843 protein-coding genes, 2 tRNA genes, 1 other RNA gene and 4 pseudogenes (1 of these 850 running past the window's edge) are annotated in these 910,067 nt (G+C 64.2%); 390 read left to right on the top strand and 460 right to left on the bottom strand.

The genetic code is table 11. The features are described from left to right. Positions 1-318 precede the first annotated feature (318 nt). The 12 genes from AB7531_RS07400 to AB7531_RS07345 all read right to left on the bottom strand — a co-directional run bounded on the left by AB7531_RS07400 (position 319) and on the right by AB7531_RS07345 (position 13,075). Positions 319-762 carry a hypothetical protein gene (locus AB7531_RS07400; protein ID WP_441279924.1) on the bottom strand — a complete coding sequence of 148 codons (444 nt, stop codon included), beginning with the start codon at positions 760-762 and terminating at the stop codon, positions 319-321. Between the two features lie 81 nt (positions 763-843). Beyond that, a complete protein-coding gene (locus AB7531_RS07395; RefSeq protein WP_063981193.1) occupies positions 844-2,010 on the bottom strand; it encodes a cytochrome P450 in 1,167 nt (388 codons plus the stop codon). Between the two features lie 220 nt (positions 2,011-2,230). Next, positions 2,231-3,469, bottom strand: a complete 1,239-nt coding sequence (locus tag AB7531_RS07390) for a hypothetical protein (protein ID WP_063981192.1) — start codon at positions 3,467-3,469, stop codon at positions 2,231-2,233. A 337-nt stretch (positions 3,470-3,806) separates the two neighbouring features. Then, positions 3,807-4,682 carry a L,D-transpeptidase gene (locus AB7531_RS07385; protein WP_063981191.1) on the bottom strand — a complete coding sequence of 292 codons (876 nt, stop codon included), beginning with the start codon at positions 4,680-4,682 and terminating at the stop codon, positions 3,807-3,809. 346 nt (positions 4,683-5,028) lie between these two features. Next, complete coding sequence (locus AB7531_RS07380; protein WP_187387926.1) at positions 5,029-5,952, bottom strand: dienelactone hydrolase family protein; 924 nt, start codon at positions 5,950-5,952, stop codon at positions 5,029-5,031. Positions 5,953-6,101: 149 nt separating this feature from the next. Further along, positions 6,102-6,890, bottom strand: coding sequence for a helix-turn-helix transcriptional regulator (locus AB7531_RS07375; RefSeq protein WP_063981189.1), 789 nt, complete (start codon positions 6,888-6,890; stop codon positions 6,102-6,104). 269 nt (positions 6,891-7,159) lie between these two features. Further along, the gene (locus tag AB7531_RS07370) at positions 7,160-8,365 is read right to left on the bottom strand and encodes an LLM class flavin-dependent oxidoreductase (protein WP_063981188.1); all 1,206 of its coding nucleotides are present in this window, start codon (positions 8,363-8,365) and stop codon (positions 7,160-7,162) included. Positions 8,366-8,470: 105 nt separating this feature from the next. Further along, positions 8,471-9,718 carry an acyltransferase family protein gene (locus tag AB7531_RS07365; protein ID WP_063986100.1) on the bottom strand — a complete coding sequence of 416 codons (1,248 nt, stop codon included), beginning with the start codon at positions 9,716-9,718 and terminating at the stop codon, positions 8,471-8,473. Positions 9,719-9,804: 86 nt separating this feature from the next. Further along, a complete protein-coding gene (locus AB7531_RS07360; protein WP_187387925.1) occupies positions 9,805-10,944 on the bottom strand; it encodes an AraC family transcriptional regulator in 1,140 nt (379 codons plus the stop codon). A gap of 165 nt (positions 10,945-11,109) precedes the next feature. Then, entirely contained in the window at positions 11,110-11,745 is a 636-nt protein-coding gene (locus AB7531_RS07355; RefSeq protein ID WP_245328539.1) for an SLC13 family permease, read from the bottom strand. A gap of 96 nt (positions 11,746-11,841) precedes the next feature. Then, entirely contained in the window at positions 11,842-12,090 is a 249-nt protein-coding gene (locus AB7531_RS07350) for a hypothetical protein (protein WP_063981185.1), read from the bottom strand. 121 nt (positions 12,091-12,211) lie between these two features. Next, positions 12,212-13,075 carry a transglutaminase family protein gene (locus tag AB7531_RS07345; RefSeq protein ID WP_063981184.1) on the bottom strand — a complete coding sequence of 288 codons (864 nt, stop codon included), beginning with the start codon at positions 13,073-13,075 and terminating at the stop codon, positions 12,212-12,214. 329 nt (positions 13,076-13,404) lie between these two features. Here AB7531_RS07345 and napE point away from each other — a divergent pair, with 329 nt between their 5' ends. The 6 genes from napE to AB7531_RS07315 all read left to right on the top strand — a co-directional run bounded on the left by napE (position 13,405) and on the right by AB7531_RS07315 (position 18,784). Next, positions 13,405-13,590: a periplasmic nitrate reductase, NapE protein gene (gene napE, locus AB7531_RS07340; protein WP_027532529.1), complete on the top strand. Its 186-nt coding sequence runs from the start codon at positions 13,405-13,407 to the stop codon at positions 13,588-13,590. A gap of 26 nt (positions 13,591-13,616) precedes the next feature. Beyond that, positions 13,617-13,931, top strand: a complete 315-nt coding sequence (locus tag AB7531_RS07335) for a chaperone NapD (RefSeq protein WP_441279923.1) — start codon at positions 13,617-13,619, stop codon at positions 13,929-13,931. 17 nt (positions 13,932-13,948) lie between these two features. Next, a complete protein-coding gene (gene napA / locus AB7531_RS07330; protein WP_063981181.1) occupies positions 13,949-16,462 on the top strand; it encodes a nitrate reductase catalytic subunit NapA in 2,514 nt (837 codons plus the stop codon). Then, positions 16,459-16,929 carry a nitrate reductase cytochrome c-type subunit gene (locus tag AB7531_RS07325; RefSeq protein WP_028151035.1) on the top strand — a complete coding sequence of 157 codons (471 nt, stop codon included), beginning with the start codon at positions 16,459-16,461 and terminating at the stop codon, positions 16,927-16,929. Before napA ends, AB7531_RS07325 begins: the two co-directional genes overlap by 4 nt. Then, the gene (locus AB7531_RS07320; RefSeq protein WP_063981180.1) at positions 16,926-17,579 is read left to right on the top strand and encodes a NapC/NirT family cytochrome c; all 654 of its coding nucleotides are present in this window, start codon (positions 16,926-16,928) and stop codon (positions 17,577-17,579) included. The genes AB7531_RS07325 and AB7531_RS07320 overlap by 4 nt, the downstream gene beginning before the upstream one ends. 89 nt (positions 17,580-17,668) lie before the next feature. Then, positions 17,669-18,784, top strand: coding sequence for an ATP-dependent DNA helicase (locus AB7531_RS07315; protein ID WP_063981179.1), 1,116 nt, complete (start codon positions 17,669-17,671; stop codon positions 18,782-18,784). Positions 18,785-19,023: 239 nt separating this feature from the next. Here the strand turns inward: AB7531_RS07315 and AB7531_RS07310 are convergent, their stop codons facing one another. Next, positions 19,024-20,709 (bottom strand): caspase family protein, encoded by a 1,686-nt coding sequence (locus AB7531_RS07310; protein WP_063981178.1) that lies wholly within the window; start codon positions 20,707-20,709, stop codon positions 19,024-19,026. Between the two features lie 244 nt (positions 20,710-20,953). Between AB7531_RS07310 and msrA the strand changes: the two genes are divergently transcribed. The 4 genes from msrA to AB7531_RS07290 all read left to right on the top strand — a co-directional run bounded on the left by msrA (position 20,954) and on the right by AB7531_RS07290 (position 22,903). Further along, complete coding sequence (gene msrA / locus AB7531_RS07305; RefSeq protein ID WP_063981177.1) at positions 20,954-21,658, top strand: peptide-methionine (S)-S-oxide reductase MsrA; 705 nt, start codon at positions 20,954-20,956, stop codon at positions 21,656-21,658. Between the two features lie 45 nt (positions 21,659-21,703). Further along, entirely contained in the window at positions 21,704-22,123 is a 420-nt protein-coding gene (msrB, locus tag AB7531_RS07300; RefSeq protein WP_063981176.1) for a peptide-methionine (R)-S-oxide reductase MsrB, read from the top strand. 107 nt (positions 22,124-22,230) lie between these two features. After that, the gene (locus tag AB7531_RS07295; protein ID WP_014492503.1) at positions 22,231-22,395 is read left to right on the top strand and encodes a DUF3309 family protein; all 165 of its coding nucleotides are present in this window, start codon (positions 22,231-22,233) and stop codon (positions 22,393-22,395) included. A gap of 214 nt (positions 22,396-22,609) precedes the next feature. Then, entirely contained in the window at positions 22,610-22,903 is a 294-nt protein-coding gene (locus tag AB7531_RS07290; RefSeq protein ID WP_063981175.1) for a hypothetical protein, read from the top strand. 132 nt (positions 22,904-23,035) lie between these two features. On the opposite strand, the gene AB7531_RS07285 is transcribed toward AB7531_RS07290, so the two are convergent. After that, positions 23,036-23,578, bottom strand: coding sequence for a DUF4112 domain-containing protein (locus tag AB7531_RS07285; RefSeq protein ID WP_084794968.1), 543 nt, complete (start codon positions 23,576-23,578; stop codon positions 23,036-23,038). A 67-nt stretch (positions 23,579-23,645) separates the two neighbouring features. After that, positions 23,646-24,065 (bottom strand): DUF5413 family protein, encoded by a 420-nt coding sequence (locus AB7531_RS07280; RefSeq protein ID WP_063981174.1) that lies wholly within the window; start codon positions 24,063-24,065, stop codon positions 23,646-23,648. A gap of 170 nt (positions 24,066-24,235) precedes the next feature. Here AB7531_RS07280 and AB7531_RS07275 point away from each other — a divergent pair, with 170 nt between their 5' ends. The 3 genes from AB7531_RS07275 (at position 24,236) to AB7531_RS07265 (ending at position 25,242) form a co-directional block, all read left to right on the top strand. Further along, entirely contained in the window at positions 24,236-24,460 is a 225-nt protein-coding gene (locus AB7531_RS07275) for a cysteine rich repeat-containing protein (RefSeq protein ID WP_371498100.1), read from the top strand. A 37-nt stretch (positions 24,461-24,497) separates the two neighbouring features. Next, on the top strand, positions 24,498-24,719 hold the full coding sequence (locus tag AB7531_RS07270; protein WP_063981172.1) for a hypothetical protein: 222 nt from the start codon (positions 24,498-24,500) through the stop codon (positions 24,717-24,719). Between the two features lie 256 nt (positions 24,720-24,975). Then, positions 24,976-25,242 (top strand): hypothetical protein, encoded by a 267-nt coding sequence (locus tag AB7531_RS07265; RefSeq protein ID WP_028151045.1) that lies wholly within the window; start codon positions 24,976-24,978, stop codon positions 25,240-25,242. Between the two features lie 186 nt (positions 25,243-25,428). Here the strand turns inward: AB7531_RS07265 and AB7531_RS07260 are convergent, their stop codons facing one another. Together AB7531_RS07260 and AB7531_RS07255 are read right to left on the bottom strand one after the other, a co-directional pair. Continuing rightward, a complete protein-coding gene (locus tag AB7531_RS07260; protein ID WP_283017549.1) occupies positions 25,429-27,054 on the bottom strand; it encodes a hypothetical protein in 1,626 nt (541 codons plus the stop codon). 36 nt (positions 27,055-27,090) lie between these two features. Continuing rightward, a complete protein-coding gene (locus tag AB7531_RS07255; RefSeq protein WP_063981170.1) occupies positions 27,091-28,383 on the bottom strand; it encodes an adenylosuccinate synthase in 1,293 nt (430 codons plus the stop codon). A 366-nt stretch (positions 28,384-28,749) separates the two neighbouring features. Between AB7531_RS07255 and AB7531_RS07250 the strand changes: the two genes are divergently transcribed. Next, positions 28,750-29,682, top strand: a complete 933-nt coding sequence (locus AB7531_RS07250) for a DMT family transporter (RefSeq protein ID WP_063981169.1) — start codon at positions 28,750-28,752, stop codon at positions 29,680-29,682. A 178-nt stretch (positions 29,683-29,860) separates the two neighbouring features. Here the strand turns inward: AB7531_RS07250 and AB7531_RS07245 are convergent, their stop codons facing one another. Continuing rightward, positions 29,861-30,250, bottom strand: coding sequence for a DUF1330 domain-containing protein (locus tag AB7531_RS07245; RefSeq protein WP_187388043.1), 390 nt, complete (start codon positions 30,248-30,250; stop codon positions 29,861-29,863). A gap of 105 nt (positions 30,251-30,355) precedes the next feature. Between AB7531_RS07245 and AB7531_RS07240 the strand changes: the two genes are divergently transcribed. After that, positions 30,356-31,291, top strand: a complete 936-nt coding sequence (locus AB7531_RS07240; RefSeq protein WP_063981168.1) for a DMT family transporter — start codon at positions 30,356-30,358, stop codon at positions 31,289-31,291. Positions 31,292-31,381: 90 nt separating this feature from the next. Continuing rightward, positions 31,382-32,359, top strand: coding sequence for a Bug family tripartite tricarboxylate transporter substrate binding protein (locus tag AB7531_RS07235; RefSeq protein ID WP_063981167.1), 978 nt, complete (start codon positions 31,382-31,384; stop codon positions 32,357-32,359). A gap of 215 nt (positions 32,360-32,574) precedes the next feature. On the opposite strand, the gene AB7531_RS07230 is transcribed toward AB7531_RS07235, so the two are convergent. Then, positions 32,575-34,260 carry a methyl-accepting chemotaxis protein gene (locus AB7531_RS07230; RefSeq protein WP_063981166.1) on the bottom strand — a complete coding sequence of 562 codons (1,686 nt, stop codon included), beginning with the start codon at positions 34,258-34,260 and terminating at the stop codon, positions 32,575-32,577. 261 nt (positions 34,261-34,521) lie between these two features. Here AB7531_RS07230 and AB7531_RS07225 point away from each other — a divergent pair, with 261 nt between their 5' ends. From AB7531_RS07225 to AB7531_RS07210, 4 genes are all read left to right on the top strand, one after another. Continuing rightward, complete coding sequence (locus AB7531_RS07225; RefSeq protein WP_441279922.1) at positions 34,522-35,565, top strand: C-terminal binding protein; 1,044 nt, start codon at positions 34,522-34,524, stop codon at positions 35,563-35,565. Positions 35,566-35,652: 87 nt separating this feature from the next. Next, positions 35,653-36,996, top strand: coding sequence for an ABC transporter substrate-binding protein (locus AB7531_RS07220; RefSeq protein ID WP_063981165.1), 1,344 nt, complete (start codon positions 35,653-35,655; stop codon positions 36,994-36,996). Between the two features lie 169 nt (positions 36,997-37,165). Beyond that, positions 37,166-38,122, top strand: a complete 957-nt coding sequence (locus AB7531_RS07215) for a carbohydrate ABC transporter permease (protein WP_063981164.1) — start codon at positions 37,166-37,168, stop codon at positions 38,120-38,122. Further along, positions 38,115-39,014, top strand: a complete 900-nt coding sequence (locus AB7531_RS07210; RefSeq protein WP_063981163.1) for a carbohydrate ABC transporter permease — start codon at positions 38,115-38,117, stop codon at positions 39,012-39,014. The genes AB7531_RS07215 and AB7531_RS07210 overlap by 8 nt, the downstream gene beginning before the upstream one ends. A gap of 6 nt (positions 39,015-39,020) precedes the next feature. Here AB7531_RS07210 and AB7531_RS07205 read toward each other — a convergent pair whose 3' ends face one another. Then, on the bottom strand, positions 39,021-39,914 hold the full coding sequence (locus AB7531_RS07205; protein WP_063986097.1) for a LysR family transcriptional regulator: 894 nt from the start codon (positions 39,912-39,914) through the stop codon (positions 39,021-39,023). Between the two features lie 141 nt (positions 39,915-40,055). Here AB7531_RS07205 and AB7531_RS07200 point away from each other — a divergent pair, with 141 nt between their 5' ends. From AB7531_RS07200 to AB7531_RS07185, 4 genes are all read left to right on the top strand, one after another. Then, positions 40,056-41,027 carry an MBL fold metallo-hydrolase gene (locus AB7531_RS07200; RefSeq protein ID WP_063981162.1) on the top strand — a complete coding sequence of 324 codons (972 nt, stop codon included), beginning with the start codon at positions 40,056-40,058 and terminating at the stop codon, positions 41,025-41,027. Between the two features lie 52 nt (positions 41,028-41,079). Then, a complete protein-coding gene (locus AB7531_RS07195) occupies positions 41,080-42,087 on the top strand; it encodes an alpha/beta fold hydrolase (RefSeq protein WP_063981161.1) in 1,008 nt (335 codons plus the stop codon). A 19-nt stretch (positions 42,088-42,106) separates the two neighbouring features. Next, entirely contained in the window at positions 42,107-42,565 is a 459-nt protein-coding gene (locus tag AB7531_RS07190; protein WP_063981160.1) for a DUF6130 family protein, read from the top strand. 80 nt (positions 42,566-42,645) lie between these two features. Next, positions 42,646-44,001, top strand: coding sequence for an esterase-like activity of phytase family protein (locus tag AB7531_RS07185; protein WP_063981159.1), 1,356 nt, complete (start codon positions 42,646-42,648; stop codon positions 43,999-44,001). Between the two features lie 251 nt (positions 44,002-44,252). Here AB7531_RS07185 and AB7531_RS07180 read toward each other — a convergent pair whose 3' ends face one another. The 6 genes from AB7531_RS07180 to AB7531_RS07155 form a co-directional block, all read right to left on the bottom strand. Further along, positions 44,253-45,080, bottom strand: a complete 828-nt coding sequence (locus tag AB7531_RS07180) for a TonB family protein (protein ID WP_063981158.1) — start codon at positions 45,078-45,080, stop codon at positions 44,253-44,255. Next, positions 45,080-45,526, bottom strand: a complete 447-nt coding sequence (gene exbD / locus AB7531_RS07175) for a TonB system transport protein ExbD (RefSeq protein WP_063981157.1) — start codon at positions 45,524-45,526, stop codon at positions 45,080-45,082. Before exbD ends, AB7531_RS07180 begins: the two co-directional genes overlap by 1 nt. 3 nt (positions 45,527-45,529) lie before the next feature. Then, on the bottom strand, positions 45,530-46,306 hold the full coding sequence (gene exbB, locus AB7531_RS07170) for a tonB-system energizer ExbB (RefSeq protein ID WP_063981156.1): 777 nt from the start codon (positions 46,304-46,306) through the stop codon (positions 45,530-45,532). A 27-nt stretch (positions 46,307-46,333) separates the two neighbouring features. Then, the gene (hutX, locus tag AB7531_RS07165; protein ID WP_441279921.1) at positions 46,334-46,849 is read right to left on the bottom strand and encodes a heme utilization cystosolic carrier protein HutX; all 516 of its coding nucleotides are present in this window, start codon (positions 46,847-46,849) and stop codon (positions 46,334-46,336) included. A gap of 30 nt (positions 46,850-46,879) precedes the next feature. After that, positions 46,880-47,215, bottom strand: coding sequence for an antibiotic biosynthesis monooxygenase family protein (locus AB7531_RS07160; RefSeq protein ID WP_063981154.1), 336 nt, complete (start codon positions 47,213-47,215; stop codon positions 46,880-46,882). Positions 47,216-47,350: 135 nt separating this feature from the next. Beyond that, complete coding sequence (locus AB7531_RS07155; protein ID WP_354098299.1) at positions 47,351-49,747, bottom strand: TonB-dependent hemoglobin/transferrin/lactoferrin family receptor; 2,397 nt, start codon at positions 49,745-49,747, stop codon at positions 47,351-47,353. Positions 49,748-49,996: 249 nt separating this feature from the next. On the opposite strand from AB7531_RS07155, the gene AB7531_RS07150 reads away from it, so the two are divergent. Genes AB7531_RS07150 through AB7531_RS07135 form a run of 4 tightly spaced genes read left to right on the top strand, consistent with a single transcriptional unit; the run spans position 49,997 to position 53,063 of the window. Continuing rightward, entirely contained in the window at positions 49,997-50,203 is a 207-nt protein-coding gene (locus AB7531_RS07150) for a hemin uptake protein HemP (protein ID WP_063981151.1), read from the top strand. A gap of 6 nt (positions 50,204-50,209) precedes the next feature. Next, on the top strand, positions 50,210-51,160 hold the full coding sequence (locus tag AB7531_RS07145; RefSeq protein WP_441279920.1) for a heme/hemin ABC transporter substrate-binding protein: 951 nt from the start codon (positions 50,210-50,212) through the stop codon (positions 51,158-51,160). Beyond that, positions 51,157-52,251 (top strand): FecCD family ABC transporter permease, encoded by a 1,095-nt coding sequence (locus AB7531_RS07140; RefSeq protein WP_063981149.1) that lies wholly within the window; start codon positions 51,157-51,159, stop codon positions 52,249-52,251. Before AB7531_RS07145 ends, AB7531_RS07140 begins: the two co-directional genes overlap by 4 nt. After that, a complete protein-coding gene (locus AB7531_RS07135) occupies positions 52,248-53,063 on the top strand; it encodes a heme ABC transporter ATP-binding protein (RefSeq protein ID WP_063981148.1) in 816 nt (271 codons plus the stop codon). The genes AB7531_RS07140 and AB7531_RS07135 overlap by 4 nt, the downstream gene beginning before the upstream one ends. Positions 53,064-53,137: 74 nt before the next feature. Here the strand turns inward: AB7531_RS07135 and AB7531_RS07130 are convergent, their stop codons facing one another. Both AB7531_RS07130 and AB7531_RS07125 read right to left on the bottom strand, forming a co-directional pair. Beyond that, positions 53,138-54,814, bottom strand: a complete 1,677-nt coding sequence (locus AB7531_RS07130; RefSeq protein ID WP_063981147.1) for a mucoidy inhibitor MuiA family protein — start codon at positions 54,812-54,814, stop codon at positions 53,138-53,140. 185 nt (positions 54,815-54,999) lie between these two features. Then, positions 55,000-55,620, bottom strand: coding sequence for a response regulator transcription factor (locus AB7531_RS07125; protein WP_063986095.1), 621 nt, complete (start codon positions 55,618-55,620; stop codon positions 55,000-55,002). Between the two features lie 202 nt (positions 55,621-55,822). On the opposite strand from AB7531_RS07125, the gene AB7531_RS07120 reads away from it, so the two are divergent. Beyond that, positions 55,823-56,860 (top strand): AraC family transcriptional regulator, encoded by a 1,038-nt coding sequence (locus AB7531_RS07120; protein ID WP_063981146.1) that lies wholly within the window; start codon positions 55,823-55,825, stop codon positions 56,858-56,860. 2 nt (positions 56,861-56,862) lie between these two features. Here the strand turns inward: AB7531_RS07120 and AB7531_RS07115 are convergent, their stop codons facing one another. Next, a complete protein-coding gene (locus AB7531_RS07115; RefSeq protein ID WP_063981145.1) occupies positions 56,863-58,074 on the bottom strand; it encodes an NnrS family protein in 1,212 nt (403 codons plus the stop codon). Positions 58,075-58,214: 140 nt separating this feature from the next. On the opposite strand from AB7531_RS07115, the gene AB7531_RS07110 reads away from it, so the two are divergent. Beyond that, positions 58,215-58,925, top strand: coding sequence for a Crp/Fnr family transcriptional regulator (locus tag AB7531_RS07110; protein WP_039153608.1), 711 nt, complete (start codon positions 58,215-58,217; stop codon positions 58,923-58,925). 86 nt (positions 58,926-59,011) lie between these two features. Here the strand turns inward: AB7531_RS07110 and AB7531_RS07105 are convergent, their stop codons facing one another. Next, complete coding sequence (locus AB7531_RS07105; protein ID WP_014492467.1) at positions 59,012-59,209, bottom strand: DUF1858 domain-containing protein; 198 nt, start codon at positions 59,207-59,209, stop codon at positions 59,012-59,014. A 341-nt stretch (positions 59,210-59,550) separates the two neighbouring features. Continuing rightward, entirely contained in the window at positions 59,551-60,903 is a 1,353-nt protein-coding gene (gene hemN / locus AB7531_RS07100) for an oxygen-independent coproporphyrinogen III oxidase (RefSeq protein WP_063981144.1), read from the bottom strand. A 159-nt stretch (positions 60,904-61,062) separates the two neighbouring features. On the opposite strand from hemN, the gene AB7531_RS07095 reads away from it, so the two are divergent. From AB7531_RS07095 to AB7531_RS07085, 3 genes are all read left to right on the top strand, one after another. Next, positions 61,063-61,269, top strand: coding sequence for a hypothetical protein (locus AB7531_RS07095; protein ID WP_063981143.1), 207 nt, complete (start codon positions 61,063-61,065; stop codon positions 61,267-61,269). A 237-nt stretch (positions 61,270-61,506) separates the two neighbouring features. Next, the gene (gene nirK, locus AB7531_RS07090; RefSeq protein WP_063986094.1) at positions 61,507-62,604 is read left to right on the top strand and encodes a copper-containing nitrite reductase; all 1,098 of its coding nucleotides are present in this window, start codon (positions 61,507-61,509) and stop codon (positions 62,602-62,604) included. A 52-nt stretch (positions 62,605-62,656) separates the two neighbouring features. Next, positions 62,657-63,535, top strand: a complete 879-nt coding sequence (locus AB7531_RS07085; RefSeq protein WP_063981142.1) for an SUMF1/EgtB/PvdO family nonheme iron enzyme — start codon at positions 62,657-62,659, stop codon at positions 63,533-63,535. A gap of 98 nt (positions 63,536-63,633) precedes the next feature. On the opposite strand, the gene AB7531_RS07080 is transcribed toward AB7531_RS07085, so the two are convergent. From AB7531_RS07080 to AB7531_RS07070, 3 genes are read right to left on the bottom strand one after another with little or no spacing between them, the layout of a single operon-like run. Further along, positions 63,634-64,269, bottom strand: coding sequence for a GNAT family N-acetyltransferase (locus tag AB7531_RS07080; RefSeq protein WP_441279919.1), 636 nt, complete (start codon positions 64,267-64,269; stop codon positions 63,634-63,636). Positions 64,270-64,291: 22 nt separating this feature from the next. Further along, positions 64,292-64,942: a 3-oxoacid CoA-transferase subunit B gene (locus tag AB7531_RS07075; protein ID WP_011089829.1), complete on the bottom strand. Its 651-nt coding sequence runs from the start codon at positions 64,940-64,942 to the stop codon at positions 64,292-64,294. Between the two features lie 16 nt (positions 64,943-64,958). Then, a complete protein-coding gene (locus AB7531_RS07070; RefSeq protein WP_028151658.1) occupies positions 64,959-65,666 on the bottom strand; it encodes a CoA transferase subunit A in 708 nt (235 codons plus the stop codon). Positions 65,667-65,937: 271 nt separating this feature from the next. Here AB7531_RS07070 and AB7531_RS07065 point away from each other — a divergent pair, with 271 nt between their 5' ends. The 5 genes from AB7531_RS07065 (at position 65,938) to AB7531_RS07045 (ending at position 72,458) form a co-directional block, all read left to right on the top strand. Then, on the top strand, positions 65,938-67,827 hold the full coding sequence (locus AB7531_RS07065; RefSeq protein WP_063981140.1) for an AsmA family protein: 1,890 nt from the start codon (positions 65,938-65,940) through the stop codon (positions 67,825-67,827). Positions 67,828-68,035: 208 nt separating this feature from the next. After that, the gene (locus AB7531_RS07060; protein WP_063981139.1) at positions 68,036-69,421 is read left to right on the top strand and encodes an ABC transporter substrate-binding protein; all 1,386 of its coding nucleotides are present in this window, start codon (positions 68,036-68,038) and stop codon (positions 69,419-69,421) included. 97 nt (positions 69,422-69,518) lie between these two features. Then, positions 69,519-70,391 carry a carbohydrate ABC transporter permease gene (locus AB7531_RS07055; RefSeq protein WP_063981138.1) on the top strand — a complete coding sequence of 291 codons (873 nt, stop codon included), beginning with the start codon at positions 69,519-69,521 and terminating at the stop codon, positions 70,389-70,391. Next, the gene (locus AB7531_RS07050) at positions 70,388-71,254 is read left to right on the top strand and encodes a carbohydrate ABC transporter permease (RefSeq protein ID WP_063981137.1); all 867 of its coding nucleotides are present in this window, start codon (positions 70,388-70,390) and stop codon (positions 71,252-71,254) included. Before AB7531_RS07055 ends, AB7531_RS07050 begins: the two co-directional genes overlap by 4 nt. A 211-nt stretch (positions 71,255-71,465) precedes the next feature. Next, positions 71,466-72,458 carry a hypothetical protein gene (locus AB7531_RS07045; protein WP_063981136.1) on the top strand — a complete coding sequence of 331 codons (993 nt, stop codon included), beginning with the start codon at positions 71,466-71,468 and terminating at the stop codon, positions 72,456-72,458. Here AB7531_RS07045 and AB7531_RS07040 read toward each other — a convergent pair whose 3' ends face one another. The 6 genes from AB7531_RS07040 to AB7531_RS07015 form a co-directional block, all read right to left on the bottom strand. Beyond that, positions 72,459-72,956 carry a DUF6622 family protein gene (locus tag AB7531_RS07040; protein ID WP_063981135.1) on the bottom strand — a complete coding sequence of 166 codons (498 nt, stop codon included), beginning with the start codon at positions 72,954-72,956 and terminating at the stop codon, positions 72,459-72,461. It lies immediately after the preceding gene. 13 nt (positions 72,957-72,969) lie between these two features. Beyond that, positions 72,970-73,782, bottom strand: coding sequence for an ABC transporter permease (locus tag AB7531_RS07035; protein WP_063981134.1), 813 nt, complete (start codon positions 73,780-73,782; stop codon positions 72,970-72,972). 4 nt (positions 73,783-73,786) lie between these two features. Further along, entirely contained in the window at positions 73,787-74,701 is a 915-nt protein-coding gene (locus AB7531_RS07030) for an ABC transporter permease (RefSeq protein ID WP_063981133.1), read from the bottom strand. After that, complete coding sequence (locus AB7531_RS07025; RefSeq protein ID WP_063981132.1) at positions 74,698-75,855, bottom strand: ABC transporter ATP-binding protein; 1,158 nt, start codon at positions 75,853-75,855, stop codon at positions 74,698-74,700. The genes AB7531_RS07030 and AB7531_RS07025 overlap by 4 nt, the downstream gene beginning before the upstream one ends. A 75-nt stretch (positions 75,856-75,930) precedes the next feature. Continuing rightward, positions 75,931-77,391 carry a glycerol-3-phosphate dehydrogenase gene (locus AB7531_RS07020; RefSeq protein WP_063981131.1) on the bottom strand — a complete coding sequence of 487 codons (1,461 nt, stop codon included), beginning with the start codon at positions 77,389-77,391 and terminating at the stop codon, positions 75,931-75,933. Between the two features lie 136 nt (positions 77,392-77,527). After that, entirely contained in the window at positions 77,528-80,206 is a 2,679-nt protein-coding gene (locus AB7531_RS07015; RefSeq protein ID WP_063981130.1) for a sensor domain-containing protein, read from the bottom strand. Positions 80,207-80,408: 202 nt separating this feature from the next. Between AB7531_RS07015 and AB7531_RS07010 the strand changes: the two genes are divergently transcribed. Then, the gene (locus tag AB7531_RS07010; protein WP_063981129.1) at positions 80,409-81,512 is read left to right on the top strand and encodes an NAD(P)/FAD-dependent oxidoreductase; all 1,104 of its coding nucleotides are present in this window, start codon (positions 80,409-80,411) and stop codon (positions 81,510-81,512) included. A gap of 141 nt (positions 81,513-81,653) precedes the next feature. Here the strand turns inward: AB7531_RS07010 and AB7531_RS07005 are convergent, their stop codons facing one another. Next, positions 81,654-81,836, bottom strand: coding sequence for a YdcH family protein (locus AB7531_RS07005; RefSeq protein ID WP_008131172.1), 183 nt, complete (start codon positions 81,834-81,836; stop codon positions 81,654-81,656). A 329-nt stretch (positions 81,837-82,165) separates the two neighbouring features. On the opposite strand from AB7531_RS07005, the gene AB7531_RS07000 reads away from it, so the two are divergent. The 3 genes from AB7531_RS07000 (at position 82,166) to AB7531_RS06990 (ending at position 82,992) form a co-directional block, all read left to right on the top strand. Further along, complete coding sequence (locus AB7531_RS07000; RefSeq protein ID WP_063986093.1) at positions 82,166-82,372, top strand: YdcH family protein; 207 nt, start codon at positions 82,166-82,168, stop codon at positions 82,370-82,372. A gap of 128 nt (positions 82,373-82,500) precedes the next feature. Then, the gene (locus AB7531_RS06995) at positions 82,501-82,719 is read left to right on the top strand and encodes a hypothetical protein (RefSeq protein ID WP_014492449.1); all 219 of its coding nucleotides are present in this window, start codon (positions 82,501-82,503) and stop codon (positions 82,717-82,719) included. Between the two features lie 21 nt (positions 82,720-82,740). Beyond that, the gene (locus AB7531_RS06990; protein ID WP_063981128.1) at positions 82,741-82,992 is read left to right on the top strand and encodes a hypothetical protein; all 252 of its coding nucleotides are present in this window, start codon (positions 82,741-82,743) and stop codon (positions 82,990-82,992) included. A 62-nt stretch (positions 82,993-83,054) separates the two neighbouring features. Here the strand turns inward: AB7531_RS06990 and AB7531_RS06985 are convergent, their stop codons facing one another. Continuing rightward, a complete protein-coding gene (locus AB7531_RS06985; protein ID WP_084794966.1) occupies positions 83,055-83,768 on the bottom strand; it encodes a GGDEF domain-containing protein in 714 nt (237 codons plus the stop codon). 141 nt (positions 83,769-83,909) lie between these two features. Here AB7531_RS06985 and purE point away from each other — a divergent pair, with 141 nt between their 5' ends. Together purE and AB7531_RS06975 are read left to right on the top strand one after the other, a co-directional pair. Then, on the top strand, positions 83,910-84,398 hold the full coding sequence (purE, locus tag AB7531_RS06980; protein WP_063981126.1) for a 5-(carboxyamino)imidazole ribonucleotide mutase: 489 nt from the start codon (positions 83,910-83,912) through the stop codon (positions 84,396-84,398). Next, the gene (locus AB7531_RS06975) at positions 84,395-85,501 is read left to right on the top strand and encodes a 5-(carboxyamino)imidazole ribonucleotide synthase (protein WP_063981125.1); all 1,107 of its coding nucleotides are present in this window, start codon (positions 84,395-84,397) and stop codon (positions 85,499-85,501) included. The genes purE and AB7531_RS06975 overlap by 4 nt, the downstream gene beginning before the upstream one ends. Before the next feature lie 36 nt (positions 85,502-85,537). Here AB7531_RS06975 and aqpZ read toward each other — a convergent pair whose 3' ends face one another. Further along, positions 85,538-86,260 (bottom strand): aquaporin Z, encoded by a 723-nt coding sequence (gene aqpZ / locus AB7531_RS06970; RefSeq protein ID WP_063981124.1) that lies wholly within the window; start codon positions 86,258-86,260, stop codon positions 85,538-85,540. A gap of 264 nt (positions 86,261-86,524) precedes the next feature. On the opposite strand from aqpZ, the gene rpsU reads away from it, so the two are divergent. Continuing rightward, positions 86,525-86,824: a 30S ribosomal protein S21 gene (gene rpsU / locus AB7531_RS06965; protein ID WP_063981123.1), complete on the top strand. Its 300-nt coding sequence runs from the start codon at positions 86,525-86,527 to the stop codon at positions 86,822-86,824. A gap of 144 nt (positions 86,825-86,968) precedes the next feature. Next, entirely contained in the window at positions 86,969-87,622 is a 654-nt protein-coding gene (locus AB7531_RS06960) for a tetratricopeptide repeat protein (RefSeq protein WP_166080021.1), read from the top strand. Between the two features lie 86 nt (positions 87,623-87,708). Here AB7531_RS06960 and AB7531_RS06955 read toward each other — a convergent pair whose 3' ends face one another. The 10 genes from AB7531_RS06955 to AB7531_RS06910 form a co-directional block, all read right to left on the bottom strand. Next, positions 87,709-88,668 carry a hypothetical protein gene (locus tag AB7531_RS06955; RefSeq protein ID WP_063981121.1) on the bottom strand — a complete coding sequence of 320 codons (960 nt, stop codon included), beginning with the start codon at positions 88,666-88,668 and terminating at the stop codon, positions 87,709-87,711. A 93-nt stretch (positions 88,669-88,761) separates the two neighbouring features. Further along, a complete protein-coding gene (locus tag AB7531_RS06950; protein ID WP_063981120.1) occupies positions 88,762-89,046 on the bottom strand; it encodes a cupin domain-containing protein in 285 nt (94 codons plus the stop codon). 13 nt (positions 89,047-89,059) lie between these two features. After that, a complete protein-coding gene (locus AB7531_RS06945; protein WP_063981119.1) occupies positions 89,060-90,157 on the bottom strand; it encodes a calcium:proton antiporter in 1,098 nt (365 codons plus the stop codon). A 60-nt stretch (positions 90,158-90,217) separates the two neighbouring features. Further along, on the bottom strand, positions 90,218-91,018 hold the full coding sequence (locus tag AB7531_RS06940; RefSeq protein ID WP_135216416.1) for an alpha/beta hydrolase: 801 nt from the start codon (positions 91,016-91,018) through the stop codon (positions 90,218-90,220). 212 nt (positions 91,019-91,230) lie between these two features. After that, positions 91,231-92,628, bottom strand: coding sequence for an NAD(P)(+) transhydrogenase (Re/Si-specific) subunit beta (locus AB7531_RS06935; RefSeq protein ID WP_063981117.1), 1,398 nt, complete (start codon positions 92,626-92,628; stop codon positions 91,231-91,233). 39 nt (positions 92,629-92,667) lie between these two features. Further along, the gene (locus AB7531_RS06930; RefSeq protein WP_063981116.1) at positions 92,668-92,985 is read right to left on the bottom strand and encodes a proton-translocating transhydrogenase family protein; all 318 of its coding nucleotides are present in this window, start codon (positions 92,983-92,985) and stop codon (positions 92,668-92,670) included. Positions 92,986-92,995: 10 nt separating this feature from the next. Next, complete coding sequence (locus tag AB7531_RS06925; RefSeq protein WP_063981115.1) at positions 92,996-94,123, bottom strand: Re/Si-specific NAD(P)(+) transhydrogenase subunit alpha; 1,128 nt, start codon at positions 94,121-94,123, stop codon at positions 92,996-92,998. Between the two features lie 138 nt (positions 94,124-94,261). Then, positions 94,262-94,414 (bottom strand): aa3-type cytochrome c oxidase subunit IV, encoded by a 153-nt coding sequence (locus AB7531_RS06920; protein ID WP_008136857.1) that lies wholly within the window; start codon positions 94,412-94,414, stop codon positions 94,262-94,264. Positions 94,415-94,554: 140 nt separating this feature from the next. Then, positions 94,555-97,542: a cell division protein gene (locus AB7531_RS06915; RefSeq protein ID WP_063981114.1), complete on the bottom strand. Its 2,988-nt coding sequence runs from the start codon at positions 97,540-97,542 to the stop codon at positions 94,555-94,557. A 225-nt stretch (positions 97,543-97,767) separates the two neighbouring features. Then, entirely contained in the window at positions 97,768-99,675 is a 1,908-nt protein-coding gene (locus tag AB7531_RS06910; RefSeq protein ID WP_063981113.1) for a M3 family oligoendopeptidase, read from the bottom strand. A gap of 127 nt (positions 99,676-99,802) precedes the next feature. Between AB7531_RS06910 and AB7531_RS06905 the strand changes: the two genes are divergently transcribed. From AB7531_RS06905 to AB7531_RS06895, 3 genes are all read left to right on the top strand, one after another. Further along, on the top strand, positions 99,803-101,299 hold the full coding sequence (locus AB7531_RS06905) for a sigma-54-dependent transcriptional regulator (protein ID WP_063981112.1): 1,497 nt from the start codon (positions 99,803-99,805) through the stop codon (positions 101,297-101,299). 366 nt (positions 101,300-101,665) lie between these two features. After that, the gene (locus AB7531_RS06900) at positions 101,666-103,858 is read left to right on the top strand and encodes a L,D-transpeptidase family protein (protein ID WP_063981111.1); all 2,193 of its coding nucleotides are present in this window, start codon (positions 101,666-101,668) and stop codon (positions 103,856-103,858) included. A 285-nt stretch (positions 103,859-104,143) separates the two neighbouring features. Continuing rightward, the gene (locus AB7531_RS06895; RefSeq protein WP_283017559.1) at positions 104,144-105,751 is read left to right on the top strand and encodes a DUF882 domain-containing protein; all 1,608 of its coding nucleotides are present in this window, start codon (positions 104,144-104,146) and stop codon (positions 105,749-105,751) included. Positions 105,752-106,696: 945 nt separating this feature from the next. On the opposite strand, the gene AB7531_RS06890 is transcribed toward AB7531_RS06895, so the two are convergent. The 3 genes from AB7531_RS06890 to AB7531_RS06880 all read right to left on the bottom strand — a co-directional run bounded on the left by AB7531_RS06890 (position 106,697) and on the right by AB7531_RS06880 (position 108,047). Next, complete coding sequence (locus tag AB7531_RS06890; protein WP_063981109.1) at positions 106,697-107,122, bottom strand: hypothetical protein; 426 nt, start codon at positions 107,120-107,122, stop codon at positions 106,697-106,699. 152 nt (positions 107,123-107,274) lie between these two features. Beyond that, the gene (locus AB7531_RS06885) at positions 107,275-107,547 is read right to left on the bottom strand and encodes a DUF2312 domain-containing protein (RefSeq protein WP_014492426.1); all 273 of its coding nucleotides are present in this window, start codon (positions 107,545-107,547) and stop codon (positions 107,275-107,277) included. Between the two features lie 197 nt (positions 107,548-107,744). Continuing rightward, the gene (locus AB7531_RS06880; protein ID WP_063981108.1) at positions 107,745-108,047 is read right to left on the bottom strand and encodes a DUF1244 domain-containing protein; all 303 of its coding nucleotides are present in this window, start codon (positions 108,045-108,047) and stop codon (positions 107,745-107,747) included. A gap of 180 nt (positions 108,048-108,227) precedes the next feature. Between AB7531_RS06880 and AB7531_RS06875 the strand changes: the two genes are divergently transcribed. Then, complete coding sequence (locus AB7531_RS06875; RefSeq protein ID WP_063981107.1) at positions 108,228-108,827, top strand: DUF1036 domain-containing protein; 600 nt, start codon at positions 108,228-108,230, stop codon at positions 108,825-108,827. Then, entirely contained in the window at positions 108,824-110,260 is a 1,437-nt protein-coding gene (gene pyk / locus AB7531_RS06870) for a pyruvate kinase (protein ID WP_063981106.1), read from the top strand. Before AB7531_RS06875 ends, pyk begins: the two co-directional genes overlap by 4 nt. Positions 110,261-110,411: 151 nt before the next feature. On the opposite strand, the gene AB7531_RS06865 is transcribed toward pyk, so the two are convergent. Beyond that, positions 110,412-111,092 carry a TetR family transcriptional regulator gene (locus AB7531_RS06865; RefSeq protein WP_063981105.1) on the bottom strand — a complete coding sequence of 227 codons (681 nt, stop codon included), beginning with the start codon at positions 111,090-111,092 and terminating at the stop codon, positions 110,412-110,414. 450 nt (positions 111,093-111,542) lie between these two features. After that, on the bottom strand, positions 111,543-111,707 hold the full coding sequence (locus AB7531_RS06860) for a Flp family type IVb pilin (RefSeq protein ID WP_014492421.1): 165 nt from the start codon (positions 111,705-111,707) through the stop codon (positions 111,543-111,545). Positions 111,708-112,106: 399 nt separating this feature from the next. Here AB7531_RS06860 and AB7531_RS06855 point away from each other — a divergent pair, with 399 nt between their 5' ends. Then, the gene (locus AB7531_RS06855) at positions 112,107-113,594 is read left to right on the top strand and encodes a hypothetical protein (RefSeq protein ID WP_063981104.1); all 1,488 of its coding nucleotides are present in this window, start codon (positions 112,107-112,109) and stop codon (positions 113,592-113,594) included. Positions 113,595-113,832: 238 nt separating this feature from the next. Next, positions 113,833-114,111: a hypothetical protein gene (locus AB7531_RS06850; protein ID WP_187387924.1), complete on the top strand. Its 279-nt coding sequence runs from the start codon at positions 113,833-113,835 to the stop codon at positions 114,109-114,111. Between the two features lie 254 nt (positions 114,112-114,365). Here the strand turns inward: AB7531_RS06850 and AB7531_RS06845 are convergent, their stop codons facing one another. Next, on the bottom strand, positions 114,366-114,815 hold the full coding sequence (locus AB7531_RS06845; RefSeq protein WP_063981102.1) for a MaoC/PaaZ C-terminal domain-containing protein: 450 nt from the start codon (positions 114,813-114,815) through the stop codon (positions 114,366-114,368). Between the two features lie 447 nt (positions 114,816-115,262). On the opposite strand from AB7531_RS06845, the gene AB7531_RS06840 reads away from it, so the two are divergent. After that, a complete protein-coding gene (locus AB7531_RS06840; protein ID WP_441279918.1) occupies positions 115,263-117,668 on the top strand; it encodes an arylsulfatase in 2,406 nt (801 codons plus the stop codon). Between the two features lie 255 nt (positions 117,669-117,923). Next, complete coding sequence (locus tag AB7531_RS06835; protein WP_346283384.1) at positions 117,924-119,717, top strand: adenylate/guanylate cyclase domain-containing protein; 1,794 nt, start codon at positions 117,924-117,926, stop codon at positions 119,715-119,717. 186 nt (positions 119,718-119,903) lie between these two features. On the opposite strand, the gene AB7531_RS06830 is transcribed toward AB7531_RS06835, so the two are convergent. Further along, on the bottom strand, positions 119,904-120,821 hold the full coding sequence (locus AB7531_RS06830) for an alpha/beta fold hydrolase (RefSeq protein ID WP_063981100.1): 918 nt from the start codon (positions 120,819-120,821) through the stop codon (positions 119,904-119,906). 232 nt (positions 120,822-121,053) lie between these two features. On the opposite strand from AB7531_RS06830, the gene AB7531_RS06825 reads away from it, so the two are divergent. The 3 genes from AB7531_RS06825 (at position 121,054) to AB7531_RS06815 (ending at position 123,628) form a co-directional block, all read left to right on the top strand. Beyond that, positions 121,054-121,668, top strand: a complete 615-nt coding sequence (locus tag AB7531_RS06825; protein ID WP_187388042.1) for a TetR/AcrR family transcriptional regulator — start codon at positions 121,054-121,056, stop codon at positions 121,666-121,668. Between the two features lie 86 nt (positions 121,669-121,754). Then, positions 121,755-122,615, top strand: a complete 861-nt coding sequence (locus AB7531_RS06820; protein ID WP_063981099.1) for a DMT family transporter — start codon at positions 121,755-121,757, stop codon at positions 122,613-122,615. A 143-nt stretch (positions 122,616-122,758) separates the two neighbouring features. Continuing rightward, positions 122,759-123,628: an alpha/beta fold hydrolase gene (locus AB7531_RS06815; protein WP_199877122.1), complete on the top strand. Its 870-nt coding sequence runs from the start codon at positions 122,759-122,761 to the stop codon at positions 123,626-123,628. A 486-nt stretch (positions 123,629-124,114) separates the two neighbouring features. Here AB7531_RS06815 and ftsH read toward each other — a convergent pair whose 3' ends face one another. The 10 genes from ftsH to tolQ form a co-directional block, all read right to left on the bottom strand. Continuing rightward, on the bottom strand, positions 124,115-126,037 hold the full coding sequence (gene ftsH / locus AB7531_RS06810; protein ID WP_063981098.1) for an ATP-dependent zinc metalloprotease FtsH: 1,923 nt from the start codon (positions 126,035-126,037) through the stop codon (positions 124,115-124,117). 259 nt (positions 126,038-126,296) lie between these two features. Next, positions 126,297-127,391 carry a tRNA lysidine(34) synthetase TilS gene (gene tilS, locus AB7531_RS06805; protein WP_063981097.1) on the bottom strand — a complete coding sequence of 365 codons (1,095 nt, stop codon included), beginning with the start codon at positions 127,389-127,391 and terminating at the stop codon, positions 126,297-126,299. 72 nt (positions 127,392-127,463) lie between these two features. Further along, positions 127,464-128,504, bottom strand: coding sequence for a tol-pal system protein YbgF (gene ybgF / locus AB7531_RS06800; RefSeq protein WP_166344448.1), 1,041 nt, complete (start codon positions 128,502-128,504; stop codon positions 127,464-127,466). Positions 128,505-128,688: 184 nt separating this feature from the next. Then, positions 128,689-129,177, bottom strand: a complete 489-nt coding sequence (pal, locus tag AB7531_RS06795; protein ID WP_028152222.1) for a peptidoglycan-associated lipoprotein Pal — start codon at positions 129,175-129,177, stop codon at positions 128,689-128,691. 293 nt (positions 129,178-129,470) lie between these two features. Continuing rightward, a complete protein-coding gene (locus AB7531_RS06790) occupies positions 129,471-130,196 on the bottom strand; it encodes an N-acyl amino acid synthase FeeM domain-containing protein (RefSeq protein WP_063981096.1) in 726 nt (241 codons plus the stop codon). A 196-nt stretch (positions 130,197-130,392) separates the two neighbouring features. Then, positions 130,393-132,726 (bottom strand): putative bifunctional diguanylate cyclase/phosphodiesterase, encoded by a 2,334-nt coding sequence (locus tag AB7531_RS06785; RefSeq protein ID WP_063981095.1) that lies wholly within the window; start codon positions 132,724-132,726, stop codon positions 130,393-130,395. A gap of 290 nt (positions 132,727-133,016) precedes the next feature. Further along, positions 133,017-134,360 carry a Tol-Pal system beta propeller repeat protein TolB gene (tolB, locus tag AB7531_RS06780; protein ID WP_049807612.1) on the bottom strand — a complete coding sequence of 448 codons (1,344 nt, stop codon included), beginning with the start codon at positions 134,358-134,360 and terminating at the stop codon, positions 133,017-133,019. Positions 134,361-134,401: 41 nt separating this feature from the next. Continuing rightward, on the bottom strand, positions 134,402-135,358 hold the full coding sequence (locus AB7531_RS06775) for a protein TolA (protein ID WP_084794964.1): 957 nt from the start codon (positions 135,356-135,358) through the stop codon (positions 134,402-134,404). 4 nt (positions 135,359-135,362) lie between these two features. Continuing rightward, the gene (gene tolR / locus AB7531_RS06770; protein ID WP_028152217.1) at positions 135,363-135,812 is read right to left on the bottom strand and encodes a protein TolR; all 450 of its coding nucleotides are present in this window, start codon (positions 135,810-135,812) and stop codon (positions 135,363-135,365) included. Between the two features lie 43 nt (positions 135,813-135,855). Next, on the bottom strand, positions 135,856-136,572 hold the full coding sequence (gene tolQ / locus AB7531_RS06765; RefSeq protein ID WP_014492404.1) for a protein TolQ: 717 nt from the start codon (positions 136,570-136,572) through the stop codon (positions 135,856-135,858). A 744-nt stretch (positions 136,573-137,316) separates the two neighbouring features. Between tolQ and ggt the strand changes: the two genes are divergently transcribed. Then, positions 137,317-139,023, top strand: a complete 1,707-nt coding sequence (gene ggt, locus AB7531_RS06760) for a gamma-glutamyltransferase (protein ID WP_063981094.1) — start codon at positions 137,317-137,319, stop codon at positions 139,021-139,023. A gap of 214 nt (positions 139,024-139,237) precedes the next feature. On the opposite strand, the gene AB7531_RS06755 is transcribed toward ggt, so the two are convergent. From AB7531_RS06755 to AB7531_RS06710, 10 genes are all read right to left on the bottom strand, one after another. Next, entirely contained in the window at positions 139,238-139,948 is a 711-nt protein-coding gene (locus tag AB7531_RS06755; protein WP_063981093.1) for an SDR family NAD(P)-dependent oxidoreductase, read from the bottom strand. A gap of 25 nt (positions 139,949-139,973) precedes the next feature. Beyond that, on the bottom strand, positions 139,974-140,741 hold the full coding sequence (locus AB7531_RS06750) for a serine O-acetyltransferase (RefSeq protein ID WP_063981092.1): 768 nt from the start codon (positions 140,739-140,741) through the stop codon (positions 139,974-139,976). Positions 140,742-140,804: 63 nt separating this feature from the next. After that, a complete protein-coding gene (locus AB7531_RS06745; RefSeq protein ID WP_187387923.1) occupies positions 140,805-140,942 on the bottom strand; it encodes a hypothetical protein in 138 nt (45 codons plus the stop codon). After that, on the bottom strand, positions 140,939-141,196 hold the full coding sequence (locus AB7531_RS06740) for a hypothetical protein (protein ID WP_063981091.1): 258 nt from the start codon (positions 141,194-141,196) through the stop codon (positions 140,939-140,941). The genes AB7531_RS06745 and AB7531_RS06740 overlap by 4 nt, the downstream gene beginning before the upstream one ends. 67 nt (positions 141,197-141,263) lie before the next feature. Further along, positions 141,264-141,431: a hypothetical protein gene (locus AB7531_RS06735; RefSeq protein WP_144030761.1), complete on the bottom strand. Its 168-nt coding sequence runs from the start codon at positions 141,429-141,431 to the stop codon at positions 141,264-141,266. Between the two features lie 200 nt (positions 141,432-141,631). Further along, entirely contained in the window at positions 141,632-142,117 is a 486-nt protein-coding gene (locus AB7531_RS06730; protein WP_028152211.1) for a DUF2852 domain-containing protein, read from the bottom strand. Positions 142,118-142,237: 120 nt separating this feature from the next. Continuing rightward, entirely contained in the window at positions 142,238-142,978 is a 741-nt protein-coding gene (locus tag AB7531_RS06725) for a TetR/AcrR family transcriptional regulator (RefSeq protein ID WP_063981090.1), read from the bottom strand. A 172-nt stretch (positions 142,979-143,150) separates the two neighbouring features. After that, on the bottom strand, positions 143,151-143,513 hold the full coding sequence (locus AB7531_RS06720) for a YciI family protein (RefSeq protein ID WP_063981089.1): 363 nt from the start codon (positions 143,511-143,513) through the stop codon (positions 143,151-143,153). Positions 143,514-143,578: 65 nt separating this feature from the next. Beyond that, positions 143,579-143,983, bottom strand: a complete 405-nt coding sequence (locus tag AB7531_RS06715; RefSeq protein WP_028152208.1) for a YciI family protein — start codon at positions 143,981-143,983, stop codon at positions 143,579-143,581. A 166-nt stretch (positions 143,984-144,149) separates the two neighbouring features. Further along, entirely contained in the window at positions 144,150-144,515 is a 366-nt protein-coding gene (locus AB7531_RS06710; RefSeq protein WP_063981088.1) for a nuclear transport factor 2 family protein, read from the bottom strand. 319 nt (positions 144,516-144,834) lie between these two features. Here AB7531_RS06710 and AB7531_RS06705 point away from each other — a divergent pair, with 319 nt between their 5' ends. Next, positions 144,835-146,502 (top strand): methyl-accepting chemotaxis protein, encoded by a 1,668-nt coding sequence (locus AB7531_RS06705; RefSeq protein ID WP_063981087.1) that lies wholly within the window; start codon positions 144,835-144,837, stop codon positions 146,500-146,502. Positions 146,503-146,608: 106 nt separating this feature from the next. Here AB7531_RS06705 and AB7531_RS06700 read toward each other — a convergent pair whose 3' ends face one another. Beyond that, positions 146,609-146,986, bottom strand: coding sequence for a cupin domain-containing protein (locus tag AB7531_RS06700; protein WP_063981086.1), 378 nt, complete (start codon positions 146,984-146,986; stop codon positions 146,609-146,611). A gap of 90 nt (positions 146,987-147,076) precedes the next feature. Here AB7531_RS06700 and AB7531_RS06695 point away from each other — a divergent pair, with 90 nt between their 5' ends. From AB7531_RS06695 to AB7531_RS06680, 4 genes are all read left to right on the top strand, one after another. Continuing rightward, positions 147,077-147,865: an SDR family NAD(P)-dependent oxidoreductase gene (locus AB7531_RS06695; protein ID WP_063981085.1), complete on the top strand. Its 789-nt coding sequence runs from the start codon at positions 147,077-147,079 to the stop codon at positions 147,863-147,865. 130 nt (positions 147,866-147,995) lie between these two features. Then, positions 147,996-148,424 (top strand): hypothetical protein, encoded by a 429-nt coding sequence (locus AB7531_RS06690; protein WP_371498094.1) that lies wholly within the window; start codon positions 147,996-147,998, stop codon positions 148,422-148,424. A gap of 408 nt (positions 148,425-148,832) precedes the next feature. Then, entirely contained in the window at positions 148,833-149,057 is a 225-nt protein-coding gene (locus AB7531_RS06685; RefSeq protein ID WP_354265977.1) for a hypothetical protein, read from the top strand. Positions 149,058-149,485: 428 nt separating this feature from the next. Continuing rightward, on the top strand, positions 149,486-149,848 hold the full coding sequence (locus tag AB7531_RS06680) for a hypothetical protein (protein WP_063981083.1): 363 nt from the start codon (positions 149,486-149,488) through the stop codon (positions 149,846-149,848). A 106-nt stretch (positions 149,849-149,954) separates the two neighbouring features. Here the strand turns inward: AB7531_RS06680 and AB7531_RS06675 are convergent, their stop codons facing one another. From AB7531_RS06675 to AB7531_RS06660, 4 genes are all read right to left on the bottom strand, one after another. Beyond that, entirely contained in the window at positions 149,955-150,368 is a 414-nt protein-coding gene (locus AB7531_RS06675; protein ID WP_063981082.1) for a VOC family protein, read from the bottom strand. 105 nt (positions 150,369-150,473) lie between these two features. Further along, positions 150,474-151,010, bottom strand: coding sequence for an SRPBCC family protein (locus AB7531_RS06670; protein WP_063981081.1), 537 nt, complete (start codon positions 151,008-151,010; stop codon positions 150,474-150,476). A 78-nt stretch (positions 151,011-151,088) separates the two neighbouring features. Next, on the bottom strand, positions 151,089-152,390 hold the full coding sequence (locus AB7531_RS06665) for an RNA polymerase sigma factor (protein WP_063981080.1): 1,302 nt from the start codon (positions 152,388-152,390) through the stop codon (positions 151,089-151,091). Then, the gene (locus AB7531_RS06660; protein WP_063981079.1) at positions 152,387-152,755 is read right to left on the bottom strand and encodes a YciI family protein; all 369 of its coding nucleotides are present in this window, start codon (positions 152,753-152,755) and stop codon (positions 152,387-152,389) included. The genes AB7531_RS06665 and AB7531_RS06660 overlap by 4 nt, the downstream gene beginning before the upstream one ends. Positions 152,756-152,896: 141 nt before the next feature. On the opposite strand from AB7531_RS06660, the gene AB7531_RS06655 reads away from it, so the two are divergent. Then, positions 152,897-153,862 carry a 2-hydroxyacid dehydrogenase gene (locus AB7531_RS06655; RefSeq protein ID WP_063981078.1) on the top strand — a complete coding sequence of 322 codons (966 nt, stop codon included), beginning with the start codon at positions 152,897-152,899 and terminating at the stop codon, positions 153,860-153,862. A 187-nt stretch (positions 153,863-154,049) separates the two neighbouring features. On the opposite strand, the gene AB7531_RS06650 is transcribed toward AB7531_RS06655, so the two are convergent. Beyond that, entirely contained in the window at positions 154,050-154,694 is a 645-nt protein-coding gene (locus AB7531_RS06650) for a TetR/AcrR family transcriptional regulator (protein WP_028151469.1), read from the bottom strand. A 106-nt stretch (positions 154,695-154,800) separates the two neighbouring features. On the opposite strand from AB7531_RS06650, the gene AB7531_RS06645 reads away from it, so the two are divergent. Further along, positions 154,801-155,445: a glutathione binding-like protein gene (locus AB7531_RS06645; protein WP_063981077.1), complete on the top strand. Its 645-nt coding sequence runs from the start codon at positions 154,801-154,803 to the stop codon at positions 155,443-155,445. 71 nt (positions 155,446-155,516) lie between these two features. Here AB7531_RS06645 and AB7531_RS06640 read toward each other — a convergent pair whose 3' ends face one another. The 4 genes from AB7531_RS06640 to AB7531_RS06625 form a co-directional block, all read right to left on the bottom strand. Then, on the bottom strand, positions 155,517-156,284 hold the full coding sequence (locus AB7531_RS06640) for a substrate-binding periplasmic protein (RefSeq protein WP_063981076.1): 768 nt from the start codon (positions 156,282-156,284) through the stop codon (positions 155,517-155,519). A 36-nt stretch (positions 156,285-156,320) separates the two neighbouring features. Beyond that, entirely contained in the window at positions 156,321-156,662 is a 342-nt protein-coding gene (locus AB7531_RS06635; RefSeq protein WP_135214749.1) for a c-type cytochrome, read from the bottom strand. An 89-nt stretch (positions 156,663-156,751) separates the two neighbouring features. Then, complete coding sequence (locus AB7531_RS06630; protein WP_063981075.1) at positions 156,752-158,470, bottom strand: pyrroloquinoline quinone-dependent dehydrogenase; 1,719 nt, start codon at positions 158,468-158,470, stop codon at positions 156,752-156,754. 376 nt (positions 158,471-158,846) lie between these two features. After that, complete coding sequence (locus tag AB7531_RS06625; protein ID WP_256376460.1) at positions 158,847-158,978, bottom strand: hypothetical protein; 132 nt, start codon at positions 158,976-158,978, stop codon at positions 158,847-158,849. A 96-nt stretch (positions 158,979-159,074) separates the two neighbouring features. Here AB7531_RS06625 and AB7531_RS06620 point away from each other — a divergent pair, with 96 nt between their 5' ends. Then, on the top strand, positions 159,075-160,487 hold the full coding sequence (locus AB7531_RS06620; RefSeq protein WP_063981073.1) for a DUF4403 family protein: 1,413 nt from the start codon (positions 159,075-159,077) through the stop codon (positions 160,485-160,487). Between the two features lie 23 nt (positions 160,488-160,510). Then, positions 160,511-161,680 (top strand): alpha/beta fold hydrolase, encoded by a 1,170-nt coding sequence (locus tag AB7531_RS06615; protein WP_063981072.1) that lies wholly within the window; start codon positions 160,511-160,513, stop codon positions 161,678-161,680. A gap of 27 nt (positions 161,681-161,707) precedes the next feature. Here the strand turns inward: AB7531_RS06615 and AB7531_RS06610 are convergent, their stop codons facing one another. The 6 genes from AB7531_RS06610 to AB7531_RS06585 form a co-directional block, all read right to left on the bottom strand. Continuing rightward, positions 161,708-163,357 (bottom strand): hydantoinase B/oxoprolinase family protein, encoded by a 1,650-nt coding sequence (locus tag AB7531_RS06610; protein WP_063981071.1) that lies wholly within the window; start codon positions 163,355-163,357, stop codon positions 161,708-161,710. 2 nt (positions 163,358-163,359) lie between these two features. Further along, positions 163,360-165,444 (bottom strand): hydantoinase/oxoprolinase family protein, encoded by a 2,085-nt coding sequence (locus AB7531_RS06605; protein WP_063981070.1) that lies wholly within the window; start codon positions 165,442-165,444, stop codon positions 163,360-163,362. Positions 165,445-165,577: 133 nt separating this feature from the next. After that, entirely contained in the window at positions 165,578-166,399 is an 822-nt protein-coding gene (locus tag AB7531_RS06600) for an NAD-dependent protein deacetylase (protein WP_028151461.1), read from the bottom strand. A gap of 185 nt (positions 166,400-166,584) precedes the next feature. Next, complete coding sequence (locus AB7531_RS06595) at positions 166,585-166,956, bottom strand: signal transduction histidine kinase (protein WP_187387922.1); 372 nt, start codon at positions 166,954-166,956, stop codon at positions 166,585-166,587. A 68-nt stretch (positions 166,957-167,024) separates the two neighbouring features. Beyond that, positions 167,025-167,429, bottom strand: coding sequence for a hypothetical protein (locus AB7531_RS06590; protein WP_063981068.1), 405 nt, complete (start codon positions 167,427-167,429; stop codon positions 167,025-167,027). Positions 167,430-167,439: 10 nt separating this feature from the next. After that, positions 167,440-167,670 carry a hypothetical protein gene (locus tag AB7531_RS06585; RefSeq protein WP_084794963.1) on the bottom strand — a complete coding sequence of 77 codons (231 nt, stop codon included), beginning with the start codon at positions 167,668-167,670 and terminating at the stop codon, positions 167,440-167,442. 427 nt (positions 167,671-168,097) lie between these two features. On the opposite strand from AB7531_RS06585, the gene AB7531_RS06580 reads away from it, so the two are divergent. Further along, positions 168,098-168,358 (top strand): DUF1488 domain-containing protein, encoded by a 261-nt coding sequence (locus tag AB7531_RS06580; RefSeq protein ID WP_063981067.1) that lies wholly within the window; start codon positions 168,098-168,100, stop codon positions 168,356-168,358. Between the two features lie 52 nt (positions 168,359-168,410). On the opposite strand, the gene AB7531_RS06575 is transcribed toward AB7531_RS06580, so the two are convergent. Next, positions 168,411-169,247 (bottom strand): SDR family oxidoreductase, encoded by an 837-nt coding sequence (locus tag AB7531_RS06575; protein ID WP_063986088.1) that lies wholly within the window; start codon positions 169,245-169,247, stop codon positions 168,411-168,413. A 74-nt stretch (positions 169,248-169,321) separates the two neighbouring features. Then, complete coding sequence (locus AB7531_RS06570; RefSeq protein WP_063981066.1) at positions 169,322-170,641, bottom strand: solute carrier family 23 protein; 1,320 nt, start codon at positions 170,639-170,641, stop codon at positions 169,322-169,324. Positions 170,642-170,804: 163 nt separating this feature from the next. Here AB7531_RS06570 and AB7531_RS06565 point away from each other — a divergent pair, with 163 nt between their 5' ends. After that, positions 170,805-172,139 (top strand): dicarboxylate/amino acid:cation symporter, encoded by a 1,335-nt coding sequence (locus AB7531_RS06565; protein ID WP_071909716.1) that lies wholly within the window; start codon positions 170,805-170,807, stop codon positions 172,137-172,139. Between the two features lie 54 nt (positions 172,140-172,193). On the opposite strand, the gene AB7531_RS06560 is transcribed toward AB7531_RS06565, so the two are convergent. Continuing rightward, entirely contained in the window at positions 172,194-173,789 is a 1,596-nt protein-coding gene (locus AB7531_RS06560) for an ABC-F family ATP-binding cassette domain-containing protein (protein ID WP_063981064.1), read from the bottom strand. 23 nt (positions 173,790-173,812) lie between these two features. Between AB7531_RS06560 and AB7531_RS06555 the strand changes: the two genes are divergently transcribed. Next, on the top strand, positions 173,813-173,980 hold the full coding sequence (locus tag AB7531_RS06555; protein WP_187387921.1) for a hypothetical protein: 168 nt from the start codon (positions 173,813-173,815) through the stop codon (positions 173,978-173,980). A gap of 39 nt (positions 173,981-174,019) precedes the next feature. Continuing rightward, the gene (locus AB7531_RS06550) at positions 174,020-174,865 is read left to right on the top strand and encodes a tetratricopeptide repeat protein (protein ID WP_441279917.1); all 846 of its coding nucleotides are present in this window, start codon (positions 174,020-174,022) and stop codon (positions 174,863-174,865) included. Here AB7531_RS06550 and AB7531_RS06545 read toward each other — a convergent pair. The 10 genes from AB7531_RS06545 to AB7531_RS06500 form a co-directional block, all read right to left on the bottom strand. Then, complete coding sequence (locus tag AB7531_RS06545) at positions 174,855-175,574, bottom strand: hypothetical protein (RefSeq protein ID WP_063981063.1); 720 nt, start codon at positions 175,572-175,574, stop codon at positions 174,855-174,857. The two genes, AB7531_RS06550 and AB7531_RS06545, sit on opposite strands and share 11 nt — an antisense overlap. A gap of 135 nt (positions 175,575-175,709) precedes the next feature. After that, a complete protein-coding gene (locus AB7531_RS06540; protein ID WP_063981062.1) occupies positions 175,710-176,057 on the bottom strand; it encodes a RidA family protein in 348 nt (115 codons plus the stop codon). 12 nt (positions 176,058-176,069) lie between these two features. Further along, a complete protein-coding gene (locus AB7531_RS06535; RefSeq protein ID WP_441279916.1) occupies positions 176,070-177,191 on the bottom strand; it encodes an NAD(P)/FAD-dependent oxidoreductase in 1,122 nt (373 codons plus the stop codon). Continuing rightward, positions 177,188-178,606, bottom strand: a complete 1,419-nt coding sequence (locus AB7531_RS06530; protein WP_063981060.1) for an FAD/NAD(P)-dependent oxidoreductase — start codon at positions 178,604-178,606, stop codon at positions 177,188-177,190. Before AB7531_RS06530 ends, AB7531_RS06535 begins: the two co-directional genes overlap by 4 nt. Then, complete coding sequence (locus tag AB7531_RS06525; protein ID WP_063981059.1) at positions 178,603-178,899, bottom strand: (2Fe-2S)-binding protein; 297 nt, start codon at positions 178,897-178,899, stop codon at positions 178,603-178,605. Before AB7531_RS06525 ends, AB7531_RS06530 begins: the two co-directional genes overlap by 4 nt. A gap of 29 nt (positions 178,900-178,928) precedes the next feature. Beyond that, positions 178,929-180,065, bottom strand: a complete 1,137-nt coding sequence (locus tag AB7531_RS06520; protein WP_063981058.1) for an NAD(P)/FAD-dependent oxidoreductase — start codon at positions 180,063-180,065, stop codon at positions 178,929-178,931. A 9-nt stretch (positions 180,066-180,074) separates the two neighbouring features. Beyond that, entirely contained in the window at positions 180,075-180,881 is an 807-nt protein-coding gene (locus AB7531_RS06515) for an ABC transporter permease (RefSeq protein WP_063981057.1), read from the bottom strand. Continuing rightward, on the bottom strand, positions 180,878-181,753 hold the full coding sequence (locus tag AB7531_RS06510) for an ABC transporter permease (RefSeq protein ID WP_063981056.1): 876 nt from the start codon (positions 181,751-181,753) through the stop codon (positions 180,878-180,880). The genes AB7531_RS06515 and AB7531_RS06510 overlap by 4 nt, the downstream gene beginning before the upstream one ends. After that, a complete protein-coding gene (locus tag AB7531_RS06505; RefSeq protein ID WP_063981055.1) occupies positions 181,750-182,790 on the bottom strand; it encodes an ABC transporter ATP-binding protein in 1,041 nt (346 codons plus the stop codon). The genes AB7531_RS06510 and AB7531_RS06505 overlap by 4 nt, the downstream gene beginning before the upstream one ends. Before the next feature lie 23 nt (positions 182,791-182,813). Further along, positions 182,814-183,851, bottom strand: coding sequence for an ABC transporter substrate-binding protein (locus AB7531_RS06500; protein ID WP_063981054.1), 1,038 nt, complete (start codon positions 183,849-183,851; stop codon positions 182,814-182,816). A 273-nt stretch (positions 183,852-184,124) separates the two neighbouring features. Here AB7531_RS06500 and AB7531_RS06495 point away from each other — a divergent pair, with 273 nt between their 5' ends. Next, on the top strand, positions 184,125-185,042 hold the full coding sequence (locus tag AB7531_RS06495) for a LysR substrate-binding domain-containing protein (protein WP_063981053.1): 918 nt from the start codon (positions 184,125-184,127) through the stop codon (positions 185,040-185,042). Here the strand turns inward: AB7531_RS06495 and AB7531_RS06490 are convergent. Genes AB7531_RS06490 through AB7531_RS06450 form a run of 9 tightly spaced genes read right to left on the bottom strand, consistent with a single transcriptional unit; the run spans position 185,032 to position 193,824 of the window. Then, a complete protein-coding gene (locus AB7531_RS06490; RefSeq protein WP_063981052.1) occupies positions 185,032-186,405 on the bottom strand; it encodes an amidohydrolase family protein in 1,374 nt (457 codons plus the stop codon). The two genes, AB7531_RS06495 and AB7531_RS06490, sit on opposite strands and share 11 nt — an antisense overlap. Further along, a complete protein-coding gene (locus AB7531_RS06485; protein WP_063981051.1) occupies positions 186,402-187,985 on the bottom strand; it encodes an ABC transporter substrate-binding protein in 1,584 nt (527 codons plus the stop codon). The genes AB7531_RS06490 and AB7531_RS06485 overlap by 4 nt, the downstream gene beginning before the upstream one ends. A 22-nt stretch (positions 187,986-188,007) precedes the next feature. Next, positions 188,008-188,664, bottom strand: a complete 657-nt coding sequence (locus tag AB7531_RS06480) for an aspartate/glutamate racemase family protein (protein ID WP_063981050.1) — start codon at positions 188,662-188,664, stop codon at positions 188,008-188,010. Between the two features lie 8 nt (positions 188,665-188,672). Beyond that, on the bottom strand, positions 188,673-189,557 hold the full coding sequence (locus tag AB7531_RS06475) for a polysaccharide deacetylase family protein (RefSeq protein WP_063981049.1): 885 nt from the start codon (positions 189,555-189,557) through the stop codon (positions 188,673-188,675). Then, entirely contained in the window at positions 189,544-190,359 is an 816-nt protein-coding gene (locus AB7531_RS06470) for an ABC transporter substrate-binding protein (RefSeq protein WP_063981048.1), read from the bottom strand. Before AB7531_RS06470 ends, AB7531_RS06475 begins: the two co-directional genes overlap by 14 nt. 15 nt (positions 190,360-190,374) lie before the next feature. Beyond that, the gene (locus tag AB7531_RS06465) at positions 190,375-191,139 is read right to left on the bottom strand and encodes an amino acid ABC transporter ATP-binding protein (RefSeq protein WP_063981047.1); all 765 of its coding nucleotides are present in this window, start codon (positions 191,137-191,139) and stop codon (positions 190,375-190,377) included. Next, positions 191,136-191,993, bottom strand: coding sequence for an amino acid ABC transporter permease (locus tag AB7531_RS06460; protein WP_063981046.1), 858 nt, complete (start codon positions 191,991-191,993; stop codon positions 191,136-191,138). Before AB7531_RS06460 ends, AB7531_RS06465 begins: the two co-directional genes overlap by 4 nt. Then, the gene (locus AB7531_RS06455) at positions 191,990-192,814 is read right to left on the bottom strand and encodes an ABC transporter substrate-binding protein (RefSeq protein WP_063981045.1); all 825 of its coding nucleotides are present in this window, start codon (positions 192,812-192,814) and stop codon (positions 191,990-191,992) included. The genes AB7531_RS06460 and AB7531_RS06455 overlap by 4 nt, the downstream gene beginning before the upstream one ends. Positions 192,815-192,867: 53 nt before the next feature. Next, positions 192,868-193,824, bottom strand: a complete 957-nt coding sequence (locus AB7531_RS06450) for an N-carbamoyl-D-amino-acid hydrolase (protein WP_084795331.1) — start codon at positions 193,822-193,824, stop codon at positions 192,868-192,870. A 151-nt stretch (positions 193,825-193,975) separates the two neighbouring features. Here AB7531_RS06450 and AB7531_RS06445 point away from each other — a divergent pair, with 151 nt between their 5' ends. Further along, positions 193,976-194,902 carry a LysR family transcriptional regulator gene (locus AB7531_RS06445; RefSeq protein ID WP_063981043.1) on the top strand — a complete coding sequence of 309 codons (927 nt, stop codon included), beginning with the start codon at positions 193,976-193,978 and terminating at the stop codon, positions 194,900-194,902. Between the two features lie 29 nt (positions 194,903-194,931). Beyond that, entirely contained in the window at positions 194,932-195,645 is a 714-nt protein-coding gene (locus AB7531_RS06440; RefSeq protein ID WP_063981042.1) for a type 1 glutamine amidotransferase, read from the top strand. A 274-nt stretch (positions 195,646-195,919) separates the two neighbouring features. Here AB7531_RS06440 and AB7531_RS06435 read toward each other — a convergent pair whose 3' ends face one another. From AB7531_RS06435 to AB7531_RS06395, 9 genes are all read right to left on the bottom strand, one after another. Then, positions 195,920-196,879, bottom strand: coding sequence for an IS5 family transposase (locus AB7531_RS06435; protein WP_283016890.1), 960 nt, complete (start codon positions 196,877-196,879; stop codon positions 195,920-195,922). Between the two features lie 106 nt (positions 196,880-196,985). Beyond that, positions 196,986-197,453 carry a nuclear transport factor 2 family protein gene (locus AB7531_RS06430; protein ID WP_063981040.1) on the bottom strand — a complete coding sequence of 156 codons (468 nt, stop codon included), beginning with the start codon at positions 197,451-197,453 and terminating at the stop codon, positions 196,986-196,988. 93 nt (positions 197,454-197,546) lie between these two features. Further along, on the bottom strand, positions 197,547-197,996 hold the full coding sequence (ybgC, locus tag AB7531_RS06425) for a tol-pal system-associated acyl-CoA thioesterase (RefSeq protein ID WP_084794960.1): 450 nt from the start codon (positions 197,994-197,996) through the stop codon (positions 197,547-197,549). Positions 197,997-198,065: 69 nt separating this feature from the next. Beyond that, complete coding sequence (locus AB7531_RS06420; RefSeq protein WP_063981039.1) at positions 198,066-198,980, bottom strand: metallophosphoesterase; 915 nt, start codon at positions 198,978-198,980, stop codon at positions 198,066-198,068. Positions 198,981-199,130: 150 nt separating this feature from the next. Continuing rightward, positions 199,131-200,183 carry a Holliday junction branch migration DNA helicase RuvB gene (gene ruvB, locus AB7531_RS06415; RefSeq protein WP_063981038.1) on the bottom strand — a complete coding sequence of 351 codons (1,053 nt, stop codon included), beginning with the start codon at positions 200,181-200,183 and terminating at the stop codon, positions 199,131-199,133. Further along, positions 200,180-200,710 carry a hypothetical protein gene (locus AB7531_RS06410; RefSeq protein ID WP_063981037.1) on the bottom strand — a complete coding sequence of 177 codons (531 nt, stop codon included), beginning with the start codon at positions 200,708-200,710 and terminating at the stop codon, positions 200,180-200,182. The genes ruvB and AB7531_RS06410 overlap by 4 nt, the downstream gene beginning before the upstream one ends. Further along, positions 200,707-201,324: a Holliday junction branch migration protein RuvA gene (ruvA, locus tag AB7531_RS06405; protein WP_063981036.1), complete on the bottom strand. Its 618-nt coding sequence runs from the start codon at positions 201,322-201,324 to the stop codon at positions 200,707-200,709. Before ruvA ends, AB7531_RS06410 begins: the two co-directional genes overlap by 4 nt. A gap of 142 nt (positions 201,325-201,466) precedes the next feature. Then, the gene (gene ruvC / locus AB7531_RS06400; protein ID WP_028157463.1) at positions 201,467-201,994 is read right to left on the bottom strand and encodes a crossover junction endodeoxyribonuclease RuvC; all 528 of its coding nucleotides are present in this window, start codon (positions 201,992-201,994) and stop codon (positions 201,467-201,469) included. 236 nt (positions 201,995-202,230) lie between these two features. After that, entirely contained in the window at positions 202,231-202,977 is a 747-nt protein-coding gene (locus tag AB7531_RS06395) for a YebC/PmpR family DNA-binding transcriptional regulator (protein WP_063981035.1), read from the bottom strand. Between the two features lie 203 nt (positions 202,978-203,180). Here AB7531_RS06395 and AB7531_RS06390 point away from each other — a divergent pair, with 203 nt between their 5' ends. From AB7531_RS06390 to AB7531_RS06370, 5 genes are all read left to right on the top strand, one after another. Next, the gene (locus tag AB7531_RS06390) at positions 203,181-204,929 is read left to right on the top strand and encodes a methyl-accepting chemotaxis protein (RefSeq protein WP_283018003.1); all 1,749 of its coding nucleotides are present in this window, start codon (positions 203,181-203,183) and stop codon (positions 204,927-204,929) included. Positions 204,930-205,037: 108 nt separating this feature from the next. Next, on the top strand, positions 205,038-206,462 hold the full coding sequence (locus tag AB7531_RS06385) for a methyl-accepting chemotaxis protein (protein WP_063981033.1): 1,425 nt from the start codon (positions 205,038-205,040) through the stop codon (positions 206,460-206,462). A 733-nt stretch (positions 206,463-207,195) separates the two neighbouring features. Then, on the top strand, positions 207,196-207,660 hold the full coding sequence (locus AB7531_RS06380) for a (2Fe-2S)-binding protein (protein WP_187387920.1): 465 nt from the start codon (positions 207,196-207,198) through the stop codon (positions 207,658-207,660). Positions 207,661-207,668: 8 nt separating this feature from the next. Next, a complete protein-coding gene (locus tag AB7531_RS06375) occupies positions 207,669-209,837 on the top strand; it encodes a xanthine dehydrogenase family protein molybdopterin-binding subunit (protein ID WP_063986084.1) in 2,169 nt (722 codons plus the stop codon). Continuing rightward, the gene (locus AB7531_RS06370; protein ID WP_063981031.1) at positions 209,834-211,177 is read left to right on the top strand and encodes a c-type cytochrome; all 1,344 of its coding nucleotides are present in this window, start codon (positions 209,834-209,836) and stop codon (positions 211,175-211,177) included. Before AB7531_RS06375 ends, AB7531_RS06370 begins: the two co-directional genes overlap by 4 nt. 270 nt (positions 211,178-211,447) lie before the next feature. Here AB7531_RS06370 and AB7531_RS06365 read toward each other — a convergent pair whose 3' ends face one another. Beyond that, a complete protein-coding gene (locus tag AB7531_RS06365) occupies positions 211,448-212,545 on the bottom strand; it encodes a cyclase family protein (protein WP_063981030.1) in 1,098 nt (365 codons plus the stop codon). 120 nt (positions 212,546-212,665) lie between these two features. On the opposite strand from AB7531_RS06365, the gene AB7531_RS06360 reads away from it, so the two are divergent. Beyond that, complete coding sequence (locus AB7531_RS06360; RefSeq protein WP_063981029.1) at positions 212,666-213,733, top strand: CobW family GTP-binding protein; 1,068 nt, start codon at positions 212,666-212,668, stop codon at positions 213,731-213,733. 206 nt (positions 213,734-213,939) lie between these two features. On the opposite strand, the gene AB7531_RS06355 is transcribed toward AB7531_RS06360, so the two are convergent. From AB7531_RS06355 to AB7531_RS06335, 5 genes are all read right to left on the bottom strand, one after another. Further along, a complete protein-coding gene (locus tag AB7531_RS06355) occupies positions 213,940-214,764 on the bottom strand; it encodes a TIGR00282 family metallophosphoesterase (RefSeq protein ID WP_028150900.1) in 825 nt (274 codons plus the stop codon). After that, a complete protein-coding gene (locus tag AB7531_RS06350; protein ID WP_166079786.1) occupies positions 214,742-215,338 on the bottom strand; it encodes a 5-formyltetrahydrofolate cyclo-ligase in 597 nt (198 codons plus the stop codon). The genes AB7531_RS06355 and AB7531_RS06350 overlap by 23 nt, the downstream gene beginning before the upstream one ends. Before the next feature lie 190 nt (positions 215,339-215,528). Next, a non-coding RNA gene (ssrS, locus tag AB7531_RS06345) (6S RNA) lies at positions 215,529-215,689 on the bottom strand. 59 nt (positions 215,690-215,748) lie between these two features. Further along, positions 215,749-216,132, bottom strand: a complete 384-nt coding sequence (locus AB7531_RS06340) for a cell division protein ZapA (protein ID WP_028150902.1) — start codon at positions 216,130-216,132, stop codon at positions 215,749-215,751. Beyond that, positions 216,129-216,449, bottom strand: coding sequence for a DUF4164 domain-containing protein (locus AB7531_RS06335; RefSeq protein ID WP_020608063.1), 321 nt, complete (start codon positions 216,447-216,449; stop codon positions 216,129-216,131). Before AB7531_RS06335 ends, AB7531_RS06340 begins: the two co-directional genes overlap by 4 nt. Here AB7531_RS06335 and AB7531_RS06330 point away from each other — a divergent pair. The 9 genes from AB7531_RS06330 to AB7531_RS06290 all read left to right on the top strand — a co-directional run bounded on the left by AB7531_RS06330 (position 216,418) and on the right by AB7531_RS06290 (position 226,305). After that, positions 216,418-216,552 (top strand): hypothetical protein, encoded by a 135-nt coding sequence (locus AB7531_RS06330; protein WP_256376459.1) that lies wholly within the window; start codon positions 216,418-216,420, stop codon positions 216,550-216,552. The genes AB7531_RS06335 and AB7531_RS06330 overlap by 32 nt on opposite strands. A 182-nt stretch (positions 216,553-216,734) precedes the next feature. Next, the gene (tkt, locus tag AB7531_RS06325) at positions 216,735-218,720 is read left to right on the top strand and encodes a transketolase (protein WP_063981027.1); all 1,986 of its coding nucleotides are present in this window, start codon (positions 216,735-216,737) and stop codon (positions 218,718-218,720) included. 168 nt (positions 218,721-218,888) lie between these two features. Continuing rightward, positions 218,889-219,896: a type I glyceraldehyde-3-phosphate dehydrogenase gene (gene gap, locus AB7531_RS06320; protein WP_063981026.1), complete on the top strand. Its 1,008-nt coding sequence runs from the start codon at positions 218,889-218,891 to the stop codon at positions 219,894-219,896. A gap of 138 nt (positions 219,897-220,034) precedes the next feature. Then, positions 220,035-221,231, top strand: a complete 1,197-nt coding sequence (locus AB7531_RS06315) for a phosphoglycerate kinase (protein WP_063981025.1) — start codon at positions 220,035-220,037, stop codon at positions 221,229-221,231. Positions 221,232-221,283: 52 nt separating this feature from the next. Then, positions 221,284-222,351 carry a class II fructose-bisphosphate aldolase gene (gene fba, locus AB7531_RS06310; protein WP_063981024.1) on the top strand — a complete coding sequence of 356 codons (1,068 nt, stop codon included), beginning with the start codon at positions 221,284-221,286 and terminating at the stop codon, positions 222,349-222,351. Between the two features lie 289 nt (positions 222,352-222,640). Beyond that, on the top strand, positions 222,641-223,666 hold the full coding sequence (locus AB7531_RS06305; protein ID WP_063981023.1) for a class I fructose-bisphosphate aldolase: 1,026 nt from the start codon (positions 222,641-222,643) through the stop codon (positions 223,664-223,666). A gap of 3 nt (positions 223,667-223,669) precedes the next feature. Further along, on the top strand, positions 223,670-224,344 hold the full coding sequence (locus tag AB7531_RS06300) for a thiamine phosphate synthase (protein WP_063981022.1): 675 nt from the start codon (positions 223,670-223,672) through the stop codon (positions 224,342-224,344). Between the two features lie 8 nt (positions 224,345-224,352). Next, positions 224,353-225,435: a tetratricopeptide repeat protein gene (locus AB7531_RS06295; protein WP_063981021.1), complete on the top strand. Its 1,083-nt coding sequence runs from the start codon at positions 224,353-224,355 to the stop codon at positions 225,433-225,435. Positions 225,436-225,519: 84 nt separating this feature from the next. After that, positions 225,520-226,305 carry an inositol monophosphatase family protein gene (locus AB7531_RS06290; RefSeq protein WP_063981020.1) on the top strand — a complete coding sequence of 262 codons (786 nt, stop codon included), beginning with the start codon at positions 225,520-225,522 and terminating at the stop codon, positions 226,303-226,305. A gap of 160 nt (positions 226,306-226,465) precedes the next feature. Here AB7531_RS06290 and AB7531_RS06285 read toward each other — a convergent pair whose 3' ends face one another. From AB7531_RS06285 to AB7531_RS06270, 4 genes are all read right to left on the bottom strand, one after another. Then, positions 226,466-229,621 (bottom strand): multidrug efflux RND transporter permease subunit, encoded by a 3,156-nt coding sequence (locus AB7531_RS06285; RefSeq protein WP_063981019.1) that lies wholly within the window; start codon positions 229,619-229,621, stop codon positions 226,466-226,468. Positions 229,622-229,627: 6 nt separating this feature from the next. After that, the gene (locus AB7531_RS06280) at positions 229,628-230,821 is read right to left on the bottom strand and encodes an efflux RND transporter periplasmic adaptor subunit (RefSeq protein ID WP_187387919.1); all 1,194 of its coding nucleotides are present in this window, start codon (positions 230,819-230,821) and stop codon (positions 229,628-229,630) included. A 327-nt stretch (positions 230,822-231,148) separates the two neighbouring features. After that, the gene (locus AB7531_RS06275) at positions 231,149-231,712 is read right to left on the bottom strand and encodes a hemerythrin domain-containing protein (protein ID WP_063981018.1); all 564 of its coding nucleotides are present in this window, start codon (positions 231,710-231,712) and stop codon (positions 231,149-231,151) included. A 302-nt stretch (positions 231,713-232,014) separates the two neighbouring features. After that, positions 232,015-233,040 carry an SAM-dependent methyltransferase gene (locus AB7531_RS06270; protein WP_063981017.1) on the bottom strand — a complete coding sequence of 342 codons (1,026 nt, stop codon included), beginning with the start codon at positions 233,038-233,040 and terminating at the stop codon, positions 232,015-232,017. Between the two features lie 381 nt (positions 233,041-233,421). Here AB7531_RS06270 and AB7531_RS06265 point away from each other — a divergent pair, with 381 nt between their 5' ends. The 3 genes from AB7531_RS06265 (at position 233,422) to AB7531_RS06255 (ending at position 236,079) form a co-directional block, all read left to right on the top strand. Beyond that, positions 233,422-234,444 carry a hypothetical protein gene (locus tag AB7531_RS06265; protein WP_063981016.1) on the top strand — a complete coding sequence of 341 codons (1,023 nt, stop codon included), beginning with the start codon at positions 233,422-233,424 and terminating at the stop codon, positions 234,442-234,444. A gap of 160 nt (positions 234,445-234,604) precedes the next feature. After that, positions 234,605-235,633 (top strand): peptidoglycan -binding protein, encoded by a 1,029-nt coding sequence (locus AB7531_RS06260; protein WP_063986082.1) that lies wholly within the window; start codon positions 234,605-234,607, stop codon positions 235,631-235,633. After that, positions 235,633-236,079: a GNAT family N-acetyltransferase gene (locus AB7531_RS06255; protein ID WP_063981015.1), complete on the top strand. Its 447-nt coding sequence runs from the start codon at positions 235,633-235,635 to the stop codon at positions 236,077-236,079. Before AB7531_RS06260 ends, AB7531_RS06255 begins: the two co-directional genes overlap by 1 nt. 227 nt (positions 236,080-236,306) lie before the next feature. Here the strand turns inward: AB7531_RS06255 and AB7531_RS06250 are convergent, their stop codons facing one another. Beyond that, positions 236,307-238,151: an ABC transporter ATP-binding protein/permease gene (locus tag AB7531_RS06250; protein ID WP_063981014.1), complete on the bottom strand. Its 1,845-nt coding sequence runs from the start codon at positions 238,149-238,151 to the stop codon at positions 236,307-236,309. Between the two features lie 200 nt (positions 238,152-238,351). Here AB7531_RS06250 and rpmE point away from each other — a divergent pair, with 200 nt between their 5' ends. Beyond that, positions 238,352-238,579: a 50S ribosomal protein L31 gene (gene rpmE, locus AB7531_RS06245; protein WP_007599895.1), complete on the top strand. Its 228-nt coding sequence runs from the start codon at positions 238,352-238,354 to the stop codon at positions 238,577-238,579. A gap of 194 nt (positions 238,580-238,773) precedes the next feature. Here rpmE and rcdA read toward each other — a convergent pair whose 3' ends face one another. Then, on the bottom strand, positions 238,774-239,283 hold the full coding sequence (rcdA, locus tag AB7531_RS06240; protein WP_028148425.1) for a protease adaptor protein RcdA: 510 nt from the start codon (positions 239,281-239,283) through the stop codon (positions 238,774-238,776). A gap of 626 nt (positions 239,284-239,909) precedes the next feature. After that, complete coding sequence (locus AB7531_RS06235; protein ID WP_028148424.1) at positions 239,910-240,101, bottom strand: DUF1192 domain-containing protein; 192 nt, start codon at positions 240,099-240,101, stop codon at positions 239,910-239,912. A gap of 275 nt (positions 240,102-240,376) precedes the next feature. On the opposite strand from AB7531_RS06235, the gene metG reads away from it, so the two are divergent. From metG to AB7531_RS06220, 3 genes are all read left to right on the top strand, one after another. Then, the gene (gene metG / locus AB7531_RS06230; RefSeq protein WP_063981013.1) at positions 240,377-242,056 is read left to right on the top strand and encodes a methionine--tRNA ligase; all 1,680 of its coding nucleotides are present in this window, start codon (positions 240,377-240,379) and stop codon (positions 242,054-242,056) included. Positions 242,057-242,123: 67 nt separating this feature from the next. Continuing rightward, positions 242,124-243,122, top strand: a complete 999-nt coding sequence (locus AB7531_RS06225; protein ID WP_063981012.1) for an NAD(P)H-quinone oxidoreductase — start codon at positions 242,124-242,126, stop codon at positions 243,120-243,122. 154 nt (positions 243,123-243,276) lie between these two features. Beyond that, positions 243,277-246,153 (top strand): EAL domain-containing protein, encoded by a 2,877-nt coding sequence (locus AB7531_RS06220; protein WP_063981011.1) that lies wholly within the window; start codon positions 243,277-243,279, stop codon positions 246,151-246,153. 549 nt (positions 246,154-246,702) lie between these two features. Here AB7531_RS06220 and AB7531_RS06215 read toward each other — a convergent pair. Next, entirely contained in the window at positions 246,703-246,951 is a 249-nt protein-coding gene (locus AB7531_RS06215; protein WP_063981010.1) for a hypothetical protein, read from the bottom strand. An 11-nt stretch (positions 246,952-246,962) separates the two neighbouring features. Further along, positions 246,963-247,220 carry a DUF7662 domain-containing protein gene (locus AB7531_RS06210; RefSeq protein ID WP_028148420.1) on the bottom strand — a complete coding sequence of 86 codons (258 nt, stop codon included), beginning with the start codon at positions 247,218-247,220 and terminating at the stop codon, positions 246,963-246,965. Positions 247,221-247,357: 137 nt separating this feature from the next. Here AB7531_RS06210 and AB7531_RS06205 point away from each other — a divergent pair, with 137 nt between their 5' ends. Further along, positions 247,358-248,854 (top strand): sensor domain-containing diguanylate cyclase, encoded by a 1,497-nt coding sequence (locus AB7531_RS06205; protein WP_063981009.1) that lies wholly within the window; start codon positions 247,358-247,360, stop codon positions 248,852-248,854. Positions 248,855-248,960: 106 nt separating this feature from the next. Here AB7531_RS06205 and galU read toward each other — a convergent pair whose 3' ends face one another. After that, positions 248,961-249,836 (bottom strand): UTP--glucose-1-phosphate uridylyltransferase GalU, encoded by an 876-nt coding sequence (gene galU, locus AB7531_RS06200; protein WP_063981008.1) that lies wholly within the window; start codon positions 249,834-249,836, stop codon positions 248,961-248,963. A gap of 200 nt (positions 249,837-250,036) precedes the next feature. Here galU and AB7531_RS06195 point away from each other — a divergent pair, with 200 nt between their 5' ends. Both AB7531_RS06195 and AB7531_RS06190 read left to right on the top strand, forming a co-directional pair. Continuing rightward, positions 250,037-251,422, top strand: coding sequence for a lytic murein transglycosylase (locus AB7531_RS06195; RefSeq protein WP_283018001.1), 1,386 nt, complete (start codon positions 250,037-250,039; stop codon positions 251,420-251,422). 171 nt (positions 251,423-251,593) lie between these two features. Further along, a complete protein-coding gene (locus tag AB7531_RS06190) occupies positions 251,594-253,273 on the top strand; it encodes an SGNH/GDSL hydrolase family protein (RefSeq protein ID WP_063981007.1) in 1,680 nt (559 codons plus the stop codon). A gap of 188 nt (positions 253,274-253,461) precedes the next feature. On the opposite strand, the gene AB7531_RS06185 is transcribed toward AB7531_RS06190, so the two are convergent. Both AB7531_RS06185 and AB7531_RS06180 read right to left on the bottom strand, forming a co-directional pair. Continuing rightward, positions 253,462-253,836, bottom strand: coding sequence for a CsbD family protein (locus AB7531_RS06185; protein ID WP_063981006.1), 375 nt, complete (start codon positions 253,834-253,836; stop codon positions 253,462-253,464). Between the two features lie 136 nt (positions 253,837-253,972). After that, positions 253,973-254,710 (bottom strand): SDR family NAD(P)-dependent oxidoreductase, encoded by a 738-nt coding sequence (locus AB7531_RS06180; protein ID WP_063986080.1) that lies wholly within the window; start codon positions 254,708-254,710, stop codon positions 253,973-253,975. Between the two features lie 98 nt (positions 254,711-254,808). On the opposite strand from AB7531_RS06180, the gene AB7531_RS06175 reads away from it, so the two are divergent. Together AB7531_RS06175 and AB7531_RS06170 are read left to right on the top strand one after the other, a co-directional pair. Next, the gene (locus AB7531_RS06175) at positions 254,809-255,588 is read left to right on the top strand and encodes an SDR family NAD(P)-dependent oxidoreductase (RefSeq protein ID WP_063981005.1); all 780 of its coding nucleotides are present in this window, start codon (positions 254,809-254,811) and stop codon (positions 255,586-255,588) included. A 113-nt stretch (positions 255,589-255,701) separates the two neighbouring features. Further along, positions 255,702-256,589: a TauD/TfdA dioxygenase family protein gene (locus tag AB7531_RS06170; RefSeq protein WP_063981004.1), complete on the top strand. Its 888-nt coding sequence runs from the start codon at positions 255,702-255,704 to the stop codon at positions 256,587-256,589. A 175-nt stretch (positions 256,590-256,764) separates the two neighbouring features. On the opposite strand, the gene AB7531_RS06165 is transcribed toward AB7531_RS06170, so the two are convergent. Further along, the gene (locus AB7531_RS06165) at positions 256,765-257,409 is read right to left on the bottom strand and encodes a YqgE/AlgH family protein (RefSeq protein ID WP_063981003.1); all 645 of its coding nucleotides are present in this window, start codon (positions 257,407-257,409) and stop codon (positions 256,765-256,767) included. Between the two features lie 142 nt (positions 257,410-257,551). Between AB7531_RS06165 and AB7531_RS06160 the strand changes: the two genes are divergently transcribed. The 3 genes from AB7531_RS06160 to AB7531_RS06150 all read left to right on the top strand — a co-directional run bounded on the left by AB7531_RS06160 (position 257,552) and on the right by AB7531_RS06150 (position 261,099). After that, the gene (locus AB7531_RS06160) at positions 257,552-258,391 is read left to right on the top strand and encodes a protein-disulfide reductase DsbD domain-containing protein (protein WP_063981002.1); all 840 of its coding nucleotides are present in this window, start codon (positions 257,552-257,554) and stop codon (positions 258,389-258,391) included. 325 nt (positions 258,392-258,716) lie between these two features. After that, positions 258,717-260,084: a flippase gene (locus tag AB7531_RS06155; protein WP_063981001.1), complete on the top strand. Its 1,368-nt coding sequence runs from the start codon at positions 258,717-258,719 to the stop codon at positions 260,082-260,084. A 190-nt stretch (positions 260,085-260,274) separates the two neighbouring features. Continuing rightward, complete coding sequence (locus tag AB7531_RS06150) at positions 260,275-261,099, top strand: sulfite exporter TauE/SafE family protein (protein ID WP_283017999.1); 825 nt, start codon at positions 260,275-260,277, stop codon at positions 261,097-261,099. A gap of 163 nt (positions 261,100-261,262) precedes the next feature. On the opposite strand, the gene AB7531_RS06145 is transcribed toward AB7531_RS06150, so the two are convergent. The 12 genes from AB7531_RS06145 to cysG form a co-directional block, all read right to left on the bottom strand. Next, positions 261,263-262,051 carry a 3-hydroxybutyrate dehydrogenase gene (locus tag AB7531_RS06145; protein ID WP_028157423.1) on the bottom strand — a complete coding sequence of 263 codons (789 nt, stop codon included), beginning with the start codon at positions 262,049-262,051 and terminating at the stop codon, positions 261,263-261,265. Between the two features lies 1 nt (position 262,052). Continuing rightward, positions 262,053-263,228 (bottom strand): DUF3734 domain-containing protein, encoded by a 1,176-nt coding sequence (locus AB7531_RS06140; protein ID WP_063980999.1) that lies wholly within the window; start codon positions 263,226-263,228, stop codon positions 262,053-262,055. A 78-nt stretch (positions 263,229-263,306) separates the two neighbouring features. Further along, entirely contained in the window at positions 263,307-263,810 is a 504-nt protein-coding gene (locus AB7531_RS06135) for a CAP domain-containing protein (protein WP_063980998.1), read from the bottom strand. 96 nt (positions 263,811-263,906) lie between these two features. After that, positions 263,907-264,941, bottom strand: coding sequence for a sulfate/molybdate ABC transporter ATP-binding protein (locus AB7531_RS06130; protein ID WP_063980997.1), 1,035 nt, complete (start codon positions 264,939-264,941; stop codon positions 263,907-263,909). Continuing rightward, positions 264,931-265,842: a sulfate ABC transporter permease subunit CysW gene (cysW, locus tag AB7531_RS06125; RefSeq protein ID WP_063980996.1), complete on the bottom strand. Its 912-nt coding sequence runs from the start codon at positions 265,840-265,842 to the stop codon at positions 264,931-264,933. The genes AB7531_RS06130 and cysW overlap by 11 nt, the downstream gene beginning before the upstream one ends. Before the next feature lie 9 nt (positions 265,843-265,851). Beyond that, positions 265,852-266,688 (bottom strand): sulfate ABC transporter permease subunit CysT, encoded by an 837-nt coding sequence (gene cysT / locus AB7531_RS06120; RefSeq protein WP_071916676.1) that lies wholly within the window; start codon positions 266,686-266,688, stop codon positions 265,852-265,854. Positions 266,689-266,721: 33 nt separating this feature from the next. After that, a complete protein-coding gene (locus AB7531_RS06115; protein WP_028148402.1) occupies positions 266,722-267,723 on the bottom strand; it encodes a sulfate ABC transporter substrate-binding protein in 1,002 nt (333 codons plus the stop codon). A gap of 124 nt (positions 267,724-267,847) precedes the next feature. After that, on the bottom strand, positions 267,848-268,579 hold the full coding sequence (locus AB7531_RS06110) for a phosphoadenylyl-sulfate reductase (RefSeq protein WP_063980995.1): 732 nt from the start codon (positions 268,577-268,579) through the stop codon (positions 267,848-267,850). Then, positions 268,576-269,091 (bottom strand): DUF934 domain-containing protein, encoded by a 516-nt coding sequence (locus AB7531_RS06105; protein ID WP_063980994.1) that lies wholly within the window; start codon positions 269,089-269,091, stop codon positions 268,576-268,578. The genes AB7531_RS06110 and AB7531_RS06105 overlap by 4 nt, the downstream gene beginning before the upstream one ends. Then, positions 269,078-270,733: a nitrite/sulfite reductase gene (locus tag AB7531_RS06100; RefSeq protein WP_063980993.1), complete on the bottom strand. Its 1,656-nt coding sequence runs from the start codon at positions 270,731-270,733 to the stop codon at positions 269,078-269,080. The genes AB7531_RS06105 and AB7531_RS06100 overlap by 14 nt, the downstream gene beginning before the upstream one ends. Before the next feature lie 30 nt (positions 270,734-270,763). After that, a complete protein-coding gene (locus tag AB7531_RS06095) occupies positions 270,764-271,072 on the bottom strand; it encodes a DUF2849 domain-containing protein (RefSeq protein WP_071916679.1) in 309 nt (102 codons plus the stop codon). Continuing rightward, positions 271,069-272,493, bottom strand: a complete 1,425-nt coding sequence (gene cysG, locus AB7531_RS06090) for a siroheme synthase CysG (protein ID WP_063980991.1) — start codon at positions 272,491-272,493, stop codon at positions 271,069-271,071. Before cysG ends, AB7531_RS06095 begins: the two co-directional genes overlap by 4 nt. A gap of 236 nt (positions 272,494-272,729) precedes the next feature. On the opposite strand from cysG, the gene cysD reads away from it, so the two are divergent. The 3 genes from cysD to AB7531_RS06075 all read left to right on the top strand — a co-directional run bounded on the left by cysD (position 272,730) and on the right by AB7531_RS06075 (position 278,041). Beyond that, positions 272,730-273,524 (top strand): sulfate adenylyltransferase subunit CysD, encoded by a 795-nt coding sequence (gene cysD, locus AB7531_RS06085; RefSeq protein ID WP_063980990.1) that lies wholly within the window; start codon positions 272,730-272,732, stop codon positions 273,522-273,524. 20 nt (positions 273,525-273,544) lie between these two features. Next, positions 273,545-275,461 (top strand): adenylyl-sulfate kinase, encoded by a 1,917-nt coding sequence (cysC, locus tag AB7531_RS06080; protein ID WP_063980989.1) that lies wholly within the window; start codon positions 273,545-273,547, stop codon positions 275,459-275,461. Between the two features lie 414 nt (positions 275,462-275,875). Next, the gene (locus AB7531_RS06075; RefSeq protein WP_063980988.1) at positions 275,876-278,041 is read left to right on the top strand and encodes a malate synthase G; all 2,166 of its coding nucleotides are present in this window, start codon (positions 275,876-275,878) and stop codon (positions 278,039-278,041) included. Between the two features lie 158 nt (positions 278,042-278,199). Here the strand turns inward: AB7531_RS06075 and AB7531_RS06070 are convergent, their stop codons facing one another. Then, positions 278,200-278,355, bottom strand: coding sequence for a Thivi_2564 family membrane protein (locus AB7531_RS06070; RefSeq protein WP_011084288.1), 156 nt, complete (start codon positions 278,353-278,355; stop codon positions 278,200-278,202). A 272-nt stretch (positions 278,356-278,627) separates the two neighbouring features. Between AB7531_RS06070 and AB7531_RS06065 the strand changes: the two genes are divergently transcribed. Next, complete coding sequence (locus AB7531_RS06065; RefSeq protein ID WP_063980987.1) at positions 278,628-280,721, top strand: methyl-accepting chemotaxis protein; 2,094 nt, start codon at positions 278,628-278,630, stop codon at positions 280,719-280,721. Between the two features lie 222 nt (positions 280,722-280,943). On the opposite strand, the gene AB7531_RS06060 is transcribed toward AB7531_RS06065, so the two are convergent. After that, positions 280,944-281,597: a DUF2865 domain-containing protein gene (locus tag AB7531_RS06060; RefSeq protein ID WP_063980986.1), complete on the bottom strand. Its 654-nt coding sequence runs from the start codon at positions 281,595-281,597 to the stop codon at positions 280,944-280,946. Positions 281,598-281,614: 17 nt separating this feature from the next. Beyond that, a complete protein-coding gene (locus AB7531_RS06055) occupies positions 281,615-282,397 on the bottom strand; it encodes a L,D-transpeptidase (protein WP_063986079.1) in 783 nt (260 codons plus the stop codon). A gap of 204 nt (positions 282,398-282,601) precedes the next feature. Here AB7531_RS06055 and AB7531_RS06050 point away from each other — a divergent pair, with 204 nt between their 5' ends. From AB7531_RS06050 to AB7531_RS06030, 5 genes are all read left to right on the top strand, one after another. Next, on the top strand, positions 282,602-283,714 hold the full coding sequence (locus AB7531_RS06050) for an AI-2E family transporter (protein ID WP_063980985.1): 1,113 nt from the start codon (positions 282,602-282,604) through the stop codon (positions 283,712-283,714). 75 nt (positions 283,715-283,789) lie between these two features. Beyond that, positions 283,790-284,161 carry a DUF883 family protein gene (locus AB7531_RS06045; RefSeq protein WP_028148389.1) on the top strand — a complete coding sequence of 124 codons (372 nt, stop codon included), beginning with the start codon at positions 283,790-283,792 and terminating at the stop codon, positions 284,159-284,161. A gap of 82 nt (positions 284,162-284,243) precedes the next feature. Beyond that, positions 284,244-284,699: a hypothetical protein gene (locus AB7531_RS06040; RefSeq protein ID WP_028148388.1), complete on the top strand. Its 456-nt coding sequence runs from the start codon at positions 284,244-284,246 to the stop codon at positions 284,697-284,699. 187 nt (positions 284,700-284,886) lie between these two features. Next, entirely contained in the window at positions 284,887-286,029 is a 1,143-nt protein-coding gene (locus tag AB7531_RS06035) for an OpgC domain-containing protein (RefSeq protein ID WP_063980984.1), read from the top strand. 172 nt (positions 286,030-286,201) lie between these two features. Further along, a complete protein-coding gene (locus tag AB7531_RS06030; RefSeq protein ID WP_063980983.1) occupies positions 286,202-286,810 on the top strand; it encodes a TetR/AcrR family transcriptional regulator in 609 nt (202 codons plus the stop codon). A 73-nt stretch (positions 286,811-286,883) separates the two neighbouring features. Here the strand turns inward: AB7531_RS06030 and AB7531_RS06025 are convergent, their stop codons facing one another. From AB7531_RS06025 to urtA, 15 genes are all read right to left on the bottom strand, one after another. After that, positions 286,884-288,542 carry a CHASE domain-containing protein gene (locus AB7531_RS06025; protein WP_063980982.1) on the bottom strand — a complete coding sequence of 553 codons (1,659 nt, stop codon included), beginning with the start codon at positions 288,540-288,542 and terminating at the stop codon, positions 286,884-286,886. A 299-nt stretch (positions 288,543-288,841) separates the two neighbouring features. Further along, a complete protein-coding gene (gene ureG / locus AB7531_RS06020) occupies positions 288,842-289,465 on the bottom strand; it encodes an urease accessory protein UreG (RefSeq protein ID WP_063980981.1) in 624 nt (207 codons plus the stop codon). A 39-nt stretch (positions 289,466-289,504) separates the two neighbouring features. Continuing rightward, positions 289,505-290,233, bottom strand: coding sequence for an urease accessory protein UreF (locus tag AB7531_RS06015; RefSeq protein WP_084794959.1), 729 nt, complete (start codon positions 290,231-290,233; stop codon positions 289,505-289,507). After that, positions 290,214-290,834, bottom strand: coding sequence for an urease accessory protein UreE (locus AB7531_RS06010; RefSeq protein ID WP_063980980.1), 621 nt, complete (start codon positions 290,832-290,834; stop codon positions 290,214-290,216). The genes AB7531_RS06015 and AB7531_RS06010 overlap by 20 nt, the downstream gene beginning before the upstream one ends. Before the next feature lie 12 nt (positions 290,835-290,846). Then, positions 290,847-291,146 carry a putative quinol monooxygenase gene (locus tag AB7531_RS06005; RefSeq protein ID WP_014498210.1) on the bottom strand — a complete coding sequence of 100 codons (300 nt, stop codon included), beginning with the start codon at positions 291,144-291,146 and terminating at the stop codon, positions 290,847-290,849. Positions 291,147-291,298: 152 nt separating this feature from the next. Further along, a complete protein-coding gene (ureC, locus tag AB7531_RS06000; RefSeq protein WP_071916691.1) occupies positions 291,299-293,014 on the bottom strand; it encodes an urease subunit alpha in 1,716 nt (571 codons plus the stop codon). Between the two features lie 34 nt (positions 293,015-293,048). Further along, a complete protein-coding gene (locus AB7531_RS05995; RefSeq protein WP_063980979.1) occupies positions 293,049-293,588 on the bottom strand; it encodes an HD domain-containing protein in 540 nt (179 codons plus the stop codon). Positions 293,589-293,592: 4 nt separating this feature from the next. Then, positions 293,593-293,898, bottom strand: coding sequence for an urease subunit beta (locus AB7531_RS05990; protein ID WP_007599812.1), 306 nt, complete (start codon positions 293,896-293,898; stop codon positions 293,593-293,595). Positions 293,899-293,908: 10 nt separating this feature from the next. Then, positions 293,909-294,211 (bottom strand): urease subunit gamma, encoded by a 303-nt coding sequence (locus AB7531_RS05985; RefSeq protein ID WP_007605424.1) that lies wholly within the window; start codon positions 294,209-294,211, stop codon positions 293,909-293,911. A gap of 39 nt (positions 294,212-294,250) precedes the next feature. Beyond that, complete coding sequence (locus tag AB7531_RS05980; RefSeq protein ID WP_063980978.1) at positions 294,251-295,081, bottom strand: urease accessory protein UreD; 831 nt, start codon at positions 295,079-295,081, stop codon at positions 294,251-294,253. Positions 295,082-295,117: 36 nt separating this feature from the next. Beyond that, positions 295,118-295,813 carry an urea ABC transporter ATP-binding subunit UrtE gene (gene urtE / locus AB7531_RS05975; protein ID WP_014498215.1) on the bottom strand — a complete coding sequence of 232 codons (696 nt, stop codon included), beginning with the start codon at positions 295,811-295,813 and terminating at the stop codon, positions 295,118-295,120. A 3-nt stretch (positions 295,814-295,816) separates the two neighbouring features. Further along, positions 295,817-296,578: an urea ABC transporter ATP-binding protein UrtD gene (urtD, locus tag AB7531_RS05970; RefSeq protein WP_014498216.1), complete on the bottom strand. Its 762-nt coding sequence runs from the start codon at positions 296,576-296,578 to the stop codon at positions 295,817-295,819. A 5-nt stretch (positions 296,579-296,583) separates the two neighbouring features. Then, the gene (gene urtC, locus AB7531_RS05965) at positions 296,584-297,750 is read right to left on the bottom strand and encodes an urea ABC transporter permease subunit UrtC (protein WP_063980977.1); all 1,167 of its coding nucleotides are present in this window, start codon (positions 297,748-297,750) and stop codon (positions 296,584-296,586) included. Then, positions 297,747-299,354, bottom strand: a complete 1,608-nt coding sequence (gene urtB, locus AB7531_RS05960; RefSeq protein ID WP_063980976.1) for an urea ABC transporter permease subunit UrtB — start codon at positions 299,352-299,354, stop codon at positions 297,747-297,749. Before urtB ends, urtC begins: the two co-directional genes overlap by 4 nt. Positions 299,355-299,436: 82 nt before the next feature. Further along, complete coding sequence (gene urtA, locus AB7531_RS05955; RefSeq protein ID WP_063980975.1) at positions 299,437-300,759, bottom strand: urea ABC transporter substrate-binding protein; 1,323 nt, start codon at positions 300,757-300,759, stop codon at positions 299,437-299,439. A gap of 507 nt (positions 300,760-301,266) precedes the next feature. Between urtA and AB7531_RS05950 the strand changes: the two genes are divergently transcribed. The 3 genes from AB7531_RS05950 (at position 301,267) to AB7531_RS05940 (ending at position 303,629) form a co-directional block, all read left to right on the top strand. After that, positions 301,267-302,838 carry a DEAD/DEAH box helicase gene (locus AB7531_RS05950; protein ID WP_063980974.1) on the top strand — a complete coding sequence of 524 codons (1,572 nt, stop codon included), beginning with the start codon at positions 301,267-301,269 and terminating at the stop codon, positions 302,836-302,838. Between the two features lie 23 nt (positions 302,839-302,861). Beyond that, positions 302,862-303,149, top strand: coding sequence for a translation initiation factor IF-1 (gene infA, locus AB7531_RS05945; protein ID WP_008131890.1), 288 nt, complete (start codon positions 302,862-302,864; stop codon positions 303,147-303,149). A 267-nt stretch (positions 303,150-303,416) separates the two neighbouring features. After that, the gene (locus AB7531_RS05940) at positions 303,417-303,629 is read left to right on the top strand and encodes a cold-shock protein (RefSeq protein WP_028148374.1); all 213 of its coding nucleotides are present in this window, start codon (positions 303,417-303,419) and stop codon (positions 303,627-303,629) included. Positions 303,630-303,817: 188 nt separating this feature from the next. Here AB7531_RS05940 and AB7531_RS05935 read toward each other — a convergent pair whose 3' ends face one another. Beyond that, positions 303,818-304,315, bottom strand: a complete 498-nt coding sequence (locus AB7531_RS05935; RefSeq protein ID WP_063980973.1) for a pilus assembly protein N-terminal domain-containing protein — start codon at positions 304,313-304,315, stop codon at positions 303,818-303,820. A 157-nt stretch (positions 304,316-304,472) separates the two neighbouring features. Next, positions 304,473-305,300, bottom strand: a complete 828-nt coding sequence (locus AB7531_RS05930; protein WP_063980972.1) for a sterol desaturase family protein — start codon at positions 305,298-305,300, stop codon at positions 304,473-304,475. 269 nt (positions 305,301-305,569) lie between these two features. On the opposite strand from AB7531_RS05930, the gene AB7531_RS05925 reads away from it, so the two are divergent. The 9 genes from AB7531_RS05925 to AB7531_RS05885 all read left to right on the top strand — a co-directional run bounded on the left by AB7531_RS05925 (position 305,570) and on the right by AB7531_RS05885 (position 314,487). Continuing rightward, positions 305,570-305,734 (top strand): Flp family type IVb pilin, encoded by a 165-nt coding sequence (locus AB7531_RS05925; RefSeq protein ID WP_014498224.1) that lies wholly within the window; start codon positions 305,570-305,572, stop codon positions 305,732-305,734. A gap of 340 nt (positions 305,735-306,074) precedes the next feature. Further along, positions 306,075-306,599 (top strand): A24 family peptidase, encoded by a 525-nt coding sequence (locus tag AB7531_RS05920; RefSeq protein ID WP_014498226.1) that lies wholly within the window; start codon positions 306,075-306,077, stop codon positions 306,597-306,599. Positions 306,600-306,725: 126 nt separating this feature from the next. Then, positions 306,726-307,520, top strand: coding sequence for a Flp pilus assembly protein CpaB (cpaB, locus tag AB7531_RS05915; RefSeq protein ID WP_063980971.1), 795 nt, complete (start codon positions 306,726-306,728; stop codon positions 307,518-307,520). 11 nt (positions 307,521-307,531) lie between these two features. After that, positions 307,532-309,007 carry a type II and III secretion system protein family protein gene (locus AB7531_RS05910; RefSeq protein ID WP_441279915.1) on the top strand — a complete coding sequence of 492 codons (1,476 nt, stop codon included), beginning with the start codon at positions 307,532-307,534 and terminating at the stop codon, positions 309,005-309,007. Between the two features lie 20 nt (positions 309,008-309,027). Continuing rightward, positions 309,028-309,762: a CpaD family pilus assembly protein gene (locus tag AB7531_RS05905; protein ID WP_063980970.1), complete on the top strand. Its 735-nt coding sequence runs from the start codon at positions 309,028-309,030 to the stop codon at positions 309,760-309,762. Continuing rightward, on the top strand, positions 309,759-311,024 hold the full coding sequence (locus AB7531_RS05900) for an AAA family ATPase (RefSeq protein WP_063980969.1): 1,266 nt from the start codon (positions 309,759-309,761) through the stop codon (positions 311,022-311,024). Before AB7531_RS05905 ends, AB7531_RS05900 begins: the two co-directional genes overlap by 4 nt. 21 nt (positions 311,025-311,045) lie before the next feature. Continuing rightward, a complete protein-coding gene (locus AB7531_RS05895) occupies positions 311,046-312,509 on the top strand; it encodes a CpaF family protein (protein ID WP_071916702.1) in 1,464 nt (487 codons plus the stop codon). A 16-nt stretch (positions 312,510-312,525) separates the two neighbouring features. Further along, entirely contained in the window at positions 312,526-313,503 is a 978-nt protein-coding gene (locus tag AB7531_RS05890; RefSeq protein WP_063980967.1) for a type II secretion system F family protein, read from the top strand. A gap of 9 nt (positions 313,504-313,512) precedes the next feature. Next, complete coding sequence (locus AB7531_RS05885; RefSeq protein ID WP_063980966.1) at positions 313,513-314,487, top strand: type II secretion system F family protein; 975 nt, start codon at positions 313,513-313,515, stop codon at positions 314,485-314,487. A 62-nt stretch (positions 314,488-314,549) separates the two neighbouring features. Here the strand turns inward: AB7531_RS05885 and AB7531_RS05880 are convergent, their stop codons facing one another. The 3 genes from AB7531_RS05880 to AB7531_RS05870 all read right to left on the bottom strand — a co-directional run bounded on the left by AB7531_RS05880 (position 314,550) and on the right by AB7531_RS05870 (position 317,410). Next, complete coding sequence (locus AB7531_RS05880) at positions 314,550-315,362, bottom strand: tetratricopeptide repeat protein (RefSeq protein WP_063980965.1); 813 nt, start codon at positions 315,360-315,362, stop codon at positions 314,550-314,552. Between the two features lie 94 nt (positions 315,363-315,456). Continuing rightward, entirely contained in the window at positions 315,457-316,956 is a 1,500-nt protein-coding gene (locus AB7531_RS05875; protein WP_063986076.1) for a metallophosphoesterase family protein, read from the bottom strand. A 250-nt stretch (positions 316,957-317,206) separates the two neighbouring features. Further along, positions 317,207-317,410 carry a hypothetical protein gene (locus tag AB7531_RS05870; RefSeq protein ID WP_063980964.1) on the bottom strand — a complete coding sequence of 68 codons (204 nt, stop codon included), beginning with the start codon at positions 317,408-317,410 and terminating at the stop codon, positions 317,207-317,209. A 219-nt stretch (positions 317,411-317,629) separates the two neighbouring features. On the opposite strand from AB7531_RS05870, the gene AB7531_RS05865 reads away from it, so the two are divergent. Both AB7531_RS05865 and AB7531_RS05860 read left to right on the top strand, forming a co-directional pair. Next, entirely contained in the window at positions 317,630-319,003 is a 1,374-nt protein-coding gene (locus tag AB7531_RS05865; RefSeq protein WP_063980963.1) for a leucyl aminopeptidase family protein, read from the top strand. Then, a complete protein-coding gene (locus AB7531_RS05860; protein ID WP_063980962.1) occupies positions 318,996-319,850 on the top strand; it encodes a C40 family peptidase in 855 nt (284 codons plus the stop codon). The genes AB7531_RS05865 and AB7531_RS05860 overlap by 8 nt, the downstream gene beginning before the upstream one ends. Positions 319,851-319,950: 100 nt before the next feature. Here AB7531_RS05860 and AB7531_RS05855 read toward each other — a convergent pair whose 3' ends face one another. The 6 genes from AB7531_RS05855 to AB7531_RS05830 all read right to left on the bottom strand — a co-directional run bounded on the left by AB7531_RS05855 (position 319,951) and on the right by AB7531_RS05830 (position 328,452). Continuing rightward, on the bottom strand, positions 319,951-321,588 hold the full coding sequence (locus tag AB7531_RS05855) for an ABC transporter ATP-binding protein (RefSeq protein ID WP_063980961.1): 1,638 nt from the start codon (positions 321,586-321,588) through the stop codon (positions 319,951-319,953). Between the two features lie 7 nt (positions 321,589-321,595). Next, positions 321,596-322,774, bottom strand: a complete 1,179-nt coding sequence (locus AB7531_RS05850) for an ABC transporter permease (RefSeq protein ID WP_063980960.1) — start codon at positions 322,772-322,774, stop codon at positions 321,596-321,598. Continuing rightward, on the bottom strand, positions 322,774-323,883 hold the full coding sequence (locus AB7531_RS05845; RefSeq protein ID WP_028148358.1) for a microcin C ABC transporter permease YejB: 1,110 nt from the start codon (positions 323,881-323,883) through the stop codon (positions 322,774-322,776). The genes AB7531_RS05850 and AB7531_RS05845 overlap by 1 nt, the downstream gene beginning before the upstream one ends. 2 nt (positions 323,884-323,885) lie before the next feature. After that, on the bottom strand, positions 323,886-325,769 hold the full coding sequence (locus AB7531_RS05840) for an extracellular solute-binding protein (RefSeq protein WP_441279914.1): 1,884 nt from the start codon (positions 325,767-325,769) through the stop codon (positions 323,886-323,888). A gap of 14 nt (positions 325,770-325,783) precedes the next feature. Continuing rightward, on the bottom strand, positions 325,784-327,685 hold the full coding sequence (locus tag AB7531_RS05835) for an extracellular solute-binding protein (protein WP_063980959.1): 1,902 nt from the start codon (positions 327,683-327,685) through the stop codon (positions 325,784-325,786). A gap of 212 nt (positions 327,686-327,897) precedes the next feature. Further along, the gene (locus AB7531_RS05830) at positions 327,898-328,452 is read right to left on the bottom strand and encodes a c-type cytochrome (protein ID WP_063980958.1); all 555 of its coding nucleotides are present in this window, start codon (positions 328,450-328,452) and stop codon (positions 327,898-327,900) included. Between the two features lie 219 nt (positions 328,453-328,671). On the opposite strand from AB7531_RS05830, the gene AB7531_RS05825 reads away from it, so the two are divergent. Then, positions 328,672-329,412 carry a 3-deoxy-manno-octulosonate cytidylyltransferase gene (locus AB7531_RS05825; protein WP_063980957.1) on the top strand — a complete coding sequence of 247 codons (741 nt, stop codon included), beginning with the start codon at positions 328,672-328,674 and terminating at the stop codon, positions 329,410-329,412. Between the two features lie 21 nt (positions 329,413-329,433). Then, positions 329,434-330,294, top strand: a complete 861-nt coding sequence (locus AB7531_RS05820) for a prephenate dehydratase (protein WP_014498246.1) — start codon at positions 329,434-329,436, stop codon at positions 330,292-330,294. A gap of 122 nt (positions 330,295-330,416) precedes the next feature. Here AB7531_RS05820 and AB7531_RS05815 read toward each other — a convergent pair whose 3' ends face one another. After that, on the bottom strand, positions 330,417-331,430 hold the full coding sequence (locus AB7531_RS05815) for an LLM class flavin-dependent oxidoreductase (protein ID WP_063980956.1): 1,014 nt from the start codon (positions 331,428-331,430) through the stop codon (positions 330,417-330,419). A gap of 399 nt (positions 331,431-331,829) precedes the next feature. On the opposite strand from AB7531_RS05815, the gene metF reads away from it, so the two are divergent. The 3 genes from metF (at position 331,830) to AB7531_RS05800 (ending at position 338,101) form a co-directional block, all read left to right on the top strand. After that, positions 331,830-332,771 (top strand): methylenetetrahydrofolate reductase [NAD(P)H], encoded by a 942-nt coding sequence (gene metF, locus AB7531_RS05810; protein ID WP_063980955.1) that lies wholly within the window; start codon positions 331,830-331,832, stop codon positions 332,769-332,771. Positions 332,772-332,777: 6 nt separating this feature from the next. After that, on the top strand, positions 332,778-336,626 hold the full coding sequence (gene metH / locus AB7531_RS05805; protein WP_063980954.1) for a methionine synthase: 3,849 nt from the start codon (positions 332,778-332,780) through the stop codon (positions 336,624-336,626). Positions 336,627-337,312: 686 nt separating this feature from the next. Next, positions 337,313-338,101 (top strand): hypothetical protein, encoded by a 789-nt coding sequence (locus AB7531_RS05800; protein WP_063980953.1) that lies wholly within the window; start codon positions 337,313-337,315, stop codon positions 338,099-338,101. A 12-nt stretch (positions 338,102-338,113) separates the two neighbouring features. On the opposite strand, the gene AB7531_RS05795 is transcribed toward AB7531_RS05800, so the two are convergent. Further along, positions 338,114-338,743, bottom strand: a complete 630-nt coding sequence (locus tag AB7531_RS05795; protein WP_063980952.1) for a glutathione S-transferase family protein — start codon at positions 338,741-338,743, stop codon at positions 338,114-338,116. A 195-nt stretch (positions 338,744-338,938) separates the two neighbouring features. Between AB7531_RS05795 and AB7531_RS05790 the strand changes: the two genes are divergently transcribed. Next, positions 338,939-340,093 carry a BBP7 family outer membrane beta-barrel protein gene (locus AB7531_RS05790; RefSeq protein WP_063980951.1) on the top strand — a complete coding sequence of 385 codons (1,155 nt, stop codon included), beginning with the start codon at positions 338,939-338,941 and terminating at the stop codon, positions 340,091-340,093. A 103-nt stretch (positions 340,094-340,196) separates the two neighbouring features. On the opposite strand, the gene AB7531_RS05785 is transcribed toward AB7531_RS05790, so the two are convergent. The 9 genes from AB7531_RS05785 to AB7531_RS05745 form a co-directional block, all read right to left on the bottom strand. Beyond that, positions 340,197-340,790: a GNAT family N-acetyltransferase gene (locus AB7531_RS05785; protein WP_063980950.1), complete on the bottom strand. Its 594-nt coding sequence runs from the start codon at positions 340,788-340,790 to the stop codon at positions 340,197-340,199. Between the two features lie 194 nt (positions 340,791-340,984). Next, positions 340,985-343,432 carry a penicillin acylase family protein gene (locus tag AB7531_RS05780; RefSeq protein WP_441279913.1) on the bottom strand — a complete coding sequence of 816 codons (2,448 nt, stop codon included), beginning with the start codon at positions 343,430-343,432 and terminating at the stop codon, positions 340,985-340,987. A gap of 122 nt (positions 343,433-343,554) precedes the next feature. Continuing rightward, complete coding sequence (glpK, locus tag AB7531_RS05775; RefSeq protein ID WP_063980948.1) at positions 343,555-345,060, bottom strand: glycerol kinase GlpK; 1,506 nt, start codon at positions 345,058-345,060, stop codon at positions 343,555-343,557. Positions 345,061-345,328: 268 nt separating this feature from the next. Beyond that, entirely contained in the window at positions 345,329-346,102 is a 774-nt protein-coding gene (locus tag AB7531_RS05770) for an SDR family NAD(P)-dependent oxidoreductase (RefSeq protein WP_039156171.1), read from the bottom strand. Between the two features lie 162 nt (positions 346,103-346,264). Next, on the bottom strand, positions 346,265-347,407 hold the full coding sequence (gene pimD, locus AB7531_RS05765; protein WP_063980947.1) for a pimeloyl-CoA dehydrogenase small subunit: 1,143 nt from the start codon (positions 347,405-347,407) through the stop codon (positions 346,265-346,267). 132 nt (positions 347,408-347,539) lie between these two features. Continuing rightward, positions 347,540-348,730, bottom strand: a complete 1,191-nt coding sequence (pimC, locus tag AB7531_RS05760) for a pimeloyl-CoA dehydrogenase large subunit (RefSeq protein WP_441279912.1) — start codon at positions 348,728-348,730, stop codon at positions 347,540-347,542. Positions 348,731-348,782: 52 nt separating this feature from the next. Then, entirely contained in the window at positions 348,783-349,970 is a 1,188-nt protein-coding gene (locus AB7531_RS05755; protein WP_063980945.1) for an acetyl-CoA C-acyltransferase, read from the bottom strand. Further along, positions 349,967-351,649, bottom strand: coding sequence for a dicarboxylate--CoA ligase PimA (gene pimA, locus AB7531_RS05750; RefSeq protein WP_063980944.1), 1,683 nt, complete (start codon positions 351,647-351,649; stop codon positions 349,967-349,969). The genes AB7531_RS05755 and pimA overlap by 4 nt, the downstream gene beginning before the upstream one ends. A 159-nt stretch (positions 351,650-351,808) precedes the next feature. Next, positions 351,809-353,905 carry a 3-hydroxyacyl-CoA dehydrogenase NAD-binding domain-containing protein gene (locus AB7531_RS05745; protein WP_063980943.1) on the bottom strand — a complete coding sequence of 699 codons (2,097 nt, stop codon included), beginning with the start codon at positions 353,903-353,905 and terminating at the stop codon, positions 351,809-351,811. Positions 353,906-354,035: 130 nt separating this feature from the next. Here AB7531_RS05745 and AB7531_RS05740 point away from each other — a divergent pair, with 130 nt between their 5' ends. From AB7531_RS05740 to AB7531_RS05700, 9 genes are all read left to right on the top strand, one after another. Then, positions 354,036-354,902 (top strand): IclR family transcriptional regulator, encoded by an 867-nt coding sequence (locus AB7531_RS05740; RefSeq protein ID WP_063980942.1) that lies wholly within the window; start codon positions 354,036-354,038, stop codon positions 354,900-354,902. Between the two features lie 66 nt (positions 354,903-354,968). After that, positions 354,969-355,766, top strand: coding sequence for an ABC transporter ATP-binding protein (locus tag AB7531_RS05735; RefSeq protein ID WP_063980941.1), 798 nt, complete (start codon positions 354,969-354,971; stop codon positions 355,764-355,766). Further along, complete coding sequence (locus AB7531_RS05730) at positions 355,763-356,476, top strand: ABC transporter ATP-binding protein (protein WP_014498266.1); 714 nt, start codon at positions 355,763-355,765, stop codon at positions 356,474-356,476. The genes AB7531_RS05735 and AB7531_RS05730 overlap by 4 nt, the downstream gene beginning before the upstream one ends. Before the next feature lie 12 nt (positions 356,477-356,488). Continuing rightward, a complete protein-coding gene (locus AB7531_RS05725; RefSeq protein ID WP_063980940.1) occupies positions 356,489-357,367 on the top strand; it encodes a branched-chain amino acid ABC transporter permease in 879 nt (292 codons plus the stop codon). A gap of 2 nt (positions 357,368-357,369) precedes the next feature. Further along, positions 357,370-358,389 carry a branched-chain amino acid ABC transporter permease gene (locus tag AB7531_RS05720; protein WP_028151939.1) on the top strand — a complete coding sequence of 340 codons (1,020 nt, stop codon included), beginning with the start codon at positions 357,370-357,372 and terminating at the stop codon, positions 358,387-358,389. Between the two features lie 40 nt (positions 358,390-358,429). Continuing rightward, entirely contained in the window at positions 358,430-359,659 is a 1,230-nt protein-coding gene (locus tag AB7531_RS05715) for an ABC transporter substrate-binding protein (RefSeq protein WP_063980939.1), read from the top strand. Between the two features lie 142 nt (positions 359,660-359,801). Next, positions 359,802-361,028 carry an ABC transporter substrate-binding protein gene (locus AB7531_RS05710; RefSeq protein ID WP_063980938.1) on the top strand — a complete coding sequence of 409 codons (1,227 nt, stop codon included), beginning with the start codon at positions 359,802-359,804 and terminating at the stop codon, positions 361,026-361,028. A gap of 240 nt (positions 361,029-361,268) precedes the next feature. After that, positions 361,269-362,498 carry an ABC transporter substrate-binding protein gene (locus AB7531_RS05705; RefSeq protein ID WP_063980937.1) on the top strand — a complete coding sequence of 410 codons (1,230 nt, stop codon included), beginning with the start codon at positions 361,269-361,271 and terminating at the stop codon, positions 362,496-362,498. Positions 362,499-362,681: 183 nt separating this feature from the next. After that, positions 362,682-363,965 carry a glycerate kinase type-2 family protein gene (locus tag AB7531_RS05700; protein ID WP_283017993.1) on the top strand — a complete coding sequence of 428 codons (1,284 nt, stop codon included), beginning with the start codon at positions 362,682-362,684 and terminating at the stop codon, positions 363,963-363,965. A 131-nt stretch (positions 363,966-364,096) separates the two neighbouring features. Here the strand turns inward: AB7531_RS05700 and AB7531_RS05695 are convergent, their stop codons facing one another. Then, positions 364,097-364,618: a MarR family winged helix-turn-helix transcriptional regulator gene (locus tag AB7531_RS05695; RefSeq protein WP_071916733.1), complete on the bottom strand. Its 522-nt coding sequence runs from the start codon at positions 364,616-364,618 to the stop codon at positions 364,097-364,099. 177 nt (positions 364,619-364,795) lie between these two features. On the opposite strand from AB7531_RS05695, the gene AB7531_RS05690 reads away from it, so the two are divergent. The 3 genes from AB7531_RS05690 to AB7531_RS05680 are packed head-to-tail and all read left to right on the top strand — an operon-like array spanning position 364,796 to position 368,339. Then, positions 364,796-365,836, top strand: a complete 1,041-nt coding sequence (locus AB7531_RS05690) for a branched-chain amino acid ABC transporter permease (protein WP_063980936.1) — start codon at positions 364,796-364,798, stop codon at positions 365,834-365,836. Positions 365,837-365,841: 5 nt separating this feature from the next. Next, entirely contained in the window at positions 365,842-367,611 is a 1,770-nt protein-coding gene (locus AB7531_RS05685; RefSeq protein WP_063980935.1) for a branched-chain amino acid ABC transporter ATP-binding protein/permease, read from the top strand. Further along, positions 367,608-368,339, top strand: coding sequence for an ABC transporter ATP-binding protein (locus AB7531_RS05680; protein ID WP_063980934.1), 732 nt, complete (start codon positions 367,608-367,610; stop codon positions 368,337-368,339). The genes AB7531_RS05685 and AB7531_RS05680 overlap by 4 nt, the downstream gene beginning before the upstream one ends. A gap of 192 nt (positions 368,340-368,531) precedes the next feature. Here AB7531_RS05680 and AB7531_RS05675 read toward each other — a convergent pair whose 3' ends face one another. Next, positions 368,532-369,167, bottom strand: coding sequence for a pyridoxamine 5'-phosphate oxidase family protein (locus tag AB7531_RS05675; RefSeq protein WP_063980933.1), 636 nt, complete (start codon positions 369,165-369,167; stop codon positions 368,532-368,534). A gap of 121 nt (positions 369,168-369,288) precedes the next feature. Between AB7531_RS05675 and AB7531_RS05670 the strand changes: the two genes are divergently transcribed. Beyond that, on the top strand, positions 369,289-370,173 hold the full coding sequence (locus AB7531_RS05670; RefSeq protein WP_063980932.1) for a LysR family transcriptional regulator: 885 nt from the start codon (positions 369,289-369,291) through the stop codon (positions 370,171-370,173). A 145-nt stretch (positions 370,174-370,318) separates the two neighbouring features. On the opposite strand, the gene AB7531_RS05665 is transcribed toward AB7531_RS05670, so the two are convergent. Further along, on the bottom strand, positions 370,319-370,738 hold the full coding sequence (locus AB7531_RS05665) for a PaaI family thioesterase (RefSeq protein WP_063980931.1): 420 nt from the start codon (positions 370,736-370,738) through the stop codon (positions 370,319-370,321). A gap of 332 nt (positions 370,739-371,070) precedes the next feature. Further along, complete coding sequence (gene pobA, locus AB7531_RS05660; protein WP_063980930.1) at positions 371,071-372,240, bottom strand: 4-hydroxybenzoate 3-monooxygenase; 1,170 nt, start codon at positions 372,238-372,240, stop codon at positions 371,071-371,073. A 260-nt stretch (positions 372,241-372,500) separates the two neighbouring features. Here pobA and AB7531_RS05655 point away from each other — a divergent pair, with 260 nt between their 5' ends. The 9 genes from AB7531_RS05655 (at position 372,501) to AB7531_RS05615 (ending at position 381,674) form a co-directional block, all read left to right on the top strand. Further along, positions 372,501-373,517: a TRAP transporter substrate-binding protein gene (locus AB7531_RS05655; protein WP_063980929.1), complete on the top strand. Its 1,017-nt coding sequence runs from the start codon at positions 372,501-372,503 to the stop codon at positions 373,515-373,517. A 228-nt stretch (positions 373,518-373,745) separates the two neighbouring features. Next, positions 373,746-374,255, top strand: coding sequence for a TRAP transporter small permease (locus AB7531_RS05650; protein WP_014498282.1), 510 nt, complete (start codon positions 373,746-373,748; stop codon positions 374,253-374,255). A 2-nt stretch (positions 374,256-374,257) separates the two neighbouring features. Further along, positions 374,258-375,577 carry a TRAP transporter large permease gene (locus AB7531_RS05645; RefSeq protein ID WP_028151951.1) on the top strand — a complete coding sequence of 440 codons (1,320 nt, stop codon included), beginning with the start codon at positions 374,258-374,260 and terminating at the stop codon, positions 375,575-375,577. Positions 375,578-375,788: 211 nt separating this feature from the next. Further along, the gene (locus AB7531_RS05640) at positions 375,789-376,250 is read left to right on the top strand and encodes a DUF3237 domain-containing protein (RefSeq protein ID WP_063980928.1); all 462 of its coding nucleotides are present in this window, start codon (positions 375,789-375,791) and stop codon (positions 376,248-376,250) included. Between the two features lie 260 nt (positions 376,251-376,510). Beyond that, positions 376,511-377,320: a crotonase/enoyl-CoA hydratase family protein gene (locus tag AB7531_RS05635; protein WP_063980927.1), complete on the top strand. Its 810-nt coding sequence runs from the start codon at positions 376,511-376,513 to the stop codon at positions 377,318-377,320. After that, positions 377,317-379,200 (top strand): feruloyl-CoA synthase, encoded by a 1,884-nt coding sequence (locus AB7531_RS05630; RefSeq protein WP_283017991.1) that lies wholly within the window; start codon positions 377,317-377,319, stop codon positions 379,198-379,200. The genes AB7531_RS05635 and AB7531_RS05630 overlap by 4 nt, the downstream gene beginning before the upstream one ends. A gap of 25 nt (positions 379,201-379,225) precedes the next feature. Next, positions 379,226-379,987: a 3-hydroxyacyl-CoA dehydrogenase gene (locus AB7531_RS05625; protein ID WP_038933541.1), complete on the top strand. Its 762-nt coding sequence runs from the start codon at positions 379,226-379,228 to the stop codon at positions 379,985-379,987. Between the two features lie 25 nt (positions 379,988-380,012). Further along, complete coding sequence (locus tag AB7531_RS05620) at positions 380,013-380,444, top strand: acyl-CoA thioesterase (protein WP_063980925.1); 432 nt, start codon at positions 380,013-380,015, stop codon at positions 380,442-380,444. A 78-nt stretch (positions 380,445-380,522) separates the two neighbouring features. Further along, on the top strand, positions 380,523-381,674 hold the full coding sequence (locus tag AB7531_RS05615) for an ABC transporter substrate-binding protein (protein WP_028151958.1): 1,152 nt from the start codon (positions 380,523-380,525) through the stop codon (positions 381,672-381,674). A gap of 314 nt (positions 381,675-381,988) precedes the next feature. Here AB7531_RS05615 and AB7531_RS05610 read toward each other — a convergent pair whose 3' ends face one another. Both AB7531_RS05610 and AB7531_RS05605 read right to left on the bottom strand, forming a co-directional pair. Next, entirely contained in the window at positions 381,989-382,717 is a 729-nt protein-coding gene (locus AB7531_RS05610; protein WP_028157342.1) for a glutathione S-transferase family protein, read from the bottom strand. A gap of 68 nt (positions 382,718-382,785) precedes the next feature. Next, complete coding sequence (locus tag AB7531_RS05605; RefSeq protein WP_063980923.1) at positions 382,786-383,058, bottom strand: hypothetical protein; 273 nt, start codon at positions 383,056-383,058, stop codon at positions 382,786-382,788. A 112-nt stretch (positions 383,059-383,170) separates the two neighbouring features. Here AB7531_RS05605 and AB7531_RS05600 point away from each other — a divergent pair, with 112 nt between their 5' ends. Beyond that, the gene (locus tag AB7531_RS05600) at positions 383,171-383,869 is read left to right on the top strand and encodes a helix-turn-helix transcriptional regulator (protein ID WP_063980922.1); all 699 of its coding nucleotides are present in this window, start codon (positions 383,171-383,173) and stop codon (positions 383,867-383,869) included. Between the two features lie 5 nt (positions 383,870-383,874). Then, a complete protein-coding gene (locus AB7531_RS05595; protein ID WP_063986074.1) occupies positions 383,875-384,198 on the top strand; it encodes a YkgJ family cysteine cluster protein in 324 nt (107 codons plus the stop codon). Here the strand turns inward: AB7531_RS05595 and AB7531_RS05590 are convergent. Both AB7531_RS05590 and AB7531_RS05585 read right to left on the bottom strand, forming a co-directional pair. Next, positions 384,195-384,608: a hypothetical protein gene (locus AB7531_RS05590; protein ID WP_028148857.1), complete on the bottom strand. Its 414-nt coding sequence runs from the start codon at positions 384,606-384,608 to the stop codon at positions 384,195-384,197. The genes AB7531_RS05595 and AB7531_RS05590 overlap by 4 nt on opposite strands. Positions 384,609-384,987: 379 nt before the next feature. Beyond that, positions 384,988-385,335 carry a DUF3307 domain-containing protein gene (locus AB7531_RS05585; protein ID WP_038933545.1) on the bottom strand — a complete coding sequence of 116 codons (348 nt, stop codon included), beginning with the start codon at positions 385,333-385,335 and terminating at the stop codon, positions 384,988-384,990. 403 nt (positions 385,336-385,738) lie between these two features. Here AB7531_RS05585 and AB7531_RS05580 point away from each other — a divergent pair, with 403 nt between their 5' ends. From AB7531_RS05580 to AB7531_RS05565, 4 genes and pseudogenes are all read left to right on the top strand, one after another. Beyond that, complete coding sequence (locus AB7531_RS05580) at positions 385,739-387,184, top strand: TAXI family TRAP transporter solute-binding subunit (RefSeq protein WP_063980921.1); 1,446 nt, start codon at positions 385,739-385,741, stop codon at positions 387,182-387,184. A 114-nt stretch (positions 387,185-387,298) separates the two neighbouring features. Beyond that, positions 387,299-387,516: pseudogene (locus AB7531_RS05575) on the top strand (hypothetical protein). Positions 387,517-387,675: 159 nt separating this feature from the next. Then, positions 387,676-388,785: a cyclic nucleotide-gated ion channel gene (locus tag AB7531_RS05570; RefSeq protein ID WP_063980920.1), complete on the top strand. Its 1,110-nt coding sequence runs from the start codon at positions 387,676-387,678 to the stop codon at positions 388,783-388,785. Between the two features lie 12 nt (positions 388,786-388,797). Next, positions 388,798-389,583 (top strand): enoyl-CoA hydratase/isomerase family protein, encoded by a 786-nt coding sequence (locus tag AB7531_RS05565; RefSeq protein WP_063980919.1) that lies wholly within the window; start codon positions 388,798-388,800, stop codon positions 389,581-389,583. On the opposite strand, the gene AB7531_RS05560 is transcribed toward AB7531_RS05565, so the two are convergent. Together AB7531_RS05560 and AB7531_RS05555 are read right to left on the bottom strand one after the other, a co-directional pair. Then, a complete protein-coding gene (locus AB7531_RS05560) occupies positions 389,584-390,018 on the bottom strand; it encodes a DUF6157 family protein (RefSeq protein WP_063980918.1) in 435 nt (144 codons plus the stop codon). 17 nt (positions 390,019-390,035) lie between these two features. Further along, positions 390,036-390,680 carry a glutathione S-transferase family protein gene (locus AB7531_RS05555; RefSeq protein WP_063980917.1) on the bottom strand — a complete coding sequence of 215 codons (645 nt, stop codon included), beginning with the start codon at positions 390,678-390,680 and terminating at the stop codon, positions 390,036-390,038. 84 nt (positions 390,681-390,764) lie between these two features. Here AB7531_RS05555 and AB7531_RS05550 point away from each other — a divergent pair, with 84 nt between their 5' ends. Then, positions 390,765-391,748, top strand: coding sequence for a helix-turn-helix transcriptional regulator (locus tag AB7531_RS05550; RefSeq protein ID WP_063980916.1), 984 nt, complete (start codon positions 390,765-390,767; stop codon positions 391,746-391,748). Positions 391,749-391,886: 138 nt separating this feature from the next. After that, complete coding sequence (locus tag AB7531_RS05545) at positions 391,887-392,120, top strand: hypothetical protein (protein WP_014498305.1); 234 nt, start codon at positions 391,887-391,889, stop codon at positions 392,118-392,120. 56 nt (positions 392,121-392,176) lie between these two features. Here AB7531_RS05545 and AB7531_RS05540 read toward each other — a convergent pair whose 3' ends face one another. The 3 genes from AB7531_RS05540 to AB7531_RS05530 form a co-directional block, all read right to left on the bottom strand. Next, the gene (locus AB7531_RS05540) at positions 392,177-393,124 is read right to left on the bottom strand and encodes a fatty acid desaturase (protein ID WP_063980915.1); all 948 of its coding nucleotides are present in this window, start codon (positions 393,122-393,124) and stop codon (positions 392,177-392,179) included. A 15-nt stretch (positions 393,125-393,139) separates the two neighbouring features. Then, positions 393,140-394,159, bottom strand: a complete 1,020-nt coding sequence (locus tag AB7531_RS05535; RefSeq protein ID WP_063980914.1) for an alpha/beta fold hydrolase — start codon at positions 394,157-394,159, stop codon at positions 393,140-393,142. A gap of 157 nt (positions 394,160-394,316) precedes the next feature. After that, positions 394,317-395,120: a hypothetical protein gene (locus AB7531_RS05530; RefSeq protein ID WP_063986073.1), complete on the bottom strand. Its 804-nt coding sequence runs from the start codon at positions 395,118-395,120 to the stop codon at positions 394,317-394,319. 128 nt (positions 395,121-395,248) lie between these two features. Between AB7531_RS05530 and AB7531_RS05525 the strand changes: the two genes are divergently transcribed. Continuing rightward, on the top strand, positions 395,249-395,494 hold the full coding sequence (locus AB7531_RS05525; protein WP_063980913.1) for a hypothetical protein: 246 nt from the start codon (positions 395,249-395,251) through the stop codon (positions 395,492-395,494). A gap of 357 nt (positions 395,495-395,851) precedes the next feature. On the opposite strand, the gene AB7531_RS05520 is transcribed toward AB7531_RS05525, so the two are convergent. After that, positions 395,852-395,992 carry a hypothetical protein gene (locus AB7531_RS05520; protein WP_245328534.1) on the bottom strand — a complete coding sequence of 47 codons (141 nt, stop codon included), beginning with the start codon at positions 395,990-395,992 and terminating at the stop codon, positions 395,852-395,854. On the opposite strand from AB7531_RS05520, the gene AB7531_RS05515 reads away from it, so the two are divergent. Further along, positions 395,991-396,680, top strand: coding sequence for a helix-turn-helix domain-containing protein (locus tag AB7531_RS05515; protein ID WP_245328533.1), 690 nt, complete (start codon positions 395,991-395,993; stop codon positions 396,678-396,680). The genes AB7531_RS05520 and AB7531_RS05515 overlap by 2 nt on opposite strands. Here AB7531_RS05515 and AB7531_RS05510 read toward each other — a convergent pair. The 3 genes from AB7531_RS05510 to AB7531_RS05500 form a co-directional block, all read right to left on the bottom strand. Further along, on the bottom strand, positions 396,677-397,684 hold the full coding sequence (locus AB7531_RS05510) for a zinc-dependent alcohol dehydrogenase family protein (RefSeq protein WP_063980911.1): 1,008 nt from the start codon (positions 397,682-397,684) through the stop codon (positions 396,677-396,679). The genes AB7531_RS05515 and AB7531_RS05510 overlap by 4 nt on opposite strands. A 16-nt stretch (positions 397,685-397,700) precedes the next feature. Then, positions 397,701-399,314 (bottom strand): acyl-CoA synthetase, encoded by a 1,614-nt coding sequence (locus AB7531_RS05505; RefSeq protein ID WP_063980910.1) that lies wholly within the window; start codon positions 399,312-399,314, stop codon positions 397,701-397,703. Between the two features lie 68 nt (positions 399,315-399,382). Then, on the bottom strand, positions 399,383-400,150 hold the full coding sequence (locus AB7531_RS05500) for a FadR/GntR family transcriptional regulator (RefSeq protein ID WP_063980909.1): 768 nt from the start codon (positions 400,148-400,150) through the stop codon (positions 399,383-399,385). A gap of 165 nt (positions 400,151-400,315) precedes the next feature. Here AB7531_RS05500 and AB7531_RS05495 point away from each other — a divergent pair, with 165 nt between their 5' ends. Then, on the top strand, positions 400,316-401,521 hold the full coding sequence (locus AB7531_RS05495; protein WP_085403529.1) for an ABC transporter substrate-binding protein: 1,206 nt from the start codon (positions 400,316-400,318) through the stop codon (positions 401,519-401,521). A 42-nt stretch (positions 401,522-401,563) separates the two neighbouring features. Here the strand turns inward: AB7531_RS05495 and AB7531_RS05490 are convergent, their stop codons facing one another. After that, positions 401,564-402,508 carry a helix-turn-helix domain-containing protein gene (locus AB7531_RS05490; RefSeq protein WP_063980908.1) on the bottom strand — a complete coding sequence of 315 codons (945 nt, stop codon included), beginning with the start codon at positions 402,506-402,508 and terminating at the stop codon, positions 401,564-401,566. Between AB7531_RS05490 and AB7531_RS05485 the strand changes: the two genes are divergently transcribed. The 6 genes from AB7531_RS05485 to AB7531_RS05460 all read left to right on the top strand — a co-directional run bounded on the left by AB7531_RS05485 (position 402,422) and on the right by AB7531_RS05460 (position 411,529). Further along, positions 402,422-404,671, top strand: coding sequence for an AMP-binding protein (locus tag AB7531_RS05485; protein ID WP_245328635.1), 2,250 nt, complete (start codon positions 402,422-402,424; stop codon positions 404,669-404,671). The two genes, AB7531_RS05490 and AB7531_RS05485, sit on opposite strands and share 87 nt — an antisense overlap. 40 nt (positions 404,672-404,711) lie before the next feature. After that, positions 404,712-405,683, top strand: coding sequence for an ABC transporter permease (locus tag AB7531_RS05480; RefSeq protein ID WP_014498319.1), 972 nt, complete (start codon positions 404,712-404,714; stop codon positions 405,681-405,683). 41 nt (positions 405,684-405,724) lie between these two features. Next, positions 405,725-406,741: a sugar ABC transporter substrate-binding protein gene (locus AB7531_RS05475; RefSeq protein ID WP_063980907.1), complete on the top strand. Its 1,017-nt coding sequence runs from the start codon at positions 405,725-405,727 to the stop codon at positions 406,739-406,741. A 77-nt stretch (positions 406,742-406,818) separates the two neighbouring features. Then, positions 406,819-408,942 (top strand): ABC transporter permease subunit, encoded by a 2,124-nt coding sequence (locus AB7531_RS05470; protein ID WP_063980906.1) that lies wholly within the window; start codon positions 406,819-406,821, stop codon positions 408,940-408,942. Continuing rightward, the gene (locus AB7531_RS05465) at positions 408,939-410,036 is read left to right on the top strand and encodes a hypothetical protein (protein WP_063986071.1); all 1,098 of its coding nucleotides are present in this window, start codon (positions 408,939-408,941) and stop codon (positions 410,034-410,036) included. Before AB7531_RS05470 ends, AB7531_RS05465 begins: the two co-directional genes overlap by 4 nt. Then, complete coding sequence (locus tag AB7531_RS05460) at positions 410,033-411,529, top strand: sugar ABC transporter ATP-binding protein (RefSeq protein ID WP_283017989.1); 1,497 nt, start codon at positions 410,033-410,035, stop codon at positions 411,527-411,529. Before AB7531_RS05465 ends, AB7531_RS05460 begins: the two co-directional genes overlap by 4 nt. Before the next feature lie 10 nt (positions 411,530-411,539). On the opposite strand, the gene AB7531_RS05455 is transcribed toward AB7531_RS05460, so the two are convergent. From AB7531_RS05455 to AB7531_RS05445, 3 genes are all read right to left on the bottom strand, one after another. Beyond that, the gene (locus tag AB7531_RS05455) at positions 411,540-412,028 is read right to left on the bottom strand and encodes a DUF2059 domain-containing protein (protein ID WP_283017988.1); all 489 of its coding nucleotides are present in this window, start codon (positions 412,026-412,028) and stop codon (positions 411,540-411,542) included. A 41-nt stretch (positions 412,029-412,069) separates the two neighbouring features. Beyond that, the gene (locus AB7531_RS05450; RefSeq protein ID WP_441279911.1) at positions 412,070-413,290 is read right to left on the bottom strand and encodes an OpgC domain-containing protein; all 1,221 of its coding nucleotides are present in this window, start codon (positions 413,288-413,290) and stop codon (positions 412,070-412,072) included. 347 nt (positions 413,291-413,637) lie between these two features. Then, positions 413,638-416,694: an ATP-binding protein gene (locus AB7531_RS05445; RefSeq protein ID WP_283017987.1), complete on the bottom strand. Its 3,057-nt coding sequence runs from the start codon at positions 416,692-416,694 to the stop codon at positions 413,638-413,640. 283 nt (positions 416,695-416,977) lie between these two features. Between AB7531_RS05445 and AB7531_RS05440 the strand changes: the two genes are divergently transcribed. The 5 genes from AB7531_RS05440 (at position 416,978) to AB7531_RS05420 (ending at position 421,971) form a co-directional block, all read left to right on the top strand. Continuing rightward, a complete protein-coding gene (locus AB7531_RS05440) occupies positions 416,978-417,472 on the top strand; it encodes a hypothetical protein (RefSeq protein WP_028148879.1) in 495 nt (164 codons plus the stop codon). Positions 417,473-417,713: 241 nt separating this feature from the next. After that, positions 417,714-418,751, top strand: a complete 1,038-nt coding sequence (locus tag AB7531_RS05435) for a thermonuclease family protein (RefSeq protein WP_231143851.1) — start codon at positions 417,714-417,716, stop codon at positions 418,749-418,751. Between the two features lie 356 nt (positions 418,752-419,107). Beyond that, positions 419,108-420,640: a tyrosinase family protein gene (locus tag AB7531_RS05430; RefSeq protein WP_247316142.1), complete on the top strand. Its 1,533-nt coding sequence runs from the start codon at positions 419,108-419,110 to the stop codon at positions 420,638-420,640. 9 nt (positions 420,641-420,649) lie between these two features. Next, the gene (locus AB7531_RS05425) at positions 420,650-421,429 is read left to right on the top strand and encodes a DUF2182 domain-containing protein (protein WP_063980901.1); all 780 of its coding nucleotides are present in this window, start codon (positions 420,650-420,652) and stop codon (positions 421,427-421,429) included. 188 nt (positions 421,430-421,617) lie between these two features. Next, on the top strand, positions 421,618-421,971 hold the full coding sequence (locus tag AB7531_RS05420) for a hypothetical protein (RefSeq protein WP_063980900.1): 354 nt from the start codon (positions 421,618-421,620) through the stop codon (positions 421,969-421,971). A 10-nt stretch (positions 421,972-421,981) separates the two neighbouring features. Here AB7531_RS05420 and AB7531_RS05415 read toward each other — a convergent pair whose 3' ends face one another. The 13 genes from AB7531_RS05415 to AB7531_RS05355 form a co-directional block, all read right to left on the bottom strand. Then, positions 421,982-422,419, bottom strand: a complete 438-nt coding sequence (locus tag AB7531_RS05415; protein WP_084794956.1) for a VirK family protein — start codon at positions 422,417-422,419, stop codon at positions 421,982-421,984. Between the two features lie 75 nt (positions 422,420-422,494). Beyond that, positions 422,495-422,806 carry a chorismate mutase gene (locus AB7531_RS05410; protein WP_063980899.1) on the bottom strand — a complete coding sequence of 104 codons (312 nt, stop codon included), beginning with the start codon at positions 422,804-422,806 and terminating at the stop codon, positions 422,495-422,497. Further along, positions 422,803-423,492, bottom strand: coding sequence for an urease accessory protein UreG (gene ureG / locus AB7531_RS05405; RefSeq protein ID WP_063980898.1), 690 nt, complete (start codon positions 423,490-423,492; stop codon positions 422,803-422,805). The genes AB7531_RS05410 and ureG (AB7531_RS05405) overlap by 4 nt, the downstream gene beginning before the upstream one ends. After that, positions 423,489-424,187, bottom strand: coding sequence for an urease accessory protein UreF (locus AB7531_RS05400; RefSeq protein WP_063980897.1), 699 nt, complete (start codon positions 424,185-424,187; stop codon positions 423,489-423,491). Before AB7531_RS05400 ends, ureG (AB7531_RS05405) begins: the two co-directional genes overlap by 4 nt. Positions 424,188-424,210: 23 nt before the next feature. Further along, entirely contained in the window at positions 424,211-425,914 is a 1,704-nt protein-coding gene (ureC, locus tag AB7531_RS05395) for an urease subunit alpha (RefSeq protein ID WP_231143845.1), read from the bottom strand. A 12-nt stretch (positions 425,915-425,926) separates the two neighbouring features. Further along, positions 425,927-426,265 (bottom strand): urease subunit beta, encoded by a 339-nt coding sequence (locus AB7531_RS05390; RefSeq protein ID WP_063980895.1) that lies wholly within the window; start codon positions 426,263-426,265, stop codon positions 425,927-425,929. Then, the gene (locus tag AB7531_RS05385; RefSeq protein WP_063980894.1) at positions 426,262-426,840 is read right to left on the bottom strand and encodes a HupE/UreJ family protein; all 579 of its coding nucleotides are present in this window, start codon (positions 426,838-426,840) and stop codon (positions 426,262-426,264) included. The genes AB7531_RS05390 and AB7531_RS05385 overlap by 4 nt, the downstream gene beginning before the upstream one ends. 6 nt (positions 426,841-426,846) lie before the next feature. After that, on the bottom strand, positions 426,847-427,149 hold the full coding sequence (locus tag AB7531_RS05380) for an urease subunit gamma (RefSeq protein ID WP_028148889.1): 303 nt from the start codon (positions 427,147-427,149) through the stop codon (positions 426,847-426,849). A 26-nt stretch (positions 427,150-427,175) separates the two neighbouring features. Further along, positions 427,176-427,967: an urease accessory protein UreD gene (locus tag AB7531_RS05375; RefSeq protein ID WP_084794955.1), complete on the bottom strand. Its 792-nt coding sequence runs from the start codon at positions 427,965-427,967 to the stop codon at positions 427,176-427,178. A 231-nt stretch (positions 427,968-428,198) separates the two neighbouring features. After that, entirely contained in the window at positions 428,199-429,473 is a 1,275-nt protein-coding gene (locus tag AB7531_RS05370; protein WP_063980893.1) for a beta-propeller fold lactonase family protein, read from the bottom strand. A gap of 62 nt (positions 429,474-429,535) precedes the next feature. Continuing rightward, on the bottom strand, positions 429,536-430,117 hold the full coding sequence (locus AB7531_RS05365) for a cytochrome P460 family protein (protein WP_063980892.1): 582 nt from the start codon (positions 430,115-430,117) through the stop codon (positions 429,536-429,538). A 24-nt stretch (positions 430,118-430,141) separates the two neighbouring features. Continuing rightward, positions 430,142-430,750, bottom strand: coding sequence for a cytochrome P460 family protein (locus tag AB7531_RS05360; RefSeq protein WP_063980891.1), 609 nt, complete (start codon positions 430,748-430,750; stop codon positions 430,142-430,144). A 247-nt stretch (positions 430,751-430,997) separates the two neighbouring features. Then, positions 430,998-432,536, bottom strand: a complete 1,539-nt coding sequence (locus tag AB7531_RS05355; RefSeq protein WP_063986067.1) for an amidase — start codon at positions 432,534-432,536, stop codon at positions 430,998-431,000. A gap of 222 nt (positions 432,537-432,758) precedes the next feature. Here AB7531_RS05355 and AB7531_RS05350 point away from each other — a divergent pair, with 222 nt between their 5' ends. The 4 genes from AB7531_RS05350 to AB7531_RS05335 are packed head-to-tail and all read left to right on the top strand — an operon-like array spanning position 432,759 to position 434,655. Next, positions 432,759-433,376, top strand: a complete 618-nt coding sequence (locus tag AB7531_RS05350) for a sulfite oxidase-like oxidoreductase (protein WP_063980890.1) — start codon at positions 432,759-432,761, stop codon at positions 433,374-433,376. Beyond that, a complete protein-coding gene (locus AB7531_RS05345) occupies positions 433,363-434,124 on the top strand; it encodes a ferredoxin reductase (RefSeq protein ID WP_063980889.1) in 762 nt (253 codons plus the stop codon). Before AB7531_RS05350 ends, AB7531_RS05345 begins: the two co-directional genes overlap by 14 nt. A 5-nt stretch (positions 434,125-434,129) precedes the next feature. Then, positions 434,130-434,396, top strand: a complete 267-nt coding sequence (locus tag AB7531_RS05340) for a DUF6510 family protein (protein WP_224517587.1) — start codon at positions 434,130-434,132, stop codon at positions 434,394-434,396. Next, the gene (locus AB7531_RS05335; RefSeq protein ID WP_187387914.1) at positions 434,362-434,655 is read left to right on the top strand and encodes a hypothetical protein; all 294 of its coding nucleotides are present in this window, start codon (positions 434,362-434,364) and stop codon (positions 434,653-434,655) included. The genes AB7531_RS05340 and AB7531_RS05335 overlap by 35 nt, the downstream gene beginning before the upstream one ends. Before the next feature lie 29 nt (positions 434,656-434,684). Here AB7531_RS05335 and AB7531_RS05330 read toward each other — a convergent pair whose 3' ends face one another. The 7 genes from AB7531_RS05330 to AB7531_RS05300 all read right to left on the bottom strand — a co-directional run bounded on the left by AB7531_RS05330 (position 434,685) and on the right by AB7531_RS05300 (position 441,547). Continuing rightward, on the bottom strand, positions 434,685-435,095 hold the full coding sequence (locus AB7531_RS05330; RefSeq protein WP_063980886.1) for a DUF2000 family protein: 411 nt from the start codon (positions 435,093-435,095) through the stop codon (positions 434,685-434,687). Between the two features lie 123 nt (positions 435,096-435,218). Beyond that, complete coding sequence (locus tag AB7531_RS05325; RefSeq protein WP_063980885.1) at positions 435,219-435,989, bottom strand: SDR family oxidoreductase; 771 nt, start codon at positions 435,987-435,989, stop codon at positions 435,219-435,221. A 32-nt stretch (positions 435,990-436,021) separates the two neighbouring features. Beyond that, the gene (locus tag AB7531_RS05320; RefSeq protein WP_063980884.1) at positions 436,022-436,912 is read right to left on the bottom strand and encodes a zinc-binding dehydrogenase; all 891 of its coding nucleotides are present in this window, start codon (positions 436,910-436,912) and stop codon (positions 436,022-436,024) included. A 41-nt stretch (positions 436,913-436,953) separates the two neighbouring features. Then, positions 436,954-437,823, bottom strand: coding sequence for an alpha/beta fold hydrolase (locus AB7531_RS05315; RefSeq protein WP_063980883.1), 870 nt, complete (start codon positions 437,821-437,823; stop codon positions 436,954-436,956). Positions 437,824-438,010: 187 nt separating this feature from the next. After that, positions 438,011-438,913, bottom strand: a complete 903-nt coding sequence (locus tag AB7531_RS05310; protein ID WP_231143842.1) for a helix-turn-helix transcriptional regulator — start codon at positions 438,911-438,913, stop codon at positions 438,011-438,013. A gap of 370 nt (positions 438,914-439,283) precedes the next feature. After that, positions 439,284-439,898, bottom strand: coding sequence for a response regulator transcription factor (locus tag AB7531_RS05305; RefSeq protein ID WP_063980882.1), 615 nt, complete (start codon positions 439,896-439,898; stop codon positions 439,284-439,286). Between the two features lie 2 nt (positions 439,899-439,900). Further along, positions 439,901-441,547 carry an ATP-binding protein gene (locus tag AB7531_RS05300; RefSeq protein ID WP_063980881.1) on the bottom strand — a complete coding sequence of 549 codons (1,647 nt, stop codon included), beginning with the start codon at positions 441,545-441,547 and terminating at the stop codon, positions 439,901-439,903. A gap of 6 nt (positions 441,548-441,553) precedes the next feature. Between AB7531_RS05300 and AB7531_RS05295 the strand changes: the two are divergent. After that, a pseudogene (locus tag AB7531_RS05295) lies at positions 441,554-442,183 on the top strand (TMEM175 family protein); the annotation flags it as partial. Positions 442,184-442,466: 283 nt separating this feature from the next. Here the strand turns inward: AB7531_RS05295 and AB7531_RS05290 are convergent. From AB7531_RS05290 to AB7531_RS05265, 6 genes are all read right to left on the bottom strand, one after another. Continuing rightward, positions 442,467-442,979, bottom strand: a complete 513-nt coding sequence (locus tag AB7531_RS05290; protein WP_084794953.1) for a YkgB family protein — start codon at positions 442,977-442,979, stop codon at positions 442,467-442,469. A 19-nt stretch (positions 442,980-442,998) separates the two neighbouring features. Continuing rightward, positions 442,999-443,685: a sensor histidine kinase gene (locus AB7531_RS05285; protein ID WP_063980879.1), complete on the bottom strand. Its 687-nt coding sequence runs from the start codon at positions 443,683-443,685 to the stop codon at positions 442,999-443,001. 37 nt (positions 443,686-443,722) lie between these two features. Further along, positions 443,723-443,977, bottom strand: a complete 255-nt coding sequence (locus tag AB7531_RS05280; RefSeq protein ID WP_063980878.1) for a hypothetical protein — start codon at positions 443,975-443,977, stop codon at positions 443,723-443,725. A gap of 134 nt (positions 443,978-444,111) precedes the next feature. After that, positions 444,112-445,071 (bottom strand): L-histidine N(alpha)-methyltransferase, encoded by a 960-nt coding sequence (egtD, locus tag AB7531_RS05275; RefSeq protein ID WP_063980877.1) that lies wholly within the window; start codon positions 445,069-445,071, stop codon positions 444,112-444,114. A gap of 77 nt (positions 445,072-445,148) precedes the next feature. Then, on the bottom strand, positions 445,149-445,808 hold the full coding sequence (locus tag AB7531_RS05270; protein ID WP_084794952.1) for a sigma-70 family RNA polymerase sigma factor: 660 nt from the start codon (positions 445,806-445,808) through the stop codon (positions 445,149-445,151). After that, positions 445,805-446,170, bottom strand: coding sequence for a response regulator transcription factor (locus tag AB7531_RS05265; RefSeq protein WP_063980875.1), 366 nt, complete (start codon positions 446,168-446,170; stop codon positions 445,805-445,807). Before AB7531_RS05265 ends, AB7531_RS05270 begins: the two co-directional genes overlap by 4 nt. 476 nt (positions 446,171-446,646) lie before the next feature. Between AB7531_RS05265 and AB7531_RS05260 the strand changes: the two genes are divergently transcribed. From AB7531_RS05260 to AB7531_RS05245, 4 genes are all read left to right on the top strand, one after another. Next, positions 446,647-447,174, top strand: coding sequence for a YkgB family protein (locus AB7531_RS05260; protein WP_063980874.1), 528 nt, complete (start codon positions 446,647-446,649; stop codon positions 447,172-447,174). A gap of 508 nt (positions 447,175-447,682) precedes the next feature. Then, positions 447,683-453,202: a trifunctional serine/threonine-protein kinase/ATP-binding protein/sensor histidine kinase gene (locus AB7531_RS05255; protein WP_063980873.1), complete on the top strand. Its 5,520-nt coding sequence runs from the start codon at positions 447,683-447,685 to the stop codon at positions 453,200-453,202. Between the two features lie 157 nt (positions 453,203-453,359). Further along, positions 453,360-454,280, top strand: coding sequence for a DUF427 domain-containing protein (locus tag AB7531_RS05250; RefSeq protein ID WP_063980872.1), 921 nt, complete (start codon positions 453,360-453,362; stop codon positions 454,278-454,280). Between the two features lie 111 nt (positions 454,281-454,391). After that, positions 454,392-454,709 carry a hypothetical protein gene (locus AB7531_RS05245; RefSeq protein ID WP_231143840.1) on the top strand — a complete coding sequence of 106 codons (318 nt, stop codon included), beginning with the start codon at positions 454,392-454,394 and terminating at the stop codon, positions 454,707-454,709. Between the two features lie 29 nt (positions 454,710-454,738). Here AB7531_RS05245 and AB7531_RS05240 read toward each other — a convergent pair whose 3' ends face one another. Continuing rightward, positions 454,739-455,734 (bottom strand): AraC family transcriptional regulator, encoded by a 996-nt coding sequence (locus AB7531_RS05240; RefSeq protein ID WP_063980871.1) that lies wholly within the window; start codon positions 455,732-455,734, stop codon positions 454,739-454,741. A 130-nt stretch (positions 455,735-455,864) separates the two neighbouring features. Between AB7531_RS05240 and AB7531_RS05235 the strand changes: the two genes are divergently transcribed. Further along, on the top strand, positions 455,865-456,401 hold the full coding sequence (locus AB7531_RS05235; RefSeq protein WP_063980870.1) for a carboxymuconolactone decarboxylase family protein: 537 nt from the start codon (positions 455,865-455,867) through the stop codon (positions 456,399-456,401). Positions 456,402-456,446: 45 nt separating this feature from the next. After that, complete coding sequence (locus AB7531_RS05230; protein ID WP_063980869.1) at positions 456,447-456,956, top strand: YkgB family protein; 510 nt, start codon at positions 456,447-456,449, stop codon at positions 456,954-456,956. Between the two features lie 72 nt (positions 456,957-457,028). On the opposite strand, the gene AB7531_RS05225 is transcribed toward AB7531_RS05230, so the two are convergent. Further along, a complete protein-coding gene (locus AB7531_RS05225; RefSeq protein WP_231143839.1) occupies positions 457,029-458,135 on the bottom strand; it encodes a LysR family transcriptional regulator in 1,107 nt (368 codons plus the stop codon). Here AB7531_RS05225 and AB7531_RS05220 point away from each other — a divergent pair. The 5 genes from AB7531_RS05220 to AB7531_RS05200 all read left to right on the top strand — a co-directional run bounded on the left by AB7531_RS05220 (position 458,044) and on the right by AB7531_RS05200 (position 462,546). Continuing rightward, entirely contained in the window at positions 458,044-459,147 is a 1,104-nt protein-coding gene (locus AB7531_RS05220; RefSeq protein ID WP_441280286.1) for an NADH:flavin oxidoreductase, read from the top strand. The genes AB7531_RS05225 and AB7531_RS05220 overlap by 92 nt on opposite strands. A 593-nt stretch (positions 459,148-459,740) precedes the next feature. After that, positions 459,741-460,037, top strand: coding sequence for a putative quinol monooxygenase (locus AB7531_RS05215; protein ID WP_063980866.1), 297 nt, complete (start codon positions 459,741-459,743; stop codon positions 460,035-460,037). Positions 460,038-460,150: 113 nt separating this feature from the next. Beyond that, entirely contained in the window at positions 460,151-460,876 is a 726-nt protein-coding gene (locus AB7531_RS05210; RefSeq protein WP_063980865.1) for an alpha/beta fold hydrolase, read from the top strand. Positions 460,877-460,929: 53 nt separating this feature from the next. After that, positions 460,930-461,856: an MBL fold metallo-hydrolase gene (locus AB7531_RS05205; protein WP_231143837.1), complete on the top strand. Its 927-nt coding sequence runs from the start codon at positions 460,930-460,932 to the stop codon at positions 461,854-461,856. A 321-nt stretch (positions 461,857-462,177) separates the two neighbouring features. Continuing rightward, entirely contained in the window at positions 462,178-462,546 is a 369-nt protein-coding gene (locus AB7531_RS05200; RefSeq protein ID WP_063980863.1) for a hypothetical protein, read from the top strand. 207 nt (positions 462,547-462,753) lie between these two features. On the opposite strand, the gene AB7531_RS05195 is transcribed toward AB7531_RS05200, so the two are convergent. Continuing rightward, positions 462,754-463,506, bottom strand: coding sequence for an SDR family NAD(P)-dependent oxidoreductase (locus AB7531_RS05195; protein WP_063986064.1), 753 nt, complete (start codon positions 463,504-463,506; stop codon positions 462,754-462,756). A gap of 95 nt (positions 463,507-463,601) precedes the next feature. On the opposite strand from AB7531_RS05195, the gene AB7531_RS05190 reads away from it, so the two are divergent. Then, positions 463,602-463,913 carry an ArsR/SmtB family transcription factor gene (locus tag AB7531_RS05190; protein ID WP_028148917.1) on the top strand — a complete coding sequence of 104 codons (312 nt, stop codon included), beginning with the start codon at positions 463,602-463,604 and terminating at the stop codon, positions 463,911-463,913. A 192-nt stretch (positions 463,914-464,105) separates the two neighbouring features. On the opposite strand, the gene AB7531_RS05185 is transcribed toward AB7531_RS05190, so the two are convergent. Further along, a complete protein-coding gene (locus AB7531_RS05185; protein WP_063980861.1) occupies positions 464,106-464,987 on the bottom strand; it encodes a PhzF family phenazine biosynthesis protein in 882 nt (293 codons plus the stop codon). Positions 464,988-465,250: 263 nt separating this feature from the next. On the opposite strand from AB7531_RS05185, the gene AB7531_RS05180 reads away from it, so the two are divergent. From AB7531_RS05180 to AB7531_RS05170, 3 genes are read left to right on the top strand one after another with little or no spacing between them, the layout of a single operon-like run. Next, positions 465,251-466,300, top strand: a complete 1,050-nt coding sequence (locus tag AB7531_RS05180; RefSeq protein ID WP_063986063.1) for a type III polyketide synthase — start codon at positions 465,251-465,253, stop codon at positions 466,298-466,300. After that, complete coding sequence (locus AB7531_RS05175; RefSeq protein WP_063980860.1) at positions 466,297-466,815, top strand: isoprenylcysteine carboxyl methyltransferase family protein; 519 nt, start codon at positions 466,297-466,299, stop codon at positions 466,813-466,815. Before AB7531_RS05180 ends, AB7531_RS05175 begins: the two co-directional genes overlap by 4 nt. Further along, positions 466,808-468,370 (top strand): DHA2 family efflux MFS transporter permease subunit, encoded by a 1,563-nt coding sequence (locus tag AB7531_RS05170; protein ID WP_231143836.1) that lies wholly within the window; start codon positions 466,808-466,810, stop codon positions 468,368-468,370. The genes AB7531_RS05175 and AB7531_RS05170 overlap by 8 nt, the downstream gene beginning before the upstream one ends. A 200-nt stretch (positions 468,371-468,570) precedes the next feature. Here the strand turns inward: AB7531_RS05170 and AB7531_RS05165 are convergent. Beyond that, positions 468,571-468,647: transfer RNA gene (locus AB7531_RS05165), tRNA-Met, on the bottom strand. A gap of 312 nt (positions 468,648-468,959) precedes the next feature. Here AB7531_RS05165 and AB7531_RS05160 point away from each other — a divergent pair. Both AB7531_RS05160 and AB7531_RS05155 read left to right on the top strand, forming a co-directional pair. Then, on the top strand, positions 468,960-470,405 hold the full coding sequence (locus tag AB7531_RS05160; RefSeq protein ID WP_063980858.1) for a coniferyl aldehyde dehydrogenase: 1,446 nt from the start codon (positions 468,960-468,962) through the stop codon (positions 470,403-470,405). 113 nt (positions 470,406-470,518) lie between these two features. Next, on the top strand, positions 470,519-472,117 hold the full coding sequence (locus tag AB7531_RS05155; RefSeq protein WP_063980857.1) for a GMC family oxidoreductase: 1,599 nt from the start codon (positions 470,519-470,521) through the stop codon (positions 472,115-472,117). A gap of 168 nt (positions 472,118-472,285) precedes the next feature. Here the strand turns inward: AB7531_RS05155 and AB7531_RS05150 are convergent, their stop codons facing one another. Continuing rightward, a complete protein-coding gene (locus AB7531_RS05150) occupies positions 472,286-473,047 on the bottom strand; it encodes an SDR family oxidoreductase (protein WP_441279910.1) in 762 nt (253 codons plus the stop codon). A gap of 138 nt (positions 473,048-473,185) precedes the next feature. Here AB7531_RS05150 and AB7531_RS05145 point away from each other — a divergent pair, with 138 nt between their 5' ends. From AB7531_RS05145 to AB7531_RS05135, 3 genes are all read left to right on the top strand, one after another. Beyond that, on the top strand, positions 473,186-473,698 hold the full coding sequence (locus AB7531_RS05145) for a CvpA family protein (protein WP_028157265.1): 513 nt from the start codon (positions 473,186-473,188) through the stop codon (positions 473,696-473,698). Positions 473,699-473,882: 184 nt separating this feature from the next. Continuing rightward, positions 473,883-474,665 (top strand): SDR family oxidoreductase, encoded by a 783-nt coding sequence (locus tag AB7531_RS05140; RefSeq protein WP_231143834.1) that lies wholly within the window; start codon positions 473,883-473,885, stop codon positions 474,663-474,665. After that, the gene (locus AB7531_RS05135; protein WP_063980854.1) at positions 474,662-475,651 is read left to right on the top strand and encodes an NADPH:quinone reductase; all 990 of its coding nucleotides are present in this window, start codon (positions 474,662-474,664) and stop codon (positions 475,649-475,651) included. The genes AB7531_RS05140 and AB7531_RS05135 overlap by 4 nt, the downstream gene beginning before the upstream one ends. Positions 475,652-475,655: 4 nt before the next feature. Here the strand turns inward: AB7531_RS05135 and AB7531_RS05130 are convergent, their stop codons facing one another. Continuing rightward, positions 475,656-476,087: a DUF3775 domain-containing protein gene (locus tag AB7531_RS05130; RefSeq protein ID WP_038933620.1), complete on the bottom strand. Its 432-nt coding sequence runs from the start codon at positions 476,085-476,087 to the stop codon at positions 475,656-475,658. Between the two features lie 121 nt (positions 476,088-476,208). Between AB7531_RS05130 and AB7531_RS05125 the strand changes: the two genes are divergently transcribed. The 9 genes from AB7531_RS05125 (at position 476,209) to AB7531_RS05085 (ending at position 485,482) form a co-directional block, all read left to right on the top strand. After that, positions 476,209-477,060, top strand: coding sequence for an MBL fold metallo-hydrolase (locus AB7531_RS05125; RefSeq protein ID WP_063980853.1), 852 nt, complete (start codon positions 476,209-476,211; stop codon positions 477,058-477,060). A gap of 224 nt (positions 477,061-477,284) precedes the next feature. Then, entirely contained in the window at positions 477,285-478,127 is an 843-nt protein-coding gene (locus tag AB7531_RS05120) for a fumarylacetoacetate hydrolase family protein (protein WP_063980852.1), read from the top strand. Positions 478,128-478,267: 140 nt separating this feature from the next. Continuing rightward, positions 478,268-478,879 (top strand): glutathione S-transferase family protein, encoded by a 612-nt coding sequence (locus AB7531_RS05115; RefSeq protein WP_063980851.1) that lies wholly within the window; start codon positions 478,268-478,270, stop codon positions 478,877-478,879. Positions 478,880-478,902: 23 nt separating this feature from the next. Continuing rightward, complete coding sequence (locus AB7531_RS05110; RefSeq protein WP_063980850.1) at positions 478,903-480,093, top strand: serine hydrolase domain-containing protein; 1,191 nt, start codon at positions 478,903-478,905, stop codon at positions 480,091-480,093. A 17-nt stretch (positions 480,094-480,110) separates the two neighbouring features. Then, positions 480,111-480,980, top strand: coding sequence for an MBL fold metallo-hydrolase (locus AB7531_RS05105; protein WP_063980849.1), 870 nt, complete (start codon positions 480,111-480,113; stop codon positions 480,978-480,980). Between the two features lie 123 nt (positions 480,981-481,103). Beyond that, positions 481,104-482,246 (top strand): alpha/beta hydrolase, encoded by a 1,143-nt coding sequence (locus tag AB7531_RS05100; RefSeq protein ID WP_063980848.1) that lies wholly within the window; start codon positions 481,104-481,106, stop codon positions 482,244-482,246. Between the two features lie 66 nt (positions 482,247-482,312). After that, entirely contained in the window at positions 482,313-483,284 is a 972-nt protein-coding gene (mbfA, locus tag AB7531_RS05095) for an iron exporter MbfA (RefSeq protein WP_063980847.1), read from the top strand. Between the two features lie 245 nt (positions 483,285-483,529). Continuing rightward, a complete protein-coding gene (locus AB7531_RS05090) occupies positions 483,530-485,002 on the top strand; it encodes an amidase (protein ID WP_063980845.1) in 1,473 nt (490 codons plus the stop codon). Between the two features lie 126 nt (positions 485,003-485,128). Further along, positions 485,129-485,482 carry a nuclear transport factor 2 family protein gene (locus AB7531_RS05085; RefSeq protein WP_063980844.1) on the top strand — a complete coding sequence of 118 codons (354 nt, stop codon included), beginning with the start codon at positions 485,129-485,131 and terminating at the stop codon, positions 485,480-485,482. Between the two features lie 149 nt (positions 485,483-485,631). Here AB7531_RS05085 and AB7531_RS05080 read toward each other — a convergent pair whose 3' ends face one another. Further along, positions 485,632-486,720, bottom strand: a complete 1,089-nt coding sequence (locus tag AB7531_RS05080; RefSeq protein ID WP_063980843.1) for a Zn-dependent alcohol dehydrogenase — start codon at positions 486,718-486,720, stop codon at positions 485,632-485,634. Positions 486,721-486,765: 45 nt separating this feature from the next. Beyond that, a complete protein-coding gene (locus AB7531_RS05075; protein WP_063980842.1) occupies positions 486,766-488,550 on the bottom strand; it encodes an acyl-CoA dehydrogenase family protein in 1,785 nt (594 codons plus the stop codon). Positions 488,551-488,772: 222 nt separating this feature from the next. Here AB7531_RS05075 and AB7531_RS05070 point away from each other — a divergent pair, with 222 nt between their 5' ends. The 3 genes from AB7531_RS05070 to AB7531_RS05060 all read left to right on the top strand — a co-directional run bounded on the left by AB7531_RS05070 (position 488,773) and on the right by AB7531_RS05060 (position 490,651). After that, complete coding sequence (locus tag AB7531_RS05070) at positions 488,773-489,474, top strand: SDR family NAD(P)-dependent oxidoreductase (protein WP_063980841.1); 702 nt, start codon at positions 488,773-488,775, stop codon at positions 489,472-489,474. Positions 489,475-489,585: 111 nt separating this feature from the next. Beyond that, on the top strand, positions 489,586-490,416 hold the full coding sequence (locus tag AB7531_RS05065) for an enoyl-CoA hydratase (protein ID WP_063980840.1): 831 nt from the start codon (positions 489,586-489,588) through the stop codon (positions 490,414-490,416). 64 nt (positions 490,417-490,480) lie between these two features. Beyond that, positions 490,481-490,651 carry an RNA polymerase sigma factor region1.1 domain-containing protein gene (locus tag AB7531_RS05060; RefSeq protein WP_063980839.1) on the top strand — a complete coding sequence of 57 codons (171 nt, stop codon included), beginning with the start codon at positions 490,481-490,483 and terminating at the stop codon, positions 490,649-490,651. A 124-nt stretch (positions 490,652-490,775) separates the two neighbouring features. On the opposite strand, the gene AB7531_RS05055 is transcribed toward AB7531_RS05060, so the two are convergent. Further along, complete coding sequence (locus tag AB7531_RS05055) at positions 490,776-491,666, bottom strand: LysR family transcriptional regulator (protein ID WP_063980838.1); 891 nt, start codon at positions 491,664-491,666, stop codon at positions 490,776-490,778. Positions 491,667-491,787: 121 nt separating this feature from the next. On the opposite strand from AB7531_RS05055, the gene AB7531_RS05050 reads away from it, so the two are divergent. Next, positions 491,788-492,627 carry an oxidoreductase gene (locus AB7531_RS05050; protein WP_063980837.1) on the top strand — a complete coding sequence of 280 codons (840 nt, stop codon included), beginning with the start codon at positions 491,788-491,790 and terminating at the stop codon, positions 492,625-492,627. Between the two features lie 54 nt (positions 492,628-492,681). On the opposite strand, the gene AB7531_RS05045 is transcribed toward AB7531_RS05050, so the two are convergent. Then, positions 492,682-493,305, bottom strand: a complete 624-nt coding sequence (locus tag AB7531_RS05045; RefSeq protein WP_063980836.1) for a GNAT family N-acetyltransferase — start codon at positions 493,303-493,305, stop codon at positions 492,682-492,684. Between the two features lie 69 nt (positions 493,306-493,374). Then, complete coding sequence (locus AB7531_RS05040; protein ID WP_063980835.1) at positions 493,375-493,578, bottom strand: DUF1127 domain-containing protein; 204 nt, start codon at positions 493,576-493,578, stop codon at positions 493,375-493,377. A gap of 110 nt (positions 493,579-493,688) precedes the next feature. Here AB7531_RS05040 and AB7531_RS05035 point away from each other — a divergent pair, with 110 nt between their 5' ends. Both AB7531_RS05035 and AB7531_RS05030 read left to right on the top strand, forming a co-directional pair. Then, positions 493,689-494,588, top strand: a complete 900-nt coding sequence (locus AB7531_RS05035; RefSeq protein ID WP_063980834.1) for a transcriptional regulator GcvA — start codon at positions 493,689-493,691, stop codon at positions 494,586-494,588. A gap of 143 nt (positions 494,589-494,731) precedes the next feature. After that, on the top strand, positions 494,732-496,063 hold the full coding sequence (locus tag AB7531_RS05030) for an MFS transporter (RefSeq protein ID WP_063980833.1): 1,332 nt from the start codon (positions 494,732-494,734) through the stop codon (positions 496,061-496,063). Positions 496,064-496,177: 114 nt separating this feature from the next. Here AB7531_RS05030 and AB7531_RS05025 read toward each other — a convergent pair whose 3' ends face one another. From AB7531_RS05025 to AB7531_RS05015, 3 genes are read right to left on the bottom strand one after another with little or no spacing between them, the layout of a single operon-like run. Next, positions 496,178-496,591 carry a Rieske (2Fe-2S) protein gene (locus tag AB7531_RS05025; protein ID WP_063980832.1) on the bottom strand — a complete coding sequence of 138 codons (414 nt, stop codon included), beginning with the start codon at positions 496,589-496,591 and terminating at the stop codon, positions 496,178-496,180. 52 nt (positions 496,592-496,643) lie between these two features. After that, positions 496,644-497,756: an amidohydrolase family protein gene (locus AB7531_RS05020; protein ID WP_063980831.1), complete on the bottom strand. Its 1,113-nt coding sequence runs from the start codon at positions 497,754-497,756 to the stop codon at positions 496,644-496,646. Positions 497,757-497,780: 24 nt separating this feature from the next. Beyond that, the gene (locus AB7531_RS05015; RefSeq protein WP_063980830.1) at positions 497,781-498,839 is read right to left on the bottom strand and encodes an amidohydrolase family protein; all 1,059 of its coding nucleotides are present in this window, start codon (positions 498,837-498,839) and stop codon (positions 497,781-497,783) included. A 141-nt stretch (positions 498,840-498,980) separates the two neighbouring features. Here AB7531_RS05015 and AB7531_RS05010 point away from each other — a divergent pair, with 141 nt between their 5' ends. Together AB7531_RS05010 and AB7531_RS05005 are read left to right on the top strand one after the other, a co-directional pair. Then, positions 498,981-499,463 carry a CinA family protein gene (locus AB7531_RS05010; protein ID WP_063980829.1) on the top strand — a complete coding sequence of 161 codons (483 nt, stop codon included), beginning with the start codon at positions 498,981-498,983 and terminating at the stop codon, positions 499,461-499,463. A gap of 261 nt (positions 499,464-499,724) precedes the next feature. Next, positions 499,725-500,555, top strand: a complete 831-nt coding sequence (locus tag AB7531_RS05005; protein ID WP_245328529.1) for an alpha/beta hydrolase family protein — start codon at positions 499,725-499,727, stop codon at positions 500,553-500,555. Positions 500,556-500,584: 29 nt separating this feature from the next. On the opposite strand, the gene AB7531_RS05000 is transcribed toward AB7531_RS05005, so the two are convergent. From AB7531_RS05000 to AB7531_RS04935, 14 genes are all read right to left on the bottom strand, one after another. Continuing rightward, positions 500,585-501,409, bottom strand: a complete 825-nt coding sequence (locus tag AB7531_RS05000) for a hypothetical protein (protein ID WP_187387913.1) — start codon at positions 501,407-501,409, stop codon at positions 500,585-500,587. Between the two features lie 67 nt (positions 501,410-501,476). Next, entirely contained in the window at positions 501,477-501,752 is a 276-nt protein-coding gene (locus AB7531_RS04995; RefSeq protein ID WP_063980827.1) for a DUF1488 family protein, read from the bottom strand. Between the two features lie 135 nt (positions 501,753-501,887). Beyond that, positions 501,888-502,508, bottom strand: a complete 621-nt coding sequence (locus AB7531_RS04990) for a tetratricopeptide repeat protein (RefSeq protein WP_063980826.1) — start codon at positions 502,506-502,508, stop codon at positions 501,888-501,890. 120 nt (positions 502,509-502,628) lie between these two features. Then, the gene (locus tag AB7531_RS04985; RefSeq protein ID WP_063980825.1) at positions 502,629-504,098 is read right to left on the bottom strand and encodes an AMP nucleosidase; all 1,470 of its coding nucleotides are present in this window, start codon (positions 504,096-504,098) and stop codon (positions 502,629-502,631) included. 240 nt (positions 504,099-504,338) lie between these two features. Beyond that, entirely contained in the window at positions 504,339-505,673 is a 1,335-nt protein-coding gene (locus tag AB7531_RS04980; RefSeq protein WP_063980824.1) for an HlyD family type I secretion periplasmic adaptor subunit, read from the bottom strand. Further along, the gene (locus tag AB7531_RS04975) at positions 505,670-507,418 is read right to left on the bottom strand and encodes a type I secretion system permease/ATPase (protein ID WP_063980823.1); all 1,749 of its coding nucleotides are present in this window, start codon (positions 507,416-507,418) and stop codon (positions 505,670-505,672) included. Before AB7531_RS04975 ends, AB7531_RS04980 begins: the two co-directional genes overlap by 4 nt. A 260-nt stretch (positions 507,419-507,678) precedes the next feature. Continuing rightward, positions 507,679-507,948: a GlsB/YeaQ/YmgE family stress response membrane protein gene (locus AB7531_RS04970; RefSeq protein WP_063980822.1), complete on the bottom strand. Its 270-nt coding sequence runs from the start codon at positions 507,946-507,948 to the stop codon at positions 507,679-507,681. A 361-nt stretch (positions 507,949-508,309) separates the two neighbouring features. Beyond that, positions 508,310-509,284, bottom strand: a complete 975-nt coding sequence (locus AB7531_RS04965; RefSeq protein WP_063980821.1) for an ABC transporter ATP-binding protein — start codon at positions 509,282-509,284, stop codon at positions 508,310-508,312. After that, on the bottom strand, positions 509,281-510,696 hold the full coding sequence (locus AB7531_RS04960; RefSeq protein ID WP_063980820.1) for an Asp-tRNA(Asn)/Glu-tRNA(Gln) amidotransferase GatCAB subunit A: 1,416 nt from the start codon (positions 510,694-510,696) through the stop codon (positions 509,281-509,283). Before AB7531_RS04960 ends, AB7531_RS04965 begins: the two co-directional genes overlap by 4 nt. Further along, the gene (locus tag AB7531_RS04955; protein WP_018321359.1) at positions 510,693-510,890 is read right to left on the bottom strand and encodes a hypothetical protein; all 198 of its coding nucleotides are present in this window, start codon (positions 510,888-510,890) and stop codon (positions 510,693-510,695) included. Before AB7531_RS04955 ends, AB7531_RS04960 begins: the two co-directional genes overlap by 4 nt. Then, entirely contained in the window at positions 510,887-511,948 is a 1,062-nt protein-coding gene (locus AB7531_RS04950) for an ABC transporter ATP-binding protein (protein WP_063980819.1), read from the bottom strand. Before AB7531_RS04950 ends, AB7531_RS04955 begins: the two co-directional genes overlap by 4 nt. Positions 511,949-511,951: 3 nt before the next feature. Continuing rightward, positions 511,952-512,854, bottom strand: a complete 903-nt coding sequence (locus AB7531_RS04945; RefSeq protein ID WP_441279909.1) for an ABC transporter permease — start codon at positions 512,852-512,854, stop codon at positions 511,952-511,954. A 3-nt stretch (positions 512,855-512,857) separates the two neighbouring features. Then, complete coding sequence (locus tag AB7531_RS04940; protein WP_014498430.1) at positions 512,858-513,811, bottom strand: ABC transporter permease; 954 nt, start codon at positions 513,809-513,811, stop codon at positions 512,858-512,860. Positions 513,812-514,012: 201 nt separating this feature from the next. After that, the gene (locus AB7531_RS04935; protein ID WP_063980818.1) at positions 514,013-515,668 is read right to left on the bottom strand and encodes an ABC transporter substrate-binding protein; all 1,656 of its coding nucleotides are present in this window, start codon (positions 515,666-515,668) and stop codon (positions 514,013-514,015) included. 200 nt (positions 515,669-515,868) lie between these two features. Between AB7531_RS04935 and AB7531_RS04930 the strand changes: the two genes are divergently transcribed. After that, positions 515,869-517,464 (top strand): ABC transporter substrate-binding protein, encoded by a 1,596-nt coding sequence (locus tag AB7531_RS04930; RefSeq protein WP_063980817.1) that lies wholly within the window; start codon positions 515,869-515,871, stop codon positions 517,462-517,464. A 341-nt stretch (positions 517,465-517,805) separates the two neighbouring features. Here AB7531_RS04930 and AB7531_RS04925 read toward each other — a convergent pair whose 3' ends face one another. Together AB7531_RS04925 and AB7531_RS04920 are read right to left on the bottom strand one after the other, a co-directional pair. Then, the gene (locus AB7531_RS04925; RefSeq protein ID WP_063980816.1) at positions 517,806-520,037 is read right to left on the bottom strand and encodes a CHASE2 domain-containing protein; all 2,232 of its coding nucleotides are present in this window, start codon (positions 520,035-520,037) and stop codon (positions 517,806-517,808) included. A 147-nt stretch (positions 520,038-520,184) separates the two neighbouring features. After that, positions 520,185-526,997: a VCBS domain-containing protein gene (locus AB7531_RS04920; protein WP_063980815.1), complete on the bottom strand. Its 6,813-nt coding sequence runs from the start codon at positions 526,995-526,997 to the stop codon at positions 520,185-520,187. Positions 526,998-527,618: 621 nt separating this feature from the next. On the opposite strand from AB7531_RS04920, the gene AB7531_RS04915 reads away from it, so the two are divergent. After that, on the top strand, positions 527,619-528,350 hold the full coding sequence (locus AB7531_RS04915) for a transglutaminase-like cysteine peptidase (RefSeq protein WP_063980814.1): 732 nt from the start codon (positions 527,619-527,621) through the stop codon (positions 528,348-528,350). 176 nt (positions 528,351-528,526) lie between these two features. Next, a complete protein-coding gene (locus tag AB7531_RS04910) occupies positions 528,527-529,651 on the top strand; it encodes a lysozyme inhibitor LprI family protein (RefSeq protein WP_063980813.1) in 1,125 nt (374 codons plus the stop codon). A gap of 200 nt (positions 529,652-529,851) precedes the next feature. On the opposite strand, the gene AB7531_RS04905 is transcribed toward AB7531_RS04910, so the two are convergent. From AB7531_RS04905 to AB7531_RS04880, 6 genes are all read right to left on the bottom strand, one after another. Further along, the gene (locus AB7531_RS04905) at positions 529,852-531,051 is read right to left on the bottom strand and encodes an ABC transporter substrate-binding protein (RefSeq protein WP_063980812.1); all 1,200 of its coding nucleotides are present in this window, start codon (positions 531,049-531,051) and stop codon (positions 529,852-529,854) included. Between the two features lie 81 nt (positions 531,052-531,132). Continuing rightward, positions 531,133-532,971: an AMP-dependent synthetase/ligase gene (locus AB7531_RS04900; protein WP_063986061.1), complete on the bottom strand. Its 1,839-nt coding sequence runs from the start codon at positions 532,969-532,971 to the stop codon at positions 531,133-531,135. A 104-nt stretch (positions 532,972-533,075) separates the two neighbouring features. After that, entirely contained in the window at positions 533,076-533,864 is a 789-nt protein-coding gene (locus AB7531_RS04895) for an ABC transporter ATP-binding protein (RefSeq protein ID WP_063980811.1), read from the bottom strand. A 3-nt stretch (positions 533,865-533,867) separates the two neighbouring features. Then, a complete protein-coding gene (locus tag AB7531_RS04890; RefSeq protein ID WP_063980810.1) occupies positions 533,868-534,626 on the bottom strand; it encodes an ABC transporter ATP-binding protein in 759 nt (252 codons plus the stop codon). Continuing rightward, positions 534,623-535,774, bottom strand: coding sequence for a branched-chain amino acid ABC transporter permease (locus AB7531_RS04885; protein ID WP_028148665.1), 1,152 nt, complete (start codon positions 535,772-535,774; stop codon positions 534,623-534,625). Before AB7531_RS04885 ends, AB7531_RS04890 begins: the two co-directional genes overlap by 4 nt. A gap of 5 nt (positions 535,775-535,779) precedes the next feature. Continuing rightward, positions 535,780-536,655: a branched-chain amino acid ABC transporter permease gene (locus AB7531_RS04880; protein ID WP_014498442.1), complete on the bottom strand. Its 876-nt coding sequence runs from the start codon at positions 536,653-536,655 to the stop codon at positions 535,780-535,782. Between the two features lie 262 nt (positions 536,656-536,917). Here AB7531_RS04880 and AB7531_RS04875 point away from each other — a divergent pair, with 262 nt between their 5' ends. From AB7531_RS04875 to AB7531_RS04855, 5 genes are all read left to right on the top strand, one after another. Further along, positions 536,918-537,667 (top strand): ABC transporter ATP-binding protein, encoded by a 750-nt coding sequence (locus tag AB7531_RS04875; protein WP_063986060.1) that lies wholly within the window; start codon positions 536,918-536,920, stop codon positions 537,665-537,667. Beyond that, positions 537,664-539,190, top strand: coding sequence for a hypothetical protein (locus AB7531_RS04870; protein WP_063980809.1), 1,527 nt, complete (start codon positions 537,664-537,666; stop codon positions 539,188-539,190). Before AB7531_RS04875 ends, AB7531_RS04870 begins: the two co-directional genes overlap by 4 nt. Positions 539,191-539,295: 105 nt before the next feature. Next, on the top strand, positions 539,296-540,111 hold the full coding sequence (locus AB7531_RS04865; RefSeq protein WP_063980808.1) for an MBL fold metallo-hydrolase: 816 nt from the start codon (positions 539,296-539,298) through the stop codon (positions 540,109-540,111). A 65-nt stretch (positions 540,112-540,176) separates the two neighbouring features. Continuing rightward, complete coding sequence (locus AB7531_RS04860) at positions 540,177-540,698, top strand: hypothetical protein (RefSeq protein ID WP_063986059.1); 522 nt, start codon at positions 540,177-540,179, stop codon at positions 540,696-540,698. A gap of 111 nt (positions 540,699-540,809) precedes the next feature. Beyond that, positions 540,810-541,862, top strand: a complete 1,053-nt coding sequence (locus AB7531_RS04855; protein ID WP_063980807.1) for an amidohydrolase family protein — start codon at positions 540,810-540,812, stop codon at positions 541,860-541,862. 80 nt (positions 541,863-541,942) lie between these two features. Here the strand turns inward: AB7531_RS04855 and AB7531_RS04850 are convergent, their stop codons facing one another. Continuing rightward, complete coding sequence (locus AB7531_RS04850) at positions 541,943-542,398, bottom strand: cupin domain-containing protein (RefSeq protein ID WP_063980806.1); 456 nt, start codon at positions 542,396-542,398, stop codon at positions 541,943-541,945. 239 nt (positions 542,399-542,637) lie between these two features. Here AB7531_RS04850 and AB7531_RS04845 point away from each other — a divergent pair, with 239 nt between their 5' ends. After that, positions 542,638-543,192, top strand: a complete 555-nt coding sequence (locus tag AB7531_RS04845; RefSeq protein ID WP_063980805.1) for a hypothetical protein — start codon at positions 542,638-542,640, stop codon at positions 543,190-543,192. Between the two features lie 137 nt (positions 543,193-543,329). Here AB7531_RS04845 and AB7531_RS04840 read toward each other — a convergent pair whose 3' ends face one another. Both AB7531_RS04840 and pcaB read right to left on the bottom strand, forming a co-directional pair. After that, complete coding sequence (locus tag AB7531_RS04840) at positions 543,330-544,586, bottom strand: aminopeptidase (RefSeq protein ID WP_063980804.1); 1,257 nt, start codon at positions 544,584-544,586, stop codon at positions 543,330-543,332. A gap of 112 nt (positions 544,587-544,698) precedes the next feature. Further along, positions 544,699-546,060: a 3-carboxy-cis,cis-muconate cycloisomerase gene (gene pcaB / locus AB7531_RS04835; protein WP_063980803.1), complete on the bottom strand. Its 1,362-nt coding sequence runs from the start codon at positions 546,058-546,060 to the stop codon at positions 544,699-544,701. A gap of 484 nt (positions 546,061-546,544) precedes the next feature. Here pcaB and AB7531_RS04830 point away from each other — a divergent pair, with 484 nt between their 5' ends. Continuing rightward, positions 546,545-548,104 carry a winged helix-turn-helix domain-containing protein gene (locus AB7531_RS04830; protein ID WP_063980802.1) on the top strand — a complete coding sequence of 520 codons (1,560 nt, stop codon included), beginning with the start codon at positions 546,545-546,547 and terminating at the stop codon, positions 548,102-548,104. Positions 548,105-548,304: 200 nt separating this feature from the next. Here AB7531_RS04830 and AB7531_RS04825 read toward each other — a convergent pair whose 3' ends face one another. Then, the gene (locus AB7531_RS04825) at positions 548,305-548,727 is read right to left on the bottom strand and encodes a GFA family protein (protein ID WP_028148676.1); all 423 of its coding nucleotides are present in this window, start codon (positions 548,725-548,727) and stop codon (positions 548,305-548,307) included. Between the two features lie 207 nt (positions 548,728-548,934). Then, a complete protein-coding gene (mddA, locus tag AB7531_RS04820; RefSeq protein ID WP_063980801.1) occupies positions 548,935-549,723 on the bottom strand; it encodes a methanethiol S-methyltransferase in 789 nt (262 codons plus the stop codon). A gap of 133 nt (positions 549,724-549,856) precedes the next feature. Here mddA and AB7531_RS04815 point away from each other — a divergent pair, with 133 nt between their 5' ends. Continuing rightward, a complete protein-coding gene (locus tag AB7531_RS04815; RefSeq protein WP_208089065.1) occupies positions 549,857-551,407 on the top strand; it encodes a winged helix-turn-helix domain-containing tetratricopeptide repeat protein in 1,551 nt (516 codons plus the stop codon). A 56-nt stretch (positions 551,408-551,463) separates the two neighbouring features. Here AB7531_RS04815 and AB7531_RS04810 read toward each other — a convergent pair whose 3' ends face one another. The 5 genes from AB7531_RS04810 to AB7531_RS04790 form a co-directional block, all read right to left on the bottom strand. After that, entirely contained in the window at positions 551,464-552,708 is a 1,245-nt protein-coding gene (locus AB7531_RS04810) for an acyl-CoA dehydrogenase family protein (RefSeq protein ID WP_063980800.1), read from the bottom strand. A 95-nt stretch (positions 552,709-552,803) separates the two neighbouring features. Beyond that, on the bottom strand, positions 552,804-553,736 hold the full coding sequence (locus AB7531_RS04805; RefSeq protein ID WP_063980799.1) for a helix-turn-helix domain-containing protein: 933 nt from the start codon (positions 553,734-553,736) through the stop codon (positions 552,804-552,806). A gap of 193 nt (positions 553,737-553,929) precedes the next feature. Continuing rightward, the gene (locus AB7531_RS04800) at positions 553,930-554,499 is read right to left on the bottom strand and encodes a DUF2147 domain-containing protein (RefSeq protein ID WP_063986058.1); all 570 of its coding nucleotides are present in this window, start codon (positions 554,497-554,499) and stop codon (positions 553,930-553,932) included. A gap of 32 nt (positions 554,500-554,531) precedes the next feature. Continuing rightward, positions 554,532-555,194, bottom strand: a complete 663-nt coding sequence (locus AB7531_RS04795; protein ID WP_063980798.1) for a DUF3313 domain-containing protein — start codon at positions 555,192-555,194, stop codon at positions 554,532-554,534. A gap of 253 nt (positions 555,195-555,447) precedes the next feature. Further along, positions 555,448-556,086: a TetR/AcrR family transcriptional regulator gene (locus tag AB7531_RS04790; protein ID WP_063980797.1), complete on the bottom strand. Its 639-nt coding sequence runs from the start codon at positions 556,084-556,086 to the stop codon at positions 555,448-555,450. A gap of 215 nt (positions 556,087-556,301) precedes the next feature. Between AB7531_RS04790 and AB7531_RS04785 the strand changes: the two genes are divergently transcribed. The 4 genes from AB7531_RS04785 to AB7531_RS04770 all read left to right on the top strand — a co-directional run bounded on the left by AB7531_RS04785 (position 556,302) and on the right by AB7531_RS04770 (position 561,519). After that, positions 556,302-557,852 carry an ABC transporter substrate-binding protein gene (locus tag AB7531_RS04785; RefSeq protein ID WP_063980796.1) on the top strand — a complete coding sequence of 517 codons (1,551 nt, stop codon included), beginning with the start codon at positions 556,302-556,304 and terminating at the stop codon, positions 557,850-557,852. Positions 557,853-558,089: 237 nt separating this feature from the next. Beyond that, entirely contained in the window at positions 558,090-559,061 is a 972-nt protein-coding gene (locus AB7531_RS04780) for an ABC transporter permease (RefSeq protein WP_063980795.1), read from the top strand. Further along, a complete protein-coding gene (locus tag AB7531_RS04775; protein ID WP_063980794.1) occupies positions 559,058-559,897 on the top strand; it encodes an ABC transporter permease in 840 nt (279 codons plus the stop codon). Before AB7531_RS04780 ends, AB7531_RS04775 begins: the two co-directional genes overlap by 4 nt. A gap of 2 nt (positions 559,898-559,899) precedes the next feature. Further along, entirely contained in the window at positions 559,900-561,519 is a 1,620-nt protein-coding gene (locus AB7531_RS04770) for an ABC transporter ATP-binding protein (protein WP_063986057.1), read from the top strand. An 18-nt stretch (positions 561,520-561,537) separates the two neighbouring features. Here the strand turns inward: AB7531_RS04770 and AB7531_RS04765 are convergent, their stop codons facing one another. Continuing rightward, positions 561,538-561,810 (bottom strand): hypothetical protein, encoded by a 273-nt coding sequence (locus tag AB7531_RS04765; RefSeq protein ID WP_084794951.1) that lies wholly within the window; start codon positions 561,808-561,810, stop codon positions 561,538-561,540. 457 nt (positions 561,811-562,267) lie between these two features. Between AB7531_RS04765 and AB7531_RS04760 the strand changes: the two genes are divergently transcribed. The 3 genes from AB7531_RS04760 to AB7531_RS04750 all read left to right on the top strand — a co-directional run bounded on the left by AB7531_RS04760 (position 562,268) and on the right by AB7531_RS04750 (position 563,687). After that, complete coding sequence (locus tag AB7531_RS04760) at positions 562,268-562,441, top strand: hypothetical protein (protein ID WP_187387912.1); 174 nt, start codon at positions 562,268-562,270, stop codon at positions 562,439-562,441. Beyond that, positions 562,438-562,647, top strand: coding sequence for a hypothetical protein (locus AB7531_RS04755; RefSeq protein WP_028148688.1), 210 nt, complete (start codon positions 562,438-562,440; stop codon positions 562,645-562,647). Before AB7531_RS04760 ends, AB7531_RS04755 begins: the two co-directional genes overlap by 4 nt. 104 nt (positions 562,648-562,751) lie before the next feature. Then, positions 562,752-563,687 (top strand): AEC family transporter, encoded by a 936-nt coding sequence (locus tag AB7531_RS04750; RefSeq protein ID WP_063980792.1) that lies wholly within the window; start codon positions 562,752-562,754, stop codon positions 563,685-563,687. 30 nt (positions 563,688-563,717) lie between these two features. Here the strand turns inward: AB7531_RS04750 and AB7531_RS04745 are convergent, their stop codons facing one another. Both AB7531_RS04745 and AB7531_RS04740 read right to left on the bottom strand, forming a co-directional pair. Next, positions 563,718-564,005, bottom strand: a complete 288-nt coding sequence (locus tag AB7531_RS04745) for a hypothetical protein (protein ID WP_063986056.1) — start codon at positions 564,003-564,005, stop codon at positions 563,718-563,720. A 126-nt stretch (positions 564,006-564,131) separates the two neighbouring features. Continuing rightward, positions 564,132-564,473: a hypothetical protein gene (locus AB7531_RS04740; protein WP_063980791.1), complete on the bottom strand. Its 342-nt coding sequence runs from the start codon at positions 564,471-564,473 to the stop codon at positions 564,132-564,134. A gap of 120 nt (positions 564,474-564,593) precedes the next feature. On the opposite strand from AB7531_RS04740, the gene AB7531_RS04735 reads away from it, so the two are divergent. The 4 genes from AB7531_RS04735 to AB7531_RS04720 all read left to right on the top strand — a co-directional run bounded on the left by AB7531_RS04735 (position 564,594) and on the right by AB7531_RS04720 (position 569,377). Next, on the top strand, positions 564,594-564,914 hold the full coding sequence (locus tag AB7531_RS04735) for a hypothetical protein (protein ID WP_063980790.1): 321 nt from the start codon (positions 564,594-564,596) through the stop codon (positions 564,912-564,914). Between the two features lie 217 nt (positions 564,915-565,131). Continuing rightward, positions 565,132-565,857, top strand: coding sequence for an outer membrane protein (locus tag AB7531_RS04730; RefSeq protein ID WP_063986055.1), 726 nt, complete (start codon positions 565,132-565,134; stop codon positions 565,855-565,857). Between the two features lie 166 nt (positions 565,858-566,023). Beyond that, positions 566,024-568,180: a methyl-accepting chemotaxis protein gene (locus tag AB7531_RS04725; protein ID WP_063980789.1), complete on the top strand. Its 2,157-nt coding sequence runs from the start codon at positions 566,024-566,026 to the stop codon at positions 568,178-568,180. A gap of 135 nt (positions 568,181-568,315) precedes the next feature. Next, entirely contained in the window at positions 568,316-569,377 is a 1,062-nt protein-coding gene (locus AB7531_RS04720; RefSeq protein ID WP_231143827.1) for an MBL fold metallo-hydrolase, read from the top strand. A gap of 109 nt (positions 569,378-569,486) precedes the next feature. On the opposite strand, the gene aroQ is transcribed toward AB7531_RS04720, so the two are convergent. The 4 genes from aroQ to AB7531_RS04700 are packed head-to-tail and all read right to left on the bottom strand — an operon-like array spanning position 569,487 to position 572,817. Beyond that, a complete protein-coding gene (gene aroQ, locus AB7531_RS04715; RefSeq protein WP_063980787.1) occupies positions 569,487-569,918 on the bottom strand; it encodes a type II 3-dehydroquinate dehydratase in 432 nt (143 codons plus the stop codon). 19 nt (positions 569,919-569,937) lie between these two features. Then, the gene (locus AB7531_RS04710) at positions 569,938-571,218 is read right to left on the bottom strand and encodes a TRAP transporter large permease (RefSeq protein ID WP_063980786.1); all 1,281 of its coding nucleotides are present in this window, start codon (positions 571,216-571,218) and stop codon (positions 569,938-569,940) included. Then, the gene (locus tag AB7531_RS04705; RefSeq protein ID WP_063986054.1) at positions 571,215-571,763 is read right to left on the bottom strand and encodes a TRAP transporter small permease; all 549 of its coding nucleotides are present in this window, start codon (positions 571,761-571,763) and stop codon (positions 571,215-571,217) included. The genes AB7531_RS04710 and AB7531_RS04705 overlap by 4 nt, the downstream gene beginning before the upstream one ends. A 25-nt stretch (positions 571,764-571,788) precedes the next feature. Beyond that, complete coding sequence (locus AB7531_RS04700) at positions 571,789-572,817, bottom strand: TRAP transporter substrate-binding protein (protein ID WP_063980785.1); 1,029 nt, start codon at positions 572,815-572,817, stop codon at positions 571,789-571,791. A 157-nt stretch (positions 572,818-572,974) separates the two neighbouring features. Here AB7531_RS04700 and AB7531_RS04695 point away from each other — a divergent pair, with 157 nt between their 5' ends. The 3 genes from AB7531_RS04695 (at position 572,975) to AB7531_RS04685 (ending at position 578,967) form a co-directional block, all read left to right on the top strand. Next, complete coding sequence (locus AB7531_RS04695) at positions 572,975-573,709, top strand: GntR family transcriptional regulator (RefSeq protein WP_063980784.1); 735 nt, start codon at positions 572,975-572,977, stop codon at positions 573,707-573,709. Between the two features lie 198 nt (positions 573,710-573,907). Continuing rightward, positions 573,908-575,137: a 5-aminolevulinate synthase gene (gene hemA / locus AB7531_RS04690; protein WP_028148697.1), complete on the top strand. Its 1,230-nt coding sequence runs from the start codon at positions 573,908-573,910 to the stop codon at positions 575,135-575,137. Positions 575,138-575,457: 320 nt separating this feature from the next. Then, complete coding sequence (locus AB7531_RS04685; RefSeq protein WP_247316305.1) at positions 575,458-578,967, top strand: PAS domain-containing hybrid sensor histidine kinase/response regulator; 3,510 nt, start codon at positions 575,458-575,460, stop codon at positions 578,965-578,967. A 7-nt stretch (positions 578,968-578,974) separates the two neighbouring features. Here the strand turns inward: AB7531_RS04685 and AB7531_RS04680 are convergent, their stop codons facing one another. The 4 genes from AB7531_RS04680 to AB7531_RS04665 all read right to left on the bottom strand — a co-directional run bounded on the left by AB7531_RS04680 (position 578,975) and on the right by AB7531_RS04665 (position 581,936). Next, complete coding sequence (locus AB7531_RS04680) at positions 578,975-579,799, bottom strand: SDR family NAD(P)-dependent oxidoreductase (RefSeq protein ID WP_063986053.1); 825 nt, start codon at positions 579,797-579,799, stop codon at positions 578,975-578,977. Positions 579,800-579,816: 17 nt separating this feature from the next. Beyond that, positions 579,817-580,380, bottom strand: a complete 564-nt coding sequence (locus AB7531_RS04675) for a cytochrome P460 family protein (protein WP_063980783.1) — start codon at positions 580,378-580,380, stop codon at positions 579,817-579,819. A gap of 72 nt (positions 580,381-580,452) precedes the next feature. Further along, positions 580,453-581,481, bottom strand: a complete 1,029-nt coding sequence (locus AB7531_RS04670) for an alpha/beta fold hydrolase (protein WP_063980782.1) — start codon at positions 581,479-581,481, stop codon at positions 580,453-580,455. A gap of 35 nt (positions 581,482-581,516) precedes the next feature. Next, entirely contained in the window at positions 581,517-581,936 is a 420-nt protein-coding gene (locus AB7531_RS04665; protein WP_063980781.1) for an organic hydroperoxide resistance protein, read from the bottom strand. 199 nt (positions 581,937-582,135) lie between these two features. On the opposite strand from AB7531_RS04665, the gene AB7531_RS04660 reads away from it, so the two are divergent. From AB7531_RS04660 to AB7531_RS04650, 3 genes are all read left to right on the top strand, one after another. Beyond that, positions 582,136-584,976 carry an ATP-binding protein gene (locus tag AB7531_RS04660; protein WP_063980780.1) on the top strand — a complete coding sequence of 947 codons (2,841 nt, stop codon included), beginning with the start codon at positions 582,136-582,138 and terminating at the stop codon, positions 584,974-584,976. Positions 584,977-585,477: 501 nt separating this feature from the next. Beyond that, positions 585,478-586,605 (top strand): S8 family peptidase, encoded by a 1,128-nt coding sequence (locus AB7531_RS04655; protein WP_245328527.1) that lies wholly within the window; start codon positions 585,478-585,480, stop codon positions 586,603-586,605. Between the two features lie 94 nt (positions 586,606-586,699). After that, positions 586,700-587,059: a hypothetical protein gene (locus AB7531_RS04650; protein ID WP_028148705.1), complete on the top strand. Its 360-nt coding sequence runs from the start codon at positions 586,700-586,702 to the stop codon at positions 587,057-587,059. A 12-nt stretch (positions 587,060-587,071) separates the two neighbouring features. Here AB7531_RS04650 and AB7531_RS04645 read toward each other — a convergent pair whose 3' ends face one another. Beyond that, complete coding sequence (locus tag AB7531_RS04645) at positions 587,072-587,746, bottom strand: response regulator (RefSeq protein WP_014498490.1); 675 nt, start codon at positions 587,744-587,746, stop codon at positions 587,072-587,074. Positions 587,747-588,089: 343 nt separating this feature from the next. Between AB7531_RS04645 and AB7531_RS04640 the strand changes: the two genes are divergently transcribed. Further along, positions 588,090-589,715: an MFS transporter gene (locus AB7531_RS04640; protein ID WP_175627402.1), complete on the top strand. Its 1,626-nt coding sequence runs from the start codon at positions 588,090-588,092 to the stop codon at positions 589,713-589,715. Between the two features lie 63 nt (positions 589,716-589,778). Here the strand turns inward: AB7531_RS04640 and AB7531_RS04635 are convergent, their stop codons facing one another. The 3 genes from AB7531_RS04635 to AB7531_RS04625 form a co-directional block, all read right to left on the bottom strand. Next, entirely contained in the window at positions 589,779-590,252 is a 474-nt protein-coding gene (locus AB7531_RS04635; protein ID WP_063980778.1) for a secondary thiamine-phosphate synthase enzyme YjbQ, read from the bottom strand. Positions 590,253-590,385: 133 nt separating this feature from the next. Further along, on the bottom strand, positions 590,386-590,904 hold the full coding sequence (locus tag AB7531_RS04630) for a hypothetical protein (protein WP_063986051.1): 519 nt from the start codon (positions 590,902-590,904) through the stop codon (positions 590,386-590,388). Positions 590,905-590,945: 41 nt separating this feature from the next. Beyond that, on the bottom strand, positions 590,946-591,188 hold the full coding sequence (locus AB7531_RS04625) for a hypothetical protein (RefSeq protein WP_166076733.1): 243 nt from the start codon (positions 591,186-591,188) through the stop codon (positions 590,946-590,948). Between the two features lie 75 nt (positions 591,189-591,263). Here AB7531_RS04625 and AB7531_RS04620 point away from each other — a divergent pair, with 75 nt between their 5' ends. From AB7531_RS04620 to AB7531_RS04600, 5 genes are all read left to right on the top strand, one after another. Next, positions 591,264-591,638 (top strand): AtpZ/AtpI family protein, encoded by a 375-nt coding sequence (locus AB7531_RS04620; RefSeq protein ID WP_063980777.1) that lies wholly within the window; start codon positions 591,264-591,266, stop codon positions 591,636-591,638. A 112-nt stretch (positions 591,639-591,750) separates the two neighbouring features. Beyond that, entirely contained in the window at positions 591,751-592,500 is a 750-nt protein-coding gene (locus AB7531_RS04615; protein WP_063980776.1) for a F0F1 ATP synthase subunit A, read from the top strand. A gap of 53 nt (positions 592,501-592,553) precedes the next feature. Further along, positions 592,554-592,784 (top strand): F0F1 ATP synthase subunit C, encoded by a 231-nt coding sequence (locus AB7531_RS04610; protein WP_007599451.1) that lies wholly within the window; start codon positions 592,554-592,556, stop codon positions 592,782-592,784. Between the two features lie 60 nt (positions 592,785-592,844). Next, positions 592,845-593,408 carry a F0F1 ATP synthase subunit B family protein gene (locus tag AB7531_RS04605; RefSeq protein ID WP_063980775.1) on the top strand — a complete coding sequence of 188 codons (564 nt, stop codon included), beginning with the start codon at positions 592,845-592,847 and terminating at the stop codon, positions 593,406-593,408. A 5-nt stretch (positions 593,409-593,413) separates the two neighbouring features. Beyond that, positions 593,414-593,899, top strand: coding sequence for a F0F1 ATP synthase subunit B family protein (locus AB7531_RS04600; RefSeq protein ID WP_063980774.1), 486 nt, complete (start codon positions 593,414-593,416; stop codon positions 593,897-593,899). A gap of 210 nt (positions 593,900-594,109) precedes the next feature. On the opposite strand, the gene AB7531_RS04595 is transcribed toward AB7531_RS04600, so the two are convergent. The 5 genes from AB7531_RS04595 to AB7531_RS04575 all read right to left on the bottom strand — a co-directional run bounded on the left by AB7531_RS04595 (position 594,110) and on the right by AB7531_RS04575 (position 599,453). After that, positions 594,110-594,766 carry a hypothetical protein gene (locus tag AB7531_RS04595; RefSeq protein WP_063980773.1) on the bottom strand — a complete coding sequence of 219 codons (657 nt, stop codon included), beginning with the start codon at positions 594,764-594,766 and terminating at the stop codon, positions 594,110-594,112. A 119-nt stretch (positions 594,767-594,885) separates the two neighbouring features. Next, positions 594,886-595,473: a GNAT family N-acetyltransferase gene (locus tag AB7531_RS04590; protein ID WP_014498500.1), complete on the bottom strand. Its 588-nt coding sequence runs from the start codon at positions 595,471-595,473 to the stop codon at positions 594,886-594,888. 39 nt (positions 595,474-595,512) lie between these two features. Further along, on the bottom strand, positions 595,513-596,802 hold the full coding sequence (locus AB7531_RS04585) for a M16 family metallopeptidase (RefSeq protein WP_063980771.1): 1,290 nt from the start codon (positions 596,800-596,802) through the stop codon (positions 595,513-595,515). Continuing rightward, positions 596,799-598,217: a threonine synthase gene (gene thrC / locus AB7531_RS04580; RefSeq protein WP_014498502.1), complete on the bottom strand. Its 1,419-nt coding sequence runs from the start codon at positions 598,215-598,217 to the stop codon at positions 596,799-596,801. Before thrC ends, AB7531_RS04585 begins: the two co-directional genes overlap by 4 nt. 591 nt (positions 598,218-598,808) lie before the next feature. Next, the gene (locus AB7531_RS04575; protein WP_014498503.1) at positions 598,809-599,453 is read right to left on the bottom strand and encodes a response regulator transcription factor; all 645 of its coding nucleotides are present in this window, start codon (positions 599,451-599,453) and stop codon (positions 598,809-598,811) included. Positions 599,454-599,539: 86 nt separating this feature from the next. On the opposite strand from AB7531_RS04575, the gene AB7531_RS04570 reads away from it, so the two are divergent. Further along, positions 599,540-600,871 carry a histidine kinase gene (locus AB7531_RS04570; RefSeq protein WP_063980770.1) on the top strand — a complete coding sequence of 444 codons (1,332 nt, stop codon included), beginning with the start codon at positions 599,540-599,542 and terminating at the stop codon, positions 600,869-600,871. Here AB7531_RS04570 and AB7531_RS04565 read toward each other — a convergent pair. The 9 genes from AB7531_RS04565 to coxB form a co-directional block, all read right to left on the bottom strand. Continuing rightward, positions 600,868-601,233 carry a nuclear transport factor 2 family protein gene (locus AB7531_RS04565; protein WP_063980769.1) on the bottom strand — a complete coding sequence of 122 codons (366 nt, stop codon included), beginning with the start codon at positions 601,231-601,233 and terminating at the stop codon, positions 600,868-600,870. The genes AB7531_RS04570 and AB7531_RS04565 overlap by 4 nt on opposite strands. Before the next feature lie 118 nt (positions 601,234-601,351). Then, entirely contained in the window at positions 601,352-602,107 is a 756-nt protein-coding gene (locus AB7531_RS04560) for an SURF1 family protein (RefSeq protein WP_063980768.1), read from the bottom strand. Further along, positions 602,104-602,505, bottom strand: coding sequence for a DUF983 domain-containing protein (locus tag AB7531_RS04555; RefSeq protein ID WP_063980767.1), 402 nt, complete (start codon positions 602,503-602,505; stop codon positions 602,104-602,106). Before AB7531_RS04555 ends, AB7531_RS04560 begins: the two co-directional genes overlap by 4 nt. 200 nt (positions 602,506-602,705) lie before the next feature. After that, positions 602,706-603,602 carry a cytochrome c oxidase subunit 3 gene (locus AB7531_RS04550; RefSeq protein WP_231143822.1) on the bottom strand — a complete coding sequence of 299 codons (897 nt, stop codon included), beginning with the start codon at positions 603,600-603,602 and terminating at the stop codon, positions 602,706-602,708. 79 nt (positions 603,603-603,681) lie between these two features. Then, positions 603,682-604,332 (bottom strand): cytochrome c oxidase assembly protein, encoded by a 651-nt coding sequence (locus AB7531_RS04545; RefSeq protein ID WP_063980766.1) that lies wholly within the window; start codon positions 604,330-604,332, stop codon positions 603,682-603,684. A gap of 5 nt (positions 604,333-604,337) precedes the next feature. After that, positions 604,338-604,514: a hypothetical protein gene (locus AB7531_RS04540; RefSeq protein WP_014498510.1), complete on the bottom strand. Its 177-nt coding sequence runs from the start codon at positions 604,512-604,514 to the stop codon at positions 604,338-604,340. After that, the gene (locus AB7531_RS04535; protein ID WP_028151627.1) at positions 604,511-605,455 is read right to left on the bottom strand and encodes a heme o synthase; all 945 of its coding nucleotides are present in this window, start codon (positions 605,453-605,455) and stop codon (positions 604,511-604,513) included. The genes AB7531_RS04540 and AB7531_RS04535 overlap by 4 nt, the downstream gene beginning before the upstream one ends. A 61-nt stretch (positions 605,456-605,516) precedes the next feature. After that, positions 605,517-607,142 (bottom strand): cytochrome c oxidase subunit I, encoded by a 1,626-nt coding sequence (gene ctaD / locus AB7531_RS04530; protein ID WP_063980765.1) that lies wholly within the window; start codon positions 607,140-607,142, stop codon positions 605,517-605,519. 87 nt (positions 607,143-607,229) lie between these two features. Next, entirely contained in the window at positions 607,230-608,069 is an 840-nt protein-coding gene (coxB, locus tag AB7531_RS04525) for a cytochrome c oxidase subunit II (RefSeq protein WP_063980764.1), read from the bottom strand. Between the two features lie 447 nt (positions 608,070-608,516). Here coxB and AB7531_RS04520 point away from each other — a divergent pair, with 447 nt between their 5' ends. From AB7531_RS04520 to AB7531_RS04500, 5 genes are all read left to right on the top strand, one after another. Next, a complete protein-coding gene (locus AB7531_RS04520) occupies positions 608,517-609,050 on the top strand; it encodes an invasion associated locus B family protein (RefSeq protein ID WP_063986050.1) in 534 nt (177 codons plus the stop codon). 120 nt (positions 609,051-609,170) lie between these two features. Next, positions 609,171-610,598 (top strand): metalloprotease TldD, encoded by a 1,428-nt coding sequence (tldD, locus tag AB7531_RS04515; RefSeq protein WP_063986049.1) that lies wholly within the window; start codon positions 609,171-609,173, stop codon positions 610,596-610,598. Continuing rightward, positions 610,595-611,371, top strand: a complete 777-nt coding sequence (gene lepB / locus AB7531_RS04510; RefSeq protein WP_063980763.1) for a signal peptidase I — start codon at positions 610,595-610,597, stop codon at positions 611,369-611,371. The genes tldD and lepB overlap by 4 nt, the downstream gene beginning before the upstream one ends. 23 nt (positions 611,372-611,394) lie before the next feature. Then, positions 611,395-611,736: an MmcQ/YjbR family DNA-binding protein gene (locus AB7531_RS04505; RefSeq protein WP_441279908.1), complete on the top strand. Its 342-nt coding sequence runs from the start codon at positions 611,395-611,397 to the stop codon at positions 611,734-611,736. A gap of 12 nt (positions 611,737-611,748) precedes the next feature. Further along, positions 611,749-612,315, top strand: a complete 567-nt coding sequence (locus tag AB7531_RS04500) for a nucleotidyltransferase family protein (protein WP_063986048.1) — start codon at positions 611,749-611,751, stop codon at positions 612,313-612,315. Here the strand turns inward: AB7531_RS04500 and AB7531_RS04495 are convergent, their stop codons facing one another. Beyond that, entirely contained in the window at positions 612,316-613,179 is an 864-nt protein-coding gene (locus AB7531_RS04495) for a LysR family transcriptional regulator (RefSeq protein WP_063986047.1), read from the bottom strand. A 98-nt stretch (positions 613,180-613,277) separates the two neighbouring features. Here AB7531_RS04495 and AB7531_RS04490 point away from each other — a divergent pair, with 98 nt between their 5' ends. Continuing rightward, a complete protein-coding gene (locus tag AB7531_RS04490) occupies positions 613,278-614,189 on the top strand; it encodes a DMT family transporter (RefSeq protein ID WP_063980761.1) in 912 nt (303 codons plus the stop codon). A 13-nt stretch (positions 614,190-614,202) separates the two neighbouring features. Beyond that, positions 614,203-614,976, top strand: coding sequence for an MBL fold metallo-hydrolase (locus tag AB7531_RS04485; RefSeq protein ID WP_063980760.1), 774 nt, complete (start codon positions 614,203-614,205; stop codon positions 614,974-614,976). A 159-nt stretch (positions 614,977-615,135) separates the two neighbouring features. Here the strand turns inward: AB7531_RS04485 and AB7531_RS04480 are convergent, their stop codons facing one another. From AB7531_RS04480 to AB7531_RS04470, 3 genes are all read right to left on the bottom strand, one after another. Further along, positions 615,136-615,906 (bottom strand): TIGR02186 family protein, encoded by a 771-nt coding sequence (locus AB7531_RS04480; RefSeq protein WP_063980759.1) that lies wholly within the window; start codon positions 615,904-615,906, stop codon positions 615,136-615,138. Continuing rightward, entirely contained in the window at positions 615,903-616,820 is a 918-nt protein-coding gene (locus AB7531_RS04475) for a sulfite exporter TauE/SafE family protein (protein ID WP_063980758.1), read from the bottom strand. The genes AB7531_RS04480 and AB7531_RS04475 overlap by 4 nt, the downstream gene beginning before the upstream one ends. A gap of 299 nt (positions 616,821-617,119) precedes the next feature. Next, positions 617,120-620,632, bottom strand: coding sequence for a hypothetical protein (locus AB7531_RS04470; RefSeq protein WP_441279907.1), 3,513 nt, complete (start codon positions 620,630-620,632; stop codon positions 617,120-617,122). A 319-nt stretch (positions 620,633-620,951) separates the two neighbouring features. On the opposite strand from AB7531_RS04470, the gene AB7531_RS04465 reads away from it, so the two are divergent. Then, complete coding sequence (locus AB7531_RS04465) at positions 620,952-621,701, top strand: outer membrane protein (protein WP_063980756.1); 750 nt, start codon at positions 620,952-620,954, stop codon at positions 621,699-621,701. A 13-nt stretch (positions 621,702-621,714) separates the two neighbouring features. On the opposite strand, the gene AB7531_RS04460 is transcribed toward AB7531_RS04465, so the two are convergent. Further along, positions 621,715-622,305 carry a PadR family transcriptional regulator gene (locus tag AB7531_RS04460; RefSeq protein WP_063980755.1) on the bottom strand — a complete coding sequence of 197 codons (591 nt, stop codon included), beginning with the start codon at positions 622,303-622,305 and terminating at the stop codon, positions 621,715-621,717. A 195-nt stretch (positions 622,306-622,500) separates the two neighbouring features. Here AB7531_RS04460 and AB7531_RS04455 point away from each other — a divergent pair, with 195 nt between their 5' ends. The 4 genes from AB7531_RS04455 (at position 622,501) to AB7531_RS04440 (ending at position 628,365) form a co-directional block, all read left to right on the top strand. Next, the gene (locus AB7531_RS04455) at positions 622,501-622,887 is read left to right on the top strand and encodes a nuclear transport factor 2 family protein (RefSeq protein WP_063980754.1); all 387 of its coding nucleotides are present in this window, start codon (positions 622,501-622,503) and stop codon (positions 622,885-622,887) included. A 40-nt stretch (positions 622,888-622,927) separates the two neighbouring features. Then, positions 622,928-624,718, top strand: coding sequence for an acyl-CoA dehydrogenase C-terminal domain-containing protein (locus tag AB7531_RS04450; protein ID WP_063980753.1), 1,791 nt, complete (start codon positions 622,928-622,930; stop codon positions 624,716-624,718). Between the two features lie 69 nt (positions 624,719-624,787). Next, positions 624,788-625,996, top strand: coding sequence for an acetyl-CoA C-acetyltransferase (locus tag AB7531_RS04445; RefSeq protein ID WP_231143818.1), 1,209 nt, complete (start codon positions 624,788-624,790; stop codon positions 625,994-625,996). Positions 625,997-626,151: 155 nt separating this feature from the next. Further along, on the top strand, positions 626,152-628,365 hold the full coding sequence (locus AB7531_RS04440; RefSeq protein ID WP_063980752.1) for an FAD-dependent oxidoreductase: 2,214 nt from the start codon (positions 626,152-626,154) through the stop codon (positions 628,363-628,365). Positions 628,366-628,815: 450 nt separating this feature from the next. Here AB7531_RS04440 and AB7531_RS04435 read toward each other — a convergent pair whose 3' ends face one another. The 3 genes from AB7531_RS04435 to gstA form a co-directional block, all read right to left on the bottom strand. Then, the gene (locus tag AB7531_RS04435) at positions 628,816-629,124 is read right to left on the bottom strand and encodes a hypothetical protein (protein ID WP_063980751.1); all 309 of its coding nucleotides are present in this window, start codon (positions 629,122-629,124) and stop codon (positions 628,816-628,818) included. A 199-nt stretch (positions 629,125-629,323) separates the two neighbouring features. After that, entirely contained in the window at positions 629,324-629,668 is a 345-nt protein-coding gene (locus AB7531_RS04430; RefSeq protein ID WP_207794619.1) for a hypothetical protein, read from the bottom strand. Positions 629,669-629,788: 120 nt separating this feature from the next. After that, complete coding sequence (gstA, locus tag AB7531_RS04425; protein WP_063980749.1) at positions 629,789-630,403, bottom strand: glutathione transferase GstA; 615 nt, start codon at positions 630,401-630,403, stop codon at positions 629,789-629,791. Positions 630,404-630,530: 127 nt separating this feature from the next. On the opposite strand from gstA, the gene AB7531_RS04420 reads away from it, so the two are divergent. The 3 genes from AB7531_RS04420 to AB7531_RS04410 all read left to right on the top strand — a co-directional run bounded on the left by AB7531_RS04420 (position 630,531) and on the right by AB7531_RS04410 (position 633,176). Further along, on the top strand, positions 630,531-631,025 hold the full coding sequence (locus tag AB7531_RS04420) for a MarR family winged helix-turn-helix transcriptional regulator (RefSeq protein WP_038960026.1): 495 nt from the start codon (positions 630,531-630,533) through the stop codon (positions 631,023-631,025). Between the two features lie 101 nt (positions 631,026-631,126). Next, complete coding sequence (locus AB7531_RS04415) at positions 631,127-632,497, top strand: glutamate--cysteine ligase (RefSeq protein WP_038933719.1); 1,371 nt, start codon at positions 631,127-631,129, stop codon at positions 632,495-632,497. A 112-nt stretch (positions 632,498-632,609) separates the two neighbouring features. Beyond that, positions 632,610-633,176, top strand: coding sequence for a PAN domain-containing protein (locus tag AB7531_RS04410; RefSeq protein ID WP_063980748.1), 567 nt, complete (start codon positions 632,610-632,612; stop codon positions 633,174-633,176). Positions 633,177-633,218: 42 nt separating this feature from the next. Here the strand turns inward: AB7531_RS04410 and AB7531_RS04405 are convergent, their stop codons facing one another. Continuing rightward, entirely contained in the window at positions 633,219-633,452 is a 234-nt protein-coding gene (locus tag AB7531_RS04405) for a hypothetical protein (protein WP_063980747.1), read from the bottom strand. Between the two features lie 205 nt (positions 633,453-633,657). Between AB7531_RS04405 and AB7531_RS04400 the strand changes: the two genes are divergently transcribed. The 3 genes from AB7531_RS04400 (at position 633,658) to AB7531_RS04390 (ending at position 637,433) form a co-directional block, all read left to right on the top strand. Next, positions 633,658-636,174, top strand: coding sequence for a glycogen/starch/alpha-glucan phosphorylase (locus AB7531_RS04400; protein ID WP_063986046.1), 2,517 nt, complete (start codon positions 633,658-633,660; stop codon positions 636,172-636,174). Positions 636,175-636,244: 70 nt separating this feature from the next. Beyond that, positions 636,245-636,613, top strand: a complete 369-nt coding sequence (locus AB7531_RS04395) for a hypothetical protein (protein ID WP_245328526.1) — start codon at positions 636,245-636,247, stop codon at positions 636,611-636,613. A gap of 4 nt (positions 636,614-636,617) precedes the next feature. Further along, on the top strand, positions 636,618-637,433 hold the full coding sequence (locus tag AB7531_RS04390; protein ID WP_063980746.1) for an acyl-CoA thioesterase: 816 nt from the start codon (positions 636,618-636,620) through the stop codon (positions 637,431-637,433). Between the two features lie 218 nt (positions 637,434-637,651). On the opposite strand, the gene AB7531_RS04385 is transcribed toward AB7531_RS04390, so the two are convergent. The 3 genes from AB7531_RS04385 to AB7531_RS04375 all read right to left on the bottom strand — a co-directional run bounded on the left by AB7531_RS04385 (position 637,652) and on the right by AB7531_RS04375 (position 642,956). After that, entirely contained in the window at positions 637,652-639,268 is a 1,617-nt protein-coding gene (locus tag AB7531_RS04385) for a phosphoenolpyruvate carboxykinase (protein ID WP_063980745.1), read from the bottom strand. A 283-nt stretch (positions 639,269-639,551) separates the two neighbouring features. Further along, on the bottom strand, positions 639,552-642,143 hold the full coding sequence (locus AB7531_RS04380) for a CHAT domain-containing tetratricopeptide repeat protein (RefSeq protein WP_063980744.1): 2,592 nt from the start codon (positions 642,141-642,143) through the stop codon (positions 639,552-639,554). A 78-nt stretch (positions 642,144-642,221) separates the two neighbouring features. Next, complete coding sequence (locus AB7531_RS04375; RefSeq protein ID WP_063980743.1) at positions 642,222-642,956, bottom strand: HugZ family pyridoxamine 5'-phosphate oxidase; 735 nt, start codon at positions 642,954-642,956, stop codon at positions 642,222-642,224. A 241-nt stretch (positions 642,957-643,197) separates the two neighbouring features. On the opposite strand from AB7531_RS04375, the gene AB7531_RS04370 reads away from it, so the two are divergent. From AB7531_RS04370 to AB7531_RS04350, 5 genes are all read left to right on the top strand, one after another. Continuing rightward, positions 643,198-643,899, top strand: a complete 702-nt coding sequence (locus AB7531_RS04370; RefSeq protein WP_038952081.1) for a response regulator transcription factor — start codon at positions 643,198-643,200, stop codon at positions 643,897-643,899. A 117-nt stretch (positions 643,900-644,016) separates the two neighbouring features. Next, the gene (locus AB7531_RS04365; RefSeq protein ID WP_063980741.1) at positions 644,017-645,819 is read left to right on the top strand and encodes a sensor histidine kinase; all 1,803 of its coding nucleotides are present in this window, start codon (positions 644,017-644,019) and stop codon (positions 645,817-645,819) included. Next, positions 645,816-646,340, top strand: a complete 525-nt coding sequence (locus AB7531_RS04360) for an HPr kinase/phosphorylase (protein WP_063980740.1) — start codon at positions 645,816-645,818, stop codon at positions 646,338-646,340. Before AB7531_RS04365 ends, AB7531_RS04360 begins: the two co-directional genes overlap by 4 nt. A gap of 133 nt (positions 646,341-646,473) precedes the next feature. Continuing rightward, positions 646,474-646,875, top strand: a complete 402-nt coding sequence (locus tag AB7531_RS04355; protein WP_007597752.1) for a PTS sugar transporter subunit IIA — start codon at positions 646,474-646,476, stop codon at positions 646,873-646,875. Further along, positions 646,872-647,198, top strand: a complete 327-nt coding sequence (locus tag AB7531_RS04350; RefSeq protein WP_063980739.1) for an HPr family phosphocarrier protein — start codon at positions 646,872-646,874, stop codon at positions 647,196-647,198. Before AB7531_RS04355 ends, AB7531_RS04350 begins: the two co-directional genes overlap by 4 nt. A 160-nt stretch (positions 647,199-647,358) precedes the next feature. Here the strand turns inward: AB7531_RS04350 and AB7531_RS04345 are convergent, their stop codons facing one another. Further along, complete coding sequence (locus tag AB7531_RS04345; protein WP_063986044.1) at positions 647,359-648,984, bottom strand: glycosyltransferase family 39 protein; 1,626 nt, start codon at positions 648,982-648,984, stop codon at positions 647,359-647,361. Positions 648,985-649,110: 126 nt separating this feature from the next. Here AB7531_RS04345 and lepA point away from each other — a divergent pair, with 126 nt between their 5' ends. Then, entirely contained in the window at positions 649,111-650,922 is a 1,812-nt protein-coding gene (lepA, locus tag AB7531_RS04340) for a translation elongation factor 4 (protein ID WP_028148267.1), read from the top strand. A gap of 951 nt (positions 650,923-651,873) precedes the next feature. Here lepA and AB7531_RS04335 read toward each other — a convergent pair. Further along, positions 651,874-653,454 (bottom strand): winged helix-turn-helix domain-containing protein, encoded by a 1,581-nt coding sequence (locus AB7531_RS04335; protein ID WP_063986043.1) that lies wholly within the window; start codon positions 653,452-653,454, stop codon positions 651,874-651,876. A 521-nt stretch (positions 653,455-653,975) separates the two neighbouring features. On the opposite strand from AB7531_RS04335, the gene AB7531_RS04330 reads away from it, so the two are divergent. Beyond that, positions 653,976-654,797: an ABC transporter substrate-binding protein gene (locus tag AB7531_RS04330; RefSeq protein WP_231143814.1), complete on the top strand. Its 822-nt coding sequence runs from the start codon at positions 653,976-653,978 to the stop codon at positions 654,795-654,797. 182 nt (positions 654,798-654,979) lie between these two features. Here the strand turns inward: AB7531_RS04330 and AB7531_RS04325 are convergent, their stop codons facing one another. From AB7531_RS04325 to AB7531_RS04315, 3 genes are all read right to left on the bottom strand, one after another. Further along, positions 654,980-655,516 carry a hypothetical protein gene (locus AB7531_RS04325; RefSeq protein WP_063980736.1) on the bottom strand — a complete coding sequence of 179 codons (537 nt, stop codon included), beginning with the start codon at positions 655,514-655,516 and terminating at the stop codon, positions 654,980-654,982. A 484-nt stretch (positions 655,517-656,000) separates the two neighbouring features. Next, entirely contained in the window at positions 656,001-656,846 is an 846-nt protein-coding gene (locus tag AB7531_RS04320) for a hypothetical protein (RefSeq protein WP_187387910.1), read from the bottom strand. A gap of 290 nt (positions 656,847-657,136) precedes the next feature. After that, complete coding sequence (locus AB7531_RS04315) at positions 657,137-658,027, bottom strand: hypothetical protein (RefSeq protein WP_063980734.1); 891 nt, start codon at positions 658,025-658,027, stop codon at positions 657,137-657,139. 362 nt (positions 658,028-658,389) lie between these two features. Here AB7531_RS04315 and AB7531_RS04310 point away from each other — a divergent pair, with 362 nt between their 5' ends. After that, positions 658,390-658,926 carry a hypothetical protein gene (locus AB7531_RS04310; protein WP_187387909.1) on the top strand — a complete coding sequence of 179 codons (537 nt, stop codon included), beginning with the start codon at positions 658,390-658,392 and terminating at the stop codon, positions 658,924-658,926. A gap of 141 nt (positions 658,927-659,067) precedes the next feature. On the opposite strand, the gene AB7531_RS04305 is transcribed toward AB7531_RS04310, so the two are convergent. Next, on the bottom strand, positions 659,068-660,627 hold the full coding sequence (locus AB7531_RS04305; RefSeq protein ID WP_084795330.1) for a glycoside hydrolase family 17 protein: 1,560 nt from the start codon (positions 660,625-660,627) through the stop codon (positions 659,068-659,070). A gap of 529 nt (positions 660,628-661,156) precedes the next feature. On the opposite strand from AB7531_RS04305, the gene AB7531_RS04300 reads away from it, so the two are divergent. Next, positions 661,157-662,530 carry a (Fe-S)-binding protein gene (locus AB7531_RS04300; protein ID WP_063980731.1) on the top strand — a complete coding sequence of 458 codons (1,374 nt, stop codon included), beginning with the start codon at positions 661,157-661,159 and terminating at the stop codon, positions 662,528-662,530. 188 nt (positions 662,531-662,718) lie between these two features. Here the strand turns inward: AB7531_RS04300 and AB7531_RS04295 are convergent, their stop codons facing one another. Then, positions 662,719-663,135 carry an SRPBCC family protein gene (locus AB7531_RS04295; RefSeq protein ID WP_063986042.1) on the bottom strand — a complete coding sequence of 139 codons (417 nt, stop codon included), beginning with the start codon at positions 663,133-663,135 and terminating at the stop codon, positions 662,719-662,721. A 299-nt stretch (positions 663,136-663,434) separates the two neighbouring features. On the opposite strand from AB7531_RS04295, the gene AB7531_RS04290 reads away from it, so the two are divergent. Next, complete coding sequence (locus AB7531_RS04290; protein ID WP_063980730.1) at positions 663,435-663,644, top strand: hypothetical protein; 210 nt, start codon at positions 663,435-663,437, stop codon at positions 663,642-663,644. A gap of 129 nt (positions 663,645-663,773) precedes the next feature. Then, positions 663,774-664,019 carry a hypothetical protein gene (locus AB7531_RS04285; protein ID WP_063980729.1) on the top strand — a complete coding sequence of 82 codons (246 nt, stop codon included), beginning with the start codon at positions 663,774-663,776 and terminating at the stop codon, positions 664,017-664,019. Between the two features lie 59 nt (positions 664,020-664,078). On the opposite strand, the gene AB7531_RS04280 is transcribed toward AB7531_RS04285, so the two are convergent. The 3 genes from AB7531_RS04280 to AB7531_RS04270 are packed head-to-tail and all read right to left on the bottom strand — an operon-like array spanning position 664,079 to position 667,058. Then, positions 664,079-665,095, bottom strand: a complete 1,017-nt coding sequence (locus AB7531_RS04280) for a methyltransferase (protein WP_063980728.1) — start codon at positions 665,093-665,095, stop codon at positions 664,079-664,081. A 24-nt stretch (positions 665,096-665,119) separates the two neighbouring features. Next, positions 665,120-666,094 (bottom strand): Bug family tripartite tricarboxylate transporter substrate binding protein, encoded by a 975-nt coding sequence (locus AB7531_RS04275; RefSeq protein WP_084794947.1) that lies wholly within the window; start codon positions 666,092-666,094, stop codon positions 665,120-665,122. Positions 666,095-666,140: 46 nt separating this feature from the next. Next, entirely contained in the window at positions 666,141-667,058 is a 918-nt protein-coding gene (locus AB7531_RS04270; protein WP_063980726.1) for a hypothetical protein, read from the bottom strand. A 153-nt stretch (positions 667,059-667,211) separates the two neighbouring features. On the opposite strand from AB7531_RS04270, the gene AB7531_RS04265 reads away from it, so the two are divergent. The 4 genes from AB7531_RS04265 to AB7531_RS04250 all read left to right on the top strand — a co-directional run bounded on the left by AB7531_RS04265 (position 667,212) and on the right by AB7531_RS04250 (position 672,570). Then, a complete protein-coding gene (locus AB7531_RS04265) occupies positions 667,212-668,798 on the top strand; it encodes a winged helix-turn-helix domain-containing tetratricopeptide repeat protein (protein WP_063980725.1) in 1,587 nt (528 codons plus the stop codon). A gap of 110 nt (positions 668,799-668,908) precedes the next feature. Beyond that, complete coding sequence (locus AB7531_RS04260) at positions 668,909-670,024, top strand: winged helix-turn-helix domain-containing protein (protein WP_063986041.1); 1,116 nt, start codon at positions 668,909-668,911, stop codon at positions 670,022-670,024. Positions 670,025-670,183: 159 nt separating this feature from the next. Continuing rightward, positions 670,184-671,404 (top strand): MFS transporter, encoded by a 1,221-nt coding sequence (locus AB7531_RS04255; RefSeq protein ID WP_063980724.1) that lies wholly within the window; start codon positions 670,184-670,186, stop codon positions 671,402-671,404. An 11-nt stretch (positions 671,405-671,415) separates the two neighbouring features. Next, positions 671,416-672,570: an acyl-CoA dehydrogenase family protein gene (locus AB7531_RS04250; protein WP_063980723.1), complete on the top strand. Its 1,155-nt coding sequence runs from the start codon at positions 671,416-671,418 to the stop codon at positions 672,568-672,570. 204 nt (positions 672,571-672,774) lie between these two features. Here AB7531_RS04250 and AB7531_RS04245 read toward each other — a convergent pair whose 3' ends face one another. Continuing rightward, positions 672,775-674,940: a putative bifunctional diguanylate cyclase/phosphodiesterase gene (locus AB7531_RS04245; RefSeq protein ID WP_441279906.1), complete on the bottom strand. Its 2,166-nt coding sequence runs from the start codon at positions 674,938-674,940 to the stop codon at positions 672,775-672,777. 468 nt (positions 674,941-675,408) lie between these two features. Between AB7531_RS04245 and mepA the strand changes: the two genes are divergently transcribed. The 5 genes from mepA to modC all read left to right on the top strand — a co-directional run bounded on the left by mepA (position 675,409) and on the right by modC (position 679,553). After that, positions 675,409-676,353: a penicillin-insensitive murein endopeptidase gene (gene mepA, locus AB7531_RS04240; protein ID WP_063980721.1), complete on the top strand. Its 945-nt coding sequence runs from the start codon at positions 675,409-675,411 to the stop codon at positions 676,351-676,353. A 342-nt stretch (positions 676,354-676,695) separates the two neighbouring features. Further along, positions 676,696-677,199, top strand: a complete 504-nt coding sequence (locus AB7531_RS04235; protein ID WP_063980720.1) for a hypothetical protein — start codon at positions 676,696-676,698, stop codon at positions 677,197-677,199. 194 nt (positions 677,200-677,393) lie between these two features. Next, the gene (gene modA, locus AB7531_RS04230) at positions 677,394-678,179 is read left to right on the top strand and encodes a molybdate ABC transporter substrate-binding protein (RefSeq protein WP_063980719.1); all 786 of its coding nucleotides are present in this window, start codon (positions 677,394-677,396) and stop codon (positions 678,177-678,179) included. A 13-nt stretch (positions 678,180-678,192) separates the two neighbouring features. Then, complete coding sequence (gene modB / locus AB7531_RS04225) at positions 678,193-678,888, top strand: molybdate ABC transporter permease subunit (RefSeq protein ID WP_028148288.1); 696 nt, start codon at positions 678,193-678,195, stop codon at positions 678,886-678,888. A 2-nt stretch (positions 678,889-678,890) separates the two neighbouring features. Continuing rightward, the gene (gene modC / locus AB7531_RS04220) at positions 678,891-679,553 is read left to right on the top strand and encodes a molybdenum ABC transporter ATP-binding protein (RefSeq protein WP_063986040.1); all 663 of its coding nucleotides are present in this window, start codon (positions 678,891-678,893) and stop codon (positions 679,551-679,553) included. 202 nt (positions 679,554-679,755) lie between these two features. Here modC and AB7531_RS04215 read toward each other — a convergent pair whose 3' ends face one another. Further along, a complete protein-coding gene (locus AB7531_RS04215) occupies positions 679,756-681,549 on the bottom strand; it encodes a potassium/proton antiporter (protein WP_063980718.1) in 1,794 nt (597 codons plus the stop codon). Between the two features lie 210 nt (positions 681,550-681,759). On the opposite strand from AB7531_RS04215, the gene AB7531_RS04210 reads away from it, so the two are divergent. Continuing rightward, entirely contained in the window at positions 681,760-683,076 is a 1,317-nt protein-coding gene (locus AB7531_RS04210) for a mechanosensitive ion channel family protein (RefSeq protein WP_441279905.1), read from the top strand. 107 nt (positions 683,077-683,183) lie between these two features. Then, positions 683,184-684,002 carry a type I methionyl aminopeptidase gene (gene map, locus AB7531_RS04205; protein WP_063980716.1) on the top strand — a complete coding sequence of 273 codons (819 nt, stop codon included), beginning with the start codon at positions 683,184-683,186 and terminating at the stop codon, positions 684,000-684,002. Between the two features lie 73 nt (positions 684,003-684,075). Here map and AB7531_RS04200 read toward each other — a convergent pair whose 3' ends face one another. The 3 genes from AB7531_RS04200 to AB7531_RS04190 all read right to left on the bottom strand — a co-directional run bounded on the left by AB7531_RS04200 (position 684,076) and on the right by AB7531_RS04190 (position 686,114). Continuing rightward, positions 684,076-684,798, bottom strand: a complete 723-nt coding sequence (locus tag AB7531_RS04200; protein ID WP_187387908.1) for a 3-oxoacyl-ACP reductase family protein — start codon at positions 684,796-684,798, stop codon at positions 684,076-684,078. Positions 684,799-684,847: 49 nt separating this feature from the next. Next, positions 684,848-685,414 carry a TetR/AcrR family transcriptional regulator gene (locus tag AB7531_RS04195; protein WP_063980715.1) on the bottom strand — a complete coding sequence of 189 codons (567 nt, stop codon included), beginning with the start codon at positions 685,412-685,414 and terminating at the stop codon, positions 684,848-684,850. A 103-nt stretch (positions 685,415-685,517) separates the two neighbouring features. After that, positions 685,518-686,114 carry a bifunctional transcriptional activator/DNA repair enzyme AdaA gene (locus AB7531_RS04190; protein WP_063980714.1) on the bottom strand — a complete coding sequence of 199 codons (597 nt, stop codon included), beginning with the start codon at positions 686,112-686,114 and terminating at the stop codon, positions 685,518-685,520. A gap of 133 nt (positions 686,115-686,247) precedes the next feature. On the opposite strand from AB7531_RS04190, the gene AB7531_RS04185 reads away from it, so the two are divergent. Beyond that, positions 686,248-687,186: a DMT family transporter gene (locus tag AB7531_RS04185; protein WP_063980713.1), complete on the top strand. Its 939-nt coding sequence runs from the start codon at positions 686,248-686,250 to the stop codon at positions 687,184-687,186. Positions 687,187-687,236: 50 nt separating this feature from the next. On the opposite strand, the gene AB7531_RS04180 is transcribed toward AB7531_RS04185, so the two are convergent. Next, the gene (locus tag AB7531_RS04180) at positions 687,237-687,677 is read right to left on the bottom strand and encodes an antibiotic biosynthesis monooxygenase family protein (protein ID WP_084794946.1); all 441 of its coding nucleotides are present in this window, start codon (positions 687,675-687,677) and stop codon (positions 687,237-687,239) included. A 417-nt stretch (positions 687,678-688,094) separates the two neighbouring features. Here AB7531_RS04180 and AB7531_RS04175 point away from each other — a divergent pair, with 417 nt between their 5' ends. The 3 genes from AB7531_RS04175 (at position 688,095) to AB7531_RS04165 (ending at position 692,497) form a co-directional block, all read left to right on the top strand. Further along, entirely contained in the window at positions 688,095-688,481 is a 387-nt protein-coding gene (locus tag AB7531_RS04175; protein ID WP_231143810.1) for a VOC family protein, read from the top strand. 99 nt (positions 688,482-688,580) lie between these two features. Further along, the gene (radC, locus tag AB7531_RS04170; protein WP_063980710.1) at positions 688,581-689,294 is read left to right on the top strand and encodes a RadC family protein; all 714 of its coding nucleotides are present in this window, start codon (positions 688,581-688,583) and stop codon (positions 689,292-689,294) included. A 278-nt stretch (positions 689,295-689,572) separates the two neighbouring features. Continuing rightward, a complete protein-coding gene (locus tag AB7531_RS04165) occupies positions 689,573-692,497 on the top strand; it encodes an autotransporter family protein (protein ID WP_245328525.1) in 2,925 nt (974 codons plus the stop codon). A gap of 446 nt (positions 692,498-692,943) precedes the next feature. Here AB7531_RS04165 and AB7531_RS04160 read toward each other — a convergent pair whose 3' ends face one another. Then, positions 692,944-693,189, bottom strand: a complete 246-nt coding sequence (locus AB7531_RS04160; protein WP_135215889.1) for a hypothetical protein — start codon at positions 693,187-693,189, stop codon at positions 692,944-692,946. 835 nt (positions 693,190-694,024) lie between these two features. On the opposite strand from AB7531_RS04160, the pseudogene AB7531_RS04155 reads away from it, so the two are divergent. Next, positions 694,025-694,186: pseudogene (locus AB7531_RS04155) on the top strand (JAB domain-containing protein); the annotation flags it as partial. Between the two features lie 27 nt (positions 694,187-694,213). Beyond that, positions 694,214-695,002 carry a bestrophin-like domain gene (locus tag AB7531_RS04150; protein WP_063980707.1) on the top strand — a complete coding sequence of 263 codons (789 nt, stop codon included), beginning with the start codon at positions 694,214-694,216 and terminating at the stop codon, positions 695,000-695,002. 29 nt (positions 695,003-695,031) lie between these two features. On the opposite strand, the gene AB7531_RS04145 is transcribed toward AB7531_RS04150, so the two are convergent. The 3 genes from AB7531_RS04145 to AB7531_RS04135 all read right to left on the bottom strand — a co-directional run bounded on the left by AB7531_RS04145 (position 695,032) and on the right by AB7531_RS04135 (position 696,860). After that, positions 695,032-695,895 (bottom strand): hypothetical protein, encoded by an 864-nt coding sequence (locus AB7531_RS04145; protein WP_231143808.1) that lies wholly within the window; start codon positions 695,893-695,895, stop codon positions 695,032-695,034. Positions 695,896-696,000: 105 nt separating this feature from the next. Then, positions 696,001-696,321 (bottom strand): hypothetical protein, encoded by a 321-nt coding sequence (locus tag AB7531_RS04140; protein ID WP_063980706.1) that lies wholly within the window; start codon positions 696,319-696,321, stop codon positions 696,001-696,003. Positions 696,322-696,485: 164 nt separating this feature from the next. Continuing rightward, positions 696,486-696,860: a hypothetical protein gene (locus AB7531_RS04135; protein WP_063980705.1), complete on the bottom strand. Its 375-nt coding sequence runs from the start codon at positions 696,858-696,860 to the stop codon at positions 696,486-696,488. 266 nt (positions 696,861-697,126) lie between these two features. Between AB7531_RS04135 and AB7531_RS04130 the strand changes: the two genes are divergently transcribed. After that, positions 697,127-698,515 carry a peptidoglycan-binding protein gene (locus AB7531_RS04130; RefSeq protein ID WP_063980704.1) on the top strand — a complete coding sequence of 463 codons (1,389 nt, stop codon included), beginning with the start codon at positions 697,127-697,129 and terminating at the stop codon, positions 698,513-698,515. A gap of 14 nt (positions 698,516-698,529) precedes the next feature. Here the strand turns inward: AB7531_RS04130 and AB7531_RS04125 are convergent, their stop codons facing one another. The 7 genes from AB7531_RS04125 to AB7531_RS04095 form a co-directional block, all read right to left on the bottom strand. Next, entirely contained in the window at positions 698,530-699,810 is a 1,281-nt protein-coding gene (locus AB7531_RS04125; protein ID WP_063980703.1) for an RNA polymerase sigma factor, read from the bottom strand. A gap of 133 nt (positions 699,811-699,943) precedes the next feature. Next, positions 699,944-700,351: a YciI family protein gene (locus AB7531_RS04120; RefSeq protein WP_063980702.1), complete on the bottom strand. Its 408-nt coding sequence runs from the start codon at positions 700,349-700,351 to the stop codon at positions 699,944-699,946. Positions 700,352-700,450: 99 nt separating this feature from the next. Further along, on the bottom strand, positions 700,451-701,143 hold the full coding sequence (locus AB7531_RS04115) for an AprI/Inh family metalloprotease inhibitor (RefSeq protein ID WP_063980701.1): 693 nt from the start codon (positions 701,141-701,143) through the stop codon (positions 700,451-700,453). Further along, entirely contained in the window at positions 701,143-702,132 is a 990-nt protein-coding gene (locus tag AB7531_RS04110) for a 2-hydroxyacid dehydrogenase (RefSeq protein WP_063980700.1), read from the bottom strand. The genes AB7531_RS04115 and AB7531_RS04110 overlap by 1 nt, the downstream gene beginning before the upstream one ends. Then, entirely contained in the window at positions 702,132-702,950 is an 819-nt protein-coding gene (locus tag AB7531_RS04105; RefSeq protein ID WP_063980699.1) for an ABC transporter permease, read from the bottom strand. Before AB7531_RS04105 ends, AB7531_RS04110 begins: the two co-directional genes overlap by 1 nt. Beyond that, the gene (locus tag AB7531_RS04100; RefSeq protein ID WP_063980698.1) at positions 702,947-703,762 is read right to left on the bottom strand and encodes an ABC transporter ATP-binding protein; all 816 of its coding nucleotides are present in this window, start codon (positions 703,760-703,762) and stop codon (positions 702,947-702,949) included. Before AB7531_RS04100 ends, AB7531_RS04105 begins: the two co-directional genes overlap by 4 nt. Positions 703,763-703,772: 10 nt before the next feature. Further along, positions 703,773-704,795, bottom strand: coding sequence for an ABC transporter substrate-binding protein (locus tag AB7531_RS04095; protein ID WP_063986037.1), 1,023 nt, complete (start codon positions 704,793-704,795; stop codon positions 703,773-703,775). 139 nt (positions 704,796-704,934) lie between these two features. Here AB7531_RS04095 and AB7531_RS04090 point away from each other — a divergent pair, with 139 nt between their 5' ends. The 6 genes from AB7531_RS04090 (at position 704,935) to AB7531_RS04065 (ending at position 713,003) form a co-directional block, all read left to right on the top strand. Continuing rightward, positions 704,935-705,741, top strand: a complete 807-nt coding sequence (locus tag AB7531_RS04090) for a creatininase family protein (protein WP_063980697.1) — start codon at positions 704,935-704,937, stop codon at positions 705,739-705,741. Positions 705,742-705,880: 139 nt separating this feature from the next. Further along, a complete protein-coding gene (locus tag AB7531_RS04085) occupies positions 705,881-706,144 on the top strand; it encodes a hypothetical protein (RefSeq protein ID WP_063980696.1) in 264 nt (87 codons plus the stop codon). A 396-nt stretch (positions 706,145-706,540) separates the two neighbouring features. After that, on the top strand, positions 706,541-708,508 hold the full coding sequence (locus AB7531_RS04080; protein WP_063980695.1) for a carbohydrate porin: 1,968 nt from the start codon (positions 706,541-706,543) through the stop codon (positions 708,506-708,508). A 28-nt stretch (positions 708,509-708,536) separates the two neighbouring features. Then, the gene (locus tag AB7531_RS04075; RefSeq protein WP_354130258.1) at positions 708,537-710,270 is read left to right on the top strand and encodes an ABC transporter permease; all 1,734 of its coding nucleotides are present in this window, start codon (positions 708,537-708,539) and stop codon (positions 710,268-710,270) included. 13 nt (positions 710,271-710,283) lie between these two features. Next, positions 710,284-711,597 carry an ABC transporter ATP-binding protein gene (locus AB7531_RS04070; protein ID WP_063986036.1) on the top strand — a complete coding sequence of 438 codons (1,314 nt, stop codon included), beginning with the start codon at positions 710,284-710,286 and terminating at the stop codon, positions 711,595-711,597. A 110-nt stretch (positions 711,598-711,707) separates the two neighbouring features. Beyond that, positions 711,708-713,003 (top strand): hemolysin family protein, encoded by a 1,296-nt coding sequence (locus AB7531_RS04065; RefSeq protein WP_063980693.1) that lies wholly within the window; start codon positions 711,708-711,710, stop codon positions 713,001-713,003. Positions 713,004-713,076: 73 nt separating this feature from the next. Here the strand turns inward: AB7531_RS04065 and AB7531_RS04060 are convergent, their stop codons facing one another. From AB7531_RS04060 to AB7531_RS04045, 4 genes are all read right to left on the bottom strand, one after another. Beyond that, positions 713,077-713,316, bottom strand: a complete 240-nt coding sequence (locus AB7531_RS04060; RefSeq protein ID WP_063980692.1) for a PilZ domain-containing protein — start codon at positions 713,314-713,316, stop codon at positions 713,077-713,079. Between the two features lie 101 nt (positions 713,317-713,417). Continuing rightward, positions 713,418-715,043: an FMN-binding glutamate synthase family protein gene (locus tag AB7531_RS04055; protein WP_441280285.1), complete on the bottom strand. Its 1,626-nt coding sequence runs from the start codon at positions 715,041-715,043 to the stop codon at positions 713,418-713,420. Positions 715,044-715,245: 202 nt separating this feature from the next. Continuing rightward, the gene (locus AB7531_RS04050; protein WP_187387907.1) at positions 715,246-716,157 is read right to left on the bottom strand and encodes a patatin-like phospholipase family protein; all 912 of its coding nucleotides are present in this window, start codon (positions 716,155-716,157) and stop codon (positions 715,246-715,248) included. A gap of 340 nt (positions 716,158-716,497) precedes the next feature. Beyond that, positions 716,498-717,271 carry a ferredoxin--NADP reductase gene (locus AB7531_RS04045; protein ID WP_014490313.1) on the bottom strand — a complete coding sequence of 258 codons (774 nt, stop codon included), beginning with the start codon at positions 717,269-717,271 and terminating at the stop codon, positions 716,498-716,500. A 374-nt stretch (positions 717,272-717,645) separates the two neighbouring features. Between AB7531_RS04045 and AB7531_RS04040 the strand changes: the two genes are divergently transcribed. Then, positions 717,646-718,443: an ATP-grasp domain-containing protein gene (locus AB7531_RS04040; protein ID WP_231143805.1), complete on the top strand. Its 798-nt coding sequence runs from the start codon at positions 717,646-717,648 to the stop codon at positions 718,441-718,443. Positions 718,444-718,631: 188 nt separating this feature from the next. On the opposite strand, the gene AB7531_RS04035 is transcribed toward AB7531_RS04040, so the two are convergent. Continuing rightward, entirely contained in the window at positions 718,632-719,552 is a 921-nt protein-coding gene (locus tag AB7531_RS04035) for an amino acid ABC transporter substrate-binding protein (protein WP_063980690.1), read from the bottom strand. Positions 719,553-719,564: 12 nt separating this feature from the next. Beyond that, entirely contained in the window at positions 719,565-720,860 is a 1,296-nt protein-coding gene (locus AB7531_RS04030) for a dicarboxylate/amino acid:cation symporter (protein ID WP_063980689.1), read from the bottom strand. Positions 720,861-721,070: 210 nt separating this feature from the next. On the opposite strand from AB7531_RS04030, the gene AB7531_RS04025 reads away from it, so the two are divergent. The 5 genes from AB7531_RS04025 (at position 721,071) to AB7531_RS04005 (ending at position 726,399) form a co-directional block, all read left to right on the top strand. Further along, positions 721,071-722,072, top strand: coding sequence for an NADP-dependent oxidoreductase (locus AB7531_RS04025; protein ID WP_063980688.1), 1,002 nt, complete (start codon positions 721,071-721,073; stop codon positions 722,070-722,072). 236 nt (positions 722,073-722,308) lie between these two features. Further along, entirely contained in the window at positions 722,309-723,118 is an 810-nt protein-coding gene (locus AB7531_RS04020) for a cysteine rich repeat-containing protein (RefSeq protein WP_063980687.1), read from the top strand. Positions 723,119-723,245: 127 nt separating this feature from the next. After that, positions 723,246-723,461 carry a hypothetical protein gene (locus tag AB7531_RS04015; RefSeq protein ID WP_028148322.1) on the top strand — a complete coding sequence of 72 codons (216 nt, stop codon included), beginning with the start codon at positions 723,246-723,248 and terminating at the stop codon, positions 723,459-723,461. A gap of 188 nt (positions 723,462-723,649) precedes the next feature. Then, complete coding sequence (locus tag AB7531_RS04010; protein WP_063980686.1) at positions 723,650-724,789, top strand: FAD-dependent monooxygenase; 1,140 nt, start codon at positions 723,650-723,652, stop codon at positions 724,787-724,789. Next, complete coding sequence (locus tag AB7531_RS04005; RefSeq protein ID WP_063980685.1) at positions 724,786-726,399, top strand: benzoate-CoA ligase family protein; 1,614 nt, start codon at positions 724,786-724,788, stop codon at positions 726,397-726,399. The genes AB7531_RS04010 and AB7531_RS04005 overlap by 4 nt, the downstream gene beginning before the upstream one ends. A 163-nt stretch (positions 726,400-726,562) precedes the next feature. Here the strand turns inward: AB7531_RS04005 and AB7531_RS04000 are convergent, their stop codons facing one another. Together AB7531_RS04000 and maiA are read right to left on the bottom strand one after the other, a co-directional pair. Next, positions 726,563-727,075, bottom strand: coding sequence for a MarR family winged helix-turn-helix transcriptional regulator (locus AB7531_RS04000; RefSeq protein ID WP_063980684.1), 513 nt, complete (start codon positions 727,073-727,075; stop codon positions 726,563-726,565). Next, positions 727,065-727,697: a maleylacetoacetate isomerase gene (maiA, locus tag AB7531_RS03995; RefSeq protein ID WP_063980683.1), complete on the bottom strand. Its 633-nt coding sequence runs from the start codon at positions 727,695-727,697 to the stop codon at positions 727,065-727,067. Before maiA ends, AB7531_RS04000 begins: the two co-directional genes overlap by 11 nt. A gap of 209 nt (positions 727,698-727,906) precedes the next feature. On the opposite strand from maiA, the gene gtdA reads away from it, so the two are divergent. Then, a complete protein-coding gene (gtdA, locus tag AB7531_RS03990) occupies positions 727,907-728,947 on the top strand; it encodes a gentisate 1,2-dioxygenase (protein ID WP_063980682.1) in 1,041 nt (346 codons plus the stop codon). A gap of 122 nt (positions 728,948-729,069) precedes the next feature. Here gtdA and AB7531_RS03985 read toward each other — a convergent pair whose 3' ends face one another. Genes AB7531_RS03985 through AB7531_RS03970 form a run of 4 tightly spaced genes read right to left on the bottom strand, consistent with a single transcriptional unit; the run spans position 729,070 to position 733,088 of the window. Continuing rightward, entirely contained in the window at positions 729,070-729,888 is an 819-nt protein-coding gene (locus AB7531_RS03985; RefSeq protein ID WP_063980681.1) for an ABC transporter permease, read from the bottom strand. Further along, positions 729,881-730,654: an ABC transporter ATP-binding protein gene (locus AB7531_RS03980; RefSeq protein ID WP_063980680.1), complete on the bottom strand. Its 774-nt coding sequence runs from the start codon at positions 730,652-730,654 to the stop codon at positions 729,881-729,883. The genes AB7531_RS03985 and AB7531_RS03980 overlap by 8 nt, the downstream gene beginning before the upstream one ends. A gap of 16 nt (positions 730,655-730,670) precedes the next feature. Continuing rightward, the gene (locus AB7531_RS03975) at positions 730,671-731,675 is read right to left on the bottom strand and encodes an ABC transporter substrate-binding protein (RefSeq protein ID WP_063980679.1); all 1,005 of its coding nucleotides are present in this window, start codon (positions 731,673-731,675) and stop codon (positions 730,671-730,673) included. 45 nt (positions 731,676-731,720) lie between these two features. Beyond that, on the bottom strand, positions 731,721-733,088 hold the full coding sequence (locus AB7531_RS03970) for an FAD-dependent oxidoreductase (RefSeq protein ID WP_063980678.1): 1,368 nt from the start codon (positions 733,086-733,088) through the stop codon (positions 731,721-731,723). Between the two features lie 110 nt (positions 733,089-733,198). Here AB7531_RS03970 and AB7531_RS03965 point away from each other — a divergent pair, with 110 nt between their 5' ends. Continuing rightward, the gene (locus AB7531_RS03965) at positions 733,199-734,083 is read left to right on the top strand and encodes a LysR family transcriptional regulator (protein ID WP_063980677.1); all 885 of its coding nucleotides are present in this window, start codon (positions 733,199-733,201) and stop codon (positions 734,081-734,083) included. 44 nt (positions 734,084-734,127) lie between these two features. Here the strand turns inward: AB7531_RS03965 and AB7531_RS03960 are convergent, their stop codons facing one another. Both AB7531_RS03960 and AB7531_RS03955 read right to left on the bottom strand, forming a co-directional pair. Beyond that, positions 734,128-736,164: a methyl-accepting chemotaxis protein gene (locus AB7531_RS03960; protein WP_231143802.1), complete on the bottom strand. Its 2,037-nt coding sequence runs from the start codon at positions 736,162-736,164 to the stop codon at positions 734,128-734,130. Between the two features lie 17 nt (positions 736,165-736,181). Continuing rightward, on the bottom strand, positions 736,182-737,171 hold the full coding sequence (locus AB7531_RS03955; protein WP_231145451.1) for a TRAP transporter substrate-binding protein: 990 nt from the start codon (positions 737,169-737,171) through the stop codon (positions 736,182-736,184). A 199-nt stretch (positions 737,172-737,370) separates the two neighbouring features. On the opposite strand from AB7531_RS03955, the gene AB7531_RS03950 reads away from it, so the two are divergent. Then, entirely contained in the window at positions 737,371-737,619 is a 249-nt protein-coding gene (locus AB7531_RS03950; protein ID WP_231143801.1) for a hypothetical protein, read from the top strand. Positions 737,620-737,642: 23 nt separating this feature from the next. Here the strand turns inward: AB7531_RS03950 and AB7531_RS03945 are convergent, their stop codons facing one another. Both AB7531_RS03945 and AB7531_RS03940 read right to left on the bottom strand, forming a co-directional pair. Further along, on the bottom strand, positions 737,643-738,563 hold the full coding sequence (locus AB7531_RS03945) for a TonB family protein (protein ID WP_063980675.1): 921 nt from the start codon (positions 738,561-738,563) through the stop codon (positions 737,643-737,645). Positions 738,564-738,624: 61 nt separating this feature from the next. Then, positions 738,625-739,425 carry an enoyl-CoA hydratase-related protein gene (locus AB7531_RS03940; RefSeq protein WP_063980674.1) on the bottom strand — a complete coding sequence of 267 codons (801 nt, stop codon included), beginning with the start codon at positions 739,423-739,425 and terminating at the stop codon, positions 738,625-738,627. Between the two features lie 159 nt (positions 739,426-739,584). On the opposite strand from AB7531_RS03940, the gene AB7531_RS03935 reads away from it, so the two are divergent. Continuing rightward, positions 739,585-740,559, top strand: a complete 975-nt coding sequence (locus AB7531_RS03935; protein ID WP_063986031.1) for a 2-dehydropantoate 2-reductase — start codon at positions 739,585-739,587, stop codon at positions 740,557-740,559. A gap of 3 nt (positions 740,560-740,562) precedes the next feature. On the opposite strand, the gene AB7531_RS03930 is transcribed toward AB7531_RS03935, so the two are convergent. Then, on the bottom strand, positions 740,563-741,240 hold the full coding sequence (locus AB7531_RS03930) for an alpha/beta hydrolase family protein (RefSeq protein ID WP_063980673.1): 678 nt from the start codon (positions 741,238-741,240) through the stop codon (positions 740,563-740,565). A gap of 128 nt (positions 741,241-741,368) precedes the next feature. Between AB7531_RS03930 and AB7531_RS03925 the strand changes: the two genes are divergently transcribed. Continuing rightward, a complete protein-coding gene (locus AB7531_RS03925; RefSeq protein WP_063980672.1) occupies positions 741,369-742,514 on the top strand; it encodes an acyl-CoA dehydrogenase family protein in 1,146 nt (381 codons plus the stop codon). Between the two features lie 6 nt (positions 742,515-742,520). Here AB7531_RS03925 and AB7531_RS03920 read toward each other — a convergent pair whose 3' ends face one another. Continuing rightward, positions 742,521-743,495, bottom strand: a complete 975-nt coding sequence (locus AB7531_RS03920; protein ID WP_063980671.1) for a helix-turn-helix domain-containing protein — start codon at positions 743,493-743,495, stop codon at positions 742,521-742,523. Between the two features lie 158 nt (positions 743,496-743,653). Here AB7531_RS03920 and AB7531_RS03915 point away from each other — a divergent pair, with 158 nt between their 5' ends. Then, positions 743,654-744,379, top strand: coding sequence for an alpha/beta fold hydrolase (locus AB7531_RS03915; RefSeq protein WP_063980670.1), 726 nt, complete (start codon positions 743,654-743,656; stop codon positions 744,377-744,379). 198 nt (positions 744,380-744,577) lie between these two features. Beyond that, a complete protein-coding gene (locus tag AB7531_RS03910; protein ID WP_441279904.1) occupies positions 744,578-746,188 on the top strand; it encodes an ABC transporter substrate-binding protein in 1,611 nt (536 codons plus the stop codon). A gap of 36 nt (positions 746,189-746,224) precedes the next feature. On the opposite strand, the gene AB7531_RS03905 is transcribed toward AB7531_RS03910, so the two are convergent. Then, positions 746,225-747,364, bottom strand: a complete 1,140-nt coding sequence (locus tag AB7531_RS03905) for an amidohydrolase/deacetylase family metallohydrolase (RefSeq protein WP_063980668.1) — start codon at positions 747,362-747,364, stop codon at positions 746,225-746,227. 221 nt (positions 747,365-747,585) lie between these two features. Next, the gene (locus AB7531_RS03900) at positions 747,586-748,005 is read right to left on the bottom strand and encodes a hypothetical protein (RefSeq protein ID WP_231145503.1); all 420 of its coding nucleotides are present in this window, start codon (positions 748,003-748,005) and stop codon (positions 747,586-747,588) included. Between the two features lie 72 nt (positions 748,006-748,077). Between AB7531_RS03900 and AB7531_RS03895 the strand changes: the two genes are divergently transcribed. Next, positions 748,078-748,248, top strand: a complete 171-nt coding sequence (locus tag AB7531_RS03895) for a BA14K family protein (RefSeq protein ID WP_231145450.1) — start codon at positions 748,078-748,080, stop codon at positions 748,246-748,248. Between the two features lie 231 nt (positions 748,249-748,479). Here the strand turns inward: AB7531_RS03895 and AB7531_RS03890 are convergent. Beyond that, positions 748,480-748,556, bottom strand: a tRNA-Arg gene (locus AB7531_RS03890). Between the two features lie 142 nt (positions 748,557-748,698). Here AB7531_RS03890 and AB7531_RS03885 point away from each other — a divergent pair. Both AB7531_RS03885 and AB7531_RS03880 read left to right on the top strand, forming a co-directional pair. Beyond that, positions 748,699-749,052, top strand: coding sequence for a VOC family protein (locus AB7531_RS03885; protein WP_063980666.1), 354 nt, complete (start codon positions 748,699-748,701; stop codon positions 749,050-749,052). Positions 749,053-749,175: 123 nt separating this feature from the next. Then, the gene (locus tag AB7531_RS03880; RefSeq protein WP_063980665.1) at positions 749,176-749,469 is read left to right on the top strand and encodes a GYD domain-containing protein; all 294 of its coding nucleotides are present in this window, start codon (positions 749,176-749,178) and stop codon (positions 749,467-749,469) included. Positions 749,470-749,526: 57 nt separating this feature from the next. Here the strand turns inward: AB7531_RS03880 and AB7531_RS03875 are convergent, their stop codons facing one another. The 5 genes from AB7531_RS03875 to AB7531_RS03855 all read right to left on the bottom strand — a co-directional run bounded on the left by AB7531_RS03875 (position 749,527) and on the right by AB7531_RS03855 (position 754,293). Then, a complete protein-coding gene (locus tag AB7531_RS03875) occupies positions 749,527-750,483 on the bottom strand; it encodes a tripartite tricarboxylate transporter substrate-binding protein (RefSeq protein WP_441279903.1) in 957 nt (318 codons plus the stop codon). Positions 750,484-750,530: 47 nt separating this feature from the next. Continuing rightward, positions 750,531-750,902 carry a dimethylsulfonioproprionate lyase family protein gene (locus AB7531_RS03870; RefSeq protein ID WP_063980663.1) on the bottom strand — a complete coding sequence of 124 codons (372 nt, stop codon included), beginning with the start codon at positions 750,900-750,902 and terminating at the stop codon, positions 750,531-750,533. 27 nt (positions 750,903-750,929) lie between these two features. Then, entirely contained in the window at positions 750,930-751,568 is a 639-nt protein-coding gene (locus tag AB7531_RS03865) for an RraA family protein (protein ID WP_063980662.1), read from the bottom strand. Positions 751,569-751,591: 23 nt separating this feature from the next. Next, positions 751,592-753,109, bottom strand: a complete 1,518-nt coding sequence (locus tag AB7531_RS03860; RefSeq protein WP_231143797.1) for an AMP-binding protein — start codon at positions 753,107-753,109, stop codon at positions 751,592-751,594. A gap of 155 nt (positions 753,110-753,264) precedes the next feature. Beyond that, on the bottom strand, positions 753,265-754,293 hold the full coding sequence (locus tag AB7531_RS03855) for an alpha/beta hydrolase (RefSeq protein ID WP_063980661.1): 1,029 nt from the start codon (positions 754,291-754,293) through the stop codon (positions 753,265-753,267). Between the two features lie 208 nt (positions 754,294-754,501). Between AB7531_RS03855 and AB7531_RS03850 the strand changes: the two genes are divergently transcribed. After that, a complete protein-coding gene (locus AB7531_RS03850) occupies positions 754,502-755,137 on the top strand; it encodes a hypothetical protein (protein WP_063980660.1) in 636 nt (211 codons plus the stop codon). Positions 755,138-755,213: 76 nt separating this feature from the next. Here AB7531_RS03850 and AB7531_RS03845 read toward each other — a convergent pair whose 3' ends face one another. Both AB7531_RS03845 and AB7531_RS03840 read right to left on the bottom strand, forming a co-directional pair. Continuing rightward, positions 755,214-755,429 carry a hypothetical protein gene (locus AB7531_RS03845; protein ID WP_063980659.1) on the bottom strand — a complete coding sequence of 72 codons (216 nt, stop codon included), beginning with the start codon at positions 755,427-755,429 and terminating at the stop codon, positions 755,214-755,216. Between the two features lie 29 nt (positions 755,430-755,458). Next, positions 755,459-756,466 (bottom strand): 2-dehydropantoate 2-reductase, encoded by a 1,008-nt coding sequence (locus AB7531_RS03840; protein ID WP_063980658.1) that lies wholly within the window; start codon positions 756,464-756,466, stop codon positions 755,459-755,461. A 167-nt stretch (positions 756,467-756,633) separates the two neighbouring features. Here AB7531_RS03840 and AB7531_RS03835 point away from each other — a divergent pair, with 167 nt between their 5' ends. Together AB7531_RS03835 and AB7531_RS03830 are read left to right on the top strand one after the other, a co-directional pair. Continuing rightward, on the top strand, positions 756,634-757,236 hold the full coding sequence (locus AB7531_RS03835; protein ID WP_063980657.1) for a YidB family protein: 603 nt from the start codon (positions 756,634-756,636) through the stop codon (positions 757,234-757,236). A 42-nt stretch (positions 757,237-757,278) separates the two neighbouring features. Continuing rightward, on the top strand, positions 757,279-757,551 hold the full coding sequence (locus tag AB7531_RS03830; RefSeq protein WP_080586664.1) for a GlsB/YeaQ/YmgE family stress response membrane protein: 273 nt from the start codon (positions 757,279-757,281) through the stop codon (positions 757,549-757,551). A gap of 127 nt (positions 757,552-757,678) precedes the next feature. Here AB7531_RS03830 and AB7531_RS03825 read toward each other — a convergent pair whose 3' ends face one another. After that, entirely contained in the window at positions 757,679-758,464 is a 786-nt protein-coding gene (locus tag AB7531_RS03825) for an SDR family NAD(P)-dependent oxidoreductase (protein ID WP_063980656.1), read from the bottom strand. Between the two features lie 260 nt (positions 758,465-758,724). On the opposite strand from AB7531_RS03825, the gene AB7531_RS03820 reads away from it, so the two are divergent. From AB7531_RS03820 to AB7531_RS03810, 3 genes are read left to right on the top strand one after another with little or no spacing between them, the layout of a single operon-like run. Continuing rightward, positions 758,725-759,786 carry an acyl-CoA dehydrogenase family protein gene (locus AB7531_RS03820; protein ID WP_063980655.1) on the top strand — a complete coding sequence of 354 codons (1,062 nt, stop codon included), beginning with the start codon at positions 758,725-758,727 and terminating at the stop codon, positions 759,784-759,786. Between the two features lie 18 nt (positions 759,787-759,804). Further along, the gene (locus AB7531_RS03815; protein WP_008133127.1) at positions 759,805-760,965 is read left to right on the top strand and encodes an acyl-CoA dehydrogenase family protein; all 1,161 of its coding nucleotides are present in this window, start codon (positions 759,805-759,807) and stop codon (positions 760,963-760,965) included. 41 nt (positions 760,966-761,006) lie between these two features. After that, complete coding sequence (locus AB7531_RS03810) at positions 761,007-761,819, top strand: enoyl-CoA hydratase/isomerase family protein (protein WP_063980654.1); 813 nt, start codon at positions 761,007-761,009, stop codon at positions 761,817-761,819. A gap of 201 nt (positions 761,820-762,020) precedes the next feature. Here AB7531_RS03810 and AB7531_RS03805 read toward each other — a convergent pair whose 3' ends face one another. The 3 genes from AB7531_RS03805 to AB7531_RS03795 all read right to left on the bottom strand — a co-directional run bounded on the left by AB7531_RS03805 (position 762,021) and on the right by AB7531_RS03795 (position 764,909). Next, positions 762,021-762,773, bottom strand: coding sequence for a hypothetical protein (locus AB7531_RS03805; protein WP_441279902.1), 753 nt, complete (start codon positions 762,771-762,773; stop codon positions 762,021-762,023). Between the two features lie 2 nt (positions 762,774-762,775). Beyond that, positions 762,776-763,564: an enoyl-CoA hydratase gene (locus AB7531_RS03800; RefSeq protein ID WP_063980653.1), complete on the bottom strand. Its 789-nt coding sequence runs from the start codon at positions 763,562-763,564 to the stop codon at positions 762,776-762,778. 136 nt (positions 763,565-763,700) lie between these two features. Continuing rightward, the gene (locus AB7531_RS03795) at positions 763,701-764,909 is read right to left on the bottom strand and encodes an ABC transporter substrate-binding protein (RefSeq protein ID WP_063980652.1); all 1,209 of its coding nucleotides are present in this window, start codon (positions 764,907-764,909) and stop codon (positions 763,701-763,703) included. Positions 764,910-765,323: 414 nt separating this feature from the next. Here AB7531_RS03795 and AB7531_RS03790 point away from each other — a divergent pair, with 414 nt between their 5' ends. Both AB7531_RS03790 and AB7531_RS03785 read left to right on the top strand, forming a co-directional pair. Next, positions 765,324-766,094 (top strand): thermonuclease family protein, encoded by a 771-nt coding sequence (locus tag AB7531_RS03790; protein ID WP_084794943.1) that lies wholly within the window; start codon positions 765,324-765,326, stop codon positions 766,092-766,094. A gap of 133 nt (positions 766,095-766,227) precedes the next feature. Then, complete coding sequence (locus tag AB7531_RS03785; protein ID WP_028159916.1) at positions 766,228-767,619, top strand: M48 family metalloprotease; 1,392 nt, start codon at positions 766,228-766,230, stop codon at positions 767,617-767,619. Between the two features lie 180 nt (positions 767,620-767,799). Here the strand turns inward: AB7531_RS03785 and AB7531_RS03780 are convergent, their stop codons facing one another. Next, positions 767,800-768,210 (bottom strand): c-type cytochrome, encoded by a 411-nt coding sequence (locus tag AB7531_RS03780; protein ID WP_187387906.1) that lies wholly within the window; start codon positions 768,208-768,210, stop codon positions 767,800-767,802. Between the two features lie 72 nt (positions 768,211-768,282). After that, complete coding sequence (locus tag AB7531_RS03775) at positions 768,283-769,611, bottom strand: MFS transporter (protein ID WP_063980650.1); 1,329 nt, start codon at positions 769,609-769,611, stop codon at positions 768,283-768,285. 182 nt (positions 769,612-769,793) lie between these two features. Between AB7531_RS03775 and cyoA the strand changes: the two genes are divergently transcribed. Genes cyoA through AB7531_RS03740 form a run of 7 tightly spaced genes read left to right on the top strand, consistent with a single transcriptional unit; the run spans position 769,794 to position 776,737 of the window. Continuing rightward, positions 769,794-770,954 (top strand): ubiquinol oxidase subunit II, encoded by a 1,161-nt coding sequence (cyoA, locus tag AB7531_RS03770; RefSeq protein WP_063980649.1) that lies wholly within the window; start codon positions 769,794-769,796, stop codon positions 770,952-770,954. A gap of 25 nt (positions 770,955-770,979) precedes the next feature. Beyond that, positions 770,980-772,977, top strand: a complete 1,998-nt coding sequence (gene cyoB / locus AB7531_RS03765) for a cytochrome o ubiquinol oxidase subunit I (protein WP_063980648.1) — start codon at positions 770,980-770,982, stop codon at positions 772,975-772,977. After that, positions 772,978-773,607 (top strand): cytochrome o ubiquinol oxidase subunit III, encoded by a 630-nt coding sequence (gene cyoC, locus AB7531_RS03760; RefSeq protein WP_063980647.1) that lies wholly within the window; start codon positions 772,978-772,980, stop codon positions 773,605-773,607. It begins immediately after the preceding gene. Then, on the top strand, positions 773,604-773,984 hold the full coding sequence (gene cyoD / locus AB7531_RS03755; RefSeq protein ID WP_063980646.1) for a cytochrome o ubiquinol oxidase subunit IV: 381 nt from the start codon (positions 773,604-773,606) through the stop codon (positions 773,982-773,984). The genes cyoC and cyoD overlap by 4 nt, the downstream gene beginning before the upstream one ends. 30 nt (positions 773,985-774,014) lie before the next feature. Then, positions 774,015-774,863 (top strand): SURF1 family protein, encoded by an 849-nt coding sequence (locus AB7531_RS03750; protein ID WP_063986027.1) that lies wholly within the window; start codon positions 774,015-774,017, stop codon positions 774,861-774,863. Continuing rightward, complete coding sequence (locus AB7531_RS03745; RefSeq protein WP_441279901.1) at positions 774,835-776,214, top strand: ATP-binding protein; 1,380 nt, start codon at positions 774,835-774,837, stop codon at positions 776,212-776,214. The genes AB7531_RS03750 and AB7531_RS03745 overlap by 29 nt, the downstream gene beginning before the upstream one ends. Then, complete coding sequence (locus AB7531_RS03740; RefSeq protein ID WP_014490373.1) at positions 776,204-776,737, top strand: response regulator transcription factor; 534 nt, start codon at positions 776,204-776,206, stop codon at positions 776,735-776,737. Before AB7531_RS03745 ends, AB7531_RS03740 begins: the two co-directional genes overlap by 11 nt. Before the next feature lie 2 nt (positions 776,738-776,739). Here AB7531_RS03740 and AB7531_RS03735 read toward each other — a convergent pair whose 3' ends face one another. After that, complete coding sequence (locus AB7531_RS03735; RefSeq protein ID WP_063980644.1) at positions 776,740-777,630, bottom strand: LysR substrate-binding domain-containing protein; 891 nt, start codon at positions 777,628-777,630, stop codon at positions 776,740-776,742. A gap of 128 nt (positions 777,631-777,758) precedes the next feature. Here AB7531_RS03735 and AB7531_RS03730 point away from each other — a divergent pair, with 128 nt between their 5' ends. Next, on the top strand, positions 777,759-778,430 hold the full coding sequence (locus AB7531_RS03730) for a hypothetical protein (protein ID WP_210387282.1): 672 nt from the start codon (positions 777,759-777,761) through the stop codon (positions 778,428-778,430). A gap of 176 nt (positions 778,431-778,606) precedes the next feature. Here AB7531_RS03730 and AB7531_RS03725 read toward each other — a convergent pair whose 3' ends face one another. The 5 genes and pseudogenes from AB7531_RS03725 to AB7531_RS03705 form a co-directional block, all read right to left on the bottom strand. Continuing rightward, on the bottom strand, positions 778,607-779,401 hold the full coding sequence (locus tag AB7531_RS03725; protein WP_084794942.1) for a CarD family transcriptional regulator: 795 nt from the start codon (positions 779,399-779,401) through the stop codon (positions 778,607-778,609). A gap of 345 nt (positions 779,402-779,746) precedes the next feature. Next, on the bottom strand, positions 779,747-780,085 hold the full coding sequence (gene fdxA / locus AB7531_RS03720) for a ferredoxin FdxA (protein WP_063980643.1): 339 nt from the start codon (positions 780,083-780,085) through the stop codon (positions 779,747-779,749). Between the two features lie 132 nt (positions 780,086-780,217). After that, positions 780,218-780,499, bottom strand: a pseudogene (locus AB7531_RS03715) (RNA-binding S4 domain-containing protein); the annotation flags it as partial. A 10-nt stretch (positions 780,500-780,509) separates the two neighbouring features. Next, positions 780,510-783,896: a helicase-related protein gene (locus AB7531_RS03710; RefSeq protein ID WP_441279900.1), complete on the bottom strand. Its 3,387-nt coding sequence runs from the start codon at positions 783,894-783,896 to the stop codon at positions 780,510-780,512. Between the two features lie 894 nt (positions 783,897-784,790). Beyond that, positions 784,791-785,648: a DUF3108 domain-containing protein gene (locus AB7531_RS03705; protein WP_187387905.1), complete on the bottom strand. Its 858-nt coding sequence runs from the start codon at positions 785,646-785,648 to the stop codon at positions 784,791-784,793. Between the two features lie 509 nt (positions 785,649-786,157). Between AB7531_RS03705 and rpmB the strand changes: the two genes are divergently transcribed. The 5 genes from rpmB to ftsZ all read left to right on the top strand — a co-directional run bounded on the left by rpmB (position 786,158) and on the right by ftsZ (position 790,797). Then, entirely contained in the window at positions 786,158-786,469 is a 312-nt protein-coding gene (rpmB, locus tag AB7531_RS03700; protein WP_063980641.1) for a 50S ribosomal protein L28, read from the top strand. A 223-nt stretch (positions 786,470-786,692) separates the two neighbouring features. After that, positions 786,693-786,935 (top strand): AAA family ATPase, encoded by a 243-nt coding sequence (locus AB7531_RS03695; RefSeq protein ID WP_084794940.1) that lies wholly within the window; start codon positions 786,693-786,695, stop codon positions 786,933-786,935. Next, on the top strand, positions 786,883-788,658 hold the full coding sequence (locus AB7531_RS03690; protein WP_084794939.1) for a UvrD-helicase domain-containing protein: 1,776 nt from the start codon (positions 786,883-786,885) through the stop codon (positions 788,656-788,658). Before AB7531_RS03695 ends, AB7531_RS03690 begins: the two co-directional genes overlap by 53 nt. Positions 788,659-788,926: 268 nt before the next feature. Beyond that, positions 788,927-789,484 carry a hypothetical protein gene (locus AB7531_RS03685; protein WP_354102341.1) on the top strand — a complete coding sequence of 186 codons (558 nt, stop codon included), beginning with the start codon at positions 788,927-788,929 and terminating at the stop codon, positions 789,482-789,484. 59 nt (positions 789,485-789,543) lie between these two features. Further along, complete coding sequence (gene ftsZ / locus AB7531_RS03680; RefSeq protein ID WP_084794938.1) at positions 789,544-790,797, top strand: cell division protein FtsZ; 1,254 nt, start codon at positions 789,544-789,546, stop codon at positions 790,795-790,797. A 302-nt stretch (positions 790,798-791,099) separates the two neighbouring features. Here ftsZ and AB7531_RS03675 read toward each other — a convergent pair whose 3' ends face one another. Then, on the bottom strand, positions 791,100-791,648 hold the full coding sequence (locus AB7531_RS03675) for a hypothetical protein (protein ID WP_225005617.1): 549 nt from the start codon (positions 791,646-791,648) through the stop codon (positions 791,100-791,102). Between the two features lie 276 nt (positions 791,649-791,924). On the opposite strand from AB7531_RS03675, the gene AB7531_RS03670 reads away from it, so the two are divergent. From AB7531_RS03670 to AB7531_RS03660, 3 genes are all read left to right on the top strand, one after another. Further along, positions 791,925-793,301, top strand: coding sequence for a DUF2235 domain-containing protein (locus AB7531_RS03670; RefSeq protein WP_441279899.1), 1,377 nt, complete (start codon positions 791,925-791,927; stop codon positions 793,299-793,301). A 275-nt stretch (positions 793,302-793,576) separates the two neighbouring features. Further along, a complete protein-coding gene (locus AB7531_RS03665; RefSeq protein WP_028149457.1) occupies positions 793,577-793,822 on the top strand; it encodes a PilZ domain-containing protein in 246 nt (81 codons plus the stop codon). A gap of 319 nt (positions 793,823-794,141) precedes the next feature. Further along, positions 794,142-795,476, top strand: a complete 1,335-nt coding sequence (locus AB7531_RS03660) for an IS5 family transposase (protein WP_436855093.1) — start codon at positions 794,142-794,144, stop codon at positions 795,474-795,476. Positions 795,477-795,615: 139 nt separating this feature from the next. On the opposite strand, the gene AB7531_RS03655 is transcribed toward AB7531_RS03660, so the two are convergent. The 7 genes from AB7531_RS03655 to cobS all read right to left on the bottom strand — a co-directional run bounded on the left by AB7531_RS03655 (position 795,616) and on the right by cobS (position 802,856). Then, positions 795,616-796,023: a hypothetical protein gene (locus AB7531_RS03655; RefSeq protein ID WP_063980635.1), complete on the bottom strand. Its 408-nt coding sequence runs from the start codon at positions 796,021-796,023 to the stop codon at positions 795,616-795,618. A 268-nt stretch (positions 796,024-796,291) separates the two neighbouring features. Next, positions 796,292-797,404: an NADH:flavin oxidoreductase/NADH oxidase gene (locus AB7531_RS03650; protein WP_063980634.1), complete on the bottom strand. Its 1,113-nt coding sequence runs from the start codon at positions 797,402-797,404 to the stop codon at positions 796,292-796,294. A gap of 335 nt (positions 797,405-797,739) precedes the next feature. Beyond that, positions 797,740-798,441, bottom strand: coding sequence for a hypothetical protein (locus tag AB7531_RS03645; protein WP_063980633.1), 702 nt, complete (start codon positions 798,439-798,441; stop codon positions 797,740-797,742). Between the two features lie 31 nt (positions 798,442-798,472). Further along, positions 798,473-799,543 carry an esterase-like activity of phytase family protein gene (locus tag AB7531_RS03640; protein WP_063980632.1) on the bottom strand — a complete coding sequence of 357 codons (1,071 nt, stop codon included), beginning with the start codon at positions 799,541-799,543 and terminating at the stop codon, positions 798,473-798,475. Then, positions 799,540-801,447 (bottom strand): cobaltochelatase subunit CobT, encoded by a 1,908-nt coding sequence (gene cobT / locus AB7531_RS03635; RefSeq protein ID WP_014490393.1) that lies wholly within the window; start codon positions 801,445-801,447, stop codon positions 799,540-799,542. The genes AB7531_RS03640 and cobT overlap by 4 nt, the downstream gene beginning before the upstream one ends. Beyond that, positions 801,444-801,854: a GNAT family N-acetyltransferase gene (locus AB7531_RS03630; protein WP_028149462.1), complete on the bottom strand. Its 411-nt coding sequence runs from the start codon at positions 801,852-801,854 to the stop codon at positions 801,444-801,446. Before AB7531_RS03630 ends, cobT begins: the two co-directional genes overlap by 4 nt. A 3-nt stretch (positions 801,855-801,857) precedes the next feature. Continuing rightward, a complete protein-coding gene (gene cobS, locus AB7531_RS03625; protein WP_063980631.1) occupies positions 801,858-802,856 on the bottom strand; it encodes a cobaltochelatase subunit CobS in 999 nt (332 codons plus the stop codon). 297 nt (positions 802,857-803,153) lie between these two features. Here cobS and AB7531_RS03620 point away from each other — a divergent pair, with 297 nt between their 5' ends. Then, entirely contained in the window at positions 803,154-803,813 is a 660-nt protein-coding gene (locus tag AB7531_RS03620) for a DedA family protein (RefSeq protein ID WP_063986024.1), read from the top strand. An 83-nt stretch (positions 803,814-803,896) separates the two neighbouring features. Here AB7531_RS03620 and AB7531_RS03615 read toward each other — a convergent pair whose 3' ends face one another. After that, positions 803,897-805,108, bottom strand: coding sequence for a citrate synthase family protein (locus tag AB7531_RS03615; RefSeq protein WP_063980630.1), 1,212 nt, complete (start codon positions 805,106-805,108; stop codon positions 803,897-803,899). Positions 805,109-805,187: 79 nt separating this feature from the next. Between AB7531_RS03615 and AB7531_RS03610 the strand changes: the two genes are divergently transcribed. Together AB7531_RS03610 and AB7531_RS03605 are read left to right on the top strand one after the other, a co-directional pair. After that, complete coding sequence (locus AB7531_RS03610) at positions 805,188-806,291, top strand: citrate synthase/methylcitrate synthase (RefSeq protein WP_063980629.1); 1,104 nt, start codon at positions 805,188-805,190, stop codon at positions 806,289-806,291. Between the two features lie 184 nt (positions 806,292-806,475). Beyond that, positions 806,476-807,522 carry a sensor histidine kinase gene (locus AB7531_RS03605; protein ID WP_063980628.1) on the top strand — a complete coding sequence of 349 codons (1,047 nt, stop codon included), beginning with the start codon at positions 806,476-806,478 and terminating at the stop codon, positions 807,520-807,522. Here the strand turns inward: AB7531_RS03605 and AB7531_RS03600 are convergent. Beyond that, on the bottom strand, positions 807,519-808,151 hold the full coding sequence (locus AB7531_RS03600) for a J domain-containing protein (protein WP_014490400.1): 633 nt from the start codon (positions 808,149-808,151) through the stop codon (positions 807,519-807,521). The two genes, AB7531_RS03605 and AB7531_RS03600, sit on opposite strands and share 4 nt — an antisense overlap. 158 nt (positions 808,152-808,309) lie before the next feature. Between AB7531_RS03600 and AB7531_RS03595 the strand changes: the two genes are divergently transcribed. Then, complete coding sequence (locus AB7531_RS03595; RefSeq protein WP_063986023.1) at positions 808,310-808,579, top strand: BolA family protein; 270 nt, start codon at positions 808,310-808,312, stop codon at positions 808,577-808,579. Between the two features lie 173 nt (positions 808,580-808,752). Here the strand turns inward: AB7531_RS03595 and AB7531_RS03590 are convergent, their stop codons facing one another. Genes AB7531_RS03590 through AB7531_RS03580 form a run of 3 tightly spaced genes read right to left on the bottom strand, consistent with a single transcriptional unit; the run spans position 808,753 to position 811,858 of the window. Beyond that, positions 808,753-810,057, bottom strand: a complete 1,305-nt coding sequence (locus tag AB7531_RS03590; RefSeq protein WP_063980627.1) for an HlyC/CorC family transporter — start codon at positions 810,055-810,057, stop codon at positions 808,753-808,755. A 29-nt stretch (positions 810,058-810,086) separates the two neighbouring features. After that, entirely contained in the window at positions 810,087-811,235 is a 1,149-nt protein-coding gene (gene aroB / locus AB7531_RS03585; protein WP_063980626.1) for a 3-dehydroquinate synthase, read from the bottom strand. Then, on the bottom strand, positions 811,232-811,858 hold the full coding sequence (locus tag AB7531_RS03580; protein WP_063980625.1) for a shikimate kinase: 627 nt from the start codon (positions 811,856-811,858) through the stop codon (positions 811,232-811,234). The genes aroB and AB7531_RS03580 overlap by 4 nt, the downstream gene beginning before the upstream one ends. A 170-nt stretch (positions 811,859-812,028) precedes the next feature. On the opposite strand from AB7531_RS03580, the gene AB7531_RS03575 reads away from it, so the two are divergent. The 4 genes from AB7531_RS03575 to AB7531_RS03560 all read left to right on the top strand — a co-directional run bounded on the left by AB7531_RS03575 (position 812,029) and on the right by AB7531_RS03560 (position 816,397). Further along, a complete protein-coding gene (locus AB7531_RS03575; RefSeq protein WP_035730492.1) occupies positions 812,029-812,175 on the top strand; it encodes a hypothetical protein in 147 nt (48 codons plus the stop codon). Positions 812,176-812,192: 17 nt separating this feature from the next. Next, the gene (gene xerD / locus AB7531_RS03570; protein WP_063980624.1) at positions 812,193-813,149 is read left to right on the top strand and encodes a site-specific tyrosine recombinase XerD; all 957 of its coding nucleotides are present in this window, start codon (positions 812,193-812,195) and stop codon (positions 813,147-813,149) included. A gap of 273 nt (positions 813,150-813,422) precedes the next feature. Further along, positions 813,423-814,385: an acetyl-CoA carboxylase carboxyltransferase subunit alpha gene (locus tag AB7531_RS03565; protein WP_063986022.1), complete on the top strand. Its 963-nt coding sequence runs from the start codon at positions 813,423-813,425 to the stop codon at positions 814,383-814,385. A 452-nt stretch (positions 814,386-814,837) separates the two neighbouring features. Next, positions 814,838-816,397: a L,D-transpeptidase family protein gene (locus tag AB7531_RS03560; RefSeq protein ID WP_225048569.1), complete on the top strand. Its 1,560-nt coding sequence runs from the start codon at positions 814,838-814,840 to the stop codon at positions 816,395-816,397. A 109-nt stretch (positions 816,398-816,506) separates the two neighbouring features. Here the strand turns inward: AB7531_RS03560 and AB7531_RS03555 are convergent, their stop codons facing one another. The 7 genes from AB7531_RS03555 to AB7531_RS03525 all read right to left on the bottom strand — a co-directional run bounded on the left by AB7531_RS03555 (position 816,507) and on the right by AB7531_RS03525 (position 824,080). Further along, a complete protein-coding gene (locus AB7531_RS03555; protein ID WP_063980622.1) occupies positions 816,507-817,202 on the bottom strand; it encodes a branched-chain amino acid ABC transporter ATP-binding protein in 696 nt (231 codons plus the stop codon). After that, a complete protein-coding gene (locus tag AB7531_RS03550) occupies positions 817,195-817,929 on the bottom strand; it encodes an ABC transporter ATP-binding protein (RefSeq protein WP_063980621.1) in 735 nt (244 codons plus the stop codon). Before AB7531_RS03550 ends, AB7531_RS03555 begins: the two co-directional genes overlap by 8 nt. Beyond that, positions 817,916-819,049: a branched-chain amino acid ABC transporter permease gene (locus AB7531_RS03545; RefSeq protein WP_063980620.1), complete on the bottom strand. Its 1,134-nt coding sequence runs from the start codon at positions 819,047-819,049 to the stop codon at positions 817,916-817,918. The genes AB7531_RS03550 and AB7531_RS03545 overlap by 14 nt, the downstream gene beginning before the upstream one ends. 6 nt (positions 819,050-819,055) lie before the next feature. Beyond that, positions 819,056-820,273, bottom strand: coding sequence for a substrate-binding protein (locus AB7531_RS03540; protein WP_063980619.1), 1,218 nt, complete (start codon positions 820,271-820,273; stop codon positions 819,056-819,058). Positions 820,274-820,275: 2 nt separating this feature from the next. Next, a complete protein-coding gene (locus AB7531_RS03535; protein WP_063980618.1) occupies positions 820,276-821,133 on the bottom strand; it encodes a branched-chain amino acid ABC transporter permease in 858 nt (285 codons plus the stop codon). 96 nt (positions 821,134-821,229) lie between these two features. After that, positions 821,230-822,744, bottom strand: a complete 1,515-nt coding sequence (locus tag AB7531_RS03530; RefSeq protein WP_063980617.1) for an amidase — start codon at positions 822,742-822,744, stop codon at positions 821,230-821,232. 151 nt (positions 822,745-822,895) lie between these two features. Continuing rightward, a complete protein-coding gene (locus AB7531_RS03525; protein ID WP_063980616.1) occupies positions 822,896-824,080 on the bottom strand; it encodes a substrate-binding domain-containing protein in 1,185 nt (394 codons plus the stop codon). Between the two features lie 179 nt (positions 824,081-824,259). On the opposite strand from AB7531_RS03525, the gene AB7531_RS03520 reads away from it, so the two are divergent. Further along, on the top strand, positions 824,260-824,694 hold the full coding sequence (locus tag AB7531_RS03520) for a MarR family winged helix-turn-helix transcriptional regulator (RefSeq protein ID WP_014490415.1): 435 nt from the start codon (positions 824,260-824,262) through the stop codon (positions 824,692-824,694). Positions 824,695-824,978: 284 nt separating this feature from the next. Beyond that, positions 824,979-826,313, top strand: coding sequence for an IS5 family transposase (locus AB7531_RS03515; protein ID WP_063982113.1), 1,335 nt, complete (start codon positions 824,979-824,981; stop codon positions 826,311-826,313). A 170-nt stretch (positions 826,314-826,483) separates the two neighbouring features. On the opposite strand, the gene secA is transcribed toward AB7531_RS03515, so the two are convergent. Next, on the bottom strand, positions 826,484-829,324 hold the full coding sequence (gene secA / locus AB7531_RS03510) for a preprotein translocase subunit SecA (protein ID WP_231143790.1): 2,841 nt from the start codon (positions 829,322-829,324) through the stop codon (positions 826,484-826,486). Between the two features lie 354 nt (positions 829,325-829,678). Here secA and AB7531_RS03505 point away from each other — a divergent pair, with 354 nt between their 5' ends. From AB7531_RS03505 to AB7531_RS03495, 3 genes are all read left to right on the top strand, one after another. After that, positions 829,679-830,599, top strand: a complete 921-nt coding sequence (locus AB7531_RS03505; protein WP_063980581.1) for a peptidylprolyl isomerase — start codon at positions 829,679-829,681, stop codon at positions 830,597-830,599. 100 nt (positions 830,600-830,699) lie between these two features. Beyond that, entirely contained in the window at positions 830,700-831,941 is a 1,242-nt protein-coding gene (gene argJ / locus AB7531_RS03500) for a bifunctional glutamate N-acetyltransferase/amino-acid acetyltransferase ArgJ (RefSeq protein ID WP_063980580.1), read from the top strand. Positions 831,942-831,951: 10 nt separating this feature from the next. After that, positions 831,952-832,362 carry a (deoxy)nucleoside triphosphate pyrophosphohydrolase gene (locus AB7531_RS03495; RefSeq protein ID WP_028159577.1) on the top strand — a complete coding sequence of 137 codons (411 nt, stop codon included), beginning with the start codon at positions 831,952-831,954 and terminating at the stop codon, positions 832,360-832,362. Between the two features lie 139 nt (positions 832,363-832,501). Here AB7531_RS03495 and AB7531_RS03490 read toward each other — a convergent pair whose 3' ends face one another. After that, on the bottom strand, positions 832,502-833,368 hold the full coding sequence (locus AB7531_RS03490; protein WP_063980579.1) for a methyltransferase domain-containing protein: 867 nt from the start codon (positions 833,366-833,368) through the stop codon (positions 832,502-832,504). 226 nt (positions 833,369-833,594) lie between these two features. On the opposite strand from AB7531_RS03490, the gene AB7531_RS03485 reads away from it, so the two are divergent. From AB7531_RS03485 to AB7531_RS03470, 4 genes are read left to right on the top strand one after another with little or no spacing between them, the layout of a single operon-like run. Then, positions 833,595-834,404, top strand: coding sequence for a ComF family protein (locus tag AB7531_RS03485; protein ID WP_063980578.1), 810 nt, complete (start codon positions 833,595-833,597; stop codon positions 834,402-834,404). 35 nt (positions 834,405-834,439) lie between these two features. Beyond that, entirely contained in the window at positions 834,440-834,715 is a 276-nt protein-coding gene (grxC, locus tag AB7531_RS03480; RefSeq protein WP_063980577.1) for a glutaredoxin 3, read from the top strand. Beyond that, positions 834,712-835,590, top strand: coding sequence for a carbon-nitrogen hydrolase family protein (locus AB7531_RS03475; protein ID WP_063980576.1), 879 nt, complete (start codon positions 834,712-834,714; stop codon positions 835,588-835,590). The genes grxC and AB7531_RS03475 overlap by 4 nt, the downstream gene beginning before the upstream one ends. Continuing rightward, complete coding sequence (locus tag AB7531_RS03470; protein WP_063980575.1) at positions 835,587-836,069, top strand: DUF1178 family protein; 483 nt, start codon at positions 835,587-835,589, stop codon at positions 836,067-836,069. The genes AB7531_RS03475 and AB7531_RS03470 overlap by 4 nt, the downstream gene beginning before the upstream one ends. Here the strand turns inward: AB7531_RS03470 and AB7531_RS03465 are convergent. From AB7531_RS03465 to AB7531_RS03455, 3 genes are all read right to left on the bottom strand, one after another. Beyond that, positions 836,066-836,965 carry an EamA family transporter gene (locus AB7531_RS03465; RefSeq protein WP_063980574.1) on the bottom strand — a complete coding sequence of 300 codons (900 nt, stop codon included), beginning with the start codon at positions 836,963-836,965 and terminating at the stop codon, positions 836,066-836,068. The genes AB7531_RS03470 and AB7531_RS03465 overlap by 4 nt on opposite strands. 107 nt (positions 836,966-837,072) lie before the next feature. After that, on the bottom strand, positions 837,073-837,846 hold the full coding sequence (gene ubiG, locus AB7531_RS03460) for a bifunctional 2-polyprenyl-6-hydroxyphenol methylase/3-demethylubiquinol 3-O-methyltransferase UbiG (protein WP_063980573.1): 774 nt from the start codon (positions 837,844-837,846) through the stop codon (positions 837,073-837,075). A gap of 14 nt (positions 837,847-837,860) precedes the next feature. Further along, positions 837,861-838,328 carry a PH domain-containing protein gene (locus tag AB7531_RS03455; protein ID WP_063980572.1) on the bottom strand — a complete coding sequence of 156 codons (468 nt, stop codon included), beginning with the start codon at positions 838,326-838,328 and terminating at the stop codon, positions 837,861-837,863. Positions 838,329-838,502: 174 nt separating this feature from the next. Between AB7531_RS03455 and AB7531_RS03450 the strand changes: the two genes are divergently transcribed. The 3 genes from AB7531_RS03450 (at position 838,503) to prfA (ending at position 843,458) form a co-directional block, all read left to right on the top strand. Beyond that, a complete protein-coding gene (locus tag AB7531_RS03450) occupies positions 838,503-839,759 on the top strand; it encodes an aspartate kinase (protein WP_441279898.1) in 1,257 nt (418 codons plus the stop codon). Positions 839,760-840,047: 288 nt separating this feature from the next. After that, on the top strand, positions 840,048-842,315 hold the full coding sequence (gene ptsP, locus AB7531_RS03445) for a phosphoenolpyruvate--protein phosphotransferase (protein WP_063980570.1): 2,268 nt from the start codon (positions 840,048-840,050) through the stop codon (positions 842,313-842,315). Between the two features lie 57 nt (positions 842,316-842,372). After that, positions 842,373-843,458 (top strand): peptide chain release factor 1, encoded by a 1,086-nt coding sequence (gene prfA, locus AB7531_RS03440; protein WP_063980569.1) that lies wholly within the window; start codon positions 842,373-842,375, stop codon positions 843,456-843,458. 8 nt (positions 843,459-843,466) lie between these two features. On the opposite strand, the gene AB7531_RS03435 is transcribed toward prfA, so the two are convergent. Continuing rightward, the gene (locus AB7531_RS03435) at positions 843,467-843,937 is read right to left on the bottom strand and encodes a MarR family winged helix-turn-helix transcriptional regulator (protein WP_063980568.1); all 471 of its coding nucleotides are present in this window, start codon (positions 843,935-843,937) and stop codon (positions 843,467-843,469) included. Between the two features lie 112 nt (positions 843,938-844,049). Next, positions 844,050-844,679, bottom strand: coding sequence for a hypothetical protein (locus AB7531_RS03430; protein ID WP_441279897.1), 630 nt, complete (start codon positions 844,677-844,679; stop codon positions 844,050-844,052). A 251-nt stretch (positions 844,680-844,930) separates the two neighbouring features. Between AB7531_RS03430 and AB7531_RS03425 the strand changes: the two genes are divergently transcribed. From AB7531_RS03425 to AB7531_RS03405, 5 genes are all read left to right on the top strand, one after another. Further along, positions 844,931-846,265 carry a substrate-binding protein gene (locus tag AB7531_RS03425; RefSeq protein WP_063980567.1) on the top strand — a complete coding sequence of 445 codons (1,335 nt, stop codon included), beginning with the start codon at positions 844,931-844,933 and terminating at the stop codon, positions 846,263-846,265. Between the two features lie 99 nt (positions 846,266-846,364). Next, the gene (locus AB7531_RS03420) at positions 846,365-847,240 is read left to right on the top strand and encodes a branched-chain amino acid ABC transporter permease (RefSeq protein WP_014490434.1); all 876 of its coding nucleotides are present in this window, start codon (positions 846,365-846,367) and stop codon (positions 847,238-847,240) included. 11 nt (positions 847,241-847,251) lie between these two features. Continuing rightward, positions 847,252-849,096, top strand: a complete 1,845-nt coding sequence (locus AB7531_RS03415; protein WP_063980566.1) for a branched-chain amino acid ABC transporter ATP-binding protein/permease — start codon at positions 847,252-847,254, stop codon at positions 849,094-849,096. Further along, positions 849,093-849,791 carry an ABC transporter ATP-binding protein gene (locus AB7531_RS03410; protein ID WP_063980565.1) on the top strand — a complete coding sequence of 233 codons (699 nt, stop codon included), beginning with the start codon at positions 849,093-849,095 and terminating at the stop codon, positions 849,789-849,791. The genes AB7531_RS03415 and AB7531_RS03410 overlap by 4 nt, the downstream gene beginning before the upstream one ends. A gap of 155 nt (positions 849,792-849,946) precedes the next feature. Beyond that, complete coding sequence (locus tag AB7531_RS03405) at positions 849,947-850,888, top strand: DUF5996 family protein (protein ID WP_441279896.1); 942 nt, start codon at positions 849,947-849,949, stop codon at positions 850,886-850,888. Positions 850,889-851,023: 135 nt separating this feature from the next. Here AB7531_RS03405 and AB7531_RS03400 read toward each other — a convergent pair whose 3' ends face one another. Continuing rightward, positions 851,024-851,449 (bottom strand): HIT family protein, encoded by a 426-nt coding sequence (locus AB7531_RS03400; protein WP_063980563.1) that lies wholly within the window; start codon positions 851,447-851,449, stop codon positions 851,024-851,026. Positions 851,450-851,539: 90 nt separating this feature from the next. On the opposite strand from AB7531_RS03400, the gene prmC reads away from it, so the two are divergent. Both prmC and AB7531_RS03390 read left to right on the top strand, forming a co-directional pair. Further along, complete coding sequence (gene prmC / locus AB7531_RS03395; RefSeq protein ID WP_187387883.1) at positions 851,540-852,436, top strand: peptide chain release factor N(5)-glutamine methyltransferase; 897 nt, start codon at positions 851,540-851,542, stop codon at positions 852,434-852,436. Positions 852,437-852,900: 464 nt separating this feature from the next. Further along, on the top strand, positions 852,901-853,692 hold the full coding sequence (locus AB7531_RS03390) for a DUF4167 domain-containing protein (protein ID WP_441279895.1): 792 nt from the start codon (positions 852,901-852,903) through the stop codon (positions 853,690-853,692). Between the two features lie 50 nt (positions 853,693-853,742). Here AB7531_RS03390 and AB7531_RS03385 read toward each other — a convergent pair whose 3' ends face one another. Next, positions 853,743-854,483, bottom strand: coding sequence for a class I SAM-dependent methyltransferase (locus tag AB7531_RS03385; RefSeq protein ID WP_014490441.1), 741 nt, complete (start codon positions 854,481-854,483; stop codon positions 853,743-853,745). 107 nt (positions 854,484-854,590) lie between these two features. Here AB7531_RS03385 and gloB point away from each other — a divergent pair, with 107 nt between their 5' ends. Together gloB and AB7531_RS03375 are read left to right on the top strand one after the other, a co-directional pair. After that, positions 854,591-855,358 carry a hydroxyacylglutathione hydrolase gene (gene gloB / locus AB7531_RS03380; protein WP_063980560.1) on the top strand — a complete coding sequence of 256 codons (768 nt, stop codon included), beginning with the start codon at positions 854,591-854,593 and terminating at the stop codon, positions 855,356-855,358. A 23-nt stretch (positions 855,359-855,381) separates the two neighbouring features. Then, positions 855,382-855,804 carry a cupin domain-containing protein gene (locus tag AB7531_RS03375; protein ID WP_063980559.1) on the top strand — a complete coding sequence of 141 codons (423 nt, stop codon included), beginning with the start codon at positions 855,382-855,384 and terminating at the stop codon, positions 855,802-855,804. Between the two features lie 51 nt (positions 855,805-855,855). Here AB7531_RS03375 and yddG read toward each other — a convergent pair whose 3' ends face one another. The 3 genes from yddG to AB7531_RS03360 form a co-directional block, all read right to left on the bottom strand. Further along, positions 855,856-856,725 (bottom strand): aromatic amino acid exporter YddG, encoded by an 870-nt coding sequence (yddG, locus tag AB7531_RS03370; RefSeq protein ID WP_063986018.1) that lies wholly within the window; start codon positions 856,723-856,725, stop codon positions 855,856-855,858. Between the two features lie 100 nt (positions 856,726-856,825). Next, positions 856,826-857,551 (bottom strand): acetoacetyl-CoA reductase, encoded by a 726-nt coding sequence (gene phbB / locus AB7531_RS03365; protein ID WP_028149509.1) that lies wholly within the window; start codon positions 857,549-857,551, stop codon positions 856,826-856,828. A 246-nt stretch (positions 857,552-857,797) separates the two neighbouring features. Continuing rightward, a complete protein-coding gene (locus AB7531_RS03360) occupies positions 857,798-858,976 on the bottom strand; it encodes an acetyl-CoA C-acetyltransferase (protein ID WP_063986017.1) in 1,179 nt (392 codons plus the stop codon). 304 nt (positions 858,977-859,280) lie between these two features. On the opposite strand from AB7531_RS03360, the gene phaR reads away from it, so the two are divergent. Both phaR and AB7531_RS03350 read left to right on the top strand, forming a co-directional pair. Beyond that, a complete protein-coding gene (phaR, locus tag AB7531_RS03355; protein WP_063980558.1) occupies positions 859,281-859,880 on the top strand; it encodes a polyhydroxyalkanoate synthesis repressor PhaR in 600 nt (199 codons plus the stop codon). A 103-nt stretch (positions 859,881-859,983) separates the two neighbouring features. Beyond that, complete coding sequence (locus AB7531_RS03350; protein ID WP_063980557.1) at positions 859,984-860,601, top strand: class I SAM-dependent methyltransferase; 618 nt, start codon at positions 859,984-859,986, stop codon at positions 860,599-860,601. A 21-nt stretch (positions 860,602-860,622) separates the two neighbouring features. On the opposite strand, the gene AB7531_RS03345 is transcribed toward AB7531_RS03350, so the two are convergent. Continuing rightward, positions 860,623-861,510 carry a branched-chain amino acid aminotransferase gene (locus AB7531_RS03345; RefSeq protein WP_063980556.1) on the bottom strand — a complete coding sequence of 296 codons (888 nt, stop codon included), beginning with the start codon at positions 861,508-861,510 and terminating at the stop codon, positions 860,623-860,625. 103 nt (positions 861,511-861,613) lie between these two features. On the opposite strand from AB7531_RS03345, the gene AB7531_RS03340 reads away from it, so the two are divergent. Further along, on the top strand, positions 861,614-862,549 hold the full coding sequence (locus AB7531_RS03340) for an alpha/beta hydrolase (protein WP_063980555.1): 936 nt from the start codon (positions 861,614-861,616) through the stop codon (positions 862,547-862,549). 98 nt (positions 862,550-862,647) lie between these two features. Here AB7531_RS03340 and AB7531_RS03335 read toward each other — a convergent pair whose 3' ends face one another. Further along, positions 862,648-862,896: a hypothetical protein gene (locus AB7531_RS03335; protein WP_063986016.1), complete on the bottom strand. Its 249-nt coding sequence runs from the start codon at positions 862,894-862,896 to the stop codon at positions 862,648-862,650. 181 nt (positions 862,897-863,077) lie between these two features. Between AB7531_RS03335 and AB7531_RS03330 the strand changes: the two genes are divergently transcribed. Both AB7531_RS03330 and AB7531_RS03325 read left to right on the top strand, forming a co-directional pair. Next, entirely contained in the window at positions 863,078-863,374 is a 297-nt protein-coding gene (locus tag AB7531_RS03330) for a hypothetical protein (protein WP_187387882.1), read from the top strand. Continuing rightward, positions 863,374-863,574 carry a diguanylate cyclase domain-containing protein gene (locus tag AB7531_RS03325; RefSeq protein WP_063980553.1) on the top strand — a complete coding sequence of 67 codons (201 nt, stop codon included), beginning with the start codon at positions 863,374-863,376 and terminating at the stop codon, positions 863,572-863,574. Before AB7531_RS03330 ends, AB7531_RS03325 begins: the two co-directional genes overlap by 1 nt. Before the next feature lie 16 nt (positions 863,575-863,590). Here AB7531_RS03325 and AB7531_RS03320 read toward each other — a convergent pair whose 3' ends face one another. The 3 genes from AB7531_RS03320 to AB7531_RS03310 all read right to left on the bottom strand — a co-directional run bounded on the left by AB7531_RS03320 (position 863,591) and on the right by AB7531_RS03310 (position 865,935). Next, entirely contained in the window at positions 863,591-864,151 is a 561-nt protein-coding gene (locus AB7531_RS03320) for a carboxymuconolactone decarboxylase family protein (protein WP_063980552.1), read from the bottom strand. Positions 864,152-864,261: 110 nt separating this feature from the next. Then, a complete protein-coding gene (locus AB7531_RS03315) occupies positions 864,262-865,425 on the bottom strand; it encodes a PLP-dependent cysteine synthase family protein (RefSeq protein ID WP_231143787.1) in 1,164 nt (387 codons plus the stop codon). A gap of 45 nt (positions 865,426-865,470) precedes the next feature. After that, positions 865,471-865,935 carry an Lrp/AsnC family transcriptional regulator gene (locus AB7531_RS03310; RefSeq protein ID WP_038943290.1) on the bottom strand — a complete coding sequence of 155 codons (465 nt, stop codon included), beginning with the start codon at positions 865,933-865,935 and terminating at the stop codon, positions 865,471-865,473. A 163-nt stretch (positions 865,936-866,098) separates the two neighbouring features. Here AB7531_RS03310 and AB7531_RS03305 point away from each other — a divergent pair, with 163 nt between their 5' ends. Further along, positions 866,099-867,112, top strand: a complete 1,014-nt coding sequence (locus AB7531_RS03305) for a 1-aminocyclopropane-1-carboxylate deaminase (protein WP_063986015.1) — start codon at positions 866,099-866,101, stop codon at positions 867,110-867,112. Positions 867,113-867,293: 181 nt separating this feature from the next. Here AB7531_RS03305 and recQ read toward each other — a convergent pair whose 3' ends face one another. The 5 genes from recQ to AB7531_RS03280 all read right to left on the bottom strand — a co-directional run bounded on the left by recQ (position 867,294) and on the right by AB7531_RS03280 (position 874,625). Beyond that, positions 867,294-869,159: a DNA helicase RecQ gene (recQ, locus tag AB7531_RS03300; protein ID WP_063980551.1), complete on the bottom strand. Its 1,866-nt coding sequence runs from the start codon at positions 869,157-869,159 to the stop codon at positions 867,294-867,296. 302 nt (positions 869,160-869,461) lie between these two features. Beyond that, entirely contained in the window at positions 869,462-870,205 is a 744-nt protein-coding gene (locus AB7531_RS03295; protein WP_063980550.1) for a polysaccharide deacetylase family protein, read from the bottom strand. A gap of 105 nt (positions 870,206-870,310) precedes the next feature. Continuing rightward, complete coding sequence (metA, locus tag AB7531_RS03290; protein ID WP_063980549.1) at positions 870,311-871,312, bottom strand: homoserine O-succinyltransferase MetA; 1,002 nt, start codon at positions 871,310-871,312, stop codon at positions 870,311-870,313. Between the two features lie 12 nt (positions 871,313-871,324). Then, positions 871,325-872,626: an O-acetylhomoserine aminocarboxypropyltransferase/cysteine synthase family protein gene (locus AB7531_RS03285; RefSeq protein ID WP_063980548.1), complete on the bottom strand. Its 1,302-nt coding sequence runs from the start codon at positions 872,624-872,626 to the stop codon at positions 871,325-871,327. Between the two features lie 424 nt (positions 872,627-873,050). Then, positions 873,051-874,625: an amidase family protein gene (locus AB7531_RS03280; RefSeq protein WP_231143785.1), complete on the bottom strand. Its 1,575-nt coding sequence runs from the start codon at positions 874,623-874,625 to the stop codon at positions 873,051-873,053. A 264-nt stretch (positions 874,626-874,889) separates the two neighbouring features. Here AB7531_RS03280 and AB7531_RS03275 point away from each other — a divergent pair, with 264 nt between their 5' ends. Together AB7531_RS03275 and AB7531_RS03270 are read left to right on the top strand one after the other, a co-directional pair. After that, entirely contained in the window at positions 874,890-875,708 is an 819-nt protein-coding gene (locus AB7531_RS03275) for a uracil-DNA glycosylase (protein WP_063980546.1), read from the top strand. Continuing rightward, on the top strand, positions 875,705-877,315 hold the full coding sequence (locus AB7531_RS03270; protein WP_063980545.1) for an amidohydrolase family protein: 1,611 nt from the start codon (positions 875,705-875,707) through the stop codon (positions 877,313-877,315). The genes AB7531_RS03275 and AB7531_RS03270 overlap by 4 nt, the downstream gene beginning before the upstream one ends. A 7-nt stretch (positions 877,316-877,322) precedes the next feature. On the opposite strand, the gene AB7531_RS03265 is transcribed toward AB7531_RS03270, so the two are convergent. Further along, positions 877,323-878,357 (bottom strand): aldo/keto reductase, encoded by a 1,035-nt coding sequence (locus tag AB7531_RS03265; protein WP_063980544.1) that lies wholly within the window; start codon positions 878,355-878,357, stop codon positions 877,323-877,325. Positions 878,358-878,367: 10 nt separating this feature from the next. Then, positions 878,368-879,549 carry an MFS transporter gene (locus AB7531_RS03260; protein WP_063986014.1) on the bottom strand — a complete coding sequence of 394 codons (1,182 nt, stop codon included), beginning with the start codon at positions 879,547-879,549 and terminating at the stop codon, positions 878,368-878,370. 98 nt (positions 879,550-879,647) lie between these two features. On the opposite strand from AB7531_RS03260, the gene AB7531_RS03255 reads away from it, so the two are divergent. Beyond that, positions 879,648-880,598: a LysR family transcriptional regulator gene (locus AB7531_RS03255; RefSeq protein WP_063980543.1), complete on the top strand. Its 951-nt coding sequence runs from the start codon at positions 879,648-879,650 to the stop codon at positions 880,596-880,598. Positions 880,599-880,645: 47 nt separating this feature from the next. Here AB7531_RS03255 and AB7531_RS03250 read toward each other — a convergent pair whose 3' ends face one another. The 3 genes from AB7531_RS03250 to AB7531_RS03240 form a co-directional block, all read right to left on the bottom strand. Next, positions 880,646-881,080 carry a cupin domain-containing protein gene (locus tag AB7531_RS03250; protein ID WP_063980542.1) on the bottom strand — a complete coding sequence of 145 codons (435 nt, stop codon included), beginning with the start codon at positions 881,078-881,080 and terminating at the stop codon, positions 880,646-880,648. A 186-nt stretch (positions 881,081-881,266) separates the two neighbouring features. Then, positions 881,267-882,232: a LysR family transcriptional regulator gene (locus AB7531_RS03245; protein ID WP_187387881.1), complete on the bottom strand. Its 966-nt coding sequence runs from the start codon at positions 882,230-882,232 to the stop codon at positions 881,267-881,269. 228 nt (positions 882,233-882,460) lie between these two features. After that, positions 882,461-883,870, bottom strand: a complete 1,410-nt coding sequence (locus AB7531_RS03240; protein ID WP_063980540.1) for an amidase — start codon at positions 883,868-883,870, stop codon at positions 882,461-882,463. A 100-nt stretch (positions 883,871-883,970) separates the two neighbouring features. Here AB7531_RS03240 and AB7531_RS03235 point away from each other — a divergent pair, with 100 nt between their 5' ends. Continuing rightward, entirely contained in the window at positions 883,971-884,531 is a 561-nt protein-coding gene (locus AB7531_RS03235) for a TetR/AcrR family transcriptional regulator (RefSeq protein ID WP_063986013.1), read from the top strand. 94 nt (positions 884,532-884,625) lie between these two features. On the opposite strand, the gene AB7531_RS03230 is transcribed toward AB7531_RS03235, so the two are convergent. The 11 genes from AB7531_RS03230 to AB7531_RS03180 form a co-directional block, all read right to left on the bottom strand. Continuing rightward, entirely contained in the window at positions 884,626-884,952 is a 327-nt protein-coding gene (locus tag AB7531_RS03230; RefSeq protein ID WP_063980539.1) for a hypothetical protein, read from the bottom strand. Beyond that, a complete protein-coding gene (locus AB7531_RS03225; RefSeq protein WP_441279894.1) occupies positions 884,885-886,618 on the bottom strand; it encodes a long-chain-fatty-acid--CoA ligase in 1,734 nt (577 codons plus the stop codon). The genes AB7531_RS03230 and AB7531_RS03225 overlap by 68 nt, the downstream gene beginning before the upstream one ends. Before the next feature lie 405 nt (positions 886,619-887,023). Then, positions 887,024-888,082: an HAD family hydrolase gene (locus AB7531_RS03220; RefSeq protein WP_063980537.1), complete on the bottom strand. Its 1,059-nt coding sequence runs from the start codon at positions 888,080-888,082 to the stop codon at positions 887,024-887,026. Positions 888,083-888,220: 138 nt separating this feature from the next. Continuing rightward, positions 888,221-888,700 (bottom strand): cytochrome P450, encoded by a 480-nt coding sequence (locus tag AB7531_RS03215; protein WP_199877121.1) that lies wholly within the window; start codon positions 888,698-888,700, stop codon positions 888,221-888,223. Further along, entirely contained in the window at positions 888,687-889,442 is a 756-nt protein-coding gene (locus AB7531_RS03210; RefSeq protein WP_199877120.1) for a cytochrome P450, read from the bottom strand. The genes AB7531_RS03215 and AB7531_RS03210 overlap by 14 nt, the downstream gene beginning before the upstream one ends. Positions 889,443-889,556: 114 nt before the next feature. Next, a complete protein-coding gene (locus AB7531_RS03205) occupies positions 889,557-890,765 on the bottom strand; it encodes a multidrug effflux MFS transporter (protein WP_063980536.1) in 1,209 nt (402 codons plus the stop codon). A 131-nt stretch (positions 890,766-890,896) separates the two neighbouring features. Beyond that, positions 890,897-892,249 carry a glycosyltransferase gene (locus AB7531_RS03200; RefSeq protein ID WP_063986012.1) on the bottom strand — a complete coding sequence of 451 codons (1,353 nt, stop codon included), beginning with the start codon at positions 892,247-892,249 and terminating at the stop codon, positions 890,897-890,899. A gap of 171 nt (positions 892,250-892,420) precedes the next feature. Then, complete coding sequence (locus AB7531_RS03195) at positions 892,421-892,852, bottom strand: hypothetical protein (RefSeq protein WP_231143783.1); 432 nt, start codon at positions 892,850-892,852, stop codon at positions 892,421-892,423. Positions 892,853-892,929: 77 nt separating this feature from the next. Next, positions 892,930-893,352 carry a tautomerase family protein gene (locus AB7531_RS03190; protein ID WP_063980534.1) on the bottom strand — a complete coding sequence of 141 codons (423 nt, stop codon included), beginning with the start codon at positions 893,350-893,352 and terminating at the stop codon, positions 892,930-892,932. A 96-nt stretch (positions 893,353-893,448) separates the two neighbouring features. Further along, positions 893,449-894,309: an SDR family oxidoreductase gene (locus AB7531_RS03185; RefSeq protein WP_063980533.1), complete on the bottom strand. Its 861-nt coding sequence runs from the start codon at positions 894,307-894,309 to the stop codon at positions 893,449-893,451. 157 nt (positions 894,310-894,466) lie between these two features. Then, entirely contained in the window at positions 894,467-895,000 is a 534-nt protein-coding gene (locus AB7531_RS03180) for a PaaI family thioesterase (protein ID WP_187387880.1), read from the bottom strand. 297 nt (positions 895,001-895,297) lie between these two features. Here AB7531_RS03180 and AB7531_RS03175 point away from each other — a divergent pair, with 297 nt between their 5' ends. Next, positions 895,298-896,263, top strand: coding sequence for a helix-turn-helix domain-containing protein (locus tag AB7531_RS03175; RefSeq protein ID WP_354097881.1), 966 nt, complete (start codon positions 895,298-895,300; stop codon positions 896,261-896,263). Positions 896,264-896,926: 663 nt separating this feature from the next. Here AB7531_RS03175 and AB7531_RS03170 read toward each other — a convergent pair. Then, entirely contained in the window at positions 896,927-898,708 is a 1,782-nt protein-coding gene (locus tag AB7531_RS03170) for an arylsulfatase (protein ID WP_084795326.1), read from the bottom strand. 631 nt (positions 898,709-899,339) lie between these two features. Here AB7531_RS03170 and AB7531_RS03165 point away from each other — a divergent pair. Both AB7531_RS03165 and AB7531_RS03160 read left to right on the top strand, forming a co-directional pair. Further along, on the top strand, positions 899,340-901,238 hold the full coding sequence (locus AB7531_RS03165) for an adenylate/guanylate cyclase domain-containing protein (protein ID WP_063980530.1): 1,899 nt from the start codon (positions 899,340-899,342) through the stop codon (positions 901,236-901,238). 14 nt (positions 901,239-901,252) lie between these two features. Further along, positions 901,253-902,515, top strand: coding sequence for an ABC transporter substrate-binding protein (locus AB7531_RS03160; RefSeq protein ID WP_441279893.1), 1,263 nt, complete (start codon positions 901,253-901,255; stop codon positions 902,513-902,515). Positions 902,516-902,854: 339 nt separating this feature from the next. On the opposite strand, the gene AB7531_RS03155 is transcribed toward AB7531_RS03160, so the two are convergent. Then, positions 902,855-910,067, bottom strand: the 3' portion of a protein-coding gene (locus tag AB7531_RS03155) for an Ig-like domain-containing protein (RefSeq protein WP_441279892.1). The gene runs 197 nt beyond the window's last position; the window shows 7,213 of its 7,410 coding nt (coding positions 198-7,410); the start codon falls outside the window, past its right edge — the gene reads right to left on this strand; it ends in the stop codon at positions 902,855-902,857.

Here is a 910,067-nt window from a genome sequence, read left to right as displayed (position 1 = left end):
GTCAGCGGAGGTGTCGAGACGCCAGGGAAAATAGCGATGCGAGCACTGCGCGTGTGGCGAAGCGCATGATTAATCTTTCAAGCGGGCGCGCTCATGCAGAGGGATTCTTTTCCGCACGCGAATGTGAGAGCCGCGGGAATCTGGTCGACGCTCCCAGCACCAGAACATGAAATGTCGAAAACAACCCCATGCGCAGTAGCCGACAATAGTCCGATCAATGACTTACGTATTATCCGAAATTCGTTTGACACGTCGGGCAAAACAGGAGCATGATGGCATCATGGCAGTGTGTGGATCGGGGCCTCCGACAAGGCGCGGTCAGTGGTCGCGCACCCAGGGATCGGACGAGAAATAGCAATTCTCGAGCACCATGCGATCCCTGGCGCGGAAACTGACGCGACATCGACGCCACACCATTGTCTGATGTTTGCCGTCGTCTGACGTATCGACGTCGGAGATCCACACGTTCGGCCGTCGCCAGCGGTAACGTCCGTCCCGATCCCAACCGTCGCAACCGCCGCGGCCGCATGCGATGTGGACACTGGTCATCGTCCCATCTGGCCTGAAGCACCAGGTCCGCGAACCCCGCTCCTTGCCGGGCGGCGTCTGGGCGTAAGGCACAAGCGAGGTCTGCGTCCAGCAGCCGGAAATGGAGGACGGTCCGGCGGCGCGCGCCGGTACGACGACCAGCAACGCGATCAGCGCCGATGCGGCAGCCAGAGACGATTCAAGCCACGGCTTGGGCCAGAACTGGATGGACATGACGCCATATGTGTCGCCGGGGAACGATGCGGTTCAATCGTCCGACGACACGAGTTCGCCGTCACGGCGACCGTCGTCTGGTCAGTGCACCCACCTCACCGGCAGGTTCTGCAGGCCGCGAAACGCCCAGCCGCCGATCCGCACTGGCTCATGGTCGGCAAGTTCGAGACGACTCGCCCTCGCGAACACCGTCGGCAGCGCGACGTCGGCAATCATCGCACGCGAGGCCCAGGCGCCGGCGCAGAAATGCGGGCCGGCGCCGAAGGCGACGCTCTTGGAGGTGTCGCGCCGCACGTCGAACTGGTCGGCGCGCTCAAAATGCTTCTCGTCGCGATTGGCGGAGCCGAACATCAGGAACACGCGCTCATCCAGCTCGAAAGAGACGTCACGGATGCTCCACGGTTTTGCGATGCGCCGCGGCGACATGCCGATCGGCGAAATCCAGCGGGCATATTCCTCGAACGCCTCGAGCCAGGTCACCTCACCCTTGCGCACGAGATCGAGTTGCTCAGGATGGCTCAGCAGCGCCCACACCGTGCCGGCGATCGCCTTGCGCGGCTCGTTCTGGCCGCCAGAGATCGCGAGTTTTACATTTGCGCGCACGCTCTCCATCGGCATGCCCGCAGCGAGGAGTACGCCGAGGATACTTTGATCGGGATGCTTGCGCATCAAAGGCAGAATGTCGTCGATCGCAGCATCAATCCCTGATGTCGCGGCATGACAGCGCGCCTCGACCGCGGGATCGCCGCCATAGTTCGCGATGCCCTCGATCATGCCTTGCGACCACGAATCCATGTCCTGGAAGCCGATATTGGTGAGGCCGGTGATCGACTTCAGGCATTCGCCGGAAAACGGCAGCGCGAAGTCGCGCATGAAATCGATCCGCCCCGGCTCGATCGCACCGATGATGCGGTCGGCATGGGCCTGGAACAGCGCGGTCCAGTGTGCCTTCACCGTCCTCGGCGACACCGTCGGAAACATCGCGCGCCGCTCGATTTGATGCGCCTCGCCGTCCTTGCGCATCATGTTGTGGCCCATCAGCCGGTTCATCAGGCCGGCGGGCTGGTGCGAGGAGAACACGTCGATCTGCTTCTCGGAGATCGAGATGTCGTCGCGGCTCGCAAGCAGCGTCGAGCCGAGCTGCGGCACGAAGGCGATCGGCGCTTCCTTGCGCATTTTTGCGAGCATCGGATAGGGGTCGGCCCAGAATGCGGCAGGGTCGATGTCGATGCGCGGCGCGGTGCTCAAGCGTTGCTCCCTTGTAATTTCCTCGATCCCTCAAGTTACCGTTTTCGGAGGCGTCTGTCTGTCCCCAGCGATTGGGACAAGCCGGCAAAGATTCAGCCAAGCATCGGGAAAGAATCGGGCCGCCGTAAGGACGGTCTGTATGGCCTGCGCCTACAGCTTCTCACGGCCGGGGATCGAGCCGCCATCCGCGAAGCCCACGCAAAGCATCTACCGATCGCGTCTAAGGGCCAGGGACGGACGCTGCCTGATCAAGCGAAAATCCACGATTTCGCAGAATCGTTTGGATCGTCTTGTCGTGCTGATTCAGCTTTGCGGCGGCAAGCACCTCCGCTGCAAACGCCTTTGGCGCGCTGGTCTTGGACGGGTGGTCCAACAAAGACCACCATGCCTTCATAAGAATCGGATCGATCACATCCCCAGTTAGTCGATTGCGCATTTCCCAGAACGCACCGCCCCAAATCTCGCCGGTAGTCCAGGGATCATCTTTCAAAGCCTTTGTCGTCTTGAACTTCAGCCTGTTGTCGAGGCAACGGAGATATGGCTGACCCGGGCGGATGATCTCAGCGGAAATTTCACCTACCCGTGGGTTGTTCAAGAAGCTTGCTGGAAAGTAGTCGGCAAGACCCGACTCGATCCCGGCGAAGTTTCCCGTCCATGGATTGTTGGTTTTGGACGTTAGAGCGTGATGGCTATATTCTCGCAAGGCCACAAAAACATCGCGGGCGATCCTGGAGTCAATTTCGAGCGTGTTGTTTTGGTACCGGGCATACTGCCCGGGCACCGCACCAATCTTGATCTTCGCCTGAACCAAGTCGGGCGGCGAACCAATCTTGTCGAGGTAAGCAATGTATGCCTCGAGTTTTCCCTGTAGCTCGGTTTGAATGTCGGCCGTCAGATCAGTTGTAGCCTCAAAGGCAAATCGTCCCGGCGATGGTAGCGACGGACCTTTGCCCGGCTGCCGACGATCAAGATATTCTCGAAGAGAGATTGCCTGGTCCTTCTCAACGACCAAGCCTGCTCCGAGCAAGAATTCCAAGTTCTTGGCCGCGGCTTCCGTGTCGCCGGTCTTGATCATTTCAAGAATGCGCGTGGACTCCGCCTTGCTTGTCTCAAGCTTTAGCTGGGTCCTCCCGTTGAAAAAGGTGACCAAGAGGTTTCCCAATGCAGCCAGAGCGGCGGCGCAAATCGCGACAAAGAGAGGATTGAACCATTTAGAGCTGACTTGCTCGCCTTCCCGAAGCGAAAGCTCCCGCTCCTTTAGAGCAAGCTCGCGCACCCGCATCTCACGTTCGTCGCGCCATTTTTCCTTGTCGAGTTCAAGCCGAAGGGCCTCAGTACTCGGCTCGTTCTTGGCTGCCTGTGCAAGGCTTTTGGAATTCGCAAGGGCAAGGACAAGCGCCGCGATTGGCAAAGCCGCCACCGCACCGGCTAGTTGCGTGACAAACTCGCGACGTCTCATGTCGGGACTCGCTCCTCTCAGGAGTTGACAATGCGCGCGTAGATCTGTCTGCGAAATGCCTCACATTCCGAGGGCCGTAAGCGAGGCATTTGAAACCTAAGTCTTCCAATTCAAATGCCGGCCTTACCCGTCACCCCTCGATAGGGCGGGGATGATACGATGCTATCCCAAGTCATCGAAGCGATAAACCGCTCGCTTTAGTCGATTCGCGATTCCCCGACGGCGGACATCGGCAAGCGCATGAGCGAACGTTCGTTAAGTGCCCGCAACTGACTTAAACGCGACGACTTGAATTGCCTCCTTGTCCTCGGTTGCAGACCGAGGACCGAGGACTGACTTACCGAGCTTCGGCGATCTTCGGTCCGGATGACAACATCTGCGCGTTAGCCGCCAGGGGCCGCTTCGACGGCGATGCCGGGTCCGGCAGCCGGAAAGCGGCGTCGGCCGGCGCTCCCTGGGAGGGCCTGCGGGCTGCGGTTGCCGGAAGCACGATCACTTTCGCTCCGATCTTCACCCGCTCGTAAAGGTCCGCGACGTCGTCATTGGTCAGCCGGATACAGCCGGACGAAACCTTCTTCCCGATCGTATCGGGATTGTTGGTGCCGTGAATGCGATATTCGGTCTCGCCGAGATACATCGCCCGGGCGCCGAGCGGATTGCCCGGACCGCCCGCCATGAACCGCGGCAGATAAGGCTGACGCGAGACCATTTCCACAGGCGGATGCCAATCCGGCCATTCTGCTTTGCGGGCCACAGTCTGCTCACCGGACCATGTGAAACCTTCGCGGCCAACACCGATGCCGTAGCGCATCGCCTGCCTGTCGTTCAGAACGAAATAGAGGAATGTGTTTCCGGTATCGATGATCACGGTGCCCGGCGCCTGACGGCTGGCGTAGTCAACCACCTGCCGGACAAGTGCTCCGGGAACGCCAGCGTCGGCTTTGGGTGGTTCGACCAGAGGGGCCGGGATCGGAGCCGGAACCGGAATCGCAGCCGGAGCTGGCGCTGATGCACGAACTGGAGTCGACACGTAAACCGGAGTTGACGACGCCTGGGCCTGTTGTGCTGACGGTTTTCGTATCGGTTGCACGTCCGCCGGGCTAGACAGCAAGCTATACCCCACGACGGCGACGGCCACGGCGCCAATTGCGACTCTCGCGGCCATGGGTATTGCGAGGGCCTCTGCCTTCTTACGTTTGGCCCGCTTACTCATGTCTTTCCCCAGGTCACCATGCCTGGAAGAGGTACCCGGCAAGATTTAAGAAACTTCGAAGCGATGTCGCTCAGAGGGGAACCGTTGGCGATGGTTAACGCCCAACTCTTGTTCGGCGACGTGAAAATTGGGCGTACCGCTTGATATTGAGGTTGCGATGCGGACGACGCGCTTCTCATCGCGGAACGAGTCGGGGTCTGAATCGCCGGGCGGAGCGAACGCGCTCCGCTCCTTCATTGACGGCGGCTTCGGACCACGAGCGGAAGTCGTTCAGGCGGACTTCCCGCATCTATCCGCCGCCATTCGGCCGTCGTCGCATACCTACAGGCTGTGCGACTCCGCGCGGTCAGTTTTCCGCTTTCTTGGCCTCGTTCAACGCACTAATGATTGCCTTGATGGTGCCTTCCGCAGCCGCGGCATTGTATCCGACATGGTAGCCATGGAAAACGTGGATTGGCTCGTGATCTTCGAAGCTGTGGTTCGCCCCCTTCCACAGCACCGTCTTCACGGGAATCGACCGCTTGCTCTCGGCCATCTGGCCGCAGAGGATGGGGCTGGTCGCCTCGTCCTTCTCTGCTAGGAAGAGATGGACCGGGGCGTAGAACTCGACGTTCTTCATCAAATAACAGGACGGCTGCATCGCGAAGCCGCCCGCGAACATGTGCTCGTGCAGGTCGCCGATCGCCCGGTTCATGATGATCAAGGTCGTGGTCGCACCGTTGCTGCGGCCAAGGACGTAGACCCGCTTGGGATCGGCGATCTTCTGTCCGATTAGCCAGTCCAGCGCCGCATACGCATCGTCAGCCCGGCGCCGCGCCCAAGTCAACTGGCTGGGATCCGAGCAGACGCCGTCGGGTCCCAATCCCCGGCTGCCGAAGCTGTCGAGCAGGAGAACACCATAGCCTGCTCCGACCAATCTGCCGCCGTAGTCACGCCCCCATTTCCTCTCGACCCGGCCGAACCCGTCGCAGCCGTGCAGCATGATCACGAAGGGGTCTGGTCCCTTGGCGCCCTGCGGCCGTATAATGTCCGCCGACAGTTCGCCCTCGGCCTTTACCTTACCCTTTTCCTCGACGGTGCCATCCATGAAGTTTTTCGACCTGCCGTCGATGTATTCGTTGCCGGGAATCCAAGGCAGGGACTGCGCTGAAGTATGCCAAGGTATCTTGACCATCTCAGCACGCGCAGATGAGAACGACAAAACAGCGACTATTGAGAGTATGATTTGCCTCATTGGAAATTGCACCTTTGCCCCCTTGATTCTGGTCAACACCATATCCGACTTGGGAAAGCGTAAGTATCCTTGAAGAGGATTCGCGCCGCGGATGTCGGCCTTGGGTCAAAAGGCGACGACCCCGGAGGGCCGGCTGCGCGTCGGCTTTGCTCTCGGAAGCAGATATCGCGGATCTAGAGTCCCCTTTAGTTCAGGTGGCCCGGCCCCGAGAGCAAGCCCAGCACGATCGCAAACAACTCGTTCTGCGAGGAGATGCCGAGCCGCTCATAGGCGCGCTTGCGGTAGGTCAGGGTCGAATGCAGGCTGATGCCCAGCGCTTGCGAGATCGCCTCGGAGCTGAAACCGAGCAGGATGCGGCGGCAGACGTCCTGCTCGCGCGGCGTCAGTGCGGAGAGGGGCGCGCGCGTTGCGAACAACGCGGCGAGGTTCTGGTCGGGCGTCGCGGTGGCCGCCTGCTGGAAATGACGCGCAACGCTGGCGCCGATCGCAGGCGCAATAACCTGGAGCCGCGCACGCTCGACGTCGCCAAAGCAGCCCTGGGCGGTGATGCGGTAGAAATTGACATAAAAGCAGGTGTCGCCGACCCAGATCGCCGTCGCATATTTGTCGACGATATCAGAGTCGTTGAAGAAGATTTTCCGGTAGCGCGCGCCATACATGCGCGGCGCGAACGACGGCAGCATGATCGGCGCGCTGCCCTCGCCTTCGAACAGCGCATCACGATTGGGATCGGATTCGTGGAACTGACCGGCATAGGCCGCGCCGAGATCGCTGCCGATCGGGATGTTGCCGGCGTCGAGCAGACAGCTCGCCGCGCCGGTGCGTGTCAGCGCGAACACCATGCAATGGCCGACGCCGGCCTGCCGGCGCAACGTGTCGATCAGGACATTCGGGAAATCAGGTCGGCCGATGGCGAGCACCGCCGGCGCGATGTCGTTCGCCGCTGGAGTTGAGGCCATGCCGTGGGGCCGCATTGGTTCCTCCGCAAAAGTTCTTTTGGCGGACGATATCAGCAGCCGGGTTTGACCGAAAGTCGGAGACGGCGGCTTATGCCGCTTCTGGGTCCCGGCTCTGCGCAGCAACGCTACGCGTTGCAGCGCGTCCGGGACACGAGAGTCTTGCTGGCCGATGCGGAAAAGGTCTCGTGCCCCGGACGCAGCGCAGCGTGACATAAGCGCGTTTACGCGCGTCTTCGACGCGCTATGGCGCTGCTAAGCCGGGGCCCATGCCGGATGCAGCGCCCCTACCCCGCGGCGGCCTTCGCCGGCGCGACGTTGATCGCGAGCTTGCCGTAGCGATCCGTAAACGCCTCGGTGTCGATCTCTTCCAGCTTGATCTCGCCGCTCATGACGCCCTGCTTCCACGCCGCCTGGGCCGGATCGTTCTGGAACTCCGGCATCACCTCGCGGCCGAACAGCTCGAGCGATTCGCAGATGTGCTCGTGGCTGTTCTTGCCGGCCTGGTTGAGCAGGATGACCTGGTCGATATGCGACGACTGGAAGCGCTTCAGCTTCCTGCGGATGGTCTCGGGCGAGCCGATCAGGCCGCCGCGCAGCGCCGCCTCCTGCGCTTCCGGATAGTCGCGCTTCCACTTGTTGTACTCGTCCCACATGTTGACGGTGTAGGGCGCGGGACGCTGGCGGTTCTGCGAGGCGCCGTAGAACCGCAGCGCGAACTGGAAGAAGGTGGCGCCGTCGGCGCGCGCACGCGCCTCCTCATCCGTCTTGGCGCACATGAAGAACGAGACCAGCGCCATGTTCGGGTTGATCTCGTAGTCGGCGAGCTTGTGCAATCGCTTGGTCATCGCGTTGTAATAGGCGTGCACCCAGGCGTGCGCCGCGTCGGCGCTGACGAACTGGAAGCCCAGCGCGCCAAAGCCGTGGCGGCCGGCGCGCTCGATGGTCGGCAGCTGCGAGCAGGCCATCCACAGCGGCGGGTGCGGCTTCTGCACCGGCTTCGGCACGACATTGCGCAAGGGAATGTCGAAATACTTGCCGTGGTGCTCGCTCCCCGCATCCTTGAACATCGGGAAGATCGCCTGCACCGCCTCCTCAAAGACCTCCTTCTTGGTCTCCATGTCGCGGCCGAACGGCGTCAGCTCGGTGATCGAGGCACTTTCGCCCATGCCGAATTCGCAGCGGCCGTTGGAGAGCAGGTCGAGCACCGCGACGCGCTCGGCGACGCGCGCCGGGTGGTTCGTCGTGAGCTGGAGGATGCCGTGGCCGAGCCTGATGTTCTTGGTGCGCTGGCTCGCGGCGGCGAGGAATGATTCCGGCGAGGGCGAGTGCGAGTACTCTTCGAGGAAGTGATGCTCGACGACCCAGGCGTGGTCGTAACCGAGCTTGTCGGCAAGTTCCATCTGCGAGAGCGCGTTCTGGTAGAGCTTCAGCTCGTCGCCGGCCACCCAGGGCCGTGGCAGCTGCAGCTCATAGAAGATGCCGAACTTCATGACGCCTCTCCCGCTTATTCTTGTTGCACTCATCTTAGTGAGCGGGGAGGCGCTGTCTATGGAGCCGCAATTCCGCCGTGCGGGAGAATGACCCGACACTTCGCGTTATGGCACGGCGGGGCCTGTGACCGCGGCGGCAGGCGCCGCTTCGCGCCGTGCGCGGCGGCCATTCAGGAGCGCACCGATGAAGGTGAAGCGCACCAGCAGATGATAGCTCGCCAACATCGGGAGAATCGCGACGACGAGAATGATGGCGAACTTGACCGGCCCGGGCCAGTCGAGCTGCGACAGCGCGACCTGCAGCGCCATCACGATCGGCATGTGGATCAGATAGAGCCAGTAGGAGGCATCGGCGAGGTAGCGCCGGGTCGGGCTGAGGCCGGACATGAAGCGGAGCGCGAGGCCGAGGACAGCGAAGGTCGAGATCCATATCGCCGGCGCATATAGGATGGCGGAGACAAGCCTGAGCGTGGCGAAACTAACCGGCAATTTCGGCGCACCCGGCACGGACATCATCACCCCGACAAGCACGAAACTGATCAGAATGAGGCCGAGCGCCGGCAAGAGATTCCACAGCCAGCGTCGCTCCAAAATCCGCAGTAGATCGGTCTGCCGATGCAGCAACCAACCGAAGCCGAAGGCAGTGCCGAAGCCGACCCACGCCTGGAGGTTCGTGACGAGCGATTGATCCGGCGTCCTCACGCCCATCACATTGATCCATCTTTGATCGAGGCAGAAAGCGATGCCGATCGGGATCGCCAGAACCAGGGGCGCCAGCGGATTTTGCATAATCTGCGCAAAGAGGCGGTCGACAACCGTTCGCAGCGTGCCTGATACATCGAGCCAGACAATTGCGCCGCGCAGCAGGAGCATGGCGACATATAGCTCCAGCAGCACATAGAGAAACCAGAGATGGGTCAGCGGGAAATTCGGCAGCACCGGCGGCCAGCGAGGTGCGCCGGGGATCGGGCCGCCGTTCGGAAAGCCCGCGGCCCATATGACCACCAGGGCCATCGGCGTAAACACGATCGGCCAGCCGACCACTAGCGGCAGTCCGATCCTCTGCAACCTGTCCGTGACGAAGCCCCAGATTCCCCGGCGATGAAAGCTCATGCGAGCGAAGAAACCCGCCATCAGGAAGAAGGTCGTCATCCGGAAGACGTGGATGACGAAGAACAGCAGGCCCAGGGCCAGGCTTTGATGGGTATCCTGTATGATCCAGATCCTGGTCGGGGCCGGCACGAACGACAGGGTTGCGTGCAGGACGATGCCGAGCAGCAGGGCAAAACCCCTGACCGCGTCGAGCGCGTGCAACCGTTCCGATGCGGGGGCGATGGCGGTCGATCGGGACATGGACGGACTCGGCTTGCTGGTGAAAGGCTTGTTTCCGGCAATCTGCCCGATCATGTCAGGGCTCTCTTGCCCAATCCCATAATCGGCTAGCCGATTTCTCGGCGCGGCTGGCCGATTTTGAAATGGCGGTCGGCATCCGGCGCCGTTTGCGGCCGGATCAGCGCCTCGCGCCGGAATTCGGTCGGAGTTACGCCGGTTTCGGCCTTGAAGGCGCGATTGAAAGGCCCGATCGACTGGAAGCCTGCATCCATGGCGATGGTCAGCACCGGCACCTCCCGTTGCGTCACATCGGACAGCGCCAGCTTGGCATCCTCGATGCGATAGTGATTGAGGAACGCGTTGAAGTTGCGATAACCCAGCCCTTCGTTGATGGCCTGGCGAAGTCGGTGCTCGGGAACATCGAGCCGCGCCGCGAGCGCGCCGATCGCAAGACCTTCCTGCCGGTAGATTCGCTCCACGGTCATCAGATGGTCGAGGCGCCGCAACAGAACGGGGTCGGCCGTGCCCCGCCCTGTGGGTGCACGATCGGTCACCGGTCGCCCGGCCGTGTCGCCGGGTCTGATCGCCGCCGCGGCATCATTGACGGTGACAATCGCCCGCAGGTCCAAAACGCCGAGGCCGGCGAGCATCGCCAACACGAACAGGCTGATCGCGGTCGGAAGACTGCCGGGCTCGCCGGGAACCGCGACGGGGACCGCGGCGACGCCCGCTCCGGCCACGACCCCGATGAACACGACATTGATCGCGAGCACAGCCAGCCGCAGCCGGCGCCGCCGCGCGACCAGATCGACACGCCAAGTCTTGACCGTCTGGACCGCGGCCGCGAGCGCCAGCAGCACGGCCACGGCCGACAGGACTTTGCTGCCACCCCTGGCCAAGTTGGGCCAGGTCGTCCAGCCAAGCGACACCGCAAATCCGACGGCCAAGATGGTCAGCCACAGGACGCCATGCCGTCGCCGGAGCACGAAATCGTCGTCGAACGACGCGCGCGCCCACAACCAGAAGACGGCGGGCAGCGAGGACAGGATCGGCAACGTCCACCACAATGACGATTTGGGAAAGACCGGCGCGGTGACGATCGCATAGAACGCACCGCCGGCGGCCATGGCCGTGCCCAGCAAGGCCAGCTGATTGGTGGCACGACGCTGCAGCACCATGAGAACGATCATCAGGAACACGCCGCTCGCCGCGCCGCGAAGCCCGAGATCGATGGCCGTGAGCCCCATCGCGTTCACAATCCGCGTTTCCCCGTTCGAGATCAGACTCTCGCACCGCCCTTGCGCGGGCACAATCCAAAATTGCGGCGGTGGTCCCGGCCCGCCAATCTCCCCGCGGTGACCGACGAGATCGCGAAGCAAATCACGTTTAGCAAATTCAGGACGTTGCCCGGTTCAGAGCGGCAACAGCCAGGGCACGAGCAAGGTGCAGACGATCAAGACGACCCGGGAAAACGGTACGCCGATGCGCACAAAGTCACCGAACGTGTAATGTCCGGGGGCGACCACCAACGTCTTAACCGGCGACGACACAGGCGTCATGAAAGCAGTCGAAGCAGCCAGGCCCACCGTCATTGCAAACGGATACGGCGAGGCATGCATTTCCTTCGCGACAGCGATAGCGACGGGGGCCATCAATACTGCCGTCGCGGTATTCGAGATAAACATCCCAAGCAGCGCCGTCATGGCAAAGAGCGTGGCGAGCATGACGTGATGGCCGGCACCGCTGGTGATGGCTCTTAGCCCATCAGCCGCAAGTTCAACCCCGCCGGTTCTCTCCAGGGCGACTGAAAACGGCAACATTCCAACAATGAGGACAATGGTCTTCCAGTCGACCGAACGGTAAGCGCTGGTAATGTCGATACAGCCCAGTGCGCTCATCAGCATGCATTCGATCAGGGCGGCCTGCACATTCGGGATCAGGCCGCTGACCATCAAACGACGGGCGCCAGGCAAATCACCGCCTGCGGCGCCTTGCCCGGCACCTGGAGAACCTGCTTGGACTCGGCGGGGCAGGCTGATGGTGACCAAATCTGCGGCTGCGTTCCACGGCCACAATGCTTGCTCCGGCCGAGCCGCGAAGGTCCGGGGCTTCAATGGTCATGCCGGCGAGAGACGATTGTTCCGTCACGCGCAGCCGTTATTCGCGGTCCGCGAGTTTGTACTCATCGATCCAGACCGAGAGGTTCGGGTTGCCGGCGTTAGCACAATGTTCGGATCGCTGAAATCTGCCAATGCTTCGCTCATGGTGAGGACACCGGTGAAGGGGAGCGCAAGGAGCATGATCAGTGCGACCACATCCAGGCGCGGCCTGTTGATCGCGAACATCAGGATCGCAGCCCCGAGAAGGACCAAGACAATCGTCGGATCAAACATGGATGCCTGCCATGGAAGTCGCCGACTTCAATTCAAATGATGATGACAAGACGGGCGAGGGATCAGGGACACACCGACTGGCCGCCAACCCGCGCTTGCCGTGATCGACCGTGGACTACGATCATGGCGATGCTGGAATTGATATGACTTGCACCGAGACGTTCATCCGGCTGAATGCATCCGCCGGACCATCCCACGTCCCGGAAAGCGGAGAGGCCCTTTCCTGTTCGCGCGTCACGGCGACGGGTATGTGTTCACTGCCGACGATCTTGTTGTTGGTGGGATCATAGCCGCGCCACCCGGCTCCGGGGATATAGATCTCGGTCCAGGCGTGCGTGGCGCCGTGTTGTCCCTCGGCCATCTGGATGTAGCCGGTGACAAAGCGCGCACCAAATCCCCAGTAGCGGGCAGCTTCCATCATGAACACCGCATAGTCGCGACAGGTCCCGCTGCCGAGCCGCAGCGTTTCGTTGGGTGATTGAACCCCGAGAGCCTCGCGGGAAACGTATTTGAACGATCGGTAGATGTGAGTATTCAAATTGTTCAGAAGGTCCAGCGTGCCGATCAACTGACCGGGTTTGTAGAGATCGCGCAACCATTCGAGCAGGGCGGTGGCGTCGTAGAGATAGCTCGGGAGACGATACACCGTCAGCTCAAGCTGCTCCTCCGGGGGATATTGGAAGGGAAATGAACTGGCGAATGGCGCAATCCGCCATTCAATGGGGTCGTCGTGGTAAAGGTCGACGTCGACCTCGCTTGCGATCCTGAGCGTGTCGGATAATTCCAAAAAGGTCACGACTGCGATGGCATTGTCGTAATTGTCGCGCAACCAGCGAACTTCCGCGTTCGGCTCGATATCGATCGACCCTCTCACGATGTGGACGTCATGTCCCTCGCGAGGCCGCATCATGGCTCGATGAGTGCCGAAGGTGACCGGCTGATTGTAAAAATATTCGGTCTTATGAATGATTCGGATTCGCCTCATATGTAGCTCCCGCCACGTAGCAGCGATGGATGTTGCGGCGCCCGCTACCACTGGTAGTAGGTCGCGGGCATTTCCGAGGCAAGAGAAGATGTATGCGGCCTGACCCCCGAGCCGCAAAGCATCTTCGCTTTTGGGTAACGATCGTTGCCGCTTGCTTCTCTCGCGCGCACGGAGCGCCGCGGCTCGGTCCGTTGGCCGCGCCGCGACATCCGGTCAAGTCGACGGGTTGATCCAGATCAACGCGGCAGCGGCCCTGCTGCATCTAAAGTGCAGTAAGGCAACGGCCCGGATGCCGTCCCGATTCCAGCACCATTTCAGAGAGACCGAATATGTCGGCCCCTGACGACACGACTTCGCGCGTGCGCCGTAAGCGCATGGAGATTTTCGCTTTCCTGTTCCTGACCGCGGTCGTGATGCCCGTCCTCGCGGTCGGAACGGTCGGCTCATACGGGCTCGGCGTCTGGATCTACCAGATGTTCGCCGGCCCTCCCGGCCCGCCACCCTCCCCGCATTGACCTCCGAACAGCGAAAGACAGGCATCATGGCCCAATCCACACTCAACCGCCGCGCATTGATCACCGGCCGGGTGCTCACCGCCGACCGCGTCGTCGCGCCGCCAGGTTGCGAGATCGCCAGCATCATCGTGCAGGCCCGCCCCGAGCGCCTGCACGAACTGGAAGCCGAGATCGCAGCACTTCCCGGCTGCGAAATTCACGGACGAGACCCGCGCGGAAAACTCGTCGTCGTGACCGAAGCGCCGGATGCCGGCAGCCTCGGCACCCTGCTCAACACCATCCAGTCGCTGCCCAACGTCTATTCCGCGGCGCTGGTCTTCCACGCCATCGAAACCGCCTAACGGCCGGGAGAGCCATCATGACATCGCCAAAGCTCGACCGCCGCCAGATGCTGAAGCTCGAGGCCGCCGCGATTGCGGCTGCCGCAGCAGGCATGCCGGCACCGGCGCTCGCCGCCAATCTCGTCTCCGAGCGCGACAACAGCGAATTGAAATGGGACAAGGCCGCCTGCCGCTTCTGCGGCACCGGCTGCTCCGTGATGGTCGCGACCAAGGACAACCGCGTCGTCGCCACCCATGGCGACATCAAGGCCGAGGTCAATCGCGGCCTCAATTGCGTCAAGGGCTATTTCCTTTCCAAGATCATGTACGGCCACGACCGGCTGACGCAGCCGATGCTGCGCAAGACCGGCGGCAAGTACGACAAGAACGGCGAGTTCACGCCAATCAGCTGGACCGAAGCCTTCGACATCATGGAGGTGAAGTGGAAGGAAACGCTGAAGAAGCGCGGGCCCAACGGTCTCGCCATGTTCGGCTCCGGCCAGTGGACGATCTGGGAAGGTTACGCCGCCTCGAAGCTCTACAAGGCCGGCTTCCGCACCAACAACATCGACCCCAACGCGCGGCACTGCATGGCCTCTGCCGTCGCCGGCATGATGCGCACCTTCGGCATCGACGAGCCGGCCGGCTGCTATGACGACATCGAGGCGACCGACGCCTTCGTGCTGTGGGGCTCCAACATGGCGGAGATGCATCCCATTTTGTGGACGCGCCTCGCCGACCGCCGGCTGTCCGCGCCGCATGTCCGCGTCGCCGTGCTGTCCACCTTTGAGCACCGCTCGTTCGACCTCGCCGACATCGGCATGGTGTTCAAGCCGCAGACCGATCTCTACATCCTCAACGCCATCGCCAACCACATCATCAAGACCGGACGCGTCAACAAGGATTTCGTCGCTGCGCATACGATCTTCCGGCGCGGGCAGACCGACATTGGCTATGGATTGCGGCCCGAGCATCCGCTGCAGAAAAAAGCAACCGGTGCGGCCAAGGCCAACGACTCCACCGACATGAGCTATGACGAATTCGTAAAATTCGTCTCGGACTACACGCTGGAGAAAGCTGCCGAGATGTCCGGCGTGCCGATGAACCGGCTCGAAGCGCTCGCCGAGCTCTATGCCGATCCCAAGACAAAGGTGGTCTCGTTCTGGACCATGGGCTTCAACCAGCACACCCGCGGTGTCTGGTGCAACAACCTCGTCTACAACATCCATCTCCTGACCGGAAAGATCTCCTCGCCCGGCAACAGCCCGTTCTCGCTCACCGGCCAGCCTTCGGCCTGCGGCACCGCGCGCGAGGTCGGCACCTTCTCGCACCGCCTGCCCGCCGACATGGTCGTCACCAACAAGGAGCATCGCGACAAGGCCGAGCATCTCTGGCTGCTGCCGGAAGGCACCATTCCCGACAAGAACGGCGCCCACGCCGTGCTGCAGAGCCGGATGCTGAAGGACGGCCTGATCAACGCCTATTGGGTGCAGGTCAACAACAACCTCCAGGCCGGTCCCAACGCCAACGAGGAGACCTATCCGGGCTTCCGCAACCCCGACAATTTCATCGTGGTCTCGGACGCCTATCCGTCGGTGACGGCGCTGGCCGCCGACCTGATCCTGCCGACCGCAATGTGGGTGGAGAAGGAAGGCGCCTACGGCAATGCCGAGCGGCGCACGCAGTTCTGGCACCAGCTCGTCAACGCGCCCGGCGAGGCCAAGTCCGATCTCTGGCAGCTGATGGAGTTCTCCAAGCGCTTCAAGATCGAGGAAGTCTGGCCGGAGGAGTTGATCGCCAAGAAGCCGGAGGTTCGCGGCAAGACGCTGTTCGACGTGCTCTACAAGAATGGCCAGGTCGACAAGTTTCCGACCTCGGAGATAGAGGAAGGCTACGCCAACACGGAATCCAAGGCGTTCGGCTTCTACGTGCAGAAGGGGCTCTTTGAAGAGTACGCCTCGTTCGGCCGCGGCCACGGTCACGACCTCGCGCCGTTCGAGGCCTATCACCGCGAGCGCGGCCTGCGCTGGCCCGTCGTCAACGGCCAGGAAACCAAATGGCGTTTCCGCGAGGGCAGCGATCCCTACGTCAAGCAGGGCACCGACGTGCAGTTCTACGGCTATCCCGACGGCAGGGCGCGCATCTTCGCCCTGCCCTACGAGCCGCCGGCGGAATCACCCGACAACGAATATCCGTTCTGGCTCTCGACTGGCCGCGTGCTGGAGCACTGGCATTCCGGCACCATGACGCGCCGCGTGCCCGAGCTCTACAAGGCGTTCCCCGAGGCCGTCTGCTTCATGCATCCCGACGATGCGTCGGAAGCAAAACTCCGGCGCGGCGACGAGGTGAAGGTGGAATCCCGCCGCGGTTTCATCCGCGCCCGCGTCGAGACGCGCGGCCGCGACCGGCCGCCGCGTGGCCTCGTGTTCGTGCCGTGGTTCGACGAATCCAAGATGATCAACAAGGTGACGCTGGACGCCACCGATCCGATCTCGCTGCAGACCGACTACAAGAAATGCGCCGTGCGCATCGAGCGGGTGAACCTGTCATGATGAAACGATTTGGCATAGCCCTGCTCGCGGTCGCGATCGCCGCGGGCGCGAGCTCTCTCACCGCGCAGACGGTGACGTCAGGCCTGCGGGGCCCGGCCCCCCTCAATGACGAGGGCGCGGCGCCACCGATGCTGCCGAACCGCAATACGTCCGAGAGAGAGGTGCGCAACTACCCGGAGCAGCCGCCGGTGATCCCGCACACCATCGACGGCTACCAGATCGACCTCAACGGCAACAAATGCCTGTCCTGCCATGCGCGGGCACGCATCGCGGAATCGCAGGCGCCGATGGTTTCGATCACGCATTTCATGGACCGCGACGGCCAGTTCCTGGCCTCGATCTCGCCGCGGCGCTTCTTCTGCACGGAATGCCACGTGCCGCAGAACACCGCGACGCCGCCGGTGAGCAACGATTTCATCGACATCGACACGCTGCTCTCGCGCGCCAGCCCCGGTGGCCGCCGATGACGACGGCTGCTGACGAGCCCAAGGGAAAGGTGGAAGCCAAGCGTAGCTTTATCCTGCGCTGCTGGGACTTCGCGCGCGAGCTCTGGCAGGTGCTGATCCGGCCGAGCTCGGTGTTCGGGCTCGGCGTGCTGGTGCTCGCGGGCTTTGCGGCGGGCGTGATCTTCTGGGGCGGTTTCAACACCGCGCTGGAGCTGACCAACACCGAAAAATTCTGCACCGGCTGTCACGAGATGCGCGAAAACGTCTTCGCCGAGCTGAAGTCGACCATCCACTTCACCAACCGCTCCGGCGTGCGCGCGACCTGCCCGGACTGCCACGTCCCGCACAACTGGACCGACAAGATCGCGCGCAAGATGCAGGCCTCCAAGGAGGTCTGGGGCAAGATCTTCGGCACGATCGACACCCGCGAGAAATTCTTGGACCACCGGCTCGAGCTCGCCGCACACGAATGGGCGCGTTTCAAGGCCAACGATTCCCTGGAGTGCCGCAACTGCCACAGCGCCGATTCCATGGACATCACGAAACAGTCGCCACGGGCCTCGGTGGCGCACCAGCGCTTCCTGTTCACGAAGGAAAAGACCTGCATCGACTGCCACAAGGGCATCGCCCACCACCTGCCCGACATGCGCGGCGTTCCCGGCTGGCAATAGGGGCGGCTGGGCCGCTTGAACCCTTGGGCCGAATGGTTAGTTTCGAGGGATGGCGAATCGCCTCGATTCTGCCCTTCCTCAAGACAGACATGGCCACTTTCACCCCGCATCAGGATGCCGCGCTCAAAGCCGTTGCCGACTGGCTCAAGGCAAAACCCGGCCGCAACGGCACGCCGCCGGTGTTCCGCCTGTTTGGCTTTGCCGGCACCGGCAAGACCACGCTGGCGCGGCACATCGCCGAAGGCGTCGACGGCGAGGTGAAGTTCGCCGCCTTCACCGGCAAGGCCGCGCTGGTCATGCGCAACAAGGGTTGCGACGAGGCCTCCACCATCCACTCGCTGATCTACCGCGCCCGCGAATCCGGCGAGGAGCAGCCGAGCTTCGAGCTGTGGGACGACGCGCCGGCCTCCAAGGCCAAGCTGATCGTGATCGACGAATGCTCGATGGTCGATGCCGAGTTGGGCCGCGACCTGATGTCGTTCGATTGCCCGCTGCTGGTGCTCGGCGATCCCGCGCAGCTGCCGCCGATCCAGGGTGGCGGCTTCTTCACCAACACCGAGCCCGACGCGATGCTGACCGAAGTGCATCGCCAGGCCCAGGACGATCCGATCGTGCGGATGTCGATGGATGTCCGCGAGGGCCGCGAGCTCGATATCGGCCGTTACGGCGAGAGCGAGGTGGTGTCGCGGAAAGAGCTCGATCCGGACCGCGTCATGGGCGCCGACCAGGTGCTTGTCGGCCGCAACAACACGCGCCGCGCCTACAACATGCGGGTGCGCCAGCGCCAGAACATCGAGGATGTCTTCCCGGTCGCCGGCGACAAGCTGGTGTGCCTGCGCAACAACCGCAAGAAGGGCCTGTTCAACGGCGGCCTGTGGCGCGTGAAATCACGCAACACCTCGCGCTCGAAATCCCGCATCCTCAGCATGCGGCTGTCGCCGGATGAAGACTTCGGTCACAAGGTGACAAAGGTCTCGGTGCGCGCCGATTGCTTCGAGGGCGGCGTCGAGGCGATCGCCTGGGAGCAGCGCAAGCCGTATGACGAGTTCGACTACGGCTACGTGCTGACCGTGCACAAATCGCAGGGCTCGCAATGGGACGACGTCGTGCTGTTCGACGAGAGCTTCGCGTTCCAGGATAGCCGGGCGCGGTGGCTGTACACGGGGATTACGCGGGCGGCGAAGCGGTTGAGTATCGTTGTGTGACGCTGCCGTAGGGTGGGCAAAGGCGCAACGCGCCGTGCCCACCATCTCTCCACACATTCAATAAGAATGGTGGACACGCTTCCGCCTTCGCTCTTCGAGCTACGGCGGACAAGTCGCTTTGCCCACCCTACGGCACTGTTGTAGCCCGGATGGAGCGAAGCGTAATCCGGGGGTCGGGTCCGCGCTCGCGATTCCCGGATTTCGCTGCGCTCCATCCGGGCTACGGTCTCTGCAACCCCTCACTTCCCCGCCACGAAATAAAAATCCTCGCGTCCCGGCGGCGAGCCGTATGAAAACGGCTGCTGCTCGTGCTTGGTGGCGGACCAGACGTCATCGCGGACGATGTCGAACAGTTTCCGGATCTCGACCTTCGGCACCTTGATCTCGCGGGCGAGCGCGGTGGCGAAGGGGCTGTCGGCGCCGCCATCGCCGTCCAGCGCAGTCTCGCCGTGCTTGGCGGCGTAGACCACCATGAAGCCGGCGCCGGGCTCGATGTTGGAAAAGCCCTTGTCCACCAGCTTGAGCGACAGCGTGCGCTGCATGGCCGGCGCAAAGGGATTGTCGCGGCAGGCATCCAGCATCACCAGACGCACTTTTCTCGCGGCGCCCACCGCTGCGATCACCTGCTCCAGCGCGACCGCCTGGGTCTCGGCGTCCCTGTCGGCGGCAAGTTTGGCGTCCACAGGGACGAGATAGTTCACGCCGCCGATCTCGAAACCGTGGCCGGCGTAATAGACCACCGCCCAATCCGCATTCTCCGCCTCAGTGGCAAACGTCTGCAGCGCTTCGAAGAACTTGTCGCGGGAGAGGTCGCTGACGGAGATCACGGTCTGGAAGCCGACATCGCGCAGCACGTTTGCAATCATTTTCGCGTCGCGCGGCGGATTGGGCAGGGCGTGGACGTTCTTGTAGGCGCCGTTGCCGATCACGAGCGCCACGCGGCGCCCGGTGGACCCGGCCGGCGCCTGCGGCGTCAGTGCGGCCAAGCGCTCCTGCGCGATGGCGCGGGCGCGCGCGACGTCGGGCTCGTCGAACCTCGTCAGCGAATAGGCCGCCGCGCGGTAGTCGGCGCGGGCCTGGGCGAGATCTTTCCTGCGCTCGTAGATCTGGCCGCGGCCGGAATGGGCGCGCACACTGTTCGGATTGAGCTGGATGACCGTGTTGTAGTCCTTCAGCGCGGCGTCGAGGTCGCCCTTCATCACGTTGACCTCGGCGCGATTGTTGATCGCGAAGGTATTCCTGGGCTGCTTCTGGATCAGGCCGTCGCAGTCGGCGAACGCCTGGTCGTACTTGCCCATCATGCCGTAGGTGATGCAGCGGTTGCCGGCGATCTGCGGCGCGGCCGGGTCGATCTTCTCGGCTGCCGCAAAGTCGGCAATCGCGCCGTCGAAATCCTTGTTCAGCGTGCGCATGCGGGCCCGATTGGTCCAGCCGAGCAGGAACGTGGGCGTGTATTTGATTGACAGGTTGAAGTCGTCGAGCGCGCTTTGCAGCGCGCCCCGGCGCAGATGGATGGTGCCGCGATTGTTGTAGGCATAGCCGAAATTCGCGCGCTTCTGGATGGCGAGATTGTAGTCGACCATGGCGAGATCGTCCTCGCCCTTGCGCTCATGGGAGAGCCCGCGCAGGTTGATGGCGCCGACATTGTCCGGATCGAGATCGATGGCGGACGACAGCGCCTCGATGGCGCGGTCATAGTCGCGCTTGTTGATCAGCGCATTGCCACGCACGACGAGCGCGAGCGACTTGTCCTTGCCGCCGAGCTTATCGGCCTTCAACAGATTGTCGCAGGCCGTCGCGCGGGCCTGGGCCTCCGCCTGGCGGTCGCGACAGGTGGCGAGGTCCTCGCCGGCTTGCGGCTCGGCCGCGGCGATCGCGGCATTTGAGATCAGGATGGCGAGGGTCAGGGGAATGACACGCAGCATGTTGTCAGGTCAGCTCCAGCCACCACATGATTGAGTCGAGCGCGATCGCGCGCGTTCATCTAGCCCGGAGTTCCCGGCCTCGCCAAGCCGCGCCGTCTGAGGCTATTTTTCACAGACTCGTGTCCGTTTCCCCGTAACAATCGCCGTCTGCGCCCGTATCTCAGATGTCCGAAAACGCGGCCAAACAGGCTGTTCGCCCGTCCCCGGCCGCCCTACACTGTCAGACCTTCCGAAGAGGATCGCCATGCGCCGCACCGCCCTCGCCTCGCTGCTCGCCGCCACCACCGCACTGACGCTGGCCTTCGCCGTGCCGTCCAGGGCCGCGGAGGATGCCGTCGTGATCCCCGCGCCCACCGTGGATGCGTCGCCCGCAACCGGGATCCAGACCGCCGTCATCGCGGGCGGCTGCTTCTGGGGCGTCCAGGGCGTCTTCCAGCACACCGCCGGCGTCGTCAATGCAGTCTCCGGCTATGCCGGCGGCACCAAGGCGACCGCCGATTACCAGACGGTCTCGAGCGGCCGGACCGGCCATGCCGAGTCGGTCGAGATCAAGTTCGACCCGAAGAAGATCTCCTACGGCAAGATCCTCCAGATCTACTTCTCGGTGGCGCACGACCCGACCCAGCTCAACCGGCAGGGCCCCGACTCCGGCACGCAATATCGCTCGGCGATCTTCACCACCTCCGATGAGCAGAAGAAGGTGGCGGACGCCTATATCGCCCAGCTCAACGGCGCCAAAGTATTCAGCAAGCCGATCGTGACCAAGGTCGGCGCGCTGGAAGCGTTCTACCCGGCGGAGGCCTATCACCAGGACTATCTGACGCTGCACCCGAACCAGCCCTACATCGCCTACAACGACATTCCGAAGGTCGAGAACCTGAAAAAGCTGTTCGCGGATAACTACATTGAAAAGCCGACGCTGGTGAGCGCCAGCAAGGCCACCAACTGATCGCAAGATCACCGAAAACAAGTTCACCAAACAAACGGGAGACCCATGCCCGACACCAAGACGAAAACCACCGACGACAAGGTCATCAAGAGCGAAGAGCAGTGGCGGAGCGAATTGTCGCCGATGCAGTACGCGGTGCTGCGCGAGAAGGCGACCGAGCGTCCCTTCTCCGGCGAATATGAGCACGACCACCGCGCCGGCACCTATGTCTGCGCCGGCTGCGGCAATGTGCTGTTCGAGTCCGATGCCAAGTTCGATTCCGGCTGCGGGTGGCCGAGCTTCACCCAGCCCGCGGTCGAGAGCCATGTCGACGAGGAGCACGATGCCAGCCACGGCATGGTCCGCACCGAGGTGCTGTGCTCCAAGTGCAGCGGCCATCTCGGCCACGTCTTCCCCGACGGGCCCGGCCCGACCGGCCTGCGCTACTGCATCAACTCGGCCGCGCTGAAGCTCGAGCCCAAATAACATTGCGCGCCGCCCGGTTCCGTCATGGAACCCGGCGGCGCGATGTGCTTTTCTCTTCCGGCGGTGCGGCCGATGCGCGCAATCCGGCAGCCGCCAGGGAGGATGCCATGACGCTTGGGACCATCCTGATCATCCTGGTGATCATCTATCTGCTGGGCGGCATGTCCGGCCGGTTCGGTGGTTACGGCTATGGCATGGGCCATTCCGGCATGGGGATCGGCGGCGTCGTGCTGGTGGTCCTGGTCGTGCTGCTGCTGCTTGGCAAACTGTAAACCATCTAACATATTGAAATTATTTGGTTTACGGCGCTCGCGGAGCTGCCATGCGCGGATTCATCATCTCCCATCGCGGGGGTCGCATTTCTGTCAAAACAGCCTATATTAGAGGGCGAAAATGACATGTGCGGCGGGCCCACTCGATGGTGGCCCCTGCCTTTCAAAACCCCACGCGCTTAAAGCCCCAGACAAGATCACGAGGTCTTTGACCATGCGTCCACTGCGTCCGTTCAACTTCAACACTTCTGCCGAGCTCTTCCCCGCCGCGATCCGCAAGAAGAAGCGTGCAGGCTTCACCTATCGCCGGTTCGGCACCGCGGCCGAAGCCGTGCAGTTCGCGATGGAGCAGTTGCCGACGGATTCGCTGAACGGCGCCTATCTCCAGGTCGAGGAAGCGCGCTTCGACCAGAACGGCATCCGCTCGCTCTACGAGAGCGAAGCCTTCCCGCTGCCGCGCCGCCCCCGGCCGGCGCCAGCCCCCGAGACCGACGCCGACGCGGCGTAAGTTTTCGCTCAACCCGATTTGCGCTGAAAGCGCGATGGCCGAAAGGCCGTCGCGCTTTTTGCGTTTGGAGCGGTGCTCTCTCTCCTCCCTCTCCCCGTTCTTACGGGGAGAAGCGACGCAAGAAGCGCCCCATTAAATCCGCGGCTGCTTGTCGAGCCAGCGGCGCAGCAGGCGGACGTTGCGCATGTTGGCGCGGAACATGACGTCGAAGGCATCGCCCGCGAACGGCACCATGCCGACCACGCCGTCGACCGCGACATTCCCGAGCATGCGCGCGGTGAGATACCACGGCGCGCCCAGCGCGCGGGCCTCGCGCACCAGCCACAGCGAGATCGCGGTGGTGATGATGTCGCCGACGATCGGGATCAGCCCGATCAGGCCGTCGATGCCATAGCGGATATTCGTGCCGGGCAGGATGAAGGCGACATCGAGCAGCTTTGCGATCGCCTCGATCCGCGCCACCCGCTGCTCCCGCGTCAGATTGCCGAACGGGTTTCCCTGGCCGAATTCGAAGCGAAACTCGCGAAACCCCTGCTCCAGTGTTTCGGGACGGATCTCGTGGCCGTCCTGGTCGATGATCGGCCCGCGCGCTTCGGTGTCCGAAAAACTCCCGCGCGCGCGGGACCCGGAACGGGGTCTGTGCGGAGCAAGAATGTCGTCATCGGACATGGTCATGGCCTTTGGAGAACGCACTGGCGTGGCGGAAGTTGCCGCGCCGCGCCCGAACGTCGCGCGTTCAGGTCTAAGCCGCAGCCGGCTGCGGCTCCTCGACATATCTATGCACGAGCCAGGATGAAAGCACCGCCGGCACGAATCCGACGAGGCCGTACAGGATGAATTGCACCGTGCCCGAATCCGGCCCGCGCGAGCTGTAGGTCAGCGACGCCAGCACGAAGGCGAACAGGCCGACCAGGAGCATCCGCAGCACCGGGCCGATCCGGCGGACATGGATCAGGATGTCGTCGACCGCACCGATCATCAGCGAGGGCAGGAAGCCGAACAGATAGCTGTATTGCAGCGATTTGAAGAACACCGCGAACAGCTTTCCGACCTCGCCGAGATTGGTCTGGGCCCAATAACCGGACTGATAGGTCGTCGTCAGCAGCAGCAGGAACCCGCCGACGAACGGACCGACCAGCGCAAACACCAGATAGCGTTTCATCAAGTATCCTCATCCTTCGCCGCTGTTATAGCAGCGACGCGGGAACCTTGAATAGCGGGGCGCCGGCCCGTCCTGACGGGAACAAGCGGCAAGGCGACGAGTTCAGACAGGACTGAAATTCATACCTGCAGTCAGATTGGAGTTTGTCGATGTCCCCGAAATCCGTCCTTATGGCGACGCTGGCCCTGACAGCCCTGAGCGGCATGTCGATCACGCCTGCTCTCGCGCAGGGCCACATGGGTACGCCGCAGGAGCAGAACGCCTGCTCGCGTGACGCCTCGCGGTTCTGCCGGAAGGACCTCGGCAATGACGGCGCTGTGCAGGCGTGCCTGCAGGCCAACCGGGCCAAGCTGTCGAAGTCCTGCAGCAAGGTGTTTCAGAGCCACGGCATGTAAGGCCGGGAACGATCCCCGGCGCACGGAGAGTGAAGCCATGTTGCGCGAGGAACAGCTCTCGATCCTGCGGGACATCAGCCAGTCGGTCGCCTTTGCCGACGACCGGCACGGCAAGATCGGCGAGTTGATCGCCGACGGCTACGTGATGAAGGACGGCGATCTGTTCGAGCTCACTGCGAAAGGCGTCACGGCCGTCGAGGAACGCCCCGCAGCGAGCGATGCGGAAGAAGCGAACGCGTCGTCCGATCGGTTGATCTGATCTCGCGCCGCATGCTGCGTGACGGACACGCAACAATTGCGAATTCATTCGAGCGGACCATTGCGGCCGTGTGACAATCGCGCATACTCGAATCGGGCGGCGCAGCACTTTTCGATTCGAACACCACGAGAGATCGAGCGACCACATGCGGGACCAAAGTTCCCGGCGTGAAGGCTGTGACATGCGGCAGATCAAGCCGCGTGCGGCGCCCCAAAACCAAGTGGTTCAAACCACGGAACTCGGGGACGCATTCGTCATGACACGCTACACGACCATCGTTTCGCTCTTCGCTTTCGCAACCACCGCCATCGTACTCCAGACATCGCCCGGCCTCGCCTTCTCGTCCGAAGCACAGCAGATGTGCACAGGTGATGCGATGCGGCTGTGCTCCAGTGAGATTCCCGACATCTCGCGCGTCAGGGCCTGCATGGTGCAGAAGAAGGCGCAGGTCAGCCCTGGCTGCCGCGCCGTGATGGACCGCGAGCACGCGGCCGCGCGCAAGCGGGAGGCGGCGGCGCAGTAGCGCCGGTTCAATCCCGATCGGATCGTTTGAGAGTTCGATTCACCTCTCTCGTCTGGAGAGGTGAAGATCGGTCACGCGCCGGCCCTAGAGCCTTTCCCGTTCCTATGGAATCGGAACGGGGCTCTAGATTCTTGTTTTGACGCGTTTTCTTGACGCGAACCGGTATCCACTTCGCTCGAAAACGCTCTAGTCGCCCCACTGCGCGAACGCATCGTTGAAGGCGCGCTCGCCGGGTGCGCCCTTCTCGATGGCGATGATGGCGCGGCGCTGGTTGGCGTAGACCAGCGGCACGTCGAACCATGAGCGCTCCTTCAGGAGCTGGACGTTGCGGGCGCGGTCGGCGTCGACATTGGAGAGGCCGACCAGGAAGAAGCCGTCGGTGACCTTGACCGCGAGGCCCGCGAGCGGCGTGCCGCGCGCCTGTTCGTTCGACTTCATCAGGATGCCCGGCACGTTGGAGATGCTGCCGCCCGGAAAGTCCGGCGGCAGGATGAAGGTCAATTCCGCGGTGTGGCTCGCCGGCAGCGACGAGTCGGTGTTGCGGCGGAACGACATCGTCATCTTGAACTTGCGGTCGGGGATCTCGATGTCGGCGCGCACGGCGACGTCGGCCTTCTGGTTGCCCGAGGCCTTGATCGGCTCGAGCCGCCACACCACCGAGCCGACATATTGCTTGCCCTTCGGGTCGGACGGATCCTCGTCATAGAGCACGACCTTCTGCGCCACCGGCGCGACCGGCTGGTCGCTGGCCGAAGGCTGGCCGACGCGATCCGGAATCTTGGGCTTGCTCTGCGGCTGGGCCGGATCCTTCGGCGCCTCCACCACCTGGGTCGGCGAGGACTTGAACAGGCCGCTCACGGTCTGGATCAGGGGCTTGCCCCAGAGGATCCCGGCGCCGACCAGGATCAGCACGATGCCGACGGCGATCGCGCTCTTGAACGGGAAGGCGGAGCCGGTGCGGGCGCGCTTTTTGGCTTCGCGCTCGGGCGCGACGCGCGGGCGCGACGATGGCGGCTGCGGCGTGTAGCGCTCGGCCTCCTCGATCGACTCGTCGTATGAATAGGGCGCGTCCTGCTCGCCGGCGCGATTTTCCAGGCTCGGCTCCAGCCGGTCGAACTCCGGCGAGGGCGAGGGCACATTGGCGTAGGTGCGACGCGCGGCGCGGTTGGCCTGCGCGGCAGCGCTGCCGAGATCGTTCACGTCGGCGGTGATGTCGCGAAAACCGCGTACGCCCGGTGCCGGCGGCTGAGGCGGTGGCGGCCCGATGTCGGGCGGACGGCGCCCGGGCGGGCGATCGCGTCCGGCCGGGGGAGCAGCCGGCGGCTCCGGCATCGGCGGCGCTGCCGGGGGACCCGGCTGGCGCGGCGCGTCGAAACGCGGGGCCCGCGGCGCACGCGGGGCGTCGCCCTGGTCATCGACATTGAAGGACGGTCGGTCGGCACGCGGCGGCGGCGGAGCCGGACGGGTGCGCGGAGCGGCCGGCTGAGACGGCGGCGGGTTGCCCTCGGCGGCGCGGGTGCTGGCCCGGCGGAAGGCGTCCCCGCTGCCGCCGCTGCGGGCGCCGCCACCGGGACCGGGGCGCGAGGCCTCCCGGGCGCGCTGGGCGGCCTCCGATTCGACCTTGCGGACGGCCTCTTCCAGCGACAGCCGTTCGCGGGTGATCTCGGATTCGGAGAGCGGCGGCTGCACGCTGCGGAGCTGCGCGATCAGGGCCGTGCGCGCACGCTCATAGAGCGCGCGACGGCTTTCGCCGGGAGCGTTGGGGTCCAGGGCGGAAATAGCGCGGGCGATCAGCGGATAGTAATCAGCCATTTCAACTCAACTAGCGCACGTCCCGGTAAGATATCGTTAAGCCTCAAACGGATTTTGCACCAGAATAGTATCCTCGCGTTCCGGGCTGGTGGAAAGCAGTGCGACCGGGCACCCCACCAATTCCTCGATCCGGCGGACATATTTGATGGCCTGGGCCGGCAGGTCCGCCCAGGAACGGGCATTGGCGGTCGGCTCCTTCCAGCCCTCGATGGTCTCGTAGATCGGCTCGACCCGGGCCTGGGCGCCCTCGCCGGCCGGGAAGTGGTCGATCTCCTTGCCGTCCAGTCTGTAGCCGGTGCAGACCTCGATCGTGTCGAAGCCGTCGAGGATGTCGAGCTTGGTCAGCGCCAGGCCGTTGATGCCGCAGGTCCGGACCGCCTGGCGGACCAGCACGGCGTCGAACCAGCCGCAGCGGCGCGGACGGCCGGTGTTGGTGCCGAACTCGCGGCCACGCTCGCCGATCTTGCGGCCGGTCTCGTTGTCCTGCTCGGTCGGGAACGGGCCCTGGCCGACGCGGGTCGTATAGGCCTTGCACAGGCCGAGCACATAGCCGACCGCACCGGGGCCTAGGCCCGAGCCGGTCGCGGCCTGCGCCGCCACCGTGTTGGACGAGGTGACGTAGGGATAGGTGCCGTGGTCGACGTCGAGCAGCGCGCCCTGTGCGCCCTCGAACAGCATGCGCTTGCCTTCGCGCCGCTTGATGTCGAGCAGCCGCCACACCGTCTCGGCATAAGGCAGCAGTTCAGGCGCCAGCGCGGTCAATTCCTTCAGGATCACCTTGCCGTCGAACTCCGGCAGGTTGAAGCCGCGGCGCAGCGCATTGTGATGCGCCAGCAGCCGGTCGATCTTGTGCGGGAGGGTGTCGAGATCGGCGAGGTCCATCAGGCGGATGGCGCGGCGGCCGACCTTGTCTTCATAGGCCGGTCCGATGCCGCGGCGGGTGGTGCCGATCGCGGTTGCCGCATTGGCGGATTCGCGGTGCGCGTCGAGCTCACGGTGCAGCGGCAGGATCAGGGTGACGTTCTCGGCGACGCGCAGATTGTCCGGAGAGATCGCGACGCCCTGCGAGCGCAGCTTGGTGACCTCGTCGAGGAAGGCCTGCGGATCGAACACCACGCCGTTGCCGATCACCGACAGCTTCTGGTCGCGCAGCACGCCGGAGGGTAGCAGCGCGAGCTTGTAGGTCTTGCCGTTGATGACCAGCGTGTGGCCGGCGTTATGACCGCCCTGGAAGCGGACGACGATGTCCGCCTGCTCCGACAACCAGTCGACGATCTTGCCCTTCCCTTCGTCGCCCCACTGGGCTCCGACGACGACAACGTTGGCCATTCGCGGGTAATCCTCTGAAGATTTTAGATGCGCCAGCCCAGCTGACGGCCGGAGCCGTTCGCACGCGAGGCAGCCAACCGGATAAAGGAAGCAGCCTCTCTAGGCAAGCAAGAACGGGGCTTTTTCGGGGCTCAAGACGCACTTTAACCCTTTGATATCCCCGTAAAATCCAGAAGCCTTCCATGGCCATTTCGTAAGCTTCGGCCAAAGCGCGAGGCTGATCCGCCGCTGCATGGTCGCGATGCGTCCGCCCCCCGTTGATGCCACTTCGATTTCCGTGTCTTTGGGCATGCCGGGCTATCAGCCGGCCCGAGCTTGCCGGGCCGGTGCCTCGGCGTACTCCACGCGGGGGCCATAACAACCACAATGTCCGCCACCGGCCAGACCACGAGCACCGAATCATCCAGTCACGGCTGGATCGCCAACCAGCCATATCTCCTGCTCAGCATCACCGCGATGTGCTGGGCCGGCAACGCCATTGTCGGGCGGCTGGCCGCCGGCCACATCCCGCCGGTGACGCTGTCGTTCCTGCGCTGGACCTTCGCCTTCCTGCTGGTGCTGCCGTTCGCCTGGAAACATCTCGCCCAGGACTGGCCCGCGATCCGCAGCAGGCTCGGCCTGATGATCGTGCTGTCGATCACCGGCATCGGCGCCTTCAACACGCTGCAATATTGGGCGCTGGAACATACCCAGGCGCTCAACACGCTGCTGCTGCAGTCGGCCGCGCCGCTGGTCGTGGCGCTGTGGTCGCTGGCGATCCTCGGCGTCCGCCTCACCGCGGCACAGGCGTTCGGCGTGGCTCTCTCGATGTGCGGCGTGCTGACGATCCTGCTGCATGGCGATTTCACCACGTTGTCGAACATCGCGTTCAACAAGGGCGACCTCATCTTCATTGTCGCGCTGATCATCTTCGCGCTGTATTCGGTGCTGACCCTGAAGCGGCCGCCGATGCACGGCCTGTCATTCCTCGCCTTCACCTTCGGCGCCGGCGCCGCCTGCCTGATTCCGTTGGAGATCTGGGAGCTGTCAGCGCGTCCGGTGATGAAGCTCGACGGGCCGAACCTGCTGACGCTGTTCTATGTCGCGGTGTTCCCCTCGACGCTCGCCTATCTCTGCTTCAATCGCGGCGTGCGCCTGATCGGCGCCAACCGCGCCGCGCCGTTCTTTCACGTCGTGCCGGTGTTCGGCTCGATCATGGCGATGGCGTTCCTCGGCGAACACCCGCAGGCGTTCCATTTCATCGGCTTTGCGCTGGTGCTGGCCGGCGTATTCGTGGCGTCAAGGAAGCAGGCGACGTAGCTTCTTCCTTCTCCCCTTGTGGGAGAAGGTGGCGCGAAGCGCCGGATGAGGGGTTGCTTCCGCAGACTCAAATCGAGAGGCGGACTCGCGGAGAGAGACCCCTCACCCGTCTCGCCGCTACGCGGCGAGCCACCCTCTCCCACAAGGGGAGAGGAGAAGAGCGTGCCGCGCGACAGCGCTACTTCGTCCTGAACTTGCTGTACGCTTCGTTCGTCGCGATGATCACGTGCTCGGCGCAGCCGTTGACGCGATGCGGGTCGGCCTGCGTCTCGTAAGCCTCCGACGTCATCATGTCGATGAAAGCCGCAACCGTTGGGTAATAGACCAGCGCAACGAAATCCCAGTCGTCGCCATCTTGCGGGCCGAGCGCGACCGCCTTGGCTTCGCCGGTCCACAGCAGCGTGCCGCCGCGTGCCCTGATCATGGGCACCGTGATCGCGCTGTAACGAAGATATGCGTCCCAGCCCGAACCGTCGCCATCGCGCGAGTGCGCGTGAAAACGCATCAGGTTCAGCATCACCACCGGTGCATTTGCATCGAGCCGCTCCAGGCCCTCGATGTTCAACATATTAACCGCCAATGACACCTCCTCAAGCCATGCCTGCATTGTAGCCTTGCGGCCGCGAGACTTGTGTCACAACAAGAATCCGGCGCAAGGTCGCATCCAACGCCAATGACGATTGTTTCGCCCGCGCCAAAGGCCTCGAATCCGGCCAGTTGGCTCAACAACCAGCCTTACCTGCTGCTCAGCCTGAGCTCGCTGTTCTGGGCCGGCAACATCGTGCTCGCGCGCCATGTCGGCGCGCATGTGCCGCCGCTGACGGTGACCACCATCCGCTGGTTCGGCGTGTTCCTGATCCTGCTGCCGTTCTCATGGCCGCATCTGAAGCGCGACTGGCCGAATTTGCGCAAGAGCCTGCCGCTGATGCTGTTCCTGTCGCTGGTCGGCTTTGCCTTCAACAACGCGATCTCGTACTGGGCGATGCAATACACGGAGGCGCTGAACGCGCTGCTGATCCAGTCGGCCGGACCGCTGTTCGTGGCGCTGTGGTCGCTGGTGCTGTTCGGCGTGCGGCTGACGGGCGCGCAGCTCGCCGGCATCGCGATCTCGCTTCTCGGCGTGTTGATCATCATCCTGCGCGGCGATCTCGCCGCGCTCGCGAGCATCAGCTTCAACAGGGGCGACATCATGTTCGCCTCTTCGCTCGTGGCGTTCGGGCTCTACTCCGCCTTCATCCCGCGACGGCCGAAGATCCACCAGCTCTCGTTTCTCTCCTTCACCACCTTTTGCGGCGCGACGATGTTGCTGCCCGCCGCGATCTGGGAAGCCCTAAGCGGCCGTGTCCTGCAACTCGACGGGGTGACGCTGGCGACGCTGGGTTACATCCTGATCTTTCCCTCGACGCTGGCCTATCTCTTCTTCAACCGCGGCGTGGCGCTGATCGGCCCCAACCGCGCCGCGCCGTTCTTCCATCTGGTCCCGGTGTTCGGCTCGGCGATGGCGATCGTCCTGCTCGGCGAAAAACTCCAGCCGTTTCATTTGATCGGCTATACGCTCGTGCTCGCCGGCGTCGTGTTCGCCTCTCGCCAGGGTTCTGCGGTGAAATAATTCCGCGAGGTGGGCAGCAAACTCCCGTCTTCCGATTTTTGCGAAGAGAAGCTAGGTTCCCCGCCAACGAAAAAGAGGGAACGTCCAGACATGCTGTCATCACTGATCCGCGCTCTGCGCACAGCCGGCGCAGCCGCACTTTGTCTCGCCGCCGCATCCGCCGCGCAGGCCGACAATTATCCGAGCCGCAACATCACGCTGGTGCTGCCGTTCGCGGCCGGCAGCGGCACCGACACCACGACGCGGCTGATCTCGCAGCATTTGTCGCAGGCACTCGGCGTCGGCATCGTGATCGAGAACAAGGCGGGCGCCAACGGCATGATCGCCGCGACCTATGTGGCGCGCGCCGCCCCCGACGGCTACACGCTGCTGGTGACGACCAACACCACGCATTCGGCCAATCCCTACCTGCTCAAGAGCCTGACCTACGATCCCGTCAAGGATTTCACCCCGATCGCGCGGACCGGCGACCTGCCCTTCATGCTGGTGATTCACCCGGAGGTGCCGGCCAAGACCGTCGGCGAGCTCGTCGCCTACGGCAAGGCCAATCCGGGCAAGCTGAGCTACGCGTCGGGCTCGTCCTCGGCGATCGTGTCGGGTGCGACCTTTGCGCACAATGCCGGGCTCGACCTCCTGCACGTGCCCTACAAGAGCTCGCCGCCGGCGCTCAACGACGTCATGGGCGGCCGCGTCTCGATGATGTTCGTCGACATCCTGACCGGCCTGCCGCACGTCAACGGCAACGCGCTGCGCGCGCTCGCCGTCACCACCAAGGACCGCTCGCCGCTGGTGCCGAACCTGCCCTCGATGCAGGAGGCCGGCGTGCCGGATTTCGACATCTCGTCGTGGCAGGGCTATTTCGGCCCCGCCGGCATGCCCAAGGAGATCGTGACCAGACTTAACGCCGAGATCAGGAAGATCGTCGAGAAGCCGGAGATCAAGGCCCAGCTCGCCACGCTCGGCATGGACGCCTTCTCCGGCACGCCGGAGCAGCTCGGCACGTTCGTGAACGAGCAGCTGGTGCTGTGGGAGAAGCTGATCACGAACGCGAAGATCGAGAAGCAGTAGGGGGTCTAGGAAGGTGTCATCGCCCGCCTTGTGCGCAATTGCGCACTGGGGCGGGCGATCCAGTATTCCGAGACGTTGGTGATTGACCCGATGGGCCGCGGCGTACTGGATGCCCCGCCTTCGCGGGGCATGACAGCCGAAAAGTTGAAAATGAAAAAAGGTGGGCACGGCGCTTGCGCGCCTTTGCCCACCCTACGAATTCCGTGCGTTCGGCCTTACGCCGCACGGACCTTGGCGAGGAAGCCGTCGACCGCGCTGCGCAGCGCGCCGGACTGGCTGTCCAGCTCGCGGGCGTTGGTGAGTACGTCGGTCGCGGCAGTGCCGGTCGCTTCCGCGGCCGAGGTGACGCTGCCGATATTGGCGTTGATCTCGTTCGAGCCGGCCGCGACCGACTGGATGTTGCGGGCGATCTCGCGGGTCGCTTCGCCCTGCTGCTCGATCGAGGCAGAAATGCCGGCGGTGATCTCGCTCATTTCGGCGATGGTCTGGGTGATGCCGGAGATCGCCGTGACCGCGTCGCTGGTCGAGGTCTGCATCGCCGCGACCTGGGCGGAGATTTCCTCGGTCGCCTTCGCGGTCTGGTTCGCCAGCGCCTTGACCTCGGAGGCCACGACCGCGAAGCCCCGGCCGGACTCGCCGGCGCGCGCCGCTTCGATGGTGGCGTTGAGCGCGAGCAGGTTGGTCTGCGCCGCGATCGAGTGGATCAGCTTGACGACCTCGCCGATCTTCTCGGCGCCGGTCGAGAGCACCTGTACGGTGGCGTTGGTGCGCTCGGCATCGCTGACGGCCCGGCTCGCGACTTCGGTCGAACGCGTGACCTGGCGGGAGATCTCCGCAACCGAGCTCGACAATTCTTCGGCGGCCGCGGCAACCGTGCCGACATTGCCGGAGGCTTTTTGCGAGGCGGCGCCGACCGTCGCCGCACGCGACGAGGCGTCGCTGGCCGTCGCGGTCATCGACTGCGCGGTGCTCTGCATGCCGGCGGCGGCCGAGGAGACCGAGCGGACGATGCCGTTGACGCTGCGCTCGAAATCGCTGGCGATGCCCTCCATCGCGCTGCGACGTTCCGCCGCGGCACGCTCCTTGGCATCGGCCTCGGTCTTCTCGAGGCCGCGGATGCGGACCGCGTTGTCCTTGAAGATCTGGACGGTCGAAGCCATCGCGCCGACCTCGTCGCCGCGACCAACCCCGGGAATCTCACCCTCGAGCTTGCCGTCGGCGAGATCCTTCATGCGGGCGCCGAGCAGCTCCAGCGGACGGCTGATGCCGCGGCTGATCAGCCAGGCAACGCCGCCGGCGACGATGACGATGCCGAGCATGGCAAGACCTAGCAGCCAGTAGACCGGGCCCATCTTGGCGTCGATGTCGCTGAGATAGGCGCCGGTGCCGAGATACATGTCGAAACCGGGCACCGCGACGGCGTAACCGATCTTGCTGATCGGCGTCTCCTGGCCGGGCTTCACGTAATCATAATAGAGCAGGATCGAGCCGTTGGCCTTGACGCCGTCCATCAGCTCGACGGAGAGCTTGCGGCCGTTGGTCACGACATCCATGCGGTTGCTACCGATCTGCTTCGGATCGGGCGCGAGCTGGGTGATGCCGTCATAGGACGTGCCGAACAGGTAGCCCGAGCCGTTGTCGTAGGTCATCGCGTTGCCGTAGCGGCGAAGGTCGGCCATCGCCGCATCCTTCGTCAGCTCGCCGGCATCGACGCGTTTCTTCAGCGCCGCGGCGTAGTTGCGACCGAGGTCGACGATCGATTTGGCCTGGTCGATGCGCGCATTGACCATCTCGCGCTTCATCAGATAGCCGGCGAGAACACCGGAGACGCAAAGGCCCAACAGGGTGACGCCGACAAGGATACCGAGCTTCGGGGCGATCTTCAGATTGCTCAACTTCACGGGACAGCTCCGGCAATAATGGGATACGGGCGCGCAAGGGAATCGATAAATTTGATTCAACTTTTAGTGTGTGACCTCTTATCAACCTGTTACGGGCGGCTCCGTAGAAGCCCGGACGGAAGGCCGAAACAGTCGAATAAATCGCCGCAGCGGCAACCGACGATTGTACGCGACCGCTCCGATTTCGCGTAAAAGACGCAAAGGCCCGCCCACAAGGTGCGGGTCACAACAAGAACCGACAGACCAAATCGGGAGCAGGAAATGCCGAAATACAGGGTGGTGACGCCGAAGGGCGCGAGCTTCACGGTCGCAGGCAGCGACTATTCCTTCGAGCGAGAGGCGCTCGATCCGATCGATGCCGAGATCGTCGAAGCCCCCGCCAATGAGGCCGAGTTCATCGCCGCCGCGAAAAACGCCGATGCCATCTACGCCAAGGGCATCCCCATCACCAAGTCGATCATCGACGCACTTGATAGCTGCAAGGTGATCACGCTCGGCTCGGTCGGCGTCGACAGCGTCGACGTGAAGGCCGCGACCGCCCGCGGCATTCCCGTTACCAACATTCCCGATACCTTCATCGAGGAGGTCGCCGACCACGCCATGATGCTGCTGCTCGCCGGCTTCCGCCGCCTGGTCGAGCAGGACAGGATGGTACGCGACGGGCGCTGGGCCGAAGGCCGGCCAGCGCTGCTGAAGATCCCGCGGCTGATGGGCCAGACGCTCGGCTTCATCTCGTTCGGCCGCGTCGCGCGTGCAGTTGCGAAGCGCGCCGCCCCGTTCGGCCTGCGCATGATGGCCTACGATCCCTTCATCCAGGAAACGCTGATGTACGACCATGGCGTGATCCCGGCGACGCTGAACGAGGTGCTGTCGCAATCCGACTTCGTCTCGATGCACGCCCCTGCAAGGCCCGAGGTGCATCACATGCTGACCGAGAAGCACTTCCGGCAGATGAAGAAGGGATCGGTTTTCATCAATACCGGCCGCGGCGCCACCGTCGACGAGGAAAGCCTGATCAAGGCGCTCCAGGAGGGCTGGATTGCCCACGCCACCCTCGACGTGCTGGAGAAGGAGCCCCCCTCGCACAACAATCCCATCCTCAGCATGGAGAACGTGACGCTGACCGCCCATGTCGCCTCGGCCTCGGCACGGTTCGACGAGGCGCGCAAGCGCCGCGTGGGCTACGAATTGTCACTGGTGCTTCAGGGCATGTGGCCGGTAAGCTGCGTCAATCCGTCGGTGCTGCAGAACACCGCGCTCCGCCGCTGGCAGCCCGTCAGCATGGATCGCGGACCGAACAGCTAGGCGGCCGGCCGCAAAACGCGCCGGGAATCGGAACGGCCCTTCACCGGCGATCAACGCCGGGAAGGGAGACATCATAGGGAGGAACTGATGAGGAACGACATCACCCGTCGTGATGCCTTGGCTCTGGGCCTGTCCGCTACGGCGCTCGCGGCAACCGGTGTTGCAGCGCACGCTCAATCCGCGATCAAGGCCGCGGACGTCCCCGCACCGAAATTGCCGATCGAAAAAGGCGCAACCCTGCGCATGCTGCGGCCGGTGCGCTTCGTCCAGGCCGACGAAGACGTGTTCCGCGCCAATGCGGCAAAATTCACCAAGGAGACCGGGGTCGAGGTCAAGGTCGACTTCGTCGGCTGGGAGGACATCAACCAGCAGACCGCGGTGACCTCGAATTCCGGCGCCGGCCCCGACATCATCATCGGCTTCTCCGACGCGCCGCACATCTATGTCGACAAGCTGATCGAGCTGACCGACGTCGCCGACTATCTCGGCAAGAAGTATGGCGGCTGGCAGAACCTTGCGAAGGCCTACGGCAAAAAGGCCAAGAGCGATACCTGGATCGGGCTCCCGTTCGGGGCCACCGCCGGTCCCCTGATCTATCGCAAGTCCATCCTCAAATCCGTCGGGTTCGACAAGGCGCCGGAGGACCATGCCGGACTCCTCGACCTCTGCAAGAAGCTGCAGAAAGCCGGCAAGCCCGCGGGCTTTGCGCTGGGCAATGCCGTCGGCGACGGCAACGGCTTTGCGGACTGGATGATGTGGTCGCACAATGCCTCGCTGCTGGATGAGGAAGGCAATGTCACCATCAACAGCAAGGAGACCATCGCGGCGCTGAATTTCGTGAAGGAGCTCTACCCGACCTTCATCGCCGGTACGCCGTCCTGGAACGACGTCAGCAACAATCGCGCCTATTCCTCGCAGGAAATCGGGCTGACGGCGAACGGCGTCTCGCTGTATTTTTCGCTGAAGAACGATCCGGCGACCGCGGCGATCGCCGAGGATTCCGAACATCAGCTGCTGCCGAAGGGCCTTGCACCGATCTCGCCGATGTCGGGACTGACGCTGAACGCCATGGTGTTCAAGCACAGCCAGTATCCGAACGCGGCGAAGGCCTTCCTGCAGTTCATGCTGGAGAAGGACCAGTACGAGCCGTGGCTCAACGCCAACAGCGGTTACTGGTCGCAACCGCTTGCGGCCTACGCCGATGCGGCGGTGTGGAAGGGCGATCCCAAGGTCGCGATCTTCAGGGACACCATGAACAGCACGTATTACGCCGGCTTCAAGGGTCCGATTTCGACCGCCACCGGTGCTGTTCGCGCGGACTATGTGACGGTGCAGATGTTCGCCTCGGTCGCGACCGGTGCGGCGACGCCCGAAGCCGCGGCTGCGGAAGCGGAACAGCGCTGCAAGCGGTACTTCCGCAGACAGAGGTAGCGGCCGACGACAACGCGGCCGTCATTGCGAGGAGCGACGCGACGAAGCAATCCGGACTGCAACTGCGGAGACAGACTGGATTGCTTCTGCCTTCGCCAAAGCTACGGCGGACAAGTCGCTTCGCTCGCAATGGCGGTGTGGTAACAGCCTAGAACAGGACAACGACCCGATGTCCGTGACCACCCTCTCCTCCCCCGTACTGGCGCACCGGCAGCAATCCTGGCTGGTGCGGCTGTTCGACTACAAGCCGTTCCTGATCGTGATGTGCCTGGCGCCCGCGATCGGGCTCCTCGCGGTGTTTCTGACCTATCCGCTCGGTCTCGGCATCTGGCTCGCCTTCACCGACACCACGATCGGCCGACGTGGCGTCTTCGTGGGCCTTGAGAATTTCCAGTATCTGCTCACCGATCCCCTCTGGTGGGGCGCGGTGTTCTACAGCGTGTTCTATACGGCGGTCGCGACCTTCGGAAAGTTCGCGCTCGGCTTCTGGCTCGCGCTGCTGCTCAACAACCATTTTCCGTTCAAGAGCCTGCTCCGCGCCATCGTGCTGCTGCCCTGGATCGTGCCGACGGTGCTCTCGGCGCTGGCGTTCTGGTGGATCTACGATCCGCAATTCTCGATCATCTCCTACCTGCTGGTGGACGTGCTGCATTGGCGCACCACCAATATCGACTTCCTCGGCGCGCCCTGGCCGGCGCGCTTCTCGCTGATCGCCGCCAATATCTGGCGCGGCATTCCCTTCGTCGCGATCTCGCTGCTGGCGGGCCTGCAGACCATCTCGCCTTCGCTCTACGAGGCCGCGATGCTCGACGGCGCCAGCGCCTGGCAGCGCTTCCGCTACATCACCTTCCCGATGATGATGCCGATCCTCGCCATCGTCATGACCTTCTCGATCATCTTCACCTTCACCGACTTCCAGCTCGTCTATGCCATCACCCGCGGCGGGCCGGTCAATTCGACCCATCTGCTGGCGACACTGGCCTTCCAGCGCGGCATTGCCGGCGGCGAGCTCGGCGAAGGTGCCGCGATCGCGGTGTCGATGATCCCGTTCCTGGTGTTCGCGACGCTGTTCTCATATTTCGGCCTGGCGCGCCGCAAATGGCAGCAGGGAGAGAGCAATGACTGATACCGTCGCCCAACCTGCCGTGGCCGACGCGAAGGCGGCGCCCGATACCATGGCCTGGGATTCCGGGCTGCGGCGGCTGATGATGATCTACCTGCCGCTCGGCTGCTTCGTGCTGATCCTGCTGTTTCCGTTCTACTGGATGGCGATCACGTCGTTCAAGCCGAACGCCGAGCTGATGAACTTCAAGGATCACAACCCGTTCTGGATCACCTCGCCGACGCTGGCTCACGTCAAGCACCTGCTGTTCGACACCGCCTATCCGCGCTGGCTGTGGACAACGATGATTGTGGCGATCGGGTCGACCACGCTGTCGCTGATCGCGAGCACGCTCGCCGCCTATGCCATCGAGCGGCTGCGCTTCCGCGGCAGCCCCTATGTCGGCCTCGGCATCTATCTCGCCTATCTCGTTCCGCCCTCGATCCTGTTCATCCCGCTCGCCACCGTCGTGGTGCAGTTCGGCCTGTTCGACTCACCGCTGGCGCTGATCCTGGTCTATCCGACCTTCCTGGTGCCGTTCTGCACCTGGCTCCTGATCGGTTATTTCAAGTCGATCCCCTACGAGCTCGAGGAATGCGCGCTGGTCGACGGCGCCACGCGCCTGCAGATCCTGCGGCGGATCACGCTGCCGCTGGCGGTGCCCGGGCTGATCTCGGCCGGCATCTTCTCCTTCACGCTGTCCTGGAACGAGTTCATCTACGCGCTCGCCTTCATCCAGAGCGGCGCCAACAAGACCGTGCCGGTCGCGATCCTGACCGAGCTCGTCACCGGCGACGTCTACCAGTGGGGCGCGCTGATGGCCGGCTCGCTGCTCGGCTCGCTGCCGGTTGCGATCTTCTATTCGCTGTTCGTGGATTATTACGTCTCCTCGTTGACCGGCGCGGTGAAGGAGTAACACGAGCTAAGCGAGCCGCTCCTTAAGGCGCGGCGTGGCCCAGTCGAGAAAAGATCTGAGCTTGAGTGGCTCGGGCTTGCGCTCCGCGTAGACGATATGCACCGGCCATGGCGCCTGTTCGAATGGTTCCAGCATCAAAGCGAGCTTTCCGGCGCGCCGTGCGGCTTCCATCTTGTACGACATGACGCGGGTGATGCCGGCACCCGCGATCGCGGCTTCGACCGCAGCCTCGGAGTCGCTCAAAGTCAATCTCGACCGGATCGGCACCGCTACTTCGCGGCCGTCGATGACGAACTTCCAGTTCCGCTGAGCCGCGAGGCTGTCGATACTGATACAGTCATGAGCAGCCAGATCGGCAGGCACCTTCGGTTGGCCGTGCTTGGCAACATAACTGGGACTCGCACAGAGCACGAACCGGACCGAGCCGACTCGGGTCGCGATCAGGTTGCTGTCCGGGAGGTTGCCGATGCGGACCGAAATGTCGATATTCTCCTCGGCCGTGTTGACAATGCGGTCGGTCAGGACGAGCCGTAGCGCGATGTCTGGAAAGGCATCCATGAATTCGAGCGCGATCGGCAACAGGTGCATGTGTCCGAGCCCCCAGGGCGACGTGACCGCGAGATCTCCTTTCGGAATCCTGTACTCGCCGGAGACCTCGCGCTCCGCGTCGTCTACCTGCCCGATAATGCGCTTGCAGGCTTCGATGTAGGATCGTCCGACATCGGTCAGCTTCATCTGGCGCGAGGATCGCTGAAATAGTTGGGCCTTCAACCGCGCCTCCAGCTCGGCGACCGTGCGGCTGACTGTCGCGACCGGCGTGTTGAGGCGCCGCGAAGCGGCTGAAAAGCTTCCTGTCTCAGTGACCGCGACGATCACCGACATTGCCTCCAACCGGTCCATCGGATACGCTTTCCATATCTTGAGAAGGTGCTTCTCAAGCATACCGTCTGCTCCCTACAGCGACAATCGGCTACGCGGTGGATATGCGCAAAGCCGCCGTGCGTTTTGAATGCCGTCGCCCGGCCGTCAATCGAGGACGCTATGGAGTTAGAGACCAGAGCCCTGCTGTCGCGCCGCAATTTCTGTCTCTGCTGCCTGAGCGGCGCGACGATTGCCGCTACTAACGGTTGGCTTTCGCCGCGGCAGGCCTACGCTGAAGCGCGAGGCCTTGTCAGCCTGATCAAGGACAGTGCGGCGACATCGCCGATCACCACGCACAAACTCCGAGGCAACATAGCCGTGCTCGAAGGCTCCGGCGGAAATGTCGCGGTCCTGACCGGTCCCGACGGCAAGGTTTTAGTCGATGCCGGCATCCGCGTCTCGCGTCCCCAGCTCACCAAAGCGATGGCCGATCTCGGCGCCGATCCCGTCACCCATCTCGTCAACACCCACTGGCATTTCGATCACGCCGATGGCAACGAATGGCTCCATTCCGCTGGCGCCAGGATCATCGCGCAGGAGAACACGCGAAAGTACCTCCTCGAAGTTCAGCGCGTAGAGGACTGGGACTACAATTTCCTTCCGCTCGGCGCGGGCGGAATCCCCAGTGAAGTCTTTGCCGGCAACCACAAGCTCAGGCTCAATGGAAGCTCGATCGACCTGAAATATTACGGGCCCGCGCATACCGATAGCGACATCTCCATCACTTTTGCAGAAGCCAACGTCGTTCATGTCGGCGATACCTTCTGGAACGGCATCTATCCGTTCATCGACTACTCGACCGGCGGCAGCATCAACGGGATGATCGCGGCTTCCGAAGCCAATCTCGCAGCGACCGGACAGGATACGATCGTGATCTCCGGTCACGGCAAGCCGGTCGGCAACAGAGCCGAACTCCAGGCGTTTCGCGACATGCTGATCACGATCCGAGACAACGTCGCCCGTCTCAAGAGCCAGGGACGAACGCGGGACGAAGCCGTGGCCGCCAAACCGACCGCGGCCTTCGATGCGATATGGGGGCAGTTCGTGATCGATCCCGGCTTCTTCACCCGGCTGGTCTACGAAGGCGTTTGAAGCGGCGGACGAAGGACGTCTGCGAGCTATCGATTCTTGACAGGAGATCGACATGAAAAGTGCAGACGTCCCGCCGCCACAGAGCCACATTGATCGTCGTCGCCTGGTCGCCGGACTATCCGGAATGGCCGTTGCCACCGCTTCACCGGATGCATCGGCGAAACCGCAGCGCGACAGCCGCGGCGCCACCGGTTCTTATCCGGTCGTCTACTATCGAACCAAATCCGTCGACGGGATCAAGATCTTCTACCGCGAAGCGGGGCCCAAGGATGCACCGGTGGTGCTGCTGCTGCACGGCTTTCCGACCTCCTCGCACATGTTTCGCAACCTGATCCCGGCTTTGGCGGACCGCTATCACGTGATCGCTCCCGACTATCCCGGCTACGGCCAGAGCGACATGCCGCCGCGCACGTCGTTCAAATACACCTTCGATCGCTTCGGCGAACTCGTTGACGGCCTGCTCGGCCAACTTGGTGTCACCCGCTATGCGATGTACGTGATGGATTACGGCGCCCCGGTCGGCTGGCGGCTGGCGCTCAAGCATCCCGAGCGCGTCAGCGGCCTGATCGTGCAGAACGGCAACGCCTATGACGAAGGGCTGAAGGAGTTCTGGAATCCGATCAAGCAATACTGGGCCGACGGGTCCGATACCAGCCGACAGGCATTGATGAAGCTGGTCACGCTGGAAACGACGAAATTCCAGTACACCGACGGCATGTCGGACGTAAGTCGGATTTCACCCGACAATTGGGTACAAGATCAGGCGCTGCTCGACCGGCCCGGCAACAGCGATATCCAGATGGACCTGTTCTACGATTACCGGACCAATCTGCCGCTGTATCCCGCGGTGCAAGCCTACTTCCGCAAGCACAAGCCGCCGACGCTGATCGTCTGGGGCAAGAACGATTTCATCTTCCCGGCCGACGGCGCCCATCCCTACAAGCGCGACCTGCCGCAAGTAGAGTTTCACCTGATCAACACCGGTCATTTCGCGCTCGAGGACAGATTCGACGAGATGGTTCCGCTGATCCGCGACTTCCTCGGCCGCAAGATCGCCTGATAACCTGGAAGGAACGAACATGAACGCGGCCCTCGACGTCGTGGCCGCTCTGGCGGTCTCCACAATGTTTGCGGCAGCCGCCGTCGCCCAAAGCGCCCGCGACGTGCGCGGGCCCTCTCCGCTGGTTGCCATCGACAAGCAGGCGCCCGCCCGCCTGATCGTCGATCCACCGCTGGCCGAACAACTGGCGCAGGGCCTCGTCTTCATCCAGTACACCACGGAAAATCTCCGGATCGTACCGGTGTTCGGCAAGGGCGCGCTCGACGTGTCGCCGCGCATCGGTCACATCCACATCACGGTCGATGATGCGCCCTGGCATTTTGTCGATGCCAGTGGCGAGACCGTGATCGTGGTCGGACTGCCTCCGGGCCCGCACAAGGTACTGTTCGAGTTGGCCGATCCCACGCACCGCGTGATCGATAGCAAGACCGTCAGCTTCGAGATTCCGGCGCCCTCTCCGACACCGCCGAAACAATAGCTGCTGCGGCGTTTCGCCCGGTTTCACAAAACTGCAACATGCGATCCGCATAAGGCGTCGTCCACTAACAGGAGACGCACATGCGCGCGACTTTTCTCAGCACCGTCGCAACGATCATTCTCACCGCGAGCACCGCGCTTGCACAGAACGAGGGCGAATTCCCGGCGAAGCTCGCCGGCCACGTGGTGATGCCGGCCGCGACCTTCATCGACGCGCCGGCCGACGCGCCTGCCGATCTCAAGACCTCGGGCAAATACACCACCGGCAAGCGCGTCGACGCGCTCGGCACCGTGATGGGCAAGTCCTATGAGCGTGCGACCGGCGTGTCGCTGCCGTTCAAGGGCCAGCCGCTGCAGGGCCATTCCGGCATCAAGCACATGCCCGACGGCAGCTACTGGGTCATCACCGACAACGGCATGGGCGCGCGCGCCAACTCGCCGGATTCGATGCTGTACCTGAACCGCTACAAGATGGATTGGGCGAGCGGCAAGATCGAGCGCCAGGAAACCATCTTCCTGCACGATCCCGACAAGAAGGTGCCGTTCCGCATCGTGCATGAGGATACGCAGAAGCGCTATCTCACCGGCTCCGATTTCGACACCGAGGGTTTCCAGATCATCGGCGACACCTTCTGGATCGGCGACGAGTTCGGCCCCTATATCCTGAAGGCCGACAAATCAGGCAAGATCCTCGGCGTGTTCGAGACGGTTGCCGACGGCAAGCCGGTGCGCTCGCCGGACAACTGGGCCGTGGCGACACCCGGCGCACCCGGCGCGACCTACACCAACGTCAACCTCCGTCGCTCCAAGGGCTATGAGGGCTTTGCGTCCTCGAAGGACGGCAAGTTCCTCTACGGCCTACTCGAGGGCCCGATCTGGGACGCCGACAAGAAGGACTGGGAGAAGGTCGACGGCAAGGAAGCCTGCCGCATCCTCGAATTCGACGTCGCTGCCGAAAAATTCACCGGCCGCTACTGGCAGTATGTGTTCGAGCAGAACGGCAACGCCATCGGCGACTTCAACATGATCGACCCGACCGGCGGCCTGATCATCGAGCGCGACAACGGCGAAGGCACCGCCGACAAGGCCTGCCCGCAAGGCACCCGCGGCGAGAACTGCTTCCCCGACATCGCCAAGTTCAAGCGCGTCTACAAGATCGAGCTGACCGACGCCAATGTCGGCAAGCCCGTGCGCAAGATCGGCTATATCGACCTGATGAAGATCCAGGACCCCGACAAGAAGGCCCGCAAGCCGCTCAATGACGGCGTCTACACCTTCCCGTTCTTCACCATCGAGAACGTCGATCGCGTCGACGAGACCCACATCATCGTCGGCAACGACAACAATCTGCCGTTCTCGTCCAGCCGCGATCCCAACAAGGCCGACGACGACGAGTTCATGCTGCTCGAGGTCGCGGATTTCCTGAAGGCGAAGTAAGCCGACGCTCTCTCCTCTCCCTCTCCCCCGTTCTTACGGGGAGAGGGAAGGAACCGACAGTGGCGCCTCACCCTCCGTCATTGCGAGCGCAGCGAAGCAATCCAGAGTCTCTCCGCAGAGGCAGTCTGGATTGCTTCGCTGCGCTCGCAATGACGAGGATAGAACTCCATTCCCACACTCTCGATGAGTGCGCGGAGACCGCCCCTCACCCCACCCTCTCCCCGCACGCGGGGCGAGGTAGAAAGAGCGGGCTACCGCACGATAAAGTCCACCGGAACGGTAAAGCTCATCGAGCTGTTCTTGATCTCCGCCGGGATCGGCGGGAACGGCGAGGCCTGGTGGATCATCGACGTGGCCTTGGCATCGAACGCGGCAACGCCGGACGAAGCGATGCGGCTGGACGTGACCTGGCCGTTACGGCCGATCGTGAAACTCACCCGGACCAGCCCGCGCTGACCGTTGCCGCCGGACGGATAGGAGTGAAGGCGCATCAGGTGCGCACGGACGCGCTGATTGTAGGTCGCAACCAGCGATGCGACCGCGCCCGCGCTCATGGCGGACGCTGCAGGCGCCTCCCGCTCGGCGCGCGGCGGCGCGCTGTTGCGAGGCGCGGGCGTCGCGTTCGACGGCTTCTTTGCCTCCGGACGAACTACTTTCGGCTTTTCGGGCGCCGGCTTTTCCTGCGGCACGATTTTCGCGGGCTCCGGCTTGGCCGGTGTCGGCTCGAGCTTCTGCTCCGGCGGCGCCACCACGTCGGGCTTCTCCTGCGGCGGTGTCGGCGCGATGGTCTCCTCGACCGCCTGCCGCTGCATCGGCTCCGGCGGTGAGGCATCGGCCTCCTTCATCACCGGCCCCGGCACCACGTCATCCGGCGTCGCCTGAGGCGCCGACGTGATCGGCGCCATATCGATCATGACCGCAGGCAGGGTGACGCCCTGCTCCGGTTGCGACCGCACCCAATTCATCGCGATCACCGCAGCGATGACATGCAACGCCACGATCACCGCGGCCGAAACGCCCCAACGCGCCGTTTCGCGCTCGCCGAGCGGTTCATGCAGGGCAAAAGCGCTCGCCGACATCAGCTGCGTCCGTCGAGGCCGACCAGGGCGACCTTGAGATAGCCGCCATTGCGCAAGGTGTTCATCACCTCCATCAGGTCGCCATAAGAGACAGCCTTGTCGGCGCGGAGATAGATGCGCTCGTCCTTGCGGCCCTTGGTGGCGGCATCGAGCGCCGTGACGAGGCCTTCGCGTGCCATTGTCTCCTCGCCGACGGCGACGGTGAGATCCGGCTTCACCGTCACGAAGGTGGGCTTGTCCGGCCGCGGCGCCGGCTCGGCGGCGGTGGCCGGCAGCTCGACGCCGATGTCGACGGTGGCGAGCGGGGCCGCCACCATGAAGATGATCAGCAGCACCAGCATCACGTCGATGAACGGCGTGACGTTGATCTCATGGGTGACGTCGAGATCGCCGGGGTCGCCGCGCCTCAGCGGCGATCCCCCGCGTGCGCCGAGCTTCGCGGCCATGGCCTACTCCGCCGCCCGCGCCAGGCGGAACTCTCTGTGGTCGCGCTGGCGGCTGACCAGCAGCATGAGCTGCGCCGAAGCGTCGCCGAGCAACGCCCGGTAATTTGCGATGCCGCGGACAAGCTGATTGTAGATCACCACGGCCGGGATCGCGGCGACGAGTCCGAGCGCAGTCGCAAGCAGCGCCTCGGCGATGCCGGGCGCGACCACCGCAAGGCTCGTGGTGTGGCTCTCGGAGATGCCGATGAAGGAATTCATGATGCCCCAGACCGTGCCGAACAGGCCGACGAACGGCGCGGTGGCGCCGATGGTCGCGAGCACGCCGGTGCCGCGCGCGATCTGCCTGGACATCGCGGCCTCGACCCGTTCCAACCGCAGCGCGACGCGCTCCTGGAGGCCGTCATCGACAATGCCGCCGGAGAGCTCCGCCTCCTTGGCGCAGGACTGGATGAGCTGGGCGACCGCATCATGCGCGTCGCCGGTCCGCTCCGCCGCCTCGGCCAGCTTCATCCTGCCCTCGAGCGCACGCGTCCGCTGCACGGCGAGCGCGCTCTTGCGGCGCAGCTCGATGGTCTTAGCGAGCCACACCGTCCACGTCACCAGCGAGGCGATGGCGAGCCCGACCATCACCGTCTTCACGATGATGTCGGCACCGAGGAACATGCCCCAGGGCGACAGATTGCGCGGCAACAGCGCTTCGTCGATCGCGAAGGCCGGGGCCGGCGCAAGCACCAGCCCAATTGTTAGGATCACATGCCGAAGCCCAAAATTGCTCTGCATCCTGATCTCCCGACAGACAGAAGGAAATTATGCCACGCCTAGCGCCGCGACCCGGTCCGCCAGCTGCCGGAATCGCACGAGCTGGTCCGCCCGCAGCGCCCGGGTCTCGTCGCGGCCGACGAAGACCTTGAACATGATGCCGCCGTCGGCATTGACGAACGCAACGAAGGCCGAGGTCTTGCCCATGAAGGGGCGTTCGACGAAGGCCAAGGCCGCGCAGCGCTCGTGGCGGAGATGGCCGTGCAATCCCTTCGGCTGCATCAGGTTGAAATAGCCGCGGCCGACCTCGCCCGCCGGGACCGCGCCCGTGAACTCGAAGATCGCGTCATCCGTGTGCACGATGAGCGTGACCTCGCCCCACGCGGCGATGTCCTGCATGGCGGCGGCGAAATGCTCGCCGCCACCAACGCGCACCATGGACGACGGCAGCGCCTCGATCACCGCCCGCGGAGTGACCTTGCGCTCGCGCGCAACGTCCTCGATCACCGCACCGGGATTGTCAGCCATGTACGCCTTGAGATCGGCGAGATCGGTGCTCAGCATGTCCGGCTCCCTTTCCTGATCCGCCGCGATCTAGGCGGCCGCGTTCGTCTTGCGCTCGGTCATGATGACCTCGAACCCTTCGAACTTGGGATGGCCGAGATAGAGGCTTTCGCCGGTCTTGTTGTCGGCGCGCGCGTGGGCGCGGCGGAATTCGTCCGACCGCGTCCAGGCCTCGAACGCCGCCTTGTCGACCCAGACCGTGTGCGAAGAATACAGCGTGTGGTCCTCGAGCGCCGGCCCCTTCAGCAGGTGGAATTCAACGAAGCCGGCCATGCTGCCGAGATAGGATTCGCGGGTGCGCCAGACGGTCTCGAAAGCAGCCTCCGAGCCGAGCTTCACCTGGAAACGATTCATGGCGATGAACATCAGATTTTCTCCTGTCAGTCTTGTTGATCGGCGAATGCCGAGCGGATGTTTCAGAACGTGCCGAAGCCACGCTGGGACATCAGCGTGGCTCTGGCGGTGAATACGGCGTCCCGTTTGCTGTCGTCGGCGTACTCCTTAGATGCCGCCGAAGTGGTACTTCAGGCCTCCCTTGACCACGAGCCCGGGGCCGGCGCTCGCCCATTTCACGTCGTTTTGCGTATCGCCCGTACTGCCGACCGGAATGGCGTAGGGCCGGTAGTACTGGTTGAGAAGATTTTCGACCGAGAAGTTGAGCGTGAGATCGGGCCGCGGCTGATACTGGGCGTAGAGGTTGACGAGATCGTACGACGTCGCCGGCGTATAGGTCGGCGGGATGTCGGTGTTCGCAATCACCGACGTCCACATCACCGAGAGGATCAGGGTCCGGTCCAGCAACCGCACGCCGGCGGTCGTCGTGACCTTCTGCGGCGGAACGCTGTACAGGCCAAATCCCGTCTGGAGGTTTTTGCCGTTCTGGTAACTGCCGGAGAGGCCGAAGAACCAGGTGTTCGCGTCGTACATCGCCTCGGCCTCGAAACCCTGGATGCGGGCGGACGCGACGTTCTGATATTGCAGGAACGGAAGCACGGTGATGGAGGGCGCCGGCGGCGGGCCGGTGGGGACCACCAGCGGATTTCCATAGGCGACCTGATCGATGAAGTCGGAGATGTCGTTGCGGAACACGTTGATCTTGCCGCGCAGCGTATCGCCCGCCGTGAACAGATCGTTCTTCTTGATGTTGAAGCCGATCTCCTTGTTCTTGCCGACCTCGGGCCGCAGATTCGGATTCGGGACGAAGCAGAAGGTCGAATCCGCTCCCGGACCCGGCGTGCCCGACGGACAGCGGAAGAACGAGTCGTTGACCGTCGCGCCCGAATGCGGACCGCTGACCAGCGTTTCCGTGATCGACGGCGCGCGATAACCTTCGGCGTAGCTGACATAGGGCGTCACGACCGCCGTGGGAACGAGCCCGACGGTGATCTTCGGCGACAAACGGTCGCCGCCGGACGACGAGGATGCCGAGGAGAGCTGATAATTGTCGTAACGAAGCGCGCCGATCACCTCGAGCATGGAGGTGTAATTGGCCTTCCACTGCACGAAACCGCCGGAGACCGTACGCTGACCGCCGGGCGTCGTCACTTCCGACGTGCCGGTCCTGTCCTGCGTCGACACCTTGTCCTGGAACGCGTCCAGTCCGTAGGTCACCGCGTGACGCCAGCTGCCGGTATCGAAGCGCGTGGTGTTGTACACGTCGACGCCGACCGTATCGAGCAGATATCCACGGTTGCTGCCGATACAGCCGGACACGGCATTGCCGGGCACGCCGCTGCAGAAGACCGACGGCGTCGTGCTGGTATGCGCGGTCTTGACCTGGTCGTTCTCGGTGCGATTCCAGTAGACCTTCGCATCCCAGTCGAACCACTGGTCATCCGGCTGCGAATATTTCCAGCCGAGCGTCGTGGTGTAGTTCTTGACGTCGGACCTGTAGATCGACGTGCCGCTCAGGTTGTTGGCGCCGTTCGCATTGGTCGAGTTGGGATCGCCGGCACGGCGTGGCGGCTGACCCACGCTGTAGATGTCCTCCTGGAAGATGGTGCCGAGCTTGATCTCGTGCCCATCGGCCGGGCGCACCGTCAGCTTGGCGATGCCGCTGGTGAGCCGGTTGCCGGTGTTGGCGACCTCGAAGCCGGTGCCGTCTTTGTAGCTCTCCTGCGTCGAATAGGTGCCGCCCGCGAACACGTCCACATTTGGATTGACGTGAACACCGCCGAAGGCCGAACCGAGCGCTCGCCCGTAATTGCTGCCAAGAATGGTCTTGACGTCAACACCCCAACGTTCGCCGGCACGCACGACGTCCTCGATATCCTTGGTGCGGAACGACGCCACGCCGCCGATCGCACCGGAACCGTAGATGTTGGCGGTCGGACCACGAACGATGTCGATGCCGCTGATCAGTTCGGGGTTGAGGAAGAACGAGCCGTTGGCGAAATGGCCCGTGCGCTGATAATTCTGCCGCGCGCCGTCGACGACGACGGCGACGCGGCCGAAATCCTGCAAGCCGCGGATATTGATCGAGGTCGACGGCTCGTCGCCGCGGTTCTGAACCCATACGCCCGGCACATTATAGATGAGATCGCCGACCGTGCTGGCCTGGCGGCTTTCGATCTGCGCCGAAGTCACGACGCTGACCGGTGCGAGCGCGTCGACCGCGCGCTCGTCGGTCTTGGAGGCGGCAGCCGTGATGGTGTCGAGCGCCTGAACACCGACGATCGCCTGCGCGCGTGCATCCCACACGCTGGTGCTGGCCTGCTGCTGCTGAACAGCTTGCGGCTTGGCCGGGTTGCGCTTGGCCTGCTTGGGCTTCGCCGGCTTGGATGATTGCGCGGTTTGATCCGCGGTCTGCGCAAAGCTGCTCACCGGCGACACCGCCGCAATTGAAACCACCGACGCGCCCAAAATCAGCGCGCGCGAATACCTAGCCCCGTCAGCCATACACCCAACCCAATCATGATATGTCTTGTTTGGCTGGCGTGCGCTCGCGCGGCGAGCGACTGGCTGGCTATTCTCTGGTGCAGGCCCCCCGGCCCGCATTGTTCCATTTGGTTACGTGGCAACACCCTGACGGTCAATGTCATCGGGTTGCAGTTTATATCGATTGTAAATTGCCGCCGTTGGAATGCGCCTGATGCCGCTTATACAAACAAGACGCATCTGAAATTTCGAAAGCGCATCACACCTACCATGTCAGCAACGTCCGGAGACAATAGCGGCGATGCGGCAGGGCCGACACAAAGCCCTTCTGCAACAACGAGAAGTTTGACCATACGCGGGAGCCGGATCGACAGCCGCGAGCTGTTTGCGGCGGAGCGCGAGATCATCATCGCGCATGGCGAGGACGCCTATCGCCTTCGCCTGACCTCGCAGAACAAGCTGATCCTGACGAAGTAACCTGCAATGACATTTTGTCGCACCCTCGCAAACCTCCTGCTCACCGGCACCATCGCGCTCGCCTCGACCGCGCACGCCGCCGGTATCACGCTGCATGATGCGCGCAATCGCGATGTCGCCGTTGCCGACTTCGCCCGCACGGTCTCGATCGGCGGCGCCATTACCGAGATCCTCTATGCGCTCGGGCTGGAGAGCCGCCTGGTCGGCGTCGACACCACGAGCCTCTATCCGGCAGCGGCGCTGCACGACAAACCCAATGTCGGCTACATGCGCCAGATTTCGGCCGAGGGCGTGCTGGGCCTCAACCCGACCCTGATCCTGGCGATCCAGGGATCGGGCCCGCGCGAGACCATGGACCTCCTGGAGACGGCGAAGGTGCCGCTGGTGCTGGTGCCCGAGACCTTCTCGGAGGAAGGCCTGATCGAGAAGATCAAGCTGGTCGGCCATGCCATGGGCGTCGATGCGCGCGCCGAATGCCTGAGCACCGCAGTGGCTACGGATCTTGCGCAGCTGCGCGCACTGCGTGCCAAGGTCACGAAGCCGGTCCGCGTGATGTTCGTGATGTCGCTCCTGAACGGACGGGCGATGGTCGCCGGTCACAAGACCGCCGCCGACGAGATCATCCAGCTTGCAGGCGCCACCAACGCGGTCGAGGATTACGACGGCTACAAGAACATCGGCGACGAGGCGATCGTCGCGGCAAAACCCGACGTCGTGCTGTCGATCGAGCGCGGCAAGGATTCACTGCAGGCCGACGCGGTCTACGCCCATCCCGGCTTCGCCTTGACGCCGGTCGCGGCCAACAAGAGCTTCATCACGATGGACGGGCTCTATCTGCTCGGCTTCGGCCCGCGCACGGCCGCGGCGGCCCGTGATCTCTCCGTCAAGCTCTATCCGGCATTGGCCGAGGGCGGCGCCTTCACGTCGGCTCTGTCGGCGGCGAATTGCCGGCAATGAGCGTGGCGATCGGGACGGACTCGCGGAGCCCGCGACGTGCGGGCGCAGGACGGCGATTTACGTCGATTGCCATTCCCCTGCTCCTGGTGATCCTCGCGGCCACCGCCATCGTCGCGCTGACCGTGGGCGCGGCCGGCATTCCCCTCTCCCGGCTGCCTGCTGCGCTCGGTCTCGCAGGCAACACCACCGCCGACGCCGTGACGACGCGCGACCAGCTCGTGTTGTGGTCGATCCGCATTCCCCGGATCGCGGCGACCGCGATGGTCGGCGGCCTGCTCGCCGCGGCGGGCGCCATCATGCAAGGACTGTTTCGCAACCCGCTCGCCGATCCCGCGCTGGTCGGCGTCTCCAGCGGCGGTGCGCTGGCGGCCGCAAGCGCAATCGTCTTCACCGATTCGCGCTTCGGCGAGACGCTGCGCTTCCTTCAGACCGAGCTGTTGCCGCTCGCGGCCTTTGCGGGCTCGCTGGCCACGACCGCGATCCTTTACGGCATCTCCAGCCGCGCGGGGCGGACCTCGATCGCGATCTTCCTGCTCGCCGGCGTCGCCATCACTGCCATCACCAATGCCGGCATCGGGCTTCTGGTGTTCATCGCCGACGACCGCCAGCTTCGCGACATCACATTCTGGCTGCTGGGCTCGATGAGCGGCGCGACCTGGACCAAGGCCGCCGTGCTCGCGCCGATCCTCATCATCGGGCTCGGCGCCTGCGCGTATATTGCCCGCGGCCTCGATCTGCTGGTGCTCGGCGAGGCCGACGCGTTTCACGGCGGCGTCGACGTCGAGCGTCTCAAGCGGATCTCGATCGTCATGGTCTCCGCCATGACAGGGGTCGCGGTGTCGATCAGTGGCGTCATCGGCTTCGTCGGCATCGTCGTGCCGCATCTGCTCCGTCTCGTTATTGGACCTGCGCATCGCCTGCTGCTGCCGGCCTCGGTGCTGCTTGGCGCGATCCTGATGGTCGGCGCCGACACGCTGGCGCGCACGATCGTGGCGCCCGCGGAGATGCCGATCGGCATCTTGACGGCAGCGGTCGGCGCGCCTGTCTTCCTCGGCATCCTGCTGCGCCAGCGCGGGCTCGCCTCGCTATGAGCGCCGTGATCGAGGCGCGACGCTTAAGCAAGCGCGCCGGCCGCGCCACGCTGCTCGATGGTGTCGGCCTATCGGTTGAAGCCGGCGAGATGGTCGCGATCATCGGCCCGAACGGCGCCGGCAAGTCGACGCTGCTGCGGCTGCTCTCCGGCGATCTCCGCCCGAGCGAGGGCGAGGTGCACCTGAAGCAGCGCGACATAAGCAGTTATACGCCGCGCGAGCTTGCCGCGCGCCGCGCGATGCTGTCCCAGCACATCAACGTCACCTTCCCCTTCACGGTCGAGGAGATCGTGCTGATGGGCGCGGGCGACCGCAGCCTGCGCGATGCCGTGTCGCTCGTCGACGCCGCGCTGGACGAGGTTGGCCTCGCACATTTCCGCGAACGGCAATTGCCGACGCTATCGGGCGGCGAGCAGCAGCGCACCCATTTCGCCCGCGTGCTGGTGCAGCTCGCCTGCGGCGAGGCCGAGCATGGGCCGGGGCTCCTGCTGCTGGACGAGCCGACATCGAGCCTCGACCTGCGCCACCAGATCGACCTCGTCGAAGCCGCGCGCCGCCGCGCGGCAGGCGGCACCGCTGTCATCGCGATCCTGCACGACCTCAACCTCGCGATCCGCTTCGCCGACCGGCTCATCGTCCTGAACGGCGGCAAGCTCGCTGCCGACGGCCCGCGCGCGGAAATCGTCACGCGCGAGACCATTCGCGACATCTTCGAAATCGACGCCGTCGTTCATCAGGCCGACGACGGCGTGCCCTACGTGCTGCCGCAATCGATGCGGGCGGCGGCGCGAGCCGAACTGCCGCCGCGGTGAAGATGCACTCCCTCGCCCCGCTTGCGGAGAGAGGTAACGAAGACGGCGCCGCGCCTCGGTTCAGACCGGGCGCATTACCCCGCCGGCACGATCACCATGCCCTTGTCCTTGGGCCAGCGGACGCGCCAGGCGAACTTGATCTCCTTGATCTCGCCGGGTTTTGCGTCGAACGCCCATTCCAGCACGCCGCGCCTTTCGCGCAGATTGGTGGTCGTGGGCGGCGTGGTCGAGGACAGCATCTCGACGCCAATATCCTCGTTCTCGCTGACCGGAAGCTGATCCTCGATCGCGATGCGGATCGGGAAGTCGTGCCCGTTGCGAACGACGGTGCGGAACGAACGCGTGTCGGTCTTGGAGGACGCGATCACCCCGGCCGTGCCTTCGTTCTGCCTGATGACGGTGCGCTCGATCTTGATCTTGTCGTCGGCACCGAAGCCGAGCCGGATCGCGTCGTTCCGCGCGGCGGTCGAGAATTTGCTGCGACCGACGAACGTGCCGTCGCGGAAGATCGCGACCTTGCCGGGCAGCAGATTGGTATCCTCGGCAAGCTTGAATGACGCCTCGAGGTAAGCGGTGGGATCCGCGACCGGGGCGGCACGGATGGCGAGGTCGGGCGTCACCGTCATGGAGGAGATGAGCAGGCTCTTGGCGCCCTCATTGGCACCGAGGCTGACGCGGCCGCTGATCTGATACACGGCCTGAAAATCGCCGATCTCGGCGTTGGCCTGCTGCTCGTCCGCGCGCTCACGCAGCTCGGGCTCCGCAGCTTTCGCCATCGCCGGAGATTGCGCCTGCCGCGTCATCGGCTGCGCGGGCACCGCCATGTCCGACGCCGTGCCCATTGCCAGCGGCTTCGGCAGTTGCGGATACCTCACAACCAGCGAATTCAGCTCCGGTGCGCTACCGCCGCGGCTGACGCGAACGGTGGAAACACCGAGGTTGACGTTCGACCAGTCTTCGCCGGTCGACTGCGTCACCTCGGCGCGGCGAACCAGCTCGAGCTGCGGCTTGCGGTCCTTGGCACCGGTGTCGAGCCGGGCATCATACAGCGGCAGCCAGCGCGCATTGCGGACTGCATAAGTCACCCGCAACGTCGCCTTCGTCGCGGCGGCGGCGGCAACATCGATGCGAACCTCAAGCTTGCTCGGCGGCTTGGCCGAACGCTCCGCTTCAAGTTGCGCGAGCTGCCGATCGATCTCGCGCTGCTTTCGCGTGGCGTCGCGGATCGCGGTATCGGCGGTCGCGATCTCCTCGGCGACCGCGGTAAAGGCCGCGCGCCATTCGGTGATCGGCCGAGCCTCGCCCTTCTCGCCAAGGCCGGCGGGAGAAGCCTCCGCAAAGTGCTGCGCGAATTTGCGCCGGGCGTTGGCCGCGTCGATATCGCCTTGCACATCGGCGCGCTGATCCTTCAACGCCTCGATGCGCTTATCGAGCTCGGGCAGATTGGCGGGTTGTGCCGCGCGCGGCGGCCGCGCGTCGATGGTCCCGATGGTCAGTTTTGCGCCCGCCTCGCCCTCGACACGGAGGGAGGACGGATCGAGCGAGAGCGGAAAGTCCTTGGCGACCAGCGTGCTGTCGCCGGAGGCGAGGTCCAGCGCGATGACACGGGTGACGGTGGCGCCATCCGGATAGACGGTGACGGTGTCGATGGCCGATGTGGCGTCCACATCGGCGGCCCATGATGGCGACGCCGTCGCCATGGTCACCAGAACCAGGCTCGTCGTTGCCAGACATCTTGCGGTGATGCGCATAAAGTCCCTCCTGCCGTATCGCCGCGCCGCCAGCCGGACGCGTGCGATCAAATGCCTCGCCAACATGGTTGGACGCGGCAGGGAAGGAACTGGTTCGATTGGGGTTTCCGTGGGGCGCCGCCGCGGCCGCACCAAGGCCGCGGAACGTGTCGTCGTCCCGTGGCGAAGCCGTTAAACTTAGGTCCTTAAACCGGGGTGGGCGAACCCTGGCCGAAGATGCGGCGGAGCAGATCGGTCACGTTGCGGGCGCCGGCCTTCTTCAGGATGCCTGCGCGGTAGCCTTCGACCGTCCGCGCACTCAGATGTATGCGCCGGGCGATCTCCTTGTTGGTCAGGCCGGCAGCAAGGTGCTCGAGCACATCGACTTCGCGCCCGGTCAGGGGCTCGCAGCCGGGCAGCCAGCGTTGCCGGTTTGAACCCGGCTGCGCGAACTCGTCGATGGCAGCATCGATCCGGTCGACGATGTCGCGGGTGCGGAACGGCTTCTCGATGAAGTCGGCCGCGCCGCTCTTGATCGCGTCGACCGCCATGGCGATGCTGCCGTTCGCGGAGGTCACCAGAACCGGCGCCATGCAGTTCTCCTCGCGCAGGCGCTTGAGCACGTCGAGGGCGGAACGATCCGGCGGCATCTCCAGCAACACGCAGGCCGGCATCCGGGCCTTGGCTTCCGACAGCAGCGACGCGCCGTCGGCAAAGCAGATCACGTCATAGGCGCTCTGTTGAAGCGCCATTGAAAGTTGTTCGCGGGAGGCCGCGTCAGTTTCAATGACGAATACCTCACCCTTGGAAAGCATGTTTCCCGGCATCATCCCGATCCAGCAATGTCTTGGTCAAATGGCCCGAGACGGCAGCGGGGCTTCGTCGCGCCGCGTCGTCATACGCACGGCATTCACGCCCGTGCTTCGGTTTCCCTTATGTATGTTCCATCCTGTTCCCGGATTTGACGGATCGGGACAGAAACTTTACATTTCGGGACATCTGCGGGAATGGCTGACTGGAACGGGTCGCATGACCGACCTCATGCGCAGCGCAGGCTTGAGCTACTACCCGGATGTCGCCCGGTCGGTCGGGCTCGACCCGAAACAGATGATGCGCAAGGTCAGGCTGCCACTGGCCGTGCTCGACAAGCCCGATACCCCCATTGCCGTGACCAGCCTGCGCCGGCTGCTCGAATTGTCGGCAGAGGCATCGGGTGCCGAAGATTTCGGCTTGCGGCTCGCCGAGCGCGGCGGGCTGACCAATTTCGGCGCGGTCGGCCTGATCGTGCGTGAACAGGCGACCGTCAGTGAGGCCATCGAAGCGTTCTCGCGCTTCATCCACGTTCATCACGACGGCATGAAGCTTGAGGTCACGCGCGATAAGCAGACCGTGACGGTCACACTGCATTTGCGCGGCCGGCAGCCGACCGCGCCGCGCCAGTCGATCGACATGGCGCTCGGCAGCGTCCACCGCATCATCCAGTCGCTGTTCAGCAGCGACTGGCGGCCGCTCGAGGTGCATCTGCATTATCCGCCGCCACACGACCGCAAGCGCTACCGCGACTTCTTCGGTTGCCGCGTCACCTTCAATGCCGATGACGATGCGATCCTGTTGTCGGCGCATGACATGGAGCGGCGAATTCCGAGCGCGCATCCGCTGATCGCGAGCTATCTGCGCAAGCGGATCGAGGCGATCGAGACGCGGCCGGCAAGCTGGGAGGAGAAGGTCGACGAGGTGGTACGCATCCTGCTCGCAAGCGGCGACTGCACGGTCGAGCGCGTGGCCGAGCATCTCGCCTGCACCCGCCGCACCATCCATCGGCACCTCGCCGCATCGGGCACCAGCTTCTCGGCGATCCTCGACGCGCAGCGCGCCGATCTCGTGACCCAGCTGATCGACGACCCCGGCCGGCCGCTGGCCGATATCGCCACCCAGCTCGGCTTCTCCGCGCAGAGCGCGATGGCGCGCTGGTTCCGTGGCCGCTTCGGCTGCAACATCACCGCATGGCGCAAGGGCGTGCGGCCGCTGGCCAAGCGCGCCGGCGTTCCCTCGGCGTCCGCGGCCTAGGCTCAGCGTGCCGGAGCGGGCACGCCCATGATGGCAAGGGCGCGCCGGGGGCTGCCGGCGAGCAGCGGGCCGAACGCAATCGCAAAGCCGAGGAACGCGACGATCCAGCCGCAGGCGGCGATGTGCAGCAGGACATCGCCATGCGCAGGCAGCACCACCGCAGCGACCCGCGCCAGCGCCGCGACGATGATCGCAGCGTAAATCCCCTGCGTCGCGGGCGAGGCCGTCAACGCCTGTCCGGTATGCCCGAGGCTCGCGCGGGTCATCACCGCGAGCGTCATGGTTCCGGCCGCACCAGCCATCCAGGCGTGAATGCCCGCGCTCGGCGGCAGCGCGCCGAAGACAGCCAGGGCATGCAGCAGGAAGCCCAGCGGCACGAAGACATAACCGACATGCAGGATCAGCAGCAGCCGCTCGCGCGTGGTGCGATCGCCGGCCCAGCGTGCAAGCCGGACCAGGTGCAGCACGCCGACCAGCGCCATCACCGCGCCGGTGACCGTGTTCAGCGGCGCCACGATCCATGCGATCAGCGCGAACGCGCTCAATCCGATCATCGCGCCGTCGAAGCGCCCGAACGGCACCGGCAGGCGGCCGGGATTGAACTTGACCAGCCAGTTGCGGGTGAAGCTCGGGATGATGCGGCCGCCGATCAGCGAGATCAGCAGCACGACCACGCCGATGCCGACGCGGATGCTGACATCGGCCGCGCCCTCGAAGTGCGCTTCGAGATGGAAGGCGACGTTACCGGCGAGCAGCACCAGCACGAGCACCACCACCGGCAGATTGCGCCAATTGCCGCCCGCGATGATTTCGCGCGTGGCCGCAGCGACGACCAATGCCAGGAAGGCGGCATCGACGACGAGCGCGAACGCCCAACCGATATCGGCGGACAGGGTCACTGCAAAACGTCCGGCCAGCCACACGGTCAGCAGCGCGCCCAGCGACGTCCCCTGGATCGGCAGCCGCCCGGTCCAGTTCGGGATCGCCGTGAACAGGAATCCCGTGATCACCGCCGGCAGGAAGCCGTAGAGCATTTCGTGGACGTGCCAGTCGCGCGGCGCGAACGCAGAGCTCACCGACAATTCGCCGTAGAACATCGGCAGCCAGGCCAGGATAGAAAGCCCCGCCTGGATCGCGGCGAGCAGGAAAAACGGCCGAAAGCTGTTCGCAAACAGCGGCCAGCCCTCAAAGTTACGGGATCGGGCGCCAGCCATGGGGGCAACTCCTGTGAATTCGGACGGTCACCTGGATCGTCATTTGGAAAAATACTGCCGTCCGGCCGGCCCGTTTTGCGCTATCGCAAACTGCCTGACGAATACAGGTGCCATCACACTCCGAGCGCCAAGGAGGCAGAATGGCCAAGGTCGACACATCGCTGGTTGCGCATTTGCCGCTGTTTTCAGGCGTCAAGCCGGAGGACCTCGAGGAAATCCTGCGCGAGGCCCGCTCGGCGCGGTACCCCAGGAACACCGCCATTTTCGAACAGGGCGCCGACGCGCAATCCTTCTTCCTGCTGCTGCACGGCCACGTCCGCGCGGCCAAGACCACCCCGACCGGCGAGCAGATCGTGGTGCGCTATGTCGCCCCCGGCGAGACCTTCGGGCTCGCGATGGCGATTGGAGCCGCGCACTATCCGGCGACCGCGATGGCGGTCGACGACAGCGTGGTGCTGATCTGGCCGAATTCGGCCTGGCCGCGGCTGATCGAGCGGTTTCCGGCAATCGCCGCCAACACGCTGCAAACCGTCGGCGCACGACTGCAGGAGAGCCATACCCGCATCCTGGAAATGTCGACCCAGCAGGTCGAGCAGCGCGTCGCGCATGCGCTGCTGCGGCTCGCAAAACAGTCCGGCAAGAAGCTCGACCACGGCATCGAGATCGACTTCCCGATTAGCCGCCAGGACATCGCGCAGATGACCGGCACCACGCTGCATACCGTCAGCCGCATCCTCAGCGGCTGGGAGAGCCAGGGCCTCGTCGAGAGCGGCCGCCAGCGCATCATCCTGCGCGATCCGCACAAGATCGTCGTGCTGGCGGAGCGTACGGCGGACGGCAATTCTGCGTAAGATAGGGGTGAGGGCGCTTCCGCTTACGGCGCAAGCCTGCCCTCACCCGGGAGTCCGCGCGCGACCCGCGCGAACTCCGACTCGCCTCACGCCGGTACGCATTCGCACAGCGCAGCGAGGAATTTGTCGCGATCGATGCCATGCTCGCGGCAGGCGTCTTCCACGGTATGGAAGGTCGCGATCGGACAGCCGACGCAGGCCATCCTGAAGGCGAGGAACACGCGGATCGTGTGCGGTGCCGCTCGCATGATGTCATCGACCAGATCGTCGGATCGGAAGGGCATGGACAACTCCGTTCCGAAGTGACGATAGCCGGGTGGGTCCGAGCTTCTTTGTTGAAGCGCAAGCTGGTGGTTGCTTCTCCCTCTCCCCGCAAGCGGCAGGGCTATCGCATATGAGAAAAAACGTGGCGGGAAGCTCGCCCGCAGCCATCCTTCGAGACGCCCGCCTCCGGCGGGCCCTCAGGATGAGGACGGAGTACGTGGTCACTATTTCGACAGGCAAAGCCGCCGCTCAGCCTCATCCTGAGGAGACCGCGGAGCGGTCGTCTCGAAGGACGAGGCGCTCGCTCAGACCCCGCCAAGCTCATATGCAAAAGTCCCTGCCGTAGGCGGCGCGAGGTGAACTACACCGCCCTGCTGTGCAACTGCTTGCCCGGATCCAGATGCGCATCGAACGCCGCTGCAACACTGCGCACCAGGAAGCGCGAGTCGCTTGCGACCGCGAGACGGTCGCCGTCGAGCCTGACGATGCCGTCCGAGATCAGCGGCTTTAGGCGCGCGGCCGATTGCAGCATCGCTTCGGGCTCCGCACCATGTCGCGCACAGATGTCGCCGAGATCGGCGCTGAACTCGCACATGATGCGCTCGATGATGTCGGCGCGGAGCCGGTCGTCGTCGGTGAGCCCGTAGCCCTTCGCGGTGGCGAGGCGGCCGGCGGCCACGCTCTGCGCGTAGGCGCCGATCTGCACCTGGTTCTGCACATAGCCCTGCGGCAGATGCCCGATCGCGCTCGCGCCGAAACCGAGCAGGACTTCGCCCTTGTCGGTGGTGTAGCCCTGGAAATTGCGCCGCAGCGTCCGTTCCTCGAAGGCCACGGCCATGGCGTCGTCGGGTCGCGCGAAATGATCGAGCCCGATCTGCACGTAGCCGGCCTCCTTCAACGCATTGGCGATCGCGCAGGCCTGGTCATGACGTGCGAGGCCGTCGGGCAGTACGGCCTCGTTGATCATGCGCTGGTGCTTCTTGAAATCAGGCACATGCGCATAGCCGAACACCGAGAAACGATCGGGCCCGAGCTCGAGGCTGCGCCGAACGGTGTCCAGGCAGGACGCCACGGTCTGGTGCGGCAGCCCATAGATGAGGTCGAAGTTGATCCCGTTGATGCCGGCGCGATGCAGCCTATCGACGACGGAAGCCGTCTGCTCATAGCTCTGCACGCGATTGATCGCGCGCTGCACGACCGGATCGAAGCTCTGCACGCCCAGGCTGGCGCGGTTGACGCCGGAGAGCCGCATGGCCTCCACCATCTCTGATGTCAGCGTGCGCGGGTCGATCTCGACCGCGATCTCGGCCGAGGGCAGCACGAAGAACGAATGGCGCATCGCCGCCATCAACTCGGCAAAAGCCTCCGGCGCCATGATGGTCGGCGTGCCGCCACCGAAATGGATGTGCTCGACCTTGATGCGGCGACCGATGGTCTCAGACACCTGCGCGATCTCGCTGCGCAGCGTCCGCTGATAGGCTGCAATGAGCCCGTCGCGGCGAACGATCTGGGTATGGCAGCCGCAATACCAGCACATCTCGCGGCAGAACGGCACGTGCAGATAGAGTGACGCGCTGGCGCCTGCCGGGAGCCCGGCGAGCCATTCGGCATAAGCATCCGGGCCGACCGCCGGCGAGAAATGCGGTGCGGTCGGATAGCTCGTGTAGCGCGGCAATCTCTCTTCGCCGTAGCTCGCTGCGAGATCTGTCCTCATGTCTTACCCATTCGTAAATCGATGCCGCGCGGTGGCGCGGCAAATCCCGGATGGCATTGGATGACCCGTTTTCGGGCGGACCACCTTGCGCTCGCTCAAAGTCCGAGCGCCGGATCGGGGCCATGATGACGTTCAATCATGACTCACTGGAGATAGGCCATGGCGTCGCTCGCGCTCGATCTCGTTCTCTGGCTCACCGGCGCTCGCGGTCATATCCCGCGCTTCGACGATTTTCGTCCCGCCCCCGCGGCACCCGCCGTCGGCGCAGGTTATCTCGTGCGGGTGCTGGCGATCACGGCCGCCATCTTTGCAGCGCTGTCGCTCGCGGTCTGGGGCACGGTCTGGATTGCGATCCAGCTTCTCTGATCGACAACCATAGATTCACAATCGCGCATAGTTGAACATGCGAACGATTTGCCGCTTGCGCGACTGATATCACGCGACGCCGCGTGCTTCGCACGGCCGATACGCGCTTCGGCAAACCTCCTAAGGATTTTACCGGAGGCGAATTCGGCAAAAGCTTGTCGCAGCGCAAACACTCTTGCCGTAACAGGCGCAGACTGCATCCGTCATCAAAACCCTTTCAGATGAAGGATGCTTCCGATGTTCACCCGCAGAGCCGCATTGATCAGCGCCGCCGCGACCGCCCTGATGCTCGCGACACCCACGTTCGCCGCCGGCGATCTCAAGCTGCCGCGGCAGAAGGTCGAGCTGGTCGCCCCGCCCTTCGTGCACGCGCACGAGCAGGCCACGACGCAGGGGCCCAAGATCGTCGAGTTCAAGCTCAACATCGAGGAGAAGAAGGTCGTCATCGACGACAAGGGCACCACGTTCCAGGCCATGACCTTCAACGGCTCGATGCCGGGCCCGCTGATGGTCGTGCATGAAGGCGACTACGTCGAGGTAACGCTGGTCAATCCCGCGACCAACACCATGCCGCACAACATCGACTTCCACTCCGCGACCGGCGCGCTCGGCGGCGCCGAGCTCACGCTGGTCAATCCCGGCGAGCAGGTCGTGCTGCGCTGGAAGGCAACGCGGACCGGCGTGTTCGTCTATCACTGCGCCCCGGGCGGCCCGATGATCCCCTGGCATGTCGTCTCCGGCATGAACGGCGCGGTGATGGTGCTGCCGCGCGACGGACTGAACGACGGCAAGGGCCATGCGCTGAAATACGACAAGGTCTACTATGTCGGCGAGCAGGACATGTATGTACCGCGCGACGAGAAGGGCAACTTCAAGTCCTACGATTCGCCGGGCGAGGCCTTCACCGAGACCGAAGAGGTGATGAAGAAGCTGATCCCCTCCCATGTCGTGTTCAACGGCAAGGTCGGCGCGCTCACCGGCAAGAACGCGCTGACGGCCAAGGTCGGCGAGAACGTGCTGATCGTGCATTCGCAGGCCAATCGCGACAGCCGTCCGCACCTGATCGGCGGCCATGGCGACTATGTCTGGGAGACCGGAAAATTCTCCAACGCGCCGGAGACGGGCCTCGAGACCTGGTTCATCCGCGGCGGCTCGGCGGGAGCTGCGCTCTACAAGTTCCTGCAGCCCGGCATCTACGCCTATGTCACGCATAATCTGATCGAGGCAGCCGACCTCGGCGCCACCGCGCACTTCAAGGTCGAAGGCAAGTGGAACGACGATCTGATGACCCAGGTGAAGGCGCCCGCGGAGATACCGGCTCCCAACACCAACTAGACGCGACAGGGGGCCGGTCATCGCCGGCCCCTTCCTTCTTCGGGGGACGACCATGCTGATCGCATTCAAGCTGAAACTGCTGCTCGCCTGCGCCGCAGGGCTCGCAGGGCCGATCGCCGTGGCGCCGCTGGTCTCGGACATGGCGGTCCATGGCACGGCGACGGAGCCTGCGATCGTCAGGGTCGCGCCGGGTAATCTCTCCTATCGCGAGGCCGGCGATTTCACCCGCGCGGGGCTGCAGGCCGAAGTGCCGCTGCGCGCGATGCGCTTCAACCGGCCGCTGCACATCATGCGGCACCAGGTCTCGTCATCCGACTATCAGCTTTGCGTGCAGGATAGCGCGTGCCGCGCGCTCGATCGTGGCGTCGCGATTGCGTCCGATCGTCCCGCGGTCCAGGTGAGCTGGCACGATGCGCAGGCCTATGCGGGCTGGCTGTCGCGCAAGACCGGCCACACCTATCGCCTGCCGAGCGACGCGGAATGGGCCTTTGCGGCCGGCTCCCGGTTCAGGGACGACGGCGCGCCTGTGGACGCAGACGATCCTTCAAAGCTCTGGCTCAGCCGTTACGAGCGTGAATCCGAGCGCGACCTCTCCGACACGACGGCCTATCCGTTCGGCAAGTTCGGCACCAACGAGCACGGTATCGAAGATCTCGCCGGCAATGTCTGGGAATGGACCTCGACCTGCTTCGTGCGCTCGCGGATCGACGCAGCCGGCAAGGCCGGCCGCCCCACCGTGAATTGCGGCGTGCGCGTCGCCGAGGGTGCGCACCGCGCCTACGTCACCGACTTCATCCGCGACGCTCGCGCCGGCGGCTGCGCACAGGGCGTGCCGCCCGCCAATCTCGGCTTCCGCCTGGTGCGCGAGGAGCCGTCATGGGTCGCAAGCGTGTCGGCGCGGTGGGGCAAGGTGTGGGCGGCAAGGTCGTAGGTATCGCCGAGTAGCCCGGATGGAGCGCAGCGCAATCCGGGATCGGACCATCCACGAGCACCCCGGATTTCGCTACGCTCCATCCGGGCTACGGCGCATCACATCGTTCGCGCAAACATGCGAAATCCGGGCGCGCCGATGATCGCCTCGAACGCGGGATCGCGCTTCTCTTCTGCGAAGACAAATCCTGCCCTGGCGTAGGCGCGTTCAGCCGGCTGATTGCCGATCAGGAACGATATCGTCGCGCGGGCAAATCCGGCCGCTCGTCCCTTATCCAGTGCGAGCGCAAGCAACGCCTGCACGAGGCCGCGACCGCCATAGGCGGGATCGGTCGCGACGTGCTCGATCATCCAATCACCCTCGCCGCCCTGAACCCAGCAGGCGCGCGTGTAGGTGCCGCGGCGACGGATGGCTTCCAGCTCCGGCGCGGCAAGCCCGGTCGCGGCACCGACCTCCTCGATGGCACGCCAGGCCGCAGGCCCCGTGCCGGCCGCCGGCAGTGCGCACAACGCGGCAGCAGGCTTGCCATCGATCTCGGCGATCAGGAATTGCGAGACATGCCACATCGACACCGCATGTGCGGTCGCGATGCGCGCGATGAAATCGCGGCACTGTGCCTGGGGCCAGCCGAGCGCGACGTCGAACCAACCGCGCGGCCGATAGCCGCGCTGCGACGACAGGATGGTTTCTGCGATGAAATCGGCGTCTTCGGGACGCGCAGACCGTATCGTCATGCGCGCCCCCGTTGCGACGACCTTACGTATTCTTCAGCGCGACGCGGAATTCGGCTTCGGTCTTGGCCTTGACCTCGTCGAGCGAGACGCCGTCGGCGAGCTCGATCAGCGCCATGCCGCCGTCGCCGTGCTTGTCGATGGTGAAGACCGCGAGATCGGTGACGACCATGTCGACCACGCGCTCGCCGGTCAGCGGCAGGTTGCACTTCTTCAGCAGCTTCGAGCCGTCCTTGGCCGAATGCTCCATCACGACGACGACGCGCTTGACGCCGGCGACGAGATCCATAGCGCCGCCCATGCCCTTGACCATCTTGCCGGGGATCATCCAGTTGGCGAGATCGCCGTTCTGGGCCACCTGCATGGCGCCGAGGATCGACAGGTCCATGTGGCCGCCGCGGATCATCCCGAAAGAATCCGCGCTCGAGAAATACGAGGTCGACGGCAGCTCGCTCACGGTCTGCTTGCCGGCATTGATGAGGTCGGCATCCACCTCGTCCTCATAGGGGAACGGGCCCATGCCGAGCATGCCGTTCTCGCTCTGGAGGCTGACATCGACGCCATCGGGGATGAAGTTCGAGACCAGCGTCGGGATGCCGATGCCGAGATTGACGTAGTAGCCGTCGCGCAGTTCCTTCGCGGCGCGCGCAGCCATCTGTTCACGGGTCCAGGCCATGTGAGTCTCCTGACGCTTAAGCGGCGGTGCGCGGGCGGGTGTTACGGAATTCGATGCGCTTCTTGGCCGTACCGACCTCGACGATGCGCTTCACGAAGATGCCGGGCGTGTGGATGTGGTCGGGATTGAGTTCACCGGCCGGAACCAGATGCTCGACCTCGGCCACCGTGATCTTGGCGGCGGTCGCCATCATCGGATTAAAGTTGCGCGCGGTCTTGCGGTAGATGAGGTTGCCGGCGGTGTCGCCCTTCCAGGCGTGCACGATGGCGAGGTCGGCGAACAGGCCACGCTCCATCAGGTATTTCTCGCCGTCGAACTCCTTCACTTCCTTGCCTTCGGCGATCAGCGTGCCGACGCCGGTCTTGGTGTAGAAGGCCGGGATACCGGCGCCGCCGGCGCGGATGCGCTCGGCCAGCGTGCCCTGCGGATTGAATTCGAGTTCCAGCTCGCCGGCCAGGAATTGCTGGGCGAACAGCTTGTTCTCGCCGACATAGGACGAGATCATCTTCTTGATCTGGCGGGTTTCGAGCAGGCGGCTGAGGCCGATACCGTCGACGCCGGCATTGTTGGAGACGACCGTCAGGCCCTTGACGCCGGACTCGCGGATTGCGTCCGACAGCTCCTCGGCGATGCCGCAGAGGCCGAAGCCGCCCGACATGATCATCATGTTGTCTTTCAGAACGCCTTCGAGAGCCGACTTGGCGTCGGGATAGACCTTGTTCATGCAAATAACCTTCGGGTGAACCTTCGGCTGGCAGGCGTCGCGCCTCATTGGCGGCGATTATTAGGCGAAATCGTCCAAAGCCGTCAATGATACGGGGTTCTCCGTTCCGTCCTCCGGTGATAGAAGCTGCCCACGCCGTGGGCAGACCCGTCCGCGGCCTTGAAAGCGACAAGAAAACCCATCAAGTTGCGGGGGTTGGGCGTGGGCACGCAGGTTTCCGGTCCGCCCTTCTGGCTCCCGCGACCAACCCGATCAGGACATGCCATTGACCATGGCCCAAGGAATGAAGCGCCTCGGGACGCCGATCGCGGCGCTGCTCGGCCTCGCGCTGATCGCCCTGATCGCGACCTCCTGGCTCGTCAACCGCGACGCGCTGCGCAAGGCGGTGGAAACGCAGATCCGCGACGTCACCGGGCTCGAGCTCAGCGTGGCAGGCAGCATCGACATTTCGCTGCTGCCGGCGAGCTACATTTCGTTCCATGACGTCGGCCTGAAGGGCGGCGGCACCAGCGATCCCGCGCTCCATGTCGACGTGCTCACCGCCAATCTCCGGCTGCTGCCGCTGCTGCTGCAGCGGTTCGAGATCGCCGACCTGACCCTGCTGCGGCCGCGCATCCATGTCAGCCTGAAGCAGGACGGCGAAAGCAACTGGACGCCCTTCATCCAGACCATTGCGCGCACCATGAAGCCGGGCGCCGAGAACCAGGTGTCGTTCTCCGAGATCAGGATCCAGGACGGTGTGCTCAATTACGAGGACGCCACCACCCACGCCGCCGAGAAGTTCGAGGACATCGACCTGTCGCTGGCCTGGCCCTCGATCTCGCGGTCCTTCGCCGCGACCGGACAGTTCGACTGGCGCGGCGAGCGCGTCGACGGCTCGATCAGCTTCGCCGATTTCGTCGCCGCCCTCTCCGGCGACCGCTCCGGGCTGAAGGCGCGGATCGCCAGCGCCCCGCTCAAGCTTGCCTTCGACGGCAGCGTCGCCAACCGCACCAGCCCGATGATGGAAGGCACGCTCACCATCGACAGCCCGTCCTTGCGCAACGCGCTGCGCTGGACCGGTCAGCCGCAGCCCGGCAGCGGCGGCTTCGGCCGCTTCGCGCTGAAGGCGCGCGCCAATGTCGTCGGCGCCTCGATCGCGCTCACCAACGTCAATGTCGAGCTCGACGGCAACACCGCCGAGGGCGTGATGACTTACGCCAATAACGGCCGGCAGACGCTGCAAGCGACGCTTGCCGCCGACGCGCTCGACTTCACACCTTATATCTCGACCTTCCGCCTGCTCGCCAGCGGCGCCCGCGACTGGAACAGGCAGCTGTTCGATCTCAACGGGCTTTCGACCACCGACCTCGACATGCGCCTGTCGGCAGCCAGGCTGACAGTCGGGTCGTCGAAGCTCGGCCGCACCGCGATCGGCGCCAATCTGCGCAACGGCACGCTGGCGCTCTCGGTCGGCGAAGCCCAGGTCTATGGCGGCATCGCCAAGGGCTCGTTCGGGATCGCGCGCTCCGACACCGTCGCCGACGTCAAGGCGCAATTCCAGTTCACCGATGTCGATCTTCAGGCCTGCGCTTCCGAATTGTTCGGCCTCAACAAGCTGTCCGGCCGCGGCAACATCAACGTCTCGCTGCTGGCCTCCGGCTCCAGCCCGTTCGGCCTCGTGCAGTCGCTCGACGGCACTGCCACCGTGACCGGGCACGACGGTGCGATCTCGGGCTTCAACGCCGAGCAGCTCCTGAAGCGGCTGGAGCGGCGGCCGCTGTCGGGCGGCGGCAATTTCCGCAACGGCTCGACCCCTTATGACACTCTCACCATCGCGGTGAAATTCTCCGATGGGGTCGCCACCGCCGAGGACATCCGCATCGAGGGGCCGGCTGCGAAGATCACGCTGACGGGCACTGCCTCGGTGCCGACGCGCGAATACGACATGAAGGGCGTGGCGAGCCTCAATACGACGTCCGGCTTTCAGTTGCCCTTCATGGTGCAGGGTCCCTGGGATGATCCGCTGATCTTCCCCGACCCTGAAAGCCTGATCCGCCAGTCGCCTGCGGCGTCCCCCTTCCTGGACCTCCTGAAGCGGCGGATCACCGGCGAGAAGCACCCTGCGCCGACAGATTCGCCGACGGCCGATAACGCCAAGGACAACGCGAAGTCCAACTGAGGACGGCGATCGTCCGGCGCTGCCGGACCATCGCGAATTGATCCGGCCGAATTGATGCGGCGATTGGATCGATGCGCGGATTAAGCATCTCCGCTGGCCCGACACCCCACGACCTATGTCTGACAAGATGCCGCTAGATCGGCTGACGGCCATGCGCTAGTGTTTTATACGACCGGTTAAAAACACCGGCCGTTTGAGGGAGAAAAACGTGAGATCCAAGGTTATTGGCGCAGTTTCATTGGCGGTCGCTGCGGTTGGGCTTTTTGCGGCCACTGCACCCGCCTTTGCGCAGCAGAAAACGATCACGGTCTGGTGGGGCAAGGGCTTCTATCGGTCCGAAGACGACGCACTGATCGAGACGATCAAGAAGTTCGAAGCCAAGACCGGCATCAAGGTCGAATTGTCGCAGTACGCGATCCAGGACATGATTCCGAAGACGGTGGCCGCGCTCGATGCCGGCACTGTGCCCGATGTCGCCTATTCCGATTCCTACGACGTGCAGGCGCAGGGCAAGTGGGCCTATGAGGGCAAGCTCGAGGACCTCACGGACGTCATGGAGCCGATCAAGGGCCGGTTCGTGCAGAACACGCTGGACGCGTCGATCCTCTATAACGACGTCACCAAGAAGAAGGCCTATTACGGCTTCCCGCTGAAGCAGCAGAGCATGCATGTCGAGATCTGGAACGACATGCTGGAGAAGGCCGGCTTCAAGCTCGCCGACATCCCGACCGACTGGGCGGGCTACTGGACGTTCTGGTGCGACAAGGTGCAGCCGGGTATCCGTAAAGCCACCGGCCAGCGCATCTACGGCGTCGGCCAGCCGATGGGCGTTGAATCCACCGACGCCTTCCAGTCGTTCTACACCTTCATGGACGCCTACCACGTCAAGCTGGTCGACGACGACGGCAAGCTCCTGGTCGACGATCCCAAGGTGCGCGAGAATCTGATCAGCGCGCTGAAGGATTACACCGACACCTATATCAAGGGCTGCACGCCGCCCTCCTCCACAACCTGGAAGGACCCCGACAACAACGTCGCCTTCCACAACAAGACCATCGTGATGACCCACAACTTCACGATCTCGATCGCGGCGAAGTGGTTCGAGGACTCGCAGAATCAGGCGCTCACGCAGGAGCAACGCGACGCCGGCAAGAAGGCCTATGAGCAGGACATCGTCACGGCGTCCTTCCCGAAGGCGCCCGACGGTTCGACCATCCGCTACCGCTCCGACGTCAAGACCGGGCTGGTGTTCACCGCGGCCAAGAACAAGGCCGAGGCCAAGCAGTTCATCAGCTTCCTGCTCCAGGAAGAGAATGTTCGTCCCTATATCGAGGGCGCGCTCGGCCGCTGGTTCCCGGTGACGAAGGAAAGCCAGGCCAGCCCGTTCTGGCAGGCCGACAAGCATCGCAAGGCGGTCTACGCCCAGTTCACCGGCGGTACCGCCGCGTTCGACTTCACCAAGAACTGGAAGTTCACGATCCTCAACAACGAGAACGTCTGGGCCAAGGCGATGAACCGGGTCGTCAGCGAAAAGGTCCCGGTCGACAAGGCCGTCGACGAGCTGATCGCCCGCATCAAGCAGGTTGCAGGCTAAATCCTCTTTCTTCCTCTCCCCGCTGGCGCGGGGAGAGGCGAAACGCTAATACCGGCCGCCTCGTGCGGCCGGAAGTCCTTTCAAAGAGTCCTGAAGAATGGCGATTACGCTCTCTGGCGATCAGTCGATGCCCGCTCCGCCCTTGTCGTCGCGGCTGACCCCGGCGCAGGTCTGGGGCATCGTGCTGCTCGCGCCCTATCTGCTCGTTTTCCTCGCCTTCGTCGTCTATCCCGTCTGCTACGGGCTGTGGCTGGCGCGGGCCCCGTCGAATTATGTCGCGCTGTTTCACGATCCGATCTTCGCGCGCGCCGCGGTCAACACGCTGATCTTCCTGGTCATCGGCATCAACATCAAGATGCTGATCGCGTTGTTCCTGTCCGGCTTCTTCGCGCAGCAGCGCACCTGGATCAAATGGCTCTCGGTGATCTTCATCCTGCCCTGGGCGGTACCGTCGATCCCGACCATCCTGTCGGTGCGCTTCATGTTCAATCCCGAATGGGGCGTGGTCAACCACCTCATCTTCTCCCTCACCGGCGATGACGGCCCGAACTGGCTGAACGACCCGACCGTGGCGCTGAGCATGGCCATCGGCGTGCACATCTGGAAATCACTGCCGTTCTGGACGCTGATCCTGATCACCGGACGCCTTGCGATCGCGCACGATCTGTTCGAGGCCGCCGAGGTCGATGGTGCGAGCTGGTGGCAGAAATTCCGCTACATCACCTGGCCGTCGATGCAGACGCTCTACATCACCTGCACACTGCTCTCGATGATCTGGACGCTCGGCGATTTCAACAGCGTCTATCTGCTCACCGGCGGTGGCCCGGCTGACCTCACGCACGTGCTGGCGACGCTCGGTATCCGCTATCTCCGGCTCGACCAGCTCTCGCTCGCGATGGCCTCCATCGTCTGCGCGATGCCGTTCGTCCTGCCGCTCGTGTACTTTATGATGAAACGGTTGTCGCGATGAAGCTTCCCGGCGTAAGCGAATTTTCCTGGCGCGACGTCGCGGTCGAAGCGCGGCTGCTGCTGATCGGTATTCCCGTCTTCCTGTGGACGATGATTCCGATCTACCACATGTTCCTGTTCGCGATCTCCCCGAAGGAGGACGCGTTCTCGGGCAAGCTGTGGCCGGATCATCCGACGCTCCACAACTTCGAGATCGTGTTCAAGCAGCAGCACTACTTCCTGCGCGACTTCTACATCCAGTTCTGGAACTCGACGGTGATCGCGGTCTCCGTCGGCGTGATGACGCTGTTCATCGCCACCGCCGCGGCGTTCGCGATCTCGCGATTGAAGGTGCCGGGCGGCCGCACCGTGTTGAACCTCGCGCTCTTCACCTATTTCATCCCCGCGGCGTTCCTCGCCGTGCCGATGTACCGCACCATGGGCAATTACGGCCTGCTCAACAATCACTGGTCGCTGATCCTGGCCATGGTGACGATTGCTAGCCCCTACGCGATCTGGGTGCTCAAGCAGGCCTCCGACAAGCTGCCTGTCGAGCTGGACGAGGCCGCGGTGATGGACGGCGCCACGACGCTCCAGATCTTCCGCCTGGTCTACCTGCCGCTGATGATGCCCTCGCTGGTCGCGATCGGCACCTATGCGGTGCTGCTCGCCTGGAACGAATATCTCTACGCGTTCCTGCTTCTGTCCAACGACCGCGAGATCACCCTCCCCGTCGCGCTCGGCAACTTCCTCGCTGCCGACGATTCGCCCTGGGAGCTGTTGATGACCACCGGCTTCATTTACGCGCTGCCGCCGGCCGCGGTCTATTACGCCTTCCGCCGCTACATGGTGGGCGGGCTCACGGCAGGCGCGGTGAAGTCCTGACAATCGAGAGCCTCGTTCCGATGCAATCGGAACGGGGCTCTCGATTCTTGTTTTGACGCGTTTTCTTTACGCCAACCGGTATCCACTTCGCTCGAAATCGCTCCCGGACGCATCGCGTCGCCGCAAGCAGGGCGTTCGAGCGACGACGTGGACAATTGCGGGTTGTCCACGCCTGCTCTAACCTCGCAGCCCTGTCACGGGGCACGTCACCATGCGAGGCAACGACGCGATCCATCTCGGCCTGATGCTGCTGGCGTTCGCAGCGTCCTATTTGGTGCCGTTCGAGCTGCTGCTGCTGGCCTATGTCGTGCTCGGCCCGGCGCACTACTTCACCGAGATCTCGTGGCTGCACGATCGCAGCTATTATCTGCCCCATCGCGGGATCGCGGCGATGCTCGCGATCGTCGCCGTGGTCGCGGTGCTGATCGACAACGCCTCGTGGTTCGGCCTTGCGATGTGGGGCGCGCTGGTCGTCTGCGCCATGCTGGCAGCCACCACCTCCGCGATCGAGAGCATGCTGCTGTTCATGGTGGCGATCGCCCTGTCCGCGATCATGTATTCGAGCGGATCGTCGCTTGCGGTCATCGGCATCCTGATTCCGACCCTGATCCACGTCTCGCTGTTCACACTGATCTTCATGGTGCTCGGCGCACACCGATCCGGCAGCCGCACGCAAGCTGCGCTGGTGGCCGTCTACCTCGTCGCAATCGCCACGATCCTGCTGCTGCCGCCGACTGCCGGAGTCCGGATCGCGAGCTTTGCCCGGGTCGGCCAGGATTATTTCGGCAATGTCGGCCCTGCCCTCGGCCGGCTGTTCGGCGTGCCCGGCCTCGTCCTCGACACCAGGCTGACGAGCCTGCTCGCTTTCGTTTACACCTACCACTACCTCAACTGGTTCATCAAAGCCGACGTCATCCGCTGGACTGAGGTGCCCAAGGCGCGGCTGGCGGCGATGGCCGCCGCAAGCGCCGCCTCCACCGCGCTGTACTTCTACGACTACGCTTTCGGCTTCACCTTCCTGCTGGCGCTGAGCCTGATTCACATCCTGCTCGAGTTTCCGCTCGACAGCCTCGCGCTGCGGCAGCTCGGCGCCGCGATGCAGGGCGCGGTGCGCGCGCGATATGCGGGGCCCATCGCGGCCTCCGCGACGCGGTCGCGTTCTACGGGCACCAAGGCCGCGAAACGCGCAACCCGGTCACGCTGATCATCTCTCCGCGCTCTTGCGTCGATACGCGACCAGCAGGGCGATCGTCGAGCCGATGAAGTAGCCGGCTGTCGCGCCCGAGATGGCGCGGCCGACGACGATCGCCAGCGCGCGGTCGCCCGCATCGATCGCCGAGATCACGCCGACCGCATATTGCGAGGCGAAGACAATCAGGTTGCGGACCAGACCAAATGGACTGCCCGGACGGATGATCTGCCCGGTCGCGTGATCGACGTCGAACGGGCGCGGCGTCAGCACGCCGAGCGGCAGCAGCACCAGCGCGGCCGCGATCCATGCGACCAGCGGCCAAACGCTGTCTTGGTGGCCGAAGCCGAGCCGCGAAATCCCCCAGACGATGAACACGACCGGCACGATCAGCGCGCGCCAGATCGGCGTCGTGCGCGGCTGCATCGCCTGAACGCCCTGCCACACCAGATAGGCGAGCAGCATCCAGACCCAGACCGGCGTGTGGATCAGGATCTGGTAGGCGAATGTCATGATTGCTCCTCGCCTACAGCGGCGCCGCGCTCTCGCCCTGCGAACTCGAGAGTTTCGAGGCAAGCGAGGCGATGACGATGACCACCGCGATCAGGGCGATCACCAGCGTGCAGATCGCGTTGATCTCGGGCTTCACGCCAAGCCGCACCTCCGAATAGATCCGGATCGGCAGCGTCGCCGAGCCGGGGCCGGTGGTGAAACTCGCGATCACGAGATCATCGAGCGACAGCGTGAAGGCCAGCATCCAGCCCGCCACGATCGCGGGCGCGATCAGCGGCAGCGTCACGGCGACGAACGCGCGAACCGGGTTGCAGCCTAGGTCCATCGCCGCCTCCTCCAGCGAACGGTCGAGCGAGCCGAGGCGGGACTGCACGACCACCGCGACGAAGCACATCGTCAGCGTGGTGTGGGCGATCGTCACCGTCCAGAAGCCGCGCTCGGCGTTGAGCGCGACGAACAGCAGCAATAGCGACAATCCGGTGATCACCTCCGGCATTACCAGCGGCGCGTAGAGCATGCCCGAGAACAGCGTGCGGCCGCGAAAGCGCTCGCCGCGCGACAGCGCAACGGCTGCGAGCGTGCCGAGCAACGTGGCGATGGTCGCGGAGGAGACCGCGACCCGCAGGCTCATCCAGGCCGCCTCGATCATGGCGCGGTCGTTGAAGAACTCGTGGTACCAGCGCAGCGACCAGCCGCCCCACACCGTCACCAGCCGCGAGGCATTGAAGGAGTAGATGACGAGGATGAGGATCGGCAGATAGAGGAATGCCAGGCCGAATGCGAGCGAGGCGATGTTGAAGCGGGACAGGCGGGAGACCTTGCGCATCGCTTCAGCGCCCCTGTTCCAGCTGCCGCTTCTGCAGCCGTTCGTACAGCAGCAGCGGCACCAGCAGCACAACGAGCAGCACGATGGCTGCCGCGGAGGCGACAGGCCAATCCTTGTTGGTGAAGAATTCGAGCCAAAGGGTCTGGCCGATCATCAGCGAATTGGAGCCGGCCAGAAGGTCCGGGATCACGAATTCGCCCACGATGGGGATGAAGCACAGCAGCACGCCCGCCCCGACGCCGGGTAGCGACAGCGGAAAGGTCACGAGCCAGAACACCTGCCAGGGCGGCGCGCCGAGATCAGAGGCCGCCTCCTCCAGCACCGGCTCCATTTTCGCGAGCGTGGCGTAGAGCGGCAGGATCATGAACGGCAGATAGGAATAGACGATGCCGATATACATCGCACTGTCGGTCGAGAGCCACACCACCGGCTGGCTGACCAGATGCAGCGCCAGCAGGATCTGGTTCAGCAGGCCGTCATGCTGGAGGATGTTGATCCAGGCGTAAATGCGGATCAGGAACGAGGTCCAGAACGGCACGATCACCAGCACCATCGCCACCGCCTGCCAGCGCTTCGGCAACCGCGCCATGCCATAGGCGATGGGATAGCCGATCACGAGCAATAGCGCAGTCGCGGTGACGGCGACGGTGAGGCTGCGCACATAGGCGAACACGTAGATGTCGTCTGAGGCGAGCAGCTTGAAATTGTCGATCGACAGCGCGGCGAACGCTGCCTTGAGCGCCTCCCATCCCGCCATCAGGTCGAACACCGGCTCGTAGGGCGGCTGCGCGATCGCCGTCTGCGACAGGCTGATCTTGAGCACGAAGCCGAACGGCACCAGGAAGAACAGCAGCATCCAGACATAGGGCGCGATCGCGGCAAAGCGCGCGGGCCTTGCGAAGATGCGGCGCGAGCTCATGATTGCAGCACCACGCAGTCGTCGGGCGTGAACCAGGCGACGACACGCTGGTTCAGGCTGTAGGCGTCGACGTCGAGGCGCGCGCTGTTGGGGACCGACGCCTGCAAGATTCCGCCGGCATCGAGCTTCACCTTGAAGGTGGTGGTGCCGCCGAGATAGCAGATGTCGGCGACCACGCCGTCCAGGCTGTTGATCGCCGTCTCACGACCGGCCTCGCTCACCGGCCCGCGGCGCGAGAGCTTGACCTTCTCGGGGCGGATCGCGACCGACAATTTTCCCGCGCCGACGCCTTCGCGCGGCTCGGCCACCACCAGCGCACCCGCATCGCGCGTGCCGATGATCAGACGATGGCCGTCGCGCAATTTGGACTCGCCGTCGAACAGATTGATGTCGCCGACGAACTCCGCGATCCATCGCGAGCGCGGCGCCTCGTAAAGCTCGCGGGGGCTCGCGACCTGGGCGAGCTTCCCGGCCCTCATCACGCCGATCCGGCTCGCCATCGTCATGGCTTCCTCCTGATCGTGGGTGACGATGATGAAGGTCATGCCGAGCCGGCGCTGCAGCTCCATCAGCTCGCCCTGCGTGCTCTCGCGCAGCTTCTTGTCCAGCGCCGCGAGGGGCTCGTCGAGCAGCAGAAGCTGCGGCCGGCGCGCCAATGCACGCGCCAGCGCCACGCGCTGACGCTGACCGCCGGAGAGCTGGTCGGGCTTGCGCTTCTCCAGCCCCTCGAGCTTCACCAGCGCAATCATTTCCGCCACGCGCGTGGCGATGTCGGCACGCGCCATGCCGGCCCGCTTCAGGCCGAAGGCGATGTTGTCGCGCACGGAGAGATGCGGAAACAGCGCGTAGTTCTGGAACATCATGTTGATCGGGCGTTCATGCGGCAGCGCCTGCGCGATGTCCCGGCCGCCGAGCAGGATGCGTCCCTCGTCCGGCGCCTCGAACCCGGCGAGCATGCGCAGCAGCGTGGTCTTGCCGCAGCCGCTGGGCCCGAGCAGCGCAAAGAACTCGCCGGCCTTGATCTCGAGCGACACGCCGTCCACGGCCCGGAACGTCCCGAACGTCTTGGCGACGCCCTCAATGCGCAGCAGCGGCTGCCCCGCCGCGGGAAGCGCATCCGCGCCGGCGTCTATCTTGGGCAATTCGTCCGTCATGGTCCCTGCCAACCCCGATTCCGCCGCACGCTAGCGGCCGATCGTCCCTATCTCAACCGGTTCGGAGCGCGTCGTTCACATCACATTCGCCATGAACATGGCCAGCGCGTCACGGTCCGCCGCGGGCATCGTCAGGCCGAGCTTGGAACGCCGCCACAGAATATCCTCGGGAAAGCGGGCCCATTCCCGGGTCATCAGATAGCGCACTTCGGCACCGGTCAGTTCGGGGCCGAAGGCGGGTCCAAGTTCGTCGCGCGTCTTCGCTTCGCCCAGCACGGCCGGCAAGCGCGAGCCATAGGCCGCGACCAGACGCTGAGCCTGCGTCTCCGACAGAAAGCGCCAGCGGTCGCGGGCGAGGTCGACTTCGGTGTCGAAACGATCCCAGGCAAAGTCTCCGCCGGGCAACGCGGCGCCGGCGGTCCAGGGCGGCGACATCGGATAGAACGGCGTCAGCCTCGTCACCGCGCGCTCGGCGCGCAGGCGCGAGGTGGTGACGTCGCCGCCGAACATCGTGATCAGCGGCGCCTTGCGCCGGCGCGCGTGGAACAGCGTCGTCCCGTCGCGCCGCCGCACGGACGCCAGCGTCAGGTTGACGCCGGAGACCGCGCGCACCACGTCGGTGGGCGCGACGCGCTCGCGGAAATAGCGGCTGGCGGCCTCGCAGAGATAGCTGACGTCAGCCCCAGGCATCGCCACGATCGCGGGATCACCGGTGAAATCACGAGTGACCGTGCCGATCAGCGTGAAATCGCGCTCAAGGGGGCTCGCGAAGATCAGCCGCCCATCGCTGTTTTGGAAGACGTAGACGTTATCGGACTCGAACAGCCGCGGCACGATGATCTGGCTCATCTGCATGGCCGCCATGGCAGGCTGCGGCTGGCGCAGCACGGTCTCTGCGACGATCGACGTCCAGCCGCCGGTGGCATTGGCCAGCGCCCGGGCCGTGACCACGCGGCGATGGCCACGATCGACCACCGCGAGGCGCCATGTGTCGGTTCGATCGGCGCGGACACAGCGCGTCCCGGTCCGGATCGCAGCGCCGCGTTCGGCGGCGTCCAGCGCCGTCAGCACCACCAGGCGGGAATCATCGACGACGCAGTCCGAATATTCGAAAGCCGTTCCGAACGGGCGCTTCAGCGCGTTGCCGACCGGATGATGCGTGATGTCGAGGGTGGTCGCGGCAGGCAGGCCGCTCCGACCGGTGAGGCCGTCATAGAGGTATAAGCCGGCACGCAGCAGCCAGGGTGGACGCTCCTCGGAATGGGCCGGGATCACGAAGCGCATCGGCCGGACCAGATGCGGCGCGATGGCAAGCCACGTCCGGCGCTCGGCCAACGCCCGGCGCACCCGCCGAAAACCGCGGCGTTCCAGCACCGACAGATCGCCATGGATCAGCCGTGGCGTCGCGGATGACGCCGCGCCGCCGAGATCGCCCTGCTCCAGCAGAATGACCCGCAGGCCGCGGCCGGCCGCATCGCGGGCGAGGCTGACACCGTTCAGGCCACCGCCGATGATCGCAAGGTCGTAATCCGCCATGAAGCCGTCGAATGGGAGCTAGCGCCCGCCATCACTAGAGCCATTTCCATTCCGATGAAATCGGAACGAGGCTTTGGATTCTTGTTTTGACGCGTTTTCTTTGCGCGAACCGGTATCCGCTTGGCTCGATAACGCTCTAGCCGGTCTTCAGCGCAAGCTCCATGGTCTCGGCGCGGCCGACGAGGCCGGCATATTTGCCGATCGGCAGCGGCTTGCCGAGCAGGTAGCCCTGCACGCCGTCGCAGCCCTCCTTGGCAAGAAAGACGAGCTGATCGAGGGTCTCGACGCCCTCGGCGATGATCGACATTTCGAGGCCGTGGCCGAGATCGATCACGGCGCGGACGATAGCCGCCGATTGCGGGTTGCGGCCGAGATTCATGATGAAGGCGCGGTCGATCTTGATCTTGTCGAACGGGAACGCCTGGAGATAGCTCAGCGAAGAGTAACCGCTGCCGAAATCATCCATGGAGATGCGCACACCGAGCGCCTTCAGCCGGCGCAGCAGTGCAAGACCCCGATCAAAGTCCTCGATCAGCACGCCTTCGGTGATTTCCAGCTCGAGCCGGCCGGGTGCCAGGCCCGTCTCGATCAGGATTGAATGGACCAGCCCGACCACGTCGCCGTGCATGAACTGCGCCGGCGACAAATTGACCGCGACCTGGAGCGGCTTCGGCCAGGACGCCGCCTCGCGGCAGGCCTCGCGCAGGATCCACTCGCCCATCTCGACGATCAGGCCGCTCTCCTCCGCGATCGGGATGAACTCGGCCGGCGAGACCTGGCCGCGCACCGGATGCTGCCAGCGCGCCAGCGCTTCGAAGCCGATAATCTCGCTCTCGGCGACGCTGTGGCGCGCGATGCCCTGCGGCTGGAACGCGAGCGACAATTCGCCGTTCTTGATCGCTTTCGACAGGTCCTGGTGCAGCACGCGGCGGTCGCGGATCTGCTGGTCCATCTCCGGCTGGTAAAGGCCGATCGTGCCGCGCGACTTCTGCTTGGCGCGGAACAGCGCCGCGCCGGCATTGGCCAGCAGCGATGCGCCGTCGGCACCATTATGCGGGAAGATCGACATGCCGGTGGTGACGCCGGCGCGGACCGCCCGGCCGTCGATCTGAAATTCCTGGGCAACGGCCTCGCCGAGTTGCTGCGCCAGCGCAAGGCCCGCCTCCGGCTGCTTGCCGTCGATGATGAGGCCGAACTCGTCGCCGGACAGGCGCGCCACCACGCCGCCGCGCGCGGAATCCTGAAGCCGCTGGGCCACCTCGATCAACAGCTTGTCGCCGAGCGCATGACCGAAGACGTCGTTGACCTCCTTGAGGCCGTCGAGGTCGAGGCAGAGCACGGCGAACTCCTCGCTGGTGCCTTCGCAGGCCTCGATCATCTGGGTCAGCGCCTGGAGGAAGGCGGCGCGGTTCGGCAGATCGGTCAGGCCGTCGTGATAGGCCATGTGCGCCATGCGCGACTCGGTCTGCCGGCGGTCGGTGACGTCTTCGTGGGTCTTGATCAGATATTGCGGCTCGCCGGCATCGCTGAGCACGGTCGCCCGCCGGGTCAGGAACAGCCGCAGGCCGTCCTTGGTGGAGATCGGGTGCTCCTCGGTAATCATCCCGCGCTTCTTGATCGCGGCCTCGTCGCGCGCGATGATCAGCTTGGCTTCCTTGGGATTGAAGATGTCGGAGGCGGTCAGGCCCGTGGCCTCCTCGCGCCGGCGGTTGAGGATGGTCTCCGCGCTGCGATTGGCGAGCAGGTAGCGGCCGTCCTTGACCTGCTCCACGATCAGCGCCACCGGAATGTTGTCGACCACGAGCTCCAGGAACTTCTTCGTGCTCTCCAGCTCCTGCGACAGCGAGCGGCGGTCGGTGATATCCTCGAACACGAGCATCAGGAATTCGGGCTTGTTGCTCTCGTCGCGGACCACGATCCGGATCGAGGCAACCATGCGCCGTTCACCGGCGCGGTCGACCTCGAATTCATTGCGGAACTGGCCGTCCGGCGAATTCAGTGCCGCCTTGTCGGCCGCCTCGATGCTGGCCGTCGAGATGGGCGCGAACAGCTCCCGCGCATTCTTGCCGACGGCGTGGTCGCGCGAGAACCCCCAGAACCGTTCATAGGCGCTGTTGGCGAAGATGTAGCGACCGTCCTCGATGTTCTTCGCGGCGACGCAGGCCGGCACGTGGTCCAGCACGGTTTCCAGGAATTGCTTGGTGGAGGCGAGCTGCCGTGACAGCTTGCGCTGATCGCTGACGTCCAGATGCGTCGCGACCGAGCCGCCGTTCGGCAACACGAAATATTTCACTAGGATGGCGCGGCCATCAGGCAGTTCGGTGATCAGGCCGTTGGGGCTCGCCGCCTTCTCGTAGAACTCATCGTCGGAGACACCGCCGAGGACGTCGCGCTTGCGCCTGAGTTCGAGGATGTCGTAGCCGGTCATCCCGGTCCACAGATCCGAGCGCGCCAGGCCGTAGATCTCGAGATAGCGGTCGTTGCAGAACATGATGCGTCGTTGCGCATCCGTCATCACCACGCCCTGGTTGAGATTGTTCATGGCGGAGGAGACGAAGGCGTTGCGCCGCAGCTGCAAGCGCTTGGTGCGGCGCAGCGAGGAATGGATCCACAGCGCGATGGCGGCCAGGAACGCACAGACGACGATGCCGCCGATCAGCGCTTCCCAGACCAAATTGGGATCGAGCTTGCCTGGTGGCGCGAAGCTGTCCGAGAGCGCAAAGGCGCGCGCAGGCGCGACCGCGCTGCCCAGGCACACGACGGCCTGCACAGCAATCGGAAGCGTGCTGCCCACGTGCCAGTTCTTCTCAGCCATCAGCCACCCGCGCTTTCAACGTCGGATTGTCTGGCTTCACGGGTTTGGATCGGGTAAACGCCTGTACGCGCAACAGAAAAATGTGACGCCAAATACGGCAATTGCCCTGACATGATAAATGCTTCCTTAATGGAAAACGGCCCGGTGCCGTGGTTCTCAGGCCTGATGCCACCGATGCTTTCAATGGATACACTGCACAACCATGGATAGGGTCGACTGCGTCGTCATCGGAGCCGGCGTGGTCGGGCTCGCGGTGGCTCGAAAGCTTGCCCAGGCCGGGCGCGAGGTGATCGTGCTCGAGGAAGCCGAGGCCATCGGCACCATCACCTCCTCGCGCAACAGCGAGGTGATCCATGCCGGGATCTATTACCGCGCCGGCAGCTGGATGGCGCGCATGTGCGTCAGCGGCAAGCATGAGCTGTACCGCTACTGCGGCGAGCGCGGCATCCCGCACAAGAACTGCGGCAAGCTGATCGTCGCGACCAGCGCCAAGGAGACCGAGAAGCTGCAATCGATCAAGGCGCATGCCGAGGCCAATGGCGTGCTCGACATGCAGCTGCTCACGGGCGAAGCCGCACGCGCGCTGGAGCCGGCGCTCGCCTGCGATGCCGCGCTGCTCTCGCCATCGACCGGCATCATCGACAGCCACGCCTACATGCTCTCGCTGCGCGGCGAGGCCGAGGCGGCCGGCGCGGCCTTTGCGTTTCACACCCCGCTGATCCGCGCCAAGGCAGCCGGCGATGTGATCGAGATCGAGGCCGGCGGCGAAGCGCCGATGACGCTGCAATGCGGCCTGCTCGTCAACGCCGCCGGGCTCTCGGCGACAACGGTCGCACGCCATATCGACGGCATGCCGATCGACCGGATTCCGCCGGCCTATCTCGCCAAGGGAAACTATTTCAGCTGCAACGCCAGAGCACCATTCTCGCACCTGATCTATCCGGTGCCCGAGCCAGGCGGGCTCGGCGTGCATCTGACGCTGGACATGGCCGGGCAGGCACGCTTCGGCCCCGACGTGGAGTGGATCGAGACGATCAATTACGAGGTCGATCCGTCACGCGCCGAACGCTTCTATCCGGCGATCCGGAGATACTGGCCGACGCTGCCCGACGGCGCGCTGATGCCGAGCTATTCAGGCATTCGCCCGAAGATCGTGCCGCCGGCGGTGGCCACGCAGGATTTTCTGATGCAGGGCCCGCGCGATCACGGCGTCGAAGGCCTGATCAACCTGTTCGGCATCGAATCGCCGGGACTGACGTCGTCGCTCGCGATCGCGGATCACGTCGCTGAGCTCGCAGGCATCTAGGGGATTTTCCATCGGAGCGGAAAGGCTCCAAGCGCCGCGCAAATAACTTTGCACGCTGCGCACCTTCATGCAGGGATGAGCGCAACAGCTCTCACCCCTGCATGAAAGGGTAAGTTCAACTCTACACTGTTACAGGGGTTACTAGTGGAGCGTGTCGCCGGTGTGCTTCAAACGCTCGATCTGGTCCTTGACCATCAACTTCCGTCGCTTCAACTCAACAATTTGCAGGTCGTCTGTTGAAAGGTGCACGAGAGCTTCGTGCAATTCGTTTTCGAGCGTTTTGTGCTTCCGTTCCAATTCAACCAGATGTGCCTGAATTGTCATTCGAAACCTCCTCGGTAGGGGGAAACCTTGGATTCGATCCGGACAAACAAGTGTACATCACCGATTCGTTCTGTCGATATGTATCCGTCGTCGCAGCGTCATTTTTGAAAATTCATATGTAACGAATCGTGAGTAAGGAACCACGCTGGAAAAATCCATGATATCAACGTGCTTGCGCAACGCCGCAACGAATCGTCGAAATATCTTGCGAGAGTTCGGTGAGCGGCGGCCCGAGATCGCTTGCGATCACGGCGCGCAAGGACGATAATTTCCACAGGGCATCCACAGCCTTGAATCTCACGCCCATCGGGTTTTCGGCCACCGCGAACATGACCAATGAAGACGAGCGTGAGCTCGAAGCCGAGCTCACCCGGTTGCAGCAAGAACACCGAGATCTCGACGCCGCGATCGATGCGATGCATCAATCGCCTGCCCCCGACCTGTTGCGGTTACAACGGTTGAAGAAGCGCAAGCTGTTGTTGCGCGACCGTATCGCGTTCATCGAAGACCAGATCACGCCGGACATCATCGCCTGAACCGCGAGGCCCTTTTTCGTGGCAGCACGCCGCATCCGAATCCGCTTGACTCGAAAAGAACAAAATAGGAACATTTGGACATCCCAACGCCCCAGGAAACGCCCAGGAAACCCCCGAGGACAACGCAGATGTCGGCAACCGCCCTTCTCGACAACAGCCATTATGAACAGGCCTGCGACCAGGCGATCGCGATGTGCGACGGCAATCTGCGTAGCACCATCAAGGCGCTGATCATGGCCAACGAATATCTGGAAGCAGAGCTGGAAGAATTACAGGCGGCGATTTCAGCCGGCTGCATTCCCGAGACCGCACGCAGCAAGGTGCGGAGCAACAGCAGCGCCGCCTGAGTTCAACATCGGAGCAACGCCATGTCGGATGTGACCTACTACGTTGCAATGCCCTTCCTGATCGATGCCGACGGATCGCCTGTCGCGGGCGCCGCGGAGGAATGCCAGAGCTCGGCGGCCGCGTTGCGGCGCGCCGAGATCCTGGCGCACGGTGCCGGCCATATCGGCGCGGTTGCGTTCAGCCGCAGCGGCGATCCCATGACCGGCGAATTCGGCGACGCCACGCTGCTGCGTAAATTCGGCAACGTGCCGGAAGATCTGGCCACGCTGTAAGGGTTGTTGCTTGAGCATGATCTCCGCGCAACGCGGTCCGCATTTGTCGCGAAGATCGTGCCCTAGTTGCTGACCAGCCTGATCAGCGGCTCGTGCCGCCGGTGCGCCTTGCGCACATACATGGCGGCATCAGCCTCCTCCAGCGCGCGGCCTGCATCGGACTGCGCCCCCAGCAGCGCGACACCTGCGGAGGCGCCCGCGGTCACGCGCTGACCGCGAAAGGCAAACGACAATTCGTCGATCGCCTGCTCGAAGGCCGCTGCCTTCGCCTTGGCGTCGGTCTCGCTGAGATTCCAGAGCAGCAACGCAAACTCGTCGCCACCAAGCCGGCCGACCACGTCCGAGGCGCGGACCTGCCGCGTCAGGGTGGCCGCAATCGCCTTGAGCACCTCGTCTCCGGCGGCATGGCCGAAGGAATCGTTGATGGGCTTCAGGCGATCGACGTCGAGGACGATCAGCGCGCCGCTGGCGCGGTAGCGCTTCATGTAGGCGATGGCGCGCGCGAGCTCGCGCTCGAAGCCGCGCCGGTTCGGAATCTCGAGCAGGAAATCGGTGTCGGCCGCAGCTTCCAGTTCCGCGACCCGGCGTTCCGCCTCCTTGAGCTTGCCCCGCAAGCCGCGGATGGTCGCCCTGAGGTCGTCGGCGGCCGACGCTCCGCGCCGCGCCGGCTTGGCCGAGCGCTTCGCCAGTCGCCTGGGGGCGGCTTTGGAGCGGCTGGCGCTGGTCTTTCGGCCCTTTTTGGCCTTCGCAGCGCTCGCCCTTTTTGGTTTCTTCATGGGCATCCTGCTCAATGAAGGCTTGCGGGGATTCACCAAGACAGGATAGTGCATTCCCTTCTCCTTGCCACCGCCTTGCGAGCCACCGGCCGGAACCGTTAATCTGGCCTATCTTTCTGTTTTCCGAGCACAATTGACGTCATGACCGCGCCGATCGCCATCATCATGGGAAGCCAGTCGGACTGGGATACGATGCGGCATGCCGCCGACACGCTCGCAGCGCTCGGCGTTGCCGCCGATACCCGCATCGTTTCGGCACACCGCACCCCCGACCGGCTGTTTGCATTCGCCAAGGGCGCCAAGGCGGCGGGCTACAAGGTCATTATCGCCGGCGCGGGCGGCGCTGCGCATCTGCCCGGCATGGCGGCGGCGCTGACGGAACTGCCCGTGTTCGGCGTTCCCGTCGAATCCAGGACGCTCAAGGGCATCGATTCGCTCTATTCGATCGTGCAGATGCCCGCGGGCATCCCGGTCGGCACCCTCGCCATCGGCAAGGCCGGCGCGATCAACGCGGCGCTGCTTGCGGCTTCAGTGCTCGCATTGTCCGATCCGGCCCTGGCCGACCGTCTCGCCGCCTGGCGCAAGGCACAGACCGAGGCGGTTGCGGAGCGCCCGGAGGACAAGGCGTGACTGACGCAAAGCAGGTGAAGCTGAAGCCCGGCGACACCATCGGAATCCTCGGCGGCGGACAATTGGGGCGGATGCTCGCCATGGCTGCGGCGCGGCTCGGCCTGCGCTGCCAGGTATTCTCGCCCGATCCGGACTCGCCCGCCTTCGACGTCGTGCTGAACGCGACCTGCGCCGAATATGCCGACGTCGAAGCGCTCGAGCTGTTCGCCAACGACGTCGACGTCATCACCTACGAATTCGAGAACGTGCCGTCTGCCGCCGCGATGGTGCTGGACGCGCGCCGCCCGGTGCTGCCCAACCGCAAGATCCTCGAGACCACCCAGGACCGGCTCGCCGAGAAGGATTTCGTGACGCGGCTCGGCATCGGCACCGCAGCCTATGCCGACGTCACCTCGGTCTCCTCGCTGCGCGAGGCGATCGTCCGGATCGGCCTCCCTGCGGTGCTGAAAACCCGCCGCTTCGGCTACGACGGCAAGGGCCAGGCCATCATCCGCGAGGGCGACGACATCGCCAAGGTGTGGACCAGCCTCGCCACCAAATCGGCGATCCTCGAAGCCTTCATCCCGTACGAGCGCGAAATCTCCGTGATTGCGGCGCGCTCGGCGACCGGCCAGGTCGAGTGCTTCGACGTCACCGAGAACGAGCACCGCGACCACATTCTGAAGATATCCCGCGCCCCCGCACAGATTCCGGATGCGCTCGCGGAAGAAGCGCGCAGCATCGCCGGCAAGATCGCCGGGGCGCTCGATTATGTCGGCGTGCTCGCGGTCGAGATGTTCGTGCTCGCCAACGGCACCGGGCCGAAGGTGCTGGTCAACGAGATCGCTCCGCGCGTGCACAATTCCGGACACTGGACGCTCGACGGCGCCTCAGTCTCGCAGTTCGAGCAGCACATCCGCGCCATTGCCGGCTGGCCGCTCGGCAAGGCCGTGCGCCACGGCGAAATCGTCACCATGACCAATCTGATCGGCGACGAGATCAACGATTACGAGAAGTGGCTGAGCGTGCCGGGCGTGACCGTGCACATCTACGGCAAGGGCGCGCCGCGCCCCGGCCGCAAGATGGGCCACGTCACCGAAGTCAGGCCGACGAAGGGCAAGTAGCGGGACCGCGGCGCATGCCGCGATCCCGCCTTTCGATCAGGCCGTCTTCACGCCCGCGACGACGCCAGAGGGCTCCTCGCTGAGCCAGCGATAGAGCACCCCGCCCAGCGCGCCGCCGATCAGCGGAGCGACCCAGAACAGCCAGAGCTGCGACAGCGCCCAGCCGCCGACGAACAGTGCGGGCCCGGTGCTGCGCGCCGGGTTCACCGACGTGTTGGTGACGGGGATGCTGACGAGATGGATCATCACCAGCGCGAGCCCGATCGCGAGCGGAGCGAAGCCCGCGGGCGCGCGGCCATGGGTGGCGCCCATGATGACGAACAGGAACATCATGGTCATCACCACCTCGGTGACGAAGCAGGCGATCAGGCTGTACTGGCCGGGCGAATGCGCGTCGTAGCCGTTCGACGCAAAACCCTTGCTGACGTCGAATCCGGGAGCACCGCTGGCGATTATGTAAAGCAGCTGGGCGGCGACGATCGCGCCGCAGACCTGTGCGATCACGTAAGGCAGGATCTGTCCCGCCGGGAAGCGTCCTCCGGCGGCAAGCCCGACGGTGACGGCCGGGTTGAGGTGGCAGCCCGAGATGTGCCCGATTGCATAGGCCATGGTGACGACGCTTAAGCCGAACGCCAGGGACACGCCGACCAGGCCGATTCCGACCTGCGGAAAGCCGGCGGCGATCACCGCGCTGCCGCAGCCTGCGAATGTGAGCCAGAATGTGCCGATCGCCTCGGCAGCGTATTTCTTCATATCCATGTGACGTCTCCCCTAATTCCAGGAATTTCCGGAGCAAAGCTCCGGGAACTGCCCCACCCTTGGCGCCGAATCACCCAAATCGGGGCCGTACGGAGGTATTTTCGCCTTATTTAATGGCTGAACTTGGCCCGAAAATCTGCTTGGCAGGTGGACATCGCGGGTTTTGTCTGATACATCCGCGCCCTCAAGGTTAAGGGCTTGTGCGTTTCGCCATCCCCTTTGACTTACCAGAATTCAAATCCGATCCACTGAAGAGGATGCCGCGTGCAGGTTCTCGTTCGCGATAACAATGTCGATCAAGCCCTCAAGGCGCTGAAGAAGAAGATGCAGCGTGAGGGAATTTTCCGCGAGATGAAGCTCCGCGGTCATTACGAGAAGCCCTCCGAGAAGAAGGCCCGTGAAAAGGCCGAGGCCGTGCGCCGCGCGCGCAAGCTGGCCCGCAAGAAGCTGCAGCGCGAAGGCCTGCTGCCGATGAAGCCGAAGCCGGTGTTCGGCGCCGGTCCCGGTGGTGATCGTGGCGGCCGTAGCAGCGGCCCGGGTGCGGGTCCGCGCGGACCGCGCTGATTCCGCCTGACTTGCAAGACTTCAGTTTTCCAAGACTTCAGTTTTCGATGACGCGGGCCCTTGGCCCGCGTTATTGTTTTGTGAGCGGTGCCTTCTCTGGGACGGGGGCACTACCGATGCGGCACCAGCGCGAGCGAACCGTAGATGGCCTCCCCTTTCCCCGAACGCCGCTTGGCGCGGCTACGCCAGATCTGGCGACAGCCGTTCGCGCTCGGCTTGATGGGGATCGTGCTGTGCGGCTGCTCCTTCGATCTCGGCTCCATGATGCCCGAGAAGGAGAAGCCGCAGGAGGCGCCCAAGGCGGCTGCGACGGCCGCCGACAGCGCGGTCAGCGCCGGCAATGTCAGCGAGGCCCAGGCTCACACCGCAAAAGGCCAGACCCTGGCAAAGGCGGGGGAGACGGCTGGCGCGCTGGACGAGTTCAACCGGGCCGTCGCGCTCGATCCCTATAACGCGCAGGCACTTTATGGTCGCGCCCTGATCTATCAGGGCAACAACGAGCATAATTTCGCCATCGCCGATTTCAGCGCCGCCAACGGGCTCAATCCGCAAAAGGTCGAGCCGTTGCTCGGCCGCGCCATCAGCTATCTCGCCCTCGGCAAGGTCAAGGAAGCGGCGGCCGATCTCGATGAGGCCTCTGAGGTCGATCCGCACAACGCGCAGGTGTGGACCACGCGCGGACAGGCCTATGAGCGGCTGGGTGACAAGGCCAAGGCGGCCACATCCTACAACAAGGCGGTCGCGCTACGTCCACGCGACGATACCGCCCGCAGCGGTCTCGCCCGCGTCGGCGGCTGACAGCGCGGCTAGAGCTGCTCGTTTTGACGCGTTTTCTTCACGCGAAGCGGTGTCCACGTCGCTCGAAGACGCTCTCAGCCACCGCCTTAATCGGGGGTGGCGCTCTTCGGCAGGACGGAGTGGAACATCGACTTCATGCCCGACAGCATCTCGTCGGCGACATTGGTCTTCTTCGGCCGCGGCATGGTCGCGCCGGCATCGGCACGCAGGTCGAGTGGCGGCGCGATCACCGGCACCGGAATGTCGGCCGGCGGCGTCATCCGGTTCGGATCGTCGTTGCCGATCGAGGCGGTGTAGGGCGGATTGACCGGCGACGCGCCGCCATTGCCATAGGCTTCGGACGAAGGCGTCGACACCGTGATCGGCGGCGGCAGCGGACGGAGCGCGGACGGCTCAGCAGGAATGACGCGCGGGGCTTCCGGGGTGCGGGAGGCTTCCCGAACCGCAGGCTCCGGCGATCTCTCGACCGACTTGGTTTCAGCCGGCCGGGCTTCGGAAGGCTTGCTCTCGGAAGACTTGGTTTCGGAAGATCTGGCCTCGGCGGCCTTGCCCTCAGGCGACTTGCGCAGGCGCTCGATCGCGGCGCGCGCGAGATCGTTGGCGTCGGGCGTCGCAGCCGGGGACGCCGGTGCCGAATTGGCCTCGACCACCGGGGTGGTGGCGGGAGCCGTGACAGCCGGAGCGGACTTGGCGGCCGCCTTCTCACGCGCCGGGTTGCGGCCGCGCGGGCCGGCCTCGGCGGGAGCAACGTCCGCGGCCTTGGTCTCGGCCGGGTGTTCGCCGGATTTGTCGGCCGGCTTCTCGGCCGCCGCCTTGTCGGTCACGCTCTTCTCGGAGACGCCTTTGGCCTTGACGCCGGGCGCCGGGAGGTTGGCCACATCGGAGGGCTTGCCGCTCTTGCCGGCATCGGCAGGCGCTACCACGGCCGCGGGGGCATCGGCCGCCGGCTTGGCGTTGATGTAGTGGTTAACGATGTACGCCCCGATGATCGTCGCGAGCACCGAGGGGAGAATATCCATCGAGATTTTAGCGAGGTATTTCAGCATTTCTCGGCCACTCCCCGCGCGATCAGATGCGGGAACTTTGGGGCATTGTAAGGGATCAACTGCGACGGATCGATGGCAAAGGGTTCGCCCGCCTTACGGCTTCAGCTCGATCTCAAGGAACACGATCTCGGTTGAGGTTTCGTTAAGTACGTCGTGTTGGACGCCGGCCTTGCGAAAGTAAGATTTTCCGGCCGCGAGCTGCGCCTTGGAACGCTCGCCGCCGGGCGCCACGATGGTCATCTCGCCGGCGACGACGGGAACAATGACATAGTCCATGCCGTGGGTGTGATGCCCGGTCGCGCTGCCCGGGTCGAGCCGCCACTCGGTCACCCGGACCTGCTCGTTGTCGATCTGAACCTCGGATTTGGCGGCAAGCATCGGGAATTTCCTTCTACGGCACGAAAACCATGAACACGTAGACGGCAAATACCACCATATGGACCAGCCCGAACAGGACATTGGTCCTGCCGGTGCCGAAGGTCAGCATGCTCAACAAGAATGTCAGGAACAGGAGTGCGGTGTTCGCCGGGTTCAGGCCCAGCACGAGCGGCTGGTCGAGCAGGTAGGTGGCGATCCCGACCGCCGGAATGGTCAGGCCGATGGTTGCGAGCGAGGACCCGAGCGCCAGGTTGATGCTCTTCTGGAGGTCGTTCTTGCGCGCCGCCGCAATCGCCGAGACACCCTCCGGCATCAGGATCAGGAGGGCGACGAGGAGGCCCGCGAACGCCGGCGGGGCGCCGATCTGAACGGCGACCGCGTCCACCACCAGCGAGAACTTCTTGGCGAGGAGGACGACCGCCAGCAGCGAGATCAGCAGCAGCACGATGCTGAGCACCAGCATTCTGCCCGACAAATGCGCCTCCCCGCCCTCGCCGTCCGCCCTCTCGTGGACGAAGTAGTCCTTGTGCAGGACGGTCTGGGTGTAGAGGAACACGCCGTAGAGCACGATCGTTGCGAGATCGACGAAGCCGAGCTGGAGCGTCGAATAGATCGGGCCCGGCGTCGTCAGCGTGTAGTTGGGCATGATCAGGGTGATGGTTGCCATCGCAATCAGCACGCTGAGATAGACGTTGGCGCCCGAGACCTGAAAGCCCTGCTCGCGATAGCGCATGCCGCCGATGAAGACGCAGAGGCCGACCAGGCCGTTGCAGACGATCATCACGACCGCGAACACGGTGTCGCGGGCGAGCTCCGGGGCCGGCTTGTCGCCCAGCATGATCGTGGTGATCAGTGCGACCTCGATGATGGTCACCGCCAGCGTCAGCAGCAGCGTGCCATAGGGCTCGCCGATGCGCTCGGCGATCACCTCGGAATGATGAACGGCCGCGAAGACGGTGCCGAACAGGATCACCAGGAGCACGATCGCGAACAGGGCTCCGCCCGCCGTCAGCGTAAAGCTGTAGCCGGTCGCGGTCACGATCAGGAACAGCAGCACCGCCAGAGCGGGGAAGATCCAGGACGACCGCGGCATCGGTCCGTGTGCGCTCATGCGGGCGATTCCTTCCAATGGGAGACCGATTATGCGCGAGAAGATCGCATCCGTCAGCCCTCAGGACCCATTGATGAAGTTTCGTGCGATCTCGATGGCGCCAAAGCTGCCGAGATCGTCGTGCCCGCCGCCGGGAATGCGGACGAACTGCTTCGGCTCGCGGGCCAGCGCAAACAATTTCTCGCCGAATGCGATCGGGATGGTCTGGTCCTGCGCGCCATGCATGATCAGGAGCGGAGCCGTGACGCGTGCGATGCGCTCATCCGAGTGGAAGGGGTCGCGGATCAGGAGGCGAACCGGAGCGAACCAGAAATGCGCGGCGGCGACGTCGGCGATCGACGAATAGGGCGCCTCGAGGATCAGCTTCCCGACCGGATGTTCGGAGGCGACGGCGACCGCAACGCCGGTCCCGAGCGAGAAGCCCCAGGCGACGAGGCGCCGGGCGTCATAGCGCGCCACCGCGAACGCGTACGCGGCCGCGCCATCGCGCAGCAGGCCATCTTCGCCCGGTGCGCCGCTGGAGCCCGAATAGCCGCGATAGGACAGCGCGACGAGACCGGTGCCGTCAGCCGTGATCGCCTTGAAGTGGCCGGCAAGGCCGGCCAGAGAATCGCCGTTGCCGTGGAAGAACAGCACCACGGCACGGCCAGGCTTTGGCGGCACGTGCCAGACGATGACCTTCTCGCCGTCAGACGTCGTCAGGACATGCTCTTCGGCGTCTGGAAGTCCCGCGGCGGCAGGCGCCGTGCGCTCGGCCGTCGGAATCGGAAACAGCATGGCGCGCTGTTTGGCAAACAACAGGACGAGACCGGCGAGGTAGCCGGCCGCGAGGATGGTGGCGGTCCATTTCAGGAATGTCATCGCGGCCCGCCATTCCGGAGTTCAGGATTTGCGGCGGCTCGTGAGCAGTTTGAGAACGTCCGGCCGGATGCTCAAGGGAATCTCGCGGCAGCCGCACGCCGCCGCATGGGCAACGTGCCACGCGACACGCTGCTCGCGCGTCGCCTTCGGTGGCATGCGATGGGACCGGTGCCACTCCTTGTTCAGGGCCACGGTCCGCTCGCCTTCCCGCCCTACATCGCCTTGACGATGTTCTCGGTGACCTTCTTGGCGTCGCCGAGCAGCATCATGGTGTTGTCGCGATAGAACAGCGGATTGTCGATACCGGCATAGCCCGAGGCGAGCGAGCGCTTGATGAACATGACGGTGCCGGCCTTCCAGACCTGGAGGACGGGCATGCCGTAGATCGGCGAGGTCTTGTCCTCTTCGGCCGCCGGGTTGGTGACGTCGTTGGCGCCAATCACGAAGGCGATGTCGGCCTGCGCGAATTCGGAGTTGATGTCCTCGAGCTCGAACACCTCGTCGTAGGGGACGTTGGCCTCGGCGAGCAGCACGTTCATGTGGCCGGGCATGCGGCCCGCGACCGGATGAATGGCGTACTTCACCTCGACGCCTTCCTTCTTCAGGATGTCGCCCATTTCGCGCAGCGCGTGCTGGGCCTGCGCCACCGCCATGCCGTAGCCGGGCACGATGATGACCTTCTGCGCATTCTTCATGATGAAGGCGGCGTCGTCGGCCGAGCCGAGCTTGGCGGGCTTCTGCTCGCCGCCGCCAGCGCCGGCCGCGGCGGTCTCGCCGCCAAAGCCACCGAGGATGACCGAGATGAAGGACCGGTTCATCGCGTGGCACATGATGTAGGACAGGATCGCACCCGACGAGCCGACCAGCGCGCCGGTGATGATCAGCGCGGAATTGCCCAGCGTGAAGCCGATGCCGGCCGCAGCCCAGCCGGAATAGGAGTTCAGCATCGAGATCACGACCGGCATGTCGGCGCCGCCGATCGGGATGATCATGAGCACGCCGAGCGCCAGCGCGATGATGACGATCAGCCAAAAGTCGAGCGCGCTGCCCGACATCACCAACCCGACGATGAAGACGACGAGCGCGATCGCGAGCGCGATGTTGATGACGTGGCGGAACGGCAGGATGATCGGCGCGCCGCTCATGCGCGCGGACAGCTTCAGGAACGCGATCACCGAGCCGGTGAAGGTCAGCGCGCCGATGGCGACGCCGAGCGACATCTCGACCAGGCTCTGCGGATGGATGTTGCCGGGCGTGCCGATGTCGAAGGCTTCCGGCGCGTAGAACGCGCCGGCGGCGACCAGCACCGCGGCCATGCCGACCAGCGAGTGGAAGGCGGCGACCAGTTCCGGCATCGAGGTCATCGGCACGCGGCGGGCGATCACCGCGCCGATGCCGCCGCCGATCGCGATACCGACGATGACGAGCACCCAGGCGAGGCCGTCTGCCGGCGGATGGTTGGCGAGCGTGGTGGCGACCGCGATCGCCATGCCGATCATGCCGAACAGATTGCCCTGGCGCGACGAAGCCGGGCTCGACAGCCCGCGCAGCGACAGGATGAACAGCACTCCCGCCACGAGATACAAAAATGCAGAGAGGTTGGCGCTCATCTCAGGTCCCCATTGATCCCTTCAGCCCGAGGTGGCCGCTTACTTCGACTTCTTCTTGTACATCGCCAGCATCCGCTGGGTGACAAGGAAGCCGCCGAAGATGTTGATGCAGGCGAAGATCAGAGCGACGAAGCCGAAGGCGCGTGCCCAGCCCGAGCCGCTCGAGACATTGGCGACGCCGCCGGCGAGGAGCGCGCCGACCACGATCACCGAGGAGATTGCGTTGGTCACGCTCATCAGCGGCGTGTGCAGCGCCGGCGTCACCGACCACACCACGAAATAACCGACGAAGACGGCAAGGACGAAAATCGACAGCCGGAAGACGAAGGGGTCGACGACCTGTGCAACATGCTCCATGGCGGCTCTCCTAAGCTTTCGGCTGGAAGTTCGGGTGAATCACGGCGCCGTCCTTGGTGAGCGCCGTCGCCTTCACGAGTTCGTCGTCCCAATTGACGGCAAGAGCCTTGCTGCCCTTGTCGACCAGGGTCTCGATGAAATTGAACAGGTTGCGCGCGTAGAGGCTGGAGGCGGACGCCGCGACGCGGCCGGCAACGTTGGTGTAGCCGACGATCTTGATGCCATCGACATCGGCGACCTCGCCCGGCCTCGCGCCTTCGACATTGCCGCCGCGCTCGACGGCGAGATCGACCAGCACCGAACCCGGCTTCATCGACTTGACCATGTCGGCCGAAACGAGCTTCGGCGCCGGCCGGCCCGGAATCAGCGCCGTCGTGATCACGATGTCCTGCTTCTTGATGTGTTCGGCGGTGAGCGCGGCCTGCTTGGCCTGGTATTCCTTGGACATTTCCTTGGCGTAGCCGCCGGCGGTCTGCGCGTTCTTGAACTCCTCGTCCTCGACGGCGAGGAATTTTGCGCCGAGCGATTCCACCTGCTCTTTCGTCGCGGGCCGCACGTCGGTCGCGGTGACGATGGCGCCGAGACGGCGCGCGGTCGCGATCGCCTGGAGGCCGGCAACGCCGACGCCCATCACGAACACCTTTGCGGCGGGCACGGTGCCGGCGGCAGTCATCATCATCGGGAAGGCGCGGCCGAAGGCCTCGGCCCCCTCGATCACGGCGCGGTAGCCGGCAAGGTTCGCCTGAGACGACAGCACGTCCATCACCTGCGCACGGGTGATGCGCGGCATCAGTTCCATCGCGAAGGCGGAGACGCCGGAATCGGCGATCGTCTTCAGCGCGGCCTCGTTGCCGTAGGGGTCCATGATGGCGATGACGAGCGCACCGCGCTTGTACTGCGCGAGCTCGGAGGCTTCGGGACGCTTCACCTTGATGATGATGTCGGCGTCCTTCAGCGCATCGGCGCTGACGGTGGCGCCCACGGCGGTGAATTCGGAATCCGGCAGGCCCGATTTGAGGCCGGCGCCCGGCTCGACGGCGATCTCGGCGCCCAACGCCTTGAACTTCTTCACCGTATCAGGCGAAGCGGCGACACGCGGCTCCGACGGATCGATTTCCTTGGCAACGGCGATCTTCATAGGCCCTCCGGCGACGCGGGACAGCGCGCGCGCAAACTTAAGCGTTACTCCCGCAGCGTTCGATACCGGTTTTGGGACCGGCTTGGATGCAAATTTTGTAGGCGGCAGCTGCTGCTGACGTGTGCAGCTGCCGATAGGTCAGGTCAGGAAGATCGCCATCAGGATCACGATGAGCGCGACCGAGGCCGTGCCGTACTTCACCAGCTTGATGAAGCCCTCATAGGTCTGCTCGTGGGCAACGTAGTCGTTGCCGTCGGCGGTGGTGTACGCCACTTCGCTATGGTCAGCCATGTATTGTCCCCAGTCGAAAGTCGAATTCTTGGGCTGGGATACCGCAAACCTTCGGGCAGGGCAACGGCACCGATGGCCGGTTTTCGGGCAAATCAGGTGATTTGGAATTCCGATTGCCGGGAATCCGGCTGTCGCGCTGCTCAGCCCTGATCGATCATCGTGGCGGTGACGCTCGCGGTTTGCCGCCGAGGTACCGGAAGACCGAGCGCCTCGCGGACCGCGTCGATCGCCGGCTCGCCCGCTTCAGTGAATCGGGCCATATGCGGATCGACGCCGGACCCGACCGCGACCGGATTGTCACCGGACAGGAAACCGTGCGCCATGTGGAAGCCCAGCGCGCGGTAGACCTCGAACTGCTCCTCCGAGAAGAACTGGTCACCCGTGGTCTCGTGCGGGAAGCGGTCGTTTCGCCGCGCGTAGTCCCGGATGTAGTCGTTCTCGTCGCCATTGAGCGACGATTTGACGTAAACGAGATAACCCTGCTCGTCGCCTCCGTAGTCGATGGTGCCGATCGCGACGTGGACGTGGTCTCGCGCAATGTCGTCGCGCTCGTCGGCCGCGCCGGGATCACCCGCCTTGTCGGCATTGCGCGCCATCAGCGCACGCGTGCGCTCGCGAATCGGCGTCCATGGCAGGTCGATGCGGACGCCGAGATCGATGCGGGCGTAACGCTGTAACGTCATCAGGGAACCGAAATTCATCGGCGCATCGGCTTCCGCATCGACCGCGATGATCACCTTGCAGCGGCGGCGCAACAGCTCGTAGACGCCGAGATTCTCGATATGACCGCCGTCCGTCAGATAGACGCTGTCGCTGTTCTCGTACAGGCGCCCCGAGATCTCCGACCAGAAATAGATCGGCGTGGAGCGGCGCTGCGGCCGGACACGCTCATCGACGTAACGCGGGTTCTTCAGCCAATAGCCGAGCCGGACGTTGAGGAGCGCAAGCGTGGGCGTCAGCGCCTTGATCGAGCTCGAACCCATGTTCGAGGAGGCCGCGGCTCCGGAAATCGCCATTGCGGTGGCGAGATCGAGACTTTGCTCGTCGTCCTGCACCAGATCGGTGGGCGCATAGCCCGTCGCCTCGCTGCCGACGTTCAGGGCGGAGAACACGAAGAAGTCCGCGTTGCGTCCGCGCCGGTTGGCAAAGTCGGAGCCCTGAATATTCAGCGCCGTATTGATGAGCTGATAGGGCGCGTGCAGCTTCGGCGCAGCCGGCTGCCCTGGAATCCGGGCCGTCGCGGCCGGAGCGGCGTAGAGATCCGTCAGCTTCATGCGATCGAGCGCCTTGAAATCGCGCCCCTGGTCGAGACTGGCTTCGGCGGGCGCGACGCGCCCGTCGGCCGAACGCGTCGGATCGAACAGGAAGGCCTTGCTCAGGCGATCGCGATAGAGCCGGTGCAACGAGTTCGCATTCGGCGTCAGGCAGAACGAGATGGCGAACAGCAGGGCGCCGGCGAACGTGTAGAGGATCACCATGTGCAGGCTGTAGGAGTAGGCGAGCTCCGAAGCATTGCCCTGGAACAGGCTGGGAAAACGAACCTGAACCACCTGCCCCGCTTTCTGAGCCAGGAACAGGAGCCAGGCGGGCGTGTGCCAGATCGGCGTCAACTGCTCGGCATCTGCCACGACCTGCGGTGCGGCTTTCGGCGTGATTTCCGCCGACAAGGTCCCCTTGCTGACATCGAACTGAATCCTGCCTGCGAGGCTTCCGGACGGCGCGTTCGATTTGGCATTGACCAGGCACTCTCGCTGGGAGGTTGCGCCCATAACGGACGGGCACCTCTCGAACAGATCGTTGGCGATGCCCCAATAGGATAGATAGAGGTATGCGACCCAGATGACGAGCGGAAGCGCAAGGCCCGCGATCCATAGCGCGACCTTGGCCACGACCGCGAGCACAAGCGAACCCCATTGCGAGGATGCGCTGTTGCCCTTCAGCAATTCCACGAATTGCTGCCTGAACGCGGTGACGAAGACACCGATTGGCGCAGCCACTGCCGCGAGCGACTTGATCCAGGTGATCGCAACCGCAGCAGCCGGTCCACCGATTGCGCTGCTCTCGGCGACATCGAACATCTGCTCCAGCATGAAGGGTTGAAACTCGAAGAAGGCGATCACCGCCAGCAGCACCAGGAAGGTCGCGCCCATGCTCGGCCAGTGCGAACGGAACTCCTGCCGCTTGCCGGGGCTCGCGAGCGACTGCTTGAGCGCCCATCCGAAAAACAGGACGCCCCCGATGATTGCGATCGACAGGCTCAACGCAAAATGCTGGACCTTGAGAAACCGGGCGAAGTCGCACGCGACGCCCAGCAACAATGCGATCCCGCCAATATAGGCGAACACGACGCTGGGACCGCTGCCGCGGACGGAGCGGGAGGTGAAATAGGCGAGCCCGCTGCAAGCGAACATCACGAGCGCGACGACCAGGCCGAATGTGCTGAAACCGTAACGATCGATGTCGCTGAAATCATGCAGCTCGCACAACGACCTGTTGTTGAGACTGATGCCGAAGATGTTCGCATCCGTCAGGCAGCTCCGCAGCGGCGTTGACCAGATGGTGATGGCGGCAAGCAGCAGCACGATGGGCAACGTCAACCCGATATTGGCGACCAGTCCCCGCACGACGATCGCAACTCCGGTCAGGAGATCGCGGGCACCGGCGGGGATCAGATAGTTGGAATAGTTGCGCAGGTGTCCGACCGACGGCGTATCGCTGATCTCGGCGGACGTGACGGTTCCGCCGGCGGGTCTCTCGCCGAACACAAAGCGCCGTGCGGTCGTCATGGTGGCGCTGAGCGAGGTGCCGATATAGCCGCCGCCCGACACCGTGGAGAGATAGTCGATCCGGCCGATCAGGTTGTGGTGGTTCAGTGCCTGGAGCACGCCGAGGCAAACGGCCGACGAGCGAATGCCACCGCCGGACAACGCAAGTCCGACGACGTCGAGCAACTGGCAGGGTTGCAGGCCGTCGGCGTCGAGGCGCCGTTCCGGCTCGCGGCGGGTGTTGATCGCCTCGATCTCATCGCAAACGATCTGATGGTGCTTCTCGCACCAGGGCGTTTCCTGATCGACGGCGGCAGCATTTCTCGCCATCGGAACCGGCGTGGCGGGCCCTTGATGGAGCATGGGTGCCTCCCCAGGGAGAAACCGATCAATCCACAATCAATAGTAGAAAATCATTTCCGAGTATCTGTTGAGTTAGTCTTGCGGGCCGCGCGAACGTTCAATCGCACGTAGCAAATCGCCGGCCTCCGCCGCGAAGGTCGCCCACGCCCACGGATGGAACTGGGGGCCGCAAAAAAACCTGCGGCACCCGCATTCCGTGCGCCCGGAAGGAACTCGCGCTTCGCCTCAGCCCATCGCCTCGAGCTCGTCGATCATCCCGGCGATGACCGAGAGACCGCCGTCCCAGAATTTGGGATCCTTGGCATCGAGCCCGAACGGCCGCAGCAGCTCGGAATAATGCTTGGTGCCGCCGGCGGCGAGCATGTCGAGGTAGCGCTCGGCAAAGCCCTCGGCCGCATTCTCGTAGACGGCGTAGAGCGAGTTCACGAGACAATCACCGAAGGCATAGGCGTAGACGTAGAACGGCGAGTGGATGAAGTGCGGGATGTACATCCAGTAGTTCTCGTAGCCCGCCTTGATCTCGATCGCCGGCCCGAGGCTCTCGCCCTGCACCGACAGCCAGATCTCACCGAGCCGCGTCGCGGTGAGCTCGCCGTTCTTGCGCTCGGTGTGGACCGCGCGCTCGAACGAATAGAACGCGATCTGCCGCACCACCGTGTTGATCATGTCCTCGACCTTGCCGGCGAGCAGCGCCTGGCGCTGCCGGGCGCTCTTGGTCTGCGCCAGCAACCGCCGGAAGGTCAGCATCTCGCCGAACACGCTCGCGGTCTCGGCCAGCGTCAGCGGCGTCGGCGCCATCAGCGCGCCGTTCTTCGCGGCCAGCACCTGGTGCACGCCATGGCCGAGCTCATGCGCGAGCGTCATCACGTCGCGCGGCTTGCCCTGGTAGTTCATCAGCACGTAAGGATGCGCCGACGGCGTGGTCGGATGTGAGAACGCGCCCGGCGCCTTGCCGGGGCGAACCGGCGCGTCGATCCAGCGATCGGTGAAGAAGCGCTCGGCGATCTCGGCCATTTTGGGCGAGAAGCCGCGATAGGCCGTCAGCACCATGTTGCGCGCATCGGGCCAGCCGATGACGTCGGTCGCGGCGAACGGCAGCGGCGCGTTGCGGTCCCAATAAGCCAGCCGCTTCTTGCCGAACCACTTCGCCTTCAACGCATAATAGCGATGCGACAGCTTTGGATAGGCCGCGCGCACCGAGGCGACCAGCGCGTCCACCACCTCGCGCTCGACGCGATTGCTCAGATGCCGAGAATCCGCGACGTCCTTGAACCCACGCCAATTGTCGGAGATGTCCTTGTCCTTGGCGAGCGTGTTGGTGATCAGCGCAAAGGTGCGCTCATTGGCCTTGAAGGTCTTTGTCAACGCTTCGGCCGCAGCCTTGCGCTTTGTGCCGTCACGGTCCTGCAGGAAATTGAGCGTCGGCTCGATCGCGAGCTCTTTGGCGCCGACCTTGAAGCGCAGGCCGGAGATGGTCTGGTCGAACAGCCGGTTGAAGGCGGAATAGCCGGTCTGCGACTTCTCGAGGAAGAGCTGCTCGAGCTTGTCGTCGAGCTGGTACGGCTTCTCCTTGCGCAGATCCTCGATCCAAGGACGGTAATACGCGAGCTCGGCGGCCTGCATCGCGCGGTTCAAAATATCGTCATCGACGCGGTTGAGCTCGAGCGCGAAGAACAAGAGATGCGTGGACGCCGCCGTTAGCCGCTCGGAGACATCGCCGTAAAACTTTGAAATCGTGGGATCAACGCTGTCGCCGGCATGGACGAGACCGGCATAGGAGCCGAGACGGCCGGCGAGATCGTCGATCGCCTCATAGCGTCGCACCGCCTCGGCGAGCCATTTTCCGCCATCTTCGTTTGCTGTCCCTGTAGCGAGCTTGCCCTTGTAGTCGGTCTCGAACGCGACGCAATCGGCGTCCATCCTTTCGAGATCGCGCGCCACTTCCGGCGCATCGATCCCGGAATAGAGGTCGGCGAGGTTCCACTCCGGAAGCCTGCCGGTCTTGCCCGCAGGCTTTGCGGGCAAAGATTTGGAGGACTTTGCCTTGGCGGCGGATTTCCTGGTGCTTGGCTTGCGGAGAGCGGGCTTGCTGGAGGCAGATTTCTTGAGAGCAGATTTGGAGCGCGAATTCATTGTGTGGGAAACCTGTGTTCAACAAGCGCGACGGCGGGCGGGGGCATCAAGGTTTAAGAGTGCGTTAATCGGCTTCGGCCAGAGTGACCCGATTCGAGACAGATAGTAGTAGCGTGCGGGGAACACCATGGCTGCCTGTATTTTGATCGCCGACGACGACGCAGTAGCCCGCCGGCTGGTCGAGAACATGGTGCAGAAATGCGGCTATGAGACGGTCGTCGTGGACTCCGGCGACGCCGCGATCGCCGCCCTCACCGCCCCCGATGCACCGGCGATCGACGCCGTCATCCTCGATCTCGTGATGCCCGGCCTCGACGGCATGGGCGTGCTGGCGAAAATCCGCGAGGCCGGCCTCGGCGTCCCCGTCATCGTGCAGACCGCCCATGGCGGCATCGACAACGTGATCTCGGCGATGCGCGCGGGCGCGGCCGATTTCGTCGTCAAGCCGGTTGGCTTGGAGCGGCTCCAGGTCTCTCTGCGCAACGCACTCAATGCCTCCGCGCTCAAGGGCGAGTTGCAGCGTATCCGTCACAGCCGCGAGGGCCGGCTGACTTTCTCCGACATCATCACCCGCGCCGAGGCGATGGCGGCCGTGATGCGTGCCGCGCAGAAGGCCGCGGGCTCGTCGATCCCAGTGCTGATCGAGGGCGAGTCCGGCGTCGGCAAGGAGATGTTCGCACGCGCCATCCATGGCAGCGGCGAGCGCAAGGCTAAGCCGTTCGTCGCGGTCAATTGCGGTGCGATCCCCGACAATTTGGTCGAGTCGATCCTGTTCGGTCACGAGAAGGGCGCCTTCACCGGCGCCACCGAACGGCACACCGGCAAGTTCGTCGAGGCTCATGGCGGCACGCTGTTCCTGGACGAGGTCAGCGAGCTGCCGCTCACCGCGCAGGTCAAGCTGCTGCGCGCACTTCAGGAAGGCGCGGTCGAAGCGGTCGGCGGACGCAAGCCGTTGAAGGTCGACGTCCGGATCATCTCCGCGACCAACCGCAGGCTGCTGGAGCGGGTGAAGCAGGGCCATTTCCGCGAAGATCTGTTCTATCGCCTCCACGTGCTGCCGCTGACGATCCCCTCGCTGCGGGCGCGGCGTGAGGACATCCCGTATCTGCTCCGGCATTTCCTGGCGCGCTTTGCCGCCGAGGAGAATCGCCTCATCACCGGCATCAGCGGCGAGGCCGTCGCGCACCTCGCCCAGCTCGACTGGCCCGGCAACATCCGCCAGCTCGAAAACGCGGTCTACCGCGCGGTGGTGATGAGCGAGGGCGACCAGCTCGACCTTGCCGACTTCCCCCTGCTCACCTCGCAGCCGCATCTCGAGACCGACATCCCGACCGCGCCGCTGATGCTCGAGCCGATCGCGGCGCCCTCGGTGGTGTCGGGTGGTGAAATACCGATCGCGCCGCTGCCGCTGGCGGGCACCCTTTCCATGCTGACCCCCACCGGCGACGTCCGCCCGCTGGAGGACATGGAGAGCGAGATCATCCGTTTCGCGATCTCGCATTATCGGGGGCAGATGTCCGAGGTCGCCCGCCGCCTCAAAATCGGCCGGTCCACGCTCTACCGCAAGCTCGACGAAGCCGGGGTTCCCGGACATGGCGGCAAAAGCGGTGAGGAGACGCCCTGAGCCTCATGCGAACGGAGGTTCGCCTGGCGTTGCGATGACGCCGCAAGCCCTTCGCATTACGGCAAAATCCGGCTGCGACGTGAACCGTGACTTGGAAGTGACAGACACATGGAAAAGCGTCTGCCAAAGCCGCACAATCCGTTGCAAACGGGCTTTCTTGAAGTCAGTTTGTCGTGAGTTGTCCCGGGTAGCGCTGGCCGCCCAAACGGGGCCTGTATATCGTCTGCGTAGGATTCGTTCGTCCGCGTATGAATCGTTGCGTGCAGGCGTGCAACTTTCGAGCGGCCGGCGCAGTTTAGCCCGAAGCTCATTAGGCGATAATGAAGCTGTTCCACGAGGGACAGTTCACCCGAGGGGTGCGACACAATGCGTGACTGTTTGAACCACCGTGCGGGCTTTGACCGCGTCTTGATGACGGTCGCGGCGACCTTCCTCACGGTATCGGCCAGCTCGGCCCTGGCGCAGGATCAGGCGCGCAGCAGCGCCGCCGAACTCGCGATCGAAGCCGCGATCCCGCGCCCCGAGCCCGCCAACGTCCCGCCCCCGACCGCATCCGACATCAAGCTCGACACCACCGCGACGGTTCAGGATTCCGCAAAGGAGCCGGCCAAGGAACCGGTGAAGGCCGAAGCCGCACCGGCTCCCGACAAGGTCGAGACCAAACCTTCCGACGTCGCCACCACGCCTGCAGCTGAGGCGCCGAAGAACGAAACCGCCAAGACCGAGCCTGCCAAATCCGAACCGGCAAAGGCCGACACCGCGACGGCAACGCCGGCCGCGCCTGCGGCCCCCGCTGCGGCTCCGGCCGCCGAGCCGGTGAAGGCCGCGAGCAACGTTCCCGCCGCCGACCAGCCGGTCGCCGACAAGCTCAAGGACATCATCGGCGCCAAGACCTCGCGCCATTTCGACCGCAAGAACGAGCGCGCCGCGATCGAGAAGTTTTACGGTGCACGCGACTTCGCGCCGGTCTGGACCCAGGCCGGCAGCCTGACCGCCGCGGCCAAGGGCGTGATCGCGCGGCTGAAGGATGCGGCCTCCGATGGTCTCAATCCCGCCGACTATCCGGTGCCGGATTTCGCCGCCGCCACGACGCCCGATGCGCTCGCCGATGCCGAGCTGAAGCTCACCGCCAGCATGTTCGACTATGCGCGCCAGGCCCAGAGCGGCCGCATGCACTGGTCGCAGGTCAGCGGCGACATCCTCTATCCCGAGCATCCGGTCGATTCGAGCGAGGTGCTCGCCAAGGTCACGACCGCAGCCGACGCCTCCGCAGCGCTCGACAGCTACAACCCGCCGCAGAAGCTCTACAAGGAGCTGAAGGCCAAGCTCGCCGAGCTGCGCGGCCAGGGCAGCGGCCCGGTGATCGAGATCGGCGACGGTCCGGCGCTGAAATACACCCCGGCCGGCAAGAAGCAGGCTGAAATCGTCGTCGAAGATCCGCGCGTGCCGCAGCTCCGCGCCAAGCTCGGCCTCCCCGAGAACGCCGGCGACACCCGCTATGACGCCACCGTCGCCGAAGCCGTGCGCAAATTCCAGAATAGCGCCGAGATGAAGGTAACAGGCATCCTCGACGACAAGACCGTCAAGGCGATCAACACGCCGAAGCGCGACAAGCAGATCGACGTTGTGCTGGTGAACATGGAGCGCTGGCGCTGGCTGCCGCGCGACCTCGGCGTCCCCTCGCTGGGCGATGCCTATGTCATCCTCAATATTCCTGACTACACACTGAAGGTGATGCAGCGTGGCCAGCAGGTCTGGACCACTCGCGTCGTCACCGGCAAGCCGGGCACGCATGCGACCCCGCTGCTCACCGAGACGATGAAGTACATCACGGTCAATCCGACCTGGAACGTGCCGCCGTCGATCGTCTACAACGAATACCTGCCGGCGCTTCAGCAGGACCCGACCGTGCTCCAGCGCATGGGCCTCAAGCTCGAGCAGAACCGCGACGGCTCCGTGCACATCTCGCAGCCGCCCGGTGAAGCCAACGCGCTCGGCCGCATCCGCTTCAACTTCCCGAACAAGTTCCTGGTCTATCAGCACGACACGCCGGACAAGAACCTGTTCGCCAGGGACGATCGCGCCTTCAGCCATGGCTGCATGCGCGTGCAGAACCCGGATCAGTACGCCTCCGTTCTGCTCAACATCGCCATGCCGAACGAGAAGTACACGCCGGAGCGCGTGCGCAGCATGTACGGCAAGAGCGAGATCGACCTGAAATTCCCGACGCCGATCCCGGTCAACATCACCTACCAGACCGCGTTCGTGGACGATGGCGGCAAGCTGCAAATCCGCAAGGACGTCTATGGCCGTGATGCGACCATGATCAACATCCTGAAGAACGGCCGCGGCAAGGACCTCGAGAACGTCGTTGCTCACTCCCAGCCGAGCTATTCACGCCCGGCGACGACGCTGCCCTCGGGCGTGGCGATTGCCAACAATGGCGGCGGCTTCGGCTCGTCGGGTCCGAACTTCTTCGAGCGGCTGTTCGGGGCGCCGACCCCGCCGCCGGCTCCGGTCGGCCGCCGGCCGCAGCAGCAGCGGGTGTTTACCCGCTGAGGCCTCCCCGATCGGTCTTTGTCGGAAATTCTCTAGTAAGATCAGCGACCTCATCCCCCTGGATGGGGTCGCTTAACGTTAACCATTCTCCACCCGAACTCCGGCAGCGGGCGTTTTTTTGCCACACTGAACCGCTTAGGTTCGTATTCTGACTTGGTTTGGGGTCGAGAAGGTCAACCTCGAATTAACCTTCTCGCTTTAAGAAAGCGTTCATCCTCTTTCGCGCGCTAACGGGGTTGCCGGGAGAGTCCATTTTGAACGCTCGTCGACTGGGTGGGCTCATTCGTGCTGACAGGTTTCGCACGCAAATTCGCAGTGCTGTCGTTGTCCCATGCGGGAGTGAAGGCCGGATCCCGGATCGGCCTCGCTTCCGCACTGCTGCTTGCTGCCGCGGGCTCGGTCCATGACGCCGCCGCGCTGAACGAGACCAAGACGCTCTCGTTCCACCACACCCATTCCGGCGAAGACCTCACCGTCACCTTCAAGCGCGATGGCCGCTTCGACGAGGCCGCGCTGAAGCAGCTCAACCACTTCCTGCGCGACTGGCGGACCCAGGACGAGACGGTCATGGACCGTCGCCTGTTCGACATCCTCTGGGAAGTCTATCGCGACGTCGACGGCAAGCAGCCGATCCAAATCATTTCCTCCTACCGCTCCCCCGCCACCAACGCGATGCTCCGCCGCCGCTCCTCCGGCGTGGCGCGCTTCAGCCAGCACATGCTGGGGCATGCGATGGACTTCCACATTCCGGGCGTGCCGCTGGAGCAGATCCGCTTCGCCGGCCTGCGCCTGCAGCGCGGCGGCGTCGGCTTCTATCCGACCTCCGGCTCGCCCTTCGTCCATCTGGATACCGGCAGCATCCGGCACTGGCCGCGCATGACGCATGACCAGCTCGCCCGCGTGTTCCCGGATGGCCGCACGGTCCACGTTCCGACCGACGGCACGCCGCTGAAGGGCTATGAGCTGGCCAAGGCCGACATCGAGCGCCGCGGCACCGGCGACGATTCCGGCAGCAAGCCGAGTTTCTTTGCCGCTCTGTTCAAGAGCAAGTCGGCTCCCGCCGCCACGAGCAGCGACGAGGATGACGAGGGCGCGCCCGCCCCGGCCGCGAAGTCTGTTGCGCCGACCGTGGTTGCCGCCGCGGCCAAGCCGGCCGATCCGGTGCCGACACCGCGCGCCAAGCCGCAGATCGCCGCTGCGATCCAGCTCGCTTCGGCCGATGCGCAGCTCGTTGCACCGCCCAAGCCGAAGCCCGCGCCCGTGGCTGACAAGCCTGCGGCCGGCAAGCCGGAGACCCCGGCCGACATCATCAATGCCCGCGGCTTCTGGGATGCCCCTGCGACCCCGCAGCAGGCGACGCCAGCTCAAGTGGCGGCGTTGAAGGCCCGCCAGGCGCTCGCCGCCGCCACCGAGCCGCAAGCAACCGCGTCCGTCTCCAGCGCGGCCTATCAGGCGCTGGCCTATGCGCCGGCGTCCGCCTCCCCGGTCGACCGCGCCAACGTCGTCGCCGCCTCCGCGCTGGTCCCGCGCACAGGCCGCCCCGTTGCCACGACGCGCGGCCTTGCGCCCGCGACCGAGATCAACACGGTGGTCGGCAAGAGCATCGACGGCAGGATCGCAACCGCGACCCGCCTCTCCGCCGCCAGGGGCGAAAGCATCTGGCTCAAGATCGTGATGCTGTCGCCGAGCGCCAGCCGCGCGATGTCGGTGACGTTGATGGGCGAGCTGGATACCGTTGCCCTGCGCGGCTATTTCGTCAAACCGCAGGCCGTGATCGCGATGGGCTTTGCCGACGATCCGATGCAGGGCCTGTCCTGCGATAGCTTTACGGGCAGTGCGACCGCGAAGCTCGAGACGACGTCGTTCGTCATGCGCACCGCGGCGCTGCGCTGAGATCTTTCCCCTCACGCCGTTCGGTAGTCCCGCAAGCCGGGATGAAGCGCAGCGCAATCCTGGGGCACGACAGCGCCACACGCTCAAGTGTCGTCCCGGCCTGGTGCGCATCCGCACTAAGGGAGATTCCCCCACTTCCAACGGGTAATCCACCCGGTATCGCTACGCATTCCAAACGCGCATTGTGGCAATGCGCCCAGAACGGACGCGATGACAAAGTCCGAGGACGCGATTGCGTTTGCCTTGGTGTTCCGCGTTTCCGCAGCGGCGCCGCATCTCAAGGGAAGTCGCCACAGCGAAGTAGGAGCATGCGATGTCAGTTCCATGCAAGTCTGAGCTCAGCCTTCTGAACCACGACGAGCGCGAAGTCATATTGAGTACGCACCATCCCGTGGTCGGAGAGATGGAGCGCGATGGACTTGAGAGCCTTCGCGCCCGACTTCGGGATCTGCGCGACAGGGAGCGTACATTGTCGCGGCATCGACGCCGCGAAACAAAGGGAACAGCCGACCCGCGCGGCAAGAGTTTCTCCGGCACGGCAGAGCATGCAAACCGGCGCCAATCGGTTTTCGCTGCCGCCATCAAGCGCGTCAAGAACGAGCTGAGGCGCATCCGGAAGTTTGAAGCACGACGGGAGCTCGGGGAAGCGGCGCGACGGGCGTTAGCACTCCGTCGGGCGCGTCAGTTTTCTCGCCCGCAGACGACCCCAACTTCGCATGACGGCATGCGGTCCATCCCAAGCCGTCGCCGGCTCAAGAAACTCCCACCGGAAAAAATCGGAAGAGTCTCGCAGGCCAACAAGCGGGCGCAGGCCCGACGAGACGCCAAACGCGGACGCGGCAATTGAGACCGAGACCGACAATCTTGCGGATCGAGGCTGCGTGCCGGACCGGCGCAATGGCGTCCTCGCCACTTCCAAGACTACAGTGTCGAAGCCTGCAGCTTCTATCTCGCTTTCCTGACCCGCCGATCCAGATGATATGTCAACGCCAGCGAGAGGCAGACGGTGAGCTCCTGCTTCGGCAGCGCGCCGGATAGGGGCAACAGCAAAGCCCTGGTCTGCCGATATTCGAACTCATCGGGAAAGCGCTCGCGAAAGGTATCGATCAACGTCGTCTTGCAGTTGAACAGGATGGCGGCGCGCTCGGAGTCCTTCAGGCGGCCGAGCCGGATCGTGCTGCCGCTGCCGGTCTCATCGGTCAGGTAAGCCGGCTCGCCCCATTTCAGCGTTTCGGTGAGCTTGCCGACATCGTGATGTGCCGCAGCGGTCGCGAAGATCAGCTCACGTACCTGGAGCAACCGCTTGCCGATCGGCGCCGGAAGAGCGCCGAAGGCACGGCTCACCTCGCGCGGCAGCGGCGGCGCAGTCACAGCGGTCTCCGTTCACAAACGAAGTGCAACACGCCACGCTTGTAGCCCGGATGGAGCGAAAGCGTAATCCGGGGAATGCTTCCATACTGCGAGAACCCGGATTTCGCTGCGCTCCATCCGGGCTACGGCAGCAGTGCTAGAGGCGCATCGCCTCAGAGCATTCCCAGCGCCTGCATGTAGGTCTCGAGGATGGTCTCGGCCTCGGCGCGCTCGTTCGGGTCCTGCTTGCGCATGCGCACGATGGTGCGCAGCGCCTTGACGTCGTAGCCATTGCCCTTGCTCTCGGCATAGACGTCGCGGATGTCGTCGGAGATCGCCTTCTTCTCTTCCTCCAGCCGCTCGATGCGCTCGATGATGGATTTGAGCTGGTCCTTGGCAAATTTCGTCGCGGGCTCGTCGTCGCGGACGGCGGCGGAGGTGGCCATCTTGGTACTCCCAATGGAACTGGCAAAACGAGGTGACGCCGGCATCCTCACCGCGCGTGCTGGTTGACCCTTAGGGTTCGCGGCTCTCGCGTTCAAGCAAGCATCGCGCTCGTCCACAGCGCGCCCACACCTTCCTGCGGCGAGGCCAAGAAAGAGTTGTGTGGTGCGACTCACCGCCGGACTGCCGGCGAGGCCGTTCAGTGCCCGGGGTGAACCTTCTTCATCGCCTCGAGCTGCTCGGGCGCGGCCGTGCCCTGGTATTTCGACTTCCAGGTCTCGTAGGGCATGCCGTAGACGGCCTCGCGGCTCTCGTCCTTGCTTAAGCTCACGCCCTGCGCGTCGGCAGCGTCCTTGAGCCAGTTCGACAGGCAGTTGCGGCAGAAGCCGGCCAGATTCATCAGATCGATGTTCTGGACGTCGGTCCGCGTCTTCAGATGATCGACCAGGCGCCGGAAAGCGGCCGCCTCGAGCTCCGTTCTGGTTTTGTCGTCGATTGCCATGGCTGGATCCCTTCGGCCTGAATTGGTTCTGCCCCCGATGGGGGTCACCCTTACGGGATCAGGTGGGCCCTTGTCACAGATTTTGCCATATCACGGCGCAAACGGCGCCAGAGCCAACCCGAAGGCCGGTTCCCCGGCCCTACGCCAAATCGTCAATCATCTGGTATACGTTCCGCGACAATGATCGCCGAATCTCCCCGCGCCCCCCTTCGCCTGCTCGCCCGGTTGGTCCCGGTGCTGGTGGGTGGCCTGCTGTGCCTGTGGGCCAGCCCGGCCTCCGCCGACTTCCGGCTTTGCAACAACACCTCGAGCCGGGTCGGCATTGCGCTCGGCTACAAGGACGCCGAGGGCTGGACCACCGAGGGCTGGTGGAACATCTCGTCCCGCTCCTGCGAGACCCTGCTGCGGGGAACGCTGGTCGCGCGCTACTATTACATCTACGCGATCGACTACGACCGCGGCGGCGAATGGTCGGGCCAGGCCTTCATGTGCTCGCGCGACAAGGAATTCACCATCCGCGGCACCGAGGATTGCCTCGCGCGCGGCTACGACCGGACCGGCTATTTCGAGGTCGATACCGGCGAGCAGCGGGCTTGGACAGTGCAGCTGACCGACGCCAACGAGCAGCCGTCACAGCAGCAGCGCGTGCCCGGCCTGCCGGGCCCTGTCGGCCCGGGTGGCGGCGTTCCGGGTTTGCCCAATAGTCCGCCCGGTGGTACGCCCCCCGCCGCGCCTGGCCTTCCGCCAGCTCCCTCGCCACCGTCTGGAAATAAGCCATGAGGCGTCTTCGCCGTATCAAGATTCTCGCGACCCTGGGACCTGCCTCTTCGGACCTCGCGATGATCCGCCGCCTGTTCGAGGCCGGCGCCGATCTGTTCCGCATCAACATGAGCCACACCCCGCATGACAAGATGCGGGAGCTGGTCGCGACGATCCGCAACGTCGAGAGCAGTTATGGCCGGCCGATCGGCATCCTGGTCGATCTCCAGGGCCCGAAGCTCAGGCTCGGCGCCTTCGCGGAAGGCGCAGTCCAGCTCCAGAACGGCCAGATCTTCACGCTCGATTCCGACAAGACGCCGGGCGATGCCACGCGCGTCAATCTCCCGCATCCGGAGATCCTGGCTGCACTCAGGCCCGGCCATTCGCTGCTGCTCGACGACGGCAAGGTGCGCCTGATCGCGGAGGAGACCTCGAAAGAGCACGCGGTGACGCGTGTCGTGGTCGGCGGCCGGATGTCCGACCGCAAGGGCGTCAGCCTGCCCGACACCGATTTGCCGGTCTCCGCGATGACGCCGAAGGACCGCGCTGACCTCGAGGCCGCGCTGGTGACCGGCGTCGACTGGATCGCGCTGTCCTTCGTGCAGCGCGCCGACGACGTGATCGAGGCCAAGAAGATGATCCGCGGCCGCGCCGCTGTCATGGCCAAGATCGAGAAGCCGCAGGCGATCGACCGCCTCGCCGACATCATCGAGGCCTCCGACGCGCTGATGGTGGCGCGCGGCGATCTCGGCGTCGAGCTGCCGCTGGAACGCGTGCCGAGCCTGCAGAAGCAGATGACGCGCATGGCGCGCCGCGCCGGCAAGCCGGTGGTGATCGCGACCCAGATGCTGGAATCGATGATCCAGTCGCCGGTGCCGACCCGCGCCGAGGTCTCGGACGTCGCCACCGCCGTCTATGAAGGCGCCGACGCCATCATGCTGTCGGCGGAATCGGCGGCCGGCAAATTCCCGGTCGAGGCGGTCTCGACCATGAACCGCATCGGCGAAGAGGTCGAGCGCGACCCGATTTATCGTTCCGTGCTCACCGCGCAGCGCCCCGCGCCGGAATCCACTGCCGGCGACGCCATCGCGGACGCCGCCCGCCAGATCGCCGAGACGCTCGATCTGCCGGCGCTGATCTGCTGGACCAGCTCGGGCTCGACTGCAGTGCGCGTCGCGCGCGAGCGGCCGAAGCCGCCGATCGTGGCGATCACGCCCAACATCGCGGCCGGACGCCGGCTGGCGGTGGTCTGGGGCGTGCATTGTGTGGTGGCGGAAGACGCGCGCGACCAGGACGACATGGTGAGCCGCGCCGGCCAGATCGCCTTCCGCGACGGTTTTGTCCGCGCCGGCCAGCGCGTGATCATCGTCGCTGGCGTGCCGCTCGGCATCCCCGGCACCACCAACATGGTGCGCATCGCCTCGGTCGGCCCCGAGGGCGGCGCGGATATCTAGTCCGCGGGAGCCCGGCAAACAAAAAAAGACGAAAACAACCCCATGCACAGTAGCCGGCGTTGCCGGCGAAGGTGCTCGGGTTTTGTGGAAAGGCGCGCTCGGGCAATGACCTGAGCGGAATCGGGTCTCGGCCCCGGTCGCGACCTGCTCTTCAGGCCCCGACCAGCGCTTTCGCGGTCGGCAGCAGCGTCTGCTGCACCACCAGACCGCGGGCGCGGGCGTCCATCACGCCGACGGCGCGCAGGGCCAGCAGCGTCACGGTCTGCACCGCATCGCGCATCCTGGCGGGATCGTCGAGATTGTCGGGCGCGAGCGGCCCGACCAGGGCCTCATGCAGCGCCCCCAACAGCGCGGTGGCCGCCAGCGCGGTATCCTGCGCCGGCAAATGGCCGGCCCGCACGGCGGCGTCGATCCGCGCGGCCATCTCGCCGGCGATCTCGCGGCGGCTGGCGAGGCGGGACGCGCTGACATCGACGTCGACCGGCTCGGCCAGGATGCCCCAGGCCAACCTGCGCTGCGACAGCGTGTGGACCGCCACGGTGGTGACGGCCGCCGCCAGCGCCGAGGATGGGCCGGGCGCGGCATCGGCCGCCCGGCGGATCGCCGCGAGCTCGTCGCGCGACACCTCGGCAATCAATTCGGAGATCAGCTCGGACTTGGACGGGAAGTAGCGGTAGACCGTTCCGGCCGCGACACTGGCCCGGACCGCAACCGGCGCGATCTGCACCGCCGCCATCCCGCCTTCCGCCGCAGCTTCCCGCGCTGCAGCAAGAATCGCACTGCGCCTGGCCGCAAGGCGCTTCACCACTTGATGCGTTCGCCGATAAACCATGGCGCGCTTCCTGTCCCACACGCCAGCCGCACGCCCCGCGCGGCCGAACGCGTCGTCCCTGCAATAGATGCAAATCGTCCCGCAAGGACTGAACAACTATTCAAAGTGAATGACAAGATGCAAATGCGTAGAACGTCACGCCGGACGGACGGGAGCGCCAAGCCTGCTGACGCCGGCTGGAGGGCTTTGAAGAAGAACGTGCGGGGAAGCTTGCCTGCGGGCCCATCCTTCGAGACGCCCGCCTACGGCGGGCCCTCGGGATGAGGTCGCGTTTCGCGGCAAGATATCAGACCCTCTTGGTGAGGAGCTCGCCAAAGCGGGCATCTCCGGACGATGCTCCGCATCGCCGGGCGAACCATGCAGGCCGAGCAGCCTCCGGCTCACTCCACCCCGCAAAAGAAAAGAGCCCCGTCCGGGACGGGGCTCTCGAAACTCTCAGATCGTCCGGTCTTACTTGAGGCTGGACGAGATCGAACCGAACTTGGTGTTCAGCGAGCTGCCGAGGTTGTTGACGACGGTGATGATCGCCAGCGCGATGCCGGCAGCGATCAGGCCGTATTCAATGGCGGTGGCGCCGGATTCGTCCTTCACGAAACGCGAAACGAGGTTCTTCATAGACTGCTCCCAAAGAGTACACGAGGCTTACAAATGGTCTGGTCTTCTCGGCTTCCCAGCGCCGCCCGACCATGGAACCGAACCTAGAGGCAAAGAATTGCGCCGCAGTTAATTCGACTGCGGAAACACGAAGCGGATTGCACGTATTCGACGATGGTAAAGGAGAATTGAAAACAATCCGTTAAATCGTAGCTATCCGCGGCGACGCCGCTGCGGCGCGATTTACCCGAAGTTATGACCGCGCATGGTCCAATGCCGCCCGCTCGGCCTGAAGCACGACGAGATGAATCGTTCATCGCGCTTCAGGTTATTGTTTGAGCATGATCTTCTCGGAAAACCGCTACACACTTTTCCGGATCATGCTCCGACCGACAAGAACAAGCAGGACGACGAGGCGGCATGTCCCTTTCCTTTGCCAACAGCATTGCGATGCAGAGCCGCGCGCGCGCACTGCTGCCGCTCTGCGTCGGTGCCGGCACCTATCTGTTCTTCCTCTTCGTCGGCGACACGCTGCTTCAGGACTCCGACTCGTTCTGGCAGATCAGGATCGGGCAATGGATCCTCGATCACGGTGCCCTGCCCTACACCGACTTCTATTCTTTCACGCGCCCAGGGGAATCCTGGATCTCGACGTCGTGGCTGTCACAGGTGCTGTTCGCCTTCTCCTACGCGCAATGGGGCTGGGCCGGACCCGTGATCCTCACCGCGACCGGGATGGCGCTCACCGCTGCGGTCTTCGTCTATCTCCTTGACGCGCAGATCGAGGCGCCGCGCGCGGTGCTGTTCGCGATGCTGGCGCTGCTGCTGTCGATCCATCACGTGCTGGCGCGTCCGCATATTCTGGCGCTGCCCGTCATGGTGGCGTGGGTCGGCCTGCTGATGGCGGCTGCCGACCGCCGAAGCGCGCCGTCCTGGACCTGGCTGCCGCTGATGGCGCTTTGGGCGAATTTGCATGGCGGCTTCGTGCTGGGCCTCGCGCTGATCGGCCCGATCTCGCTCGAAGCGGTCGAGCATGCCGAGAAGGGACAGCGGCTGAAGCTGTTCATGCGCTGGGTGCTGTTCGGCGTCGGCGCGCTGATCGCTGCCTGCTGCACGCCTTACGGCTGGCGGACGCTGATGGGCGCGACCAACATCCTCAGCCTCGGCGAATTGCTGTCACTGATCTTCGAATGGATGCCGGCGAACTTTGCCACCTTCACCGGGTTCGAAGGCGCACTGCTCGGCCTGATCGCGCTCGGCTATTATCGCGGCCTCGTGCTGTCGGCGCCGCGGATCTTCCTGATCCTGTTCCTGACCTGGACCGCGCTGACCCATGTCAGGAATATCGAGGCCTTCGCCTTCCTGGTGCCGCTGGTGCTGGCAAAGCCGCTCGGCGAGATGTTCCCGCGCCCGCCAGCGGACACCGCCGACGCAGACCGCTGGCCGGCCCGCTATGTCACCGCGCTCGGCGCGCTCATGATCGTGGCCGCGAGCTGGACCTCGACCTCGCTCTACATGGGACACCATCGCTTCACGTTCACGATGACGCAGACGCCGGTTGCGGCGGTCGACCTGCTCGAAAAACTCGGGGTGCAGCGCATCTTCAACGCCTATCAGTTCGGCGGCTATCTGATCTCGCGCGACGTCCCTGTGTACGTCGACGGCCGCGCCGAGCTCTATGGCGAAAAGTTCGTCATGGACTTCTTCAAGGCGACGGAAGGCAAGAAGCCCGAGCTGCTGCCGCGCCTGCTCGACCAGTACAAGATCGACGCGACGCTCCTGGTCGCCGATGCGCCGGGCCCGCAAATCCTCGATCAGCTCAAGGGCTGGAAGCGGATCTATACGGATGACATCGCGGTGATCCATGTGCGGGACAATGCGGACGGAGCGGCGCCGCCGTCGAAGTGAGGAAGCGACTTCCGGCGCGTCCTCTCAGATCCGACGTTCGCTTAAAGATGTGAAGCGGACCTAGGCACGCATTCCGGCCATTTCGCCGTTTGCCCCAAGGCGGTCGTCAAGCGGCAATGTCAGTTGCTGTTAATTCGACTTATGCGCCCGGAGTCAGCGTAGCAGCGATGACAAGGGCTCGCGCGGTTTTCGTATGGGCTTGAACCATCTGCCTCGTGTTAACGACCAAGAGCCAATCATGTTCGACGATCTGATGACCCTCCTGGTTATTCTGTCCTTCGGCTTTCCCGCCATGCCATGGTTTTTGGGTGCGCGATGGGGGTCGAGAGGAGTTTGGCTCAGTACAGGATTTGCCGTAGTCATCCTGTTATGTTTTTTTCCAATATTGTTCTGGGTTGCATGCGGTGCCTGTGGGCAGGGCGCGATAGCCATCTTTATGCTGGGGCCGATCTGGATTGCTTCGGCATTGCTTACGGTCACTTCGGCGGCGTTCGCTTACTACAAATTCGCGCGCTAATTTCCGCAAGACCGCGAAGGCGCAGGGGGGTAACGATACCGCCCACGCTGGGCATCGCAGATGAAGTGATTGAGTATGGCATCAGCGATGTCAGCTTGTGGCCCATCAGCGAAGTGGCGACACCTTTCATTGAGGCCCGCTTGGTGGGTAGAGCGGACTGACTTTGCTCACTCTGCGTTCTTCGCATTTTGACCCATAGCGGACGTGAACATTTTGTGTTGGCAAGCGCCGCCAAGACGGACGATGGCTCCTTGCTATGGACCCGCTCGTCTCGCAACGAGAATATTGGCTATACACTGCAAGACGATTTCGTTTTGTTGATTGCGCACTCTGATTTGGTTGCGCACGATGCCTCGATCAGGTTTCGACTTAGACTCCCGCTTCTCCAGAACAATCATCTCAAGATCGAGTTCATCTCCTGGGCGTACCGGGTTCGGCAGCCTTAACTCATCCCAACCCATTCCGGCGAGGACATGGAGCCGAGGCTGGAGCTTCGGCGTGAGCGAGATGAAGATCGAAAACGTATGGGCGCTCGATGCGGTTAGTCCCCCAAAAATTGAACGTGCTGCTGCCTCCTCATCGAGGTGACGGGGCGCTGGATCATATTGCTTGGCGAACTGGACGATCTCTTCCTTCGAGACCAGATAAGGACCAGCCTTGCTAGTCATACCAATTTCGGCATCTTCAAAATACAGCTGGGTCATGGCTTCGTCCTCTGCGGATGAAGTAAATCAGGCACGGCTCAACGCGGCGGGATTATAACCCTTTTCAAGCATCAATTTCTGTTCTTGTCCGGCTAACCCACACGTCGTTCAGGCCAGTCGCACCAATTTCCAAGGCAGCCTTTCCCGGATGAGCAAACACCAAAGGTCATCATCCGAAAATCAGCTTATGGCCCATCAGCGAAATGGCGACACCTTTCATTGAGGTCCGCTTGGTGGAGTAGAGCGGACTGACTTTGCTCACTCTGCGTTCTTCGCATTTTGACCCATAGCGGTCTTCCATTGATCTAGATCAACGCGAGGTACATCCGGGAAGTTTGGTTCAATCGTCGAACAAGAGAGGACGCTTATGAGCGATCATCCAGAAGACGGCCCCCGAACGAATCCTCCTCAAACGCATTCGAAAAAAATAGGCGCGGCAATGACGGCATGCAACGACGCGACCTTTTGTTGGGTGGTTCGTCGCTCGCTGCAATGACGGCTTTGGCGGCGACGGCGCCAGCGACCGCTCAAGTGCAACAGGCTGCACCGGCACCCGCAGCAGCACCCGCATCGACGGGGCCGAAGCTTGGCGAGATCCTGCCGTTTCCGCAGCCGCCGCGTCCTGTCATCACCGAGCCGGATTGGCGCAAGGTGCCGCAGCCGAAGCCAGTCTCGATCCGGCCGCCGAAGGGCGCCCCCAACATCCTGGTCATTCTTCAAGACCAGACTTCCTATGCGGACCCATCGACCTTCGGCGGACCGATCAACTTCCCGACCATGGATCGTCTCGCCAAAGAGGGGCTGACCTACACGAACTTTCACGTCAACAGTCTGTGTTCGCCGAGCCGCACCGCGCTATTGACCGGACGCAATCAACATCAAAATAGCCAAGCCGCTGTAGTTGACGGTGCGACCTCATATCCCGGCGACACCGGCATGCGGCCAAAGAGCGTTGCGCCTATCGCTGAAATTCTTCGACAGTGGGGCTATTGCACGTCGATGTTCGGCAAAAGCCACGAGACGCCGCCGTGGGAAACCAGCATGAGCGGCCCGTTCGACCGCTGGCCAGCGCGACAGGGCTTTGAAAAATTCTATGGCTTCATCGGCGGCGAGAAGAACTTGTTCCGGCCCTACCTCGTGGATGGCACTACCGAACTCGGCGTGCCGCGCGACCCAAACTATCATTTCAACGTCGATATCACGGACAAGGCGATAGGCTGGATACGTGGTACGCGCTCGCTGACCCCGGATCGTCCGTTCTTTATGTATTACGCCACGGGCGGCGCGCATCCGCCTCACACGCCGCCGAAAGAATGGCTCGATGTCTACAAGGGGAAATTTGATCAGGGGTGGGACAAGCTACGCGGGGAAATTCTTGCGCGTCAGATAAAGATGGGCCTGATGCCTCCGGGCACCAAGATTGCTGAAAACCCTCCTGAAATTCCAAAATGGGACGCCCTTTCGGACGACGCGAAGAAGGTGCTGTCGCGGCAAATGGAAGTCTATGCAGGCTATGCCGAGCATACCGACCGCGAGATCGGGCGTTTGATCGACGCCATCGGGGATCTCGGCGAACTCGACAACACCATCGTGATCTATATCGCCGGCGACAATGGCGGCACCGCGATCGGTGGTCTAAACGGAACCTTCAACGAATGGTCCAACCTCAACGACGCACCCGAAGACATCCCGTATCTCAAGACCCGAATGGACGAGTATGGCGGACCGAACTCCTACCCTAACTATTCGGTGGCTTGGGCAATGGCCGGCTCCACGCCGGCAACCTGGTGCATCAATGCCTGTCAGGGCGGCGGCCAGAATCAGGGCATGGTCATTCGCTGGCCCGGCGGCATCAAATCGAAAGGGGAAATCCGCAGGCAGTATACCCACCTGATCGACGTCGGCCCCACCATCCTTGAAGCCGTCGGCATCCCCGAGCCAAAGATAGTCAACGGCGTCGAGCAGATTCCGATGGCCGGCACCAGCATGATCTACTCGTTCGACGATGCGGCGGCAAAGGATCGCCACACCGTCCAGTACAACGAGTGCAGCGGCAATCGCAGCATCTACAAGGACGGCTGGATGGCCTGCGTGATGCACCGCGCGCCATGGGAGAGCAGCCCCCGCGTCGATGACTACGCCAAGGACAAATGGGAGCTTTACAATGTGGCCGTGGACTTCGGACAGGCTACCGACCTCGCCGCGCAAAATCCCGCGAAGCTGAAAGAACTGCAGGACCTATTCCATCAGGAGGCGATCAAGTTCGGCGTTTATCCGATGGATGACCGCTCCTTCGCACGGCTGAATGCGACCAATGCCGGACGGCCCGACATTATGGCCGGCCGTACCGAGGTGACCTACTACGCCGGGATGACCGGCATGGCTGAAAATGTCTTCATCGACACGCTCAGCCGTTCCTATGTTGTCACCGCCGACCTGGTCATTCCCAAAGGCGGCGCCAACGGCGTCGTGGTCTCGCAGGGTGGCCTGTTCGGCGGCTGGAGTCTTTACGTCAAGGACGGAAGACCCAAGCTCGCCTACAACTGGCTGGCGCGGGAGAAATACTTCATCGAAGGCAAGGAGGCTCTACCGGAAGGCAAGGTCACGCTGGTCTATGATTTCACCTATGACGGCGGCGGCCTGCACAAGGGCGGCACCGGCGTGCTGTCGATCAACGGCAGGAAAGTCGGCGAAGGCCGCATCAATAAGACGCAGGGCGCGGTGTGGTCGCTGGCCGGTGAGACCGCCGACATCGGCGTGGATGCCTACTCCCCAGTGTGCGATGACTACGATCCTTGGGAAAACGCCTTCACCGGCACCATCAACACCGTGAAGATCAAACACAAGGCTTGAGCGCAAGACTTGGCCCTTCCCCGTTACGCGAGGAGGGCTCTCTTTGTGTCCCGCGCCAACACCAGTCCGCTCCTGGCCCATCAGCAAAGTGGCGACACCTTTCATTGAGGTCCGCTTGGTGGGGTGGAGCGAACTGACTTTGCCCGCTCTGCGTTCTTCGCATTTTGACCCTGACCTGACATTGACCCTAGCCCAAAAGGAACACCCTGTGCTTTGATACGTGGGACGGAATCTACCGATCTCGCGGGGGCCGTTTTGGCCAACAATTGCGTGGAACGGAGGCTTGCGGCGATTCTGGCGGCGGATGTTGCCGGATACAGCCGCATGATGGGTATGGACGAAGAAGACGTGCTGGCTCGCCTCAAGGCCGCCAGAAAGTCTCTTTTCGATCCCTCCATCGCCGCGCATCGCGGACGGATCGTCAAGACGACCGGCGACGGCATGCTGGTCGAGTTCGCCAGCGCCGTCGATGCAGCGCGATGCGCCATCGAGGTGCAGCGCGGCATGGTTGAGCGAAATGCCGCGGTGCCGCAGGCCAAGCGGATCGAATTTCGCGTCGGCATCCACGTCGGCGACATCATAATCGACGAAAATGATATCTTCGGGGACGGCGTCAATATCGCCGCCCGCCTTGAAGGCATCGCGGAACCCGGCGGCATCTGCATCTCCGAGGACACGCAACGTCAAATCCGCGGCAAGGTCGATATCGCCTTCGAGGACATGGGTCCGCAGAATCTGAAGAACATTGTTGAGCCGATGCGCGCGTGGCGATTGAGGATAAACGCGGACGGTTCTGCGGCAATCTCGAAAAGGTCGCCGGTCGAGACCACCCAGGCTCTGGCGCTGCCCGACAAGCCGTCCATCGCCGTGCTGCCGTTCCAGAACATGTCAGGCGATCCCGAACAGGAATACTTCGCGGACGGAATAGCGGAGGACATCATCACCGCGCTGTCCCGTTTCAAGGCGCTGTTCGTCATCGCCCGCAATTCGAGCTTCACATACAAGGGACGCGCTGTCGACATCAAGCAAGTGGGGCGCGAGCTTGGCGTGCGCTATGTGCTGGAAGGAAGCGTTCGCAAGGCGGCAAACCGGGTGCGCATCACGGGACAGCTCGTCGATACCCCTACGGGAGGACATCTCTGGGCAGACCGGTTTGACGGTGGACTCACCGACATCTTCGACCTGCAGGACCAGGTCACCGAGAGCATAGTCGGAGCGATCGCGCCGGCGGTTGAAAAAGCCGAGATCGAGCGCGCCAAACGCAAGCCTACCGAGAGTCTTGATGCCTATGATCACTACTTACGCGGTTTGGCCAGCTCTTATCAGTTTGCTAACCGGCAAGCGAACGAAGAGGCGTTACGCCTATTCAACAGGGCGATCAAGCTCGACCCAGGTTTTGCGTCAGCTTACGGTCGTGCCGCCCTTTGCTACACCTTTGCCAAGACCAATGGCTGGATTTCAGTCACACCGAGCGAGACTGCCAAAGTAGAAAAGCTCGTTCAGAGAGCGGTTGAGCTAGGAAAAGACGACGTGATCGCCCTCGCGGCGAGCGGATATGTATCAGCGTTTGTTTTACTCGATCTCGGGGGAGGCGCCGCCTTGATCGATCGCGCGCTCGTGTTCAATTCCAATTGGGCCGAGGCATGGTTTTGGAGTGGCTGGGTGAAGAACTGGCTAGGCGAGCCGGAAACGGCAATCGAGCGCTTCGCCCGTGCCATCCGCCTCAACCCGCTTGATCCGTTTATGAGCGGGGTACGAACTGGGACCTCGCATGCCCATTTCTTCCTGGGCCACTATGGCGACGCGGCATCGTGGGCTGCAATGGCGTTGCAGGACAATCCGGACTTTCAACCTGCGTTACGTATGGACGCCGCAAGCAAGGCAATGGCCGGACGACTGGAGCAGGCACAAAAGGCGGTGGCTCGGCTGCGGCAATTGAATCCTTCGGTGCGTGTCTCCAATCTCAAAAGCGTGCTCGGCCCCTATCGGCGTGCCGAAGATCTCGCTCGATACGAAGAAGGGTTGCGGCGAGCCGGGCTGCCCGAATGACCTCTACGGCCACGGTGCGGCAAGAGAGTGAGAGCCGCAACTTCCGCTCTCGGCCCATCAGCGAAATGGCGACACCTTTCATTGAGGTCCGCTTGGTGGAGTAGAGCGGACTGACTTTGCCCGCTCTGCGTTCTTCGCATTTTGGCCCGTAGCGGACATTCCCATCGGGACGATGGGAGACCGAAATCACGCCGTTGCTGCCAGATCGTTGGCAACGACTGCCAATATTTCGGCGGCGTGTGAACTCGCGATAAAGTGCCCGCCATCAGCGACTTCGTGCCATACCGCTCCAGGCATCCGCTCACCCAGCGGTTTGTTTACTGCGTAAGGCACAAACGTATCGGCGCTGCCTTGCCACAGATGAACCGGCCTATGGATCGCCGTGACGTCGAATGGCCACTGTTGATAGAGCATCTGCGCATCGGCCACGAGACCGTCAACGCCTTGCCGGAAACACTCGCGTCCAGACTCCACGATGGCACTCAGCACATCGTCATCAGCAAGCGCCGCGAGGTCAGCGGGGCAGCTCGCCTTCAGCAATGCCTTCTTGTACTGCTCCGGAAACCGCGTCGCAGCGAGATCGATCAGGTCATACATCAGCTGGAAACCCGGCCGGAAATGCAGTGCAAGGAACCCGCCTATGGCGTCGGTCGAGGACAGATCCTTCGCTGCCCAATTCGTACCGAATGCGCCGTAGGATCCGGGAGCGATGCTGGTCACGTGTACCAGCTTCGCGGGATCAAGGTACGCCGCTGCCGCGAGCGCCCAAGGACCACCCTCAGACCAGCCTGTGACCGCAAAGCGATCGGTCTCAAAAGCGTTGGCAATCGCTTCCAGGTCTGCGGCCCAGCCTGCGAAGGTGCGACCGTGTTGAGGATCTGATTTGCCTTGGCCTGGACGGTCCACGCACACAAATCTCAAACCAAGTTTGAGCGCGTGAGACGCAAAAACCTTGGCTTCGAGCCGGCTCGATGGTCCGCCATGATTGTGAAGTACGAGCGGACCGTTCGGATCGCCGACCTGAAGGTAAGCCAGTGATCGACCGCCGATCTGGACTGCACCTTCGCTAGGACACGCAGCGTTGCTTGAATTTCTCAAATGCATGCCCTCCGTCGGGCCTCGATGACTCGTCGATCTCGCGGAGCCTTTGTCTCAGCCAACCAACTCTTTTTGGAATTTCTCGATCGTAGGCTGCAACAACGGCCGCCATGGTCACACGGCTGTCGGATGTCTGCAACTGGCCCATAGCAGCCATTTCCGCGTTCAAAGCTGACATCGGCTTTCGCCCCGAAACGGGCACTTGCGATTTAAAGACCAATCGGTCTATATGTCGATGATGAGCCGCCCAACCCCAGTGCAGTCGCCCCGTGGCCGCCCCCGAAGCTTCGACGTGGATGCCGCGGTCGAACGCGCGATGGGGGTGTTCTGGTCGCGCGGCTATCACGCCACGGCGCTGCCGGACCTGCTTCGGGCCACGAAACTCTCGCGTGGCAGCCTTTACGCCGCGTTCGGCGACAAGCACTCGCTCTTCCTGCGCGCACTCGATCGCTACATTGCCGATGCCGTGACGCGGATGGATGTCGAACTCGCCCCCCGCAGGGAGCCGGTCGACGCCCTGCGGGCCTATCTTGCCGGCTATGTCGATCGCACCAGCGGTGCCAACGGCCGGCGCGGCTGCCTGCTGGTGGCCACGGCCATGGAGCTGGCCGGCCAGGATGCCGCGATTGGTCGTCGCGTAGCGGGCTTCTTCAGGGCCATGGAGGCCCGCCTGGCCGATGCCCTGTCCCGCGCGAAGGTGGCGGGCAAGCTGGCCGACGGTGTCGATCCCGCGAGTGCCGCCAAAATTCTGGTCTGTTTCGTCGAGGGCCTGCGCGTGGTCGGCAAGACGGCGCCGGCGCGGGCCACATCGCAAGCCACCGCTGACGCTTTGCTCGACCGGTTCGTCAGGTAGCAACCCAATCAGGTCAACTACCCCCGGACGCCTCCGCACCTGGCGCGTCAATATATGGACCGATCGGTCGTGAAAGGAAGGATGCCATGTCTGCCATCCAGATCGTCTGCGCGGTAGCCGTTCCCCTGCTCTGGGGTTATCAGTTCGTGGCCATCAAGGTGGGCGTCGCGGAGTTTCCGCCGCTGTTCTTCCTCGCGCTGCGCTTCCTGGCCATCGCGCTGCTGCTCGTTCCGTTCGTGAAGAGGCCCACGCGCGCGCAGCTCGGCCCTGTCGCAGCCATTTCGATCTTCCTGGGCGGTCTGAACTTCGGGCTGTTCTATGTCGGCCTCGGGCTCGGCTCGGGAAGCATGTCGGCCGTCGCGTATCAACTCGCCACGCCCTTCACCGTCCTGCTGGCCTGGCCGTTGCTCGCCGAGCGGCCGTCTCTCTCCACGACCGCCGGAGTGCTGCTCGCATTCGCCGGCGTTGTCGTGCTGGCAGCGGAGCCTGGCCTGTCGGCCAACGGGCTTCCGCTGCTGCTAGTGGTCGGGGCGGCCTTCGCATTCGCGGTGTCCAACGTCCTGACGAAACGCTACGGCCCTTTCGATCCCCTGATGTTGATGGGGTGGTCGTCGCTGTTCACAGTGCCGCAGGTCATGTTGATGTCGCTGCTGCTCGAATACGGACAACTGGCGAGCCTCGTCACGGCGGATGGACGCGGCTGGCTGGCGCTCGCCTACACGATTTTCATCGGCGGAATTGTCGGGTTCGGCCTCTGGTTCTGGCTGATCGCCCGCTGCTCCATGGGCCGCGTCGCGCCCTTCGGCCTGCTGCTTCCGGTGTTCGCCTTGACGTCGAGCGTGCTGTTCCTTGGCGAGCGCATGACCCCGAAGTTGATCGCCGGCGGGCTGCTCGCGATCGCAGGCGTGGCGATGACACAGGTCAGACCGAGCGCGCGACCCAGTTGAGCCCGGATGTTGCGTTGTGGGATCGATGTCGTCTGCCCGGCAATGGAGATCACGAGGCTTCACGTCTCGGTGGTGGACCGTGTTGCGACGTGACGCGCCCAACTTGCCGTGCGCAAATATCCGATCGAACAGGAGGGCGTATCATGATGTTTCGCAATCTTCTCGCCGCGCTTCTCGTCACGATCGCGATCAGCGCGGCACATGCGGCACCGCAATGGCTGAACCTGCCGCCGACGCCGACACTGCCCAGGGCGACGCAGAGCGGCTTCGCGCCCGTCAACGGCATCAAGGTCTGGTACGCAATTTTCGGCCGCGGCGAGCCTGTCATCCTGCTGCATGGCGGCCTCGCCAACGCCAACTATTGGGGCCGCCAGGTCCGCGCGCTGCAACGGCACTATCAGGTCATCGTCATGGACAGCCGCGGGCATGGGCGCAGCAGCCGCAATCAGGAGCCCTATGGCTACGATCTGATGGCCTCGGACGTGGTCGCCCTGCTCGATCACCTGAAGATCAGGAAAGCTGCGATCGTCGGCTGGAGCGACGGCGCGATCATCGGCCTCGACATCGCGATGAAGCACCCGGAACGGGTGAGCAAGCTGTTCGCCTTCGCGGCGAATTCGGATCCGTCAGGCGTTGCGGACATTGCGTCGAGCGACGTCTTCAACGCCTACATCGCGAGAGCTGGCGAGGAGTACAAGCGCCTGTCGCCGACCCCGACCGAGTACAAGGGCTTCGTCGCGGAGATTACCAAAATGTGGGAGAGCCAGCCGAAATGGACGGCGTCGGATCTCGCGACGATCAAGGTCCCGACCTGGATCGTGGACGGCGACCACGACGAGGCGATCAAGCGCGAGAACACCGAATTCATGGCGGCGAACATTCCGGGCGCCGGACTGCTGATCCAGCCGGAGGTCAGTCACTTCTCGTTCCTGCAGGATCCCGAGCAGTTCAGCGACGACGTGCTGCATTTTCTGGAACGTGGCGGTGAGTGGCCCGGAGCGGCAGCGAAGTGAGATATCGTAGGGTGGGCAAAGCGAAGCGTGCCCACCGCGTCTATCGCAATTGCCGAGAGATGGTGGGCACGGCGCTACGCGCCTTTGCCCACCCTACGCGACCGGTGCAGAGCCATTACGAGCCCAACTGCATCCACGCCGTCATTGCGAGGAGCGAAGCGACGAAGCAATCCAGACTGCTGCCATGGAAACATTCTGGATTGCTTCGCTACGCTCGCAATGACGGAGTTTGCGGGCCGACGACACGCACCTCTCTCGTGTCCCGGACGCGCTGCTGCGTGCAACGCTGCTGCGCTGAGCCGGGATCCAGAAGGCCACACGGCAAGATGCGGAGACATGGGCCCCGGCTCCGCAGCGCACCGCCGAAGGGGCGGTGCGCTGCGTCCGGGGCACGAGACCGCAGTCTGAAGCGCAACTGCATCAACATCGGCCAACAAAAAACGCGGCGTTTCCGCCGCGTTTTTCAATTCGATCTGCGCCTCTCGATTACGCCTGCGGCTGAGGCTCCAGGCCGGGATCCGGATCGGGCCGCGGCCGCGACTTGCCGGCCGGGGGCACGGCGGAGGCGCGCGGCGTAGCCGGCTCGAGCACGGACTCGCGGTTCGGCTTCTTGCCCTTGAGCAGGTCGATGATCTCGTCGCCGGAGAGCGTCTCGAACTCGAGCAGGCCCTTGGCGAGAGCTTCGAGGTCGGCACGCTTCTCGGTGAGAATGCGGGTCGCTTCGTTGTAGCCCTCTTCCACGAAACGCCGGATCTCGGTGTCGATCTTCTGGACCGTCGCCTCCGATGCGTTCTGGGTGCGCGAGACCGACATGCCCAGGAACACCTCGTCCTGGTTTTCGCCATAGGACACGGTGCCGAGCGCCTCCGAGAGGCCCCAGCGCGTAACCATCATGCGGGCCAGACGCGTCGCCTGCTCGATGTCGGAGGATGCACCCGAGGTCACCTTCTCACGGCCGAAGATCAGCTCTTCGGCGACGCGGCCACCCATCATGATGGCGAGGCGCGAGGTCATCTGCTCCAGCGACATCGACAGCTTGTCGCGCTCAGGCAGCTGCATCACCATGCCCAGCGCGCGGCCGCGCGGAATGATGGTCGCCTTGTGGATCGGATCGGTCGCGACGACGTTGAGGCCGACGATGGCGTGGCCGCCCTCGTGATAGGCCGTCAGCAGCTTCTCTTCCTCGGTCATGACGAGCGACTTGCGCTCGGCGCCCATCATCACCTTGTCCTTGGCCTCTTCGAACTCGGCCTGGGTCACCATCCGCTTGTTGCGGCGGGCGGCGGTCAGGGCGGCTTCGTTGACGAGGTTCATCAGGTCGGCGCCGGAAAAACCGGGCGTGCCGCGCGCGATGGTCTTGAGGTTGATATCCGGCGCCAGCGGCACCTTGCGGACGTGAACCTTGAGGATCTGCTCGCGGCCGACGACGTCGGGATTGGGCACCACGACCTGACGGTCGAAGCGGCCCGGACGCAGCAGCGCGGGATCGAGCACGTCGGGACGGTTCGTCGCCGCGATCAGGATCACGCCCTCGTTGGCCTCGAAGCCGTCCATCTCGACCAGCAACTGGTTCAGCGTCTGCTCGCGCTCGTCATTGCCGCCGCCGAGACCGGCGCCACGGTGACGGCCGACCGCGTCGATTTCGTCGATGAAGATGATGCAGGGCGCGTTCTTCTTGGCCTGCTCGAACATGTCGCGGACACGGGAGGCGCCGACGCCGACGAACATTTCGACGAAGTCGGAACCCGAGATGGTGAAGAACGGCACGTTGGCTTCGCCCGCGACCGCACGCGCGATCAGGGTCTTACCGGTGCCGGGAGGGCCCACCAGCAGCACGCCGCGCGGAATACGGCCGCCGAGGCGCTGGAATTTGCCGGGGTCGCGGAGGAATTCGACGATCTCCTGCAGGTCCTGCTTGGCTTCGTCGACGCCGGCGACGTCCTCGAAGGTGACGCGGCCATGGGCCTCGGTCAGCATCTTGGCGCGCGACTTGCCGAAGCCCATCGCCTTGCCGGCGCCGCCCTGCATCTGCCGCGACAGGAAGATCCACACGCCGATCAGCGCGATGAAGGGCAGCCAGGAGACCAGCAGCGAGACGAACCACGGCACGTTGTCGCCGGGCGGCTTCGCGGTGATCTGGACCTTGCTGTCATAGAGGCGCTTCACCAGCGTCGGATCGTTCGGCGCATAGGTCTGGAAGCTTGAGCCATTGGTGAAGGTGCCGTGGATATCCGGCCCCTGGATCACGACATCGCGCACATTGCCGCGGTCAACTTCGCTCAAGAGCTGGGAGAAGGCGATGTCCTGCGATGAGGCGCGCTGACCCGGATTCTGGAAGAGCGTGAACAACGCCAACAGCAGCAAGACAATGATGACCCAGAGGGCGAAATTGCGCAGATTGGCGTTCATCGATCTTCCTTCATGGTCGCGCGGATCGCGGCCTGATCCTTGGGCGGTAGCAGTTACTTTGTCAGTGCGAGGAAATCCCCAAGGAATCCTCTTGGTTAGACGGATACAATTTAGGTGCCGCCCCGGTCGCTGCCAAGGGAACGAGATGGGACTATTTATCCCATCTTAGAGCGATTCCCGCTGAAATAATGGCGATCTGCCCGGGGTTTTTCCTGCCTGGTTAAGGTGTCCTGACGGCGCGCGGCGGAAACGGCCGGTGTCATGATCCGCCCTGATCCGCCCTCGTCCGTCCCTTGGACCGCCGGGCCGGCGCCGGTGCGATGTGGATACGCCCCCCGGCAAGGCTGATCAAGGCTCCCGCAAGGGTCTGCTTCAGGAACGGCCGGCCATTTGCGGCTGCGCGGGGGCTTTCAGCCAAACTTGCAGCCATGGCCTGATCGAGCGCGGCCAGGAGAGTCTCGACCTTGCCGAGTTCCGCCGGCCCCTCATGACCGAGGGCATTGACGGCCCGCAGCAGGAGCCGCAGCCGGACCTCCTCCGGCAGATTGGCGAATGCCGAGGCCTCGAAGCTGCGACCGCCCGCCTGCGGCGCATCGCCGCGCGCCCGAAGCTGAAGGAAGCGTTCGGCGCCATCGACCAGCACGTCGACCGCCGCATTGGCGCGCGCCAGCCTGCCTGCGAGCCGCGCCAGGCTCCGGCTGTCGCCCCCCTCGGCCGCGAGTTGCGGCAGCAGCGCGCGCAGCCGCGGCCGGGTGAAGGCGGTGTCGCGATTGGTGGGATCATCGGCAAATCCGATCTTCGCCCGCCTCAAGGTCGCGATCAGCTGCGACTTCGGGACATCGAGCAGCGGACGCACCAGCACGACGCCGTCGCGCTCCGTGAGGCGCGTCATTGCCGACAGCCCGGCAAGCCCGCTGCCGCGGACAAGGCGCATCAACAGGGTCTCGGCCTGATCGTCGCGGGTGTGGGCGGTCAGCACATGGCTCGCGCCGGCGTTTCGCGCGGCCTGTGCAAGCAGGCGGTAGCGGGCTTCGCGTGCAGCGGCAGGCAGTCCCGTGTTCGGCTTCGCGCCACGCCAGCGCAGGGTCCGGTGTGCCAGCCCGAGTTCGGCCGCAAGCCGCTTGACCTCGCGCGCCTCGCGCGCCGCCTCCGGGCGCAGGCCGTGATCGACGGTGACGACGGTCAATTGCGGACCGCGTGCCAAGCCGCGCTTCCAGCGCGCGGCGAGCCACATCAGCGCGACCGAGTCAGGTCCGCCGGAGACCGCGAGCACCAGCGCCGGCGCACTTCTGAGCTCGGCGAAGAGTTGCTTCGCCGCGCGCGCCGAGATCGGTGAGTTGTCGTCGTCCGACATGACGCTGCCCAGGCAATCACCAGACTATTTAGCGCGGCGCCATCCGCATTGTCAGGGCGCAAACACCACGCGTCAGCACTTCACCCGCTTCTGCTCGCGATCGACGGCGGATTTGACGCCGGCGGAGGCGCGCGGATATTTGCGGCCGACCTCGCCGAAGGCGGCGCAGGCGGCCTCTTTCTCCTTCAGCGCGGCCAGCGACTGGCCGAGCCGCAGCAGGGCATCCGGCGCCTTGGCGGATTTGTCGTATTTGGTGGTGACGGCGAGGAAGGCTTCCGCGGAGTCGCGATATTGCTGGCGCTGGAAATAGCTTTCGCCGAGCCAGTATTGCGCGTCGCCGAGCAGCGGATCGCTCGGATGTTTCTGCGCAAAATTCTTCATGGTCTGCTCGGCGAGCGCATAGTCCTTGCGCTGCATGTAGCCGATGCCGAGGTCGAACTCGTCGCGCGGCGTTGCCGAGGGCGGCAGGGTCGTCAGGCCGGTGCCGCCCGATGGCGCTGGATAGCCCGATTGTGCCGGCGGATAGCCGGGCTGGGCTGCCGGCGGCACGCCTTGCTGGTAGCGCGGGCTGGTGTTGGCGAGATCGAGCGGCTCGCCGGCAGCGCGCCCGCCGGGCGCGCCGCCAGGGGCGCCTGCCGGCATCGGCTGCTGCCCGCCACCAAGCGCGCGCGGCGCGCCGGGCGCATTCGGGTTCTGGTTCGGATCGAAGGAATCACCGCGGCGGCGCACGCCCGGCGCACCGGGCGCCGGCTGCTCCTGAACGATCGGCGCGGGAGCAGCGATCTGCGGCTGCTCGTAATTCGGCTGAGCCTGTTGCTGCTGGCGATAGGCCGGCGCGGACTGCGCAGGCGGTACGGCTGCGACCGAGGGCTGGACCGGCACCTGTCCGGGCGCGGCTTGCGCGCCGCCCTCGAGCGCCCGCAGCCGCTCTTCGAGCTGGCGGTTGCGATATTGCAGCTCCTCGTTCTGGCCGGTGAGCTGGCGCAGCTGGTTCTCCAACCGCTCGATCCGCATCTCGGGGTCATCGTCCGACTGCGCCAGTGCAGGCGAGCACAAAGAGAACAGCGCGGCGATCGCCACGGTGCCGGTAAAGACCTTGGATCTGGATGACATCTTGCCCTGACGACGAAAACGAAATCTGCGACGGAACATGCGACGCGCCACACATTGAAAGGCAGTACGCCAAAAATGTGACTGGCACCACGGGGTTTCGGTCACAGATGGCTGAAACAAAACCGGCGCCCGAGAGGGCGCCGGCATAATCGGTTCCTGAAGATGAACGGCGCCTGACTGATCGTCAGGAGCTCGCGTTCAGCACGGTGACGGCGCGACGGTTCTGCGACCAGCAGGAAATATCGTTACAGACGGCGACCGGCCGCTCCTTGCCGTAGGAGATCGTGCGCATGCGGTTCGGATCGATGCCGCGCGAGGCGAGGAACGAACGCACCGACTGGGCGCGGCGGGCGCCGAGTGCGATGTTGTATTCGCGGGTGCCGCGCTCGTCGGCATGCCCCTCGATGGTGAAGCTGTACTGCCGATAGTTCTGGAGCCACTGCGCCTGCTTCTCCAGGGTCACGATCGCCTGCGGCGTCAGATCGGTCTGGTCGCTCTCGAAGAACACGCGGTCGCCCACGTTAACGACGAAATCCTGCTGGCTGCCAGGCGTCGCAGCATTGGCCATCGCATCCGTCGCTGCGTTCTTGTTCGCGCATGCGCCCATCGACAGCGCGATCGCAACCACCGCAGCCAGCTTCAATCCCTGGAGGATACGCATAGGGTATTTCATTCCGGAGCCTCCACGCTCACGTTCGTCCACTGCTGTCCGGTCTACAGGGGGTTGGTTAAGCGAACGTTCCGTCAACCTTGATGGAACCTTGCTTCAGCCGGTCAAATGCCCCCAAACCGCGAAAAGCAACCGTCATGGTTAATGGGTTCTAAATGTGGCGCGAGGGTGAAGCAACCTGCAGCAACCGGCAAAAGTGCAGGCTTTTGCTGGAATTTTGGGCTCGGACGATGATGGGGATGAACGGAGCCCCGGCCGAAAGGCGCGCGGCGGCTCGAGGCGGTGACGGCAGGCAATCAGACGTGAGCGGCTTCCGGCACCAGTGACGACCGCTGCGGGATCTCGCGCTGCCCGCCGCGCCCAAACAGCATCCGCCGCTCGAACGCGGTGGAGCGCATGATCGGATAGCGCTCGAACACCTTCTTCCGGAAGGTCGGGAAATCCGCCGCCATCAGTCCGAAGGGCTTGGTGAGACCCGGCACCAGGCGGGGCTCGGCGATCGTCTCGTGCAGGAACACCCGCCGGTAGAAGGCCTGATGCTCGGGACGCACGATGGCGAGGCCGAGATCGGCATTGAAGTGCTCGCACGCCATGTAGGCGAGCCGGGTCGTCAGATAGGGCAATTCCGGAACCCGCTTCACCTGGTCGGGATCGGCGACAAAGCGGGTCGGGTCGATCATGACCTCGCCGCGATCGAGCCGCGGCAGCAGGATGTCGGGGAAGACGTCGGCCGAGGTGGACTCGCGCCATTCCGAAGTCAGCACGCTGATGCGCACGGAGCTGCAGAGCTGGCCACGGAGATAGACGCCGAAGGTCCACGCGTTCGGCAGCTCGTCGTAGCGGTCGGTGACGCGGGCTTCCGCGGATTCCCTGACGGCACCCTCGCGCAGATAGGCGCGGTAGCGGAGGTTGTAGATTTGCTCCTTCTCCGCGTCCGTCGCCGCGAGATGATAGTCGACGTCGGTCAGAAGCTCCGCTCCCCGTCCAACAGCCGAAATGACAGATCTGGCTGAGGACTGCATTCGAACTCCTTACCCACCACCAACAACACCACGCGAACCTGGGCCATTTGCCGCTGAACAACTTGCGCGCGCGTGACGATTTATTAACACCTCCTTAACGACGATGCAAAGCAATCGACGCGATAGGGTTAACCCCCGTAGCACTACGGTCGGTTCAGCAACTGTCTGAAACGACGTGCAATTTCTGGATGTGGAATCAGGCGAAGGAGCGTGAGCTGACAACCTGGAGCAGGCCCTCGCCGCGCCGTCCATGCGAGGCGTTGAGGAGCTGGCGCATCCGCACGGCGGGCACCGGACGGCTGAACAGATAGCCTTGCGCCTCGGAGACGGTGCCGTCTGCGCTGATCAGCTCGAGCTGCTCGTTGGTCTCGATGCCCTCGACCACCACGGCCATGCCGAGGTCGGCCGACAGCCGCGCCACGCCACGCAGCAGCGTCAGCGGCCGGTCGGTGTCGATGCCCTCGAGGAAGGAGCGGTCGATCTTCACCTTCTGCATCGGGAAATTGTGCAGATAGCTGAGGCTGGAATAGCCGGTGCCGAAATCGTCGAGCGAGATGCGCACGCCGAGCGCATGCAGTTGCGACAGCGTGTCGTGGGTGAGCTGGGTGTTACGAAGCAGCGAGGACTCCGTGATCTCGATCTCCAGCCGATGGGCCGGCAGCCCCGAGACCTCGAGCGCGTAGCGGATTTCGCTGAGCACGTCGCGCTGGTGGAATTGCTGCGGCGAGAAGTTGACGGCGACGCTGACGCCGTCGGGCCACTTCATGCATTCCATGCAGGCGCGGCGCAGGATCCAGCGGCCGAGATCGACGATCAGCCCCATGTCCTCGGCGACCGGGATGATGTCGACCGGCGAGACCGTGCCGCGTACCGGATGATTCCAGCGCAGCAGCGCCTCGCAGGTGGTGATCTTGCCGGACTTCAGATTGACCAGCGGCTGGTAGAACAGCTCGAATTCCTCGTTGGCCAGCGCCTTGCGCAGGTCGAGCTCGAGAATGCGGCGGGCCTCGACGGTGGCCGCCATCTCGTCGCGGAAGAAGCAGAAGGTGCCGCGGCCGTCGGCCTTGGCGCGATAGAGCGCCATGTCGGCGTTCTTGAGCAGCGTGTCGGCCCTGACGTCGCCGTCCGGCGAGGTCAGCGCGATGCCGACGCTGGCGCCGATCTCAACCAGGTGATTGTCGATGCGATAACGCTCGCTCAGGCGTTCGACGATGCGGCGGGCGAGGCTCGCGGCATCCTCGGCCGAGCTGATGTTCTGCTGGAACACGACGAACTCGTCGCCGCCAAAGCGGGCGACGAAATCCTCGGGACGCAGCATCTCGCGCAGGCGGTTGGCAACCGCGCACAGGAGCTGGTCGCCGCAGGGATGGCCGAGCGTGTCGTTGACCTGCTTGAACTGGTCGAGATCGACGAACAGCAGCGCGGAGAGACGCTCGGCGTCGTGCGAGATCGCCAGCAGCCGTTCGATCTCGTCGCGGAACGAGACCCGGTTGGGCAGCGCCGTGAGCTCGTCATAGCGGGCGAGATGGGTGATCCGGGCTTCCGCGTTGGTACGCTCGGTGATGTCTTCCAGCAGCAGCACCGTGCCGCCGCCAGTCATCGGCTGGAACGTCCAGGCGAGCGCGCGGCCGCGCGAGGAATCCGGGTCGGTGGTGACGATCTCGCAGATCCGCGCATGCTCGATCTCGGCCAGGATCTGCTTGCCGCTCTCCGCCGAGATGGAGCCGGCGGCGATACAGGCCGATACGATGTCGGCAGCGGTGGCGCCACGCTTGACCAGATCTTCGGGCAACGCCATCAGCTCGCCGAAGCGATGGTTCATCACCGCAAGGCGGCCGTCGGCGCGAAACATGCACAGGCCATGCGGCATGTTGTTGAGCGCGGTGTCGAACTGGCTTGCCAGCGCGGACTCACGAAAGCTCGAGGTCAGCGCCTTGACGAAGATCGCATGCAGGCTGAGATTGATGTTCTTCAGCCCGACGAAGAAGAACACGAGCAGGACGGCGAGCCCGATGTGGTAGAAGCCGCCATGCAGCAGCAGCGCGAGCGACATCGGTGCGCAGGCGAGCGCGACGTGCCACTGGATCACCCGGGGCTGGCCGTAATTGCGGGCGGCGCCGCCCGCGGTGTAGCCGATGCCGATGGCGACACAGAGCATGTCGGCAATCGGATCGTCATTGTTGTAGATGACGACGAAGGACCACAGGCCGAGCACCGCCGCATAGCTGAGCGCGCCGAGCCAGTAGCGCGGCTCCAGGTGCTTGGCTTCCTCGAACGACAGTGGGTGCGTGCGGTTTTCGTATCCGCGCATCTGGAACGCGCGCGCGGTGCCGATCGCGATCAGCAGAAATGCGAGCGGCCACAGCCAGGCATCGCCTGTCTTCAGCGCAGTCATGACCGCGGCCACGGCCGCGGAGGCCGAGCCCAGGAAGATCGCCCAGAAATTCTGCACCATAGAGTTGATGAGAGCGGCGTAGAGTATCGGCTCCAGCTCGTCTCGATCGCTCTGCTTCTGGTCGGCCAGCTGCATCGGCTTGTTACGCGTCCTGTTTGGCGCGTACTTTTACCCAGACCTGATGAAGCCTTTCTGAGGGAACATCGTTAAAGTCGAGTTGTTTTTCGGCAATAGCGAACATGTTTCCGCTGAAATATCAAGCAACTAGGCAAGCGTTGCCGGGCACAAGGTGAAGGAAAGCTTGCGTCCTGCACCAAACCCCGAAAAAATCGGCATGTTTTTTCGAAAACATCGCGCGTCTGAACGCGCAATGTCTTAGCCCCGATGTTTCACGCGAACCTGTATCCGCTTCGCTCGCAAGCGCTCTAGCCGGGTGTCGAGGACAGCAGCGGCGACCATGCCGGGTCGGAGGCGAAGCCCGGCGTCGGCACCTTGAGCTCGTTGCGGCCGGAGATGTCGACGGAGAACAGCGACGGCCCGCCGCTGCCGCCGGGATCGCGGAAGAACATCAGCACGCGGCCGTTCGGCGAGAAGGTCGGCCCTTCGTTGTGATAGCCCGAGGTGAGCAGACGCTCGCCGGAGCCGTCCGGCTTCATGACGCCGATCGAGAACTGCCCGCCGCCCTGCCTGGTGAAGGCGATGTAATCGCCACGCGGCGACCACACCGGCGTCGAATAGGTGGCGTTGGTGTCGTCCTTGGAGAAGGAGATGCGCTGCGCCTGTCCGCCGCCCGCGGCCATCACATAGATCTGCGACCTGCCGCCGCGATCGGATTCGAAGCAGATGCGGGTGCCGTCGGGTGAGTAGGACGGAGAGGTGTCGATCGCCGGCGTGTCGGTGAGGCGCGTGGTCGAGCGCGAGCGCAGATCCATCACGAACAGGTTCGAATTGCCGCCCTGCTGCAGGCTCATGATGACGCGCTGGCCGTCCGGCGAGAAGCGCGGCGCGAAGGTCATGCCGGGGAAATTGCCGACGATCTCGCGCTGGCCGGTCTCGATGTTGAAGAGATAGACCTTCGGATCGCCCTGGCCGAACTCCATGTAGGTGATCTCTTGCGAGTTCGGCGAGAAGCGCGGCGTCAGCACGAGGTCGGAGCCGCGGGTCAGATAGCGCACATTGGCACCGTCCTGGTCCATCATCGCGAGCCGCTTGACGCGACGCTCCTTTGGACCGGTCTCGTCTACGAACACCACGCGGCTGTCGAAATAGCCCTTTTCGCCGGTCATCTGCTCATAGATCTGGTCGGAGATGATGTGGGCGATACGGCGCCAATATTCCGGCGAGGTGAAATATTGCTGGCCCGCAAGCTGCTGGCCCGTGATGACGTCCCACAGGCGGAATTCCGCCTTGAGCCTTCCGTCCTGCCCCCGCGTCATGCGGCCGGTGACGAGGGCCTGGGCGTTGATGGTCTTCCAGTTCTGGAATTGCGGCGCGACGTCGATGTTGCTGATGCGCTCGATGAAAGCGGCCTGGTCGATCGGTGCGAACAGGCCCGACCGCTTCAGATTGTTGGTGATGACCTGGGTGACGCCGTTGCTGACGTCGCCGTCGGCGGGCGAGCCCGGCACGAAGTTGGAGATCGCGATCGGGATCGGCCGAAACTCCGTTGGATTGAGTTCGAGCCGCTTTTGGCCCTGGGCCAGGGCATGTCCGCCCCCGAGCGTCGCGAGCGCCGATCCTGTCAGCGTCATGAAGCGGCGGCGGTTCATCGATAGGACGTCATTCATCGCAAAATTCTTTTGTTCGGATGTCACAACATATCTTTCAGGCCGAAGCGCATTGGAATGGTCTTCCAGGTGTCATACTGCTGCTTCGGCAGGAACGAATAGACCTGACACTGCACGATGGCGCGCTTGGCGCTCTCCGCCACCGCCTGAGCAATCGACCGAGACGGGCCGCGAACCGCGACGATAACCGGCTCGGACGCAAGCGAGCCGTCGATTTTCATCGGGATATCGATGTCAGCCTCGTATTGCTCGGCGTCTTGCCCGTTATAGGTGGGCGTGAAGCAGCGCCGGACCGCATTCGTGAACGCGCCTCCCCACGTCGCAACGTTGTTGGCAGCAGTCCCGGTCGTCGATCCCAGCGCAGCCGATGCATTCAGCGCCGCGCCGGAGAGCTCGTGCCGGGTCGCCGCGCGCTTGTCGAGGTCGCGCTGGATCTGCGCGGGATCGAAGCTGCGCTCCTTGGGCTTCGGTTGCTGCTGCGGCTGCACCGCCGCGACCTTCTGCTCGACGGGCTTCGGCGGAGGCTTCTTGGTCTCCAGTTTCTTCTGGAGCTCGGCGATCGGATCTTCCTTCGCCGGATCAGGCTTCTTTTCCTGCGGCTTCGGCTCTTCTTTGGGCTTGGCCTCGGCGACGGGCTTGGGCGGCTCGGGCTTCTTCTCGACCGGCTTCTCGACGGGTTTCGGCGGCGGCTCGGGCGTCGAGTTGGTCTTGATCAGCTCTTTCTTCTCGGTGACCTTGCCGACCGCTTCTTCCTCGGGCTTGGCCTCGGCGATCTTCTCGACCTTGGGCTTCGGCTCTTCCTTCTTGCCGGTCTTCTGCCCCGACATCATCTGCGCAAGCTGATCGGTGGAGATGATGTCGATCGGAAGCGACTCTTCCGCGACAAAGGCCTTGCTGCTAAAGGTGACCAGTCCCCATCCAAGCACGAGGACGTGGAGGGCAATCGACGCAACGAGTGTCTTGTCGACGTTCACCTTCACCGGTTTACCCCTGATCCGCCTCGGTCACGAGCGCCAGCTTCTTGAAGCCCGCGCCGGACAACAGGCCCATGACCTTGGCCACCGTTCCGTAATCCGCCTTCTTGTCCGCGCGAAGATAGATGCGCTCCTCGAGCCCGCCGCGCGCGTCCGTGATCGCCTTCAGCTTCGGGATCAACTCGTTGATCGCGATCTCGGCGTCGTTGATGAAGACCTTGCCCTTGATGTCGACCGACATCTGGATTGGCTTCTGGTCGTTGTTTTCGAGGCTCTTGGCCTGGGTCTGCGGCAGGTCGAGCGGCACACCGACCGTCAACATCGGAGCCGACACCATGAAGATGATGAGCAGCACCAACATCACGTCCACCATCGGCGTGACGTTGATCTCGGCCACGACGGGCTTGCGCCGGCCACGACGCCCGCCGCCTCCGGACGAACTAGCTACGTTCATCGCCATGATCGAGTGCCCAAATTGCCCCTCACACTATACATGCCGTCCGTCAGCCCCGCTCGTCGATCTGACGCGACAGAATGGCGGAAAATTCATCGGCGAAACCTTCGAGCCGCTGGGCCTGCCGGTTCACCTCGGAAGTGAACTTATTGTAGAAAATAGTGGCAGGAATGGCGGCGATAAGGCCGACGGCGGTCGCAAACAGCGCTTCGGCGATGCCCGGCGCGACCACCGCCAGGGAGGTATTTTTCGACGCCGCGATCGACTGGAAGCTCGACATGATGCCCCAGACCGTGCCGAACAGGCCGACAAAGGGGCCGGCGGAGCCGACGGTGGCGAGCACCAGCAGCCGGCGTTCCAGCCGCTCGACCTCGCGCGCGATCGAGACGTTCATCACCTTGTCGATGCGCATCTGAAGGCCCGCGACCGAGCGGGCGTGGCTCTCGAACGAGCGCTTCCACTCGCGCATGGCGGCGACGAAGCAGGCCGCCATGGAATGCGTCGGCTTGGCCGAGAGCGTGCGATAAAGCTCCTCGATCGACTCGCCGGACCAGAAGGCCTGCTCGAACCGGTCCATCGAGCGGCGGGTGCGCGCGTAAAGAAAGATCTTGTCGATCGCGATGGCCCAGACCCAGACCGAGCAGGCGAGAAGCCCCAGCATCACCGCTTTCACGATCCAGTGAGCCTGCCAGAACAGCGCAATCAGCGACACGTCCGCGGAAGCGGCAACCGGAAGGGCTGACTGAGCCACGTCGGCCGGATTCATAAGCAGTATCCTCTCAAGGCGATCATTTCCCTGACCTCTCCGGCCAGCAAATGGCTGCCGGTTCCCCAACAGCCGCGCTAGCACCGGCGCGGCCGGCAAGCCCGCTCAAAGCCTTGTCTTTCTGGGGTACAGGGGCTCGTCCAAAGCCGGCCGCCTGCATTCCCTGCCAAGATGTCAAAACTATGGGCCTCGAGCACGGCTCCGGGCACGACTGTCCGCAATTACAGAGCCCGCCGATGGTTAACGTGCGGTTACCACGGCCGAATTTGGCTGCCGGAAAGGTAGGCAGCGCAGGCGGTTGGCCGCTTTGCCGCGGGACATGGCGGCGACGGATCGGAGCCGGGTCCACTGGCGAGGTCGGTTCCCTCCCCCCTTGCGGGGAGGGCTAGGGAGAGGGGTACCACACGGGGGCTCCCACCGTGATGAAATCGGACGCACGCAACGAGCACTTTTCCTGGGTTACCCCTCTGCCCCCCTCCCCCCAAGGGGGAGGGAGCGCAGTCGGACTCGTGGCGCTATGACACCGGGCACAACGGACGCCCCTTCTGGAACCTCCTCCCCTGCCCAGCCCGAAATCGCAGGGAGCTTAGCGTGCGCCACAGCTACACCACGACCACATGCTCCATCTCGCATCTCACGGCGGGCACGAGCTGATAGGCTGCGCTCGCGGACAACAACGTGCCGGCATCACCGGCCCAGCCTGAGGAGCGTCCAGTGCCGAAACCACAAACCAATGTGCGGTGGATGGCCGCCGCGATCATATCGGTCAGCCTCGTCACGTTCGGCGCCGCGCGCGCGGCGTCGGTCGCACCGGTCGCCGCGCAAAACGGCATGGTGGTGTCCGCGCAGCATCTGGCGACCCAGGTGGGCGTCGATGTGCTGAAGCGCGGCGGCAATGCCGTCGATGCCGCTGTGGCCGTCGGTTATGCCTTGGCCGTCGTCTATCCGGCCGCCGGCAATCTCGGTGGTGGCGGCTTCATGACGATCCAGCTCGCCGACGGCCGCAAGACCTTCCTCGATTTCCGCGAGACCGCGCCCAAGGCGGCGACGGCCAATATGTATCTCGACAAGGATGGCAACGTCATCAAGGGCATCTCGACCAAGGGACATCTGGCTGTGGGTGTGCCAGGCTCCGTCTCGGGCATGGAATATGCGCGCGAAAAATACGGCACCATGAAGCGCGCCGACCTGCTCGCTCCCGCGATCCAGTTCGCCGAACAGGGATTTGTACTCGACCAGGGCGACATCGACCTGCTGCGCACGGCAACCGACGATTTCAAGGACGATCCAGCATCGAGCGCGATCTTCCTCAACAACGGCCAGCCGTTCGGCGTGGGCGATCGACTGCTGCAATCCGAACTGGCGAAAACCCTGCGCGAGATCAGCAGCAAGGGCACCGACGGCTTCTACAAGGGCTGGGTCGGCAGCGCCATCGTGGCATCGAGCCAGGCCGGCAAGGGCCTCCTGACGCAGGACGACCTCGACGGCTACAAGACGCGCGAGCTCGCGCCTGTCGAATGCGACTATCGCGGCTATCACGTGATTTCCGCGCCGCCACCGAGCTCGGGCGGCGTCGTCATCTGCGAGATCCTGAATATCCTGGAGGGCTATCCTCTGAAGGAGCTGGGCTACCATTCCGCGCAGGCCGTGCACGTGCAGATCGAGGCCATGCGGCATGCCTACGTGGACCGCAACAGCTATCTCGGCGATCCGGATTTCGTGAAGAATCCGCTCGACCGCCTGCTCGACAAGAATTACGCGACCAAGATCCGCGCCGTGATCGATCCGAACAAGGCCGCAATCTCCAAGGACATCAAGCCGGGCGTCGCGCCGCACGAGGGCAGCAACACCACGCACTATTCAATCGCGGACAAGGACGGCAACGCGGTATCGGTGACGTACACGCTGAACGATTGGTTCGGCGCCAAGGTGACGGCGGCCAAGACCGGCGTGCTGCTGAACGACGAGATGGACGACTTCACGGCCAAGGTCGGGGTGCCGAACCTGTATGGCCTGGTGCAGGGTGAGGCCAACGCGATTGCTCCCGGCAAGCGTCCACTGTCCTCGATGAGCCCGACCATCGTCACCAAGGACGGCAAGACCGTCATGGTGGTAGGCACGCCCGGCGGCAGCCGCATCATCACCGCCGTGTTGCAGACCATGATCAATGCGATCGACTACGGCATGAACGCGCAGGAGGCCGTCGACATGCCACGCATCCACCAGCAATGGCTGCCTGATATGACCAACGTGGAGAACTATGCGCTGTCGCCGGACACGCAGAAGATTCTAGAAGGGATGGGGCACAAATTCGGGCCGCCGCAACCGGCGAACCATTTGGCGGTCATCATCGTGGGCGCGCCGTCACTGAACGGCGAGCAAGTCGGCAATAATCGTTACTACGGTGCGAACGATCCACGCCGCAACAGTGGGCTGGCGGCGGGGTATTGATCTACGCCACCCTTACGACTGTCATACCCCGCGACCCGGCTACGCCAAGGCTTCGCCGGGGCTGCGGTCCAGGGGCGCCGAAGCTTTAGCGTAGGCGTCAAGCGGGGTATCCAGTACACTGCGGCTCCTCCGCATCTCAATGCTGTCTCTGGAATACTGGATTGCCCGCCTTCGCGGGCAATGACGGCGGTAGAAATGGTCGAGGGCCGCCCCTCTACCACTTCTCCTTCGAGGTCCGCACGTCGAGCTCGAACGACCAGGCGCGCTCGGGCTGGCGATAGAGGAAGGCGAAGGCATCGACGATGCCATCGATGTCGATCAGGCTGTCCTCGCGGCCGGCCGCATCCGGGAATCGTGAAAAGATCTTGTCGCCGGCGATCGCGCCGTCGACCACGACATGGCCGACATGGATGCCGTCGCTCGCGTATTCCTTGGCCATCGCCTGCGCCAGCGTGCGCAGGCCGGCCTTGGACGAGTTGAAGGCGCCGTAGCCGGAGCGTCCGCGCAGCGAGGCACTGGCGCCCGTGAACAGCAGCGTGCCGGTCTTCTTCGGCACCATCCGCCGCACCGCCTCGCGGCCGAACAGGAAGCCGCCGAAGCAGACCACGCGCCAGGCATTCTCGAAATAGTCGGCGTCCATCTCGATGATCTTGCCGGGCGTGTTGTTGCCGGCGTTGTAGATGGCGAGGTCGAGGTTGTCGCCGGCGGCATCGAACAGCGCGACGATGTCCCCCTCCCTGGTCGCATCGGCAACGAAGGGCACGGCTGCGCCGCCCGCCTTCGTGATGTCGTCTACAACGGCCTGCAAGGCAGACAGCGTCCGGCCCGCGACGATCACCTTGAGCCCATCGGCCGCAAAACGCTTGCAAAGCCGGGCCCCGACCCCGCGGTCCGGTCCAACGCCGATCACGATTGCCGTCTTCATTGCAACTCTCCGAAGGTTGATAGGGTCAGGCCGCCGAGGCGGGCTCGGGGCAATTGGTCAATCGCGCGGGATTGCCGATCGCGGTGCAGCCGGCGGGCACGTCACCGGTCACAACAGCACCGGCGCCGATCTTGGCGAATTCACCGATATTGATGTCACCGAGAATGGTCGCGCCGCCACCGATGTAGACGCCGCGGCCGATACGCGGCGAGCGCGTCGGCAATTCACCGCGACGGCCGATGCTGACGCTCTGGAGGATGGTGACCTCGTCACCGATCACCACATTCGCACCAATCACGATGCCGGTGGCGTGGTCGAGATAGACGGACGATCCAATGGATGCGGCCGGATGAATGCTGATCTGCAGCAGGTTGGACGCCTCGTTCTGAAACAGCAGCGCCGCGTCGCGATGGTCATGACGCCAGAGCCAGTTCGAGACGCGCCAGGCTTGCAGCGCGACGTAGCCCTTGTAATGCAGCAGCGGCGGCAGCAGGTCGGTGATGGCGGGATCGCGCAATGCGATGGCCTGCAAATCCCGGCTGGCGGTTTCGATCAGCTCTGGCTCGCCTTGAAAGGCGTCGCGGGAACAGGACGTGAAGCGCGTGCGCCCGGTGGAGCCGCTGCCGAGCCGCTGCCCGATCAAATCGGCCAAAGCGGCGGCAAAATCATCGTGAGCGAGAATGGCACTCGCAAGGGCCTTGCCGAACACGGGGTCTGCATCAGCCGCGCGCTGCGCCTCGCTGCGGATCTGTCGCCAGAGGCCGTCGCTCGCCGTGATCGCAGCTTCCGCCATTGTCGCCTCCGGTCCGCCCACTCTTGTGAAGGCGAATATAGGCGGTCCGGGTCGGGGCGCCAGTCACGCCGCCGGGACGCGCTTGCTTTCGCCCTCAAGACCGGGCCGGGCCCGCTTGCGCAGGCTGAGCGCGTAGAGCCAGCCGCCCGCCGCGATGAGCACCGGCAGGACGAAGAGCGCGACATCGCGGAGCAGGATCATGGGGCGATGCTCCCCTTTGCAAACGAGACCGCGCGGCTGAGTGCGAACGAGGCGAACCAATAGAGATAAAGGCTGAGAAAGAACCGCCAGGATTCGCCGAGCTGCCACTGCGGATAGAGCTGGACTTCCGTCTGCCATCCATTGAGGAACGCGATCGCCACCGGCACGGTGTTTCCGAACCGGTCGAACAGCGCCGAGGCGCGCTCAAGGAGCGCGATGCTATGGCTGATCTTTTTGCGTTCGGCGTTGGTCATGGTCGTACCCGTCAGCGCGCGGGAGATGCGCCGTCAGGGCTTGGTCGGGCGTGGTGCGGATCGGGTTCTACCGATCCTGCACATGTACGTGATCAACGCCGCAGAACGCACGCCCGCCGGCGCAGAGGCGAAAATGGCAATCGGGATCGGACGCGCAGCTGCCATAGACCAAGCCGATGTAGCCCAGCACCGCCAGGGCGGTCACGGCAAGCAGCAGGCGGGTGTAGAGGTCCATGATGCGTGTCGTCCAGCAGCGCGGCGGATTGAGGTGGCACGCGCAAGTCTTGGTGTCGGATCCTCGGCGGTTGGTTCGGGTCCCCAAAAACCAAACCACCCGCCTGCGGGTTGCGCAGGCGGGCGGCTCGGGGCCATCAGGACTTTGGGGGCATGCGCCTGAAGGCTTTGAGAGGCAGACCCCGGATCAGCCTATTTAGATCAGCCCTGCGGCTGGTCGGTCGGCGGCGGGGTCGGGCGCGTCTTGTGCTGCGCCATGAACTGGTCGAACTCTTCCTTGTCCTTGGCGTGACGCAGACGGTCGAGGAAGTTCCTGAACTCGACCTGCTCTTCCTCGAGCCGCTGCAGCGTCTCGGTGCGGTATTCGTCGAAGGCACGGTTGCCGCTCGAGGGCGGGCCGAAGCCGAAGCCGAAACCACGGCGCTCCATGCGGCCGCGCATGCGGTCCATCTTGTACTGCATCCGCTCCATCTTGTTCTGCCAGCGATCCTGGTGGCTCCAGCAACCCATTTTTCTGCTCCCGAGTGTGAAAAAGAGAAGGGCAAGTCCGATCGGCCACCAGATGATGAAGCCGAGGATGGTCACGGCGATCCAGCCGGGATGCCAGGGCGTATCGAGCATGTGGGGGCGCTCATAGCGTTCGTCAGAGGAACCGCGCCATCGATTGACATCAGCGGTGTAGGCCATTTCCATCTCCATCACGGCACCAGCGCCGTTGTGAATGTAAATAACATTTACATAGCTAGACCATCCCGCGATTTTGTCAAGCCGGCCGCCTGACAGGGTCGCCGAATTATTTGCGCAATTTTATTTCGGCTTGCCCCAGGGGCCGCCGGGCGGCAGGCCAGAACCGGAGGATGCCTCCGGTGGCACCGGCGGCGGCTCGGCGCTTCGTGCCGGCGGACGGCGGTCGGTCGGGAAGCCGAGGCCGCGCAGATAGATCAGCACCTCGGCTTCGAGCAGGTCATCCGGCGACATCGGCAGTTTTCGCCGCGCGGCGTCGCCACGCGAGAACAGCGAGGCCACGCCGTGGGCCATCGACCAGATGTGCAGCGCCATCATCATGGCCGGTGGCCGCGGCGTGCCGGGCGGCGCCAGCGCCGCAAGCCGTTCGGCGGCAGCGCGAATGATGTTGAAGGCGCGTTCACTGGCGGCCTGCAGGGCCGGATTTGAATCGACCGGCACGCCTGATTCGAACATCGCGTTGTAGAAGGCAGGCTCCTCGCGGGCAAAGGCGAGATAGGCCTTGCCGACGCGCTCGAACGCCGTGACCGTATCCGGGCGCCCGTCGTCCCAGGCCGCGGTCAGGCGCTGCTCGAACTGCTCGAAGCCGCGCTGCGCGATCGAGGACAGCAACTCCTCGCGGTCGCGGAAATGCCGGTAAGGCGCCGCCGCGCTGACGCCGGCCATGCGCGCGGCATCGGCAAAGGTGAAGCCGGCCGCGCCCTTCTCGGCGATCAGCCCGAGGGCAGCCTGCAACAGGGCTTCCTTCAGATTGCCGTGGTGATAGCCGCGCTCGGTGCGGCCCTGGTCCTTACGCCAGCTCATGTGAACAGCTTTTACATGAGCCGGGCGTGAAGTCACTAGCGCAGGCCGGATTTGATTAACCGGCCAACTCGTCATTCCGGGGGCGGCTCGACCCGGGGCTGCTCGACGAGCCGAACCCGGAATCTCGAGATTTCCGGGTTCGCGCGTGTGCGCACCCCCGGAATGACACGGCCTAGCCGCCGGGGATCGGCAGCACCGGCATGATCTCGACGCGTTCGCCGGGGAAGATCGCGAAGTGCGGGTGGTTCTCGAACATCTTGGCTGCGGCCTCATGGGACGCAGCGCGGACCACGGTGAAGGCGCCCATCTCGTTGGCGATGTCGGCGACGCCCTTGCCGTCGACCTTCTTGGTCTTGCCGAGAGGGCCGCCCATGGCCTGGATCGCGCCCTGATGCTTCTCGACCCAGCCTTTCCAGGCCGCCATGCCCTCCTGCTCCTTCGCCTTCCGCGCGGTCTCGGACATCGCGTTCCATGCGGCCCATTGCGGGCTGGTCTTGCTGCCGAGGAAAACGGCGAGATAGGTATCGGTGCTCATTGGTACTCTCCTTTGTTGATGGATGATGGATTGACGAGCCGCGAGTTGATCCGCGGCCGTCTCGGCTACGTCTTCAGATCGTCGAAGCCGGCGGCGGCTGCCTGCACCTCCGGCGGAAAGTCGGCCATCTCCTGCACCTGCCGGATCTCGATGACTTCATTGGCGGAAGCCGGGCACTTCTTCGCCCAGGCGATCGCCTCCTCGCGCGAGGCAACCTCGATCATCCAGTAGCCGCCAAGGACTTCCTTGGCTTCGGCGAAGGGACCGTCGGTCACGATGGGCTCGCCGGTCGCGAACGAGACGCGCGCGCCCATCGACGGCGGGTGAAGGCCGTCGAGCGTGATCAGCACGCCGGCATCCTTCAGCGCCTCGTTGTAGCGCATCATCGCGGCGACGCGTTCGGGATCGAGTTGCACGTCCGGCGGCGCGGTCTCGTAGCCGAGCGGAATCATCAGCATCATGAATCGCATGAGCAGTCCTTGCTTGCTTTGTCGTTTCGGGTTTGCGCGGCGCGGCGCCACCCCCGGAAGGACGGGAGCGGCGGCCCGGGCCGCCCACCCTTACTTCTAAGACGAACCAACCTTTACGGAACCGACAAGGTGATGAAAATTATTCCGGAGGTCATTGCGCCGGCCGCTAGCGCGGCTGCGGCAGAAAACGCCCATCCTTCCGGGCCGCGCCGAAATAGACGTCGATGCGGCTGACCTTGCCACCGGCAAAGGCGAAGAACTCCGTGTTGCGAAAGCTCCTGCCATCTTTCGCCAGACAGAGATAGGTGACGAAGGCCTCGTCGCCCCGGACGAAAATCCGCTCGATGTCGTGTCGCGCGATCCAGCCGGTGTCCCGCCAGCAGCGCTCGAAATAGGCCGCCTTGTCGATGTCGTCGTCGAACGGACTGGTGAAGCGGAAATCATCGGCCAATGCGTCGGCGACCCGTTGCCGGTCGTTGCCGAGATAGGCTGCGAAGAGGTCTCGAATCAGGCGCTCGCGGTCGTCAGGCATTGATGGTCTCCGCAGAGAAGATCCTCTTGAAGACGATGCACGAACGCGTGCCCCGACATTGCGTGCCGAATTTCAACAGAGACCATGCGAAAATATCGCGAGGCGGGTCCGTACGATTACGGACCGACTATGTCCACCGCCGTGCTTATAGGACGAGAATCTTCGCGCGTAGAACAACATGGCCGGCGCACGCGGAACTACGGAGACCGCGCAGCTTGCTGCAAGGGTTTACAGTTGATCAACGCGTGCATGCAACTTTTTCGGGAAGGCCAATTGCAGCTGGGCCGACGCATAGTTGAACCATTCCGGGGACCTTCAAGTGTTCAATTTCAACAGCAAGGCCAGGATCCAGCACGCGCTCGCAGAAGTCGACGCCCTCGATCGCTCGCAGGCCGTCATCGAATTCGATCTCGACGGCACCATCCTCGATGCCAACGAGAACCTTCTGAAAATGAGCGGCTATTCGCTCGCCGAGATCAAGGGCAAGCATCACAGCATCTTCGTCAGCCCGGCCGAACGCGAGAGCGCCCGCTACCGCGACTTCTGGGCCAGCCTGAACCGCGGCGAATTCCAGACCACGCAATACAAGCGCTTCGGCAAGAACGGCAAGGAAGTCTGGGTTCATGCCTCCTACGCCCCGCTGCTGGACAAGAACGGCAAGGTGGTCAGCTTCATCAAGTTCGCCACCGACATCACGGCGTACAAGATCAAGACCATGGAAGACTCCGGCAAGATCGCCGCGATCAACCGCGCGCAGGCCGTGATCGAGTTCAACATGGACGGCACCATCGTCACCGCCAACGAGAACTTCCTGGGCGCGATGGGCTATTCGCTCGACGAGATCAGGGGCAAGCATCACAGCATGTTCGTGACGCCCGAGGACCGCGCGAGCTCGGCCTATACCGCGTTCTGGGCCAGGCTGAACCGCGGCGAGTTCGAGGCGGCCGAGTACAAGCGGCTCGGCAAGGGGGCTAAGGAGATCTGGATTCTCGCGACCTACAACCCGATCCTCGACGAGACCGGCAAGCCGTTCAAAGTGGTGAAGTTCGCAACCGACATCACCGCGCAGAAGATGAAGGCCGCCGACAATGACGGCCAGCTCGCCGCGATCCAGAAGTCGCAGGCGGTGATCGAGTTCAACATGGACGGCACGATCCGAACCGCCAACGAGAATTTTCTCAAGGCGGTGGGCTATTCGCTGGCCGAGATCAAGGGCCGGCACCATTCCATGTTCGTCGAGCCGAACGAGAAGAATTCGGCGGCCTACCGCCATTTCTGGGAGACGCTCAACCGCGGCGAATACCAGGCCGCCGAATACAAGCGGATCGCCAAGGGCGGCCGCGAGATCTGGATCCAGGCGTCCTACAATCCGATTCTGGATCTCAACGGAAAACCCTACAAGGTGGTGAAATACGCCACCGACATCACCGCGCAGGCGATCGGCCGCAAGAAGGCCGACAATGCGCGCGGGCTGATCGAGGCGGTCGCGGCCGGCAGCGAGCAGATGAGCGCCTCGATCCGCGAGATCTCCGAGACCATGGCGAAATCGCGCGAGACCTCCAAGGTCGCGACCACCAGGGTCGAGTCCGCGGACGGTCAGGCCCAGAAGTTGACTGCAGCGGCCCAGGCCATGAGCGGCATCGTCGAGATGATTTCGGGCATCACCAGTCAGATCAACCTGCTTGCGCTCAACGCCACGATCGAATCGGCGCGGGCAGGCGAAGCGGGCCGCGGCTTTGCCGTGGTCGCCTCCGAGGTGAAGAACCTCGCCAGCCAGGCCAAGCAGGCCACCGACACGATTACCTCCGAAATCGACGCGCTGAACACCATCTCGGGCGACGTTGCGAGCTCGCTCACCGCGATCAAGGCCGCGATCGCCGGCGTCAACGAGTTCATCGCCTCCACCGCGGCCGCAGTCGAGGAGCAGAGCATCGTGACCTCCGACATGTCGTCGAACATGCAGCGCGCATCCGCGGAACTGGCGTAAGCTCTCGCTTTATCACGATCCCCGTCATCCTTCGAGGGCCGCTGAAGAAGCGGCCACCTCAGGGGTGACGGAGAGAGAGAGAGAGAGAGAGACCGACGCTCTTATCCTACCGCTCCCAGCGTCGCGTCGCTTCACTCGCCCCTTCCGGCAGCATCTCGAAGACCGGCGAGGCCAACACCGCATGCACATGCAGCATGGTCGCTCCCGAATTACGGAAACCGTGCTTGCGGCCGGCGGGAACCAGCAGCACCTGTCCGGCCGTCACCGTGATCCGCCGGGCTTCGATCCACATCTCCGCCTCGCCCGCCCGCACGGTCAGCACCTCCTCGACCGTGTGGCTGTGCGTCGGCGCGCCGGCGCCGGGATCGACCCATTGCTCGAAGATGCAGAGCGCGGTCGCGCCGTTGCGCGCGGATGTGACCATGCGGGTCTTCACACCTGGCCGCCATTCCTCGAGCGGGATCGTGCTGGGATCGATGAGCATGGCCTGGAGCCCTTCTTGCCGGGACGAAAGCGAAGTAAAAGGAGCCGGCGCTCGTGCGCGCCCCCTTTCGAACACAGGACAGATTAGCAAATGCCGCAGGCCCCACAAAACGTCGCCCTCGTCACCGGAGCCGCGCGAGGCATCGGGCTGGCGACGGCCAAGAAATTCCTGGCCGAAGGGTGGCGCGTCGCGCTGCTCGATATCGAGGGGGAGCTGCAGGCGGGCGCGACGGCGGCCCTGAAGAATCCCGATAACACACTGGCAATCACCTGCGACGTGTCCGACGCAACCGCCGTAGGAGCTGCAATGGCGGCGGTCATGAGCCGCTTCGGTCGGCTCGATGCTCTCGTCAACAACGCCGGCGTCGCCGTGTTCGCGCCAGTGCTGGAGACCAGCGACGCCGACTGGAACAGGATCATGGCGGTCAATCTCACCGGCCCGTTCCTGTGCACCAAGGCGGCCGCGCCGCTGATGCGCGAGCAAGGCGGCGGCGCCATCGTCAACGTCACCTCGATCTCGGCGGTGCGCGCCTCGACCCTGCGTTCGGCCTATGGCACCAGCAAGGCGGGCCTTGCGCACCTGACCAAGCAGCTCGCGGTCGAGCTCGCCTCGCTCAACATCCGCGTCAACGCAGTCGCGCCGGGGCCGGTCGACACCGCGATGGCGAAGCAGGTGCACAGCAGGGAGATCCGCGCCGACTATCACGACGCCATTCCGCTCAACCGCTACGGCCTGGAGGAGGAACTCGCCGAAGCGATCTATTTCCTGTGCTCGGAACGATCGAGCTACATCACCGGCCAAATTTTGGCCGTCGATGGCGGCTTCGATGCGGCTGGCATCGGCCTGCCGACGCTGCGCGGCGAACGGCGGAACGGGTGAACGTCGTAGGGTGGGCAAAGGCGCGCAAGCGCCGCGCCCACCTTCCCTCCAGATTTGCGATGCCATTGGTGGGCACGCTACGCTTTGCCCACCCTACGGGATCGAGTTAGTGGAGTGCTCCATGCGACGCATGTTCTTTGTGGGTGCCTGGATGCTCGCATCTGCGCTCTTTACCACTACCCCCGCCATGGCCGAAATCCGCATCATCCAGTCGCCGGGCGGACAGGTCGGGCCGTTCCTCGACCTGTTCGAGCAGGTGCGCGAGAGCGGCGAGCGCGTGGTGATCGACGGTCCGTGCCTGTCCGCCTGCACGCTGGTGCTCAGCATCGTGCCGGGCGAGCGCATCTGCGTCACCAAACGCGCGGTACTCGGCTTCCACGCGGCGCGTTCGGTCGACCGGCGCGGGCGTTTTTATGCCGAGCCCGAAGCCTCCGACGCGGTGCTGCAGGCCTATCCCGGCCCGGTGCGCGACTGGATCAGCCGGCACGGTGGCCTCTCGTCCAGATTGCTTTTGCTGAAGGGCCGCGACCTTGCGGCGATCTATCCGCGCTGCCGCTGAGCAACAGGCGGCCGCCAGCGATGTGACCGGTTGCATCCGCCGCTGTCCGGCGATTAGGCAGTTTTGCAAAATTCCGACGATCCGGACACGAAATCCGCTCAACCGCTTGGCAATGCCTGCCCAATTTACGCGGTTTGCGGCCTTTCCCGACCGTCTATGATGGTCCCCGTCCAGATTGAGGCCGCTCGGGTCACGATGGCTGCAGGGCCGTCATAATCTCAGCAATGGTCACAGACTAGGATGGTTCCGCTTTTTCAAGATTACACATTTTCAAACCGGTCGCAGGCCGTGCAGCCCATCGATTTTCACTACCGCCTGTCGGACCAAGGACGCATTGTCCTTGGCCAGTTGAGCTCCCAGGAAACCGTCGAATTCGAATTGCTGTCGCGGCGCCACCGCGAGGGTCTGATGGACCTGCCGTCCGAGCTGCGGCTGCTCGAGCTCTATGTGAAATATATCGGCTCGGGCGCAGAGGCTGCGCTCGCGCCGTCGGAGCTCGCATGGCAGGCGAGCGAGCCACTGCAGCGGCGGAGACCGCCGCGTGCGCGAACGGCGCGGCCGCGCAACTACATCCTCTCGATGATCGTGATCGCGAGCGTCAGCTTCACGCTCATCGCGTTGCTGGTGAGCTAGCAGGCAAGCGCGACGGCGAAATTGCGCCGGTCACGCATTTCGTCGGGCCTAGTAGAGCCTCTGGATGGTCTGCGCCAATTCCAAGGTCGCGCAGATGAGCATGCCCCAAAGTGCAAAATTGATTTGTAGCGCCGCTGCCATCGGTCGCTCCCTTCCCAAGTTACGCCCACCCCAGTTTGTAGAATTTATGAAGAAATTATTAGCGATTCTGTCGTGGAGTTTACAGCCTAATATTTCGCCAGTTGTTGTGCGATGCGATCCGCATGATTTCACGAAGCGGCCTCACTGCTCTCGCAATGTGATGCGACAGCACGATTCCATATTGGGCCATGGCGGCCACGTCGTTTCCCTTAGGTTCCATTTAACCGGCGCGACGCAAGGCTCCGCATGCGGAGTTTGCGTGTCGCGTACCGCACCAAGGGTCCGGCATGCTGCGTCACGGCTTCGTCTTGCTCACTTTTTGCGCAGCGCTCCTCGGATGCGCGGCGGCGCCGGCGCAGGAGCGCCGACCGATCGCATGGGACGGCCTCGGCCGGGATCCGAACCAGGCCCCTCACCGCTCCTCTGTCACAAAGCGGCGCGCCGCGAACCCGGCGCCTGCGCAGGACAATCCCAATCAGGAGCGGGAAAGAGTGCTCGGCACGTTGCGCCCGTTCTCCGAGGCGTGGTGGGTGGTCCATGACGAAATCGAGGCGGAGAACGACAGGCAGCTTGGCACGAAACTCGTGATCTGCCCTCGCTGCGTTGAATCGCCGCCGCCAAGCGATGACGCGACCGGATCGCTCCGGTGAACGAGCACGCGGCGATCAGCCGTGTGACATGACGACGGCATGAGTGACCCACTCCCGTAACAACGGGAGTGGGATCGCGGCTTGGCGTGTCAGGCCGACGCGCCCGTCACATGCCCTCGGCCGGGCAGTTCACCATCCAGGGAATGCCGAACTTGTCGACGCACATGCCAAAGCCCTTGGCCCAGAACGTCTTGCTGAAGGGCATGGTGACGGTGCCGCCGTCGGCGAGCGCGTTGAACTTGCGCTCACCATCCGCGGGGTCCGTGACCGTGAGCGAGATCGAAAAGCCCTGGGCTTTCTGAAAATGCTCGGGTGGCGCGTCGGAGGCCATCAGCACGCTGCCGTCGGGCAACGACATCCGCGCATGCATGATCATCTTCTCGCGGCCGGGCGCGGCGGGCATGTCCGGCGGCGCTTCCGATGAGCGCATCATGGCGTCGATCTTGCCGCCCAAAACCTTGGCGTAGAAGTTGAACGCCGCTTCGCAGGTGTCCTGATAGAACAGATAGGCATTGATCATCGTTTCTCTCCTCTTCGTTTTCTTGGCGATTCCTTGGCAGTTCCTCGCAGTTTCTTGGCGATTTCCTGGCTGCTCCTTGGCTGCTCCTTGGGGCAGCTAGCCTCGTTACTTCTCGGTGAGCTTCTTCAGGCTGGCGAGGCCGGCCTCGAAGTCCTTGCCGATCATGTTGTCCATGTTGATGAACACCTGCATCACCTTGGACATGAACGGCGCCGGACCGTACATCGCCCATGTGACCAATGTGGCATCGCCTTGCGGCACAAAGGTGAACTCGGCGGTATTGTGGCCTTCGAACGGGCGCTCGAAATCGAGCTTGATCCGAAGCTTCGACGGCGTGCTCGCCTCGAGGATCTCCATATGCCCGGCGCCGACATTATTGTTGCCATCCCAGGCATAGGTCGCGCCCTTGCCTGACGCGGTTCTGCCGAAGGTCCGCTTCATGCCGGGGTCGCGATCCTCATAGGGCGACCAGCTCATCCAGAAATGGAAATCGGCAACGTGCGGATAAATCGCATCGGCCGGCGCCTTCACGGCGAGCGAGCGCTCGACACGGAACGTATCGGGTTTTGTCAATGCGAAGACGAGGACCGCGGCTATGCCGACGGCGAGGACGACGGCGATGATGGCAATGGCTTTCAGCATGAGTGGCTCCCTGGATATGGAATTAAGACGAAGGGGAACGGCGGGAGCCGACAATCGGCGGGACGAAATTTTTGGCCGTCACTTTGCCTTTGCGCCCTGCCTGGCGCCGCCATTGGCGCCCTTCGGCTGGCTGTCCCGGATCAGGCGATCAATGTGCATGCGGATATGGGCGGCTTCCGCCGAAGTATTGGCGAGTGCAATGGCGTGGTCGAAGGCGATGCGGGCTTCGTCGTTACGGCCGAGCTGCATCAGGAAGGCACCACGCACGCCGTGGAAATGAAAGTAGTTGGTGAGTTTCGGCGCCAGCGGCTCGATCAGCTCGAGCGCCGCTTGCGGCCCGCGCACCTTGGAGACCGCAACCGCCCGGTTGAGCGTCACCACCGGCGAAGGCTGCATCAGTTCGAGCGCGCCGTAGAGCAGGTCGATCTGCGTCCAGTCGGTTTCCTCGGGCGTCGACGCGCGCGCATGCAGCGCGGCGATCGCGGCCTGGACCTGATAGGGACCACTGCGGCGATGGCGCATCGCCTTGTCGATCAGCGCCAGGCCTTCCGCGATCATGTTGCCGTTCCACAGCGTACGATCCTGGTCGTCGAGCAGGATCACCGCGCCGTCCGCGGCAAAGCGCGCGGCGCTGCGCGCATGCTGCAACAGCAGCAGCGCTGCGAGCCCCATGATCTCCGGCTCGCTCTGGAACAGCCGCAGCAGCAACCGCGCCAGCCGGATCGCTTCCTCGCACAGCGGCTTTCGGATCTCCACAGTGTCGCCGCTGGCCGAATAGCCTTCGTTGAAGATCAGGTAGATCATTGCGGCAACGCCGGCGAGCCGCTCGGAGCGTTCGACCGCGCCAGGCGTTTCGAACGGCGCCCCGGCCTCGGCGACCTTCGCCTTGGCACGGGTGATGCGCTGCTCCATCGCCGCTTCCGAGACCAGGAAGGCGCGCGCGATCTGCTTCACGGTGAGGCCGGAGACGATGCGCAGCGCCAGCGCGATCTGCTGGGTCGCCGGCAGCTGCGGATGGCAGCAGATGAACATCAGCCGCAAAATGTCGTCGCGGTAGTGCGAGCCGTCGAGCCGCTCGGCGAGCGCGCCCTCGGCGTCGTCGAGATCGGAGATGGCCTGGTCGTCCTCGGGCAGCGGCTGCTGTTTGCGGGCGCGACGGACCTCGTCGATGGCGACGTTGCGGCCGACCATGATCAGCCAGGCCGCAGGATCGCGCGGCGGCCCGTTCTGCGGCCAGGTCTTGAGCGCGCGCAGGCAGGCGTTCTGGAAGGCCTCTTCGGCGGTGTCGAGATCGCGGAAATAGCGCAGCAGCGCGCCGACCGCCTGGGGTCGCGCCGAGGTCAGCGCGGTCTCGATCCAGGCGGTGTCGGCCTCGCTCACGTCGAAATTCCTCCGGGCCGGAATACGCCGACGGGGCGCACCTCATAGGCGCCGCCGGGATTGGCCGCGCCGAGGTCGCGCGCGACGTCGAGGGCTTCGTCGAGGTTCTTGCAATCCACGATGTAGAAGCCGAGCAATTGCTCCTTGGTCTCCGCATAGGGGCCGTCGAGCACCAGCGGCGGGTCTTCCTTGCGCAGCGTCGCCGCGGCCGTGGTCGGCAGCAACCGCGCCACCGGACCGAGCCGGCCCTGCTGTGTGAGCTTGTCCTGCACCACGGCGAGCTTCTTCATCACGGCCTCGTCCTGGTCCTTGCTCCAGGAGCCGACGAAGTCCTCGTCGTGATAGCAGAGGATCGCATAAAGCATGGGCAGCACCTTCCTGAACGCTTGTTTTTAAGACGATCCAATATGCCCCGCCCCGACAGGGCTGCGGAAAAAATTTGCGAGAAAAATCCGTCGGATCGTGCCAAGGAGGGTTTTCAAAACGGAACCGACGAGGCACTTCGAATGAGCATGGGCACACTGGCCGTCCTGATCAACAGCACGCAGCAGAACTGGCTGCCGGAGCGCTGGAAGGCCCGGTTCGACGCGGTCTGCGGCGGTCGCCGTGTGGTTCTGCTGCCGGATTCCGATCTCAATCCGGCCGAGGTGCACTATGCCGCGGTATGGAAGCCGGTGCCGGGCGACCTCGGCTCTTTTCCGAACCTGCGTGCGATCTTCAACCTGGGCGCGGGCGTCGACGCGCTGATGGCCGACAAGAGCCTGCCCGACGTGCCGCTGGTGCGCGTCGCCGTGCCTGATCTCACCAATCGCATGACCGAATATGTCGTGCTGCACGTGCTGATGCACCACCGCCAGGAGCTGTACTTGCGAGACTCGCAGCGCGCAAAACGCTGGGAGCCGCAATATCAGTGGCCGGCGAGCGCCGTCACCGTCGGCGTGATGGGGCTTGGCACGCTGGGGGCGGATGCCGCCGACGTGCTGCGCCGGCTCGGCTTCCGCGTTACCGGCTGGAGCCGCAGCCCGCGCACGATCGAGGGCGTCGAATGCTTCCATGGCGCCGCACAGATCGATGCGTTCCTGCGCAAGACCGACATCCTGGTCTCACTGTTGCCGCTGACGCCGGATACGCACGGCATCCTCAACCGCGACGTCTTCACCAAGCTCAACCGCAACAGCCCGCTCGGCGCGCCCGTGCTGATCAATGCGGGTCGCGGCGGCTTGCAGAACGAGGCCGACATCCTGGCCTGCCTCGACGACGGCACGCTTGGCGCGGCCTCGCTCGACGTTTTCGTGCAGGAGCCGCAGCCTGCCGACAGCCGGTTCTGGACCCACCCCAAGGTGCTGCTGACCCCGCACAACGCGGCCGACACCGACGCGGATGCAATCTCGGCCTATGTCGCCGAGCAAATCGCAAAGTTCGAGGCCGGCGGGGCGCTGGAGAACGTGGTGGACCGGGCACGGGGATATTAGACGCTTCGGCAGACTGAGAGAGGCACGCACGCGCCCCACTCTCGCTGTCGTCCCCGCGTACGCGGGGACCCATACCGCGTGATTTATCGTTGCGGATGGTCGCAGTACCGAACGACCAGTCGTCGCCAAACCACTCCCTGTGGTTATGGGTCCCGGGCTCGCGCTGCGCGCGCCCCGGGACGACGGCCTAACTTTTGGCCCCCACCATCACGTCAATCGCACCCTTCACGATCGCCTCGAGCTCTTTGCGCGACACGCGGGCGCGGGAGCGGATGGCGATCGAATGCACGGTTGCGGAGGCGAGCTGCGCCAGCACGGCCGGGTCGGCGCTCGCGGGCAGCTCGCCCTTCTCCTTGGCGCGGCGGAAGCAACTGGCAAAGGCCTTGTCGAGCTCGGTCAGTCCATCCAGAACCATGGCACGGATCTCGGGATCGCCGACGGCTTCGGACGCCGCGGTCACCACCGTGAAGCAGCCGCGCGGACCGGTCTCGCCGGAGAGATAGATGTTCAGCGCGGACGCGAAGATGCGCTCGAGCCGCTGGCGCACCGGCATCTCCTGGCGAAAGATCTCGACCATCGAGGCGCGCGCGTCCTCGCGGTAGCGCTGGTAACTCTTGATGTAGAGCTCGCGCTTGTCGCCGAAGGCGCCGTAGAGGCTCGGCCGGTTCATGCCGGTCGCTTCGCTGAGATCGTCCAGTGACGTCGCCGCAAAACCCTGCCGGCGGAACAGGTCGAGCGCCTTGCCGAGCGCGACGTCGGGCTCGTAGGCGCGCGGACGGCCACGCCGCTTCGGTTCATTGGCGGCAGCTGGCGGCTTCGATTTTTGTACCATTTCGCAAATTAATCCTTGACCGCCGCGATATTATACAAGATGGTACAAAAATCAATCTGGCCAGGTTGAGCGACACCCAAAGAGGAATTGCCCAAGGAGGCCCAAGATGGATCTTTATTTCTCGCCGCTCGCCTGTTCGATGGCGACCCGCGTCGCGCTGTATGAAGCCGGCGCCGAAGCGAATTATCTCGAAGTCGATCCGCCGACCAAGACAGTGCTGAACGACGGCACCGACTTCCGCACGGTCAACCCGATCGGGCTCGTGCCAACGCTGCGCACCGACGAGGGCGTGGTGCTGACCGAGAACGCCGCGATCCTGCAATATGTCGCGGATCGGTTCCCGCAATCCGGCCTCGGTGCGGCCCAGGGTATCGATCGCACCCGGCTGCATCAATGGCTCTGCTTCATCGGCACCGAGCTGCACAAGGGCCTGTTCATCCCCCTGCTCGACCGCAAGGCGCCGCAGGAAACCAAGGCCTATGCGCTGGAGAAGAACCTGTCGCGGCTCGACTATCTCGAGAACTACCTGAAGGGGCGCGACTTCCTGCTCGACCATTTCAGCGTGGCGGATGCCTATCTCGTCACGGTCATCAACTGGACCATGGCGACCCCGCCGATCGAGCTCGCCAAATGGCCGAACGTGAAGGCGTACCACGACCGCCTGCGCCAGCGGCCGTCGGTCGCGAAGGCGATCGCCGAAGAGTTCGAGCTGTACAAGGCCGAGCAGGCGCGGAAGAAAGCGGCGGCCTAAGCCAAAGCGAGATATTCATAACGACGTCGTCCTGGCCAAACCGGGACGGCGTCGTTCGTTCGGCAATTCAGCTACCTCGGCGCTTGCAGCACGATCCCATAGCGACCGTAGATCCGATCGATCGTGCCGTCGTTGCGCAGCCGTTCCAGCGCTCCGTCGATCGCCTCGCGCAACGCATCATCCGGGCGGACCATGCCGACGGCGACATTCCAGTTGAGATCGGCCACGCCCTCGTCGCGATCCAGAATCCGGAGTGCCTTGTCAGGATGCGTCAGATTGAAGTAGCCCGCCGCGGTGGGCGTGACCGCAGCCGCATCGATCTCCTTGTTTGATACGGCGTCGAGGCTGTCGGTCTCGAAGCCGAAGATCGATATGGGCACGTGCCGCTGACCGATGATCATGGCGGCGACAGAGCCGACCTGCACCCCCACCTTGGTATGCTCGCCGAGGCTCTTGAACGATGTGAGCGCGCTGGATGACGGCACCGCGAGCGCGACGCCCGTGCGATAGTACGGTTTCGAGATCCTCAAGCGGGTCTCGCCTTGCGCTTCGCGATCGGCGATGACATCCAGAAGAATGTCACAATTGGCGCTGCGCATTTGGTACTGCGTGATGATCCAGTCGAGCCGTAGCGAGACACCGAGCTCGCGTGCCAGCACCTGTCCCAACTCGACCTGAAAGCCGGATGGATCGCCGCCCTTGCGCGCAAAAGGAAGCGAGTTGGGATGCGCGCAGAGTCCGAGCGCGCCACTCGCGCGGATCGCCTCCAGGGTTCGCGCCTGCGCCGGTCCGGACAGCCCGATGGCGGCACCGACGATAATCAGAACAATTGCCTTCATGCCGCGTCTCATCTGGATGGATCAGGTCCCGGCGGGTCAGCCCTCGCGCGGCTTCAAGGCGCGGATATATTTGACGATCTGGTCGATCTGCGCGTCACTGAAGCTCTCGCCGAATGCCGGCATCGCACCTTGCTTGCCGATCTTGATACGGTTGTGCAGAAATTCGTCGTCTCGTTGCGAATTCATCAGTTGCGGTCCCCTGCCAGCAGCTCGGCCGCCGTCGGAGTGGCAAAAGCCGCAGGTGCCTGCGAACAACTGCTCGACGTCCAGTGACCCGTTGTCCGGCGCCGGCGTGGCAGATTGAGCTCGAGCCACCACAACGCACAGCAACGAAGCGCCCAGCACCGCCGGAAGCGACTTCAAATGCAGTTTCAACACGTCCGCTCCATTCCTGAATCACGCCCGCCGCTGCAATCGACCGAGGAGCGGGTTTGCCACCCGCTCCTCGGCAGATCGTTTGAGACAGACTATTTCAAGCTGAAGACGACGAGGGCGCCGTCGTCACGCGGCATGCTCTTGTAGACGCCGCCGAAGTTTGGCGCATATTCGTCCGCCAGCATGCCGCCGAAGCCGGCCGCCACGGCGATATATTGCTTGCCGCCGACGGAGTAGCTGACGATACCGCCCTGGTGGCCGGTGCCGTTGTTGTGCTTCCACAACTCGGCCCCGGTTTCGGCATCGTAGGCGTGAAGGATGCCACGGGAGTCGGGTACGAACACAAGATTACCCCCGGTCGACAAAACGCTCCCAAGCGGCGGCTCGGGAAAGCGAACCTCCCATTTTTTCGCGCCCGTTATCGGGTCGCGCGCGTCGAGATGTCCGTAGATCTCGCCGCTCGGAGGCGGCACCATCTTGAAGTCGGCGCCGATGTTGAGCTGGACCTGGGGCGCGGTGACCGGCGTCGTCTTCTGAATATCCAGCGTCATGCACCATTCCTGGCCGATCTTGTAATAAAGACCGGTCTTCGGGTTGTACGAGCCGGCATTCCAGCTGATGCCGCCGCCAATGAAGGGACACAGCGGTACTTCAGTGACTTTCCCGACAGGGAAATCGCGACGGCCGATCAGCGCGCCCGTCTTGGGATCGATATCCTTGACGAAGTTGATGTTCTCAACCAGCCGCCAGACGTTCTTCACGCCAAGATTACGGTCGTAGACGAAGACGAAGCCGCCCTTGTTCGGATGAACCACGTATTTCTGGCCATCGCGCTCAAGCATCACGAACTCGCCGACGGCGCTGTCGAAGTCCCAGGCGTCGTGAGGCAGTTCCTGATGGTAGGATTTCAGCTTTCCGGTATCGATATCGAGAGCGATGACCGAACTCGTATAGAGATTGTCGCCGGGACGCGCACCTTGCGTCTTGTAATCAGCGCCCGACCAATCGTAGAGCGGCGCCGGGTTCGCGGTGCCCCACAGGACGGAGTTGGTCTCGGAGTCGTAGGTGCCCGGCATCCAGCCGCCGCCACCGCCCGTGCGCCAGGAATCGTTGCCCCAGGTCTTCATGGCCTCGTCGGTGCCCGCGACCGTCAGAAACTCCCACTTCTTCTTGCCGGTGGTGGCATCGACGGCGAAGATCGGGCCGCGACCTGGCCATTCACCCCCCTGCGAGCCGATGATGACGCTTCCCTTCGCGTAAAGCGGCGCGCCGGTGAAGCCGACCGTGAGCTTCTGCGAGTCGATCAGCCTGGTTTCCCAGAGAACCTTTCCCGACTTCGCATCGAGCCCGAACAAACGACCATCCATCGTACCGACGAAGACCTTGCCTTCACCAAGGGCTACACCGCGGTTGTAGGGCGAGTGGGTCTGTCGGCTGATGAGCGCCTCATCGAGTTCCGGAAAGAACGACCAGATGACCTCGCCGGTCGCGCCGTTCAGCGCAAAGACCCGGCTGTACGAACCCGAATAATAGAGCACGCCGTCGGCCACGAGCGGCATTGACTGCAGGCCGCGCGTCGATCGTCCGGGAATGTGCGTCCAGGCTACGCCCAGATTGCCGATGTTGCTCGCATTGATCTGCGCGAGCGGGCTGTAGTGATGGGATTTGTATGAACCATGATAGGTGAGCCAATCGTTCTGACCGGCGTTCTCGATCCGGGCAGTATCCACGGATTGGGCCAACGCCGCCGACGCCGCAAGTGTCGCGCCGACAACAAGAGGTAGACCAGAATTACACCAACGCTTCTTCATCCGTTCCTCCCGCTTTTGTGTTTTGTTGAACTCGTGTCTCGCAGACGCTGCGAGGGATGTTTGCAGCTCGCTAAGTGTCGGTTCTTCTCCATCGCATATGAGCTGCCAACAGCTCTCGATCTCTCTCGGCGGACATCGCCAAAAGGAGCTACGTTTCCTGGACTGGTTGCTGTTGCACTCCTGCTCGCTCTCACAGAGTACGCCGGATGAGGGAGGGCGCAAAGATGGAATGCGCGAGCGGCGCGAATTTAACGCGCAGCACGAATTCGAAACGTCAGCTGCGCTGACCGTTTCGTCTTGGCCGCAGATCTCGGACTCAAAAATCGCAGCGCCCACGGAGAAGCTTCATCGCGTGATCATTTGGACGGGGGCGGCGTCAATCTCTTTTGAGCAATTCAAGAACGGCCATCATGCCGGAGCGATATACAAAGCCTTGCTCAAAGCGCGACGCCGCGCCATACAAGTGCCGCGATACGCGACCATTGAATACAAGCAATAATTGATCCACCGACCGCCCTCTCCTACCGCGATTTTGCTCTGAAGACCGAATGGCCCCGCGGCCGGCGGCCTGGGCGCGAAGCAGGGCCAAGCTGGAATAAGAAGAATGCCCGTTTCTTTGCGAATTGTTCGTTCGACGAAACGTGCCGGGCTTGTTGCGCTCGCCCTCACCGCACTCGCGCAAGTCGCGCACGCCGCCGACAAGCCGCCGCTCGCTCCCGATCCGCCGGCGCCGCTCGCCGCGACCTCGCGAGTGTCCGCAACCATCGAGTTCGGTCTTCCCGCGCTCGCCAAGGCGATCGAGCAGGATATCCCCAAGCGGCTTGCCACCATCGACGAGCGCGTCAACTGCGTGCACCGCCGCGTACTGATGTTCCGTGTCAACGCCAATTGCGACGTGTTTGGCTTCGTCAATCGCACCAGCGGCGTCTCGCTCTATGGCCGCGGCGACCGAGTCTATGGTGCAGTCTCGATCTACGGCGCGGCCGAAGGCCAGGGCGCCAACCGCTTCACCGCGCGCATCCGCGGCCAGACCGAAGCGCGCGCGACGATCGAGGCCGAGGCACGGCCCGCGCTGCGCAAGGACTGGTCGCTCGACCTGAATTTCAGCGACTCCTTCCACTGGAGCGAAGCACCTTATTTGCATGTGCTCGGCCGCGAGGTCGATCTTGCGCCCTACGTCGAGCCGCGCATCCGCACGCAGCTCGCGCGCGTGCGATCACGTGCCCTGGCCGCAGCAAGGAAACTCAATCTGCGCGACAAGGCGGCCGCTGCCTGGACGCATGCGTTCGAACCGATGAAGCTCGCCGACGAGCCGCCGGTGTGGCTGCAAGTGACGCCGCAAGCTGCCGCATTTGCCGGCGTGCGGGCCAACGACAAGGTGTTGTCCGGCTCGCTCGAACTCTCCGGCAGCGCCGTGACGTCGATTGGGCAGCAGGGTACGAGCGTCACCCCGACATCGCTGCCGCCGCTTGGCACCGACGTGACCACGCCGGGAACGTTCGACGTCATCCTTCCGGTCCGGCTCGGCTATGACGCGATCAAGGACAAGATCAGCCAGGCGATCGCCGCGCTGCCGGCGCAAGACAGCGCGTTGCGCGAGGTTCAGGTCTATCCGTCGGCGGGCAAGCTTGTGATCGGCCTGCGTCTTGCGAAGACGTCGGACAGCGACCCCAATGCAGGCCAATGGAGCTATCTCTCCGGCGCACTGAAGGTGGACGATACCAGCAAGAGCGTCGCGCTTGCCGATCTCGATCTCGCCGCGCAGGACGGAGAGGCAAACCCCGGCTTGCAGTCGATCGTCGCGCAATTGAAGCAGGCCGTGAACATTGACTATGGCGTCTCCTACCAGAACCTGCTGATGGCGGCGAACCAGCGGCTGACGCGTCCGCTCAAGGACGGCTTCCGTATGGAAGGCAAGCTCTCCTCGGTGCAGTTCGACAAGGCCTTGCTGCTTGCCGACGGGATCACACTCGCGTTGCGCGCGAGCGGCGAGCTGAAAATCCTGTACGGGATGTGATCGTGCGCTGGAGCGGATCGCAAATGCTTGTCGCCGCCCGCGCTCTGATGGCCGCACTCGTCATGTTCGCCGCCGGCATCGTGACTGCCCACGCGCAATCGGCATTTTACGACGCACCGGCATCGCTTGCGGACGGACCGCCTGGCAGTCTGGTGCGGCAAGAGCCAATGGATGGCGCGCCGCTCGGCGCATCGGCCTTTCGCGTGCTCTATCGCTCGACCGGATTGAAGGGCGAGCCCATTCTCGTCTCGGGCGTCGTCATCGTGCCGCAAGGACCGCCGCCACCGGGCGGCCGCTCGATCGTCGCCTGGGCGCATCCGACCTCGGGCATCGTGCCGCGCTGCGCGCCGTCGCTCGCGATCTTCCTGTTCCAGCAGATCCAGGGACTGCGCTCGATGGTGGCGCGTGGCTACATCGTCGCGGCGACCGACTATCCCGGGCTCGGCACGCCGGGTCCGCATCCTTATCTCGTCGGCGAGAGCGAGGGCCGCGCCGTGCTCGACATCGTGCGCGTCGCGCGCGATCTGCCGGGCGCCGGCGGGGCCAAGAATTTTGCCTTGTGGGGACACTCGCAGGGCGGACAGGCTGTGCTGTTTGCCGGGCAGCTGGCGCCGACCTATGCGCCCGATCTCCATCTGCTCGGCGTTGCCGCTGCGGCGCCCGCGACGGATCTCGCCACGCTGATGAGCGACGACATCAACTCAGTCGGCGGCAAGAACATCACAGCGATGACGCTGTGGTCATGGCATCGCGTCTACGACGCCGCGCTCGACGGTGTCGTCGATCCGCGCGCACTTCCGGCGATCGACCGGCTGGCGCGCGAATGCATCGAAGGTCCCTTCGATATCTTCATCCGGCAGCGGACCGAGCGGCCGCTCCAGAAATATTTTCTGACCGTGCCGGATCCGACCAAGCGCGAGCCCTGGCGCTCGCTGCTGGAGAAGAACAGCGCCGCCACGTTGCCCGCCGGCATGCCAGTGTTCCTCGCTCAAGGGACTGTCGACCAGATCATCCGGCCCGCGGTGACGCGCGCCTATATGGGCCGGCTGTGCAAGGCGGGCAGCCCCGTGAAAATGGTCACCCTTCCCAACATCGGACACGGCCGCGCCGCGCAGGCGAGCACGATGGCCGCTGTGAACTGGATGACCGACCGCTTTACCGGGAAGCCGGCGCCGAACGACTGCGGCGGGTAATCGCCGCAGTCGTTGCCGGAGCGTTAGCTACCCATAAACGGCAACAGCGTTGTCAGCCGACACGAGACCGCTCTCAACGTCATCCTTGATCGCTGCACGATCGCGCTCCTTGGGGTCGCCGATACCGGCGCCGCCCGGGGTCATCACCAGCAGCCGGTCATCCGGTGGAATGGTCTGAAAGCCCTTGCCACGCATCTTCTGGCCGGACTTCAATCCGACATAGCCGGCCTCGCCGTTCTTGCCGCCGTCGCGACCGCGCGGCGGATGATCGATGCGATCGAATGCAGCGAGGATGTCGAAGGGCGCATCGATGCCGCTGCCGACCTCGATGATCTGGCCGAGGCCGCCGCGGGTGCGCCCTGCCCCGCCGGAATCCGGGCGCAGCTCCTTGCGCCAGAAGATCAGCGGCGTCTGCGTCTCCGCGATCTCGACCGGCGTGCCGCGCACACCACTCGGATAGGCGGTGGCCGACAGCCCGTCCTTCGCAAAGCGCGCGCCGGTACCGCCATTCGAAGTCACCGCCATCGAGAACCCGTAATTGCCGCCGGCACCTGAGCGGGTCTGTCCGCGGACGTTGAGATTCCACAGGCAGGAGGTGCCTTCCGCCGGCACGCGCTCCGGAATGATCTGGCGCAGGCAGCCGAACACCACGTCCGGCAGCATCTGTCCGACGATATGACGCGACGCCACGGGCGCCGGCTTCGGCGCATTCAGGATCGCGCCCGCGGGAGCCGACACCGTCAGCGGCGAGAGCGAGCCGGCATTGTTCGGGATCTGCGAGGCGACGACGCAGCCGAGGCCGAACACGGTGTAGGCCGTGGTGTAGGACAGGGGCACGTTGATGCCGAACTTCGAAGCGGCCGAGGTGCCGTCGAAATCGACATGGATGCCCGTCTCGGAGATCGTCAGCGTCGCGGCGAGCGTCACCGGCGCATCGTAACCATCCACGACCATGCTGTTGCGCCAGCTGCCCTTCGGCAGCTTTGCGATCTCGGCCAGCACGGCCTCACGCGAGCGATCGCAGATATAGTCGCCGAGCTCGTCGAGCGTGTCGATCTCGAACTCGGTCATCATCTCGACCAGACGTTCGCAGCCGACGTCGTTGCACCCGGCCAGGGAATAGGTGTCGCCCTCGGTATCGATCGGGAGCCGCGTGTTGGTGCGGATCATCGCCATCAGCGTCTCGTTGACGACGCCCTGGTCGATCAGCTTGAGCATGGGGATGTAGAGCCCCTCCATGAACACGTCGGTGGCATCAGGGCCGAAGCCGATGCCGCCGATGTCCATGAGGTGGCTGGTGCAGGAAAACAGCGCGACCGGCTTGCCGTCCTTGAAGCAGGGCGTGGTGACGACGAAGTCGTTGAGATGACCTGTGCCCATCCAGGGATCGTTGGTGATGTAGGCGTCGCCTTCCTCCATCGTCTCGATCGGGAAATGCGCAATGAAGTGCTTGACCGATTCCGCCATCGAGTTGACGTGGCCGGGCGTGCCGGTCACCGCCTGCGCCAGCATCCGTCCCCTGAGGTCGAACACGCCGGCAGAGAGGTCGCCGCATTCGCGCACGATCGGGCTGAAGGCGGTGCGGAGCAGCACCTGCGCCTGCTCCTCGACCACAGCGATCAGCCGGTGCCACATGATCTGGAGGTCGATCAGGCTCGCGCCATTTGCCTTGCTCATGGTCAGGCCGCCTTTCGTTCCATGACGATGCTGCCGGCACCGTCGATATGGGCGTCAAAACTGTTGGAGACGAAGGTGGACGTTTCGTCCTCGGCGATCACGGCGGGACCCGCAATGGTCGCGCCCGGTGCCATGTCCTCGCGGCGATAGAGCGGGATCTCGATCACTTCCCCCGCGCGTCCGTCGAAGAATTTGCGGCTGCCCGAGGCCTTGCCGGCGGGCTTGCGCGCAACGGAAGCGACGACGGAAGGATTGTGCGCATCGGTGGTCGCGAGCACCGACCAGCTCAGGACCTCGATCGCGGCGCCCGGGATCGGCCGCTCGAACATCGCCGAATAGTCGGCCTCGAACTTCTGGCGCAGGCCGGCGAGATCGGCCGATGTCAGCCGCCGGTTCGGCAGCTCGACCGAGATCTCGTGGCCCTGTCCGACATAGCGCATGAAGGCCGCGCGGCGTTCGCGCACCGGCGCACCGGCCGCGCCCGGCTCCACCAGCGCGCGCGCTTCAGTCACCATCTCCTGGAGCAGCTCCGAGACCCCCTCCGTGTCGAAATCATCAAGGCGGACATGGCGGCTGCGCACCAGCTCATAGGCAATGGGAGCAGCCAGGAAGCCGACGGCCGAGCCGACGCCGGCATTCGAGGGCACGATGACCCGCGAGACGCCGATCTTCTCGGCGACACGCGCCGCATGCAGCGGCGCGGCGCCACCGAAGGCGATCAGCGTGTGCTGGCCGACGATCTCGCCGCGCTCGACCGCATGCACGCGCGCCGCGCTCGCCATGTTCTCGCAGACGACCTCGTGCACGGCATAAGCCGCAGTTTCCGCCGACAGGCCGAGCGGCTCGCCGACGGCGCGCAACAGCGCCGCCTTCGAAAGCTCCGGGCTGAGCTTGATCGTGCCACCCGCAAAGGCATCAGGATCGATCATACCGAGCGCAACGTCCGCGTCCGTCACGGCCGGACGCTGGCCGCCGCGGCCGTAGCAGGCAGGTCCCGGCTCCGACGAGGCGCTCTCGGGACCGACGGTGACGCGCTTCATCGCATCGACATGCGCGATCGAGCCGCCGCCGGCGCCGATCTCGACCATCTCGATCACGGGGATGCGCACCGGCAGGCCGGAGCCCTTCAGGAAGCGTGCCGCGCGATCGACCTCGAACACGCGCGAGGTCTCGGGCTGGTATTTTTCGATCAGGCAGATTTTTGCGGTCGTGCCGCCCATGTCGAAGGACAGCACCTTGCTCTCGCCGAGCCGCGCTGCGATCTGCGCCGCGAAGATCGCGCCGCCGGCGGGACCGGATTCGACGAGGCGCACCGGAAAGCGCCGCGCCGTCTCGATCGAGGTGACGCCGCCGCCGGAGGTGACGAGATAGATCGCGCCGCGGAACTGCTCGACCTGCAAGGCATCCGCCATGCGGGCGAGATAGCCGTCGATCAGGGGTTGCACATAGGCGTTGGCGACCGCGGTCGACGTGCGCTCGTATTCGCGGATCTCCGGACACACCGCAGAGGACACGGTCACGGAGATGCCGGGCATCTCCTCGCTGAGGATCGCGGCCGTGCGGCGCTCGTGCTCGGGATTGGCGTAGGAGTGCAGGAAGGCGATCGCAACGCTCTCGACGTTCAGCGCGCGCAATTTTGGCGCGAGTGCACGCACTGCCGCCTCGTCCAGCGGGAGGCGAACGGCGCCGTGTGCGTCGATCCGCTCCGGCACGGTGAAGCGGAGCGACCGCGGCGCCAGCGGCCTCGGCTTGTCGATGCTGAGATCGTACTGGTCATAGCGGCTCTCGGTGCCGATATCGAGCACGTCGCGAAAGCCGTCGGTCGCAATCAGCGCGGTCTTGGCGCCGCGGCGCTCGATGATCGCATTGGTCGCGAGCGTCGTGCCGTGAATGAAGACGTCGATGTCGCTCATATGCGCGCGCGCGTCAGTGAGAATGAGACGCATGCCATCCAGCACCGCCTGCTCGGGCCGCTGCGGCGTCGTCAGCACCTTGCGCGTCTTGCGATCCTGCCCCACGTCCAGCACGATGTCGGTGAACGTGCCACCGATATCAACGGCAAGCCGCACCTCGGCTCCCTCAAGCATTCCAAATTCTCCGTGCTGATCGACAAACTGTGCGAAAACCGCAGCAATTTTCATACCAGCGACAACGCCCGGGGTGAAGCGTCCGAGCCGTTTTGCGTGGCACCTATGCGGTAGAAGGGTGCGGCCCACGCGCTCAGAGCAGGAATGCAAGCGCCGCCTCGCAGCGCTCCTCGACCTTGAGCGTGAGGAGATCGTCGGCGCGGGTGCGTCCGAGATTGACCGCGGCGATCGGGATCTGCCGGTTCGCGGCAGCCTGCACGAAGCGGAATCCGGAATAGACCATCAGCGAGGAGCCGACGATCAGCATGGCGTCGGCCTGCGCCAGATGATCCTGCGCGGTGGCGACCACATCGCGCGGGACGTTCTCGCCGAAGAACACGACGTCGGGCTTGAGGATGCCGCCGCAGGCTTCGCAGGCGGGCACCTTGAACGAGGAAAAATCCGCATGCTCGAGATCGGCGTCACCATCAGGCGCATCGGCGGCGTCGAGCGTCAGCCATTCCGCATTGGCACGGCCGAGCCTATCCTGGAATTCGTTGCGCGGGGTCTTCGCTCCGCAGCCCATGCAGCGCACCAGATCGAGCCGGCCATGCAGGTCGATCACCTGCCGGTGGCCGGCGGATTGATGCAACCGGTCGACGTTCTGGGTCAGCAGCATCTCGCAGCGCCCGCTCGCCTCGAGACGGGCGAGCGCATGATGCGCATCGTTCGGCCTCGCCTGGCCGAACCGCCGCCAGCCGATCAGGCTGCGCGCCCAATAGCGCTGACGCGTAGGCTCTTCCGACATGAAGGCCTGAAAATTGACCGGCTGGGTCCGCTTCCAGTTGCCGTGGCTGTCGCGATAATCGGGAATGCCCGAATTGGTGCTGCAGCCGGCGCCGGTCAGCACGAACAAACGTTCGTGCCGGCCGACGAAATCTTCGAGCGAACGGTTTGCCTGTGGAGGGTTTGCCATGGCGCAGATGTAGTTCACGCCGTGTCGTTTTGCCAGATCACTCCCGCGCCAGCAGCTCGAAGCCGGCGATCAGTTTTTGGCCTGCGTCAGCCCGAGCAGGTCGGCCAGAGCCTCCACGCCTCCCATCTTCATGACGGGGCACATTGGCAAACCAGTGACCGCTACCGGGCGGCGTTCCAATCGGATCAGGCGCGCCGGTGAAATGCCGGCGGCAACGGCTCGCGCACCAGTTCGCTGAGATTCAAGGTCTCCCCGCTTTCCGCGATGTCCGAGAACAACACCTCGACAAACGGATGCTGACGGTTGAACGCGGTGCCCCGCTGGTATTTGGCGCTCACGATGCGCTCAAGCGCGGCAAAGTTCCGTTTCCCAAGCGCGCTGTATTGCTTCCGGAACAAACTCTGACGTCCGCCACTGTGCTCGATCGATTCGGCCCAAACGTCCATCACCTTGCGACTGACGAACGCCTCGACTTCTCTCGTGCCTTCCTGGGCAAGAAGCCGCAGACCGTCCATGGCATGCGGCTGTTCATCGATACGGAATTTTGTCAGTGCCATCTGGATCCTCCTGTTGTTTGCGTCCATATGCTTCGCGAACCGCGCCTCTCGCTCAGCCCCTGAACATGTCAGATCTTGGCGGGATCGGCGTCGTGCCTATGCTTGTGAAGAAACCGGGCAATCTGCCCACGGAGCGCCGCCGTATCCAGCAATGTCCCAACCGATCCGGCGGTATCGAAGATCTCCCGCTGGAGCGTCGTCGGCAATGAATTCCATTGCATGATGACGGCCGCACCGAGACAGCGCAAAACGCGCTCTTCCTCCGCCGCGAGGGCTGCGCCGCGCAGTCGCTCCGTCCCCCCGGCATTGACTGCATCCACGTATTGGTCCGCGAGCATCTGCTCGTTGTCCGCGCGCGATGTGTGGCTATCCTGCAGTTGTTCGAATTTGCGCGTATCGGCTTTGCCGGGCGAATTCCTCGCCAGTTCGCCATACGCGGCCGCTTTTGCACGATACTGCAGAAATTTAAACATGCGGGCTCCTTCAACAGCGATCCTTCGCCGCCGAGAAATACGTGAGGATTTCAGCGGCATTTCCGAGAATCGCTGCCCGGCGCATTGCCACCGTGCGCTTGTCTCCCGACGGCATCTTGCGGGCAAGGTCGAGGGCGTTGATCGCCCTGGCGCTCAACTCGCAAGCCAAAGAGGCCGGGATCGATTCTGACGAGCTGCTCGCTTGAGCCGATGGCGAAGGCACGCCAAGACCGGCTACCATTGTATGAGCATCGCTGCGGCGATCAACACCACGAAGAAAACCGGTAGCAAGACCGGAGGTACGAGCCACTCGCGAAGGCTGAATCTAGGGGAATCCGACATACTGACCGCCTGTTGGTTCTGGCGGGAGCGCAATGCTCTCAGTCACCGATGACAGCCGAGGGGCGCGCGGTGATAAACTGTATCTAGTGATCCCTTCGCCGAATAGCGAGGCTTATCAAGAAACTATTTGTCGCGATCGGCATTGAATCGGATTGCTGCCCTGTTGCCAAATCTTCATTTGAGAGAGGCGCAACCGGCGCGTCTTCGTCTGGACGGAACGTCCGTGTTCCTGACGTACGCGGGTCGAGCGTCGGCCACCCGGCGAGCTCCGACTCAAACGGCGAAAAGGCCGGCGCGCGGCACCTGCAACCTGATCGGCCTGAACCATGATCGACTTTCCAAATCACAGCCGCTCGTATGATCGGACGCGGCATGCCGTGCGGTTCTGGGGACACGACAGCGCCATCGAGGCCTCGTTCTTCATCGACGAAGACGCATTGAAGCGGATTCAACCGGGCACCCGTTCCAGCGAATCGGGATTTCTGATCGCGTTCGATTCCAACCGCGACTTGATATGTGCGGCCGCGGCCAGGAAGTATGTCCGCGGCAGCCGGGGCTCCTACGACCTGCTCGCAGCAGATTTTTGAAGCGTTCGGCATGGGATGATGAGTTCGTGGTTTCGGTCGTGAATCCACGTTTCTAGCTCGCCCAGTTCTCGCGAAACTCGGGGAACAGCGTCAGGCCTCCGCAGGCGTAAATGGTCTGGCCCGTAATGTAACTGGCGTCATCCGAGGCGAGGAAGGCGAACACGGCGGCGATCTCTTCCGGGGTGCCGACCCGTCCCAGCGGAATGTGGCTGGTGACGACGCCGCGCTTGGCGGGATCACCCGTCCAGGCCGCGTTGATCGGCGTGTCGATCGCACCGGGGCCGACCGCATTGACGCGAATGCCGCGGCCGGCGAATTCCAGCGCCAGCGTGCGTGTCAGATTGGCGATGCCGCCCTTGCTGATCGAGTAAGCGAGATAGCCGGGCTTCGGAATGATCTGGTGGACGCTGGAGCAATTGATAATGCTGCCGCCTCCGCCGCGCGCGACGAAGTGCGCGAGCGCCTTCTGCGCGCAGAGCACGGCGCCGTTGAGATTGACGTCGATGATGCGGCGGTAGGTGTCGATGTCGAGCTCCTCGCTCGGCGACTCCCGCTGGAAGCCGGCATTGTTGACGAGGCAGTCGAGCCGCTTCCAGCGCGAAAGCACTGTCTCGAACATCGCGGCGACTTCCTGCTCATTGCTGACATCGGCCCTGACGACGACATGATCGAGCTTGCCGTGGCCGCGGTCAGCCGATCCTGTCCTTGCGAGCGCGAGCGTCTCCTCGGCCCTCTCGGGGTGATCGACATAGTTGATGGCGACGGTCGCGCCCTCCTGCGCGAGCCGAATGGCGATGGCGCGGCCGATGCCTTGCGAGGCACCGGTCACCAGCGCGTATTGGCCGACGAGGCGGGAGGAAAACGGGGTCGAGCGATCGGTCTGCGGCATGAACTTTCTCCGGGGATGCTTCATCATGGACGGAACCGGCGTTTTGTTCCATCCCGCTTGCGCATCGCAGGGATTCACCCGGCGCGGCGCGCGAGCGGCGAGGTCAGGATCTGGTAGAGAATGATGGCGCCGAAGGTCGCCGTGCCGATCCCGCCGATCGTAAACGCGCCGAATTTGAACGTGAGGTCGCCGGCGCCCGCGGTCAGCGCCACGGCGACGGTGATCAGGTTCGCAGGATTGGCGAAATCCACCTTGTTCTCGACCCAGATCCGTCCGGCCATCGCGGCGATCAATCCGAACAGCACGATCGAGAGGCCGCCGATGACGGGGCCGGGAATCGACAGGATCAGTGCGCCGAACTTCGGCGAGAAGCCGAGCAGGATCGAGACCGTGGCCGCGAATGCAAACAACAGTGTCGAATAGACCTTCGTCGCCGCCATGACGCCGATGTTCTCGGCATAGGTGGTGACGCCGGTGCCGCCGCCGCAGGCCGCCACGATGGTCGCGAGGCTGTCGGCGAACAGGGCGCGGCCGAGATAGCCATCGAGGCTCCGGCCCGTCATCGCGCCGACGGCCTTGATGTGACCGAGGTTCTCGGCGACGAGGATGACCGCAACCGGCGCGATCAGAAAGATTGCATCGGCCTGGAAGGTCGGCGTGGTAAAGCTTGGCATGCCCAACCACGGCGCGGCCGCGAGCTGCGCGAAGTCGATCGGCTTGCCGAAGCCGAGGCCGTTTGCGAACAGCAGGTACAGGAGATATCCGCCGATCGCACCGAGGATGATCGGCAGGCGGCGCCACAGGCCTGGAGCGGCAACGGCCACCACGCCGATGATCAGAACCGTCGCGAGCCCGATCCAGGTGTCGAACGCGTTGACGCTCACCGCCTTGACCGCCACGGGCGCGAGATTGAGGCCGATCGCGGCGACCACGGCCCCGGTGACGGCCGGCGGCATCAGGCGCTCGACCCAGCCAACGCCGGACCACATCACGATCAGCGCGATCACGCCGTAGAGCACGCCGGCGCCAACGATGCCGCCGAGCGCGACGGAGAGATTTGGATTCGGCCCCTGCCCGGCATAGCCGGTGGCGGCGATGACGACGGCGATGAACGCGAAGCTCGAGCCGAGATAGCTCGGCACGCGCCCGGCGACGATGACGAAGAAGATCAGCGTGCCGATGCCGGAGAACAGGACCGCAACATTGGGATCGAACCCCATCAGCAACGGCGCGATGATCGTCGAGCCCGACATCGCTACGCAATGCTGGAGACCGGAGACGACGGTCTGGCCCCATGACAGCCGTTCCTCCGGCATGATCACGCCCGAGGCCTTGAATTTCCAGCGCGGAAAATAGCTCTGCGGCTGCTCGTCCGAGCCCATCGTGGTTGTCATATTCCCCCCGTTGCGGTGCAGCGACCGATCTTCGTGCGATCCGACAAAAATGTGATTGTCGCTTCTGCGGCGACCATCACATGATGCGAGTCATGCAAGATTCAAAGCTTGCAAAATCCAGATCATGCAGAATCAAAAATCAATGCGTTCCGGGGCACACACTATGACACAAGTCGCGATCCAGCCAGCCGTCCATCGCCGGCATCAACCCTGGTACAAGATCCTCTACATCCAGGTCCTGATCGCGATCGCACTCGGGGTGCTCATCGGCTATTTCTATCCTGATCTCGGCAAGGAGCTGAAGCCGCTCGGCGACGGCTTCATCGCGCTGATCAAGATGATGATCGCGCCTGTGATCTTCTGCACCGTGGTGCACGGCATTTCCTCGATGGGCGACCTCAAGCGCGTCGGCCGGGTCGGGCTGAAGTCGCTGATCTATTTCGAGACGGTCTCGACCGTCGCGCTCGCCATCGGCCTGCTGGTCGGCGAGATTCTCCAGCCCGGGCACGGCTTCAACATCGATCCCGCCACGATCGACCCGAAATCGGTGGCGACCTACGTCACCAAGGCCAAGGAAGAGGGTATCGTCGCCCATCTGATGGCGATCATTCCCGACAGCTATGTGGGCGCGATCGCGCGCGGCGACCTGCTTCAGGTGCTGCTGATCTCGATCCTGTCGGGCTTCGCCATCGCCTTCCTCGGCAAGGCCGGCGAGCCGATCGCGGAGGCGATCGACAAGGCCGCGAAAATGTTCTTCGGCATCATCCGCATCATCGTGCGCGTCGCGCCGATCGGCGCGTTCGGCGCGATGGCGTTCACCGTCGGCGCCTACGGCCTCGGCTCGCTGCTCAACCTCGCGGCCCTGATCGGCACGTTCTATCTCACCAGCATCCTGTTCGTGTTGATCGTGCTGGGCTCGATCGCGCGGCTCTCCGGCTTCTCGATCCTGCGCTTCATCGCCTACATCAAGGACGAACTCTTGATCGTGCTCGGCACCTCCTCGTCGGAAACGGTGCTGCCGCAGATGATCCAGAAGATGGAGCATCTCGGCGCCTCGCGCTCGGTGGTCGGCCTCGTCATTCCGACCGGCTACAGCTTCAACCTCGACGGCACCAACATCTACATGACGCTGGCGACGCTGTTCCTGGCGCAGGCGACCAACACCCATCTGACGATCTGGCAGGAGCTCGGCATTCTCGGCATCGCCATGATCACCTCGAAGGGCGCCTCGGGCGTGACCGGCGCCGGGTTCATCACGCTTGCCGCGACGCTCTCGATCGTTCCCGACATCCCGATCCAGTCGATCGCGATCCTGGTCGGGATCGACAAGTTCATGAGCGAGTGCCGCGCGCTGACCAACCTGATCGGCAACGGTATCGCCTGCGTCGTCATCAGCATCTCCGAAGGCGAGCTCGATCGCGAGGCTCTGCACGAGACCATGGCTCATCCGCTGGAGATGGGCGAGGCGCTCGAACCGGGCGGCAGCGCGGCCTCGTAGGCCGCGCCACGCAGCCCCGCTGGGGGCAGGGCGTCGGGTTCTTGTTGTCGGGCCTTAGAGAGCAGTGTTGGCGACCAGCTCGACCCTGCGCGTGATATCGATCGCCTGCAGGAACGCCTCGTCGTGACTGACCACGAGCAGCGCGCCGTCATAGGCCCTCAAGCCTGCCTCGATGGCTTCGATGGACTCGATGTCGAGATGATTGGTCGGCTCGTCCAGGATGAGCAGGGACGGCGGCGCCGCCCCGCCTAGAACGCAGGCGAGGCCCGCACGAAACAGCTGTCCGCCACTCAGGCTCCCCACGATCTGCGCGGCGGCATCGGCGCGAAACGCGAACCGGGCCAGGGCAGCATGGCACTCGTTCGCGCTCGCTTTCGGATTGAGACGCCCGAAATTGTCCAGGATGGAGATCGCGGGATCGAGCAGGCTGACCTTCTGGTCGAACAGCGCGAAGTCCGGCCTGACCCGCACGGTGCCCGCGAACGGGCGCAACTCGCCTGTGACGAGCTTGAGCAACGTTGTCTTGCCGGAACCATTCGGCCCGACGACCCCGACGCGCTCCGGGCCGACGAGCGTGAGTGAGAGATCGCGCAGGACCGGCTGCTCCGGCTGATAGCCGGCGTTGACGCGATCGAGCCATACCACCTCCCTGCCCGCCGGCAGGCCGGTCGGGGGCAGCTTGACCGACAGCGGCTGGCGAATCTCGACGCGGCGGCGAGCCGTGTCGACAGCCTCGATCGCCTCCGCGCGCCGCCGCTCGGCGATCTGCGCGGTCTTTCCGCCGCTGTCCTCGCTGCGGTCCTTGCGTGCACCGGCGAGAATGCGCGGCATGTCGCCCTTGGCGCGCTTCTTCCTGCCGCCGCTGTCCTTGCGCGCCTTGCGTTCCGCTGCCTCCTGCGCCTTGCCGTCGATCTCGGCGAGATGCTTCTCGGCATGCGCAAGGTCGTGCCTGACGGCAGCGAGCTCGATGGCCTTCTGCTCGCGGTAACTGCTCCAATTGCCGCCGTACCGTCTTGCCCCGAGCGATGTCATCTCGACGATGGCATCCATGGTCTCGAGCAGGTCGCGGTCGTGACTGACGACGATCGCCCCGCCCCGCCAGCCTGCGAGCAGATCGACCACTGACTTACGTCCATCCCGATCGAGATTGTTGGTGGGCTCATCGAGCAGCAGGAAGTCCGGCTCGGCGAAGACCAGCGCGGCCAGACGGATCCGCGTGACCTGCCCGCCCGACAAACGATCCAGCTCCGTGTCGGTATCAGGATCGAACCCGACACGCGCGAGCGCGGACGCAAGCCGCGCTTCGAGCGTCCAGTCGACGTCGGTGACTTCGTCGGCGAATGCATCGCCCCGCTCGGCACGGCGAAGCAGCTCCAGCGCTGCGCGCGCGCCGAACAGATCGATCACCGCGGCGCCCGCAGGAAGCTGGACGTCCTGGCGGAGCATTCCCACGGTTCCGCTCACGAGAACGCGTCCCGCTTGGGGAATGTGCTCTCCGGTGATCGCAGCAAGCAGCGTTGTCTTGCCGACGCCGTTGCGGCCGACGAGACCAGCCCGTTCGGCACCAAATGTCAGGTTGAGGTCGGAAAGGAGAGGACGGCCGTCAGGCGTGGACAGCGAGAGGTTCGACAGAATAATCGATGCAGGCATGGAATTCCCCGTGAGCAAGGCGGATGGGCGTTGCGGTCGGGGTGAAATCCATGGATGCGAAACTCCTGATTGATGTCTCGCTGATAATCCCGTCGGGCGCCGAGATCAAGGTGCATTCCGTGCGACGCGTCCGGGCCGATCAGCAAAGCATCACGAAGCTGTTGATGGACGCTGCATGGGGCATGCGGTAAGGGGCAAAAAACAACGTGTCTCAACCAAGAGGCCATCTCTTGAGCGGCAAGCCGAATAGCCCCCTCGCCCAACTGCTTGAGCAAGCCTTTCTGGCGCTACGTGCAAAGCAGTTCGACATTGCAAGGCAGCTTGCGACCGAAGCCCTGAAATCAAATCGCACCGACCGGAATGCCGTGCTGATCCTCGCCCATGCCCTGCTCGGCCAGGAGCGTGCGGAGGAAGCGATTGCGCCGCTGGAGAAAGCCGCGAAGCGCAATAGCGATCCCGAAATCGAGACGCTGCTCGGCCATGTGCTGTGTGCCGCGCGGCGCAGAAGCGATGGACTGGCGCAACTGCGGCGAACCACAGCGCGCCGTCCGCCCTATCTGCCCGCGTTCCAGGAGCTGGCGGGCCAGCTTGCGAACGCCGGCGAGGTTGGCGAGGCGGTCGGGATGATCGAGCAAGCCCTCGCGCTCGCCCCGGCCAGCGTCGATCTGCAACTCGACCTTGGCCGCATGCATGTCCGGAATAACAATCGCGCCAAAGCGCGTACCGTGCTGACCGCGGCGCGCGCGATCGGGCCGGGACGCACCGATATCCTGACCGAACTTGCCTGGGCCGAGCTTCTCGACGGCGCTTATGCCGAGGCCGCCGACACCTACCGTCACGCGCTCGGGCTTCGCCCGGACGACGCTCTCTCCCGCGCCAATCTCGCGATCTGCCTGATGGAGATGGGCGAACGCGATGGCGGCGAGGCGGCGCTGCGGTCCGTGTATGGCGGACGGCCGCAGATGCTCAGCCGCGCCGCCCTCACACTCGCCGCCTCGTCGCACGGCCGCTTCTTCTTCCGCCCGAGCGCCGCGGCGAAATTCCTGGGAGCCAGGCCCGAGCGGGCTACGCCCTGAATTTCCGCCGGTACAGACCCGGCTCGCGCTTCAGCGCGGCGCGCAGGGCGTGGACCTTCTGCGCTTCATCCTCGGTGAAGGCCGAGGTCTGCCGCGTCCAATCCTCACGCTTGACCGGAATGCATTGCGCGATCGGTGTGCCCTTGGGCAGCACGCCGCGAAAGCCCGTATTGTGCCAATGCGCCGGAAAGTGGATCCAGCTGTCGCGATAGCGATCGCAATCGACGAGGCCGCTCAGCGTGATGAACGGCAGGTCGAAGCGATTGACCGGATGGGTGAAGAACAGCGAATAGCCTTCCGGCGCCTCGATGGTCCAGAGATTGTGAAACTTGATGACGAAGCGATCGGCCTCGAACAGCGGCGAGCCGGTGAGCTGGCCCTGATCGTGAAAGCTGATCGGCGAGCGCGGAAAATCGATCTCACCGCCGGGCGGGATGTCGTTGTCCCAGCTGATCTCGCCATCCTCGACCCTGATATCGCAGATTAGCGGGATCAGGAAACCGCATGTCATCGCGTCGATGAACGGCGGGCAGCGCTTGACCGTCTCGTCATCCTGCTGATTGAGGGCACTGAAGGCCGTGGTCGGCATCGCCTTGAGCCAGTCGGGAACGCCGAGATTCGCCGGCACCGGCTGCGGCAGCAGGCCTTCGAGTTCTCCGGGGCAGCGAAATTTGATCGCGAGCTTGTTGTTATTGTTCTGCGAGGACATTGGGCATTCCAGCCGAGTCCCCTACTGATAAACGGAAACTGCGGCGCGTCAAAGCGCCGCAGCTAATCCAGACCATTACATCTTCGTCATGTTCGGATCGACGGCTCTCTTCACGAGCCCGTGAGAAGAGCGCAATCAGCCCTTGAGCGCAGTGACCACCACCTCGATCAATGCACCGCCGCCGAGATCGGCAACGCCGACCGTGGCGCGCGTCGGCAGGTTGTCACCGAAGAATTCAGTCCAGACCGCGTCCATCTCCTTCTTCTTGGAAAGATCCGTGACGAAGATCGAGGTGCTGACGACGCGCGACTTGTCGGTACCGGCTTCCTTCAGATAGCCGGCGATCTTGCCGAGGATGTTGCGGGTCTGGTCGCCCATGGACACGGAAGTGTCGTCGGCGATGGTGCCACCGACGAAGACGAAGCCGTTGGCCTCGACGGCGCGGTGCATGATGGGCGTGCGGATGCTGCGGGTGATGCTCATGATGTCCTCTTCTTAGAGCGTGGAAGGATGGAAGCGGTCGATGCGGAGATCGCCGATGCGGGTCTGGGTGCCGCCATTGACGATCAGCTCGGCCATCACGGCACCCGCGCCGGGGCCGAGCTGGAAGCCGTGCAGCGAGAAGCCGAACTGGTGATAGAGGCCCTTGTGGCGGCTGCTCGGTCCGAACACGGGGATATCGTCCTTCATCTTCGCCTCGATGCCGGCCCAGGCGCGGACGATCGTCGCGCTGCGCATCACCGGGAACAGCTCGAACACGGTGCGCGCGCTGATCGCGAGGCTCTTCCAGTCCAGCACCGTCTCGTTGCGATCCTGATAGGGCGTGGCCAGATGGCCGCCGCCGATCAGCACGGTGCCGTTGGAGAATTGCTTGAAGGACAGTTTGCGCCCGCGCAGGATCACGACGGGGTCGATGAAGTGCGGCACGCGCGAGGTGATCATCAGCATCGGCGCCACGGTCTCGACCGGAACGGGCTCGCCGAGCGCGGCGGCGATGTTCCCGGCCCAGGCGCCGGCGGCATTGACGAGCACCGGCGCGGCAAAGGTCTCAGTGCCGACGTCGACGTGCCAGAGACCGTCGCTGTACCGGATATTGCTGGCGGCAACGCCTTCGCGCACGGTCGCACCTAACTGCTCGGCCTTGCGCCGGAACGCCGTCGTCGTCTGCGCCGGATTGGCGGCACCATCGCGGCGCGACACGACCCCGCCGGGGCAAGTCCCAGCCACGGCCGGCACCAGTCGCCGCAATTCAGTCGCGTCGATCAGCTCCTCATGGGTGAAGCCAAGCGCATTCAGCTCAGCGACACGCGCGCGGCAGACCGCGAGCTCCTCCTCGTTCTCCGCGACGAGAACCTGACCGTAACTCTCAAAGCTGCAATCGTCGTCGAGGAGATCGGTAATCTTCTCCCAGATCCCCATCGAGCGGATCGAGAGCGGGATTTCGGGCACGTGCCTCGCGAGCTGGCGAACGCCGCCGGCATTGACGCCGGAAGCATGGCGGCCGGCGTAGTCTTTCTCGATCAGCACCGGCTTCATGCCGGCGAGGCACAGATGCAGCGCGGTCGAGCATCCGTGGATGCCGCCGCCGACGACGATCGCATCCACGTTTTGGGTCATCCGCGCACCACCGCCTTGATGTCCGCCTCGCTCTTCGGGACGGCGGCGAGCTCGGCGAGCGTGATCGGCTTGACCGGCGCGCGCAGCCGGTAGTAGCCGATCTCCTGTGCCGTCTTGCCCCGCGCCTGCGCCATCAGCTCGGTCACGGTGAGGCCGCAGAGCCGGCCCTGGCACGGCCCCATGCCGGTGCGGCGATAGGCCTTGAGCTGGTTCGGTCCGGTCGCGCCGATGGCGACGGCATCGAGAATGTCCTTCGCGGTGACTTCCTCGCAGCGGCACACGATGGTGTCGCCCGTGGGAATGCGGAACTGGGGCGCGGGGCGGAACAGCGTGTCGAGGAAGACGCGGCCGCGCTCGGCCTTGGCGAGATCGGCGCGGAGCGTCGCCATCGGCGCAAGTTTTGTCGCAACCGCAGGCGCCAATGCCTCCACCGCCGCGCGCGCCGCGATGCGGCCACGGACCACGGCCGCATTGGCACCACCGATGCCGGCGCCGTCACCAGCGATCGCGATGCCCGCGACCGACGAATTGCCGCTCGCATCCAGCACCGGCGACCAGCACAATTGCAGATCATCCCAGCGATGCTCGATTCCGGCCGACATCGCCAGATTGACGTTGGGCACGACGCCCTGATGCAGCAGCAACAGGTCAGCAGGAATGGTCTCACGCTTGCCGCCGGCGATATAGCTCACATTCGCGAGCTGGCCATCACCGGATGCCGAGAGCTCGGTGACGCCGGAGACGACCTGCACCTTGGCCTTCACTTCGCGCATCATCGACAGGCCCTTGGTGAAATAGGGCGAGGTCAGGAAGGCGAAGGCGTGCGGCAACGCGGCGAAGTAATTGCCGCGCTCGGTGGTGTCGAGGATGCGATCGATGCGGCCGCCCAGCCGCAAGATCTGCGCGGCGAGCAGCCAGAGCAGAGGCCCCTGCCCCGCGATCACCGTGCGTCCGTCAGGCACCAGCGCCGATGATTTCAGCATCGTCTGCGCGGCGCCCGCGGTCATCACGCCCGGCAAGGTCCAGCCGGGAATCGGGAACGGCCGCTCCAGCGCGCCGGTCGCGAGGATCACGCGCTGCGCCTTGAGGAAAGCGGATGCACCGCCGATCGATACGGCGATCTCGAGGTTGCGGTCGAGGCTCCAGACGGTGGCGCGATGGATAATCTCGGCGCGGCTCGCGCGGAGCGACTGAACGAGGTCGGCACCGACCCAATAGTCGGCGCCGAGCTGGTCGCGGTCGGTCACGGGCGTGGACGAAATGGCGCGAAACACCTGGCCGCCGGGGCCGATGTTCTCGTCGAGCAGCAGCGTCGACAGGCCGGCTTCGGCGGACGTCGCAGCGGCCGCGAGGCCGGCGGGCCCGGCGCCGATCACCACGACGTCATAGGCTTCGCGCTTGGGAGCCACAGTCATTTTCCGATCTCCCGCTTGCCCTTCTGAATCTCGATCTGCATGCCCTCGGCGACGGGCACCAGGCAGCCCTGGCGGTTACCGACGCCGTCGATGGTGACGAGGCAGTCGAAGCACACGCCCATCATGCAATAGGGCAGACGCGGCGCGCCGCTCACTGCGGTGGAACGGCGCGCATCACAGCCGGAGGCCAGCAGCGCGGCAGAGACGGTGTCGCCCTGGCGCGCCGCGATGGCTGTGCCATCCACGAAGATCTGGACCTGCGGTCGCTTGTCCTGTTCGGATCGTCTAAACATGGGATGCCTCTTGGCTCCTTTAGATATCTCTAATAGCCGCTGTTGTTCGCAGCACCGGCGGCGCCGAAACGGCTGGCCGAAAACGCGCCGACCAGCTCCGGCTCGAGCGCGCCAGCTGCGACCATGCGCGCGATCTCGAAAGCGTGGTTGGAGGCGAGCGTCACGCCGGAATGGCAGCAGGCGACGAAGGCGCCGGGATGCGTCTCCGACTGGTCGTAGATCGGAAAGCCGTCCTGCGGCATGACGCGGATGCCGGCCCAGCTCCTGACCACGTTGAGCCGCGACAGATGCGGAAACATCCTTTGCGCGCGATCGGCCATCACAGCGCTGACGGAATGCTTCAGCGCGCGATCGTCGAGCTCGTCCTCCTTGCTGTCGCCAATCATCACCGTGCCCTCGTCGGTCTGGCGGATCGTGGTCAGCGGATGCGGCAGGAACGGCATGGTGCGCTCGGTCACCACGATCTGGCCGCGGGTCGGGCCCATCGGCGCGTAGAGGCCGACCATCGGCGCAAGCGTCTGGTTGGCATTGCCGGCCGCGAGCACGATCTTGGCGGCGTGCAGTTCGCCCTTCGGCGTGGTCAGGCGGAATTCGCCACCGCTCTTGCTGATCGCCGAGACCGGGCGCTCCGGAAAATAGTCGATGCCGAATGCCTTGAAGCCGGTGTGGAAGGCGCGGAAGGTCCGCAGCGAATTGACGTGGCCGTCGAGCGGACAATAGCTCCCGCCGGACACCTCCGGACCAATCAGCGGCAGCGCCTTCTTCACCTCGGAGGCGGAGAGCATCTCCATCTTGTAATCGGCAGCACCGGTCTGGTTGTGCATGCGCTTCACCAGCTCGGTGCGCTGGCCGAATTCGTCGTCGCCGAGCGTCAGATGGAAGCCACCGTTCTGTTGAAGCGAGACATCCAGGCCGGTCTGTTGCTTGAGTTCGGAAGCAAGCTGGCTCCACGCTTGTGACGCCTGCACGGTCCAGACAGTATAGGCCGGCATGCCGAGCCCTTTGCTCTGAACCCAGACCAGCGCAAAATTCGCGCGCGAGGCGCGCTTGGTGATGTCGCCTTCGTCGAGCACGGCCACGCTCTTGCCGAGCCGGCCGAGGCCCCAGGCAATGGCGGAGCCGAGCAGTCCGCCGCCGACCACAGCGACGTCGTAGTCTCCTGACATAAATTTCTCCTATCGTCCCGTATCGCCCTTGCCGGCGAGCACACGGTCGAGTCCGTAGAAGCGGTCGAGCAGAATGAGGGCTGTCATGGTGATCGCGATCACGCAGGCCGAGACCGACGTGACCAGCGGATCGATGTTGTCCTGGATATAAAGGAACATGCGCACCGGCAACGTCTCGGTGCCGGGCGCCGCGAGGAAGACGGTCATGGTGAGATCGTCGAAGGACTGGATGAAAGCGAGCGCCCAACCGCTGATGACGCCGGGCAGGATCAGCGGCAGCGTCACGCGGCGAAACAGCGTCCAGCCGTTGGCGCCGAGCGAGACTGCCGCCATCTCGACCGAGAGGTCCATGCCGGTCGCCGCCGCCAGCGTCAGCCGCAGCGCGAACGGAAACACGATGATGACATGCGCGATGATCAGCGCGGCAAAGCTGCCGCCGAGGCCGGCCGAGGTGAAGAAGCGCAGGAAGGCGATGCCGAGCACGACATGCGGGATCATCAGCGGCGACAGGAACAGCGCCGCGAGCGCATCGCGGCCGCGGAAGCGATAACGCGCGATCGCGAGCGCTGCCGGCACCGCGAACAGCAGCGCCACGAAGGATGAGAGCGCACCGAGCCCCAGGCTCACCCAGAAGGCATGGATGAACTCGGGATAGTTGGCGATCGCCCTGAACCAGCGCAGCGAAAAGCGGTTGGTCGGCAGCGACAGGAAGCCTTCGGGCGTGAAAGCAACGAGGCATACCACCAGGATCGGCGCGACCATGACGATGACGAAGATGGTGTGGAAGATCAACGCGAGCGGGCCGTTCCGGCTCATCGGAACACCTCCGCGTAGCGGCGCTCGATCAGCGCGTTGCTGCCGACGACGATCAGCACCAGCGCGACCAGCAGCAGCGTTGCGACCGCTGCACCGAGCGGCCAGTTCAGCGTGTTGAGGAATTCGTCGTAGGCCAGCGTCGCCGCGACCTTGAGCCGGCGGCCGCCGATGATCGCGGGCGTCGCGAAGGCACTGGCGGAGAGCGAAAACACGATGATCGCGCCCGACAGCACGCCCGGCATGATCTGCGGCATGATGATGCGGCGAATGATGGTCACCGGCCCCGCACCGAGCGACATCGCGGCGTTCTCGATCTGCGGATTGAGCCGCTGGAGCGCGGCCCACACCGACAGCACCATGAACGGCATCATCACATGGGCGAGCGCAACCACCATCCCTGTCTCGGTGAACATGAAGGGAATGGGCGAGCGGATCACTCCGAGCGACATCAGGAGCTTGTTGACGAGGCCGTTGTTGCCGCCGAACAGCAGCGCCCAGCCGAGCGTCCGCGCCACCACGGAGATCAAGAGCGGCCCGAGGATGATCAGCAGGAAAAAGCTCTTCCAGCGGCCGCTCATGCGGTTGAGGATGTAGGCTTCGGGTGCGCCGAGCAACGCGGTGAGCAGCGTTGTCAGGATCGCGATGCGAAACGTCCGCCAGAACATTTCGGCATAATAGGGATCGGTCGCGATCTCGTGCCAGTTTTTGAGGATGAAGACCGGCTCGATGCCCTTGTACTGACCCCAGTCGTGGAACGACAGCATCACCGTCATCGCCAGCGGAATCAGCAGCACGCCGACGAACAGCATCAAGGCGGGCGCCGTCAGCGCCCATGGCGCACGCGCGTTGCGCTCGTCAGCGGCCGTGCTCATGCGCCGGCCCTCGCGCGCACGCTCATGTCCTCGGGCCGCCAGACGAGGCGAACCGCCTCGCCCTCAGCCGGCGGCGCCGTCCCGTCATTCTGGCGGATCACGATCGCGGGCCCGCATTCGCTGTCGCACTGGAACAGCCAGTGATTGCCCTGGAAGATGCGCGTGACGATCTTTGCGCTGAGCCCCGTATCGCCAAAGCCGATCCGTTCAGGGCGAATGCTGACAGTGACGGGGCCACTGAGCCCGGCCGGCGCCGGCGCGTTCCAGGAGCCAGCCACCAGCCGCACCGGCGTCGCGGTCCGATCAATCGTCGCCGCAAAGTCGTTGGTCTTGCCGAGGAACTGCGAGACGAAGGCCGAGGACGGCTTCTCATAGGTCTCCTGCGGCGAGCCGATCTGCTCGATGCGGCCCTGGCTCATCACCACGATGCGGTCGGACAGCGACATCGCCTCGTTCTGGTCGTGGGTGACCAGGATCGTCGTGGTGCCGATGGTGCGCTGGATCTGGCGCAGCTCGATCTGCATCTCCTCGCGCAGTTTGGCGTCGAGATTCGACAGCGGCTCGTCGAGCAAGAGCACGCTCGGCTTGATCACCAGCGCGCGCGCCAGCGCCACGCGCTGCTGCTGACCGCCGGACATGCGGCGCGGATGGCGGTCCTCAAAACCGGCAAGCCCGACCATCGCGAGCGCGGCGCGGACGCGCTCGGCTCTTTCGGCGCGCGGCACGTTGCGCATCTCGAGGCCGAACGCGACGTTCTCCGCCGCCGTCATGTGCGGAAACAGCGCGTAGCTCTGGAACACGATGCCGAGCCCGCGCTTCGCGGGATGGATCGCGGTCAGGTCCTTGCCCTCCAGGCGGATCGCGCCGCGTGTGGGATCGAGGAAACCCGCGATCATCTGCAGGGTCGTGGTTTTGCCGCAGCCGGACGGGCCGAGGAAGGAGATGAACTCCCCCTTCCCCACCGACAGACTGAAGTCTTCGACCACAGTCTGCGCGCCGAACTGTTTTGCGACCCGATCGAGCTCGAGATAGGCCATGCGCTGTCTCCGCAACGATCAGATCAACGCTCGACCTCGCGATTCCAGCGCTTGGTCCACTCCTCGCGCTTCTCGTTGATCACAGTCCAGTCCGGATTATAGAGCTTTGCCGCGCGCTCGCCGATCGGCGCCATCTTGCCGAGCTCCGGCGGTACCACCAGTGATTTCAGCACCGGGCCGTAGCCGTAGTCCTTCAGCATCACGAGCTGGATTTTTGGATCGAGCAGCATCTTGACGAAGTTCGATGCAAGCGGCGAGGCATTCGGCTTGGTGATCGGACACGCCGTCGTCAGCAGCGTCGCCGCGCCTTCCTTCGGATAGACGAAGTCGACGGGGAAGCCGGTGTTGGCGAAGCTCTGCACGCGGCCCGTGCCCCACACCGCGATCACGGCCTGGCCGGACTGGAACAGCTCGGTCATCTTGCCCGGCGACGGCTCATAGGCCAGCACGTTCGGATTGATCTGCTCCTTGAAGATCTTGAAGCCGGAATCGACGTTGGTCTCGCCGCCGCCGTTCATCTTCGACAGCATCACCAGCGCTTCGAGGCCGTAGGTGTTGTTGATCGGCGGGATCACGAGCTGCTTGGCGTATTTCGTGTCCTTCAGATCGTTCCACGAAGTGGGTGGCGCCCAGCCTTTCTCGGCGAACACCTTGGTGTTGTACATCAGGCCAGTCGCGACGATGCCGATCGCAACGGCGCGATCGTCCTTGAAGCGGGCGGTGTCATAGAGATCGGCGGCCGGCAAGCCTTCGAGCTTGCCGCAGAAGCCGAGCTGGATCGCCTGGTACATCGGGCCGTCGTCGACGATGGCAACGTCGATCTGCTGGTTGCCCTTCTGCGCCTGAAGCTTGGCCAGCGTATCGGTGGAATTGCCGGCGACGTACTCGACCTTGACCCCGTTCTCCTTCTCGAAGGCCGGGATCACCTCGTCGCGGATGGTCTTCTCGAACGAGCCACCGTAACCGGCGACATAGAGCGTTTTCTGCTGGGCCGAGGCGGCAGACGGGACGGCGATGAGCGCTGCGATGCTGACCGCGGTCAGAAGGCTGAGAGTCTTCATATGGACCGATCTCCAATACCGGGATGAGGTGACGTGCCGAAAAATCTCTGACTGAGGCGCCTTCCGCATTTCCTTCCGCGCCAACCCTCTCCGGACAGGGCTCCGGCCCCTGTTCGGTAGGTTTTGGCGCGATTCGGAGGTTTGAACCCCTCCAATCTGCCGAAAAAGCGGGCTGTCTCCAGTCCTGATGAAAAAGATCGCAAACCCGAGCTTCCATCGTCCAATGAATAATGGCACCCTCTGCATGCATAAATGTTATGGATGGAATTGGGGATGGCGCGGATCAATCCGCGGCAGGTGGAGGCCTTCCGCGCGACGATGCTGACGGGCAGCGTGACTGAGGCGGCGGCGCTGATGACCGTGACGCAGCCGGCGGTCAGCCGGCTGCTGCGCGACCTCCAGGCGCTGCTGAAAATGGAGCTGTTCGAGCGGCGCGGCACTGGCCTCGTGCCGACCGCCGCGGCGATGGCGCTCTATACCGAGGTGGAGCGCTCCTTCGTCGGGCTCGAACGCATCACGGCGGCCGCCGAGGAAATCCGTGGCCGCCGCACCGGCTCGCTGCGCATCGCCGCGCTGCCGGCGCTGTCGAACGGCTATCTGCCGCGGCTCGCCGGACATTTCCTGAAAGAACGGCCCAACCTCAACCTCGCCTTCTTCGGCGTGATCTCGCCGATCGTGGTCGATTGGGTGCTCAACAATCAATGCGACATCGGCTTTGCCGAGGTGCCGATCGCCCATTCCGGCCTGCCGAGCCAGCGGCTGCCCGCTTTGGCGCGCGTCGCGGTGCTGCCGACCGGTCATCGCCTCGCGGAGAAGCAAGTTCTGGAGCCGCGCGATTTCGAGGGCGAGACGTTCATCTCGCTGTCGGCGGGATCGTCGAGCCGGCATCTCGTCGACCAGGTCTTCCATCGCCACGACGTCCGCCGTGTGCTCAGGGTCGAGACCACGCTGTCGGAGATCATGTGCGGCATGGTGTCGTCGGGATTAGGCGTCGCGATCTGCGATCCCTTCACCGCGCAGGAATTTTCCACCCGCGGCGTCGTCGTGCGCCGCTTCCTGCCGCGCATCGACTTCGAATTCTCCGCCGTTTTTCCGGCGCAGCGCAGCCCCTCGCCGGTGGCGCTCGATCTCGTCGAGACCATGCGCAAGGCGCTCGTTGAATTCGAGGACGACGCAACGCTCAGCCGTTGAACGCGGCCTGCGCCTCCGGCAGGTCCCAGATCTTGCCGATCGCCGCACTGCCCGCCGCCGTGATCGCCGCTTCATCGGCGCCGAGATAGCCACCCTCATCGACCAGCATGCGGCCGTCCACCATGACCTGATCGATGTTGGCGCGGTTGGCGAGCGCGATCAGCGCGCGGCGTGGGTCGAACAGCGGTTGAAGATGCGGATGGGTGAGATCGACGACGGTGAGATCGGCGGTCGCGCCGGGCTCGATCCGGCCGAGATCAGGCCGATTGATGACGTCGGCGGCGACTGCCGTATTCGCTTCGATCAGCTCCGGCGAGCTCGCGACATCGGCGCGGGCTGAGGTGACCTTGGAGATCAGCGACGCCGCATTGAGCTCGCCGAGCAGGTCCATGTTGTAGCCGTCGGTGCCGACCACGGTGCGCACGCCGTGCTCGGCGAAGCGGCTGAACGCCGCGGTGACGCCGGCGCGCGCGAACACGCGCGGGCAATTCAGCACGGTCATACCGCGCGCGGCCATCAGCTTGAGATCGTCGTCGGTGCTGAACATGCAGTGCGCGGCCATCAGGTCGGGCGCGAGCAGGCCGAGCCAGTCCAGATATTGCGCCGGCGTGCGGCCGCCATAGCGCTTGCCGATGGTCTCGACCTCGGCACGGCTCTGCGCCATGTGCGTCGTGATGGGCACGCCAAGCTCGCGCGCCCGTGCGGCGCAGGCCTTCAGCAGATCGGGGCCACAGGTGTCCGTGGCGTGCGGGCTCATCGCAAGACTGATGCGGCCGTCGCCGCGATTATTCCAGCGCTGATAGAGCGCGTCCCACGTTGCCATGTCGGCGGTGCCGTCGTCGCCGGAATAATGCACCACACCGTCAGGTCCCGCCTTGGCGTCCGACGTCGAGAACAGATACGGCGCGCCATAGAAGCGGATGCCCATCTCTTCGGCGGCATCGAACATCTCCGGGATCGAATTGCGGAACGGCTCCATCACGGTGGTGGCGCCGCCCTTGAGGAGCTGGAGGATGCCGAGCCGCGCGACCGCGATGCGCTCTTCCGCCGACAGGATATCGGCACCGCGCTTGGTCAGCGGCAAGAGCACCGTATAGACAATGCTCTGGTTGTTCTTGCGGCCGTTGCCGTCCTCGGTATGGCTGCGCGCCACCGCTTCGGAGAAGCAGTGATTGTGCAGATTCAAGAGACCGGGCAGCACGAAGCGGCCGGGGCGATCGTAGATCTCGTCCGCGCGCGGCCTGTCGCGCGTGACCGCGGCAATCTTTTTGCCTTCGATCAGGACCCAATGGTCGCGCAACACGTCCTGCGCGCCGTCTTTCCGTGACAGCACATAGCTGCCGAAAATTGCTGTGGTGCTCATGCGGGGCGCACGTTCCAGAAGACGGCGGTGCCGTCGAGAATGCCGGTGATGGCTTTGCGATAGGCGGTCGGCTGCTTGTACAGGCCGATCGGAATATAGGGGATTTCGTCGAACGCGACCGTCTGGATTTCGCGGCAGATGCGCTGCTGCTCGGCAAGCTCGGAGGCGGCCAGCCACTGGCTGCGCAAGGGCCCCATCCTCTCGCTCGCGTACCAGCCGGCGACCTTGCCTTCGCCGCGGATGTTGGTGTTGCCGGCCGGATTGAGCCAGTCGATGCCCTGCCAGTTGCCGACCGCGGCGCTCCAGCCGCCCTGCCCGATCGGGTCCTTCTTGAGCTGGCGCTGCAACACGACGGCGAAATCGAGCCCGGCATATTCGACGTTCATGCCGGCCTTGCGCAAGCTGTCGACCGCGATCTCGCCCAGCGGCTTCTGCGCCAGCGAGTTGGTGGGGACCAGCACTACGATCTTCTCGCCATTGTAGCCCGCGGCCTTCAGCTCGGCCTTGACCTTGGCGTAGTCGCGCGGCCCGCGGAACACGTCGAGGCCGACGTCGCTCGCCATCGGGGTATCAGGCGCGAAATAGCCGATCGGCGAGACCTGGAACGCCGGATCGGTACCGGCCACGGCCGTCATGAACGCGGATTGATCGATCGCACCCAGCAGCGCGCGGCGCACGGCAGGATTGTCGAAGGGCGGCTGCAGATGATTGAGGCGCAGCATGCAGGCGTAGCCTCTGGGGTCAAGGATGCGCGTCTCGATATCGCCGGCGGCCTTGATGATCGGCAGCAGATCGTGCGGCGTGGTCTCCTGCCAGTCCTGCTCGCCGGTCTGGAGCGCGGCGACGCCGGTGCCGGCATCGGGCGTGGTGGTCCAGACCACGCGGTCGTAATGCACGATCTTCGGACCCGCGGTCCAATCCGGTTTGCCGTCGGTGCGCGGCTGGTAGCGCTCGAATTTGGCATAGGCGTTGCGGGCACCCTGCACGCGCTCGTCGGCGAGATAGCGGAACGGGCCACTGCCGATCACCTCGGTCAGCGGCTTGAACGGGTCCTGGCTCGCCAGCCGCTCCGGCATCATGAAGCAGGGATTGATCGCCGCTTTGCCGAGCGCCTGCGGCAGCAGCGGGAACGGACGCTTGAGGCGGAAGCGGATGGTGCGGTCGTCGGCGGCCGAGAGCTCGGCGGTCGCCTCCAGCAGCTCGCCGCCAAAGCCGTCGCGCGCCGCCCAGCGGCGGATGCTGGCGACGCAGTCGCGGGCCAGCACACGTTCGCCATCGTGCCAGAACAGGCCATCGCGCAAGCTGAGGTCCCACTGCAGCAAGTCAGCGGAGATGGCGTGGCCCGACAGCATCTGCGGCGAGACCTGGAGCGAGGAGCTCATGCCGTAGAGCGTGTCGTAGACCATGAAACCATGGTTTCGCGACACCTGCGCGGTCGAATAGATGGGGTCGACGAAGGCGAGGTCGATGACGGGAATGAAGCGCAAGGTGCTCTGCGCTTCGGCGCGGACGATGCCCGGCAGCGACAGCGCCGGCATTGCTGCGGCAGCCTTGAGGAGCGAGCGGCGGGAGATCGGCATGACAAAAGGCTCCTGAAGGATCTTACGTGTTCAACAACACCGCGCCGATTGCAGCGGCGACCGCCTGCTGCGCCGGCTCGATCACGGGCACACCGATCGCATCCGCGATCGCCGCGCGGTGCGAGGCCATGCCGGCGCACCCCATCACCACGACATCGGCGCGGCATTGAGTGACCAGCGCGCGGCCGGCATCGACCAAGCGGCCGCGGATATCGGCGCCTGCCGTTTCCGCCGCACTCGCGCCGACCGACCAGCTTCCGGCGTAACGGCTATCGACGCCCATCACCCGCGCCATGCGTTGCTGGCGGCGGATGCTCGACGGCGACAGCGCGATGATGCCGAAGCGTTCGCCCAGCATCAGCGCGCGAAAGATTCCGCATTCGGCGATGCCCAGCACCGGGCGTCCGCCGGCGGCCTCACGCACCGCATGCAGGCCGGGATCGCTGAAGCAGGCGAGCACGAAGGCATCCGCATCGTCACGCGTGACGCGGTTGACCAGCGGCATGACCACGCTATCGGCATCGCGCTGCGAGCTGATGCCCGGCGGTCCTTCGGCGAGGCCAACCACCTCGATGTCAGGCCCGCCGGCAATGCGCAGCGGCGCGACCGCCTCGTCGATCGCCGCCGTCACCGACGCCGAGGAGTTGGGGTTGATGACGAGGATGCGACGACGGGTCATGGTGCTGCTCAGCGACTACCGGCTTCGTGGCGCAGGAAGTTTTCCGCGATCTTCTCGCCGGTTGTGATCCAGACATCCGGGCACGACTTTGCGTAGGTCAGGAACTCGCGCAACAGGCGCAGCCGCATCGGGCGGCCGCTACATTGCGGATGCAGCACGGTCGTCACCATGGCGCCCCAGTCCCTGGTTTCGTCGAGCTCGTCCTTCCAGATCGAGAGCACATGCTCCTTGGGGAAGATCGAGCGCGGGCTGAAGCGGGCGGAGAGGCCGTGCATCCAGTCGTCATAACTCGCTGTGACCGGCAGCTCGATCGTGCCGGGCTTGCCGTCGGCCAGACGATGGCGATAAGGCCGCACGTCGTCGCGGAACGACGACGTGTAGACGATGCCGTGACGTACGAGTGCTGCGCGCAGCTCCTCGGTGAACTCGCCATAGGGCGCGCGATAGCCGGTCGGCCTGACGCCGAGCCGGCGCTTCAGCGCCTCGAAGCCGCGCTCCAGCTCCTCCTCGATCCAGGGATCGCCGGGATCGGGCAGCAGATGGTGATAGCCGTGATGGCCGATCTCGTGGCCGGCCTTGAGGATCGACTCGGCCATCGCCGGATGCGCGTCGACCGACCATCCCGTGACGAAGAAGGTCGCCTTGAGATCGAGCTGGTCGAGCAGCTCCAACAGCTTCGGCGTGCCGACGCGCGCCTCATAGCCGCCATAGCTCATGGTGATGAGCCGCTGCGCGTGCACCGCGTCCTTGCTGGTCCACGCACTCTCCGCGTCGACGTCGAAGGAGAGGAACATCGCCGAAGTGTAGGGTTTCGGCCAGGGATATTCCGGCGCGGGATCGGCGGTGTTGGCCGGAACGAGCGGGATGCTCTTGAGTGCCTTACTGTCCAGCATTGATGGTCGCCTTCTCTAATCCGTTGTCGTTCAGTTTCCACTTGGCAAGCAGGGTCTTGTAGGTGCCGTCGGCGATCAGCGCATCGACCGCTTCGAGAATGGCCTGCTGCAGTGCCTTTTCCTTGACCGGCAGGGCGATGCCGGTGAATTGCTGCGCGATGGGCTCGCCCACGGGCGCATAGGCGCCGGGTTCGAGATCCATAATGTAGGGCAGCGTCTCGTTGCCCTGGGCCGCGGCATCGATGCGGCCCTGCCTCAGCTGGGTGCGGGCGTCGGCCGAGCCGTCGGTGCCGATGAACTGGATCGGATTGCTGCCGCAATTCTTCTCGCTCCACGCCGCGATCTGCGCCGGGAACATGGTGCGGCGGCTGGCGCCGACCTTCTTGCCGCAGAGCGATGCCGCGTCCTTGAACTCCGCCTTGCGCGACTGCTGCACGAAGAACTGCGGACCGCTCCTGAGATAATCGACGAAGGACGCGATGTCGTGACGGCTCGCGTAGTCCGTGAAACCGGACAGGATGGCGTCCACCCGCCCGGTCGAGATCGACGGCATGAACTCGGCAAAGCTCGTCTCCTGCCATTCGATCTTGACGCCGAGCTTGCGGCCGATGGCTTCGCCGAGATCGATGTCGAAGCCGGATAGCGCGTTGGTAGCGGGATCGCGGAATTCCATCGGCGGATAGTTCGGCACCAGCGCCACCTTGAGGCTGCCGCGCTTGGCGATCTCCGCCGGCAGCTCGATCGCCAATGCCGAAACGGTCATGACGCCGAAAAGCGCCGCCGCAACCCAAAGTCTCTTCATCAACACGCCCCCATCTCAGATCACCGCCGAAAGAAATGCCCTGGTGCGCTCCTCGCGCGGCGCACCCAATACGTCCGAGGCGCGCCCCTGCTCGACGATCGCGCCCTGGTCCATGTAGACGACGCGGTCGGCGACCTCGCGCGCGAAGCCGAGCTCGTGCGTCACCACCATCATGGTCATGCCGCTCTTCGCCAGCTCCTTTATGACCGCGAGAACCTCGCCGACGAGTTCCGGATCGAGCGCGCTGGTCGGCTCGTCGAACAGCATCAGCATCGGCTTCATGGCGAGCGCACGCGCAATCGCCACGCGCTGCTGCTGGCCGCCGGAGAGCTGCGCGGGATACCAGTCCGCCTTGGCGGACAATCCGACGCGCCGGAGCAGTTCGAGCGCCTCCGCGCGCACCTCGTCGGACTTGCGCCCCTGCACCTGAAGTGGACCTTCGATGATATTCTCCAGCGCGGTCTTGTGCGGAAACAGGTTGAAGCGCTGGAACACCATGCCAGTCTTCAGCCGCTGCCGCCCGATCTCCCGCTCGCTGAGACGGTAGAGCTTGCCGCTTTGCTCGCGCACGCCAAGCAGCTCGCCGTCGAGCCAGATGCCGCCGGCATCGATCGCGGCAAGCTGGTTGATGCAGCGGAGCAGCGTGGTCTTGCCGGAGCCGGAGGCGCCGATCAAACACATCACCTCGCCGGGCCAGACGTCGAGCGAGACGCTTCTGAGAGCCTGGAACTCTCCAAAGCTCTTGCTGACGGTGCGGATCGCGACGAGGGGGTTTGTCATCGCGCCAGCCGCAATGTGCCGCGGGCAAAACGGCGTTCGAGCAGCATCTGGAGCGGCGTCAGGATCGAGACCACGAGCAGGTACCAGAGCCCGGCAACGATCAGCAGCTCGATCACGCGCGAATTGGCGTAGTAGATGTTTTCGGCGTTGTGCAGCAGTTCCGGATACTGGATGACGCTCGCGAGCGAGGTCGCCTTCACCATGCCGATGAACTCGTTGCCGAGCGGCGGGATCACGACGCGCATCGCCTGCGGCAGGATGATCCGGCGCAGCGCGCGCAGCCGCCCCATGCCGATCGCCTGTGCCGCCTCGTATTGCCCGATGTCGACCGACAGCATGCCGGCACGCATCACCTCGGACGTATAGGCGCCCTGGTTGATGCCGAGCCCGAGCAGCGCGGCAAGGAACGGCGTCATGACGTCGACCGCGCGCGCAGACCACAGGCCGGGAATGCCGATGGTCGGAAACACCAGCGCGAGGTTGAACCACAACAGCAGTTGCAGGATCAGCGGCGTGCCACGGAACAGCCAGGTGTAGCCGGCCGCGACCGTCTTCAGCACCGGATTGGGCGACAGCCGCATGACCGCGACGACGACGCCGAGGACAATGCCGAGCGCCATCGCCAGCACCGCCATCACCATCGTGTTGACGATGCCTTCGAGAATGACTTTTGCGGTCAGGAAGCGGCTGACATAGGACCATTCGATCTGACCGCCGGCGAAGGCGCGCACGATCACCGCCAGCACGAGGACGATCAGCGCCGCGCTGAGCCAGCGAAACCAGTGCGGCTCGCGCGCGACCCGCATCCCCGACAGATCAGGGAAACCCTCCGCGAGTGCCGGCACCGGCTTCATTGCGGCGCCGCATTCAGCATGGGCTGGGCCACCGCGTTGGCCCCCAGGCCCCATTTGTCGAGAACGGCCTTGTAGGTGCCGTCGGCGATCATCGCCGTGAGCTTCTCCGTCACCACCTCGCGCAAAGCCGCATCGTCCTTGCGGAACATGATGCCCTGGTAGCCTTTGGCGAAGGGCTCGCCGACGACGCGATATTTGCCGGGCTCCTGCGTCTGCGCGTAAGGCAGCGTCTCGCTGCCCTGCACTGCGGCGTCGATGCGGCCCTGCTTGAGCTGGTTGCGGACGTCGATCGAGTTCTCGCCGGGGACGTACTGAATGGCCGGCTTGCCGGCCGGCTCGCAGTTCTGCTTGCTCCACTTCTCGATCTCGACCGGGAAGCTGGTGCTGCGGGTGGTGCCGACCTTCTTGCCGCAGAGATCGGTCGCGTCCTTGGCCGCATTGTCCGCCATCACGAAGAACTGCGGGCCGGTCGCGAGGTAGTCGACGAAATCGGCGGTCTCGCGCCGTGAGGCGCGGTCGGAGATGCCGGAGATGATGAAGTCCGCGCGCCTGGTCTGGAGCGACGGGATCAGCTCGGCGAACGGCGTCTCGCTCCAGACGATTTTTACGCCAAGCCGCTTCGCAAGTTCGTTGGCCAGATCGACGTCGAGCCCGACGAGCTCGTTGGTGGCGGGATCGCGGTACTCCATCGGCGCGTAGGTGGAGTTGACCGTGAGCTTCAACGCGCCCGCCTGCTTGATCTCCGCGGGAAGCTCCGCCGCTTGCGCCGACGTTACGGTAGCCAGTACTGCGAGACCGAGAGAGAGCGAGAGGCGTATCATGTCAGCTCCTTTGCCAACGTTTTGCTTTGAGTCCTTTGCCAGCGCCGTGCCAGTCAGTCCGCGTCGAGAACGGCCGGCTCGATGACGCCAGCGCGTTCGGTGATCACCCTGTATTGCTCCGGCCGCCGGTGGGCGGCGAAGTTGAACATCTTGTCCTTGCCCTGGCGGCAGAGATCGAGATCGATGTCGGCGATGATCACCTCGTCGGCCAAAGTCTGGGCTTGCGCAACGATGCGGCCATTGGGATCGACGATGCAGGAGCCGCCGATCAACCCGGAGCCGTCCTCCTCGCCCGCCTTCGCCACCGAGATCGCCCAGGTCGCGTTCATGTAGGCGTTGGCCTGCGTCACCAGCGTCGAGTGGAAGGTGCGCAAGGACGCGTCTTCAGTGACGCCGCCATTGGGATCATAGGCGGCCGAATTGTAGCCGATGCAGACGAGTTCAACGCCTTGCAGGCCGAGCACGCGCCAGGATTCCGGCCAGCGGCGGTCGTTGCAGATCATCATGCCCATGATGGCGTGGGCCCAGGCCGATCCGGCGCGGAAAGCGGGAAAGCCGAGGTCGCCATATTCGAAATAGCGCTTCTCGAGTTGCTGGTAGCGCGCGCCTTCGCGCGGCTCGACCGAACCCGGCAGATGCACCTTGCGATAGCGGCCGAGGATCTCGCCGTCGCGATCGACCAGGATGGCGCAATTATAACGTCGACCGTCCGGCGTCAGCTCCGCATAGCCGACATAGAAGCCGACGCGCAGCGCGCGCGCACGGTCGAACAGTTTTGCCACGGCCGGGTTCGGCATGCCGCGCTCGAAATAGTGGTCGAGCGCGTCGCCTTCGAGCAGCCAGCGCGGGAAGAAGGTGGTGAAGGCAAGCTCGGGAAACACCACGAGGCTGGCGCCGTGGCCGGCGGCCTCCTCCAGCATGTCGAGCATTCGCGCCAGCGTATGCTCGCGCGTATCGGCTTTTTGCGTCGGCCCCATCTGTGCGGCGGCGGCGCGAAGGACACGAACCAAGATTGCCTCCAATATGTGCGCAGTGCTGCCTCAATGGGCGAATGAACCCCTTGATGCGACGTGCAAATCCGCGACCATTACGCGGAAGCGGGGCTGCAAAATCAATTCGTTCTGCTATGATGTTTTGGCCCAGAGTATAATTGGCAGTGATATGAACCTGCGTCAGCTCGAGATCCTGCGTGCCGTCATCCGCCATCGCACCACGGTGGCGGCGGCGGACGAACTGGCGCTGTCACAGCCCGCGGTCAGCAACGCGCTGAAGACGATGGAGGCGCAGGCGGGCTTTGCGCTGTTCGAGCGCGTCAACAACCGGCTGTTTCCGACCGCGGAGGCGATGGCGCTCTACAAGGAGAGCGAAGCCATCTTCGCGCTGCACGCCAAGCTCGAGAACCGCGTCCGCGATCTGCGCGAGAACCGCTCCGGCCATCTGGCGCTCGTCGCGACGCCGCCGCTGGCCTACAGCATCATCCCGTCGGCGCTCTCAAGCTTCCTTCGCCGCCGCCCGGAGACGCGGGTGTTCTTCGACGTGCGGCGCTATGAGGGCATCATCGAGGGGGTGCTCAGCCGCGTTGCCGAGCTCGGCTTCGCGCTCGGGCTGACGCATCATCCCGGCATCGCGCATGAGGTGGTGCACACCGGCGAGATGGTGTGCGTGCTGCCGCCGCGGCATCCGCTTGCCGACAAGCCCGTGATCTCGGCCGCAGATCTCTCCGGCATGCCCTTCATCGGGCTCGAGCGCGGCACGCGGCTCGGTGAGGCCGTGCGCGACAGCTTTGCCCGCGCCGGCGCGCCGTTCCAGCCGACCGTCGAGGTGCGCTACTGCAACACGGCTTGCGTGCTCGCCGCGGCCGGCGTCGGCGCCGCCGTGGTCGATCCGTTCTCGCCGCGGCAGAACGGCGGCAGCGGCCTCGTGGTGCGGCCGTTCACGCCCACGACGCACGCGGTTGCCTATATGCTATGGTCAGAATCCGAGCCGCTGTCGCGCCTGGCCAAGGCGTTTCTCAACGAGGTCCGGAAAGAGAGCGCACAGCTGGCACGCACAGCGCCACACCAGCAACATGGGGCAGAAAGCGACTGAGCTTCGCAACCTTTTCACCCGGGGGGCACATGGCACGCATCACCATCATCGAGACCGGACAGGTCCCGCAGAAGTACCGCGAGCAGCACGGCTCGTTTCCCGACATGTTCGAGCGCATGGTCCGCGCCGAGGATCCGACCGCCACGGTGGACGTCGTCAGCATCCCCAATGGCGACGCACTCCCCGACCCGAGCAAGCTCGAGGCCGTGCTGATCACCGGTGCTGCCGCCGGTGTCTATGACGGGCTCGACTGGATCGCGCCGCTGGAAGATTTCGTGCGCACGGCTTACGCCAACAAGACGCCGATGGTCGGTGTCTGCTTCGGCCATCAGCTGATCGCGCAGGCGCTCGGCGGCACCGTGCAGAAGTCGGAGAAGGGCTGGGGCATCGGCCGCCACGTCTATCAGGTGCTGCCGGAGAACGGCGTCGTCGACGGCAAAGCGGTTGCGATCGCCGCCTCGCATCAGGACCAGGTGGTCGAGCCGCCCAGCGATGCGCTGACGATCCTCTCGTCCGAATTCACCCCGCATGCGGGCCTGCTCTACGCCAACGGCACCACGCTGACCGTGCAGCCGCATCCGGAATTCGACGTGGAGTTTGCGCAAGTGTGCTGCGAGCTCCGCGACGGCAAGGCGCCGGAGGATGTCGTTGCGACCGCGAGGGAGTCGCTGGCGGAGCCGATGGACAACGCGAAGCTGGGTGGGGCAATCACGCGGTTTTTGGCGAGGCGCGCGGCGCCTTAATTCAAGGTCCTCGCCACGCGCACCTCTTCCCTTCTCCCCTTGCGGGAGAAGGTGGCGCGAAGCGCCGGATGAGGGGTTGCCTCAGCGCACTCAATAAGAGTCGGACTCGCGGAGGGAGACCCCCTCACCCGTCTCGCCGCTGCGCGGCGAGCCACCCTCTCCCACAAGGGGCCTGTTGCGTTATCGGCTCTTGAGGCTGAAGACGTCAGGAGCGAGTGCCCTGGTCCCGGCAATTGCCTGCCAAGATCTGTAGTTGTCGCCCTGAGCGGGCAGCTCACGCGGCGATCGTGGCCCACCGCCTCATGTTGAAGGCGATCGAGGCGAGCAGGACTTGCCCGGTCGCCTTGATCAGACCGACGTAGCGGATGCAGGTCAGCCGCATGCGGCGTTTGAGAGTAGCGAAGGTGGTTTCGACCTGGGCTCGTCGGCGCGCGATGAGGAGGTTGTAGCGTTTGAGCCTGGGCGGCAGTTCCGGGTGATGTCTGTTGGGCCGACGAGCGATGCGGGGCTTCTTGCCTTCCGCCTTCAGCCGGGCCCGTCGGGCATGGGTGTCGTAAGCCGCATCGGCCCAGACCACGGCTTCATCGCCGCGAATCAAAGCGTCCGCCGGTGTCGTGTCGTTGATGTTGGCCGGTGTGGTCAGTACCGCGCGGATCAAGCCGGATCCTTCGTCCACACCCACATGAGCCTTGTAACCGAAGGTCGAGCCGCTTTTGCCCTGCCGTTTGGCAAACCGGGCATCAGGGTCGTTTGAGGGGCGATCCGCCTTGGGCGGAGCCGAGACTGCCTGGATCAAGGTCGCATCCAGCATCGTGCCGCGCTTGAGGATCACGCCAGCATTCTCAAGCTGACGATCCAATTCGCCAAACAGCTTCTCCAGCAGGCCTTGTTCAACGAGCTGGTTCCGGAAGCGGTTCAGGACCGTATGGTCGGGCGTCGCATCCTCAAGGCTCAAACCGACGAAGCGCTTGAACGACAACCGGTCGCCCAGCGCTTCCTCGAGTTCGCGCTCCGAAAGACCATACAGCGACTGCAACAGCACAGCACGAAACAGCACCAGCACCGGATAGCCTGGACGACCGGGGCTCCCTTCATCCCGCAAATGGCCGATCAGCTTCTCGAACCGGTACCACTTGACCAGGCCGGCCAGCCGATCCAGCGCCGCATTGGCGCCGGCTCCCTTCGGCATCAGTGCTTCCACAAAGCTCGGCTGTCCCGTCCGCTTGACCGCCATCGCTACCCTCCAAGGCTTTGCCCTAGGGAATCACAATTGACGAATTACGCAACAGGCCCACAAGGGGAGAGGGTGCAGCGAGCTCGCTGCACTATCTCCGCAAACCTCAGAACGGATCCGTCCCCAGCCCCGGCACATCCGCCGGCCGCGGTCCCGGCGCCGGCCAGTGAAACCGGCGGTCCTTCTCGGCAATCGCGATATCGTTGATCGACGCCTCGCGGCGCCGCATCAGCCCGTGCTCGTCGAACTCCCACTGCTCGTTGCCGTAGGAGCGATACCACTGGCCGCTGGCGTCATGCCATTCGTACTGGAAGCGCACCGCGATGTGATTGCCGTCGAAGGCCCATAGGTCCTTGATCAGGCGATACTCCCGCTCCTTCTCCCATTTGCGGGTGAGGAACGCGACGATGGCCTCCCGGCCCTGGAACACCTCCGAGCGATTGCGCCAGCGGCTGTCCTCGGTATAGGCGAGCGAGACTTTCACCGGATCGCGCGAATTCCACGCGTCCTCGGCCATGCGCGCCTTTTGCGCGGCGGTCTCACGGGTGAAGGGTGGAAGCGGCGGGCGCGACATGGTGGCCTCATCGGTTGGTCCGGGCCGCAATTTATCGCCGCAATTGGCGGAGTCGATAGGCCATCACCTATCGGCCGATCACTTATCGGGCGATCAGGAAATCAGATCGGCCTTCATCAGGGCGCGGATCGATTTCGGGATCGGCTGAGCGCGGCCGCCGCTGATGAAGGCGACGCGCACCTCGGCTTTCACCAGCACGTCCTCAGCCCGCCGCACCTCCTGCGCCAGCATGATGGAGGCGCCCTTCACCGCAACCGGCCACGTCACGACGTCGAGCACGTCGTCCATCCGCGCGGGCTTCAGAAAGTCCAGATGCATCGAGCGCACCACGAAGGCAAAGCCCGCGCCCTCCGTTTCGACCTGGTCGAACAGCGCCTGCTGCTCGGCGCCCATCAGCCGCAGATGATTGGTGCGCCCGCGCTCCATGTAGCGGAGATAATTGGCGTGATAGACGATGCCGGAAAAATCCGTGTCCTCGTAGTAGACGCGGACCTGCATGTGATGGCGGCCGTCGCGGATCTCGCCGTCGAGATGGGCTGTCACGTCGCGAGCCTCTTCGCTTTTTGCAACCGACCCGTTTTGCGCAAAAACAGCCGGCCGCGCAAGCGCAGGTTATGCCACGGCCGGCGTCCTTCCCAGCGTCACTTCGACGATTTCAGGCGGCACGCCGACGCGGACCGGCATGATGCTGCAGCCGAGGCCGCCGGAGACGATGACGTCGCATTTCAGCCGGAAGTGACCATAGGCGAGCTGCACGCCGTGCTGAGGCGAAACAGCCGGCGACCAGCCGAACAGGCGGACCTGGCCGCCATGGGTATGGCCGGACAGTTGCAGCGCGACGCGCGCGGGTACGAGCGGCGCGATATTTGGCTCATGCGCGAGCAGGATAACCGGCGCATCGTCGGTGACCTTCGCCAGCGTGCCCGCGAGATCGTCGGCGCCAAGCCGATGCACGCGGCCATAGCGCTTCGCGGGATAGTAGGCGAGCTGGTCGCCGAGGCCCGCGAGCCAGAAGGAGCGTCCGTCCTTGGTGAGACGCACGACGTCGTTCTCGTAGACGGGAATGCCGGCCGCCTCCAGCGCGCGATGGGCGGCTGTCGGCCCGTGCCCGGCCTGCTGCACGGCCCTGTCCACCCAATAGTCGTGATTGCCCATGACGGCATGGACGCCGAGCGGTGCCTTGAGGCCCGCGAGCACCTTGGCCCATTCGCTCGACGGAATGATGCGCGTGACCTGGTGAACACCCGCAACATAGTCGCCGAGCAACACGATGACATCGGCGTTGAGCGCATTGGTGCGATCGACGATGCCCTCGATCCGCTCCAGCGACATCCAGGGATCGCAGGCATGAATGTCGGTGACGATGGCGATCTTGAGCGGAAAATCCGCCGGCCATTGCCGCGGGGTCGGGTGATAACGGGTGACGCGGAGCCGCAGCGGCTCAATGCCGACGCCATAGGCCGCGGTCGAGACGCTTAGCGCGGACAGGCCGCCGATGGATCGAATGAGATGACGACGCGTGATCATGGAAGCCCGATGGTGATGCAGCTTTGTGATGCGGTCCGATTGGAGCGGAATTGGGGTCCGCTCGTGCAGACGGCCTGCATTTGCGTGCAGACCGTTTGCACAAAGGTTACCGGAAGTTCATGACAACCGACGCACCTTACATCACCGCAATTAGTCGTCGCTCTCGTCCGAGCCGAACAGGCCGAACTGTGCCGCGGCATCGCGCGAGGGCTCGGCGATGCCGAGATGGCGGAAGGCGTGCGAGGTGAGCAGACGGCCGCGCGGAGTGCGCTGGAGATAGCCGCACTGAATGAGATAAGGCTCGATGATGTCCTCGATCGCATCGCGCGGCTCGGACAAGGCGGCGGCCATCGTCTCGACGCCAACCGGGCCGCCACCATAGTTCTGCGCGATGGTCGTGAGGTAGCGGCGGTCCATGGCGTCGAGGCCCGCGGCGTCGACCTCGAGCGCGCTCAGCGCATGATCGGCGATCTTGCGGTCGATCGAGGCGGCATCGGCGGCGGAGGCGAAATCGCGCACGCGCCGCAGCAGGCGGCCGGCGATGCGCGGCGTGCCGCGGGCGCGGCGCGCGATCTCGTTGGCACCGTCGGCGCTCATGCCGACATTGAGCACGCGCGCGCCGCGGGTGACGATGCTTTCCAGCTCTTCGATCGTATAGAAGTTGAGGCGGACCGGGATGCCGAAGCGATCGCGCAAGGGATTGGTGAGGAGGCCGGCGCGCGTGGTGGCGCCGACGAGCGTGAATTTCGACAGCTCGATCTTCACCGAGCGTGCCGCCGGGCCCTCGCCGATGATCAGGTCGAGCTGAAAGTCCTCCATCGCGGGATAGAGCACCTCTTCCACCGCCGGGCTGAGCCGATGGATCTCGTCGATGAAGAGCACGTCGCGCTCTTCGAGGTTGGTGAGGAGCGCGGCGAGATCGCCGGCCTTGGCGATCACCGGACCCGAGGTCGCGCGAAAGCCGACGCCGAGCTCCTTGGCGACGATCTGCGCCAGCGTGGTCTTGCCGAGGCCGGGCGGGCCTACGAACAGCACGTGATCGAGCGCCTCGCCGCGCTTGCGTGCCGCCTCGATGAAGATCGAGAGGTTCTTGCGCGCCTGCTGCTGGCCGACGAAATCGGACAGCGACTGCGGGCGTAGCGCGGTGTCGCCGACGTCATCGGAGCGGCGCTCGGGCGTGACGATGCGTGGGGGAGTGGTCATGCGGGCAGGATAACACGATGCAGCGGTTTCGCGAGCCACCAGCACAGGCTGGCCGGAATGACGGCGACGACGGCGAGCATCGCCGAAAGCTTCAGCGCCTCGGGCGCGGAACGGACACTCGGCACGATCACCGCCGAGGTTTCGGAGGGCACGACGAACATGCCAACCATGACGAAGCCGGCCGCGCCCACGGCGGCGGCGAGCCACGCCATCCAGATCATGTTGAGATCGGCGTAGACCGCCGCCAACGCAAATATCAGGCCGGCGACGACTGCAGGAAGGAACGAGGCGAGAATCGTGACGATGGCCAACAGCACGACCGCGATCGAAACCAGAGCACGCAGTGCTTCCAGTTCGAGGAACACGAGAAACATCTGCAGCACCGCGGCGCCGAGCGCCGTTACCGTCACAGCAACCAACGCGGCGGTCGTCAGCGGCCCGACAATGGAGAAAATCACGACGATACCGGCCACGCGCGAAAGGCGACGAAGCAGGGCGGCGACGGGATTGGCGTGGGCCGCGCTCACTTCGACAGCTCCTTCAGGCCTAGCCGGATGAGTTGCGCGGTCTCGGCGCTCTCGCCCGCGCTGCGCGATGCCGATGCGATGGCCGCAGCCGCCTGCGGCTGGCCGTAGCCGAGATTGACCAGCGCAGAGATCGCGTCCGCCACCGGGCGCGGCGCGCGCTGGTCGTCGACGGCGCCGGCGAGATGGACGACGGCGGGATCGACATTGGCGAAGGCTGGCGCCTTGTCCTTCAGCTCGGTAACGATGCGCTCGGCAACCTTGGGGCCGACGCCCGGCGTGCGTGCCACCGCGGCCTTGTCGCGCAGCGCGATCGCGTTGGCGAGATCGGAAGGCGCCAGCGTGCCGAGCACGGCGAGCGCGACCTTGGCGCCGACGCCCTGCACGGTCTGGAGCAGGCGAAACCATTCGCGCTCCTGATCGGTGCGGAAACCGAACAGCTTTATCTGGTCCTCGCGGACATAAGTCTCGATCGACAGCACCGCGGCCTCGCCGGGCGAGGGCAGATGCTGCAGCGTGCGGGCCGAGCAATGCACCTGATAGCCGACCCCGCCGACGTCGAGGAGCACATAATCCTCGCCGTAGGAATCGATCAGGCCCTTGAGCTTGCCGATCATCTCGGGACCTCAGCTACGGCAGGCACTTCTCTCTCGTCATGGCCGGGCTTGACCCGGCCATCCACGCCTTTGACATCGACGAGAAAGAACGTGGATGCCCGGGACAAGCCCGGGCATGACGCCGGCGATGCATGACGATCGATCATATCCCCACCACCTTCAGCCTGAGCGCCGTGCTCTGGCGGTGATGGGCGTGGGTGATCGCGATGGCGAGCGCGTCGGCGGCGTCCGCTGACGGCGGCTCGGCTTTCGGCAGCAAGATCTTCAGCATCATCGCGATCTGGTGCTTGTCGGCGTGGCCGGCGCCGACCACCGTCTTCTTGACCTGGTTCGGCGCGTATTCGGCGACGGTAATGCCGAACATCGCGGGCGCCAGCATGGCGACGCCGCGGGCCTGGCCGAGCTTCAGCGTCGCGACGCCGTCCTTGTTCACAAAGGTCTGCTCGACCGCGGCTTCCATCGGCTTGTGACCGGACAGGACGGCGGCAAGCCCCTCATGGATCGCGAGCAGCCGGCTCGCCAGCGGCAGATCGTCCGGTGGTTCCACCGAGCCGCAGGCGACGTAGATCAAACGATTGCCCTCGGCCTCGATCACGCCCCAGCCGGTGCGGCGCAGGCCGGGGTCGATGCCGATGATGCGAACGGGGCCACGAATCGGGAGCGCAGTCATGGGCCAGTGATAGCGGCTGGCTGCGGTGGGGGAAACAGAAACAGAACGGAAGTAACAGGGGAAGTGGGGCTCGTCGGAGATCGCCGCGCTGCCCGCAGCACCCTCCGACGTCATACCCCGCGAAAGCGGGGTATCCAGTACGCCGCGGCTTCTCCGTTTCCCTCAGACGTCTCTGGAATACTGGGTCGCCCGGTCAAGCCGGGCGACGACAGCGGAATCCGGGGCTGGTGGCGACCTCAGCCGCCAATCTTCGCCATCAGCGCGTCCGACACCTCGAAATTGGCGTAGACGTGCTGGACGTCGTCGTGCTCGTTGAGCAGGTCCATCAGCTTCAAAAGCTTCTCGCCGGTCTCGTCGTCGACCGCGACCGTATTCTGCGGCTTCCAGATCAGAGCGGCCTTGCGCGGCTCGCCGAACTTGGCTTCCAGCGCCTTGGCGACGTCGCGATAGCCTTCGGTCGAGGCGTAGATCTCGTGTCCACCTTCGCCCGATACCACGTCGTCGGCGCCGGCCTCGATCGCGGCATCCAGCACCGCGTCGTCGGAGGCGACGCTGCGGTCGTATTCGATGATGCCGGTGCGGTCGAACATGAAGGAGACCGAGCCGGTTTCGCCGAGATTGCCGCCCGACTTGGTGAAGAAGGAGCGGATGTCGGAGGCGGCGCGGTTGCGGTTGTCGGTCAGCGCCTCGACGATGACGGCGACGCCGCCGGGGCCGTAACCCTCGTAGCGGATCTCGTCATAGTTCTCGCCCTCATTGCCGAGCGCCTTCTTGACGGCGCGCTCGATATTGTCCTTCGGCATGTTCTCCTGGCGCGCCGCGATGATGGCGGCACGCAGGCGCGGGTTCATGTTGGGGTCGGGGGTGCCCAGCTTGGCCGCGACGGTGATTTCCCGCGCCAGCTTGCCGAACAGCTTCGACTTCTGGGCATCCTGCCGCCCCTTGCGGTGCATGATGTTCTTGAATTGGGAATGTCCGGCCATGCGTGTCTCGTAAGGAATCGTGCGCCAAAGGTGAGCGTGGGAAGCGCGGCCTTATAGGCCGCCAACCCACCGGAATGAAAGAGGCTCTACGACTTTAAGGTAATACCGTAGTGTCCCGTGCCTAGGAGTCAGGCACCGTTAACCCTGATTTCATTCCGGCTTGCGAAAATAGCAACCGCCCGTTCCCCGACAAGAGTGACCTGATGGCGTTCGCATTGTTTCGGAAGCGTCTGCCCGACTTGTCCACGCCCGTGGCACCCCCACAGGCCGCGCCGTCGCCGGCCGATCCCGCGCCCGCCCTGTCGGCCGAGGGCGATTCCGCCAGGGAAATCCTGGAACTGCTGGAACTCGAGCTCGGCGCCATGATCCGCCAGCTCGAGCGCGCCGCCAATTCGGTGGCCGGCGGCGCGGAGGCGACCGCGGCAACGCTCGCGGACATTCGCGAGCGCACCGACGCCCTCACCGGTCGGACCAATGCCGCGCAGTCGAACGCCTCGACCTTCGCCCATGCCGCCGACAAGTTCACCCAGTCCGCGCAAGGCATCGGCGCGCAGGTGCGCGAGGCCGGCAAGCTCGCCGACGAAGCCAGCGCCGCGGCGCAGGAAGCCCGCGCCAATGTCGACCGCCTGCGCGAATCCTCCGCCGCCATCGGCAATGTCGTCAATCTGATCGCGCAGATCGCGCGGCAGACGACGCTGCTCGCGCTCAACTCGACCATCGAGGCCGCGCGTGCGGGTGCGGCCGGCAAGGGCTTTGCGGTCGTCGCCACCGAAGTGAAGGCGCTCGCGGTGCAGACCCAGGGCGCGACGGAGGAGATCACCAGGAAGATCGACGCGCTTCAGCGCGACGCCGCCGGCTCGGCCGACGCCGTGCATCGCATCGCGCAGGCGATCGAGGCGATCCGCCCGGTGTTCGATACCGTCAACGGCGCGGTGGCCGAGCAGAATGCCACCACCAGCGAGGTCTCCGGCAACGCGGCCAGCGCGTCGCAGTTCGTCATCTCGGTCGGCGAGAGCGCGGCCGAGATCGATGCCGCGACCAAGGCGGCCGAGACCCACGGCGAGAACGTCGCCAGCGCCGGCAAGGCCGTCACCACCTTCGCGCGCAAGCTGAAATCGCGCTGTGCCGTGCTGCTGCGCCAGAGCGAGCACGACGACCGCCGCAAGACCGAGCGGCTGCCCTGCCATCTCAAGTTCGAAGCCGCGCGCGGCGTGTTGCAGGTCTACGAGATCGCGATGGACGGCGTGCTGATCGGCGGCGCGGAGGCGGCGAAGCTTGCCACGCAGGCCGTCGTCGACGGCACCCTCGAAGGCGTCGGCGCCTGCCGCCTGCGCGTGATCGAGCAGTCCAAGACCGGCGCCCGCGCGCAGTTCGTCAGCCCCAACGCCGATCTCAGCGAGAAGATCGAAGACAGGCTCTGGTCGATCCACGAGGAGAACACCGAGTTCGTCACCCGCGCCATGGAAGCCGGCACGGCGGTGACCCGGATTTTCGAGCAGGCGGTTGCACGCGGCGAGGTCAAGATCGACGACCTCTTCGACACCGATTATGCGGAAATCGCCGGCACCAATCCGCAGCAATACCGCACGAAATATCTGGACTGGGCCGACCGCACGCTGCCGCCGTTCCAGGAAGCCTTTCTCGCCAAGGAACCGCGCATGGCATTCTGCGCCATGGTCGACCGCAACGGCTTCCTGCCGGTGCACAACAAGATCTATTCGCATCCGCAGCGGCCGGGCGACACCGCCTGGAACACTGCCAACAGCCGCAACCGGCGGATCTTCAACGATCCGGCAGGGCTCGCCGCCGCGCGCAACCTGCGCTCGTACCTGGTCCAGAGCTATGCCCGCGACATGGGCAACGGCAACACCGTGATGATGCGCGAGATCGACGTCCCGATCCGCGTCCAGGGCCGGCACTGGGGCGGATTCCGCACGGCTTACAAGCTGTAGTGCACGCTCAGGCAAGACGCCGGCCGCGAATCATCCTTTAAGGCTGGAATTGGAATGGGAATGCCGCGGAGAGCCGGCGAACGGCTCTGACTGGAGGACTCTCAAAACATGTCCGTCGCACAATTTGCAGTCCTGGACACCGGCTCCAACCGGACACTTGCCGAACGTCTGATCGACCAGCTCGCCGACCGCATCGGCGGCCTCGGCGTCGAGCTCGCCGACATCGCCGGCAACGTCCAGGAGGTCGCAAACCGCGTCGCGAACCAGTCCGAACGGTTCCATCACCTCCAGGAGACGGCCGAGACCATGGTCTCGGCCAATCACGATATCGCCAACGCATCGCAGGCGGTGCAATCGACCGCATCGGCGGCGGTCGGCGAGATCGCGCAGTCGCGCGGCGCGGTCGACACCGCGGTCAGCCACATCTCCGAGCTCGTCGCAGCCGTGGAGCGGATCGAGGCGCGCCTGAGCGCGGTCGGCTCGGCGCTGGCGCAGGTGGCAAAAGTGTCCGGCTCGATCGAGGCGATCGCGAAGCAGACCAATTTGCTCGCGCTCAACGCCACCATCGAGGCGGCCCGCGCCGGCAATGCCGGCCGTGGTTTTGCGGTGGTCGCAAGCGAGGTCAAGAATCTCGCGGAGGCTACCCGTGCGGCCACGCATCAGATCTCCGACACCGTGCGCGATCTCGACGGCCAGATCGAAGGCCTGATCGGCGAGAGCAGCGACGCTTCGCAACGCGCTAAGACTGCCGGCGAAGGCGCCCAGCAGATCTCCGGCATCATCTCGCGGGTCCAGCAGGGTTTTGCCTCGGTGGAAGCGGAGATTGACAGCGTCACGCGCGCCGCGACCTCCAATCTCGGCCATTGCGACACGGTCATCAGCGAGCTCAACGAGCTCGCCAAGGGCGTCGACCTGTCCTCGCGCGATCTCAAGAACGCCGATCAGCGCGTGACAAAACTGCTCGACACCTCCGAAGCGCTGATCGCAATGATCGCCGACAGCGGCGTGGAGACATCGGATGCGCCGCTGATCCGCGTCGTCGTCGAGACCGCAAAGCGGATCTCGGACGAGTTCGAGGCCGCAATCGACCGCGGCGAGATCACGCTCGACCAGCTCATGGACGAGAACTACCGGGAAACCCCCGGCACCGATCCCAAGCAATACAAGACCAACTACGTCGACTTCACCGACCGCGTGCTGCCCGCCATCCAGGACCCAATCCAGAAGTCCGATTCCCGCATCGTGTTCTGCGTCGCCTGGGCCAAGGGCGGCTATCTGCCGACCCACAACCCGAACTACCGCCTGCCGCAGGGCAAGGACCCCGTCTGGAACAACGCCAATTGCCGCAACCGCCGCCTGTTCAGCGATCGCGCGGTGAAGAAGGTCGCGGCCAACACAAAACCGTTCCTGCTCCAGACCTATCGCCGCGACATGGGCGGCGGACAGTTCGTGCTGATGAAGGACCTGTCCTCGCCGATCGTGATCCGCGGCAAGCACTGGGGCGCCTTCCGGATGGGTTTTCGGCAGAGCTGAGGGTCGCTCCGGCGGCCCCCTGAATCAAAAACCTGAAAAACAACCCCATGCACAGTAGCGGGGGCCAGGGGAATCAAGGACTTACGCCGGCAGGCCAGGACGCAGTTTGACGCGTCGGGCAAAACAGGCGCATAATACTACTATTCCGAAATCACCCATACGTGCAGACAAACCCCTCACCCGGGTCAGTCTGCATCTGCCAGCGCAGCAGCCCACTCCCGCAAAGTGGAGCTATCGCGTATGGCATTTTGCACGACCTGAGCGCGCGCCTCGTCCTTCGAGACGACCGCTTCGCGGTCTCCTCAGGATGAGGCTAAGCGGCATCGGTGCTCGTCAAAACGACGGCCGCACACTCAGTCCTCATCCTGAGGGCCCGCCGCAGGCGGGCGTCTCGAAGGATGGCCGCGAGCAAGGACGTGCCACGGCCCGACTTTCCCAATCGCACGAATTTCGTCATCGCATGAATTTCCGCATTCGCACGATCATCTGCGGCGATCAACGATGCATGCGACGAAAATGCGTCACAACATGACGATTATCATATCAATTGGCCCAATTCCGCTGCAGCGATCGCCGCACAAATTCGTGAACGTCATGGCCTGACGCGTCGGCAACGCAAATATGCATCGCCGGATATTCTGGCGCTTCATCGTTTCGCATCAGTATGATTATTGTCGCGCACGAATTCGCCGACGAGATCGCCGCAAGCGATCAAGCGAGCAAGGGGATGCATATGGCAACAACTCTCACCATCAACGGCGAAACGAAATCGTTCGACGCGCCGCCGGAAATGCCGCTGCTGTGGGTGCTGCGCGACATCCTCGGAATGACGGGCACGAAATTCGGCTGCGGCATCGCGCAATGCGGTGCCTGCACGGTGCATGTCGACGGCAAGGCCGTGCGCTCCTGTGTCCTGCCGGTCAGCGCGGTTGCGAACCGCGCCATCACCACCATCGAACATGTCGGCAATACGCTCGCAGGCGCGAAGGTGCAGAAAGCCTGGCTCGATCTCGAGGTGGTCCAGTGCGGGTATTGCCAATCCGGCCAGATCATGGCGGCCGCCGCTCTACTGGCAACCACCTCTCATCCGGATGATTCCGACATCGACGCCGCGATGGCTGGCAACATCTGCCGCTGCGGCACCTATGTCCGCATCCGCGAGGCCATCAAGCAGGCCGCCAACGGCCGTCAGTCGTGAGGTCCGCCATGAATGCACACAACAGCCTCTCCCGCCGCACGCTTCTGACCAGCGGTCTTGCGACCGGTTTCCTGCTCGCCTTTCACCTGCCCCTACGGGCCGCCGTCAACGAGCCGGAGCAGCCGAAGGATACGACCGACGGCAAGTTCGCGCCCAACGCCTTCATCCGTATCGACGAGACCGGCCAGACCACGCTGATCATGCCGCAGGTGGAGATGGGTCAGGGCATCTACACCTCGATCTCGATGGTTCTGGCCGAAGAGCTCGACGCCGATTGGGCAAAGGTCGGGGCGTTGCACGCGCCGCCAAACGACAAGTTCTACGCCAATCCCGCCTTCGGACTGCAGGCGACGGGTGGTTCGACGTCGATCCGCGCCTGGTGGAAGCCGCTACGCGAAGCGGGTGCCAGCGCGCGCGCGATGCTGGTGCAGGCCGCCGCCGCGCAATGGCAGGTCGAGCCCGCGAGTTGCACGACGTCCAAGGGCGAAGTCATCCATGCGGCAAGCGGCCGCAAGCTCGGCTATGGTGAGCTCGCGCTGGCGGCACAGAGCCAGACACCGCCGAAGGATGTCCCGGTCAAGGACCCCAAGGACTTCGTCCTCATAGGCCAACCGCTGAAGCGGCTGGATACACCGGACAAGGTCAACGGCAAAGTCGTCTACGGCATCGACGCGATCCTGCCCAACATGAAGATTGCCGCGATCGCCAATTGCCCGGTGTTCGGCGGCAAGGTCGGCAAGGTCGATGACAGCGCAGCGATGAAAGTCGCCGGCGTGCGCAAGGTCGTCGTGCTCGACGACGCCGTCGCCGTGATCGGCGATCACATGTGGGCGGCCAAGAAAGGTCTCGAAGCGCTCAAGATCGAGTGGAACGAAGGACCGAACGCCAAGATCTCCACCAAGGACATCTGGGACGATTTACGCAAGGCCAGCGAGAAGGATGGCGCGATCGCGAAATCCGTCGGCGACATCGCCAAGGGGCTTGCCAGCGGAGACAAGTTCGAGGCGAGCTTCGAACTGCCGTTCCTCGCGCATGCCTCGATGGAGCCGATCAACGCCACCGTTCACGTCAGGCCGGATGCCTGCGAGATCTGGACCGGCACACAAATCATGACGCGCGTGCAGTCGGAGGCGGCGAAGGCCGCCGGCCTTCCCGTCGAGAAGGTGATCGTCAACCAGCACCTGCTCGGCGGCGGTTTCGGCCGCAAGCTCGAACCCGATATGGTGGTTGCGGCGGTCAAGATCGCCAAGCAGGTCGACTATCCCGTCAAGGTGATATGGACCCGCGAGGAGGACATCCAGCACGACGTCTACCGCCCGGTCTATCGCGACCAGGTCAATGCGACCCTGGTCGATGGCAAGGTGGCGGCCTGGAAGTACAAGATCGCAGGTTCTGCGGTGATTGCCCGCTGGCTGCCGCCAGCGTTCCAGAAGGGCGTCGATATCGACGCGGTCGACGCCGCCGTGGAGACGCCCTACGACTTTCCCAACTTCCACGTCGAATATGTCCGTGCCGAGCCACCGGCTGTGCCGACCGGCTTCTGGCGCGGTGTCGGCCCGAACAACAATGTGTTCGCGTTCGAATGCGCGCTGGACGAACTTGCGCGCAAGGCCGGCAAGGATCCGGTCGAATTCCGAAGGTCGATGCTGACCAAGACTCCGCGTGCGCTCGCGGTGCTCAACCTTGCCGCGGAGAAATCCGGCTGGGGCCAACCGCTGCCGGCCCGCGTTGGCCGTGGCGTCTGCCTGCAGCCATCGTTTGCGAGCTTCCTCGCAACTGTGGTGGAAGCCGAGATCGACGACATCGGCGAGATCACCCTGCGCCGCATCACCTCGGTGGTGGACACCGGCATTGCGGTCAACCCCGATACGATCAAGGCGCAGATCGAGGGCGGGCTGATCTTCGGCCTCACCGCCGCGCTCTATGGCGAGATCACCATCGACAAGGGCCGCGTGCAGCAGTCGAACTTCCACGACTACCGCATGATGCGCATCAACGAGACGCCGAAGATCGAGGTCATCGTCGTCAAGAGCGGCGAAGCGCCCGGCGGCATCGGCGAAGCCGGCGTCAATGCCGGACCACCGGCCCTGCGCAACGCGATTTACGCCGCAACCGGCGTGGCGCTGCGGCGCCTGCCGATCGACCGGAAACTTCTGGCTGCGGGGAAGAAGGCATGAGCGGCAAGATGCGTATCCTCACAAGCCTGGTCGTGATCGCCATCGTCGTGGCGGCGCTCGGCGTCTGGATCATCCGTGGGCCCGGTCCGCTCGACTTCGCCGGCGGCACCAAAGTGGCGCTGGCGGATTATCGCGCCGGCAAGCCGACCGGCGTGCCGGCCAAGCTGGAGAAAGCGAGTGTGGTCGAGCGCGGCGAGTATCTCGCGAAGGCGGCCGACTGCATGGTCTGCCACACCAAGCCCGGCGAGAAGGAATATTCCGGCGGGCTCGGCTTCAAGCTGCCGTTCGGCACGCTCTATTCGACCAACATCACGCCGGACAAGGACACCGGCATCGGCAATTACAGCGACCAGGATTTCCTCAACGCGGTCCAGCGCGGCACGCGTCATGACGGCGCGCGGCTCTATCCGGCCATGCCCTACACGTCCTACACCTACATGACGGACGAGGACGTGCTGGCGGTGAAGGCGTATCTGTTCAGCCTGCCGGCAGTGCGCGCGAAAGCGCCCGACAACACGCTGTCGTTCCCGTTCAACCAGCGCTGGGCGATGATCTTCTGGTCGGCCGTGTTCAATCCGGACACGCGCTTTACGCCGGATACCTCGAAGAGCCCGGAGTGGAACAGAGGTGCGTATCTCGCCGAAGCGCTGGCGCATTGCGGCGAGTGCCACACGCCGCGCAATCTCGGCTTTGCGCTCGACAACCGCAAGAAGTTCGGCGGCGCGATCACGGCCGGCTGGCGCGCTTTCAACATCTCCTCCGACAAGGCCACCGGCCTCGGCAATTGGCGCGACGAGGATCTGATCTCGTATCTCTCGCTCGGCCACGCGCCGGGCCACGGCTCGGCCTCGGGTCCGATGGGCGAAGCGGTCGATCACAGCTTCAGCCAGTTCGCTCCCGAAGACATCCGCGCGGTCGTCGCCTATCTGCGCAGCGTGCCGCCGGTGGCCTCGCCCGACCTGCCTGCCACCACGGCACCGGCCGCGCCCGCCTCGCACAAGGACGGCGTCACGGCCGACGCACGCGGCAAGATGGTGTTCGCCAGCGCCTGCGCCAGCTGCCACGGCTGGAGCGGCGAGAGCCCGGTCTCGCCGATGGCGACGCTGACCGGCACCTGGGCCGTCAACGACCCCGCCGCCACCAACGTCGCGCAGATCGTGCTGTCGGGCACCAAGCGGCATACGCCCGACGGCGCGCTCTCGATGCCGGCGTTCGGCGATGCGTATAGCGACGACGAGATCGCGGCGGTGGCGAACTACGTCACGGCACGGTTCGGCACCAAGGGCTCGAAGCTGACGGCGAAGGATGTCGCGGAGCTGCGGGAGCAGACGGCGGAGTAGTGTACGACGAGATTGACGCGTGATCGCGCGCCAATCTCCGCCGTCGTCCCGGACAAGCGAAGCGCAGATCCGGGACCCATACCCACAGGGCGGGGTTTGGCGAAGATTCGGTGTGGGAGCTGTGCCCCGCACTACTCCCTGGGGTTATGGATCCCCGCCCCCGTGCGCAATTGCGCACTAGGCGGGGACGACACCGAGGATGTGGCGCCGCTTTCAGCTCAACCATAACATCGGCGCGGACGCGTCACCCGCCCGCGCCGATGCGTATCGTCACGTAATCGCAATCGGACATCCGTTGCTTCCCGTCGCGCCCTTGATGGGCGCCGGGGTGAACGAATAGACGAACTGATACTTCTTCTCGGCGATCAGATCGTCGAAGATCAGGTTCTCGTGGTTGTGGATGCCGTGCTTGGTCTGCAGCTCGGCGTGGACCACGAAAGCGAGCGACTTGTCGGGATTGGGCACCACCTCGACCGCCCAGGTGTCGGCGCCGGTCAGCGCAAGATCCTTTTCGACCACCCACTTCGCAGCATCGAGGCCGATGCCCGGCTCGCCACTGTTGAAGCGATCATTGTTCTTCATCCACAGCGAGCCCCAGCCGGTGTGGAACATGATCGCGTCGCCAGGCTTGATGTCGCTCTCGGGGATGTTCTGCTTCGCCAGCGCCGCCTTGATGTCAGCCGAGGTGATCTCCTGCCCCGCATCCATCATGCCGCCCTTGAGCGCGACCATGTCGAGCAGATGCGCGCGGGTGAAGATCGGCTTAAGCTTCTCGATGCCAAGCTTCTTGAGCCCGTATGCGTCGCTAATTTCTGCAGCTGTGAAGCCATTGTAGAATCGCATCTCGCTCTTGTCGCCGTCCTTGCCGAGCTGGACTCCAATATGGCCGAGGCCGTCGAACTGCGTACCGGTCTGGCCGATCTCGGTGGCCAGGAATTCGTCGTGATAGACCATCTTATTGTCACCGAACGGGCCGCCGGTCGGGCTGCCGGGAATGCGCAGTGCGAATATACGCGCACCAAACAGCGGCATGGCGGCTTCGTAGACGCGGCCGATCTTGTAGATCTTGCCGTCCTTGATCCATTTCGCCGCGTCGAGGACCTTCGCCGGGGTGATGTGGTTGGATGCGCCGGACTCGTCATCCTTACCCCATTTCGATGGCCACCAGGGCTTGTCGGTGCCCTTGGGCATGGAGGTTGCAGTCTGCGCCTGGGCCTCACTGATCGGTGCAAGCGCGAACTTGCCGTGCATCGAGCCGGCGAGCGCGGCTCCAGCAACGCCGGCGATGCCCGCGGTGCGGAGCAGGGTCCGGCGATCCGTCGTGGAGCCGCCGCCGTCTTGATCTACGTTATTGATCTCGTTAGACATTCCACCCTCCCAGGTTGTGGTCAGAACAATGTCTGACTCTAAAATTGTTTCCGCTAGCCTCCTCCTCCGCTACGCTGTTGTCCAGCGACAAAAATAAGACGGCCGACGCGAGAGCTTCCCATGGGCCTGTTCGAAAGCGATAAATCCGCGCAGCGACTTCCGGTCTCGCTGATCACCGGCTTTCTCGGCAGCGGCAAGACCACGCTGCTCAATCGCTTGCTGCGCCACGACGGCATGAAAGACAGCGCCGTCATCATCAACGAGTACGGCGAAGTCAGCCTCGACCATCTCCTGGTCGAACGCGTCGACGGCGAAGTCGCCGTGCTTGCGAGCGGATGCATCTGCTGCACCATCCGCAGCGACCTGGAGCAGACGCTGCGAGACCTTCTGGTGAAGCGGGACCGCGGCGAGATTCCGCCGTTCCGCCGTATCCTGGTCGAGACCACCGGGCTCGCCGACCCCGCGCCGATCGTGCAGCTTCTGCTCAACAATCCGCTCGTCTCGCACTTCCTGCGGCTCGACACGGTCGTGACCACGGTCGATGCGGTCAACGCGCCGCATCAGCTCGACCGGCAGTATGAGGCGGTGAAACAGGTGGCGTTGGCCGACCGGCTGTTGATCACCAAGAGCGACCTGGTCGAGGACATCGCCGCGCTTGAGCTGCGCCTGCGGCGGCTCAATCCCGGCGCCAGAATCGAAAACGTCAGTCACGGCGAGATCGATCCCGCGCAGCTATTCGGCGCCGGCCTGATCGATCCCGAGCTGAAAAGGATAGACGTTGAGCGCTGGCTCAACGAGCGGGCCTTCGCGGAACCAGATGCGCACGCCGGCCATGCGCATCACGATCATCACGCGCACCATGATCATGACCATCATGATCACGATGCGTCGATCGCGAGCTTCATGCTGGCGTTCGACGAGCCGCTCGACTGGATGGCCGTGACGCACTGGCTTGCGCATTTACGCAACGCGCGCGGCCAGGATCTGCTGCGGGTGAAGGGGATCCTCAATCTCCGTGACGAACCGACGCCGATCGTGATCCATGGCGTGCATCACGTCTTCCATCCGCCGGTCGCGCTCAGCGGCTGGCCCGACAGCGATCGCCGCTCGCGCATCGTCTTCATCACGCGCGGGATCTTGCGGGCGGACGTGCTTGAGCTCTGGCAGGCGGTTCGCGCCGCAGCGTGAGGCGCGTCGAAATGAGCGACGCTGCTCTTACCCTCCCCTGGAGGGGGAGGGTCGATCGCGCGAAGCGCGAGCGGGGTGGGGTGATCTCTCCACGCGGGCACTGTTCGTCGCGGAAGGACCGTCACCCCACCCCGCTACGCATTCCGCTTCGCTTCATGCGTAGCGACCCTCCCCCTCCAGGGGAGGGTGGCCAATACCGTGAGACTTCAGCTCAACCAGAACTTCGGCGTCGCCGGCTCCAGCCGGCCGCCGACGCGCACCGGCGCAATCTTTAGCGCAAGGCCCGTGGCATCATCCGTCTCGACCGCAACGCCGCTGAGCGTTGCAACGCCAGCCGCCGGCTCGAACCGGCCGGAGGGAATCCCCGACGTGAAGCGCCGCAGCGGTTCTTCCTTCTGCATGCCGATGATGGAATCGTAATCGCCGGTCATGCCGGCGTCGGTCATGTAGGCCGTGCCGCCCGACAGGATCTGGTGGTCGGCGGTCGGCACATGGGTGTGGGTGCCGACGACGAGGCTGGCGCGGCCGTCGCAGAAGAAGCCGATGCCCTGCTTCTCGCTGGTCGCCTCGCAATGGAAGTCGACGACGATGGCGTCGGCGGCAACGCCGAGCGGACAGGCACCAAGCTCGCGCTCGAGCGCGGCGAAGGGATCGTCGAACGGGGTCATGAAGACCCGGCCGAGCGCGTTGACGACGAGCGCGTGCTTGCCGTTCTTGGTCTCCACCAGCGCGGCGCCGCGGCCGGGCGTGCCGCGCGGGTAGTTCGTGGGCCGCACCAGGCGTTCGGCGCGCTCGATGAACACCAGGGCTTCACGCTGGTCCCAGGAATGATTGCCGAGCGTCACCGCATCGGCCCCGGCATCGAGAAACTCCTGATAGATCGCTTCCGTGATGCCGAAGCCGCCGGCGGAATTCTCGCCGTTGACGACGACAAAATCGAGCGACCAGTCCTTGACCATGCCGGGCAGATATTCGGCGATGGCGTTGCGGCCGCTACGGCCGACGACATCACCCACGAAGAGAATGCGCAACTTCAGAACTCCGGAAATCGAACACGTCCGATTCCGTTAGCACATAATCCAGCGCGACGTCGTGCGATAGTGCCGGAACCGCCTTGATCTCCTGCGCTGCAAAAGCAAGCCCGATGCCGACGATCTGCTTGGTCTTGCGCAGATGCGCGAAGGTGTGGTCGTAGTGCCCCGCGCCATAGCCGATGCGATGGCCGAGACGGTCGAAGGCCGCGAGCGGCGTCAGCATGATGTCGGGGATGACTTCGGCCGCGGCCGGCGACGGCTCGGGAATGCCGAGCGGGCCGAGCATCAGGCGGTCGTTCGGATGGAAGATGCGGAAGATCAGCGACTGGCCGCGGGCGGTGACGCAGGGCAGCGCGAGCCTTGCGCCCGCCTCGGCGAGCGCCTTCATCAGCGGCAGCGGATCGATCTCGCTGCGGATCGGGGAATAGCCGGAGACGATGCTGCCGGGCAGGAGCGGGAACGGCAGCCCGCGCTTGGCGAGCTTTGCGGCGGCGGCGGTGCGCTTCTTCTCGCTCAGCGCATCGCGCGCCGCGAGGGCTTTGGCACGGAGTTCGGCTTTCGAATTGGACATGCGCTTTGGTCCCCCACGTCATCACCCACCTTGTGCGCCCTTGCGCACCGGGGCGGGTGATCCAGTATTCCAGAGGCGGTGGTGATTCACACAAAGGCTGCGGCGTACTGAATGCGCCGGGCAAGCCGGAGCATGACATCTACCGAGCTGGCCGCAGTCGTTTCGACAAGCACAAACCAAGCAAAAAAAGTGCGAAGCCGCGAACGCCGTTGAAGCACTCGATCCCGGAGTTCCCTACGAAAGTAGGTGGGCACCATATGTCCGAGCCCACGGGCCCGGCCAGGGACAGTTCCCTAAAGGATCGATAAGGCCCCGGGGATATATGGCTCCTGACGCACGTCGCAGCCTCGCCCGCGCAATGTAACAACGATACTGACGAACCGCCAGCCCAACGGGCGGTCCGCCCAAAATCAGCCGATCGCGATCCCGTTGCCCACCGTCCGGTTCAGGACCTGGGTCGACTTCTCGATGCGCTCGGCGGCGGCGTTGAGCGCATTCACCACGGCGGTCTGGGTCATCCGGGCGCGCTCGACGGCGGCATTGCGGAAATCCCTGAGCTCAGTCAGCTCCTGCTCCATGGTGCGGACGCGGTTGCCAACGTCGACCAGCTCGTCGCAGACGGTCAGCGCCGCCATCACGGTGAGCCTGGCATCACCGATCTCGCCGAATTTTCCGCGCAGCGACTGAATTCGCGTCTCCAGGCTTTCGGCGAGCTTGAGCAGCCGCACCTCCTGGCCCTCCTCGCAGGCCATGCGGTATTGCCGGCCGTTGATGGTGACGTTGATGTGGCTCATCCGTCCTCTCCGGTATCGAGCACCGAGCGTATCGTGACGATTGCGGAATCCAGCCGATCGGAGATTTCGCGATTGGTGCGCTCGAGCTTGCGCGCCTTCACCAGCGCGCCGTCGAGCTCATCGGCAAGCCGCGAGCGATCCGCGCCCAGTGCCTGGATTCGCGCCGCGAGCTCGTTCTCGTCGCGATCGGCATCGCGCCGCCGCTCCACCGCGCTTTCGAGCGCGTCGAGCGCCGCCATGAGTCTGCGGGTCGCGATCTCGATCTCGACGGCCGAGGACTCCGTCATGGCAGAGCTGTTTGAAACGCGATCGTTCATGCAGTCAGCGGCGGAACCTGTGGCCTTGCCCGTGGGGCTTGCCGTCCGGCAAAAGACTCGGTTCGGCAAACGGTTAGAAGCAGAAATTTACGTGGCAAGCTAGCGGAGCGCAACGCCGCCGCGAAACTATGCACTGCTAAGCAACTTTTACGGCCAAACCGACGTTTGATTGCCTTGGACTCCCGGAACCGAGGTGCTATCCCAGCCCAACCTTCCGTGGCCGCCAGGCTCCCCCCACGCGGCCCGCACCACCGCCAAGCGCCTCATTTCAGACGGATTTCAGACATGACGCAAGTCGACCACAACCGCATGGCCAACGCGATCCGTGGCCTCTCGATGGACGCTGTCGAGAAGGCGAAATCGGGCCATCCCGGCCTGCCGATGGGCGCCGCCGACGTCGCCACGGTGCTGTTCACGCAATTCCTGAAATTCGACGCCACTGCCACCGACTGGCCCGACCGCGACCGCTTCGTGCTCTCGGCCGGCCACGGTTCGATGCTGCTCTATTCGCTGCTGTATCTGACCGGCAATGCCGACATGACGCTGGATCAGCTCAAGCAGTTCCGCCAGCTCGGCGGCTTGACCCCGGGCCATCCCGAGAACTTCCACACCAAGGGCATCGAGACCACCACCGGCCCGCTCGGCCAGGGCATCTCGACCGCGGTCGGCATGGCGCTCGCCGAGAAGATGCTGGCCGCCGAGTTCGGCAAGAAGATCGTCGACCACCACACCTATGTGCTCGCCTCCGACGGCGACCTGATGGAAGGCGTGTCGCAGGAAGCGATCGCGATGGCCGGGCACTGGAAGCTCGGCAAGCTGATCGTGCTCTACGACGACAACGGCATCTCGATCGACGGCCCGACCTCGATCTCCGATTCCGTCGACCAGGTGAAGCGCTTCAAGTCCGCGGGCTGGGCCGCCGAAAAGATCGACGGCCATGACCAGGCCGCCATCGCCGCTGCGATCACCCGCGCGCAAAAATCCAACAAGCCGACGCTGATCGCCTGCCGCACCACCATCGGCTTCGGCGCGCCGCACAAGGCCGGCACCGCGAAGGCGCATGGCGAGGCGCTCGGCGCCGACGAGCTCAAGGCCGCCAAGGAAAATCTCGGCATCTCGCTCGAGCCGTTCTCGGTGCCGGATGACGTGCTTAAGGCCTGGCGCGCAGCCGGCAGCCGCGGCGCGGCGGCACGGCAGGAATGGGAGGGACGGCTCGGCGAGCTCGGCAGCCGCAAGCGCGCCGAGTTCGAGCGCCGTCTGCGCCACGAGCGTCCGGCCTCGCTCGCGAAGGCCGTGCGCGCCTACAAGAAGGAGCTGCTGGAAAAGCCGATGACCGCGGCGACCCGCAAATCCTCGGAAGCGGTGATCGAAGTCATTGCCGGCGCGATGCCGATGGAATTCCTCGCCGGCTCGGCCGACCTCACCGGCTCCAACAACAACAAGGCGAAGTCGGCCACAGCTTTCTCGGCCAAGACGCCAAAAGGCCGCTTCATCCATTACGGCATCCGCGAGCACGGCATGGCGGCTGCGATGAACGGCATCTTCCTGCATGGCGGCTTCGCGCCGAACGGCGCGACCTTCCTGGTGTTCACCGACTATGCGCGACCCGCGATGCGCCTTGCCGCGTTGATGGGCGCCGGCGTCGTCTACGTGATGACGCACGACTCCATCGGCCTCGGCGAAGACGGCCCGACCCACCAGCCGGTCGAGCATCTCGCCGCACTTCGCGCCATTCCGAACATGCGCGTGTTCCGCCCCGCCGACTCCATCGAGGTCGCCGAGTGCTGGGAGCTTGCGCTCAATCGTATCGACGGCCCGACCGTGCTGGCGCTGACGCGTCAGAACCTGCCGCAGCTCCGCACCAATGCGCCGAACGACATTCCCTGCGCGGCCGGCGCCTACGAGCTGGTCGCCGCCCAGGGCGAAGCCAAGGCAACGCTGTTCGCTTCCGGCTCCGAGGTCGAGATCGCGGTCGCCGCCCAGAAGCAGCTCGCCGAGCGCGGCATCGCGTCACGGGTGGTCTCGGTGCCCTCGCTCGAGCTTTTGTTAGCGCAACCAGAAGCCAAGCGTGCCGAGATCATCGGCAACGCGCCGGTGAAGGTCGCGATCGAGGCCGCAGTGCGCTGGGGCTGGGACGCCGTGATCGGCCAGGATGGCGATTTTATCGGCATGCATTCGTTCGGCGCGAGCGCGCCGGCGAAGGATCTTTACAAGCATTTCGGCATTACCGCCGAGGCTGCGGTTAACGCTGTGCTGAAGCGCGTTAGCTGAGAGTTGAGCTTGCCAAAAAAAAGGACTACGTAGTCTCTCATATGATCAAGCATCGCCCGGCCGAACCGGGCGTCCGCCCTAAAAAACCCTCGCAGGCGCGCTAAGCGCGTTGTGCGGGATGATCGGGGTTATCGAACACGTCATTGAACGGTCATAAGGAGATGAAACATGGCAGTCCGCGTCGGAATTAACGGTTTTGGCCGCATCGGCCGCAACATCCTGCGGGCTATTGCCGAGTCCGGCCGCAAGGACATTGAGGTCGTCGGCATCAACGACCTCGGCCCGGTCGAGACCAACGCGCATCTCCTTCGCTTCGACAGCGTCCATGGCCGCTTCCCCGGCACCGTGACCGTCGATGGCGACTCCATCAACCTCGGCGGCGGCAAGATCAAGGTGACCGCCGAGCGCGATCCCTCGAAACTGCCCTGGAAGGATCTCGGCGTCGACATCGCGATGGAATGCACCGGCATCTTCACCGCGAAGGACAAGGCCTCCGCGCATCTCACCGCCGGCGCCAAGCGCGTGCTGATCTCCGCGCCCGCCGACGGCGCCGACGCCACCATCGTCTACGGCGTCAACCACGACACGCTCACCAAGGATCACCTGGTCGTCTCCAACGGCTCCTGCACCACCAACTGCCTCGCGCCGGTCGCCAAGGTGCTGAACGACCTGGTCGGCATCGAGACCGGCTTCATGACCACGATCCACGCCTACACCGGCGACCAGCCGACGCTGGACACGCTGCACAAGGATCTCTACCGCGGCCGTGCGGCGGCGATGTCGATGATCCCGACCTCGACCGGCGCGGCGAAGGCAATCGGCCTCGTGCTCCCGGAACTCAAGGGCAAGCTCGACGGCGTCTCGATCCGCGTGCCGTCCCCGAACGTCTCGGTCATCGACCTCAAGATCGTCGCCAAGCGCGCCACCGACGCCAAGGAAATCAACGCGGCGATGAAGCGGGCCTCCGAGCAGCAGCTCAAGGGCATTCTCGGCTACACCAATCAGCCGAACGTCTCGATCGACTTCAACCACGATCCGCACTCCTCGACCTTCCACGAGGACCAGACCAAGGTGCAGAACGGCACGCTGGTGCGTGTGATGTCCTGGTACGACAACGAGTGGGGCTTCTCGAACCGCATGGCGGACACCGCCGTCGCGTTCGCGAAGGTGATCTAACTCCGCTCTCGTGTCCCGGATGCGATGCAGCGTGAAACGCTGCGTCGCAGATCCGGGACCCATGTCCCTCCAGCGTAGGTCCCGGCTCTGCACGGCGGCACTCCGCGCCGCTATGCGCCCGGGACAAGAGAGTGTCCGATGACCAACAAATTCCGCACCCTCGACGACGTCGATGTGAAGGGCAAGCGCGTGCTGCTGCGCGTCGATCTCAACGTGCCCATGGACAACGGGCGCGTCAGCGACGCGACCCGGCTCGAGCGCGTTGCGCCGACCATCACCGAAATCTCGGACAAGGGCGGCAAGGTCATCCTGCTCGCGCATTTCGGCCGGCCGAAGGGACGCGACCCCAAGGAGTCGCTCAAGCCGGTTGCCGAAGCGCTGTCGAAAGTCGTGAACAGGCCCGTCGCCTTCGCCGACGACTGTGTCGGCGAGCCCGCGGCCACGGCCGTGGCTGCGTTGAAGGATGGTGACATCCTGTGCCTGGAAAATACCCGCTTCCACAAGGAAGAGGAAAAGAACGATCCCGCCTTCGTCGCGGAGTTGGCAAAACTCGGCGACATCTGGGTCAATGACGCCTTCTCGGCCGCGCACCGCGCCCATGCCACGACCGAAGGCCTCGGCCACAAGCTGCCGGCCTATGCCGGCCGCACCATGCAGGCCGAGCTCGTCGCGCTGGAGAAGGCGCTGGGCTCGCCGACCAAGCCCGTCATCGCGATCATCGGCGGCGCCAAGGTCTCGACCAAGATCGATCTGCTCGAAAACCTCGTCACCAAGGTCGACGCGCTCGTGATCGGCGGCGGCATGGCCAACACCTTCCTGCACGCCCAGGGCGTTGGGATCGGCAAGTCGCTGGCCGAGAAGGATCTCGCCGCGACGGCGATCCGCATCATGGAGAAGGCGGAAGCCGCCAATTGCGCGATCATCCTGCCGGTCGACGCCACCGTCGCCTATCATTTCGCGGCGAACGCGCCCTCGCATGCCTACGGGCTCGATGCGATCCCGGCCGACGGCATGATCCTCGACGTCGGCCCGCAATCGATCGCGCGTGTCCACGCCGCCATCGACGACGCCGCCACGCTGGTCTGGAACGGACCGCTCGGCGCCTTCGAGATGCAGCCGTTCGACCGCGGAACGGTGTCGGCCGCCAAGCACGCCGCCGAGCGCACCAAGGCCAAGAAGCTGATCTCGATCGCGGGCGGCGGCGACACGGTCGCGGCCCTCAACCAGGCCCATGTGGCCGGTCAATTCACCTATGTCTCGACCGCCGGTGGCGCATTCCTTGAATGGATGGAAGGCAAGCCCCTTCCCGGCGTCGAAGTTCTGCGCACCAAGTAATCAGTCGGCCTTTTAAGTCGGCCTTGCAGGCCCAAACCGGAGAAAAAGACAGATGGCTCGGATCACGTTACGTCAATTGCTCGACCATGCAGCGGAGAACGATTACGGCGTACCGGCCTTCAACATCAACAACATGGAGCAGGCGCTGGCGATCATGGACGCCGCCAACACGGTCGACGCGCCCGTCATCATCCAGGCCTCGCGCGGTGCGCGCTCCTACGCCAACGACATCATGCTCAAGCACATGATGGACGCGGTGACCGAGATCTATCCGCACATTCCGGTCTGCGTGCATCTCGACCACGGCAACGAGGCCGCGACCTGCATGACCGCGATCCAGGCCGGCTTCACCTCGGTCATGATGGACGGCTCGCTCAAGGCCGACGGCAAGAGCCCGGCCGACTGGACCTACAATGTCGGCGTCACCAAGACCGTGACCGACATGGCCCATCTCGGCGGCATCTCGGTCGAGGGTGAGCTCGGCGTGCTCGGCTCGCTCGAAACAGGCATGGGCGACAAGGAAGACGGCCACGGCGCCGAAGGCAAGCTGAGCCACGACCAGCTCCTGACCAATCCGGACGAGGCCGTGAAGTTCGTTCAGGAGACCAAGGTGGACGCGCTCGCGATCGCGATGGGCACCTCGCATGGCGCCTACAAATTCACCCGCAAGCCCGACGGCGACATCCTCGCCATGAAGGTGATCGAGGAGATCCACCGCAAGCTGCCGAACACGCATCTCGTGATGCACGGCTCCTCGTCGGTGCCGCAGGACCTCCAGGACATCATCAACGAGTTCGGCGGCAAGATGAAGCCGACCTGGGGCGTTCCGGTCGCCGAGATCCAGCGCGGCATCAAGAACGGCGTGCGCAAGATCAACATCGACACCGACAACCGCATGGCCATGACCGGCCAGATCCGCAAGGTGTTCAAGGAGCACCCGGAAGAGTTCGACCCGCGCAAGTACCTGAAGCCGGCGATGGAAGCGATGACCAAGCTGTGCAAGCAGCGGCTCCAGGAGTTCAATACCGCAGGCCAGGCCTCCAAGTTCAAGAAGGTCCTGCCCCCCGCCGAGATGGCCAAGCGCTACGCCAAGGGCGAACTCGATCCGAAGGTGGCGTGATCTATCCCTCCCTCTCCCCGCTCTTCGCGGGGAGAGGGTCGGGGTGAGGGGCTCGCTCCGCGAATTGTGCCCTATCGATAGACCTGTACCCCCTCACCCGGATTTTACGCTACGCGCAAAATCCGACCTCTCCCCGCAGGCGGGGCGAGGTGAAGGGGCGCCCAGCCCGCTCTTTTTCGCCCAACTGACCTCCCGCCCCTTTACCCTGCGACGAACGTTAACTCGGCAATTGCCCGAGAACGGTCTATTTTCACAGGCAAGGGCAGCATCGTTTTGGGAGGACCTCTCGATGAATCTGACTGAGCTCAACAGGATCGCGACCGCCATGGTCGCGCCCGGCAAGGGCATCCTTGCCGCCGACGAATCCTCCGGCACCATCAAGAAGCGATTTGACGCGATCGGGGTGGAATCGACGGAAGGCAATCGCCGCGACTATCGCGAGATGCTGTTCCGCTCCAGGGAGGCCATGAGCCAGTACATCTCCGGCGTGATCCTCTATGACGAGACGATCTGGCAAGACGCGAAGGACGGCACGCCACTGGTCAAGCTGATCGAACAGAGCGGCGCCATCCCCGGCATCAAGGTCGACGAGGGCACGCAAGCCCTGCCGATGTGCCCGGGCGAGCTCGTCACCGTCGGGCTCGACAAGCTCGCCGAACGCCTGAAGAAATATTACGAGCGCGGCGCGCGCTTCGCCAAATGGCGCGCGGTGATCGATATCGGCAGCGGCATTCCGTCGATGACCGCGATCGGCGCCAACGCCCATGCGCTGGCCCGCTACGCAGCGCTGTGCCAGGCCGCGCAGATCGTGCCGATCGTCGAGCCTGAGGTGCTGATGGACGGCGATCACGACATCGACCGCTGCTATGAAGTGACGACCCGCGTGCTCAACAAGACCTTCCAGGAATTGCGCGTGCAGCGCGTTGCGCTCGAAGGCATGGTGCTGAAGCCGAACATGGCGATCTCGGGCAAGAAGTGCGCGAAGCAGGCTCCCGTCGAGGAAGTCGCGGAGAAGACAATTCGGCTGCTGAAGGCCTGCGTGCCCGCGGCCGTGCCCGGAATCGCCTTCCTCTCCGGCGGCCAGTCGGACGAAGAGGCGACTGCGCATCTCAACGCCATGCATAAGCTCGGGCCGCTGCCCTGGGGCCTGACCTTCTCCTACGGCCGCGCGCTGCAGGCCGCGCCGCAGAAGGCCTGGTCCGGCAAGGCCGAGAATGTCGCAGCCGGCCAAAGTGCATTCAGCCATCGCGCCCGGATGAATGGTCTGGCGTCCAAGGGCGAATGGCAAAGCAGCCTGGAAAAGAAAGCAGCCTAGATCTTGTCGAACAAATCGCCTCCGCCGCGCCCGGCGCCGCGTCTCTATCTCGCGACGCCTGCCGTCGATGATCCCGCTGCGCTCGTCGCCGAGCTGCCGGGCCTGCTCGCTGCCGCCGACGTCGCGGCCGTGCTGCTGCGGCTGAAGGAGACCGACCAGCGCACCATGATCACGCGCATCAAGGCGCTGGCCCCACCGGTCCAGAAGGCGGGCGCCGCGCTGCTCGTTGAAGGTCATGCCGAACTGGTCGCACGTGGCGGCGCCGACGGCGCGCACCTGCCCGGCATCGCCGCGCTGAAAGAGGCGCTGCCATCGCTCAAGCCCGATCGCATCGCCGGCGTCGGCGGGCTGACGACGCGGCACCATTCCATGGATGCGGGCGAGATAGGCGCGGACTACGTGCTGTTCGGCGAACCTGATGCAAAGGGCCAACGCCCGTCGTCCCAGGCGATCGCCGAGCGGCTGGACTGGTGGGCCGAGCTGTTCGAGCCGCCCTGCGTCGGCTTTGCCACCTCGCTCGAAGAGGCGCACGACTTCGCCGCCAGCGGCGCCGATTTCGTGCTGGTCGGCGATTTCGTCTGGTCCGATCCGCGCGGTCCCAAGGCCGCGCTGATCGAGGTCGACGCTGAGATCAAGAAGGCCCATGCGGCTGCGCTTGCGGGTCAGGAGCACGGCTAGCGCCCGACATGAAGCTCCCGCGCATCACCATCCTGGCCACGCTGCTGCTGACGGCGCCCGCGGCCGCGCAGCTCCAGATCACGCCGCCGGTGGCCACGCCTGGCGCTGTGCCTGAGAAACAGAAGCCCAAGCCGCCTCCGGCCGCCAAGAAGAAGGAGGCCGCGCCGGCGCCAAAACCTTCGGCCTCGCCCAAGCCGGCCGCCTCGCCCAAGCCGGCGCTGCCCGCAACCGTGATCCCCGCACCGGCAACCGACAATCCCAATGTCGATCTGGTGTTCGGCGCCTATCAGCGCGGCCAGTACAAGACGGCGTTCGATCTCGCCACCGCCCGCGCACAAGCAGGCGATCCCAAGGCGATGACCATGCTCGGCGAGCTCTATTCCAACGCCATGGGCATCCGCCGCGACTACGCCAAGGCGCTGGAATGGTACAAGCGCGCCTCCGATGCCGGCGACCGCGAGGCGATGTTCGCGCTCGCCATGCTGCGAATTTCCGGCCGCGGCGGCTCGGTCGACAAAAGCGAGGCGGTGAAGCTGATGGCGTCCGCCGCCAAGCTCGGCGAGCCCAAGGCGGCCTATAACCTCGCGCTGCTTTACCTCGACGGCCAGACCCTGCCGCAGGACGTCAAGCGGTCCGCCGAGCTGCTGCGTCAGGCCGCCGATGCCGGCCTGCCAGAGGCGCAATACGCGCTGGCGACCTTCTACAAGGAAGGCACCGGCGTGCCGAAGGACCCGGAACGCGCGGTGCGGCTGCTCCAGGCGGCTTCACTGGCGGACAATGTCGATGCCGAGGTCGAATATGCCATCGCCATGTTCAACGGCACCGGCACGGTGAAGAACCAGCCGGCCGCCGTCGCGTTGCTCCGCAAGGCCTCCCGCCAGGGCAGCGCGATCGCGCAGAACCGCCTGGCCTGGGTGCTGATCAACGGCATGGGCACGTCCGTGGACAAGGTCGAGGGCTTTAAATGGCACCTGGTGGCGAAAACCTCCGGCAAGGGCGATCCGGAGCTCGACAAGCAATTGTCCGACCTGCCGGCCGAGGACCGGGGCAAGGCCGAGGCCGCCGCCAGAAAATGGCTCGGGACCAAATGACTTGACGCAAAGGCCCTCGCAGGGCACCCCATCCTTCAAACAGGCGCGATTTCGCGCCATTTCCCCCGATCAAGACCAGAGCACATGCTGTATTCCGCCACTATCAACGTCATGGTCAAGGCCGCGCGCCGCGCCGGCCGCAGCCTCAAGCGCGATCTCGGCGAGATCGAGCATCTCCAGGTCTCGCTGAAGGGGCCGGCCAATTTCGTCTCGCTCGCCGACAAGCGCGCCGAGGAGATCCTCTACCAGGACCTCGCCAAGGCCCGCCCCGGCTACGGCTTCATCGGCGAGGAAGGCGGCACCCGCGAAGGCAGCGACAAGAGCCACACCTGGATCGTCGACCCGCTCGACGGCACCACCAACTTCCTGCACGGAATCCCGCAATTCGCGATCTCGATCGGCCTCGTGCGCGAGGGCACGATCATTGCGGGCGTGATCTACAACCCCGCCAATGACGAGCTCTACATCGCCGAGCGCGGCAAGGGCGCCTTCCTCAACGACCAGCGCCTGCGCGTCGCCGGCCGCCGCCAGCTCAACGAATGCGTGGTGGCCTGCGGCCTGCCCCATATCGGCCGCGGCGACCACGAGGAATTCCGCCGCGAGATGACCGCGATCCAGGACCGCGTCGCAGGCCTCCGCCGTTTCGGCGCCGCCTCCCTCGACCTGGCCTTCGTCGCCGCCGGCCGCCTCGACGGCTACTGGGAGCGCAATCTGCAATCCTGGGACATCGCCGCCGGCATGATCATGGTGCGTGAGGCCGGCGGCACGGTGAGCGACATCTCAACGCCGGGCGACGCGCTGGTGACCGGCCACGTCGTGTGCGGCAACGAGTTCGTGCACGGGGAGCTGGTGAAGATTTTGCGGAAGTAGGCTTAGGGCGAACCCTACGCTTCACACTCCGCCGTCATCACCCGCCTTGTGCGCACTTGCGTACTGGAGCGGGTGATCCCGTATTCCAGAGACGTTTGTTGGATACGGAAGGGCCGCGGCGTACTGGATGCCCCGCCTGCGCGGGGCATGACAGCTCGCCTTATGGCTTCGCCGGCGCGGGCGGCCCATACGTCTCGCCGGCCTTCGCGGCCTTCGGCTCCCTGTCCCCGGCCAGCACGCGCTGTACCGAGACGAAGAACACCGGCACCATCAGCAGCGCCAGGATCACCACCGCGATCATGCCACCCATCACGATGCTGCCGAGCGCTTGCTGGCTGGCGCCGCCGGCGCCATGCGCGATCGCCATCGGCAGCACGCCGCAGATGAAGGCAAGGCCGGTCATCAGAATCGGGCGGAAGCGCAGACGGCAGGCCTCGATGGTGGCTTCCACCAGCGGCTTGCCTTCTTTCCGCAGATCCTTAGCGAACTCGATGATCAGGATCGCGTCCTTTGCCGCGAGGCCGATGATGGTGATCAGGCCGACGGTGAAATAGACGTCGTTGGGCAGGCCGCGCAGCATCGCCGCGGCCACCGCGCCGACGATGCCGAGCGGCACCGTGAGCAGCACCGCGAGCGGAATGGTCCAGCTCTCGTAGAGCGCGGCAAGACACAGGAACACCACGAACACCGACAGCGCCAGCAGGAACGGCGCCTGCGACCCCGACAGCTTTTCCTGGAGCGACTGTCCGGTCCATTCATAGCCGAAGCCGCGCGGCAATTTGCTGGCAAGCCGCTCCATCTCGGCGATCGCGTCGCCCGAGGTGAAGCCGGGTTTCGCCTCGCCGGAGATGCGCACTGCGGGATAATAATTGAAGCCCGCGATCTGCGTCGGGCCGCGCGCCCATTCGACCGTGGCGAAAGAGGAGAACGGCACAAGCTGGCCACGACTGTTCTTGACGTTGTAGTTGAGGATGTCCTCGGTCCGCATGCGGTCGCGGGCATCGGCCTGCACCACGACGCGCTGCATGCGGCCGCGGTTCGGGAAGTCGTTGATGTAGTTCGAGCCGAGATTGGTCGAGATCGTGTTGTTGATGTCCTCGAAGGTGACGCCGAAGGCGCCGGCCTTCTCGCGGTCGATCACGAGATTGACCACGCCGGCCTCGGGCAGGCCCTCGATATAGACCTTCTGAAGCACCGGGCTCGCATTGGCCTCCGCGATCAGCTGGTCGGCGGCGCGCATCAATGCCGGATAGCCTTTCTGGCCGCGGTCCTGGAGGCGGAACGAGAAGCCCGAGGAGTTGCCGAGATTGTCGATCGGCGGCGGCTGGAGCGCAGAGATCTTTGCATCGCGGATCGACGACGACAGATCGCGGTTGATGTCGTTGACGATCGCGGCGGCGGAGTCCTTCGGCCCGCGCTCCGACCAGTCCTTCAGCGTGATGAAGGCTTGCGCGGTGTTCATGCCCTGCCCGGAGAAGCTGAAGCCGGTGAGGAAGGTGACATCCTTCACACCCGGCCGCTCGGCGAGATATTTCTCGACCTTCTCGATGACGGCCTCGGTGCGGGGATACGACGAATCCGACGGCGTCTGCACGTCGGTGGTGACGAAGCCCTGGTCGTCGATCGGCAGGAAGCCGCCGGGCAGGCTGACGAAGGCCCAGGAGAGACCAACCAGCAGCGCGACATAGACCAGCATCAGGCGGCCGGTCCGCTTCAGCGAGAAGCCGACTGTGCGGGAATAGCCCTCCTTGCCGCCTTCGAGCATGCGGTTGAACCAGCCGAACACGCCCCGCTTCGCATGGCCGTGGCCGGCCGCGACGGGCTTCAGAATCGTCGCGCACAGCGCCGGCGTCAGCGACAGCGCGAGGAAGGCGGAGAAGCCGATCGCAGCGACCATGGTCACCGAGAACTGGCGGTAGATGATGCCGACCGAGCCGGGGAAGAACGCCATCGGCACGAACACCGCCATCAGCACCAGCGTGATGCCGATGATGGCGCCCGATATCTGCGCCATCGCCTTCCGCGTCGCTTCCTTCGGCGGCAGGCCTTCCTCGGACATGATGCGCTCGACGTTCTCGACCACGACGATGGCGTCGTCGACGAGGATGCCGACCGCGAGCACCATGCCGAACATCGAGAGCATGTTGATGGAATAGCCGGCGAGCAGCAGCGTGGTACACGCGCCCAGCAGCGCCACGGGCACCACGATGGTCGGAATGATGGTGTAGCGGATGTTCTGCAGGAACAGGAACATCACCACGAACACCAGCACCACGGCCTCGACCAGCGTCGTCAGCACCTTCTTGATCGAGGCCTCGACCACGGGCGTGATGTTGTAGGGGATCTCGTAGGAGATGTTGGCCGGGAAGAAGCGCGACAGCTCCTTCATCTTCTCCTCGACCGCGCTCGCGGTCGCCAGCGCGTTGCCGGTCGGCGACATCAGCACGGAGAGGCCCGCGGTCGGCTTGCCGTTCAGGCGCGTGTTGAACTGGTAGCTGAGGCCGCCGACCTCGATGCGTGCGACGTCGCGCAACCGCACGGTCGAACCGTCGGCATTGGCGCGCAGGATGATGGAACCGAATTCGTCGGGGGACGAGAGCTGGCCCTTGACCAGCACCAGCGAGGAGGTGCGCTGGCTCGAGGTCGACGGCTCGGCGCCGATGCTGCCCGAAGCGACCTGTGCGTTCTGCGCGGCGATCGCCTTGTTGACGTCGTCCGCGGTCAGCCCGTAGCCGACCAGCTTTGCCGGATCGACCCAGACGCGCAAGCTGCGCTCGGTCGAATAGAGCGTGGCGCGGCCGACGCCGGGGATGCGGCGGATCTCGCCGAGCACGTTGCGGATCATGAAGTCGCCGAGGCCGACTTCGTCGAGGCTGCCGTCGGTCGAGTTCAACGTAATGATCTGGAGCACGGCGCTCGAGGCTTCCTCGATCAGGATGCCCTGCTGGATCACCGCGCGCGGCAGCCGCGCTTCGACGCGCTTGATGCGGTTCTGCACCTCGACGGAGGCGGCGCTGGTATCGGTGCCCGGCTGGAAATTGGCGATGATCTCGACCTGGCCGAGCGAGTCGCTGGTCGATTCGAAATTGAGGATGCCGGAGGCGCCGTTGAGCTCCTCCTCGATCAGCCGGGTGACGCTGTTGTAGAGGTTTTCGGGCGAGGCGCCGGGATAGCTGGTCGAGATCGAGATCGAGGGCGGCGCGATGATCGGATATTGCGCGATCGGCAGCAGCGGAACCGCGATCGCGCCGATCAAGCAGATGAACAGCGCGACCACCCAGGCGAAGATCGGCCTGTCGATGAAGAAACTCGCCATGGCGCGTTACCGCGTCAGCTTCTGGGCGTGCCGATTGTCCGCGGTGGCGTCCGCTTCCGACCAGGATTGCGGCTTCACCTTGTCGCCGGCCGCGAACTTCTGGAAGCCTTCGACCACGACCTTGTCGCCGGCCTTCAGGCCCTCGGTCACGAACCAGAGTCCGTCCTGCACCGACCCGGTGCGGACCGGTTGCACGGCGATGTGGTTGTCGTCCTTGACGACGAACACCTCGCTGCCGCCGCCGCCATTGCGCTGGATCGCCTGCTGCGGCACCGCGATCGCGTCGCTGTCGAGTCCCTGGTCGATGCGGACGCGGACATACATGCCCGGCAGCAGCTCGCGCTTGGGATTGCGGAATTCGCCGCGCAAGGTCACCTGGCCGGTATGGGCATCGACCTTGGCATCGGAGAACAGCAGCTTGCCGTCGAGCGAATAAAGGGTGTTGTCGTCGAGCACGAGGCGCACCTTGGCGGCATCGGCCGCGATGCGCTCGAGGTCGCCGCTCTCGAAGGCGCGGCGGAGCTGGTTGAGCTCGGTCACCGACTGGGTGAAGTCGGCATAGATCGGATCGAGCTGCTGGATGCTGGCGAGGTTGGTCTCGTTCTGCACCGCGAGCGCACCCTCGCTGACCAGCGCCGCACCGACGACGCCGTCGATCGGCGCGCGCACGGTGGCATAGTCGAGATTAAGTTTGGCGCGCGCGAGTTCGGCCTTGCGGCCTTCGACCTCGGCATGGGCCTGACGCTCGGCCGCGATCGCCTTCTCGTTCTCGGCTTCCGGGGCAGCGCGATCCTTGGTGAGGGTGGCGATGCGGTGCGCCTGCTGCCTGGCCTGCATCAACCCGGCCTCGGCCTTGGCGACGGCCGCCTCGGTGGCCATCACCTCGACCTCGAACGGACGCGGATCGATGCGATAGAGCGCATCGCCCGCCTTCACCTCGCTGCCCTGACGGAACAGGCGCTCGACGACGATGCCGGAGATGCGCGGCCGCACGTCGGAGACGCGCGTCGGCGCGATGCGGCCCGGCAGCTCGCGCACCACGGCGCGCGGCTGAGGCTTGACGATGACGATGCTGACGTCAGGATCGGCGGGCTGGGCAGCGGACACCGCAGAGACGGATTCGTCGCAGCCCGCGAGCAGCGGCGTAAGGGCCGCGAGCATGATTGCAACGCATGCCGATCGCGCGCGAAGTCCTGACATGAAGTTAAGTGCCCCGATGTTGTTGAAACTGAAATCATGCTCCGCGCGAGCCCGTTCTGGGCGATTCCATGCGGCTGATGCCGTCAAGATAGAAGGTACTTGCTGCGACGCAACGCATTGCGCGGGCGGCTCAATGCCACATGAGCTATCGTGCTGAGTTCAGGGCGCTTTTCGGGACTCACCGGATTGTGAGTCGGGTTCCATCACCGCGAGCTGCGACAGAAGATCGCAACGGATCGTTACGAGGGTGTGTACCCATAAAGACGATCAAAGCGTTATGCGCGTGATCCGAAGCCGACGTCACCCGCGAGAGCAACGCTCGCTCGACTAATGTCGGCCGGCTTCAGCCTCCTGCTCTAACTGCAAGATCCGTGCTCGTAGCGTGTCAAAGGTTTCTTCGGCAGCCTCGCTAAACAGCGGGTCCTCATGATTGATTGAAGCAGAAGCGATCTCGGTCCAATCCTGAGGCTCTAAAGCCTTGAGGGCGGCAGGAAAGAAATCACGATCTTCCATCATGATGTGACGCCGCTCGCTCTCTATGAAATCGCGAACGACCTTGTCCACATTTTGCCGCAGGATTTCACGATCCGCGAGGACGTAATCGACCGCTTGAGCGACGCGGCGCAAACGCTCGGTCCCCTTCTGGTGCTCAAGTGTGAGGTTACCGATCTTTGCAGCCGCAGCGGGATCGCGACGTTTTAGCTTGGCGAAGACCAGCTCCTCAAGAGGATGATGGTACATCTCGGGATAGAGTTCGAAATAGCTGATAACCGCGCGAATAACTTCGTAGTCAGGGCGGTCCCCGCGATCGAAAATTTCCAGCTCGCGCTCGAGGACGGCGAGCAGTGTCTCGATATTGCGATGTTCTCGGGACAAGCGCTCAATGATCATTGCAGCCTCCAATGAAGTCATTGAGAAAAAATTACATTAGCGTGAAAACATTTCAGCGCTTTGCGCTAGATCAAACCCGGGCCGGAAAGGGAAAAGACGTTATGTCATTGACCAGGGGTCAGTGGGTCACAATGGCTTTCCTGAGGCATTCAGATGTGTTGGCGCCGCGCAGCCTCATCACATTCACCCGCCTTTTGGACCCAACCCGGACCTCTGGCGAGGTCCGCTATCGCGCCTATCAGGGGCGCCGCGAACCTCATACCCTTCCCTGATCTTCGGCGCGAAATTGACGTGTACGCGCCCTAACCCGCCTTCATCCGGTAGTGGCTGACACCCCATTCGCTGCCATCGGCGTAGCCGAACAGCCCTGATGTCGCGAGGAAGAACCAGCGCCAGCGTCGCATCCACAAAGCGGTCTCCTCGCCATGGACGCTGCGCAGGGACGCTTCGATCGTGTCGCGATGCGCATCGAAATTAGCGAGCCAGTCGTTCGCGGTGCGCCGATAGTGCGTTCCGCTCCAGCACCATTCCTTCTCGATCCTGAAGACGTCGCCGAATTGCCTGACGAGGTGATGGCTCGGCATCAATCCATCCATGAAGACATGCTGCGCGATCCAGTCCTCGCGATTGGCACGGTCGAACAGATGAGAGCCGGAACGATGGGTGACGATGTGCATGAAGAAGCGCCCGTCAGGCGCGAGCCAGGACCGCACGCGCGTCATCAGCTTGCGCCAGTTCATCATCTGCTCGAACATCTCGACCGAGACGATGCGGTCGAACTGCCCATCGGGCGCGAACACGTTCATGTCCGCCGCGACCACGCGCAGGTTCAACAGCCCGCGCAGCCGCGCCTGCTCCTCGACATGGGCGCGCTGGGCCTGCGAGTTCGACACCGCCGTCACCTTCGCGTGCGGGAACCGCCGCGCCATCCACAGCGACAGCGAGCCCCAGCCGCAGCCGAGCTCGAGGATGGTCTGGCCGTCGGCGAGACCGGCGTGCTCGACGGTCTGGCGCAGCGCCTCCTCCTCCGCCTCCTGCAGCGTGCTCGCATCGGACTTGTAGAAGCAGGACGAGTAGTTGCGGTTGGGCCCGAGCACCTCCGCAAAGAACGCCGCGGGCACCTCGTCATGCCCGGCATTGACGGCACCCGCGTCCCCGGCGATCGGCCGCAGGATCATCCGCCCGGCGAAGGCGGCATCGTCGGCCGCACCCAGCGCGGCCATGCGCGTCGCCGTGCGCGAGCACAGGCGCTGGATCGCGGCGCGGATCACGACGTCCGGCAGCGGCACGCGTTCGGCAGTCCCGAAGATCGCGGAAACGACGCTCATGCGATCACTCCGTTGATCAGGTCTCGTTGTGGCGGCTGCGAAAGGAACGGACAGGTTCGGGCGTTGCCACCCGCCCGGCGGGCTCTGAGATCAAGACAGCATCGACCGCCCCGCAGATGCTGCCGCGCCACCCAGGCGAGCGCCATCCGGACCGCGAGCAAGAGCGCGATGACTGCCACTCCCCAGGATTCGTCACCATGCAAAAATCCGACCTAAGCCTGCGGAATGCCGAAGTTTTGCAAATTACGCCTCTATCAAAGCGCGGTTTCAGCTTTGGGTTCCGGGAGCTCTCCACGAAATCGGCACATCCGGCGCTTTTTTTGGGCTACCGCTGTGCCATAGTGCGCCCCGCAAGCAAGTTCGTAACGGATGATACCGGCCATGCCGCCAGGCGCCTCGCACCGCTCCCCCATTGATATCGAATATACCAAGCTATCCTCACCCAGCGTTTTCCTGGTGCGGATGCTGGTCTTTCTGGTGCTGTGCACCCTGGTCGGCGTGGTGCTCTACAAGCAGATCATCCTGGCCTTCTTCGCCAATCCCGGCCTCAATGCCCTGATCGGCGGCGTGCTGTTCATCGGCATCATCCTGGCTTTCCGGCAGGTGATCCGGCTCTACCCCGAAGTCTCCTGGGTCAACAATTTCCGCATCGCCGATCCCGGCCTGGCGCCGTCCCGGCACCCGAAACTGCTGGCGCCGATGGCCATGATCCTCGGCGGCGAGCGCACCGGGCGGATGACGATCACCCAGACCACCATGCGGCACCTGCTCGATTCGATCGCGACCCGCCTGGACGAGGCCCGGGACATCTCCCGCTACATGACCGGCCTGCTGGTCTTCCTCGGTCTGCTCGGCACCTTCTGGGGCCTGATCGAGACGGTCGGCTCGGTCGGCAAGGTGATCGACGGGCTCAAGGTCGGGGGCGATTCCGGCGCCCTGTTCGACACGCTGAAGGAGGGCCTCGCCGCCCCGCTCGGCGGCATGGGCATCTCGTTCTCGAGCTCGCTGTTCGGCCTCGCCGGCTCGCTGATCCTCGGCTTCCTCGATCTGCAATCGAGCCAGGCCCAGAACCGCTTCTACACCGACCTCGAAGACTGGCTCGCCACCACCGTGCGCGAATATGGCCACGGCGAGGTTGCGGTCGCAGCCGGTGGCGGCGGCGGCGTTGCCAGCGGCGAGCTCCAGGCCGCCGTCGAGCGCTTACGCTCCGTGCTCGAGGAAGGCAGCGCCAGCCGCGGCACCACGGCGGCAATGGCGAGCCTTGCCGAAGCCATCCAGGCGCTGGTCTCGCACATGCGGACCGAGCAGCAGATGATCCGCGAATGGGCCGACGGCCAGGGCGAGCAGAACCGCGAGATCCGCCGCCTGCTGGAGCGCATCGCGCGCCAGCCTGAGAAGGGTTGAGGACACGACGAAGGTTTCGTGCCCCGGACGCGATGCAGCACGAAGTGGTGCATCGCTGAGCCGGAGCCCAGAGCCTTCACCGAGACAAATGGGTCCCGGCTCTGCGCAGCAGCGTTTCACGCTGCAGCGCGTCCGGGACACGAGAGTGGAGATCGACGACATGGCTCTAGCCCGCGGCCGCCGCAGCGAAGCCGGCTTCAACTACTGGCCCGGATTCGTCGACGCGCTGTCGACGCTGGTGCTGTCGATCGTGTTCCTGCTGTCGGTGTTCCTGGTCGTGCAGTTCTTCCTGTCGCAGGAGGTCACCGGCAAGGACAAGGCGCTGGAGCAACTCAACGCCAAGATCGCCCAGCTCAACGAGCTCTTGTCGCTGGAGAAGCTCGGCAAGCTCACGCTGGACGACCAGGTCTCGCAATTGAAAGCGGGCCTCGCCTTGGCCGAGACCGAGCGCGATCGCATCAAGGGGCTCTATGACGGCCTCGCCGCCGCCGGCAACGACGCCCAAGGCAAGTCCACCGAGCTCGGCAAGGCGCTGGACTCGGAGAAGGCGGTGTCGGCGCGGGCGCTGGCGCAGATCGAGGTGCTGAACCAGCAGATCAGCGCGCTGCGGCGGCAACTGGCGGCGCTGGAAGAGGCGCTCGACGCCAGCGAGAAGCGCGACAAGGAATCGCAGAACCGCATCGCCGATCTCGGGTCTCGCCTGAATGTTGCCTTGGCGCAGCGCGTGCAGGAATTGTCGCGTTATCGCTCGGAGTTCTTCGGCCGCCTGCGCACCATCCTCGGCAACCGCCCTGACATCCGCATCGTCGGCGACCGCTTCGTGTTCCAGTCCGAAGTGTTCTTCGACACCGGCCAGGCGACCTTGCTGCCCGAGGGCCGCGCCGAGCTCGACACATTGGCGACCGCGCTGATCGATCTCGACAAGAAGATCCCGAACGAAATCCCCTGGGTGCTGCGCGTCGACGGCCACACCGACGTGCGCCCGGTCAGCGGTGCGAACTTCAAATCGAACTGGGACCTGTCCGCGGCGCGCTCGATCTCGGTGGTGCAGTATCTGATCTCGCTTGGTGTGCCCGCCCAGCGCCTCGTCGCCGCCGGCTTCGGCGAATTCCAGCCGCTCGACGCCGCCAACACGGAAGAAGCCTACAAGCGCAACCGCCGCATCGAGCTGAAGCTGACGGAGCGGTAGTGAGCGCCCTCCACCTCCGCCCCTACCACCCCGAGGACGAAGCCGCCGCGATCGACCTCTGGCATCGCACCTGGCAGCAGGCCTATCCGCAGATCGATTTCGCCGCGCGGCTGGACTGGTGGGGCGAGCGCTGGCGCAAGGATCTGGTGCCGAAAGCCTCGATCGTCGTCGCCGAAGCGGACGGCGTGCTGACCGGCTTCGTCACCATCGACGGCGAAGGCTATCTCGACCAGCTCGTGGTCGATCCCGCGCACTGGGGCTCGGATGCGGCCAGGCTGCTGGTGGATGAGGCCAAGCGCCTGTCACCGTCAGGCGTCACGCTGCTCGTCAACAAGGACAATGCCCGCGCCATCCGATTCTACGAGCGCAACGGCTTCGCGCATGCCGGCGAGGATTTGAACCCGACCTCGGGACGGCCAGTGCTGAAGATGACTTGGCGGGCGTGACGAGGTTTGCTGCCGACCCCCCTCAGCTGTCATGCCCCGGCTTGCCGCCTTCGCTGAAGCTTCGGCGTGCCGAGCGCTCGTGTGGGCCTCGGCGTAGCCTTGGCGGAGCCGGGACCGGGGCATCCAGTACGCCGCGACTTCTCCGAATCTCACTGCTGTCTCTGGAATACTGGATCGCCCGCTTTCGCGGGCGATGACACCGTGAATGAGGCAACAGGCGGGACGCCTCACGCGCCCTCGAACTGCAGCCTCGCCAGCCTCGCGTAGAGCCCGTTCGCAGCAACGAGCTCGGCATGCGTGCCCTGCTCGACGATCTTGCCCTGGTCCATCACCAGGATGCGGTCGCAGGACAGCACGGTGGCGAGACGATGTGCGATCACCAGCGTGGTGCGGTGGCGCATCAGCTCTTCCAGCGCGGTCTGGACCAGCGTCTCGCTTTCGGCATCGAGCGCGGAGGTGGCTTCATCGAGCAGCAAGAGCGGCGCATCGCGCAGGATCGCGCGCGCGATGGCGATGCGCTGGCGCTGGCCGCCGGAGAGCGTGACGCCGCGCTCGCCGAGCGGGGTCTCGAAACCTTCGGGCAGGCGGCGAATGAACTCGGCGGCATGCGCGAGCTCGGCGGCACGCTCGACCTCGGCATCGGTCGCATCGGGCCGGCCGAAGCGGATGTTCTCGCGGGCGCTCGCGGCAAACACGTTGGATTCCTGCGGCACCAGCGCGATGCGCAAGCGGAAATCGCGCGGGTCCGCGGATTTGACCGGCACGCCGTCGAGGGAGATCGCGCCGCCCCGCGGGTCGTAGAAGCGCAGCAGGAGATGAAAGATGGTGCTCTTGCCGGCGCCTGAGGGGCCGACGATCGCGACCTTCTCGCCGGGGCGCACGGTGAACGACACGGCATCGAGCACATTGACGTGAGGCCGCGCCGGATAAGCGAAGCTGACCTGGTCGAAGCCGACCTCGCCGCGCGCCGGCACCGGCAACGCGCGCGGGGACGCCGGCGCGGTGATCTCGGGCTGCACATGCAGGATCTCGAACAGGCGCTCGGCGGCGCCGGAGGCGGCCGAGACCTCGCCCCAGACCTCGCTGAGCTGGCCGAGGCCAGCCGCGGCGAAGGCCGCATAGAGCACGAACTGGCCGAGCCGACCCGGCGAGATCGTACCGATCAGGACGTCATGCGAGCCGATCCAGAGGATCGCGACCACGCTTGCGAACACGATGAAGATGATGATGGCGGTGAGCACGGCGCGGGCCTGCGTGGAGGTGCGCGCGGCTTCATAGGCCTGCTCGACCTCGCCGCCAAAACGCTTCTCGGCTAGCCCTTCGCTGGTATAGGCCTGCACAGTGCGGATGGCGCTGACCAGCTCGCCCGCATAGGCGGAGGCTTCGGCGAGCGTGTCCTGCGCATTGCGCGACAGACGCCGCACCCAGCGCCCGAACGCGACCAGCGGCAGCACGATCAGGGGAATGGCGAGCAGCACGAAGCCGGAGAGGCGCGGGCTGGTGATCACCATCATCGCCGCCGCACCGAAGAACATCATGAGATTGCGCAGCGCGATCGAGACGGAGGCACCGACCGCGGACTTGATCTGGGTGGTGTCGGCCGTGAGCCGAGACACCAGCTCACCGCTGCGCGCGGAATCGAAGAAGGCCGGCGAGAGCGAGAGCAGATGCGCGAAGACGTCGCGCCGCAGGTCGGCGACGATGCGCTCGCCGATCGTCATCACGAGGTAGTATCGCGAGGCGCTGGCAAGCGCGAGCACGGCGACCACCGCGATCATCACCGAGAAGTAGCTGTTGATCAGCGCGATGCCTTCCGGCGTCAGGCCGAAATCGATCATCCGCCTCACAGCGATGGGCACCAGCAGCGTGGTCAGCGCCGCGACCGTGAGCGCGACGAAGGCGAGCGCCGCGCGGCCGCGATAGCGCGCCACATAGGGCGCGAGTGCCAGCAACGGCCGCAGCTTGGCGCGGCTCTTCGCCGGCGTCTCGATCAACTCGGCTTCGATCGACGGGGCCTCAGGCCCGGCGCGCTCGTCGCGGTACTGGTCGTCAAGCCGTTCCACAGCGCTCATGAGATCGGACCCAAGGAGACATATTAGCTCCACATAGGCCGCTGCGGGGGGAGTGGCAAATCCGGGATGTCCCTTAGGGGACGGCCCGGTTCTCCTTTGCCCACAATGGCTTGTTTTAAAGGGGCCTGTGGGGTATAGACCCCGCCAAATCCGTCATTCGATAGCCACTCAAGACAGGCGCCGGGCGCCGAGGAATTGCCATGAAAGCCGAAATTCATCCGAATTATCATACGATTAAGGTCGTGATGACCGACGGAACCGAGTACCTGACCCGCTCCACCTGGGGCAAGGAAGGCGACACGCTGAATCTCGACATCGACCCGAAGTCGCACCCGGCCTGGACCGGCGGCAACGCCCAGCTGATGGATCGCGGCGGCCGCGTCTCGCGCTTCCAGAAGAAGTTTTCGGGCTTTCTCAAAAAGGATTGATCCCGCCCGCAAGGCTGGACACGAAAAACGCCCCCGGTCAGACCGGGGGCGTTTTTGTTTGTGGCGAGACCTGTAGGGTGGGCAAAGAGAAGCGTGCCCACCATTCCTTCTACGATCCGGAAAGCAAAGTGGTGGGCACGGCGCTTTGCGCCTTTGCCCACCCTACGAGACCTGTGACTACGGCACTTGGGTGCTTACCGCTCGAACGCGGCCTTCAGCGCGTTGAGCTGCGGCACCAGCGGGTTGCCGATCGCCACGTATTCGACCGGCGGGGTGTGGATGGTGGTGTCGAGGCGGCGCACGCGGGTCTGAAGGCTCATCGAGCGATGGATCAGATCCTGGAGCTGCGAGGGCAGCTTCTCGACGGTATCGGACGGGCCGGGATCGGCGGCGCTGAGCTTGACCTTGGTCTTCTCGCGATTGGCCTGGCTCAGCGTCATCTCGCCTTCCTTCACCGCGCGGTGCAGCAGCAGCCACGAGGCAAGCTGCATCAGGCGGGTGGTCAGGCGCATGCTCTCGGTCGCATAGGTGAGGCTGACGGCGCGATCGAGCGCCTTGGCCTCGGTGCGGCCGGCGCCATCGAGATAGGCGGCGGTCTCTTCCACCAGGTCCATGCCCTCACGGAACAGGACGCCGAACGCCGCAGAATTGGTGAACCGCTCGCTGAGTTGAACGAGAGCACCTTCGGCTTGCAAACGTTCCATGGTTAACGCCCCTTACGCAACTGTCTGACTGTCCGGCTTTGGCGCCGGGTTATGATGAACAAATCATTGCGCGGGCGGGACGCGGAGTCCAGCGGCAAGCGCGGATATGGTTTCCGCGCGTCTTTCCTCGGAATTCAACCGGAACGGGACCCAAAAAGGCAAAAAAAGAGCCGCCGGAGACCGGCGGCTTTGAAAGTTGATAACAGGGAGGCGTCAAACAGAGTGGACAGGAGCCACTCGGTGTCCAAACGAGGACAGCTCCAGTCATAAACCCGAAAGCTTAATTGGAAGTAAACGAGCTAATTTTTTGAGAGTTCGTTAGCCATGTCGGTCACTGGCCGAGGGGGCGGCGGAACAAACTCGGCACTCGTCATTCCGGGGCGCCACGAAGTCGCGAGCTTTGATGCGCAATTGCGCATCTGAGAATCCATAGCCACAGGCGGATGCGGTGGCCCGGCTCAGCCTGCCCGTTTCAACTGCCCGTGGTTATGGATTCCGGGCTCGGCGCTGCGCGCCGCCCCGGAATGACGACGCGAGATAGTTTTGCGCGAAGCATGGGTCCCGGCTCTGCGGAGCAGCGCTACGCGCTGCACCGCGTCCGGGACACAAGAGGTGAGCGCTGGGCTCTACTTCTTGAAAAAACTATCCGCCGCATCGCGCGAGGCGCGCTTCTTGGTGGCGGCTTCCTCGAGCCTTGCGATCTCGGTGTTGAGCAGCGCCACGCGTTCCGTCAGTTCCTCCACTGACAAGAGCGAGAGATCCTGTCCGATTTCATGGCTGACCTTCTTGCGCGGCTTGTCGTCGTCCTCGATGGCCATGTGTCCTCCCGGGCAGTCCTGTCCTGAAAGACGCCGATCTGGCGTTTTCCGAGCCGAAATGGTACCGCTCCTGCACAAGGAGAATTTGCAGTGACTTTCGCGAGCGCGCAACACCTGACGCGAATGCCCCGGCCCGACCGCAAGGAGGCTGATCGGACGGGATAAGCGCGCGTCCACGCGCGTGAGGCATGAGCCGACCCCAAGCCCTTCCGATCATGCGGGAGGGCTTTTGATTTTTCGTCGGTCGGCATCACCAAACGCGAAAGACCGCAGTCATGACCAAAATTCTCATCACCAGCGCCCTTCCCTACGTGAACGGCGTCAAGCATCTCGGCAATCTCATAGGCTCGCTCCTCCCCGCCGATGTCCATGCCCGCTTCAGGCGACAGATCGGCGACGACGTGCTCTTCATCTGCGCCACCGACGAGCACGGCACGCCGGCTGAGCTCGGCGCCGTTCGCGCCGGACAGGATGTCCGCACTTTCTGCGATGCGCAGCACGCAATCCAGGCCGACATCTACCGACGCTTCGGCCTCTCCTTCGACCATTTCGGGCGAACCAGCTCGCCACAGAACAGCGCTCTGACGCAGCACTTCTATCGCAGGCTCGACGATGCCGGATTGATCGAGGAACGTAAGTTGCCGCAGGTCTGGTCACCCACGGACGGCCGTTTCTTGCCGGACCGCTACGTGCTCGGCACCTGCCCGCATTGCGGCGACCCGTCCGCGCGCGGTGATCAATGTGACCAGTGTGGCGCGCTGCTCGATCCGCCCGAACTGATCGACCCGCGATCCGCGCTGTCGGGCGACCGGGCGCTGGAGGTCCGCGAAAGCCGCCATCTGTTCCTGCGCCAGTCGCAGCTTGTCGAAGCGTTGAGCGCGTGGATCAATAACCGTTCCGGCTGGCCCTCCTTCGTGGTGTCGACCGCGAAAGGCTGGCTGACAGCCGATCTGCGCGATCGCTGTATCACGCGCGATCTGGCCTGGGGTATCCCGGTTCCGCGACAGGGATTCGCCGACAAGGTCTTCTATGTCTGGTTCGACGCGCCGATCGGTTACATCGCCGCCACCCAGGAATGGGCCGCCGCCGCGCCGGGCCGCGACTGGCGAAAATGGTGGTGGCAGGCCGATGACGTCCGCTACGTCCAGTTCCTCGGCAAGGACAACATCCCATTCCACACCGTGAGCTTCCCGGCGACGCTGATCGGCTCGAACGAGCCCTGGAAGAGCGCGGACGTGATCAAGGGATTCCACTGGCTCAATTACGAGGGCGGCAAGTTCTCGACCAGCCGCAATCGGGGCATCTTTACCGACCAGGCTCTGGAGGAATTGCCCGCCGATCTCTGGCGCTGGTGGCTGATCGCCAACGCGCCCGAAAGCGCCGACACCGATTTCAACGTTGCCAGGTTCGTCGCCGACGTGAACAAGGATCTCGCCGACATCTTCGGCAACCTCGTCAATCGCATTGTCAGCTTCGCCCATCGGGCCTTCGACGGCCGGATTCCGGAAGGCGGCGCTCCTGACGAGGCCGAGCACCTGCTCGCACGGGAACTGGAGCAGCGTATCGCGACGCTGCGACGCCATCACGAGGCGCTCGAGTTTCGTACCGCGGCCGCCGCAACGCGTGCGATCTGGGATGTGGCGAACGCTTACCTGCAGCATGCCGCGCCGTGGACAGCCATCAAGTCCGATCGGCTTCGCGCGGCGATCGTGACGCGAACAGCCCTCAATCTGGTCCGCACCTGCGCCGTGCTGGCGTGGAGTATCGTGCCCAGCCTGTCGGAAAATGTGCTGCACGCCTTCGGTAGCGAAGATGCCGCGCCACGCTGGCCCGGTGGCCAAATCGCGGACTTGCTCGACGGCGGCGCCGGCACAGCGGTCGCGCCGATCGGTCCACTGGTCGAAAAAATCTCTCCCGAAAGAGCAAGCCATCTGGCGGCGCGGTTCGGGCCTTAATGTCGTTTCACTTCGGCGGAAAAAGGCGATATGCCATCCGCCGAATTCATTCATCCAAGGACACATCATGGACAAGCTGCCCGCGCAAATGACCGTGGTCGCCATCTCCAAGCCCGGTGGACCGGAGGTGCTGGTGCCGGAACAACGTGCCGTTCCGCAGCCCGGTCCCGACGAGATCCTGGTCAAGGTGCAGGCCGCGGGCGTCAACCGGCCCGACGTGGCGCAGCGCTCCGGCGCCTATCCGCCGCCGCCCGGCGCCAGCGACCTGCCGGGGCTCGAGATCGCGGGCGAAGTGGTGGCGGTCGGCAGCAACGCCAAACGGCACAAGATCGGCGACAAGGTGATGTCGCTGGTCGCCGGCGGCGGCTATGCGCAGTACTGCATCGCGCAGGACGCCCAGGCGATGAGCGTGCCGCCGGCGCTGTCGATCAGGGAAGCCGGCGCGCTGCCGGAAACCCTGATGACGGTCTGGCACAATGTGTTCGAGCGCGGCGGCCTGAAGGCCGGCGAGACGCTGCTGATCCATGGCGGCTCGTCCGGCATCGGCACCATGGCGATCCAGCTCGCGAAAGCGTTCGGCGCGAAAGTGTTCGTCACCGTCGGCTCGCAGGACAAGATCGATGCCTGCCTCAAGCTCGGGGCCGACCGCGCCATCAACTACAAGACCGAGGACTTCGTCGCCGTGGTCAAGGAAGAGACCGACAAGGCCGGCGTCAACCTGATCCTCGACATGGTGGCCGGCGAGTATGTCGACCGCAACTATGATGCCGCGGCGGTCGACGGCCGCATCGTGCAGATCGCAACCCTCAACGGCCCCAAGGTCAGCGTCAACATCGCCAAGGTGATGGTGAAGCGCCTGACCCATACCGGCTCGACCCTGCGCCCCCGTAGTAATGCGGACAAGGCGGCCATGGTGGCCGCAATCGAGGCGAAAGTGATGCCGCTGTTGCGCGAAGGCCGCGTCAAGCCGCTGATGGACAGCAGTTTCCCGCTGGAAAAGGCATCCGATGCGCACCGGCGCATGGAGACCTCGGCACATATTGGCAAAATTGTGTTGGAGGTCTAGGCCAACGGCCCATCAGGCAAGGCGGAAACCCTTTGATTTTCCTCGCTTTCGTGGCATCTATCGCGACGCGCCGAACCATCTTGTTCCGTTCGGAAAACGCCTTGCACTGACCATCTTGCACTGAAGAGTTTGCGTCGAACGCGGAGAACCGACCTTGCGTCTGATCAGGTGCCTCGCGCCCATAGCGCTGGGCCTCATGATTCTCGTCGCCGCATCCCAGGCGCGCGCGCTGGATGCCGTCAGCGTCCGCGGCGACGCGCCCGCGATCGACCTCACCGGCGTGCTCGAGCATCAGCGCAGTGACGCCGATCGCATCCAGGTCTCCACCGCACCCGGCACCGACGGCATCGTCCGCCGCATCGAGGTGCGCGCCCGCGAGGGCGGCCAGAACTGGGTGGTGTTCGCGCTCGCCAACAACACCGACGACCAGCTCGACCGCCTGATCGTCGCCCCGCATTACCGCATCGTCTCGTCGGGCCTGCTGTGGCCCGACCTCGGGCTGTCGCGCATCGCGACCATCACGCCCTCGATCGGCGACCGCCCGGAGCGCCAGGAGAGCGCGACGGCCGACGTGTTCCGCATCACGCTCGATCCCGGCGCCGTCGTCACCTTTGTCGCGGAACTGCGCACCGACAAGCTGCCGCAGCTCTATCTGTGGGAGCCCGAGTCCTACAAGGACAAGGTCAACTCCTTCACGCTGTACCAGGGCATCGTGATCGGCATCTCCGGGCTTTTGGCGCTCGTGCTCACCATCCTGTTCGTGGTGAAGGGCAGCATCATGTTCCCGGCCGCCGCGGCGCTGGCCTGGGCGGTGCTGGTCTATATCGGCGTCGATTTCGGCTTCTGGGGCAAGGTGCTCGACATGTCGAACAACGCCGAGCGCATCTGGCGCGCGGCGGGCGAAGCGATATTGGCGGCGACGCTGCTGGTGTTCCTGTTCGCCTATCTCAACCTCAGTCGATGGCACGTGCGCTATTCGCACATTACGGTGCTCTGGCTCGCCTTCCTGGGTTCGCTGGTGGCGCTCGCCTTGTTCGACCCGGCGGTGGCTTCCGGCATCGCCCGCATGTCGCTGGTGCTGATCGCCTTTGCTGGCTTTGCGCTGATCGTCTACCTCTCCACCCACGGCTTCGACCGCGCGGTGCTCTTGATCCCGACCTGGTTCCTGCTGGTGGTCTGGGTGGTCGCGGCCGGCATGACGGTCGCGGGCTCCGTCACCAACGACATCGTCGGCCCGGCTCTGCTCGGCGGCCTCGTGCTGATCGTGATGCTGATCGGCTTTACGGTGATGCAGCACGCCTTTGCCGGCGGCAGCGCCACCACCGGCGTCGTCTCCGACATCGAGCGGCGCGCGCTGGCGCTGGCCGGCTCCGGCGATCTGATCTGGGACTGGGACGTCTCCGCCGACAAGGTGTTCACCAGCCCCGAGACCGAAGCCCTGCTCGGCCTCAAGCGCGGCACGCTGGAAGGCCCGGCCGCCTCATGGCTTGAGGTGCTGCATCCGCTCGACCAGGACCGGTTCCGCGCCGCGCTCGACAGCGTGCTCGACCAGCGCCGCGGCCGCCTGGTGCAGGATTTCCGGCTGCGCACGCCGGACGGTCATTTCATGTGGTTCGCGCTGAAGGCGCGCCCGGTGGTCGGCTCGGACGGCGAGGTCTCGCGCGTGGTCGGCACGCTGACCGACGTCACCGAGCTGCGCAACGCGGAGGAGCGTCTGCTGCACGATTCCGTGCATGACAACCTCACCGGCCTGCCCAACCGCAAACTGTTCATGGACCGGCTCGGCGCGGTCGCGCATTTCGCCAAGACCATGCCGACGCTGCGGCCGACGCTGATGGTGATCGACCTCGACCGCTTCAAGCAGGTCAACGATTCCGTCGGCATCGCGGTCGGCGACTCGATCCTGCTGACGCTGGCCCGCCGCCTCACCCGCATCCTGAAGCCGCAGGACACGCTGGCGCGGCTTGCCGGCGACCAGTTCGGCCTGATCCTGCTCTCGGAGCAGGACCCTGCCCGCATCACCGCCTTCGCCGAGACCATCCGCAAGACCATCCGCGCCCCGATCGCCTTCAACGACCGCGAGATTTTTCTCACCGCCTCGATCGGGCTCGCGCTGTCCGATCCGCAGACCCAGTTGACGGACGAGATCATCAAGGACGCCGAGCTTGCGATGTATCATTCCAAGCGGATCGGCGGCGACCGCATCGACGTCTACAAGCCGGCGATGCGCGCGCGAAAGACCGACCGCCTGACGCTGGAGAGCGAGCTGCGCCGCGCCATCGAGCGGCAGCAGCTCACGATCCTGTACCAGCCGATCGTGCGGCTGGAGGATCGTTCGATCGCCGGCTTCGAGGCGCTGGTGCGCTGGGATCATCCGAAGCTCGGACGCATGGCGCCGTCGGAATTCATCAGCATCGCGGAAGAGACCGGCCTGATCGTCGACCTCGGCATGTTCGTGCTCGACCAGACCGCAAAGCAGCTTTCGGTGTGGCAACGCGCGATGCGCTCGCGCGAGCCGATCTTCGCCTCCGTCAACGTCTCCTCGCGGCAATTGCTGCGCCACGATCTTATCCACGACATCCGCACCGTGCTGTCGCGCTCCTCGGTGGCGCGCGGCACGCTGAAGCTGGAATTGACGGAATCGCTGGTGATGGAGAACCCGGAGCACGCAGCCCAGATGCTGACGCGCATCCGCGAGCTCGGCACCGGGCTGTCGCTCGACGATTTCGGCACCGGCCATTCGTCGCTGGCCTATCTCCAGCGCTTCCCGTTCGACACCATCAAGATCGACCAGTCGTTCGTGCGCACCACCAACCGCGGCACCCGTCCGGTGATCCTGAAGTCGATCATCGCGCTCGCGCATGATCTCGGCATGGACGTGGTCGCGGAAGGCGCCGAGACCGATTCCGACGCGGTCGAGCTCTACCAGATGGGCTGCGAATACGCGCAGGGCTTCGCCTTCGGCGAGCCCATGGACGCGGACGCGGCGATGCGTCTGCTCACCGAAGTGCGGCTGGAAGCGGCGAGCTAGCGCTTATCTTCTTCCGCTCTCCTCCCGGAAAGGGTCGCTCGCAAAGCGAGCGGGGTGCCGCACCGGCGCGCTTATGCCGGGCTTGATCCAGATCAATGGGCCCTGCTCGACCCACCATGAAAGATGGCACGCAGCATTCGACCCAGAACGGCTTCGTCATCGAGGTCACTGGGCTCGCAGCTGTCGTTCTCAGAATGAGCGGACCACGCGTCTTTCTCAGGAGTCACGGATGACTCAGCACCTTTTCTACGCGATCGCCCTCATCGGCACCGGAGTGTTCCTCGCCTCATCGGCCGAAGCAGTGACAGCCGCACGATGCGAGGACCGAGGCGCAAATTGCCTTGGCACATGCGCCGACTACACCGGCGGGGCCGGTGACGTTCGAGGGCGCCAGAACACATGCGTGCGCGCCTGCGACCGGCAGACGACCAGATGCCTGATACGAGCCCATGACGAACGCTGGCCCCATTATCGCCAATGAAGGCCGTGGTTCTACACTTGGGCTAACGCCCCCCGTCTCGCGCTTGCGGCGCACCGCGTCCAGCTGACCTACCCTGGCTTGCGTCGTAGCCCCGCGACCAAACAAAACCCCACCACCAGCGAGATCGCGGCAAGACCGCCCCAGACCATTCCCGCCTGTTCGAGATAAACATCCTGCGTTACCGGGTCGTAACAGCGGCCGAGCTCGTTGAAGCAGTCGCGCCAGCGCCAGTAGCGGGCCTCGAAGGCGAGCGCGAACAGCACGCCTGTTGCAATCAGGGCTGCGCCAAAAATCCCCCTTAGCCAGCGCAGAATCATGCAGCGTCAGCTCACCTGCGCTGCTTCTTCTTGGTGAACCGCACGCTCTGGCCGTCCGGCATCCGCGTCGCGACGAACCCCGCGGCGAGGCAGGCTTCGCGCTGGGGCATCTGGATGTCGGGGCTGCGGAGGCTGTCCCACCATGAGGCGCGATTCGCCGCCCGCGGCAGGGCCGAGCCGATGATCTCCTCGATCTGCTCGAAACTCAGCACGAATTCCGTTTGCTTCTGCCGCATCAGGTAATCCCGCAGCGCGTCGTAATCGTTCACAATCGTCCTCTCGTCCCAGCTCCGCTGCCCAAAAGCGATGCCCGCGGAAACCAATTCTTAACTCATTGTGGCAGCGCCGTCCCGGCTTAAACACTACGCAAGATTTCGGGCGCATCCACTAGTGTCGGGAGCACTCGATGCAGTCTGGATGGCGCGACGTCACGACCCGCCGGCCGTGGCGGATTTCGGCGAAGCTGCTGATCATATCGTCCGTCGTGACGGTGATCGGCTTTTCCGCCATTTGCGTCAACGTCATGCTGGACATGCGCCGCGGCGAGGAGGCCCTCGCGCGCCAGACGCTGGACAATCTGGCCACCTCCATCGAAGCAGATATCAGCCGCAACATCGAGATCTACGATCTCTCCCTGAAGGCGGTCGCCAGCAACATGCTGCTGCCGGAGATCAACGCGGTCTCGAAGCCGATCCGTCACCTGATCCTGTTCGATCACGCCACCACGGCGCGGCACTTCGGCGCCATCCAGGTGTTCGATGCCGAGGGCAGGCTGACCATCGACGCCTCCACGCTCGATCCCCTGCCGGAGAACCGGAGCGAGGAGGACTACTTCAGGGTTCATCGCGACGATCCCGACGCCGGCCTCTTCATCAGCCGTCCGATGCTTTTCCGCGGCGCCTATTCCATCGTGCTGAGCCGGCGCATCAGCGATACCGACGGCGGCTTCTTGGGGGTCGTCACCGGCTCGATCCGTTTCAGCTATTTCCACGAATTGTTCGAGCGCCTGAACCTCGATCCCGACGATACCATCACCGTGCTGACGCGCGATCGCACCATCATGATGCGGCGGCCGTTCGATCTCGACGTCATCGGCAAGAATCTCGGGACGCGGCAGAGCTGGAAGGCCGACAATCTCAAGGCCGGCGGGTCCTATGCGGGCCAGGGTCCGGTGGACGCGACGCCGCGCCTCTACGTCCGCAGCACCGGCCCGGGTCCGCTGTTCGTGGTGGCAGGCAAGCCGCTCGCCGCCGTGTTCGAGCTCTGGCAGAAGGAAGCCTACCGCATCGGCGCCGTGGTCCTGGCGCTCATCCTGTTCATGCTGGCCTCGACGCTGGTGCTCGCCCGCGAGATCGGCCGGCGCGCCGATGCCGAGCGCAAGCTCGAGGAGATGGCGACGACGGATGCGCTCACCGGCCTGAAGAACCGCCGCAAGTTCGACCAGGTCATCGACGTCGAATGGCGCCGCGCGACGCGCCAGAAGACGCCGGTCGCGCTGCTGATGATCGATGCCGATCACTTCAAGGCCTACAACGACACGTTCGGCCATCAGGCCGGCGACCAGGTGCTGGTCGGCATCGCCATCTGCATTTCCGATTCGGTGCGGCGCTCCGGCGACTGCGCCGCGCGCTATGGCGGCGAGGAATTCGCGGTGCTGCTGCCGAACACCTCGGCCGCCGAGGCCTTCAATGTCGCCGAGACGATCCGCGGCAAGGTGCAGGGCTGGTCCGACGACCAGGCGATGTCGACGGTCTCCTGCGGGATTGCAGGCCTGGTTCCTACCACCGGCCTGGACTGGCCGGTCCTGGTCGCCGCCGCCGACAAGGCGCTCTATGCGGCGAAAGCCGGCGGCCGCAACCAGTCCGTGGTCGCGAGCCTTCCGAAGCTGTCGCTGGTGGCTTGAGGGGCCCCCTCCGTCATTGCGAGCGAAGCGAAGGAATCCAGACTGTCTCCGCGGAGGCAGCCTGGATTGCTTCGTCGCTTCGCTCCTCGCAATGACGAGTGGAGCGCTACCGCCCCAGATATTTCTTCATCTCCGCGATCAGCCCATCGCGCAGTTCCGGCCGCTTCAGGCCGTAGGCGATGTTGGCGCGGAGGAAGCCGGGCTTGGAGCCGCAATCATGGCGCTCGCCCTCGAACTCGACGCCGTAGAATTTCTGCGACTTGGCGAGGCCGATCATGGCGTCGGTGAGCTGGATCTCGCCGCCGGCGCCGCGCTCCTGGGTCTCCAGGATCTTGAAGATCTCCGGCTGGAGAATGTAGCGGCCGGTGATGGAGAGGTTGGAGGGCGCGGTGCCCTTGGCCGGCTTCTCGACCATGCCGTCGACCTCGAACATCTTGCCGGTGCGCTTGCCGACGCCGCAGATGCCGTATTGGTGGGTGAGATGGTCGGGCACCGCCTCGACCGCGATGACGTTGGATTTTTCGCCGAGCGTTGAAGCCGTCTCGATCATCTGCTTGAGGCAGCCGGTCGTATTGAGCACGAGCTCATCGGGCAGCACCACCGCGAACGGCTCGTTGCCGACGATGTCGCGCGCGCACCAGACCGCGTGGCCGAGACCGAGCGGCGCCTGCTGGCGGGTGAAGCTGACGGCGCCGGCCTCCGGCTGGTTCTGCGCCAGGATGTCCTGCTCGGCCTTCTTGCCGCGCGCGGCGAGCGTCGCGTCGAGCTCGAACATCTTGTCGAAATGATCTTCGATGACGTTTTTGTTGCGGCCGGTGACGAAGATGAAGTGCTCGATGCCGGCTTCCCTCGCCTCGTCATAGACGTACTGGATCAGCGGCTTGTCGACGATGGTCAGCATTTCCTTCGGCATCGCCTTGGTGGCGGGCAGGACGCGGGTGCCGAGGCCGGCGACGGGGAATACGGCTTTGCGAATTTTCATGGGACAGATCGAATACCTGAGGACGTGAAGGGAGCAATGGTATCTTGCTAGCTTGTTTGCAGCCGCTAACAAAGGCGGATGTGGGGCCTCGCGCTCACAGAGTTGAGAAAAAGGCCGACACCAAAATTTCACCTTTGTTAAGCTATTGGCAACCGGTACCGGGCCTCCTGAAGGCGGATTTTCGGCCGGACAGGTAGGGTATGATGCAATCAGTGGCAGCGCTGGCGAAACGTGCTGGATTTGTGACCGGCGCAATGATGCTTGCGGCCGCTGTGCTGCTGCCTGTCAGCGCGCACGCCCAGGCGCAGAACGGCTTGTCGAACCTGTTCGGCGGTATTTTCGCCGGCTCGAATCCAGCGCCCTCTCAGCCGGCGCCCGGCCCCGGCGGCGCCTTGCCATGGACCGGCGAGGACGGCGCCTCCGGCCACCCGTTGATGACGGCCGCCGCGATCCGCGAGGCCGCCTCCAACTTCAACAATTGCGTCGCGGGGATGTGGCCCGATGCCGCACGGCGCAACATCACGCAGGAGAATTTCCAGCGCTTCACGGCCGGGCTGTCGCCTGATCTGCGCATCATGGACCTGATGGATTCGCAGCCGGAGTTCACCAAGTCGATCTGGGACTATCTCGACATCCTCGTGAACGACAACCGTCTCGCCAAGGGCCGCGAGGTCCTCGCCAAATACAAAGCGCAGTTCGACGCCACGGAAAAGGCTACCGGCGTCGACCGCTACATCATCGCCTCGATCTGGGGCATCGAGTCCAATTACTCGACGCAGATGGGCGACCGCAGCGTGCTGCAGTCGACCGCGACGCTCGCCTGCATCGGCCGCCGCCAGGCCTATTTCAAGGACGAGTTTCTCTCCGCGCTGGAGATCCTCAACCGCGGCGATCTCAGGCCTGAGCAGATGCGCGGCTCCTGGGCCGGCGCCTTCGGCCCGACCCAGTTCATGCCGACTGCGTTCAAGCGCTTTGCCGTGGATGGCGATGGCGACGGACGGCGCGACGTCGTCGACAATCCCACCGATCTGATCGCCTCGACCGCCAACAATCTGAAGAAGGACGGCTGGCAGGCCGGCCAGACCTGGGGCTACGAGGTCGTGGTGCCCCAAGGCTTCAACTACATGCTGGCCGATCGCGCCAAGGCGATGACGATGGCGCAGTGGGAGAAGCTCGGGCTCAAGCGCCCGGCCAACCAGCCCTTCCCGCATCCGGCCGAGAAAGCCTATCTGCTGGCGCCCGCCGGGGCGCAGGGCCCGGGCTTCCTGATGCTGCAGAATTACCGCGTCATCATGAAGTACAACCCGGCCGAGGCTTATGCGCTGGCGATCGGCCATTTCGCCGACCGGCTGCGCGGCGGCCAGCCCTTCGTGCAGCCCTGGCCGCGCCAGGAGCGCGAGCTGTCCCGCACCGAACGGCTGGAACTTCAGCAGCTGCTGGCCCAGCGCGGCTTCTACAAGGGCACCCCGGACGGCCAGTTCGGCGGCCAGACCCGGGAGGCGCTGCGCAATTTCCAGGCCTCGATCGGGGTCCCCGCCGACGGATTTGCCTCCTCGGACGTGCTGGATCGCCTCCGCGGGCGGTAAAATCGCGCCGAAAGTAACCCTGAACAGGGATTTTGCCCGATCGCCTTGACGGGGATGGCTGTTCCCCGGTGTATGGCAGAAGAATCCGCAAAGAGAATCTGCCCGTTTGGCGCCTGATTCCGCTATTATATCGAGCCTGTCCCGATCCCCATTGCGCGTGCCTGAGATCGCATGTCGAAGAAGTCCCTATTCAAGGCGCTGACCGAGACCGGCCCGCTGATCGCGCTGGGGACGGCGCTTGCGATTCTGGTCTCCATCGCGGGACCCGCCTCGGCGCAGTTCTTCAACTTCCCCGGCTTCGGCGGCCCGCCGCAGCGGCAGGCCCCGCCACCGCGGAACGGTGGAGGCGGCGGCTGGTTCGGCGGCGACTTCTTCGCACCATTCCAGCAGCAACAGCCGCAGGCGCCGCGCCAGGACTTTTCGCGTGCGCCGGCACCAGCCAAGCGCGACACCACGCCCGACAAGAACGTGCTGGTGATCGGCGACGCCATGGCCGACTGGCTCGCCTACGGCCTCGAAGACGCCTACACCGAGCAGCCCGACATGGGCGTGATCCGCAAGCACAAGACCACGTCCGGCCTGATCAAGTACCAGCCGAAGGGTGAGCCCGCGGACTGGGCGGCGGCAGCGAAGGGCATCCTCGAGACCGAGAAGCCTGATGTGATCGTCGTCATGCTCGGCCTCAACGACCGCATCTCGATCCGCGAGGCCGCGCCCGACAAGGCGACGGACAAGGACAAGAAGAACGACAAGGGCGCGCGCGCCAAGCCACCGGCCAAGCCGGGCGATGCTAAACCCGACACGGCCGCCAAGCCGGACGACAAGCCCGCCGACACCGACCTGCCGCAGGACGATGCCGACAACGCCGACACGCCGGCGGTCGCAGCGCCGGAGAAGACCGCGCGCAACCCGAACGGCCTCTACGAATTCCGCGACGAGCGCTGGGTCGAACTCTACGGCAAGAAGATCGAGGAGCTGGCCAACGTTCTCAAGTCCAAGGGCGTTCCGGTGCTCTGGGTCGGCCTGCCCGCGATCCGCGGCCCCAAGGGCACCGCGGACATGCTGTTCCTGGATTCGCTCTATCGCGAAGGCGCGGCCAAGGCCGGCATCACCTATGTCGATGTCTGGGACGGCTTTGTCGACGAAGCCGGCCGCTTCCTCCAGAAGGGCCCGGACTTCGAGGGCCAGATCCGCCAGCTCCGCAGCTATGACGGCGTCTATTTCACGAAACCTGGCGCACGCAAGCTCGCCCACTATGTCGAGCGCGAGATCACGCGCCTGCTCGCCGGACGCTCCGGCCCGATTGCGCTGCCGAGCGAGCCTGCGACCCCCGACACCAGCGCCGAGCCCGGCAAGCCCGCGCCGCGGCCGCTGGCGGGACCGATCGTGCCGCTGGTTGCGGCCTCGATCTCGGCCGATCAATTGCTGGGCGGACCGGGTTCGCGTCCCGCTGCCGTCGATGCGCTCGCCGCGAAGACGATGGTGAAGGGTGAGCCGCTGGCCGCGCCCGCCGGCCGTGCCGATGATTATGCCTGGCCGCGCCGCGAAGTCGGCCGCGAGCAGGCCAAGGGTGATACGCCGATGGCTGCGACGACGCCCGACGGCAGCGCCACTCCCAGCACACCGGGTGCAGCCGCCGCGATCGCGCCGCCAAGGCTCGCGCCGAAGAAGCCGCCGGTACAGCAGCAGCCGCAGCAGCCGGCCCAGGCAACGCCGGCATTCCGCGATTTCTTCGGCTTCGGCTCTCCGCAGCCACCGCCGCGTCAATTCGCACCGGCGCCGCGTAATCCCAATCCCGCGATCCCGCGCCCGCCTGGTAACGTCGGGCGATCGGCGGAGATGTTCCGGTAGTTTTTCTGAATTGAGATCTCGTGTCCCGGACGCGCTGCAGCGTGTAACGCTGCAGCGCAGAGCCGGGACCCAGCACTGCGACATTCACCAAAGAATGGGCCCCGGCTCAGCAAAGCGGCGTTACCGGACGATGCTACGCATCGCCTAGGCCGCATTGCGTCCGGGGCACGAAAAATTCGGGCGGTGGCTCAGCCGTAATAGCGCCAGCGCGGCGGCGGGCGACGGGCGGGACGCGACATCAGGAGCGCGAGTGCGAAGCCGATACCGCCGGCGATCAGCAGCGCACCGAGCGGATTGTCCTGCACCTTCTTGGCAATCGCCTGCGAACCGTCGCGCAAGGTCTCGGCCGGCTTGTCGTAGGCGTCCTTGGCGTAGCCGGCCGCAGTCTCACCGGCGTCGCGCACGGCATCCTTGGCCTGGCCGTAGAGATTCTGCACGGTGCCGGCGGCTTCCCGCGCCTTGCCTGACGCCTGTGTCTGCGCATCGCCAGCGAGATCACCGACGGCGCCTTCTGCGCGCCCAGCGAATTCCTTGGCCGATCCGACGATCCGATCCTTGTCCATGTTGCTCCTCCTCGGGGGTCAGCCGAGGTAACCGATCAGGAGCAGCGCAGTTCCAAGCTTCTGCGAAAGTGTGTAGTCCGGACTACGCTTCCGCCTGCGCTCTTCGGGCTACGGCAGACATGTCGCTCCATCCGGGCTACAGGATGAGCCCGCCATCGACCACCAGCGTCTGGCCAATGATGTAGGACGACAGCGGCGAGGCGAGGAACAGCGCCGCGCCCGCCATGTCAGCCGGCGTGCCCAATCGCCGCAGCGGAATGCGTGACAGCGCGCCTTCGAGCCGCTTGGGATTGTCGGTGGTCACCTTCGTCATCTTGGTGTCGACGAGGCCGGGCGCGATACCGTTGACGCGGATGCCATCCTCGGCCCAGGCCTCGCCCAGCGTCCGCGTCAGTCCGACTGCGCCGGTCTTCGAGGCGTTGTAGGCGGGATTGCCCATGGTGGAATGATAGGCTGCGGTCGAGGACACCATGATCAGCGCGCCCTTGCTATCGCGCAGCATGGAGTGAAACCGCGTCGCGCAGGCCATCAGGCTCATCAGATTGACCTCGACGACCTTGCGGAAGCCGGCCATCTCGAACTCGCCGCGGCGATAGAGCACCGCGCCCTGCGCGAGCACGAGCACATCGAGACGGTCGAAGGACGGCTTGAACGCTTCCACCGCGCCGGTGTTGCCGACGTCGAGCTGCGCATAGGAAAGACCCGTGAGATCGGAGCCTTCTAGCGCCGAATATTCCGCAGGATGAGCACGCGTGCCGCAGACTGCAACTTGCGCGCCCCTGGCGCGAAAGGCTTGCGCGATGCCGTTGCCGATACCGCTGGAACCGCCGACCACCAGCACCTGCTTGCCTGAGAAATCGAGCTCGTTCGCCATCGCGGCCTCCCCTTTTGTTTTGCTTGTTTGACCTGTCTGCGGATCGATGCCAGCCTTGTCCATCTCATAACAAGAAACAAGAGACGCGAGGAAACGGCATGTCCGAATTCAAGGAGCTCAGCCGGTCGGTGAAGGGCCTGACCGTTCTCGTCACGGGTGCGGCGAGCGGCATGGGGCGCGCGACCGCGCGCGTGTTCGCCGCTGAAGGCGCGAACGTCGCCGTCACCGACTTTGACGAGCAGGGCGCGCTGTCCGTTGCCAAGGAGATTGCCGCGAACGCCGGATCCGCGAAGGCGTGGAAGCTCGATGTCGCCGATGGCGGCGAGATCAAGCGCGTGGTTGGCGATGTCGCGGCGCATTTCGGCGGGCTCGACATCATCGTCAACAATGCCGGCATCTCCGTGCGCGTCGCGATCGACGACGAGGCTTACGAAGACGCTTGGGCCAAGGGGATCGCCGTGATGCTGACGGCGCATCCGCGCATCATCCGCGCCGCGCTGCCGCACCTGCGCAAGTCGAAGAGCCCGCGCATCGTCAACATCGCCTCGACCGAGGCGCTCGGCGCCACCGCGTTGCACAGCCCCTATTCGGCGGCGAAGGGCGGCGTGGCGAGCCTCACGCGCTCGCTCGCCGTCGAGCTCGGCCGCGAGGGCATCACCGTCAACTGCATCTGCCCGGGCCCGATCCGCACCGCCATCACCGACCGCATCTCCGAAGAGCACAAGACGATCTACGCCAAGCGCCGCACTGCACTCGGCCGTTACGGCGACCCCGAGGAGGTCGCGCATATGACGCTGAGCCTGTGCCTGCCTGCGGCGTCTTTCCTCACCGGCGCGGTGATCCCTGTCGACGGCGGCTTGATGGCGCGCAACGCGTGAGAGCCATGACGCTTAAGAGATATGCGCGCCGAGCGTTGACAACGCCGGTCGCGGGAGTAGCTTTTTCACCGGCAGAGCGGGACCAACCGCTCGCGGTTCGCGGGAGAAACACCATGACGATCGCCATCCGGCAGCTTCAGAAACATTTTGCCGGCGAGGTTTCCGGCCTCGACCTGCGAAAGCCTCTCACCGAGGCCGAGGCGCGCGAGGTCGAGGCAGCCATGGACAAATATGCGGTGCTGGTCTTCCACGACCAGGACATCACCGACGAGCAGCAGATGGCCTTCGCGCTGAATTTCGGCCAGCGCGAGGACGCGCGCGGCGGCACCGTGACCAAGGAAAAGGACTACCGGCTGCAATCGGGCCTCAACGACGTCTCCAATCTCGGCAAGGATGGCAAGCCGCTGGCGAAGGACAGTCGCGCGCATCTGTTCAACCTCGGCAACTGCCTGTGGCATTCCGACAGCTCGTTTCGCCCGATCCCCGCAAAATTCTCGCTGCTGTCGGCGCGGGTGGTGAACCCGAAGGGCGGCAATACCGAGTTCGCCGACATGCGCGCGGCCTATGACGCGCTCGATGACGACACCAAGGCCGAGATCGAGGATCTCGTCTGCGAGCACTCGCTGATGTATTCGCGCGGATCGCTCGGCTTCACCGAGTACACCGACGACGAAAAGCAGATGTTCAAGCCGGTGCTGCAACGCCTGGTGCGCACCCATCCGGTGCATCGCCGCAAGTCGCTGTACCTCTCATCGCATGCCGGCAAGATCGTCAGCATGAGCGTCCCCGAAGGCCGGCTGCTGCTGCGCGATCTGAACGAGCATGCGACGCAAGGCGAGTTCGTCTACGTCCACAAATGGAAGCTGCATGATCTCGTGATGTGGGACAACCGCCAGACCATGCATCGCGTCCGCCGCTACGACCAGTCCCAACCCCGCGACATGCGCCGCGCGACGGTGGCGGGGACAGAGCCGACGGTACAGCAGCAGGCGGCGGAGTAGGCGGCACACCCCGCTGGACGTGGTCATCGCCCGGCTTGACCGGGCGATCCAGTACTCCGAGACGGTTGTGATGGAATCGATAGGCCGCGGCGTACTGGATGCCCCGGTCAAGCCGGGGCACGACAGCGGAGGGTGGCGCAGGACACCGCAAACCGTCGCAGCAGCTGCTACACAGCTACGCGTGTCCCGCATCGTTCGAGAGCATGCCGGGATCGATGCCGATCTTGCGCAGCGCACGTCCGTACTTCTCGTCGACATCGTCGCCGAAGATCAAATCCGAATCCGCATCGCAATGCAGCCAGCCATTGCTCTGGATTTCGGTCTCGAGCTGGCCCGGCGCCCAGCCGGCATAACCAAGCGCGAGGATGGCGTGCTTCGGGCCGGAGCCGTTGGCGATCGCCCGCAGGATGTCGACGGTCGCGGTGAGGCAGACGCCGTCGTCGATCCGGAGCGTCGCGTTCTCGATGTAGAAATCGCTGGAATGCAGCACGAAGCCGCGGCCGGTATCGACCGGCCCGCCACGCAGCACCTTCATGCTTTCGGCGTTCTCCGGCAGCTTGATGTGCTCGCCCTTCTTGATGATGCCGAGCTGCTGCAACAGCTCGGGGAAGTCGATGCTGCCGGCGGGATGATTGACGATGATGCCCATCGCGCCCTCGGCGGAATGCGCACAGAGATAGATCACCGAGCGCTCGAAGCGCTCATCGCCCATCACGGGCATCGCGATCAGAAGCTGGCCGTCGAGATAGCCGGCCGAGCTGGGAAGCGCGGGGGCCGCGCTGCGGGTGCTTTCGCCCGTCCTTTTGCCTGTGGGAGCCATCGGTGAAGCACTCCGGTTTCGATTCCTATCCTGATGTCGGGCCGGGCTGCTGTCAAATCAAGGCTTGCATAGACTTGATTCAGGTGCATCCATCACAAGCAATTCAATGGTTTGCCCAGGGGCGACCCTGTAAAGACGTGCCATGCTGACAAGAGTTCCCCTGCATGCGGCGTTTGGCGTCGCAACAACCCTGCTTGCGTCGTCGATGACGCTCGCAGCGCGCGCCGACGACGCTTCGCCCTGGCAGCGCGACGGCCATTCCGCAGTGCGATTGCTGGCGGGATCGCGCAGCGGCGCCGTCCTGCTCGGCGGTATCGCCTTCCAGCTCCAGCAGGGATGGAAGACCTACTGGCGCATCCCCGGCGATTCCGGCGTTCCGCCGCGGTTCGATTTCTCCAAATCGGACAATGTCGAAGCGGTGACGGTGATGTGGCCGGCGCCGCTGAAATTCGATGACGGTGCGGGCGGGCATTCGATCGGCTATCACGGCCAGGTCGTGCTGCCTCTGCGCATCGTGCCCAAGGCGCCCGACAAGCCGGTGACGCTGCGCGCCGAGATCAACTACGCCGTGTGCGAGAAGCTCTGCGTTCCCGTCGAGGCCAATGTCGAGCTCGGCTTCAACAACGTCGCCTCGACCGAGGACGCTAATCTGCGTGCTGCGCTCGACACCGTGCCGAAGCCTGCCACGATCGGTGATCCCAATCCGCTGACCATCCGCGACGTCAAACGTGACGGTCCCAAGAATGTCGTGGTCGACGTGGTCGTGCCTGACAGCCGCGGCGTCAATTTGTTCGTGGAAGGGCCAACGCTCGATTGGGCGTTGCCGATTCCGGCGCCGGTCGAGCGCAGCCCACCCGGCGTGCAACGATTTTCCTTCGAGCTCGATGGACTGCCACCGGGCGCCAAGCCCGACGGAGCGGCGTTGAAGTTCACGCTCGTCGCGCCCGAGAAGTCGTACGAGTTCAATACGAATCTGGAGTGAGCCGGAGCTGAGTTGCGCTGCCAGCGCCCCATATTCAGCTGTCGTCCCGGGGCGCGCGCAGCGCGAGCCCGGGACCCATAGCCACAGGGAGTGGTTTGGCGAGGACTCGGAGTTACCAGCCAGCGCAACAATTTCTCCCTGGGGTTATGGGTCCCCGCCCCCCGTGCGCAATTGCGCACTAGGCGGGGACGTCGCTGGTGGCTGGAGCGGCAGCATGCCTCACCCAACCCAATCTTAACGAATGGTTGCTAATCCCCAAGGGCTACCGCATCAGGCCTGCCGCAGCATGCGGGACGCCTGATACGGACGCCCTGGGGATCTCGAATTGGCCGTGATGGATGCAGAACCCGCAACGACCGGACCTGCCGGCCTCATCGCGCGGCTGCGCGCGAAGCTGATGGGCGGGTCGAACGAAGCGTCGCTGACGCGGCGGTTGGCCGGCACCATCTTCATCATCCGGGTGATCAGCGCGGGCCTCGCCTATTTCTCGCAAGTTCTGCTCGCGCGCTGGATGGGGACGTCCGACTACGGCATCTATGTCTATGTCTGGACCTGGGTGTTGCTGCTCGGCAGCATGATGGACTTCGGCATCTCGGCCTCCGCGCAAAAGATCATTCCCGAATATCGCACCAGCGGCGAGCATGCGCTGCTGCGCGGCTTTCTCTCCAGCAGCCGCTGGCTGACCTTTGCCGCGTCCACGCTGGTGTCGCTGGGGCTCGCCGGAATCGTCAAGCTGCTCTCGCCCTGGATCGATCCGGCCGAGGTGCTGCCGCTCTATATCGGCTGCATGACGCTGCCCGCCTTCGTCGTCGCCAACACCCAGGACGGCATCGCGCGCTCGCATGACTGGATGCAGCTCGGTCTGATGCCGCAATTCATCATCCGCCAGGCGCTGATCATCGGCATCACGGCCGCTGCCTTCCTGCTCGGCTATCATCTCGGCGCGGTCGCCGCGATGGTCGCGAGCGCCGGCGCGGTGTGGATCGCGATGACCGGGCAGATGGTGGTGCTGAACCGCAAGCTCGCCGATCACATCGAGCCGGGCCCCAAGACCTACGACATCGGCGGCTGGCTCGCCGTCTCGCTGCCGATCCTGCTGGTCGAGAGCTTCTACCTGCTGCTGTCCTATACCGACGTGCTGGTGCTTCAGCAGTTCCGCCCATCGGACGAGGTCGGTGTCTATTTCGCGGTGGTGAAGACGCTCGCCCTGGTCTCGTTCATCCACTACGCGATGTCGGCGACCACAGCGCACCGCTTCGCCGAATACAACGCGCTCGGCGACAAGGCGCGCCTGTCGGCCTATGTCGCGCATGCCATCAACTGGACGTTCTGGCCGTCGCTGGCAGCGACCATCGTGCTGCTTGCGCTCGGCAAGCCGCTGCTCTGGCTGTTCGGCCCGCAATTCACGGTCGGCTACGACATCATGTTCGTCGCCGCGATCGGCCTCGTGGTGCGCGCCGCGATTGGACCGGTCGAGCGCCTGCTCAACATGCTCGGCCAGCAGAAGATCTGTGCGCTGGCCTATGCGCTGGCGTTCGTGATGAACCTCGTGCTCTGCATCGCGCTGGTGCCACGCTTCGGCGGTCACGGCGCCGCGGCCGCGACCTCGATCTCGCTGACATTCGAGACGGTGCTGCTGTTCTGGATCGTGCGCCAGCGGCTCGGCCTGCACGTGCTGGCGTTTGGCAAATAGGCGCTGCCACCCGGGTTGCCGGCCTGGAGAATGGCTGTTTCGCGCCTTGCGCGGCGGCGACTGAAACCCCCTCCCCGCCCACCGTCTGTCGCAAGATTTTTCTTATTCAACCGAAGCGATTGCGTTTCAGGGAAATTTTATTCTACGTCATATTGCTCAACCGACGAGATAAACCTAAGATTCCCCAGACATGATTGATCCGCTCTATGTCGCCTCCGGATTTGGCGTCGGCCTGCTTGTCGGGATGACCGGCGTGGGTGGCGGCTCGCTGATGACGCCGCTGCTGATCCTGCTGTTCGGCATCCACCCCTCCACCGCCGTCGGCACCGACCTGCTCTATGCCGCCGCCACCAAGACCGGCGGCAGCGTGGTGCATGGCTGGTCGCGGAGCGTGCACTGGCCCGCCGTGCTGCGGCTCGCCTGCGGCAGCATCCCGGCGAGCGCGCTGACGCTGCTCGTGCTGTGGAAGCTCGACCTCAGGAGCGATTCCGAGCGCAGCCTGGTCAATCTGGTGCTGTGCTTTGCATTGCTGCTGACCGCGACATCGCTGATCTTCCGCAAGGCCCTCATGGAGCGCTATCGCGGCCGGCTGGAACGTGTCGACGATCGTACCACGGCGATCGCGACCGTCGTCACCGGCATCGTGCTCGGCGTGCTGGTGTCGATCTCGTCGGTCGGTGCCGGCGCGGTCGGCGTCACCGTGCTGCTGCTGCTCTATCCGCGCCTGCCGATGGCGACCATCGTCGGCTCGGACATCGCGCATGCGGTGCCGCTGACGCTGGTTGCCGGGGCCGGACATTGGGCGCTCGGCGATGTGGATTGGGCCCTGATGGGCGTGCTGCTGCTGGGCTCGCTGCCCGGCATCATCGTCGGCAGTCTCAGTGCGACGCGCGTCCCCGAGACGGTGCTGCGCCTGACGCTTGCCTGCGTGCTGTTCGTGGTCGCCAGCAAGATCATGTTCGCGGAGCTGAACCTGTCGTCCGCGATCGTGACGGCGCTGGCCTGGACGCATTAGGCCAACCACCCGCCCTAGCTGTCATCGCCCGGCTTGACCGGGCGACGACCAAGGGCGGGATCGTAGGGTGGGCAAAGCGAAGCGTGCCCACCGTTTCTCCTCAATCGCGGGAGGATGGTGGGCACGGCGCTGACGCGCCTTTGCCCACCCTACGGCTGGAGCCTTACTCCGCCGTCCAGCCGCCGTCGATCGACAGGTTGGTGCCGGTGATCTGCGCGGCATCGTCGCCGCACAGGAACAGCGCGAGGGCTGCGACCTGCTCGGAGGTGACGAACTCCTTGGTCGGCTGCGCGTCGAGCAGCACGTCGTTGATGACCTGCTCGCGCGTGAGGTTGCGCGCCTTCATCGTGTCGGGGATCTGCTTCTCCACCAGCGGCGTCCAGACATAGCCGGGGCTGATGCAGTTGCAGGTGATCTTGTGGGTCGCGACCTCGAGCGCCACGGTCTTGGTCAGGCCGGCGATGCCGTGCTTGGCCGACACATAGGCGGACTTGAAGGGCGAGGCGACCAGCGAGTGCGCCGACGCCGTGTTGATGATACGGCCCCAGCCCTTCTTCTTCATGCCGGGCACCGCCGCGCGGATGGCATGGAAAGCCGAGGACAGGTTGATCGCGATGATCTGGTCCCATTTCTCAACCGGGAATTCCTCGATCGGCGAGACGAACTGGATGCCGGCATTGTTGACGAGGATGTCGACCGAGCCGAACGACTTCTCGCCGAGCGCGATCATCCCGGCGATCTCGGCGGGCTTGGTCATGTCGGCCGGCGAATACACCGCCTTCACGCCGAAGTCGGACTCGATCTTGGCGCGTTCCTTCTCGATGTCCTCCGGCGAGCCGAAGCCGTTGATGACGACATTGGCGCCGGCGGCGGCGAAGGCGCGCGCATAGGCGAGCCCGATGCCGCTGGTCGAACCGGTCACGACGGCGTTCTTGCCTGACAGACTACCCATGTTATTCGCTCCTTTTTGGCGGGGGCGCGGTGACGTCCCCCGTGAGATCGTAGGTCACCATGGTCTCGCCGGACTGCGGCCGCTCGAGCCAGTCCTTGTGGCGCATCGACAGATGCACGTCGCGCACGCCGGCTTCCCAGTGCTCGACCATGGCGACATGCGAGAAGTCGTAATCCTTCGACGAGGATTCGTAGTTCTTGCTGCGATAGATCAGATGCACCACGGTGACGGTGCTTTCGCGCGATACCTTCGCGAGGAATTCCACGGAAGGATCATTCTTCAGATAATCGGGCAATTTGGAAATCAGATCGCGCACGGCCCGGCGGGCGTTGTGGATCTGCTTGTTCTTGTCGGTGTTCATCCGCGTGCGGCTGGAGAAGCGGATGTCCTTCTCGCGCTCGGTCGCCTCGAGCAGCGAATTCGGCAGATCGCCGCGGGCGCTGAACAGATCGACCTGGAAGATCAGCATGTCGCGAGCGACCTCGGCATCGAGCACGTAGTCGAGCGGCGTGTTGGAGGCGATGCCGCCGTCCCAATAGTGCTCGCCTTCGATCACGACGGACGGAAATCCCGGCGGCAGCGCGCCGGAGGCCATGATGTGCTCGGGGCCGATGGTCTTGCCGAGCTTCTTGAACTCGTAATTGTCGAAATATTTGAAGTTGCCCGAGGTGACGCCGACGGCGCCGACCGACAGGCGCGTCTTCAGATCGTTGATGCGATCAAAATCGACCAGGCGCTCCAGCGTCTTCTTCAGCGGCGCGGTGTCGTAATAACTCTCGGCCTGCTTGGTGCCGGGCGGCCAGAGCGGCGCGGGCGGAATGCGCGGCGTGAAGAAACCGGGCACGCCGAAGGTCGCGATCAATGCGGCACTGGTCGAATTGAACAGCTCGCGGCTGTGATCGCTCTTGCCGATCGGCTTCCACGGCACCGGCGCCGACACCATCTCCCAGAATTCCTTGAGCCGCTTGACGCGGGTCTGTCCCTCGTTGCCGGCGATGATGGCGGCGTTGACCGCGCCGATCGAGATGCCGGCGACCCATTCCGGCTCGAAGTCGAAATGGCACAGCGACTGGTAGGCGCCGGCCTGATAGGAGCCGAGCGCCCCACCGCCCTGGAGGACCAGGACGCGCTGCGCCTTCGCGGGGACTGTTGCGACTTCCGGGCTATGATCTGTCATCTGGGAACAATAGCAAAAGGCGAGCCACCGTGGCGACAGTCCGCCGCGGCGTCAATGCATCCCGGGATCAAGTCTGGCTTATCGGGGGTCGGTCGAGGCCAGGATCATGGTCCAGAACACCTTGTATTTGGTGCCGGGAGCATAGCCCGCCGCGATGCCCAGTTTTGTGACACCGCTCTTGAGCATGTTGGCCCGGTGCGGAGGCGAGTCGCGCCAGCCGGAAAACGCTTCCGCCAGCGTATGATAGCCCGCCGAAACGTTCTCGACCGCCACCGTCGCCGGATAGCCGCCCGCGCTGAGGCGCTTGGCCAGCGGGGCGCGGACATCATGGTCCATCTTGTTGGCCGCCGCCATGGCCTGGGACTGGGATTCGGCGAGCCGCATCAGATCGGGGTCGATCACGACGGTGCCGAGGGCGTTGTTCTGGCGGTATTGCGAGATCATGATCGCTGCCGCCTGCGCATCGAGCTTGGTGCCCGGGACCGACATGTCGGCATACATCGACGGCTGCTGGACCGGTGCTTCGTTGCCGGCGCAGCCGGCGAGAAGCAAAGTGATGAGTATTGCGGCCGCAGCGCGCATGTTCAGGGGCCCCCAAATGAGGGGCCGTTGTTGCATACCAACCGTGGCTGAAAGGTGAATATTGAGGAAGATTTGAGCTTTCGGCCGAGGCGCCTACTAGCCCGCAAATATCCGGTAGCGGCGCGGTTCGAGGCCGATCGTGTCGCCGGCGCGCAGTTCCCTGTCGCGGGGGGCGTCGATCTCGATGGTCTCGCCGCCGGATAGCGCCACCTCGGCCCGCTGCACGGGGCCGAAATTCCGGACGTGCTGCACAGCGCCCTCGAAGGCACCGCTTCCGGGCGGGCCGACCAGCATATCATGTCGCCGCACGAACAGTTTTGACGCGCCAGACACCAAGCCGTCTGCTGCAAGATTGAGTGGGCGGTCGCCGAGCCTGATGACGCCGCCTTCGACCTGGACCGGCAGCTCGATGGATTCGCCGATGAAGCCGTGGACGAAGGCGGTCGCCGGGCTTTCATAGACGTCGTCGGGCGAGCCGATCTGCTCGATCCTACCCTTGTCCATCACCACGACGCGGTTGGCGACTTCGAGCGCCTCCTCCTGGTCGTGGGTGACGAAGATCGAGGTGACGTTGATCTCCTGGTGCAGCGAGCGCAGCCATCGGCGCAGCTCCTTGCGCACCTTGGCATCGAGCGCGCCGAAGGGCTCGTCGAGCAGGAGGATGCGCGGCTCGATCGCGAGCGCGCGGGCGAGTGCGATGCGCTGGCGCTGGCCGCCGGAGAGCTGGCTCGGATAGCGGTCGGCGAGCCAGTCGAGCTGCACGAGATCGAGCAGCTCCTTGACGCGCGCACGAATGGTGGACTCGTCCTTACGGCTGGCGCGCGGCTGCACGCGCAGGCCGAAGGCGACGTTCTCGAACACCGTCATGTGGCGGAACAGCGCGTAGTGCTGGAACACGAAGCCGACGTTCCGTTCGCGCGCGCCCCGCGCCAGCGCATCCTCGCCATTGAAGGAAACCTCGCCGGAATCGGGCCAGTCGAGGCCGGCGATGATGCGCAGCAGCGTGGTCTTGCCGGAACCGGACGGACCGAGCAGCGCCAGCAGCTCGCCATTGTCGACCTTGAGATCGACGCCGTCGAGGGCTTTGAAGCTGCCGAACTGCTTGACGAGATTCCTGACTTCAATGGTCACTTGCGTCGTGTCCTTCGTCGAGGTGACGTTCGAGAACGGTCTTGGCGATCAACGTGATCAGGGCCAGCATCGCCAGCAGCGAGGCGATCGCAAACGCAGCGACGAACTGGTACTCGTTGTAGAGAATCTCGACCAGCAGCGGCATGGTGTTGGTCTCGCCGCGGATGTGTCCGGATACCACCGACACGGCGCCGAATTCGCCCATCGCGCGCGCGTTGCAGAGCAGGACGCCGTAGAGCACGCCCCATTTGATGTTGGGCAGGGTGACGCGGAAGAAGGTCTGCAGGCCGGAGGCGCCGAGCGAGATCGCGGCCTCCTCCTCCTGCGTGCCCTGCTCCTGCATCAGGGGGATCAGCGCGCGCGCCACGAACGGGAAGGTCACGAAGGTGGTGGCGAGCGCGATGCCGGGCACCGCGAACAGGATCTGGATATCGTGATCCCTAAGCCAGCTGCCGAAATATCCCTGCGCGCCGAACAGCAGCACGAAGACGAGGCCCGAGATCACCGGGCTCACCGAGAACGGCAGGTCGATCAGCGTGATCAGGAAGGTCTTGCCGCTAAACTCGAACTTGGCGATGGCCCATGCCGCGACGAGGCCGAATACGAGATTGAGGCCGACCGAGATCGCCGCGACCAGCAGCGTCAGCTTGATCGCAGCCAGCGCCTCCGGCTCGGCGAGCGCGGACAGATAAGCGAGAACGCCTCTCGAAAAGGCCTGCGCGAACACCAGAACCAGCGGCAGCACGACGAAGACGCTGAGGAAGACCACCGCCAGCGCAATGATGGCGATACGTATTGCGGGCGGCTCGGTGCGGAGGCTGTCCCGGGCGGCGGCCGCGTGGGCACGCGCGCGCGCATCGGTCGAAGGCAGCGAGACGGAATCTGCGATCTGCATCGTCATGATCTGCCCTCAGCGCGCCGGGATCCGGCTCTGCGCCCAGCGCTGGAGCCGGTTGACGGCGAAGATGATGACGAAGGAGACGACGAGCATGACCACCGCGATAGCGGTCGCGTCGGCATAGCGGAATTCGGACAGCCGGATCACGATCAGGAGCGGCGCGATCTCGGAGACATTAGGCAGATTGCCGGCGATGAAGATCACCGAGCCGTATTCGCCGACCGCGCGGGCGAAGGCGAGCGCGAGGCCGGTGAGCAGCGCCGGTCCGAGCGAGGGCAGGATCACGCGGATGATGGTCTGCCAGCGGCTGGCGCCGAGGCTGCCGGCGGCCTCCTCGATCTCGGGGTCGAGGTCCTGGAGCACCGGCTGCACGGTGCGCACCACGAAGGGGATGCCGATGAAGATCATGGCGACGAAGATGCCGATCGGCGTGAATGCCACCTTGATACCGAGCGCTGCGAGCGGCGCACCCAGCCAGCCCGTCTCGGCAAACAGCGCCGTCAGCGCCACGCCGGCGACCGCCGTCGGCAGCGCGAACGGCACGTCGACGATGGCGTCGAACAGCCGGCGCCCGGGGAAGCGGTAACGCACCAGCGCCCAGACGATGATGCTGCCCATGACGAGATTGACGCAGGCCGCCGCAAAGGCGAGGCCGAAGGAGACGCGCAAGGCGTTGAGGGTGCGGCGGCTGGACAGGATGTTCCAGAATTGCTCGGGGCTCAGCTCCAGCGATTTCAGGAACAGCCCGGCCAGCGGAATCAGAATGATGATGGAGAGCCAGGAAAGCGTCAGTCCCATCGTGAGACCGAAGCCCGGCAATGTCCGTCGTCGTGCTGCAACTGCGCTCACCAGGCCCCCTGCTACTCCTAAGACGGCGCCCGATCAGTTCTTGTAGATCTGATCAAAGACGCCGCCGTCGGCAAAATGTTCCTTCTGCGCCTTGGTCCAGCCGCCGAAAACGTCGTCGATCGTGAACAGTTCGACCTTGGCGAAGGAGTTTTCGTACTTCTTGGCGATCTCGGCGTCGCGCGGACGGTAGAAATTGCGCGCGGCGATTTCTTGACCTTCCTTGGTATACCAATACTGGAGGTAGGCATCGGCCGCGTTGCGGGTGCCTTTTTTATCGGCAACCTTGTCGACGATCGCGACCGGCGGCTCGGCGAGGATCGATTGCGGCGGCGCCACGATCTCGAACTTCTGCGCACCAAACTCCTTCAGGGCGAGATAGGCCTCGTTCTCCCAGGCCAGCAGCACGTCGCCGACGCCGCGCTCGACGAAGGTCACGGTGGCGCCGCGCGCACCGGTATCGAGCACCGGCACCTGCTGGTAGAGCTTTCCGATGAAGTCCTTGGCCTTGTCGGCCGAGCCGTATTTCTTTTGGGCAAAGCCCCAGGCGGCGAGATAATTCCAGCGCGCCCCGCCGGAGGTCTTCGGGTTCGGCGTGATCACCGAGACACCGGTCTTGAGCAGATCGTCCCAGTCCTTGATGCCCTTCGGATTGCCCTTGCGCACCAGAAACACGATGGTCGAGGTATAGGGCGATGAATTCTGCGGCAAACGCTTCTGCCAGTCGGTCGCGGTGAGGCCCTTGTTCGCGACGGCGTCGATGTCATAGGCGAGCGCGAGCGTCACCACATCGGCCTGCAATCCGTCGATCACGGCACGCGCCTGCGAGCCGCTGCCGCCATGCGACTGCTTGATCTCGACGCTCTTGCCGGTTTCCTTTTGATAGGCATTCGCGAACGCCTTGTTGAACTCGGCATAGAGCTCACGCGTCGGATCGTACGACACGTTCAAGAGATTGATGTCAGCGGCGAGAGCCGAGCTTGCCAACAATCCAGTCAAGAGCAGCCCTGCCGCGAGCGGAACGATACGGCGCATCATGTCCATCTCCATTTACCTCGACGACGTCATCGTCATCGATGGCACGCGGGCATAACTCGGGGCGAAACGCTCTCAAGTCAACGGAACCGGATTTTCTTGTTCGTAGCCGGACAGCTCGACTGTGCTACGAAGTCTTCATCGTGTGGATGCCGCATTCTGTCTTGGCTCGGCCGCGCCAGCGACCGGCGCGTGCATCCTCGCCCTCGGCCGTTCTGCTGGTGCAAGGCATACACCCAACCGACAGGAAACCGGACTCCACCAACGGATGACGCGGCAATTTGGCGCGGACGAAGATGGCTTCGAGTTCCTCGCGCGAGACATTGGCAAAGGGGTTGAACTTCAACCGCGCGCCATCATCCTCGACCACCGGAATGTCGGTGCGCGCATTGCCCTGAAAGCGCTTGCGGCCATTGAGCCACGCATCGAACGGCTTCAGTGCACGCGCCAGCGGCTCGACCTTGCGGATGCGGCAGCAGGCGTCTGGATCGGAGAACCAGAGGTCGCGGTCGGGATCTTCGCGCGACAGCGTCTCCTCGACAGGCTTGATCGAGCGGACGTCCTTCAAGCCGAGTTCCGCGATCAGCGTGTCGCGATAGGCCAGCGTCTCCTCGAACAGCCAGCCGGTGTCGAGGAAGATCACGGGGATCGCCGGATCGACGTCGGCCATGACCTTCAGCAGCGTCGCCGATTCCGTGCCGAAGGACGACACCAGCGCAAGCTTCTCGCGCCCAACCGCCTTCAACGCCGCGGCAATGACTTCCGCAGGCGAGGCATCGCGCAACGCGCGATCGAGCTCCTCCGCCGAGGGCAGCGCGGACGCGGACACCGAAGCGACCTGGGGCGCGATTGCGTTCACGTGCCGACACCTTCGGAGTGACGCAGCTGCATCCGCCGGTGCAGCGCGGTGATGCGGCCGTCGCCGGTCGGCTGATAGAACACCGAATAGCGCTTCGCGGTCTGCATGAAGGCTTCCGCGTCGGCCTGCTTCTTGACCTCGAAGGAATCGAAGCCGGCACGCAGCATGAACACGAACTGATCGCGCAGCACCTGGCCGGTGGCACGCAAATCGCCGCGATAATTATAGCGCTCGCGCAGCAGGCGCGCCTGGCTGTAGGCGCGGCCATCGCGGAAGCTCGGGAACACCAATGCGACGACGGCGATCTTGCCGAGATAGGGCACGAGCTCGGCGATATCGCGATTGTTCGGCCAGATCACGCCGACCTTGCCGCCGCGCTTGAGCAGCGCGTCCGCATCGCTGAGGAAGCGCTCGGCCGGCACCAGGATGTCGCCGCCCTCGGGCAGCGGCGTGTCGACGGCAAGCTTGACGAAGCTGTCGTCGGCGATTTTTCCGCCGTTAACGAGTGGCATAGACGCGCTCCTTGAAGGGTTCGACGCCGAGGCGCTTCACCGTGTCGACGAACAGCTCCTCCGGCCGCTCGCGCAGCGCCAGATAGGCTTCCACGATGTCCTCGACGACGTCAGCGACCTCGTCAAACTTGACGCCGGGGCCGATCAGATTGCCAAGCGCGGCGCTCTCGTCGGCACGGCCGCCGATGGTGATCTGGTAGACCTCCTCGCCGTTCTTCTCGACACCGAGAATGCCGATATGACCGACATGATGATGGCCGCAGGCATTGATGCAGCCGGAGATGTTGATATGCAGCCGCCCGATCAGATTGGCGAGCTCATGGTTGGCAAAGCGCCGCGTCAGCTCCTGCGCGATCGGGATCGAGCGCGCATTGGCCAACGAGCAATAGTCGAGCCCCGGGCAGGCGATGATGTCGGTGATCAGGTTGACGTTCGGCGTCGCCAGCCCAAGCTTGTCGAGCGCCTTCCACAGCGCCGGCAGGTCGCGCTTGGCAACATGCGGCAGCGCCAAATTCTGCTCATGACCGACGCGGATCTCGCCGAAGGAATATTTGTCGGCGAGATCGGCCAGCGCATCCATCTGCTCGGCCGTGGCATCGCCCGGAGGCGCGCCGATCGGCTTCAGCGAGATCGTGACGATGGAGTAGCCCGGGTTCTTGTGCGCGGCGACCGAGTTCTTGCGCCACGCCTCGAAATCGGGATCGGCCGCTGCCTGGCGCAGCTCGTCCGGCATGTGCGGCAGCTTCTCGTAAGCCGGATAGATGAAGCGCGAGCGGATGTCCTCGATCACCTCGTCGTCGATCTGAAGCGAGGAGTTGCGGATATGCTGCCACTCCTCCTCGACCTCGCGGGAGAACTTCTCGATGCCGAGCTCGTGCACCAGGATCTTGATGCGCGCCTTGTAGATATTGTCGCGGCGGCCGTACTGGTTGTAGACGCGCAGGATCGCCTCGATATAGCTCAGGAGATCGCGGCCGTGGACGAAGTGCTTGATGGTCTTGCCGATGAACGGCGTGCGGCCGAGACCGCCGCCGACCAGCACCTCGAAGCCGGTTTCGCCCTTCTCGTTCTTGATCAGCCGCAGGCCGATGTCGTGGACCTTGATCGCAGCGCGGTCGTGATCCGAAGCGGTGATCGCGATCTTGAACTTGCGCGGCAGGAACGAGAACTCCGGATGCAGCGTAGTGTGCTGGCGGATCAGCTCCGACCAGATGCGGGGATCCTCGATCTCGCCCGGCGCGACGCCGGCCCACTGATCCGAGGTGACGTTGCGCATGTTGTTGCCGGAGGTCTGCATCGCGTGGATGCCGACCTCGGCGAGATCGGCCAGCGCATCCGGCAGGTCCGAAAGCTTGATCCAGTTGAACTGGATGTTCTGGCGCGTGGTGAAATGGCCGTAGCCGCGGTCATATTTGCGCGCGACATGGGCAAGCTGCCGCAACTGGTTCGACGCCAGCGTTCCGTAGGGAATCGCGACGCGGAACATGTAGGCGTGCAGTTGCAGATAGACGCCGTTCTGCAAGCGCAGCATCTTGAATTCGTCCTCGGTCAACTCGCCCGAGAGACGGCGTTGCACCTGGTCGCGGAATTCCGAGACGCGCTCGTTGACCAGCGTGCGATCGATTTCGTCGTAAGCGTACATGATTAAAGTGCCTTACAGCCCGACCTGCGATTAAACCGGCAAGTCGATGGTCACGCCATCGCGGCGGATCTGCTCGCGCAGATTTCCGGGCACGATCTTGCCGTCCTCGCCGATCTGGACCGGAGCGATATAGGGACCAATCGCGCCGACGTCATCGGCCACGGCCTCGGCGAGCAACGCTTTCGCCTCATCGGAGTTTCGCACGATCGCGGCGTCTGCGAGGTCAGCCGACCAGCCCTTGGCAGCGGTGCGGTAGACGACGACGCCATCCCAGGTACGGTTAGCGGTCACGACGGAGGAATCGCTGATTTTAAGTTTCTTTTGCAAGGGAGAGGTCATTCGGCAGCATCCAGGAGGTCAGAGATGATTTGTTTGGGTGTTTCGCGGCGAAGCGAGCCGGCATGCCGGACCACGTCGCCGATGATGAGGATGGCGGGACCGCCATGGGTCCGCCGCACGAGCTCGGGCAGGTCGCGCAGCGTGCCGATCGCGCCTTGTGCATCCGGCCGCGTGACGCGGGAGAATACGCCGACCGGCGTCTCCGGCGAACGGCCGGCCGCGAACAAGCCTTCGCGGATCGCCGGGGCCGCGGTCATGCCCATGTAGACCACGACGGTCATTTTGGTGTCGGTCAGCGTCGACCAGTCCACGTTCTCGGCATCGCGCGCCTTGTGCGCGGTGAGGAAGGTGATGCGGGTCGCCTCATGACGATAGGTGAGTGGCACCTCGAAATCGGAGGCGCCGCCGAGCCCTGCCGTGATGCCGGGAATGATCGAATAGGCGACGCCGGCCGCGCGCAGCGCTTCGACCTCTTCGCCGCCGCGGCCGAACACCAAGGGGTCGCCGCCCTTCAGCCGCACCACGCGCTGGCCGGATTGCGCGGCCTCGATCATGCGCTTGTTGATGGCGTCCTGGCCGATGCCGGGCTTGCCGACGCGCCGGCCGACCGGAACGCGCGTGGTGTCGCGGCGGATGCGGTCGAGAATTTCGCCCGAGACCAGTTCGTCATGAAAGACGATGTCGGCATCCTGGAGCGCGCGCAGCGCCTTGATGGTGAGAAGATCAGGATCGCCGGGCCCGGCGCCGACCAGCGCGACCGAGCCTTCCGGCTTGTCGGCACGCGCGAATGCGGACGGATCGGAGATCGCCCTGATCGCGGCGTCGGCCTCGCCCTTGCGGCCCGCGAGCACAGACGCGCCGATCGGACCGTCGATGACGCGCTCCCAGAAGCGGCGGCGCAGCGGAAACTCGGCGATGCGCTCGTTGATGGATTTGCGGAAGCCGCCGATGAACTCGGCAAGCTCGCCGATGCGGGCCGGCAGCAGCGCCTCGATCTTCTCGCGCACGCGCCGCGCCACCACCGGCGAGGTGCCGCCGGTGCCGACCGCGACTACGACATCGCCGCGATCGACGATCGCCGGGAAGATGAAGCTGGAATGTTCGAGATCGTCCATGACGTTGACGGGCAGGCCGAGCGCCTTGGCGCGGACCGACATGGCAACGCCGACATCGCCCGCGCCGGCGCAAACGATGGCAATGACGCCCGAGAGATCGGCGGTGAGCGGATCGCCAGTCGCGATTTCAATCCGCGCCGCGTCTTCGGAGCTGAGGCTCAGGTCCTGATTGCCGTCGATCGCATGCACGCGGATGCGCGCACCGGCAGCGGCGAGCACGCGCAGCTTAGCGCGCAAAAGCTCACCCGCGCCGATGAGGACCACCGGACCGGCCTTGAGATCGAGGAACACCGGCAAGAACCGCATGCGATACTCGCTTCCCCCACATCCGGGGTTGACTGGAATTATTTTCTATATATGTGTCGTTTCGAGCGCGCAAAGAGAAAATTTTTTCTTCTCTTCTGCACCGCAACTATAGAAAATTCGCCTCCAAACGCAAAGTGGCAGAGATGCATCTTCTCAGGACCGATTCCGGTGCAGATGGACGGGACTTCCGGGCTCCCGTTTCCGAGCAAATTCCCGTCGGGCTGACCGCCCCCAACATGGACCATTTGGACCAGCTTGAGGCGCAGAGCATCTACATTTTCCGCGAGGCCTTCGGCCGCCTGAAGAAGATCGCCCTGCTGTGGTCGCTCGGCAAGGACTCCAACGTCATGATCTGGCTGGCGCGCAAGGCGTTCTTCGGCCGGCTGCCGTTCCCGGCCCTCCACGTCGATACCGGCAAGAAGTTTCCGGAGATGTATCGCTTCCGCGATCACTACGGGAAAGAGTGGGAGCTCGACCTGCGCGTCGAACCCTGCCCGCCGATCGATGCCGTCGACCCAACGCTGCCGCCGGCGGCCCGTTCCGCTGCGCGCAAGACCGAAGGTCTGAAGATGGCGCTCGCCAAATTCGGCTTTGACGGCCTGATCGCCGGCATCCGCCGCGACGAAGAGGCGACGCGCGCCAAGGAGCGCGTGTTCTCGCCGCGCGGGCTCGAAGGCAATTGGGACGTGCGCGATCAGCCGCCGGAGTTCTGGGACCATTTCAACGCCTCGCCGCCGCAAGGCGCGCATTTGCGCATCCATCCGATCCTGCATTGGACCGAGGCCGACATCTGGGCCTACACCAAGCGCGAGAACATTCCGATCATCCCGCTGTATCTCGCCAAGGACGGCAAGCGCTATCGCTCGCTGGGCGATCAGGACATCACCAATCCGGTCGCGTCGACCGCGTCGACCATCGACGAGATCCTGGTCGAGCTCGAGCAGACCAAGGTGCCGGAGCGCGCCGGCCGTGCGCTCGACCACGAGACCGAGGACGCCTTCGAGCGTCTGCGCGTCGCCGGCTATCTCTGATTCAAGGACGCAACGCGGCTATGAACATGATCGTCACCCCCGCTTCGCCCGCCACTCCGAACGGCACCACGCGTCCGCAGGTCCGTATCGTGATCGTCGGCCATGTCGACCACGGCAAGTCGACGCTGGTCGGGCGCCTGCTGCACGAGACCGGCAGCCTGCCCGACGGCAAGCTCGAGATGCTGAAAGCCGTCAGCGCGCGGCGCGGCATGCCGTTCGAATGGTCGTTCCTGCTCGACGCGCTCCAGACCGAGCGCGATCAGGGTATCACCATCGACACCACGCAGATCCGCTTCCGCACCAATTCGCGCGACATCGTGCTGATCGACGCGCCCGGCCATGCCGAATTCCTGCGCAACATGATCACCGGTGCGTCGCAGGCGGACGGCGCGGTGCTGATCATCGACGCGCTCGAAGGCGTGCGTGACCAGACCCGGCGGCACGGCTATCTGCTGCACCTGCTCGGCGTGAAGCAGGTCGCGATCGTCGTCAACAAGATGGACCGCGTCGATTTCAGCGCCGAGCGCTTCAAAGAAATCAGCGACGAGATTTCGGCGCATCTCAACGGCCTCGGCGTGACGCCGACGGCGGTGATCCCGATCTCGGCCCGCGATGGCGACGGCGTCGCGGAGCGCACCGACCGCATCGGCTGGTACAAGGGTCCGACCGTGGTCGAGGCGCTGGACCAGCTCGAGCCGGCGCGTCCGCTGGAAGCCCTCGCCCTGCGCCTGCCGGTGCAGGCGATCTACAAGTTCGACGACCGCCGCATCGTGGCGGGCCGCATCGAATCCGGCAGCCTCATTGCCGGCGACGAGATCGTGATCATGCCGGCCGGCAAGATCGCCAGGATCAAGACGGTCGAAAGCTGGCCGGTAACGCCGGTCGCCGGACGGCAGGGCGCGGGGCGCTCGGTCGGCATCACGCTCGACCGCGAATTGTTCATCGAGCGCGGCGACATCGTCGCGCATGTCGGCTCCGCACCGCGCGAGACGCGCCGTCTGCGCGCGCGCATCTTCTGGCTGCACGACAAGCCGCTCGCCAAGGGCGACCAGCTGCTGGTCCGCTGCGGCCCGAAGGAAAGCCGCGCCACCGTCGTCGCCATCGAGAAGGCGGTCGATCCCGGCGAGCTGTCGAGCGTCGAGAACAAGGCGATCGGCCGCAACCATGTCGGCGAGATCGACATTTCTCTTTCGAGCCCAATTGCCGCCGATCCCTACACCGAGAATCCGCGCACCGGCCGTCTCGTGATCGAAGTCTCGGGGCGCATCGCCGGCGGTGGTCTCGTGCTGTCGGTCGATGCCGGCCAGCGCGCCGTGCCGGTCGACATCGTGCCGGTGGAATCGGCGCTGCGGCCCGACGAACGCTCCGCGCGCTACCGCCACAACGGCGCCGTGGTCTGGCTCACCGGCCTGCCGGCGTCCGGCAAGTCGACGCTGGCGAAGGCGCTGGAACGTCGGCTGTTCACCAATGGCGGCTCGCCGATCCTGCTCGACGGCGACACGCTGCGCGCCGGGCTCAACAACGATCTCGGATTCTCCGCCGCCGACCGCAGCGAGAACATCCGCCGCCTCGCCGAAGTCGCGACCCATCTCGCCCGCAACGGCCACATCGCGATCGTCGCCGCCGTCTCGCCGGCACGCGAGGACCGCGCCACCGCGCGCCGCATCGCCGACACCGCGTTCCGCGAGATCCATGTCGCGACGCCGGCAGAGGTCTGCGAGGATCGCGATCCCAAGGGCCATTACAAGAAGGCCCGCGCCGGCGCGCTGGCGTCGTTCACCGGCATCGGCAACGACTACGAGCGACCCGAGGCTGCCGAGCTCGTGATCGACACGTCGGCCCGCACGGTTGCCGACGCCGCGGACGAGATCGAACGGATGCTGAAGACCACCGGCGTGCTGTTCGACGAGCTCGTGGACCTCGCCGCGAATATTTGAGCGCGCGCTCTCCACGAGAGACGCCGCGCTCTGTCCCCACGCTCTACTGCGTTCCCTCCCCCCTTGCGGGGAAGGGCTAGGGAGAGGGGTCCACACGGGGACTCTCTCCATCAGCGCGAGCACTCCGCTCCGTCGAATTCAGGCACACCTTTTCCTGGGCTACCCCTCTCCCCCGCCCTCCCCCGCAAGGGGGGAGGGAGCGCATCTGTGCGCGTGGCGCTAAGCCGGGCTGAAGCGTTTGTAAAACGAGCCAGACCCACACCTCGCCTTGACATTTTGACAACTTTTGGAGGCCTTCTCACGGCCCCGATTTTGGGGCTAATAGGCCCTGAAAGCTGCCCCTTATGGGCGCATTTTGCTGCTGTCGGGTCAAAAGCAGCCAAAAAACAGCCATTTCCAACAAGAAAGCCCATCATGAAACGCGTCGACGCCCACGGATTGAAGATCGCTCCCGTCCTGTTTGACTTCATCGCCAAGGAAGCGGCCCCGAAAACGGGGATCGCGCCGGATGCGTTCTGGGCCGGGGTCGCCGCCATCATCAAGGATCTGGGGCCGAAGAACCGCGCGCTGCTGGCGGTGCGCGACACGCTGCAGGCCAAGATCGACGACTGGCACCGCGCCAACAAGGGCAAGGCGTTCGACCTCGATGCCTATACCGCGTTCCTGAAGGAGATCGGCTATCTCGTCCCGGAGCCGGCGACGCAGAAGGTCGAGACCGCCAATGTCGATGAAGAAATCGGCAAGATCTGCGGCCCGCAGCTCGTCGTGCCTCTCACCAACGCACGCTATGCGCTGAACGCGGCGAACGCGCGCTGGGGCTCGCTCTATGACGCCTTCTACGGCACCGACGCGATCCCGCACGACGCTGCCGAGAGCGGCAAAGGTTACAACAAGGCGCGCGGCGACAAGGTGATCGCCAAGGCCAAGGCGTTCCTCGATGCCGCCGTGCCGCTGGCGACCGGCAGCCACACCGACGTCACCGCCTATAGCGTCGTCGCGGGCCAGCTCGCGGTGAAGCTGAAGAGCGGCAATGCCACCGCGCTGAAGAACGCCGCGCAATTCGCGGGCTTCCAGGGTGATGCCGCCGCGCCGTCCGCGGTGCTGCTCGCCAACAACGGCCTGCACGTCGAGGTCAAGATCGACCGCAGCAGCGTGATCGGCAAGGACGATCCCGCCGGCGTCGCCGATATGATCATGGAGTCCGCGGTCTCGACCATCCTCGACATGGAAGACTCGGTCGCCGCGGTCGATGCCGAGGACAAGGTGCTGGTCTATCGCAACACGCTTGGCCTGATGAACGGCACGCTCTCGGCCGATTTCGAGAAGGGCGGCAAGACGCTGACCCGTTCGCTCAACAGTGACCGCAGCTACAAGACGCCGGACGGCAAGGGCGAAGTGAAGCTGCATGGCCGCAGCCTGCTGCTGATGCGCAATTGCGGTCACCACATGTTCACCGACGCGGTGCTGGACGAGAAGGACGAGGAAATTCCGGAAGGCCTGCTCGACGCCGCCGTCTCGGGGCTTCTTGCGATTCACGACATCAAGGGCAACTCCAAGGTCAAGAACAGCCGCACCGGATCTGCCTATATCGTCAAGCCGAAGATGCACGGCCCGGATGAGGTGTCGCTGACCTGCGAGATTTTTGACCGCGTCGAGAAGATGCTGTCGCTGCCCGAGAACACGCTCAAGGTCGGCATCATGGACGAGGAGCGGCGCACCACCGTCAACCTCAAGGCCTGCATCCAACGCGCCTCCAAGCGCATCATGTTCATCAACACCGGCTTCCTCGACCGCACCGGCGACGAGATCCACACCTCGATGGAAGCGGGTCCGATGATCCGCAAGAACGAGATGAAGGCGCAGGCCTGGATCAAGGCCTATGAGGACTGGAACGTCGACATGGGCCTGATCGACGGCCTGCCCGGCCATGCCCAGATCGGCAAGGGCATGTGGGCCGCGCCCGACAAGATGGCGGACATGCTGCAACAGAAGCTGGCGCATCCGCAGGCCGGCGCCACCACCGCCTGGGTGCCCTCGCCGACGGCGGCAACGCTGCACGCCCTGCACTATCACCAGGTCAACGTCACCGCGCGTCAGCAGGAGCTGACCAAGGGCGGTCCGCGCGCGAAGCTGTCCGACATCCTCACCATTCCGGTGTCGAAGTCGAACTGGGCGCCCGACGACGTCAAGCAGGAGATCGACAACAACTGCCAGGGCATCCTCGGCTATGTCGTGCGCTGGATCGACCAGGGCGTCGGCTGCTCCAAGGTGCCTGATATCCACGATGTCGGCCTGATGGAAGACCGCGCCACCTTGCGCATCTCCAGCCAGCATCTCGCCAACTGGCTGCATCAGGGCGTGATCACCGAGGCGCAGGTGATGGAATCGCTCAAGCGCATGGCCGTCGTGGTCGACAAGCAGAACGCCGGCGATGCGATCTACAAGCCGATGGCGCCCGCCTTCGACGGTGTCGCGTTCAAGGCGGCCTGCGACCTGATCTTCAAGGGGCGCGAGCAGCCGAACGGCTACACCGAGTACATCCTCACCGCCCGCCGCCGCGAGGCCAAGGCTGCGGGCTAGAGCCCGGTCATTCAAACACCAAAGCCCCGGCTCGCGCCGGGGCTTTTTTGTTTTCGGGCCGTAGCCCGGATGGAGCGAAGCGCAATCCGGGACCGGCGTTGCTTGGGGCAGGCCCCCGGATTTCGCTGCGCTCCATCCGGGCTACACGCCCTACCCCGCTAAAACACCGTCAGATATTTCAGCAGCGACACGACGCCGATGATGATGACGACCACACGCGCGATTTGCTTGGCGCGACCGTCCATGGGCAGCATGTTGATGAGATAGAGCACGAGAATGACGACGAGAAAGGTGACGAGTACGCCGACCAGCATCGCAAGGACCCCCCTTCAGGCAAATTGCTACGGTGTTCTAACGCCTATCTCCAGCGCAGGTTCCATCACGGCAACCCACTGCAACTTCTAGTAAATACGTACTTCTACGATCAGCCGGCCTGCCTAAAACTTTACCCTTTTCGTTTCAGATGCAGAAACCGTTTGGGTGATGCGCCGCAAACGGCATGCGATTGCCGATCTGCCTGCCCCTCCGTTTTGATGTTGCCGGGGCGTCTCGACGAACTTTGCAATGGGAATTTTAGGAGGCTTCGATGCTGAATCGTCTGACCGTGTCCGCGCTGCTGAAGGCGGTGATCGCCATCACCTCGGTCTGCGTGGTGATTGCGCTCTCGCTCACCGCCTACGCCTCCTGGGACCGCCTCAAGACCGCTAACCGCATCTCGCAGATCGCCGACGCCTCCGCCGATCTGTTCAAGGCGATGCACAATCTGCGCACCGACCGCTCGACCACGTCCCGGCTGCTGAACGCGACCGAGCCGATGGACTCCGAGATCGAGAGATATCTGCGCGCGCTGCGCGATGCCCAGATGCCGGCGATGGCCCGCGCGCTCGAGCTGCTGCCGAGCATCGACTTCCCGCAATCGGGCGCGCTGGTGCCTGAGCTCGCGCGGCTCTACAAGCTGCTGGGCGAAGAGCAGAAGCAGTTCTGGGAGGATGTTGCCAAACCGAAGGACCAGCGCCGCGCCGGCCTGACCAAGGAATACATGGAGACGACGCAGGGGCTGCTCGACGTGCTCGACAAGCTCTCGGGCGTCCTCGCCGCCACCGTCAACCACCAGGATGCCGTGATCGACCAGCTGCTGTCGATCAAGCAGAGCGCCTGGCTGCTCCGCAACACCGCGGGCGAGGCCTCACTGATCGTCTCGACCGGACTTGCGGCCGGCAAGATCTCGCCGGAGGGCCGCTACAACTATACCCAATTTGTCGGCGGTACGGCCGCGATGTGGAAAGCGCTGGAATTGTCGACCTCGGGCATGCAATTGCCGCCCGCGCTCGCCTCGGCCATGACCACGGCCAAGACCGCTTATTTCGAGCCGCAATATCTCACCCTGCGCGACCGTCTCGCGGACACCCTGGTCAAGGGTGAGAAGGCCGAGCTGACGGCCAACCAGTGGAGCCCGCTCACGGTCGGCCGTATGGCCAGTGCGGTCGCGGTGGCCGAAGCCGCGCTCGACGCCGCCCGGAGCTACACGCAGGAGCAGCGCAGTACCGCACAGCGCGCGCTGATCGTGCAGCTTGCACTCCTGGCGCTCGCCATCGGCCTCGCCGTCGGCGCGGTCATGCTGGTCAGCCGCCGCGTCATCCATCCCCTCAACACCATCCGCGACGCCATGCTCAAGGTCGCCGGCGGCGACCTCGCCGTCGACAGCGGCTATCTCGACCGCCAGGACGAGATCGGCGCGCTTGCCGGCGCGCTGGAAACCTTCAAGCAGCAGGCGACCGAGAAGCTCAAGATCGAGGCGCAGGAGCGCGAGCGCAATGTCGGCGCGGCCGCGCGCCAGCGCGCCGTCGAGACCTATGTCGGCGAGTTCGAGGGCGCGGTGCGCAAGACGCTCGGCGAACTGAGCGAGGCGTCCGGCGAGATGCGCAAGACCTCGGGTGATCTCTCCGCGGTGTCGCGCCAGACCAACGACCGCGTCCAGGTCGCCGGCAAGGCCTCCAACGACGCCTCCATGAGCGTCGACAGCGTCGCCGCCGCCGCCGAGGAGCTCTCCGCCTCGATCAACGACATCAGCCAGCAGGCGGCGCACGCCGCGGGCATTGCCAGCCGCGCCGTCAACCAGGCCCGCGAGACCGACGGCACGGTGCAAGGGCTGGCGCAGTCCGCAGGACGCATCGGCGAGGTCGTCGGCCTGATCAACACCATCGCGGCGCAGACCAATCTGCTCGCGCTCAACGCGACGATCGAGGCCGCACGTGCGGGCGAAGCCGGGCGCGGTTTCGCGGTCGTGGCCTCCGAGGTGAAATCGCTGGCGAGCCAGACCGCCAAAGCCACCGAGGAAATCTCCGGGCAGATCGCCGACATCCAGAGGGTGGCGAGCGACGCCATCAACGCGATCCAGACCATCGGTGGCATCATCGGCGAAGTGAACGAGGTCGCCACCGCGATCGCCGCCGCCGTACAGGAGCAGGGCGCGGCGACCCAGGAGATCACGCGCAGCACGCAATTTGCGGCGCAGGGCACCAGGAACGTGTCGGACAACATCACCGGCGTGAAGGCCGACGCGGATGCTGCCGCCGGTGCGGCGGACAACGTCAAGCAGGCCTCGGAAACGCTGGAAACCCAGAGCCGCCAGCTCGGCCAGCAGGTCAGCGACTTCCTGGGGAAAATCCGCGCGGCGTAGGACTGCGGATTGGATAGAAAGCTGCCGCTACACCTTCAGTGTCGTCCCGGCGAACGCCGGGACCCATAACCACAGGGAGAAGTTGTCGCGCGAGCTGCTAACCACGTGCCTTCGTCAAACCGCTTCCTGTAGTTATGGATCCCGGATCTGCGCTCCGCTTGTCCGGGACGACAGTGGAGATCGAGGCGCTAGCGCCGCAACCCACTTGAGGCCGCACCGCCCCTACTCCTTCGCGACCACCGGCACCTGGCGGAACCTGGCGCGCACCGACTCCGGCAGCGGCGAAAAATTCATCGCGACGCCACGGCGGTCGTTGGCGTTGCGGTTGGCGACCACCAGGCCATCGCTGCCCGCGACGATGTCACCCTTGCGCAAGGTCGGATCGTCCTCGACCTTGACCTGGGCAAGTCCGACCGGATCCTTGCCGTTGCACGTGCAGCCCGCGACGATCTCGTTGCGGAAGCGGAACGCGTTGGGCAGGTCGGAATAGGATTTTCCCTTGTCCGTCGTGGCGTCGTCGATGTTGCTGCCATAGACCAGCGAGGTTTCGGACGTCGGGCAGAAGCTCTTGCAGGATTTCGCCTTGCTTTCGGCGTCGTTTCCTTGCGCCGGGAAGTAGCGGCCATCGCAACCGCGCACGCAATAGGCGATGCCGCCGCCATAAGAGGCCCGCTGGCGCGGCGTGTCGTAGCGCGGCATGTCATCGGTCGGGAACGGCATGCGGATCTCCGGCGCGGAGCGCGCGCGGAAGCCGCCGAACAGCGCCGAGAAGAAGTCTTCCGCATGCGCCGACGGCGTCAACGCGAGGCCGAGCGAGGCGACGGCGAAGCACGCCGCCGCGCCACCGGCCAGTTTGCCGATCGAACGTCTCTTCATATGACCTCGCTCAACTCTCAGTTCACTGCCGACGTCGTGATGTTCAGCGCCTGCCGTCCCGAAGGCAGCGTCGTCACCGGCGGGCGCTTGCGTACGGGGTCGCCGCCCTTGTCGTATCCCTTGGCCATCAGCGGCGCGTTCTTCGGCAGCACCACCACCTTGGCGCCGACATTGACGCGGCTGAACAGGTCCGTGACGTCCTCGTTGGTCATGCGAATGCAACCGGAGGACACGAACTTGCCGATCGTGGTGGGATCGTTCGTGCCATGGATGCGGTATTCGCTCGAGCCGAGATACATCGCGCGAGCGCCGAGCGGATTGCCGGGACCGCCGGCGACGAAGCGCGGCAGATAAGGCTGACGCGCGATCATCTCGGCCGGCGGATGCCAGTCCGGCCACTCGGCCTTGCGACTGACGCTCTGCACGCCGGCCCAGGTGAAACCTTGTCGGCCGACGCCGACGCCGTAACGGATCGCGCGGCCATTGCCGAGCACGTAATAGAGGTAAGTGTTGCCGGTATCGATGACGATGGTCCCGGCCGGCTCGTTCCGGTCGAAGCTGACGATCTGCTTGCGCAGCCGGTCGGGCAGCGCGGCATCCTCGTCGGCGGCCTGCGGCGCCGCGTTGACATAACCCCGCGAATAGCTCGGGTCCTGCGGATATCCCTGCGGCTGCATCGGCGCGTAGCCGAGCGTCTGGGCCTGTGCCGCGAAGGGCACGGTCAGCAATGCTGTCGCGAAGGCAATGGCGGTGGTGGCGCGCAGCGAGAAGCGGCGACGGACTGGAGAGAACCTTGTCATGTGCTGCCCCATTGGATGTGCATCAGGTGATGCGGCTCCCAACAAACGCAGCTGGACCGACTCAAGTTCCACCGCTCGCTGCGGCGGCGAGGTCACAGTCAAGCGAGCAAAACTTCACGAAACCGCGATGGAACCGGAACGTCCGCCCGGACGTTCTACTGCCAACAATGGGCGCGCGGAGGCTTCCGTGCGGGAGGAGATATTGTGCGCGTCCTTCCCACTGAACGTCTGATTTCCGGCAATAACGAGGGCGCCCCGCTTCCCGACAGCCATGTCGAGCTGCCGCCGGTGATCCGCCGCACCGAGTTCGTCGCCTTTGCGCTCGCCGGTCTGTTCCTGATTGCCGTGGTCGCCGTGCTCTACGTCGCCAGGGCATTCTTCCTCCCGGTCGTGATGGCGGTCGTCGCCGGCACCATGTTGTCGCCGGCCGCGAGCTTTCTCGAGCGGCGGCATGTGCCGCGCGCCTTCGGCGCCGTGCTGATCGTGATCGCGGTGACGACGGTGGTCGCCTTCGTCGTCGCGCTGATTGCCGTGCCAGCGATGGAGTGGAGCTCGCGCCTGCCGGAATTGGGCGCGCAGTTGAAGGAGAAGATGCACGTCTTCGACCGGCCGCTGGCGCTGTGGAAGGAATTGCAGACGATGGTGGGCGGCTCGGAGGGGCTGCCTAGCCTTCCGCTGCCGAAAACCGAATGGGTGCAACCGACGCTGGAATTCCTGTCGCCGACCTTCGCCGAATTCCTGCTGTTCTTCGCCACGCTGATCCTGTTCATCGCGAGCTGGCGCGACCTGCGGCGGGCGCTGATCATGAATTTCGGCGATCGCGATTCGCGGCTGCGCACGCTGCGGATCCTCAACGAGATCGAGGTCCATCTCGGCAACTATCTTTTGACGGTGACGCTGATCAATGTCGGCGTGGGTATCGCAACCGGTCTCATCTGCGCCGTCACCGGCATGCCCAATCCGGCCGGGCTCGGCGCGCTTGCGGCGGCGCTCAACTTCATCCCGATCATCGGACCGGTCGCGATGTTCGTCATCCTGGTCGTGGTGGGGCTCGTCGCCTTCCCGACCATCGGCGGCGGACTGATGGCGGGGCTCGCCTTCGGCGGCATCACCTTCCTGGAAGGACACTTCGTCACGCCGACCATCATCGGGCGCAGGCTTTCCCTGAACGCGCTTGCCGTCTTCATCGCGCTGGCCTTCTGGACCTGGCTGTGGGGGCCGATGGGCGCATTCCTGTCGTCGCCGCTCCTGATCGTCGGGCTGATCCTGAAGGAGCATCTGCTGCCGGAGAATTCGCCGCAGCTGCCGCAGGCATGACCGGTTTCCCGAACGGAACTTACCCGGGCACGAAACGTTTTCCGGCTATCTCAGCCGCCAACAGCTTTGGAGCTCCTGATGTCAACCAATGGCGAAACCGGGATGAGAGACTGGACCGACAAAGCCACCAGAGAACGCCTCGAGAAGGATGTAGCAGCCGTGAAAAGCGATATCGCCGCCCTCACCGATCAGATCACCGACGCGCTCAACACCTTTGCCAATTCCACCAGCAAGCAGGCCCGCCGCGGCTATCGCCAGGCCCGCGAGAGCGTGGATTCCGCGGTCGACGACATGTCGGATCGCGGCAGCGCCATGATGGAAGCTGCGCAAGACGCCTACGGCTCGATCGAGGAAACGCTGGAAGATGCCATCACGCAGCGGCCGCTCGCGACCGTCGGACTCGCGCTCGGCATCGGCTTCCTGATCGGTGTCGCCTGGCGCCGGTAGCGTGGGCGCAGGACCTTGACGTTGTTACGGCGGCGCTGTCGCGCCGTCGCTGCCGGCTTGCGGGGATCTGAGGAGCAAGGCCATGTTACAGCGCATCATCGACGGCATCAGCGCATCGACGGGCGCGACCGTCCGCCTGACATCGCTCGCCGCGGGCGCGGCACTCGCGCTCTTCATCACCACGGGCTTTCTCTGCGCGGCCGCCTTCATCTCGGTCCTTCAGACCTATGGACCGGTGCAGGCCTGCCTCGCCGGCGCCGGCATCTTCTTCCTGCTGACGCTTGCCGCGGCGGGGAGCTATTGGGGCTACAAGCGGGAGATGCGGAAGCGCGCCCGGATCGCCGCCGAGCGCGCCGCGAAGTCGGCCGCTTCGAGCATGCTCGCCGACCCCATGCTGCTCGCGACGGGCCTCCAGATCGTTCGCGCCATCGGAATCAAGCGGCTGCTGCCGATCCTGGCGATCGGCGGCGTCGCCCTCGGAATCATGGCGAGCCGCGCCGGCGCATCCGACGAAGCCTCGGCTGAACCGGCCGAATAGCGGTCGAAGCGCTAAGATAATTTCGTCGTCGGCAGAACGGGCGAGCTTGCGGGAATTCCATCCGGCGATCATGCGCAATTTTGCGCCAGATTGGACAATTCCAGCCCCCCTCACGCAAACGCTACTCGGATAGGCGGGCGGTTGCCGCTAAAAGCAGCGCCCGTGATTCCAAAAGTCATTTTCCGCGATGAAACCGTCCGTCAAGGCGAACCTCGCCGCATTCCATCACGATGCCAGATTGTATTTGACGCTCGGCATTGCCAACTGGTCGGTGTTCGTCGACCACATCCCGAACAACGTCGTTAATCTCCTGACGCTGCGAAATTTCGGCTTCAGCGGCGCCGCTGACCTGTTCGTGTTCGTGGTGGGTTATGGCGTCGCCATCATTCACGGCAGGATGGCGCTGGAGCGCGGCTACGTCGTCGCGGCGACGCGCATCTTCCGCCGCGTCTGGCGGCTCTACGCTGCCTATGTCGTGCTCTTCGTGATCTATATCGACACCATCGCCTATGTCGCCTCGCAATCGATGGCGCCGGAGATCATCCACGAATACAACATCTCGGGCATTCTCGATCATCCGCTGCGCATCCTGGTCCGCGGCCTCGTGCTCCAGGAAGAGCCGCTGAACCTCGACCTCCTGCAACTGATGATCCCGCTGATGGCGTTCTTTCCGTTTGCGCTATGGGGTTTGTTGCGGCGGCCGAACCTGACGCTGGCGGCATCGGTCGCGCTGTACGTTGCGGCGCGCTGGTTCGACTGGAATTTCCGGGTCTATCCGGACCAGGACTGGACCTTCAATCCGCTGTGCTGGCAGATGCTGATGGTCCTCGGCGGCTGGTTCGCCGTAACAGGCGCCTCCGGACGCGCGTTGCACGGCATGTCCTGGCTGCGGATCCTCGCGGGTGCCTATCTCATCTTCGCGATGGCGGTCACCTTGATGCGGCATTCGCCCGCGCTGGCCGTCTATTTGCCGGACGTCGTCGTCAACAGCATCGCGCCGACAGACAAGGAAAACCTCGCGCCCTATCGCGTGATCCATTTCCTCGCGCTCGCCTTCCTCGCGACCCATCTCATTCCGGCCGACCACCCCGGCCTGAAGTTGCGGCCGCTTCAGGCGGTGATCACATGCGGCGAGGAATGGCTCGCGGTGTTCTGCGTTGCCGTGTTCCTGTCCTTCGCCGGCCATCTCATCCTGATCACCGGACCGAACCTCGTGGTGATGCAGATCGCGGTAAGCCTCGTTGGCTTCGCGGCGATGACGGCTGTGGCCTATTACATCTCGTGGTCGAGGCGGCAGGACCTTCCGGCCGCCCTGCGGCAGCAGGCCTAGAGCTCCGTTCCGATCTAATCGGAACGGAGCTCTAGATTCCTGTCTTGACGCGTTTTCTTCACGCGAACCGGTACCCACTTCGCTCGAGCCAAATAATCGTGCGATTCTGCTAGGCCGAGACCTGTGGCTGCGCTATGCGGGGAGCCTCTGCGTGAGGGGACCGGGCGTGGCGATGGCAAAGGGCGGGGGTGATGAGGCTGACAGCGCGCCCCGGCGCGGCCGGCCGCGATCGATCGAGACCACCAACGCCATTCTCGAAAGCGCCTATGCGCTGATGGCCGCCACCGGCCTTGCCGCCACCTCCATCGACGCCGTCGCACGCCACTCCAGCGTCTCCAAGATGACGATCTACAAATGGTGGCCGTCGCGGGAAGCGCTGCTGATCGACGCCTTCCTTCATCATGCCGCGCAGATGCTGCCGCTGCCGCCTGCGAGCTCCGGCAGCCCCGCGGCGCGCGCACGCCGCCATGCCGCGGCCTATGCCGAGGCGCTCCAGGGCGAGTTCGGCAAGGTGCAGCTCGCCGTCGTCTCCGAATGCATTTCCAAGACCGGCTCGGCGGAGCTGTTCTATGCCCGCTACCTGCAATTCCGCCGCGACGCACTGGTCGAGATGATCGCCGCTGGCCAGACGGATGGCAGCATCCTGGCGGAGGGAGCGCCCGAGTATCTCTACGACGCCATCTATGGCAGCCTGTTCTACCGCTACGTCTTCGGCATTGCACCGATCACGCCGGCCTACGCGCGCAATCTGGTCGACCTGGTGCTGCGGCCGAAGGGTTAGAGCATGATCCGGAAAAGTGCGAAGCGGTTTTCCGAAAAGATCATGCTCAAAGCAACAATCTGAAGCTCGACCTCTATCGCACCGGCCTGACCGGCGCCGAGATCTTGTCCGTGCGGTCGCGCTCGGACATGTCGACCACCGTCTCCATCGGCGCCGTCAATTCATAGACGTAGGAGGCGTCGGTGAAGTAGCGCTTGGCGGTGCCGCCGAGCGCTTCGGGCGCGACACGGTCGAGCAGGATCAGACCGAAATCGGAATCCGGGCGGCGCGTCGCCTCGCTGGTGTTGAACTCCTCCCAGCGGAAATGGAAGACCTCGTCGGTCCCCTCGCCCGTCACCGTCCAATTCGCGGTGATGTGCGGATGCTTTCCGACCAGCGACAGACCTTCGTCGGAGTGCGAGGCGAGCTCGAAGAACAGGAGCGACAGGCTCTGCGCGGCGCGCGCGCTGACCGCGATGTCGGGGCCGGTGACGGCGATGCGATCGGCATGCGGGATGGCGCGCGCCTCGAACAGGCCCTTCAGCTTGACGCCCTGCCACTGGCTCTCGCTGAGCAGCGAGACCACGTTGGACATGGCGTGGATGCGGCCGATCAGCAGTTCACGCGCAACGTCGATGTCCGAGCCGTGGCGCAGCGTGCGCGTCACGATCGACTGGATCACCGCCAGGATGTTCTTGACCCGGTGGTTGAGCTCGTCGATGACGGCGGTCAGCCGGCGCTCGAAGCCGATCCGCACCTGGATTTCCCGGCTGAGCCGCAGATTGTTGTAGGCGACATAGCCGAACAGGCCGCACACCATCGCGGTGATGGCAAAACCGATCGCCGCCACGATGATCGCCGTCTGCTCAGCGCGCCGCGCCGAATTGGTCTTGGCGTAGTAGCCGAGATGCCAGTCGCGGCCGCCAAAGCTCACCGTGCGCGTCGCCGACGGCGCCGGCCCGTCCGCTGCCGTCATGCGTGACGAGACCACGCCCTGGTCGTTGGCAACGAGCTCGCCACCTTCCCTGCGCGGATCCTTCAGCGCGACCGAGAACAACGACATGTCGTCATTGGTCAGCATCAGGGAGGCGAGCTCGTAGGAAAACGTGACGAAGCCGGCCGGCTCGGTCGCGCCCTCGGGAATGACGGGCGCGGCCACGATGATGCCGATGGGCCCGCCGCCACGCAGCAACTGAACCGGGTCCGAGGCGACCGACCTCTTCTCGACACGCGCACGCGTCAGCATGGCGCTGCGCACCTGATCCTGCTCGTAGCTGCGGCCGGGCAGCGCCTTGGTCTCGTTGCTGCGCGGTTCGAGGTCCATCAGCACGTCGATCGGCTGGGTGACCTTCGCAAGATCGATCGGCTTGTCGTCATACGTGCGAATCTGCGGATTGGGGAAGCCGGCGCTCGCGATCGCGTCCTCCGCCGGGAGAAGCTCGTTCGGCTTCAGCCGGGCGACCCACCCGGCGACCACGAAATCGGTCTTGAAGGCGTAGATGGCCGAGCGCAGCGGCTCCAGCATGTTCGGCTTGATGACCGACGGCGCACGGAACAAGCCTGAGGCGACACGCGCGAGCAGCTCGCGCTCGGTCAGCCGGTCCTGGACCAGGCTCGCGTGGACGTCGATCGCGCGCGCCAGCGCGATCCGGTCCAGTGCCAGCTCCTGGTCGTGGACGCGATAGGCCGCGAGCCCGGAGAGCAGGGCTCCGAGCAGGGCGATGAAACCGATGATAAAACCCAGCCGGACCACTTCGACTACTCAGGCGAAAACAGCAGGTCGGCAATAAACACGGAGCATATCAACGCCGCTCGAACGGCCATGTGCCGAAACAGAGTGGACCCCAGTAACGGAGATAATGAAGGAGGAGGCATCAGTACGCAACTTCGGTCGCCTGAAAAGCTTAATTCGCCCGGCCGATGGTCTGGCCATGAAGGCTTTGCTCCGGGCACCGGAGGTAGTTAATCGCCGTGTCCGAAATTTGTTCCGCGGATGCGGCTTTTGCCCCAGACGTTAACGGCGGAAAACGCCTGCGCCACGTCGTCGCGCCGTCAGCCCGCCCGTTTCAGGCCGCCTTTGGCCTCGATGAAGCCGACGATCTGGTCGAGCCCCTCGCTCTTTTTCAGGTTGGTCATGACGAAGGGGCGCGCGCCGCGCATGCGCCTGGCGTCCGTCTCCATCTTCTCCAGGGAGGCGCCGACATGGGGCGCGAGGTCGATCTTGTTGATGACCAGGAGGTCGGAGCGGGTGATACCGGGGCCGCCCTTGGACGGGATCTTGTCGCCGGCCGCCACGTCGATGACGTAGATGGTGAGGTCGGCGAGCTCCGGGGAAAAAGTGGCAGCCAGATTGTCGCCGCCGGACTCGATCAGCACGAGGTCGAGCCCGGGGAATTTTGCGCGCATGTCGGCGACCGCGGCCAGGTTCATCGAAGCGTCCTCGCGGATCGCGGTGTGCGGGCAGCCGCCGGTCTCGACGCCGGCGATGCGGTCCGGCGTCAGCGAGCCCGAGCGCACCAGGAATTCCGCATCCCATTTGGTGTAGATGTCGTTGGTGATCGCCGCAATGTCATAGCGCTCGCGCATGGTCTTGCAGAGCAGGTCCATCAGCGCGGTCTTGCCCGATCCGACCGGGCCGCCTATTCCGACGCGCAAGGGGCCGTGAGATTTCGACATGTCACTCGCTCTCTCTCGATGGATTAAAGGCCGCACCGCTCACGAGCGAAACAGCCGCGTATATTGCGTCTCGTGCCGCAGGCTGGCGAGATCGGCGCGGAAGGTCGCGCTGCCGAGGTCATCCAAGTTCGCATTCAACGCACGATTGGCGGTCGCGGCAACGGCGGCTTCCAGCTTCACCAGCACCCGCTGGCTGTCGGTCTGGCCGAGCGGAATGAGGCGGCTCGCCGCCGAAATCCAGTTCGAGACCAGCGCATGCAGGAAGGCGTGCAGCGTCGGCGCCAGCGGCACGCCGTGCACCGCGGCAACCACGCCGACGGCGACAGGATAGATCAGTGCCGTGCGACATGCCGCCACCATGGCATTCAGCCCGTCGGCATCCCACGCGGCGCGGGAGATGTCGATGAAGGCGCGGCCCTGCGAGGTCGTCTCGAGCTGCCGCTCGCGCGACGGCACGAAGGCGGCGGCGAGCTCCGCGATATCGTTCAAGGTGGTGTCCTCGCCCAATTCAGTGGCGCGATAGGCGTGGACCAGGAACGTCGCATCGCAAAAGCCGGAACCATCGCCCAGCATGGCGTCGAGCCAGTCGGCCAGCGTCGCGGTGTCAGCGATGTCGCCCGCCTCGACCGCCCATTCGATGCCGCTGGAATAGGAGAAGCCGCCGACCGGAAAGGCTGGCGACAGCCACGTCATCAGCCGGTACAGCGCCGCCGCCTCGCGCTCGGCGAGGTCACCGGCACTCACCGGCTCATTTGTGGTCATGAGCATGCTTGTGGCCGTGGTGGTGGTCGGGGTGGTCGCAATGCTCGTCGTGGTGATGGTCGTGGCCATGGTCATGCGCGGCATGATCATGGTGGTCGTGGTGATCGTGACCATGATCATGGTGATGATGGTCGTGATCGTGATGCCCGTGATCATCGTGACCATGTGCGTGGCCGCCGTCGGCGTAAGCGCCGCCCTCGGGATCGAACGGCGCCTCGATCTCGATCACGCGCGCGCCGAGACCCTTCACCATGGCCTCGATGACATGGTCGCGGCGGATGCGCAGGCTCTTGGCCATGATCTGCGTCGGCAAATGGCGATTGCCGAGATGCCAGCCGACGCGAATGAGGTGGTGCGGATCGCGGCCGCGGATCTCCAGCAGCGGCTCGGGCGCCGCGACCACTTCGACCAGCCTGCCGTCCTCCAGCACCAACGCATCACCGCCGCGCAGTGCGACGGCATTCTCCAGGTCGAGCAGGAATTCGAGGCCCCGCGTCCCCGTCATCGCCATGCGGCGGCGGTGCCGGTCGTCGAAATCGAGCACCACCGTATCCGCCGGCGTCTCCGTGAAGCCGTGCTGTCCCTTAACCTGCGTCGCCCGGATCATGCTTTTACCCCGTTACCGTGTCTCGACCTTCTCGGGCGTGATCACTTCAATCTTCGGCGGCGCCGTAAAACACTTCACCGCGACGCGGCCGAACGTCTTCATGTGCTCCATGGCGCGATGCGGCACCAGCGCCTCGGCGCTCTCCCACTGCTCGACGAACACCATCTTGGCGGGATCGGTGACGCTCTCGTGCAAATCATAGGCGATGTTGCCGGGCTCCTTCCGCGTCTCCTTGATGCAGGCGGTGGCGGCCGCAATGAATTCGGCGCGCGTCTCGGGCTTGATGGTCAAGGTGGCAACGACGTAAATCACGAGAAATCCTCCCGGCTTTTCTTCTAAGGTAAGATACCGGGCGGGACCTTAGACCAGGCGGGGTCGAACGCAAAACCGGAAAAGCCGCCCCAGGACATGCAACAAGACATGCAATCGGGACATGCGCCGGGGACATGCATCCAGACGCTATTTCAGTACATGAAATATCGCTGCGCCATCGGCAGCACCTCGGCGGGCGCGCAGGTCAGCAGTTCGCCGTCGGCGCGCACCTCGTAGGTCTCGGGATCGACCTCGATATTGGGCGTGGCGTCGTTGTGGATCATGCTCTTCTTCGAGATCTTTCCGCGGGTGTTCTGCACCGCATAGAGCTTCTTGTCGATGCCGAGCTTTCGCGCGAGGCCGCCGGTGACCGCCGCCTTCGAGGTGAACACCACGGACGACGCGGTGCGCGCCTTGCCGAAGGCACCGAACATCGGCTGATAGTGCACCGGCTGCGGCGTCGGGATCGAGGCGTTGGGATCGCCCATGGGGGCGGCGACGATCGAGCCGCCCTTGATGATACAGTCCGGCTTGACGCCGAAGAAGGCCGGCGACCACAGCACGAGGTCGGCGAGCTTGCCCTTCTCGACCGATCCGATCAGCTTCGACACGCCGTGCGCGATCGCAGGATTGATCGTGTACTTGGCGATGTAGCGCTTGACGCGGAAGTTGTCGTTGTCCTTGCCTTTGTCCTGGTCGAGCGACCCGCGCTGCTTCTTCATCTTGTCCGCGGTCTGCCACGTCCGGATGATGACCTCGCCGAGTCGGCCCATGGCCTGCGAGTCCGAGGACATCATCGAGAGCGCGCCGAGATCGTGCAGGATATCCTCGGCCGCGATGGTCTCCTTGCGGATGCGGCTCTCCGCAAACGCGAGGTCTTCCGCGATCGAGGGATCGAGATGGTGGCACACCATCAGCATGTCCAGATGCTCGTCGATGGTGTTGCGGGTGAAGGGCCGCGTCGGGTTGGTCGAGGACGGCAGCACATTCTTCAGCCCCGCGACCTTGATGATGTCGGGGGCGTGACCGCCGCCGGCGCCCTCGGTGTGGAAGGCGTGGATGGTACGGCCCTTGAAGGCCTTGATCGTATCCTCGACGAAGCCGGATTCGTTCAGCGTGTCGGAATGCAGCATGACCTGGACGTCGTAATCGTCGGCCACCGACAGGCAGTTGTCGATCGCAGCCGGCGTGGTGCCCCAGTCCTCGTGCAGCTTCAGCGCGCAGGCGCCGCCCTTGATCATCTCGACCAGGGCGGCGGGCCGCGACGCGTTACCCTTGCCGGAGATGCCGAGATTGACCGGGAAGGCGTCGAACGACTGGATCATCCGCCCCATGTGCCACGGTCCCGGCGTGCAGGTGGTGGCGAACGTGCCGTGCGAGGGACCGGTGCCGCCGCCGAGCATCGAGGTGACGCCAGACATCAGCGCGTGCTCGATCTGCTGCGGACAGATGAAATGGATGTGGCTGTCGAAGCCGCCGGCGGTGAGGATTTTTCCTTCGCCCGCGATCACGTCGGTGCCGGGGCCGACGATGATGGTGACGCCCGGCTGGATGTCGGGATTACCAGCCTTGCCGATCGCCGAAATCATGCCGTCCTTGATCGCAACGTCGGCCTTCACGATGCCCCAGTGGTCGACGATCAGGGCATTGGTGATGACGGTGTCGGCCGCACCCTGCTTGTTGGTGACCTGCGACTGGCCCATGCCGTCGCGGATCACCTTGCCGCCGCCGAACTTCACCTCCTCGCCGTAGGTGGTGAAATCCTTCTCGACCTCGATGATGAGATCGGTGTCGGCCAACCGCACCTTGTCGCCGGTGGTCGGGCCGAACATGTCGGCATAGACGGAACGCTTTATTTTGACGGACATCACAAGCCCCGTTTGCGTTTGAATTTTTGGTTGTTCACAGCGAAGCCCTCGCTGCGCTTACGGCATCGTCGAATTTTGCATCGAGCCACGAATTGCCGCCACGGCATCCGGCGACGACCTGCTCAGCCCAGCCCGTGTAGTCGGCGAGATCGTCGCGCTCTTCGGCGGACGGGTCGGAATGAATGCGCGCGCCGATGTTGCTGATCTTGTCGGCGATCTTGATGAGTTTTGCTCCGGCAGATTTCTTCGGCGCATCGACGATCTGCCGGCGTCGCCGCTCTGGTTTGGGCAGGCTCATGTCGTCAGTGCATTCAACGACGAGAGAGGCGACGCGATCAGAGAATTTCTGTGCGAGCTCCTCGCGAGTGGTGTCGGTGTCCTCGATCACGTCGTGCAGCCACCCGGCCGCGACCAGCTCGGCATCCGCGCCATCGGTCGCCGTCGCCAGCAGGTTCGCGACCTCCGCGAGATGGTTGATGTAAGGCTCGTTCCCCCGCCCCTTGCGCGCCATGCCGTTGTGCCGGCGCGCGGCCAGCTCAGCAGCTTCGGAGACGAGGCGGACGGCGGGGAGCATGGACTCACAGCTTCCCCATCACGTCGCCGCGAAAACCGTAGATGGTCTTCTTGCCGGCCACGGCGACGAGCTGGACGTCGCGGGTCTGGCCGGGCTCGAAGCGGACGGCGGTGCCGGCGGCGATGTCGAGGCGCATGCCGCGGGCTTTCTTGCGGTCGAATTTCAGCGCCGGGTTGGTCTCGAAGAAATGGTAGTGCGAGCCGACCTGGATCGGGCGGTCGCCGGTGTTGGCCACCGTCAGCGTCACGGTCTTGCGGCCGGCATTGAGCTCGATCTCGCCGTCCTGGATGAAGAGTTCGCCGGGAATCATGCTCTCGCTCCTACCTGATCGGCTCGTGCACGGTGACGAGCTTGGTGCCGTCCGGAAAGGTCGCCTCGACCTGGATGTCGTGGATCATTTCGGGAATGCCCGGCATCACCTGGTCGCGGGTGAGAACCTGCGCGCCGGATTGCATCAGCTCGGCGACGGTACGGCCGTCGCGCGCGCCTTCGAGGATGAAGTCGGAGATGATCGCGATCGCCTCGGGATGGTTGAGCTTGACGCCGCGATCCAGCCGGCGGCGGGCGACGATCGCCGCCATCGAGATCAGGAGCTTGTCCTTTTCGCGGGGAGACAGGTTCATGCAGCATCTCTTCCGTTCAATGCATCAATTCAGCAGCCATCAACTCAGCCACAGCCGCGGCAGCGCCGCGCCGGTCCGCGCCAGCACCGCCATCATATCGGCGCGCAAGCGCGCGGCATCTTGGGCACAGAACCGCGCCATTGCAAAGCCATTCCAGGCGGAGATTCCGACCTCGCCGGCGAATGACTCCGAGGCCTCGCGGATACGCTCGATCAGCGGCTCGTCGCCGGGAACGATCAGCGCCGTGCCGATCGCGGCACCGCCCTTGGCCACCGCCGATCGCCCTAGTTTTGCACCGATATTGCCGTCGAGCCTGACGGTTTCGGCGAACACCAGCTTGCCACCACGACGCAGCCGCCAGCGATCAATGAACTCGCCCTGCTCCATCCGCTCGCCCATGGCGGTGCGGCCAAACACGACGATTTCGCAAAGCAGAAGCGAGGCGGCCTCGTCCAGCTCGATGTCGAAGCGACGATGGACCCGGGCACGATCGAACAGGATCGTCTCCTGGGGCAACCAGCCGAGGTGCGCGCCCGCGGCGACCTTCAAGGCGATATTGAGCTGCGCCGCCGCCCCGGGCGCACGATAGACCTTCTCGGCCGCAGCGGTGGTCAATGTCAGGCGCGAGCCCTGACCTGCCGCGATCTCGATGTCAAAACTGTCTCCGCCGGCAACGCCGCCAGCCGTGTTGACGAACACGCCGGAGAGCCCCTCGCCCTCCGGCGAGGGAAAGCGCACGCGCAGGGAGCCGGACTCATGCAAGACGCCCCGCCGCGTCACCCCATCGCGGGCATGGACGTCGAAGCGCACCGCGCCGCGGGCGCGGTTCGCCTCGAATACCGAAGATGTCGTCAAAGCGTCGCTGCGCATCCGTCTCCCCAGCCGGCCGCGGCAGAAATTTTCGGATTACAGCGCCATCTGGCGGCTGATTTCGGCCGGATCGAGATTGGATCGGTCGCAGGAGAATTTCACCGCGCCGCGATCCATCACCGCGAAACTGTCGCCGAGTTCGCAGGCAAAGTCGAGATATTGTTCGACCAGTACGATGGCGATGTTGCCGAGGTTACGCAGATACGAGATGGCGCGACCGATGTCCTTGATGATCGACGGCTGGATGCCTTCGGTCGGCTCGTCGAGCAGCAGCAATTTCGGCCGCATCACCAGCGCGCGGCCGATCGCGAGCTGCTGCTGTTGGCCGCCGGAGAGGTCGCCGCCGCGCCGGCCGAGCATCGATTGCAGCACCGGGAACAGCGAGAACACGTCGTCCGGAATGTGCCTGTCCTCGCGCTTGAGCGGACCGAAGCCGGTCTTGAGGTTCTCCTCGACCGTCAGCAGCGGAAATATCTCGCGGCCCTGCGGCACGAAGCCGATGCCCTTGCGCGCCCGCTCATAGGGCTTGAGGCCCGTGATGTCGCTGCCGTCGAGCACGATCGCGCCCGAAGAGATCGGGTACTGCCCGACCATGGCGCGCAGGAGCGAGGTCTTGCCGACGCCGTTGCGCCCGAGCACGCAGGTGACCTTGCCGGGCTCCGCGGCGATGGAGACGCCGCGCAGCGCCTGCGCCGCGCCGTAGAACAGGTTGATGTCCTTGACCTCAAGCATCGCTCAGCGCCCCAGATAGACTTCGATGACCCGCTCGTTGGACGAGACCTGGTCGATGGTTCCTTCCGCAAGCACGGTGCCTTCATGCAGGCAGGTGACCTTGACGCCGAGCTCGCGCACGAACGTCATGTCGTGCTCGACGACCATCACGGTGTGGGTCTTGTTGATTTCTTTCAGCAGCTCGGCGGTGAGATGGGTCTCGACGTCAGTCATGCCCGCGACGGGCTCGTCGACGAGCAGCAGCTTCGGATCCTGCGCCAGCAGCATGCCGATCTCGAGCCACTGCTTCTGACCGTGGCTGAGGCTGCCGGCGAGCCGGTTGCGGGCATCGGTGAGGCGGATCGTCTCCAGCACCTTGTCGATGCGCTCGGACTCCGCCCTGCTGCCGCGCCAGAACAGCGTGCCCTTGACGCTGTGGTCGACATTGAGCGCGAGCAGGAGGTTGTCCTGCACGGTCTGGCTCTCGAACACGGTCGGCTTCTGGAATTTGCGGCCGATGCCGAGCTCGGCGATGCGGGTCTCGTCCAGACGCGTCAAATCGGTGACGCCGTCGAACAGCACCGTGCCCTCGTCGGGCTTGGTCTTGCCGGTGATGATGTCCATCATCGTGGTCTTGCCGGCACCGTTCGGGCCGATGATGGCGCGCATCTCGCCGGGCGCGAGCGTCAGCGACAGATTGTTGATGGCGTGGAAGCCGTCGAACGAGACGTGCACGCCGTCGAGATAGAGCATCGCGGAGGTCGCGCGTGTATCCATCACGTTCATTGCGCCTACTCCGCCATCTTGGGTTCGGTGACGCCATCTTCGGCCGCGGCGCTCGCGCTGGCTGCGGTGCGTTTTTCTTTGGACGACTCCCACCAGGCATTGAAGGTGCCGACGATGCCCTTCGGCAGCAGCAGCGTCACCAGGATGAACAGCGCGCCCAGCATGAACAGCCAGTAGGGCGCGAGCATGCCCGAGGTGAAGAACGTTTTTGCATAGTTAACGACGACGGCGCCGAGTGCCGCGCCGATCAGCGTACCGCGCCCGCCGACCGCAACCCAGATCACCGCCTCGATCGAATTGCCGGGTGCGAATTCGCTCGGGTTGATGATGCCGACCTGGGGCACGTAGAGCGCACCGGCAACGCCGGCCATGCAGGCCGACAACGTGAACACGAACAGCTTGTAGGATTCGACGCGGTACCCGAGGAACCGGCTGCGCGATTCCGCGTCGCGAATTGCGATCAGAACCTTGCCGAGCTTGGAGGACACGACGGAGCGGCAGATCAGGAAGCTCAGGATGAGCGCCAGGCAGCTCAGCGCAAACAGCGCGGCACGGGTGCCCTCGGCCTGGACGTTGAAGCCGAGGATGTCCTTGAAGTCGGTCAGGCCGTTGTTGCCGCCGAAGCCGAAATCATTGCGGAAGAAGGCAAGCAGCAGCGCATAGGTCATCGCCTGCGTGATGATCGACAGGTACACGCCGGTGACGCGGGAGCGGAAGGCGAGCCAGCCGAAGCAGAAGGCGAGCAGGCCCGGCACGAACAGCACCATCAGCGCCGCAAACCAGAACATGTCGAAGCCGTACCAGTACCAGGGCAGCTTCGAATAGTTCAGGAACACCATGAAGTCGGGCAGGATCGGGTTGCCGTAGACGCCGCGGGTGCCGATCTGCCGCATCAGGTACATGCCCATCGCGTAGCCGCCGAGCGCGAAGAAGGCGCCGTGGCCGAGCGAGAGGATGCCGCAATAGCCCCAGATCAGATCGATCGAAAGCGCGAGGATCGCGTAGCAGACATATTTGCCCCAGAGCGCGACCAGATAGGTCGGCACCTGCAGGAACGAGCCCGCGGGCAGCAGCAGGTTTGAGAGCGGGATGAGGATGCCGCAGACCGCGACGATGGCGAGAAAGATCGTCGCGCCGCGGTCCAGCGATCGGGTCAGCATGTGAGGGGTCATGCTTCCACCGCACGGCCCTTGAGCGCGAACAGGCCGCGCGGCCGCTTTTGAATGAACAGGATGATGAGAACGAGGATCGCGATCTTGCCGAGCACGGCGCCGGCGACCGGCTCCAGGAACTTGTTGGCGATGCCGAGTGTGAAGGCGCCGACCAGCGTGCCCCAGAGATTGCCGACGCCGCCGAACACCACGACCATGAAGCTGTCGATGATGTAGCTTTGGCCGAGATTGGGGCTGACATTGTCGATCTGCGACAGCGCTACGCCTGCGATGCCGGCAATACCGGAGCCGAGACCGAAGGTCAGCGCGTCGACGCGCGAGGTGGCGATGCCCATCGAGGCCGCCATGCGGCGGTTCTGCGTCACCGCGCGCATCTCGAGGCCGAGCGCGGTGTAGCGCAGCATCGCGAGCAGGATCGCGAACACCGCGAGCGTGAAGACGAGGATCCAGAGCCGGTTGTAGGTGATGGTGATCTGGCCGAGCTCGAACGCGCCGCTCATCCAGGAGGGATTGCCGACCTCGCGGTTGGTCGGGCCGAACATGGTGCGCACCGCCTGCTGCAGCACCAGCGACAGGCCCCAGGTTGCCAGCAGCGTCTCCAGCGGACGGCCATAGAGGAAACGGATGATGCTGCGCTCGATCAGCACGCCGATGCCGCCGGCGACGAGGAAGGCGAGCGGCACGGCGATCAGCAAGGAATAGTCGAACAGGCTGGGATAGCGGGTGCGGATCACCTCCTGCACCACGAAGGTGGTGTAGGCGCCGATCATCACCATCTCGCCATGCGCCATGTTGATGACGCCCATCACGCCGAAGGTGATGGCGAGGCCGATCGCGGCGAGCAGCAGCACCGAACCGAGTGAGAGGCCGTACCAGGCATTCTGCACCGTGGACCAGACCGCGAGCGAAGACTGGATCGAGCTGATTGCGCTCGCAGCGGCCTTGGTCACCGAGGCCGGCTGATCGCCCATGCCTGTCAGCAGCGCCATCGCCTCCTGGTCGCCGCGCGCCTTGAGGGTCGCGACCGCCTCGAGCTTCTCGACCTCGGTGGCATCGGACTTGAACAGCAGGATCGCGGCGCGGGCATCGCCGAGTGCGGCCTTGACCGATTTGCTGGTTTCCTTGGCGAGCGCGGCATCGACCGGCTCGAGCGCGGTCTCCTCGTGCGACTTGAAGACGGATTGCGCCGCCTGGAGGCGCGTTCCGACATCCGGCGACTGGAGCGTCAGGCTGCCGATCGCAGCGTCGACGCTGCGGCGCAGGCGGTTGTTGAGGCGCACCGCGCTGGCGCTGTCGGGAACGCTGGCGACGGGCTCGCCGGTCGCAGCATCGATCGACTTGCCGTCGGCACCGGTGACGTAAACCTTCTTGCTATCAGGGTCGGCCATGAGGCGACCGTCCTGGAGCGCGCTGATGATGGGGAAAGCCAGCTTGTTGCCGCTGCTCGCGACCACGCCGATCGCCTCATCGGTGTCGGAGAAATCGTCATTGGCGAATTTGGCGACCGCATCCTCGAACGGACCGGCAAAGGCCGGCAGTGCGAACGCGATCAGGAACAACGAGAGGACGAAGGTACAGAGACGAGCGGACAAATTGGTTGGCACTTTGAATCACCCCGGCAGAAGTGGGGAGAAGGCGGCGGAATAGCCGCCTCCTCCCGTCGTGCAATGAACCGACAGATCGGGATCAGGAGCCCGAGCCGAGGCACTTGTTGGTCTTGGTGTTGAAGTTGCCGCACTTCTTGCCGACCCAGTCGCCGACCAGGTCCTTGGAGCCATCGAGCTCCTTCGACCAGGCGTCGCCTGCGACAAGACCCGGGGTCTTCCACACCACGTCGAACTGGCCGTTGGCTTTGATTTCGCCAATGAACACCGGCTTGGTGATGTGATGGTTCGGAAGCATCTTGGAGGTGCCGCCGGTCAGGTTCTTGGCTTCGATGCCGGGCAGCGCGTCGATCACCTTGTCCGGATCGGTCGACTTCACCTTCTCGACCGCCTTGACCCACATGTCGAAACCGATGACGTGCGCTTCCATCGGATCGTTGGTCACGCGCTTCGGGTTCTTGGTGTAGGTCTGCCAGGCCTTGATGAACTTCTCGTTCTCGGGCGACTTGATCGACTGGAAGTAGTTCCAGGCGGCGAGATGACCGAGCAGCGGCTTGGTGTCGATGCCGGCGAGCTCTTCCTCACCCACCGAGAACGCGACCACCGGGATGTCCTTGGCCTTGATGCCCTGGTTGCCGAGCTCCTTGTAGAAGGGAACGTTGGCGTCGCCGTTGATGGTCGAAACCACCGCGGTCTTCTTGCCGGCCGAGCCGAACTTCTTGATGTCGGCCACGATCGTCTGCCAGTCGGAATGACCGAACGGCGTGTAGTTGATCATGATGTCTTCCTGGGCGACACCCTTCGACTTCAGGTAGGCCTCCAGGATCTTGTTGGTGGTGCGCGGATAGACGTAGTCGGTGCCCGCGAGCACCCAGCGCTTCACCTTCTCGTCCTTCATCAGATAGTCGACGGCGGGGATCGCCTGCTGGTTCGGCGCAGCACCCGTGTAGAACACGTTGCGCTCGCTCTCCTCGCCCTCGTACTGCACGGGGTAGAACAGGATGCTGTTCAGCTCCTTGAAGACCGGGAGCACGGACTTGCGCGACACCGAGGTCCAGCAGCCGAACACGACCGCGACCTTGTCCTTGGTGATCAGCTCGCGCGCCTTTTCAGCGAACAGCGGCCAGTTCGAGGCAGGATCGACCACGACGGCTTCGAGCTTCTTGCCGTTGACGCCGCCCTTCTTGTTCTGCTCGTCGATGAGGAAGAGGATGGTGTCCTTCAGCGTGGTTTCGCTGATGGCCATGGTGCCGGAGAGAGAATGAAGGACGCCGACCTTGATGGTGTCGTCCGCGGCCTTGGCGCCAGTCAATGAAGCCAGACCCATCATCAGTCCGGCGGTCGCGGCGAGAACGCCACGGCGGCTAAATGACGCCGCTATATCGTGAGTGGATTTGTTAAGCATGGATGTATCATCTCCCTGACGCAGACGTGAAAAAGACGCTGCGAAACGGCCCCACGGCCGCCTGCGATTAATGGAATCGCAAGAACCATGCCATGGGCTGGGCACATGCCAACCTATTGGTCAGATTATATAATTTCGCTGCAATCCAACTTTCGCCGCAGTCCGATTGCCCAAATCTTGGGCGAATAAAATGTATGCCAATGCGGCAGACAGGTTATTTTTTAAGCAAAACAATAACCCTGTCTAAATTTCCGGCATAACTATTTCTGCACTGCAATCACGGTTTGAGGCCGCGTTGCCTTGAAACCGCCCCCTGAATGTTCCATATGGAGGTTCGAGACCTCTTGCGAATCAAGGGGTCGTAGCGAGCCGCGTGTTCTTAAGCCCTTTCCGGGCCTCTGGCTTGCCCCATCCCATCAAGCCATCCGACACCCCAAACACGCAGGTGTCCATTCGACACCCTTATTGCGCGTGCCCCGCTGATTGCGCCGGGCGCTCGCTTTCGACATGGAAAGAACCCATCTTTTGACTTCCTTTCAGGACTTCGGCCTTGCCGAACCCATCGCGCGTGCTCTCGCCGAAGAGAATTACGTCACCCCCACCCCCATCCAGGCCCAGACGATTCCCACGGCACTGACCGGCCGCGACGTCGTCGGCATCGCCCAGACCGGCACCGGCAAGACCGCGTCCTTCGCGCTGCCGATCCTGCACCGCCTGCTCGAGAACCGCATCAAGCCGCAGCCGAAGACCTGCCGCGTGCTGGTGCTCTCGCCCACCCGCGAGCTGTCCGGCCAGATCCTCGACAGTTTCAACGCCTACGGCCGCCACATCCGGCTGTCCTCGACGCTCGCCATCGGCGGCGTGCCGATGGGCCGCCAGGTTCGCGCGCTGATGCCTGGCCTCGAGGTCTTGGTGGCGACCCCCGGCCGGCTGCTCGACCTCGTACAGAGCAACGGGCTGAAGCTTGGAAGCGTCGAATTCCTCGTGCTCGACGAGGCCGACCGCATGCTCGACATGGGCTTCATCAACGACATCCGTAAAATCGTCGCCAAGCTGCCGATCAAGCGGCAGACGCTGTTCTTCTCGGCCACCATGCCGAAGGATATAGCCGAGCTCGCCGACGCGATGCTGCGGGACCCCGCCCGCGTTGCGGTCACCCCGGTGTCCTCGACCGCCGAGCGGATCAACCAGCGCATCATCCAGGTCGATTTCTCCGCCAAGCCCGCCTTCCTGACCAAGCTCCTGAAGGACGAGCCGGTCAATCGCGCGCTGGTCTTCACCCGCACCAAGCATGGTGCCGACAAGGTCGTGAAGACGCTTGAGAAGGCTGGCATCGCCGCCAGCGCCATCCATGGCAACAAGTCGCAGAACCATCGCGAGCGGACGCTCGCCCAGTTCCGTTCGGGCGAGATCCGCACCCTGGTCGCCACCGACATCGCCGCCCGCGGTATCGATGTCGACGGCATCAGCCACGTCATCAATTTCGACCTGCCGAACGTGCCGGAGACCTATGTGCACCGCATCGGCCGCACCGCGCGCGCCGGCGCCGACGGCACCGCGATCTCGCTGGTCGCCGGCGGCGAGGAACTCAGCTATCTCCGCGACATCGAGCGGCTGATCAAGGTAACGCTATCGCGTGAGGATCACCGCACCGATGCCGGGCGCCGCGATGCGGGTCCGCCCCCGCCGCAGCAACGACAGGGCCGGCCGGGCCGCCCGGGCCAGCGTCCGCAAGGCGCAAGGCATGGTGAGGGACGTCACACTGACGGACGACGCACCGACGAAAGGCATGCCGACGGACGCCACCATAGCGCCGCCAAGCATGGCGACGGAAGGCCCGGCGAAGGTCGGCACGGTGACGGAAGGCATGTTGACGGACGTCCCGGTGGTAGCCAGAAGGTCTCGAAGGGGTCTCGCCGCCAACGGTCCGGTGGTAAGACGCATTCTTCCCCAACCGAGCGCCCGGAACAGCGTTCCGCGCATAGCGCCGGCAAGCCCGATGGGATACAAGGCGTGGCCTTTTTACGCCGCGAGAGTCGGCCGATGGGCCAACCGACCCGCAAACCCTATTCGCACTAGCCGTCCACGACCTGGAGAAATTCATGGCTAAGGAAGAGCTGATCCAGTTCGAAGGACTGGTCACCGAAATCCTCCCCGACGCGCGCTACCGCGTGCAGCTCGACGCCGGGCACGAGATCGTCGCCTACACCGCCGGCAAGATGAAGAAGAACCGCATCAAGACGCTGGCGGGTGACCGCGTGACCGTGGAAATGTCGCCCTACGACCTCGAGAAGGGCCGGCTGATTTTCCGCCACAAGGACGAACGTCCGAGTGGCGTGGGCGGGCCTCCCCGTCCCGGACAGCGCGGTGGCCAGTTCCGCCGCCGTTGATCCGCTTCCGGCATCTCGGCTGCGAAAGTAAAATTCTGACCTGTATGCTGATCCGCCGTGTCGATCGCGGCGGATCAAAAAATCGTGCACGTCAGGATTGTTTTGGTGCCTTAATTCCAATAAAATCACTCATCGATTTTCGGCCGGACGACATTGGCATCCACCGGTACAGCCGGTTCAGACACGCTGACGACCCTTCCAGAAACTCGATCTAACCCGCCTGCGAAAGTAGGCTTCGACACTGCACATCTGAGAAGGAACTACCCCGTGAGCATGGGAACCGTGAAGTGGTTTAACGCGACCAAGGGCTTTGGCTTCATCCAGCCCGACGATGGCGGCCAGGACGTCTTCGTACACATCAGCGCCGTCGAGCGCGCCGGTCTCGGCACGCTGCGTGAAGGTCAGAAGGTCTCTTACGAGATCGTGGCCGACCGTCGTTCCGGCAAGTCGGCAGCGGACAACCTCCGCGCCGCCGGTTGAGCCCACGGGCCTTTGGCCCGGACGGCTCTAGCGAGCAAGCAAAAGGAAAAGGCCGTGCGCAACGCACGGCCTTTTTTTTATGTCCGAAAGAGCGGATGGACTCAGCAGATCGTACCGGCCGCATCCGCGCTGTCGTGGACGCTGGACAACGCGTCGGTCTTGCCAGTTCGTCTTGCGAGCTCGTCTTGCTAGTTCGTTTTGGCGGCCGCGCCGGCATTGCCGCTGGCGTTGTTGCTCAACGAACCGGCCTGGCTCATCGTGTTGTTGAAATAGTTGTCGCTGTCGCCGAGCGTCACGCGGCGCTGGCACAGCGGCATGCAGCTGTAGGACTCGCGCTCGACCCCGCGATAGACGGTGACGAGCCGGTCGCTCGGACCTTCGACCTGGATCTGACGGTCGACCAGGATCTCACCGCCCCGATCAAGTGCGATGAAATTGGTGGCACCATAGCCCTTCCCGGTCACGACGATCATGCCGCCGGGCTGGAGCGTGACGTCGGCGATCAGGGGATTGCCGACCACGATGGTCGCCACCTTGCCGGGCAGCCGGACCAGCTTGGCCTGGTCGACATTGACGGCGATGGTGTCGGCGGTCGCCTCGGCAAGGCTGGCGGCCGGCGATGCCAGCACCGCAGCCGCAACCAGAAGACAAACGCGCGCATGACGGCGCAGCAACTCTTTACGCATACTCTTACCCCCGGGACGTCACAAACCGGCAGAAGCGATTCGATACACAGCGGAGCCGGTGCCCGACCCGGCTAACCTGCCCTTAATTCGTGAACGTTCCGCAAACTCGCCGACTATTGTTTGAACGGACTGGCGCTTTGCTGCCTCGGAAGATCCCTTACTGGCGGAACGGATAGGCGAGCTGGCCCCCGATCTCCTTCGGCATGGTCGCTTCGTCCTTGCCGTAGTCCTGCGGCAGTTTCCCCTCCGGCATGCGGAAGGTGCCGAACAGCACGTCCCAGATCGGAAACGTCCCGGCAAAATTGGTGTCACCGCCCTCTTCGAGCGCGGTGTGGTGCCAGCGGTGGAACACCGGCGTCGCCAGCACATATTTGAACGGCCCGAAGGTCCAGTTCAGGTTGGCGTGCACGAACGCCGAATGGAAGGTAGTGAACGGACCGAGCCAGATCATGACGTTCGGGGAGATGCCGGCCATCAGCAGCACGACGTCGACGCCGATCGTCCCGAGCATGAGATTGACGGGATGGAAGCGGGCTGCGGAAATCCACCCGATCTCCTCCGACGAATGATGGATGGCGTGGTACTTCCAGAATCCGCCGTCGTGGAACAGCCGGTGCAGCCAGTACAGCATGAAGTCAGACAGCACCAGGAACAGTATGGCCTGTACCCACAGCGGCAACTGCGCCAGCGGGCCATGGCCATTGTCGTAGAAGGCGATCAGGTCGTCGGCGTCGTGGATGTTGAAGATGGCGCCGGCACCGACGATCAGGAGTCCGATCCGCATGGTGCGGGCGAACACCGGAACGAAGAACCAGTAGCAGATGTCGGTGAGGATCTCGCGCTTGCGCCACCACGGCGCGCCGGGATTGCAGGCCCAGAAATGCTCGAGCACGGTGAAGACCGCCGCGAGCACGAAGGTGACGGGGACCATCTTCTGGATGGTCTCGCCGAGCATCAAGGCGACTTGCATGGGCAGGCTCGACATCGTCGCCTCTCTTCCAAACTTCTGATCCCGCTTAGGCCTACTCCCCGAAATTTAAGGGAGGGTGAAGTCCACGGCGCGCTTGGGGCGCATTTGGAACAGGAAGAATTTCGATTGCATCCTTAAGGCCAAATTCACTCTGGGCAAAAGCATCGGGCTGGAAGCGGGTTTGCCCGATCGAATTAACTCTACCGAAAGAGCTCGGATCTCATGTTTATCGCGTCAAGCACAGCGCCGAACGAGGCGATCACACCCCAGACGGAGTTTAGTTCATGAAGAACCTGATTGCGCGTTTCGCGAAGGATGAATCCGGCGCCACCGCCATCGAATACGGCCTGATTGCCGCCGGCATCGCACTGGCCATCATCACCGTCGTCAACAACCTCGGCAGCTCGCTGAACACCAAGTTCGGCTCGATCAGCTCCTCGCTGAAGTAAGCGACCGACCAACGACGGCAAAAGCCCCGGACTTCCGGGGCCTTTGTTTTTCTGAATGCGGCGAGTTCCAGTGGCGTTGCGCGAGTACAGAACGAAAGCCGCGGTTGCGGCGAGCGAGGCGGAGGCGGCCGAGACCTCTTCGCCAGCGTACTGGGTTTGCCTTGCGCTGCTGCTCGCGACGGCCGTCCTCGCCGCGCGCATTGCCAGCATCTGGTGAGTGCGCCTCCGGCAGGTCCCTGCTCGCAGCGCCGCTGCCGCCGTTGTCGGTTTGTTTAGCACTGCCGGCTAGCATGCGGCGACACCCCGATCCCGCGATGAACCCAAGCTCAAGACGCCGCCCATGATCCTCGACCTTGCGCGCCTTCTGCTCTTCCCGGCCCTGATGGCCTTCGCCGCCGCGAGCGATCTCTTCACGATGACCATCTCGAACCGCGTGTCGCTGGCGCTGATCGCGGGCTTCTTCGTGCTCGCGTTCGCTGGTGGCATGGCACCTTACGAGATGCTGAGCCATGTCGGCGCCGGCGCACTGCTCCTCGTCGTGGCCTTCGGCTGCTTTGCGATGGGCTGGATGGGCGGCGGCGACGCCAAGGTCGCGGCTTCGGTCGCGCTCTGGTTCGGCTTCGCGCAATTGATGGATTTCCTGCTCTACGCCTCGCTGTTCGGCGGAGCGCTGACGCTGCTCCTGCTCCAGTTCCGGCAATGGCCATTGCCTTACGGGCTGGCGGGCCAGGCCTGGCTGGCGCGGCTGCACGACAAGGAGAGCGGCATTCCTTACGGCATCGCGCTCACGCTCGGCGCGCTGATGGTCTATCCGGAGACCGAATGGGTGAAGGCGATCGACCTCGCTCACCTCGCACTGCGCTGAACCCACCGGGTAAGCCGGCGTTAAGCCGATTTAGATACGCCTCATTAACCATGCTTTGACGAATAGCTGGTCAACTGCCGATTACGGCGGCGGCTGCGTCGCGGCGTTTTGTGGAAAGTGAAGCGTATGAATAGGGCACGCATTGTCGTCCTGACGGTCGCCATCTGCGCCGGCGGTGTCGCCGCGTACCTGGCGAGCGGCTCGGACTCTGCGCCGCCACCGGCGGCTCCGGTCGCACAGCTTCCGACCGTCGACGTCCTGGTCGCCAAGAACGACATCGGCCTCGGCCAGACCGTGAAGCCGGAAGACGTGCAATGGCAGACTTGGCCGGCTGCGACCGCGAGCTCCACCTTCATCCGCCGCAACGAGCGCCCCGAGGGCGCAACCCAGGTCATCGGCTCGATCGCCCGCGCGCCCTTCATCCAGGGTGAGCCGATCCGCGACCAGAAGCTGGTCAGGGCCGAAGGCTCCGGCTTCATGGCGGCGATCCTGCCGACCGGCATGCGCGCGATCTCGACCGAGATCTCGCCGGAGACCGGCGCGGGCGGCTTCATCCTGCCCAACGACCGCGTCGACGTGCTTCTGACGCGCCGCCTCAAGAACGCCGACCAGGGCGCCGGCGCCCAGGACATCGTCACGTCCGAGATCATCCTGGCCAACGTCCGCGTGCTGGCCATCGACCAGGCGCCGAAGGAAAAGGACGGCCAGAACGCCGTGGTGGGCAAGACCGTCACGCTCGAGCTCAATCCCGCGCAGACGGCGACGCTCTCCGCGGCCCGGCAGAGCGGCACGCTGTCGCTCGCGCTGCGCAGCATCGCCGACGTCAAGATGAGCGAGATCACGCTCGATGATTCCGCGAAGCGCGATGGCGTTTCGATCATTCGCTACGGCATCCCAAGCGCGACGGCGAAGGCACGATGAGGACTGTCGATATGAAATGCAGGGCAGATTTGGCGACGATGCGAACCTCAATGGTCCGCGCCCTGTCGTTTTCGGCCGCCTTCGCGCTGACGCTCAACCCGGTGCTCACCTCGGCGATCGCCGCCGACTACCGCCCCGTGGCGCAGGTCGCGGCCGACGGTCAGATGAACGCACGCTTCCTCTCGCTCGGCGTCGGCAAGTCGATCGTGATCGACCTGCCGCGCGACATCAAGGACGTGCTCGTCGCCGATCCCAAGATCGCCAATGCGGTGGTCCGCTCGTCGCAGCGCGCCTACATCATCGGCGCCTCGGTCGGCCAGACCAACATTGTGTTCTTCGATTCCGCCGGCCAGCAGATCGCGGCCTATGACATCGCGGTCAAGCGCGACCTCAACGGCCTGCGCGCAGCGCTCAAGCAGGTCCTGCCCAATTCCGACATCCAGATCGACGGCCTCGGCGACGGTGTCGTCCTGACAGGCTCGGCGGCGAACCCGCTGGAAGCGCAGCAGGCCAATGATCTCGCCGCGCGCCTCGCCGGCGGTGCCGAAAAGGTGGTGAACTCGATCGTGGTCCGCGGCCGCGACCAGGTCATGCTGAAGGTGACCGTCGCCGAAGTCGCGCGCACCATCATCAAGCAGCTTGGCATCGATCTCACGGCGAACCTGAACTACGGCACCTCGGTGGTGAGCTTCACCAACTCCAACCCCTTCACGGCTCTTGGCAAGAACCTGGTGGACGGCAACGCCCTGACCACGAAGTTCGGCGCGACGCCGTCGGTGCAGGCGACCCTGCGCGCGATGGAGAGCGCCGGCGTGATCCGGACGCTGGCCGAGCCGAACCTGACCGCGATCTCCGGTGAGTCCGCGACCTTCATCGCCGGCGGCGAATTCCCGGTACCGGCGGGCTATGCGTGCGATCCCACCACGCATGTCTGTACCACCCAGATCAGCTTCAAGAAGTTCGGTATCTCGCTCAACTTCACCCCCATCGTGCTGAGCGAGGGCAAGATCAGCCTGCGCGTGATGACCGAGGTCTCGGAACTGTCGAACGAAAATTCGATCACGCTGTCGCAGGCTGTGACCTCGAACTCGGTGAACTCGCTGACGGTGCCCTCGATCAAGACCCGCCGCGCCGAAACCTCGCTCGAAATTCCCTCCGGCGGCGCGATGGCCATGGCCGGCCTGATCCAGCAGCAGACCAAGCAGGCGGTCAGCGGGTTGCCGGGACTGATGCAGCTCCCGATCCTCGGTACGCTGTTCCGCAGCCGTGACTTCGTCAACAACGCGACCGAGCTGGTGGTGATCGTGACACCTTATGTCGTTCGCGCCGCGTCGCCAAAGGACCTGTCGCGGCCGGATGACGGCTTCGCCGCGCCTGCAGACCCGCAGGCCGAGCTGCTCGGCAATATCAACCGCATCTACGGCGTGCCCGGCCGGACCGAACCGGCCAAGAACTACCGCGGCACCTACGGCTTCATTACCGACTGAGGCGGAACGGGGATTTCACGATGATCACAGCACCACCCCAGATTCGCAAACGCGCCATCCGTTTCGGTGGCGCGCTCGTCGGCTTGGCGCTCGCCCTCGGCGGCTGCCAGCACAACGAAGCGGTCACGGCCTCCATCCCCGACGATTACAAGCAGCGCCATCCGATCGCGATCGAGGAGCAGAACCGCTCGATCGTCGTCTTCGTCGGCCACGCCCGCGGCGGATTGACCGCCGCCCAGCGCGCCGACGTGATGGGCGTCGCCTCGGCCTGGCTGCACGAAGGCACCGGCGCCATCCGCATCGACGTGCCGTCCGGTACGCCCAACGCGCGTCCGGTCGCGGACACGATGCGCGAGATCCAGGCGATGCTGGCGGGCGCGGGCGTTCCGCCGCGGGGCGTCAACATTCGCCCCTACCAGCCGGAAGACAGGCGCTTCCTGCCGCCGATCCGGCTCACCTATTCCAAGATCGCCGCGATCGCCGGTCCCTGTGGCCTGTGGCCGGACGACATCGGCCCCTCGATGAAGAACAAGAGCTGGTTCGAGAACAAGGACTATTACAATTACGGCTGCGCCTATCAGCGCAACATGGCGGCGATGATCGACAATCCGTCGGACCTCGAGCAGCCGCGGCCTGAAACGCCGTCCTATACGGCGCGTCGCACCACGGCCTTCGAGAAGTATCGCAAGGGAACGACGACGGCGACCACCTATCCTGAGGCCGAAAAGGCCAAACTCAGCGACACCGGCAAATGATCAGCTACGCTCGCCAGACTCAACAAGAGCAGTCCGAGGCGCCGACGCCGGTCGAGGAGCATATTGCTCCCTCACCGCGCGTGTCGGTCCAGGCTTTCTGCGAGACCGTCGAGACCGCTGCCGCGGTGCAGTCGGCCGGCGAAGACCGTCGTCTCGGCAAGGCCCATCTGAAGATCCAGATGGGCGGCATGGCGGCCGCGATCGAAGCCTACCGCTCGGCGCCGACGCCGAACGTGATCGTGCTCGAGAGCGACGGCCGCAACGATCTTCTGACCGGCCTCGACCATCTCGCCACGGTCTGCGACGCCGGCACCCGCGTGGTCGTGATCGGCCGCATCAACGACGTCACGCTCTACCGCGAGCTGGTGCGCCGCGGCGTCAGCGACTACGTGCTCGCGCCGGTCGGCGCGATCGACGTCGTGCGCTCGATCTGCAACCTGTTCTCGGCGCCCGAAGCCAAGGCGGTCGGCCGCATCATTGCCGTGGTCGGCGCCAAGGGCGGCGTCGGCGCGTCCACCATCTCCCACAACGTCGCGTGGGCGATCGCGCGCGACCTCGCAATGGACTCGGTCGTCGCCGATCTCGACCTCGCCTTCGGCACCGCCGGGCTCGACTACAACCAGGACCCGCCGCAAGGTATTGCGGATGCCGTGTTCTCGCCGGATCGCGTCGACACCGCCTTCATCGACCGCCTGCTGTCGAAATGCACCGACCATCTCAGCCTGCTGGCGGCGCCGGCGACGCTCGACCGGGTCTATGATTTCGGCACCGACGCCTTCGATGCCGTGTTCGACACGCTGCGCTCCACCATGCCGTGCATCGTGCTCGACGTTCCGCATCAATGGTCGGGCTGGACCAAGCGCGCCCTGATCGGGGCGGACGACATCCTGATTGTGGCAGCGCCTGATCTCGCCAATCTGCGCAACACCAAGAACCTGTTCGATCTGCTGAAGGCCTCGCGGCCCAACGATCGGCCTCCGCTCTACTGCCTGAACCAGGTCGGCGTCCCGAAACGGCCCGAAATTGCCGCCGCCGAGTTCGCCAAGGCGATCGAGAGCCAGCCGGTCGTCTCGATCCCGTTCGAACCGCAGATCTTCGGCTCGGCCGCCAACAACGGCCAGATGATCGCGGAGATCTCCGCCAACCACAAGTCGATCGAAATGTTCCTTCAAATCGCCCAGCGCCTGACCGGCCGCAGCGAGACGAAGAAGCAAAAGTCTTCCTTGCTTTCACCCCTGATTGACAAGTTGCGGGGAAAATAAGCCGCCGCATGGAGTTGTTAAGTGTTCGGTAAGCGTAGCGGAACAGACACCGATACTCGGGCTCCCAAGCCCGGCGCCGTGTCGCCAGAGCCTGCCCAGGCTCCGGCGCCCGCGGTGTCGCGCGCGCCGCCCCCGCCGGCCGTCGCCTCGCCGCCGCTTGCCCCCGCGCGGCCGGCGCCGGCCATGGAATCCCGCCGCTCGGACAATTACTACGAGGTCAAGGCAACGATCTTCGGTGCGCTGATCGAGGCCATCGACCTCGCCCAGCTCGCCAAGCTCGACTCCGAGTCCGCGCGCGAGGAAATCCGCGACATCGTCAACGAGATCATCGCGATCAAGAACATCGTGATGTCGATCGCCGAGCAGGAAGAGCTGCTCGACGATATCTGCAACGACGTTCTCGGCTACGGCCCGCTGGAGCCTCTGCTGTCGCGCGACGACATCGCCGACATCATGGTCAACGGCGCCGACACCGTCTACATCGAGGTCGCCGGCAAGATCCAGCGCACCGGTATCCGCTTCCGCGACAACCAGCAGCTCCTCAACATCTGCCAGCGCATCGTCAGCCAGGTCGGCCGGCGCGTCGACGAATCCTCGCCGATCTGCGACGCGCGCCTCGCCGACGGCTCCCGCGTCAACGCCATCGTGCCGCCGCTGTCGATCGACGGGCCCACGCTCACCATTCGAAAATTCAGGAAGGACAAGCTGACGCTGGATCAGCTGGTCAGGTTCGGCGCGATCTCGCCGGAGGGCGCGGAAATCCTCCAGATCATCGGCCGCGTCCGCTGCAACGTGCTGATCTCCGGCGGCACCGGCTCCGGCAAGACCACGCTGCTCAACTGCCTGACCAACTACATCGAGCACGACGAGCGCATCATCACCTGCGAGGACGCGGCCGAGCTCCAGCTCCAGCAGCCGCACGTGGTGCGACTCGAAACCCGTCCGCCCAACATCGAGGGCGAAGGCCAGGTCACCATGCGCGAATTGGTGCGCAACTGCCTGCGTATGCGCCCCGAACGCATCATCGTCGGCGAAGTCCGCGGACCCGAGGCGTTCGACCTGCTCCAGGCCATGAACACCGGTCATGACGGCTCGATGGGCACGCTCCACGCCAACAATCCGCGCGAAGCACTGTCGCGCTGCGAATCCATGATCACGATGGGCGGCTTCTCACTGCCCTCGCGCACCATCCGCGAGATGATCTGCGCTTCGATCGACGTCATCGTCCAGGCCGCGCGCCTGCGCGACGGCTCGCGCCGCATCACGCACATCACCGAGGTGATGGGCATGGAAGGCGACACCATCATCACCCAGGACATCTTCCTCTACGACATGGTCGGCGAGGACGCCAACGGCAAGATCATCGGCCGGCACCGCTCGACCGGCATCGGCCGCCCGAAATTCTGGGAGCGTGCGCGCTATTACGGCGACGAGAAGCGCCTTGCCGCCGCGCTCGATGCGGCGGAAGTCGCGCCGAAGACATGAGCAGATCGGCGCAGCCATGAACATGCAGGTCCTTGCCCTCGCCTTCCTAGCCACCGCCGCCGTCGGCGGCATCGCCTGGGTGTTCCTTTATCCGCTCCTGTCCGGAGAACGGAAGGCGGAAAACCGCCGTGCCTCGATCGCGCGCGCCGATGCGCCCGCGGCCAAGCAGACCGAAAAGAGCCAGCGGTCGCGCCGCGAGCAGGTCGAGACGTCGCTCAAGGATCTCGAGGCGCGGCGCCAGCAGGAGAAGAGCGTTCCGCTCGGTGTTCGCCTGTCGCAGGCAGGGCTCGACTGGACGCCACAGAAATTCTGGATCGTGTCCGCCGTCGTGGCGGGAGTGCTGTTCGCGGCCGCCATGTTCGTTGGCGGCGGCCTGCTTGGCGCCGCGGGCCTTGCCTTCGCCGGCGGCTTCGGCCTGCCGCGCTGGGCGCTGGGCTTCCTGAAGAAGCGACGCGAAAACAAATTCCTGGCGGCGCTGCCCGATGCGGTCGACGTGATCGTTCGCGGCATCAAGGCGGGCCTGCCACTGTTCGAATCGATCAAGGTCGTCGCCGCCGACTCGCCTGAGCCGCTGCGCAGCGAGTTCCTGGCCATCATCGAGACCCAGGCGATCGGCATGCCGCTCGGCGAGGCCTGCTCGCGTCTGTACGAGCGCATGCCGCTGCCGGAAGCCAACTTCTTCGGCATCGTCATCTCGATCCAGCAAAAATCCGGCGGCAACCTCTCCGAAGCGCTCGGCAACCTCTCCAAGGTGCTGCGCGACCGCAAGAAGATGAAGGAAAAGATCCAGGCGATGTCGATGGAGGCCAAGGCCTCGGCCGGCATCATCGGCTCGCTGCCGCCGATCGTGATGTTCCTCGTCTATCTCACGACTCCGCACTACATCTCGCTGCTTTGGACCCATCCGACCGGCCAGCTCATGCTGGTCGGCTGCGTCGTCTGGATGTCGATTGGCATCATGGTGATGAAGAAGATGATCAATTTCGATTTCTAACGGTGCCGTATGGTCGAATTCCTCGTTTCGAAACTGCATGATGTCCGCTTCATGACCATGCTGCTGGCGGCCATCGCCGCCAGCGCCACCGTCTATACGCTGGTGATGCCGCTTTTCGCCGGCGAAGGCCTCGCCAAGCGCATGAAGGCGGTGGCGAGTGAGCGCGAGCGCATCCGCCAGCGCGAGCGCGAGCGCCTCAACAAGAGCGAGAAGGTCTCGCTGCGCCAAACGCCGAAGCAGGTCGTCTCCCGGGTCGTCGAGGACTTCAACCTCACCAAATGGCTCGCGCAGGAAGCCGCGCGCGACAAGCTCATCATGGCGGGCTATCGCGGCCAGGCGCCCTACATCACCTTCCTCTTCGCCCGCATGGTGGCTCCGCTCGTGCTGTTCGTCGGCTCGATCATCTACGTGTTCCTGATCGCGCATATGCAGCAGTCGATGCCGATCAAGATCGGCATCTGCATCGGCGCGGCCTATCTCGGCCTTCAGGCGCCCATGCTGTTCCTCAAGAATGCGATCTCCAAGCGCCAGCTATCGATCAAGCGCGCCTTCCCCGATGCGCTCGACCTGCTCCTGATCTGTATCGAATCCGGCATGTCGGTCGAAATGGCGTTCCGGAAGGTCGCTACCGAAATCGTTGGCCAGTCGATCGCGCTGTCCGAGGAGTTCACCCTGACCACGGCCGAGCTGTCCTATTTGCAGGATCGCAAGGTCGCCTATGAGAACCTGGCGCGGCGCACCGGGCTCGAGGGCGTCAAGTCGGTGTGTCTCGCGCTTCAGCAGGCGGAGCGCTACGGCACCCCGCTCGGGCATTCCTTGCGCGTCATGGCGCAGGAAAACCGCGACATGCGCATGAACGAGGCCGAGAAGAAGGCCGCCGCGCTGCCGCCGAAGTTGACGGTGCCGATGATCCTGTTCTTCCTGCCGGTGCTGTTCGTCGTCATTCTCGGACCGACCGGCATCAAGATCAGCGAGCTGCACTGACGTCGAGACGCGGACCGCGCGCGGTCCGCCGGCAGCTTCAGGATTGCAAGATCAGGTTCTGATCAATCGGGCTGGCTGAGCGAGGCGACCGGCGTCCGCTTCGGTGCGCCGCGCGGAGCGTCGCTGCGGCTCAGCATTTCCTTGAGGTAAGCGACATTGGCCGCGGCCTGGTCGGGCGGCAGGTCGGCCTTCACGATCGTCTCGGCTTCGGCGAAACGGCCCTGGAGACCGATGACGAGGCCGAGATTCTGCCGCACCCGGGTACTGGCGCGCGGCGAGGCGTAGGCCTGCCGCAACGCCTCTTCGGCCTTCGGCAGGTCCTTCGACAACATGTAGGACAGGCCGAGATTGGAGAGCACGCCGGGATCGCCTGGTGCGATCCTCAGCGCGCTCGCATAATAGGAACGCGCCTCGTCGTGGCGGCCCATCTGATCGAGCGCGGTGCCCTGCACCGAGAGCAGGCGCCAGTCCGGATTGTCGGGCGAGTGCGCCTTCGACAGCACATCGAAGGCTTGCTGAAAATTGCCGTTGTCGGCGAGCGCGCGGCCATACTGCGCGAGCAGCGCCTTGTTGCCGGGATTGGCGATGGTCGCCTGCTCGAGCACGGCGGCGGCCTGGGCGCGCTGGCCGTTGGCGCGCAAGGCCTGGCCGTAGCCGAGCGCCGCGTCGGCGTCCTTGGGATTGGCACGGTAGCGCTCGCCATAGACGTCGACGGCGCGCGCGGGATCGGCGGGGGCGGCTTCCGTCCGCGGCCCGACAGAGCCTGTGACGTCGGAGAGTTTCGACATGGCCGTGCAGCCGCCGAGGCCCATGGCCACTGCCGCCACCAGCGAAGTGGACGCGAGAAGCCGGGCAAGACTGAACCGTTGACGCATGACGCTTTTGACTCACGAGCCGATTGATCGAGCCGAACGCGCCAGCAATAGACTGTTAACCCTAACGGCCGGTTAACGTCAGCCTGGCTGCCCCTCACGGCGGTGTCTGCGGCGGCGGCTCGCCACCGAGGGCCAGCTCGAGACCGAGCACCCTCACCGGCTCGTTCAGGTCGTGCAGCAGCAATTGCAGCCGCCGCGCCTGGGCAACATCGACGCCCGCGCTCGGCATCCCGGGCCATTCGCGCCGGAAGTCGTCGCGGTTGACCAGCCGCTTCGCAAGCAGCTCGTCGAGCTGAACATCGTCAATGCCGAGCACATCGGCGCAGTGCTCGATCAGGCGGCGCAGCAGCAACTTCACCGCGGCCAGCGCCCCGGCGTCATCCCTGCGCTCCGATCTCGCGAACTTGCCCTCGATATCGGCCCAGGCCCATGAGGTCACGAGATAGGCGTGGAGCGCGCTCGGCCAGTCCACCTCGCTGTCGGCATAGAAAGCGCGGCGCATCAGGAGCCGGCGAGCCTGTGCGGCGACTTGATCACGCTTCAGCATCGCACATGAGGCGATCTCGATGGCCGACTGGACGGCGGGATCACGCGAAAAATCCCGTCCTGCCGGCAACCTGATGACGCCGTCCGGCAGGTTCGAGTCGAGCAGCCCGAAGGTGCCGTCGTTGCGCGGCCGCGAATAGCGCGTGATCGCGAACTGGTGCTCCGTGCGGCCGGCCTGGGACGATGCGCCAAAATGAATGATGTTGAAGCCGGCATCGTCACCGGCCTGCCCGGTCGAGGACGGACAGGAGAGCACGTAGATCGTACGCCAGAAGGCTTCGCCGCTTTCGCTCCGCGTGGCACGCGGATCCGGAATCGAATAGCGGGTGAGCCCCTCGACATGCCGGTGTCCGTGCAGGACCAGATTGACGTTGAGCGACGTCGCCGCTTCGAGGAACGTTGCGGGCGCCGCGAGATACATCAGCGGTTCGTCGGGGACGCCGAGAAACCGCTTTCCTTCGCCGGTCGCCTGCGGCAGCGGATGATGATGCAACGCCAGTACGCGCACCAGGTTTTCCGCCGGCTCGGCATAGTCGGCGCGCCCCACGGATCCCATGCTGCCCGCGAGCTCGACGCTCAGCCGGGCGGAATCCGCGACAAGCGCGCTGTAGGCGCTCTCGTCGACATGGCCGCTCGCGAGCGTCGAGAGGCTCGCGCGGTTGGAGTCCAGCAGCACCAGATCGAGGCCGGCCTGGCGGTAATAGACGCTCTTCGAGCTCCGCGGCAGATGCAAATAATCATAGACGTCGTGGCGGCCCGCGCGCTGGCTCGGGCGCTTGACGTCGTGATTGCCCGCGACCGCCTGGATGTCGGTGAACAGTCCGGTCTGCCGGAAGGACGCGATGACGGCGAGCGCTTCGTCCAGCGCGCGCGGCGTCGGGTCGTCCACGAGATCACCCGTGATCAGCAGAATGCGATCGGGAACGTCCGCGAAGTCCGCCATCGCCTGGCGGATTGCGGCACCGAGCGCCTCGGTCGTCGCCAGCAGCCGGCCTGACCCGTCCAGATGCAGGTCGGAAATCTGCGCAATAACGAACGCTCTATCCATTTTGCGCCGCTCATTTGCGAATGCTGCGCCGCCCAAACGATGAGAAGAATGCTTTCGACGAACAGGTTTGGCCGGATATCAAGCCGGCCCGCCGCGTTGTTGCGCTCGGCAGAACCGCACGGCACAATCTAAAATATCCATCAATAATGCCACAACCGCGGCGCTAGTAAAGCCCCGCGGCCGCGCGCTCGTGAACGGCAGTTCTCAGCATGGGTACGAGATCCGCCCGGCGATGGTTTCGCTCACCCGATCAATATTCGATGGCAAGCCGCTTGCGGATTTCGTCGATGCGCTTGTCGAGCGCATCGAACCGCGCGTGGACGGAGCGGTCGTGGAGATAGAAGACGTAACCGCCGGCAAGGAATGCGAAGATCCAGTGATGATGCTCGACATAACCAAAAATCGCCTCGACGACCTGGCCGATGAATGTGACCACGCTCCACACAAATTCCATTGCAGTTTCCTCCCGGCAGGCCTCGTCTTCGGCCGCCGGTCATCTCCTGCACACTTTCCCAGTCGATCCGGCGGCCGTTGCCGGAACCTAGCATGGGCCCCTTGCGGCGAGTAGCGGGTCGCTGAACGGTGACAGCAAAGCCGATTGCAGCCGCGGCGAAACTCTGCGAAGTCTCGTCCGTTCGCATGACCTGCTTGATCTGACGATCCGGACCCGCCAATGCCTTCTGTCTTCGAGACATCGCCCACCGCCATCCCGATCACCTTCGTCACCAAGTCGAGCTGGGATCAGGTCGCCGAGAAATTGCCGCCGGTGCAGCGCCAGTTCGCCGCCGCGAGCGCCTTTGCCGCCAAGCCGGGTGGCTATCTCGCGCTGCCCGCCCCGGACGGAGCGATCGCGCAAGTGCTGTTCGGACTCGAGGACGAGGGCGCGAGATCACGCGACCTGTTCCGGCCGGGCGCCCTGCCTGGCCTGCTGCCGCCGGGCATCTATCACTTTGCCAATGCCCCCCACGATGCGCGGTTGGCGTCGCTCGCCTTTGCACTCGGCAGCTACCGCTTCGCCCGCTACCGCAAGGCTGACCGCCCCGCCGTCCGGCTGGTACCGCCCGATGGCGTCGACGCGGCCGAGATCAATCGCATGGCGGATGCCGCGATGCTGGCGCGCGATCTCATCAACACGCCGGCTAACGACATGGGCCCGGAAGAGCTCGCCGCGGCCGCGCAAGCGCTCGCCACGGAATTCGGTGCGAGCTTTGCCTGCACCATCGGCGAGGATCTGAGGACGAATTTTCCACTGATCCACGCCGTCGGCATGGCCTCCGACCGCGCGCCGCGGCTGATCGACATCGTCTGGGGCGATCCGGCCGATCCCAAGGTGACGCTGGTCGGCAAGGGCGTCTGCTTCGACACCGGCGGGCTCGACCTCAAGCCGTCGAGCGGCATGCTGATCATGAAGAAGGACATGGGCGGTGCCGCCAACGTGCTGGCGCTCGCGCGCATGGTGATGGATGCGAAGCTCAAGGTCCGCCTGCGCGTGCTGATTCCGGCGGTCGAAAATGCCGTCTCCAGCAATGCCTTCCGGCCGCTCGACATCTTCACCTCGCGCAAGGGCATCACGGTCGAGATCGGCAACACCGACGCGGAGGGCCGGCTCGTGCTCGCCGACGCGCTGGCGCTGGCCGACGAGGAAAAGCCGGACCTTCTGATCGATTTGGGCACGCTGACTGGCGCGGCGCGCGTCGCGCTGGGGCCGGATTTACCGCCCTTTTACACCAATGATGAGACGCTGGCCGCCGACGTCGCGCGTTGCGCGGCGAAGGAGAACGATCCGTTGTGGCGCATGCCGCTGTGGCCGCCTTACGATGCGTGGCTGGACTCCAAGACCGCCACCATCACCAACGCACCCTCCGGCGGCTTTGCCGGCTCGATCACCTGCGCGCTGTTCTTGCAACGGTTCGTCGAGCAGGCAAAGAGCTGGCTTCATGTGGATATTTACGGCTGGACCCCGTCGGCGAAGCCGGCGCGGCCCGAAGGCGGCGAATGCCAGGCCGCGCGCGCCATCTACACATTACTGAGCGAGCGCTATGCATGATCCAGCACACGATCCAAGGCTGACACCGGCGCGCGGCGACCTCGCCGCGAAATATCTCGAAGGCAAGGTGCAAGCCGACCGCTTCGTCACGGGCGAGGAATTCGAGGTCTTCGAGGCGATCGCACCCGTGCGCGAGCAGCCGTCGTCGAACGCGATGCTGATGACGGAGGCGCTGCGCGGCGAACGCGTCACGGTCTACGATCGCAATGGCGAGGGCTGGGCCTGGGGCCAGCTTGGTGGCGATGGTTATGTCGGCTGGCTGCCTGATGCAGCGCTGATGAAGCCATCGGCCGCCCCGACCCACAAGGTGAGCGCGCTCCGGACATTCGCCTTCCCCGGTCCCTCGATCAAGCTGCCGCCGGCCGGCACGCTCGCGCTGGGCTCGAAGATTGCGGTGGTGCGCGAGGACGGCAGCTTCGCCGTGACGCGCGACGGACAATATCTGCCGAAGGCCCATCTCGCCCGGCTCGATCATCGCGAGCCGGACTTCGTCGCGGTCGCCGAGCGCTTCGTCGGCACGCCCTATCTCTGGGGCGGCAAGAGCAGCCTCGGTATCGATTGCTCCGGACTCGTGCAGGTCTCGCTGACAGCAGCAGGCATCGGCTGCCCGCGCGACAGCGACATGCAACAGGCAGGGCTCGGCCGCGCGCTGGAGCCGCATGAGCGGACCAAGCTGCAACGCGGCGATCTCATTTTCTGGAAGGGACATGTCGCCATCGTCCGCGATGGCAGCACCATGGTTCACGCCAACGCCCATCACATGGCAACCGCGATCGAGGCGACCGAACCGGCGATCGCGCGGATCAAGGCAGCAGGCAGCGAAATCGTCACGATCAAGCGGCTGTAGCACGACTTCGTGGGATGGGTAGAGCGCAGCGAAACCCATCGTTCTCACCACGCGCTGCGATGCGATGGGTTTCGCTTCGCTCTACCCATCCGACTGAAGACTAGGTCGCCACCGCCCCGTTCCCCGCCGTCTCCAGCCGGAACGCCGCCGCGAAGAGCGCGCGCGTGTAATCCGTCTTCGGGCTCTTGAACAGTTCGGCGGCCTGTCCCTCCTCGACCACCTTGCCGCCGCGCATCACGATGAGATGGCTGGCGAGCGAGGCGACGACGCGCAAATCGTGCGAGATGAACATGTAGGTGAGATCGCGCCTGCGCTGGAGTTCCCGCAAGAGGTCGACCATCTGCGCTTGAATCAGCATGTCGAGTGCGCTGGTCGGCTCGTCCAGCACGACGAAATCCGGCTCCAGCACCACCGCGCGCGCGATGCTGATGCGCTGGCGCTGGCCGCCGGAAAATTCATGCGGATAGCGATAGCGGGTGTCCGCCTTCAACCCGACGTCCTCGAGTGCCTTGACGACGCGCTCCTCACGCTCCTCGCGCGACAGCTTTGGCTGGTGCACGGTGAGGCCCTCGGCGATGATGTCGGCAACCGACATGCGCGGGCTGAGCGAGCCGAACGGATCCTGGAACACGATCTGCATGTCGCGCCGGAAGGGGCGCATCTCCTTGAAGCGCAGGCCCTGGATATCTTTGCCGAGGAACACGATGCGCCCGTTCGAGGAAATCAGCCGCATCAGGGCGAGCCCGAGCGTGGTCTTGCCCGAGCCGGACTCGCCGACAACGCCGAGCGTCTCGCCCTTGCGTACGGCAATGCTGACGCCGTCGACCGCCTTGATGTGGCCGACCGTCTTGCGCATCAGGCCGCGCTTGATCGGAAACCAGACCTTCAAATCATCGGCGGACATCACCACCGGTGCATTCGGCTGCGGCGGCGCCGGATCGGGCTTCGGCTCCGCCGCGAGCAGGTCGCGCGTATAGGGATGGTTCGGGGTCCTGAAGACCTGCTCGACCGGCCCCTGCTCGACGATCTCACCGCCCTTCATGACACAGACTTGGTCGGCGATGCGGCGCACGATGCCGAGATCGTGGGTGATGAACAGCAGGCTCATGCCGAGCCGTGAGCGAATTTCCGCGAGCAGCGTCAGGATCTGCGCCTGCACGGTGACGTCGAGCGCCGTGGTCGGCTCGTCCGCGATCAAGAGGTCCGGCTCGTTGGCGAGCGCCATCGCGATCATCACGCGCTGGCGCTGACCACCGGAGAGCTGGTGCGGATAGCTGTTGAGCCGCGTTTCAGGCTCGGGAATGCCGACCTGCGTCAGCAGTTCCAGCGTCCGCTTGCGCGCCTCGGCATTGCTGGTCGGATTGTGGAGCTGGATGATCTCGCCAATCTGCGCCTCGATCGTGTGCAACGGATTGAGCGAGGTCATCGGTTCCTGGAAGATGATGGAGATATCGCTGCCGCGAATCTCCCGCATCTGCTGCTCGGACTGGTCGATCAGCTCCCGCCCCTTGAAGCGGATGCTGCCCGAGGGATGCGAGGCATTCGGATAGGGCAGGAGCTTCAGGATCGAGAGCGCGCTGACCGACTTGCCGGAACCGGACTCGCCGACCAGTGCGACGCATTCGCCGCGCTTGATCTGGAACGAGACCTTGTCGACCGCGAGCGTGGTGGCGCCGCCCTGGTGGAAGGCCACCGAGAGGTCGCGGACGGCAAGCAGGGGCTGGTTGATCGCGTCCATCACGCCCTCACTTGAACGTCTTGCGCGGATCGAAGGCGTCGCGCACGGCTTCGCCGATGAAGATCAAGAGCGACAGCATGATCGCGACCGAGAAGAAGCCGGAGAAACCAAGCCAGGGCGCCTGCACGTTGGACTTGCCCTGCGACAGCAGTTCGCCGAGCGACGGCGAGCCGGGCGGCAACCCGAAGCCGAGGAAATCGAGGGCCGTGAGCGTCATGACCGACGAGGAGACGATGAACGGAAGGAACGTCATCGTCGCGACCATCGCGTTCGGCAGCAGATGCTTGAACATGATCACGGCGTTCGACACGCCGAGGGCGCGCGCGGCCTGGATGTACTCGAAATTGCGCCCGCGCAGGAACTCCGCGCGCACGAGCCCGACCAGCGACACCCAGGAAAACAGGAGCAGGATGCCGAGCAGCACGAAGAAGCCAGGCACGAGCACCGACGAGAGGATCAGCAAGAGGTAGAGCGAAGGGATCGCAGTCCATATCTCGATGAAACGCTGGAACAACAGATCGACCCAGCCGCCGAAATAGCCCTGCACCGCGCCGGCCGCGATGCCGACGACGGAGGAGACAATGGTCAGGCACAGGCCGAACAGCACCGAGATACGGAAACCGTAGATCAGGCGCGCAACCACGTCGCGGCCCTGATCGTCGGTGCCGAGCCAGTTGTATTCGAGGTCGCGGCAGCTCTTGAGGCCCTTCTTCTCGACGACAGGCTTGCACTGCGCCTCCGTCAGCATCCAGGTCGGCGGCGACGGCGCCGGCGTCGGCAGGTCGAGATTGTGGGTGTCGTAGGAATAGCGGATCAGCGGCCAGACGATGCTGCCACCCTTGTCCTTGATCAGCTTCTGCAAATAGGGATCGCGGTAGTCGGCCGCCGTCTCGAAGTCGCCACCGAAGGTCGTCTCGGAATAGGTGACGAAGGCCGGCCAGTAGAGATGGCCGTCGTACTTGATCAGGAATGGCCGGTCATTGGCGATCAGCTCGGCAAACAGCGACACCACGAACAGGATCATGAAGATCCAGAACGACCAGTAACCGCGCCGGTTCGCCCTAAAATTCTGCCAGCGCCGCCGGTTGAGCGGAGATGGCACGAACGGCTTGCGTGTGATCGGCACGGCATCGCCGAGCGGCGACTTTGCGGTGGTTTCGATCGGGGTCGGGGCGGTCAGTGTCATCAGACCTCCCGTGCCTCGAAATCGATCCGCGGATCGATCCACATGTAGGTCAGGTCAGAGATGAGGTTGATCACGAGGCCGACAAGCGAAAAGATGAAGAGCGTGCCGAACACCACGGGATAGTCGCGGTTGAGAACGCTCTCGAAACTGAGCAGTCCGAGCCCATCCAGTGAGAAGATGGTCTCGATCAGAAGCGAGCCCGAGAAGAAAGCGTGAATGAAGGTGCTGGGAAAGCCCGCGATCACGATGAGCATCGCGTTGCGGAAGACGTGGCCATAGAGCACCCGATTCTCGCTGCAGCCCTTTGCGCGCGCGGTCATCACGTATTGCTTGCGGATCTCATCCAGAAACGAGTTCTTGGTCAGGAACGTCATGGTGGTGAACGCGCCGAGCCCCATGGCGATCAGCGGCAGCGTCAAATGCCAGAAGTAATCGATGATCTTCCAGTACCAGGGAAATTGCGACCAGCCGTCTGACGTCAGTCCGCGCAATGGGAACCAGTTGAAGAACGAGCCCCCGGCGAACAGGATGATCAGGAGGATCGCGAACAGGAAGCCGGGAATCGCGTAGCCGAGCACGAGCACGCTCGACGTCCAGGTATCGAAGCGCGTTCCGTCCTTGACTGCCTTCCGGATGCCGAGCGGAATCGAGATCAGGTAGGTTAGCAGCGTCAGCCAGATGCCAAGCGAGATCGAGACCGGGAGCTTTTCCTTGATCAGCTGGAGCACGCTGACATCGCGAAAATAGCTGTTGCCGAAATCGAAGCGGGCGAAATTCCACACCATCAGCGCGAAGCGTTCGGGGGCCGGCTTGTCGAAGCCGAATTGCTTCTCCAGCTTCTTGATGAAGTCAGGGTCCAGGCCCTGCGCGCCGCGATATTTCGAATTGATGGCGTCGCCACCAGCGCCCAGCTGACCGGGCGCGCGCTGAGCGAAATCACCGCCGCCCGAGATGCGCGAGCTGCCGCCGGTGTCGGCGCCCGAGAGCTGCGCGATGACGCGCTCGACCGGGCCGCCCGGCGCGAATTGCACGACGACGAAGGAGACGAAGAGGATCCCGAGCAGGGTCGGGATCATCAGGAGGATGCGGCGGGCGATATAGGCGCTCATGATTATTTCGCCTGCTCGAGCTTGGTCGCCTTGGCGGCATCGAACCACCAGTTCTCCGGCGCACCGACGCCTTGCGCATATTTCGCCGGCTTGTCGGGATGGCTGAACTGGTCCCAATAGGCCACGCGATGAAAGTTTGCGTACCACTGAGGCACCCAGTAGCGCCCGGCCCGGAACACGCGATCGAAGGCGCGGCAGGCCGTGGTCAGCTCCGCCCTGGTCTGGGCGGCAATGATCTTCTCGATCAGCGCGTCGATGATCGGATCGGAGATGCCGGCGAGATTGTAGGAGCCTTTGGTCTTGGCCGCCTGGGAGGAGAAGAACGCCCGCATGGCGTCGCCGGGCGTCGCCGACATCGAGAAGCGTTGGATCGTCATGTCGAAATCGAAATCCTCGAGCCGCGCGCGGTACTGCACGGCATCGACCAGGCGAAACGTGGCGTCGATGCCGAGCGTTGCGAGGTTCTTCAGGTACGGCCCGTGATGCGGCTGGATCGACTGCTCGTCGTTCAGGAACTCGATCGTGAAAGGCTCGCCATTGGGCAGCACCCGCTTGCGATCCTTGACGACGTAGCCCGCCTCGTTGAGCAGCTCGCCCGCCTTGCGCAGCAGGCTGCGGTCCTGTCCCGATCCGTCCGACACCGGCGGCACGAAAGGCTGGCCGAACACTTCGTCAGGCACCTTGCCGCGGAAGGGCTCGAGCAGCGCGAGCTCTTCGGGCGAAGGCGGGCCTGATACCATCATGTCGGAGTTCTGGAATGGCGAGTGCGTGCGCGCATAGGCGCCGTACATGATCGACTTGTTGGTCCATTCGAAGTCGAAGGCGTAGGTCAGCGCCTCCCGCACGCGCGGATCCTTGAACTTGTCGCGGCGGATGTTGATGAACCAGCCCTGCGCACCCGACGGGGTCTCGTCCGGCAGCTGCTCGCGCTTGACCCGGCCGTCCTTGATCGCCGGGAAATCATAGCGTGTGGCCCAGATGCGCGAGGTGAGCTCCTCGCGGAACAGATAGTTCTTGCCGGTGAAGCCTTCGAAGGCAACGTCGCGGTCGCGGTAGAATTCGTAGCGCACCGTGTCGAAATTGTAGCTGCCGCGGCAGACCGGCAGGTCGGCGCCCCACCAGTCCTTGACGCGCTCATATTCGACATAGCGGTTCACCTCGAACCTGCCGACCTTGTACGGGCCGGAGCCCAGCGGCGTATCGAGCGTCGATTCATCGAAGGCGCGCGTGGCATAATAGGCCTTCGAGAAGATCGGCAGGGTTGCGACATAGAGCGGCACGTCGCGCGCGCGGTTCGGCGCGAAGGTGACGGCCACGGTGGCGTCGTCCAGCGCCTCGGCCTTCACGAAATCGCGGAGCTGCACGACGATCAGCGGATGGCCCTTCTCCTTCAGCGTGTTGAGCGAGAAGGCGACGTCATGCGCGGTGAGCCGGGAGCCGTCGTGGAAGCGGGCCTCGGGCCGTATCGTGAAGGTGTAGGTCAGCTTGTCCGGCGAGATTCGCACCGATTTCGCCGCAAGCCCGTACATCGCGTCGGGCTCGTCATTGGCCCGCGCCATCAACGGCGCGAAGGTCATGTCCATACCCTGCGCACCTTCGCCCTTCAGGATGTAAGCGTTGAGCGAAGAGAACGTGAAGTAGGACTGGTTGTAGGCCCGCACCGAGGGAATGAGCGAGAACGCGCCGCCCTTCGGCGCGTCGACATTGACGTAGCCGAAATGGTGGAAATCGGCGGCATATTTGAGATCGCCGAAGGCCGAGATGCCGTGCGCCTCGGTCCCCGCTTCGGATGCGCGCGCGCCATGTAGCAGCGGTGCGCCGAGGGACACGCCGACGGCGCTACCGACACCCAAGACCAGCACATGGCGGCGTGACATCTGCGTCATGCGGGGGATGTCCTTCACGACTTCTTTGCGATCCGTGCCGCCTTGTCTGCGTCGTACCACCAGATGAACGGGAAGCCGGACTGACCGTATTTGGGCAATTCCGCCGGTCGGCCGAAGCGATCCCAGCGCGCGGTGCGGATCTTCGAATAGGTCCATTGCGGAACGACGTAGTTATTCCACAGCAGCACGCGGTCGAGCGCTTTGGTTGCCGCGACGAGATCGTCGCGACCCGTGGCGTAGATCAGCCTCTCGATCAGCTTGTCAATCGCCGGATTCTTGATGCCGGCAATATTGCGCGAACCAGCGATGTCGGCCGTCTTGGACGACCAGAACTCGCGCTGCTCGTTGCCCGGCGACTGCGACTCGCCCCATGAGTTGGTGACGACGTCGAAATCCCAGTCCCGAGTCCTGTTCTCGTATTGAGTCGGGTCGACCGTGCGCACGCTGACCGCGATGCCGAGTCGTTCCAGCGACGGCTTGTAGAACAGCGTGACCCGCTCGAAGCTCGGATCCTGATTCAGCAGCTCCAGGGTGAACTGCGCACCGGTCTTGACATCGACCAGCTTGCGGTCGCGCACCTCGTAACCGGCCTCCTTGAACAGGCGCAGCGCCTCGCGAAGATTGTCGCGCACGGCTTCCGGACTGCCGCCGACCGGATTGGTATAGGCCGTCGTGAAGACTTCAGGCGGAACATCGGCGCGAACGGTCTCGAGGATCTCGAGCTCCTTGCCTTGCGGCAACCCGGTCGCCATGAGCTCGTCGATACCGTCGAAATAGCTGCTGACGCGCTTGTACTGACCGTAGAAGATCTGCTTGTTCATCTCCTCGAAGTCGAACGCATAGTTGAGCGCGCGACGGACGCGAGGATCTTTGAATTTGGCGCGGCGCAGGTTCGGCACGAAAGCCTGCATCACACCCGAGCTGCGATTGGCGAACTCCTCGAGGATCACCCGCTTTTCGGTCACGGCCGGGAAGTCGTAGGCTGTCGCCCAGTTCTTCGCACTGTTCTCGGTGCGCCAGTCCACCTGATCGGCCTTGAAAGCCTCGATCGCCACGGTGGCATCGCGGAAATACTCGTAGCGCATCTCGTCGAAATTGTTGCGGCCCACATTGGTGGCGAAATCGCGCCCCCAATAATCCTTGACGCGCTCCAGCGCGATCGACCGTCCCGCCACGAATTCCTTGACCTTGTAGGGACCGGAACCGAGCGGTATTTCGAGCGTGGTCGCGGAGACATCGCGCTTGCGGCCTTGCGCGTCGGTCCCCTCCCACCAATGCTTCGGCAAAACCGTGAGCTGCCCGACGATCTGCGGCAGCTCGCGGTTGCCCGGTGCGTCGAACACGAACTTCACCTCGCGCTCACCGACCTTCTCGGCCTTCACCACATGGCTGTAATAGGCCGAGTACATCGGGTGATGCTTCTTGAAGGCATCCAGCGAGAAGATCACGTCGTCCGCAGTGACCGGCTTGCCGTCATGCCATTTGGCCTGCGGCCGCAAACGATAGGTGACGAAGGAAAAGTCGGCCGGGTGGCTGACGGCCTCGGCCAGCGCGCCGTATTCGGTCGAGACTTCGTCGAGCGAGGTCGTCGTGAGGGATTCGTAGATGAACGCGACGGCACCGGCGACCTGCCCCTTCACTCCCGCCACTACGATATTGAAATTATCGAAAGTGCCGACGGCGATCTGGCGCGCGACACCGCCTTTGGGCGCTTCCGGATTGACGTAATCGAAGCGCTTGAAGTCGGCGGGATATTTGACCTGTCCGAACAGCGACAGCGCGTGGCGCCAGGGCGCCTCACTGGCGGATTGCGCCGCGGCCGTGCCGATGACGGGAAGGCCCCCTACGGAACCGAGGGCGGGGAGCGCTACGGCGGCAGTGCCGGTGAGCAGGAGATCGCGTCGGGTAATGGCCAAATCAACATTCCTGGTCTTGAAGGAGGTTACCCCTTTAAGTGCTCAATATAGGCGAGGTTTCGACGGAATATGTTGCTTTTTCCTCATGTTGGAAGTCCCGGCGGCCTGTCGGATGCGGCCAAACGCCCCGATAAACTCACCGCGAGGCCCGGATAAGCGAACGGCCAGGCTTTTCAGCCTGGCCGCACATTCAAGATCGGTTTTTGACGGCCTTACTTCGACGCCGTCGGGATCGGCTGAGGATGCTCTGACAGCGAATTCAGATAGGCGATGACGTCGGCGCGCTCGGAGTCCTTCGGGATGCCGGCGAAGCCCATCGCGGTGCCCGGGATGAAGCCCTTCGGATTGGCAATGAACTTGTTGAGGTCGTCGAACGACCAGGTGCCGCCCTTGGCCTTCATGGCGGCCGAGAAGTTGAAGCCGTTGCGGCCCTCGCCCCTGGCTTCGCCGACGACGCCATAGAGGTTCGGACCGACGCGATTCGGGCCGCCCTTCTCGAAGGTGTGGCAGGCGCCGCATTTCTTGGCAGCCGAAGCGCCCTTTTCGACGGAAGCGGTCTGGAGCAGCTTTTCGATCGGCTCGGAGGGCGCAGCAGCGGCGCCACCTTCCTTGCCGTGGCCGGCGTCTTCCTTCACGGCAATCTCGAAACCCGGCTTCTCGAGCGGCTTCGGCGTGAACAGCGCCTGGGCGGCGAAGCTCGTCACCAGCAGGATGAGACAGGTGCCCAGCACGGCACCGAGAATCTTATTGAGTTCGAAAGAGTCCATTTCCGGCCAGGCCCCACACCACAGTAAGGAAATAGCGGCCGAGCGGCCGCCAGGACGAGCCTCGGGAGAATCAAACGTTCCTTGTTGTTTCCCCGAGTTTTGCCATTGAGATATCGGTTTGCCCGGGGTCTGGCAACCCGTATAAGCGACCCGGCTTTCAGCCCGTCCCCACCCCATTTCTCGACGCGGAAAACCTCTCGTTTCCAGGCCCTTGACCCGATGATCGATCCCCGCATCCTGGTGCTGATCCCGGCCCGCATGGCCGCCACCCGCCTGCCCGGCAAGCCGCTCGCAGACATCGCGGGCCTGCCGATGATCGTGCATGTGATGCGGCGGGCAGAGGCCGCCGGCATCGGCCGGGTCGCGGTCGCGACCGATACGGACGAGATCGCCTCCGTGGTCACCGCCCATGGCGGCGAAGCCGTGATGACCCGCCCGGAGCACCCCTCTGGCTCGGACCGCATCCACGAGGCGATGCAGAAGCTCGATCCCTCAGGCAAGGCCGAGATCGTGGTCAATCTCCAGGGCGATTTCCCGACCATCACGATCGACAACATCCGCGAGGTGCTGCCGCCGCTGCAAGATCCGGCCGTGGACATCGCGACGCTGGCCTCGCAGATCCACACCCAGGAGGAGGACCTCGCGCCGAGCGTCGTGAAGGCGATCGGAACCTCGCTCGGCGGCCGGCGCATGCGCGCACTTTATTTCACCCGCGCGACCGCGCCGACCGGCGACGGACCGCGCTACCACCATATCGGCCTCTACGCCTATCGCCGCGCCGCGCTGGAGCGCTACGTCTCACTGCCGCCGTCCCCGCTGGAATTGCAGGAGAAGCTCGAGCAGCTCCGGGCGCTGGAGGCCGGGATGCGGATCGACTTCACCATCGTCGATACCGTGCCCCGCGGGGTCGATACGCCGGCGGACCTCGAGACCGCGCGCAGCATCCTTTCCAAATCCTGAGCCGCTGTTACAAGGCCGATCATGAGCAAGCTGAAAATCGCATTCCAGGGCGAACCTGGGGCAAATTCCCACATCGCCATCGTCGAGGCCTATCCCGACGCCGAGCCGATGCCCTGCGCCACCTTCGAGGACGCGCTGTCGGCGATCTCGTCGGGCGAGGCCGATCTCGGCATGATCCCGATCGAGAATTCGGTCGCGGGGCGCGTCGCCGACATCCATCATCTGCTGCCGGCCTCCGGCCTCTTCATCATCGGCGAATGGTTTCTACCGGTCCGCCATCAGCTGATGGCGGTGAAGGGGACGAAGCTCGAGGACATCAAGAGCGTCGAGAGCCACGTGCATGCGCTCGGCCAGTGCCGGCGCATCATCCGCAAGCTCGGCATCAAGCCGATCGTGCACGCCGACACCGCCGGCAGCGCCCGCGACATCTCCGAGCGCAACGACAAGGCCGTCGCCGCGATCGCCTCGCGGCTTGCGGCAAAGATCTACGGCCTCGACATCCTGGCCGAGGACATCGAGGACGAGGCGCACAACACCACGCGCTTCGTGGTGCTGGCGCGCGAGCCGAAATGGGCGGCGCAGGGCTCGGGGCCGCTGGTCACGACTTTTGTATTTCGTGTGCGCAACTTGCCCGCTGCGCTCTACAAGGCGCTCGGCGGCTTTGCCACCAACGGCGTCAACATGACCAAGCTCGAAAGCTACATGGTCGACGGCAATTTCTTCGCCACACAGTTTTATGCCGACGTCGACGGCCACCCTGAAGACAAGGGACTGGCGTTCGCGATCGAGGAGCTGAAATTCTTCTCGCGCGAATTCCGCATCGTCGGCGTGTATCCGGGACACCCCTTCCGCGCGACGTTCAGCGAAACGCAACAGGATTGATTGCGTGTCCCGGACGCGCGAAGCGCGAGCCGGGATCCAGGGGCGGCGATACCCGGAGCGCGATGGGCCCCGGCTCTGCAGCGCACCGCTTCGCGCTGCGCCGCGTCCGGGGCACGAGAGCTTTACGCGGCCGCTTTCAGTCCGAACGCCTCGGCCAGCAGCGAATACGACTTCTTACGCGCGTCGTGATCGTACACGGCCGTAATCACCATCAACTCGTCCGGTTTGCTCGCATCGATCAACGGCTGCAGCTTCTTCTGCACCGTCGCCGGATTGCCAACGAAGAGGCGTGAACGGTTGCGCGAGATCGAAATGCGCTCGGCGTCCGTATAGGGATAGGCCAGCGCCTCCTCGACACTCGGCAGCGGCAGATATTGCCCGCGGTCGCGGCGCAGGCGGTTGAGATCGAACGAGGTGGCGAGCTTTTCGGCCTCCTCATCCGTGTCGGCCGCGATCACGGCGACCGCGAGGATCGCGCGCGGGCTCGCGCTCCAGGCCGAGGGCTGGAAACGGTTGCGGTAATGCACCATCGCATCGATCGCGTCATGGGACGCGAAGTGATGGGCGAAGGCGAAACCCATGCCGACTTGCGCAGCGAGCTCCGAGGAATAGTCGCTGGAGCCGAGCAGCCAGATCGGCGGCAGCTTGGTGTCGTCGGGCATCGCGACGACGTTGTTGTAGGGGTGCCCTGCGGGAAATTCGCGGGTCTCCCACAGAATCAGTTCGTGCAGCCGCTCCAGGAAGTCGTCGCCCTCGCGGCGGTCGAGACGGCTGCGCAGGGCGTAGGCCGTGGCGCCGTCGGTACCGGGGGCGCGGCCGAGACCGAGATCGATGCGGCCGGGAAACAGCGCCTCCAGCATCTTGAAGCGCTCGGCCACCACGAGCGGGGCGTGGTTGGGCAGCATCACCCCGCCGGAGCCGACGCGGATGTGCTTCGTCACCGCCGCGATCTGCCCGATCATCACGTCGGGCGCCGGGCTCGCCACCGAGGCGAGGTTGTGATGCTCGGCGAGCCAGTAGCGGACATAGCCAAGCCCATCGACATGGCGCGCCAGATCGATGCTGTTGCGCAGCGCCGCGGCGGGTCTTGTACCTGTGGTGACGACGGAGAGGTCGAGGACTGAGAGCGGGATCATGGCGCGCTAAGGTAGTGAAGGCCGGCGCGGCGGCAATGGGCAGACTGCGCAGGTCTGGCGTGTGCGGGCCGCGAACCCGCACGGCAGCGCCAGTTGAGGCGATGGGACGAGATTTGTCGCGGCAACACCATCTTCACACTGCCCACACCCCCTATTTGCTCCCGCCCGCCGCCAAAACCGTTGCAATTTGTTGATTTATATAACATTTTGTCATATCCGCGTACTTCCCACTCGCACCCTCATCCGTTCAATATTTCCACCGTTACCGGTGAAAGTGGGCGACTTCCCATCACCGATGGGCTGTCGAGTGCGACCGCTTTGGCTTATCTTGCCCGCATCCAATCGAGACCTGACTGCCGGCCGCCGAAAGCCGGACGAGCCCCTGGAGTGAGTGGTGCCATGACTGATCTGACGACGCCTGCCCGAGCCGAAGGGCAAGACGGGCACCTCCAAAACGGGCACCTCACCTCGAAGCGGCCTGCAATCTCCTTCGAGTTCTTTCCGCCCAAGACGGAAGAGATGGAGCGCAATCTCTGGGAGACCATCAACCGGCTCGCTCCGCTCGACCCGAAATTCGTCTCCGTGACCTATGGGGCCGGCGGCTCGACCCGCGAGCGCACCCATTCGACCATCACCCGCATCCTCAAGGAGACCGCGCTGCTGCCGGCCGCGCATTTGACCTGCGTCGGCGCCTCGCGCGGGGAGATCGACGAGATCGTCGATCGCTATCACGAGGTCGGCGTCCGCCACATCGTCGGCCTGCGCGGCGATCCCGCCGGCGGCATCGGCACGCCCTATTCCAGCCATCCCGACGGCTACCAGAGTTCCGCCGACCTCGTTGCGGGCATCAAGAAGCGGCACGGCGACATCGAAGTGTCCGTATCCGCCTATCCCGAGAAGCACCCTGAAGCGCGCGACTTCGACGCCGACATCGACACGCTGAAGGCCAAGGTCGATGCGGGTGCGACGCGCGCGATCACGCAGGTGTTCTTCGATAACGACCTCTACTTCCGCTACCTCGACCGCGTCCGTGCCCGAGGCATCGACATCCCGATCGTGCCCGGCATCATGCCCATGCACAATTTCAAGCAGGCCCGCAATTTCGTCACCCGCGCCGGCACCTCCGTGCCGGATTGGCTGGCGGAGAAATTCGACGGCCTCGACGACGACGCCGAGACCCGCAAGCTGGTGGCCGCGACCGTTGCCGCCGGCCAGGTGCAGAAGCTGGCGAAGCGCGGCGTCGACACCTTCCATTTCTACACCATGAACCGCGCCGATCTCGTGTTCGCGATCAGCCATTTGCTCGGCATCCGCGCCAAGAGCGCGCAGAAGGCGGCTTAAGATAAAATGACCACTCCCGTTTCTCCCAAGCGAACTGCCCTGCTCAATGCCGCCCGCGAGCGCATCCTCGTGCTCGACGGCGCCATGGGCACGATGATCCAGAACCTCCAGTTCGACGAGGCCGCCTTCCGCGGCGAGCGCTTCAAGGATTTCCATCGCGACCTGCGCGGCAACAACGATCTGTTGATCCTGACCCAGCCGCAGGCGATCGAGGACATCCACGCCGCCTATTTGCGCGCCGGCGCCGACATCGTCGCGACCAACACTTTCTCGACGACCTCGATCGCGCAGGCCGATTACGACCTCACCGACATCGTCTACGAGATGGCGCGCGAAGGCGCCCGCCTCGCCGGCAATGCCGCTCGTCGCATCGAGGCCGAGGACGGCAAGCCGCGCTTCGTTGCGGGGGCCATCGGCCCGACCAACCGCACCGCCTCGATCTCGCCCGACGTTTCCAATCCCGGCTACCGGGCCGTCACGTTCGACGATTTGCGCAAATCCTATGGCGAGCAGATCAACGGCATGCTCGACGGCGGTGTCGATCTGCTGCTGGTCGAGACCATCTTCGACACGCTGAACGCCAAGGCGGCGCTCTATGCGATCGCGGAAATCACCGAAGAGCGCGGCATCGACGTGCCCGTGATGGTGTCGGGCACCATCACCGACAAATCGGGCCGCCTGCTGTCGGGCCAGATGCCGGAAGCGTTCTGGAATTCGGTGCGGCACGCAAAACCCGTCACCATCGGCTTCAACTGCGCGCTCGGTGCGGAAGATCTGCGCGCCCACATCGCCGACATCGGCCGCGTCGCCGACACCTTGGTGTGTGCCTATCCGAACGCCGGCCTGCCCAACGAATTCGGTCAGTACGACGAGACCCCGGAGTACATGGCGCGCCTGGTCGGCGAATTCGCGCGCGATGGCCTCGTCAACATCGTCGGCGGCTGCTGCGGCACCACGCCGGACCATATCGCGGCGATTGCGGCGGCCGTCGCCCCGCACAAGCCGCGTATCGTGCCGGAAATCGAACCTCGCTTAAGGCTCTCCGGCCTCGAGCCATTCATCCTGACGGACGCCATCCCGTTCGTGAACGTCGGCGAGCGCACCAACGTCACCGGCTCCGCTCGCTTCCGCAAGCTGATCACCGCCGGCGACTACACCGCCGCGCTGCAGGTCGCCCGCGACCAGGTCGAGAACGGCGCGCAGATCATCGACGTCAACATGGACGAAGGGCTTCTGGATTCGGAAGCCGCGATGGTGACCTTCCTCAATCTCGTCGCCGCCGAGCCCGACATCGCTCGGGTCCCCGTGATGGTCGATTCCTCGAAATTCTCGGTGATCGAGGCCGGCCTGAAATGCGTGCAGGGCAAGCCGGTCGTCAACTCGATCTCGATGAAGGAAGGCGAGGAGAAGTTCATTCACGAGGCGAAGATCGCCCGGCGCCATGGCGCAGCCGTGGTGGTGATGGCGTTCGATGAGGTCGGCCAGGCCGACACGTTCGCGCGCAAGACCGAGATCTGCAAGCGCGCCTATGACATCCTGGTGGACCGCGTCGGCTTCCCGCCTGAGGACATCATCTTCGATCCGAACATCTTCGCGATCGCGACCGGCATCGAGGAGCACAACAATTACGGCGTCGACTTCATCGAGGCGACGCGCTGGATCCGCCAAAACCTGCCGCACGCGCATATTTCTGGCGGCGTCTCCAATCTGTCGTTCTCGTTCCGCGGCAACGAGCCGGTGCGCGAGGCGATGCACTCGGTGTTCCTGTATCACGCCATCAAGGCGGGCATGGACATGGGCATCGTCAATGCCGGGCAGATGATCGTCTATGACGACATCGATGCCGAGCTGCGCCAGGTGTGCGAGGACGTCATCCTCAATCGCGACCCCGGCGCGTCCGAGCGCCTGCTGGCGCTCGCGGAGAAATTCCGCGGCAACAAGACCCAGACCAAGGAAGCCGACCTCGCCTGGCGCGAATGGCCGGTGGCGAAGCGGCTGTCGCATTCGCTGGTCCACGGCATCACCGAATTCATCGAAGTGGACACCGAGGAGGCCCGCAAGGCATCCAAGCGTCCGCTCGACGTGATCGAGGGCCCCTTGATGGCCGGCATGAACGTGGTCGGCGACCTCTTCGGCGACGGCAAGATGTTCCTGCCGCAGGTGGTGAAGTCCGCGCGCGTGATGAAGCAAGCGGTGGCGTGGCTGATGCCGTTCATGGAGGAAGAGAAGGCGCGCAACCTCGCCAACGGCATCGGCACCGAAGGCTCCTCGTCCGCCGGCAAGATCGTGCTCGCGACCGTCAAGGGCGACGTCCACGACATCGGCAAGAACATCGTCGGCATCGTGCTCCAGTGCAACAATTTCGAGGTCATCGACCTCGGCGTGATGGTGCCGGCGGCCAAGATCGTCGAGACCGTGAAGGCGGAGAAGGCCGACATCGTCGGGCTATCAGGCCTGATCACGCCCTCGCTCGACGAGATGGCGTTCTTCGCCGGCGAATTGCAGCGCGAAGGTTTGAAGCTGCCGCTGCTGATCGGCGGCGCCACCACGAGCCGCGTGCACACGGCGGTCAAGATCGACCCGAGCTACCGCGCCGGTCCCGTCGTCCACGTCAACGACGCCAGCCGCGCCGTCGGCGTCGCCTCCTCGCTGCTCTCGCCAGAGAAGCGCGAGGCTTATGCCGCCGAAGTGCGTGCCGAATACGCAAAAATCTCGGACGCGCATCTGCGCGCGCAGGCGGACAAGAAGCGCCTGAAGCTCGCGGCCGCGCGCGCCAACCGCGTGCCGGTCGACTTTGCCAAGAACAAGCCGGTGAAGCCGACCTTCTTGGGCATCCGCAGCTTTGACGAATACGATCTCGCCGAGCTCGTGCCCTATATCGACTGGACGCCGTTCTTCCAGACCTGGGAGCTTGCCGGCCGCTTCCCCGCCATCCTTGACGATTCCAAGGTCGGCGAAGTCGCACGCTCGCTCTACGACGACGCGCGCAAGATGCTCGATCTGATCGTCAAGGAAAAGTGGTTCAGGGCGCGCGCCACCGTCGGCTTCTGGCCGGCGAATGCGCAAGGCGACGACATCGTGCTCTATGCCGACGAAAGCCGGACCAAGCAGATCGCGACGCTGCACACGCTGCGCCAGCAGCTCGAGAAGCGCGAGGGCCGGTTCAACGCCGCGCTCGCCGACTTCGTCGCGCCCGCCGGCGTCCCCGATTATGTCGGCGGCTTCGTCGTCACGGCCGGCATCGGCGAGGACGTGGTCGCCGACCGCTTCAAGATGGCCAATGACGACTACTCCTCGATCCTGTGCAAGGCGCTGGCCGACCGCCTCGCCGAGGCCTTTGCGGAACGCATGCACGCCCGCGCGCGCCGCGAGTTCTGGGCTTATGCACCGGACGAAGCACTCTCCTGCGACGATCTGATCCTCGAGAAGTACCAGGGCATCCGCCCAGCGCCGGGCTATCCCGCGCAGCCCGATCACACGGAGAAGGCGACGCTGTTCGAGCTGCTCGATGCGGAGGCGACTGCCGGCGTGAAGCTGACCGAGAGCTTTGCGATGTGGCCGGGCTCTTCCGTGTCGGGGCTCTATTTCGCGAACCCCGAGAGCTATTATTTCGGCGTCGGCAAGATCGAGCGTGACCAGGTCGAGGACTATGCCGCACGCAAGGGCATGACGGTGGCGGAAACCGAGCGCTGGCTCGCGCCGGTGCTGAACTACATCCCGTCGCAGCAGACCGACAAGGCCTTCGCGGCGACACCCGCAAACGACGAGACGTCGAAGGACCTCGCCTCGCATCCGCCCGGCTGCACCTGCGCGGTGCATCTCGTCTGGCAGAAGAAGCGCGCGGGGGCGGGGTAGGCCCCGCCTTCGCTTCCCAAGACTAAAAAAGTGAAAAACAACCCCATGCACAGTAGAGGTGGGGTTGAAAGGCTTGAAGAATTTCGGTCTTGCCGAAACGGCTTGCTCCGTCGGGCAAAACACCGGTAATATTCCATCATCGCCTGCCGTGCCGATGGATGCCACGCGCGCGTCCCCATCCTCCCCTGGAGGGGGATTTCGCATGCAGCGAACCGGAATGCGGACCGAGGTGGGTGACGGTCTCTCCGCGTGAACACTACCCGTGTTGAGAGGTCACCCCACCCCGCTCGCGCTTCGCGCGAACGACCCTCCCCCTCCAGGGGAGGGTAGAGACCTCACTCTTTCGGCAGCGCCGGCTGCACGATCTCCCTGGACGGCGCCTGCGCCTCGCAACAACCGGCAGTGCGCGACGCAAAGAGCGGCCTGCTCCTTTCTGACACACCACCAGGACGAGTCGCGGTCCGGAATTCGGCTCACCGGCAATTTCGCGCAGGAACCGGGCGGTGTGAACTCGTTCACTTGTCCGCTCAACCTTGATTCGCTACTCTATCGGTCTACTACCTTCAAACCGATGGTTTGCTTGGGATCGAGCATATGACGCAGTTCATTGCACTGTTCGTCGCCGCGATCGCCCTTGTCGTGCTGCCCACGATTGCCGCGGCTGACTGTCCGAAAGGCTACGTGCCATGCGGCGAACGAAACCAGTTGTGCTGCCCGCGAAAGTAGCAAGTCGCAAATGGCTTTGGCTTGGTAGCCTCGTCTTTGTCGCGACCGGCCTGGTGATGGTTGCAGCCTGGGTCGGATACCCGCGAAAGAAACAGACGATTGCGGCCATCCTCTCCGAGACCGGATATTTCGAGGTGGTCCCGCCGAGCACGTTCGGCGGTCCCGGCACCATCAACACGATCGAATATCTGAGCAATGGCCGGCTGGAGCTGCATCCGACCTGCGATATCGACCCCGCGCTGCTGGCCGACAAGATCCGGAAATCACCGACCGTGGACCGGGACCTGAAGCAGTCGCTCGAGAAGAATCTCGACGTGTCCGCGCAGGTCAGGGACAAGCTGTCGGCGGTCGCCGGAATGCAGCAAGTTGATTCAATTCACCTCAAGCTCGAGAACGCCAACATTCTCCTGATCTCCGACGAGTCGCTGATATCGACCCGCAATGCATTGCTGAAGGCCGAATGCGAGGACGCGATCGCCCTGAACCTTTCGAGCGGCGGAGTCGTCTGCCAGACGCGGTCCGTGCTGGAGGCCGACGTCGTCTACGAGATCAAATATCACAACACCATTTCGATGGAGGAGCGGGCCAAGCTGACATCCGAGATCGCGGCGAAGCTCGAGCTGGACGCCCACCAGGGATCGGACGACAAGGTGTCCGGCTCTCAATTGTTCTTTGGCATAAGGCTGTCGCCGAATCCGATCGTCCTGAAGTCCGCGGCGGGCGAGATCAAGCCCTGCAACAGGAGATAGGACGCCGCGCTTTCACCCTTTCGGCGGGGCCAGCGGCTGCACGATCTCCTTGAACGGTGCCAGCGCCTCGCAGCGTTCGGCGTGCGCCGACAGCGCCGGATAGCGCGATGGCTCGAACAGAAGCGGATGCGCTTCGCGGGTGAAGCGCACGACGCAGGCAACCGCAATGTCGGCGTGGCCGATCCGGTCGCCCAGCCAATACGCCGTCGTCCCCCCGGCGCGCTCGGCCTCCAGCACGCCGAGCACGTCGCCGATCTGCGCCTGGCAGCGCTCGACCCAGAGCGCAAGCTGCTCCTTCCGCAGCACGCGCTCATAGAGCAGGCTCACCGCCTTGTCGCCAAGGCCGGTGGCGAGCGCGCAGATCCGCAGGTGCTTCCGTCGCTCGGCGCCGCCGCGCGGCAGCATCGCCTTCTCAGGCCCGACGAGCTCATCGAGATAATCGAGAATGATCGTGCTCTCGATCAGCGCCTCGCCGTCGTCGAGCACCAGGGTCGGCACGCGGCGCAGCGGATTATACGGCGCGATCTTGTCGGCGTCGCCGAAGGTGGACCATGGCCGGTGCTCAAAGGCGAGGCCGTAGAGCCGCAGCGCGATCGCGACACGGCGGACGAAGGGAGAATCGTATTGGCCAATCAGGAACATGGTTCTCGCTCACTAGTCAGTGCCGGGGCTCGAAGCCGGCCATTCACCTTCTTCACAAGGCTATTATCGAACGACACAGCCAGCGAGCGGTGCCCAACGGCAACAGCTACACATTTTCGTCTCGGCACCGCCTCAACTCCAGCTTGCCGAACAAATTGTCGCATGGTTCATTCCGCGGACCCAGAGGGAAGCCAAATGAATCGGCGGGCATTGAGAGCGGCAGCGGTCGGCCTGGCTCTTACGGCGATCGTGCCCGACGTCACGTCAGCAGCCGATCTGCCGATGAAGGCGCCGCCCAAACCTGCCGACTTCAATCCGTTCTGGGCCGAGGCCGACTACCTTGCCTGGAGCGTGACGGGCGACAAGCTGCCGGCGCTGGTGACCACGAGCCCGGTCGGCACGCCGCTGGGAGTTGTCGGCGTGCTCGGCCAGCCCACGACGACCGTGCTGTTCGGCAATTCCAGTGTGAACAACGACTGGCGTTCGGGCGGGCGCATCACCGCCGGCTACTGGTTCGATCCGCAGCGCAGCCGCGGCATCGAAGCCTCGTTCTTCGGGCTGGAGAATCTCTCGACCGGATTTGCGACCGACACCAATGCCAATCCGATCCTGGCACGGCCCTTCACCAATGCGCTGACGGGATTTCCCGACGCGCTGATCGCGGGATTTCCGGGGCTGGCCACCGGCAGTGCCAGCGCGAGCGAAACCTCGCGCCTGCTCGGCGCCGGCGCGCTCTATCGCTGGGATCTCGGCGCGTGGAGCGGACAGCGCGTCAGCGCGCTGGTTGGCTATCGCTATCTGCGGTCGACCGACACGCTGACGATCTCCAATACTGCGACCATTCTTGCCTTCGGCACCTTCAGCCCCACCGACAATTTCAAGGCGTCGAGCAATTTCCACGGCCTCGATCTCGGCCTCACCGGCGACTGGCGCAATGGCCCGTGGTCGCTGGAGTGGCGCGGCAAGGTGGCGCTCGGCGCCAATCTCAACAGTGCCGACATTTCGGGCTCGACCGCCTCGACCGTGGCCGGCGTCACCACTACGGCCCCCGGCGGCTTCCTCGCGCTGTCGAGCAATATAGGCCATTACGACCAAACCCGCTTCGCCGTGGTGCCGGAGCTGTCGTTGAAGGCGGGATATCAGGTTGCGCCCGGCTGGCGGCTGATCACCGGCTACGACGTGATGTACTGGACCGGCGTACAGCGCGCCGGCGGGCTGATCGACACCACCGTCAATCCGAACCTCGCGCCACCGCCGGCCGGCGGCGGGCCGAACCGGCCCGCGCCGGTGCTCAACACGACGAACCTGCTTGCGCAGGGGTTCAGTTTCGGCGTGCGGTATAATTATTGAGGGCGTGTAGCCCGGATGGAGCGCAGCGTAATCCGGGATTCTGTCAGCGTGCGAGAAAAACCCGGATTGCGCTTCGCTCCATCCGGGCTACGGGCCACGAACATCACTCGATGATCGGCACATGCTTCGCCGCCGTCCGCGACGCCGTGCCATCGAGGCGCGGATCGTTGGCGATTTCGATCTGGCGGCGGAACGCACGAAATCCCGAGCGCTGATAGAACGCGATCGCCGACGGATGGTCGAAGGTGCAGGTGTGCACCCAGACACGGCGTACGTCGCCAGACCATGCGCGCTCCAGCGCGCGGTTCATCAGGAAGCGGGCGGAGCCGGTGCCGATCAGCTTCGCGGTGACGCCGAAATAGACCAACTCGCACTGGCCGGGCTCGCGGAAATCTAGTTCGAGCAAGCCTTCATCGCGGCCGTCCGCGACCAGTGTGTAGACCTCGACACCCGCTGCGTGGATGATCGCGGCGAGCTCCGCGTCGTTCATGCGCATCCGCGAAAACCACAGCCACTCTTCGCCCACGCGGCGGTGGAGATCGCGATACCAATGAAGCGCGGGCGCGTCGACCTTGCGCAAGGACCACGCGCCTGGAGGATCGTCGCGGCGCGCGGGAGGTGCGGTCATCTCCAGGTGGGTGACGACCGCGGCGATCTTGCCGGCGGGGATGTCGGAATAGCCGTCAGGGATGAGCATGGGGCCTCTCAGAAAGACATGACGAACAGCTCGCTTGCGGCCCATCCTTCGAGACGCCCGCTTACGGCGGGCCCTCAGGATGAGGTCGCGTTTGGCGGCGGGATATCAGACCCTCATGGTGAGGAGCCCGCCTAAGCGGGCGTCCCGGACCATGCAGGCCGCGCTCTTCCGGCACTCTCCAGCCAACAAGTCGCTCATCGCGGCGTCAAAATGATCGCTTCCGCGGTCGCGGCTTCGACGGCCGGGCGGCTGTAGAGCAGCGGGACATATTGGCCCGTGGCCCAGAGCGGAGCGAGGTCGCGATAATGGGCGCTGAAGGGATCGCCGGATTGGCCGGGCGTGTTGATGGTGCGGCTCGCATCCCAATTGCCGACGTCGAGCACCATGCGGAACGATGCGCCGGCGAACAGCTGGTAATCGGCGCGGCGGTAGGTGGCCGCGCGCGGCACATTGGCGGCACCGCCATAGGCGAGCGGGCCGACCGAGAGCTGCGCGGCGGTGGCCTTGTCGGCGAGCGGCATCAAGGCATGGTCGAACTTCGCGACATGCAGCCGGCCCCAGCGCCAGGTCGAGGCATCCGGCCCGAGCTTGCCCGCGACGTCGGCCACTGCGGCGCCGAGGCTGTCGCGCAGGATCTGGTCGCGCGCGGCAGCGGGATCGGCGCCGAACGAGGCATCGGGAGATTCCAGATAGGCGACCAACGCCGAAATGCTCGACGCCTCCGGCGCGATCAGATCGGCGGCCTTGGGAGCCGTGGTCTTCAGCAGCACCGGCCCAAGATGATTGGCGATCCAGACCTCGAACACGGCAGCCGCCGCGCTGTCGGCGGCATCGCGCGCGTCCCACGGCTTGAGCAGATCGAGACCCTTCTTCACATTGGGATCGTCGGAGGTGAGCGGCTGCAACAGCTTGACGAGGCGCCGCCCGAGCATCGCGGTGTCGTCGTTCTGCAAATCCATGGCGTCGGCGAGCGTCACCTTGCTGTTGGCCGCGAGCACCTCGGTGATGCGTTGCCAGCGCGCGCTGTCGGACCATTCGAAGCCGACCTTGCGTTCGGCTATCGGGTAATCGGCCGGCAGGTTCATCTGGTTGGCGGTGGCGAGAAAGCCCTGCTTGGGCTGATAGGCCTTCGGCAATTCGTCGAGCGAGAGAAAGCCCTGCCACTCATAGCGGCCGTCGCCGGGCACCGGCATCAGGCCGTCGAAGTTGGCGCGCCGCGGCGTCTTGCCGGCGGCAACCCAGCCGATATTGCCGCGGGTGTCGGCATAGACCTGGTTCTCCGATGGCGCGCCCCAGCGCCGCATGGCGGCGAGGAAGCCGTTCCAGTCCTTCGCGGTCATGTAGTCGGAGGACCCGAAATAGGCGGAGGTGCCGGGCTCGAACCAGATCGAGCGGACGGCAAAGGCGCGCTTGTTCGCATCGTCGACGAAGATGACGGGACCGTGCCGGGTGAATTTCAGCTCGAGGTCGCGATCGGCCTCACCCTTGACCTGCTCGGTTTCGTGGACGATGCGCATGTCCTCCCAGCCATTGCCGTAGCGGTACTGGTTGGGGTTTTGCGGATTGAGCTCGTAGACGTAGAGGTCTTCCTGGTCGACGTTGAAGATGGTGAGGCCGAAGGCGATGGTGCCGTTGTGGCCGATCGAGATGCCGGGCAGCGCCGGCTCGCCGGCACCGATCACGGAGAGGCCCGGCGCATTGAGGCCGACGATGTAGCGCAGCGAGGGCACACTGTGCTCGCGATGCGGATCGTTGGCGAGGATCGGGCGGCCCGTCGCCGTGCGCGAGGCCGCGATCACCCAATTGTTGGAGCCGATGGTGTCGCGCTGCTGGTCGGCCTCGGTGAGGTATTTGTCGGGATCATGGGCGAGTGCGGCCTGCTTGTCCTTCGGTGCCGCGAAGGCCACCGGGCGCGTCGCGAGATCGTAGGCCGCGAGCACGGCCTTCGGCACGCTGCAGGGGTCGAGACCATCGGGGACTTTCGTGGTCCATGCCGGCTCGAGCTTGACCCGAAAACGATCGGCATCCAGGCCGGCCGCGCAGGCGACCAGCGAGCGCTTGACCTCGGAGGCGACATTGCGCGTCAGGCCGTGGCTGCGGATGCGGACGACGTCATCCGCCGTCCACGGATCAGGCATGGTGCCGGCGATCCTGAACTCGATCGGCAGCGGGCGCTTTCCCGCACGCACATCGGCGACATAGGCATTGACGCCGGCGACAAACGCGTCCGCATAGGTCTTCGCCTTGGGACCGTAGGCCGCCCACTCCGCATTCATGTCGCCGCGATAGAGGAACAGCCGCAGCGCCTTGTCCTGCTCGGCATAGGCCGGGCCGAAATCCTTGGCGAGCAAGCCAAGCCCGCGCTTGCGCCAGAGATCGATCTGCCAGAGCCGGTCGCGCGTGGCGTTGAAACCTTGCAGGAAGAACAGGTCGTGCTCGTTGCCGGCGTAGATGTGCGGAATGCCCCAGACGTCGACCAGGATCTGGGCGGGGGCGTCGAGGCCCGCGACGTCGGTCTTGAGCTGCCGCGCGCTGCCGAGCGGATTCGGCTTGTCGCGCGCGATGGCCGTCGAGGTGAGCAGCACGGCGCAGATCGCTGCGCCGCAGAGCTTTTGGATGACCCGGTTGAGATCCGTGTTCATTGTCTTCTCCCGTTGTTGTTATTTTAGTCCGTAGCCCGGATGGAGCGAAGCGTAATCCGGGAATCTTACTCGTGGAGAAAACCCCGGATTGCGCTTCGCTCCATCCGGGCTACGACATCCGCCTATCCCTCTCCCTCGTCGCTCGCGAGCACGCCCTTCACCGCACGCGCCCAGCCGGCGAGCTTCCGCTCGCGCGTCGCCTGGCTCATGTTCGGCTTGAAGCGGTGCTCGAGGCGCCAATTGTCGGCGAACTTTGTCGGCTCGGGATAGACGCCCGCCTGGAGGCCGGCGAGATAGGCGGCGCCCAACGCGGTGGTCTCCTGGATCACGGGGCGATCGACCGGTGCGTCCAAGAGATCGGCGAGGCGCTGCATGGTCCAGTCGGACGCGGTCATGCCACCGTCGACGCGCAGCACGACGCTCGCGACTTCCGAGCTCGGCCAGTCCGCGCGCATCGCGGCCCAGAGGTCGAAAGTCTGGTAACACACGCTCTCCAGCGCGGCGTGGGCGAGCTCGGCCGGACCGGTGTTGCGGGTGAGGCCGAACAGCGCGCCGCGCACCCGTGGATTCCAGTAGGGCGCCCCCATGCCGACGAAGGCGGGGACCAGATAGACGCTCTGCATGGAATCGGACTGGTCGGCGAGCGGTCCGGTCTCGGCGGCGTGCTTGATGATGCCGAGGCCGTCGCGCAGCCACTGCACCGCAGAACCCGCGACGAAGATCGAGCCTTCGAGCGCGTAGGTGCGCTTGCCGTCGAGCTGATAGGCGACGGTGGTGAGCAGCTTGTTCTTGGAGACGACCGGCGTGGTCCCGGTGTTGAGCAGGGCAAAACAGCCGGTGCCGTAGGTCGACTTCATCATGCCCGGGCGGAAGCAGGCCTGGCCGATGGTCGCGGCCTGCTGGTCGCCCGCGATGCCTGAGATCGCGATCGCGCCGCCGAACAGGTCCGGCGTGCTCTCGCCGAAGCGGGCGGAGGAATCCTTCACCTCGGGCAGCATCGAGCGCGGCACGCCGATGATCTCCAAGAGCTCGTCGTCCCACTGGCCGGTGTGGATGTTGAACAGCAGCGTGCGCGAGGCGTTGGTGGCGTCGGTGGCGTGCACCTTGCCGCCGGTGAGGCGCCAGAGCAGATAGCAGTCGACGGTGCCGAACATCAATTCGCCGCGCGCGGCACGCGCCCGCGCGCCGGGGACGTGGTCGAGAATCCAGGCGACCTTGGTGCCGGAGAAATAGGGATCGATGATCAGGCCGGTCTTCTGCGAGATCACGGGCTCGCGGCCGCCGGCCTTGAGTTTCGCGCAGATGTCAGCGGTGCGGCGGTCCTGCCAGACGATGGCGCGGTGCACGGCCTGGCCGGTGGCGCGGTCCCACACCACGGTGGTCTCACGCTGGTTCGTGATGCCGATCGCGGCGATGTCCTTAGGCCCGATGCCGGCCTGCTCGATCGCGTCTCGGCAGACCATGACGGTCGAGGTCCAGATGTCCTCCGGCTCATGCTCGACCCAGCCCGAGGCCGGAAAATGCTGCGGAAACTCCTGCTGCGCGCGGGCGGCAATCGAGATGTCACTGCGAAAAACGATGGCGCGCGACGAGGTGGTGCCCTGGTCGATGGCGAGGACGAAAGACATGGAGCTTACCCTGGCGTTTCCCTGAGAGGGGGTCATTGTGTCGCGCCAAAGGGAGCGGATTAGGGCGGGAAGGTCAAGATTGGATGAGCGGACACGGCCGCCTCCCCTTCTCCCCTTGTGGGAGAAGGTGGCGCGCAAAGCGCGCCGGATGAGGGGTATGCTTCAGCGAATTCAGCGGTAAGAGGGTTGCACATGGAGAGAAACCCCTCACCCGTCTCGCCGCTATGCGGCGAGCCACCCTCTCCCACAAGGGGAGAGGGAAGAATCCCTACACCGCTGCCGTCGTCACGCCGCCGTCGATCACGATGGTCTGGCCGGTCATGAAGCTGGACGCGTCGGAGGCGAGATAGGCGACGGCGCCGGCGATTTCGTCGGGTTCGCCGATGCGGCGAAGGGGCGTGGTGGCGGTGCGGCGCTTGAGGTTGGCTTCGTCTTCCCACAGCGCGCGGGCGAAATCGGTCTTGACCAGGCCGGGCGCGATGCAGTTGACGCGGACGCCTTTCGGGCCCCATTCGCCGGCGAGCGAGCGGCACAGCGCGAAGTCGGCGGCCTTGGAGATGCCGTAGGCGCCGATCACGGTCGAGCCGCGCAGCCCCCCGATCGAGGAGATGATGACGACGGAGCCGTTGCCGCGCTCCGCCATTTGCGGGATCGCCAGCGCGGAGAGCCAGATGTTGCTCTTGACGTTGCTGCCCATGATCTTGTCGAAGGCCTCGTCGGTGATGTCGAGCAGCGGGCCGTAATACGGATTCACCGCGGCGTTGCAGACGAGGATGTCGATCTTGCCGTAGTGCTTGATCGTGCCCGAGATCAGCGCCTCGACCTCGGCCTTGCGCGCGATGTTGCAGGGAATGACGATGGCATCGCCGCCGGCTGCGATGATGCCGTCGGCGACTTCCTTGCAGGCGTCGGCTTTGCGCGAAGAGACCACGACCTTGGCGCCTAACTTGGCGAGCAACTCGGCGGAGGAGCGGCCGATGCCGCGGCTGGAGCCGGTGACGATTGCGACCTTGCCGGTGAGATCGAACGGGGTGTTTTTCATTGTTGTTGGGCTCCGCTGATTCCATTTACTCGATGTCATCGCCCGACTTGATCGGGCGATCCAGTACTCGGCGGCTGAGTTGCGTGAACGAACTGCCGCCGCGGAGTACTGGATGCCCCGGTCAAGCCGGGGCATGACAGTCTTCGCGTGGCCTAGATCAACTCAGATCAACCCGCTCCCATCCGCGACGCGGCGCTGGTGGTAGTCGGTGTCACCAAAGCTGTTCTCGATCATGGTGAGGCGCTTGAAGTAGTGGCCGATCTTCGCCTCCATGGTCATGCCGATGCCGCCGTGGAGCTGGATCGCCTGCTGTCCGACGAACTTCAGCGACTTGCCGATCTGCACCTTGGCCGCGGCGATCGCGTTGGAACGCTCCTTGGCGTCCTCGAAATCACCCGCCATGGTCGCGAACATCGACATTGATCGCGCCTGCTCGGCGGCGACGAACATGTCGGAAGCGCGGTGCTGCAACGACTGGAACGAGCCGATCGCGACGCCGAACTGCTTGCGCGTCTTGATATACTCGACGGTGGTCTTGAGCGACTCGTCCATCAGGCCGACCGCCTCGGCACAGAGCGCAATGCGGGCTTCGTCGACGACACGCTCGATCAGCGCGAGCGAGTCGTCGGGATTGCCGAGCACCGCATCCGCGCCGACCTCGACGCCGGTGAAGGTGATGTCGGCGGCGTGCAGGCCGTCCTGCGTCGGGTACGACTTCTTCGTCACGCCCTTGGCGCCCGCCGGCACCAGGAACACGCCGATGCCGGACTTGTCGCGGCGGTCGCCCTTGGTGCGGGCGGTGACAATGAGAGTTTCCGCGTTCTCGCCGTTGAGCACGACGAATTTCTCGCCGTCGATCACCCAGCCGTCACCCTTCTTCTTCGCCGTCGTGGCGACGTCGAACAGGTCGTAACGCGAGTTCTTCTCGAGCTGGGCGAACGCCAGCGTCTTGCTGCCGTCGATGATCCCGGACACGTGCGCGGCCTTCTGCGCATCGGAGCCGGCGTGGCGCAGGAAGCCGCCGCCGATCACAACCGTTGCCAGATACGGCTCAAGCACCAGCGCCTTGCCGAGCGCTTCCATCACGATCATGGTCTCGACACCGCCGCCGCCGAAGCCGCCATCGGCCTCCGCGAAGGGCAGGCCGAGCAGGCCCTGCTCGGCGAGCTTGCCCCAGACGGCCTGGCTCCAGCCGCCCTTCTCCTTCATGTACTTCTTGCGGCTCTCGAAATCATAGGAATCGGTCAGCAGGCCGTCGATGCTTTCCTTGAGAAGCCGTTGCTCCTCGTTCAGATCAAAATCCATTTCTTTGGTTCCTCGTACCCGGAATTTTTTGGTTTCGTCATCCCGGGGCGCGCGTAGCGCGAGCCCGGGATCCATACTCCCGATCGTGGTTATGGATTCCGGGCTCGCGCTGCGCGCGCCCCGGAATGACGCCTAGAGCCCCAGCACCGCCTTGGCGATGATGTTGCGCTGGATCTCGTTGGAGCCGCCGTAGATCGAGACCTTGCGGTTGTTGAAGTAGCTCGGTGCGATCTGGGCGGTCCACTCCATGGCTTCGTTCGAGCCGTCGTCGCCGTGCACGTCGTAGGGTGCTGCGAACGGGCCGATCACTTCCATCAAGAGCTCGGTGGTGGTCTGCTGGATCTCGGAGCCCTTGATCTTCAGCACCGAGGACGCCGGATTAGGCTTGCCCTTGCCGTGCTTGCCCTCGTCGGCGACGACGCGGAGCTGCGTCAGCTCGAGCGCCTTCAGCTCGATCTCGCAGGCCGCCAGCTTCTCGCGGAACGCGGCGTCCTGGATGATCGGCTTGCCGCCGGATTCGACCTTGCCGGCCAAGTCGCGGATGCGGCGCAGCCGCTCCTTGGAGACGCCGACCCGGGCAATGCCGGTGCGCTCATTGCCGAGCAGGAATTTGGCGTAGTCCCAGCCCTTGTTCTCCTCGCCGATCAGGTTCTCGTAGGGCACCTCGACGTCGTCGAAGAACACTTCGTTGACCTCGACGCCGCCGTCGATGGTCTGGATCGGACGCACGGTGACGCCCTTCGACTTCATCGATAACACGATGAAGGAGATGCCCATCTGCTTCTTGGCGGAGGGGTCGGTGCGGCAGAGGCAGAAGATCATGTCGGCGTGCTGGGCGAGCGTGGTCCAGGTCTTCTGGCCGTTGATGATCCACTTGTCACCCTTGCGCTCGGCCTTGGTCTTGAGCGAGGCGAGATCGGAGCCGGAGCCGGGCTCGGAGAAGCCCTGGCACCACCAGTCGTCGACATTGGCGATGCGCGGCAGATACTGCTTCTTCTGCTCTTCGTTGCCGAAGGTGTAGATCACGGGGCCGACCATGCTGACGCCGAAGGCGAGCGGCTGCGGCGCCGGATAGGACTGCAGCTCCTCGTTGAAGATGTAGTGCTGCACGGAGGTCCACCCCGTCCCGCCATACTGCTTCGGCCAGTGGCTGACGCCCCAGCCCTTCTTGTTGAGGATGCGCCACCACGTCACCATCTCGTCCTTCGAGAGGTGACGGCCCTCGACCAGCTTGCGCCGCGTATCCGGCGGCACGTTGTCGCGGAAGAATGAACGCACTTCCTCGCGAAACGCCTGCTCTTCCCTAGTGAATGCGAGATCCATCGGATCCTCCTGTGAGCTTCTTTGTTTCGTCGCCGTCAGGACGACGGTGAAATTACTGCAACACCTCGAACAGCCCGGCCGCGCCCATGCCGCCGCCGACGCACATGGTGACGACCGCATACTTGGCCTTGCGGCGGCGGCCTTCGATCAGGGCGTGACCGGTCAGGCGCGCGCCCGACATGCCGTAGGGATGGCCGACCGAGATCGCGCCGCCGTCGACGTTGATCTTCTCGGGGTCGATGCCGAGCTTGTCTCGGCAATAGAGCACCTGCACCGCGAAGGCTTCGTTCAGCTCCCAGAGGCCGATGTCGTCGACGGTGAGGCCGTGGCGCTTGAGCAGGCGCGGCACGGCGAAGACCGGGCCGATGCCCATCTCGTCCGGCTCGCAGCCGGCGGAGACGAAGCCGCGGAAGATGCCGAGTGGCTTGAGGCCGCGCTTGGAGGCTTCCTTGTCGCTCATGATGACGGAGGCGCTGGCGCCGTCGGAGAGCTGGCTGGCATTGCCCGCGGTGATCGAAAAGCCTTCGCCGCGCACGGGCTTGAGGCCGGCAAGGCCTTCAGCCGTGGTCTCGGGGCGCGGGCCTTCGTCCTGCGACAAGGTCACTTCCTTCATCGACACGGCGCCGGTCGCCTTGTCGGTGACCGCCATCTGCGTCGTGATCGGCGCCAGTTCGTCCTTGAACTTGCCGCCCTGCTGGGCCGCGGCGGTGCGGCGCTGGCTCTCCAGCGAATATTCGTCCTGCTTCTCGCGCGAGATGCCGTAGCGCTTGGCGACGACCTCGGCGGTGTCGATCATGGGCATGTAGACCTCGCCCTTGATCTTGAGCAGCGCCGGATCCTGGGCGTGGAAGCCGTTCATCTTGTCGTTCTGCACGAGGCTGATCGACTCGCCGCCGCCGCCGACCGCGATCTCGACGCCGTCGAAGATCACCGAGCGCGCGGCAAGCGCGATGGCCTGGAGGCCCGAGGCGCATTGCCGGTCGATGGTGGTGCCGGCGACGGTCACGGGGAGACCTGCGCGGAGCAGCGCCTTGCGCGCGATGTTGCCGCCGGTCGCGCCCTGCTGCAGCGCCGCGCCCATCACGACGTCCTCGACCTCCTTCGGATCGACCTTGGCGCGAGCGACTGCCTCGCCGATGGCGTGGCCGAGCAGCGTCGCACCCTCGGTGGCGTTGAGCATGCCGCGATAGGCCTTGCCGATCGGGGTGCGGGCGGTGGAAACGATGACGGCGTCGGTCAAGAGCGACCTCCTGATGGGTGTTGGGTGGATTGTGCTGGTTTCTGCTGCTGGCGCAATTCGTGGCGCGACAATTTTCCGACCGGCGTGCGCGGCAGATCGTCGACGAACTCGACTGCTGCCGGCAGCTCGTGCTTGCCGACCTTGCCGGCAAGCTGCGCGCGCAGCTCGTCGAGCGAGAACGGCTTGGCGTCCGGCTTGAGCTTGATGAAGGCCTTGGCGGCCTCGCCGCGATACTGGTCGGGAATGCCGAGCACGATCACCTCGTGCACGCCCGGAATGGTGTAGATCGCCTGCTCGATCATCTGCGGATAGACGTTGAAGCCGCCGGAGATGATCATGTCCTTCTTGCGGTCGACCAGGAAGAAATAACCGTCGGTGTCGACATAGCCGATGTCGCCGGTGAGGAAGCGGCCGTCCGAAAACGACTCCGCGGACTCCTTCGCCTTGTTCCAGTAGCCCTTGGTGACGTTCGGGCCCTTGATGCGGATTTCGCCGACTTCGCCCGGCGGCAGAACTTTTGTCGGATCATCCAGCGAGACCACGTCCATCTCGATGCCGGGCAGCATCAGGCCGATCGACCCCGGCTTGTCCGGTCCCGTCGGCGGGTGGCCGGTGCCGGGCGAGCAGGTCTCGGTCATGCCCCAGCCGCTGCGCAGCTTCTTGCCGACCTTGCGCTCGAAGAAGTTCGCGATCTCCACCGGCAGCGGCGCGCCGCCGGAGCCGATGACGGCGAGCGAGGAGAAGTCGCGCTTGTCGAGATCAGGCAGCGCCGCGATCGCGATCCACATCGTCGGGACGCCCGGGAAGTACGTCGCGCGCTTGATTTCGATGTCGCGCATCACCGCCTCGACATCAAAACGCTGGTGGAGCGAGATCAGATTGCCGCGGCTGAGCGACGACAGCAGCACGACGGTGAGCGCATAGATGTGGAACAGCGGCAGCACGCAGATCACGCGCTCGACGACGTCGCCGCGCGCCGCACGCGACGGCTTGCCCCAGACATCGTAGATCGACACTGCCGAGGTGAGATTGCCGTGGGTGAGCATCGCGCCCTTGGGCAGGCCGGTGGTGCCGCCGGTATATTGCAGCAGCGCGACGTCGTCCGCCGTCACGGACGGCCACTCAGCCGGCGCGGTGGCGCCCTCGACGAAGCTCTTGAAGGTGACGATGCGGGGATCGTCGGGGATCGGCGCCTGTGGCGTGCCGACCTTGCCCCAATCGTCGTCCTCGCAGACGACCAGGCGATCGATCAGGCCCTTCTCCAGGAACTTCAGCGCGTTCGGCAGCAGCGCCGCGAGGTTGGAGGTGACGAGCAGGCGCGAGCCGGAATCCGAGACCTTGTGCGTCAGCGCGATCTCGCCGTCGAGCGGGGAGAGATGCGCGACGCGGGCACCGGCCTTGAGCGCGCCGAAGAAATTGACCGGATGGTCCGGCGTGTTGCCGAGGAACAGCGCCACGGAACTGCTCTTGCCGCAGCCGGCGCGCAGGAAGGCAGCCGCGGCACGCTCGGCCATGGCGGCGAGCTCGGTATAGCTGATCGGACGATCGCGGAATTCCAGCGCGGTGCGCGGGCCGAAATCGGCGGCGGCTTTCGACAGCAGGTCAGGCAGCGAGCCCTGGACGATGGTGTCGTCCCAACGCACGCCCTCGGGATAAAACTGTTCGCCGGGATGGGGCATTATTCTTGATTGGTTGAGCGAGCAACTAACAGAGACCGTCATTCCGGGGCGCGACAAAGTCGCGAGCCCGAAATCCACAACCACCAGCTGGGGTTATGGATTCCGGGCCTGCGCCTTGCGGCGCATCCCGGAATGACGAGGGTTGAGATGAAGCGGCCATCACGCCGCTTTCGACGCCGCGGCCAGCGACGCGAACGTCTTGCCTTCGGCCGCGAGCTTCTTCAGCAGCGGCGCGGGCTCGAGGCTCGGATCGTTGGTCTCCTTGGCGTAGAAGGAGAGACGATCGGCGATGTGCTTGAGGCCGACGGTGTCGGCCCAGAACATCGGGCCGCCGCGGTAGATCGGCCAGCCGTAGCCGTAGAGCCAGACCACGTCGATGTCGGAAGGACGCGCCGCGATGCCCTCTTCGAGGATCTTCGCGCCCTCGTTGATCATCGGGTACATCATGCGCTCGAGGATCTCCTCGTCGCTGACGACACGCTTCTTGCGGCCGAGACGGAGCAGCGTCTCGTCGATCAGCTTTTCGACCTCCGGATCGGGCAGCGCCGAGCGACTGCCTGCTTCATACTTGTAGTAGCCCTTGCCGGTCTTCTGGCCGAAGCGGCCGGCTTCGCAGAGCGCATCCGCGATCTCCGACTTGATGCCGCGGTCCTTGCGCGAGCGCCAGCCGATGTCGAGGCCGGCGAGATCGCCCATCGCGAACGGTCCCATCGGCATGCCGAATTTGGTGACCACGGCGTCGACCTGCTGCGGCAGGGCACCTTCGAACAGCAGCTTCTCGGACTGCTTGCCACGCTGCGCCAGCATGCGGTTGCCGACGAAGCCGTCGCAGACGCCGACCACGGCCGGCACCTTCGCGATCTTTCGCGCGATGGTCACGGCGGTGACCAGCGCATCCGGCGCGGTCTTGTCGGCGCGCACGATCTCGCACAGCTTCATGACGTTGGCGGGCGAGAAGAAGTGCATGCCGAGCACGTCCTGCGGCCGCTTGGTCGACTTCGCGATCTCGTCGATGTTGAGGTAGGAGGTGTTGGAGGCGAGCACGGCGCCGGGCTTGACGTATTGGTCGAGCTTGCCGAACACTTCCTTCTTCACCGCCATGGTCTCGAACACGGCCTCGATCACCAGGTCAGCATCACCGACGTTCTCGATGCCGACGACGCCGTTGATCAGCGCCATGCGCTTGGCGGGCGCGTCGGCCGGGATGCCGCCGCGCGCGGCGGTCGCTTCCCAGTTCTTCTGCATGATGCCCATGCCGCGCTTGAGCTGCTCCTCGCCGGTCTCGATCAGGGTGACGGGCACGCCGGCATTGGCAAAGGACATCGCAATGCCGCCGCCCATGGTGCCGGCACCGAGGATGGCGACGCGGTTCACGGGCCGCGACTTGGTGCCTTCAGGGACGCCGGCGATCTTGCTGGCCTCGCGCTCGGCGAAGAAAGCATAACGCTGCGCCTTGGACTGGTCGCTGGAGACGAGCTTGAGGAAGCCCTCGCGCTCCTTCTTCAGCCCCTCGTCGAACGGCAGGTCGATGGCGTAGCCGACGGCGTCGGCGGCGGCGAACGGCGCCTCCAGGCCGCGCGACTTCTTGGTCATGGCGGCGACCGCATTGGTGAAGATCGAGCGGTCGGCCTTGGCCGCCGCGAGCTTGGAATCGTCGTCGCGCAAGCGCCGCAGAGGGCGCTTCTCGGCGAGCAGCTTGCGCACGAAGGCCTCGCCGCCGGAGGCCGGACCTTCGACGATCTCCTCGATCAGGCCGTTCTTGAGCGCTTCGGCGGCACCGATCGGATCGCCGCCGACGATCATCTTGACCGCGAGTTCCGGCCCGACCGCGCGCGGCAGGCGCTGGGTGCCGCCGGCGCCCGGCAGCAGGCCGAGCTTCACCTCGGGCAGCCCGAGCTTGGCTTCCTTCACGGCCACGCGGAAATGACAGGCCAGCGCGACCTCGAGGCCACCGCCGAGCGCGGTGCCATGGATCGCGGCGACGACCGGCTTGGGCGAGTTCTCGATCTCGGCGAGGACGTCGTTGAGGGCGGGCGGCTTCGGCGGCTTGCCGAACTCGGTGATGTCGGCACCGGCGATAAAGGTGCGGCCGGCGCAGGTCAGGACGATGCCCTTGATCGCGGGATCGGCGATCGCGGCCTTGATGCATTCGAGAATACCGCCACGCACTGCGGCACTCAGCGCATTGACCGGAGGACTGTTGACCGTGACGATCCCGACTTCGTCATGACGCTCAAGCTTGACCACTTCGCTCACGGCTTCCCTCCTTGGTGGGGATTTACTTTTGTTCGATTTCGCGGTGCGGAATTTAATTCCGCATCTTGACGGCAGGGTTATTTTGAAGCACGGACGTTGTCAACGACTCCGCGCAAGAAGCAGATCAGGGATGAAGCGTACAGGCAAGAAGACTGCGACCGATCGGAATTTCGTCGTCGCGCTTTCCCGCGGACTAGATGTTTTGCGCGCATTCCAACCCAGCGACGGACTTCTCGGCAACCAGGAGATCGCCGCGCGGACGAACCTGCCCAAGCCGACCGTTTCGCGCCTGACCTACACGTTGACGAAGCTCGGTTATCTGACACCGGTTCCCCGTTTCGAGAAGTATCAGCTCGCGCCCGCCGCGATGGCGCTCGGCTATGCGGCGTTATCCAATCTCGGCGTTCGGCATTTGTCCGAGCCATTTCGCGAGGAATTGATGCGCGCGACCGGCGGCGCCGTCGCGATCGGCGGCCGCGACCGTCACAGCATGATCTATTTCGGGCAAAGTCGCGGCAGCGAGACGGTCGGCGTTCAACTTGACGTCGGCTCCCGCGTGCCGATTGCAACCAGCGCGATGGGCCGTGCCTATTTCTGGGCGCTCGATGACGAGGGGCGCGCCGAGGTGTCCCGCATCCTGCGCGAACATTACGGCAGCCGGTGGCCGAAGATGCGCGACGGATTGGAACGTTCCGGCGAGACCGTTGCGAAATACGGTTTCGCGATGTCCGTCGGCGACTGGCACGACGACATCGGTGCCGCCGGCGTCGCGCTCAAGCTCAACGACGGAACCGGACCTTACGCATTCAATTGCGGCGCGCCCGCATTCCGCTTCACGGAAGAGCGTTTGATCAACGACATTGGACCGCGTCTGCTGGCGATGGTAAGGAACATTGAAGCGGCACTCGGGGGACTGATGCCGCAATCCAAAAAAGAAGTCAGCAAAAAGCTGAAATCAGGAGGAAAAGTTGCGCGTGTGGCCGAGGGGTTCAGATAGCCTTTGTCATCACCGGGAGCGGTTCGCATCGCCCCTTCGCCCACTGACGTGTGTGGGCGAGACGAGATGACGCAGGCACAGCTCGCGCAGGGGACATCGCCCCTGCTCGCGGTTCGCGACGTCAGCGTCGTGTTCGGCGGCATCATCGCGCTCAACGGCGTGTCCTTTGACATGCACAAGGGTCAGATCCTCGGATTGATCGGCCCCAACGGCGCCGGCAAGACCACGCTCTTCAACTGCCTCTCGCGGCTCTATCAGCCGTCGTCGGGCGACATCCTGATGGAAGGCGTGAGCATCCTGTCGCGGCCTCCGCACCGGATCGCCGAGATCGGCATCGGCCGCACCTTCCAGAACGTGGCGCTGTTTCCGAACCTCTCGGTGATGGACAACGTCCGCGTCGGCGCCCATTCGAAGACCTCCAGCGACATCATCAGCGACTCGCTTCGGCTCGCCTGGGTCCGGCGCAGCGAGACCGAGGTCAACAAGAAGGTGCAGGAGATCCTCGCCTATCTCAAGCTCGAGGACGTCGCCCACACCATCGTGTCCGGCCTGCCCTTCGGCACGCAGAAACGCGTCGAGCTGGCGCGCGCGCTCGCGGCCGACCCGAAGATCCTGCTGCTCGACGAGCCGGCCGGCGGCCTCAACCACGAGGAAGTCTATCTGCTCGGCGACCTCATCCGCCGCATCCGCGACGACCGCCACATGACCGTGCTGCTGGTCGAGCACCACATGGGCCTCGTGATGTCGATCGCCGACCACGTCGTCGCGCTGAATTTCGGCAAGAAGCTCGCGGAAGGCACGCCGGCCCAGGTGCAGGCGGACCCCGACGTCATCAAGGCCTATCTCGGGAGCAAGGACCAATGACGACGCTGCTCAACGTCAAGGACCTGCGCGCCTATTACGGCCAGGTCCAGGCGCTCCATGGCCTGTCCTTCTCGCTCAACGAAGGATCGTTGACGACGCTGCTCGGCGCCAATGGCGCCGGCAAGACCACCACCCTGCGCGCGATCTGCAACATGGTGCGTTCCACCGGCGCGATCGAGTTCGAAGGCAAGCCGCTCAGCAACCGCTCCACCGAGAGCATCGTGCGGTTCGGCATCGCCCACGTGCCGCAGGGCCGCGGCACCTTCACGACCATGACGGTCGAGGAGAACCTCCAGCTCGGGGCCATCACCCGCAAGGACAGCGCCGGCATCGTTTCCGACATCGAGCGCATGTACGCGCATTTCCCGGTGCTGAAGCAGCGCCACACCCAGCAGGCCGGCACGCTCTCGGGCGGCGAGCAGCAGATGCTCGCGGTCGCCCGTGCGCTGATGCTGCGGCCGCGCCTGATGCTGCTCGACGAGCCGTCCTTCGGACTGGCGCCGCTGGTCGTGCGCGACCTGTTCGGCATCCTCGGCAAGATCAACCGCGAGGACAAGGTGTCGATCCTGGTGGTCGAGCAGAACGCCCAGCTCGCGCTCGAGCTCGCCGACCAGGCCTATGTGATCGAGACCGGACGCATCGTGATGTCGGGCAATGCCAAGGACATCGCGAACAACGAAGAAATCCGCAAATCCTATCTGGGTTACTGAGGAGCCGGCACGATGGAGCTGTTCACCAACCAAGTGCTGGCCGGCATCGCCACGGGCGCGATCTACGCCTGCATGGCGCTCGCCGTGGTCATGATCTACCAGGCGATCGACCATCTCAACTTCGCGCAGGGCGAGATGGCGATGTTCTCGACCTTCATCTCCTGGCAGCTGATGCAATGGGGCGTGCCTTACTGGGCCGCCTTCATCCTCACGCTGGCGCTCTCCTTCGTCGCCGGCATCGCGATCGAGCGCATCCTGTTCAAGCCGCTGGCGAAAGCGCCGGTGCTGACCAACGTCGCCGGCTTCATCGCCCTGTTCGCAATCATCAACTCCTCGGCCGGCCTGATCTGGGACTTCACCATCAAGCAGTACCCGACCCCGTTCGGCTCCGCGCCGTTCCTGGGCAGCCAGCTGATCTCGACCCACCAGGCCGGCATGATCGGCGTCACGGTGCTGCTGCTGCTCGGCCTCTACTTCTTCTTCCAGTACACGCGCATCGGCCTGGCCATGCGCGCGGCCGCCTCGGTGCCTGAATCGGCCCGCCTCGTCGGCATCAACACGAGCTGGATGATCGCGCTCGGCTGGGGCATGGCGACCGCGATCGGCGCGATCGCCGGCATGCTGATCGCCCCCGTCGTGTTCCTCGAGCCCAACATGATGGGCGGCGTGCTGATCTACGGCTTTGCCGCCGCGGTGCTCGGCGGTCTCACCAGCCCGTTCGGCGCCGTGGTCGGCGGCTTCCTGGTCGGGATCTTCGAGAACCTCGCCGGCACCTACATCCCCGGCGTCGGCAATGAGCTGAAGCTCCCGATCGCGCTCGCGCTGATCATCTCCGTCCTGGTCGTCAAACCCGCTGGCCTGTTCGGCCGGCACATCGTCAAGCGAGTTTGATCATGAGCGCTGCAGAAGAAGTCGTTGCAGAAGGCCACGAGGCGGTCGAGGCTGTTCCGAAGCGGGCCATGACGCTGGGCACCGGCACCTCGCTGGTGGTGCTCGCGGCACTGCTGATCGCACCCGTTTTCGTCAAGAACTTCATCATCTTCCAGATGACGATGCTCCTGATCTACGGGCTCGCGGTGCTGGCGCTGAACATCCTGACCGGCGGAAGCGGCCAGTTCTCGCTCGGCCAGAGCGCGTTCTACGCGGTCGGTGCCTATACGACAGCGGTGCTGATGGAGCACTTCAACGTCAATTACGCGCTGACGCTGCCGATCGCCGGCGTCGTCTGTTTCGGCTTCGGCTTCCTGTTCGGGCAGCCGGCGCTGCGGCTCTCCGGCGTCTACCTCGCGCTTGCGACCTTCGCGCTCGCCACCGCCATGCCGCAGCTCCTCAAGCTGAACTTCCTCGAGCACTGGACCGGCGGCGTGCAGGGCCTCGTCGTCACCAAGCCGGATGCGCCGTTCGGGCTGCCGATGTCGCAGGACATGTGGCTGTACTACTTCACGCTCGTGGTCGTGATTGCGATCTACATCTTCTCGGTGAACCTGCTGCGCTCCCGCTCGGGCCGCGCCTTCATGGCGATCCGCGACAACGAGATCGCGGCCTCCGCGATGGGCGTCGACGTCGCGCTGTACAAGACGCTGGCCTTCGGCGTCTCCGCCGCCATCACCGGCATCGCCGGCTCGCTTGGCGCCATTGCGGTGCAGTTCGTCGCGCCCGACAGCTACACCATCACGCTCGCAATCTCGCTGTTCCTCGGCATGGTCGTCGGCGGCGTCGGCTGGCTGCCCGGCTCGATCGTCGGCGCTGCCTTCATCATTTTCGTACCGAACATCGCGGAGGGCATCTCCAAGGGCCTCTCCGGCGCGGTGTTCGGCGTGCTCCTGTTCCTCGTCATCTACCTCGTGCCGCATGGCGCAAGGCAAGTCGCGATCCTGGGCCAGCAACTCGCCGGTCGGCTCAGGAAGAACTGAAACGTCCATCCAGACTGTTGTTTTAACCAAGGAGACCCAATTGCTTTTCGGAAGAATACTGCGAACCACCGCACTCGTAACGGCGGTCGCGACCCTCACCTCCGGCGCAGCACTTGCCCAGAAGAAATACGACACCGGCGCGTCCGATACCGAGATCAAGATCGGCAACATCATGCCGTACAGCGGTCCGGCGTCTGCCTATGGCATCATCGGCAAGACCGAAGAAGCCTATTTCAAGATGATCAACGACAAGGGCGGCATCAACGGCCGCAAGATCAACTTCGTCACCTATGACGACGCCTATTCGCCGCCGAAGGCCGTCGAGCAGGTCCGCAAGCTGGTCGAGAGCGACGAAGTGCTGGCCGTGTACAATCCGCTCGGCACGCCCTCGAACACCGCGATCCAGAAGTACCTGAACGCCAAGAAGATCCCGCAGCTGTTCGTCGCCACCGGCGCCACCAAGTGGAACGACGCGAAGAACTTCCCCTGGACCATCGGCTGGCAGCCCTCCTACCAGAGCGAAGCGCAGATCTACGCGAAATGGCTGATGAAGGAAAAGCCGAACGCCAAGGTCGCGATCCTCTACCAGAACGACGATTTCGGCAAAGACTACCTCAAGGGCACCAAGGACGGTCTCGGCGCCAAGGGCGCGTCCATGATCATCATGGAAGAGAGCTACGAGGTCTCCGAGCCGTCGATCGACGGCCACATCGTCAAGATCAAGGCCGCCAATCCCGACGTGCTGCTGATCTACGCGACGCCGAAGTTCGCGGCCCAGACCATCAAGAAGACCGCCGAGCTCAGCTGGAAGCCGCTCCAGATCCTCACCAACGTGTCGATCTCGGTCGGCAGCGTGATGAAGCCGGCCGGCTTCGAGGCCTCGCAGGACGTGCTGTCGGCGGCCTATGCCAAGGATTCCACCGACCCGCAGTGGAACAACGATCCCGGCATGAAGAAGTGGAACGAGTTCGTCGACAAGTACATGCCCGGCGCCGACAAGACCGACACCGGCATGGTCTACGGCTATGGCGCGGCGTCGACCCTGGTCAAGACGCTGGAGATGTGCGGTGACGACCTCACCCGCGCCAACCTGATGAAGCAGGCCGCTTCCTTGAAGGATTTTGCACCGGACACGCTGCTGCCCGGCGTCAAGATCAACACCAGCGCCACCGACTTCGCCCCGATATCGCAGCTCCAGATGCAGCGCTTCAAGGGCGAGAAGTGGGAACTGTTCGGCGAGATCATCAGCGGCGACGTCGCTTCCGAGTGACGCTGACGCAATAGTCCAAGTCTGGTCAGTTCAAGTCTAGTCAAATCTGACAAAGCCCCCGCGGGCGACCGCGGGGGCTTTTTGTTGACGTCAGGCGTCAATCTTGTTCAATGCGGCGCCGATCCATTCCGGGTGGAGAAAGATGACTGTCGTTCGATTTCAGGTTGCGGCCGTTTCGGCCGCGCTCGCGTTGTGCACTGCGATGAGCAGCCCGGCACTGGCGCAAAAGAAATACGACAGCGGCGCTTCCGATACCGAGATCAAGATCGGCAACATCATGCCCTATAGCGGGCCGGCGTCCGCCTACGCCGCGATCGGCAAGGCCGAGGAAGCCTATTTCAACAAGATCAATGCCGAGGGCGGCATCAACGGCCGCAAGATCAAGTTCATCTCCTACGACGACGGCTATTCGCCGCCGAAGACGGTGGAGCAGGCGCGCAAGCTGGTCGAGAGCGACGGCGTGCTGCTGATCTTCGGCTCGCTCGGCACCTCCACCAACGGCGCCATCCGCAAATACATGAACGAGAAGAAGGTGCCGCAGCTGTTCGTGGCGAGCGGCGCCTCCAAGTGGAACGATCCGAAGCAATATCCGTGGACCATGGGCTGGCAGCCGAGCTACGCCAGCGAGGCGCGCATCTACGCCAAATACATCATGAAGGAGAAGCCGGACGCGAAGATCGGCGTGCTCTACCAGAACGACGATTTCGGCAAGGACTATCTGAGAGGGCTGAAGGACGGCTTAGGGGCCAAGGCGTCGATGATCGTGCTCGAAGACGGCTACGACACGTCGGAGCCCGCGATCGACGAGCACGTCGTGAAGCTGAAGGCCTCGGGCGCCGACGTCTTCCTCAGCATCACCACGCCGAAATTCGCGGCGCAGGCGATCAAGAAGGCGGCCGAGATCAACTGGCATCCGGTCCACATCATCTCCAACGTCTCGGCGTCGGTCGGCGGCGTGCTCGAGCCCGCGGGCCTGGAGATCTCGCAAGGCATCCTGTCGGCGAGCTACACCAAGGACGGCTCCGACCCGCAATGGAATGCCGATGACGGCATGAAGAAGTTCTATAATTTCCTCGCGCAGTACGACCCCAAGGCCAACAAGCTCGATGCCGGCGTGGTGTTCGGCTATGCCGCGGCCCAGACCATGGTGAAGGTGCTGCAGATGTGCGGCGACGAGCTCACCCATGAGAACGTCATGAAGCAGGCCGCTTCCTTGAAGGATTTCGAGCCCGACACGCTGCTGCCCGGCATCAAGATCAACACCTCGGCCGATAATTTCGCCCCGATCGAGCAGCTCCAGATGATGCGGTTCAAGGGCAGGAAATGGGAGCTGTTCGGCGACATCATCTCGAGTGAGCTCGGCCACTGAAGTCGCGCAACTCAAAATCGCCACCGGCTGTTTAATCAACTCAAGACAGCGGCGCCGTCTCGCAGTCGCACACCAGCGCGCGCCGGTCCTTGACTACTAAAGGAGCAGCCCCTGCGACACAGCCGCGGGGGCTTTCTGTTGAAGGCTCCCGGTAAATCGTATTGAATTGCCTCCGCGCCGCCAAAAATCATCAAGCCAAGAAAAGGGACGCACACACACCAAGAAAATAGGGAGATAGGAATGCCCGCTGTCACCGGCAAACTTGCGGCCGCGTCACTGGCGCTTGCGCTCATTGCGGCCTCGGCCTCCACTGCATCGGCCCAGAAGAAATACGATACCGGCGCGACCGACACCGAAATCAAGATCGGCAACATCATGCCCTACAGCGGACCGGCCTCCGCCTACGGCATCATCGGGCGGACCGAAGCCGCCTATTTCAAGAAGATCAACGACGAGGGCGGCATCAACGGCCGCAAGATCAATTACATCTCCTATGACGACGCCTACTCGCCGCCGAAGACGGTGGAGCAGGCCCGCAAGCTGGTCGAGAGCGACGAGGTGCTGTTCATCTTCAACTCGCTCGGCACGCCGCCGAACTCGGCGATCCACAAATACATGAACTCGAAGAAGGTGCCGCAGCTGTTCGTCGCGACCGGCGCCACCAAGTGGAACGATCCGCAGAACTTCCCCTGGACGATGGGCTGGCAGCCCAATTACCAGAGCGAGACGCAGATCTATGCGAAGTGGCTGCTCAAGAACAAGCCGGACGCCAAGATCGCGGTGCTTTACCAGAACGACGATTACGGCAAGGACTATCTCAAGGGCCTCAAGGACGGCTTAGGGTCCAAGGCCGCCTCGATGATCGTCATCGAAGAGAGCTACGAGACCTCCGAGCCGACCATCGACAATCACATCGTCAAGCTGAAGTCGACCGGCGCCGACGTCTTCATGAACATCACGACGCCGAAATTCGCCGCGCAAGCGATCAAGAAGAATGCCGAGATCGGCTGGAAGCCGCTGCACTTCCTCAACAACGTCTCGGCCTCCGTCGGCAGCGTGATGAAGCCGGCCGGCTTCGAGAACGGTCAGGACATCATCTCGGCCGACTATCTCAAGGACGTGTCGGATCCCGCGTGGAACAACGATCCCGGCATGAAGGAGTTTCTGGCGTTCATGACCAAATACTTCCCCGAGGGCGACAAGCTCGATAAGGGCACGATCGTCGGCTATGCCGTGGCGCAGACACTGGTCCAGGTCTTGAAGCAGTGCGGTGACAATCTCACGCGCGAGAACATCATGAAGCAGGCGGCGAACGTGAAGGACTTCCGCACCGAGGCGCTGCTGCCGGGCGTGAAGGTCAACACCTCGCCGACCGATTTCGCGCCGATCAGCCAGCTTCAACTCGAGAAGTTCAAGGGCGAGAAGTGGGAGCTGTTCGGAGACGTGATCAGCGCCGACGTCGGCGGCTAACCCCAAACGACAGAGAGCCCCCTGCGCAGCCATCGCAGGGGGCTTTTGCTTGCGCGCGGATTATGATCACGCGATTGCACAATCGAATGATGGTAAAGCCCGCTTACGCTTTGGCGCCTGATGCGGTAGGCAGGGAGCCGGCGATTTTGTCGCCATCATTTCAGTTCGCTGAAGGCCTTCGCCATGACCGACCGACGTCCCCTGCTCCGCGCGCTTTACGACGCCGCCGTTGCCGCCGCCCATCCCAGCACGATTCTGGCGCCGCATCTGCGGCCCGCACCTAAAGGGCGCGTGATCTGCCTCGCCGCCGGCAAGGGCGCGGGTGCGATGGCCGCGGCCGCCGAACGGCATTATCTCGACACGCTCAAGCTCGCGCCGGAGCGCCTCGTCGGCATCGCCACCACGCGCCACGGCTACGGCGTGCCGACGCGCCGCATCCGCGTGGTCGAGGCCGGCCATCCCGTGCCCGACGAGGCCGGCCTGAAGGGCGCCGCCGATACGCTCGCGCTCGCGAGCGAGGCCGGGCCCGACGATCTGCTGCTGGTGCTGCTCACCGGCGGCGGCTCGGCGAACTGGATCGCGCCGGTGGACGGCATCAGCTTCGCGCAGAAGCAGGCGGTCAACAAGGCGCTGCTCCGCTCGGGCGCGCCGATCGGCGAGATGAACACGGTCCGGAAACATTTGTCGCGGATCAAGGGCGGCCGGCTGGCGCGCGCCGGCAAGAATGCCGCCGAGATCGTGACGCTCGCGATCTCCGACGTGCCGCACGACGATCCGTCCGCCATCGCCTCCGGCCCCACCGTGCCCGATCCGACCACCCTGGCGGATGCGCGCGCGATCGTCGCGAAGTACAAGCTCGCCATCGACGACGCCGTCCGCCGCGCGCTCGACGACCCCGCCAACGAAAGTGCCAAGCCTGATGATGCCGCCTTTGCCCGCGCGCATTTCGAGCTGATCGCGCGGCCCAAGCAATCGCTCGACGCCGCGGTGAAGCTCGCCAAGGAAGCGGGCTACGAGACCATCGATCTCGGCGCCGATCTCGAAGGCGAGGCGCGCGAGGTCGCCGCCGATCACGCCAGGCTCGCGCTTCAGGCGCGCGCGCAAGGCAAGCGCCTCGCGATCCTCTCCGGCGGCGAACTCACCGTTACCGTGCGCGGCAATGGGCGCGGCGGCCCCAACCAGGAATATGCGCTGGCGCTCGCCGGCCTGCTGAAGGACACGCCTGACATTTCCGCCCTCGCCGGCGACACCGACGGCGCCGATGGAGGCGCCGGCCATCCCACCGATCCCGCCGGCGCGCTGATTGATGCTGCAACGTTCGCGAAGATGAAGGCGCTGGCGCTTCAGCCGCAGGCGTATCTGGACAACAACGACGCGACGACGTTCTTCGAGGCGACCGGCGATCTGCTGATGCCGGGACCGACACTGACGAACGTGAACGATATCCGGGTGATTTTGGTGGATTGAGGCGCCTGCCCAGGTCTCGCTGTCATTCCCCGCGAAGGCGGGGAATCCAGTACGCCGCGGCCTATCGGTTCGATCACAAACGTCTCGGAGTACTGGATCGCCCGGTCAAGCCGGGCGATGACAGCCGGGCCTCAAAACTCGTTCGCGATCTTCGAGAGCATCCCGATCAGGGCTTCGCGATTGGCCTGCCCGAGCAGCTCGTTCAGCCGGGACTCGTGCTTGGTGGCGACGAGCTTTTTCGCCCGGGTCAGCACGGCCTTACCCTTGTCGGTCAGCACCAGGATGTGCGAGCGGCGGTCGTTGGTGGAGCGGATCCGCGCGCAAAGGTCGCGGCTCTCCAGATTGTCGAGCATCGCCACGAAGTTCGGGCGCAGGATGCCGAGGGTCGAGGCAATCTCGGTCTGGTTACGGCCCGGATTCTTCTCGACCAGCAGCAGCACGGAGAACTGCGCGGGCGTGAGCTGGAGCGAGGCCATGCAGCGCAAAAAGTTCTCGAACACCTTGAGCTGCGCCCGCTTCAGCACGTAGCCGAGCTGTTCGGAGAGCTCGCCAAGCTGGAGGGCTTCAGGCTGGGCCTCGGCCGCGTCCTTGCGGCCCTTGGCCGCGTCGCCGGGCTTTTCAGAAGACTTTTCAGCGGTTTTGGAAACGGTCATCGCCTCGTGCTCGTGATCCCGCTAAATTCGGGGCGGGTCGTCCGCCCCACCCTTGAAGTTATATTTGATAATTGTTATGGACCATATCAAATATCGTCAGCGTTTCAATGGCTGTGAGCGGACCGTCCACCGCAATTGCGGAGCCCGGTCCCGATCTTTGAGGGGGAGCGTCCGGTCTTGAATACCACCATCATGCTGTTCCTGGTACAGGACGGCATCACCAATGGCGCGATCTACGCGCTGCTCGGCCTGGCGCTGGTGCTGGTGTTCGCCGTCACGCGCGTCATCCTCATTCCCCAGGGCGAATTCGTCACCTACGGCGCGCTGACCTATGCCTCGCTGGCCGCGGGCCAGATGCCGGGCACGGCAAAGCTCGCGTTGGCGCTGGGCATCGGCGCCTTCGTGTTCGACCTGTTCGTGGCGCGCAAGGCGCTGCACGGCCGCCTGATCGTGCGCAGCCTCGTCACCAACGTCGTGCTGCCGGCCATCGTGCTGGCGCTGACCATCTACTTCGCCGCCCAGAAGCCGCCGGTGGCGGTCTGCATCGCGCTGTCGCTGGTGATCGTGGCGATGATCGGCCTCTACCTCTACCGCATCGCGTTCCAGCCGCTGGCGCACACCTCCGTGCTGGTGCTGCTGATCGCATCGGTGGGCGTCCACCTCGCGCTGCAGGGACTGGGCCTGCTGTTCTTCGGCGCCGAAGGCCAGCGCGGGCCTGCCGTGCTGTCCGGCTCCTTCACGGCCGGCGCACTGCGCTTCACCGGCCAGAGCATCACCGTCTACGGTATCACCGTCGCCTTCATCATCGGGCTCTGGCTGTTCTTCGGGCTGACGCTCTACGGCAAGGCGCTGCGCGCGACCGCCGTGAACCGGCTCGGCGCCCGCCTTGCCGGCATCCGCACCACGCTGTCAGGGCAGATCGCCTTCCTGCTGGCCTCCGTCATCGGCGCGCTGTCGGGCATCATGATCGTGCCGATCACGACGCTCTATTACGACTCTGGGTTCCTGATCGGCCTCAAGGGCTTCGTTGCCGCGATCATCGGCGGCCTCGTCAGCTATCCGCTCACCGCCGTCGCGGCGCTGGTCGTCGGCATCGTCGAGGCGTTCTCGTCCTTCTACGCCTCCAACTACAAGGAAGTGATCGTCTTCATGCTGCTGATCCCCGTGCTGCTGCTGCGCTCGCTCGCCGCGCCCGCGGTCGAGGAAGAGAAGGACTGACGCGCATGCAGAGCCGGCTTCCCATCCTCCTCTTCGCGCTTCTCATGGCGGCGATCCCGCATCTCCCGGGCATGCCGCCGTTCTGGATCGTGCTGCTCGACAATATCGGCCTTGCCGCCCTCGTCGCGATGGGCCTCGTGCTGCTCACCGGCGTCGGCGGCCTGACCTCGTTTGGCCAGGCGGCTTTCGTCGGGTTCGGCGCCTACACCACCGCGGTGCTGTCGACGGCCTATGGCCTGTCGCCGTGGCTGACCTTGCCGCTGTCGCTGTTGGTCAGCGGATCGTTGGCGGTGCTGCTCGGGCTGGTGACCGTCCGTCTCTCCGGGCACTATCTGCCGCTCGGCACGCTCGCCTGGGGGCTGGGCCTGTTCTATCTCTTCAGCAAGCTGGAATTCCTGGGAAGAAACGACGGCATCTCGGCGATCCCGCCGCTGTCGATCGGCTCGTTCAAGATGCTCTCGCCCGGCTCGATCTATTACGCGATCTGGGTTGCCGTGATCCTCTCGGCCCTGCTCACGATGAACCTGCTGGATTCCCGCACCGGCCGCGCCATCCGCGCGCTGCGCCGCGGACACGTCGCAGCCGAAGCGTTCGGCGTGCACACGCCGCGCGCGAAGCTCCTGGTGTTCATCCACGCCGCGGTGCTCGCCGGCCTCTCCGGCTGGCTCTACGCGCATCTCCAGCGCGCGGTGAACCCGACGCCGTTCGGCGCGCAGGCCGGCATCGAATATCTCTTCATCGCGGTGGTCGGCGGCGCCGGCTATGTCTGGGGCGGCGTGCTGGGCGCGGCGATCGTCGTGGTCCTGAAGGAGGTGCTGCAAAGCTATTTGCCGCTGATCCTGCCGGGCTCCGGACAGGTCGAGACCATCGTGTTCGGCATCATGCTGGTGGCGCTGCTCCAGCTTGCGCCCGGCGGCGTCTGGCCCTGGCTGATGTCGTTCCTGCCCGAGCGCACCAGTGGCAAGAAGCCGGACACCTCGCTGAAACTGGAGCAGCGCACCCGCGCGGCCGGCCAGTCCGGCGTCCTGCTCCAGGTCGAGAAGGCGCGAAAGCAGTTCGGTGGCGTGATCGCGGTCAACAACGTCTCCTTCGACGTGCAGGCCCGCGAGATCGTCGCGTTGATCGGACCGAACGGCGCCGGCAAGAGCACGACGTTCAACCTGATCACCGGCGTGCTGTCGGCGACATCGGGCTCGATCTCGGTGCTCGGCAAGAAGGTCGACAGGGCGCCACCGCAGGAGATCGTCAAGCTCGGCATCTCCCGCACCTTCCAGCATGTGAAGCTCGTCCCTGATATGACCGTGCTGGAGAATGTCGCGATCGGCGCGCACCTGCGCGGCCATTCGGGACCGATCTCCTCGATGCTGCGGCTCGACCGCGCCGATGAGGCGAGGCTGCTCGCGGAGGCCGCCCGCCAGATCGAGCGCGTGGGCCTCGCCGAGCAGATGCATCAGCTCGCAGGCTCGCTCTCGCTCGGCCAGCAGCGCATCGTCGAGATCGCAAGGGCGCTGTGCGTCGATCCGATGCTGCTGCTGCTCGACGAGCCTGCCGCCGGCCTGCGCCACATGGAGAAGCAGCGCCTTGCCGCGCTGCTCCGCGAATTGCGCGACGGCGGCATGAGTGTGCTCTTGGTGGAGCACGACATGGGCTTCGTGATGAATCTCGCCGACCGCATCGTGGTGCTCGATTTCGGCACCAAGATCGCGGAAGGCACGCCCGCCACGATCAAGACCAATCCCGAAGTGATCAAGGCCTATCTCGGAGTGGCGGCATGAGCGCGCTGTTGTCCGTCGCCGACGCACATGTCGCCTATGGCAAGGTCGAGGCCGTGCGTTCGGTCTCGCTCGAGGTCGGCGCCAACCAGATCGTCACCATCGTCGGGGCCAATGGCGCCGGCAAGACCACGCTGCTCTCCGCCATCATGGGCATCTTGCCGCTGAAGGGCCGCGTCGCCTTCGCCGGGCAGGATCTGTCACGGCTCGACATCGAGGACCGCGTCGCGATGGGGCTCGGCCTCGTCCCCGAGCACCGCGAATTGTTCGTGACCATGAATGTCGAGGACAATCTGGAGCTGGGTGCCTTCCGCATCGAGCGAAGCAAGGCGAAAACCTCGATGGAGCGCGTCTACACGCTGTTTCCGCGGCTGAAGGAGCGGCGCAAGCAGTTGGCGGGCACCCTCTCCGGCGGCGAGCAGCAGATGCTCGCGATGGGCCGTGCGCTGATGGGCGAGCCCAAGCTCTTGATGCTGGACGAGCCGAGCCTCGGCCTCGCCCCGATCATCGTCGCCGACATCTTCCGCATCGTCACTGAGCTCCGCGCCAGCGGCGTCTCCGTACTGCTGGTCGAGCAGAACGCACAGGCCGCACTGAAGATCGCGGACCAGGCCTATGTCATGGAGCTCGGCGAGTTCGTGCTCAGCGGCAAGGCGAGCGATGTCGCGGCGAACGAGCGCGTCGCGGCAAGCTATCTCGGCTTCCAGCACGAAGGCGCGAGTGTGATCTGATTTCTTGGCTGGCTCCTCTTCCTTTTCCCTCGTTGGAGAAGGTGGCGCGCGTAAGCACGCCGGATGAGGGGTTCTCTCCACGAATGACAACGTGGGACCATCGCCTGCGGAGAGGCACCCCTCACCCGTCTCGCGGCTACGCCGCGAGCCACCCTCTCCCACAGGGGGAGAGGGTGTACCGTGCGAGCCGCACTAGCTTTCGCTTGAAGGCAGACTCGCTTTTCCCTTCAACGCCGCGACCTCCGCTTCCAGCTCCGCGATCCTCGCATCCCTCGCCGCCAGCGCTGCCGCGACATCCGGCGCATCGAACTTCTGCGGAATGTGCTGCGGGCAGTTGGTGTCCCACGCTGCGATCTTGAACAGGATCACCTGCTCAGGGCGCGCGCGGTACCCCTTGGGCATCAGCGACGTCGTCAGCGCCTCGTCGTCCTCGACGACGCGCGCCTCGCCCCAGATCTTGACGCGGCGGCGATGGGCGTAGTCCATCACGAAGATATAGGCCTTGAGATTCTCGGACAGGTTTCCCTGCGTAATGTATTGCCGGTTGCCGGCGTAGTCCGTGAAAGCCAGCGTCTGCTTGTCCAGCACCTTCAAAAACCCCTTGGGGCCGCCGCGGTGCTGGATGTAGGGCTGGCCATCGCCCGACGCGGTCGCGAAATAAAAGCTGTTGGCGTCAGCCAGGAACGCCGCAAGGTTCTCGTCGACCTCGGTGCGCCATCCGCGCTGCTCGGCATGAGCATAGCCTTCGCGTGATCCCTTTCGTGTCTGGATCGATTTCACCGCCGGCGTGAACGCCACGTCGCTGGCGTAGGTGTGAGTTGCCGTCATCGGAACATCTCCTGAAATCCCGGCGCATCCCTGCGTCTTTCGCTGTCTAAGGTGGACCTTCCGGCGGGCAAAACAATCTGGCCGCTTGACACTTCATCATTGCAATATATGCAATAATACCATGGACCGCCTCGAAGCCATGCACGTCTTCGTCACCGTCGCCGATCTGCGCGGTTTTGCGCCGGCGGCGCGAAAGCTGCGGCTGTCGCCTTCGGCGGTAACGCGGTTGATCGCAGCGCTGGAGGAGCATCTCGGCGCGCGGCTGCTGCAGCGCACCACCCGGCAGGTGAGATTGACCGATGTCGGCACGCGCTATCTGGAGCGCGCGCGGCGCATCCTCGCCGATGTCGAGGAGGCCGACGGCTCCGCGCGCGAGGAGCGCAACCGGCCGAGCGGCCGTCTGGTGGTGTCGGCGCCCCTCGGCTTCGGGCGGCTGCATGTCTCGCCGGTCATGACCGATTATCTCAAGCGCTATCCGGAGGTCACGGCCGAGCTCAGGCTCTCGGACAACCTCGTCAATCTCGTCGAGGACGCGGTCGATGCCGCGGTGCGGATCGGCCATCTCGCCGATTCTTGGCTGGTCGCACGCCAGGTCGGCGAGATGCGGCGGATCACGGTGGCGACGCCGGGCTACCTGAAGCGCCACGGCGAGCCGAAGACGCCACAGGAATTGCTCGCGCACCAGACCATCGCGTTCGGCCCCTACGCCAATTGGCACTTCGTGCAGGACGGCCGCGATATCGAGTGGACGCCGACGCCACGTTTTACCAGCAACAGCGCCGACGCCGCCCTGCAATATGCAGAAGCCGGCGGGGGCATCACGCGGGTGCTGGCCTATCAGGCCGCGGAGGGCCTGAAGCGCGGGCGGCTCAAAATCGTGCTGGCGAAATACGAGCAGCCGGCGCTGCCGATCCACATCGTCTATCCGACCTCGCGCCTGCTCTCGGCCAAGGTGCGGGCGTTCGTCGATCTCGTGGTGGAGACGGCGGAGTGGCGGTTTGGGTGAGGTCTCGTGTCCCGGACGCGCTGCAACGCGTAGCGTTGCTGCGCAGAGCCGGGACCCAGAAGGCCAGAGCAAGGGCTGCGGGTGGATGGGCCCCGGCTCTGCGGAGCGGCACTTCGCGCCGCACCGCGTCCGGGGCACGAGAGCCTTACCCTTTCTTCGGCACCACGCGGAACGTCCCGCTGGCGCGTGCGATCACGACGTCATCGGCCTTTGCGAGACTCTGCGCGAAACAGATCGTCTTGCCGGTCCTGATCACGTCGCTCTCGATCGCAAGCCACTGGCCGATCTCGGCAGAGCCGACAAAATCGACCGTGAGCGAGATCGTGACGAACGAGGTGGTCCAGTTCGTCATCTGCGCGCAGCTATAGCCCATGGCGTTGTCCGCGAGTGCGGCGATGAGGCCGCCATGGATCAGGCCGCGGCCGTTGGTGTGCGGCCTGGCGAGGCGCAGGCCGATGATCACGGCCTTGTCGGTTTTCTTCGCGTAGAGCGGCTCCCACGGCTCGGTGAGCGGACTCTTGCGGGAAAGCGGCTCGAAGCCGTCAGGGATGTCGGTGTCGGTCATAGCGTGTCTCGCGTTGCTGGTTGGCGCCATTGAACGCGATGTGGATGACAGTTTCACTGCCTACAAAGTTTTAAACGGAATTTGCGCGGGTGTTTGAAATGGGCACTCCCGTCATTGCGAGGAGCGAAGCGACGAAGCAATCCAGACTTTCTCCGCGGAAACAGTCTGGATTGCTTCGCTTCGCTCGCAATGACGATGTGGAGAAAGCACGCGATGCCGTAGGGTGGGCAAAGGCGCATAGCGCCGTGCCCACCATCTCGTAGCAAACGCAAAAGCTGGTGGGCACGCTACGCTTTGCCCACCCTACGGCATCTACGGCATCGACCACCCTCCTAAAACGGCAGCCCCACATAGTTCTCCGACAGCGACGTCATCGCGGCCTGCGACTGCGTGACGTAGTCGAGCTCGGCGAGCTGGATGCGCCCGCCGATGGTGCCGGTGTCGGGGAATTTGTGCAGCATCGAGGTCATCCACCAGGAGAAGCGCACCGCTTTCCAGACCCGCGCCAGCGCCGTGGCGGAATAGGCGTCGATGCCGGCGTTGGATTTCTCGTCGTAGAATTCGCGGAGTGCGTTCGACAGATAATGCGCATCGCTGGCAGCTAAGTTCAGCCCCTTCGCGCCGGTCGGCGGCACGATGTGGGCGGCGTCGCCGCACAGGAACATCTTGCCGAACCGCATCGGCTCGGCGACGAAGCTGCGCAGCGGCGCAATGCTCTTCTCGATCGAGGGGCCCGTGACCAGACTGTCGGCCGCCTCCTGGTCGAGCCGGCGCTTCAATTCGTCCCAGAAGCGGTCGTCCGGCCACTGGTCGACATGGTCGTCGAGCGAGCACTGCACATAGTAGCGGCTACGGTGTGTCGAGCGCATGGTGCAGAGCGCGAAGCCGCGAGCGTGATTGGAATAGATCAGCTCGTGGCTGACAGGGGGCGTCTCGGACAGAATGCCGAGCCAGCCGAACGGATAGACCCGCTCGAACTCCTCGATCGCTGTGGCCGGGACGCTGGCGCGGCTGACGCCGTGAAAGCCATCGCAGCCGGCGACGAAGTCGCAATCGATCGTGTGGGTGACCCCGTCCTTGACATAGGTGACGCGCGGCCGACTGCCGTCGAAATCATGCGGCTGCACGTCCTTGGCCTCGTAGACCGAGGTGAGACCCGCGGCCTTGCGCGCATTCATCAGGTCGAGCGTGACCTCGGTCTGGCCATAGATCATGACCGTCTTGCCGGTCGCGGCCTTCATGTCGATGCGGTGACGGCGCCCGGAAAAGGCGAGCTCGATGCCTTCATGCACCAGGCCCTCGGCATGCGCCCGCGCGCTGGCGCCAATCTGGTCGAGCAGCGCGACGGTTCCCTCCTCCAGGAGGCCCGCGCGGATGCGGCCGAGCACGTAGTCCGGGCTCTGCCGCTCCAGAATCACATTGTCGATGCCGTATTGGTGCAGCAGTTGCCCAAGCAACAATCCGGCCGGCCCGGCCCCGATGATTGCGACTTTTGTCCGCAATACTTGCTCCTCCCGATCCTGTAGGTTTTCGCCGCGGCTCGCTTGTCGCGTCGGTCCGCGCAAGATAATTATATCATATAATCGTTGGGCAAAAGGGGAGTGCGCCCGGGCAGCGACAAATCCATGCAACATGGCTGACGTAGATGACGCGGCGGCGCGCCGCGCCAGTTCCGGCTTGAACGCGCCGGCAAATTAGATAACATGTTAATTAATGAGACCGGGCCATCGAAGCCCGCCGTCGAAACAGGGAGAGACGACCGATGAGGAAAGCCTGTCTGGCGTTGCTGCTGGCAGCAAGCGTGAGCCCCGCGTTCGCGCAGGACAAGACCTTCGATTTGAAGATCTCGCACTGGGTGCCGGCCTCGCATCCGCTGCAGAAGTCCCTGGAAGACTGGGTGGCCGCGGTGAATAAGGATTCCGGCGGCACCATCACGGGCAAGGTGTTTCCCGCCCAGCAGCTCGGCAAGGCGTTTGACCATTACGACATGGCACGCGACGGCATCGCCGACGTCACCTACGTCAATCCCGGCTATCAGCCCGGCCGCTTCCCGATCGTCGGCGCCGGCGAATTGCCGTTCCTGATCTCGGACGCCAAGGGCGGCTCGATGGGGCTGGACGCCTGGTACCGCAAATATGCCGAGAAGGAGATGAAGGACGTCAAATACTGCCTCGCCTTCGTCCACTCGCCTTCGTCGTTCCATTCCAAGACGAAGAAGATCGTGGTGCCGGAGGACGTGAAGGGCCTGAAGATCCGCCCCGCGCACGCCACCATGGCGAATTTCGTCACCTCGCTCGGCGGCACCAATGTGCAGTCCTCCGCGCCCGAAGTGCGCGACATCATCGAGCGCGGCGTCGCCGACGGCGTCACCTTCCCCTGGGGCTCCCTCGTGCTGTTCGGCATCGACAAGGTGACCAAGTACGACATGGAGGCGCCGCTCTACACCACGACCTTCGTGTTCGTGATCAACAAGGACAAGTACAACGCGATGTCCGACAAGCAGAAGGCCGCGATCGACAAGAACTGCTCGACCGAGATGGCCGGCGTGGTCGGCGAGCACTGGGGCAAGTTCGAGGACGCCGGCGTCGACAAGGTGAAGGCGGAAGCCGGCCACGAGGTCTACAAGCTGACGCCGGAGCAGACCGCCGCCTGGAAGAAGGCCGCCGATCCCTTGGTCAAGACCTGGGGCGAAGGCGCCAAGAAGGCCGGCGCCGATCCCGACGCGGCGCTTAGCGAGCTGAAGGCGTCGCTGAAGAAGTACAACGCGCTGGCGGAGTAGCGCCAAGCTGCGGCCGCGGCCGGCTCTCTTCTTCCCCTCTCCCCGTTCTTACGGGGAGAGGGTTGGGGGGCTGCCTCCGCAGAGACGGTGACAGCTCGATTCGCGGAGAGTCCCCCTCACCCGAATTCGAGCGGCGCTCGAATTCGACCTCTCCCCGCAAGCGGGGCGAGGTGAAGTGCGCGGCGAGACCGAGATCAAACAATGACAGCACACGACGTGACACCTCCCATGAAGCGCTCCTGGATGGACCGCATCATCGACACGATCGAATGGATCGCGGCCGGCTTCGTCGGCATCGTCGCGCTCGACATCTTCCTGTCGGTGCTGCTGCGCAACACGCTGAACTACTCGATCCCCGACTCGTTCGATATCGGCCGCATGCTGCTCGGCATTCTCATTTTCTGGGGCATCGCGGCGACGTCCTATCGCGGCACCCACATCACGGTCGACCTCGTCTGGGGCAATGTCGGGCCGCGCTATCAGCGCTGGATCGACGTGTTCGCGACCCTGGTGCTGCTGTTCGTCGTCACCGTGCAGACCTGGACGCTGTTCGACAAGGTGCGCGGCACCTACAACGACAACGTCCAGACCTTCGACATGCACATGCCGACCTGGCCGTTCTTCGCGGTCGCGTGGATCGGTGATGCCGCGGCCGTGCTGCTGATCGCGATCCGCACCTACCGCCTGATCTTCCATCCCGAAGATATGCACGATCCCAAATTGAAGGCGACGGAGTAATCATGAGCACCGATGCCGTCGCCTTAATCGGCTTCGTTTCCCTGTTTGTCCTGATGCTGCTGCGCGTGCCCGTCGGCATGGCGATGGGCCTCGTCGGCGTGTCCGGCTTCGCCTATCTCGTCAACGGGACGGCGGCGCTGAAGCTGGTCGGCCAGACCTCGATGCGCACGGTCACCGACTACACCTTCGGCGTCATCCCGATGTTCCTGCTGATGGGCTCCTTCGTCAGCAATTCCGGCATGAGCCGCGAGCTGTTCCGCGCCGCCAACGGTTTCGTCGGGCATCTGCGCGGCGGGCTCGGCATTGCCACCGTCGGCGCCTGCGGCGGCTTTGCCGCGATCTGCGGCTCCTCCGTCGCGACCGCCGCGACCTTCTCCGCCGTCGCCTACCCCGAGATGCGCCGCTTCGGCTATCCGCAGTCGTTCGCCACTGGCGTGATCGCCGCCGGCGGCACGCTCGGCGCGATGCTGCCGCCGTCCACCGTGCTCGCGGTCTACGGCATCATCACCGAGCAGGACATCGGAAAGCTCTTCATCGCCGGCATCATTCCGGGCCTCCTGGCGATGACCATGTACATGATCACGATCTTCCTGATCGGTCATTTCCGCCCGGACTTCCTGCCCAAGGGCAAGGTGCTGCCGTGGCGCGAGCGCTTTGCGGGCCTGAAGGACATCTGGGCGCCGGTCTTGCTGTTCGTCTTCGTGATCGGCGGCCTCTACGGCCTGCCCTTCCTGCCGCGCTTCACGCCGACGGAAGCCGGCGGCGTCGGCGCCGCGGGCGCCTTCATCATCGGCGTTGTCACCGGACGGCTCGATCGCGAGAAGATCTTGGCCTCGCTGCTGCAGGCGACGCGCACCGCGGCCGCGGTGTTCACCGTGCTGATCGGCGCGCTGATCTTCGGCTACTTCCTCACGGTGACGCAGACGCCGCAGAAGGTCACCGAATTCCTCACCGGTCTCGGCCTCGGCCCCTACGGCGTGCTGGCGCTGATCATGGTGATGTATCTCGTGCTCGGCTGCCTGATGGACGCCATGGCGATGATCATCCTCACCGTGCCGATCATTTTCCCCGTCATCACGCATCTCGGGTTTGATCCGATCTGGTTCGGCGTCATCATCGTGATGACCGTCGAGCTCGGCCTGATCCACCCGCCGGTCGGGATGAACGTCTTTGTCATCAAGAGCGTGGTGAAGGACGTCTCCTTCTCCACCATCTTCAAGGGCGTGATCCCGTTCGTGGCGACGGATCTGGTGCGGCTGGTGATTTTGATCGCGTTCCCGCTGCTGGCGACCTGGCTGCCGACACGGATGATGGCGCACTAGTGAACGCCTACGGCGCGACGCGCTGTTGTCCCCTCTCCCCTTGTGGGAGAGGGTGGCTCGCCGCGATAGCGGCGAGACGGGTGAGGGGTATCTCTCCGCCCGCACACCTGCGTTTGCGGAGACAACCCCTCATCCGGCGCTTCGCGCCACCTTCTCCCACAAGGGGAGAAGGAAGAGCACTGCGCTTGGCGCAATAGATCGGAGAGAAGCGATGACCACACCGGCGCTCGAGACCAAATACGTCTTCACCGTCACCGCAAAAATCGGCGACGTCATCACGGCCGGCGAGACCGGCATCGGCGTTCGCCGCATCATCCCGATTATCGGCGGCGAGGTGACGGGCGCGATCACCGGGAAGGTGCTGCCGTTCGGCGCCGACTTCCAGACCATCCGGCCCAACGAGCTGATCGATCTCGAAGCGAAATACGCCTTCGAGACGGATGACGGCGCTATCGTCTATGTCGAGAACAAGGGCATGCGCTTCGGCCCGGTCGAGCTGCTGCAAAAGCTCAAGCGCGGTGAGCCGGTCGATCCGAAACTGATCTATTTCCGCACGGTCCCGAAGTTCGAGACGGGGCACGAAAAATATCGCTGGCTGATGGAGCACATTTTTGTCGGCTCAGCCGCACGCCATGCGGACCGCGTGGTGATCGACGTGCATCAGGTGGTGTGACCACACGCTCCGCCGTCGTCCCTGCGAACGCAGGGACCCATACCGCGTGATCTATCAATTGCGACCGGCAGGAGTACCGAACGGCGAGTCTTCGCCAAACAACTCCCTGGGGTTATGGGTCCCTGCCTGCGCAGGGACGACACCGGGTTTGGCGTAGGGATCTTACCCACCTGACTTGCTACATCCTCAGGGACCGCACCGTCCCTCCTTGACTCCCCCAGAATTCGTTATACAACATAACTATTCTGACAAGGACGCAAATGACACAGGGAAACGCCGAGACCGCTGACGCGGGCGCCTCCGGGCTTTTGAGGATCGAGCGGGCGGACCGGGTTCTGACCGTGGGCCTGAACCGGCCGGCCAAGCGCAATGCGCTCAATGACGGCATTATCCTCGAAATCGGCGAGTGCTTTGCCTCCCTGCCCGAGGATATCGGCGCGGTCGTCATCCACGGCATCGGCGATCATTTCTCCTCCGGCCTCGACCTCTCCGAGCTTCAGGACCACGACGCGACCGGCGGCCTCCTCCATTCCCAGATGTGGCACCGGGTGTTCGACCGCATCCAGTACAGCCGCGTGCCCGTGATCGCTGCGCTCCGGGGCGCGGTGATCGGCGGCGGGCTGGAGCTGGCCTGCGCCGCCCATATCCGCGTCGCCGAGCCCTCGACCTATTTCGCCCTGCCGGAAGGGCAGCGCGGCATCTTCGTCGGCGGCGGCGGCTCGGTGCGGCTGCCGCGGCTGATCGGCGTTGCCAGGATGATGGACATGATGCTGACCGGCCGCGTCTATAGCGCGACCGAAGGCGCCTCCTACGGCTTTACGCAATATGTGACGGAGGCCGGCAACGGGCTCGGCAAGGCGCTGGAGCTTGCGACCAAGGTCGCCTCCAACGCGCCGCTGACGAACTTCGCCGTACTCCAGGCGCTGCCGATGATCGCGGAGGCCAATCCGCAGGCCGGCCTGTTGATGGAATCGCTGATGGCAACAGTTGCGCAGAGCGACAAAGAGGCAAAACGCAGGATCCGCGAATTCCTCGAACACAAGACCGCAAAGGTGAAGCCGAAGTCATGAGCGGACAGCCGTCCTCTTCCAGCATGGAGCGCGGCGCGAGCACTTCCCCGCTGCGGCCCATTTCGTTCGGCGATCCCGTCGTCAACATCGAGCGGCGCGACGACGGCACGATTTACCTGCGGCCCAAACAGCCGCTCGGCGACTATCCGGTCCGCCTCACCGACCGCCTGCATCACTGGGCGACGACGACGCCGGACCGCGTCTTCATGGCCGAGCGCGAAGGCGGTCGCGGCTGGCGCAAGATCACTTACGCCGAGCTGCTCGCCGCAAGCCGGCACATTGCGTCCGGCCTGATTGCGCGCGGCCTGTCGGCGGAGCGGCCGGTCGTCATCCTCTCAGGCAATTCGATCGACCACGCGCTGCTGGCGTTCGGCGCGTTCTATGCCGGAATTCCGTTCTGCCCGGTGTCGCCGGCCTATTCGCTGGTGTCGAAGGATTACGGCAAGCTCTCTTACCTGATGAAGCTGCTGACGCCCGGCCTCGTCTTCGCCGAGGACGCCGGCAAGTTCGCGGACGCGCTCACCGCCAATGTCTCGCTCGGCACCGAGATCGCCGCGTCCTGGGGCAGCGTGCCGGGCCGCGACGTCACCCTGCTCGCCGACCTCATGGCGACGCCGCTCCACGGCGATCTCGACGCGATACACGACAAAATCGGCCCCGACACGATCGCGAAGTTTTTGCTGACGTCGGGCTCGACCGGCAACCCCAAGGCCGTCATCAACACCCAGCGCATGATCTGCGCCAACCAGGTGATGCTGCGCGAGACTCTCGCCTTCCTCAAGGACGAGCCCCCGGTCATCATCGACTGGCTGCCCTGGAATCACACCTTTGGCGGCAACCACAATATCGGGCTGACGCTCTACAATGGCGGCTCGATGTATCTCGACGCCGGCAAGCCGGTGCCGGGCGGCATCGAGGAGACCGTGCGCAATCTCCAGGAGATTTCGCCGACGGTCTATTTCAACGTCCCCAAGGGCTATGAATCGCTGCTGCCGTATTTGCGCGACGACCAGGGCCTGCGCGCAAAGTTCTTCGACCGGCTGCACGCGATGTTCTTCTCGGGCGCCGCGCTGTCGCCATTCGTCTGGAACAGCCTCGACGAGCTCGCGGTGAAGGAGAAGGGCTACCGCGTGCCGATGCTGACGGGCCTTGGCGCCACCGAGACCGCGCCGTTCTTCATGTCGGTCAATCCGCGCACCAGCCGCTCCGGCCATGTCGGGTTGCCCGTATCGGGCAATGACGCCAAGCTGGTGCCGAACAACGGCAAGATGGAAGTGCGCGCCAAGGGGCCGAACGTAATGCCCGGCTATTGGCGCCAGCCCGACATCACCGCAAAATCCTTCGACGAGGAAGGATTTTACAAGATGGGCGACGCGCTCAAGCCCGTCGACCCCGATGATCTCAACGCCGGCTTCGATTTCGACGGCCGTGTCAGCGAAGACTTCAAGCTCGGCAGCGGAACCTGGGTCAGCGTCGGCCCGCTGCGCGCGCGCTTCGTCGCGGCCTGCGCGCCGCTGGTGCGCGACGTCGTCATCGCCGGCATCAACCGCGACGAAATCTCCGCGCTGGTGCTGCTCGATCTCGACGGCTGCCGGCTGATCAACCCGACGCTGCCGGCCGACGATCTCACCGTCACGGCCCGGGACCGGCTGGTGCGTGAAGCCTTCCGCGAGCGCCTGACACGCTTTCTGGCTTCGGCCACCGGTTCCTCGACGCGGATCACGCGCGCGATCCTGCTGGACACGCCGCTGTCGATCGACAAGGGCGAGGTCACCGACAAGGGCTCGATCAACCAGCGCGCGGTGCTCGAGCATCGCGACGCGCTGATCGAGGAGCTCTACGCTGCCAATCCATCGGACCGTGTGATATCGGTCGGCTAAGAAACCATCGCTACAGGAGAACGCCATGTTGTTGAAGGATCAGGCAGTCATCGTTACCGGCGGTGCATCGGGACTGGGCGCTGCGACCGCGCGAAAGCTGGCGGCGCAGGGCGCCAAGGTCGCGGTGTTCGACCTCAATGCCAAGCTTGCGGAGACCGTCGCCGCCGAGCTCAAGGGCGTCGCCGTGACCTGCGACGTCTCCGATGCCGCCTCGGCCGAGGCTGCGATCACGCAGGCGACCAAGGCGCATGGACCCGCGCGCGTGCTGGTCAATTGCGCCGGCATCGGCGTCGCCAAGCGCGTGGTCGGCCGCGACGGGCCGATGGCCCTTGCCGATTTCGACAAGGTGATCAAGGTCAACCTCATCGGCACCTTCAACATGCTGCGCCTCGCCGCGACCGAGATGTCCAAGCTCGAGCCGCAGGCGACCGGCGAGCGCGGCGTCATCATCAATACGGCGTCCGTTGCCGCCTATGACGGCCAGATCGGCCAGTCGGCCTATTCCGCCTCCAAGGGCGGCATCGTCGGCATGACGCTGCCGATCGCGCGCGAGCTCGCGCAGTTCGGCGTCCGCGTGCTGACCATCGCGCCCGGCCTGTTCCTGACGCCGCTGCTCGCCAACCTGCCGCAGGAAGCCCAGGACTCGCTCGCCGCCGCGATCCCGTTCCCGCGCCGGCTCGGCCACGCCGACGAGTTCGCCGCGCTCGCGCTGCACATGGTCGAGAACTCGTACCTGAACGGCGAAGTGGTGCGCCTCGACGGCTCGCTGCGCATGGCGCCGAAGTAAGGCGCAACGAAAGCAGGGTCATCGCATGTTCGTGAACCGGCGCGACGTCCAGATCCAGTGGGGCGACTGCGACCCCGCCAACATCGTCTATTACCCGCGCTATTTCGCGATGTTCGACGATTCGACCTCGACCCTGTTCGAGGTCGCCGGCTTCTCCAAGCAGGACCTGGTCCGCAAATACGGCCTAGTGGGTATCCCCATGGTCGATACGCGGGCCAAGTTCTACATCCCCTCGACCTATGGCGACTGGATCACCATCGAAACGAGGATCGAGAGCATCAAGCGCTCGAGCTTCGAGGTGAAGCACAGCGTCTACAAGGGCGAGGCGCTCGCGCTCGAGGGTTTTGAGACCCGCGTCCTGGTCGGCCGCGATCCCGTTAACCCCGACAAGCTGAAATCGGCACCGTTTCCAGCGGAAATGGTAGCCAAATTCACGGGGAGCTGGGTCTGGAGCTAAATCGCCGCATCACCAAAAGAGGGGGCTGAATTACCCCCCGATTTCTGCTTTCAAAGAAACACGTCAAGGGAGGAATAGATGAAACGCTTTTACCTGACCGCCGCCATCGCCGCGGCGACGCTTGCCCTGCCGGCTCTGCCTGCGCTGGCCCAGACCAGCGAAATCACCATCGGCATCACCACCACCACGACCGGCCCCGGCGCAGCGCTCGGCATTCCCGAGCGCAACGCGCTGGAATTCGTGCCGAAGGAGATCGGCGGCGTGCCGCTGAAGGTGATCGTGCTCGACGACGGCGGCGATCCCACCACGGCGACCACCAACGCCCGCCGCTTCGTGACCGAATCCAAGGCCGACATCATCATGGGCTCGGCGCTGACGCCGCCGACCATCGCGGTCTCCAACGTCGCCAACGAGGCCGGCATTCCGCATTTCGGCCTGGCGCCGTTCCCGATCACGCCTGAGCGCATGAAGTGGTCGGTGGCGATGCCGCAGCCGATCCCGATCGTGGGCAAGGTGCTGTACGACCACATGAAGTCGAAGGGCGTGAAGACCGTCGGCTATATCGGCTATTCCGACTCCTATGGCGACCTCTGGTTCAACGACCTGAAGGCCCAGGCCGTGCCGATGGGCATCACCATCGCCGATGAGGAGCGCTTCGCCCGCCCTGATACGTCAGTGACCGGACAGGTGCTAAAGCTCGTCGCCGCCAACCCCGATGCGATCCTGGTCGGCGCTTCCGGTACCGCGGCCGCGCTGCCGCAGACCGAGCTGCGCGAGCGCGGCTATCAGGGCCTGATCTACCAGACCCATGGCGCCGCCAGCATGGACTTCATCCGCATCGCCGGCAAAGCAGCGGAAGGCGTGCTGATGGCCTCCGGTCCCGTCATGGACCCCGAGGACCAGCCCGACGAAGCCGCCACCAAGAAGCCGGGCCTCGCGCTCAACACCGCCTATGAGGCCAAGTACGGCCCGAACAGCCGCAGCCAGTTCGCCGGTCATTCCTATGATGCGTTCGAGATCCTCAAGCGCATCATTCCGACGGCGCTGAAAACCGCAAAGCCCGGCACGCCGGAATTCCGCGAAGCGATCCGCCAGGCGCTGCTGTCCGAGAAGGAGCTGGCGGCGAGCCAGGGCGTCTACAACTTCACCGAAAAGGACCGCTACGGCCTCGACGAGCGCTCGCGCATCCTGCTCACGGTGAAGAACGGCAAGTACACGCTCGTGAGGTAAGGCGCGGCAAGAGTTTTGAGACGACGAGAGCCGGCCCGTTGGGCCGGCTCTTTTGTTTTGGGTTTGAGATTGGCGAGTGCGAAGTCGAATCGAGTCGGCCTACAGCAGCGCTCTCTCCGTTCCCTCCCCCCTTGCGGGGGAGGGGCAGGGAGAGGGGTGCCACACGGGAATTCTTTCCGTCGTGCACCCGCCCTCGATGCATCATCAACAACGGGTACCTTTTCCTGGACCACCCCTCTCCCTAGCCCTCCCCCGCAAGGGGGGAGGGAACGCACCTCCGTCGGGGCGCTAGGCGAGTCTCATCTCATCAGGCCTCAGGCCGCCTGCCGCAGCGGGGTCCAGGCGAACTCCGGATAATAATCGTCCATCATGCGGTCGACATAGGCGGTGAGGTTCGCAAATCCCTCGGCGCGCTGACGCAGGCCGGATTCGAAGAAGGGCGTCAGGATTCCGGCGAGCGCGCCGAAGGCGGTGGCATCGACACCGCAGGGCTTGTTGCCCATCAGGTAGGCCTTGTCGCCGAGCTGGACCGAGAGCGCGAACAGCGAACGTACCGCGAGATCGACATCGTCATCGGGCGCGTGGCGGCCGAGGCCGGAGAGCAGATAGTTCTCGGCGACACGGAATTGCGCATCCTCGCGCAACTTTTCGCGATTGTGCTCCGGCGCGCCGTCGAAGAAATGCGCGGGCCCCTTGGCGAAGTTGACCGGATCGACCCAGCGCGCCCCGACCAGCGCCCAGTAGACGTGATGCTCGATCATGCGCTCGAACGCCCAGGCCTGCGCCCGCTCGGCCAGCGACAGCCCGGCATCGAAATCGAAACCATAGCGGCGCTCGATATGGGCGCGGATGAAGGTGGAATCGGCCACCGCCTCGCCGCCATCGTCGATGAACGGCAGCTGCCCCTTGGGCGAGGCCGGCGGCATCGCCCGCTCCTTCCGGTAGGGCAGTCCCGCCATCTTGAGCTGGACCTCGGTCTTGGTGACGAAGGGGCTGATTTCCGGCAGGCCGAAGCCGGCGCCAAAGCCATAAAGCGTGATCATGCGAACTCTCTCCTGGACCTGCGAAATTTGGGCTTGCGAAATTTGGACTTGCGAAACTTTGAGGGAACCTAGTGACCGGCTGCTGCCACCATGGTGGCAGCAGCCGTGATATCTTCTGCGAAACGGGCCCCCCGCCAGGCGCGGGCCATGACACTACGAACGACATGGCGGGCCAGCGCGTCCGCAGCCTGGGTCAGCAAGCGTGCCATCACGCTTGCAAGAGCAAATCGGAGGTCGACGGCCATGAGATCGAACGAAACGAGGCGGCCGAGTGCCCTGGCGGACCAGACCTGTGCCCGCGACATCGGAATCGCCGGGCCAAAATGGGTTGGAATGATCATGGACAAATCCTCTTCAGTCGATGTGTTGTCCCGGTATAGACACCCCCTGCTGCCAACATCCTGTCAGCAGCAGCGCGCCATTTTCTGATCCGTCCCCGATAAGAGAATTGCCATGAGACGCGCCGACCGGCTGTTTCAGATCATCCAGGTGCTGAGGCGCACGCGTAAGCCGCTGACCGCGGACGCGATCGCGGCCGAGCTCGAGACCTCGAAGCGCACCATCTATCGCGACATCGCAACCTTGATCGGCCAGCGCGTGCCGATCCGCGGCGAAGCCGGCATGGGCTACATCCTGGAGAAGGGTTTCGACCTGCCGCCCTTGATGCTGACACCCGACGAGATCGAGGCGGCGGTGCTGGGCGCGCAATGGGTCGCGGGCCATGCCGATTCCGCGCTGGCACGCGCGGCCGAAGATTTGATGGCCAAGATCGCCGACACCGTGCCTGAGCGCTTGCGTCCCTTCGTGCTGGAGCCGGCAAGCCGCGCGCGGCCGAGCTGGAACAGGGAGCCGGATCGCCTCGACATGGCGCGCACGCGCACCCAGATCCACGAAGGCAGGAAGATCATGCTGCGCTACCGCGACGAGCAGGGCCGCCCCAGCGAGCGCATGATCTGGCCGATCTCGGTCGGCTATCTCGAAGCCGTGCGCCTGCTTGCGGCCTGGTGCGAGCTGCGCGGCGACTTCCGCAGCTTCCGCACCGACCGCGTCGTGGATGCGAACTATCTCGACGATAAATATCCGGAGCGGCGCGACGTGCTGCGCGCAAGATGGCGGCAGAGCCTGGTCTGGGGCCCGCCAAAGGACACGTGAGCGCGATGGAAGAGAATTCCCCCGTCGATCTGTCGAGCTGGTGCCAGAGCTGCGGCGCCTGCTGTGGCTATTCGGAGAACTGGCCGCGCTTCTCGATCGAGAGCGACGAGGAGCTTGCCGCAATCCCCGAGACGCTCGTCAACGCGCGCCAATCCGGCATGCGCTGCGAGGGCGATCGCTGTTCGGCGTTGCGGGGGGAGATCGGAAAGCAGACGGCCTGCGGCATTTACGAGGTCCGGCCGGAGGTGTGCCGCACCTGCATGCCGGGAGACGCCGAATGCGCGATGGCGCGGCGGAAATTCGGACTGCCGGTAATCGAGGTCGCTTAGGCTGGAACGGCTACAGCTGGAACGGCCTCGCTGACCTCGTCGTCGAACCCGTCCTCAAGCGGTGCAAGCACCGAGAGCGGCTTGGTCGACAGCGTGATCGGCTTGCGGCCCCCCGACAGCGACGGCGACGATTTGACCGTGCTTTCGCGCGACAGCGCGTAGAGCGTCGAGCCGACGCGGCCGCCATTGTCGATCAGGTCACGCTCGTTGCAGCTGGCCGCGATCGCGACCGCCAGCGAGTGCAGATGGCTGCGGCGATAGCAGAACAGCGCCAGCCTGGCGCGCGCGTCAGGGGAAACACTCTCAACCAGCCTCGGCAGGCCACTCTCGCTGGCGCGATACATCTCGCCAAGGAGCTCGTCGCGGACCGGGCAGAAATCGCTTTCATAGGCGTCGCGGCTTGAAAACATTGCGGTTCTCCTCGTTGCCGAAGATGCAGCGCAATTCTCTAATGAAAGGTTAACCACGCCGCCCGGTAGTCACCCGGGGTCCTTGCGCCCTCGTCGCGAATCGGAGGCGACCGAATGGGGGTCAGGCCACCACATCTGAGCCGAAAAGTCGGGACGCCAATGCCTCCACGGCGTCATGGCTGGGCATAGCCGTCCGAAGGACGGCGTCGCTTCCGCTCGCCTTTGTCCCGGCCATCCACGGCTGGCCACGCGGCACGAAGAACGTGGATGCCCGGGCCTTCGCCGCGCCGAAGCGGCTTCGGCCGCGCAGGCGGGACAAGCCCGGGCATGACGACCTCTTGTGAATGCCGATCGACGACTATCCGCAGGCCCGCCGGCCTCAGTTCGCCGCCATGAAGATGGAAAGGCCGAAGCCGGTCAAATGATGCAGGGCCTGGTCGACGCCGATCAGGGTCCAGAACCAGGGATGCGCCAGGTCGACACCGAAATTGGCGGAGACGAACCCCTTGGCGCGGTCGATGGTGATGTGGATCGCGAAGTCGATGAACGCGACGAACCAGAATCGCGGCGCCACCAACAGGATCAGCGGCAGCGCAACCGCGAGGTGAATCAGGCAATGCACCAGAAGCGGCAAAGCCCAGCCGTGCTTCTGGTCCTTGCCGTGCGCCATCCAGGCGGTCTGGAGCACGAAATCGGCGATGATGTGCTTGAAGGTGAGCAGCAACATCCAGCCAATGAGCGCTTCGACCGGAACCGCCGATGACATGGGTGGAAACGACAAGCTGACGCCCTCATTGACGTGACAAGAAAGACCGGAGCGTTCAGCGCAACTTCTTTTTGGACCGGTCAAATCGCCGGGACGTGTGATTTATGACATCTCCCGCGACGGAATGCAGCCGGGGGGAACTGGAAAATCGCCAACTGTGGCTAACTGGTGATAGGATGACCAATCGCCGCGGCCAGATCGAGTAAGGTTACCTCCGGCTCGAATTTTGCATTCCGGTACCGGCGCGCTATCATTGTCGGCAGAGAATATCGTTCTTTTTTCAGACGTTTAGGAATTGCAGGGCGCCCGCCGCGATCGCATCCGCGAGCCGCCCGCCACTCAGGAATAGGGCCGGAGTGCTGCCATGAGTACTGAAGGCCCAACCTCGTCACCGACCGAACCGCCGCCGCGGCGCCCCAAGGTGATCAAAACCAATCAGCAGCAGGTCTTTCTCTACGTCGTGCTGACGCTGCTGCTGTCGCTCGCCACCGTCTGGGGCGGCCGCGCCATGCTGCACAATTCGGAGACGCTGACCTTTGCCGTCGGCACCCCCAACAGCGACGAAGCGCTGTTCGCCGCCAAGCTCGCCACTTTGCTGAAGAACAACGCCTCGCGCTTCCGGATCAAGATCGTCAACAACGCAGACAATGCCAAGGCGCTCGCACAGTTCGACCGCAAGCAGGCCGACCTCGCCGTCCTTCGCACCGACACCAAGGTGCCGCTGCGGGCGCGCACGCTCGCGATCCTCGAGCACGATCTGGTGCTGCTGCTCGGTCCCGGCAACAAGAAGATCAAGTCGCTCGCCGAGTTGAAGAAGAAGAAAGTTGCCGTCCTCGCCGAGAACGAATCCTCGCTCGCCTTCGTCCGTAGCATCCTCGACATCCCCGACGGTCCGGATGCCGCCAGGATCCAGATGGCGCCGCAGGGTGCAACGCTCGACAAGCTGTTTGCGCCGGCGAGCGGCTTCGGCGCGGTGATCGCCATCGTCCATGCCTCCAGGGCGGTGCGGGACAAGGCCTATGAGCAGGTCGCCAAGCGCGGCGGCTTCACGCTGAACGCGATCGACGAGGCCAAGGCGCTCGCGCGCAAGATTCCCGGCATTTCCAGTGAAACGCTGACTGCGGGCACGCTGTCCGCATCGCCGGAAATTCCCGACGACGACCTCGACACGATCGGGCTCGAATGGCTGCTGGTCGCGCAATCAAGGATGTCGGCGAGCACGGCGGGCGAGCTCGCGCGCGTCGTCTATGAGAACAAATCCGCGCTCGGGCTCGACAACGGCTTCGCCAGCAGAATCGAGCCGGCCTCCGTCGAGAAGGATGCCTACGTGATGGCGCATCAGGGGGCGGCCGACTACATCAACGACGACACCAAGTCGTTCATGGATAAGTACAGCGACCTGATGTATCTGGGCGCCGCCGCGCTCAGCGTGATCGGCTCGATCTTCGCCGCGATCTACGCCAAGATCACCCGCATCGCGCCGGAGAAGGCTGGCGAGCTTTCCACCGCCGTCCTCGACATCGGCGAACGCATCGAGCACGCGCATTCGCTGGACCAGCTCGAATGTCTCCAGGACGAGCTGGAGGGCATTCTGCGCGGCGCGGTCATAGGTCTCAGGGACGGCACGATCAGTACCGACGGGCTCGACACGTTCAAGCTCGGCTACGAGTTCGTCCGCGACGAGATCGGCATGCGCCGCGACTATCTCAAACGCCACTGCGGCGAGGCCGACAAGGTCGCCCAGGATACGGCCCCTCCCCAGCAGGACGAGAGCAAGATCGTCGTGGTGAAGACAGCTCAGAGTGCCTGACCTATCGGTTTGACGGGTCTCGCAGCGGCGCCTTGCCGCGAATCCCCGGGCTGAAACCGGGAACCGTCCCCCATCCACAACCGTTTGCTCCCGGATACAACCGGAGCACGCGCGATGCGTACACTCCTCGTCATAATCCTTCTGGGCATGCTGGTAGCGGCTGGATATTTCGCCTATTCCGCAATGGCGATCGAGGGCGAGCCGATCCCGACGGAAGGCTATGTGGCGTTGGCGCTGGGAGCGGGTTTCGCCATCGTCGTCGGCATCGGCCTGATGATGTTGCTTTTTTCAGCAGCCGCCGCGGCTACGACGAGCCGCCGCATTTCAGGTAGCGCCCCGGATCCACCACGGCATCGGGCTTGCCGCGTGCCTGTCCGACGATGCTGCGGGCAGCCCCCTGCCCGTCGTTGACGGCTCCTGCCCGGGCGGGCACTTTGGCGGCGGCGTCCCAGCCGGGACCGCAAGAGACACGACCGAGCCCGCCTTCCCGCATGTCCAAGCCGCTGATCCCCGCATTGGCCCAGTTCGTGGCCGCCACGGCCGGCCGCAACATGACCAAGGCGGCCTATGTGGCGGTCGGGCTCGGCGTGGTCAGCATGGTGCTGCTGACGGTCAACCCGGCCTATGAGACGGCGCACCGCTGGGTCGACGCCCTGCTGTGGGCCTGCCTCGTCTATTTCGTGTTCGAATGGGTGGTCCGGCTGCGCCACATGGCACAGACGGGGCGCCTGTCGCTCTACATGACCTCCTCGGCCGGAGTGGTCGATGCTCTGGGCGCGCTGGCGGTGCCGGCCGCGCTCCTGATCGGCATCGAGCCGAAGACGGCGTGGCTGCTCAGCGTGCTCTGGGTGTTGAAGGTGGTGCCGGGCATTCCGGGCCTGCGGCAGCTGCGCCGGGTGCTGGTGCTGGAATCGGGCCCGCTGGTCAGCGTGCTCGTGATCTTCCTGATGGTGGTGTTCCTCGCTTCCGTCGCCGAATATTTCCTGGAGCGGGACGTGCAGCCGCAGACTTTCGGCAGCGTCCCCGCCGCGCTGTGGTGGGCTGTCGTCACGCTGACGACGACGGGCTATGGCGACGTCGTGCCGGTGACGCCGCTCGGGCGCATCGTGGCGGCCATGGTGATGATCTCCGGCCTCGGCGTGTTCGGGCTGTGGACTGGTATTCTGGCGACCGGCTTTGCCGCCGAGACCCGGCGCGACAATTTCCTCAAGACCTGGGAATCCGTCAGCAAGGTGCCGTTTTTCGCAGCGCTCGGCCCTGCTGCCATCGCCGACGTCACCCACATGCTGCGCACCATGGAGCTGCCCGCGCGGACCATGATCATCCGCAAGGGCACGCAGGGCGACTGCATGTATTTCATCGCCGCCGGCGAGGTCGAGGTCGACCTGCCCGGCAAGAAGGTCCAGCTCGGCGAGGGCGCGTTCTTCGGCGAGATGGCGCTGCTCGGCAACAACAAGCGCGGCGCCAATGTCTCGACCACGAAGGTGTCGCGGCTGCTGGTGCTCGACCTCGTCGATTTCCGCGTGCTGATGGCGCGGCACCCCGATCTCGCCGAGACCATCGATGCGGAAGCCAAGCGCCGCACACTCGAAAACAAATAAATGGAGACAAGAATGTCGGACACAGCCGACGCAGCCTCAGGCCCCGTGCTCGAACGTGACGGCGCACGCGCCACCATCCGCCTCAACCGGCCCAAACATCTCAACCGGCTCCAGGCCGAGGATCTCGGCGAGCTGGTCAGACTTTTCGACCGGATCGAGGCCGATCCTGATATCCGCGTGCTGGTGCTGACCGGCACGGGGCGGGCCTTCTCCGCGGGCTATGACCTCAACTCGGTTGCCGAGCGCGCGGTCAGCGCCAACGAGCAGCAGAGCGCGGGCTCGGCGTTCGAGGTCGTCGTCAACCGGTTGGAGGATCTCGGCGTGCCGACGATCTGCCGGCTCAATGGCGGCGTCTATGGCGGCTCGACCGACCTCGCGCTCGCCTGCGATTTCCGCATCGGCGTCGACACCGCCGAGATGTTCATGCCGGCGGCGCGGCTCGGGCTGCACTACTACAGAAGCGGCATCAAGCGTTACGTGACGCGGCTCGGCGTCGACAATGCGAAGAAGCTGTTCCTCACCGCGCAGAAAATCAGCGCGCCGGAGATGCTGCGGATCGGATACCTCACGGCCATGGTGCCGGAGGAAACGCTCGATGAAGAGGTTGACAAGCTCGCGAGCGTTCTCGCCGGCAACGCCCCGCAGGCGATGCGCGGCATGAAGCGCGCCATCAATGAATTCGCCCGCGGAGAGCTGGATGAAGCCGCCGCCGACCAGCGCCACCGCGACAGCATGCGCGGCGACGAGATCAAGGAAGGCATCAAGGCGTTCGCGAAAAAACGGCCGCCAAAATTCTGATCACGCCCGCTGCGACCGCATCGCGCGCACCTGCGTGAGCTTGGGATCGCGGACGAGCACTTGGTAGCGTTTGCTGTCGACGGCGTAAATCGCGATCCGGCCCTCACTGTCGGCATGAACGCCCCAGCCGAAGCGCTTGCCCAGGCTCGACGCCCTCATGCACGCCTGGCCCCGGGAGAAAAACGCTTCACGGGCCGCATGCTTCTCCGTCTTCGTCGCCGTCACATCGAGCTCACGTCCCGGCGCAGACGTCGCGAAGATCACGTCGTCGGAGGTGTGCTTGTAGGGTGCCTTGGCGATCATCTCGTATTGCAGGCACGCCACCGTCGGCTTTCCCGCGCGCAGCGGCGGCTCCTCGCCAGTATGCGCGGGACAGTCTTCAGCCACCCGGATGAAGGTGTTGAAGCAGTTGGTCGTGTGCATCGACTTTGCCATCTGCAACCCTGGAACATTCAACCACCCGCAGCCGCGGCATGCTGCGCCGCCATCTCGTCGTCGGCGGCATTGATCCGCTGGAACGCAGGCCGGTTCGTCATCCGTTCGGCATAACGAACGAATACATCTTTTTTCGGCACGATGCCGAACATCATCGTCCAGCTGAACGCGACACCCCACAAGATATCGGCGGCCGTCATGCGCTCGCCGAGCAGATACGGACCCTTCGACAGTTGCGCCTCGAGCGCGCCCAGCATGGTGTCGTAATCGGCATAGGGTGACTGCATGATCGGTGCCGGCTCGCGCTGCATGAACTTGTCGATCAGGGCCGGCTCGAACGATGCGCCGTAATAGGCGATCCAGCGCAGGTAAGGACCGCGCAGCGGATCGTTCAGCGCGGGCGTCAGTCCCGCCTGCGGAAACAGATCGGCGAGATAGATGGTGATCGCGACCTGCTCGGTCACCAGCGCCTCGCCGTGGCGGACCGCCGGCACCTTGCCGAGCGGATTGATGGCGAGATAGGCGCCGTGGCGCTGCTCGCCGGCCTTCATGTTGAGGACGTGGAGATCGTAGGGCGCGCCCAGCTCCTCCAGCAGCACCCGCGTGCCGGTGGCGCGGCTTTGCGGCGAATAATACAGGGTGATGCGGTTTTGATCGGTCATAACAGGTCTCCATCTGGCCGGCTGGCGATGGCGCTTGTAGCGGACCATACCTGACATCCTGTGTCAGGTATGGTTTAAGGGATCATGCGCGCGAGCAGAATGCTGTCGATCCTCACCACCCTCCAGGCCAGGGGGCAGGTCACTGCGCCCGAGCTTGCGGAAGCCTGCGAGGTCTCGGTGCGCACGATCTATCGCGACATCGACGCGCTCGCGGCGTCCGGCGTCCCCGTTTATGCCGACCGCGGCGCGGAGGGCGGCTATCGCCTGCTCGACGGTTATCGCGTGCGTTTGAACGGCCTGTCGCAGAACGAGGCGGAGGCCCTGTTCCTTGCGGGACTGCCGGGACCGGCCGCGGCGCTCGGGCTGGACGCGGCGATGATCGCCGCGCAGAACAAGCTGATGGCGGCACTCCCGGCCAACCTTCGCGAAGATGCCGGGCGGATGCAGGAGCGTTTTCACCTGGACGCCCCCGGCTGGTTCGGCGAGACGGAAGAACCCAAACATCTGCGCACCATTGCCGGCGCGGCTCTGCGCGGGACGCTGATCAGGATCCGCTACCAGAGCTGGCGCGCGGAGAAGCAGCGCCGCGTCGCACCGCTCGGGCTCGTGCTGAAGGGCGGCAGCTGGTATCTCGCCGGTCACGTCGACGGCAGCACGCGCACCTATCGCATCGCGCGCGTGCTGGACTGCACCGCGCTCGACGATCGCTTCGATCGTCCCGCCGCGTTCGATCTCGCCGCCTATTGGCAGGCTGCGACGCTTCGCCTCGAAGCCGAGATGCATCCCAATGTCGCGATCGTGCGGCTGTCGCCGTTCGGCGTCAAACTGCTCGACGCGCTGAGCCAGCCTTACGTCAAGGCGCGCACGCAACTTGAAGAGACCACGGATGCGGACGGCTGGCGCATCGCGCGCGTGCCGACCGGCAAGACGTCATGGCACGCGGCATCCGAATTGCTGCGGCTTGGGTCCGAGGCCGAAGTGCTGGAGCCCGCCGATCTCCGCGAGAAGATGGCGGAGATGACGCAGGCGATGGCTGCGCGCTATCGCGCAGCGGCGCGAAAAGCCTGACAGCGGCGCATTTCACCGAAGCCCACGAAACATTCCTGAAACACGATTCCTGCCTCGCGCCCTGAACGCGTTCGCGTCTCGGCCCGACGGAGAAGCAGGGACACAACAACGGCCTTAGCGCCACACTGGAGAATGAAAATGTTTCGTAAGCTTGCTCTTGGTCTGATCGCTGCTGGTTCGCTCGGTGCTGCCGCTCTCGCGCCCACCGCGGCTTCGGCCCACGGCTTCCATCATCACTGGGGTCCCGGCTGGGGCTTTGGCGGCGTCTACGTCAACACCGGCGTCAGCAATTGCTACCAGGAGCGCGTCGTCCGGACCCGCCATGGCCTGCGCGTCCGCGTCGTGAATGTCTGCGCCTACGGGATCTACTGATATCTGACGTCCTCGACAAAGCTCCGGTCGCATCGCGGCCGGAGTTTTGCATTGGGTTAACCAATCTGCCGATGCCGGCGAAACCAGGCCCAGGTCTCGCGCGTCGTCCTGATGTAGCCGCGGCCGCGATGGACGATCTCGTCGTCGACGATCTCGTTCAGCTTCGGCAGCGCGTGAAACGGGATCGAGGGATAGGCGTGGTGCTCGACGTGGTAGGGCATATTCCACGCGAACCATTTGACGATCGCGCTGGTGTAGGTGGTGCGCGTGTTCTGGAAGGCGCTGCGGGTGCGGTCGCAGCCGGTGTGCTCGGCATAGAGATAGGGCCGCAGGAAGGACTGCCCGATGATCAGCGGGACAATCCAGACCCAGAGCAGCAACGCCGAGGAAAACCACAGCGAGAGCGCGAGCAACAGCGCATAGAGCCCGGCATAGGCGCGCGCCTCGCGCACGATGGTGGCGCGCTTGTTTTCGGGAATCCAGGGCACGGTGACCTTGCCGGTGACGGCGTGGCCGAGCATCAACTGGAGGCGGCCGGCGACCTGAAGCAGGCCGCTATAGGCGAGCGCGAGCTGCGTGTCGGATGTCGGCTTCACGCCGACGATCAGCTCCGGGTCCTTGTCCGGATCCTGGGTGTAGCGATGATGGTCCCAGTGAAACAGGCAGTAATATTCGTAAGGTTGTCCGATGATGAAGGCCGAGGGATAGCCGACCGCAAGGTTGAGGCCACGGCTCCTGAACGCGGTCTTGTGCGCGGTCTCGTGCAGCGCCATGAACAGGAAGGCGACGAAATAGCCCTGCACCGCCATCAGCGGCAGCGCCCATAACACGCCCCAGGCTGAAGAGACCTTCCAGACCAGCGCGCCGACCAGCACTACCAGACCGTAATGGCTGAGACTTTTCGCGGCCCCCCTGAGGTTCGAGCGCACCGACAATTCGCGCAGCATCGCCGGTGTCAGCGGCTTCAGACGATGGCCGGGCTCTGAAACGGTCGCGTCAGTCATGATCGAGGACTCGCCCTATTTGCTGAGAAGCTCTGCGACCTCGGCCTTGAGGAAGGCCTGGTCGCGCGGATTGTTGACGGGGTTGCCGGCGCGATGGCCGTGCAGCGACGGGATCGGATGCAGCACCGCCGATTTTGCGTTGACCAGCCTGCCCAGCTCGTCCTCGTTGTCGCGGACGTCGAAATAGCGGTCGGTCGCACCCGGCATCAGCAGCATGTGCGCCTTGATCGCGGCCAGCGCCCGATCGAGGTCGCCGCCGAATGAAGCGCAACGACTGATGTCACCGCGCTGCCAGATCCCGGCCTGCGCGAGGAGATCGTTGGCATCACGCCGGGCAAAGGTCGCGTCCCAATTCCGGACCAGATAATCCTCCAGCGAGGTGAAGCCCGCCTCGCGCCAGAGCTCGTCGCGATAGAAGCCGTGCGACATCGCCCAGCCGGCATAGACGCGCCCCATGGCGCGATAGCCGGCAACGGGCTTCTCGACGAAGCGGCCGTCGCGGAAGGCGGGATCACCGGTCAGCGCAGCCTTCACGCTTTCGAGGAAGACGTAATTATAGGGCGCGCAGCGCGCACTGCCGCAGACCACCGCGGCCCGCGCGACCATGTCGGGATGCAGCGCCGCCCAATGATAGGTCTGCATGCCGCCCATCGACCAGCCATAGACCAGCGCCAGCTTTGTGATGCCGAAGCGCTCGGTCAGCAGCCGGTGCTGGACCGCGATGGCGTCGTGATAGGTGATTTGCGGGAATGGCGCCTCGCCGGAATTCGACGGCGAGGACGACAGGCCGTTGCCGAACAGGTTCGGGATGATGATGAAGTAGCGCGTAGGGTCGAGCACGCCATCGGGCCCGATCAGCCATTCCGTGTCGTAGTGTTGGGCGCTGAACGAGGTCGGGTAGAGGATAACGTTGTCCCTGGCCGGGCTGAGGGTGCCGTAGGTCTTGTAGGCGAGCTTCATCGCGGGGAAGACGGCGCCGGATTGAAGCATGACGTCGCCGGCCTCAAAGATCTCGTAGTCGCGCTGCCCGGTCATGCGTCCAACTCCCGCTCACGCGGCCGCAACATGCGCCCGCCGAGACAACGATGCATTGTTCGTGCCGGACCGGCAAACGCATCGTTGCGTCGCGCTTAATATCTGTACTTATAGTACAGTTATTAGATCAGAACAAGGGGGGTTTGGTCGTCGCGCGTCAGGCGATGGCCGCAATGTATCGCTGCACGGACGCCGCGAATGCGGCCTTGGCACCGGAGGCGATGTTGCGGCCCCACCAGGCGCCGTAGATGCGGTCAAAGGCGAGCGGCTCCACAGCGGCTGCGATCCGCCGCACCGCGGCGGCGTTGAGTGGCATGTAGTTCGGATAGGAGTACATGAAGCTGACGAAGCGGCGGTCCATCGCCACCTGCGCGATGTCGCCCGTGAGCAGCGCGCCCTCGGCATCCGCACCGCGCGCATGGTGCAGCATGGTGGCGCCCGCGAAATGACCGCCGGTGCGCAGCAGCAGCACATCGTCGGAGATGCGCTGCTGATCGCCGGTCCAGTGCACGATGGCGGGATGCGGCCGCATCACCCACTGGCGGTCATCAGCATGGAGATAGACCGGCACGCCGCCGAACGCCTCGCTCCAGTCGGCAAACGCGCCGTAGAAGTGTGGATGCGAGATCGCGATCGCCTTCAGCCCGCCAAGCGAGCGCACATGCGCGATAGCTTCCGACGTCGCTAGCGGGACGCAGTCCCACATCAGACAGCCGTCGCCGAGCGGCACCAACAGCGCGCGCTGGCCGATGGCGAAGCTCGGCTCGGACCCGACGCCGGTGAGGCCGAAATCGTCCCGCCAGGCAAGGCGGTGCCGTTCCGCCAACGCTTCGCGTGTGAGGAAGGTTTGGCCCTTCCAGTTCACGAACTGCCGCTCGTCCTCGCAGATCGGACAGGATGCGGGCGGATTTCCGCTGTCTGAAAATTGCGCGCCGCAGGTTTCGCAGGTCCAGAGGGGCATGGCCGTGATCCAGAAGAAGAAGGGGACACCCACGAGATGACGCCGTGGCCCTCCCATCGCAAGTGCGGAGGAACCAACCCGGCTAGCACATGTTACTTTCCGGTCCGCCCCGGCGCCATTGGCCGGTCATGTCAGCCCGTCTTGTCAGCCCTGCTTGTGCAAGACCATTTGCGCCGGCAGTCGCTCAACGTCCCGATGGCATCGCGCTCCCCTCCCCGCCTCTGTCGGGCTATCTCGACTACACGTTCGGCTATGTCGCCGTGTTCGCGCTGGCGGCCATGTTCGGCGCCATCGCGATCGCCTGCGTGCTGATGATCCCCGCAAAGGCGATCGACGATCGACGATCGCGCCGCGCGCGGCTGCAAGGAGGATGATCCCGACAGCGCGCCGGATGCGTTCACCATGCTGCTCAAGCACCGGGCGCTGCTCGTGCTGGCGCTCGCGCTCGCGCTTTTTCATCTCGGCACACCGGGCTGCGGCACCAGGTCGCGGTCACAGCGCGTCATCGCGAGTGGCTTATCACGCAATCCGGCGCTTTTGCGGTTGCGGAGCACCGGCCCGACGATACAACCTGCCGTAAATCGCCAACTAACCTGCCCTTCCCGATCGATGATCCAGCCTCAACTCTCATTCGATGGCGACCCGAATGGCCAGGCCTATGAAAGATGGCGCGAGCAGTTTTGCCGCCAGGTCGCCGACGTCGATTTCGTTCCGATCGGGGAAGGACGTGTTCACCGGACCATTTCGCCGGCTATTCTTCCGCGCCTCCGACTCTCGGCCTCGTTCGGCACGCCGATGTCCTTCGTATCGCTGGGGACGAACGACGAATTGGTGATCACGATGTCGCCGAATTCGGCGCTGAGCGGGGCCATGGGACGACGTCCGCTGGAGGTCGCCGCCGGCGACGTCACGATCGGCGACCCCTCGATCAAGGGCGCCCATATCACCCAGACGACGCACGGCAACTTCCAGACCGCGCTACTGCCGCGCAAGGCGCTGCTGCGCGCGTGCCCGAATGCCGAGGACCTGATCGCGCAGTCGATCCCCGGCGCCAATCCGATCACCTCGATGTTCCTGCGATATTATGATCTCGCGCACACTTATGCCGACAAGCTCGCGCCCGCGGAGCTCGATGCGGTCTCGCAGCATTTGTTCGACCTCTCCGTGCTGATGATCGGAGCGCGCGGCGATGTCGCCGAGCAAGCTCGCATGCGCGGCCTTGCGGCGGCGCGTCTCGAAACCCTCAAATCCGACATCCTGGCCCAGCTCGACAACCCCGCGCTGTCGCTCACCGTCCTTTCAGCCGCGCACCGGATCAGCCCGCGCACGATTCAGTTGATGTTCGAGCAGGCCGGCATCACCTATAGCGGCTTCGTGCTGGAGCAGCGGCTGCTGCGCGCCGAGCGGCTGCTTCGAAATCCAAACCTGCGCGCGCGCAAGATCATCGAGATCGCGCACCTCGCCGGCTTTCACGACGTCTCCTACTTCCATCGCGCATTCCGCCGCCGCTTCGGACGGACGCCCGACGACGTCAGGAAGCTTTCTGGCGAGATGGGCTAAGGAAACTCAACCACGATCTTGCCGAAGTGACCGCCCTGCTGCATCAGCCGCAACGCGTCCGGCACGGCATCGAAGCCGAACGCACGGTCGATGACCGGCTTCATGCCATTGCGGCCGATCGCGGCCGTCATCCCCTCGAACATCCGACGGCTGCCGACTGACAAGCCGATGACGTGCAGGTTCTTGGAGAACAGGCTCGGTATCGCGATCTGCTGCGAGAAGCCGGTGAGCACGCCGATCACCAGAATGTTGCCACCGACCCTGATAGCCTCGAGCGACTGTGCAAAGGTATCCTTGCCGCCGACCTCGACGACGTGGTCGACGCCGACGCCGGTCCAGTCGGCCGCCGCCTTGCCCCATTCCGGCACCGTACGATAATTGATGGTGTGGTCGGCGCCGAGCGTTTTGGCACGTTCGAGCTTCTCGTCGCTCGACGACGTCACGATCACGCTCGCGCCGGCGAGCTTTGCGAATTGCAGCGCGAAGATCGAGACACCGCCGGTGCCCTGCACCAGCACGGTGTCACCAGGTTTCACCTTGGCCTCTTCGAACTGCGCGCGCCACGCCGTGAGGCCGGCGCAGGGCAGCGTCGCCGCTTCCAGGAATGAAAGGTGCGATGGAATGCGGCTGACGCCCTCGGCATCGAGCAGCATCACCTCCTGCAACACGCCCGGCCGCGTGCCGCCGAGCGCATAGCGGCGGCTGGTCGCCGATACCTTTCCGTCGATCCAGGACTGGAAGAACATCGGACAGACGCGATCGCCAACCGCGACGCGGGCAACGCCGTCGCCGACCGCGATGACTTCGCCGGCACCATCCGAGAACGGGATCAGCGGCAATCGTGAGACGCCGCCCTTGCCCTGCACCGTGAGCAGATCACGATAGTTGAGCGATGCCGCCTTCATCCGCACCGCGACCTGGCCGGGGCCAGGCGTGGGCTCGGGCAGATCGACCAGCTCCAGCCCCTCGATCGACCAGTCGCGCTCGACCTGCCAGACCTTCATGGCGACCGCTCCGTGCTTACGCCCCAAAATTCTTCTGGATCGCCTTGTCGAGCGTCTCGCCGCCGACGAAGCGTTGGCGCAATTCGCGCTTGAGCAGCTTGCCGCTCGGGTTCTTCGGCAGGCTGTCGACGAAGATGACGCGCTTGGGCACCTTGAAATGCGCCATCTGGCCGGCGCAGTGCTTGATGACGGCGTCCTCCTCCAGCGTCTCGCCGGTCTTGACCACGACGATCGCGGTCACCGCCTCGATCCAGCGCGGATCGGGCAGGCCAACCACGGCAACCTCGGAGACCGCAGGGATGCGGTAGACCATCTCCTCGACCTCGCGACTCGCGACATTCTCGCCACCGGTCTTGATCATGTCCTTGACGCGGTCGACCACAGTGATGTGGCCCTCGGCATCGACGGTGGCGAGATCGCCGGAGTGAAACCAGCCGCCGGTGAAGGCCGCCGCGGTCTTCACGGGGTCATTATAATAGCCGGAGAGAAGATGCGGCGAGCGGTGCACGATCTCCCCGACCTCGGCGACTTTCACGTCTTCCATCGCCGTGTTGACCACGCGCGTCTCGACGTTGAGCACGGGCTTGCCGGCCGAACCGGCCTTGCGCAGCTGGTCCTCGGGCCGCAGCACGGTCGCGAGTGGCGCGATCTCGGTCTGGCCGTAGAAATTCCAGAATTTGACATTGGGCAGGCGGCGCTGAAGTTCGAGCAGCACCTCCACCGGCATGATCGAGGCGCCATAATAGCCCTTCTGAAGCGTCGACAGATCGGTCTTGTCGAAGTTCGGCGAGCGCAGCATCGCGATCCAGATCGTCGGCGGCGCGAAGAAGGACGTGATCTTGTGCGCCTGGATCAGCGCCAGGATATTGTCGGCGGTCGGTTTGCCCGTGATCACGCCGGAGGCACCGAGATAGATCTGCGGCCCCAGGAAGACGTCGAGCTGGGCGCAGTGATAGAGCGGCAGCGCGTGCAGGAACTTGTCGTCCGCGCTCATGCCGCCGTCGATGATGCAGCTCACGTACTGCCACATCACGGCTTCATGGGTCAGCATCGCGCCCTTGGGCAGCGATTCCGTGCCGCTGGTGTAGACGATCTGTGCGAGATCGCGGCTGTCGACGGAGGCCTCCAGGAACGACCCGTCGGGGCTGAGGAGATCGTCGAAATTGGTGAGGCCCGCGGGCGCGGATGCCGGATCCTCGCCCGGCAGCCAGATCATCTTCTCGACCTCGCAATCCCTGGCGCTTGCGGCCTTTGCCGGCTCGACGAAATCGGGGCCGGTCGCAAGCAGCTTCGCGCCGGAGCTTTTCAGGATGAAATTGATCTCATCCGGGTTGAGCATGAAATTGATCGGCACCAGCACCGCACCGATCCGCGCCAGCGCGAAGCGCAACGCCGCAAACGCGTGCGAATTGCGTGAGAGCACGGCAACGCGATCGCCCTTGCTGACGCCGAGACCGAGCAGGCCGCGTCCGAGCCGGTTGCAGATCGCGTCCATCTCGGCAAACGTCCAGCTGACATGGCCGCAGCTCACTGCGAGCTTGTTCGGCTCGCGGACTGCCGAGCGGCGCAAGAGATCGCCGATGGAATGCTCGCGCGCTTTCGAGATGGTAGCCGCGATGTCGCCGGTCATGTGTTCCTCCGTGTAACGTCTTTGTTTGTTGGATTTCTTGGCTGAAATCTTGCGTCTTCATCAGGCGCCTATCTGCGCCGGGCCGCCTGGGCGTGCTCCATGTACATGTGCTCGACCGACCGATCGAGCGAGGCGATTTTCTCGAAACCGCGCCGCCAGTCCTGCAAGTGCCGGCGCGTCCAGAGCACGCCCGCCTCGCGGTCGCGGCGGCGGATTGCGTCGATCAGATGGCGATGCGCGGCGACGAGGCGTGGGCCGCCTTCGGCAACGCCGGTCACGATCATCTCTGTGGTCGGATAGAACAGCTGCGCCGCCGGCTCGCGTGCGAGCTGGAGCACGCGGTTCTGCGAGGCCTTGGCGACCAGCACGTGGAATTCGGCATCGCATTCGGCAAGCGTGGCGGGATCGCCGACCACGGCCTCGCTGCGCACGAGATTGCCGGTGAGCTCGGCGAGGTTCTCTTCGGTCGCGCGCTCCACCGCGCCTTCGATGCTCGCCACCTCCAGCGTCATCGAGGCCTCGTAGAGCTCGCGGAACGTGACCTCGTGCAGCACCAGTGCGCGGCTGAGGCGGCTTGCGAGCTTGGTGTAGCGCGGCAGGCAGGCGTGCAGACGGCGCGAGGAATCGCGGCTGATCAAGCCGCCCTCCTCAAGCACGCGGATGCCTTCGCGAATGGTCGAGCGGTTGACACCGAACTGGCGCACCAGATCATGCTCGGTGCCGATGGGATCGCCGGGCTTGATGCGCCCATTGACGATCTCGCGCTCGATGGCGTCGGCGACTTTCTGATAGGCCGGCGCGACCTCGATCGGACGGAAGAGCGGCGAAATCGGCACGGTAACCCCCAATGGCGTTTGTCCGACAAACTATAGGATCGCCCCGAAGACGCGTCAAACTGCGTCATTCATGCCGCAGATGCAGCAAATTGACTCCTTGGGAACCTCGCTCTAACTTTGTCGGACAAAGGGACAGAATAGTCCCGTACAAGAGGAAACGTATCCATGAGACCTATCGCAGCACTCGTGTCTGCGGCCGGCTTGCTGTCGGCTGCCCTGATCGTCCCCGCCTCCGCCCAGCAGACCCCGCTCAAGATCGGCGTGCTCTCCGACTTCTCCTCGGTCTATTCCGACATCGGCGGCCAGGGGAATGTCGAAGCCACCAAGATGGCGATCGAGGATTTTGGCGGCCAGATGTTCGGCAAGCCGATCGAGATGGTCGCAGCCGACGTGCTCAACAAGCCCGACGTCGCCTCCACCATCGCGCGAAAGTGGTGGGAGACCGAGGGCGTCGACATGATCATCGACCTGCCCACTTCCGCCACCGCGCTCGCGGTGATGGAGCTGTCGAAGCAGTACGAGAAGGTGATGATCGTGACCGATGCGGCAAGCTCCGACATCACCGGCAAATCCTGCTCGCCCTACACCGCGCACTGGACCTATGACACCTATTCCAACGCCCACACCGTCGGCAGCGCCATCGTCAAGAACGGCGGCGACAGCTGGTTCTTCCTCACCGCGGACTACGTGTTCGGTCATTCGATCGAGCGCGACACCGGCGATGTGGTGAAGGCAGCCGGCGGCAAGGTGCTCGGCAGCGTCAAGCATCCGCTCAACACGGCCGATTTCTCGTCCTTCCTGCTTCAGGCCCAGGCCTCCAAGGCCAAGATCATCGGGCTCGCCAACGGCGGCGGCGACACCATCAACGCGATCAAGCAGGCCGGCGAGTTCGGCATCGTCGCCGGCGGCCAGAACCTGGCTGCGATCGTGATGTTCATCTCCGACGTGCACAGCCTGGGGCTCAAGCTCGCGCAGGGCCTGATCATCACCGAGGCCTATTACTGGGACCTCAATGACAAGACCCGCGCCTTCGGCAAGCGTTTCCAGGAGCGCATCAAGCGCATGCCGACGATGAACCAGGCCGCGACCTACAGCGCCACGCTGCACTACCTCAAGGCCGTGCAGGCCGCCGGCACCAAGGACACCAAGACCGTGATGGCCAAGATGCGCGAGCTGCCGGTGAAGGATGCCTTCACCGACAACGGCATCCTGCGCGAGGACGGCCGCATGGTGCACAGCATGTTCCTGTTCCAGGTGAAGAAGCCCGAGGAATCCAAGGGCCCGTGGGACTATTACAAGCTGCTCGCCGAAGTGCCGGCCGACCAGGCGTTCCGGCCGCTGAAGGACGGCGGCTGCCCGCTGGTGAAGTAACGCTGACGACCGACCTGCATCGCCTCGCGCGGTGCAGGTCCTCTAGCGGCGCCGCAAATCCGATGGGCTGTGGCCGAACTTCCTGCGGAACGCCGTGCTGAAATAGGACGAGCTGCTGAAGCCCAGCTGATAGGCAACTTCGGTAATCGACAGCGACCGCAGTTCCGGCCGCGTCAGCACGTCGTAGCAGCGCTGCAGCCGGCGATCCAAAATCCATTCGGACACCGAGACATCGGTCAGCCGAAAGAGATAATGCAGATGCCTGAGCGAGACGCCATTGCTCTTCGCAATCTTCTCCAGCGACAGATCCGCATCAGTGAGGTGCGCCTCGATCCAGGCCTTGACCGAGCGCAGGCGGGCCTGCGCAGCGCTCGCATCCTCGGAGAATTCGTCGCGCTCGCCCATGTCGAGCGCGAGCGCCAGCACGTCCATCAGCTCACCGCCCAGTCGCGTTCTCGCGGTCTCGTCCAGCGGCGCGCCTTCCGCGGCGAGCGTCGCACAGAACTCGGCGGCAATCCGGCCAAGGCCGCGGCTCGTGGCCATCGTAGTGACGACCGGCAGCCGCCCCTCGCTGAAGCGCGCCGAGAATTCCGCGCGCGGAATCTCGAGATAGAGCGATCGCACCTTGCCGACGCATTCGAGATCATAGGCTTCGGAGGCCGAGAAGATCGCGCTCACGCCGGGATTCGACAGCAGGGTCTGGCCGGCCTGGAGCACGTTGACCCGGCCCTGCTGGACGAATTCGACATAGTAGCAATCCTTGTCGAGCTTCGCGATATGCCGCTCGCGGCGCGAGATGCGCTGCTCCGACAGCAGGACGTCGGTCATCGTCACCGCGCCGAACCGTGCCTCGCGGATGAAGCCGTGATAGTCGGACCGCTCCTCGGCATTCACGTCGACATGGACGTAGACGTCGCAGATCGCGCCTTGCCACGCGGCGTAGCGTTTGGACGGCTCCAGATCGTCTGTCGAAAACACCAGGTTCATCGTCCGCCCATCCGTTGCGCCGCCATGATGAACGTCGTTTGTGCATCGCACAAGCTGGCCACGCATCGAGATTCTAGAGGGCCGCCGCCTACACGCAAGACCGTTTGCGCGGAGAAGCAAAAGCTTTGCGCTCCGGAGCAAGCCGCGCTCCGGCATGTGGCCTATGAAGAACAAAAAGCAGTCCACAAAATAGGCGGGAAACGTTCGCTTGCGTCAGGTCCAGTCAACTGCTGCACAGCTTGCCGTGCCGCCCGAATGGCGATGCCCGTGAGCAGCGCCTTGTCATCGCAAGTCACAACCCGGTTCACGCAGCCGGTCAAAACCATCGCCGATATCGAGGCGTTGGAGCAGCGGCCTTACGATTCGCTCATCCCTGCCCGCAATCTGCTCGATCTCTTCGAAGCCACGGCGCACCTGCATCCCGATCGGCCCGCACTGACGGTGCTGACCAAAGGCTCGCGCGAGCCGGGCGACGCGACGCTGACGCACCGGCAATTGCTTGCGGAGATCATCCGCGCGGCCAATCTGTTCCGGTCGCACGGGATCGGCGAGAGTGGCGGGACCGCCGCGTTCCTCTGTCCGATCCTGCCGCCACTGTTTCCCGCATTGCTCGGCGCCCAGGTCGCGGGCGTCGCCAGCTCGATCAACTATCTCCTGAACGAAGACGCAATCGCCGACCTGCTCGAGGCGCAGAACGCGACTGTGCTGGTGATCCCGGCCGAAGCGGCCGATCGCGCGATCTGGGCCAAGGCGGCCAACGTCGCGAAACGCGTCCCGTCGCTGAAGACCATTTTTGTGATGGGCGCGAACGGTCCGCTGCCTGGAGGATCTCTAAACTTCAATGAGACGGCCGCGAGCGCGCTCGGCACACTGGACTTCGCACCTTCGACCGATCGCAATGCGATCTGCGCCCTCTTCCACACCGGCGGGACCACCGGACGACCTAAGCTGGTTCGGCTGACACATGGCAACCAGATCCATGCGGCCTGGAGCTTTGCGCAGGTCCACGGACTGGATGAGCTGGACGCCGCCGTGAACGGTTTTCCGCTGTTTCACGTCGGCGGCACCATGACGCTCGGCCTGTCGATTCTCGCTGCCGGCGGTCATGTGATCATTCCCTCGCCGTACAGCCTCAGAAGTCCCGATGCGATTCGCGACTACTGGCACACGGTGGAGCGGTTTCGCGCGACCATCGTGAGCGGAGTGCCGACTTCGATTGCCGCTCTTGCCGAGGTGCCGATCGGGTCCTCCGATGTCAGCACCGTTCGCATGGCGCTCACCGGCGGGGCCGTGGCTCCCAAGGCTGTCAGCGACAGGTTTCAGGCGCGGACCGGGATTACCTTGTTCGAGACCTACGGGATGACAGAAACCGCGGCAGCGATCGCATTCAATCCCGGCCGTGGCACTCCTGTGCAAGGCAGCGTCGGCTTCAGGGCGCCGTTCGCAAAGACCAAAATCGTCGCTCTGGCCGATGCCGAACTGAAGACAGAGTGTCCGCCTCTCACCAGCGGTCTTGTCCTCGTGAGGGGACCGCAGGTGTTTCCCGGATACGTCGATCCCCAGCACGACAAGGGCGTTCTCACCGACGACCACTGGATCGTCACCGGCGACGTCGGCTATCTCACCCCGGATCAACGCCTCGTGCTGACGGGGCGCGAGAAGGACCTCATCGTACGAAGCGGTCACAACATCGACCCTGCCGCAATCGAGGACGTCGCGAACGCCTTCCCCGGTGTCCAGATGAGCTCGGCCGTCGGCATGCCCGACGCCTACGCGGGAGAGGTTCCAGTTCTCTTCGCGGTGCCCTCCCCCGGACAGACAATCGATCTGGCGCAATTGCGCGAGCATCTCGAACACAACGTCAATGAGCCTCCTGCGAGGCCGAAGCGCGTCGTCCTGCTTGAAGCTCTTCCGGTTACCGCCGTCGGGAAGATCTTCAAGCCCACGCTTCGCGATCTCGCCGTCCGGGAAAAGGTCAGGACCGAGATCGATCGCATCTTCGGCCCCGACACCGCGGCGGATATCGTCGTCGGGAAAGACGAGAAGCTCAACACAGTCGTCAGCATCTCGGTCCATTCCGGTGATCTGGATCGAACAAAGATGCTCGTCGAAAGCCTTGCAACGCTTCCACAAACCTATCGCATCGAGAACCGATCGTCCTGACGGTCGCGCAACAGCCGGGTCGAAGAAAGGCAAGACGGGGATGAAGCGCTTTCGTTTCAATCAGCAAGAGATCGTCTTCGCAGTCTTCGCGCTGCTGTTCCTTGTGTTTTCGATCTTCCTGCGCGGCTTTCTGACGCCGGACAACATGCTGACGCTGCTCCAGAACGTGGCAGTGCTCGGCATCCTCGGCCTTGCCATGGCAATCGTCGTGATCGGACGCGGCATCGACATCTCGCTGATCGCGGCCCTTGCGGTGCCGCCGGGACTGGTGCTCCAGATGGTGCAGAACGGTCATTCGCTACCGGCCTCGCTGCTGACCGCCGTCCTGCTCACGATTGCCTTTGGCCTCGTCAACGGCTGGCTGATCGCCTATGCCGAAGTCCCTTCGCTGTTTGCGACGCTGGCAACGGGCCTGTTGCTGGCCGGGCTCGGGCAGACCGCGCTGTTCCAGCTCGACGTCGTGCAATGGAGCCCGGGCATGGACGGCTTCGAGCGGCTCGGACAAGGCACCATTCTCGGCATTCCGACGTCGATCTGGATGTTCGCAATTGCCTGCATCGTGGTCGCGTTCCTGCTGCGCCAGACGCGCTGGGGCGCCTATATCTATGCGATCGGTGACAACCCCTATGCCGCGCGTGTCACCGGCATTCCCTCTCGCCCGATCATCGTCCTGCAATATGTGATCACCGCCCTGATCGGCTGCTTTGCCGGCCTCGTGATGGCGGCATCCGTCAACTCGATGCCGACCCGCATCTTCAACTCGACGCTCATCTATGACGTCATCCTGGTCGTCGTGCTTGGCGGCATCGGGCTATCAGGCGGCCGTGGCGGCGTGCTCAACGTCGTCATCGGCACGCTCGTTATCGGAACGATGCTCAACGGTATGACCATCATGGACATCTCCTACGCCGGGCAGAATCTCATCAAGGGCGTGGTGCTGCTGCTCGCCGTCATCACGGATTCCTTCCTGAATCCGCGCAACGAGGAAACGGCACAACAGGGCGACATCTGAGCGATCCAACAATAACGACAACCACAACCAAGGAGGAAGCAATGAAGCATTTCGGCAACCCGACAAAGGCAATTGTTGCCGCACTGGGTCTTGCGGCAATGACCGCGCCGGCCCTCGCCCAGCAGGGTCTGGATGAGCCGTTCCAGAAGCCGTTCAAGGAGGCGCTGGCCGGCAAGACCGTGGCCTATGTGCCGGTCGCCATGAACTTCGACCTCACGGAGGGCTGGTATGCCGGACTGAAGAAGGAGCTCGAGCCGTTCGGCGTCAAGTTCGTGATCCGCGACGCCAACTGGAATACCAACGCCGGCGCCCAGGCGGTCACCTCGCTGATCTCGGAGAAGCCGGCGGTGATGGTGGTTCATAATCCGGACGTGCAGACCTACGCCAAGCTGCTGCAGCGCGCCGAGAACGAAGGCATCTACGTCATCCAGATCAACATGGGCTCTGCCTATCGCAGCTCGGCCTTCGTCGGCGCCAATTGGGTCGAGATCGGCGAACGCCAAACCGAAGGCGTGGTCAAGGCCTGCGAGGGCAAGTCCAACAAGATCGCGATCATCCAGGGTGCGCTGTCGGCCGCCGCGAGCGCCTATACGCTGAAGGGCGTCGAGAACGTGCTCGCCAAGCATCCTGAAATCAAGGTGGTGTCGAGCCAGGCCGCCGATTGGGACGCCGCCAAGGCCAAGGCGATCACCCAAACGGTGCTGAAGCAGAATCCCGATCTCTGCGGCATCGTCGGCTTCTGGGATGGCATGGACATCGGCACGGCAGCGGCCGTCAAGGAGGCCGGCCTCACCGGCAAGGTGTTCGTGGCAACTTCGGGCGGCGGCGAGCGCAAGGGCGCGTGCGAACTGGTGAAGTCGGGCGCGTTCGATCTCAACATGAGCTACGACGTGCCGACCCAGGCCGCGCAGATGGCCGGCACCATCAAGTGGCTGCTGTCGTCGGGCGTCAAGCCCGGCTCCGTCAAGGGCTCGGAATACACGACGCTGATTCCGATCACCAAGGAGAACGCCGATAGCCAGATGGCCTGCTGGAATCTCAGCGACCTCAAGAAATAATTGTCGCGACGCAAGACCCTGGCGTCCCGGACGATCTCACGTCCGGGACGTAGTCTCGAAACTTGCAAGGTCCCGGAATGCCGATGCGCGACACTCTGACAAGCCTGCGTTACCGCTACTGGCCCGATCATCTCCTCGGTGAAATCCTGTCCAAGCGATGGACCGAGACAGCTATCCCGGTCATCCTCCTCCTGATCGTCGGCCTCGCGCTCAGCCGGTCCATCGACAATTTCCTGTCGCCGGCGAGCCTTGCCGACACCGCGCGCCAGGCTGGAGAGATCGGCTTCATTGCGCTCGGGCTGGCGCTGGTGGTCATCGTCGGCGGCATCGACCTCTCCGTCGGTTCGATCTTCGCGCTGACCGATTTCTGTGCCCTCTATCTTCTCGACGTCCTGGGCTGGCCGGTCCCGGCGGTGGTGGCGGCCACCCTGCTTTCCGGTGCGCTGCTCGGCGCCGTCAACGGCATCCTGATCGGATATTTGCGACTGCGGGCCTTCATCACCACGCTGATCACCCTGATCATCTACCGCTCGGCCTACGATCTCCTGATCCAGCGTTACTCCAACGCGATCGCGTCGGCCTTCCCCGACATTCCGTCCTGGGATTTCATCGGCAGCGGCAGCATCTTCGGCATTCCGACCGTGGCGCTCGTCTATATCGTCATCGCCATCTTCGGCCATATCTTCATGACCCGGCTGCGCCCGGGCTGGCACATCACCGCGATCGGCGGCTCGCGTCGTTCAGCTTACAATTCCGGCATTCCCGTCCGCCGCACCATCGCGCTTTGCTACGTCGCAAGCGGCGTGCTGACCAGCATTGGCGCGCTGTTCTTCGCGTCCCGGCTTGGCACCGTCGGCGGCGACATCGGCGTTGGCCTGGAGGTGATCGTGCTGACCGCGACAGTGCTCGGCGGCATCACGCTCGGCGGCGGCAAGGGCTCGGTCGCCAAATCGGCGGTCGGGGTGCTGATCGTGCTCCTGATCACCAATGGTCTGACCACCATGAACGCGCGCGGTGGCGTCAACCGGATGGCGCTTGCCGGCATCCTGCTCGTTGCTGCCATGGTCGACATCCGCTGGCAGAAGAACCGAACCCGCATCATCAGCAAGGTCTACGTGGCCCCCACCTATCACGCGCTGCCGCCACCGCCGCCGACCGAGATCGGGCAAGGCGGCCCGTTCGAGCAGAACGACAAGCTGCGCAATGTCGAGTCGATCGGCCTCGGCCGCATCGAGGCGCCGGAGGACGTCATCCTCGACCGCCACGACAATCTCTATGCGGGTTCGCGCCACGGCGACATCATGCGCTTCCTCGCGCCCGACTATCAGAAGATGGAGGTGTTCGCCCATATCGGCGGCCAACCACTCGGCATGGCCTTCGACCGCGAGGACAATCTCTACGTCTGCATCGGCGGCATGGGGCTCTATCGCATCAAGCCTGACGGCACGGTGGAAAAGGCGACCGACGAGACCAATCGCAGCATGCGTTCGGTCAATGACGACAGCCGCCTGCGGCTCGCCGACGATCTCGACATCACCGACGACGGCCTGATCTTCTTCTCGGAAGCCACCGTGCGCTACGAGATGGACGAATGGCCGATCGACGGTCTCGAAGCGCGCGGCAACGGCCGCATCATCTCTTATGACACCAAGACCGGCGTGACGCGCACGGAGCTGCGCGGCCTCAAATTCCCCAACGGCATCTGCGTCGCCAGCGACGGCCAGTCGATCCTGTTCGCCGAAACCTTCGGCTGCTCGATCAAGCGCTATTGGTTCGCAGGGTCAAAGAAGGGCAAGGTCGAGGTCGTCATGGACAATCTGCCGGGCTACCCCGATAACATCAACCTCGCCTCCGACGGCAATTACTGGCTGGCGCTGGTCGGCATGCGCAGCCCCTCGCTCGACCTCGCCTGGAAGATGCCCGGCTTCCGCCGCCGCATGGGCAAGCGCGTGCCGGTGGACGAATGGCTGTTCCCCAACATCAACACCGGCTGCGTGGTCAAGTTCAACGAGCAGGGCAAGATCGTCGAATCGTTCTGGGACCTGCGCGGCGAAAACCATCCGATGATCACCTCGATGCGCGAGCATCGCGGCTATCTCTATCTCGGCGGCATCCTCAACAACCGGATCGGCCGCTACAAGCTCGACAATGCCGATCCGAACTTCGTCCAGTACGACAAGCGATGGGGGAAGCAATCGTGATCGCGGCCGTCAGGGAGTTCGCCAACCGCTTTCTCGGGCGCGGCGACGCCACCATCACCGTACCGTCCTTCGACGGCGCATTGAAGCCCAACCAGAAGCTGGAATCCGCCGAAACCTTGCTGACATGCGAGGCGCCGGAGGATCTCGCCACCGACGGAAGCAACCTCTTCATCGCGGCGGGCCAGCGGCTGATGTCTCTGAATGACGGCACGGCATCGGAGGTCCGCAACTTCGAGCGGCCGATCTCGGCATTGTGTGCCCTCCCCGGCGGCGGCCTTGCGGTTGCGCTCGGGGGACGCGAGGTGCGGCTCTACGCAAGCCCCTCGGCCGAGCAGCCAAGCGTGACGTTTGCAGATAGCGCGTTCAATGCCGTCAACGCACTGACGCTCGCGAGCGACAACACGCTGATCGCGACGGACGGCTCGGCGACATGCGGCGTCGATGACTGGGCACGCGATTTGATGGAGCTCAATCGGAGCGGCCGGGTGTTCAGGCTCGATCCCGGCAGCAGGAGCGTGACGCCCCTCGCGCAAGGGCTGGGCCACGCCTTCGGCGCCTGCGCGTATGGCAATGGCGTGCTGGTCAGCGAGAGTTGGCGCCACCGCCTCGTCCTTGTGGCACCGGGCACATCGCCGCGAACCGTCCTTGCTCACTTGCCCGTCTATCCGTCGCGGCTGTCGAAGGCGGCGGGCGGCGGCTACTGGCTCACCGCCTTCACCGCGCGCACCCAGCTGATCGAGTTCGTGCTGCGCGAACCAGCCTACCGTAAGCGAATGATGGCCGAGATCGATCCGGCGTATTGGGTTGCGCCGCGCCTGCGCTCGGGCTTCTCGTTCAAGGAGCCGATGCAGGGTGCACACATCAAGACCATGGGCGTGATCAAGCCGTGGGCGCCGCCGCGCTCCTATGGCCTCGTCATCCGACTCGATGCAGATGGCCAGCCGCTCTATTCGCTGCACAGCCGGGTCGACGGCGCCAATCACGGTATCGTTGCGGCGATCGAGATGGGCGGCGATCTCGTCCTGATCGCCAAGGGACCGGGCCGCGTGCTGCGACTGCCGCTGTCCGGTCTTGCCGAGGAGTTCCGCTCATGAGCGACATCGCACTCTCGCTGCGCAAGGCCACAAAACTTTACGCCGGCGTGCCCGCCATCGACGGGGTCGACTTCGACCTCCGCCGCGGCGAGATCCACGCGCTGGTCGGCGAGAACGGCGCCGGCAAATCGACACTGACCAAGGTGATGGCCGGCGTGGTGACGCTGACGTCAGGGACCATGACGGTCGACGGCGCCGACGTCGCACCACGGACACCGCTGGAGGCGCGCAATCTCGGCATCGCCATGGTGTTCCAGGAAAACAGCCTGGTACCGACCATGACGGTCGCGCAGAATCTGTTTCTCGGGCAGGAGAAATTCTATAACCGCCTGCGCGGCATCTACATCGCTGCGCAGCAGTTCCTGCAATCGCTCAATTTCGACGTCACGCCGACCGCCACCGTCGGCGGCCTCGGCGCCGCCAAGAAGCAGATGGTGGAGATCGCGCGCGCGGTTTTGCACCGCGCCAAAGTCATCATCTTCGACGAGCCGACGGCGTCGCTGACGCCGGAAGAGAAGAAATACTTCTTTGACCTCGTCCGCGATCTCAAGAAGCGCGGGGTCTCGATCGTCTTCATCTCGCACGCCCTGGAAGAAGCCTTGTTGCTCGCCGACCGCATCACGGTTCTGCGCGACGGCAAGCACGTCGTCACCGACGATGCCACCAACTTCGACCGCGCGGCGATCGTGCAGGCCATGGTCGGGCGCGACCTCTCCAACACGCTCTACGGTGCGCGAAAGAGCAGCGTGCGGCCGCCCGGCGCGCGCGTGCTCACCGTGCAGAACCTGAAGATGGCACCGATGGTGAAGAACAATTCGCTGTCGGTGTTCGCGGGACAGATCACCGGCGTGTTCGGCCTCGTCGGGGCCGGCCGCACCGAAACGTTCAAGATCGTCTCCGGCGTGCTGAAGCGCGACTTCTTCCATGGCGGCGAGATCCTGCTGCACGACAAGCCGGTGCGCTACCGGGTGCCGGCGCCGGCGGTGCAGGCCGGCATCGCCTATGTGACTGAAGACCGCAAGGTCGAAGGCTTCTTCGAGACGTCCTCGATCGCACGCAACATCTATCTCGGCCTTCTGTCGAAATTTCCCAAGGGCCGCATGATGCTGTCGCGGCGAGAGAACGAGGCGATCGGCAGGACCTGGATCGAACGGCTCAAGGTTCGCGCGATCGGCAACGACGGCAAGGTGGTCGAGCTTTCCGGCGGCAATCAGCAGAAGGTCGTGATCGCCAAATCGCTGGTTCAGGAGCCCGATCTGATCATCTTCGACGAACCCACGCGCGGCGTCGACGTCGGCGCCATCGTCGAGATCCACGAGTTGATCAACCAGCTCGCCGACGAGGGCAAGGCGGTCGTGGTCATCTCATCCTACCTGCCCGAGATCATGGCGCTCTCCGACCGCATCCTGGTCTCGCGCCAGGGCAAGGTCGTGGAGGAATTCTCCGCATTGGAGGCGACGGAGGAGAGGATCATGTACGCCGCGATTCACTGAGCATGACGGTCTACGGCTTGTGCGCTTTCTGGCGCAGCGCCTCGATGAGGCGTAGCTTTAGTTCATCTGCGGCCTTCTGGTTGACGTCCTGGCCGATCTGCGCGCTCGCCTGCGCCAGCGCATCGGACTTTTCCATAAACTTCCGGCCAGCAGGCTGGGCATAGAACGCTTCGATCTGGCGCAGCTCGTCGACGGTGAAGTTTTGGGCATAGAGCGCGGCGATCTGGTCGATCATCGAGGCAAAGAACGGCGCGTAGATGTCGGAGCCCGGCGCCGTCATTGCGTCATAATCGCGCTCGATCTCAGGCCGGTCCTGTGCGACCACGGGTCTCAGCTTGAGCAGGAGCTGCGGGAGCGCCGCGCGATACTGATCTGCGATCTTCAGCGTGGCGACGAGTTTTCGTGCAGCATCCATCGCCTCGGGCGACGGCCCTTGCGCCGACGCGTTGCAGACGAGGAGCAGGAGGGCGCCGGCAATCGTCAACAAAAATCTCGACATGCATCTCTCCCGAAAAATCGTCCCGGCGACGCGATGTGCTCTCAGCGGCGAGCCGGAGCCGCGCCGATGATCGTTACCGGCGCGCCTTCGGCGGCGGCCTCCCGCTCGTCGTCGACATCCGTCACCTTGACGAAGAGGCTCGGCACCCGCTCGGCGCGGTCGAGCAGCCACGCCGCCCCGAACATGATGACGAAGCCGGCGAACGAGACGGCGAGTTGCTCCCAGACGCCCCTGGTGAATTGCATCAGGATCCAATGCGCCGAGAACGACAGGAACACGCTGAGGCAAAAGATCGGCAGCGAATGCTGGCCGCAGAGGATGACCGGGTGCACCCATTTCGAATGCAACGCCTTCCAGTGGCGCGGGATAAAATAGATCACCCAGACCGCCAGCGCCAGAAAGTGCGTGAAGCGCAGCATGTCGAGGTCGGTCTTGTCGATCGGGTAGATCGCCTTGATCATCCATTTCGGGATCAGCGCCTCGAGCGCAGGGATGTGCCAGGTCATCACGATCAGGAGCGCGAAGGCGAGCCAGGCCGCCGCCAGCGTCATCGCCGCCTTCGACCACACCCATGTTGCGATCTTGTCGATCTGGCCGACGCCACACCAGGCGGCGAACACGAACATCAGCTGCCAGCAGAACGGGTTGAAGTACCAGGTCGTGCCCGGCGGATAGGAGGCGATGTTCCAGTCGAACCGGCGCGCCAACACAAACAACACCACGGAGGCAGCCAGCGTCAGGTTCGGCCGGCGCACCAGGCCCCACACGATGAAGGGCGCGGCGAGCACCAGCGTGATGTAGAGCGGCAGCACGTCGAGATTGACCGGCTTGTAGCGCAGCGAGAGCGCCTGACCTATCAGGATGTCCGGATGGTCGAGAAAATTGTGAACGTTGAACTCGTCTGCATACATCGGGTTGTCGAACCTCCTGACCGTGCGCGCGATCTGCGCCGTGAACAACAGGAACAGCATGATGTGGGCAACGTACATCTCGCCCGCGCGCCGCCACAGCCGCTTCAGCGCGGCGAGAAACCAGCCGCCGGCGACGATCGGCCCGTAGATCCAGCCGACCAGATAGCCGGAGATGAAGACGAAGAACTCGGCGGCGTCACTGAAGCCGTAGTTGCGCAAGGTCAGCCAGGCCACGACGTCGTGCGGGATGTGATCGAGGAAGATCATCCACAACCCGACGCCGCGGAAGAGATCGAGCCGCAAATCGCGCTCGACCGGCGCCAACAAAGCTGACTGGTCCCGTGTGCTCATGGCCCCGCCTCGTCCGGTGGGCGTCGCGCCGTCGCGGCGCCGAAAGATCGGATGCTAAAAAATGTAAATCAAAAGTCACCTGGCCCTGCGGCTAGTGCCGACGGTAGCCGACCTTGGCGTCCGTGCAAGGGGCTTCGTCATCGGGGCGCACAGACCGCGTCCGGCAAGTCATGAGACCTTGAACGGCGCCGGCTGGAGGTGGTGGTCCTCCCTGTAAAATGTCGAAAACAACCCCATGCACAGTAGAGACGGTCTCTTAAGTCCTTGCTTTGCCTGCGAAACTCAAACGGCCCGTCGGGCAAAAAATCAGCCCGGCGGTACGATCGCACGCCAGGGAGGGAGCAGGGTCAGGTCAGCTCGCCGCCCCGGGCAAGCATCTCGGTCAGCATCGCCTCGGCCTTGTGCTGGAGCGGCAGCGCGCCGCTCTCGGAGGCGATCGCGATGGCCGCGCGCAAGGCGACGATGATCGCGGCCTTGTTCGCCGCATCCGTCGGCGGCGTCACCACGGCCTCGCCGAGCAGGGCCTCGGCCTCGAGGCCGGAAAACCCCTGCTGGCGAGCGGTGTTGCGCGCCTCGCGCAGCATGTTCTGCGCGGCCTGGACGTCGCCGAGGCGGAAGGTTGCGAGCGCAAGATAGATCGAGCTGCGCAGCACCGCCGAGGTATAGCCGACCGCCTTCGCCTCCTCGCGCGCCTCGGCCAGCATGCCGCGCGCCCGGTCGAACAGCCCCTGCTCCAGATAGGCGATGCCGAGATGACAGGCGAGCACCGGCACGAACAGCCGGATGCCGTGCTTCTGCGCCAGCACGAACCCGTCTTCGAGAATGGCAGCGGCCGCGGCCGGCTCGTTGCGGCCGAGCATCAGCCAGCCGCCGCTATAGGCGGCGGCGACGCGGTCGTAGGGACGGCCCGTCTCCTCCGCGATCGCGGCGGCTTGTTGCTGGAGCTGGCCGGCGGTGTCGAGTTCGCCCATGACGGTGTGCGTGAAGCTCTTCATCATGCAGCAGAGGAGGAGCGTGTATTTTGGGGGAGTTCCGAAGGGCGCGCTTGCGTCCGGCCCCATGAGATTAGCGCGGCCTTGCGCCAACGTCTGCTCCGCTTCGCGATATCGACCGGCGAGAAAATAGGCCTGTCCCAGATTGTATTGTGCAAGGTTGCGCCAACCCGGGTTGCCTGACTTCTCGGCGAGGCCAACGACCTCCTGGCCGAGCGCAACCGCTTCAGTTGGCGTTCCGTAGAAATTCTGTCCACCCGCCATGACGGTCATGGCGGCGACCTTTCTTCCGATGTCGTCAATTCCACTAGCCCGGCGTTCGGCCTCCTTTCCGAGATCGATCCACTCGGCAACCTGACCGGACCAGATGAATGCCATTCGCGCCTCCATCCGGAGGTCAATTGCATCTGCCTCCCGCGAGAGAGTCATCGGCATCTTGTCGAGCGAACTCATCGCGATCCCGAAATAGTCGACCGCATCGGCATACGCCGAGCGCACAAGACATTTCTGCGCGGCACCTCTCCCGTACCCGAACGCTTTCAGCCAATCCTTCGCGCGCATTGCGTGGTAGCAAAGCGTGTCAGGACCGTCGCTCCATGTCTCGTCGCTTTCGAAGGCCGCAAGTATTCGCCCATGTATATTTTCGCGCACCTTTTCGACCATCGACTCGTAGGTCACTTGGCGGACCATCTCGTGCTGGAACTCGATCGAGTCCTCAAGTTCACTATCGATCCTGACGAGGATCTCGGCTCGGTCGAGCGCTCCGAGGCAATCCTGGAGAATGTCTTCGGGCAGCGCGGCGACGTTCCGCAGCATCATCACGCTTGAGCGCGGCCCCAGCGCCGCCGCTATTTGGAGAACCGAGCGCTCCTGCCTCGAGACACGATCGAGCCGCGCCGCAATCACCCCCTGAATGCTGGTAGGGATGCCGAGCTCGTCAATAGGTCGAACGAGCGCAAGGTCACCCCACTGACCGCGAAGCGTGCCACTATCTTTCAGTCCACGGCAGACTTCCTCGAGAAATAGAGGAACGTTGGCAGTATGAGAAATGATCCGGTTCTTCAAATCGGTGTTCATCGCCGACGGTCCGAGCATATCGGCCAACATGGCCAATCCCGAATCGTCATCCAGAGGGCGCATTGCAATCACTTCCGCATGGCAGCGTGCGATCCACTCGGGCATGCCGTTCGGCCTGCTCGTGAGAAAAACTATCAGGTTGGGACTCTGTAACGACGCAATTGCAGCAACAACCGCATCGCTGGCTCGGTCGATCCAGTGCAGGTCCTCGATGAGAAGAACCGTACGCTGTTGAAAGGCCAGGCTTTGCACGATGGCGCAACTTGCATCGGAAATGGCACGCGCGCGCGCGTAAGGCTCCAGCTCACTCCAGCGATGATCCGCGACCGGAATATCCAATATGGAATCGATCGCGAGCTGATGGATTGCCGGCAACTCCTTTCGGATGTCGACCAGACTATCCGAATCTCTGGCGGCAACTTCGATGATCGAAAGTATGGTGCGCTTGAGCGCGCTGAACGGCACGCCCTGAAGGTTCGGACTACACTCGGCGTCAATCAGCCGCCAGCCATCGGCCTTGAGCTCCTGGGCGAACTCATGCGCGAGCCGCGATTTTCCGATGCCTGCATCGCCGATCAGCAGGACCGTCTGCCGGCTTGCACTGGACCTCTCAGCGGCACGTCCCAACAGGGCCCGCTCAGTCGTGCGATCGACAAACCGCGAAACGCTCCGCGCTCGTCGCACCCGCCAGCTTGAAAGGTCGCTCGCTCCGACGACACGGTAGACCGGCAGCGGCTCGTTGAAACCGCGCAGCACCTTGCGGCCCAAGGCTTCGAATCGGACATGTCCATCCGCGAGTTTCTGGCAGGCTTCCGACACGTAGATCTGATTGGCTTCGGCCGCGGCCTCCAGCCTCGCGGCAAGATGCTGAGCGGCTCCTCCGATCTCGTAGACCTTGGAAAACTCGCTGGCGACCATATAGGCGACGACGTGCCCCGAATGGAGGCCGACCCGAACCTGAAGTCCGGGATCGCCAAGACTGCCGACCCGCCGGACAAGCTCGATGGCCGCATGGCAGGCCAGCGGAGCATGGTTGTCGTCGGCGATCGGGGCACCAAAGACAGCGGCCAAGCCGTCCCCCAACTCCTTGCTGACGATGCCGCCAAACTGGCGTACCGCGCCCCTCATGGCCGCCAGCGCTGGCTCCAGGCGTGAGACGGCCTCCTCCGGCTCCAATTCGGCAACAAGCCCCGTGGAGTCGATGACGTCGGCTCGGAGAATTGTCACAAACCGCCGCTCGCTGTCGGGATCAGCACGCCGACGTACCGCCGCCCCACACTTGGAGCACCAGCTATCGTCCGAATCAATCGCCGACTGGCACGCGAAGCAATGCATTCCTGCGCCTTCAAGGATCGCGGCGTCGCTGTCGTCCAGCGCCCGCGAGCAACTCGTGGTAAGAATACCTATCAAGAACCGCTTAGCAATCGGACTTGCCCATCGCCGTTAGCGGAGCACGGTGCGGTTGGCGATCTGGACGAAACACAGTCCTGAGTGGTAGCCTATGCAATCCCAGCAAAGATGGGGCATATATTCGGCGAAGCCGGGGTGGCAAAACTAACCGGCGTCGCGGAGCTGTATGTATTTTCACAAAGCCAAGGACATATTGAGGGAAAAGACGATGGGGTCGAGAACTTACACCGGGGCTTCATTCAAAGATTTAATGAACGACAATTATTTCCCTCTGGAAAACATGCAGAGGAGCGTGGACATCCTCAAGGCGTCGCCGGACATCCACGTGCCGACCCTGGAGTACGGCCAGTACCATCTGATCCTGACGCCGGCGGACAAATGGCCGGACGGGAGCGCGGCGTACTGGCACAAGGAGAAGGGACGAGCTCGCGTCGACCTCACCACGCAGTTGAATACGGTCCCGCTGTCCAAGGACGAGCCCGGCGTGATCCCGCTGACGCGATGCGCGCTGCTCGATGCCTGCGTGCGGAAGTGCTTCAATTCCGAGCCGCCGATCCCGATGAAGACCAATATCATCACTCACGCGGCGAGCGACGCCTATGCCGACCGGCACGAGATCCGGCTGGAGTGGGAGTACGACAACGGTGAGGACCAGGCGCCGACGCTGCTCCACCTGACGATGGTCTGTCCGTACCGCCCCTGATTCCGAGCGGGAGCAGCAGCGCGGAGGCTTCCGCACCAATCGAAGATGGTCCGTCGTCGCCACAGCATGCGTTGCACGACGGACCAATCATGCCCCGCCCTCTCCGCTCGAAGGCCGCGTTGCATTGTCTCGCGGCCGCGCCCTGTCATGGACCTGTCGCACGAAAATGATCCGCTTCCGCCGTGCGCGTGCGAGTCGCCTGCTTGAAGCAGTCGCCGCGTTCGTTTGACAGGAGCGCCCGATGCCCGTTGGACTGCTAGAGGTCTTAGGCACCATCGATGTCGGCCAGTTCTGGCCGGAGGGCCGGTCGGACGCCGACACCACCAAGGTCGTGGTGAATGTCGCCCCAGACGCGATCCGCTTCCGCAAGAACGACTCGGTGCCTTTCCAGCCGACCCACGTCTTCGAGGGCGCCAAGGTCAAGGGCCGGACCGCGACGGCGCCGATCAAGAACGGCAAGCTCACCATTCGCCTTCAGGGCATCGACGCGCCGGAGCTGCATTATCAGCCCTCGCCGCTCTCGGCCGCCGAGAAGAAGGGCCTGAGCGACGCCAAGCGGCAGGCCTATCACGAGGTCACACACCCCTACCGGCAGTTTCTTGGCGCGACGACGAGCAAGGCGCTGCATGACTTCCTCAGCAGCGCCGGCGAGCCCACGCTCGCCTGCCGGGTGTTCACCCATGTCGATGCGCCGAACGAGGTGTTCGACACCTATGGCCGGCTGGTCGGCGACATCGAGGTGACGGTCGCCGGCAAGACCATCGACATCAATCACTGGCTGGTCGAGCAGGGCTTTGCCTATCCAACCTTCTACTCTTCGATGAACGACGACGAGATCAAGGCCTTCCTCGCGCTCGCGAAGCCCGCACGCGCGCAGAAGCTGCCGGTCTGGAAGCATCTCGCCAAGACGATTCCCGCCTTCGACTTCGACCTGCGCGAACCCAGGAAGAACGAGACCGACGTGCTCGCGACCGACAAGGGCCCCGTGATCCTGCCGAAGCTCTATCGCCGCTACACCAACTGGTCGGCGCGCAAGAAGGCGAAGGTGACGAGCCAGACCTTCCAGAAATTCTTGGGCGAAGGCTCCGGCGGCAAGCCCGACACCTGCTACGAGATCGACGACTTCCTGACCAACGGCGTGCACTCGGCCACGCCGCGCAATTTTGCCGACTTCGTCGAGGGCGGCAAGACGATCAAGTTTCAGCCGGAGGGGCTGGTGTTCGGCGAGGCGCCGTCGAGTCTCGTGGGGGCGGACGGCAAGCCGATCACGACGTTCTGAGGATGCGCGCGCGGCCGACCGGGATCAACGGCGTTTTGTCGCAGATTGCTGCCGGCCGTGAGCTCGCACGTTCATGCGCCGCTATTCTCCTGTCGTTGCAGGCATTTCCGGCGGCCGAGCCTGGCCGATCAAGGACCGCTCGCGCTAACGGTTAGAATTCGCTACTACACAACCATAGATTTTTCGTCTATTTTCCTGGCCGCGGCGATTGCAGGGCGTCCTCGGTCGAAGTCCGAGTGACCCAAGATGCCGGCTCTCAAGGCGAGCTGGTGGATGAGAGGAAGATCAATCCGGCGGAGCCGCCTGCCCGTTCTCTCGGCCGGCCGGCGCCGCAGTCAAGCGACAAGGAGAACGGCATGCTGGTTCGACAGAACGTGTGGGAGCTTGGCGGCGACTGGGCGGATCCGATTCTCTGGTACGCGCGCGCGGTTGGCGCATTGAGGCCGAAGCCGCTCAACGATCGAACCAGCTGGCGCTTCTGGGCCGGCATGCACGGCTATCATCAGGGCCTGTGGGAGTTCTACGGCTACAAGGCGCCTGCCGAGCAAGTTCCTGCCCAGGCCGACTTCGACGAGTTCTGGCAGCAATGTCAGCACGGCAGCTGGTATTTTCTGCCATGGCACCGCGGCTATCTGATCGGGTTTGAGAAGCTCATTCGCTCGACCGTCGTGACGCTCGGTGGGCCGCCTGACTGGACCTTGCCTTACTGGAACTACTTCAAACCCGGTCAGGATGGCTTGCCGCCGGCATTCGGCAGCCCGGACTGGCCGGACGGCACCGGCAACAATCCCCTCTTCATTGAACAGCGGTGGGGACCCGGCGATCCCTCGCAGCCCGGCAAGGTCTTCGTCCCGCTCGACGCCGTGAACCTGGACGCGATGGACGTTCACGAGTTCACCGGTGTGGCAAGTGGCGGCGACCGCGGCTTCGGTGGCATCGACACCGGCTTCGAGCACGGCGGCACCAAGCATGGCGACATCGAAAGTCAACCGCACGACCAGGTTCACGGCCTTGTCGGCGGCGAGAAGATGTTCCCGGAGGCGAGCACGAGGCCATTGCCGGGACTGATGTCGTCACCGGTGACGGCCGGCCTGGATCCCATCTTCTGGCTGCACCACGCGAATATCGATCGGCTGTGGCAAAGCTGGAGGCAGAGCGATTCCCAGAACACGGATCCGGAAGAAGCCAGCTGGAAGAAGGGACCTGCCAGCCTCGGCCAGCATAAATTTGTCGTTCCTCTCCCCGACGGCTCGCCGTGGGAGTACACGCCGGAACAGATGTCGGACTTTGCCGGGGTGGGCTATACTTACAGCGATTTCTCGCCGGCAGGCGCGCCGTTGGCGGCCGTCGCCGGCAGGACAGCGACATCATCCGGAGCGGTCGCGATGGCGAGATCGACTGGAGCAACAGTTGAGGTGCTTGGCGCCAATGCCCAATCGCTTCCCGTCGCAGGGAAAGGTGCCGAGACCTCCGTGCAACTCGATGCGCGTACGCATACGAAAGTTGCCGCCAGGCTGGCTGCCGGCCCCGCGCCCGGGGCGCGCGCGGAGCAGGTCTTTCTCAATCTGGAGAATGTGCGCGGATATTCCGACGCCACCGTGCTGCAGGTCTATCTGCAGTTTGCGGGGAAGGACGGCGCGCCGTCCTTCGAGCGGCAGGTCGGGAGCATCGGGCTCTTCGGCATCACCAAGGCGACGGAGAGCGATACCGGGCACGCGGGAGACGGCTTGTCGTACGCGCTGAACATCACCAAGCCCTATTCGGAGTTCGCCGGTTCGGGCACTGCCGATCTCGCAAAGGTCGGCGTTCGTCTCCAGGCCGTCGCGCCGGTGCAGCAGTCGGCCGACGTGAGTGTCGGCCGCATCAGCATCGTCCGACAGGGCGATTGACGGCCGCTCATGACGCCCGCGGCCTACGAGCGTCTGCAAATCCGTATTCCGCTCACCGTCGCGGCAGCCGCCGCGTGGGCGGCCGTCGTGGCGTTGTCGGACCAGCGCAGGCTCGTCGCCTTCTGCAACAGCGATGTCTGGCCGGCACTGTCGCTCGATCAGCTCGCCCTTGCCATGACGTTCTATTCGCCGACAACACTCACCGGCGAATGGATGCTGATGGTAGCGGCGATGATGACGCCGATGCTCGCGGGCGCTCTTGGGCACGTGCGTGCGCGAAGCCTGCCGCGTCGACGCATGCGGTCGATGGCGCTCTTCATGATCGGATACTGGTCCATCTGGGCTGCCTGTGGCGTTCCCATCGTACTGGCCGTGCTGGCGCTGCAACTGATGCAATCATCATCGATCGTCACGATCGCATTGGCGGGATCGCTCGTCCTAGTCTGGCAATTCTCCCCCGTGAAACAGATCTGCCTGAACCACTGCCACGACCAGCCGCCGCTGGCGGCGTATGGGATCAGGGCCGACCTGGCTGCTCTCGGATATGGCGTCACCCAGGGTATCTGGTGTTGCGGAGCCTGCTGGGCGCTGATGCTCGTTCCGTTGGCGACGCAAGGCGGGCATTTGGCGGCGATGGCCGCGACCAGTGCATTCCTGATTGCCGAGCGCCTGGACAAACCGCGGCGCCCGGCGTGGGAGGTGCGATGGCCATCGACCGCTGCCAGGCTGCTATGGTTCAGGCTCGGCCTTTGGCGACGCACGGAGAGCGCCGGAGTGAAGGCAACCTGATCGGTGCCGACGGCACGCGCGACGACGCGATTCGCGCAGGCGACCGGGCAAACTTTGCCGGCGACACCGCCGCACCGGCAATTTTTTCAAGCTGCCGATGAGCGCGAGCCCGGAAACATCGGGAAATCCAACGAAAACATCTGGCACGCACGTTGCTTGCCCTTCGCGATCGTCTCGAGGGGCCGAACATGCAAGTCACGCCAGGAGCATCAATCTTCGGCTACCAGCCTGCAAAAGCCGGCTCAACGACCGGTGCATCGAAGCCGCCGGTGACCGACAATGGTGGGCCCTCGCAAGCCAACGAAGATGGCGCATCGGGCGACAGCAGCGTCGTGCAGGAATTCCTGAAATACGCGAAGATGAATCCCTTCGACCGTATGCGGGCTGCCATTCTGAAGAGCATGAATCTCAGCGAGGCCGACCTCGCCAACATGACCCCGGACCAGAAAGCGGCGGTGGAGCAGAAGATCCGGGACGCCATCGAAAAGCAGCTGGAGAAGAAGGGCCAGCAGCCCGGCAGCCTGGTCGACCAGTCCGCGTAACGACCGCGCATCACCAGTGGAATGTCGCGCCTTTTCCAATCTCGCAATCGAATGCCGTATCCTTGAGAACGGCGTCATTGACGGCATCCAGGACCATCGTGCGCGCCTCGATCCTGCCGTTTGGGTGCACCCTGAACGACAGGAATTCCCTGACCGCCTTGTCCGGTCTCACCGTGAAATGGGTCGTTGCGAAAGCGATCGTCCCGTCAGGCTGGATCATGTATCCGTCAAACCGCATGCTGGCCTTGACCGGAGGTCCCGCCGCGCCCGTGCCGTGAACTTGACAGGCTGAAAGGTCGACGAGCATGCGAAATTCCTTGCCATCGACGATCGCCTTGTTCAGCGCCGCATAGTCGGCGTTTCCGGGTTCGTCCGCGATCGCGGGGTGCGTCCAGAAGCTCGCTACGATCGCCAGAGCGGCGGCGCAGCTGCGCAGATCATTCGACAAATGTGGCTCCCAGGGATGGCGGCTCTCGGCTGGACCTCGTTTCGCCGGAGCAGGCTTGCGATGATATTCGTCGCTCTAGCCGGCTCCCGACTCGAACTTCACCGCCTCATGATTGGTGATGACTTCTCGAACGACCAGGGCATGCAGCTTCCGGGTAAAATCCGGATCGAGCCCGCTCTGTGCGGCGAGGATGCGAAGCCGTTTCAATTGCGCCGCTTCACGTCTGGGATCCCGGGATTCCAGTCCATGCCTGGCCTTGAGCTCTCCGATCGCGTCCGTACAGCGAAAGCGCTCTGCGAGCAGGTGCACCATCGCCGCATCCAGATTGTCGATGCTGCGGCGCAGCCTGGCCAGATCGCCGGCAAACTCCTGGTCATCATCCGTCATCGATCGGCACCTCCAGACAGCGCCGCGGCGGACAACCCGCCCTTCTGCAGAATGAAGCCCGCAATCTCATCGACACCTTGGCCACTCTTCAGATTGGAGAAGATGAACGGTCGCGCGCCTCGCATCCGCCGCGCGTCCGCTTCCATGATCTCCAGATTCGCGCCCACCATGGGAGCCAGATCGATCTTGTTGATCACCAGCAGATCGGATCGCATGATCCCCGGCCCTCCCTTGCGCGGGATCTTCTCTCCGGCGGCGACGTCGATGACGTAGACGGTCAGGTCCGCAAGCTCCGGGCTGAAGGTGGCGGCGAGATTGTCGCCACCCGACTCGACGAAGCAAAGCTCCGCGTCCGGAAACTTCAGGTTCATGTCGTGGATCGCCGCCAGGTTCATCGAGGCGTCCTCCCGTATGGCCGTATGCGGACAGCCACCCGTCTCCACCCCCATGATGCGCTCCGCCGCCAATGCCTGCGCGCGGGTCAGAATGAGCTGATCCTCCTTGGTGTAGATGTCGTTGGTGATGACGTAGATCTCATAGAAATCGCGCAGGTGCTTGCACAGCGCCTCGACCAGCGCCGTCTTTCCGGAACCGACCGGACCGCCGATTCCGACGCGCAGCGGCCCGTTGGTTGCCGCAATGCCGGGTGTGCGGAGAGACCTGCTCTCGTGTTCAATCGTCTTCATGACCGAAACAACCTCGTATATTGGAGCTCGTGTGCGATGGACGCGAGCTCAACCATCAGGCCCGCCGAACCGAGATCGTCGACCGTCTCACGGCTTGCGACTTCACTGCGCGACAGGATCGGCAGCTCGAGCGCCGCGATGGCAAGCTGACCGTCGGTCTGACCGAGAGGCACCAATCGCACGCCCGCGCTCACCAGATTGGCGACATAGCTGTGCAGGAATGCCGGCAGCGCGATGTCGACGGCAATCCGCTCGCGCGCCGCTCGCGCTCCGAGCAGGACGGCCAGCACCGGCGGACATTTCGGATCTGAGAAGATGTCCAGAATTCGATCCGGCCAGACACTGCGAAGGGTCGTAAGGCACGCAGACGATTGCTGGGCGGATTCGAGCACGAATTCGGATGTGCCGCGGGAAGCGGCTGCGAGTTCGGCCAGATCCGGGAGCTGGTCCTCGGCGCCCTCGGCCACGCATCGGTAGGCTTCGCTGAAGAAGATGGCTTCGTTCCGGCCCGAGCCGTAGCAAAGGTCGGCCTCGAGCCAATCGATCAGGCTGCGCCGATCGGAGACATAGCCGGCCTCCACCGCCCACTCCAGTCCGTGCGAGTAGCTGTAGGCCCCGTTCGGGAACGACGGCGAGAGCCAGCTCTGCAGCCTCAGGAACGCCAGCGCCGTATGTCCATAACTCTGGTCTGTCATCGCACCACCATGCCGGCAACGCGTCAGTACATGAAATAGCGCTGCGCCATCGGGACCACATTCACCGGCGGACACGTGAGCAGCCGTCCGTCGGCCCGCACCTCGTAGGTTTCGGCATCGACCTCCATGCGGGGCAGCGCGTCGTTGAGGATCATGGAATGCTTGCCGATCGATCGCGTGTTCGAGACCGGCAGGAGTTGCTTGGCCAGGCCCAATTGTCTCGTCGTTTCGAGCGAGGCCTGACTGACGAAGGTCACAGAATTTCTGCCGGGAGAACGGCCGAAGGCACCGAACATCGGCCGGTAATATTCCGGCTGAGGCGTCGGTATCGACGCATTGGGGTCGCCCATGATCGCGGCGACGATCATGCCGGATTTCAAGACCATGTCGGGCTTGATCCCGAAGAACGCCGGATCCCAGACGACGATGTCCGCGAGCTTCCCGACCTCGACCGAACCGACATGGCGTGACATTCCCTGCACGATGGCCGGATTGATCGTGTATTTTGCGACGTAGCGCCGCGCCCTGAAATTATCGTTCTGCCCGGTCTCCTCCGGCAACCGCCCGAACTGCTTCTTCATCTTGTCGGCGGTCTGCCACGTCCGCGTGATCACCTCGCCGACGCGCCCCATCGCCTGGCTATCCGACGACACGATCGAGAACGCGCCGAGATCGTGCAGGATATCCTCTGCGGCAATCGTCTCCTTTCGGATGCGGCTTTCCGCGAAGGCGACATCCTCCGGAATGCGACGGTCCAGATGGTGGGTCACCATCAGCATGTCGAGTGCTTCGTCGAGCGTGTTCGCGGTGTAGGGACGCGTCGGATTTGTCGAGGCCGGAATGACGTTGCTCTCGCCGCAGACCTTGATGATATCAGGCGCGTGCCCGCCGCCGGCCCCTTCCGTATGGGCCGCATGGATCGTCCTGCCCTTGAACGCGGCGATCGTGCGCTCGACGAACCCGCCTTCGTTCAGGGAATCGGTGTGGATCATGACTTGCACGTCCATGTCGTCCGCGACAGAGAGGCAGCAGTCGATCGATGCGGGCGTTGCGCCCCAGTCCTCGTGCAGCTTCAGGCCACACGCGCCGGCTTCGATCTGCTCGACCAGGCCCGCGGGTAGGCTCGCATTGCCCTTGCCGAAAATGCCGAAGTTCATCGGGAACCCATCCAGCGCCTCGAGCATCCGATGGATGTGCCATGGCCCCGGCGTACAGGTCGTCGCCGTCGTCCCAGCGGCAGGTCCGGTGCCGCCACCCATCATGGTCGTGACGCCCGAGAAAAGCGCCTCGTCGATCTGCTGAGGGCAGATGAAATGAATGTGCGTATCCATTCCGCCGGCGGTGATGATCTTGCCCTCGCCCGCGATGATTTCCGTCCCCGGCCCAATGATGATCGATACACCCGGCTGTACGTCGGGATTGCCCGCCTTGCCGATGGCGGCAATGAGCCCGTCCCTGATCGCGATGTCGGCCTTGACGATTCCCCAGTGATCGAGGATCAGCGCATTGGTAATGACCGTATCGACCGCGCCCTGCGCGCGCGTGAGCTGCGATTGTCCCATGCCGTCGCGAATGACCTTGCCGCCGCCGAACTTGACCTCCTCGCCATAGATGGTGAGGTCCCTCTCGGGCTCGATGAACAGGTCAGTATCCGCCAGGCGCACCCTGTCGCCGACCGTGGGGCCGAACATCTGCGCATAGGCAGCGCGGCTCATCGTGTGGGACATGTCTTCCTGACCTTATTCGTTGGCGCCGGACGCATCGTTTCCTGATTCCAGAGGTCCCATCACGCCGCCGCTGAAGCCGTAGATGCGCCGCGCTCCGGCAAACGGGATCAATGAGACCTCGCGCGACTGACCCGGCTCGAATCGCACGGCCGTCCCGGCCGGGATATCGAGGCGGCACCCACGGGCAAGGGATCGATCGAACGCGAGTACGGCGTTCACTTCGGCGAAGTGATAATGGCTGCCCACCTGGACCGGCCGGTCGCCGGTGTTGGCTACGGCAATCGATGGTCCGGTCCGGTCCCCGTTCAGGACGATGTCGCCGTCAGCCGGAATGACCTCCCCGGGAATCATGCCACGCCTCCAAGCAGCAGCAGCCCGACAAGGCCAGCGCATACGCCCGCCGCGCGAAGCAAGCTTCGTCTGGTCGCGTTTCCTCCTGAGAACCCGATGACCATGCCGGTCAGGAGAAGAGCGGCGGTCGCCGTCGTGAAGCCGATCACATAGGGGACAAGCATCGCGGCGGCTTCAGTTCCGTGGGCGTGACCATGGAAGAACGCGAACAGGCCGACGGCCGCCGCGCCCAGCATGACGGGCATCCTGAATTCGAACGCAACGAACGCTGCCAGCGCCACCACCGAGAGGCTGATCGCCGCCTCCACAAATCCCAGCTCAAGTCCTGCGCTTGCCGCGGCGAAGCCGCCCAGCATCGCGATCAGAAAGGTCAGCGGCCACACGGCTCTCGCGGATCCGCCCACGAGCGCGCTCCACGTTCCCACCAACGTGACCGCAATCAGATGATCGGCGCCGCTGAACGGATGGACGAGACCGGCGTCGAACGAACTGCCCGCGCCCGGAATGGGATGAGCGAAGGCCGGCGCCGCAAGCAGGCTCAACGCAGCGACGCAAATCGGGATGATGCGCATCATCGGCTCCTATCGGATCGGGTTGTGCACCGGGACAAGCTTGGTCCCGTCCGGAAACGTTGCCTCGACCTGGATCTCGCGGATCATTTCCGGGATGCCCTCCATGACCTGGTCGCGGCGCAGCAGCCGGCCACCTTCGGACATCAGATCCGCGACCGATCGTCCGTCGCGGGCGCCTTCCATGATGGCATCCGAAATCAATGCGATGCTTTCGGGATAATTCAGCTTGACGCCTCGCGCGAGCCGGCCGCGCGCAACGATCGCGGCGAGGGCTATCATCAGCTTGTCTCGTTCCCGTGGCGTCAGATTCAAGATGCTCCTCCCACCTGGCCGCGCTGCTAACAGGACCACATCTTCGGCACTCCGAAGGGACCGGATCCGAGCTCATGGTCGAGTTGATCGAGGAAGCGGCGCAGACCTCGCCTGAGGTCCACGCTTGCAATCGCGGCGACCCGGACCACGATGATCGCGCCCACGATCGTGACGCCGCACGCGCATTCCAGCGAAGCACCGATCTCGCGCAATCTCTCGAGCCGGGCCTCGAGACCCGGACCGAAATAGATCATTGTCGCGATCGCCTTCCAGTTCGAGAGCAGCGCCGTCTTCCGAAGCTGCGGGAGCGCCTGGTCTGAGGCGAGGAAGCCATCCGCCCACACCAGACGGCCGTCGACCCTGACGCGCCAACTGTCCAGGATATGTCCGGCAAGAACCTCCTCGCCGCTTTCGATGCGGCCAAGAACCAGCCACTCGAGGGCAATCAATTCGGTACCCGAGTTCACATCGATCTCGGTCTGCCGCGCGATGCGCGCCTGGTTGAAGACGATCGTCTCTTGCGGAAGCCACGCAAGCCGGGCATTTCCCTCAGCCCTTAACCGCGTCCGGATTCGCGCAGGCCGATCCAGCGCCCGATAGACCTTCTCCGCGGCCTGCGTGGTCACCGCGACCGACGCATTCCCTTGAGCGACCACCTCGATCCTGATCTCGTCGCCGCCTGCGACACCGCCCGAGGTATTGATGAGGACCGCCTCCTTGCGCCGACGATCGTCGACATTCGGGAAGGCAACGGCCATCGGAAACTTCTGATAGACGTTGATGATCTCCGTGCCGTTTGCGGCGCCGGAGAACACCACGCGAGCTTCCCCGGCAGCGCGCTGCAGATCGAATTTTTCCGTGGCGCTCTGCCCTTCTCCCGGTTGGCCGGGATGAGCCGCGGATGTCCCGCGAGAGCGCTCGTGAATTGCTTCAAACATCCGTCTCGGGGCTCATGATTGACCGTGTGTGTCTCGCATATCGGCGAGGGAGAGGCCGGGCGTGGAACGGCAATGCCGACCACGCCCGGACCTCATGTCGCGAAACCGGGATCAGAAACCCGCAAGACCCTGGGAGCCGTTGTACGGGATCTTGACGCTGCCGATCTCCTTCAGCGAACCGTCCGGCTGGGTGCTGTAGCTGACCAGCTTCGAGGCGTTGCCGTAGATCTGATAGAGATAGGCGCCGTCCGGCGAGATCCAGCTATCGCTGGGACCGCTCGTCACGGTCCCGTTCAATCCCCTCGCGGTGCCGTCGCCGGGAACCTTCGGGCACGCCGGATCGCACGCAATCTCCAGGCCGCCACCATTGATGCGGTAGCTGCTGATGTTGCTGTAGCCGAAGTTCGTTGCGTAGATCGTGCGATCATCGGGAGCGACGGCCAGCCAGCACAGCTCGGACGGCAGGCCCGCGCTGGTGTCGATCTTGACGAGCGGGCCGATCTTGATCGAGCCGTTCTTCTCGATGGTGCAGATGGAGCATCCGTCGCCGACGGCATAGCCGATCACGAACGTATTCGGACGCTGATTCAGGAACGCGATGTAGAACGGAGAACCGCCCTTCGCATCGTAGAACCTGGCCGTGCCGAGCGAGCCGTCCTTTTGCAGGGCGAACACGGCAAGGCCGTCCGGATCCGGTGCATTCGACGCAATCGAGTGCAACGCGCCGCCGGCGCGCTGGACCCAGAGAATCGGCGAGCCGTCGGGATACAAGCCGGTGAGCGCGATCGGCTCATCGAAAGTGGTGCCGACAAGCACGAGCTCCTCGTTGGGCGAGACCACGACCATGGTGGAGACACGGTTCCGCTTGCTGTACGTATTCACCGTGTATCGCTCGGGCCGCGTCTTGAGCATGCCTTCGGCATCGACCGACATCAGCCGAAGATGATCCGGTCCGAACGCGTGCAGCACGAAGAGGGTGCGCGTCGACGGAGCGAAAGCCAGCGATTTGGCCGTGCCACTCCTGCCCTCGACCGGGTTGCCGGTCGACTTCACGTCGAGCAGCGTGAGACGACCGTCGCTCTCCAGGCGGAAGCTCGAAACGGAATTGTCTCCGCCATTGGTCGCAAACAGAAAGCGCCGATCGGATGTAATGATGACGCTTCCTGCACCCTCGTAAGAGTTGGGCGCGCTGTCCTGGCCGCTGATCGGCTTGAATTCACCGGAGCCGGCGCCGCCCGTCTTGATACGCGCGACCTCGGCCAGCTTGCCGTCCGCCTGCCGCGTGTAGTGAATAATGGCGTTATCGATCTCATTGGTCTGGATATAGAGATGGCCAGTCTGCCCCTTCGACATTCCCATCTCGCTCGCCGTCGCTTCTTTAGCCATCTCTCGCTCCTTTGATGATTGGCTTTGGTAAATCGAATGACTTTCGGTGACCTGCACCATTGCTATGGCTTCAGCGGAGGGTATCCATCGACGTAAACCCAGTCGGACGCCCGCACGGGTACATGGCACGCCTGGCATTGCGCCCTGTAATTCGTCGTCGTCGTTTTCGAGTGATCGCCCGCGTCGAACCAGGACCATCCCCAGCCGTCGCCCCACAACGCGCTCTCCGGGTGACGGTTCGCGGTGTCCTTCACCATGACGAACCATCCCTTCAAAGCATCGGCGCGGCTGACGGTACCGGTCGTCATTTCAGAGGTTGCCGCCTTGAACACTTCCTTGACCAGCACCGCACCGTCCGGGAAGCGCTTGTCCTTCCGATAGGCGTCGATCACTCCGGGCGAGGCGTACACGACGTGAAGCTCCTTCGAGCCGTGAGTGTCGTCTGCCGCAATCGCCCAGCTTCCGAGGAGCTGATAGGTCGTACGATAGTCATCGGGCACGTGCAGATGCCCGTCGCGGTCGGCGACACTCGCACCGGTCGAAACGCCATCCGCCGCGTTCGCCGGCAGCTGTGACTGCCTGACCGCGGCCGCGATCCCGAGGATCACGACGACGGCGACACAGGCGGCTTTGAGGATTTTCATGCCGATCTTCCGCCGATTACGCGGTCACCGCGCGTCCTTGTTGTCCAGCAGCGGATAGAACTGGGTCCAGACCTCATCCTTCTTGGCGTTGGCGATATGGCAGTAGGCGCACTCGTCCTTCGACTTCACCTTGGCCGTCGGCGCCTTCGGTTCGTGGTGATTGAAGTTGAAATAGCCCCACCCGTTGGTGTCGGCGAAGCGCTTCGAATCCTTGACGGTCACGTCGGCGCCGTTCCACTTGCCCGGGAAGTAGCCCCGTCCCGACGCTTCCGTTCGCGAGCCGTCGGCGTTCTCCTGCGGCAACGTCAGCTGCAGCTCCTTGAACAGGATCGTCCCTTCGGGGAATTCGCTGGTCTTCTTGTAGATCGCGTACGAGCCCGGCTCGATATAGACGTTGTGGAATTCCGGGAAGTTCGCCTGTCCGCCGTTGAGGGCGTTCGGCGTCAGCGGCGAGCCGACATAGACCCACTCGTGGAAATTCTTCGGCAGGAGCAACTGCCCGTCCGCGGTGTATTCCGGCAGATAGCGCGTATTGCTCTGGGCATTGCTATCCCTAAGCGATCCGAAGAACAGAATCGTTGCGACCGCACTGCCTACGATGACCGCCGCTGCTGCCTGGACTCCCACGCGCATTGTCTTCTCCCGCGACTGCGGCCGAACGCGCGAGGCGCCGGCACAATTGACCTGTCGAGAGATGACTTAGCCAGTCGCGGAGGATCCTGCGCGCTGGGGATTGCTTCCGCTTTGGCCATCTTGATGCATTCCGTGCCGAACCTGCGATCGGTGAAGAGGTTGACGCTGCGGAAGCAGGACGCGCGGCCCCAATCGGCGCCGCGATCGCGGCGCGGACGGCCATGGAAGCGACCGAGAGGGTGCAAGGTCAGCGGGTGAGGTCTGAAAGCGGGGCTGTTCTCAGGGGGCGCTCGCGGCAGATCCGGTAGTTGTCCTGCCAGGGACGAAGCCGCTCGAAAGCCGCGCTCGCCGCCAGCACGTCGAAGTCGGCGTTTCGCCGACCTATGATCTGCATCCCGACCGGAAGCCCGTCGGACAGACCTGCTGGAATTGAGGCTGCCGGATGGCCCGTAAAGTTGACGAAGTAGGTCAGGGCCCATCCGATCAGAGGATCTATCTCGACACCATTGATCGACTTCGGCCCAGCCGTGTTGCCGTCGCTGGCGTTGTCGACCGGCGGGCACGCGACGGTCGGCGTGACCAATAGATCGAATCTTTCAAGGACGTTCTGGAAGGCATCGTAGACCTCCGACCGGACAGCCTGGTCGCGGAAGAAATCGAGCCCCGACACGCGATTGGTCTTCTCGACCCAATCCATGTATTCAGGCGGAAAGTCGTCGCGATGCTTGCCGAACAGATCGATGCCGTCGCGCTTCATGTTCTCGATCGCCTGCAGGTTCAGAAGCATGTAGAGACGCGACCAGACGTCGCTCAGCTCCCGTTGCGAGCGAACGATGCCGAGCTTCACTTCCTCCACATGAGCGCCGGCTTCCTCGAACGCCTGTACCGCGCGGCGGACCGTCGCCGCGACTTTTCCGTCGACCGGAAAGACGTCCAGATCCGGACTATAGGCAATCTTGAGGCCACGGATCGAACGACGGGTCGCCGCGGTGAAGTCGACGGGCGGCTCGATCAGGCTGAAGGGATCTCGCGGATCAGGGCCGGCAAGTACGTTCAACGCAATTGCGGCATCTTCGACCGTCCGCGTGATGGGCCCTTCGAACAGGAACGGAGAGTCGGCCACGCCGAACGCGTTGGGACGCACGAGGAACGGCACGCGTCCGAACGACGCCTTGTAGCCATAGACCCCACACCAGGCCGATGGGATTCGTATCGAGCCGCCGGCATCCGTGCCTTCTGCAATGGGTAGCAGTCCATCGGCGACCGCCGCGGCGCTTCCTCCGGATGAGCCGCCCGTGTTCTTGGCAAGATTGAACGGGTTGCGCGTGGGACCAAACAGGTAGTTGTCGCAGGTGCCCCGGAATCCCATGAGAGGGCTGTTGGTCTTGCCGAGGAACACGGCCCCCCCACGCTTCTCCATGCGCTCGCAGAACACGCAGTAACCGTTCACGACGTGGTGCTTGAGCGCGCGGATGCCGCCCAGGCTCGCAGGCCAGCCCGGCTTGAAGTCGAACAGATCCTTGAGCGCCGACGGAATGCCGTGCAGTGGGCCCCACGACTCGCCTGCGACCAACGCGCGCTCGGCCTCTTTCGCCCTCGTGCGGGCGCCGTCGAAATCGAGATAAACCAGCGCATTCAGGCTCGGGTTGCGCGCTTCGATGCGCCGGATGAACGCATCGACCACGTCAACCGGCGACAGATCACGTCGCCGGATGCGAGCTGCCAGTTCGTGCGCGGTGAGGTAAGCGAGTTCGTCGGAATGCAAGGACCGGCTCACGCTCGACATCGTCTCCTCCTTCTGAACCACTTCAGGACGAAGCCGCATTTGACATTGAAACAGTTCTTGCCTGCGCAGCCGTGATTGCTTCGTCTTTCGCAATCTTGATGCATTCACCGCGACGGCCATCGACAAGGCATCGATCAGGGTTCATGTGCGCTGACGTGGGCTGCAGGTTACGCCGACGCGCGTTGGCACATCCCGCGCGTCACCGCACAAGGGCACGCTTCCATGGACCGACCTCCCGTTTCTCGCGGCTTCAAATCCAGGCGACAGGCACCCGAAGCCGCCCGGCTGCCGCCGGGTCAGTATCTGACGACCGACTTCCCGGTGCTGTCCGCCGGACCCACGCCGGATATCCGTGTCGCCGACTGGAAGATTGCGCTTCAACTCGGCGGATCGTTGCTGGGGAAATGGACCTGGGACGAATTCGAGGCACTGCCCCAGACCACGATCGCGGTCGACATTCACTGCGTCACCAAATGGACCAAGCTCAGCACGGTCTGGCAGGGCGTCAGCTTCGACGACCTTCTCAAGGTGGTCGGGCTGAGCGAGCCGCCGAACGCCTATGTCATGGCGCATTGCGACGGCGGATACACGACGAACCTTCCGGTGACCGACCTGGTCGCGGGAAAGGCGATGATCGCGACCCGCTATGAGGGCCTGCCGCTCGCCCCGGCGCACGGCGGCCCCGCGCGACTCCTGGTGCCGCATCTCTACTTCTGGAAGAGCGCAAAGTGGCTGCGAAGGCTCCGCTTCATGCCCAAGGACGAGCCCGGGTTCTGGGAATCGCGTGGTTATCACAATTATGGCGATCCCTGGCGGGAGCAGCGCTATGACGGCGACTGATGCGCCTCTGCAGCAGCCCAGCATCGCGTGGCAGACCGGTCGCGTGCAGGCCATCGTGACTGAGACAAGCCGGGTGAAGAGCATCATCCTGCAGCCGGCCAACTGGTCCGGGCACTGGCCCGGCCAGCACGTCGACATCCGTCTCACCGCCGATGACGGCTATCAGGCCGAACGAAGTTACTCGATCGCATCGCCTCCGGAAGAAAAGCTGCTCGCTCTCACCGTGGAACGGGTCGAGGACGGTGAGGTGTCGTCCTATCTCCTCGACGAATTGCAGGTTGGTGATGCTCTCGAATTTCGGGGGCCCATTGGGCTGCATTTCATCTGGAGTCAAACGCGCGGTGGACCGATTTGCCTGGTCGCGGGCGGTACCGGGATTACGCCTTTGATGGCCATGTTGCGCCACCGCAGGAGGTCGCTCGCACGCATACCGGCATCATTGATCTATTCGGCACGCAGCCTTGCCGAAATCGTGTATCGGGATGAACTCGCTACGATGGCTCGCGGCGATCGCGACCTCCGCCTGGTCTATGCGCTCACCCGCGAGCATCCGAGCGACTGGAACGGACATCGGGGACGGGTCAACGAGGCGCTGCTCGCAGAGAACAGCTTTACGCGCGAGCAGAATCCCACGTTCTTCATTTGCGGTCCCACCGGGTTTGTCGAGGGCATCTCGAGCATGCTCGTGAAGCTCGGCTTCGACCCTCTCGCCATAAGAACCGAGCGTTTCGGGCCAACAGGAGCATGATCGCCATGGCAGACAACATCGCCGACCTCATTCTTGGCGGTGACCCCGGCACACATTTGCTTCAAGAAGCCTTTGCCTTTGACATCACCCTGACGAAGATCCGGTGCGCGGCATGCAACACCGTGTCCTGCCTTGGCTCTCTCGCCGTCGACGGCGGGCCGCTGGAGGCGCTCGTCAAATGCGCCGATTGCGGAAGCGATCTGATGAAGGCGACGCGCACTCAGAGGGGATGTGTCCTTGAAATGCACGGTGCCCGGCACCTGTACTTCTGAATGCCGCGCCCGATCGCCCGCCAAGCCCCGAAATCAAAGACCCGCCATGCACGGTGAAGACATCCACCTCGCTGAAATCGAGCGCCAGATTGCCGCCACGGCGGCGAAGCTTCGCGAGCTGATTGAACAGTCGGCCTCACATGTCGCCGCGATGAGCGAAGAGCTCGTCGGCCAGCGAATTGACGATCAGGCCGCGCGGCTCGAGATTCTGATCAGGCGCCGCGACGAGCTCCTCAGAGCCAGATCTGGCGAAGACTGAAAAGGACGGCCGGGGCAGATCGGGAAGCGTCAGCCGTGAAATTTCAACCCGTCGACGATCTTGTCGATCACCTTGCGCTCGGCGCGCATCGAAATTCCAACCAGATTCAGGTCTGTGCGGGAAACGGCCTTCACGACCTCGCGGTTGGCGGCGTCGTGAGCGGTCCTGAACATGTCCTCGGTATAGAGCCCCGGCGTCACTCCGCGCGTCAGTGCGCGATCGAGCGCGCGAGATAGCGCCGCGCGGTCGGCGCCATAGATCAGGATGGGCTGGCCGATCAACGGCAGATATTTCGTCCCGGAGCCGTCTTCGTAGGGGTCGCCGATGCAGGCCGGAAAAGCCGCCGCGATCCCGCTGGCGAGGAAAGAGGCCACGTTCAGCTTCTGCCACGGCTCAAGGTCGGTGCGGACCACGACCGCGATCTTGGTGTCAAACTGCATGACGGTTTTGCCGCTATTCCTCAGCGCTCGCGAAGAGCGAAAGAGCCCTTACTCCATGCTTGCGCGCATCGAACGCTTTTGCAAGTGGGCCACTTCCGCGGACGGCCTTCGGGTGAAAACCGATTATATCGATTTCACCTCGCCGCCGTCCATCCGCAATGCCGAGCCGGTCATCCAGCGCGCGCCGGGCGATACGAGGAACGCCATCAACTCGGCAATCTCTTCCGGCTCACCGTAACGCGCGATCCCGGCGTCCTTGGGAAACTTCGCCGTGGCTTCCTCGACGGTCATGTTGTGCAGGGGCGCCCAGTGCTCGAGGTAGGAGCGGCGGCGGCCCGTCATCACCGGCCCCGGCAGGACGCTGTTGACCTGGACGCCATCGCTGATTCCCTTGTCGGAGAACGCCTTTGCCAAGGCGACGATTGCAGCGTTGATGGTGCCGACCGCGGCATAGGGCGCCTTGGGGAAAGAGGCCGAGTTTCCCGACATCAACACCACCGCCCCCTGCGCGGCCATGAGCGACGGCCAGGCGGCGATCGTGAGCCGCCGGGCGCCATGCAGCTTCAACGCCAGTCCGGCGTCCCACTGTGCTTCCGTCGTCTCGAACAGATCGACCTGAGGTACCGCGCCTGCGATATTGAGCAGGGCATCGATCCGGCCGAACGCCGCCAAGGTCTGGTCGACGACAGATTGAGCGGCACGAGGTTCGGCCAGATCGGCATCGATCACCAGCACCCCGGCGCCGGCGGCCCGGACCGCCCTTGCGGTGTCCTCGAGATTGGCGCGGTTTCGCGCGACCAGGGCAAGCGCCGAGAAATCGCGCGCCAGGCGTACCGCGGTCGCCCGGCCGATTCCCTGGCTCGCCCCCGTCACGATGGCGACTGATTTCGACATATGAACCCTCCCGAATACCAAGCTTGCAAATATCAGTCGCGAACAACGACCATCTTTCCGACTGCCTCGTTCGCCTCCATGACGCGATGCGCCTCGCGAATCTCGTCGAAGCGAAAGACCCGCGCCGGCTTGACGTCCAGCCGGCCGGCCGCCGCATCGGCGGCGATTTCCCGCAGCGGCACGTCGGAGAGCGGGAACCCGGGCGTGCCGAACACGAAGCTGCCGAAGAAGGTCAGGTAGACGCCGCTCGGCATCTGCAGCAGCGGGTTGAAATCCGGAATCGGATCAAGCCCGCCGAGCCAGCCGGCGAGACAGGAGCGGCCGCCGCGGCGAAGCATGGCGAGAGTGTCGAGCACGACGCTGTTGCCGACGAGGTCCAAGACTGCGTCGACCTGCTTCGCCTCGGGCAGATGCTTCGAGAGATCGCGCCGTTCGATTTCGCAGCGCGCGGCTCCGAGCTTCTCCAGCAGGGCAAAGCGTTCCCGGCTGCGCGTCGTCGCGATGACCCGCGCGCCGGCATTGACCGCAAGCTTGAGTGCGGCCTGACCGAACGAGGACGTCGCTCCGCGAATGACGAGAACCTGACCTTTCGCGAGATCGAGATTTCGGAAGAGACAGGTCCATGCCGTCGCGAAGGTTTCGGGGATCGCTGCGAGCTCGGCCCAGGGCAAATCCGCATCGATCGATGCGACGTTCGAGACCGGCGCACGCGTGTATTCGGCGTAGCTGCCGTTGATGGTTCGACCGAGACCGCCCATCAATGCGGCCACCTTGGCGCCCACCGGAAATTCTCCGCCCGGGCACGACTTGCCGAATCCCTTGACCTCGATGACGGCATGACCGAGCTGCGGCTCCGGCTCCGGAACGTCTCGATAGACGAGGCTGTCCAAGCCACCGAATTTTTCAAGAACGATGGCGCGCATGATGGCTCTCCCGACGTTTCTCGCGGCGAGGGAAGCGGCGGTTACCCATTCGAATTCAGCTGGCCAAGAAAATCACCGATCGAAGCTGCGATCTCCCGCGCGTGAGTCTCGAGCGCAAAGTGCCCTGTGTCGAAGAAGCGCACTTCGGCGCCCGGCATGTCGCGCTGAAACGCCGTCGCGCCCGCCGGCAGGAAAAAGGGATCGTTCTTGCCCCAGACCGCCAGGAAGGGCGGCTTGTGCTTGCGGAAGTAGGCCTGGAATTCCGGATACATGGCGACGTTGGTCCTGTAGTCGCCGAAGAGATCGAGCTGGATCTCGTCCGCGCCTGGGCGCTCGAGATAATGGTTGTCCAGCGTGAAGCCATCAGGGGAGATCAGGGAGGTGTCAGGCACCCCGTAGGTGTATTGCCAGACCGTCGTCTCCGGCGAAAGGAATGATCGCAGCACCGCCCGATTCGCTTGCGATGCATCTTGCCAGTAAGCCCGGATCGGGCTCCAGCCATCGCTCAATCCCTCCTCATAGGCATTGCCATTCTGCGAGATGATGGAAACGATGCGCTCGGGATGCCGAAGAGCCATCCGAAAGCCCGTCGGCGCGCCATAGTCGAAGACGTAGAGCGAGAAACGGGCGAGTCCGATGACTTCTGTGAACCGTTCGATCACCTGCGCCAACGCGGCAAACGTATATGCAAAGCTTTCGCGAGCCGGCATGTCGGACTGGCCGAACCCGGGCAGATCCGGCGCCACCAGTCGGAAGCGATCCGAGAGTGCCGGGATCAACTCGCGGAACATGTGGCCGGCCGTCGGAAATCCGTGCAGCAGCAGCAAGGCGGGCGCGTCAGCCCGGCCAGCCTCCCGGTAAAATACGTTCAGTCCGTCCACGTCCGCCTTGCGGTATCGAATGCTCGTCATCTGCGGTCCCTCCCTCGACACCTGTTGCGCCCGGTGAAATCGATGTTCCGATGGCAGCCGATCCGAGGCGGTCTCACCTGGACATTTCGTGGCTCGGGGCGATCCGGTTACAGACTTCCCGGGGATTTCTGCCCGTACGAGGCTGCCTGTCGCCTGCTCTGCCCGATCTATCGTGCCTCGGATCTATTCATTCGAACCCCCTGCGATAGTCCGTAGGAGTCCAACCCGTCGCTTTGCGAAAGGCGGAGCTGAAGGAGCTCGTTTGCGCATAGCCCAGGCTGAGTGCGATGTCCGTAATCGATACCGCGCGATCCGCCAGCCGCAGCTTGGCGAACTCCATGCGTCGCTGCACCTGATACTGGTAGGCCGGGATTCCGAACGACTTCTTGAAAGCGCGGCAGAAGTGGTGAACGCTGAGCCTGACGAGCTCGGCGAGCTTGAGGAGGCAGACCTGTTCTCCCAGATGCCCCTCGACGTACTCGACCACGACACGCTTCTGCCAACCCGCGAGACCTCCACGACTGACCGCTGCCGGTTCGCGAACAACATCGTGATCAGACCTGGAAAGCTCGTGGGCGAGCACGCCGCAGAGCGCTTCGAGGTAGGGCGCGCAATTCGTCTCGGCGCTCTCGATCGCCTTCTTCAATTTGGAGGCGGTTTCCCAGACCAGCGGATCCTCGAAGTATATTCTCGGCGCGAGCCCGGCCGCGCTGTCGTCGGACTTGTGAAGCGCGGCGGGATCGAAGTAGAGGAAGGTCACCTGCGCAGACGAGGCAGTCTCATGCCATTCCCGATAGGCGCGTCCCGCCGGGACAAAGGTCAGCCTGTGCTCGGAGCCGCGCAGCTTCGACGAGCAGAGGCCATCGATGGAGGTCTCACCGCTTTTCCGCGCTCCCTCGTTGTACAACGCCAGGAGATGTCTCGACCCCTGAAAGCGAAATTCAATCCTGTTGCCGACCGGGAGGTGAACGCTCTCCGAAAACCACCAGCGCCAGCCTATCCCAAGGCGCTTCACCGGCTCGGAAGGCGTTATGCTGACCGTCGGATGAAGCGCTGCGTCGGACGGCCTAGAAGACAGCGTCTCGTCCACCGGCCGGATTGGCGAAGCGGAGACCGCCATCCGTGGCGTGCTCTCACTCGAATTTGATACGTACATCCCCATCGTCGTCGCCCTGTTCTGTGCTCCGGATGGCCGCGTCCAATCGTCAACGAATTTCTGCACGGAGGAGATGCCCTGGTCGCCTGGATACGGGCGTTGAAGCCGCAAGCTGCACGTGACGTTACCTCTCCGGTCAAGACGCGCTGCCAACGCCGGCTGACAGCACCGCACAGGGGCAACATGCTTTTCATCGCCCCCGCGGACAATCTCACGCTTGTGCTGTTCCGGCCCATACTTAGGTATGGGTCGCGTGCATTGAAGGCGCCGAGATGATTCAGCACGAGATGCCAGTCCCGAAGCTTCAGCCCTGGAGTTGGAGCGCTTCTGCCATTCGGACGAGCATTGCCGCGGTTTTTGCCCCGAGCTTCCGCATCACGCTGCCACGATGCATCTTGACTGTCGCTTCGCTGATCGAGAGCTCGCTGGCGACCTGCTTGTTCATCAGACCGGATGCCACCAGCGTCATCACTTGCCGCTCGCGCGTGGTCAGGAGTGCAAACTTCTCCTGCAACTGCGTCAGGTGCGCGCTGTCGTCGCGCCGATCGATGTCCTTTCGGATCGCGGCCGTGATCGCATCGAGAAGGTCCTGATCCCGTATCGGCTTGGTGAGAAAATCGACCGCCCCCAGCTTCATGCCTCTTACCGACATGGGAATGTCGCCAAAGGCGGTCATCAGGATCACCGGGATTCCGACATTGATTTTCGTCAGGTACTCCTGCAGCTCCAAGCCACTCGTGCCGGGCAATCTGACATCGAGCACCAGGCACGCAGGGGCATCCGACAGTTCGACCTTGAGGAAATCCGAGGCTGATCCGTACAGGGCGACCTTGTAGTGCAGGGACTCGAGCAGATCGCCAAGGGACTCGCGAACCGCGCGGTCATCGTCGACGATATGAACAACGCCGGAAGGAGGCATGTCTACCGGCTTTCCGACGTCTGAACCGCCTGGCGAAGCGGGAGAGCGAAGGTGAACTTCGCTCCGCACCTCCCGTTTTCTTCCACCCATAGCTGTCCTCCGTGGAGTTTCACTATCTTGCGGCAGATCGACAGTCCCAGACCGAGTCCCGCTCCCTTCGTCGTGTAGAGCGTCTCGAAGACCCGCTCTCTATCAGCCGGGCTGATGCCGCCCCCCGTATCCGCGATTGCCACGGAAATCATACCATCGGCGACCCCCGAAGAGAGGGCCAAAATGCGGTTCCCGTCCTCGACCCCGGCCATGGCCTCGATCGCGTTGCGCACGAGGTTGAGGGCGACCTGCTGGACCTGAACACGGTCTGCTTCGACACGCGGCGATGATCGATCGAAGTCGGTACGGACGATGACCCCGGCTCGCTCGATTTCCCTGTTCGACAGAAGCAGAACCTCCGCAACCGCATCGTTGATATCGAACTCGGCAAAATGGACCTGCGTGCCCCGCACGAGAGAGCGGACCCCGGTCACAACCTCCGCAGCTCGACGTGCCTGTCTGATGATGCGTGCGACCGATTTGCGGGCCTCCGCGGCCTGAACGGGATCCCGGGCGAGCCACCGGAGGCAAGCTTCCGCGCTCATGATCATGCCCGTCAGCGGCTGGTCGATCTCGTGAATGATCGAGCCGGCGAGCTCGCCAAGGGACGTCAGACCCGTCGCACGCGCAAGCTCGTTTCGCGCGTCGGCGAGAGCCTGCTCCGCCGCCTTCCGTTGCGAGACATCCGTGATGATGCCTTCCAGCTCGAGGTCTCCCGTGGGCCCCTCATCGAATTGCCCAACGGCGACGACATGCAACGTCTTGCCGTCCCGGTGGATCACGCGGTACTCGTGGGTGAATGGCGACTTCGTGCTGATCGCCTCGGTGAGGTCTTGCTCCAGCGCGGGATAATCCTCGGGATGGACCCGGCTCCTGAACACCTCGAAGGGCACGGGGTTCACGTCCAGGTCGATATCCAGGATGCGGTAACATTCGCGCGATCCGCGCGAGAGCAGGGTCCGCGTGTTCCAGCGATAGCTGCCCATCCCGCCGATCTGCTGCCCTCTGACCATCCACATATTGGTCTCGCGCAGCGCCTCGAACAGGCGGACGGATTCGAATGAGACGGCGGCCTGATTGGCCAGCATGGATGTCACCCAGACGCATCGCGGCGTGAAGATCTCCGCATCTCCATCCGCTTCGAGATAGAGAACGCCGATCGCCCAGTGCTGGTGAATCAACGGCAGGCACAGCTGCGCTATCTTTCCAGACGGCGGGTTCGCGGGATCGATCAGTGCGGAGCTCTCCGCGCCGGCTTGCCTCACGACCGTTTGCTTTCGATCGAGCACCTCTTCGGCAAGGTCGCTCGGCAGGCGGAATTCGGCGTGCGGCGGGAAGGAGGCAAGGAAGTTCGCCCTCTCGCGCGGGAAGCTCGCATCGGCCTTGGCAAGCAGCTCTCTTTGCCCGCTGAGCAGGATCGCCCCCCGACTGGCCCCGGAGTAGCTCAGCGCCTCCATGAGGAGAGCCTTGGCCAATCCCTGATAGCTGATTTCTCTCGAGATAATCTGAAACGCCTTTGCGACCAGATCGAGTTCGTGCGTCTCGTTATCAAGCCTCATACTGAGATGTCTCGTCGTGAAAATCATTTCCAGACGTCTCGACGCATCACCCCGCCGCTTGCGTATCGAGGGGTGGGACGAGAGCGCGTCAGTACGCCGCAACATGTAACGGGACTTGCGAACGTTGCCAAGTTTGGTCGCGAGAGCCGCGGTTCACGAGCCCGCGCCGTGCACGTCGTTGCGCATTGCCCCGATTTTTTTCGAAGCAGCTGTAACCGATGCGACGTTTGCTCCGAATGTCTACGAAAGTGCGGAGCAGCGGCAGTGCGCCCCGCTGGCCGTCGGCATGACTCGCCTGCTGTTCAGGCCCGATCGGGGCGTCGAGACACTGCCGCGCAGGCCTGCATCGGCAAGGAAACAGGAATGATGACCGCGGACTCTCCGAAGACAAAACGCCTGAATGCCCTCTCGGACGCGGTTTTTGCAGTCGTTATTACAATTCTCGCCCTGGACCTGCGCCCGCCGCACGCTCCGAGCCTCAATGCTCTGTTCGAACTCTGGCCGACCGTCATCGGCTACGCAGTCAGCTATCTCTTCATCGCCATCGTCTGGGTGAACCATCACCATCTTCTGCACTATGCCAGCGCGGCGACGCCCCGATTGATCTGGGGAAACTTCGCTCATCTGTTTTCCGTATCGCTGCTGCCGTTCTCGACAGCCTGGATCGCGAGCTCAAAGCTGGCGCCGCTGCCCGTCACCGTCTACGCCGGCGTATTCGCCCTGGTGAACGCGACCTATCTGCTGCTGTGCTGGGAAGCCGTCGACCGGCCGGCGATCGAGGCGATCCCGGACAAGGCGCGCATGATGATGCGGATGCGATCCTTGACCACCCTGTTCGGCTTCCTCGCCGCGGCGGCCGTCTCGTTGCACTATCCCATTCTCGCGCTGGCCATGATCTGCATCTGCCTTGCCATGTATCTCAAGCCTCAGGTCTCAGGACACGGGCCGCATCTTGCTTCAGCAGATACAACGATACCGCAAGCAGCACGACATCCTTCATCAGGAACGGAACGTTACCCGTCATCGCCGGAAAGCCGCCTGCAGCAGCGTCCCAACCGTCCGGCATAAACGGAATGATCGTGACTGTTGCGATGAAGGTACCGGTCGATCCAAGGGCGCCCAGAATGCCGAGCCGCTTGCTCCAGAAGCCCGCGAATATCAAAGCACCAAAGGTCCATTCGGCGACGCCGAGGAACCAGCTGGCGCCTTGATGGCCGAACGCGGGATAGAGCCACCAGATCAGCGGACCGTTGCTGATGAAGGGGTCCAGGCGGTCCGCCTCGTACGCCCACCATTTCTGGTAGCCGAAGAAGAAGAACAGGATCACCATCGACGCCCGGACGATGTGGTAATCCAGGTCTCCCGCAAGCAGCCCCGATATCGGCAGCCTGCTTGCGAACGATTTGCGCTGGGCTCTCGCCAATGTACTCATGGTGCCGATCCTCCTGATCCTAACTGACAGGCCCTTGCGCGGTCAGCGCCTGACCGAGATCGATCAGAAGCCGGCAGACAAGGCCGTCGGGTGCGAAGTCGAGATCGACCTGCGCGCCCGGCAGGGCCCTTGCGATCAGTTGCGTGCCAAAGCCCTTGCGTACTGGCTTGGTCACAATCGGTCCGCCGCGCTCGCGCCACTGGATCGCAAGACCTTGTCCGCCGAGATAGGGCGGGCTTTCCCAGATCACCTCGACGGCTCCTGCCGTCGATGTCAGCGCGCCGTACTTGCTCGCGTTGGTAACCAGCTCGTGAATGATGACGTGCAGCGCCAAGGCGATGTGCGGCTCCAGTGTGAGGTCCGGCCCCGCGAGCAGAATGCGGCCTCTGTGAAACATCGCGTGCGGCTTGAGCGTTCGCTCCAGCATCGCCGCGAGAGACACGCGCTGCTCTCCCGCGGATTCGATCATCCTGTAGGCGTCGGACAGGGTCGCGATCCGTGCCGAGAGCGCCTCGCGAAAATCGGCGGTCGTATTCGCATCGGTGTTGTTCACGAAGCACAGAACGATGCTGAGGATATTGCGCATGCGATGCTGCAATTCCCTGACGACAAGCTCGAGCTCGTCATCCCGGATCGGGGCGATCCGCTCAAAGTGCGCGCACCCGCTTCCGCCGTCGTGGAACGAACCGGTGACAGTGTGCCTCATGTGCAGACCTATCGCTGTTTGCTGAACCGGATTTCGATCAACATCCGCGGCAGATTTTCAGCTTCTTGTCGAGATCTGCGTCCAGACCTTCCAGTTTCCGGTTGAAGTCGGTAATGCGCTTCTGCAACGCATCCTCGGCGACTGAATTCGGCATGAATTCATTGCCGCGCGGCTGCACCTGGACGGTCTCAGCCGGGCTCGGCGCTTTCGGCGACGGCGCCGGGAGCGGATCTGCCAGGGCGGTTAGAGGAATGGCGGCGAAGCTCAGGATGAGGGATGAACGGAGTTGCATGGTCGCGCCTCAACGCAGTTGATTGCCGTGATGACGCGCACATTATGCAGCATGTGTACGAGCCTCGCTGTTCGTGGATTGCGCCGATTGAGGCGATATTGTTGGAAATGATTCCGTCTGCGCCCCGATTCATCCTAGGGTGCCGCCGGCGCGGGCCTTTGCTCCGCGAGAATGACCGAGAAGAGCCCGCTGTCGTCAGTCCAATCGGCGACGGGATGCCATCCGCCGGCCTGCAGCAGGACGAAGGCATCCCTCCGCCCGTATTTGAGGCTGTTCTCCGTGTGGATGGTCTCGCCCTTCGACAACGAGAAGACGCGACCGTCGACCTCGAAGCGGACGTCGCGCGTGGCTTCCAGATGCATCTCGATACGCGCCTCCGCATCATTCCAGCGCGCCAAATGGCGAAACGCGCCCAGGGGAATCGAGCCGCCCAGCTCGCGGTTGATCCGGTGCAAGAGGTTGAGATTGAATGCGGCCGTCAGCCCTTGCGCGTCGTCATATGCTGGCAGCAGAACATCCTGATCCTTGATACGGTCGATGCCGATCAGCAGCATCGATCCGGCACCCAGGGTCACCGCCATCGCCCGCAACAGGTCGACCGCCGCAGGCACAGTGAGGTTTCCGATCGTCGACCCCGGAAAGAAGCCGAGGCGCGCAGTCGAGGCAATCTCGTCCGGCAGCGCAAAGGGATAGGTGAAATCGGCCTCGGTTGGATAGATCGGCAGTCCCGGGAATGCATGCGACAAGCCTACCGCAACCTCCCGGAGGAATTCGCCCGAGATGTCGATCGGCACATAGGCAGAAGGCTCCGTCTCTGCCAGCAACAGTCGCGTCTTTGCCGACGAGCCTGAGCCGAATTCTATGACTGCGCGGCCCGGCCCCGCGAGCGCGGCGATTTCCGATGCTGCGGACGCAAGGATCGATCGCTCGGTTCGTGTCGGGTAGTATTCGGGCAGCAGCGTGATGGCTTCAAACAGAGCCGATCCGCGGCGGTCATAAAGCCATCTCGCCGGAATTGCCTTTGGCGCGAGGCTCAGCCCTTCCATGATGTCATAGCGGAACGCCGCCGTCAGGTCGGCCACCGTAGATCGCATTTCGTTCTGGAGTTGAAGCAATTTCGGCTTTCCTTCGCACGACGTCTCGGTCGGCCCGGCCCGCGGCCGCAATGACGTCAGGATACCAATGTGGACAATTTCTTCAGGCCGCGATGGATATTGATCTTGACCAGGGCCGCCGACTGTCCGGTCGCACCGGCCGCTCGCGCGATGCTCAGACCATTAAGCTTCACGAGGCGGATCACGGTCTCTTGCGCAGGCTTCAACCGGCCAAGCAGCTGGTCCAGCGCAGCAGCGCTGATCGCGGCACCTTCGTGATCCTCGATTGCGATGTCTTCGTCGAGCGCGAGCGCGCTGTAGCGAGACGCATCGCGCACGCGATCGACCCATTTGTAGCGGGCAATCGCCGTAACCCAGGCGCCGAAGGGCTTCGAGGCCGCGAACGTGTGGCGTTTCGCGTGAATGGCCAGGAGCACCTCCTGCCTCGCATCGTCGGCGGCGGGATAGGGAAGCCGGCGCGCGTAGTAAGCCCGAAGCCACAGATCCAGCTCCCGCAGCAATCGCTCATATGCGTCTCCATCCCCTGCTCGCGCCGCAAGCAGAAGCCGGCCCCATCGCTCCGAACAATCGTTCCATCTCTCCCAACGGGCCGCCCTCCGGCGATCATGTCGCGGCGAATCCATATCCCCCCGGGGGCGTGCACGCCCCGGATCGTCGCCGCCAGACGATTGCGTCGCCATAGAGGACGTGATGTCGTCAGCCGAGAGCGCTTTCATCTTCGAAGGCTCCTGTCGAGACACTCAAGCAGCGCGCTCGTTTCGAACGGCTTTCTGAGAAGGCAGAATGCGCCGATCGAGGCCGCTTCGGCGTCCAGCTGCTTGTGAGGAAGCGCGGTAATGAGAATCACCGGCGCTCCGACCTTCTGCTGCTGGAGCTCGCGAACGAGGTTGAGCCCACCCATTCCAGGCATGTGAACGTCGGCAATGATGCAGTCGAAGCTGAACCGGCCGGCGTAGCTCAGCAGCGCTTCGGCCCTGTCAAACGGCTCGGAGCGGTAGCCGATCGATCGCATCAGATCCACCAAAGACAGGCACAGGGCCTCGTCGTCATCGACGACACCTACGTAAGGGACCTTCACCTGACTTACCCTCGCAAGACGCGATCATCATCGAAACGCGATCGCAACACGGGCGATTGAAGCGCAAGCCGCTCTCCAGTTGACCAGGCGGCTGCTGTCGTGACGTTCGATGCTTGTTCGCGAGAGGCACATGTTCGGTCTCCCCAACTGAGGAAAATCCAGTAGCTGCGCCAGGATCGGTTGCGCATGTCGGCCTCGAGCATGCGTTCGGTGGGTGCCTCCGACAATCTCGCGATTGTGATGCACAGACCCATACTTTGGTATGGGTTTGCGGCGCCAAGAGCGAGCCACCGAGGGCGACGCGATGTCAGGCCACGCCGATCCCGGTCGCCTGCGGCCGAACAGCGCAAGTTTGAGAAATGCACGATAACCCGCGCACAGGGCGCCCTTCGAAGCTTGGCTACCGTTCAGATCGCGACAGACGTCGACGCCGCCCTTGGCGCCAATCCGCGACCTCGAGGATGAGACGACATCAGATGGACCATCTCATAAAGAAGCTGTCCGAGCTCGATCTGGTCAGAGGCGATTTTGACTACCATGTCACGCGTGTGGCGATGATCGTCGTCTTCTTCGTCTTCAGCTGCCAGAAATGGTTCGACTACGAAGCGCACGCGTTGATTCCGTTCATCAGCAATGGTCCGCTGATCTTCTGGCTGTATCCGGTGTTTGGCGTGCGCGGCGCGGCCTACTTCCTGGGTTCAGCGGAATTGTTGTTTGGATTGCTTCTTCTGCTCGGCTTCTGGAGCAGAAGAGTGGCGATCCTGGGATCGCTGGGTTCATGCGCGACCTATGTCGCCACCGTGACGATCATTCCGTTTTTCCCCGATGCCTGGCCCGCGCCGGCCGGCGGATTTCCTGCGGCCACGTTGCCGTTCCTCTTCCTCATGAAGGATGTTGTACTGCTTGCGGCTTCCGTCTATCTGCTCAAGCGTGACCTCCTCCGGGCAGCAGCCGACGTGTCACCGGCTCAGAACGGGATTGTTCGACAGGAAGCGATGCAATAGTGCCGGTTGGCACTGGAAGAGCAGGATCAGCGTGCCGGGCCGCCCGATGAACGCAGCTTCCCAGCCGGCCGCCACGGCGCTACGCGTATCCCAGGCGTGGCAGGCGATCATGCAGAGCTGCGAGGGGACGCCAAGTTCATTCTCCATTTGAGCGTAGGTTTGCGGCGACGGCTTACAGATCTTGAAACTGTCCTCGCTGAATGACCTTTCGAAGAATCCCGCAATTCCCCCACGCTCAAAGCTGGAGGGTCTGAACTTCAGCCAGGTTATTCGCAGAGTGAACAGCCTGAAGCCAGCAGCGCGGAGCCGTCTTCCAGTTCACCGTGCCGATCGATGACGGCTTTGCGGTTGGTTGAGCCACGCCCCGAAATCCGAATGTGGCTCATGCCATGGCTCCGATCCCGGCTATTGTTGGGGATTGGCGTTGGGAGTACGTTCCCGGACGGGACAGGTGAGCACCTTTCCCTCCTTTTCAATCGACTGGCCGGCTAGTTCCGGAGTCCGGCAGATGCACGTATCCTCGCGGGTATCCACGAACGGCAATGCCGGTCTCAAAGCGTCATGGGACGACGGCGAGCGCGTCTTTTGTCGCGAATGGCGCCGGGGCGCCGATGGCGATGTCAACAGTGTCCTGACCGTAAGGGCGGCGACGGAACATCCGCCGGCCGCGGTCCTCGACCGGCTCGCCCATGAATACGCCTTGCGCGACGAGCTCGATGGGACCTGGGCCGTACGGCCGCTGGAGCTGATTCGCGACGGTGGTCGAACCTTGCTGATATTGGAAGATCCCGGCAGCGAGCCGCTCGAGCAGTTGCTCGGCGCGCCGATGAAGCTGGACCATTTCTTGCGATTGGCTCTCGGCATCACCACCGCCGTCGACCAGCTGCATCGGCAGGGCCTGGTCCACAAGGATTTGAAGCCGGCCAATCTTCTGGTGACCGGGGCAGACGAGGTCAGGATCACCGGATTCGGCCTCGCATCTCGCCTGCCGCGCGAGCGACAGCAGCTCGAACCACCGGAGACCATGGCGGGCACGCTGGCCTACATGGCGCCCGAGCAGACCGGCCGCATGAATCGGTCCGTCGATTCCCGCAGCGATCTGTACGCAATCGGCGTGACGTTCTACCGGATGCTGACGGGCGCACTGCCGTTCACCGCGGCCAGTCCGATGGAATGGGTGCACAGCCACATCGCGAGACGTGCCGTTCCGCCCGCCGAACGAGTCAATGGCGTGCCTTATGCCGTGTCGGCGATCATCATGAAGCTCCTCGCCAAGACGGCCGAGGACCGCTACCAGACCGCAGCCGGTCTCAAGAGCGACCTGGAACGGTCACTCGCCGAATGGGAAGCGCAGGGACGAATCGATGATTTCGTCCTGGCCCAAACCGATACACCGAACCGCCTGCTGATTCCCGAACGGCTCTACGGCAGGGAGCACGAGATCGAGGCGTTGCTCACCTCGTTCGATCGCGTCACCCGGAGCGGCACGCCCGAGTTGATCCTGGTGTCCGGCCCCTCCGGTATCGGCAAGTCCGCTTTCGTCGACGAAATGCACAAGGCCTTGGTCCCGTTGGGAGGGTTCTTCGCCTCCGGCAAGTTCGATCAGCACAAGCGCGATATGCCTTACGCGACGCTCGCGCATGCGCTCCAAGGCCTTATCCGAGGCCTCCTCGCCAAGAGCGATGCCGATCTGGCACCCTGGCGTAACGCACTGCACGAAGCGCTGGGCCAGCTCGGTCAGCTGATGGTGGATCTCGTACCGGAGCTGCGGCTGGTGATCGGGGATCAACCGCCTGTCCCGGAGGCTCCCCCGCAAGACGCACAGCGACGCTTCCAACTCGTCGTTCGACGCTTCATTGGCATCTTCGCCAAGCCTCACCATCCGCTCGTGCTTTTCTTCGACGACCTGCAGTGGCTCGACGTGGCCACACTTGATCTGATCGCGTTTCTTCTGAACAGATCCGACCTGCAAAATCTGCTTCTCATCGCCGCCTTTCGACGCAAGGATGTCGACGTCAAACATCCGCTGGCACAACGGCTCGTCGAAATTCGCGCCTCCCGTAAACGGGTGCGGGAAATCGACCTGGCACCCCTCACCCGCGCTGCCGTCGAGGAACTCACCGCGGATGCACTTCACTGCGAGCCGGCATACGCCATGCCCCTGGCGCAGCTGATATACGAGAAGACGAACGGGAATCCGTTCTTTCTCACGCAGTTTCTGCGGGCACTGGCCGAAGAAAACCTACTGACCTTCGATCATGACAAGCGACAGTGGCGCTGGGATCTCGAACGCATCAAGGAAAAAAGCTACGCCGAAAACGTCGCGCGCCTCATGGTCGGCAAGCTGAGCGGTTTGCGCGACGAGACACGTCGGGCCCTGCTGGAGCTGGCCTGCCTGGGCAACAGCGCCGAGATCGCAACGCTCTGCCTCGTGCACGGAGCATCGGAGCAGACGCTGCACGCGGATCTGCGAGACGCGACGCGTCTCGAACTGGTCCGACGCCTCAAGAGCTCTTACGCGTTCGTCCACGATCGCGTGCAAGAGGCCGCTTATGCGCTTCAACCGGACCAGGACAGGCGAACGGCCCTGCACCTTCGGATCGGTCTGGTCCTGGCAGCGCAGCTGACGCCCGACGAAACCAACGAGCGCGTCTATATCGTTGCCAACCAGCTGAACCGCGGCATCGCCGCTCTGACCAACGGCGCTGAACGCGAACAGGTCATTGCCGTCAATCTCGCCGCGGGCCGGCGCGCGCGAAATGCAACGGCCTACCACGCGGCGGCAACCTACCTTGAAATCGCCCGCGAACTGCTCGGGGAGGAAGGGCATCCGCGGTGCAGCCGGGACGCCTTCGCGATCGGCCTGCTCCACGCCGAATGCAAATTCCTGCTCGGCGAGCTGAACACGGCGGAAGCGGAATTGACGGTCCTGTCGCAGAGCTGTTCGGACATTCAGGCGAGCGCCGAGGTCGCCAGACTCCAGGCGCAGCTATACACCACCGCGGGACAGCTCGAGCGCGCGGTCGACGTTTGCCTCGCATTTTTGCGCAGAACCGGGATTGACTGGTCTCCTCATCCCAGCCGCAGCGAGGTGGACGAGGATCGGCGACGCCTGCGGAGCTTGACCGAAAAGCTGTCCGACGAGCAGCTTCATGCGCTACCGCCGATGACCGATCCGGATCATCGTGCGACCATGGGCGTCCTGGCCGACCTCCTCACGCCTGCGTTTCTCACCGATCGCAACCTCTCCGACACCATGCTCTTGGAGGCCACTCGACTGACGCTCCAGCACGGGACCAGCCCTGAAGCGTGCTACCCGCTGACCGCCATATTCGGCGTGCTCGCGAGCAATTCAACCGATGCTGAACTTGGATTCCGGCTATCGCAATTTGGCGCAGCCCTTGCTGACAGGCAGCCGCAGACAGGGCTGAGCGGCCGGGCGCTTTTGGTATTCGGCCTTCACGTGACCCCATGGATTCTCCCGATCCGATCGGGACGGCCGTTCATTCGGCGCGCTCTTGCGATCTGCTTGACGACCGGAGATCTGGCATTCGCGGCGTATTCGCATCGCGGACTGATATCGGTGGATCTCTTCTGCGGCGATCCGCTCACGGACGTCTGCTCGCGCGCCGAGCGGTCCCTGGCATTCGCCGAGGGTCTGGGCGTCCGATTGGCTGCGGAGGGCCTCATCAGGCAACGAGATCTGGCGCAGAGCCTTATGGGGCGCGATGGCCGGAATGACTTCGAGAGCCCCGCGGCGCTTCAGCCCTCGGATGCGAGCGAACCGATAAGCGCCTTCTTCTACTACGCGACGCAAATTCAGATCGAAGTCATTGCCGGACGTGACGATGTCGCGATTGCCCTCGCCGCACGCGCAGAAGCGCTCTCATGGTGCGTCCGCTCTTATTCGGATTTCACCGAATACCGGTTCTACACGGCACTCGCTCATGCCGGGGCTTATCACGCATCACGCCCCGAGGATCGCGAGCGGCGCCTCGGCGACCTCCGGGAACACCACCGCAAGCTGACAGTCTGGTCCAACCGCTGCCCCGCGAATTACGCTGCCCGGCAGAAGCTCGTCGCGGCGGAACTTGCGCGCATCGAAGGCCGCGAACTCGAGGCGGAACAGCTCTACGAGGAATCGATCCGATTGGCGCAAGAATCCGGATTCGCGCAGATCGAGGCGATCGCTGCGGAACGCGCAGCAGGGTTCTACGAGGCGCGCGGCATTCGAACGGTTGTCTTGTCCTACCTGACAAAAGCGCGCGATTGCTACGCGCGCTGGGGCGCCGAGGCGAAGGTGAGCCAGCTCGAGAAACTCCATCCGAACCTGCGGGAGAGAGGATCCGCGCTCAGCGCCGCAGGGACGATCGGAGCACCTGTCGAGCAGCTGGACCTTGCGACGGTTCTCAAGGTGTCGGAGGCTGTTTCAGGCGAGATCGTGCTGGAGAAGCTCACGGAGACCCTGCTTCGTTCGGCCATCGAGCACGCGGGTGCGGAACGTGGCGTGCTGATTTTACCGAGGGGTTCCGAGCTGAGAATTCGGGCGGACGCGGTGACAGGCGGCGGTTTGATCGCTCTCGATCTCGCCGATTCACCGATCTCCGCCGCTGAAGTCCCGATGTCGATCGTCCTTTACACGGCTCGCACCCAGGAAAGCGTCGTGCTCGACGATGCCTCGACGAGCAGCGCGTTCGGCGGCGACGAATACATCCAGAAGAAGCACGTCCGATCAGCCTTGTGCGTGCCGCTCGTCAAGCAAGGCAGGGCGGTGGCATTTCTGTATCTGGAGAACAATCTCGCCTCGCGCGTCTTCACACCCGCCCGGATCGCGATCCTCAAGTTTCTCGCATCCGAGGCTGCGACCTCGCTCGACAATGCCCGTCTGTACCGGGAGCTTCAGGAGCGGGAGTCGCGGATCCGCCGGCTGGTCGAGGCCAACATCATCGGGATCTTCATCTTCGATCACACCCCCGACATCCTCGATGCCAACGACGCGTTCCTGAAGACCATGGGATATGATCGCGAGGATCTCGCCGCGGGCCGGTTGCGCTGGGCAGATCTGACGCCGCCCGAATGGCAGGAGCGCACCGACCGCGCCCGGGCCGAATTGAAGGCGACGCGGGTTGTCCACCCGTTCGAAAAGGCGTTCTTCCGCAAGGACGGCAGCCGGGTGCCGGTGCTGACCGGCGGAGCCTTGTTCGACGACGAGCAGGAGCAAGGCGTTGCCTTCGTGCTGGATCTCAGCGAGCGCAAGCGCGCCGAAACCGAGGCACGCGAGAACGAGCAGCGTTACCGCGTGGCTCAGATGGAGCTGGCCCACGCCAACCGCGTGGCGGTGATGGGACAGCTGACGGCGTCGATCGCCCACGAGGTCAATCAGCCGAACACCGCCGTCATCGCCAGCGCGCAAGCGGCCTTGAGCTGGCTCGATCACCAACCACCGGCACTGGAGCAGACGCGCAGGGCGCTGACACGCGCCATCGAGAACGGCATCCGCTCCAGCGAGGTCATTGAGCGAATCCGGGATCTCGTCAAAAAATCACCGCCCAAACGGGATTCCCTGGCGATCAACAGCGTCATCGGCCAAGTCATCGAACTCACGCAGGCTGAAGCAGCGCGGCACGATGTGTCGATCCAGACGATATTCGCCGATCGTCTGCCCAAGGTCATCGGGGATCGCGTCGAGCTGCAGCAGGTCACGCTCAACCTGATCCTGAACGCCATCGAGGCCATGAGCGAGACAACGGGGGGCAAGCGCGAGCTGTTGATCCAGACCGCGAGAGCAGATGCCGAGAGCATACGCGTATCGATCACGGATTCGGGACCGGGCTTGTCTGCGGAGAGCCTCGCGCGGCTGTTCGAACCCTTCTACACGACCAAATCGGGCGGCCTCGGTGTCGGACTGTCGATATGCCGTTCGATCATCGTGGCGCATGGCGGCAGGCTCTGGGCGACCGCAAACGAACCGCGCGGCGCCGTCTTCCAGTTCACTGTTCCGATCGATGACGGCTTTACGGTTGGTTGAATCATCTCGGCTGGCGTCATCACGCCGCAAAATTGGTGGGATGACCTGTAACCAAGGCCGGGCCGCGGACGAAATATAGCCATCGGATCGCGCCGGCGAAGCCAAGCACGGGCCGGAACAGATCCGCCATCGACGGCGTGCTGCAGGGAGAGATCAATTGGGACTGTCCTGGCAACAAGGCCCGCTTTCAACGGGAGCAATCGGCCGCTTTCTCGTCCCCGAGCCGCTGCCCAAGCGACTCCTGTACGTCGAACCGTTACGCCGCCGCATCCGCGTGCGCTTTGGGGGAAGCTGGATCGCCGATAGCGAGCGGGTGCTCCTGCTTTTCGAACCGGGCCGTTATCCCGTCGCCTATTTCCCGGAGGCCGATGTTTCCCCACATGTGCTGGAACCCACCGAGCACATCACTCAACACGCCGATCTTGGGCCGACGTCCTGGTACAGCGTTCGGGTCGACGAGCAACACATCGCGGCGCGCGGAGCATGGCGGCACACCGACCTGCCCGCCCATGCAGGCGATTTGCAGGGTCTGATCGCTTTTGCCTGGCGGGCCATGGATGCCTTCTACGAGGAAGACGAACGCATCGTGGGCCATGCCGCCGATCCCTATCACCGCATCGACATCCGCCAGACCTCTCGTAACCTGGTGGTCAACCACCAGGGCCAGGTCATAGCCGATACAAGGCGGCCGCTGGTCCTTTATGAGTCCGGCTTTGCACCGCGTTGGTATGTTCCTCGTGCCGACATCGATGAGTCTGCCCTCACTCCGGTCAAGCTCCAGACCTTCTGCCCGTACAAGGGCCTCTGCAGCTATTACTCCATCGGAGACGCGCGCCAGGCGGCATGGTCGTATCCCGACGCCTATCCCGAAGTCCGGCGCATCTCCAGTTTTGTATCGTTCGAGCCGGACATCGTGACGGTCCATCTCGATGGCACGCAGCTGCGTCTCGAACCCGGCCAATTAGTGGTTCCACACGGCCCCGATCGTAATCTTGACATCGCCGAGGTGGTCGCCGAGCCAACGCCTGGTGGCCAGCCCGCTGAAGCTGCAACCAGTCCCCTCCATCGACGCTCGTGAGACGAACGAGCATATCTTCGAGATCGCGCAGCATTCAGCCTTTCGCGTCCACGACTATTGTGGCCCTCAACGGAGCCGCTCATCCCGAGCCTCCGCTACGGGAGCGCCACAATGTCCCATCGTTCGAACCAGACACGCTCGATCCGCTCCACTTTTGCGGGCCTTCTCCTGATCGGCCTGCTGTCGCCCGCACATGCTTCCGACCGGAACAGCTCTCGCGACGTCCTCCCCGATCTGCCGTCGCGGGCCGCCGCGCGTTTCGCCTCGGTCGAGCCGACGTCGCGCCTGCCCTGGCTCGCTCCGGTCGGCCACCGTCAGCCGAGCCGGGCCGACGCGCCTCAATCAGATGCCCTGTCGGCCTGGGAGCGCGAGCAGCAGCAGCGCGATCAGATGCTGGATCGCAAGCTCATCATCTGCCGCGGATGTTGAGCTAGCCCGGCCACCTCACGCGCGCCGGCCTAGGCATTCTCGACACCCGATGCCGCCTCGGCGCTCTTCGCCAGCTCCAGCTCGTCAATCGTCGCAGGCGACTGCGCAGCCTTTCGCCATTGCGCGGGAGTGATGCCCATGTGGCTCTTGAAAGCCCGCTGGAATGCCGCCTCGGACAGATATCCGACCGCTTCAGCCACCGCTCCGGTCGAGAGCGAGGATTTCCTCAGTTCGTTCGTTGCCAGCGTCATGCGGATGTCGGTCAGCAGCTCGCTCGGCGAACGTCCGACCTTCTCCTGGAATTGACGGGCGAGTGTCGCACGCGACATGTTGGCGAGCTGCGCGAGCTCGGGCAGCGTCCATGCGCGCGCGGGCGCATTGAACATGGCCGCGACGACCGGCGCGAGGCGCGGGTGACCTGCGAGCGCAAGCAGCCCGCGTGGCGCGTCCCCGGTCTCGCTGGCGAGGCGCAGTACGAGCGCGAACATCGCCGTCGACAACGCGTTCAGCATCGCGCGGCCACCCAGCTGATCGTCTGCGGTCTCGCCGCGCATCAAGGCAACGAGGCCTGCGAGCTGCCCCGCCGTATCCCGCTCTCCGGCCTGCGCGCCGGCCCTCACGATCAGCACCGGCGGCAGATAGTTGCGCAGCAGCCGGTCGTGCGGCGGGGCGATCGAAAAATGTCCGCACAGCAGATCGAGCCGCGCGTCCGAGCCGGGATTCTCGCTGATCGTGAAGTTGAGTGAGGCGCGGTTGCGGGCCTTCAGCGGCGCAGCTCCGCTGCCGTCGTGCATCACGTGCCGGGGGTTGCGCGGCAGCAGCAGAATGTCGCCGGCCTCCAGTAGCAACGGCCGGCCTCCCGCCGGATCGTCCAGCACCGCCGAGCCTGCGAGCACCGCATGGTACGGGATCTCGTTGACCTCGCCCGGCCCCTGCTCGATCCGCCAGGGCGCGCCGTAGGAGCAGCGCAGGTCCAGACGGCCGCGCACCGGCATCATCTCGAACAGCCGGCTCAGCCAATCCATCGTATTCCTCTCTCGGTATGTCATTTGAGACGATTGAGCATATATACAAGCATATCAAGCATTCAACATCTCATGCCACGACCCTACTGTCACTCCGCAATCGTTCACCACCCCAACACGGAGTGCCATCATGTCCCGACTTTCCGTCCCGAACCTCGAAACTGACGCCGGCCCCTCCGGCCAGGTCTATGCCCAGATCAAGAAGGCGATCGGCAGCGTGCCGAACACCTTTGCGGCCATCGCCGCCCATGGCCCCGCTGCGCTCAAGGCCGTGCTCGCTGCCGACACTGTGCTCGCCTCCGGCGGACTGACCAAGTCCGACAAGGAGATCATCAAGCTCGTCATCAGCGAAGCCGCCGGCTGTGACTATTGTGTCGCCGCCCACAGCCATCTCGCAAAGCTCGTCGGCCTGGCGCCGGAGATTGTGAAGCAGATCCGCGATGGCCGGCCCACCGGTGATGCCCAGCGCGATGCGCTGGTCGCTTTCGTCGACAAGCTTGCGCGCACCAGCGGCACCGTCAGCCACAAGGATTTCGTCGCGATTAAGGCCGCCGGCTACAGCGACGCGCAGCTCGTCGACATCAGCCTCGCCTTTGCCACCACCGTGTTCACCAACGTCTTCAACCGCATCAACGATACCGAGATCGACTTCCCGGCGGTCGCCTAACGCGACGGCCGCCACGTCGCTCATCTCACATCAGGGATCACGACCATGACCACGCTTGCCAACACCCACACCGCCCAAAATCCTCTCGTCCGCGCCCTGCAGGGATCCGGCCTGCTCGCGGAAGATCTCGACTACCATGTCGTCCGCGCCTCGATGGTGATCATGTTCTTCTTCTTCGGTTACCAGAAGTGGTTTCCGTACGAGTTCGAACGGTTGGTCCCGTTCATCAGCAACGGCCCGTTGATCTGGTGGCTCTATCCCGTGTTCGGCCATGCCGGCGCCAGCTATTTCCTCGGCGTTTCTGAATGGACCTTCGGCGCGCTGCTGCTCTCGGGCTTCTGGAGCCACCGGCTTGGTGTGCTCGGCGCCCTCGGCTCGACCGGCACCTTCATCGCGACCGTCACCATCATTCCCTTCATGCCGGAGGGCTGGGACGTCGCCGCGGGAGGCTTCCCCGCGATGACGGGCAACGTGCCCTTCCTGATGAAGGACGTCGTGCTGCTCGCGGTCTCCTTCTATCTGCTAAGGCAGGATCTGGTTCGCCTGACGCGGTAACAGGTGGCATTCTGCCCAGCGACGCGTCGCCGGCGAGCTTTCCCGCTCGCCGGCGATTGCACGTCGCGACGATCACGGCAGTGTGCCCGCAAGCAGCCGTTTTCGCAGAGCATCAATGAACGCTCTTACCCGGACGGGCATTTGCGCGCGAGTCAGGAAAACCGCCCATATCCCAAGCTCAACCGGCGCGGCATCCGCCAGAACGATGCGCTTCAACTCTCCGCGTTCAATCTGCTCGTAAACATCCCAATAGGTCATCATGGCGACCCCCACGCCCGCAAGACAAGCCGCTCGAACAGCGTCGACTGTGCTGGCCGACAGCGGGCCGGCGATCCGGATCTGCTCCAATTCGCCTCCACGTACGAACGGCCAGGTCTCCATCGCATGAAGCTTGATGCAGGGGTGGCTCACCAGATCGCCCAGCGTTGCCGGCTCGCCGAAGCGAGCGATATAGGCTGGCGATGCGCAGAGGATGTAGGGATTGTCGGCGAGTCTTGTCGCGATCATGTCGGAAGGCTTCATCGGCGCCACGCGGATCGCAACGTCGAGACCCACCGAAGCGATGTCGACGCGATCGTCGCTCAGGACAAGATTGACCCGAAGCGCCGGGTTGTCCGCGATCAGCTTGGCCACGACGGGTACGATGACCGCATGGCCGATGACGTTCGGCGCGGTGACCTTGAGCACACCTGAGAGCCCCGAGCCGGCGGACGACACGGACTCGAATGCTGAATCGCGGGCGGCTATCAGGGCGGCGGCGTGAGGCAAAAAGGCCTCGCCCTCAGGGGTGAGCGATAGCGAGCGCGTCGTCCGATGAAACAGGCGTGCGCCCAGCTCGGCTTCGAGCGCTGCGAGCCTTCGACTGACCAACATTGGCGTCGTGCCCATCTCTCGCGCCGCAGCGGACAGGCTGCCGGCGGTCACGATGCTGCGAAACAGGGCCACATCCGCGAAATCCATTTTATAACGATAATCGATAAAGTGCTTAGCTTCCAGCCGGGCTTCTGTCGGCTCACGGCGAGATTTAAATCGATCTCCAGCAAGGGAGGCCACTCCCGAAGGTAAAGGCTCTGGAGATTCAAAAATGATGGACAGCGAAGCGAAGGCGCTTTTCACGCCGATCGATATAAACGGCCGTACCGCGAAGAACCGTCTTGCTGTTGCGCCAATGACGCGCATCACGGCGACCCAGGACGGCCGGGCCACCGAAACCATGACGCGATACTACGAGCGGTTCGCGCGAGGCGGGTTTGGAACGATCATCACCGAAGGCATCTACACAGACCAGGCGTTCTCGCAGGGCTACGTCCATCAGCCCGGCATGACCGACGAAGTGCAGGCCATGGCCTGGAAGCCGGTCGTCAACGGCATCAAGTCGCACGGAGCGGTGGCCATTGCCCAGATGATGCATGCGGGAGCGATCAGTCAAGGCAATCGCTTTCGCGACAGCACGGTGGGCCCGTCTGCCATTCAGCCAAAGGGCGAGCAGATGACATTCTATCACGGAAAGGACCGCTACGTACTGCCGGCAGCCATCACGGAAGAGCAGATCGCCGACGCCATCGCCGGCTTCGCGGGCTCGGCTGCGCGAGCGATCCAGGTCGCCGGGTTCGACGCCATCGAGATTCACGGCGCCAACGGCTACTTGCTCGACCAGTTCCTGACCGACTACGCCAACAGCAGAACCGATCGCTGGGGCGGCGCCACGGAGAACCGCGTGCGGCTAATCGTGGAACCCTTCAAGGCGGTGCGCGCGAAGGTCGGGAGCGCGGTGCCGGTCGGCGTCCGTATCTCGCAAGGCAAGGTGAACGACTATCATCACAAATGGGCGGGTGCGGAGCGTGACGCCGAAATCATCTTCGGCAGCCTCGGCGATGCCGGCGCCGACTTCGTCCATGTGACCGAGTTTGAGGCGTGGAAGCCTGCTTTCGCCGAGGACGGCCCGTCATTGATGCGCCTCGCCAAGCGCTACGCCCCCAAAGCGACGATTTTCGCCAATGGCAGCCTGCACAACATCGAGCAGGCGGTGGCTGCGCTCGACGATGGCGCCGATGTCGTCACGATAGGCCGCGGGGCCTTGGCGAACCCCGACCTGCCCAAGCGTCTGTTGGACCGCAGCTCTCTGGATGAATTTGACCCTGCGATCCTCGGCCCCATCGCCGACATCAAGGACACCGAACTGATGATGTGAGCGCGTCCCGCGACGTCGATGCCGAGGGCCGACGCTCTGAAGATCGTGCACGCATCGAAAGGAACGATCATGACGGACGCGATCTCCGATGCCTCGGTGGCGTTGTCGCTCATGCTGGAAGCATTGCGCATGCTCGATGGGCCCGAGCATTCGAAGGCTGCGGCCCACCTTCGAGCGGCCATCGAGCAGCTATCGCCTCACACCGCGCAACACTTGCTTCCACCTCTCGGTAAGGCTCCGAGCAGGTCCTAAGTCGTCGTCGGGGGTGTGACCGCAACGATCTCATCATCGCTTCGGCACCGCTCATCTCACCGCACGACCCGTGAAGACGGCAAGGCCGTGATGGTCGAGACCACCGGTGATTTCATAAAAAGACTTCTGATACAGTTCTTATGAATTTTCAAATTCATTCTGGATGACGACTCGCTATCGAAAATATGACTTGCACCAAGTATCTGAAATTACGCGGCTATATTATTTTCTTCGATCACGACAAAGCGAACCAATCCCACGCGTTCTTTGATGTGTTTTTATAAAAACGCATTTTATATAGAGACGCACAATAGTCGGATGCAACCGAAAGGATCAATGGCATGGCCAAGTTCGCCTTCTTCGTCGAGTTGAAAGCCAATCGGGGCAAGGAAGCGGAAGTCGAAGCTTTCCTGAAGCAGGGCGCCGCGATGGCGAAGGCAGAGGCCGGAATAGCGGCGTGGTACGGGCTCAAGGAAGAGGAGCCGGGACGCTACGGAATCATCGACACGTTCAATGACGAAGTTGGACGAGACGCGCATTTGAACGGCGAACTTGCAAAGGCGCTGTTCGCGAAGGCAGGCGAGCTGTTTTCCGAAGCTCCCAAGGTGCACCGGCTTCACGTCATCGCCCAGAAATAGAGCGTCTTACCGAGGCTCTTCGTTGCAAGGCAGATGATGAGCTTGGGCGACGCGACTTAACGAACACTTCAGCGAAGCGACCTCCCCCTAATTCTCCTGAAAAAGGACTCACGATGAACCAGGAATCGCCCAAGCCCACTGTCGTCCTTGTGCACGGGGCCTTCGAAGACGCGTCGATCTGGAATGGAGTGATTGAGAGGCTGCAGCGCGACGGCTACCCGGTCGTCGCCTTCGGCAATCCGCTGCTGGGCCCGGCAATCGACACCGCGTACCTGCGCAGCCTGTTGGACAAGATCCAGGGGCCCGTGATCCTGGCGGCCCACTCCTATGGCGGGGCCGTCATCACGCAGGCCGGGGACGACCCCAAGGTCAAGGGCCTTGTCTACGCGGCCTCCATCATGCCCGCGGTCGGAGAGGCCGCAACCCATTTGCTCGAACGGTACCCCGGCAGCACATTCCCCACGTCCGTCGAGCCGACCACTTACACCCTGCCCGACGGTACCAGCGGCACGTATCTCCTCTACCAGCCCGACAAGTTTCACAGCAACGTTGCCGCCGACGTGCCCGCGAGCGTGGCCGCCCTGATGCTCGCCGGCCAACGCCCCATGAACCTGGCGGCCCTAACCGAACCGCTGACATCCGCGGCATGGACGAGCAAGCCGAGCTGGCAAGTCAGGCCGCTGCAGGATCGCGCCATTCCGGTCGATGAATACAAGTTCGAAGCCGATCGCGCCCACTCCACCGTCATCGAGGTGAACGCTTCGCACGCCGTCCCCGTCTCCAACCCTGAAGTCGTGGCCGACGCAATCGAACAGGCCGCCCGCGCAGCAGCGAAGTAACGGCGTCCGCAAAGGGCGGTTGTCTGGCATCATTCAAACAGGAGGCCCATCCGATGACGCAGGACGGTGAGCAAGAAGCAGCGCCGCCCTGGGATGCGGCTCGGGTGAACCTCACATCGAACGAACTGGCCCCCGGCGTTTTCGCGGTCATGCCTGACGACGTGTTCGAGAAAGACCACGTCGCCACCACGGCCGGCTTCGTGATCGGCGAACGCAGCGTACTCGTCGTCGAGTCAATGCTGAATGGCGATCTCGCCTCGCAGCTTATCGGGCTCGTACGGCAAGTGACGTCGAAGCCGATCCGCTTCCTCGTCAACACCAGCTATCATGGCGACCACGCCTACGGGAATTACCTGTTTCCCGACAGCACTGTCGTGATTCAGCATCCGGCGACCAAGCGCTACATGGAAGAAAGCTTCGAGGACGATCGCCGTTTCATGATCAGCCTCATGGGTAAGGGGAAGGGCATCGAACGCGTGCAGGCACGCGCCGCTGACATCACCGTCCCCGACATGATCAGCGTCGATCTGGGCAGCCGCATCGTCGAGGTCCGTCACTTTGGGTTCGCGCAGACGCCAGGCGATTTGGTCATATGGGCGCCAGACGCGAAGGTGCTTTGGGTCGGTAACATGATCCAAGCACCGTCTCCGGCGCTTCCGTGGCTCCTCGAAGGGCGGCACAAGGAGACGATGACGACCCTTGCGCGCGTGCGCGACTTCCTGCCGGAAGACGCAACCATCATTCCAGGCCACGGCCGGCCGATGCGTCCCGCGGACATCGAATTCCCGCTTCGCTATCTTCGCGAGCTCGACAGCGCCGTGCGCACGGCGATCGCAGAAGGTCGATCGATCGAGGCCACGCTCGAGGCGGTCGCCATGGCGCACTACGGCGAGTACAGCCTGTTCGATTGGGCGCACAACTCCGTCAACGTGCCCGCCGCCTTCCGCCACCTGCAAGAGCCGGGTGGCGGAGTGGCCTAGAGGAAGATGCATCGGGGTCGACCGCGAGCCTGGAGCATCTCGTCGCGTTCGCAACCCTATCGATGTAGCTGATGTTACATCGATTTTTCGTTCGCATCGCCGGGAGAACGTCGATGCCGCCGACGTGTGAATGCAGCAGCGATCGAAGCGCTTGCTGTGCGCGTCACCTCATTGCCGGCTCGCAAGGCAACCCCTTTCGCTGATAGACACAGGGTCGGAGGCAGCTTTCGCCATGGAGCAGTTCGACTCGGTCCGAATCTTCCGGACCGCACGTCGGAAAGCGACTGCGGATTGGTCGGTGCAAGGAAGTCTGCCCCCGTTGTGGTCTTCGTCCTTTGGGCGATCAATTTGCGGGAGCGACCCTTGGCGAAAGGGTTACAGGAAGGGGAAATCAAGCAGGAGCTGCAAAATGGCGGGCACCTGCGCAATGTCCTCATCATCACCAAGACGATCGAGGGTATGGCGGAGCACCTGGCCTATGTTCGGCCGAGCTGGCGACGCGAATTCCTGCCGCTGCGAACCTGGGGCGACAAGGAAGATCGTACCTACAAGGATCTGGATCGGCTGCTCGTGCTTCTCCGCGACGACTTCGGCTATCGGGGCTTCATTGGGCTCTACATGGATGGTGATCCCGATCTCGTGCGCTATCGGGCGCTTTCGGAAAGCGAAGAGGCCGACGACAAGCCGTAAAGCTCGGATCCGACGGCACCGCTGGCTCACTGCGTGGCTCGCGGTGACATCAGGACTCTCACCCGCAGAATAAAAATGGCTCGCTTGATGCGAGCCATTTTCTCATCGGGACCGGTAAAGTCCGAACCTGGTTGCGGGATACACCACCACCGACCATGCCGGGACGACGCCCTTCAGCGATGTCGGGCCGCCAGGGTACGTCACGCGTCAGCGAAGGCCGCCGGTGACGTGGAGTGTCTCGCCCGTGACGTAGGACGCTTCGTCCGAAGCGAAGAAAGCCACCGCGGCAGCGATCTCCTCAACCTTGCCGATGCGGCCAAGCGGGGTGGTGGATTCGATCCAGTTGCGCATGTCGCCCTCGTGCAGGCCGGCGGACACGACGCCTTCGGTGGCGATCATGCCCGGATTGACGGCGTTGACGCGGATCTTGCGCGGCGCGAGTTCCTTCGACAGCACGGAGGAGATCGCATCCACCGAGGCTTTGGTCGCAGTGTAAACGGCGGTGTTCGCCGGCGCGATGGTCGATACGCCCGAGCTGATGTTGATGATGCTGCCCCCATTGGGATTGAAGTGCTGCACCGCTTCCCCCGAGATCAACAGAAGCCCGAGCACATTGAGGTCGAAATGCTTGTGGAAATGCTCAGGCGTGATGGCCTCGAGCGGCGCGAACTCGTAGATGCCCGCATTGTTGACGAGGATGTCGATCGCACCGAACGCCTTCACGGTCTCCGCGACGACGCTTTTCACGTTTTTGGCATCGGCCAGGTTGCCGTGCACGGCGACGGCTTTGCCACCCTTGGCGATGATGGCGGCGACCACGCGGTCGGCGGCCTCTTTGCTGGCGCTGTAATTGACGGCAACCGCCGCACCCTCAGCCGCAAGCCGGGCGGAGATTTCGGCGCCAATGCCTTTGGATGCGCCGGTCACGAGCGCAACTTTGCCTTCGAGTCTCTTGGTCATCGCATGTCTTCCGTTGTTCGGCGGGATGCCGATATTCAATAGTTCAATACTAGTGAACTATTGAATGAATTCAAGGGACGTGCTATATTTTGAGCATGGTGCAGTTCGTTCACCCATCGCGGGACGAGATTACACTCGCCGGGGTGCTTGGAGCTCTCGCGGATCCAATGCGGCTTCGCATCGTCAAAAGCCTGGCCGCGCAAAACGATTGCATGTCGTGCACCGAGGCGGCGCCTTGCCCTGACATGGCGAAGTCGACCCTGTCGAACCATTTTCGGATCCTGCGGGAGGCCGGCCTGATCCGGACGTCAAAGCAAGGCGTCCAGCACCGCAACGTTTTGCGCGAAGAGGATATCAACGCGCGGTTTCCAAAGCTGCTGAAAATGATCCTGAGCTTTCCGGACTGAGGGCATTCGCGCACGACAGATTTGTGGAGCGCGCAAGGTATCCACTGATGTTTCCACCGGGCGTATCCCAAAACAAAAATGGCCCGAGCTTCCGTCCCGGCGCGGCGTGTTGCCCGGCGTTCGCGCCATGATCGATCTTCTGGCTACAGCGCTGAAGGCCCAGGTCTAGCGCGCCGTCTCTGCGCCGACCTGCTAGGGCTGCAAGACATGTTGCTCCGCGCGCGTGACGGAGCCTCCAAGCAGGCACCCCACAGGCCGGCTGTCGGCGAAGCCGAGCCGCACCCGGATCTCGGACAACGACCCCATCGCCCGGCCCTGCATGATGGTGATCCGCGCGCTGTTGCGCTCGACCAGGCCGTTCTTGAGCAGTCCGAACGCGAGCGCCGCGGCGGCAATGCCGGTGGCAGCATCTTCCGGGTAGCCTGATGACTGCGGAAACTGTCGCGCCTCGAAGCGCCGTTCGCCCTGATGTTCGATGGCGTAGGGGTAAAGTCCGGTGGACCCGATCCGCCCGCAGCACGCCTCGATCCGCGCCGGGTCCGGCACCAGCTCGTTGAGCTCGCGGACGCCCTTGATCGGGATGAGCGTCTTCACGCGCGACGTGACGGCGTTCTGCACCGGCATATCCAGCAGATCGCGGCGCGACAGCTTGAGCGTCGACAGAACGTCCTCCTCTTCGGCACGCGAGAGATCAACGACCTTGCCGACGGGCTGGCTGATCTCGACGGACGGTTCGCCCGAGTCCACACGATCGACATAACCCGTCACCGATCCGCTGCGCGTCTCGATGCGGACCTGTTCGCCCGGCAAGCGCCCCTTGGTCGCGAGGACCCAGAGCGCGCCGATGGTCGCGTGACCGCACATCTCCATCTCGTGTCGCGGAACCCAGAACCGGAAGGCATAGTCGGCGTCGCCGCTGGGAGCCGGCAGGACGAAGCCCGACTCATGCCCGAAGCGCCGGGCCACCGACTGCATCCCTGCAGCAGTCAGGTTCGATGCATCGATGACAATTGGACAGGGGTTGCCGCCGCGCCCCGTGTGGGTGAACACGTTGACAAGCTCGACCTCGGTCATTGGACAGCTCGCTTCATGGAGTGCGCGACGGCGTCAACGATCGCGTTGGCAACAGTTTGATGGACCATGGTCAGATTCTGATGGCGCTCGAATGCCTCGCTGGGCGGAAGTGACAACCTCTGCATGTCGAATCCAAACCTGGGAAGTCGTAACGCTATTCAAGTTTTAGTGACATGTCCGGCTAGATCATTTCTTACAAGCGTCGAAATATTTGCACCGCGCCGATGTTTCTTATGCTGATGACAGCAACACCAGGATCCCCGATGCCCCCGGCTGCGCTGGTCTCCCTGGCGACGTCGGTGCCTCCCCACGTGTTTTTGCAAGAGGACGTGCTAACGGCGGCATGGGATGTCTTCGGCGCCCGCTTTCCCGAATTCGAACGGTTCTCAAGCATTTTCTCGAATACCGGCATAGTCAAGCGTCACGGCGTCAAGCCGTTCGACTGGTATCTCGAACGACGAGGCTGGCCCGAACGCACCGAGGCCTTTCTCGAGGGAGCTGAAGCGCTATTTGTCGATGTCGCCGAGAAGGCGCTGGCGAGCGCACAACTTGCTGGCGGCGATGTCGACACTGTCGTGACCGTCTCTTCCACGGGAATCGCGACACCAAGTCTCGAGGCGCGCGTTGCTCGCCGGATGGGCTTCCGGTCCGATACGATGCGTGTACCGGTGTTTGGTCTTGGCTGTGCGGGCGGGGTTTCTGGTCTATCGATTGCGTCGCGCCTCGCCCAAGCGCGCCCTGGCACCAACGTGCTGCTGGTCACGATCGAGCTCTGCTCACTCGCACTTCGCCTGGACGAACTTACCAAAGCCAACATCGTCGCCGTCAGCCTGTTTGGCGACGGTGCTGCTGCAATCGTGTTGCGCGCGGGCGATGGCGGTGCGACGCAGATCGAGGCTGCCGGCGAACACCTTTGGCCGGATACGCTTGGCATCATGGGATGGAGTGTCGATCCGGAAGGATTCGGCGTCATCTTTCGCCGCACCATACCTGACTTCGTCACGAGGCATTTCAACTCCGCCGTGACCGAAATTCTCTCCAGAATGCGTCTTTCGGTGGAAGACATTGACCGCTTCATCTGCCATCCCGGCGGCGCGAAAGTTATCTGCGCATTGGAAGGCGCGCTCGCGCTCGACCAAGGAACGCTCTCCCATGAACGACAGATTATCGCCGACTTTGGTAACATGTCGTCACCCACTGTATTGTTCGTGCTTGAGCAGGCTCGCGCGAAAGGGCTGCCGGCGCGCTCACTGTTGACGGCGCTCGGACCCGGCTTCACCGCGAGCTGTGTCACGCTACGGCACACTGCGTGACGTTTGCTGAACTCATTCTCGGCGCCATCACGCTGCAGCGCGTCGGCGAACTCGTCATTTCGCGCGCGAACACTCGAAAGCTCCTGGCCCGCGGCGCCGTCGAGGTGGCACCCCGGCATTATCCGTTGATCATCACGGTTCATGCCGTCTGGCTGTTGTCGCTGTGGGTGTTCGGCCGCGACCAACCGGTGAATGTCGTTGCCCTGGCCGGCTATCTTATCCTTCAGTGCCTTCGCTTCTGGATCATCTGGACGCTCGGCTCACGATGGACGACGCGGATTATTGTTCTGCCCGAACAGCCGCTCGTGTCAGCGGGACCCTATCGATTTCTGTCGCATCCCAACTATGCCGTGGTTGCCGGCGAGATCGCCGTGCTCCCTTTGGTTCTGGGTTTGCCGCTGCTGGCCATCGTCTTCACCATCCTCAACGCCGCGGTTCTCGCGATCCGCATACGGGCCGAAAACCTCGCCCTCGCCGCATCCCGTGAGACATTATGCGTGGCGCATAATGACTGAACGGGTTACCGAGCCGAGTGCAGCTACGTGGCTTGGCTTCGTCCTGATGTGCCTCGGCATGTTCATGGCGATCCTCGACATTCAGGTCGTCGCCACTTCGCTACCCACGATCCAGAGTACACTCGCCATATCGCGAGAGGCGATGAGCTGGATTCAAACCGCGTATCTGATCGCCGAGATCATCGCCATTCCACTGACCGGGTGGCTTACGCGCGTTCTGACGCTGCGATGGCTGTTCGTTATTGCGATCAGCCTCTTTACCCTTGCCTCCATCGGCTGCGCATTCAGCAGCAGTTTTACGACGCTTGTCAGCTTCCGCGTGCTTCAGGGTTTCGCTGGCGGCGTGCTGATTCCGGCGGTTTTTTCCGCTGTCTTTCTGCTGTTTCCGATCCGTTTGCATCCCGTTGCCACCACCATGGCCGGCATCATGGCCGTGCTGGCGCCCACGGTCGGGCCGGTGGTCGGTGGCTGGATCACCGACACCTGGTCCTGGCATTGGCTGTTTCTGATCAATGTCGCTCCTGGGGTGGTCGCCGCACTCGCCACGCCAATGCTGCTGCCGCGCGAACGACCCCGGCTTTCTGATCTGGCTACACTCGACGTGCCGTCTCTCGGACTTCTTGCGGTTTCGCTTGCATGCCTGGAGATCGGTCTGAAGGAAGGCCCGCAACGCGGGTGGCTTTCTCCATTCTGCTCCATCCTGATCGTCTTGAGTGCTGCCGCGGCAACCGTCTTCGCCATCCGAACACTCAGGGCCGCGCATCCGGTGGTCGAACTGTCAACCTTTAGATCGCGCTCGTTTGCAATCGGTTGCGCATTGAGCTTCTTCCTCGGAGTTGGATTGTTCGGCTCGGTCTATCTCATGCCGGTCTTCCTCGCCTATGTTCGACATCATGACGCATTTGAAATCGGCACGATCATGCTCGTCACCGGCGTTGCGCAGCTTGCCACCGCGCCGATTGCGGGCCTGCTGGAAAGCAGGTTTGATCCCCGCTGGTTGTCGGCGGCGGGGTTTGGTCTGTTCGCGATCGGGCTGGGTTGCAGTGCATTCGAGAGCCGTGTCGCCGACTTTCAAGAAATGTTCTGGCCGCAAGTCTTGCGCGGCGTTGCGATCATGTTTTGCCTGCTGCCTCCGACCCGGCTGGCGTTGGGTTCGCTGACCGCATCACGGGTACCCGACGCAAGCGGCCTGTTCAACCTGATGCGAAACCTTGGGGGCGCAATCGGCATCGCGCTGATCGATACGATCCTTTACGGGCGCACCGGCGGGCACGCCGACGCTTTGCGCGAGCGCCTGATTGCGGGCGATGTGACTGCGGCTCAGGCGATCGGGCTTGACGTCACGCTGTTTACCCACCGCCCTCCGCAGGTCTCCGATGCCACGGTTGAAGCCTATCTGCGTCCCATGGTCGAAAAGGCCGCGTTCGCGCTCAGCGCCAACGAAGCCTGGGCCCTCCTCGCTTGCGTGGCGCTGCTCGGACTGTTGCTCATTCCGTTCGCGGCCGGTCCCCTGGAAGGCACTGATGAGAATTCTGGTGATGGCGCACTCAATTGAGTGGTGAATAGAGATCGCAATTGCCGCGACGCCCGGCCCAACCGGCGAAGTTCGGCGTGGTTCGCTTACCTATCTGAGGAAGGCCGCACTGACCGAGGGACTCGTCGTGACCTGAGACGGTAGGCGCCCGCCCCACCAAAACAAAAATGGCCCGCGTGATGCGGGCCATTTTCGTATCGGAACCGGTAAAAGTCCGAACTTGGTTGCGGGGATAGGATTTGAACCTATGACCTTCAGGTTATGAGCCTGACGAGCTACCGGGCTGCTCCACCCCGCGTTAAACCTTTGCGCGCCTTCGCCGAAATGCCGGGGACGATGAATGAGGGCCGGCGCTATTCGCGTGGCTTGCTCTCGCGTCCCAAAGGCTTCCTTGGAAGGCAACCCCGGGGCAAAGCCCCTCGGGTGCGAGGCGTATGTACCAACCCGGGCTGCCTTTGGAAAGGGCCGCGGGGACGTTTTTTTCGACTTTATGACAGTGAGTTGGGCCGATTTCCGGCCCGTTTGGTGCGCTCTTGCCAGAAGTTCCACAAAGGGCCAGCTTGCGGGCAACAAAACCGGGGGCAAACGTCGTTTTCAGGGGAGACCACCCATGGACCATACCTTGGACCGCCCCTTGGCGAGCGCGCCACTCCCGGCGCTGAAGGATGCCTTCGAGGCCATGGTCGCGCGGGCGCGGGCCGAGCCGGCGCCCGACCTGGCCGAGCGGCTCGACCGGCTGGCGCGGCTGCGCACCGTGGTCGCCGACAACGAGGAGCGATTCCGGCAGGCAATCTCGGCCGATTTCGGCCACCGCTCGGCCGTCGAGACCACTATTGCCGAGACGATGCTGGTGTTCTCCGAGATCCGGCATGCGACCAAGCACCTGAAGAGCTGGATGGCGCCGCAGCGAGTGGCCACCGCGCTGCAATTCCTGCCCGCGCGCAACCGGCTGATCCCGCAGCCGCTCGGCGTCGTCGGCATCATCGCGCCCTGGAATTATCCGCTCCAGCTCACGCTTGCGCCCGCGATCGGCGCGATCGCCGCCGGCAACCGTGTCATGATCAAGCCGAGCGAACTCTCGCCGCACTTCTCAGTGCTGCTGAAGGAGTCGGTGGCCGCGAAATTCGATGCCACCGAGCTACTGGTGACAGGCGTCGAGGACGAAATCGCAAAAGCCTTCGCACACCTCCCCTTCGATCATCTGGTGTTCACCGGCTCGACCCGGGTCGGCCGGCTGGTCGCGGAGGCCGCCGGGCGCAATCTCACGCCCGTAACGCTCGAGCTTGGCGGCAAGTCGCCGGCGATCATCGACGCCTCCGCCGATCTCGAGGAGGCGGCCGAGCGCATTGCCTACGGAAAGCTGCTCAATGCCGGGCAGACCTGCATCGCGCCGGACTATGTGCTGGTGCCCGAGCGCTCGTTGCAGGCCTTCGCCGAAAAAGTGCGCGCGCAGATGCGGCGCATGTTCGGCACCGATCCCGCCAACAAGGACTACACCTCCGTCATCTCCGACCGGCATTATGCGCGGCTTGAAGGACTCGTGGCAGATGCTGCGCAGCGCGGCGCAAAAATTCTGCAACCGGCGAAAGCGGACGATCCGAACTGGAAAGCACACCGCAAGTTCCCGCCGACGCTGATCGTCGGCGCGACCGAGGCGATGGCGGTGATGCAGGAAGAGATTTTCGGCCCCGTTCTGCCGGTGCTGGGCTATCGCGATCCGGCGGAGGCGATCGCTTTCGTCAACGCCCGCGACCGGCCGCTCGCGCTCTACTGGTTCGGCAAGGATCGCGCCGCCCGCGACGAGGTGCTGTCGCGCACGATCTCCGGCGGCGTCACCGTCAACGACTGCCTGTTCCACTTCGCGCAAGCCAACCAGCCGATGGGCGGCGTCGGCGCGTCCGGCACCGGCGCCTATCACGGCGAATGGGGTTTTCGCACGTTCAGCAAACTGAAGCCGGTGTTTTATCGCTCCAAGTTCAACCGCCTCGCCGATCTCTATCCGCCCTACGGCGGCAAGATCGCGCGGCTGGAGAAGTTGATGCGGTTCATGTCGTAGCTTTCAGTCATTGCGAGCGAAGCGAAGCAATCCAGAATCCCGCCGCGGGGACAGTCTGGATTGCTTCGCTTCGCTCGCAATGACGAGAAGAAAATGCAGAGGGGGGAACATCAGTGACTGACACATTCGACTTCGTCGTCGTGGGCGCGGGCTCCGGCGGCTGCGCGGTGGCGGGGCGGCTGTCGGAGGATGCGGCGACATCCGTGGCGCTGCTCGATGCCGGCGGACGGAACGACAATTGGCGGATCACCACGCCATTCGGGCTCGCTTTGCCATACAGCGCGGCCAACTGGGCCTTCGATACCGTGCCGCAGAAGGGATTGAACGGCCGCATCGGCTATCAACCGCGCGGCAAAGGCCTCGGCGGCTCCTCGGCGATCAACGCCATGGTCTACATCCGCGGCCACAAATCGGACTACGACCACTGGGCCTCGCTCGGCAATGCCGGCTGGTCGTACGCCCACGTGCTGCCCTATTTCAAGTGCTCGGAGAACAATTCCGATTTCGACGGCGAGTATCACGGCAAGGACGGCCCGCTGCATGTCAACAGACTGCGCTCGGACAATCCGATCCATGACGTCTTCCACCAGGCCGCGCGCGAGGCGCAGTTCCGCATCCGCGAGGACTTCAACGCCGAGGACCATGAAGGGCTCGGCAGCTACCAGGTGACGCAGCACAAGGGCGAGCGCTGGAGCGCGGCGCGCGCCTATGTGCAGCCCTACATGGACAAGCGCGCGAATCTGCGCGTCGAGACCGGGGCGCAGGCCACGAAGATCCTGTTCGAAGGCGGGCGCGCGGTCGGCATCGAATATGTGCAGGGCAAGCAGACCAAGCAGCTGCGCGCCCGCCGCGAGGTGATCCTCGCCGGCGGCGCCTTCCAGTCGCCGCAGCTATTGATGCTGTCGGGTGTCGGCGATGGCGATGCGCTTGCCGCGCACGGCATTGGCGCCGAACATCATTTGCCGGGCGTCGGGCGCAATCTGCAGGACCATCCGGATTTCGTGTTCGTCTACGCCTCCGACTATCCGCATTTCGTTCATTCATCGCTCGGCCGGTTGCCATCCCTGCTCCGCGCCATCCAGCGGTATCGCCGGGAGCGACGCGGCCTGATGACCACCAATTTCGCCGAGTGTGGCGGCTTCCTGAAGACCAGGCCCGACCTCGCCGTGCCAGACATCCAGCTGCACTTCGTCATCGCGATGCTCGACGACCACGGCCGCAAGAAGCACAAGGAAGCGGGCTTCTCGTGCCATGTCTGCCTGCTCAGACCGAAGAGCCGCGGCAGCGTATGGCTGAAAAGCGCCGATCCGCTCGCTGCACCCATGATCGATCCGAACTTTCTGGGCGAGGCGGAAGATCTCGAGTCGATGGTCGCGGGCTTCAAGACCACGCGGCGGCTGATGGAGACGCCCGCGCTGCGCGCGTTGCAGAAGAAGGACATGTTCACGTCCGATGTGAGAACGGACGACGACATCCGCGCCATCCTGCGCAATCGCGTCGACACCGTCTATCACCCCGTCGGCACCTGCAAGATGGGCACCGATGCGATGTCGGTGGTCGATCCGAAGCTGAAGGTGCATGGCATCGAGGGCTTGCGCGTCGTCGACGCCTCGATCATGCCGACCTTGATCGGTGGCAACACCAACGCGCCGACCATCATGATCGGGGAGAAGGCGGCGGATATGATCAGGGCGGAGGTGCGTGCGAGTTAGCGCAACGCCGCCACCCAATTCTCCGCCGTCGTCCCCGCGACCGAGGGGATCCATAATCACAGGGAGATGTTGTGGGGCGAGATGGCAACTCCGAGTCTTCGCCAAACATCTCCCTGGGGATATGGGTCCCGGGCTCGCGCTACGCGCGCCCCGGGACGACGGCGGGGCTCAATTCAGCAGGAAACCACCATCGACGGTGATGACACTCCCCGTCATGTACCGCGACGCCTTCGAGGCCAGCAGCAGGATCGCGCCATCGAGATCGGACTCGGCGCCGACGCGGCGCTGCGGGATGCGTTTGGCCAATCGCTCGCCCGCGGGCGTCGACCAGAAGGCGTGATTCATTTCCGTGTCGATATAGCCGGGCGCCAGCGCGTTGACGCGGATGTTCTGGCCTGCGAGCTCCAGCGCCATCGCCCCGGTCGCCTGGAGGATGCCGGCCTTGGAGATCGCATAGGGCGACACCGCCTTCAGCACACCGGTGCCGAGCACGGAAGCGATGTTGACGATGTTGCCTTCCTGCTTGCGCGCGATCATGCGGCGCGCGACTTCGGTCGCGAGGAAATAAGCGCCTTTCAAATTGGCGCCGATCACGGCGTCCCAATCGGATTCGGTCTGCTCGGTCGCGAGCTTCTCGATGGCGATGCCGGCATTGTTGATCAGCACCGTGATCGGACCGAGCGCGGCTTCCGTGGCATCCACGGCCTTGGCGATCGATGACATGTCCGTGACGTCGAGCGCGACCGCGGCAGCGCGGCCGCCCTTGCCGCGGATCTCCTCCTCCAGGCTCTTCAGCTTGTCGGTCTGCCGCGCGGCGAGCGCGACGGCCGCGCCATGGTCCGCCAGAACCCGGGCAAATTGCCGCCCCAGCCCCTGGCTCGCGCCCGTCACTAGGATGGTTTCTTGACTGACGTCGAATAAGTCTGACATGACGCTTGCCTTGAGTGTTTTCCCTGAGCTTTGGAGCCACCAATACAGACGATTTTAACGATCTGAAACCGGAATGATCGGTCCGGCGTTCATTCGTTCCAACGACGCAAGCGTTCCATCGAGGCAGGCCTGACGCTCATGAACAGTTTCGATCTCGCGGTCTATGCGGCACTCGCCGTCGCGATCGGCTTCGGTTTCAGGACCGGCCTGCTCGGCAGCGCAATGACCATTCTCGCCTATCTCCTGGCCGCTCCCATCGCCGTCGCGCTGATGCCGTTGATCGTGCCGCAGGTCGCGACCAATCCGAACGCGCCGCTGCTGCAAAACTGGATCTGGTTCTTCGGCATCTTCGTGGTCGTCGGCATGCTCCTTGGTTATATCGGCCGCCTCGCGCTGAACGACACGATACGCGAAGCCGGGATCGGCGACCGGCTCGCCGGCGCCGCACTCGGCGCCGTCAGGGTCGGCCTCGTCGCCACCACGCTGGTGCTGGTGTTCGACCAGATCGTGCCGGCCAACCGCCAGCCGCCGTTCCTCGCCGGTTCGCATCTGCGGCCGCTGTTCTCGGCGGCCGGCAAGATGGGCTTCAAGACATTGCCGCCGGAGGCCGCGGCCGCGATCGACCGCCTCAAGCAGGAACGGCGCATCTAGCTTATTGTCTGGGCATGATCTTTTCGGAAAACCGCTGCACACTTTTCGGGATCATGCCCGCACATTTGCATCGCCGCGCGACCGCGCCATGCATTTTGACGCGGCCCCCTCCCTTATCAGCGGCGCCACGATTGGCTAGAGTGCGGCCCGTCTAAAACCTGCCTGACATTACGGGAGTGAAACAGTGGATCTTGGGATCAAAGGTCGCCGCGCCATCGTCTGCGCATCCAGCAAGGGCCTCGGCCGCGCCTGCGCCATCTCGCTGGCGGAAGCCGGCGTTGACATCACGCTGACCGCGCGCGGCGCCGAAGCCCTGAAGAAGACGGCCGACGACATCCGCAAGGCCTATCCGGGCGTGAAGGTCACCGAAATCGTCGGCGACATCACGACGCCTGCCGGCCGCGAGGCCGTGCTGAAGGCCTGCCCAGAGCCGGACATCTTGATCAACAATGCCGGCGGCCCGCCGCCCGGCGATTTCCGCAACTGGACCCGCGACGACTGGATCAAGGCGATCGACGCCAACATGCTCACGCCCATCGAGCTGATCAAGTCGACCGTCGACGGCATGATGGCGCGCAAGTTCGGCCGCATCGTCAACATCACCTCGGCGGCGGTGAAGGCGCCGATCGACATCCTCGGTCTCTCCAACGGCGCGCGCGCCGGCCTCACCGGCTTCATCGCCGGCCTGTCGCGCAAGACCGTGATCAACAACGTCACCATCAACGGCCTGTTGCCGGGCCCGTTCGAGACCGACCGCTTGACCGGCACCGCAAAGGCCGAGGCCGACAAGCGCGGCACGACGCCGGAGCAGATCCTGGCCGAGCGCGCCAAGCTCAACCCCGCCGGCCGCTTCGGCCAGCCCGACGAGTTCGGCTATGCCTGCGCCTTCCTCTGCGGCGCCAAGGCCGGCTTCATCACGGGCCAGAACATCTTGCTCGACGGCGGCGCCTTCCCCGGAACGCTGTGAGAGCAGTCTGGTACGAGCAAACAGGACCGGCGGCGGATGTCCTCACCTATGGTGAGATGGCGACGCCGGTCGCTGGCCCAGGCGAAGTTCGCATTCGCCTGGAGGCCTCCGGCGTCAATCCGGCCGATGTCGGCCGGCGCGGCGGCAGCTATCGCGCGATGGAATTTTCGCGCGTCATTCCGAACAGCGACGGCGCGGGTTTCGTCGACCAGATCGGCGACGGCGTAACGCGCTTCAGGGTCGGCGACCGGGTCTGGCTGTTCAACGGCCAGCGCAACGGCCGCGCCTTCGGCACGGCGGCCGAATATATCGCGCTCGCCGAGCAGCTGGTGACGCCGCTGCCGGATCATCTTTCCTTTGCGGAAGGCGCAACGCTCGGCATCCCCGCGATGACCGCATGGTGCAGCCTGTTTGCGGATGGGCCGATCGTCGGCAAGACCGTGCTTGTCACCGGCGGCGCCGGCGCGGTTGGCCATTATGCCGTGCAGCTCGCCAAATGGGGCGGCGCGCAGGTGATCGCGACAGTCAGCTCGGCGATGAAGGGCGAGCAAGCCCGGCGCGCGGGCGCCGATCTCGTGGTCAATTACAGGGACGAGGACGTCGTCGCCAAGGCGATGGCGTTCACCGGCGGACGTGGTGTCGATCGCGTGGCCGATGTCGATTTCGGCGGCAACGTCGCGACGACGTTGAAGCTGATGGCGCTCAATTCGACGATCGCCGTCTACGCCACCAACGGCAACCGCACACCCACGGTGCCGATGCGCGAACTGATGGAGAAGTGCATCACGCTCCGCTCGCTCGTCTTGTTCGCGCTACCGCCCGCGCTGCTTGCGGCGGCCCAGGCCGATATCACGAAATGGCTGGCGGCAGGGCCGCGCATTCACAACGTCGCGGCGCAGTTCGCGCTGTCGGATACTGCGCAGGCGCATCTCGCGGTCGAGAAGGGTGACAAGCTCGGCACCGTGATCGTCGACTGCGCGCGGTGACGACTTAGGATACCGGCGTGGTCCGCTCGTCGGTCCAGTCGATGCCGAGCTCGTCCATGCCATCGGCGAGCAGATCGCCCAGCATCGGCTCACCCAGCAGGTATTGCACCGTTTCGCGACGCGGGTTCTTGTATTCACCGCGCGCCTCGGCGGCGCGGGCACGCAGATCGTCCCACTCCTCCACTTCGCCATCGCCGCGGCCAAGCCACATCAGCGTGACGAGGTCGAGCTGCTCGTCCTCGTTCAGCGCGCGGATGAAACCGGACAGTTCGGCTGCGACCGGGTCGGAATTGGTGTCCTCGAGCACGTCGATCTCGTCATCATCAGAGGGATTGGACCCCGAGTCGGGGTCGGACGCCGCCTCCTTGACGTCGAATTCGCGGGCCTTCTCGATGATGAAGGCGACCTTCTCGGCGGAAATGGCAAGCTCTGGCATCGTCGCTCTCTCTGGCTGTCTCGGGGTTCCCCCGATAACGCAACATCGCGACAGATGATCCATTGCGTTCGACGGCGGAAGGCCGCATCTTTCGCGAAAGCAAGAAAATTGGGATCGCCGCATGCCGTGGACCGTGGGCAAGGTCAAAATCACCAAGATCGTGGAAATGGAGACGGTCGGCTCGACCCGCTTCATCCTGCCGGCCGCGACCAATGACGAGATCCAGAAGCTGCCTTGGCTGATCCCGCATTTCGCCACCGAGGAGGGCCGGCTGAAAATGTCGATCCACTCGCTGGTGGTGGAGACGCCGACGCGCCGCATCGTGGTCGACACTGGCCTTGGCAACGACAAGCAGGGCCGCGGTGTCCCGGTCTGGAATAACCGCAGCACGCCGTTTCTGGAGACCATGACGGCGGCGGGCTTTCCCCCTGACAGCATCGACACCGTGCTGTGCACGCATTTGCATGTCGACCATGTCGGCTGGAATACAAAGCTCGTCGATGGCAAATGGGTGCCGACTTTCCCCAGGGCGCGCTACCTGTTCGGCAAGACCGAGTATGAATATTGGCGCGACTATACGGCCGAGCCGGACAAGGTCGCGGTGTTCAACGATTCCGTGAAGCCGGTCGTCGATGCGGGCCTGGCCGAGTTGATCCCGAGCGATCACCGGCTCTGCGAGGAGATCAGCGTGATCCCGACCCCCGGCCACAGCCCCGGGCATATGAGCGTCCTGATCGAGTCCGGCGGCGAACAAGGGTTGCTCAGCGGCGACGTCGCCCATCACCCCTGCCAGATGGCGCATCTCGACTGGTGCTCGGTCGTCGACACCGATACCGCCCAATCGGCCGCGTCGCGGCACAAGGTGTTCTCGCGCTTTGCCGATACCCCGACGCTGGTGATCGGCGGCCATTTCTCGGCCGGGCACATCAAGCGGGACGGGGATGCGTTCAAATTTGTGGCGCTGCAATCGTAGGGTGGGCAAAGCCACCGGGTCGCGCGAATGCGCGCCCGATGACAGGCTCCGCGTGCCCACCATACCGGGCCATCAAAAAGAATTGGTGGGCACGGCGCTCCGCGCCTTTGCCCACCCTACAAAGGAAGGGCTGCAATGCGCCCCGTTTTGAGCGGTTGAATTTCCCGCCGCCCTGTTCCATGAAGCTATTTAACCGATCGGTCCATCTCCAGGGAGAAACGAGAATGAAGCTTGTTCGTTATGGCGAAAAGGGTGTGGAAAAGCCCGGCCTGATCGACAAATCCGGCCAATTGCGCGACCTGTCGGCGCATGTGAAGGACCTGACCGGCGAGGCCTATTCGCCGGAATCCCTGAAGAAGCTGGCGGGCCTTGACCCGGCCTCCCTGCCCGCCGTCTCCGGCAAGCCGCGCTTCGGCGCGCCCGTCACCGGCATCTCGAAATTCGTCGCCATCGGCCTCAACTACAGCGACCACGCCAAGGAAACCGGCGCCGCGATCCCGACCGAGCCGATCATCTTCATGAAGGCCAACACCTCGCTGTCCGGCCCGAACGATGCGGTCGAAAAGCCGCGCGGCTCGACCAAGCTCGACTGGGAAGTCGAGATCGCCGCCATCATCGGCACCCGCGCCAAGTATGTCTCGGAAGCCGATGCGCTGAACTACGTCGCCGGCTATTGCGTCTGCAACGACGTCTCCGAGCGCGCCTTCCAGACCGAGCGCCTGGGCCAGTGGACCAAGGGCAAGTCGCACGACACCTTCGGCCCGGTCGGCCCGTGGCTCGCCACCAAGGACGAGATCAAGGACGTGCAGAACCTGTCGATGTGGCTCGACGTCAACGGCCAGCGCCGCCAGACCGGCTCGACCCAGACCATGATCTTCTCCATGGCCAAATGCGTCTCCTACGTGTCACAGTTCATGACCTTGCTGCCGGGCGACATCATCACCACCGGCACCCCGCCCGGCGTCGGTCTCGGCATGAAGCCGCCGACCTTCCTCAATGTCGGCGATGTCGTCACGCTCGGCATCGAAGGCCTCGGCGAGCAGCGCCAGGAGATTGTGGCGGCGTAAGGCCTCCGCCCTCTCCCCGTCATTGCGAGGAGCGAAGCGACGAAGCAATCCAGACTATTTCCACGGAGACAGGCTGGATTGCTTCGCTTCGCTCGCAATGACGATAACCAACTGCCGGTCACCGCGTAGGACATTTTCCCATGAAACTCTCCTTCTCTGCCGCCTCGCCCTTCGCCCGCAAGGTGCGTATCGCCGCGATCGAGCTCGGGCTGATCGACAAGATCGAGCTCACGCCCGCGACCGTCGCGCCGGGCACGGTCAATGAGGATTATTCGCGCATCACGCCGCTGAAGAAGCTGCCGGTGCTGATCACCAATGACGGCGACGTCATTCTGGATTCCTACGTGATCGTCGAATATCTCAACGAGATGGCCGGCGGCAGCCTGATCCCCGATTACGGCCCGCGGCGCTGGAAGGCCAAGACCGATCACTCCCTGATCAACGGCATGCTCGATTCCATGCTGCTGTGCCGCTACGAGAAGATGGTGCGGCCGCAGGGCCTGCAATGGCAGGCATGGTCGGACGACCATTGGAACCGGGCCTGGACCGGCATGGCGCGCTTCGAGAACATGCCCGAAGTTTTGAACGGCCCGTTCGACATCTCGCAGATCGGCCTCGTCTGCGTGCTCGGCTATGCCGACTTCCGCTTCGCCGATTGCGGCTGGCGCAAGGCCTATCCGAAACTCGACGCCTTCCACCAGAAGATGCTGGAGCGCCCCTCGGTCAAGATCTCGGTGCCTCCAGCGGCGTAAACTAGGCTGCGGGGAGAAGGACGATGCGCGATCGCTTCCCCCGCCTCAGCATTCTCGGCGCGAGCCTCGTGCTCGCGTTGACCGTCTCAGCCACTTCCGTGCAGGCCGACGGCATGGCGACTGGACGACAAAACCTCGCCTGTGGATCGCCGTCGTCAATCGACGACGGGTGGACGACTGCGTCGCCCGACAGCGTTGGCATGGAAGGCATGCGGCTCTGCAGCATCGCTGCACGGCTCGATCAACGCGCGACCTCGGTCCATTCGGTTGTCGTCGTGCGCCACGGCAAGCTCGTCTTCGAGCAGTATTTTCCCGGCTACGACCAACCCTGGGGACAACCGGACGGCCAGCACGAATTTACCGCGACGACGAAGCATGACATGCGTTCGGCATCGAAGAGTGTCGCTTCGCTGCTCGTCGGCATCGCGATCGATCGCAAGCTGATCGAAGGCGTCGACGAGCCCGTGCTCAAATTCTTCCCCGACCATCAGGCGGCGAAGCAGGCGGGCTGGGAGGCCATCACGCTGCGCCATCTGCTAACGATGTCCTCCGGCATTGAATGGGACGAGGCACGGTCCTGGACCGATCCGAAAAACGACGAGCCGCATCTCACCTTTGAGGCCGATCCGATCGGCTATGTGCTCGCAAAGCCAGTCGCTGCGCCGCCCGACGTGCTGTGGACTTATAATGGCGGCGGGACTGAACTGCTCGGCAACATCCTCGAACGCGTCTCGGGCAAGCCGCTGGAGGCATTTGCTCGCGAGGTGCTGTTCCAGCCGCTCGGGATCAGCGATTTGGAGTGGAAAGCCTATAAGAACGGCAAGATTGCAGCGGCCGCGGGCCTTCGCTTGCGGCCGCGCGATGCGACGAAGATCGGCCAGCTCGTGCTCAATCGCGGCCAGTGGAACGGCCGGCAGATCGTCTCGGCCGACTGGATCGCACAATCTACCACGCCGCGCTTCCAGGCGATCGGCTATTTCGGCAGCACGATGTTCTACGGCTATCAATGGTGGATGGGCCGCTCGCTCGCCGGTGACAAGGAAATCAAATGGGTTGCTGCCTTCGGCTGGGGCGGCCAGCGCATCTTCATCGTGCCCGAGCTTGATCTCGTCATGATGACCACCGCTGCCCAATACGGCCAGCCGAAGGAAGGGCTGGCCGCGATCGACATCCTCTCCAACATCGTCATTCCATCCGTGCGCGATGCACGGTGAGTGCAAGGGAAGCGAGCATGAGCCTGAAATTCACCGTCGGCGATCTCACCATCCATCGCGTCATCGAGCAGGAAACCTCGTTCGTGCCGGCGCTGGAGATGCTGCCGGGACTGACGCCTGAGGTCCTAGCCGAGAACCGGGCATGGATGCGGCAGGCCAAGGCGCTGGACGAGCAGGACGTGCTGCTGCTGTGCTTCCAGTCCTATGTTGTGAAGACGCCGCATCACACCATCCTGATCGACAGCTGCATCGGCAACGACAAGCCGCGCCCGCAGCGGCCGAAATGGAACATGAAGACCGACGATACGTACTTGCGCGGACTCAACGCCGCCGGGTTCGCGGTCGACGACATCGATTTCGTGATGTGCACGCATCTGCATGTCGATCACGTCGGCTGGAACACGCGGCTCGAGAACGGCCGCTGGGTGCCGACCTTCCCCAAGGCGCGCTACCTCTTTGCCAAGCAGGAATTCGATCACTGGTCCGAGCAGAACGCGAAGGCGGAGATCCCGCCTTTCGCTGACAGCGTGCTGCCGGTGGTCGAGGCCAGGCGCCACGAGCTGGTCGGCAACGATCACCAGATCGGCGATCACGTCCGCATCCTGCCGACGCCGGGACATACGCCCGGCCATATCGCCATCACGATGGGCCGCGGCAAGGACGACGCCGTGTTCTCCGGCGACCTCATGCATTCGCCGCTGCAGACGCTCTATCCGGAGCTGTCGATCAAGTTCGACGTCGACCCGGCCGCGGCGGCGAAAACGCGCCGCAGCTTTCTCGAGCGCTATTGCGACACCGACACGCTGTGCTGCACCGCGCATTTCCCCTCGCCGTCGGTCGGGAAGATCAGGCGCAAGGGCAGCGCGTTCGTGTGTGCGGCGGTGTAGCGCGCGGCAATCGCCCGGCTTCCGTCATGCCCGGGCTTGTCCCGGGCATCCACGTTCTTACAATCAACGGCAACAAAAACGTGGATGGCCGGGACAAGCCCGGCCATGACGAGGAAACAAAAAATGGCCGACCTCCCCGACGTCCCTCTCCCCGCCGGCATCCGCTCGCGCTATGTCGACGGCATCAACGGCTTGCGCATGCACGTGCTCGAAGCCGGCTTCGAGACCAAGGGGCGGCCCTGCATCCTCTTGCTGCACGGCTTTCCTGAGCTCGCCTTCTCCTGGCGCAAGGTGATGCCGGCGCTGGCCTCGGCCGGTTATCACGTGATCGCGCCGGACCAGCGCGGCTATGGCCGCACCACGGGATGGACCGCGGATTACGACGGCGATCTCACGCCGTTCTCGCTCCTCAACCTCGTGCGCGACGCGCTCGCCCTGGTGTCGGCGTTCGGCTACAGGCAGGTCGATCTCGCCGGGCATGATTTCGGCAGCCCGGTTGCGGCCTGGTGCGCCCTGATCCGGCCCGACGTGTTTCGCTCGGTGACGCTGATGAGCGCGCCGTTCGGCGGAGCGCCGCCGATGCCGTTTGGCACCGTCGACAGTCCGGCAAAGCCGCCAGCAGAAGACCCCGTGCATCGCGAGCTCGCCGCGCTGCCGCGCCCGCGCAAACACTATCAATGGTATTACGCGACGCGCCCGGCCAACGCCGACATGCAGCACGCGCCGCAGGGCGTGCACGATTTCCTGCGCGCCTACTATCACCAGAAGAGTGCGGACTGGACCGACAACAAGCCATATCCGCTGACGTCGTGGTCCGCGGGCGAACTCGCAAAACTGCCGACCTACTACGTGATGGACGCCGGCGAGACGATGGCGGAGACGGTTGCGAAGGAGATGCCCTCGCCGGCCGCGATCGCCGCCAACCAATGGCTGCCGGACAGCGACCTCGCCTATTACAGCGCCGAATACGGCCGCACCGGATTCCAGGGGGGCTTGCAATGGTACCGCTACGGCACCTCGGGCATGCTCAACAGCGAGATGCAGCTGTTTGCGGGCCGCAGCATTGACGTGCCCACCTGCTTCATCTCGGGCAAGCAGGATTGGGGCACCTATCAGCGCCCCGGCGTGTTCGAAGCGATGCAGGGGCGCGGCTGCACGAAGATGCTCGGCTGCCATCTCGTCGACGGCGCCGGCCATTGGGTGCAGCAGGAACAGCCGGCCGAGGTGAGCCGCTTGCTGCTCGAGTTCCTCGCAAAAGTCGCCTGATTTGACCCGGGAACCCCGGCGCCTTATATAGTTTAGAATAATTCTAAACTATTAAACAGGTCCGCCGTGAAGACTTTTGCCGAACTGACCGAGCGCGAGGTGCTTGCGGTCGCGATCTCCTCCGAGGAGGAGGACAGCCGCATTTACATGACCTTCGCCGAGGACTTGCGCGAGCGTTACCCGGACACGTCGAAGATTTTCGAGGAGATGGCCGAGGAGGAACGCGGCCACCGGCATCGGCTGCTGAAACTCTATGAGGAACGCTTCGGCCAGCACCTGCCGCCGATCCGCCGCGAGAACGTCAAAGGCTTTCTGCGCCGGCGGCCGATCTGGCTGACGAAAAACCTGCCGCTCGACACCATCCGGAAAGAGGTCGAGACCATGGAGCTCGAGGCCGAGCGCTTCTACGCGCGGGCCGCCGAGCAGGCCGAGGATGTCGGCGTGCGCCGCCTGCTCGGCGATCTCGCCGAGGAGGAAAAGCATCACGAGAACCGCGCCGTCGCGCTCACCGACGAGATTTTGAAGCCCGACGTGCGCGCCGAGGAAGACCGCACGCGACGGCGCATGTTCGTGCTGCAATATGTGCAGCCGGGCCTCGCCGGCCTGATGGACGGATCGGTCTCGACGCTGGCGCCGCTGTTCGCCGCGGCTTTCGCCACCCACCAGAACTGGCAGACGTTTCTGGTCGGCCTCGCCGCCTCGATCGGCGCCGGCATCAGCATGGGCTTTGCGGAGGCGCTGTCCGATGACGGCTCGCTCACGGGACGCGGCTCGCCATGGCTGCGCGGCATCACCTGCGGCACGATGACGACGCTCGGCGGGCTCGGCCACACCCTGCCTTATCTCGTCCCAGACAGCTGGCCGAACGCATTCTGGATCGCGACGGGAATCGCCGGCGTCGTCGTGTTCTTCGAATTGTGGGCAATCGCCTTCATCCGCGCGCGCTACATGGACACCCCGTTCCTCCAGGCCGTGTTCCAAATCGTGCTCGGCGGCGCCATCGTGCTCGCGGTGGGGATATTGATCGGGGCGGCGTAGCTACCTCGGTGTCATGCCCCGCGAAGGTGGGGCATCCAGTACGCCGCGGCGGATGTGGTGAGAGCGAGTTCTCCAATGCGGGTCTCTGGAATACTGGATCGCCCGCCTTCGCGGGCGATGACGGCCGACTTGTTGCTGGACCTTCCCGCGATGACAGCTAGCCACATATCAATCGCGATCAAACGGCGGTTGCGGCATTCGGTCAAACTGCGCATCATCCCATCAGGGAAGCGCAGGAGCATGTCGTGGCGAAAACGGAATGGAGTTACAAGAGCGCGGTCGAGCTGTCGGCCGCGTTGACCGCAAAGAAGGTCTCCGCGGTCGAGCTCACGCAGGATGCGATTGATCGCATCGAACGTCACGACGGCAAGGTCAACGCGATCTGCGTCCGGGATTTCGACCGCGCGCTGAGCGCCGCGCGGGACGCGGACGCGGCGCGGGCGCGCGGCGAGCGGAAGCCGCTGCTCGGCCTCCCAATCACCGTGAAGGAATCCTACAACGTCGCCGGCCTGCCCACGACCTGGGGCATTCCCGCGCAGAAGGATTTTGTCGCGAAGGAAGACGCACTGCCAATCACGCGGGTGAAGGACGCCGGCACCGTCATCGTCGGCAAGACCAACGTGCCGCTCGGGCTCGGCGACTGGCAGAGCTACAATGACATCTACGGCACCACCAACAACCCCTACGATCTCGGCCGCACACCCGGTGGTTCGTCTGGCGGCTCGTCTGCCGCGCTCGCCGCGGGCTATGGCCCGCTGTCGATCGGCTCCGACATCGGCGGCTCGCTGCGTGTGCCGGCCTTCCATTGCGGCATCTATGCGCACAAGCCGACCTTCAGTCTCGTCGCCATGCGCGGCCACACGCCGCCGCCGCTGCCGCCTTTGCCGTTCGAGCGTGACCTCTCGGTGATCGGCCCGATGGCGCGTAGCGCCGCCGATCTTTCGCTTGTGCTCGACGTGATGGCCGGGCCCGATCCGATCGACGCTGGCCTCGCCTACCGGCTCGAGCTGCCGGCGGCGCGGCACACGGCGTTCAGGGATTTCCGCGTGCTGGTGATCGACACCGATCCGGTGATGCCGACCGACACGGCGGTGCGCGGCACCATCAACCGGCTGGCCGACAATCTCGCCAAGGCTGGCGTCAAAATCGAGCGCAACAGCCCGCTGCTGCCGGATTTCGCGGCCTCCACGCGGCTCTATATGCGCATGCTGATGTCGTTCCTCGGCTCGACTTTCGCGCCCGACATCTATGCTGGCGCGAAAGCGGCAGCAGCGGCGTTGCCAGAGGGTGACAACAGCTTGGCCGCGGAACGGCTGCGCGGTATCGCGCTCAACCATCGCGACTGGCAGGCGGCCAACGGCGGGCGCACCCGCCTTCGCGCGCAATGGCGCGAGCTGTTCAAGTCGTTCGACGCGGTGATCTGCCCGGTGATGCCGACGGCGGCCTATCCGCACGACCATTCGCCAGAGCAGGAAAAGCGCCGGATCAAGATCGACGGCAAGGAGCACGTCTATCCCGACCAGCTCGCCTGGCCGGGCATCGCGACGCTCCCCGGTCTGCCCTCGACCGCGATTCCGACGGGCTTTGCGCCTGATGGACTGCCCATCGGCGTGCAGATCGTCGGCCCGTGGCTGGAAGACCGCACGCCGCTCAAGCTCGCCGAGCTGATCGAGCGCGAATTCGGCGGGTTCGTGCCGCCCCCTTTGTTCAATGACTAGTGCCTCCCGTCATTGCGAGGAGCCCTTGCGACGAAGCAATCCAGACTGCATCCGCGGAGACATTTCTGGATTGCTTCGCTACGCTCGCAATGACGGAGTAAAATAACATAGAGGGAGAGAAACGTCATGAGCCAAGACCTCGACCAGCTCACCGCGCTCAACCACGACTATGTCGCGTCCGTGCAAAACTGCGACGTTAAACGCTTCGACGAAATCCTCGCGCCGGAGTTCTTTTGCTCCAATCCCGACAAGACATTGGTCGACCGCGCCGCCTTCCTGGAGCAGACGGCACGGCCGATCGCAATCCGCAATCTGCATGCGCATGATGTCATCATCCGCATCATGGGCGATTTTGCCATCATCCACGCTGCCACCAGCTACACCACCGCCGACGGCCGGCAGGCGACGGGGCGGTACACCGATTGCTGGACGAAGAAGAACGGGACGTGGCTCGCGGTATCAGCGCACGTGTCGCGGTGAGTTGAGGTCAGCCATCCTCACACTCCGCTGTCATGCCCCGGCTTGACCGGGGCATCCAGTACGCCGCGGCAATAGTCGGTTCACACAGCTTCCGCCGCGGAGTACTGGATCGCCCGCTTTCGCGGGCGATGACACCGTCATTGCGGTTGCTAGCTATCAAACACAATCACGCTGCGCAGCGTCTTGCCGGCCTTCATGTTGGCAAAGCCCTCGTTGATCTCGCTGAGCTTCAGCTTGGCCGAGATCCAATCCTCGAGGTGCAGCCGGCCGCGCAGGTAGAAATCAACCAGCCTCGGCATGTCCACGCGAAAATGGTTGGAGCCCATCGACGAGCCCTGGATCCTGCGCTCGCGCAGGAAGTCGAAGCCGTGCAGCTCGATCTTCTGACCGAACGGGATCATGCCGACGATGGTGGCCGTGCCGCCGGACGCCAGCATGCCAAAAGCCTGCTCCGCGGTCTCCTTGCGGCCGAGCACCTCGAAGGAATGATGCACGCCGCCATTGGTGAGGTCGCGCACCTGCTTCACGACGTCGCCGTCGGTGGGATTGATGATGTCGGTCGCGCCCAGCTTGGTCGCAAGCTGCAGCTTTGCCGGATTGGTGTCGATGGCGATGATGCGCCCGGCGCCGGCGATCTGCGCGCCGTTGATCGCGGCCATGCCGACACCGCCACAGCCGATCACGGCCACGGTCTCGCCGGCCGTCACCTTCGCCGTGTTCACGACCGCGCCGTAGCCGGTGATGACGCCGCAGCCGATCAGCGCGGCGAGATCGAGCGGCATCTCCTTGCGGATTTTGACGATGGCGTTCTCGTGCACCAGCATCTGCTCGGCGAACGACGAGAGGTTGAGGAACTGGTGCAACTTCTCGGGCTTCGACCATTGCATCCGGTTGGAGGCGCCCGGCAACAGCTTTACGGTGGTGTCGGTGCAGAGCACGGTGCGGCCCGTGGTACAGTTGTCGCAGGTGCCGCAGAACACCGACAGGCACGTCACGACGTGATCGCCCGGCTTCACATAGGTGACGTCGGAGCCGACCTGCTCGACGATGCCGGCGGACTCGTGCCCGAGCACCGCGGGCAGCGGATGCGGATACAGGCCTTCCATGAAGTGCAGATCGGAGTGACAGAGGCCGGCGACCGCCGTGCGGATCAAAACCTCGCGTGGGCCCGGCTTCGGCAGGCTGACATCCTCGATGACCAGCGGCTGATTGACTTCATAAAGGACGGCGGCCTTCATCGAGCACTCCCTATCGCTTCTTTTGGTTTGAGCGTGGAGTGCAGCCTACGCTGCCAGAACCAGTTCGCCAACCTCGCTCATGCCGGCGTCGCGATCCCCGAGCAGCAGCGCTGCGATCTTCGCTTGCGCGGCATTTTCCGTCAGCCGGAACGGATCGCTCGGCGCCACGCGATGGTCGATCACCAGCCGCGACAGCAGCAGCCGGCGCGCATCGCCGCGCATTTCGTGGATGCGATGCGCTTCCCAGGCGAGCGCGACCGCGCTCGCGACGTGATAGAGCAAGCTCGTCGCGCGGCGCGCATCGGCCTCGTTCTCGGAATTGCCCGCGACCTCGCGCGCGAAGCCGACGGCGCGATCGACGAGACCGCGCAAATTGTCGCGCCAGGCCTGCGGGACCGACACGCTATCATCGAGCCGCGCATGCAGATCGGCTGATAGCGCGGATTCGGCGCCGTGGCGGCCGACCGCGCGCCGGAGCGCATCGATGGCGACGATGTTGCCGGTGCCTTCCCAGACGGAGCCGAGATGGGCGTCGCGCAGCAGGCGGGGCGTGGCAAATTCCTCGATATAACCGATACCGCCGCGCATCTCGAGCGCATCGCCGCAAACCTTGCGCGCATCGCGCGTCGCACGGAATTTCAGCGTCGGCGTGAGGATGCGCAGCAGCGCCGCAGCATCCTGACTGCCAGCCTCGGCGCGGTCGAGTGCGTCGGCGGTCAGAAAACTCATCGACAGCGCCTGCTCGACCGGCAGCATGATCTTCAGCATCTGCCGCCGTCCCAGCGGCAGGTCGATGATGCGCTTGCCGAACACCACGCGGTTCTTGGCGACCGTCATCGCATCATGATAGGCGCGGCGCATCAGCGCGGTGGATTTGACGCCATTGGAGAGCCGCGACGAGTTCACCATCTCGGCCATCTGCACGAAGCCGCGGTCGAGCTTGCCGACCGCATAGGCGATCGCGCCTTCGAGCTTGATCTCGCCCGAGGCCATCGAGCGCGTGCCGAGCTTGTCCTTCAGGCGCACGATCCGGTAATGGTTCTGCGAACCGTCGTCGAGGAAGCGCGGCATCAGGAACAGGCCGACGCCGCGCGTGCCGGGGCCAGCGCCTTCGGGGCGCGCCAGCAGCATCACGACCTTGGCATCGGCGTTCGAGCAGAACCATTTTTCGCCATGGAGGCGCCAATGGTCGCCCTCCTGCACGGCGCGCGTGGTCAGTGTACCGACATCGGAGCCACCCTCCTTCTCGGTCATGAACTGGCCGCCCTGGGTCAGCTTGCTCATGTCGGTCTGGGTCAGGCCGTCGAGATATTTCGCCTTCAGCGCCTCGCTGCCGAAATTCGCCAAGAGCTTTGCGCAGCCGTCGGTGACGTTGATCGGGCAGCCCATGCCGAATTCGGTCTGGTTGAACAGGAAGGTGAAGGCGTGCTTGGCCACGACGGGATATTTGTCGGGCCAGCCCATGATGCCCTTGCGGATCGAAAGCGCGTGGATGCCGAACTCGCCGAACGCGGCATTCTCCAGCTCGCGATAGGCCGGGTGATATTCGATCCATTGCATGTCGCGGCCGAACTTGTCGCGCTGGTGCAGCACCGGCGTGTGCCGGTCGGCGAGCCGCGCGCAATCGTCGAGATGGCCACCGGCGAGCTCGCCGAGGCGATTGAGATGCGGCTCGATGTGGCGGAACAGCGTATCCGGCAGATGGATACGCAACAGATCAGTCAGCGCCGGATCGGCGCGATAGAAATTCATGCCTGATGTATCGGGCGCCAGCAGACCGGATGGTGCGGCCGCGACACTTTTTGGCTCACCTGTGACCGGCTTGTGCATGATCGTCCTCTTCGTTCCCGCCCGACGGCAATTCTTATCGCTTGCCGCTTGGGATGATGTCGATCATGCTCCAGTCGCAAAGTCGGATAAAGCCGCAAATTGTCAGGGAGGCATGATCGCCGTGAAGGAGCAATTCGCTCTGCGGAATTATGACCGACCCGGCTGGTTGTCCGCGCGGCGGATGCATAGATCAGCGGCTTCCCGTCTCCGAGAGATCACGCCATGGAACATCCGAAATACAAGATCGCCCTCATCGTTGGCGCGGGCGAAGGCCTGAGCGCCTCGCTTGCTCGGCTGCTGTCTGCGCAAGGCATCCGCGTCGCGCTGGCCGCGCGCAAGATCGAGAAATTAGGCGCGCTCTGTAGCGAGACCGGCGCCAAGGCCTATGCCTGCAACGCCACCGAACCTGAGGAGGTCGAGCGGCTGTTCGGCCTGGTCGAACGCGAGCTCGGCACGCCCGAGCTCGTCGTCTACAACGCCAGCGGCCGCACGCGCGGGCCGTTCGTCGATCTCGTTCCGGCCGATGTCGCGCAGGCGATCGCGATCAGCGCCTATGGCGGCTTCCTGGTGGCGCAGCAGGCGGCCAAGCGCATGCTGCCGAACAAGCACGGCGCGATCCTGTTCACCGGCGCCTCGGCGAGCGTCAAGGGGTATGCACAGTCGGCCTCGTTCGCGATGGGCAAGTTCGCGCTGCGAGGGCTGGCGCAGAGCCTGGCGCGCGAGCTCTCGCCGCAGGGCATCCACATCGCGCATTTCGTGATCGACGGCGGCATCCGCAGCGCGGCGCGGACCGAACCCGCCGACAAGCCGGATTCGATGCTCGATCCCGACGCGATCGCGGAGAGCTACTGGAACGTGCTGCAACAGCCGCGCAGCGCCTGGAGCTGGGAGCTGGAGCTGCGGCCCTGGGTGGAGAAGTTTTGAGTTGAGCTGTCGTAGGGTGGGCAAAGGCGCATAGCGCCGTGCCCACCGCCATGAATGAACAAACAGATGGTGGGCACGCTACGCTTTGCCCACCCGACAAGGGCGGGAAATATGACCACCGAAACCACCATCGATACCGGCACCAACGAACTCCTCTGCGTCATCCGCGACCGCGTCGCGGTGATCACGCTGAACCGGCCGGAGGCGCGCAACGCGCTGTCGGACACCTTGACGCCGGCGCTGCGGACGATGATCCGCACCTGCGGCGAGAGCCCCGAAGTCGGCGCGCTTCTGATCACCGGCGCGGGCGCGGCCTTCTGTGCCGGCGGCAACGTCAAGGGCATGGGCGCGCATCGCGATCCCAAGAAGCTCGAGATGTCGTTTGACGACAAGGTCGCCGACCTCCAGGAGCGGCAGCGGCTGCTCACCGGCGCGCTGGTGTCGGTACGCAAGCCGACCATCGCCGCCCTGCCCGGCCCCGCGGTCGGCGCCGGGCTCGCCATTGCCATGGCCTGCGACATCCGCATCGCCGCGCAATCGGCCTTCGTCGCCACCGGCTACGCCCGCATCGCGCTGAGCGGCGACTACGGCATCGCCTGGCTCTTGACCCGGCTGGTCGGCACCGCGCGGGCCCGCGAACTGCTGTTCACCGGTGATCGCGTCGACGCCGCGCGCGCAGAGGCCATCGGCCTCGTCAACCGCGTCGTACCCGACGACAGGCTGCAAGACGAGGCCTTTGCGCTGGCCAAGTCGCTCGCCGAAGGCCCGCGTCAGGCGCTGCGCTACATGAAGGACAATCTCGACGAGGCGCTGTTGTTCGATTTCGAGACCGCTCGCGACCACGAAGCCGGACGGCTGATCCGCCTGACCACGACTGCTGATCACAGGGAAGCCGTGCAGGCCTTCATCGAGAAGCGCAAGGCGGTGTTTACGGGGAAGTAGGGCTACGCAGCCAAGACCATCAGATCATTCCATAGAGTAGGTACCCCATTTTCAGGAGGGCTGAATGGATTGGTCTGAGATTGTGCGGAAAGCCGCGCTGCTGGCGGAGAAGACTGGGTATGTCACGTTCGATCAACTGAACGAACTGATGCCGTCCACCAGGCTGGAACCGGAAGACATCGAGGCCGTACTGACCGCTTTGAGCGACCGGGGTATCTGGATTGCGGAGGAGTAAGGTTCGCTCCTCCGTCCTCGTAGTAGGTCCGTAGCCCGGATGGAGCGGAGCGTAATCCGGGGCCGCTGGCGCACGTGGCACGAATCCCGGATTGCGCTTCGCTCCATCCGGGCTACGCAGCTCACTACTTGGCGGGCGCCCTCGCAAAATCCACGAATGCGCGCAGCGCTGCGGGCAATTGGCGACGGCTTGGATAGTACAGGAAGAAGCCGGGATAGGCCGGGCACCAGTCGGCGAGCACGCGAACCAGCTTACGCTTGGCGAGCAGCGCTTCGACCTGCGCCTCAAACACGTAGGCAAGCCCAGCGCCGTCGAGCGCCGCATCGACCATCAGATCCTGGTCGTTCATCGTCAGCGGTCCCGCGACGTCGATCGCGAGCTCGATGCCGCCGCGCTCGAATTCCCAATGATAGAGCGCGCCTGAGGTGAAACGGTAGCGGATGCAGGGCAGGCCTTTCAGGTCGCGCGGCGTGGTGGGCGGCTTGCGCGATTTGAAGAACCCGGGCGTGCCGACCACGGCAAAACGGTGCCGCGGGCCGATCGGGACCGCAATCATGTCGGCGGCAATGGTCTCGCCGAAACGCACGCCGGCATCGAAGCCGGCCGCGACCATGTCGATCAGGGCGTCGTTGATGACGATCTCGACGCTGACGTCGGGGAATGATTTCAGGAAACGCGTCACGATCGGCAGCAGTACCAGCTGCGCGGACTGGCGGGCGGCGGTGAAGCGCAGCGTGCCGGCGGGCTTGCCGCGGAAATTGTTGAGGTCCTCGAGCGCGTCGTCGATATCGCGAAAGGCCGGCGTGATGCGGGCAAACAGACGTTCGCCGGCCTCGGTGAGCGCGACGCTCCGGGTGGTGCGGTTGACGAGGCGCAGACCGAGCCGCTCTTCGACATTGCGCAAAGCGTGGGACAGCGCCGATGGCGTCACGCCGAGCTCGGTCGCCGCCGCGCGAAAACTGCGGTGGCGGGCAATGGCGAGGAAGGTCGCGAGGTCGGACGGGTCAATCCGCATTAATGAATTTGGCTCAAGAGCTTGCGGAATATATAGCAGATTATCTCAGCTATGGCGAGCCGCTACACCTTGCCCATCGGCTTCCGCACATCGTCGGGGCCAAAATGGAAAGGGCAACATCATGCGTGTCTGGTTCATCACAGGAGCATCCCGCGGATTTGGCGCTTTGATCGCCGAGGCCGCCTTGAAGGCCGGCGATGCGGTGGTCGCGACCGCGCGCGATCCGTCCACTGTCACCGCGCGCCTCGGCAGCCACGAGCGCCTGCTCGCGACCCGGCTCGACGTCACCAGCGAGGCCGAGGCGCATGAGGCGGCGGGCCAGGCTGTGAAGCGCTTCGGGCGCATCGATATCCTGGTCAACAATGCCGGCTACGGCCTGCTCGGCGCGATCGAGGAGGCCAGCGGCGCTGAGACGCAAAAGCTGTTCGGCACGAATGTATTCGGCCTGCTCGGCGTCACCCGCGCGGTGCTGCCGCATATGCGCCGCCAGCGTTCCGGCCACGTCATCAACATCTCGTCGGTCGGCGGTTACACCGGTTATCCCGGCTGGGGCGTCTATGGCGCGACCAAGTTCGCGGTCGAGGGAATCAGCGAAGCGCTGGCCGGCGAAGTGGCGCCGCTCGGCATCAAGGTCACCGTGGTCGAGCCGGGCTTCTTCCGCACCGACTTCCTCGACGACACCTCGCTGTCGCGCACCGCGCAGGTGATCGACGACTATCACGAGAGTGTCGGCAAGACCCGCGCTCACGCCGCCGAATTCAACCACGGCCAGCGCGGCGATCCGCGCAAGCTGGCGCAGGCCTTCCTGACGCTGGTCGATGCCAAGAACCCGCCGCTGCGCCTGCCGCTCGGCAGCGACACGGTGGAGCGGATCGAGGCAAAGAACCTCTTCGTTGCGCGGGAGCTGGCGGGATGGCGATCGGTCGCGACCTCGACCGACTTCACCAATGACGGCGCTTGAGCGAAGGCAAAAAAAGGCCCGGCTCTGGATGACCAGGCCGGGCTCGGAGTGGTGTCAGGCCGAGGCTGAGGGGCTGTCGGCCTGACGGGAAAGGGCGGCGAGGCGCCAGCTCGCGCAGGGAATATCTTTCGGTGCGACGTTGATCTCCTTATCGAAGCGCACCAGCTTCCAGTCGTCGGGATGATTGACGAAAGCGAAACCGGATTTGCGGGCGAGCGAGATCATGGTCTCGTTGGAGCGTAGCGTGTCGCCGAACATGTGCTCGGCACCGAGCGCAGCCGCGCGGCACTCGAGATTCTTCATCAGCGCAGTGGCGATGCCGTGGCCCTGCCAGCGGTCGTCGACCGACAGGCCGAACTCGAGTGTGGAGGTCTCGGCATGGAAGGCGTAGCGCGCCTCGGCGACGATGGTCTCGAAGCCGTCGACCATCTTCGTCGCGACAACAGTGAAGCGTTCGCGCGCGCCGACATCGAGGAATTCGCTCAGCAGGCCCTTTGGCAATTCGCTGATCGCACCGAAGAAGCGGTTGTAGCGGGAGCGGGTCGAGAGCGAGCGGAAATAGTGCTGAAGCTCCTCGGTGTCGCGCGGCTCGACGAAGCGGATGTTGATCGCCTCACCCTGCCGGGTGCGCAGCACGTCCGAATATTGCTTCAGATCTTCGAGGCGAAGAGTGCTCATGACACGAGCCCTGCGGAAAGAGGGACCGCCGGCGCCCCTGTGATCAGGCGGCGCCGGCCTGGCGGCCAATCAGGCCCGCCAGAAGGGTTTGTCAGCCTCGTAGGCGATGTCGGTCCAGGACAGGCCGACGTCGTGGAGATCGCGGGCCGTCCAGTGGGTCAGTTCGCGGCGGGTCCGGTAGCGCTCGTGCCAGACGTGAAGCGTCTCGCCGATCTGCTGGATCAGGCCGGGTGCATGATGATTTGTCATCGAATTGTGGGTCAAAGTAGACATTTTCAGCTCCTCGAGCTAACTTGACCGCTAATATCTGCTTGCTACCGCGTTGCGACAAACGACAATTTGTACCCCTTCGCATGAAATAACGTCATGCATCCTGCTGCCAGATGACTGCCAGATTGCCCTCCCTGAACGGATTGCGGGCCTTTGAGGCCGCCGCGCGCCATCTCAGCTTCACGCTGGCCGCGTCCGAGCTGAACGTGACCCAGACCGCGATCAGCCATCAGATCCGGCGGCTCGAGGAGGAGCTCGGCATCCGCCTGTTCGTCCGGCAGAACCGCGCGCTGGCGCTGACGCCGGAAGCGCGCGACTATTTGCCGGGCGTCCGCGCCGCCTTCAATGACCTCCGCCTTGCGACCGACCGGCTGCTGCGCAAGGACGACGACAAGGTGCTGACCGTCTCGACGCTGGCATCGCTCGCTGCGAAATGGCTGCTGCCGCGGCTGACCGATTTCCAGGAGCAGCACCCCGGCATCGACGTCCGCATCACCACCTCGACCAGCCTCGTCGATTTCCAGCGCGACAATGTCGATGCCGCGATTCGCTATGGCCGCGGTCAATGGCCGGGCCTGCGCGCCGACTGGCTGATGGCGGACGAGCTGTTTCCGGTGTGCAGTCCGTCGCTGCTGCGCGGCGACAAGCCGCTGCGCCAGCCTGAGGATCTCAAAGGCTATCCGCTGCTGCACACCTCCAATGCCAACAGCGATGACTGGCGGCTATGGCTGACGGCGGCCGGCCTTCCGGGCGACATCGCCAGGCAGCCCGGCATCACCTTCGACATGATCTTCATGACCATCCAGGCCGCAATCGACGGCATCGGCGTGGCGATGGGCCGGACCTCCTACGTCCAGGACGACATCGCCAAGGGCCGGCTCGTGGTGCCCTTCAAGATCGCGCTGCCGGCCGATGCGGGCTTCTACCTGGTCGCGCCGGAGGGCCGGCGCGAGGCGCCGAAGCTGGCCGCGTTCCGCGAGTGGATGATCGCTGCAACGCAGAATAAAGCCTGAAAAATCATCAGCTTCCGCGGTGAAATCGATTGACTCGCCGCGCCCCGCGCGAGAGGGGTAGGACAGATTGTCGCAGCAGGCAATCTGCTGCCTTGCCGTGGAATGAGTTCCGGTCCGGCCGCGCCTTCCAGGGGAGTAACGTCATGGCTGGACCAGCAACCAATCCGCCCGAGATCAAGTCGCGCATCGGCGCGATCCTGCGCGCCACATCAGGCAATTTTCTCGAGCAGTTCGATTTCTTCCTGTTCGGCTTCTATGCCGCCGCGATCGGCAAGGCGTTCTTCCCCTCCACCAACGAGACGGCGTCGCTGCTCAACACTTTCGGCGTGTTCTGGCTCGGCGCCTTGATGCGCCCCGTCGGCGCGATCGTGCTCGGCGCCTACATCGACCGCATCGGCCGCCGCCAGGGCCTGATCGTCACGCTCGGCATCATGGCGATCGGCACCGTCGTGATCGCTTTCTGCCCGAGCTATGCGACCATCGGCATCGCCGCGCCCGTCATCGTGCTGATCGGCCGCCTGCTGCAGGGCTTCTCCGCCGGCGTCGAGCTCGGCGGCGTCTCGGTCTATCTCGCGGAAATCTCCACGCCCGGCAATCGCGGCTTCTACACCTCGTTCCAGTCGTCGAGCCAGCAGGTCGCGATCTTCGTGGCCTCGATCCTCGGCTTCATCCTGTCCGAGGTGATGCCGGCGGACGTCGTGACCGCCTGGGGCTGGCGCATTCCCTTCTTCGTCGGTTGCCTCATCATTCCCCTGATCTTCATGCTGCGGCGGACGCTCGAGGAAACGCCGGCCTTCCTCGCCATGAAGAAGCACCCGACGGCAAACGAGGTGTTCGCCTCCGCGCTCGCCAACTGGCGCATCGTCATCCTCGGCATGATGATCGCGGTCCTGACCACGACGACATTCTACTTCGTCACCGTGTACACGCCGACCTTCGGCAAGACGGTGCTGAAGCTCTCGACGCAGGACGCACTGCTGGTGACGCTGCTCGTCGCCGTGACCAACTTCTTCTGGAATCCCGTCGGCGGCGCGCTGTCCGATCGCATCGGCCGCAAGCCGGTACTGCTCGCCATCGCCGGCCTGGCGCTCGTCACCGCCTACCCGGCACTGTCCTGGCTGGTCGCCGCGCCGACTTTCGGCAAACTGCTCGCGGTCGAGATGTTGTTCTCGTTCTATTTCGGCATGTACAGCGGCACCATGCTCGGTGCTCTCGTCGAGATCGTGCCGGCGCATGTCCGCACCACCTGCTTCTCGCTGGCCTTCGCGCTCGCCGCTGCGCTGTTCGGCACGTTCACGCCATTCGCCTCGACCTTGCTGATCGACTACACCGGCAACAAAGCCTCACCCGGCTTCTGGCTGATGTTCGCCGCTGCGCTTGGCATCATTGCCGCATCCATCGTCTATCGCGGTGGCCGCCAAGCGGTGACGACGTACGATGCGACCGGTGAAGCGGCGCCGGCGGTGAGCCACTGATGGTCATTCCGGGGCGCCTCGAAGAGGCGAACCCGGAATCCATTTCTCCCAACATTCTTGCGGCACGATGGATTCCGGGCTCGATGCTTCGCATCGCCCCGGAATGACAGTAACCTAAAGCTCCACCACCACGTAATCGCTCTCGACCTTCACCGGGATGGTCTCGGCGACATACGGGCCCTTCACCACGCTCGCACCCGGCTCGACATGCGCCGGATAGGCCTTCACGCGGAAGCGGCGGGGGTCGCAATAGGACTGGCCGGTGCGGATGTCGAACTCCCAACCGTGCCAGGGGCAGCGGATGATCTCGCCGAGCTTGGTGTATTCGATCTCGCCGGGATCCTTTGATTGCGCGAGCCCGATCGGCGGGCCCTCGCACAGCGCGGCGCCCTGATGCGGGCAGCGGTTCATCAGGCCGAAATACTCGCCCTTGATGTTGAAGACCGCGATCGGCCGTCCGTCGATCTCCAGAAATTTTCGCGTGCCCGGCGGAAGCTCATCCACCGCCGCAATCACGTGCCGCGCCATGCTTATGTCTTCCGCATGATCTGATCGGAAAACCGCTTCACACTTTTCCGGATCATGCGGCTATCCCATAGAGCTTGCGCGCATTGCCGAGATAGAACGCTTCGCGGTTGGCGTCGCTGACGCCCGCCGGCAGCACGCGCGACGGCTCGTCATAGTCCCAATGCGGATAGTCGGTCGCGAACAGCAGTCGGTCCCAGCCGATCCATTTGATGACGTCGAACAGATCCTCGCGCCGCTCCGGGTCCTCCATCGGCTGCGTGGTCCACCACACCTGCTCGCGGATATATTCCGACGGCGGCCGCTTCACATGCGGCACTTCGCTGCGCAGCCGGTGCCAGACCTTGTCGAGCCGCCAGGCGAGCGACGGGGCCCAGCCGAAGCCGGCCTCGATCATCACCATCTTCAGCTTCGGAAAGCGCTCGAACACACCTTCCAAGACAAGGCTCGCCAGCGCCGATTGCTGGCACTGCGAGTGGCCCACCATCTCCTCGATGTAATAGGAAGGCCAGCCGGACGGCGTGATCGGATTGCCGCCGAAGCCGAAAGCGTGCACGCCGACGGGAAGCCCCGCCTCTTCCGCGGCCTGATAGATCGGCCAGTAACGGCGTTGACCGAGCGGCTCGACATTGCGGCTGAGCAGGAGGACCTGCACGAAATTCTTGTCGCCGGCGCGCTCGCGGATTTCGGCGGCGGCCGACAGGCCGTCCTCATTGCCGACGACAATGGACGCCTTCAGACGCTTGTCCTTGCTGGTCCATTTGTCGATCTGCCAGTCGTTGATCGCCGAGCACAGCGCCGCCGAGAGCTCGTGATTGCGGATGCCCTGCCCGGTGTTGAGCGGATTGAGCACGCCGAGTTCCACGTTGTTGGGATCGAGCAGCTGCTTCCGCATGAAGGACAACGAAGAGCCCTGCGGCCCGCCTTCCGGCGGATAGGCGTCGCGACGCGATGCGTTGGGCTGGGCCTTCGGATAGGGCGGGCCTTCCATCATGCCCTGATAGGCATGGACGCCGTAGACTTCGAGATGATGCTGCCAGCGTTTCGCCAGATAAGGATAGAGCTCGGTGCGGGTGGCGCGTGCCGGATGGATGTCGCAGTCCGCGATTGCGGTTTTGACGGTCAGTGGGGAAGCGGCTTCGGTGCTCTCGCGGAATTGGACATTCATCGCCTTGCCTCCTTTGGCAGCGGGCTAAGTCAGGCGGGGATAGGTCGCATGCGGATTTTCGATCATGATCTTGCGCACGAGATCGGGGGTGAGGCCCTCGGGCAGCGCGTCCTGGCCGTCGAATTGCCAGTGCGGATAGTCCGTGGAGAATAGAACCAATTCGTCGGACTGCATATGATCAAACAGGCGAATTAATGTCTCAGGTTCCGGCGGCGCATCAAATGGCTGTAAAGAGAACCGGATGTTGCTGCGCACAATGTCGAGCGGCGCGCGATCGACCCATGGCGTCTCCATTCGCACCCCGCGCCAGAACTTGTGCAGGCGCCAGAGAAAAGGGGAGATCCAGGAGACGCCGGATTCGAGCATCACCATTTTCAGCCGCGGATATTTGGCGAACACGCCCTCGACGATCAGACTGGTGAGCTGAGTCTGGAACGCTTGGGCCTGACCGACATAATCCTCGATGTGATAGGAACCCCAGCCCACGGCAGTCGGCGGATTGTGATAGGCGGAACCGGCGTGAATCCCGACGGGCAGCTGGAGCCGTTCCGCCGCTTCGTAGATCGGCCACAGCGCGCGCTTGCCGAGCGGCGTGTCGCCCATGACCAGCATCAGCACCTGTACGAAGCGGCGGTCCTGTGCGCAGCGCTCGATCTCGGCGACGGCTTTCTCGACATTTTGCGTGGGGATCACGATCGAACCACGCAGCCGTGAATCGCGATCGAGCCATTCCTTCACCAGCCACTCGTTCAACGCGCGGCAGAAGGCGGCCTGCAAATCTTCCGAAAACACCATCTGCACGCCGTAGAGTGGATTGCAGATGGCGTGCGTAAGCTGGAAGGGATCGAGCAGATGGCGCTGCATGTCCTCCAGGCTTGCGCCGGGCTTGCCGGTTTCCGGCCGCCAATCGGGACGCGCCACGATCGGCGAGTTCTGCGGATAGGATTGTGAGACAAGGTCGACCATGCCGCGCGTCGTCACCTGATCGCGCCAATAGTCGTTGAGGTACGGCAGCAGGCTGGTCAGATGCGGCACGGCCGGATGCACGTCGCAGTCCACCCCGCCGGCGATCAGGGACGCCATCACGTCTCCTTCACGTTTCCTCGTCACGTTTTGTCTTGTCCACCATTCAAGCAGGCCTGCCTGTCGTCCGCAACTCGGCCAAGGCCGCTGTCATATGCTAGGAAGGCACAGCTCCGTTGCGAGGACTGAGAGGTTAAAGGGATGAAAGAGCTCGTCGGCATTGCGGAACAGGTTGCGGCCCGACTAATCGCGCGCAAACAGACCATTGCAGTGGCTGAATCCTCGACCGGCGGCCTGATCTCGGCCAGCCTGCTCGCGGTGCCCGGCGCCTCCGCCTATTTCCTCGGCGGCGCGGTGGTCTACACCCGCGATGCCAGGCGCGTGCTGATGGATATTTCGGACGAAGGAATGAAGGGCTTTCGTTCCTCGTCGGAGCCTTATGCAAAGCTGCTGGCCGAACAGATGCGCAGCCGCTTCGGCTGCGACTGGGGCCTGTCCGAAACCGGCGCCGCCGGCCCCACCGGCAACCGCTATGGCGATGCCGCCGGCCACAGCTGCATGGCGGTTTCGGGACCCGCGGCGGAGGTGATCACGCTGGAGACGGGCAACAACGACCGGTTTGCGAACATGCAGATGTTTGCTGCCACGGCGCTGAAGCTGTTGCTGAGGAAGCTGGAGGGGTGAACGCCCTCACATGGGAACCGCACGCGCTCCCGATCTCCAGCCGGACTGACCGTCGTGCCGGCGCATGAGCAAGCGCGTCACCGCCCAGGCGCGATAGGAGCAATGATGCAACTTCCTGCGTTCGTCTTCGCGACCCTGCTCGTCCTTGGGATAACGACGGCGCAAGCCGCCGGGGTCAGAAACTTCGACATTCCTGCCGGTCCGGCGGGACCGGCAATCCGATTGCTGGTCTGGACTCCGTGTGCAGAGCCACCTCGCGAGATGGATGCGCGTGGCGCCACCTTCTTCGCCGTGCCCGCATGTCCGGTCACCGGAGAAAAGCTTCCACTCATCGTGATGTCGCACGGCCGCCGTGGATGGTTCGGCGGTCACCATGACACCGCCGCGGCTTTGGCCGATGCCGGGTTCGTCGTGGCGGCGCTCAATCATCCCGGCGACACCATGCGTGACACCAGCCGCACCGACAGTCTTTCGGTTCTCGTCGAGCGCCCCACGGACATGAGCCGGCTGATCGACTATATGCTCGACGGGTGGTCGGACACATCCCGCATCGATCCTCAGCGCATCGGGCTCTACGGGTTTTCGTTTGGCGGCTACACCGGCCTTGTCGTCATCGGCGGCGATCCCGATCTGCGCAAGGGATTGCCGAATTGCGAGACCTCCAGCCTGAGGGCGTGCAAGCAACTCGAAAGCGGCGAGCTTCCTGATCAGCCGACGACCCATGATAAGCGCGTCAAGGCCGCGGTCATCATCGATCCCTATCCGGTGTTCGTCTTCCCCGAGGAGAATCTGAAAGCAATAGCAGTGCCGGTTCAATTGTGGAGTTCTGACCCCGCGCAGAATGCCGATGGTCTATCCGGATGCTGTGCGGCAGCGATCAATCAAAGGCTTCCGATCAAGCCGGACTACCATTTCGTGGACAATGCCCGGCATTTTTCCTTCCTCGCGACCTGCACCCCAAAGGACGCCCGGGAGGCGCCCGCCGTCTGCACCGATGCGCCGGATTTCGATCGCGTCGATTTCCACCGACGGCTTCACGCAGATGTCGTCGCGTTCTTTCGCAAGCATTTCGCCGAAAGCGCCAAGCCGTAACGCGGCCCTCGGCCCGGCGCCGCGCCGGTCTAAGAGCAGGACAAGCCGTTGCCGGGCTCGCGGCAGAGCTTCGCGCGAACCTCTACGATATCGATATCGTACTCCCCGGCTCTCCGCTTGCGCGAGGCGGAGGCCGAGTCGGCACTGTCCATTGAAAGCAGATTGAGCTGCTTCTTGGTCGCCGCGCTGCACATCAGAGCAGCGTTGCCGCCGAGGTATCTCGACTGGGCGCCAAGCTCCTGCCGGGTGAGCTCCGCGAATGGCCCCAGACGCAATTGCGTTTCGACCGCTGCGATTTCAGCGTCGCTCGCCTGCGTCCGGGCAACACCCTTCATCCTGCGTTCGAAGCCGTTTGCGATCGCCGCCCCATGTGCCGCACCAAGATCCGCAACCTCTTGCGCTGCGTCCGTAAACTCACCGCGCTGGGAACCGGCCAACAGATAGGACTTGCAAGCCAACGGGTTGCTCGCGAGCTTCAGGAGGGTCGCCAGCTCCGCCCGGTCCAGGGCATTGATGTGCTCGTCGTCGGCATAGACTTCCATCTCGCTCGCCAGGATCATGTTGAGTGCACCATTGGCGGCGGGCCATCCGCCCTCGTTGAAGGCCTCTTCGGTCTCCCGAAGGAAGACCGCCCTGAGCGCGGGATCGCTGCGGGCAATCGACGCGGCCAAAGGGAAGCGCGCGATGTTCTGATCGAAATCGCGCGCAAACGCGCTCGGCCCGGAGAGGCTCGCATATGCCAGGTTTCCGGCCAGCAGGGCGACGACGAGGAGCAGCAGGATTGATCTTCTGGTCATGTGAGAGTTTTGGTGTGGGCTACCGCGAGAGATCATCTCACGCCGGGTCACCGTCATCCATTGCAACTACAGGCTGCCCTTAATGAATCCTTTCGCAGCCGTGGCGAGTTGCACGCATGCCCTGCTATCTTGCCAGATGCCGCATGAAGATCCGCACCACATATCCCTGGACCCGCGGCGCTTCGTCATAGATATCCGACGCGAGCCGCTCGATGGTCTCACGCAGGGATAGGAATTGCGCCTGGCGCGCGCTGCTCTCGGTGCCCTGCATGCCCGCGAGCTCGTCCATCGCGGCATCGCTGATCTGGCAATGCACGACCTCATCCTCACGCATCATCGTGAAGCGGAAGGCCAACCGTTCGAGGTCGTGGCCGATGATCCTGTCGCGCGACAGCGGCATCCAATTGTCCCGTTCGCGCCCCCGAACGGGACAATGCTGAAAATCTGACGCTTTGTCACCACCCGCGCCAGGAGGCATCGCTGTCATGCGATGTTCATCAACAGCGAGCTTCCGTCGGTCGGCCCGGCTCCGACGTCAGTAGGCGAGCGCCGTGCCGGTCGGCTTGTCGAGTGCCGCGGCCAGCGATCGATACTCCTCACAATCCGTCCCGCAGATGGCAGCGATCCGGTTGAGATGATAGAGCGCCTGCTCGCGGTTACCCCGCTCGAGCTGCCACAACCCGTAATACTGCCACGTCAATACGTGGTTCGGATCTGCCTTCAACGCGCGCTCGTACCAGACCTGCGACTGCTCGTAGTCGCCGAGCTTGCGGTAGGAATAACCGATGAGGTTGGCGACGTTCGGATGGTCGTCATGGCCGAGCGATTTTAGTTGCTCGATCGCGGTCGCATAGTCGTTTCGCTCGTAGATGGTGTCATAAGCCACGCGGTAGCCGGCCGCGAAGGCGGGATCGCCGATACTGGACTGGTTGTTCGGCTTCCTGCCTTTGTGTGTTGCCTTGGTGCCCCAGCGCTTCGGGTAGACTGGCTGCGGCTGCAGCCTCTGATCCGCGTAGGCTCCGGCATAGGGATCAGTGGAGCTGATGCCGCCCCCGCCACCACCACCACCGCCGCCGCCGGCGGCAAAGGCCGGCGAGCTCAACAGTACTGCCGCAAATGTACCGAGCGTGACGAGCCTGATCATCGCTGTGATCATGTCTGCCTCCTGTCCTGTTCAAGCGACCCCGGACGACGTGATAACCCTGCGTCGGCCGCGATATTCCGGGACACTGTGCTCACAGAGACGTCAGCGTTCGTACGACAGTCACGTTGTCCTTTACTGGAACGCGACCTCGGCGAAGCTTCGCAGCTTTCGCGAATGCAGCCGTTCCGATTCCTGCTGCTTGAGCCGCTCCAGCGCCTTCAGGCCGATCTCGAGATGCTGGCCGACGCGGCGGCGGTAGAATTCGCTGGCCATGCCCGCGAGCTTGATCTCGCCATGCAGCGGCTTGTCGGAGACGCACAGCAGCGTGCCGTAGGGAACGCGGAAGCGGTAGCCGTTGGCGGCGATCGCGGCCGATTCCATGTCGAGCGCGACCGCGCGCGACTGCGACATGCGGCGGATCACCTCGGGCCCCGAGATCTCCCAGTTGCGGTTGTCGACGCTCGCGACGGTGCCCGTGCGCATCAGGCGCTTCAGCTCGAAACCTTCGAGCCCGGTGACGTCCTCGACCGCCTGTTCGAGCGCGACCTGCATCTCGGCCAATGCCGGGATCGGCACCCAGAGCGGCAGCTCGCGGTCGAGCACGTGGTCCTCGCGCACATAGCCGTGGGCGAGCACATAGTCGCCGAGCCGCTGCGTGTTGCGCAGGCCTGCGCAATGGCCGAGCATCAGCCAGGCATGCGGGCGCAGCACAGCAACGTGGTCGGTGACGTTGCGCGCGTTCGACGGGCCGGTGCCGATGTTGATCAGGGTGATGCCGCGATAGCCAGGCGCGACCAGATGGAAAGCCGGCATCTGCGGCGCGCGGGCAGGCGCCACCCCGCTGGTTGCGCCGCCGCTGCCCGTGCTCACATTGCCGGGCGCGACGAAGGCTTCGAGGCCGGCCTCGCCGGACTGCAGCCGCTGCTGGCAGAGCTGCGCGAAGGCATCGACATAGAACTGGTAGTTGGTGAAGATCACGAAATTCTGGAAATGCTCCGGATCGGTTCCGGTGTAGTGGTAGAGCCGCCGCAACGAATAATCGACACGGGCGGCGCGAAACAATGACAACGGCTCGGGCGCGCCCGGCTGAAGCTCGAAAGTGCCGTCGGCGATCGAATCGTCCATGGTGGCGAGATCAGGCACGTCGAACGCATCGCGCAGCGATCGCGTCACAAGGGAATTCTCGCTGGTGGTGATTGCGGCTTCGATATTGATGTCGCGGCGATAGGCGAAGTGGATCGGGATCGACTCGGCGGATTCGCCGATCTCGACGGGAACGCCGTGGTTCTGGATCAACAATCCGATCTGCTCGGTGAGATAGGCGCGGAACAGATCCGGCCGCGTGACGCTGGTCTCGTGCACGCCGGGGCCGGCGACGAAGCCGTAGGCGAGACGCGAGTCCAGCCGCGCATACGTCGCGGTGGTGACGCGGACGAAGGGATAATAGGCCCGCACCCGCGTCGTGATCGCCTCGCCGTTGACATAGGCCTCGAACCGGTCGCGCAGGAATTTCGTGTTGCGCTCGTAGATTTCCTCGAGGCGGGCGACGGCGAGGACGGCGTCGGTGAAGGATTTGGTGGCGATGGAGGGTGGGGACTGCATTGTTCGACCGCCGGGTTGCTGGGCATGAGTCGAACTATAGCAAAGAACGATGGCAATCGTCAGCGAAGGGCGGTTTGCGGACCACACGCTCCACTGTCATGCCCCGGCTTGACCGGGGCATCCAGTACGCCGCGGCGTCCCGGTTCGATCACAGCCGCCTCTGGAATACTGGATCGCCCGGTCAAGCCGGGCGATGACAGCGAGTGTGCGGCGCGCTCCGGGACGACGCGCTTTCGCGCGTCACTTCTCGCGGAAGGCCCGCATCAGCTGGTCGTGCAGCGGCTTCATCAGATAGGACAGCATGGTGCGGTCGCCGGTCTGGACGAAGGCTTCCGCCGGCATGCCGGGGATCAGCTTGGAGTCGCCGAGCTTGGCGACCTCTTCCGCGGGCATCGATACGCGGATGGTGTAGTAGCTCTGCCCGGTGCGCTGGTCGGTGGTGACGTCGGGCGACACGCGGCTGACGACGCCGTTGAGCTCCGGCGTGGTGCGCTGGTTGAACGCAGACAGGCGAAGCAGCGTCTTCTGGCCGATCTGGAGCTTGTCGATATCGACAGGATTGACCTTGGCCTCGACCTGGAGATCGTCGGCCTGCGGCACGATCAGCATCAGCGCGTCGCCGGCGGTGACGACGCCACCGACGGTATGCACGGTCGATTGCAGCACCATGCCGTCCTGCGGCGCGCGGATGTCGACACGGCGGAGCTGGTCTTCGGCGGCGACCTTGCGCTCGATCATTTCACCGATCTTGTCGTTGGTCTCGCGCAGATCCTTGGAGACCTCGCTCACCATGTCCTTGTCGACCTGGATGATCTGTAGCTCGGTCTCGGTGATCTTGCCCTTGGCCTGCGCGCGCGAGGCGATGTATTGCGCGCGCTCGCCGTTGAGGCGGGCGCTGTCGCGTTCCAGCGTGGTGAGGCGGGAGATCTGCACCAGGTGCTTCTCATAGAGATCGCGGACACCGACCAGCTCCTGCTGCACCAGGACGATCTCCCTGTCCTTGGCCTTTTCCTGCGCGGAGAGTCCTTCGATCTCCTCGTTGAGCTGCTGGACACGCTCGCGGAGCTGCGCCTTCTGCCCGGCGCGGCCATTGACGCGGACGTCGAACAACTTGGTTTCGGCGGAGAGCAGGTTCTTGACGTCGGGATCGTTGCCGCGATCGAGGAGCGATTGCGGAAACTCGATCTTGTCGACACCGCGCTGCTCGGCCTGGAGCCGCGCCGTGCGCGCCAGCGCGGCGTCGAGATTCTTGGTGACGATGGCGAGGTTCGCCTTGGTGACCGTGTCGTCGAGCCGCACCACGATATCGCCGGCCTTGACCACGTCGCCGTCGCGGGCACGCAGCTCGCCGACCACGCCGCCGGTCGGATGTTGCACCTTCTTGACGTTGGATTCGACCACGACCTGGCCCGGCGCGATCAGGGCCCCCGAGATCTGCACCGTCGACGCCCAGCCGCCGAGACCGATGACGAGGGCCAGCACGATGGCCAGCCCGAGCATCAGATGAAACCTGATGGAATCCCGCACGGTCCTCTTCGCGGCGGGCTTTCCGCCGCCGATAGCCATCGTGCTCATGACTTGGGCACTCCGCCTTCGCTGACGATCTTGATCGGTGCCGGCGGCGTCACGCGCGGCTGAAGCACCTGGGCAAGCACCTGCTCCTTCGGCCCAAACGCCTGCATACGGCCGTCGCGCAGCACCAGGATCTGGTCGACCGCCTCGACGCCGATCGGGCGATGCGCCACCACGATGACGATGGCGCCGCGCTCGCGCGCGCTGCGGATCGCGCGGGTCAGCGCCTCGTCGCCTTCGGTGTCGAGATTGGAATTGGGCTCGTCGAGCACGATCAGGAACGGGCTGCCGTAGAGCGCACGCGCCAGCGCCACGCGCTGCGCCTGGCCCGCGGAGAGCGCGGTGCCCTGCTCACCGACCTGGGTGTTGTAGCCCTCGCGCATCTTGATGATCATCTCGTGCACGCCGGCTTCCTTCGCCGCGGAAATGATGCCGTCAGAGGTCGCTTCGGGATCGAAACGGCTGATGTTCTGCGCGATGGTGCCGCCGAACAATTCGACGTCCTGCGGCAGATAGCCGATGTGGCGGCCGAGCATGTCGGAGGCCCACTGGTCGAGCGCCGCGCCGTCGAGCCGCACCTTGCCACGGACCGGATGCCAGACGCCGACCAGCGCGCGGATCAGCGACGATTTGCCGGAGCCGCTCGGCCCGATCACGCCGAGGCCATTGCCGGCGGTGAGCGCGAAGGTGACGTCCTGCACGATGAGGCGCTGATCGCCTGGCGGCACCATGGCGATGCCTTCGACCGACAGACGACTGGTGGGCGCCTGCAACTGGGTCGGCATCGTCTGCGGCGGCATCTGCTCCAGCAGGCGCGTGAGGCGCTGCCAGCTCTGACGTGCCGCGACAAAGGATTTCCAGTGCGCAATGGCGAGATCGACCGGCGCGAGGGCGCGGGCGGAGAGGATCGAGCCGGCGATGATGATGCCTGCGGTCGCCTCCTGGTGGATGACGAGATAGGCGCCGACCGCGAGCACGGCCGATTGCAGCATCATGCGCAGCACTTTTGCGACCGCACCGAGACCGCCGGCGACGTCGCTCGCACGCTGATTGCCGTCGAGGTATTTTTCGTTGGCTTCGCTCCAGCGCTGGTTCATCCGGCCGGTCATGCCCATCGACACCATGACTTCGGCGTTGCGTCGGCTGGAGGCGGCGAGATCGTTGCGCTGGGCGGCAAGGCCCATCGCGTCCTTGGCCGGCTGGCGGGACATGAATTCGGTGACCAGCGTCAGCCCGACCAGGATGATGGCGCCGACCAGAGCGGTGAGGCCGATCATGACGTGGAAGGCGAAGCAGATGGCCAGGTACAGCGGCAGCCAGGGCAGGTCGAAGAACGCGCTCGGACCCATGCCGCCGAGGAACGAGCGGACATTGTCGAGGTCGCGCAGCGGCTGCAGGCCCTCGTTGCGGCTGCCGACCAGGAGCGGCAGGCGCACGACGGTGTCGAACACGCGCTTGTTGAGGGCTTCATCGAGCGCCGTGCCGATCCGCCCCAGGATCCGGTTTCGGATCATGTCGAGCATGCCCTGCGCCATATAGAGGAAGCTGGCGATGATGATCAGGCCGACGAGAGTCGGAACGCTGCGGCTCGGCAGAACCCGGTCGTAGACCTCCAGCATGAAGATCGACCCAGTCAGATAGAGCAGGTTGATCATGCAGCTCATCAAGCCGACGCCGACGAACGCCGTGCGACAAGCACGCAAGGCGTCACCGAGCTCTGAACGGCGGACGCCGGGTACGGCTGCCATCAGTCTGATCTCTTTCGGGTAAGGGGCAACGCCCCTGATTTCCTAGGTCGTTCAGGGGTACGCGACCCGGATTAACATCGTATTCCCCCGCGACGAACGCGGCCGAATTAATCCAGGTCCCTGATAGGCCACCTCTACCCCTGACGGCCTCGCACGCAAGTCCGGTATTTCACAGTCTTTGCGGCTTTTTATAGCAGACATCGCGGCCTCTCCCCAGCGGGGGAGAGGCGAAAGTTCTGGCTCACCGAGCCAATGTGACGCTAGAGCCGGCCGCCGCCGCGCACCAGCCGCACCACCAGGAGCAGGATGATGGCGCCGATGGCGGAATAGATGATCTCGGACACGAGGCCGGTGCCGAGATGGATGCCGAGCTTCGGGAACAGGAAGCTTGCGACAAACGCGCCGGCGATGCCGATCACGATGTCGCCAATGATGCCGAACCCGCTGCCGCGCACCACCTTGCCGGCGAGCCAGCCGGCGACGAGGCCGACGAACAGGATGACGATGAGGCCTTGGCCAGAAATGTACATAAGTTGAAGTCCCTCTCCATGAACGGGGGCATGGAACCGGAACCGGGATGAATGGGGTCTGAATGGTCGGTTCGGATAAAAATGTCGAAAACAACCCCATGCACAGTAGGAGTGCAGTTGGCCGGCGGTGCGAGGTGAACTGTGACAAGTCGGTGTTGTCGTAGAGGGATTCTGAAGAAGTGCGCGATTTGAAGTGAGGGACGCGCCGCTCTCTCATTCCCTCCCCCTTGCGGAGGAGGGCCTGGGAGAGGGGTGGCCACGGGCGAGGTCTGAGTTTGTGGCTACCCCTCTCCCCCGCCCTCCCCCGCAAGGGGGAGGGAGCGCAGTGTTGCGCGGGGATGTAGTACGGCTGGAGAACGAACTACGACGCCGTCACCGGCTCCGCCAGCACGCACCTCGCCGCCCGGCCCGGTCCGACCTCCACATTCGCAGGCAATTGCTCCAGACACCGCGGCTGGGCGACCGTGCAGCGGGGGGCGAAGGAGCAGTTGTTCGGCTTTTCGGCCAGCGAGGGCGGGGTGCCGGGGATGGTCTCCAGCCGGGCGCCGCGCTTGGCGCCGTGGATGGTGGAGGCGAGCAAGCCCTTGGCGTAGGGGTGCACCGGCGTGCGGACGATGTCGCGGAGCGTCCCCTGCTCCACGATCTGGCCAGCATACATCACCGCGACACGGTCGCAGATCTCGATCGCAACACCTATGTCGTGGGTGACGAAGATGACGGACATGCCGAACTCGCGCTGAAGCTCGCGCAGCAACAGCAGGATCTGGATCTGCACGGTGGCATCGAGCGCGGTGGTCGGCTCATCCGCCAGCAAGATCTTGGGACGGCAGGCGAGCGCCAGCGCGATCATCGCGCGCTGGCGCATGCCGCCGGACATCTCGTGCGGATAGGCATCCAGCCGCCGCCTGGCCGAGGGAATGCGCACGACCTCGAGCATTTCGAGCGCCCTCGCCCGCCCTTCCGCAAGGCTCTTGCCTTCGTGGCGCACGACGCTTTCGGCGATCTGCGCGCCGATGGTGTAGACCGGATCGAGCGCGAGCGCGGGCTCCTGAAAGATCATCGACACGGTCTGGCCGCGGAACGACGACAGCTCCTCGTCGTTCATGGCGAGCACGTCGCGGCCCATCACGTTGACCTTGCCCGAAATCTGCGTGCGCTTCTTCGGCAGCAGCCGCATCAGCGCACGCAGGGTCACGCTCTTGCCGGAACCGGACTCGCCGAGCAGGCCCAGCACCTCGCCGTCACCGAGCGAGAGACTGAGATCGTTCACGGCATAGACCGTGCGCTCCCCGGTGAAGCGGATGTTGAGGCCTGAGATGTCGACGAGCTTTGTCATGACGGCAGTTTCGGCAACCTATCGTGATAGTCGGTGACGCGCTGGAAGGCGGCGCCGATGGTGAGCAAGGTCGCTTCATCGAAGGAGCGGCCGATCAGCTGCATGCCAACCGGCAGGCCGCTTTTCGTGAAGCCGGAGGGAATGGTGAGCGACGGCAGGCCCAGAAAATTCACCGGGCGGGTGAACAGCGTCAGCCGCTGCACCATCGCCGGCGCGTTCGGGCCGCCGCCGACGTCGCTCTCCTCGATCGTCGGCGCCGGCACCGGCGATGCCGGCGCGATGACCGCATCGACACCAGCGGTGGCCGCATTGTGCGCGGCGAGTGCGGGGCCGCGCCAGCGCATGGCTTCGAGATAGGTGATGGCGGGAACGGCGAGACCGTTCTGAAGCCGCATCAGGACCTGCGGGCCATAGTCCTGCGGACGCTCGATCATCCAGCGCTTGTGGAAGGCGGCCGCTTCGGCCGCGAGCACGAGCTGGCTTGCCGCAGACAATTGCCGCTGGTCCGGCAGCTCGACTGTGACGATGTCGGCGCCCTCGCGCTTGAGCACCGCGATGGTCTCGTCCAGCACGCGCGCGACCTCGCCGTCGAGATCGTCGACATAGAAGGACGCGGGCACGCCGATCTTCAGGCCCTTGAGCGACCCCTTGGTGGCGCCGACATAGTCGGACAGCGGCTCATGACTGGTGGTCGAATCCGCGGGATCGGGACCGGCCATCAGCGCCAGCAGCAGCGCGCAATCCTCGGCGGTGCGGGCGAGCGGACCGACGGTGTCGAGCGATTGCGACAGCGGCATCGCGCCGGCGCGGCTGACGCGACCGACGGTGGTCTTCAGCCCGGTGACGCCGCAGAAATGCGCGGGCATGCGGATCGAACCACCGGTGTCGGAGCCGAGCGCCGCAAACGTCAGGCGCGCCGCGACCGACGAGCCCGAGCCCGACGAGGAGCCGCCGGTGATGTGCGCGACGTTCCAGGGATTGCGCACCGGGCCATAATGGGCGTTGTGGCCGGTCGGGCCATAGGCGAATTCGGCCAGATGCAGCGTGCCGAGGCGGACCTGGCCGGCATCCTTCAGCCGCTGCAAGGCCGTGGACGTGACGGTCGGCACGAAGTCGCGGCGGATCAGCGAGCCGCAGGTCGAGACGTGGCCTGCGTCGTAATACATGTCCTTGTGCGCGAGCGGCACGCCGTGCAGCGGACCGCGGACATTGCCCTTGGCGAGCTCGGCATCCGCGGCATCGGCAGCCTTCAACGCGGACTCGGCTTCAACCGACATGAAGGCGTTCAGATGCGGCTGCCACTGCGCGATGCGGTGCAGCAGCGCACGCGTCACCTCATGCGAGGACACCTGCTTCATCGCGATCGCGCGCGCGACCTCGGTGAGCGTCATCAATGCAGGCTCACGGCTCATTTCGACACCTTCTGCGTCTGCGCGATCGGATAGAGCGCGGGCTCGAGATCGAACGGCAGCGTGCCGGCGATGGCCGCAAAGCCTTCGAAGGCCGGTCCGATGGAATTGGAGATACGCGTCGCGATCTCGTCATCAACAGGGACGCCGGCGATCTGCGCGATCGGCTTGATCTCTTTGGGTGTCGGTCTTGTCATGCTGTTTCCTCTGCGGGCGCGCGGCTATGGCCTGATCCCGGTATCGCCATGTAGCACGCGGCTTCGTGGCCCATTGTATCGAGCGCGGTGAGCTTTGGTGCTGCATTTGCGCAGAGCGGCTCCGCAAACGCGCAGCGGGTGTGGAAGCGGCAACCCGGCGGCGGATCGATCGGATTGGGCGGATCGCCGGTGATCGGCGGCTTCTCGGTGCGACGATCCGGGTCCGACGACGGCATCGCGGCAAGGAGCGCACGCGTATAGGGATGCGCAGGGTTGTCCCAGACCTGGTCGACCGGGCCGAGCTCGACGACCTCGCCGAGATACATCACCAGCACGCGATCGCTGATGTAGTGGACGACGTTGAGGTCGTGGCTGATGAAGAGATAGGTCAGGCCGAACTCGCGCTTGAGATCGGCGAGCAAATTCAGCACCTGTGCCTCGACGGATTTGTCGAGCGCCGAAACGGCTTCGTCGAGGATCACCAGCCGCGGCGACAGCGCCAGCGCACGCGCGATGTTGACGCGCTGGCGCTGGCCGCCGGAGATCTCGTGCGGATAGCGGTTGGCGAAGTTTTCCGGCCGCAGGCCCACCTTGCCGAGCAGCTCGCGCGCCAGCGCCCGCGCCGTGCCATCGGCCATGCCGTGCACTTTCGGGCCGAACGCGATCGATTCCTCGATCGTCAGGCGCGGATTGAGCGAGGCATAGGAATCCTGGAACACCATCTGCATGCCGCGGCGCAGCTCGCGCAACGACAGCGCCTGGCCGACGGTCATGCCGTCATAGATGATGTCCCCGGTATCGCGCGGCATCAGATGCATCAGCAGCCGCGCGGTGGTCGACTTGCCGCAGCCGGATTCGCCGACGATGCCGACGGTCTCGCCCTTCGCGACCGAGAAGGAGACGTTGTCGACCGCGCGCACGGTGCGTTTCGCGGCGAACAGCCCGCCGCGCACCGGGAAATGCTTGGTCAGGCCGTTGACCTGGAGCAGCGGTTGCGCGACGCCGCCAACGTCCTCGACCGGCTCCAGCATTTCAACGGATGTGTTGCTCTCGCTCATGGCCTAGTTCCTAATGTCCATGGCGCTGCGCAGGCCGTCCGAGAGCAGGTTGAAGCAGATCGAGACCGCAAAGATCATCGCGCCCGGCAATGCCGCGACCCAGGGATTGACGTAGATCGCGGTGCGGAGCGTGTTCAGCATCAGTCCCCATTCCGGCTCCGGCGGTTTTGTGCCGAGGCCGAGGAAGGAGAGACCTGCGGCCAGGATCATCGAGACCGAAATGAGACTGGTCGCATAGACGAAGATCGCGCCCAAGACGTTGCCGAGGATGTGCACACGCATGATGGTGAGGGGCCCCGCGCCGGACGCACGCGCCGCTTCGACGAAGTCCATGTTGCGCACGCCGGTGGTCACGCTTTCGGCAACACGTGTGATCTGCGGCACGAACACAACGGTCAGGGACACGATGGAATTGAGGATGCCGGCACCGAGCGCGCCGGAGATCGCGATGGCGAGCAGCACGGAGGGAAAGGCGTAGAACACGTCGATCGTGCGCATGATCGCGGTGTTGAGCTTGCCGCCGACATAGCCAGCGACGAGGCCGAGCGACGTGCCGATGCAGAAGGCGAGGATCACGGGCAGGATGCCGATAACGAGTGACAGCCGGCCGCCATAGATCAGCCGCGCCAGCATGTCGCGGCCGAGCTCGTCGGTGCCGAGCGGGTAGCCTGCTGTGCCGATGTGGCGGAGGCGGCGGATCATCGAACCCTTGTAGGGATCTTCAAGTCCGAGCCACGGCGCGAGCACCGCGGAGAGGAAAATCAGCAGCAGCACCAGCGCGCAGGCCATGCTGACCTTGTCGCGGGCGATGCGGCGGCCGACGGTCGCCCAATAGCCGCGCGCCTTGGTCGCGGGCGCGGCCTGGAGCGCGGCGTCGGCGGTCGCTGACAACGGAAGCTCGCTCATCGGCTAGCCCCGCTTGATGCGCGGGTCGATCGCGGCTTGCGCGATGTCGACCAGCAGATTGAGGAAGACGAAGAACAGCGCCAGGATCAGGATCGTGCCCTGCAGCAGCGGCAGGTCGCGCTGGAAGATCGCCGAATTGAGCAGGAAGCCCGACCCCGGCCAGGAGAACACGGTCTCGATCAGGATCGAGCCGCCGAGCATGTAGCCGAGCTGAAGCCCCATCACCGCGAGCGCGGTGGGCGCGGCGTTCTTGATGACGTGGCGAAACACGCCGGTTTCGTGCAGGCCCTTTGCGCGCAGCGCCTCGACAAAGTCCTGGCTGAGGATGTCGCCGGTGAGCGCGCGCACGGTGCGGGTGACGATGCCCATCGGAATCACCGAGGTCGTGATCGCCGGCAGCACGAGATATTTCAGATGCGCCCAGTCCCAGGCCCAGGAGTTGGAGCCGTTCGGCCCGGCGCCGACCGCGGGCAGCCAGTTCAGCTGCACCGAGAAGATGATGACGAGCACCATGCCGAGCCAGTAATGCGGCACGGAGACGCCGGCGATGGCGAAGGAGGTCGCGACCTTGTCGATCCAGGTCTCGCGGAAATAGCCGGCGATCAGGCCGAGCAGGATGCCCATCGTGAAGCCGATGATGGCGGCCGCAATCGCGAGCGTGACGGTGTTGCTGACCGCGCGCATGACCTCGGCGAGCACGGGACGCCCCGTCGCGATGGAATTGCCGAGATCGCCATGAAGGGCACGCAGCAGCCACAGGCCGAACTGCACCGGCAGCGGACGGTCGAAACCATAGGCGGCGCGGAGCTGCGCCGCGAGCTCCTGCGAGGCGTCGGCCGGCAGCACGGCGACCAGCGGATCGCCCGGCGTGATGTGCACGAGCAGAAAGCACACCAGCGCCACGCTGATGACGATCGGAATGACATAGACGATGCGGCGAGCGATATAGGCGAGCACTGGTCTTCTTTCTTCCTTCTCCCCTTGTGGGAGAAGGTGGCGCGCGATCAGCGCGCCGGATGAGGGGTATCTATCCGCAGATACAGCGTTATCGAATGAGAGAGAGGGTCGCTCGCGGAGAGAGACCCCTCACCCGGCTTCGCTGCCGCGAAGCCGCCCTCTCCCACAAGGGGAGAGGGTGCACTGAGCGTGTGGCGCGAACTACTGCATCGACACCAGCGAGAAGTCGATGAACCAGCTCTTGGGCTGCACGACGCCCGTCACCTTCGGGCTGATGGCGCGGGGGCCGACGTCGTGGGCGACGTAGAGGAAGGCTGCATCGTCGACGGAGGCCGCGTGCAGCTCGGCGAGCGCAGCGTCGCGCGCGGCTGGATCAAACGTCTGCCGTGCCTTCTTCACCAGCTCGTCGAACTTGGGCTCGTGGATGAAGCCCCAATTGTTCGAGACCGGCGGCGCCATGCCGGACTGGAGGAAGCGCACCAGCGCGAAGAACGGGTCCATCGCCGCGTAGGTGACGTTGGTCGCGTTCGAGCCGTTGGCGCTGGGGTCCTTGGCGCCGCGGCGCCAGTTGGTGAACAGCGTGTTCCACTCGATGACGTCGAGCTTCACGTCGAAATAGCATTCGGCGAGCGCCTGCTGGAGATATTCGTTCATCGGCAGCGGCTGCATCTGGCCGGAGCCCGACGCCGAGGTCTGGATCTTCACCGTCAGCTTCTTTGACGGACCGAAGCCGGCCTCCTGCATCAACTTTTGCGCAGCCGCCTTGTCGTACTTGATCTCGAAGGTCGGCTTGCCGCGCCAGGGATGGCCGGGCTCGAAGGTGCCGGTCGCCGGCACCATCAGGCCCGCGAGCAGGCCGTCCTTGAGACCCTCGCGATCGACGCAGAGGTTGGCGGCCTTGCGGACGCGGATGTCATTCCAGGGCGAGCCTTCGACGCGCGAGAACTGCCACGGCCAGACATGCGGCTGCTCGTTGGCGTAGAGCTTGAAACCGCGCTGCTTGAGCTCGGGCAACGCGTCGGGCGCCGGCGCCTCGACCCAATCGACCTGCCCCGAGAGCAGCGCCGCGGTGCGCGCGTTTGCTTCCGGCATCGGCAGGAGCACCATCTTGTCGACCTTGGGCACGCGCGCCTTGTCCCAATAGGCCGCGTTCTTCACCAGCTCGAGGCGCTCGCGCGGCGTGAAGCTCGCCATCTTCCACGGGCCGGTGCCCGCGGCGTCCTTGGCGAACGCGGTCCACGCGGCCTGCGACTTCGCCTTGGCGTCGGCGCCTTCCGCCTTGTCGTAGAAATGCTGCCACTTCGCCGGGCTCGCCATGAACAGGTTGGTGAGGTTGATCGGCAGGAAGCTGTCGGGCTCCTTGGTGGTGAGCTCGACCGTCATGTCGTCGATCTTCTTCGCGGAGGCCAGCGTCGGCATGCGCGACGCGGTCACGCCGACCTGGCTGGCGTCGAACTGCGGCGCATCCTGCTTCAGCACCTTCTCGACGTTCCACACCACGGCATCGGCGTTGAACGGCGAGCCGTCATGGAAGGTGACGCCGGGGCGCAGCTTGAAGATCCACTTGGTCTTGTCGGCATCGTCGACCTTCCACTCGGTGGCAAGGCCCGGGATTACCACGCTCGCCTTGTCGGCCGAGGACAGGTCCCAGCCCGTGAGCGCGTCGTACATGGTGAGGCCGGTGAAGCGGTTGCCTTCAAAACCCTGATCGGGCTGGCCCAATGTGCGCGGAATATCGGCAGCGGTCATGCCGATGCGCAGCACGGTTTCGGCGCTTGCCACGCTCGGCCACGCGGCCGCAGTCGTCAGAGCCAGCGCAGCAATCAGCGCCGCGCGGGTGGTTGTCTTCATAAGCATCGTCTCAGTCCTCTTCCGGCTTTCAATGACTAATTTTGATGCAAACGTATGCAATGGCTATGCCAATGGGGAAACTTTTTCTGCAAATTGCCCCTGCGACGACAAGTCTGTGTGATCACGTGTCGGCAAAGCCACCGTCCTGCCTATTCTGGCATCAAGATTGCAGGTTTGGCTCTGAAATCTCCTGGGAGCCTTGGGCCATGCGTATCCGACTATCGACCTGTCTCGCCGTGCTTGCGCTGGCGTTATCCGCGATCACGGCACGCGCCGAAACGGTGGTGCGCTACGGCATCTCGATGGCGGACATCCCGCTGACGACGGGCCAGCCCGATCGCGGCGCCGGCGCCTATCAGTTCACGGCGTACACCATCTACGATCCGCTGGTCGCCTGGGAGATGGACGTCGCCGACCGCCCCGGCAAGCTGGTGCCCGGGCTCGCCACCGAATGGAAGGTGGATGATGCCGACAAGACCAAATGGCGGTTTGCTTTGCGCAAGGGCGTGAAGTTTCACGACGGCAGCGAGTTCAACGCCGACGCGGTGATCTGGAATCTGGACAAGGTGCTCAACGACAAGGCGCCGCAATTCGACAAGCGGCAGAGCGCGCAGGTGAAGACCCGCCTGCCTTCGGTCGCGAGCTACGCCAAGATCGACGATTTCACGGTGGAGATCACGACCAAGACGGTCGATTCCTTCTTCCCCTATCAGATGCTGTGGTTCCTGGTCTCGAGCCCGGCGCAGTACGAGAAGCTCGGCAAGGATTGGGACAAGTTCGCGAGCCAGCCTTCCGGCACCGGTCCGTTCAAATTGACCAAGCTGGTGCCGCGCGAGCTTGCCGAGCTCACGAAGAATCCGGACTACTGGAACAAGAAGCGCATTCCAAAGGCCGACAAGATCGTGCTGGTGCCGATGCCGGAAGCGCTGACGCGCACCAATGCGCTGCTCGCAGGCCAAGTCGACCTGATCGAGACGCCGGCGCCGGACGCCGTACCGCAGCTGAAAGCCGCCGGCATGAAGATCGTCGACAACGTCACGCCGCACGTCTGGAACTATCACCTCAGCGTGCTGCCGGGCTCGCCCTGGACCGACATCCGCCTGCGCAAGGCGCTGAATCTCGCGATCAACCGTGACGAAGTCGTTGGTCTGATGAACGGGCTTGCAAAACCCGCCAAGGGCCAGGTCGACCCGTCGAGCCCGTGGTTCGGCAAACCGACCTTCGAGCTGAAATATGATCTGGCCGCGGCCAAGAAGCTGGTCGAAGAGGCCGGCTACTCCAAGGCGAAGCCGCTGAAGGCCACCTTCATCATCGCCCAGGGCGGCACCGGCCAGATGCTGTCCCTGCCGATGAACGAATTCCTGCAGCAAAGCTTCAAGGAAATCGGCATCGACATCGACTTCAAGGTGGTCGAGCTCGAGACATTATATACGCATTGGCGCAAGGGCGCGGCCGACGAGATGAACGCCGGCATCACCGCCAACAACATCGCCTATGTCACCTCGGACCCGCTCTACGCCATCGTCCGCTTCTTCGCCTCCGACCAGATCGCGCCGGTCGGCGTGAACTGGGGCGGCTACAAGAACCCGAAGGTTGACGCGCTGATCAGCGAGGCCAAGCAGACGTTCGACACCGCCAAGCAGGACGATCTGATCGCGCAGGCCCACGCGCTGATCGTCGACGATGCCGTGCTGGTCTGGGTCGTCCACGACACCAACCCGCACGCGCTGTCGCCGAAGATCAAGCAGTTCGTGCAGGCGCAGCACTGGTTCCAGGATCTGACGACGATCGGGACGGAGTGAAGGCGGCAAACGCCGGTGTCGTAGGGTGGGCAAAGCGTAAGCGTGCCCACCACCTCTATACGCGGAGTAAGATGGTGGGCACGGCGCTAGCGCGCCTTTGCCCACCCTACGGGAGTTGATGTTGGTGGCGAAGAGCAGACGGACGCTACCGCGCCAAACACCGCTGTCGTCCCGGGGCGCGACGTAGTCGCGAGCCCGGGACCCATAACCGCAGGGAGTGGTTTGGCGAAGACTCGGAGTTACCGGCTCGCGCGATAACATCTCCCTGGGGGTATGGGTCCCCGCGTACGCGGGGACGACACTTTCAGTGCAGCACCAGCGATGGCCACGCACTCACACCGCTACTTCGTCAGCAGCGCATACGCGCCGTTCCATCCTTCCGCCGGCGGATTGATCTGGAATTCCTTGATTCGCGCCTCGTACAGCTTGAACAGCTTTTCCAGCGTGTCGGCATCCTCGCTGCGGCGGCCGCGCTCGATCGCTTCCAGCGCGCCCTGCCAGTCGCGGCCGCGGTAGCAGCCGAGCATCTCGATGGTGACGTTGCGCAGGCGCTGGAAAGCGCCCGAATGCATCACGTCCTCGCGGCCGGCGATGGCGTAGATCACCTCGGGCTCGGTCTTGCCCTTGACCATGATGAAGTCGAGCTCGAGGATCGCGAACTTGTCCTTGGCGGCGAGCGCGGTCCTGGAGCCGACGATGATGGGAAAGCCGTATTCCTTCGACTGGCCTTCCAGGCGCGAGGCGAGGTTCACGCTGTCGCCGAGCACCGAATAGTTCTTCTTTAGGTCGGAGCCCATGTTGCCGACGACGCCGATGCCGGTGTTGAGGCCGATGCCGACATTGAGCGGGATGTAGACGTGACCGCCGTCGGCGGCCTCCTGCTCGCGCTCCTTGTTGACCGCGTCGATCTGCTCCAGCATCTGGATCGCGGCCTCGCAGGCGTTGACCTCGTGCTCGGCATCGTCGAGCGGCGCGTTCCAGAACGCCATGATGGCGTCGCCCATGTACTTGTCGATGTAGCCCTTCTGATCGATGATGACGTCTGTCAACGGCGTCAGGAAGCGGTTCATCAGCGCGATCAGGCCTTGCGGATCCTGCTTGTAGCTCTCCGAGATCGTGGTGAAGCCGCGCACATCGGAAAACATGATCGTCATCTCGCGCTCCTCGCCGCCGAGCACCAGCTTTTCGGGCGACTGCGCGAGCTGCTCGACCAGGACGGGCGACATGTATTGCGCGAACATGCCGCGGATCTGCACGCGCTGACGCTGCTCGCGCACGAAGCTCGCGAAGATCAGTGTCAGATAGATCGCGGTGGTCGAGAGCAGCGGATAGGTGAAGTCGATGAGGTAGCGGTACTGCGCGTAGAAGAACCAGGACACGCCGACCAGGATGGCGGCGAACATCGCGCCCGCGAGCCCCAGACGGACAGGGCCGAGATTGGGCGTGAAGATGATGACGAGCAGGCCGATCACGAGCGCGGCGATCAGCTCGACGCCGAGCGCATAGTTCGGCTGCGAGATCACCGCGCCGCTGAGCACGCTCTCCAGCACCTGGGCATGGATCTCGACACCCGGCATGGTCGATGACACCGGCGTGGTCTTGATGTCGTTCAGCCCGACCGCCGAGGTGCCGACCAGCACCAGCTTGCCGGCGATCTTGTTCGGCGGCGCGGTGTTGTCGAGCACGTCGGCCGCCGAGATGTAGATCGAGGGATCCTGGCGGGCGTAGTGCACCCAGAGCTGGCCGTTCTTGTCGGTCGGAATCTCCACGCCCTTGAGGCGCACGGCCCTGATGCCGGTCTTGTCGGTCCGGACCAGCAGCGTCGGCGTTCCCGTGACGACGCGTAAAATCTCGAGGCTGAGCGAGGGCATGATGTTGCCCTGGGCGCGCATGATCAACGGCACGCGGCGGATCAGGCCGTCGCGCTCGGTCTTGATCGAGAACAGGCCGCGGCCGGCCGCGACCTTCTCGATGACGGACACGTTACGCAACAGGCCGGGGAATTCGAACAGGAAACGTTCGGCATCCGCTTCGCCGACCGTCGCGACGCCGGTGAAGGGCAACGACTTGTCGATCTCGGACGAGATCGCCGGCTGCCCGGTTTCGCCCAGCACCACGTGCGAGCGCTTGATCGCGTCGGCGAGGATCTGGTCGTTGGTCGGGAGCTCGCGCAGCCTGGCGCGGGTGGCGTCGTCGAGATCGCGCATCTGGCTCGCGACCAGATCCGGGTTGAGCCGGTCGGCTTCGGAGAACACCATGTCGAAGCCGATCGTCACCGCGCCGTTACCGGTGAGGTTCTGGATCAGGTCCGCGATCCGCGTGCGCGGCCATGGCCACTGGCCGAGCTTGGCGAGGCTCTTGTCGTCGATGTCGACGATGGTGACCGGCCGCGCCGCCTTGTGGCGGGGATCGATCAGCTGGAACATGTCGAAGGTGCGCAGCCGCAATTCCTGGATCGGCGGCGGATCCCAGACACGAGCGCCGGCAAAGACGACCAGCAGCGCAAGGCACATCAGCCGCGCGAAGCCGAGCTTCCGCGCAAACCACCGCCGCAGGATCTTGAGACGCTTCATTTCAGTCGGACTTCCTGACCTGTATCGCGCCCGGCGCACCGATCATGGAGCGTCCGCGAGCGATTGGCTATTCCCCGGCGGTCGAGGATTAAGGATTTTTTGCCGCGGTCAAGCTGCGAGCCGGCCGCCAGGAGGCCCGGGCGGCGATCAGGTGATGTGGAAGATGAAATCGCTGGCCTTCAGATTTGCCGCGATCACGTTCTTCAGCAGGATCGTCTCGTGGTTGTCCAGCGTGATCAGGGCGTCGCCCGATTGCGGAGCGATATTGACGTCGTGCAGCGAGCTGATGCTGCCGAACTGCCGCAGGTCGATCTTGTCGAGGCCGACCTCGAAATCGTCGACGCTGTGCTGGACCGCGGACTGCGACGACGTCGGCGCGAACACGAACTGGTCCTTGGCGCCGCCGCCGATAAGCGTGTCGCTCGACTCGGTGGCGAAGATCACGTCCTTGCCGTCGGTGCCCTCCAGGCGGATGCCCTGGCTGCTGGCGCCCTCGACGAAGATGAAGTTCACGGTGTCGGAATGACCGGTCGAGTCGGCAACGGTCACCTTGATCTTGTCCGTCGCGGGCGGCTGCGGATACTGCTCGGTGCTGGCGCCTGTCGGGTCGTAGGTGATGCCGGCACCTTCTGCGAGGCCGGTGTTGATCTGCTCGAGCGAGCCCGTCGTCGGATATGCACTGACGCTGCTGGTATCCGGATGCGAGGTCGACACCGTGACGGTGAAAATGTCCGTCGCCGCGCCAGAATCGGTATCGGTGACCACCAGATCGGTGATGATATCGTTGCTGTTCTCGCGGATGTGCTCGACGTGGAAGCTCTCGGTATTGATGACTGGACCGATGGCAGGCGTCACGCTCGTGCCGATGGTGGTGATGTCGTGCGAGATCGACGCGGTGCCGCCGGTGCCCGTCGCCGTGAGATCGATCGTCGCCGTCGAGCCAGCGGTGGTGATGGCGCCTGTATAGGTGTCGTCGAGAGCGTGGACGCCCAGCGCGCCAGGCTCGCCGCTGAATCCGTCTGCAGGCACAAACCGGATCAGCGTAGCGGAGCTCAGCACGAGCGCATTCGCATCACCGACCGAGTCGACATCGACCCAGCAGCCGCCAACCTTGTACTGCCAGACGCCCTGGTCAACGGTCGCGGCGTCCGACGTCACCGCGATGGCCTTGAAGGTCGCGCCAGTGTCGGCGTCATGGAACTTGTTCGTGAAGAGATCGCGGATCTTGCTGCCAGCCGGATCGCTGTCGTTGCCGGCGACGGCGGCCAGCGTCGCGCTGTCGAGCGTCGGCGCGTCGTTCTTGCCGGTGATCGTGATGGTGACGTCGGTCGTGGTGGTCTCGCCCCGGCCATCATCGAGCGTGATGGTGGACACGACCTTCGCCGTCTGGTCCTGGCCGAGGAAATCGAGCGCGTTGTCGGCGATCGAATAGTGCCAGGTGACGGTACCGTTGTTCTTGCCGGTCAGCTGATACGTCAGCGCGTTCTTCAACGCGGCGGTCTCGTCGGGCGTGAGCGACGCGGTGAGGTCGGTGGCGCCGTCGAGCCAGGTCACGTCCTGGTCGACCTTCGTCACCGTCGGACGGTCGGTCAGGTCGATGTCCTTGAAGTCGATCGAGCCGGTCGCGGCCGGCGACGGGTCGATCGTCGAGGACGAACCGGTGGTATCGGGCTGCTCGGAGAAGCTTGCGGTCAGCTGCGCCACATCCGTGGTGGTGAATGTCGGCGCATCGTCGTCCGCATGGATCGTGATCAGCGTGTGGCCACCCTCATCGCTGCCCGCGAAGTGCGCGTCGCGATAGTCTCCGATCAGGGTGAGGCTGATGCTCTTGCCATCGTCGCCGGTGACCGTCAGCACGCCGCCGTTCGCGGGGTGGTCGGCATCCGGGACATAAACCGCGCTGGTGCCAGGCCCCCACTTGATCATCGTCAGGTCGATCTTGTCGTTCGCGGACAGCTCCGCGATCGAGCCGCCGAAATCCTTCGTATCGATCTCCAGCTCGGCGCCGTCACCGGCAAGCGTGATCGTTTGCGATACCGCACCCTTGACCTCGAGCGTCGCGCCGGCATCGACGACGACCGCGCCCGTGGCCGAGCCCGACAGCGAGCCAAACAGCGTCAGCGTCCCGGTGTGAACCTCGATCGAGCCGGTGCCGGTGTTGGTGATGTCGCCCGTGATCGACGCAGTGCCCCAGCTGTCGATGTCGCCATAATTTTCGATGGTCAGATCGGCCCCGGAAATGGAGGCCCCGTGCAGATCGATGTCGCCGTGGTTGACGATCGAGGACGCATCGCCGAACACGCCGCTGCCGGCGACCGTCCAGGTACCGCCCGTCTCGTTATTGAACGTGGCGGTGGCGACCGAGATGTTGCCGTTGATGTGGCCGGCGTTGTTGATCGTGATCTCGCCGCCAGTCTCGACGATCGCATAGGTCGATGAGGTCACGCTGCCGGCATCGGCTGGCCCGATGGTGCCGGAGTTGGTGATAAATGCAGCGCCGGTGCCGTTCTCCTGGATGGAGATCGCAGCAAAACCATCGGCGCCGACCACGGAGCCGGTATTGGTGATGTGCGTCGAGCCGACCGCGCCCGCATCGTCCTGGTCGACATTGATGCCGAACGAGGTCGTGCCGGAGATGTGCCCGTTGTTGGTGACGGTGACTGCGCCGTTGCCATGGGAGACGATGTCGAGGCCGACCGCACCGGAAACGCCGCCGCCGATGGTCGCCGTGATATCGCCTGCACCGTTCGCACCGTCGTGCAGCACGATGCCGTTGCCGGTCTGGCCGGTGATGTCGCCCGATGTCGTCAGCGAGATGTCGCCGATGCCGTTCTGAGTGACGACAATGCCGTTGGTCGCACCGGTCAGCGTACCGCTCGGGGCCAGGACGATGTTGCCGCGACTGCCGATCGTCCCGCCCGAAGCGGTGAAGTCGAGCGCGTCGCCCTTGCCCGAATTGATGCCGGCATCGCCGGTGACCGTGAAAGTACCGCCGGTCGTCGCCTGACCGGCGATAGTGCCGGTAAAGGCATGGCTCGTCTTGTCGAGCTTGAGCGTATTGGTGCCGCCGGCGAAGCTGACGGTCTGCGCATCCGCACCACCGAGCTCCAGCGTCGTGTTATTGTCGATGATCAGCGCGCCGACACCGGTGATGCCGCCGGACAGGTTGAGCGTGCCGCTCTGGACTTCGATGGTGCCGGTGTTGGTGACGCCACCCGTGATCGTGTTGAGGCCGGAGACGCTGTAGAGATTGCCGGCATTGCCGAGGCTGCCGCCGTTGATCGAGACGTCGGACAGATAGAGCTTCGAGGTCCCGTCGACCGAGATCGTGCCGCCGGTGTTGGCGACGGTGACGGTCGTCAGCTTCAGCGTGCCGCCGGTCACTGCCTCGATTAGACCGTGATTGGTGATGCCGTGAAGGATGCCGGGATCGATCGTCAGCGTGCCGCTGGTGACCGAGATCGTGCCGGTATTGCCGACGTCGGCGTTGTCGATCGCGCTCGCGCCGGTCGATTCCAGCGTGCCGGCGATGGTGAGCGTGCCGCCGGCCAGGCTCGCACCGTTCAACGTCAGATTCTTGCTCGCATCGACATTGACGGTGCCGTGATTGACGATCGCGGTGCCCGAAACGGTCGCGTCGTCCAGCGTCAGCGTGGCGCCGCTCTCGACCGTCACCGCGCTGACGCTGAGCGTGGCGGCGTTGTCGATCTTGCTGGCGCCGGTGACGTCGATCGTGCCGGCGCCCCTGATGGCGCCGCCGCTGATCGTGGCATAGTCCAGCGTCAGTGCGGCACTGCCGTCGACGATGACGTCGCCGCTCGAATTGTCGACGGTCGAGCCCTGCTCGATCGCGAGCGCGCCGTTGGCGAGCACTTCGATGATGCCGGCATTGGTGACGGTCTCATCGCTGAGCGCATTGCGCGCACCGCTCACCTTGAAGACGGTATTGTTTTTCAGAATGCCGCCGCTCAGGACGGCATCGCCGGTCAGATCAATCTCACCGTTGTTGGTAATCGTGCCGGCGCCGCGAATGCCGGCGTTGAGGACGGGGCCTCCCTCGTCATCACCGCCACCGGTGTCGATCACCGCACCAGCTCCTCCGATGGTCGCATTGCTGACGATCAGCTTGCCGCTGGCGTCGACCGTGATCTGGCCGGCATTGGTAACGCTGGAGCCCTGATGGATCGTCAGCCAGCCGTTGGCCAGCACCTCGATCACACCGGTCGCGGTGTTGGACACGGTCTCGTGGGCGAACTCGACCGTGCCCTTGACGTTGACTGTGCCGGAATTGTTCAGCGTGCCGTTCTCGATCAGGCTGGTGCCGTCGAGCTCCAGCGTGCCCAAAATGCTGACGGTGCCGCCATCGACCGTCGCGGTGTCGACGATCAGCGTCGAGCCGGCATCGGCCCTCAGCAAGCCGCTGGCGTTGTGGATCGTGGCGAGCGTCTTCAGCGTGCCGCCGGACAGCTCGATCGTGCCGGAATTGGTGATCTTGGTGCCGCTGGCGAAATCGCCGCCGCCCGCGAGCGTCAGATAGCCGGCATTGGTGAGCACGCTCGTGCCCAGAATCTCGGCCTTGCCGCCGACCGACATCGTTCCGGTCGCGGCGGTCGTGAGGATCGAATCGGCACCCATGTTGAGCGCGCCTGATATCGTCAGCGAGCTCTGGACGATCACTTTCGGCGGCGGGCCACCGAAATCGTTCATCGTCAGCGACTTGGCGTAGGCCGCAGTGTCGATCGTCACCGGATAGGACGGCGTCAGGCCGTGCAGCTGATCGGTGATGACGATGACATCGTCATTGATGGTCGGGACCGTGCCGGTTGCCCAGTTCGCCGCGTCCTTCCAGAAGCCGCCGGAGGGAGCGCCGGCCTTGTCGGTCGCGATCCACACCACCGCGGGCGCATCGGTGCCGGTGATCGTGACGGTGATGGTCTGCTTCGAGGTCGCGCCTTGCGAATCCGTCAGCGTCACGGTGTAGACCAGCGTCAGGACCTCACCTTTCGGGATGAAGTCGGCGAGATAGACCGGCAGATCGGCCAGCGACCAGTTGATGGTGCCGGTGCCGTCTCCGGTGCTGTCGGCGCCCGCCGCGATCGCGACCGACATCGCGCTCTGGAACGCCGCGAGCGGGCCCGGCGGAACGGTGCCATCAGGCAGGGTCGCGCTGGTCAGCGCCACCGACACCGTATGCTTGTCGGTGAGATCGACGTCGCCGAAGTTCAGCGTGCCCGTCGTCGGCACATCGCTGGTGAGCGGGCCACCCGGCACGCTGGTGCCGCCTTCAAAGATGATGACCGGAACGCTGGTGGTGATCACCGGCTTGTCGTTGGTGCCGGTGATCGTGATCGTGATGGGGATGAAGGCGGTCTCGGGGCTGACCGAGAAATTGTTGTCGACGCGGACCATGTAGGTCAGCGTCAACGTTTCGCCGGCCGCGAGGAAGTCGAAGACGTGGTCGGGGATCGTGTAGGTCCAGACCGCCGAGCCGTTGTTGTTGTTGCCGCCGTCGGCGACGACGTTGATCTGGATCTGCGTCGCCGCGATGTCCTGCTTCTGGAGCGCGGTGAGCGAGCCGGTGACGTCCTGGCCGGCGCTCTTGTAGACGTAGTTCGGCGCGTCGGCGAGGTTCACGCTCACCGTGGGCCTGTCGCCCAGGTTCTGGTCGATGAAGGTGATGCGGCCGGAGATCGTGTCGGAATGCGTGGTGTCGCCGGTCGTGTCCGCGCGCTCGGTCAGCACAAACGCCGTCTTCACATTGCCGTTGAGATCGAGGCTCTGAGACAGAGGCTTGCCGGGGTAACGGTTGAAAGGCGTCGTGTGATCGCTGGGCCCCTGCGGTCCCTGCTGACCGAGGTTGGTGAAGAGCGCGGTCGCGATGTAGCCGGCCGGCGTCTTGATGACCAGGCCGTCGCTGGTCTGCGTGATCGTGTCGGTGAAGTTCGTGGTCAGCTTGGTGTTGGTGTTGTTGTCGGTGAACTTCAGCGTGAACACGTCTGTGATCAGCCTCTGGACGTCCGGCGACAGCAGCCCGTTGGTGATCGAGACGTTGCCGCCGCTGATCTGGATCATCTGGCCGGCCTGGTTGACCGTCGCGATCGGCAGCAGCGTGACCTTGTCGAACAGGATGTAGGAGCCGGTCGTGCCGTTCGGCTCGACCAGCACCTGGAAGCTCGCCTGCGGCTGCGGATCGCCGCCGCCGGCGGGAACGACGAAGTTGATCTGGGTCAGCACCGCCGTGCCGCGGATGCCCATGGTGGCGACCGGCGTGTCGATCTTCATGTCGCCGTGCTTGGCGGTCTCGCCCGCGACGAAGGTGATGGTGCCCGCAACCAGGCTCAGCAGCGAGGAATTGCTCGACCCGTTGGGGTCGTAGACCATCTCGTTCAGCACCATCCGCGCATTGGAGGACAGGCCGAACACGGTGCCGTCGATGAAGGTGATGCCGAGCGTCGAATCCGCGCCGGTCGAGACCACATCGCCCTTCTCGACGTTATCGCCGTTGTTCAGCGTGACCGAGACGCCGTTGCGAACCGCGGTCGCGCTGCCGGAGAGTTTTGTGACGTGGCCGATGACCTGCGCGGCGGCGATGCCGGGCGCGGCCTGCGCAACCTGCACATGGCCCGTGAGCGCGTTGACGACGTCGCCGGTGAGATGGGCGCCATCGGGCGAGGCGATCGCTGCGCGCTTGTCGCCCTTGAAATAATCGTGAATGACGAACTCATGCCCCTCGTGGGACAGCACGAGGTCGAGACCTGCGCGCTTGAACTCGCCATTGAAGATCAGGTTAGCATCGGGAACAACGAACGTGCCGTCGGGCACGTGACCGTGCGCCTTCGCGACAAAAGGCTTGGCGATAAAAGTCTTGGCCGTAAAGGAATCGATATGAACGTCCGCGGCCGAGCGGGAACCCTCGCCATCAAGGGGAATCGTGGCGTCAAATTTGCCAGCGTAATTCAACCGGGGGGCACCGCAAAAAAGAGTTAAAATCTAAGTAAGTAACGACCGCCTAAGCTTGAATAGCATTACCAAGTCCTTAGCGAAACCATCTATTGCTTGTGTGATTCCCATCACTTGGCTGGAGGAGTCCCCAATAGCGGCGCCTTCACAGAGAAGCCGAAGTAATTCTTCAAATATTCCGAGGTCGGTTTTCGGCTTATTTTCACGCATTCCCAGTCATCCAAAGTAATCAGTCGCCCCTATCGAACGACGGATACTTGTGTCATCTTTTGTTCGTAGTACCCCGCAGCATCCTGCGACAAATACGGGGCAGAATCTGTGACCCAACTAACAGAACCCGTGAAATAACGGGCTGTTAGCCATAAGCGGTAGAATCAGCCCTCCCGCAACTTCTCCCTGCAATTGGTTCCATTTCGCGGCGACGGAGCCCTCCTAGCCGGCGAATCGTAAAATTTTACGCAATTTGCACAGGCCCGTTTCAGCCTGTCCCACGGTTTTGGGACCCCTGCCGGGCGCGTTAAGCAGAACAAAACGGCCCGTCTCGCACTATCTCCGCGAAAGCAACAAAGCCCGGCACGACCAGGTCGAGGGGGACCTGGCGAAGCCGGAAGGGGATGTCAGATGGAGACCGCTGCTCGCTCGCGCGCCTGGCGCGCTGTCCTTGTGCTGTGCGGATTGATCCTGCTCGGATCGGCCGCCGAGCTCCGCGCCGGCACGCTGCTGTCGCCTGGAGCCGGCGTCCTCGTGCGCAGATCCGCCGAGCCGTTCGGCGTGTTCGCCTTCGCCATCTCGTCCGGCAGCCTCCAGCAGAAATGGTTCGCGCTGAAGCAGAAGCTCGACGACGACATGGTGCAGCTCGCGCTGTGCGACGGCGACCGGGACAATTGCGCGTCGCCCGCGGCGCTCAAGCTGATCGCCATCGTCGACCAGGCCCGCAGCCGCGACGGCCGCGCGAAGCTGGGTGAGACCAATCGCGCCATCAATCTTGCCATCCGGGCCGCCAATGACGGCGCCGACGACGTCTGGAGCTCGCCGCTCGCGACCTTCGCGCGGGGCGCCGGCGATTGCGAAGACTATGCCATCGCCAAGCTGGCCGCGCTGCGGCTCGCCGGCGTTGCCAATGAGGACCTCCGCATCGTCGTGGTGCGTGACGTCAGGGCCGGCGAAGAGCATGCGGTTGCCGCAGCAAAGCTCGGCGGCCACTGGCTGATGCTCGACAACCGCCGCATGGCGATGGTCGAGGACGACGCGGCCCAGACCTACCAGCCGCTGTTCGTGCTCTACCAATCCGCCGTGATGAAATATGTCGACGAACCGGTGCGGTTGTCGATGGCCGCACCCGAGGCGCACTGATTTTCTTGTAGCCCGGATGGAGCGAAGCGAAATCCGGGACTTTCACGACGCGCACCGCTCCCGGATTACGCTTCGCTCCATCCGGGCTACGGGTCTCACGTAAACCGTCACGCCACAAAGCCGTTTCGCCGCGCGATCCGGGGCGCTAGCATGGCGCCTTTGCGGGGGCGACTGGAATGCGGTTCATCGTGCTGTCTGTGCTTGCGCTGCTGGTGTTGCCGGCGGCACCAGGCTCCGCGCAATCGGGCCCGTCCGACCGCTCCATCGCCGACAGGCTGCCGCTATTTGCCCGAAACAACTGCCAGCAGATCCGCGATCCCGGCAATCAATTGATCTGCGGTGACGCCGAGCTGGCCGCCGCCGCCGAGAAGCTCGGCACGGCGATCGAGGCGCGGCTCGCCCGCCTGCCCGATCGCCTGCCCGCGATCGAGGAGAATGCGATTTGGATCCGACAGCGCAACCTCGGCTGCGGCATCGTCGGCCAGACCGCGATCCGCACCGACGATTTCGACCGCGTGAAGGCGTGCCTTCTCAAGGTCACCGAAGAGCGCGCCGCAATCGTGCGTGATCCCGATTTCGACTGTCTCGCGGCCAACACGGCCGCGGGCGCGCTGATCTGCGCGGACCCGTCGCTGGCGCTCACCGAAACCGAGCTCAACAGCCAGGTGCTGGGCCTGATCGGCAGGCTGGATCCGACCGCGGCCCGCTTTGCCTTCGCCGAATACGGCCGATGGACGAGGGAGCGCGATCGCAAGTGCAATCTCGTCGGCAAGGAGAACGTGCCGCTTGCCGAGCTTTCGTCCGCGGAAGATTGTCTCGCCGACCATCTGAAGCGCAAGACCGAGGAGATCGCCGCCGCCAAGGGCGATCCGAAGAAAGTGTTCGGCCGGCAGGTCGCGGCCCGCTCGCCCGACACCGATGCCGTCGATTTCTGCGCCGCCCGGATTCACGCCGCCAATTCGTGCGGCAATTTCCTCCGCATCAACCGCGTCTACGCGCTCGACAGCCAGGTGACCGACCAGGAGGCGCAGGTCACGGGCGAGATCGAGATGGTCGTGCTGGCGCCCTTCACCATGTGCAGCAAGGTCGCATCCACCTGCACCGGCACCTGCTGGGACCCCAGGACGGGCCGTCCACAGCCCGGCCTCGGCAGCAAGGAGCGATCCGGCGAAGCCTTCAACGTCACGCGCCGCCTGAGAATCCAGCGGACCTTCGCTTTCGTCAAAGCCGCCGACGGCTGGCGCTGCCGGGAAGACGAGCTCGCGCCGGTGAATTCGGGGACGGCGGGCGGGGGATCGTAGGTTCTCCCCGTGGCGTGCTTTCTTCCTTCTCCCCTTGTGGGAGAAGGTGGCGCGCACATCGTGCGCGCCGGATGAGGGGTTCTCTCCACTCGCACGACCATTCATGAGGATAGAGACCCCGAACCCGGCTTCGCTCACGCGAAGCCAGCCTCTCCCACAAGGGGAGAGGGTGCACCGTCAGCGCCGCAAGAGCGAAGCCATCAAAACATCAGATTATCCTTCACCAGCACCCAGCGGCCGTTCTTCACTTGCTGCACCTGGGTGACGGTGGTGGCGAGATGGTTGGTCTTCGAGAACACCGTCGGCGGCGAATTAAAGATATCCTGGAACTTGTCGCCGGACTCCAGCGCGTCGAGCATCTTCTGGCCAGTGAGATCCTTGCCAGCCTTGTTGGCATAATGCGCGAACGTCATCACCGCATTGTAGCCGATGATCGCCTGGGTGTTGGCGTCGGCGTTGAACATCTTCTTGTAATTGACGAGCCAGTCCTTCACCTTTCCCTTCGCGGTGTCTTCGTAGGGAATTTCGAAGTTCGAGGCGGAATACAAGCCTTCCACCACTTCCTTGCCGAGCGCCGGCACTTCGAGCACGTTAACGGGCGTGGCGCCGAGGAAGGTGACGTCCCATCCGAGCTTCTTCGCTTCACCCATCGTGCCGATCGGCTCACGGAGGACCGCGCCGAGCACGACGAGGTCGCAACCGTCGGACTTCATCTTGGCGACCTGCGCGCTGAAATCGGAGGCGCCGCGCTTGTAGCTCGTGATCGAGGCCGGCTGCAGCTTCATGGCGGTGAGCTGCTGGTTGAAGCCGTCGAGCACGTTTTTGCCGTACTCGTCGTCCTGATGCAGGATGCACGGCTTCTTGAAATTCTTTGCCTCTATCATGTATTTGAGCGCTGCGCGCGTGCTCTCGACATAGGGCAGGAGGTTGTTGAACTTCAGCCTCTCCTGCGGCTTGGCCGGATCGAACTTGAAGGTGAACTCGGCCGCCGTCAGCGGGAAGAGCTGAAGCACGCCGGCGTCGAGCAAGATATCCTGCGCAGCGAGCACGGTCGGCGATCCCATTGGACCCACCATCGCGAAAATCTTGTCGCGCTCGATCAGCTTTTGCGAAGCCAGCACCGCTTTCTTCGGATCGTAGCCCGAGTCCTCGACGACCAGCTTGATCTTGCGGCCCTGGACACCGCCCGCCGCGTTGATCTCCTCGACCGCCATCTTCATGCCGTTCGAGACCGGCACGCCCCAGCCCTTGATCGGCCCCGACAGGTCCTGATGGGTGCCGATGACGATCTCGGATGCCGAGATGCCATCGTTGGTGACCTTGGTTTGCGCCGCGGCCGGCAGACAGGTGAGCACCACGGCGCTCACAGCAAGGCCGAACGTACTGAACGATTTCGACATTGACGTCTCCTCTCCTTTGGGCCCGTATGGTGCGAAGGGCGGGGGCCACAGCTCCTTCGCTTTCTCGAACTGGCAGGCTCGTCACGCCACCGCGCGCTGGCGATACATCGCCTCGATCTCGGCAGCGTAGCGCTTGTTCACGAAGCCGCGCTTCAGCTTCATGGTCGGCGTCAGCTCCTCGTCCTCCGGGGTCAGCTGGCGCTCGATCAGGTAAAATCTCTTGATGGTCTCGACGCGGGCGAAATTGCCGTTGACCCGTTCGATCTCGCGCCAGATCAGGTCCTGGATCTCCGCCGCGCGGCACAGGCTCGCATAATTGGTGAAGGGGATGTCGTGGTCCTGGGCGAATTTCTCGACATTCTCCTGGTCGATCATCACGAGGCAGGTCAGATAGGGCCGCTTGTCGCCGATCACCACGGCATCCGAGATGTAGGGCGAGAATTTGAGCTGGTTCTCGATCTCGGACGGCGTAACGTTCTTTCCGCCGGAGGTGATGATGATGTCCTTCATCCGGTCGGTGATGCGGACAAAGCCTTCGTTGTCGATGGTGCCGACGTCGCCGGTGTGCAGCCAGCCGCGATGGTCGATGGTCTCGGCGGTCTTCTCGGGCTGATTCAGATAGCCCATGAACAGGAAGTCGCCCTTGATCAGGATCTCGCCATCGGGCGACAGCGCGACCTCGCCCCAGGACACGGCAGTGCCGACCGAGCCGAACTTGATGCGTTCCGCCGGCATCATGGTCGCGACGCCGCAATTCTCGGTCTGGCCGTAGACCTCGTGCATGTCGATGCCGAGCGCGAGATACCAGCGGATCAACTCCGGCGCGATCGGCGCAGCGCCGGTGAACGCGATGCGGCAGCGGTCGAGCCCGATCATGCGGCGGATGTTGCGGAACGCGAGCCGGTAGGCGATGCCGTTGGCGATGCGCAGCGAGAGCGGCGGCGCCCTGCCCTCGATCCGGCAATCGACCATGCGATAGCCGACCTTGATGGCGCGGCGATAGACCCATTGCTGCAGCGGCGTCGCGTCCTTCAGCGCGATGGTGATCGCGGAATAGAACTTCTCCCAGACGCGAGGCACCGCAAAGAAGACGGTCGGCTGCACCTCGCGCAGATTGTCCGGCACCGTCTCCGGGCTCTCGGCGAAATTCATCACCGAGCCGAGTGCGACCGAGATGTAGTAGCCGGCGACCCGCTCGGCGACGTGGCAGAGCGGAAGGAAGATCAGCCGGTCTTCGTCCTCCCGCGCCGAGATGAAATCGTTGGCATGCCGCATCTGATGCGTGACGCTGCGGTTCGCGTGCATCGCGCCCTTGGGCGGACCGGTGGTGCCCGAGGTGTAGACGAGGATGACAAGGTCGTCCGCGCTGCGGCTGTCGATCATCTCCTGCCACAGCTCCTCGCGGCCGACCATGTGGTTGCGGCCGAGCGCACGGAACTCGTCGAGCGACATCACCATGTCGTCGGAGAAGCCGCTGAGGCCCTCCATGTCGAACACGATGATCTTTTGCAGGGACGGACAGCGCGCGCGGCAGGCGAGCACCTTGTCGAGCTGCTCCTCGTCCTCTGCAAAGATCACCCTGGTCCGGGAATCGTTGACCAGATATTCGACCTGGGACGATGCATCGGTCGGATAGATTCCAGAGGAAACACCGCCGGCGCACAAAATCCCCATGTCGGCATGAACCCATTCCGGCACGGCATTGGCGATGATGGAGGCGACGTCGCCGGGCAGAAAGCCGGAGGCGCGAAGCGCGTAGGCGATCTCCTTCGAGATCTCCAGCCACTCGCGCCAGCTGGTCGGCTGCCAGATGCCGAATTTCTTCTCGCGAATAGCCGGCCTGTCGCCCCGCGTCTCGGCGGCGCGCAAGAAGCTCTTCGCGATCGTATCAGCGACCGTCAGCACCGCCGGTCGGGCCATGCGCGTCTCCTCCTTGTCGCTCTCCCCTCCGCTGCCTGCCTTGCCGGCGGTCTGTTGTTGCGGATGGGCCAATCCATTTAACGCCTTCTCCTAGCGCCAAATCTTCAGCGCCAAGTCTTCTTCTTTTTCCAGCGCCGCTCGCCTCGTGCGCCCGCCTCCTTGGCACCAAGGTAGAATTCCTGAATGTCCTGGGAATGCATCAAGCGGTCGCAGGTGTCGTTCATCACGACGCGGCCGATCTCCAGCACGTAGCCGTAATGCGCCGTCTCCAGCGCCACCTTGGCATTCTGCTCGACCAGCAGGATCGACATGCCCTGCTCCTCGTTGACGCGGCGGATGATGGTGAAAATCTCCTTCACCAGCAGCGGCGACAGGCCGAGCGAGGGCTCGTCGAGCAGCAGCAAGGTCGGCCGGTTCATCAGCGCGCGCCCGATCGCGAGCATCTGCTGCTCGCCGCCGGAAAGCTGGCCGGCCGGCTGGTTGATGCGCTCCTTCAGCCGCGGGAAATAGCCGTAGACGCGCTCCAGATCCTCCGCGACGCCATCACGATCCCGGCGCGGATACGCCCCCATCATCAGGTTCTCGCGCACCGAGAGGAACGGGAATACCTCGCGCCCCTCCGGCACATGGCTGAGGCCGAGCCGCACGATCCGGTCCGCCTCCATGCGCTGGATCGACCTGCCCATGAATTCGATCGTGCCCTTCTGCGGATCCAGAATGCCCGAGATCGTCTTCAGCACCGTGGTCTTGCCGGCGCCGTTGGCGCCTAGCAGGGTGACGATGCGGCCGCGCGGCACCTCCAGCGAGATGCCGCGGATCGCCATGATCGGCCCGTAATAGCTCTCGATGTTGGATAGCTTCAGGATGATGTCGGGCGTGACGGCGGCGTCCATGCGTCAGGCTCCCAGATACGCGGCGACGACATCGGGATGCTGCTGCACCTCGGCGGGCGACCCCATCGCCAGCACCCGGCCATAGTTCAGCGCGATGACGCGATCGGAGACGCGGTTGACCAGCGACATGTCGTGCTCGACCATCAGCACGGTGACGCCGAGCTCGTTCTTCATGTCGCGGATCCAGAAAGACATGTCGCCGGTCTCCTCGACATTCAGGCCGGAGGACGGCTCGTCGAGCAGGATCAGTTTCGGCTCCGAGCACAGCGCGCGTGCGAGCTCGATCACCTTGCGCACGCCATAGGGCAGGCCGGAGATCAGCTTGTCGCGATAGGGTTCGAGATCGAGGAACTCGATCACCTGCTCGACCCTGCGGCGATGCACCTTCTCGTTCGCCCGCACGCTCGGCAGGAACAGCAGCTCCTGCCAGAGCCGGGTGGTCGAGTGACGGTGGCGGCCGACCAGGAGGTTGGAGAGCACGGTCGCGTTCTCGAACAGCTCGATGTTCTGGAAGGTTCGCGCGATGCCGAGCCTGGCGATGTCGTAGGGCGGCTGCTCCGTGATGTCCTGGTCTTCGAAGAAGATGCGGCCCGTGGTCGGCCGGTAGATCCGCGAGATCAGGTTGAAGATCGAGCTCTTGCCGGCACCGTTCGGTCCGATGATCGAGAGGATCTCGCCCTTCTCGACCGCGAAGGATACCGCATCGACCGCCTTCAGCCCTCCGAAATGCAGCGACAGGTTCTCCGCGCGAAAGTAGCTCATCGGTTGCGCTCCGACTTCACGTAGATCTTCTGACGCTTGAAGGTGGCGCGCTTGTAGAGCGGAAACAGCTGGAAGAAGAGCTTGATCTTGAGCCAGCGGCCGTAGAGCCCGAGCGGCTCGAACAGCACGAACAGCACGATGATGATGCCGTAGATCGCACCCTTCAATCCGTTGAGCGAGGCGAACGCCGCGACTTTCGACTGGATATTGCCCGCAGTCGCCGGACCCGCCCCGAACGTCGCGGCAATGCCGGCGATGATGCCGGGCAGGTCGTCCTTCAGATAGGTCAGGAACGGGTCGATCATCACGATGAAGATCGCGCCCAGCACCGCGCCGTGCAGGCTGAAGGTGCCGCCGATCAGGATCACGATGATGAACTCGATCGAGAGCTGGAGCGTGAACATCTCCGGCGAGATGAAGGAGAGCTTGTGCGCGAACAGCACGCCGGCAAAGCCGGTGATCGCCGCCGAGATCGCAAAGGACTTCACCTTGTACAGCGCGACGTTGACGCCCATGCTGCGCGCCGCGGTCTCGCTGTCGCGGATCGCGACGAAGGCGCGCCCCGTCGGCGAGCGCAGCAGATTGAGCGTGCCGACGATGGTCAACACCAGCACGGCCAGGCAGAGGAAATAGAAAGTCGGGCTGTCGCGCGGGACCGTGACGCCGAGCAGCGACAGGGTCTTGACCCGCATGCCCTCGTTGCCGTTGGTGACGCTCTCCCAGCGGGCCAGGATCTCCTCGACGATCAGGGCAAAGGAGATGGTGGCGATGACGAGGTAGATGCCGGTCAGACGCAGGGCGGGAAAGCCGACCATCGCGCCGATCAACCCGGTCAGGGCACCGGCAGCGAGGAAATAGACCGGGAACGGCACGTTATATTTCTGCAAGTATGCCGCCGTGTAAGCGCCGATCGCGAGGAACGCGGCGTGGCCGAGCGAGGCTTGCCCGGTAAAACCGGTCAGGATCAGAAGGCCGACGCCAACCGTCGCGTAGATGCAGACGAAGACGAGCTGGCTCATCAGATAGCTGGAGAGCACATAGGGCGCGATCAGCAGCAGCGCGAGCAGGATGCCGTAGGAGACGACGTAGCCGGAATGCGGGAACAGCTTGATGTCGTCCTCATAGTCGGTCTTGAACAGGAAGCGCATGGCGTTCAGACCTTCTTGCGGACGTGAAGGCCGAACAGGCCTTCAGGCTTCAAGAGAAGTACGGCGAGCAGCACGAGATAGGGCGCGACGTCCTTCCAGCCCTCCGCCAGATAGAAGCCGGCCATGCTCTCGATCACGCCGATCAGCACGCCGCCGACGACCGCGCCGGGGATCGAGCCAAAGCCGCCGAGGACTGCGGCGGGAAACGCCTTGAGGCCGAGCACGAGGCCGACATTGGAATGGATGAACGTGATCGGCGCCAGCAGCACGCCGGCGCAGGTCGCGACCGCCGCGCTGATCGCCCAGACGACCGACACCACGCGCTTGACCGGGATGCCCATGTAATAGGCCGCCAGCATGTTCTCGGAACTGGCGCGCATCGCGGTGCCGAGCGTGGTCTTGTTGAAAAACAGCCAGAGCAGCGCGCACAGGATCATCGTCGCGGCGATCACCGAGAGCTTGTCATAGGCCAGCACCAGCGAGCCGACGCGCAGCACGCCGTGGCTGAACGGCGTCTCGATCTTCAGATCGTCGGTACCCCAGATCATCCCGGCGACCGAGCGCAGGAAATAGCCGAGGCCGATGGTGGCCATGATGATGGAGAATTGCGGATAGCCGAGGATCGGCCGCACCACCACGCGCTCCGCCAGCATGCCGAACAGCGCCATGGCCGCCACCGCACCGGCAAAGCCGATCCAGTAGTTCAGTCCCATCATGCCGATGAAGGTGAAGGCGAAGAAGCCGCCCAGCATCATCAAATCGCCCTGGGCGAAATTGACGACCTCGGTGGCCTTGTAGACGAGCACGAAGCCGAGCGCGATCAGGCCGTAGACGCAACCGAGCGCAACACCGCTGACCAGCTGCTGAACGAAATCCAGCATCGCCGCGCAACCTCCCGATACAACAGCGGCTCTTCGCGACCGCCTTGCTGCATCTTGTGTCCAGTCGCTACGCGGTCGTTTCGCCGCGTTAGCGCCATTTGTCCCGGCAGCAATTCAGCCTGAACCGTCCAGCGCTGTCAACAAACGGTGACTTGCCATTAGTAGCAACCGGATGGCGGAATTTGGGGGCCGTATATTCACGGTGCCGAAACATCTTGGGATCATGGTCGCGAGCGATGCAAAACCGGATGGTGTGGCCGTCATGAAGCCGGACAGATCGGCGCTGGAAGTCCTGGGGTTAACGAAGCGTTTTGACCGTCTGGCGGTCGACAGCCTCGATCTCACCATTCACGCCGGCGAATTCTATGCGCTGGTCGGCCCCAACGGCGCCGGCAAGACCACCACTTTGCGCATGGTTGCGGGCCTGTTGCGGCCCGATGCCGGCGCGGTCTCGATCTTCGGCATCGATGCGCTCGCAAATCCCGTCGCCGCCAAGCAGCTGATGGCGTGGGTCTCCGACGAGCCCATGATCTACGACAAGCTGACGCCGCTTGAGTACCTCGAATTCGTCGCCGGGCTCTGGGGCATCGCGCCGTCGGCCTCGGAACCGGTCGCGCAGGACCTACTGACCTCGCTCGGGCTCGAGCCGCACCGGCACGAACGCTGCGAAGGCTTTTCCAAGGGCATGCGCCAGAAGGTCGCTCTCGCCGGCGCGCTGGTGCACGATCCCCGCCTCATCATCCTCGACGAACCGCTGACCGGCCTCGACGCCGTTTCCGCCCGCCACGTGAAGGGGCTGCTGAGCGAGCGCGTCCGCGCCGGCTGCACGGTCATCATGACCACGCATATTCTCGAGGTGGCCGAACGCATGGCCGACCGCATCGGCGTGATCGCCTCGGGCCGTCTGGTCGCCGAGGGCACGCTGACCGAGCTGCGCCAGCAGAACGGCCATGCCGACACCAGCCTGGAAGATCTCTTCATCGCGCTGGTGACGCTTCCGGAAGCCGCATGAGCTCGGCAACCGCGCTCTCCTGGTTTGCCCGCCACGAGCTCCGGCTCGCCTGGCGCGAATGGTTCGCCATGATGACCGGCGGGCGGCGCAAGCGGGCGCGCGCTGCAATGATCGGCCTGCTGTTCTTCGCGGCCCTCCTACACGTACCGGCCTGGGCTGTGATCGGCCGTTTCGCCGACCTGCAGCTGCCGCTCGACAAATCCTCGCTGATCGTGATCTCGGCGACGATCTTTCTGGCCTGGACGCTGATGCTGTCTCAGGCGATCGAATCGGTGACGCGGGTGTTTTACGCCCGCGCCGATCTCGACCTGATGATGTCCTCGCCCGCGACGCTGGCCAATCTGTTCTCGGTGCGCATCGCCGCGATCGCACTGGCCGTCACCGTGATGGCGCTGCTGTTCTCGACGCCGTTCATCGACGTGCTGGTGATCGGCGGCGGCGCGCGCTGGCTTGCGGCGTTCGGCGTCGTCATCGCCATGGGCCTCTCGGCCGCGGCGATCGCGATCGCCGTCACCATCCTGCTGTTCCGCCTGATCGGCCCGGCGCGCACGCGCTTCGTCGCCCAGGTCCTCGCCGCGATGATCGGCGCCGGCTTCGTGATCGCGCTCCAGGTCGCCGCGATCATGTCCTATGGCACGCTGTCGCGCTTCACCATCCTGACCTCGAGCAGCTTCGCCGCCTACGCGCCCGACGTCGACAGCATCTGGTGGTGGCCGGCGCGGGCGACCATGGGCGACAGCGAGGCGCTGCTGCTGCTCCTGGCGCTCGGGCTCGTGCTGCTCGGCAGCGTCATGGCGATGTTCTCGCACCGCTTTGCCGACACCGCGATCGATGCCGCCGCTTACGGCGCCTCCGGCAGCAAGGCCGCGAAACAGCGCCCGTTCCGCGGCGGATCGCGGCAACAGGCGCTGCGGCGCAAGGAATTTTCGCTGCTCTGGCGCGATCCCTGGCTGATCTCGCAGACGCTGATGCAGCTGCTCTATCTGGTGCCGCCGGCGCTGCTGCTCTGGCGCAACTTTGCCGACAGCTCCGCTGCGCTGACGCTGATCACACCCGTCATCGTGATGGCGGCAGGACAGCTCGCGGGCGGGCTCGCCTGGCTGACGATCTCGGGCGAGGACGCGCCCGACCTGGTTGCGACCGCACCGCTGACGCCGTCCAGCGTCATCCGCGCCAAGATCGAGGTCGTGCTGATCGCCATCGCCGCCATCTTCTGCCCGCTGATCGCGGCACTCGCTTTCGCCTCACCGTTCCAGGCCGCGGTCAGTGCCGCGGCTGTCATCATCAGCGCGGCGTCCGCGACTGCGATCCAGCTCTGGTTCCGGGTGCAGGCCCGGCGCAGCCAATTCCGCCGCCGCCAGACCTCGTCGCGGCTCGCAACCTTTGCCGAAGCCTTCTCCTCGATCGGCTGGGCCGCCAGCGCGGCGCTGCTGCTCGCGCTGCCGCTTGCCGGCCTCATCAGCGGCCTGATCACCGCGGGCCTCATCGCCATCACCTGGAAGTTCAGCCCAAGGCGCAACTAAACGCCGTGAGTAGGGCTGCGACACTGACGCGCTGTTGATCGCGGCCTATTGGCCACGCGCTGCATTGCACGCTAGACTTCTTCCGAAGTCATCGGGGACGGATTCATGCGGCGACTGGTTTCAGCGGCTCTGGCGCTGTTCGGCGCATTCCTCTCTCCTGCTCTCGCCCAGCAGCCACCTCAGCGGAGCGAATGCCTGGCGATGGCAAACGGCGCGCCCCGCGCAATACCGGCCGCCTTCCGGCAGGCCGCAGGCTCGGCTGAAGTCCAGATCACCTATGCCGGCCATTCCACCTATTTCATCGACACGCCGGGCGGCCTGCGCATCGCGACCGACTACAGCGGCGCCTACCAGGTCGGACGTCTGCCCGATATCGTCACCATGAACCGGGCGCACAGCACCCACTACTCTTTACTTCCCGACAAGCGCATTCCCCATGTGCTGCATGGCTGGGGCGAGGACGGCAAGCCGGCCGTCGTGTCGGAGCGCATCGGCGACACCTTCATCCGCAACGTCACAACCGACATCCGCCGCTATTTCGGTGACGATTCCGGCACCGACATGATCCGCGACGGCAATTCGATCTTCATCTTCGAGGTCGCCGGCCTCTGCATCGGCCATCTCGGCCATCTCCACCACAAGCTCGACGAAACCCATTTCGCCCAGATCGGGCGGCTCGACATCGTGATGGTGCCGATCGACGGCACCTACACCATGTCGCTCGACGGCGTCTCCGAGATCACCAAGCGGCTGCGCGCCTCTGTGGTGCTGCCGATGCATCGCTTCGCCACCCCGCTCGACGAGTTCATGCACCTCATCGGCCGGCAGTTCGAGATCGACCGGCGCAGCGAGCGCTCCTTCCGGATGTCGCGGGACGCGCTGCCGACGACGCCGACGGTGATCATCCTCGACGGCGTGTGACGCGCAATTTTCTCCAAGTCGATTGCCGTTCGGTCGTGCTGATCTCCTCGCGACGGGAGATCGACATGACAGACTTTGCCAGACTTTTGTACGCGGACGGACCGAACCCCGAGCACGCGGCGGCGCTCCAGCTCTATGGCCGCTTCGTCGGCGACTGGGATGCCGGGATCACCGCTCATGGCCCCGATGGAACCACGCACACCGCGCCCGGCGAAATCCATTTCGGCTGGGTGCTGGAAGGCCGCGCCGTTCAGGATGTCTGGATTATCCCTCGCCCAGCGGCTGCGCCGGCGTTTCCGATCGCCGGCAATTGGTACGGCACGACGCTACGGGTCTACGACCCCTCCATTTCCGCATGGCGGATTTCCTGGTTCGATCCCGGTCGTAGCGTGTTCCGCCAGCAGATCGGCCGCCCGCGCGGCGCGGACATCGTGCAGGAAGGTACGACCGATGCGGGCGACCTGACACGCTGGAGTTTCACAAAGATTACCGATGATTCCTTCCATTGGCTCGGCGAAGTGAAGCCGGCAGCCGCCGCCGATTGGCGGCTTGTGGTCGATGTGAGGGCGAAGCGGCGCAAGGGCTAACGACGGCGCCGCTGTGCTCGCGATGACGGGTGCGGTTGCGCAGCACGCGCAGCTGGATGCGAAGACGAGGTGCTAGGCTCCCCCCACAAAAAATAAAGGGAGCGAATGCCGATGGCTGCAAGCGGTGTGCCCGCCAACACGAGCGGGCTATTCGTCGAGCCGCGCGAGGACTGGCTCGCGCAATATCAGGAGGAGATCATCGATCCCTTGCGGCCGATCGTCGATCCTCATCACCATCTCTGGGATCGCGGGCAGCGCTATCTGATCGAGGAGATGGCGGCCGATATCGCCTCCGGGCACAACATCATCGCCACCGTCTATGTCGACTGCCGTTCGATGTATCGCGCGCACGGGCCCGAGGCATTCCGGCCGGTCGGCGAAGTCGAGTTCGCCAACGGCGTCGCCGCCATGAGCGCAAGCGGCGGCTACGGCACGGCCGCGATCTGCGCCGGCATCGTCAGCCACGTGAACCTGTTGCTCGGCGATGCCGCCAAGCCGGTGCTGGAAGCCGAGATCGCGGCGGGCAACGGCCGCTTCCGCGGCATCAGGCATTCCTCGGCCTGGGACGAAGACCCTGTCGTCGCCGGCATGTATGCCAATCGGCCGAAGGGGTTGTTGCGGGATCCTACTTTCCGCAAAGGCTTTGCCTGCCTCGCACCGCTGAACCTGAGCTTCGATGCCTGGCTGTTTCACCCGCAGATCGGCGAGCTGACCGAGCTCGCGCGCGCCTTTCCCGACACCAGGATCGTGCTCGACCATTGCGGCGGCCCGGCCGGCGTCGGTCGCTTCGCCGGGCGGCGCGAAGAGGTGTTTCCGCAATGGCGCGCCTCGATCCAGGAGATCGCGAAGTGCGAGAACGTCTCGGTGAAGCTCGGCGGGCTCGCGATGTGCCTGCTCGGCTATGACTTCCATCTGCGCGCGAAGCCCCCGTCATCCGAGGAGCTTGCCGCGGCCTGGCGGCCCTATGTCGAGACCTGCATCGAGGCGTTCGGCCCCAAGCGCGCGATGTTCGAGAGCAATTTCCCGCCGGACAAGGGCCAGTGCAGCTACCAGGTGATCTTCAACGCGTTCAAGCGTATCGCGGCGCCCTTGAGCGAGGCCGAGAAGACGGCGCTGTTCTCGCAGACGGCGAGCGATGTCTACCGGCTCGAACTGCCGTCATGACGAGAAGAGGGGCCGGGATGTTGGTCCCGGCCCCTCTTCCGTCGTGGCCGCTGGGAAGCGTCCTTGAAAATGCTTGAACTCTAGCCAGCCCCCAACAGCGAGGCGGGGCGGCGCTCGCCGGCGGAGACGAACATCCGCTTGAGCTTGTTGACGACGCGGATCAGGAATCCGATCATCACGGGATTGGTCTTGCGGCAGAAGGCGATCTTCTTGACGTGGCCTTCGACATGCCATTTGGCATGCGCGCCGTCGCGGAAGAAAATGACGTCGCCCGGGCCGTAACGCTTCGGCGGCATGCCGTCGCTTTCGAGCACGATCGATCCTTCCATGATCATGATCGTCTCGTCGATGTCGTAGTACCAGTTGAAGCGCCCTTCGGTGCAGTGCCAGATGATGGTCGAGGCGGTGCCGTCGGCGCTGGTCGACAGGATGTGCGAGCGCGACACCGGATTGCCTTCGATAATCCAGGACGGCTCGATCGGCCGCAGCTCGAGATCCACGTTGCAACTACTGATTTCAATCAATGACGGCGACATCTGCTTCCCCAGGGAATAAAATATGTATGGCCGGGTCTGGGCCCGGATTGTTTCCAAAGATGTTGGAACGCTAGTAGCCGGTTTTTAATTCTTTCTTACGCAGGCGCCGACAATCAGCCGCAAGTTGCAGGCGCGACGAGGTTAACGTCGGGATTTGCCTGCAAATTCGCGCACATGAACCCATCTTTTCTGGGGTGCGACAAAGTGCGCGAAAGTGACCAGCGAAGGAGCCCGCACCGATGCCCCTCACCCCGGAGGTTCTGACAGCCCAAGGCGAGGTCGTCGCCTGGCTCGGCAGCCTCGATGTTTCCTTCGCAACCGAAGATGAGCCCTGGTTCACCATCGACGGCGTCGAAAACCCCCGGCAGATCGGCAGCGACGGCTGCGGCGGCACCTTCGTGCTGCTGCCATCGCGGAATGTGCTCTACGTCTCATCGGAGGGCCGCGCAGGAATTATCGCCGGCACGTTCGAGGCCTTCATCCAGCTCTTTGTCGCCCACCCCTACTGGCTGGACATCCTCAAATTCTCCGCCGGCGGCGATCTCGCAGAGATGCGGCGCGCGGCGGATGCGCTTGAGGCGACACTCGACCAGGAGGATGACGTCAACGCGGCCCGCGAGGAAATTCGCGGCAGCCTCGACCTGCCCGATGCGGACGATCCCATCGAAGCGCTTTACGAGGCGGTCGCCACGTCCGACGTCATCGTGCGGGCCACCGACGGCAGCCCGTTCACGACGCTGTTCAACCGCTTCAGCATCGACAACAACCGGATGCTGCGCAACGCGGCGGCGTGAGAGCGCGTGACGCCAGCGCTGGGGCTTGAACCTTCCACCATCATCGTCATGGCCGGGCTTGTCCCGGCCATCCACGCCTAGCGGCACAAAGAACGTGGATGCCCGGGACAAGCCCGGGCATGACGAGCAGCGGCGGACTACTTCGCCCACTCGCCCTTGCGGAACACCGGCACCTTGCTGCCGTCGGCGAGAATGCCGTCGATGTCGGTCTCGGCAGAACCGATCATCCAGTCGATATGGATCAGGCTCTGGTTGCCGCCTTGCGCGGCGATCTGCTGCGGCGTCAGCTGCGCGCCGTTGACGAAGCACTTCGAATAGCACTGGCCGAGCGCGATGTGCGAGGCCGCGTTCTCGTCGAACAGCGTGTTGTAGAACAACAGCCCGCTCTGCGAGATCGGCGAGGAATGCGGCACCAGCGCCACCTCGCCGAGACGCCGCGCGCCTTCGTCGGTGTCGAGCACCTTGTTCAGCACCTCCGCGCCGCGCGAGGCCTTTGCGTCGACGATCCTGCCGTCCTCGAAGCGCACCGCGATGTTGTCGATCAGCGTGCCCTGGTAGGACAGCGGCTTCGAGCTCACGACATGGCCAAAGACGCGCCGGCAATGCGGCGTTGTGAAAACCTCTTCGGTCGGGATATTGGCGTTGCAACTGATGCCGTTCTTGGACAGCGAGGCGCCGCCCTCCCATTCATGTCCGTCGGCCAGCCCGATGGAGAGGTCGATGCCGGGACCTGAATATTGCAGCGCGCGAAAGCGCTGGCCGTTGAGCCAGTTGGTGCGCTCGCGCAGCACCGCGTTGTGGCTCGCCCAATTGCCCATCGCATCCTCGCGGTCGACGCGGGAGGCCGCGAAGATCGCGTCTGCCAGCTTGCCGATCGCAATGTCCTCGGGATCATCAGGGAAGACCTGCTTGGCCCATGACGGGCTCGGATAGGCGATGATGTTCCAGTTGGTGTCGAAATTGACGATTTTTTCCAGCGCCGGCTGATAGGCTATCGAATTGGCCTTGCTGGCGCGCGCCACCTTGGAAGGATCTTCGCCGGACAGCAGCATCGGATTGTCGCCGACGATGGCGAGCCGCGCGGTGTTGTCGGAGAACGCCTTGGCCATGCCCTCATAGAGCCAGTTGGCGGCACGATCGAAGCTGTTGTCCTGGCCGTGGCGGTAGCGCGCCAGCGTCATCTCCTCATCCGACAGGATCGGCGTCACGATACCGGCGCCGGCCTTGTAGGCGTGCACGGCGATCCGCCGCACCAGCGGCAGCGCGATCGCGGGCGCCGTCAAGAGCAGATCCTGTCCCGGCCGCAAGCCCAGGCCCACCTTCACCGCCACCTCGGCCAGCCGGTCGAGTTTCACGGGATCGATGGGAACGGCGGAATTGCGGTGATCAATCATGCGGGGTCCTCTGCCGAAGCTCTCTCGTTCAATCTAAGTCTAGCATCGCAAGGCGCAAGTGCGCGAGCGCCTTGCGACACGGAGAGATACGGAGTTTCGCGCATTTTGGTTTTCAACGCGTTGCCGATTTCAGCACCCGGTCGACCATGGCAGGCGCAAGGCCGAGGTAATTTTTCGGTGAAGTCAGCGCTTCGATCGTGGCACGGTCGATCCTGACGGAGACGCGGGGGTCGGACGAGAGCGCGTCCGCCAATGTCAGACCCTTCTCATTGGCGAGCCGGCAGGCATCATAGACCACGTCATGCGCCTCCTGCCGCCCGATCTGCGGCGCCAGCCCCATCATGACCGCTTCGGCCACGATCTGGCCGCGGCTGATGGCGAGATTGTCGTTCATCTTCCTTTCATCGACGATGAGGCCTGCGAGCGCGAACTTCGCCTGGTGCAGCGCGCCGGCGGTCAGCACGAAGCTTTCCGGGATCGCCATCCATTCGGCATGCCAGGGCCCGGTGGCGCGCTCGAAATCCTGCACCATCGCATCCAGCATCAGACCGGCATGCTGGCGCACCGCCTTGGACGCCGCGAGCATCAGCTCCGAGGAGATCGGGTTGCGCTTCTGCGGCATGGTCGAGGAGGCGCCGCGGCCCTTGACGAAGGGCTCGTAGACCTCGGCGAACTCGGTCGAGGCCATGATCATGATGTCGAGCGCGATCTTGCCGAGCGAGCCTGTGACGAGCGCGAGGAAGTTCACGGCCTCGGCAAAGCCGTCGCGCGCGACGTGCCAGGTCGAGGCGGGAACGCCGAGCTCGAGCTCGACGCAGAGCGCCTCCTGCACCTCGAACCCCTTGCCGCCGAGCGAGGCCAGCGTTCCGGCGGCGCCGGCGAACTGTCCGACCAGCACGCGCGGCTTCAATTGCACGAGCCGCTCGGCGTGGCGGTCGAACATCGCGAGCCAGATCGCGGTCTTGTAGCCGAACGTCACCGGCAGCGCCTGCTGGAGATGGGTGCGGCCGGCCATCGGCGTGTCGCGGTAGCGCTTCGAGAGGTCCGCGAGGATGTTTCGCAGCTCGGCGATGTCGCGCTCGACGATCCCGAGCGCGGCGCGCAATTGCAGCACCACCGCGGTATCCATGATGTCCTGCGTGGTTGCGCCCCAATGCACGTAGCGGCCGGCCTCGCCGCACTGTTTCACCATCTGATGCACCAGCGGCAGGATCGGATAGCCGACGATGTCGGTCTCCTGTCGCAGCAGATCGAAATCGAATGCGGCGACGTCGGTCCGCGCCGCGATCTGGTCGGCGGCTTCCTGCGGGATCACGCCGCACTTCGCCTCCGCCTTCGCCAGCGCCACCTCGACCTCGGCATAGCGTCCGACCAGCGCGACATCGGAAAACACTTCGCGCATCTCGGGCGTGCCGAAGGCGTCGCGGAACAGCATGGAATCGAGCACGGTCGTCGAGGCGGGAAAAGCGGGCATGGGCGTTTCTTTATGGTTTGCGTTTGTGTGAGAGCAGCTTACGCGGGCCGCGCTGTTCGGCAATGGACATTCATGGCTCGCCACACATTCGATGCCGTACGACGACATTACGACGGCGCATCGCTCCATCACCCCGTCATCCTGAGATGCGAAGCGTGCGACGCGCGGCGGCGCACGAAGCGCCTCGAAGTGATGAGCGGCCGCGATGCAGCCGGGCCGTCGCCCTTCGAGGGCCGTGACAAGGCGGCCACTTCAGGGGGACGGGATAAATTGTGAGCGCGGCAAGATCGGGCTATGTGCGCAGCCCGCGCACCAGACCCGCCACATTCTCATTCAAGTTGCATTCCTATCCGAAAACGGCATAGCAGCCATCACGCGATCGTGGTGAACCCGGCAGGCCGCTCAGCGGACTCACAGTCTTAGAGTCGAAATCCATTCTGATTTCATCATTGCCTGATGTCATTGCGAGGGTTGAGTTTTCGACGTGCAGTTTATGTTCCGGGACCACCTTCTCGACACCGACCGGCGCGAGCTGAGCCGCGAGCAGGTTCCCGTGGCCGTGGAGCCGCAGGTCTTCGACCTCGTCGTCCACCTCATGGAGAACCGCGACCGGGTGGTCAGCAAGGATGAGCTGATCGACAAGATCTGGCACGGGCGCAGCGTCTCCGAATCCACCCTGACCAGCCGGATCAACGCGGCGCGCAAGGCGATCGGCGACAGCGGAGCCAACCAGGCGCTGATCCGCACCATCGCGCGCAAGGGCTTTCGTTTCGTCGGCGCTGTCCAGACGCAGCGCGGCGCGGCCTTGCCGGAGCCGGGCCGTGTCGCCCAGGCGCCGCAGGCGGCGCTCGCGCTGCCCGACCGTCCCGCGATCGCCGTGCTGCCCTTCACCAATATGAGCGGCGACCGCGAGCAGGACTATTTCTCCGACGGCATCAGCGAGGACATCATCACGGCGCTGTCGAAGCTGCGCTGGTTCTTCGTCGTCGCCCGCAACTCTTCCTTCGTCTACAAGGGCCGCGCCGTTCACATGCACGAAGTCGCGCGCGAGCTCGGCGTACGCTATGTGCTCGAAGGCAGCGTGCGGCGCAGCGGCGATCGCCTGCGCATCTCGGCGCAGCTCAACGACGTCTCGACCGGCAGCCATCTCTGGGCCGAGCGCTACGACCGCGAGCTTGCCGACATCTTCGCCGTGCAGGACGAGATCACCGAGGCGATCGTCGCCGCGATCGAGCCGCAGCTCTATACCGCCGAAAGCTTTCGTGCCCAGCAGAAGCCACCGGGCAGCCTCGACGCCTGGGACCTCGTGATGCGTGCGCTGTCGCATTATTGGCGCATCACGCGCGAGGACAACGCCGCCGCACAAGGACTGCTGGAACAGGCGACCGCGATCGATCCCGCCTATGGCAAGGCGCTGGGCCTGCTCGCGACCAGCCATATCTTCGGCGCGCATATGGGCTGGGCCGACATGGCCATGACCGTGCCGGTCGCCGAACGCGCGGCGCTCGCGGCGGTGGAAGCCGATCGCGAGGACGCCTGGGCCCATCACGGTCTGGCTTACACTTATTTGTTCCGCCGCCGCTTCGACGACGCGCTGGCTGAGTTCGAGCTGACGCTGCAACTCAATCCGAATTTTGCGATGGCGCACGCTTTCTACGGCGTGACGCTGTGCTACGCCGGGAGATGGCGAGACGGCGATGCCGCCGCTCGCCGCGCGCTGCGGCTGAGCCCGCGCGATCCGCTCGCGGCGATCTATTGCGGCGTAGCCGCCTATGCCCAGTTCATCGGCCGCAACTATGAGGGCGCCGTGCAGATGGCGCGGGAATCGATGCGGCAGCGCGCCGATTTCGTCGGCGCCCATCGCGTGCTGACGGCCGCCGCCGGCATGTTGGGCGATCCTCAACTCGCGGCGTACGCGCTGCGGGGCCTGCAACGCACCCAGCCCGGCATCTCGCTGGCCTGGCTCACGCGCGAGCTGCCGATGCGGCGGGCAGAGGATCGCGAGCACTATCTGCAGGGGTTTCGGCGCGCGGGAATGAGGTGATGCTGTTTACCCTCCCCTGGAGGGGTCCGGGACGAGCGTAGCTCGCCCGTGGGTCGGCTCGCATCTGAGCGCAGCGAAGATGAGAGACGGGGTGGGGTGACGGTCTCTCCACAATGAACACTGCCTGCGTGGAGAGATCCCCCACCCCGCTCGCGCTTCGCGCGATCGACCCTCCCCCTCCAGGGGAGGGTAAGTGCACCCTACTCCTGCATCATCTCGCCGCTGCCGCCGAACTCGGCCGGAAAGTCCTTCAGTTTCGGCAGGCCATCGCGCATCGGCAGCACCGTCTCGGCGTAGTTGACGTGAACACCGGGTGTGAATGCGAGCGTGGGGATGGTGGCGGTGAAGACGTCGATCAGGTCGAGCGGCGGGTGGTTGGTCATGAGATGACCGCCGCACTTCTTGCAATATTTGCGCTGGCTGAGCGGCGTCTTGGCAAAGGTCTCGACGTTCTGGGCGCCTTCGGTGATGCGCACGGCTTCCGGCTTCCACAGGCTGAAGGCATTCACCGGTCCGCCCGACCACGAGCGGCAGGAGCGGCAATGACAATAGCCCATCGCCGCCGGCTCGCCTGTGACCTCGATTGTGACCGCGCCACAGAAGCAGTTTCCGACATGTTTCATTGGGTCGTCTCCGTTGGATGAAGGTTGAAATTCCTCTCCCCGCTCCGGCTCGCCGATAAACCGGCAAAGGCGGATGCGGGGAGAGGCGTCGGAGCGGAGGGAATCACCCCGAGGGACGTTGAGGGCTGGAGGCCGGCAACGTCCGTTACGCGCTTCGGTTCCGCCGCGCGTCCTCCTTTCGGTGGACGCGGCGGAAAGATGCTACGGCTATACCGATCTGCGCCAGGGAATAAGCATCGACACCCGTTGTTTGTACTGCCGGTATTCGTCGCCGAAGAGATCGACGAGGTCGTGCTCCTCCAGCGCGATGCCGACGAAGATGTAGAGCGTGGTCACGGCCGCGAACAGCAGATGGCCCGCCGTCATGACCGGCGCCGCCCAGAACGCGATGATGAAGCCGAGATAGATCGGATGACGAACGAACTTGTAGAACAACGGCGTCTTGAAGCGCGGCGGCGCCGCCTCATTGCCCACGAGATGGTTGGTCACCTGGTGCAATCCGAACAATTCGAAGTGATTGATGATGAAGGTCGAGGCGAACACCAGCACCCAGCCCGCGAGGGACAGCGTGACCAGCGTCACGGCGAGATCCGGGTTTCCGACATCCCATACGACCGCAGGCATTGGACGCCACTGCCAGAACAGGAGCAGCAATGACAGGCTCGCGAACAGCACGTAGGTCGAGCGCTCGACCGGCTTGGGGACGAACTGCGTCCACCACGCCTTGAACTGCTTGCGCGCCATCACGCTGTGCTGAACGGCGAACAGCGTCATCAGCAGTAGATTGATGATGACGGCTTCGGCCGTCGGCGTGTCGGTTCCGGTGTCGATGGTCTTCGGCACCACCAGCCCCATGACGAAGCCGATGGCGTAGAGAATGGTGACGAAAAACACGAGATATGCCGCAATTCCGTACAGAAAGCCGATGAATTTGAAAATGCGTGAGCCCGCAACCTCCGGGCCGATGGAATGAAGCTGGTGATCAAGTTGGGTCATAGAACGCTCCGTTGTGCCGAGGCATCGGCACTGTTTAGTGTTCGCACCATGCCGGATCGGACACCCCCTGACTTTCACGGACGGTTGATTTTCGCCTGAGACCACTTTGATTTTTGCTTGAGACGACAGAAACGTGCGATTTCTCTTTGAAAACAACGTGCTCGACGGCGACCTGCGGGAACTGACGTGCAGCGGCGCAGCCGTGCCGCTGCAGCCGCAGGTGTTCGATCTGCTGCTCTATCTGGTCGCGCAACGCGCCCGTGTGGTCAGCAAGGATGACCTGATCAGCCAGATCTGGAGCGACCGCATCGTCTCGGATTCCGCCCTGAACAGCCGAATCAATGCCGCGCGCAAGGCGCTTGGCGACGACGGCGCGACGCAGCGGCTGATCAAGACGATCCCGCGCAAGGGCTTTCGCTTCGTCGGCGAAGTCCGGGAAGATGTGGCAGCGACGCTTGCGCCGGTGGAACCCGGCCCTGCCCCGGTGCGCGCCGTGACGGACCGCCCGGCGATCGCAGTGCTCGCCTTCGAGAACATGAGCGGCGATCCCGCGCAGGAATATTTCGGCGACGGGATCAGCGAGGACATTCTCACCGCGCTGTCGAAGCAGCGCTGGTTCATGGTGATCGCCCGCAATTCGTCCTTCACCTACAAAGGGCGCTCGGTTCATATCAGGCAGATCGCCGAGGAGCTCGGCGTCCGCTACATCGTCGAAGGCAGCGTGCGCAAGGTCGACAACCGTGTGCGCATCACCGCGCAGCTCAACGACGCCACCACCGGCAGCCATCTCTGGGCCGAGCGCTACGACCGCGAGCTTGTCGACGTCTTCGCCGTGCAGGACGACATCACCAACGCGATCGTCGCGGCGATCGAGCCGCAGATCCATGCGGCCGAGAATTTTCGCGCCGACCGCAAGCCGCCCGCGAGCCTCGATGCCTGGGACCTGCTGATGCGCGCGCTGTCGCATTACTGGCGAGTGACGCAGCAGGACCACAAGGCTGCGCAGGCATTGCTCGAACGCGCCATTTCGATCGACTCGAACTACGGTCAGGCGCTGTCGGTGCTGGCGGCAAGCCACATGTTCGGCGTCCATCTCGGCTGGGCGGAGCTTGCCACGACGGTGCCGATCGCGGAGGCCGCCGCGCTCGCCGCGGTGCGTCATGACCACGAGGATGCCTGGGCCCATGCCGCGCTCGGCAGCGTCTTCTTCTCGACGCGCAGGCTTTCCGACGCGCTGTCCGAGTTCGAGCAGGCGCTCGCGCTCAACCCGAACTTCTCGCTGGCGCAGGGCTATTACGCCCTGGCGCTGTCCTACGCCGGTCGTTCCGGGGAATCGTTCGATGCGGCGCAGAGGGCGATCCGGCTCTCGCCGCGCGATCCGTCGCTGGCGATCTATTACGGCATTGCCGGCTATGCGCGCTTCACCGAACGGCATTACGACGAAGCGATCGCGCTGGCGCGCGAGGCGATCCGCCATCGCGGCGACCTCACCGGTGCCTACCGCGTGCTCGCGGTGTCCGCCGGCATGACCGGCGACGGCGCGCTGGCCGAGATGGCGCTGGGCGAACTCCGCCGTACCCAGCCCAACATCTCGCTGCACTGGATCGCAACGCAGCTGCCCTGGGCCAGTGACGCCGATCGCGAGCACTATCTGGAAGGGTTCCGGCGCGCGGGGTTGGGGTAGAGAACTCCCTCTCCCCGCAAATGGGCAAAGGGCGGATGCAGATACGACGCGTCGTCTCAGGCTCCTCCGCACGCGGTCAGTGGATCGTAATCGGGCCGCATCAGCATCGCGTGGAGCTGGCGCCGCCGAATGCCCATGTTGCCACCGTCGAAGATCGGCAGCGCCAACGCGTCCTGCAACAAGCGGCCGAACGGCGCCGCGTGATCATAGCTGTCGATGCCGACCACGCGCATCAGGTCGGTGATGACCCGCACCGCGGCTTCGGAGCCGAAGATCTTGGCCTGGATCGCGAGCTCGTCGGCGCCCGGTGATTGCGTATCGAGCGCATGGCAGGCCCGCCAGCTCAGGTAGCGCGCGGCTTCGATAGTGGTCTTGGCATCGGCGAGTGCATAGCCGACCGCCTGATGCTCGATGATCGCCTGTACCCCGCCGCGTTTCTCGGTGCGGGCAAAATGCAGTGCGAAGTCGAAGGCGGCCCGCATCATGGCGACGCCGAAGATGCCGACCAGCGCCGCCGTGCCGGTGAAGGCGGCGGACGCCAGCATCAAGCCGCCCCCCTCCTGCCCGAGCAGATTGCCGTGCGGCGCGGTGACGGCACGCAGGCTGAATTCCGGCACGAGGTGAGCGCGGTGGCCGATCGAATCAATGGCGCGTTCGAACACGATGCCATGCACCGGGCCTTCGACCGCAATGATGGAGACACCCTGCTCCGGTGGCGCGGCGGGATTGGTCCGGCACACCACGCACAACACGTCGGCGCCATTGCGATCCCACCCGGTGGCGGACGACACCCATTTCTTGCGGCCGTTGATGATCCAATTGCCGAGCTCGCGTTTTGCGGTGGTGCGCACGCCCTCGCCCGGCGGCGGTGCGGCAGCATTGGCGCTGCCGCCGGGTTCCGAGGAGCAGAAGCCCGCAAGCGGAGCGCCGCTCGTCTTCAGGAACGGTGCAAGCAGGCGGGCGCATTGCTCCGCGGTGCCACCAAGCAGAATTGGCAGCAGACCGAGCACCGTGCCGAGCATGGTCAGCGTCACGCTCGGATTCACGGCGTAGAATTCTTCCGCCAGGATCGCCATGTCGATGAGTCCGGCATTGTCGCCGCCCGCCGGCGCCGGAATGCATTTGCGCAGATAACCGGCAGCGACCATCGCCTCATAGGTCGGCTTCGTCGCGAGGAAGCGCTCTTCCGGCGTCGCCAGCAACTCGGCCTTGCCGGCGCCGGCCAAGACCTCCGCCGCGAATTTTCGCGATTGAAGCTGCAACGCGCGCTGCGCAGGTGAAAGCGTGAAATCAATCGCCATCGAACATCTCCCTCGCTCCGGCAGGTCACCAGGGTGAGCCGAGCGAGGGCGGAAAATCTTGGTCGGCAGCGACCTAATTCTTGGCTGGAGGTGAACTACTCGCCCTTCCCCTTCGTCCTGCGAAATTCGCGCGGGGCGAGGCCGTGGCTGCGCTTGAAGAGGCGGTTGAAGTGCGAGATGTCGGAAAAGCCGGCCTCATACGCGATCGTGGAGATGGTCTTGTGACGATGCTGCGCGTCGAGCAGGTCGCGGGCGCAGATCAGGATCCGCCGATCGCCGACATGCTCGCCGACGGAGCGGCCGGTCGCGACGAACAACCGGTGCACATAGCGCTCCGAGCAGCGGAACTTCCGGGCAAGCAATTCGGCATCGAGACCGGGATCGTCGCTGTGGCGGTCGATATGGTCGAGCATCATCGACAGCAGCACGGGCGCATTCACGCGCGCAACCGGCATTTCACCCAGCATCTCCGGTGCATGCGCGATCAGCTCGACCACATGCGTGCCGCTGCTTGCCGCAACGGCGGGTGCTGCCAGGCAAAGCTCGGCATAGCCCGCGAGCGTGCGCGACAACGCGCGGCCATTTTCCGTCCTCGACAACGCAAGCCGCGGAGAATCCGTAAAGCTCTTTGGCAGGTGCCGCCGCGGCACGGCAAAGCAAAAGAGGCGGAAGTCGCGGCCGTTGGCAATCTCGAACGGCTCGGTCGTATCGGCGACCGCGAGGTCGCCGGGCGCACAGACCTGCTCGTGTCCCCGCTGCGTCGTGCGGCCCAGACCCTCGAGCTGGAGATTGACGAAGCAGAGATCGTCCGTGCTTCGCGCAATATGGGGCCGCAGCCGGAGAACGCAGTGCCCTGTGGCTTTCACCAGCGAAATCTGGACCGACGCAGCGTCGGTACGCGCGATCGAACCTTCGAAGGGACGGTCGGCGATTTTACGCGGCTCGAGCCGGACAAAGGCCGCAGCGAGATCGTCGGCCCAACTGCCGAAGGGCCGATCGGCACGAGAGGGCTTGGCTGACCATTCCATAGGTGCGCCCCCGGAACGAGGAATTCGCGCGTGCAAATTCAGATTGGACGACCCAGCGGGACGGAAGGATAGCTTTTGGCGAACAACCGGTCAAATCTCGAAGGCGCGCAATATGCGACCGCCATCACGTCGTCATTGCGAGTGCAGCCGTCGGCGTACCGGAAACCACGTGAATGGTTAGAGAAGCAATCCGCTACTTGGCTTTGGCCTGTATCGGCTTCGGTGCCGGCACGGCGGCCCATTCCTTGTCGGCGCGGGGGCCGTTGAGATCGCCGGTGAGGCCGACGAGCTGGCCGGGCAGCACGTCGAGGGTCTGCTGCCAGGTCTGGGTCTGGCACAGGAACTTGATCAGGCAACCCCTGAGCTTGAGGCGATCGGCGGAGTCGCGCCACAGCGAGACCGAATAGGATTTGCCGTCCTCGGCATTGTAGATCTCGCCGGCAAACTGTCCCTCCGGCGTCGCCTGCAAACCCATGATGAGCTGATGGCCGAGCAGCGCGCGGGCGCGTTTGTCGGGATCGGGATTCTCCTTGTCGCGATAGGGCTGGCCGCGCTTGTCGGCCGGTTCCTTCATCCAGACGATGAAGCCGCAGATGCGGTCGCGCGACGGCCCGCAGCGCTCGAGCCTGATGCGCGCGCGGCCGTCCTGGACGAGCCAGGTGCCGCTGGGGTCGGGCGGCGCCGCGGCGCCGGCGCGGCCGCCAAACACCATCATCAGGATCGTGATCGCAACGCGCAGCACGAAGCGAAGGACAATGTTCATCTGCGGCACCTTTCGTTGGATGGGTCGCGGCGTCAGTTCAATTGCGCCATCAGCGCGTCGGCGCCCTTGTCGAGGCCAGCGGTGGCGGCGGCGAGCGCGCCGGCGGTGGCCTTGATGTCGTAGGCAGCCGGGTATTGCTTGGTGACGTAGGCGGAGAGCAGGCGCGCGGCGGCGGCGTCGAAGATCTCGACGCCGTAGATGACCGAGCCGGTCATGGTGCCTTCGCCGTCGCGCGCGGCCTGCACGCCGTTGTAGACGGCGCCGGCGACGTCGAAGCGGGAGAGCGTGCCGAGCACCGGCGTGTTGGCGACGGCGCCGGTGAGTGTCAGCCTGATCCGCAGCGTCTCCGGCCCACGCTCGCGCACCAGCGCGAAGCGGCCGCGCAGACCCTCGGCGAAACGGTTCTGCATGTAGGCGGCAAGCGTCGCCTTGTCCTTGTCGGACATGTCGCCGAACTGGTGATCCCTGCCGCGATAGACCACGACCGGTTCGAGGATGACTTTGTTATAAGCGCGCCAGTCGACCGGCGTGGAATAGCGGTAGGGCACGCGGCCGGAGGCGTCCGACTTGTCCGGAGCCATGTAGGCTGAGGACGCCATCCCGGAATACGGCACGGGCGCGACGGTGGCGCAGCCCGCGACGGCTGCGCCGAGCAGCAGCGTTCCCAGACCGCGCAGGGCGATCGAGCGATTCATTCCAGACTCCTCTAGCGGCTTGCTGCCCAGGCAGTGGCGACCGCAGCCGCGTACGGGACCAGACGCGGCTGCGGCGCTCACCAGTGCCAACCCAAGGCTTCGTCCGGGGCCATCTCGGAAGCCTTGAGTCGTCTCAGTGTGTCGATTTATAAAACCGACTAGACGGTTTGTAAAGTTCAAAAACGCGGGCATGGCACATTTGGCCGCAGGCGCGGCTTTGGGCAGCGATCGGCGGGAAATCGTTAACGATGAATCAGGCGCGCTTGCGCGGCGTTGCGGCCTTTGCCGCCGAAGGCGCGCCGGATTTGGCGGTGCGCTTGGCGCCCGGCTGCGCGAGGCCGGTCCACTGCGCGTCGTCGAGCAGACGCGCGAACAGCCGCTGGTGCTCGTCCTTGCTGAGCGGTGACATGCCGAACAACGAGCTCAGCAGGAGTCCCATCGCGCCGGCCCAGCGCAGCATCGCGAGATCAGGATCAGTGGCCTCTTCCCTGATCGCCGCCATCCTCTCCATCTCGCGCTCGCGCGGCAGCGCCATCAGGCTCGGATTCTCGACCATGGCCGCAACCAGCGCCAGCGCGGCAGAATTCGGCGAGGTGGCCGCTTCGCGCACGGTCGCGAGCTGGGTCGCCAGATTGGGATTCGCGGAGGTCGCGCTCACCTTTGCCATGGTGCTGGTGGCGAACTCCTCGAAATGCGCCATCTGCCGGTCGAGCAACGCCTTCAGCACCGCTTCTTTGGTGCGGAACTGATGCATCACGCCGCCCTTGCTGAGTCCGCTCTCGCGCGCGATCGCATCCAGCGTCAGCCGGCCCGGCCCGGCGCGCGCGATGATCGCGATGGCCGCTTCGAGTGCGGCGTTACGGGATCGTTCGGAGCGGCTGGCATTGTCCATGGCCGACTTGTCTCCGTGACAAGACAATGAATCAAGTGAAAACAGGACGCGCTGTACATTTTTTGTGCGAACACTGTCGAGACTTTCATCTTGCGGCCCCGAATGAGACTGTGTGAGCCTCGATACCGGATGGGGACTGGGATGGGCCGGCCGGAGCTTTGCGCGCCATGACGTGCGAAGCGTTCTCGGCCGGTCTCGCTTGAGAAAGATACGACATGCCAAAACGAGTGTTGCTTGGTGCCCTCCTGGCTTGCGGCCTCACGGCCTCGGCGCTGGCGCAAGAGCCGAGGACGGGGGGCGTGATCAACGCCGTGATCCAGCCCGAGCCGCCCGGCCTGATGCTTGCGCAGGTCCAGAACGGCCCGACTCAAATGGTCTCGGGCAACATCTTCGAGGGCCTGCTGCGCTACAGCCCCAAGCTCGAGCCGCTGCCGGAGCTTGCCGAAAGCTGGAGCGTCAGCGAGGACGCCAAGACCTACACCTTCAAGCTCAAGAAGGGCGTGACCTGGCATGACGGCAAGCCCTTCACCGCCGCCGACGTCCTGTTCTCGATGGAGATGCTGAAGCAGACGCATGCGCGTGCCCGCACCAATCTGGCGCAGGTCGACAAGATCGAGACGCCGGACGACTATACGGTGGTGTTCACGCTGAAGCAGCCGTTCGGACCGTTCCTCGGCATCTTCGAGGTCGGCTCGATGCCGATGGTGCCGAAGCATCTCTATGAAGGCACCGACTGGAAGACCAACCCCTACAACAACGCGCCGGTCGGCACCGGCCCCTTCATGTTCAAGGAGTGGCAGAAGGGCTCGTTCATCCGCCTGGTCAAGAACCCGAACTACCACGAAAAGGGCAAGCCCTATCTCGACGAGATCTACTGGCAGATCATTCCCGACGCCGCCGCGCGCTCGGTGGCGTACGAGACCGGCAAGGTCGACGTGCTGCCCGGCGGCTCGGTCGAGAATTTCGACGTGCCGCGGCTGTCCAAGCTGAAGGACACCTGCGTCACCGGCGCCGGCTGGGAGTTCTTCTCGCCGCTCGCCTGGCTATGGCTCAACAACCGCCAGGGTCCGCTCGCCGACAAGCGGGTGCGGCAGGCGATCATGTTCGCGATCGACCGCGATTTCGCCAAGGACGTGATCTGGAACGGGCTCGGCAAGGTGGCGACAGGCCCGTCCGCCTCGACCATAAGGTTCTACACCGACGACGTGCCGAAATACCCTTACGATCCGGCCAAGGCCAAGGCGCTGCTGAAGGAAGCCGGCTACAAGGGCGAGAAGATCCGCCTGCTGCCGCTCGCCTATGGCGAAACCTGGCAGCGCTGGGGTGAAGCCGTGAAGCAGAACCTCCAGGACGTCGGCATGAACATCGAGACGATCGCCACCGACGTTGCCGGCGGCAACCAGAAGATCGGCGACTGGGACTACGACATCGCCTTCACCTATCTCTACCAGTATGGCGATCCCGCGCTCGGCGTCGGCCGCAATTATATCTCCAGCAACATCGCCAAGGGGCAGGTCTTCAACAACGTCGAGGGCTACTCCAACCCGGAGATCGACAAGCTGTTCGCCGACGGCGCGACCGCGACGCCGGACTCGAAGCGCAAGGAGATCTACGAGAAGGCGCAAAAAATCCTGGTCGAGGACGTGCCGGTGGCCTGGATGCTCGAACTGCAATTCCCGACCATCACCCGCTGCAAGGTCAAGAACCTGATCACCACGGGGATCGGCGTCAATGACGGCTTCAAGGACGCATGGCTGGACAAGTGATGACTGCCCTCTTCACCTCTCCCCGCTCGCGGGGAGAGGTCGAATGTGCGCATAGCGCACATTCGGGTGAGGGGGAGTCTCCGCGAGTCCAACTATCACCGTCCCCGCGGAGAGTCCCCCTCACCCCAACCCTCTCCCCGCATCCGCCTTCGTCGAGGCTTCGGCGGACAAGAGCGGGGCGAGGGAGCCCAGTGTCTCCGTGGCTCCAGGTCACGCTACAAGAGATGACTCTCTAATATGCTCTCCTTCGTCGCTCAGCGTATCGTGAAGGGCGTGATCGTCCTGCTCGCGATCGTCGTTCTCAATTTCTGCCTGATCCGGCTTGCGCCCGGCGACCCCGCGGTCGTGATGGCGGGCGAGGCCGGTGCCAGTGACCAGGTCTTCGTCAAGCAGCTCCGGGAAAAGTTCGGCCTCGACAAGCCGCTGCCCGAGCAGCTCTTCATCTACGTCAAGGGCGTCGTCACGCTCGACCTCGGCTTCTCCTTCCGCCAGCAGGCGCCGGTCGTGAAGCTGATCGGCGAGCGGCTGCCGGCGACGCTGCTGCTGACACTGACCGCATTCGCGATCTCGCTCATGCTCGGCGTTCTCTTCGGCACCTTCGCCGCGCGCTTTGCCGGAACCTTCCTCGACACGGCCATCACCGTGTTCGCGCTGATCTTCTACGCCATGCCGATCTTCTGGGTGGCGCTGATGGGAATCCTCCTGTTCTCGGTCACCATGGATTGGCTGCCGAGCTTCGGCTACGAGACCGTCGGCGCCAACCTCACCGGCATTGCCCACGCAGTCGACGTCGCAAAGCACCTGATCATGCCGGCGATGACGCTCGGCCTGTTCTTCATGGCGACCTATACCCGCATGACGCGCGCTTCGATGCTGGAGGTGAAGCGCCTCGACTTCGTCAAGACCGCGCGCGCCAAGGGCCTTTCCGATGCCGTGATCCAGCGTCGCCACGTGCTGCGCAACGCGCTGCTGCCGGTCGTGACGCTGGCCGGTGTGCATTCCGGCACGCTGATCGGCGGCGCCGTCATCACCGAGACCGTATTCGCCTGGCCCGGCATCGGGCGTCTGATGTACGACGCGCTGCTCCAGCGCGACTACAACCTCCTGCTCGGCGTCTTCGTGATCTGCTCCGCCATGGTGCTGATCTTCAACCTCATCACCGACCTCGTCTACCGCCTGGTCGACCCGCGCATCGAATTCGCTTCATGAAACAGTTCTGGAAATCGATGCTGAAGAGCCCGAGCGGCGTCGTCGGGCTCGTCATCCTTGTCCTTGCGATCTCGATCGCGGTGTTCGGGCCGATGCTGTTCCCGAATTCACCCTGGCGCATGGTGCAGCGGCCGTTCCTGCCGCCCTTCACGCTCTCGACCGTGCCACTCGGCACCGACGCGCTCGGCCGCGACGTGTTCGCCGGCATGATCTTTGGCGCGCGCGTCTCGCTGCTGGTGGGTCTCGTCTCAACGCTGGTCGCGCTGGTCGTCGGCGTTCCCATTGGCGCCATGGCCGGCTATTTCGGCGGCAAGGTCGACGACGCCCTGATGCGCTTCACCGAGTTCTTCCAGACCATTCCGAGCTTTGCGCTCGCGATCGTGCTGGTCGCGATCCTCCAGCCCTCGATCTATTCGATCGTGGCCTCGATCGCGGTGGTGAGCTGGCCGCCGGTCGCCCGCCTCGTGCGCGGCGAGGTGCTGTCGCTGCGCACGCGCGAATATGTCCAGGCCGCGGTGGTCACGGGCCAGAGCAACACCTGGATCATCCTGCGCGAGATCCTGCCCAACGCGCTGTCGCCGGTGATCGTGCTGGCCTCGCTGATGGTGGCGACCGCCATCCTGCTGGAATCCTCGCTGGCGTTCCTCGGGCTCGGCGATCCCAATCTGATTTCCTGGGGCTACATGGTCGGCGCCGGCCGCACCGTGATCCGCCAGGCCTGGTGGATCACCGTGTTTCCCGGCGTCGCCATTCTGATCTCGGTGCTCGGGCTGAACCTGATCGGCGAAGGCCTCAACGACGCGCTCAATCCGCGCCTGTCGCGGGAGGGCCACTGATGATGACCGCCCCGCCCGCCGTCTCGATCAAGAATCTGCGGATCGCGCTGCCCAAGGGCGCCGAGCGTCCGTTCGCGGTCGACGGCGTTTCGCTGGATTTGCGGCCCGGCAAGATCGTCTGCGTCGTCGGCGAATCCGGCTCCGGCAAGTCGATGTGCGCGCATGCGCTGATGGGCCTTCTGCCTGATACGGTCACCGTCACCTCCGGCGAGATCCAGTTCGAAGGCCGCGACCTGCTCAAGCTCGACGACGACGGCTGGCGCGATCTGCGCGGCCGCCGCCTCGCGATGATTTTTCAGGAGCCGATGACCGCGCTCAATCCGTTGATGCGGATCGGCGACCAGATGGCGGAGATGTTCGAGGCCCACGGCCTGCTGACGCCGAAGGAGCGGCGCGCCAAGGCCCTATCGCTGGCGCGCGAGGTCGGCCTGCCCGACCCCGAGCGCATTGTCCGCGCCTATCCGCACCAACTCTCCGGCGGCCAGCGCCAGCGCGCCATGATCGCGATGGCGCTCGCGCTCGAGCCCGCAGTGCTGGTCGCGGACGAGCCCACCACCGCGCTCGACGTCACCACGCAGGCGCAGATCCTGAAACTGATCCGCAACCTCCAGCGCAACCGCAACATGGCGGTGATGTTCATCACCCATGATTTCGGCGTGGTCGCCGACATCGCCGACCAGGTCGTGGTGCTCAGGCATGGCAAGGTCGTCGAGGAAGGCCCCGCTAGCTCCGTCTTCAACAATCCGCAGCATGACTACACCAAGGCGCTGCTCGCCGCCGTGCCGTCGATGGACCCGCCGGCGCGCGAGCCGCTCGATGACCAGGCCAGGGCCGTCGAGGTGATCGGGCTGGACAAGACCTACGTCACATCAGGCGGTTGGTTTCGCGACGACCGCCGCGTCGATGCCGCGCGCGAAGTCAACTTCAACATCCTCAAGGGCGAGACGCTCGGCCTCGTCGGCGAATCCGGCTCCGGCAAATCGTCGGTAGCGCGTCTGGTGATGCGACTGATCGAAGCCGACCGCGGCACGGTGCGGATCGGCGAGACCGATCTCACCTCGCTGTCGGGCAAGGCGCTCCGCGCCGAGCGCCATCGCATCCAGATGATCTTTCAGGATCCGTTCGCCTCGCTCAATCCGCGCCGCAAGGTCGGGCACATCATCGCCGACGGTCCGATCGCAGCCGGCATCGATCCGAAAGTGGCGTTCGACCGCGCCCGCGATCTCCTCAAGATGGTCGGACTGGACGCCGGCGCGCTCGACCGCTACCCGCATGAATTCTCCGGCGGCCAGCGTCAGCGCATCGGCATTGCGCGCGCGCTCGCGCTCGAACCCGAGATCATCGTCGCCGACGAAGCCGTCTCCGCGCTCGACGTCTCCGTGCAGGCGCAGGTGTTGCGACTGCTCGAAGACCTCAAGGCGCGCCTTGGCCTCTCGATGCTGTTCATCACCCACGATCTGCGCGTCGCGGCGCAAATCTGCGACCGCATCGCGGTGATGCAGCGCGGCGCCATCGTCGAATTGAAGCCGACCGCACAACTGTTCGCCGCGCCGGAGCACGCCTATACGCGCGAACTGCTGGCGGCGGTGCCCGGGCGGAAAGAGCCCGCGCCGGCGGCGTGAGTCGGCCGATCGCGGTTGCTACTTGCCCGGAGGGTTGGTGTTCTTCCAGGTGGGGACTGAGTTGGTCACGCCGACCGATGGTTGATTAGACGTTCCGACCGACGGCGCCGTGACGGTCCCGACGGTCTGTCCGGAGCTTCCATAGGTCGTGCCTTGCGTTGCTGGCGCTCCGGAAAGACCGCCCGTGTTGCCTTGGGTGCCCGCCGCAGACGTCTGCGCGCCTGCAGCGAATGGCGATGCCGCAAATCCGACCGCGATAAGTACCGCAATCGAGCGTCTCGTTCCTGTCATGGCTAATCCTTTCGGGCGCGGTGTCTCAGTCGCGTCGGCCGTTCGCTCGTCGAACCACTCGTGCACTGAGCAATCTTACAACTCCACGCGCGTGAAAATGTGCCGCAATACGATCACACTGCAGGGCCTGGCGCTCCATCACGATAGCGCGACGAGCAGCTCCAGCCGAACAGGGGCGCACGGGCGCACTCCCGGCGCATTGGCTCGCCGCCGCACGGAGGATGCTCGCATGTCGTGCCTTGCTTGCAGCGGTCCCGGGACGCAAGCAGCGCGCGCCGGCAACGTCAGGCCAGCGCATCAGCCAAGGTATTCCGCTCCTCTTCGGGCGACGGAACACTCACGGGCTTTTTATCCCTCGTGACCGGCCGCACAGATGCGAAACAGAGGCCGACACCCCAGATTCGCATGGAATGATTTCCATCATCTGATGATGGACTTCCGATCCATTGGAGCCGATATGGGCCAGGTTATTCAGTTTATCTCGAAATCCGAGCGCGAGCGCGTTCGCCTCATTCAGGAGGCACGCGCGATCTACGACAGCATTTTTCCGCCGGCTGATCCGAGCGGCGAGCCGCAGGGCAAGGCGACGATCGGTCGCGCGGCCAACGGCGACGCAGGAAATCTGGCGTGATCAAGATCATCGCTGTGCTCTGCAGCCTCTCCTCTCCGGCAAATTGTCACGAGCAGATCGTCACCACCTCGGACTTCGCCAACGTCTCGATGCAGTCCTGCCTGATGGGCGCGCCGCAGCTCGCCGAATGGATGAACCAGCATCCGGCCGAACGCCTGGCTGGATGGCGCTGCGTGTTCGGTCAACAGACCGGCAGGGGCGCCTGAGGCCACAGGCCGTCTGGTCGAGGACGGCGCCATCCAGTTGAACCGTGACGAGCATGCATCGCCAGGCTAGAATGGCGACGCTGCTTGGCAGAGGGGGACGCCGGATGGAGGTCGCCAGCCTCGTTCTTCCCGTGTTCGCAATCATCGTCACCGGCTGGCTTGCCGGCGAACTCGGTTATCTCTCCCGCTCGCTTGCGGACGCGCTGGTGCATTTTGCCTACAACGTGGCGATGCCGGCGCTGCTGATCGTCACGATCGCCCAGGAGCCGGCGCGCAACCTGCTGGAATGGCGCTTCCTGCTCGCGTTCGGCGGCGGCTCCCTCCTCTGCTTCGCGCTGGTCTTCCTGGCGGTCCGTGCGGACGGCAAGCACGACCTCGCCAGCAGCACGATCCATGGCATGGCGGCGGCCATGACCAATACCGGCTTCGTGGCGCTCCCGATCCTGCACGCGATCTACGGCCAGCCCGCCGTCTTGCCCGCCGCGGTGGCGACGGTGTTCGTCGCCGGCGTGATGTTTCCGCTCACGGTCATCCTGCTGGAAAGGGACGTGCGCAGCCCTGCCCATTCCGCCGGGCTGGTGAAGCAGATCCTGCTCAATCCGATGGTGCTGTCGACGCTGATCGGTCTCGTCTGGGCGATCACGGGCTTGCCGATTCCGGCGCCCGTCGCGGCCTATCTGAACATCATTGCCGCCGCGCTCACGCCCTGCGCACTGTTTGCCATCGGGCTTGGCCTGTCGGTCGACGGCCTGCGATCCAACCTGAAAGCATCGTTCGCGCTCGCGACCGTGAAGCTGGTGGTGATGCCGCTGATCGTCTACGGACTTTGCGTGGTCACTGGCCTCAACCCGCTCTACACGGTCGCCGCCGTCATATGCGCGGCCGTGCCGACGGCGAAGACCGTCTATGTGCTGGCGCACGAGCACAAGGTCGAGGAGAAGCTGGTCGCGGCCACCGTCTCGGTCACGACGATGCTGTCGGTCGCGACATTGCTGGTCGCGCTCTACCTGCTCTCAGGCCTCGCGCCGGGTGTGCGTTGACAGTCGCCGGCGCGCCTGGCGGCGTGTTCTCTATCTCGTGGTGTTGCTCCAGGTCGGCACCGAATTGGTCACGCCGACCGACGGCCAATTGTACGATCCGATCGAGGGCGCCGTGACTGTCCCGACCGTCTGTCCGGACGACCCGTAAGAGGTCCTGGGCTGCGCGACCGGCAATGCGGCGGCGCCATAGGTCGGGGCCACCACGCTCGTGCTGTAGTGATGCCGGCTCGGCCGGGCCTTCTTCGCTTCGGCTGCAAAAGGCGCGGCAAGCAGTCCGACAGTGATGAGTGCGGCAATGGCGGGTTTGATGCTTGTCATGGCGGTTCCCTTCATTGGCTGCGAGCCCATTGTGCCATGTGTTCATTCAACGCGGAATTTCCATGGGTACCCGTTCATAACTTCGTGCACGCCCGAATGTGCCTGACCCGGACACCGCTGCCGTGGTCATCGTCGCTTCGGACGACATGCCTTGCGGCCATGTCGCTCCTTGACTGTCGCGACGGAGTGCATCAGCGCCTTGAAGGCGACGATCGCCGGATCGTCAGCGAGCGCGTGGTCGGGCCGCGACTCCAGATGCTCGACCACGGCCAGCAGCGCGTCCGCGATCTGTCCGATCTGCTTGCCGTAACCGGCGACATCCGACAGCACGTCCTTCTCGACATCTGGCGCCGAGGATTGCCCCACCGTGATGTTGACGAGACCGAACTGGCCGCCGGTGGGACTGAAGAACGACGGATAAATGGACTGGACGACATCCCCCGACAGGGGCAGCTTGAACACAGGCATGCGATTTCGCCTCGCTGACGCTCGACCGGCATGGACACACTATCACGACCACTCGCCTTCGGATGGACCCGAATCAGCGCTAGTGCATTGCCTTCAGTGACTTCCCTGGACGCAAGCAGCATGACCGGCCCCGAACTGAAGCAGCTCCGCAACGACCTTTCCGATGCCCTCGAGCGCAAGCTCACCGCGGCCGACATGGCCAAGCTTTGCGGACTGCCGGAGAAGGGCGGCGCCGACACCATCCGGCGCTGGGAAGTGAGCGGGCCGACGCCGTCCGCAACCAAGGTGCTGCGCGTGCTGGCGATGGCGAGCGAGCGCTATCCGATCATGGAGAAGTTCGACGTCTTCGATCGCCACGACGTCCGCGAGGAAGACCGGCCTGCAAGGCGCGCGGCCTTCCGCGCGCAGATGCGCGATGAGGTACGGCGGCGGCTTGGTTAACGAGAGACGTGCGCAAGTTACCCGAGACGTGCGACGTTAAGCCTTCCTTCACCACTTCTTAAGCCGCCATTAAGCACGAAAATCATTTACAGCCCAATAAGTTAGGTTGGCTGTCGCTGTGCCACGGATGTGACAGCATTTTCGTCAAAAGCGAGCTATCTGCAAAACCAACGACGGCGCGGACAGCGCGTCTGCCGGGGTGCTGGAGTTCAAGACGATGAAGAAGATTTTGTTTGCGACCGTTGGGCTGCTCGTGGTGGGCGCTGCCGCGCCGGCCGTCGGCGCCGATCTCGGCAACCGCAACTATTACAAGGCGCCTGCGCCGGCCTATGCCGCGCCGATCTACAACTGGACGGGCTTCTATGTCGGCGGCCATGTCGGCGGCGCGTTCTCCAGCGACAACAATTTCAACGGCCTCTCCACCGGCAACAACGGCAACGGCCGTTTCCTCGGCGGCGTGCAGGTCGGTGCTGACTGGCAGTTCAACCCGAACTTCCTGGTCGGCGTCGAAGGCCAGTATTCCTGGCTCTCCGGCAGCGTCGGTGCGGCGTTCCCGGGCGGCGTCGCCTACAGCAACGACCAGCGTGGCCTCGGCTCGATCACCGGCCGCGTCGGCTACACCTGGGGTCCGGGCCTGCTCTACGTGAAGGGCGGCTACGCCTATTCGGACAACAACGAGAAGGTGACGATTGGCGGCGTGCCGACCGGCTTCATCATCGATGGCGATCACCGCAACGGCTACACCGTCGGCGCCGGCCTCGAATACATGTTCGCCCCGAACTGGTCGGCCAAGGCCGAGTACCAGTACTACAATTTCGGCGACGCACACTTCACCGCGGGCCCGCTGGTGGGCACCGGCAACTTCACGACCGACGACCACACCTTCAAGGCGGGCGTCAACTACCGCTTCAACTGGGCCAATTCGGCGGTCGCGCGCTACTGATCGCGCCTCAAAAATCTCTTCGCAATCAAGGGCCGGCAATTCTGCCGGCCCTTTCTTTTTTCGCTGTGCGGAACAGGCGCAACCGATTGTGCAACTTGCGATTTTTTAACCCGACCCAGGGATACTCCGCGGCGAAAATATAAAGATCACGCGTGGGGGAATTTCGATGGCGATCCGTCTGGGTGCTGGCCGTGTCCTTGGCCGTCTCAAGCCTCGTTTCAAGATGCCAAGGTGGGGCGTGCGCGGCAGCCTGTTCGCCGCCTTCGCATTGATCGCCGGCATGGGCCTCGTCATCGCAGCCGGCGCCGGCTTCGTGTTCAATCACCTCGGCGCGACCATGATGGATCTGAGCGGCCGCGACATCCCGCGCCTCTCCGCCAGCCTGCAGCTTGCCTCGCAAAGCGCGACGCTCGCGGCGCAAGGCCCGGGCCTGCTGGCATCGCCCTCCGACGAGGCGCTGAAGGAACGCACCAAGAGCGTGAAGGACATCCAGCAGCTCGCCATGGCCAAGCTCGGCGAGATCATCGAGCTCGGCGCCGACAAGCAGATCGCAACCGCGCTGCGCGACACCGCCAAGAGCATCGACGAGGCGACCCAGAGCCTGGTGTCGGCCGCGCGCGAGCGGCTCGAGACCGGCGCGCTGCATGACAAGCAGTATGAGGCGCTGCGCAACGCGCAGCTCACCTTCGTCGGCGCGGCCGGTCCTGCGATGCTGGACGCACAGACACGCTTGAACGCGATCCTCGGCGCGGCGGAAGTTTCCGCCGATGATGCGACTGAGGCCGCCCGCACCGTCTCCCAGGTCGCGACAATCTCCGCCAACGGCAATCTCATGGCCGCCGACATGATGGCGGCGCTGTCGGCCAACAATAGCGACACGCTGGAAGCGATCGAGAAGGAGTTCAAGGCGACGCGCGACCGCGTCAAGTCGAACCTCGAGGATCTCCCGAACATGCCCTCGATGCAGACGGTGCGCGACGCCGTGCAGAAGCTGTTCGCCTTCGGCGAGGGCAAGACCGGCGTGTTCAAGATCCGCCAGAAGGAGCTCGACGCCATCGACTACGGCCAGACCATTCTGGACGAGACCCGCAAGCTCAATGTCGGTCTCGGCATCAGCGTGCAGCAGCTCGTCGACGGCGTGCAGAAGGAGACCAACGCGTCGACCTTCCAGGCGCGCCAGGAGATCTCGCTCGCCACCACCGCGATGCTGGCGCTGGGCGCGCTGATGCTGGTCGGCTCGGCGCTGTTCGTCTGGCTCTATGTCGGCCGCAACATCCTGCGGCGGATCGGCGCGCTGCATCAGTCGATGCAGCTGCTCGCGAACGGCGACCTCGAGACCGAGATCTACCGCTCGAAGCACCACAATGACGAAATCTCGGTGATGGCGAACACGCTGCAGGTGTTCCGCGAGAGCATGATCGAGGCCCGCGCGATGTCGAGCGAGCAGGACAAGGACCGTGTCGCCAAGGCCGAGCGTGCCGCGCGCATGGAAGCGAAGATCGCCGAGTTCGAGGGCGCGGTACGCAACGCGCTCGACAATCTCGCGCAGTCGGCCAATTCGATGCAGTCCACCGCGCAGAGCATGTCGAACACCGCCGACCAGTCCAACGCACTGGTGAACGCGGTTGCCTCCGCCGCGGAGGAAACCTCGGTCAACGTGCAGACCGTGTCATCAGGCACCGAGCAGCTGTCGTCCTCGATCGAGGAGATCAGCAAGCAGGTCGTCACCTCGGCCGCGATCGCCAGGAAGGCGGTCGACGAGGCCGGCGCCACCGACACCACGGTGCAGAGCCTTGCCGACAGTGCGAGCCGCATCAGCGTCGTGGTCGACCTGATCCAGACGATTGCGTCTCAGACCAACCTGCTCGCGCTCAACGCCACCATCGAGGCGGCGCGCGCGGGCGAAGCCGGCCGCGGCTTCGCAGTGGTCGCCTCCGAGGTGAAGAGCCTCGCGAGCCAGACCGCCAAGGCGACGGAAGAGATCCGCACCCAGATCGCCAGCATGCAACAAGTCACCACCTCGGCGGTCGGCGCCATCCAGGGCATCGGCCGGATCATCGGCGAGATCAACGACGTGACGACGACGATCGCCGCCGCGGTCGAGGAACAGGGCGCAGCCACCCGCGAAATCGCCCGCAACATCCAGCATGCCGCCGGCGGCACCAGCGAGGTCTCGAGCAACATCATCGGCGTCTCCACGGCGTCCGCGGAAGCCGGCGCGGCGGCGAGCCAAGTGCTTGGCGCCTCCGACGCGCTCCGCCGCGAAGCCGACATGCTGCGCGGAGAGATCGACGCGTTCCTCAACAACATGCGGGCGGCGTAAGCCGCCGGCCCGTAGCCCGGATGGCGCGCGGCGTAATCCGGGTTACGGAAAACTGCTGGTATGACCGCCATGCGGAGACCACGGCCCGGCCTTTTTCGGCTGGCGCCCCGCGCCCGGCGGGTTTAAGCCGGTAGCATGAACCCGAAAACCGACACCGTGCAGTCCTCGGCCGAGGCCCTGCGCTATCCCTGGGAACAGCATCCCGGCCCCGAAGAGATCGTCGAGGTGCGTCCCGGCGTGTTGTGGGCGCGGCTGAAACTGCCGTTCCGCCTCAACCACGTGAACATCTACCTGCTCGCCGACGGCGACGGCTATGCCATGATCGATGCCGGCTTCGGCAACGAGGAGACGATCGAGGCCTGGACCAGACTGTTCGAGGGGCCGCTGAAGGGCGTCAACATCACGCGCCTGATCGTCACGCATTCGCACCCCGATCACGTCGGCCTCGCGGGCTGGATCGTCGAGCGGTTCAACTGCCCGCTGGTGATGACGCAGGTCGAATATCTGCAATCGGTCTACCACCAGAACCGCGGCACCGAGGAGCGGCGCGAAGCCCAGCGGCTGTTCTTCCGCCGCCACGGCATGGACGAGTCGCTCACCGAAAAGCTGCTCGGCCGCGGCCAGGATTATCTCAAGCGCGTCTCGGTGCTGCCGCCGTCCTACCGCCGCATCTCGCATGGCGACGAGGTCGTGATCGGCACGCGCCGCTTCAAGGTGATCACCGGCGGCGGGCACGCGCTCGACCAGGCGATGCTGTATTGCGCCGACGACAAGCTGTTCCTCTCCGCCGACCAGGTGCTGAGCAAGATCTCGCCCAATGTCAGCGTCTGGGCGGTCGAGCCCGACCAGAACTCGCTCGGCGAATATCTGGCCTCGCTCGCGAGCCTCACCACCACCCTGCCCTACGATCTGCTGGTGCTGCCCGGCCACGGCGTGCCGTTCTATGGTCTGAAGACCCGCATCAAGCAGCTCGCCGATCACCACGAGGAGCGCTGCCGCCTGATCGCGGAAGCCTGCAGCGAGGTGCCGCAGACCTCGCGCGCCCTGGTGCCTGTCGTGTTCAACAAGCACGTGCTTGACGAGCACCAGATGGGCTTTGCCGCCGGCGAACTCGTTGCGCACGTCAATTACATGATCGTCGAGGGCCGGCTGACGGCGGAGACGAAAGACGGCGTGCTCCAGTTCCGGACGACGTGAGCCACGGCGTCATGGCCGGGCTTGTCCCGGCCATCCACGTTCTTTCGAGAAGAAACGAGTTCGCGGATGCCCGGGACAAGCCCGGGCATGACGAGTTTGTGGAAGCGGCTCACTTCATATTTGCGATCGCGTGCATCGCCGCGACGTAGCCGAACGGGCCGAGCCCGCAGATCACACCGGTTGCCACGAACGAGATCTTCGAATGCCGGTGATATTCGTCGCGGGCATGGATGTTGGAGATGTGGACCTCCAGCACCGGGCCTTCGAATGTCTTGATCGCGTCCATGATCGAGACCGAGGTGAAGGAAAGACCGGCCGGATTGATGACGATCGCATCGGCATCCTGCCGCGCCGACTGGATCAGATCGACCAGCACGCCTTCATGGTTGGACTGGTGGAAGGCGAGCTTGAGCCCGAGCTTGGCAGCCGCTTCCTCGCAGCTTGCGTTGACCTGGTCGAGCGTGGTCGTGCCGTAGATGTGCGGCTCGCGGATGCCGAGCATGTTGAGGTTGGGACCGTTGAGGATCATCACGCGCTTCATGGACAGGTCCTTCTAGAAGTTAGCCACCGAACCATTTGGCCGGGCCGGTGACGAGAACGGGAAACAGCGTCAGCAAGGCTAGCACGACGAGCTGCGCGATCATGAAGGGCCAGACGCCCCGGATCAGATCATCCATCGAGACGCGGGCAACGCCACAGACGACGTTGAGCACGACGCCGACCGGCGGCGTGATCAGGCCGATCGCGTTGTTGATGATGAAGAGCACGCCGAAATAGACGGGGTCGATGCCGGCCTGCTTGACGATCGGCATCAGGATCGGCGTCAGGATCAGGATCGTCGGCGTCATGTCCAGCGCGGTGCCGACGATGACGACGATGATCATCAGAACGAAGGTGAGGAGGGTCTTGTTGCCCGCGAACGGTTGCACGAGCGCCACGATCTGGTCGGAGATCTCGGCAACCGTGATCAGCCAGGACGATACCAGCGCCGCGGCGACGAGGAACATCACGACAGCCGTGGTCTGCGCGGTCGAGACCAGCAGCGCCGGCAATTGTGCCGGCCTGAGCTCGCGATAGACGCCCATCGCCACCACCAGCGAGTAGACGGCGACGACGACGGCCGCTTCCGTCGGCGTGAAGATGCCGAAGCGCAGGCCGAAAATGATGATCATCGGCAGCATCAGGGCCCAGAAGCCGTCGATCAGCGCGCGCCAGATCTCAGTGAAACTCTTGCGCGGCAGGCGCGCCGGATTCTCCTTGCGCACCACCCACCACCAGGCAAAGCACAGGCCGACGCCGAGCAGCAGGCCCGGCACGATGCCGGCCAGAAACAGCTTCGAGATCGAGACATTGGCGGCGACGCCGAAAATGACGAAACCGATCGACGGAGGAATGACGGGCGCGATGATCCCGCCGGCAGCGACGAGGCCAGCCGCACTGGCGCGATTGTGGCCGGCGGCGGCCATCATCGGCACCAGGAGCGCACCGAGCGCCGCGGCGTCCGCGACCGCCGAGCCCGAGAGTGAGGCCAGAATGCATGACGTCAGGATCGCGACATAGCCGAGCCCGCCGCGGAAATGGCCGACCAGCGCGATCGCGAAGTTGAGGATGCGGCGCGCCAGCCCGCCGGTGTTCATGACTTCGCCGGCGAGGATGAAGAACGGCACCGCCATCAGCGGGAAGGAATCGACGCCGTTGATAACGTTCTGCGCGATGATCTGGGAATCGAACATCGCCAGATAGGTCATCAGCGCGATGCCACAGATGATCAGCGCAAACGCAATCGGCATCCCGATCGCCATGGCGCCGAGCAGCGAGAAGGTGAAGACGGCGACAGTCATGCCTGCTGCTTTCCGCTCGCGGCGCCAGGAGAATGCGGGAGCTCCTCGGACTCGCTGATGGCGATCAGATCGGCATCGGCGACCTGCCCGGTCACGAGCCGATAGAGCTCGTGCACGATGATCACGCAGGAGGAGGCGCCGAACACGATCCCGGCAGCGTAGAACAGGCCGACCGAGAGCCCCGAGGCGGGCGCCACCGTATCCCAGTTCAGCACCGTCTGCTTCCAGGAGCCCTCCGTCAGCAGCACGGAGGCATAGAGCATCAGCGCGTGGCTGAGGCCGTAGCAGACCTTGCGGCCGAACGGCGACAGCACCTTGACGAGGCTATCGACGCCGAGATGGGCATGCTCCTTCAGGCCGATGATCGCACCCAGAAACACCATCCACACGAACAGCCAGCGCGACAGCTCTTCCGAGATCGCAATCCCGGAATTGAAGCCGTAGCGCAGCACGACGTTGCCGAACACCAGCACCACCATGGCGGCGAGCAGCACCGCGATCACCGCGCGGAGCAGCCAGAAATAGGCGTCGACCATCGTTTTCATCATGTCCGTCCTGCTGCGCGTCGGCTTACGGCTTCAGCGCGTGCACGCGGTCGAGTTCACTGTTGAACAGCTTGACGATGGCGGGGTCGTAGTCGGCCGAGAATTTTTCCGCGATCGGCTTGGTCTTCTCGCGCATGCGATCGAGCTCGGCGGGTGCGATCTCGTTGACGGCCATGCCCTTGGCCTTGAGCTCGTCGATCGCGGCAGCGGCCTGCTCGCGGCTGACCTTGCGCTGGTAGTCGCGTGCCTCGATCGCCGCGTCCTGCAAAATCTTCTGCTCGTCGGGCGAAAGACCGTCCCAGAATTTCTTGCTGATCAGGATGATATTGGTCGAATAGGTATGATTGGTGACGCTGAGATATTTCTGCACCTCGAAGAACTTGTTCGACAGGATCACGGAGAACGGGTTCTCCTGGCCGTCGACGGTGCCCGTCTCCAGCGCGCTGTAGAGCTCCGAGAAACTCATCGGCACCGGGTTGGCGTTGAAGGCCTTGAAGGTCTCCAGATAGACCGGGTTCGGGATCACACGGATCTTGATGCCGCCGAGGTCCTCGCCCTTGGTGATGGCACGCTTGCTGTTGGTGACGTTGCGGAAGCCGAGATCCCAATAAGCGAGACCAACCAGCCCCTTCTCGGGCAGCTTTGCCAGCAGCGCCGCGCCGAGCGGACCATCGAGCAGGGCGTCGGCCTGCTGCGGCGTCGAGACGATGAAGGGGAAATCGATCAGGCCGTAATCCTTGACGATGCCGACCAGCGACGTCGTCGCCGGCGACTGCATCTCCTGGGTGCCGGCGCGCAGCGCCGATTGCTGCTGCATCTCGCTCCCCAGCTGGTTGGCCGGATATTCGCGCACCCTGAGCTTGCCGCCGCTCTTGGCCGCGACGATCTCGGCGAATTTCTGCACGCCTTTGCTGACGGGATGGTCGGTGTTGTTGAGGTGCCCCCAGCGGATGGTGCGCTCCTGAATGGCCTGCGCCGAGGCCGGCCCCATCGTGCCCAAGGCGACCGCGCCGATCGCCGCCACCAAAGCCAGACCTTTGAACCGAACGGGCATCGCCCCTCCCCTGTTGATCTCGTTCTTAGGGGCGGGAACGTCTTATATGACGAATTATAAATCAACCTATATTTTTGATTTTATATGATGTTACAAGAAACGCTTGATAAAGTTACGAAATTTGGCAAAACGCAAGTCCAAAGCGCTAGGATGAGGCATGGACACCCTTCCCGACACGACCGCCGAGACGGTGGGCGACAGCGCCTATCGCCGCATCCGCACCGACCTGATCTTCGGCAAGCTGACGCCGGGGCAGAAGCTGAAGCTCGAGCGGATGAGCGGCGCCTATGGCACCAGCATCTCGACGCTGCGCGAGACGCTGAACCGGCTGTGCTCGGAAGGTTTTGTCGTCGCCGAAGGCCAGCGCGGCTTCGAGGTCGCGCCGATCTCGGCGACCGAATTCCAGGAGATCGCGGAGCTGCGCGAGCTGCTCGAGAGCCACATGATCGAGAAGTCGTTCGCGGCCGGCGATCTCGACTGGGAAGCGCACATCGTCTCGGCGCATCACAAGCTCGCGGCGATGGAGCGGTTGCTACTGTCAGGCGAGCGATCCGATGCGGAGAGCTGGAAACAGTGCGATTTCCAGTTTCATCGCGCGCTCGTCGCGGCCTGCGGCTCGAAGGTGCTGCTCGATGCGCATGCCGCGGTCTATGACCGCTATCTGCGCTACCAGATGATCGCCGTGGTGTTCCGCGGCGAGATGGCGGCTTCCGAGCATCGCGAGCTGAAAGAGCTGGCGCTGAAGCGCGACGCCAAGGGCGCGAACAAGGTGCTGCACACCCACATCCATGATTGTGTGGCGCATGCCTTGCGCAATTCGGATTGGTTAAAGCCGGTGGCCGCCGTCAAGGACGCGCGGAGCGAGCCGCGCAGGAAGGCCAAGGCCGGGTAGACCCGCACCGCCGCCAATGGTGCAAAGCAACATTGCCTCTCGCGCGAACTTGATCGGGATCAAGTTTCAAATCGCACGATAGGGCATTTTGCCCAAATGCTCCCCATGCCCAAATGTGGGATAGCGCATAGACTCTAGAGCTGGAAAAGCTCTAAGAAGATGCGCCCTTTTTGGTCAGTTCCGTCTTAGGTTTTGCCGATGGATTACGCCCAGTTCTTCAATACCGCCCTCGATCGTCTCCACACCGAGCGGCGCTACCGCGTGTTCGCCGATCTCGAACGCATCGCCGGCCGGTTCCCGCATGCGCTCTGGCACTCGCCGAAGGGCAAACGCGACGTCGTGATCTGGTGCTCCAACGATTATCTCGGCATGGGCCAGCACCCGAAGGTGGTCGGCGCCATGGTCGAAACCGCGACCCGCGTCGGCACCGGCGCAGGCGGCACCCGCAACATCGCCGGCACCCATCATCCGCTGGTGCAGCTCGAGGCCGAGCTCGCCGATCTCCACGGCAAGGAAGCGTCGCTGCTGTTCACCTCGGGCTATGTCTCGAACCAGACCGGCATCGCGACCATCGCGAAGCTCATTCCGAACTGCCTGATCCTGTCGGACGAGCTCAACCACAATTCGATGATCGAGGGCATCCGCCAGTCCGGCTGCGAGCGCGTCGTGTTCCGCCACAACGACCTCGCCGACCTCGAAGAGAAGTTGAAGGCCGCAGGTCCGAACCGGCCGAAGCTGATCGCCTGCGAAAGCCTCTATTCGATGGACGGCGACGTCGCCCCGCTCGCCAAGATCTGCGATCTCGCCGAGAAATATGGCGCGATGACCTATGTCGACGAGGTCCATGCCGTCGGCATGTACGGCCCGCGCGGCGGCGGCATCGCCGAGCGTGACGGCGTCATGCATCGCATCGACATTCTCGAAGGTACGCTGGCCAAGGCGTTCGGCTGCCTCGGCGGCTATATCGCCGCCAACGGCCAGATCATCGACGCCGTGCGCTCCTACGCGCCGGGCTTCATCTTCACCACCGCGCTGCCGCCGGCGATCTGCTCGGCCGCGACCGCCGCGATCAAGCATCTGAAGACCTCGAACTGGGAGCGCGAGCGCCACCAGGACCGCGCCGCCCGCGTCAAGGCGATCCTCAACGCCGCCGGCCTGCCTGTGATGTCGAGCGACACCCATATCGTGCCGCTGTTCATCGGCGATGCCGAGAAGTGCAAACAGGCATCCGACCTGCTGCTGGAACAGCACGGCATCTACATTCAGCCGATCAACTATCCGACGGTGGCCAAGGGCACCGAACGCCTGCGCATCACGCCCTCGCCCTATCACGACGACGGCTTGATCGATCAGCTCGCCGAAGCGCTCCTGCAGGTGTGGGACCGCCTCGGTCTGCCGCTCAAGCAAAAGTCGCTGGCGGCGGAGTAGGCGTTTCTCCACCCTCCCCTGGAGGGGGAGGGTCGGCTCACATTGAGCGCAGCGAAATGGGAGACGGGGTGGGGTGACAGTCTCTCCACCTCTGACGCTGCTCGTGTGGAAAGATCACCCCACCCCGCTCGCGCTGCGCGCGATCGACCCTCCCCCTCCAGGGGAGGGTAAGCGGGATCCGCGTTCGCCCGCACCTTAACGACAACCCCAATTCCCGCCCCGGTAGGGCATTTCGCTGTCGCTTGCGCCCGCCCAACGCGCTAGATTTGCAGGGAAAATGAGTACGGGCGCCCTCGCGCCCAGGGAGAAGCGCGCTCGCCATGCTGCACGACTGGGGCGTGATCGCTGCCGCCTTCGGCTATATCGGCTTCCTGTTCCTGGTGGCGAGCCACGGCGACCGCCGCTCGCCGGCCGGGCGCGGCCGCGCGTCCGGGCTGATCTATCCGCTGTCGCTCGCGATCTATTGCACCTCCTGGACCTTCTTCGGCTCGGTCGGCTTCGCCACCCGCGCCTCGACCGACTTCCTCGCCATCTATGTCGGCCCGATCCTGATGATCGGGCTCGGCGCGGGCGTCCTGCGCCGCGTGATCCAGCTCGCGAAGGCGCACAACATCACCTCGATCGCCGACTTCATCGGCGCGCGCTACGGCAAGAGCCAGGCGGTGGCGGCAACGGTGGCGCTGATCGCGATCATCGGCTCGGTGCCCTACATCGCGCTCCAGCTCAAGGCGGTCGCCTCCTCGCTCGAAACGATCCTGAGCGAGGACCAGGCGTTCTCCCACATCCCGATCCTCGGCGACATGGCGCTGATGGTGACGCTGGCGATGGCCGCCTTCGCCGTGCTGTTCGGCACGCGGCAGACCGACGCCACCGAGCATCAGCACGGCCTGATGCTGGCGGTCGCAACCGAATCCATCATCAAGCTGATCGCCTTCCTCGCCGCCGGCATCTTCGTCACCTTCTGGATGTTCTCGCCACACGAATTGATCGAGCGCGCGATGAGGACGCCGGAGGCGGTGCGCGCCATCAACTATTCGCCGTCGATCGGCAACTTCCTCACCATGACGCTGCTGTCGCTCTGCGCGATCATGCTGCTGCCCCGCCAGTTCCACGTCAGCGTGGTCGAAAACTCCTCGGATGCCGAGGTCAGCCGCGCGCGCTGGCTGTTCCCGTTCTATCTCGTCGCCATCAATTTGTTCGTGATCCCGATCGCGCTCGCCGGCCTCGTCACCTTTCCGTTCGGCGCGGTCGAACCGGACATGTATGTGCTGGCGCTGCCGATGGAGGGCGGCGCGGGACTTCTCAGCGTCGCCGTCTTCGTCGGGGGGCTGTCGGCGGCGACCGCGATGGTGATCGTCGAATGCGTCGCGCTCTCCATCATGGTCTCGAACGACCTCGTGGTGCCCCTGGTGCTGCAGCGGCGGCCGGAGGGGCGCACCGGCGGCGCCGATTTCAGCGACTTCCTGCTGCGCTCGCGCCGGCTTGCGATCTTCGCCATCATGGTGATGGCCTATTTCTACTACCGCGCGCTCGGCAACACCCAGCTTGCGGCGATCGGCCTGCTCTCCTTTGCCGCCATCGCCCAGCTCGCGCCGAGCTTCTTCGGCGGGCTGTTGTGGCGGCGCGCCACCGCGCGCGGCGCCATCGGCGGCATGCTGGTCGGCTTCGCGGTGTGGCTCTACACCCTGTTCATCCCGAGCTTCATGGATTCCTCGACGGCGGGCATCCTGCTGCTCCAGCACGGCCCGTTCGGCATCGAGGCACTGCGGCCGCAGGCGCTGTTCGGCGCCGACCTGCCGCCGCTGATGCACGGCGTAATCTGGTCGCTGTCGCTCAACATCCTGACCTATGTGCTGCTGTCGCTGGCGCGGCGGCCGTCCTCGATCGAGCTGGTGCAAGCCGATCTGTTCGTACCCAACACGCTCGCGCCGATCTCCCCGAACTTCCGCCGCTGGCGCACCACCGTCACGGTGCAGGACATCCAGACCACGGTCGCGCAATATCTCGGGCCCGACCGCGCCCGGCACTCCTTCGAGGCATTTTCGGTGCGGCGCAATGTGCGCCTGGAATCCGGTGCGCCCGCCGATTTCGAGCTGCTGCAGCACGCCGAGCACCTGATCGCCTCTTCGATCGGCGCGGCCTCCTCGCGGCTCGTGATGTCGCTGCTGCTGCGCAAGCGGACGGTCTCGGCGAAAGCGGCGCTGAAACTGCTCGACGATTCCCACGCGGCGCTGCATTTCAATCGCGAGATCCTCCAGACCGCGCTCAACCATGTCCGCCAGGGCATCGCCGTGTTCGACGCCGATCTGCAGCTGATCTGCTCCAACCGGCAGTTCGGCGATCTCCTGAACGTGCCGCCGCATTTCATCCAGTTCGGCACGCCATTGCGTGAAATCCTGGAATTCATGGGTGTGAGCGAGCCGGACAATCCGGTCGAGCGCGAAGCCATGCTGGAGCGGCGGCTCGCGGCTTACACCACCGACAGCGAGCCTTATCTCGAGCGCCTGCCCGACCGCCACATGGTGATCGAGATCTTGACCAACCGCATGCCCGGCGGCGGCTTCGTCATCACCTTCACCGATGTCACCCCCACGTTCGAGGCCGCCGAAGCGCTGGAGCGCGCCAACGCGACGCTCGAAAAGCGGGTGCGCGACCGCACCGAGGAGCTGACCCGGCTGAATTCCGAGCTGGCGCTGGCCAAGAGCGCGGCCGAGGACGCCAGCATCTCCAAGACGCGCTTCCTGGCGGCAGCCAGCCACGACATCCTCCAGCCGCTGAACGCGGCGCGGCTCTATGTCACCAGCCTGGTCGAGCGCCAGCACAGCGGCGAGGAGACGCGGCTGGTCGAGAACATCGACGAATCGCTCCAGGCGATCGAGGAGATCCTCGGCGCACTGCTCGACATATCGCGGCTGGACGCCGGCGCGATGACGACCTCGATCTCGAGCTTCAAGATGGCCGATTTGATGCGCTCGCTGGAGATCGAGTTTGCGCCGATCGCACGCGCCAAGAACCTCGAGCTCGCCTTCGTGCCCTGCTCGCTGCCGGTCGAGTCCGATCGGCTGTTGCTGCGGCGCCTGCTCCAGAACCTGATCTCCAACGCGATCAAATACACCCCGCGCGGACGCGTGCTGGTCGGCTGCCGCCGCCAGGGCCCTTCGCTGAAAATCTGCGTCTACGACACCGGCGTCGGCATCCCGCCGGTCAAGCGCGGCGAGATCTTCAAGGAATTCCACCGCCTCGAACAGGGCGCGCGGATCGCCCGCGGCCTTGGACTCGGCCTCTCGATCGTCGAGCGTCTTGCACGCGTGCTCAAGCACGGCATCGCCATCGACGGCAACAAGAGCGGCGGCTCGGTCTTCTCCGTGACGGTGCCGACAGCCAAGGCGATCACCCACACCGCTGCCGTCACCAGCGCGACGCCGCTGGCGCGGAGGCCGATCTCGGGCGCCCTCATCGTCTGCATCGAGAACGACGCAGCGATCCTCGACGGCATGCGCACGCTGCTCAAGGCCTGGGACGCCGAGGTCATCGCGGTCGCCGACCCCGAGGGCGCGATCGCCGCGATCGAAGGCGCGGGACGCCGCGTCACCGGCCTGCTGGTCGATTATCACCTCGACCGCGGCAACGGCATTGCCGCCATCCGCGACATCCGCCGCCGCTTCGGCGACGGCATCCCTGCGATCCTGATCACCGCCGACCGCAGCCCCGCAGTGCAGGTCGCCGCGCGCGAGGAAAATGTCGCGGTGCTCAACAAGCCGGTGAAGCCGGCCTCGCTCCGCGCCCTGCTGGGACAGTGGCGCACGCAGCAGATGGTGGCGGCGGAGTAAGACGCGGTCAGTAGTCGGTCGAGACGCTGAGCGCGCGCCACCTCTCGAGCTCGTCGAGCCGTTGCCGGTCCGTCGCAGCGATGGCGTTCACGGCGTCGCTGCCGAGCGCGATCCGCAGCGGTGGGCTGTCCATGTCGACCAGCTCCAGCACGGCGGCGGCGGCTTTCGCCGGATCGCCCGGCTGGCGGCCATCATAATCGCGCTGCATCCTGACGGCCGCGCCAACGACGGCATCGTACTCCGCACGCCCTTCGCCGGTCGCATGCGCTGACTGCGCAAAGCCCGTACGGAAGCCGCCGGGTTCGACGATCGTCACGTGCACGCCGATCAACGCCATCTCGCGCGCCAGCGATTCCGAAAAGCCCTCGATGCCCCATTTCGCGGCCGAATAGGCCGCGCGTGCGGGAGCTCCGATCCGTCCGCCGACGGATGAGAATTGCACGATATGCCCGCGGCGCTGCCGGCGCAGCACGGGAATCGCCGCCTTGGTGACGATGATGGTGCCGAGCAGATTGACCTCGATCTGCTGACGGAACGAGGCCAGGCTCGTGTCCTCGACCGATCCGAGATCGCCATAGCCGGCATTGTTCACGACCACATCGACGCCGCCGAACGCCTCCACGGCGAGGCCGATGGCCCCTTGCGCGGCCGCCTCGTCAGTCACGTCGAGCGTTGCGAGCCGCAGTCTTTCCTCAAAGCGTTCCCGCAGCGGTTCGAGCGGACCGAGATTCCTGGCAGTGGCAACCACCCGGTCGCCCGCCGCAAGCGCGGCTTCCGTGATGGCGCGTCCGAGCCCGCGCGAGCTGCCGCTGATGAACCAGATCTTTGACACGGTGGGCTCCTGACCGCTCAAGGCGCAAGCCGGGTGAAAACGTAATCGTGGCTCTTGGCGCGGGCGTCGTGACAGCCGAAGCAGGTGCGGTGCTGTGCCTCGTCGACCGGCTTGCCATTGATGAAACGGCCAAAGCCCCAACCGCCGGTGGACGCATATTTCCTGGAATCCTTGACCATCACCTGCACCGTGGTGGCCGCGCCGGGGATCGTTGCGGATGCGAATTCCGGCGACTGTTTCCGTTTCCAGGCGCGCTTGACCAGAATGGTGCCATCCGGGAACGGAAGTTTTCCGGCCTGATAAGCATCGATCGCGGTCTGGTTGCCGACAACGGCGCGAAGCTCGTCGAGCGGTGCCGCCTCTTCGGCCGGCGCAATCAGCTCCCACTGCTTGTAACCCGCAGGAATCGTGACGCCGAAGATCGGGGAAGCGTCTGCCGTGTTGCCTTGTGTCGGCCCCTCGGCAAGGGCAATCGAGACCAGATAGGGCACGCAAGTCAGGAGAACGACGAGAAGGAGCGCGGCAAGCGTGATAGCCGTCGCATAAGAGCGCTTTTTCTTGTCGGGTTTGATGGACGTCATGACGTTCCTTCATGCTGGGATCGCGGCATAGCCTCGGTCCAGCCGCGCTGGACCGAGGCATCGAATGAACGCTCAGGCGCCGTCGGCGTCGATGACGGCCTTGGCGAAGGCTTGCGGCGCTTCCTGCGGCAGATTGTGGCCGATGCCGCCGGTGATCAGGCGGAAGTCGTACCGGCCTGAGAACCTCTTGGCATAGGCGCTGGGGTCGGGATGCGGCGCACCGTTGGCGTCGCCCTCCATCGTGATCGTCGGGACGCTGATCACCGGAGCTGCGGCGAGCTTCTTCTCGAGCTCCTCGTATTTGGCTTCGCCCTGGGCGAGCCCGAGCCGCCAGCGGTAATTGTGGATCGTGATGGCGACATGATCCTTGTTGTCCAGCGCCGCCGCGCTCCGGTTAAAGGTCGTGTCATCGAACTTCCATTGCGGCGAGGCGAGCTTCCAGATCAGTTTTGCGAAATCATGCGTGTACTTCTCGTATCCGGCGCGGCCGCGCTCGGTCGCGAAATAGAACTGGTACCACCATTGCAGCTCGGCCGACGGCGGCAGCGGCGCGTTGCCCGCGGCCTGGCTGGAGATCAGATAGCCGCTGACCGACACCAGCGCGCGGCAGCGATCCGGCCACAACGCAGCGATGATATCGGCGGTGCGCGCGCCCCAGTCGAAGCCGGCGATAACAGCCTTCTTGATGTCGAGCTTGTCCATCAGCGCGATGATGTCGACGGCCATGGCGGCGGGCTCGCCGTTGCGCAGCGTCTCGCTGGAGAGGAAGTGCGTGGTGCCATAACCGCGCAAGTAAGGGATGATCACGCGATAGCCGGCCTTTGCCAGGATCGGCGCGACATCGACGAACGCGTGAATGTCGTAAGGCCAGCCGTGCAGCAGGATCGCCACGGGGCCGTTCGAGGGACCTGCTTCCGCATAGCCGACATTGAGGACGCCGGCGTCGATCTGCTTGATCGGACCGAACGACGCATTCGATGCGGACGACTTCGGCGCGTCCGTTTCGGCACGGGCGAGGTCGATCACGCCGAAACCGACGGCGACGGTTCCCGCGGCGACGCCGAAAAATTTGCGGCGGTGCTGGTCGATGATCTGTTTCATGGTGGTGCTACCTTGTGGATGGTTGGTGATGTCCGTCAGATCAGCGCGACCGTGACGTCGATATTGCCGCGGACGGCCTTGGAATAGGGGCAGGTCTGGTGCGCCTCATCGACGATGCCGCGCGCGATCTCGCGATCGAGGCCCGGCAGGCTGACGTTGAGGCGTGCGCTGAGCGAATAGGCGCCCTCGTCGAGCACGAGATCGATCTCCGCATCGATCGCGCATTTCCGGGGAAGCTCGATCTTGCGCTTGCGCGCCGCGATCTCCATCGCGCCTTCGAAGCAGGCCGACCAGCCGGCCGCGAACAATTGCTCGGGATTGGTGCCGATGCCAGTGCCGCCCGGCGGCGACAGCTTGACGTCGAGGCGGCCGTCGGAACTGCGCGATATGCCGTCGTGTCGTCCGCCGCTGGTGTGGGTGCTGGCCGTGTAGAGCAGTTTTGCCGCCTGCGTCATGAAGGTCTCCTTGCCGTCGGGAAACTGACTAGCAGCGGCCGCGGCAGGACACCCGTTTGGACTTGTGAGAAGTTGTGAGGCCCCGGCGCGCAGCCCCGCCACGAGGCCTGCATCAGCGGTCTGATGCCGATGCAGGTGCGGCCTTGCCCGATTGCGATCATCTGGCTATCCGGTCCGTTTGAAAGGACAACATTTCGCCATGACCGAGCCGGCCGGCACCGCAACGGGAACCCAATCGTTCGGGCCATTCACCGTGACATCGCATGAAAGGCTCGTGATGCGCGACGGCGTCGCGCTGCCGCTCGGCGCGAAGGCCTTCGACACGCTGATCGCGCTGATGTCGCGGCCGAACGAGGTCGTCAGCAAATGGGACCTGATGGCGCTGGTGTGGCCCGGCCTGACCGTCGAGGAAGCCAATCTGCGCTTTCACGTCGCAGCCCTGCGCAAGGCGCTCGGCGACGGCAAGGACGGCGCCCGCTACATCACCACGCTCTCTGGCCGCGGCTATTGCTTCGTGGCGCCGATCTCCAAGGCGGAAATCGCGGCAGAGCGGCGTCCCGCGCAGCGAACGGAATTACCGCCCGTCAAGCTGCCGAACCGGCTGCAACGGATGGTCGGGCGCGACGATGCGGTCGCCGCCGTCTCCGACAAGCTCATCGGCTCGCACTTCGTCACGATCGTCGGCCCGGGCGGCGTCGGCAAGACCGCCGTTGCGGTGGCGATCGCGCACGACCTGCTCGAGACTTTCTCCGATGCCGCGCATTTCGTCGACCTCGCCGCGCTCAGCGATCCCGATCTCGTGATCACCTCGATCCTGCTGATGCTGGGCTTGCCGGCGCAGACCGACGATCCGCTGCCGGCACTGCTCGCGCATCTCGGCGACAAGCGGATGCTGCTGATCCTGGATAATTGCGAGCATGTCATCGCCGCCGCGGCGCCGCTGGCAGCCGAAATCTTTCACGCCGCACCCCATGTCCATATCCTCGCCACGAGCCGCGAGGCCCTGCGTGTCGAGGGCGAGCAGGTCTACCGGTTGGCGCCGCTCGCCGTTCCGCCTGACAATCCCGGGCTGACCGCGGCTGCCGCGCAGACCTATCCCGCGCTTCAGCTCTTCCTCGAACGTGCCATGGCCGGCGGCGCGCAGATCGCGCTCGATGACGTCAATGCCGCGATCGTCGCAGGGATCTGCCGCAAGCTCGACGGCATGGCGCTGGCGATCGAGCTCGCCGCCGGCCGGATCGAGGCCTACGGACTGGAGCAGACGGCCGCACTGCTCGACGAACGCCTCAATCTGCTCTGGCAGGGCCAGCGCACCGCGCCGCCGCGGCAGAAGACGTTGCAAGCGACGCTGGACTGGAGCTACGGGCTCCTGTCCGACACCGAGCGCCTCGTGCTGCGCCGGCTTGCCGTCTTCGCCGGTCACTTCACCATCGACGCCGCGCTCGAAATCGTGCCGGACGAGCGCGTCGACCGCTCGCGCCTGTTCGATGCCATCGACAGCCTGGTCGCCAAGTCGATGGTCGCGCCGCGACCGGTCGGCGCCATGATGCGCTACCGTCTGCTCGACACGACGCGCGCCTATCTGCTCGAGATCGAGCCGAACGAGACCGCGCTTGCCGCCCGCCACGCAACCCACTACCGGCGATGGCTGGAGCAGGCCGGCACGACATGGGCGACGGTGCCGAGCGCCGACGAACGCGCGATCCATTTCTCCGCGCTTCACAACGTGCGCGCCGCGCTGGACTGGTGCTTCGGCACGGACGGCGATGTCGGCATCGGCATTGCGCTCGCCGCCGCGGCGGCTCCGATCTTTCTCGCGATGTCGCTGCTGATCGAATGCCGGCGCTGGTCGGAACGGGCGCTGCTTGCGATCGATCCGTCCTCGCGCGGCAGCGCTGAGGAAATGCACATCCAGGCCGCCCTCGGATTGACCTTGATGTTCACGCGTGGCGGCAGCGAAGCTGCGCGTGGCGCCCTGAGCAGGAGCCTGGCGATCGCCGAGGCTCGCGGCGACGCGGCGAACCAGCTCCAGCTGCTCGGCCGCATGCACATCTTCCACGAGCGGATGGGACAGTTCGACGCCGCGCTCGGTTATGCGCAGCAGAGCCTCACGGTCGCCGAGACGCTCGGCGACGCCGCCTCCATCGCCCTCGCCCATTCGCTGCTGGGTGTCTCCTTGCATCTGGCCGGCGAGCATCGCGACGCCCTGAGCATGCTGGAGGCCGCCTGGCACGGGCCGGGTACGGAGCGGATCAGCACTGTCCACGGCTTCGATCACCGCAACCGGGCCGGCATCTCGCTCGCGCGCGAGCTTTGGTTGCAGGGCCGGCCGGCGGATGCGCGGCAACTGGCGCAGCAGACGGTCACCGAGGCCGCGCAGATGGACCATCCGATCACGCTCTGCATCGCACTGATCTGGGCGGTCTCGATCGATCTCTGGAGCGGGGATCTCGACGGCGCGGAAGAGAACCTCGACCGCTTCATCGCACATGCCGAAACGCGCTCGATGGGCCCTTATCTCGCGGTCGGCCGCGGCGTCAAAGGCGAGCTGGCGATCCGGCGCGGCGACGCCGCTGGCGGCGTCGAGACGATACGGGCCTGTCTGCGCGAGCTCCACGACGCCGGCTACGAGCTGCTCACCACGACGTTCAACATCGCGCTCGTGCATGGCTTGTTGGCGCTCGGGCAGATCGAGCGGAGTGCGCGCCTGATCGACGACGCGATCGGCCTCGTCGAGCAAGGCGGCGATCATCTCTACATGCCCGAGCTGTTGCGCATGAAGGGTAATGTGTCGCTGACACTGCCGGAGCCGGCCACCGATGAGGCTGAGAACCACTTCAGGCAATCGCTTGACCTGAGCCGCCGCACCGATGCGAAAGCCTGGGAGTTGCGAGCGGCGATCGATCTCGCGAAATTGATCGCCGGGCGCGGCCAGCGCGCGGACGCGAAGAGGTTGCTTCGATCGGCGCTCGGAGGTTTCTCCGACGGGTCACGGACCTCGGATATCGGGATCGCCAGCAAGTTGTTGGAGACTCTCTAGGAAGCGCACCGGCGGCCAGGCGCCGGCCGAAACGGTATCTCAATGTTCGAGGGTCGCGCCGCGTGTCCCTGCGACATCCTCTCTCGTTGCAACTCCCGGGAAATGAACTAGCATCAACCACTGCGAGCATTTTATCGCATGTTGAACCTATTCAGTTGATTGCCTTTAGCACGTCCATTTCAATCATCCGGAGCCACGACAATGGCAGGGTCCAGCCTCGAGGATACACTGGCCGCGATTGGCTATGTCAAAGTGATTGTCACAATGAAGGACAGGGCGTCGGCCGCCGCCACGTCCGAGATCGCGATGCAGGATCATTTCATCGCGCCGGACACTGCCCAGACACAGAGTCTCGTGGCGGCGGCAACGCGCTCCGCCGGCCGCCAAATCAGAGGAGCGGAGAGCCTGGCCGAGCGCCGCGTGCGCATCTACCCCAACCTTGGACTCGCAGTCGGCAGCGTGGATGCCAGCGGCCTCGTTTCGCTCCAGGCTGATCCGCAAGTGGGCAAGGTCGACAAGGCTCCGGAGATCAGCCTGATCAAACCGGTCGAAGCCCGTCCAATCAAGACCGGGGTCGGTCCGACCTGGGGCATCAAGCGCTTGAACGTGGAACGCCTTTGGCAGGCGGGTTTCACCGGCCAAGGCGTGGTGGTTGGTCACCTCGATACCGGCGTCGACGGCAAGCATCCGGCATTGGCCGGAGCCATCAAGAAGTTTGCCGAGTTCGACCTGGCGGGAGATCAGGTTCCGAACGCACCGGCCCGCGACAGCGGCGTACACGGCACTCACACCGCGGGCACGATCGTCGGCCGGCCGGTCAGCAAGGGTCGCTTCGGCGTCGCACCGGATGCCCAGCTCGCGAGCGCGATGGTGATCGAGCGCGGGCAGGTGATCGAACGCATCCTGGCCGGCATGGACTGGGTGATCGGCGAAGGCGCCCGAGTCCTGAGCATGTCGCTCGGACTACGCGGCTTCACGCCGGCATTCCAGAGTGTGATCGATGCCTTGCGCGCCGCCAACGTTCTGCCGGTCATTGCGTCCGGCAATGAGGGCCCCCGGACCAGCCGCTCGCCGGGCAATTACGCGAACGTGTTGTCGATCGGCGCGATCGACGTGCACGACGTCGTGCCTGATTTCTCCAGCAGCCAGAGCTTCAATCGCGCGATCAGCCCATTGTGCCCGGCGATCGTCGCACCGGGGGTCGCGATCACGTCCTGCGTTCCCGGCAAAAAGTACGAGACCATGAATGGGACGTCGATGGCGACGCCCCACGTCGCGGGTCTTGCAGCCCTTCTGCTGCAAGCGAGGCCGACTGCAACGGCGGACCAGCTCGAAGCCGCCATCATCGGATCCTGCGCGCGCCCCGAGGCGATGGAAGAGGCCCGCGCGAACCATGGGGTGCCCGATGCCGTCAGGGCCTACGAGCTCCTGACCGGGTCGCAGCTCCCCGCCGCGCAGGTGAGCGTCGCGCCCCGGCGGCGCACGCCCGCGAAAAAGCGCTCTGCGAGGGGGCGCTCGTCGTCGCATCCACCGCGCAGCGTCGCCAAGAAGATGGCACGCCGGCCGAAGGTTGCCGCATCGCGGCGCCCCGCGCGCAAGAAGAGCCCTTCGAAGCGCCGTCCCGCCTGACTCCACGGCAATTCTTGTTGCGGCCAGCTAAAAGCCGGCCGCAATAAGCGCTATATTGGCCAGGCCGCCAGGGATTCCCGCACAGGAGCCGGCCATGACCGACAAGACAAAGCCTTCGCCCGAATGGGAAGGTAAGGCTGTCGTCAATCGATTGCGCCAAGCCACCAAGCCCGGCCAGCCTTCGTCAGTTCAGGTGTTCCTGAACGATGACGTTGCCGCGAGCGACCTGCCGGAGAAGGCAAGGGAAATCGTCACTGACATGAGCGCTAGCCTCGATCTGCCGGCCAATGCGATCAAGCTCGGCAAGGTGTTTCGCTTGGCCAAGTCGTTTTCGGTGTCGACCGACGTACCCGACGTCTTCGACGCCCTTGCAAGGCACGGCGACGTCAAGAGCATTTTGGAATCGGTACAGCCGGATATCCTGCCCAAGCCGACGCGCGAAAAAGGCGACTGACCCGATCGCGGTTTACGATCCCGTCGGGGTGCCCTGCTTCCACTGCCCGCCGGCGATCTTCGCCGCGGCAATTACCGCCTGGGTGCGGCTCTCGACGCCGAGCTTTTGCAGGATCGCCGAGACATGCGCCTTGATGGTGGCTTCGGAGACGCCGAGCTCGTAGGCGATCTGCTTGTTGAGCAGCCCTTCCGACAGCATCATCAAGACCCGGACCTGTTGCGGCGTCAGCGTCACCAGGCGGTCGCGCAGGCGCGTCATGTCGGGATCGGCGGCGGCCGATAGATCGGTGTCGGTGGGAACCCAGACGTCCCCCTCCATCACCTTGAGGATCGCGTCGCGCAAGGTCTCGACGCCGAATCGCTTCGGGATGAAGCCGGAGGCGCCGAAATCGAGCGAGCGGCGAATCGTGGCGCTGTCGTCGGAGGCCGAGACGATCACCACCGGGATGGCCGGGTACTGCGCGCGCAGATAGATCAGCCCGGAAAAGCCGGAGATCCCGGGCATCGAGAGGTCGAGCAGGACCAGATCGACGTCGGATGTCTGTTCCAGCAGCTTGGTGAGATCCTCGAACGATCCCGCCTCGTCGATCCTGGCCGAGGTCAGGACGCCCGCCACCGCTTGCCGCAACGCGTCGCGGAACAGGGGATGGTCATCGGCAATGACAAGATGGGTCGAAGGAGCGCTCATCGTTCTCTTGCTGGCATTCACACCGGGCCAGTAGGCCGGCCCGGGGCCTTGGTCAATTCTTTCCCGACCGGCCGTGGCATGCAAGTGGGCATTATCCCTTTGCGGGAACGGGGTTAACCCATGGTCGAGCACGATCGTGCCGGATTGAAAGGTCCGCGGCGTCAGGTGCGCGTCAGTGCGCAAGGCCGAAAGTCGTATTGGGGCGGGTTTCACGCCGATGTTACCTTGGAGCCAAGACCTGGGTTGATCCGGCATGACCGGGTATCCGGGGCGCGAGGAAACGCATTTCGGGGAGCGACTCAACATGTCGACAATGGCTGTGTCTCAAGCGGGCGCGGGAGGAATGACGAAGGACGAACGGTTCGTCATTCTCGCCTCCTCGCTCGGTACCGTCTTCGAGTGGTACGACTTCTACCTCTACGGTTCGCTGGCCGGCATCATCGGCGCGCAGTTCTTCTCGGCCTATCCGCCGGCAACCCGCGACATCTTCGCGCTGCTGGCCTTCGCCGCGGGCTTCCTCGTCCGTCCGTTCGGCGCCATCGTGTTCGGGCGCGTCGGCGACATCGTCGGCCGCAAATACACCTTCCTCGTCACCATCCTGATCATGGGTCTGTCGACCTTCATCGTCGGCCTGCTGCCCAATGCGGCGACCATCGGCATCGCGGCCCCGATCATCCTGATCGCGCTGCGCCTCGCCCAGGGCCTGGCGCTCGGCGGTGAATATGGCGGTGCGGCGACCTATGTCGCGGAGCACGCGCCGAACGGCAAGCGCGGCTATTACACCTCGTTCATTCAGACGACGGCCACGCTCGGCCTGTTCCTGTCCCTGCTGGTGATCCTGTTCACCCGCAGCGCGATCGGCGAAGCCGATTTCGCGGCCTGGGGCTGGCGCATCCCGTTCCTGGTCTCGGTGCTGCTGCTCGGCATCTCGGTCTGGATCCGGCTCCGCCTCAGCGAATCCCCGATCTTCCAGAAGATGAAGGACGAGGGGAAGAGCTCGAAGGCGCCGCTGACGGAAGCCTTCGGCAACTGGCAGAACGGCAAGCTCGTTCTGCTCGCGCTGCTCGGCGGCGTGATGGGCCAGGGCGTGGTCTGGTACACCGGCCAGTTCTACGCGCTGTTCTTCCTGCAATCGATCCTGAAGGTCGACGGCTATACCGCCAACCTGCTGATCGCCTGGTCGCTGCTGCTCGGCACCGGCTTCTTCATCGTGTTCGGCGTGCTCTCCGACAAGATCGGCCGCAAGCCGATTATCCTCGGCGGCTGTCTGATCGCGGCGCTGACCTTCTTCCCGATCTTCAAGATGATCACCACCAACGCCAACCCGGCGCTGGAAAAGGCGATCGAGTCGGTCAAGGTCGACGTGGTGGCGGATCCCGCGGGTTGCGGCGACCTGTTCAACCCGGTCGGCACCCGCGTCTTCAGCGCGCCCTGCGACACCGCACGCGCCTACCTGTCGGGCGCGTCGGTCAAGTACTCGACCTCTTCCGGCCCGGCCGGCTCCGGCGTGAAGGTGGTGGTCAACGGCAAGGACATCGCCTACGCCAACGCCAAGGACGGCAATCCCGCGCTGCTCGCCGCAGTGCAGGCAGCCGGCTATCCGAAGCCGGGCGATGCGGGCATCGTGAAGATGTCGCATCCGTTCGACATCTTCCGTCCGCAGGTGGCCGCGACCGTCGGGCTGCTGTTCATCCTGGTGATCTTCGTCACCATGGTGTACGGCCCGATCGCCGCGATGCTGGTCGAACTGTTCCCGACCCGCATTCGCTACACCTCGATGTCGCTGCCCTACCATATTGGTAACGGCTGGTTCGGCGGCCTGCTGCCAGCGACCGCGTTCGCGATCGTGGCCTCGACCGGCGATATCTATGCGGGTCTCTGGTATCCGGTCATCTTCGCATCGATTACCGTCGTGATCGGCTTCTTCTTCCTGCCCGAGACCAAGGACGTCGACATCAAGGCGACCTGATCGACAGCAGCGACCGACAATACGAACCGGCCGCGGTCTCCGCGGCCGGTTTTGTTTTGGGGCCTACTGATTGCTACCGATGAATTGCAGCACGACCTCGCGCCGGTGCGGGCGCTTGCGATGCTCGATCAGGTAGATCGCCTGCCAGGTGCCGAGCGCGACTTTGCCGTTCAGGACCGGGACCTGAAGCGAGGTCTGCGTCAGCATGGTCTTGACGTGCGCCGGCATGTCGTCCGGTCCCTCGGTGTAGTGGGTCCAGCCGGCGTTCTCAGGCGCGAGCCGCGACAGTGCCGTGGTGAGATCGACGAGCACGGACGGATCGGCGTTCTCCTGGATCGTCAGCGACGCCGAGGTGTGCCGGATGAACAGCGTCAGCGCGCCATCGCGCGCCTGAACCTCATTGATGAACTTCGCGGCTTCGCTGGTGAGATCGGTGAAGCCGCGGCCGGGCGTCTGCACGGTCAGCAGTGACGATGCGACGGTGGTGACTTGCACCGACGATGGCGCCGAGCGCGTGACGGATTTGCCTGATGTCATGAAAGATCTCTCAACTCGGGATGCCACCGTAGGGTGGGCAAAGCGAAGCGTGCCCACCAATCGACGCAACGAGGTCAAGGTGGTGGGCACGGCGCTTCGCACCTTTGCCCACCCTACGGCATCTCGTCATGCGCTAGATCTTCCCCGAGACGTCCTTCTGCACGCGGTTGGCCATGTCGATCAGCCGGCGCCAGGCCTTTTCCAGGAACGACATCACCCGATCGACATCCTGGTCGCTGGGCAGCGGAATCTCGATCTTGCGGTCCCCCTCGGCGACCTTCGGGTCCTTCTTGAGCGGATCGGATTTCGGCATCGCCTCGTCGATCTTGCCCGACACGGTCGGCCCCGCCGCGATCTGCCCCTTCAGCTTCTCGACTTCGGCCTGGAGCCGGCCGATCTCGGCGTCGAGCGCGGTGCGTTCGTCGGGCACCGCGTAACAGGCCCAGCCCGCGCCGTTCTTGGTGCAGGTCGATACCGTGCCGGTGCGGGTGTCGAGCCGCAGCACTCCTTCGGGGATGGGCGTCATGCTGTAGCGGCCGTTTTCGCTGTCGGGCGCGGACTGTGCGGCAACGAGGCCGCCGCCGATGGTCATCATCGCGGCGAATACCGCCGCTGCAAGCCATGATGCTGTGGATGAATTTGCTGGTCTCATCGCGCTCTCCGCCATGGCGCTTCTGTGGCTTCTCTTCAATTCTACACCCCGGCGAGGCGATCTGCCGCCCAAAACGCGCCACCGATATCAACGATCGCGGCAATCCCTTTGATCCCGCCGGCAGGACGAAATGGTGGTCGCATTCGCCGATCATGAAGAGAGCTGCTGCGGTGCGGCGTCACGCTGTGTGCAGCGTTGCCGTGCGTGCCAATATCATCAAGTAAATCAGATACATAATAGAACGCGACGCAATCGTGACTTGGCTTGACTTGATTATGGGCCATCAGTATGGTCCGCGCGGCTTTTGAGGGTGGCGGGCGTAATTTCCATTCAGCCGCGGCGTTTCGGGTCTTCGTTGCATGACACAGGGCACGGGACACGGCGAGAATGGGGATCGCGATAGATCGTCCGAGGAAGCTGCGCTTTCCGAACGGCTCGGAAATCTTGATCAGCGGTTGTCCGAATTCCGGGACCGACGAATCAAGACCGAGCAACCCGCAGGTGACGGTGAAGACAGAGCGGCCAGAGCTTCGGCGATGGCGCTTGGTTTCCGGTTATCCTCCGAGTTGGTCGCCGGGGTCGTTGTCGGAGCGGGGATTGGCTGGGGTTTCGACCGCTTGCTGTCGACGTCGCCTTTCGGATTTATCGTGTTCCTGCTGCTGGGCTTCGTGGCCGGCGTGGTGAATGTGGTGAGAACGGCAGGCGCGGGTCAAAACAGGCGCGGTGATTCTTAAGCGATCCGCACCAACAGAGGAATGATCGTGCCGGCCATGCCGGTACGGGCCGGCCCGGCCGGCAGACCGAGACCCGCCGGCATTGCCCGGCAGACCAAGAGATGCCGCGCTGATGAAAATCGATCCGATCCACCAGTTCAACATCGAGCCTCTCTTCACGATCGGCCATATCGGCAATCACACGATCGCCTTCACCAATTCGTCGCTCTACATGCTGGTGGCGGTGGCGATCATCTCGTTCCTGATGCTTGCCAGTGGCACGCAGCTGGTTCCCGGGCGCCTCCAGTCGGTCGCCGAGATCTCCTACGAATTCGTCGCCTCGACCATCCGTTCGACGGCCGGCGCGGAAGGCATGAAGTTCTTCCCGCTGATCTTCTCGCTGTTCATGTTCATCTGCGTCTCGAACCTGGTCGGCATCATCCCCTATACCTTCACGATCTCGAGCCATCTGATCGTGACGGCCGCGCTCGCGCTTTTGGTCTTCTTCACCGTGCTGATCTACGGCGTCGCCAAGAACGGCCTGAAATTCTTCTCGATCTTCGTGCCTCACGGCGTCCCCGGCTACATCCTGCCGCTGGTGATGTTCATCGAGATCCTGTCGTTCTTCCTGCGGCCGGTCTCCCACAGCGTCCGTCTGTTCGCCAACATGCTGGCCGGCCACATCGCGCTCAAGGTTTTCGCGGGCTTCGTCGCCATGCTCGGCTTCTCGCTCGGCGCGCTCGGCTGGGTCGGCGGCGTGCTGCCGCTGGCGCTCACGGTCGCGCTGTACGCTCTCGAGATTCTGGTCGCGTTCCTGCAGGCCTATGTGTTTGCGATCCTGACCTGCATCTACCTGAACGACGCCATTCATCCGGGACACTGAGCGGTCCGGGGAATTTCCACCCACAACCCAATCTTTCTTCCAAGGAGTCTAAAATGGATCCGGCAGCAGCAAAACTTATCGGCGCGGGCATCGCATGCATCGGCATGGGCGGCGCGGGCGTCGGCGTGGGCGTGATCTTCGGCAACTACCTTGCCGCAGCCGTTCGCAATCCGTCGGCCGCTCAGGGCCAGTTCGGCAACCTGATCTTCGGCTTCGCCGTGACCGAAGCGCTTGGCATTTTCTCGCTGCTGATCGCGCTGCTGCTGCTGTTCGTTCCGCTCTGAGGACGATGTTTCGCGCCGCTTCGACCGAAGCGGCGCGCATGACGGCAACAGGAGTAATCCATGGCTGAGAGTCATGGCGGGGCGAAAAGTCCGGCGGCGGGCGCCCACACCGAGTCCGAAGGCGGTCACGGTGGCGGTTTTCCGCCGTTCGAGAGCAGCAACTACGCTTCACAGCTGGTGTCGCTCGCGATCTTCTTCGTCGCGCTTTACGTGATCGTGTCCAAGCTCGCTCTGCCGCGCGTCGGCGGTGCGATCGAGGCACGTCAAAACAAGATCGAGGGTGACCTCGCCGAAGCGCAGAAGCTGAAGGACCAGTCCGACGCGGCGCTGAAGGCCTATGAGGGTGAGCTTGCTTCGGCACGTTCGCGCGCGCAGGCGATCGGCAACGAATCCCGCGACAAGGCGAATGCGCAGGCGGAAGCCGAGCGCAAGGCGCTTGAAGAGCAACTGGCGGTCAAGCTCGCCGAGGCGGAAAAGACCATCGCCTCGACCCGCAAGACGGCCATGAGCAACGTCCGCGGCATCGCGGCCGATGCGGCAGGCCAGATCGTGCAGCAGCTCACCGGTATCGTTCCGGACGCAGCCTCGGTCAGCACTGCCGTTGACGCGTCCTTGAAGGGTTAGTCGATATGTTCTTCGATCCTGAAACCTGGGTCGCCATCGCCTTCGTGATCCTGATGGTCCTGTTCGGCTATCTCGGGGTCTTCAAGAAGGTGACGACTGCGCTCGACCACCGCGCCGACCGCATCAAGGCCGAGCTCGACGACGCGACGCGCCTCAAGCAGGAAGCGGCCAAGGTGCTCGCCGACTACAAGGCGCGCAGTGCCACGGCCGAGCGCGAGGCTGCGGACATCATCGCCAACGCCAAGTCCGAAGCCGAGCGCATCGCGACCGAGGCCAAGGCGAAGATGGAAGACTTCGTCGCCCGCCGCACCAAGACCGCGGAGAGCAAGATCGCGCTCGCCGAGGCCCAGGCGGTGGCCGATGTCCGCGCCGCAGCCGCGGAAGCCGCCGTCCAGGCCGCCTCCACGATCCTGTCGCAGTCGGTCAAGGGCGAGGTCGCCGACGACCTGCTCGCCAAGGGCATCAACGAGGTTCGGCAGAAGCTGAACTGAGGGGCTTTGCCTTTCACCAATCAAAAAGCCGGCGCGCGAGCGCCGGCTTTTTTGTTTGACGATGTCTGTAGCAACACATCGGATGTCATCACCCGCGAAGGCGGGTGATCCAGTACGCCGCGGCATCTCGATTCTAGCCTCGCTGTCTCGGAATACTGGATTGCCCGCCTTCGCGGGCAATGACAGTTGAGATTGCCGCGAGATCTTGCCCTATTTCTTCTTCGGCCTTGCCTTCGGCTCGGGCGAGAGCGCCTGCGGGTCAAAGCCGACATAGAAGATGTAGGAATCGGCGATCTTGGCCGAGGGCACGGGATAGGCCAGATCCTCGGCGATGAAGGTGAAGGGCACGCTGCCGCCCTCCGACATCTCGACCGTGGTCCGGTACGCCTTCGAGGCGATCACCTTCTCGCCGACGCCGCCCTGCACCACGGCAATGCGCAAGGGCACCTCGACGGTCGCAGGCGCACCGGCGGGACCGGCGATGACACGGCCCTGGATGCCGATCCGGGCCGTGATATCGCCGCCATTCCGGGTACATTCACGCGCCATCTTGGTGATCGTGGCCTGGAAGCGGATCTCATTGCCGACGGCCGGCTTGCCGGCGGCGCCGACCGCGTAGGTCGAGGCCCCGGCGCGCACCGTGACCTGCGGACAATCGACGTCGTCATCGGCCGCCGGCTGGCCGGGCGCGGGCGCCGGCTTGGGCTGGGCCGGCTCGTCGGACTTGCCGCCGAACAGGCTCTTGAAGCGGTCGGTGAGCGACTGGGCCGCCACCGGCGAGACGGCGGCGAGCGCAACCGACAACGCCAGCGCGATCCCCGTACCCCGCCGCAACGCATTCCGCGATGACCGAAGCTTCTTCACCATCAACGCCCATACTCCATGACCATCCTCCAGCCGATCGCCGGCCGGCCAGCGGTTTATATCGCCAAAATCGGCGAACCCAAGGCAGCAAACAAGGAGACTTTGGCAGCACGAGCGGCAGCTCAGCCGCGGAAATCCTCGTGCAGCAGGCCGAACAGCAGGTGGTCCTGCCAGACCCCGTTGATGCAGAGATAGCGGCGCGCCAGGCCCTCGCGGGAGAAGCCGCACTTCTCCAGCACCCGGATCGACGGCGCATTGGTTGGGATGCAGGCGGCCTCGACCCGGTGCAGATTGAGCTCGCCGAACAGCGTCGGCAGCAGCACCCGCAGCGCCGCCGTCATGTAGCCGCGATGGGCATGAGGCTTGCCGACCCAGTAGCCGATGGTGCCGGCTTGGACGATACCGCGGCGGACATTGGCGAGCGTGATGCCGCCGACCATGGCGCCATCGAGCTCACGGAAGATCAGGAAGGGATAGGAGCGGTCCGCGGCGATGTCCTCGGAATAGCGCCGCAGGCGGCGGCGGAAGCCGGACCGGGTCAGGTCATCCGACGGCCAGATCGGCTCCCAGGGCGTGAGATAGTCGCGGCTGGACTCGCGCAAATGCGCCCACTGTATGAAGTCCGACATCTGCGGCGCGCGCAGCAACAGGCCGTTGCCGCGCGGCGCGAGGGCGGCGGGTCCACTGGATGGCAGGCGAAACAGGGCCATGGTGATGCTTCCCGGGGCAGATCAGCCCGTGCGCGGCTCCTAGTGCAGCCGCGCCTTGGCACGTGCCCGGGTCAATCCTTCCGCAAAAGATACCGCCGTGTCCAGACCCCTGCCACTGCCCAATGCGACAACTGCAGGGCGGCTCCGCGAAAGCAGCGCACGCGCCGCATCCCGGGTCGATTCGACGCTGACGGCGTCGATCCGGGCCACCAGCTCCTCGACCGTCTGCGGCCGGCCATAGGCCAGCACATGCCGGGCCAGCTGCTCGGCGCGGGACGAGCAGCTCTCCAGCGCCATCAGGAGGCCCGCCTTCATCTGCGCCTTGGCCCGCGCGATCTCGGCCTCGGTCAGCGTCTCCACCGAATCATTCATGATGTCGACCACGACCTCCATCATCTCCGGTGCGTCGGCCGGATCGGTGCCGGTGTACAGGCCGAAGAAGCCCGTGTCGGTATAGGGCGCGTGGAACGAGTAGATGGAGTAGCAGAGGCCGCGCTTCTCGCGCACTTCCTGGAACAGCCGCGACGACATCCCGCCGCCGAGGATGTTGGTGAAGACCTGGAGCGAGAACAACGACAGATCGCTCTGCGGCACGCCTTCCAGCGCCAGCGTCAGATGCGCCTGCTCGAGCTCGCGATGCACCACCTTGGCGCCGCCTTTGCCGAACTGAGCGGCTTGCGGCTTCGGACCCGGCGTCCCCTCGAAACTCGCAAAGCGCCTCTCGACCTCGGCGACGACCTGCTTGTGATTGACCGCGCCGGCTGCCGCCACCACCATGTCGGGGCCGCGATAATGCGTCGACAGATAACCGCGCAGCATGTCGCGGTTGAAGGCGCGCAGGGTCTTGGCGGTGCCGAGCAGCGAGCGGCCCATCGGCTGGTCGGGATAGCAGAGCTCGTTGAGATGCTCGAACACGACGTCGTCGGGCGTGTCCTGCGCGGCACCGATTTCCTGCACGATGACGTTCTTCTCGCGCTCGAGCTCGTCGGGCTCGAATGCGGGATTGGCAAGGATGTCGGCGAGCACGTCGAGCGCGAGCGGCACGTCGGCCTTCAGCACCCGCGCATAATAGGACGTGGTCTCGGTCGAGGTGCCGGCATTGAGGTCGCCGCCGACCGCCTCGATCTCCTCGACGATCTCGCGCGAGGAGCGCTTGGTCGTGCCCTTGAACGCCATGTGCTCGAGCAGATGCGAGATGCCGTGCTCGTTCGGCTTCTCGTCGCGCCCGCCAACGCCGGCCCAGACGCCGAGCGCCGCGGTCTCGAGATGGGGCATCTCGTCGGTGACGACGGTCAGGCCGGAGGCAAGCTTGGACATCTCGACACTCATCCGGCAACTCCCTGTTTTGCGGCCCGGCTTACGGACAGCACGAACCGCTCGACCTCGGCCTGATCGTTCTTCATCACCTTCATGTGTTCGGATTTGGTCATGAGACCGTCGAGCCAGGCGGGCAATTGCGGCCGCTGGCCGCAGGCTGCCTCGACCGCATCGGGGAATTTGGCCGGATGGGCGGTGGAGAGCACGATGCTGGGCACCGTCGTGTCGGTGGTGTCGCGGTCGGCGACCGCGAGTGCGACCGCGGTATGGGGATCGACCAGCTCACCCGCCTCGCGCCAGGCGGCGCGGATCGCGGCTGCGGTTTCGGTCTCGTCGGCCCGGCCGGCGTCGAATTCTTCACGGATTGCGGCCAGCATCGCGTCAGGCAACACGAAGCGCCCCGACTGCTTCAGCGAGTCCATCAGACGGCGCACGCCGGCCGCATCGCGCCGGCCGGCCTCGAACAGCAGCCGCTCGAAATTCGAGGAGATCTGGATGTCCATCGATGGCGACGCGGTGGCGTGCACCTCGCGCACCTCGTAGATCCCGGTCTTGAGCGTGCGCGCCAGGATGTCGTTGACGTTGGCGGCGATGCGCAGCGTGCGCACCGGCAGCCCCATCCGCTTGGCGACATAACCGGCAAAGATGTCGCCGAAATTTCCGGTCGGCACGACGAAATCCACCGTGCGTGCCGGCGCGCCGGCGGCGACGGCGGAGGTGAAGTAGTAGACCACCTGGGCGACGATACGCGCCCAGTTGATGGAGTTGACGCCGGAGAGCGAGGTCGCATCGCGGAAGCGATGGTTGTTGAACATCCCCTTCACGAGCGCCTGGCAGTCGTCGAAATTGCCCTCGATGGCGAGCGCATGGACGTTGGCCGCGCCCGTGGTCGTCATCATCCGCTGCTGCACTTCGGAGATGCGGCCGTGCGGGAACAGCACGATGAGATCGACATTCTCCAGGCCCGCGAACGCGTCGACCGCGGCGCCACCGGTGTCGCCGGAGGTCGCGACCACGATGGTGGTGCGCTGGCCGCGCTTGGCGAGCACGTGGTCCATCAGCCGCGAGATCAGCTGCATCGCCACGTCCTTGAAGGCGAGCGTCGGGCCGTGGAACAGCTCCAGCACGAATTGATGCGGCGTCATCTGGCGCAGCGGCACCACCGCCGGATGGCGGAAGGTGGCATAGGCCTCGTTCGCCATGCGGCCGAGCTCGGCATCCGAAATCTCGCCGCCGGCGAACGGACGGATCACGTCGACCGCGACCTCCCAATAGGGGCGGCCGAAGAAGCCAGCGATGGCCTCGGTCGAGAGCTGCGGCCACGTCACCGGCACATACAGGCCGCCGTCACGGGCAAGCCCAGTCAGCATCACGTCGCAGAAGCCGAGTTCTGGGGCCTCGCCCCGGGTCGAGATATAGCGAGTCAAACTGCCCTCCAAAGGCCGGCCGGCCTTGAGCCAGATCCATAAGCCTTTGATTTCATGAAACTACTTGTTAACGGCCAGAGGCGTTAGGCCACCATAAAGTGTTTTGCGGCATCGGGAAACCGCTTCCCGCCTGTGCCCCGCTCAACGAAAAAGGGCTGCGGCGATGCCGCAGCCCTCTCTTGGAAGGTCTGTCGTTGATATGTGCAGACCCGGTTTGCCTCGTGCGGGTTGCCGGCCCGCCAAAACTGTCGGCCAAGTTCTCGGCGCCCGTCACGAAATCGTCAAGAGCCAAAACGGCGGGGGCAAGAAAATGTTCCTATTTTTCCCGGCGCGGTTCGCGTTTCGCAAAGGCATTCCTGCGAGCGCCCGCACGCCATTGCTTCTTTTTCCCGCAATTTCGGGTGGTTCAGGAACGAATATCACGCCGGCCCATTGTGTCGGCGGATGGTGTCGGCGCTGTCCATGCATTGCCCGGTACGCGCCGAGACCCGATCCGCCCGGCCGGACCGGCTGCATCCTGGAGCAGCCGGTTCGGTGCCGGGCGCCAGTGCGCGGGCCGCCGGTGCCCCCGGGCCGCCAATGCCCCGGGCGTCAGCTCATCCCGATTTCCACCGCGATCCTGATCAGGTCGGAATGGTTCTTGGCGCCGAGCTTCTGCTTGAGCAGGGACGTGGTGTTGGCGACCGTCTTGTAGGAGATGCCGAGCGCCTCGGCGACCTCGACGATCTTGTCGCCACGGCCGAGCAGGCGGAGAATTTCGAGCTCCCGCGGCGTCATCTGCGAGGCCGGATTGGCCTTGATCGCTGCACCGGAGAACGTGACCGCCTCCGCGAGTTGCGGCGAGATGAAATTGTCGCCGGCGACCACCTTGCGCACCGCCTTGAGCAGAATCCGGGGATCGTCGCCCTTGGAGACATATCCCTGCGCGCCAAGCTCGACCGCCCGCACCACGAAGGCCGGATCGTCGTTCATGCTGAACATGATGATCTTGGCATCAGGGTCGTCCTTGCGGATCCGCCGCATCAGCTCGAAGCCGGAGACGTCGGGCAGGCTGATGTCGATGACGGTGACGTCGGGCCGCTTGCTGATATAGGCGCGATGCCCGGATTTGGCGTCGGTCGCCTCGTCGATACGGATCGAGTGGTCGGACGCGAAAAGGGTGCGGCATCCTGACAGCACCACGGGATGGTCGTCGACGATCAGAACTCGGGTCGCCGGCTTGGCGGTATCTTGCATCGCGCGCTCTCTTGTTTTTCGACTCATAGACCGACGGGAACAAATGGAAAGAGCAAATCCCGCCAATGCGCGTTAGAATTGACCTAATGTGGCAGCGGCTCTCATTCAGAACACAATTGTTTCTTCCGCTCGGCTTGAGCTTCCTTGCCGCGCTGGTCATGGGCGGCGTGCTGCTCCAGAGCTTCGCGGCGGGGCAGCTTGCCGACGAGAATGAGCCGGGCCGACGCTCGACCCGGACGGTCGCCGAGGCACTCAACAACAGCCTGAAGGCCTCGGACGACCCGCGGAAGATACTCGACGCATTTGTCCATTCTTTGGACAACTCCTCGGATATTCAATTCCGTTCAGTGGAAGCAGGTCCCGCCCCCTCTCCAAAGGACAGCCTGCGTGATCTGCATGGCGTGCCGCATTGGTTCGTGGACCTGATCGCCATCCCGGAGATGGACGCCGCATCTCCCGTCATCATCGACGGCAGGCGTGTCGGCGACATCGTGTTCATGCCGGACCTGTCAGCCGATCTGTTCGAGAAATGGATCGGCTTCCTGGCGCTGACGAGCCTCATCGCCGTGCTGATGATGCTGACTGGGACCATTGCCTATCTCTTTGCGGGATCGGTGCTGCGTCCCCTGCAAGATCTCGGCGCAGGCCTCACGCGAATCCGGCGCGGCGATTATGCAACGCCTATCCCGGTCGCAGGACCGCAGGAGATCCGGCAGAGCTGCGAGGAAGCCAATGCGCTGGCGATGACGCTCGCGCAATTGAGTCAGGATAATCGCGACCTGCTGCACCGCCTGGTGTCGCTCCAGGACGACGAGCGGCGCGATCTCGCGCGCGAGCTGCACGACGAGCTCGGACCGCTATTGTTCGGCATCCGCGCCAGCACGATCGCGCTGAGCGAGACCTCGGGAAATCTCGGCAACCCGGCGCAGGAGGTGATGCGCTCTGTCGAGGCGCTCCAGCAGACCAACCGCCGCATCCTCGACCGGCTGCGGCCGCTCTACATCGAGGAATTGGGGCTCGAGACCAGCGTGCAGACGCTGCTCCAGAACTTTCGCAGGCAGGCGCCGCATATCAGCCTGACGGCCACGATCGATCCGGGTCTGAACGAGATCGACCGACCGCTGGCGCAGACCGTCTATCGCCTGATCCAGGAGGCGCTGACCAACGTGCTGCGCCACGCCGGGGCGAACAATGCCCATGTGCTGGCGACCATGGCCGGCGAGGTGCTCACGATTGAGATCTCCGACGACGGCGGCGGCTTTCCCGCCGACAACGTCTTCGGCCGCGGCCTGACGGGCATGCACGAGCGCGTGCGCGCGCTCAGCGGATCGCTGTCGCTGCTGCGCGCGGACCAGCGAACCTATGTGCGCTGTCGCCTGCCGGTCGAGACGGCGCGAGACGTGCCGGCGGCCGGCTAGCACACACCATCGGCATGCGGGGACTGCCGCGCCGGCTCGCACAGGGTACTGTAGATCTTGCCTTCGGGACTGAAGCGAAACGAGGCGTGGATACGCAGCGAGCCCGCGACGGAATATTCGAGATCGATGCCATGCGGCACTGGATTGATCTCCTCAAGACCGAAGCCTGCCGACGAGAAGGTGCTGAGCCGCGGTCCCCAATAGGTTTCGAGCTCGCGCCGCCCGCGATAATGTCGCTTGCCGTTGCACATGCATTCGACCCGGGCGTCGTCCGCATAGAGATCGAGGAGCGTCGCGAGGTCGCCCTTCCGGCAGGCGTCCACCCAGTCGACGACAATTCCCATCTGGTCGAAATCGCTCACACCAAAATCCTGTCTGCCGCGAAAAATTTGCGTGCGGCTTAGGACCACCCTCGTGAATATGTCCTGAATAATAAACCCCGGGCGATACCGGGTTCCCTCCAGGAACCTACGAAAAATTTCAGGTCGGGTGCCGCCGTCCCCTCGCCCAGACGCCGAATGCGATCAGCACCGCGCCGGCGAGCGCGAACCAGGTGATGGCGTATTGCAGATGATCGTCCTTCAGATGCACGTCGAGCGGGCCGGGACGCGGAATGCCGTTCTCCGGCACCGGCCGCTCCAGGTCGATGTAGAACGGCGCGACCGTGCCCCAGCCGAGCGCCCGGGACATGGCGAGATGATCGCGGGTGAACCACAGCCGTTTGTCACGCTCAGCGTCAGGCATCAGCACGCTGGCTGTTTCGGGGAAACGGACGTAGCCGGTCAACATCGCCGGCTTGTTGGTAATGAGTCGCGCGACCGCCCGATCCTGCAGGGCGCGGTCCTGTTGGGTGTTCGGCACGAAGCCCGCGTTGACCGCGACCATATCGCCGCCAGGCAGCCGTGCGGGAAGGAAAGCCCAGGTGCCGGGGCCGGAAATGTCGGAGCGGATGGCGGAGCCGGAACTGTAGACCATCGCATCCAGACGGGACTCGTAGGTCGCCGAAAATGTGACCCGACGGAATTCGTCCCGCTCCGGCGTCAGCGTGCTCCATTGGGACGGCGGCGGCAACGCAACAGGTGCCGCCGCGAGACGCTCGGTCAATGCGGCGATCAACTGATGTTTCGCGACGCGGCGCTGCAATTGCCAGACGCCGAGCGCGACCAAGACGGCGGCCAGGAAAAGCGTGAACAGCGCGAAGCCGGCCACGCGGGGCTTGCGCGCGGTCTCGTTCATTTCGCGCGGTCGACCAGCCGGCCCGGCGCCGCCTTGTGGTGGAATTGCAGCGCGATCAACAGCGACTTCATCGCGCGCAGCGGCAAGAGCGTGGTCGCGAGGATCAGCGGCAGCCACAGCGCGGCATGCAGCCAGTACGGCGGCTGGTATTTGACCTCGACGATCAGCGCGCACGCAACGACGATCCCGCCGGCCAGCATGATGATGAAGATCGCAGGACCGTCGCCGGTGTCGATGAAGGCATAGTCGAGGCCGCAGCGGTCGCAGCTGGGCGCGAGCGTCAGGAAGCCCGCATAGAGCTTGCCCTTGCCGCAGCGCGGGCACTTGCAGGCAAGCCCGCGCAGCGCGCTTTGCAGGACGGTCGTCTCGGGCTCGGATGGGCCGGTGGTATCGTTCATGATCACGGACTCTAGAACATTATCGGTTCTGATTGAATCAGAACCGAAGCTCTAGATTCTTGTTTTGACGCGTTTTCTTCACGCGAACCGGTATCCGCTTCGCTCGAAAACGCTCAATCACAGTTTCCGCCGAAGCTTCCGGCGGCCCAAAAGCGAAAGGGCGGCCCTGCGGCCGCCCCTTCTGATCGGTCCAATGCGGCTCAGTGCGCGCCGTGGGCCATGGTCTCGGCGCCGTGTCCCCACACATAGATGCAGAGGAACAGGAACAGCCAGACCACGTCGACGAAGTGCCAGTACCAGGCGGCGAACTCGAAGCCGAGGTGCTGTGTCGGGGTGAAGTGGCCGGCATAGGCGCGGAACAGGCAGACCAGCAGGAAGATGGTGCCGACCAGCACATGAAAACCGTGGAAGCCGGTCGCCATGAAGAAGGTCGCGCCATAGACATTGCCGCCGAACGAGAACGCCGCGTGGCTGTACTCATAGGCCTGCACGCAGGTGAAGAGCGCGCCGAGCACGACGGTGAGGATCAGGCCGTATTTCAGGCCCTGGCGATCATTCTCGAGCAACGCGTGGTGCGCCCAGGTCACGGTGGTGCCCGACGTCAGCAGGATCAGCGTGTTCAGGAGCGGCAGATGCCAGGGATCGAAGGTCTCGATGCCATGCGGCGGCCAGGTGCCGGGCACGGCGCAGGCGCCAGCCGCGGTGCCGAGACCGCAGCCGAACACGGCGTCGCGTGTGGCGTGGACGGCGTCGGCCGGGAACAGCGCCGCGTTGAAATAGGCCCAGAACCAGGCGACGAAGAACATCACCTCGGAGGCGATGAACAGGATCATGCCGTAGCGGTGATGCAGCTGCACGACGCGGGTGTGATCGCCCTTGTACTGGGCTTCCCTGATCACATCGCCCCACCAGCTCACCATGGTGTAGATCACGCCGACGGTGCCGGCACCGAAGATGATCGGCGCGGCCGAGAACATGTGGTGCATCCAGGTGATCGCGCCGACCGCCATGATGAAGGCCGAGATGGAGCCGACGACCGGCCACGGGGAGGGATCCACCAGGTGGTAGTCGTGATGCTTGGTGTGCGCCGTTGCCATTTGCGGTCTCTCTCCTCAATCCCGTGCCTGTCCGGCACTTATCCCCTTGTGTCCAACCCCCGCGACGTGAGCCCGGCGGTCAGAGATTTCCCTTGCGTTTGTCGTCTTCACCCGACGCCAGCGGCTTCACCACGGGATCGCGCACCGGATAGAACGTGTAGGACAACGTGATCGTGTTCAGCCCGTCGTTCTCATGATCGTCGGCGATCGACGGATCGACGTAGAATACGACCGGCATCTCGCGCTTCTCGCCGGGCGCCATGGTCTGTTCGGTGAAGCAGAAGCAGTTGATCTTCTGGAAGTAGGAGCCGACCGTCAGGGGCGCGACGTTGTAGGCCGCCTGGCCCGCGGTGGTGCGCGCGGCCTGGTTGGTCACGGTGTAAAAGACCGTCACGACCTGGCCGATATTGACCTCGATCTCGCTCTGCTCCGGCTCGAACTTCCAGGGCAGGCCGGGCGCGACGTTGGAATCGAAGCGCACCGCGATCTTCCGTGCGATCGGCCCGGTGGCCGGCGCCGAGGTCGCAACCTGCGTCGTGCCGTTGAAGCCGGTGGCGCGGCAGAACCAGTTGTAGAACGGCACCGCCGCGTAGGAGGCACCGACCATCAGCGCCACCACGCCTCCGCAGATCGAGGCGACCAGCACGTCGCGGCCAAGACCCTTGGAAGGCCCACGCCCCTGCTTGGCCGTCCGGCTCTGATCCCGCGATATGGTGGGCTCTCGATCCATGTTTCCTACATCGGCCGGACGAGTACTGCCGGTCCCTTGACGATGGTGACGGCGAAGAACAGCACCACGAGCACGCCGAGCGCGAGCGCGATCGCGATCGAGCGCTGGCGGCGGCTCTTCTTCTGCGCCTCCGTGAGGACGATTCCATTCATCTCAGGTTTGTCGGCCATTCCAGCGATCATGCGCCCCCTACCATCGGAGCAAGCGCCCGGAACACGACTTCGGCCAGCAGGGTCGCAAACAGTGCGAACAGATAAAGGATGGAGAAGGCGAACAGCTTGCGGGTCGCGCGCAGCGATTGGCTGCGCTCGCGGCGCATATAGACGTTGATCGCGAGCACAAGCATGCCGGCGCCGAGGATCAGCGAGACGATGCCGTAGATGGCGTCGAAATAGCCGAGCGCCCACGGGGCGGCGGCGACCGCGATCAGCACGATGGTGTAGAGCAGGATCTGAAGCCGCGTCGCGTCGGGACCGGCGACGTTGGGCAGCATCGGAATGCCGGCACGCGCATAGTCGTCGGAGCGGAACAGCGCCAGCGCCCAGAAGTGCGGCGGCGTCCAGAAGAAGATGATGGCGAACAGCAGCAGCGGCTCGACGTCGACGGTGCCCGTGACCGCGGCCCACGCCACCACCGGCGGTAGCGCACCAGCGGCGCCTCCGATTACGATGTTCTGTGCGGTCCGGCGCTTCAGGATCATCGTGTAGATCACGACGTAGAAGAAGATGGTGAAGGCGAGCAGCGCGCCGGCGATCCAGTTGACGAGGATGCCGAGCGTCATCACCGAGAAGAAGGCGAGCGTCATGCCGAACGCCATCGCCTCGGGACGGGTGATGCGGCCGCGCGGAATCGGCCGGTTTGCCGTGCGCGACATCTTGGCGTCGATATCGCCCTCGAGCGCCATGTTGAGCGCTCCGGAAGCGCCGGCACCGACTGCGATGCAGAGCAGCGAGGTGATGGCCAGCACCGGGTGGAAATGCCCGGGCGCCATCGCCAGTCCGACCAGCGCGGTGAAGATCACCAGCGACATCACCCGCGGCTTGAGCAGCGCAATGTAGTCGCCCACCTCCGCTTCCGAGATGCGGGGATCGATGTCGATGGCGTTATGGTCGAGGACGGACACTAGTTTTGACTCGCTTCGCTAAAGAGCCGCGGCGCCCGTCACGGGCGCCGCGAGCGTTGGTTTACTGCACGCGGGGCAGCACTTCAAACTGATGGAAGGGCGGCGGCGAAGGCAGCGTCCATTCCAGCGTGGTCGCGCCCGCACCCCACGGATTGTCGCCGGCCGGCACCTTTTTCGCGAAGGCGTCGAACACGCAGTAGAGGAAGATCAGCACGCCGAAGCCGGAGATGTAGGAGCCGACCGAGGAGACCAGGTTCCAGCCGGCGAACGCGTCGGGATAGTCGACGTAGCGGCGCGGCATGCCCGACAGGCCGAGGAAGTGCTGCGGGAAGAACACAAGGTTCACACCGATGAAGGTGACCCAGAAGTGCGCCTTCGCCAGCGTCTCATTGTACATGTAGCCCGACATCTTCGGGAACCAGTAGTACCAGCCGGCAAAGATCCCGAACACCGCACCGAGCGACAGCACGTAATGGAAGTGCGCAACGACGTAGTAGGTCTCCTGGAGCACGCGGTCGACGCCGGCATTCGCCAGCACGACGCCGGTGACACCGCCGACAGTGAACAGGAAGATGAAGCCCACCGCCCAGATCATCGGCGCACGGAACTCGATCGAGCCGCCCCACATCGTGGCGATCCACGAGAAGATCTTCACGCCGGTCGGAACCGCGATGACCATCGTCGCGGCGACGAAATAGGCCTGCGTCGCCGAGGACATGCCGACCGTGTACATGTGGTGCGCCCAGACCACGAAGCCGATGCCGCCGATCGCGACCATGGCGTAGGCCATGCCGAGATAGCCGAACACGGGCTTGCGCGAGAAGGTCGAGACGATCTGGCTGACCATGCCGAAGGCGGGCAGGATCAGGATGTACACCTCGGGGTGACCGAAGAACCAGAACAGATGCTGGAACAGCACGGGGTCGCCGCCGCCGTCGGGCGCGAAGAACGTCGTGCCGAAATTGCGGTCGGTGAGCAGCATGGTGATCGCACCGGCGAGCACCGGCAGCGACAACAGCAGCAGGAACACCGTCACCAGGATCGACCACACGAACAGCGGCATCTTGTGCAGGGTCATGCCCGGCGCGCGCATGTTGAAGATCGTGGTGATGAAGTTGATGGCGCCGAGGATCGACGAGGCGCCCGCCAGATGCAGCGACAGGATCGCGAAGTCGACGGCCGGGCCCGGATGGCCGGAGCTCGACAGCGGCACATACATGGTCCAGCCGGCGCCGACGCCGTTGGCACCCGGCTCGCCCTCGACGAAGGTCGACATCAGCAGCAGCGCGAAGGAGGCCGGCAGCAGCCAGAACGAGATGTTGTTCATGCGCGGGAACGCCATGTCGGGCGCGCCGATCATCAGCGGCACGAACCAGTTGCCGAAGCCGCCGATCATTGCGGGCATGACCATGAAGAAGATCATGATCAGGCCGTGAGAGGTCACGAACACATTATAGGTGTGCGTCTCGTGGAAGATCTGCACGCCCGGATACATCAGCTCGGCACGGATCGCGATCGACATGGCGGCACCGATGACGCCGGCGATGACCGCGAAGATCAGGTACATCGTACCGATGTCCTTGTGGTTGGTCGAATAGACATAGCGCCGCCATCCGGTCGGATGGGCGTGCTCGTCATGTCCGTGGTCTTGCGCGTGATCGCCGTGTGCCGCTGCGCTCGTTGCCATTTTCAAATCCTGCCTTGCGTCCCGTTCGGACCTTCTGCGGTCCCGCCCTTTATGTCGCTTTCTGTCCCTCGAGCCTTCGCCCGGCGCTTACTGCGTCGGGCCGGCCGCCGAGGCGAAAGTGCTGGTGCCGCCGCTCGCATATTTCTTCTTCGCCGTTTCGACCCAGGAGGCGAAGTCCTTGTCCTCCACGACGCGAATCGCGATCGGCATGAAGGCGTGGTCCTTGCCGCAGAGCTCCGAGCACTGGCCGTAGAACATGCCGGTCTTGGTGGCCTTGAACCAGGTCTCGTTCAGCCGCCCCGGAATGGCGTCGATCTTGACGCCGAAAGCCGGCAGCGCAAAGGCGTGGATGACGTCCGCGCCGGTGACCTGGACACGAATCACCTTGTTGACCGGCACCACCATCTCGTTGTCGACGCCGAGCAGGCGGGGCTGCTTGTCCTGGGCCATCAGCGAGTCGAACTCGAACTTGCCGTTATCAGGATAGGCATAGGACCAGTACCACTGCTTGCCGGTGGCCTTGATGGTCAAATCCGCCTTCGGCACGTCGAGCTCGAGGAACAGCAGGCGGAACGACGGCACCGAGATACCGACCAGGATCAGCACCGGAACGAGCGTCCACGCCACCTCGATCAGCGTGTTGTGCGTGGTCCGCGACGGCACCGGATTGGCCTTCGCGTTGAACTTCATGACCACGATCACCAGCAACGCCAGAACGAACAGCGTGATCAGCGTGATCAGCACGAACAGAAAGTTGTGGAACCAGACGATGTTGTCCATCACCGGCGAGGCGGATTGCTGGAGCGTCCATTCCCACGGCGCCGGCTGCCCGAGCTCGGCATATGCCGCACCGCCCGTCGCCAGCGTCAGACCCGCCACGGCCAATCCCAGCAAGTGCCGGCCCACATGGCCCATCGACATCCTCATGCCGTTCGCGCTCCCCTAACGAAATCACCCCAAGTGCATCCCCCTATTTCCGGGAAACGCTTATTCGATCCGCCCGTCTGACAAACCGCCGCGCAAGAATACCTCTAAGAGGAATTGGGGCCAGATCGCTAGAACGCCGAAATCAAGCCTCTCAAACCATAATTCTTGATCTATCGCAATGCAGTCTTGAGCCCCGCCTGTCAGCCATCACCCGCAAGATATTTCCTAGTAACATCAGAGAAAAATACCGTTTCCCGGGATGCCGCGGCTTGACAGCGGCATTGCCCGCGGTAGGCACTGGCAGACAGCCGCGCAGGAACCTGATTCGTGCGGGCGATGGCGGTGTGGGCGGCGCGGAATTTGCTTGCGAATCGCCTTCAAGACGCCGTCATTCCCGTATCAGTCCGCCAGGCGCGAGCGACCCAGGCGAGCAGAGGGACCGACCCGATGGGGTTTTCGAGAAGCATGGCAAGGCAGGCGAGCGGCCTCACGATGCTGGCGGCCCTGCTGGTGGTGATTGTCGTCATGGCGCTGCCGGGCCTCGCCCATGCGCAGGGCGCGGTGCGCTCCGTCCATGGCGACTGGCAGATCCGCTGCGACACCCCGCCCGGCGCCCAGACCGAGCAATGCGCCCTGATCCAGAGCGTGGTGGCCGAAGACCGCTCCAATGCCGGCCTCACCGTGATCGTGCTCAAGACCGCCGACCAGAAGAGCCGGCTGATGCGGGTGGTCGCCCCACTCGGCGTGCTGCTGCCATCCGGCCTCGGGTTGAAGCTCGACAACCAGGACGTCGGCCGCGCCGGCTTCGTCCGCTGTCTGCCCAATGGCTGCGTCGCCGAGGTCGTCATGGACGACAAGCTGCTCGGCCAGCTCCGCACCGCCAAGACCGCGACCTTCATCATCTTCGAGACCCCGGAAGAAGGCATCGGCTTCCCGCTCAGCCTGAACGGGCTCGGCGAGGGCTATGACAAGCTGCCATAAGGCGGCAGGCGCGTCCGCGCGCGGCGAATCCTATCGTTTCGTAATGTGGCACCTGGCACCCTCGCGGAACCGCCGGGAAACCATTATCTTGCCCTACATCTTCCGATAATGGACGGACGCATGACCAATCCAGCCACCACCTCCCTGCTCGACCGCGCCAATCTCGACCGCGATCAGGTCCGCAACGAGGTCGCACGCGGGCTTGCCGGTGCCGACGACGGCGAATTGTTCCTGGAATACAGCCAGACCGAAGCGCTGATGTTCGACAATGGGCGGCTGAAGCAGGCGACCTATGACACCTCGCAGGGCTTTGGCCTGCGCGCCGTCAAGGACGATGCGGTCGGCTATGCCCATTCCTCCGACGTGTCGCTGCCGGCGCTGATTCGCGCCGCCGACGCGGTCGCTGCCGTGCGCGGCGGCTATTCGGGCAGCTTCGCGGCCCCGCCGGCGCATACCAATGTGCGGCTCTACGCCGACGACAATCCGCTGGATGCGCCGGGCTTCGAGACCAAGGTGAAGCTGCTCGCCGAGATCGACGCTTACTTACGCGACAAGGATCCGCGGGTGCGGCAGGTCAGCGTCAGCCTCGGCGCAACCTGGCAGGTCGTCGAGATCCTGCGGCCCGATGGCGAGAGCTATCGCGACATCCGCCCGCTGGTGCGCGTCAACGTCTCCGTCGTCGCCGGTCAGGGCGACCGCCAGGAGAGCGGCAGCAAGGGTTATGGCGGCCGCGCCGGCTATGCCGAATTCATCGAGAGCAAGAACTGGCGCGACGCCGCCGACGGCGCGCTGCGCGAAGCCCTGGTCAACCTGGAATCGATTCCCGCCCCCGCCGGCGAGATGGACGTCGTGCTTGGGGCCGGCTGGCCCGGCGTGATGCTGCATGAGGCGGTCGGCCATGGCCTCGAAGGCGATTTCAACCGCAAGAAGACGTCGGCCTTTGCCGGCCTGATGGGCCAGCAGGTTGCGGCCAAGGGCGTCACCGTGATCGACGACGGCACCATTGCCTCGCGCCGCGGCTCGCTGTCGATCGACGACGAGGGCACGCCGACCAACCGCACCGTGCTGATCGAGGACGGCATTCTGGTCGGCTACATGCAGGACCGCCAGAACGCGCGCCTGATGAACATGAAGCCGACCGGCAACGGCCGCCGCCAGGGCTACGCCCATGTGCCGATGCCGCGCATGACCAACACCTACATGCTCGCGGGCGACCGCGATCCGGCCGAGATCCTCGCCTCCGTGAAGAACGGCGTCTTCGCCGCGAATTTCGGCGGCGGCCAGGTCGACATCACCTCGGGCAAATACGTGTTCCAGTGCACCGAGGCCTACAAGATCGAGAACGGCAAGATTGGCGCGCCGCTGAAGGGCGCCATGCTGATCGGCAACGGGCCGACCGACCTGCATCGCATCCGCATGATCGGCAACGATCTCGCGCTGGATACCGGCATCGGCACCTGCGGCAAGAACGGTCAGGGCGTGCCCGTCGGCGTCGGCCAGCCGTCGCTTCTGATGGAACGTATTACAGTTGGTGGAACGGGCGCATGAGCGTTGAGAAGGTAACTGTCACCGCCAAGCGGAAGAGCAGCGGCTGGGCTGGTCAGCTGATGCAGCTCGCCGGCATCGTCGCCGCCGTGTTCATCGCCAAGGGCGCACTCGCCGAGCCGTTCTATGTACCGTCGGGTTCGATGGAGCCGACGCTCCTGATCGGCGATGCGCTGCTCGCCTCGAAATTCCCCTATGGCTACGGCACCTCGTCGCTGCCGATCCAGATCAACCTGCCCGAAAGCGGCCGCGTCTTCGCGGAGACGCCGAAGCAGGGCGACGTCGTCGTGTTCCGCTGGCCCGGCGATCGCTCGCAGGCCTGGGTCAAGCGCGTCGTGGGTCTGCCCGGAGACCGCATCCAGATGCGGCAGGGCCAGCTCTTCATCAACGACCGTCCCGCCGAGCTGAAGCCGGATGGCGTCGGCGCCGCCGAAGACGACAATGGCGGCAGCGAGCCGGCCTACCGCTACATCGAGACCCTGCCGAACGGCGTGTCGCATCTGATCTTCAAGATGCGCGACAACGGTCCGCTCGACAACACGCCTGAAGTGACGGTGCCGCCCGGCCACCTCTTCGTGCTCGGCGATAACCGCGACAATTCCGCCGACAGCCGCGTGCCCCTGCGCTCCGGCGGCGTCGGTCTGCTGCCGATCGACAATCTGGTCGGACGCGCGGATGCCGTGCTCGGCTCCTGGGATCTCGGCATGCGCGGCCAGCCGGTGTGGACCTGGCTCTCCGGCTTCCGGCTCGCGCGGTTCTTCACCGCCGTGCACTGAGCTGATCCCAAGGTCTTGATCAAATGACCTTCGACGACGTCAGAAAATTTGCACTGACGTGGCCGGAGGTCGAGGACGGCACCTCCTACGGCACGCCCGCGCTGAAAGTGCGCAAGAAGATGCTGGCGCGGCTGAAGGAGGACGGCGACAGCCTCGTCGTGCCCGACGTTCCAATCGACGAGCGCGCCATGCTGGTCGAGAGCCAGCCAAGAATCTTTTATTTCACCGATCACTACGCCGACTATCCGATCGTGCTGATCCGCCTGTCCAAGGCGAAGCGCGCGATCGTCGAGCCGTTCCTGCGGCGGTGCTGGCGCGGCCTCGCCTCGAAGACCGCACGAGCGGCGTACGATGCCGGCGCGTGAATGATGGCCGCGATGGATCGCGACCGCTTCCTCACGCTGGCGCTGAAGAACCCAGTCAATGTTGCAATCATCGGCGAGCTCGCCTCGCTCGCGCTTCCCGATGCGTGGCTGGTGTCGGGGTGCCTGGTGCAGACGGCGTGGAACGTACTCACGGACCGCGCGGTCGATCATGGCATCGCCGATTACGACGTGTTCTATTTCGATCCAGACACCTCATGGGAGGCGGAGGACACCGTGATCCGCACGCTGCATGCGCGGCTCGCGCATCTCGGCGTCAAGATCGAGACCCGCAACCAGGCGCGCGTGCACCTTTGGTATCCCGGCAAGCACGGCCTGCCCTATCCGCCTCTCACCTGCTCGACCGACGGCATCGACCGTTTCCTCACCCAGAACACGCAAGTCGGTGTGAGGCACGGAGGCGACGGCTACGAGGTCTACGCGCCGCGCGGCTTCGACGACATAGCCGGATTGATCGCGCGGCCCAATCCGGGCCCGAACTTCTCTGCGGCGAGTTACGCGGTGAAGGCCGCGCGATGGAAGGCGTTGTGGCCGGAGCTCACGGTGATTGCCGCGGCGTGATCACGCCGCCTTGGCCTGTACATTGTCGCAGAACTCCGCGAGCCGATCCGCCAGCCGCAGCGTTGCGGGGCTGGCACCGGGCGAGGCCATCAGCGCCACTTCGGTCCGGTTGATCGGCTCAAAGCCGTCCTTGGCGGTCAGCACGCGGTGGTCGGACTGGATCGACATCTCCGACAGGATGCTTAAGCCCATGCCGGCTGCGACCGCAGCCTGGATGCCCGCGAGACTCGATGACGAATAGGACATGTGCCAGGCGCGGCCCGCGCTTTCCAGCGCGTGGATGGCGCCGGCGCGATAGAGACAGCCGAGCGGAAATCCGATCAGCGGCACGGACGAGGCGTTGACGTCGACCGGATGGCTCTTGCTCGTGACCCAGTGCACCCGCTCCGGCCACACCGCGATAGCGCCTTTCGCGCCGGCCTCACGCTTGAACAAGGCGAGGTCGAGCTCGCCGCGTTCGAGGTCGCGGGACAGGTTCTTGCTCTGGTCGGCGCGCACGTCCATTCGCAGACCCGGATGTGAGCGCGAGAAGGCGCCGAGCAGTTTTGCCAGCCGGTACGCCGCAAAATCCTCGGGGATGCCGAGCCGGATCGCGCCCTCGCTGTCGGGCTCGCGCAGCACGTCGCGCGCCTCCTCGGCGAGCGTGAGCAGCCGTCGCGCGTAGGACAGCAGCCGTTCGCCGGCCTCAGTGGGGCGCACGTCCTTGCCGTCACGGTGCAAGAGCACCTGGCCGACGTCCTCCTCCAGCCGCTTGATCTGCTGGCTGACGGTCGATTGCGTGCGGTGGACGCGCTCGCCGGCGCGGGTGAAGCCGCCGGCCTCGACCACCGAGACGAAGCTGCGCAGGAGCTCCAGGTCGAGCATGGCCGCCTCCATTCGAAAATCCACTGATTGGAAGTTAATCATTTAATTTCCAAATGACAAGCCGTCTCCCTAGATCGAGGGCTCAGGAGAATGCCCTCATGTCGCTCGCCACCTCGCTTCCCGCAGCCCCCAGCCGGTTCAACACGCTGCCGCTCGCCATCGGACTGTTTTGCCTGCTCTGGAGCTATGCCTTCGTCGCCGGCAAGATCGGCGTCACCCATTGCCCGCCGCTGATCCTGCTCGCCGCGCGCTTCTCGCTTGCCGGCATTTTGATCCTCGGTGCGACGCTGATCCGCGGTGATGGCTGGTCATTGTCCTGGCGCGATGCCGCGATCTTTGCCGTGCTCGGCATCGCCAACAACGCACTCTATCTCGGGCTCGGCTACACCGGCCTGCAATCGGTCTCCGCCGGCCTCGGCGGCCTGATCGTCTCGGCCAATCCAGTATTCACGGCGGCGCTCGCTGCGTTGCTGCTTGGCGAAGGCATGACTTGGCGCAAGGCGGGCGGTCTCCTGCTCGGCATCACCGGCGTCACCCTGATCGTCTGGCATCGCCTGTCGGTCGGCACAGACTCCCTGCACGGCATCGTCTTCACCCTGGCCTCGCTCGCCTCCATCGTCGCCGGCACGATTCTGTTCAAGCTGCTCGCGCCGAAGGGAAGCCTGTGGATCGGCAACGGCGTGCAGAACCTCGCCGCCGGCATCGTGCTGACGCCGGTCGCGTTCACCTTCGCCGACGTCCACGCAATTGATTTCACCCCGGGCCTGGTCGGCGCCTTCGCGTTCCTCGTGCTCGGCGGCTCGATCCTCGCCTACTGGCTCTGGTTTCATCTCCTGAAAGTGTGTGGCGCAACGGCTGCGAGCGCCTATCATTTCCTGATGCCGCCGCTCGGCATGCTGTTCGCCTACATCGTGCTCGGTGAGCATGTCGAGGCCCGCGACCTGCTCGGCATCATCCCGGTCGCGCTCGGAATTTACCTGGTGACGCGCCCCGCAAAGCCCGTTGCGTAAGAGGAGCTTTCTGATGCCCATTTCCATCACCCTGATCGGCGGCCCTACCGCGCTGATCGAGATCGACGGCTTCCGCCTGCTCACTGACCCGACCTTCGATGCGCCCGGCGCCTACCAGCTGCCGCATGTGACGCTGGAAAAGACGATCGGCCCCGCACTGAAGGCCGACGCGATCGGCCCGATCGATGCCGTCCTGCTCAGCCACGACCAGCACTCGGACAATCTCGACAATTCCGGCCGCGCGTTTCTCAAACACGCAAAGCGCGTGCTGACCACCGAGGCCGGCGCAAAACGCCTGGGCGGCCATGTCGAGGGCCTCGCGCCCTGGGCGACCTCGCATCTGAAGGACCGTGACGGCAACACCCTGACGATCACCGCGACGCCGGCGCGCCACGGCCCGGCCGGCATCGAGCCGCTGTCGGGCGACGTCATCGGCTTCGTGGTGTCCTCGAGCCGGACGGACACGAGCGACGTCTACATCAGCGGCGACACCACCTGGTTCGACGGCGTCGCCGAGGTCGCGCGCCGCTTCAAATGCGGCGTGGTGCTGCCGTTCGCGGGCGCGGCGCAAACGCGTGGGCCGTTCCATCTCACCATGGACACCAACGACACCATCGAGACGGCGCGCGCCTTTCCGGATGCGATGATCGTGCCATTGCATACCGAGGGCTGGGCGCATTTCCGCCAGGACGGCGAGGATCTGCGCAAGACCTTTGATGTGCTCGGCTTCGGGACCCGGTTGCGATTGCTGGAGCCGGGCCTGCCGACGGTGGTTGAGGCGCCGTGAGGCTCAGCTGTCATGCCCCGGCTTGACCGGGGCATCCAGTACGCCGCGGCGGTCGTTGCGAGAGCGAGCTATTCGACGAAGGCCTCTGGAATACTGGATCGCCCGGTCGAGCCGGGCGATGACGGGAGGAGAGAGTGGTGCTCCTCGCAATGACGGACGCTAATCCTTCCGAAACACGATCGACGCCATCCACCCCGTCATCAGCGCCATCGCGGCCGTCGCGAGGCCGTAGATCAGGCCGTGCTGCCGCGCGCTGGTCGCGACGAACTGCTCGAAGCCGACCTTGACGATCTCGAACGCGGTCTCGGTCTTGGTGACCAACGCGCCGTTCGCGAACAGCTTGATTTCCACCTCATAGGTGCCGATCGGCACCTCCTCCGGCAGTGGAATGCCGGTACGAAACAGCGTCGGTGTCAGGAACGTCACCGCGCTCGGGTCCTCGCGATAGAGACCTTTCTGGGTTCGCAGGCGGATGAAGGCCGAGCGGAACGCATCGTTCGGCACCACGTCGGCATAGTCGCCGCTGACCCGTTGGGTCAGCAGCACGTTGTTGAGCCCGATCTGCTGCCGCCGCGCGATCTCGGGCGAGGTGATGACATCGAAGGGGCGGTTGGCGAACAGCGCGAGATAGCTCGGCACCGCCAGGAACTGCCGGTAGTCGGTGTTGATCCAGATGCCGAAGGTACGCTCCTTGCGCCGCGTGACCATGTCGGCGCGCGGGCCCATCACGGTGACGACGAGATCGTAGCTCTTTCGATCCGCGGGCGTGGAGGCGTCCTTCTCGACCGAGCCGAACAGCACCAGTTCCTCGCCGGAATAGTTCGGCGTCACCGTGACGCGATGGTTGGAGACCGACACGATCAGTCGCTCGGCACGCGCGGCTGAGCCCAGCAGCAGGACGAGAAGGACTGCGAGAGCTGCGCGCATCATCCGCTCACTCCCAATTCACGGATGGTGAAGAGATCCTCGGGCCGGATCACCAGCTCGATGGCGAAGCGGACGCCGACCGAAAGGATCAGCAGGCCCAGCAACAGCCGCAGCTGCTCGCCGCGGATCTTCTGGCCGGCGCGGGCGCCGAACTGCGCGCCGGTGACGCCGCCGACCATCAGGATCAGCGCCAGCACCGCGTCGACGAGGTGATTGGTCACCGCGTGCAGCAAGGTCGCGAACAGCATCGTGACCAGCGTCAGGACCATCGAGGTCCCGATCACGGTCGAAGTCGGCACCCGCAGCAGATAGATCATGATCGGCACCAGGATGAAGCCGCCGCCGATGCCCATGATGGCGCCGATGAAGCCGATCACGATGCCGACGATCACGACAGGAATAACCGAGAGGTAGATCTTCGAGCGCTTGAACCGCATTTTCAGCGGCAGGCCGTGGATCCAGCTGTGCGTGCGCCGTGGCGGCACCGCGCCGCGACGGGTCCGCATCAGGGCGCGCAGGCCCTCGGAGAACATCAGGCTGCCGACCGTGGTGAGCAGCACCACGTAGGACAACGCGATCATCAGATCGAGCTGGCCGAGCGCACGAAGCTGCGTGAAGGACCACACCCCGAGCGCCGTGCCGGTGACACCGCCGCATAACAACACGCTCGCGAGCGCCGGGTCGATCGCGCGCCGCCGCCAGTAGGACAACGCACCGGAAAAGGAGGACGCCGCGATGTGGCTCGCAACGGAGGCGACCGCGACCGCCGGAGTGATCCCGATGAAGATCAGAAGCGGCGTCATCAGGAAGCCGCCGCCGATCCCGAACATGCCGGAGACGAAGCCAACCGCCGCACCCATCGCCAGCACCAGGAAGATGTTGACCGGCAGATCGGCGATCGGGAGATAGAGCTGCATCGAAGGACCACACTCCGGCGAAATGGATCGATTGCGCGGGAATGCTCGCCGGACGGTCGGAACGATTGCCGCGCCCTTCAATAGCGGAATTCGTTGTCGGGCGGGACCATGAATTTAGGGCGTGGTGAACGTGGCGCGCGAGCTGTCTCCCCTCACCCTGAGGAGCCTGCGCAGCAGGCGTCTCGAAGGGCGAGGCCCGGATCGGTGGTGGGGGCCTGCATGGTTCTCGCGGCGATGCGAAGCATCGTCCGCTACGCGCGCCAGGGCGCGCTCCTCACCATGAGGAGTGAGAGTGCGCTTTAGTGCGCCGCCGAGGCCGAGCGCTTGGTCGCGACCGGCTTCGGCGCGGGCTTTGCGTTTGCCTGCGGCGCGCTGTCCCAGCCGCCGTTCGGGGCAGGAACATTGACGGCATCGTCAGGCTGCGGCTCGGCGCTGAAAGTCTGGATCGCGAGCTTGGCGGCGGCGAGCGACTGCGGATCGAGCCGCTTGGCGACGTCGTCGCGCTTGCCGGACGCATCCGCGTCACCCTGGGCGGCTGCGAGAGTGAACCATTTGTAGGATTCGGCGAGGTTCTGCTCCACGCCGATACCGCGGGCATAGAGGATGCCGAGGTTGAACTGGCTGTCGGCGACGCCGCGATCGGCGGCCTTGCGGAACCACTGCGCCGCGCTCTTGTAATTGGCGCCGCGTCCGCCGCCATCGGCGTCGAGCACCGCGAGATTGTGCATCGCCTTGGCGTTCCCGCGCTCGGCGGCCTGCGTGTAGTAGCGGCGGGCGATGTCGGCGTCCTTCTTCACCCCGAGGCCCTTCTCATAGAGCGTGCCGAGGCGGAAGGTCGCGGGCACCACGCCGGCCTGCGCCGCGCGGTCGTACCATTTGGCGGCTTCATCGTAATTCGCAGCGACGCCCTTGCCCTCGGCAAAGCGCACGCCGATCTCGTAGGCCGCGGTCGCATCGCCCTTCATCGCGGCGGTGCGCAGCACCGGACCGCCGATGCCGTCAGGGAGCTTCTCGCTCGGCGGCACCTGGATCATACCGAGCCTCGCGCGGCTCGCGCCCGACAGCGCGCCGGTGACGTCGTTGCTCGCCGCAGGCGGTGGTGGCGTCGCGGGGACCGGCGGGATTTCGACCGAAGCCGAGCTGCCCGACCCTGCCACGGGAGCGGGCGCGGGATTATTCAGCGACTGCTTCCCGATCGGCGTCGGCGAGGTCATCGACGGCGTGACCTGCTCGGGCGTGGCAGGCCTGGTCTCGACCGGCGGCGGCGGAGCCTGCGGCGCGGGCGCGCTCGACGAATTCTCCATCGCCTGCGGTGACGGCGGCGGGCTGCCGCCATCGAGCAGATTCATCGCCATCTTGAAGGTGCCGAGCACGATCACGACCACGCTGGCGCCGACCAGCAGCGAGCGGATCTTCGAGGTGATGGTCGAGCCGCCTTCCTGGCCCGTGTCCTTGGCGCGGCCTGCGATGGCCGCCTTGGCAGCTGCCTTTGCACTTGCCTTGGCACCGCGGGCCGGCTTTTCCGGCTGCGCGGCGGCGGCCTGCGCGGCGCGGCGTGCGGCCGCGATAAAGCTCGACGACGACACCGGCTCTTTCGGCGCGGCGGGGATTTCGCTGATCGCGCTTTCGGACGCGGCAATGCGCTCCGAGGGCGTGGCGACGCGGCCGCCCGGCCGTGTGCCCGGCTCGAGCGGATGGTCCGGCGGCAATTCCGGTGCGAGCGCGGCGCGCGCGGGCGCCGTGTGCGGCTCGAGGATCTCGCTGATCGCACGCGGCGGAACGGGCGGTGCGGTTGGCACCGGCGGCGGCGCGGCCGGTGCGGCGGCATGGAATTCGCGCGGCGCGGCGACGAAGGCGCCCTGTGGCGGCTGTTGCGCGGCGGCCGGGTTCTGCAGCTCTGGCTTCGGATCGTATTTCGGCTGCTGCTGTGGCTGCTGCCACGGCTCGCGCGCGACAGGCGGGGGCTCCATGGGCGCGGCCATTGGCATCGACATGGACGTCGAACTGGGCATCGGCTGCGGTGCGGGTGCCGGCGGCGCCGTGCGCACCGCGCGCAGATCACCCTCGATCATCGAGAGGCGATCGACGACATGGCCGAGCGCGCTGTGCACGGCCTCGAGCGAATCCTGGGTGCGGCGGTTGGTCTCGGCCTGGCTGAAGCGGATGTCGGAGAGCTCGCGCTTGACCAGATCGACCATGCCGGGATCGGCAGACGGCGCCGAATTGCGGCTTTCGGCGAGGGCGGAATAGGTCGCCTGCTGCCGCTCCAGATGCCGCAGGATGTCGTGCAGCCCGTCCTCGACGCGGCTTAGATTGCCGTTGCGCGGATCGGAGGCGGCCTCGATCCGCTCCAGCAGATACGAGACCCGCTGTTCGAGATGCGCAAAGGTCGACGCGGAATCGTTGCCGACCTGCATGCGGTCGAAACGGTCCGACAGCGCGCGGATCGCGGCTTCGAGATGCTCGCTGCTCTCGGTGGGCTGCGGCCGCTCGCGCGTTTCCAGCGCGGCGGTGAGGGCCGCGATGCGCTGCTCCAGTACCGCAAAGCTGTCGCTGGGGCCGGACGAGCGGGTGACCTGGTCGACCTTGGAGGACAGCAGCTGCACGTCATCGGAAAGACGCGCCAGGGCTTCGTTGGAGGCGACGTTGGAGACGATGCCGCGCAGCGCCGAGATCGCGCCTTCGAGCTGGCGCACCGTCGACGGGTCGTCATTGGCGCGCAGGATCAGATCGAGCTTGGCGCCGAGGTTGCGGATCGCCTCGTCATAGCCGGTGAGCTGCTCGGCCGGCGTCAGCGTGCGCAGCACCTGCTTGATCTCGGACAACGCGTGCTCGATGCCCGACAGGACCTGGCCGTCCGTCCCGGACGAGCGGGTCTCGTCGATGCGACGGTGCAGCGAGCGGATCTCATTCTCGATAGATTCGATCGCGCGGCGCGGCATCGCCTCGGTGATGGCGTGGCGGATCTCGGCAAGCTCGCTGCGGAAAGCGTTGATCGCCTGCTCGGTGTTGTCAGGGCGCTGAAGCGACTCGATCTGGCTCGTGATCTTGAGCAGATGGCGCTCGAGCGACGAAAAATCCGGCCCCGGCTGCGGGGGCGGCGGCGCATAGGCAGGCGCGGGCGGCGCCATCGGGGGCGCGAAAGGAGCTGCCGTCGGTGCAATCGAGGGCGCGGCGCGTGGCGGCATCTGCCGCGGCGTAAAGCCGTCGAGCTCGCTCTGCCGTGCCGTGATCTCGGCGACGGCAACGTCGAACGACGCGGGGCTCAAGGGAGGTGAATTGCGATAGACCTGTGCGGCCGCGCGCTCGACCATATCGGCCTGGCGCTGGCGCGTCTCGACGGGTGCCGGAGCCGGTGCCGGCCGCTGAGGCTGCTGCGGCTTTGAGATTTGCGACAGCCGCGCATCGAGCCGCGAGATCGCGTCGTTGAGCTGGCGCGCGACGCCCTGCTCGCGCGAGACGTCTGGTCGCGACGCGTCCTGTCGTGAAGCATCTTGGCGCGGCGCGGGCTTTGAAATCCGTTCGATCTGCTGGGTGATCGCGTCGAGCCGCTGGTGGATATCGGCGACGTCGCGGCTCTCCTGGCTCGGCATCTGTTGCGGGCGCTGATCCTGGCGCTGCTCTTGACGCTGGTCTTGACGTTGTTCTTGGCGTTGATCGTAAGGTCCGCGAAAATTCGGCGGGGCCGTCTCGCCGAGCGTGGAGTTCAGCCAATCGTTGAGTGACATGCCGGCACGACGCGCAGCAGCTTCGGCCCGCTCCCTGACGGATGGATCGATGCCGTCAACACTCCACGATACGCGCGAATTCATGACTCTGTCCGGTTCCGACTCCGGCGCCCCACCCGGCGCCTCCAGCCTCCCCACGCGTGCCGGTTGTGAAGACAATCGGATTTGGCGCGGGTCGTCTGCCTCGAAAACCGACTTTTTCCTGTTACGGTAAATAACGGGTTAAGGAACGCGTTGCCGGTGTCTTAAAGTTGGGCGCCGGGAACCCGATTGCCGCCGCTGGCCCCGCCCCAAAGCAGCGTCCCGACAAAGATTTCGCCACGCGCCCGGTCCGCACGTCTCAATGGATAGAGAGCGGCCCGATCCACGGGCGGGTTCTTGCCTGACTGGATTGTTGGCTGACATGAAAAGGTTGCTCGTGGCCGCGATGGCGGCCGGACTGGCATCGCATGCTGTTGCCGCCGATGCCCCGGCGGCAGCGCCTGCGGTGAAGGCACCGGCGCCCGCGGGATACAATTGGACCAGCTGCTATGTCGGCATCCAGGGCGGCGGCAACTGGGGCAAGAGCGAGCATGTCCGGCGCGCCGGCGACGACTCCGGGCCAACGATCACAGGGACTTTCAATCTCAGCGGTGCTGCCGTCGCGGGCGGCGTCTTCGGCTGCGATTTCCAGATCGAAAAGACCGTGCTCGGCTTCGAGAACGACGCGTCATGGACCAACCAGCACGGCAAGGTGCAGGATCTGCCGCCCTTCAACGTCGGGGTGACGAGCGGCACGCGGGAAAAATGGATCGATATGTTCCGCGGCCGTGTCGGTTACGCGCTCGATCAGTTTCTGATCTATGGCACGGCCGGTATCGCCTTCGCCGGTACCGAGGTCACCGTGTCCAACCAAGTGGTGCAGGTCACCAGCTCCCATACCCGCACCGGCCTGGCGGCCGGGCTCGGTGGTGAATGGGCGGCCTATGTCGATACCTGGGGCGCCGTGACCCTCAAGCTCGAATATGTGCACGTCGATTTTGGCAGCAAACGATATGTCGATCCGCCGATCAGCGGCGCCGTCACGCGCGACGTCAGGCTGACGGACGACATCGTCCGCGCCGGCGTCAATGTCCGGTTCAACTGGGATAGGCCTGTTGTCACGAAGTACTAAGGGCGCTGAAGAGCTAGCCTTTCCCCTCGCGCTTGCCGTCCTCCAGCGGCACGACCGCGCCCTTGCCGCTCATCGCCGATAGCGCCTGGAGCGCCTCTTCGCAGAAATCGGCCACCATCTGCTCGTGGCGGGCACCGAGCTGAAGCAGCAGCAGATTGCCGAGGTCGAGCACGCCCGACGCCGAGCCCTCGGGAAATCGCTTCTTGAGGATCCGCTCGTAATTCTCGTGCCGGTCGCGGTGGTGCTCCAGCCGGGCCATCAGATCGGTGCGCATGGGCTCGATGTCGATGCTGTCGAGCGCGTGCAGCCGCACCAGCAGGTCGTCCTTGATCGAGGGCGGTGTGCTCGGCCGCGCGGCCCAGTGCCGCAGCGCTGTTCGGCCCTCGGGAGTCAGCGTATAAATCAGTTTGTTGGGCTTGCCCGATTGCACGACCTCGCGGCCCTGGATGTAGCCGCGGTCGCGCAGCTTCGAGAGCTCGCGGTAGATTTGCTGGTGGTCGGCTTTCCAGAAGAAGCCGATCGAGGAATCGAATGTCTTGGCGAGCTCGTAGCCCGTCATCGGACGTTCCGTCAGGCATGCGAGGATTGCGTCGCCGAGCGCCATGGCACCAGCTCCATTTCGAGGTCCCGACCAATTGACTTGACTTTATGCGCATCGGTGCATATGCGTCAATGTGCATATGAGGCGGGCTTCAGACCCGCCCTTATCGGCCATCGCGCTACTGTGCATGGGGTTGTTTTCGCGTTTTTGCCAAGGCCTTTGATCAAGAAGGCCTTTGACTAAGGGAGGCACCTGAGAATGACCGGCCTCGATTCCTGGTACGCCTTTATGAAGTCCCACGACCGCGCCGCGCTCTGGGACCTGCTCCATCCTGACGCCGTGTTCGAAAGCCCCGTGGTGCATTCGCCGCAGCGTGGACGCGACATCACCTTCAAATATCTCGCCAGTGCCGAGAAGGTGCTCGGCGGTCCCGGCTTCACCTATGTCGGCGAGTGGAAAAGCGCCAATGGCGCGGTGCTCGAATTCAAGAATGTCATCGACGGCATCGAGATCAACGGTGTCGACATCATCACCTTCGATGCCGAGGGACGCATCACCAATTTCAAGGTGATGGTGCGTCCGCTCAAGGCGATCAACATGCTGCACCGCCTGATGGCGGAGCAGTTGGCCGCCGCTCAATCATAAGTCAACATCATCACTTCAGACCGCCTGCCGGGAGACCATCATGCCGATCTACAAAGCCCCCGTCGAAGACGTGAACTTCCTGCTCAACGACGTCTTCCAGATCGATCGCTACGACAATCTCGCCGGCTTCTCCGACGCGTCGAGCGACGTGCGCGAAGCCATTCTCGGCGAAGCCGCCAAGCTCGCCGAAGAGGTGCTGCAGCCGCTGAATCGTGTGGGCGATCTCGAAGGCTGCAAGCGCGCCGATGACGGCAGCGTCACCACGCCGAAGGGCTTCAAGGACGCCTTCAAGCAAGTGGCAGAGGGCGGTTGGCTTGGCCTGTCGGCGCCGACCGAGTTCGGCGGCCAGGGTCTGCCGGTGACGCTGAGCCAGGCGGTCAACGAATTCCAGATCTCCGCCAACATGGCGTTCTCGATGTATGGCGGCCTCACCATGGGCGCGACCGCGGCGCTGATCGTGCACGGCTCGCCTGAGCAGAAGCAGACCTACGTGCCGAAGATGGTGGCGGGCGAGTGGACCGGCACCATGAACCTGACCGAGCCGCATTGCGGCACCGATCTCGGCATGCTCCGCACCAAGGCGGTCCGCCAGCCCGACGGCAGCTTCAAGATCACGGGCACGAAGATCTTCATCTCGGCCGGTGAGCATGACCTCGCCCCCAACATCATCCACCTCGTGCTCGCCCGCATCGAGGGCGCACCGGCCGGCATCAAGGGCGTGTCGCTGTTCGTGGTGCCGAAATTCATGGTCAATGCCGATGGTTCGGTCGGCGCACGCAACGGCGTGGTGTGCGGCTCGATCGAGCACAAGATGGGCATTCACGGCAATTCCACCTGCGTGATGAACTACGACAGCGCCACCGGCTGGCTGATCGGCGAAGAGAACAAGGGCATGCAGGGCATGTTCGTGATGATGAACGAGGCCCGCCTCGGCGTCGCCGTTCAGGGTCTCGCGCAGTCCGAGGTCGCCTATCAGAACGCGGTCGCCTATGCCCGCGAGCGCATCCAGGGCCGCTCGCTGACCGGCGTGAAGGCGCCGGACAAGCAGGCCGACCCGATCATCGTGCATCCCGACGTGCGCCGCACGCTGCTCTCGATCCGCGCCTTCAACGAGGCGGCGCGCGCCTTCGTGATGTGGACCGCGCTGAAGAGCGACGTCGCCCATCGCTCCGAAGATCCCAAGGACCGCCAGGCCGCCGACGACCACATGGGCCTGATGACGCCCGTGCTGAAGGGCTTCCTCACCGATTACGGCTTTGCCAACGCGGTGCAGGCGCAGCAGATGTATGGCGGCCACGGCTACATTGCCGAGCAGGGCATGGAGCAGTTCGTGCGCGATGCCCGCATCGCCATGATCTATGAAGGCGCCAACGGCATCCAGGCGCTCGACCTCGTCGGCCGCAAGCTGCCGCGCGACGGCGGCCGTGCCATCATGGCCTTCTTCGGCGAGGTCATGGCCTTCGCCAAGGAGAACGGCGGCGACGAGGCGCTCAAGCCATTCATCACCCCGCTCTCGGCCTCGCTCGGCCATCTCCAGCAGGCCACGACCTGGCTGATGCAGAACGCGATGGCGAAGCCGGACAATGCGGGCGCTGCCGCAACCGATTACCTGCATCTCTTCGGCTTCGTCGCGCTCGGCTACATGTGGGCGAAGATGGCCAAGGTGACGCAGGCGAAGATTGCCGCGAGCGGAGCGACGCCCTATCTCTCGACCAAGCTCGTCACCGGCCGCTTCTTCATGGAGCGCATGCTGCCGGAGACCGCCGCCAATCTCGCGCGCATCCAGGCCGGCTGCGCCACCATCATGGAACTGCCGGCGGAAGCTTTCTGAGGCTTCCCGCTTCGCCAATGATCCGACCGCGCCGCGGTCGTAACCAATAACTGCAATCAGGAGGCTCCCATGGCAGATGCCTATATTTACGACCACGTCCGAACCCCGCGCGGCCGCGGCAAGGCAGACGGCGCGCTGCACGAGGTGACGGCGCTCGCGCTCGCCACCGTGCCGCTGAAGGCGCTGAAGGACCGCAACAACTTGCCGGAAGATTCCGTCGACGACGTCGTGCTCGGCGTGGTCGACCCCGTCGGCGAAGCCGGCAGCGATATCGCGCGCTTCGCCGCGCTCAAGGCCGGCCTAGGCGAAGCCGTGCCCGGCGTGCAGATCAGCCGCTTCTGTGCTTCCGGCCTCGACGCCGTGAATTTTGCCGCAGCCCAGGTGATGAGCGGCCAGCATGAGCTGGTGATCGGTGGCGGCGCCGAATCCATGAGCCGCGTCGGCATCGGCGCCTCCGGTGGCGCCTGGCCGATGGACCCGTCGATGGCGGTGCCGGCCTACTTCATGCCGCAGGGCGTCTCGGCCGATCTGATCGCCACGAAGTACGGCTTCTCGCGCGACGACGTCGACGCCTATGCCGTGCAGAGCCAGCAGCGCGCCGGCAAGGCCTGGGACGAGGGCCGGTTCAACAGGTCCATCGTGCCCGTGAAGGACATCAACGGCCTCACCATCCTCGCCAAGGACGAGCACATGCGGCCCTCGACGACGATGCAGTCGCTGGCACAGCTTCAGCCGTCGTTCACGATGATGGCGCAGATGGGCGGCTTTGACGGCGTCGCGGTGCAGTCGCACCCGGAAATCGAGCGCGTGAACTACGTGCACCACGCCGGCAACTCGTCGGGTATCGTCGACGGCGCCGGCGCCGTGCTGCTCGGCAGCAAGGAAGCGGGTAGCAAGTACGGCCTGAAGCCGCGCGCAAAGATCCGCGCCTTCGCCAATGTCGGCTCCGAGCCGGCGATGATGCTGACCGGTCCGGTCGACGTCACCGAGAAGCTGTTCGCGCGTTCGGGCATGAAGAAGTCGGACATCGACCTGTTCGAGCTCAACGAAGCCTTCGCCTCCGTCGTGCTGCGCTACATCCAGGCCTTCGACATCGACAACGCCAAGATCAACGTCAATGGCGGCGCGATCGCACTCGGCCATCCGCTTGGCGCCACCGGCGCGATGATTTTGGGCACCGTGCTCGACGAGCTCGAGCGCACCAACAAGGCGACCGCCTTGGTGACGCTGTGCATCGGCGGCGGCATGGGCACCGCGACCATCATCGAGCGCGTCTAACGAGCTGCCGTAGGGTGGGCAAAGCGAAGCGTGCCCACCATTGCTGTCTCCGCGAAGGATGGTGGGCACGGCGCAAGAGCGCCTTTGCCCATCCTACGAGATCTCAAGTCAACCGCCGCGCCTGAGATCGGCTGCGGCACCGAGGAGCAACCAACATGGCTTACAAGAACTTTAGGGTTGAGACCGATTCCGACGGCATCGCGCTCGTCACCTGGGACATCCCGGGCCGTTCGATGAACGTGCTCGACGAGACCTCGACCAGCGAGCTCGATGCGATCGTCAAGGAAACCACGGCCGACGCCGCCGTGAAGGGCGTCGTCATCACCTCCGCCAAGGAGGCGTTCTGCGCCGGCGCCGACCTGTCGATGCTCGAGGGCATGAACCAGGCCTACGCCAAGGTCTTGAAGGAGCAGGACGAGACCGCCGCAAACCAGATGCTGTTCGACCAGAGCCGGCGCTTCTCGCAGGTGCTGCGTTCGATCGAGACCTCCGGCAAGCCGTGGGCGGCCGCGATCAACGGCCTCGCGCTCGGCGGCGGTTTCGAGATCACGCTGTGCTGCCACTACCGCGTCGCGGCGGAAAATCCCAAGACGCGCCTCGGCCTGCCCGAGGTCAAGGTCGGCCTGTTCCCCGGCGCCGGCGGCACGCAGCGCGTGCCGCGCCTGGTGCCGCCGCAGGACGCGATGACGATCCTGCTCAAGGGCGATCCGGTCACGGTCGAGAAGGCCAAGGCGCTTAATCTGATTCACGCCATCGTTCCCGCAGGCGACCTCGTCAAGGCGGCGAAGGACTGGATCAAGGGTGGCGGCAAGGCGGTCGCGCCCTGGGACGAGAAGGGCTTCAAGCTGCCGGGCGGTCCGGTGTTCTCCAAGGCCGGCATGATGATGTTCCCGGCTGGCAACGCGATCTATCGCCGGGAGACCTACGACAATTATCCGGCCGCGCGCGCGATCATGAGCTGCGTCTATGAAGGCCTGCAGTTGCCGATCGACGCCGCGCTGCGCGTCGAGTCGCGCTACTTCACCTCGGTGCTGCGTTCGAAGGAAGCAGCCGCGATGATCCGCAGCCTGTTCCTGTCGATGCAGGAGCTGAACAAGGGCGCGCGCCGCCCGAAGGACGTAGCCCCGACCAAGGTGAAGAAGATCGCGGTGATCGGCGCCGGCTTCATGGGTGCGAGCGTCGGCTACGTCTCGGCCCGCGCCGGTCTCGACGTCGTCCTGATCGACCGCGACCAGGAGAGTGCCGACAAGGGCAAGGCGCATGCTCAGAAGGTGATCGAGGAGCAGATCAAGAAGGGCCGCGCCAAGCCCGGTGACGCCGACGCGCTGCTCGCGCGCATTACGCCGACTGCCGATTATGCTGCACTCAAGGACGTCGACCTCGTCATCGAGGCCGTGTTCGAGGATCGCAAGGTCAAGGCTGATACCTTCGCGAAGGCGCAGGAGCATATGAAGCCGGACGTGATCTTCGCGTCGAACACCTCGACGCTGCCGATCACCTCGCTGGCCGAGGGCTTCAAGGACCAGGGCAAATTCGTCGGCATCCACTTCTTCTCGCCGGTCGAGAAGATGATGCTGGTCGAGATCATCAAGGGCAAGAACACCGGCGACCTCGCGCTCGCGACCGCGCTCGATTACGTCCGGCAGATCGGCAAGACGCCGATCGTCGTCAACGACAGCCGCGGCTTCTTCGCCAATCGCTGCGTCGGCCGCTACGTCGCCGAAGGCAACGAGATGTTCCTCGAAGGCGTGCCGCCGGCGATGATCGAGAACTGCGCCAAGATGGCCGGCATGCCGGTCGGTCCGCTCTCGCTCTCGGACGAAGTCGCACTCGACCTCGGGCTCAAGATCATGAAGGCGACGGAAGCCGATCTCGGCCCGAACGCCATCAACCCCGATCAGAAGAAGCTGATGGTGGAGATGGTCGAGAAGCAGGGCCGTCTCGGCCGCAAGAACAGCAAGGGCTTCTACGACTACCCCGAGAAGGGCAAGGGCCAGAAGAGCCTGTGGCCGGGCCTCTCGGCGCTGCAGCCGAAGCAGCTCGATCCCGACACGCTCGACATCGAGGAGCTGAAGCAGCGCTTCCTGGTGGTGCAGGCGGTGGAAGCCGCGCGCACGGTCGAGGACCACGTCATCACCGACCCGCGCGAGGCGGATGTCGGCTCGATCCTCGGCTTCGGCTTCGCGCCGTTCACCGGCGGCACGCTGTCCTACATCGACTTCATGGGCACGAAGAAATTTGTCGAGCTCTGCCACACGCTGGAGGCGAAGTACGGCTCGCGCTTCACCCCGCCGAAGCTTCTCGAGGAGATGGCCGCGAAGGGAGAAACCTTCTACGGCCGATTCGCGCCGAAGAAGGCTGCAGCCTGACCACCCAAGATCATTTGAGAAGAAAGGCCGGATCGTCGATCCGGCCTTTTTGTTTGGGAAGACGTCATCACGGTTGCGTCAGATTTGTTCCCGGCTTGTGGAACCAATCACAGAATTCGCGTAGGACCCGTGTCAGAGTCCCCCGCTGCCGTGGTGTCGCGCAATTGTCATAGGCGTGTCGAAGCGGCGCCGTTCTTTTGCTCGGCCCTGGCACTAGTCTTGCTCCGGGTCAGGGTTCCGAATCCGGTTGGGACACTTGCCGAGCCATCGGCAGGTTGAAGACAAAATAAGAAAGTATCCTTGATGAACTCTTTGGTGCTGCGGAAGACCGCGCTCGGTCGCGATCTCACCGCGAAATATGCTGTTGGACCCACAACTGGCCGCCTCTCGCCGCAACAGAAGCCGGCGCGCCTGCGCCGCAAGGGGCCGATGCTTTGGGCCGCTTTGGCGTTACTTGTGCTGGCGGCGGATTTTATGCTGGCTTCCCTCGCCTGGCTCGCCGTCGACTTCGTCATGGGCTGAGACCGCCCGCGCGTGCAGCAGGTAGGCCGCCGCGAAGTAGGCGAGCTGGCAGACGGCAAGACAGATGGCGATGACGGTCACACCCGCCATCATGCCGAATCCGTAAGCGCGAAGAATGATTGCCGAGAAAACTGCGATCGCCGGCGCAATCAATATCAGCGCCCAGATCCTGAAAACATAACCTGTCGCTATTCCCACCAATGCACTTGCGACGATCAGGACCAAGGCAATCGTCAAGTTCGGCTCCGATGAAATAATCCTCTAACAATTCCGCCAAGCTCGCGCGCTTTACGGGTACTGACAAGACAGCACTACTTACATTCGGCGAACAGTAGTTCATAAGTCTAATGATAGGTACGATGATCCGGCGAGATGGGTTCGCGCCCAGCCCGCCCCAGGGCAAATAAAACGGGCCGGATCGACGATCCGGCCCGTTTTATTTGCGGTCTCCGAGCGGCGAGAACGCCCGGCCCGAGACCGCATCGTCGGCAAGACTCGCTCTCCAGCTGCCTTCATCGCCGCGGCCAATGCGAACCTCGAAGCGCCAGCCATTCTGGTTGGTGAAGGCGATGTCCGTTCCGCCCTTCTTCCTGGCATAGCTGCACGGATATTCGGTCGGCCGATCGGGAAAGACGATTTTTCCTTCCTTGCTCTCGAACACGGCCGAGGTGACCTGCGGATGGATCATGAAGATGCAATTGCGCTGCGGCAGGTCCGGCGTCGACAAGCCAAGCATCGCGAGCGGCGCGCCCGCGGCGGTCATAAGGACGATCATGTTCATGGCGGCGGCTGTCCCATGGAGGTGCTCCGCGATTTCGACGTGGCCGCCGATCGAATGGTTCACAAAGAAAAAGGCCGGATCGTCGATCCGGCCTTTCGATTGTTGCATCTTGCGATGCGCTTACTTCGCCTGCGCAAGGCCTTCCTTCTTCAGCGCCTCTTGGACCTGCGGCCGCGCCGCAACGCGAGCCTTGTAGGCGGTCAGGTTCGGCATGGCCGAGAGGTCGAACTCCATCCGATCGCCCCAGGTCAGCATCGTGAAGAGATAGCCGTCGGCCACCGTGAACTGCTTTCCCATGAGGTAGTCGCGGCCGGCGAGCTGGCTGTCGATGTATGTCAGCTTGCCCATGACGCGATCCCTGAAGAAGGCCTTGGCCTCGTCGTTCAGCGCCGGCGCGAACAGCGGTCCGAAGCTCTTGTGCACCTCCGAGGTGAGGAAGTTCAGCCATTCGAGCAGCTTGTAGCGCTCGGAGCTGCCGTGAGCTGGCGCCAGCGCCTTGGCCGAAGCCTGGTCGGCGATCATCTGGACAATGACCGGGCCTTCGGTCACGATCTCGCCGCTGTCGAGGCCCAGCGCAGGGACCTGGCCCTTCGGGTTCAGCTTCAGATAATCCTCACCATTTTCGAGCTTCTTGGCCCGGATATCGACCTTGACCAGCTCATAGGGCAGGCCGGCTTCCAGGAGCGCGATGTGGGGGGACAGGGAGCAGGCGCCGGGCGAGTAATAGAGTTTCATGGAATTTCTTTCTCTTGACGCTTGGTTGGGGCGAAGGAACGCCTACATGCATTTGCATCCAATAGTCAAGATTGATGCAGGTGCATTGAGTGAGGTAAGAGACGGGACGACGAGCTTGAGCGGGACCATGAAACGCAAACCATCGACCGAGGCAACTTCGGCCTGGATCCGCCTGATGCGGGTGCAGAGCCGCGTGCTCGATTGCGTCGAGCAGGACTTGAAGAAGGCGGGGTTCCCGCCGCTGGCCTGGTACGACGCGCTGCTCGAATTGTCGCGAGCGCCCTCGGGAGAGCTGCGGCCGGTGGAACTCGAGCGGCAAATGCTGATCCCGCAATACTCCACTTCGCGCCTGATCGATCGCCTGGTCGACGAGGGGCTCGCCTCCCGGCGCGAATGCAAGATCGACAAGCGCGGCCAGTTCGTGGAGATCACGGAAGCCGGCCGCGAGTTGCAGAAGCGGATGTGGGGCGCCTATTCGGCCGCGATCGAAAAGTATGTCGGCTCGAAACTGTCCGATGCGGATGCCGTCAAGCTCAGCGGTCTGCTCGACCGTCTCGGCTGCTCGTGCGGCGAGATGAAACTGCCGCCCATCCACGTCAACGAAACCACGCCGTCGCGATGATCGTGCGGCACACCAGCTCGTCCGTGCACCCCCTGGGTTCGCGGACCACCCCGTCACCCGCGCGCCTTCGATCGAAGCGCCCTTTTTGATTAGAGTTTGATATGGCGCGAGACCAGATCGATATGACGCCGCTGCAGTCGCGCGACGAGCTCGTCGCGTGGTTCGAGGCCGGCTGCAAGGACCCGTCCGAATTCCGCATGGGCACCGAGCACGAGAAGACGCCGTTCACGCTCGAAGGCCACCGTCCGGTGCCTTACGAGGGTGCGCGGGGCATCGGCGCGCTGCTCGAAGGCATGAAGCTCCTGCTCGGCTGGGAGCCGATCATGGAGAAGGGCAACATCATCGGCCTCTACGACGTCACCGGCGGCGGCGCCATCTCGCTCGAGCCCGGCGGACAGTTCGAGCTCTCCGGCGCGCCGGTCGAGAACGTGCATCAGACCCAGAGCGAGCTGATGGCGCATCTGGCGCAGGTGCGCGAGATCGCGACCCCGCTCGGCATCGGCTTCCTCGGGCTCGGCATGACGCCGTCCTGGTCGCGCGCCGACATCCCGGTGATGCCCAAGGGCCGCTACAAGATCATGACCAATTACATGCCGAAGGTCGGCCAATACGGCCTCGACATGATGTACCGGACCTGCACGGTGCAGACCAATCTCGACTTCTCCTCCGAAGCCGACATGGTCAAGAAGCTGCGCGTCTCGCTCGCGCTGCAGCCGGTCGCGACCGCGCTGTTTGCCAATTCGCCGTTCACCGAGGGCAAGCCGAACGGCTTCCTGTCGTTCCGCTCCGAGATCTGGCGCGACACCGACAATGCGCGTTCGGGCATGATGCCGTGGGCATTCGAGGACGGCATGGGTTTCGAGCGCTATGTCGACTACGCGCTCGACGTGCCCATGTATTTCGTCAAGCGCGACGAGGATTACATCGACGTCTCGGGCTCCTCGTTCCGCGCCTTCTTCGACGGCCGCAACAACAATCTGCCCGGTGAACGCCCGACGCTGTCGGACTGGGCCAATCATCTTTCGACGATCTTCCCGGAGGTGCGCCTCAAGCGCTATCTCGAGATGCGCGGCTCCGATGGTGGCCCGTGGGGCCGCCTGCCGGCGCTGTCGGCTTTCTGGGCCGGGCTGCTCTACGACGATGTGTCGCTCGATGCCGCCTGGGACCTCGTGAAGCACTGGACCGCGCATGAGCGCCAGGCCCTGCGCGACGACGTGCCGCGGTTCGGCTTCAAGGCGCGGATCAAGGACCGCTATCTGTTCGAGATCGCCAAGGAATGCCTCGTTCTGGCCCATGCCGGCCTGCGCCGCCGCGGCCGGATCGACCAGCTCGGCCGCGACGAAACCCGGCATCTGGAGCCGCTCGATCGCATCATCGATTCCGGCCGGACCCCGGCCGAGGAGATGCTGGAGAAGTTCAACGGCGCCTGGAACGGCTCCGTGGAACCGGCCTACGCGGAATACGCGTTCTAGGCCAGAGGCCGACGACCAGGACCTGAGCCGTTCATCGCCCATACAGGTTTGCGGCGATCAAATGACCGGCTGAAAAAACCTGAGCGCCGTCAATAACTCGAAAGCTGTTCCAATGGGGAAGGGCCGCCTGCGTGGGGCCGTCATGGCAAGCGTCGTGGCCTGCGCCACGTTGCTTGCGCTCGTGTTTGCGAGCGCGCCTGCGCGCGCCCAGACGGCGTTCGACCGGCCCGGCGGCGACTATTTCAGCTCGCCGGTGACGTCAGGTGACCCCGAGGATTGCGCGCTGCAGTGTGAGCGTGACCGCCGCTGCCGCTCCTGGAGCTTCAACTATCCCGACGTCGAAGGCGGCTCGGCAGTGTGCTGGCTCAAGAACACGGTGCCGCCGCGTGTCCCGGGCAGCTGCTGCATCTCCGGTGTGCGTGGCGCCGGCGTGATCGAGCCGCGGATCGAAGGCGTTGAAACGTCGATCGACCGCCCCGGCGGCGACTTGCGCAATTTCGAGATCAAGGACGGCGAAGGCGAAGAGGCCTGCAAGGCCGCCTGCATCGCCGACAACAAGTGCCGCGCCTTCACCTATGCCCGTCCCGGCTACACCGGGCGTGAAGCGCGCTGCTTCCTGAAAAAGGAAATCAAGCCGCCGCGCCGCAAGGCGGGCTTCACGTCGGGCGTAGTCAGATAGCGCGCAGCACCTTCACGCGCGGCGAATCCAGCGACCCGCTCCTCAATTCGCTGCCGACACCAGCCTGTCCCCGCACGCATTCGCGTAGAACTTGCCACCGCATTGGCGCTTGATGGCGGCGCAGCGCACCGCGGGAGACGCATTTTCCGGAACGCTGAAGCCGCAGCTCATGCCGTCGGCACTGCGACTCGTCTTGCCGGCGGCAAAGGCGGCGCTGGAGGCGGTGATGCAGACGACGAGGAAGGCCGCGGCGGCGATTTCGATCAGCAGTCTCATGGACGTTTCCTCCACACTGATGGCTGAATCTGCCCTCAATCTAGCACCGAATCCGCATCTCTCCGTACGCTTCCGGGTTCCCAAATCGGCCCGTTCCTTGCATAAATTTACGCCAGCGCAGTGCACGGCCGCGCCAGGGATGGTTCCGGTGCAGGGGCAAGACGCGTAGAGTTAGTGGTGTTCTCGCGACCAGGAAGTGACGGCCTTGCAAGATCAATCGTTCCAGCCAAGTTTTCCGGCCTCCGGCCAGCCCATCGACGAGCTCGCGCTGGCTGACGTCAAGGGCGCGATCCTGGCGAAGCTGCGCCTTGCCATCGGCAAGGATGCGGGCATGGCCACCAAGCACGACTGGTACCAGGCCGCAGCGCTCGCGCTGCGCGACCGCATCGTGCATCGCTGGCTCACGGCCGAGAAGCACAGCTACGATGCGGGACGCAAGCGCGTCTATTATCTCTCGCTCGAATTCCTGATCGGCCGTCTCTTCACCGACGCGCTGAACAACATGGGGCTGCTCAAGATCTTCGAGGTCGCGCTCGGCGATCTCGGCGTGTCGCTGCCTGAGCTCCGCAAATGCGAGCCGGATGCCGCGCTCGGCAATGGCGGCCTGGGGCGGCTCGCCGCCTGCTTCATGGAGAGCATGGCCACGCTCTCGATCCCCGCGATCGGCTACGGCATCCGCTACGATTACGGCCTGTTCCGCCAGATCATCAATCAGGGCTGGCAGCAGGAATATCCGGACGAATGGCTGAGCTTCGGCAATCCCTGGGAATTGCAGCGGCCCGAGGTGATCTATCACGTCCATTTCGGCGGTGGCGTCGAGCATGTCGACGACAAGGGCCGCGACCGCGCGATCTGGCATCCGGCCGAGACCGTGCAGGCGATCGCCTATGACACGCCGATCGTCGGCTGGCGCGGCCAGCACGTCAACGCGCTCCGCCTGTGGTCGGCACGCTCGCCCGATCCGTTGAAGCTCGACGCCTTCAACAAGGGCGACTATGTCAGCGCCAGCGCCGAGCAGTCGCGCGCGGAAGCCATCTGCAAATTCCTCTATCCGAACGACGAGAGCCCGGCGGGACGCGAGCTGCGGCTGCGCCAGGAGTATTTCTTCGTCTCCGCTTCGCTTCAGGACCTGGTCAATCGCCACCTGACCTCCGACGGCCAGCTTCGCAGCCTCGCAATGAAGGTCGCGGTCCAGCTCAACGACACGCATCCGAGCCTCGCCGTCACCGAGCTGATGCGCATCCTGGTCGACCTGCACAATTTCCGCTGGGACGAGGCCTGGAAGATCACGGTCGCGACGCTGTCCTACACCAACCACACGCTGTTGCCCGAGGCGCTGGAGACCTGGCCGGTCGAACTGTTCGAGCAGCTGTTGCCGCGCCATCTCGAGATCATCTACCGCATCAACGTGCAGCATCTCGCGCTGGCCGAAGCGCGCGCGCCCGGCGACATCGATTTCCGGGCCTCGGTTTCGCTGATCGACGAGAGGAGCGGACGCCGCGTGCGCATGGGCCAGCTCGCCTTCGTCGGCTCGCACCGCATCAACGGCGTTTCGGCGATGCATTCGGACCTGATGCGCGAGACCGTGTTCCACGATCTCAACCATCTCTATCCCGGCCGCATCACCAACAAGACGAACGGCATCACCTTCCGCCGCTGGCTGATGTTGGCGAATCCGAAGCTGACCGACCTGCTGCGCGAGACCTGTGGCGAAGTCGTGCTCGACGATCCAACCCAGCTCAGCCTGATCGAAGCCCGCGCCAGCGACGTCGAATTCCAGAAGAAATTCCGCAGCGTCAAGCTTCACAACAAGACCGCGCTGGCGCGCCTGATCGGCGAGCGGCTCGGCATCAAGGTCGATCCGACCGCGCTGTTCGACGTGCAGATCAAGCGCATTCACGAATACAAGCGCCAGCTCCTCAACATCATCGAGACGGTGGCGCTGTACCAGGCGATGAAGGACGATCCCAACGGCAACTGGGTGCCGCGGGTGAAGATCTTCGCCGGCAAGGCGGCGGCGAGCTATCGCTACGCAAAATTGATCATCAAGCTGGTCAACGACGTCGCGGACGTCGTCAACAACGATCCCGCGATCGGCGGCAAGCTCAAGGTCGTCTTCCTGCCCGACTACAATGTCAGCCTTGCGGAGGTGATCATTCCCGCGGCCGATTTGTCCGAGCAGATCTCGACCGCCGGCATGGAGGCCTCCGGCACCGGCAACATGAAGCTGTCGCTGAACGGCGCGCTCACCATCGGCACGCTCGACGGCGCCAACATCGAGATCCGCGACCATGTCGGCGCGGAGAATATCGCGATCTTCGGCATGGAGTCCGGCGACGTGATGATCCGCCGCAAGCAGGGGCTGGATGCCTCCGACGTGATCCGCAATTCGCCAAAGCTCCAGCGCGCCATCAATGCGATCGGCACCGGCGAGTTCTCGCCCGGCGATCCCGGCCGCTTCGAATCGATCGCGCACGCGCTGCGCTATCTCGACCACTACATGGTCAGCGCCGATTTCGATTCCTATTACGAAGCGCAGCGCAGCGTCGACGCACGCTGGCAGGTGGCGCCGGCCTGGACGCGCGCCTCCATTCTCAATGTCGCGCGCATGGCCTGGTTCTCCTCGGACCGCACCATCCGCGAATATGCCGAGGAAATCTGGAACGTGCCGGTCAATCCGACCACGCCGCTGCTGCCAGATCTGCGCGACGTGGCAGGCTGATTTTCCGCAACGTGAAATCGGCGTTACCTGCGAGGTTATTGATTTGGCAGGATAGGCATCATATTACGGCTTGAGCTTTTTCTGGCCGGAGTCGATCGTGCCTGTCGGCGAGTATACGAGCCCGGATGGGCAGCTTCGATTGCTGGTCATATGTCCCGACGGGGACTGGACGCTGGGGTTCGACGGATTCTCCTGGCACACGCACGGCAGCATCCTTGCCAGTCTTTCAGGCAAGGACGAGGAAGCTGCCATCGGCGACTTCGTCGCCGATCTGATCAGCGGCAAGAGTATCATTGCGCTGAAGCGCATAGGAGGCTCCGTCGCGGATGCCTGGGTCACAGATGATCCGGCAGACGATGTTTTGAGTTCGCAGCAATATGGCCCTGGTGATGAGACGATGGAGTTTCGTCGTTGGGACGGAAGCTCAGTAGAGGTCTAATCCCATGCACGCCAAGCTCCCGCACCCGTTCGACGACGCCACCCGCATCAGCGCCGGCGACTCCAGCTGGCAGGGGCATACCAGCGACGACTACTGGGCGTTTGTCGGCCCGTTCGGCGGCGCCACGGCCGCGACCATCCTGCGTGCGCTGATCGACCATCCGCAGCGCGCCGGCGATCCGCTGGCCCTGACCGTCAATTACTGCGCGCCGATCGCCAAGGGGCCGTTCGATCTGGACGTGCGGCTGGTGAAGGCCAATCGCTCCAGCCAGCACTGGAGCGTCGAACTGTCGCAGGGCGGCGGCGAGGTCGCTACGCTCGCCACCGCCGTGTTCGCCGAGCGCCGGCCGTCCTGGGAGCACAGGGTGGCGCAATATCCCGATGCCACGGCGTTCGAGGCGACGCTGCCATTCCCGAAGATATCGGCATCCTGGGCCAACCAGTATGAATTCCGCTTCGTCGAGGGCGAGATGCGGATCGGCCCGCCGCGGACCGAGCTCGCTGGCACCTATTCCAAGCTCTGGATCGGCGACCGCACGCCGCGCAAGCTCGACATGCTGTCGCTGATGTCGATGTCGGACGCCTTCTTCGGCCGCATCTTCCACGCCAGGCGCGAGCTGGTGCCGTTCGGCACGGTGTCGCTGACGACGTATTTCCACACCGGCAGCGAGGAGCTCGCCGCCGAGGACATCACGCGCGTGCTCGCGACGGCCGATTCGAAGATCATGCACAAGAGCTATGCCGATCAGAACGCCGAGCTGTGGTCGCCGAACGGCAGGCTGCTCGCGACCACGACGCAGATCGCGTATTTCAAGGCGTGAGGTGCTCTTCCCCTCTCCCCTTGTGGGAGAGGGTGGCTCGTCGCGAAGCGACGAGACGGGTGAGGGGTCTCTCTCCGCGAGCGCTTCTCTTGCAGTTGAACGCGCGGATACAACCCCTCATCCGGCGCTTCGCGCCACCTTCTCCCACAAGGGGAGAAGGAAGAAACAAAAAGGGCGGCCTCGCGGCCGCCCTTTTGCATTGAAGACAGAGCGAGCGATTACTCCGCCGCGAGCTTCACGTCCGGCGCGGCCGCGCGCACTTCGGCGTCGACCTGGGCTTCGAACTTGGCAAAGTTCTTCTGGAACATGCCGACCAGCGCGCGGGCGGTCTTGTCGAACTCGTCCTTGTCCTTCCAGGTGTTCACCGGGTTCAGGATCTCGGCCGGCACGCCCGGCAGCGCGGTCGGGACCGCGAAGCCGAAATATTTGTCGGTGCGGAATTCGACGTTGCGAAGCGAGCCGTCGAGCGCGGCGGTGAGCAGCGCGCGCGTCACCTTGATCGGCATGCGCGAGCCGGTGCCATACTTGCCGCCGGTCCAGCCGGTGTTGACCAGCCAGCAATCGACATTGTGCTGGGCGATGAGGTCGCGCAGCATGTTGCCATAGACGCTGGGGTCGAGCGGCAGGAAGGGCGAGCCGAAGCAGGTCGAGAATTCCGGCTGCGGCTCGTTGCCGAGACCGCGCTCGGTACCGGCGACCTTGGCGGTGTAGCCGGACAGGAAGTGATACATCGCCTGCGCCGGCGAGAGCTTTGCGATCGGTGGCAGCACGCCGAAGGCGTCGGCGGCGAGCATCACCACGTTCTTCGGCTGCGGCGCGCGGCCGGTGCGCGAAGCGTTCGGGATGAAGTCGAGCGGGTACGCGGAGCGCGTGTTCTCGGTCTTGGAACCGTCGTCGAAATCGACGATTCGGGTGTCCTCGTCGAGTACGCAGTTCTCGAGCACCGCGCCGAAGCGCGTCGAGGCGGCGTAGATCTGAGGCTCGGCCTCCTGCGACAGCTTGATGCACTTGGCATAGCAGCCGCCTTCGAAGTTGAACACGCCGTTCGGGCCCCAGCCGTGCTCGTCGTCGCCGATCAGCGTGCGGTTCGGATCGGCCGACAGCGTGGTCTTGCCGGTGCCTGATAGCCCGAAGAAGATCGCGGTGTCGCCATTAGCGCCGACATTGGCCGAGCAGTGCATCGGCATCACGCCGCGCTCGGGCAGATAGTAGTTCAGCGTGGTGAAGACCGACTTCTTCATCTCGCCGGCATAATAAGACCCGCCGATCAGGACGATCTTGCGGGCGAAATCGATCGCGACGACATTCTCCGACTTGCAGCCGTGGCGTTTCGGATCGGCGCGGAAGCTCGGCATGTCGATGATGGTGAGCTCCGGCGTGAAGCTCGGCAGCTCGACCGCCTCGGGGCGGATCAGCAGCGTACGGATGAACAGCGAGTGCCAGGCGAGCTCGGTGAAGACGCGGGTCTTGATCCGGTAGGCCGGATCGGCGCCGCCATAGAGGTCCTGCGCGAACAGGCTCTTGCCTTCGGCGTGCTTGAGGAAATCCTGGTAGAGCGTCTCGAACTGCTCTGCGGTGATCGACTGGTTGCCGGCCCACCACATCTTCTTGTCGGTGGTGGCGTCACGCACCGTGAACTTGTCCTTCGGGCTGCGACCGGTGAACTCACCGGTGTCGGCGCAAAGCGAACCGTCTGCCGACAGCACCGCCTCGCCCGCAGAAAGTGAGTATTGATAGAGTTGCGGCGCGCCGAGGTTCCAGTGAACCCGTTTGAGATTCTTTAAGCCGAATTTGTCGGCACCGAAGGCACCGTTGCGCACGCCCGTCTCTTGCACGAAAAATCCTCCTAGAACCCGCGACACTCAGCGCGACCAAGCTTTGGCGCCATCGCAGTCACCGTGAATTATAGGCCGTCCGGCCTCGGTTGAACGACGTAATAATGGTGAACGCTGGCGTTGCCAAGCCGATCTCGCAGGATTTGGTTTATTCAAGGACCGCGCCAAATGCCGCGCATGTCAGCTCTGAGCGAGCGTATCAAAAAAATACGAATGATCGCGCAACCAAATGCGCAATTCCGCGTTTCCTGTGGTTATTGCGACGCACAATCGCAGGACCGTCCTATCGTACCTCGCCTTCGCCGATGAGCGCGAACGGCCCCCACATCGCGGGATAGGCGTTGCGCGGTGACGAGGTGTCATCAACGTACGTCAACATCGCGCGGCGCAAAGCTTCGGCACGGCCGATTTTTGGTTCGTTCTTGAGCAGTTCGAAAGTCGACGTGGTCAAGCGGGTGGCAGCTTCCGAATCCACTGCCCAATGCGAGACCAGCAGCGCACGTGCACCCGCGTAGAAGAACGAGCGCGCCAGCCCCGACAGGGCCTCGGCGCCGGGCTTGTCGCCGGCGATGGTGTTGCAGGCCGACAGCACAACCCAATCCGCGTTAAGCTTGAGCTGAGCGACTTCACTTGCCGTGAGCAAGCCGTCATCCAGCTCCGTCGGCCGATCGGGAATGGAGAGTGCAAGCGAGGGCTCGCCCAATCCCTTGATATCGCCGGCCACGAGACCGTGGGTGGCAAAGTAGATGATGCTGTATTGAGCAAGCGCTGCACGCTTCAGCGTCGTTTCGCTGGCATCGCGGCCGAGATGGATGTCGGCCTCGGCCGCGCCGACATCCTTTGCTACCGCGTTCAACTCGTCCGCGGTATCCGGCAGTTGCGGCAGCGCCTGCGCAAGCCGCGCGCGATCGACGCCGGCCCCGCGCCAAAAATCGCTATAGGCAATTGTTGCAATGTTGCGTGCGGCGACCTTGCCGCTTGCAGCGCGACGATCGGCCGGCCCTTCCAGCGCAGGATTGAACACGGGATCGCCAAAGCCGGTCATCGGCTTCACGCCCTGCTCCCGACGCGCGACGGCACGCAACGATTTCAGACTGACCACCGAGGGCAGCACCGACACCGCCTGACGCCGCAACAGCCAGGCGGCGCTGCGATAGCCTTCGAGCGTGTCCGGGATCGCAGCTTGCGGCGTCTCCGTGACGAGCAGATGAAACGGCAACGCCGTCAGCGCGGCCGACGGCACCACCAGCAGGTTGCGCTTGTCCTTCGTCAGCCCTTCGACCGGGCCGAGCAGCGCGACATAAAGCTCGTTGGCGAGCCCGAGGTCGAACAACCCTGATTTGCCGGAGGCATCACGCGCCTTGCCGACATCGAGCCCCTTGCGGAAGGCAGTCACCTTCTGCGTCAGCGCGTCCGCGCCGAGCGGAATCTCCTTCCAGTCGACGCCTTCGCGCGTGATCGCGACGACATAGCTCTGCTTGTCGACGACGGAGTAGAGCACCATCGCCTCGTCGGGCGACAGCAAGGGCTGGATATCCTTGACCGCCAGCGGCAGGGGGTTGGAGAGCGACGCATAATCGGGAAACTCGACCGCGAGCGTCTTCTGCAAGCCTGTGCGCTCGTTCGCTATCGCCGCGATCCGCACCTGGCTGCGCTGCTCGGCCGCGACGTCGCGCTGGGCCGACTGCTTCGACACCGCGGCGATGATCGCCTTGTCGAGCGCCTCGGACTCGGCCGCAAGATCCTGGTCCCGGCGCACGAGCTCAGCGAGCCTGTCGCTGCCCGCAGCAAGGCGCACGGCCAGCTTGTTCACGGCGGAGGCAGCGGAGGATTGCGTGCCGCGCTGAATCGCGGCAAGCGCCTCGTCCAGCGCCCTGTCGTCAGGCAGCAGATATTGCTGTCGCGCGGCGAACAGGACCGGCAGCACGACGCGCAACTGCGCGCGATTGGTCGCAAGCGTCTTTTCCGCGAGCGGCAGCGCGTCGGCGTTCCGGCCGGAGACGTAGAGGAAATAAGCGAGATTGCTGGTCGAGGTCGTGACGTCCGGATGATCGGGACCGAGCGCACGTTCGCGGATCGACAGCGCACGGCGATAGAGCGGCTCCGCATCGGCATAGCGCTGCTGGTGCTCGTAGAGACCGGCGAGATTGTTCAGCGAGCGCGCGACGTCGGGATGGTCCGGTCCCAGCACTTTTTCGCGGATCGCGAGCGAGCGCCTGATCGGCGCCTCGGCATCCGCATCGCGGTTGAGGTCGCGATCGAGCTGGCCGAGATTGTTCAGGAGCGTCGCGACCGCCGGATGCTCGGGGCCACCGGCCTTCTGGTAGATCGCGAGCGCGCGCTGAAACAACGGCTCGGCTTCGGCCTGACGCTGCTGCTTGACGTAGTATGTGGCGAGATTGTTGAGGGACTGACCGACGTCGGGATGCTCGCGCGACAGCGCCTTCTCGCGCACGGCGAGCGCACGCTTGAACAGCGGCTCGGCCTCCGCAAAGCGGCTCTGCCTCTGATAGAGCGCGGCGAGGTTGTTCAGCACCGGCGCGACCTCGACGCTGTCGAGACCGGTCCCCTTCTCCATCAGTGCGATGGCGCGCTTGTAGAGCGGCTCGGCCTGGTCGTCGTGACCCTGGTCGGCGTAGATCTGCGCGAGGTTGTTGAGCGCGCCCGCGAGATCACGATTGTTGGTGGTCTTCTCGAGAGACGCCACCATGGCCTGCGCCAGCGGCAGCGCCTCCGAATATTTGCCGGCGCTTCGGAGTGCGTTGATCCGCGCGCTCTCCGCGGCGAGACCTTTCTGGGCAAAGCTGGGCGTGGCAAGCGATGCGATGATCGCGAGCGCCAAACCCGCAACCAGCGTCAAACGACGGCGTGTCATGAACCCTCTCGCTGCCGACTTCGAACCATTACGGTCTTGGGTCGCAGCGATGGGGGGCAGCGTTCAAATTGTTGCGCGCTAGTCCACCTTCGCGCGCGCTTTGCCAGCAAGGCGGACCAGCATCTTGCGCAGCGCCGTGCCGTCAGTCACCCGCTCCGGGAAGTCCAGCCGCAGCGCAGTCTGGCCATCCTGCATGTCGAGGCCTTCGGGGTCGCAGCCGGTGCAGCGCCAGTCGCCCTCCGCCGCGCCGAGGAGTTTTGTTGCATAGAGACCCATGGCGTCGCGGTGGTCGGCATTCATGTGCGCGACCGCCCCCTCCTCCGCCGCCAGCAGATCCTCGGCACCGGTAAGGTCCGTCAGGAACTGCTCGGGCTTGAGATCGACGATGCGGCCGAAGCCGGCGACCAGATGGGTTCCCGTGGGCCGAATTCTGAAGAAAGAGAAATCCTTAAACGAAACAAACGCTTCGGCCGATGGATGGGCATTGAGATACCGCCGCTGGAGCAGATCCTTGTCGGCATCGGCCTGTTCCGCCCGGCCGGACAGCATGATTCGGGCACCCTCCAGCGGATCGCCGGCCGCGCGTTCGTCCAGCATCAGGGAGACCCGGTGATCCGCCAGGATGTTCCTGGTGTGCACGGCCAGGCCCGAGATCAGCAGGATCGGCGAGCCGTCGGGGTGGCTCGCCAGATTGACCAGGGAGCAATAGGGATCGCCGCTGCCGGCCATCAGCGTTGCCAGCGCCCCCTGGCGCGAGCGCCTGAGCAGCGATTTGGCGAGCTTTCCAGGGTCGAAGTCGGGGGTCGGGTGCATCGGCTTTCTCGGGTCAGGTGGTTGCAAGGGAGGTCTTTTTTCGGGTAAACGGGGGTCAGGTTATGGGTCGAAACGCGGCGAATCTGCTGCGCTTCGTGGAACTTGGTCACACTTCAGCCCAGCTTGCATTGCTCGGTGACAAGGTTCGACCGCCGACTTCGGCACCCGTGTATGCGGCGCATCAGTGAATTGCTCGCCGTTTCAAGCCACGACCCAAACGGAAAGCAGAAAGCAGAGGCTCATGCCCACAATCGCTTTGGTCGACGACGACCGCAACATTCTCACATCCGTCTCGATCGCGCTGGAGGCCGAAGGCTATCGCATCATGACTTACACCGACGGCGCCTCCGCGCTCGACGGCTTCCGCACCACCCAGCCCGATCTTGCCATCCTCGACATCAAGATGCCGCGCATGGACGGCATGGAAACGCTGCGCCGGCTGCGGCAGAAATCCGACCTGCCGGTGATCTTCCTGACCTCCAAGGACGAAGAGATCGACGAGCTGTTCGGCCTCAAGATGGGCGCCGACGACTTCATCCGCAAACCGTTCTCGCAGCGCCTGTTGGTCGAGCGCGTCAAGGCCGTGCTGCGCCGCTCTGCACCGAAGGACCCGACCGTCGCGCCGAAGGAGAACGATGCCAAGGCGCTCGACCGCGGCCTGCTGCGCATGGACCCCGAACGGCACACCTGCACCTGGAAGAACGAGCCGGTGACGCTGACCGTCACCGAATTCCTGATCCTCCAGGCGCTGGCAACCCGGCCCGGCGTGGTGAAGAGCCGCAACGCGCTGATGGACGCCGCCTATGACGACCAGGTCTATGTCGACGACCGCACCATCGACAGCCACATCAAGCGGCTGCGCAAGAAGTTCAAGGTGACCGACAACGAGTTCGAGATGATCGAGACGCTCTACGGCGTCGGCTACCGCTTCAAGGAAGCCTGAGGCTCACGCGCCTTCACGAAAGACTGAGAGCATCGCCGGTTCTCGTTCCATCGGGACCGGGATGGCTCTAGGATGCGGGGACCCTTCGCACGAGATGTCCTAACGCGGGCGTAAGCATTGCTTGACCGAACGCAGCCTGACGAGAACCAGAATGCCGGGGATATCGCATCCGACGGCGTACCGGAGCACGTCGCCGACGACAAGCCGGCCGCGCAAGGTTGGCGACCGTTCTCCTGGCTGACGCGTGCCGGTCAGTATTTCTTCGCGCTCTCCTTCTCGAGCCTGACCCGCCGCATCGTCTCGCTCAACCTCGCCGGCCTCGTCGCGCTGGTCGCGAGCATTCTCTATCTCTCGCAGTTCCGCGCCGGCCTGATCGACGCGCGTGCGCAGAGCCTGCTGGTGCAGGCCGAGATCATCGCCGGTGCCATCGGAGCGTCGGCGACCGTGCAGACCAACGCGATCACGGTCGATCCTGACCGCCTGCTCGATCTGAAGCTCGGCGACAGCTACGGCGAATCCGACGATTATTCGGCGCTGAACTTCCCGATCAGCCCGGAGCGCGTGGCCCCCGTGCTGCGCACACTGATCTCGCCGACCAAGACCCGCGCGCGGATATTCGATCCCAACGGGACGGTGCTGCTCGACAGCCGCGACCTCGAGAACGTGCTGATCTTCCCGTTGCCGCCGCCATCGCAGAAGCCCGGCGTGATCGAGCGCGGCCTGACTTCGGTGCGCCTCTGGATCAACCGCGGTGACCTGCCGCTGTATCGCGAGCTCGGGCGAGAGAACGGCAATGGCTATTCGGAAGTGAGCGACGCGCTCCAGGGCCAGAAGCGTTCGATGGTGCGGGTCAATTCGCGCGGCGAGGTGATCGTCTCGGTCGCAGTCCCCGTGCTGCGCTCGCGCGCCATCCACGGCGCCCTGATGCTGTCGACGCAGGGCGACGACATCGACCAGATGGTCACCGCCGAGCGCCTGGCGATCCTGAAGGTCGGCGGCGTCGCTGCCGCGGTCATGATCATGCTGTCGCTGCTGCTCGCCAGCACGATCGCAGGTCCGGTGCGCCGGCTCGCCGACAGCGCCGAGCGCGTCCGCCGCCGCATCAAGGCCCGCATCGAGATTCCCGACTTCACCCGGCGCCGCGACGAGATCGGTCACCTGTCCGGCGCGCTGCGCGACATGACCAGCGCGCTCTACAGCCGCATCGAGGCGATCGAGATGTTCGCCGCCGATGTCGCGCATGAACTGAAGAACCCGCTGACCTCGCTGCGCTCCGCGGTCGAGACGCTGCCGCTGGCGCGCAACGAGACCAGCCGCGCGCGCCTGCTCGAGGTGATCGAGCATGACGTCAAGCGGCTCGACCGCCTCATCTCCGACATCTCCGACGCCAGCCGCCTCGACGCCGAATTGCAGCGCCAGGATGCGGTCCGGGTCGACCTGCGCCGCCTGCTGACGACGCTCGTGTCCGTCGCCAATGAAACCAAGCTCGGCCATGACGTCGCGGTCGAAACGCGCTTCGAGGGCCGCGGCGCGACCGACGCGTTCTCCGTGACGGGCCACGATTCACGGCTCGGGCAGGTGGTCTCCAACCTGCTCTCCAACGCGCAATCGTTCTCCGAGCCCGGCAGCAAGGTGCGCCTCACCTGCCGCCGCGTCCGCTCCGAGATCGAGATCGTGGTCGACGACGACGGTCCCGGCATCCGCGACGACGCGCTGGAGCGCATCTTCGAGCGCTTCTACACCGACCGTCCGCACCAGGGCTTTGGCCAGAACTCCGGCCTCGGCCTGTCGATCTCCAAGCAGATCGTCGATGCCCATGGCGGACGCATCTGGGCCGAGAACCGCCCGGGCCCTGTGGACGAGGACGGAGCGCCTACGGTTGTCGGCGCGCGGTTCGTGGTGAGGCTGCCGGCGCTATGAGCGACGGTGGCCCCAGCGTTCACGCCTCCGCAGTCAAGGTCGGGACTCTGGCGGTGCTGATCCGCGGGCCCTCAGGCTCCGGCAAGTCGCGCCTTGCCTTCGATTTGATCATGGCGGGACGCGCTGGCGTGGTCGAAAGGGCCGTTCTGGTCGGCGATGACCGTGTCCATCTGGCGACAGTCGGCGACGAAATTGAAGTCCGCCCCGCGCCGCTGCTGGCCGGCCTGATCGAGATTCGGGGACTGGGAATCCGCCGCTGCGACTTCGTGGAGCATGCGACCGTCGGCCTCGTGGTCGATCTGGACGCCGCCGACGCAGAACGGCTGCCTGCGGCGGAATCGCTGAAAACAAGCATTTTCGGTGTCGAAATACCGCGAATCCCCGTCGGGCGCGACTATTCGCCCCTCCCTTTGGTTGTTGCGGCCTTGACCACTACCAAGAGTTCATCTTCCGTTAACCCTTCAGGCGATTGTTTGAAGGGAAATGGTAACCATATGAACCCCACTATCGCGACCGAATAGACCGGCGCAGCTCCCCTCATCCATCCGTCTAGTTTCAGGGAGATACGCAACATCCCCTCTTGCGCGGGGGCTCTGGATGGTCAAAGTGGCGCGTTCGTGCGGTGCACCAAAAGCGCCCGCGAGGAGTTTTCCGATGATTGGTCTAGTACTTGTGACCCACGGGCGCCTTGCCGACGAATTCAAGGCAGCGCTTGAGCATGTCATGGGCCCACAAAAGCAAATCGAAGCGATCACGATCGGTGCCGAAGATGATTCCGATCTCTGCCGAAGCGACATCATCGAGGCGGTCAACCGCGTCGATTCCGGCGACGGCGTCGCGATCCTCACCGACATGTTCGGCGGCACGCCGTCGAACCTTGCAATATCCTGCATGAGCCGGCCGAAGGTCGAAGTGCTCGCGGGCATCAACCTTCCCATGCTGGTGAAGCTTGCCAAGGTGCGCGAGGAGCGTCCGTTGCCCGACGCGATCGCGATGGCCCAGGAAGCGGGTCGCAAATACGTCACCATTGCCAGCCGCGTGCTCGCCGGCAAATGAGCGACGACGCGCCGCTCGGAAACCAGGCCGGGACAGGCGTGCCGGCGGGAGCCATTTCCAAAGACCTCCTGATCATCAACAAGCGCGGCCTGCACGCCCGCGCCTCGGCGAAGTTCGTCCAGGCGGTGGAGCGCTTCAACGCGCAGGTGTGGGTGACGCGCGGCGGCGAGACCGTCGGCGGCACCTCGATCATGGGCCTGATGATGCTGGCCGCAGGACCGGGCACGACGATCACGGTCGCCGCCGCCGGTGATGATGCCCAGGCTGCGCTTGCGGCGATTACCGAGCTCGTTGAAAGCAAGTTCAACGAGGAAGGGATCTGAGCCACGCGCTCGGCGCCGTAGGGTGGGCAAAGGCGCGAAGCGCCGTGCCCACCATCTCGCGACAATCGCCACAGAAGTGGTGGGCACGCTTCCGCCGTCGCTCTTCGAGCTATGGCGGACAAGTCGCTTTGCCCACCCTACGGGACCGACAACGCCGCAATCACTTCGCCGGCGGGGCGATGTAGATATTCCAGCTCATCGCCGGGCCGGCCTTGCCGTGGGTGAAGCGGCGCGTCGTCATCACGATGCGCTCGGCGTTCGGCGCGATCTCCGAGACCCATTTCTCGAACGCCGGGAGGCGGCCATCGGTCGGATCGAACACGCCGATGAAACCATACTTCTTGGCATCCTCGCGCGATGTCAGCCCGGAATCCCAGGCTTCGAGCGGCATCAACGCGGCCGGATGGTCGGGGCTGTAGAACACCATCGGCTGGATCGACTCCATGGTGCCGGCAACGACCGCCCAGCGCGAGCCGAAACGCGTGTGCCAGGCCTGCGTCAATTCATGCGCTAGCTCCGAGCGCGCGCCGTAGGTCGCCGTGTTGCCGGCATTAGCGGCCATCTCGCGCGCGGCGATCCAGGGCGAGGCGGCGAGCGTGGCGACGCTGAGCAGGAGCCAGATCACGGCGATGTTGAACAGGGCCGCGCTCTGCACCCGCAGCGCCGGGATCGCGACCAGCGCCAAGGGTACCAGGAAGAACAGCGAGATGCCCCAATCGGTCTTCATGTAGATGCTGAAGGCCAGCGCGCCGAGCGGCGGGCCGACCGCGACGATGATCTGGATGATCCAGACGTTCAACGCCTGCGCAACATTGACGCCGGGATTGGCGCCGCGCCCCCAGGCACGCGTGACGATGCGTAACGGTGCGCGCAACAGCAACGTGAACCAATGCGGCACCAGCGCCATTGCGAGCGCGGCCAGCGCCACCGGCAACGCCAGCAGCGCCAGATTATGCAGGGCGTAGCCCGCCACGAGCTGATGGACCTGGCGGCTGTCATCGAGGCTGTAGGTATCGCCGGCATAGGTCAGCGGCACGAAATGCACGCCGGCAAGCCAGACGATGTGCGGGATCATCGCCACGACCATTGTCGCGATCGCCACCCACGGCGCCGGCGACAGCAGGAATCGCAGCCGGTCGGGATGGATCAGCGCGGCAAGGCCAATGGCGCCGATCATGGTCAGCACCCAGTATTTGGTCATCAGCGCCAGCGCGCCGGCGAGCCCGAACCAGATACCGGACTGCCAGGTCCGCTTCTCGAAGGCGTTGAGATAGGCGAGCACGAGCAGCGGCAGCGTGACGAGTTGGAGCAGGTCGGGGTTGTACTTGAAACCCTTGAAATTGAAGATCGGGTAGAGCGCGACCATCACCACGACCAGGAACGCACGCCGCGCGTCCACGACGCGCAAGCTCAGCAGCCAGCAGATCACCATGCCGACGCCGACGGTCGCCATCGCCAGCGCATAGGTCGCCCAGTCCGCCGCCGGGAACACCTTGAACCAGAGGCCGGCGACCCAGCCCGACAGCGGCGGGTGCTTGCCGTAGCCCCACAGGAACTCCTGGCCCCAGCCATAGGCTTCTGCGACGTCCATGTGAACGTCCTGCGCTGCCTTGAGATTGATCAGGATGAAGGTCCAGATCACGGCATGCAGGATGGCGAGCTGGATCACCAGCCAGAGCCGCGCTTCGGGCCGGATCGCGCAGGCAACCAGCCAGGCCCGGAAGCGGTTAAAGCTCACCCGGGCTTTTACGCGTGTTCGGGCGGAGGGGATCGAGGTCGTGGACATGAGCCTGGACATGGGCCGTTGCGTAGCGCGTTTTGGGCCCTCGTGGAATCAGCTTGGCGTGAAGAAAGGCCCTGAAAATACAGCAATATGGTTGCCGCACGGGGATGTGAGTGGTATCCCGCGCCCATGACGACCGTCCCCATTTCCAACATCCGCAACTTCTCCATCGTCGCCCATATCGACCATGGCAAGTCGACGCTGGCCGACCGCCTGATCCAGATGACCGGCGGCCTCACCGACCGCGAAATGGCGGGCAAGGAGCAGGTGCTCGATTCCATGGACATCGAGCGCGAGCGCGGCATCACCATCAAGGCGCAGACGGTCCGCCTCGCCTACCACGCCAAGGACGGCAAGGACTACATCTTCAACCTGATGGACACGCCCGGCCATGTCGACTTCGCCTACGAAGTCTCGCGGTCGCTGGCGGCCTGCGAGGGTTCCCTGCTGGTGGTCGACGCCAGCCAGGGCGTCGAAGCGCAGACGCTCGCCAACGTCTACCAGGCGCTCGACAACAATCACGAGATCGTCCCGGTCCTGAACAAGGTCGACCTTCCCGCGGCCGAACCCGAGAAGATCAAGCAGCAGATCGAGGACGTCATCGGCATCGATGCCTCCGACGCCGTGATGATCTCGGCCAAGACCGGCCTCGGCGTCCCCGACGTGCTGGAAGCCATCGTCACCCGCCTGCCGCCGCCGAAGGGCGACCGCGAGGCGACCTTGAAGGCGCTCTTGGTCGACAGCTGGTACGACGTCTATCTCGGCGTAGTCGTGCTGATCCGCGTGGTCGACGGCGTCATGAAGAAGAACCAGCGCATCCGCATGATGGGCACAGGCGCGGCGTATGACGTCGAGCGCGTCGGCTTCTTCACCCCGAAGATGGAGCAGGTCGACGAGCTCGGCCCCGGCGAGATCGGCTTCATCACCGCGGCGATCAAGGAAGTCGCCGACACCCGCGTCGGCGACACCATCACCGACGACAGGAAGCCGGTCACCGAAATGCTGCCGGGCTTCAAGCCGGCGATCCCGGTGGTGTTCTGCGGCTTGTTCCCGGCCGACGCCAATGACTTCGAAACGCTGCGCGGGGCGATGGGCAAGTTGCGCCTCAACGACGCGAGCTTCTCCTACGAGATGGAAACCTCGGCTGCGCTGGGCTTCGGCTTCCGCTGCGGCTTCCTCGGGCTATTGCACCTCGAGATCATCCAGGAGCGGCTGTCGCGCGAGTTCGACCTCAACCTGATCGCGACCGCGCCAAGCGTGATCTACAAGATGCACCTGACCGACGGCCAGGAGATCTCGATCCACAATCCCGTCGACATGCCCGACGTGGTCAAGATCGCCGATATCGAGGAGCCCTGGATCGAGGCCACCATCCTCACTCCCGACGAATATCTCGGCAGCGTGTTGAAGCTGTGCCAGGATCGCCGCGGCGCGCAGAAGGAGCTGACCTATGTCGGCTCCCGCGCCATGGTGAAGTACGATCTGCCGCTCAACGAAGTCGTGTTCGACTTCTACGACCGCCTGAAATCGGTCTCGAAAGGCTACGCCTCGTTCGACTATCACCTGACCGACTACAAGGTGGCCGATCTCGTCAAGATGCAGATCCTGGTCAACAACGAGCCGGTCGACGCGCTGTCGATGCTGGTGCATCGCACCCGCGCGGAGGGGCGCGGCCGCGCGATGGTCGAGAAGATGAAGGAGCTGATCCCGCCGCACATGTTCCAGATCCCGATCCAGGCGGCGATCGGCGGCAAGGTGATCGCGCGCGAGACGGTGCGCGCGCTGCGCAAGGACGTCACCGCAAAGTGCTACGGCGGCGACATCACGCGTAAGCGGAAACTTCTGGAGAAGCAGAAGGAAGGCAAGAAGAAGATGCGGCAGTTCGGCAAGGTCGACATCCCGCAGGAAGCCTTCATTGCCGCGCTGAAGGTCGATAGCTGAGGCCAGTGCTCGGGCCACACCGGACCTGACGAGATTGGGGTCCGGCCCGGATATCGGGACCGACAAACAAAATTCGCGAAAACAACCCCATGCACAGTAGCCGGCCCTTGTCGGCATTGGGCTTTTTCGATTTTACGAAATCGATTTGACCCGTCGGGCAAAACAGGGGCATGATGTCATCATGGCAGCGGGTGTGCAGCAGGCGTCCATCAGGACACGCCATCTCGGCCGCCGACCGATTGGCAACCTCTGAATTCGATATCCTGGCGCCACGTCGATGACGGCTTGCGTCGGCTTCTGGCCCATAAACCGACCTGCCAAGCACTGCTCCTCGAAGACCGCTTTTGACCCGTGGCGACATTGGAGCAACTCCGTCCATTGCCCTTCGGGAATAAGGTTGTTATGTTTAATCGACGCCACCACTGCTTGTAGCTCTCTTGAATAGTCGCCCACTTCGAGGTGGAGTTGTGGAGGACATTACTATGAGATTTTCCTCGCTGTTCCTTGTGGGCTTAGCTGTCGCCATTTTGTCGAATGCACCCGCCAACGCCGTGAAGAAAACTACGAGGCCGAACACTCCATCGACAGAGATATTTTACTCGGGTGCGCATGCCAAAGTGCTTGACCCGGATATAAGGGCGTTTGCGCCAGCCAAGGCCAGGACGTACGTGGAATGCAAACAAGGGTTATGGGCGCAAGGTGCAAACCCCAACTATCAATACGCGGTCTGTAGCAGTATGGGGTACAAGAACTGACCAATTCACGCACGCAGCAGAGGCCGCCCTCAGATGGTGGCCTCTCTGTCATATCGGGTCTTATGAGGCCAGCAGGGAACGTCGCCTCCTGGCCCGTGTGAGACATGGCGGTGCAGTCCGACGATTTCCGTTCACAGGGGTAAACCGGAAGAGAGCGGCACGCGGCCATAGTAACGCGATAGACCGATCGCCGGCATCACCCCTCCGGTACTCCGGCGATGTACAATCCCCTAACCAAGCGCCTGGCTCCTGCAACGAAATTCGCGTCGCCGCGCACTGGAACGTTTCTGACGCGACGGATCGTAAATGTTGGATCAAGTGCAAGTCCGGTTTTGGCGGCCACTTGCGCCTCGTCCAGCCTCCCAAGAAGCGCGAGCGCTGCAGCGTACCCGAAATGCAGCAGCGGATAGTTTCGGTTGGCCTCGATTCCTCGGGCACACCAAGCGGCCGCTTCAGCGTCTGCTGCGATCTGGAGCTTGGCAAAGCCCGCCGTATTCATCCATCGGAAGGCGGAGATATCGCGAGGGGAAAGGCGCAGTGCTTCGTTGACGTGGAACTCGGTATCCGCACCGCAACCCATATAAAATTTGGCCTGACCCATCATCTCGTGAGCGTCAGCCAGATTGCGATCCAGGGCCAAGGCTCGCTCGCACTCAGCCACGCCTTGGGCCGTCCGGTTCGTATAGATGAGCACCATTGCCAAGGTGAAATGAGCCCAGGCATGGTCCGGAGCAAGGCGGAGCGCCTTTAGCACCATGGTCTCTGCCGCTGCCAGATGCGGAGGCTCGTTGTCTTTCAAGAACGCCGCGACAAGCACTGTCTCGACCAACGCGCTCCAGCTCATGGCGTCGACATTTTGCGGATCAGTCGCCAGAGCCCGTTCAAAGGAATTGCGAGCTTCTGTCAAATTCTCGAGTGTCACCCCCCTATTGCAAGAATGGCGGCCCTGGAAATAGAGATCCATGGCATCGGGATTCAACGTTCTTGCCGCGCGACGCGCCTCGGCCACGATGAGCTGGTTGTCTAAGGTCCGCGCAATCCTTGCTACGATTTCGTCCTGCATATCGAGCAGATCGGCGAAGGGCTTGTCGAAGCGGTCGGCCCACAAATGATTGCCCGTCGTCGCGTCGATCAATTGAACATTCACCCGGAGACGATTATCGCAACGCTGCACCGAGCCTTCAAGCGCGTAGCGAACATTCAACTCACGACCAATCTGCCTGACATCGACCGATTTGCCTTTGTAGGTGAACGCGGTGTGTTGGCCGATAACAAATGAGCCACTGATGCGTGATAAATCCGTGGTGAGGCTCCCGGTCACACCATCGACAAAGTAGTCCTGCTCGGGGGCGCTGCTGAGATTGACGAAGGGCAACACAACGATGGAAAGGCGAGGTGGTGAAAGCGACCTCTGCGCCGTATCATCGTTCTGCGCCACTTGGCCAAGGGGGACGGTTGTGGGCCTTTGCGCCTCCTGCACCGCGCCAACGAAGCGGAAACCCTTGCGGGGCATCGTCTTGATCAGGCGCTGTTTCTCGCCCGTGTCGCCAATTGCGCTGCGAGCTGCATTCATGCGCGTCGTGAGCGCGGCATCTGAGACGATGCGACCACTCCAGACCGCACCGAGGAGATCGTCCTTGCTGACAACCCGCTCCCTGTTGCGAATGAGGTAAAGGAGCAAGTCAAACGTTTGCGGCGCAGTAGCAATCAGCTCGGCTCCGCAGCGCAGCTCGCGCTGGTCCGTGTCCAATACATAGTCTTCGAAGAGATAGCGCAACGCCGTCTTCTCCGCCCGATAGACCACATTTCTTCCCAAACGCGCTCATCGCAGAAGGACACCAAGAATAGGCCGGAGACGAGAGAAAAGTAAGCTGTTCGTTCAGGGATGACCGACGGCGGCCGATATGGAGCGGCTAGGCACTTCCGCTCGTGCCCCATCGCTTCCGTTGACGCGGTGCAGCTATGTCGGGTGATGGCGGCAGAGCGGAAGTTTGCCCCTGAGCGCCAAACCGACGCTTTTGACCCAACCCGGACATCGCAGAGCCACCTTTGATTTTCAGTATGGCCTTTTAGACGCTAAGATGCGTTGACCTAGACTCTGGCTAGGGGGCGAACATGAGGCGGCGTGCTTTTCTCTGTGCCGTTTGTGGTGCGGTAGCATCGCCGCAGCTGGCTGCGGCCGCGGGGAGCACCAAGAAGAAACGTCTTGCTATTTTCGTCCCATCAGAGCCGAGCGCGGACTGGCACGATCAGAGCGGGAAAAGATATCCTCGAGCCCTCTTCGCGGAACTGCGACGGTTGGGACAGATCGAGGGACAAAACCTCACAGTCGAAAGTTATGGTCGAGAGCAAAATACGTCCGGCCTCGAAGCCTTGGCGACGGAAATCGTTAGCAGCAACCCGGATGTCATTCTCCTCGGTGGTCCTGGCGCACTCATATTCAAGAAACTGACATCGCGTATTCCAATCGTAACGATAACTGCCGACCCCGTTAGATTGGGGATTGCCGAAAGTCTGGCTCACCCGGGCAGCAATTTCACGGGAGCCAGCATCGATGCCGGTCCATCGATTCATGGAAAACGGATTGCACTGCTGCGCGAAATCTTTCCTTCAATATCAAAACTTGGCTTGCTCGCTCTTCACATCCAATACAGCGGGCTCGTCAAGGGTTCGCCTATCCCCGCAGCGGCCCAGGAGGCTGGCCTACCTATCGCGGTGTCGCTACTGGATGTTGGTGCTCAAGAAAATGACTGGCGGGCAGCGGTAGAGAGCCTTTCCGGCGAAGGCGCAAATGCAGTCATGGTGGTCGACTCCCCTGAAACTTTTCAAAACAGCGCTTTGATCGCCAAGTTGCTGACCGACGCGAGACTTCCGGCGATTTTCGCGTTCACCGAATCCGTCGAAGCCGGGGGCCTAATGGCCTACTCCTTTGATCTAGTCGAATTGTATCAGCGCGCTGCCAACAACATCGACGCAATTCTCCGCGGAGCAAAAGCTGGCGATATTCCATTCTACCAAGTGACCAAATTCGATCTGTCCATCAACTTGAAGACGGCCAGGCAGCTGGGCCTTTCCGTCTCTCCTGCACTCGCGGCCAGTGCCGACAAGGTCATCGAGTGAACAGGTCCGGTTATGGCCCGCGGGTGACATGCCCGCGCAGTCTGACGATTTCCGTTCACAGCGGCAGACCGGAAGGGAGCGGCACGCGGCCATATTGACGCGATTGACCCGAAGGCGACATACAGCAAGCTTCAACTTCGGGACGTCAACCTTATTGGCCAATCGTAGTTCGACCGCGGAGATTACTGAGCCTGCTTCAAGTAGGCTTCAACCTCGCGCAGGTCGTTCTGCGGAGGAAATGACAGGAGAGCCTGAGACGGACTGCACCACGGATAGGGAAGCGAAGATAGCCAGCGCATCACGCCATCGAGTTCGGCGCCAGATAAGACTTTCATGACTTCAATGGTGATCACCAGCCTCACCACTTTTCCGTGCTCATTGAAATGCCAGTCGTAACGTCCACATCCAACTCGCAGCGGTTGCCCGCTGGCCTTGGCGGACATCCCCACCAACCAATGGCACTGAAAGCGCGCTCGGTCCGTTTCGGAAGGCCGGGATAGGCAGAACGTGTAGATGTTCTCGTATTCGACACCAAAACGACGCACCAAGATTTCTTCCACGGCGTTCAAGCCGGAAGCCGTGTTGGGGAATGAAATGGCGTCGGTCTTGACCACCATTTCGAGTGCAATGTCTTCAGAGAACGCCTGCCTCATCAAGAACGGTCGGTTGCCGTCCTTGGCCAAGATGTAGGTTCTTACTGCTTCGGCAGGTGTGGGCATGGTGCCTCAGGCTAGCACACTCAGGCTCCAAACGGGAATGTCCGCTTCTCGCCATCAGCGAAGTGGCGACACCTTTCATTGGGGCCCGCTTGGTGGGGTGGAGCGGACTGACTTTGCTCACTCTGCGTTCTTCGCATTTTGACCCGATTGAGACATCGGTCGCGTTCCAGCGTACCCAATATGAAGGGCTACAACCCGCCTATTCAGGCGCCGACCAAATTCGATTGGTGATCAACTTCAAGACCGCCAAAAAAAGCGCTCGACCTCGACGTGTCGTTGCATCTCCAGCGGCCCACCGACGAGGTGATCAAACTAAATGTGAGATGCTGTTTGCCGCCGGTTCCAGCCAGCCGATGATCTCTTTGTTGAAGTGGTGAATTGCGAGTGCGAGGTACGTGTCGGTGGACTTAACGCCGCCGAAGCAGATGACTCCGCAATCGTTGAAGCGGTGGGGATTGGTGCAGTCATCCGCCCAGGGAACTGGCTACGCGCCAGTTGTCACGATGCAGTTGATCACAGACGGGTAATCACTTTGCTCCTGTAAGCGAATAAATTCTTTGATTGCGCGATAACACGTCGGCATCGACGCACTTCCACCCATGCTTTGGTTCGCCCAACGATCCAACATGACATGCGTCTTGACAATTTCTGCGTTCGCCGCGCGCAGTATGCCGACGGAAGGCGAAGCCGTTTCAAACAGATACTTGTGGAAGCTGATCACGAAAGTATCGCTTCTCGGTAATCCGTTGCCATACGGAAGAAGGTCCACATCCCGCACAGTCTTTATATTTTTATAGAGCCACTGCGAATCGATCAACGCTTTCCCAATCCCTCTTCCCTCAACGCCAAGCGGAGCAACCCACTCGGGGCCCGGGGCTATGGTGGACCAAAAGATCACGCGATCATCACGGCGGTTCTCCATCGCCTTGAGCATGCAGAGGAACCGTTCCTTTTGTGGATCGTTCGAATGCTCCACCTCGTACTGGAGCTTCTTGAGTTTGTCGGGCCAGGGTATGGGTGCAGGTGGGGGCGGAGGCGGCATAGCGGGAAGATAGATTTTGCGCAGCTTCGGGTCAGCCCCGATAAACGCGTAATTGCGCCCCCCGTCACGGCTGTGGCGGCAACCCACGAGCTCTCGCAAATACCAATTCACCTCCTCAGGAACGTGCGTTTGGAAATTGAACTCGATTAACGCCCACGCATCTATGTGCTCGCGCGCCGCAATTTTCCACCAGTCGTCCGTATCCAAGACCGGATATTCGCGCCCGCCTTTGGGCGGCCACAAGCCGCGTTTCTGCACTGGATTAAGAGGAACTTTGATATTGACCATTCAACGCCTCCCGCACAGTCCGAACCGTAGCGCGATACGCACCGGCCACGGTGGCGAAAGAAATGAAGTTTCGCCGGAAACATCGGAATGGCAACACGTCGGCGACGCGCCCGATATGAACTATCTCACATTTGTTCTGGCGCCAGCCGCTCGCGGACAATGTCGCCCCTTGGCCCATCGCGCCACTTTCCGCGCGGCGAGAGAACTTCCGAAGCTGGTGCCAGACCGGAAGTCGTCGGCTAAAGGTCCAGGCTGGTGCTTCTGACCCAAAGCGGAAAATCAATGCGCTATCACCTTACCTCGTCAGCGCGGGGCGGGAACAATACGGGACTTTTCTCTGGCATGTCTCCTCTTCGATTTGTGGCGCAATCGAACAGCCACCGCGGTGGCAAATCCGTGAGTAGCGCCACCAAGTGACATGCAGCCTGTTCCTTTGAGACGCCCGGCGGGTAGTAGATTGAGGAGTCGCGATCGATTCCGGCATAGAACTGAGCCCGTTTGGCGATGATTTCGCGCGTCTTCTCGTCCGCGAGCTTGAAGCACAAATCTATCAGCCCCCCGTCCGCCGTGCCTCGCGACAAATCGGTTGAGAACGCCTTTTGAACGGCCTCGATGGCCAAGGATCTCTTTTCCTCATCGACCTCTTTCTTCTTACGCTTGATCCACGTCCTCGCCCACCAGGTCGCAATGACTGCGAGCCCAAAAGCAGCCAGCGTAGCCAATACCGAGGCCTCCGGAGCCAGCCAAGCCGACAACGACGCCAAGACCAGGAAAAGCCAAACAGCGATGGACGCAAGGTAAATCGTGCCGATACCTACTCGGTGGTCGACTTTCCATGGGATGCCGAAAAGACGAAACTTGAGCGACGCGCGCGGGCGGTTGGCAAATGCTCCATCCGCGAGACCAAGGCTTCGTTCAATGTATGCGGCACGTCTCACGAGTTCATCATACAGCTCGTCATTTCTCGTATTGTAGGTCACGAGCCCGATCGTTGCGATCAGGCCAAACAACGAGAACACAAAGCTCCGGCCATCAATGTGGTCGACTTTGAGCGCAATGGCTACGGCGGTCGCGATCGGCAGTAGACCCAGCAACTTGAACCGGATGTCGGTCAGCGTCCGAAAGTTGCTGCAGACCTCGCCGTATTCCGTGGAAAGTGCGTTTCGACGATTTTCGTCCATGGCCTACTCCGCGAAACGTCCAGTTCTTGTCGAACCGAAGTTAGTTGGCGCGCACAGTGCAGTTTAGCACGCGCACGGGTCTCCCAATGTGGGCTAGTTCACGCTTGCGCTCCGGCATACTGAAGTCAGTCCGCCCCCCAACGACGTTGGTGAAGTTGGGTTTTCGTCTCTGATCAATGTCTGCTGCTGGCCCATCAGCGAAGTGGCGACACCTTTCATTGAGGTCCGCTTGGCGGAGTAGAGCGGGCTGACTTTGCTCACTCTGAGTTCTTCGCATTTTGACCCAAAGCAGACCTAATCTGTTCAACTTCTCAAAACTGGATTATAGTGCCACTACAACCATTCGGTGCGCAGTGCTGTAGATGAAATCGGTCAAGCGAAGCCTAGCTCTTGTCGCTGCGATGATGAGCGCAATCATTGTCGGTCCGCCGCGTTCCTCGGCGATGGAGAACAAGACGCCCATTGCGTATTTTTCAGAAGGCGCGCCAGACAATCTCGTAGAGGCACTGAACAATTTGTCTCCCGACGCTAGGGATGTCGTCGTTGCGAGAGTTCGCTTGCAGCAACCCGTAATATGGATGGGTGGCCGTCACTGCGAGCTTTGTACCAACGATGTATGGTTCGCCCGTCTGAGAATCACGGAGACTCTCAAAGGCAAAGCTGAAGTCGGCCAAGTGCTCGATGTTTTCCTAGGCCAGCGTAGCGAACACCGAAGGTACATCGCCATTCCCCGCACACCGGATCAACGGGGCCGAGAGTACACGGTGGCGATCTATTCTATGGGAGATGGCATTCAGCGGCTCGCTTCATTTCCAATAAGTAAACCTCAATACGACAGATTATCCTCTGATTGGCTTGCATATGAAGGCGAGCGATCGAGGGCAGGATTTCGGGATTAGGTCGTGGGTCCGCTTCTGGCCCGTGTGAGACGTGCCGGTGCAGTCTGACGATTTCCGTTCACAGAGGTAGACCGGAAGAGATCGGCACGCGGCCATAGTGACGCGATTGACCCACAACGGAAGTCGGCTGGCCAGGTTTACTCAAGCGCGCGCCCGCCACAGCGTAACCGCAAGCAGCATATAGGCAGCACAAGTCCATAGCGACTGCCAATTGTCCGGTCCTTCGCTAAGCGCCGCATAGATGGCTGCCACCAGGAATACGACGGCAAACATCGCTTCCGCCATGGGGCGGATTCCCTTCTTCGGGCGATTGAGCTGCGTCATCGCCGCGAAAGGGACCGCCGCCATAGTGAGGGCCGCAAAGGGAAAATCCTTTTCGCGCGGGTCAAACACCAGGCCCAGCGCCGTCTCAGTGCCGATCACGATGGTTACGATCAAGATCAATCCGTGCATGATCGCCAGTCCCGATGGGGTCCGGTAGTGCTCCGGACCCAGCAATTCCAAAAATGTGGGCGGTGCGCGCCCGGACATCAGGGCGTTGGCGCCGAACAGCGGCGAGGCAGTTGCCGCCACCAGAAGTGCGCCCCACAGATGCCAGCTGCCCGCGCCGTAGCTTTCATAGAACATCTTTTGAGCGGCCACCCCAAACAAGACTCCGGCGGTGGTTGCCGATATTCCGACCGCAAACCATGAGATGAGCCGGGGCTGCGAGGGCTTCTGGCGCAAGGTCAGCCATGCAGCGCCGAACACCAGGATCGCCAGCGCCATTCCGCTGCTCATTTGCAGTTTCCAGAGCGGATAATTGCTGACGGGGATGCCGGGCGGATATTTCAGCGTGCGCTGCGTGGAATCGAATAAGCCCCACGATCCGCCGACGGTGCCCTCGAACTCATGCTTCCACAATTCATCATACGCCTCGAACAGGTTGACGCGGAAATTCTCGCGCCGGGCAAGATCGAGGACCTCCGAGATCACCCGCGCCTGATTGGTGCGCGATGGTAGCGCCGACTCGCGCATCCGCCCTTCGCTCGGCCAACCTGTTTCTCCAATCAGGATTTCCTTACCCGGAAACGCCGACGCCACCTGCTTTCGGACGGCGTCGACGTGAGCAGCGGCAGATTTCGCCGCGACCGGGACATTTTCCCAATATGGCAGGATATGAAGGGTGACGAAATCGACGGCGTCACCGAGTTCCCGATAGCGCAGCCAGTACTCCCAGACGTCGGAATAGGTGACGGGGACCGGCACCTGTGCCTTGACCGAGCGGATCAAGGCAGCAAGATCGGAAGGTGTCATCTTCCGATGCAACAGAACCTCATTGCCGACCACGAGTGCGGTGATGGTTTCCGGATATTGCCGGGCGAGGCGTATGCCCGTGGATATCTGCGTCGCGCTCTTCCGTCGGTCCCTATCGAGCCAAATTCCCTGAATGACTTTCAGCCCCACCTTGGACGCAAGTTCGGGGATCTGATCGAGACCAAGATCAGTCGCATAGGTACGAATACAGTCGGTTATTTTGGCAAGCTGGGCGAGATCTTCCGCGATCTGGTCCCGCGGCACTGGTGTCGGCGACTCCGACGTTTGGTTGTTGCGGAAGGGCGCGTAGGATATGCATTGCAGCTTGGCATTCGGATCGATCGGCGCGCGCGCCAAGTTGATCGGTATGGCCAGCCACCACCACACCGCGGCGATCGCACCCAGGGATATGATGAGAAGCGCCAGAGGCGTGCGGGGCGAAATAGTTGACCCTCCAACGTAGAGATCGTCGGTCAACCGGCATGTTGTCGTGACCCGACAACAACGGAGATCATCGTCCGCCGGTCCCTACTTGACCTGTGAAAGCTGGTGCCGGATCGTCCGTGCCGCAAGAGGCGAGTCAACATCCAACAAAGGCCTTAAGGGCTACCGCAGGGCGGGTAGAAATAATCCTCCCCATCTCCCGAGATGGCCTTCGGGGACCGGAGCAGAGCGGCCTTGCTCTGACGGTCGCCGTGCCGGCTAACGAACGTCGCCTGTTGACCCGAATGCGAAGTCCAGATCGGTCACGGGTGGTCCGGTAGTAAGAGCACGCCGGCAGCGGGCTCACCCAGCGCGCAGCAGACGCGATTGACCCGAAGGCGACAAATCCCCATTGCGGCCTGCTCGTGTACAGCTCGCCAATTGTGAGTTAGGTTCCGGCGCTGTCGTATGCCGCACGTAGCCGATCCTCCAGCAGGCCTGGGAGTTGGTCATGCAGCCGATGAACGAGGTCCCCTTCGAGACGTCCCTGGCTGAATATGCCGAAGACATGCTCGACGCCTGTACGCGATGTGGGAAATGCGTCGAGGCCTGTCCGAGTGTCGAGCCGGCCGGCATCTCGCGGACGACAAAGTCCGAAGACATCATCGGCGGCATTCTCGAGCTGGTGCGTACCGGCAACGGCCCGGAAGCGTCGCGCAAATGGGCGCTGTCCTGCATGCGAAGCGGGGCATGCATCAAGGCGTGCAGCTATGGCGTCAATCCGCGTTTCCTGCTGAGCATGGCGCGGCTTGGCATCGCGAAGTCGGACAATGAGCTTGCGGAACGGCGCCGGCGGGGTGTCGAGAGGTACCGCGACGGCAGTCGTGGCGTGAACGTGCTTTCGCGCCTGCAACTCGATGCGGACGTGCTCGAACGACTGGGTCAGAGATCGGCGTCGGTCGCCACGCCCGTTGAAACGCCGGATTTCGTGTTTTACACTGGCTGCAATGTGCTCAAGACGCCGCACATCGCCTTGCTTGCCCTCGATATCATGGACGCGCTCGGCGTCAGTTACCAGGTGATGGGCGGACCGAGCCATTGTTGCGGCATTCTCCAGCTCAAGTCTGGCGACGCAGAGATGGCCGGTCGTATGGGATCGAGTACGATGGAAAAGCTGTCGCACTCGAACTCGGGGCAGGTGATCTCCTGGTGCCCGTCGTGCTACGTCCAGTACACGGAGACCATCCTGCCAACGGTGGAGCGACAACACGGGTCCCGCCCGTTCGAGATGAACCCGTTCATGCGCTTTCTCGGCGACCGGCTGGCGCAGCTAAAGCCGCACCTTCAACGCAGGGTCGAAATGCGGGTCGCGCTGCACAGGCATCCCGGCGTGGCCGGCGTCGTGGAATCCGCCGCTGAAATCTTGACGGCGGTACCCGGTATCGAACTCGTCGATCTGAACCAGCCGGCGGTGGGTTTGCAGAGCGTGGATGTCGGCGCGCTTCCAAAGTACAAGCGCGAATTGCAACTCATGGAGCTTGAGGCGGCGCGCGATGCAGGTGTCGATGCACTGGTCGCGGTCTATCATTCCGATCATCGCGAACTGTGCGCGCACGAGCGCGACTGGCCATTTCGTATCATGAATATCCTTGAAGTGGTCGGCGAAAGCATGGGCCTGCATCGGCACGATCGCTACAAGGAGCTCAAGATCATGCAGGACGCCGACCAGATCGTCGCCGACTGTAGCGACCTGATCGCCAAGCACTCGCTTGATCCCGGCAATGCGCGTGACGTGGTGGTGAAGGTGTTGCTTGGCGACCAGCCGCTTCCCCTGAGGCGTGGCGCGCCCCCGGAGACGCGCGCGGGGGGCGTGGAGCCGTCGTAGCAGCTTGACGTCACCTGTTGGCCCACCGCGCCGGTGAGCCCGGCGCAAACCGGAGGTCGCCGGCTGAGGGGGCAACCGACGCGACTGCCCCCGAAGCCGGCTATTCCTCGACTGATCAATTTCCGTCAGGTACTCTGCGCGGAAAGCCGACGGCGCCCGTCAGGGACATCTCCTGCCCCCGCACGGCTTCACGACTTCTTCTGCTTCGCTTGCACGTGTCGCGCGAAGTTGTCGAGGATCGCCTGCCAGCCGCCCTGCTGCTGCTCAACCGAGTGTGTCGGCTCGCTATCGAAGACAACGCGGACGACGACGCCCTTCGCCCCGGGCACGAACTCGACTTCGGCCTTGCGATCGCCGAATGAATATTCGATCAGCTTGTGTTCGACGATCGTCGTGTAAGTCCCGGCGAAGTCAAAGCCCATGCTGCCGTCCTTGGCTTCCATGCGCGACGAGAAGACCCCGCCTTCCCGCAGGTCGACCGTAGCCTTGGTCGTATGCCAGTCGTCGGACGCGGCGTTCCACGCCATGATGTCAGCAGGTGTCGTATAGGCACGCCAGACCTGATCGATGGGGGCTGCTACGGTGGTTTCTACGGTGATCCTCATGAACATAAGCTCCTGGTTCGATTTTCTAGGTGACGGCATCACTGACGTGTGCGGAGTCCATCCAAGGACGATCGAGACTGGTCCATGCCGACAGGGTCGAGCCGTCAAAGCGTTGAAAACACAAAAAAGTCAAAACATCTGTTGGCCACCCACCAGCGGCCGCGAACAAATTGGGGATGAGGGTCACATTTGTTCGATGCGGCTCGTGGCCATTGAACCCGACCCGGGCTCGACGACACTATCTCCCTGCGTCCTAAACGGCCCCGCCCATCTGTGGGCGATACGGGGGAGTGTCTGTCATGCGAAAGCGAAACTGGCGATTGATTGCCGTTGGCTCGGTCCTGCTGGTGCTCGCCGTCCTGTTCTTCCTCTCGATGCGGGACATGACGCCGTGGTCCAATGATCCTGCCGCCCTGATGCGCACGGTCGGAGAGGTCTCGGGTGCTGTCCGCGGCATCAGCCTCGTCATGATCGTCTTCGGTCTGATCGGCAGGAAAGCGCCGGCCTGACAAACGTCGTTCCGGAAGGCCGGACCACGGCGGTATCACGCCTCCGCGATGACAGGGAATAGCGGGTCTTCGATGCAAATCTGAATGTCTGAACCGCACATGCAGGGCGGGATGCATTTGGAGACACCTATGATCACCTCAAAGATGCTGATTGTGGTCACGATCGTATCGACGATGGGCACAGCTTCGGCGCAACCTTTCCACCCGTCGCTGCCCGGAAAGGAAACGACCACCAGGCCGTGGACGGCCCCGGTCGGTCACCGCCAGCCCCACGCCTCCGACGTGCCCTCGGCAAGTTCGGGATCGCTGGATTTCCTCGACCAAGAGGATGCCAACGTCGATCGCAAGATCTCCGGCGTCTGCCGGGGCTGCTGATCGATCCTGCGCCAAGGCCTGATGGGATGAGACTCGACTGGCGTCCCAACGGACGGCAGTCAGTGCCCGACCTTTCGGAATTGGACCAGGCTGAACGAGCCGACACCGCTGGTGCCGACGAAGGCGAAGCCGGCGAGGACGCCAAGCCTGCGGTACTCGGCTTCCGTCCGCTCGCGGCCACCAGGTCCCCGCAGCATATTGAGGTCGCTCATGGCACAGGAGCGGTCCTGGGTCTCAGTCGTCGCAGGCTCCGGCATGATCCGTTCGATCACGATCAACGTTCCGCTGGCCGGCAGCGCGTCCCGGCAGTTGCGCAGAATGACCTCGCAACGATCGTCTCTCCAATTGTGCAGGATGCTCTTCATCAGGATCGTGTCGGCGCCGCCCAGGACCTTCTCGAAGAAACTGCCGGCGACGAACCGGCAGCGATTGGCGATGCCAAGCCGGGCAAAATGCGCCCGCGCTCCCGCCTCGCAGCGCGCGAGATCGAAGGCGATGCCCTCAAGATGCGGGTTGCGCTGGAGCACGCCGCCGATCAATTCGCCGGTGCCGCCACCGAGGTCCATGACAACGCGCGCGGTCGCGAAGTCGTGGGCCGCAACGATCCTTGGAACGATGCTCCGCGTCAGGCTGACCATCGCGGCGTTGAAGCGGCGGGTGAATTCCGGCGCATTGCTCGTCGCGGCATAGCGATCGTCGCCATCGCCGCGCAGCTCGCCCGCGCTCTTGCCCGAGCGAACCGATTCGACCAGTCCGAGCCAGGATTGCGCGAGCATCTCGCCCTCGAAGAGAACCCAGTCCTTGAAGGAGGGGTCGGCGGTCTCGTCGAGCTGCCGGCCGAGCTCGGTCATGGCAAACCGGTCGCGGTCGGCCTGCCTGCACAGGCCAAGTGTCGTCAGGCCAACGAGCAATCGGCGCAGCGCACTTTCATCGGCGGACACCAGCCGGGCGAGCTCGGTCACCGATTTCGCCTCATCGCCGATGGCCTCGGCGAGATTGAGCTTCGCCGCCGCATAGATCACCGCGGTGATGCGATGCGACTGCACGAGATCATGCACGGATGCCGGCCCGCTCATGTGTTGCCTCCTGTCAATGCCGCTTCAATCGGTCGGGACGAACCCCGTTGCCTGAACGATCGCCTTCCACCGGTCGGATTCGGATGCGATCAGCCGGGCGAAGTCTTCCATGGCGATCGCGTCGGGCTCGACGGCCAGCTTTGCCATGCCGGCCTTGACCTCGTCGGTGCGCAAGGCCGCCTGGATCGCGGTGTTGAGCTTATCGACGATCGGCGCCGGCGTCTTGGCCGGAACGAAGAACGCAAACCATGTGAGGTCCTCGAGCGACGGATATCCGGCCTCCCGCATCGTCGGTACCGCCGGAACAAACAGGCTGCGGCGCGGTCCGGTGGTCGCCAGCGCGCGAAGATCTCCGGACTGGACGAGTCCGAGCGAGCTGCCGATCGGCATGACGGTCGCGGCAATCACGCCCTTGACCAGATCCTGAATCGCACCGCCGCCCTGATAGGGCACGTGAAGAAAATCGAAGCCGGCGCTGCGGCCCAGCATCGCACCGAGAAAATGCAGCGAGGTTCCGGCGCCCGGCGAACCAAAGGTGGCGTGCTTCGGATTGGCGCGGCACCAGGCCACGAAGTCCGCCAGCGTCTTGACGTCGGCCGGCACGCTGGGACCGACCGTCAGCAATGTCGGGGTCGAGGCGACGGTCGACACAGGCGTGAAATCCCGCGGATGGTATCTCAGTGTCTTGTAGACGTGCGGAAAGAACATCATGAAGCCGAGCGGCGCGAACAGCATGACCGATCCGTCGGCGTCGGCGCTCTTCACCGCCTCCACCGCGATGCGACCGGCCGCGCCCGGACGGGTCTCGACCACAATGGTTTCCGCATAGCCGCTCATCTGGCCCGCCACGAGCCGCGCCAACCCATCCTGCAGCCCCGGCGTGAAGCCCGTCAGGATATGCGCGGTTCTCGCGATCGGCTGTGCAAGAGCCCGCGGTGAAATATGCGTAGCGGCGAACGCCGCAGCGGCCGCCGACAACACATCACGACGCGTGATCATCACCCGTTTCCCTGATCGAGCCCAGACCAAATGAGATCGCAGCATGCTACCTGGCCATCGCTGCGGTCTCTGGAGCCATGGATGAGCCGGGTCGCACGAACACAAAACGGGATATCGCAGATATCTGCGCGTCCTCACGGCCATCCTGGCCGATCAGGATGAGGCCTGCTCCGCCATTCGCCACCGTCAGGACGACCGCTTCGCCCGCCCACGTTCCGATAGGCTCCATCCCGATGGTGAGAAACTCACCGATCGGCTGGTCCAAATACTGAAGTCTCAGCTGCGGCGCGATTTCGGCGGGCGCCAGAGCAAGACCGAGCTGTTGTGCACGCGCATAGATTTCCCGCAGCGAAGCCTCGCCTTGAAAGCCGAGCTCCGCAACCGACACGGCAACAAGCTCAACCTCCGCCTTCTTGCGACTTAGGGTAAAGGCCGGTCGAGCGAGTATCTCATCAGCCGCGTTTCCGACGCCGCAGCCCATTGCGCTCATCGCGCTGCGAAGAGCGAACGTATCCGTGAATGTTCCTATCCGGATCGTCTTCCACGCCAGGACATCTGCAGCCGAGCTGACCGGAATCTCCGATCTGGGAGCCGGCGGGTCGACCTTGACCGCCAGCTGCCTCCGCAAACCATCCTGCGCAGTGCATTGAGCCTCGGCGCGATCTACGGAAATCAAGCTGAACAGGTTGACGACCAACAGGATCGCAAGCGCACTGCCAATGCGCCAGGGTGCCGGACGATCGGGCCTTGCGCGGCCTTGCTGCAAGGCAATGTAGTCCATATCGGCGCGCGTCGCGCCGATATCCATCAACTCCCGATCGCTGAGGGCACAGAGAGCGGTTTGTACCTTCAGCCGTCTTCGGCGCTTCTGCCATGCGCTCCAGACCCGCAGGAAAAGGCTGGTCACTTGCTGCACGGGTGTGGCAGTCCGTCGCACCTGTGCAACGCCGTTGATGGTACTCATCGGCGATATCCCTTGGCGATACCTTTACCGAGGGCAGGATGTCAGGACTTCGCCGGGCACGCTTGACGTGCAGCTTACATTTTCCTGACCGGCGCCTTACTTTACGCCCCAGCAGGTGCAGAGGCGGCTTCATCCAACGACGGGAGTGGCAACTTGCGCTATCTCTTCGATGAATACGTGCTCGACACGGATCGGCGCGAGCTGCATCGCGGGGCCGATGCTGTTTCCGTTGCGCCACAGGTCTTCGACATTCTCGACTACTTGATCGGCAACAGGGAGCGTGTCGTCAGCAAAGACGACCTCATGAACGCGATCTGGAAGGGGCGCATCGTATCGGAGGCCGCGCTTGCGACCCGCATCAATGGCGTCCGCACGGCAGTCGGCGATTGCGGGGAAGCGCAGCGCCTGATCAAGACGATCCCGCGCAAGGGCTTCCGTTTCGTCGGAGCCGTTCGGGAAGTACGGGAGCCGGATCCTTCAACCGTCCCTCACCGGTCAGAAGCGAGAACAGCGGCCCTCCCGCTACCGGATAAGCCCTCGATTGCCGTACTCCCTTTCGTCAGCCTCAGCTCCGATCCCGAACAGGAGTATTTCGCAGATGGCATCGTGGAGGAAATCACGATGGCTCTGGCTCATTTTCGCTGGCTGTTCGTGATCGCACGCAATTCGAGCTTTGCGTATAAGGGCCGGGTCGTTGATGTAAAGCAGGTCGGCCGCGAGCTTGGTGTCCGCTATGTACTCGAAGGCAGCGTGCGCAAAGCCGGAAATCGCATTCGAATCGCGGGGCAGCTGATCGATGCCGAAACTGGAACGCATCTCTGGGCAGACCGCTTTGAGGGCCCGATCGAGGACATGTTCGATCTGCAGGACAATCTGACGTCCAGTGTCATAGGCGCAATCGCCCCGAGGCTGCAGCGTGAGGAAATCAAGCGGGCAAGGCGGAAGCCGCCCGAAAATCTGGATGCGTATGATCATTATCTGCGCGGGCTGGCGAAATCCCGTTGGTCCAACAACGCAAACACCGAGGCGCTGCAGCTCTTTTGCAAGGCGACCGAACTCGACCCTCGACTGGCTTGTGGCTATGCGATGGCCGCCTGGTGCTATACCCGGCGCAAGGCGAACGGCTGGATCAGCGATCCCGCGAAGGAAATTGCGGAAGCCACCCGGCTGGCCCGGAAGGCGGTAGAACTGGGGGCAAATGATCCGGTTGCACTGTCCGTGGGTGGATATGCACTCGCCTTCATAGCCCATGAGTTCGACGACGCGGCTGCTTTCGTGGATCGAGCTTTGGCTGACAACCCTAACTTCGCGCAAGCCTGGGCCACCAGTGCCTGGCTGAGAGTTTGGAGGGGAGAGCCGGATCTCGCCCTCGAGCACGCCGCACATGCCGTGAGACTTAGCCCGCTCGATCCGCCCATGTACTACGACGCGCAGGGAGCCATGGCGTATGCGCATTTTCTGGCGGGCCGCTATGACGCGGCGGTATCATGCGCCGAGACCGCATTGCGTGGTCAGACGAGTTTCCTGCTCGTGACCTGCATTGCCGCAGCCAGCAACGCATTCGCTGGGCGGCGTGAACGAGCGCAACGATCCCTCCTGCAAGCCCTTGAATGCAATCCAGATCTTCGTGCCAATCTCGAGAATCTGGCACCGTTTCGCCGGGCAGATGACTTCGCGATCTTCGAGAAGGGTCTCTGCGAAGCGGGCCTTCCGGAAAAGCACGACCTTGGCACCCCCTGACGGGGTGGACCAATGTTCGCGGCTTAGTTTTCGGGAGCGAAGGCCTATTCTCCACGGATTATTGCTCCCGCGCCCTCGGAGAATAGAGGGCAGGCTTGGAGAATGGTGCCATGCGCTATTTCTTCGAGGACTGTGCGTTGGACACCGAGCGGCGCGAATTGCGGCGCGGGCTCGATGTGGTGCCCACGACACCCCAGGTTCTCGATCTGCTCGAACATCTGATCCGCAGCAGGGATCGCGTCGTCAGCAAGGACGATCTCGTCAACGCGATTTGGAATGGCCGGATCGTATCCGATGCGGCGCTGACGACCCGGCTGAACGCCGTCCGGCGCGCGATCGGTGACTCCGGTCAGCAACAACGTCTTATCAAGACATTTCCACGCAAGGGCTTTCGTTTCGTGGGCGCCGTGCACGATGAGGATCGGCAACCAGGAACCACGGCAGCGGTTACGATCCCGGTTGCCTCTGCACACGCTGTTGGCGAACGGCGATCCGCAGGCTGGCTGGAGGACCTCAGAGGCCGTTTGAAGCTCGTCGGCAGCGTGCTGGCGTCGGTCGCCGCCATCGGCGCAATTGCCGGTGGCGTTGCCGGATACTGGAATGCCTGGAAGACAGTCCGTACCGACGCACAACGGGAAGCTCAAAATATCCAGCCACAGCCGACAGTCAGGCCCGAGATCGCGCCTCGCCTCTCTCTCGTCGTGTTGCCCTTCGCCAGCCTCAACGACGGTCCGGCGCAGGACTCCTTTGCCGACTTGATCTCGACAGGCTTGACGACCGATCTCGCGCGAACGCCCGCCACTCTCGTTGTTGGACGCGACACCGCCTTGACCTACAAGAAGAAGGTGGTCGATCTGCAGCAGCTCGGGACGGATCTCCGCGTCCGCTGGGCCGTGCGGGGCGCGGTGAGACGCAACGGAGACCAGGTGCGGGTCAACGTATCTCTGACCGACCTTCAGACCGCCCGCGACATCTGGTCGGATAGGTTCGACGGCGACCTCGCAAACCTGGCCGTCTTGCAGGATACCATCGCAGCGCGGCTTCTCTGCGTCGCACACTTGCACCTCCGTCAATATGAAGAAGCCCTCCAACAGTGCAGCCGCTCCCTCAATATGACCGGCACGGATTCTGAGGCCTACATGAGCCTGATCTCGGCGTACGGGTGGCCGGGGCAAATGGAACGGGCACGCGGGGGCAGCGAAACCGCGGCACAAGACACATCCTAAGTCGGTGTTGCGGTGGCCCATGGCGCATGCCGACGCTCAAGGCGCTGCAAGGTAACGAGCTCTGTACCCGCGCATTGCGCGTAATCTTGCCCTCGGCCGACAGATGGGCCACCATCCCCGCGCGCACCATCAACAAGAGCAAAAGCGCAGAGGAAACGGATGAGCAAGCCGTCAGGGTTCGACTATGGCTGGGTCGTGGTCGCTGCGGGAGCGCTGATGACCTGTGTCGGCTTCGGCACGATGCTGTCGCTTGCGGTCTTCCTGCAGCCGATCTCCGAAGCGATGGGCTGGTCGCGCGCGGGCGTGTCGGCGGCGGCCACGCTGGATTTCCTCTGCATGGGCGTTGCCGCGTTCTTCTGGGGCACGCTGTCGGACCGGTTTGGCACCCGCATCGTGGTGCTTGCCGGAAGCCTGCTGCTGGGCCTCGGTCTCGTGACTGCGAGCCAGGCAACCAGCCTATGGCAATTCCAGCTTTTCTTCGGCGTGCTGATCGGCGTCGCCGCCGGCAGCTTTTACGCGCCGATGATGGCGCTCGCGAGCGCCTGGATCGAAAAGAACCGCAGCCTCGCGGTGGCGCTGGTCTCTGCCGGCATGGGCGTGTCGCCGGTGACGATCGCGCCGACCGCAAGCTGGCTGATCACGGCCTATGACTGGCGCACCGCGATGCTGGTGATCGGCTGTGCGGCGTGGGCGCTGCTGATCCCGGCCTGCTTCCTGGTGCGGCCGGCGCCGCAGGCGGCTGGCCCGGCGAGCACCGACGCGGCACCGGAGATCGAGCTGACCGCGGCGCAGGCGCTGCGCACGCCGCAATTCATCGCGCTCGCAGCCGCGCATTTCGCCTGCTGCGCGGCGCATTCCGGTCCGATCTTTCACATGGTGTCCTATGCGATGGTGTGCGGCATCGCCCCGCTCACCGCGGTGACGGTCTACAGCGTCGCCGGCGTCTCCGGGCTCGGCGGACGCCTGCTGCTCGGCGCGGCAGCCGATCGCATCGGCGCCAAGCCCGTGCTGGTCGGCGGCCTGTTCGTGCAGGCGATGTGCATCGTGACCTATCTCGCGGTGGCGCAGCTCGGCGAATTCTACGCGCTCTCGGTCGTGTTCGGCCTCGCCTATGGCGGGGTGATGCCGCTCTATGCCGTGCTGGTCCGCGAGTACTTCGGCGCGCGCATCATGGGCACCGTGTTCGGCGCGGTGTCGGCCTTTGCCAGCCTCGGCATGGCGCTGGGTCCGTGGGCCGGCGGGCTCGTGTTCGACAATTTCCAACGCTACACATGGCTGCACGCCGGCTCCTTCGCGATCGGGCTCGCCGCCGTCGCGGTGGCGCTGAGTTTTCCGACAAGACGCAGGCAATCGCTCGACCTCGGCCGCGCTGCGGCCTGACGAGGTGACGCATGAACAGGCCGCAAGGCTTCGATCTCGTTGAACGTGCCCGGGCAATCGCGCCACTGATTGCGCGCGAAGCGGACGAGATCGAGCGCTCCCGTCGGCTGACGCCGACCGTCGTCTCGGCTTTGATCGAGAGCGGGCTCTATCGCGCGCTTTTGCCGCAGAGTCTCGGCGGTGCGGAAGCCCCCATCGAAACCTTCATGCAGATGCAGGAGGAGATCGCGAAGGCGGATGCCTCGACCGCATGGTGTCTCGGCCAATGCAGCGTCTGCGCGATGATCGCGGCTTCGCTCGACCACGACATTGCGCGCGAGATCTTCGACAGGCCGCCCGGCATCCTCGCCTGGGGCGCGATCGCGCATGAGGCGCGTGCGGTCGAGGGCGGCTATCGCGTCACAGCGCGCTGGGATTTTGCCTCGGGCTCGCGGCAGGCGAGCTGGCTGGGGGCGCATGTCCGCATCGTCGGAGCCGACGGGACGCCGCGGAAAAATGCCGACGGCTCGCCAGAGGTTCGCACCATCCTGTTTCCGGTTGCGAGCGCGGTGCTGCACGACGTCTGGCAGGCGATCGGGCTCGCCGGCACCGGCACGGATTCCTATGAAGTGAGCGACCTCTTCATCCCCGAGCGTTTCACGGCGTTCCGTGACGTGCCGTCCGCGCTGCGTGAGACGGGTCCGCTCTACAGGATCGGCACCGGCTCGACCTTCAGCCTCGGCTTTGCCGCGGTCTCGCTGGGCGTCGCGCGCGCGACGCTGGATGCCGCCATTGCTTTGTCGCGGGCAAAGCACCAGTCGCTGGCAGCGAGCGCCATGCGCGACAACCAGGCTGTCCAGGGCCTGATCGGCCGCACCGAGGGCGACTTACGCGCTGCGCGCACCTATCTCTATGCGACGGCGAATGCGATGTGGCACGACCTCTGCGCGACCGGCCAATTCAGCCCGGCGCATCGCAGCGCCGTTCGCCTCGCCGCGACCTGGACCATCCATCAATCGGCCAAGGTAGTCGACGCCGCCTATCACATGGCCGGCGCGACTGCGGTGTTCCGCAGCAATCCGTTCGAGCGGCGCTTTCGCGACATGCACGCGATCGCGCAGCAGATCCAGGCGCGGGATACGCATTATGAGGATGTGGGGAAGGCGATTTTGGCGGAGGGACGCTGAACTACAGCCGCAATGACGCTGCGCTCCCTCGCCCCGTTCTTACGGGGCCGCGACGAGCTTCGCTCGCGCTGAGAGGGTTGGGGTGAGGGGCATCTCTCCACACGGGCGGTCGTTGAAGGACCTGTACCCCCTCACCGGAATCCGCGCTACGCGCGCATTCCGACCTCTCCCCGCAAGCGGGGCGAGGTAAGGGGCAGCCCCGCCTTACGCCACCATCGCAGCCTTCTCGTCACCATCGATGCCGCGCTGGGCGGCGAGCAGGCTGATGATCTCGGCGTTGGGCCGGGCCTTGCTGAACAGAAAGCCCTGGCCCTCGTCGCAGCCCTCGGCCCGCAGGCAGCTCAGCTCGGCTTCGGTCTCGACGCCCTCGGCGGTGATGGTAACGCCAAGGCCTTTGCCGAGGCTGACGATGGAGCGGATGATCGCCTGGGCCTCGCGGTTGGCGCCGAGATCGCGCACAAAGGACTGGTCGATCTTGATCTTGTCGAAGGGGAAGCTGCGCAGATAGCTGAGGCTGGAATAGCCGGTGCCGAAATCGTCCATCGAGATGCGGACGCCGAGCGCGCGCAGCGCATGCAGCGTCGCCAGCACCTGCGCGCTCTTTTCGAGCAGCAACGTCTCGGTGATCTCGAGCTCCAGCCGCCGCGCCGGCAGGCCGGAATGTTTCAGCGCGTCCGTGACGACCGAAAGCAGATTGCCGCTGCGGAACTGGAGCGGCGACAGGTTGACGGCGACGCGGACATCGTCAGGCCAGGTCGCGGCGTCCAGGCACGCCCGGCGCAGCATCAAGCCGCCGAGCGGATTGATCAGGCCGGTTTCCTCGGCGACCGGAATGAACTCGGCCGGCGAGACCATGCCGCGCTCGGCATGCGGCCAGCGCACCAGCGCCTCGAAGCCGGTGATGCGGCCGCTCTGGAGGTCGATCAGCGGCTGATAGTAGGGCCGCAGCACGTCGTTCTGGATCGCGTCGCGCAGCTCGACCTCGATCTTGCGCCGGCTCTGCGCCTTGGCATCGAGCGCGGCCTCGAAGAACGCAAAGGTGCCGCGGGCATCGGCCTTGGCGCGCGACAGTGCCATGTCGGCGCTCTTGAGCAGCTTTTCGGAATCATCGCCGTCGCCGGGCGCCATCGCGATGCCGATGGAGGCGCCGATCACTACGGAATGGCCGTCGAGCAGATAGGGATCGGCGATGGCTTCCAACAGGCGTTTTGCCAGCATCACCGCGTCCTCGGGACGCGTCAGCCCGCTCTGCACGATCGCGAACTCGTCGGAGTTCAGCCGCGCCAGCGCGTCCTCCTCGCGCAAGGTCGAACGCAGCCGCTTGGCGACGCCGCGCAGCAGCTTGTCGCCGACCGCGTGTCCCAGCGTGTCGTTGACCGCCTTAAAATTGTCCAGCCCCAGCATCAGCAGCGCGACCTTGTCGGAGCTGCGCCGCATATGCAGCAGCATCTCGTCCACCTGCTGGCGCAGCAGATTGCGGTTCGGCAGGCCGGTCAGCCCGTCATGCTGGGCCATGAAGGCGAGCCGCGCCTCGGCGCGCTTGCGTTCGGTGATGTCCATCAGTGCGAGCAGCACCGCGGGCCGGTCGGCATAGGTCAATTCGCGGGAATAGATCGCAAGGTCGATCAGCGCGCCGTTGGCCTTGACGTGCTTCCAGGTGCGTGCGGCCTGCTCCTCGCTGGAGCGATCGGTGGTCCAGGGCGGCTCGCTGTCGAAAGCCTGCAACGAGCGGATCTTCAGCTTCTCGAATTCGGCACGGCTATAGCCGTAATGGGAAATCGCGGCATCGTTGACGCCGAGGATGCGCTCGTCGTCGAGCGCACAGACGATCATGGGGACGGGATTGCCGTCGAACAGCAGGCGGAACGAGGCCTCGCGCTGCTTCAGCTCGGTGATGTCGACGCGCAGGCCGACCACGCCGCCGTCGTCGGTCAGCCGCTCGTCGATCAGGATGACGCGGCCGTCCGCGAGCATCTGCTCGTGGCGCGCGCCGGACTGATAGAGCTTTTGCAGCCGCTCGGCGATCCACTCGTCCTCGTGGCCGGCCGCCTCGGGATAGTCGCCACGCGCGACGCCGATGCGCAGCGTGTCCTCGAGGCGCGCGCCTTCCTCGAACAGATCGGCGGTCTTGCTGTAGATCTCGGCGTATTTCCTGTTCCAGAGCACGTAACGGCCTTCGGCATCGAGAAACACGATGCCTTGCGGCAGGAGGTCGATGGCCTGGCGCAGGCGCTCATGGGATTTGCGGGCCTCGGCAATCGCCGCCTCCGCCTCGGCGCGGCGGCGCAGGAGTTCGTCGCGTTCGGAAACGGATTGAGGCGCGCGCGCGAAGCGCGGCTTGCGCGGCTGTCGGCGAGCCCGGGCGAGCACGCCTCCCTTTCGCTTTGTTGTTTTTCGAAACCCCAAACTCAACTTGATGCGTCCCAGTCGCGCCCAGTGGCCGCAAGTTTTGGGGCAAGTGTCTGAAAAAAAAGTAATCTTGGGTGGCTTGTCGGTCGGTCGCACAGTCTGGTGGCCGCAGAAAAGCAGCCCTCATTGCCGCTTTGCGCGGCGCGGCAGCGCCGCCGGGCGCGCCAAGCCCATCACATCGTCGTCATCGGAGAACGCGATGGCGCAAAATTGCGCGCTGCCTTGAATCATTTCCGAGATCGCGCGCGAATGCATACAGAGGGCTGGGAGCACGCCTCCCACGCACGAATTTTGGTCAATGCACGAGAGGGTTATCGCGTCGTTAAAAATCGGCCGGCCGCGCGTAGGGAACTGCGACTTTCGGACAATATTTCGGCCGAAGGACTGTTTCTTAACCCTGACGCCGCGTTGCGTTATAAGGATGACAGCATGAGTCCCCGCCGCCTCACCCCTCTCCTGCTTGTCATGACGTTCCTGACCGCCGGCGCCGCGCCGGCCCAGGACAAGGGCAGCGTCAACCCAAAACCGCTACCGCCGCTCGCCAACCCAAACGATCCCAGCATCGGCGCCAAGGAGCTGTTCGCGCGAAAGCTGCTGCCGTCGAAGGGAACGGCTCATGTCATCGGCTCCTACACCAAGGGCTGTATCGGCGGCGCCATGCAGATGCCGCTCAACGGCGACAATTGGCAGGTGATGCGGCTGTCGCGTAACCGCAATTACGGTCATCCCGACATGATCGCGCTGATCAAGCGGCTCGCGGCCAGGGCGAATAAGGACGCGGGATGGCCGGGCATTCTGGTCGGCGACATCGCCCAGCCGCGCGGCGGGCCGGCACTGTCAGGCCATGCCAGCCATCAAATTGGCCTGGATGCCGACATCTGGCTGACGCCGATGCCGGACCGTCGTTTGTCACGCGAGGAGCGCGAGGACTTGTCGGCGGTGATGATGGTGCGCCAGGACCGGCTCGACATCGACCCCAAGGTGTTCACGCCTGCTCATGTGCTGGTGCTGCGCGACGCAGCGCAGGAGCCGGCAGTGCAGCGCATCTTCGTCAATCCCGCGATCAAGAAGGCGCTGTGCCGCGAGGCCAAGGGGGACCGCTCATGGCTGTCGAAAATCCGGCCGTGGTGGGGCCACGACTATCACTTCCACATCCGCATGCGCTGCCCGGCGGGCTCGAGCGAATGCGAAGGCCAGTCGTCGCAATCCGAGGACGAAGGCTGCAAGCCGTCCGACCTCGCCTACTGGTTCAGCGACGCCGTGCTGCATCCGAAGCCTCCGCCGGAGCCGCCGAAGCCAAAGCCGCCGATGACGCTGGCGCAGATGCCGGCGGCCTGCAAGGCGGTGCTGCACGCGGTGGATGCGAAGCAATAGGCGGCTGGCTGGGCAAGCTGCCGCCTCACCCACCGCTGTCGTCCCGGGGCGCGCGAAGCGCGAGCCCGGGATCCATAACCACAGGGAGCGGTGGTTGAGCGAAGCGGTAACTCCGAGTCTTCGTCAAATTCCTCCCTCGGGCTATGGATCCCGGATCTGCGCTCCGCTTCGCTGCGCTTATCCGGGATGACAGAGTCATTACTGGCTCCCATCCTCTGAAATGCGCTAGGATCGCCTTGCCGCTCTGCCGTAAGCTGAGCGGCCCTGTCGGGACGCGCATCCCGCCTTTCAGCAATGACCGCAAGCCCCGCATTGTTCGCGTGGCCAACGATGAGATTTGACATGCGCGTCCTCACCTTCCTCGCTGCGCTTTCGCTCAGTGCGACCTCCGCTCTGGCTGCCGAAGAGCCCAGCGGCTGCGACAAGTTCAAATGGCCGATCGAGCGTGAGCGCGCCGCGCTCACCGCGCCGGTCCGCGCGAAGCTCGCCTCGGGGAGCGAGCAGGCGGCCTTGCCGTCGTCGGCCATCACGCTGGGGCTGGTGGCCCCAGCGGACGCGAAGCTGCCGACGCCGCCGGAAAGGGCGCCGAAGGACGGCACCTTCGCGGGCTTCACCAGCATCAAGGCGCCGAAGGCCGGGCTCTACACCGTCAGCCTGTCCTCCGGGGCCTGGGTCGACGTGGTCCAGGACGGGCATTTCCTCAAGCCCGTGGCCTTCAGCGGCGCGACCGATTGCGACGGCATCCGCAAGACCATGAAATACGAGCTGTCGGCACAGCCTTTCGTGCTCCAGGTCAGCGGCGCCAAGGACAATTCCCTGTCGATCGCGATCCTGCCGGCACAATAAGTCGCTTGGTTGGACAAACGGCCGCCTTTGACCTGAAGGCTTAGCCTGCTATCTTCGCAGCTGCGATATCCCCGCCGGCCGTAAGTCGTTGCGGGGACACGTGGAACAGCGCTTCCGCCCGTCGCACGCCAACCCACCCCAACGCCAGATTTGCGCGTACGTTCGCGCGCGCGAACTCGCACGGAGCGCATTCCATGATTCGTATTGCCGGACTTTTCACCGCTTTCGTCCTCCTCGCGAGCGCGAGCCTTTCGCCTGCCGCCGCTGAGGACAAGACCATCACCGTGTTCGCCGCCGCCTCGATGAAGAACGCGCTCGACGAGATCGACGCCGCCTACACCGCCAAGACCGGCGTCAAGTTCAGCGTCAGCTATGCCGCAAGCTCGGTTCTCGCCAAGCAGATCGAGCAGGGCGCGCCGGCCGACGTGTTCGTTTCCGCCGACACCGACTGGATGGACTACGCGATCTCCAAGAAGACCATCAACGAGCCGACCCGCGTCAATTTGCTCGGCAACAGCATCGTCCTGATCGCGCCGAAGGACTCCAAGATCGACAACGTCACGATCGCGCAGGGTTTCGACCTCGCAAAGCTCGCGGGCGACGGCAAGATCGCGACCGGCGACGTCAAGTCCGTGCCGGTCGGCAAATACGCCAAGGCGGCGCTGGAGAAGCTGGGCGCATGGCAGGCTGCGGAGCCGAAATTCGCCATGGCCGAGAGCGTGCGCGCCGCGCTGACGCTGGTGGCGCGTGGTGAGGCCAATCTCGGCATCGTCTATTCGACCGACGCCAAGGTCGAGCCCGGCGTGAAGGTCGTCGGCACCTTCCCGGCGGATTCGCATCCCGCGATCATCTATCCGGTTGCCGCGACCACCACCGCGAAGCCCGAGACCAACGACTATCTCGCCTTTCTGCGCTCGACCGCTGCCAAGACCATTCTGGAAAAATACGGCTTCAAGTTCCTGATCAGCCCGACGACTTGATATCTACGACTTGATGCTCGAGATCTCTCCCGCCGAATGGACGGCGATCCTGCTCTCGCTCAGGGTCGCCGTCATCGCCACGCTGGTCGCAACGCCGTTCGGCATTGCGCTGGCATGGCTGCTTGCCCGCCATGATTTCTGGGGCAAATCGGTGCTCGATGCGCTCGTGCATCTGCCGCTGGTGCTGCCGCCTGTCGTTACGGGCTATCTCCTGCTCCTCACCTTTGGTCGCAAGGGACTCGTCGGCGGATTTCTGGCCGACTATCTCGGTATCGTCTTCGCGTTTCGCTGGACCGGGGCGGCGCTCGCCTGCGGCCTGATGTCGTTTCCGCTGCTGGTGCGCCCGATGCGGCTGTCGATCGAGGCGATCGATCGCCGGCTCGAGCAGGCGGCCGAGACGCTGGGAGCGGCGCCCTGGAAAGTGTTCTTCACGGTGACGCTACCCCTGGCGCTGCCCGGCGTGCTCGCCGGCATGGTGCTGGGCTTTGCCAAGGCGATCGGCGAGTTCGGCGCGACCATCACCTTCGTCTCCAACATTCCCGGCGAAACCCAGACGATTTCGTCGGCGATCTACTCGCTGATCCAGACGCCCGATGGCGACGCGGCCGCGGGACGACTCGTGATCATCTCGATCGTGCTCGCGCTCGGCGCGCTGATCGCCGCCGAATGGTTCGCCCGCCGCGCCACGCAACGCCTGCACGGGAACTGACCATGCTGCGCGTCGACATCGAAAAACAGCTCGGCGAATTCTCGCTCTCCGCAACCTTCACCAGCGAAGGCCGCGTCATCGGCCTGTTCGGCGCGTCCGGTGCCGGCAAGAGCTCGCTGGTCAACATGATCGCGGGCCTGCTGCGGCCCGACCGCGGCACCATCGTGATCGACGGCGAGACCGTCGACGACACTGCCGCCGGCATCCATGTCCCGACCTGGCGCCGCCGCATCGGCTACGTATTCCAGGACGCGCGGCTGTTTCCGCATCTCAACGTCGCGCAAAATCTCGACTACGGCCGGCGGATGAACAGCCTCGCGCCCGATCCTGCCCAGCACAGGCGCATCATCGAGCTGCTCGACATCGGCGCGCTCCTTGATCGCCGTCCAGGAAAGCTCTCCGGCGGCGAACGCCAGCGCGTCGCGCTCGGGCGCGCGCTGCTGTCGAGGCCGCGCCTGCTGCTGCTCGACGAACCGCTCGGCGCGCTCGACGAGGGCCGCAAGCTGGAGATCCTGCCGTATCTGGTGCGGCTGCGCGATGAAGCCAATGTTCCCATGGTCTATGTCAGCCACGACGTCGCAGAATTGCGCCAGCTCGCGACGCAGATCGTGATGCTGAAGCAGGGGCGGGTGACATCGTTCGGCGGGGTGAAGGTGCTGACGTGAGGGGCGCTGACGACTTGCCGAGACACCTCGCCCCACCATCGCTGTCATGCCCCGCCTAGTGCGCAATTGCGCACGGGGGCGGGGCATCCAGTACGCCGCGGCTTCTCGGTTCAATCACAATCGTCTCGGATTACTGGATCGCCCGGTCAAGCCGGGCGATGACAGCGAGGTTGTGGCGGCGGCGCGCAAGCAATGGTGAGCGCTAAACCCCCGCCACCGACGTCCACAAATCCGCGAGCTTGCGCCGCAGCGCTTGCCGGCGCGTCAGCGGCGCGGGCGTCTCCTCGTCCTCCGGCAGACGCAGGCCGACGACGTTGACGCGGCCGCCGGAGATGCTGCGCGCAACCAGCACGATCTCGTCCAGCGGCAGCTCGGCGCCTTCCTTCGGCGCGCGATCGAGATGGACGTCGAAATAGTCGGCGAGGGTCAGCTTGCCGTCATCCTCGCCGACCTTGACGCCGTAGATCTCGGCAAGCTCGGCCAGCGTGTGCTCGCCGGAGACCATGAAGTCGCCGAGCAGATGCGGATCCGGCGCCGAGCTCGGCTGCATGTCGACGAAGAAGCGGTCGAGCGACTCGGCCTTTTCCGGCGGGGCCAGCAGATAGATGTAGTCGCCGGGCGCGATCGGATCGGCTTCTGTCGGGGTCAAAATGTTCTCGTTGCGGATGACCAGCGTCGGCTTGGACCAGGACGGGATCAGACCGCGGCGGAAATACAGGCTCTTGGGCCGCACCGGATAGCCGACGAGTTGCTGCTCGAGCTGGCCGGGCAGATCCAGCTCGACGCGGCGTGGACCACGCTCGGCGCGCGGCAGCGCCACGTGCAGCTTGCGCGCTGCCGGCGCCAGCGTCCAGCCCTGCAGCAGGAGCGAGATGATGACGACGACGAAGGCGACGTCGAAATAGAGATAGGCCTTCGACAGGCCGACCAGCATCGGGATCGACGCCAGGAAGATCGCGACCGCACCGCGCAGGCCGGTCCAGGCGATGAAGATCTTTTCGCGCCAGTTGAAGCGGAACGGCGCCAGGCACACGAACACCGCGATCGGCCGCGCGACCAGCATCAGGACGAACGCAACCCCGACCGCCGGCAGCACGCTCGTGCCGAGCCGGCTCGGCGAAACCAGCAGGCCCAGCAGCACGAACATCACGATCTGCGCCAGCCACGTCGCGGCATCCAGGAATGCCACCACGGAATTATGCGCGCGGGTCGGGCGGTTGCCGATGATGATGCCGGCGAGATAGACCGCGAGGAATCCGGAGGCGTGCATGATCTGCGAGCCGCCGAAGATCACGAGCGCCGCGGTCGTGACAAACGGCGCATGCAGGCCCTGCGGCAGCGCAACCCGGTTGAGCGCAACGACGACGAGACGTCCCCCGAGGAAGCCGACGACGGCGCCCAGCACCGCCTCCTGGATGAACTCCATCGCCACATGGCCCGCCGAGCTCGATCCCAGCGAGATGTATTCGACCAGCATCAGGGTGAGGAAGATCGCGAAGGGATCGTTGGTGCCGGATTCGGCCTCCAGCGTCGCGCCGACGCGCGGACGCAGGCGCAGGCCCTGGGTGTGCACCAGCAGGAACACCGCAGCCGCGTCGGTCGAGGCCACGACGGCACCGACCAGCAGCGATTCCGTCCAGTTGAGGTCGAGCGCGTATTTGGCGAACGGCGCCGTGATCAGCGCGGTCAGAAGCACCCCGACGGTCGCGAGCACAACGGACGGCGCGAGCACGGTGCGGATGCTGGCAAAGCGCGTCTTCAGGCCGCCGTCGAACAGGATCAGGGCCAGCGCCACCGAGCCGACCAGATAGGTGGTGCGGACGTCGTCGAACTGAAGCTGCCCGGGGCCAGAATCGCCCGCGAGCATGCCGATGGCAAGGAAGACGAGCAGCAGGGGCGCGCCGAAGCGCAGAGCAAGCAGGCTCGACAGGATACCGGCCATGACGAGGACGGCGCCGAGCAATATGGCGAGGCTGACAGAGTCGAGGGAAGCCATCCACCTTCCGGGTACAAATCGCTGGAATTGCATCCTTATCGTCGGCAGACTCCCACGCCAACCCATTTTCTCCCACTCGCGGCAATCTGCCCGTATTTTGCGGCCTTAACGCACCTCACTTAGCGGTGTATCGATGGCCGGGCCGCTCCCTTTGTGGGAATCTGCGGCGCCCTCGAATCAATCCCTGCCGCCCGCTTCCCGACGAGACTGATGGACATGGACCTCAAAGACTTCATGGAGTTCGTGCAGACCACCGCGCGCAGCGTCGGGGCGGAAATCTCCTCGCCCTGGTTCTACCTGCAATTCGGCCTGATCCTGGCCGCGGCCGGCATCGCCTATGCCGCGGAAGCCGGGGTTCGCAACCGCATCGACTTGACATCGCTGGCGATACACTGGCCGCTGCCGCTCCGGCACTTCGCCCGGGTGATGGTCTCGAGCGCCTCGACGGCGGTGTTCACCCTGATGGTGATCCTCTCCCGCGTGGTGATGTATCACGCGACCTGGCCGAGCCGCAGCTATCTCCTGATGGTCGCCGCCAAGCTGGGACTGGCCTGGCTTGCGATCCGGCTCGTGACCTCGGTGCTGCGCAACGCCTTCATCGTCAAGCTGGTATCGATCTCGGCGTGGTTCGTCGCGGCGCTGTCCATCATCGGACAGCTCGACACGACGGTCGACCTGCTCGATTCCTTTGCGATCGTGCTCGGCGGCCTGCGGCTGACGCCGCTGCTGGTGATCAAGGCCGGCGCGCTCCTGCTCATCGCGCTCTGGGCCACCAACATCGCCAGCAATTTCGCCGAGAGCCGGATCAACTCGACCACCGATCTGACCCCGTCGGTGCAGGTGCTGCTGGTCAAGATCATCCGGATCGGGCTGCTGGCCATCGCAATCGTCATCGCGCTCGGCGCGGTCGGTATCGATCTCTCGGCGCTTGCGGTGTTCTCCGGCGCGGTCGGCGTCGGCATCGGTATCGGCCTACAGAAGATCGTCGCCAACTTCATCTCGGGCATCATCCTGCTTGCGGACAAGTCGGTGAAGCCGGGCGACCTCGTCACCATCGGCGACAATACCGGGCGCATCAGCGCGATGAAGACGCGCTATATTTCCGTCGCCGCCGGCGATGGCCGCGAATTCCTGGTGCCGAACGAGGACCTGGTGACGCAGAAGGTCGTCAACTGGACCTACACCGACAAGAACACGCTGGTGAAGATCGCCTTCGGCACCAATTACGACGCCGACCCGCGGCTGGTTTGCAAGCTCGCCGCGGAGACCGCGGCCGCCCATCCCCGCGCGCAGAAGGGCAAGCCGCCGAACAGCATCCTGACCGAGTTCGCAGAAGCCGGGATGAAGTTCTCGCTGACCTTCTGGATCGCGGACCCCGACGGCATGGATGGCGTCAAGAGTGACGTGATGCTGGCGCTATGGGAGGCCTTCCAGCGCGAGGGCATCCGGGTTCCCTATCCCGTCCGCGAGATTCGCGTCCGGGGCGGCGCCCTGCCGGTGGAAACCACCGTAGAAGTCCCGAATTAGGCCCTGTTTCGGGCGCAAGAGCCACGCCTGACTTGCATGAAGGCCCCTGATCATTAGATTATGGCCTTGAAATCAAGCCCTTCCGCCGACATCGAGACCAGCCCCGCATGAGCTACGTCGAAGCCTCCGATACCTCCCTGCGCAAGACCGGACAGATCAAGCTGCACGGGCCGAGCGCCTTTGCCGGCATGCACAAGGCGGGCGCGCTGGTGGCGAAGTGCCTCGACGAGCTCACCGATATCGTCGGGCCCGGCGTGCCGACCGAGCGCATCGACCAGTTCGTCCGCGACTTCGCTTTCAGCCACGGCGCCTATCCGGCGACGCTGATGTATCGCGGCTACCGCTACTCGACCTGCACCTCGCTCAACCACGTGGTCTGCCACGGCATGCCTGGTGACCGTCCGTTGAAGGAAGGCGACATCGTCAACATCGACGTCACCTTCATCGTCGACGGCTGGTACGGCGATTCCAGCCGGATGTATGCGGTCGGCCCGATCGCCCGCAAGGCCGAGCGGCTGATCGAGGTGACGTATGAGGCGATGATGCGCGGCATCGCAGCGGTCAAGCCGGGCGCTACCACCGGCGACATCGGCCACGCCATCCAGAGCTTCGTCGAGCCGCAGGGCATGAGCGTGGTGCGCGATTTCTGCGGCCATGGCCTGGGGCGCATGTTCCACGACGAGCCGAACATCATCCATATCGGCCGGCCCGGCGAAGGCGTTCAGCTCAAGCCCGGCATGTTCTTCACCATCGAGCCGATGATCAATCTCGGCAAGCCGCATGTGAAGATCCTCTCCGACGGCTGGACCGCGGTGACCCGCGACCGCTCGCTGTCGGCGCAGTTCGAGCACTCAGTCGGGGTGACCGCGACGGGCGTCGAGATCTTCACGCTGTCGAAGCGGCACGGCGAGACGCAGATCGGGTGATGGCCCGGCAGGACCGCGATGCGATCCTGCCATCCTGTTCGCCGGCGACGATCTGTCGTCAGAGGCGGACCTCTTACAGCACGTAGCCACCATCGATGGTGAGGCTGGCGCCGGTCATATAGCCGGATTCCGGGCCCGCCACATATGACACCAGCGCGGCGATCTCGCCGGGCTCACCGACGCGCTTCAACGGAACGATCTCTTTCAGCCGCGACACCATCGTGGCCGTCATGTCGGTCTCGGTCGGGCCCGGCTGGACGTTGTTGACCGTGATCCGGCGAGGCGCCAGGTCGAGCGCAACGCCGCGGACCAAGGAGGCAACGGCGGCCTTGGTCATGGCATAGACGCTGCCTCCCGGCGTCCCTGTCCGGATCGCCGTGTTGCTCCCGATCGTGATGATGCGGCCGCCGTCACGCATCTGCCCGGCTGCCGCCTGGATGGCCAGAAAGACGCCGCGGATATTCACATCGAGAATGAGGTCGAGGTCTTCCAGGCTGAACTGCTCGACGGGACCGAGGCGGAGAATGCCCGCGTTGACGACGACCGCATCAAGCACCCCAAGCCGGCTCACGGTCTCGGCGACGGCCGCGCGGATCGCGGCGGGATCGGCGCTATCGGCCTTGATCGCGACGGCCTTGCGGCCAGCGTTCTCGATCGCGGACACGATTTCGGCGGCACTGTCCGGTCGCGACACGTAGGTTAGCGCGATATCGAACCCGTCCCGTGCGAGACGGACCGCGATCGCGGCGCCAATGCCGCGCGCTCCACCAAACACCAACGCGACTTTGCTGCTCATTTTCTCTCTCCTTATTTTGAACGATCGTTCCAAATTTGACCAAAAAAAATTACCCGAGGGCGCGCAATGCGATGGCGCCGAGCGCCCGTAATTGGCGCGGCCTGGCGCCACCGCGCGCGGCGATTCGAATACCGGCAACATTCGCCAGCAGAAACTCGGCTGCGTCGTCGGCGTCGAGATCCCGCGTCACGTCGCCGTCGGCCTGCGCTTCGCGCAAGCGTTTCGAAACGGCGCCCTGGAGCGCGCGGCCTGACGCCGCATGGATGCTGGTGAGGTCATCCCGCGAGCGGCCGAACTCGCTGATCGAGCCGATGCCCAGGCAAGCCTCGTTCGCGTCGCGAACGACGCGGTCGATCATCGCCCTGAGGCCGTCAATCGCGCGCGGCGGCGCCCGCAGCGCGGCAAGATGGGCTTCGACCTCGCTGGCCGCGTAGCGGCGCACCGCGGCGCAATAGAGTTGCCATTTGTCGCCAAACGTATCGTAGATGCTCTGGCGGCCGATCCCCATGGCGTCAACAAGCATCGGCGTCGAGGTTCCCTCGAAACCGTGCTCGCGAAACGCACCGATCGCGGCATCGAGCGCCTCGTCCTGATCGAATTCCTTGGTCCTTGCCATGACACGACAATAGTTATTCTGGAACGAATAGTCAATTATCAAATGCGGCGGCATTGCCCGCGACATGGCGGGAAGCAGATCGGGTGATGCCTGGCTCGGCGGCCTAGTGGCGGCGCCGGAATGACGACGGCGGCCGCTTGTAGGTCGCGACAAATGCATCGTTGAATCTGCGAACGCTGCCGAAACCGGCGGCGAAGGCGATCTCCGCCAATGTCATGCTGGTCTGGTCGATCAGACGCTTGGCTTCCTGCACACGGCGGGTCGTGGCGATCTCGCTCGGGCTCGCACCGGCGTGGCGCATGAACAGGCGGAGCAGATGGCGCGGCCCGACTCCCAGGACTTCCGCAAGGTCCATCATCGACGCGCGATCCAGGAATCCGTCATTGATCAGGCGCATCCCGCACGCGACGGTGGTGGCCGTTCCCATCCAGGCCGGCGATCCGGGCGCGGTTTCCGGCCGGCAGCGCAGGCACGGGCGAAAGCCGGCGCGCTCGGCGGCAGCGGCGGTCGCATAAAAGGTGACGTTCTCGGAGCGAGCGGGGCGAACCGGGCAGACCGGCCGGCAGTAGATCCTCGTCGAGCGAACGCCGGAGAAGAACAGCCCGTCGAACGCGCGTGCCCGCGCCAGCCGCGCCCGATCGCAGGTGTCCCAGTCGAGATGCGGCGGCAACGTTTGCCGATGTGCCGAGCCTGTTGCCATGGCGGAAGAATAGTTTCATCGCAGCCCGCCGAGTAGCTGGAATCGGACTCGATCGGGCGATGAGGTCCGAATCCAGCCAGCCTGCGCCACCACGCCGGATCATGGTCCCGGTCCATCCCGGAGCAGATTCGCAATGCACACGCAGGCGCAACAAACGACGTCAGGACAAACCACGCTCACGTTCGAGATCGGGCTCCTGCTCCTCCTCTCACTAATCTGGGGCAGCTCGTTCACGCTGATCAAGGTCGCAATCCCGACGATCCCGCCGTTCACGATGGTCGCCGCGCGCGTGACGATCGCGGCCATTCTCCTGATCGCGATCGCTCGCGCTCAGGGGCACGCTCTTCCCGCCCGGGGACCGGTGTGGGCGGCTTTCTTCGTGCAGGGACTGCTACAGAGCGCGCTGCCGTTTACCCTGATCAGCTGGGGCGAGCTGCATATCGCAAGCGGTCTCGCCGGCGTGCTCAATGCGACCCCGCCGATGTTCGTGCTCGCGATCGCGATGATGACCGGACGAGGGCGGCGGGCGATCAGCAGCTGGAAGATCATCGGCGTCGCGCTCGGTCTTGCGGGCGTCGCGGTGACGATCGGCATCGATGCGCTGTCCGCCTTGGGCACGACGGCCCCGCTGGCGCAGGCCGCCGTGCTCGGCGCAAGCCTCTGCTACGCGCTCGCACCGATATGGGGGCAGCGGTTCTCCGGCTTTCCCGCCACCGTCACGGCGGCCAGCGCCATGAGCTGTGCCGCGATCCTCATGGTCCCTGCCGCACTCGTCCTCGAGCGACCCTGGACGCTGGCACCGACTTCGCACGCGGTCGCGGCCGTCGTCAGCCTCGCGGTGATCTGCACGGCGCTCGCGATGGTGATCTATTTCCGCCTGATCCGCACGCTCGGCCCACTCGGCACGACCAGCGGCAGCTATCTGCGCGCCGGCTTCGCGGTGGCGCTCGGCACGGCATGGCTCGGCGAACGCTTCACCTGGTCGGCCCTTGCAGGCATGACGCTCATTCTCGCCGGGGTCATCGCCATCACGATGCCCCTGCCGGCGCGGCACCGTGGTCTCGAACCGTAAGAGCGTCCGCGGGGCGATCTTTTGGACCGCCCCCGAGCCGCCGTTACAGATCAGGCATGATTGACCTCGACGACCTCGCACAGGATCGTCTCGGCCTTCGACAGCGCCGCAAGGCTCTGGATGTACGGCGCAAATCGCGGATCCTTGCGAAAATTCTCGATGTCCCCCGCGCTTGCCCATTGCGAGTAGTTGATCGCGCGCCGGCCCTCCTTGCTGGCGTGGACGCTGGACGAGATGAACCCGGGCTGCTTGCTGAAGAAGGTCTCGGTGCCCCCCTTCAGCAACTGAACCAGCTTTTGCTGGTTGTCCGGCTCGACCGTGAAGACGTTGACGAGGGTCGTGACGTCGCTACCGGTGCGAATGGTCGCTTCCATTTTCGAACTCCTGTTCTGGCTGTGGGACGGCGCCGCTTGCGCGACGAGCAAGACGCCCGCTCCGAGGCCGGTGGCAACGAAGGCACGACGCGACGGCTCAGGTCTGGTCCGGGACATTGATATTCTCCTGTTGCGGAAGATCGGCTGGCCACTCGACCGGCCAACAGCGCTGAGACGAACGAGGCAGGAGAACGAAGACAGCTGGTGTGAAATTTTTTCTCGACGGCTCAATCGCCCCGAGCGTAGGCGGCGCCGGGAATCCGGGCCGGCAACATCCTGACCGGCTCCCGGCGTTGCCGATGCGCGCGAACTCTGCTACCCGGAGCGCGCCGAAAAAGGCATGGCCGGATTGGTAAGCCCGGCCTGTTCCTGACTTGCCAGGAATTCTGCCACCGTCTCCACGGTAGGACCCACGGCCGGACAGAGTGACGCGATCGTCACGATGATCGGCGGGTCATGTCATCGTGTCAACTCGGCCGCCGCTCAGTGTGGAAGCTCGTTCCGTCCGTTCCTTCACCTGAACGGAGAGCACCTATGCGACTGCAACATCTCAACCTCGCGACCTCGGACGTCACCGCGCTTGCCGCCTTCTTCGAGCGCTTCTTCGGCTTTGCACCCTATGCCTCGCGTGGCGAAGCCCTCGTCGTCCTGCGCAACAAGGAGGATTTCATCCTGACCGTGATGCGCGGCAGGACGGGCGAGCCGGCCGACTATCCCGCCAATTTCCATATCGGCTTCTACTACGACGAGGCAGCCGACGTGGAAGCCAAGCACGCCGAGCTAAAGGCCGCGGGCCTCGACCCGAGCAGGATCGCCTCCATGGATCGTGGCGGCGGCGTCCGCGTCCCGCACTTCTATGTCACCGCGCCGGGCAATGTCCTGGTCGAGGTCTGCACCCCGCCGGGAGGGCTTTCGTCGTAGGTAGACGACGAGGCCCCGGCGGCCGCGCCAATGAGCGAGCCGCCGGGGCCGGACACTTCCCGGTTGCAAAACGCGCGCCGTACGGCATGGTTAGGCCTGATGCCCGCCAAGACCGACCACGACAAGGCCAAGCCCGAGGACGCGCCGCACTATCACGGCCATCGCGAACGGCTGCGCGAGCGCTTCTACAGCGCGGGCGCAGATGCGCTCAGCGATTACGAGCTGCTGGAGATGGCGCTGTTTCCGGCGCTGCCGCGGCGCGACACCAAACCGCTGGCAAAGACGCTGATCAAGACCTTTGGCTCGTTCGCCGAGGTCGTCCATGCCCCGGTGGCGCGTCTGCGCGAGGTCGGCGGCATCGGCGAAGCCGCGATCCACCAGCTCAAGCTGATCGCCGCGGCAACGCATCGCGTCGCCAAGGGCGAGGTCAACAGCCGCAACGCGCTGTCGTCCTGGAACGAAGTGATCGACTATTGCCGCTCCAGCATGGCGTTTTCAGACAAGGAGCAATTCCGCCTGCTCTTCCTCGACAAGCGGAACCAGCTGATCGCCGACGAGGTGCAGCAGACCGGCACCGTCGACCACACCCCGGTCTATCCACGCGAGGTGATCAAGCGCGCGCTGGAGCTGTCGGCGACCGCGCTGATCCTGGTGCACAACCACCCCTCAGGCGATCCCTCGCCGTCACAGGCCGACATCCAGATGACCAAGGCCATCATCGACATCGCAAAACCGCTCGGTATCGCCGTGCACGACCACATCATCGTCGGCAAACGAGGTCACGCCAGTCTGAAGGGACTGAAGCTGATCTAAACGACGTCGCCTCTTGGGGGCTAAAGCGGACCTTACCGCGAACCTCGCAAAACGACGCGATTGCCCCAGAGCAGTCATCAGTCCCGCTGGCAACTCGAGGTTGTCCAGAGAGCACGGCGTGGATCCGTTGGATCAGCATTGTTGTCCCATGCGTGACTCGTAAGCGACAGTGGTCGGGATAATGGATTGCTGCCGCGATCGCCACAGATGCGGCGTCTTCGCACAACAATTCTGGTGCTCGTTGCCTTTCGCGATCGCGTGTGATCGGGCGCAACAAAATGGAACTGCGCAAGCCTTTGCGATTACGTGCCGGTCAGGCGCCGCGTCGGCACCCTCTGCGAGCACGGGTGCTTTCCGTTGTTCTGCCTTGCGTGATTATCATCGCCGCACCGCAAGCGGCCCGCGCTCAATGTACAACTGATCCTGTCAACGGCGGCATCCTTCAGAACGGCGGAACCTGCGTAGCCAATAATCCGGTGAGCACCGGTTTCAACATCGCGGTCAGCGCGTTGAACGGCGCAAACGTGACGACCAATGGCACGGTGACGGCCAATGGTGGTGGAACAGGAATCCAGGCCACCACCAACGCCACGGTCACCGCAAACGCAAATGTAACCGCCGCCAGCACTGGCCTGATTGCGAACACCGGCGGCACGATCATCATTAATGCGATCACCCTGGCGAATTCTGGCGGCGGCGGCGCGGCCATGATCGCCACCACCGGCACGATCATCGCGAATAGCACGACCGTGAATTGGAACGGCGGCGCCGCGGTCGGGGTGGGCGGGGTAGTGCAGGCCACGGCGGGAGGTCTGATTCAATTCACACCTGGCTCGTCGATCAATCTCAGCGGTGGCTTCGGCAAGTTGATGACCGCCGACGGTGCGACAAGCCAAATCATCGCCAATGGTCTTTCCGTGAACATGGGTGCTTCGGGCGGCATGACCGCGGCTACGGCGCAGAACGGGGGGAGTATCCAGCTTGCGAGCGGCAGCAGCATCACGTTCGCCGGAGGCGGCGGGAATACCGGCTTATCGGCAACAGGGACCAACAGTTCGATCACGGCGACCGATCTGAGCTTGTCGGTAGGTAATGGCGGTGGTGATGTCGGTGTGAACGCCGCGTCCGGGGGCCAGGTGACGTTGACGCGCGGCTCCGTTACCGTTCCGGGCATTGGCGGCGGGGAGATAGGACTTCGGGCGACGGGGGCGAACAGCCTGGTTACCGCAAACGATGTGGTCGTCAGCGTGACGGGAGGCGGTGGAAACGCTGGAGTGAATGCGACGACTGGCGGCACCGTTACGACGAGTGGTGGCTCGGTGTCCGTCGTCAACGGCGCGGGCGGGCTGCTGCAGAACGGCGGCAACGCAACCATGACCGGAACCGACGCGACCGCGTCAGGAAATGGCGGCTTCGGCTTTCTGTTCAACGGTAGCGGAAACACGTTGCAGTACAGCAACGCCACCATCGTGGCCAGCGCCGCCTCCTTCTCGGTGCAGGGCGCCGCGGCCAACATCAGTCTTAGTAATGCCGTCGCAGTAACAAATAACAACACCCTGCTCGAAACGGTGTCTGGAGCCAGCACGACGTTCAACGCACAGGCATCGACCTTGCGAGGGGTGATCACGACGGCGGCCGGCGGCATCAGCACAGTCACCCTTGCGCAGAATACCGTCTGGACGATGACGGGCAATTCGAACGCAACCAACCTGACCAACAACGGCAGTGAGATCATCTTCACCCCGCCGACCGCGGACCCCACACAACTGTCGAGCTACAAGACGCTGATTGCGAATAACTATGGGGGCGCAGGCGGCTTGATCACGCTCAATACTTTTCTCGGCAACGACACTTCGCCATCCGACAGGCTGGTCATTAACGGCGGCGCAGCGACGGGCTCGACAACGCTAAGAGTATTGAACACGACCGGTCCCGGCGATCAGACCGTTGCGAACGGCATCCTTTTGGTGCAGACCGTCAACAACGCCACCACGGCGCCCGGCGCTTTCTCGCTCGCCGGCGAGGTGCGCGGCGGCGCCTATGATTACTTCCTGTTTCGCGGCGGCATTAACGGCAATGCGCCCCAGGATTGGTTCCTGCGCTCGACTTTCGATTCGGGGCCGACACCCCCGGACCCGCCGATTATCCCGCCGCCGATCCTGCCGCCCGATCCGCCTCCGGACGGGCTGCCGCCCGGCTCCTACCCAATCATCGGGCCTGGACTTGCAACCTACGGGTCCGTTCAACCTATGGCCCGGCAAATCGGCCTCGCCACGCTTGGTACGCTCAACCAGCGAGTCGGCGACACGATGACATTGTTGAATGCGGGTACCGACCCTGATGGCTGGGGCCGGTCGGACTGGGCGCGCGTTTTCGGTCAGCAGATCAACGGCCACTACCAGGCCTTCGCCGACCCGCGCACCGATGGCTGGCTGGCGGGCTTCCAAGGCGGAATCGATCTCTGGCGCGGCAGCACCATCCCCGGTCACCGCGACTCTGCTGGACTTTACTTCGCCTATACCCAGGCGCGGGCCGACGTGACCGGGCTGGTCACAAACCCGGCCGCCACTGGCTACATGCTCACCCACACCGGGACCAACGACATCCAGGCTTACTCGGCCGGCGGCTACTGGACGCACTACGGTCCGACCGGCTGGTACCTCGACGCGATCCTGCAGGGGACGCTCTATCGCGGCAACGCGACGACGCAATTCACGCAATTGCCGCTCACGGGCGCCGGCTTCGTTGCCTCGCTGGAGACGGGCTATCCAATCCCGCTGCCGCTTGGCCCAGGCTTCGTGCTCGAGCCGCAGGCCCAGATCATCTGGCAACGGGTCTCGTTCGACGAAGCCAATGACGGTCTGGGCCCGGTCGGGCTGGGCACGACGTCGGGTCCGATCGGACGGCTCGGCCTGCGCGGGCAGTGGAATACCACGAGCAGCAACGGGATGCTCTGGCAGCCTTATGCAGGCGTCAATTACTGGCGCAGCTGGGGCGCGGGAGCGGACACCACTTTTGGCATCGATCAAGTGCTGCTGCTGCAGAAGATGCAGACGGTCGAAACCTTCGTCGGCTTCACCGGCAAGCTCGACAAGAGCTATAGCGTCTATGCTCAATTCGGTTATCAATTCGACGTCGGCAGCACGGTCAACGCGGGCCCGCAAGGCGCCAAAGGCACCGCGGGCATACGCTACAGCTGGTGAATAGGGTTCCATCAAGCTGCTTGCGATCTCTACGCGCAGCGAGGCCCGCATTCCGCGGCCTGCCGTATACACTATGTGCATGTCCGGATGCGGCCCTGTTTGAGACATGCCGACCGACCTTGAGAATGTCCGCGAACCGAGGAAGACCGGAAGTGGCCAGCGCACAAGGCAGGCCGCTTCCATGCGGCCGTCTTCGCTTGGTCACGAATGACCCGGATTGGCAGCCTACAACGCGCCGATCGCCTCGGCTAAAGCATGATCCGGAAAAGTGCGCAGCGGTTTTCCCTCGCGACAAACGCGGAGCGCGTTTGAGCGGAGATCATGCTCAAACAACAACCTAAAGCGCGATGACGATTCATCCCAATCTCATCGCGCTTTAGGCAAGATGACTGGCCAGCCGAAAGGTCTCTCGGCGAGCTCGGCAGGGCGGGCCGATGATCACTTCCTTACGGCAGCGACCCTCTAAGGTCCGCGACACCAAAATCTACCGTGGCCCCGCCACCGTTCTCAGAAGTCGTCTGGGTGCGGGCCTCGCTGTGCGCTGACACAGCGATGACCCGGTCGCCTTTCTTCTCCGCCAGTCCGACATTTCGAGCGAGGATCGCGCCAAGCAAAAGCATCGTGACCATCAGCCCGCTCACGGACGCAGTCACATAAACATTGGACCAATTGCGCATCACTACACCACCCATGCGCATCGCCCCGGCCCGATGCAACATGCGTCGTTGAGTCGTTAGGCGATTTGGTGGCGCGGCAGTGGCGTTCTGGAGTTCACCTCACTTGTTACGCGGTGGCGGCACTCGTTGCAGGTTCGTGGCGAGCGGATTGCTTTGAGCAGCCTTTCCTGTGGACCGCCGCACTTCCATCACAGGAGGCAGCATGGACTCAGGCATACTCCGAAATTGCGCGGCTTGCTCTCCCGGCCGCGCGGATCTCGCCTGGAGCCCCGGCTGGTACGGTCGGGGCTCTCTTTGGAGCGGCTCTCCGAGACCGTTCAGCTTGGCCTCGGGCGGCGGTCTTCGTGCTGCCAGTCGCCTAAGCACTAACCCGATCACTAGCTCCGTCAGAACTGCTGACGTTGCTATCCGCTTCCGGGATTTCAGCGCTGTTCGTCTGGATCAGAATAGCTGTTTCTGCATCTCGACGAGGCGCGCGCGGCTATATTGCCACCGGATAAAGCCGCAGCCGCGCCGTGCTAATTGTTGCGCGCAGCTCAAATGACGACCATTCCGGGCTGCATCGTGCGCGTCGGACTGAAGCATCACTTGCGCTGATCTGTTTACGGCGACTTCCGCTTCTGGCCCGTCTCGGACCTCACGACGCCGAAGCAGAATGTCCGCCACTGAGGTCAGAGCTGAAGTCCGCTGATGGTCCCTGGTGAGTGAAATGGCTTATAAAGGCGCTTCCACGTGTTAACGTGATCATCACGAACGATCACTGCTTACAGTCCCCTGTCTACGTCCCCTGCTACTACCCCACCTAAAAAATCTATTGTGTGTTCAACGCATTACGTGAAGCGATAGATTCATCCACAACCACCCCTCGGGCGATCCCTCGCCCTCGCAGGCGGACATCCAGATGACGAAAGCCATCATCGACATCGCAAAGCCGCTCGGCATCGCCGTGCACGACCACATCATCGTCGGCAAGAGCAGGCATGCCAGGCTGCGCGGGATGCGGTTGATCTAGAGCCTCAAATCAGATGACAAGGACACGATGAGCGACTGGCTGCACAATCTGCCGGTGCCTGCAATGGCGCTGGTGATCTTTGGATTCACGTACCTGCTCGCCGCGGCCATCTTCGCAGGCATCGCGAGGGCCGCGACGGAGGAGCGCGCGAAGTCGCTGAAGGCGATCTCGCCGGGCATGCTGCCGGTGCTCGGAATCATCTTCGGCCTGTTCGTCGCCTTCATCGCCGCGCAGGTCTGGGGCGACAGCGACCGCGCCAGCGCCGCGGTGAGCCGCGAGGCCAGTGCGCTACGCAGCGCCGTGCTGCTGGCCGCCGGCCTGCCGGCGGAGCAGGAGACGAAGCTCCGCGGCCTGGTGCGCGACTATGTCGGCCAGGCCGTCGCGGTGGAATGGCCGATGATGGCGCATCAGGAAGTGTCGCTGAAGGTCACGCCGCCGGCCCTCGCCGAAGCCCTGCAGTTCGTCGTCGCGATGACGCCGCAAGGCCCGGGGCAGGCGAATGTGCAGCGCGAGCTCATCGCCGCGCTGGAGCAGGCGCTGGACGCGCGGCGGCAGCGGATCATCGTCAGCCTCGCCGCGGTGAACCCGGTCAAATGGTGGTGCCTGTATCTCCAGGCGGCCTGCGCGCTGCTGGTGATCGGCCTCGTTCATTGCGACAACCGGCTGGGATCGGCGATCGCGATGGGCCTGTTCGCCACCGGCGTCGCCACCTCCGTCCTGCTCATCGCCGCGCATGACCGGCCGTTCGCCGGCCAGATCTCGATCCAACCGGAGCCGCTGCTCCAGATCATGCCGGCAGACCCCGGCAAGAGTTGAGCAGAGCGGCCGCCCCGCGTGAGAGCATCTCACCGGACGAGCTGCCACCCCTTCGGCGTCCAGCGCAGCAGCGTGCCGGACAGCGGCTTCGGCGCGCGCGCCATCATGTTCCTGGCCAGCGTCCGCAGCGCGTCGATCGCGGCACTGCTGTCTTCGCTTGCATAGAGCACGAGATCGGCCGACGGCGCCGCGACGATCAGGACACCGCCCTGGGCCTGCGCGAGCGGCGCCCAGCTGTCGATCAGCGCGAGCCGGCTGGTCTGATAATAGTCTCCCGTCAACGTGCCGAACTGTCCTGATGGGACCGCTTTTGCGACGGTCGTGAACGGCTTCACGCTGCTGCGCAGATTGGCGATGGCGATGTCGAAGACCTGGTCCTGCGTCAAGCCGAGCGCGGCACGATCCTTGTCGTTGAACACCCTGACCGCCCGCGGCGAATCCAGCACCGGGACGATCACCAGCCCCTCCGCCAGCGGCCGCGTCAGCGCCGGGCCGCGCGCGTCGACCTCCCGAAGCGCCTGCCGCATGTAGTCAGCCGAGCGCACGACCACGCGAAGGGCTGCTCGGGTCGGCGGATCATTCCGGCTGCTCGCCGTTGCCTTGACGCCGCTGACATAGGCGCCGATCTCCCTGGCGCAGCCGCCGGTGTTGGCCTTGCAGAAGGCGTAGATGCGGTCGAGGTTGGTTTGCAGAGGGCCGACCGACAGCGTCAGCGGTCCCTTGATCACGACCGGGGTGTCACGAATCTCGGCGCGGATGCGCTCGGCCACGAAAGCCGTAAACGCGGGTTCGTCGGTTGGAATCTGTTGCGCCCGGGCAGCCCCGGCTCCGACGAGATCGCCGGCCACGATCGCGGCGATCAGCCACCGGCATATGCGAGATCGGATGCTCATGCGAACCACCAGCTCGGGAGAGCGGCTCGCCGGCCGATACTCACCCCTCCGCGTCCAATCTACTGCCGGGCGCCGTCAATCCTGTGGGCGCCGGCGGTTGATCGATCAATAGCAATAGCGTTGGCTGACCCGGACGTAATAGCCGTCGGGACGCTGCACATAACAGCCGCGCTGATAGGCGTAGTAACCGGAGCGGCGGCGCTCGCCCTCGGAAGCGATCGCAGCGCCCGTGCCGGCACCGACGACGGCGCCGATTGCGGCGCCGCGGCCTCCGCCGAGCGCACCACCGAGGATCGCCCCGCCGACACCGCCGATGATCGCACCGCCGATGGCATCCTGGGCTGCAGCCTCATGCGCCGGCATCGCCATCGCGACCGTCAGACATGCCGCGATTCCAAAACTTCCAATGCGAAGACCTCGAAGCATGCTCGCCCTCCCTGTGATGAGCCAGTCATAGCGCCGGAAGCGGATTCGGACCAGACAAATAGCCGGCAGCGCGGCTCGCGACGCCTACGCGATGGCGCCGGAGGCGCAGCGCGAAGACGGCTCAAACCATGCCGCGAGCGACGCACAGGCCGGCCAATCGGACGTCAGGGATAGATCCAGCGCTGCACGGCCTCGGCGGTGTCGGCCGGCGTGGAGTTGAAGCAGATCGCGGCGTCAGGCGCCAGTTGATGGACGAGGTTGAGCACCTTCTCGAACAGCAGCGGGCGCTCTTTCGGCTCGCGCAGCCCCGCGCCGATCACGATGCAGTCGAAGCGCTCGTCGCGCAGTGCGGCCGTGACGCCGGCTTCGGCGGTCGCGTCGAGATCGATCAGGCAGCTCGTGACCTCGTAGCCGAGATCACGCAGGCGCAGCAATTGCGCTTCGATATAATGGCGCATGAGCTCCGGCGTGAGCTGCGGAAATGCGCTGTAATCCGCATTGCCGGGTTCGATGCCGATCGCGAGGACGCGCTTGGCCATGCAGGGCTCCCTACCGCATCGTCTAAAATGCTAACGGACGAACGACCATGCCGGTTCCCCACTGGCGGGTCGCGCTGCCGGCGAAGGCGCGGGTCCGGCCCTGCGGCGCATTTTCGCGCCCAGGCTGTAAGCCATTTCACATGCGCCGGGCCGGCAACCTGCCACATTTGCCGGAGATCACGTTGGAGTCACACCCGATCACGGCACCTCGTCCATATCTGACTTGCACGAAATTTCGATAATTCATCAATTTTCGGGAGCGGAAGATGGTCTCATTCGAGAGTCTGAAAAGCGAGTACGAGCGGAATTGGGCCGATCTCGAGATCCGGCCTTCCCGCCTCGGCGACGCGAATGGCGTCGCGCGCAAGGCGATCAACGGCAAGGCGACCTATCAGCAGATCGAGCGGTTGACCGGAGTCCCCTGGTATTTTGCCGCGCTCTGCCACTACCGCGAATCCAACTTCGATTTCGACACCTATCTCGGCAACGGCGAAACGCTTCATCGCGTGACGACCATCGTTCCGAAGGGGCGCGGCCCCTTTACCACGTTCGTGGACGGCGCCGTGGACGCGTTCAGAATCGAGAATTTCATCGGCGCCCACGACTGGGGCATCGCGCGGATGCTGTTCCGGCTCGAGGCGTTCAACGGCTTCGGCTATCACTCGAAGGGCTGCAATTCGCCCTACCTCTATGGCGGTTCGACACTGTACGGCCCGCCCGAGGCGAGGGCCGGCAAATTCGTCCGCGACCACGTGTTCGACTCGAACCACGTCGATTCCCAGCTCGGCACGGCGGTGATCCTGCATGCGATGATGTCGCTCGATTCCTCGATCACCCTCGACGGCAGCCCGCAATTCGCCGGCCGCACCGAGCCCGAGGACGATGCGGCGTCGACGATTGTTCTTATGCAGCAGGCGCTCAACAAGCTCGGCGCCAATCCGCCGCTCGCCGAGGACGGCATCAGCGGACCGAAGACCGGGGCCGCGGTCTCGCAGTTTCAGCAGCAGAACGGCCTGAGGGATACCGGGCTTCTCGACGGGGCCACGGTCGCGGCGCTCACGCGTGCAACGCAGGCGGGAGGTTCCGTGCAGAGCGGCGATCTGTCCAAGATCCTGAAGCGGCTGGAGGACCTCGCACACTTGCTGCGACCGTCAGCCGGCGGCGTAACACCGGGAACGACGACACCGGGCAACACGCTGCCCGCCACCAACGATCCGATCAACCTGTTCGAACGGCTCTTCTCCCTCATCAACAAGACGGCGCCCGTGCCAGGACCGGTCAGCCCGACCAATCCAGCCCCCGTCGATCAGTTGAAGCAGGTCGTCGACCTGCTCAGCACGCTGCTCAACAAGGACGGCAAGCCGGTGCTCGGCCAGGTCAACGGCGCGCTCGGCGAGACCATCGGCAAGCTGCTCGACGGCAAGAAGACGGCACTCGGCATCGGCGGCTCGGTGCTCACTGCGCTGCTCTCTTCGGTGACCGCGAGCCCGAATGCAGGCGGTATTGCCGGACTGCTCGGAACGATCGTATCGGCGGTGCCGGGCCTCGGCCAGTTCGCGATGCCGATCTCGCTGGCGCTCACGGCCTGGGGCGTGCTCGGCAAGTTCGAGAAGTGGGCGCAAGGCACCGCGCCGCCGCCGAAGCCGACGACGTAAAGCCGTTTGCGTCTTCAGCCGTCGGCATCGGCAATGGCTGCCGCTCGCCGCTCCATCAACACGCGCTCGCGCGCATTGTTCGTGAGACGCGCTGCGGTCTCGAACGATCGTCGCGCCTCGGCGAAGCGACCGAGCTTCTCCAGGAGGTCGCCGCGGACAGAATGGAGATGGTGGTAAGTCCCGAGCGCCGGTTCGTCCGCGATCATGTCCACGAGATCGAGACCGGCCTGCGGCCCTTCGGCCATGCCAAGCGCGACCGCCCGGTTGAGCTCGATCACCGGCGAGCGCACCAGCGCCGCGAGCTGGCCATAGAGCTCCGCGATGCGGCGCCAGTCGGTGGCAACGGCCGTCTCCGCCGTCGCGTGGCACGCGACGATCGCGGCCTGCAGCGTGTAGAACCGTCCGGCACCGCCGAGCTCGCGCGCGCGATCGAGCGCGCGAAGGCCGCTGCCAATCTGGCGCCGGTCCCAGAGCCTGCGGTCCTGGTCCATGAGCAGGATGGGCTCGCCATCGATGCCCGTGCGCGCCTGCTTCCGCGCAGCATTCAGCTCCATCAGTGCCATGAGACCGTGGACCTCGGGCTCGAGAGGCGCGAGCCCGACCAGCACCCGCCCCATGCGCAGGGCCTCGTCGCAGAGCTGCGGCCGCAGCCACTCCTCGCCGCCTGAGGCCGAATAGCCCTCGTTAAAGATGAGATAAACGACCTCGAGCACCGAGGCGAGACGCTCCGAAAGCGCCTCGCCGCTCGGGATCTCGTAGCTCAGGCCCGACCGCGACAGCGTGCGCTTGGCGCGGACGATGCGCTGGGCGATGGTTGCCTCCGTGACCAGGAAGGCGCGCGCGATCTCGTCGGTGGTCAGGCCGCAGATCATACGCAAGGCCAGCGCCGCGCGGGCCTGCCGCGGCAGCAGCGGGTGACAGGCCGTAAAGATCAGCCGCAACCATTCGTCACCGATATCGTCGTCGAGGGCGGCGTCGAAATCCGGCATCGCGTCCTGCTCCTGCATCAGCTCGTACGTCAGCAGGTCCTGCTTGCGGGTGAGCATCTTTGCCCGGCGCAGATGATCGAGCCCACGGCGCTTGGCCGTCGCAACCAGCCAGGCGCCGGGATTGTCCGGCACCCCGCTGTGCGGCCAGGCTTCCAGCGCTGCGACCAGTGCGTCCTGGGTCAATTCCTCCGCCAGCGGCACGTCCCGCAGCATACGCGACAGCGTGGCGATCAGCCGTGGCTGCGCGACGCGCCAGGTTGCGTGAATCGCGGCGCGGATCTCGCGATCGATGTCGGCGGTCGTCATCGCCGCCGACCAGAGCCCTTTCCGTTCCGATGGAATCGGAACGGGGCTCTAGATTCTTGTTTTGACGCGTTTTCTTTGCGCGAACCGGTATCCACTTCGCTCGAAAACGCTCCAGGACGAGCGGTGGTGTCCATCAGGCGTGGGCAGCCACCCTGGACTGCGCGTCGACCTGGCAGGCGATCTCCACGCCCGGCGTGGCGAATGCCCGTAATTCGCAGGTACCCTCCCAGCCCGGCATGTGATCGAGGTGCAGCTGCATGAATTCCTTCGCCATGGCCACGGCTTCCGCCTTGTCGCGCAGCTCGAAAATGGCATAGCCGCCGATCACTTCCTTGGCCTCGACGAAGGGGCCGTCGATGACGCTGAGCTCGCCGTCCACGATTCGCACCCGTGCGCCGGTCGCAAGCGGCATCAGGCCGCCATTGTCGATCATTCGACCGGCCTTGATCTCCCGCTCGGATATGTTCTGCATGGCCTCCATCAGCGCCGGGCTCGGGGCAGCCATCGGCTGGCTGGAGGTGACGATGTACATGAAACGCATGAAAAACTCCCTTGGCGAGCAGCAACCGCTCCGGCTGCAAACCGGCTCGCTATGGATGTGACGATTGAGCCTTGGCTAAATCGACATCGACCGGAAGATTTATTGCCGCAGCATGATCAGGGGATCGGCGGTATCGGGGACGCGCCGCCATTGCGCGTTGTCATCGGCCTCGAACTGCCAGGCCTCGCCTGATTTCGACATCAGGACGATCTGGCCGCGCTCGAGCCGCCATTGCGCCAGATTGAACTGAGCAATCGCCGGATCGCATTTCGGCTTGACGAAGACCTGGAAATTGTCCGGGCCGGCTTCCGTGTTGGTCAGCGTCAGCCCGCACACCGGCTGGCCGTTGCCGCGCACCATCGACCAATCGCCGATCATCTGGTCCATCGACTTGGCCATCGAGCGGGCTGCGGCGAGGTCCTGGAGGATGTAGACGCCCTCGCCCTGCCGCAGGCCTTCGAAGATGCCGGCCTCGACCTCGGTGAAGTCGATCACGGCTTCACCGGTCGCGTCCTGCAAACGAACGATGTCGAGGCCCCTGACGCTCCAGGCGACGATGTCCTTCGTAAAGGGCAGCGTGGTCTTGCAGGCCGGCTCCAGCTCCAGCTTGAACCCCTGCGCCGCGGCATCGCCCTTCATCGTGACGACGCAGGTCTTGCTGCGCTCGGTGGTCGAGAGCTCCCACTGCCCGGGCATCGTCTTCTTCAGGGTCGTCGCATCCTGCGCATGCGCGATGCCGATCGCGGCCACAAAGGCCGCGACGGCGAATGCAACGAACCGAAGACCTCTCATCAGCGCCCCTTGAACGGCGTTTCCGCAACCGGCGTCAACGGCGCCTTGCCGGCGAACCAGGACTTGAGGTTGTCGACCACGAGCTGATCCATCGCGTTGCGCGTCACCACCGACGCCGAGCCGATATGCGGCAGCAGCACGACGTTCTGCATGGTCTTGAGCTCGTCCGGCACGCTCGGCTCGGCCGCGAACACGTCGAGACCGGCGGCGAGGATGGTGCCTGATTTCAGCGCCTGGACCAGCGCCGCCTCGTCGACCACCGAGCCGCGGGCCACGTTGACCAGCACGCCGCGCGGACCGAGCGCCTTCAGCACCTCGGCATTGATCATCTTGTTGGTCGAGGCGCCGCCGGGCACGATCACCATCAGCGTGTCCACCGCCTTCGCCATCTCGATCAGATCGGGATAGTGCTTGTAGGAGACGTCCTTCGACGGATTGCGGGAGTGGTAGACCACCGGCACCAGCGAGGCATCGAGCCGGCGCGCGATGGCCTGGCCGATCCGGCCCATGCCGACGATGCCGACCTTGCGGTCGCGCAGCGAGCCGACGCTGAGCGGATAGTTCTGCGTCTGCCAGAGGCCGGAGCGGACGTAGCGGTCGGCCTTGATGAACTCACGCACGGTGGAGATCAGAAGGCCCATCGCGACGTCGGCGACCTCCTCGGTCAGCACGTCGGGCGTGTTGGTGACGATGATGTTGTGCTCGGCCGCGTATTTGGCGTCGATATGGTCGTAGCCGACGCCGAAGCTCGCCACCATCTCGATCTTGGGCAATTGCGACAGCGAGTCCCTGTCGGCACGCACCGTGTGATAGGTCACCGCCACGCCGCGGATCTTTTCGCGGATCGCCGGTGTCAGCCGCTCGAGATCGCCCCGGGTCTCCGCCTTGTGCACGACGAAATGATCGGAAAAACCGTTGTCGAGAATTGGCCGCACCGGCCCATAGATCAGAAGGTCGATCTTTTCGGACGAAATCGAACCGGTAGTCATCAGTTTTCCTTTCCAAGCGCGCTCTCGTGCCAGCGCCGTAAAACGAGGTGGGAAACTAGCGCCAGCACCCCATAGATGACAATCCCGGCCAGCGACAACAGCAGCAGCGCTGCGAACATGCGGGGTATGTTCAATCGATAGCCGGATTCGGCGATCCTGTAGGCGAGCCCGGAGCCCGCGCCGGCGGTGCCGGCCGCGATTTCGGCCACAACCGCGCCGATCAGCGACAGGCCGCCGGCAATGCGCAGGCCGCCGAGGATATAGGGCAGCGCCGCCGGCAGCTTCAGGAAGCGCAGGGTTTGCGGCGGCGAGGCGCCATAGAGCTGGAACAGGCCGGCAAGGTTGCGATCGACCGAATTCAGCCCGAGCGTGGTGTTGGACAGCACCGGGAAAAAGGCAACGATGAAGGCGCAGACCACGACCGCGGTTTGCTGCTCCAGATAGATCAGAAGCAGCGGTGCAATCGCGATGACAGGAGTCACCTGGAGCACGATTGCATAGGGGAATAGCGAATATTCCACCCATTTCGACTGGTTGAACAGCAGTGCCAGCGCGATGCCGCCGATGCTGGCGGCGACAAAACCTTCGAGCGTGGTCAGCAGCGTGGTCGCGAGCGATTGTGACAGCACCGCCCAGTCCTTGATCAGCGTCAGGAAGATGACGGAGGGCGCTGGCAGAACGTAAGGCGGGATGTCCTTGATGCGGACGACCAGTTCCCAGGCCGCGAGTCCGGCTGCGAACACGATGACGGGAAGCACCAAGCGCATCGCGCGTTGCGCGCCGGATGGCTTTGCGGTGACGGTAGCTTGCGCGTTCATAGCATCGATTGCCCCGAATAGGACGGCGCCAGCGCGGCCGACACTTTCCGGCAATAATTGGAATAGGCGGCCGAGGTCCGAAACTCCTCACCGCGCGGCTCGACCGTCTCGATGCGGATATCGGCCTGGATGCGGCCGGGCCGCGCGGTCATGACCACGACCCGCTGCGACAGGTAGACGGATTCGAACACCGAATGGGTGACGAAGATGACGGTCTTGCCCAGGGCTCGCCACAGCGCGAGCAGGTCGTTGTTGAGGCGAAAGCGCGTGATCTCGTCGAGCGCGGCGAACGGCTCATCCATCAGGAGGATATCAGGGTCGGTGACGAGCGCACGCGCCAGCGACACCCGCATCTTCATGCCGCCGGAGAGCTCGCGTGGGAAAGCATCGGCGAAATCGGCAAGACCCACGCTGGCCAATGCCTCATCGGCCCGCGCGCGCGCCTCCGCCTTCGGAACGCCTGCGAGCCTCAAGGGCAGCCGCACATTCTCGCGCACGCTGGTCCAGGGCATCAGCGTCGGCTCCTGGAACACGAAGCCGATGCCATGACCCGGCAGCACATCGCCCTCGTGGCGCGCCACCCGCACGATGCCGGACGATGGCGCGCTGAGCTCTGCGATCAGGCGCAGCGCAGTGGACTTGCCGCAACCGGACGGGCCCAGCAGCGAGATGAACTCGCCCTTGCGAACGGCAAGGTCGAGCGGACCGAGCGCCATGACGCCATTGTCATACGCCTTCGTCACGCCGCGCAGGCTGACGGCGAGAGCCGTCAGTCCGGCCTCGACCCCGGACGAGCTTTTGACGGATGACATGGACCTTGCGCTACGGCTTGCTCGGGCGCAGCTCGACGCCGACGCCCTTGTTGACGAAGCGCAGCGTATAGGACTTGCGGAAGTCGAGATCCGCCTTCACGACGCCGGCCTTCACCATCTTGTTGAAGAAGGAGGTGTAGCGATCGTCGCTCATCGCGCCGATACCGTTCTTCAAGGACTCGCCGGAATCGACGATGCCGTATTCCTTCATCTTGGCGACGGAATAGGCGAGCAGCTCGTCAGTCATCTCCGGGTTGAGCTTCCTGATCATGGCATTGCCCGCGGAATTGTCGCGGTAGATGTAATTGTACCAGCCGACCATGGAGGCATCGACGAAGCGCTGCACCAGGTCCGGCTTTTTCTCGACCATGTCGCGGCGCGTCTCGATCAGGGTCGAATAGGTGTTGAAGCCGTAATCGGCAAGCAGCAGCACATTCGGCTTGAAGCCGGCGGCCTTCTCGACCGCGAAGGGCTCGGAGGTGACGTAGCCCTGCATCGCGCTCTTGGGGTTGGCGATGAAGGGCTGCGGATTGAAATTGTAGGGACGAACGTTCTTCTCGTTGAAGCCGTATTCGGACTTCAGCCACTGGAAGTAGCTGGTCATGCCCTCCTTGGAGACGAACAAGGTCAGCGGCTTGAGATCCTCGATCTTGGCGACCTTGGCGTCCGGCTGCGTCAGCATCACCTGCGGATCCTTCTGGAAGACCGCTGCGATGGTGACGACGGGGACGTTATTCGCCACCGCGTCGAACGACATCAGCGTGTTCGCGGCCATGAAGAAATCGATCTTGCCGGCGATCAGCAGCATCCGGTTGTTCTCGTTCGGACCGCCGGGAACGATGGTGACGTCGAGGCCGTATTTCTTGTAGGTGCCGTCGGCGACCGCCTGGAAGAAACCGCCATGCTCGGCCTCGGCGACCCAGTTGGTGCCGAAGGTGACCTTGTCCAGCGTCTCTGCACGCACCGGCGCGAGAGAGACGCAAGCGGCCATCAAGCCCGCCGTTAACGCTCGCCGCAGATGAGAGGGGGTCATGATGGCACTCCGTCGATCGTGGCTGGCCGATGTGAAGGCAACGCGATAGAACCGCATGAAGTTCGGGGACGCGAGCCGGTCAGGCCCGCGTCCCCTGATAACCCCAAAATACGCGACAAATTCGGGCAAAGAAACCACGATGACGCCGTCCCGCGACTGGATCGACATCAACTGGGCCGATGGGAGCCTTGCAGACGTGTCGCGCCGGATCGCGGTGCTGCCGCTGGCGGCGACCGAGCAGCACGGCCCGCATCTGCCGCTCGAGACCGACGTGCTGATCGCGGACGCGTATCTCGCGCGCGTGCGCGAGCTGTTGCCCGCAAATGTTCCGGCGACGTTCCTGCCCGTTGAACCGGTCGGGATTTCCACCGAGCATATCGACTTTCCGGGCACGCAGACGCTGCCGACCGAGGTGGCGCTGAAGCGATGGACCGCAATCGGCGAGGACGTCGCGCGGCGCGGCTTGAAGAAGCTCGTCATCATCACCAGCCATGGCGGCAACAGCGCGGCAATGATGCTGGTCGCGCAGGATCTTCGCGCGCATCGCAAGCTCTTTGTGGTGACGACGTCGTGGTCGCGGCTGTCGGGCGCGGAGAAACTGTTCCCGGCGGATGAAGTGCGCCACGGCATCCATGGCGGCGCGGTCGAGACCTCGATCATGCTGGCGCGCTATCCCGATCAGGTGCGCAAGGATGCGATCGCGGATTTTCCCGCGAGCAGCATCGCCATGGAAAAGCAGTATCGCTGGCTGTCGACGCAGCGGCCCGCACCGTTCGCCTGGCAGGCGCAGGATCTCCACACGAGCGGCGCGATCGGCAATGCGACGCTGGCTGTCCCCGAGAAGGGTGTGCAGCTCGTCGATCAGGGTGCGCGCGCCTTTTGCGAGCTGCTGGCCGAGGTCGATAACTTCGACGTGAAGAGGCTCGCCAAAGGGCCTCTCGGCTAGCTCGCATCCGACTGGAATCATTCGGGAAACAGCCGATCTGCACGCTCACTTTTGCTGGATTCGAACCGGACGCGGCAAGCCTCCGTCCAACTGGGCACGCGGGCCACAACGGACCGCCTCAACCCGGATGGAGTTTCACATGTCGATCAAGACCAGGATTGCCGCCGTCGCACTCGCTGCCCTCGCCGTCACCGGCAGCATCGTGTCCACCACCTCTTCGGCCGAAGCCAAGCAGCCCGGCTGGGTCTGGGGTGTGGGTGCCGGCATCGCCACCGCCGCCGTCGTCGGCTCCGCGATCGCCGCCAGCAACGACCCCTATTACTACGGCTATCACCGCTGCGGCTGGGTCGCCCAGTACAACGCCTTCGGCCAGTACGTCGGCCGCGTTCGTACTTGCTACTGATTTGGGTACCTGAGGCCGATCTCACGTGGATCCCGCGTTCGACACGGGCGCCTCATCCACCCCGTGTCGTGCCCCCGACCCGCCCGGCTGTCCCCCCGGGCGGGTCATTCATTTTGGACCTGAGAATTTGTTGCAGCTCCGTCACACAAGAGTGCGAACCATCCCCTGCGGCAATCCGTGCCAGTTGCTATTGCGAATTAATCGCAATAAGGTTTGTAACAAGCACAGGGGCTTGGGAAGAAATCGCGTCGAATCGGGATCGTCTGGTCCGATCGCGTGAACAACCAAGACTTCGTGACAGGGTCGCCGCGAATCTGCAGGGATATCGCGGCGAATAGGACACATTCGCGTTTGGGGGCGTGCGTTTTGAAGTTGAGAGGTCACCGGCACCGGTATTTGCGAACGGCCGCGGCGATTGCCTCGGGCGTGCTGGCTTTTCCCGCCGCCGTACACGCGGCCGATCTGCCGCTGAAGGCGCCGGCGCTGAAAGCGGTCTATGACTGGACCGGCCTCTATATCGGCGCGCATGCCGGCTACAGCCGTGGCTCGTCCAGCTTCGCGCTGAACGACGGCACCGCGATCAACGGCAGCGGCGTCTTCAGCGGCATGATCGGCGGCGTGCAGGCCGGCTACAACTACCGGCTCAACTCCGGCTGGCTCGTCGGCGTCGAAGGCGATTTTTCGTTTCCCAATTACATCACCTCCAACTCGATCGTTTCCTTCCTCGCGACACCTGCCAACACGGTCATCCAGCAGTGGGACTACACCGCCAGCCTGCGCGGCCGCGTCGGCTACACCAGCGGTCCATGGCTCGTCTATGCCACCGGCGGCTTTGCGTGGATGGGCGAGCGCTATTTCGACACGCCGGCCGCGGGCGACGTCCCGAAAATCCTGAACACGCGGCCCGGCTGGATCGCGGGTGCCGGCATCGAATACGGCTTCGCGCCGCATTGGAGCGCACGGCTCGAATATCTCTATAGCCGCTTCGACGGCGCCAACGTCGCCTTCTCCACGGGGGCCCAATACACCTCCTCGTCGCTCGACTTCCAGTCGATCAGGCTCGGGCTCAACCGCAAGGTCGATTGGCCGGGCATGCCGAGCTACAATCCGAAGAGCTCCCTGATCGACACGGAATCGGATCGCTGGGAGATTCACGGTCAGAGCACTTATCTGCCGCAAGGCTATCCGTCGTTCCCCGCTCTCTACAGCGGAACAAACTCGCTCTCGCCTTCAACCCAGGCCAAGGCGACCTGGAGCAACAGCCTGTTCCTGAACGCGCGGCTGTGGGACGGCGGCGAGGTCTATTACAATCCCGAACTGCTCCAGGGATTTGGACTGAACGACACGGTGGGCGCGGCAGGCTTTCCCAACGGCGAAGCGCAGAAATCGAACTTCCCCTATCCGCATTACAACACCTCGCGGCTGTTCGTGCGCCAGACGTTCGGCTTTGGCGGCGAGCAGGAAGAGCTCGCGAGCGGCCAGTTGCAGCTTGGGCAAAAGGTCGACGTGTCCAGGCTCACGGTGCAGGCCGGCAAGTTCGCGGTGATCGACGTGTTCGACGGCAATGCCTTTGCCAAGGACACCCGCAAGGATTTCATGAACTGGTCGCTGTGGGCGCCGGGCGCCTTCGACTATTCCGCCGACAAGGTCGGTCTCACCTATGGCGTCACCGCCGAGCTCAACCAGAAGCAATGGGCGCTGCGCGGCGGCTATTTCCTGATGGTCGCGGAGTCCAATTCGAATCATTTCGACACCAGGGTCGGGGAACGCGGTCAGTACGCGATCGAGCTGGAGACGCGGTTCTCGCTGCTCGGCCAACCTGGCAAGCTCAGGACCATGGGCTGGGTCGACAGCGCCAACATGGGCAGCTTCCGCGAGACGCTGGACAATCCTGCGCTCAATCTCGACATCGCGCAGACCCGCCGCGGCCGCCTCAAGGTCGGCTACGTCGTCAACCTCGAGCAGGCGATCACAGAAGATATCGGGCTGTTCGGCCGCTGGAGCTGGAACGACGGCAAGACCGAAACACTCGCCTTCACCGACATCAACAGCAGCCTGGCCGGCGGACTGTCGATCAAGGGCACGAAATGGGGCCGGCCTGACGACGTCGTCGGCATCGGCGGCGCGGTCAATGCCATCTCGCAGGATTATCGCGACTTCCTGGCCGCCGGCGGCCTCGGTGTTCTCATCGGCGACGGCGCTCTCAACTACCGCAAGGAGCGCATCCTTGAGGCCTACTATGCCTATTCGGTGAACAAGAACGTCACGCTGACCGCGGACTATCAATTGATCACAAACCCGGCCTATAACGCCGACCGCGGGCCGGTCTCGATCTTCTCGGGCCGCCTGCACGCAGAGTTCTAGCCCAAAATTCCAGCCCAAGGGCGGGCCTATGAAGCCGAGAGATATCCGCACGGCCGCGATCGGCCGGGCGCTACTCCCCAATGTCTGGGATGTCGCGGCGCTGATCCTCGTGATCGGCGCCATGGTCCTGATCGTCTATGGCGGCGAGCAGACCACGGCGCCGCTGTCCGAGCTCGAGCGCGCACCGGTCACGCTCGATCCGGCAAACCTTCCGCTTTATGCCTTGCGCACCGTCTTGCGGATGCTGCTCGCCATCGTCTGTTCGACGGTCTTCACCTTCATCTACGCGGCGATCGCAGCCAAGAGCCGGCGAGCCGAATTGGTGATGATCCCGCTGCTGGATATTTTGCAATCCGTCCCGATCCTGGGCTTCCTCACCTTCACCGTCGTGTTCTTCATGAATTTGTTTCCGGGGCAGGTGCTCGGCGCCGAGCTCGCCTCGGTGTTCGCGATCTTCACCAGCCAGGCCTGGAACATGACGTTCAGCCTGTACCAGTCGATCCGCAACGTTCCGAAGGATCTGGAAGAGGCCACGCAAAGCTTCCATTTGTCCGGCTGGCAGCGCTTCTGGCGCCTCGACGTCCCCTTCGCGATGCCCGGCCTGATCTGGAACGCGATGATGTCGATGTCGGGCGGCTGGTTCTTCGTGGTGGCCTCGGAGGCGATCACGGTCGGCAACACCACGGTGACGCTGCCGGGCATCGGCTCCTATGTCGCGATGGCAATTCAGCAGCAGGATTTGCCGGCGATCCTCTACGCCATGCTGGCGATGCTGCTCGTGATCATCGCCTATGATCAGCTGCTGTTCCGCCCCATCGTCGCCTGGGCCGACAAATTCCGCTTCGAGCAGACCGCCTCAGGCGAGGCGCCGGCCTCCTGGATGCTCGACCTGTTCCGCCGGACTCGGGCGCTGCGTGCGCTGACCCTTCCTTTCGCGGCGCTGAACCGCGCGATCTCGAACTTGCGCATTCCGCTGCCAAAGCTGCCGCCCGCGGCACCAGGTAAAGACCAGACGTCACGCCTCGTCGATACGGTCTGGATCGCATTGATCCTCGCCGGCACGGCATATGCCGCCTGGCTGACCTATCGCTATCTCTCGGCCAGTCTCGGAATGTCCGACGTTCTCGTCGTCATCAGGGACGGGCTCATCACGTTGTTGCGCGTCGCCATCCTGATCACCCTCGCCACACTGATCTGGGTGCCGGTTGGCGTGTGGATCGGGCTTCGCCCGAAGCTCGCCGAACGAATCCAGCCGCTGGCCCAGTTTCTGGCGGCCTTCCCGGCCAATCTCGCCTTCCCCGTCTTTGTCGTCGCCATTGTCAGCTTCAAGCTCAATCCAGACATCTGGCTGAGCCCGCTGATGATCCTGGGCACGCAGTGGTACATCCTGTTCAACGTGATCGCGGGCGCGAGCGCCTTTCCGACCGATCTGCGCGAAGCCGCCGGCAGCTTCCATCTCGGGGGATGGCGATGGTGGTTCAAGGTGATACTGCCCGGCGTCTTTCCTTATTACATCACCGGCGCGATCACCGCGTCCGGCGGCTCCTGGAATGCGTCGATCGTCGCGGAGGTCGCAAGCTGGGGCGACACGCATCTGAAGGCCACCGGGCTCGGTGCCTATATTGCTTCCGCCACGGAAGCCGGTGACTTCCCGCGCGTCGTGCTCGGAATTGCCACGATGTGCATTCTGGTGACGTTGTTCAATCGTCTGGTCTGGCGGCCGCTCTATGCCTTCGGCGAGCGTCGCCTGCGGCTCGGCTGACGAGGAGACCATCATGCTCGATCAACCCTCTGCGCTCATCGACATCCGCGGTGTCTGCCGATCCTTCCCGAAAGGCAGCGGCGAACAGCTCCTGGTGCTGGACAAGGTCGACCTGACGATCCGCTCGGGCGAGATCGTCGGCCTGCTCGGCCGCTCCGGCTCCGGCAAGTCCACCTTGCTGCGGATCATCGCCGGTCTGGTCAGCCCGTCTGCGGGACAGGCGACCTGTCGCGGCGAGATCATCGTCGGGCCGCCGAACGGCGTCGCCATGGTGTTCCAGTCATTCGCGTTGTTTCCCTGGTTGACCGTGCTCCAGAACGTCGAGCTCGGGCTCGAAGCGCTGGGCGTCGATGCCACCGAGCGCCACAAGCGCGCTCTTGCTGCGATCGACCTGATCGGCCTTGACGGGTTTGAGTCCGCCTTCCCGAAGGAACTGTCGGGAGGCATGCGCCAGCGCGTCGGCTTCGCCCGCGCGCTGGTGGTGCATCCCGACCTCCTGCTGATGGACGAGCCGTTCTCGGCACTCGACGTCCTCACGGCCGAGACGCTGCGCACGGACCTGATCGACCTCTGGATCGAGGGCCGGTTGCCGATCAAATCGATCCTGATGGTGACGCACAATATCGAGGAGGCGGTCCTGATGTGCGATCGCATCCTGGTGTTCTCATCCAATCCAGGGCGTGTCGCCGCCGAGATCAAGGTCGACATGCCGCATCCGCGCAACCGGCTCGACCCCCATTTCCGGCAGCTCGTCGACAACATCTACGCGCGCATGACCCAACGCGCCGAACCGAAGGCGCCCCCCGTCGAAGGCATCCTGGGCTCCGGTGTCGGCATGACCCTGCACCACGTATCGTCCAACGTGCTGTCGGGCCTGATCGAGACGCTGGCGGGGCCGCCCTATCACGGACACGCCGACCTGCCCGTGCTCGCAAGCCAGCTCCAGCTCGAGGCCGACGAGATCCTCCACCTCGGTGAGTCCCTGCAACTGCTGCGCTTCGCCCAGCTGAGCGAAGGCGACCTGATGCTCACCGACACGGGCAAGCGTTTTGCCCATCTCGAAACCGACGCACGCAAGAAGCTGTTCGCCGAACATCTCGTCACTTACGTGCCGGTGATGGGATTGATTCGCCGCGTGCTCGACGAACGTCCCTCCCATACCGCCCCCGCGGCACGGTTCCGCAACGAGCTCGAGGACTACATGTCCGAGGACTATGCGGACGAGACGCTCAGGACCGTGGTGTCCTGGGGACGTTATGGCGAGCTGTTCGCATATGACGAGCAGTCGGAGACGTTCAGCCTCGAAAACCCGGGCGAGAGCGCTTGATCCCGCCTGCGGCAATTTGGTCGGGAACCGGACAAATTGTGCATCGAGTTCATATATAAGGGGCTTGGTCCGGCGTTCGCCGGGTCAAGTATCCCTTCTCTTTGCGCACAATGTTGTCCGTCGAAATCATCATCGTCGTCGTCCTGATCGTCATTAACGGCCTGTTATCCATGTCCGAGCTGGCGGTGGTCTCGTCCCGCCCGGCCCGGCTGTCGCTGCTCGCGGCCAAGGGGGTGCGCGGCGCCGAGCGGGCGCTGACGCTGGCGGCCGATCCCGGAAAGTTCCTCTCGACGGTGCAGATCGGCATCACGCTGGTCGGCGTGCTCTCGGGCGCGTTCTCCGGCGCGACGCTCGGACAGCGGCTGACGCAATGGCTGGTCGAGCTCGGCCTGTCCTCAGGGATTGCCGACATCGTCGGCGTCGGCATCGTCGTCACGCTCATCACCTACACCACCCTGATCGTCGGCGAGCTGGTGCCGAAGCAGGTGGCGCTGCGCGACCCCGAGAGCATCGCGGTCAAGGTCGCGCCCGCGATGCACGTTCTGGCGCGGATCTCGCTGCCGCTCGTCTTCCTGCTCGATCTCTCCGGCAAGCTGATCCTCACGCTGCTCGGCCGCGGCGGCAAGGCCGAGGAGAAGGTCTCGGAGGACGAGATCCATCACCTCGTCAGCGAAGCCGAGAACGCGGGCGTGCTGGAGTCGGGCGAAAAAGAGATGATCGCGGGCGTCATGCGGCTCGGCGACCGGCCGGTCGGCGCGATCATGACGCCGCGCACGGAGGTCAACGAGATCGATCTGAACGATGCGCCGGAGGCCATTCAAGCGATCATCGCGAAGAGCCCGCATTCGCGCTTTCCCGTCTCGGACGGCGATCGCGACAAGCCGATCGGCGTGCTCCAGGCCAAAGACCTGCTGGTCGCCTACATGAACGAGCGCACGCCGGATCTGCGAGCGCTGGTGCGCGAGGCGCCCGGCATTCCGGCATCAGCCGACGCCCGCGACGTGCTGGCGATCCTGAAAGCCGCTCCGGTTCATGTCGGCCTGGTCTACGACGAATACGGCGCCTTCGAGGGCATCGTGACGACGGCTGACATTCTGGAATCGATCGTCGGCGCCTTCCATTCCGAGGAGGGACCGCCGGAGCCGGCCTATGTCAGGCGCGATGACGGCTCGCTGCTGGTCTCCGGCTGGATGCCGGTCGACGAGTTCGGCGAGTTGCTCGGCGTCGAGCTGCCGCCGCACCGCTACAACACGGTGGCGGGCCTGGTGCTGCAACAGTTCAACGTGCTGCCCAATGTCGGCGATGCCTTCGACTTCGCCGGCTGGCATATCGAGGTGGTCGATCTCGACGGACGCAGGATCGACAAGATTCTGGCGGGCCGGTTGAGTGAGGTCGAGACGGGGTGATTGCGCACCCAACCCTCCACCCGTCGTCCCGGACAAGCGCGCCCTAAGCGCGCGCCGATCAAACGCAGACCGCTCACCCGAACCGCACGCCGATCCGCTTCTCCTTGCGCCAGACGACCGTGCAGGCGAGATGCGTTCCGTCGGCCTGGATGACCAGGGTGAAGCGCTCCGGGATACCGACCGGACTGGTGACATCGAGCGCGGCACCCGTATCGGAGAAATTGCGGATGGTGCAGTCGATCGCGCCGCCGCCGAACTCGATGGTTCCGGCTTTCAGCACGCGGTGCCTGGTTTTGTCGCGTCGCTCGTCCATGGGGCCAATTTACACCCCAAGCTGACACAGACGTTAAAACACAACCACAATCCCCGATGAATTTTCACCGCCGCAGGATCCGGCGGATCATGCGGTGGCCCCTACGGCGCCGGCTGGAACGTCTCCGCCCGCGCCATCTGCCAGGCTTCACGGAAGCGCGGATCTTCGGTGCCTTCGAGCAGCTCGCCCGGACGCAGCGACGGATAGAGCTGCGCAAAGGATCGCACCTGGGTGGTCGATGTCCGCTGGCTGAAGTGGATCGGGCGCAGCTGCTGCGGATGTTCGAGACCGGCCGCGGCGATCAGCTCGGTGAGCGAGTGCAGCGTGGCGTGGTGATAATTATGCACGCGGTCGATCTTGAGCGGCACGTAGAGCGCACGCGCACGCGTCGGGTCCTGGGTCGCAACCCCGGTCGGGCAGCGGTCGGTGTGGCAGCTCAGCGACTGGATGCAGCCGAGCGAGAACATGAAGCCGCGCGCCGAGTTGCAATAGTCGGCGCCAATCGCCATCGCCCGCGCCATGTCGAAGGCGGTCGCGATCTTGCCGGACGCGCCGATCCTGATGCGGTCGCGCGCATTGATGCCGACCAGCGCGTTGTGGACGAAATTGACGCCCTCGCGCATCGGCATGCCCAGATGGTCCATGAACTCCAGCGGCGCGGCGCCGGTGCCACCTTCATTGCCGTCGACGACGATGAAATCAGGATAGATGCCGGTCTCCAGCATCGCCTTGCAGATCGCGAGGAATTCCCAGGGGTGGCCGATGCACAGCTTGAAGCCGGCCGGCTTGCCGCCGGACAAGCGTCGCATCTCGGCGATGAACTGCATCATGCCAACCGGCGTGGAGAAGGCGCGGTGCGAGGCCGGCGAGATGCAGTCCTCGCCCATCGTGACGCCGCGGATTTTTGAGATCTCCTCCGACACCTTCGCAGCCGGCAGCACGCCGCCATGGCCGGGCTTGGCGCCCTGGCTGATCTTGAGCTCGACCATCTTGATCTGGTCCTGGCTCGCGACGCGCGCGAACGCCTCGGGATCGAACGTGCCGTCGAGATGACGGCAACCGAAATAGCCGGAGCCGATCTCCCAGATGATGTCGCCGCCCATCTCGCGATGGTAGGGGCTGAAGCCGCCCTCGCCGGTGTCATGCGCGAAGCCGCCCTTCCTGGCGCCGGCATTGAGCGCGCGCACGGCGTTCGGGCTGAGCGCGCCGAAGCTCATCGCGGAGATGTTGAACACCGATGCCGAATATGGCTTTGCGCAATCGGGGCCGCCAATGGTGACGCGAAACTTCTCCTCGGCGTGCGTCTTCGGCGAGACCGAGTGATGCATCCACTCGTAGCCCTCGCGGTAGACGTCCTCCTGGGTGCCGAACGGGCGCTTGTCGAGCTCCATCTTGGCGCGCTGATAGACCAGCGAGCGGGTATCGCGCGAGAACGGCATGCCGTCCTTCTCGCTCTCGAAGAAATACTGCCGCATCTCGGGGCGTATCTCTTCGAGCAGAAAACGGATATGCGCCGAGATCGGATAGTTGCGCAGCACCGCGTGACTCTTCTGCATGAGATCGCGGACGCCGAGCAGCGTGAGAGCGCCGAAGATCGCGATCGGGATCAGCTGGATGTCGAAGATCTTGCCATCGGCGAGGCCGATGCCAATCAACAGCGCGGTGACGACCGCGCAGATGGTCAGCACGATGAAACGCGGCGAGAACGGCAGCAGCAGGGTTTCCATCAGCCCTTCGGGCGAAGCTTGCGTCTTGTTATCGTTGGCCACGACCACATCCCTCTCGTCAGTCTGACAGGGCATGATACGCCCGCGCCACGTCCATGGTTATGACGCGGACCCCGCCTTGAGGCTACCGAATCCGGATGCCGCAAATCAATCCATCCCGCGGCGGGCTTCGCAGTGCAATAGATTCAAATGAAATGACAAATCAGTGACCATGAGGCTGCGCCTCGTGCGGAATGACGCCGTGCTGCTCGAGGCCGCCTCGCGCCAGCCAGGCATCGGTGCTCGCGACCGCACGCTCGATATGGTCGTCGGTCCGCGAAAAATCGTAGGGCGATCCCACCAGCGGACAGAGCGGCGGCACCACGACATATTCGATGTCGGACGCCACCCCCTCGAGCTCCGCCACCAATTGCCGGGCGATCAGCAGCGTCAGCGCATGCAGGGCATTGGCAACCGCGCCCACCGGCGGATCCTTCACCGCGCAGGCGTGCCCGGTCGGCAGCACGACCAGCCGTTTTGCGCCTTTCTTGATCGCGACCCGGACCGGGGTGTTTGAGGAGATCGCACCGTCGGCGAGGAACCGATTGCGGTAGTAGACCGGCGAGAACGCGCCGGGGATCGCAGTGGACGCCAGGATCGCGTCCACCGTCGCCCCCTCCGACAACACCACGCTCTCTCCGGAGACGAAATCGGTGGTGACGATGTGCACCGGAAGCGCGGCATCCTCGAGGTTGCGATAGGGGATGTGGTCCTCGACCAGCTTGCGGATGCCGTCATGGGGAATCAGGAAATCGCGCCGCCACATGAATCCGGCGAGGCTCTTCCAGGTGACCGGGAAGACATCATGACGCTTCAGGCCGCGCCAGACCGCTTCCAGCCCCAGCACGCCCTTGAGCGAGGGATCGCCGGCATAATAGGCGCCGTTGATCGCGCCGACACTGGAGCCGACCACGAGATCGGCGACGACCCCGTGGCTCGCCAGCGAATGCATCATCCCGACCTGGATCGCCCCGAAGCTGCCGCCGCCCGCCAGCACGAAGGCGGTCGGTTTCGGCGAACCATGGTCGATCACAGACAAGATTTGCGCAGCTCCCCAGCTCTCGCATTGCAACATCGCGGCGAGATTTTGGCGCGAGCTTATAACAAGGGGCGCGCGAGACGCGCCAATAACAAAGTCGGGGGAGGAGGGTGAGGGACGTGGATGGCCTAGCGAGTGTGAGGCGAGATGCCAGCCAAACTCTCAACTGTCGTCCCCGCGCACGCGGGGACCCATAACCACAGGGAGAGGTTATGGAGCGAGCTGATAGCCACTAGCCGTCGCCAAACCACGTCCTGTGGTTATGGGTCCCGGGCTCGCGCTTACGCCTTCGCTCTTCGAGCTACGGCGGACAAGTCGCGCGCCCCGGGACGACACCGATGTTGTGGCTAAAGGCGTCGCTCAGAAAACGAGCGGCTTACCGCTCGACGAACGCCTTCTCGATCACGAAATGGCCGGGCTTGTTGCCGCTTCCCTCGATGAAATCGCGGCCTTCGAACATCACCTTCAGCTCTTCCAGCATCGCCGGGCTGCCGCACATCATGATGCGGTCGGTTTCGATGTCGAGCGGGCCCTGTCCGATATCGTTGAAGATCTGCTCGGAGTTGATGAGGTCGGTGATGCGGCCGCGGTTCTTGAACGGCTCGCGGGTCACGGTCGGATAGTAGATCAGCTTGTCCGCCAGCAGCTCCCCGAACAGCTCGTCCTCGCGCAAGGAAGCAACCAGCTTCTCGCCATAGGCAAGCTCGGAGACCTGGCGGCAGCCATGCACCAGCACGATGCTGTCGAACTGGTCGTAGACCTCGGGGTCCTTGATCAGGCTGGCGAAGGGCGCGAGACCGGTGCCGGTCGAGAGCAGCATCAGCCGCTTGCCGGGAATGAGGTTGTCGGTGATCAGCGTGCCGGTCGCCTTGCGGCCGACCAGGATGGTGTCGCCTTCCTTGATCTTCTGCAGGCGCGAGGTCAGCGGACCGTCCTGAACCTTGATCGAGAAGAACTCGAGCTCTTCCTCGTGGTTGGCGCTCGCCATGCTGTAGGCGCGCAGCAGCGGACGGCCATCGACCTCGAGGCCGATCATGGCGAACTGGCCGTTCTGGAAGCGAAAGCCGGTGTCGCGCGTGGCGCGGAAGCTGAACAGCGTGTCGGTCCAGTGCTGGACGGAAAGAACCTTCTCTCGGTAAAACGCGCTCATGATTTTCGATATTCCGAATAATTGCGGTTTTAGGGCAAAAGCATTGCCCGGCCCCTGAAAGCGGGGCGGACACCATTGCCATGGCGGAGGATTTCGCGTGTGTGATCTACGCCATTGAGGCCAATAATCAACCTCGTTCCGGATGCAATTGATGCCGCTCAAACCGGCATTTGCGGCGGAAATGGCCACATCATTAATGAATCTGCTGCCGGGCATGCGCGGCGGGCAATTTCTTTTCCCTTCAGGGCCTGATTGCAGCACTTAATTTCCGTCGCGCTCGCGAGAATTTCATTAAGAATAGCTCTGACTTTCACCCCGGTTTGGCGCCGTTTCCCGCATTTTTGCGGCTTTTGGCGACAGGAACGACTGAACACATGGCAAGCGGCGAGCGGATCTTCGTCCAGGCGATCAGGCGCTATTGCGCGACCCATGGCATCGCGCTCGATGTCCGCGCCGGCGGCTGGCTGCTCGCGATGCGCAGCCGCGCGAAGCGCCACTTCGCGTTCGGCTACGACATCGGTCTCAACAGCGCCATCGCGCACCGTCTCGCCAACGACAAATCGGCCACTGCCGAGGTGCTGGCGCTTGAGGGCGTACGATGCGTTCCCCATCGCCTCTTCCTCAACCCAAAGCTGGGCAAGAACGTTGTTGGTCCCAATTGGCGAGACGCAATGCTCGAGCTGCTTCACGACCATCCGCAAGGCGTGGTGGTGAAGCCGAACGAGGGAACATCGGGGCGCGCGGTGTTCAAGGTGACGACAGAGGCGGAACTCGACCACGCGGCCGCCGAGGTCTTTTCGATGAGCGCCGGACTCGTGATCTCGCCCTATGTCGCGATCGAGCAAGAGGTGCGCGTGATCCTGCTCGATGATGTGCCACTCGTCGTCTACAGCAAGCAGCGTGGGTCGGATTGGCGACACAACCTCGATGCCGGCGCAAAGCCGGTGCTGCTGGAGGACGACAAGGTTCGAACGGCCTGCGTGAAGCTCGCGACCGATGCCGCGAGCGCCATCGACATCGCCTTCGCATCGATTGACGTGGTCCGTGTCGATGGCGAGTGGCGGGTGCTGGAAATCAATTCCGGCGTGATGATGGAAGCGCTGGCGAAGCTGCATCCGGAGCTGGTGCAGGCGACGTACGATGCGGCGCTGGATCGGGTGTTTGGGGCATAACGTTGATCGAACTCTTGCGACAAAGTGCGCTGCGTCCCCTCTCCCCTTGTGGGAGAGGGTGGCTCGCCGCGGAGCGGCGAGACGGGTGAGGGGTCTCTCTCCTCAACGTAGATTTAACGTGCGGATAGAGCCCCCTCATCCGGCGCTTCGCGCCACCTTCTCCCACAAGGGGAGAAGGAAGTAAGCGCTCAATTATTCGCGCTCGCGGAATCGTCCATCGCCTTGAAGGCTTCCTCCAGCTGCAGGGAGATCGGCACGTTCAGGCGTTCGCCGGTGGGCAGCCGCGCGGTGAACCATTTGTTGTAGAGAGGAACGAGATCGCGATTGGAGCCGAGCTTGCGGAAGGTGCGGTCGACCACCGCCGTCAGCTGAGGCTCACCCTTCCTGAACATGATGCCGTAGGGGTCATAGGACAGGTAATCGCCGGTGACGCGGAACTTGTCCTGCGCCTTATGGCGAGCGATCAGGCCGGAGAGCAGGATGTCGTCGGTTGCAAACGCGTCGGCCTTGCCGTCGACGAGCATCTGGTAGGACTGCTCGTGATCCGGCGAGGTGACGATGTTGAGGCCGAGCGAGGACTTCTTGTCGGCCGCCTGGATCGCCTGCTCGTTGGTGGTGCCCTTCGTCACCACCACGGTCTTGCCCTTCAGGTCGGTCAACGACTGGACCTTTGATGCCTTCGGCACCATCAGCTTGGTGCCGGCGACGAACATCAAAGGCGAGAACGCGACGCGCTTGCCCCGCTCGGCATTGGCCGTGGTCGAACCGCATTCCAGGTCGATCTTGTTCTGGAGCACGGCGTCGATGCGGTCGTCCGAGGTGACCTTGACGTAGTCGATCTTCAGATCGGGATCGTCGACCTCGACGCCGATCTCCTCGACGATGGCCTCGCAGAGTTCGAGGCTGTAGCCGATCGGGCGGCCTGACTGGTCGAGGAAGGAGAACGGCGGCGAGCTCTCGCGATAGCCGAGCCGCACGGTGTGCCTGTTCTTGATGGCCGACAGCGTCGGGCTAAGCCCTTCGCTGCCGCCGGTCTGGGCGGAGGCGCCGGTTGCCAGCAGGCACGCCGCCAGCAACAGGCCACCCGATATCGCCGTTGAAAGGCGCATGATGCACTCCCGTCAATGGCCGGCCATCGCGGGCAGTTCGCCCGGAACCATGTCCGGCGTCGTCGCTTCGCCGGGTCCGAGCTCGTGCTCGGGCCCGAGCTCACCTTCCCACTTCGCGACCACGGCGGTCGCGAGCGAATTGCCGATGACATTGGTGGCGCTGCGTCCCATGTCGAGGAACGTGTCAATGCCCATGATCATCAGCAGGCCTGCCTCGGGGATGCCGAACTGCGACAGCGTCGAGGCGATCACCACGAGGGATGCGCGCGGTACGCCGGCAACGCCCTTGGAGGTGATCATCAACGTCGCGAGCATCGCCAGCTGCGTCGCGAGCGACATCTCGATGTGGTAGGTCTGCGCGATGAAGATGCTCGCGAAGGTGCAGTACATCATCGTGCCGTCGAGATTGAAGGAGTAACCGAGCGGCAGCACGAAGCTCGAGATCCGCGACGACGCGCCGAACTTGGTCAGCCCCTCCAGCGTCTTCGGATAGGCCGCTTCCGAGCTCGCGGTGGAGAACGCGATCATCAGGGGTTCGCGGATCAGCTTCAGCAGATGGCTGTATCGCGGCCCGATCACCACAAAGCCGACGATCATCAGGATGACCCACAGGATCCCAAGCGCGAGATAGAAGCCACCCATGAAGACGATGAGCTTCCACAGCACGCCGAGGCCGTTCTTGGCGACAGTGGCCGTGATGGCGGCCCATACCGCGAGCGGGGCGAACAGCATCACATAGCTCGTCACCTTGAGCATGATGTGAGCGACGTCGTCGATCATTGCCAGGATCGGCTTCGACCGTTCGGGCATCGAGCCCATCGCCACCGAGAAGAACACGGCGAAGATCACGATCTGCAGGATCTCGTTCTGCGCCATGGCGTCGGCGATCGAGGTCGGGATCAGATGGGTCAGGAATTTTTCGATCGAGAAGGCCGAGACCGGCAAGCCGGTCGATTGCCCCGCCTGCGGCAGCGTGCCGGGGAAGTTCGCGCCGGGCTGGAGCAGATTGACCATGACGAGGCCGAGCAGCAGCGACACGAAGGACGCGCTGACGAACCAGCCCATGGTCTTGGCGAAGATGCGCCCGAGCCGCGAGCCGCTGCCCATATGCGCGATGCCACCGACCAGCGTCGCAAACACCAGCGGCGCGATGATCATCTTGATCAGGCGCAGGAACATCATGGCGATCAGGTTGATGGAGGAAGCCCATTCGGCTCTGGTGTCAGGCAGGAAGTTGAAGATCGCCGCCCCCATGACGATGCCCAGCACCATCGCGGCCAGAATGTATTGCGTAAACTTGTTCGACATCGCTTACCCCCACCTACACCGGCGCTTCATGATGTCGCAGATATGACGACGACGCAACACGCTTGGCGTGCTCGCGCGATGGCCTGATGTTCCCGTTGCGAAACGGGTCGGCGCGATCTAGCCTTCATGCAGCGCACAACGAATGCGGCTTGCACGTTTTCTTTGCGGCGGCTGCATCCATAATCGTCAAGCAAACGAAGAGGAAACGCCATGAGCAGCAGCATCAATCGCCAGATTCTTCTGGTCGAAAAGCCCAGCGGCAAGCTCGGTGCCGAGCACTTCAAGATGGTCGAGGGTGCGATGCCGGAGCCGAAGGACGGCGAGGCCTTGCTGCAGGTGCGTTACATCTCGCTCGACGCCGCCAACCGCGCCTGGATGCATGGCGCGACCTATCGTTCCGCGGTCGAGGCCAACAGCGTGATGGCCGGCGGCGGCATCGCTGAGGTCGTCAGCTCGAAGGCGCCGGGGCTGGCTGCCGGCGACATCGTGTTCGGCGACACCGGCTGGCAGGAGTTTGCCGCGGTGCCGGCAAAGCATCTCACGAAAATGCCGAAGCTCGAACCGATGACGCATCTGCTCAGCGTGTTCGGCATCGCCGGCCTCACCGCCTATTTCGGCCTGCTGGAGATCGGCAAGCCCAAAGAGGGCGAGACCGTCGTGGTGTCCGCGGCGGCCGGCTCCGTCGGCTCGATCGTCGGGCAGATCGCCAAGATCAGGGGATGTCGCGTGGTCGGCATCGCCGGCGGCGCAGACAAGTGCAACTGGCTGACCTCCGAGCTCGGCTTCGATGCCGCCGTCGACTACAAGGACGGCGCGGTGTTCAAGGCCCTGCGCGCGGCGGCGCCAAAAGGCATCGACGTCTATTTCGACAATGTCGGCGGCGACATTCTGGAAGCCTGCCTGCCGCAGATGAACAATTACGGCCGCATCGCCTGCTGCGGCGCGATCTCGCAATATGACGGCGCACCTGCCGCGCACGGCCCGCGCGGCGTGCCCGGCCTGATCGTGGTGAAGCGGCTCGTCATGCAGGGCTTCATCGTGATGGACTACATGAAGGAGAGCCAGCGCGCGCTCGCCGACCTCCAGGGCTGGGTCGCATCCGGCAAGCTGAAGGTGCAGGAGGACATCATCGACGGATTGGAGAATACGCCGAAGGCGCTGATCGGATTGCTGGCGGGAGAGAACCGCGGCAAGCGCATGGTCAAGCTCTGACGCCGTATTGTTTGAGCATGATCTCCGCGCCAACGCGTTCCGCGTTTGTCGCGAGGGAAAGCCGCGGCACACTTTTCCGGATCATGCTCTGGTTACGTCGCAATTGCGCCCGTATAATCTACTTGCGGTAGAGGCCGAGGCAGCCAATGATGCTGCACGCGGCATCACCCGCAATGATTGCTTGCATTACATTTAAAAATCGTCGGCGTGACCGACAGGGCAGGGAATTTACCCAAATGTTCAACACGTTGAAACACGCGTCAACGCGTCGCGCGCTGCTGGCGGCAACGCTCTTCGCAACTGCAACAGGCGCATTCGCGCAAGCGCCGACCGAGGCTCAGAAGAGCGCCATCCGTTCCGCATGCCGCTCGGACTTCATGGCACACTGCGCGAGCGTCACGCCCGGTGGCGCGGAGGCGTATCAATGTCTCCAGAAGAACATGTCCAGCCTGTCATCGGGATGCCAGACCGCGGTTCGCGCGGTCGAGCCCGCTGCGGCGCCGAAGACTGAAGCTGCGCCCGCCAAATCTGAACCGGCAAAGACCGAAGCGGCCCCCGCCGCCGGGGCGAAGCCCGCCGCCGCAGCCGCTCCGAAAGCGGCAGCGTCAAAGCAGCCGAGCAGCACGCAGATTGCCGCGGTCAAGAGCGCGTGCCGCGCCGATTATCCCAAGGTGTGCGCCAGCGTGCCGCCGGGCGGCGCCCCCGCCCTCGAATGCCTCGAGAAGAACAAGGCCAAGGTTTCGCCGGCCTGTGAGAAGGCGGTGAGCGCCGCAACCGGTGGCGGCAGCGCTGCTGCGACAGCAGCACCTGCGGGCGCAGCTCCTGCGGCAGCAGCACCGGCGGCGGCGCCGGCCGTGATCGTTCTGCGCCCGCTACGGCCGCGCGAAGAACTGTTCATCGTGCGCTCGGCCTGCGGTGCCGACATCCGCACGCTCTGCGCCGGCGTCGCGCCGGGCGGGGGCCGCATCGTGCAATGCATCTCCAGCAATGCCGCATCACTGTCGCCCGCCTGCAAGGAAGTGCTGGCGCCATTCGCGGCGCGATAAGCGGCGCGGGATTGCGCGCCAAGCGCGCGACCACGATCGGGCGCGCGCGAATGAATTTTCGCGCGCCGGCCGCGACAAACCCTTTGCAAGTAACCGATTTCGATCACGACAAGACCGGGAGAAAGACATGCGTTCATTTCTGCTTATTGCTGCCGCGCTCCTCGCCTTCGGCGCGAGCATGACCTTTGAGTCTACCGATGCCAACGCGGTGGTGTGCGCCCGGGGCGTCTACCGCGCCGGCTGTGCCGGGCCGAATGCGGCCGTCGTGGTGCGCAAGCCGGTTCCCGCGGTCCGCTGTACCAGGGTGCTGGTGAACGGCGTCTACGTGAAGCGCTGCGTCTGACCCCGGATGGCCAAGCCCGCGCGGTTTGGTTATGGTTCGCAACGTCACTGCTTCGGACACGCGCCAGACGCGTGTCCGGGAGTAAGCTTCGGCGCGCCTCGCCTTCGATAATTCCGCTGGCGTGGAAAGCCGGAGCACATTAGTCTACCCCTAGATAGTAAGTATACTGTCAATTAGGGAGGCAGACGTTGCGGATCGCCGTGATTGGCGGGGGGCCCGGTGGGCTCTATTTCGCCTATCTCTGGAAGAAGCGTCATCCCGAGGATCAAGTCGACCTGTTCGAACAGAACCCGGCCGACGCGACCTGGGGCTTTGGCGTCGTGTTCTCCGATCAGGCCCTGGAATTCCTGCGCGCCGACGACCCCGAAACGGTCGATGCGATCGCGCCGCATATGGAGAGCTGGGAGAACATCACGCTGAACCTTCACGGCGACAGCGTCGCCATCGACGGCGTCGGCTTCTCCTCGATCGGCAGGCTGGAGCTCCTGCAGTTCCTCCAGCAGCGCGCGCTCGACGCCGGCGTCACGCCGCGCTTCGACACGCAGATCCACGCCATCGACCAGCTCAACGGCCACGACCTGATCGTCGCGGCCGACGGGCTGAATTCGCTGGTGCGGCGCGCCTATGAGGGCGATTTCGGCACGTCGCTGTCCTACTCCTCCAACAAGTTCGTCTGGTACGGGACCTCGAAACGCTTCGACACGCTGTCGCAGACCTTCGTGAAGACGGACCGCGGCGCCTTCAATGCCCATCACTATCGCTACTCCCCGACCATGAGCACCTTCCTGGTCGAATGCGACCACGCGACATGGCAGGCCTATGGCTTCGCCTACAAGGATGCCGAGCAGTGCAAGGGCGTCTGCGAGGAGGTCTTTGCCGACACGCTGGGCGGCCACTGCCTGGTCTCCAACAAGTCGGTCTGGCGCAACTTTCCCTGGGTCTGGAACGAGCACTGGTCGTTCAAGAACATGGTGCTGCTCGGCGACGCCCTGCACTCGGCGCATTTCTCCATCGGCTCGGGGACGCGGCTCGCGATCGAGGACGCCATCGCGCTGGTCAAGGCGCTGGAGTCGGATGCGCATCTGTCGACCGCGCTGCACCGTTATCAGGCCGCGCGAAAACCGGTGGTGCAGAAGCTCGTCAATGCCGCGCGCACCTCGGCCTTCTGGTACGAGCACTTCGCCCAGCACATGCAGCTCGGCCTGATGGACTTCGCCTACAGCTACATCACCCGCTCCGGCCGTATCGACGACCCCCGGCTGCGCGCGATGTCGCCCGCCTTCATGACGCGCTACGAGGCCGAGAAGAACGGCGGAGATGCCGCATGAGCAGCGAGATCCGCGACCAGGTGCCCGCTGACGGCCCGGGCGCCCGTGAAATCGGCTTTGCCATTCCGCAAACCTACAATGCCAGCCGCGTGCTGTTCGACCAGCTCGCCAAGGGCCGCGGCGACAAGCCTGCGCTGATCGGACCCGCGGGGACCCGCAGCTATTCCGAGCTTTGCGCGGAAACTTGCCGCTGGGGCAACGGTTTCGCGTCGCTTGGCCTGAAGCGCGGCGACCGCGTGCTGCTGTTCCTCGACGATACCCCGGCCTATCCGGCCGCATTCTTCGGCGCGGTGCGCGCCGGCTTCGTGCCGCTCCTGATCAACACGCTGACGCCGCCGGACCTGCTGCAATTCTATCTCGCCGATTCCGGCGCCGCGGTCGCGGTGGCGGATGCCGAATTCGCGACGCGCTTCGATGCGGAGGCCTGCGCGGCGACCTGCCTGCGCACGCTGATCGTCGTCAACGGCGAAGCGCGCGCCCACGCCGCGCCTGCTGCGATCGCGGCGCCAGGCTGGCTCGCGCAGTTCCCGGCCGAGCTCGCGGAAGCGGACACCCATCGCGACGAGATGGCGTTCTGGATGTACTCCTCCGGCTCGACCGGCCGGCCCAAGGGCATCGTGCATCTCCAGCACGACATGGCCTACAGCGATGCCGCCTTTGCGCAGAACGTGCTGAAGCTGACGCCCGGCGACATCTGCTTCTCGGTGCCGAAGATCTTCTTCGCCTACGGTTTCGGCAACTCCGTCACCTTCCCGTTCTCCGCGGGTGCCGCGACGCTGCTGCTGCCGGGCCAGCCGAAGCCTGCATCGATCTTTGCCGCGATCGAGCAATACAAGCCGACGGTCTTCTTCGGCCTGCCGACGCTGTACACCTCACTGACCAAGGCGGAGGGGGCAGACAAGACCAACTTCTCGTCGCTGCGCATGTCGCTTTCGGCGGCCGAGGTCCTGTCTGCGGACGTCTTCAACGGCTGGAAGACGCTCACCGGCCTCGAAATCGTCGAAGGCCTCGGCTCGACCGAGGTGCTGCACATCTACCTCTCCAACCGCCCCGAACAGAAGAAGCTCGGCGCCGCCGGCCTGCGCGTGCCAGGCTACGAGGTCGCACTGCGCGACAAGGACGGCCGCGACGTCGCCGACGACGAGGAAGGCATCTTGTGGGTGCGCGGCGGTTCCAACACGCCGCTGTACTGGAACCGGCCGGACAAATCCGCCGAGACCATCCGCGAGGGCGGCTGGATCTACACCGGCGACCGTTTCGTGCGCGATGCCGACGGCTTCCACTTCTTCCGCGGCCGTGCCGACGACCTCATCAAGATCTCAGGCCAGTGGGTCTACCCGCTCGAAGTCGAGCTGTGCCTCGCCGACCACCCCGACATCCGCGAATGCGCCGTGTTCGCCGCCGAGCTGCCGGACCGGCGCATGACGCTGAAGGCGGTCGTGGTGATGAACAACCGCGCGACCGATCAGAATGAGGCGACGCGGCGGCTGCAGGATTACGTCAAGGGCAAGCTGCTTCCCTACAAGTATCCGCGCGAGGTGATCTTCATCGACGAGCTGCCGAAGACGGGGACTGGGAAGATTGACCGGCAGGCGTTGTTGCGGATGTAGCAATCCCAAACTCGCTGTCATCGCCCGCGAAAGCGGGCGATCCAGTATTCCGAGGCGGTTGTGATTGAACCGAGAAGCCGCGGCGTACTGGATTCCCCGCTTTCGCGGGGAATGACAGCGGAGATAAAGGCGACAGCGTCACCGCATCCGCCGACCATCCCGCTCACCCCGCCTTCCCCATATGCTCCAGCGCGTCCTCCGCGCGCAGCGGCACGCGCGAGGCCTCGTTGTTGAGGTCGACGAGCTGCACCAAAAGCCCCATCAGCGCCTTGCGGTCGGCGGGTTTCAGCGGCTCCAGCATCCGCGCCTGGGCGCGCTCGACGGCGGGGATGATCTCGCGCAGGATCGCGGCGCCCGATTTCGTCAGATAGAGCAGCTTGATCCGCTTGTCTTCGGGTGCCGGCTTGCGTTCGATAAAATCCTTGGCCTGCAGCCGCTCGATCACGCTGCCGAGGGTGGAGCGGTCGAAGGCGATCACCGCCGACAGCCGTGTCGCGTCGATGCCGGGGTGGGTGTGAATCGCGATCAGCGCCGCATATTGCACCGGCGTGAGATCGAACGCCTTGCACTCCTCCATGAAGATCGAGACTGCGATCTGCTGCATGCGCCGGAACAGATAGCCCGGCGCGGCATAGACCGCGTCGATCGTGATCGGAGGGGCGGGCTTACTCGGCATCGGGCTGCTTCTCCGGCGCGGCGTTTGCGAAGGCCGGCAGCGCCTTTGCCGCAGCCTCCGCCTTCAGCAGCCGCGGATAGGTCGACACATCGACGCCGAAGCGGCGGGCATTGGCGAGCTGCGGCACCAGGCAGAGATCGGCGAGCGTCGGCGCATCGCCGAAGCAGAACGGCCCCGGCTCGTCCCTGATCAGCGTCTCGCAGGCCGACAGCCCCTCGCGGTTGACCCACGCCGCCCAGTCCTGGACCTTCTCCTCGGCGAGCCCAAGCTCGCGCAGCCGCGCCAGCACCTTCAAATTCTGCACCGGGTGGGTGTCGCAGGCGATCGCCAGCGCGAACGCCCTCACCTTCGCGCGCCGCAGCGGATCCTTCGGCAGCAGCGGCGGATTGGGATGCGTCTCGTCGAGCCATTCGATGATGGCGACCGATTGGGTCAGCACCGCTCCCGCATCGTTCTCCAGCGTCGGCACCAGCCCTTGCGGATTGATGGCGAGATAGGCGGGCGCACATTGCTCGCCCTTGCGAAGATGATGCGGCAGGTGCTGGGCGCCGAGGCCCTTGAGGTTCAGCGCGATCCGCACCCGATAGGCGGCGCTGGAGCGGAAATAGCCGTGCAGCTTCATCGGAACCCTCCCTGTATTTTGTTCGTCATTCCGGGGCGACGCGTTAGCGTCGAGCCCGGAATCCATAACCACGATCGGGAGTATGGATTCAGGCCTCGCGCCTTTCGGCGCGCCCCGGAATGACAGCGGCTTTGTAGGCCGTTCGTCACGTTGACGCTACCTAGATCGTCAGTATACTGTCAATCAACAAAACGAACGGGAGCCGCACCATGGAAGCCGTGACCAAGACGCCGGAACGCGAGGCCTTCTACAAGAAGATTGACGGCGAAAACCTCACCGCGCTGTGGACGGTGATGAGCGATTTGATCACGCCGGAGCCGAGGAGCGCCTGCCGGCCGCATCTGTGGAAATTCGACGTCATCCGCGACTACATGACGGAAGCAGGCCGACTGATCACGGCCAAGGAAGCCGAGCGGCGCGTGCTGGTGCTGGAGAACCCCGGCCTGCGCGGCCAGTCGAAAATCACGACCTCGCTCTATGCCGGCGTGCAGATGGTGGTGCCCGGCGACGTCGCGCCCGCACACCGCCACAGCCAGTCGGCGCTGCGCTTCGTGCTCGAAGGCAAGGGCGCTCACACCGCGGTCGACGGCGAGCGCACCGCGATGGAGCCCGGCGATTTCATCATCACGCCGTCGATGACCTGGCACGATCATTCCAACGAGACCGACCAGCCGATGTTCTGGCTCGACGGCCTCGACATCCCGCTGGTGCAGTTCTTCGACTGCTCCTTTGCGGAAGGTTCCAAGGACGACCAGCAGAGGATCACAAAGCCCGCCGGCGACAGCTTTGCGCGCTACGGCCACAATCTGCTACCGGTCGACGTGAAGCGATCGTCCAAGACCTCTCCGATCTTCAGCTATCCCTATGCCTACACCCGCGAGGCGCTGGAGAAGGCACGCGCGAGCCAGGAGTGGGACGCCTGCCACGGATTGAAGCTGAAATTCAGCAATCCCGAGACCGGCGATTTCGCAATGCCGACCATCGGCACCTTCATCCAGTTGCTGCCGAAGGGTTTCAAGACCGCACGCTACCGCGCGACCGATGCGACGGTGTTCTGTCCGATCGAGGGCAAAGGACGCAGCCGGATTGGCGATGCCGTTTTCGAATGGGGCCCGCGCGATCTGTTCGTGGTGCCGAGCTGGCAGTGGGTGACGCACGAAGCCGAAGACGACGCCGTGCTGTTCAGCTTCTCGGATCGCCCGGTGCAGCAGAAGCTGGATCTGTTTCGGGAAGATCGCGGGAATGCGTGAGCCGCCGGTTTCGTAGGGTGGGCAAAGGCGCCCTTGCGCCGTGCCCACCACACTTCAGCGACTGATGAAGAGATGGTGGGTACGCTTACGCTTTGCCCACCCTGCAGTCGCGCGGGTTGCGGCTACCGCCAGTGCAGCAACCGCGTCTCCAGCCAGCCGATCACCTTCCCCACCACAAGCCCGAACACCGACAGGATCACCACGCCCGCGAGCAGCTGGTCCGTCTGCATCAGATTGCCGGCCTGAAGCACGAAGGCGCCGATGCCATACTGGGCGCCGATCATCTCGGCACTGACGACGAGCAGCAGTGCGACAGACGCGGTGATGCGGAAGCCGGCGAGGATGGCGGGCAGCGCGCCGGGCCAGATCACCTTGCGCACGATGGTGGCGAAGGGAACGTTGAAACTCTGCGCCATGCGGATGAGGTTGCGCGGCACCGCATCGACGCCGCTATAGACCGAGATTGCGGTCGAGAAGAACACGCCGAGCGCAATGGTCGCGATCTTCGGCTCTTCGCCGATGCCGAGCCAGAGAATGAGCAATGGCAGAAGTGCGATCTTCGGGATCGGGAACAGCGCCGAGATGAAGGTGATGCCGACGCTGCGCGCAAGCCGCGACAGGCCGATGGCGAAGCCGACCGCGACGCCGGCCGCCGTTCCCAGCACCCAGCCGACGCCGATGCGCAGGATCGAGGCCGACAGATGCTGCCACAGCGCGCCTGACATCGCGAGCTCGTAGATCGCGCGCGCGATCGCAGCCGGCGCCGGCAGGAACAGCGGATTGACGAGCCCGGCGCTGCCGGCCGCCTGCCAGATCGCGATGACGAGGGCGAGCGCGATCCAGCCGCCGAAGCGGCTGCTGGCGGGCACGAAGCCGGCGCCGCGAAAACGGACGCGCCGCGTCGTGTCGTCCTTCGCAGACGTCCCCGCGCGATCAAGCATGCTGGACCTCGCGCTCGGCGTCGATCGCCTCGTTGCGGATCAGCGACCAGATCTGGTTCTGAAGCGCCAGCAGCTTTTCACGCGCAGCGATCTCGCCGCGCTCGGTGCGCGTCATCGGTACGGCCACGACTTCGCGAATACGGCCCGGCCGCCGCGACAGCACCACGATGCGGTCGGCGAGCCGTGCGGCTTCCTCGAGATTGTGGGTGACATAGACTGCGCCCATGCCGCCATCGGCGAGCAGGCGGACGAAGTCTTCCATCAAAAGTTCGCGGGTCTGCGAATCCAGCGCCGACAGCGGCTCGTCCATCAGCAGGATGGCGGGCTTGACCGCAAGCGCGCGCGAAATGCCGACGCGCTGGCGCATGCCGCCGGAAAGCTGCTTCGGATAGGTTGTGCGAAAATCGGTCAAGCCGGTGCGGCGCAGGGCATCGTCGACCAGCGCGCGGCGCTGCACGGCCGAGAGCTGGGTATGCAGCAGCGGGAATTCGACATTCTCCTCCACCGTCGCCCAGGGCAGCAGCGCGAAATCCTGGAACACGAAGGTCAGCGGATTGAGACTGTCCGCCGGCGGCGATCCGCGCAGCTCGGGCGCGCCCGACGATGGCTGCAACAGTCCGCCGAGAATCGACAGCAGCGTGCTTTTGCCACATCCCGAAGGCCCGACGATCGCCACCACCTCGCCGGCACCGACGGTGAAGGAAACGTCGTCGAGCACGGCGAGGTCACCGAAGCGATGGCTGATGTGGTTGGCGATCAGGTCCATAAGCTGCGTTCTACTCTCAATCCGCCTTCACAAAATCCTTGGCAATGATCGTGTTCACATCAAAGCCCTTGTCCGCGAATCCCTGCTCTTGGAGCCATTTGATCTGGTTGTCGACGTTCTTGACGTCCAGCTTGCCGTCGGGATCGATATAGGCGCAATTGCCGACCACCTGCTCGACCGGCAAATTGGTGTATTTGGCGATGATCTCCAGCAGCGGCCTGGTCTTGTCGTTGATGGGGGCGACGCCGTCCTTCATGGCTGCGAGGATGACGTCGTGATATTCGCGGTCGGCTTTCGCGAGCACGCCGAGAAATTTCGTCACCAGCACCTTGTTGGTCAGCGTCTTCGGCGAAGCGAACACTGCGCCGAGCTGCCACGGCGTCTCGTCGCCGACCCATCCCAAAAACTTCGCGCCGCCTTCGTCCATCAGCTTTCGCGCGGTGGAGATCGGCAGCAGCGCCGCATCGACCGTCTCGCCCTTCAAGGCGGCGGCCGCGTTCGACAGCGATTGCAGCGGCACGATCTTCACGTCGGCGAGCTTGAAACCGTATTTGTCGGCGAGCAGCCCCAGCGAATAGTGGAAGGACGAGCCAACCTGCGTCACGGCTACGCGCTTGCCCGCGAGGTCCTTCGGCGTCTTCAGCCCGGCGGCATAGGCGTTGTTGCTGGCGAAATAGCCGATCAGGGGATAACCGGCCTTCTCTCGGCTCATGCCGCCGATCACTTTCAGCGTGCCCTTGCCGGCGAGATTGTAGAGACCGGCGGTGAATGCGGTGACGCCGAAATCGACGTCGCCCGATGTGGTCGCCACCGCGATCGGCTGCGCCGCATCGAAGAACTTCAGCTCGACGTCGAGACCGGCCTCGCGGAAATAGCCCTTGTCCTGCGCAATGAAGACGGGCGCGGACGACGACAGGCGGAGCACGCCGACCCTGGCCTTCAGCGCGTCTTCGGCCCGGGCCGTGCCCATCGCTGTGATCGCCATCAGGCCAGCCAGTGCGAGCCGCGCAATCCCGATCATTCCGTCTCCTCCGTCGTCGTTCTCTCGGTCGTAATGTTACAACCGTCACAAACCTTCAGGCACGGGCTGGTCCCGCCCGATGAAGGCGCCCTGTTGTTTCAACGTTTCCTGTAATTTTTCAATGGGGATATCGCGCGGGATGCGGTTTCCTGAGAGCGCGAGCGCCGCGGCGGAACCGGCGGCCTCCCCCATCACGAAACAGGCACCGGACACCCGCGCCGCCGACTGGCCCTCATGGGTCATCGAGGCGCAGCGGCCGGCGACGAGGAGATTGTCGACGCCCTCGGGCACCAGCATCCGGTAAGGCAGCTCGTTATAGCCGCGCGATTCCGGGATTGGCGGGAACGTGAAGACGACGTCGCCGGGAACATGGGCCTCGATCGGCCAGCCATTGACGCCGATGGAATCCGCGAACGAGGCGCAGCCGAGCACATCCTCGCCGCTGAGCTGGTAGCCGCCCTTGATGCGGCGGGTCTCGCGGATACCGAGCTGCGGCGGCAAATCGACGATGTAGGACTTTTCGAAGCCCGGCACGGTGCTGCGCAGGAACTCGAATGCGGCCAGCGCCTGCTTGCGGCCCTCGATCTCGCCGCGGGTGAGGTCGTCGGGCTCGATGCCGTTGATGGCATGGCCGTCCTCACGCGCCACTTGGGTGAAATTCACCCGCCATTCGATGCCTGATTTCTGCGGCCGCACGATTGCGCTCTTGCGCGGGAATGTGTGGGTGCCGGCGGCGATCGCCTTCTCCATCAATTGCGGGATGGTGCGCCAGGCATCGCCAGCCTTCTCGGGATCGATGCCGTTGAGGCGGAGCATCATCGAGGGGTACATCGGATGGCCGTGCTCGTCACCGAGCTCGAAGGGCGCCCCGGCCCAGACCGCGAGGTCGCCGTCGCCGGAGCAGTCGATAAAGATCTCGGCGCGGACGGCCTGCCGTCCGGCCTTGGTCTCGACCATCAGCGCATCGATGCGGCAGTTGTCGCCCATCACGACGCCGGCACCGAGCGCATGGAAGAGGATGTGCACCTTGTGGCTGGCGAGCAGCTCGTCGGCCGCGATCTTGTAGGCCGCGGTGTCATAGGCCTGGGCGAAGACCTTGCCGAGGATCAGGTGCGGTGCGTTGAGGCCGTTCAAATGATCGATCCGCGCCAGCAGATCGGACGCCATGCCCTGTACCAGCCGGTGGGCCTGGCCGTAGACATTGCCATGCAGGCCGCAGAAATTGGTGACGCCGGCAGCCGTGCCCATGCCGCCGAGGAAGCCGTAGCGCTCGATCAGCAGCGTCTTTCGTCCCGCGCGCGCCGCTGACGCCGCCGCCACGATGCCGGCGGGTCCGCCGCCGAGAACGACGACTTCATATTCGCCGTAGAGCGGCACCTGGCGTGCCGGTTCTTCGATCATCATGGCCCGCATGCGCGTCCGCTCCCAAAATCTCTTGCTTGAAGCCGACTATGAATTAACGCAGGGCGAGCTACAATCCACCAAAATACGCGATCAGCTTTCTCGAATCGAGAAAGGTCGACATGGACATCCTGGTGAACCTTCAGGCCTTCCTCGCCACCGCGGATACGGCCGGATTCTCCGCCGCCGCGCGCAAGCTCAATGTCTCGACCTCGGTCGTGGCCAAGCGCGTCACGCAACTGGAGGCGCGGATCGGCGCGCCGCTGTTCCATCGCTCGACCCGGCAATTACGCCTGACGGAAGCCGGCCAGCGCTATGTGCATCGCGCCCGCAGTGTCGTCGCCGATGCCACCGACCTGCTCTCGCGGATGGGCGAGAAGGGACACGATCTCGTCGATCACCTCCGCATCAAGGCGCCGACCTCGCTCACCGTGGCGCGCCTTGCCGACGCCTTCAGCGCCTTCCAGACGCAGAACCCGCGATTGAAACTCGAGATCGTGCTGATCGACCGCCCGGTCGATCCCGTCACCGAAGGCTTTGACATCGCCATCGGCGCCTTCCCTCATTCCTTCGGCGGTGTGGTCGACGAGCCGCTGTGTCCGCTGAAGCGGCTGCTCTGCGCCTCACCGGCCTATTTGAAGAAGCACGGCGCGCCAAAGCACCCGCGCGACCTTGTCGACCATCGCTGCCTCAGCTTCCTGCCGACGGGACCGGAGTGGATCTTCGACGGCCCGCGCGGGCGCATCAGCATCCAGGTCAGCCCGCTGCTCTCCTCCAACGAGGGCCATGTGCTGGCGCGCAGCGCGATCGCCGGCAACGGCATCGCGCTGATCTCCCATTATCTCGTGGCGGATGCCCTGCGCGACGGTACGCTCAAGCCGGTGCTGCGCGACTTTCCAATTCCCGAGCTGTGGGTCAAGGCCGCGATCCCCGAGCGGCGGCGCAACGCCGCCGCGGTGCAGGCGCTCTTGCGCGAATTGAAGAGCGCGCTGCTACCGGTGCTGTAAGGCCGCCTCGTTCGCCCCCGTGGCGTCCCCGGTTTTCCCGGGGTTCAGGCCGCCGAGCGGATGGTGTGGAGGAAATCGTCGACGTTCGACCTCATCGAATCCGCCTGCTGCTTCAGGGCGGCTGCGACCGTCAGGGCGGCTTCGGCGCCGGCGTCGGTCTCGCCTGCCACGGCGCGCACCTGCCCGATTTCCTGCGTCACCGCCGAGGTGCCGTTGGCCGCCTCTTCGACGTTGCGCGCGATTTCGCCCGTGGCCGCGCCCTGCTCTTCGACGGCCGCGGCAATCGCCGTGGCGATGTCGGCCATTTCCTTGACGGTGGAGCCGAACTGCCTGATCGCCTGAACCGATTGGCCGGTCGCACTCTGGATCGTCGCGATCTGGCTGGCGATCTGCTCGGTCGCCTGCGCCGTTTGGGTGGCGAGACTCTTGACCTCGCTGGCGACGATCGCGAAGCCCCGGCCGGCGTCGCCGGCGCGCGCCGCTTCGATGGTCGCGTTCAGCGCCAGCAAATTGGTCTGGCTGGCGATGGCCTGAATCAGCTGAATGATGGTGCCGATCTTCTCAGCCGCATCCGACAGCCCATGCATCAATTCTGAGGTGCGGTTGGTCTCGTCGGTCGCCCTGTTCGAGACCGCGACGGAGCGGTGCACCTGGCTCGAGATTTCACGGATCGAGGCCGCGAGTTGCTGGGTGGCGGAGGCGACGGTCTGCACATTCATCGATGCCTGCTCGGCGCGGGTCGCGACCGCTTCGGCGAGCCCGCGTCCGCGTTCGGCGACCTTTGCCAACTCCTCGGCGCTGCGCCCCATGTCGTCGGCACGGCCGCCGACACCGGAAATGACTCCCTGCATGCCCTGCTCGAAGCGGCCGGCAAGATCCGACATCATGCGGGCGCGGTCAGCCTCGCTGGCTTCGCGCTGTGCCGTCGCCTCGCCTTCCATGCGGCGAACCGCCAGCGCGTTTTCGCGGAACACCTCGACGGCGCGCGCCATGCGGCCGATTTCGTCGCGCGAGTCGCCGCCGGGGATCGGCTCATCGAGCTCGCCCGCCGCCAGCGATTGCATCCGGTCGGTCATGCTGCGAATCGGACCGGACACGCTGGCGCCGATCAACCACGCCAGCACCGCTCCCAGCAGCAGCGCGCCGGTCGCGGTCGCGATGACGGTCTGCTTGGTCTGATCGACCGCTGCCGCGGTCTTGTCGCCCTGCTCGGCGCGCACAGTGCCGAGCTTCGCGTTGATCTTGTTGACGTGGTCGTCGATGGCCGCACTGGCCTTCTTCAATTCGGCCTGCCTGGCGCGCAGATCGGCGGCCACCTTGATGACCTCGTCCAGCGCGGCCGCGTCGGCAGTGATCGCGGTCTTGAGCGCGGCGACCAGCGCCTTCAGTTTGGCGTCGTTCGCCCCCGCCAGCTCAGCCTCGGTGTCCGCGATCGCCAGCTGGGCGTAGGACAAGGCCTGCTTGGCGTCGTCGGCATCGCCCGTCGACAAAGTGGAGCCATAGCGCATCACGGTGATCCGCAGTGCGTCAACGACGCCGGCCAGACGCATCGGGTTGACCAGCCGTTCCGCGTCTTCGGACCGGTTGGCGAGCGCAACCTGAATGCCGCTGACATTGAGGCCGGCGGCTGCACCCTGGGCGTCGGTTTTCGTGGTCGCGGCGCGCAGCCGATCCGCCGCCTCCGCTGCCGCGGTGAACGACGAGCGATAGGTTTCCAGCGCGGTCTTGACCGGGCCGATGCCTTCCGCGATCGCTTGCAGCTTGCCGAACTGCCGGTCGACCTGATCGGCCAGTTTGCCGACGCCGTCGATCGCCTTGGCCGCGGCATCCTTGTCGCCGACATTCCAGGTTCGGATGAATTTCTCGACCGCCGAGTTCGCCTCCAGAAGCGCGGCCCGCGCCTGTGACATGCCGGCGTCGCCGGCAGCGCTGGTCACGAGCTCATTGACCGTTCCGCCGATCCGCTCGACCTGGACCATGGCGAAGCCCCCGAGCAGGACCAGAAAGCTGAGAACCAGCGCGAAGCCGCCGAACACGCGCGGACGAACGCCGACGCGGGACATCATGTGCGATAATTTCATGGCAAATCCGAAATTCTTCAACGGGTGGAGCGGATGGCGGCGAGCAGATCCTTGCCGAACCGCTTCTCGAATTCCTGATCGAGCGGTTTGACCGCGTCGACGAACGGCTGGCGATCGAATGTCTCGATGACGTCCATGCCGCCGCTACGCACCTGCTCGAGCGACGCGGCATCGAGCTTCGCCTGCCAGGTCGCCTCCGCTCCCTCCTTCGCCAGCGCGATCAGCATGGCCTGGTCGGCCGGCGGAAGCTGTTCGAACATGGCACGGTTGGCGACGAATGCGATCGGCGCGAAGAAGTGACCGGTCAGCGTGAGGTATTTCTGGACTTCGTAGAGCCGGGAGCCGGCGATGGTCGGCACCGGATTTTCCTGCCCATCGAGCCGGCCGTCCTTCAGCGCGGTATAGACCAGCGGAAATTCCATCGGGACCACTTCGGCGCCGAGCGCCTTGAACGTCATCTGGTAGATCTCGTTCGGAATGACGCGAATCTTGAGCCCTTTGATATCCTCGGGCGAGCGAACCGGCCGTTTGGAATTCGTGACGTTGCGAAATCCCTGTCGGCCGATCGCCAGCAGCGTCAGCCCCTTGTCGGCGAATTTAGTGGCGATCGCCGCGCCGGCCGGACCTTGCGCCACGGCCTTCGCGTGGGCTGTGTCGCGGAACAGGAAGGGAATGTCGAACACGCCAAGTTCGGGGACGACCGAACTGACCACAGACCCCGACAGCACCGCCATATCGACCGAGCCGGCCCGGGTCGCCGCCAGGATGGCGTTCTCGCTGCCGAGCGCGTTGGTGGCCCGCTCGTCGATCACGATGCGCTTGCCGGCCGACGCCACCAGCTTCTGGCGAAACTCATCGGCTCCGATTTGCTGCGGGCTCCCCAGCTGGGAATTGAACGCCAGAGAGATCAATCGCGGTGAAGCGGCAGCCGATTGCAGAACCAGCAGCCCCGCCGCCGCGGCGACGATCGATCCGGCTTTCCAAAGTCCCAAAACTTGTCTGTGCATTCGACACCATGGCGTGACAATTGTCGTAACCCTAATGGCGGGGAATGATTGAACCCTTAAGGAAGGCCCCGCGGAATTACGGAGATTCGCCTCGATCCGCCGCCGACGAGATTTGGGACAGAGGTCCGATGCAGATGGTATCGGATTGCTATGTGATAATGAGTGGTTCGGGGGAATGACGATGGGATCAAGGATAAACGTGGCCGCCGCCATCGCGATCGGCATCATGGGCGGTACGGCCCCGGCCCGCGCCGAGGTCGCGCAATGCCGGCTCATACAGGCCAAGCCGGAGCGCGAAGCGTGTTACCAACGTCAGGAAGCCGCGCTGGCCGCCAAGCGCAAGCCGGAGCCGAGCGCGGAAAGCAAGACGCTCGAATCGATGCGCCAGATGCGGCAGGACGACGATGCCGTCTATCGCAGCATCAACAACATCTGCCGCGGCTGCTGAGATCGCAACCGAGCTCAAGGCGCCTAACGTTCCGACTGATTTCGATAGATCAGTGAGATCACGAAGGCCTCGATCGACCTGCTGCCGGGAGGCAATGGCGGGAACGGTTGTGCCTGCCTAAGGGTATTGAGCGCCGCCTCATCCAGCATGGCCGAGCCTGAGCTGGTTTTCACGCTGCTCGCCGCGAGCAATCCCCAGCGGGTGATGCTGAATGCAAGCTCCGCCACCCCTTCGACCCTGTCGCTGACGGCCTGCCGCGGATAGGACTTTTCGATTTGCAGCCGCGCAACCAACATGCGGCCGTATTCATCGATGGATTTCACACCTGCGCCCTTCGCCGCGCGCACATTGTCACGCGCCAGCGTGCTGCGGCCGTCGCTCGGGTCACGCTTGAGCAACCGGTCATAGTCCGCGATCGCGAGATCGAATGCCTTTTTCCGGCTGTAAGCCCATGCGCGATCCGCATAGGCGTCCCCGGAACGAGGATCGAGCTTGATCGCCCGTGTCATGTCGGCGATCCCAGCATCGAACTGTCGCAGCAAAACGTATCTCCGCCCCCGGGACAACAGGCGCGATGGCGCCGGATCAAGCCGGAGCGCCGCATCGAAATCCTTGAACGCGGCGTCATCTTCGAGACGGTACCAGTGCAGGAAACCGCGATGCATGAAGGCGTCAGCATTCCCCGGATGATTTGCAATCGCTTCGTCGAAATCGGTCAAGGCATGTGCGAAGTCGTCCTTGTCAAAATAGGCATCGGCGCGGCGGGCCAGCAGTCGGGATCGGCTCTCCTTGTTCTTCTCCTGATCGAGCAGTCTTGTGCAGATCTCGATGCGTATGTTGGAGGCAACCTTCTCGTCATTGCAGACGACGCTGTCATCGGAGCTTGCATGACCGGGCCAGATTGCGACGAGCAACGGCAGTGCAAGAATGAACTTCCGACGCATGACCTCTCAGCCCCCACACTCTCGATAGTGGTGGCCATCCAGCACATCGCCGGAGCAAAATCTACCCTTGGTTGCTCCAACGCCCCGCGCGCTTTTCGGCGAACGACGCTAGGCCCTCCGCCGCCTCCGCGCTCTGACGCTTGACCGAATGCAGGTGCACGAGCCGCTTGTACGCGGCATCGTCCACCGCCATCCCGCCAAACGAGCTCTCCAGCGCGAGCCGCTTGGTCTCGGCCATCGCCTCCGGTCCGTTGGCAAGGAGCTGCTCGACCACCTTGGCGCCGGCAGCCTCCAGCTCGGCGAGCGGGACGACCTCGTGGACGAGGCCGATGCGGCGGGCGTCTTCGGCGCCGAAGCGTTCGCCTGTCAGCGCGTAACGGCGGACTTGCCGTACACTAATGGCATCGCAAAGCTGCGGGATGATGATCGCGGCGGTCAGCCCCCAGCGCACCTCCGTGATCGAAAACAGCGCATTGTCCGCCGCGATCACGACGTCGCAAGCGGCAATCACGCCGGTGCCGCCGCCAAAACAGCCGCCCTGTACCAGCGCGATGGTCGGGATTGGCAAGGTATTGAGCCGCTGCACGGCCTCGAAGGTCGCCCGCGACGCCGCCTCGTTCGCCTCAGCCGATTGCGGCCGCACGCCGTTGATCCATTTGAGGTCGGCGCCGGCCTGGAAATGCTTGCCATTGCCCCGGAGCACGACGACGCGAAGGTTGGACTTCCTGCCGAGATCGTCCATGGCCGCGAGCACGCCTGCGATCAATGCGCCGTCATAGGCATTGTTCACTTCAGGCCGGTTCAACGTGACGGTCGCAACCCCACGCTCATCGAGGGTCCACAGGACGGGGTTGGCAGTCATCGGCGATCCTCCGGTCATCTTGTTTGCCGCCCACTATGGCTGAGGCAACTCATCCCGATCCATATCTTTCCGGCGTAGGGCGGCCGCGTCCATCGCATGGCGGCTTGTGTCATGCTGCTGCCGGGCGACATCACGGGATCAGGGACGGGACATCACACCATGCGCATCTGCATTTTCGGCGCGGGCGCCGTCGGCAGCCATATCGCGGTCAGGCTGGCCCGCGCCGGCCATGAGGTCTCGTGCGTGATGCGCGGCGCCCATCTGGAGGCGGTCCGCGCCAATGGCCTGAAGCTGCGCGTCGGCGATTCCGAGGTCACCGCCAAGGTGAACGCCTCCGGCGATGCGGCCCAGCTCGGCCCGCAGGACGTCGTGATCAGCACGCTCAAGGCGACCGCGCTGACGGGCCTGGTCGCCAGCATAAAACCGCTGCTCCATGACGACACCGCGATCGTCTTTGCGCAGAACGGTATTCCCTGGTGGTACGGCATCGGCCTGCCGCCGCGGCATCCGACGCCGCCCGACATTTCCTTCCTCGACCCCGGCGGGCGCTTGCGCGCTTGCATCCCGAAAGAGCGGATCGTCGGCGGCGTCGTCTTCTCCTCCAACGAGGTGACCGCGCCCGGTGTGGTGCAGAATCTGACGCCGGACCGCAACCGCCTGCTGATCGGCGAATGCGACGACCGCAATTGCGAGCGCATCACCAGGCTTCGCGGCGTTCTCAACGATGCTCGGCTGGAATCGCCGCCGGTGGCGGAGATCCGCGAGGCGATCTGGTCAAAGCTCCTGACCAACATGTCACTGTCGGTGCTGTGCCTGCTCACCGGCCAGACCGCGCGCGGAGTGCGCGACGACCCGGCCTTTGCCGAGGTCATTCCGCGCATGCTGAACGAGGCTAACGACATCGCGCAGCACTTCATCCCCGAGGTCAAGCGCGTGACGCGCAGCGGCCCCGCCCCCAACCACAAGCCGTCGCTGCTCCAGGATTACGAGCTCGGCCGCGCCATGGAGATCGACGTGCTGGTGAAGGCGCCCGCCGCCTTCGCCCGCACCGCCGGCCTGTCGACGCCGACGCTCGACCTGATCGCCGCGCTCGCGATCCAGAAGGCGCGGGACAAGGGGCTTTATTCCGCTTGAGCCTTAAGCGAGCTCATCGATCCAGGCCGCCAGCGTATCGAGCACCTCTGTGAGGGCCTCTTCATTCGTCCGGCCGGACTTCTTCAGCACCGCGAAGGAATGATCGCCGCCGGCGACCTCGTGCAGCGTCGCCTTCGGGCCGAGCTGCGCGATCACGGGCTTGAGGAGGCCGAGATCGGCAAGCCCGTCACGCGTGCCTTGCAGGAACAGCATCGGGATCTCGACATGGACCAGGTGCTCGGCGCGCTCCGTCGACGGCTTTTTGTCGGCGTGCAGGGGAAAGCCGAGGAAGGCGAGCCCTTTGACGTCAGGTAGCGGCGCCTTGGACTGCGCCTGCGAGGTCATGCGCCCGCCGAACGACTTTCCGCCGGCAACGAGCTTCAAGCCGGGGCAGAGCCGCGCTGCCTCCTCGACGGCCGCACGGATGGCGGCATGCGCGACCGCAGGCTGATCGGGACGCCCCAGCCTCTTCTCCATGTAGGGGAAATTGAAGCGAAGCGTCGCAATGCCTCGACCGGCGAGCCCCTCCGCAATCTTGTCCATCGATGCATGGCGCATGTCGGTACCGGCGCCGTGCGCAAGGACGTAGCAGGCGCGCGCATTGTCCGGCTGCGTCAGGATCGCCGAGACCGTGCCGATGCGCTCGATGTCGAGCTTGAGCTCCTGCATTTTGACAGCCAAGATCAGACACCCCGACAGACGCGTTTTCCGGCCGCCTTGGTAGCGTCACCGGCGCAGCCTGAAAACACAATAATTGCCGCCGCCGACCAGCCTACCAAGGCCGGAAAGCCGCATTGACCGAGGTGACCATGTCCTACCGCTCCTCCTGGATGACCGAAGAGCTCGAAATCTTCCGCGACCAGTTCCGGAAATATCTGGCCAAGGATCTGGCGCCGCATGCCGAGAAATGGCGCGAGCAGAAGATGGTCGACCGCTTCGCCTGGCGCGGGCTCGGCGAGATGGGCGCCCTGCTGGCGAGCGTGCCGGAGGAATATGGCGGCCTCGGCGCCACCTTCGCCTATGACGCCGCCGTGCTCGACGATCTCGAAAGCACGGTGCCGGAGCTCACCACCGGCGTCTCCGTGCACAGCGCCATCGTCGCGCACTACATCCTCAACTACGGCTCGGAGGAGCAAAGGAAGCGCTGGCTGCCGAAGATGGCTTCCGGCGAGATGGTCGGTGCCATCGCCATGACCGAGCCCGGCACCGGCTCGGACCTGCAGGCCGTCAAGACCACCGCGAAGAAGCAGGGCAATTCCTACGTCATCAACGGCCAGAAGACTTTTATTACCAACGGCCAGGCCGCCGATCTCGTCGTCGTGGTCGCGCGCACCGGCGATGTGGGTGCCAAGGGCATTTCGCTGATCGTGGTCGAGACCGCGGGCGCGGACGGCTACAAGCGCGGGCGCAACCTCGACAAGATCGGCCTGCATGCCTCCGACACGTCAGAACTGTTCTTCGACAACGTCACGGTGCCGCCGGAAAACCTGCTCGGCAAGGAGGAAGGCCAGGGTTTTGTCCAGCTGATGCAGCAATTGCCGCAGGAGCGCCTCGCGCTTGCGGTTGGCGCGGTCGCCTCGATGGAGCGCGCGGTCAAGCTCACCACCGAATACACCAAGGAACGGAAGGCGTTCGGCAAGCCGCTGATGGATTTCCAGAACACCGCCTTCACGCTCGCCGAGCGCAAGACCGAAGCGATGATTGCGCGCGTCTTCGTCGACTGGTGCATTGAGCGCCTCGTCGCCGGGGATCTCGACACCGTCACGGCGTCGATGGCGAAATACTGGTGCTCGGACAAGCAGGTCCAGACCGCCGACGAATGCCTCCAGCTGTTCGGCGGCTACGGTTACATGCAGGAATACCCGATCTCCCGCATCTTCATCGATTCCCGCATCCAGAAGATCTATGGCGGCACCAACGAGATCATGAAGCTGCTGATCGCGAGGTCGCTGTAGCTCTGTTCATCGCGCACGCCAATCGCGTGGGCGGCAGCCGAAGCGCTGCTTGAAGCGCCGCGCGAAGTGGGAGAGATCGGAGAACCCCCAGTCGAAGGCGATAGCGCCGATCGCGCGGCCGCCCGATGCCGGATCCTTCAGGTCGGCCGCCGCGCCCACGAGGCGGCGATCGATCACGTAGTCCGAAAATGTCGTGCCGGAGCGTTCGAACAGCTTGTGGACATAGCGCTCGCTGATGCCGACGGAGCCGGCGACCGCCGCGACCGTCAGTCCCGGCTCGCGCAGCCGCTCGTGAATGGCGCGGCGCAGCGCCAGCACGGTCGCGTCTGCAAAGCTTGCGGCTTCCGCCGTCTGCGCCCGCGAGCGGCGCGACAGGCTGAGCGCAACGAGATCGAGCAGCACGTCGAACAGCCGAATGCTGTCCTCTTCCGCCATCCGCAATGCGCCGGCGTTGAGGGAGCGCGCGGTCTCGACGATGAGGTGACCGACATGGGGATCGTCGGAGACGCGCTCGGCCCTGAAATCGAACGACGGCGGCAGCCGGTCGCGCAGGGCGCGCGACGGCACCCAGAACGAAGCGACCCCCAGCATCGGACCGCGATCGTGCAGCAGCGTCACCTCGCGGTCGCTGTCGACGATGCCGACCTGGCCGCGCGACAGGCTGACCTCGCTGTCGCCCTGGAGCATGCGGCAGCGCCCGGCCAGCTTGAAGTTGAGATAGAAGCAGCTCTCGGTCGATGCTGCGATATCGGCGCGCGAGCGATTGACGGTATGCTCGGGAAACATCACCCGGTTGATTGCGCCGGCGCCGAGCCCGATCGTCTCCACCTTCGCAGGGAAGCGCGACGTCGTCGCCGATTCCGGCGTCAGGTTCATGAATGCCTGGCAGATCGCCTCGCGGTAATAGGAAAACTGCTCGTCCGGCCGCGTCACTGCGGTGTTCCAGACGACGTGCCGCGGCCGGCTTGTGACCTGCTCCATCAGTTCGCTCCGAGACCAATCCGGTTCAGCGCCAGCCAAGCGGAAAATGGCCGGCCGGTTCACACTTCGCACAACAAGAATTGTCCGCTGCGCCTCGCGAGCGCCGCAAAGGACCCACGTCATGCCGATCTAACCACACCCTCGGGAGCAGCTACAACATGTCGACCTACGTTCTCGTCCATGGCGCCTGGCACACCGGTGCCGAGTTCGAACCCGTCGCGGCCCCGATCCGCGCCGCCGGCCACAAGGTCTATACGCCGACAATCAAGGGCAATCGCCCCGGCGATGCCAAGACGACCGGGCTGAAGGACGCGATCCAGTCGATCGCCGACTATCTCGCCGAAAACAATCTGAAGGACATCGTCCTGCTCGGCCATTCCTATGGCGGCATGATCATCACCGGCGTCGCCGACCTCGCGCCCGAGCGCATTCGCCGCCTGGTGTATTGGAATGCCTTCGTACCCAACAACGGCGAATGCCTCAACGACATGGTGCCGCCGCACTTTATCGGGCTGTTCGAAGCGATCGCGGCCGAACGCGGCGACAGCTCTGTGGTGTTGCCCTTCCCGATCTGGCGCGAAGCCTTCATCAACGATGCCGATCTCGAGACCGCGCAGCGCGCCTATGACGTGCTCAACCCGCATCCGTTCGCGACTTTCACCGACAAGATCGCGCTCAAGACCAATCCGGCGGAGATGCCGCTGGCAAAGTCCTACATCAACTGCACCGAGGACGTCGCGATGCCGCACAGCCATCCCTGGCATCCGCGGCTCTCGGAGAAGCTCGGCCTGTTCCGTCTGGTGCAGGTGCCGGGAAGCCACGAGCTGTGCTTCTCCGATCCGGCGCGGCTGGCCAAGGCGATCATGGAGGCGGGGCGCGACTGACGCGCGTCCGTCAAGAGCGCGACGACTTTCGACGATTGCTCCTACCGCCGGCTTCGGCGGCACAGCCCTTGCTTGTCCGCTAACGAATCCAGATCGGTAGAAGCAACCCCTGCTTGTCACGTGTGGCTCCCCGCCATACGCTGCCCGTGTTCGGCAACCGCCATCTGGTTTCGTTTTGCGTCAAGTCAGGAGAAGCGAATGGTTCACGTCTCGCGACGGAAACTGCTTCAGCTTGCGGCTGTTGCGCCATCGGCACTTCCTCTGGCCTGGACGTCGGTTGTATCTGCCGCGACCGGAAAGAAGACCCTGAGCGCGGTGATGCAATCGGACCTTCGCGTCACCGACCCTGGCTTCACGACAGCCATCATCACCCGCGACCATGGCTACATGGTCTACGATACGCTGCTCGGCATCGATTCCAGCTTCAAGGTGCAGCCGCAGATGGCCGACTGGACAGTGTCCGCGGACAAGCTGACCTACACCTTCACCTTGCGCGACGGCCTGAAGTGGCATGACGGTGCACCGGTGACGGCCGAGGATTGCGTGGCCTCCCTGAAGCGCTGGGGTACGAGCGTCGACGGCATGGCGCGCAAGCTGATGGACTTCACGGCCGGTATCGAAGCCGCGGACGCCAAAACAATCGTCTTCAAGCTGAAGGAGCCCTATGGCCTGGTGCTGGAGACGATCGCCAAGCCATCGTCGGTCTGCGCCTTCATGATGCCCAAGCGGCTTGCTGAAACCCCGATCACCAAGCAGATTCCCGAGCAGATCGGCTCCGGCCCGTTCAGATTCGTCGCGGCCGAATTCCAGCCCGGCGTGAAGGCCGTCTACGAAAAGAACACCGACTATGTGCCGCGCAAGGAGCCGGCCGAATGGACCTCGGGCGGCAAGGTGGCCAAGGTTGACCGGGTCGAGTGGATCACGATGCCGGACGCGCAGACCGCGCTCAACGCGCTGCAGTCAGGCGATGTCGATTTCGTCGAGACGCCGCCATTCGACATGCTGCCCGCGCTCGAGTCCAATCCGGACATCAACGTATCCATCCTGAACAAGTTCGGCTTCCAGTCGTTCGGCGGGATGAATTTTCTGCATCCGCCATTCGACAATGTGAAGATCCGCCGCGCCGCGATGCTGGCGATCAACCAGAAGGACGTGCTCGACGCGCAGATCGGCAATCCCAAATACTACAAGCTGTGCGGCGCGTTCTTCATCTGCGACACGCCGCTCGCCAGCGACGCCGGCGGCGAGACCCTGATAAAGGGCAACGGCATGGCGGACGCCAGGAAGGCGTTGGCCGAGGCCGGTTATGACGGCACGCCCGTGGTGATCCTGGCGCCGACCGATCAGATCCTGCTGAAGGCGCAGCCGGTCGTGGTCGCACAGCTGTTGCGCGACGCCGGCTTCAAGGTCGATCTGCAGGCGATGGACTGGCAGACCGTGGTCACCCGCCGGGCAATCCAGAAGCCGCCGAAGGAAGGTGGCTGGAACATGTTCTTTACCTACCAGGGCGCCGCCGACTCCTTGAACCCGCTGGTCAACGTCCCGATGGTCGGCAAGGGCACGAGTGGCGGCTGGTACGGCTGGTCCGAGGACCCCAAGCTCGAGGAGTTGCGCGATTCCTTTGCCCGCGCGACCTCGCCCGAGGAGCGCAAGAAGATCGCGCTTGAGGTGCAGAAGGAAGCCTACGACCAGGTGATCTACGTCCCGCTCGGCCAGTTCCAGGCGCCGAGCGCCTGGCGCAAATCGCTCACCGGCGTGATCGACGGCCCGGCGACGCCGATGTTCTGGAATGTAGACAAGAACGAGTAGCTTCCTCTCCCCGTTCTCACGGGAAGAGGCAAAGCCCTAATTCGGATGCCACCAGCGGCCGCCGATCACGACGCCCTCGGAGACGATCTTGCGATCCCCGATCAGGTGCTCGCCGACGACGTCCTCATAGTCGAACTGGCCCTGCCTGACCGTAACAAGCGTGGCGTCGCCGACGCTACCGGGCTTGAGGCTGCCGAGCTCGGGACGCCGCAGCGCCATGGCCGCGTTCACCGTCGAGGCGGCGACGACGTCCGACAGCTCCATGCCCATGCACAGGAATTTCGACATGGTCGTGACCTGGTCGAACGCCGGGCCGTCGATGCAGAGCTGATGGATGTCGGAAGAGATCGTGTCGGGATAGAAGCCGTTGGCGAGCATCGCGCGCGCGGTCTTGAAGGCGAACGAGCCCTTGCCGTGGCCGATATCGAACAGCACGCCGCGCTCGCGCGCGTCCAGCACCGCCCTCTTCACTGTGCCTTGCGCGGTCGCCGGCGTGTTGGGGAAGGGGCGGAACGCATGGGTCAGCACGTCGCCCGGACGCAGGCGGCCCAGCACCTCCTCGTAGCTCGGCGGCGGATGGTCGATATGCGCCATCAGCGGCATGCCGACCTCGTTCGCGACCTCGAGCGCGATGTCGAGCGGCACGATCCCCGACGTGCCCGAGGAGTGCAGCCCCACGCGCACCTTGATGCCGACGATGAGGTCGCGGTTGGCATCGGCCACCTTGGCCGCCTCGATCGGGTTCATCAGCCGCAACTCCTCGCTCTCGCCGACCATGATCCGGTGCGAGAAGCCGAAGATGCCGGCATGCGAGACGTGCAGATAGGCGAGGATGCGGACCTGGCTCGGCTCGATCACATGCTTGCGGAAGCCCGCGAAATTGCCGGGACCGGCACTGCCGGTATCGACCGCAGTGGTGACGCCGGAGAGGCGGCAGAATTCCTCGGCATCGATGCCGAGCGAGGTGCCGCCCCAATAGACATGGGTGTGCAGATCGATCAACCCCGGCGTCACGATGTAACGCGAGACGTCGCGCACATCGGTGCCCGGATCGGCCTTGAGCCCGGTCCCGACGGCGGCGACCTTGCCGCCGGCAAAGGCGATGTCCGTCACGGCATCGAGCTTCTGGGACGGGTCGACCACACGGCCGCCGCGCAGGATCAAGTCGAAAGGCATTGTTGTCTCCGGATGGGGTAGCGAGGCGTGGCCGGCACGTCGGCAAGGCCAGGAAGGACGTCTTTCGCTTCTAGCAAATTTTGCGCCGACGAGCGTGGCAAACTGCGACGATTGCCCATGACAAAATGGCGATCCCGGGACGACTCGAACTTTCAACCCATGTTTTACGAAACCGCTCTCAGGTCAACAATATCAGCGGCCTGTTCGCTCGGATTCCGGCTTCACGTGCGAAGCTGAAACATCCGCGGCCTATTGAAAAGACGGCGAGCGCGCATCCGGCAAACATGGAGTCGTCGGCAGGTCTCGGGCCAATGAGTGTCCGGCAAAGGTCGAGACGTGGCCGACATCATGTAGCTGGAGAAAAAACGATGGAACGACTGAAATTGCTTGGCGTGATCGCTCTTTGCGCAACCTTGGCGCCGGGAGCGGCCGCCTCTGCGCGCGGCGGCGGACATGGGGGCGGTGGACATGGGGGCGGTGGCGGACATTTCGGAGGCGGCGGCGGATTTCACGGTGGTGGGCACTTCGGAGGCGGCGGAGGCTTCCACGGCGGAGTTGGTCACTTCCGGGCCGCCGGCGGCTTCCATGCGCCACGTCCCGTCGCGGCCGGCGCCGGCTTCCATGGCGGTCAATTCCATCATGCCGGATTCCGGCATCGCTACCGCCACGCATTTGCTTACGGCGGGGGTCTTGGCCTTGGCGGCGCCTTAGCGCTGGGCGCCTATTCGGGCTGGCCTTACTATGGCGGCTACGACGACGGCTACTACGGCGATTACGACGACTCCGCTGATGGCTCGTCCTATTGCGAACAAAAATATCGGTCGTACGACCCGGCTTCGGGAACGTATCTCGGCTACGATGGCAAGCGACACCCCTGCCCATAGCTCGATGTGGTGATGTCTTCGAGCCGTGCTCGCCGGCACCTTGGGAATCCCTGAGATCGCTGACGACGCACGGCTCGAATTGCCGGCGCGTTGCTGTTGCCAGTCTCCCCAAAGCAATATGGTTGTGACGAATGTCGTTGGGAGGCTGCTGATCAATCAGCTCATGATGCGTAGCGTTGCGAAACCACCACGCTCCGCCCCTGGCGGCATCAAGCTAAGTCATCGAAAAGCTGGCGATCCCGGCATGACTCGAACATGCGACCTACGGTTTAGGAAACCGCCGCTCTATCCGGCTGAGCTACGGGACCGCGGAACCCGCTGGTATGGGTTCGATCCCGTCATAGCAGAGCAAAATGCGGTTCGCCAGCCGCAAGGCGGGCCGGATCATCGTCAACCTGAACGGGGCGGCTATACAATCGCTTCCAGGCCCCTCTCGGCGGAGCAGCTCACATGATCGAAAGCATCAGTGCCATCACGCTCGGCACGCATGACATGGGGCGCGCCGTGCACTTCTACCGTTCGCTGGGGTTCGAGCTCCTGTATGGCGGCGAAGCCGCCGCATTCACCAGCTTTCGCGCCGGCACCGGCTATCTCAACCTGACGGCGCAGCCGGACGACAAGCGCTGGTCCTGGTGGGGCCGCATCATCTTCTACGTCGCCGATGTCGACGGGACCTACGAGCGCGCACGCGCCGCCGGATGGCAGCCGTCGACCACGCCGCGCGATGCAGAATGGGGTGAGCGCTACTTCCATCTCACCGACCCCGACGGCCATGAGCTCAGTTTCGCGCGGCCGTTGTCCTGACCGAATAAGTCACATCCGCTGACGTTCCCAACGCGCAGTAGCGCTGTCTCAGCCGCCGTGGCAAGCTCGGCGCGGTTGCCTCAAGCGAGAATTGGATCTGGGTTCTAACCAGGGAGGACGACCATGGTAACCTATGTCGTGCTGGGAAGCTTCACTGATCAGGGAGTCCGCAACGTCAAGGACTCGCCGAAGCGGGCCGACGCCTTCAAGGAGATGGCCAAAACGTTCGGCGTGACCGTGAAAGAGATCGTCTGGACGCAGGGACGATATGACGTTGTAACCGTTCTCGAGGCTCCAGATGAGGCTGCCGCGATGTCGCTCAGCCTTAGTCTCAGCGCACTCGGCAATGTCCGCACCGAAACGCTGCGCGCGTTTTCGGCGGCAGATATGACAAAGATCGTCGGCAAGATGCTCTGACGCTCAAGCCCGCGCGAGCGCACTGGACCCGGGATGGCAATCCCGGGAATAGGCCTCTCATGCCCTGATATTGTTCTCGCGCACCACCTTGCCCCAATAGGCGACCTGCTTGTCGAAGAAGCTCTTGAAGGCGGCGCCGTCCTGGAGCAGCAGCGTCATCTGCTGGGTCTCCTTGAGCTGGGCGGCGGTCGCGGGCTCGCTCAGGATCTCCCTGGACGCCGTCGCCATGGCCGCGACGATATCCGGCGGCGTGCCCGCGGGCGCGAAAACGCCCCACCACGCCAGCGTCTCAAAGTCCGGAAAGCCGGCCTCGATCGCGGTCGGCGTATCCGGTAAGCCCGGCAGCCGCTCGCGGCCGAGTTGCAGGATCGGCCGCAGCATGTTGGTGCCGAGTTGGGCCGAGACCAGCGCCGCCGATCCCGCGATCAGATCGACATGGCCGCCGAGCACGTCGTTCATCGCCGGGCCGCCGCCGCGATAGGGCACGTGCATGATCTCGACGCCGGCCTTGGTGCCGAGCACCGTCATGGCGAGATGGCCGAGCGTGCCGATGCCGACGGAGGCATATTTCACCGCGCCGGGCGTCGCCTTGCAGGCGGCGACCACGTCGGCAAAGCTCTTGTAGGGACGGCCGGCGCCGGCGGCGATCACGTAGGGCGCGGTGCCCACCAGCAGCACCGGCATCAGCTCGCGCTCGACATCGACCGGCGGCTTGTCGAGGATGGACGGGATCACCGCGTGGGAATCGAAGGTGACCAGGAACGTCGAGCCGTCCGGCGGGCTCTTGGCAACCTGCGCCGCGCCGAGCGCGCCGGCGGCGCCCGACTTGTTCTCGACCACGACGATGCGGTTGAGTTTTGTCTGTAGATTGGCCTGCAACAGCCGCGCCGTCGCATCGGTCGATCCGCCCGGCGGAAATGGCACCACCAGAGTAATCTTGCCGGCCTGCGCCACCGCTGGCGCGATTGCGAGAATAGCGGGCGCTGCCAGCAGCGTGCGTCGTGTGATCGTCATAGTCCCCTCCCCTTTGGTTTTGCGCCTGGCTTTTTGCTCTTTGGCGCTTAAGTCGTGCCGAAGCCCGACCCCGCTTTTTTGTATTCTGGCCGTGGTGGACTGAAAATGTCCAGCACGCGGGCCCCATCGGGGCCGGCGCGCATCGTGTGCGGCACATTGCCGGGCGTGCGCCAGAAATCGCCCTTCTTTACCGGAATTTCCTCATCGCCCTGGACGCGGATGGCGGAGCCGTCGAGCAGCACGCCCCATTGCTCCTCGGGATGATGATGCAGCGTGCCCTGCGCATGCGGGGCCAGCGTCACCACCGACAGCATCGCCTGCTCGCCGGAAAAGATGCGCGTGGTCAGCCCCGCCGCGAGCTCGCGGAAGAGGCCATCGCTGGGATCGTCGATGTTGTGAAATTCGTCCTTCTGGCTCAAGCCGCCCTCCCCTTCATTCTGATCCGATCAGGATTTGCCATAGGAGCCCTGGTAGCGGCCCTCGCGGATCGCCTTCATGGTCTCCTCCTCACGCGCGACCTGGGCGCGGACGGCTTCCAGCAGCGCCGCGGCGCCGGCGGCGGGGAACGACACCACGCCGTCCTCATCGCCGACGACGATGTCGCCGGGCGAGATGACGCTGCCGCCGATCGTAACAGGCACGTTGATCTCGCCGGGGCCGTTCTTGTAGGGGCCGCGATGGATCACCGCGCGGGCGTAGCAGGGAAAGTCGTCAGCGGCGAAGGCCGCGACATCTCGGATCGCGCCGTCGATGACATAGCCTTCGGCTTTGCGCCACTGCGCGATGTTCTTCATGATCTCGCCGACCAGCGCGCGCGTCTCGTCGCCACCGCCATCGACCACGATGACGTCGCCGGGACCGACCAGTTCAAGTGCGCGGTGGATGGCGAGATTGTCGCCGGGGCGGGTGCGCACGGTGAAGGCCGTCCCCACCAGCTTGCCGCCGCGATGATAGGGTTTCAGCCCGACCGCGCCCGGCAACCGGGCGAGATTGTCTGAAATGACCGAGGTCGGCGCGCCGCGAAAACCCTCGATGATCTCGGCCGGCGGCCTCGGCACGCTGTTCGCTGCGATGGTGATCGTCATGTCTCAATCCTTCTGTATTCTTCTTATTCGGCGTGCGCCCGCGCCTTCGCCGGCCGAATCCGGAAGGCGCGCCCTTCCTTCATCCACGCCGCGCGCTCGTCGCGCAACAGGGTGCGGCGAACTTTTCCGGAATCATCGCGCGGCGGGGCGCTGACGATCTCGAAACTCTCGGGGTGCTTGTAGCGGCTCAGCCTGTCTTTCAAGAAGTCCGCCATGCCGTCGGCGATGGCCTGGCCGTCCGCGCCAGGTTCGGGCTCGACGATGGCATGCACGCGCTGGCCCAATTCCGGATCGGGCAATCCCACCACCACGCAGGACCGCACACCGGGGCATTCGGAGACCGCGGCCTCGACCTCGGCCGGATAGATGTTGGCGCCGCCGCGCAGCACCATGTCGGCGAGACGGTCGCCGAGATAGAGATAGCCTTCGGCGTCCAGCCGGCCGATGTCGCCGAGCGACTCCCAGCCGTCCGCGCGGCGCTTCGGCTCGGCGCCGAGATAATGATAGGTGGCATCCCTGCCGTCATTGTTGAGGAAATAGATCTCGCCGGTCTCGCCGGGCGCGACGTCGTTGCCGTCCTTGCCGACGATGCGCAAGCGCGCCATCTCCCCGATCTTGCCGACCGAGCCCTTGTGGGTCAGCCATTCCGTGCCTGATATGATGCAGGAGCCCTGGCGCTCGGTGCCGCCATAGAGCTCCCAGACGCGCTCAGGGCCGAGCCAGGCGATCCAGTTCTCCTTCAGCCAGGGCGGCATCGGAGCCGCCATGTGGAAGACGGTCTGAAGGCTCGACATGTCGTAAGAGTTCCGCACGTTCTCCGGCAGCGCCCAGATTCGGTGCATCATGGTCGGCACGAAATTGACCCATTGCACGCGCTCGCGTGCGATCTGCCGCAACGTCTCCTCGGCGTCGAACTTGACGAGGCCGGTAAGCTGGCCGCCGGTGAACAGCGCGTAGTGCGACACGATGAACGGCGCATTGTGGTAGAGCGGACCGGGATTGAGCAGCGAAACCCCGAATGGAATGTTGAGCGGCGGCGCGGCGACGGTGTCGGTCACGGCCGGCTGATGATCGAGGATCACTTTCGGCCGGCCGGTCGAGCCGCCGCTGGTCATGGCTTTCCAGTAGCGAGCCACCGGCGGATCGAGCGGCTCGTCCGAAAAACCTTCCGGCACGAAATCCGCCGGCAGGCGGTTCGGCGCGTTCCAGTCGGCCTCGCCGCCGACCACCAGCGCGGGCTTCAGGATGTCGAGCACCGCGGCGGCTTCGCCGCGCGGCAGCCGCCACGACAGTGACGTCGGCGTCGCTCCGCACTTCCAGACCGCAAACGAGGTCTCGAAGAACGCGTTGCCATTAGGCAAACCGATTGCGACAAAGTCGCCGGGCTTGACGCCCTTGGCCATGAACGCCCGTGCGCGCCGATTGGCGCCGCGTTCGAGCTCGTCCCATGTCAGCGTATCCTGCCCGTGACGGACGGCGATCGTGCCTTGCGGTTTGCGTTGAGCGTACCAGCGAGGCACGTCGGACAGGGGCAGCAGCATCAGGTGTTTCCACTTCGTCTTCTTGGCGTCGTCTCAGGATGAGGCGTCGCGAGACGAAGTGTAACAGCCGGAGCCAACGCTTCAAGGGATCTGCCTTCAAGGGATCTGGCTTCAAGGCATCTGCCTTCAAGAGATCTGCCTTCAAGACGTCCGCATCAGCGCTCCGCCCCGCAGCCCGGAATATCGAACAGCGCTGCGAGGCCGCATTTCGAGGTCAGCATCTTGTCGCCGTCGTGGCCGACCCCGGCGACGTCCCAGACCCGGTGATTGGGCGTGCCGCGGTCGCGCTTGGCCATCGCATCCGCATAAGCGTGGCCGCGGGCGTAGCGCGTGGGACCTTGCGCCTCGGCCATGCAGCTCTTGTCCAGCGCAGAATGCTTCGGATTGGTGTCGAGCGTGCCGAGCAGATAGATCACCTCGCGCTCGACATAGCGCTGCTCCAGCGCTACCGGCGTTGCGTTCGCAAGATAGGGCGGACGCCCGTCCATGCCGTATTTCCAATTGTTGTAGCCCGGGCAGGATGCGGCGATCGCCGGCACGGGCCGCGTGTTGCTGAAATAAGCGTAGGAGGAGGGATTGGCGACAACGTAGCGGACATCGATATGCTGGCGCGACAGCGCCGCCTCGCCTTTGCCGGCGATGGCATAGCGTTGCGCGACCTGGCCACCGCCGGAATGGCCGGCGACGACGACCTGCTTCAGATTCGGGAAGATGCGCCGGTCCGAGAGTTTTACGAGGATCGCATCGAGCGCATCGAAGGACGACACCGGATTCGGCGCCAGCGCGGCGTCGCCGCCCTCCCATCCCTCCAGCGACCAGCGCAACGTATCCGCGGGCAGCCTGTGCGCGTCGATATCGATCTCCGCCAGAAACTGCGGGACGATCATGAGCGCGCTCTTGCCGTCGTCGCCCGCGGCAACCTGCGCAGTATGGGCCGACATGTAATATTCGTCGGCATTGCGCAGGCGTCCGTGCAGCACGATGATGGCGCGCGAGATCGCCGGCAGCGGCAGCGACCAGTCGCTGGAGAGATAGAGCGGCAGCATTCCCTGGCCGCCGACCGAAAGCCGCGCGTCGGCGATCGCCCTCACCGGCTTGCGGTTGGGCGCTTCTTCGTCCGCCGCGAACGCATAGCTGGAAATGAACGCCAATGTGATTGCGGCGAGGCGGGCCAACGCTCTCATGACGGATATTCCCCTTCGAATTCAAACCAATAAAGTCTAAGCCGATCATGTGCCGCGCGGCTGTGACTCCCGCGCCACGTCAAGCAAAAAATGTCAGCATTGCAGCCATGAAATTCCCGAGTTCCACGGGTGACAAGCCGGCGATAAAGGGGCAAAAATCGGACCCGACTCAGTTCGGGTTGAGTTTTGCAAGGAATGCTCTCGTAGAATGTCGGACGTAGTTGCATCGCGTCGTGCGGCGCTAGTCGTTGCCGCAGCAGGATTTCTTCTGCTGACGCCGTTGCATGCCCACGCCCAATGGTGGAAGCGCGCGCCGGTCGATTTCGAGGAATGCGCCGACGCCGCCGAGAAGGCCGCGAACAAGACCGAGAAGACGGCTGCGCTTGCCGATTGCAACGCCAAGTTCGCGGGCCGCCGCAAGCCAGGCGGCGGCTATTCCTATTACGATTTCCTCCAGGACCGCACCTTCGACATCGCAGGTCCCAATCCGACGCCGGAGGAGCAGAAGAGGATCGACGAATCCTACACCTCCTACCTCGCCAATCAGCGCCGCAGCAATGAAGCCGCCCAAGCCGCCGCGCGTCAGCAGCGCGAGCAGCAGGAACAAGCGCGGCAACAGCAGGTCGCACTGCGAACCGAGGTCGAGCGCGTGTCCGTCCCGGTCGCGCGCGTGCCTGTCCCGGTCGAGCGGCCGAAGGTGCAGCAGTCCGTCAGCCCGCGACCGAAGGGCGCGCCCTGCACCAAGGGCTCGTTCTCCTGCGAATGGCCGCGGCTATCGGAAAGCTTGAGCGATCTGAAGAAGCTGTTCACCCCCGCGCCAAGCAAGCCGGCGAAGAAGGGGTAAGCTCATCGCGCGGCAAACTCCGCTGTCGTCCCGGACAAGCGGAGCGCTGATCCGGGACGACAGCGAGCGTGTGGCGTCAGTTCGGCTGCTTCTTCTTGCCGCGCTTCGGTTTGACCACCGGCGCACGCGTGGGCTCTGTTGTCGTTGGCGAATTGCCCAACTGCGACCTGCTCTCTTGCAACCGCCTGTCATAGCCGGGCGAGCTCACGACCGTTGGCGGCCTTGCGTAGGCCAGCGTCGACGTGCCGCAGAGCGCGGCCAGCGCGAGCCCAATCATCAAACAACGCCTCATCGTTGCTCCTCCCGCCGCCCGGCTCGCACTCAGGCCGCTCCGCGGATCTGCTGCGGCGTCAGCCGCGGCGGACCATTGCCTGCCGTCTCGGCCTGCTTGATCAGCGCAACAATACGGCGCATCAGCGGCACGTCGACGTTGTTCTGCTCGGCGAGCGCGATGACTGCGCCCTGGAGATAGTCGATCTCGGTCTTGCGGCCCTGCTTCAGGTCCTGCCACATCGAGGAGCGCGCCTCGGGATCGATCTTCATCGTGCGCCCCAGGATCGCATTGAAGATCACATCAGGCAGCCTCAGCAGGGTCGGCGTCCACCTCAGCGGGATCGGCGTCGCCGAGACCGGCGTGATGCCGGCGGCCTTCATCGCAGTCACGCCTTCGGCCATCTGGTCGGCGAACAGTCTTCGCCAGTCGCGGTTCGCCAGTTGCGCGGCGAGCGGCATGTCGGACAGCGCACTGAGCGCATTGTTCAAATTGATGATCAGCTTGCCCCATTGCACGCCGGTGATGTCGCGGCTTGCGCGCATGGCGAGGCCGGGCACCGACAGCGCTACGGCCGTATTCGCCTCATCCGCGCCGACATGGATGTCGCCGGACGTCGAGCGGTGGAAGCGTCCCTCGCCCATCGCGATCACGTTGAACGGCACCATGCCGGCGAGCACGTGCCGGCCGCCGAGCCGCTCGCGCAGAACCGCGACATTGCCGACGCCGTTCTGCAGGGAGACGATGACGGCGTCCTGCGGCGCGTGCCGGGCAATCTGGTCCGCGACATCGGCGGTGTCGGCGCTCTTCACCGTGACCAGCACGATGCCGGCGTTGTGAAAGATCGCGGGATCCTCCGACAGCGCCAGCTGGCCCGCGCCGAGCTTCTGCTCGGAGCCGTCGAAATCGGTCAGCCGCAGGCCGAACCGCTCGATCTCGGTTTTGACCCGCGGCCGCACCAGCAGCGCGACGCGGCGCCCTCCGGCCGCCAGCTGGCCTCCGACGAAACAGCCGATGGCGCCCGCGCCGGCCACCACGATCGGTCGATCCGCAACCACCTGACCTTGCTCCCTTGAATGACCTGCCCTCGATAGCAGAGGCAACGCCGGCTGCCCATTGGTTGCGGTGCATTCGCCTTGTAACCGTCATGAGAGCCTCATATGTTTTTGCCCCGGGGGCTGTCACCGGCGAGAACTCGCCGACGAGAACGCCAAAGGAGAGCACCATGGGTCTACTCGACGTCCTCAACGGCATGCAGAACGGCCCCCGCGGCCCGAGCACGCCCAGCTCTGAGCAATCCTCCGGCGGCATGTCGCCAATGACCATGGCGCTGCTCGGCCTGATCGCCTGGAAGGCCTTCAAGCATCTGACGGCTGGCCAGCCCGACGCGGCGCCGGCGCCGCAGCAGCGCTCGCCGCTGCCGCCTCCGACGCCTGTCAATACGGGCAGCAGCGCTGTTCCCGGCGGCCCCGGTGGTAGCGGCGGCCTCAGCGATCTGCTCAAGGGTGGCCTCGGCGGCCTGCTCGCGGGCGGCGCGGCCGGCAGCGTGCTCAGCGGCGGCCTCGGCGATCTCCTCAACCAGCTCCAGCAGGGTGGCCACGGCGAGACCGCGAGCACCTGGGTCGGCAAGGGCGAGAACAAGGCGATCGCGCCCGGCGATCTCGCCAGCGCCCTCGGCGCCGACCAGATCCAAAGCCTGTCCGCCCAGAGCGGCCTGTCGCGCGACGAGCTGCTCTCCGGCCTCAGCCAGTATCTGCCACAGGTGATCGACCACCTGACGCCGGACGGACGGCTGCCGACCGAGAACGAGCTCTCGGGCAGACTTTAATCGAACTTTGATCTACGCATTCTCGGGAAGGGGAGCACTGACATGAGCATGGGCGGCCTGTTGTGGATCATCGTCGTCGGCTTCATCGCCGGCCTCATCGCGCGCTGGCTGGCGCCGGGACCGAACAACCCGAGCGGCTTTATCCTCACCACCATCCTCGGCATCGCCGGTGCGTTTCTTGCGACCTTCATCGGACAGGCGATCGGGCACTACAGCCCAGACCAGGGCGCCGGCTTCATCATGGCCACGATCGGCGCGGTGGTGGTGCTGTTCATCTGGCACCGGCTGGTCGCGAGCGGCGTGATAAAAGGGTAGTGGTGCCGGACGTCGGGCACGACGCCGCCCTCGCACTCCATCATCGCGAGGAGCCCTTGCGACGAAGCAATCCAGACTGTCCGCGCGGACGCTCTCTGGATTGCTTCGCTTCGCTCGCAATGACGAATTAAGTTATCAGATGCATCCCCGCATCCATCCGCACGACCTCGCCGGTCATGTTGCTCGACGCCGGCGTTGCCAGGAAGCAGACGAGCTGCGCGATGTCATTGGCGGATGAAGCGACCTTCAGCGGCACCTTCGCCACCACGCTGTCGCGCACCTGCTTGGCGCCGGCCTCGCCGCGGCCCTTGGTGAACCAGGGCGTGTCGATATAGCCGGGGCACACCGTGTTGACGCGGATCAGCGGCGCCAGTGCACGGGACAGCGACAACGTCATCGTGTTGAGCGCGCCCTTGCTCGCAGCATAGGCGATCGACGAGCCGACGCCGCTGATGCCGGCAACCGAGGACACGTTGACCACGGCGGACGGCCGTTCCGAAGCCTTCGCGCCGGCCTCGAGCAGGCTGCGTGCTGCGCGCACCATCTGGAACGGGCCGATCGTGTTGACGCCGTACAAGCGCTGGAAATCTTCAGCCGACAATCCATCGAGATCGGCATGCGCAACATGCTTGGTGATGCCGGCATTGTTGACGAGCACGTCGAGCCGGCCCCAGCCGCTGGCTGCCGCAACGATCTTGCGGCAATCGTCATCTTTTGAAACGTCGCCCTGCGCGACCAGCACTTCCGCCGCCCCCGCCTTGCGGCAGAGTTCGGCCGTGGCCTCGGCTTCCTTCTGGCTCGAGGAATAGTTGATGACGAGCCGCGCCCCGCTCCGCGCGAGAATTTCCGCAGTCGCTGCACCAAGTCCGGATGCGGACCCCGTCACGATTGCGCACAAGCCATCTTTTGCCATCCGGATTTCCTTCCCCTTGATTGAATACAAGCCTTAAGCAGCTGGCCCTGTTTAGCGAGTTTGCCGCGCCCTGCAAATCGACCAAACTCCGCTAAGCGGAATTAGTCCATAGCAGCTCTTGCGCCCATGCCGGAGCCGCAGATGGGCCTGCGGTCAACGCTTGTCAGGGCCATGGCTTTTTCGGATCATCGGGCGCAAGAAGAGACCGCGCGCCGCGCCGACCGGACGGAACGCGCCAATGGCAAAACACGGGGAACGCTGTGGCGGAGAGTGACAATATCGTCGTCGAGACCGCGGAGAAAATCTTCGCCGATCTCGCCGATCCGCAGACCATCAACAACGACAAGAAGGGTTCGTGGCAGGCGCCGCTGTGGCAGGCGCTGAGCGAAGCCGGCTTGCCATTGTCCTGGGTGCCTGACGATCTCGGCGGCTCCGGCGCCAGCCTTGCCGACGGTTTTGCGCTGCTGAACGCCGCCGGCCGCTTCGCAGTCGCGGTTCCTCTGGCCGAGACCATGCTGGCGGGCTGGCTGCTTGCGCAGGCGAAAATCGCCTCACCGGAAGGTGAGATGACGGTGCTGCCGGCCTCGCCGAAGGATCGCATTACCCTCGATGCCGACGGCGCGCTCTCCGGCCGCGCCCGCGGCGTGCCCTTTGCCAAGGCGGCGAAGCACTTTGCGGTGCTGGCGCACGGCAAGGATGGTATCTCGATTGCCTTGGTCGAAGCGAGCAAGGGCCGGATCGAATCCGGACTCAACGTCGGCTACGACCACAGCGATACCGTGACGCTCGACAAGGTCCAGCCCGTCACCGTCAAGCCCGCGAAGGGCTTTGACCAGACCACGCTCATGCTGATGGGCGGCGTCGCGCGCAGCCTTCAGATCGCGGGCGCGCTGGAAGCGATGCTCGACATCTCCGTGCGCTATTCCAACGAGCGCGTCGCGTTCGAGAAGAAGATCTCGAAGTTTCAGGCCGTACAGCACAACCTCGCCCGTCTCGCCGGCGAATCCGCCGCGGCGCTTGCGGCCGCGACGTCGGCGGCCGACGCCATCGCGAACGCAAAGTCATTCGACGACGAGGTCTATCTCGAGGCTGCCTCGGCAAAGATCCGCTGCGCGGAAGCCGCGGAAAAAGGCGGCGCCATCGCGCATCAGGTGCACGGCGCCATCGGCTTCACCAGCGAGCACATCCTGCACCGCTTTTCGCTGCGGGCTCTGGCCTGGCGCGATGATTTCGGTTCGGAGAGCCATTGGGCCGTCGAGCTCGGCAAGCTGGTGGCAAACCGCGGCGCCGACGAATTGTGGCCGCTCGTGGCTTCGCGCTGATCAGAGGACGAGACAACAATGACCGCTGCCCTCCGTTTCGATCCGATCCGCCTGCCCGAGAAGTGCGAGCAATTGCGCAAGGAAGTGCGCGCCTTCCTCGCCGAGGAAATCGCGGCCGGCACCTTCGATCCGCACAAGCCCAACCGCGAAGACACCGACGCGCCGGAATTCTCCCGCCGGGTCGGCGCCAAGGGCTGGCTCGGCATGACCTGGCCGAAAAAATATGGCGGCCAGGAGCGCTCCTTCCTCGAGCGCTACGTGGTGACCGAGGAAATGCGCGTCGCCAACGCGCCGACGCGGCGTTTCTTCGTCGCCGACCGCCAGAGCGGGCCGGTGCTGATCAAATACGCGCCCGAGCATATCAAGATGGATATCCTGCCGCGCATCTGCCGCGGCGAGATCTGCTTTGCCATCGGCATGAGCGAGCCGAACTCCGGCTCCGACCTGTTCGCGGCCAAGACGCGCGCGACCAAGACCGACGGCGGCTACCTCATCAACGGCACAAAGATCTGGACCTCGTCGGCGCACATCGCCGACTACATGATCGCGATCTTCCGGACCTCGCAGCCGACCAAGGAAAACCGCCGTCACGGCCTGACGCAGTTTCTGGTCAAGATGAAGCAGCCGGGCATCCAGGTGAACCCGATCGGCCAGATCACCGGCCAGTACGAGTTCAACGAGGTCGTCTTCACCGATTTCTTCGTGCCCGATGATCACGTGCTCGGCGAAGTCGACGGCGCCTGGAAGCAGGCGACGAGCGAGCTCGCCTATGAGCGTTCGGGCCCTGAGCGTTTCCTCGAGACCTATTATGTGTTGACCGAGCTGGTGCGCGCGGTCGGCCCCAACCCGGATACCCGCAGCGCCGAAGGCATCGGCCGTCTCGTGGCGCAGCTCCACACCATGCGGCGCATGTCGGTCTCGGTTGCGGGCATGCTGCAGGCCGGCAAGGAGCCGGTGGTGGAAGCCTCCATCGTCAAGGACATCGGCACGGTCTGGGAGCAGCAGCTTCCGCACCGCGTGCGCGATCTCGCCGCCTTCGTCGAGGAGACCGCGACCAACCGCGAGACGCTGGAGCGGCAACTCGACTTCGCCATCAAGACCGCACCGAAACTCACCATCCAGGGCGGCACCACCGAGGTGCTGCGCGGCATCATCGCGCGCGGACTTGGCCTGCGCTAGTCGCGCGGACTTGGTTTGCGCTAATTCAATCGAGGATCGTCATGAGCACCTATAAAGATATCGGCGTCGAAAAAGTTGGCCACGTCGGCACCATCGAGATCCGCCGCCCGCCGCTGAACTTCTTCGATATCTCGCTGATCAACCAGATCGCGGATGCACTCGACGAGTTCGATCGCGACATCGAGATCCGCGCATCCGTGCTGTCGGCACAAGGCAAGGCATTCTGTGCCGGCGCCAATTTCGGCGATCCGGCGCGCCAGGCGCAGGAAGCGCGCGAGGCCGAGAAGAAGGGCGACCCGGCCGACAACCTCGGCCCGATCAACCATCTCTACATCCAGGCCGTGCGTATCTTCCGCGCCAAGAAGCCGATCGTCGCGGCCGTGCAGGGCGCAGCCATCGGCGGCGGGCTCGGTCTCGCAGTGTCGGCCGACTTCCGCGTCACCTGCCCGGAAGCGCGCTTCTCCGCCAATTTCACGAAGCTCGGTTTCCATCCCGGCTTCGGCCTGACCGTGACGCTGCCCGAGCTGATCGGCAAGAACAACGCTGAGCTGATGTTCTACACCAGCCGCCGCGTCACCGGCGAGGAGGCAGTGAAGTGGGGCCTCGCCAACGAGCTGGTGCCGCAGGACCAGGTGAAGGCCGGCGCGATGAAGCTCGCCGCCGAGATCGCCGAATGCTCGCCGCTCGGCCTCCTCTCCACCCGCGCCACGATGCGCGCCAACCTCGCCGACCGCGTGATGGCCGCGACCAACCACGAGCTCGCCGAGCAGACGCGGCTGCGTGCGACGGAAGACTTCAAGGAGGGCGTCAAGGCGACGGAAGAGCGCCGCGCGGCGAATTTTAAGGGAAGGTGATTGCGGCGACGTCTCGCCGTATCACACCAGCGTCACCATAATCTCCCTGTCGTCCCTGCGAAAGCAGGGACCCATAACCACAGGAAGGGGTTTGGCGGAGACGCGGAGTTATCATCCCGCATCATAACCACTCCCTGTGGTTATGGGTCCCGGATCTGCGCTTCGCTTGTCCGGGACGACAGCGGTGTGTGAGGCAACCGCTCAAGCCGCAAGCCGGAACGTCACCCCGCCGAGCAAAAACTCGTTCCCCGCAATCGCGAGCCCCTTCGCCTTCGCGGCATGCAGCACGCTTGCGGCATCCGCCACCTGAAACTCCAGCGCGCTCATGATCTCGCTGGCGCCCTTCACGAAATGGAAGGTGGCATTGGGCAGTTTCAATTCGGCGCCGCCACTCGGTACGACCCCGATGATCTTCCCCCAATGTTCCGCGAGCCCCTGAGGATCCGGGCTCTGCATCTCCACGCCCGTCAGCGCCTGCGTCACATCCTTGCGGATGAACTTTTGCCAGTCCGGCCCTGCGGGCGGGTACGGCCCCAGAATATCGTCGCTGCCTTTGGTATGGTTGAATTCGATGAAGGCGGCGCGGCAGTCGCGGGGGTGGAGCTGCACGCCGTGATAGGGCGCGTGGTCGATCACGTTGGCGGTGCGCACGCCCATCGCATTGGCGTTGCGGCCGCGTTCGTCCGGATCGTTGCAGCAGAAGATCGCCATATAGCCGCCGCGGCCGCCGGTCTTCTGGATGAAGCGGCCGGCGGTGGTGCCGCCCTTGAACGGCGCGACCACCTCCAGCAGGATCGTGTCGACCGGGAGCAGCGCGTTCTCCAGGCCGTATTTGGCGACATTGCCATCGCGGTAGCAGACGTCGAGGCCCATGATCCCGGCGATGTCGGAGACCACAGGCACGAGCTGCGGCGCGACGAGGCAGATCTGCCGGAGCCGCATATAGGGCGCCATCGTCATGCGCCCTTGAAGGTCGGCTTGCGCTTCTCGACAAAGGCCTTCGCGGCTTCCTTGTGATCCTCGGTGTCGCTGCAACGGGTGTGATGGATCGCCTCGCCGTCGAAGCAATCTTCCAGCGCCAGATGCTCGGCGTTGTTGATGTTGCGCTTGATGAAGCCGAGCGCGATCGATGGCCCCTGCGCCAGCGACAGCGCGAGCTCGTGTGCGGCGGCATCGATCTCGGCGTCGGGAACGACTTTCGTCACCATGCCGATCGCATACGCCTCCTTCGCCGAGAGCACCGGCGACATCAGATAAAGCTCGCGCGCCCGCGCGCTGCCGAGCAGCTGCGTCAGGAAATAGGTGCCGCCATAATCGCCTGAGAAGCCGACCTTGGCGAAGGCGGTCGTGATCTTGCAGGATTCGCTCGCGATGCGCAGGTCGCAGGACAGTGCCATCGAAAGGCCGGCGCCGGCTGCCGCGCCGTCGAGCTGCGCCACCACGGGCTTTGGCATCTGGTGCAGGATGCGCGACACTTCCATGCCGCGGCGCAGGTTCGCCATTTTCACTTCGAACGGCAGCGGCGCACGGCCTGCCGCCATCGACTTGACGTCCCCGCCGACGCAGAACGAGCCGCCTGCGCCTTTGAACAGCACCGCGCGCACCTCGGGATCGTCGGCCGCGCGCCGCGCGGCCTCGACCAGCCCCGCGACCATGTCGGGGTTGAGCGCGTTCTTCCGCTCCGGGCGATTCATCGTGATGGTGAGCAGCCCGCCTTCGAGCTTTTGCAGGACCATGTCGTTCATGGGACGTCTCCCTTGTTGTTGTTTTGCTCGGGCCTCAGCCACACCCGTCATTGCGAGGAGCGAAGCGACGAAGCAATCCAGACCGTCTCTGCGGAAACATCTCTGGATTGCTTCGCTTCGCTCGCAATGACGATCTCTATTTCTTCACCAGGGGGCAGCGCGACTGCTCCAGCGACTGGAACGCCTCGTTGCCGGACACGGTGGCGAGCAGCTTGTAGTCGTCCCAGCGGCCCTTGGACTCCGACGGCTTCTTGACCTCGAACAGGTACATGTCGTGGATCATGCGGCCGTCCTCGCGGATCTTGCCGTTCTTGGCGAAGAAGTCGTTGATCGGTGTCTCTTTCATCACCTTGATGACCGCGGCCGAGTCGGTCGTGCCCGCCGCCTTCACAGCCTTCAGGTAATGCGTGACCGACGAATAGACGCCGGCCTGCGCCGAGGTCGGTACGCGCTTGGTGCGCTCCATGAATCGCTTCGAGAACGCGCGCGTGTCGTCGTTGAGGTCCCAGTAGAAGGCTTCGGCGAGCAGCAGGCCCTGCGCGGTCTCCAGCCCGATCGAATCGATGTCGGAGACGAAGGCGAGCAGCGGCGAGACCTTCTGGCCGCCCTTGGTGATGCCGAACTCGGCCGCCTGCTTGATGGCGTTGACGGTATCGCCGCCGGCGTTGGCAAGGCCAATCACCTTGGCCTTGGACGCTTGCGCCTGGAGCAGGAACGACGAAAAATCCGAGGTGTTGAGCGGATGGCGCACGGCTCCGAGCACCTTGCCGCCGGTCTTGGTGACGACGGCGCTGGTGTCCTTCTCCAGGTCCTGGCCGAAGGCGTAGTCGGCAGTGAGGAAGAACCAGCTGTCGAGGCCGGACTTCACGGCGGCAAGACCGGTCACGTTGGCCTGGCCGTAAGTGTCGAACACGTAGTGGATGGTGTAGGGACCGCAGGCCTCGTTGGTGAGACGGATCGAGCCCGGGCCGTTGAACATGATGATCTTGTTGCGCGCTTTCGCGATCTCGCCGGCGGCGAGTGCAGTGGCCGAGGCCGCGACGTCGTAGATCATCTCGACGCCCTGGTTGTCGAGCATGTCGCGGGCGATGTTGGCGGACAGGTCAGCCTTGTTGAGATGGTCGGCCGCCAGCACCTGGATCTTGCGTCCCAGCACCTCGCCGCCAAAATCTTCGACGGCCATCTTGGCCGCGGTCTCGCTGCCGGGGCCGGTGATGTCGGCATAGAGGCTCGACATGTCGAGGATGCCGCCGATCTTCAGCGGCGGCTTGTCCTGGGCCTGCGCGGCGGCGCTCGCACTCAGCGCAAACGCTGCGGCAAAAATGCCCGACAAAATATGCTTCATAGAAAAAGACCTCCCTTATCGCGCCGTACTCTGATGGCGGCTTGGTTATTGCTCTTGGTTGAAGCTGTTGCCGCAATCATGCCGCATGCGCAAGTGCGCAGCAAGCGCGAGGGCGTTGCGGGCGCATGATTGCCGCACATGTTTTCCGCAAAGCGGAATGGCATGTTGCGGCGAAATGTTTCCACCGTCATTGCTGTGCAAGTTCATTAATTCGCTGATCGAGTGTGAGGCAATGGCGACGCGTCACGCGAACTGCCGTAGGGTGGGCAAAGGCGCGCTCTTCGCGCCGTGCCCACGAGCCCGCGCGACAAATCAAAGACGTGGGCACGCTTCGCTTTGCCCACCCTACGATAGCCTTCGCGGTTCGCCACGTTTGCGTTAGAACTAGAGCACAACGCAACCTTTCCGGGCACCGTGACGCGACTGCTTCATCTCATCCTCGCACTTCCTCTCGTCGCCGGTCACACCGCGTTCGCCGCACCGTGCCAGTTCGAGTCCCAAGGCGACGGCCGCGTCGCCGCAATCGTCGATGCGCGTGGCGTGCGTCTCGACGACGGCCGCGAGGTGCGCCTCGCCGGGATCGAGCCAACCGCAACGACGAAGCAGGCGCTGACGTCGCTGCTCACCGGACGCGACGTCACGCTGCGCGGCACCGACGACACGCCCGACCGCTACGGCCGTCAGGGCGCACTCATCTTCGTCGGCGAAAGCGAGGCCCCCATCCAGGCGACGCTGCTCGCCCAGGGCGACGCCCTCGTCTCCGCCGAGATCGCGGACAAGGACTGCGCGGCGGCCCTGATGGCGGCGGAGACCGAGGCACGGCGCCAAAAAAAGGGCAACTGGGCTGACCCGTCGGCCATAAAAAACGCGGAAAGTCCGGACGATATTTTGGCGGGGATCGGGCGCTTTATGGTGGTCGAGGGCAAAGTCCTGTCGGTCCGGCAAGCTGGGGCAATGACCTACCTCAACTTCGGACGAAACTGGACACGCGGCTTTGCCGTCACTATTTCAAAGCGTACGCAACCCGCGCTCGAAAACGCCGGGATCACTCTTAAGTCCCTGGAAAATAGACGGATTCGCGTCCGGGGCTGGGTCGAGGGGAATTCAGGGCCGCGCATCGATGTGCGCCTTGCGGGGCAGGTCGAGTTGCTGGGTGCAAACGAGCCGACAGGGGTAAGGCCCTAAAAGGGCCAGGCACGGGTTAAGCGACGTGGATGGGGTGCTAGAACGGCACGTATCGAGTGAACGCCGCCGCCTGCGGGCTGCGCCGGCGGCGCTGTGCCTCGTGCTGGGCGCAGCCCTTGCCGGTTGCGGCGACATGAACCGGTTCCAGACCGCGGCGGCCCCGCCGACCGTGGCGATGCCCAAGCCGAAACCGGCCGTCGCGCAGACCCCCGCCACCGAAAAGGAGCACGAGCGCATCCTGGCGAGCTATGGCGGCACCTATGACGACCCCAGGCTCGAATCGCTGGTCAGCAAGACCGTCGACCGGCTCGTCGCGGCGTCCGACCGCCCCGACCAGGGCTATAAGGTCACCATCCTCAATTCCGGCGCGGTGAACGCGTTCGCGCTGCCGAACGGCCAGCTCTATGTCACCCGCGGCCTGCTCGCGCTCGCCAGCGACACTTCGGAATTGTCCTCCGTGCTCAGCCACGAGATGGCGCATGTGCTGTCCAAGCACGCCGCGATGCGCGAGGACCAGGCGCGCCAGGCTGCGATCGTCACCCGCGTCGTCACCGACATGAGCAACGATCCCGATCTCACCGCGCTTGCACTGGCCAAGACCAAGCTCACCATGGCGAGCTTTTCGCGCAACCAGGAGTTCGAGGCCGACGGCATCGGCGTCGGCCTTTCCGCCAAGGCACATTTCGATCCCTATGGCGCCGCGCGCTTCCTGTCGGCGATGGAGCGCAATGCCGAGCTCAAGGTCGGCAAGACCTCGCTCGATCCGCGCGCGCAGGATTTCACCTCGTCGCATCCGGCCACCCCCGAGCGCGTGCAGAATGCGCAGACCATCGCACGGCAATATGCGGCGCCCGAGGGCGCCGAGCGCGACCGCGAGACCTATCTCGCCGCGATCGACAACCTCGTCTATGGCGAAGATCCCAGCGAAGGTTTTGTCCGCGGCCGGCGTTTCCTGCACCCGAAACTCGGCTTCACCTTCCAGGCGCCGGACAATTTCACGCTCGACAACACCGCGCAGGCGGTGATCGGCGTGCGCGACGGCGGCTCTCAGGCGATGCGCTTCGACGTCGTGCGGGTGCCGGCCGAGCAGTCACTCGGCGATTACCTGAATTCCGGCTGGATGGAGGGCGTCGAGAAGGCCTCCACCGAAGACATCACCATCAACGGTTTTCCGGCTGCGTCCGCCACCGCCAAGGGCGATCAGTGGCAGTTCAAGGTCTATGCGTTGCGCTTCGGCAGCGACGTCTATCGCTTCATCTTCGCGACACGGCAGAAATCGACCGAGAGCGAGCGCAACGCGCGCGAGACCGTCAATTCATTCCGCCGCCTGACGCTCGACGAAATCCAGGCCGCGCGCCCCCTGCGCATCAAGGTCATCACCGTGCAGCCCGGCGACACCGTGGAATCGCTCTCCCACCGCATGGCCGGCGTCGATCATCCCGCCGAACGCTTCCGCGTGCTCAACGGGCTCGATCGCAACGCGCAGGTGAAGGTGCGGGATCGCGTGAAGGTCGTGGCGGATTGACGCGCGCTAAGCGCGCGTCAATCCCGCGGCGCGCTTAGCGCGAACCCGGGATCTCGGGCCACAAAGACAGTGCCGTAGGGTGGGCAAAGGCGCGTAGCGCCGTGCCCACGATCCGTAATGATAGCGACAGATGGTGGGCACGCTTCGCTTTGCCCACCCTACGAGACCTGCTCTGCCGACCTACCGCGCCTTTTCCTTCAGAAACGCGATGATGTCAGCACGATCCCGCGCGTCCGGGACGTCGAAGAACATCTTGGTTTCCGGCACCATGGCCTGCGGTCCGGCCAGCCATTTGTCGAGATTGTCCTCGGTCCAGACGATCCCTGAGTTCTTCAGATCGGCCGAATAGTCATAGCCGGGCACGCTGCCCGCCTTGCGACCGACCACGCCCTTGTGCATCGGGCCGACAGCGTTCTCATTGATGGAGTGACAATCTGCGCAGCCCTTGTAGAGCGTTTGGCCGCGCGCGACGTTGCCGGTGGCGTGGGCAAGCCCGGTCGAGAAAACGACCGCGACGATGGTGAGGACCAGGCTTACGGTGAGGAGGCTTGCAAAACTTTGCGGGTGGACGGGATTGGACCGGACGTTCATGGGATCTCCTGCTTGCGTCGCCGCAAACAGGATCGTCCAGCCCGAGTTTTATTCCCGTCCGCTGGACGCGGCTTAACCGCCCGCGTCCATGTCGCCCGCCTCGCGCTGGCCGCTGAGCCAGAGTGCGAGCAGCGTCCAGAACGCGCCTGACAGCAGATACGCACCCGACGCGATGACGCCGAGATTGGTGGCGAGCAGAAGCGCCACCAACGGCGCGAAGCCCGCCCCGAACAGCCAGGCCATATCCGAGGTCAGCGCGGAAGCCGTGTAGCGGTACGCCTGCCGGAAGTTCGAGGCGATCGCGCCCGAGGACTGGCCGAAGGAGAGACCCAGCAGGATGAAACCGATCACCATGTAGATGGTCTCACCGAACGCGCCGGCATCGAGCAGCTGCGGAGCAAAACCGCTGTAGATGGCGATCGCGATTGCCGATCCCATCAGCAGCGATTTGCGGCCGACGCGGTCGGCGATGATGCCGGAGGCCACGATGGCCGCGACGCCGAACACGGCGGCGACGATCTCGATGATCAGGAAGCGCACCGGGCTTTCGCGGGTGAACAGGAACACCCAGGACAGCGGAAACACCGTGACCATGTGGAACAGCGCGAAGCTTGCGAGCGGCGCGAATGCACCGAGCATGATGTTCTGGCCTTCGCGCGCGACGGTCTCGGAGATACGCGCGGGCTGCAATTCGCGGGTCTCGAACAACGAAGCATATTCTTCCGTCGTCACCATGCGCAGGCGCGCGAACAGCGCCACGACGTTGATGGCGAAGGCGACGAAGAACGGATAGCGCCAGCCCCAGTCGAAGAAGTCGTCGGCCGAGAGGTTACCGGCGAAATAGGCGAACAGCGCGCTCGCCACGATCAGGCCGAGCGGGGCGCCGAGCTGCGGCACCATCGCGTACCAGCCGCGCTTGGAGGGCGGCGCGTTCAGCGCCAGCAGCGAAGCCATGCCGTCCCAGGCGCCGCCCCAGGCCAGACCCTGCGCGATACGCGCCAGCGCCAGCAGCCAGATCGCGGCGCTGCCGATGTCGTGATAGCCGGGCAGGAACGCGAGCGCGACTGTGGCGGTGCCGAGCAGAAACAGCGCCGAGACCAGCTTGGCGGTTTTGCCGTACTCGCGATCGACCGTCATGAAAATGACGGTTCCGATCGGCCGGGCCACGAAGGCCAGCGCGAAGATCATGAAGGAATAGAGGGTGCCGGTCAGCTCGCTGGTGAACGGGAACACCAGGCGCGGAAACACGATCACCGAGGCGATCGCGTAGACGAAGAAGTCGAAGAATTCCGAGGTGCGGCCGATGATGACGCCGATGGCGATCTCGCCGGGACTGGCCTGGTCGTGGCCGTGCTCGCCCGAGTGGAGGTCTGCCATTGCGGGGGTCTGTGCCGTCGCCATTCGTGCGCCCTTAACGTCCTGAAAACCAAAGCCGACCGCCCGGCGGGGCGCCAGGCAATCTGCCCTTGTCTGACCCAACATTCCGCACTGCAACATTGGACAAATTGTCCAATGTCCGGATTGCTGCGCCGCAGCTACCCCTTGGGCCCGCAAAGGAAACTCATTCTCATAAGGCTCGGCCCGTGTCCCGTCTCAAGATCCTGGCGCTGCTACCCCTGGCAGCTGCGCTCAGCGGCTGCAACTACGTCGTGCTGTCGCCGGCCGGCGACATCGCCGCCCAACAGCGCGACCTCGTCATCATCTCCACCGTCCTGATGCTCCTGATCGTCGTCCCCGTGATGGCGCTGACGGTGCTGTTCGCCTGGCGCTACCGCCAGTCCAACACCTCGGCCCGCTACGAGCCGGATTGGGACCACTCGACCAAGCTCGAGCTGGTGATCTGGTCGGCGCCGCTGCTGATCATCATCTGCCTGGGCGCGCTGACCTGGATGGGCACGCATCTGCTCGACCCCTATCGCAACATCGGCCGCATCCATGCGGAACGCGCCGTGGACCAGTCCAAGGCTCCGCTCGTCGTCGATGTCGTCGCGCTCGACTGGAAGTGGCTCTTTATCTACCCCGATTACGGCATCGCCACCGTCAACGAGCTCGCCGCGCCGGTCGACCGCCCGATCAACTTCCACATCACCGCCTCCTCGGTGATGAACTCGTTCTACATCCCCGCACTCGCCGGTCAGATCTACGCGATGCCGGGCATGGAGACGTCGCTCCACGCCGTGATCAACCACGCCGGTACATACAAGGGTTTTTCGGCGAACTACAGCGGCGCCGGCTTCTCTGGCATGCACTTCAACTTCCAGGGCCTCGACGACAAGGGCTTTGACGCCTGGATCGCGCAGGCCAAATCGGCCGGCGGCTCGCTCGGCCGCGCCGAATATCTCCAGCTCGAAAAGCCGAGCGAGAACGAGCCGGTGCGCCGCTGGGGCACCGTCGATTCCGACCTCTACCGCCTGATCCTCAACATGTGCGTCGAGACCGGCAAGATGTGCCAGAGCGAGATGATGGCGATCGACGCCAAGGGCGGTCTCGGCCATGAGGGCCTGAACAACACCCTGCCGCTGGCCTACGACAAGTACGCACGCCGCGGCACCGCGCTCGGACCCGAGCCGACCTTCGTCGCCGGCACCTGCACGCCGGATGCGCCCCAGGGCAGGACCACCGCCTCCATCACGGCACCCGCCGACACCGCGCCGCTGCTCGGTGCCGGCCTGAAGCGGCCGATCTTCACGCCGCTGAAGTCCTCGTCCTTCTTCCTCGGACAACGTCCCAAGTCAGACTCCTGAAGTCAGACTCCTAAAGAGAGCTCGCATGTCTCCTGATCTTCTCAAGCTCATCTTCGGCCGTCTCGGCCTCGATTCGCTGCCGCTGCACGAGCCGATCCTGGTCGGCACCTTCGTGATGGTCGCGCTCGGCGGCGGCGCGCTGTTCGCCGGCATCACCTATTTCCGCCTCTGGGGCTATCTGTGGCGCGAGTGGTTCACCACCGTGGACCACAAGCGCATCGGCATCATGTACATGATCCTCGGCATCGTGATGCTGCTGCGCGGCTTCGCAGACGCGCTGATGATGCGCGCACAACAAGCACTCGCGTTCGGCGGCTCCGAAGGCTTCCTCCCCGCCCATCACTATGACCAGGTCTTCACTGCCCATGGCGTGATCATGATCTTCTTCGTGGCGATGCCGCTGGTCACCGGCCTAATGAACTACGTGGTGCCGCTGCAGATCGGCGCGCGCGACGTGTCGTTCCCGTTCCTGAACAATTTCAGCTTCTGGATGACGGTCGGCGGCGCAGTGCTGGTGATGGCTTCGCTGTTCATCGGCGAATTCGCCCGCACCGGCTGGCTGGCCTATCCGCCGCTGTCGAACATCGGCTACAGTCCTGACGTCGGCGTCGACTATTATATCTGGGCGCTGCAGGTCGCGGGCGTCGGCACGACCTTATCCGGCATCAACCTGATCTGCACCATCGTCAAGCTGCGCTGTCCCGGCATGACCATGATGAAGATGCCGGTGTTCACCTGGACCGCGCTCTGCACCAACATCCTGATCGTCGCCTCCTTCCCCGTCCTGACCGTCGTGCTCGCGCTGCTCTCGCTTGACCGCTACGTCGGCACCAACTTCTTCACGAACGATTTCGGCGGCAGCCCGATGATGTACGTGAACCTGATCTGGATCTGGGGTCATCCCGAGGTCTACATTCTGGTTCTCCCCGCCTTCGGCATCTTCTCGGAAGTGACCTCGACCTTCTCCGGCAAGCGGCTGTTCGGCTACACCTCGATGGTTTACGCCACGGTGGTCATCACCATCCTGTCGTACCTGGTCTGGCTGCACCACTTCTTCACGATGGGCTCGGGCGCCAGCGTCAACTCGTTCTTCGGCATCACCACGATGATCATCTCGATCCCGACGGGCGCGAAGATGTTCAACTGGTTGTTCACGATGTATCGCGGCCGCATCCGCTTCGAGCTGCCGATGCTGTGGACGATCGCCTTCATGCTGACCTTCGTGCTCGGCGGCATGACCGGCGTGCTGCTCGCAGTGCCACCGGCCGACTTCGTCCTGCACAACAGCCTGTTCCTGATCGCGCACTTTCACAACGTGATCATCGGCGGCGTGGTGTTCGGCGCGTTCGCCGGCATCAACTACTGGTTCCCGAAGGCGTTCGGCTTCAAGCTCGATCCGTTCTGGGGCAAGCTGTCGTTCTGGTTCTGGGTCACCGGCTTCTACATGGCCTTCATGCCGCTCTATGTGCTCGGCCTGATGGGCGTGACCCGCCGCCTGCGCGTGTTCGACGATCCGTCCTTGCAGATCTGGTTCGTCATCGCCGCGATCGGCGCCGGCCTCGTCTTCCTCGGCATCCTCTCGATGCTGATGCAGTTCGCGGTCTCCTTCCTCAAGCGCGAGCAGCTCAAGGACGTCACCGGCGATCCCTGGGATGCACGCACGCTGGAATGGGCGACCTCCTCGCCCCCGCCGGACTACAACTTCGCCTTCACCCCCGTCGTTCACGACAATGACGCGTGGTGGGACATGAAGAAGCGCGGCTACCAGCGTCCGCTCACCGGGTTCAAGCCGATCCACATGCCCTCCAGCACCGGCACCGGTGTCATCCTCGCCGGCCTCGCCACCGCGATGGGATTCGGCCTGATCTGGTACATCTGGTGGCTGGCGGCCGTGAGCTTCATCGCGATGCTCGCCGTCGGGATCGGTCACACCTTCAACTATCACCGCGACTTCGACATTCCGGCTGACGACGTCATCCGGACCGAGGACGCGCGTACCAAACTGCTCGCCGGAGCCAAGTAAATGACTGTCGCTGTCAATCCCGCCCAGACCGGCGAGCCGATGTTCTACCTCGCCGACGAACACCCGCATCCGGAAGGCTACAGCACCCCGCTCGGCTTCTGGATCTACCTGATGAGCGACTGCCTCATCTTTGCGATGCTGTTCGCCACCTTCGGCGTGCTCGGCGCCAACTACGCCGCCGGCCCCGCCCCGAAGGACCTGTTCGAGCTGCCGCTGGTCGCGGTGAACACCTCGATGCTGCTGCTGTCGTCGATCACATATGGCTTTGCCATGCTGACGATGCAGCAGAACAAGATCGCCCAGACCCAGATGTGGCTGGCGATCACCGGCCTGTTCGGCCTCGCCTTCATCGGCATCGAGCTCTCCGAGTTCGCCCACATGATCCATGAAGGGGCGACCCCGCAGCGCAGCGCCTTCCTGTCCTCCTTCTTCACGCTGGTCGGCACCCACGGCCTGCACGTCTCCTGCGGCCTGATCTGGCTGGTGACCCTGATGGTGCAGGTCTGGAAGTTCGGCCTGATCGAAGCCAACCGCCGCCGCCTGATGTGCCTGTCGATGTTCTGGCACTTCCTGGACGTGGTCTGGATCGGCGTCTTCACCTTCGTCTATCTCCTGGGAGTTCTGCGATGAACACCGATACCCACGCCGCCCACGCGGACGGCCATCACCACGGCGACGACCACGCCCACGGCACGTTCTCGACCTATATGCTCGGCTTCGTGCTCTCGGTCGTGCTCACCGCGATCCCGTTCTGGCTGGTGATGAGCGGCGCGCTGCCGAGCAAGCAGATCACCGCGCTGGTCATCATGGCCTTCGCGGTCGTGCAGATCGTCGTGCACATGATCTACTTCCTGCACATGAGCACCAAGTCCGAGAACGGCTGGAGCATGATGGCGCTGATCTTCACCATCGTCATGGTGGTGATCGCGCTGTCCGGCTCGCTGTGGGTGATGAACCATCTCAACAGCAACATGATGCCGATGCACCAGATGACGGGAATGAAGTGAGCGAGACTTCGAAGTGAGCAAGGCTTGGAAGTGAGCAAGGCTTGGACCGTGACAGGCAAGGATAAGGACGCGCGTCGCAAGGCTGCGCGTCCGCGCCTGTGGCTCACGGTCCTCTCGCTCGCGGCCTTTGCACTTCTGATCGCACTCGGCGTCTGGCAGATCGAGCGACGCGCCTGGAAGCTGGCGCTGATCGACCGCGTCGAGCAGCGCGTCCATGCCCCGGCCCAACCGATCCCGTCGCCCGCGGCCTGGCCGACCGTCTCCACCGCAAACGACGAATACAGGCACGTCAGCCTCACCGGCCTCTTCCTGCATGACCGCGAGACGCTGGTTCAGGCGGTCACCGAGGAAGGCCCCGGCTATTGGGTGGTGACGCCGCTTCAGCGCGGCGACGGCACGCTGGTCTTGGTCAATCGCGGCTTCGTGCCGTCCGAGCGGCGCGACGCATCGACGCGCCAGAGCGGCAATCGGGACGGGCAGGTCGAGATCACGGGCCTGCTCCGCATGACCGAGCCGAAAGGCGGGTTCTTGCGGAACAACGTCCCCCAGCACAACCGCTGGTACTCGCGGGATGTCGCCGCGATTGCGGCAGCGCGCGGCCTCGACCATGTCGCACCCTTTTTCGTCGATGCTGACGCCGGATCACAAACCACCAGCGGCCCGATCGGCGGATTGACCGTGATCAGCTTTCCCAATAACCACCTGATCTACGCGCTGACGTGGTTTGCCCTGGCTTTCATGCTGGCGGGTAAACTTTTCGTCACATTCGGCGGCGGGCTGTTCCGCCGCAAGCGCTTCGTCCACGAACCGGCCGGCTGCTCCGATGCAACCGCCCGCAGGACGGGATCAGATGCTGGAACGATCGTCGAATCTACCTGACGACGGAATGACGCATGACGCCGTCACGCTGCAATCGCAGGCGGACGCGCGCAGCGAGCTGATCGGCGTTGCGCCGACCGACGACGAGACCAACCGCAAGAACATGGCGCTGCTGATCCAGCTGCGCTGGACCGCGGTGGTCGGGCAGATCGTGACCATCGGCGGCGTGCATTTCGGCCTGGGTATTCCCCTGCCATTGGAACGGATGGGCGCGGTGATCGGCGCGCTGCTGCTGCTCAACGTCTCCAGCCTCGTCTGGGTGCGCCATCGCGCCGCGATCACCAACAACGAGCTGCTGGTCGCCTTGATGCTCGATGTCGCCGCGCTGACCGCTCAGCTCTACCTCAGCGGCGGCGCCACCAATCCCTTCACCTCGCTGTTCCTGCTCCAGGTGACGCTGGGCGCGGTGCTGCTTAATGCCCGCTCGACCTGGTCGCTGGTCGCACTGACCTGCGCGAGTTTCATCTGGCTGACCATGGCCTACCGGCCGCTCGACCTGCCGCCGAACCCGATCAGCGAGGCCTACAGTCTCACCGTGACAGGCATGCTGCTGGGCTTCGTCCTCAACGCCGTGCTGCTGGTCGTGTTCGTCACCCGGATCAACAGGAATTTGCGCGAGCGCGATGCGCATCTGGCGGCATTGCGCCAGCATGCGGCCGAGCAGGACCACATCGTCCGCATGGGCCTGCTCGCCTCCGGCGCTGCGCATGAGCTCGGCACGCCGCTCGCCTCGCTGTCGGTCATCCTCAGCGACTGGCGCCGCATGCCCGATCTCGCCGCCGATCAGGAACTTGCCGAGGATCTCGCGGAGATGGAAACCTCTCTGCAACGCTGCAAGACCATCGTGACGGGCATCCTGGTGTCGGCGGGCGAAGCGCGCGGCGAAGGCTCCTCGCCGACGACGGTGACGGCCTTCGTCACCGCGCTGGTGAACGAGTGGCGCGACGCACGCTCGGCCCGCACGCTCTATTTCGTCAACACGTTCGGCGAGGACGTCGCGATCGTCTCCGACATCGCGCTGAAGCAAGTGATCTTCAACGTGCTCGACAATGCCTATGAGGTCTCGCGCGAATGGGTGGAGCTGCTGGCCGAGCGCGAGAGCGACAATCTCGTGCTGTCGATCAGCGATCGCGGCCCGGGCTTTGCGCCGGAGATGCTGGCGCAGCTGGGAAAACCCTATCACTCGAGCAAGGGCCGCGCCGGCGGCGGGCTCGGCCTGTTCCTGGTGGTGAACGTCGTGCGCAAGCTCGGCGGCAGCGTGACCGCCGAGAACCACAGGAAGCGTGGCGCCACCGTCCGCCTGACGCTGCCGCTCGCAACGCTCGCGATCGGAGGAACTTTTGACGCCTGACCGTTCGCTCATCGTCGTCGAGGACGATGCCGGCTTCGCGCGCACGCTGAAACGCTCGTTCGAGCGCCGCGGCTACGACGTCGTCCTCGCAGCTTCGATCGAAGAGGTGCGGAAGGTGCTGGAGGAGCGATCCTTTGGACACGCGGTGGTCGATCTCAAGCTCGGCGGCGCCTCGGGCCTCGCCTGCGTCGAGCTGCTGCACACGCACGATCCGGAGATGCTGATCGTGGTGCTGACCGGCTTTGCCAGCATCTCCACCGCCGTCGAGGCGATCAAGCTCGGCGCCTGCCACTACCTGGCAAAGCCGTCGAACACCGACGATATCGAAGCCGCCTTCAACAAGGCCGAAGGCAACGCCGAAGTCGCCCTCGATGCACGGCCGACCTCGATCAAGACGCTGGAATGGGAGCGCATCCACCAGACGCTGATCGAGACCGATTTCAACATCTCGGAAGCGGCGAGACGATTGGGCATGCACCGGCGCACGCTGGCAAGAAAGCTCGAGAAGCGGCCGGTGAAGTGAGCCTAGGACGACGCCGTCGCGAGCTTGCCGACCTCGGAGAGAAGCAACTTCAGGATCGGGGATTGATTCGCCTTGTGATAGGCGACAACGAGATCAAGCTTGGGTGCTTCTCCCCGCACCGGCCGGGTGGTGATGGTCTCCGGCAAATATCGCTTCGTGTAGGCCGGCAGCATCATGACGCCGCGCGTCGACGCAATCATCGAGATCGCGTGGACGACGTTGTGCACTTCGCGATCGGGCTTGAGGTCGATTCCGGTCCGGCTGAAATAATCCAGAACGATACGGCGAACCGCGGGAGCGGATTTGGACGGTAGGTAGAAGGTCTCGTCCCTGATCTCCTCGGGCGCCACCGCGGCTTGCGATGCCAGCCGATGGTCGCTCGGAAAGACGAAGACCAGCGGATCGGTGCGCACGCGCCGGCAGACCAGATCTTCCATGTGCTCTTCCGACCGGATGAAGGCAGCATCGAGCTTTCGCCGCATCAGGGCCTTGGCAAGCGAGGGCGAATAATCGCTCGACAGGCGGATATCGATGCCGGGAAATGCGTCGCGCAGAATGCGATCCACCTCGGGCAGCAGGTCGATTTCGGCGCCCGACAGAAAGCCCAACGAGAAAGCGGGCTGCGGGGGCTGCGCGGCACGGAGCGCCGCTTCCTTGGCAGCCTCCGCCTGAAGCAGCGCCATTCTGGCGTGCTCGAGAAAGGCCTTGCCGGCCGCCGTCAGCGCGATGCCTTGGGCGCTGCGGTTCATCAAGGGAACGCCGACCTCCCGTTCGAGATCCCGGATTTGCCGGCTGAGCGACGGTTGCGACGTGTGCAGCTTCTGCTCGGCCGCAACAGTCAAACTGCCCGCATCGGCAACGGCGACGAAATAGCGGAGATGCCGAAGCTCCATCGCGATCTCCCATATCTCGCAGGCATGGGGCCAGCTTACAAAGTCTTTTTCCAAGCGGCCAGCTGCCCGTATAGCCGGCGTGAACGAAGTCTGCCTGGCAGGCAGAGGCGCACGGGAGCGAGCTTCACATGCTCAAGAGCATTCAAACGTCTCTGTTGATCCTCACGCTGGCGGGATCTGGCGAAGTGGCTGCGCAATCCTCCAACACGCAGGCAAAGGCAAACAACATGGAACTGGATGTGACAGGATTGAAGCAGGCGTTGCTCGGCGACTGGGAAAGCATCGCACCGGAGGTGCGCCCGAGCGCGGCGAAGAACGCCGATGGCACGCTCAAGCCGTTCTATCTCAAGCGGGCCTTCAAATATCTCCCCTCCGACCGTTTCGAGCTCGAGATCGTCAACTCGGCCGATCCCTACAGCGCCGTGCCGCTCGCGCGGATCAGGATTGGCGGCCATATGCTGTGGAGGGGTGCGCATCCCATCGCTCCGGGCGCGCAGAAGGTCGACTTCGTTGCCGACGAGACCTACGAGGTTACGCCGCTGGCACAGGGATTTGCCGATGTGCTCAACAAGGTCGCCGCGGTCGGATATGCACCGTGGGACGTTGGCGCGCCCCAGAGCATCTTCGGCAAGACCTTCGCTCCCTTCGGTCTCGCCGAGGCCACGAACTTCATGGAATATGATCTCGTCTATCTCAGGGGCGACCTCCTGTTCTGGGGCGCCCGCAACATCGACGGCCGTGGCTTTGACACCGAGCAGAACCGGCCGACCAATTTGCAGATTCCGCTGATCAGGAAGTGACTCGGGTCAAGTTCGTCACACTCTCCCTCGACGCGATGCCCTCAACACGGGGCCTGAACACCCGTGGCCGTGCGAACGCATGGATTGCACCGTCACAAAGCCTGATCCGCTCAAAACAAAAAAGCCCGGCCAACCGGCCGGGCTTTTGATTGCTTGCAATCGACGCTGCGAGACGCTTACGCGGCCTCGTCGGCGACGGCGGTGTCGTCGCCATCGGTATCGCCGTCGGCATCCGCCTCGCCCTCGCCGTCGGCGGCTTCCGCCTTGGCGTTGGTGCGGCGCGGGCTCTTGGCGAGCTGGGCCTCGATCTCCTTGACCGCTTCGGTCTCGGTCGAGTGCTGCACAACCGCGATCTCGCGGGAGAGACGATCGAGCGCCGCTTCATAGAGCTGGCGTTCAGAGTACGACTGCTCGGGCTGCGACTCGGAACGGTAGAGGTCGCGCACGACTTCCGCGATCGCGACGATGTCGCCCGAATTGATCTTTGCTTCGTATTCCTGGGCGCGGCGCGACCACATGGTGCGCTTGACGCGGGCGCGGCCCTTCAGCGTCTCCAGCGCCTTCTTCACCAGCGCGGGGTCGGACAGCTTGCGCATGCCGACGTTCGCGACCTTGGCGGTCGGCACGCGCAGCGTCATCTTGTCCTTGATGAAATTGATGACGAACAGCTCGAGCTTCGCACCGGCGATCTCCTGCTCCTCGATGGCCAGGATCTGGCCAACGCCGTGAGCGGGATAGACGACGAATTCGTTGGCCTTGAAGCCCTGGCGCTGGGTCACGACCTTCTTTTCCTCGACCTTCGGCGCGGGTGCAGCAGCCTTCACGGCCGGCTTCGCAGCAGCAACGGGGGCTTTGGCAGGGGCGGCAGCAACAGGAGCCTTCGGAGCAACGGGCTTGGCAGCGGAAGCCTTGGCAGCAGCAGGCTTGGCAACGGTCGCTTTCGCGGCCGGTTTGGCAGTCTTGTGAGGCATTGCGCTTCTTTTGTTCTTCGAGGACTTTGCAGCCGGTGCCTTAGTCGCGGTCCGACCCTTGGATGCGCTACGGCTGGCCGCGGCGACTTTTTTGGCCTCCTTATGGGAAGCCCTCGCTGAAGTACTCTTTTTACGCGTTTTCTGTGACACAGCCTGCGCGCGGAAACTGCCACGCCCCTGTTCGACATTTGGTTTCACGGGAACCCAACGGGGCCAACTGGGCTGACGGGGGTTCAGCTTAATGTGCTCAATATAGCACATTTCCCGCAAAAATCAATGATTTAGGGGTCTTGAGGGCTGGTTTTCGGCGCTGACGAAGGTATTAGGGTTAAGTTTGGGCGAGAATTAGTCTCCCGAGCCCGGGTTCGGAGAAAAATATTTCTCGAACTTTCCTTCCTGGCCGTCGAATTCCTTCGCGTCGGGGGGTGATTCTTTCTTCTGGGTGATGTTCGGCCAGCTTTTGGCGTAGTCGGCGTTGACCTGGAGCCACTTTTCGAGGCCCGGTTCCGTGTCCGGCTTGATCGCGTCAGCGGGGCATTCCGGCTCGCACACGCCGCAGTCGATGCACTCGTCAGGATGGATGACGAGCATGTTCTCGCCCTCGTAGAAACAGTCGACCGGGCAGACCTCGACGCAGTCGGTATACTTGCACTTGATGCAGGCTTCAGTGACGACGTAAGTCATCCAACGCTCCGAAAAGCTCTTTTAAAAGTCGCGGCTTGCGTAGCGCGGATGGCCCGGCGCCGCAAGGTCGGGAACGGCCGATCATGACGGCTTTACGCGTTTGATCGACCAAGAAATGAATTCAGAGCGCAATTAATTGCGCCGAGAACTTTGATTGCCTTCGCTCAGCTCCTCGTAGAGCACGCGGGCCGAGGCGGCATCGCCGCGGCGCTCGTTGAAAGCGGTTACTTTCAGCACGCGCACAGTGCGATCGAGCGCGATGGTGATCACGTCGCCGATCTTGATCGCATGGCCCGGCGACTTCTCGCGTGTGCCGTTGATGCGAACGTGGCCGGACTCAACGAGCTCGGCCGCGGAGGTGCGCGCCTTCACCACCCGCGCGTGCCACAGCCATTTGTCGAGACGCTGCCGCTCGGTCGTGGGATCACTCCTTGCGACCGGACAGCTGCTCTTTCAGCGCAGCAAGCTTTGCGAAGGGCGAGTTCGGATCGGCCGGACGATCGCGCTCGCGCGGGTTCGCGCTCGAGGCGTAGGGGCGCAGCGACGGCCCGCCCTGACGGTCGCGGCCCTTGTCGCGGTCACGACCGCGATTGTCGCGGCCCTTGTCGCGATCGCCGCCGAACTTGCCCTTGTTGCGATCGCGATCCTTGTTGTCGCGATCCTTGCCCTCGAAGCGGCGGTTCTTGTCGTCGCGCCCCTCTTGGCGCGGTGCACCTTCGGCGCCACCTTCGCGCGGCTTGCGGAAATCCTTTGCCCCATCTCTGCGATGACCGCCGTGACGATGGCGCTCATTGCGCTTCTCGCCGTCGGCTGACTGCGCGGCCGCGCCTTCGGCGGGGGCGGCGCCAGCTTCAGCACCGGCCTGCTGCGGGCGCTGATTGTGGTGACGCTGGTGGCGATGACGCTCGTGGCGGGGCTTGCGATCGTCGTGGCGGCCGCCGGGACGCCAGACCTCGACGAGCTCGGGCTCGGCAGGCACAGCGGCAGCCTCGACCGGCGCGGCGGCATCGGCGGATGCAGCGGCTTCCGTTGCAGCGGCCTCGGCGGGAGCGGCTTCCACCGCCTCGCTGGGCGCAGCAGCCTCTTCCGCCGGCGGCGCGATGCCGGGGGCATCCTCGGGCGTGACGGGGGCATCAGGCGATGCTTCGAGCGCCGGCTCTTCGTGTGCGGGCTCGTCGTGCTGCTCCATGCCGGGCGCGTCTTCGACGGTGACGGGCTCGGCGGCGGCTTCGATTGCGGTGTCCGCGCTTGCGGTGGCATCATCGGTCGCCGTCGGTTCAGTCGGAGCCTCTGCGCTTGCTTCGGCCGCCGGCGTCTCCACGGCAGCAGCCACCGGCTTCGGCGGCAGCGGCGCACGCTTCTCCATGCGATAGCCGAGCGCGCGCAGCACCGAGGCGAAATCCTCGCCGGCCGAGCCGGTGAGCGAGGTCATCGCCTGCGTCACCACAAAGCTGCGGCCGTCGAACGCGCCGGCAGGCTTTTCGCCGGGCGAGTTCTCGCGCCAGGCCAGCGCCGGCCGGATCAGATCGGCAAGGCGCTCCAGAATGTCGACGCGCACCGCTCGCTCACCGGCCTGCTTGTAGCCGAGCACGCGATAGGCATCGCGCGGCAGCTGCTTGTCGACCGGGAACGAGGTGCGGCCCGAAGATGCCAGATGCTGCGCGCCGGACAGCGACGACAGATCGACATTGTCCTGCTTCAGCGCCCACAGCAGTGCGGCCAGCGCACGGCCGGCGGGCTTGAGCAGGCCGGGGAAATAGATATGATAAGCACCGAAACGGACGCCGTATTTGCGCAACACGGCGCGCGAGGGCTGGTCGAGGTCCTTCAGCTCGTTGGCGATCTTGGGACGCTCGAGCACGCCGAGCGCCTCGACCAGCTGATAGGCGATGCCGCGGGCAATGCCGGTGACGTCCTCGGCCTTCGACAGCTCGAACATCGGCCCAAGCAGCTTTTCGATATGGGTCTTGAGCCAGAGCTCGAGCCGGGCCTGCACCTTCTCACGCGGCGCACCGGTGAGGCGCTCGTCGGAGATGATGCGGATGCGCGGATGCAGCGCCTCCTCCGCGGCAGACAGGCGCGCCACGGCATCGCCGGTCCAGCGGATGGTGCCTTCCGAGGTCAGCACGAACTGATCGTCCGGCGCATTGCCCAGTTTTTCGGCGCGCGCGTTGATCTCGCCGGCGAGCACCGCTTGCGCTGCAGCCTGCAAGGCTTTCGCATCGGAGCCTGCTTCCGCCGCATCCGGTGCAAAGGTGAAGCCATCGAGGCGGCCGATGACATGGCCTTCGACGATGACTTCGCCGGTCTTGCCGATTTCAGTATTCAAGCTCGTGTTCTCCCGCAGGCGGCGCATCAATACACTGGTCCGGCGATCAACGAAACGCTCAGTCAAGCGTTCATGGAGCGCATCCGATAATTTATTTTCGACCTCGCGGGCGATCCCCTGCCAGCGTTCGGGGTCTTTCAGCCAGTCCGGGCGGTTGGCGACGAAGGTCCAGGTGCGGATCTGGGCGATCCGGGCCGACAGCGTGTCGATGTCGCCGTCGATGCGGTCGGCCTGGTCGACCTGGGCCGCGAACCAGGAATCGGGGATGCAGCCCTTCTGCATCAGGAAGCCGTACAGCGTGGTCACGAGCTCGGCATGGGCGGCCGGCGACAGTTTTCGGTAATCGGGGACCTGGCAGGCCTCCCACAGCCGTTCCACGGCCGCCTTGCCATGCGCGATATCGCGCACCTCGACGTCGCGGGCGGCGTGGTCGAGCACGCGCATGTCCTCGGCGATCGGCGCGCGCGTCAGCGCCTCATGGCCGGGCGACTGGTTCAGGGACACCTGGAGCGCGCCGAGGGAGGCGAAATCCAGCTTCGAATTGCGCCATTGCAGCATCTTCACGTTGTCGAAGGTGTGGTTCTGCAGCGCGTTGACGAGCTCGGGCTCGAACGGCCCGCAGCGGCCCGTCGTCCCGAAAGTACCGTTGCGCGTGGCGCGGCCCGCGCGGCCTGCGATCTGCGCGAATTCGGCCGGCGTCAGGCGGCGGAACTGGTAGCCGTCGAACTTGCGGTCGGAGGCGAAGGCGACGTGGTCGACGTCGAGATTGAGGCCCATGCCGACGGCGTCGGTGGCGACGAGATAGTCGACGTCGCCGTTCTGGAACATCTCCACCTGCGCATTGCGCGTGCGGGGCGAGAGCGATCCCAGCACCACGGCCGCGCCGCCATGCTGGCGGCGGATCAGCTCGGCGATGGCGTAGACCTCGTCGGCCGAGAAGGCGACGATGGCGGTGCGGCGCGGCTGGCGCGTGATCTTGCGGTCGCCGGCGAATTCGAGCTGCGACAGGCGCGGCCGCGTGATCATGGACACGCCCGGCAGCAGCCGCTCGATGATCGGGCGCATCGTGGCCGCGCCCAACAGCAGCGTCTCGTCGCGGCCGCGGCGGTTGAGGATGCGGTCGGTGAAGACGTGGCCGCGTTCGAGATCGGAAGCGATCTGGACCTCGTCGACGGCGAGGAAGGAGACGTCGATATCGCGCGGCATCGCCTCGACGGTCGACACCCAATAGCGCGGGTTCTTCGGCTTGATCTTCTCTTCGCCGGTCACAAGCGCGACGGCCTCGCTGCCGACCCGTGCGGCGATCTTGTTATAGACCTCGCGCGCGAGCAGCCGCAGCGGCAGCCCGATCAGCCCAGAGGGATGCGCGAGCATCCGCTCGATGGCGAGATGGGTCTTGCCGGTGTTGGTCGGCCCGAGCACCGCAGTGACGCCCGCGCCGGGTGCGCGCTCGGAGGCGAAGAGGGAGGAGGAGAAGGCCATGTCTGCGGATTAGGTAGTGGCGATTTGGGCGAATGTCAGTGCTGCTTTGGGGTGTGTTGAGGGCTGGGAGGTGTCGGCCATGTCTCCGAACGCTACGCTGCAGCCAAGCATTCCGCTGTCATGCCCCGGCCTGCCGCCTTCGCCAAGGCTTCGGCGGGCCGAGCACCCCCCTGAGCCCCGGCGTAGCCTTGGCGGAGCCGGGACCGGGGCATCCAGTACGCCGCGGCCTGTCCGCTCAACCACAACGGCCTCGGCGTACTGGATGCGCCCGGTCAAGCCGGGCGATGACACCGAGCGTGTGGGAGCGCACTCCCCAAACCTCGCGCAACTGTCTCACTTTGCGACGCTTTTCCCGTTGGCCTTAAGCTTCGGAACGACTCTAGAACGAATCGCGGCCGAATCGCTGACTCCCGCTGAAGCCTGTTCCGTTCACGCCACATGTCGCGGGACTCTTATTGGTTGTGCACTAGATGGAGTTTTGCCCTGCCGCACAAGCGGCGTTTTGATGACCGGTTCCTTAAAATTGGGGACGGCGCGGAGTCGAATCAGAATCGGGCAGGAGTCAAATGGATTCCCGGGATCACGACCCCCAAACTCATTTTCGCGAAAACAACCCCATGCACAGTAGAAATGCCATTGAAAGGATTACATTTCTTTCCAGCCAAATTGCCTCCCCGTCATTCCGGCGCGCGACGCGGTCTTTCCGTCATCCTGAGGTGCGAGTGGCGCGTTGCGCAGCATCGCGCCGGGAGCCTCGAAGGATGGACGGCCCGGATGCGGCGGCACGCACGGATATTCCCTGCGGGAACAGCCGGGCTGTCGCCCTTCGAGGGCCGCTGAAGAAGCGGCCACCTCAGGGTGACGGTCTCTAAGGGGGAATGCGCAGCTAAAGCCCTACTGCGTCTTGGCGACCTTTGGCGGCTGGGCTGAGGTGATGAAGCTGGTGGCTTCCAGCATGGCCGGGCCGAGCGGCGTCGGCACTTTCAGCCAGAACGGGACCAGGATGCGCGTGCCCGCGACGGGGGCGAAGGCGATCTCGATGTTGCGCTGGGCGGCGAGGTATTTGATCACGGGACGGTCGGGAATGTAGCCCGCCACGGGCACGAAATAGAGCGCGCAGACCACGACCGGGCCCCTGTAGCCCTTCTCCGCCTTCACGCTCTCCATGCGCTTGAAATCGAGTTTCAGCTCGTAGCGCATGCGGCCGTCGAACACCGGCGCGGCGTTGTGGCAGGCGTCGGGCGTAACAGGGTCGCCGGTGCCGGGCACGCGCAGCAGCGAGGCCGTCATCGGGTCCCAGACGCCGCGGCGATGCGCATCGGTGACGACGATGCGGTCGGCATCGACAGGCGGCTCCGGCACGATGCCGAACTCCTTCACATTGCCCTTGTCGAGCGTGATGCGGATCTCTTCGGTCTTCTTCGAGGTGGTGGTGGAGGCCTGGTAGCCGGTCGCGACCAGCGCGCCGTTCACCACCCTACCTTGCGAGGCGCCGGTGCCGGACCCGCCCGCGAAGGATTTCAGCAGCCCCGTGGTGCCGCCGCTTGCCGCGGCCGCGAACACGTCGTCGCCGATGTCGATGTTCCAGGCGCCCTTGCCGACGGGAATGCCCGCCAGCGTCGCCTCATACTGCGCCTCGAGCTTGCCCTGTGCCGCCACGGGCTCCGCGCCCCAGGCCACGACGAGCCCGCAAAGGGCTGCGAAGGCCAGCCGGCCGGCAGAGCGCGGACTGGCTGAGCCGTGACTGACCAAGCCTTGGAGCCAAAGTCGGGGGGATGCGAGCACGAAACAATCCAATCGGGGCGCGAACGGTTGTTACTTAAGCCAAAAACCGCGGCAAACAATGTGTCCGGGCGCGGAGGCTTGCGGAACTCCATTTGATACTTCGGGTGCGAATACGCCCTTTATGTGATGGTAAGGCACTTCAATCATTGCCGTTTTGGTGATCGGGGGTGTGTCAGGGACGCGCACCTCGCCCCGCCCATTCCGCCGTCATGCCCCGGCTTGACCGGGGCATCCAGTACGCCGTAGCCCCTCGGCTCCAGCCGCACCGCCTCGGCGTACTGGATCGCCCGGTCAAGCCGGGCGATGACACCTGTTGTGGGGGATGCCGCGGAGCATGAATCCCCGCCCAAAACCTTGACGTCCCGTCCCTTCCCCCCTATACGTCCGCCCGCTCCCTACAAGGACACAGAATTAGCCCCCGTGGCGCCCAGAATGGCGGCCGCAAATCGTTTGGGGGACAGAAGAGGATTTCTACCATGTCTCGCCGCTGCGAACTGACGGCCAAGGGCCCCCTCGTCGGCCACAAGGTCAGCCACTCCAACATCAAGACCAAGCGCCGCTTCCTGCCGAACCTCGTCAACGTGACGTTCATCAGCGAAGCGCTCGGCCGCAACGTGCGCCTGCGCGTCTCCACCAACGCGGTCAAGAGCGTCGACCACAATGGCGGCCTCGACCCCTTCCTGCTCAAGGCCAAGGCCGACGTCCTGTCGCCGCGCGCCCTCGAGCTGAAGCGCGCCATCCAGAAGAAGGTCGGCCCGACGGCCGCGCCGGCGAAGAAGGCCAGCTAATCCAATTTTGAAATCGGGCGGGGGCTAAGTTGCGTCGCGTGGCGTAGTCTTAGCCAGTAGAGTTTTGCGTCGCGGCCGGATCGAAAGATCCGGCCGTTTTTGTTGTTGCCGGTAGGCCAGTAGCGAATTTGGAGTGACATCAGCAAAAGGGAGTACACAAGATCGTACAGCCCTTAGTTGCAGGTTCAATGTGAATCTGTTTGTGTCGGTCAGAGGATAACCGATGCATATTGATTCAGTTGAAATTGCTAACTTTCGCAAGCTTCGTTCTACTCGGGTGAGTTTTGCACGAGACAAGACAGTCTTCGTCGGCGCGAACAACAGTGGCAAAACTTCCGCCATGGTCGCACTACGATATTTCCTCGTAGCTCATGAACGAAGTAGCTTCACACTAAACGACTTCAAGTTCCCTTATCCGAGCACTCGAATTTATCAAACAGAAGAACCTTCCAAGGCTCCGCCTTAGGGGGCAACAGGTTGCTGTGGTCACGTACACCAACGCAGCCTGCGACGAGATCCTTCGGCGATTGAAATTCGATCCAACCTTTCACGTCTCAACAATCCATAGCTTCGCTTGGAAGCTAATTTCTGGATTTAACAAAGATATTCGAGACTGGCTTCACAAAAGGCTTGAGAACGAAATTCGCGAAATTCAAGAACTGGAGGCGAAGGGGCGCCCCGGCACGAAAGCTTCCCTGACTCGCCAAGCACAGATCGAATCGAAATCTCGCCGACTCAGTGGCCTGAGCGGGATAAAGAAGTTCACCTACAGCCCGACTGGAGACAACAAAGAGCGAGACGCGCTAAATCATGCTGAGGTAATTGAACTCTTTGCGAGCTTCCTCACTGAGAAGAAGTTGATGCAAAGCATTCTAGTGAATCAATTTCCTTTCCTTCTAGTAGATGAAAGCCAGGACACGAATAAGCGGATCGTTGACGCCCTTCTAACCGTACAAGGTGCTCATACCGGAAAATTCAGCCTCGGCTTCATCGGCGACACGATGCAGAGAATCTATAACGACGGGAAAGAGCGAATAGAGGAAGAATTGCCGGCTGATTGGGCAAAACCGGTAAAGCGCCTCAATCATCGATGCCCGAGACGGGTCGTTCGGCTCATCAACCAGATTCGTAGCCAAGTCGATAGCCATGCTCAGGAAGCCAGGTCCGACAGCATCGACGGAATTGTCCGATTGTTTGTTTTGCCGACGGGCGAAGACAACAAATCTTCGATGGAGGACTCCGTTCGCGCCTACATGGCGGAGCTCACTCGTGATGCAGATTGGCAGGATCGCCAAAAGTGTAAGATATTGACACTCGAGCATCATATGGCCGCCAGACGCATGGGATTCGAGACGATCTTCGAAGCGCTTGCTAGCGTTGACACCTTCAGAACAGGACTTCTTGACGGGTCTTTGCCGGTCACACGTTTGTTTACGGCCAACGTCCTGCCTCTCGTCTCCGCTCTCCAGAACAATGACAAATTTGCTACCGCAAGAATTGTGCGTGAGTCCTCGCCACTGCTGAGCGCTGAAAGACTCAAGAATGCGACCGACCAGCGCAATCAATTGCGCAATGCCAAGATCGCAGCTGAGGGCCTATTGAAACTGTGGCAGCAGGGGACACCTACCTGCGGCGAAGTCCTGGCTTATGTCGCCGAGCAACATCTCTTTGATCTCCCAGAAGCTTTGAAGCCATTTGCCATTCACCGATCGGACGATGAAGCCCAATCTAGCTCTGACGACGAGTCTCGTGATCCTTTAGATGAGGCAGACGCGGCAATTGAGAAATTTCTGCTCGCATCATTTTCGGAAATCGCGCCATATGCTCAGTACATCTCGAATACGGCCGAGTTCGGCACACACCAGGGGGTTAAGGGGCTAGAGTTCGATCGCGTTATGGTGTTGATGGACGATACCGAGGCGCGCGGCTTCATGTTCGGATATGAAAAGTTCTTCGGCGCCAAAGAACTTTCAGCGAGCGATTTGTCAAATGAATCTGAGGGCCGCGACAACTCGGTTAGCAGGACGCGTCGCCTATTTTATGTCACCTGCAGTAGAGCCAAGAAGAGCCTTGCGTTGGTGCTCTACACTTCCGCTCCCGAGGCGGTGAAAATGCAGATGCTTAGAAACGAGTGGTTCGACGAGCATGAAATTTTATTAGCGGTGCCCGACCATCCGATTCCAGCGTGACCGACTCGCACATGAGTTCCAGGGCTACTTGAACCATGTCATCTGCTCCACTTTCCGCTCTGCTCGCCCCCTAGCCTCACCGGGAGGGGCCTTCCGTGAGCACGAACCCCAATCCGAGCCGCGAAACCTCGTCATCTGCTGTGACGGCACCCTAAACAACGCCCCACGCGCGTTAACCGTCCGTTAACCAACGCAGCCTAGCCTGCGGTAATCGTCCAGCCATCATTAGCTCGAAATGCCTTCCCGGTTCGCTCCAGGAGAAGCGCCAATGTGCGTTGCGTTGTTGACGTATGCCGATCTCAGTGCCCGCCTCAATATCTCGCGCGAGGCCGCGCGTGCCCTGGCGAGACGTCGCCGTTTGCCGCGCTCGCGGTCGGAGGACGGCAAGGCCCTGGTGAGCGTCGATCTCGCCGAGCTCCGCTACACGCCCCGCCCGCGAATTGGCCGCAAGGCAGCCCCCATCGCTGCCCCCATGGCTGAGATCGAGGCCTTCAAGGTCGAGGCCTTCAAGGTCGAGGCCTTCAAGATCGAGGCCTTCAAGATCGAGGCATTCAAGGCGGAGATCGCGCGGCTCGAAGCCCTCGCAGCCGGCGCCAGGTTAGTTTTCGAGCGTGAGCGCGAGCGCGCCGATCGCCTGGCCGTCGAGTTGCTGCAGGCGGCCGCCGAGACGGCGGCAGCCAATGCGTGGGCGGCACGACTGGAAGACGAAGTGGCGGACTTACGGACCGGTCGCCAGGCTGGCGGCGCGACCGCGGGACAAGCCGCGCGTCGATTGGGACATCTGGCCGCGGCCATCGTGGGCGCAGACCGCGCGGCTCGCAGATAGCACTCGAACCCTTCTCCATCCCGGCCTGCCGGAGCAATCGCGAGGACAGAATGACTGGCATGACCGATATTCACGAGATGAAGGCGCGCATTGTCGTATTCGGGGTCGGCGGCGCCGGCGGCAATGCCGTCAACAACATGATCACATCCGGGCTGCAGGGGGTCGACTTCGTCGTCGCCAATACCGACGCTCAGGCGCTTGCCATGTCGAAGGCGCCGCGCCTGATCCAGCTGGGCACCCAGGTCACCGCAGGCCTCGGCGCCGGCTCTCAGCCCGAATTGGGACGCGCCGCAGCCGAGGAGGTCATCGATACGATCCGCGATCAGTTGACCGGCGCGCACATGGTGTTCGTGACCGCCGGCATGGGCGGCGGCACCGGCACCGGGGCCGCCCCCATCATCGCCAGGACCGCGCGCGAACTCGGCATCCTCACGATCGGCGTCGTCACCAAGCCATTCTACTTCGAGGGCCAGCGCCGCATGCGCTTTGCCGAAGCCGGCATCGAGGAGCTGCTGAAGACGGTCGACACCCTGCTGATCATCCCGAACCAGAACCTGTTCCGGGTGGCCAGCGCCAAGACCACATTCGCCGATGCCTTTGCCCTTGCCGACCAGGTGCTCTATTCGGGCGTGGCCTGCATCAGCGACCTCATCGTCAAGGAAGGCCTGATCAATCTCGATTTTGCCGACGTTCTCTCCGTGATGCGGGAGAAGGGCAAGGCCATGATGGGACGGGGCGAGGCGTCCGGCGAGAAGCGCGTGCTCGCCGCCGCCGTGGCCGCCATTTCCAATCCGTTGATCGAGAACCCCTCGATCAAGCGCGCCAGCGGCCTCATCATCTCCATCACCGGCGGCAAGGATCTCATGCTGTACGAGGTCGACGAAGCCGCGACGCGGATTCGCGACGAGGCCGACCCGGACGCCAACATCATCGTCGGCGCCTCGTTCGACGAAAGCCTCGAAGGCATCGTCCGCGTCTCGGTGGTGGCGACCGGGATCGACAATGTCGACCCGGCGCAGCTGGCGGCGCCGGTGGAAACCGCACTCACGCAGCTCGCCGGCAGGCTGCGCGACGACAGCCGCCGCATCGCCGATCGCATCGAGCAGCGCAGTGCGCCGCTTCCGCACGTGGAAAGCCCGCCGCTCCGCCCGGCGGCCGGCCGACCCGCAGTGCAACCGGCAAGGCCCGATCCGGAATATGCGCGCCGCGCGGCGCCTCAGCCGCTCGATCCCTACGGACGCACCGCTCCGCGCAATATAGCCGACGAAGACCTTCTCGACATCCCGGCCTTCCTGCGCCGCTCCGCTAATTGAGCGGGCGCGGGGGAAGCGCGGGGCGATCGCATTTGGTCTTAGTGAGCTCGCGTGCGATGCCCCACAGCGTCATGGCCGGGCTTGTCCCGGCCATCCACGCCTTTCCCACGGCACGAAGAACGTGGATGCCCGGGACAAGCCCGGGCATGACGAGTTTGTGGCCCCGGCTGTGCCGAACCACTGTGATATGAGGCTCTGATATCTCGCCGCGCACTCCGCCCTCATCCTGAGGGCCCGCCGTAGGCGGGCGTCTCGAAGGATAGCCGCAGGCGAGCTTCCGATCTGCGCAGCGCGCCGATCGTTCACGCTGCCGTGCTGCGCGGGGTCTCCGCCGTTTCCCTTTTTTCCGGCTCCTTGTCGCGAGACAGCCATGCCGGGAAGCGAAGCAGGCGATCGTTGCCGTCTTTTGGCGGCTCGATGGGCGGTGCTTCATTGGCCGAACGCGGGAGGTCCAGCACGGCCTGCCCTGCCCGCACCGCATCCGCGCGCTGATCCAGTTCGCGCATCAGGGGATCGAGCACGCTGTCGATTTCGGTCGCCACCGACACGATGAAACTGTTGAGCTCGCGAGCCTCGGGCACAACGGCCGAGGCCGACTCGATCGCCCTGGAGAGACCGTCGACGACCGGTGCGAACGCGCCGGCGGCTTGTTTGATTCGCGTTCTTATCGCTTCGATCTCGGCCAAGACGCGATCACGCTCCCGCCTGGTCTTCTCTTCCGAAAGGCGGGCTTCGATTTCGGCGATCTGAGCCGTGAGAGTCGTGGCTTCGGATGCGAGTGCATCGCGGCGCAGGCGCGCACGATCGAGATCGCGACTGAGATTGTCCACTAGATCGTCCTTCCCGAACATGGCTTTGCTCCGTAGGACAGCCGTGACGCGAACCGCCAGCCGGTTAAGCGAACCAAAGGCTGGATCGGCCGAAAAAGGCATCAACTTCGGTCGCGTCATATGGGCCGACATGGTGACCCCCACCGTCCTCATTAGGCGACGACATGGTTAACAGGTGGTTAATGTCAACAGATGATGGGGCAATGAGGCACCATGCCGCCGATGCCGACTTCGTCTCCTCGCTGCCATCCATTTTCGCTATACTCGCCCCGGTAGCATCACCGGGAGGGGCATACCGTGGAGCACGACGACCAGCACAAACCCAAAACCGAGCCGAAAAACCTCGTCATCTGCTGTGACGGCACCGGCAACGAGATCTCGGAGAACATCTCCAACGTCCTGAAGCTCTATCGCTGCCTGCGCAAGACCGACAAGACGAAGCCGCGGCAGATGGTGTTTTACGATCCGGGCGTCGGCACGGTGACGGAGCCTTCGACGTGGCACCGGCTCAAGGCCAACGTCAATCTGGTGCTGGGGCTCGCCACCGGCTACGGGCTCGATGACAACGTGCTGTCAGCCTATTGCTTCCTGGTCGAGCATTACGCGCCGGGCGACCGCATCTACCTGTTCGGCTTCTCGCGCGGCGCCTACACCGTGCGGGTGCTGGCGGGGCTGATCCACAAGATCGGGCTGATCTCGCCGGAGCAGGCGAACCTCGCGGGCTCGGGCCTCGTCGCCTACAAGCAATATTCCGGCACCGGGCGCGGCAACGACATCGAGGACCTCAAGGATGTCGCCTTCGACGAGAGCGGGCCGCTGCCGAAGGACGAATTCGACCTCGCCGCCCAGTTCGCGCGCATCACCTCGACGCGCTGGCCGACCATCCACTTCATCGGCGTCTGGGACACGGTGGCGAGCGTGATCGTGCCGCGGCGCGACAATTTCTTCTTCGTATTCAGCCTGGAGGAGCTCGCCTTCACGCTGCGCAATCCGAGCGTAAAAATCTTCCGGCAGGCGATCGCGATCGACGAGCGGCGCTGCATGTTCCGCCTCAAGGCGTACAAGGAGCCGCAGGAATATTGGAGTAACCGCTATGTGCCCGACGAGAAGAAGGTGCCGCAGGACATCATGCAGGTGTGGTTCGCCGGCGTTCATTGCGACGTCGGCGGCGGCTATCCGGAAGCCGAGAGCGGCGAGTCCAAATATCCGCTGATCTGGATGATCGAGGAAGCGGCGAAGGCCCGGCTGAACTTCAACCCGCGCACCGTGAACCAGCTCGCCTGGGGCATCCAGCGCAAGAACTCGCCGTTCCAGTATGTCGAGCCTGCCTACACCGGCAAGGTGGGCGAGCTGCACAATTCGATGACGGCGCTCTGGCGCGTGCTGGAATTTGTGCCGAAGAGCGCAAAGTACAAGGAATGGCCGCAGCGAAAGGTTTTTCTGGGCTTCTACATCCCCGATTGCGAGCCGCGCGTGATCCCCGAAGGCGCCCATGTGCACGAGAGCGTGCTGAAGCGGATGGCGGTGGAGCCGGGCTACCGGCCGGTGAACTTGCCGAGGGATTATGTGACCGTGCCGATGCCGGTGCGGCCGCATGCTGAAGCCGCTCCGGACTCGCTGCCACCCTCCCCTGAAGGGGGAGGGTCGGCTCATATTGAGCACAGCGAAATATGAGACGGGGTGGGGTGAAGGTCTCTCCACCTCCAACAGTGCCCGTGTTGAGAGATCACCCCACCCCGCTCGCGCTACGCGCGATCGACCCACGAGCGAGCTTCGCTCGTCTCGGACCCCTCCAGGGGAGGGTGGGCATCCCGCTACCGGCGTTTTCTCCGTTCGCTGCTACTTTTCATTAAAATTCTCGGGCCGCCCTTAGTCGGATCGCATCAACTCTTTTCCATCATGCCTCCCAAGACCACCCGCGCCGTCCGCGGAATTGGAGGAGAGTGCCAATGCATCCGCGCCGACATGCCCGCGTGAAACCGTCCGGGCTGGTATCCCGCCAGGCCAAGATCATCACTGACCCGCGCGCGCCGGTGATTCCCTGCACGCTGATCGACTACTCGCCCGGCGGCGCCTGCGTCGATCTCGGCGGGCAGGTGAATATCCCCGACAGGTTCGAGCTGCTCCACGTCAACACCAAGAAGCGCTGCCGCATCGCCTGGAAGCGCGGCTCGCGGATCGGCGTGGTGTTTTAGGGGGACGCTCTCTCCGTAACTGAATAATTCCGCCGAGCACTCCGCTCTTCCCCCTCCCCCTTGCGGGGGAGGGTTGGGGAGAGGGGTGGCCCGGCAATAGGTGTTAGCTGCGTGCGAGGTGATGCAACACAGGCGCGCTTCATTCGATAGTCGTCCGTGAAGAATGCGGATTGATCTGAGAAATAAGCAGAATTTGTCTTGATGTAGTATTCGATTTTGCAGGAAAGCGGGGTGTTGGACCTCGCTTTCTTGCGTTTTAGGATTTTGCTTTTGGGCGATTCGTGATTCCCTGACGGCGTCGTCGACATTGGGGAATGCGATGAGCAAGCCGAGGGATGATCGCCAGAAAGACCTGTTGCTTCCGGCGCTTGATCAGATCATCGACATGGGTCATCCGCTGGTGCGGTTGGCAGCGCTGATCGACTGGAACATCCTGAATGAGCGCTTCAGTTCAGTGTGCCAAGCAGGGTCGGGCCAGCCGGGCTTGCCGACGCGGCTAGTCGCCGGCCTGTTCATTTTGAAGCACATGCACAACCTGTCAGATGAGGTGCTGTGCGCTCGCTGGATCGAGAACCCCTATTACCAATACTTCTGCGGCGAATTGAGCTTCTGCCACCGTCTGCCGTTCGATCGATCGTCGATGACACGCTGGCGGCAGCGGCTCGGCGAGGAACAGCTCGTCGCCCTGATCCAGGAAAGTCTTTCAGTGGCGCACAAGACCGGCGCCATCGGTCCCAAGGACCTGGAACGGGTGGTCGTCGATACCACAGTGCAGCCCAAGGCGGTTGCACATCCGACCGACGCGCGGCTGCTGCATCGAGCAATCACCAAGCTGGTCGGGCTCGCCAAGTGCAACCGTGTGCCGCTACGCCAGAGCTATCTGCGCCTGGCCAAGCGCGCCGCCATCATGACCGGCCGCTATACCCACGCCCACCAGTTCAAACGCGCCCGGCGGCAGCTCAAGTTCCTGCGGACACGGCTTGGCCGGATCATCCGCGACATCCGCCGCAAGATTGATGGCGATACGGTGCTGGAAGCTCGCTTCGGCCCGTTGCTCGGTTTAGCGCAGCAGGTGCGCAGCCAGGATCAGCATCAGCGCGGTCCGAAGGTCTATGCGTTACATGCTCCGGAGGTTGAGTGCATCGGCAAAGGTAAAGCCCGCGCGCCCTACGAGTTCGGCTGCAAGGTCAGCATCGCCACCCCTGTGACGTCTCCGAAGGGCGGCCAGTTCGTGCTCCATGCCAAGGCCCTGCATGGCAATCCCTTCGATGGGCACACGCTCGGTCCCGTAATCGCCGACATGGAGAAGCTCACCGGGGTGGAGACTCGCCGTATCCACGTCGACAAAGGATATCGCGGTCACAACCACCCGCATCGGTTCAGGGTCTGGATCTCGGGTCAGGTCCGCCGCGTCACAGCTTCCATCCGTCGCGAGATGAAGCGTCGCGCGGCTGTCGAGCCTGTCATCGGCCACGTCAAGGCCGAGCACCGCATGGACAGAAATTATCTCAAGGGACGCCTCGGCGACCGCATCAACACTGTTCTCGCCGCCGCCGGCTATAACTTCGGTCTGCTGCTGCGATGGCTCGCAGAGCTCTTGCGTGTCATCATCCGAGCCTTCTTCGAGACCGTCCCGGCTCGAAACACCGCTTGAGCCGGGCGCCGCCGCCAGTTCTTCACGAACGACTCGATAGCGCGTGCCGTGTGGCTACCCCTCTCCCTAGCCCTCCCCCGCAAGGGGGGAGGGAACGCAGCGGTGATGCGGCACGACCTTTTTCCAACAGCTGTCGTAGCTACGCCCGCATCCTGGCTTTCGTGCCGGCGACGATCTGCATGGCGACGCCGGCGATCCAGCCGAACAAAGCGAGCCAGGTCCACGCCAGGTGCGGCTCGAGGCGGAGCACGATGACGCCGACGGAGGCGAGCGCGGTGAGCGTGGCGCAGAGCGTGCCGGCGGCGCTGAGGAATTCCGCGGCGTCGATCGCGCTGTGGGCGTCGTCGAAGGGCAGCTGCGGCGTGTCGATGCCGAGATAGAAGCCGACGAAGCCGAGCAGCATCATCAGCAGCAGGAAGCCCTGCGTGGTCAGCGGGGCGATCGAAGATCCCACATAGGCGCCGACGAACAGCCCGCACGCCGCGCCTGCCATCGCGAGGCCCACGCGCTCGAAAACGTGGGCAGTCTTGCGAACACGAAACCGCATGGCGGGCCTCCCTGAGGAGTTGGGTGCGCGGGAGGGTAGGCCAGTTTTGCGGTGCGTGGAAGGTGAGGAGAGTTACGGATGCGTGAGGGCGCGGGATAGTGAGGGCACGATCGCCCGCGCTGCCCCCACCGCTGTCGTCCCGGACAAGCGAAGCACAGATCCGGGATCACCACAGGGAGAGATTTGGCGAAGACTTTAAGTTGTGCAGTGGCAACTCATACCGCGCATCATCGTGAGATCACGCGGTATGGCAGCGCCCTCTCGCGCCCTACCTTGCCCCGAACGTGGTCTTGCCGAACAGCGCCTTTTGCGTCGACGGCTGCGAGCGCCAGTATTGCGGCGGGGCTTCGACTTCGCCGCCGAGTTCGGCCGCGGCGTGCCAGCCCCAGCGGGGATCGTAGAGCAAGCTGCGGCCGAGCGCGACCATGTCGGCCTTGCCGGATGCCACGATCTCCTCGGCGTGTTTGGCTTCGGTGATCAGGCCGACGGCGATGGTGGGCAATCCGGTCTCGCGCTTGATGGCCTCGGCAAACTGCACCTGATAGCCGGGGCCGAGCGGGATCTTCTGCAGCGGCGAGACGCCGCCGGAGGAGGCATCGATCCAGTCGACGCCGCGCGCCTTCAGCGCGTTTGCGAACGTGATGGTCTGCGCCAGGTCCCAGCCGCCCTCGACCCAGTCGGTCGACGACACCCGCATGCCGACCGGCTTGTCGTGCGGGAAGACCGCGCGCACCGCGTCGTAGATCTCGAGCGGAAAGCGCATGCGGTTTTCGAGCGAACCGCCATATTCGTCGGTGCGCCTGTTGGAGATCGGCGACAGGAACTGATGCATGAGATAGCCGTGCGCGCCGTGCAGCTCGATCGCGTCGATGCCGAGCCGGGCAGCGCGCTTGGCGCTGTCGACGAAGGCCTCGCGGATGCGCTTCAGGCCGGCGGCATCGAGCGCCAGCGGCGCGGCCTCGCCTTCCTTGTGCGGCAGCGCCGACGGCGCCACCGTCTGCCAGCCGCCTTCACTCTGCGGAATGAGCTGGCCGCCGTCCCAAGGCCGCGCGCTGGAGGCCTTGCGGCCGGCATGGGCGAGCTGCATCGCGACGGCCGTGGTGGAATGCTTGCGCACGGAGGAGAGGATCTGCTTCAGCGCGGCTTCGCAGGCGTCGCTGTAGAGCCCGAGACAGCCCGGCGTGATGCGGCCGATCGCCTCCACATGGGTCGCCTCGATGCAGAACATCGACGCGCCCGACAGCGCGAGGTTGTTGATATGGGTGAAGTGCCAGTCGGTGGCGACGCCGTCGTCGGCCGAATACTGGCACATCGGCGACACCACGACGCGGTTCTTCAGCGTCAGGCCGCGCAGCTTGATCGGGGAAAACAGGGCGCTCATGCGGGGAGTTCCGGGGGATGGAGGAATGGAAGCGATTGCATGAAGTTTAGTAGCCCTACGGCGAATTGCCAGCTGCGCGGCGGACATGCCCGCCCGCGGCGCCATGCATTGCGCGCGTCATATGATCACAAGGCGGAGATAACCCTCGGCCGCTTGCCAGGAACTCCACTGTCATCCCGGGGCACGCGAAGCGCGAGCCCGGGATCCATAACCACGGGATTGGGTTTTACGAAGATCGACAACAGCTGGTCTTCGCCAAACGTCTCTCTCCCTGTGCCTATGGGTCCCGGGCTCGCGCTTCGCGCGCCCCGGGACGACGATCGAATTTGAGGCCCCTACTCCAGCTCCTCGAACCTGCCCGGCACGGGCTTGCCCATGCGGATGCGGCCGTCGGGCAACAGCTCGCCGTCGGCTTCGGCCGAGAACTGGATCGTGTTGCCGCCGCCGTCGCGCTTGCTGACCTTGCCGAGCGGGCCGAGCTTGTCGGCAAGCGCGGTGTCGTCGAGCACGAACACGCGGTACTCGGTGAGGTGAAAGCGGCGCGGCGCCTGCCATGTCAGCGCGGGCACGGATGTGCGCATGTCGCCGTCGGTCTTGATGTCGACGCTGCGGCCGGTCACGTCGCGGAACAGATCCGGCCCGGCGACCAGCCGCGCGCGGCCGCCGTCGATGGCGTAGAGATTCAGCGTGACGATATGGCGCTCGCTGCGGAACGAGACCGCGACGGTGCGTGAGTCCTGCGACCAGGCGGCGTGGAAGGCATCCGGCGCCGAGTCCAGAATGTTGTCGTCGTTGACATTGTCGAGCGTCATCAGCCGGCGATGGCCGGGCTCGGCCATCAGGTAGATGCGAAAGCCTTCGCTTCCAGACTCGCCGCCGCCATGGGCTGCGACCGACAGCTTCCCATTCGGCGCGCGGCCGCCCTGGATGATGGCGTATTCGTTCTTTCCGTACCGGTGCTCGGCCGTGGCGAAGGCCGGCGACAGCGCGGCGAGCGTGAAAATGAGGGCGAGGGCGAGGATGGCGCGGCAGGGCATGACGGTTTGTCGGAGAAGGGCGGGCGGACGTTCACTCCACCAGCGTGAACTGCAGCAGCAGCGTGCGCTGGAGCATCGAGAAATTGTCGTCCGACACCAGCGTCAGCACGGTCTCACCCTCGGGCGTGACGTGGGCGTCGATGCCTTCCATGTTGTCGACCTCGTGGCCGAGATCGGCGGCGAACAGCGCAGGGCCGTCGACCAGCGCGTTGGGCGCGATGGATTTCAGGGGGATCGACCGGATGCGGATGTTGATGCCAGTGAACCAGGAGAATTTGCGTTCGAGGATGAGAAGCTCGCCGGACGGCAGCAGCACGGCATCGCTGATGTCGAATTTTTCGGTGCGGCGGACGCTGAACTGGCCGGGCGACGGACCGCCGATCAGGAACGCGACCAGATTGCCGTCGGCGTCCAGTCCGCGTTCGGAGAAGGCGATCAGGGTGCCTGCCAGCGGCTGGCCTTTCGGCACGACGACCATCGCTTCGAGCCCCTTGTTGGAGGGCAGCTTCCGCACGGCGGGCGGCGTCGGCAACACCTCGCCGCGGGCGCGCGTGCCGCCTTTCGCGAAATCGAAGCGCAGGACCTGGTTGACGCGCTCGAGCCCGACGTAAACGACATTGCCGTCGCGCGCGAGCGACTCGGTGTCGTACCAGAACCGCCTCTCCGTGATCGGCCGGCCCTCGGAATTGAGCATCGGGGACGCCTCGACATCGTCGAGCCCGATCATCTTGCCGCCGGAATAGCGGATGCTGCCGGTGAACCAGCCGCCCTGGTCGGAGATCGCGAGGAAGCGCTCGCCCTTCGCATCGAGCCGGATGCCGGACAGGCCACCGAAGCCGCGATAGGGCGAAGTCAGCACCAGGCCGCTGCGATATTGCAGCTGACCGAAGCGCACGCGCGAGCGGTCGCGCGGCTCGAAATTGGGAATCGGCCGCGCGTTCACCTCGACGCTGACAGCCTCGGTGACGGCGTGCTCGATCTGCGCGGTGCGCGGCGGCGGCTCGGTCGTCGGCTGCGCCTGCGCCAGTCGGGAGAGTGCGAGAGTGGAAAATCCCGCCGCCGCGTGGCCAAGAAAGCTGCGGCGGGACGATTGCGTGCTCACGAATGCAGTTTGCGTCGCGGGCGACCGGCCTGATGCGTGGGCGCGGTATTGGTCTCGCTGAACAGTTCGGCGAGCTTCTCGGTGATGGCACCGCCGAGCTCTTCGGCATCCACGATCGTTACCGCGCGGCGATAGTAGCGCGTCACGTCATGGCCGATGCCGATCGCGATCAGCTCGACCGGCGAGCGGGTCTCGATCTCCTCGATGATGTGGCGCAGGTGCCGCTCGAGATAGTTGCCGGGATTGACCGACAGCGTGGAATCGTCGACCGGCGCACCGTCGGAGATCATCATCAGGATCTTGCGCTGCTCGGGCCGGCCGAGCAGGCGCTTGTGCGCCCAGTCCAGCGCCTCGCCGTCGATGTTCTCCTTCAGCAGACCCTCGCGCATCATCAGGCCCAGATTCTTCCGCGCGCGGCGCCAGGGGGCGTCGGCGGACTTGTAGATGATGTGGCGGAGATCGTTGAGGCGGCCGGGATTGGCCGGCTTGCCGGCGGCAAGCCACGCCTCGCGCGATTGCCCGCCCTTCCAGGCGCGCGTGGTGAAGCCGAGGATCTCGACCTTGACGCCGCAACGCTCCAGCGTGCGCGCCAGGATGTCGGCGCAGGTCGCGGCGACCGTGATCGGGCGGCCGCGCATCGAGCCGGAATTGTCGAGCAGCAGCGTCACCACGGTGTCGCGGAACGTCGCCTCCTTCTCGTGCATGAAGGACAGCGGGTGATAGGGATCGGTCACCACGCGCGACAGCCGCGCCGGATCCAGAATGCCCTCTTCGAGGTCGAAGTCCCAAGCGCGGTTCTGCTGCGCCATCAAGCGTCTCTGAAGGCGGTTGGCGAGGCGCGCGACGATGCCCTGCAGATGCGCGAGCTGCTTGTCGAGATAGGCGCGCAGGCGCTCCAGCTCGTCATGGTCGCAGAGGTCTTCGGCCGCGATGACCTCGTCGAATTTCGGCGCGAAGGCGTGATATTCCGGCCCGCGCGGCTCGTTCTTGCCGTGAGCGTTCGGACGCGTCGCCTCGCCCGGCGTCTCGTCGTCGCCGAGTTCGCCGTCGTCGAACGTGTCGGAGGTCGAGGCCTGCGCGCTTTCCATCGCGCTCTCGCTCATCTCCTCGCTGGAGGCCTGCGCCTGGTCGGCGCTCATCTCCTGCGCGGCATCGGAATCGGGCGAGCCTTCGGCGCCGGACTGGTCGTTGTCGCCGTCGCGGTTTTCCTCGTCGTCGTCGTTGTCTTCGCTGTCGGCGCTGCGCTCGTCGCCGAGCTCGAGCGCGGTCAGCAGGTCATGCACGGCGTCGCCGAACCTGGTCTGGTCCTCGACCAGGCCATCGAGCCGGTCGAGCCGCTTGCCGATCTTGTCCTCGAGAATGGGCCGCCAGAGATCGACCATCTTCTTCGCCGCCGTGGGCGGCGCCATGCCGGTCAGGCGCTCGCGCACCAGCATCGCCAGCGCATCCGCCAGCGGCGCATCGGCACGGTCGGTGATTTCGTCGAACTTGCCGCGATGGAAATGGTCGTCGAGCATCGCGCTGAGGTTTTTCGCAACGCCCGCCATGCGGCGCGCGCCGATCGCCTCGACGCGGGCCTGCTCGACCGCCTCGAACACGCCGCGCGCCTGCGGATTGCCGGGCATCAGCTTGCGATGCAGCTTTGCATCGTGACAGGCGATCTTGAGCGCGATGGAATCGGCGTGGCCGCGCACGATCGCAGCGTCACGCTTGGTCATCTTGCGCGCGGGCTCGGGCAGCCGCGCTTTGCCCGGCGCCAGACCAGGGCGCTCGGCAGCAAAACTGACCTCGAGCTCCGGCGACTTCGCGATCGCCTTCAGGCAGGAGGCCACCGAGCGCTTGAACGGCTCGGTCGGGGCTTCCTTGGTGTTACGGAATTTGGAGTTGGATGATGATGTGCTCATAGCGACTTCGTAAACGAGTGGCGCGTCACGCCGCCGGGATAGCCCTTGAGGGTGCCGAACTCCTCGTACCCGCAGGAACGATAGAAGCCCGGCGCCTGGAAACTCATCGTGTCGACATGGGCCTGGATCGCGCCCTGCCGTCTTGCCTCGTCCTCGATCGCCGCGATCAGCTTCGTGCCAAGACCCTTGCCGCGCTGCTTCTGGTCGATCCAGAAGTACTGGATGAACAGAACCGTGGCCCACAGGTGTCCGACGATGCCGCCGACGATCTTGCCGCGGTCTTTCAGCGAGACCGCGATGCTCCTGACCTTCTGCTTCCCGAACTGCTCGTCGTTATAGGCGCCGAGCCCGGCGAGCACAGCCTTCTTGGTGGTCCCAATGGTGCGCTCGACGGTGATGTTTGGCATGGTCTAGCTGAGCGCCACGTTGACCGCCGATTCCGGCAGCTCCGCGTTGAAGCAGCGCTGGTAGAACTCGGCGACCAGGGGACGCTCGAGCTCGTCGCACTTGTTGAGGAAGGTGACCCGGAACGCGAAGCCGATATCGCCGAAGATATCGGCGTTCTCGGCCCAGGTGATCACCGTGCGCGGGCTCATCACCGTCGACAGATCGCCATTGGCGAAGGCGTTACGGGTGAGATCGGCAAGGCGGACCATCTTGTTGACGATGTCGCGGCCTTCCTGCGTGCGATAGTGCTTGGCCTTGGCCAGCACGATCTCCACTTCCTCGTCATGGGCGAGATAGTTCAGCGTGGTGACGATCGACCAGCGGTCCATCTGGCCCTGGTTGATCTGCTGGGTGCCGTGATAGAGGCCCGAGGTGTCGCCGAGGCCGACCGTGTTGGCGGTCGAGAACATGCGGAAGGCCGGATGCGGCTTGATCACCTTGTTCTGGTCGAGCAGCGTCAGGCGTCCGGAGACTTCCAGCACGCGCTGGATCACGAACATCACGTCGGGGCGGCCGGCGTCGTATTCGTCGAACACCAGCGCGATGTTGTGCTGGAGCGCCCAGGGCAGGATGCCGTCGCGGAATTCGGTGACCTGCTTGCCGTCGCGGACCACGATGGAGTCCTTGCCGACGAGGTCGATACGGCTGATGTGGCTGTCGAGGTTGACGCGCACGCAGGGCCAGTTCAGGCGGGCAGCGACCTGCTCGATATGGGTGGATTTGCCGGTGCCGTGATAGCCGGTCACCATCACGCGGCGGTTGCGGGCAAAGCCGGCGAGAATGGCAAGCGTGGTGGCACGGTCGAAGCGGTAATCAGAATCGACTTCGGGCACATGAGGATCGACTTCGGAATAGGCCGGGACTTCAAGATCGCTATCGATCCCGAACACCTGGCGCACCGACACCTTCATGTCGGGCAGACCGGAAATTTCCTCAACTTTGGACAGAGCGGCGGTCGTCATCAATCCTCCGAGGCCCCGGGCGATCCCGAGACCAGTTATTTGCACGTTGGCTGCGGCTGGGTGCGGTTGCGAACTTATCAGAGACAACGTGCCGGCAGAAGCCCGCGCCCCAATCAAAGTTCCATTGTCTTTTCATTTAGATAGGCAAGGAACGCGATTTTTGGAGGGCTGCCTTGCGAATCACGCTCAAATTTCAAGCGGGCCAGCGGCCCTGCCCGCGCGAATGGCACTTTTACCGCGTGCACCTACTTATGTAGGGTCCGAACCCCGGTGCTCCAGCCCCCCACGAAAGACGACGTGACGTCCTTTCTCGATCCCCTCATATCCTTCGTTTCAGCCCATGTGTGGCTGGCCTATCTGACCCTGTTCCTGGCGGCGCTGCTCGAAGCCGTTCCGGTGGTGGGATCGGTGATCCCCGGCTCGACCATCATTCTGGCGCTGAGCGCGCTGGTTCCAGGCGGGGAATTGAAGCTGCAATGGGTGCTGCTGGCGGCGGCAATCGGCGCCGTGCTGGGCGACGGCTCGGCCTACTGGATCGGGCACCGGCGGCAGCGCGAAATCCTCAACACCTGGCCGCTGACCAACTATCCGCGCGTGGTTGCCGAGAGCGAAAGCTTCTTCCACCGCTTCGGCACCTGGGCCGTGTTCTTCGCCCGTTTCGTACCGCCGATCCGCGCCTTCGTGCCCGTCACCGCCGGCGCGCTGGGGATGACCCCCGCGAAGTTTTATGCCGTGAATATCCCGGCGATCCTGGTCTGGGCCCCCGCGCATGTGCTGCCGGGCGTGCTGGCGGTATCGGCCTTCCACCAATATTTCGGCGTGCCGCACCATGGGCATCCGTTCAAGCACATCTGGATCTTGATGGTGGTGGCCGTGGCGATCATCGGCGGCCTTGGCATCTGGTACTACCGCCGCCGGCAGAACGGCCTCGTCGCGACGTCCAAGCCGCGGGCTTAGTGCGCCGGTGTCGTCCCTGCCTAGTGCGCAATTGCGCACTAGGCAGGGACGACAGCGGAGGACGACGCGCTCGCAGAGAGATTTTAACTAGCCCTTCTTCCCGGCGCCGGTCCGACATAGCGCGCCCGCGGGCGGATCAGCTTGCCGAACTGCAATTGCTCGCTGGCGTGCGCGATCCAGCCGACGCTGCGGGCCATCGCGAACAGCGCGAGCTCGCTGCCTAAGGGCAGGCGCAGCGCGTGCACGAGGACGGCCAGTGCATAGTCGATGTTGACGAGCTCGCCGGTCGCCTCGACGATCCGCTCCGGCACTTCGCGCGTGAATTTGCGCGGCGCGCCGGCACGCGCCAGCGCGTTCAGCAGCGACTGCGCGCGGGGATCGCCGCGCTTGTAGACGCCGTGGCCGAAGCCGGCAAAGCGCTCACCCAAGGCGACGCGCTCGCGAACCATCGGGGCGACATCGCGATCGACCAGCGCCTTGACGAGCTGCGAGGCCAGCACGCCGGCGCCGCCATGCTTCGGCCCTTTCAACGCGGCGAGGCCGGCGATGACGGAGTCATAGAGGTTGAGGCCGGTCGATGCCGCACAGCGCGCGGTGAAGGTCGAGGCGTTCAATTCGTGATCGGCGAGCAGCACCAGCGCGCGGCGGATGAGGTCGGGCGCGTGCTTGTTGTCGGGCGCCCAGGCCTTCGCGATCTGCTGGTGCAGCGGCTCGGACGACGGCTCGGCGTTGAGCATGGTCGCAACCAGGAGCCGGACAATGCGCCCGCCGACCATCGCGCGGCCGTCGGGCGCGCGGGTGAAGGCACGCGCGTCCGCGCTGGTCGCGAGCGCCAGCACTGCGATGGCACGGTCGATCGGCGCGGCGCGGCGCGCGGCCTCTGCGATCGCGCGCATCTCGTCGGATATCTGGGGCTGATTGTCCGGCGTGAAGGGATCGACGTCGGAGACGTCCCACAGCAGCGTCGCCGTGTGCTCCAGCGTATCGTTCTCGGCGAGATCGACGCAATTGACGCCGCGGTAGATCGCGCCCTCCTCGGTGATGGTCGAGATCTCCGTGTCCATGACAGGCAGGTCGGCATCGAAGCTGCGCAGGCCGCGCGGCTCCGGCGACGGCACCCGGCGCTCCTTGAGCGCGCGGACGTCCTCCGCCCGATAGCGGTTCTTGCGCGAATCCGGCGTCGGCTCGGAGCGGATCAGGCCGCGGCTGACATAGGCGTAGAGCGTGGCCGGCGAGATCGCGAGCTCGGCGGCAGCTTCCCGGGCCGACAGATAGAGTTCCTCGGAATTATTCATATTGATTTATGTAATCAAGATTGATCAATCTGTCGAGAGGCCTGATTTTCTCCTGGTGCAGTGCAAAGGAGATTGGGTCATGAACATCCACCTCACCAAAAGCCAGATCGGGCTGGACGGCGTTCCCGCGGCCGAGACCGTGCTGAGCCATGTCGACGGCGAGCGCGGCGAGTTGATCATCGCCGGCGAGCATGTCGGCACCCTCGCAAGCCAGTCGAGCTTCGAGGGCGTCACCGCCCGGCTCTGGAACGGCGCGAGCAAGACCACGCTGAGCGAAGCCAATGTGCGGGCGAGCCTGGGCGCGGCGCGCGAGCGTGCGTTCGCGCGTTTGCCGGAGCTGTTGCCGGCGACACGCGGCATGAGCATCGTCGACGAGTTCCGCGCGGCGGTCGCGGGCCTGCGCGCGGAAAACGGGCTGGAACATGAGGCGACGATCGTCGGCGCGTTTCCGGTGATCGCAGGCGCGCTGGTCCGTCGCGCCAAGGGATTGGAGCTGCTCGCGCCCGATCCGAATGCGAGCCATGCCGCCGATACGCTGCGGATGCTGCGTGGCGCCTCACCGAAGCCGCGTGAGGTCGCGGCGCTGGACGCCTATCTCGTCACGGTCTGCGACCACGGCATGAACGCTTCGACCTTCACGACGCGCGTGGTGGCCTCGACGCAGGCCGATCTGTTTGCCGCCGTCACCGCCGGATACTGCGCGCTGACCGGCCCCTTGCACGGCGGCGCGCCGGAGCCGGTGCTGGAAATGCTCGATGCGATCGGCTCCAGCGAACGCATCAAGCCATGGGTCGATGCGGCCCTCGCCCGCGGCGAGCGGCTGATGGGCTTTGGCCATCGCGTCTATCGCGTGCGCGATCCGCGCGCCGACGTGCTCAAGGCCGCGATCAGGCGGCTTTCGGCGGATGGCGCCGACCTGCCCTTTGCCGGCGAGGTCGAGGCCTATATCCGCAGCGCGCTGCGCAAGAAGAATCCTGACCGGCCGCTGGAGACGAACGTGGAGTTCTTCACGGCGATTCTGCTCGATGCCCTCGCCATTCCACGCCAGGCCTTCACGCCGATCTTCGCAGTGGCGCGTGCAGCGGGGTGGACCGCCCATGCGCGCGAGCAACAGCGGACGGGGCGGTTGATCCGGCCGAGTTCGTCATATGTGGGGGAAATGCCGAAGGCTTCCGGCGAATAGAGCACAAGGGCACGACAGCCGGGCCGTTCACTGCGCTGTCGTGCCTCGCCCGGACGAACAATGACACGGCAGAGCCGTCGCGCGAGATCGTGATTGCGGGAACGCGCGCACGGTCCGGGCGACGAACTTGGAACATCTCCGGGTCTGGGGACTTAACTGTGAGCCCCCTCGGATCAAGATTCCAATGCTGGACCTGTTTGGACAAGCGGACGAGGCCAGGATCGGCGAGATCGCCGCCGGCTATGCCGCCAACCGGACCGAGGCCGGCACGGATTCTGAAAGACGATTCCGCGACTTGCTGCAGGCTCTGCCTGCCGCGATCTACACAACCGACGCGGAAGGCTGCATCACCTTCTTCAATCGCGCCTGCATCGATTTTGCCGGACGCATGCCGAAGATCGGCGAGATGTGGTGCGTGACCTGGAAGCTCTATCTGCCCGACGGCACGGCGCTTCCCCACGATGAATGCCCGATGGCAATCGCGCTCAAGCAGAACCGGCCAGTGCGCGACGTCGAGGCCGTGGCCGAGCGGCCGGACGGCTCCCGGATCTGCTTCATGCCATATCCGACGCCGCTGCGCGACGAACGGGGGCGTTTGGTTGGTGCGGTGAACATGCTGGTCGACATCACGGCTCGCAAGGAGGCCGAGCAGAGGATGATGCTCCTCACCTCCGAGGTCGATCACCGTTCCAACAACCTGCTCGCGGTGGCTCAGGCGATGCTGCGGCTGACGAAGGCGGATACCGCGGAAGAGTTCCAGACCGTGTTTGCAGGCCGGCTCAGCGCGCTTGCCAACGTGCAGAGGCTGTTCTCGGCTTCGCGTTGGACCGGCGCGAATCTGAAGACCATCGTCGAAGAGGAACTCCGGCCGTACGCAAGCCGGGACGGCGAGCGGATCAGGATCGCGGGAGACGACGTCCGCCTGCCGCCCACGCTGGCCCAGTCGATCGCCGTCGCGCTGCATGAGCTCGCCACCAACGCCGCCAAGTATGGCGCGCTGTCGAGGCCTTCGGGCAGGCTGGAGATCAGCTGGGAGACCAATGGTGCAGAGCCTCTCGTGCTGCACTGGTCGGAGAGCGGCGGTCCTCGGGTCAACGAGGCGCCGACGCGCAAGGGCTTTGGAATCGGCGCGGTCGACGGCATCATCCGGACCTTGCGCGGAACCATTACCCGACAGTGGAGGCCGGAAGGACTGGTTTGCGAACTGTCCTTCCCGGAAGGCGTAGCCTAGGCCTCGCGGACCACCGTCTTCAGATAATTGTAGGCCTTGATGATCTCGATCAGGCGGTCTTCGGTCGACCGGTCGCCACCGTTGGCGTCAGGGTGATGCTGCTTGACCAGCGCCTTGTACTTGCTCTTGACGTCGGCGAGCGTGGAATCGGGGCCGAGGCCCATGACCTGGAGCGCCTTGCGCTCGGCGTTCATCACCTTGCGCGTCTCGGCCTTGGGCTCGGCCTGCGGACCCTTCCGCCAGCCCGCACGGCCGTTGATCTCACTGAACATGCTGAACGGATCGGACGCCATGTCGATCTCGGCTTCCGCACCCTTCTTGCCGCCATTGGCGCCCATCTTCCAGGTCGGGCGGTGACCGGTCAGCGCATCCTTCTGGTAGCGCGCGACGGCATCGGCATTCATGCCGGAGAAGAAATTGTAGTTCTGGTTGTACTCGCGCACGTGGTTCAAGCAGAAGTGCCAGTACTCGCGCTGGTTCTCGCGGCCCTTCGGCGCACGGTGCGCGCCCTTGTTCTGACACCCGGCCCATTCGCAATTGACCACGGCGTCGCGCGGCTTCACTTCCGGCTGCTTGCCTTTCGGCTTGACCCGGATGGAGTCGAAGAACTTTGATGAATCGATCGGCATGACTGACTTTGACTACGCAATGCAAAAACCTTCAAGTCTTGACATTGCAATTAGCTGGGAACCCGCAGCCGAAGTTTCACTCCGGCGTCTTCGAGGTACGGCCGCCGCAGGCGGCCTATGCAATTGACGGAGTGCGGCTGCGCGCTTTAATGGCACTCATGGTTATGAAAGACACTATCAGCAACAAGTTGAAGGAAGCTTTCACGCCGGAAAGCCTGCAGGTCGTCGACGAGTCACATTTGCATGAGGGCCACGCCGGCCATCGGCCGAGCGGCGAAACACATTTTCGCGTTTATATTGTGTCTCAGGCCTTCAAAGGGAAGAGCCGGGTCGATCGCCACCGCATGATAAATTCGGCGCTGGCCGCGGAACTTGCCGGCAGCGTGCACGCGCTCGCGATCCACGCGCAGGCACCGGGGGAAGGTTGATCTTCGCTTACCCTCCCCTGGAGGGGGAGGGTCGGCTCATATTGAGCGCAGCGAAATTTGAGACGGGGTGGGGTGATCTCTCCACACGCGACACTGCCCGAGTGGAGAGATCACCCCACCCCGCTCGCGCTGCGCGCGATCGACCCTCCCCCTCCAGGGGAGGGTAAGAGAAATCAAAACGACGTTCCCGCCCGCCTGGGCTTGGCCTCTTCCATCTCCGCGTCACGCGGCACCGGTGAAATACGGAGCGCGGTGATGCGGTTGCGTTCGCGGCGGAGGACGCGGAAACGGAAGCCGTGGAACGTGAAACTCTGGCCGCGGTCGGGGATCGAGCGCGCCTCGTGAATGACGAGACCGGCGACTGTCGTTGCCTCCTCATCGGGCAGGTGCCAGTCCATGGCGCGGTTGAGATCGCGGATCGGCACCGAGCCGTCGACCACGACCGAGCCGTCCGGCTGGGCGCGCACGCCGGCGACCACGACGTCGTGCTCGTCGGAGATGTCGCCGACGATTTCTTCCAAAATGTCTTCCAACGTCACGAGACCTTCAACCTCGCCGTACTCGTCGACGACGAGCGCGAAATGGGTTTTTCGGCGCCGGAACGCCTTGAGCTGCTCGGAGACCGGGCGCATTTCCGGCACGAACCAGGGCGGCAGCGCGATGGTGGAGACGTCGATGCGCGAGGTATCGCCGTCGGATGCGCGGATTGCGCGCAACAAATCCTTGGCGTGAAGCACGCCGATGATGTTTTCCGGCTTCTCGCGCCACAGCGGAATGCGGGTGTACTCGGTCGCCAGCACCTCGCGCACCAGTTCCTCCGGCGGCAGGTCGGCATTGATCATCATCATCTCGGTGCGATGGATCATGACGTCGGAGACCTGGAGCTCGCGCAGATCGAGCAGGCCGCCGAGCATGTCGCGGTCCTGCTTCTCGACCTTGCCCTCGTGGTGCAACAGGTCGACCGCGCCGCGCAGGCGCTCGGTCGGCGACAGGATCGCCTGGTGCTCGCCGGCCAGACCAAACAAGCGCATCAGCAGACGGACGATGACCTCGACGATCCGCAGCAACGGTCCCAGCACATACATCGTCAGCCGCATCGGGCGGGCGACCGCAAGGGCCATGCGGTCGGGCGCGTTGATCGCGATGGTCTTCGGCAGCACCTCCGCGAAGATCACGACCAGCGCCGTCATCACGCCGGTGGCATAGAGCACGCCGACATCGCCGAACCAGGCCGTGAAGATGCTGGTGGCGAGCGCGGACGCGCTGATATTGGCGATATTGTTGCCGAGCAGCAGCGCGCCGATCAGGCGCTCGCGCATGTCGAGCAGCTGCGAGACGACATCGGCGTCGTGGTTACCCTGCTTGGAGAGCCGCAGCATGCTGGCGCGCGAGGCGCCGGTCAGCGCGGTCTCGCTCGCGGCGAAGAAGCCCGAGACGAGCAGGCAGAGAATGACGATGGTGAATCCGAGCCAGTCCATGCACCACTCAAAAACCGGTTAGCCGCGCATCAAGCCTTTTGCGCGAGCTTCTCTTTGAGGAAATCGCGCACCGGCGCCGGCTCGACGTCCTTCGCGATCACGGCACGCCCGACCGCCTCCAGCAGGATGAAGGTGAGCTTGCCGCGCTTGACCTTCTTGTCCTGCGCCATCAACGCCATCAGCGCGTCGGCGTCGGCGAGCCCTTCCTGCGCGAAACCGGCGATGTCCTGCAGGCGCGTCGGCAGGCCAGCCTCGATGAGGTGACGCTCGACGCGCGCGGCATCGGCCTCGCCGATCATGCCAAGCTTCGCCGAGAACTGCGCCGCCAGCGTCATGCCGATCGAAACACCCTCGCCATGGAAGAGGCGATCGGAGAAACCGGTCGCGGCCTCCAGCGCGTGACCAAAGGTATGGCCGAGATTGAGCAGCGCGCGCTCGCCGGTCTCGCGCTCATCGCGCGAGACGACGCCGGCCTTGGCGCGGCAGGAGGTCGCGATCGCGTGCTCGCGCGCCGAGCCGCCTTTGAAGATATCGGAATGGTTCTTCTCCAGCCAGGTGAAGAAGGCTTCGTCGCCGAGCACGCCGTATTTGGCGACTTCGGCATAGCCGGCGCGGAATTGCCGCGGCGACAGCGTGTCGAGCACGGCGGTGTCGGCAATCACCAGCACGGGCTGGTGGAAGGCGCCGAGCAGATTCTTGCCCTGCGGCGAATTGATGCCGGTCTTGCCGCCGACGGAGGAATCGACCTGCGCCAGCAGCGAGGTCGGCACCTGCACGAAATCGACGCCGCGGCGCAGGATCGCGGCCGCAAAGCCGGCGAGATCGCCGACCACGCCGCCGCCGAGCGCGATGACGAGATCGTTGCGCTCGATCTTCGCGGCGATCAGGGCCTCGCTGACCTTTTCGAGGCCGGCATAGGTTTTGGAGATCTCGCCTTCCTCGACCACGATGCGCGAGGTCGGAATGCCGGCAGAAGCGAGCGACGCTTCGGTCGGCTCGAGCCAGTATTTTGCGACGGTGCGATCGGTGATGATTGCCGTACGCACGCCGGGCCGCAAGCGCGCGACACGTTCGCCGAGCGAGGCCAGCACGCCGCGGCCGATGACGATGTCATAGGCGCGATCGCCGAGCGCGACGTCGACGTTGACAGGATCTGAATGTTTCAACGGCGCAGTCATCGTACGGCACTCGCAACGTCGGCAGGTGATTGGGCGGCTTGTTCGCCGCGGAAATGGGCGCGCAGCGTCTCGATGCATTCCTCGACGATCTTGTCGTGCGGCACGTCGCGCGAGGCGATGGTGAGGTCGGCATGGCGATAGATCGGCTCGCGCTCGGTGAGGAGGCGCGTCACGGTTCCTTCGGGATCGGCGGTCTGGAGCAGCGGGCGGTCGGCGCGGCGGCGCACCCGGCGCATGATGACGTCAGGGTCGGCTTTGAGCCAGATCGAGACCGCCTTGGCCGCAATGCGGTTGCGCGTCTCCTCGCGCATGAAGGCACCGCCGCCGGTCGCCAGCACGATCGGTTCGCCGTCGAGCAGGCGCGCGATCACCCGCGCCTCGCCATCCCGGAAATACGGCTCGCCATGGCGCTCGAAAATCTCCGGTATGGTCATGCCGGCATGAGCGACCTCGATCTCGGTGTCGGCGTCAACGAAGGGCAGCTTGAGCCGGGCCGCCATGCGGCGGCCGATGGTGGATTTGCCCACCCCCATCATGCCGACGAGCACGATCGAGCGCGTCCCGAGCGCCGACAGGATGTCGGCCTCAGGGGCAGCTTGTATCGGCAACGCGGCGTCGGGCATAAATCTCGCTCTGGGTCTCGCTCGATCTGCCGCCGGAGGCGGCATGCTTTGGCCACCTATACGACCCCCTCGGGGCCCTCGCCAGAGGACTCTTGCCACGAAACGGCGAACATGTTGGATGATTCCATTGGTTAATTTGGACGCCTGAGACCCTCCCGAGACCTTGCCCGATGCCCAGCCTGTTCCGCTTCCTGACGGTCGTCGCCGTGCTCGCCGGCATCGTCTATGGCGTGGTCTTCGCGCTGGCGAACTTTGTGAGCCCGAAGTCGCGAGAAATGACGGTGACGATCCCGCCGGATAAGTTTCTCAAGAAATAGGAGCTAGCCTCCAGGGCATGCGCGTACAGCCCTCAGACAGCAAGCTCACCGGCCTGTTCCTCGACATGCTCGCGGCGGAACAGGGCGCCGGCCCCAATACGCTCGACGCCTACCGCCGCGACCTCACCGATTTCTCGGAATTTTTGGGCCGCGTCGGGCACAGCTTTGCCGACGCCGAGACGCAGATCCTGCGCGATTATCTCGCCGATCTCGACAGCCGCGGCTTCAAGTCCACCAGCGTCGCGCGGCGGCTGTCGGCGATGCGGCATCTCTACCGCTTTCTCCTGAACGAGCGCATCCGCACCGAGGATCCCGCGGCGATCCTGTCCGGCCCCAAGCGCGGCCGCGGCCTGCCGAAGGTGCTGTCGATCGCGCATGTCGACCGCATGCTCAGCCGCGCCAAGGAATTGAGCGAGGCGGAGGACGCTTCTCCCTCGAAACGGCTGCGCGCGTTGCGGCTCTATTGCCTGCTCGAGGTGCTCTACGCCACCGGCCTGCGCGTCTCCGAGCTGGTGGCGCTGCCGCGCTCCGCGGCAAAACGCGACGCCCGCATGATCGTGGTGCGCGGCAAGGGCAACAAGGAACGCCTGGTGCCGCTCAACGAGGCCTCGCGGCAGGCGATGGCCGACTATCTCGCGGCGACGGAAGCGGCAAAAGCCGACAAGAAGAACAGCGTGGCCGCCTCGAAATGGCTATTCCCATCGTTCGGCGAGAGCGGGCATCTGACGCGGCAGCATTTCGCCCGCGACCTGAAAGAGCTTGCTGTCGCCTCGGGGCTGCAGGCCCGGCTGGTCTCCCCGCACGTGTTGCGCCACGCCTTTGCCAGCCACCTCCTGCACAACGGCGCGGATTTGCGCATCGTGCAGACCCTGCTCGGCCACACCGATATCTCCACGACCCAGATCTACACCCATGTGGTCGAGGAGCGCCTGAAGAGCCTGGTGCGCGACCTGCACCCGCTGGCGGAGAAATAGTTCTCTTGTAGCCCGGATGGAGCGCAGCGAAATCCGGGGCCGCCCGCCTCGCGGAAAGACCCTCCCGGATTGCGCTTCGCTCCATCCGGGCTACAGGCAACCCATGAAACCGCCTTGACTTCGGCCACATCTCCGCAGAAAGAGCCGTGGCCTCACGCATGATTTGGCGGGCTGCTTTAGAGCGCACAAGCCAACTCATTGAAGAAGCTACATTTCTTTCCGCCGGTCCAAACCTGCTTCGACGCCCCGCCCCGTCCTCGCTATATTGAGTTGATGCCAGATCACATGCGCAGCTATCTCGACTTCGAAAAGCCGGTCGCCGAGCTCGACTCCAAGGTCGACGAGCTGCGGACGCTTGCGGCCTCGGGCACCGATATCTCCGAGGAGATCGGGAAGATCGAGGACAAGGCGGCGCAGGCGCTGGCCGACCTCTATCTGAACCTGACGCCGTGGCAGAAGACGCTGGTCGCGCGGCATCCGCAGCGGCCGCATTTCAACGACTTCATCAAGGGCCTGATCACCGAATTCACCCCGCTCGCGGGCGACCGCAAGTTCGGCGAGGACGAGGCGCTGGTTGCCGGCTTCGGCCGCTTCCGCGGTGAGGCCATCTGCGTGATGGGCCAGGAAAAGGGCGATTCCACCGAGAGTCGCATCCGGCACAATTTCGGCATGGCGCGGCCCGAGGGCTATCGCAAATGCGTGCGGCTGATGGAGATGGCCGAGCGGTTCGGCCTGCCCGTGCTGTCGCTCGCCGATTCCGCCGGCGCCTATCCCGGCATCGGCGCCGAGGAGCGCGGCCAGGCCGAGGCGATCGCGCGCTCGACCGATGCCTGCATGGCGCTGACCGTGCCCAACGTCGCCATCATCACCGGCGAGGGCATGTCGGGCGGCGCCATCGCCATCACCACCGCCAACAGGGTCCTGATGCTGGAGCACGCGATCTACAGCGTGATCTCGCCCGAGGCCGCCTCCTCGATCCTGTGGCGCGACGGCTCCAAGGCGCAGGAAGCCGCCAACAACATGAAGATCACCGCGCAGGACATGCTGCGCTTCGGGGTGATCGACAGCATCTTGAAGGAGCCGGTCGGCGGCGCCCACCGCGACCCCACCGCCATGATCGCCACCACGGGCGATGCCATCGCCAAGGCTTTTGACGAGCTCCGCGGCCTGGACGGCGACACCATCCGCAAGCAGCGGCGGCAGAAATTCCTCGATATCGGCCGGAAGCTGGGCTGATTCGGCCGTTTTCGGTGCCGTAGAGTGGGCAAAGCGAAGCGTGCCCACCATTCCAAACAGTATGGGGAGCGAGATGGTGGGCACGGCGCTTTGCGCCTTTGCCCACCCTACAAGACCTTTCGGGCGGCCCCCGACGCCCCGGTAACTCCCCGTTAACCCTTTTTTTGCCCAAATCAGCGATCTCTGTGCGGATTGGGCCGGAAGGCCCAAGTACGGCCCAAAGTCGCGTCCATTTAGTCTTCGTTGACCATGCCACTGGGCCAACGGGCTCGTGATCCCAGCTCGGGTTGCGACCACATGACCCAGAGGTTAGAATTTTAATCAATGGCTTCAGGGCACAAGCGCTGGAGCGTGGTTCGAAAACGCCCGTCACGACGGGTCCGGATCTCCGGTCGGATCATGCTTCGAGATTGGGGTTCGCGCTCTCTGCCCGGCACGGTGTGGGGTCCATCTTGATTTCTCGTTCGCTTGCTCGCGCGCTTTTGGCTTCGGTTGCGCTGCTGACAGCCAGTGTTCTGCTGGCCGGCTGCGACACCGACCAGGTCTCGCTCGCGACCAACGCCAAGGCCAACCAGCCGGTGCCGCCAAAGCTTCTCGCCGCGATGGTCGAGAAGGACATGGACCTGCAATCGCCGATCCTGGTCCGCCTGTTCAAGCAGGAGGCCGAGCTCGAGGTCTGGAAGCAGGCCCGCAACGGCCAGTTCGCGCTGCTCAAGACCTATCCGATCTGCCGCTGGTCGGGCGATCTCGGTCCGAAGGTGCGCGAAGGCGACCGCCAGGCGCCGGAAGGATTCTACTCGATCAATCCGGGCCAGATGAATCCGCAGTCGGCCTACTATCTCTCGTTCAACACGGGCTATCCGAACGCGTTCGACAAGGCTCTGGGGCGCACCGGCTCGCAGCTGATGGTGCATGGCGATTGTTCGTCGCGCGGCTGCTACGCGATGACGGACGAGCAGATCGCGGAGATTTATTCGCTTGGCCGCGAGTCGTTCTTCGGCGGCCAGAAGGCGTTCCAGCTGCAGGCCTATCCGTTCAAGATGACGCCGGTGAACATGGCCAAGCACCGGAACAACCCGAACATGCCGTTCTGGAAGATGATCAAGGAAGGCTATGATCATTTCGAGGTGACGCGGCAGGAGCCGAAGGTCGATTTCTGCGAGCGCAAATACGTGTTCGACGCAACGAAGACGCCTGACGCGAAGCGCGATCCGGTGTTCGACGCGTCCGCGAAGTGCCCGGCCTATGTGATCCCCGAGAACATCGCCAGCGCGGTGCGCGACAAGGATGCGCGCGACCAGGTCGAATACAACAAGCTCGTCGCCAAGGGCACGCCGATCGCGCGCATGAACACCGGCATCGACGGCGGCATGAACAAGATTTTTGCCTCGAAGATTCCGGAGGGATCGACCGGACTCTCGGAGAACGCCGAAGGCTCGACCCTGGAGATGCTGGCGATGGCGAAGGCGCCGGGCACGATCCCCGGACACGTCAATCCGCCCAAGCCCAATCTCGATGCGGTCGCCGCCGCTCCCGTGAACCAGGAGCCGGTCGTCGCCGTCAGCGCGCCCGCCGCCACCACCCGCGTCGCCGCGGCCGCGCCGGCCAGCGAGAAATCCCAAGAGAAATCGTCAGGCGGCTTCTTCTCCAACCTCGGCCGCAAGATGGGCCTCGGCACCGCCGACACGACGGCGACCACGCCTCCCCCGCAAGCGACCGCGTCCGTGGCCCCTGCCGCTGCGCCCGCAACGCCACCCACCGCGACATCGAGGCTGAAGGCCGCAGTGACCCGGTTCGTGCCCGGCCGCGATACGTCCAAGGACGCGCCTAAGCCGGCCGTCGCCGCCGCCAAGCCGGCCGAACCGGTGAAGCCGGACACGCGCCTCGCCGCGACGCGGCCGGCGCTGAAGCCGTCGGTGTCGGATGGCGCGAGTGAAGCGACGCAGATCATGGGCGCCGCGCCGGTGGTGTCGTCGAACTCGTTCGACAGCCGCTTTGGGGCGGTGAAGTAAGGGCGGCGCTCCGCTTAATCTCTCCGATCCATCTCAGCCTGACGCCGTCATTCCCCTTGATGAGGTACAGTGAGAGCGCTGCGCCTCACTCAAAGACGGGCAGCGCGACCTACGGCGCCAGGTACCGCATCAGCTCCGGATTGACGCGCACATCGTTCGCCTGCCCTTGCAGCGCGACCCTGCCGCGGTCCAGTACATAGGCGTAATCGGCGACGCGCAGCGCGAGGTCGAGGTGCTGCTCGACGATGATGACGGCGATGCTCTTCGCGAGCTCGATCAGGCGCTCGGTGATCTCCTCAATCACTCCGATCCAGACGCCTTCGGTCGGCTCGTCCAGCAACAACAGCTTCGGATCGCCCAGCATCGCGCGGCCGATGGCGAGCATCTTGCGCTCACCGCCGGAGAGGGTGCCGGCGGGCTGGTCGAGGCGCTGGCCGAGTTTCGGGAAGATAGTCAGCACATGGTCGACCGCGTCGTCCTTCTTGCTGGCGAGCGAGCCGACCGCGAGATTGTCGCGCACCGACAGGCGCGCGAATACCGAATGCTCCTGCGGCACGTAGCCGATGCCGGCGCGCACGCGCTCCTGGGTCGCGCGGCGGCTGATGTCGCGCCCGTCGAAGGCGACCTCGCCCTTCCACGCCGGCAGCTCGCCGACGATGGTCTTCATCAGCGTGGTCTTGCCTGCGCCGTTGCGGCCGAGCACGGCGACGCCGCCGCGCCAGGGAATGCCGAGGGTGACGTCGAACAGGACCTGGCTGCGGCCATAGCCCGCGTCGAGATGCTTGATGTCCAAAAATTCAGGCACGGCGCAGATAGATCTCCTGAACGGATTTGTTGGCCTGGATCTCCGACACGGTGCCTGATGCCAGCACCTTGCCCTGGTCGAGCACGGTCAACCGATCGCAAATGTCGCGGATGAAATCGAGGTCGTGCTCGACGATGACGAGCGAGCAATGTTTTTTGATCGGCTGAAGCAATTCACCGGTGACGCGGCGCTCCTCCAGGCTCATGCCGCCGGTCGGCTCGTCCAGCAGCAGCAGCTTCGGCTTGCCCGCGAGCGCCATCGCGATCTCCAGCCATTGCTGCTGGCCGTGCGACAGTGCGGCCGCCGCGTCGAAGGCGCGATCGGCGAGGCGGAACTGCGTCAGCATGGTCATGACCTGGTCGTGCAGCGCGTCCCGCGTGCGCGAGAATACGAGATCGAACAGCGAGGACTGCGCCTGCAGCGCGAGCAGGATGTTGTCGTAGAGCGTCAGCGTCGGCAGCACGCTGGTGATCTGGAATTTCAGGCTCATGCCGGCCCGGGCCCGTTCGGTCGGCGTGAACGCGGTGATGTCGGTGTTGATGAAACTCACTTTGCCTTGGGTCGGCACTTCGGCCCCCGCAATGCACTTCATCAGCGTGCTCTTGCCGGAGCCGTTCGGTCCGATCAGGCCGTGAAACTCGTTCTCGCCGACGGTCAGCGCGGCGCCGTCGAGCGCGGTGAGCTTGCCAAAGATCTTCTTGATATCGGCAGCTTCAAGGAGCGGCATTGCGCTTCTCCTTCTCAGTCTGCTTCTCAGTCCGCTTCACGGTCTCCTTGGGCTTGGCACCAAAGCTGCCGACCCGTTCGCGCTCGCCGAGCACAAAGCTGATCAGGCCAAGTGGCCGGAACAGGATCACGAGCAGCAGCAGCAGACCGAGGATGATCGGCCAGATCTCGCGATAATTGTCAGAGAGCCAGAAGCTGACGCCCTCGACGATCACGGCGCCGATGACGGCGCCGATCAACGTGCCGGAGCCGCCGAACAGCACATAGAGCACGACCTGCGTCGAGACGACGACGCCGACCATGTTGGGCCAGACGAAACCTTCATGGAAGGCATAAAGGCTGCCGGCAAGACCTGCGATGGCGCCGCCGATCGCGAAGATGATCGCCTTCAGGTGCTGTACCTTGTAGCCGAAGAAGGCGATGCGCTGCTCGTTCTCGCGCAGGCCCGCAAGCGCCAGGCCGAATTGCGAGCGTACCAGGAAGCGGCAGAGCAGGTAGACCACGACGAGGATACCGAGCACGAGATAGTAGAAGGCCGGGCCCTCAGTAAATTCGTAGCCGCCGAGCGACATCGGCGCGATCGAGGGGATGCCGTTCTGGCCGCCGAGATAGTACCAGCCGCGCGCGAGGCGATCGGCGGCGTAGGAGCCGGTCAGCGTGCCCAGCGACACGAAGATGACGCTGGAGGGGTGCCGTCCAAGCAGCAGGAAGCCGCCGAGCAGCAGCGCGAAGGTGAGGCCGATCAGCGTTCCCGCCGGCAGCACCACGAAGATGTTGGTGATGTCGAGGTCGCGCGCGAGCAGCGCGACGCCATAGCCGGCCGAGCCGAAGAACAGGGCCTGGCCGAAGCTCATGATGCCGGCATAACCCCAGACCAGATCGAACGACAACGCGAACAGCGCGAGGATGATCACGCGGGTCGCGAACACGGTGAGGTAGTCCTGCAGCACCAGCGGCGCGAGCAGCGCCGCGACGAGCACGACGCCCTCCACGATCGGCAGGACCTTTCGTCCTGCCTTGACCTGTTCCTTGGCCTGTCCCGCGGCCACGCGTTCAGCCATCGCACCGTCCGCTTCGTCGCCGGCGATGGCTTCTCTTACCACAGTCATCGACTTCGGCATTCCGCCTCAGCATTCCTTGGGATCGACGAGCCCGTCGCTGCGTCCGACGATCTCGTAGTTCCCACCCTTGGCGACCGCGGTGTACATCTTCATCTTGCAGTGCCGCTTGCCCGGCACCATCTCGGCCGGGCCGCCCGGGCCTTCGGCGATCTTGGCGTGATCGAGAGTGGCGGCAACCGAGTCGCGATCGACCTTGCCGGCTTCCTTCACGGCCGCTTCCCACAGCTTGAGGCCGCGATAGGTACCGGTCGCGGCACTGCCGGCCGCGAACAGGAAGTTGCCGGGAAAGTCCTTCTCGTACGCCGCCTGGATTTTTGCGTCGAACGGGTTCTCCTTGGTCAGCACCTTGAAATAGTCGAGGCAGCTTGCGAGCCCTTCGATCTCGGCGGCCTGGTTGATGTTGAGCGTGTTCTCGTCATAGTAGACGCAGGCTAGGCGCCCGCCGTTCTTGAGGAAGCCCGCTTCATAGAGCTGCTTGAAGAACGGGCCGACGCCCGGCGGAATGACAGTGTTGAAGACGACGTCGACCTTGTTGGAGATGATCCGGTTGACGGTCGATGAGAAGTCGATCTGGTCGAGCGGGTAATATTCCTCGAACACGACCTCGCCGCCGTTCGCCTCAATGACCTTGCGGGCGTAGACGTTGAGCGTGTGCGGCCAGACATAGTTGGCGCTCGGCAGCGCGAACTTCTTGCCGCCGTTCTTGATCAGCCAGGGGATGAACTCGTCACACTGCTGCGCCGGCGTCGGCCCGGTGCAGAACAGATAGGGTGTGCACTCCTTGCCTTCGTAGAGCTGCGGATAGATGTAGAGCGTCTTGCCGCGCGCCACGATCGGGTCCTTGATCGCGTTGCGCATCGACGAGGTGATGCCGCCCAGCACCATGTCGACCTTGTCGCGCTGGATCAGTTTTCGGACGTTGCCGACGGCGACGGATTCGTTCGACGCAGTGTCCTCGATATAGAGCTCGAGCGGACGGCCGAGCAGGCCACCGGCCGTATTGATCTCCTTGATCACCATCTTGGCGACATTGGCGTCGGCATTGCCGGCATAAGCGATCGGGCCGGTGAGATCGGTCGCGATACCGACCTTGATCGGGCCTTCCGCCGCGTTCGCCCACGGCGCCGGGATCACCCAGCTTCCGACGCCGGTCGCGACCGCGCCGGTGGTAAAGGCAAGATTGGAGAGGAAGCGGCGACGCGAAAGCTGAGTACGATCGAACATGACTAAACCCCTTTTCCAGCGATGAGGCCCTGTGGCCGAAATTTGATGAAGACAATGGCGAGCACGAAGACGAGGACGTCGGCGACGACGGGCGCCATCACCCATGGCAGCGCGGCACTGAGGGTGCCGATCACGCCGGCGCCCGCCACCGGTCCGATGAAGGAGCCGACGCCGCCGACCATCACCGCGACAAAACCCTGGATCAGGAAACGCAGGCCGAGATCGGCGTACAGGCTGAACACCGGCACGATCAGCGCACCGGCAAGGCCGGCGAGCGCGGAGCCAAACGCAAACGTGGCGCCGTACATCAGGGGCGTGGAGATGCCTGAGGCCCGCGCCAGCGAGGGATTTTCCAGGGTGGCGCGCATGCGCAGGCCAAAACTCGTGCGCGACAGCAGGAGGTAACAGCCCGCCATCACCAGGAGCGTGATGACGATGATGGTGAAGCGCCAGGCCGAGATATGCATGGCGCCGATATCGATCGAGCCGCCGATCGGCTCGGGCACGGTCAGATAGAAGCCACCGATCAGGCCGCGCACGGATTCGCGGATGATCAGGCCGAGCGCATAGGTGCCGAGCATCGCCACGATCGGCGCGGCGTAGAAGCGGCGGATGATCAGCGCCTCCAGCACGAAGCCGAGCGCACCGACCACGAAGGGCGCCGCGACCATGCCGGCCCAGATCGGCAGGCCCTTGGCGTAGGCGAGATAGGTGATGTAGGCCCCGAGCAGGACGAACTCTCCTTGCGCGAAGTTGAAGATGCCCATCATGCTGGCGATGATTCCGAGCCCCAGCACGATCAGGACGATGATCGCGCCGAAGCTCAGGATTTCGAACGCCGCGACGAACGCGTTAGCCATGCGCTGGATTCTTATTTTTACGCGTTTTCTTGACGCGAACCGGTATCCACTTCGCTTGAAAACGCTCTGGTCCGTCCGTCTGCATCGATGCCTCGCTCACATCTTCTTCCAGTCGCCGATCTGCTCGAAGGCATGCGCGGCGCGGTAGATCGTGGATTCCTCGAACATGCGGCCGACCAGCATCAGTCCGACGGGCAGGCCGTCGACCATGCCGCAGGGCAGCGACATCGCGGGATGATGGGTGATGTCGAACGGCGCTGTGTTGGAGATCATCTCGAGCGCGCGGGCGACGTAGTCTTCGCGGCTCGCGGTGGGCTCCGGCAGCTTCGTCGCCTTCATTGGCGTCGTCGGCAGCAGCAGCAGGTCGTATTCGCCGAACGCCTTGTCATAGGCCGCGGTCAGGCGACGCGAGATGTTGAGTGCCTTGCCGTAATAGCGGGGACCGAAGCTGTTGTTGATGTAGGTCCCGAGCATCAGGAACAGTTTTGTCGTCTCCGATAGCGAATCCGCCTGCCGGCGCCAGCCGCGATGGAAGTCCATCAGCGAGGTCGAGTAGAGGTCGGAGCGGCTGAGGCCATAGCCATCGCCATACATCATGGTCTGGGTCATGCCCTCCGTGCCGATCGGCGTCCAGATCGCGGGACCGACAAGATGCATCGGGATCGAGACGATCTCGACCGTGGCGCCAAGGTCCTTGAAGCGCTTGGCGGCCTCGCGGACGCTTTCGTTGACGGCGGCCTCCGCGTTCGCCTGCTCGAAGCCTTCCTTGAGGATGCCGATCTTCATGCCCTTGACGCCCTGGCCGAGCGCCTTGGTGTACTCCTCGACCTTCGGCGCCTTGATGCGGGGATCGTAGCCGTCGTCGCCGGCGAGCACTTCGAGCAGCAGCGCATTGTCGGCGACGGTCGCGGTCATCGGACCGGTGTGGTCGACGAAGACCTCGATCGGCATGATGCCGGTGTAGGGGACGAGGCCCCAGGTCGGCTTCATGCCGTAGGTGCCGCAGAACGAGGACGGCATGCGGATCGAGCCGCCCTGGTCGCCGCCGATCGCCATGTCGACCTCGCCGAGCGCGACCACGACGCCGGAACCGGAGGACGAGCCGCCGGCCGAATAGCCCATCTTGTGCGGATTGTGCACGGCACCGACCGCACCGGTGTGGCTGCCGCCGGACATGCAGAAGGATTCGCAATGCACCTTGCCGGCGATCTCGGCGCCGGCATCGAGCATGCGCGTGACGATGGTGGCGTCGAAATCGGGAACATAGCCTTCCAGCGTCGCCGAGCCGTTCATCATGGGCACGCCGGCGAGCATGATGTTGTCCTTCAGCGCGACGGTCTTGCCCTTGAGCTTGCCGCTCGCCGCACCCTTCACGGTCGACTTGCGATACCAGGCGTTGCGCGGGTTCTCCTCGGGTGAGGGCCGGTAGCCCGGCGTGCGCGGATATTTCACCTCCGGCACTTCGTCCGGCATCGCGCCGACGAGATTATAGGCCTCGATCGAGCCCTGCATCAGGCCGCGGAACGAGGCGACATCGGCATCGGTCAGCGAAAGGCCGCACTGCTTGGCGACGTCAAGAAGTTGGGCAGGCGTGGGAAGGACAACTGTCACGGCGCTCTCCTGAAGTTTCTTGGTACGGTCCCTGCGCGCGGCCGCGATTGGCGCGACGCGCGCAGCGGCCCTGCTGAAACATTCAAAGCGGAAATATTTTCCTTTTCAAGTATTATTTTAAGATGGGGCTGTCCGGATTGCCGCAGCAGGCTCAGACCGGCTTGATCAGCTTGAAGTCGAGGCCGTCGGCCTCCGCGAGATACATCTGCATGCGGGCGTGGCCGTTGCGAACGACGACCGGGCCGCGCGCGCCGCCGTAAACGATGTTGCGGCCCGCCGCGAGCATGGGCGCCATCGACAGCGAACCTGCCTTTTTCGCCACGGCTTCGAGGAAACGCAGGCCTTCATAGCTGGACTGGCCGAGCGATCCGATCGGCGGGGCGTTCGGCCCGAACATCGCGCGATAGCGGATCTGGAAGTCGTCATTGGCCCGCGAGCCGATGCCGGAGAAATAGCCGGATGCGCAGAACATGTTCTCGCTGTTGTCGGCGCCGATGCCGAGCAGCACCGTCTCGTCCATGGCTCCCGCCAGCCGCAGCGTCGTGGCGCCGAGGCCGCATTCGCCGAAAGCACGATTGAAGGTGACGCTGTCGGTGCCGATCAGCGAGATCAGCACGACATCGGGCCGCGCGGCGCGGATGCGCGCCAGGTGCGGCTCGTGATTGTCCTCGCCGAGGGGGACGAACTCCTCGCCAACGACGTGGCCTCCGGTTTCCTTGATGTAGTTCTTCACGGCGCGGTGCGATTGCCAGGGCCAGACGTAATCGCTGCCGATCAGGTACCAGCGCGACGCCTTCTTGACGTCGGCAAGCCAGTGGATCGACGGCCGGCTCTGCCAGCGCGGCGTCTCGCCGATCGCCATCACGCCGGGCGTGCGCTCGCCGCCTTCGTAGACCGGCGTATAGATGTAGGGGATGCGGTGACGCGTGGTGACGTCGCGCAAGCCGACGCGGACCGCGCTGGTGTGCAGCCCGACGATGAGATCGACCTCGTCGAACGCGATCGCCTGTTCGGCGCGGTTCAGCACCTCGTCGAGCGGCCCGCCGGCGTCGTAGATCGACAGCTCGATCTCGCGGCCGAGGATGCCGCCGCGCTTGTTGATCTCGGCAACGGCGAGTTGCGCGCTGTTGGTCGCGCAGGGGCCCCACACACCCGGCGATCCCGTGCAGCAGATGAAACCGCCGATGCGCAGCTTGTTCGCGCCACGCCGCCTGAGGAAAGCATGATCGCCCGGCGACAGCGAGCTATCGGCGCCCGACGACGACAGATTCCTCAGCAGCAAGGACGGCGGCATCGCCGGACTGCCGTGAGCCGGGAAGTTTACCGTCGCGTGCACGCCAACTCCTGTCTGGCACCAGACCTGAAAGCACAATGAGCAGGCGGCCGCGGCATCCGCCCTTTTGTTAGGCAATCATCCTATTTTGAAAATATTGAATATTCAACAATTGAAGTGCATATAGAAGCAGCATTGATTGCAAGACATTCACTCATTTGGGTCAAGACGAAGTCTTAGCCGTGGCAAAACCGAACTCCCCGATCACCGAACACCTCGCCTACCTGCTCGCGCAAGCCAACCGGGAGATCAACCGGCAGCTGGAACTGCGGCTGAGCAAGGAAGGCGTTCCCGTCGAGCAGTGGCGCATCCTTAAGGTGTTGTCGGACGGCGATGGCCACTCGATGGGCGAACTCGCGGACGCGGTGCTGCTCAATCATCCGACGCTGACCAAGATGATCGACCGCATGGTCTCCGACACGCTGGTCTATCGCGTGCAGGACCCGAATGATCGCCGCAAGGTTTTGATGTTCATCTCCGACCGCGGCAAGGTGCTGTGCAAGAAGCTCAACTCGCTCGCGGTCGACCAGGAGGAGCACATCCTGGAGAGCTACGGCGACAAATCGACGAGCGAACTGAAGCGGCTGCTGGAGAGCTTGATCGACAGCTCGAATTGAGCGGCGTCGATTTCAATCTCATCGTCGTCCTGGACAAGCGAAGCGGAGCGCCAGGACGACGATGTGGTGCGAGTTGCGCGCCACACACTCGGCTGTCATCGCCCGATTTAATCGGTCGTCCGTGAAGAATGCGGATTGATCTGAGAAATAAGCAGAATTTGTCTTGATGTAGTATTCGATTTTGCAGGAAAGCGGGGTGTTGGACCTCGCTTTCTTGCGTTTTAGGATTTTGCTTTTGGGCGATTCGTGATTCCCTGACGGCGTCGTCGACATTGGGGAATGCGATGAGCAAGCCGAGGGATGATCGCCAGAAAGACCTGTTGCTTCCGGCGCTTGATCAGATCATCGACATGGGTCATCCGCTGGTGCGGTTGGCAGCGCTGATCGACTGGAACATCCTGAATGAGCGCTTCAGTTCAGTGTGCCAAGCAGGGTCGGGCCAGCCGGGCTTGCCGACGCGGCTAGTCGCCGGCCTGTTCATTTTGAAGCACATGCACAACCTGTCAGATGAGGTGCTGTGCGCTCGCTGGATCGAGAACCCCTATTACCAATACTTCTGCGGCGAATTGAGCTTCTGCCACCGTCTGCCGTTCGATCGATCGTCGATGACACGCTGGCGGCAGCGGCTCGGCGAGGAACAGCTCGTCGCCCTGATCCAGGAAAGTCTTTCAGTGGCGCACAAGACCGGCGCCATCGGTCCCAAGGACCTGGAACGGGTGGTCGTCGATACCACAGTGCAGCCCAAGGCGGTTGCACATCCGACCGACGCGCGGCTGCTGCATCGAGCAATCACCAAGCTGGTCGGGCTCGCCAAGTGCAACCGTGTGCCGCTACGCCAGAGCTATCTGCGCCTGGCCAAGCGCGCCGCCATCATGACCGGCCGCTATACCCACGCCCACCAGTTCAAACGCGCCCGGCGGCAGCTCAAGTTCCTGCGGACACGGCTTGGCCGGATCATCCGCGACATCCGCCGCAAGATTGATGGCGATACGGTGCTGGAAGCTCGCTTCGGCCCGTTGCTCGGTTTAGCGCAGCAGGTGCGCAGCCAGGATCAGCATCAGCGCGGTCCGAAGGTCTATGCGTTACATGCTCCGGAGGTTGAGTGCATCGGCAAAGGTAAAGCCCGCGCGCCCTACGAGTTCGGCTGCAAGGTCAGCATCGCCACCCCTGTGACGTCTCCGAAGGGCGGCCAGTTCGTGCTCCATGCCAAGGCCCTGCATGGCAATCCCTTCGATGGGCACACGCTCGGTCCCGTAATCGCCGACATGGAGAAGCTCACCGGGGTGGAGACTCGCCGTATCCACGTCGACAAAGGATATCGCGGTCACAACCACCCGCATCGGTTCAGGGTCTGGATCTCGGGTCAGGTCCGCCGCGTCACAGCTTCCATCCGTCGCGAGATGAAGCGTCGCGCGGCTGTCGAGCCTGTCATCGGCCACGTCAAGGCCGAGCACCGCATGGACAGAAATTATCTCAAGGGACGCCTCGGCGACCGCATCAACGCTGTTCTCGCCGCCGCCGGCTATAACTTCGGTCTGCTGCTGCGATGGCTCGCAGAGCTCTTGCGTGTCATCATCCGAGCCTTCTTCGAGACCGTCCCGGCTCGAAACACCGCTTGAGCCGGGCGCCGCCGCCAGTTCTTCACGAACGACTAATCGGGCGATCCAGTATTCCAGAGACAGTTTTGATTGAACCGAGAAGCCGCGGCGTACTGGGTCGCCCGGTCAAGCCGGGCGACGACAGTGGAGAGTGAGGCGCCGACGTCGCGCCTCACAGCGGAGCTTAGCGGCTAGCCGTACCGCCCGTGGCAGTGCTTGTACTTCTTGCCTGAGCCGCACGGGCAATCCTCGTTGCGGCCGACCTTGCCCCAGCTTGCGGGGTTCTTCGGATCGCGAAGAGCTGCGTCGGAAGCCTGCGCACCGAGCGTGACGCTGGCGAGCGCCATTTCGTCCTCGCCGGTGTTCGGGTCGAACTTGTGCGCTTCCATCGGCGGCAGCACGGGGGCTTCCTGCTCCGGCGGGACGATCTCGACCCGCATCAGCTGCGCCGTGACGGCCTCGCGCAGATGCGCGCTCATCTCCTGGAAGAGATTGAAGGCCTCGGTCTTGTACTCCTGCAACGGATCGCGCTGGCCGTAGCCACGCAGGCCGATGACCTGGCGCAGATGGTCGAGCATGATCAGATGCTCGCGCCAGAGATGGTCGAGCGTCTGGAGCAGAATGGTCTTCTCGACGTAACGCATCACGTCGGGACCCCATTGCCCGACCTTGGCCGCCATGTGCTCGTCGGCTTTGGTCTCGATGCGGGTGAGCAGCTCCTCGTCGGCGATGCCCTCTTCCTTGGCCCATTCGTCGACCGGCAGGTCGAGATCGAGCACGCGCTTCAGCTCTTCCTTCAGGCCGGCCACATCCCACTGCTCGGCATAGGCATGCTCGGGCACGTGCTTGGCGACGAGGTCGTCGATGAAGGCGTGGCGCATGTCGGTAACGGTCTCGGCGACGCTGTCGTCCTTCATCAGGTCGACGCGCTGATCGAAGATCACCTTGCGCTGGTCGTTCTGGACGTTGTCGAACTTGAGCAGGTTCTTGCGGATGTCGAAGTTGCGCGCCTCGACCTTCTGCTGCGCCTTCTCGAGCGCCTTGTTGATCCAGGGATGGATGATCGCCTCGCCTTCCTTGAGGCCGAGACGCTGCAGCATGCTGTCGAGGCGATCCGAGCCGAAGATGCGCATCAGATCGTCTTCCAGCGACAGGAAGAACTTCGAGCGGCCGGGGTCGCCCTGACGGCCGGAACGGCCGCGCAGCTGGTTGTCGATGCGGCGGGATTCGTGACGCTCGGATCCCATGATGTAGAGGCCGCCGGGCTTCTTCACGGTCTTGGCGGGCTTCGAACCCTTCGCCGGCTCGATCTCGACCTCTTCCTCGGCCTTCAGCACGATCTCGCGGAAGTGCTCGATGTCGGCCTTGATCTGCTCGATCTTCTTCGCCTTCTCCGCCTCGTCCTCGATGCCGGCAGTCTCCTGCTGGATCCGCATCTCGAGCGAGCCGCCGAGCTTGATGTCGGTACCGCGGCCGGCCATGTTGGTGGCGATCGTGATCGCGCCAGGCACGCCGGCTTCCGCGACGATATAGGCTTCCTGCTCGTGGAAGCGCGCGTTCAGCACCGCAAACAGTTTTGCCGGCTTGCCGGCGCGGGCCGCGGCGTACAGCTTCTGCATCGAATTCTCGTTGCCGAAATCGATCTGCCGGTAGCCGTGCTTCTTGAGGTATTCGGCGATCACTTCCGATTTTTCGATCGAGGCGGTGCCGACCAGCACCGGCTGCAGCCGCGCATTGGCACGCTCGATCTCGGCCAGGATCGCGGCGTATTTCTCGTTCTGGGTACGATAGACCTCGTCGTCCTCGTCGAGGCGGCCGACCGGCACGTTGGTCGGGATCTCCACGACTTCGAGCTTGTAGATGTCGAAGAGTTCGTCGGCTTCGGTCAGCGCCGTGCCGGTCATGCCGGCGAGCTTTTCGTACATCCGGAAATAGTTCTGGAAGGTGATCGAGGCCAGCGTCTGGTTTTCCGGCTGAACCTGGACATGCTCCTTGGCTTCAAGCGCCTGATGCAGGCCTTCCGAATAACGTCGGCCGGCCATCATGCGTCCCGTGAACTCGTCGATGATGACGACCTCGTCGTCGCGGACGATGTAGTCCTTGTCGCGCGTGAAAAGCGTGTGGGCGCGCAGCGCCTGGTTGATGTGGTGCACGACGGAAACGTTCTCGACGTCGTAGAGCGACTCGCCCTTGAGCTGGCCGGCGTCGCGCAGCAACGTCTCGATCTTCTCCATGCCACCTTCGGTCAGCGTCACCGTACGCTGCTTCTCGTCGACCTCGTAATCGGTCTTGTCGAGCTTGGGCAGGAAGCCGTCGATGGTGTTGTAGAAATCGGAACGGTCGTCGAGCGGGCCGGAGATGATCAGCGGCGTGCGCGCTTCGTCGATCAGGATCGAGTCGACTTCGTCGACGATGGCGTAGAAGTGCGGGCGCTGGACCATGTCCTCGAGCCGGTACTTCATGTTGTCGCGCAGATAGTCGAAGCCGTATTCGTTGTTGGTGCCGTAGGTGATGTCGCAGGCATAGGCCGCCTTGCGTTCGGCATCGTCCAGGCCGTGCACGATCACGCCAGTGGTCAGGCCGAGGAAGCCGTAGATCTGGCCCATCCAGCCGGAGTCGCGGCGGGCGAGGTAGTCGTTGACGGTGACGACGTGAATGCCCTTGCCGGCGAGCGCGTTGAGATAGACCGCGAGCGTTGCGACCAGCGTCTTGCCTTCGCCGGTCTTCATCTCGGCGATGTCGCCCTCGTGCAGCACGATGCCGCCGATCAGCTGCACGTCGAAATGACGCTGGCCGAGCGTGCGCTTGGCGGCTTCGCGCACGGTGGCGAAGGCCGGCACCAGCAGATCGTCGAGCGTTTTGCCCTCGGCGAGCTGTTTCTTGAACTCGACGGTGCGGGCCTTCAGTGCCTCGTCGGAGAGTTTCGAAACCTCCGGCTCCAGCGCGTTGATCGCGTTGACGCGGGACTGGTATCCCTTCACCCGCCGGTCGTTGGCGGAGCCGAAAAACTTGCGGGCGAGCGCGCCGATCATGCCTAGTTCCTGTGTTCGCGATTCAACCGCGTTGCAGCCAAGAAGTTGTCACCCCCCTGCCTATCAACTCACCGTGACGCCTGATGGCGACAGAGCCCGGACTGCGGGGGGTCATCCGCCATATGGGTGGGAATTGGGCAAGTCTGGGTTCAACGGCCAAAAACGCAGCAAAATAAACGCCATCGCCATGGTCGCGACCGGGCAGAGATATGGCCCGGTCAGGGCCTTGTCAACGGCGGGCGCATTGCGGCTAATTCATCATTTTGACAGACTTTTCGCGTTGCCAAGCCCCCCTGAATTGGGCGAGTGTCCGCCCCGCTAGAGCAGCCCCCTGCTTCAACAAAAGGATTTTCCATGACCACCTCGTTCCCGGTAACCAAAACCGGCCTGCGCTTCGGCCTCGCCACCGCCCTCGTGGGCTGCCTTGCGTTGGCGCTGATCGCGGGTCCCGGCCGGGCTGCCGACGATCCGGTGCTGGCGAAGGTCAATGGCGCGGAAATCAAGAAGAGCGACGTTGCCATGGCCGAGGAGGAACTCGGGGCGAGCCTCGCCCAGATGGACCCGGCGACCAAGGACGAGAACGTGCTGTCCTTCCTGATCGACATGAAGATCGTCAGCAAGGCTGCCGAGGACAAGAAGGTCGCCGACGGCGACGAGTTCAAGAAGCGCCTGGCGTTCGCCCGGAACCGCCTGCTGATGGACAGCCTGCTCGCCAACGAGGGCAAGGCCGCCACCACCCCCGACGCCATGAAGAAGGTCTATGAGGAGGCCTCCAAGCAGATCACCGGCGAGCAGGAGGTCCGCGCCCGCCACATCCTGGTCGAGACCGAGGACGAGGCCAAGGCGGTGAAGGCCGAGCTCGACAAGGGCGCCGATTTCGCCGAACTCGCCAAGAAGAAGTCCAAGGATCCGGGCTCCGCCGATGGCGGCGACCTCGGCTTCTTCACCAAGGAGCAGATGGTGCCGGAGTTCTCGGCCGTGGCCTTCACGCTGGAGCCGGGCAAGATCTCCGATCCCGTGAAGTCGCAGTTCGGCTGGCACATCATCAAGGTCGAGGAAAAGCGCAACCGCAAGGCGCCGGACTTCGAGCAGGTCAAGGCCCAGATCGAGCAGTACGTCACCCGCAAGGCCCAGGCCGACTACGTCGCCAAACTCCGCGCGGAAGCCAAGGTCGAGCGGACGGACCAGCCGGCAGCGGATGCCAAACCGGATGCCAAGCCGGCCGACCCTGCCAAGCCGTCCGACAGCAAGATGGCGCCCCCCGCGAAGAAGTAAGAATTCGCTGTCACTTCGCGGACGCCAATAGTATCTAACGTCGCAATGGCCGGGCAAATGCCCGGCCATCTGCATATCCAGACCTCACCAAGGCGCCCCGATGTCCTCCTCCGTCTCCCCGCTCGCCCCCAAAACTGTCCCCGACATGCCCGTGATCGCGGGCGTCCGCCTTGCGACGGCCGAAGCCGGCATCCGCTACAAGAACCGCACCGACGTGCTGCTGGCGGTAATGGACAAGGGCACCGCGGTCGCGGGCGTCTTCACCAAGTCGAAATGCCCCTCCGCGCCGGTGGAATGGTGCCGCGCCAAGCTGAAGGGCGGCAAGGCGCGCGCGCTGGTGGTGAATTCCGGCAACGCCAATGCCTTCACCGGCAAGACCGGACGCAGCTCCACCGCGCTGACCGCGAAGATCGCGGCCAAGGCGGTCGGATGCAGCGAGGGTGAGATCTTCCTGGCCTCGACCGGCGTGATCGGCGAGCCGCTGGACGCGACCAAGTTCGACGGTGTGCTCGGCCGGCTGGCCGAGACTGCCGAGCCCGGCGACTATCTCGCCGCGGCCAAGGCGATCATGACCACCGATACCTTCCCCAAGGTCGCGACCGCGACCGTCAAGCTCGGCAAGGCCAAGGTCACCATCAATGGCATGGCCAAGGGCGCCGGCATGATCGCCCCCGACATGGCGACGATGCTGTCCTTCATCTTCACCGACGCGCCGATCGCGCCGGCCGCCCTGCAAGCCCTGCTCAAGAGCGGCGTCGAGGACACCTTCAACGCGGTGACGATCGACGGCGACACCTCGACCTCGGACACGCTGCTGGCCTTCGCCACCGGCGCCGCCGCAGAGCACGGCGCACCAAAAATCAGCCGGGCCAGCGATCCCCGCCTGAAGGCCTTCGTGAAAGCCTTCAACCAGGTGCTCGCCAATCTCTCCGAGCAGGTCGCCCGCGACGGCGAAGGCGCGCGCAAGCTGGTCGAGATCACCGTGGAAGGCGCCAAGACCAAGGCGTCGGCGCGCAAGATCGCGATGTCGATTGCGAACTCGCCGCTGGTCAAGACCGCAATCGCCGGCGAGGACGCCAATTGGGGCCGCGTGGTGATGGCGGTCGGCAAGGCCGGCGAGCCGGCCGATCGCGACAAGCTCTCGATCTCCTTCAACGGCATCCGCGTCGCCAAGAGCGGCGCGCGCGATCCGTCCTATGACGAGGCGCAGGTGTCGGAAGCGATGAAGGCCCCGGAAATCGCGATCAAGGTCTCGCTCGGCCTCGGCAAGGGTCGCGACCGCGTGCTGACCTGCGACCTGACGAAGGAGTATGTCGCGATCAACGGGGATTACAGGTCTTAAGCGAACGCCGATGGCCGATCTCAAACTGACATTGGTGGTGGCCTGCGCGCTCGTCGACGCCGACAAGCGCGTCCTGATCGCGCAGCGCCCGGAGGGCAAGACGCTTGCGGGCCTCTGGGAATTCCCCGGCGGCAAGTGTGAGCCCGGCGAGCGGCCGGAGCAGAGCCTGATCCGCGAGCTGCACGAAGAGCTCGGCATCACCGTCGCCGAACCGTGCCTGGCGCCGCTGACCTTTGCGAGCTACGGCTACGAGACCTTTCACCTGCTGATGCCGCTTTACATCTGCCGGCGCTGGGAGGGGCTGGTCACCCCGCGCGAAGGCCAGACCCTGGCCTGGGTCCGCGCCAACAAGCTGCGCGACTACCCGATGCCGCCCGCCGACATCCCGCTGATCCCGCATCTGATCGACTTGCTGATGTGAGTACGGACCTCATCCCGAGGAGCGCGGCACGCGCGTCTCGAAGGATGGCCACACGGCAAGAGCGGGGCCTGCATGGTTCTCGCGGCGATGCGAAGCATCGTCCGCTAAGCGCGCCTTACGCGCCTCCTCACCATGAGGATCACTCCTTCCCCGCCTTCTTCACCGCCTCCGCCAGGCTCGCCTTGGCCGACCCCGGCTTCAGCGGCTGCTGCTGGCTCGCATGCGGGGCCCAGCCGGAGAGCCAGATGATGTCGAATGTCGCACGGATGCGGCCGTCGGCATCCGCAAAGCGTTCGGCGTAGATTTCGGCCATCCGCAGCAGCGTCGCGCGGGGCGTCGGCGTGCGCCGCCGCTCGATCAGCACATTGGCCGCGCCCATGCGGCGGAGATCCTGCATCAGCGCAAACGCATTGGCGTAGCGCACCACCACGCGGTCAACATCGGTGACCGGAAGTGCAAAGCCCGCCCGCTGCAACAGCGCGCCGATGTCGCGCAAATCCGCGAACGGGGCCACGCGCGGCGACACGCCGCCGTCGCATTCGGCCTCCGCCGCGGCAAATGCCTGCCGCAGCTCCGTTAAACTGTCGCCGCCGATCATCGCTGCGAGCAGCAATCCGTCCGGCTTCAGCGCACGCCGCACCTGCGCAAGCACCCCCGGCAGGTCGTTGACGAATTGCAGCGCCAGCGCCGAGACGACGAGGTCGAGACTTTCCGGGGCAAAGGGCAGTTTTTCCGCGCCCGCTTCGTCGAGCGCGATCCGCCGAAGTGATGGCGGCCCCGTGAGCCCCTCTCCGGGCGTCCAGAGATCGGCCGCAGCGTGAAACTCCCGCATCACGGCGGCCAGCCGGTCGGTCATGTCCTCTGCAACACGATCGAGCAGGAATGTCACCTCGCCCTGCGCATGTGCGCGCCGCTGCCGCGCATGCAGCAATGCGCGATCGAACAGAGCGGGCGGGGTTTGCGGGTTCTGGGCCATGCCGCTGGTTACGCCGATCACGACCGCCATGGCAATCTCCTCTCTCGTGTCCCGGACGCGCAGCAGCGCTCTTAGCGCTGCTGCGCAGAGCCGGGACCCAGAAGGCACCACCGCACGATGCGGTGAGATGGGCCCCGGCTCTGCAGCGCACCGCACCGGACGATGCTTCGCATCGCCGGGAGCGCTGCGCTGCGTCCGGGGCACGAGACCGATTCAGTCGCTTGAGCGGCTCTTCCCATAACGCTAGCCTGCCCCCATGGAAGCCGACGCCGCCCCCACCCGCTCCATCGCCGCGCCGTTGCGTGCCGCGTGGACGGCCGGCCGCCACGTGCTGTCACGCGCCGCACGGCTCGCGCTCGACATTGCGCTGCCTACGCTGTGCGTGTCCTGCCGGGAGCCGGTCGATGGCGAGGGCGTCTGCGCGGCCTGCTGGGCGCGGCTGTCGTTCATCGAACGGCCCTATTGCCCGCGCCTCGGCATTCCCTTCGTCTACGATCCCGGCCCCGAGATGCTGTCGATGGAGGCGATCGCCAGCCCGCCGGCGTACACGCGCGCACGCGCGGCGGTGCGCTATGACGACGTCGCGCGCACCCTGGTGCATGCGCTGAAATACCAGGACCGCACCGATCTGGCACCGGCCATGGGCCGCTGGATGGCGCGCGCGGGCGCCGAACTGCTCACCGGAGCCGACATGCTGGTGCCCGTTCCCCTGCATTGGCGCCGGGCGTGGCGGCGCCGCTACAACCAGTCCGGGGCGCTGGCGCACGTCATCGCGCGGCAGAGCGGTGTCAGGGTGCGCGGCGAAGTGCTGCGCCGGGTGCGCGCCACCGAGCAGCAGATCGGCCTGTCGCGGACCCAGCGCGCCACCAATGTGCAGGGCGCATTCCAGGTATCCCCCGACCGCCAGGCGGAAATCCAGGGCCGCCGCATCGTCCTGATCGACGATGTCCTGACCTCGGGGGCGACGCTGGACGCCTGCGCGCGGGCCTTGTTGCGCGCCAAGGCGGCCCAGGTGGACGTGCTGGTCTTCGCCCGGGTTGTCGAGAGCGGCCCCCGTCCCATATAATTCAATGACTTCATGACATGAGAGCGCCACACGACATGACCGACGCTGTCGAAATCTACACCAGGCCGGGCTGTGGCTATTGTTCCGCCGCCAAATCGCTGCTGACCCGCAAGAAGGCAACCTTCACGGAGTTCGACATCGCCAGGAACCCGTCCTGGCGCGAAGAGATGTACGACCGCGCCGGCGGGGGCTCGACTTTCCCGCAGATCTGGATCGGCGGAACCCATGTCGGCGGTTGCGACGAGCTCTATGCGCTCGACCGCGAGGGCAAGCTCGACGGCCTGCTCGAAAGCGTAAAGGCGGTGTCATGAGCCAGGATCGCACCTTCACCGCCGCGATGATCCAGATGCGCACCGGCCTGATGCCCGAGCCGAGCCTCGCGCAGGCCACCAGGCTGATCCGGCAGGCTGCCGCCAACGGCGCCGACTACGTGCAGACGCCCGAAGTCAGCAACATGATGCAGCTCAACCGAAAGGCGTTGTTCGAGCACCTCCAGAGCGAAGAGGACGACACCTCGCTGAAGGCCTATCGCGCGCTCGCGGCGGAACTCGGAATTCACATTCATGTCGGATCGCTGGCGCTGCGCTACTCGGACGAAAAAGCGGTCAACCGCTCTTTCCTGATCGGGCCCGAGGGCAGTGTGCTCGCGAGCTACGACAAGATCCACATGTTCGACATCGAGTTGCCGGACGGCGAGAGCTATCGCGAATCCGCCAACTACCAGCCGGGCGAGACTGCCGTGATCTCCGACCTGCCCTGGGGCCGGGTCGGGTTGACGATCTGCTACGACGTGCGCTTCCCCGCGCTCTACCGCGCGCTGGCCGAGAGCGGTGCGTATTTCATCACCGTGCCCTCGGCCTTCACCCGCAAGACCGGTGAGGCGCACTGGCACATCCTGCTGCGCTCGCGCGCAATCGAGACCGGCTGCTTCATCTTCGCTGCCGCGCAGGCCGGCCTGCACGAGAACAAGCGCGAGACGTATGGCCACTCGCTGATCATCGACCCCTGGGGCGAGATCCTCGCCGAGGGTGACGTCGAGCCCGGGATCATCATGGCCAAGATCGACCCGGCCAAGGTCGAGACCGCCCGCCGCGCGATCCCCTCGCTCCAGCACGGCCGCCGCTTCGGCGTCGCCGATCCCAAGGCCGGGCCGGACCATCTCCACCTCGTGCGGGGATCGGCATGATCCGCTACGCGCTCCACTGCGACCGAAGCCACGCATTCGAAAGCTGGTTCCAGAGCTCGTCGGCTTATGATTCGCAGGTGAAGCGCAAGCTCGTGACTTGCCCGATCTGCGGCTCGGCCAAGGTCGAGAAGGCGATCATGGCCCCGCGGATCATCGGCAAGAAGGGCCGCGGACGGGCGACGCCGCCGCCGGAGCCGGCTTCAACGCCTGCGCCCGAGGCCGCGCCGTCGGGACCGACCTCGCTGATGATGGCGCAGGAGCGCGAGTTGCGCGCCAAGCTCAAGGAGCTGCGCGATCACATCGTCAAGAACGCCGACAATGTCGGCGAGCGTTTTGCGAACGAAGCCCGCGCGATGCATTACGGCGACAAGGAGCACCGTCCGATCTATGGCGAGGCTTCGCCCGACGAGGCAAAGTCGTTGATCGACGAAGGCATCGAGGTGTCGCCGCTGCCGACGCTGCCGGAAGATAGGAACTAGGCCCCCACCAGCACCGCAACGCCAACGACGATCAACGCGATACCAAAAATCTCGCGCGGCGCGATCGGCTGATTGAACGAGTAATACGCCACGCCTTGCGCGAACAGCACCTCGATCAAAGCGAGCGTGCGGACATTGGCGGCGGCCGTCAGCGCGAAGGCCAGGAACCAGAATTGCGAGGCGAACGCGCCCATGAAGCCGGCGAGCAGCGACGGCTTCCACAATCCCAGGATCGACTGGAGCACCTTTGGCGCGCGCCAGAGCAGATAGATCGTCAGCACCAGCGTCTGCACGAACAGACCGAGCACCAGCGTGAACGACGCCGCCGTCACGAAGGAGACATCAGGCACGTTGATGATCGCGCCGCGAAAACCGACCGCTGACAACGCGAACGCCGCAGCCGCGACGAGACCGGTGATGGTCGGCTTCAGCTCGGCAAAGCTCTTCTCGCCGCCGGGCCGCAGGGCCGTGATGACAACGCCGACAGTCGCGATCACGATCGCCAGCACCTTCAGCCAGGTCAGGTGATCGCCGAGGAAGACGAAGCCGAAAATCGCGGTCTGGATCGCCTCGGTCTTCAGGTACGCCGTCGTCACCACGAAGGAGCGATCGTTCATCGCGAGCAGCATCAGCCCGGTGGCGACGATCTGGCTGAGCGCCCCGAGCAGCAGCCACGGCCAGAACACGGTCGGCGGCATGCCGAGGTGATCGCCGGTAGCGATCAGCACCACTCCCAGAAACAGCAGCGAGAACGGGAAACCGAACAGGAAGCGGATATTGGTCGCGCCCCAGGTCCCCAGCGGCTTCGTCAGCGACCGCTGCATCGCATTGCGCGCGACCTGGCCTAGCGCAGCAATGACGGTGAAGGGAATCCAGAGGCTGGCGATGGTGAACATGCGGGTGGGAGCGGTAGGAGGGGAAGCCGTGGCCAACCTGCCGCTAGCGGCGAAGCAGGTCAATCACGCCCACGTCATGGGTGCGATGCTCGCGCCTCGCGTACCCCTCACACCATCCCTTCCGCCACGACCATGTAGTTCACGTCCATGTCGGAGGAGAGGGTCCATTTGTCGGCGAAGGGTGAGTAGACGACGCCGGTCTGCTCGGTGATGACGAGACGGTTGTCCAAAAGATACTTCGTCAGCTCGTCGGGGGTGACGAACTTGTTCCATTCGTGGGTGCCGCGCGGCAGCCAGCGCAGGACGTATTCGGCGCCGACGATGGCGAGCGCAAAGCTCTTCCAGTTCCGGTTCAGCGTCGAGACCACCATCAGCCCGTTCGGCTTCAGCAGCGCCGCGCAGCGCTTGAGGAAAACGCCGACATCGACGACGTGCTCGACCACTTCCATCGCCAGCACGATGTCGAAGCGCTCGCGCGGGTCGATCTCCTCGACCGTGGTGCAGCGGTAATCAATCGACAGATGGCTCTTGTCGGCATGCAGCTTCGCGGCGGCGATGTTGCTGACCGAGGGATCGACGCCGATGACCTGGGCACCGAGGCGCGACAGCGGCTCGCACAACAGGCCGGCACCGCAGCCGATGTCGAGCACGCGCAGGCCGCCGAGGCAGTTGAGGCTGCGCACGTTGCGCTCGAACTTGCGGCAGGCGGCGTCGCGGATATAGCCGAGCCGCAGCGGGTTGATCCGGTGCAGCGGGGCCATCTTGCCGTTGGGGTCCCACCACTCGGCCGAAAGTTTCGAGAATTTCGCGATCTCGGCGGCGTCGGCGGTCGAGCCCGGCTGCGGGCTTGCGGTTGCGGAAGTATTTTGCTGCATGCTCATGGTTAGGCGCGGTCCTACCGCGTGGTGATCGAACTACGGAAGGCGAGCGGCGAGGCGATTGTATCAATGATCTCGCGACCTTCACCCACACCGCGGATCGTCACGTTTCCATAGTTGAGAATACGTCCAAGAATCGACTGATCAACGTCGACGCTCTCTACCTTGTCGAGGCTCATCTCGAAGGTCTTCCGGGTAATGAACCCGGTCTTGTGCACAACCCGCAGATTGGTCACGTCGATCTCGGTGGTCCAGCGATGGAACCAAGCCTTGACTGTCGAGTAAAGGGCAACCAGCGCCACCAGACCGGAGCCGAACAGGCACAGAATCATCACGCTGTAGACGTCGATCAGGCGGGAGGCCACGTACAGGGCCAGAGCCGCGATCCAGGCCATCATCGCCGGGACATGGAAGATCCAGTGCGCATTGGTCGAATACAGCACCCGCTCGCCCGGTTGCAGGATCTCGTCGATATAACGCGCCATGATCTCGGTTAACCCATACCCCCAAGCCCGACCTTAGGTCGGACCTTACCCTGCCCCCGCAGGAACCCGCTTGCCCCCGGCCCCGCCGCTATGTATACGCGCGGTCGGTGTCCGCCCGCACCCGTCCGGTGCGGGTCACCATACTGATCCTTATGAGGGAATGCACGCGTCGTCATGAGCCGCCTCGTGATGAAATTCGGCGGCACGTCCGTCGCCAATATCGAACGTATCCGCAACGTCGCACGCCATGTGAAGCGTGAGGTCGACGCCGGCCATGAAGTGGCCGTGGTCGTCTCGGCGATGTCCGGTAAAACCAACGAGCTGGTGGCCTGGTGCACCGAGGCCTCGCCGATGCACGACGCGCGCGAATACGACGCCGTCGTCGCCTCCGGCGAACAGGTGACGTCGGGCCTGCTCGCCATCGTGCTTCAGGGCATGGGCATCCAGGCCCGCTCCTGGCAGGGCTGGCAGATCCCGATCAAGACCAGCGACGCCCATGCCTCGGCCCGGATCGAGGACATCGACGGCAGCGAGATCATCAAGCGCTTCCGGGAGCGCAAGGAGGTCGCGGTCATCGCCGGCTTCCAGGGCATCAATCCCGAGACCAATCGCATCACCACGCTCGGCCGCGGCGGCTCCGATACCTCGGCCGTGGCGATCGCCGCCGCCGTCAAGGCCGACCGCTGCGACATCTACACCGACGTCGACGGCGTCTACACCACCGACCCGCGAACCGTGCCGAAGGCCCGCCGCCTCGACAAGATCGCGTTCGAAGACATGCTGGAACTGGCCTCCCAGGGCGCAAAAGTGCTCCAGGTCCGCTCGGTGGAACTCGGCATGGTCCACAACATGCCGATCTTCGTCCGCTCGAGCTTCGACAAGCCCGAGGATATCGACCCGCATGCCAACCAGCCGCCCGGCACGCTGATCTGCAGCGAGGAGGAGATCATGGAAAGCCACGTCGTCACCGGCATTGCCTTTTCGAAGGACGAGGCCCAGATCTCGGTACGCCAGATCGAGGACAAGCCCGGCGTGGCAGCGTCGATCTTCGGCCCGCTGGCGGATGCCAACATCAACGTCGACATGATCGTGCAGAACGTCTCCGAGGACGGCAAGACCACCGATCTCACCTTCACGGTGCCGGCGGCCGACTACACCCGTGCCAAGGACACGATCACGGCCGCCAAAGGCAAGATCGGCTATGCCCGGCTCGATACCGCCACCGACGTCGCCAAGATATCGGTAATCGGCAGCGGCATGCGCAGCCATGCCGGCGTCGCCGCCCAGGCGTTTTCGGCCCTCGCCGGACGGAATATCAACATCCGGGCCATCACAACCTCCGAGATCAAATTCTCGGTTTTGATCGACACCGCCTATACCGAGCTCGCAGTACGCACCCTGCACACGCTCTACGGTCTCGATCAGGCCTAGACGAATTTTCTCTTAGCGGTCGCAGCAAACGCGAAGGTGTACACACCTTCGCGTTTGGCAGGCGTTTTGCTTGGCAAAACAAGCCTCAATTCGCTATACGGCGAACAGGGTGGGCTGCCGCAGACTGTGTCCCAGTTCAGGCGGCGCTGATTCGGTGCAAGCGCTAAATCTTGAGTAGATTTGTGTTTGTGCCTGCGCCGGACGAACAATTTGGTTGTTTTTCTGGAATTTTGGGCCAGCCGCCGGCCGATACCGCCGGGCCAGGCAGACGGAGGAGATTGACGGTTCATGCGGAGCGCGTCGGGAGGTCCCCGCGTCTTGTTGAGACGGCTCCGCGAAACCATGGCGGAGCAGGTCTCGGCCCAGGAGCGGCTGGACAAGATCGTGGTGCTGATCGCCGCCAATATGGTGGCCGAGGTGTGCTCGGTCTATGTGCTGCGCATTGACAACACGCTCGAGCTCTACGCCACCGAAGGCCTCAACCGCGAGGCGGTGCACCACACCGTGCTGAGCGCCCATGAGGGCCTGGTCGGCCTCGTCGCCAGCGAGGCGACCCCGCTCAATCTCAGCGACGCGCAAAGCCACCCGGCCTTCTCGTTCCGCCCGGAGACCGGCGAAGAAATCTATCACTCCTTCCTCGGCGTGCCGATCCTGCGCGCCGGCAACACGCTCGGCGTGCTGGTGGTGCAGAACCGCGCCAAGCGCAATTATGTCGAGGAGGAGCTCGAGGCGCTCCAGACCACCGCGATGGTGCTGGCGGAGCTGATCGCCTCCGGCGAATTGTCTGCGCTGGCCCAGCCGGGCCAGGAGCCGGCCGCGCGCCATTCGGCGCAGAAGGTCGGCGCCATCCTCTCGGAAGGCATCGCGCTCGGCCATGTCGTGCTGCACGAGCCGCGCGTCGTCATCAAGGACTACATCGCCGAGGATCTGCCGAAGGAGATCAAGCGGCTCGACACCGCGCTCGCCAAGCTGCGCGCCGATCTCGACCGCATGCTGGAGCGTGGCGACGTTGCCGAGGGCGGCGAGCACCGCGAGGTGCTGGAAGCCTACCGCATGTTCGCCAACGACCAGGGCTGGTCGCACAAGCTGCATGAGGCGGTCGCCACCGGCCTCACGGCGGAAGCCGCCGTCGAGCGCGTGCAGTCCGACACCCGCGCGCGGATGCTGCGCTCCACCGATCCCTATTTGCGTGACCGGCTGCACGATCTCGAGGATCTCGGCTACCGCCTGATGCGGCAGCTGGTCGGCCAGGACCACGCGCCCTCACGCGAGCAACTGCCCGACAATGCCATTGTCATCGCGCGCGCAATGGGCCCGGCGGCGCTGCTCGACTACGACCGCAAGCGCCTGCGCGGCATCGTGCTGGAGGAAGGCACCGCCAACTCCCACGTCTCGATCGTGGCCCGCGCGCTCGGCATCCCCGCGGTCGGCGAAGTCCCGAACGCGCCGGGCATCGCCGATCCCGGCGACGCCATCATCGTCGACGGCACCTCGGGCTCGATCTATGTGCGCCCGTCGCAGGAGGTCGAAGCCGCCTTCGCCGAACGCGTGCGCTTCCGCGCCCGCCGCCAGGCGCAATACCTCGCGCTGCGCGACCGTCCCTGCGTCACCAAGGACGGGCAGAAGGTCGAGCTGATGATCAACGCAGGTCTTGCGATCGACCTGCCGCATATCGAGGACACCGGCAGCGCCGGCATCGGCCTGTTCCGCACCGAGCTGCAATTCATGGTGGGGCAGAGCCTGCCGCGCACCAGCGACCAGCTCGCGCTCTATCGCACGGTGCTGGATGCCGCGGGCACCAAGCCCGTCACCTTCCGCACCCTCGACATCGGTGGCGACAAGGCACTGCCTTACATGGAAGCGGTGATCGAGGAGAATCCCGCACTCGGCTGGCGCGCGATCCGGCTCGGCCTCGATCGCCCCGGCCTGCTGCGCGGCCAGATCCGCGCGCTGCTGCGCGCCGGCGGCGGCCGCGCGCTGCGCATCATGTTCCCGATGATCTCGGAGGTCGCCGAATTCGATTCGGCGAAGGCGCTGGTCGAGCGCGAGCTGACTTATCTGCGCCAGCACGGCCACACCCTGCCGGAGCGGATCGACATCGGCACCATGGTCGAGGTGCCCGCCCTGCTCTACCAGCTCGACGAGCTCCTGAAGAAGGTCGACTTCATCTCGGTCGGCTCCAACGATCTGTTCCAGTTCCTGTTCGCGGTCGATCGCGGCAATGCGAAAGTCTCCGAGCGCTTCGACACGATGTCGGCGCCGATCCTGCGCGTGCTGCGCGAGATCGCGCGGAAGTCGAACGATGCAAAGAAGTCGTTATCGCTCTGCGGCGAGATGGCCTCCAAGCCGATCGGCGCACTGGCGCTGATCGCGATGGGCTATCGTTCGCTGTCGCTCTCGGCGACCGCGCTCGGTCCGGTCAAGGCGATGGTCATCGATCTCGACGCGAAGAAGGCCGAAGCGATGCTCGGCCCGCTGCTGGACGCGCCCTCCGGCAGCGTCTCGATCCGGCAGAAGCTGACGGAATTTGCCGAGGCCGAAGGCCTGGCGTTGTAGCGGGCCTGTCGCCCCCTCCCGCCGCCTCGCCCTCTTCCGCCATTTGAGACTGAACCGATGTCGTCACTCCCCGAAGCCAAACTGGACGTCCTGCTCGCGCATCACGCCTCGCTCGAGGCCGAATCGCTCGGCCAGCTCGCCTCCGAACGCTACGTGCAGATCACCCGCGAGCTCGCCGAGCTCACCCCGCTGATCGAGGCGGTGAAGGCGTATCGTTCTGCGGTCAAAGAACTCGCCGACACCGAGGCGCTGATCGCCGATCCCGCGACGGATTCCGAGATGCGCGGCATGGCTGAAGCCGAGCGCGACGAGCTGACGCCTAAAATCGAAGAGCTGGTCCAGAAGATTCGCGTCGCGCTGCTGCCCAAGGACGCCATGGACGACCGCAACGTGGTGCTGGAAATCCGCGCCGGCACCGGCGGCGACGAGGCCTCGCTGTTCGCCGGCGATCTGTTCCGGATGTACGAGCGCTTCGCGGCCTTGCAGGGCTGGAAGGTCGAGGTGATCTCGGCCAGCGAAGGCACCGTCGGCGGCTACAAGGAAATCATCGCGGAGGTGCAGGGCCGCGGCGCGTTCTCGAAGCTGAAATTCGAATCCGGTGTGCACCGGGTGCAGCGCGTGCCGGACACCGAAACGCAGGGACGCATCCACACCTCCGCCGCTACCGTCGCCGTGATGCCGGAGGTCGAGGAGGTCGACGTCGACATCAAGAACGACGATCTGCGGATCGAGACCATGCGGGCGCAGGGCGCCGGCGGCCAGCACGTCAACAAGACCGAATCGGCGATCCGCATCACCCACATCCCGACCGGCATCGTGGTGATGATGCAGGACAGCCGCTCACAGCATAAGAACCGCGCCTCCGCCATGAACATTCTGCGCTCGCGCATCTACGATGCCGAACAGCAGCGCCTCGACGCCGCACGCTCGGCCGAACGCAAGGAGAAGGTCGGCTCCGGCGACCGCAGCGAGCGCATCCGCACCTACAATTTCCCGCAAGGACGCGTCACCGATCATCGCATCAACCTGACGCTCTACAAGCTGCCGCAGGTGATCGCCGGCGAAGCGCTCGGCGAATTGACCGACGCGCTGACCACCGAGCATCAGGCCGCACAGCTCGCCGCGCAAGGCGCAGCCGCCTGAACCGCGCCTCAGCGCGCTTTGGCCCGGAACGATCGCAGGATCCTGGCCAGGGCGGGCGCGGCGGCACCCAGCTCGTCCAGGTGAATGCGCGAGAGCGATCGCAGCTTCTGCTCGCCCTTGGCCGTCAGCCTGACCAGGACGCGTCTTGCGTCCTGCGGATCGGCTTCCCGGCCGATCAGCTTCAGCTTCGCCATGCGATCCACCAGCTCCACCGCGGTATGGTGCCGGATCAGGAGGAAGCGCGCGATGTCGCCGACGCTTGCGCCGTCAGGGGCGGCCAGCCCCTTGATCGCCAGCAGCGCCTGATGCTGCTGCGGCGTCAAGCCGGCACTCTGGGCCGCGGCTTCGCTGAACGCCAGGAAGGTCCGGAGCTGATAGCGGAACTGTGCGAGCGCCGCATAGTCGGCCTCGCGCATCGCGCCGCCCTTTGAGGGCGCCGCGGACGCGGGACGCGTCGTCTTCCGCTTCGATTGAGTCATTCCTGCCTGCGACGTCGAGCCCACCGATGAAGCGGGCGGGCGCTGCCGAGACTAGCAAGGAAGGACCGGCGGAACCAACCGAGCGGCGCCGCGGATGCACAAATATCGGGGGCTATTCGAAACTGGAGAGCAGGATCTTCACCAGGATGACCTGAAACGCGATCGGGATGCGAACGCTCTTTCGCCTGATCGAGCGCTGGAGCGCGCTGGCGATCTCGGCGCTGGTCAAGGCCCCGGCCGACGCATTGGCAATCAACTCCGCCCACATCTGCGACAGCGAGCCGCCGGGCGGTATCACCGGCTTGATGGTCACGCCGCAGCCCTGGGCCCAATCCACGATCTCCCGCATCGTGTGAGGACCGCAGTTGCGCGTGGTCGCAAAGCGCTCGGCCGTCAGCGCGAGCAGCAACTCGCGCGACGGCAGCCAATTCCCCTTCGGCGGCTGTTCGCCGGTGAGCTCCACCGCAAGCTCCTTCAGAACATTCTGCGCGCGCACGCTCAGCTTCTGCATCGGGCCGGGCGCGCGCTTGGCCTGGACCTTGGCCTGGACGGAGCCGACGACGGGTCCGCGCCGGCCGGCTGACCGGCTGCACGGCTCGGACACGCGGGAGGCATCGCCCGACTGCGGCGCCGCGCGCTGGTCGCTGCCCTCCCCCGCGGGCCACGCGGCCTCCGGCCGCTCCGCCTCCTGCGGCCAGGATCGTCGCTTCCGGGCACTCGCCACTGTCGTCTGCCGCGCCATTTCTCTCGCCGAACCCGCCAGCCTCGTACTCACAAAGACTAATATATATCGTGATCCGATATGTTTTCACGTGATAATTTTCGTCGTTCGACCAAAGACGAAATTGACAGAAGGACTTCACGAGCAATGCTTAGGGCCAAGAGCTACACGCGGATGTGACGTGCCCGGCGCAGCAGGCCAGCGAGGCCGGCTGGCGCCGGACAGGTCGTGCTTGCGCCTGCAAACAAGAACGATGTTCGGAGGAAACGACCATGACTGACGATCTCATCCGCCGCGGCCTCTCGCGCCGTGGCCTGCTCCAGACCACAGCTAGCCTCATCGGCGGCTCGATGCTGCCCGCGACGCCGGCCTTTGCCGAGGACAAGCCGGCGATCGGCTCGTATCCCGCCGGCGTTTCGGGTTCCACCGCGTTCATCGGAATCTCGGTCCCGCGCACCGGCACCTATGCCGTGCAGGGCGAGGACGAGCTCAAGGGCTACCAGCTCGCGATCGAGCACATCAACAGCGGCCACGACCTGATCAAGAAGATTTCGCCGAAGACCAGCAAGGGCGTGCTCGGCAAGGAGCTGAAGTTCGGCGTCGCGGATTCCGCGGCCAAGCCGAACGAGGCGGTGCAGGCGCAGCAGCGCTTCATCAGCGAGAACAAGGCGATCATGATCACCGGCGGCACGTCGAGCGCCGTCGCGGTCGCGCTCAACAAGCTCGCGCAGCGCGAACACGTGCTGTTCGTGTGCGGCATTTCCGGCTCGAACGACACCACCGGCAAGGACTGCGTTCGCTACGGCTTCCGCCAGAATTTCTTCGGCCAGACCGCCGCCGCGGCGATCGGCCCGGTGATGGTGAGGGAGTTCGGCAAGAACAAGAAGGCCGCCTACCTGACGCCCGATTACACCTACGGCCACACCGTCACCAAGTCGATGCAGGACTTCCTCGCGACCGCGGGCTGGACGACGGTGACCAACCAGGTCGCACCGCTCGGCGCGCCCGACTACTCCTCATATCTGCTGAACGTCGCGAATTCCGGCGCCGACGTGCTCATCAACGTCAACTGGGGCCACGACGCGGTACTGTCGACCCAGCAGGCCAAGCAGTTCGGCGTGCTCGACAAGATGAAGCTGGTCGTCCCCTACCAGGTGCCCTTCATCGCACGCGAGACCGGCGGCCTGATGCAGGGCGTGTACGCCGCCACCGACTATTGGTGGACGATCGAGGACAAGTTCCCGCTCGCCAAGATGTTCAACGAGGCCTTCGAGAAGAAGTACGGCTACAAGCCCGAATGGGGCGCCGAGAACGCCTATGTCAGCTTCGCGCACTGGGCCCACATGTGCGAGCAGGCCGGCAGCTTCAATCCGCCCGACGTGATCAAGGCCTACGAGAAGGGCGAGACGATCCCCTCCCTGGTCGGCGACGTGCATTACCGCCCCGAGGATCACCAATGCGTCCGCCCGGTGATCATCGTGAAGGGCAAGCAGCAGAAGGACATGAAGAGCAAGGAAGACTGGTACGACGTCGTCGAGATCGTCCCCGGTGAAGGCCTGATGCAGAAGCCGGACGCGTTCGGCTGCCATCCCGGCGATTACAGCTGAGCCCGCGCTAACCCCTGTGACGCCGCGGGCTGCACTCTGGTCCTGCGGCGTCACCTTTTTCTGACGCGCACCATCGCGCGTCACAACGGCGATTGTCGCATGATCAGTTGGCCCAACCTCGTTTCGCAGCTTTTCAACGGGCTCGCGCTCGGCGCCCTGCTCGCGCTGATCAGCTCCGGCCTGACCATCATCTACGGCACGCTCGGCGTGCTCAACCTCGCGCATGGCGCGATGTTCATGATCGGCGGCTATGCCGGCTTCGTCGCCTACCAGTACACGGAGTCCTTCATCATCGCCGTCATCGCGGGCTCGCTGTTCGTGATGCTGCTCGGCGTCGCGATGGAACGCGTCATCATCCGCCATTTCTATCATCGCCCGCACGAGGATCAGCTGCTCGTGACCTTCGGGCTCGGCATCTGTTTCGTCGAGCTCGTGCGCCTGATCTTCTCGAGCCAGTCGCAGCTGGTGCCGCCGCCGGCCCTGTTCCAGGGCATCACCAATCTCGGCTTCATGTTCTATCCGACCTACCGCCTCGCCGTCGTCGGCATCGTCGCGGTCGCCCTCGGCGCACTGTTCATCGTCCTGTACCGGACCCGGCTCGGCATGATCGTGCGCGCCGGCATCGAGGATTCGGTGATGGTCGATTCGCTCGGCATCAACGTCTACCGCGTCTTCATGGTCGTGTTCGGCATCGGCGCGATGGCCGCCGGATTTGCCGGCATCGTCAATGCGCCGGTGGTGTCGCTGACACCGGGCATCGGTGACGACATCCTGGTCCAGACCTTCGTGGTGGTGGTGATCGGCGGCGTCGGCTCGTTTCCGGGCGCGATCCTCGGCGGCCTGATCGCCGGCGAGATCATCAGCGTCACCTCCATGTTCAACCCCGGCTACGCCTATGTGATGCTGTTTGCGGCGATGACGCTCGTGCTCGTGGTGCGACCGCATGGCCTGCTCGGCGTCCAGGGCCGCGAGTAAGCGATTTCCTGATGCTCAAGCAACGCCCGTTCCTGATCGAGACCCTGACCGCGATCGGTTTGATCGCAGCCCCTTTCGTGCTGCCTCATCTCGGCTTCGCCCCGAACACCGTGAACCGGATTCTGGTCTGGGGCCTGTTCGGTCTCGGCTTCGACATCCTGTTCGGATTCACCGGCCTGCTGTCGTTCGGCCAGTCCGCCTTCTACGGCACCGGCGGCTTTGTCGCGGCCTACCTCCTGACCCGCGCGGGCTTCGGCAACGTGCTGGGCGCGCTGATCATCGGCATGATCGCGGCGGCGGCGACCGGCTACCTGATCGGCCTGATCGCGCTGCGCCGCACCGGCATCTATTTCGCCATGATCACGGTGGCGATCGCGGAGGTGTTCTTCTTCGTCGAGTTCAATCCGCTCTCGGATTTCACCGGCGGCGAGAACGGCCTGCCGGGCGTGCCGACACCGAGCTTCAATCTCGGTTTCACCACCATCCACTTCACCAATGGCTGGTCGCTCTATCAGTTCATCGCGCTGTGCTACTTCATCGGCGTCATCATCGCGCTCAGGATCGTCCGCTCGCCGGTCGGCGCCATCTTCAGCGCGATCCGGGACAATCCGCTGCGCGCCACCGCCGTCGGCCACAACATCCACGGCTACAAGTTGACCGCCTTCGTGATCGCTGCGGCCTATGCGGGCTTCGCCGGCGGCCTGCTCGGCGTATTGCAGGCCTTCATGCCGCCTGACGCCTTCACTTTCGACACCTCGGGCCAGCTCGTGATGCAGACCGCCATTGGCGGCCGCGGCACGCTGTTCGGACCGCTGGTCGGCGCAACAGTTTGGCTCTTCCTTCAGGATTTCCTCCAGTCCGCGCTGGGCCTCGGGGCGGCCTGGAAGCTCGTGCTGGGCGTCGTGTTCGTGGTGCTGGTCTGCTTCCTGCGCGGCGGCATTGTGGGCGGCCTCGTCGATCTCTACGGCCTCGTGTCCGGCAAGCGAGCGCGGAAGGCTGCGGAGACGGAGGTGGAGGCCGAGATCGAGACGCCACAGCAAGCTCCGCCTGCACCGATGCAGGCCAGGGAGGTCGCGCATCCCGCCTATTCCGGGCCGATCCTGAAAGCCACCGGCCTGACCAAGCGCTATGGCGGTCTCGTCGCCAACAGCGACATCGATTTCAGCGTCAATCAGGGCGAGCTGCGCGGCATCATCGGGCCCAACGGCGCCGGCAAATCGACCTTCTTCAAGATGCTGACCTGCGAGATCGCGCCGACCTCCGGCCGGATCGTGTTCGAGGGCCGCGACATCACGGGATTGAAGGTCACCGAGGTTTGCCAGCTCGGACTCACCAAGAGCTACCAAGTCAACCAGCTCTTCACGGGCCTCACGGTGCGGCAGAACCTGACGATCGCAGCACTCGCCGAGCTGCGCGGCAAATTTCGGCTCGACCTGTTCCGCAAGCTCTCGGGCGTGAAGGGCCTGACGGAGCAGGTCGAGCACACGCTTGCCCTGGTCAATTTGACCCGCCGCGCCGATACGCCGGTATCCGAGCTCGCCTATGGCGAGAAGCGCCGGCTGGAGATCGGGCTTGCGCTCGCCACCTCGCCGCGCCTGCTGCTGCTCGACGAGCCGCTCGCGGGCATGAGCCCGCGCGAACGGGTCGAGACCGTCAAGCTGCTCAAATCGATCGCGCGCGGGCGCACCATGATCATCATCGACCACGACATGGATTCGCTGTTCGAGCTGGTCGAGCGCGTGACGGTGCTCCAGGAGGGCAAGGTGCTGCTGGACGGCACACCGGAGGAAATCAGGACCAACGCCGCGGTGCAGGAAGCCTATCTCGGCGGCGTTCACGGAGAGATCGCCGCATGAGCCTGATCGAGGTCAACGGCCTGAACAGCTACTACGGGGACTCCCACATCCTGTTCGACGTCGCCATGCGCGTCGAGCGGCACGAGGTGGTGGCGCTGCTCGGGAGGAACGGCGCCGGCAAGAGCACGACGCTCAAGAGCCTGATGGGCGTCGTGACGCCCCGCAGCGGCAGCGTGAAGTTCGACGGCATCGATATCGCCGGACGCAAGAGCCACAGAATCGCGCAGGCCGGCATGCAGCTCGTGCACGAGGAGCGCCGGATCTTCGGCAGCTTGTCGGTGGAGGAGAACATCGTCCTCGCCGGGATCACCGCACCGAAGCGCTGGCCGCTCGAGCGCGTCTACGAGATGTTTCCGCGGCTGAAGGAGCGGCGCAACAACCGCGGCACCGAGCTCTCCGGCGGCGAACAGCAGATGCTCGCGATCGCCCGGGCGCTGGTGCGCGATCCCAAGATCGTGCTGCTGGACGAGCCGTTCGAGGGGCTCGCGCCCGTCATCGTCCACGATCTGGTCAAGGCCTGCCGCGAGCTCGCGGCCGCCGGCCAGACCATCGTGCTGGTCGAGCAGAATCTGGCAGCGACGCTGGCGCTGGCGACGCGGATCTACATCATCAACAACGGCCACATCGTGCACGAGGGACCGGCGCAGGAGCTCAAGGTCCAGCCGGAGCTGCTGCAGCGATACCTTGGCGTCTAGGTCGAGTCCCCCTAAACTCCGGGATATCTGCTTTCGAGGGCGCAGCATGCGGCCTCGCCCCCGGAATGTCGCCTTGGGCCCAAAGCGGACACAGGGTCGCCTTTAGCCGAGGTGAGGTCTTGCCAAGCCGAACCGAACCTGAGGGAGGAGACGCTATGAGCGCGATCTGGCCGGAGATTCCCTTCGAGGCATGGCGCGAAACCTGTTCCGCGCTTCATCTGTATTGCCAGATTGTCGGCAAGTATCGGCTCGCGAGAACGCCGTGGGTCAACCATTCCTGGCACGCGACCTTCTACGTGAATGCACGCGGGCTCACGACTTCGCTGATTCCAGACGCATCAGGTATCGAGATCGTCTTCGATCTCTCCCATCACGTCCTGATCGGAGAAGCAGCTGATGGGCGCAGGGCGGAAATGCCGCTCGGGCGAATGTCCGTCGCCGAATTTCACGCCCGGTTCTGTGATTTGGTAGAACATCTCGGCGGAACACCAGAATTTGACGGTCGGCCCAGTGAGGTCCCGGATCCGATCCCGTTCACGGAGGACCGCCAGATCAGGCCCTATGACGCAGACGCCGTGACGCGGTTCTTCCGCGCCCTCGTCGCGATCAGCGGAGTGTTCTATCGGTTTCGGACGGGATTCATCGGGAAAGTCAGTCCGGTCCATCTCTTCTGGGGCAGCTTCGATCTCGCGGTGACGCGCTTCTCTGGGCGTTCCGCTCCGCTTCACCCGGGTGGCGTCCCGGGTTTGCCGGACGTCGTGACACGCGAGGCCTATAGCGATGAGGTCTCGTCCGCCGGCTTTTGGCCGGGCGGAGGTGGCACAGACTTTGCGGCTTTCTACTCCTATGCCTACCCCACCCCGAATGGCTTTGCTGACGGACAGGTCATGCCGGCGGGCGCATACTTCGATCGGAAGCTCGGCGAATATCTCCTGCCCTACGACCTTGTGCGAAAATCCAGCGAGCCAGAGGCCACGCTCATGGCGTTTCTGCAAACCACCTATCAGGCAGCAGCTGATGTCGGACGCTGGGATCGTGCCGCGCTCGAATGTCCGATTGGCTCTCCCCTTCGACCCCGCCCGCTGAACAGGAACTGATGAAGGTTCGATGAAAGATCGCTGGCTCGCAGTTTCGGTGGAGCGAAGCTGCGCCAGTCGATTTCGAGTTTGTCTCGATGATGGGTTTCGCAACAGCTCTACCCGTCCTACGGTCTTGCTGCAGCGCTATCTCGATCAACTGCCAAGCGCCGCAATCATCCGCTTGGCGTGAGCCGCGAGCACGGCCATGTCTTCCTTGCGCGTCTGCGCCGGCAGCAGCTCGATTCCGGCCCTGACCGGCATGACGTGCATGTGCAGGTGGAAGACCACCTGCCCGCTCGCCGGTTCACTGAACTGCTGCAGGATGATACCCTCGGCGTCGAACGCCTTCATCGCTGCAATCGCGATCCGTTTGCCGGTTCGGGCGACCGCGGCGAGATCGTCATCCGCGATGTCGAGGATGCCACGCGCCGGCGCCCGGGGGATGACCAGCGTGTGTCCGGGCGAGCGCGGCATGATGTCGAGGAAGGCGAGGCTGCGGTCGTCGCTGAAAACCTCGAAGCAGGGAATCTCGCCGCGCAGGATCTTTGCGAAGACGTTCTGATCGTCGTAAGCCGCCATGGATCCCTCGCTGGCTGCGAGATGCGATCAGACGCGCTCCTTTCCGTTGACGCAAGCAATGCCGCCGATCTATCCACGATACCAGGCAGGATGGCTCCATTGGCGACAGGTTTCGATTCCGGACACAGCATCGAGAGTGCGCGGCGCGCGCTTGCGGCGCGGCTGCAATCGGCCGGCATCGAAGAGCCCGCCCTCGACGCGCGCCTGCTCGTCGGAGCCGCGCTGAGGCTTGATTTGACCGGCATCGTCACGCAGGCGGCGCGCCAGCTCACGCCCGAAGAGGCCGCGCGGCTCGAAGCCTATGCGCAGCGCCGGCTCGCGCATGAGCCGGTCGCCCGCATTCTCGGCGCGCGCGAATTCTGGGGCCTGCCGTTCCAACTGTCCGAAGCGACGCTGGTGCCGCGGCCGGACACCGAGACCGTGGTCGAACTGGCACTGGAAATCTTTCGGGAGGCCGCGATATCGGGGCAGCGCCCGCGAATCGCGGATATCGGCACTGGATCCGGCGCGATCCTGCTCGCGCTGCTGCACGAAATTCCCGATGCCTTCGGTGTCGGAACCGATCTCAGCCTCTCCGCGCTCGACACCGCGCGGAGCAATGCCGCAGCACTGGGCCTCGCCGATCGTTCCGGCTTCGTCGCCTGCTCCTATGCGGCGGCGCTGCGCGGCCCGTTCGATCTCATCGTGTCGAATCCGCCCTATATTCCCTCAGGGGAAATTCCGAAACTGAGCCTCGATGTGCGCGAGCACGATCCGCATCTGGCGCTCGACGGCGGCAATGACGGCTATGACGCCTACCGCGCCCTGATCCCGCAGGCGGCCGAGCGGCTCGCCCCCGGCGGGGCGTTGATCGTCGAGGCGGGGCAAGGGCAGGCCCGCGATATTGAAACCTTGATGACGGCCGCCGCGTTGTCTGTGGACAGGCCGCCCAAGGCCGATTTGGCGGGCATCCCGCGGGCGGTTTCGGCCCGAAAAATGCCCCCATAAAAGCCGGATTGGGTTGCAAAAAACCTCTTGGAATATCCCTTGGGAACGACTACGTTCCGGTCAACACATCGGTGCCGGCCCCGTAGACCTACGGGCAAAAGCCGGGCTCTCGGGCGAGAGCTTTACTGATTTAAAGGTTCCAAGCCGCAGGTCCTGTTGAGCGCGATGGCCATTGGAGCTGCGCTGCTCTCCGACCGCAAAGTGAACGAAAGCCTGATATTGCGCTTGAAGACTTACGCAACAAAGCTGGGCTTGTTTCGGCAGGCGATATGAATGGGTTCGCTGGCAATGGATGCTGGCGGGTGGGGAACGCGTCTTTGTTGAACGCGACGGTCGACGGACATCGGCAGGGTTCAAGCCGCTCTTGCGCGCGGTGCGCATGAGAGATGTGAACCGCTGTCATCAGGTCACTCCGAGCAATCAGTAATGCGTGCAACCTTTAGGGCTGGAATTAAAGGCAGGACATGAGAAACGGTCAGAACAAGCAGCGGATGCGCAACCGCAATAACAATAATAATAACAACAACAACCGGCGCGGCCAGAACCCGATGACCCGGGTTTACGAATCGAACGGACCCGACATCAAGATCCGCGGCACGGCTTCGCACATCGCCGAAAAATATCTTCAGCTCGCGCGCGATGCGCGCTCTTCCGGCGACCCGGTCGCCGCCGAGAACTACTACCAGCACGCCGAGCATTATTTCCGCCTGATCGCGGCAGCCCAGGAACAGTTCCGCCAGAACCAGCAGCCGCGCGGCGACGAGCCCGTCAGCAACAGCGGCGACGACAGCGAGGACGACGGCGAGAATTTCTCGAATTTCGGCCAGGAGCCGGGCTTCGTCCCGCAGCCGCCGCAGCAGCAACAGCCCTTCATGCGCGACCGCGACGGCCAGCGCGATCACCAGCGTGATCATCAGCCGCGTGACGGCCAGCAGCCCTATCAGCGCGACAACCAGCAGCCCCGCGAACATCGCGAACGCGACCATCGTGCGCAGCCGCAATATCAGCCGCAGCCGCTGCCGCTGAACCAGCCGCAGCCCGTCGTTGCCGACGCCGGCAGCGTCGATCGCCTGCCCTCCTTCATCACCGGCGCACAGCCGCAAGTGAATAGTGCCGCGAATGGCGGTCAGGGCGGCCTGGAAGGCGGCGGTGGCGGCGAACGCTTTCCGCGGCGGCGCCGCCGGCCGCACGGCCCGCGCCCCGAGCGCGAGGCGGCTCCGGCCGGCTCCAGCGACGAAGTCGCCTCCGGCGAGTAAGCTTCTTCTGATCTGCAATCGTCCCGGCCTCGCGCCGGGACGATTTGTTTTCAAGTGCGCGTCACCGTCGAGGACGGCACCAGCACCGGCTTCAACGAGGGAATCAGCCGCGCGCGCTCGCGCTTGGCGGGGATCGCGCGATAGACCTGCTTGGTCGCCTCGACAATGTGCACGCCGGCAAAGGGCAGCGACAGCGCCGCGCCCGCACGCTCCCACACCTGCGCCGATTTCAGCACCCAGCCGCCGGCATAGGGCGGCATGAACAGCGCCTCGCCCCAGGCGGTCGGCGTGAACCAGGTCTGGCGCAACAGGTCGGTGATCTGCGAGCGCGAATAGGGCCGGCCGTGACCGAACGGCGTGCTGTCGGTGCGGGTCCATACCCCGCGCCGGTTCGGGATCACCGCGATCACGCGGCCGGAGGGCGACAGCACCCGCCACACCTCGCGCAAGAGCGCGGCCGGATCGTCCGACATCTCCAGCGCATGAATTAGCAGGATCCGGTCGACCGCGGCGTCAGGAAGCGGCAGCGAGAATTCATCGACCAGCGAGGCCAGCGCCGGCCGGCCCGTCGGCCATTTCAAGACGCCCTGCGCCGACGGCATGAAGGCGATGCAGCGCTCCGCGTCCTCGCGGAACAGGCCGAGATAAGGGGTGGGATAGCCGATGCCGAGCACACGCTGGCCCGCGGCGGTCGGCCAGCGCTCCCTGATGCCGCGATTGATCATTTGCCGCGCCACAATCCCGAGGCGACGGGAGTAGAACTCGCGGAGGTCGACGACATCAATGGTCATGACGGCAATGTAACATGCACGAGGCGGCTCCCGCGCCCGGAATATTGCATTGCCTGCGCAACGTTAACGCCATATTTGTCTGCGGGGCTGAGCGCGATGGAGATGACATGGCCGCCGAAATTCGTACTTTCACCTGTTTAAACGACAATTTCGGTTATCTGATCCACGATGTGGAAACCAAGGCGACGGCGTCGATCGACGCGCCGGAGGCCGGCCCCATCCTGAAGGCGCTTGAGCGCGAGGGCTGGCAGCTCACCGACATCCTGATCACCCATCATCATGGCGATCATGTCGGCGGGGTCGCCGAACTCAAGCAGAAATACAATTGCCGCGTCGTCGCGCCGCATGACAAGACGACTGAGATCGCCAACGTCGACCTGCGCGTCGCCAATGCCGACATCGTCAAGGTCGGCAGCTTGCTGGGGCGCGTTCTGGAGACGCCCGGCCACACGCTCGACCACATCTCCTACGTGTTCGACAATGAGAAGACGCTGTTCGCGGCCGACACGTTGTTCTCGATCGGCTGCGGCCGCGTGTTCGAAGGCGACTACCCGATGATGTGGGACTCGCTTCTGAAGCTGCGGGCGCTGCCTGACGACTTCAAGCTCTATTGCGGGCACGAATACACCGCGTCCAACGTCAAGTTCGCGCTCACCATCGACCCCGACAATGTGGCGCTCCAGGCACGCGCGGCGGAAGTGGCGAAGCTGCGGGCCGAGAATAGGCCAACCATTCCATCACTGCTTGGTGACGAGAAGCGAGCAAACGTGTTCCTGCGTGCTGATGAACCATCGGTCGCAACCAGGCTACACATGAAGGGCGCGGACGCTGCCGCGGTGTTTGGCGAACTGCGCGAGCGCAAGAACAAATCCTGAAGAAGAAATCCTGACGGGGATCGATGCCGACCGCAGCCGAGATCATCGCACGCCTCGAACTCCGCCCGCATCCCGAAGGCGGCCACTACCGCGAGACGTTTCGCGACCAGACCACGGACCCTAACGGCCGGTCGCGCTCGACCCTCATTTATTTCCTGCTCGCGCGCGGCGAACGCTCGCATTGGCATCGCATCGACGCCGTGGAGACCTGGCACTACTACGCCGGCAGCCCGCTGACGCTGCGCATCGCGCATGAAGGCTGCTCGCAACACGAGGTGCGGCTCGGCACGGACCTTGTGAGCGGCGAACGGCCGCAGGGAATCGTGCCGGCGAATGCCTGGCAGACGGCGGAGAGCATGGGAGAGTGGACGCTGGTCGGTTGCACCGTGGCGCCCGCATTCGAGTTCGCAAAATTCGAGCTCGCGCCGAAGGACTGGGAGCCGTAAGGCGCACTGTCATTCCCTGGCGCCGCATGGCAGCGAGCCCGACAACAACTGTCACCGCTTCCGCAGCACCATATCCTTCGCCGCGATCAGGCCGCCGCCGGCGATCAGGATCGCGGCGATGGCGATGTTCGCGCTGGCTTTTGCAAAACCGGCGGCGATGAGGAATCCGGTCGAGAGCAGCGGCGTCGCATAGGATGCGGCGCCGAGCACGCGGATGTCGCCGCGCTTCATACCGATGTCCCAGGCGTAGAACGCGGCGCCGACGGGGCCGATGCCGAGAGCGGCCACGGAGAGCCATTGCAGCGTCGTCTCCGGCCACACCGTGGTTTCAAGCAGACCATGCATCAGCGCGGCAAGCGCGGCGGTGGCAAGGCAGAAGCCCGCGACCGCATCGGTCGGCACCGCCTTCAATCGCCGCGACAACACCGAATAGGCCGCCCAGACGAACGCCGCGATGAACGCCGCAATCAATCCCGGCAGCTGGCCCGGCGCGAAGCCGGAGGTGCTCCCGGCGAACAGCAGCACGGTGCCGACGAGGCCGAGCACGGCACCAATGATGTGATGCACCGCAAGCCGCTCGCCCGGCAGGAACGACGAGAACAGCACGATCAGGAGCGGCCACATGTAATTCAAAAGACCGGCTTCGGCCGGCGGCGCAAAGCGCAGCGCCAGGAAATACAGTGCGTGATAGCCGAACAGGCCACCGACGCCGACGACCCACACGACCAGCGGCTGACGCAAGCTCCTCGCCGCATCGCCACGGCCGACCCAGGTGAGGAGGCCGACGAGACCGCCGATCGCGAACGTCATGGCGGCGAGCTGGAACGCCGGAATCTTTCCGGTCGCCACCGTCATCACGGATAGCAGCGACCACATCAGGATCGCGGTCAATCCGATCAGTGTGGCTGTGCGCGGGGTCATCAATCGAAAGGCCCTGAGGACGATGATGCCCGGCACGAGGCCGGGCATTTCGTCTTCACTATCGCCTTGTCGCGCCTGAATCTACAGGCTTGACGCCATATCAGGCGTGATACTGGCCGCCATTGATGGTCAGCGTCGAGCCGGTGATGAAGCCGGCCTCGTCGGCGGCGAGGAACACCACCGCGCGGGCGATCTCCTCCGGTTCGCCAAGACGATTGACCGGGATCTGCGGAATGACATTCTTCTCCAGCACGTCCTTCGGCACCGCCTGCACCATCTCGGTGTTGATGTAGCCCGGTGCGATCGCGTTGACGGTAATGCCGCCCTTGGCGTTCTCGATCGCGAGCGCCTTGGTGAAGCCGATGTCGCCGGCCTTTGCTGCAGAATAGTTGACCTGGCCGAACTGCCCCTTCTGGCCGTTGATCGACGAGATCGAGATGACGCGGCCGAACTTGCGCGCGCGCATGCCCTCGATGACCTGGCGCGTCATGTTGAACAGCGAGCCGAGATTGGTGTTGATGACGGCGTTCCACTGCTCGAGCGTCATCTTGTGGAAGGCGGTGTCGCGGGTGATGCCGGCGTTGTTGACGAGCACGTCGACGGGGCCGAGCTCGGCCTCGACCTTCTTCACGCCTTCGGCGCAGGCATCGAAATTGCTGACGTCCCATTTGTAGACGGCGATGCCGGTCTCGGCCTTGAACTTCTCCGCCGCCGCATCATTGCCGGCATAGCTCGCCGCGACCTTGTAGCCGGCCGCTTTCAGCGCCTTGCTGATCGCAGCTCCGATGCCCCGCGTACCACCCGTCACCAGTGCAACACGTGCCATATCGTATTCCTTCCCTTGGACTCTGCGGACGTTTCTGAGTGATCGTTTTAGATGCGGATTATGCGGTTGGTTTGACGGACATCAAGAACAAAACGCCCGGCGTCGAGCCGGGCGTTTGTATTTAGTCGAGGCTGGCGCTGTTGCGAAGAATATTTGATTTGCAACCGCCGCCTTTTTAGTCGCGTGCGATGCACTCATCTATGTGTGCAGCGCACGCGCAAGTGACACGTAAGTTAGATGTCAGCTTCAGTCGCGCGCCAGGCACATCGCGATACCCATGCCGCCGCCGATGCACAGCGTGGCGAGGCCCTTCTTCGAATCGCGCTTCTGCATCTCGTGCAGCAGCGTCACCAGCACGCGTGCGCCGGAAGCGCCGACCGGATGGCCGATCGCGATCGCACCGCCGTTGACGTTGACCTTCGAGGTGTCCCAGCCGAGATCCTTGTTGACGGCGCAGGCCTGCGCCGCGAAGGCCTCGTTGGCCTCGATCAGGTCGAGATCGCCGACGCTCCAGCCAGCCTTCTTCAGCGCGGCGCGCGAGGCCGGGATCGGGCCCGAGCCCATGATCTTCGGATCGACGCCGGCCTGCGCCCAGGACACGATGCGCGCGATCGGCTTCTTGCCTTCCTTGGCGGCCTGCTTCGCCGTCATCAGCACAACAGCAGCGGCGCCGTCGTTGATGCCGGAGGCCGAACCCGCGGTGACCGTGCCTTCCTTCTCGAAGGCGGGCTTGAGCTTCGCCATCCCGTCGAGCGTTGCGCCATGACGCGGATATTCGTCGGCGCTGACGACGATGTCGCCCTTGCGGGTCTTGATGGTGACGGGAACGATCTCGTCGTTGAACTTGCCGGCCTTCTGCGCCGCCTCGGCCTTCTGCTGCGAGTGGACCGCGAATTCGTCCTGCTGGGCGCGGGTAATCTGCCACTGGCGCGCGACGTTCTCGGCCGTATTCCCCATGTGATAGCCGTTGAAGGCATCCCACAGGCCGTCCTTGATCATGGTGTCGACGAACTCGACCGGGCCCATCTTGACGCCGCCGCGCAGATACTGGGCGTGCGGAGCCATGCTCATGGATTCCTGGCCGCCGGCGACCACGATCTCGGAATCGCCGTTGAGCAGCGCCTGGTAGCCGAGCGCGACGGTGCGCAGGCCCGAGCCGCAAAGCTGGTTGACGCCCCAAGCCGGGCTCTCCACCGGAATGCCGGCGGCAATCGAGGCCTGGCGGGCCGGGTTCTGACCCTGAGCCGCGGTCAGGATCTGACCCATGATGACTTCGGAGACCCGGCCAGGCTCGATGCCACCACGCTCCAGCGCGGCCTTGATGGCGATGGCGCCGAGGTCATGGGCGGGAAGGGTCGCGAACGCTCCGTTGAAGCTTCCGACCGGGGTGCGGGCGGCGCTGACGATGACGACATCGTCTGACATGGGCATCTCCTGGTGTTGAAAGGGGGCAGGCGGGGCTGGGGAAACGGCTCGCCAGTCTCGAATGGCATCCTGTTAACGTCGTTGAGGCATGTCAATCGGCCGGCGACCGAATTCATGCCGCAACGCATTCAAAATAGCGTTCTTGGCGCTTTCGCAAGCACGTTTTTGCTGCCCGATTAACCGTGGCGCACAAAACGGTAGCGTGACCCCTTTGAAAATGCTTATTTTGTTGCGTTGCGTACTCTTCCCGCCCTGCGGCATTATCCGCCGGGTTCCCGTTCTCCGCGCTTGCAAGTGAGAGCCCATGGCGAAATCAGACCAACCCACCACCATCAAGAAATACGCGAACCGCCGGCTCTATAACACCGGAACGAGCACCTACGTGACGCTCGAAGACCTCGCCGCCATGGTCAAGGACGGAGAGGATTTCCTGGTCTACGACGCCAAGACCGGCGACGACATCACCCGCTCCGTGCTCGCCCAGATCATCTTCGAGCAGGAGAACAAGGCCGGCCAGAACCTGCTGCCGACCACCTTCCTGCGCCAGCTCATCCGCTTCTACGGCGACAGCATGCAGATGGTGGTGCCGAAATATCTGGAGCAGTCGATCGCGACGCTGACCCAGGAGCAGGAGAAGTTCCGCAAGCAGATCGCCAACTCGCTCTCCGGCACTCCTTTTGCTCCGTTGGAAGAACAGGTCCGCCGCAACATGGAGCTGTTCCAGCAGACCTTCTCGATGTTCAAGCCGTTTGCCCCCAACGCGGGCCGTCCGGCGACCAGCCCCGAACCGGAGGCCGACGCAAGCGCTGCGGCGCCGACGGACAGCAGCAACATCGACGACCTGCGTCAGCAGATGAAGGACATGCAGGAACGCCTCGAGCGGATGTCGAAGAAGGACGAGTAGGGATTTCGTTCGTGCCGGCGCGTCCACCTGCGGCGGGCGCGCGGGCCGCCGGTTCGTAACGGCGCGACGTGCGCGCTGTCGTCCCGGCCAGGCCGGAGCCGCCATGTCCGACCGCAGCACCCACTGGGACAACGTCTACGCCACCAAGGGCGAGGCCGAGGTAAGCTGGTTTCAGGACAGCCCAGCGATCTCCCTCGAGATGATCCGTTCGGCCCGTCCTGACCATGGCGCCGCCATCATCGACATCGGCGGCGGTGCTTCGCGGCTGGTGGACGCTCTCCTGCGGGACGGATACCGCGACCTCGCCGTGCTCGATCTCTCCGCCAACGCGCTTGAAGCGGCGAAGAAACGAATCGGCCGGGCGGCCTCAGCAGTCGACTGGATCGTTGCCGACGCCACGACATGGCGGCCGGGGCGCAGCTACAACGTCTGGCACGATCGCGCGGCATTTCACTTCCTGACCGATCCGCGCGACAGGGCCGCTTACGTCGAGCGCCTGCGGTCGGCGATTACGCCCGGCGGCCACGCCATCATCGCGACATTTGCGCTTGATGGCCCGGAGAAATGCAGCGGCCTTCCGGTGCAGCGGCACGATAGCGCGAGCCTTGCTGCGGAGCTTGGGCCGGAGTTCGAGCTGATCGAGACGCGGAGCGAGACGCACCACACGCCGTGGAAGTCGACCCAGGCGTTTCAGTTCAGCCGGTTTAAGCGACGCGGCTAGGACGAAGGAAAGTGCGGCGCCCTACGCCGCCAGCTTCACCGCATGCGCAAAGTCCCAATAGAGCTTGCGCGCTTTGGTGTAGAGCGGGCCCGGCTTCAGTTCGCGATCGTCGATGCGGATGACGGGGGCGACCTTGGCGAAATTGCCGGTCGAGAAGATCTCGTCGGCAGCGAGGAAGTCGGCATAGCGCAGCGTCTTCTCGACCACGGTAACGCCGTCGCCGCGCAGCAGGCTGATGACGCGCTGGCGCGTGATGCCGTTCAGGAACGTGCCGTTCGGGACCGGCGTGTAGACCACGCCGTCCTTGGCCATGAACACGTTGGAATTGCCGAACTCCGCGACATTGCCGAGCATGTCGAGCATCAGCGCGTTCTGGAAGCCGCGTCCGGCGGCTTCCGCGAGCGCGCGCGAATTGTTCGGATAGAGACAGGCGGCCTTGGCCTCGACCGGCGCGCATTCGGCGGTGGGCCTGCGGAACGGCGATAGCGTGATGGCGTTGCCGACGGGTTTCGGCATCGGCGCCTCGTAGATGCACAGGCACCAATTGGTCGTCTCGGGGTCGAACAGCACGCCGCCGCCCGAACCGTTCTGCGCCCAGTACATCGGACGGACGTACAGCTCGGCATTCGCGGTGAAGCGCGCGATGCCTTCGTGTGCGAGCAACAGCCAGGTGCCGGTGTCGACCACCGGCTTCAGACCAAAATTGATCGCGGATTGATTGGCGCGGGCGACGTGACGGTCGAGGTCGGGCGCGACGCCCTCGAACGCGCGCGCACCGTCGAACACGACCGAGCCGAGCCAGGCCGCATGCGTGCGCGGGCCCATGATCGGCACGTTGCCGTCGTGCCATTTGCCCTCGAAGAAGGTCCAGCTCGGCGAATATTCGATCGGTTTCTTGATCTCGGCCATGACCGGCCTCCCTTGGACATACCCGGGCACTATTGTCCCAATGTCTAAATGATTCCCTGCTGGGATATGGTGCGTTACCCTCTCCGACGAGGGAGAAGGATCCATGCCGCTCGATCCGCTTGCAAGGCGTTTGTTGACCATGATGGCTGCGGCCGCCCCGCAGGGGCGGAGCCGGCCGAGCGTCGAGGCACGGCGGCAGTCGCTGGCCAAGCTGATGCAGTTTGCACGCACTGATGCGCCGGATGTGACCACCGCCGACGGCACGCTTCCGGGTCCCGGTGGAGAGCTGCCCTATCGCCTTTATTCGCCCGCATCAGCCGGCGACCGCGCGCCGGGCTTCGTGTTCTTTCATGGCGGCGGGCTCGTGGCCGGCAGCATTGCGACGCATGACCGCATCGCGGCGGCGCTGGCGCATGTAACCGGCTGTCGCCTCGTCTCGGTCGATTACCGGCTCTCGCCTGAGCACAAATTTCCTGCCGCCGTCATTGATGCGATCGCGGCCACGGAGTGGGTCGCGCGGCAAGCTTCGTCGCTGGGCATCGACGCCGAACGGCTGGTGGTCGGCGGTGATTCCGCCGGCGCCACGCTCGCTGCGATCGTGTGCCAGGAAGCGATGCAGACCGCCGGCCTCTCGATCGTCGCGCAATGCCTGATCTGCCCGGTGCTGGATTTCGAGGAGACCTCGCCTTCACGCGAGGCATTCGCCGAAGGCCATCTGATCGATCGCGCCACCATCGAAGCCGATCTCGCCGATTACCTGCCTGATGGCATCGACACCGCCGACCCCCGCATCTCGCCCTTGCGCGCGACGCGGCTTGCAGGCCTGCCGACCGCGATCATCCACACCGCCGAATTCGATCCGATGCGCGACGAGGGCAATGCCTATGCGCGCAAGCTGCTCGCCGCGGGTGTCGCGGTCGAGCATGTCTGCCATGACGGCATGGTCCACAATTTCCACGCCATGGGCGCGATCCTGCCGCAGGCGCGGCTCGTGCTGTCGCAGATCGGCGAACAGGTTCGGCGGGCGGTGGAGAAATGAGGCACTTTCTTACCCTCTCCCCCTGTGGGAGAGGGTGGATCGCCGCGTAGCGGCGCTTCGCGCCACCTTCTCCCGCAAGGGGAGAAGAGAAGAAAGCATCACGCGCGCGCGCCGAGCACGGCCCGCGCCGCCACGACATATTCCAGCCAATGCGCATCCGCATAGCGCTCGGCCTGCCGTGCGCAGCTGACGTCAGGGGCATGGGCGGCGGCAATCGTGCGCGCGAATCGCTCTTCGGCGACCGTCACGTCGCCAGGCTCGGCCGACGGTACGCTAGCCGCCGCCGCGGTCGGAGCGACAGCGAGGCCCGCCAGACCAGTGAGCAGGATGCGGCGTGACGTGTTCATGGCTGTGTCCTTCCAATGTCCGGCCCGCACTCCGGCCGGCGCGTGTGTCAGTGCGATCACGGCAGGGTAGCCGCGCACATCCGTGCCGTCCATCGCTTACGGATACCGCTTGACCACCCGAGCGATCACGTTCCATCCAACAACGGTTCCGTCATCAAATCGCCACGCGTCGGATTGTCACGTGTCCCATCACAACCCATCGCATCGCCAGGCTTCACGCGCTGTCGCGATGGGACTGCTTTGTCTGACGATCTCGGCAGGCACTGCCTTCGCTGCCGACGATGAGGAAGACGCGCCGGCAAAGCCCGCTGTCCCCAACATCTACCTCGATCTTCGCACGATCCATGCGACCATCCCCGCCGGCACGCTCGGGCTCGGCTTCGGCAACACAACATTGTCGGCCGCATTCGAAGCGCTGGCGGTACGCAGAGGCACGACGCTGCCGAGCGGCTTGCCGGCGGCATCCGCAAGCGCGTAATGAGCGCGCAGGTCTTTGCCGACAAGGTTCAGTTCGGCCTCACCGTGAGCATCGGCATGGCGGAAGCCACCGTCAGCATGTCCGGCATCGACACGCTGATGGGAGCGGCCGATCATGCGCTCTACCAGACCAAGGCCGAAGGCCGCAATCGTTGCATCGCATGGGCGCCCCCGCCGCCTGCAAGCAAGGCGGCGGAGTGATCGAAGGACGCGGCGTCTACTCCGGCACCGGCACGTCGAACGTGTTGAGGGTGACCGAGACCATGCAGTAGACGCCGACGAGATAGGACAGCTCGGCCGCGCCGTGCTCGCCGAACTCCTTCACCGCGGCGCGCCAGGTCAATTCCGGCAGCACGCCGCCGCCGACCAATGCGGCCGCCACGTCGTAGGCGACGGCTTCCTGCTTGGTGAGATCCACCGGCCGCTGCCCCGCGACGATGGTCGCGAGCTTCTCGTCGGAGAGGCCGCGCTGCTCGGCAACGAGCACATGAGCATAGAGCTCGTAGCCGGAGCGGAAATGCGAACCGGTGACGAGGATCGCGACCTCGCGCACCGGCGCAGGCAGCAGCGGGTTCGACGCGATTGCCTTGACCAGCTCCCACACCGGCTTGCCGAAACGTGGCTCGCAGACCCAGGGATTCCACGGCCCCAGCAGCGCGCCGTCGTCGCGCATGTTCACGAAGCCCTTGAAGTGGTCCTTGATGCCGGCTCGCATGTCGTCATAGAGCGGCTTCTGTTCGTCGCTCAGGTCTTTCGGATCGAGAATGGGAAGGCGCACGGCGGGGATCTCCTCGTTGAGAAGAGGCGAAGCTCACCCGCGTGTGCGTGCAAGGCAAGTGAAGTTGCCGTGACGATCGTGCCATTTTGGAAGTGGCAAGGAAACGTCGGCTAGGATGCCTCGGGGCTTGGTACGATCTGCGGATTTGCGACGTCGTCGACATCGAGCGTCAGCGGCTCGCCCGTCGTGAGGAACGACGACAGGGCCGCCTCGAACGGCGCAGGATCGAGGCGGCGCCCCTTCAGCCATTCGGGCTCGTAATAGGTCTGCCGGTAGCGCTCGCCGGAATCGCAGATCAGCGTCACCAGCGACCCTGATACGTTCGCCTGTCGCATCTCCGAGGCGAGGCGGCACAGTGCCAGGAAGTTGGTGCCGGTGGAGCCGCCGACCGCGCGGCGCAGTCGGCGCGACAGCACGTTCATCGCCGCGATCGTTGCCGCATCCGGGATCTTCATCATGCGGTCGACCACGCCGGGGACGAAGGAGGGTTCGCAGCGCGGCCGGCCGACGCCCTCGATCAACGATGGGCGTTCGCAAACGTGAGAGCGGTCCTGCGTGCGGAAGCAATCGAAGAAGGCGGAATGCTCGACATCGGCGACGCACAGCCGTGTCGGATACTGGCGAAAGCGCAAGTACCGTCCGATGGTGGCCGAGGTGCCGCCGGTGCCCGCACCCATGACAATCCAGTCGGGAATCGGACGCGGCTCACCCTGCAATTGCGTGAAGATCGATTCTGCGATGTTGTTGTTGCCGCGCCAATCGGTGGCGCGCTCGGCAAAGGTGAACTGGTCCATGTAGTGGCCGTTCAGCCGGGTAGCGAGCGCGGCGGCTTCCGCGTAGAGCGCGCGGCCGTCGTCGATCAGATGGCAGTTGCCGCTATAATGCTCGATCGCGGCGATCTTCTCCGCCGAGGTCGTGCGCGGCATCACGGCGTAGAAGGGCACGCCGATCATCTGCGCGAAATAGGCTTCCGACACCGCCGTCGATCCCGACGAGGCCTCGACCACGGGCGTGCCTTCGCGGATGTGGCCGTTGCAGAGCGCGTAGAGGAACAGCGAGCGCGCAAGGCGGTGCTTGAGGCTGCCGGTCGGATGCGTGGACTCATCCTTGAGATAGATGTCGATGCCTGATAGCGCCGGCACGATCAGCCGGATCAGATGCGTGTCGGCCGTGCGGCACTCGTCGGCCTCGATCGCGGCGACGGCCTCGTCCACCCAACCGCGCCGATAGGCCGGCCCGGCCGGATTGAGTTGGCGGAAGGGAAATGTCTGCATCGCCTGAATCTCCCATGATGCGGATCGCGCATCAATAGCAGCTGCTCAAAACTCCAGCGGCGCGTTGTCGACAACCTCCTTCATCACGAAGAAGGTGCGGGTCTGGCGCACGCCGGGCAGCGCGATCAGCTGTTCGCCGTGGATGCGGTTGAAATCCTCCATGTCGCCGACGCGGATCTTGAGGAAATAGTCGAAGTCGCCGGCGACGAGGTGGCAGTCGAGCACGCATTTCAGCCTGGTGATCGCCTGCTCGAAGGTGGCAAAACTCTCCGGGGTCGAGCGGTCGAGCACGACGCCGACCATCACCAGCGTGCCCTTCGCCACCTTCTTCGGCGCGACCATGGCGCGGACCGCGGCGATGAAGCCGTCCTCGAACAGGCGCTGGGTGCGGCGATGGCAGGTGGCGGGGCTGATGGCGACGGTTTCGGCCAGCTCGGCATTGCTGAGCCGGCCGTTATTTTGCAGCAATCTCAACATCTTAAGGTCGGTACGGTCGAGCCTGGCGGCCATGGAAGAAGCTTTCGCTATTGGGCTCAAGTTCGGAAGAAAATAGATCCTTTTGACGATCGACTGCAAGCTTTACGACAGTTGCTGCGCAATATTTGAAAGCACATTTGTCCACGGCAGTGCTAGGCGCTTGAGCCAATTCAACGCCAATCGGGATGACCCAATGATGCTGGACAAATTCACGCGCTATCCGCTGACCTTCGGCCCGACGCCCATCGAGAAGCTGGAGCGGTTGTCGAAGCATCTCGGCGGCAATGTCGAGATCTATGCCAAGCGCGAGGACTGCAATTCCGGCCTCGCCTATGGCGGCAACAAGCTGCGCAAGCTCGAATACATCATCCCGGACGCGATCGCCTCGAACGCGGACACGCTGGTCTCGATCGGTGGCGTGCAGTCCAACCACACCCGCATGATCGCGGCGGTCGCCGCCAAGATCGGCATGAAGTGCCGCCTGGTGCAGGAAGCCTGGGTGCCGCACGAGGACGCCGTCTATGACCGCGTCGGCAACATCATGCTGTCGCGCATCATGGGCGCCGACGTGCGCCTGGTCGACGACGGCTTCGACATCGGCATCCGCAAGAGCTGGGAGCAGGCGATCGAGGAGGTGAAGGCGGCGGGCGGCAAGCCTTACGCGATCCCCGCCGGTGCCTCCGTGCACAAATTCGGCGGCCTCGGCTATGTCGGCTTCGCCGAGGAAGTGCGCAAGCAGGAAGCCGAGCTCGGCTTCAAGTTCGACTACATCGTGGTCTGCACCGTCACCGGCTCGACCCATGCCGGCATGCTGGTCGGCTTCGCCGCCGACGGCCGCGCGCGAAAGGTGATCGGCATCGATGCGTCCTTCACGCCGGCGCAAACGAAGGCGCAGGTGCTCTCGATCGCGCAGAACACCGCCAAGCTCGTCGAGCTCGGCAAGGATATCGTCGAAGACGACGTCGTGCTGATCGAGGACTACGCCTATCCTGCCTACGGCGTGCCGTCGGAAGAGACCAAGGAAGCGATCCGCCTCACCGCACGGTTAGAGGCGATGATCACCGACCCTGTCTATGAGGGCAAATCGATGCAAGGCCTGATCGACCTGACCCAAAAGGGCCATTTCGAGAAGGGCGCAAAGATCCTCTACGCCCATCTCGGCGGCGCGCCGGCGCTCAACGGCTACGGTTACGCATTCCGGAACGGCTAGCCAAAGACCGTCGTCCCGGGCGCGACGAAGTCGCGAGCCCGGGACCCATACCACAGGATCGCATTTGGCGGAGACTCGTGGTTACCGGCTTGCCCCAACCACATCGTCCTGCGGTTATGGATCCCGGATCTGCGCTCCGCTTCGCTGCGCTTGCCCGGGATGACAGCAGAGAGATTGACCGCTACCGCGTCTTGACGATCTGGAGCAGCTCGTCGCCGTAATGCTCGAGCTTCTTGTCGCCGATGCCGGGCACGTTGCGGAGCTCGTCGAGCGTCGTCGGCCACGCCCGGACGATGCCGTCGATGGTCGCATCGTGCAGCACGACATAGGCCGGCACGCCGCGTTCGCGCGCGATGTCCGAACGCCAGGACCTCAGCCGCGCCCGCAATTCGGGATCGACATCGCCCTGCGGCGCGTTGGCCGCAGGCGCGAGGTCACCACGGCGGGATTTTGTCCGGCTCGCGCGAACGCGCGTGCCCGGCGCCTCCTCGCGCAGCCACACCTCGGTCTCGCCACGTAGCACGCCGCGCGCGCTCTCCGTCAGTTTCAGCGCGCCGAACGCCTCGCTGTCGCTGTACAAATGCCCCATCGCCACCAGCTGCCGCAGCACGGTGCGCCACTGCTTCTCGTTCAGCTCGCGCCCGATGCCGAACACGGACAATTTGTCGTGGCCGAACTGCGTCACCTTTTCGGTGAGGCGGCCAATCAGCACGTCGATCAGCTGCATCGCACCGAAACGCTGCCCGGTGCGATAGGCGCAGGACAGCAGCTTCTGCGCCAGCACCTTGCCGTCGCGCATCTTGGGCGGCGTCAGGCAGTTGTCGCAGTTGCCGCAATTGTTCGCCGTCTCCGCCTCGCCGAAATAGGCGAGCAGCCGCTTGCGCCGGCACTGCGCGGTCTCGGCGAGGCCGACCAGTGCGTCGAGCTTGCCGATCGACACCCGCTTGAAATCGTCAGAACCGCTGGACTCGTCGATCATGCGGCGCTGCTGCACGATGTCGGAGAGACCATAGGCCATCCAGGCCGCCGACGGCTTGCCGTCGCGCCCCGCCCGCCCCGTCTCCTGATAATAGGCCTCGATGCTCTTCGGCAGATCGAGATGGGCGACGAAGCGGACGTCGGGCTTGTCGATGCCCATGCCGAAGGCGATGGTCGCGACGATGACGATGCCGTCCTCGTTGAGGAACCGGTCCTGGTTGCGCGAGCGTATGCCGCTGTCGAGCCCGGCGTGATAGGGCAGCGCCGCAATGCCGGCGTCGTCGAGCGCGGCGGCGACCTCCTCGACGCGATTGCGCGACAGGCAATAGACCACGCCGGCGTCGCCCGCGTGCCGCTCCCGGATGAATTCTTTCAATTGCGACACGGCGTTGCGCTTGTCGACGATCTCGTAGCGGATATTCGGGCGGTCGAAGCTGGAGACGAATTGCGGGCTGTCGGCGAGCCGGAGGCGCTCGACGATCTCCTTGCGCGTCAGTTCGTCGGCGGTCGCAGTCAGCGCGATGCGCGGAACGTTCGGAAAACGTTCGGCGATGATGGAGAGGCCGACATACTCGGGACGGAAGTCATGACCCCATTGCGAGACGCAATGCGCCTCGTCGATCGCGAACAGCGCGACCTTCGCCTGCGCCAGCAGCGCCAGGCAGCGCGGCGTCACCAGGCGTTCCGGCGCGACATAGAGCAGGTCGAGATCGCCCGCGATCAGGCGGCGCTCGATGTCGGAAGCTTCCTGCAGCGTCAGCGACGAGTTCAGCGCCGCGGCGTTGACCCCGGCCTCGAGCAGGCCGGCGACCTGGTCGCGCATCAGCGCGATCAGCGGCGACACCACGATACCGCAACCTTCGCGCAGCAGTGACGGCAGTTGATAGCACAGCGACTTGCCGCCGCCGGTCGGCATCAAGACCAGGCAATTGCCGCCATCCGTGACGTGCCGGATGATCTCGCCCTGTGCACCACGGAACTCCGGCAGGCCGAACACCGAATGCAGCACCGACAGCGCGTCGCGGCCGTTGGCCGGCGCAGGCAGCGGGGCGGTGGAGGGAGCGGACATGGGTGCGTCGGTGCAAGGCCGTAGGATTCGTCACAAGGCCAGTCGCATGACCGCGCGGGCATGGCAAGACTGTTTGGATGGCAGGCAGGACTCTTCCCCTCTCCCCTTGCAGGAGAGGGTGGATCGCCGCGTAGCGGCGAGACGGGTGAGGGGTATCTATCCACGGATTCGGTAAAGCTTGCTCTGTGGAGACATAACCCTCATCCGGCGCCATAGCCGAAGCTTTGCTTCGGCGTTCCTAGGAACGGCGGCCGAAGGCCGCCTATGCCACCTTCTCCCGCAAGGGGAGAAGGAAGAAGAAGCTACGCCCCGATCCGTCGTAGCGCTTCCGCGACCGTCACGATCGGCATGTCGCGCTTCCCGGCCGCCTCCAGCGCATGGCGCATCAGGTGCGGCGTGCAGCCGTAGGGGCTTGGCGCGTCGGCGACGTCGTGGCCGTAGAAGATCAGCCATCCGCCGCTCGCCACCGCCTCGTCGAAATAGCGATCGACGCCAGCAATATCGATCTCGCGATCGACCAGAGGCGAGGCGCGTAGGAACTGGAGGTCGATGACGTCGCGATTGACGCCGGGAAGGATGCCGCGCGCCGAGCGAAAGGCCTTTGCAAGCTGCGGCTTGCGCCAGACCGAGGCGATTCCATAGGGGTAGGCGAAGTTCTCCAGCACGATCGAGGAATCGATGGCGTGGAAATGGCTGCGGTTACGCTCGATCTCGCGCGCCATGGCGGCCTCGTCGAGATCGGCCGAGCTCTGGTGCGAAAAGGTATGGCAGGCAATCTCGTGACCGGCCCGGTGAAGCCGCACGATCGCGTCGTTCGACAGGCCGTGCCAGTGATCCGACGGACGATCGATCAGGCTGCCGGCGAGGTAATAGGTGCCGCGGCCACCATGCGTCTCCAGAAGCGCGGCGCCCTCGCCTGCGGCGCTATCGGGCGCGTCGTCAAACGTGAAGCTCACCATCGGCGCATGCGCAGGCAGCCGGTGCGGCGCGGCACGGAAATGCCGGGCCAGCCGATTGCTCACGCGTCCCTGGAGTGCCGACCACACGACTGCGTTTCCTGCGGTTCCCTATTTCTCTACTGAAACATTCGTGCGCTGGTAGAGGCAAGCCTAACGCCCGGGTAATCCTAATGCGGAACCAACGCCCTTCGTCTAGCGTGCCAGGACCGAAATATCGGCTTCCGCACCGAGATATTGCAGCCAGTTGCGGAAAAGCGCCGCCGCGGCGCTGCCGGCAGCGATATCGGCGCGCAGATTCAGCGCAGGCAGTTCGTTGGTGAGCGCCGGGTGGCGCTGTTGGGTCGCCTTCTTCTCGAAGCGGGCGAGCTTCTCTTCAGTCGCTGCGTCAAAATAACTCACGGGCAGGTGCGGATACGCCTCGCGCTCGCGCGCGAGATAGCGGCCGATGTCGCGCAGATATTCGCGCTGGAGCGACAGCGCATCGTATTCCGGGTGGCCCTGGAAGAAGACGAAGCGGCTGGCATATTGCCTGACGAAGATATCGATGCCGGCCTTTGCCGAACGCGTCAGCACCTGATAGCCGGCCTGCGTGAGATCGCTCTCGGCGATCTCGTTCAGGCGCGAATGCGAGACCTTGAGGGGCGCAGGCGCAGCGCGCGTCAGCGCATCGTTCGTCGCAGTTTCGCAGTCGAAAATGCCGTGACATTTGGCCGGGAGCCGCCGCCGCGCGATGCCGTCGAGATGCAGCACCGCCGCATGCGCGGCGAGGCACGACCAGATCGTCGAGCGCGTGTTGACCTTGGCCCAGTCGATCAGGTCGGTGAGGTCGCGCCAATACGGCTCCTGGTCGAGCTCGGGCGCGACCGGCTCGGCGCCGGTCACGATCAGCCCGTCGAACTTGTGGTGCCTGAGCTCGCTGAGTTCCGAATATTCGCTTTCGACATGCCACTTCGCCTCGGGCGACCGCTTCACCGAGGGCAGCGAGAAACAATGGAAACGGATACGGCGCGGACCTGCGGCCGCCTGGAGCAGCTTCATGAACTGCCGCTCGGTCGCCTTCAGCGCTGGATCCGGCATGTTGTTGATCAGGCCGATCGTGAGATCGGCGAAACCGTGGTCGCGCGCGAAATCGCCCTCGGCCGGCACCAGCGCCGGGCTCGATATACCTTGATCCCTGTCGATCAAGATCGTCATCGGCGCCGGCGCCTACTCCGCGGCCTGGAGGCGGGCCGACGGGCAGGCCTTCTCGAGCGCCTGATCGATGTCCGCGATGATATCTGCCGAATGCTCGATGCCGATTGACAGGCGGATCGTCTCCGGCAGCACGCCGGCAACGCGCTGCTGCTCCGCCGACATCTGCCGGTGCGTGGTCGAGGCCGGATGGCACGCCAGCGACTTGGCATCGCCGATATTGACCAGGCGTGTGATCAGCTTCAGCGCATCGTAGAAGGTCTTGCCGGCCTCCATGCCGCCCTTGATACCGAAGGTGAACAGCGAGGAGGCGTTACCGTCGAGGTATTTCTGAACGAGCGGGTAATAGGGGCTGTCCGGAAAGCCGGTGTAGTTGACCCAGGCAACGCGCGAGTCCTTGCGCAGGAATTCGGCGACCTTGCGCGCGTTCTCGACATGGCGCTCCATGCGCAGCGCGACGGTCTCGATGCCCTGGAGCAGCAGGAAGGCGTTGAACGGCGACAGCACCGATCCCATGGTGCGCTGATAGACGCTGCGGGCGCGTTCGATATAGGCGGTTCGGCCGAAGCGCTCGGCATAGACGAGGCCGTGATAGGAGGCGTCCGGCTTGTTGTAGCCGGGGAAGCGGTCGGCGTGCTTCGCCCAGGGGAAATTTCCGGAATCGACGATCGCACCACCGAGCGTGGTGCCGTGGCCGCCCAGAAACTTGGTGAGCGAATGCACGGCGATGTCGGCGCCGTAATCGAACGGCTTGAGCAGGATCGGGGTCGCGACGGTGTTGTCCACGATCAGCGGCACGCCGTGCGCATGCGCGATCTTGGCGAGAGCCTCGATGTCGCAGACATTGCCGGCCGGATTGCCGATGGTCTCGGCGAACACGGCGCGCGTATTCTCGTCGATCAGTTTTGCGATCGCATCCGGCTTGTCGCTCTCGGCGAAACGGCCGTTGATGCCCTGCCGCGGCAGGATGTGCGAGAGCAGCGTGTGCGTGGTGCCGTAGAGCTGCGGCACGGAAACGATGTTGCCGCCGTGATCGGCGACGTTGACGAAGGCGAAATGCAGCGCAGCCTGGCCGGTCGCGACCGCGAGCGCGCCGACGCCGCCTTCGAGCTGGGCGATACGCTTCTCCAGCACCGCGCTGGTCGGATTGGCGATGCGGCTGTAGCGAAAACCCTCGGCCTCGAGATTGAAGAGCGCGGCGCCGTGATCGGCGCTGTCGAAGGCATAGGCCGCGGTCTGGTAGATCGGCACCGCAACCGCGTGCGTGGTGGCTTCTGGCTCGTAGCCGGCGTGAATAGCGATCGTCTCGTTGCGCATCGTGCCACCTCCGCGTGGAGCGGGCCGCACTTATTGGCCTGTATGAGGCATGTGCGTTCTCCGCCGTTCCTCTGTTAGAGGCGGGTGGTAAAGCGGACAATAATTCGCCTAGAGATCGAGGAAGTAACCCTAACGATTGTTGGTGAATTGGCTAAAATTTGAATCGAATTGGATTAATGAATTGCTGCGAGCAAACGCGGCAGTGACGGTGCTTTCCCTTCTCCCCTTGCGGGAGAAGGTGGCGCGAAGCGCCGGATGAGGGGTATCTGTCCATACGGCTAAATGCTCGCCTGTGGGGAGAGACCCCTCATCCGTCTCGCCGCTTTGCCATAGCCGATGCAAAGCATCGGCGTTCTAAGGACGGCGGCCGAAGGTCGCCTATGCCACCCTCTCCCACAAGAAGGGGGGAGGGTGAGAGTACTCCCTACTCCATCGTCTCCCAGAGCCGGTGAGCGAGCACACCGGCACGCTTCTCGATCGCGGCCGCCGCATCGAGCGCGAGGTCCTCGCGATAGCGGCCGGCGATGAGCTGCACGCCGATCGGCTTGCCGTCATGCAGGGTCACCGGCACCACCGCGCCGGGCAGGCCCAGCACGTTGATGGCGGAGATGAAGCGGATCTCGCCCCAGAAGATTTCCTTCACGCGATCGGCACTGACGGTGTCGTCGCGCGGACCCGGCGTCGGCTTCACCGTGGTCGGCGCCAGCACGACCGGATACTCCTCGAAGAACAATTGCCAGGCGCGGATATGGCCGTTGCGTGCGGCCGTCGCCTGCATCCAGGCCTTGAGATCAAGCACATTGGCCTTGGTCTTCATGCCGCCCCAGGCCTTGTGGAAGTCCTCGGACGTCACCTTCAGCATGCCGGCCTCCTGCATCACCACGGTCTCGTTGGTGATGATGTCGCACCAGGTCTGCCAGACGCCGTCGATGTCGGGGACATCGACCTCGGTCACGCGATAGCCGGAACGCTCCAGGTGATCGGCGGCCTGCCGCAGCGCCGCGCGGACGGATGGATCGACGTCCATATCCTCCGGAATCCTGGCCAGTGCGACCTTGATCGGTCCCTTCGGCTTCGGCCCGGCCAGCGGCGCCGGCACCCACCAGGGATCGCGCGGATCGCGCTGGCTCATCACATCGAGCGCGAGGCGGACGTCGCCGACGTGGCGGGCGAGCGGGCCCTGCGCCGACATCAGATGCGCCAGCATCGGACGCTCGGCCGTGGCGCTTCCGTTGAAGGCGGGGATGCGGCCCTGCGTCGGCTTGATGGTGGCAACGCCGTTGCAGTGCGCCGGCCAGCGCAGCGAGCCGCCGATGTCGTTGCCATGGGCGATGGTGCCGATGCCGGCGGCCACCGCCGAGCCCGCTCCGCCCGAAGAGCCGCCGCAGGTGATGTTCGGGTCCCAGGGGTTCAGCGTCAGCCCGTGCAGCGGATTGTCGGTGAAGCCGCGGAAGGAGAATTCCGGCGTGTTGGTGAGGCCGATGACGATCGCGCCGGCTTTCTTGAGATTGCGCACCACGGGCGAGTCCGACGGCGCGACTAAATCCTTGTTGGCGGGCACGCCGTTGAAATTCGGCCGGCCTTCGTAGTCGACATTCTCCTTGATCGTGATGGGCACGCCGTGCAGCAGGCCGAGCGCGCCGCCCTTGGCGCGCTGCTTGTCGGCCGCATGCGCAGCCTTCAGCGCTTCCTCGCTGAGATCGACGACAACCGCGTTCAGCCGCGGATTGACGGCGCGCATCCGTTCGAGATGCGCTTCGACGGTCTCGACCGCGGAGATCGCGCCGTTGCGGATCGCGGCTGCGGTGTCGACCGCGGACCATTGCCAGACCGGACCTTTCGGACGGCGTGCCGTGGCCGCCTTACGCGGTGCCGGCTTCTTGACCGTCTTCTTGGCCGCCTTCGCAACGGCCACCTTGCGGGCGGTGCTCGCCTTGACCGAGGTCTTCGTTACTTTCCTTGCAACACTTTTCTTCTTCGTCGCCGTCTTCTTCGCCACGCCGCATCTCCAAAAAATTGCGCGGCGGAGGTTATGGAGATCACGCGAGCGTGTACAGGCGCGTTTCTGCATGGCGCGTCGCCGCGACGCTCTGCCACGGGCCGGCGCGAGTGACGCGCATGAACCTTTGGCCCCGCTGTCCTGACCCATATACTGGTTGAATAGTGGAACAAACCACCGCCAAGATTGTGTCATCAAGATTGTGCCATGGCGATTAGGTTTTTGACGTAGCTATTCTGACAGCGACGCATCGGAGCATTTGCCATGCTCGTGGAATTCGACAGCGGATACGACCAGCAACCCTTCCGCGATCTATGCGCCGACTATCCGGGCGCTGAAACCTACGATCCCGACGATTTCCGGATTGAATGGGGGCCGATCTTTCACCGCGGCCGGCTCGACGGATCGGCGCGTGTGCTCGTCGTCGGTCAGGATCCCGCCCAGCACGAGACGATCGTGCGCAGAATTCTGGTCGGCACCGCGGGGCGCCGCACTCAGGGCTTTCTCGCCAAGCTCGGCATCACGCGGAGCTACGTGATGGTGAACACCTTCCTGTACAGCGTCTACGGGCAGAGCGGCGGCAACAAGCACAAGAACGAGCCGGGCATCGTCGAGTATCGCAACAAATGGTTCAAGGCCGTGCTCGCGCCGGGCAATATCGAAGCCGTTGTCTCACTCGGCGGCCTCGCCGACGAGGCGTGGAAGTCTTGGCTCAAGACGCCCGACGGCGAGGCCTACAAGACCCTCGCCTATCAGCATATCACGCACCCGACCTGGCCGGAAAGCTCGGCCCACGATAACGCGACGCGGGCCGCGAACACGAAGATCATGCTGACCAAGTGGAATGCCGCGCTCGCGGCTCTCGCGCCTGGGCTCCAGCATCCCGACGTGCCGACGACGCTCGTGCCGTACGGCGACGCCTTCAAGCCGACCGAGCTCTTCGACATCATCGCAAAGGATCTTCCCGCCGGACTGCCGGCCTGGATGCGCGGAGACACGCCATGGGCCGTGCGCCAGGGCGCCGACGCGGCCACCAAGCGGCGCACGATCACGATCACCATCCCCGACGGAGTGATCCCATGAGCCCGGCTGCCAACCCGAAACGATGGGCCCTGAGCGGGCGGATCGTGACGATGACCACCGAGGGCGACGTCATCAAGAGCGGGACGATCTTCATCGAGGACAATCGCATCGCGGCGATCGTACCCAAGGGACAGCCGGCCCCGGCAGGCTTCGAGGCCGTCGTTGCAGTGGCGACCGGCGGCACCATCTATCCTGGCCTGATCGAGCTGCATAATCACCTGAGCTACAACATCCTGCCGCTCTGGCGCGTGCCGCAGCCCTACGGCAATCGCGACCAATGGCAGAATGCCAAATCGTACAAGACGTCGGTCACCGGCCCCATGAGCGCGATCGCGCTCGCCGACGACGGCTCGCTGCTGCCGGCCCTGGTCCGCTATGTCGAAGCCAAGTGCATGGTCGCAGGGACCACGACGAGCCAGGGGATCACGCTGTCGAACTGGAGCGGCACGATCCACAAATATTACAAGGGCGCGTTGCGCGCCGCCGAGATCGGCAGCCCGCCCGATCTGCCGCGGGCACACTCGAAGATTCCCGACATCGATGCCGAGGATTGGGCGAAGTTCGACAACGAGTTGAAATCGTCATCGTGCTTCCTGCTGCATCTCAGCGAAGGCATCGACACCAAGGCGCATAGCCACTTCCTCGCCTTGCGCAATTCCGAGGGAGATTGGGCGATCGAGCCGTCACTCGCCGGCATTCATTGCACGGCACTCGATGCGACCGACTTCGGAACGATGGCCGAAAACCATGCCAAGGTCGTCTGGTCGCCCCTGAGCAATCTCCTGCTCTACGGAAAGACGACCAATGTCGTTGCTGCGCGCACGGCCGGCCTCACCATTGCGCTCGGTTCTGACTGGTCGCCGTCCGGCAGCAAGAACCTGCTCGGCGAGCTGAAGGCGGCCAAGGTCGTGTCCGCGCATTTCAATCTCGGCTTCAGCGACTACGACATCGTCTCGATGGCGACGCGCAATCCGGCCGCGATCCTCAAGTGGGATACGAAGCTGGGAACGATTGCCAATGGCAAGTTCGCCGACCTTCTGGTCGTGAAGGGAGTCACCGGCGATCCCTACGCTCATCTGATCAAATCGCGCGAGCAGGACATCGTCCTGGTCACCATCGGCGGACGAGCCCGTTATGGGACGAAGACGGTCATGCAAAAGGCAGGCGGAATCGGCGAGGCGCTCAAGATCGGCAGCAGCGCGCGAGTGATCGACTTCACCTCGCCCGACCAGGATCCCGGGATCGAGAGGATCACGCTGGCGGAGGCGACGAGCCGCCTCCGTGCCGCGCTCGGCAATCTCGGCACCTTGCAACCGCACAGCCTCGCCATGAGTGATGCGATCGCCCGCGGAGCGGTGTCACGCACCGGATGGCGTCTCGCGCTCGACGAGCAGTTCGGCAACAACGTCCAGCTCCGCCCGCGGCTGGAATATAACGGCGTCAGGACCGGTCCGGATTTGGCGGCGGTCGCGGCAGCGGCCGAGCCGCTGCACCCGATCAAGCTGGATGGCCTCACGGTATCAGGCGATCCCGCGTTTCTGGACACGCTGAAGAACGAGCCGAATCTTCCAGCGGGAATCGCGACCGCGATCGCGGCCTTTTACTAGTTCTCCGTCACACCAGCGGTGGGTTAAGGCGCGCAAAGCCTTCCTGGATGCGATAGGGGTAGTAGGGATAAGGCGGCATCACGGCGCTGACCTCGTCGAGACGCGCGATCTGCGCAGCGCTGAGCGACCAGCCAACCGCGCCGAGATTGTCGCGCAACTGCGCTTCGTCGCGGGCGCCGATGATCACCGAGGATACGGTCGGACGCGACAGCAGCCAGGCGATAGCGATTTGCGGCACGGTGCGGCCGGTCTCCGCGGCGATCGTCTCAAGCACGTCGACGATGGCATAGAGACGCTCATCATCCACGGGCGGGCCGAACTGCGCAGTGGCGTGCAGACGGCTGCTCGCAGGGAGCGGCTTTCCGCACCGGATCTTGCCGGTGAGCCGGCCCCAGCCGAGCGGGCTCCAGACCAGCGCGCCGACGCCCTGGTCGCGTGCGAGCGGCATCAGCTCCCATTCGTAGTCGCGGCCGAGCAGCGAGTAATAGACCTGATGTGCGACATGGCGCGGCCAGCCGTGCCGGTCAGCGATGGAGAGCGACTTCATCAGCTGCCAGCCGGCGAAATTGGAGACACCGACATAGCGGAGCTTGCCGGCGCGTACGAGCCTATCGAGCGTGGACAGCACCTCCTCGATCGGCGTGAACGCATCGAACGCATGGAGCTGGAGCAGATCGAGGTAATCGGTGCCGAGCCGCCGCAGCGCTGCTTCGACCGAGGCGACCAGACGATATCGCGAAGAGCCGGCATCGAGCGGACCATCGCCCATCGGCAGGCTCATCTTGGTGGAGATCAGCACCTTGTCGCGGCGTCCCCTGATCGCGGCGCCGAGGATTTCCTCGGATGCGCCGTTCGAATAGACATCGGCGCTGTCGAACAGGTTGACGCCGGCCTCGAGGCAGATGTCGACCAGCCTGCGCGCTTCGTCGGCGCCGCTGCGGCCCCAGGCCGAGAATAGCGGGCCTTGGCCGCCAAACGTGCCGGTGCCGAAGCTGAGGACGGGTACCCTGAGGCCGGAGGCACCGAGATTGCGATATTCCATGATCATTCTCCTATTCCGCCGGGCACGCCGCGACTGCGGACTGCGTTCGATCAAGCTGAAGGCTCCATAGCGCGAGCACGAGACCGACAGCCGTGATGCCGGCCGCGACCAGCGGCAGCGCGGAGAGACTGAGCCCGCGGTCGATGGTGACGCCGCCTGCCCAGGCGCCGAGCGCGTTGCCGAGATTGAAGGCGGCGATGTTGAGGCTGGAGGCGAGCGTGCGGCCGCTTGGCCCCGCCGCCTCCAGCACGCGAAGCTGGAGCGGCGCGACGGTCGCAAAGGCCGCAATGCCGAGCAGCAGGATCAGCGCAATGGCTGCGATCTTGACCGACAGCACGGCGGCAAGGCCAAGCAGCACGATGGCGAGCGCAGCGAGCGTGCCGATCAGGGCACGCGCGAGGCCGCGATCGGCGAGCTTGCCGCCGGCGACGTTGCCGATTGCGAGACCTGTACCGAACACCAGCAGGATCGGCGACACCGCGGCTTCCGAAAAACCGGTGAAGCGCGTCAGGATCGGCTGGATATAGGTAAAGACGACGAACAGGCCGGCAAAGCCGAACACGGTCATGGCAAGGCCGAGCAGCACCTGCGGACGGCCGAGCACCGCGACCTCCTCGGAGAGCGAGATCGGCTTGTCGCCATTGCCGACATCGCCGGGCACGAATGTGGCCACCACTGCGAAGGCGATCACGCCGATCACCGTCACCGCCCAGAATGCCGCGCGCCAGCCGAGCATCAGGCCGAACCAGGCGCCGAAGGGCACGCCCAGGAGCGTCGCGACCGTCAGGCCGATGAACATGGTCGCAATCGCCGACGCGCGCTTGTCCTCCGCGACGAGGCTGGTCGCAACGACCGACCCGACGCCGAAGAAGGTGCCGTGGGCGAGCGAGGTCAGCACCCGCGCCGCCATCAGCCATTCGTAGTTCGGCGCCAGCGCGCAAGCGGCATTGCCGAGCGTGAAGATCGCCATCAGGGCGAGAAGAACGGTTTTCCGCGGCATCCGCCGCGTCGCCAGCGTCAGGACAGGCGCGCCGACGAAGACGCCGAGCGCATAGCCGGAGATCAGCAGCCCCGCGACCGGCACGGAGACGTGCATGTCGGCGGCGACCTGGAGCAACAGGCCCATGATGATGAACTCGGTGGTGCCGATGCCGAAGGCACCGGCGGTGAGGGCGAGGACGGCGGGAGGCATGCGTGGCTCCAATGCGAGGGACGAGCCACGCAGATAGCCGCAGCGCAGCAAAACCATTAGGATGTCCGCAATCCAATCATTTGTGACGTGAATTCAACATGGCCCGTTTCGACACCAACCGCTCCGCCGAGATGGAGGTTTTCGTCCGCGTCGTCGAACTCGGCGGATTCACCCAGGCCGCGCGAAACCTGCGCCTGACGCCGTCGGGCGTCAGCAAGCTGATCTCGCGGCTGGAGACGCGCCTCGGCTCGCGGCTGATCAACCGCACCACGCGCAAGCTGACGCTGACGGAGGAGGGCCAGGCCTTCTACCAGCGCACCGTGCGCATCCTCGGAGAGATGGAGGAAGCTGAGCGCGAGGCGGCTTCAGGCGCGGCGCCGCGCGGCCACCTCACGGTCAACTGCAACATCCCTTTCGGCATGCTGCACGTCCTACCGCTGATTCCCCGCTTCCTGGAACGGCATCCCGAGATCACACTCGACCTCGTGCTGACCGACACGCTGATCGACCTGATGCAGGAACGGGCCGATATTGCCATCCGCGTCGGGCCCCTGAAAGCGTCACGCCTGGTCGCGCGAAAGCTCGGCACCAGCCGCATGGTCGTCGTCGGCACCCCGAACTATCTGGCGCGCTTCGGCACGCCGAAGACGCCGGCGGATCTCACCCAGCATCGCGGCATCGGCTGGACCTTTCCGCGCATCCGCGGCGGCTGGCCATTCCGGCGCGGCGACCACACCGAGGAAGCCATGCCGCCACCGGCCGCCCGCGCCAGTGACGGCGAAATCGCCCGCCGCCTCGCCCTCGGCGGCGTCGGCCTCGCCCGCCTCGCCCTCTTCCACATCGGCCCCGACATCGAATCGGGCCGTCTCGTTCCGGTCTTGCAGAACTACAATCCCGGCGACCGCGAAGACATCCACGCCGTCTATGTCGGCCACACCGCGCCCCTGCCCGCGCGCGTGCGCGCGTTCATCGATTTTCTCGCCGAGCATGTGCGGGTGAGCGACCCCGCGCTGAAGCGCGCGGGGGACGGGAGGTGGAGGGTGGCCTAGGGACGTCGAAATCGCGGCGATAGGTGCGTTCGGTGCTGCCCATCGTGTCATGGGAGCGGACCAACTATCCGTTGGCCGTTGCGCGCTGCGATCTTCGGCAGCATGTCCATGTGCTGCTCGCGCGGCTCGGGGATCCTGTGCAGATCGCGGAAGAATTCCTCGTGACGACGCGGCGTGGAGACGAGGATGTGTCTCGCGTCGGCCGGCCCCTCATTGGTGAAGCCGTGAACAACTCCTCTCGGCACGAGAATCCGCGAACCGGGTCCAGCGACCTCGGTCTGGTCTCCCACGAGGTATTTCACCTGGCCCTCCAGGAGGACGAACAGCTTGTCCTCCTCCTCGGAGATGTGGGCGGGTGCGCCGAAGCCCGGCTTGATGGTCATGTCCAGCACCGTGAACAGGCTTTCCTGCGGATTGATAATTTTCGTCGTGAGACCGGCAAATTCGGTCGTTTCGAACTTCGTCGTGATGACGCTCTGCATTGGCCAAGGCTCCATTGACTTCGGAGCTCGATAGATTGCATGCGGGAGGGCTGCGGATTAGTCCCCTTCCGCAAGCCACAGCGGCTGTAGTTCTGGCCAATTGGCATCGGAGTTTCCCGAAGACCAGTTCAGCTGCCCGAACGGTCCACCTCAAACTGTCGGCATGAACAACGACAACAACGAAAATCACCGCCCCGCAGCTGCAAGCTGTCGCTCGAACACACGGGTAAAATCCGCGACCTTGGCGCTCAGATCGGCCCGCGACGGATATGTGAGATGCAGGCGGATCGTCCCGGAGAACTGCTCTGGCAAAACCGGCACGACGAGCCCCGATGCGTATTCCACTCTGCAGAGGGCTTCCGGAAGCAGACCAATCCCCTGGTGATTCAGCACAAGCTCACGAGCAAGAGCGAAGGAGTCGACCGCGAGATGAAAGGCGGGCCACGTCGCCCCGCCCGGCAAGGAGCGGGATAGAAGGCGCAGCAATTCCGGCCTCGATGGCCCGATCAAGGTCGACGCGTCGCGAATATCGACGGGGATCCCGTGACGGCTCACATAGTCTGAGCTCGCATAAAGACCGAACTTCATGTCGATTGCGCCCTTGATCAGGGCTTCCTGAGGATTGGCCGCTCCGATGCGGAGCGCAATATCAATATCCCGGGAGATGAGATCGAGCACGTCGTTAGTGAGCGACACCTCAAAGCGCACATTGGGGTGATCGTTTCTGAAATCCCCGATCGCGGCTGCCACGATCCTGACCGGAAAGTCGGCCGGCAGCGTGATGCGGATTTCGCCGGCATACGGGTCGTCAGCACCGCTTACCCCCCGGAGCGCGTTGACAAGCAGGGCAAGCGCGCCAGCCGAACGCTGGTAGAGTTCTCGTCCTGCGGCCGTGAGGGCAAAAGCGCGCGTGGACCTCTTGAAGAGCCGCGCACCGAGCGCCGCCTCCAGGCTGCGGATGCGCAAGCTGACGGACGACCTCGGCGTGTTGGTTTCGCGGGCTGCCGCCGCAAATCCGCCGGCGCGCACGACAGCGACGAATGTCTGCAGGGAATTCAGGTCGATCGGCTGCGCGTCGGTGTGAGCGAGACTTGAATGTTCATTCCGATCATCCTTCTCGGCCTCTTCGAGAACGCTGCTGTGTGCCTTCATGACGTCCTGTTTCCGGTGATGGTCCGGCGCGCGCGGGAACTTCATGAGGGAAGGGAGCGGCAACCGATAGCGAACCTATGGACGGCAACAATGACCGGAGCGCACCAGGACTTGCGATGCAATTGAACGTGACCGTCGATTGATTGAGCAAGCCGCGATATCGTCAGCTCATCGTTCATGGTGGATGCTCTCAGGGGAGAGGGCGGGATGAATCCCGCCCTTTCATCGTCAAATGGTCGGATGAAGGTTGCGGACCGGGCTCACCTCCTCGAGGAGCGAGGCGACCTTGAGCACCGTCGATTCCGCCAGCCAGGAGGAGACTATTTGTACGCCGATCGGAAGGCCGTCGTGGCTCGTTCCAAACCGCATTGATAGAGCGGGCATTCCCGTCAAGCTGAACGGTGATGTGGCGCTCATGACGTGAAAGGGTGAAACCGTCACACCATCGACCACGAGGTCGTTGAGACCGTGTTTGGTCGCCGGGAACGGGGTCACCGGGCATAGCAGCGCATCGTAGCGCTGGAAGTATTCGGCGAAGCTGTCGCGAAGGCGCTCTATGGCCTGCTCGGCGGCGACGAAGTCGGCTATCGGCGTGTCAGGTGTATCGAGGACCAATTTGGCGTGCCTGAAGATCTGGGCCTCATGGCCGGCAGTGACGTTCTCGAACTCGCGCCGGGATTCCATCTGCTGGAGCTGCCAGAGGACGCTGTTGGCATCGGTCTGCTCCACCACCGGCAACCGGACCTGTTCGACGTGGTAGCCGGCATTGCTCAGCGCATGTGCCGCTGCCTTCACGGTCGCGACCACTTCCGGATCGATGGGTCCGAAGAAGCCCGGAGAGGCCATCCAGCCTACGCGAAGCTCACGGGTCGATTTCGTACCTAGCCCTGTATCGAGGCTGGGCGAGCTGACCGAGAAGCCGTCGGCACCGTCAGGTCCTGCCATCAAGGAATAAGCGAGCGCCACATCGCGAACGGAACGCGCCATCGGACCGATGTGCCAGAAACGGCGCGGTACCCGAGGCCAGTGGCCCGTCATCGGCATTCGACCGTGAGTCGCTTTAAATCCGACGACACCGGTATGCGCTGCCGGGCCGCGCAACGAGATTGAGAGATCGCTGCCCACACCGAGTGGCGACATGCCCGCTGCGATGGCAGCGGATTCACCGCCGCTCGATCCGCCCGGAGTGTAATCGAGGTTCCAGGGGTTGTTCGTCTGGCCGGTCAGGAGATTGTCGGTTTCGATTGAGTAGGAAAATTCCGGGGGATTCGTTTTTGCGATGAGGATGGCGCCGGCGGCCTTCAGCCTGGCCACGACGGTGGCATCAGTATCAGGCACGCGCCCTCTGAAAATCGGCGAACCGCGCTGTGTCAGCACGCCCGCCGTGTCGATTCCATCCTTGGCCGTGAACGGAACGCCATGGAGAGGGCCGAGCTGGGCGCCCGATATCACCGCCGCTTCGGCCGTCCTGGCGCCTTCCATCGCGCCGTCGGCCAGCGTCACGATCGCATTCAGCTTGGGATTGACCGCCGCGATGCGGTCGAGATGCGCCTGCATGACCTCGACGGGCGAAAGCTCCCGTTGAGCGATCAGCTGGGCGATGCGGGTGGCGTCCATTCTAACGATGTTATCCATCATATCTGTCCTACCTGCCATTTGGTAGGCTGGACATGTCCCTCGCATTTATGGACTTCAATCCCTACCTGCCATTTGGTAGGGACACGTTGAGGTGATCACGATGAGCGAAAATGCGAAGGAAGCGATCCTGGCTGCAGCGCGCAGGACAGCGCAGGCCCACGGGTATGGCGGGTTGAACTTCCGCGACATCGGGGCTGAAGTCGGCATCAAGGCTGCGAGCATCTATCATCACTTCCCCGGCAAGGCCGAGCTGGGTGCGGCGGTGGCGAGACGCTACTGGGAGGATACGGCGGCGAACCTCGAAGCTCTTTCAAAAGCGAACGGAGATCCAAGAAAGGCGCTCCGCGCCTATCCGGGACTTTTTCGTCGATCGCTCGAGCAGGACAATCGCATGTGCCTCTGCAGCTTCATGGCGGCCGAATATGATGATCTGCCGGACGCCGTCAAAACCGAGGTGCAAGCCTTCGCCGATGTCAACGTGGCCTGGCTGACCAGGATGCTCGCTGCGGCTTCAGTTCCCGCCAGCAAGCGTGAAGCAAGGGCGCGCGCGATCTACGCGGCCGTTGCCGGCGCGCAGCTGATGGCACGGAGCCGCGCCGACCTGAAATTGTTCGATGCGCTGATCGAAAGCTATCGCGGATCAGGCTTGATCCCGACTTGAGAGCCGATCCTGCCTGCGCCGTCCAAATGGCTGGCGGAGATGTATCTGGACATCTTTGGCTCCTTGACGCCGACGCTTGCGTGCCAATTGACGGTCAATTGGAGAACGTGCTCGCCTTGCGGACGAGCAGTTCATCACCCTTTCGGCTGATTTCGAGCGCGGGTGCCTGGTATGGCGTTGAGACAACGACGCGCTGACCGGGCGCCAGTACTGTCACAAAGCGGATCGGCGTTCCCGCTGCACCCTGTGCAAGAGTCGTGACGACGCGGAATCCATCGGGCTCGACCGTGTAGTAGGCGACGCCGGATACATCGCCGAGATTGATGCTCAGGCCCTCGATCGGCCGCAGGCCGTTAGCGTGTGCGGCCCCGAGTGAGGCGAAGGTGACGGCGGCTGCGAGAAGCGAGCTGCGGACTGACATAGGAACCTCCGTTGGCTTCGGCGGCGGGCGGGTTGCCCGTCTGGCTGATCGCGGCGGAATCGCGGTTTCCGTAAAGCTCGCGCAATTTGGTCTTCAGGACTTTTCCGGTCGCCCCGTGCGGAAGCTCGTCGACGAACAGAACATCGTCCGGCATCCACCACTTCGCGATCTTGCCCTCGTAAAAGGTCAGGAGATCTTGCGCCTCGAGCCTCGCCCCCTGGCGCCGGACCGCAAGCACGAGCGGGCGTTCGTCCCATTTTGGATGCGCAATACCAATCACCGCCGCTTCGACGATTTCGGGGTGGGCCATCGCCAGGTTTTCGAGCTCGATAGACGATATCCATTCGCCTCCGGACTTGATGACGTCCTTCGAGCGATCCGTAACCTGCATATAACCGTCGCTGTCGATCGTGACGACATCACCCGTGAAAAACCAGCCATCGGCACGCTCGCTTTCCGGCATCTTGTAATAAGCGCGGGCAATCCAGGGCCCCCGAACCACGAGGTCGCCAACTGCCTTGCCATCGTGGGGGAGTTTTCTGTTGTTGCCATCGCGAATGCCGATTTCGACCCCGAAAAGCGCACGTCCTTGTTTGACCTGGCGAGACCGCCGTTCAGCTCTCGACGAGGTCATGTGCTTGCGCAGTGGCTTCGAGATCGTCGCGAGCGGGCTGGTTTCCGTCATGCCCCAGCCATGCAGAACTTCTACTCCGTATTCGTCCTGCAGCGTTTCCATCAGGGAGGCCGGACATGCCGTGCCACCGATCAGCGCGCGATTGAGCGTCGTCGGCTTCACGCCGGCGCTTTGCAGGTATCGAACATAGCCCAGCCAGACCGTCGGCACGCCGCCGGCGAAAGTCACCCCGTGGTCCTCGAACAACCTGTGCAGGCTCTCACCGTCGACGTTTTGGCCGGCCATCACCAGCTTCGAACCCGTCGCCGTTGCACAATACGGCATTCCCCAAGACATTGCGTGGAACATCGGCGAGACAAGCGCGACCGTGTCATCCAGAGAAATGCGACAAGCGTCTGGGAGCGCTGCGGCGCAGGAATGCAGCACCGCGCTGCGATGGCTATACAGCACACCCTTTGGGTTTCCTGTCGTTCCCGACGTATAGCAAAGTCCGCATGCCGTGTTCTCGTCGAACTCGGGCCATGCATAAGCTTCCGAGCCCCCGGAGAGAAATCCTTCATAGGATGGGAAGCCTTTGGCTCCCACGATCTTTGCGTCGCCCGCCTCGCCCAGATATATCCACGCTTCAACAGTCGGACATTGCGGCATTAAAGAGTGTACGAGATCGATAAAAGCCAGATCGAAGAATACAACCGCATCTTCGGCGTGGTTGATGATGTATATGATCTGGTCCACGAACAGCCTTGGATTGATCGTGTGGCAAACGGCTCCCATTCCGGAAATGCCGAAGTATAGCTCCAGATGCCGATAGCTATTCCAGGCTAAGGTCGCCACGCGATCGCCTGGCTTAATGCCGATCGAGTCCAATGCATTTGCGAGCCGAGAGCTGCGCTCGAGAAGGCCGCTGTAGCTCGTGATGTGATCGGGCTTGTCGGGAGTTCGGGAGACGATCTCAACATCGGGAAAGGAGCGCGCCGCGTGCATGAGAATGGACGACAGGAGCAACGGAGTTTGCATCATTAAGCCAAGCATGGCGAATGTTCCCTCGGTTTCAACGCCTTCACTTCAGCCGCAAGCGACTGTTCGTGCGGGCAGGAGATGGTCCGCACGGGTATCCATTTGGCGAGAGGTCTTCATCAGCCAGGACGACGTCTCGCCCGCCCTCGCGCCCTTGGGTGCCCGGTCCCCGAACACGCGCCTTCGCGCGAGACCTGAGAAGGATGGCGAGCTTGAAGTGAACGACTAGCAGCCTGATCGCAAAGGACGTGACGAGCCATATGACTGACAGGGGCATTTGTCTTCCAAACACGATTTAGATTCGATGCTGTGAATGAAGCTAAGACTCTGGAAGCTGGATGTCGTGAGCCGCCGGCGCCCTTTCACCGGTACTGGCACGCACCGCTCACTGCCACGTCGCGCCACCAACTCAGCCATCAGCTATTGGAACGAAAAGATATTCTTCCAGTCGTTCTTCATGCTGATGATGGTCCAGTTTTTCTTCCTGGCCTCAGCGTAGAGCGCGGGGGTGAAGGAACCGATCTTGGTATAGGGCAGCCCCTGCGCCGGACCATAAGCGTACTCACGTATTCCATCGTCGTGCAGTACAAGCATCGATAGTCGCGCGCCCTCCCCGGCACCCGTATATTCCAGCATCTGCTGGTCTCCAGTCGAGTTGCCAAATGAAGCGTTCGGACGCCGACCAATCATCAAGTGAATGCCCTCCGGTTTCCCGGCAGCGCTGTCATACAGCATGAGCCTGGGTTCACTAATGAGGACCGGCTTGCCGTCCTTGTCATAATCATATTTGACGGCAAGCGCCGACCCGACCACCTGCTCCGGTGGGATGCCGTAGACCTGCTGTGAATACAGGCGCACAAAATCCTGACCGAAGCCTGTGACAATGTAGGTCTTAAAGCCATTCGCCCGCAGGTAGGTCATCACCTCCAGCATCGGTTGGTAGACGAGTTCGGTATAGGGCCGCTTCCAGCGTGGGTCCTTCGCGGAGGAAAGCCATTTCTTTCCTTCGGCCTCGAACTCGTCAGTTGTTATGCCGGCGAGCGTGGCAAGGACGATCTTTTCGAGGTCTCGCATCGAAAGCCCGGCTATCGCTTCCCGGTTTCCCGAGAGCACCGTCTTGAATGGCTCAACGTCCTTTAGCGCCGGCTCTTGCGCGACCAACACCGGGACCCGGTCGAGGCAATACACCATTTGGCTATAAATCGGCTGCTCCACCCAAAGCGTGCCATCCTGATCAAAAGTGGCAATGCGTTCCTCGGGAGGCACGAACTTCGGACTTGCCCGGTCTGTCGTGTCTCGGACGAAGTCGAGGATCGCTTGTTTGGCGGATCCGTTATTCCACGATGGCAATGGGCCGCTCGAAGCGGTCTGGGCCAACGCGGAGACGGATAAGGGCGGCGCGGATAGGGCTGGAAGCAGCGCCAACGTCGTGAGCAGGGTGCGACGGTCGATGCCGGAGCGCAGAATAGTTTCTTTCATGGTCGGCTATTCCTAGTTCAAATACATCGGGTGTGAGCATGTTCGGTGAAATGCGACGGTCCGCACTGCTGATGGGGCTTGCAAGCACCATCAGGTCGGCCGTGGGGGACAAAGGCTCATGGTGACTGGAACGCAGTGCTAGTCCGCGCGCACCCAAAGCGCCTCTAATCCATTGAAGTTGAGCATCGTCCGGCGCTCCAAGGGGTGCTCGGCACTCAGGCGGAGCTTCGGGAACCGCTCGAAAAGCACCGAAAGAGCGATCTGTGCCTCGGCCCGGGCCAATGGCGCGCCAAGACAGAAATGAGCGCCGCCGCCAAATGAGATGTGACGCTTATCCGGCCGTTCGATGTCAAACCGCTTTGGGTCGGGATGCGCCTCTGAGTCGTGGTTCGCTGCGTAGAGCACGGCATTGATCGTCTGCCCCGCCGCGACCGGGCACCCGTCGATCTGCATCGCTTCGGTTGCGATCCGAGTGCCTTGCACGACTGGCGCGTCATAGCGCAACACTTCCTCGACGGCGCTACGAACCAGGCTCGGATTAGCGAGCAGTTTGCTGAGTTCACCGGGATGCTGTAGCAGGGCTAGTACGGCGTTACCGATAAGATCAGTCGTCGTCACGTTGCCCGCAAAGAGCACTATGGCAAACGTTTGTGATCTCCGCTTCGTCGAGCTGCTCGCCGTCCTCTTCGGCGTCGATCAGGCTGCTTATCAGATCGGCCCGTCGTTCCTTACGACGCTTTTGGATTACCTCAGCGAAGTAGCTGGTGAGAGCAGCATTGCAGGATGCCAGGATGGCCTCCTGCTCCGGCGTGCGTTGCGGGTTGAACATTTGTAGTTTGCCGTCAGACCACTGCTTGAAGTCGTCGCAGCGGGCGGTATCGACGCCCAACATCAGCGCGATGGCGATCGTCGGCAACGGTCGGGCATAAGCCTCCATAATATCGAAGCAGGATGGATCGTCGATGTCGTCCAGCAAGCCGCATGCGACCTCAGTGATACGCGGGCGCATCGCATCGACCGCGACCTGGTTGAACGCCTTGACGACCAGGGAGCGCAGGCGCTTATGGTCCGGGTCATCCATATGCAGTATGAGCGGCTGAAATGTCTCATCCACCTTCAGTTGCACCCGAGAGAACGAACCCGGGCGGGATTTCCGTGGATCGGAGGCCAGTTCGCGATTATTCATGACGGCATCGACATCGACCGCACGGGTCAGCACCACCCGATCGAACATCCGGTCCTGGTGCACCGGCTCGCGCGACCTCAGCATATCGAGATATTCGTCTGGCCGCTCCCGAAAGACGGGATCCAAGTGGGTCAGGGAAATTCCCGTTGGCACCGCAGTCTCGTCGTTACTCATGGATCTCGTCCTTTCGCTAGGGTTTAGTTCCGATCGGCTTGGAACGAGCGAAGCCTCCGCGCATGGCAGCATCGTCGCCGAAGGTGATCGAGGCCATCCAGCGCGGGCATGACGCTAACTTGCGAAAACGCGACGCTCGGCGGGACGGGCAATCAGCAGATAAGAGGCCAGCGCCAGAAGCGAACACGGCGTCATGACCGCGGCCATCGATAGCGCTGATCGTCCGTCATAAAGACACGCAACGAGCCCGCTTGAGACGGCGCCTGCCATCATCTGAATGCTTCCGGACACAGCGCCTACCGCGCCGGCGATCTGCGGCAACGGATGCATCGTCGCGCGGATGGCGTTCGGTATGGTCAATCCGAAGGCAAGACCAACAGCGACCAGAAGTGAAACAACAAGGAGTAGCGGTACCCAGCCGACCAGTGTCGTGGCAAGCAATAGCCCTGAAGCCACCGCCGAGACTGTCAAACCCCTCATCAGCACATAAGCTGGTGAGACGTTCCAAGCGACGAGCCGGCGATCGAGGAAAGCCCCGGCCATGACCGATCCGGAGCACGCACTGAAAATCAGGCCATACCGATTAGGCCGTAGCCCCATGCTGTTGATGAAGAACAGGGAGGACCCGGTGACATAAGCCATAACGGTCCCGCCGGCGGCTGCACCGACCAGAATGTATGCGAACGAGATCGGATGCCTCAGGACTTGAAGATAGCTGCGGCCAATGATTGATGGTGCAAGGCGATTGGTCTGATCGATCTTTGCACTTTCGGCAAAGCCGGTGACCAATGCGATCAACAAAACCAGACCCATTACGAACTGAATCGTGTAAATCAGGCGCCAGCTGCCCAGCGCCAGTAGAGCCGCGCCAGCGGTCGGCGCGATCAATGTGACTACATTTATGGCAATGACAACGTTGGCCATCTTCGCACGCGCATTATCCCCCTCGAACAGGTCGCGGATGATTGCAAACGTCAACGTTGTGCTGGCCGCGCCGCAGCCTTGGCCGAAGCGGCACACCAGCAGCACCGGCAATGATTGGGCGAGCGCGCAAGCGAGACTGCCGACGACAAAGAGCGTGACGCCGAATACCACGACGGGCCTGCGACCGTACCGATCGGATACCGGCCCATAGACAAGCGGCGCCGTCGCCAGACTGAGCATGAAAACACTCATCGTAAAGCCGACATCCGCGGGCGGCGCGCCGAGAGCGGCGCCAGTGGCCGCCAGTGCCGGTAAGCTCATGTCAATGCCCGAATACGGAACTGAGGCAAGAAGGCCCAGCAACAGCGTGAAGGCAAACGATGCGGGTTGAATACGCATGGGTTGAATATCCGATACGTTGCTGATCCCGCGCGTCGTCAGATGCGGCGCGTGTCCGCGGAGATATCGATCGCCTCCCAGACGAAGGACGGAAGAATCAACCTTCCATCCTTCCCGGGAGCGGAAGCAAGTCACCGATTGGCGGCGACACGTCGACCTTGCTTAGCGACCGTGGTGCCGCCCGGGTCGCTTATCTCATTCGACCCTTGCGCGACTTGGTTGATGATCCGCAGGATTTCGGAGCGAGTGTCGATCGTCTTGAACTCGTCGGCCATAGCTGAGGCACCCGAACGATAGTCCGGCTTGTCGAGCACGCTCCGCACGGCCTCGCGCAACGCTTGCGGTGTCGGATTGTTGGTCGCAAGATTGATTCCGACCCCGGACCATGCCACACGCGCGTTCACGTCCGCCTTGTCTTCCGTCAACCCTGCGGTCACAAGCGGAATTCCAAAGCTCATCGCCTGGTTGACACTCCCATATCCACCGTTGGTGACGAGCACGTCGACCTTGGGCAGAAGCCACTCGAACGGCAGATAGCTGGAGAGACGCGCATTGCCGGGAATTGGGCCGGGAATGTCGCCGACCGCGCGACCGCCTGCTGTGACGACCACAAGCAAGTCAGGTTCGTTCGCGAGTCCCGCGAGCGCCGGCGCGATCAACAGGTCGAAATCGTGGTTTGCCAACGTACCCTGCGTCACCAGCACAACCTTGCGCGAGCCGTCCAGTTCGTGCGCCCACGACGGAAGCGGGACCTGGTTGGGTATAATCGGAGGGGTGCCAACAAAAGTCACCGAGGAAGGGATATCGCGTGGAAACTCAAAACGCGGCACCGTCAGCTGCATATAGGCATCTGCAAGCTCTACGACGGATTCAAAGAGAGGCTTGGTCACCGGTCCAACGCCCAGCTCCCTCAGGTACCGATTGACGCAAAGGCCGAGAGGCCCGTCGACGATCTTGTCCTGTTCTCGCGCGAAGGCGGCATATTCGTCGAGTTGCGCTCGGGTGGCTGCGGGCGGCAGACCCGCAAAAACTGGCGCTTTGTCGTCGCGTTGCCAGTGCAAGATGGATGTGCCGCAAAGAACGATGGGCGGGCGTTTCGAGCGCGGTCCGAGCAGCATCGGCAGGACGCCAAAAAACATGTCGTCGCCGATGATGACGTCGGCGGGGAATTCCCGCAGGACCTTGAGCATGCCGCTGTGCTGACCGGGAATGGGATCGACGAAGAGGCGTTCGATTACTAAGCGCCGCCATTGTGGCCCGAGTGGCGCGGCCTTTACTTCGTCGGACATGACAATTTCGTTTGCATTAATATCCGCCTCTTTGGGGAGCGGACAGAAATTTGCTTTGAACCGCGCGACACGGCTACGCAGGGGGCTCCCGGTCAAAAAGGCAAGTTCGTGGCCCTCCGCGATCAAGATGTGGCCGATCGCAAGCAGCGGATTGAGATGGCCGGTCATGGGGGTCGAAACGACGAGAATCTTCATATGATCGTCTCGTCCGATTGTCGACATAGCGATCTCCTTTGGATTGCGACGCAAAACCTGTAAGGCGTCGAGGCTGAAGAGCACTGCGGCGGGCCGGCCGGGCGGCATTGCGTTCGCCCGTCCCCTTTCCGCATTGGAATCATCGTGAGAAGGCGCCAATTCGCTCGAAATTTAGTTCGAGACCGATTTCACCTTGCGGACGAGCACGCTGTCGCCGTTCCGGCTGATTTCGAGCGCATCTGCCTGGTACGGTGTTGAGAACGCCACACGCTGACCCGGTGCAAGAACAGACACAATACGGATCGGCGTTCCCGCCATGCCTTGTGCGAGGGTCGTGACAACATGGAATCCGTCGCGCCCGACGGTGTAGTAGGCGACACCGGACACTTCGCCGAGGTCGATGCTCATACCATCAATCGGACGCAGGCCATCGGCGTGGGCGGCCTCCAGAGAGGCCAAGGCGAATGCTGCGGCTACAAACATGCTACGGATCGACATAGCGATCTCCTTTGGGTTGCGACATAAAACCTGTAAAACGTCGAGGCTGAAGAACACTGCGACGAGCCGGCCGGGCGTATTGCGTCCGCCCGCGCCTTTCGGCATTTAGGCGTTCGCGCCGCCGAAGCTTGGCGGATTGATACCCATTGCTGCGATCGGCTCGCTGAAGGCTGCGCCCACACTCAGCTATATGCTGACGGGCGGTCCTCTTTGACCCAGTGCTTTTCAGCCTCAGAATCGGGGTTAGGCGGCTTCATTCCTTGGATGGTCCAGAAATCGATTGGCGTTTCGTCAATGTGGACCTCCCAGCGATAACCCCGCTCGCGTGCGAAGGGATTGAGCGTAGTGTTGACGCGCTCCAGCCACCACGCTCGCCGCTCGGGAGCAGTTGCGCGAGCAATCTGATCAATCCAAATCCGGACAAAATCGTTCGTTGCCTTTCCGCCGACAAAGAACGAGTTCTTTGGCAATTCGTGAAAGACAATGCTTGCATAGAACCGGGGCAGGCCGACATCCGCGTAGAGGTCCGTGATACGCGTCGCAAGCGCGCGCTTGTCCTCGGCTGAGTACGCATTTTCCGGGCAGTAAATATGCCACAGAGGCATTTGAGTTCTCCTTGTTAAGCTCCTGGCAGGGCGCGCCCGCCAGCATGCTGCCGCGTGAGGACGGGTCGACGGCAGGCGCCGACCCGGAACGCTCCATCACGCGAGTTCTTCGAGATGCCCGAGGCCCAGACCGTCGACGACGGCCTTCTGGACGGGCGCGATGTCGGCATTGATCTTGTCAGCACCGAACGACGTGCCCACCACCGTCCGAGCGGCGCGACTGCCCTTCGCCTGGCCGACGAGCTTGGCGACGGCCTCGGCAATGTCGTGAGGCTTCGGAGCGTTCTTTCCCTGCAGCATTGACGTGAAGGTCTTGTAGATGGCGTCGGGAATCTGGCCGACCTCGCCGTAGGACTTCGTGATGTCGCCGTCGGCAGGCCTCTGGATGCTCGAGTACAGGCTTGTCGGGTAAGCGCCAGGTTGAACTTCCACCACGTCTACGCCGAGTTGGGAGACCTCCAGCCGAATGCTGTCGGTCAAAGCTTCGATCGCCATCTTGCTCGCGCCGTAGATGCCGACGAAGGGGAACGTCACGCGGCCGAGGACCGAGCCCATGTTGATAATGAGGCCGTCGCGCTCCCGACGCATCGAAGGCAGCACTGCCCGTGTAACGCGGAGGAGCCCGATGACGTTGGTGTCGAAGATCGCCTTCGCCTGATCCGCCGTGAAGGCTTCGGTCACGCCGACCGACGCAATGCCGGCGTTGTTGACCAGCACGTTGATCTTGCCGGCCTCGGCGAGGATAGAAGCAATGGCGCGATCGACCGAGCCGTCATCGGTAACGTCGAGTTCCACGACGCCTATTTTCTGGCTTCGTAGCGCGTCGGCGTGCCTGCGATTGCGGCTGGCGATGTCGCGCATCGCGGCGAACACGCGATAGCCGTCGCGCGCCAGCCTTTCCGCGGTTTCGCGGCCGAAGCCGCTCGATGTGCCGGTGATGAGAATAGTCCTGGTCATGGTTTGCCTCCGGTGGTGAGGGTTGCGGGTCAATGCGAGATGATCAGCCGGTATGGCTGGTCAGGAACTGGCGGAGTACCGCGACCGGGATGTCCGAGAACGAGCTTCAACAGACGTCAGGAGCGGCGGGTTGGGGTGATGAAGCCTTGGATGCGAGTCAGAAGGCGAATTCCAGGCTGGCGTGTGCAACCAACGTTCCCGTAGACGCAAACGAAACGCGGGTTTCCGTGAAGGCCGACGCTTTGCCAAAGCGCAATGCTTCCGCTCGTACATGATAGTCATCGTTGACGGCTGGACGCAGGAAGTGAGTGTGCTGATACACGGTGCCTTTAGTGATGCGCCCCGTCGTGCCCGCGGACAGTGATGCAACCGAGTCAATGGCCGCCATAATTGCCTGGCCACACACCGCACAGCTTGACAATTTGAGCGCATCATTTTGTGGAAGCATCGCGGACACGATGCCCGGGCAGACCTTGAACTCACGAAGGCCGAGCATTTTCACCCAAGGCGCGAAAACATATTCGTACAACTCAAGAACGGTGGCATCCGTCACGGGCAAACAATGAAGCGGAACCGGAATTCCAAGCCGCCCAACTCCCAAGGCAGGATCGGACTCGTTTTGCGTTGCCTGCTCGGTCACAAGAGCCCGGTTCCCCGTTAGCGTCATTGTATTCTGAACTTCTGCAATCATTGTTGCCTCCGATTCTCGTCAAAGCGTGACTACCAGGATCGGAATCTAGGCGGCTGGACCTCAGGTGTCGTGAGACGATCGCGCCCAATCGTCCGTACTGGCGCGCACCGCCTGGCGCGCCTCGCGGCGATGCTGACACGATCTCGGGGGCGTGATTTGGCGTGACGCAGAGTTGAGTGGGACTCGTCCCGGGCCACGCTAGCTTGATCGACGTCTGCCCGTGGTTTCCGGCGCAGGCCATTACAAACCGTGCGATTAGGCTTGCCAAGACTCGTTTTACCAAGACCCGTGGAGGTGATGATGCGCCCGAACGACGATTTTCTCAGCGCTCCAGAATTGGACTATGACGGTTTCCGATCTGCAATGCGCGAGGATTGGGGATGGTTTACTCCTGCTCGCGAAACCAACATCTTCGCCAGCAAGGTGCGCACGCGGCGCGTCTTCGGATTCGCTGCAGTGGATCTCACCTGCAGCGCTACCCGCCTTGAGCGGACGGAACAGGACATTCGCCGTGATAACATGGAGTACTATTTCGTCACAGTTCAGGATACCGGCGAATCGATCATCATTCACAACGACCGAGTCGTAAATATCACTGCTGGCGATGTCATCCTGCTCGATTCCACAAAACCCGTGACATTCATCTCGCGGGCCGAAGACAGCGCGCAATGGCTTGGTGTGCAAGTGCCGCGCCAGAAGCTGGCGTCGCATCTCGGCTTCGAACCGCAGGGTGGCGTGTGCGGTCCTCGGCAGGCGCAAGCGTCACGTCTGCTCTGTCAACTCGCTCTTGACCCGATCAGCGATGCAGAACCGGCGTTCGCGTCGACTGATCAATTTATGCATCTGGTGGTCTACGATCTCCTCGGCGCACTGTTTGCACCTCCCGCCCCGCTTGGCTCGCGTCACAACGACAAGCTGTTCATGCGCGTCTGCGGCATCATAAAGGACCGCTTTGCCGATCCGGACATCTCTCCGCGGGAGGTGGCTGCCGAGGCGGGAATTTCACTGCGCTATTTGCAGAAGCTGTTCACGGCCCGTGGGTCGACATGCGGTCACCACATATGTTCGGCCCGTCTGGATCATGCGGCGCGTCTGATCGAACGACGCGCGTTGATGAAGACAGGTCAGCCTCTCAGCGATATTGCCTACGCCTGCGGCTTTCGCGACTACACGCATTTTGCGCGCGGCTTCCGCCGGCGTTTCGGCACCGCGCCGGGCGCCGTCGGAGCAGGCGCCACCGGTAACGACAGCGCACGGGTGTGAAGGCTGCAGAAACAGAGGCAAGCGCAGTTAAGCTCGGCTCTCGACCGAATTCAGAAAGGATCTCGCTTTCCAACCCCTGTCGCGCCCAGAAGCAATCCGGGGGGGCGACCGTCGAAAACAGAGATCTACCTTACATTTCGATAGGAGCTGGCGGAGGGAGAGAATCTGTAAATAAACTTGCTCAACCGCTGCGTCTCAGGTGCTCTCGGTAGGCGAGAGGGATGGGATTTCCCGGCCTCTCCGCGTACCGTCGCGGGTCAAGACTGCCGTCTTCCAGGGCTCCTTTAGGTGGCTCTGAAGGGGCCTCCGCGGACCGGTGAGGGACGGATTTTAGAAATCCTTCGCGGCTTGTACGCCGGCCAGGCCCGCTTATTTTCGGAGCGGCCAGTACTCGCTAGCTTCGACTGCTATTTCAAAAAGCGACTAGAAGATAGGAGGAGAGCACGAAGTTCCGTCCGCTTGGGCGAGCTGCTTCAGGTCTGCCCCTACAACCAGACCACCTGTGAGCCCGTCTGGACCTCGCACACGGGCCATGAACGGAAGTCGCGGACGCTAGGCTCGATTTCCGTCTCGGCATACCCAGATCCAAGTCGAAAGGCCGCAGACATCTCTGCGGCCTTTCGTGGTGCGAACTTCAGCGTCGGACCGGCTGCGAGGTGACCTTTACTGACCTTCGCGGTGCTTGACCATTTCTTCGATCTTCTTCTTCACCGATTCGAGATTGAAGGAAGCCGGGTCCTGCATGGGCGGATAGTCGATTGCCGTCAGGGCCAGCTTCCCGACATACTGTTGAACCAGGACGAAGCGCCAGAACTCACGGGCGAAAAAGTCGTTGCCATAGCCGAATGCGCCGGCGTTTGACGACTCGCCCCGAATGAACGGCGTCCGCTCGAACGGATCCTGACGAATGTTGACCATCGAGGGCATGTCGGTGGTGGTTTTCTCGCCCGGCCAGCCCCAAGGCTGCTGATAGAACTGGAACTTGAAGTTGTCGATGCGGACCGCGCCAAGCTGCGCGCCACCGAAGTAGAATATCTCATGACGCTTGGACGGGCCTTTCCCGGTGAGCAGATCCATCTGATTGTAGCCGTCCAGATGGTTCTTGTAGGTCCGCTCGCCGAGCTTCACGCCCTTCAGCAGTTGATCCGTGATGTTCGGGTTGCCCGCAGCAGCCATCAGGGTCGGAAACCAATCGAGGCCGGAGAAGATTCCGTTCTCGACGATGCCCGGCTTGATCTGGCCCGGCCAGCGGATGATGCACGGCACGCGGAAGCCGCCCTCGCCGACGGTACCCTTAGTGTTCTTGAACGGGGTCATGCCGCCATCCGGCCAGGTGAACACCTCCGCGCCGTTGTCCGTGGTGAAGATCACGATGGTGTTGTTAGTCTCACCGATGTCGTCGAGATGCTTCAGCAGGGCACCAATGCTGTCATCCATCTGCGTCATACCGGCTTCCTCGAGACCGTAGTTCGTCTCGCTGTTCTGCATCGCGCTGTACTTCTTCGAGAGGAACGTCCAGACGTGCATGCGCGTGGTATTGTGCCAGACGAAGAACGGCTTGCCGTCCCGCTTGGCCTTGTCCATGAAGTCACTGGAAGACTTGACCAACACTTCGTCGAAGGTCGTCATGTCGTACTTCGCCTTCAGGAAGGGCAAATCGTGCATGTTGGGCACGTTCGACATATCCGGGAACGGCGGCAACGGACCTTCATCGATGATCCTTTGCTTGCCGATTTTGCCCCAGCGCGGCATCTCGGTCGGATCGTCGGTATCGGTCGCATAACTATGGATCAGGCTGCGCGGGCCGTTCTGGTTGTAATAGTCCTGGTTGGCGGGGAACGAGTACCAGTACGGATCGGACATCGCGTCGAGGTGGTACAGATATCCGAAGAACTCGTCGAAGCCGTGCACGGTCGGGAGATATTTGTTCAGGTCGCCGAGGTGGTTCTTGCCGAACTGCCCGGTGGCATAGCCCTGTGCCTTCAGGGCGGTGGCGAGCGTCGCGGCCTCAGCCGGGATCCCCACATCAGCACCTGCTTGGCCTACGGTCGTCAGACCGGTTCGGATCGGCAACTCGCCGGTGATGAAGTTCGCCCGACCTGCCGTACAACTTGCTTCGGCGTAATAATCCGTGAACATCATGCCTTCAGATGCCAGCTTATCGAGGTTCGGCGTCTTGCCCGACATGATGCCGCGATGGTAGGCGCCGATGTTGAACCAACCAACGTCATCGCCCATGATCACAACGATGTTTGGACGCTTTCCGTCAGCTGTGGCAGCTCCCGGTTGCTGCTGCGCTTGCGCCGGGCTTGTGAGCCCGACAGCCGAAAGCGCGGAAGCGGCGACGAGAGAAGTACCGCTCAATAACAAATCGCGACGTTTCAATCCTGCGCCGGTCGGCTCGGCGCTGATCTTAGAGATTTTGGAAATGTCATCGTTGCTCATGACGTGATCCGCTCCTTTGACAGATGCTGAGATGTAAAGAATCGAAGCGGCGCTCACTTTCCGGTTGATCCAGATCAATGGATGTCCGGGTCGGGTCAAAATGCGAACAACTCAACTTGAGCAAATCTAGTCGGCTCTGCCTCACTAAGCGGACCTTAATGGGCTACACCGCCACTTCGCTGATGGGCCAACAAGCCACATCTTACTTTTGGTTTGACTTGAGGAGCAGACCATTGACCCGCCTGGAGCAGTGATGAAGCCTGGAAGATGATGAGGCGCAGCCGAATGCAGGTCGCTCACGTCCACTCCCCAAAGTAACCCGGTGGCACACTGTTAAGACAGGGCTTACCCCCCACATACTCGCACAATGACAACACTTGGCGAGCTTTGCTTGCAGCAAGCGCTATAACAACTGTCGCTCGGCGCCACGGGCGGCGCTCGGACCTCGCGCAGCAGCAATCCGCGCCCTCTACACGTGACCATCAGCTCGGTCTGCTCGGACGGAAATCCGCGATCGGACAGCGGCGCCGCATGCGCTGTAAGTGCCCCTCTACGCAATCGCACCGCGAATCTATTGCTGGACGTTCTTCGGAAAGACTATAGCCTGAGCAAAACGACGGGGAGGCTTGGCTTGTTCACATTCCGAACCTCGATCACGCTGGCGGTGATGACGTTTGTCGTCGCGCTCGCAGGGCTGCTGATAGCCATACAGGCCCGCTCGCTGCGCGCGGCGACGCATGAAGCCGCGTCGGCCTTTATGGACTCCGCCAGCACCAAGTCGTTGGGCCGTCTGCAGACCGAACTGAACGCCATCGCGTCCCTGGTGAACGTGTTGGCGACCAGTTCGAGCGTAGCCGATTCCAATGAAAGGTCGGAGACCGGCCGGGCCATCCCTCTGTTCAAAGCGGCGCTGCAGGAAATGCCGCAGATGGACAGCATCTATGCCGGCTTCGACAATGGCGCATGGCTGCAGGTGAGGCGCACCAGCGTTCTCAGCGAAGACCAGCGCGACCGGCTGCGGGCGCCGGCAAGCGCCGAATTTGCGATCAGCCTGATTCGTCCGACCCCGGCTGGCGAACTGCCGATGCGCCGTGTCTTTCAGGACCGTCAGGGCAACGACGTCGGCGAAATCGACCTGTGGAACTACGGATACGACGGGCGCAAGCGGTCCTGGTACTGGCAAACGCTGCGGCTGGATCGGCCATATGTTTCGGCCCCCTATCTGTCGTTCAGCATCGACGCGCCGGTGATCACCGTTAGCGCCCCGTTGCGAGGCAAGGTGCCGGGCGTGATCGCGGCCGATCTCAAGCTCGACACCTTCAGCGCATTTGTCCAGGCGCAGCGGCCGGGCCAGAATGGCACGGTGATGATCTTCGACCAAGCCGGCTCGCTGATCGCGCATCCCGAATTTACGGGACTTGTCGAAAGCGCGATGACGCATCCTTCGCAATCGCAATTGCCCAGCATCGACGAGATCAATTCCGGAATGGTGGCCTCCGTTGTTCGACGGTCGCATAACCGCGACCACAACGAGGGCCTCATCCACGATGAGGACGGACAGGGCTTCCTGTTCAGGTTGACGAAGTTCACACTTGGCGAAGGATACAACGGCAGCATCCTGTTGCTGGCTGCCGAGGATGACTTCGTTCAGAATGTCCGGCGACTCCAGTTTACCGGTTTGATCCTCGCGATCGTCGTCGGTGCGGCCTTTGTGCCGCTCGTCTGGATGTTCGGCAGCACAATGTCGTACTCCCTGAAACGCATCACGGCGCAGGCTGGCCAGCTTCAGACGCTGGCTGAACCCAGCCTCGCGCCGGTAACCTCGTATATTCGCGAGATTCACGAGTTGGGCAGCACCGTCAATCTAGCGCAGCGGGCGATATGGTCGTTCGCACATTTCGTCCCAAAGGAAATCGTCCGCGGCCTCATCGACAATTCCATCTCCACCACGCTCGGCGGCGTCAAACGGGAGATCACGCTGGTCTTCACCGACGTTCAAGGCTTTACGACGATCGCGGAAGCAGCCGACCCCGATGGGTTGATGCGGCAGACCTCGCGCTATTTCTCCGTGATGACGGACGCGTTCCTCGCCGAGGGCGGCACGGTCGACAAGTTCATCGGCGACGCTGTCATGGTGTTCTGGAATGCCCCCAATCCACAACCCGATCACGTCGCCCGTGCGTGCCGGGCGACGCTTGCGGCCAAAGCAGCGGGCGAACGGCTCAATGCCGAATTCGCGGCTGAAGGCCTGACGCCTTTCGTGACAAGGTTCGGCATTCATGTCGGGGAAGCCGTCGTCGGCAATGTGGGATCGTCCGAGCGCATGAATTACACCGCCCTCGGAAACACGGTTAATCTTGCCGCGCGGCTGGAAGGCCTGAACAAGCAGGTCGGGACAACCGTCCTCGCAAGCGAGGACGTATATTTGCGCGTTCGCGATCAATTCGAATTCAAGGCCTTCGATGCGGTCGTTGCCAAGGGTATGACAAAAGAAACCCGCATTTTCGAACTCGTCGGAGCGTCGGCATGAGGTGGATTTGTTCCTTGCGCGGGCTCGTCGCCGTGCCGATCATTCTTTTTGCTTCGCTGGCACATGGCACCGAAGACACCATCAAAGTCGGCATTCTGCACTCTCTGTCCGGGACCATGGCCAACAGCGAATCCGCGCTGAAGGACACGGTTCTGATGATGATTGCGAACCAGAACAAGAAGGGCGGGCTGCTCGGCAGGAAACTGGAGCCGGTCGTCGCCGACCCCGCTTCGGACTGGGACGCATTCACCGACAAGGCGCGCGAGCTGCTCGCGAACGAAAAGGTCGCGGTCGTATTTGGTTGCTGGACCTCAACTTCCCGAAAAGCCGTCATTCCGGTGTTCGAACGATTGAACGGCCTGCTTTTCTATCCTGTTCAACACGAGGGTGAGGAAAGCTCGCGAAACGTCTTCTACACCGGCGCGGCGCCGAGCCAGCAGGCGATTCCGGCCGTTCGCTACTTGATGAGCAAGGAGGGAGGGGATATTCGCCGCTGGGTCCTCCTCGGAACTGAAAGCGACTATCCGCGCATGACCAACCGGATCCTCGGCGCATACCTCGCCGCGGAAGGCGTGAATGCTGAGGACGTTACCACGATCTACGTACCGCTCGGCCATTCGGACTGGCGCGAGATCGTCGAGAAGATCAAGGTCCTTGGCTCGCAGGGCAAAAAGACCGCCGTGATCTCGACCATCAGCGGAGATGCTAACGGCCATCTGTACAACGAATTGGCGGCCCAGCAGGTCGAGGCTCGCAAGATTCCCGTCATGGGGCTCTCCGTTACAGCACGAGAATTACGAGGTGTAGATGTCAGCCGGCTTGTTGGGCACATGGCAGCGCGGAGCTACTTCCAGTCGGTCACGACGCCGGAGAACGATGCATTCGTTAAGATGTGGTCCGACTTCAACGAACAGCGCGACAACATCACGAACGATCCGATGGAGGCGACCTTCATCGGCTTCCGGATGTGGGTGCAGGCAGTCACCCAGGCCGGGACACCAGATGCGAACGCGGTCCGTCAGGCCATGTACGGTCAGAGGATCAGGGCGCCGAGCGGTTTTGAGGTGGTGATGAATACCAATCATCATCTTTCCAAACCGGCCATGATCGGCAAGCTCAATCCGGATGGCAGGTTCGACGTGGTCTGGCGCTCGATCAACCCGATCAAGGCTTCGGTCTGGAGCAGGTACATTCCAGAGAGCGCAAAGCTTACCTCCGACTGGACATTTCCCTGGGTGTGCGGCGGGTGCGCCGAGCCGACATTCAAGGAATGGTGAACAGAGTAGTGCGGCCTGAAGTCCGCTTTGGGTCAAAATGCGAAAAACTCAACGCGAGCAAATTCGGTCCGCTAACCAACTGGCTACGTTAAGCTGCGGTCGGCAGCTGAGAGCGGCTAAGCAACTTGCGCTCTGATCGCGTCGACAGCTGCAGGCCCGTCGTCTCGTTCGCGTATGCGTTGTTATGGAACACTGCCTCGATAGCCCGACCAACAAACCGCCTTCACATCACACCGAGCAAATGATGCGTGTGGCGCAAGTTAGGGAATCACGTCGTGTTCGATAGAGTAGTGGCGACCACATCACCCCATTCGATGACAGATGCGGCCGCCGACTTCGTCAATGTAAAATAAAGTCGTTCGATCCCGCGCTCGTGTTGAGATTGAAAACGTTGAGAATCTCGATGGTTTCAGCCAACGCGGCGCCACCATGAGCCGCATCGGGAGTAATTGTGTAAAAATCGGTCGCCGCGACCCGCTGGAACGTCGCGCCACTGGCCAGTGTGCCATAACCATAAAAGTCCAAATGATCGCCGGCATTGGCTCCCGCTCCGGCAAAATCGGTCACCACATCGCCATTGGCCTCACCGAAATTGAATTTGAAGGAATCATTGCCGGCGCCGCCTGTCAGGCGATCCGCGCCGGCTCCGCCGTCGAGCGTATCGGCGCCGCCTCCACCATTCAGCACATCGTTGCCGCCACCTCCTGTCAAGACATCGGCGGCGCTACTGCCGGTCAGCACATCGTTATAGGCCGAACCCGTCAGATTCTCGAAACCAGTCAGCGTGTCCGACCCGGCGCCGAACGTGTTCTGTGCCGAGGTTACGGCAAGACTGACCGTTACCCCTGCGCTCGCATGCGCGTACGAGACTGTGTCGATGCCGGCACCGCCCGCCAGCACGTTGTTTCCCGCGTCACCCTCCAGGAGGTCGTTGAATTGGGAGCCGGTCAGGTTCTCGATGTTGGCCAGAATATCACCCTGAGCATCACCGCCGCTACCCTGCCCCGTCGCCAAGCTCACGTTGACGCCAGTCCCCGAGGCCGTGTAGGTCGCCGTGTCAGTGCCCTGCCCGCCGTCGAGCGTATCCGCGCCGCCAAGTCCGACGAGGATGTTGTTGCCAGAATTTCCGACGATAACGTTGTCAACCCCATTGCCGGTGCCATTGATGTTCGAGGTCCCCGTCAACGTAAGGTTTTCCACGTTGGTCCCGAGCGTGTAGGTGACCGACGACTGCACGGTGTCCGTACCCTCGCCCGCGTTCTCCACGACCGTGTCACCGGTGTTGGTGATGATGTAAGTATCATCGCCCAGCCCGCCAATCAGCGTGTCGGCTCCGCCGCCGCCGGCGATCTGGTCGGCAAACGCGCTGCCGGTGATGATGAATTTCTCACTCTGATTGTGTATGTCGATCGTCACACCTGCGTCGGCCGATGCCGCCGAGACAGCTTCGACGTTGGTGATCTGTGCATTCGTTGCGGTGTTGAGGCCCGTGGACGTCGCAGACAGGACGATGGTGTCTGTGCCTGCGCCGCCATTCACGATATCGGCCCCGATAAAGCCGATGATCTTGTCGTTGCCGCCACCGGCCGTGATGCTGTCAGCTCCGGCTCCGCCCGTGATGATGTCATCCGATGTAGTGCCGGTGATGGTGAACCCTTCGCTTTGGCTATGGAGGTCGATGACCACGCCCGCTGCTGCCGACGCAGCATTGATGGCTTCAACGTTGACGATTTGGGCGTCCGCGGCGGTGTTCAGATCACTGGACGTGGCGGACAGGATGACGCTGTCCGTGCCCGCGCCGCCATTCACGGTGTCGGCTCCTACAAAGCCAATGATCGAGTCGGCGCCCCCGCCACCCGTGATCAGGTCGGCGAGTGCGCTGCCGGCGATGGTGAACCCCTCGCTTTGATTGTGCAAATCAATCGTCACACCCGCGGCTGCAGAAGCCGCCGACACAGCCTCGACATTGGTGATTTGGGCGTTCGTTGCGACGTTGAAGTCCGTGGACGTCGCGGACAGGACGATGGTGTCTGTCCCCGCGCCGCCATTGACGGAATCAGCCCCGACGAATCCGATAACCTTGTCGTTGCCGCCGCCGGCGGCGATGCTGTCGGCCCCGGTTCCGCCCGTGATGGTATCATCCAAAGCACTGCCCGTGACGGTAAATCCTTCACTCTGGCTGTGAAGGTCGATGACCACACCGGCTGCCGCGGACGCAGCGTTGATAGCCTCGACATTGACGATTTGGGCATTGGTGGCCGCGTTCAGATCAGTGGACGTGGCCGACAGCACGATGCTGTCCGTTCCCACGCCGCCGTTGACGGTGTCCGCTCCCACAAAGCCAGTGATCGAGTCGTTACCCGCTCCTCCTGCAATGTTGTTAGCGGCTGACGTGCCGGCAATCGTATCGTTACCCCCAAGCCCGAACGTCGCGGTTGCGCCAGCCGCCACGGTGATGGCCTGGCCAGCAGAGGTTCCGAACTGAAGCGTTAGCGGTTGAGCGTAAAGATTGCCTGCCTGATCCTCCGCAACAACGTATATGCTTGGCCAGCTGCTCAGGGCCGCCGCCGTTGTGAGAACTCCAGTGTTGGCATCGATCGAGATTCCATTACTGCTTTGGCTGATCCCTGACGTTCCGGCGGCATTCGACGCAAAGAAATACTTGAACGGTGAGCCGGTCGCATCTCCTGTTTGAGCAATCGATCCAATGACCGTTCCCGCAGCAATGTTAGTCGTTCCATCAAAATTCGAATTCGCCAACGTAAACTGCCATCCCGTCGGGCCATGGGTATCAAGCGTAAATGTCACCGGCGAGGTCGCACCGACATTGCCCGCGGCATCGGTCTCGCCTGCTATTACCGTATGTGACCCATCAGCCAGGCCGGTCGGCGCAAAGCTCCAGGCACCGCTGGCGTCCGCTTCGACCGTTGCAACAATCTCCGTGCCATCCACCGTGAAGTGAATCACGGCGTTAGCCTCCGCCGCACCTGCAATTGCGGCGTTCGAGGTGATCTTGTCCGTCGCGGATAGACCGGTGTCACTGGCCAGACTTGCCGTCACCACGGGAGCCGAGGTATCGACGGCGAAAGCCAGAGGATCACTGATCGCGCTGATATTGCCTGCCGCATCGGTTGCGGTCACCATATAGCTGTGAGTTGACCCGTTCGTGAGGCTGCCGATGGTGTAAGACCAGTTGCCCAAACCGTCTGCCGTTGTGGTCCCGAGCGCCTGGAATCCATTGATAGCAAAGTCCATCGAAGTGGGAGTTCCCCCACGAGGATTGCCGTCGACAAAATACAAGGAGCTAGCCACGCCAGGATAAAGGGTTGGATAAAGCGGCGATCCATTGGACGTGAGGGACAGATAGTAGGTGCCAGAGCTAAGCGTCGTGGACGGAAGCTTGACCTCGGCGCCAAGTATTCCGATATTTGCAGTATCTATAAACAGCGTCGTTAATTCAGCCGCACTATAGTCGTGGCTGAACACCGCAGATCCCAGCTGCCCTTGAACTGGTCCAGCGGCGTAGATCGTTACGTCAACGTCCGCGGGGAAGTTCGGCGCCGCGCCGCCGGCTCGGACCACGAAATCAATCGATGTAATGGTAGAAACCTGGCTAAGCGAGAAGGGCTCGTATTCATTTGTTTGCCCAAACCCGTTGGCAATCCAGCCGTTCGCCACAGTTTGCGTAACAGGATAGGTCTGGAACAACGTGCTGGATGAGGTCCCGTCGTAAATTGCGACGGCACTGCCAGCCTCGGCCGTTCCGGTCAGCATCTGCGCTGCGGTATTGTTAGCGGCGTTGACGTAGCCGTTCGATACCGCAGCATCCACGGGCGCAGCCGGCTTTGCCGGCGCAACACCATCGATGACTAGCACACCATCAGGATTCGTCACAGCTGCCCTGAGGTCGGCATCATTACCGAAATTGTCTTTGATCGTGCCGCCGTTCAGGCTGAACGCCGTGATGGCGAGATCGGGGGAACTGTCTCCGGGACCAACCGTATAGGTGAAGGTCAATTTGTCGGTTCCGGAGCCGCCGACATAACCGGCGGTAGCTCCGTCATTCAATGTCATGGTCGGGCTGCCGTTAGACGTATCGACCGTCGCGACTCGGCCCATCAGAACAGTTATTGTGACCACATGGCCAACGCCGAGAACGCCGGACCCGTTGGTGATACCGGCACCCGATGTCGATACAGAAAGCGTGCTCAGACCGTTATAAGTGCCGCTGCTGTCCTGGATGACGTCGACGGAGGTTCCGGCGAAGATCGCGGCACGTTGGCCTGCAGTGAAGGCAAAGCCGCTCGCGACGAGGGTATCGTCGCCGGCTCCACCGAGAACATGGAAGCCGGTGGTGGCATTGGCAACAGTGAACGTGGTGCCGCTGGCGTTGGTGCTGGCGATATCTGCACCGTTGACCACCGTCGTATGAGTCAGATCGAGTGTCGCGTCGGCGGTATGGAGATGATCGCTCGTACCGCCACTGATGGACGTAAGATGCGACACGCTGGCCTGATCGATTTCAACCGATTGGTCGGGTGAGAGAGCTAACGCCCAACTTCCGTTGAGATGAATCTGGCGCAGATCGAAAGCACCCGAACCACCTATGCCGATGGAATTCCTTCCGCTGATTGCGCTAGCCGTGAAGACATCGTCATAATTGAAAGTAGCAATGTCCCCTATGTTGATGCTGTTGAAATTTTGACTCCCGGTAAAATCCACGGTGGCCTTGCCGGAGGAAACGTACACGGCAGCACTGCCGTTGTTCCCGCCGCCATGATAATGGATATCGGCAGTTCCGGTTGAGAGCGTAAATGTATCGGGACCATTAAAAAAGGACGGCTTCCCGGTAACGTCCAATGTCGCAGTCCCGGTCGACAAGTTAAAGATGCCGCCATTGCCGCTCGTGATCGTTGCGGCGCCGCTCGATAGGTTGAACGTGCCGCCAAAACTGCTAATCGTTGCAGCTCCGCTCGACAGATTATAGGTGCCAGCCTGAGTACTATTGATCGCTGCAGTCCCGATGGACGTGTTGACCGTATAATTGGCGCTCGCACCCAGGTTGAGCGTCACCGCACCATCGCCGAGAGTGACCGTGCCTCCACCAAACGCTTCATTGTCGACGTTGATCGTCAAGTCGGAGCCGTTGGCGAGGGTCAGGTTTGATTGCCCTCCGGTGATGTTGACGAGATCTACCTCCTCCATGCCGAGGAACTGCGCCAGCGCGCTCAGATCGAACGATCCCGCACCGAACAGCGCCAGCGTGTCGTAGCCAGCTCCACCATCAATCTGATCGGCGGAGTTTAACGTTGCTGCCGTTCCGTTGATCGTGTCGTCATTGCTCGTCCCAACAATCGTGTCCGTACCGGTCGTGAGGGTCACTGAGCTGGGGGCATTATAAGTGCCGCTGCTGTCCTGGATGACGTCGACGGAGGTTCCGGCGAAGATCGCGGCACGTTGGCCTGCAGTGAAGGCAAAGCCGCTCGCGACGAGGGTATCGTCGCCGGCTCCACCGAGAACATGGAAGCCGGTGGTGGCATTGGCAACAGTGAACGTGGTGCCGCTGGCGTTGGTGCTGGCGATATCTGCACCGTTGACCACCGTCGTATGAGTCAGATCGAGTGTCGCGTCGGCGGTATGGAGATGATCGCTCGTACCGCCACTGATGGACGTAAGATGCGACACGCTGGCCTGATCGATTTCAACCGATTGGTCGGGTGAGAGAGCTAACGCCCAACTTCCGTTGAGATGAATCTGGCGCAGATCGAAAGCACCCGAACCACCTATGCCGATGGAATTCCTTCCGCTGATTGCGCTAGCCGTGAAGACATCGTCATAATTGAAAGTAGCAATGTCCCCTATGTTGATGCTGTTGAAATTTTGACTCCCGGTAAAATCCACGGTGGCCTTGCCGGAGGAAACGTACACGGCAGCACTGCCGTTGTTCCCGCCGCCATGATAATGGATATCGGCAGTTCCGGTTGAGAGCGTAAATGTATCGGGACCATTAAAAAAGGACGGCTTCCCGGTAACGTCCAATGTCGCAGTCCCGGTCGACAAGTTAAAGATGCCGCCATTGCCGCTCGTGATCGTTGCGGCGCCGCTCGATAGGTTGAACGTGCCGCCAAAACTGCTAATCGTTGCAGCTCCGCTCGACAGATTATAGGTGCCAGCCTGAGTACTATTGATCGCTGCAGTCCCGATGGACGTGTTGACCGTATAATTGGCGCTCGCACCCAGGTTGAGCGTCACCGCACCATCGCCGAGAGTGACCGTGCCTCCACCAAACGCTTCATTGTCGACGTTGATCGTCAAGTCGGAGCCGTTGGCGAGGGTCAGGTTTGATTGCCCTCCGGTGATGTTGACGAGATCTACCTCCTCCATGCCGAGGAACTGCGCCAGCGCGCTCAGATCGAACGATCCCGCACCGAACAGCGCCAGCGTGTCGTAGCCAGCTCCACCATCAATCTGATCGGCGGAGTTTAACGTTGCTGCCGTTCCGTTGATCGTGTCGTCATTGCTCGTCCCAACAATCGTGTCCGTACCGGTCGTGAGGGTCACTGAGCTGGGGGCATTATAAGTGCCGCTGCTGTCCTGGATGACGTCGACGGAGGTTCCGGCGAAGATCGCGGCACGTTGGCCTGCAGTGAAGGCAAAGCCGCTCGCGACGAGGGTATCGTCGCCGGCTCCACCGAGAACATGGAAGCCGGTGGTGGCATTGGCAACAGTGAACGTGGTGCCGCTGGCGTTGGTGCTGGCGATATCTGCACCGTTGACCACCGTCGTATGAGTCAGATCGAGTGTCGCGTCGGCGGTATGGAGATGATCGCTCGTACCGCCACTGATGGACGTAAGATGCGACACGCTGGCCTGATCGATTTCAACCGATTGGTCGGGTGAGAGAGCTAACGCCCAACTTCCGTTGAGATGAATCTGGCGCAGATCGAAAGCACCCGAACCACCTATGCCGATGGAATTCCTTCCGCTGATTGCGCTAGCCGTGAAGACATCGTCATAATTGAAAGTAGCAATGTCCCCTATGTTGATGCTGTTGAAATTTTGACTCCCGGTAAAATCCACGGTGGCCTTGCCGGAGGAAACGTACACGGCAGCACTGCCGTTGTTCCCGCCGCCATGATAATGGATATCGGCAGTTCCGGTTGAGAGCGTAAATGTATCGGGACCATTAAAAAAGGACGGCTTCCCGGTAACGTCCAATGTCGCAGTCCCGGTCGACAAGTTAAAGATGCCGCCATTGCCGCTCGTGATCGTTGCGGCGCCGCTCGATAGGTTGAACGTGCCGCCAAAACTGCTAATCGTTGCAGCTCCGCTCGACAGATTATAGGTGCCAGCCTGAGTACTATTGATCGCTGCAGTCCCGATGGACGTGTTGACCGTATAATTGGCGCTCGCACCCAGGTTGAGCGTCACCGCACCATCGCCGAGAGTGACCGTGCCTCCACCAAACGCTTCATTGTCGACGTTGATCGTCAAGTCGGAGCCGTTGGCGAGGGTCAGGTTTGATTGCCCTCCGGTGATGTTGACGAGATCT

The organism is Bradyrhizobium sp. 63_E2_N1_3, from assembly GCF_052076005.1.
Lineage (GTDB): Bacteria > Pseudomonadota > Alphaproteobacteria > Rhizobiales > Xanthobacteraceae > Bradyrhizobium > Bradyrhizobium barranii.
Note: the sequence above shows the minus strand (reverse complement) of the source record. Positions and strands in the feature narration are given on the sequence as shown.

Excerpts from the sequence above, each read along its gene's own strand:
- AB7531_RS07400 (WP_441279924.1), bottom strand. The coding sequence starts at position 762 with ATGTCCATCCAGTTCTGGCCCAAGCCGTGGCTTGAATCGTCTCTGGCT.
- AB7531_RS07390 (WP_063981192.1), bottom strand. The coding sequence starts at position 3,469 with ATGAGACGTCGCGAGTTTGTCACGCAACTAGCCGGTGCGGTGGCGGCT.
- AB7531_RS07385 (WP_063981191.1), bottom strand. The coding sequence starts at position 4,682 with ATGAGTAAGCGGGCCAAACGTAAGAAGGCAGAGGCCCTCGCAATACCC.
- AB7531_RS07375 (WP_063981189.1), bottom strand. The coding sequence starts at position 6,890 with ATGCGGCCCCACGGCATGGCCTCAACTCCAGCGGCGAACGACATCGCG.
- AB7531_RS07370 (WP_063981188.1), bottom strand. The coding sequence starts at position 8,365 with ATGAAGTTCGGCATCTTCTATGAGCTGCAGCTGCCACGGCCCTGGGTG.
- AB7531_RS07365 (WP_063986100.1), bottom strand. The coding sequence starts at position 9,718 with ATGTCCCGATCGACCGCCATCGCCCCCGCATCGGAACGGTTGCACGCG.
- AB7531_RS07360 (WP_187387925.1), bottom strand. The coding sequence starts at position 10,944 with ATGGGGCTCACGGCCATCGATCTCGGGCTTCGCGGCGCGGCGAGCGGC.
- AB7531_RS07350 (WP_063981185.1), bottom strand. The coding sequence starts at position 12,090 with ATGTTTGATCCGACGATTGTCTTGGTCCTTCTCGGGGCTGCGATCCTG.
- AB7531_RS07345 (WP_063981184.1), bottom strand. The coding sequence starts at position 13,075 with ATGAGGCGAATCCGAATCATTCATAAGACCGAATATTTTTACAATCAG.
- napE (WP_027532529.1), top strand. The coding sequence starts at position 13,405 with ATGTCGGCCCCTGACGACACGACTTCGCGCGTGCGCCGTAAGCGCATG.
- AB7531_RS07335 (WP_441279923.1), top strand. The coding sequence starts at position 13,617 with ATGGCCCAATCCACACTCAACCGCCGCGCATTGATCACCGGCCGGGTG.
- napA (WP_063981181.1), top strand. The coding sequence starts at position 13,949 with ATGACATCGCCAAAGCTCGACCGCCGCCAGATGCTGAAGCTCGAGGCC.
- AB7531_RS07325 (WP_028151035.1), top strand. The coding sequence starts at position 16,459 with ATGATGAAACGATTTGGCATAGCCCTGCTCGCGGTCGCGATCGCCGCG.
- AB7531_RS07320 (WP_063981180.1), top strand. The coding sequence starts at position 16,926 with ATGACGACGGCTGCTGACGAGCCCAAGGGAAAGGTGGAAGCCAAGCGT.
- AB7531_RS07315 (WP_063981179.1), top strand. The coding sequence starts at position 17,669 with ATGGCCACTTTCACCCCGCATCAGGATGCCGCGCTCAAAGCCGTTGCC.
- AB7531_RS07310 (WP_063981178.1), bottom strand. The coding sequence starts at position 20,709 with ATGCTGCGTGTCATTCCCCTGACCCTCGCCATCCTGATCTCAAATGCC.
- msrA (WP_063981177.1), top strand. The coding sequence starts at position 20,954 with ATGCGCCGCACCGCCCTCGCCTCGCTGCTCGCCGCCACCACCGCACTG.
- msrB (WP_063981176.1), top strand. The coding sequence starts at position 21,704 with ATGCCCGACACCAAGACGAAAACCACCGACGACAAGGTCATCAAGAGC.
- AB7531_RS07295 (WP_014492503.1), top strand. The coding sequence starts at position 22,231 with ATGACGCTTGGGACCATCCTGATCATCCTGGTGATCATCTATCTGCTG.
- AB7531_RS07290 (WP_063981175.1), top strand. The coding sequence starts at position 22,610 with ATGCGTCCACTGCGTCCGTTCAACTTCAACACTTCTGCCGAGCTCTTC.
- AB7531_RS07285 (WP_084794968.1), bottom strand. The coding sequence starts at position 23,578 with ATGACCATGTCCGATGACGACATTCTTGCTCCGCACAGACCCCGTTCC.
- AB7531_RS07280 (WP_063981174.1), bottom strand. The coding sequence starts at position 24,065 with ATGAAACGCTATCTGGTGTTTGCGCTGGTCGGTCCGTTCGTCGGCGGG.
- AB7531_RS07275 (WP_371498100.1), top strand. The coding sequence starts at position 24,236 with ATGGCGACGCTGGCCCTGACAGCCCTGAGCGGCATGTCGATCACGCCT.
- AB7531_RS07270 (WP_063981172.1), top strand. The coding sequence starts at position 24,498 with ATGTTGCGCGAGGAACAGCTCTCGATCCTGCGGGACATCAGCCAGTCG.
- AB7531_RS07265 (WP_028151045.1), top strand. The coding sequence starts at position 24,976 with ATGACACGCTACACGACCATCGTTTCGCTCTTCGCTTTCGCAACCACC.
- AB7531_RS07260 (WP_283017549.1), bottom strand. The coding sequence starts at position 27,054 with ATGGCTGATTACTATCCGCTGATCGCCCGCGCTATTTCCGCCCTGGAC.
- AB7531_RS07255 (WP_063981170.1), bottom strand. The coding sequence starts at position 28,383 with ATGGCCAACGTTGTCGTCGTCGGAGCCCAGTGGGGCGACGAAGGGAAG.
- AB7531_RS07250 (WP_063981169.1), top strand. The coding sequence starts at position 28,750 with ATGTCCGCCACCGGCCAGACCACGAGCACCGAATCATCCAGTCACGGC.
- AB7531_RS07245 (WP_187388043.1), bottom strand. The coding sequence starts at position 30,250 with ATGTTGAACATCGAGGGCCTGGAGCGGCTCGATGCAAATGCACCGGTG.
- AB7531_RS07240 (WP_063981168.1), top strand. The coding sequence starts at position 30,356 with ATGACGATTGTTTCGCCCGCGCCAAAGGCCTCGAATCCGGCCAGTTGG.
- AB7531_RS07235 (WP_063981167.1), top strand. The coding sequence starts at position 31,382 with ATGCTGTCATCACTGATCCGCGCTCTGCGCACAGCCGGCGCAGCCGCA.
- AB7531_RS07225 (WP_441279922.1), top strand. The coding sequence starts at position 34,522 with ATGCCGAAATACAGGGTGGTGACGCCGAAGGGCGCGAGCTTCACGGTC.
- AB7531_RS07220 (WP_063981165.1), top strand. The coding sequence starts at position 35,653 with ATGAGGAACGACATCACCCGTCGTGATGCCTTGGCTCTGGGCCTGTCC.
- AB7531_RS07215 (WP_063981164.1), top strand. The coding sequence starts at position 37,166 with ATGTCCGTGACCACCCTCTCCTCCCCCGTACTGGCGCACCGGCAGCAA.
- AB7531_RS07210 (WP_063981163.1), top strand. The coding sequence starts at position 38,115 with ATGACTGATACCGTCGCCCAACCTGCCGTGGCCGACGCGAAGGCGGCG.
- AB7531_RS07205 (WP_063986097.1), bottom strand. The coding sequence starts at position 39,914 with ATGGACCGGTTGGAGGCAATGTCGGTGATCGTCGCGGTCACTGAGACA.
- AB7531_RS07200 (WP_063981162.1), top strand. The coding sequence starts at position 40,056 with ATGGAGTTAGAGACCAGAGCCCTGCTGTCGCGCCGCAATTTCTGTCTC.
- AB7531_RS07195 (WP_063981161.1), top strand. The coding sequence starts at position 41,080 with ATGAAAAGTGCAGACGTCCCGCCGCCACAGAGCCACATTGATCGTCGT.
- AB7531_RS07190 (WP_063981160.1), top strand. The coding sequence starts at position 42,107 with ATGAACGCGGCCCTCGACGTCGTGGCCGCTCTGGCGGTCTCCACAATG.
- AB7531_RS07185 (WP_063981159.1), top strand. The coding sequence starts at position 42,646 with ATGCGCGCGACTTTTCTCAGCACCGTCGCAACGATCATTCTCACCGCG.
- AB7531_RS07180 (WP_063981158.1), bottom strand. The coding sequence starts at position 45,080 with ATGTCGGCGAGCGCTTTTGCCCTGCATGAACCGCTCGGCGAGCGCGAA.
- exbD (WP_063981157.1), bottom strand. The coding sequence starts at position 45,526 with ATGGCCGCGAAGCTCGGCGCACGCGGGGGATCGCCGCTGAGGCGCGGC.
- exbB (WP_063981156.1), bottom strand. The coding sequence starts at position 46,306 with ATGCAGAGCAATTTTGGGCTTCGGCATGTGATCCTAACAATTGGGCTG.
- hutX (WP_441279921.1), bottom strand. The coding sequence starts at position 46,849 with ATGCTGAGCACCGATCTCGCCGATCTCAAGGCGTACATGGCTGACAAT.
- AB7531_RS07160 (WP_063981154.1), bottom strand. The coding sequence starts at position 47,215 with ATGTTCATCGCCATGAATCGTTTCCAGGTGAAGCTCGGCTCGGAGGCT.
- AB7531_RS07155 (WP_354098299.1), bottom strand. The coding sequence starts at position 49,747 with ATGGCTGACGGGGCTAGGTATTCGCGCGCGCTGATTTTGGGCGCGTCG.
- AB7531_RS07150 (WP_063981151.1), top strand. The coding sequence starts at position 49,997 with ATGTCAGCAACGTCCGGAGACAATAGCGGCGATGCGGCAGGGCCGACA.
- AB7531_RS07145 (WP_441279920.1), top strand. The coding sequence starts at position 50,210 with ATGACATTTTGTCGCACCCTCGCAAACCTCCTGCTCACCGGCACCATC.
- AB7531_RS07140 (WP_063981149.1), top strand. The coding sequence starts at position 51,157 with ATGAGCGTGGCGATCGGGACGGACTCGCGGAGCCCGCGACGTGCGGGC.
- AB7531_RS07135 (WP_063981148.1), top strand. The coding sequence starts at position 52,248 with ATGAGCGCCGTGATCGAGGCGCGACGCTTAAGCAAGCGCGCCGGCCGC.
- AB7531_RS07130 (WP_063981147.1), bottom strand. The coding sequence starts at position 54,814 with ATGCGCATCACCGCAAGATGTCTGGCAACGACGAGCCTGGTTCTGGTG.
- AB7531_RS07125 (WP_063986095.1), bottom strand. The coding sequence starts at position 55,620 with ATGCCGGGAAACATGCTTTCCAAGGGTGAGGTATTCGTCATTGAAACT.
- AB7531_RS07120 (WP_063981146.1), top strand. The coding sequence starts at position 55,823 with ATGACCGACCTCATGCGCAGCGCAGGCTTGAGCTACTACCCGGATGTC.
- AB7531_RS07115 (WP_063981145.1), bottom strand. The coding sequence starts at position 58,074 with ATGGCTGGCGCCCGATCCCGTAACTTTGAGGGCTGGCCGCTGTTTGCG.
- AB7531_RS07110 (WP_039153608.1), top strand. The coding sequence starts at position 58,215 with ATGGCCAAGGTCGACACATCGCTGGTTGCGCATTTGCCGCTGTTTTCA.
- AB7531_RS07105 (WP_014492467.1), bottom strand. The coding sequence starts at position 59,209 with ATGCCCTTCCGATCCGACGATCTGGTCGATGACATCATGCGAGCGGCA.
- hemN (WP_063981144.1), bottom strand. The coding sequence starts at position 60,903 with ATGAGGACAGATCTCGCAGCGAGCTACGGCGAAGAGAGATTGCCGCGC.
- AB7531_RS07095 (WP_063981143.1), top strand. The coding sequence starts at position 61,063 with ATGGCGTCGCTCGCGCTCGATCTCGTTCTCTGGCTCACCGGCGCTCGC.
- nirK (WP_063986094.1), top strand. The coding sequence starts at position 61,507 with ATGTTCACCCGCAGAGCCGCATTGATCAGCGCCGCCGCGACCGCCCTG.
- AB7531_RS07085 (WP_063981142.1), top strand. The coding sequence starts at position 62,657 with ATGCTGATCGCATTCAAGCTGAAACTGCTGCTCGCCTGCGCCGCAGGG.
- AB7531_RS07080 (WP_441279919.1), bottom strand. The coding sequence starts at position 64,269 with ATGACGATACGGTCTGCGCGTCCCGAAGACGCCGATTTCATCGCAGAA.
- AB7531_RS07075 (WP_011089829.1), bottom strand. The coding sequence starts at position 64,942 with ATGGCCTGGACCCGTGAACAGATGGCTGCGCGCGCCGCGAAGGAACTG.
- AB7531_RS07070 (WP_028151658.1), bottom strand. The coding sequence starts at position 65,666 with ATGAACAAGGTCTATCCCGACGCCAAGTCGGCTCTCGAAGGCGTTCTG.
- AB7531_RS07065 (WP_063981140.1), top strand. The coding sequence starts at position 65,938 with ATGGCCCAAGGAATGAAGCGCCTCGGGACGCCGATCGCGGCGCTGCTC.
- AB7531_RS07055 (WP_063981138.1), top strand. The coding sequence starts at position 69,519 with ATGGCGATTACGCTCTCTGGCGATCAGTCGATGCCCGCTCCGCCCTTG.
- AB7531_RS07050 (WP_063981137.1), top strand. The coding sequence starts at position 70,388 with ATGAAGCTTCCCGGCGTAAGCGAATTTTCCTGGCGCGACGTCGCGGTC.
- AB7531_RS07045 (WP_063981136.1), top strand. The coding sequence starts at position 71,466 with ATGCGAGGCAACGACGCGATCCATCTCGGCCTGATGCTGCTGGCGTTC.
- AB7531_RS07040 (WP_063981135.1), bottom strand. The coding sequence starts at position 72,956 with ATGACATTCGCCTACCAGATCCTGATCCACACGCCGGTCTGGGTCTGG.
- AB7531_RS07035 (WP_063981134.1), bottom strand. The coding sequence starts at position 73,782 with ATGCGCAAGGTCTCCCGCCTGTCCCGCTTCAACATCGCCTCGCTCGCA.
- AB7531_RS07030 (WP_063981133.1), bottom strand. The coding sequence starts at position 74,701 with ATGAGCTCGCGCCGCATCTTCGCAAGGCCCGCGCGCTTTGCCGCGATC.
- AB7531_RS07025 (WP_063981132.1), bottom strand. The coding sequence starts at position 75,855 with ATGACGGACGAATTGCCCAAGATAGACGCCGGCGCGGATGCGCTTCCC.
- AB7531_RS07020 (WP_063981131.1), bottom strand. The coding sequence starts at position 77,391 with ATGGCGGATTACGACCTTGCGATCATCGGCGGTGGCCTGAACGGTGTC.
- AB7531_RS07015 (WP_063981130.1), bottom strand. The coding sequence starts at position 80,206 with ATGGCTGAGAAGAACTGGCACGTGGGCAGCACGCTTCCGATTGCTGTG.
- AB7531_RS07010 (WP_063981129.1), top strand. The coding sequence starts at position 80,409 with ATGGATAGGGTCGACTGCGTCGTCATCGGAGCCGGCGTGGTCGGGCTC.
- AB7531_RS07005 (WP_008131172.1), bottom strand. The coding sequence starts at position 81,836 with ATGACAATTCAGGCACATCTGGTTGAATTGGAACGGAAGCACAAAACG.
- AB7531_RS07000 (WP_063986093.1), top strand. The coding sequence starts at position 82,166 with ATGACCAATGAAGACGAGCGTGAGCTCGAAGCCGAGCTCACCCGGTTG.
- AB7531_RS06995 (WP_014492449.1), top strand. The coding sequence starts at position 82,501 with ATGTCGGCAACCGCCCTTCTCGACAACAGCCATTATGAACAGGCCTGC.
- AB7531_RS06990 (WP_063981128.1), top strand. The coding sequence starts at position 82,741 with ATGTCGGATGTGACCTACTACGTTGCAATGCCCTTCCTGATCGATGCC.
- AB7531_RS06985 (WP_084794966.1), bottom strand. The coding sequence starts at position 83,768 with ATGAAGAAACCAAAAAGGGCGAGCGCTGCGAAGGCCAAAAAGGGCCGA.
- purE (WP_063981126.1), top strand. The coding sequence starts at position 83,910 with ATGACCGCGCCGATCGCCATCATCATGGGAAGCCAGTCGGACTGGGAT.
- aqpZ (WP_063981124.1), bottom strand. The coding sequence starts at position 86,260 with ATGGATATGAAGAAATACGCTGCCGAGGCGATCGGCACATTCTGGCTC.
- AB7531_RS06960 (WP_166080021.1), top strand. The coding sequence starts at position 86,969 with ATGGCCTCCCCTTTCCCCGAACGCCGCTTGGCGCGGCTACGCCAGATC.
- AB7531_RS06955 (WP_063981121.1), bottom strand. The coding sequence starts at position 88,668 with ATGCTGAAATACCTCGCTAAAATCTCGATGGATATTCTCCCCTCGGTG.
- AB7531_RS06950 (WP_063981120.1), bottom strand. The coding sequence starts at position 89,046 with ATGCTTGCCGCCAAATCCGAGGTTCAGATCGACAACGAGCAGGTCCGG.
- AB7531_RS06945 (WP_063981119.1), bottom strand. The coding sequence starts at position 90,157 with ATGAGCGCACACGGACCGATGCCGCGGTCGTCCTGGATCTTCCCCGCT.
- AB7531_RS06940 (WP_135216416.1), bottom strand. The coding sequence starts at position 91,018 with ATGACATTCCTGAAATGGACCGCCACCATCCTCGCGGCCGGCTACCTC.
- AB7531_RS06935 (WP_063981117.1), bottom strand. The coding sequence starts at position 92,628 with ATGAGCGCCAACCTCTCTGCATTTTTGTATCTCGTGGCGGGAGTGCTG.
- AB7531_RS06930 (WP_063981116.1), bottom strand. The coding sequence starts at position 92,985 with ATGGAGCATGTTGCACAGGTCGTCGACCCCTTCGTCTTCCGGCTGTCG.
- AB7531_RS06925 (WP_063981115.1), bottom strand. The coding sequence starts at position 94,123 with ATGAAGATCGCCGTTGCCAAGGAAATCGATCCGTCGGAGCCGCGTGTC.
- AB7531_RS06920 (WP_008136857.1), bottom strand. The coding sequence starts at position 94,414 with ATGGCTGACCATAGCGAAGTGGCGTACACCACCGCCGACGGCAACGAC.
- AB7531_RS06915 (WP_063981114.1), bottom strand. The coding sequence starts at position 97,542 with ATGCTCCATCAAGGGCCCGCCACGCCGGTTCCGATGGCGAGAAATGCT.
- AB7531_RS06910 (WP_063981113.1), bottom strand. The coding sequence starts at position 99,675 with ATGAATTCGCGCTCCAAATCTGCTCTCAAGAAATCTGCCTCCAGCAAG.
- AB7531_RS06905 (WP_063981112.1), top strand. The coding sequence starts at position 99,803 with ATGGCTGCCTGTATTTTGATCGCCGACGACGACGCAGTAGCCCGCCGG.
- AB7531_RS06900 (WP_063981111.1), top strand. The coding sequence starts at position 101,666 with ATGCGTGACTGTTTGAACCACCGTGCGGGCTTTGACCGCGTCTTGATG.
- AB7531_RS06885 (WP_014492426.1), bottom strand. The coding sequence starts at position 107,547 with ATGGCCACCTCCGCCGCCGTCCGCGACGACGAGCCCGCGACGAAATTT.
- AB7531_RS06880 (WP_063981108.1), bottom strand. The coding sequence starts at position 108,047 with ATGGCAATCGACGACAAAACCAGAACGGAGCTCGAGGCGGCCGCTTTC.
- AB7531_RS06875 (WP_063981107.1), top strand. The coding sequence starts at position 108,228 with ATGATCGCCGAATCTCCCCGCGCCCCCCTTCGCCTGCTCGCCCGGTTG.
- pyk (WP_063981106.1), top strand. The coding sequence starts at position 108,824 with ATGAGGCGTCTTCGCCGTATCAAGATTCTCGCGACCCTGGGACCTGCC.
- AB7531_RS06865 (WP_063981105.1), bottom strand. The coding sequence starts at position 111,092 with ATGGTTTATCGGCGAACGCATCAAGTGGTGAAGCGCCTTGCGGCCAGG.
- AB7531_RS06860 (WP_014492421.1), bottom strand. The coding sequence starts at position 111,707 with ATGAAGAACCTCGTTTCGCGTTTCGTGAAGGACGAATCCGGCGCCACC.
- AB7531_RS06855 (WP_063981104.1), top strand. The coding sequence starts at position 112,107 with ATGTCCCTTTCCTTTGCCAACAGCATTGCGATGCAGAGCCGCGCGCGC.
- AB7531_RS06850 (WP_187387924.1), top strand. The coding sequence starts at position 113,833 with ATGTTCGACGATCTGATGACCCTCCTGGTTATTCTGTCCTTCGGCTTT.
- AB7531_RS06845 (WP_063981102.1), bottom strand. The coding sequence starts at position 114,815 with ATGACCCAGCTGTATTTTGAAGATGCCGAAATTGGTATGACTAGCAAG.
- AB7531_RS06840 (WP_441279918.1), top strand. The coding sequence starts at position 115,263 with ATGCAACGACGCGACCTTTTGTTGGGTGGTTCGTCGCTCGCTGCAATG.
- AB7531_RS06830 (WP_063981100.1), bottom strand. The coding sequence starts at position 120,821 with ATGCATTTGAGAAATTCAAGCAACGCTGCGTGTCCTAGCGAAGGTGCA.
- AB7531_RS06825 (WP_187388042.1), top strand. The coding sequence starts at position 121,054 with ATGAGCCGCCCAACCCCAGTGCAGTCGCCCCGTGGCCGCCCCCGAAGC.
- AB7531_RS06820 (WP_063981099.1), top strand. The coding sequence starts at position 121,755 with ATGTCTGCCATCCAGATCGTCTGCGCGGTAGCCGTTCCCCTGCTCTGG.
- AB7531_RS06815 (WP_199877122.1), top strand. The coding sequence starts at position 122,759 with ATGATGTTTCGCAATCTTCTCGCCGCGCTTCTCGTCACGATCGCGATC.
- ftsH (WP_063981098.1), bottom strand. The coding sequence starts at position 126,037 with ATGAACGCCAATCTGCGCAATTTCGCCCTCTGGGTCATCATTGTCTTG.
- tilS (WP_063981097.1), bottom strand. The coding sequence starts at position 127,391 with ATGTCGGACGACGACAACTCACCGATCTCGGCGCGCGCGGCGAAGCAA.
- ybgF (WP_166344448.1), bottom strand. The coding sequence starts at position 128,504 with ATGTCATCCAGATCCAAGGTCTTTACCGGCACCGTGGCGATCGCCGCG.
- pal (WP_028152222.1), bottom strand. The coding sequence starts at position 129,177 with ATGAAATACCCTATGCGTATCCTCCAGGGATTGAAGCTGGCTGCGGTG.
- AB7531_RS06790 (WP_063981096.1), bottom strand. The coding sequence starts at position 130,196 with ATGCAGTCCTCAGCCAGATCTGTCATTTCGGCTGTTGGACGGGGAGCG.
- AB7531_RS06785 (WP_063981095.1), bottom strand. The coding sequence starts at position 132,726 with ATGCAGCTGGCCGACCAGAAGCAGAGCGATCGAGACGAGCTGGAGCCG.
- tolB (WP_049807612.1), bottom strand. The coding sequence starts at position 134,360 with ATGAACCGCCGCCGCTTCATGACGCTGACAGGATCGGCGCTCGCGACG.
- tolR (WP_028152217.1), bottom strand. The coding sequence starts at position 135,812 with ATGGCGATGAACGTAGCTAGTTCGTCCGGAGGCGGCGGGCGTCGTGGC.
- tolQ (WP_014492404.1), bottom strand. The coding sequence starts at position 136,572 with ATGAATCCGGCCGACGTGGCTCAGTCAGCCCTTCCGGTTGCCGCTTCC.
- ggt (WP_063981094.1), top strand. The coding sequence starts at position 137,317 with ATGGCCGCCGCGATCATATCGGTCAGCCTCGTCACGTTCGGCGCCGCG.
- AB7531_RS06755 (WP_063981093.1), bottom strand. The coding sequence starts at position 139,948 with ATGAAGACGGCAATCGTGATCGGCGTTGGACCGGACCGCGGGGTCGGG.
- AB7531_RS06750 (WP_063981092.1), bottom strand. The coding sequence starts at position 140,741 with ATGGCGGAAGCTGCGATCACGGCGAGCGACGGCCTCTGGCGACAGATC.
- AB7531_RS06745 (WP_187387923.1), bottom strand. The coding sequence starts at position 140,942 with ATGATCCTGCTCCGCGATGTCGCGCTCTTCGTCCTGCCGGTGCTCATC.
- AB7531_RS06740 (WP_063981091.1), bottom strand. The coding sequence starts at position 141,196 with ATGACCAACGCCGAACGCAAAAAGATCAGCCATAGCATCGCGCTCCTT.
- AB7531_RS06735 (WP_144030761.1), bottom strand. The coding sequence starts at position 141,431 with ATGGACCTCTACACCCGCCTGCTGCTTGCCGTGACCGCCCTGGCGGTG.
- AB7531_RS06730 (WP_028152211.1), bottom strand. The coding sequence starts at position 142,117 with ATGGCCTACACCGCTGATGTCAATCGATGGCGCGGTTCCTCTGACGAA.
- AB7531_RS06725 (WP_063981090.1), bottom strand. The coding sequence starts at position 142,978 with ATGAGCTGGCGTAAGGACCAGGGCCGCACCGAGCGCGGCTATCACCAC.
- AB7531_RS06720 (WP_063981089.1), bottom strand. The coding sequence starts at position 143,513 with ATGAGCACCGATACCTATCTCGCCGTTTTCCTCGGCAGCAAGACCAGC.
- AB7531_RS06715 (WP_028152208.1), bottom strand. The coding sequence starts at position 143,983 with ATGCGATTCATGATGCTGATGATTCCGCTCGGCTACGAGACCGCGCCG.
- AB7531_RS06710 (WP_063981088.1), bottom strand. The coding sequence starts at position 144,515 with ATGCCTGACGACCGCGAGCGCCTGATTCGAGACCTCTTCGCAGCCTAT.
- AB7531_RS06700 (WP_063981086.1), bottom strand. The coding sequence starts at position 146,986 with ATGCTCATCGATCCCAGCACGATCCCGCTCGAGGAATGGCGGCCAGGT.
- AB7531_RS06695 (WP_063981085.1), top strand. The coding sequence starts at position 147,077 with ATGCCGCAGGCCCCACAAAACGTCGCCCTCGTCACCGGAGCCGCGCGA.
- AB7531_RS06690 (WP_371498094.1), top strand. The coding sequence starts at position 147,996 with ATGTTCTTTGTGGGTGCCTGGATGCTCGCATCTGCGCTCTTTACCACT.
- AB7531_RS06685 (WP_354265977.1), top strand. The coding sequence starts at position 148,833 with ATGGACCTGCCGTCCGAGCTGCGGCTGCTCGAGCTCTATGTGAAATAT.
- AB7531_RS06680 (WP_063981083.1), top strand. The coding sequence starts at position 149,486 with ATGCTGCGTCACGGCTTCGTCTTGCTCACTTTTTGCGCAGCGCTCCTC.
- AB7531_RS06675 (WP_063981082.1), bottom strand. The coding sequence starts at position 150,368 with ATGATCAATGCCTATCTGTTCTATCAGGACACCTGCGAAGCGGCGTTC.
- AB7531_RS06670 (WP_063981081.1), bottom strand. The coding sequence starts at position 151,010 with ATGCTGAAAGCCATTGCCATCATCGCCGTCGTCCTCGCCGTCGGCATA.
- AB7531_RS06660 (WP_063981079.1), bottom strand. The coding sequence starts at position 152,755 with ATGCTTTATGCGATCCTCTGCTATCACGACGAGGACTTCGTCGGCTCC.
- AB7531_RS06655 (WP_063981078.1), top strand. The coding sequence starts at position 152,897 with ATGAGCATGGGCACACTGGCCGTCCTGATCAACAGCACGCAGCAGAAC.
- AB7531_RS06650 (WP_028151469.1), bottom strand. The coding sequence starts at position 154,694 with ATGGTACAAAAATCGAAGCCGCCAGCTGCCGCCAATGAACCGAAGCGG.
- AB7531_RS06645 (WP_063981077.1), top strand. The coding sequence starts at position 154,801 with ATGGATCTTTATTTCTCGCCGCTCGCCTGTTCGATGGCGACCCGCGTC.
- AB7531_RS06640 (WP_063981076.1), bottom strand. The coding sequence starts at position 156,284 with ATGAAGGCAATTGTTCTGATTATCGTCGGTGCCGCCATCGGGCTGTCC.
- AB7531_RS06630 (WP_063981075.1), bottom strand. The coding sequence starts at position 158,470 with ATGAAGAAGCGTTGGTGTAATTCTGGTCTACCTCTTGTTGTCGGCGCG.
- AB7531_RS06620 (WP_063981073.1), top strand. The coding sequence starts at position 159,075 with ATGCCCGTTTCTTTGCGAATTGTTCGTTCGACGAAACGTGCCGGGCTT.
- AB7531_RS06615 (WP_063981072.1), top strand. The coding sequence starts at position 160,511 with ATGCTTGTCGCCGCCCGCGCTCTGATGGCCGCACTCGTCATGTTCGCC.
- AB7531_RS06610 (WP_063981071.1), bottom strand. The coding sequence starts at position 163,357 with ATGAGCAAGGCAAATGGCGCGAGCCTGATCGACCTCCAGATCATGTGG.
- AB7531_RS06605 (WP_063981070.1), bottom strand. The coding sequence starts at position 165,444 with ATGCTTGAGGGAGCCGAGGTGCGGCTTGCCGTTGATATCGGTGGCACG.
- AB7531_RS06600 (WP_028151461.1), bottom strand. The coding sequence starts at position 166,399 with ATGGCAAACCCTCCACAGGCAAACCGTTCGCTCGAAGATTTCGTCGGC.
- AB7531_RS06595 (WP_187387922.1), bottom strand. The coding sequence starts at position 166,956 with ATGGCACTGACAAAATTCCGTATCGATGAACAGCCGCATGCCATGGAC.
- AB7531_RS06590 (WP_063981068.1), bottom strand. The coding sequence starts at position 167,429 with ATGTTTAAATTTCTGCAGTATCGTGCAAAAGCGGCCGCGTATGGCGAA.
- AB7531_RS06585 (WP_084794963.1), bottom strand. The coding sequence starts at position 167,670 with ATGGTAGCCGGTCTTGGCGTGCCTTCGCCATCGGCTCAAGCGAGCAGC.
- AB7531_RS06580 (WP_063981067.1), top strand. The coding sequence starts at position 168,098 with ATGATCGACTTTCCAAATCACAGCCGCTCGTATGATCGGACGCGGCAT.
- AB7531_RS06575 (WP_063986088.1), bottom strand. The coding sequence starts at position 169,247 with ATGCCGCAGACCGATCGCTCGACCCCGTTTTCCTCCCGCCTCGTCGGC.
- AB7531_RS06570 (WP_063981066.1), bottom strand. The coding sequence starts at position 170,641 with ATGACAACCACGATGGGCTCGGACGAGCAGCCGCAGAGCTATTTTCCG.
- AB7531_RS06565 (WP_071909716.1), top strand. The coding sequence starts at position 170,805 with ATGACACAAGTCGCGATCCAGCCAGCCGTCCATCGCCGGCATCAACCC.
- AB7531_RS06560 (WP_063981064.1), bottom strand. The coding sequence starts at position 173,789 with ATGCCTGCATCGATTATTCTGTCGAACCTCTCGCTGTCCACGCCTGAC.
- AB7531_RS06555 (WP_187387921.1), top strand. The coding sequence starts at position 173,813 with ATGGGCGTTGCGGTCGGGGTGAAATCCATGGATGCGAAACTCCTGATT.
- AB7531_RS06545 (WP_063981063.1), bottom strand. The coding sequence starts at position 175,574 with ATGTCCTCGCAGAACAATAACAACAAGCTCGCGATCAAATTTCGCTGC.
- AB7531_RS06540 (WP_063981062.1), bottom strand. The coding sequence starts at position 176,057 with ATGAGCATCACCCGCAGCATCCGCACGCCCATCATGCACCGCGCCGTC.
- AB7531_RS06535 (WP_441279916.1), bottom strand. The coding sequence starts at position 177,191 with ATGACCCAAAACGTGGATGCGATCGTCGTCGGCGGCGGCATCCACGGA.
- AB7531_RS06530 (WP_063981060.1), bottom strand. The coding sequence starts at position 178,606 with ATGACTGTGGCTCCCAAGCGCGAAGCCTATGACGTCGTGGTGATCGGC.
- AB7531_RS06525 (WP_063981059.1), bottom strand. The coding sequence starts at position 178,899 with ATGTTTAGACGATCCGAACAGGACAAGCGACCGCAGGTCCAGATCTTC.
- AB7531_RS06520 (WP_063981058.1), bottom strand. The coding sequence starts at position 180,065 with ATGTCAGGAGACTACGACGTCGCTGTGGTCGGCGGCGGACTGCTCGGC.
- AB7531_RS06515 (WP_063981057.1), bottom strand. The coding sequence starts at position 180,881 with ATGAGCCGGAACGGCCCGCTCGCGTTGATCTTCCACACCATCTTCGTC.
- AB7531_RS06510 (WP_063981056.1), bottom strand. The coding sequence starts at position 181,753 with ATGAGCACGGCCGCTGACGAGCGCAACGCGCGTGCGCCATGGGCGCTG.
- AB7531_RS06505 (WP_063981055.1), bottom strand. The coding sequence starts at position 182,790 with ATGGCCTATCTCGAGCTCGATCGGGTCGCAAAACAGTTCGGCGCGCAG.
- AB7531_RS06500 (WP_063981054.1), bottom strand. The coding sequence starts at position 183,851 with ATGAAGACTCTCAGCCTTCTGACCGCGGTCAGCATCGCAGCGCTCATC.
- AB7531_RS06495 (WP_063981053.1), top strand. The coding sequence starts at position 184,125 with ATGGCGCGGATCAATCCGCGGCAGGTGGAGGCCTTCCGCGCGACGATG.
- AB7531_RS06490 (WP_063981052.1), bottom strand. The coding sequence starts at position 186,405 with ATGAGCACCACAGCAATTTTCGGCAGCTATGTGCTGTCACGGAAAGAC.
- AB7531_RS06485 (WP_063981051.1), bottom strand. The coding sequence starts at position 187,985 with ATGCCGATCTCCCGCCGCTCGCTCCTCAAGGCTGCCGCAGCAATGCCG.
- AB7531_RS06480 (WP_063981050.1), bottom strand. The coding sequence starts at position 188,664 with ATGACCCGTCGTCGCATCCTCGTCATCAACCCCAACTCCTCGGCGTCG.
- AB7531_RS06475 (WP_063981049.1), bottom strand. The coding sequence starts at position 189,557 with ATGCTGGACAGTAAGGCACTCAAGAGCATCCCGCTCGTTCCGGCCAAC.
- AB7531_RS06470 (WP_063981048.1), bottom strand. The coding sequence starts at position 190,359 with ATGAAGAGACTTTGGGTTGCGGCGGCGCTTTTCGGCGTCATGACCGTT.
- AB7531_RS06465 (WP_063981047.1), bottom strand. The coding sequence starts at position 191,139 with ATGACAAACCCCCTCGTCGCGATCCGCACCGTCAGCAAGAGCTTTGGA.
- AB7531_RS06460 (WP_063981046.1), bottom strand. The coding sequence starts at position 191,993 with ATGAAGCCGGTGCCGGCACTCGCGGAGGGTTTCCCTGATCTGTCGGGG.
- AB7531_RS06455 (WP_063981045.1), bottom strand. The coding sequence starts at position 192,814 with ATGATACGCCTCTCGCTCTCTCTCGGTCTCGCAGTACTGGCTACCGTA.
- AB7531_RS06445 (WP_063981043.1), top strand. The coding sequence starts at position 193,976 with ATGAACCTGCGTCAGCTCGAGATCCTGCGTGCCGTCATCCGCCATCGC.
- AB7531_RS06440 (WP_063981042.1), top strand. The coding sequence starts at position 194,932 with ATGGCACGCATCACCATCATCGAGACCGGACAGGTCCCGCAGAAGTAC.
- AB7531_RS06435 (WP_283016890.1), bottom strand. The coding sequence starts at position 196,879 with ATGGCGGTCAAGCGGACGGGACAGCCGAGCTTTGTGGAAGCACTGATG.
- AB7531_RS06430 (WP_063981040.1), bottom strand. The coding sequence starts at position 197,453 with ATGTCGCGCCCGCCGCTTCCACCCTTCACCCGTGAGACCGCCGCGCAA.
- AB7531_RS06420 (WP_063981039.1), bottom strand. The coding sequence starts at position 198,980 with ATGATCACGCGTCGTCATCTCATTCGATCCATCGGCGGCCTGTCCGCG.
- ruvB (WP_063981038.1), bottom strand. The coding sequence starts at position 200,183 with ATGACCACTCCCCCACGCATCGTCACGCCCGAGCGCCGCTCCGATGAC.
- ruvA (WP_063981036.1), bottom strand. The coding sequence starts at position 201,324 with ATGATCGGCAAGCTCAAGGGCCTGATCGATTCCTACGGCGAGGATTAT.
- ruvC (WP_028157463.1), bottom strand. The coding sequence starts at position 201,994 with ATGACTGCGCTCCCGATTCGTGGCCCCGTTCGCATCATCGGCATCGAC.
- AB7531_RS06395 (WP_063981035.1), bottom strand. The coding sequence starts at position 202,977 with ATGGCCGGACATTCCCAATTCAAGAACATCATGCACCGCAAGGGGCGG.
- AB7531_RS06390 (WP_283018003.1), top strand. The coding sequence starts at position 203,181 with ATGGCGTTCGCATTGTTTCGGAAGCGTCTGCCCGACTTGTCCACGCCC.
- AB7531_RS06385 (WP_063981033.1), top strand. The coding sequence starts at position 205,038 with ATGTCCGTCGCACAATTTGCAGTCCTGGACACCGGCTCCAACCGGACA.
- AB7531_RS06380 (WP_187387920.1), top strand. The coding sequence starts at position 207,196 with ATGGCAACAACTCTCACCATCAACGGCGAAACGAAATCGTTCGACGCG.
- AB7531_RS06375 (WP_063986084.1), top strand. The coding sequence starts at position 207,669 with ATGAATGCACACAACAGCCTCTCCCGCCGCACGCTTCTGACCAGCGGT.
- AB7531_RS06370 (WP_063981031.1), top strand. The coding sequence starts at position 209,834 with ATGAGCGGCAAGATGCGTATCCTCACAAGCCTGGTCGTGATCGCCATC.
- AB7531_RS06365 (WP_063981030.1), bottom strand. The coding sequence starts at position 212,545 with ATGTCTAACGAGATCAATAACGTAGATCAAGACGGCGGCGGCTCCACG.
- AB7531_RS06360 (WP_063981029.1), top strand. The coding sequence starts at position 212,666 with ATGGGCCTGTTCGAAAGCGATAAATCCGCGCAGCGACTTCCGGTCTCG.
- AB7531_RS06350 (WP_166079786.1), bottom strand. The coding sequence starts at position 215,338 with ATGTCCAATTCGAAAGCCGAACTCCGTGCCAAAGCCCTCGCGGCGCGC.
- AB7531_RS06340 (WP_028150902.1), bottom strand. The coding sequence starts at position 216,132 with ATGAGCCACATCAACGTCACCATCAACGGCCGGCAATACCGCATGGCC.
- AB7531_RS06330 (WP_256376459.1), top strand. The coding sequence starts at position 216,418 with ATGGCAGAGCTGTTTGAAACGCGATCGTTCATGCAGTCAGCGGCGGAA.
- AB7531_RS06335 (WP_020608063.1), bottom strand. The coding sequence starts at position 216,449 with ATGAACGATCGCGTTTCAAACAGCTCTGCCATGACGGAGTCCTCGGCC.
- tkt (WP_063981027.1), top strand. The coding sequence starts at position 216,735 with ATGACGCAAGTCGACCACAACCGCATGGCCAACGCGATCCGTGGCCTC.
- gap (WP_063981026.1), top strand. The coding sequence starts at position 218,889 with ATGGCAGTCCGCGTCGGAATTAACGGTTTTGGCCGCATCGGCCGCAAC.
- AB7531_RS06315 (WP_063981025.1), top strand. The coding sequence starts at position 220,035 with ATGACCAACAAATTCCGCACCCTCGACGACGTCGATGTGAAGGGCAAG.
- fba (WP_063981024.1), top strand. The coding sequence starts at position 221,284 with ATGGCTCGGATCACGTTACGTCAATTGCTCGACCATGCAGCGGAGAAC.
- AB7531_RS06305 (WP_063981023.1), top strand. The coding sequence starts at position 222,641 with ATGAATCTGACTGAGCTCAACAGGATCGCGACCGCCATGGTCGCGCCC.
- AB7531_RS06295 (WP_063981021.1), top strand. The coding sequence starts at position 224,353 with ATGAAGCTCCCGCGCATCACCATCCTGGCCACGCTGCTGCTGACGGCG.
- AB7531_RS06290 (WP_063981020.1), top strand. The coding sequence starts at position 225,520 with ATGCTGTATTCCGCCACTATCAACGTCATGGTCAAGGCCGCGCGCCGC.
- AB7531_RS06285 (WP_063981019.1), bottom strand. The coding sequence starts at position 229,621 with ATGGCGAGTTTCTTCATCGACAGGCCGATCTTCGCCTGGGTGGTCGCG.
- AB7531_RS06280 (WP_187387919.1), bottom strand. The coding sequence starts at position 230,821 with ATGTCAGGACTTCGCGCGCGATCGGCATGCGTTGCAATCATGCTCGCG.
- AB7531_RS06275 (WP_063981018.1), bottom strand. The coding sequence starts at position 231,712 with ATGATCATTGAGCGCTTGTCCCGAGAACATCGCAATATCGAGACACTG.
- AB7531_RS06270 (WP_063981017.1), bottom strand. The coding sequence starts at position 233,040 with ATGAGCGTCGTTTCCGCGATCTTCGGGACTGCCGAACGCGTGCCGCTG.
- AB7531_RS06265 (WP_063981016.1), top strand. The coding sequence starts at position 233,422 with ATGCCGCCAGGCGCCTCGCACCGCTCCCCCATTGATATCGAATATACC.
- AB7531_RS06260 (WP_063986082.1), top strand. The coding sequence starts at position 234,605 with ATGGCTCTAGCCCGCGGCCGCCGCAGCGAAGCCGGCTTCAACTACTGG.
- AB7531_RS06250 (WP_063981014.1), bottom strand. The coding sequence starts at position 238,151 with ATGAGCGCTGTGGAACGGCTTGACGACCAGTACCGCGACGAGCGCGCC.
- rpmE (WP_007599895.1), top strand. The coding sequence starts at position 238,352 with ATGAAAGCCGAAATTCATCCGAATTATCATACGATTAAGGTCGTGATG.
- rcdA (WP_028148425.1), bottom strand. The coding sequence starts at position 239,283 with ATGGAACGTTTGCAAGCCGAAGGTGCTCTCGTTCAACTCAGCGAGCGG.
- AB7531_RS06235 (WP_028148424.1), bottom strand. The coding sequence starts at position 240,101 with ATGGCCATCGAGGACGACGACAAGCCGCGCAAGAAGGTCAGCCATGAA.
- metG (WP_063981013.1), top strand. The coding sequence starts at position 240,377 with ATGACCAAAATTCTCATCACCAGCGCCCTTCCCTACGTGAACGGCGTC.
- AB7531_RS06225 (WP_063981012.1), top strand. The coding sequence starts at position 242,124 with ATGGACAAGCTGCCCGCGCAAATGACCGTGGTCGCCATCTCCAAGCCC.
- AB7531_RS06215 (WP_063981010.1), bottom strand. The coding sequence starts at position 246,951 with ATGATTCTGCGCTGGCTAAGGGGGATTTTTGGCGCAGCCCTGATTGCA.
- AB7531_RS06205 (WP_063981009.1), top strand. The coding sequence starts at position 247,358 with ATGCAGTCTGGATGGCGCGACGTCACGACCCGCCGGCCGTGGCGGATT.
- galU (WP_063981008.1), bottom strand. The coding sequence starts at position 249,836 with ATGAAAATTCGCAAAGCCGTATTCCCCGTCGCCGGCCTCGGCACCCGC.
- AB7531_RS06195 (WP_283018001.1), top strand. The coding sequence starts at position 250,037 with ATGATGCAATCAGTGGCAGCGCTGGCGAAACGTGCTGGATTTGTGACC.
- AB7531_RS06190 (WP_063981007.1), top strand. The coding sequence starts at position 251,594 with ATGTCGAAGAAGTCCCTATTCAAGGCGCTGACCGAGACCGGCCCGCTG.
- AB7531_RS06185 (WP_063981006.1), bottom strand. The coding sequence starts at position 253,836 with ATGGACAAGGATCGGATCGTCGGATCGGCCAAGGAATTCGCTGGGCGC.
- AB7531_RS06180 (WP_063986080.1), bottom strand. The coding sequence starts at position 254,710 with ATGGCGAACGAGCTCGATTTCTCAGGCAAGCAGGTGCTGGTGGTCGGC.
- AB7531_RS06175 (WP_063981005.1), top strand. The coding sequence starts at position 254,809 with ATGTCCGAATTCAAGGAGCTCAGCCGGTCGGTGAAGGGCCTGACCGTT.
- AB7531_RS06170 (WP_063981004.1), top strand. The coding sequence starts at position 255,702 with ATGACGATCGCCATCCGGCAGCTTCAGAAACATTTTGCCGGCGAGGTT.
- AB7531_RS06165 (WP_063981003.1), bottom strand. The coding sequence starts at position 257,409 with ATGGCTCCCACAGGCAAAAGGACGGGCGAAAGCACCCGCAGCGCGGCC.
- AB7531_RS06160 (WP_063981002.1), top strand. The coding sequence starts at position 257,552 with ATGCTGACAAGAGTTCCCCTGCATGCGGCGTTTGGCGTCGCAACAACC.
- AB7531_RS06150 (WP_283017999.1), top strand. The coding sequence starts at position 260,275 with ATGATTGATCCGCTCTATGTCGCCTCCGGATTTGGCGTCGGCCTGCTT.
- AB7531_RS06145 (WP_028157423.1), bottom strand. The coding sequence starts at position 262,051 with ATGGGTAGTCTGTCAGGCAAGAACGCCGTCGTGACCGGTTCGACCAGC.
- AB7531_RS06140 (WP_063980999.1), bottom strand. The coding sequence starts at position 263,228 with ATGACAGATCATAGCCCGGAAGTCGCAACAGTCCCCGCGAAGGCGCAG.
- AB7531_RS06135 (WP_063980998.1), bottom strand. The coding sequence starts at position 263,810 with ATGCGCGCTGCGGCCGCAATACTCATCACTTTGCTTCTCGCCGGCTGC.
- cysW (WP_063980996.1), bottom strand. The coding sequence starts at position 265,842 with ATGACGATGCAGATCGCAGATTCCGTCTCGCTGCCTTCGACCGATGCG.
- AB7531_RS06115 (WP_028148402.1), bottom strand. The coding sequence starts at position 267,723 with ATGATGCGCCGTATCGTTCCGCTCGCGGCAGGGCTGCTCTTGACTGGA.
- AB7531_RS06105 (WP_063980994.1), bottom strand. The coding sequence starts at position 269,091 with ATGCCACTCGTTAACGGCGGAAAAATCGCCGACGACAGCTTCGTCAAG.
- AB7531_RS06100 (WP_063980993.1), bottom strand. The coding sequence starts at position 270,733 with ATGTACGCTTACGACGAAATCGATCGCACGCTGGTCAACGAGCGCGTC.
- AB7531_RS06095 (WP_071916679.1), bottom strand. The coding sequence starts at position 271,072 with ATGACCTCTCCCTTGCAAAAGAAACTTAAAATCAGCGATTCCTCCGTC.
- cysG (WP_063980991.1), bottom strand. The coding sequence starts at position 272,493 with ATGCGGTTCTTGCCGGTGTTCCTCGATCTCAAGGCCGGTCCGGTGGTC.
- cysD (WP_063980990.1), top strand. The coding sequence starts at position 272,730 with ATGGACCATTTGGACCAGCTTGAGGCGCAGAGCATCTACATTTTCCGC.
- cysC (WP_063980989.1), top strand. The coding sequence starts at position 273,545 with ATGAACATGATCGTCACCCCCGCTTCGCCCGCCACTCCGAACGGCACC.
- AB7531_RS06075 (WP_063980988.1), top strand. The coding sequence starts at position 275,876 with ATGAAACGCGTCGACGCCCACGGATTGAAGATCGCTCCCGTCCTGTTT.
- AB7531_RS06070 (WP_011084288.1), bottom strand. The coding sequence starts at position 278,355 with ATGCTGGTCGGCGTACTCGTCACCTTTCTCGTCGTCATTCTCGTGCTC.
- AB7531_RS06065 (WP_063980987.1), top strand. The coding sequence starts at position 278,628 with ATGCTGAATCGTCTGACCGTGTCCGCGCTGCTGAAGGCGGTGATCGCC.
- AB7531_RS06060 (WP_063980986.1), bottom strand. The coding sequence starts at position 281,597 with ATGAAGAGACGTTCGATCGGCAAACTGGCCGGTGGCGCGGCGGCGTGC.
- AB7531_RS06055 (WP_063986079.1), bottom strand. The coding sequence starts at position 282,397 with ATGACAAGGTTCTCTCCAGTCCGTCGCCGCTTCTCGCTGCGCGCCACC.
- AB7531_RS06040 (WP_028148388.1), top strand. The coding sequence starts at position 284,244 with ATGTTACAGCGCATCATCGACGGCATCAGCGCATCGACGGGCGCGACC.
- AB7531_RS06035 (WP_063980984.1), top strand. The coding sequence starts at position 284,887 with ATGAAACCGTCCGTCAAGGCGAACCTCGCCGCATTCCATCACGATGCC.
- AB7531_RS06030 (WP_063980983.1), top strand. The coding sequence starts at position 286,202 with ATGGCAAAGGGCGGGGGTGATGAGGCTGACAGCGCGCCCCGGCGCGGC.
- ureG (WP_063980981.1), bottom strand. The coding sequence starts at position 289,465 with ATGTCGAAATCTCACGGCCCCTTGCGCGTCGGAATAGGCGGCCCGGTC.
- AB7531_RS06015 (WP_084794959.1), bottom strand. The coding sequence starts at position 290,233 with ATGCTCATGACCACAAATGAGCCGGTGAGTGCCGGTGACCTCGCCGAG.
- AB7531_RS06010 (WP_063980980.1), bottom strand. The coding sequence starts at position 290,834 with ATGATCCGGGCGACGCAGGTTAAGGGACAGCACGGCTTCACGGAGACG.
- ureC (WP_071916691.1), bottom strand. The coding sequence starts at position 293,014 with ATGTCCGTCAAAATAAAGCGTTCCGTCTATGCCGACATGTTCGGCCCG.
- AB7531_RS05995 (WP_063980979.1), bottom strand. The coding sequence starts at position 293,588 with ATGCTCCCCGCCGTCCGCCTCGTCTCCGAAGCTGCTGAGCTGGCCGCG.
- AB7531_RS05990 (WP_007599812.1), bottom strand. The coding sequence starts at position 293,898 with ATGATTCCCGGCGAACTCTTCATCCAGGACGGCGAGATCGAGCTCAAT.
- AB7531_RS05985 (WP_007605424.1), bottom strand. The coding sequence starts at position 294,211 with ATGAACCTGTCTCCCCGCGAAAAGGACAAGCTCCTGATCTCGATGGCG.
- AB7531_RS05980 (WP_063980978.1), bottom strand. The coding sequence starts at position 295,081 with ATGCGCAGCGACGCTTTGACGACATCTTCGGTATTCGAGGCGAACCGC.
- urtE (WP_014498215.1), bottom strand. The coding sequence starts at position 295,813 with ATGCTTGAGGTCAAGGACATCAACCTGTTCTACGGCGCGGCGCAGGCG.
- urtD (WP_014498216.1), bottom strand. The coding sequence starts at position 296,578 with ATGAACGTGATGGATACACGCGCGACCTCCGCGATGCTCTATCTCGAC.
- urtC (WP_063980977.1), bottom strand. The coding sequence starts at position 297,750 with ATGACCCCTCACATGCTGACCCGATCGCTGGACCGCGGCGCGACGATC.
- urtA (WP_063980975.1), bottom strand. The coding sequence starts at position 300,759 with ATGCTTAACAAATCCACTCACGATATAGCGGCGTCATTTAGCCGCCGT.
- AB7531_RS05950 (WP_063980974.1), top strand. The coding sequence starts at position 301,267 with ATGGAAAGAACCCATCTTTTGACTTCCTTTCAGGACTTCGGCCTTGCC.
- infA (WP_008131890.1), top strand. The coding sequence starts at position 302,862 with ATGGCTAAGGAAGAGCTGATCCAGTTCGAAGGACTGGTCACCGAAATC.
- AB7531_RS05935 (WP_063980973.1), bottom strand. The coding sequence starts at position 304,315 with ATGCGTAAAGAGTTGCTGCGCCGTCATGCGCGCGTTTGTCTTCTGGTT.
- AB7531_RS05930 (WP_063980972.1), bottom strand. The coding sequence starts at position 305,300 with ATGTCGAGCCTGCCCATGCAAGTCGCCTTGATGCTCGGCGAGACCATC.
- AB7531_RS05925 (WP_014498224.1), top strand. The coding sequence starts at position 305,570 with ATGAAGAACCTGATTGCGCGTTTCGCGAAGGATGAATCCGGCGCCACC.
- AB7531_RS05920 (WP_014498226.1), top strand. The coding sequence starts at position 306,075 with ATGATCCTCGACCTTGCGCGCCTTCTGCTCTTCCCGGCCCTGATGGCC.
- cpaB (WP_063980971.1), top strand. The coding sequence starts at position 306,726 with ATGAATAGGGCACGCATTGTCGTCCTGACGGTCGCCATCTGCGCCGGC.
- AB7531_RS05910 (WP_441279915.1), top strand. The coding sequence starts at position 307,532 with ATGAAATGCAGGGCAGATTTGGCGACGATGCGAACCTCAATGGTCCGC.
- AB7531_RS05905 (WP_063980970.1), top strand. The coding sequence starts at position 309,028 with ATGATCACAGCACCACCCCAGATTCGCAAACGCGCCATCCGTTTCGGT.
- AB7531_RS05900 (WP_063980969.1), top strand. The coding sequence starts at position 309,759 with ATGATCAGCTACGCTCGCCAGACTCAACAAGAGCAGTCCGAGGCGCCG.
- AB7531_RS05890 (WP_063980967.1), top strand. The coding sequence starts at position 312,526 with ATGAACATGCAGGTCCTTGCCCTCGCCTTCCTAGCCACCGCCGCCGTC.
- AB7531_RS05885 (WP_063980966.1), top strand. The coding sequence starts at position 313,513 with ATGGTCGAATTCCTCGTTTCGAAACTGCATGATGTCCGCTTCATGACC.
- AB7531_RS05880 (WP_063980965.1), bottom strand. The coding sequence starts at position 315,362 with ATGCGTCAACGGTTCAGTCTTGCCCGGCTTCTCGCGTCCACTTCGCTG.
- AB7531_RS05875 (WP_063986076.1), bottom strand. The coding sequence starts at position 316,956 with ATGGATAGAGCGTTCGTTATTGCGCAGATTTCCGACCTGCATCTGGAC.
- AB7531_RS05870 (WP_063980964.1), bottom strand. The coding sequence starts at position 317,410 with ATGGAATTTGTGTGGAGCGTGGTCACATTCATCGGCCAGGTCGTCGAG.
- AB7531_RS05865 (WP_063980963.1), top strand. The coding sequence starts at position 317,630 with ATGCCTTCTGTCTTCGAGACATCGCCCACCGCCATCCCGATCACCTTC.
- AB7531_RS05860 (WP_063980962.1), top strand. The coding sequence starts at position 318,996 with ATGCATGATCCAGCACACGATCCAAGGCTGACACCGGCGCGCGGCGAC.
- AB7531_RS05855 (WP_063980961.1), bottom strand. The coding sequence starts at position 321,588 with ATGGACGCGATCAACCAGCCCCTGCTTGCCGTCCGCGACCTCTCGGTG.
- AB7531_RS05850 (WP_063980960.1), bottom strand. The coding sequence starts at position 322,774 with ATGACACTGACCGCCCCGACCCCGATCGAAACCACCGCAAAGTCGCCG.
- AB7531_RS05845 (WP_028148358.1), bottom strand. The coding sequence starts at position 323,883 with ATGAGCGCCTATATCGCCCGCCGCATCCTCCTGATGATCCCGACCCTG.
- AB7531_RS05840 (WP_441279914.1), bottom strand. The coding sequence starts at position 325,769 with ATGACGCAGATGTCACGCCGCCATGTGCTGGTCTTGGGTGTCGGTAGC.
- AB7531_RS05830 (WP_063980958.1), bottom strand. The coding sequence starts at position 328,452 with ATGGACTCTTTCGAACTCAATAAGATTCTCGGTGCCGTGCTGGGCACC.
- AB7531_RS05825 (WP_063980957.1), top strand. The coding sequence starts at position 328,672 with ATGATCGATCCCCGCATCCTGGTGCTGATCCCGGCCCGCATGGCCGCC.
- AB7531_RS05820 (WP_014498246.1), top strand. The coding sequence starts at position 329,434 with ATGAGCAAGCTGAAAATCGCATTCCAGGGCGAACCTGGGGCAAATTCC.
- AB7531_RS05815 (WP_063980956.1), bottom strand. The coding sequence starts at position 331,430 with ATGATCCCGCTCTCAGTCCTCGACCTCTCCGTCGTCACCACAGGTACA.
- metF (WP_063980955.1), top strand. The coding sequence starts at position 331,830 with ATGACTGATCTGACGACGCCTGCCCGAGCCGAAGGGCAAGACGGGCAC.
- metH (WP_063980954.1), top strand. The coding sequence starts at position 332,778 with ATGACCACTCCCGTTTCTCCCAAGCGAACTGCCCTGCTCAATGCCGCC.
- AB7531_RS05800 (WP_063980953.1), top strand. The coding sequence starts at position 337,313 with ATGCGGCGAACGAAACCAGTTGTGCTGCCCGCGAAAGTAGCAAGTCGC.
- AB7531_RS05795 (WP_063980952.1), bottom strand. The coding sequence starts at position 338,743 with ATGTTCCTGATTGGCCAATACGATTCTCCCTTCGTCCGCCGTGTCGCG.
- AB7531_RS05790 (WP_063980951.1), top strand. The coding sequence starts at position 338,939 with ATGAATCGGCGGGCATTGAGAGCGGCAGCGGTCGGCCTGGCTCTTACG.
- AB7531_RS05785 (WP_063980950.1), bottom strand. The coding sequence starts at position 340,790 with ATGCTCATCCCTGACGGCTATTCCGACATCCCCGCCGGCAAGATCGCC.
- AB7531_RS05780 (WP_441279913.1), bottom strand. The coding sequence starts at position 343,432 with ATGAACACGGATCTCAACCGGGTCATCCAAAAGCTCTGCGGCGCAGCG.
- glpK (WP_063980948.1), bottom strand. The coding sequence starts at position 345,060 with ATGTCTTTCGTCCTCGCCATCGACCAGGGCACCACCTCGTCGCGCGCC.
- AB7531_RS05770 (WP_039156171.1), bottom strand. The coding sequence starts at position 346,102 with ATGAAAAACACCCCGTTCGATCTCACCGGCAAGGTCGCAATCGTCACC.
- pimD (WP_063980947.1), bottom strand. The coding sequence starts at position 347,407 with ATGGATTTTGATCTGAACGAGGAGCAACGGCTTCTCAAGGAAAGCATC.
- pimC (WP_441279912.1), bottom strand. The coding sequence starts at position 348,730 with ATGGATCTCGCATTCACTAGGGAAGAGCAGGCGTTTCGCGAGGAAGTG.
- pimA (WP_063980944.1), bottom strand. The coding sequence starts at position 351,649 with ATGCCCCATCCCGGCGAACAGTTTTATCCCGAGGGCGTGCGTTGGGAC.
- AB7531_RS05740 (WP_063980942.1), top strand. The coding sequence starts at position 354,036 with ATGAAGCGTACAGGCAAGAAGACTGCGACCGATCGGAATTTCGTCGTC.
- AB7531_RS05735 (WP_063980941.1), top strand. The coding sequence starts at position 354,969 with ATGACGCAGGCACAGCTCGCGCAGGGGACATCGCCCCTGCTCGCGGTT.
- AB7531_RS05730 (WP_014498266.1), top strand. The coding sequence starts at position 355,763 with ATGACGACGCTGCTCAACGTCAAGGACCTGCGCGCCTATTACGGCCAG.
- AB7531_RS05725 (WP_063980940.1), top strand. The coding sequence starts at position 356,489 with ATGGAGCTGTTCACCAACCAAGTGCTGGCCGGCATCGCCACGGGCGCG.
- AB7531_RS05720 (WP_028151939.1), top strand. The coding sequence starts at position 357,370 with ATGAGCGCTGCAGAAGAAGTCGTTGCAGAAGGCCACGAGGCGGTCGAG.
- AB7531_RS05710 (WP_063980938.1), top strand. The coding sequence starts at position 359,802 with ATGACTGTCGTTCGATTTCAGGTTGCGGCCGTTTCGGCCGCGCTCGCG.
- AB7531_RS05705 (WP_063980937.1), top strand. The coding sequence starts at position 361,269 with ATGCCCGCTGTCACCGGCAAACTTGCGGCCGCGTCACTGGCGCTTGCG.
- AB7531_RS05700 (WP_283017993.1), top strand. The coding sequence starts at position 362,682 with ATGACCGACCGACGTCCCCTGCTCCGCGCGCTTTACGACGCCGCCGTT.
- AB7531_RS05695 (WP_071916733.1), bottom strand. The coding sequence starts at position 364,618 with ATGACCGTTTCCAAAACCGCTGAAAAGTCTTCTGAAAAGCCCGGCGAC.
- AB7531_RS05685 (WP_063980935.1), top strand. The coding sequence starts at position 365,842 with ATGCAGAGCCGGCTTCCCATCCTCCTCTTCGCGCTTCTCATGGCGGCG.
- AB7531_RS05680 (WP_063980934.1), top strand. The coding sequence starts at position 367,608 with ATGAGCGCGCTGTTGTCCGTCGCCGACGCACATGTCGCCTATGGCAAG.
- AB7531_RS05675 (WP_063980933.1), bottom strand. The coding sequence starts at position 369,167 with ATGACGGCAACTCACACCTACGCCAGCGACGTGGCGTTCACGCCGGCG.
- AB7531_RS05670 (WP_063980932.1), top strand. The coding sequence starts at position 369,289 with ATGGACCGCCTCGAAGCCATGCACGTCTTCGTCACCGTCGCCGATCTG.
- AB7531_RS05665 (WP_063980931.1), bottom strand. The coding sequence starts at position 370,738 with ATGACCGACACCGACATCCCTGACGGCTTCGAGCCGCTTTCCCGCAAG.
- AB7531_RS05655 (WP_063980929.1), top strand. The coding sequence starts at position 372,501 with ATGAGGAAAGCCTGTCTGGCGTTGCTGCTGGCAGCAAGCGTGAGCCCC.
- AB7531_RS05650 (WP_014498282.1), top strand. The coding sequence starts at position 373,746 with ATGAAGCGCTCCTGGATGGACCGCATCATCGACACGATCGAATGGATC.
- AB7531_RS05645 (WP_028151951.1), top strand. The coding sequence starts at position 374,258 with ATGAGCACCGATGCCGTCGCCTTAATCGGCTTCGTTTCCCTGTTTGTC.
- AB7531_RS05640 (WP_063980928.1), top strand. The coding sequence starts at position 375,789 with ATGACCACACCGGCGCTCGAGACCAAATACGTCTTCACCGTCACCGCA.
- AB7531_RS05635 (WP_063980927.1), top strand. The coding sequence starts at position 376,511 with ATGACACAGGGAAACGCCGAGACCGCTGACGCGGGCGCCTCCGGGCTT.
- AB7531_RS05630 (WP_283017991.1), top strand. The coding sequence starts at position 377,317 with ATGAGCGGACAGCCGTCCTCTTCCAGCATGGAGCGCGGCGCGAGCACT.
- AB7531_RS05625 (WP_038933541.1), top strand. The coding sequence starts at position 379,226 with ATGTTGTTGAAGGATCAGGCAGTCATCGTTACCGGCGGTGCATCGGGA.
- AB7531_RS05620 (WP_063980925.1), top strand. The coding sequence starts at position 380,013 with ATGTTCGTGAACCGGCGCGACGTCCAGATCCAGTGGGGCGACTGCGAC.
- AB7531_RS05615 (WP_028151958.1), top strand. The coding sequence starts at position 380,523 with ATGAAACGCTTTTACCTGACCGCCGCCATCGCCGCGGCGACGCTTGCC.
- AB7531_RS05610 (WP_028157342.1), bottom strand. The coding sequence starts at position 382,717 with ATGATCACGCTTTATGGCTTTGGCGCCGGCTTCGGCCTGCCGGAAATC.
- AB7531_RS05605 (WP_063980923.1), bottom strand. The coding sequence starts at position 383,058 with ATGATCATTCCAACCCATTTTGGCCCGGCGATTCCGATGTCGCGGGCA.
- AB7531_RS05600 (WP_063980922.1), top strand. The coding sequence starts at position 383,171 with ATGAGACGCGCCGACCGGCTGTTTCAGATCATCCAGGTGCTGAGGCGC.
- AB7531_RS05595 (WP_063986074.1), top strand. The coding sequence starts at position 383,875 with ATGGAAGAGAATTCCCCCGTCGATCTGTCGAGCTGGTGCCAGAGCTGC.
- AB7531_RS05590 (WP_028148857.1), bottom strand. The coding sequence starts at position 384,608 with ATGTTTTCAAGCCGCGACGCCTATGAAAGCGATTTCTGCCCGGTCCGC.
- AB7531_RS05585 (WP_038933545.1), bottom strand. The coding sequence starts at position 385,335 with ATGTTGCTGCTCACCTTCAAGCACATCATCGCCGATTTCGTGCTCCAG.
- AB7531_RS05580 (WP_063980921.1), top strand. The coding sequence starts at position 385,739 with ATGAGTACTGAAGGCCCAACCTCGTCACCGACCGAACCGCCGCCGCGG.
- AB7531_RS05570 (WP_063980920.1), top strand. The coding sequence starts at position 387,676 with ATGTCCAAGCCGCTGATCCCCGCATTGGCCCAGTTCGTGGCCGCCACG.
- AB7531_RS05565 (WP_063980919.1), top strand. The coding sequence starts at position 388,798 with ATGTCGGACACAGCCGACGCAGCCTCAGGCCCCGTGCTCGAACGTGAC.
- AB7531_RS05560 (WP_063980918.1), bottom strand. The coding sequence starts at position 390,018 with ATGGCAAAGTCGATGCACACGACCAACTGCTTCAACACCTTCATCCGG.
- AB7531_RS05555 (WP_063980917.1), bottom strand. The coding sequence starts at position 390,680 with ATGACCGATCAAAACCGCATCACCCTGTATTATTCGCCGCAAAGCCGC.
- AB7531_RS05550 (WP_063980916.1), top strand. The coding sequence starts at position 390,765 with ATGCGCGCGAGCAGAATGCTGTCGATCCTCACCACCCTCCAGGCCAGG.
- AB7531_RS05545 (WP_014498305.1), top strand. The coding sequence starts at position 391,887 with ATGTTTCGTAAGCTTGCTCTTGGTCTGATCGCTGCTGGTTCGCTCGGT.
- AB7531_RS05540 (WP_063980915.1), bottom strand. The coding sequence starts at position 393,124 with ATGACTGACGCGACCGTTTCAGAGCCCGGCCATCGTCTGAAGCCGCTG.
- AB7531_RS05535 (WP_063980914.1), bottom strand. The coding sequence starts at position 394,159 with ATGACCGGGCAGCGCGACTACGAGATCTTTGAGGCCGGCGACGTCATG.
- AB7531_RS05530 (WP_063986073.1), bottom strand. The coding sequence starts at position 395,120 with ATGCCCCTCTGGACCTGCGAAACCTGCGGCGCGCAATTTTCAGACAGC.
- AB7531_RS05525 (WP_063980913.1), top strand. The coding sequence starts at position 395,249 with ATGTCAGCCCGTCTTGTCAGCCCTGCTTGTGCAAGACCATTTGCGCCG.
- AB7531_RS05515 (WP_245328533.1), top strand. The coding sequence starts at position 395,991 with ATGGGACGACGTCCGCTGGAGGTCGCCGCCGGCGACGTCACGATCGGC.
- AB7531_RS05520 (WP_245328534.1), bottom strand. The coding sequence starts at position 395,992 with ATGGCCCCGCTCAGCGCCGAATTCGGCGACATCGTGATCACCAATTCG.
- AB7531_RS05510 (WP_063980911.1), bottom strand. The coding sequence starts at position 397,684 with ATGAAGGTCTGGCAGGTCGAGCGCGACTGGTCGATCGAGGGGCTGGAG.
- AB7531_RS05505 (WP_063980910.1), bottom strand. The coding sequence starts at position 399,314 with ATGACCGGCGACATCGCGGCTACCATCTCGAAAGCGCGCGAGCATTCC.
- AB7531_RS05495 (WP_085403529.1), top strand. The coding sequence starts at position 400,316 with ATGAGACCTATCGCAGCACTCGTGTCTGCGGCCGGCTTGCTGTCGGCT.
- AB7531_RS05485 (WP_245328635.1), top strand. The coding sequence starts at position 402,422 with ATGGACGTAGACGTCGCAGATCGCGCCTTGCCACGCGGCGTAGCGTTT.
- AB7531_RS05490 (WP_063980908.1), bottom strand. The coding sequence starts at position 402,508 with ATGAACCTGGTGTTTTCGACAGACGATCTGGAGCCGTCCAAACGCTAC.
- AB7531_RS05480 (WP_014498319.1), top strand. The coding sequence starts at position 404,712 with ATGAAGCGCTTTCGTTTCAATCAGCAAGAGATCGTCTTCGCAGTCTTC.
- AB7531_RS05475 (WP_063980907.1), top strand. The coding sequence starts at position 405,725 with ATGAAGCATTTCGGCAACCCGACAAAGGCAATTGTTGCCGCACTGGGT.
- AB7531_RS05470 (WP_063980906.1), top strand. The coding sequence starts at position 406,819 with ATGCCGATGCGCGACACTCTGACAAGCCTGCGTTACCGCTACTGGCCC.
- AB7531_RS05460 (WP_283017989.1), top strand. The coding sequence starts at position 410,033 with ATGAGCGACATCGCACTCTCGCTGCGCAAGGCCACAAAACTTTACGCC.
- AB7531_RS05455 (WP_283017988.1), bottom strand. The coding sequence starts at position 412,028 with ATGTCGAGATTTTTGTTGACGATTGCCGGCGCCCTCCTGCTCCTCGTC.
- AB7531_RS05450 (WP_441279911.1), bottom strand. The coding sequence starts at position 413,290 with ATGAGCACACGGGACCAGTCAGCTTTGTTGGCGCCGGTCGAGCGCGAT.
- AB7531_RS05445 (WP_283017987.1), bottom strand. The coding sequence starts at position 416,694 with ATGCATTGCTTCGCGTGCCAGTCGGCGATTGATTCGGACGATAGCTGG.
- AB7531_RS05440 (WP_028148879.1), top strand. The coding sequence starts at position 416,978 with ATGGGGTCGAGAACTTACACCGGGGCTTCATTCAAAGATTTAATGAAC.
- AB7531_RS05435 (WP_231143851.1), top strand. The coding sequence starts at position 417,714 with ATGCCCGTTGGACTGCTAGAGGTCTTAGGCACCATCGATGTCGGCCAG.
- AB7531_RS05430 (WP_247316142.1), top strand. The coding sequence starts at position 419,108 with ATGCTGGTTCGACAGAACGTGTGGGAGCTTGGCGGCGACTGGGCGGAT.
- AB7531_RS05425 (WP_063980901.1), top strand. The coding sequence starts at position 420,650 with ATGACGCCCGCGGCCTACGAGCGTCTGCAAATCCGTATTCCGCTCACC.
- AB7531_RS05420 (WP_063980900.1), top strand. The coding sequence starts at position 421,618 with ATGCAAGTCACGCCAGGAGCATCAATCTTCGGCTACCAGCCTGCAAAA.
- AB7531_RS05410 (WP_063980899.1), bottom strand. The coding sequence starts at position 422,806 with ATGACGGATGATGACCAGGAGTTTGCCGGCGATCTGGCCAGGCTGCGC.
- ureG (WP_063980898.1), bottom strand. The coding sequence starts at position 423,492 with ATGAAGACGATTGAACACGAGAGCAGGTCTCTCCGCACACCCGGCATT.
- AB7531_RS05400 (WP_063980897.1), bottom strand. The coding sequence starts at position 424,187 with ATGACAGACCAGAGTTATGGACATACGGCGCTGGCGTTCCTGAGGCTG.
- ureC (WP_231143845.1), bottom strand. The coding sequence starts at position 425,914 with ATGTCCCACACGATGAGCCGCGCTGCCTATGCGCAGATGTTCGGCCCC.
- AB7531_RS05390 (WP_063980895.1), bottom strand. The coding sequence starts at position 426,265 with ATGATTCCCGGGGAGGTCATTCCGGCTGACGGCGACATCGTCCTGAAC.
- AB7531_RS05385 (WP_063980894.1), bottom strand. The coding sequence starts at position 426,840 with ATGATGCGCATCATCCCGATTTGCGTCGCTGCGTTGAGCCTGCTTGCG.
- AB7531_RS05370 (WP_063980893.1), bottom strand. The coding sequence starts at position 429,473 with ATGGCTAAAGAAGCGACGGCGAGCGAGATGGGAATGTCGAAGGGGCAG.
- AB7531_RS05365 (WP_063980892.1), bottom strand. The coding sequence starts at position 430,117 with ATGAAAATCCTCAAAGCCGCCTGTGTCGCCGTCGTCGTGATCCTCGGG.
- AB7531_RS05360 (WP_063980891.1), bottom strand. The coding sequence starts at position 430,750 with ATGCGCGTGGGAGTCCAGGCAGCAGCGGCGGTCATCGTAGGCAGTGCG.
- AB7531_RS05355 (WP_063986067.1), bottom strand. The coding sequence starts at position 432,536 with ATGTCGAGCGTGAGCCGGTCCTTGCATTCCGACGAACTCGCTTACCTC.
- AB7531_RS05350 (WP_063980890.1), top strand. The coding sequence starts at position 432,759 with ATGGACCGACCTCCCGTTTCTCGCGGCTTCAAATCCAGGCGACAGGCA.
- AB7531_RS05345 (WP_063980889.1), top strand. The coding sequence starts at position 433,363 with ATGACGGCGACTGATGCGCCTCTGCAGCAGCCCAGCATCGCGTGGCAG.
- AB7531_RS05340 (WP_224517587.1), top strand. The coding sequence starts at position 434,130 with ATGGCAGACAACATCGCCGACCTCATTCTTGGCGGTGACCCCGGCACA.
- AB7531_RS05330 (WP_063980886.1), bottom strand. The coding sequence starts at position 435,095 with ATGCAGTTTGACACCAAGATCGCGGTCGTGGTCCGCACCGACCTTGAG.
- AB7531_RS05325 (WP_063980885.1), bottom strand. The coding sequence starts at position 435,989 with ATGTCGAAATCAGTCGCCATCGTGACGGGGGCGAGCCAGGGAATCGGC.
- AB7531_RS05320 (WP_063980884.1), bottom strand. The coding sequence starts at position 436,912 with ATGCGCGCCATCGTTCTTGAAAAATTCGGTGGCTTGGACAGCCTCGTC.
- AB7531_RS05315 (WP_063980883.1), bottom strand. The coding sequence starts at position 437,823 with ATGACGAGCATTCGATACCGCAAGGCGGACGTGGACGGACTGAACGTA.
- AB7531_RS05305 (WP_063980882.1), bottom strand. The coding sequence starts at position 439,898 with ATGCCTCCTTCCGGCGTTGTTCATATCGTCGACGATGACCGCGCGGTT.
- AB7531_RS05300 (WP_063980881.1), bottom strand. The coding sequence starts at position 441,547 with ATGAGGCTTGATAACGAGACGCACGAACTCGATCTGGTCGCAAAGGCG.
- AB7531_RS05290 (WP_084794953.1), bottom strand. The coding sequence starts at position 442,979 with ATGAGTACATTGGCGAGAGCCCAGCGCAAATCGTTCGCAAGCAGGCTG.
- AB7531_RS05285 (WP_063980879.1), bottom strand. The coding sequence starts at position 443,685 with ATGAGGCACACTGTCACCGGTTCGTTCCACGACGGCGGAAGCGGGTGC.
- AB7531_RS05280 (WP_063980878.1), bottom strand. The coding sequence starts at position 443,977 with ATGCAACTCCGTTCATCCCTCATCCTGAGCTTCGCCGCCATTCCTCTA.
- egtD (WP_063980877.1), bottom strand. The coding sequence starts at position 445,071 with ATGCGATCTACGGTGGCCGACCTGACGGCGGCGTTCCGCTATGACATC.
- AB7531_RS05270 (WP_084794952.1), bottom strand. The coding sequence starts at position 445,808 with ATGAAAGCGCTCTCGGCTGACGACATCACGTCCTCTATGGCGACGCAA.
- AB7531_RS05260 (WP_063980874.1), top strand. The coding sequence starts at position 446,647 with ATGGACCATCTCATAAAGAAGCTGTCCGAGCTCGATCTGGTCAGAGGC.
- AB7531_RS05255 (WP_063980873.1), top strand. The coding sequence starts at position 447,683 with ATGCACGTATCCTCGCGGGTATCCACGAACGGCAATGCCGGTCTCAAA.
- AB7531_RS05245 (WP_231143840.1), top strand. The coding sequence starts at position 454,392 with ATGTCCCATCGTTCGAACCAGACACGCTCGATCCGCTCCACTTTTGCG.
- AB7531_RS05240 (WP_063980871.1), bottom strand. The coding sequence starts at position 455,734 with ATGGATTGGCTGAGCCGGCTGTTCGAGATGATGCCGGTGCGCGGCCGT.
- AB7531_RS05235 (WP_063980870.1), top strand. The coding sequence starts at position 455,865 with ATGTCCCGACTTTCCGTCCCGAACCTCGAAACTGACGCCGGCCCCTCC.
- AB7531_RS05230 (WP_063980869.1), top strand. The coding sequence starts at position 456,447 with ATGACCACGCTTGCCAACACCCACACCGCCCAAAATCCTCTCGTCCGC.
- AB7531_RS05220 (WP_441280286.1), top strand. The coding sequence starts at position 458,044 with ATGGACAGCGAAGCGAAGGCGCTTTTCACGCCGATCGATATAAACGGC.
- AB7531_RS05225 (WP_231143839.1), bottom strand. The coding sequence starts at position 458,135 with ATGCGCGTCATTGGCGCAACAGCAAGACGGTTCTTCGCGGTACGGCCG.
- AB7531_RS05215 (WP_063980866.1), top strand. The coding sequence starts at position 459,741 with ATGGCCAAGTTCGCCTTCTTCGTCGAGTTGAAAGCCAATCGGGGCAAG.
- AB7531_RS05210 (WP_063980865.1), top strand. The coding sequence starts at position 460,151 with ATGAACCAGGAATCGCCCAAGCCCACTGTCGTCCTTGTGCACGGGGCC.
- AB7531_RS05205 (WP_231143837.1), top strand. The coding sequence starts at position 460,930 with ATGACGCAGGACGGTGAGCAAGAAGCAGCGCCGCCCTGGGATGCGGCT.
- AB7531_RS05195 (WP_063986064.1), bottom strand. The coding sequence starts at position 463,506 with ATGACCAAGAGACTCGAAGGCAAAGTTGCGCTCGTGACCGGCGCATCC.
- AB7531_RS05190 (WP_028148917.1), top strand. The coding sequence starts at position 463,602 with ATGGTGCAGTTCGTTCACCCATCGCGGGACGAGATTACACTCGCCGGG.
- AB7531_RS05185 (WP_063980861.1), bottom strand. The coding sequence starts at position 464,987 with ATGACCGAGGTCGAGCTTGTCAACGTGTTCACCCACACGGGGCGCGGC.
- AB7531_RS05180 (WP_063986063.1), top strand. The coding sequence starts at position 465,251 with ATGCCCCCGGCTGCGCTGGTCTCCCTGGCGACGTCGGTGCCTCCCCAC.
- AB7531_RS05170 (WP_231143836.1), top strand. The coding sequence starts at position 466,808 with ATGACTGAACGGGTTACCGAGCCGAGTGCAGCTACGTGGCTTGGCTTC.
- AB7531_RS05160 (WP_063980858.1), top strand. The coding sequence starts at position 468,960 with ATGGACCATACCTTGGACCGCCCCTTGGCGAGCGCGCCACTCCCGGCG.
- AB7531_RS05150 (WP_441279910.1), bottom strand. The coding sequence starts at position 473,047 with ATGTCAGACTTATTCGACGTCAGTCAAGAAACCATCCTAGTGACGGGC.
- AB7531_RS05145 (WP_028157265.1), top strand. The coding sequence starts at position 473,186 with ATGAACAGTTTCGATCTCGCGGTCTATGCGGCACTCGCCGTCGCGATC.
- AB7531_RS05130 (WP_038933620.1), bottom strand. The coding sequence starts at position 476,087 with ATGCCAGAGCTTGCCATTTCCGCCGAGAAGGTCGCCTTCATCATCGAG.
- AB7531_RS05125 (WP_063980853.1), top strand. The coding sequence starts at position 476,209 with ATGCCGTGGACCGTGGGCAAGGTCAAAATCACCAAGATCGTGGAAATG.
- AB7531_RS05120 (WP_063980852.1), top strand. The coding sequence starts at position 477,285 with ATGAAGCTTGTTCGTTATGGCGAAAAGGGTGTGGAAAAGCCCGGCCTG.
- AB7531_RS05115 (WP_063980851.1), top strand. The coding sequence starts at position 478,268 with ATGAAACTCTCCTTCTCTGCCGCCTCGCCCTTCGCCCGCAAGGTGCGT.
- AB7531_RS05110 (WP_063980850.1), top strand. The coding sequence starts at position 478,903 with ATGCGCGATCGCTTCCCCCGCCTCAGCATTCTCGGCGCGAGCCTCGTG.
- AB7531_RS05105 (WP_063980849.1), top strand. The coding sequence starts at position 480,111 with ATGAGCCTGAAATTCACCGTCGGCGATCTCACCATCCATCGCGTCATC.
- AB7531_RS05100 (WP_063980848.1), top strand. The coding sequence starts at position 481,104 with ATGGCCGACCTCCCCGACGTCCCTCTCCCCGCCGGCATCCGCTCGCGC.
- AB7531_RS05085 (WP_063980844.1), top strand. The coding sequence starts at position 485,129 with ATGAGCCAAGACCTCGACCAGCTCACCGCGCTCAACCACGACTATGTC.
- AB7531_RS05080 (WP_063980843.1), bottom strand. The coding sequence starts at position 486,720 with ATGAAGGCCGCCGTCCTTTATGAAGTCAATCAGCCGCTGGTCATCGAG.
- AB7531_RS05075 (WP_063980842.1), bottom strand. The coding sequence starts at position 488,550 with ATGCACAAGCCGGTCACAGGTGAGCCAAAAAGTGTCGCGGCCGCACCA.
- AB7531_RS05070 (WP_063980841.1), top strand. The coding sequence starts at position 488,773 with ATGGAACATCCGAAATACAAGATCGCCCTCATCGTTGGCGCGGGCGAA.
- AB7531_RS05065 (WP_063980840.1), top strand. The coding sequence starts at position 489,586 with ATGACCACCGAAACCACCATCGATACCGGCACCAACGAACTCCTCTGC.
- AB7531_RS05060 (WP_063980839.1), top strand. The coding sequence starts at position 490,481 with ATGGATTGGTCTGAGATTGTGCGGAAAGCCGCGCTGCTGGCGGAGAAG.
- AB7531_RS05055 (WP_063980838.1), bottom strand. The coding sequence starts at position 491,666 with ATGCGGATTGACCCGTCCGACCTCGCGACCTTCCTCGCCATTGCCCGC.
- AB7531_RS05050 (WP_063980837.1), top strand. The coding sequence starts at position 491,788 with ATGCGTGTCTGGTTCATCACAGGAGCATCCCGCGGATTTGGCGCTTTG.
- AB7531_RS05045 (WP_063980836.1), bottom strand. The coding sequence starts at position 493,305 with ATGAGCACTCTTCGCCTCGAAGATCTGAAGCAATATTCGGACGTGCTG.
- AB7531_RS05040 (WP_063980835.1), bottom strand. The coding sequence starts at position 493,578 with ATGTCTACTTTGACCCACAATTCGATGACAAATCATCATGCACCCGGC.
- AB7531_RS05035 (WP_063980834.1), top strand. The coding sequence starts at position 493,689 with ATGACTGCCAGATTGCCCTCCCTGAACGGATTGCGGGCCTTTGAGGCC.
- AB7531_RS05030 (WP_063980833.1), top strand. The coding sequence starts at position 494,732 with ATGGCTGGACCAGCAACCAATCCGCCCGAGATCAAGTCGCGCATCGGC.
- AB7531_RS05025 (WP_063980832.1), bottom strand. The coding sequence starts at position 496,591 with ATGGCGCGGCACGTGATTGCGGCGGTGGATGAGCTTCCGCCGGGCACG.
- AB7531_RS05020 (WP_063980831.1), bottom strand. The coding sequence starts at position 497,756 with ATGAATGTCCAATTCCGCGAGAGCACCGAAGCCGCTTCCCCACTGACC.
- AB7531_RS05015 (WP_063980830.1), bottom strand. The coding sequence starts at position 498,839 with ATGGCGTCCCTGATCGCCGGCGGGGTGGACTGCGACGTGCATCCGGCC.
- AB7531_RS05010 (WP_063980829.1), top strand. The coding sequence starts at position 498,981 with ATGAAAGAGCTCGTCGGCATTGCGGAACAGGTTGCGGCCCGACTAATC.
- AB7531_RS05005 (WP_245328529.1), top strand. The coding sequence starts at position 499,725 with ATGGATGCGCGTGGCGCCACCTTCTTCGCCGTGCCCGCATGTCCGGTC.
- AB7531_RS05000 (WP_187387913.1), bottom strand. The coding sequence starts at position 501,409 with ATGACGGTGACCCGGCGTGAGATGATCTCTCGCGGTAGCCCACACCAA.
- AB7531_RS04995 (WP_063980827.1), bottom strand. The coding sequence starts at position 501,752 with ATGCCGCTGTCGCGCGACAGGATCATCGGCCACGACCTCGAACGGTTG.
- AB7531_RS04990 (WP_063980826.1), bottom strand. The coding sequence starts at position 502,508 with ATGATCACAGCGATGATCAGGCTCGTCACGCTCGGTACATTTGCGGCA.
- AB7531_RS04985 (WP_063980825.1), bottom strand. The coding sequence starts at position 504,098 with ATGCAGTCCCCACCCTCCATCGCCACCAAATCCTTCACCGACGCCGTC.
- AB7531_RS04980 (WP_063980824.1), bottom strand. The coding sequence starts at position 505,673 with ATGAGCACGATGGCTATCGGCGGCGGAAAGCCCGCCGCGAAGAGGACC.
- AB7531_RS04975 (WP_063980823.1), bottom strand. The coding sequence starts at position 507,418 with ATGGCAGCCGTACCCGGCGTCCGCCGTTCAGAGCTCGGTGACGCCTTG.
- AB7531_RS04970 (WP_063980822.1), bottom strand. The coding sequence starts at position 507,948 with ATGTACATTTCTGGCCAAGGCCTCATCGTCATCCTGTTCGTCGGCCTC.
- AB7531_RS04965 (WP_063980821.1), bottom strand. The coding sequence starts at position 509,284 with ATGACAAAGCTCGTCGACATCTCAGGCCTCAACATCCGCTTCACCGGG.
- AB7531_RS04960 (WP_063980820.1), bottom strand. The coding sequence starts at position 510,696 with ATGAGCCGTGAGCCTGCATTGATGACGCTCACCGAGGTCGCGCGCGCG.
- AB7531_RS04955 (WP_018321359.1), bottom strand. The coding sequence starts at position 510,890 with ATGACAAGACCGACACCCAAAGAGATCAAGCCGATCGCGCAGATCGCC.
- AB7531_RS04950 (WP_063980819.1), bottom strand. The coding sequence starts at position 511,948 with ATGAGCGAGAGCAACACATCCGTTGAAATGCTGGAGCCGGTCGAGGAC.
- AB7531_RS04945 (WP_441279909.1), bottom strand. The coding sequence starts at position 512,854 with ATGAGCGAGCTTCCGTTGTCAGCGACCGCCGACGCCGCGCTCCAGGCC.
- AB7531_RS04935 (WP_063980818.1), bottom strand. The coding sequence starts at position 515,668 with ATGCTTATGAAGACAACCACCCGCGCGGCGCTGATTGCTGCGCTGGCT.
- AB7531_RS04930 (WP_063980817.1), top strand. The coding sequence starts at position 515,869 with ATGCGTATCCGACTATCGACCTGTCTCGCCGTGCTTGCGCTGGCGTTA.
- AB7531_RS04925 (WP_063980816.1), bottom strand. The coding sequence starts at position 520,037 with ATGAAGCGTCTCAAGATCCTGCGGCGGTGGTTTGCGCGGAAGCTCGGC.
- AB7531_RS04915 (WP_063980814.1), top strand. The coding sequence starts at position 527,619 with ATGGAGACCGCTGCTCGCTCGCGCGCCTGGCGCGCTGTCCTTGTGCTG.
- AB7531_RS04910 (WP_063980813.1), top strand. The coding sequence starts at position 528,527 with ATGCGGTTCATCGTGCTGTCTGTGCTTGCGCTGCTGGTGTTGCCGGCG.
- AB7531_RS04905 (WP_063980812.1), bottom strand. The coding sequence starts at position 531,051 with ATGTCGAAATCGTTCAGTACGTTCGGCCTTGCTGTGAGCGCCGTGGTG.
- AB7531_RS04900 (WP_063986061.1), bottom strand. The coding sequence starts at position 532,971 with ATGGCCCGACCGGCGGTGCTGACGGTCGCTGATACGATCGCGAAGAGC.
- AB7531_RS04895 (WP_063980811.1), bottom strand. The coding sequence starts at position 533,864 with ATGGACGCCGCCGTCACGCCCGACATCATCCTGAAGCTATCCAACATC.
- AB7531_RS04890 (WP_063980810.1), bottom strand. The coding sequence starts at position 534,626 with ATGAGCTACTTTCGCGCGGAGAACCTGTCGCTGCATTTCGGAGGGCTG.
- AB7531_RS04885 (WP_028148665.1), bottom strand. The coding sequence starts at position 535,774 with ATGCGCTTCCTGTTCAAGACCGACTATGAGGACGACATCAAGCTGTTC.
- AB7531_RS04880 (WP_014498442.1), bottom strand. The coding sequence starts at position 536,655 with ATGCTGGATTTCGTTCAGCAGCTGGTCAGCGGTGTTGCGCTCGGTTGC.
- AB7531_RS04875 (WP_063986060.1), top strand. The coding sequence starts at position 536,918 with ATGAAGCCGGACAGATCGGCGCTGGAAGTCCTGGGGTTAACGAAGCGT.
- AB7531_RS04870 (WP_063980809.1), top strand. The coding sequence starts at position 537,664 with ATGAGCTCGGCAACCGCGCTCTCCTGGTTTGCCCGCCACGAGCTCCGG.
- AB7531_RS04865 (WP_063980808.1), top strand. The coding sequence starts at position 539,296 with ATGCGGCGACTGGTTTCAGCGGCTCTGGCGCTGTTCGGCGCATTCCTC.
- AB7531_RS04860 (WP_063986059.1), top strand. The coding sequence starts at position 540,177 with ATGACAGACTTTGCCAGACTTTTGTACGCGGACGGACCGAACCCCGAG.
- AB7531_RS04855 (WP_063980807.1), top strand. The coding sequence starts at position 540,810 with ATGGCTGCAAGCGGTGTGCCCGCCAACACGAGCGGGCTATTCGTCGAG.
- AB7531_RS04850 (WP_063980806.1), bottom strand. The coding sequence starts at position 542,398 with ATGTCGCCGTCATTGATTGAAATCAGTAGTTGCAACGTGGATCTCGAG.
- AB7531_RS04845 (WP_063980805.1), top strand. The coding sequence starts at position 542,638 with ATGCCCCTCACCCCGGAGGTTCTGACAGCCCAAGGCGAGGTCGTCGCC.
- AB7531_RS04840 (WP_063980804.1), bottom strand. The coding sequence starts at position 544,586 with ATGATTGATCACCGCAATTCCGCCGTTCCCATCGATCCCGTGAAACTC.
- pcaB (WP_063980803.1), bottom strand. The coding sequence starts at position 546,060 with ATGCCCGCTTTTCCCGCCTCGACGACCGTGCTCGATTCCATGCTGTTC.
- AB7531_RS04825 (WP_028148676.1), bottom strand. The coding sequence starts at position 548,727 with ATGAAACATGTCGGAAACTGCTTCTGTGGCGCGGTCACAATCGAGGTC.
- mddA (WP_063980801.1), bottom strand. The coding sequence starts at position 549,723 with ATGACCCAACTTGATCACCAGCTTCATTCCATCGGCCCGGAGGTTGCG.
- AB7531_RS04810 (WP_063980800.1), bottom strand. The coding sequence starts at position 552,708 with ATGGCGATTGATTTCACGCTTTCACCTGCGCAGCGCGCGTTGCAGCTT.
- AB7531_RS04805 (WP_063980799.1), bottom strand. The coding sequence starts at position 553,736 with ATGGAATGGTCAGCCAAGCCCTCTCGTGCCGATCGGCCCTTCGGCAGT.
- AB7531_RS04800 (WP_063986058.1), bottom strand. The coding sequence starts at position 554,499 with ATGAACATTGTCCTTCGCTTCGTGCTGCGCGTTGCGATCACGATCCTG.
- AB7531_RS04795 (WP_063980798.1), bottom strand. The coding sequence starts at position 555,194 with ATGAATCGCTCGATCGCCCTGCGCGGTCTGGGAACGCTGCTGCTCGGC.
- AB7531_RS04790 (WP_063980797.1), bottom strand. The coding sequence starts at position 556,086 with ATGGACAATGCCAGCCGCTCCGAACGATCCCGTAACGCCGCACTCGAA.
- AB7531_RS04785 (WP_063980796.1), top strand. The coding sequence starts at position 556,302 with ATGCCAAAACGAGTGTTGCTTGGTGCCCTCCTGGCTTGCGGCCTCACG.
- AB7531_RS04780 (WP_063980795.1), top strand. The coding sequence starts at position 558,090 with ATGCTCTCCTTCGTCGCTCAGCGTATCGTGAAGGGCGTGATCGTCCTG.
- AB7531_RS04775 (WP_063980794.1), top strand. The coding sequence starts at position 559,058 with ATGAAACAGTTCTGGAAATCGATGCTGAAGAGCCCGAGCGGCGTCGTC.
- AB7531_RS04770 (WP_063986057.1), top strand. The coding sequence starts at position 559,900 with ATGACCGCCCCGCCCGCCGTCTCGATCAAGAATCTGCGGATCGCGCTG.
- AB7531_RS04765 (WP_084794951.1), bottom strand. The coding sequence starts at position 561,810 with ATGACAGGAACGAGACGCTCGATTGCGGTACTTATCGCGGTCGGATTT.
- AB7531_RS04760 (WP_187387912.1), top strand. The coding sequence starts at position 562,268 with ATGGGCCAGGTTATTCAGTTTATCTCGAAATCCGAGCGCGAGCGCGTT.
- AB7531_RS04750 (WP_063980792.1), top strand. The coding sequence starts at position 562,752 with ATGGAGGTCGCCAGCCTCGTTCTTCCCGTGTTCGCAATCATCGTCACC.
- AB7531_RS04745 (WP_063986056.1), bottom strand. The coding sequence starts at position 564,005 with ATGACAAGCATCAAACCCGCCATTGCCGCACTCATCACTGTCGGACTG.
- AB7531_RS04740 (WP_063980791.1), bottom strand. The coding sequence starts at position 564,473 with ATGCCTGTGTTCAAGCTGCCCCTGTCGGGGGATGTCGTCCAGTCCATT.
- AB7531_RS04735 (WP_063980790.1), top strand. The coding sequence starts at position 564,594 with ATGACCGGCCCCGAACTGAAGCAGCTCCGCAACGACCTTTCCGATGCC.
- AB7531_RS04730 (WP_063986055.1), top strand. The coding sequence starts at position 565,132 with ATGAAGAAGATTTTGTTTGCGACCGTTGGGCTGCTCGTGGTGGGCGCT.
- AB7531_RS04725 (WP_063980789.1), top strand. The coding sequence starts at position 566,024 with ATGGCGATCCGTCTGGGTGCTGGCCGTGTCCTTGGCCGTCTCAAGCCT.
- AB7531_RS04720 (WP_231143827.1), top strand. The coding sequence starts at position 568,316 with ATGAACCCGAAAACCGACACCGTGCAGTCCTCGGCCGAGGCCCTGCGC.
- aroQ (WP_063980787.1), bottom strand. The coding sequence starts at position 569,918 with ATGAAGCGCGTGATGATCCTCAACGGTCCCAACCTCAACATGCTCGGC.
- AB7531_RS04710 (WP_063980786.1), bottom strand. The coding sequence starts at position 571,218 with ATGACTGTCGCCGTCTTCACCTTCTCGCTGCTCGGCGCCATGGCGATC.
- AB7531_RS04705 (WP_063986054.1), bottom strand. The coding sequence starts at position 571,763 with ATGAAAACGATGGTCGACGCCTATTTCTGGCTGCTCCGCGCGGTGATC.
- AB7531_RS04700 (WP_063980785.1), bottom strand. The coding sequence starts at position 572,817 with ATGCCCGTTCGGTTCAAAGGTCTGGCTTTGGTGGCGGCGATCGGCGCG.
- AB7531_RS04695 (WP_063980784.1), top strand. The coding sequence starts at position 572,975 with ATGGACACCCTTCCCGACACGACCGCCGAGACGGTGGGCGACAGCGCC.
- hemA (WP_028148697.1), top strand. The coding sequence starts at position 573,908 with ATGGATTACGCCCAGTTCTTCAATACCGCCCTCGATCGTCTCCACACC.
- AB7531_RS04685 (WP_247316305.1), top strand. The coding sequence starts at position 575,458 with ATGCTGCACGACTGGGGCGTGATCGCTGCCGCCTTCGGCTATATCGGC.
- AB7531_RS04675 (WP_063980783.1), bottom strand. The coding sequence starts at position 580,380 with ATGACGTCCATCAAACCCGACAAGAAAAAGCGCTCTTATGCGACGGCT.
- AB7531_RS04670 (WP_063980782.1), bottom strand. The coding sequence starts at position 581,481 with ATGAAACAGATCATCGACCAGCACCGCCGCAAATTTTTCGGCGTCGCC.
- AB7531_RS04665 (WP_063980781.1), bottom strand. The coding sequence starts at position 581,936 with ATGACGCAGGCGGCAAAACTGCTCTACACGGCCAGCACCCACACCAGC.
- AB7531_RS04660 (WP_063980780.1), top strand. The coding sequence starts at position 582,136 with ATGACCGAGCCGGCCGGCACCGCAACGGGAACCCAATCGTTCGGGCCA.
- AB7531_RS04650 (WP_028148705.1), top strand. The coding sequence starts at position 586,700 with ATGACCGACAAGACAAAGCCTTCGCCCGAATGGGAAGGTAAGGCTGTC.
- AB7531_RS04645 (WP_014498490.1), bottom strand. The coding sequence starts at position 587,746 with ATGAGCGCTCCTTCGACCCATCTTGTCATTGCCGATGACCATCCCCTG.
- AB7531_RS04640 (WP_175627402.1), top strand. The coding sequence starts at position 588,090 with ATGACGAAGGACGAACGGTTCGTCATTCTCGCCTCCTCGCTCGGTACC.
- AB7531_RS04635 (WP_063980778.1), bottom strand. The coding sequence starts at position 590,252 with ATGACATCAGGCAAATCCGTCACGCGCTCGGCGCCATCGTCGGTGCAA.
- AB7531_RS04630 (WP_063986051.1), bottom strand. The coding sequence starts at position 590,904 with ATGAGACCAGCAAATTCATCCACAGCATCATGGCTTGCAGCGGCGGTA.
- AB7531_RS04625 (WP_166076733.1), bottom strand. The coding sequence starts at position 591,188 with ATGGCCCATAATCAAGTCAAGCCAAGTCACGATTGCGTCGCGTTCTAT.
- AB7531_RS04620 (WP_063980777.1), top strand. The coding sequence starts at position 591,264 with ATGACACAGGGCACGGGACACGGCGAGAATGGGGATCGCGATAGATCG.
- AB7531_RS04615 (WP_063980776.1), top strand. The coding sequence starts at position 591,751 with ATGAAAATCGATCCGATCCACCAGTTCAACATCGAGCCTCTCTTCACG.
- AB7531_RS04610 (WP_007599451.1), top strand. The coding sequence starts at position 592,554 with ATGGATCCGGCAGCAGCAAAACTTATCGGCGCGGGCATCGCATGCATC.
- AB7531_RS04605 (WP_063980775.1), top strand. The coding sequence starts at position 592,845 with ATGGCTGAGAGTCATGGCGGGGCGAAAAGTCCGGCGGCGGGCGCCCAC.
- AB7531_RS04600 (WP_063980774.1), top strand. The coding sequence starts at position 593,414 with ATGTTCTTCGATCCTGAAACCTGGGTCGCCATCGCCTTCGTGATCCTG.
- AB7531_RS04595 (WP_063980773.1), bottom strand. The coding sequence starts at position 594,766 with ATGGTGAAGAAGCTTCGGTCATCGCGGAATGCGTTGCGGCGGGGTACG.
- AB7531_RS04590 (WP_014498500.1), bottom strand. The coding sequence starts at position 595,473 with ATGGCCCTGTTTCGCCTGCCATCCAGTGGACCCGCCGCCCTCGCGCCG.
- AB7531_RS04585 (WP_063980771.1), bottom strand. The coding sequence starts at position 596,802 with ATGAGTGTCGAGATGTCCAAGCTTGCCTCCGGCCTGACCGTCGTCACC.
- AB7531_RS04575 (WP_014498503.1), bottom strand. The coding sequence starts at position 599,453 with ATGCAAGATACCGCCAAGCCGGCGACCCGAGTTCTGATCGTCGACGAC.
- AB7531_RS04570 (WP_063980770.1), top strand. The coding sequence starts at position 599,540 with ATGTGGCAGCGGCTCTCATTCAGAACACAATTGTTTCTTCCGCTCGGC.
- AB7531_RS04560 (WP_063980768.1), bottom strand. The coding sequence starts at position 602,107 with ATGAACGAGACCGCGCGCAAGCCCCGCGTGGCCGGCTTCGCGCTGTTC.
- AB7531_RS04555 (WP_063980767.1), bottom strand. The coding sequence starts at position 602,505 with ATGAACGATACCACCGGCCCATCCGAGCCCGAGACGACCGTCCTGCAA.
- AB7531_RS04550 (WP_231143822.1), bottom strand. The coding sequence starts at position 603,602 with ATGGCAACGGCGCACACCAAGCATCACGACTACCACCTGGTGGATCCC.
- AB7531_RS04545 (WP_063980766.1), bottom strand. The coding sequence starts at position 604,332 with ATGGATCGAGAGCCCACCATATCGCGGGATCAGAGCCGGACGGCCAAG.
- AB7531_RS04540 (WP_014498510.1), bottom strand. The coding sequence starts at position 604,514 with ATGATCGCTGGAATGGCCGACAAACCTGAGATGAATGGAATCGTCCTC.
- ctaD (WP_063980765.1), bottom strand. The coding sequence starts at position 607,142 with ATGGCAACGAGCGCAGCGGCACACGGCGATCACGCGCAAGACCACGGA.
- coxB (WP_063980764.1), bottom strand. The coding sequence starts at position 608,069 with ATGAGGATGTCGATGGGCCATGTGGGCCGGCACTTGCTGGGATTGGCC.
- AB7531_RS04520 (WP_063986050.1), top strand. The coding sequence starts at position 608,517 with ATGGGGTTTTCGAGAAGCATGGCAAGGCAGGCGAGCGGCCTCACGATG.
- tldD (WP_063986049.1), top strand. The coding sequence starts at position 609,171 with ATGACCAATCCAGCCACCACCTCCCTGCTCGACCGCGCCAATCTCGAC.
- lepB (WP_063980763.1), top strand. The coding sequence starts at position 610,595 with ATGAGCGTTGAGAAGGTAACTGTCACCGCCAAGCGGAAGAGCAGCGGC.
- AB7531_RS04505 (WP_441279908.1), top strand. The coding sequence starts at position 611,395 with ATGACCTTCGACGACGTCAGAAAATTTGCACTGACGTGGCCGGAGGTC.
- AB7531_RS04500 (WP_063986048.1), top strand. The coding sequence starts at position 611,749 with ATGGATCGCGACCGCTTCCTCACGCTGGCGCTGAAGAACCCAGTCAAT.
- AB7531_RS04495 (WP_063986047.1), bottom strand. The coding sequence starts at position 613,179 with ATGCTCGACCTGGAGCTCCTGCGCAGCTTCGTCTCGGTGGTCGAGGCC.
- AB7531_RS04490 (WP_063980761.1), top strand. The coding sequence starts at position 613,278 with ATGTCGCTCGCCACCTCGCTTCCCGCAGCCCCCAGCCGGTTCAACACG.
- AB7531_RS04485 (WP_063980760.1), top strand. The coding sequence starts at position 614,203 with ATGCCCATTTCCATCACCCTGATCGGCGGCCCTACCGCGCTGATCGAG.
- AB7531_RS04480 (WP_063980759.1), bottom strand. The coding sequence starts at position 615,906 with ATGATGCGCGCAGCTCTCGCAGTCCTTCTCGTCCTGCTGCTGGGCTCA.
- AB7531_RS04475 (WP_063980758.1), bottom strand. The coding sequence starts at position 616,820 with ATGCAGCTCTATCTCCCGATCGCCGATCTGCCGGTCAACATCTTCCTG.
- AB7531_RS04470 (WP_441279907.1), bottom strand. The coding sequence starts at position 620,632 with ATGAATTCGCGCGTATCGTGGAGTGTTGACGGCATCGATCCATCCGTC.
- AB7531_RS04465 (WP_063980756.1), top strand. The coding sequence starts at position 620,952 with ATGAAAAGGTTGCTCGTGGCCGCGATGGCGGCCGGACTGGCATCGCAT.
- AB7531_RS04460 (WP_063980755.1), bottom strand. The coding sequence starts at position 622,305 with ATGGCGCTCGGCGACGCAATCCTCGCATGCCTGACGGAACGTCCGATG.
- AB7531_RS04455 (WP_063980754.1), top strand. The coding sequence starts at position 622,501 with ATGACCGGCCTCGATTCCTGGTACGCCTTTATGAAGTCCCACGACCGC.
- AB7531_RS04450 (WP_063980753.1), top strand. The coding sequence starts at position 622,928 with ATGCCGATCTACAAAGCCCCCGTCGAAGACGTGAACTTCCTGCTCAAC.
- AB7531_RS04445 (WP_231143818.1), top strand. The coding sequence starts at position 624,788 with ATGGCAGATGCCTATATTTACGACCACGTCCGAACCCCGCGCGGCCGC.
- AB7531_RS04440 (WP_063980752.1), top strand. The coding sequence starts at position 626,152 with ATGGCTTACAAGAACTTTAGGGTTGAGACCGATTCCGACGGCATCGCG.
- AB7531_RS04430 (WP_207794619.1), bottom strand. The coding sequence starts at position 629,668 with ATGAACATGATCGTCCTTATGACCGCCGCGGGCGCGCCGCTCGCGATG.
- gstA (WP_063980749.1), bottom strand. The coding sequence starts at position 630,403 with ATGAAACTCTATTACTCGCCCGGCGCCTGCTCCCTGTCCCCCCACATC.
- AB7531_RS04420 (WP_038960026.1), top strand. The coding sequence starts at position 630,531 with ATGAAACGCAAACCATCGACCGAGGCAACTTCGGCCTGGATCCGCCTG.
- AB7531_RS04415 (WP_038933719.1), top strand. The coding sequence starts at position 631,127 with ATGGCGCGAGACCAGATCGATATGACGCCGCTGCAGTCGCGCGACGAG.
- AB7531_RS04410 (WP_063980748.1), top strand. The coding sequence starts at position 632,610 with ATGGGGAAGGGCCGCCTGCGTGGGGCCGTCATGGCAAGCGTCGTGGCC.
- AB7531_RS04405 (WP_063980747.1), bottom strand. The coding sequence starts at position 633,452 with ATGAGACTGCTGATCGAAATCGCCGCCGCGGCCTTCCTCGTCGTCTGC.
- AB7531_RS04390 (WP_063980746.1), top strand. The coding sequence starts at position 636,618 with ATGCACGCCAAGCTCCCGCACCCGTTCGACGACGCCACCCGCATCAGC.
- AB7531_RS04380 (WP_063980744.1), bottom strand. The coding sequence starts at position 642,143 with ATGACACGCCGTCGTTTGACGCTGGTTGCGGGTTTGGCGCTCGCGATC.
- AB7531_RS04375 (WP_063980743.1), bottom strand. The coding sequence starts at position 642,956 with ATGCACCCGACCCCCGACTTCGACCCTGGAAAGCTCGCCAAATCGCTG.
- AB7531_RS04370 (WP_038952081.1), top strand. The coding sequence starts at position 643,198 with ATGCCCACAATCGCTTTGGTCGACGACGACCGCAACATTCTCACATCC.
- AB7531_RS04360 (WP_063980740.1), top strand. The coding sequence starts at position 645,816 with ATGAGCGACGGTGGCCCCAGCGTTCACGCCTCCGCAGTCAAGGTCGGG.
- AB7531_RS04355 (WP_007597752.1), top strand. The coding sequence starts at position 646,474 with ATGATTGGTCTAGTACTTGTGACCCACGGGCGCCTTGCCGACGAATTC.
- AB7531_RS04350 (WP_063980739.1), top strand. The coding sequence starts at position 646,872 with ATGAGCGACGACGCGCCGCTCGGAAACCAGGCCGGGACAGGCGTGCCG.
- AB7531_RS04345 (WP_063986044.1), bottom strand. The coding sequence starts at position 648,984 with ATGTCCACGACCTCGATCCCCTCCGCCCGAACACGCGTAAAAGCCCGG.
- lepA (WP_028148267.1), top strand. The coding sequence starts at position 649,111 with ATGACGACCGTCCCCATTTCCAACATCCGCAACTTCTCCATCGTCGCC.
- AB7531_RS04325 (WP_063980736.1), bottom strand. The coding sequence starts at position 655,516 with ATGCCCACACCTGCCGAAGCAGTAAGAACCTACATCTTGGCCAAGGAC.
- AB7531_RS04320 (WP_187387910.1), bottom strand. The coding sequence starts at position 656,846 with ATGGTCAATATCAAAGTTCCTCTTAATCCAGTGCAGAAACGCGGCTTG.
- AB7531_RS04315 (WP_063980734.1), bottom strand. The coding sequence starts at position 658,027 with ATGGACGAAAATCGTCGAAACGCACTTTCCACGGAATACGGCGAGGTC.
- AB7531_RS04310 (WP_187387909.1), top strand. The coding sequence starts at position 658,390 with ATGAAATCGGTCAAGCGAAGCCTAGCTCTTGTCGCTGCGATGATGAGC.
- AB7531_RS04300 (WP_063980731.1), top strand. The coding sequence starts at position 661,157 with ATGCAGCCGATGAACGAGGTCCCCTTCGAGACGTCCCTGGCTGAATAT.
- AB7531_RS04295 (WP_063986042.1), bottom strand. The coding sequence starts at position 663,135 with ATGAGGATCACCGTAGAAACCACCGTAGCAGCCCCCATCGATCAGGTC.
- AB7531_RS04290 (WP_063980730.1), top strand. The coding sequence starts at position 663,435 with ATGCGAAAGCGAAACTGGCGATTGATTGCCGTTGGCTCGGTCCTGCTG.
- AB7531_RS04285 (WP_063980729.1), top strand. The coding sequence starts at position 663,774 with ATGATCACCTCAAAGATGCTGATTGTGGTCACGATCGTATCGACGATG.
- AB7531_RS04280 (WP_063980728.1), bottom strand. The coding sequence starts at position 665,095 with ATGAGCGGGCCGGCATCCGTGCATGATCTCGTGCAGTCGCATCGCATC.
- AB7531_RS04275 (WP_084794947.1), bottom strand. The coding sequence starts at position 666,094 with ATGATCACGCGTCGTGATGTGTTGTCGGCGGCCGCTGCGGCGTTCGCC.
- AB7531_RS04270 (WP_063980726.1), bottom strand. The coding sequence starts at position 667,058 with ATGAGTACCATCAACGGCGTTGCACAGGTGCGACGGACTGCCACACCC.
- AB7531_RS04260 (WP_063986041.1), top strand. The coding sequence starts at position 668,909 with ATGCGCTATTTCTTCGAGGACTGTGCGTTGGACACCGAGCGGCGCGAA.
- AB7531_RS04255 (WP_063980724.1), top strand. The coding sequence starts at position 670,184 with ATGAGCAAGCCGTCAGGGTTCGACTATGGCTGGGTCGTGGTCGCTGCG.
- AB7531_RS04250 (WP_063980723.1), top strand. The coding sequence starts at position 671,416 with ATGAACAGGCCGCAAGGCTTCGATCTCGTTGAACGTGCCCGGGCAATC.
- mepA (WP_063980721.1), top strand. The coding sequence starts at position 675,409 with ATGAGTCCCCGCCGCCTCACCCCTCTCCTGCTTGTCATGACGTTCCTG.
- AB7531_RS04235 (WP_063980720.1), top strand. The coding sequence starts at position 676,696 with ATGCGCGTCCTCACCTTCCTCGCTGCGCTTTCGCTCAGTGCGACCTCC.
- modA (WP_063980719.1), top strand. The coding sequence starts at position 677,394 with ATGATTCGTATTGCCGGACTTTTCACCGCTTTCGTCCTCCTCGCGAGC.
- modB (WP_028148288.1), top strand. The coding sequence starts at position 678,193 with ATGCTCGAGATCTCTCCCGCCGAATGGACGGCGATCCTGCTCTCGCTC.
- modC (WP_063986040.1), top strand. The coding sequence starts at position 678,891 with ATGCTGCGCGTCGACATCGAAAAACAGCTCGGCGAATTCTCGCTCTCC.
- AB7531_RS04215 (WP_063980718.1), bottom strand. The coding sequence starts at position 681,549 with ATGGCTTCCCTCGACTCTGTCAGCCTCGCCATATTGCTCGGCGCCGTC.
- AB7531_RS04210 (WP_441279905.1), top strand. The coding sequence starts at position 681,760 with ATGGACATGGACCTCAAAGACTTCATGGAGTTCGTGCAGACCACCGCG.
- map (WP_063980716.1), top strand. The coding sequence starts at position 683,184 with ATGAGCTACGTCGAAGCCTCCGATACCTCCCTGCGCAAGACCGGACAG.
- AB7531_RS04200 (WP_187387908.1), bottom strand. The coding sequence starts at position 684,798 with ATGAGCAGCAAAGTCGCGTTGGTGTTTGGTGGAGCGCGCGGCATTGGC.
- AB7531_RS04195 (WP_063980715.1), bottom strand. The coding sequence starts at position 685,414 with ATGGCAAGGACCAAGGAATTCGATCAGGACGAGGCGCTCGATGCCGCG.
- AB7531_RS04190 (WP_063980714.1), bottom strand. The coding sequence starts at position 686,114 with ATGGCAACAGGCTCGGCACATCGGCAAACGTTGCCGCCGCATCTCGAC.
- AB7531_RS04185 (WP_063980713.1), top strand. The coding sequence starts at position 686,248 with ATGCACACGCAGGCGCAACAAACGACGTCAGGACAAACCACGCTCACG.
- AB7531_RS04180 (WP_084794946.1), bottom strand. The coding sequence starts at position 687,677 with ATGTCCCGGACCAGACCTGAGCCGTCGCGTCGTGCCTTCGTTGCCACC.
- AB7531_RS04175 (WP_231143810.1), top strand. The coding sequence starts at position 688,095 with ATGCGACTGCAACATCTCAACCTCGCGACCTCGGACGTCACCGCGCTT.
- radC (WP_063980710.1), top strand. The coding sequence starts at position 688,581 with ATGCCCGCCAAGACCGACCACGACAAGGCCAAGCCCGAGGACGCGCCG.
- AB7531_RS04165 (WP_245328525.1), top strand. The coding sequence starts at position 689,573 with ATGGAACTGCGCAAGCCTTTGCGATTACGTGCCGGTCAGGCGCCGCGT.
- AB7531_RS04160 (WP_135215889.1), bottom strand. The coding sequence starts at position 693,189 with ATGGGTGGTGTAGTGATGCGCAATTGGTCCAATGTTTATGTGACTGCG.
- AB7531_RS04150 (WP_063980707.1), top strand. The coding sequence starts at position 694,214 with ATGAGCGACTGGCTGCACAATCTGCCGGTGCCTGCAATGGCGCTGGTG.
- AB7531_RS04145 (WP_231143808.1), bottom strand. The coding sequence starts at position 695,895 with ATGAGCATCCGATCTCGCATATGCCGGTGGCTGATCGCCGCGATCGTG.
- AB7531_RS04140 (WP_063980706.1), bottom strand. The coding sequence starts at position 696,321 with ATGCTTCGAGGTCTTCGCATTGGAAGTTTTGGAATCGCGGCATGTCTG.
- AB7531_RS04135 (WP_063980705.1), bottom strand. The coding sequence starts at position 696,860 with ATGGCCAAGCGCGTCCTCGCGATCGGCATCGAACCCGGCAATGCGGAT.
- AB7531_RS04130 (WP_063980704.1), top strand. The coding sequence starts at position 697,127 with ATGGTCTCATTCGAGAGTCTGAAAAGCGAGTACGAGCGGAATTGGGCC.
- AB7531_RS04125 (WP_063980703.1), bottom strand. The coding sequence starts at position 699,810 with ATGACGACCGCCGACATCGATCGCGAGATCCGCGCCGCGATTCACGCA.
- AB7531_RS04120 (WP_063980702.1), bottom strand. The coding sequence starts at position 700,351 with ATGCGTTTCATGTACATCGTCACCTCCAGCCAGCCGATGGCTGCCCCG.
- AB7531_RS04115 (WP_063980701.1), bottom strand. The coding sequence starts at position 701,143 with ATGAGAGGTCTTCGGTTCGTTGCATTCGCCGTCGCGGCCTTTGTGGCC.
- AB7531_RS04110 (WP_063980700.1), bottom strand. The coding sequence starts at position 702,132 with ATGACTACCGGTTCGATTTCGTCCGAAAAGATCGACCTTCTGATCTAT.
- AB7531_RS04105 (WP_063980699.1), bottom strand. The coding sequence starts at position 702,950 with ATGAACGCGCAAGCTACCGTCACCGCAAAGCCATCCGGCGCGCAACGC.
- AB7531_RS04100 (WP_063980698.1), bottom strand. The coding sequence starts at position 703,762 with ATGTCATCCGTCAAAAGCTCGTCCGGGGTCGAGGCCGGACTGACGGCT.
- AB7531_RS04095 (WP_063986037.1), bottom strand. The coding sequence starts at position 704,795 with ATGACCCCCTCTCATCTGCGGCGAGCGTTAACGGCGGGCTTGATGGCC.
- AB7531_RS04090 (WP_063980697.1), top strand. The coding sequence starts at position 704,935 with ATGACGCCGTCCCGCGACTGGATCGACATCAACTGGGCCGATGGGAGC.
- AB7531_RS04085 (WP_063980696.1), top strand. The coding sequence starts at position 705,881 with ATGTCGATCAAGACCAGGATTGCCGCCGTCGCACTCGCTGCCCTCGCC.
- AB7531_RS04075 (WP_354130258.1), top strand. The coding sequence starts at position 708,537 with ATGAAGCCGAGAGATATCCGCACGGCCGCGATCGGCCGGGCGCTACTC.
- AB7531_RS04070 (WP_063986036.1), top strand. The coding sequence starts at position 710,284 with ATGCTCGATCAACCCTCTGCGCTCATCGACATCCGCGGTGTCTGCCGA.
- AB7531_RS04065 (WP_063980693.1), top strand. The coding sequence starts at position 711,708 with ATGTTGTCCGTCGAAATCATCATCGTCGTCGTCCTGATCGTCATTAAC.
- AB7531_RS04060 (WP_063980692.1), bottom strand. The coding sequence starts at position 713,316 with ATGGACGAGCGACGCGACAAAACCAGGCACCGCGTGCTGAAAGCCGGA.
- AB7531_RS04055 (WP_441280285.1), bottom strand. The coding sequence starts at position 715,043 with ATGGAAACCCTGCTGCTGCCGTTCTCGCCGCGTTTCATCGTGCTGACC.
- AB7531_RS04050 (WP_187387907.1), bottom strand. The coding sequence starts at position 716,157 with ATGTTGCAATGCGAGAGCTGGGGAGCTGCGCAAATCTTGTCTGTGATC.
- AB7531_RS04045 (WP_014490313.1), bottom strand. The coding sequence starts at position 717,271 with ATGAGCGCGTTTTACCGAGAGAAGGTTCTTTCCGTCCAGCACTGGACC.
- AB7531_RS04040 (WP_231143805.1), top strand. The coding sequence starts at position 717,646 with ATGGCAAGCGGCGAGCGGATCTTCGTCCAGGCGATCAGGCGCTATTGC.
- AB7531_RS04035 (WP_063980690.1), bottom strand. The coding sequence starts at position 719,552 with ATGCGCCTTTCAACGGCGATATCGGGTGGCCTGTTGCTGGCGGCGTGC.
- AB7531_RS04030 (WP_063980689.1), bottom strand. The coding sequence starts at position 720,860 with ATGTCGAACAAGTTTACGCAATACATTCTGGCCGCGATGGTGCTGGGC.
- AB7531_RS04025 (WP_063980688.1), top strand. The coding sequence starts at position 721,071 with ATGAGCAGCAGCATCAATCGCCAGATTCTTCTGGTCGAAAAGCCCAGC.
- AB7531_RS04020 (WP_063980687.1), top strand. The coding sequence starts at position 722,309 with ATGTTCAACACGTTGAAACACGCGTCAACGCGTCGCGCGCTGCTGGCG.
- AB7531_RS04015 (WP_028148322.1), top strand. The coding sequence starts at position 723,246 with ATGCGTTCATTTCTGCTTATTGCTGCCGCGCTCCTCGCCTTCGGCGCG.
- AB7531_RS04005 (WP_063980685.1), top strand. The coding sequence starts at position 724,786 with ATGAGCAGCGAGATCCGCGACCAGGTGCCCGCTGACGGCCCGGGCGCC.
- AB7531_RS04000 (WP_063980684.1), bottom strand. The coding sequence starts at position 727,075 with ATGCCGAGTAAGCCCGCCCCTCCGATCACGATCGACGCGGTCTATGCC.
- maiA (WP_063980683.1), bottom strand. The coding sequence starts at position 727,697 with ATGAAGCTGCACGGCTATTTCCGCTCCAGCGCCGCCTATCGGGTGCGG.
- gtdA (WP_063980682.1), top strand. The coding sequence starts at position 727,907 with ATGGAAGCCGTGACCAAGACGCCGGAACGCGAGGCCTTCTACAAGAAG.
- AB7531_RS03985 (WP_063980681.1), bottom strand. The coding sequence starts at position 729,888 with ATGCTTGATCGCGCGGGGACGTCTGCGAAGGACGACACGACGCGGCGC.
- AB7531_RS03980 (WP_063980680.1), bottom strand. The coding sequence starts at position 730,654 with ATGGACCTGATCGCCAACCACATCAGCCATCGCTTCGGTGACCTCGCC.
- AB7531_RS03975 (WP_063980679.1), bottom strand. The coding sequence starts at position 731,675 with ATGATCGGGATTGCGCGGCTCGCACTGGCTGGCCTGATGGCGATCACA.
- AB7531_RS03970 (WP_063980678.1), bottom strand. The coding sequence starts at position 733,088 with ATGCGGGCCATGATGATCGAAGAACCGGCACGCCAGGTGCCGCTCTAC.
- AB7531_RS03965 (WP_063980677.1), top strand. The coding sequence starts at position 733,199 with ATGGACATCCTGGTGAACCTTCAGGCCTTCCTCGCCACCGCGGATACG.
- AB7531_RS03960 (WP_231143802.1), bottom strand. The coding sequence starts at position 736,164 with ATGAAATTATCGCACATGATGTCCCGCGTCGGCGTTCGTCCGCGCGTG.
- AB7531_RS03955 (WP_231145451.1), bottom strand. The coding sequence starts at position 737,171 with ATGCACAGACAAGTTTTGGGACTTTGGAAAGCCGGATCGATCGTCGCC.
- AB7531_RS03945 (WP_063980675.1), bottom strand. The coding sequence starts at position 738,563 with ATGCGTCGGAAGTTCATTCTTGCACTGCCGTTGCTCGTCGCAATCTGG.
- AB7531_RS03940 (WP_063980674.1), bottom strand. The coding sequence starts at position 739,425 with ATGACTGCCAACCCCGTCCTGTGGACCCTCGATGAGCGTGGGGTTGCG.
- AB7531_RS03935 (WP_063986031.1), top strand. The coding sequence starts at position 739,585 with ATGCGCATCTGCATTTTCGGCGCGGGCGCCGTCGGCAGCCATATCGCG.
- AB7531_RS03925 (WP_063980672.1), top strand. The coding sequence starts at position 741,369 with ATGTCCTACCGCTCCTCCTGGATGACCGAAGAGCTCGAAATCTTCCGC.
- AB7531_RS03920 (WP_063980671.1), bottom strand. The coding sequence starts at position 743,495 with ATGGAGCAGGTCACAAGCCGGCCGCGGCACGTCGTCTGGAACACCGCA.
- AB7531_RS03915 (WP_063980670.1), top strand. The coding sequence starts at position 743,654 with ATGTCGACCTACGTTCTCGTCCATGGCGCCTGGCACACCGGTGCCGAG.
- AB7531_RS03910 (WP_441279904.1), top strand. The coding sequence starts at position 744,578 with ATGGTTCACGTCTCGCGACGGAAACTGCTTCAGCTTGCGGCTGTTGCG.
- AB7531_RS03905 (WP_063980668.1), bottom strand. The coding sequence starts at position 747,364 with ATGCCTTTCGACTTGATCCTGCGCGGCGGCCGTGTGGTCGACCCGTCC.
- AB7531_RS03900 (WP_231145503.1), bottom strand. The coding sequence starts at position 748,005 with ATGATGGAATTGACCGCCATGGAAGCCGGCGCCGGCCGCGACGGGACG.
- AB7531_RS03885 (WP_063980666.1), top strand. The coding sequence starts at position 748,699 with ATGATCGAAAGCATCAGTGCCATCACGCTCGGCACGCATGACATGGGG.
- AB7531_RS03880 (WP_063980665.1), top strand. The coding sequence starts at position 749,176 with ATGGTAACCTATGTCGTGCTGGGAAGCTTCACTGATCAGGGAGTCCGC.
- AB7531_RS03875 (WP_441279903.1), bottom strand. The coding sequence starts at position 750,483 with ATGACGATCACACGACGCACGCTGCTGGCAGCGCCCGCTATTCTCGCA.
- AB7531_RS03865 (WP_063980662.1), bottom strand. The coding sequence starts at position 751,568 with ATGACGATCACCATCGCAGCGAACAGCGTGCCGAGGCCGCCGGCCGAG.
- AB7531_RS03860 (WP_231143797.1), bottom strand. The coding sequence starts at position 753,109 with ATGCTGCTGCCCCTGTCCGACGTGCCTCGCTGGTACGCTCAACGCAAA.
- AB7531_RS03855 (WP_063980661.1), bottom strand. The coding sequence starts at position 754,293 with ATGAGAGCGTTGGCCCGCCTCGCCGCAATCACATTGGCGTTCATTTCC.
- AB7531_RS03850 (WP_063980660.1), top strand. The coding sequence starts at position 754,502 with ATGTCGGACGTAGTTGCATCGCGTCGTGCGGCGCTAGTCGTTGCCGCA.
- AB7531_RS03845 (WP_063980659.1), bottom strand. The coding sequence starts at position 755,429 with ATGAGGCGTTGTTTGATGATTGGGCTCGCGCTGGCCGCGCTCTGCGGC.
- AB7531_RS03835 (WP_063980657.1), top strand. The coding sequence starts at position 756,634 with ATGGGTCTACTCGACGTCCTCAACGGCATGCAGAACGGCCCCCGCGGC.
- AB7531_RS03830 (WP_080586664.1), top strand. The coding sequence starts at position 757,279 with ATGAGCATGGGCGGCCTGTTGTGGATCATCGTCGTCGGCTTCATCGCC.
- AB7531_RS03825 (WP_063980656.1), bottom strand. The coding sequence starts at position 758,464 with ATGGCAAAAGATGGCTTGTGCGCAATCGTGACGGGGTCCGCATCCGGA.
- AB7531_RS03815 (WP_008133127.1), top strand. The coding sequence starts at position 759,805 with ATGACCGCTGCCCTCCGTTTCGATCCGATCCGCCTGCCCGAGAAGTGC.
- AB7531_RS03810 (WP_063980654.1), top strand. The coding sequence starts at position 761,007 with ATGAGCACCTATAAAGATATCGGCGTCGAAAAAGTTGGCCACGTCGGC.
- AB7531_RS03805 (WP_441279902.1), bottom strand. The coding sequence starts at position 762,773 with ATGGCGCCCTATATGCGGCTCCGGCAGATCTGCCTCGTCGCGCCGCAG.
- AB7531_RS03800 (WP_063980653.1), bottom strand. The coding sequence starts at position 763,564 with ATGAACGACATGGTCCTGCAAAAGCTCGAAGGCGGGCTGCTCACCATC.
- AB7531_RS03795 (WP_063980652.1), bottom strand. The coding sequence starts at position 764,909 with ATGAAGCATATTTTGTCGGGCATTTTTGCCGCAGCGTTTGCGCTGAGT.
- AB7531_RS03785 (WP_028159916.1), top strand. The coding sequence starts at position 766,228 with ATGAACCGGTTCCAGACCGCGGCGGCCCCGCCGACCGTGGCGATGCCC.
- AB7531_RS03780 (WP_187387906.1), bottom strand. The coding sequence starts at position 768,210 with ATGAACGTCCGGTCCAATCCCGTCCACCCGCAAAGTTTTGCAAGCCTC.
- AB7531_RS03775 (WP_063980650.1), bottom strand. The coding sequence starts at position 769,611 with ATGGCGACGGCACAGACCCCCGCAATGGCAGACCTCCACTCGGGCGAG.
- cyoB (WP_063980648.1), top strand. The coding sequence starts at position 770,980 with ATGTCTCCTGATCTTCTCAAGCTCATCTTCGGCCGTCTCGGCCTCGAT.
- cyoC (WP_063980647.1), top strand. The coding sequence starts at position 772,978 with ATGACTGTCGCTGTCAATCCCGCCCAGACCGGCGAGCCGATGTTCTAC.
- cyoD (WP_063980646.1), top strand. The coding sequence starts at position 773,604 with ATGAACACCGATACCCACGCCGCCCACGCGGACGGCCATCACCACGGC.
- AB7531_RS03745 (WP_441279901.1), top strand. The coding sequence starts at position 774,835 with ATGCTGGAACGATCGTCGAATCTACCTGACGACGGAATGACGCATGAC.
- AB7531_RS03735 (WP_063980644.1), bottom strand. The coding sequence starts at position 777,630 with ATGGAGCTTCGGCATCTCCGCTATTTCGTCGCCGTTGCCGATGCGGGC.
- AB7531_RS03730 (WP_210387282.1), top strand. The coding sequence starts at position 777,759 with ATGCTCAAGAGCATTCAAACGTCTCTGTTGATCCTCACGCTGGCGGGA.
- AB7531_RS03725 (WP_084794942.1), bottom strand. The coding sequence starts at position 779,401 with ATGCCTCACAAGACTGCCAAACCGGCCGCGAAAGCGACCGTTGCCAAG.
- fdxA (WP_063980643.1), bottom strand. The coding sequence starts at position 780,085 with ATGACTTACGTCGTCACTGAAGCCTGCATCAAGTGCAAGTATACCGAC.
- AB7531_RS03710 (WP_441279900.1), bottom strand. The coding sequence starts at position 783,896 with ATGGCCTTCTCCTCCTCCCTCTTCGCCTCCGAGCGCGCACCCGGCGCG.
- rpmB (WP_063980641.1), top strand. The coding sequence starts at position 786,158 with ATGTCTCGCCGCTGCGAACTGACGGCCAAGGGCCCCCTCGTCGGCCAC.
- AB7531_RS03695 (WP_084794940.1), top strand. The coding sequence starts at position 786,693 with ATGCATATTGATTCAGTTGAAATTGCTAACTTTCGCAAGCTTCGTTCT.
- AB7531_RS03685 (WP_354102341.1), top strand. The coding sequence starts at position 788,927 with ATGTGCGTTGCGTTGTTGACGTATGCCGATCTCAGTGCCCGCCTCAAT.
- ftsZ (WP_084794938.1), top strand. The coding sequence starts at position 789,544 with ATGACCGATATTCACGAGATGAAGGCGCGCATTGTCGTATTCGGGGTC.
- AB7531_RS03675 (WP_225005617.1), bottom strand. The coding sequence starts at position 791,648 with ATGTTCGGGAAGGACGATCTAGTGGACAATCTCAGTCGCGATCTCGAT.
- AB7531_RS03665 (WP_028149457.1), top strand. The coding sequence starts at position 793,577 with ATGCATCCGCGCCGACATGCCCGCGTGAAACCGTCCGGGCTGGTATCC.
- AB7531_RS03660 (WP_436855093.1), top strand. The coding sequence starts at position 794,142 with ATGAGCAAGCCGAGGGATGATCGCCAGAAAGACCTGTTGCTTCCGGCG.
- AB7531_RS03655 (WP_063980635.1), bottom strand. The coding sequence starts at position 796,023 with ATGCGGTTTCGTGTTCGCAAGACTGCCCACGTTTTCGAGCGCGTGGGC.
- AB7531_RS03650 (WP_063980634.1), bottom strand. The coding sequence starts at position 797,404 with ATGAGCGCCCTGTTTTCCCCGATCAAGCTGCGCGGCCTGACGCTGAAG.
- AB7531_RS03645 (WP_063980633.1), bottom strand. The coding sequence starts at position 798,441 with ATGCCCTGCCGCGCCATCCTCGCCCTCGCCCTCATTTTCACGCTCGCC.
- cobT (WP_014490393.1), bottom strand. The coding sequence starts at position 801,447 with ATGAGCACATCATCATCCAACTCCAAATTCCGTAACACCAAGGAAGCC.
- AB7531_RS03630 (WP_028149462.1), bottom strand. The coding sequence starts at position 801,854 with ATGCCAAACATCACCGTCGAGCGCACCATTGGGACCACCAAGAAGGCT.
- cobS (WP_063980631.1), bottom strand. The coding sequence starts at position 802,856 with ATGACGACCGCCGCTCTGTCCAAAGTTGAGGAAATTTCCGGTCTGCCC.
- AB7531_RS03615 (WP_063980630.1), bottom strand. The coding sequence starts at position 805,108 with ATGAATAATTCCGAGGAACTCTATCTGTCGGCCCGGGAAGCTGCCGCC.
- AB7531_RS03610 (WP_063980629.1), top strand. The coding sequence starts at position 805,188 with ATGAACATCCACCTCACCAAAAGCCAGATCGGGCTGGACGGCGTTCCC.
- AB7531_RS03605 (WP_063980628.1), top strand. The coding sequence starts at position 806,476 with ATGCTGGACCTGTTTGGACAAGCGGACGAGGCCAGGATCGGCGAGATC.
- AB7531_RS03600 (WP_014490400.1), bottom strand. The coding sequence starts at position 808,151 with ATGCCGATCGATTCATCAAAGTTCTTCGACTCCATCCGGGTCAAGCCG.
- AB7531_RS03595 (WP_063986023.1), top strand. The coding sequence starts at position 808,310 with ATGGTTATGAAAGACACTATCAGCAACAAGTTGAAGGAAGCTTTCACG.
- AB7531_RS03590 (WP_063980627.1), bottom strand. The coding sequence starts at position 810,057 with ATGGACTGGCTCGGATTCACCATCGTCATTCTCTGCCTGCTCGTCTCG.
- aroB (WP_063980626.1), bottom strand. The coding sequence starts at position 811,235 with ATGACTGCGCCGTTGAAACATTCAGATCCTGTCAACGTCGACGTCGCG.
- AB7531_RS03580 (WP_063980625.1), bottom strand. The coding sequence starts at position 811,858 with ATGCCCGACGCCGCGTTGCCGATACAAGCTGCCCCTGAGGCCGACATC.
- AB7531_RS03575 (WP_035730492.1), top strand. The coding sequence starts at position 812,029 with ATGCCCAGCCTGTTCCGCTTCCTGACGGTCGTCGCCGTGCTCGCCGGC.
- xerD (WP_063980624.1), top strand. The coding sequence starts at position 812,193 with ATGCGCGTACAGCCCTCAGACAGCAAGCTCACCGGCCTGTTCCTCGAC.
- AB7531_RS03565 (WP_063986022.1), top strand. The coding sequence starts at position 813,423 with ATGCCAGATCACATGCGCAGCTATCTCGACTTCGAAAAGCCGGTCGCC.
- AB7531_RS03550 (WP_063980621.1), bottom strand. The coding sequence starts at position 817,929 with ATGCCGCTCCTTGAAGCTGCCGATATCAAGAAGATCTTTGGCAAGCTC.
- AB7531_RS03545 (WP_063980620.1), bottom strand. The coding sequence starts at position 819,049 with ATGCCGAAGTCGATGACTGTGGTAAGAGAAGCCATCGCCGGCGACGAA.
- AB7531_RS03540 (WP_063980619.1), bottom strand. The coding sequence starts at position 820,273 with ATGTTCGATCGTACTCAGCTTTCGCGTCGCCGCTTCCTCTCCAATCTT.
- AB7531_RS03535 (WP_063980618.1), bottom strand. The coding sequence starts at position 821,133 with ATGGCTAACGCGTTCGTCGCGGCGTTCGAAATCCTGAGCTTCGGCGCG.
- AB7531_RS03515 (WP_063982113.1), top strand. The coding sequence starts at position 824,979 with ATGAGCAAGCCGAGGGATGATCGCCAGAAAGACCTGTTGCTTCCGGCG.
- secA (WP_231143790.1), bottom strand. The coding sequence starts at position 829,324 with ATGATCGGCGCGCTCGCCCGCAAGTTTTTCGGCTCCGCCAACGACCGG.
- AB7531_RS03505 (WP_063980581.1), top strand. The coding sequence starts at position 829,679 with ATGACCACCTCGTTCCCGGTAACCAAAACCGGCCTGCGCTTCGGCCTC.
- argJ (WP_063980580.1), top strand. The coding sequence starts at position 830,700 with ATGTCCTCCTCCGTCTCCCCGCTCGCCCCCAAAACTGTCCCCGACATG.
- AB7531_RS03495 (WP_028159577.1), top strand. The coding sequence starts at position 831,952 with ATGGCCGATCTCAAACTGACATTGGTGGTGGCCTGCGCGCTCGTCGAC.
- AB7531_RS03490 (WP_063980579.1), bottom strand. The coding sequence starts at position 833,368 with ATGGCGGTCGTGATCGGCGTAACCAGCGGCATGGCCCAGAACCCGCAA.
- AB7531_RS03485 (WP_063980578.1), top strand. The coding sequence starts at position 833,595 with ATGGAAGCCGACGCCGCCCCCACCCGCTCCATCGCCGCGCCGTTGCGT.
- grxC (WP_063980577.1), top strand. The coding sequence starts at position 834,440 with ATGACCGACGCTGTCGAAATCTACACCAGGCCGGGCTGTGGCTATTGT.
- AB7531_RS03475 (WP_063980576.1), top strand. The coding sequence starts at position 834,712 with ATGAGCCAGGATCGCACCTTCACCGCCGCGATGATCCAGATGCGCACC.
- AB7531_RS03470 (WP_063980575.1), top strand. The coding sequence starts at position 835,587 with ATGATCCGCTACGCGCTCCACTGCGACCGAAGCCACGCATTCGAAAGC.
- AB7531_RS03465 (WP_063980574.1), bottom strand. The coding sequence starts at position 836,965 with ATGTTCACCATCGCCAGCCTCTGGATTCCCTTCACCGTCATTGCTGCG.
- ubiG (WP_063980573.1), bottom strand. The coding sequence starts at position 837,846 with ATGAGCATGCAGCAAAATACTTCCGCAACCGCAAGCCCGCAGCCGGGC.
- AB7531_RS03455 (WP_063980572.1), bottom strand. The coding sequence starts at position 838,328 with ATGGCGCGTTATATCGACGAGATCCTGCAACCGGGCGAGCGGGTGCTG.
- AB7531_RS03450 (WP_441279898.1), top strand. The coding sequence starts at position 838,503 with ATGAGCCGCCTCGTGATGAAATTCGGCGGCACGTCCGTCGCCAATATC.
- ptsP (WP_063980570.1), top strand. The coding sequence starts at position 840,048 with ATGCGGAGCGCGTCGGGAGGTCCCCGCGTCTTGTTGAGACGGCTCCGC.
- prfA (WP_063980569.1), top strand. The coding sequence starts at position 842,373 with ATGTCGTCACTCCCCGAAGCCAAACTGGACGTCCTGCTCGCGCATCAC.
- AB7531_RS03435 (WP_063980568.1), bottom strand. The coding sequence starts at position 843,937 with ATGACTCAATCGAAGCGGAAGACGACGCGTCCCGCGTCCGCGGCGCCC.
- AB7531_RS03430 (WP_441279897.1), bottom strand. The coding sequence starts at position 844,679 with ATGGCGCGGCAGACGACAGTGGCGAGTGCCCGGAAGCGACGATCCTGG.
- AB7531_RS03425 (WP_063980567.1), top strand. The coding sequence starts at position 844,931 with ATGACTGACGATCTCATCCGCCGCGGCCTCTCGCGCCGTGGCCTGCTC.
- AB7531_RS03420 (WP_014490434.1), top strand. The coding sequence starts at position 846,365 with ATGATCAGTTGGCCCAACCTCGTTTCGCAGCTTTTCAACGGGCTCGCG.
- AB7531_RS03415 (WP_063980566.1), top strand. The coding sequence starts at position 847,252 with ATGCTCAAGCAACGCCCGTTCCTGATCGAGACCCTGACCGCGATCGGT.
- AB7531_RS03410 (WP_063980565.1), top strand. The coding sequence starts at position 849,093 with ATGAGCCTGATCGAGGTCAACGGCCTGAACAGCTACTACGGGGACTCC.
- AB7531_RS03405 (WP_441279896.1), top strand. The coding sequence starts at position 849,947 with ATGAGCGCGATCTGGCCGGAGATTCCCTTCGAGGCATGGCGCGAAACC.
- AB7531_RS03400 (WP_063980563.1), bottom strand. The coding sequence starts at position 851,449 with ATGGCGGCTTACGACGATCAGAACGTCTTCGCAAAGATCCTGCGCGGC.
- prmC (WP_187387883.1), top strand. The coding sequence starts at position 851,540 with ATGGCTCCATTGGCGACAGGTTTCGATTCCGGACACAGCATCGAGAGT.
- AB7531_RS03390 (WP_441279895.1), top strand. The coding sequence starts at position 852,901 with ATGAGAAACGGTCAGAACAAGCAGCGGATGCGCAACCGCAATAACAAT.
- AB7531_RS03385 (WP_014490441.1), bottom strand. The coding sequence starts at position 854,483 with ATGACCATTGATGTCGTCGACCTCCGCGAGTTCTACTCCCGTCGCCTC.
- gloB (WP_063980560.1), top strand. The coding sequence starts at position 854,591 with ATGGCCGCCGAAATTCGTACTTTCACCTGTTTAAACGACAATTTCGGT.
- AB7531_RS03375 (WP_063980559.1), top strand. The coding sequence starts at position 855,382 with ATGCCGACCGCAGCCGAGATCATCGCACGCCTCGAACTCCGCCCGCAT.
- yddG (WP_063986018.1), bottom strand. The coding sequence starts at position 856,725 with ATGACCCCGCGCACAGCCACACTGATCGGATTGACCGCGATCCTGATG.
- phbB (WP_028149509.1), bottom strand. The coding sequence starts at position 857,551 with ATGGCACGTGTTGCACTGGTGACGGGTGGTACGCGGGGCATCGGAGCT.
- AB7531_RS03360 (WP_063986017.1), bottom strand. The coding sequence starts at position 858,976 with ATGTCAGACGATGTCGTCATCGTCAGCGCCGCCCGCACCCCGGTCGGA.
- phaR (WP_063980558.1), top strand. The coding sequence starts at position 859,281 with ATGGCGAAATCAGACCAACCCACCACCATCAAGAAATACGCGAACCGC.
- AB7531_RS03350 (WP_063980557.1), top strand. The coding sequence starts at position 859,984 with ATGTCCGACCGCAGCACCCACTGGGACAACGTCTACGCCACCAAGGGC.
- AB7531_RS03345 (WP_063980556.1), bottom strand. The coding sequence starts at position 861,510 with ATGGCCGAGATCAAGAAACCGATCGAATATTCGCCGAGCTGGACCTTC.
- AB7531_RS03340 (WP_063980555.1), top strand. The coding sequence starts at position 861,614 with ATGCCGCTCGATCCGCTTGCAAGGCGTTTGTTGACCATGATGGCTGCG.
- AB7531_RS03335 (WP_063986016.1), bottom strand. The coding sequence starts at position 862,896 with ATGAACACGTCACGCCGCATCCTGCTCACTGGTCTGGCGGGCCTCGCT.
- AB7531_RS03325 (WP_063980553.1), top strand. The coding sequence starts at position 863,374 with ATGAGCGCGCAGGTCTTTGCCGACAAGGTTCAGTTCGGCCTCACCGTG.
- AB7531_RS03315 (WP_231143787.1), bottom strand. The coding sequence starts at position 865,425 with ATGCAGACATTTCCCTTCCGCCAACTCAATCCGGCCGGGCCGGCCTAT.
- AB7531_RS03310 (WP_038943290.1), bottom strand. The coding sequence starts at position 865,935 with ATGGCCGCCAGGCTCGACCGTACCGACCTTAAGATGTTGAGATTGCTG.
- AB7531_RS03305 (WP_063986015.1), top strand. The coding sequence starts at position 866,099 with ATGCTGGACAAATTCACGCGCTATCCGCTGACCTTCGGCCCGACGCCC.
- recQ (WP_063980551.1), bottom strand. The coding sequence starts at position 869,159 with ATGTCCGCTCCCTCCACCGCCCCGCTGCCTGCGCCGGCCAACGGCCGC.
- metA (WP_063980549.1), bottom strand. The coding sequence starts at position 871,312 with ATGACGATCTTGATCGACAGGGATCAAGGTATATCGAGCCCGGCGCTG.
- AB7531_RS03285 (WP_063980548.1), bottom strand. The coding sequence starts at position 872,626 with ATGCGCAACGAGACGATCGCTATTCACGCCGGCTACGAGCCAGAAGCC.
- AB7531_RS03275 (WP_063980546.1), top strand. The coding sequence starts at position 874,890 with ATGCTCGTGGAATTCGACAGCGGATACGACCAGCAACCCTTCCGCGAT.
- AB7531_RS03270 (WP_063980545.1), top strand. The coding sequence starts at position 875,705 with ATGAGCCCGGCTGCCAACCCGAAACGATGGGCCCTGAGCGGGCGGATC.
- AB7531_RS03265 (WP_063980544.1), bottom strand. The coding sequence starts at position 878,357 with ATGGAATATCGCAATCTCGGTGCCTCCGGCCTCAGGGTACCCGTCCTC.
- AB7531_RS03260 (WP_063986014.1), bottom strand. The coding sequence starts at position 879,549 with ATGCCTCCCGCCGTCCTCGCCCTCACCGCCGGTGCCTTCGGCATCGGC.
- AB7531_RS03255 (WP_063980543.1), top strand. The coding sequence starts at position 879,648 with ATGGCCCGTTTCGACACCAACCGCTCCGCCGAGATGGAGGTTTTCGTC.
- AB7531_RS03250 (WP_063980542.1), bottom strand. The coding sequence starts at position 881,080 with ATGCAGAGCGTCATCACGACGAAGTTCGAAACGACCGAATTTGCCGGT.
- AB7531_RS03245 (WP_187387881.1), bottom strand. The coding sequence starts at position 882,232 with ATGAAGGCACACAGCAGCGTTCTCGAAGAGGCCGAGAAGGATGATCGG.
- AB7531_RS03240 (WP_063980540.1), bottom strand. The coding sequence starts at position 883,870 with ATGATGGATAACATCGTTAGAATGGACGCCACCCGCATCGCCCAGCTG.
- AB7531_RS03235 (WP_063986013.1), top strand. The coding sequence starts at position 883,971 with ATGAGCGAAAATGCGAAGGAAGCGATCCTGGCTGCAGCGCGCAGGACA.
- AB7531_RS03230 (WP_063980539.1), bottom strand. The coding sequence starts at position 884,952 with ATGTCAGTCCGCAGCTCGCTTCTCGCAGCCGCCGTCACCTTCGCCTCA.
- AB7531_RS03225 (WP_441279894.1), bottom strand. The coding sequence starts at position 886,618 with ATGCTTGGCTTAATGATGCAAACTCCGTTGCTCCTGTCGTCCATTCTC.
- AB7531_RS03220 (WP_063980537.1), bottom strand. The coding sequence starts at position 888,082 with ATGAAAGAAACTATTCTGCGCTCCGGCATCGACCGTCGCACCCTGCTC.
- AB7531_RS03210 (WP_199877120.1), bottom strand. The coding sequence starts at position 889,442 with ATGAGTAACGACGAGACTGCGGTGCCAACGGGAATTTCCCTGACCCAC.
- AB7531_RS03205 (WP_063980536.1), bottom strand. The coding sequence starts at position 890,765 with ATGCGTATTCAACCCGCATCGTTTGCCTTCACGCTGTTGCTGGGCCTT.
- AB7531_RS03200 (WP_063986012.1), bottom strand. The coding sequence starts at position 892,249 with ATGAAGATTCTCGTCGTTTCGACCCCCATGACCGGCCATCTCAATCCG.
- AB7531_RS03195 (WP_231143783.1), bottom strand. The coding sequence starts at position 892,852 with ATGCCGAAAGGCGCGGGCGGACGCAATACGCCCGGCCGGCTCGTCGCA.
- AB7531_RS03190 (WP_063980534.1), bottom strand. The coding sequence starts at position 893,352 with ATGCCTCTGTGGCATATTTACTGCCCGGAAAATGCGTACTCAGCCGAG.
- AB7531_RS03185 (WP_063980533.1), bottom strand. The coding sequence starts at position 894,309 with ATGACCAGGACTATTCTCATCACCGGCACATCGAGCGGCTTCGGCCGC.
- AB7531_RS03180 (WP_187387880.1), bottom strand. The coding sequence starts at position 895,000 with ATGATTGCAGAAGTTCAGAATACAATGACGCTAACGGGGAACCGGGCT.
- AB7531_RS03175 (WP_354097881.1), top strand. The coding sequence starts at position 895,298 with ATGATGCGCCCGAACGACGATTTTCTCAGCGCTCCAGAATTGGACTAT.
- AB7531_RS03170 (WP_084795326.1), bottom strand. The coding sequence starts at position 898,708 with ATGAGCAACGATGACATTTCCAAAATCTCTAAGATCAGCGCCGAGCCG.